Here is an 896,353-nt window from a genome sequence, read left to right on the forward strand (position 1 = left end):
AGGAGTTCAATCTCTGACTGAGAAACAATCAATACTGACTGTCCATCAATCCAAAGGAATCCCACCCCCACCAAAGCAGGGGTCGGGGTTCAAAAATTGGCATTGAACATAGTGCACGCTGTTGAGTTCTCAAGGAACGGACGCACCCGACATCAGGACCCCGTGGGGCCGATCAGTCGGAGCTGTTTCGTTCTCAACCGGACATCCCATGAGGACGGTTCCGGATGCTTCAAGCTCTGCGAAGAGATGCTCTTCGAGGCTCGGGATCTTCGTGCCGCTTGAGGCCGAGGGGCTGTTTCGCTCTCTCGCTCCTGTGGGGCAACGAATGAATACATTACGTCGATCCGGGGGGTCGTGCAACTCGGCGCTGCATCCCGGGCGTGTCGCACCCCGGACCCGCGGAATTCCGCGGATCTGGGCGCTCGACCCCGAGAACGCCGGAGGCCCCGATCGCTGCCCAACGGGGAACGATCGGGGCCTCCGGCCAAGGCATCCGTCGGCTATTCGACGAAGACGCCGGCGAGGGTCTTCTTGCCGCGCCGGAGCACGGCCATGCCGCCGGGCGGCACACGGCCCTCGAGGGTCGCGGTCTCGTCGTCGACGCGCACGTTGTCGAGCGAGACGCCGCCCTGGGCGATGGCGCGTCGGCCCTCGCTCTGACTCGCGACGAGTCCGGTGTCGGCGAGCAGCTGCGCGATCGAGGCGTTCGGCGAGGTCGTCGTGTTCGGCAGCTCGCGCAGCGCCGACTCGAGGGTGTCGGGATCGAGCACCGAGAGGTCGCCCTGGCCGAAGAGCGCCCGCGAGGCCGCGAGGACCGCCGCCGTGGCATCGGGCCCGTGTACCAGTGTCGTCACCTCGTGGGCGAGCACGCGCTGCGCCTCGCGCTTGAACGGCTCGCGCTCGACGAGCTCCTCGAGCTCCTCGATGCGCGCGCGACTCAGGAAGGTGAAGACCTTGAGCCGCGAGATCACGTCGGCATCGTCGGTGTTGAGCCAGAACTGGTAGAAGCGGTAGGGGCTGCACATCGCGGCATCCAGCCAGATGGCGTTGCCCTCGCTCTTGCCGAACTTGGTGCCGTCGGAGTTCGTGATGAGCGGCGTGCCGATCGCGTGCACGTGCTCGCCCTCGACCCGGTGGATGAGGTCGGTGCCGCTCGTGAGGTTGCCCCACTGGTCGCTGCCGCCGGTCTGCAGCCGGCAGTCGTACTGCCGGAAGAGCTCGAGGTAGTCGAACCCCTGCAGGATCTGGTAGCTGAACTCGGTGTAGCTGATGCCGACGTCGGAGTTCAGGCGCGACGCGACGGCATCCTTCTTCAGCATGGTGCCGACGCGGTAGTGCTTGCCGATGTCGCGCAGGAAGTCGATGGCCGAGAGGCCCGAGGTCCAGTCGAGGTTGTTGACCATGCGCACCGCGTTGTCGCCCTCACCCGAGAGGAAGCGGCTGACCTGGCCGCGGAGGTAGCCGACCCATTCGGCGACCGTCTCCTTGGTGTTGAGCGTGCGCTCGGCCGTGGGGCGTGGATCGCCGATGAGGCCGGTCGAGCCCCCGACCAGGCCGAGGGGCTTGTGGCCGGCCAGTTGGAGGCGCCGAAGCGTGAGGATCTGCACCAGGTTGCCGAGGTGGAGGCTCGGGGCGGTGGGGTCGAACCCGCAGTAATACGTGATCGGCTCGCCGGCGAGGAGCTCCTTCAGCGCAGCCTGGTCGGTCGACACGTGCACGAGGCCGCGCCAGTTGAGCTCCTCCCAGACGTCTTCGAAGGAGGCGTCGTTCTGCTGGGAAGCGAGGATCTCGGGGTCTGACACGCCAGCAAGGCTATCAGCGGGTTGAGCATCGGAGACTTCAAGCAATATCATTGATTCTCAATGATCAATCCTCTATCATTGATCCTATGGAGTTCAACTCTCATCATTGATCACCACGATTCAAGTCCCACGACCTGAGCGCCGTAGGCGGGAAGGATCAAGGATGTTCGTCATCACCGCCGACCAGGTCGCCAGTCGACGCGACACCGACCGCACGGGCGCCCTCGTCGACGCGCTCGCCCAGCGCTACGCCGACCAGCTCGTGCTCCCCGCCGACCAGACCGCCGGCGACGAGATCCAGCTCGTCACGCGCTCGGCGTCCACCGCCCTCGCCATCGTGCTCGACGCCACCCGCACCGGCCGATGGAGCGTCGGGCTCGGCGTCGGCGGCATCCGGATGCCGCTGCCAGATGCCGCACGCAAGGCCTCCGGTTCGGCGTTCATCGCGGCCCGCGAGGCGGTGGGGGCCGCGAAGCGCGCTGACGGCCGGTTCGCACTGCGCGCCGCGGGCGATGCGCAGGCGGCGACCGACGTCGAGGCCCTCGTGCGGCTCCTGCTCCTGCTGCGCGAGCGCCGCACCGAACCCGGCTGGGAGGTCGTCGAGCTCATGCGCGCGGGCCACCAGCAGAAGGAGGCCGCCGCGATCCTCGACGTGAGCGCCGCCGCCGTGAGCGCTCGCTTGAAGGCGGCGATGTGGCGTGCCGAGGAGGACGCCCGGCCCGTCCTCGAACGGCTGCTCGCCGAGCTCGACGAACGGCACACTGCGCACACCGCCGGCGAATCGGGAACCGCCGTGGCGGAGTGACCGCGCCACCCCGTGGTGCCTCGCTACACTGCTCGAAGCCGCGGCCACCCGGTCGCCGCCCGGAAGGAGCACTGTGAACCTCGTCGCCGTCGCCGATGGCATCTCCTGGTCGGCACTCCTGCTGTTCCTCACGGCGGCGACGGCCCTGTCGGTGCTCGCGTTCCTGCGTCCGCGGCCGCCGCTCGTGTGGTTCGCTGCGGGCGCGCTCGGCGTCGCGCTGCTCGCGGCCGCGTCGATCTCGGAGCCGACCGGGCGCACGGGATTCGGGCCGCTCGTGACGATCCTCGCGTTCACGGCGGCGGTGTTCGGCGGCAGCCCCGCCGCGGCCACCGCGCTCAACCTCGCGATGGGCGGCACCGTGGCGCCCGGCCTGCACGGCGGCATCATCGTCGCCGAGCGCCCGACGCCGGCCGAGCAGCGCCAGGGCGTGACGACGGGCGTCCGGCGCGAGGTGCTGCGCGGCGGGCTCACGATCGGCATCCTCGAGCGCATCGCGACGGCGGGCACCATCATGGCCGGATTCCCCGAGGGCCTCGCGATCGTCGTCGCGGTGAAGGGCGTCGGCCGCTTCACCGAGCTCGAGGCGCCCGAGGCGCGCGAGCGATTCATCATCGGCACGTTCGCGAGCCTCATCTGGGCGTGCGCGGCGGCGCTCATCGCGCACCTCGCGCTGCGCTGAGCCCGTCGTCCGGCCTCCGGTCGGACCCGGCCACGCCGGCGGAACGACCGACTCAGTCGTCCGAGCGAGCGTGCCGCCGGTAGGGCGAGACGCCCGGCTCCCCGGGGATCCAGAAGCGCCAGGGGAACGCCGCTCCCCCGCCGGCGCCGCTCACGCCGGTGCGCGGCCCGGACTCGAACGGCTCCGGAGCTGTCGGCACCTCGACCGCGTACGGCGGTGCGAGCAGGTCGTCGCCGCTCGCCGACAGGGGCACGCCGAGGGCGACCGCGAGCCGGGCGGGTCCCCGCGCGAGGTCGCGATCGGATGCCCCGGGCCGCCGCAGCCGCGCGAGCTCGAGCCCCTCGACCACCGTGCCCCCGCGCAGCAGCACGGCCGACGACGATCCCGGATGCCCCGCCACGACGTTGAGGCACGTGTGCATGCCGTACGTGAAGTACGCGTACAGGTGCGCGGCCTCGCCGAACATCACCGCGTTGCGCCGGGTCTTGCCGCGAAATGCGTGCGAGCCGGGATCCTCGCCGACGCCGCGGTACGCCTCGACTTCCGAGAGGCGGATGGCGACACGGCCCTCCTCGGTGTCGTGCGCGAGCACCGCCCCGAGCAGGAGCGGCGCGAGCTCGACGGAGTCGCGCGCGAACCACTCGCGTCCGACGGCGACGAGGGCCTCCGACATCCGCTCGCTCAGCGACCGCGGCCGGCGGCCGGCAGGCCGGCGACGAGGTGGCGCACGCGGTCGGTGAGGCGGGCGAACTGCTCGTCGACGCGCGTCGGTGCGGTGCCGCCGATGCCGTCGCGGCTCGCGACCGAGCCCTCGACCGTGAGCACCTCGCGCACGTCGGGCGTCAGGTGCGGCGAGATCCCGGCGAGCGCGGCATCGTCGACGGCGTCGAGCTCCAGCCCGTGCTCCTCGGCGTAGCGCACGAGCGCGCCGGTGATCTCGTGGGCGTCGCGGAACGGCACGTGGCGCTTGACGAGCCATTCCGCGACATCCGTCGCCAGGGAGAAGCCGGCGGGCGCGAGCTCGGCCATGCGGTCGGTGTGGAACTCGAGCGTCGCGATCATGCCCGTGAACGCCGGCAGCAGGACCTCGAGGGTCTCGACCGAGTCGAACACCGGCTCCTTGTCCTCCTGCAGGTCGCGGTTGTACGCGAGCGGCAGCGCCTTGAGGGTGGCGAGGAGGCCGGTGAGGTTGCCGATCAGTCGGCCCGACTTGCCGCGCGCGAGCTCGGCGATGTCGGGGTTCTTCTTCTGCGGCATGATCGAAGATCCGGTCGAGTAGCCGTCGTCGAGCGTGACGAAGCCGAACTCGCGGGTGTTCCAGAGGATGACCTCTTCGGCGATGCGCGAGAGGTCGATGCCGATCATCGCCGCGACGAACGCGAACTCGGCGACGACGTCGCGGCTCGCGGTGCCGTCGATCGAGTTCTCGGCCGGCGTCGCCAGGCCGAGGTCGCGAGCCACGGATGCCGCGTCGAGCCCGAGCGTCGACCCGGCGAGCGCTCCCCCGCCGTACGGCGACACGTCGGCGCGCTTCGTCCAGTCGACGAGCCGCTCGAGGTCGCGGGACAGCGCCCAGCCGTGCGCGAGCAGGTGGTGCGCGAGGAGCACCGGCTGCGCGTGCTGCAGGTGCGTGCGGCCGGGCATGACGGCGGTGCGGTGCGCGTCGGCCTGCGACGCGAGCGCGTCGACGAGGTGCACGAGCTGCTGCCCGATGACGGCCGCGTGGTCCTTGAGGTAGAGCCGCACGAGCGTGGCGATCTGGTCATTGCGGCTGCGACCCGCGCGGAGCTTGCCGCCGAGCTCGGGGCCGACGATGCCGATGAGTGCCGCCTCGAGCGCGCCGTGGACGTCCTCGTCGGACTCGGCGGCGACGACCTCGCCCGAGGCGACGCGCGCCTCGAGCGTGTCGAGGCCGGCGAGCATGGCGCCGAGCTCGTCGTCGCTCAGGTAGCCCGCGGCCGCGAGCGCGCGGGCGTGCGCGCGCGAGCCGGCCAGGTCGTAGGGCGCGAGCTGCCAGTCGAAGTGCGTCGACTTCGAGAGGCGGGCGAGCTCGGGCGACGGGCCGCTCGCGAAGCGCGCGCCCCAGAGCGCGCCCTCGTTCGTGCCGTGCTCGGAGGTCGTGCCGTCGGTGCCCTCGGGCCCGCCGGTGCCGGGTGCGTCGGTCATCACGCGTCCTTCCGCTCGAGCAGCCACACGAGCAGCGCCTTCTGGGCGTGCAGTCGGTTCTCCGCTTCGTCCCAGATGATCGACTGCTCGCCGTCGATCACGTCGGCGGTCACCTCGTAGCCGCGATCGGCGGGCAGGCAGTGCATGAACACCGCATCGGATGCCGCGAGCGACATGAGCTCGCGATCCACCCGGTAGGCGCCGAAGGTCGCGACGCGGTGCGCCTTCTCGTCCTCCTTGCCCATGGAGACCCAGGTGTCGGTCACGACGACATCGGCGCCCGCGGCCGCCTCCGCGGCATCCGTGTACAGCGTGACGGAGCCGCCGGTCGAGCCGGCGATGCGATCGGCGTCGGCCACGACGGATGCCGCGGGCGCGAACTCCTCGGGCGAGGCGACGCGCACGTGCATGCCCGCCGTCACGCCCGCCAGCACGTACGACTGCGCCATGTTCGAGGCGCCGTCGCCGAGGAACGTCACGGTGAGGCCGGCGAGGTCGCCCTTGTGCTCGCGGATCGTGAGCAGGTCGGCGAGCAGCTGGCACGGGTGGAAGTCGTCGGAGAGCGCGTTGACCACGGGCACGGTCGTGCCGGCGGCCATCTCCTCCAGGCCTGCCTGCCCGTACGTGCGCCAGACGATGGCGGACACCATCCGCTCGAGCACGCGGGCGGTGTCGGACGGGGTCTCCTTGCCGCCGAGCTGGCTGCTCGCGGTCGAGATGATGAGCGGGGAGCCGCCGAGGTCGGCGATGCCGACCGCGAACGACACCCGCGTGCGGGTGGAGGACTTGTCGAAGATGACGGCGACGGTCTGCGGCCCGGCGAGCGGCTTCACCGCCCAGCGGTCCTGCTTGAGACGTTCGGCGAGGTCGAGGATCTCGGCCTGCTCGGCGGGCGTGATGTCGTCGTCGCGGAGGAAGTGGCGGGTCATGCGGTTCCGTTCGTGTCGGGACGGTCGGGGAGGTCAGCGGCGCGTCGACGCGACGGCATCGAGCGCTCGGGAGAACTTGTCGGCGAACTCGTCGACCTCGGCGTCGCCGATGATGAGCGGCGGCGCCATGCGGATGGTCGAGTCGTTGGCGGCGTTGACGATGAGGCCGGCGCGCATCGCCTCGGCGGCGAGCGGCATGGCCACCGGTTCGGCGAGGGCGACGCCGAGGAGCAGGCCGCGTCCGCGGGTGCCCGTGACGAGCGGCGAGCCGATCACGTCGACGCGCTCGCGGATCTGGTCGCCGCGCGCTGCGGCGTTCTCGACGAGTCCACCGGTCTCGATCTCGTCGAGCACGGCGTTGGCGACGGCGGTGGCGAGCGGGTTGCCGCCGAAGGTCGAGCCGTGCTGGCCCTTCGAGTAGAGCGACGACGCGCGCCCGAACGTGATGAGCCCGCCGATCGGGAAGCCGCCGCCGATGCCCTTCGCGACCGTGATCGCGTCGGGCGTGATGCCCGAGTGCTGGAAGCCGAACCACTGGCCGGTGCGGCCCGCGCCGGTCTGGATCTCGTCGACGATGAGCAGCGCGCCGTGCCGCTCGGTGAGCTCGCGCGCCGCCGTCATGAAGCCGTCGGGCAGCTCGACCACGCCGGCCTCGCCCTGGATCGGCTCGACGAACAGCGCCGCGACCGACTCGTCGATGGTCGCCTCGAGCGCCTCGACGGTCGCGGGGATGTGCTCGACACCGCCGGGCAGCGGCTCGAACGCCTCGCGCATGTGCGGCTTGCCGGTGAGCGCGAGCGAGCCCATGGTGCGGCCGTGGAAGCCGTCGACGAGCGCCACGACCCGTGAGCGCGCACCGCCCGAGTTGTTGAGCCGGGCGAGCTTGAACGCCGCTTCGTTGGCCTCGGCGCCGGAGTTGCCGAACCACGCGCGGCCGTGCTCCCCCGCGCCGGCGAGCCGGGTGAGGCGCTCGGCGAGCTCGAGGGCGGGCTCGGTCGTGAAGTAGTTCGACACGTGCGCGAGGCGCGACGCCTGCGCCGTGACCGCCTCGACGAACACCGGATGCGCGTGGCCGAGCGAGTTCACGGCGATGCCGGCGAGGAAGTCGAGGTACTCGTGGCCCGTGTCGTCCCACACTCGCGCGCCCCGGCCGTGGTCGAGCTTCGCGAGCGGCATGCCGATCGAGCGCATGATGCGCCGATCGAAGCGCGCCTGCCAGTCGAGCACGTCGATGTCGGTCATGCGGGCACCACCTCCGTGCCGATTCCCGACTGGGTGAACACCTCGAGCAGGATCGAGTGCGGGATGCGACCGTCGATGATCGCCGCCTTCGCCACGCCGCCCTCGACGGCCTCGAGGCACGCGGTCATCTTTGGGATCATGCCCGACTCGAGGTGCGGGAGCAGCGCGATGAGCTCCTGCACGTCGATGACCGATACGAGCGAGTCGCGGTTCGGCCAGTCGCGGTAGAGTCCGGCCACGTCGGTGAGGATGACCAGCTTCGCCGCACCCAGTGCGACCGCGAGGGATGCCGCGGCGGAGTCCGCGTTCACGTTGAGCGACTGGCCGGGGTTCGCGGCGTCGGGGGCGATCGAGGAGACGACCGGGATGCGGCCGGCGTCGAGCTGCGCGTGCACGGCCGCCGGATCGACCGCGACGACGTCGCCCACGAGTCCGAGGTCGACCTCGGCTCCGTCGACCATCGCGCCGCGGCGCCGTCCGGTGAACAGGCCCGCGTCCTCGCCGGAGAGGCCCGCCGCGAGGGGGCCGTGCCGGTTGATGAGCGAGACGAGCTCACGATTCACCTGCCCCGACAGCACCATGCGCACGACGTCCATGGCCTCAGGCGTGGTCACTCGGTAGCCGCCGCGGAACTCGCTCTCGATGCCGAGCCGCGACAGCATCGACGAGATCTGCGGTCCGCCGCCGTGCACGACCACGGGCTTGATGCCCGCGTACCGCAGGTACACCATGTCCTCGGCGAACGCGCGCTGCAGCTCGGGGCTCACCATCGCGTTGCCGCCGAACTTCACGACGATCGTCTCGCCGTGGAAGCGCTTCAGCCAGGGCAGGGAGTCGATGAGCACCTGCGCCTTGGCGTGGGCGGACGCGGCATCCGCCCCGTCGTCGGCCGCGCCCTCGACGGCGTGCGGGATTCCGTTCTCGTTCTCGTCCGTCATGCTCAGCTCGCGTAGGCGCTGTTCTCATGCACGTAGTCGTGCGTGAGGTCGTTGGTCCAGATAGTGGCGGATGCCTCGCCCGCGTGCAGCTCGATGAGCACGTGCGTCGCGCGCGGGGTGAGGTCCACCTGCTCGCGCGGCGCGTCGGGGCGACCGGCGTGGCAGACGCGGACGCCGTTCATCGACACGTCGACGAGGTAGGGGTCGAACGGCGCCTGCGTCGTGCCGATCGCGGCGAGCACGCGGCCCCAGTTCGGGTCGTTGCCGAAGATCGCCGCCTTGAACAGGTTGTTGCGGGCGACGGAGCGGCCCACCTCGACGGCGTCGTCCTCGGTCACGGCGCCGCGCACCTCGATGGCGATGTCGTGGCTCGCGCCCTCGGCGTCGGCCTGCAGCTGCAGCGCGAGCGACCGGCACGCCTCGGTCACCGCGTCGGTGAACGCGGCGGGATCGGGCGTCACGCCCGACGCCCCCGACGCCATGAGCGTGACCTGGTCGTTCGTCGACATGCAGCCGTCGGAGTCGAGCCGGTCGAATGTCACCCGGGTCGCGGCGCGCAGCGCCTCGTCGAGGCGTGCGGGCGGCACGAGCGCGTCGGTCGTGAGCACGACGAGCATGGTCGCGAGGCCCGGCGCGAGCATGCCGGCGCCCTTCGCGATGCCGCCGACGCGCCATCCGTCGCCCTCGACGACCACGGTCTTGGGCTTCGTGTCGGTCGTCATGATCGCACGCGCGGCGTCCTCGCCGCCGTCGGCGGTGAGCCGGGCGATCGCCGAGAGCACCCCCTCCTCGAGCACCTCGATGTCGAGCTGCTCGCCGATGAGTCCCGTCGAGCAGACGAGCACGTTGCCCGAGGAGACGCCCAGCGCGGAGCCGGCGGTCTCGGCCGTGTGATGCGTGACCTGGAAGCCCTCGGGTCCCGTGAAGCAGTTGGCGCCGCCCGAGTTCAGGACGATCGCGGCGGCCTGGCCGTCGGCGATCGCCTGCTCCGACCAGAGGATGGGGTTGGCTTTCGCGCGGTTCGACGTGAACACGGCCGCCGCCGCGTTCGACGGTCCGCGGTTCACGATCACGGCGAGGTCGAGGGCGCCCGAGCGCTTGATGCCGGCGGCGATGCCGGCGGCCTCGAAGCCGGCGGGTGCGGTGACGGTCACGGTGCGACTCCGTTCACGGGGAGGCCGGTCGACTCGGCGATGCCGAGGGCGATGTTGGCCGACTGGATCGCGGCGCCCGCGGTGCCCTTCACGAGGTTGTCGACGGCCGCGACGACCACCACGCGGCCGGCCGTCTCGTCGACCGCGAGGCCGAGGAGGGCCGTGTTCGCGCCGAGCACGTCGGCCGTACGCGGGAACTGCCCGGGCGGCAGGAGCTGCACGAACTGCTCGCCCGCGTAGGCGTCCTCCCACGCCGCACGCACCGTCGCGGCATCCGTGCCGGGCACGATGCGCGCCGTCGACGTGGCGAGGATGCCGCGGGACATCGGCACGAGCACGGGCGTGAACGAGATGGTGGGCTCGGACGCGCCGGCCCAGCGCAGGGCCTGTGCGATCTCGGGGATGTGCCGGTGCACGCCGCCCACGGAGTAGGGGTTCGCCGAGCCGAGGATCTCGCTCGCGAGCAAGTGCGCCTTGAGGCTCTTGCCGGCCCCCGAGGGTCCGACCGCGAGCACCGACACGAGGTCGCGGTCTTCGATGACGCCCGCACGGATGCCGGGGGCGAGCGACAGCGCGACGGTCGACGCGTTGCAGCCGGGTGCCGCGATGCGGCGGGTCCGCGCGAGCCGATCGCGCTGCGTGCCCGACAGGCGCGGCAGCTCGGGGACGCCGTAGCTCCAGGCGCCGTGGTGGTCTCCGCCGTAGAACGTCGCCCAGTCGGATTCGCGCTCGAGCCGGTGGTCGGCGCCGCAGTCGATGACGAGCGTCTCGTCGGGCAGTTGCGCCGCGATGGCGCCGGATGCCCCGTGAGGCAGCGCGAGGAAGACGACGTCGTGGCCGGCGAGCGTCTCTGCGCTCGTCTCCTGGAGCGTCAGGTGCGTGTAGGCGCGCAGGTGCGGCTGCACTGCGACGAGCGGCTGGCCGGCGTTCGCGTGCGCTGTGACGGTGCGCACCTCGAAGTCGGGATGATCGGCGAGGAGACGGAGGATCTCCCCTCCGGCATAGCCGGACGCGCCGGAAACGGCGACGGAGTACGTCATGAATCCACCTTAGGGTCTGCGGGGTCGGGGCTGAGGTCCGGCGACGCCCCGCAGGCTCGGCCGATCAGGCCGAAGCAGGGGTCGCCGGGATTCGGCGGACGCCACGACGTCGGAGGCCGCGCTCGACGCCACGCGCGAGGCGTGCGGAGCGGTCGATCCGAGCGGTGGACATGTCGACGACCCTATCGAGGGGGTTCGCGTCGATGCAATTCGGCGCGTCATCGGAGGACGTCGATCGAAGCACCGCCCCGTACTTCCGGAACACGGTCGTGTTCGACGTCGAGCACGGGCTCCTCGGGTTCGGTCCGTGCGGCTGACCCTCCCCTAGGCTCGGTTCGACGACCGCGTCCGCGTCGTCGGACTCGCCGGACGAGGAGGACCCATGTCCCTGCGCGTGCTGTTCATCGGCGGCAACGGCATCATCAGCTCGGCGTCGAGCGCCCGGGTCGTCGCCCGCGGCGACGAGCTCACGCTGCTCAACCGTGGCACGAGCACGACCCGGCCTCGCATCGACGGCGTGCGGCACCTCACCGGCGACGCCGGCGATCCCGCGTCGATCGCCGCCGCGATCGGCGACGAGACGTTCGACGTGGTCGCGAACTTCCGCTCGTTCACGCCCGACCAGGTCGCGCGCGACCTCGAGCTGTTCGAGGGGCGCTGCCGCCAGTACGTCTACATCTCCTCGGCATCCGCCTACCAGAAGCCGATCGGGCACCTGCCCATCACCGAGTCGACGCCGCTGCGCAACCCGTACTGGCAGTACTCGCGCGACAAGATCGCGAGCGAGGACCTGCTCGTCGCGGCCTATCGCGAGCGCGGCTTCCCCGCTACGATCATCCGCCCGTCGCACACGTACGACGCGACGACCGTGCCGCTCCTCGGCGGCTGGACCGCCATCGAGCGCATGCGCCGCGAAAAGCCGGTCGTCGTGCAGGGCGACGGCACTAGTCTCTGGACCCTCACGCATACGCGCGACTTCGCCGTCGCATTCACCGGCCTGCTCGGCAACGACCGCGCCGTCGGCGAGGCGTTCCACATCACGTCCGACGAGGTGCTCACGTGGGACCAGGTCGGCGCCGCGCTCGCCCGCGCGGCCGGTGCGGAGTTCCGGCCCGTGCACATCGCGAGCGAGGCGATCGCGCGCGAGCTCCCCGACGATGGCCCGGGTCTCGTGGGCGACAAGGCGCACTCCGTGATCTTCGACAACGCGAAGGTGAAGTCGCTCGTCCCCGAGTACCGCGCGGTCATCCCGTTCTGGCGCGGCGCGCAGGAGATCGTCGACTGGCACGACGCCGACCCGTCGCGCCGCGAGGTCGACGCCGAGCAGGATGCCGCGTTCGACCGGCTCGTCGACCGCTACGGCGCCTGACGACCGTCGCTACTCCCGGATCGCAGCACCCGTGCGCTCGCGCGCGATCGCGGCGCCCGCGAGCTTCGCCTCGCTGGCCTCGGCGGCCGTGAGCGTGCGGTCGTCGGCGCGGAACCGGAGCGCGAACGTCAGGCTCTTCGACCCCTCGGGCACGCCCGCCCCGCGGTAGTCGTCGACGAGGTGCAGTTCCTCGAGCAGCACGCCTGCGCCATCGCGCACCGCACCGGCGACGACCGACGCGGGCACGCCCGAGTCGACGAGGAGCGAGAGGTCCTGCGTCGCGGCCGGATACGTGCCGATCTGCCCGGCCTCGAGCCCCGGCTCGGTGAGCGCGATGACCGCGTCGAGGTCGAGCTCGACGACGGCGACGACGCGCGGCAGGTCGTTCTCCTCCGCGACGGACGGCAGCAGCTCGCCCGCGAACCCCACCGGCCGGCCGGCCACGCGCAGCTCGGCGGTGCGGCCCGGGTGGAGCGCCTGGTGCGAGCCCTGCGCCACTTCGATCTCGGCGCCGACCGCGAGCGCGACCTGGCGCACGACGTCGAGCGCGTCGACGATGCCGGCGGGCACCGCAGCCTGGCCCGGTTGCTTCGTCAGGACGTCGCCCACGAGAAGCGCGCCGACGTGCCGTGGCTGCGGCGGGATGCCCGCCTGCAGCGCCTGGAGCTCGGCCTCGGACGGACGTCGGTCGCCCACGGGCAGTTCGGCGCTGCCGTAGGTGCGCCCCGCCTCGGGGAGGAACACGAGCCCGAGCTCGAACAGCGAGACGTCGACGAGGCCGCGCGAGCGGTTGCGCTTGGCCGCGGCGACGAGCCCCGGCAGCAGCGAGCGCCGCAGGAGGGCGGCCGAAGCGTCGAGCGCGTTCGCGAGCTTCACGGATGCCACGGACGAGCCGTCGGCGCTGCCGAACAGCGCGTTCTCGTCCTCGGTCGCGAACGGGAACGAGAGCACCTCGGTGGACCCGGCCGCGGCGAGCGCGTCGGCGACTCGGCGCCGGATGCGCTGCGAACGGGTGAGGCCGCGTCCGGGCGGGGCGACGGGGAGCACCGACGGGATGCGGTGGTAGCCCGCGAGGCGCGCCACCTCCTCGGCCAGGTCGGCCTTGCCGGTGAGGTCGGGACGCCACGACGGCGGCACGACCTCGAACCCGTCGGCGGTGCGCGTGATCGCCCCGCCGATCTCGGCGAGCGCGTCGTGCACCTCCTCATCGGTGTACTCGACGCCGATGAGCTCGGTCACGTAGCCGTCGGGCAGCAGGATCGCCTCGCGCTCGGGCGCCTCGTGGATGAGCGAGCCGCCCGCGTCGGCGGTGCCGCCCGCGAGGTCGGCCATGAGCTGCGCGACACGCGTCGCCGCGGCGGCGGCGATCTGTGGGTCCACGCCACGCTCGAACCGCTTGGACGCCTCGCTCGGGAGCTTGTGGCGACGTGCGGAGCGGGCGATCGACACCGGGTCGAAGTTCGCGGCCTCGATGAGCACGTTGCGCGTGGCATCCGACATCTCGGTGTCGGCGCCGCCCATGACGCCGGCGATGCCGATGGCGCCGCGGTCGTCGGTGATGAGGAGGTCCTCGGGGTCGAGCGTGCGCTCCTTGCCGTCGAGGGTCGTGATCACCTCGCCGGGCGTCGCGCGGCGCACGACGATGCCGCCCTGCAGGCGGTCGAGGTCGTAGCCGTGGATCGGCTGGCCGAGCTCGAGCATGACGTAGTTCGTGATGTCGACGAGCACCGAGAGCGAGCGGATGCCGGCGAGCTTCAGCCGCGCGACCATCCAGGCCGGGGTCGGGCGGGTCGGGTCCACGTCGCGCACGATGCGCGTCGCGAACACCGACGAGCCGACGCGGCCGCGGATCGGCGCGTCGTCGCGGACCTCGACGGGGAACACGTCGCCCGAGCCGGGTTCGGCAAGCACGGTCGCCGGGCTCGACAGCTCGACCGGGTCGCGGTACCGGGCACCGGTCGCGTGCGCGTACTCGCGGGCGACGCCGCGGATGGAGAACGCGTAACCGCGGTCGGGCGTGACGTTGATCTCGACCGCGGCGTCGTTCAGGCCGAGCAGCTCGATCGCGTCGGCGCCGACGGGTGCGTCGATGCCGAGCGTCGACAGCCGCAGGATGCCCTCGTGGTCGTCGCCGAGGCCGAGCTCGCGCGCCGAGGCGATCATGCCGTCGGACACGTGCCCGTAGGTCTTGCGCGCCGCGATCGGGAAGGGACCGGGCAGCACCGCGCCCGGCAGCGTCACCACGACCTTGTCGCCGACGAAGAAGTTGCGCGCGCCGCACACGATGCCGTGCACCGCGTCGCCGCCGTCGGCCGCCGTCTCGCCCTCGGGCGCGACGCGCACCTGGCACCAGCGGATGGTCTTGCCGTTGGACTGCGGCTCCTCGGTGAACTCGAGGACCTCGCCCACGACGATCGGACCCTGGAGCTCGAACGTGTGCACGTCCTCCTCCTCGAGGCCGACCTGCACGAGGGCGGCGTGCACGTCTTCAGGCGTCGAACCCGGCACGAGCTCGACGTACTCGGCGAGCCAGCTCAGGGGCACTCGCATGTCTCAGACCACCATTCCGAACTGCTGGGAGAACCGGACGTCTCCCTCGACCATCTCGCGCATGTCCTGCACGCCGTTGCGGAGCATGAGCCCGCGCTCGATCCCCATGCCGAACGCGAAGCCCGTGTAGACCTCGGGGTCGATGCCCGCGGCCTTCAGCACGTTGGGGTGCACCATGCCGCAGCCGCCCCACTCGATCCAGCGCGCGCCGCCCTTGAAGGTCGGGTGCCAGAAGTCGAGCTCGGCGCTCGGCTCGGTGAAGGGGAAGAAGCTCGGGCGCAGGCGGACCTTGGCCTCGTCGCCGAAGATCGACTTCACGAAGTGGTCGAGCGTGCCGCGCAGGTGGGCCATGGTGAGGCGCTTGTCGACCGCGAGGCCCTCGAACTGCATGAACACGGGCAGGTGCGTGGCGTCGAACTCGTCGGTGCGGTAGACGCGGCCCGGTGCGAGGACGTAGATCGGCACCTCGCGCTCGAGCATCGAGCGCACCTGCACGGGGCTCGTGTGCGTGCGCAGCACGAGGTGCGCCTCGGGCGGGTCGACGAAGAACGTGTCCTGCATGGCGCGCGCCGGGTGGTCGGCGTCGAAGTTCAGCGCGTCGAAGTTGAACCACTCGCTCTCGACCTCGGGGCCTTCGGCGATCTCCCACCCCATGCCGGTGAACACGTCGCACACCCGGTCCTGCAGCAGGGCGAGCGGATGCCGCGCCCCGGCCATGTACCGCGACGGCAGCGCCGTGACGTCCACCGTCTCCGCCTCGAGCTGTGCGGCCGCCTCGGCCTCGAGGATCTCGGCCTCACGCACCGCGAACGCCTGGTTCACGCGACCCCGCGCGCCGCCGACCAGCTTGCCGAGGGCGGCCTTCTGGTCGTTCGGCACGTTGCGGAGCTCGGCGTTGAGCTGCGCGAGGGTCGACTTCTCCCCCGTGTGCTCGGTGCGGACCTGCTTCAGCGCGGCGGAGTCGCCCGCCGCGGCGATCGCCGCGAGGGCGGCGTCGACGGCAGCCTGGACGGCCTGCTCGGTGATTTCACGGGGCTCGGACACAAGGAACGAGTCTAGCGGGCGGGCGTCGTGCGATGAGGCCGCGACGACCGCCCGGCTCGCGCCGTCGCGGGCGCGCGACACCGCGCGGGCGTCGGACGACCGCGACGGCGACCGCGTCGATCAGGTACCGGGTCCGCGTGCCTCCGCGCGCGCCTCGGTCACGAGCAGCCCCTGCGTCGGGTCCTCGACCGGCTGGGGACCACCGGGCTTGCCGCCCGTGCGGTACCGGCGGTCGCCGCGCCGGGCGAGCCAGCGGGCGAACCACGACAGGCTGAGGTTCATCACGAGGTAGATGAGGAACGTGACGACCCACAGTGGGAAGAGGTAGCGGTTGCCGAAGAAGCTGCCGAGGTTGTTCATCGTGGTGCGGAGCAACTCGGGGTAGCCGACGATGAAGCCGAGCGAGGTGTCCTTCAACAGCACCACGAGCTGGGCGACGATGATCGGGAGCATCTGCCGGAACGCCTGCGGGAACTCGACGAGCATCTTCGACTGCAGCTGCCGCATGCCCAGGCTGAGGGCCGCTTCCCGCTGCCCGCGCGGCAGCGCGGCCAGGCCGGCCCGGAGCGCCTCGCCGATGAGCGCGCCGTTGTAGATCGCGAGCGCCGCGACGACGGCCCAGTAGTCGCCCGTCGCGAACACGAGCAGGATGAAGAGCATCATCAGCAGGACGGGCATGCCGCGGAAGAACTCGATGACGACGGCCGTCGGGATCCGGATCCACGGGTTGCGGGCGCTGCGCATGAGCGACAGCACGACCCCGAGCGCCACGGCGAGCGCCGCCGCCACGAGCGCCGCCCGCAGGGTGTTCCAGACGCCCTGGGCGATGAAGTTCCACACCTCGGGGTCCAGGAAGATGTCCCAGCGCGACTCGTCGAACATGCCCGGGAGCGTGATCCCGCCGGACTCGCGCGGCTGGTTCAGCACGAGGAACATCCACAGCAGGCCGCCGGCCACGGCCAGCGCTGCGATGACGGACAGCACCCGCGAGAGGGTCCGGGCGCGGGGGCCCGGCGCGTCGAACAGCACGTTGGCGTTGCTCATCGCTGCACCACCCACTTCCGCTCGAGTTGGACCGCGAGCAAGCCGAGCGGCACCGTGATGAGGAGGTAGAACGTCGCGACCCCCAGCAGGATGGGGATGACCGCGTCGCCGTTGTCGTTCGCCAGCTGCTTGCCGACGGCGAACAGCTCGACGACGAAGAACCCGCCGGCGACGGAGGTGTTCTTGGTCAGGGCGATGAAGACGTTGATGAGCGGCGGGATCGTCATCCGGAAGGCCTGCGGGAAGATGACGAGCGAGACGGTCTGGCGGAATCCGAGGCCGACGCTGCGCGCAGCCTCGGCCTGTCCGACGGGCACGCCGTTGATGCCCGATCGCAGCGCCTCGGCGACGAACGGCGAGGTGTACACCGACAGTGCGATGATCGCCGCGACGAGGTAGGGCAGGCGCGACCCGAGGTACGGGAGCACCAGGGCGCAGAAGATCAGCACGAGGGTCAACGGGGTGTTGCGCACGATCTCGGTGTAGACGGTCGCCACGAGTCGGAGGGTGGCGACCGGCGAGATGCGCATCGCGGCCACGATCGTGCCGATGACGAGCGCCGCGAGCCCGCTCACGAGCAGCAGCAGGATCGTCGTGCCGAACCCGCTCAGGTAGGTCGGCAGGTTGTCGATGACGGCGTCCACGGATTCCCTTCGCCCGTGTGGTGCGGATGGACCCGGGCCGGCCGTCCTGCCCGGCCCGGGTCATCCATCGGTCGGTTCAGTAGCGGTCGACGGCAGGCGGGTCGATGAACGGCAGCACCGTGCCGGCCGTCTCGTTCCACGCCTCCTCGTAGCGGCCGTCTTCATAGGCCGCCTCGAGCACGTCGTTGATCCACATGCGGAACTCGGTGTCCTCGAGCGCGAGGCCGATGCCGTACGGCTCCTCCGTGAAGGGTTCGCCGACGACCTTGAACTCGCCCTCGTTCTGGGCCGCGAGGCCCGCGAGGATGACGTTGTCGGTCGACACCGCGACGACCTGGCCGCTGCGCAGCGGCTCGAGGCAGTTGGTGTACGTGTCGGTGAGCACCGGCTGCGCGCCGATCTCGGCGAGCTTCGCAGCGGGCGTCGAGCCCGTGACCGAGCAGACCGGCTGGCCCACGAGGTCCTCTTCGCTCTCGATGTCCTCGTTGTCGGCGAGCACGAGGATCGACTGACCGGCCATGTAGTACGGGCCGGCGAAGGAGACGACTTCCTTGCGCTTGTCGTTGATCGTGTACGTCGCGATGACGATGTCGACCTGGCCGTTCTGGATGAACGGCTCGCGGTTCGCGGACACCGTCTCGACCCACTCGATGTTGTCCTCGGAGATGCCGAGCTCGGACGCGATGATCTTGCCCATCTCGACGTCGAAGCCCTCGGGCTCACCCGACGGGCCGACGAGGCCGAACAGCGGCTGGTCGAACTTCGTGCCGATGGTGATCGAGCCCGCCTCGGAGAGGTCGGCCATCGTCGTGCCGGCTTCGAAGGTGGGAGCCGCCTCGGGCGTCTCCTCAGCCTCGCCGCCGCCACCGCCACCGGCGCAGCCCGCGAGCGCGAGGGCCGTCGCGGCGCCCGCCGCGACGAGTGCGAATCTCATCCGTTTCATGTCTCTGCCTCTTCTCGTGTGGTGTTCCCTCGCCGCTCGTGGCAGCGCAGGCTTTCTCAGTGCTCGAGGATCTTCGAGAGGAAGTCCTTCGCGCGATCGGACTCGGGGTGGTCGAAGAACTGCGCGGGCGGCGCCTCCTCGACGATGCGGCCGTCGGCCATGAACATCACGCGGTCGGCCGCGCGACGCGCGAAGCCCATCTCGTGCGTCACGACGATCATCGTCATGCCCTGCTCGGCGAGCCCGACCATGACATCGAGGACCTCGTTGATCATCTCGGGGTCGAGCGCGCTCGTGGGCTCGTCCATCAGGATGAGCTTGGGGTTCATGGCGAGCGAGCGCGCGATCGCGACGCGCTGCTGCTGCCCGCCCGAGAGCTGCGCGGGGAGCTTCTTGGCCTGGTTCGCGACGCCGACGCGCTCGAGGAGCTCCATCGCCTTCGCGTCGGCGTCCTTGCGCGACATCCGCTTGACCCGGGTCGGCGCGAGCGTCACGTTCTCGAGCACCGTCTTGTGGGCGAAGAGGTTGAACGACTGGAACACCATGCCGACGTCGGCGCGCAGCTTCGCGAGCGCCGCGCCCTCTTCGGGCAGCTGCTCGCCATCGATGGTGATCGTGCCGGAGTCGATGGTCTCGAGGCGGTTGATCGCGCGGCACAGCGTCGACTTGCCGGAGCCGCTGGGACCGATGACCACGACCACCTCACCGCGGTTCACGACCGAGTTGATGTCGTTCAGCACGTGCAGATCGCCGAAGTGCTTCTCGACGTGCTCGATGACGACGAGGGGTTCGCCGCGGCGCACCGAGATGTTCGACGTCGCGGGCGCCTGCTGGGTTGGCTCCATACCCCCCAAATTAGGGCGCGCAGGCCTGCCGCCACAAAGGCACGCGGCCGGTGGTTACCTATTCGTGACCCACGCTGCGCTGCGCGAAGGCGCTCTCGTACAGGCACACGGATGCCGCGGTCGCGAGGTTCATCGATTCGGCGTGTCCGTAGATGGGCACGGTCACCACGCGGTCGGCGAGCGCGAGCTGCTCGTCGGGGAGCCCGTGCGCCTCGTTGCCGAACAGCCACGCCGTCGGCCGCTCGAGCACGCCCTCGGTGCGGGCGGAGAGCAGGTCCTCGCCCTTCACGTCGGCGGCGAGGACCGTGAGGCCCGCGGCGCGGGCGCGCTCGAGCACGTCTTCCAGGTGGCCGCCCACGGCGACCGGGAGGTGGAAGATCGATCCCGTCGAGCTGCGCACGACCTTCGGGTTGTACAGGTCCACGGTGCGCCCGGTGAAGACCACGGCGTCGGCGCCCGCGGCATCCGCTGCCCTGACGATGGTGCCCGCGTTGCCGGGGTCGCGCACCTCCTCGAGGATCGCGATGAGGCGCGGCCCCGCCGCGAACACGTCCTTCACGGCGGTCGGGAACTGGTGGCAGACGGCGACGAAGCCCTGGGGCGTGACCGTGTCGGCCATCGCGTCGAGGACCTCCTCGGTCACGAACTCGACGTCGACGCCCGCGTCGACGGCCGTCTGCGCGATGTCGGTGTAGCGCTCGAGCGCCGTGGGCGTGGCGTAGAGCTCGACCACGAGCTGCGGCCGGAAGGTGAGCGCCTCGGCGACGGCCTGCGGCCCCTCGAGCAGGAACAGCCCGCTCTCGATGCGGGCCGGCTTCTTCGCGAGCTTCGCGACGGCGCGGACGCGCGGCGACCTCGGGTTCTCGAGCATGCAGCCAGTCTAGGGACGACGGATGCCGCGGCGGACATGCGAAACGGCCCGGCACCCCGCGAGTCGGGGTGCCGGGCCGTCGGGCCGAAGCAGTGGCTAGGCCGCGGTCTTCGGGGCCGAGGTGTCGGCCGGGAGCGCCTGCTTGGCGCTCTCGACGAGCGCCGCGAAGGTCGCGGGCTCGTTCACGGCGAGCTCGGCGAGGATGCGGCGGTCGACCTCGATGCCCGCGAGGCCGAGGCCCTGGATGAAGCGGTTGTAGGTGAGGCCGTTCTGACGCGAGGCCGCGTTGATCCGCTGGATCCAGAGGCGACGGAAGTCGCCCTTCTTCTTGCGGCGGTCGTTGTAGGAGTAGACGAGCGAGTGGGTGACCTGCTCCTTCGCCTTGCGGTAGAGGCGCGACCGCTGACCGCGGTAGCCCTCGGCGCGCTCCAGGATGACCCGACGCTTCTTGTGGGCGTTGACCGCCCTCTTCACTCTTGCCATTGCTCTGTTTCTTCCTTACGGGTCTCGCGGCTCAGCGGCCGAGAAGCTTCTTGACGACCTTGGTGTCGGGGGCCGACAGGACCTTGTCCGCGTTGAGGCGGCGGGTGCGCACCGAGGACTTGCCCTCGAGGTTGTGGCGCATGCCGGCCTGCTGCTTCTTGAGCTTCCCGGTACCGGTGATCTTGAAGCGCTTCTTGGACCCGGAGTGGGTCTTCTGCTTCGGCATCTCGTGTTTCTCCTTGGTTCTGCCGCCACCGGAGTGGCGGACGGGGGTGCTAGGCCTGGTCCTCGGTGGACTCGGCCGCCTGCGTCTCGGGCTCGCCCGCGGCATCCGCCGCCGGCCGCGCCTTCGCCGCAGCACGCTGTGCATTCGCCTCGGCCTTGGCCTCGGACTTGTTCTTCAGAGGAGCGATGACCATGACCATGTTTCGGCCGTCGATCGTGGGGTTGTGCTCGACCGTGCCGAACTCCACCACGTCTTCCGCGAAGCGCTGCAGGAGGCGGACGCCCATCTCGGGACGCGACTGCTCGCGGCCCCGGAACAGGATCATCGCCTTGACCTTGTCGCCGGCCTTCAGGAAGCCGACGGCGCGCTTCATCTTGGTCTCGTAGTCGTGCTTGTCGATCTTGAGGCGGAACCGGACCTCCTTGAGGACGGTGTTCGCCTGGTTGCGCCGCGCTTCCTTCGCCTTCTGCGCAGCCTCGTACTTGTACTTGCCGTAGTCCATGATCTTGACGACCGGCGGACGCGAGTTGGGTGCGACCTCGACGAGGTCGAGGTCGGCCTCCTGCGCGAGCCGCAGGGCCACCTCGATCTTCACGACGCCGACCTGCTCTCCGCCAGGTCCCACGAGGCGGACCTCGGGAACGCGGATACGGTCATTGGTACGCGGATCGCTGATGCGTGTTCTCCTCTACTCAAGCTGTGCTCGAACGGGAGGCGGATGCCGCCCGTCGACGAGAGCGGAAGATCCACGCAGGCTCGCATGGAATCACACCGTGCGGCACTACGGCACCCTGTCTACTTCCCTGCCTGAGCCGGAGGCTCGGTGGCGTGGAAGCGGAGTGCAATCGACCCGGTAACCTTGATGAAGCGGTATGCGCGGGTGGGAGAATCTCCACTTTCGTACCGGGGACTGGCCCCGGGCCCGCAGTAGTCTAACAGAGGATGTCTGTGAGCAACAGTTCAGACGAGTCCACCGTCGCCGACGCCACCCGCGACATCGCCGAGGTCCCCGCGGTGGAGGTCATCACGACCGCGGCCGTGCACCTCATGAGCGCCGCCGCCGTGAAGGTGGGCCTCGCCGACGACCCCGAGTCGCAGGTCGACCTCGACGAGGCGCGCAAGCTCATCAACGCCCTCGCCGGGCTCATCACGGCCGGCGCGCCCGAGATCAGCGACATGCACGCGCGGTCGCTGCGCGACGGCCTCCGCTCGCTCCAGCTCGCGTTCCGCGAGGCCTCGCCGATCCCCGACGCCATCGGCCAGGGCCCCGGCGAGAAGTGGACCGGCCCGGTCAGCTAGGTCTGGCAGCTCGGGCACCAGTAGGAGTCGCGGAGCTCGACGTCGTTGCGGCCGAGGCGGCCGTGCTCGATGGTCGTGCCGCAGCGGCGGCAGGGCTCGCCGGCGCGACCGTAGACCCAGAGCCGCTCGCCGCGGCGGTCGTTGCCCGTGGTGGTGCGCGCGATGCGGTCGCGGTTCGCGACGATCATGCGCCGTGCGACGTCGACGATCGGCGAGACGTCGACGGTGCCCGTCGCGCGATCGGGGCGGATGCCGCGCACGAAGCACGCCTCGTTGACGTACACGTTGCCGAGGCCCGCGAGGTTGCGCTGCTCGCCGAGCGCGACCGCGATCGGCACGTCGGGCTTCGACGCGATGCGTGCGATCGCCTCGGACGCGTCCCAGTCGGGTCCGAGCACGTCGGGCCCGAGGTAGGCCATGCGTTCGGCCTCCTCGCTCGCCGGGAACACCTCGAGCACCCCGAGGTCGAACCCGACCGCGACCGCTCCGGGCACCGCGACGACGGCGCGAGCCTGGAAGCCCGGACGGGTCCAGCGCTGGCCGGGGCGGTAGACGCGCCACTCCCCCTCCATCTTCAGGTGCGAGTGCACGACCTGGTCGCCGATGCGCATGAGCAGGTGCTTGCCGCGGCTGCCCACCGAGTGCACGGGCTGCCCCGCGAGGTCGACCGTGGCGTAGGCCGGCACGCGGAAGTCCGTGCGCTCGACCGTGCGTCCGGTGAGCGCCTGGTCGAGCCGACGGGCGGCCTGGTAGACGGTGTCACCCTCGGGCATCGAATCGCAGCCCCCTCGGCGTCTCGCGGAAGCCGGCCGCGCGCAGCGCCGGGTCGAGCACCGAGCCGTAGACGTTGGCGCCGTTGACCGTCTCGACCCGCAGCCGCTCGGCGCGCGCACGCCGGAGCGCGTCGGCCAGCGCTGTCGCGGAGGCGCCGAGCAGCTCGGAGTCGTCGGTGAACGCGAGCGCCGTCCGCCCGCCGCGCTCGAGGTAGAGCGTCGCCTCGCCGTCGACCATCGTGACGAACGCGCCCGCCTTGCGCGCCGGCCGGTGCGATCCGTCGCCCGGCGGCTCGGGCCACTCGAGGGCGGCGCCGAACGGGTTGGCCGGATCGGTGGCCGCGAGTGCGATCGCGCCGCTCGCGGGCTGGGCGCGGAGCCGGTCGACCGCAGCGGTGGTCGCGAACTGCGCGCCGCCGAGCCCGTCGACGAAGTACCCGCGACGCACGCGCCCCGAGTCCTCGAACGCGGAGAGCGAGCGGTAGGCGAGCGCGAAGCCGCCCACGATGCCCTCGGCCACGACCGAGCCTCGCGTGACGACGCCGTAGCGCTCGAGCAGCGTCTCGCCCAGCGCCTGCGCGCGCGGCGTCGCGGCCGAGGTCGCGAGCGGCACGACCGACCATCGTCCGGCGGCGTGCGCGGGGTTCGCCGCCGCGCGGGCCGCGCGATCCGACGTGACGGATGCCGCGAGGGCACGCCGGGTGAGGGAGCGGCCGCGCATCCTGGCGCGCGGCGCCGGCGCGCGGGTCTTGTGCGCGCCGGCGCCGGCGAGCAGTCCGCGGACGGGGGCGAACGTGTCGTTCGTCACCAGTCCGGCCCACACCAGTCGCCAGAGCGCCTCGATGACCGCGCGGTCGTCGTCGGCGCCGACGGCCTCGACGAGCTGGCGGAAGAAGTAGCCGCCGCCACCGCCGAGCACGGCGAGGAGCTCGGCCTCGAGCGGATCGAGCGGACCCGCCTCGGGCGGCGGGAGCGTGAGCGCCGCGGTCTCGACCAGGTGCAGGCTGATCCAGCCGTCGTCGCCGGCGAGCGTGCCGGCCCCCGCCCAGAGCACTTCGCCCGATGCGGTGAGCTCGTCGAGCATGCCGGGTCGGTAGTCGTCGACGCGCGCCGGAAGCACGAACGCCTCCCACGCCGACGCCGGGACGCGCACGCCCTCGAGCTGCTCCACCACGGCGGCGACCCCGTCGACGCCGTGCAGGCGACCGCCGACGTGCTGCCACTCGGGCAGGAACCGGGCGAGCTGTCGGGGCTCGACGGGTTCGACCTCCTCACGCAGCGCGGCGAGCGACCGGCGCCGGATGCGGCGGAGCACTCCGGCGTCGCACCACTCGAGGCCGGCGCCGCCCGGCAGGAACTCGCCCTCGACGACGCGCCGCTCGGCGGCGAGCCGCCCGAGCGCGGCACGGGCGACGGCCTGGCCGATGCCGAAGCGCTCGGCGACCTGGGGTGTGGTGAACGGGCCGTGCGTGCGTGCGTAGCGGCTCACGAGGTCGCCGAGGGGATCGCGGACGGACTCCTCGAACACCTCGGGCAGCCCGGGCGGGATCGGCACGCCGAGCGCGTCGCGGAGGCGCGACACGTCTTCGACGGCGACGATCCAGTCGCGGCCCGCGAAACGCACGCGTGCCGCACGCCGGGCGGCGACGAGCGCGTCGATGGCCGCCGCGGAATCGGTCTCGTCGTCGACGCGCTCGGCGACCTCGTCGGCCGCGAGCGGCCCGAGCCCCTGGAGCAGGTCGACGACCCCCTCCTCGCCACGGGCCCGGCGCTCGGGGTCGAGACGCTGCAGCATCCGCTCGGTCTCGACCACCACCTCGGGGTCGAGGAGCTCGCGCAGCTCGACGGTGCCGAGCAGCTCGGCGAGGAGTGCCGGGTCGAGCGAGAGCGCCGCGGCGCGCCGCTCGGCGAGCGGGGCGTCGCCCTCGTACATGAACGCGCCCACGTAGCCGAACAGGAGGCTCGCGGCGAAGGGGCTCGGCGACTCGGTGCTCACCTCGACGAATCGCAGCTGCCGGCGCTCGATGCGCTCGGCGATGCGCGTGAGCGCGGGCAGGTCGTAGACGTCTTGGAGGCACTCGCGCACGGCCTCGAGCAGGATCGGGAAGTCGGGGTAGTCGCGCGCGACCTCGAGGAGCTGCGAGGCGCGCTGGCGCTGCTGCCAGAGCGGCGAGCGGCGGCCGGGGTTGGTCTTCGGCAGGATGAGCGCCCGCGCGGCGCACTCGCGGAACCGCGAGGCGAACAGCGCCGAGCCGCCCACGTGCTGCGTGACGATCTGCGCGAGCTCGGCGGGCTCGAAGGTGAAGAGCTCGGCGCCCGGCGGCTCGTCGCCCGTGTCGGGCATGCGCAGCACGATGCCGTCGTCGCTCGCGACGGCGTTCGCGTCGACGCCGAGCTCCTCTTGGACGCGTGCGCCGATCGCGAGCGCCCACGGGGCGTGCACGCGCATGCCGTAGGGCGAGTGCAGCACGATGCGCCAGTCGCCGAGCTCGTCGCGGAAGCGCTCGACGACGAGGTTGGCGCCGTCGGGCACGACCGTGGTCGCCGCGCGCTGGTCGTCGATGAACGCGACGAGGTTCTTGGCGGCGCGCTCGTCGAGCCCGGCCGCACGGCTGCGCACGAGCGCGTCGGACGTGGGCGCGCCCGCGAGCTCGGTGATGAACCCGCCGATCGCCTCGCCGAGCTCGGCCGGGCGCCCGATGCCGTCGCCCTTCCAGAACGGCAGGCGGCCCGGCTCGCCGGCGGCGGGCGCCACGAGCACCCGATCGTGCGTGATCTCCTGGATGCGCCAGCTTGTCGCGCCGAGGGCGAAGACGTCGCCGACGCGGGATTCGTAGACCATCTCCTCGTCGAGCTCGCCGACCCGCCGGCCGGGGCCGGTCTCGCCGATCATGAACACGCCGAACATGCCGCGGTCGGGGATGGTGCCGCCGCTCGTGACCGCGAGCCGCTGCGCGCCGCGCCGGCCGACGATGGTGCCGGCGTCGCGGTCCCACACGATGCGCGGCCGCAGCTCGCCGAACCGGTCGGACGGGTAGCGACCCGCGAGCAGGTCGAGCGTCGCGTCGAATGCCGACCGGGGCAGGGCTCCGAAGGGTGCCGCGCGGCGGACGAGCTCGAACCAGTCCTCGACGTCCCACTCGTCGAGTGCGGCGGCGGCGATGGTCTGCTGCGCGAGCACGTCGAGCGGGTTCGCCGGGATGCGGAGCTCCTCGATCGCGCCCGCGATCATGCGCTCGGCTGCGACGGCGGAGTGCAGCACGTCGGCCCGGTGCTTCGGGTAGATGAGCCCCTTCGACACCTCGCCGACCTGGTGGCCGGCGCGCCCGATGCGCTGCAGACCGCTCGCGACCGACGGCGGCGACTCGACCTGCATGACGAGGTCGACGGCGCCCATGTCGATGCCGAGCTCGAGGCTCGAGGTGGCGACGACGCACCGCAGGCGCCCGCCCTTCAGGTCGGCCTCGACGAGCGCGCGCTCCTCCTTGCTCACGGAGCCGTGGTGGGAGCGGGCGATGATCGGCTCGGCGCCGCCCGTGAGCCCCGAGGCGCCGGGCAGCTCGGCGGGCGGTCGCCCGGTCCGGCCGGCGGCCGGCCAGCCGACGGATGCCGCGGCCTCGACGGCTTCGACGGGCGCGTTGCGCTCCTCCCACAGCTCGTTGAGCCGCGCCGTGAGCCGCTCGGCGAGCCGCCGCGAGTTGGCGAACACGATCGTCGACCGGTGCGCGAGCACCTCGTCGAGGATCGCCTCCTCGACGTGCGGCCACACCGTGCCCGCGCCCGTCTCGCCGGCGAGGTCGGACAGGTCGTCGACGGGCACGCGCACCGAGAGGTCGAACTTCTTGCCCGACGGCGGCGCCACGATCGCGACGGGGCGCGTGCCGCAGAGGAACCGCGCCACCTCCTCGTGCGGGCGCACCGTCGCCGAGAGCCCGACCCGTTGCACGGGCCGGCCGACGAGCGCGTCGAGCCGCTCGAGCGAGAGCGCGAGGTGCGAACCGCGCTTCGTGCCCGCCATGGCGTGGATCTCGTCGACGATGACCGTCTCGACGCCGCGCAGGGTCTCGCGCGCGGCGGACGTGAGCATGAGGAAGAGCGACTCGGGCGTGGTGATGAGGATGTCGGGCGGGTTCGTGACGAGCGTGCGGCGCTCGGCCGGCGGGGTGTCGCCCGACCGCACGCCCACGGCGACCTCGGGCACCTCGACCTCGAGTGCGGCCGCCGTGCGGGCGATGCCGACGAGCGGCGCCCGCAGGTTGCGCTCGACGTCGACGCCGAGGGCCTTCAGCGGCGAGAGGTAGATCACGCGGGTGCCGTGCGACGCGACGGGCTGCTCGAGCCGCTCGTGGTGCAGACGGTCGATGGCCCAGAGGAAGGCGGCGAGCGTCTTGCCGGACCCCGTGGGCGCGACCACGAGTGCGTGGTCGCCGCGCGCGATCGCCTGCCACGCCCCACGCTGCACCTCGGTGGGGGCGGCGAAGGATTCGGTGAACCACGCCCGCGTCGCGGGCGAGAACGCCTCGAGCGCCTCGGCCATCCCTCCATTCAACCGGATGCCACTGACACCGCGGCCGGAGACCGACCGACGGGTGCGCGAGGCGCCCCCGGCTATCCGCCCGCGCGCACCGCGGCGAGCGCCCGCTCGACGGCGTCGACCGTGCGGCGCACCTGCGCGGCATCCGTCTGCCAGTTGCTCACCGAGAACCGCACGACCGCCCGGTCGTGCCAGCGCGAGGTCATGGCCAGGACCTCGCCCTCGTCCCACAGCCGCTCGCTGAGCGCCTCGGTGGCGGCGTCGTCCTCGAGCGCGATGCAGACCTGGGTGAACACCACGTCGTTGAGCACCTCGACCCCGGGCAGGCGGCCGACGCCATCGGCGATGCCGCTCGCGGCATCCGACAGCTGCTCGACCAGCGCCGCGACACCCGTGCGGCCGAGGGTGCGGAGCAGGGCCCAGGTCGGCACGCCGCGCGCTCGGCGCGAGAGCTCGGGCGCCTTCTCGTGCGGGTCGGCGCCGACGTCGGTGGCCTGCAGGTAGCTCGCGTGCATGCTCATGGCCCGATGCAGCGCGTTCGGGTCGCGCACGATGGCGAGGCCGCAGTCGTACGGCACGCTGAGCGTCTTGTGCGCGTCGGACGACCAGGAGTCGGCCTCGTCCATGCCCGCGACGAGGTGCTGGAGCTTCGGCGAGGCCGCGGCCCAGAGGCCGAACGCGCCGTCGATGTGCACCCACGCGCCGGCGTCGTGGGCGACGCGGATCGCCGCCGTGAAGTCGTCGTAGGCGCCCGAGTGGATGTTGCCGGCCTGCAGCAGCACGATCGCCGGGCCGGTGCCCTCGGCGAGGGTGCGCTCGAGCTCGTCGACGCGGATGCGACCCTGCTCGTCGCTCGGCACGATGATCGGGCTGCCGAGGCCGAGGTAGCGCGCGGCGAGGTCGTTGGTGCCGTGCCGCTCCTCCCCCGCGATGAACCGCACCTTCGGGCCCCCGGCCAGGCCCTGCGTCTCGGCGTCCCAGCCGGCGCGGCGCAGCACCTCGTCGCGTCCGGCGGCCATGCACGTGAACTGCGCCATCGTGGCGCCCGTCACGAAGCCGACCTCGCTGCCCGCGGGGAGCCCGAGCAGGTCGACGAGCCATTCGCCGGCGAGTTCCTCCACGGCGACGACCGCCGGGGTGACCACCCGCAGGCCCGTGTTCTGGTCCCACGCGGAGACGATCCAGTCCGCGGCGAGCGCGACCGGCTGCGTGCCGCCGATGACCCAGCCGTAGAACCGCGGCGAGCCCATCGCCATGAGCCCGGGCTCGGATGCCTCGGCGAGGAGGTCGAGCACCTCGGTCGCCGGCTCGCCCGACTCGGGGAGCTCCCGCCCGAGGCGCTCCTTCACCTCGTCGGTGCCGAGGCGCGGCGGGATCGGCCGCTCCCGGATGCCGGAGACCCAGGCCCGGGCGTGGCGTTCGGCGACGTCGAGGACGTCGTCGTACGGCGACGGCGCTGCGAGCGAGGGCTGTGCGGTGCGACCGGAGTCGCCGGGCTCGACCATGAGTCACCTGTCCTCCGCGCGCCTGGCGCGCGCCTTTCGATTCTGCTCCGAGGCCCGAGGGCGGTCAACGACCCGGACGGGGGCCGGGACCGCTCAGCACATCACGTCGCCAGGCGGCACCAGGCCGTCGACGAGGTACGCCTCCACCGTGGCATCCACGCAGGCGTTGCCCTTGTTGTAGGCCGTGTGCCCGTCGCCGTTGCGGGTCACGAGGATGCCGCTCTCGAGCTGCGACGCGACCGCCACCGCCCAGGCGTAGGGCGTCGACGGGTCGTTCGTGGTGCCGAGCACGAGGATGGGCGCGGCACCGGGGGCGGTGATCGCGGCCCTCGGCTGCTCCGCGTGGTACGGCCAGGAGAGGCACGACAGGTCGCCGAACGTGAGGTAGACCCCGAGGTACGGGGCGACCGTGTCGAGGTCGCGCGCCTGCGCCTTCATCTGCTCGACGTTGTTCTGGTACTCGAAGTCGAGGCAGTTGACGGCGCGCAGGGCCTCCATCTGGTTGGTCGCGTACTCGCCGTCGGGCGTGCGGCCGTAGTAGCCGTCGGCGACGGTGAGGGCGGTGTCGGCCTGCATCGCGAGCACCGTGGCGAACACCGAGTCGAGCACGGGCCAGGTGGTCGCGTTGTAGAGCGGCGCGGCGATCGCGATGAGCAGGGTCTCGGCCGTCAGCACGCGTCCGTCGGTCGAGGGGATCGGGTTCTTCCTGACCGCGTCGAGGATGCCCCGGACCGCGGCCATGCCGTCGTCGACCGTCCCCTGGAAGTACGGGCACGTTCCGCCCGGCATGCACGATGCGAGGTACGCGCGCAGCGACGCCTCGATCCCCTGCGCCTGCGCGAGCGTCATCGCCGCGTGCCCGAGGCTCGGGTCGATCGCGCCGTCGAGCACCATCCGGCCGACGCGGTCGGGGAACGTGCCCGCGTACACGGTGCCGAGGTACGCCCCGTACGAGTACCCGAGGTAGTCGAGCTGCTCCTCGCCGAGCGCCGCGCGCAGCATGTCGAGGTCGCGTGCCGTGCTCAGGGTGTCGACGTTCGCCAGCAGCGGGCCGGATTTCGCCAGGCAGGCCTGGCCGAACTTGTGGGTGAGGTCGTTCTGGGTGGTGATCCACTCCTCGGAGCCTCGGGAGCCGCGCGGATTGCCGTAGAGCAGCTTGTCGAGGTCGTCGGGGTCGAAGCACGAGACGGCGGTGGAGCGGCCGACTCCGCGCGGATCGAAGCCGACGATGTCGTAGCGGTCCTGCAGCGCCTCGGTCGCGGTCACGTCGATCGCCCGGGCCACGGCGTCGAATCCGGATGCCCCGGGGCCTCCGGGATTCACGAGCAGCGTGCCCGCCTTCTCGGTGCGCGCCGGCTGCCGGATGAGCGCGAGCTCGATCTCGCCCGCCGAGGGGTCGTCCCAGTCGAGCGGCGCCATGGCCGTCGCGCACTGGAACTCCTCGCACTCGTCCCAGGCGATGACCTGCCCGTAGAACGGATCCAGCGCCGCATCGACGTCCTCGCCGGTCGGCGTCGACTCGTCGACGACCGGGAAGAACAGGGAGAGGCCGCACCCGCTCAGGCCCGCGGCGATCGCGGACGCCGCGGCGAGCGCGGCGAGCCCCTTCCGCGCCCCCATCATGGCCCCCAGTATCGCCGGGCGCAGCGGTTCGCGTGCTCCCCTCGTTCGGGGGGTCTCCGGCGCGTCCCCCGTTCTGCCCCGTAATGGCGGCGATGTACCCCGAAGATTCCGCTCCTGTACCCCGAAACGGGGGTGCCGGTCCGGTTGCCGGTGCTCTGGCCCCGCGGGATACTCGTCACGTTGCGGCGCCCGCCTTTCGGCGACGACCCAGTCCGGGGCGCCACACCTGAGGGGGCTCAGTTCGGGTGAAGTCTTTCGTGCTCGGAATCGACATCGGCACGAGTTACACCGCCGCTGCGATCGGCCGGCGCGCGCTCGATGGGTCGATGGCCTACGAGCCGCTGGAGCTCGGCACGCGCAAGGCTGCCGTGCCGACGGTGGTGTACCTGGGCGAGGACGGCGGGGTGGTCGTCGGCGAGCCCGCCGAGCGGCGGGCCATCGATCATCCTGAGCGCGTCGTCCGGGAGTTCAAGCGTCGGATCGGGGACGAGACGCCGATCATCGTCGGCGACCTGGGCGTCGCACCCGAAGACCTCTTCGCGGTGCTCGCGCAGTGGGTCGTCGAGCGCGCCGAGGCGCACGAGGGCGCCCCGCCTGACGTGATCGCGGTGTCGCACCCGGCTTCGTGGGGCGAGCATCGGATCGGGCTCGTACGAGACGCCCTCGCCGGCGTCGGCCTCGCCGGCGTCGTGCTCGTGAGCGAGCCCGAAGCCGCCGGACTCCACTACCTCGCGCACGAGAAGGTGGACGACGGCGCGGCGATCGCCGTCTACGACCTCGGCGGCGGCACCTTCGACGTGGCGCTCCTGCGCAAGCGCGAGGACGACGCCTTCGCGCTCGTCGGCACGCCGACGGGCATCGAGCGCCTGGGCGGTGCCGACTTCGACCAGCGGATCTTCGAGCACGTGCGCGAGCTCGCACCGAACGCGTTCGCCGACGTGGACGAGACGGTGCCCGACGGCGCCCTCGCGCTCGCCCGGGTGCGGCGCGAATGCACCGACGCCAAGGAGGCGCTGTCGTTCGACGCCGAGACCGTGGTCCCCGTGCTCCTGCCGAACGCGCAGGCCCGCGTGCGCCTCGTGCGCTCGGAGTTCGAGCAGATGATCGACGGCCCGCTGCGGTCCACCGTGGCGACGATGCGCTCGGCCATCGCCGACGCCGGCCTCGAGCCCGAGGACGTGAGCGCCGTGCTGCTCATCGGCGGGTCCTCCCGCATCCCCGCCGTCGCGCAGCTGCTCTCGGCCGAGCTCGAGCTGCCCGTGGCGGTCGACGCCGACCCGAAGGCCTCCATCAGCCTCGGCGCCGCGGTGGCGGCCGCACGGCTGCTCCCCGGTGACACGGCCGTCGCGGCATCCGGCCAGGGCACCACGGCCGCGCACGCGGTCGAAGCGGATGCCGCGCCGCCGGCGGTGCCCATCGCGGCGACCCCGGCCGCCCAGTCTCGCCGCATGTCGATGGGGCTTCGCGCGCTCGTGCTCGCCGGCGTGGCTGCGGCACTGCTCGCGATCCTGATCCCGATCACCCCGCTCGCCGCCGGGGATCGGAGCGAGCAGGGCGGCGAGCCCGGAGGATCGGGCGAACAGAGCGACGGCGCCCCCGCCGGCCGATACGTGTTCGGCTCCGCGGTGCCCCTCGCCGCGATCGACGGCAGCACCGACGCGGACGCCGGGAGCGGCACGGATGCCGCGCCCGACTCCGATCCGGCCGCACCGCGCCGAGCGGTCGCCCAGGCCGACAGCGCGACGCCGGCGACCGGGAGCCCCGCGACTGGCACCGCGACGCCGCAGGACGACGTCTCGCCGGCCGGATCCGGCACCACCGATCCCGCGCCGAGCCCCGAGCCCGAACCGACCACGCCGCCAAGCCCCTCGCCGGAGCCGACGCCGGTGCCCGAACCCGAGCCGACACCCGATCCCGTCCCCGAGCCCACGCCCGACCCGTCGCCCGCGCCTGTCGCCGACCCGTCGCCGGAGCCCCAGCCCGCGCCCGACCCCGTGCCGGAGCCCGAGCCGGCGCCGGCGCCATGACACGGCCGTCCTCGGACGACGCACGGACCGCCGTCTCGACCGACGCCGCGGTCGAGGCCGACGCCCTCGCCCGACGCATCGTGGGCGGTGCGCATCCGGTGCGCGTCGGCATCACCGGCCCTGGCGGCTCCGGCAAGTCGACCCTCCTCGGCGACCTCGCGGCGACCCTCCGTGCACACGGGCTCCACGTGGTCGACGACGTCGAGCCCACCGACCTTCCCGACGCGACGGAGCGGGTCGCGTTCCTCGTCGACGATGCGCACGGACTCACGGACGACGAACTGGGGCGGCTCCGCGAGCTCGTCCGCGACGACGGCCCGCACGTGGTGGTCGCGTTCCGCCCGTGGCCGCGGTCGACGGCGATGGCGAAGCTCTCCGACCGGCTCGGCAGGCGAGGCACCGTGCTGGCGCTGCATCCGCTGACCTGGCCGCAGGTGCGGCGACGCGGGGCCGAGCTCCTCGGCACGGAACCGGCCGCCGACGCGGCGATCCGCGTGGTCGAGCTCACCCATGGGAATCCGCGTCTCGTGGACGCCGCGTTCGCCGCCGGCGCCGACCACGACTGGGCCGCCGCACCGGTGCTGCCGGCCGCGGTGCTGCAATCGATGCGCGACGAGCTGGACGGCCTCGAACCCGGGCTGCACGACTACCTGGCCGCCCTGACCGTCGGCTTCTCGACGGCGGGGCCCGCGTTCGCCACGGCGCCCCGCTTCGCGGCGGCCGACCTCCGCTCCCTCGCCGCAGCGGCACGGGCGAGCGGGCTGGTCTCGCCCGACGGCTCGCTCGTCCCGCTCGTGCAGGCGGCCATCCTGCAAGGCGCGCCGCCGCATGAGCTGTGGACGATGCGCCGCGAGCTCGTCGACGCCGTCGACGCGGCGGGGGCGCCGCTCGGCGACGCCGCGCTCGCGCTGGCACGCCAGGGCTTCCGCGACCCGCGGGTGCTGGCCGCGCTGCGCTCGCGCGGCGACGAGCTGCTCGAGGCGGATCCCGACGCCGCCCGCGAGCAGTACGCCGCGCTCATCGACCTCGGGGCGGAGCAACACCCCATCGCCGGGCGGCTGGCCCAGGCGGCGTGGGCCGTCGGCGACGTCGCCGCCGCGGAACGCCTGGTCGATCTCGGGCTCGGACGAGACGAACCCGACGACCTCGCCCGAACCGTCGCCGTCGCCGCCGCGACCTGGGCGCGGAAGGGCATGCTCGACCGCAGTGCCGACGCATGCCGCACCCTCGCGGCCGTCGACGGCTCGATCGCGCCGATCGCGGCGATCTGCCTCGCCGGCGTGGGCGACGTCGCGGGAGCCCGCGCGACCCGGTCCGATGCGTCCGACGTCGAGTACCCGACCTCGGGCCAGGTCGCGCTGCGGCTGACGGCCGACGGCATCCTCGACGCGCTCGACGGCTCCTCCGACCTCGCGCTCTCGTCGCTCCTGCAGGCGTCGAGCCTCATGAACGAGTCCGCGACCCTCGGCCCGCTCCCCGAGGCGCCCGCGATGCTCGCCGCGCAGGTCGCCCTCAATGCGGGCGAGCTCGACCTGGCGGCCGACGTGCTCCAGGGCGCGATCGACGCGACGCAGGGCGGCCCGGCCTTCGACGCGCGGCTCCGGCTCATGCAGGCGTTCGTCGCACTCCGCGCGGATCGTCCCGTGCGCGCGCGGGAGCACCTCGAATCGGCGATCTCGGCGTCGCAGCCGCTCGGCCTCCGCGACGAGGTGCTCGCGCACGCCGTGCGCATCGGGCTCGCCCGCCGCACCGACGACCTCGCGGCACTCCTGCGCGGATGGGCGGCGGCCCGGGAGGCCATCGCCCGGATGCCCATCGACCTGTTCGCGCTGCCGGCACTGGCCGAGCTCTCGGTCGCCGCCGCCCGCCTGCACGAGACCCGCCTGCTGGAAGCGCAGCTCGCCGCGGCCGGGGACCTCCTGGACCGCGCCGGCCGGCCGGCGTGCTGGTCGGCCGGCCTGCACTGGGCGGCGATCGAGGCGGCGATCCTGCTCAACGACCCCGATGCGGTCGAGCGGCACGCGACCGCGCTCACGGATGCCGCGCCGGGCGGCCGCACGGCCGAGCACCTCGCCCGGGCCGGTCGGACGTGGGCGGCGGCGATCGCCGGCGACGTGGTGGTCGAGCGCGTGGAGCAGGCCGCACGCGACCTCGCCGCCGCCGGCTACCCGTGGGATGCGAGCCGGCTCGCGGGCCACGCCGCGGGTCGCGCGTCCGAGCACCGGGACACCCTGCAGCTGCTCGCCCTCGCCCGCAGCCTGCATCCCGACGAGGAGCGACCCGAAGCCGGCGCCGAGCCCGACTCCGAGGCGAACGGCGCGCAGCGCGACGACGGCCTCCTGAGCGCACGCGAGCGCGAGGTGGCGCGGCTGGTGCTCGAGGGCAAGACCTACGCGGAGATCGGGAACGCGATCTTCATCTCGCCGCGCACCGCCGAGCACCACATCGCGCGCATCCGGCGGCGCCTCGGCGTCACCACCCGTTCCGAGCTGCTCGCGAGGCTGCGGGTGGCACTGGAGGAGGACCCCGGGCAGTAGCCCCGCGGAACGTCCCCCGTTCCGCATGTGCCCGCACCCGGTGCCGTCATGCCGGCGAGCCGGAATCCCCCGTCGTGTACCCCGCAATCCCCTAACGCCGCGCGCCGAAACCCCCATCCGCCCCGCACCGCATGGGGGGACATGACCCGATGACGCGACGCCGGCCGCGCGACAGGCTTGCTCGTGGGGGCCGGCGTCGATGTCGGTCATCGAACCGAGACCTCGAAGTGGAGGGGAAACATCATGACGAACATCACGACGGCATTGCTGGACTTCCTGATGGACCTGCTGAAGAGCCCGCAGGCCGGCGCCGATTTCGCCGCCGACCCTGACGGCGCGCTCCAGAGCGCCGGTCTGCAGGGCATCTGCGCGGCGGACGTCGACGCGGTCCTGCCGGTCGCGCTCGACTTCTCGCCGGTGGGCAACCGCGAGTACGACACGGGCGGCAACGAGATCAACTCCGCGGCGGCCGGTGGCGGCGGTGGCGGCGGCTGGAGCGGCGGCGGCGGTGGCGGCGGCTGGAGCGGCGGCGGCGGTGGCGGCGGCTGGTCCGGCGGTCACGGCGGCGGCGGCGGTGGCGGCGACTACGCCGCGGCCAAGGCGAAGCTGCTCAGCGTCGTGAACAACTACTCGTACATCGACGACCGCGACGTCATCCAGGACCAGTCGGTCAACCAGAACATCTGGGCGAACGGCGACGTGAACCAGGTGTTCGAGAACGAGGCCAACAACATGGGCGACGGCAACATCGTCGCCGGCGGTAACGTCGCGGTGGGCAACACCGAGTTCGACCTGGACGTCGACATCGACGACTCGTTCAACGAGGAGAACGAGCTCGAGATCGAGGACTCGTTCAACGACAACTCCGACAACTCGACGAACGTCCTCATCGAGGACTCCTTCCAGGACAACTCGGTCGAGATCGAGGACTCCTTCCAGGACAACTCGACCGAGGTCGACATCGAGGACTCGTTCCAGGACAACGATGTCGACGTCGACGTCGACATCGAGGACTCCTTCCAGGACAACTCGGTCACCGACTCGTTCAACGACAACGTCGTGGTCGAGGACTCGTTCCAGGCGAACGACAACAACGTGGCCGTCGACTCGTTCAACGACAACGTCGTGGTCTCCGACTCGCTCAACGACAACACCGTGGTCGAGGACTCGTTCCAGGCGAACGACAACAACGTGGACTCGTTCGACGACAACGTCGTGGTCGACGACTCGCTCAACGACAACGTCGTGGTCGAGGACTCGCTGAACGACAACAACGTCGAGACCGGCCCCGGCGACCAGGTCGACGTCGATGTCGAGGTCGACGACATCACCCTGTAATCACCTGCCGGCTGCGGCCCGGTGCGGGACATCCCGCTCCGGGCCGTTCCGCTGCGTATCTGGTTGAATCGAAGGAACTCGAAGGGGAGGGGCATCGAGTGCAGCAGCTGATCGAACTCGTGGACCAGGGCATCGCGCTGGCGGGGAGCGGCGATCGGGCCGACCTTCGACGCCGGCTCGAGCAGACCAGGGAGCGGATCCTCGATCCGAGCGTGCGGGTCATCGTCGTCGGCGAGTTCAAGCAGGGCAAGAGCCAGTTGATCAACGCACTCGTGAACGCACCCGTGTGCCCCGTCGACGACGACATCGCGACCGCCGTGCCCACGAGCGTCCGCCACGGCGAGACCTCGGCGGCGTGGGTGGTGCCGCAGCGCGCCGACGGCGGGCCGGTCGACGCCGAGGGCCGGCCACGACGCATCCCGGTGCCGATCGGCGACCTCCCCCGCTACGTGTCCGAGCGCGCGAAGCCGGGTGAGGAGCCCGAGGTCCACGCCGCCGAGGTCGAGCTGCCGCGGAAGCTCCTGCGCGGCGGGCTGACCCTCATCGACTCCCCAGGTGTCGGCGGGCTCAACTCCGCGCACGCGCTGACCACCCTCGCCACGCTTCCGTCGACGAACGCCATGCTCTTCGTCTCCGACGCCTCGCAGGAGTACACCGAGCCCGAGATCCAGTTCCTCCGGCACGCGATGCGGATCTGTCCCAACGTCGCGTGCGTGCTCACCAAGGTGGACATGTACCCGCAGTGGCGCCGGGTGGAGGAGCTCGATCGCGCGCACCTCGCGGCCATCGACCCCGACATCCGCCTGTTTGCGGTCTCGTCCAACCTCCGCCTCGCGGCGATGAAGGCCGAGGACTCAGAGTTGAACACCGAGTCCGGCTTCGCCGACCTCACCGCCTACCTGCGGCGCGACATCGTCGGCCGGGCGGAGCTCCTGCAGCGCCGCTCCTCCGCCGTCGACCTGGTCTCGACGACGGAGCACCTCCGGTTGTCGATCGACACCGAGATGAGCGCGCTCGTCAACCCCGAGAAGACGCCCGAGATCATCGCCGAGCTCGAGGCGACGAAGGGTCGCGCCGACGAGCTCCGGCGCAACTCGTCGCGCTGGCAGATCACGCTCAATGACGGTGCGACCGACCTGATCTCCGACATGGAGCACGACCTGCGCGACCGCATGCGGCAGATCCAGCGCGAGGCCGAGGACGCCATCGACGAGGGCGACCCCGGCCCCGTGTGGGACCAGATCGTGGAGTGGTTCGAGCAGCGCGTCTCCTCGGCCGTGACCGACACGTTCGTGTGGACGCAGGAGCGCGCGCAGTGGCTCTCCGCCAAGGTGGCCAGGCACTTCACCGAGGACGAGATCTCGCTGCCGACCATCCACGTCGACGACACCCGCGACGTGCTCGACCCCGTCGCCGACATGGCGACCCTCGAGTCCGGCCGCCTCGGCGCCATGCAGAAGTTCTACATCGGGCTCAAGGGCTCGTACGGCGGCGTGCTCATGGTGGGCATCATCACGGGCATCGTCGGCATGTCGATCATCAACCCGCTCTCGCTGGCCGCCGGTGCGGTGATCGGTCGCAAGGCCTACAAGGACGACACGGCGGCCCGGCTCCTCCGGCGTCGCACCGAGGCGAAGGCGCTCATCCGGCGCCAGGTCGACGACGTCGTCTTCCAGGTCGGCAAGCAGCTGAAGGACCGGCTCCGCCTCGTGCAGCGCATCACGCGCGACCACTTCACTGCGATCGCCGACGAGCACCACCGGTCGCTGGCCGACTCGGTGCTCGCCGCGCAGAAGGCGGCGACGATGTACGCCAACGAGCGCGACCGCCGTGTGGCCGAGCTGAAGCGCGACCTGCAGCGGGTCGATGCGCTGTCGGCACGCGCGCGGGCGATCGAGTCCGCCGCCGCGGCCGCGCAGGCCGCCACGGATGCCACGACACCGACCGGCCGCGAACGCGCCGCCGCGGCATCCGCCGGCTCCTCGACGCGCTCGACGATCGAGGTCGGGCGGGCGTGACCGCGGCGCTCCTCGAGCAGACCCGCGCACTGCTGGATGCCGCGGCCGACGAGTACCGTGACGACCCGGCCGCCCTCGCGCAGCTCGAGGAGCACGCGACGCGGCTTCGCGACCCCCTGCGCGTCGCGATCGCGGGCATGGTCAAGGCGGGCAAGTCGACGCTCCTCAACGCGATCATCGGCGAGGAGATCGCACCGACGGATGCCGCGGAGTGCACGAAGGTCGTCATCTGGTACCGGCACGGCACCACGCCCCGCATCACGATGCACCTCGCGTCGGGCGCCGACCGCACCCTGCCCGTGCGACGCATCGAGGGTCGGCTGCAGATCGACCTCGACGGCACGCCGTACGAGGACATCGACCGGATCGTCGTCGAGTGGCCGTCGCGGCGGCTCGAGGAGGTGACCCTCATCGACACGCCGGGCATCGCCTCGCTCTCGACCGAGATCTCGGCCCGGTCGGCGGCCTTCCTCACGCCGACGGAGTCGCCGCCCGAGGCCGACGCGATCGTCTACCTGATGCGGCACCTGCATTCCGCCGACCTCGGGTTCCTCTCCGCATTCCACGACACCACGGTCGGGCGCTCGCGCACGGTCAACGCGATGGCGGTGCTCTCGCGCGCCGACGAGATCGGCGCCGGGCGCATCGACGCCCTGCTCTCCGCGCGAACGATCGCCGAGCGCTACCGCACCGACGGCGCCCTGCGCTCCCTCGCACTCGACGTCGTGCCCGTCGCGGGGCTCGTCGCCCAGTCCGCCCGCACCCTTCGCGAGCACGAGTTCGAGGCGCTGCGCGAGCTCGCCCGGCTCGGCCGCGACGCACGCGAGCGCATGCTCGTGTCGGTCGACCGCTTCGTGCGGGCCGACGCGGGCATCGACGTGAGCCCCGACGCACGGCGGAACCTGCTCGATCGGTTCGGGATGTTCGGGATCCGGATGTCGACGGTCGCGATCCGGTCGGGCTGCGACGACTCGACCGAGCTCGCCGACGAGCTGTACCGGCGCAGCGGCCTCGAGGAGCTCGTGCGGCTCGTCGGCGACCAGTTCCGCGCCCGCGCCGACGTGCTGAAAGCGCGCACCGCCCTGGCCGCGCTCGGCGCCCTCGTCCGCGACCGGCCCCGCCCCGACGACTCGCGCCTGCCGGCCGCGATCGAGCGGCTCGAGTCGAACGCGCACGAGCTCCGCGAGCTCGCGCTCCTGTCGACGGCTCGCACGACCGGCCTCGACCTCCCGCCCGACGAGGCCGCGGAGGCCGAGCGGCTCATCGGCGGCGCGGGCACGTCGCCCGAACGACGCCTCGGACTCCCCGACGGCGCCGGTCCCGAGGAGGTGCGGGCGGCCGCGGCGACGGCGCTGGGGCGCTGGCGGGCGCTGGCCGGCAGTCCGCTGCTCGATCGCGCCGCGGCAGAGGCCTGCGACGTCGTGACCCGCTCGTGCGAGGCGCTCGTGGTCGAGACGGCGCCCGCGTCAGTCGAGCGCCGCCAGCTGCGCCTCGTCCTTCATCCGGAACCACCGGTGGGCGGAGGGGGCGAGTGAGCACACCCACGCGGCGAACGCGACCACGAACCCCCCGACGAGCAGGAGCTCCACCGGCACGGCCACGTCGCCGACCGCGAGGAACGCCGACCCCATGAGCACCACGCCGGCCTGGAGCACCAGCGCGATCAGCAGCAGCCACCTCGCGCCGCCGCGACGATTCATCATGAACGCGAGCAGGGCCGCCTCGACGGCCACGACGATGCCCATACCGGCGAGGCTCGTCCAGTAGACGACGTCGACGAGGGCGTCGACCTCCGACTCGTCGTACGTGGGCGACAGGCGCCCGATCACCTCGGTCAGCTCGGTCGTGATCGCCCCGTGCGAGAGGAAGGCGAGGAGCACGCCGAACGCGCCGAGCACGAAGCTCAGGATCCAGAGCGATCGCGACGTGCGGATCGACCGCGGCGGCGGGAGCGGGCGCAGCACGGGCGGCTTCGTCCGGTCGGACATGACCGGTCGCGCCGGCGGCGGCACCGCGTCGGGGTCGTCGTCGGGCACGAGCGGCCGGTAGCGCGGGTCGTCGGGATCGGTCTCCCGCTCGATCGCGGCATCGTGCGTCGGCTCACGCAGTCCGTCGTCGGCATCCTCGACGTCATGCTCCGGATGCCGCGACTCGCCGTCCCCCATGGACCTGTCCCCCATGAGCGCCAGCCTACGGCAGCGCGGTCGACGTCATGCGGAGGCATCGCCGACGCCGTCGGACGGCCCGACGAGCCGCACCGCGAGCGAGTCCACGAGGGTCGCGATCGCGTCGTCGGCGGCCCATCTCGCGGCCAGGCGCTGCAGCACCGCGTCGAGCTCGGCGCGGGTGAGCCCGCCGACGAGCTCGAGGCGCACCACGAGCTCGGGGCCCGCGAGCCGCGCGCCCGGGTCCCCGGCGGACAGCTCGACGCCGAGCACGGCCAGCTCCGTGCCGATCGACCGCTCGAACGCGGCCTGCACCGCGTCGGACTCGAACGGCGGCGTCCACGCCTGCGACTGGGCGACGGCCCAGACGGCGGGCCGCCGGAGCACGAACTCGCCTGCGGAGCCCGGGTCGAGCACCACGAGGTCGGTGCCGTCGTCGGCCGCGGCGAGCGCGACACGCACTCCGTCGGCGGGCACGGGCCGGGCGACCGGGTTCCACGCCGACATCGCGTCGACCGAGGCGAACACGGGCAGGACGCGGCGTCCGTCAGGGCCCTCGACGGTGACGATCGAGAGCTCCTGGCTCTTGTCGACCGCGAGGCCGTGCGCGCCGACCTCCGCGCCGCCGTCGCCGAGGTCGGCGAGGAGCGGGATCAGCAGGCGCGCGGCGCCGAACGCGGCGACCACCTCTGCCTGCCCGCCCTCGCCGGCGTGGAAGCGGCGGACGGCCGCGGCGAGGGCCTCGGGGGCGCGTCCGTCGTCGGTGGCATGCGGATTGGGCTGGAACGAGCGCCCGGCCCACGGCACGCCGGCGGAGTCGGTCGCGGCCGGGTCGCGGCGGGCGGCGTCGTCGTCACGGCCGGCGGATGCGGCATCCGCCCGCCCGTCGACGGGGTCAGCGGCCGGCGACATCCAGGGCCTCGGCCAGCGTGAAGGCGCCCGCGTAGAGCGCCTTGCCGACGATCGAACCCTCGAGCCCGAGCGGCACGAGCTCGCGCAGCGCCGCGATGTCGTCGAGGCTGGACACGCCGCCGGAGGCCACGACGGGCCGGTGCGTGCGATCCATGATCTGGCGCAGCAGGTCGAGGTTCGGGCCCTGCAGCGTGCCGTCCTTCGTGACGTCGGTCACGACGTAGCGCGCAGCGCCGGCCTCCTCGAGGCGGTCCATGACCTGCCAGAGGTCGCCGCCGTCCTTCGTCCAGCCGCGGGCCGCGAGGGTCGTGCCGCGCACGTCGAGGCCGACGGCGATGGCCTCGCCGTACTGCGCGATGACGGATGCCGCCCACTCGGGGTTCTCGAGCGCTGCGGTGCCGAGGTTGATGCGCTTGGCGCCGATCTCGAGCGCGTGCTCGAGCGAGGCGTCGTCGCGGATGCCGCCGGAGAGCTCGACGTTCACGCCGCGCACCTGGCGGATGACCTTCTTCAGGATGCCCGCGTTGGAGCCGCGGCCGAAGGCCGCGTCGAGGTCGACGAGGTGGATCCACTCCGCCCCCTGGTCGGCCCAGTCGGCGGCCGCGTCGACCGGGTCGCCGTAGTTCGTCTCGGTGCCGGCCTCGCCCTGCGTCAGGCGGACGGCCTTGCCCCCCGCGACGTCGACTGCCGGAAGCAGCACGAGACGGGGGGTCTTGTTGAACTCACTCATCACTGTCCTCGTATCGGTGGCTGTGAAAGCACCACAGCGGCACAGTCACAGCATCCTAGTCGGGTCGCGCGCCGGCGGCCCGCGCATGACGCCCCGAGCCGGCCGCGCTGCCCGTCGCGGGATCAGCCGAGCGTGCCCAGCCAGTTCGCGAGCAGCCGGATGCCGGCGTCGGACGACTTCTCGGGATGGAACTGCGTCGCCGACAGCGGGCCGTTCTCGACCGCCGCGAGGAACGGACCGCCGTGCTCCGACCAGGTGAGCCTCGGCTCCGGGAACGGCGGGACGACGTCCAGCAGCCACTCCTGCGCGGCGTAGGAGTGCACGAAGTAGAACCGCTCGTCCTCGATGCCCTCGAAGAGCAGGCTGCCGACGTCGGGACGCACGGTGTTCCAGCCCATGTGCGGCAGCACCGGCGACGGCAGCTCGGTCACGACGCCGGGCCACTCGCCGAGGCCCTCGGTGTCGACGCCGCGCTCGACGCCGCGGTCGAACAGCACCTGCATGCCGACGCAGATCCCGAGCACCGGACGCCCGCCCGCGAGCCGGCGGTCGATGATCTCGTCGCCCCGCACGGCCTGCAGCTGGTCCATGACGGCCTTGAACGCCCCCACGCCCGGGACGACGAGCCCGTCGGCCTCCATGGCGGCGGCGCGATCAGCCGTGACCTGCACCTCGGCCCCGGCGCGTTCGAGCGCCTTCGCGGCCGAGTGGATGTTGCCCGAGCCGTAGTCGAGCAGCACCACGCGGCGCGTCGCGGTCACAGGGCGCCCTTCGTCGACGGGATGCCGCTCACCAGCGGGTCGAGGGCCTTCGCCTGGCGGAAGGCGCGGGCGAACGCCTTGAACTCGGCCTCCGCGATGTGGTGCGGGTCTCGCCCCGCGAGCACGTTGACGTGGACCGTGAGGCCCGCGTTGAACGCGATCGCCTCGAACACGTGGCGCACCATGGAGCCCGTGAAGTGACCGCCGATGAGGTGGAACTCGAACCCGGCGGGCTCCCCCGTGTGCACGAGGAACGGCCGCCCCGAGATGTCGACCACGGCCTGCGCGAGCGCCTCGTCGAGCGGCACGAGCGCGTCGCCGTAGCGCGAGATGCCCCGCTTGTCGCCGAGGGCCTCGCGGATCGCCCGGCCGAGCACGATGCCCACGTCCTCGACGGTGTGGTGCACGTCGATCTCGATGTCGCCGCGGGCACGCACCGTGAGGTCGGTGAGCGAGTGCTTCGCGAACGCGGTGAGCAGGTGGTCGTAGAACGGCACCGTGGTCTCGATGTCGCTGCTGCCCGAGCCGTCGAGGTTCAGCGACAGGTCGATGCTGGACTCGCTCGTCTCGCGCTGCACGCGTGCGGTGCGCGGGGCGCCGGGAGTGGTCATGTCGTCATCCTATTCGGGCGCGCTGGACGCTCGTCGGGGTGCGGAGGGCGCCGGTCGTGGGTCAGGACCCCGCGGTGGCGGGTGCGAAGACGGCGATCGCCTCGAGGAACGCGCTCGTCTCGGCCTCGGTGCCCGCGGTCACGCGGAGGCAGCCGGGCAGGCCGATCTCGCGGATCAGGATGCCCCGGTCGAGCAACGCCTGGAAGACCGCGTGCGGGTCGTCGACACCGCCGAAGAGCACGAAGTTCGATCCGCTGCGGTAGGGGTGGAAGCCGAGTCGGGCCAGCTCGACCGAGATGCGCTCGCGCTGCGCGCGGATCTCGCCGACCATGGCGAGCATCTCGTCCGAGTGCGCCAGGGCGCCGAGCGCGGCGGCCTGGGTGAGCGCCGAGAGGTGGTACGGCAGGCGCACGAGGCGCAGCGCGTCGATGACGGCGGGATCCGCGGCGAGGTAGCCGACGCGCGCGCCCGCGAAGGCGAACGCCTTGCTCATGGTGCGCGACACGAGCAGCCGGGGCCGGCCCTCGAGCAGCGTCAGTGCGCTCGCGGTGCCGGGATCGGCGAACTCGATGTACGCCTCGTCGACCACGACGATGCCGCGCGCGGCATCCGCCACCGCGGTGATGGTCTCGAGGGAGAGGGGCGTGCCCGTGGGGTTGTTCGGTGCGCAGAGCAGCACGATGTCCGGGTCGTGCTCGCGCACCGCGGCCACCGCCGTCTCGGGCGAGAGCTCGAACTCGTCGTCGCGGCCGGCCGTGATCCACTCGGTGCCGGTACCCGATGCGAGGAGCCCGTACATGGAGTACGTCGGCGCGAATCCGAGCACGCTGCGGCCGGGCCCGCCGAATGCCTGCAGGACGTGCTGGAGCACCTCGTTCGAGCCGTTCGCCGCCCAGATGCGGTCGATGTCGAGGTCGTGCCCGAGGTAGTCGGCCAGGGCGCGCCGGAGGGCCGTGAACTCGCGGTCGGGGTACCGGTTCAGGCTCAGGATCGCCGCGGCGACCCGGGCGACGATGTCGTGCGCGACGTCCTCGGGGATCGGATGGGTGTTCTCGTTGACGTTGAGCGCGACCGGGACCGACTTCTGCGGCGCGCCGTAGGGCGTGCGCCCGCGCAGGTCGTCGCGGATGGGCAGGTCGTCGAGGCTCGTCACCCGTCCATGCTAGCCACGGGCACCCCTGCGCCCCGCGGCCGTGACGTCATGGGACGACCGGGAGGGCGAGCCGCTGCCCCGGCTCGACGACCGCGTCGTCGAGACCGTTGAGGCGGATGATCTCGTCGATGAGGACGCGCGGGTCGCCGTCGGGCGCCAGCGACTCGGCGATGGCCCAGAGCGAGTCGCCCTGGCCGATCGTGACGTACTCGAACGAGGAGGCGGGCGCCGACGAGCCGCCGTCGGCTGCCGCACCACCCGAGCCGAGGACGGTGACGAGCGCCCAGACGACGAGCGGCAGGGACGCCAGCGCGGTGAACACGATGCGCCCTCGGCGCGTCAACCGGAGCCGCGTCGCCGTGCGCGGTGCGGACTCCACCGGCATGGTTCGGGTCGGGACGATCGCTGCGCTCATGTCACACCTCCTGGACGAGTCGCACCCGGCCCTCGGCCGGGAGGGCCGGATGCGAAGCTCTGTTCCGAATATATCTTCGAATGTTCGAAGCTGCAAGCATCCGATCCGCCGGAATGTGCCCGCGGATTCCGCGACACACTCGAACGAATGTTTGCCGCACCGACATCTGCCGGATACAGTTTCGAATGTTCGACCACAGTCGATCAGAGACCACCGACATCCGGTCGCGAGCGGCCGCAACGAGGGGCGGAGACCTTGAGCACCGACATCGACGACGTGCGGGACCAGGGCAGGGCGCGCCGCCGCAAGAGCCTCAGCGCCAAGCAGGTCGCCATCCTCGAGGTCATCCAGCGCTCGGTGTCGAGCCGCGGCTACCCGCCGAGCATGCGCGAGATCGGCGACGCGGTCGGGCTCTCGTCGCTCTCCAGCGTCACGCACCAGCTGAACCAGCTCGAGCTGGCCGGCTACCTGCGCCGCGACCCCAACCGCCCGCGCGCCCTCGAGGTGCTCATCGAGCTGCCCGGATCGGCCGATCGCGCGCCGTCCGCCGGCGAGCCCATCCCCGTCGGCGACGCCGCGATGGTTCCCCTCGTGGGGCGCATCGCGGCCGGCATCCCCATCACGGCCGAGCAGCAGATCGACGAGGTCTTCCCGCTCCCCCGCCAGCTCGTCGGCAAGGGCGAGCTCTTCATCCTCAAGGTCGTGGGCGACTCGATGATCGACGCCGCCATCTGCGACGGCGACTGGGTCGTGGTGCGCTCCCAGCGCACGGCGGAGAACGGCGAGATCGTCGCGGCCATGCTCGACGGCGAGGCCACGGTCAAGGTGTTCCGCCAGCGCGACGGACACACGTGGCTGCTCCCCCGCAACAGCGCGTTCGAGCCCATCCTCGGCGACCAGGCCGAGGTCCTCGGCAAGGTCGTGGCGGTCCTGCGCACGGTCTGAGCGCCGCCGCGTGGCAGGAGGTCGATGCGAGCGGCCTCACGCGCGACCGGATGCCCCGACCGCGCGATCAGGCGGCGGCGACCGCCAGGGCCGCCTGGGGCTGCGCCTTTCCGACGCCCCGCAGCCAGTCGACGATCGTGTCCATGAAGCCCGCGTGGTCGTCGCGGAACACGGTGTGGCCCGTGCCCTCCACGGTCTCGACGGTCATCCCCTGCCGACGCAGCTGCGCCGCGACGCGCTCGGTGATCAGCAGGCTCTTCTCCGCGAGCACGACGAGGCTCGGCGCGACGAGTCGCGCCGGCGGCACGAGCGGCCGGGTGTCGGCGAAGCCGAGGATGGTGCGTCGGTCCCAGTCCCGCAGGGTGGCCAGCTCGATGTCGACGTCGGCGGCGCTCCACTTCGGGTTCATGCGCACGAGCGCCGAGCGCCGGGGTCGCGGCGCGACCGCGAAGAACGCCTTGAACGCCCAGCCGCGGATGCCGGTCGGGAACGAGAACGCCGGGTCGATGTAGATCGCGGCGCGCGGCGCCATGCGGTCGGCGACGAGGCTGGCCACGAGGCCGCCGAGCGAGTGGCCCATGACCACGTCGGGCGGCCCGTCGATCAGCGGCGTCAGCGTCTCGACGACGTCGTCCGCCCAGGCGGCGGGCGAGTACCGGCGCGCACGCGGGCTGCGTCCGTGCCCGGCCAGGTCGACGGCGAGCACGCGGAAGCCGTGCTCGAGGAGCTCGGCGGTCACGCGGTGCCAGGCTCGCGAATCCGACATGATGCCGTGGATGAGGACGGCGGTCTTCGTGCCGCTGCCGGATTCCTGTACCGCGAGACGCATGGAGCGACCATAGCGATCGCGGCTGGGGATCGCCCCCGACGTGACTGGACGCCGGCTGCGAACGGACCGGTCCCTGTCACCCGAGGCCGGGGATCTCGACCTCGAGCGCGAGGCCGGTCAGCGCGATCCGGTCGTCGTACCCGCCGAGCACGAGCACGGCAGCGTGCTCGAGCGGACTCACGGTCGCGAACGACGCGGGCCGCTCCAGCTCGACGAGCACCGTGGACGCGCCCGCGGCGACGTCGACGACCTCGACCGAGCCGCCACCGGCGCCGATGAGCACGCGGCCGTCGGGGAGGGCGAGCGCTCCGCCCGACAGCTTGTAGCGCGGCTCCGCGAGGTCGGGACCGGGCGTGAACGCTCCAGTTCCCGGATCGAAGACCTCCGTCGTCGCGAGCACCCGGCGGTCGTCCGGCGTGCCGCCGGCGACGAGGACCCGGCCGTCGGCGAGGGTCGCCTGGACGTGCTTGAACCGGGGCGTCGCCAGCGGTCCCACCTCGACCCAGGTCCCGTCCGCCGAGTCGTAGATCGCAGCCGCCGGCGATCCGGTCCCGGGCGCCACGCGTCCGCCCGTCACGAGCACCCGCCCGTCGTGGAGGGTCGACGCCTCCAGCGCGTCCGCCGGCCACGGCAGCGGGCTCGTGGGGAGGACCTCCCAGGTCACCGGGTCGACGATCACGGCCTCGTCCGTGACGCCCGTGGCCGTCTCGCCGCCGACGACGAGCACGCCACCCTCGGGCAGGAGGGCGGCCACGTGCCCGCCGCGCGGCGCGACCGTCGCCACGGTCGTGGTGGTGCCCGCCTCGGGGTCGGACGTCCACCGCCCCGCTGACCCCCGCACCCTCGCCGAGGAACCCGCCGATCACGACGACCCGGCCGTCGGGCAACAGCGTCGAGGTGTGGTTCGTGCGCGGCACGCTCATCGGCTCGGCCGGCGTCGCCTCGCGCCCGTCGGCTCCCACGACGAGCACCTCGGCCGTGGCGGTGCCGCACCCGTCGACGACGCATCCGCCGGCGACGAGGATGCGGCCGTCGGGGAGGGGTGTCGCGGTGTGCGCGGCGCGGTCGCCGACACCGGCCGGGGCCGCGGCATCCGAGGTCGCCGGCGGGTCGGACGGCGGGTCGGACGGCGGACCCGGGGGCGCGGTCGGCCCGCCCCCGGTGCATCCGGCCGACAGGAGCACGACGATCGCGGACGCTGCGATCGGCCACCTGCGCATGCCGCATGGTACGTCGGCGGGCGTTCCGGCGACAACGGACGACCCTGCACGGCGGCAGGGGGCGAGGTCGGCGCACGCGAGACGCGGGCATCCGAGACGACTCCGGCCGGATGCCGCGGGCTGCGACATCCGGCCGGGACGACGGTCGACGGACCTACTCGGCCAGCACGGGCTCCGCGAGCTCGGCGCGCACCGCGCGCGTCGCCTCGATGATGTGCTCCAGCGAGGCGACGGTCTCGTCGTAGCCGCGCGTCTTGAGGCCGCAGTCGGGGTTGACCCACAGCTTCGACGCCGGGATCTCGGCGACGGCGCGCTCGAGGAGCGCCTGCACCTCGGCGGCGCTCGGCACGCGCGGCGAGTGGATGTCGTACACGCCCGGGCCGATGCCGTGGTCGAAGCCGCTCGTCGACAGGTCGTCGACGACCTCCATGCGGCTGCGCGCGGCCTCGATCGACGTGACGTCGGCATCGAGGTTCCGGATCGCGTCGATCACCACGCCGAACTCCGAGTAGCAGAGGTGCGTGTGCACCTGCGTCGCCGACGCGGCGCCGCCCGTGGCGAGGCGGAACGAGCCGACCGACCAGTCGAGGTAGGCGGGCTGGTCGGCGAGCTTCAGCGGCAGGAGCTCGCGCAGCGCGGGCTCGTCGACCTGGATCACGCGGATGCCGGCCTGCTCGAGGTCGGCGATCTCGTCGCGCAGGGCGAGCGCGACCTGGCGCGCGGTGTCGCCGAGCGGCTGGTCGTCGCGCACGAACGACCACGCCAGGATCGTCACGGGCCCGGTGAGCATGCCCTTCACGGGCTTCTCGGTGAGCGACTGGGCGTAGGTCGACCACTCGACCGTCATGGGCGCGGGGCGCGAGACGTCGCCCCACAGGATCGACGGACGCGTGCAGCGCGAGCCGTAGGACTGCACCCAGCCGTGCTGCGTCACCGCGAAGCCGTCGAGCAGCTCGGCGAAGTACTGCACCATGTCGTTGCGCTCGGGCTCGCCGTGCACGAGCACGTCGAGGCCGAGGTCCTCCTGCAGGCGGATGACGCGCTCGATCTCCTCGCGCATGAGCGCGCGGTACGCGGCATCCGTCAGCTCGCCCTTCACGAGCCGGGCGCGAGCACGGCGGATGTCGGGCGTCTGCGGGAACGAGCCGATCGTCGTGGTCGGCAGCTCGGGCAGCTCGAGTGCCTCCTGCGCCGCAACGCGCTCGTCGTACGCCGCACGCGTGAAGTCGCGGTCGGCGAGCGCGTCGAGGCGGTGGCGCACGGCCGGCACGCGCACGCCCGGCGCGCCGGCGCGGTCGGCGAGGGCAGCGGATGCCGCGTCGAGCTCGGTCGCGATCGCGTCGCGTCCCTCGGCGAGACCGCGCGCGAGCGTCGCCACCTGCGCGACCTTCTGGTCGGCGAACGCGAGCCAGCTCACGAGGCGCGGGTCGAGCAGCGTCTCGTCGTCGACGTCGTGCGGCACGTGCAGCAGCGACGTGGAGGTCGACACCGCGACGTCGCCCGAGCGCGAGCGCAGCGCGTCGGCGCGCTCGAAGGCGTGCGCGAGGTCGCCGCGCCAGATGTTGTGGCCGTCGATGACGCCCGCGACGAGCGTCTTCGCGGCGAGCGACTCCTCGGTCGCCGGGTCGAGCTGCTCGGGTGCGGTGCCGCGCACGAGGTCGAACGAGATCGCCTCGACGGGGGCGGCGGCGAGCGCCGGCAGCGCGTCGTCGAGTGCACCGTAGGGCGCTGCCACGAAGATCGCGGGGCGGTCCTCGGCCGAGCCGAGGGCGTCGTAGGCGCGGCCGATCGCGTCGAGGACGCGCTCGCGGGGCTCGTCGATGCTCTCGCTCACGAGCGCCGGCTCGTCGAGCTGGACCCAGGCGGCGCCCGCGGTGGCGAGCTCGGCCAGGAGCGCGGTGTAGACGGGCACGAGGTCGTCGAGGCGGTCGAGCGGACGGAAGCCCTCGGGCGCGCCGTCGGCGGCCTTCGCGAGGAGGAGGAACGTGACGGGGCCGACGATGACCGGTCGCGTGAGGAACCCGGCCGCCTTCGCCTCGGCGAACTCGGCGAGGATGCGGTCGGCGTGCAGCGCGAACGACGTGTCGGGTCCGATCTCGGGCACGAGGTAGTGGTAGTTCGAGTCGAACCACTTCGTCATCTCGAGCGGGGCGTCCTCGCCCTCGCCGCGGGCGATCGTGAAGTAGCCGGCGAGGTCGACCCGGCCCGACTCGTCCTGCAGGCGACGGAAGCGCTCGGGCACCGCGCCCACGGCGATCGCGGCGTCGAGCACCTGGTCGTAGTACGAGAACGACTCGGGGATCGACGAGTCGTCGCGACCGAGCCCGAGCGACGCGAGGCGCTCCCGCGTCGCGGCGCGCAGGTCGGCGGCGGCGGCCTCGAGCTCGTCGGCGCCGATCGTGCCGGCCCAGAAGGCCTCGACGGCCTTCTTCAGCTCGCGACGGCGGCCGATGCGCGGGTAGCCCAGGATCGTACCGGTGGGGAAGGCGTGTGCGGTCATCGTTCTGTGGTGTTCCTCTCGTTGACGAGTCGGTCGTGTTGGCCGAGGCCGAGGCGGTCGACGACGTCGAGCACGGCTTCGTGGCGATTGAACGTGTACAGGTGCAGGCCGGGCGCCCCGCCGTCGACCACGTCGGCGGCGAGCCGGGCGGCGAAGTCGATGCCGATCTCGGTCTGCGCGTCCGCGTCGGGCTCGATCTCGAGGTCGATCGCGAGCGACGCGGGCGGCTCGACGCCGGTGAGCTCGGTGAGGCGCGCGAGGCGGGCGGGCGTGGTGACCGGCATGATCCCCGGGAGGATCGGGATGGTCACGCCCGCGGCACGGGCGCGCTCGACGAACCCGAAGTAGTCGTCGGCGTGCCAGAAGAGCTGCGTGATCGCGAGGTTTGCCCCGGCGATCTCCTTCGCGAGCAGCGTGTCGACGTCCTGGGCGGGGCCTCGTGACCGCGGATGCCCCGTGGGGAAGGCCGCGACCGCCACGCGCTCGGGCCGCGGTCGCTCGCGGATCTCGGTGACACCGGCCAGCCCCGGGATGCCCACCTGCGCGAAGGGCTCCCGCTCCTCCTGCACCCGGTGGATGAGCTGCACGAGCTCGGCGGCGCTGTCGAGGTCGCCGATGCCCGCGTCGGGATCGGCGCCGACGGGTGGGTCGCCCCGGAGCGCGAGGAAGCTCGTGATGCCCGCGTCGAGGAACTCGCGCACGAGGCGGTTCGCCTCAGCGTGCGAGGAGCCCACGCACGTGAGGTGCGCCATGGGCTCGACGTCGGTGTTCTCGAGCATGTAGCGGAGCACGGTCAGCGAGCGGTCGCGTGACGAGCCCCCGGCGCCGAAGGTGACGGAGATGAAGGCGGGATGCGCCTCGGCGAGGCGGTCGATGGTGCGCCCCAGCGCGATCGCCGCGGCATCCGTACGCGGCGGGTACAGCTCGAACGAGACCGGCGTGCGGGGCCGACAGTCGGCGCCGCCGGCGTCGGGTCCGGTCTCTGCCATGGTGCTCCTGCGTGGCGGGCCGCGCCGACCGGGAATCCACGGCAGGCCGCGTCCCCCGGCCGTACTCGGCGGGTGGGTGTCGCGGGCGGGTGCCGGGCTCGGCGGTCGCTCCAGGTGCCCGGCATCCGGCCGTGCACCGACGATCACCAGCGACGATACGCCTGCGTTCCCCGAAATCGAGCACTATGACGTGGCGTGACGCCCCGAAACGGGACGATCGGCACACCGGAGGCCCGGTGCGCCGATCGTGTCGAGCGTTCTGCGCGTCGCGTCAGGCGGGCACGGATGCCGCGTCGAAGTCCGCGAGCTGTGCGGCCTGCTCGGGCGACGCGAGGGCCCGGATGCGGGTGCCGTCCTCCACGTAGTCGATCGACAGCACGCGCCCGGTCTCGTGCAGCGTCGACACCACGTCGCCGCGGTCGTACGGCACGAGGAGGTCGACCTCGACCGCGGGGTCGGGCAGCATGCGTCCGATCGCCTCGAGCACGTCGGCGATGCCCTCGCCCGTGCGCGCCGACGCGAAGACCGCGTTCGGCTCGAGGCCGCGCAGCACCAGGCGGTCTTCCGGCGTGATGAGGTCGGCCTTGTTGAACACGATCAGCTCGGGGACGTCGCGCGCGCCCACCTCGCCGATGACGTCGCGCACGGTGGCGATCTGGCCCGCGGGGTCGGGGTGCGCCGCGTCGACGACGTGCACGATCAGGTCGGCGTCGCCGACCTCCTCGAGCGTCGAGCGGAACGCCTCGACGAGCTGGTGCGGCAGGTTCCGCACGAACCCGACCGTGTCGGCGATCGTGTAGACGCGCCCGTCGGCCGTGGTGTTGCGGCGCACGGTGGCGTCGAGCGTCGCGAACAGCGCGTTCTCGACGAGCACGCCGGCACCCGTGATGCGGTTCAGCAGGCTCGACTTGCCGGCGTTCGTGTAGCCGGCGATGGCCACCGACGGCACCGCGTTGCGACGGCGGTTCGCCCGCTTCGCCTCGCGGGCGGGCTTCATGCCGACGATCTGCTTGCGCAGCTTCGCCATGCGCGAGTGGATGCGGCGTCGATCGAGCTCGATCTTCGTCTCACCGGGACCACGGGAACCCATGCCCGCACCCGCGCCGCCGACCTGGCCACCGGCCTGCCGGGACATCGACTCACCCCAGCCGCGCAGTCGCGGGAGGAGGTACTCGAGCTGCGCGAGCTCGACCTGGGCCTTGCCCTCGCGGCTCTTCGCGTGCTGGCTGAAGATGTCGAGGATCGTCGCGGTGCGGTCGATGACCTTGACCTTCACCACGTCCTCGAGCGCACGCCGCTGGCTGGGCGCGAGCTCGGTGTCGGCGATCACGGTGTCGGCGCCGAGGGCGGCGACCACGTGACGCAGCTCCTCGGCCTTGCCGCTGCCGAGGTACGTGCTGGGGTCGGGGTGCGGACGACGCTGGAGCAGCCCGTCGAGCACCCGCGCGCCCGCGGTCTCGGCGAGGGCGGCGAGCTCGCGGAGCGAGTTCTCCGCGTCCTCCTGCGATCCCTGCGAGTACACGCCGATGAGCACGACGTTCTCGAGTCGCAGCTGCCGGTACTCGACCTCGGTGACGTCCTCGAGCTCGGTGGAGAGCCCGCTGACGCGACGGAGCGCCGCGCGCTCCTCGCGGTCGTACTGCTCGCCGTCGGCCGTGTCGGCGTCCGCGGCATCCGACCAGTCCTTCTGGATCGCCGACGCCTCGGCGGCGCCGAATCGCGCCACGCCCGCGCGGGTCTCCGCGCTGCGCAGCACGCGCTCGACGGCGTCGTCGGCGGTGCTTCGCTCTGGTTCGTTCATCGAATCCACCCTACTTCTCTCGGTCCTCGTGTCGTGCGATAGCTTGCTTGCATGGGCTCCGACCACTACTTCTCCCCTGCCCCTCGGAGCGATTCCACCGTCCGCACCATCCGTGCCCGGCTGGCCGGACGCGAGCTCGAACTCGTGACGTCCGCCGGCGTCTTCAGCCCCGAGCACCTCGACCAGGGGACGCGCGTGCTGCTCGACGCGGTGCCCGAGCCGCCCGGTGCGGGCCACCTGCTCGACCTGGGCGCCGGATGGGGCCCGATCGCGGTGAGCCTCGCGCTGCAGTCGCCGGATGCCACGGTCTGGGCGGTCGACGTCAACGAACGAGCGCTCGACCTCGTGCGGCGGAACTGTCAGCGGCTCTCCATATCGAATGTCAACGCCGTGGTGCCCGACGATGTTCCCGCGCAGGTGCGATTCGCGCAGATCGTCTCGAATCCGCCGATCCGCGTGGGCAAGGCCGAGCTGCACGCGATGCTCGGACGGTGGCTGCCGCGGCTCGAGCCCGACGCCGCGGCCTGGCTCGTGGTCGCGAAGCACCTGGGCGCCGAGTCGCTGCAGCGCTGGATCGGGACCGACCTCGGGTTCGACGTCGACCGGGCGGCGAACTCGAAGGGGTTCCGGGTGCTCGAGGTGCGGCACGCGGCCGACGCGTGAGCGGTCGCCGAGCCTCGGCGAGCCCGCGGGTCAGCCGAGGCTGAGGACGCCGTCGAAGACGAGCTCGGCCGGCCCGGCGAGGGCGACGTGCTCGCCGTCGTGGGCCTGGAACATCCGCACGCCGAGCACCCCGCCGGGCACGTGCACGCGCCAGTCGTTCGGCGCGCCCTCGCCCGCCCAGTGCCGCACGGCGAGGGCGGATGCCACGGCACCCGTGCCGCACGAGAGCGTCTCGCCCGAGCCGCGCTCGTGCACGCGCATGCGCACGCGGCCGATGCCGTCCTCGACGAGCGGCTCTGCCGGCACGACGAACTCGATGTTGGCGCCCGCCTCGGGGACCGGGTCGAGGATCGGCTGGTAGCCGAGGTCGATCGCCTCGAGCTCATCGTCGTCGGCGAGGGCCACGACGACGTGCGGGTTGCCGACGTCGATGCCGAGGCCGGGTCGCGCGACGGGCAGCTCCTTCGCGCGCACGAGCGGCTCGCCGCCGGCGAGGCGCCACGGGCCGAGGTCGGCCTGGAACCCGGTCGCCGTGCGGCTCACGGTGCGGACGCCGGCACGCGTGCCGATCGCGATCGACTCGCCCGGGGGCAGCTCGGCGAGGCCCTGGTCGAGGAGGTAGCTCGTGAAGACCCGGATGCCGTTGCCGCACATCTCGGAGACCGTGCCGTCGGCGTTCCAGTAGTCCATGAACCAGACGGCATCGGGGTCGGCGGCGAGGGCCGCGGCCCCGTCGTCGAGGTTGCTCGATCGAACGGCGCGGATGACGCCGTCGGCGCCGACGCCGAACCGGCGATCGCAGATCGCGGCGATCTGCGTGGGCGTGAGCTCGGTGTCGCCCTCGGGGTCGCTGAAGAGCACGAAGTCGTTGCCGGTGCCCTGCCCCTTGGTGAATCGCAGATCGAAGGACATTCGATCAGTCTAGGGCCGCCCGGCGCGCCGGCTCCTCGCCGCGCCCGTCGCCGCAGCCGCCGCCAGCGCGGCCGCGAACAGCCCCGCCGCGCCCGCGACGCTCGCGAATCCTGCGGCCTGGAGGAGGATGCCCGATGCAGCTCCCCCGCCTGCTGCGGCCAGCCCCATGCCGACCTCCCCCCAGCCCTCTCGCCGGAGTCGGACCCGCTCTGCCGCGTCACGGGCGAGCACCGTGCTCCCGGCGACGAGCGCGAGGTTCCACCCCGCGCCGATCACCACGACCGAGACGGCGACGCCCGGCAGCGAGTGCGGGACCGACGCGGCCATGAGCGAGGCCGCCCCGAGCGCGACGGCGCTCACCGCTGCCACCCGCTCGGCGCCCCACCGGGCGACCAGCCGCCCCGAGAGCGGGGACGGCCCGAACATCGCCGCGATGTGCGCCGAGATCAGGAGGCCGACCGTGCCGAGGTCGGCATGCAGGTACTCGAGATGCACCGGCATCACCGTCATCACGATCACCATCACGATGTTCGCGAGCGACAGGATGCCGACGCCGAGGATCGTGTCTCCTCTCGTCGTTCGCCCGCCGCCGCTCAGGACACCACCGTCGGCCGGTGTCGCTCTCCGGACCGGCGCGGCCTCTCCCGCCGGCGGAATCGTCGAGCGGGGCGTACTCGGGACGCGCGGAGCGCTTGCCACGAGCGCGCCGGCGGCCACGGCGAATCCGAGTGCGCCGAGCGCGAAGCAGCCGGCAAGCGGCGGCAGCCCCATCGCCTGCCCCGCGACGTCGGCCGGAGCGAGCAGGAGCGGCCCGATGACGGCGCCGATGGAGGTTGCGACGAGGAGTCGCGTGAGCGCCCGAACGCGATGCTCGGTCATCGCCCGCTCCGCCGCGGCGTATCGGCTCAGCATCACGGCGGCATTGCCGGCGCCGAACACCAGGCTTCCGAGCAGCATCGGCCCGATCGCGCCGGCGATCGCCGACCACACGACGACGGCGGCCCCGATCGCGGCGAGGGCGGCCCCCGACGCCAGGGCCCGCGACCGTCCGCCCGATCGGGACGCCCGGCTGATGGCGAGCGCGGCGAGGGCGGTGCCGATCACGAGCATGGCCTGCGGCCACCCGGCGAACCACGCCTCGCCGCCGAGACGGACGGCGAGCAGTCCAGCGGCCGACCCCGCGACGGAGTTCGCGAGCGCTCCCACGGCGGCGCCGATCGGAAGGAACGCGATGCGGGCGCTCAGCCGATCGATCGTCGTGTTCGTCGAGGCGGGTTCCGTGGTCATGCGGATCATGCTAGGAATGGCCGCGAACGCTCTGAATGGCCATCGAGCATCCACTCTCCTTGATTCGCTCACATTCGGAACGCGAAGGGAGTGATCCGCATTGCGTGCGTATGAACCCGATGACACCGACTGGGCGATCCTCCACGAGCTGCAGCTCGACGCCCGGATCTCCTTCAACGAACTCGGCCGGCGGATCCATCTCTCCCCGCCCTCCGTCGCCGAACGCGTGCGTCGCCTCGAGGGGCACGGCATCCTCACCGGCTACACGGCGCGAGTCGATCCGGCCGCGGTCGGCCAGGAGGTGACCGCCTACATCAACCTGCGGTGCGATCCCGGACGTTGCCTCCTGAAGACGGCCGATCCAGAGGAGTTCCCAGAGGTCGTCGAGATCCACAAGCTGGCCGGACGCCACTGCACGATGCTGCGCGTTCGTGTCGCGTCGATCGCGCATTTCGAGGGGCTCGTCGAGCGCATCGGAACGCACGGCCCGCTCGAGACGACGATGGTCATGTCGACCCCGTTCACGCGACACGAAGTGCGCCCGGCTCCGCCCCGCCGACCGGTCACGACCGGGGACGCATGGTGGCAGGCGAAGGATGCCTCGGGCGACGCCTGATCGCGCCGGCACCTCCGCCCATCCCGAGACGACGTCGGGACATCCGACTCAGTCCCGGGCCGCCTGGCGGGCCAGCTCGGCGCCTCGCTCGGCCGCGTCGTCGGCGTCGATCGTCGTGGCGTCGGCGTACCGCCGGAACCAGCCGACCTGCCGCCTTGCGTAGGTCCGCGTGAGCTGCTGCGTCTCGGCGATGGCGTCGTCCCGCGGCATCCGCCCGTGCAGTTCGGCGAGGGCCTGCGCGTAGCCGATCGCCTTGCGCGCCGTGACACCGCGCTCGAGTCCCTGCGGCACGAGCCGCCGCACCTCGTCGACGATCCCGTCGCGCCACATGCGCTCGACCCGGGCGTCGAGGCGCTCGACGAGGCGCGCGCGGTCGCTCCGGAGGTGCACGATGCGGTGCGGCCGCCACGGGATCGGCTCGTCGGGCAGGCGCGCCGCTTTCGGCTCGCCCGTGAGCTCGATGACCTCGAGCGCCCGCACGATGCGGCGCCCGTTCTGCGCATCGACGCTCGCGGCGGTGTCGGCGTCGATGACCCGCAGTCGCGCGTGCAGCAGGCCGGGCCCGAGCTCCACGAGCTCGGCCTCGAGCCGCGCGCGGATCGCGGCATCCGTGCCCGGGAACCGGAAGTCGTGGATGACGGACGACACGTAGAGGCCCGACCCGCCGACGAGCAGGGCGACGCCGTCGCGCGCGACGATGTCGTCGATGGTCGCTCTCGCCTCGGGCTGGTAGGCGGCGACGGATGCCTCCTGCGTGACGTCGAGCACGTCGAGCAGGTGGTGCGGCACCCCGCGTCGGTCGCCGGGCGGCAGCTTCGCCGTGCCGATGTCCATGCCGCGGTACAGCTGCATCGCGTCGGCGTTCACGACTTCGGCGACCCGGCCGACGCGTCCGAACGCGTCGGCGAGGTCGAGCGCGAAGTCGGACTTGCCGGTGCCCGTGGCGCCGACGATCGCGATGAGGGTCACGTCAGCGCTGGGCGTCGGTGGGGTCGTAGATCGGCATGGTGCCGACGCCGGGTGCGACGAGCGGCTCGGTGCCGCGGGCGCGGAGCACGGGCAGCCCGAGCGAGACCTTGCCGGCGGCGGATGCCCCGGGAGCTGCCGGCACGCCGCAGCTCTCGGCCTCGGCTCGGTCCCACGCGTCGCCCGCTCGCGTGCGGCGGATGCGCAGCGGTGCGTCGTCGAGCGAGTCGGCGAGCAGGTGGAACGGCGCCGCCTGCGTGATGGTGACCGAGACGACGTCGCCGGGGCGCGGCAGCTCGGAGCCCGCCGGGACCTCGAAGTGCACGAGGCGGCTGTCCTCCGCCCGACCGCTCAGGCGGTGCGTCTCGGCGTCCTTCTTGCCGTCGCCCGTGGAGACGAGCACCTCGACGGGCCGGCCGACGAGCCGCTGGTTCTCCTCCCAGGAGATGCGCTCCTGCAGTGCGATGAGGCGCTCGTAGCGCTCCTGCACGACCTCCTTCGGCACCTGGTCCTCCATGGTCGCCGCTGGCGTGCCGGGGCGGATGGAGTACTGGAAGGTGAACGCGGACGCGAACCGCGCCGCCTCGACGACCCGGAGGGTCTCTTGGAAGTCCTCCTCGGTCTCGCCGGGGAAGCCGACGATGATGTCGGTCGAGATGGCCGCGTTCGGGATCTTCGCACGCACGCGGTCGAGGATGCCGAGGAACTTCTCGGAGCGGTAGGAGCGCCGCATGGCCTTCAGGATGCGGTCGGACCCCGACTGCAGGGGCATGTGCAGCTGGGGCATGACGGAGGGCGTCTCGGCCATCGCGTCGATGACGTCGTCGGTGAAGGCGGCGGGGTGCGGGCTGGTGAACCGGATGCGCTCGAGGCCCTCGATCTGGCCGGCCGCGCGGAGCAGCTTGCCGAACGCCTGCCGGTCGCCGAACTCGACGCCGTAGGAGTTCACGTTCTGGCCGAGGAGGGTGACCTCGACCGCGCCGTCGTCGACGAGCGCCTGGATCTCGGCGAGGATCTCGCCGGGCCGGCGGTCCTTCTCCTTGCCGCGCAGGGCGGGCACGATGCAGAACGTGCAGGTGTTGTTGCAGCCGACCGAGATCGAGACCCAGCCGCTGTAGGTGGAGTCGCGCTTGGTGGGCAGCGTCGAGGGGAACACCTCGAGCGCGTCGAGGATCTCGAGCTGCGCCTCGTCGTTGTGGCGGGCCCGCTCGAGCAGGCTCGGGAGCGAGCCCATGTTGTGAGTGCCGAAGACCACGTCGACCCAGGGCGCCTTCTCGAGGATGACGTTCTTGTCCTTCTGGGCGAGGCATCCGCCGACGGCGATCTGCATGCCGGCATGGCGGCGCTTGACGCCCGCGAGGTGGCCGAGGTTGCCGTACAGCTTGTTGTCGGCGTTCTCGCGCACGGCGCAGGTGTTGATGACGACGACGTCGGGCTCGGCGCCGTCGGCGGGGACGTACCCGGCGGCCTCGAGGGAACCGCTCAGCCGCTCGGAGTCGTGCACGTTCATCTGGCAGCCGAAGGTGCGGACCTCGTAGGTGCGCGGCGCCGTGGCCGGTTCGACGGCCTCGACGGTCGGGGCCTCGTGAAGGGTGCTCATGATCGCACCAGTCTACGAGCCCGCGGCTGACAGCGCCGCCGTCACCACCTCGCGCACCATCTCGCCCGGATACCCCCGCCGCTGCAGGAACGCCGACAGCCGCCGCTCGGCCGTCTGCCGGTCGAGCCCGGACAGCTGGCGTGCCCGTCGCTCGGCGACGGCGAAGGCGTTGCGGCGCTCCACCTCGGGATCGAGCTCCTCGACCGCGGCCCGGGCCGCGGACGCGTCGACGCCGCGCCGCGTGAGCTCCTGCAGGATCGCACCGCTCCCCCGGCCCCGGCGCGTGCCGTTGACGTGCACGAGCTGCTCGGCGAGACGGGCGTCGTCGAGGTAGCCGAGCCGCTCGTAGCGCTCGATCCACTCCTCGATCTCGACGTCGTCGAGCCCGTGCTCGGCGAGCACCGAGCGGACCTCGGCGACCGAAAGCGCCGAACGTCGCAGTCGCGACACGACCAGGCGGTCGATGCGCTCGTCGCGCTCAGGACCCGTCTCGTCGGGATCGTCGTCGACGACCGTGAACCGCGCCCGTCGGCGTGCTGCACGCCGATCGTCGGACCGCGTGCGATCACGACGCTCGGCTCGCCCGCGCTCACCGCGATCGTGCCGTTCGACGGGACCCTCTTCGTCGGGCTCGTCGATTTCCTCGTCAGACTCGTCGTCAGGCTCGTCGGACCATGGCCCGGCCGCGGGCTCGTCGGGCTTCGCCCACCGCTCGGCGGCGACCTCGCCCGGCTTCGCCCACGGCAGGTACGAGACCGGGGCGAGGTGCTCGGATGCGTCGCTCATCTGGTTCCCCTCCCCGGTCTCGGCTGCTCGGACTGTGCGGTGGTCGCTCAGGCGCCCTTGCGCCCGAGCTTGCCCTCGATGGACTCGACGTTGGACGGCGCTGCCTGCGCGCCGCCGACCTGCTGGCCGATGCCGAGCTTCACGAGGATCTTCTTCTCGATGTCGGCCGCGATGTCGGGGTTCTGGAGGAGGAACGTGCGCGCGTTCTCCTTGCCCTGCCCGAGCTGGTCGCCGTCGTAGGTGTACCAGGCGCCCGACTTCTTCACGATGGCCTGGTCGACGCCGTAGTCGATGAGGCTGCCCTCGCGGGAGATGCCGACACCGTAGAGGATGTCGAACTCGGCCTGCTTGAAGGGCGGCGCCATCTTGTTCTTGACGACCTTGACGCGCGTGCGGTTGCCCACGGCCTCGCTGCCGTCTTTCAGCGTCTCGATGCGGCGGATGTCGAGGCGCACCGAGGCGTAGAACTTCAGCGCCTTGCCGCCCGCGGTGGTCTCGGGGCTGCCGAAGAACACGCCGATCTTCTCGCGGAGCTGGTTGATGAAGATCGCAGTGGTCTTCGTCTGGTTCAGACCGCCCGTGAGCTTGCGGAGCGCCTGCGACATGAGGCGCGCCTGGAGGCCGACGTGCGAGTCGCCCATCTCGCCCTCGATCTCGGCGCGGGGCACGAGCGCCGCGACCGAGTCGATGACGACGAGGTCGATCGAGCCCGAGCGGATGAGCATGTCGGCGATCTCGAGCGCCTGCTCACCGGTGTCGGGCTGCGACACGAGCAGCGAGTCGATGTCGACGCCGAGCTTCTTGGCGTAGTCGGGGTCGAGGGCGTGCTCGGCGTCGATGAACGCCGCGATGCCGCCGGCGCGCTGCACGTTGGCGATCGCGTGGAGCGTGAGCGTGGTCTTGCCCGAGGACTCGGGACCGTAGATCTCGATGATGCGGCCGCGGGGAAGCCCGCCGACGCCGAGCGCCACGTCGAGCGCGATCGACCCGGTGGGGATGACCTCGACAGGAGCGCGCTCCTCGCTGCCGAGGCGCATGACCGACCCCTTGCCGAACTGGCGGTCGATCTGCGCGAGTGCCGTCTCGAGTGCTTTCTCGCGGTCTGCAGGTGATGGCATTGCTGGCTCCTTCGATGCTCGATGCTGCTGCCTCTAGGCTGTCGTTCCACGTGCGGGCCGTGACCTGCGACGTCTCGCGACAAGGCGGTTGCGGTGTGTTCCGACGCATCGACCGTATGGCCGCCCACCGACATCCGGAGCCCCGAGGAGACAGATGTGGAGGGACGCGTCGTTCCTCCTGCTGTCGAGGACGAGCCTATCCGAGCATCCGAACGGATGTTCGAAGGCGCGCCCGCGTGTCGAACACGTCTTCGGGCCGTCCGGCGACCCGGCGGCGACACCCGGCAAGCCGAGACGACCGCCTGAAGTCAGCCCTCCGCGGGCTCGCGGAGGCCGACGCCGTGCCGGCGCGAAGGCGGGACATCCGTCGCCTCGCAGAGGGCGAGCCACACCTCGCGGGCGGGCACGCCGGCCGCGAGCGCCTCGCGTGCCGTGCGATCGCCGACGCCCGAGAGCACGAGGTCGTTGACGACGACGTTGCCGTAGCCGGGGCCGAATTCGTCGTCGACGGCGTTCTGGAACTCGCTGAGCTTCATCGGACCCCTCCCCTGCTCGAATGCGTCATCGGGACACGTGGATGCGCGGCCCGGACACGCGATCGGCCGGTCCGAAGACCGGCCGATCGGGTTGGAACGTGCGTGATCAGCGGACCATCATGTCCGCATCGAACTCCGCCACGAGCTCGTCGGGGAGGCTGTCGGGAACCGTGGCCAGACCCTCGAGGACCGCGATGCGGTCGCCGACCTCGTGCATGATGACGGAGATGGGCGTGTCGAGCGCCTCGGCGACCGACGCGAGGATCTCGGACGAGGCCTCCTTCTGGCCACGCTCCACCTCGCTCAGGTAGCCGAGCGCGACGCTCGCCTTCGACGCGACCTGCCGGAGCGTGCGCCCCTTCTGCAGACGGAAGTCCCTCAGCACGTCGCCGATCTCTTGTCGAACCAGAACCATCGGAACCTCCTTCTCTCTGCCCTGCGACTCCGCCGGAGCCGGAATGGGAGCGTCAGTCTACACTGACTCTCCGTACCCTCTAACCTAGCGTCGCACACTGTGGCTTCGGTGTGAACTCGACACTTGTAACAGGGTGTTCACGAACGTTATTCCGCCCTCCCAGCGGTCTCAGGGTCGGCGGTTCGGCGAGTCCTCGATCGCCGCGATGGCCGAGGTCGCCACGAGCTTCGGCGAAGCCTCGAGCCGGGCTCGACGTCGCTTCAGCCAGAGTCCCGTCGTGATGATCACGGCAAGGGTGGCGTACGCCGCGATCGCGAAGGGACTGTGCACGAGGTAGGCGACGTCGCCTTGGCTGATCGCCATGGCCTTGCGCAGCTGCTCCTCCGCCATCGGCCCGAGGATGCCGCCCACGACCATCGGCGCGATCGGGTACCCGTAGCGTCGCATGAGGAATCCGACCACTCCGATCACCAGCAGGATCAGGACGTCGACCACGTTGAAGTGGAGGGCGTAGGCGCCGAGTCCGGCGAAGGCGAGGATGCCGGCGTAGAGGTACGGCCGCGGGATTCGCAGCACCTTCACCCACATCCCGACGAGCGGCAGGTTGAGCACGAGCAGCAGCACGTTGCCGATGTAGAGGCTCGCGATCAGCGCCCACACGAGGCCCGGCTGGTTCTCGAACAGCAACGGGCCCGGCCGGATGCCGTACGACTGGAACGCGGACAGGATGATCGCGGCCGTGGCGGTGGTCGGCAGGCCGAGGGTCAGCAGCGGCACGAGGACGCCCGCGGCGGCCGCGTTGTTCGCGGACTCGGGTCCGGCCACCCCCTCGATCGCGCCGCGTCCGAACTCCGCGCGAGCGGGTCCCTTCGCGAGCCGCCGCTCGGTCGCATAGGAGAGGAAGGTCGCGACATCCGCCCCGCCGGCCGGGATGGTGCCGATCGGGAAGCCGATCGCCGTCCCCCGGAGCCATGGCCGCCAGGACCTGCGCAGGTCGGCGCGCGTGAGCCAGGTGCGCCAGCCGCGCGTGACGGGGATCACGTTCACCGGCCCGTGGCGGAGGCGGGACGCGACGTAGAGGGTCTCGCCGAGGGCGAAGAGGCCGACGGCGATGAGCACCACGTCGATCCCGTCGGCCAGGGCCGGGATGCCGAACGTGTAGCGCTGCTGTCCGGAGAGCACCTCCGTGCCCACCAGCCCGAGCAGGAGCCCGAGCGCCAGCGACACCAGGCCTCGTGGGACGCTCGAGCCGAGCAGCGCGCCCACGGTGAGGAACGCCACGACGATGAGCGCGAAGTAGTCGGCGGGGCCGAGTTGCACGGCGACGCTTGCGATGGTCGGCGCGAGGAACGTGAGCAGTACGGTGGCCACGGTCCCCGCGACGAACGAGCCGATGGCCGCGGTCGCGAGCGCGGCGGCGCCGCGCCCGGCCTTCGCCATCCGATTCCCCTCGAGCGCGGTGACGATGGAGGCGGACTCGCCCGGCGTGTTCAGGAGGATCGAGGTGGTCGAGCCCCCGTACATGCCGCCGTAGTAGATGCCGGCGAAGAGGATCAGCGCGCCCGTCGGGTCGAGCGAGTAGGTCAGGGGCAGCAGCAGCGCCACCGTCATGGCCGGCCCGATGCCGGGCAGCACCCCGACGGCGGTGCCGACGAAGACGCCGAAGAAGGCGTACAGCAGGTACTGCGGCTGGAGTGCGGTCGCGAAGCCCTCGAGCAGGGCGTTGAGGCTATCCATGGAGCATCGGGATCCAGTCGAGGAGCGGGCCGGCGGGGAGCGAGAGCCCGAGCCAGGCGCCGAAGACGAGTTGCGTGACGAGCCCGAGTCCGAGCCCGATGGGAGCGGCCACCCAGCACCGCTTCGCCCCGAGCGCGAGCGCGGCTCCGGTGAAGAGGACCGCGACGGCGATCGGCCAGCCGGCCGGCTCGATGAGGACGAGCTGCGAGAGGAAGCACAGGACGAGCAGCAGGACGGTCCGCCAGTCGGTCTTCGCGGCCGGGTCGACGTCCTCCTCCTCCTCGGGGAGCCCGCGATGTCCGCGGGCGATCGCGACGATCACGGCCACGGATGCCGCGAGCAGGAGGGTGCCGACGAAATAGGGGAAGAACCGGGGGCCGAGCACGCTCGACGACCCCGGCGGCACGCGGATGAAGCCGGCGGCGACGATCGCGTACACCCCGAGCGCCGCACACACCGCGGCGAAGGCGACCTCGCCGACGATCCCGCGCCGGTCGCCGAGGACCGCCGCTCCGCCGTCCGCGGCCGCCGAGGGGCCCCCCGGCGCCGAGGCGCCGGAGGGTCCCGCGTGGCGATCGGTCATCGTGCGACCAGGCCGATCGACTCGAGCGTCGTCGTCACCTGGCCGATGTTCCCGTCCAGGAACGAGGCGAACTCGTCGCCGATGAGGAAGGCGTCCGCCCAGCCGCGCTCCTCGAGCGTGGACTGCCAGCTCTCGGAGTCGTGCAGCCCGGTGACGAGGTCCTGCAGCGCCTGCACCTCGGCATCGGTGAGCCCCGACGGCGCGAGCAGCCCGCGCCAGTTGGTGAGCTCGACGTCGTAGCCCTCCTCGGCAAGGGTCGGGACGTCGGGCAGGACCTCCGACCGCTCCGCCCCCGACACGGCGAGGGCACGCAGCTCGCCGGCCTCGACCTGCTCGGCGAACTCGCCGACACCCGAGATGCCGGCGTTCACGGTGTTGCCGAGCAGCATCGTCACGGCCTCCCCGCCGCCGGCGTTGGGGATGTAGTTCAAGGTGGACGGGATCTCATCCGGGTCCACGCCGGCCTCGGTCAGGAGCATGCCGGCGAGGATGTGGTCGGCTCCTCCGGCCGAGCCGCCCGTGACCGAGATCGCGGCGCCCTCGTCGACGATCGCGTCGACGAGGTCGTCCGTCGTCTCGTACTCCGACGACGCGGGCACCACGATCACGAGCGGTTCCTCGGTGAGCTTCGCGACCGGGGTCAGGTCCTCGATGCGCACGTCGGACGCGTTGGTCTCGACCGCGCCGACCATGACGAGCCCGGTGACCATGAGCGTCGCGGCATCGCGTTCGTTCGCGAGCGCCGCGAGGCCGATGGTGCCGCCGGCGCCCGGAATGTTCTCGACCGGCGCTGAGCCCACGAGGTCCTCGGCGACGAGCGCCTCCGAGGCGGCACGCGCGGTCTGGTCCCAGCCGCCACCCGGATCGGCGGGGGCGATGAGGTTGACGGACTCCAGGGCGACGGGGGCCTCGCCCGCATCGTCGGCGCCGGCGTCCGTCGGTGCGCAGGCGGCAGCGCCGATGGCCAGGACGATGCCGGCCGTCGCGAGGCCCGCCGTTCGGGCGAAGCGACGGGCAGGGCTGGTGGGGGTGGCCGCAGGGTGCGGCCGGAACGGTGATCGCAAAGACTCCTCCTCGAGTGCGCCGGCGTCGTCGCCGGTCCGAACGATCCAGTGGCTCAGACGGTAGGGCGCGGCATCCGACCTCGGAATGCTGCGGTCGTAAGGGTCGTATCGGTCGTATCGGTCGTTTCGGTCGTAATGGTCACGGCGCAGGTCGGCCCCGCCTCTGCCCGATGGGGCACACTGTTGGGGTGAGCCGGTCGATGTCGCTGCGCACGCAGCTGCTGCTGCTGCAGGTCGCCATCGTGCTCACGACCGTGATCGGCACGGGCGTCACCGCCGGATGGCTGCAGGAGCGGCAGCTGCGGGACGCGTACGAGGACCGCATGATCGCGGTCGCGCAGTCGGTCGCCGGCCTCCCCGCGATCACGGACGCCTTCGACGACGCGACGCCGTCCGAGGCGATCCAGCCCATCGCCGAGGTGGTGCGGCGCGCCTCGGACGTCACGTACGTCGTCGTCGCGAACGACGACGGCATCCGCTACTCCCACCCCAACCCGGCCCGGATCGGCGAGCGGGTCTCGACCGATCCGTCCATCCCCCTGTCGGGCGAGATCTACGTCGGCACCCAGACGGGCACCCTCGGCGAGTCCTGGCGCGTCAAGGTTCCGATCTTCGCGGAGGACGGCGCCGTCATGGGCCAGGTCTCGGTGGGCATCCTCGAGTCGGAGCTCCGCGAGGACTTCCTCGGCGGCCTGCCCGGCCTGCTGATCGCGCTCGGCGTCGCCTCGGTCGTCGGCGTCGTCGGCTCGGCATGGATCGCACGACTGATCCGCCGCCGGATCTACGGCCTCGAGCCCGACGAGATCCGGGGTCTCCTCGAGACCCGGGAGGCGATGCTGCACGGCATCCGCGAGGGGCTGGTGGCAGTCGACGACCGCGGGCGCATCGTCCTCGTGAACGACGCTGCAGGGCGCCTGCTCGACATCGACGATGCGGCCGCCACGCTCGGACGGCCCGTCGACGACGTGCTCGACGCGGAGCTCGCCGGGTTCATCACGGCCGGGCACGACGTCGAGACCGCCGTCCTGTCGGGCGAGCGCGTGCTGCTCGTGCACGGTGATCGCATGCTGGTCGAGGGTCGCGACGTCGGCTCGATCGCGATCCTGCGCGACCGCACGGAGCTGGAGACCACGCTCCGCGAGCTCGAGGGCGCGCAGAGCCTCGCCGAGGATCTGAGGGCGGCCTCGCACGAGTTCGCCAACACCCTGCACGTGCTCAGCGGACTGCTCGAGCTCGGCCACGTCGACGCTGCGCGCGCGTTCATCGACCGCGTCGGCTCGGGCGGCGCGATCTCGTCCGTCGACGGCCAGGACGGGATCGACGAGGTGGAGCTCGCCGCGCTCCTGCTCGCCAAGCGGTCCCGGGCGCAGGAACTCGGCATCACGCTCACCGTCGCGTCGTCGTCGCGACTGGCTGCGGCTCCGCCCGATGCCCCGCGCGGCGACCTGCTCACCGTCGTCGGGAACCTGCTCGACAACGCGATCGAGGCGACCTCGCTCGGCGGCACGGTGAGCCTCGAGGTCCGCGACGACCTGGAGCCCGGCAACGTCGTGGTGCGCGTCGACGACGACGGTCCGGGCATCCCGGCCGAGCGCCGCGGCGCGATCTTCGAGGCGGACGTGAGCGACAAGGCCCCTGTTCCCGGCAAGGCCAGGCGGGGCATCGGGCTCACGATCGTGAAGCGCGTCGCCGAGCGACTCGGGGGCCAGGCGACCGCGGGGCGCTCCCCCGCCGGCGGCGCCGCCTTCACCGTGCGGCTGCCGTGGGCCACCGCGCCCGCCGCCCACCGAGCGGAGCGGTCGGAGAGCCGCGTGTGACGGGCATCCGGGTCGTCATCGTCGACGACGATTTCGCCGTCGCGGACGTGCACCGCGGCTTCGTCGACGCCATCGACGGCTTCACCGTCGTCGCCGTCGCCCACACGGGTTTGGAGGCCATCGCCGCGATCGAGGCGCACCGCCCCGACCTCGTGCTGCTCGACGTCTACCTTCCCGACCAGAGCGGGCTGGACGTGCTCCGCAGGCTCCGGGCGGCCGACGATCGCGTGGAGGTCATCGCCGTGACGGCCGCCCGCGACCTCGACTCCGTGCGCACGGCTCGCCTCCTCGGCGTGCGCCATTACCTCGTGAAGCCGTTCACCGGGGCGGTGCTCGCCGAACGCCTCGAGGAGGTGCGGCGCGGGATCACGGCCGACCGCGGCGCCGCGGCGGCGCCCCTCGACCAGCGCGCCGTCGACCGGATGCTCGGCACAGCGGGGCCCGAGCGGCGTGCGCCGCTGCCGAAAGGCCTCTCGCGGCCCAGCCTCGATCGGGTCGCCGCCGCCTTCGCCGGCCTCGTCGGGGACGCCTCAGCCGCCGAGGTCGCCGCTGCCCTCGGGATGTCGCGGGTCAGTGCCCGCCGCTACCTCGAGCACCTCGTCGAGCTCGGCGCAGCCGAGGTGTCGCCGCGGTACGGATCGGCCGGACGGCCGGAGAACCGCTACCGCCGGCCCGGCCGGCGCCCCTGAGCCGGCCCTAGGCGAGGCGCGCGAGCGCGAGGCGCAGGGCCGCCTCGACGGTCGCCGCACGGATGGCCGCCCGGTCGCCCGTCAGCCGCAGGGGCATGGACTCCGACGGCCCGAGGCCCGACACCGCGACGAAGGCCGTCCCCGGCTCGTGACCGTCCTGCTGGTCGGGTCCGGCCACGCCCGTCGTCGCCAGTCCGAGATCCGCCGGACGGCCGTCCACCGCGCACGCGTGACGGACGCCGTCCGCCATCGCCCGCGCGACGTCGGGATCGACGGCCCCGCGCTCGTCGAGCAGCCGCTCGTCCACCCCGAGGAGGGCCGACTTGAGCGGCGTCGCGTAGGCGACGACGCCCCCGTTCAGCGCCACGGACGCACCGGGCACCGCGACGATCGCCGCCGTGAGGAGGCCACCCGTCAACGACTCGGCGACGGCGAGCGTGAGCCCCCGACGCGTGAGCTCCGCCACGAGCGCGACCGCGTCGGCTGCCGGTTCGGGCGGAGGCGGCATCCGCTCATCGACCATCGGTGTCGCTTCGATGCTCCCGATTCAGGCGCACCGCGTCGCGCACGTAGAGCAGGCCCGACCAGACCGTGAGCACGAGCGCGATCGCCATGAGCACCGCGTTGACCCACGCCATCCACTCGCCGAGGAGCGCCGGCAGCGGCGCGAGGGCGAACGAGATCGCGATGGCCTGGGCGAGCGTCTTGAGCTTGCCGCCCGACGAGGCGGGGACCACGTTGCCGCGGCCGAGCTCGACGAAGCGCCAGATCGTGATGCCGACCTCGCGCACCACGATGAGGGCGGTGACCCACCACGGCACTTCGCCCAGGATCGAGAGGCACACGAGCGCGCCGCTCGTGAGGAGCTTGTCGGCGATCGGGTCGAGGATCTTGCCGAGGTCGGTGACGAGGCCCCGGCTGCGGGCGAGGTAGCCGTCGACCCAGTCCGTGGAGATCGCGATCACGAAGATCAGCGTGGCGACCCAGCGCAGGGTGCCGCCCTCGCCGGCGTCGGCCAGCAGCAGCCAGAAGAACACGGGTGCGAGCAGGATCCGCACCACGGTGATCGCGTTGGGAAGGTTCCAGTTGGCCGAGCGCGCCGGGCTGCCGGCGGAGGAGGTCATAGGGCCAAGGATAACGGGCGGCGGTCAGTCGCGGCCGGTCAGTCCCCAGGCGTCCTCGTCGGAGTCGCCGTCGACCTCCTCGAGGCCCTCGGGGATGCGGCCCACGGGGTCGTCGTAGCGGTCGTCGGCGGCCTGCTGGGCGGCCGCGTGCGCCGCCGCCGACGCGCTCATGCCGGAGGCGGGCGGAGCGGATGCCCCGCCGCTCACGCCGCCCGCGGGCTCCTCGCCGCGCAGCCGCGCGAGCACGCCGGGCAGCTGCTCGGCGGTCACGAGCACGTCGCGGGCCTTCGACCCCTCGGACGGACCGACGATCTCGCGCGACTCGAGCAGGTCCATGAGGCGCCCGGCCTTGGCGAAGCCCACGCGGAGCTTGCGCTGCAGCATCGACGTCGAGCCGAACTGGGTCGACACCACGAGCTCGGCGGCGGCGAGCAAGAGCTCGAGGTCGTCGCCGATGTCCGCGTCGATCTCCTTCTTCTCGACGGCGGCCGCGACATCCTGCCGGTACTCGGGACGCGCCTGCCGCGTGACGTGCGTGACGACCTTCTCGATCTCGGCCTCGCTCACCCACGCGCCCTGCACGCGGATCGGCTTCGACGCGCCCATCGGCAGGAAGAGCCCGTCGCCCTGGCCGATGAGCTTGTCGGCGCCGGGCTGGTCGAGGATGACGCGGGAGTCCGTGACGCTCGTCACGGCGAACGCGAGGCGCGACGGCACGTTGGCCTTGATGAGGCCCGTGACCACGTCGACCGACGGGCGCTGCGTCGCGAGCACGAGGTGGATGCCCGACGCGCGGGCGAGCTGCGTGATGCGCACGATCGAGTCCTCGACGTCGCGCGGGGCGACCATCATCAGGTCGGCGAGCTCGTCGACCACGACGAGCAGGTACGGGTACGGCTTGAGCTTGCGCTCCGAGCCGGCGGGCAGCACGATCTCGTCGTTGACGACGGCCTTGTTGAAGTCGTCGATGTGGCGGAACCCGAACGACGCGAGGTCGTCGTACCGCATGTCCATCTCCTTCACGACCCACTGCAGCGCCTCGGCCGCCTTCTTGGGGTTCGTGATGATGGGCGTGATGAGGTGCGGCACGCCGCCGTACGGCGCGAGCTCGACGCGCTTCGGGTCGATGAGCACCATGCGCACGTCGGCGGGCTTCGCCCGCATGAGCAGCGACGTGATCATCGAGTTCACGAAGCTCGACTTGCCCGACCCGGTGGAGCCGGCGACGAGGAGGTGCGGCATCTTCGCGAGGTTCGCGACGACGTAGCCGCCGCCGACGTCCTTGCCGACGCCGATGGTCATCGGGTGCTTGGCGTTCACCGACGCCCCCGAGCGCAGCACGTCGCCGAGCGTGACGATCTCGCGGTCGGCGTTCGGGATCTCGACGCCGATCGCGCTCTTGCCCGGGATCGGTGAGAGGATGCGCACCTCGTTCGACGCGACCGCGTACGAGAGGTTCTTCGACAGGGCCGTGACCCGCTCGACCTTCACCCCGGGCCCGAGCTCGATCTCGTACTGCGTCACGGTCGGGCCGCGGGAGAAGCCCGTGACCTTCGCGTCGACCTGGAACTGCTCGAGCACGCCCGTGATCTGGCGCACGACGTCGTCGTTCGCCGCCGAGCGCGACTTCGCGGGCGCACCGGCCGCGAGGGTCGAGGAGGCCGGCAGGTGGTAGGGGCGCTCGGGCACGGATGCCGCGGACTCGCCGAGCGCGGCATCCGCGGCACCCGGCGCCCCCGGCTCGCCGTCGGCGGGCTCGTCGAACACCGACAGCACGTTGGTCGCGCCGGCGTCGTCGCCGCGGAGGCCCGTGCCACCGCGCGGCACGTCGCCGGTGAACGACTGGAGCGCCGACTCGGCCCGCTCGAGGTCGCCCATGACCTCGGTGCTGTAGGCGCCCGCGCCGCCGACGCCCTCGAGCGGCGACTCGAAGCTGCCCGCCGCGGATCCGGGGCCGAACACCTCGGTGATGCCGTCGACGCCGCCGGCCGCGAACGCGGGATCCTCCTCGCGGTTCGACGCGTTGCGGCGCCACCACGGCACGAGCCCGCCACGCTCGCCGTCGGGGTCGTCGATCCCGTCGAGCTCGGTCTGGACCGACTTGCCCGTGCGGCGCGACGCTTTGGCGTCGGCGGCCTCCTCGTCGGGCTCGGGTGCGCCGAAGAGCCAGACGTACAGCTCGCGGAAGCGAGCCGGGATCCGGTTCGGCGGGGTCTTCGTGATGATGAGGAGCGACAGCAGCAGGAGCAGGACGATGACGACCGCCGCGCCGACCTCGGTGATGAGGAGGATCAGCGGCTGCGCGAGCATCCAGCCCAGGATGCCGCCGGCGCGCGCGAGCACCGCCATGCCCTGGCTCGGTTCGGGCTGGCCGCCGAACAGGTGGCAGAGCCCCGAGACTGTGAGCAGCAGCAGCGAGAGCCCGATGCCGATGCGGGTGTTGTCGTGCACCGAACTCGGGTGCCGGAACAGCCAGACGGCGAACAGCAGCATGATGACGGGCAGCGCGAACGCGACGCGTCCGAACAGCCCGCCGAACGTCCACGCGTCGAACGTCTGCGCGATCGGGTCGTTGATGAAGAACCACTCGACGACGGCGCCCGCGATGGCGAGTAGCACGATGAAGAAGGGAAGCCCGTCGCGACGCTCCTCCTTCGCCAGCGTCTCGGGTCCGAGGGCGCGCGCGGCGCCGCCCGTGAGGTGCGCGAGGCCCATCCACGCGCGCACGAGGAAATTGGGGCCGTCGGAGGGCGCCTTCGCCGGCTTCGCCTTCGCAGCGCTCGCGCGACCCGTGCCGGTCGAGCCGCGCGCGGTGGTCGCCGGCAGCTTCTTCGTGGGCGCCGTCTTGGAGCCCCCGCCGCGCCCGGACGCGCCCGAGGCACGCCCGTTCGACCTGGTGCTCGTAGCCATGCCCCAACGTTACGGCCGACGGACGATGCGGGCCGACAGGACGCGGCGCATGTCCGCGATCAGCGAAGTCACGCCGATCGGCACGGATCGGGTCGGAGCTGCGGCGGTGAGTCGCCTCAGCGCAGGCGGCGCACCATCGTGTCGCGCCCGTCGCCGCTGCCGACGACGGCGAACCCCTCCGAGCGGTAGAGCGCCTCCGCGAAGTTGCCGTGCTCCACGCTCAGCGTGAGGCGGGCGAATCCGGCCGCGCGCGCGGCATCCGCCAGCGATTGCAGCAGCGCGCGACCGACGCCCTGCGCCCGCCAGAGCGGACGCACCCCGATGATGAGCTCGGGCACGCCGCTGCCGATGAAGCCGTGCGCCGGGGCATCCGCGGCGAAGAGCCGGTACCACGCGGCGCCGACCGGCTTGCCGTCGAGGTCGAGCGCGACGACGCCCTGGTCGGAGGGGCGCTGCCAGCCCGCGATGTAGCCGCGGTAGGCGGGGTCGGCGAGCACGACCGGACGGGGCCGGGTGACCCCCGCCCGCCAGTTCGCCGCCTCGACCACCATGTCCGCGAGGAACGCGCCGTCGCCGGGGATGGCCGGGCGGATGGTGAAGTCCGCCATGCGCGGATGCTACGCGTTGCGTGTTTCCGCGGTGTTTCTCCCCCGACCGGTCGGTGGCGGTGCGCTCGGATGCCGCTACGCCTCGATGACGAGCGGCACGAGCATCGGACGCCGACGGAGCCGACGGTTCACCCACGTGCCGACCGTGCGCCGCACCGTCTGCTGCAGCGCGTGCTGGTCGCGGACGCCGTTCTGCGCCGCCTCGAGCAGCGCGGCCGAGATCTTCGGCTTGACCTCCTCGAACACGGCATCGTCCTCGGCGAACCCGCGGGCATGGATCTCGGGGCCGACGATGATGCGACCCGTCGAGGCGTCCACGACGATGATGACCGAGATGAAGCCCTCCTCGCCGAGGATGCGCCGGTCCTTCAGGTCGGCGTCGGTGATCTCGCCGACGGTGGAGCCATCGACGTACACGAAGCCCAGGTCGAGTTGCCCGGTCACCCGCACGACGCCGTCGCGGAGGTCGTACACCGTGCCGTTCTCGCCGATGAACGTGTTCGCCTCGGGAATGCCCGTGTCCTGCGCGAGCTTCGCGTTCGCGAACAGGTGCCGGTACTCGCCGTGGATCGGGAGGACGTTGCGCGGCTTCAGGATGTTGTAGCAGTACAGCAGCTCCCCCGCCGCCGCGTGGCCCGAGACGTGCACCTTCGCGTTGCCCTTGTGCACGACGTTGGCGCCGAGCTTCGTGAGCCCGTCGATCACGCGGTACACCGCGTTCTCGTTGCCCGGGATGAGGCTCGACGCGAGGATGACCGTGTCGCCCTCGCCGATCTCGATCTGGTGGTCGCGATTCGCCATGCGGCTCAGGACCGCCATCGGCTCGCCCTGCGATCCCGTCGACATGTAGACGATCTCGTCGTCGGGGATGTCGCCGGCCTTCTTGTAGTCGACGAGCACGCCCTCGGGCACCTTGAGGTAGCCGAGCTCGGCCGCGATCGTCATGTTGCGCACCATGCTGCGCCCGAGGAGCGCCACGCGGCGGCCGTTGAATGCCGCGGCATCGAGCACCTGCTGCACGCGGTGCACGTGGCTCGAGAAGCTCGCGACGATGACGCGCCGCGGCGAGCGCGCGATGACCTCGTCGAGCACGGGGCCGATCGAGCGCTCGAGCGGGGTGAAGCCCGGGACATCCGCGTTGGTGGAATCGACCATGAAGAGGTCGACGCCCTCCTCGCCGAGGCGCGCGAACTCGCGCAGGTCGGTGAGCCGGCCGTCGAGCGGCAGCTGGTCCATCTTGAAGTCGCCGGTCGCGAGCACCGTGCCCGCGCGGGTCTTGATGGCCACGGCGAGGGCGTCGGGGATGGAGTGGTTCACCGCGACGAACTCGAGGTCGAACGGACCGATCCGTTCGCGCTGCCCCTCGCTCACGGTGAGCGTGTAGGGCTGGATGCGGTGCTCTTTGAGCTTCGCCTCGACGAGGGCGAGCGTGAGCGTCGAGCCGATGAGCGGGATGTCGCGGCGCAGTCGCAGCAGGTACGGCACCGAGCCGATGTGGTCCTCGTGGCCGTGCGTGAGCACGACGCCCACGATGTCGTCGAGCCGCTCCCTCAGGAACCCGAAGTCGGGCAGGATCAGGTCGACGCCGGGCTGGTGCTCCTCGGGGAACAGCACGCCGCAGTCGACGATGAGGATCTTGCCGTCGATCTCGTAGCTCGTCATGTTGCGGCCGACCTCGCCGAGGCCGCCGATGGGGATGATGCGCAGGGTCCCCGGATCGAGCGGCTCCGGTTCGATGACGACGTCGGGCATGGGCCCTCCTTACGTTGCGGTGTTCAGTTCGTGCGGGCCAGTCGCGGCGCCGCGGATGCCTCGTGGCGCGCGTCAGCGCGTCGTGCCCGCGACCTTCGGCAGCGCGCCGCCGGCGGCGGCGTTGCGGTCGGGGCGGAAGTTGTGGAAGTCGGCGCCGGGGATGCCCTGGACGAGGTCGATCTCGTCCTCGATGAGGGCGGCCTCCCACTCCTCGGGGCCGACGAGCGGCAGTCGCACGCGCGGGCTGCCGATGCGGCCGAGCCCGTGCAGGATGTACTTCGCGGCGACCGTGCCGGGCACGTGCGTCATGACCGCGCGCACGAGCGGTTCGAGCCGCTGGTGCTCGGCCGTCGCCGCCTTCAGGTCGCCCGCGTTCACGGCGTCGACGATGGTGCGGTACGGCGCGGGCGCGATGTTCGCGGTGACGCCGATGAGGCCCGTCGCCCCGATCGCGAGGTGCGGCAGCACGTTCGCGTCGTCGCCCGAGAAGTACATGAGGTCGGTCTGGTTGAGCACGCGGCTCACCTCGCTGAAGTCGCCCTTGGCGTCCTTGATCGCGAGGATGTTCGGGTGTTTGGCGAGCCGCAGGATCGTCTCGTACTTGATGGGCACGCCCGTGCGCCCGGGGATGTCGTAGAGGATGACCGGGAGGTCCGTGGCATCCGCCACCAGCCGGAAGTGCGTGAGGATGCCCGCCTGCGTCGGCTTGTTGTAGTACGGCGTGACGATCATGATGCCGTCGGCGCCGGCCTGCTCGGAGTGCTTGTAGAGCTCGATCGCGTGGGCGGTCTCGTTCGAGCCGCCGCCCGTGATGATCTTCGCCCGCCCGCCCGCGACGTCTTTCCCGACCTCGACGAGGCGGATCTTCTCGGGGTCGGTGAGCGTCGAGGTCTCCCCCGTCGTGCCCGTGACCACGATGCCGTCGGCGCCCGCGGTGATGACGTCGTCGATGTGCTTCTCGACCCCGGGCCAATCGACCTCGCCGTCCGCCGTCATCGGCGTGACGAGCGCGACGAGCACCTGTCCGAAGGGGTTGTCCTGAGCCACGTGCTCAAGGCTATCGGGTCGCCCGCCCGCACCGCTCCCACTGACGCTGGGCGGCGCAGAGGTCGACGACGGCCCGATTCCCCATCGACGGACTTCGAGGCTGATGCAGCCGCACGTGATCCCAATCACCCTCGAGCTTCCGCGCCATCGCGTTCGCAGGCAGCTCGACGTGCAGGACGCCCGCATCGTCGACCGCCTCGCCATGGAAGCGGAGGGCGCTCGCACACGCCAACCGCCCGCCCAGGCTGCATGCTCGCAGCACGTCGGCGTCGGTCTCGGGCAACGCGTACCACGCCTGACGCACTCGGATCAGTCGACCGTGCGCGACCAGGATGCGAATGGTTTCGTCATCGAGTCCGATCCTCCGCAGATCGGATCTGCGTGCGATTCCGCCGAGTCCCGCTGTCTCACGCTCGAATCTCACCGCCCGAGTCTCGCCGTTCACCCTCCCTGCCCGTCGCGCCGAACTCGCTTCCGTGGAGTTCGACGCGGATGCGCCACTGTGCAGGACGACTCCGCACTCAAGGCCGAGAGCCCCTTCCCTCCGAGAATGAGCGGGAGCTGCTCCGAACCACGCCGCGAGTTTACCTCGCCCAGCCATTCCGACCCAGAGAAGATGAGCTCTCGCTCCCGGAGACCCCCGAAGACAAGGACGCACCCCAGCGACTCCTCAAAACAAGGACGGGCATCAATGCCCCAGCGAGTACGGGCATCAACGCCGAAGGCCAAGTGCGGGCATCGAAGTCGCTGGATGGGAGAGCACCATCCTCGGCGCGGCGCGGCGCGGCGCGATGCGATGTCCTTCTTTTCAGGAGTCGCGGGGGCCAGAGAGGTCGTGGGTCCGCCGGGCGCGGAGGTAGCGCAGGAAGCGGTACTCGAGGCCCGAGCGAGAGGGCAGCCAGCCCGTGGGCGGCTCGACGCGGGCGAGGTGCCATGACGCGGGGTCGACCCGGGGTGCCGGGGTGTCGCCCGCTTCGGGTGCGACCGCGTCGCCGCCGCCTGACGCGCGCAGCTCGGTGACCTCGAGGCGGTCGGCCGTCGGCATGAGCTGCCCGAAGAGGTCGGCGCCGCCGATGACCCAGATCCATGGCGGATCGCCGGCCGCGGCGAGCGTCAGCGCGTCGTCGACGGATGCCGCGCGCACGGCGCCGTCGGCGGCCCACGCGTCGTTGCGCGTCACCACGATGTTGGCGCGTCGGGGCAGGGGACGGAACCGCGGCGGCAGGGACTCCCACGTGCGGCGGCCCATGACGACGGGCGCGCCGAGCGTGACCTCCTTGAAATGCGCCAGGTCTTCGGGCACGTGCCAGGGCATGCCGCCGTCGCGGCCGATGACGCCCGCGGACTCCGCCCAGATCAGGCCGATGCGCGGCCGGGCCGCCCCAGCCGCGGGCTCCGGCGCCGCGGCATCCGCAGCGCTCGTCATACGGCGACGGCCGCGCGGATCGCCGGATGGTGCTGGTAGTCCTCGACGACGAAGTCGTCGTACTCGTAGTCGAAGATCGAGTCGGGCGTGCGCGCGAACCGCAGCGTGGGCGCCGGATAGGGGTCGCGCGAGAGCTGCTCGGTCACTTGCTCGACGTGGTTGTCGTAGATGTGGCAGTCGCCGCCCGTCCAGACGAAGTCGCCGACCTCGAGGCCGGTCTGCTGCGCCACCATGTGCGTGAGCAGTGCGTAGGACGCGATGTTGAACGGCACGCCCAGGAACAGGTCGGCGCTGCGCTGGTAGAGCTGGCACGACAGCCGTCCGTCGGCCACGTAGAACTGGAACAGCGCGTGGCACGGCGCGAGCGCCATGTCGGGGATGTCGGCGGGATTCCACGCCGAGACGATGAGCCGGCGCGAGTCGGGGTTCACCCGGATCTGCTCGATGACCTGCGAGATCTGGTCGATGGTGTCGCCACCCGGGGTCGGCCAGGAGCGCCACTGCACGCCGTAGACGGGGCCCAGCTCGCCAGCGGCATCCGCCCACTCGTCCCAGATGCTGACGCCGTGCTCCTGCAGCCACCGCACGTTGGAGTCGCCGCGCAGGAACCAGAGCAACTCGTACGCGATCGACTTGAAGTGCACCCGCTTGGTGGTGACGAGCGGGAACCCCTGCGCGAGGTCGAACCGCAGCTGGCGGCCGAACACGCTGCGCGTGCCGGTGCCCGTGCGGTCCGTCTTGTGCGTGCCGTGCTCGAGCACGTCGCGCAGGAGGTCTTCGTAGGGCGTCAGGATCGTCGCGGCCATCGCGTCGATGGTAACCCCGCCGTGCGTCATCCGCCGTCATACCGGGCCGGGCGGATGCCGCGTCGGCGTAGCATCCCCGCATGGACTGGCCGGCCGCGCTCATCGCCGCCGTCGCGCTGCCCGCCGCGGCCGCGGCGATCGGCCTCGCGTGGAGGTGGCGCACCGGACGCGTCCGCACCGTCCGCGACGCGAGCCGAGCCGGCGATGACGCAGCGACGTTGACCACCGCGACCGCGAGCCGCGACCTCGGCGTCGCGACCGAGGCCTTCGGCGACTCGGCGACGCTCGTGCAGTTCTCGACCGCCTACTGCAGCCGCTGCCCCGCCACGGCCCGCGAGCTCGCGTCGATCGCGGACGACTACGCCGGCGTGCGCCACGTGGAGGTCGACCTCACGCACCGGCCCGACGTGGCCGACCGGTTCCACGTGCTGCAGACGCCCACCACGCTCATCCTCGACGCGCGCGGCGCGACGACGGCCCGCATCGCCGGGGTGCCGCGCTCGCACGAGGTGCGCGACCGCCTCGACGAACTCACCGGGAGGTCCCGTGTCCCATCCTGAACCCGCCGGCATCGATCCGCGCGGCCCGCGCTTCACCGCCGGCATCACGGCCGTGCTGCTCCTCGTCGTCGCCGTGCTCGGCTTCGGCGGCGCCGGCCTCGCCGCGTGGCTGCTGCTCACGGGCCTCGCCGCGCTGTTCGCCTGGGGCGCGTTCGCGGGCGTCCGGCGGCATCCGTTCGGCCTGCTCTTCAAGCGCTTCGTGCGACCACGCCTCGCGCCGCCCGACGAGCTCGAGGACCCGCGGCCGCCGACGTTCGCCCAGGGCGTCGGGTTCGCGGTGACCGTCGCGGGCGTGCTGCTCGGCGCGTTCGGGCTGCAGCTCGCGGTGCCGATCGCTGCGTCGCTGGCGTTCGTCGCGGCCTTCCTCAACGCCGTGTTCGGCTACTGCCTCGGCTGCCAGCTGTACCTCCTGCTGGTGCGGGCTCGAGTCATCCCCAGGACCTGACGACGCCGGTGCCCCCCGGGCTAGGCTGGGATCCCGGCTCGAGGAGGAGGACCACATGGCACTGACGTCTGAAGCGACCACCATCTGGAAGGGCACGCTGTTCGAGGGGTCCGGCGACGTGTCCCTTGACTCGTCGGGGCTCGCGACCTTCGGGGTGAACTGGGATGCACGGGCGGCGGGCGTGGCCAACACGACGAATCCCGAGGAGCTCCTCGCCGCCTCGCACTCCGCGTGCTTCTGCATGGCGCTCTCGCTCGCGCTCGCGCAGGCCGGCCACCCGGCCGAGAGCATCCAGGCCACCGCGGCCGTGACGTTCGAGGCGGGCCGCGGAGTGCTCGGCAGCCACCTGCTCGTCAGCGCGCGCGTGCCTGGCATCACCGAGGAGGAGTTCGAGCGCTTCGCCGACGACGCCAAGGCGAACTGCCCCATCTCGCAGGCGCTCGCCATCCCGATCACGATCGAAGCCGAGCTCGCCTGACGTGCGGATCCTCATCGCCGGCGCCTCCGGATTCCTCGGAACGGCCCTCAGCGAGCGGCTCACCGCCGAGGGCCACGAGGTCGTGCGGCTGGTGCGGCGCCGTGCCCAGGGCGCGGACGAGGCATCCTGGTCGCCGGCGTCGGGGATCATCGACTTCACCGTCATGGACCGCGTCGACGCGGTCGTCAACCTCTCGGGCGCCTCGCTCGCCCGGCTGCCGTGGACGAAGGGCTACCGCGGCGAGATCGTCGACTCGCGCGTGACCGCGACGCGCACGCTCGCCGACGCGATGCGCAAGGCGCGGCGTCCGCCGGCGGTGTTCCTCAGCGCGTCCGCCGTCGGCTACTACGGCGACCGGCCCGGCGAGCTGTTGACCGAATTCTCGAGTGCGGGCTCGGGCTTCCTCGCCGAGGTCGTGCAGCGCTGGGAGGGCGCAGCATCGCTCGCACCCGACGAGACCCGCACGGTCGTGTTCCGCACGGGCATCGTGGTAGGCCACGGCGGGGCCCTGCAGCGCGTCGGCACGCTCACCCGGTTCGGGCTGTCGAGCCGCCTCGGCACGGGCGGCCAGCACTGGCCCTGGATCTCCCTGCACGACGAGATCGCGGGCATCGCGCACCTGCTCGGCTCGCACGTGTCGGGACCGGTGAACCTCGCCGGCCCGACCCCCGCGACCGCCGACCGGGTGATGACCGCGATGGCCGAGCGGATGCACCGCCCCTACACGCTCGCAGTGCCCGAGCGCATGCTCGAGCTCGCGCTCGGCCGCGCCGCCGACGAACTGCTGCTCTCGAGCCAGAAGGTGCGGCCGCAGCGCCTCATCGACGACGGCTTCCGCTTCGAGCACGTGACCGTCGAGTCGGCGCTCGACGCGATGCTCAGCGCTCCGCGCGCTCGAGCGTGATCGCGCGGCGCACGGCGCTGCGCGCGCGTCGGCGGTCGCCCGCGGCGTCGTAGGCGAGGCCGAGGCGCAGCCAGGCGCGCCAGGAATCGGGTTCGGCCTCCGCCGCCTCGCGGAACGCGGGGAACGCGGCATCCGCACCGGCGCGCTCGGCCCGGCCGCTCGGCGTGGTCGGGATGCCGAGGTCGAGCCCGTCCTCGGCCTCGAGGCGTCGCATGAGCGCTTGCGACTGCACGCCGAACGCGATCTCGCGCCACAGCGCCCACGCCGCGATTACCGGCAGCACGATGAGCGCGATGCCGATGCCCACGGCGACGGGCTCGCCGGTGGCCACGAACTGCACCGCCCGCCAGCCGACGAGCACGAGGTAGATCGCGAGCAGCACCGCCATGAGGATGGCGCCCGCACGCGTGGTCACGGGGCGCCCGGGAGCCCGAGGTCGAGCAGCGCGTCGAGGCCGACGATCACGCCCGTGGCCGACGGCGCACGTCGCAGCGCGAGGAGGATCCCCTGCTCGTAGGCCGTCGACGACACGGTCGAGTGCGCGATCGTGAGCGTCTCGCCGTCGCCGCCGAGCACCACGCGCTGCTCGGCGAGGAGCCCGTTGAGGCGCAGGCTGTGCACGGGCACGCCCGAGACGAGCTGGCCGCGGGCGCGCTGGTCGGCGTGCGGCGCCGACACCGGGCCGATCGCGGCGCGCGCCTCGCCGATGAGCTCGGCGGTGCGCACGGCGGTGCCCGACGGCGAGTCGACCTTGCCGGCGTGATGGGCCTCGACGATCTCGATCGAGTCGAAGAACCGCGCCGCGAGGGCCGCGAAGGCAGTGCCGAGCACGCTGCCGATCGAGAAGTTGGGGATGAACAGCACCGCACCGGCGTCGTCGTGGCCACGCACGAACTGCGCGATCTCGGCAATGCGGTCGTGCGACCAGCCCGAGGTGCCCACGACGATCGGGATGCCGGCGCCCGTGGCGAACTCCACGATGCCGGCGCTCGCGGCCGGGTGCGTGACGTCGAGCGCGACGTCGGCGCCGAGCATCTCGTCGAGCTCCGAGCTCGAATCGAGCGCCGCATGCAGTTCGAGGTCGTCGGATGCCTCGATGAGGTCGATCGCGAGGCGTCCCATCTTGCCCGTGGCTCCGGCCACGGCGACCCGTATCGTCACGTGCTTCACCCTAGCAAGGGCGGTCGGATGCCCCGGCCGGCCCGCCCTAGGCTGGGGCCATGCGGTTCCGAGAGGTCGACGTCACGAGCGCCGAGGCGCTCGCCCTGCTCGATGCATACTTCGCCGAACGCGCGGCCGGATTCCCGGCGGAGCAGGGCGAGTACCGTCCGACGTATCCCACGCCGGAGCAGTTCACGCCGCCGGCAGGCGTGTTCCTCGTCGTCGAGGACGATCGCGGCGAGGTCATCGGCTGCGGCGGCGTGCGTCGCATCCAGCGCCGGCCCGAGACGTACGAGGTGCGCTTCGAGGTGAAGCACCTCTGGCTCTCGCCGAACGCGCGCGGCAAGGGCGCCGGGCGGCAGCTGCTCCACGAGCTCGAGCGTCGCGCCGTCGAGTTCGGGGCGCAGGAGCTCGTGCTCGACACGAACGCGAGCCTCGAGGCTGCGGGCGGGCTCTACCGCTCGAGCGGCTACGTCGAGGTCGAGCCCTACAACGCGAACCCGAACGCGACGCACTGGTACGGCAAGCGCGTCGGCTGAGCAGGCGCGGGCGTGGGCACGCGCGCCCTACAGCGCGTACTGCTCGGGCAGTCCCGTGCGCAGCTCGGGCGGCAGGTGCGCCATGTCGTTGTGCACGAGCAGGCTCCACGGGCGCCCGCTCTTCTGCGTGAGCACCGTGAGCCCGCAGTTCGCCTGGTTGATCGAGAGCCAGCGCCAGTCGGGCGCACCGAGCGCCTCGCGCACGAGCCACGCGATGACGAAGTTGTGCGTGATGAGCAGGTCGTGCCGGTCTTCACGGTGCGACCGCAGGAACTCCGCCGCGGCATCCGCCATCTGCGCACTGCCCGCCTCGATCTGGGCCTCAGTGACCGACCCGAAGAAGCCCTCGTAGACCTTCGGCGTTTCGGGCGCCGGACCCGACGGGATGCAGTCGAAGAGCAGCGCCGACGGCTCGGGCTCGAGGGCGGGCATCTTCGCGGCGATGATCGCCGCGGTCTCGGCGGCGCGCTGCAACGGCGAGTGCCACGCGTGGTCGAACGGAACGCCGCCGAGGCGCTCACCGAGCAGCTCCGCCTGGCGGCGGCCGCGCGGCGAGAGGGGTCCGTCGGGCATGCCGTGCTCCGCATCGAGCTGCTCGCCGTGGCGGACGAGGTAGAGGTGGTGTGGCACGGTCCTGCTTTCCTGTACTGCGTCGCGGTCGTGAACTGCGTCGGTCGGATCCGGCGTCAGGCGACGTCGGTGCCGGCGGCGATCTCGTCGACCGCGCCGTGGAGCGCCGCCTCGTCGGTCGCGCCCACGGCGACCAGGGAGAACGGCCGGGAGACGAGGTCGGCCGCGAGCGCCTGCACGTCGTCGACGGTGACGAGCGAGATGCGGCGGAGGGCCTCGTCGAGGTCGGCGAACTCGCCGAGCGTGAGCTCGGAGCGCCCGAGCCGGGACATGCGGGTGTCGGAGTCCTCGAGCGCGAGCGCCGATGCGCCGGCGAGCTGCCCGGAGGCGCGGCGCAGCTCGTCGTCGGTGACGCCGTGCTCGGCGACGCGCTCGAGCTCGGTGCGCATGAGCCCGGCGACGGTGCCGGCCTTCGAGGGGGCGCACCCCGCGTACATGCCGAACAGGCCCGCGTCGGAGTAGGCCGGCGCGAACGAGTACACCGCGTAGGCGAGCCCGCGGCGCTCCCGCACCTGCTGGAAGAGCCGCGACGACATGCCCGAGCCGAAGATCGCATTGAGCACGCTCATGGTGGAGCGACGCTCGTCGGTCGCGACGATGCCGGGCACCCCGAGCAGCAGGTTGACCTGCTCGATCGGGCGCTCGACGACCGTGAGCGGGGTGCCGGACGCGAGCATCGCGGGCGCCTCGCTGCGTCGGTCGACCGGTGCGGCCTCGACGCCGAGGTCCCAGCCGTGGCGGGTGAGCGCCGCCGTGAGGTCGGTGACGAGCGCGTCGTGGTCGACCGCGCCCGCGACCGTGACCACCAGGTCCTGCGGCCGGTAGTTGGCGCGGTAGTGCTCCCACACGGCGTCGCGGGTGGCGGCGCGGATGGTCACGGGGTTGCCGCCGATCGGGCGGCCGAGCGGATGCTCCCCCAGCACGGCCTCGAAGAACTTCTCGTTCGCGACGTCGGCGGGGTCGTCGCCGGCCATCGAGAGCTCCTCGAGGATGACGCCGCGCTCGTTGTCGAACTCGACCGGGTCGAGCAGCGACGACGTGAACATGTCGGCGAGCACCTCGACGGCCATCGGGAGGTCGCGATCCTGCACCTTGGCGTAGTAGCAGGTGTACTCCTTGGCCGTGAGCGCGTTGTGCTCGCCCCCGACGGCGTCGAACGAGATCGCGATGTCGAGCGCCGTGCGGCTCGTCGTGCCCTTGAACAGCAGGTGCTCGAGGAAGTGCGTCGAGCCGTACGTCGCGGGGTGCGCGGCATCCGCGTGCTGCTCGTCGCGCGAGCCCACCGCGACCCAGAAGCCGACGGTGACGCTGCGACTGCCGGGCACGTGCTCGGAGAGGACCCGCACGCCAGAGGAGAGCACGCTGCGCCGAACCCGCGCGTCGCCTGCTGCCGTGAACGAGAGTTCGGCCTGGCCGAGTGGGAGGTCGACGGCGCCGTTCATCCCGAACAGCCTATGTCACGACGCCGCCGATGGGCAGGCTGAGACGTCTCGGCGCGGCTCACGGGCCCCGCGGGCCGGCCGGCTCAGGCGGATGCGCGGTCGAGCTCGACGAGCTCCGAGCGGTGCAGCTCGACGGATGCCGCGGCGATGAGCGCCTCGACCTGGTCGGGCCGCGTGGCGCTCGCCACCGGCGCGACGACGGTGGGCTTCGCGAGGAGCCACGCCAGCGCGATCGACGCGGGCTGCACGCCGTGCGCGAACGCGATCTCGTCGACGGCGGCCAGCACGCGGTGGCCGCGACGGCCGAGGTGCTTCGCCACGCGGTGGCCACGGGCGTCGTGGCGCACGTCGGCGCGACGGCGCACCCGCCCGCCGAGGAAGCCGTTCGCGAGCGCGAAGTACGGCAGCACCGCGAGGCCCTGCGCGTGCGCGACGAGCTCGGTGGCGCCCTCGAACGGCTTGCGCTCCATCAGGTTGTAGCGCGTCGTCAGGAGCTCGAACCGCGGCAGGCCGTTCGCGGCCAGCACCCGCGCCTCGATGAGGCGCTCGGGCGAGAAGTCGGCCGCGCCGATCGCGAGCACCTTGCCGGCCGTGATGAGCGCGTCGACCTCGCCGAGGCTCTCCTCGAGCGGCACCTCGGGGTCGTCGCCGTGGAAGAACAGCACGTCGATCCGATCGGTGCCGAGGCGCTGGAGCGAGTCGTCGACCGCCGCGCGGATGTCGACCGGCGCGAGCCCCCGGTGGTCGGGGTGGCGTCCGACCTTCGTCATGACGCGCATGCGGTCACGCGTGTTCCGGTCGCGCATCCACGAGCCGAGGATGCACTCGCTGCGACCCGCCGCGTAGCTGTCGGCCGTGTCGACGAGGCCCCCACCGGTGCCGGCGAAGCGGTCGAGCACGTCGAACGCCTCGTTGCGGCCGAGCGTCCACCCGAAGGTGCTGCCTCCGAGCGCAAGCGGATGCGTCGTCATGCCGGTGTCGCCGAGCGGTCGCCGCACCGGGACCATGATCGGCCCCGACATGGTGTTCGTCTCGACCGTCTCGACGCGAAGCACCGGCGTCGTCGTCGACGCGGTGACGCTCGCCGCGTCGTCGATCGCGGTCGTGATGCCGTCCTCGACGAGCGTCGCCCCCGCGACGCTCGCCGTGCGGGCGCGCTGGATGTGCCGTCGTGCCACGCGCTCCTCCTCCCCAGGATTGACTCCGAGGATACGTCCTCGGGGTACTTGTCCCCCGGCGAACCCGCGAAATTCTGCGAACCGTTACCGAATCGTTTGCGCTTCCGGTACGGCGTGTCCCCCGAATGCAGGACACCGGGCGTGATATGTGCCCTCATCGGGGGGCGAATCGCGGGTGAGGCGGTTCAGCGGCCGGCGCGACGCACGACGGCCTCCGCCTGGCGCAGCAGCGGCGCGTCGACCATCGCGCCGCGGAAGGCGAACACGCCCGGCTCGTGAGCGGCCGCCGCGAGCACGGCACGGGCCCACTCCAGGCGCTCTGGGTCGGGCTGGAAGGCGTCGCGCACGACGGCCACCTGGGAGGGGTGGATGCACGCCGTGGCCGAGAAGCCGACCGCCGCGGCATCCGTCGCCTCGGCCCGCAGGCCGTCGAGGTCGCCGATCTCGAGGTGCACGGTGTCGATCGCCGCGACCTCGTGCGCACCCGCCGCGAGCAGCACCTGGGACCTGGCGTGCGTCGCGACCTCGCGGTACCGGCCGTCGGCGTGCCGGCTCGAGGACCCGCCGAGCGACGCGACGAGGTCCTCGGCCCCCCACATCAGCGCGGAGACGTTCGGGAGTGCGGCGACCTCGGCCGCGGCGAGCACGCCGCGGGCGGTCTCGCAGAGCGCGATGACCTCGAAGTCCTCGAGGTCGACGAGGTCGGCGGTGCCCTCGCACTTCGCGAGCATCACGGTGCGGTACTCCGTGGCGGCGACGGCTGCGAGGTCGTCGACGAAGTCGGGGCCGCCGGCCGGGTTCACGCGCACGATGACGCGCCCGGGGTCGAGGCGGGACTCGACGAGCGCGAGGCGCGCGGCGCGCTTGTCGGCATCGGCGACGGCGTCCTCGAGGTCGAGGATCACCGCGTCGGCCCGCTCGGCCGCCTTCGCGTACCGGTCGGGGCGGTCGGCCGGGCAGAACAGCAGCGCCGGGCCGAAGCGGAACGGCGGGTGCGTCATCCGTCGCTCCCGGATGCCGCGGCCCCGCCGCCGCCGGCGAGCCCCTGCTGCTCGCCCGCCTCGCGCGTCCACACGAGCATCGTGCGCGACGCCGTGGCGACCACCACGCCGTCCTGGTTGCGCGCGGTGTGCCCGAGCACGACGATGCCCTCGCCGGGCCGCGACGACGACAGCCGCTTCGACTCGACGACGCTCTCGCCGTAGAGGGTGTCGCCCACGAACACCGGGTTCGGGAACGCGACCGCGCCGAAGCCGAGGTTGGCGACGAGCGTGCCCTGCGTGAGCTGCGCAACGGACTGGCCGACGAGGGTCGACAGCGTGAACAGCGAGTTCACGAGGATGCGGCCGAACGGCTGGCGCGCCGACCAGGCCGCGTCGAGGTGCAGCGGCTGCGGGTTCATGGTGAGCGTGGTGAAGAGCACGTTGTCGGCCTCCGTCACCGTGCGGCCCGGGCGGTGCAGGTAGCGTACGCCCTCCTCGAACTCCTCGAACCAGAGTCCGCGCTGCACGACCTCGCGCATCGGGGCATCCGTCATGACGCTCGTTCCTTCCCGGCGGCCGAGCCGCCCCTATCCGGCCAGCCCGAGCTCGCGGGCGATGACCATGAGCTGCACCTCGTTCGTGCCCTCGCCGATCTCGAGGATCTTCGAGTCACGGTAGTGCCGGGCCACGGTCGTCTCGTTCATGAAGCCCATGCCGCCGAAGATCTGGGTCGCGTCGCGGGCGTTCAGCATGGCGGCGTCGCTCGAGACGAGCTTCGCGATCGCGGCCTCCTTCTTGAACGGGAGGCCGGCATCGGCCCGGCGGGCGGCGTCGTGCCAGGCGAGACGGGCGGTGTGCACGCGGGCCTGCATCCCGGCGATGGTGAACGCGATGTACTGGTGGCTTGCGATGGGCACGCCGAAGACGTTGCGGGTCTTCGCGTAGGCCAGGGCCTCGTCGAGGCATCCCTGGGCCGCGCCCGTTGCGAGCGCGGCGATCGCGATGCGGCCCTCGTCGAGCGCCTGGAGGAAGTTGGCGAAGCCGCGTCCGCGCTCGCCGAGCAGGTTGGCGGCCGGCACGCGGACGTCGTCGAACGTCAGCGGGTGGGTGTCGGACGCGCGCCAGCCGGACTTGTCGTAGCCCGGGCCGACCGTGAAGCCGGGCGTGCCGTTCGGCACGATGATCGTGGAGAGCTCCTTCGAGGTGGAGCCGTCGGGGCGCGTGCGCTCGCCGGTGACCGCCGTGACCGTGACGAACGACGTGATCGGCGTGCCCGAGTTGGTGATGAACTGCTTCGAGCCGTTGATGACCCACTCGTCGCCGTCGAGCACGGCCGTGGTGCGGGTGGCGCCGGCGTCGGATCCGGCCTCGGGCTCGGTGAGGCCGAAGCCGGCGAGGGCGCGGCCCGCGACGAGGTCGGGCAGGAACTGCGCCTTCTGCTCCTCGGTGCCGTGGCGGTAGATCGGCATCGCGCCGAGGCCGACGGCGGCCTCGAGGGTGATCGCGATCGACTGGTCGACGCGGGCGAGCGCCTCGATCGCGAGGCACAGTGCCATGTAGTCGCCGCCCTGGCCCCCGACGTCCTCGGGGAACGGCAGGCCGAAGAGCCCGAGCTCGCCCATCTGCGCGACGACGTCCATCGACAGTTCGTGCGCCCGGTCGGCCTCGTAGGCCTGCGGCGCGACGACGGTGTCGGCGAACTCGCAGACCATGTCGTACAGCTGCTGTTCCTCGTCGGTCAGGTCGTGCATGGTGCTCCTCATTCCTGGTCGGATGCGTTCGCGACGGCGCCCTCGTGAGGGCCGTCGATGGACTGGGGTTCGGATGCCGCGGGGTGCGGCTCGATGCGCGCGACCGCCTGGTCGCGGCTCACGAGATCGCCCACGGCGACGCTCAGGCGCACGGTGCCGTCGACGGCGGCGACGACGCGGTGCTCCATCTTCATCGCCTCGATGGCGACGATGGCGTCGCCCTCCTCGACGCGGTCGCCGTCGGCGGCGAACACCGCGGTGACGGTGCCCGGCATGGGCGAGCGGAGGTCGGGCTCGGCGGCGAGGCCGCCGCGTTCGGTCGCGGCGCGCCGCTGCTCGGCGCGGGTGCGACGGTCGATGCGCACGAAGGCGGACGACTCGCCGTCGCCGTGCACCCAGACCGCCCCGTCGTCGCCGACCCGGACGACCGAGTCGGCCGGGCGTGCGGCCGCACCGTCGGGCTCAGCCACGACCGTGCGGACGTCGTGCGGATGATCGCGGGGGGCGAGCAGCACGTCGACGTGGCGGACGGATCCCGGACGCCAGCCCGCGGCCGACCACCAGGCCGTCGGTCCTCCGTCGGACGACGTGAGCCGGTCGACGACGTCGTCGTTCGCGAATCGGCGCGCGGCCGCATCGACGAGCGACGGCGACACGGCGGCGGCGTCGCCCTCGGGCATCCGATCGATGAGTCCGGTGTCGAGGTCGCCGGCCCGCACGGCGGGATCGGCCAGCAGCCGCCGCAGGAAGGCGATGTTCGTGTCGACGCCGAGCACGACGGTGTCGGCGAGCGCCCGGTCGAGTCGGTCGAGCGCCTCGGCGCGATCGGAGCCGAACGTGATCACCTTGGCGATCATCGGGTCGTAGTGGGCGGTGATCTCGAGGCCCTCGTCGATGCCGGCGTCGACGCGCACGCCGTCGCCGACCGGGGCACGCCAGGCGAGCACCTCACCGGTGGACGGGAGGAAGCCGCGGTGCGGTGTCTCCGCGTAGACGCGGGCCTCGATCGCGTGCCCGTGCAGCTCGATGTCCTGCTGCGTGATCGCGAGCGGCTCGCCGGCGGCGATCCGGAGCTGCTGCTCCACGAGGTCGATCCCGGTGACGAGCTCGGTCACCGGGTGCTCCACCTGGAGCCGCGTGTTCATCTCGATGAAGAAGAACTCGTCGGGCGCGGCATCCGACACCAGGAACTCGACCGTGCCCGCGCCGAGGTAGTCGACGCTGCGGGCTGCGTCGCACGCCGCCTGTCCGATGCGCGAACGCGTCGCGGCGTCGAGCAGCGGCGAGGGCGCCTCCTCGATGACCTTCTGGTGACGACGCTGCAGCGAGCACTCGCGCTCGCCGAGGTGCACGACGGTGCCGTGGGCGTCGGCGAGCACCTGCACCTCGATGTGGCGCGGGCGCTCGATGAGTCGCTCGATGAGCATCGTGTCGTCGCCGAACGCGGCGAGGGCGATGCGGCGGGCCGCGGGCAGCGCGGCGGCGAGCTCGTCGGCGTCACGCGCGACCTGCATGCCCTTGCCGCCGCCGCCCGCCGAGGGCTTCACGAGCAGCGGGAAGCCGACGGTCGCCGAGGCGGCGATGAGGGCGGCGTCGTCGAGCGTGGGGTCGGCGATGCCGGGCACGGTCGGCACGCCGGACGCCTCGACGTGCCGCTTCGCGCGGATCTTGTCGCCCATCACCTCGAGCGCCTCGATGCCGGGTCCGACGAACACCAGCCCGGCATCGCGGCACGCCTCGGCGAACCCGGCGTGCTCGGAGAGGAATCCGTAGCCCGGGTGGATCGCCTCGGCGCCCGTCTCGAGGGCGGCGGCGACGATGCGCTCGGGGTCGAGGTAGCTCTCGGTCGCGAGGGCCGGCCCGATGCGCACGGCCTCGTCGGCGAGTCGCACGTGCGGCGCGTCGGCGTCGGCGTCGGAGTACACGGCGATGGAGCGGATGCCCAGGCGGCGCAGCGTGCGGATGACCCGCACGGCGATCTCGCCGCGGTTGGCGACCAGCACGCGTTCGAACGGGCGGGGTGCGGTGGTGCGCATCGGTTCCGATGCCCGATCGGGTGGGCTCGTGAGCGTGACCATCCGCGCCTCTCTGCGACGTCGTCCGCGCGCCATCCAGTTAGCGCGCACTAACTGGATTCGATGTTAGCGGCCGCTAACTGAAATGACAAGGGTTACCGGCCGACCTTGCCGAACATCCCCGCGATCGGCGCGAGCAGCGAGGGGCGGGCGGCGACCCACGCCGCCGCGATGACCACGAGCGACGCGACGAAGATCCAGAAGCCCAGCCAGCCGTCGGCGTCCTGGGCGGCGTACATGTGGTTGAGGTTGCGCAGCGCTCCGGTGAGGAAGACGAGCGTGACGTGCACCACGATGAAGGCGACGAAGTACAGCATGACCGGGAAGTGCACGGCCCTCGCCCACTCGACGGGATAGATGCGGTTGAGCGTCGCCGCCTGCTTCGGCCACAGCCCCGACATGCGCACCCCGGTCAGCGCCGCGAGCGGCGCTGCGATGAAGATCGTGACGAAGTAGGCGAGCACCTGGAGGCTGTTGTAGTTCACCCAGCCGTTCTCGAGCGGCCAGTTCAACGAGAGGTACTGCAGCAGGGCGGAGATCGCGTTCGGCACGATCTCCCAGCTCGTCGGCACGACGCGCATCCACTGCCCGGTCGCGAACAGCAGCACGACGAAGACCAGGCCGTTCACGAGCCACAGGATGTCGAGCGACTGGTGAAACCACAGGTTCAGGCTGATCCGGCCCTGCCCGCCCTTCGCCCAGCGCGGCGTCCAGTAGGCCGGGGGTCGCTGCTCGGTGCGGACCTGCAATCCCGAGCGGATGATCAGCACGATCAGGAACACGTTGAAGAAGTGCTGCCAGCCGAGCCAGGCCGGCAACCCCACCGGCGCGCCCTCGGGAAGGGGCGTCTCGCCGGGGTAGGTCGCGAGGAAATCCTGCATGAAGTCCAGCCCCATGAACCACCGCGTGAGCTGCACCACGATGGTCGCGGCGCCGATGATCGCGAGGATGCCGACGACGGATGCCCCGACCCATTGCCTGGCGGTCAGCGGGCCGTAGTGCTTCGGAGCCGGCCTGGTGGGAGCGCTCGGTGCCGCGGCAGGCGCGGGCGGCGCGGGCGGCGCGGCCGGCGCGGGCGGTCGGGTGGGCGCCGCGGGCGGCGCGACCGGCGCTGCCGGCTCGGAGGGCCGGGTGGGTGCTGCGGGCACCGTCGGCACGGATGCCGCGGCGGCCGCGGCGACGGGGGCGGGCGCCGCAGGCGACGGCTCGACGGCCCCGGCGGGCGGTGCGGATGCCGCCACGGGCGCGGCAGGCGCGGACTCCGCGATCGGTGCGGATACCTCCGGCACCCTGGTCGGCGTCGGCGTCGCGGGCTCGGCGACCGGCGTCGTGGGCTCAGCGACCGGAGCGGCCGCGAATGCCGGCGGCCACGGGTCTCCCCCGGCGACCCTCGGGAGCCCGCGGCGAAGCGCCGTGCCGGCCGCTGCCGTCGCCGCAGCGGCGGCCGCTGCGAGCTGCGGTGCAGGTGCCGTCTCGGCCGCCGTCGACGCGATCGGGAGCGCGGCGGGCTCGAGAGTGGCCGCCGGCTGCAGCGCGGCCGCGGCATCCGTCACTTCGACGTTCGCAGCGCTGGGTGCCTCGCCGACCTCCGGCCACGGCCGGCCGCCCCGGACGCGCGGGAGTCCGCTTCGGAGCCGGTGACCAGATGCCGCGGCGGCGGGCACGACGGCGGCGACCACCGGCGTCGACGCGACCGGTGCTGTCGCCACCGTTGCGGCGGGAGTCGCCGTCGCCGACGCGTCCGGTGCCTCAGCGACCGCCTCCACTGGGACCGCAGAGACCGCGGGCGCTTCGCTCGATGCGGCCAGGACGTCGGCGGGCGCGTCGCCGGCGGGCGGCCAGGGCTCACCGCCGCGCCGGCGCGGCAGTCCCCTGCGCAGGCTCCGCACGTTCGCGGCCACGGGTCACCGTTTCCGTTCGGCGAGTGCGCTGATCAGCTGCGGGACCACGGTGAAGACGTCGCCGACGACGCCGAAGTCGGCGACCTCGAAGATCGGCGCGTCGGGGTCCTTGTTCACGGCGACGATGTTCTTGGCCGTCTGCATGCCGGCGCGGTGCTGGATGGCGCCCGAGATGCCGAGGGCGACGTACAGCTGCGGCGAGACCGAGACGCCGGTCTGCCCGACCTGGTGGTTCGCCGGGATGTAACCGGCGTCGACCGCCGCGCGCGACGCGCCGATGGCGGCGCCGAGGGCGTCGGCGAGCTCCTCGACGAGCGCGAACTTCTCGGCCGAGCCGAGGCCGCGACCGCCTGAGACGACCCGCTTCGCCCCCCGCAGCTCGGGTCGGCTCGACGTCTCGGTCACGGCCTCGATCGACTCGATGGCTGCGGATGCCGCGCCAGAGGCCGTCACCTCGAGCGTCTCGAGGGCGACGGGGCGGGCTTCGGCGCGGGCATCGATGGCGCCCTGGCGCACGGTCACGACGAACGGTCCGAACGTCGCCGCGGAGTCGACGTTGAACGCGCCCCCGTAGACGGAGTGGTGGGCGACGACGCCCTCGTCGTCGCGCGAGACGCCGATCGCGTCCACGGCGATCGGCGCGCCGGTGCGGGCGGCGAACCGGCCGGCGATGTCGCGGCCGTCGGTCGAGTTCGAGACGAGCACCACACCGGGCGCGACGGTCGCCGCCGCGGCGGCGAGCGCGTCGACGTGCGGGATCGTGAGCTCGGACTGCGTCGAGGCCGTCTCGACGGCGAGCACGCGGTCGGCCCCGAGCGCGGCGGCCTGCTCGGCGAGCGACTGCGCCTGGCCGGGTGCGGTGACGGCGAGCGCGACGGGCGTGCCGATCTGCGCGGCGGCCGCGAGGAGGCCGGCCGCGCTCGTCGCGAGCTCGCCGGTCGACGTCGCCTCGAGCACGACGAGGATCGAGTCTGCGGGATAGTCGGTCATGATCGTCCTCTCAGACCAGCCGGTTCTCGATCAGGAACTCCGCGATCCTCGTGCCGCCCTCGCCGTCATCGGTGATCTTGACCCCGGCCGCGCGCGGCGGCTTCTCGGCGATGGCGGTCATGATGGACACGGGGACGGAGAGGTCCTCGGGTTCGATGCCCAGGTCGGCGGCGCTCAGCGTCTCGAACGGCTTCTTCTTCGCGGCCATGATGCCCTTGAAGTTCGGGAAGCGGGCGTCGGGGAGCGCCTCGGTGATCGAGATCACGGCCGGCATGGGCGCGTTCACGCGCATGGTGCCGCCCTCGACGCTGCGCGTTCCCGACACCGAGCCCTCGGAGATCTCGACCGAGGAGAGGGCGGTCGCGTTCGGCACCTCGAGCAGTTCGGCGAGCATGGCGGGGATCACGCCGCCGCTGCCGTCGGTCGAGAGGTTGCCGGTGATGACGAGGTCGAAGCCGGTGCGTCGGATCGCGGCGGCGAGGGTGCGCGCGGTGAGGCCGAGGTCCGCGGCGGCAAGGCCGGGGTCGGCGATGTGCACGGCCGATGCGGCTCCCATCGCGAGGCCCTTGCGGATCGTCGTCGCGGCGCCCTCGGGCGCCATCGACATGGCGACCACCTCGACGTCGTCGTGCGCGTCGGCGTGGGCCAGTGCCACCTCGAGGGCGCGCTCGCTGATCTCGTCGAGCACCGCCTCGCTCGCGGCGCGATCGGCGAGCCCCGTCTCGAGGTCGAGCTTGCGCTCCCCGTAGGTGTCGGGGACCTCCTTCACGAGGACGACGATCTTCATCGGGCCCGGGTCCCCGGCGTGCTCAGCATGGCCATCGGCGCCTCTCTGCGACGTTGCTTCGCGCGCTCGCGGTGAGCGCGCACGAATCGAAACTAGGTTAGTGATCGCTAACTGAAATGGCAAGCAGCGCGCCGCCGCGCACGTGCGCCGCCGCGGTCAGCGAGCGCCGGACGCCGCGACCGCGTCGACCAGGCGCTCGATGCCGAAGTCGAACGCGCGGTCGACGTCGCCGCCGAGCCGGAAGGCGCCGGCGAGCTCCATGCTCACGAACCCGTTGGCCCAGGCCGTGAACGTTCGAGCGGCGTCGAGCGCGTGCTCATCGCCCGCCAGTTCCGCCGAGACCGCGAGGACCGACGCGCTCGACCGCGCCAGCGAGTCGGGATCGAGGCGCAGTTCGGCGCCCGGCGCGAAGATCAGCCGGAACGCCACCGGGCGGCGCCGGGCGAATGCGCGGACCGCACGTGCCATCGCCCGCAGCCGCTCGCGCGGATCGCCGTCGCGAACGTCGGGCGCGGCATCGATCGAGTCGCCGAGCTCGCGCAGCGTGGCGTCGGCCACCAGCGTGATGAGCGCGTCGCGGTTGCTCACGCGCTTGTAGAGCGACGGCGCGCGCACGCCCACGCGAGTGGCGACCGCCTGCATCGTGAGGCCGTCGAGGCCGTCGCGCTCGAGGAGCTCGCGCCCGGCCTCGACGATCTCGGCGAGCGACGTGCGATCGGGTGTCGGCATGTGGTCCTCCCGGTTCATCGTTCTCCAGTGTCGGCTATTGACCGTAGCCATCATAGCTATGTAACATAGCTATCGTCCACCCCAGCCACCCAGATCGAGGAATCAGGATGCAACTCCGACCCAACCTCCACCGCGTCGGCAACGACATCGTCGCCGTCTACCTCGTCGACACGCCCGAGGGCGTCACCGTCATCGACGCAGGCCTCGCCGGGCAGTGGTCAGACTTCACCGCCGAGCTCGCCGCGATGGGCCGCTCGGTCGACGACGTGCGCGGCGTCGTGCTGACGCACGGCGACAGCGACCACATCGGCTTCGCCGAGCGCCTCCGCCGCGACCACGGCGTGCCGGTCTTCGTGCACGAAGCGGATGCTGCGCGCGCCCGCGGCGAGGTCTCGACCAAGCCCGAATGGGGCCACCTGAAGCTCGGCGCCACTACGAAGTTCCTCTGGTACGCGATGCGCAAGAACGGTCTGCGCACCACCCCGGTCGCCGAGGTCGTCACCGTGCGCGACGGCGACGTGCTCGACCTCCCGGGCTCGCCGCGGGTCATCGGGCTGCCCGGCCACTCCCCCGGGAGCATCGCCATCCACGTGCCCGCGGTCGATGCAGTGTTCGTCGGCGACGCGCTCACCACGCGCCATGTGCTCACGGGCGCGCACGGCCCCCAGCCGGCACCGTTCACCGACGACCCGGCCGGCGCGATCTCATCGCTCCAGCGGCTCACGGGCCTCGAGGCGACGTGGGTGCTGCCCGGCCACGGCACGCCGTGGAACGACGGAGTCGACGAGGCCGTGCGGCGCGTCACCGAGGCGGCGGGCCACCCGGCGGCCTGATCAAAGCCGCGCAACGGGCCGCGCCTCACCTGCTGCGCAGCCGGGTCGCGTCACATCCGGAACAGGCCGAACGCGGGCTCGGGCAGCGGGGTGCGGCTCGCGAGCTCCAACGCCAGGCCGAGCACGGTGCGGGTGTCGGCGGGGTCGATGATCCCGTCGTCCCACAGCCGGGCCGTCGAGTGGTACGGGCTCCCCTGGTGCTCGTACTGCTCGCGGATGGGCGCCTTGAACGCCTGCTCCGCGTCATCCGACCACGCTTCGCCTCGCACCGCGAGCTGGTCGCGCTTGACGGTCGAGAGCACGGATGCCGCCTGCTCGCCGCCCATCACCGAGATGCGGGCGTTCGGCCACATCCACAGGAACCGCGGCGAGTACGCCCGGCCGCACATGGAGTAGTTGCCGGCGCCGAAGGAGCCGCCGATGACGACCGTGAGCTTCGGGACGCGGGTCGTGGCGACCGCGGTGACCATCTTCGCGCCGTGCTTCGCGATGCCGCCCGCCTCCGCGTCGCGGCCGACCATGAAGCCCGAGATGTTCTGCAGGAACACGAGCGGGATGCCCCGCTGGTCGCACAGCTCGATGAAGTGCGCGCCCTTCATGGCCGACTCGCTGAACAGCACGCCGTTGTTCGCGATGATGCCGACCGGGTGGCCGTCGATGTGCGCGAAGCCCGTGACGAGCGTGTCGCCGTACTCGGGCTTGAACTCGTTGAACTCGCTCGCGTCGACCAGCCGCGCGATGACCTCGTGCACGTCGTAGGGCTGCTGCACGTCGACGGGCACGGCGGCGAGGAGGTCGCCCGGGTCGACGGCGGGCGGACGCGACTCCCGCACCGCCCAGGCACGTTCGGCCGGCTGCGGGAGGGTCGCAACCATGTCGCGCACGAGCTCGAGCGCGTGCTCGTCGTCGTCGGCCAGGTGGTCGGTCACGCCCGAGATGCGCGAGTGCAGGTCGCCGCCGCCGAGCTCCTCGGGCGTGACGACCTCGCCGATCGCCGCCTTCACGAGGGGCGGGCCGCCGAGGAAGATGGTGCCCTGGTTGCGCACGATCACGGTCTCGTCGCTCATCGCGGGCACGTACGCGCCGCCCGCGGTGCACGAGCCGAGCACCGCGGCGAGCTGCGGGATGCGCATCGACGAGAGCTGCGCCTGGTTGTAGAAGATCCGGCCGAAGTGGTCGCGGTCGGGGAAGACCTCGTCCTGCATGGGCAGGAACGCGCCGCCCGAGTCGACGAGGTAGACGCAGGGCAGGCGGTGCTCGCGGGCGACCTCCTGCGCGCGCAGGTGCTTCTTGACGGTCATCGGGTAGTACGTTCCGCCCTTCACCGTCGCGTCGTTGCAGACGACCACGACCGGCCTGCCCTGCACGAGCCCCACGCCCGTGATGATGCCGGCGCCCGGCGAGTCGCCGTCGTACAGCCCGTCGGCGGCGAGCGGAGAGAGCTCGAGGAACGGGCTGCCCTCGTCGAGCAGCCGGTCGACGCGGTCGCGGGGCAGCAGCTTGCCACGAGAGACGTGCCGTTCCCGGGATGCCTCGGGCCCGCCGCGCGCGGCCGTGGCGAGCTTCTCGCGCAGCTCCTGCACGAGTTCCGCATGGCCGGCGGCGTTGCGCCGCGCCGCGTCGCTCGAGGAGTCGATGCCCGTCGTGAGGGTCGTCATGGCCTGCCCGTCTTCGTCGACGGCGTGCCCCCTTGTGCCGGGCACGCCATTTCGGTTAGTGTTCACTAACTCGATTCCCGATGTTAGCGAGCACTCACCGACATGGCAAGCACCCTCGACGACGCGGCGGTCCCCCTCGCGGACCCACAGGCCGACGCCCCGGCGACCGGCCTGCCGCGCACCGAGCGCGGGCGGCTCAAGGCCGATCGCCGCGCGGCGATCCTGAGCTCGGCCGCGACGCTGTTCGCCGAGCGCGGCTATGCGGGCGTCACGATCGAAGACCTGGGCGCCGCCGTCGGCGTGTCGGGTCCTGCCGTCTACCGGCACTTCCCGGGCAAGGCCGCCGTGCTCGCGGCGATCCTCGAGGGTGCGAGCCGATCGCTCCTCGAGGGCGCAGAGGGCGTGCTCCGCGACGCGCCGGATCCGGCCGCAGCCCTCCGCTCGCTCATCCGCTTCCACGTCGACTTCGCCCTCGGCGAGGCCGACGTCATCGTCGTGCAGGACCGCGAGCTCGAGCAGCTCGACGGTGGCGCGCGGCACGAGGTGCGCTCGCTCCAGCGGCGCTACGTCGAGCACTGGGTGGACACCCTCTCCCGACTCCGGCCCGATCGGGCCGAGACGGAGCTCAGGTTCCGGGCACACGCCGCCTTCGGACTCCTGAACTCCACTCCGCACAGCGCCCGCATCCCTGGGCGCAGACCCGCCGACGGCACCATCCGCGGCATCCTGGAGGAGATGACATGGGCGAGCCTCATGTCGTGACCCTGCGCGCGACCCGCGACGGGGATCTCGATGCACTGTTCACCTTCGAGCAGGACGAGGCGGCCGTGCAGATGGCCGCCTTCACGCCGCCCGACCCGACCGACCGCGCGACGTTCGACGCCCACTGGCGTCGACTCCTCGCCGACCCCTCGGTCGACGCGCGCACGGTGCGCGCCGACGGCGCCGTCGTGGGCAGCGTCGCCCGCTGGTACGACGAGGGCACGGCCGAGATGACCTATTGGATCGACCCGGCGCACTGGGGCGAGGGCATCGGCAGCCGCGCAGTGCGGCTCTTCCTCGACGCCGTACACGACCGCCCGGTGCGCGTGCGCGTCGCCGCCGACAATGCGCGCTCGATCGCGATCGTCGAGAAGCTGGGCTTCGTGCAGGTCGCCACCGAGCTGAGCTTCGCGAACGCGCGCGGCATCGAGGTCGAGGAGCGGATCTACCGCCTCGACTGAGCGGTGATCGGCGACGTCAGCTCGGCGTCGCGCCGAGCTCGTCGGCGATCGCCCGGATGCGCAGCGCGAGCGCCACGTCGCGCTGGGTGACCCCGCCCACGTCGTGGGACGTCAGTGCGAACTCGACGTGGCCCCAGGCGAGCCGCACGTCGGGGTGGTGGTTCAGCTCTTCGGCGACGTCGGCCACCGCGTCCACGAACTGCACCGCGCTGCGGAAGTCCGCCGTGGTGAAGGCGCCCACGAGGTGGCTCTGCGAGTTGCGGAACCCCGAGCCCGCGAGGGTCGCGTCAGTCTCGGCCGGCGAGAGGATGCTGCGTGCGTCCATACGCCCATCCTCCCGCCGATCGCGACGTCACGCTATGGTCAGCGCCAGCCCCGGCTCGCGGAGGATCGCGCCGATGTCGGCGAGGAACCGCGACCCCTGTTCGCCGTCGACCAGGCGGTGGTCGAACGAGAGGCTCAGGGTCATGAGCTCGCGCAGCGCGATCTCGCCGCGGTGCTCCCACGGCTGGCGGCGCACGGCGCCCATGGCGAGGATGGCCGCCTCGCCCGGGTTCAGGATCGGCGTGCCCGCGTCGATGCCGAAGACGCCGATGTTCGTGATCGAGATCGTGCCGCCCGAGAGGTCGGCCGGCGGCGTGCGCCCGGCGCGAGCGGTCTCGGCGAGCGCGGAGATCGCGTCGGCGAGCTCGATGAGCGTCATCCGCTCGGCGCCCTTGATGTTCGGCACCACGAGCCCGCGACCGGTCGCCGCAGCGATGCCGAGGTTGACGCCGCCGTACTGCACGATCTCCTGCGCGCCCTCGTCCCACCGCGAGTTCACCTCGGGCGCGCGGCGCGCGGCGATGCAGACGGCCTTCGCGACCACGGTGAGCGGCGTCACCTTGTGACCGGCGAACGCGCGGTCGTCGCGGATGCCGCGCAGGAGCTCCATGGTCGCGGTCACGTCGACCGTGAGGAACTCCGTCACGTGCGGGGCCGTGAACGCGCTCTGCACCATGGCCGCGGCGGTGTGCTTGCGCACGCCCTTGATCGGGATGCGCGTCTCGGCGGGTCGTTCCGCACCGGCGGCGACCGGGGCTGCCGGAGCGCCGCCCGAGACGTCCGCGGAGGGGACGGTCGCCTCGGCGGTCGCGGGTGCGCCGGATGCCACGGCCTCGACATCGGCGCGCGTGATGAGGCCGCGCTCCCCCGTGCCGGTCAGGGTCGCGAGGTCGATGCCGAGGTCGCGCGCAAGCTTGCGCACGGGCGGGGTCGAGCGCGGACGCTCGGGCGCACCCGTCGAGAGGTCGGTCGACGGCGGCGTCGCCGACGCCCCGGCGCCACCGGCGGGCGGTGCGTCGAGGTCGGTCGCCGCCCCGTTCTCGGGGACGGACGGCACGAGGTCGGCCGCGAGCGCGCTGCGTCGGGCGCGGCGCTTCGGCCCGCCCTCGTCGCGGGCGCCGTAGCCCACCAGGTTCGGACCGGGTGCTGCGTCGGCCTCGGGCGCCGGCGCGGGCTCGGCGGTCGCCTGGGCGTCAGTCGCGGCATCCGTGGGACCGCCCTCGCCGGCGCCCTCGCCCGTGTCGCACGAGAACAGCGGCTCGCCGACGTTCACGGTCTCGCCCTCGGCCGCGTGCAGCGCCGTGATGACGCCCGAGTACGGCGACGGCAGCTCGACGACGGCCTTCGCCGTCTCGACGTCGGCGATGATCTGGTTGAGCTCGACACGGTCGCCGACCGCGACGCGCCAGGCCACGATCTCGGACTCGGTGAGGCCCTCGCCGAGGTCGGGAAGCGGGAACTCCCTGATCATTCCGGTCACGCCTCCACTCCGCTCAGCGAGTTCGGTCGACCGAGCGCGCGGTCCACACCGTCGAGGATGCGGTCGAGGTCGGGCAGGTGGTGCTTCTCGAGCTTCGCGGGCGGGTACGGGATGTCGTGACCGGTTACGCGCACGGGCGCCGCCTCGAGGAACTCGAAGCAGCGCTCGGTGATGCTCGCGGCGAGCTCCGCGCCGACGCCGCCCTGCTGGCCGGCCTCGTGCGCGACGACGAGCCGGCCGGTGCGGCGCACGGATGCCTCGACCGTCGCGTAGTCGACGGGCGCGAGCGAGCGCAGGTCGATGACCTCGATGGAGATCCCGTCCTCCGCGGCGGCGATCGCCGCGTCGCGTGCGGTCTGCACGAGGGCGCCGTAGGTCACGAGGGTCACGTCGGAGCCGGCGGCCACGACCGAGGCGACGCCCATGGGCTTGGCGTCGGCCAGGCTCGCGGTCTCGTCGACCTCGCCCTTCACGTGGTAGCGCCGCTTCGGCTCGAGGAAGATGACCGGGTCGTCGCTCGCGATCGCCTGCTGGATCATGACGTACGCGTCGGCGGGGTTCGAGCACGCCACGACCCGCAGGCCGGCGGTGTGCGCGAAGTACGCCTCGGGCGACTCGGAGTGGTGCTCTGCCGCGCCGATGCCGCCGCCGAACGGGATGCGGATCGTCAGCGGCATCCGCACCGTGCCGCGCGAGCGGTAGTGCAGCTTCGCGACCTGGGCGACGAGCTGGTCGAAGCCCGGGTAGACGAAGCCGTCGAACTGGATCTCGACGACGGGCCGGAACCCGCGGTACGCGAGGCCGACGGCGGTGCCCATGATGCCCGCCTCGGACAGGGGCGTGTCGACCACGCGGTGCGCGCCGAACTCGGCCTTCAGCCCGTCGGTGATGCGGAACACGCCGCCGAGCGTGCCGATGTCCTCGCCCATGAGCACGACCTTGTCGTCGCCAGCGAGGGAGCGGCGCAGGCCCTGGTTGATGGCCTTGCCGAGGGTGAGGGTGGTCATCGTGCGGCTCCTTCGCCGGATGCCGCGGCGCCCTCGTCGAACATGGCGAGGTAGCGGGCGTAGTGGTCGCGCTGGCGCGCGAGGTGCGTGTTGGGCTCGGCGTAGACGTGGTCGAAGACCGTCATGGCGTCGGGGTCGGGGATGGTCGTGATCGCCGCGCGGAGCTCCGCCGCGACACGGCCGGCCTCCTCGGCGACCTCGCGCTCGAGCGCCTCGGTGTCGAAGCCCGTCGAGGCGAGCAGCGTGAGCACGCGCGCGAGCGGGTCGCGGGCGCCCCACTCGGCGAGCTCCTCCTCGGTGCGGTAGCGCTTCGGGTCGTCGGCGGTCGTGTGCGGGCCGAGGCGGTACGTCACGGCCTCGATGAGCGTCGGGCCCTCGCCGCGGCGCGCGCGGTCGAGCGCGATGCGGGTCGCGGCGAGCACCGCGAGCACGTCGTTGCCGTCGACGCGGATGCCTGGCATGCCGAACCCGTCGGCGCGGCGCGCGAGCGGCTGCTTCGACTGCAGGCCCACGGGCTCGGAGATCGCCCACTGGTTGTTCTGGCAGAAGAACACGACGGGCGCGTCGAAGCTCGCGGCGAAGATGAACGCCTCGTTCACGTCGCCCTCGCTCGTGGCGCCGTCGCCGAAGTACCCGATCGTCGCGGTGTCGGTGCCCTCCCAGGCGGCGCCCATGGCGTAGCCGGTGGCGTGCAGGGCCTGCGCGCCGATGATGATCTGCGGCACGGCCATGTTGTGGTCGTAGGGGTTCCAGCCGGATGCCGCGGACCCGCGCCAGACGCGCAGCAGGTCGGCGGCGCTCACGCCGCGGCACCACGCCACGGCGTGCTCGCGGTAGCTCGAGAACACGAAGTCGTCGTCGCGCAGCGCGCGGGCGGAGCCGATCTGGGCGGCCTCCTGGCCCATGAGCGGCGGCCAGAGGCCCAGCTCGCCCTGGCGCTGCAGCGCGGTGGCCTCGGTGTCGATGCGGCGCACGATCGCCATGTCGCGGTAGAGCCGGCCGAGGGCGGCGGTGTCGACGTCGGCGACCCACGGGTCGAACTCCGCGTCGGTGCGGCGCTCGCCGGCAGGGGTGACGAGCTGCACGAAGTGGTCGGGTCGGGTGAGGAGCCCGGTTGCGTCTCGGTCGGATGGGGTCATCGTCGATCCTCGCTCTCGGCGGGCTGCCTTGTGGGCGTGCCCGCGCCCGGCGGCTCTGCCGGATACCGTGAGCGTACGTCGATATGTCACTGCGCTCAAGTTGCGCCGGACGCGTTGAGCATGTTGCCAAGCACCTCCCCACTCTGCGGTGCTATCGTGTGGCGATATGAACGGCTACGACTCCGTGGACCGGGCACTGCTCGCGGCCCTCGCGGCGGACCCCAGGGCGACCGTCGTGGCCCTCGCCGACCGGCTCGCGCTCTCGCGCAACACGGTGCAGGCGCGCATGGCCCGGCTCGAGGCATCCGGGGCCTTCCTCTCCTTCGAGCGGAGCATCGATCCGGTGCCGCTCGGGTACCCGCTCGAGGCGTTCATCTCGGTGCACGTGCGGCAGAAGCAGCTCGCCGAGGTGGTCGAGCGGATCGCCCTCATCCCCGAGGTGATCCAGGCGCACGGGCTCTCGGGCACGGTCGACCTGCTCGTGCGGGTGGTGTGCCGCGACGCGCACGACCTCTTCCGCATCGACGGCGTCATCCTCGAGATCGACGGCGTCGAGCGCACCGAGACCTCCCTCGCGATGGGCGAGCTGATCCCCTACCGGCTCGCCCCCCTCCTCGACCAGCGGGGCTGACGTCCATGCGCGTCGCGGTGCTGCGGTGCGAGCGGCTCCCGAGCTTCGTCGACTGGGAGATCCCCGACGTGGAGGCGCTCTTCGATGACGACCGCCGTCTGCTCGAGGCGTTCGACGAGCGCGGCGTCGACGCCGAGCCCGTGGCCTGGTCACGACCAGACGTCGACTGGGACGCCTACGACGTCGCAGTGCTGCGCAGCACGTGGGACTACGTCGACCACCTCGGCGAGTTCCTCGACGTCACCGGCGGGATCGCCCGGTCGCGGTGCACGCTGCTCAACCCGGTCGCGGCCGTGCACTGGAACGCCGACAAGCACTACCTCGACGACCTCGACCGGATCGGCGTGCCCATCGTGCCGCTCGTGCGCGGCACCGCGGCCGAGGCATCGCGCCTGCTGGCGGCCGTGTCCCAGGCGGGCTGGGACGAGCTCGTGCTGAAGCCCGCGATCGGGGTCGGCGGCTCGGGCGTCGTGCGCACGGATGCCGCGGGGCTCGCCGACGCGCTCGGCGCCATGGCGCCCGCGACGGAGGTCATGGTGCAGCCGTTCGCGGACGCGATCGTCGGCGAGGGCGAGCTGTCGTTCGCGTTCCTCGGCGGGGCGCCGAGCCATGCGCTGCGCAAGCGGCCGGCCGCGGGCGACTTCCGCGCCCACGGGATCTACGGCGGCACGGTCGAGCGCGTCGACCCCGACCCGGCCGACGTCGCGGCGGTCTCGGCGATGCTCGATCGACTCCCGTTCGACCTGCTCTACGCGCGGTTCGACGTCGTGCGCTTCGGCGGTCGCCTCGCGGTGCTCGAGCTCGAGCTCATCGAGCCGATGCTCTACCTCGGCCTCGCGCCGGGCAGCGCGGGGCGCCTCGCGGACGCAACCATCGCGCGGCTCGGCACGGCGTGACGCGACGCCGCACGAGGCATCCGTGAGACGACGGATGCCCGCCCCGAACGAGTCGGGACGGGCATCCGGTGGTGCGGTGACGGACTAGACGTCGGCGCCCTCAGCGGGGGCGTCGGCGTGCACGCCGGTGGCCTCGCGGCCCTCGGTGTCGGCCTCCTCGGCCAGCACCGGGGCGAGCGAGAGCTTGCCGCGGTCGTCGATCTTGGTGATCTCGACGAGGATCTTCTGGCCGACGCCCAGCACGTCCTCGACGTTCTCGACCCGCTTGCCGCCGGCGAGCTTGCGCACCTCGGAGATGTGCAGCAGGCCGTCCTTGCCGGGCAGCAGCGAGATGAAGGCGCCGAAGGCGGCGATCTTCACGACCGTGCCGAGGAACTGCTCGCCGACCTCGGGGTTGGTCGGATTGGCGATCGCGTTGACCTGGGCGCGGGCGGCCTCGGCCGACGGGCCGTCGGTCGCGCCGATGTAGACGGTGCCGTCCTCCTCGATGGAGATCTCGGCGCCGGTCTCGTCCTGGATCGCGTTGATCGTCTTGCCCTTCGGGCCGATCAGCTCGCCGATCTTGTCGACCGGGATCTGCACGCTGATCACGCGCGGCGCGGTCGGGGCCATCTCGTCGGGACCGTCGATCGCGGCGTTGAGCACCGCGAGGATCGTGGTGCGGGCGTCCTTCGCCTGCGTCAGCGCGCCGGCCAGCACCGAGGCGGGGATGCCGTCGAGCTTGGTGTCGAGCTGGATCGCGGTGACGAACTCGGACGTGCCGGCGACCTTGAAGTCCATGTCGCCGAGCGCGTCCTCAGCGCCGAGGATGTCGGTGAGGGCCGCGTAGCGGGTCTCGCCGTTCACGGTGTCGGAGATGAGGCCCATCGCGATGCCGGCGACGGGAGCGCGCAGCGGCACGCCCGCGTTGAGCAGCGAGAGCGTCGACGCGCAGACCGAGCCCATCGAGGTCGAGCCGTTGGAGCCGAGCGCCTCGGACACCTGGCGGATCGCGTAGGGGAACTCGTCGCGCGTGGGCAGCACCGGCACGAGCGCGCGCTCGGCGAGTGCGCCGTGCCCGATCTCGCGACGCTTCGGCGACCCGACGCGGCCGGTCTCACCGGTCGAGTAGGGCGGGAAGTTGTAGTTGTGCATGTAGCGCTTCTTGGTGACCGGGCTCAGCGAGTCGATCTGCTGCTCGAGCTTCAGCATGTTCAGCGTCGTGACGCCGAGGATCTGCGTCTCGCCGCGCTGGAAGATGGCGGAGCCGTGCACGCGGGGCACGACCTGCACCTCGGCGTCGAGCGGGCGGATGTCGGCGAGGCCGCGGCCGTCGATGCGGACGCCCTCCTCGAGCACGCGCGAGCGGACGACCAGCTTCGTGACCGACTTGTAGGCGGCGGACACCTCGGCGTTGGCGGACTCGGGGAGCTCGCCGCTCTCGACCTTGGCGGCCACCTCGGCCTTGACGCGGGCCTTCAGCTCGTCGTCGGCGTCCTGGCGCTCGACCTTGCCGGCGATCTGGTAGATGCGCTTGAGCTCGTCGTACGAAGCCGCGGCGACCACGTCATAGGTCGACTGCTGGTAGGGCGGGAACGTCGGGTAGTCGGCGGTCGGCTTGGCCGCGGTGGCCGCGACCTGCTGCTGCGCCTCGACGAGCTGCTTGATGAACGGCTTCGACGCCTCGATGCCCTCGGCGATGACGGTCTCGTCGGGCTTGACCGCACCGGCCTGGATGAGGTTCCACGCGTTGTCGGTGGCCTCGGCCTCGATCATCATGATCGCGACGTCCTGCGAGCCGTCGGCCTCGGTGACCACGCGGCCGGCGACGACCATGCTGAACACGGCCTCCTCGAGCTGCGAGAACTTCGGGAACGCGACCCACTGGCCGTCGATGAGCGCGACGCGCACGCCGCCGATCGGGCCGGAGAACGGCAGGCCGCTCAGCTGCGTCGACATGGACGCGGCGTTGATGGCGAGCACGTCGTAGAGCTCGTCGGGCTCGATCGCGAGCACGGTCACGACGACCTGCACCTCGTTGCGGAGGCCCTCGACGAACGAGGGGCGCAGGGGGCGGTCGATGAGGCGGCAGGTCAGGATCGCCTCGGTCGACGGGCGGCCCTCACGGCGGAAGAACGAGCCGGGGATGCGGCCCGCGGCGTACATGCGCTCCTCGACGTCGATCGTGAGCGGGAAGAAGTCGAAGTGCTCCTTCGGCTGCTTGGAGACCGAGGTCGCCGACAGCAGCATGGTCTCCTCGTCGATGTAGGCGACCGCGGAGCCCTGCGCCTGCTGGGCGAGGCGGCCCGTCTCGAATCGGATGGTACGGGTGCCGAAGCGACCGTTGTCGATGACGGTCTCGGCGAACGTGATCTCAGGACCTTCCAAGAGGTCTTCTCCTTTGTTTTACGTCGCACCCCGTGGTGGGCGCGACTCATACGTCAGGAGCAGGAACAGGCATTACGAAACGCATCAGGCGATGTGCTCACGCTGGCCACCAGTAGAAGTCCACCACTCGATCGCGATTGGTGATCCACCACAGGGGACCAGCTTCCTGCCGGCCTGCTCCGTGTGTGCTCGAAGTGAGCACGGTGCTCGATGTGCAGTTGTGCCGCCGGGATCCGAGCGGATGCGGTGCCGATTCACGGCACCCCAGACAGCGGTGGCCCATCGGGCGACCGGTCCCAGCCTAGCAGAGCGGTGCCTCGCGGCATCCGTGCCAGACTCGGGGACATGACTTCCGACGAGCAGAGCACCACGGGACCCTCCGAGGAGACCAAGCGCAAGTTCCGCGAGGCGCTCGATCGCAAGAACAAGGCCTCGAAGCAGCGCGAGGGCGAGTCCCACCTCGACGGCACCTCGGGCGCGAACCACACGCACGGCCCCGTCGACCACAAGCGGGAGTTCCGCCGCAAGAGCGGCTGAGCGCCGATATCCCTAGCCCGCGTCGACGCCCCCACTCCGACGGGACCCGGCGTCGACGGGTTCGAGCGTCGGTCGCTTCGGCTCGAGGCCGTCACCGGCGGTACGACCGCGGAGGCGACGCATGACCCACGGCGCGGCGTGCCGGGCGAGCCACTCGCCGTCGCCGACGAGCCGATCGGCGGCCGCGCCGTCGTCGTGCACCGCCTGCTCGAGCCGCGCGAGCTCCGCGGCATCGGGCACGCCGAGCACCCGCGCTGCCTCGTAGGCGAGCGCCCGGTGCCCGGCTGAATTGAGGTGCACCCGATCGGCGGCGCACATGGCGGGGTCGACGATGCCGGGGTGCGCGCGCACGTCCAGGAGCAGCACGCCCGCGTCGCCCTCGGCGATCCCGGCGAGGCGCTCCGCGAACGTCGCGAACCGCGTCTCGAAGAGCCGCGACGCCGGACGCCGCGGCATGAACGGGGTGACGAGCAGCACGTCGGCGCCGGCGCGGCGCACGGCGGCGACGGCCTCGCCGAGCCGATCGGCCAGCCCCGCGGCATCCGCTCGACGACCGACGAGGTCGTTCGCGCCGACGAGCACGCTGACCAGGTCGGCGCCCTGCTCGACGGCGAGCGGCAGCTGCACGTCGACCGCGTCGGCGACCTTGCGGCTGCGCACCGCGAGGTTCGCGTACCGCACCGACTCGGCGGCGGGGCTCGCGAGTGCCAGGAGGAGGGCGAGCCGGTCGGCCCAGCCGCGGTACTCCCCTGCAGGCATGCGCGAGGTGTCGCAGAGTCCCTCGGTGAGCGAGTCGCCGACGGCGACGAAGCGCCGCCAGCGCGGCGGCGTCGGGGCGGATGCCGCGTCGTGGCCGTCCCGGTCGGAGCGCGCCGGCGGCGCGGGTCGCGCGACCGTCGCAGCCGGGGCGAACCCGGGCGCCGCGGCATCCGCGCCCGCAGCCCACGCTCGAGCACCGCGGCGCCGCGAGATGCCGACGCCGGCGGCGCGGACGTCCTCGTAGTGGCCGATGAGCTCGTCGCCGAGCACGTCCCAACCGCGGCCGCGCACGGCCTCCCGGGCCCGCACGCCGAACGCGCGCCGCTTGGCGTCGTCGCCCGCGAGGTCGCGCACACGCTCGCGCAGCTCGACGAGGTCGCCCGGCCGGTACAGCCAGCCGTCGACGCTCGACCGCACGAGGTCGAGCGGACCGCCGGCGCCCGTCGCGACCACGGGCACGCCGCTCGCGAGCGCCTCCTGCACGGTCTGGCAGAACGTCTCGCGCTCCCCCGGGTGCACGAACACGTCGAGGCTCGCCATCGCCTCGGCGAGCGCGTCGCCGCCGAGGAAGCCCGTGAAGTGCGCCTCGGGCAGGAGTCGCTCCAGGGCGGGACGTGACGGCCCGTCGCCGATGACGACGAGGCGCACGCCCGGCAGCGCGGTGATCGCCCGGAGGTCCTCGACCTGCTTCTCGGGAGCGAGGCGGCCGACGTAGCCCACGATCACCTCGCCGGGCGCCGCGACCTCCCGACGCCAGCGCTCGCTCCGGCGCCCGGGGGCGAATCGCTCGGTGTCGACGCCGCGGCGCCAGATGCGGACGCGGTCGTCCTCCACGCCTGCCGACGCGAGGCGCTCCACGGCGGACGACGAGGGCGCGAGCGTCAGGGTCGCGCGGCGGTGCAGGCGGCCCAGGTGGCGCATGAGGGCGGGCGCGGCGCCGGGCACGCCGTACTTCTCCGCATAGGCCGGGATGTCGGTCTGGTACACGGCCACCGAGGGGATGCCGAGCGGCTCGGCCGCGGCCAGCCCACGCCAGCCGAGCACGAACGGGGACGCGAGGTGCATGACGTCGGCGCCGTGCTCGCGCAGCACGGCCGACAGGCGCTGCGTCGTCGCGAGCGTCACGCGCACGTCGGGGTAGCTCGGCAGCGGCACCGACGGCAGCAGCACGGTGCTCGCGCCATGCAGCGGACGGTCGATGGGCCCGGAGCGCGGGGCGACGACGAGGGCCTCGTGTCCGCGCCGCTCGAGGTGCCGCAGCACCTGGAGCAGCGAGTGGGTCACGCCGTTCATGTGCGGGAGGAACGATTCGGCGAGGAGGGCGACCTTCACGACTCCAGCGTGAGGGCGTCGCCGGCCGACGGGTGCCCGGAACGGGCCCGATCGCCGAGGATTCATCGACTCGTCGGGCGCCGTTCGCCGGCTCGTCGCCGGGGCGTCGGCTCGCGGCATCCGGCGGTCAACCCCTCCCGGTCGACGCCCGTACGGCGCATGATGGGGCCAGGGAAACCCGGTCGTTCGAGGAGGAACACCATGTCATCCGTCGCAAGGGTCACCACCATCACCGTCCGCTCTGAGACGAGCTTCGAGGACGCCGTCGCGGTCGGCGTCGCCAGGGCCGCGCAGACCCTGCGCCATGTCAGCGGCGCGTGGGTGAAGGAGCAGAAGGTCGAGGCCTCCGAGGGGAAGATCACGGCGTGGTCCGTGACCCTCGAGGTCAGCTTCGTGCTCGAGTGACGGCAGCGGTCGGCGTCGGCGACAATGTCGGCTCGGAACGGGGGCGGGAGGGCCTCAGCCGTCCCGCCCCGTCCTTCGTTACTCGGTGTGCGATCAGAAGCTGAAGCTTCCGGGGATGGCGAGGAACGCGCCGCTCGTTTCGTCTTCGATCGAGATGTCAGACCAGGTACCCGAGATCAGCGTCGCCTTCTGTCCGTTCGGGCAGTCGAGCACGGATGCCGCGGCCGGCGGGCTGAGCGGCAGCGAGCCGACGACGTTGCCGTTCTTGCCGGCCGTGAACTCGTCACTGTTCGAGAACTCGTCCGAGACGGTGGTCTTCTTCGGGTCGCTCGGCACGTTGCCGCCGCCATTGACGCACGAGAAGGTCGCGTCGAGGTGGGCGGTGACCGTGATGGTCTCTACCGAACCTGACTCGAGGCCGGCCTCCTTGAAGTCGACGACCAGGGAGGTCCCGTCGAGCGACGCAGTCGTCGCGTTCTTGATGAAGTGCGGATTGCCGGCGACCGCGGGTCCGGCGCCGACGAGCACGAGGGCGACCGCGGCTACGGCTGCGGCAGCCGCTGTGGCAATGCGGTGGTGGATGGACATGGAGGTTCCTTCCGATCGGGTTGTCGAACCGGCGGCTCGGCCGCATAGGGTCGCGACCCCGTGGCCCGCTCGATCGGAACTGCGCGCGGCGTTCGCGGCCCATCGGCCGCGCCCCCATGGTCACGGTACGCGCCCTCTCCAACCGCCGGTAGGCGAGAATGAGCTTTCCTCATGAAATGTCCCCCCATCTGGGGGCACCCGCCCGATCGTGGGACACCCGCCCGATCGTGGGTCGATGTCGCCCTCGAAGACATCCGGCACGCACGACACCGTCCCGTCGCCGGCCGTTCACGTTCCCTCGGTAGAACGGCCGGGTGGATGCTGCGTGGGTCGCCGGTCTCGCGGCCTCGCCGTGGCTCGTGCCCGCGCTGTTCGCGCTCGTGGTCGGCGACGCGTTCCTCGTCGTGCTCCCGAGCGAGACCGCGGTCGTGGCCCTCGGCGCGCTGTGGGCGAGCGAGGGAGCGCCGCCGCTGCTCGCCGTCGTGGTCGCGGCGGCCGCGGGCGCGGTCGTCGGCGACGGCCTGTGCTACCTCATCGGGCGTCGCATCGGCCTGGACCGGTGGCGCTGGCAGCGCGAGGGTCGCGCCGCGGCGGCGATCGCCCGCGCCCGGGCAACGGTGCACCGGCGCACGGCCGTGCTCGTCTTCACGGCGCGGTACGTGCCGTTCGCGCGGATCGCGGTGAACCTCGCGGCGGGGGCCGGGCGGGTGCCGCTGCGGCGCTACCTGCCGCTCTCGCTCGCAGCGGGCATCGCGTGGGCGCTCTACAACGTCGGCGTGGGCGCCATCGTCGGGACCGCGTTCCGCGACACCCCGCTCGTCGCGGTGGCCGTGTCGATCCCGGTCGCGATCGCGCTGGGTCTCGCGGTCGACCGGGTCGTCGCGGGGCTCGACGCCAGGACGGCGCCGAGCCCCGATGGCGACACGGGCCCTACTCCCCCGCGAGACCGCCGATGAGGTGGCCCATCGGCCGGTCGAGCGCGAACGGATCGTTCACGAGCTCGGAGCGGTCGGTGCGCTCGACGAGGTCGGCGAGCTCGCTCGCGCCGCGGAACACGCGGTCGGGCAGCGAGCGCACGCCGTCGCCGGCCTCGCGGGTGCCGCCCCAGTCGCTCGTCGCGGCGAAGACGCCGGTCGTGACCGGGATGGCGTGCAGGTAGGTGAACAGCGGCCGGATCGCGTAGTCGATCGCGAGCGAGTGGCGCGGGGTGCCGCCGGTCGCCCCGATCAGCACGGGGAGGTCGGTCAGCGCCTGCGGGTCGATCACGTCGATGAACGACTTGAACAGGCCCGCGTAGCTCGTCGTGAAGATCGGCGTGACGGCGATGAGGCCGTCGGCCGACGCCACGGCGTCGAGCGCCTCCTGCAGCTTCGGCGGGGCGAAGCCCATGAGCAGGTGGTTGGTGATGTCGTGCGCGAGGTCGCGCAGCTCGAACGTCTGCACCTCCACGTCGACGCCCCGCTCGCGCAGGATGCCGAGCGTGTCGGCGGCGAGTCGGTCGGCCAGCTGGCGCGTGGAGCTCGGGGTCGAGAGCCCCGCCGAGACGACGACGATCTTCTTCGTGCTCATCGCACGACCTCCTTGCGGGTGGCGGCGGGGCCGAACGCCGAGCCGCGCTGGTTCGAGGGCGAGGACGCGGCGGGCGCGGCCTGCTCGTCGTCCTGGTAGGGCGAGCCGAGGGTCAGGTTGTCGCCGCGGTTGGCGTTCGGCGTCGCCTGGCGGGGCGCCTCGTCGCCGTACGTCGCGCGCACGAGCGACGCGTGCGTGGGCGCGTCGGGCACGTCGGCCGGACGGTCCTTGGCGAACTCCTCGCGCAGCACCGGCACGACCTCGCCGCCGAGCAGGTCGAGCTGCTCGAGCACGGTCTTCAGCGGGAGCCCGGCGTGGTCGATGAGCCACAGCTGGCGCTGGTAGTCGCCGACGTAGTCGCGGAAGCCGAGGGTGCGGTCGATGACCTCCTGCGGGCTGCCCACGGTGAGCGGCGTCTGCTGGCTGAACTCCTCGAGGCTGGGGCCGTGGCCGTAGACCGGCGCGTTGTCGAAGTACGGACGGAAGTCGCGCACGGCGTCCTGCGAGTTCTTGCGCATGAACACCTGGCCGCCGAGGCCGACGATCGCCTGCGCGGCGGTGCCGTGGCCGTGGTGCTCGAAGCGCTGGCGGTACAGCGCGATCATGCGCTGCGTGTGCGACGCCGGCCAGAAGATGTGGTTCGCGAAGAAGCCGTCGCCGTAGGACGCGGCCTGCTCGGCGATCTCGGGGCTGCGGATGGAACCGTGCCACACGAACGGCGGCACGCCGTCGAGGGGGCGCGGGGTCGACGTGAAGCCCTGGAGCGGGGTGCGGAACTTGCCCTCCCAGTCCACGACGTCCTCGCGCCAGAGGCGGTGCAGCAGCTCGTATGACTCGAGGGTGATCGGCAGGCCCTGGCGGATGTCCTTGCCGAACCACGGGTACACGGGGCCGGTGTTGCCGCGGCCGAGCATGAGGTCGGCGCGACCGCCCGACACGTGCTGCAGCATCGCGTAGTCCTCGGCGATCTTGACCGGGTCGTTGGTCGTGATCAGCGTGGTCGCGGTCGACAGCTGCAACGTCGACGTCTGGCCGGCGATGTAGGCGAGGGTCGTGGTGGGCGACGACGACCAGAACGGCGGGTTGTGGTGCTCACCGAGCGCGAAGACGTCGAGTCCGACCTCCTCCGCGTGCTTGGCGATCGTCAGCGTGGCCTGGATCCGCTCGGCCTCGGTCGGGGTACGACCGGTCGTGGGGTCCTGCGTGATGTCGCTGACCGTGAAGATTCCGAACTGCATCTCGCCCTCCTGGGCTCTTCCTGCTACTCCATGCGTTTGCATGCAATTGTATCGAACGGATGCCCCGTCGAATCTATTCCCGCATCGTCTCCCTCATGTCCGCGCCAGCTCGAGCACTCGTTCCGCGGCATCCGCGAGCGCGATGCCGTAGCCCCGGCCGTGCCCGGCGGCATGCACGGCGAGCGGATGGAGCTGATGAAGCGGGACGCGGTCGCGCCAGCCCTGCCGCAGGGGCGCCGCCGCGTCGTACGCGGCGAACACGGCATCGAGGTGCGGGCAGCCGAAGAGCGCGAGCATCGCGAGGTCGGTCTCGCGGTGGCCGCCATGCGCCGCGGGGTCGATGAGCACCACGCCGCGCGACGACCAGAGCACGTTGCCGTTCCAGAGGTCGCCGTGCAGGCGGGCCGGCGGCTCGTCGTCGTCGAACGCGCCCGCGGCGACGACGTCGAGCGCCTCGCGGACGAGCCGACCCTCGGCGGGCGTCGTGTCGCCGACCTCCTCGGCGATCCCGAGGTAGGGCAGCACGCGGTCTCGCGCATAGAACACGCCCCAGGTGCGCTCGGATGCCGCGGGGAGCGCGCGACGGCCGATGAACATGGGCCCGGCCCACCCGTCGGGCGGGGCGCCGAACGCCCGGGCGCCGGCGGCGTGCGTGCGGGCGAGGGCCGCGCCGAACGCCTCCGCCGCCGCGCGTTCGGGACGCGCCTCCTCGACGCGCTCGAGCTCGATGCGTCCCGGTGACACTGCCGCGACGCCGACCGTGCCGGCGCCGCCGGCCGCCGCGAGCCACGCGAGGCCGGCCGCCTCCGCCTCGAAGAAGCCGTCGGGGGCATCCGCCCGGCGCTTCACGATCGTTCGCACCGGGACAGTCTGGCGCACGAACGCGGGGCCCGCCGCATGCGACGGGCCCCGCGGATCTCGACCGTGGATCAGTCGGTCTCGGTGGGACCGTGGTCGTGGTCGTGCTCGAGACCGCCCGCGTCGCCGTTCACGACGCCCTCGGGTCCGGCGGGTGCCGGCAGGGTCAGGCCGCCGGGCACCGGAACGCCGACGACGCCGTTCACGGACTCCGTCGAGTACGCGTACGCGAGCACCGCGAGGGCGATCGCATCGACGTTGACGTCGAACGCCGCCATGTTGATGTTGTCGATCGTGTCGCACGCCTGGTGGTAGCACTGGTCGTACGACTCACCGGTGACGCCGCCCCAGATCGCCTGCTGCTCGGCCGTCTTGACGACCTCGGCGCCCGTGAAGAGGCCACCCGCCGGAATGCCCACGCGGATGAAGGCGTCGTAGTCGCTCCGGCCGCTGAACTGCGCGTCGTCGTACGGCTGGCCGACCGACGTGTAGTAGCTCTCGAACAGGTCCTCGATCTGCACCGAGCCGTCGGGGATCGGCACGCCCTGCGGGGCGTTCCAACCGGACTCGTCGCCGTCGTACACCATGAAGATGTGGTTGGGCGACGCCACCATGTCGAAGTTGAGGTAGAGGGCGATGCGGTCGCGCTCCTCCTGGCTGAGCTCGGCGACGTACTCCTCGGAGCCGATCAGGCCGGCCTCCTCGGCACCCCACCACGCGAGGCGCACGGTGTTCTGCGGCTCGAGCTTCGAGATGCTCTGGGCGAGCTCGAGCAGCGAGGCCGATCCGCTGCCGTTGTCGTTGATGCCGGGCCCGGCCTGCACGCTGTCGAGGTGCGCACCCGCCATCACCACGTTGTCGTCGTTCACGCCGGGCTTCTCGGCGATGACGTTCTTCTGCGGACGCGACTCGGGCGCAGGCACGAAGACGTGCGCGGACGAGCCGGTCTGCGAGAGGGCGACGCCCTGCTGGTAGCTCGCGCCGACGACGGGGATGTCGACGACGTTGGAGCCGCCGAGCGTGCCGACGATGAGCCCGTTGCGGGCATCGGTCGCGTCGTTGCCCTGGTTGAAGATGATCACGCCGGCGGCACCGGCCGCATCGGCGTTGATCGCCTTGTCGGCGAAGGGGCAGGTGCCGCGCTGGATCAGCGCGATGCTCCCGGCCGGGAAGCCGGCGAAGTCCGCCGCCTGGCATCCGCTCGTGCTCGTGTTGCCGATGCCGAGCTGGATGTCCACGGGGACGACCGCGGCGGTGACGTTCCCGGGCCCGCTGCCGGTGAACGGCCCGGTCGGGTACTCCGCGTTGATCGGGGTCAGCTGGGTGAGCGTCGACGGCCCGACATAGGTGAAGGCGAACTCGTCGATCGTCACGTTCCATCCCGCGGCCTCGAGCGTGTCGACCACGTAGTCGACGCTCGCCTCGTAGCCCGCCGTGCCCGCGGCCCGGGTGTCCCCGTTCACATCGGCGATCGCCTGGAGCGCCTCGAGGTGTTCGCGTGCTCCGTCGGCGTCGACGCACTCGAGCAGCTTCGACACCGTGTTGTTGTTCCGGTTGTCGCACTTCGCCGCGGGGGCGGGAGCGGCGGCGAGCGCGGCGCCGGTCGGAACGAGGGCGATGGTGAAGGCCGCCGCCGTCGCGATCGCGAGCGTGCGGGCGCGCCTGGAAAGTGGTGCAGATGGGTACATCGTCTTCCCTTCCGTGCGAGTGTCCTCGTTGACACTCGTCTGGGGGAGCCTAAGCGGAGCCCGTGCGCGGGCGGAAGCCCCGCACCCGAAATGCCCCGCCCCACGCACGATTGCTGCGTGGGCGCGCTCCCCCGGTGGCTAGACTCGCCGTGATGAGCACGATCTCGGTCGTCATTCCGTGTCTGGACGACGCGGATTTCCTCGCAGCGTGCCTCGACGCGCTCGCGAAGCAGACCCGCCCGGCCGACGAGGTCATCGTCGTCGACAACGGCTCCACGGATGCCTCGGTCGAGGTCGCCCTCGCCGCCGGCGCCCGCGTGGTCGACCAGCCCGTGCGCGGCATCTGGCCGGCGACCGCGGCCGGCTTCGACGCGGCATCCGGGGAGTTACTGGCCCGGCTCGACGCCGACTCGGTGCCCGCGTCCGACTGGCTCGAGCGCATCGAGCAGCGGATGTCGCGGCGCGACCACCCGACGGTCGTGACCGGCACCGGGGTCTTCTACGGGCAGACCGCGCCGCGCCGCTGGATCGCCCGGTACCTCTACCTCGGGGGCTACTTCACGGTGATCGGCGCGCTGCTGGGGCATCCGCCGATCTACGGCTCCAACTACGCCATCCGCGCCGACGCGTGGCTCGTGCTGCGCGACGTCGTGCACCGCGACCGCTCCGACCTGCACGACGACCTCGACCTCGCGTGGTGGCTGCGCCCCGGCATGACGGTCGTGTACGACCGGTCGCTCGTGGTGGGCGTCTCGGCGCGGCCGTTCGACAGCCTCACCGAGCTGCGCCGGCGCGTGCGCATGGCGTTCCACACGCTCGGCGTCGAGTGGCGCGCCTGGCCGCCGTTCGAGCGGCGCGCCGACCGGCGGATCGAGGTCGACCTCGTGTCGCCGGCCATGCTCGCGGAGGCGACCGATCCCGACGCCGACGGCGAGCGGCCCCTGCCCGCCTGACGGGCCCTACGGCACGGCGTCGGTCAGCTCGAAGAGCTCCCGCATGTCGCGCACGAGCTGGTGCGGCGCCGTCTCGCAGGGGCTGTGCCCGGTCGCGTAGACCGCGAGCCGCGCCCCGATCCGCTGCGCGAACTGCTCGTGCAGCTCGCGCGGCCACAGGTCGTGCGCGCCGACGGCGACGAGCTTCGGCACGGGCGACGCGGCAAGGGGCGCGCGCAGGTCGGGCGTCCGCATCATGAGCCCGATGATGTCGTCGACGCTCTCGCGACGGGTCAGCGCGAACCGCTCGCGCACGAACGCGAGGCGCCGCGGCGGCACCTTGTTGAGGTTGTTGCGGATGCCCCAGAGCATGAGCGCCGCGCCCTGCCGCGGCGAGGTGAACCCGCTGATCGGCCCGATCCGCTTCACCCCGCGGAACGCCTGGCCGGGCTCGGGCGGGGCGCTGAGCAAGGTGAGGCTCGCGAACCGGTCGGGGCGCTCGAGCAGCGCGAGCTCGGCGAGCGTGGCCGCGAAGCTGTAGCCCAGCACGTGCGCGTCGCCCGCACCGTCGTCGAGCACGGCGAGCAGGTCGTCGAGGAAGAGGCGCTCGTCGTAACGGGTGCGCGGCGGGTCGAGGTTCCACGGTCCGGCGTTCCAGGACTCGTACTGCCCGGCGAGGTCGTAGGACTCCACCCGGAATCCCGCCTCGGCCAGCAGCGGCATCATCAGGACGAAGTCCTCCTTCGATCCCGTCGCGCCGGGCACGAGCACGACGCGGGGTCCGTCAGCGGGGCCGAGCGCGACGCGCGCGAGCGGACCGCTCGGCGCCGCGAACTCGGTTCGCTCGGTGCCCGGCGGGAAGGCGCGCCAGTCGAGATCTGGGATGGCGGCGTCGAGCACCAGGGCATCGTCCCCGGGCACGGCCTCGTGCGACGGCACGGCCTCGTGCGCGGGCACGTCGGCAGGCGACGAGCCGCGCCGGCGGAACGAACCGGGCACCCCTCCGAATGCGACCACGCCATGAGGATACTCGCGGCGTGCGGGTCGCCCACAGCGAACACCGGGCGATCCCCCGCCCTGCCGACATAGGGTGGTCGCATGGCTACCGTGGCGCTCACCCTTGACGACTTCGAGAAGACCATCCTCGAGGGCGGCACCGTCCTCGTCGACTTCTGGGCGGAGTGGTGCGGTCCGTGCCGCCAGTTCGCGCCCAACTACGAGGCGGCGTCCGAGGCCAACCCCGACCTGGTCTTCGCGAAGGTCGACACCGAGGACCAGCAGCACCTCGCCGCCGCGATGAACATCACGTCGATCCCCACGATCATGGCGTTCAAGGACGGCATCGGCGTGTTCGCGCAGGCCGGCGCACTCCCCCGCCCGATGCTCGACGACCTCATCTCCCAGGTGCGGGCACTCGACATGGACCGCGTGCGCGCCGAGCTCGCGCAGCGCGAGACCGAGCAGGCGGTCGGCTCCTCGCAGGCCACCGAGGGCTGAATCGGGCCTGATCCGAGCGCACGGATGCCGCGCCCGCCGTCAGGTGTCGAGACCCTCGAGCCCGCTGAGGTCGAGGTCGATGCCGTAGGGGCGTGATGCGCCCGTGATGATCGCGGGGACGCGCACGTAGGTCCCGCGCTCGCGCAGCCCGTCGAGCAGGTCGACCCAGCGGTCCTCGGCGATCCGGCCGAGGAAGCCGGCGTGGCGCGGACGGTCGCCGCCCACGAGCTGCACGCCGATGCGGTACCGGCGCTTCAACCACCGGCTCGCGCGGGGCACGAGCACGGCGTGCTGCTCGGCGCCGCCGTAGAGCCGCGCCAGCTCGATGGCCGGCTGGTGCCGGTTCGCCTCGTCGACGGGCACGACCGACCGCACCTCGCGGTCGCGTCGTGGCGCGTCGAGCACGTCGAGTCCCTCGAGCGTGGAGAGGTCGCCCCACCGGTCGGGATTCGTGCGCCGGGCCCCGCGGACCAGCGAGACGATGAGCCACGCGACCGCGAGGCCGATGACCACCATGTACGGCCAGAACACCGCGGGCGGGCCCTCGGGCCGGACGACCCCGGTCAGCAGCAGCAGCCCGATGAGCACGAGGAACGGGAGCGGCTCCCAGGCGAGCAGGGGCTTCGAACGGGGAGCGGGCATGCCTCTCAGGCTATCGCCCGGGCGTCCGAGCACCCTGCGCGAGGCTGGACCCGTCGCCCCCGCTCAGCGCAGGCCGGGCAGCCGCGCGGCGACCTCGTCGAGCACGGCTTCGTCGGCGGCGTAGAGGCCGTGTTCGCGCGGCCAGTGCGACACGACGTCGGTGAACCCGAGCTCCGCGGCCCGGCCCACGGCGTCCTCGAACGCCCCGACGCTCGCGAGGCTGTGGAACGCCTCGGAGTCGAGCGAGAGCGTGCGAGCGATCGTCGACGGATCGCGGCCGATCGCGTCGCACGCGTCGTCGAGCCGTGCCGAGAGCTCGCCCGCCGCGCGCCACCACGACTCGGCGTCGTCGCCGTCGCGCGACGTGGTGACCCAGCCGTCGCCGAGGCGGGCCGCCAGCGCGAGCGCCTTCGGTCCGTTCGCGGCGAGGTGCAGCGGCATCCGCGGATGCTGCGACGGCTCGCCGACCATGCGCGCGCTCGACGCGGTGTACCAGGATCCCTCGAACGAGACGCCGCCCGATCCGGGCGCCTCGAACCGCAGCAGCACGTCGAGCGCCTTGACGAACTCGGCGTACCGCTCGAACCGCTCGCGGGGCGTCAGCTCGGGTTGGCCGAGCACGTACGCGTCGAACCCGGTGCCGCCCGAGCCGAGGCCGAGCAGCACGCGCCCGCCCGCGACCTGGTCGACCGTGGCGATGTCCTTCGCGAACGGCACGGGATGGCGGTAGTTCGGCGACGCCACGAACGTGCCGAGCCCGATGCGGCTCGTGACGGTCGCCGCAGCGGTCAGCGTCGGAACCGTCGCGTGCCAGCGCTCGCCCGCGAGGCCGCGCCATGCGAGATGGTCGTAGGTCCACGCGTGGTCGAACCCGTAGTCCTCGGCCGCACGCCAGCGCCGCGCCGCCTCGGGCCAGTCGTACTGGGGCAGGATGACGACGCCGAACCGCATGGGCCCGAGCCTAGCGTCGGTCGGCGGATGCCGCGGAGGCGCGCACGGCCGTCGACGACGGTGTCGGCACGGGCTCGCCGCCGAGCTCGACGGCGACGCCGGCCGGCTCGGGCGCGGCGCGCTCCATGCGTACGCAGATGATGCCGCCGAGGATCAGCACACCGCCGAGGATCTGCAGCGGACCGAGCGCCTCGCCGATGAGGATCCAGCCCACGATGCCCGCGAACACCACCTCGGAGAGGCCGAGGAACGCCGCGAGGCGCGAGCCGAGCATGCGGATGGCGGCGAGGCCCGCCACGTAGGCGAACGCCGTCGAGACCGCGCCGACCGTCAGCAGCGGCACCCACCACGGCGCCGTGCCGCCGAGGAACGGGACGTCGGTGAACGTCGCCTCCATCGGGAGCAGGCCGACGAGGCCGGTCAGTGCGAGCGCGATCGCGCCGACGACGAAGCCGGCCGCGATGAGCGCAACGGGCGGGAGCTGCTCGGCGGCGCGCTCGCCGATCGCGTAGTACACGCAGACGCCGATCATCGCCACGGCCGCGAACAGGAGTCCGAGGGGGTCGAGCGACCCGCCTCCCGGGCCGATGACGAGCACGAGCCCGGCGATGGCGAGCACCGATCCGGCGAGGACGATGCGCTGCGGCATCCGTCGCGTTCGCACCCAGGCGAAGAGCACGAGCGCGATGGGCGCGAGGTACTCGATGAGGAGCGTCGTCGAGACGGGGATGCGCTCGAGCGACGCGTAGAACGCGAACTGCACGCCGGCGACCGCGACGAGGCCGTAGACGAGCACGGTCCAGCGGGCGCGCCAGAGCGGGCGCAGGTCGAAGCGGAGGGCGATGAGTCCCGGCACGGCGAGCAGGAGGGCCGCCACGGTGATGCGCGCGAGGACGGCCGCCCCGGGCGACCAGCCGCTCTCGAGGAGCGGCTTCACGAACACGCCGCCGGCGCCGAACGCGAGCCCGGCCGCGAGGCCGAGCGCGATGCCGATCAGGCCCCGCGATGCGCGCATGGCCGCCTCCCCGGAAAGTTCGTGGATGTCGGCGCCGTCATGGGCGAACGCCGTTATGCTGATGACGTTACCGGAGCAGGATGTCAGGAGTCAAATGATTTTCACCGATGACACGACCGCGGCGCTGAACTTCGTCGCGGCGCTCGCCGACACGGTGCCCGAGGCCTCCGAATCGGGCGAGGACGAGCTCTCGACGACGGCGCAGCTCGACGCGCTGCTGGACACGTGGCTCTACTCCGGACGCCGCGACGGGGACGGCCGCGAGCTCGCCGAGGTGGTCGGAGCCCGGGAGCGCCTGCGGGCCCTCTGGGCGCTCGACCGCGACGACATGGTGGTCGAAGTGAACGCCATCCTCGCGGAGGCGAACGCGGTCCCCCGCCTGGTGCGGCACGACACGCTCGACTGGCACATCCACGCGGTCGCCCTCGAGGCGCCGCTCGCCGAGCGCATCCTCGTGGAGGCGGCGATGGCGCTGGTCGACGTCATCCGCGCCGACGAGGTCGACCGCATGCGCCCCTGCGCCGCCGACGACTGCACGGGCATCTTCCTCGACCTCTCGAAGAACGGCTCCCGCCGCTTCTGTTCGACCCGGTGCGGCAACCGCATGGCCGTGCGCGCGTACCGTGCGCGGAGCACGGGGTAGGCCCGGTCGCGGCATCCGCCCGCGGCTCCGCCCACGACATCCCGGCATGACGAAGGCCCCCGCCCGTGCACGCACGGTGGGGGCCTTCGCAAGAAGTTCGCGGAATCAGCGAGAGCCGCGTCTGTTCAGACAGCTAGCGGCGCAGGCCGAGACGCTCGATGAGCGAGCGGTAGCGGTTGATGTCCACGTCGGCGAGGTAGCCGAGCAGACGACGACGCTGACCGACGAGGAGCAGCAGGCCACGACGCGAGTGGTGGTCGTGCTTGTGCTCCTTGAGGTGCTCGGTGAGGTCCTTGATGCGCTTCGTGAGCAGCGCGATCTGGACCTCGGGGGATCCAGTGTCACCGGGGTGCGTCGCGTACTCTTCGATGATCGCCTTCTTGACATCTGCTTCAAGTGCCATAGATGGGATCCCCTTTCTCCTCGTTGCGCGCTGCCCGGGGCCTTGTGCCTGGGCTCTCTTGATGCGCGGCCGTCATGACGGCAACCTGAAGAGTCTACCAGAGCGGATGCCGCGCGGCCGACGGCCCCGACGCCGGCGCCGGCACGGGCCGATCCCGACGGCTCGTTCGACGTGCGGCGCACGTCGGGGGGAGATCGCGCGGCTCACGCCGTCGTGTCGATGACGAGCTTCCCGTGCACGTCGCCGGCGCCGATACGGCGCAGCGCCTCGGGCACGTCGGCCAGCGGGAGCACGGCATCGATCACCGGATGCACCTCGCCCGCCGCAACGCTGGCGTCGAGCTCCTCGAGCCCGTCGTTGGGCTTCGCCGCCAGCAACCGGTACGACCGCCCGTCGCGCCCGAGCCGGGAGCCGAAGGCGAACGTCGCGAAGATGATGCCCATGCGGCCGCCGATGATCACGAACCGCCCGCCGGGAGCCAGCATCGCCTGGTACTCGCGCAGGCGGCGCTGCGCGACGAGCTCGATGACGGCGTCGTACCCGCCATCGGGCGGCACGGCTGCCGCGGCATCCGCGAGGTCGATCGCCTGCGTCGCGCCGAGCCGGACGAGAAGCTCGAGCTTGTCGGTGCGATCGACCGCCGTGACGATCGCGCCCGCGCGGTGCGCGAGCTGCACCGCGAGCGTGCCCGCTCCCCCGCCGGCGCCGTTCACGAGCACGCGGTCCCCCTGACCGACCTTCGCGAGGGCGAGCCCCTGCACCGCGAGTCCGCCGGCCTGCGGCAGCGCGGCGGCGTCGACGAAGCCGATGGCGTCAGGGATGCGCCTGAGCGCCGTCGCGTCGGCCGCGACGAACTCGGCGAACCCGCCCCAGCCGGCACCGGAGAGGTCGCCGTGCACGCGGTCGCCGACGGCGAATCCGCTCGCGCCGTCGCCGAGAGCGACCACCTCGCCCGCGACGTCCGCGCCGAGCACGCGCATGCGCGGCCGGAACAGGCCGCCCATGCGGGCGAACAGCGGGCGTCCGCGCAGCAGGTCCCAGTCCCACGAGTTCACGGATGCCGCGTGCACCCGCACGAGCACCTGGCCGGGACCCGCCCCGGGCGTCGCGGCCTCGACGACGCGCAGGCGCTCGGGACCGCCGTACCGCTCGTACCGCACCGCCCGCATGCCGCGAGCCTATCGAGGTGCCGCCGCGGGCCGGGAGGCCATGCGCCGACCGACGCGGTCGCGGAATACCGTCGGCCTCGCGCCGGTTCCGATGCATGTGGATGTGATCGAGGTGGACGTCGCCGTGATCGGCGCCGGGCAGGCCGGCCTCTCCGCCGCGCACCACCTGCAGCGCCGCGGCTTCGTGCCCGTGACGCGCGATCCGTCGGCCGACCGCACGTTCGTCGTCCTCGACGCGAATGCCGCACCGGGTGGCGCCTGGCAGCACCGCTGGGCGTCCCTGCGCATGGCGACGGTCAACGGCATCCACGAGCTGCCCGGCTTCCCGGTGCCGCCCGCGGATCCGGCCATGCCGAGCCGCGACGCGCTGCCCCCGTACTTCGCGGAGTACGAGCGACGCTTCGACCTCGAGGTGCAGCGCCCCGTCTCGGTCCGAGCGGTGCGCCGCGCCGACGACGACCCCGACGGACGCCTCCTCGTCGAGACCGATCGGGGCGCGTGGTCCGCCCGCTTCGTCATCAACGCGAGCGGCACCTGGACCCGCCCGTTCCGTCCGTACTACCCCGGCATCGAGCGGTTCCGCGGACGGCAGCTGCACGTGGCCGACTACGTCTCCGCCGAGGAGTTCTCGGGCAAGCGGGTCGTCATCGTGGGCGCCGGCGTCTCGGCCGTGCAGCTGCTCGACGAGATCTCGCACGTCGCCGAGACCGTCTGGATGACGCGACGCGAGCCCGAGTGGGTCGAGGAGGACTTCGACCTCGCCGCCCGAAGCGCGGCGATCGCGGGCGTCGAGGCGCGCGTGCGTCGCGGGCTGCCCCCGGGCAGCGTCATCGCGGTGACCGGGATGCACTGGACACCCTGGGCGCGGGCGGCGCAGGCGCGCGGCGTGCTCGTGCGGCATCCGATGTTCGCCTCGATCGAGGAGCACGGCGTGCGCATGCCCGACGGCTCGTTCATCGCGGCCGACGTCATCCTGTGGGCGACCGGGTTCCGCCCGGCGCTCGACCACCTCGCACCCCTCAGGCTGCGGACGCCCGAGGGCGGCTTCCGCGTCGCCGACACGCGGTCGCTCGACGAGCCCCGGCTGTTCCTCATCGGCTACGGGCCGTCGCAGTCCACGGTCGGCGCGAACCGCGCGGGCCGCGCGGCCGTCCAGCAGATCGTGATGGCAGAGCAGTCTCGTCGAGACGCGGTCGCAGCGGTCGTCGCGGCATCCGCGGCCTGATTGCCGACCCGCCGCGGCGGGGGCAGACTGGCGGCATGGGGTTCACGATGAAGCGCGTGTACGAGCCCGCCGAGGCATCCGACGGCTATCGGGTGCTCGTCGACCGCCTCTGGCCCCGCGGCGTGAAGAAGGAGCGCGCGGAGCTCGACGCCTGGGACAAGGACGTCGCGCCGTCCCCCGAGCTCCGCACCGAGTGGCACCACCACCGTGAGCGGTTCGACGAGTTCGCGGCCCGGTACCGCGCGGAGCTCGACACGAGCGCCGCCGCGAAGGCCCTCCTCGAGACCGGTCGCGAGCACGATCGCGTGACCCTCGTGTTCGCCGCGCGAGACGAGCAGGTCAACCACGTCAGCGTGCTGCTCGGGTGGCTGGCCCACCACGGGGCATCCGTCGAGCCGTAGGGCGACGGATGCCGCGGCGCGGCCCCTTGCAGGCGCCCCAGCGTCGGCGTAGCGTGCCGAGAAACCCGAGGAAGCGAGCAATCACCATGATCACGCACAAGCATGCTCGGACCGCGGCGCTGGCGATCGCCGCCGCAGCCGCACTCACCTTCGCCGGCGCCGGCGCGGCTCAGGCCGCACCCGCCATCCCGCTCACCGGCGGGCAGGAGGTGCCGAAGCCGAACAACTTCGGCGCGCACGGCTCGTTCAGCTACGAGATCGACGATGCCGCAAACGAGTTCTGCTACACGCTCGACGTCAACGGACTCTCGGCGCCGGCGACGGCCGCCCACGTGCACGTCGCCCCGCGCAACGTCGCCGGTCCCGTCGTGATCCCGCTCGGCGTGCCGAGCGCGACCGACTTCTCGGTCAGCGGCTGCACGATCGTGAACGACGAGGCGCTGCTGGACGCCATCGCGGCCAACCCGGGCGCGTACTACGTCAACGTGCACAACGCGAACAACCAGCCCGGGGAGATCCGCGGGCAGCTGAAGTAGCACCGGCCACTCGCCGTCGCACGCCGCTCGGTGGTCGGCTCACGTGACCCGGGAGGTCGCGCCATGATGACCACCGAGCGACGAATCGACGAGCGCACCGGATACCCGCCGCCCGCGCTCACCGCCGCGGTGCTCGCGCTCCTAGCCGTCGTGCTCGCGGTGGTCGGGGTCTGGGCGCTCGCCGAGACGTCGGCACGCGCGTTCGCCACGTACACGCCGATCGAGGCGTCCGTCGTCGACGAACACACCGAGCAGCTGATCGTCGCCGACCGACGCGGCAATCGCACCGATACCGTCCGCGTCGTGAGCGTCGAGCTCCCCGACGGCGCGCGTGCCGACCTGCGCAGTGCTGACCTCGCCGTCGGCACGACCACGACGGTCTACGTGAGCAGCACGGGGGCGGTGTTCGAGGCGCCACCCGGCCCGCCGAGCCTCCTGGAGTGGATGATCGGCGCGGCGGCCGTGGCTGCTGCGGTCGTGCTGGGGGTCGTGTCGGTGCGCGCGGTGCTGCGGTTGCGCGGGTCGCCCTGAGGGTGCGGCCTTTCCGGCGATGATCGGCGCTTTCCGGCGCATCGCAGTGTCAGTGGGTCCTGCTTGGATGGACGCATGCCCGCCTCCCTCGACCTCGCGCATGAAGCGGCGCTCGAGGCCGAGTTGGCGGCGATCTCGGCGTTCGAGACGGCGATCCGGCAGCTCCAGGCCGGGCAGTACCGGTGCATTCAGCAGGCTCGCGAGCTCGCGGCCGACGTCGAGCGCGTGACCGAATCGAGCACGGCGCGCGAGCGCGACATGGCGAAGCGCTCGTTCGTCGCCGAACTCGCGACGACGCTCGGGCGGCACGAGGCATCCGCTGCGCGTCTCGTGGCCGAGGCCGAACGACTCACCGGCCCGCGCCATGCGACGCTCGACGCGCTGGCGGCCGGCGAGCTCGCGCTTGCGCAGGTGCGGTCGGTGCTCGAACTGACGCACGACCTTCCGGTCGAGGTCGCCGACGCGGTCGAGCAGGTCGCCCTCGATGCGGCGTCGGCCGCGGCGGCGAACGGCATCGTGTCCACGAATGCCGACGTCCGGCGGCGCATGCGCCGCGTGCGCGAGCGGCTGCACCCCGTGCCGCTGGCCGATCGACGAGCGCGGGCCGCCGACGATCGGCAAGTCTGCCTCGATCCCGCTCCCGACGGCATGGCGTGGCTGAGCCTCCACCTCGAGGCCGAGCGCGCCGTCGCGATCGACGCGCGCCTCACCGCGCTCGCGACGCGCCCTGCTGCGGCCGGCGACACGCGCACGTCGCGGCAACGCGCGGTCGACGTCGCGGCCGGCCTGCTGCTCGGCGGAGCGCTTCCCGACGACGAGCGCACCCGCCGCGACGCCGACGCGACCGGCGACGTCGCGCCCCGCATCAACGTGACCGTGCCGGTGATGACGCTGCTCGGGCTCGATGACGAGCCGGCCGAGCTCGAGGGGTACGGCCCGATCGACCCCGAGACCGCCCGACTGCTCACCGCGCACGCGCCGTGGATGCGTCGCATCCTGGTGCACCCCGAGACCGGTGCCGTGGTGAGCTACGGCAGCGAGCGCTATCGGGTGCCCGCCGATCTCGCCGGCTTGGTGCGATTCCGCGACGGGCAGTGCCGCTTCCCGGGCTGCTCACGGCCCGCCACGCACGCCGACCTCGACCACACCACGGCCTTCGCGCGCGGGGGCACGACCTCCGCGACGAACCTCGCGGCGCTCTGCGAACACCACCACTCCCTGAAGCACGAGAGGTGGCGGGTGCTGCAGGAGCCCGGCGGCGTGATGCGATGGACCTCACCAGCGGGTCACGTGCTGAGAACGCTGCCCGAGCGGCCGTTCATGCCGGTCGGAGCGGGCGAGGGGGTCGACGCAGCGGATGCCGCGAGCCCGGGTCGCCCGCCCGCCCAACCGCCCCCGATTCCGGCCGATCCGAACCTCTTGGTCGATGCGGAGTGGCAGGCGCTGTTGGAGTCGTACGAGCCGGTGCCGTTCTGAGCGAGCGCGGGCGGGGTCCGCGCCGCATCCGGCTCGATCACGACGGCACAAGCGGGAAGATCGCCGGCCAGCCGTTGTGCGCGTAGACGATGACGCAGAACACGACCGCATCGAAGATGAGGTGCACGATGAGCACGTAGGTGAGCGACTTCGTGAGCTTGAACGTGTAGCCCTGGATGAGCGTGAACGGGATCGTGAGCAGCGGCCCCCACGACTGGTAGCCGAGCTCCCACAGGAACGAGACGAACACGACCGACTGCAGCAGGTTGGCCTGCCAGGTCGGGAAGTGGCGGCGCAGCAGCGTGAAGACCGTGCAGATGAAGAACAGCTCGTCCCACGTGCCGACGGCGTTGACGCCGACGAAGAGGCGGGCGATCTCGTCGGGCGTGGTGACGGTCGGCCAGTTCTGGTAGACGCCCGAGGAGATGAAGTAGAAGGGCAGGATGAGCCAGCCCGCCACGGTGACGGCGATGAGGTAGATCCACTGGGTGCGGGTCCAGCGCCGGCCGGTGCGCCACGGGAAGCGGATGACCCGGTCGCCGTACCAGTAGCGCGAGATCACGTACGGCACGGCCACCGCGAGGCCGAGGACCACGGCGAAGCGCACCATGCTCCAGTACGCGATGTCGGCCTCGAGGGGCATCGTCGAGATGATGACCTGGCCGATCGCGATGAGGAGGAGGTCGGGCAGGAGTCGGTCGGTGCGTCCCGACCGGTCGACGAGCCACGCGACGAGGAGGCCCACGGCGAGCACGGCGTAGCCGAGGAGGTTCTGCTCGAACCCGAACAGCAGCACCGCCGCACCGCAAACGAGCACCGCGGGCACGAGGCCGATCGGGTGCGTGCGCACCTCGCTCGGGGCGGCGACGGGAGCGGCGGTCACCGCTCCAGCTTCGCAAGCGGCGATGGTCGCGGCAAGTGCGCCCGCGGCGAGTGCGGCCATGCGTGTCGGCTCGACATGGCACGATCGGGTGCATGACACGGATGCCCCGGCCCTTCCCCCATCCGTCCACCCGCGCGGCGATCGTGCCGCCTTACCTCCTCGCGCGCATCGCGTCGACCGACGATCCCGCCTACGCCGACGCCGCGGAGGCCGCTCGGCGCTCGCTCCTGCGCGACGCCCCGCTGCGCGAGTTCCGCGCGGCCGGCGAACTGCCGTCGTTCATGGGCCCCGAGCGCCCGGCGCGCGACGAGCGGCCCGCCGCGGCCCCCGGCACGGCGCCGCAGCCCGACCGGCGCATCTCCGACGCCGAGGGCGACGACAAGCTGCCCGGGCGCCTCGTGCGCCGCGAGGGTCAGCCGCCGACCGGCGACACGGCCGTGAACCAGGCGTACGACGGGCTCGGCGACACCTTCGAGATGTTCGCCCGCGTCTTCGCCCGCGACTCGATCGACGACGCCGGAATGCCGCTCGAGGCCACCGTGCACTACGGCGACCGCTACGACAACGCCTTCTGGGACGGCGAGCGCATGGTGTTCGGCGACGGCGACGGCGAGGTGTTCCGCGGCTTCACCGAGTCGATCAGCGTCATCGGCCACGAGCTCGCGCACGGCGTCACCGAGCGCACGGCGCGCCTGCGCTACCGGGGGCAGTCGGGCGCGCTCAACGAGCACATCTCCGACGTCTTCGGCGCGCTCGTCGAGCAGTACGCGAAGGGGCAGGATGCCGCGTCGGCGACCTGGCTCATCGGCGAGGGGGTCTTCACCGACGCCGTCGAGGGCCGCGCCATCCGGTCGATGATCGAGCCGGGCACCGCGTACGACGACGACGTGCTCGGGCGCGACCCGCAGCCCGACCACTTCGACCGCTACATCGAGACCGACGAGGACAACGGCGGGGTGCACCTCAACTCGGGCATCCCCAACCGCGCCTTCGCACTCGCGGCCGTGGAGCTCGGGGGCTTCGCGTGGGAGACGGTCGGCCGCATCTGGTACGACGTGCTCACCTCGGGGCGGCTGAAGCCGACGTCGAACTTCCGCGAGTTCGCACGCGAGACGGTGCACGCCGCGCAGGAGCGCTACGGGCGCACGTCGCGCGAGGCGCGGGCCGTCGCGAACGGGTGGTCGTCGGTCGGCATCGAAGTGCCGCCCTCCCCGTGATCCCAACCGGCCGCGGCCGGTTCGGCACGGCGGCGCCGGGAGTACGATCGCGACATGGACGTCATCGTGTCGCGGAGCGGCGGCCTGGCGGGCCTTCGGCTCACGTGGGAGGTGCGCGTCGACGAGCAGCCCGACGCCGAGGACTGGTATCTCCTCATCGAGGAGATCCCCTGGAGCCAGCCCCCACCCGTGCCGCCCGAGCCCGACCGGTTCGTCTACCGCATCCGGTGCGCGCCGCACGAGGCGACGCTCGCGGAGCGCCAGCTCGTGGGTCCGTGGCGCGAGCTCGTCGACCGCGTGCAGGATGCGAGCGAGCCCGAGCGCGGGCGAGGGACCGGAGGCGCCGAGGGTCGACGACCTCCTGCTACACCGGCTGCGCGGCCGACGCCGACCGACGCGGAGCGCTGACGCCGGCTCGCCGCAGCCCCACGACGCCGAGCGCGATGAGGCCCTGCGCGGCGAGGTACGTCGTCATCACGGTGAGGTCGTGCAAAGCGAACTCGTAACCCGGCAGGAAGCGTCCGAGCGCGAGCACCGAGTCCGACACGACGAACAGCGCACCACCGAGCGCGACGACCCCGCCGATGCCGCCGGCGAGCGCCGCCATCGTGCCGAGCACGAGCCCGTAGATCGCGACCGGCACGAAGAGCGCGCCGAGGTGGGGTCCGAGGAGGGCGAGGAAGGCGGCGTACCAGAGGACGTAGACGAGCGTCCACGCGGGAGGTCGGCGGCCGCGCGGAGGCAGCCGCAGGAACAGCGCGATGTACGCGACGTGCGCGAGCAGGAACGAGACGAGCCCGACGACGAACCAGAGGTCGCCGGGGAAGGTGAGCAGGACGTCGCCGCCCCATGAGAGTGCGATTGCGGCGAGCAGCAGCACGGGCACGGGGCCGTGCAACGGCCGGAATGCCAGGAGCACCCCGAGCGCGAGCGCCGGCATGAGCAGCACCTTGGTGATGGTGACCGCCGTGGGATCGGGCACCGCCAGGAGCACCACGAGGTGCACGACCGAGAGCACGGCGTACGGCGCGAACGCGACGGGTGGAGCGACGGTCATCTCAGCTCTCCACCAGCTCGCCGCGCACGATCGAGTCGCCGGAGTGCGCCGGATCGCCGTCCACGGGCTCCGCCGAGACGTCGACGAGCGTGAACTCCGTCAGGTCGATACCCGCGGGCAGGACGAAGCGCCCGGAGGAACCGTCGAGCAGGCCCAGGCTGACGAGGCCCGAGGCATCCGAGCGGATGAGCCACACCTCGCTGACGTCGCCCTGCGGGACCGACGCATCGAGGTCGACCACGATGGAGCGGATGCCGTCGGCGTCCTCCTCCACGGTTGCGTGGCCCGTCGCGCCGTCCCACCCGGGGAAGGCGGCCAGGTCGGCGCTTGCGAGCACCGCAGCGGGGGCGGGCGTGGACTCCGCGTCGCCGAGTCCTCCGATCGCCACGCCGATGCCGACTCCGACGAGGATGCCGCCGGCCGCTGCGGCGACCGCGATCGGCCACCACGGCCGACGATGCGACGACAACTCGGCGACGGGACGAGGCTCGTCGGGCTCGGTGACCGCGGCCGCCTGGCCGGGCGCGGCCTGCGGGCCGGGCGCGGCCTGCTCGGCGGGCGTCGCGGCGACGCGCCCGCCCGCGAGCGGATCCCCGGCGAGCTCGGGCGCGAGCCCCAGCTCCGAGTGGATGCCCGCCCACACCGACGCGGGCGGCGCCTCGAGCTCGCCCTCGGGGACGCCGGCCCGACCGAGCGCGGCCGTTCGTGCGAGGGCGTCGTACTCGGCGCGGCAGTCCGCGCACTCGGCGAGGTGGGCGCGGGCCGCGTCGTCGTCGGGTTCGCGCCCCTCGAGCGCGAGCACGGCGAGCTCATCAGGCTCGATGTGGTCCATCATCCACCTCCCATCGTGTGCGCAGCCTCGCCAGGCTGCGACGGACATGGCTCTTCACGGTGCCGACCGGGAGGTCGAGGGCGTCGGCGATCTGCGTGTGGCTGAGCTGATCGTAGAACGCGAGCTCCATCACGCGCCGCGGCACCGGCTCGAGCCGTTCGAGCTCCTCGGCCACCATGACGCGTTCGGCCAGGTCGTCGGTCGCGGGCTGCGGGGCGACGGATGCCTCGGAGACGAGCGCCTCCTGCAGGCGCCGGGCGCGTGCGCGACCCTCGTGCGCATCCGCGATCCGGTGCCGGGTGATGCCGACGATCCACGCGCTGAGCGTGGAGCGGGAGCGGTCGAACGTGTGGCGCCCGTTCCACGCCGAGATGTAGACCTGCTGGGTCACGTCCTCGGCGTCGGTCCGATCGCCGAGGGAGCGCAGCGCCAGCCGGAACACCAGCGGCGACCAGCGCGCGTACGCCTCGCGGAGGGCGCGTTCATCGCCCGCGGCGAACTCGCGCGCGAGCGCCTGGTCGTCGATCTCGGCGAACGAGGTGGTGGTCACCGGGCGACCCTCACCTCTTCGTGGACCGCTCGGGAGCCTCCCGTCGGCGACTGCCGACGACGGCGGCGCGGCAACGGTCGCCTGCAGCACCGGCCTCAGCATATCCATGCCCCATCCCGATCAGCCGAACGGTGCGGCGGTGACGACGAGGTTGGACAGGTAGCGGCGGTTCCCGTAGTCGAACTCGCCGCCGCAGGTCACGAGCGTCAGGCGCGGCGCACCCGAGCGGTCGAAGGCAGCGTCCCAGTCGACGTCGGCCTTCTCGATGACCTGGAGCGACTGCACGGCGTACGCGTGGCGGGTGCCCGCGGCATCCGTCACCACGACCTCGGTGCCGGGCGCGGCGTCCCTGAGCCGCGCGAACGGCAGCACGTCGTAGGTGAGCGAGTCGACGTGCGCGGCGATGACCGTGGATCCGGCCTCGCTCGCCGGCGCGGGACCCCACTGGTACCACGCGGCGATCGCGGGATCGTCGACGAGCCCCATCCGGCCCTGGTCGTCGAGACCCGTCGGCCGGACCTGCACGTCGATGCCGAGCGCCGGCACCTCGAGCCGCGTCGGCGCCGGCGGCGCGGCCGGCTGGTCCTGCAGCGCGGGCGACGTCACCGGGACGTCGGGGAGCGCGGCGGCGGATCCGGCCGCGGCCGGGCGCGACGGCGACTCGCCGGCACTCGCCGCGGAGGTCGGCGCGGTCGCCGCGGCCGATGCCGTGGCATCCGAGTCCAGCGGCACGGCGCACCCGGCCAGCAGGCCGAGCACGGCGGAGGCCGCGGCGAGGGATCCGATCACCTCGGCCGCGACCCCCTGCCCGGGCATCCCGATCAGCGCTCCGCCTTGGCCGTCGCGATCCTGCGGAGCACGGCTGCCGCGAGCGCGATCATCGCGATCGCGCCCAGCCCGACGGCGCCCCAGACGCGGAGCTGCTGCTCGGGCGAGTTCGTCGCGACGAGGCCGGCCGTGCCCGCGGGCACGCCGTCGGGGCTGGAGTGCATGCCGGTGACGGTCTGCACGGCCAGCGCCAGGTTGTCGTCCTCCAGGCTCCCCCACGCGTACGCGATGGTGAGCGTCCCCTCCGCGACCTGCACGTCGGCCGGCCCGATCACCGGTTCGGTGGTGCCCGCCGCGGCGACCGACGCCGAGATGGTGCCCGCCGGGAGGTCGAGCGTCGCCTGGTCGGGGTTCGCGAGTCCGGAGATCACGGCCTGCCCGCCCGCGAGCACGTCGACGGCCGGAGCCGCCGCCGTGTGGCGCACGGTGAGCCGGCCCTGTCCGGCGGGGATGCCGGACACGTCGTTCGTGAACAGCGTCGCGGTGGGGTTGCCCTCGGCGTCGAGGTGCGCGACCGCGGTGTAGTTGCCACCCGCTTCGAGTGGCAGGTCGACGGGTCCGATCGCGGGCTGCGAGGCGTCCGCGGCATCCGCTGCCGTGATCGCCACCGAATAGGTGCCGGCGGGGAGCTCCAGCGGGCCGGCCAGATCGCCGGGCTGGAAGTCGTCGAGCGTGAGCTCGTCGTTGACGTAGACGTCGACGGGCAGGTCGGGAACGCCGTGGAGCACGGAGAGCATCGCGGCGTTCTCGGACGCGCCGGCCGGCGCGACGGCTCCGAGCGCGATGAGCGCGCCGGCGCCGAATCCGGCGATGAGGATCTTGTTCATGGTTCCCTCCAGGTCGGCCCCGCGAGGCGGGGCTGCGAGTTTCCGGTCATCACCTACTTCGGACGGTGACGCGGGATCGGATGCACCTGGGAAATCGGATGCCCTTGGATGGAACGCGTGCGACGGGCATGGCGAAGGCCGGTGGACGACGAGGTCCACCGGCCTTCGGTGTGTGCGCGGATGCCGCGGGGATGCCGCGGCCGGCTCAGCTGACGCCGAGCAGGTCGATCACGAAGATCAGGGTCTTGCCGCTCAGCTGGTGACCGCCGCCGGCGGGGCCGTAGGCCTTCTGCGGAGGCACGATGAGCTGGCGGCGACCGCCGACCCGCATGCCGGGGATGCCCTCCTGCCACCCGGCGATGAGCGCCTGCAGCGGGAAGTTGATGGACTGCCCGCGGCTCCACGACGAGTCGAACTCGTCGCCGGTCTCGTACTCGACGCCGAGGTAGTGCACGTCGACGGTCGAGCCCGGGGTGGCCTCGGGGCCGTCGCCGACGACGATGTCCTCGATGACGAGTTCGACGGGGGCCGGGCCCTCAGGAGCGTCGACCTCGGGCTTGCTGTTGGTGTCAGTCATGCGTTCCATCCAACTGGAGACGGCCCCCGCGGACAACCGTCCACCCTCCTCTTGCGCTGACTGCGAACAGCCTGCACGCTGGAATCCGGAGAACTCGTCGCCTGGTAGAGATGTCGGCATTGCCACACCACAGGGCGGCGAGTTTCCTTGTGTACGGGACGTTCACCCGCCCATGAGCCGCGAGCGGATGAGGAAGCGCACGCCCTCCAGGCGCCTCGACCGAGAACCCGCTTCCGCGGCCGGGCACGACGTCGACGATGAGGTACGTGTGCCGCCAGTAGGCGAACTGCTCCGCGCTCATCCAGAACGGCGCCACCCGTGTCGTGCCCGCTCCGTCCGGCCCGAGGTCGAGTTCGCCGAGCAGCACGTCGGCGTCGCTGGTGACGAACTCGCCCGCCGGGTAGCACATCGGGGCGCTGCCGTCGCAGCATCCGCCCGACTGGTGGAACATGAGGGCGCCGTGCTTCGCCCAGAGCCGGTCGAGGAGCACCGCCGCCGCGGGTGACAGCTCCACCCGCGGCGACGACTCCCCACCGATCGTGACGGACGCGATGACCCCGTGGGCCAGGCGTGCCAGGGACATCGGTCCACTCCGATCAGAAGAACCCGAGCGGGTTCTCGCTGTAGCTGACGAGGAGGTTCTTCGTCTGCTGGTAGTGGTCGAGGGCCTGCTTGTTGTTCTCACGGCCGATGCCCGAGGACTTGTAGCCGCCGAAGGCCGCGCCCGCGGGGTACGCGTGGTAGTTGTTCACCCACACGCGACCGGCCTGGATGTCGCGGCCGGCGCGGTACGCCTCGTTGCCGTTGCGGCTCCAGACGCCGGCCCCGAGGCCGTACAGCGTGTCGTTCGCGATCGAGATCGCGTCGTCGTAGTCGCGGAAGCTCGTGACCGCGACGACCGGACCGAAGATCTCCTCCTGGAAGAGCCGCATGCGGTTCTCGCCCTCGAAGATCGTCGGCGCGACGTAATAGCCCTCGCTGAGGTCGCCGCCGAGGTCGACCCGCTCGCCGCCGAGCAGCAGCCGGGCGCCCTCGCGCTTGCCGATGTCGATGTAGCTGAGGATCTTCTCGAGCTGGTCGTTCGAGGCCTGCGCGCCGACCTGGGTCTCGGTGTCGAGCGGGTTGCCCTGCTTCGCGAGCTTGGTGCGCTCGATCGCGTCGTCGAGGAACGTGTCGTAGATCGACCGCTGGATCAGCGAACGGCTCGGGCACGTGCACACCTCGCCCTGGTTGAACGCGAAGAGGCTGAAGCCCTCGAGCGCCTTGTCGTAGAACGAGTCGCGGCGGTCGGCGACCGACTCGAACACGATGTTGGGGCTCTTGCCGCCGAGCTCCACGGTCGACGGGATGATGTTGTTCGACGCGTACTGCAGGATGAGCCGACCCGTCGTCGTCTCGCCCGTGAACGCGATCTTGCGGATGCGGTTCGACGACGCGAGCGGCTTGCCGGCCTCGACGCCGAAGCCGTTCACCACGTTGAGCACGCCGGCCGGGAGCAGGTCGGCGATGAGCTCGACGAGCACGAGGATCGACGTGGGCGTCTGCTCGGCCGGCTTCAGCACGACGGCGTTGCCCGCGGCGAGCGCCGGCGCGAGCTTCCACACGGCCATGAGCAGCGGGAAGTTCCACGGGATGATCTGCCCGACCACGCCGAGCGGCTCCTGGAAGTGGTACGCGACGGTGTCCTCGTCGAGCTGCGTGAAGCTGCCCTCCTGCGCCCGGATGAGGCTCGCGAAGTAGCGGAAGTGGTCGCTCGCGAGCGGCAGGTCGGCGTTGAGCGGCTCCCGCACGGACTTGCCGTTGTCCCAGGTCTCGGCGACCGCGAGCAGCTCGCGGTGCTGGTCGATGCGGTCGGCGATGGCGTTCAGGATGCCGGCGCGGTGCGCCGCGCTCGTGCGCCCCCACGCGGGCGCGGCCTTGTGCGCGGCGTCCAGCGCCGCGTCGATGTCCGCGGCGGTGCCGCGGGCGACCTCGGTGAACGGCTTGCCGTTCACGGGCGAGATGTTCTCGAAGTAGGCGCCCTCGGCGGGCTTCACCCACTCGCCGCCGATGAAGTGCTCGTAGCGCGGCTTGAACTCGATCAGTGCGCCGGCGGTGCCGGGCGCGGCGTACACGGTCATCGTGTCTCCTCGACGTCGTTGTCTCTGCCCGATGCGGGCGCTGCCACGCTAGGCGGGCACGGGTTGCCGCCCCGTTGCCCGAGGGTTGCAATGACGTTGCAGCGGGCGTCGCGCGACGGCTACCGCAGCGCGGCTTCGACGCGCTCGAGGTGCGCGACGACCGTCGCGCGCCGCGGCGACCTCGGCGGCAGCACCTCGAGGAGCGCTCGCCACACCTCGGCGTCGTAGCGGCACTCGTCGCGCTCGGCGTAGGCGGCCAGCACCTCGGGCGAGGCATCCGACAGCATCGACTCGCGCAGTCGCCCGGCGAGCTCGTCGCGCAGCTCCACGATGCCCGGCGCCGTCGAGGCGGGCAGCACGGGACCCGCGTAGCGCTCGGCGGCGCGCTTCAGCGCACCCTGCGCGAGCAGCTTCGCCACGGATGCCGCGTCGAGGTCGACCTCGCGGCCGAGCCGGTAGGGGCGCGACTCGAGCGGTGGCTCCCCCGCGCCCTCGAGCACGCGACGCAGGCGCACGAGCTCAGCGCGGAGTGTGACGGGCGACGCCTCGGTCTCGTAGACGAGGCTCGCGAGACGCTCGGCGCCGAGGCCGCGCGAATGCCACGCCAGCAGCGTCAGGATCTCGGCGTGCCGCGGGCTCAGCTCCACGGCTCCGAGGCGTGGGCGCCGTTCGCCGAGCACCGTGAGCGGCGTGCGCGTCGGACGCGGCGCGGGCACGGCGGTCATGCGCGAGCGGCGCAGCGTCGCCCGCACGGTGGACTCGAGGCTCGCGATGCGCAGCTCCGCCTCGACGGCGGCGACGGTCGCCTGCACGAGCGAGAGCGTGTGCGGCGCGACGGCATGGTCGGTGCCCGTGATGTCGATGACCCCGAGGAGCTCGCCGCTGGCCGGGTCGTGCACGGGCGCCGCCGTGCAGCTCCACGGGTGCACGATGCGGTTGTAGTGCTCGGCGCCGCGGATCTGCACGGCGCGGTCGAGCTGCAGGGCGGTGCCCGGCGCGCTCGTGCCGACGCTCGCCTCCGACCAGTCGGCGCCGGCGATGAACAGCATGTCCTCGGCGCGCCGACGGAGTCCGGGGTCGCCCTCGACCCAGAGCAGCCGGCCGTGCTCGTCGCCGACGGCGACCACGAGGCCCGCGTCGTCGGCGCCGTCGACCAGGAGCCGGCGGATGACCGGCAGCACGGGTGCGAGCGCGTGCGAGGCGCGGTACTCGCGGAAGGCGTCCTCGTCGAGGTCGACGCGTGGCAGCGCGTGGTCGGGGTCGATCTGTCCGCGGATCGCCCGCTCCCACGACTCGCGCACGACGGGGCGGAGCGTCGGCGGCACGGTGCCCGTGGCGATCGCCGTCTCCTGGGCGCGCAGCAGGCGGTCGCGCAGGTCGTGCAGGTCGTAGCCCTGCGGATGCCGCGGCACGGGCATGCCGTCTCCGATCGCCGTCGATTCCGGATGCCGTCATCCTAGTCGCGGCATCCGTGCGCGTTTCGCGGGGCGTAACGTCAGCGCAGTAGCGCCGCCCGGTCCGCGGCCACCGCGCGAAGGAGCGCGTCCTCGTCGACCGAGGAGCGCAGCCCAGCCCGCCCGGTGACGAGCCGCTGGCGCGTGAACGCCAGGTGCGTGGCATCCGTGATCAGGCGGCGCATCTCGGCCGAGCGCGGCGGCGACTGCAGCCTCGCCCACGCGCGCGCCTGCCGACGGCCCGCCGGCGTGGCGAGCATCTGCACCTCGGCCGGGCTGAACCAGCCGGCGGCGCCGTACTCGGCGAGCCGCGTCCGCGTGACCCTGACCTCCTCGCGCCGGAGGAACACCGTCACGAGGATGAAGCCGATGAAGATCGGCACCTGCACGGTGAAGTAGAGGCCGATCGCGTCGTCGGCCAAGGCGAGCGAGCCGTTCCACAGCGCATGCAGCAGGATCGCGCCGGTCAGGCCGAACAGGAACCAGCCGATGACGCCGGCGCCGCCGCCGCGCCGTGCGCCGATGCCGATCGCGATGCCCGTGCACGCCGTGAACAGCACGTGCGCGAACGGCGAGAAGATGCCGCGCACGACGAACGTCGCGCCGAGCTCCTCGGCTCCGCCCTCGATGAGCGCGGCCCCGAAGTAGAGGATGTTCTCGGTGAAGGCGAAGCCGGCTGCCACCGTGGCGCCGTAGACGAGCCCGTCGACCGGGCCGTCGAAGTGCGAGCGCGAGAAGGCGTAGATGAGCAGCACGCCGATGCCCTTCGCCGTCTCCTCGACGATCGGCGCCTGCACGACGGCCTGCATCGCCTCGTCGAGCGTTGCGCCCGACTCGGCGTAGGCGACGGCGAGCTGGATGCCGAGGTCGACGACGAGGGCGAAGGCGACCGAGACGGCGGCGCCCCAGAGGAACGCGAACCAGAGCGCCCACCGCGGCTCGGGCTCCCAGCGGTCGACCCACCGGATGGTGAGCAGCACCACGACGAGCGGCAGGACCGCGAGGGCCGCGCCGATGGCGACCGTGGACGCGCCGAGCGCGACGGCGAGGTAGCCGACCACGAGCAGCCCGACCGCACCGGCGATGACGATGCCGGTCACGGCGAACGCGATGCCGCCGGTGCGCCCCTTCGGCGGCGGCGCCGACCACAGCGGCGGCGCGGGCGACGGGTTGGCTGGCGGCGGCTGCAGTGGCACGTTGCTCACCCGCGCAGCATATCGAGCGGGTGCGTCAGTGAGCGGATGCCTCGAACATGACACCGGGATTGAGGATCCCCGTCGGGTCGAAGAGCGCCTTGATCCCGCGCTGCAGCTCGAACGAGTCCTCGCCGAGCTCGTCGGCGAGCCAGCGCCGCTTCAGGACGCCGACGCCGTGCTCGCCCGTGAGCGTGCCGCCGAGCGCGACGGCCGTGCGGAACATGTCGTCGGCCGCCGCCCACACGTGCGCGGGCACCTCGTCGCCCGTGAACACGAAGTTCGGGTGCAGGTTGCCGTCGCCCGCGTGCGCGAGCGTGGGGATCTCCACGCCGTGGCGCCGACCGATCTCCTCGATCGCGCGGAACATCTCGGGCAGCCGCGAGCGCGGCACGGCGACGTCCTCGATGAGCACCTGCCCCGAGGCGGCGAGCGCCGGATGCATCGAGCGGCGGATGTCGAGGAGCCGCTCGCCCGTCGCGGCATCCGTCGACACCGTGACCCGGCCGCCCGCGCTCGCGAACGCCGCGCCGATGAGCTTCGCCTCGGCGTCGGCCGCGCCGCCGTCGCTCTGCGCGAGGAGGAACGCCTCGCCTGGCGCGAGCGACTCGAGCGGCGTGCCGGCGAGCGCGACGGGCCCGAGGTGCGCGGCCACCCGTGCCAGGCCGGCCGCGTCGATGAGCTCGAGCACGGCGGGCCGGATGCGTGCCGCGGTCACTGCGGCGGATGCCGCGGCGGCCGCCTCGACGTCGGGGAACACGGCGGCGACCGTCACGACGTCGCCGGGCGTCAGGGGCCGCAGGCGCAGCGTCGCCTCGACGATGACGCCGAGCGTGCCCTCGGAGCCCACCATGAGCGCCGTGAGGTCGTAACCCGTGACGCCCTTCACGGTGCGGTGGCCGGTGCGCAGCAGGCGTCCGTCGGCCAGCACGACCGCGAGCCCGAGCACGGCCTCGCGGGTGACGCCGTACTTCGCGCAGAGCAGGCCGCCGGCGTTCGTGGCGATGTTGCCGCCGATCGACGAGATGGCGCGGCTCGCGGGGTCGGGCGCGAACCAGAGGCCGAGCGGCGCGAGGGCGGCGTTGAGGTCGCCGTTGAGCACGCCCGGCTCGACGACGGCGAGCTCGTCGGCCTCCGAGACCTCGAGGATCCGGTTCATGCGCGTCACGTCGAGCACGATCGCCCCCGTGCTCGCGAGGGCGCCCCCGGCGAGACCCGTGCCGGCGCCTCGCGGCACGACCGGCGTGCCGGTGGCGTGCGCGAGGCGCATCACGGCCTGCACGTCATCGACGGATGCCGCGTGCACGACCGCCAGGGGTGCGCTCGCGCTGCGCCAGCCCGACTTGTCCTCGCGGGTCGCGTCGAGCACGACGGGGTCGGTGGTGACGGATGCCCCGAGGGCGTACTGGAGGCGGGCGAGCACGTCGGTCGGCATCCGTCCACGCTAGCCGCTGGGCCGTGCCGTCGTGCCGGCGGGCGGTCGCCGAGGCTCCGAGGCCATGTCCGATTCCCGCTGGTCGATGTCGGTGCGGCGTGCGAGGCTGGATCCATGACCCCGCCGAACGCCACCGCCACGCGGCCCGCCGATCCGCTCGCCGACCCGGTGTTCGCCGAGCGATACCGCGCCATGCGGGCCCGCGACGCCCGCTTCGACGGCCAGTTCATCACGGGCGTGCACTCCACCGGCATCTACTGCCGGCCGAGCTGCCCGGCGGTCTCGCCGAAGCCGACGAACGTGAGCTTCTACCTCACGGCCGCCGCCGCGCACGAGGCGGGCCTGCGCGCCTGCAAGCGCTGCCTGCCCGACGCGGTGCCCGGCTCCCCCGAGTGGGACCTGCGCGACGACCTCGCCGCCCGGGCGATGCGCCTCATCGCCGACGGCGTCGTCGAGCGCGAGGGCGTGCCGGGCCTCGCCGCCCGCCTCGGCTACACGCCGCGCCACCTCACGCGCGTGCTCACCGCCGAGCTCGGCGCCGGGCCGCTCGCGCTGTCGCGCGCCCACCGGGCGCAGACCGCGCGCGCCCTGCTCACCTCCACCTCGCTGCCCGTGGCCGACGTCGCGTTCGCGTCGGGGTTCGGCAGCATCCGCCAGTTCAACGACACGATCCGCGCGGTCTACGAGCGCAGCCCGCTCGAGCTCCGGGCGACGGCGCGGCTGCGCGATCGCGGCGTCGCGGTACCGGTCGTCCCCGCCGCGGTCGACCCGGGCCTCGAGTCGGGTCCCGACGCCGAGGCCGCCCCGCACGGCGGCCTCGTGCGGCTGCGGCTGCCCGCCCGGGCGCCGTTCGACGCGGCGGGCGTGTTCCACTGGCTCGGCACGCGCGCGCTCGAGGGGGTCGAGGAGGCGGGGGCGCTGCACTACCGGCGCACGCTGCGGCTGCCCGGCGGGCCGGCGCTCGTGCGGTTCGAGGCCGGCGGCGACGCCGACGCCCCGTCCATCGACGTCGAGGCGCGCCTGGCGACGCTGGCCGACCTGCCGCCGCTCGTCGCGCGCGTGCGGCGCCTGTTCGACCTCGACGCCGACGCGGTCGCGATCGACGAGGCGCTCGCGGCCGACCCGTGCCTCGCGGCATCCGTCGCGGCCGTACCCGGCATCCGCGTGCCCGGATGCCTCGACCCCCATGAGCTCGTCTTCCGCGCACTCATCGGCCAGCAGGTCTCGGTGAAGGCCGCGCGCACCGCGCTCGCGCGCCTCGCGGCCGAGCTCGGCGAGCACGTCGGCGGCGACGGGCCGTCGGTGCTCTTCCCCACGACGACGGCGATCGCCGAGGAGGGCGAGGGCGTGCTGCGCGGCCCCGCGGCGCGCATCCGCACGATCGTCGACGTCGCGCGCCGGCTCGAGACCGGAGACCTCGTGGTCTCCGCCGACCGCGAGCGCGACGAGCTCGCGCGCGACCTGCTCGCGGTGCCGGGCATCGGGCCGTGGACAGCGGGCTACGTGTCGATGCGCGTCACACGTGCGCCCGACGTGCTGCTCACGAGCGACCTCGTGCTGCGCTACGGCGCCAGCGCGCTCGGGCTGCCGTCCGATGCCGGGGCACTCGCCGCGGAAGGGGCGCGCTGGGCGCCGTGGCGCAGCTACGCCTCGATGCACCTCTGGCGCGCCGCGCCCTAGACGTCCGATGTCTGCGTCGTCTCGCGCTACGATGCCGACATGGCGGTCACCGACGAAGCGATCCTGCGCATCAAGGAGATGATCATCGCGGGCGACCTCGCCCCCGGCGACCGGCTCCCGCCCGAGAAGGAGCTCAGCGAGCGACTGGGCCTCTCGCGATCGTCGCTGCGCGAGGCGGTCAAGGCGCTCGAGGTCATCCGGGTGCTCGACGTGCGGCGCGGCGACGGCACCTACGTCACGAGTCTCGAGCCGCGCCTGCTGCTCGAGGCGATGTCGTTCGTGGTCGACCTGCACGACGACCAGTCGGTGCTCGAGATCTTCGCCGTCCGCCGCATCCTCGAGCCCGCGGCATCCGCGCTCGCCGCACGCAACGCCGGCGTCGAGGAGGTCGCGCAGCTGCGCGAGGTCGTCGCGAGCGTCGACCAGGCCGCCGACGTCGAGAGCCTCGTCGAGCACGACCTCGAGTTCCATCGCGGCATCGCCGAGGCGACGGGTAACACCTACCTCGCGAGCCTCATCGACTCGCTCTCGAGCCACACCGTGCGGGCGCGCATCTGGCGCGGCATCACCCAGGAGAACGCCGTCGGCCGCACCCTGCAGGAGCACCACGCGATCCTCGACGCGATCTCAGCCGGCGACGCCGACCTCGCCTCGGCGCTCACCGTGGTGCACGTCTCGGGCGTGGAGCAGTGGCTCCGCAGCGCGCTCTGAGCGCGGGACCTCGTCCTCGACGCGGGTGTGCCCGGCGACCGGGATCGCCGGGCACACCTCGCGGACGGATCAGCGGAACGTGTCGGTGAGCGCCTCCAACGCCTCGACGAGATCCGCGCTCGCCGCGCCCTTCCGAGCCGCGTTCTCGAGCTGCACGATGACCGCCTTGCGCGCCGCCGGTGAATCGGCGAGCTGCTCCGCCGTCACGACGTGCTCACGCACCTCCGCGGCGACGTCGCTGGTGAGGTCGCCCTGCTGCTCGGCGCGATCGATGAGCCAGTGGACCGTCGAGAACCCGGCGCCGGCAGCGATCCGGTAGGTCTCGCCGGCCTCGGCCTCGAACCGGATCGTGTCGCCGTCGAGGTCGCCGTCGTAGTTCGCGACCGCCTCGAACCGGACCTCGTCGCCGTTCGAATCGGTCACCTTCAGGTGAGCGATGTCGGGGCTCTTGACCGTCAGCGTCTGCGAGGCGTCGGGGGTCAGGACGGCTTCGCTGAGGTCGCCGTCCTTCCACGCGAGGTCCACTCCGACGTCGCCACGGGCCCGGAGTCCGGTCACCGAACCGGTGTTCCAGACCTCCGGCATCGCCGGCAGGAGCTCGATGGCGTCGCCCTGGGACTGCAGGAGCATCTCGGTCGCTCCGGCGGTGCCGCCGAAGTTGCCGTCGATCTGGAACGGCGGGTGCGCATCCCACAGGTTGTCGTACGTGCCCTGCTTCAGCAGCGTGCTGTACAGCACGTGCGCTCGGTCGCCGTCGCGGACCCGGGCCCAGAAGTTCAGCTTCCAGGCCATCGACCACCCCGTCGAGGCGTCGCCGCGCGTGTTCAGCGTGACCTTCATGGCGTCGACGAGCGCGTCCTCCTCGGCGCTCCGACCCGCCACGACCTGGTCGCCGGGGTGCAGGGCGTAGAGGTGGTTGGTGTGGCGGTGTCCGCCGTCGCCGGTGAAGTCGATGGCGATGGGGTTCTGCCACTCCTGCAGCTGGCCGCCCTGGTACGTGCGTCCGCCCTGCGTGTACGTGCCCTTGGGCGCGATCTGCAGGCCGAGCATGCCGGCCTTCGCCGTGGCGATCTCGTCGAGGTACCCGTCCTCTGCGGCGCGCCCCTCGAGCCCGGCCTCGGCGTCGGCCGAGTCGAGTCGGCCGCCGAGTGCGCCGTGCGCCTCGATCACGTCCTCGAAGAGGCCGCTCACGACCGACTGCGGCTCGGTGGCGCCGGCCGAGTACGGTCCGTGCTCGGGCGAGTACGACGGGCTCACGACGAGCTTGCCGCTCTTCGCGTCGAGCACGAGGGTGTCCACCCAGAACAGGGCCGCGTCGCGGAGCAGGTCGTAGTGCTCCTCGAGGAAGTCGACGTCCTTCGTGTACAGGTAGTGCTCCCACACGTGCTGCGCGAGCCACGCGCCGTCCTCGGGGCTGAAGAACGCGGACGAGGTCGCGGGCGCGGTGTTGCCCCACGTGTTGTTCTCGTGCCAGGTCGTCCAGCCGCGCGTGCCCTCGCCGAAGACCCGCTCGACCCCCTGCGTCCCTCGGGGCACGAGCGCGTCGATGTAGCTGATCAGGGGCTCGGTGAGCTCCGAGAGGTTCGTCTGCTCGGCCAGCCAGTAGTTCATCTGCAGGTTGATGTTGGCGTGGTAGTCGCTCGCCCACGGCGGGTTGGTGCCGTAGGCCCAGATGCCCTGCAGGTTCGCCGGGAGCGACCCCTCGCGCGACGATGCGATGAGCAGGTATCGGCCGAACTGGTAGTACAGCGTCTCGAGGTACCGGTTCTCGTCGGCGGTGTTGGTGCCGTCGCGGTACCCCTTCAGCAGCTGCGGGGTCGTCTTCGACGTGACGGATGCCACGTTGCCGAGGTTCAGCTGCACCCGATCGTAGAGCGACGAGTAGTCCGCGAGGTGCGTCTCGTACAGCGCGTCGAAGCCCTTGGCGGATGCCGCATCGATGCGCTCCTCGACCTCGGGCAGCGGGTCCTGACCGTCGAAGTAGTTGTTCAGCGGGTCCTCGCCCGAGTAGGGCTCGTCCGCGGTGATGTCCTCCTGGTAGTTGGTGTTGGTGGTGGTGAGCAGCACGACGGAGTCGGCATTCTCGACGCGGATCGCGTTGCCGGTCTTCACGAGCTTCGCGTCCTCGCCCTGCGGGATGACCTTGAGCTGCTGCGCGTAGTGCAGGGCGTCGTTGAACCGGTTGACATCGTCGCCGGCACGTCCGTGCCCGCTCACCCACCCCGTCGCGGTGATGGTGTCTCCGTCGACCGTGATCGACTGCGGGTCGATCGGCTTGATCGAGAACGCCTGCGTGATCGCACCCGGCTCCGAGGCGGTGAGGCGGATCGCCATGACCTGGTCGGGGTTCGAGACGAAGTACTCGCGCTCGAAGCCGACGCCGTCGCGCGTGTACGACACCGAGGCCTTGCCGCCGTCGAGGTCGAGCTCGCGGCGGTAGTCGCTGACCGGGTCCTCCTCGGGCGCCGTGACGGGCAGCACGTCGATCTCCGACATCTGCGGCTGCTGGCTGAGCTGCGAGAGCGCGGTGACGACCATGCGGAAGGTGCTGAACGTGCCGGGCACGTCGGCGTCGAAGGACTTGTAGGCCTTGCGCTCGTCGCCGAAGGCGGCGTCGGCGACGGTGTCGATGACCTCCCACGCGCCGGAGGCGGACTTGCCGTACAGCTTCCACGTCTTGAAGTCGCGGCCGGGCACGTCGTTGCCGGTGGCGAGCCGGTACGTCGTCACGGCGACGGGCGCGGAGTACGTCCATTCGACGGTGTACGGGTTGGGCTCGGTGATCTGGCCGGCGCCGTCGGCGTACATCTTCGAGCCGGTGTCGCCGTCGAACAGCGACGGCGAACGCTCCGACGTGTTGCTCGGGTGCTCGCGGCTCGCGGTAGAGCTGACGAACTTCGGCGTGCTGCTGGCCGGGATCGTCACCTCGAGCTCGGACATCTGCGGGTCGCCGCCGCCCGCGGTCGCCGTCACCGACATCCGGAACTGGTCGTACGAACCCGGCACGTCGAGCGTGAAGGACTTGTAGGCCTGCCGGGCGGCGCCGAACGCGGCATCCGCCACCGTGTCGACGACGACCCACGAGCCGTCGCCGTTCCTGGCTTCGAGCACCCAGCTCGTGAAGTCGCGGCCGGGGCTGTCGTTGCCGGTCGCGAGCCGGTACGTCGTCGCGTCGAAGGCCTTCGAGTACGACCACTCGACGACGTAGGGCTTCGACGCGCTCGGTGCGCCGAACTCGTCGGCGTACATCTTGGTCTGCGTGGTGCCGTCGAAGAGCGACCGCGTGGTCTCGCCGGCGTTGTTCGGATTCGTGTAGTTCGCCGAGTACCCGGCGATCTCGACGACGTCGCCCGAGTTCATCACGATGCTGCTGAGCTGCCGGTAGCTGCCGAAGTTCGCCTTGCTGCCCACGAGCTGGTTGACGACGCCGGTAATCTCGTTCATCTTCGCCGAGCTCGGCGTCGTCGCGGGCGTGATGTTGCCGTTCGCGTCGACCGTCGCCGGCGAGGTCGCGTCCCACGCCGACTGGATCAGCTCCTGGGCCTTCGTGATGTTCGCGGCGTTCTCGGCCGAAGTCTTGGCGCTGAACCCGCCGTCGTAGGCCGGGTTCTGCCCAGGGCCGCCGGTCCAGTACGTGTGGTCGTTGATGATGATCTCGTCGCTGTCGACGCCGCCGAGGATGCTCGCGCCGAGGAAGCCGTTCCCGAGCGGGATGCTCTCCTTCTCCCAGGCTCCGGCCTTGTCGTTCGCCGGTCCCGCGGGTGCGGAGTACCATGCCTTCAGTGCCGGCTGGTCGCCGAACGGCGCCGGTTCCTCGGCGGCTGCGCCCGGCGCGCCGAGCCCGACGACGCCGCCCGCGGCGAGTGCGACGGCGAGCGAGCCGGAGATCCACCCCCTCGCCCGCCGTCTCGCGCCGGGGTCGGCGGATCCATTCGCATGATGCAGTTCTGACCTTCGCACAGTTCTCTCTCCATTGAGCGGGCACGCCGAAGCGAGCCGGGTCGCGTTCCCAACTGAGTGGATGCGTCGCCGCAGCGCGCGGCGAGGTGGTGCATCACGACAGCGGGGCATCCGGGCCGCTGCGCGAGATCAGGGGAGGAAGGTCGATCCCTTCGCCCGACATGGTGGAGGCGGGGTGCCCGAGACACCCCGCCTCGCTTCGATCACTCGTAGAGGACGGCCTGGATCTCCTCGTCGTCGATGTTCGACGCGTCGTACCAGTAGTAGCCCGTGTCGATCGTCTTCGGCAGCTCCTTGCCGTCGATCGCCTCGACGGCCGCCTTCACCGTCTCGTAGCCGATGCCGACCGGGTTCTGCGTGATCGCGCCGAGCATGAGGCCGTCGCGGATCGCGTCCATCTGCGCCTTGCCCGAGTCGAAGCCGACGACGACGAGCTGCGTCGGGTCGATACCGAGCTCCTTCACCGCCTGCACCACGCCGATCGCCGATCCCTCGTTCGAGCCGTAGATGCCCTTGAGGTCGGGGTTCGCCGCGATGATCGCCTTGGCGAGGTCGGCGGACTTGGCCTGGTCGCCGCCGCCGTACTGGATGTCGACGATCTCGATGCCGGGCTCGTTCTCCTCCATGTAGTCGACGAAGCCGTCGCGGCGCTGCTGACCGGTCACCGACGTCTGGTCGTGCACGACGAGTGCCACCTTGCCCTCGTGGCCGACGGCGTCGGCCATGTGCTTGGCCGCCTCGGCGGCCGCGGCGAGGTTGTCGGTCGCGGCGGTCGTCAGCGGGATGTCGCTGTCGACGCCGGAGTCGAAGGCGATCACCGGGATGTTCTGGTCCTTCGCCTGCTGCAGCAGCGGGCCGGCCGCCTGGCTGTCGAGCGCCGCGAAGCCGATCGCCGCCGGGCTCTTGTCGAGGGCGGTCTGCAGCATCTGGATCTGCTGGTCGACGTCGGCCTCGGTGTCGGGACCCTCGAACGTGATCTCGACGTCGAACTCCTCGGCCGCCTGCTCGGCGCCCGACTTCACGGCCTGCCAGAACTGGTGCTGGAAGCCCTTCGAGATCAGGGCGACGTACGGCTTCTCGCCGTCGGCGGCCGCGGAGCCGCCCCCGTCGCTCGCGCAGCCCGCGAGGACGAGCGCCGCTGCGGCGAGGCCGACGACGGCCCCGATCGTGCGCTTCTTGAACATGGTCACTCCCTTGTGTCGGTGGTTCGGTGTGTCGCTGTGTGTTGCGTGGTCCGGGTGGGGTCCCGGAGGTCTCAGGCCCGCCGGCGGCGCAGCATGTCGAGGTAGACGGCGATGAGGATCACGATGCCGACCGCGACGGACTGCCATTCCTGCGGGACCGAGATGATGCGGAGGCCGTTCGTGAGCACGGCCATGATGAGGGCGCCGATGACGGTGCCCACGATGGAGCCCTTGCCGCCCTGCAGCGACGTGCCGCCGATGACGACGGCGGCGATCGCCTCGAGCTCGAGACCCATGCCGCCCGTCGGCTGCGCCGACGAGAGCCGCGACGCCGAGAGCACGCCGGCCAGGCCGACGAACAGGCCCGCCATGGTGTAGATGATGATCTTCCAGTGGGTCACGTTCACGCCCGACAGCTCGGTCGCGGCTTCGTTCGAGCCGATCGAGAACGCGTACCGGCCCACGATCGTCTTCGACAGCAGCAGCGCAGCCACGATGATCATGACGATGAAGATCGCGACGCCGAGCGGGAACCGCACCCCCGGGATGATCGAGAGGTTCATGATCTGCTGGAACTCGGGGGTGTCGTTGAAGTAGATCGGCTTCGTGCCCGAGATGACGAGCGAGAGGCCAGCGGCGATGAGCATCATGCCGAGCGTCGCGATGAACGGCGGGATGCCGAAGATCGAGATGTTCACGCCGTTGACGAGCCCGATGAGCGCGCCGAACAGGATCGTCGCGATCACGCCCGCCCAGAGCGGCCATCCCCAATAGGTGAGGAACACGCCCGCCATGACGCCGCAGAGCACCATGCCCGTGCCGATCGACAGGTCGATGCCGCCCGTGATGATGACGAACGTGGTGCCGAGCGCGAGGATGCCGGTCACGGTCGCCGCGGTCAGGATCGAGATGAGGTTGTTCGCGGTGAAGAAGTGCGAGCTCGCGAACGAGAAGAACATGACGATGACGATGAGGCTCGCCGCCGCGAGCAGCTGCTGCAGCGAGCCGCGCAGCCGCGCGAACCGGGGCGTGCCGGCCTCGACCGCGGCGTAGGCCGACGTCGAGGGCGTCTCGGTCGTCGGGGTGGTGGTGGGGCTCATGCGATGGTCCCTTCGGCGCTGAAGCGGGTGGCGTAGTCCATGACGTTCTCCTGGGTGGCGTCGGCGTTGTCGAGCACGGCCGTGAGGCGCCCCTCGGCCATCACGGCGATGCGGTCGGCGAGGCGGAGCACCTCGGGGAGCTCGGACGAGATCATGACGATCGCCTTGCCCTGGTCGGCGAGCTCGCGCAGCAGCACGTAGATCTCCTCCTTTGCGCCCACGTCGATGCCACGCGTCGGCTCGTCGAAGATGAGGACGTCGCAGTCCTTCGCGAGCCACTTGGCGATGACGACCTTCTGCTGGTTGCCGCCCGAGAGGTTCCGCACGAGCTGCGCGGTCGACGGCGTCTTGATGCGGAGCTTGCGCACGTACTCCCGGCCGGTCGCCTCGATGCGGCCGCTCCTGACGAATCCGAGGGCGCCGACGTAGTCGCGGAGCGACGCGAGCACGATGTTCTCGCGCACGCTGCGCTCGAGGAGGACGCCCAGCTGCTTGCGGTCCTCGGAGAGGTAGCCGATGCCGAGACGCGCGGCATCCGCCGGGTTCTGGATGTGCACCTCGCGCCCGCGCACCGAGACCACGCCCGCGTCGCGTCGGTCGGCGCCGACGATCGCCCGCGCCACCTCGGTGCGGCCCGCTCCCATGAGCCCGGCGAAGCCGAGGATCTCGCCCGCATGCACGTCGAAGCTCACGTCGCGCAGGAGGCGCTTCGTCGACAGACCGCGCACCGAGAGCACGGGCTCGCCCTCGACGCGGACCGCCGCCGGGCGCTGCTCGCCGCGCAGCTCGCGGCCCACCATGAGCGAGATGACCTCGCGCTGGTCGGTCGCGGCCGTCTCGAGCGTGTCGATGTACCGCCCGTCGCGCAGCACGGTGATGCGGTCGGAGATGCGCGAGAGCTCCTCCATGCGGTGCGAGATGTAGATGACGCCGGTCTCAGGCGAGCGGAAGCGCCCGATGAGCTCGAACAGCACGTCGACCTCCGCGTCGTTCAGCGCGGCGGTCGGCTCGTCCATGATGAGCACCTTCGCGTCGAACGAGAGTGCCTTCGCGATCTCGACCATCTGCTGGCGGGCGACGGTCAGGTGCTCGACCGGCTCGGCCGGGTCGAGCGCGAGGCCGAGCCGGTCGAACAGGTCCTGTGCGCGTCGGTTGAGGGCTCGATCGTCGAGGAACAGCCCCGCGCTGCGGTGCTCGCGCCCGATGAAGATGTTCTGCGCGACCGTGAGGTCGGGCATCAGGTTGAACTCCTGGTGGATGATGCTGATGCCCTGCTCCTGCGCGTGCCGCGGGCCGTCGATGACGAGCTCATGCCCGTTCATGCGGAACGCGCCCGCGTCGGGGGTGTAGATGCCCGCGAGGAGCTTCATGAGCGTCGACTTGCCGGCGCCGTTCTCGCCGACGAGGGCGAGCACCTCGCCGTGCCGGAGGTCGAGTCGCACGTCGTCGAGCGCCTGCACGCCGGGGAATCCCTTGCTCACGCCCTCGAGCTCGAGGAGCGGCACCCCGTCCGCGGCGCTCATCGTGCGGCTCCCGTCGCGACGTAGGCGTTCACGACGCCCTTGCGCAGCAGGAGGTTGCCGTAGGGGCGGAGCTCCCCCGTGCGCACGACGAGCCGGGCGGCGGCAGCACGCTCGTAGAACGCGAAGCGCTCGACCTCCGCGATGCGGTCGGCCGGCGCGCTCGCGGCGTCGACCAGCTCGTGCTGCACCGCGAGCCGCTCGCCGCCTTCGGCGGCCATGAGGAGCACGGATGCCCCTTCGTCGCCGTCGAGCGGGATGACCGTGCGGATGGCCTCGACGACCGCCGGCGACGGCAGCCCCGGGGTCTCGACGACCAGGGCGCCCACGCGGTGGGCGGGGAAGTTGGCGTCGGCGACGACGAGTTCGTCGCCGTGCCCGAGCCGATCGAGCGCGGCGAGCAGCTCGCCGGCCAGGATCGGGTGGATGCCGCTCAGCACCTGGGCCTCTCTTCCGTGAGATGGACGGGGATGAGTGTACTACTCATCCGATGTTTCGTGCGGTTTCATCGGAGATTCGAGCCGTATAGCCCGATTCGTGGACGATCGGTCTGATCTCTGGATCGATATAGCAGCGCTCGGCGTTCCCGCCGAGCACCGCGTCGCGCTCGTCGGGCGCGAGGCGCTCGATGCAGGCTCGCATGACCGCCCAGGTCGGCAGGTAGCCGCCGTGCGGCACCGACATGGGCCAGTCGCCGCCGTACATGAGCCGGTCGGCGCCGAACGCGTCGAGCGCGAGGTCGAGCAACTCGCCGACGGTGGTCTCATCGAACGGCGCCCCCGGCAGGTGCAGGCCCGAGAACTTCGCCATCGTGTTCGGCAGGGCCGCGGCCGCGCGCAGCTCGGCCTCCCACGCGGGCATCGCCTCGGTGCCGATCGGGGGCTTCGCGAGGTGGTCGACGACGACCGTGAGCTCGGGCACCGCGCGGGCGGCGCGACCCGCCGCGGCGAGATGGCGCGGCCATGCGTCGGGCACGTCGAACACGAGGCCGTGCTCGGCGACACGGCGCAGCGACGCGCGCACGTCGGGCAGGGCGAGGAAGTCGTCGCGCGGGTCGTCGTGCACGAGGTGGCGGATGCCGCGGAGCAGCGGCTCGGCATCGAGCGCGTCGAGCGCCGCCGCGGCCGCGCGCTCGTCGTCGAGCGGCACCCACCCGACCACGCCGACGACCCAGTCGTTCGCGGCGGCGACGTCGAGCATGAAGCGCGTGTCGGCAGCGGAGTCGTCGGCCTGCACGAGGATGGCGGCGTCCACGCCGGCCGCCCGGAGCTCGGCGGCGGCCTCGTCGGGCGCGAAGTCCCGGTCGAGCGACCCCAGCTCGGGCGTGATCCAGGAGTACCCGCCCCGCGACCGGTCCCAGAGGTGCAGGTGCGCGTCGACGACCCGGCCGCTCACGGGATCAGCCCCTCGTCGCGGAGTTCGGCCCAGAAGCCCTCGGGCACTTCGACGGCGAGCCGCGCCGCGTTCTCCCGCACCGAGCTCGCGCGGGCGGAGCCGAAGACGACCGTGCGCACCGCGGGGTGGCGCAGCGGGAAGCGGAGGGCCGCGACGGGCAGCGACACGCCCCGCGCGCGGCAGGCGTCGGCGAGCCGGCGGGCGCGATCGAGCACGTCGCCGGGCACCTCGGCGTAGTCGTAGTGGGCGCCCGCAGCCGGCGTGTCCGTCGCGAGCAGCCCCGAGTTGTAGGGTGCGGCCGCGACCACGCCGACGCCGCGCGCCTCGCACAGCGGCAGGAGATCCGCGAGCGCCGGCTGCTCGAGCAGCGTGTACCGGCCGGCGATCATCACGAGGTCGAGGTCGCCCTCGCGCACGGCGCGCGCCGCGGCATCCGCGTCGTTCGTGCCGATGCCGATGGCGCCGACGACGCCCTCGTCGCGGAGGCGCGCGAGCGCGGGCAGCCCCTCGGCGAGCCCGCGGTCGAGGTCGTACACGTCGGGGTCGTGCAGGTAGGCGATGTCGATGCGGTCGAGGCCGAGGCGTTCGAGCGAGTCCTCGATGCTCCGGCGGATGCCCGCCTCGCTCGGGTCGAAGCGACGCACGAGGTCGTTCGGCACCGCGTACGCGTCGGCGAGGTCGTCGCCGCCCGCGAAGTCGGGGTTCGGCTCGAGCACGCGTCCGACCTTCGTCGACACGACGACCTCGTCACGCGGGCGCCCGCGGAGGAACGCGCCGAGCCGGCGCTCGGACAGGCCGAGCCCGTAGTGCGGCGCGGTGTCGTAGTAGCGGATGCCGCCCGCCCACGCCGCCTCGAGCGCGGCCGAGGCGTCCTCCTCGGTCACCGGGCGGTAGAGGTTGCCGATGGGCGCGGCCCCGAACCCGATCGGACCGAGCCGTTCGGAACTCGTGACCCCGGTCGCGGCGCCGCGCTGCGCGGTGCTCATGCCGGCGCCCCGGCGTGCGCGCCGTGCCAGGTGTAGGCGTCGACGGACTCCTGCAGCATCTCGGTGGAGGCACCGGGGGCGGTCGGCGCGAGGTAGCGCCCGCGCACCACCTCGGTGGGGACGGCGAAGTGCTCGTGGAGGTGGTCGACGTATTCGATCATGCGCCCGTCCATGCTGCCCGAGACGGCCACGTAGTCGAACATCGAGAGGTGCTGCACGGCCTCGCACAGGCCGACGCCGCCCGCGTGCGGGCAGACGGGCACGCCGAACTTCGCGGCGAGCAGGAGGTTCGCGATGTTCTCGTTCACGCCGCCGACGCGGGTGGCGTCGATCTGCATCACGGCCATGCCGCCGGCCTGCAGGAGCTGCTTGAACACGATCCGGTTCTGCACGTGCTCGCCGGTGGCGACGCGCACCGGCCGGATGCCGCGGGCGATCGCCGCGTGGCCGAGGATGTCATCGGGGCTCGTCGGCTCCTCGATCCACGCGGGGTGGAACTCGGCGAGGGCGTTGACCCACGCGATCGCATCGGACACGTCCCAGCGCTGGTTCGCGTCGATCGCGATCGGGAAGTCGGGACCCACGGCGCGGCGCGCGATGCCGAGGCGGCGCACATCGTCGTCGAGGTCGGCGCCGACCTTGAGCTTGATCTGCGGGAAGCCGTCGGCGACGGCCTCGCGGCAGAGCCGCTCGAGCTTCTCGTCGGAGTAGCCGAGCCAGCCGGGCGTCGTCGTGTACGCGGGATAGCCGACCTCCAGCAGGCGCGCGGTGCGCTCGGCGCGGCCCGGCTCCGCGGCGCGGAGGATCGCGAGCGCCTCGTCGGGCGTGATCGCGTCGGTCAGGTACCGGAAGTCCACGAGCGAGACGAGCTCCTCGGGCGTGAGGCTCGCGAGGAGCTGCCAGAGCGGGACTCCGGCGCGCTTCGCCCGGAGGTCCCACAGCGCGTTCACGACCGCGCCGATCGCCATGTGCATGACGCCCTTCTCGGGTCCGAGCCAGCGCAGCTGCGAGTCGTGCATGAGCAGCCGTGAGGCCGCGCCCATGTCGCCCAGGAGCTCCTCGACGTCACGCCCGAGGAGGTGGCCGCGCAGCGTGTCGATCGCCGCGACCTGCACGTCGTTGCCGCGCCCGATCGTGAACACGAACGCGTCGCCGGCGAGGCCGTCGGCGGCGTCGGTGCGGATCGTGACGTACGCCGCCGAGTAGTCGGGGTCGGGGTTCATGGCGTCCGACCCGTCGAGTTCGAGGGAGGTCGGGAACCGGATGTCCCGGGTGTCAACACTGACGATCGTGCTCATGGCGTCCTTTCGTGGGCGACCCGAGCATAAACATCGGATGTCTCGGCTGTCAACATCTGAGATCTGTGCAAGAATCTCCATGATTCCCCGGTCGCACGAACCAGAGTTCCGATGTTCGACCACGCCCCGATGGAGAGGACCACCATGAGATTCGCCCGCCTCGGCAACGTGGGCAACGAGATCCCCGTCGTCCTCGTCGGCGACCGGACCCTCGACCTGCGCGGCCTGACGAACGACGTCGACGGCGCGTTCCTCGCCGCTGACGGCGTCGCCCGCACGCGCGCGGCGCTCGACGCGGGCACGCTCCCCGAGCTCGAGGGCGCAGGGTCGCTGCGCGTCGGCGCGCCCATCGCGCGTCCCTCCGCGGTCTACTGCATCGGCATGAACTACGCCGCCCACGCGGCGGAGTCGGGGTCGGAGCCGCCGACCCGGCTGGTGATGTTCATGAAGTCCCCGAACACCGTCGTCGGCCCGTTCGACGACGTCGTGATCCCGCGCGGCAGCACGAAGACCGATTGGGAGGTCGAGCTCGGCGTCGTGATCGGCCGTCCCGCGAGCTACCTCGCGTCGCCCGCCGAGGCACGCGAGCACATCGCCGGCTACGTCGTGGCGAACGACCTCTCGGAGCGGGACTGGCAGCTCGCCCGCTCGGGCGGGCAGTGGTCGAAGGGCAAGAGCGCCCCGGGCTTCTGCCCCACCGGGCCGTGGTTCGTGACCGCCGACGAGGTCGACGCCGACGACGTGCGGCTCACGAGCACCGTCAACGGCGAGCCGCGTCAGGACTCCCGCACGAGCGACCTCATCTTCGGCATCGACCGGATCGTGCACGAGCTCAGCCAGGTGCTCGTGCTCGAGCCCGGCGACCTCGTGCTCACCGGCACGCCCGAGGGCGTCGCGCTCTCGGGTCGCTTCCCCTACCTCGCGCCCGGCGACGTCGTCGAGCTCGAGATCGACGGCCTCGGGCGCCAGCGCCAGCAGGTCGTCGCGGCCGCCTGACCCCGCATCCACCTCGAGAGGACCATCACCCACGATGTCGAACGACTTCACCGGACTCGTCGCGATCGTCACCGGCGGGGCATCCGGCATCGGCGCCGCGATCGCCCAGCGCCTACGCTCAGGAGGCGCCACCGTCGCCGTGTTCGACCTGCGACCGGATGCCGCACCGCACGCCGACCTCGCCGTCGCCGTGGACGTCGGCGACGACGCGAGCGTGCGCGCCGGCGTCGAGCGCGTCGTCGCCGAGCTCGGCCGCATCGACGTGCTCGTGAACAACGCGGGCATCGGCGCCCAGGGCACGGTCGAGGCGAACGACGACGACGAGTGGCACCGCGTGCTCGACGTGAACGTGGTCGGCATGGTGCGCGTGAGCCGCGCGGTCCTCCCCCACCTGCGCCGCTCCCCCGCGGCCGCGATCGTCAACACGTCGTCGATCGCCGCCACTGCGGGGCTGCCGCAGCGGGCGCTCTACAGCGCGAGCAAGGGCGCGGTCGCCGCCCTCACCCGCGCCATGGCGGCCGACCACCTGCGAGAGGGGATCCGCGTGAACGCCGTGAACCCCGGCACCGCCGACACGCCGTGGGTCGGACGGCTCCTCGACTCGGCACCCGACCCGGCGGCCGAGCGCGCCGCGCTCGAGGCCCGCCAGCCGCACGGGCGCCTCGTCGCCGCCGACGAGGTGGCCGACGCCGTCGCGTACCTCGCGAGCCCGGCGGCCGGGTCGACGACCGGCATCGCGCTCGCGGTCGACGGCGGCATGCAGGAGCTCCGGCTGCGGCCCGCCTCGAGCTGACACCCGCCCCGAGCAGACGTGCTCGGTTGTCGACGTCGTGGCGTCCCGGCATCCGTTCGTTGTACGCCATGCACATCGGCCCGGCCGACGCGGCCGATAGCCTAGACAGGTGAGATTCGCGCACCTCAGAGCCGAAGGCCAGACGACCCCTCGGCTCGCGGTGGTGGTGGCGGAGGCGGCGCTCTTCCTCGACGACGTCATGGAGAACGCGCCCCGCGACCTGCAGGACCTCATCGAACGCGGCCGCGACGGGCTCGCCGACGTGCGCGAACTCGTCGACCTGGCGCTCGGGAACGGCGCGGAGCTCACGGCTGTCTCGGAACTGCGGCACTCGTCAGCCGTCCTGCGTCCGGCGCAGGTCATCGCCATCGGCGCGAACTACGCGGCCCACGCCTCCGAGCTCAAGCTGCGCTCGGAGTCGGCCATGACGATCTTCTCGCTCTGGCCCAACTCGCTCGCCGGTCACGGCGCGACCACGACCTGGCCCGAGGACCTCACCACGCAGGTCGACTACGAGGCCGAGCTCGGCGTCATCACCGGCCGCCCCGCCCGCGGGGTGCACGTGCGCGACGCGCTCGACTACGTCTGGGGCTACACCGTCGTCAACGACATCACAGCGCGCGACCTGCAGTTCAGCGAGGCGCAGTGGTCGCGCTGCAAGTCGTTCGACGGCTTCACGCCGACGGGCCCGGTCGTCGTCACCGCCGACGAGATCGCCGACCCGCAGGACCTCTGGCTCACCACGAACCTCGACGGGCGCATCATGCAGGATGCCTCGACGAACGAGATGGTCCGCGGCGTGGCCGAGATCATCTCCTACCTGTCACGGTCGGCGACGATCCCCGCAGGCACGCTCATCTCCACCGGGAGCCCCGGGGGCGCGGGGTACTCCCGCAACCCCCAGGTCTTCCTCCGCGACGGCTCGACCGTCACCGTGTCGATCGAGGGCATCGGCTCGCTGACGACGCACTGCCGCGTCATCTGACGCTCAGGCCCTACTCGCTCGCCTCGCCCATCAGGTCGACGACCGGGATGGCCTGCGTGACCGGCCGGATGCCCGAGAGGCGCCCGGGCTGCAACTGCTTCATGACGTCCTCGCGGGTCATGAGGCCCGCCTCGACGACGAGGTCGGCGACCGGTCGGCCGGTGGCCAGCGCCTGCTTGGCGAGCTTCGACGCCTCGTGGTACCCGATGAACGGGATGAGCGCGGTGATGACGCCGACGCTCGAGGCGACCATCGCCTCGAGCCGCTCGACGTTGGCGGTGATGCCGTCGACGCAGTTCACGCGCAGCGTCCAGCAGGCCTGTCGCATCCAGGTGATCGACTGCAGCAGCGAGTGCGCGATGACCGGCTCGAACGCGTTGAGCTGCAGCTGGCCGCTCTCGGACGCCATCGTGACCGTGACGTCGGCGCCCGCTACGGCGTAGGCCACCTGGCTGACCGCCTCGGGGATGACCGGGTTCACCTTGCCGGGCATGATGCTCGAGCCGGCCTGGCGCGGCGGGAGGTTGATCTCGCCGAGGCCGGCCTGCGGGCCCGACGAGAGCAGGCGCAGGTCGTTGCAGATCTTCGAGAGCTTGATGGCGCTGCGCTTCAGCGCGCTCGAGAACGTCATGAACACGCCGGTGTCGCTCGTCGCCTCGACGAGGTCGGGTGCGGTCTCGAGGTACTGGCCGGTGATCTCGCTGAGGTGGCGCACGACGGAGGCGCCGTAGCCCGGGTCGGCCGTGATGCCGGTGCCCACGGCGGTGCCGCCGAGGTTGACCTCGCTCAGCAGCTTGATGGTCTCGCGCAGGCGCGCGATGTCCTCGCCGAGGGTCGTGGCGAAGCCGTGGAACTCCTGGCCGAGCGTCATGGGCACGGCGTCCTGCAGCTGCGTGCGGCCGACCTTCAGCACGTCGGCGAACTCCCGTCCCTTGCGGCCGAAGGCGATGCGCAGCTGGTCGAGCTCGTAGAGCATCGTCGTCAATGACGCGGTCATCGCGAGCTTCAGGGCGGTCGGGTAGGTGTCGTTCGTCGACTGGCTGCGGTTGACGTCGTCGATGGGATGGACGATGTCGTACCGGCCCTTGGGGTAACCGGCGATCTCGAGCGCGAGGTTCGCGATGACCTCGTTGGCGTTCATGTTCGTCGACGTGCCCGCGCCGCCCTGGATGACGCCCACGACGAACTGGTCGTGGAGCTCGCCGTCGATGATGCGCTGGCACGCCTCGTCGATCCAGGCCGCCTTCTGCGGCGTCAGCGCGCCGACCTCGCGATTCGCACGCGACGCGGCCTGCTTGACCTGCGCCAGCGCGATGACGAGGTCGGGGTAGACGGAGATCGGGCGCTTGGAGATCGGGAAGTTCTCGAGCGCGCGCATGGTGTGAACGCCCCAGTACGCATCGGCCGGAACCTGCACGCTCCCGAGCGAGTCGGTCTCGGTTCGGGTCTCGATGGGTTCGTCGGTTCTGGCCACGTGCTCCTCCGCGGTCGGACGGGTGGGCAGGTGATGGGGTCGGGTCATCGACACAGGTGGCTCCATTGCCTCATGCGGGTGCTGCCTCGTGCGGCGGCATGCCGCTGTTCGCGCGCGGGGTCTCCGCGACTCGGATACCCTTCGAGCCTACCGCTCGGCGCGGCCTCCGGCGTCCGCCCGCGACGGCCGTGCGCACGCACGAGGACGGCGGGACGCCCCCACACGCCCCGCCGCCCTCGCGCCGCGACTCAGACCCGGTCTGGCTCGTCGACGTCGTCGACCGCGGTCGACGCGGCGGTGCCGTCGATGCCGTCGGAGGCGAGCAGCTCCTCCTCGACCGCGCCGCCGTAGCCCTCCTTCTGCGGGTTGCCGTGCAGGCCGCCCGAGACCGCGTACTCCTCCTCGGGCGACAGGATCAGCCGGTGGCGGCCCCACAGCGCGAAGATCAGCAGCATCACCGCGTACACGACGCCGATCGCGATGATCGCCGGCACGAACGTCGGGTTGAGCAGGAACCCCAGGAAGATGAGCGCGGCGATCACGGCCGCGACGACCGCACCGGGGATGCCCCACGGGCTGCGGTACGGGCGCTCGGCGTTCGGGTACTTGCGACGCAGGATCACGAACGCGACCATCTGCAGCAGGTATGCGAGCACCGCGCCCCAGACCGCGATGTTCAGCACGATCGCGCCGGCCACCGCACCGGCGCCTTCGGCGTCGGCCTGGGCGAGCAGGTCGAGCACGATGAGGGCGACGAAGCCGATCACGGCACCCGCGACGAGCGCGACCCACGGTGTCTGGCGCTTGCCGGTGAGCGAGAGGAACTTCGGGTAGTACCCGGCGCGCGAGAGCGAGTACATGTTGCGGCCGTAGGCGAACATGATGCCCTGGAGCGACGCGAGCAGGCCGATGAGGGCGAACAGCGCCAGCAGCGCGGCGAGCTCGTCGCCGACGATCGCGCGGAACCCGTCGAGCAGCGGCTCCGCGGCGACGCCCGTCGCCTCGGCGCCCACCACGCCCGTGTTGAGGAACAGCACGAGGAGGCCGGTGACGATGAGCGTGCCGCGGGCGATGAGGCCGGCGCGCGGGATGTCGCGCACGGGGTCGTGCGACTCCTCGGCCGCGAGCGGGAGCTCCTCGATGCCGAGGAAGAACCACATCGCGAACGGCAGCGCGAACAGGATCGGCAGCACGCCGTGCGGCAGGAACGCCGTCTGGCCGGGGTCGGGGGCGATGTCGAAGAGCTTGTCCCATGCGAACTGGCCGGAGAAGATCGCCATGGCGCTGAACACCAGCAGGATCGCGATGGAGATGATCGAGACGACGATCGCGAACTTGAACGAGATGTTCGCACCCGCTGCATTGATGCCGATGAAGATCAGGTACAGGATGATCCACCACACCCAGCCGGGCATCGAGAAGCCGAGCAGCTCGCTCGTGATGGCGTCGGCGTAGGAGGCCGAGAAGAACACGATGACCGCGGTCGTCGCGACGTACTCGATGGTCTCGGCGAGGCCCGTCACGAACCCGCCCCACGGCCCCATCGCCGCGCGCGAGAACGAGTACGCGCCGCCCGTGTGCGGCATGGCCGACGACATCTCCCCGATCGAGAAGATGAGGCCGTAGTACATCGCCACGAGGATCACGAAGGCGATGAGCATGCCGCCGAATCCCGCGAAGTCGATGCCGAAGTTCCAGCCGGAGAAGTCGCCCGAGATGACCGCCGCGACGGCGAGGCCCCAGAGGCCCCACACCCCGGCGGCGCGGGTGAGCTTTCGCTTCTCGAAGTATCCGGAGTCGGCGGTCGTGTACTTCACTCCCGAGACCCTCAAGGTGTCTTTCGCCATGACGGCTCCCTAGCTCTCATCGGCGCGGGCCGGGGAGGCCGGCGCAGGGGGTGCGATGCGGTTGGCCCCGATGATAGGGCTCCCAATGGTCGCTCGTACAGACCTTTTTCGGGGACGTGACGATGCAGCTTCCGCAGATCGACCAGAATCAACGCGCACGAACCGGTGTCGCAGCCGCCCACGGCTGTGATGTAATGGTCGCCACCGCAGACCATTCACCGTCTCGAGGAGGAGCCACGGATGTCGGCACCGACCGGATACCTCTCGCTCGACCAGCTCCGCGACGCGGTCGCCGACGGCCACGTCGACACCGTCATCGTCGCGTTCACGGACATGCAGGGCCGACTCGTCGGCAAGCGCGTCTCGGCCCGGCTGTTCCTCGAGGACGTCGCCGCGCACGGCGCGGAGTGCTGCAACTACCTGCTCGCCGTCGACGTGGAGATGAACACCGTCGACGGCTACGCCATGTCGAGCTGGGAGCGCGGCTACGGCGACATGGCGATGATCCCCGACTTCACGACGCTGCGCATCGCGCCCTGGCTCGAGGCAACGGCCCTCGTGACGGCCGACCTGCAGTGGCTCGACGGCACGCCGGTCGAGGCCTCGCCCCGTCGCATCCTGCAGCGGCAGCTCGAGCGGCTCGCCGAGCGCGGCCTCACCGCGCACGTGGGCACCGAGCTCGAGTTCATCGTGTTCGACGACTCCTACCGCGACGCCTGGCGCAAGGGCTACCGCGACCTCACCGCCGCGAGCGACTACAACATCGACTACGCACTGCTCGCGTCGACCCGCATGGAGCCGCTGCTCCGCGACATCCGGAACGCCATGGACGGCGCCGGCATGTACTGCGAGGGCGTGAAGGGCGAGTGCAACTTCGGCCAGCAGGAGATCGCGTTCCGCTACGACACCGCGCTCACGACCTGCGACAACCACTCGATCTACAAGAACGGGGCGAAGGAGATCGCCGACCGCCACGGCAAGTCGCTGACCTACATGGCGAAGTTCGACGAGCGCGAGGGCAACAGCTGCCACATCCACATCAGCCTGCGCGGCGAAGGCGGGTCGGCGGTCTTCAGCGACACGGATGCCCCGCACGGCATGTCGAAGCTCTTCCGGCACTTCCTGGCGGGGCAGCTCGCCGCCATGCGGGAGCTCACCCTCTTCTCGGCGCCGAACGTGAACTCCTACAAGCGCTACGTCGCCGGATCGTTCGCGCCGACCGCGATCGCCTGGGGCCTCGACAACCGCACGTGCGCGCTGCGCGTCGTCGGCCACGGACACGGGATGCGCGTCGAGAACCGGGTGCCCGGCGGCGACGTGAACCAGTACCTCGCCGTCGCGGCCCTCATCGCGGCGGGCCTGCACGGCATCGAGCAGGAGCTCGAACCCGAGGACCTGTTCGTGGGCAACGCCTACGAGAGCGACGTCGCGCGCGTGCCGGCGACCCTGCGCGAGTCCGCCGACCTGTTCGCGGGGTCCGCGGTGGCGCGCGAGGCCTTCGGCGACGAGGTCGTCGAGCACTACCTCAACAACGCGCGCGTCGAGCTCGCGGCCTTCGACGCGGCCGTCACCGACTGGGAGCGCGTGCGTGGCTTCGAACGACTCTGAGCTCGACTTCACGACGACGAGTGGGAGGGGGGACGGCGCGGATGCCCCGGCTCGGGGGCCGGCGGCATCCGCGCCGTTGATCGGCGTCACGACCTACCTCGAGCAAGCGCAGACCGGCGTCTGGGACGTGCGGGCGTCGTTCCTGCCGAAGGTGTACCTCGACGCGGTCACCGACGCGGGCGGCATCGCCGTGCTGCTGCCGCCGCAGCCCGTCTCACCCGAGATCGCCCGCACCGTGCTCGCATCGCTCGACGGCCTCATCGTCGCGGGCGGCGCCGACGTCGACCCCGCCCGCTACGGGCAGGAGCCGCACCCGCGCACGGGCGCCCCGCGCACCGATCGCGACACCTGGGAGGACGCGCTGCTCACCGAGGCGATCGCCGCCGAGCTGCCGTTCCTCGGCATCTGCCGCGGCGCGCAGGTGCTCAACGTCGCGCTCGGCGGCACGCTCGTGCAGCACCTGCCCGACGTCGTGGGGAGCGAGCGCTACCAGCCCTCGCCCGCCGTCTTCGGCGCGGGCGAGGTGACGGTCGAGCCCGGATCCCTGCTCGCGGCCGTGCTCGGCGACGAGGCCGGCACGCTGCCCGTGCACTACTACCACCACCAGGCGCTCGACGTCGTGGCCGACGGCCTCGCCGTCACCGCCCGCAGCGAGGACGGCGTCATCGAGGCGGTCGAGCTCGAGACGGTGCCGTTCGGCATGGGCGTGCAATGGCACCCCGAGGAGAACGCCGCCGACCGCCGCCTGTTCGCCGGCCTCGTCGAGGCCGCCCGCACGCACCGCACGAGAAGGAGCATCGCGTGAGCCACACGATCGTGAACCCCGCCGACGAGCAGGTCGTCGCGACGGTCACGTCCGCGTCCATCGACGAGACGGATGCTGCGATCGCCCGCGCCGCCATCGCGCAGCGCGAATGGGCGGCGCTCGCACCGGTCGACCGGGCGCGGATGCTGCGGCGCTTCGCCGAGGCGGTCGACGGCGCCGTCGAGGAGCTCGCCGCCATCGAGGTGCGCAACTCGGGGCATCCGATCTCGCAGGCCCGCTGGGAGGCCGGCCACGTGCGCGACGTGCTCGAGTACTACTCGGCCGCGCCCGAGCGGCTGTTCGGTCGGCAGATCCCGGTCGCCGGCGGACTCGACGTGACGTTCCAGGAGCCGCTCGGCGTCGTCGGCGTCATCACCCCGTGGAACTTCCCCATGACGATCGCGTCGTGGGGCTTCGCCCCGGCGCTCGCGGCCGGCAACGCCGTGGTGCTGAAGCCCGCGGAGTGGACGCCGCTCACGAGCCTGCGCCTCGCTGAGCTCGGCCTCGAGGCGGGTCTGCCCGAGGGCCTGTTCCAGGTCGTGCCCGGCAAGGGCTCGGTCGTCGGCGAGCGGTTCGTGACCAACCCCACCGTGCGCAAGGTCGTGTTCACGGGCTCGACCGAGGTCGGCAAGCACATCATGGCGGGCTGCGCCGAGCAGGTGAAGCGCGTGACGCTCGAGCTCGGCGGCAAGAGCGCGAACATCGTCTTCGCCGATGCCGACCTCGAGCGCGCGGCCGCGACCGCTCCGTACGGCGTGTTCGAGAACGCCGGCCAGGACTGCTGCGCGCGCAGCCGGATCCTCGTGGAGCGCACCGTCTACGAGCGGTTCATGGAGCTGCTCGAGCCCGCGGTCGCGGGCGTGAGGGTCGGCGACCCGGCCGACGAGACCACGGAGATGGGCCCGCTCGTCGCCCGGCAGCACCTCGAGCGCGTGCGCTCGTTCGTGCCCGACGACGCCGACGTCGCGTTCCGCGGCAGCGCGCCCGGCGGACCCGGGTTCTGGTTCGCGCCGACCGTGCTCACGCCGTCGCGCGAGTCGCGCGCCGCGCGCGAGGAGATCTTCGGCCCGGTCGTGTCGGTGTTCCCGTTCGATGACGAGACCGACGCGATCCGGTTCGCGAACGCGAGCGAGTACGGCCTCTCGGGCTCGATCTGGACCCGCGACCTGAGCCGCGGCATCCGCGTGGCCCGTGCCGTCGAATCGGGCAACCTCAGCGTCAACTCGCACTCGTCGGTGCGCTACGCCACGCCCTTCGGCGGGTTCAAGCAGTCGGGCCTCGGCCGCGAGCTCGGACCCGACGCGCCGCTCGCCTTCACCGAGACGAAGAACGTCTTCCTCGCCGTCGACTGACCGACCGAACCCTACGACAGGAGCACCATGACCGACCTGGCCCGCATCGACCTCACCCAGCGGCTCGCCGGACGCGTCGCCGTCATCACCGGCGGGGCATCCGGCATCGGACTGGCCACCGCGAAGCGCCTCGCCGCCGAGGGCGCCACGGTCGTCATCGGCGACATGGACGCCACGGCGGGCCCGGCCGCGGCCGAGCTCGTCGGCGGCCTGTTCGTGCGGGTCGACGTGACCGACCAGGAGCAGGTGGACCACCTCTTCGACGAAGCCGCCCGCGTGTACGGCTCGGTCGACGTCGCATTCAACAACGCCGGGATCTCGCCGCCCGACGACGACTCCATCGAGACCACCGAGCTGCCCGCCTGGCAGAAGGTGCAGGACGTGAACCTGAAGTCGGTCTACCTGTGCTCGCGCGCCGCGCTGCGGCACATGGTCGCGCAGGGGCGCGGCTCGATCATCAACACCGCGTCCTTCGTCGCGGTGATGGGATCGGCCACGTCGCAGGTCTCGTACACCGCCTCGAAGGGCGGCGTGCTCGCGATGAGCCGGGAGCTCGGCGTGCAGTTCGCCCGCCAGGGCATCCGCGTGAACGCCCTCTGCCCCGGGCCGGTGAACACCCCGCTCCTGCAGGAGCTGTTCGCGAAGGACCCCGAGCGGGCGCAGCGCCGCCTCGTGCACATCCCCGTCGGGCGGTTCGCCGAGCCCGAGGAGCTGGCGGCCGCGGTCGCGTTCCTCGCGAGCGACGACGCGTCGTTCATCACGGGCTCGACGTTCCTCGTCGACGGCGGCATCAGCTCCGCCTACGTCACGCCGCTCTAGGCTCGAAGCATGCGAACCGACGCGCACGACGAGCAGGCAGCGGTTGCCGCGGCCCCCGTCGACGGCGCCGCGGAGGTGCTGAGCGCGGGGCTCCTGCTCACGCCCGCGCGCCCGGCGAACGCGTTCGAGGAGACCGTGCAGCGCCTGCTGCAGTCGATCCGGCTGGGCCTCATCGGACCGGGCGAGCGCCTGCCGCCCGAGCGCGAGCTCGCGGGCATGCTCGCCGTGAGCCGCGACACGATCCGCGAGGCCATCGGATCGCTCGCCGAGGCCGGGTGGGTGGTCTCGCGACGCGGGCGCTACGGCGGCACGTTCGTCTCCGAGGAGCTGCCCACGGCGTCGCCGCGCAGCTCGGCCCTCGATCGCGATCCGACCGACCCGCAGGCGCGACTCGAGGACACGCTGTCGCTGCGCGCGGTCATCGAGGTCGGCACGGCGCGCCGGGCCGCGGAGAGCGAGCTCGCCGCCGGCGATCGCGAGCGGCTCTGGCAGGCGTACGAGGAGTGCCGCGCGGCCCGCGGCGACCAGTACCGCATGGCGGACTCGCGCCTGCACCTGCTCATCGCCGAGGTGCTCGGGGCGCCGAGCGTCATCCCGCTGCTCGCCGACGTGCGGATGCGGGTCAACGAGCTCCTCGACGGCATCCCGCTGCTCGCGCCGAACATCGCGCACTCCGACCAGCAGCACCGCGCCATCGTCGACGCGATCCTGCGCGGCAGCCCCGACGACGCGGCGTCGGCCATGGCCGAGCACCTCGAGGGCACCGAGGCGCTGCTGCGCGGCTTCTACGCCTGACGCGGGTCGCGGCATCCGCCGCCCGGCACCGCCGCGTATCGCCTCACGACCCGCCGAACGCGGACGGGCCGCCCCCGAAGCCAGGGGGCGGCCCGTCGCTCCCGGTGCGCCGGGAACGCGATCACGCGATCAGAGGAACGCGAACGGCAGGAACGCGAGTCCGACGAGCGCGGCGCCGAATGCGAAGAGGATCGTACCGGCGAGCATCACCGCGTTGAGGACGATGCCCCAGATGGCCATGGTGCGCGTGTTCGGCTCGCGGCTGAGCGCCATGATGCCGAGCACGAGGCCGATGATCGGCACGAAGAACGTGGAGCTCGCGACGATCGACACGAGGCCGAGCACGAGGCTCGCGACGCTGAATCCGCGCGACTCGGCCACGGATGCGGCGGGGGTCGCGTAGGGGTTCGGCTCGCCGAACGGCGCCTGCTGCGACGAGGTGGGAGCTGCGGTGGTCATGGTGGTGATCTCCTGTTCGTGGGTGTGCTTCCACGCTACGGATGCCGCGCATCCCGCAGTATGGGGCTATCCCCCCGAACCGGAGGTGGGGCGGCGCCCGGTCAGGCGATGCCGATCACGTGTCGGCGCTGGGGCGATTCCGGGTCAGGCGATGCCGAGGAACCGGTGCAGCGCCGGCACGATGAGGAAGATGCCGACGAGCACGGCGACGGCGCTGAACACGAAGCACGTCCAGGCGCCGACGAACGCCGCCCGCTTCTGGCCGTCGGTGAGCGGGCTCTTCCTCGCCGCCTTCGCGGCGCGCTTGGCCGCGGCCTTCGCCTCGGCGGGCGAGATGACCGTGATGGCGTCGGTGAACTCCGCCGGCGTCACGATCGGCGTACGACCCGAGATCGTCAGCAGCCGGATGCCGAGCGCGTACGTGCTCACGACGACGGTCGCGCCCAGGAACGCCGCGAGGAAGACGATGACGAATGCACCCCAGTCGATCATCGGGTCACCTGCTTCTTCGGCTTCGGGTTGCGCTTGATCTTCACTGCCCGGCCCGAGTCCGCGACCTCGCTGACCACGTTCTGGTGCGAGACCTCGCTGCGCCGCGACCACAGGAAGATGGCGGCGATGACCACGACGCCGGCGATCGTGTCGATGATGATGCCGACGACGCCGAGCTGGGCGACCAGGGCGGCGAGTGCTCCGACGGCGCCGGCGGCCGGGAGCGTCAGGAGCCATCCCACGCCGATGCGGCCCGCGGTGCGCCAGCGCACCTTCGAGCCCCGACGACCGAGGCCCGAGCCGACGACCGAGCCCGACGCGACCTGCGTCGTCGACAGCGCGAAGCCGAGGTGCGTCGAGGCGAGGATCGTCGCCGCGGTCGAGGTCTCGGCTGCGAAGCCCTGCGCGGGCTTCACATCGGTGAGGCCCGTGCCGAGCGTCTTGATGATGCGCCATCCGCCCATGTACGTGCCGAGCGCGATGGCGATCGCGCAGACCACGATGACCCAGAACTCGGGGCCGCTTCCGACGGGCTGGAGGCCCACCGAGATGAGCGTGAGGGTGATGACGCCCATGGTCTTCTGCGCGTCGTTGGTGCCGTGGGCGAGCGCGACGAGCGAGCTCGAGAAGATCTGCGCGTGCCGGAACCCGTCGCGGCCGTCGGGCTTGCCGTCGTAGCGCCGGGTGATGGAGTACGCGAGCTTCGTGGCCGTGTAGGCGACGAGGCCGGCGGTCAAGGGTGCGAGCACCGCGGGCAGGACGATCTTCGAGAGCACGACGCTGAAGTCGATGGCCTGCACGCCGAAGCCGACGAGCGCCGAGCCGATGAGGCCGCCGAAGAGCGCGTGGCTCGACGACGACGGCAGGCCGAGGAGCCAGGTGACCATGTTCCACACGATGGCGCCGATGAGGCCCGCGAAGATCAGCTCGGGCGTGATGAGCACGCCCCCGTCGCCCTCCTTGATGATGCCGCCCGAGATGGTCTTGGCCACCTCGGTGGACAGGAACGCGCCGATGAGGTTGAGGATGGCGGCGATCGTGACGGCGACCTTCGGGCGGAGCGCGCCCGTGGCGATGGGCGTCGCCATCGCGTTGGCCGTGTCGTGGAAGCCGTTCGTGAAGTCGAAGAAGAGCGCCAGTGCGATGACCAGCACGACGATGAGGAGGGTTTCCACCGGCGTCTTTCTCTGTCTCGGCGATGGGATTCACCGAATGTTCAGGGGACGTTGGTTGCGGATCCGGCGAGCGCCGTGCCCCGACGATACTACGCGACCGACTCGGGCTCAGCCACCACGGTCGCGAGATCCTCACCGAACACGAAGGTGCGGCGCACGCGGCCGCCGGCGAGCACCTCGGGGAGCCAGCGCCGGGCGTCGTCCCACATCTCGTCGAAGGGCACGTCGGCGACGGCGAACCACTCGGGGTCGAGCTCGTCGGATCCCGACGGCTCGCCCATCCACGTGCGGCAGACGAACACGCTCGACTCCTGGCTCCACGCCTCCCGGTGCGGGAAGTGGTACGTCAGCAGGCCGCGCGGTTCGAGGTCGGATGCCGCGACGTCGACGCCCGACTCCTCGAACACCTCGCGCACGGCCGCCTCGACGGCCGACTCCCCCGGCTCGAGCTTGCCGCCGAGGCCCACGAAGTAGCCCTGGCCGAGCCCGTGCTTCTTGCGCCCGAGGAGCACCTGGGTGACCCCGCCGTGCTCGCGGACGAGGTAGCAGACGCAGACCTGGGGCAGCGGCATCCGTCAGCCGAAGAGGATCTTCGCCTCGTCGTACCGGTCCTGGGGAACGCGGTTGAGGCTGCCGGTCGCCTCGGCGATCGACACGGTCTTGATGTCGGTGCCGCGGAGCGTCACCATCGAGCCCCACGCATGCGCGTAGGCGGCCTCGATGGCGGCCATGCCGAGGCGCGTCGCGAGCACGCGGTCGTAGGCGGTGGGCTCGCCGCCGCGCTGGATGTGGCCGAGCACGGTCGAGCGGGACTCGATGCCCGTGCGCTCCTCGATGAGCGGGGCGAGCACGTCGGCGATGCCGCCGAGCCGCGGGCGGTTGAAGGCGTCGAGGCCCTTGTGCGAGTGCGCCTCGGTCATGCCGGGCAGCGTGAAGCCCTCGGCCACGACGACGAGCGGCGCGCGGCCGCGGTCGCGCACCGACTCGACCCACTCGCAGATCTGCTCGATGGACTGCGGCTGCTCGGGGATGAGGATGGCGTGCGCGCCGCCGGCCATGCCCGAGTGCAGCGCGATCCAGCCGACGTGGCGGCCCATGACCTCGAGCACCATGCAGCGGCCGTGCGAGTCGGCCGTGGTGCGCAGGCGGTCGATGGCCTCGGTCGCGATCTGCACGGCCGTGTCGAAGCCGAACGAGTAGTCGGTCGCGGCGAGGTCGTTGTCGATGGTCTTCGGCACGCCGAGCACCTTGATGCCGCCCTCGTCGTGCAGGCGACGGGCGGCCGTGAGCGTGCCCTCGCCGCCGATCGCGATGATCGCGTCGATGCCCTCCTCGTCGAGCATCCGCTGGATGTTCTCGGGGCCGCCGCCCTCGCCCTCGAAGGGGTTGGTGCGGCTCGAGCCGAGGATCGTGCCGCCCGTCTTCGCGAGGCCGCGCACGTCGTGCCGGGTGATCGGGATGATGTCGCGTTCGACGACGCCGCGCCAGCCGTTGCGGAACCCGACGAACTCGGTGTCGTGGGAGATGACGCCCTTCAGCACGGCGCCGCGGATGACCGCGTTCAGGCCGGGGCAGTCGCCCCCACTCGTGAGCAGACCGATCTTCATGTGTGCGGGACTCCCAAGAACTCGTTCGACATGGCCGTTGCCGGATGCCACGACGTCGGGGCGTTTTCGACTTGCCGCAGTCTATAGCGCGACGCGCCCTACAGCGCGCCGTCGAGGGCGGCGCGAAGCAGGTGCTGGAGGGCGTCGAGCTGCACCGAGTCGGCCGACCCGGGCTCCACGTCGCTGCCGTCGAGGGCGCGGGCCGCGAGGCCCTGCTTCGAGTCGATGAGCTCGGCGATGCGCGCGTCGATCGTGTGGGCGGCGATGATGCGCCACGCGGTGACGGGCTCGTCCTGGCCGATGCGGTGCACGCGGTCGATGGCCTGCGTCTGCTCCGCTGCGGTCCAGCTGAGCTCGGCGAGCACGACGTTCGACGCGGCCTGCAGGTTGACGCCCACGCCCGCCGCGGTGAGCGAGCAGACGGCGACCGCCACGTCGGGGTCCTTGTTGAAGGCGTCGATGGCCGCCTGGCGCTGGAACGCGGTCTGGTCGCCGCGCAGCGACACGGTGCGGAGCTCCCGCGCCGCGAGGGCGGCCTCGGCCTGGTCCATGACGTCGATGTGCTTCGCGAAGAACACCACCTTGCCGACCGAGCGTGCGAGCTGCGCGGCGTAGTCGGCCGCGAGGCCCGCCTTCGCCTGGCCGATGCGGCGCACCATCGTGAAGACGTTCTCGCCCGACTTCGCCGACTTCGACTCCTCGAGCTCGGCGCTCGCGATGGCGCGGATGAACTGGTCGCGCTGGTCGTCGTCGAGGTCGCCGACGCGCAGGTTGCGCGACTCGACGAGGGCGCGGAACCGGCCGACGAGGCGGTTGCCGAGCTCGCGCTCGGCGGCCCGCACGGAGCGGCCCAGCTCGTCGTCGAGTTCGACGGGCAGGTCGGCGATGCGCTTGTCGGGCAGGTCGGCCGCGACGTCGACCTTGCGGCGCCGCACGATGCCCAGGTCGATCACGGTGCGGCGCGCCTCGGCGTAGAAGCCGTGGTCGGCCGGCGTGAGGCCGTTCTCCTCGAGGCGCCCGAGCAGGGCGGGCGACGGCTTGTCGCCCTGGATCCAGCCGAGGAACTGCCAGATGGCACGGAAGTCGTCGACGTCGTTGATGAGCGGCGTCCCCGTGAGCGCGAGCAGCAGCGGGTCGCCGCCCGGCGTGGTGCGTCGGATGCGGTCGGCGAGCGCGAGCACGTTGCGGGAGCGCTGCGACGAGAGGTTCTTGATGAAGTGCGCCTCGTCGACGACCATGCCCCTGAAGCCCAGGGTGGACAGCCACGCCATGTGGCGGTCGAGCACGTCGTAGTTGACGACGACGACGTCGGCGAACGCGTCGAGCGAGTCGCCGTCGCCGTGGATGACCGTCGCCCGGCGGTGCGGCGTCCAGCGCTCCACCTCTCGGGCCCAGTTCATCTTCACGACGTTCGGCACGACGGCGAGCAGCGGGTAGGCGTCGGCGACGGATGCCGCGAGCACCGACTGCGCGGTCTTGCCGAGGCCCGGCTCGTCGGCGAGCAGAAACGTGCGGTGCCCCTCGCGAGCGGCCTCGATGAAGCGGATCTGGTGCTTCATGAGCTCGAGGCCGCGGGGCGAGAGGCGGTCGACCTTCGGCGCCTCGGGGAGGTCCATGCTCGCGGCCTGGCCGCCCGAGCCGATCTCGAACGACTTGAACAGCGGGCCGAGGAGCTCCCAGTTCGCGAGCCGGCGCACGGGAACGACCGGGGCGACGGGACGGGAGAAGTCGGGTGCGAGGAACGGGTTCGCGAGCTGGCGCGAGCGCACCGAGGCCGGGATGACCTGGTTCTCGGCGAGCTCGGGGGCGGGCGTCGACTCGCGGGTGATGATCAGCTCGTCGGGGCTGAGGTCGGCGCCCGACTCGAGGAGCCAGTCGCGCCGGAAGCGCTGGGCCACGGTGGAGATCGACGCGTCGGGCTCGAGGAGCGCGATGAGGCTCGTGTCGCGGGCGGCGGTCTTCGCGAGGATCTGGGCGATGCCGTCGAGCCGCTTCAGGAGCTCGGCACGCGCGGCATCGGCGACGTCGGGGTCGGCCTTCACCCGCGCGCGTTCCTCGCGCATGAGCAGCGCGATGACCTGGAACTTCGTGCGGTTGGTCGGGCCGAGCTTGCCCTTCTGCGCCTTCGTCTCGACCTCGCGCACCTTGCGGGCGAGGATCGGGATGATGGGCGCGTCGTCGTCGCGCGATCGCGTGCGCTGGCGCTGCCTCGTCTGGGCCATGGTCCTCCCGTTCTGGCCGGTCTCCCGTTGTCAGGTCGCCCCCGGCGCGACCGTGTGGTCGCTCCCTCGACACCGCTGCGTGCTCGAGCCGCTCGTGGCGTCTCGGATGCCGCATGCCGTACGCCGAATCCCGAACCGAGCAGCACGCGAGCCGGGCTCACGCGGTCGGCCGAAGAACGGATTCGTCGGGCGCCATGCCATTCTAGCCGCAGGAACGCGGGGGGCGCGACGTGACGCCGTTCCGCACGGTGCGGGTGGGCCGGAGTCGGCCTATGCTTCGACCATGGACGCTCTCGCTGGGTCGGGCGCCGCGTCGCCCGACGACGACGAATTCACCGTCGCGCAGGACACCGAGTTCGACGAGGACGAACTCGCCCCCGACGACGACCATCGCGGGCTCGACGACAGCCTCGAGGACGAGGTGCCGGGCATCGACGCCGAACGCCACGTCGACTTCCGCGACGAGCGTTCAGCCGCCGACGAGGGCTGACGCGGGTCCGTCGCCCGCCCGACTCAGACTCCGCCGCCTCCGCCGCCGCCACCGCCGCCGCCCGACGAGCCGCCGCCCGACGAGCCGCTCGACGACGAGTTCGAGCTCGAGCCCGACCACGAGGTGCTCGACGCCGACGAGAACGACGACACCGCGATGCCGAACGACCCCGCATTGAAGCCGCTCCGGCCCGAGTACCACGTCGGTTCCTCGCCGCGCGCCTCGTAGAGGTCGGCGAGCACGCGGCTCCACTCCCGCTCGAGTCCGAACAGCACCGCGTACGGCAGCAGGCGCTCGTTGAGCTTCAGGACGACGGCGGGGTCGAGGGGCGCGGTGGCCGTGGCGGTCGCGGTCGCCGTCGCGGCATCCGTCGACGCGCGCGACGCCGACGCCGCAGCGGCCGCGAGGGATGACGCGGGGGGTCGCTCGACGCGCAGCGCGCCGCTCGGGCTCTGCAGCACGCGCAGCCGGTCGGCCTCGGCGAGTCGGATGTAGAGCCGCAGGCCCTCGAGGTGGTCGCGGAACTCCCGGCCGCGCTCGGTGAGCGGCCGCACGTTCCCGACGAGCACGACGGTCACGAGCGCGGCCACGATCGCGAGGATGAAGAGGATCGCCGGCCATGCCCCGCCGCGGCGGTCGTCGATCGCGAAGATGCCGAGCACCACGCTGAGCGTGGCGGCGGCGATCGCGCCCACGGCGAGGAGGGCCCGCAACCCGGGATCGGGCTTGCGCCGCAGGCCGGAGCGCACGACGCCCTTCGCGACGGACTGGCGGATGGAGAGGAGCCGCCGCCCGAGCGCGGTGTCGCTCGACTTCAGCTGCCGGGTGGCTCCCGGGACCGGACCGCCGCGGAACAGCGCGGAGACGACCGAGCGGGCGTGCGCGTCTCCGGGCTCGCCGCCCACGAACTCGACGGCGTACTTCTTGCGTCCGGTCTCGACGACGCGCAGCTCGCCGGCGACCGCGCGCTCGAGGATCGTGGCCGTGACGCCCTTCTCGGGGTGCCGCACGAGGTCGGCGGCGACCATGGCGCTCACGCCGTCCGGCGGCTCGTACTGGGCGATGATGGTGCCGCGTCCGGGGTGGCTGCGCCAGCGGGTGGCGCGCAGCACGACGGCGGCGGCGAGTGCGAGCCCGGTGAGCCCGGCCGCCACGGCCCCCGCGATCGCGGCCGGCGAGGCCGCGAACGAGGAGTCGCGCGGCTCGAACGTCCCCCGGTCGAAGCCGATCGCGACCGTGAGGTTCTCGTACGGCCCGAGCGACGCGGCCTCGGCGATCACGACGGGCGGGTCGTCGTCGGTGATCGTCAGCGACTCGCACGGCGTGCCCGATCCGTACCAGCCGCGGTAGCAGGCGGTGTCGCCGTTCATCCCGACGGCCACGTCGGCCGACATCCGCACCTCGGCGCGCACGCGGCCGAACGGCTGCGCCCACCCGGTGCCGTTGACGTCCCAGTAGAACTCGTCGATCGGGGCGTCGTCGGGCTCGAGCGTGACGTTCTGCTGGCGGTACCGGATGACATAGGTCTGCTCGCCGTGCACGTAGTCGTCGGCCGCGATCGTGATGAGCAGGAACTCGCCGTTCTCGTCCTCTGCGACCTCGTACGGGCGTGGCGTGCCCGCCTCGTCGGTCACCGACTCGACCCGGATGTCGGTGGGGTGCCCGTCGTAGTCGAGCGGGATCGCCCGCCGGATGCCGCGATTCTGGTCGTACTCGGGGAACACCGCCACGAGCGTCTCGGTCGTCACGAGCACCGACCGCCGATGCTCGTCGCGGCTCAGCTCGAACACCGCGTCGAACGAGGCGAACGTGAAGTCGTCGACGTCCGTGGGCACGGCGGCCACGGGGGCGGATGCCGCGTCGCCGGATGCCCCGTGCGCCGCGGACGCGGCGTGCGACGTGCCGCCCGGGGCCGTCGCGCTCGTCGCGGCCGACGCCCCGAGGGCGGGAGCCGCCACGAGCACGGCGGCGACGACGGCCGCGGCGGCGGCCCTGGCGAGGGGTCCCAGCATGTGCCAACGGTAGCGCCCCGCGGACCCGCTCAGGTGGATCGGATCTCCCCCGGATCGGGGGTCGCCTCAGGCGGAGGGCACGGTCACCGGGCCATCGGTGATACCCGCAGGGGGTATATGGCGCACGCGAGGTATCCTGTTCGGGTGATCGATGACATCAAGAAGCGCGCACTGCACCGCACCAAGATCATCGAGGGCCAGCTGCGCGGCATCGAGAAGATGATCGAGAACGACGACTACTGCGTCGACATCATCACGTTGTCCCTCGCCGTGCAGAAGTCGCTCGGCTCCCTGAACAAGCTCCTCGTCGAGAACCACCTCCGCACGCACGTGACCGAGATGTACGAGGCGGGCGGCGAGCAGCGCGAGGCCGCGGTCGCCGAGCTGCTGCGCATCTTCGAGCTGTCGAACAACCGGGGGTAGTCGAGCGGATGCCGCGTCGAACGCCGGCCGACGCCCTCGCCGACAGGCCGCTCGTGCTCGACGGCGGCCTCGGCACGCGTCTCGCCGAGCGCGGCGCCGACGTGTCGTCCGCGCTCTGGAGCGCCGCCGTGCTCGCCGACCGCCCCGAGCTCGTGCTCGACGTGCACCGCGAGTACCTCGCCGCCGGTGCGGACGTCGTGATCTCGGCGTCCTACCAGGTCTCCCACGACGGCTTCGCGCGCGCCGGTCTCGATCGCGTTGCGACCGACGCGATCCTCGCCCGCAGCGTCGAGCTGGCCCGCCGCGCCTGCGAGGAGGCGGGGCACGGGTTCGTCGCGGCATCCGTCGGCCCCTACGGCGCGACGCTCGGCGACGGCTCGGAGTACCGCGACCTCGGGCTCGGGGTCGCCGAGCTGCGCGCCTGGCACCACGACCGGCTCCGGGTCCTCGCCGACGCGGCGCCCGACCTGCTCGCGGTCGAGACCGTGGCGTCGTTCGCCGAGGTCGAGGCGATCACCGCCGAGCTCGACGGCGTCGGCGTGCCCGCGTGGGTGTCGATCACCCCGGCCGGCGGGCGGCTGCGCAGCGGCGAGCCGCTCGCCGAGGCGCTCGCGATCGCGGCCGCGAGCGACGACGTGCTCGCGGTGGGCGTCAATTGCTGCGCGCCCGACGAGGTGGCCGACGCGATCGTCGCGGCGCGATCGGCCACGTCGAAGCCGATCGTCGTCTACCCGAACAGCGGCGAGCGGTGGGATGCCGCGACCCGCACCTGGCACGGCAGCGGCGCGTTCCCCGAGCCCCTCGTGCGCGAGTGGCGCGAGGCGGGCGCCGCGCTCATCGGCGGTTGCTGCCGCACCGGGCCCGACGACGTCCGCACGGTCGCCCGGGTCCTGGACCCGGGCCGGTAGGGCCCGCCCCGCACCTCGAGGAAGGAGCCGCGCATGCCGCGCATCGAGCTCGTCATGGGAGACATCACCGCCGAGCGCGTCGACGCGATCGTGAACGCCGCCAACTCGAGCCTGCTCGGCGGCGGGGGCGTCGACGGCGCCATCCATCGGGCCGGCGGACCGGAGATCCTCGCGGAGTGCCGCGCCCTGCGCGCGACCGTGCTCCCCGACGGACTGCCCACGGGCGACGCCGTGGCCACGGGCGCCGGCCGCCTCGCCGCACGCTGGGTCGTGCACGCGGTGGGTCCGGTGTGGCCCGGACCGGGTGCCGAGGCCGACGCCAGGCGCCTGCTGCTCGCGTCGGCGTACCGCAACTCGGCACGCGTCGCGCACGAGCTCGGCGCGGCATCCGTCGCGTTCCCGGCCATCTCGGCCGGCATCTACGGCTGGCCGGCCGACGATGCCGCGCTCGTCGCGCTCGAGACCGCGGCCGGCGCGGAGACCGCACCCGCCCTCGTGCGGTTCGTGCTCTTCTCCGACCGCATGCACGACGAGTTCCGCGCCGCAGCCGAGCGCCTCGGGCTCGACCTGGGCTGAGTCGCGCCGAACGGACGGATCAGGTGCCCGGCGCGGTGACCGCCAGCCACTCGTCGAGCTCGCTCGGCTGGTCGGTGATGATGCCGTCGACGCCGAGCGCGCTCACCTCCTCCCACCGCTCGTGCGAGTTCAGCGTGTAGCAGAGCACCGCGATGCCGGCCGCGTGGGCCGCGTCGAGCGCACCGGGCACGTCGGTGACGGATGCCGCAGTGGTCCCGAATCCGATCACCCCGAGCCGCTCGGCCAGCGGCACCGGGTCCGCGGGCAGCTCACGGATGAGCATGATGCGCGGCGTCGTCGGCGACACCTGCTGCACGGAGAACAGCGTCTCGAGGCTGAAGCTCTGCAGCACGACGCGGCCGCGCAGCTCGTGCCGCTCGACGAGGTCGACGACCCGGCGCACCTCGTCGGGCCGCCAGTCGGCCTTCAGCTCGACGAGGGCACGCGCGGTCTCGCGCTCGGCGAGCGCGGCGAGGAACTCGTCGAGCGTGGGCATCCGCTCCCCCGCGTGGTCCCGCCCGTACCACTCGCCGACGTCGAGCCGCCGGAGCGCGGCGAGGTCGAGGTCGCCGACGGTGCGCCGGTCACCGGTGATCCGCTCGAGCGTGATGTCGTGGAACAGCACGGGCACGCCGTCGCGGCTCAGCTGCACGTCCGTCTCGACGAACGCGAGGTCGTCCATCGCGAGCTCGAGCGAGGGCATCGTGTTCTCGGGAGCCTCGGCGCGGTCGCCGCGGTGGCCGACGATGAACGCCGCCTCGCCGGGGAGCCGGAGCGCCCCGAACACGTCGACGGCCGAGGCGGTGGTGGGCGTCGCGGCGACGATGAGCAGGGCAGCGGTCGCGACGGTGCCGACGAGCGCGCAGGAGATGCGCACGGCGCGGCGGAGGGTTCGGGTCACGGGCGTCGGGCCTTTCCACCGTGCGCGCGTCCTTGCGCGACGGTGCCCGTCACCCTAGCAGCATCGTTACCGTTTCGTTACCTCCCCCGTTCGCGGGCCCGCGTCGCGGCCTCCGCCTCGGCCGTGATGCGGTTCGCCATGCCCGAGAAGATGACGTCGTGGAACGGCACGATCGCCCACCAGTACAGGCGCCCCGAGAGGCCCTTCGGGAAGAACACCGCGCGCTGGCCGTAGTCGGATCCGCCGTCGACGTCGTTCGTCGAGAGCTCGAGCCAGGCCCGGCCCGGCACGCGCATCTCGGCGCGGAGCCGCAGGAACCTTCCCCGGTCGATCGCCTCGACGCGCCAGAAGTCCACCGCATCGCCCACGTGGAGCTCGTCGGCGTCGCGTCGCCCGCGCTGCAGCCCGACGCCGCCGAAGAGCCGGTCGATCCAGCCGCGGATCGCCCACAGCAGCGGGAACGAGTACCAGCCGTTCTCGCCGCCGACGCCCTCGATGACGCGCCAGACGTCGGCGGCCGGGGCCGTCGAGCGCTGCTCGCGCTCGTCGACGTAGACGGTGTGTCCCGCCCACTCGGGGTCGCTCGGCAGCGGGTCGCTCGGCGCCCCGAGCACCTCCGCATTGCGCCAGCTCGTCTCCACCTCGCCCGCCCGCTCGCGCTCGAGCGCGAGCCGCACCGCCCTGCGGTACGGCAGGAGCCCTTCGGCGGGCGGCGGGATGACCGCGTCGATGTCGTGGTCGCGCATGACGCAGTCGTATTGCAGCGACTCGATGATCGGGATCGCGAGTCGTCGCGGGATCGGCGTCACGAGGTTCACCCACTGCCCCGCGAGCCACGGCGTGAGCACGGGCAGCGCCGCGATCGGCCGCTGCGGCAGCCCGGCCTCCACGGCGTAGCCGTTCATGAGCTGGCCGTAGCGGTACACGTCGGGGCCGCCGATGTCGAACGCCCGGTTCACCTCGGCGGGCACCTCGGTCGCGCGGATCAGGTAGTGCAGCACGTCGCGCACGGCGATGGGCTGGATACGACTGCGCACCCAACGCGGCGCCGGCATGTAGGGCAGTACCTCGGTGAGGTGGCGGATCATCTCGAACGACGTCGAGCCCGACCCGATGATGACGCCCGCCTGCAGCACGATCGTCGGCACGCCCGAGCGGAGCAGGACCTCTCCCACCTCCGCGCGCGAGCGCAGGTGGCGCGACAGGCGCACGCCCTCGGGGTGCAGGCCGCCGAGGTACACGATGCGGCCGACGCCGTGCTCGCTGGCAGCGGCCGCCACGTTCCGCGCGATGGCGAGCTCGACCGACTCGAAGTCGCCGCGACCGCCCATCGAGTGCACGAGGTAGTAGACGACCTCGATACCGTCCATCGCACGGTCGACGGCGGCGCGGTCGCCGAGGTCGCCGGCCACGACGTCGACGGATGCCGCCCACGGCACGTCGCGCAGCCGCTCGGGCTGCCGCACGAGGACCCGCACGTCGTGGCCCGCGCCGATCAGCCGAGGCACCAGGCGACCGCCGATGTAGCCGGTCGCGCCGGTCACGAGCACTCGCACGCGCCACCCCCCGTCGTGGATCCCCGCCGACGGACGCGCGGCGTCAGGTCCGTTCGTTCCCTCGACGATAGTTGCCGCTCGCGCGGGCCAGGAGGTGCTGCGCCTGTGAATCGTCCGCACGTTGCAGCGCGACGAGGAGGCGGGCGGCGTCGCCGCCGCCCACCGTCATGACGACGCGCCCGCCCCGGGAGACGAGCACCCCGCCCTGCTTGGTCACGCGCCAGTCGAACGGGTCCGCCGCCAGGCGGCCCCGTTCGTCGGACGCGCCGTTGCGTCCTGCCATGGCTAGCGCAGGCTCTTCGTGTGCCAGACGGTCTTCGTCTCGGTGAACGCGCTGATCCGCCCGAGCGCCGGTGCCGCGGCATCAGGGCCCGACTCGGGGCGCAGCACGCGCTTCAGGGTGTCGGCCGCCAAGACCTCCAACTCGAGCCAGTCGAGGTCGCCCGCACCCACGAGGTCGAGCGCGTTCACGTCGCTATGGCTCGCGAGCCACGGCGCGATCTCGGCGGTCGAGCCGGTGAGCACGTTGACGACGCCCTTCGGCACGTCGCTCGTGGCGAGCACCTCGGCCAGGCTGATCGCCGACAGCGGGTACCGCTCGCTCGCGACGACCACCACGGAGTTGCCCGCGACGAGCGCCGGCGCGATGGCCGACACGAAGCCGAGGAGCGACGAGTCCTGCGGCGCGACGATCGCGACGACGCCGGTGGGCTCGGGCACCGAGATGTTGAAGTAGGGGCCGGCGACGGGGTTGGCGTTGCCCACGACCTGGGCGAACTTGTCGGCCCACCCCGCGTACCAGACCCACCGGTCGATCGACTCATCGACCTGCGCGGAGGCGACGGCGCGCGAGACGCCCTCGGCCTCCTCGATCTCGGCGACGAACTGCGCCCGGCGGCCCTCGAGGAGCTCGGCGATGCGGTAGAGCACCTGCCCGCGGTTGTAGGCGGTCGCGCCGCCCCAGCCGCCGACGGCGCCGCGCGCCGCGACGACCGCATCGCGGGCGTCCTTGCGGGACGCCTTCGCGACGTTGGCGAGGAACCCGCCGTCGGCTCGCATGACCTCGTAGGTGCGGCCCGACTCGCTGCGTGGGAAGGCGCCGTTGATGTAGAGCTTGTAGGTCTTCGGCACGGCGAGGCGGCTCATCGCTTCGATCCCTTCGTCGCGTTCTTGGTCGTTCGGGCGGAGGAGCGGACGGCCCGGCGGGCCTTCGGCGCGGCCGCGGCATCCGCCTGCTCGACCGCAGCGCGCGACGCGGGACGCGACAGCGCGGCCTGGCCGATCGGGGCCGGCGACAGGTACGCGGCGAGGCCGTGGCGGCCGCCCTCGCGCCCGTAGCCCGACTCCTTGTAGCCGCCGAACGGGCTCGACGGGTCGAACCGGTTGAACGTGTTCGCCCAGATCACACCCGCGCGCAGCTGGTCGGCGACCGCGAGGATACGGCTGCCCTTGTCGGTCCAGATGCCCGCCGACAGGCCGTAGGGGGTGTTGTTCGCCTTGGCGATCGCCTCGGCCGGCGTGCGGAACGTGAGCACCGACAGCACCGGGCCGAAGATCTCCTCGCGCGCGATGCGGCTCGACGTCTGCACGCCCGTGAAGATCGTCGGCGCGTACCAGAACCCGTTCTCGGGGATCTCGCACGGCGCGCTCCACCGGTCGGCGCCCTCGGCGACGCCGATGTCGGAGAGCTCGCGGATGCGCTCGAGCTGCTCCTTCGAGTTGATCGCGCCGATGTCGGTGTTCTTGTCGAGCGGGTCGCCGAGGCGCAGCGTCGACAGGCGCAGCTTCAGCCGCTCGACGACCTCGTCGTGGATGTTCTCCTGCACGAGCAGCCGCGAACCCGCGCAGCACACGTGGCCCTGGTTGAAGAAGATGCCGTTGACGATGCCCTCGATCGCCTGGTCGATGGGCGCGTCGTCGAACACGATGTTCGCGGCCTTGCCGCCGAGCTCGAGCGTCGCCTTCTTGTCGGTGCCGGCGATCTCCTTGGCGATCGCACGACCCACGGCGGTCGAGCCCGTGAAGGCGACCTTGTCGACGCCCTCGGCCGACACCAGCGCGGCGCCCGTGTCGCCCGCGCCCGTGATGATGTTCACGACGCCGGGCGGCAGGTCGGCCTGCTGCAGGATCTCGGCGAAGATCAGCGCCGTGAGCGGCGTGGTCTCGGCCGGCTTCAGCACCACGGTGTTGCCCGCCGCGAGCGCCGGGGCGATCTTCCACGCGAGCATGAGCAGGGGGAAGTTCCACGGGATGACCTGCGCGGCGACGCCGAGCGAGCGGGGGTTGGCGCCGAGGCCCGCGTGGTCGAGCTTGTCCGCCCAGCCCGCGTAGTAGAAGAACCACGCGGCCACGAGCGGCACGTCGACGTCGCGCGACTCCTTGATCGGCTTGCCGTTGTCGAGGGACTCGGCGACGGCGAGCTCGCGGGCGCGCTCCTGCACGAGGCGGGCGATGCGGAACAGGTACTTGCCGCGGTCGCGGCCGCTCATGCGCGACCAGGTGCGGTCGTAGGCGCGCCGGGCCGCGGCGACGGCGTCGGCGACATCCGCCTCGTTCGCGTTCGCGATCTCGGCGATGCGCTCCTCGGTCGCGGGCGAGATGGTCTGGAAGGGCGTGCCGCGGCCGTCGACGAACTCGCCGTCGATGAAGAGGCCGTAGCGGTCGCGCAGGTCGAGGATCGCCCGCGATTCGGGCGCGGGAGCGTATTCGAGGAAGCTCATGGTTCGGTGCTCTCGTCTCAGTCGATCGTCACGTAGTCGGGTCCGGAGTAGTGTCCGGTGGTCATCTTCTGCCGCTGCAGCAGCACGTCGTTGAGGAGGCTCGACGCGCCGAAGCGGAACAGGTGCGGCACGAGCCACTCCTCGCCGACCGTCTCGGCGACGGTCACGAGGTAGCGGATCGCGTCCTTCGAGGCGCGGATGCCGCCCGCGGGCTTCACGCCGATGCGCTGGCCGGTCATCAGGTGCCAGTCGCGCACGACCTCGAGCATGAGGAGCGTGACCGGAAGCGTGGCCGCCGGCTGCACCTTGCCCGTGGAGGTCTTGATGAAGTCGCCGCCCGCGAGGATCGAGAGCCACGACGCGCGGCGCACGTTGTCGTACGTCACGAGCTCGCCGGTCTCGAGGATCACCTTGAGGCTCGCGCTCGTGCCGTCGGGACGGCGGCACGCCTCCTTGACGGCGGCGATCTGGTCGAACACCTCGCCGTAGCGGCCGGCGAGGAACGCGCCCCGATCGATGACCATGTCGATCTCGTCGGCACCCGCGGCGACGGCCTCGGCCGTGTCGGCGAGCTTGATCTCGAGCGACGAGCGGCCGCTCGGGAACGCGGTGGCCACGGCCGCGACCGAGATGAGGCCGTCGTCGGGGTCGCCGTGCACCGAGCCGAGCGCGTCGATCGCGAACGGCACCATGTCGCCGTACACGCACACCGCGGCGACGCGCGGGGTCGTGGCATCCGACGGGTCGGGAGTCATCGCCTTGGCGACGAGCGAGCGCACCTTGCCGGGGGTGTCGGCGCCCTCGAGCGTCGTGAGGTCGATGAGCGTGATGATCTTGTCGAGCGCCCAGCGCTTGGACGACGTCTTGATCGATCGGGTGGCGAGCGACGCGGCGCGCTGCTCGAGGCCGACGGCGTCGACGCCGGAGATGCCGTGCAGGTAGCGTCCGAGCGTGGCGTCGTCGGGTTCGCCGCCGAGCACCGCGAGCGCGCGCTCCCGGGCGGTGACGAGGGAGGTGCCTGACATGGTGGTGACCTGGCTTTCGTTGAGGTGTGCTGTGCGGGCCCGGATCGCGGGAGCTCAGCCGTCGAGGAGGTGGAGGGCGGTGGCCTCGTCGGTGACGAGCACCGAGCAGAGCCCCGAGCGCACGACCGCGTCGGCGACGGCGTGCTTGGCCTCGCCCGCGATCACGGCGATCGCGAGCGGCGAGCTGCGCAGCTCGTCGAGCGTGAGTCCGACCGTGCGGGCGTCGAGTGCGGGATCGACGATATTGCCGTCGGAGTCGATGTAGCGGCCGACGACGTCGCCGACGGCCCCCTTCTGCACGAGCACGTCGACGTCGGCGCCCGAGAGGTAGCCGCTCTCGACGTGCACGGAGTTGTGGTCGGCGGCGCCCGCGCTGAACAGGTAGGCGTCGGCCGAACGGGCGAGCTCGATGACGCCCGCGACGACGCGGTCGGCCTCGATGGCCTCCTTCGTCGCGAGGCGCTCGAGGATGGCGGGGCTCGGCAGCAGGGTGGCGCTGCCGCCGCCCTTCTGCGCGATGCCCACGGCGGTGGCCGCGGCGGTGCCGGCCCTGCGGTTGAGGCTCACCCCGCCGTTGATCTGCACGACGTTGACGCCCGTCGCCCAGCCGTTGCGCAGGTGCTGCGAGATCTCGAAGAGCGTGCGGCCCCAGCTCACGCCGAGCGTTCGGGGCACGGGCCGGAGCGCCGTGAGGTAGTCGGCGGCCGCCTGCGCGGTGCGCTCCTGCAGCTCCTCGGGCGAGTGCACGCCCGCGGTCGACACCACGATGGCGTCGGTGAGCCCGCGCTCGTCGCGCAGCCGCCGCTCGATGGGCAGGCGACGGGCCCGCGGATGCAGGATCTCGATGCGGATGAACCCGCGCTGCTTGGCCTGCGCGAGCAGCCGCCCGACCTTCCAGCGGGTGAGCCGGAGCGCCTGGCCGATCTCGTCCTGGGTCTTGTTCTCCTCGTAGTAGAGCTCGGCAGCCCGGATCGAGAGGAGTTCGTCGATCTCGTCCACACGTGTCCCTTCGCCGCATCCAGCGTAGGCAGGCCGTCGCTCATCGGCAACACTCGCGGGCGATCCTGCTCATATGAGCAGTAGGTGAGCGGATGCCGCGCGCCGACGCACGTCGCCCGGATCGCTAGCCGGCGCGCTCGTCCTCGAAGTACCGCGGACGCGCCGCGACGACGCCGGCGATCGCGGCGGGGACGATCGTCGCGAGCAGGAAGAGGAGCGGCCACGTCCACCCGCCGACGGCCTCGTGCAGGAGGCCCACGGCGAGCGGCCCGATCGCCACGATGAGGTAGCCGACCGACTGCACGAACCCCGAGAGCGCGACCGAGCCCGCGTGCGTGCGGGTGCGCAGGTTGACGAGCACGAGCGTGAGCGGGAAGAGCAGCGGGCCGTTGCCGATGAGCGCGACCCAGAGCCAGGTCGCCGTCGCCGGCGCGAGCAGCAGCCCGAGGTAGCCCGCGACGAACGACAGGATCGCGATGCCCACGAGCAGCTTGACGTGGCCCCAGCGCGCCGCGACGATCGGCACGATGATGCTCGCCGGGAGCCCCATCGCGGCGAACAGCGAGAGCAGCGCGCCGGCCTGGGCCGGGGTCGTGCCCGCGATGTCGTGCAGGATCGGCGGGAGCCACGCGAACAACGCGTAGGCGTTGATGCCCGGGATCGTGAACAGGATCGCGAGCGCCCATGCGAGCGGCGAGCGCACCGCATAGCGGAGCAGCCCGCGCTCCGCCTCCTCGGGCAGGTCGGCCGCCTGGTCGACGTGGGGACGCAGCATGATCGCGATCCACGGCACGAGCGACAGCACCGCCACGAGGGCCCACTCGCCGAGCGAGACGCGCCAGCCCGCGGCATCCGCCACCGGCACGGCGACGAGGGGCGGCACGAACGTGCTGACCGACAGGGCCGTGACGTAGACCGCCGTGAGCAGGCCCACCCGGTCGGGGAAGTACCGCTTCACGAGCGGGGGCAGCAGCACGTTGCCGACGCCGATCGCCGCGAACGTGAGCGTGCTCGCCAGCACGAGCCAGAGCGCGTCGCTCGCGAGGCCGCGGCCGAGCAGGCCGACCGTGAGGGCGGCGAGCGCGACGACGAGCGTCGGCTCGAGGTCGAACCGCTTCGCGATGAGCGGCGTCAGGATGCCGAAGATCGCGTAGCACAGCGGCGGCAGCATTCCGAGGAGTCCGACGGCCGCGGGCGCGAGCGTCACGTCGCGTTCGAGGATCGTGAGGATCGGCGAGAGCGACGCCACCGCGGTGCGAAGGTTGAACGCGACGAGGACGATGCCGATGAGCGCCAGCGTCCGCCCGGCCCAGAGCGGACGGGGCGCGGTCGGCTTCACCCACACGAGTCTAGGCTGGAGGCGTGGCCGACTTCGCCCGCTACCTGCCGCTGAGCCAGCGCCCGCGCGTCGACGAGCGCGGCGTCACGAGCGACCGCCGCGAGCCCACGTCGACGGTCCTCCGCTCGATCGCGACCGCCCTGCGCGGCGCCGGCGACGACGCCTGGACGGCGCACGCCGACGACGACGCGACGACGGTCGCCGAGGCCGTGGCCGAGCTCGTCGCGGGCTTCGACCGGGCGCCCGCGCGGCGCGCGCTCGAGTCGGCGCAGCACGCGCTCGGCATGGGCGGCCGTGCGCCGGCGAGCGACGTCCGGCTCGAGGGGCCGGCGGATGCCGCGGCCGCCCTCGAGGCCCGGGCCGTCGCCATCACCGAGCGCCCGCAGCCGACGCGCCTCGTCGAGCTCGACGACGCGGTCGTGGCCGCCGTGCGCATCGGCGACGCGCTCCGCTCCCCCATCGCCGTCCCGCCGCTCGCCTCCGGGGCGGTCGCGCTGCGCCGCGCCGCGGCTGCGCCCACCCCGATCAAGGCGGTGATCTCGGGTCACAGCCTCCATGCGACGGATGCCGCGTGGACCATCGGGCACGGACCGGTGCTCGTCGGCACGGCCCACGAGCTCATCCGCTTCCTCGCCGGCATCGGCACGCGGGCACCGCGACCCGCACGGCCGGGCGAGCTCGGCGACGGCGCCGACGCCTGACGGTCCGGCGACCGAGCCCCGCCTCAGTCCGAGAGGAGCTCGCGCGCGCGATCGACGTCGCCGTGCATCGTCTCGATGAGGTCGGGGATGCTCGTGAACGCGACCATGCCGCGCAGGCGCTCGACGAACTCGACGTCGACCACGTGGTCGTAGAGGTCGAGCTCGCGGTCGAGCACGTAGGCCTCGACCTGCTTCTTCGGCACGCCCTCGAACGTCGGGTTGTCGCCCACCGAGATGGCCGCCGGGTACCGGGTGCCCGCGTCGGTGAGCCAGCCCGCGTAGACGCCGTCTGCCGGGATCAGTCCCTCGGATTCGGGCGTGAGGTTCGCGGTCGGGAATCCGAGCTCACGGCCGCGCTTGGCGCCGTGCACGACGATGCCCGAGACCGTCGGCGCGTGCCCGAGCAGGCGCGTGGCGTGGCGCACGTCGCCGTCGGCGAGCAGCTCGCGGATCCAGGTCGACGACACGCGGCGCCCGTCTTCGGGCGCCACGTCGTCGACGACCTCGACCGTGAAGCCGAACGTGTGGCCGAGGTCCTGCAGCAGCTTCACGTCGCCCGCGCCGCGCGCACCGTAGCGGAAGTCGCGGCCCACGAGCACGGCCTTCGCGCCGAGCGTGTCGACGAGCACACGCTCGACGAACTCGGTCGCGGGCACCGAGGCGAGCGCGCGGTCGAACGGGAGCAGCAGGGTGGCGTCGATGCCGGTCGAGCCCAGCAGCTCGAGCTTCTGCCGCACGCTCACGAGCGGGTCGGGGCACTTGTCGGGCGCGAGCAGCGCGAGGGGGTTGCGGTCGAACGTGACGACCACCGAACGGAGGTCGTCGGCGGCCGCGATGCGCCGGATGCGGTCGATGACCGCGCGATGGCCGTTGTGCACGCCGTCGAACTTGCCGATCGTGACGGCGCTCGGGCCGAAGCCCTCGGGCACCGCGTCGAGGCCCTTGAACGTCTTCACGCGGCATCCGCCCCCGTGCCGGTGCCGGTCGCGGAGTCGGTCGTCGGAGCCGCCTGCGCGGCCACCGGACGGTGCTTCGCGAGCCACCACATGCCGAGCACGGGCAGCACGAGCGGGATGAACAGGTAGCCGCGCCCGAACCACGACCAGACCGTGTCGTGCGGGAACAGCTCGGGGTAGACGACGCTCAGCGCGCCGATGACGACCACGCCCGTGAACTCGAACACGAGCGTCGCCCACGCGATGCGGTACCAGCCGCGCCCCGATCGCACGAGCGCGATGGTCGCCACGACGTAGACCACCGCCGCCAGCGCGGAGAGCGCGTACGCGAGCGGCGCCTCGTCGAACTTCGTCGCGATCTGCACGAACGAGCGGCCGACCGCGGCGAGCGCGAGCACGCCGTAGACGGCCACGAGCACGCGCCCGATGCCGCTCATCCGCCGCCCGCGATCCGCCTCGGGCCGGGCACTCCGCACGTCAGTCATGTCGTTCGATTCTCTCATTCGCGGCTACGCCTGCTGCACGGTCCAGATCTGCAGCATGCGGTAGACCATCACGGCGACGCTGAGCGCGGCCACGCCGAGCACGACGGTGCTCCAGCGGCTGCGCTCGAGCAGCGCCCAGAACACGGCGGCGGGCGGCAGCAGCAGCGCGCCCACGAGGTACGTGTAGAACTCGAGCACGCTGCCCGTCGGCTCGTTGCCGAACAGCGGCGCGAGGAGCGCGACCACGAGCTGCACGAGCAGCAGCAGCTCCACGAGCACGAGGGCCCCGTTCGTGAGGTCGCTCGGCACGCGGCCCGCGAAGCCCAGCGTGAGGCACAGCACGCCCGCGACCACTGCGACGCCGACCTGCACCCAGGCGAACCACTCGATCATGCCGACGCCTCCTCGGCCGGGAATCCGGTGACGACCTTGAGCTCCGCACCGCGCCGCTCGACGATCGCGACGAGCCGGTCGTCGGGGTCGATCGCGGCGATCGGGGTGCCGCTCGTGGCCGTCGCGAGCTCGGCGGGCGTCGCGATGCGCTTGCCGTGCCCGAGGTCGACGGCCTCCTGCGCGCTGATCGGGGCGACGGGAAGCGTGCGGCGCGCGGCATCCGCCGGTCTCAGGATGACCTCTGCGACCTCGAGCCCCTCGAGCACGGATGCCTCGGCGACCTCGAAGGCACCGATGCGCGTGCGGCGCAGCGCGGTGAGGTGCCCGCCGGTGCCGAGGTCGGCGCCCACGTCGCGGGCGAGCGCGCGCACGTAGGTGCCCGACGAGCACGCCACGCGCACGTCGACGTCGACGAATCCGTCGCCGGGACGCAGGTCGAGGAGGTCGAAGACGGAGACGGTGACGGGCCGCGCCTGCAGCTCGACGGCCTCGCCGTCGCGGGCCCGCTGGTAGGCGCGGCGACCGGCGACCTTCACGGCGCTCACGGTGCTCGGCACCTGCTCGATGTCGCCGGTCCATGCTCGCATCGCCTCGCGCACGACCGCCTCGTCGGCGGCGGCGACACGGTCGGCGGATGCCGCGGCGAGCGGCTCCCCCTCGGCGTCGTCGGTCGTGGTGTCCCAGCCGAGCCGCATGGTCGCGAGGTACTCCTTGTCGAGCCCGACGAGGTGGTGCAGCAGGCGGGTCGCCGACCCGACGCCGAGGATGAGCAGGCCCGTCGCCATGGGGTCGAGGGTGCCCGCATGCCCGACCTTGCGGGTGCCGGCCAGCCGTCGCGTCCGGGCGACGACGTCGTGGCTGGTGATTCCCTGCGGCTTGTCGACGAGGAGGATGCCGCTGTTCACGCCGTACAGGCTAACAGCGCGGCAGGACGCGGGCGGCACCGCACCTACGCTGGGAGGGTGAGGATCGGCATCATCGGCGCGGGCGCGCTCGGAGGCACCTTCGCCGCGTTGCTGGCGCGCGCCGGCCACGACGTGGAGGTCACGGCACGCGGGTCGGGGCTCGAGGCGATCCGAGCCGACGGCATCCGGCTCTCGGGCGGGTACGGCGAGGTGCACGCACGGGTCGCCGCCGTCGAGGTGCTGACCGGGCGACCCGAGCTCGTGCTGCTGTGCACGAAGGCGCAGGACGCCCCGCTCGCACTCGGTCGCCACGCCGAGCTCATCGACGGCGTACCGGTCGTCGTCGTGCAGAACGGGCTCGACGGCGTGCAGACGGCCGAGCGGTTCCTGCCGCACTCGACGTGCGTGGGCGTGCTCTCGATCATCGCCGCGAACTACACCGAGCCCGGCGTCGTGCGCGTGACCACGACCGCAGCGAGCTACCTCGGCCGGGGCGACGGCCCGGCCGACGACGAGAGCCGGCGCATCGCCGCCATCCTCTCCGAGGCGGTGCCCGTGATCGCGATCGACGACTTCCGCGGCGCGCAGTGGACGAAGCTCGTCGTGAACATGCTCAACGCGGTGCCCGCGATCGTGGGCCGCAGCGTGCAGGAGGTGCTGCACGACCGCCGCCTGCGGCGCGTGGTCGCCGCGTCGATGCGCGAGACCGTGCGGGTGGGCATCGCCCGCGGCATCCGCTTCGGCTCGCTGCAGGGACTCTCGAACGCGCGCCTGCGGCTCTTCGCCCGCGTGCCCGTGGCCATCGGGCAGGTGCTGCCGTGGATGATGGGCGTGCGCATGGGCAACGTGCCCAACCTCGGCTCGACGCAGCAGAGCGTGCGGCGCGGGCAGCCGACCGAGGTCGACCACCTCAACGGCGCCGTCGTGCGCGAGGCGATCCTCGCCGAGCTCGACGCGCCCGTCAACGAGGCGCTCACCGTGCTCGTGCACGAGGTGGAGCGGATCGGCGAGTTCCTGCCCGACGAGCGGGTGCTCGCCGAGGTGCGGCACTGAGGCGTCAGCAGCTGTCGAGGAACCGCCGCTTCGGGTGGTCGGGGTCGCGGTCGTCGATGACGGCCGACGCCACGAGCCGCGGGTCGGCCTCGGCGTAGGCGACGACGTCGGCCGGGTCGACCGGGTCGCCGTCGAGCGCGATCCGCACGTCCCAGAGGTCGGCGAGCCGCGGGCGCAGCACGAAGCGCCCGTCGAGCAGGAGGATCGCGTCGGCCGGGCCGGTGAGCCACTTCGGCGCGATCCACGCATCGCGCGCGGGGTCGAAGACGGCCGTGACGAACGCCGTCGACCCGCCCATGCGGAACGGCTCGACGAGCACGCGGCGCAGCGCCGACTCGTCGAACCCGTAGCCGTAGTAGCGCTCCGGCGTGTCGTCGCCGTACTCGGCCTGCGCCGCGCGCGAGCGGTGGAAGCGCTCCATGCTCGCCCGGAACACGCGGTGGCCGCGCTCGCGGAGCACCGCCGCGAGGTCGTCGGCGAAGACGGTCTTGCCGCTGCGCAGCGGCCCGTCGATCGCGACGATCATGCGTCCGTGGCCGTACTGCTGGAGGATCTCGTCGGCGAGCGTTCGCAGGAACGTGACGCGGGGCGTGGTGACGAGCTCCATGGCCCGAGCCTAGCCGCGCGGCATCCGGCCGGGCATAGGCTGGCCGGATGCCGCGCCCGCCCTCCCCCGACTTGGCGACAGCGCTCAACGCCTGGTTCGCGGATGCCGCGCGGCCGCTGCCGTGGCGGGCCGCCGAGGTGTCGCCGTGGGCCGTGCTCGTGAGCGAGTTCATGCTGCAGCAGACGCAGGTGGCGCGCGTCGTGCCGAAGTGGGAGGCGTGGATCCGGCGCTGGCCGACGCCCGCCGCGCTCGCGTCCGAGCCGCCGGCCGAGGCCGTGCGCGCATGGGACCGGCTCGGCTACCCGCGCCGCGCGCTGTGGCTGCACCGCGCCGCGGTCGAGATCGTCGAGCGGCACGGCGGCCAGGTGCCCGACGACCTCGACGCGCTCCTCGCGCTGCACGGCATCGGCCCCTACACGGCACGCGCGATCGCGGCCTTCGCGTTCGGCAGGCGGCATCCGGTGGTCGACACCAACACCCGCCGCGTCATCGCACGGGCGGTGCTCGGGCAGGCGCGGCCCGGCCCGCCGTCGACCGCGCGCGACCTCACCGAGATGTCGGCGCTCCTGCCCGAATCGGATGCCGCGGCGCGAGTGTTCAACGCGGCGGCGATGGAGCTCGGGGCCACGGTCTGCACCGCGCGCTCGCCCGACTGCGACGCGTGCCCCATCGCGGCATCCTGTGCCTGGCGGCTGGCCGGGTATCCGGCGTACGACGGTCCACGCAAGGCCGCGCAGGCGCGCTTCGAGGGGTCCGACCGCCAGGTGCGCGGGCTCGTGATGCGCGAGCTCCGCGCGGCCCATCGCCCCGTCGCGCGCGACGAGCTCACGGGCCTGTGGGCGGATGCCGCGCAGCTCGACCGCGCGATCGACGGGCTCGTCGCCGACGGGCTCGCGGTGGCGGACGCGGAGGGCGGCTTGGGGCTGCCCTCCGTCTGAGGCGGGCCCTCGCCGGATCGGTCGTGGGCGCCTCGGCTCGGTGTGCGAGGATGCAGGGATGTCCGTGACGACGCTGCCCGGGCGCCGGCCGAGCCCCGACGACCTCCTCGTGCTGCTCGCCGTCGCGCGGGCGGGCCGCTACACGGCGGCCGCCACCGAGCTCGGGCTCAACCACACGACCATCGCGCGGCGGATCTCCGCGCTCGAGGACGCCCTCGGCGGACGCGTGCTGGCCCGGGGCGCCGCAGGATGGGTGCTCACGCCGCTCGGCGAGCACGCGATCGCGGCCGCCGAGAACGTCGAGCGCGCGCTCGGCGAGCTGGCGCCCGACCGGGCGCGCCTGTCGGGCGTGGTGCGGCTGAGCGCCACCGACGGCTTCAGCGGGTTCATCGCGTCGCCCGCGATCGCCGCGGTGCGGCGGGAGCATCCCGACGTGTCGCTCGAGATCGTGGCGACCCAGCGGCGTGCGGCGCAGCAACGCGTCGGCGTCGACCTGGAGGTCGTGGTCGGCCGCCCGCACGTGCACCGCGCGGAGGCGATCCACCTCGCCGACTACGCCCTGGGGCTCTACGCGAGCCGCGACTTCCTCGCCCGGCACGGCACGCCGGCGTCGACCGTGGACCTCGCCGGCGAGCCGCTCGTCTACTTCATCGAGTCGATGCTGCAGGTCGACGCGCTCGACGAGGCGCGACGGCCCACGCGCGAGATGGTCGACGCGGTGTCGAGCACGAACGTGTACGTTCACGTCGACGCCACCCGCGCCGGCGCCGGGTTCGGCCTGCTGCCGGCGTTCCTCGCCGACCGGCACGAGGACCTCGTGCGGCTCTTCCCCGGGGAGATCGACCAGCGGCTGCCCTACTGGCTCGTCTGCCGCCCCGAGGCGCTGCGGCAGCCGACGGCGCTCGCGTTCATCGAGGCGCTGCGGGCGCGCATCGCGGCCGTCGAGGATCAGCTCCTCGGACGGCCGCGCGGCTGATCCGGCGCCGCAGGCGCCGCACTGCGGTGGGTTGCTTCGGCTAGCGCGCGCCGCCGAGCTCGGCGTCGTCGCTGAGGTCGGATGCCTCGTCGTCGATCTCGCCGAGCCCGTCGAGGTCGTCCTCGACGTCGCGCGGCTTCACGTACGGATCGGCGTCGCCCGCATACGCGGCCGTCGACGCGAGGGCCGTGACCTCCTCGTCGCGGGTGCGTGCCTCGCGCAGGAGCTCCTCGATGTGCTCGGCGTTCTCGGGGATCGCGTCGGCGATGAACTCGAGCGACGGGGTGAGGCGCGCCGTGATGTTGCGCCCGACCTCCGTGCGCAGCATCCCCGTCGCGGCCTTGAGGGCCGCAGCGGAGTCGCGGCGCTCCTCGTCGGTGCCGTAGACGGTGTAGAAGATGCTCGCGTGCTGCAGGTCGCCCGTGACGCGGACGTCCGTGATCGTCACGAACCCGAGTCGCGGGTCGCGCAGCCCCTTGTCGAGCCGGCGCGCGACGATCTCCTTGATGCGGTCGGCCAGCTTCCTAGCCCGCTGCGGGTCGGCCATTTCCTCAGCCCTCCTCCCCTCGATCGAGATGCGCGAGTCGCGGCATCCGATCAGCGGGGTCTCCGGTTCTTCTTCAGAGTGAATCGGGGTAGGGGTCCCCGCTCTTCACTCTGAAGAAGAACCGGGGACCCCGCGAACCACGAGTTACGCGCGAGGCTTCTCGCGCAGCTCGATCGTCTCGATCTCGTCGCCGACCTGGATGTCGTTGTACTTGCCGAGGCCGATACCCGCCTCGAAGTCCGTGCGGACCTCGGTGACGTCGTCCTTGAACCGGCGCAGCGACTCGATGGCCAGGTTGTCGCCGACCACGACGCCGTCGCGGATGACGCGCGCCTTGGCGTTGCGCGTGATCGTTCCCGACCGCACGATGACACCGGCGATGTTGCCGAACTTCGAGGAGCGGAACACCTCGCGGATCTCGGCCACACCCGACTGCACCTCTTCGAACTCGGGCTTGAGCATGCCCTTCAGCGAGTTCTCGATGTCGTCGATCGCGTTGTAGATGACGTTGTAGAAGCGCACGTCGACGCCCTCGCGGGCGGCGCGCTCGCGCGCCTTCACGTCGGGGCGGACGTTGAACCCGATGACGATCGCGTTGTCGATCGTCGCCAGGTCGATGTCGCTCTCGGTGACGGCACCCACACCGCGGTGGAGGATGCGCAGCTGCACCGAGTCGTCGACCTCGATCTTCATGAGCGACTCCTCGAGCGCCTCCACGGCACCCGACACGTCGCCCTTGATGATGAGGTTGAGCGCCTCGACCTTGCCCTCCTCGAGCGCACGGGTGAAGTCCTCGAGCGAGATGCGCTTGCGAGCCTTGGCCAGCTGGGCGTTGCGCTCGGCGGCCTCGCGCTTCTCGGCGATCTGGCGGGCGGTGCGGTCCTCCTCGGTGACGAGGAAGGTGTCGCCCGCACGCGGGACGGTCGAGAGGCCCTGCACCTGCACCGGACGCGACGGGGTCGCGGCGGCCACGGGGTCGCCGTTCTCGTCGGCCATGGCGCGCACGCGGCCATAGGCGGTGCCCGCCACGATCGCGTCGCCGACCCGGAGCGTGCCCGACTGGATGAGCACGGTCGCCACGGCGCCGCGGCCCTTGTCGAGCTTCGCCTCGATGGCCACGCCGCGCGCGTCCTTGTCGGGATTGGCGCGCAGGTCGAGCCCGGCGTCGGCGGTGAGGAGCACTGCGTCGAGCAGCTCCTGGATGCCGATGTTCTCGCGAGCCGACACGTCGACGAACATCACGTCGCCGCCGTACTCCTCGGCCACGAGGCCGAACTCGGTGAGCTGCTGGCGCACCTTCGCGGGGTTCGCGTCGGGCTTGTCGATCTTGTTCACCGCGACCACGATCGGCACGTTGGCCGACTGCGCGTGGTTCAGCGCCTCGATCGTCTGCGGCATGATGCCGTCGTCGGCCGCCACCACGAGGATCGCGATGTCGGTCACCTGCGCACCACGGGCACGCATGGCGGTGAACGCCTCGTGACCCGGGGTGTCGATGAAGGTGATGGCCCGGTCGACGCCCTCGTGCTCGGTGTGCACCTGGTACGCACCGATGTGCTGGGTGATGCCGCCGGCCTCGCCCGCCACCACGTTGGCGTTGCGGATCGCGTCGAGGAGGCGCGTCTTGCCGTGGTCGACGTGGCCCATGACGGTGACGACCGGAGGACGCTGCTCGAGCACCTCGTCGGTCTCGTCCTCGAGCTCCTGGTCGAGGTCGATGTCGAAGCCCTCGAGGAGCTCCTTGTCCTCGTCCTCGGGCGAGACGACCTGGATCTTGTAGCCCAGCTCGGCGCCGAGGACCTCGAACGTGGCCTCGTCGAGCGACTCGGTCGCGGTGGCCATCTCACCGAGGTGGAAGAGCACCGTGACGAGCGAGCCGGGGTTCGCGTCGATCTTGTCGGCGAAGTCGGAGATGGAGGCGCCGCGACGCAGTCGGATGACGGTGTTGCCGTCGCCGCGAGGGACGCTCACGCCGCCCAGCGACGGGGCCTCCCGCATCTCGAATTCCTGCCGCTTCGTGCGCTTCGACTTGCGGGCCTTGGACTTGCCGCCGCCGCGACCGAACGCACCTGCCGTGCCGCCGCCGGGGCCGCGACCACGACCGCCGCCGCCCGCGGGACGCGGGCCGCCGAAGCCGCCGCCGGGACGCTGGAAGCCGCCACCGGCACCGCCGGGACCGCCGGGACGCGCGCCGGCACCGGCGCCGCCGGCACCGCCGGGACGCTGGAAGCCGCCGGGGCGACCGCCGCCTGCACCACCGGGACGGGGTGCGCCGGGACGGGGCGAGCCGGGGCGAGGAGCCTGCGGCCGCGGGATGTTGCCCGGGTTCGGACGCTGGCCCATGCCCTGCGAGCTGGAGAACGGGTTGTTCCCGGGGCGCGGCTGGGCCGGGCGCGAGCCCATGCCCTGCGAGCTCGAGAACGGGTTGTTGCCGGGGCGCGGGGCGCCGGGGCGCGGGGCCGGGCGCGGAATCGCGCCGCTGGGCTTCGGCGCGGCCGGCTTGGCCACGTCGGATGCCGCTGCAGCAGGTGCGGCGGGCGCCTCGGCGGGCTTCGTGGCGGCGGCCTGCGCCGCCCTCTCCTCGGCCTGCGCCTGGCGCTCGGCGACCGTCATCGGCGCGTCGGCGGCCGGCGCAGCCGGAGCGGCCTGGGGTGCCGGCTTCGGCGCCGGCTTGGGGCCGGGCTTCGCCGCAGTCGCGGGCTTGGCCGTGGCCGCCGGCGCGGCCGTCGCGGCGGCTCCTGCCGCCTCGAGCGCCGCCCGCAGCTTGCGGGCGACGGGGGGTTCGATGCTGGACGAGGGTCCCTTGACGTACTCGCCCATCTCCTTGAGCTTCTCAAGGGCGATCTTGCTGTCGACACCGAGTTCGGATGCGATCTCGTGTACGCGTGGTTTGGCAGCCACTTCTCTCCTGTTCCGGGCCCACCCCCGGACAGGGGCGGACCATCAATGGCGGACGGGTCTCATTTCGAGCCGCTCATGAGTTGTCCATTAGCCGTTCAGCCTGTTCTCTACGTTGCTGGTGTCCACCTCGCCGCGAATGCGCAGCGCGCGCCCGAAGGCGCGCTTCCGCACGGCGAGCCGGTAGCACTCGAGCGTCGGATGCAGCCACGCGCCCCTCCCCGGAAGCACGGCCGAAGCATCCGCTACGACGTGGGAGTTCTGGGAGACGACCCTCAGAAGCGAGGATCGCGGGGCACGCGCACGGCATCCGATGCACGTTCTGACGGGTTCCATCCTACACCTCCCCGCCAGGCGGCCCGGCGACGCCCGGCTCGCGGGTCAGTTCGACTCGAGGATCGAGTCGGGCTGGATGTCGATCTTCGCGCCGGTCAGCTTGGCGGCGAGGCGCGCGTTCTGGCCCTCCTTGCCGATGGCGAGGGACAGCTGGTAGTCGGGCACCAGGGCGCGCACGGCGCGGGTCTGCTCGTCGATCACGAAGGCGCTGGTCACCTTGGCGGGCGAGAGCGCGCTCGCGACGAAGGTCGCGAGGTCGTCCGACCAGTCGACGATGTCGATCTTCTCGGCGCCGAGTTCGGCGGTGACCGCGCGCACGCGCTGCCCGAGCTCGCCGATCGCGGCGCCCTTGGCGTTGACGCCCGGCTGGTTCGCGCGCACGGCGATCTTCGTGCGGTGCCCGGCCTCGCGGGCGAGCGACACGATCTCGACGACGCCCGACGCGATCTCGGGGACCTCGAGCGCGAACAGCTTGCGCACGAGCGCGGGGTGGGTGCGCGACACCGTGATGGACGGGCCTTTCGCGCCCTTCGCGACGCTCGTCACGTAGACGCGGATGCGCTGGCCGTGCGGGTACTCCTCGCCCGGCACCTGCTCCTCGGGGGGCAGGATCGCCTCGACCGTGCCGAGGTCGATGTGCACCATGCGCGGGTTGGGGCCCTGCTGGATGACGCCGGCGACGATGTCGCCCTCGCGGCCGCGGAACTCGCCGAGCACGGCGTCGTCGGCGAGGTCGCGCAGGCGCTGGTTGATGACCTGCTTCGCGGCGAACGCGGCGATGCGGCCGAAGTCGCTCGGGCTGTCCTCGGCTTCGCCGACGACGTTGCCGTCCTCGTCGTACTCGGGCACGTAGATGGAGACGTGCCCCGTCTTGCGGTCGAGGTGCGCGCGGGCGCCCGTGGGGTTCGCATGCCCGTGCTGGCCGGGGTTGGTGTGCTTCAAGTAGGCCATGAGGATCGCCTGCTCGATGATCTCCACCAGTTCGTCGAACGGGATCTCCTTCTCGCGCTCCATCATGCGGAGCACGCTGAGGTCGATGTCCATCGCCGGCCTCCTCTATTCAGCTCTCATGCCGCTTCCCCTCGGAGCGGACGACTCTCTACCGTACCGGAATGTCAGGACGGCCGTCATCCGCGGCCAGGGTCCTGGATTCCATGTGAACACCCATTGACATGAACCATGAAATCCGTGTTAATGGTCATCATCATGAAAACGACGCGGACGTACGACATGCGGGGCCGCGCGGCCGAGGCCGACCGCACCAGGGCGCGCATCCTCGACGCGGCGGTGGCCCTCGCCGGCGAGGTCCCGCTTGCGGCGTGCACCCTCCCCGCGATCGCCGACCGGGCGGGCGTGTCGGTGCAGACCGTGCTCCGCGCTTACGGCAGCCGCGACGGCCTGTTCACCGCCGCGACGACCCGCGCACGCGAGCTGGTCGTCGCCCAGCGCGAGGCGCCCGTCGGCGACGCCGACGCGGCGCTCGACGTGCTCGCCGAGCACTACGAGGCATGGGGCGACACCATGCTGCTGCTGCTCGCCCAGGAGTCGTGGGAGCCCGTTGCCGCCGAGATCACCGCGACCGGCAAGCTGCTGCACCGCGACTGGGTGCGGAGCGTGTTCGCTCCCGCCCTCGACCCGCTCGGCGCCGCCGACCGCGACGAGGCGGTCGACCTGCTCGTGGTGGCCACCGACCTCTACGCCTGGAAGCTGCTGCGGCGCGACCGCGGCCTCGACCGCGCGGCGACGCGCGAGCGCATGCGGCGCCTCGTGGCATCCGTGCTCGCCGACCTCATGGAAGGGGAACGCGCATGACGTCCGTCACGCTCGTGACCGTCGACGCCGGCGGGAACGCGCCGCCCATGCTCGACATCGCCCGCACACTGGTACGGCGCGGAGAGGACGTGCGCGTCCTCGGGCATGAACGCCAGCGCGACCGCGTCGCGGCGACCGGCGCCACGTTCGAGCCGCTCGACGCGCTGGCGTTCTGGGACTGCACGATCCCGCGATCGCTGCCGTCGACGCTCGGGCAGTTCAGCCGGCTCGGTTCCGACCGGCCCCTCCGGCGCGAGGTCGCATCGCGGTTGCGCTCCGACGGAACCGACGTCGCGCTCGTCGACTGCCTCACGGCGACGGCGGTGCTCGGAGCCCGCGACGCCGGCGTGCCGAACGCCGTGCTGTTCCACACGTTCCTCGCATACTGGCGCGGCGCGTACGCGCGTGGGCCCGTGGGCGTGGCCTCCAAGCTCCGCGGTCTCGACCTGCGTGCCGCCTGGCAGAGCGCCGACGCCCGCATCGTGACGGCCGACGCGATGCTCGACCCGGCGGCGCGCGACGGCGAGCGCGGCACCACCTGGGTCGGACCCACCGACACGGGCGTGCCGGCTCGTCCCGATCCCGACCGGCCGCCGCTCGTCGTCGTCAGCCTGTCCACGACCTGGCTGCCCGGCCAGACGTCCGCCTACCAGCGCATCGTGACGGCGCTCGGGCCGCTGCCCGTGCGCGGGCTCGTGACCGCCGGCGGCATCGTGCCGGACCGGCCGATCGAGCTGCCGCGCAACGTCGAGTGGGCCGAGCGACGCCGGCACGCCGACGTCTTCCCCGAGGCCGCACTCGTGATCGGCCACGGCGGGCACTCCACGACCTCGACCGCGCTCGCTCACGACCTGCCGCTCGTCATCCTCCCGATGAATCCGCACGCCGACCAGCCGATGGTCGCGCACGCGATCGATCGAGCGGGCGCGGGCATCGCGCTGTCGCCGCGCGCTCGTCCCGAGCAGGTCGCGGAGGCCGTGGTGCGGGCGCTGGGCGATCAGGACATGGCCGTGGCTGCGGCCGGCCTCGGGCGGCGCATCCGGTCGGGCGACGCGGCCGACGCGGCATCCGACCGCCTGCTCGCGCTCGCGCGGAGGGACGCGCGCTCGCCCGAGCGGTCACCCGAGGACGCCTGACCACCCCGAGCACGAGAGGGAAGGCGGCGGGCGGCTGCTCCCCAGGGCCGCCCGCCGCGGCGGATGGCGGATGCCCCCGCATCCGCCACCCCGTTCACCGCCGCCGGTCAGTCGTGCCAGACCTGCACGACCGAGGGGCGCGGCGCGGCGACCGAACCGGCCGCCGTCGAGCCGTAGTCGGGGAAGAGCGACGTCTGCGCGGCGACCGAGCCGTTCTCGCCCGGGTGCTGCACGGCCACGAAGACGAGGCCCTCGCGGTCGTGGATCACGGGGCCGCAGGTCTCGGCCTCGCGCGGCACCGCGAGGAACTGCTGCACGTTGCCGCGCTGGTCGCCCTCGAGCGGCACCCGGAAGAGGCCGTCGTTGTAGCCGATCGTACCGGGCGCGCCGTCGGTCGAGATCCAGAGGTTGCCCTCGGAGTCGAACGCCAGGTTGTCGGGGCACGAGATCGGCGACACGAGCTCCTTCGGGAAGCCGGCGAAGTACGTGTACGCCGTCTTCGAGGGGTCGCCGCAGAGCAGCAGGATGCTCCAGCCGAACGTCTCCCCCGCCTGGCCCGCGGTCTCGGTGAGTTCGATGACGTGCCCGAAGCGGTTGCCCGAGATCGGGTTCGCCTCGTCGAGCGGCGCGGACGTGCCACGCGCGCTGTTGTTCGTCAGGGCCACGTAGACCTTGCCGGTGCGCGGGTTCGGCTCGACGTCCTCGGGGCGGTCCATCTTGGTCGCGCCCACGAGGTCGGCGGCGCGACGCGTGTAGACGAGCACCTCCTCGACGGACATGCCGGGAACGACGCTCCGGCCGTCGCGCGTGAGCGGGATCCACTCGCCGGCGCCGTCGAAGAGCCCGTCGCTCGGGAGGGCGCCGCCGCCGGTGATCTCGCCGGCCGGCGAGTCCCCGGTGAACCTGGCGACGAACAGGTCGCCCTCGCTGAGCAGGCGCTGGTTCTTCTGCTTCGCACCGGTCGACGTCGCGGCGGTGTAGCGCCCCTTCGACACGAACTTGTAGAGGTAGTCATTGCGCTCGTCGTCGCCCATGTAGGCGACCACGCGGCCGTCCTCGGCGATGATCACGTTGGCGCCCTCGTGCTTCATGCGGCCCATGGCCGTGTGCTTGAGCGGCGTCGACGTCGGGTCGCTCGGGTCGATCTCCACGATCCAGCCGAAGCGGTTGGGCTCGTTCACGTAGTCGGCGTCGTGCGCGTCGAAGCGCGGGTCGTACGCCTCCCAGCCCGTCTCGGTCGTGGTGGTCGACGTGCCGCTGTAGCGCTTCTGCTCGGCGGTGTCGGCCGCCCACGCGAAGTAGCCGTTGAAGTTCTCCTCGCCCGAGAGCACGGTGCCCCACGGGGTGGTGCCGCCGGCGCAGTTGCCGAGGGTTCCCTTGACCCAGCGGCCCTCGGGGTCGGCGGCGGTCTTCACGAAGTCGGACCCGGCCGCGGGGCCGGTGAGCTCGAACACCGTCTCGACGGTGATGCGGCGGTTGCGCGTGCCGTCGACGACGTACGACCACGGCTCGCCCGCCGCGCGACGGCGCAGCTCGACGACCGACATGCCCTGCGCCGCCTTGTAGATGTCGCCGCGGCGCTGTTTCTCGGCGGGGTCGCTCGTGGGCGGGAACATGATGCCCGGGTTGACGTACTCGTGGTTCGCCACGAGCACGCCGGTCTTGCCGCTCGGGTCGGCGATGATGTCGAGGTAGTCGTTGTTGTAGCCGAACTGGCCGGCCTGGGCCGCGGCCGACTGGTTGGCGAAGTCGAGCGCCGGCGACGACGCGAACAGCGGGTCGCCCCAGCGGATGATCGGGCTCCAGTGGTAGCCCTCGGGCACCGTGAACGCGTCGACGAGGCGGTCGACCGGGTCGATCGCGCCGAACGCGAGGCCGGCCGTGCCCGGCTTCGCGGCGTACGCCGCACCCGAGCCCCCGCCGACGGCGTTGCCGACGACGAGCCCGACCGCGCCCGCGAGGCCGAGGCCGAGCAGCGAGCGCCGGGTGAGCGCCGCCGACGCGATGTCGCGGAAGTGGGCGTTGTCCGACGTGTTGCACTCGGGGCCGAGGCACGCGTCGGCGCACTTCAGCCGGCACGTCACGGCGGAGCGCTTGCCGCGGACGTGGTCGGCCATGGGGAGCAATCGCAGCGGGGTCTGGTCGGAAATCGTCACTTCTCGGGTCCTCACGATCGACGAACGGGTCGATCCGAGCGTCGTCCCCCGAGGAGACGCGAAGGCACCGGTTCGGTGAACCGCAGGTGTCCCGGTGGTGAAGCGTCAGGCCAGCGCGGCGACGACCCCGTCGATCGGCACGGCGACCCGGTCGCCCGAGGCTCGATCCCAGACCTCGACGACGCCGTCGGCGACGCCGCGGCCCGCGATGACGATCTTCGGCACGCCGATGAGCTCGGCGTCGGCGAACTTCACGCCCGGCGAGAGCTTGGGCCGGTCGTCGTAGACGACGTCGAAGCCCGCGGCCTCGAGGTCGGCGACGACCCGCTCGGCGGCGTCGAACGCCGCCTGGTCCTTGCCCGTGGCCAGCACGTGCACGTCGAACGGCGCGACCGGCGTCGGCCAGACGAGGCCCTTGTCGTCGTTGTTCAGCTCGGCAATGATCGCGAGGATGCGCGTGACGCCGATGCCGTAGGAGCCCATCGTCACGGTCGCGAGCTTGCCGTTCTCGTCGAGCACCTTGAGCCCGAGCGCCTCCGCGTACTTGCGGCCGAGCTGGAAGACGTGGCCCATCTCCATGCCGCGCGCGAGCTCGACCGGGCCCGAGCCGTCGGGCGCGGGGTCGCCGTCGCGCACGTTCGCGACCTCGACGACGCCGTCGGCGGTGAAGTCGCGGCCGGCGACGAGGCCGAACACGTGCTGCTCGTCGACGTTCGCGCCGGTGATCCACTCGGTGCCGTCGACCACGCGCGGGTCGAGGAAGAACCGGATGCCGGTCGACGACTCGGCGCCGAGCACCGGCCCGTCGCCCGACCACGGGCCGATGTAGCCCTTCACGAGCCCGGGGTGGCGCGCGAAGTCCTGCTCGGTCGCCGCCTCGACCTCGGCGGGGGCGAACGCCACCTCGACGCGCTTGGCCTCGATCTCGCGGTCGCCCGGGATGCCGACGACGACGACCTCGCGCGTGCCGTCGAGGTGGGTGAGCGCGAGCACGACGTTCTTCAGCGTGTCGGCCGCGGTCCAGTCGCGGCCGTCGGGGCGCGGGTACTCGAGGTTCGCGAGGTCCACCAGTGTCGCGATGGTCGGCGTGTTCGGGGAGTCGAGCACCTCGGCCGCGGGCAGGCCGTCCAACGGGATCGGCTCGGGCACCACGGTCGTGAACGCCTCGACGTTCGCGGCGTAGCCGCCGGCCGATCGCACGAACGTGTCCTCGCCGACGGGCGTCGGGTGCAGGAACTCCTCCGACTTCGAGCCGCCCATCGCGCCGGCATCCGCCTTGACGATGACGTACTCGAGTCCGAGGCGCGTGAAGATGCGCTCGTACGCGTCGCGCTGCGCCTGGTAGCTCGCGTCGAGGCCGGCGTCGGAGGCGTCGAACGAGTACGCGTCCTTCATCGTGAACTCGCGCCCGCGGAGCAGGCCGGCGCGCGGGCGGGCCTCGTCGCGGTACTTGTCCTGGATCTGGTAGATCGTGAGCGGCAGGTCCTTGTACGACGAGTAGAGGTCCTTCACGAGCAGCGTGAAGACCTCCTCGTGCGTCGGCGCGAGCAGGTAGTCGGCCTCCTTGCGGTCCTGCAGACGGAACAGCGCGTCGCCGTACTCCGTCCAGCGGCCCGTGACCTCGTAGGGCTCGCGCGGGAGCAGCGCCGGGAAGTGCACCTCGTGCGCCCCGGCCGCGGTCATCTCCTCGCGGATGATCCGCTCGATCTTCGCCTTCACCCGCAGGCCGAGCGGCAGCCAGGCGAAGATGCCGGGCGCCTGGCGCCGGATGTAGCCGGCGCGGACGAGCAGCTTGTGGCTCGCGATCTCGGCGTCGGCCGGGTCTTCGCGGAGCGTGCGGAGGAAGAAGTTCGACAGGCGTACGGGCACCCGACGATTCTAGGACGCACGGATGCCGCGTCGTCGCGTCATCCGTGTCACCGCTGCACCCGGTGATCCTCGTGACGCACGGATGCCGCGTCGTCGCGTCATCCGCCTAGGCTTGCCGCATGCCCCGACGCCGACCGCACGTCGCCGGCTCCGCCGCGCAGAGCGAGCTCGCCGCGGCGCTCGCGGAGCTCAGGGAGACGCTCGAACTGCCCGACGGGTTCCCGCCCGCCGTGCTCGCCGAGGCGGAGGCCGCCGCGGCCGCGGCACCGCCGCCCGCCGCCGACCGGCGCGACGTCCCGTTCGTCACGATCGATCCCCCGGGCTCGCTCGACCTCGACCAGGCGCTGCACCTCTCGCGCCGCCCTGGCGGCTACGTCGTGCATTACGCGATCGCGGATGTCCCGGGGTTCGTGGAGCCCGGCGGCGCCGTCGACCTCGAGGCCCGCGGGCGCGGGCAGACGCTGTACGCGGCCGATGGCCGGGTGCCGCTGCATCCGCCCGTGCTCAGCGAGGACCGGGCGTCGCTGCTGCCCGGCGTCGACCGCGCCGCCTACGTGTGGTCGTTCGACCTCGACGAGGCGGGTGCGCTGCTCACGACTCGCCTCGAGCGCGCGGTGGTGCGCTCCCGCGCGCAGCTCGACTACGCGAAGGCGCAGTCGAGCATCGACGACGGGTCGGCCGACGGCTCGCTTCCGCTGCTGAAGGAGATCGGCGAGCTGCGGCTCGAGCAGGAGCGGGCGCGCGGCGGCGCGAGCCTCAACGTGCCCGACGAGGAGATCGTGCGCACGTCCGACGGCGGCTACGCGCTCGAGCGTCGACGGCTGCTGCCCGTCGAGGACTGGAACGCGCAGCTCTCGCTCATGACCGGCATGGCCGCCGCCGAGCTCATGATCGCCGCGCGCGTCGGCATCCTGCGCACCATGCCCAAGCCCTCCGACGAGGAGATGGCATCGTTCCGGCGCCAGACCGAGGCGCTGGGCCGACCGTGGCCCGCATCGATCGGCTACGGCCAGTACCTCCACGAGCTGCCGCGCGACGAGCCCGCCTCGCTTGCGATCCTGCAGGCCGCGAGCGGGCTGTTCCGCGGCGCCGGCTACGTGGCGATGGACGGCACGGTGCCCGCCGACCCGGTGCAGTCCGCGCTCGCTTCCCCGTACGCGCACGTGACCGCCCCGCTGCGGCGCCTCGTCGACCGGTGGGGTCTCGTGGTGTGCGAGGCGATCGCCGCCGGGCGCGAGGTCCCCGACTGGGCGCGGGCGTCACTCGGCGAGCTGCCGTCGCTCATGGGCGCGTCGTCGCGGCGCGCGGCGCAGCTGGACGCCGCCTCGATCGCGCGCGTCGAGGCCGCCGTGCTCTCGGATCGCGTGGGGCACCGGTTCGACGCCACGGTGCTGGGACTGCGCAACGGATCGGCGGTCATCCAGCTCGTCGAGCCGGCGGTCACCGCGACGTGTCCCGCGCCGCCCGAGGCGCGTCCGGGCGCGCGCATGCCGGTCGTGCTCGAGAGCGCCGACATCCGCACCGGCACGGTGCGATTCCGGGCGGCCTGACGTCAGACGTTGCCGTCGACGTCCTCCTCGTCCTGCATCGCGAAGTCGTCGAGCTCGTCCTCGGCCGTGTCGGCCTCCGCCGCCTCGCCGGCCGCATCACCGGCTGCCTCGTCGGTGCCCTCGTGCAGCGTGCCCATGCCGTCGGGGTACCCGGCCTCGTCGGGGTACTCGAACTGCGTGCCGTCTCCGCTCATCGCGGTCCCCTCTCGCGAACGGATGCCGCGCCGACGGGCATCCCGTTGCGGCCCACGTTACCCGCGCGCCCAGGTCACCGCGATGCCGCCGCCATGAAGCTCGTGAGCAGCGCCGTGGCGGCCGCCCGATCGATGTCCGCGGGCACCGTGACCCACGCGAGGTTCACGCCGTCGGTGGCGTAGACCGCGGTCGTGTCGCCCCCGTGGGGCACGGCGACGGCTTCGAGCGCGCCGTCGACGGAGATGACCTCCGCGCCGTCGCGGGCGGCGAGCTCGGTGATCCCCCAGCCCGCTCCGGGCAGCGCCTCGGTCGCGAACCAGCGCGTGGACGCGGGGTTCGCCCAGATGCAGGAGAAGTCGCCCACCGTGGACCACGCGGCCATGAATCCGGGCGTCGTCTCGCCACCGCGGTTCCCGTTCTCCGCGGTGAACGGCTCACCGAGGATGGCGGTGGTGTCGACCGCCGATCCGACGGCGGCGCAGTCGTCGGGAGCCGTCCACATACCCTCAGGGCGCTGGGCGGGCACGGGCGCGAACCCGGCCGCCACCTCGGTGACATGCGCCGTGATGGCGTCGATCGCGTCGAGGGCCGTGGTCGCGGACCCGTTCGCCACCCCGACGATGCCCGAGAGCCAGTAGCCGCCGACGACCGTGCTGAACGAGCAGCGGTTCTCGATCCGCTCGCCGCCGTAGCAGTACGGCGACTTCGCCTCCGCCTCCGCGACCTGCGCTTCGAGTCCGGCGGCCGACATCACGTCGAGCTGGACACCCGCTTCGGAGTCGCTCATCCAGCTGCAGTCGATGCCGCCGAGCACCGTCACCGCCCAGACCCGCTCGGCCTTCTCGCCGTCGTACGGCGAGACCTCGTCGCCGACGAGTCCGGACAGCGTCGCCGAATCGACGAGCGCCTCGCAGGAACCGTCGAATGCGACCGCCGGCTTGGCGACGATCGTCGATGCGGGCTCCGCGGTCGCCGTCGGCGACGGTGGTTCCGAGGTGGGGGCCGCGGCATCCGCTGCAGGGACGCACCCGGTCAATGCCGCGAGGAGAATACCGGCGAGTAGGGCGCCAGCCGTACGTGTCATGACGAGAATGTATCGCCCCGAAGCGCGCCGTCGGAAGCGACGCGGATATCGATTCGGATACGGCGCGCTCGAGCGCTCAGGGCGTGACGACCTGCGGGCTGCCGACCGGGGCATCCGCGCCCATCTCGTCGGCGATGCGGTTCGCCTCGGCGATGAGCGTCGCGACGATCTCGGACTCGGGCACGGTCTTGATGACCTCGCCCTTCACGAAGATCTGGCCCTTGCCGTTGCCGGATGCCACGCCGAGGTCCGCCTCGCGGGCCTCACCCGGCCCGTTCACGACACAGCCCATGACGGCGACGCGCAGCGGCACGCTCATGCCCTCGAGCCCGTCGGTGACATCGTTCGCGAGCTTGTAGACGTCGACCTGGGCGCGGCCGCACGAGGGGCACGACACGATCTCGAGCTTGCGCTCCCGGAGGTTGAGGGACTGCAGGATCTGCAGGCCGACCTTGACCTCCTCGACGGGCGGCGCCGACAGCGACACCCGGATCGTGTCGCCGATGCCCTCGCTGAGCAGGATGCCGAACGCCGTCGCGCTCTTGATCGTGCCCTGGAACGCGGGACCGGCCTCGGTCACGCCGAGGTGGAGGGGCCAGTCGCCCCGCTCGGCGAGCAGTCGGTAGGCCTTCACCATCACGATGGGGTCGTTGTGCTTCACCGAGATCTTGAAGTCGTGGAAGTCGTGCTCCTCGAAGAGGCTCGCCTCCCACACGGCCGACTCGACGAGCGCCTCGGGCGTGGCCTTGCCGTACTTCTGGAGCAGGCGCGGATCGAGCGACCCGGCGTTCACGCCGATGCGGATGGAGACATCCGCCGCCTTCGCGCGACGTGCGATCTCGGCGACCTGGTCGTCGAACTTGCGGATGTTGCCCGGGTTCACGCGCACGGCCGCGCAGCCCGCGTCGATCGCCGCATAGACGTAGTTCGGCTGGAAGTGGATGTCGGCGATGACCGGGATCTGGCTCTTCTTCGCGATGATCGGCAACGCCTCGGCGTCGTCGCGGCTCGGCACCGCGACGCGCACGATGTCGCAGCCCGAGGCGGTCAGCTCGGCGATCTGCTGCAGCGTCGCGTTGATGTTCGGCGTCGGCGTCGTGGTCATGGACTGCACGCTCACCGGCGCGTCGCCGCCGACGAGCACCTTGCCCACCTTGATCTGCCGGGACTTGCGTCGCGGGGCCAGGGTTTCGGGGACCTTCGGCATTCCGAGATTCACTGCAGGCACCGTACGAGTCTACTTCGGGTCTGTGCACGCGCGGCTGAGCCGTGCGGATGCCTCAGGCGCAGCCGCCCTCATGGATCGGTGTCGGCGCATCGATGCGCGTGACGGCATCCGGATCGTCCGTGTTGCCGAAGTCCACGCCGAAGCGCATCACGTGCACCGTGCCGTCGGGCCAGGTCTCATCGCGTTCGATGTAGTCGAGGTACGGGCCGGAGCACCCGCTCGGATTGACCTGCAGGTCGGGCATGGCCTGGAGGTCGCTCCACGAGCCTCCGACGCTGATGTGCTGCGCCGTCGAGAGGGAGACGCTCGAGCTCTGCGGCCCCGTGAACACCACCCGGAACCCGGGGCGATACAGCGTCGGCGGTTCCCCGGCGAACTCCGCCCAGCGGTCGACGTAGCGGGGCTCCCAGAGTTCGAAGCCGTCCCAGCGGTGCACGGTGCTCGGTGGGAAGTGGCTGTTGCCCGGGTAGTCCTCATCCACCGGCGCCGCGCCCAACACCGTCGTGAGCGCCTCGACGGCGGGACCGGCCGGAGTGAGGTAGTCGAGCGAGGTCACGACGGCGCCGGTCGCATCGTGGAGCTCCAACACCTCGGGTCGGGCGACGAGCTCGGTCACGGTCGTGAGCGGGTCGACCGGCTCGGCCGTCGGCGTCGCCGTCGGAGTAGGACGCGGCGTCGCGGCATCCGGTGTCGGCGTCGGCGTCGGCGCGGGGCCGAAGCATCCCGCGAGCGCGAGCATGAGGAAGAGGGCGGCGGCGGTGAGGGCGCCGGCGCGGAGCGTTCGGGTCATCGGACTCCTGGGTCTGGATCGTCGGCATCCCGAAGGACGCCACTTCCGATCATCACTGCGGTGCGGCACCCGAGGGTGCCGCACCGCATCACGATTCCGTATCGGGGGACGGAGTCCGCTTCGGTCAGGCCACGGCGCTCGTGTCGAGCGGCGGCTCGGTCGCCGCGACGACCTCCTCAACGGAGACGCCGGGGGCGACCTCGACCAGCTTCAGCCCGTCGGGCGTGACGTCGATCACCGCGAGGTCGGTGATGATGCGGTCGACGACGCCCTTGCCGGTCAGCGGCAGCGAGCACTCGTGCACGATCTTGGGCGAGCCGTCCTTCGCGACGTGCTCCATGAGCACGATCTTGCGGCGGGCGCCGTGCACGAGGTCCATCGCGCCGCCGGGGCCCTTCACCATCTTGCCGGGGATCATCCAGTTCGCGAGGTCGCCCGCGGCCGATACCTGCATCGCGCCGAGGATCGCGGCGTCGATCTTGCCGCCCCGGATCATGCCGAAGCTCGTCGCGGAGTCGAAGTACGCAGCGCCCGGGAGCACGGTGACCGTCTCCTTGCCCGCGTTGATGAGGTCGGGATCGACCTGGGCCTCGGTCGGGTACGGGCCGACGCCGAGGATGCCGTTCTCGGACTGCAGCAGGATCGTCACGCCCTCGGGCACGTAGTTCGGCACGAGCGTGGGCAGTCCGATTCCGAGGTTGACGTAGGAGCCGTCGTGCAGCTCGTGAGCGGCACGCGCGGCCATCTCGAATCGCGTCAGCGCCATCTCAGTTCTCCCTCACGGTGCGGCGCTCGATGCGCTTCTCGATGCCGGTGCCGACGACCACGACCCGGTCGACGTAGATGCCGGGCAGGTGGATCGTGTCGGGGTCGAGCTCGCCCGGCTCGACGAGCTCCTCGACCTGGGCGATGCAGACGGCGCCCGCCATGGCCGCGAGCGGCGAGAAGTTGCGCGCCGACTTGTCGAACACGAGGTTGCCGAAGCGGTCGCCGCGCAGGGCGTGCACGAGCGCGAAGTCGGTGGTGATCGCCTCCTCGAGCACGAAGTCCGATGCCTCGCCGCGCACCGTGAACGACTGCACGGGCTTCGCGGGGCTCGCGATCGCGATCGACCCGTCGGCGTGGTAACGACGAGGCAGCCCGCCCTCGGCGACCTGCGTGCCCACGCCGGTCTGCGTGAAGAACGCGGCGATCCCGCTGCCGCCCGCCCGCAGCTTCTCGGCGAGCGTGCCCTGCGGCGTGAGCTCGAGCTCGAGCTCGCCCGAGAGGTACTGCCGCTCGAACTCCTTGTTCTCGCCGACGTACGACGACGTCATCTTGGCGATGCGCTGCTGCGCGAGCAGCACGCCGAGCCCCCAGTCGTCGACGCCGCAGTTGTTCGAGACGACCGACAGGCGGTCGACGCCGGACTCCAGCAGCGCCTGGATGAGCACCATCGGGATGCCGCAGAGGCCGAACCCGCCGACGGCGAGGCTCGAGCCCGAGGGGATGTCGGCGACCGCTTCTTGGGCGGACCCGACGACTTTGTCGAGTGTCACGATGCACCTTCCTGAGCTTCCGCGGCCCCGGGTCGGGCGCGGGTTGCAGTGATCACGCTACCGGCGTCGGCGGGCGACACGGGCATCGGGCGGCGACCGACGCGACGGTCGTACGCCCGGGCCGTCATCGCGCGCTCCATCCGCCGTCCATGGTGTAGCTCGCGCCCGTGACCATGCCCGCCTCCTCGCCGGCGAGCCAGAGCGCGAGGCCCGCCACCTCCTCGGGTTCGACGAGCCGCTTGACGGCGGGCTCGGTGAGCATCACCTTCGGCAGCACCTCCGCCTCGCTGATGCCGTGCAGGCGCGCCTGGTCGGCGATCTGCTTCTCCACGAGCGGCGTGCGCACGTAGCCCGGATTGATGCAGTTCGACGTCACGCCGTGCGCGCCGCCCTCGAGCGCGGTGACCTTCGAGAGGCCCTCGAGCCCGTGCTTGGCGGCCACGTAGGCCGACTTGAACGGCGAAGCCTGCAGGCCGTGCACGCTGGACACGTTGACGATGCGGCCGAACCCGCGCTCGTACATGGCCGGCAGCGCCGCCCGGATGAGCAGGAACGGGGCCTCGAGCATGACGCGGATGATCCGCGAGAACTGGTCGGGCTCGAACTCCTCGATCGGCCGCACGTGCTGGAGGCCGGCGTTGTTCACGAGCACGTCGACGTCGAGCGTCAGGTCGGCGAGGGCCGCGGTGTCGGCGAGGTCGACGGCCCACGCCTCGCCGCCGATCTCCTCGGCGACCTCCGAAGCTGCGCCGGCGTCGACGTCGGCCACGACGACCGTTGCCCCACGCGCCGCGAACGCCTCGGCGCACGCGCGCCCGATGCCGCTCGCCCCGCCGGTGACCAGCACCCGGCGCCCGTCGAATCCCGTCATTCGGCGACTCCTCCACCTCGTCGTGCGGCGCGGCGGCAGGGCCGGCCGGATCCGAGTCTGCATTGCGCACGAACGCACCGACAATGACGAGATCTGCAGCGTCGCCGTGCACAAATGCACAGTCCGCGCGTCCCGCCCGGCGGCGTCCACCCGCTCGAGCCGACATAGACTGCCAGCGGGGCGATCCCCCCATCGAGACGAAGGAGTCCACCACCGATGAGCATCCCCGACGTCGTCATCATCGCCGGAGCCCGCACGCCGTTCGCCCGCATCAACGGCAACCTCGCGGGCCAGGACGCGGTGCAGCTCGGCACCGTCGCGATCCGCGGCGCACTCGAGAAGGCGGGGGTCTCCCCCGACGACGTCGACGCGGTCATCATGGGCCAGGTGCTCCAGGCGGGCGCCGGCCAGAACCCCGCGAAGCAGTCGGCGGTCGCCGCCGGCATCCCGTGGCGGGTGCCCGCCACGACGGTCAACAAGGTCTGCCTGTCGGGCCTCGTCGCGATCACGGATGCCGCGCGCCTGATCCGACTCGGCGAGGCATCCGTCGTCGTGGCCGGCGGCCAGGAGTCGATGACCAAGGCCCCGCTGCTGCTGCCCGGATCGCGCAAGGGCTGGGCGTACGGCGCCGTCGAGATGCTCGACCACGCCGCCAACGACGGCCTGACCGACGCGTTCGACCACGACTCGATGGGCGCGTCGACCGAGCGCTTCAACGCCCGCTACGGCCTCACGCGCGAGGAGCAGGACGAGATCGCCTCGGAGTCGCACCGCCGCGCCGGCGCCGCGCAGGCCGACGGCGTGTTCGACGACGAGATCGTGCCGGTCGAGGTGCCGCAGCGCAAGGGCGACCCCGTCGTGGTCGCGGCCGACGAGGGCGTGCGCGCCGACTCGACCGTCGAGGTGCTCGCGAAGCTGCGTCCGGCGTTCGCCGAGGGCGGCGCCATCACCGCCGGCAACTCGTCGCCGCTCTCCGACGGCGCGGCCGCGGTCGTCGTGGCCAGCCGCGAGTGGGCGGAGTCGCGCGGCCTCCCGTGGCTCGCGCTCGTCGGCGCGGCCGGCCAGGTCGCCGGCCCCGACAACTCGCTGCACTCGCAGCCGTCGAACGCGATCGCCGCAGCCCTCGAGAAGGAGGGCGTCTCGGCGGCCGACCTCGACCTCGTCGAGATCAACGAGGCGTTCGCGGCGGTGTCGCTGCAGTCGATGCGCGACCTCGACCTCGACCGCGCGAAGGTCAACGTGCACGGCGGCGCGATCGCCGTCGGCCACCCCATCGGCGCCTCCGGCGCCCGCCTCGCGCTCCACGCGGCACTCGAGCTGTCCCGTCGGGGCAGCGGGCGCGCCGCGGTCGCGCTCTGCGGCGGCGGCGGCCAGGGCGAGGCGCTCATCCTGTCCCGCTGATCCGGGCCCGCGCCGCGGCGTGACGGACGACGACGGCCCGCCCGTTCCGTCCGTCACGTCCGGCGCGCGAGCGCCACGACGCCTGTGGCAGCATGATGCGACGGGCGCCGCCGGTGCGCCCCGAGAGGGCCGCACCATGAGCGAGCAGCACACGCACGACGCGCACGCCGCGGCATCCGCCCGCCCGCCCCTCGACCACCGGCTGCGCCGCATGGTCGGCCGCGACCCCGACGAGCCGCACCGCGCCGCCACCCCGCTCGAACTGCTCTTCGACCTCACGTTCGTGGTCGCGTTCAGCCAGGCGGGCGCGCAGACCGCGCACCTGCTCGAGCTCGGGCACTGGGGGCCGGCGATCGGCGGCTTCCTGTTCGCCGTGTTCGCGATCTGGTGGGCGTGGATCAACTACTCCTGGCTCGCGTCGGCGTACGACAACGACGACATCTTCTTCCGCGTGGCCACGATGGTGGAGATGCTCGGCGTGCTGATCCTCGCGCTGGGCCTGCCCACGATGTTCCACTCGCTCGACGAGGGCGCCCACGTCGACAACGGCGTCGTGGTGGCCGGCTACGTGGTGATGCGCGTCGCGACCATCGCGCTCTGGCTGCGCGCCGCGAAGCACGATCCCGCCCGCCGGCGCACCGCGCTGACCTACGTCGGGTTCGTCTCGGTCACGCAGCTGGGCTGGGTCGCCCTCATCTTCATCAACCTGCCGCTCGCACCGACCATGTGGCTCACGCTCGGCCTCATCGCGCTCGAGCTCATCGGGCCCTACGTCGCCGAGCACGGGCGCGAGGGCGGCACGCCGTGGCACGCGCACCACATCGCCGAACGCTACGGCCTGCTCGTCATCATCACGCTCGGCGAGATCATCCTCGGCACGATCCTCGCGATCTCCGCGGTGATCGACGAGCAGGGCTGGTCGCCCGAGGCGGTCATCGTCGCGTTCGGCGGCACGGCGCTCGCCTTCGGCCTCTGGTGGGTCTACTTCACGATGCCGTCGGGCAAGGTGCTGGCCAGGTACCGCCCGCGTGGATTCGTGTGGGGCTACCTCCACTACTTCATCTTCGTTGCGCTGGCCGGCACGGGCGCGGGCCTGCACGTCGCCGCGTACGAGATCGAGGGCGTCGCGCACATCGACCTCATGCAGGCGCTGCTGACCATCGTCGTCCCGGTCGGCCTGTTCATGGTCGCGCTCTTCACGATCTACTCCCTGCTGCTCAAGCAGTTCGACCCGTTCCACATCTGGCTGTTCGTCGGCAGCATCGTCATGCTCGTTCTCGCGGTGATCGCCGTCGCCGCCGGCGCGAGCTTCGGCGTGGGCATCCTCATCACCGCGGTGTCGCCGTTCGTCGTCGTGGTCGGCTACGAGACCGTCGGCCACCGGCACCAGGAGGCCGCGCTGCGCCGGGCGCTGGGCGACTGAGCGAGCGGATGCCGCGGCGTCCGGGACACGACGCGACGAAACGTCGCGGCTGCAGGGTGCCACCCGGCAGATGAGCCGTCTCGGCGCACGACGAAGGGGCGGATGCCGCGGCATCCGCCCCCTCGCATCGGTCGGCGCGCTAGGCGTTCGGCCGGTTGGCGCGCAGCACCTCGAGGCGCGCGCGGTACTCGGTCTCGTCGATGTCGCCCTTCGCGAAGCGCTCGGCGAGCGTCGACTCGGCGCTCGCGCCGCGCGCCCACGGCGGGCCGTAGTCGCCGTTCGCCCATGCGCGACGACGGCCGCGCGTGACGAGGAAGATGATCAGCCCGATGACGAGGATCCAGAAGATCGGGATGAGGAAGAAGGCCCAGCCCCAACCGGCCGCCCAGGGGCCGGCGTGGGCGACGACCGCGGTGGTCGCGAGCGTGGTGAGCATGGTGTGATTCCCTTGATCGCGCGGTCCCGGAGTGGACCGTCGACTCCATGCTCGCGACGGCGCTGCGTGCGCGAATCCGCCCGGCGGAGACACCTGCACTGCTCCCCCGGGAGCAGCGCGGCGCGCGATCGTCACGACGTGCCCGGCTCCTGCTGCCAGCCGGGCGCGACGAGCCCCGACTCGTAGGCGACGACGACGAGGTGCACCCGGTCTCGGGCGTGCAGCTTCGCCATGATGCGCGACACGTGCGTCTTGGCCGTCAGCGGCGAGAGGAACAGCCGCTCGGCGATCTCGTCGTTCGTGAGGCCCTGGCCCACGAGACGCAGCACCTCGCGCTCGCGCTCGGTGAGCGCGGCGAGGAGCTCGGCGTCGGGCGCGTCCCGCAGGCCCACGGCCATGCGCTCGAGCAGCCGCTTCGTGACGCCCGGCGAGAGCAGCGCCTCGCCGCTCGCGACGACGCGCACCGCCCGCACGAGGTCCTCGGGCTCGGTGTCCTTGACGAGGAAGCCGCTCGCGCCGGCGCGGATGGCACGTGCGACGTACTCGTCGAGCTCGAAGGTGGTGACGATGACGACGTGCACCCCCGCGAGCTCGGGATCGGCGGCGATCTGCTCGGTGGTCCACAAGCCATCGCCGCCGGGCATCCGGATGTCCATGAGGACGACGTCGACCGGTTCGCGGCGCACGAGGGCGAGCAGTTCCTCGCCGCCCGACGCCTCGCCGACGACCTCGATCCCGTCCTCGGCCTGCAGCAGGGCGCGGAAGCCCGCACGCACGAGCACCTGGTCGTCGGCCAGCGCGACGCGGATCACGGCGTCACCCCCCACGGCAGGCGGGCCGTCACGCGCGTGCCGCCACGCGGCGAGGGGCCGACCTCGACCGAGCCGCCGAGGAGCGTCGCGCGCTCCCGCATGCCGAGGATGCCGCTGCCCTCGGCCGCGCTCTCGAGGCCGCCATCGGCGATGCCCGAGCCGTCGTCGTCGACCGTGAGCATGAGCTCGTCGCCGAGGCGCTCCACGGCGACGACCGCCGAGGTGGCGCCCGCGTGCCGGACGACGTTCGTGAGCGCCTCCTGGGCGATGCGGTAGGCGGCGAACTGGGCCGCACGGCCCGGCACCGCCCCGTCGAGCCGGTCGACGAGCTCGGCGTCGAATCCGGGCGATCGCACGCCGGCGACGAGCCGGGGCAGCTCGGCCAGCTCCGCCTGCGGTGCGAGCGGTGCATCGCCCTCGTTGCGGATGACGCCGAGCACGCTGCGCACCTCCTCGAGCGCGGTCTTCGACGTCTCCTTGACGGCCGCGAGCGCGGTGCGGGCCTGCTCGGGGTCGCGGTCCATGAGGTGCAGGCCGACGCTCGCCTGCACGTTGATCTGCGACAGCGCGTGGCCGATCACGTCGTGCAGCTCGCGGGCGATGCGCACGCGCTCGCGCTCCTCGGCGGTCTGGCGGCGCCGTGCGGCCTCGGCGCGCCACTCCGCCGCGCGTTCGCGTCGCACGCGCAGGAACGCCCCGACGCCGAAGCACGCGGCGAGCAGCACGGTCGTGAGCGCGATGCGGAACGGATGCCAGTCGAGCCCGATGACGGCGCCGAGCGCGATCGCGGCGACCCAGGCCACGACGACCGACACGACCGCCCACGTGATGGCGCCGCGCGCCACGGCGAGCACGATCGCGAAGGCGAGCGCGACGTACGGCGGCCCGATGTCGGGACCCGCGAGCAGGTCGGCGAGCGCGGCGGCCGAGACGAACGCCACCGTCGGCCCGGGGTATCGCCGCGAGGCGAGCAGCGCCAGCGGGCCGATCACCGCGAGCGCCAGCATGCCGAGCCCCGCGGGCACGCCGACGCGGAACCACACCGCGATGCCGATCGCCGCGGGCACCTGCACGAGGAGGCTGATGATCACGGGCGCGAGCAGCACGGCGCCCGGCGGGGGGCGGAAGCGCTCGGGTCGTCCGTCCCAGGGGGGCCGTCCGTCCCACTGGGTGACCGGCATTCCCCGATCGTATCGCCGCGCCCTGCGCGCCGGATCGGCTGCCCGGAGGCTCATCGGGTACTCCCGAGGGAGTAGGCGCGGCATCCGCTCAGAGGAGTGTGACCGGTTTCACGATGTCGGCGTAGACGAGCAGCGCGCTCATGGCGCCCAGCACGATCACCACGCCGAACGTGAGCGGCATGAGCTTGGCGAGGTCGACGGGACCGGGATCGGGCCGGCGGAAGACCTTCGCGAACCCGCGCCGGATCGCCTCCCAGAGGGCGCCTGCGATGTGGCCGCCGTCGAGCGGGAGCAGCGGGATGAGGTTGAAGACGAACAGCGCGATGTTCAGCGACGCGAGGATGCCGATGAGGCCCGCGGCCTTCGAGGCGAGCGGGATCTCGTCGAGGCTCGCGATCTCGCCCGACAGGCGGCCGACGCCGACGACCGAGATGGGCCCGTTGGGGTCGCGCTCCTCGGTGCCGAACGCGGCGTTCCACACGTCGACCATGCGCTGCGGCAGGTTGACGATGATCCCCGCGACGCCCGTGATCTGCTCGCCGACGGCAGGCAGCACGGCCGTGACGGGCTGCTGCACGGTCTCGCTGGCTGGGCTGATGCCGACGAAGCCCGCCTGCACGGTGACCGGGTCGCCCGAGGCATCCGTGACGACCTGCCCGTTCTCATCGGTCGCATACCGCTCGCTGAGCATCGGCGTGACCTCGAGGGCGACCTGCTCGCCGTCGCGCACCACGACGAGCTCGATCGCCTCGTCGGGGTGGTCGCGGATGATCGTGGTCGACTCGTTCCACGAGGTGACCGGCTGCCCGTCGACGGACACGATGCGGTCGCCCGGCTCGATCCCCGCGGCCGCGCCGGGTGCGGCCGGGTCGCCGGGCTCGCACGTCTGCCGCTCGCTCGTCGCGGGCAGCGCGCACGCCGACACCGAGCCGACCGTGGTGGAGGGCTGGGTCACGCCGAAGCCCATGAGGAGCACGGCGAACAGAGCGACCGCGAGCACGAGGTTCATGAACGGGCCGCCGAACATGACGACGATGCGCTTCCACACGGGGAGCTTGTAGAACGCGCGCTCCTCGTCGCCGGGCGTGATCGACTCCATGCTGGAGTCGCGCGCATCCTGCACGAGGCTGCGGAAGAAGCCCGTGGAGTCCTCGTGCACCTGCTGGCCCTTCGCGGGCGGGAACATGCCGATCATCGCGATGTAGCCGCCGAGCGGGATGGCCTTCACGCCGTACTCGGTCTCGCCCCTGCGTCGCGACCAGATGGTCGGCCCGAAGCCGATCATGTACTGCGTCACCTTGACGCCGAAGAGCTTGGCGGGCACGAGGTGCCCGATCTCGTGCAGGCCGATCGACACGGCGAGGCCGATCACGATGATGACGACGCCGATCACGAAGGCGAGCACGGAATCCACCCGACGAGCGTACTGCGGGCGCCTTCACGTCCGCTGGCGGTCGGCTGTGAGGAGCCGATCAGCGGCCCGAGCGCGCGATGCGGTCGCCCGCCGCCCGCCGTGCCGCTCGCTCCGCCTCGGCGAGCGACGCGACCGTGAGCTCGCCCGCGCTCGCCTCATGGGCCTCGACGACGGCGCGCACGGTGTCGACGATCTCGAGGAAGCCGATGCGTCCCGCGTGGAAGGCCGCCACGGCCTCCTCGTTCGCGGCGTTGAACACGGCCGGGTACTCGCCGCCCGCGCGGCCCACCTGCTTCGCGAGCGCGACCGCCGGGAACGCGCCGGCGTCGAGCGGCTCGAACGTCCAGCTCGTCGCCTGCGTCCAGTCGAGCGGACGGCCCGCGGCGGCGACCCGGTTCGGCCAGTCCAGCCCGAGCGAGATCGGCAGGCGCATGTCGGGCGGCGACGCCTGGGCGATCGTCGAGCCGTCGACGAACTCGACCATGGAGTGCACGATCGACTGCGGGTGCACGACGACGTCGATGCGGTCGTATGCCACGTCGAAGAGCAGGTGCGCCTCGATGACCTCGAGGCCCTTGTTCACGAGCGTCGCCGAGTTCGTCGTGACGACGAGCCCCATGTCCCACGTCGGGTGCGCGAGCGCCTCCGCCGGCGTCACGTCGACGAGCTCCTCGCGGGTGCGGCCCCGGAACGGCCCGCCCGACGCGGTCAGCACGAGCCGGCGCACCTCGTCGTCGGTGCCCGACCGGAGCGCCTGCGCGATGGCGGAGTGCTCGGAGTCGACCGGCACGATCTGCCCGGGGGCGGCGAGGCGGGTGACGAGGTCGCCGCCGACGATGAGCGACTCCTTGTTCGCGAGGGCGAGCGTCGCACCCCGCTCGAGCGCCGCGAGGGTCGGCCCGAGGCCGACGGAGCCCGTGATGCCGTTGAGCACGACGTCGGCGTCGACGTCGCGCACGAGCTGCACGGCCTCGTCGATGCCCACGGCGGTCTGCTCGACCCCGAACTCGGCGGCCTGCTGCTCGAGCAGCGCGCGGTTCGAGCCGACCGCGAGGCCGACGACCTCGAACCGCCGCGGGTTGGCGCGGATGACGTCGAGCGCCTGGGTGCCGATCGAACCGGATGAGCCGAGGATGATGACGCTGCGCACGCTCCCACCCTACGGCGGCGCCCCGTCGCCGCGCGTCTGCCGAGGCGACGCGCGCACTCCGGGCTCAGCGGATGACGGCGACGGATGCCGCGCGGTTGCCCGGCACCGGCACGTCGTGGAAGCGCACCTGCCGCCAGACCGACCCGAACTCGGGCACGCTCCGCAGGATGCGCCCGGTCCCGCCGTCGTCGCCAGGGATCGACAGCTCGAGCCGCGACGGCTCGATGAAGTCGGTGTGCCCGACCGCGCGCAGGAGCGCCGTCTTGCGCGCCCAGAGTGTCGCCCGCACGAGGGCGCGCCGGGCGGGATCGAGGTCGGCGAGCGCGGCACGCTCGCTCGCGTGGAAGGCCGCCTCGTCGATCACGTCCCCCGTGTCGAGCGTCGCCGTCTCCATGCCGACTCCGAGCGGATGCCGCGTCGCCACGGCCGCGACGGTCGCGTCGCCCGACACCGCGATGTCGGCGAACCACGACGCGCCCGAGGCGGTGAGCGGGTACGGGATGCCGACGCGTCCGTGCCGCGCGCCGCAGACGCCGCACGCGTGCACGAGCTCGACGTCGTCGGCCGGCACACCCGAGACCTCGGCGATCAGGCCGCGGAGCACCGCGTCGGCCGCCGGCTGGCGGCGGGCGCCGCCGAGCACGAGCACGCGCGCGCCCGCCTCCTCGAGCTCGATGAGCTCGCCGTCGCCCGAGATGTCCATGCCCACCATCCTCGCGCATGACGGGCGGATCGCGGGCCTCATCGGCCGCTCCTCCGGCGCCGGCGCCCACGGTCGACCGCGTCGTCCATATTCCCGACCCGGCATGCCGACCGGCCTATCGTCGGAAGGTGACCGAGATCGAGGCCGCCGCCGTCCCTCACTCCCCCGTGCGCCAGGGTCCGCTCTACCGGATCGTCCGCGGCATCCTCCGCCCGCTGGTGCGCCTCGTCTACCGGCCCACGATCACCGGCGCCGAGCACGTGCCGAAGCACGGCCCCGTCATCCTCGCGAGCAACCACCTGTCGTTCGTCGACAGCATCGTGATCCCGCTCGCGTCGCCGCGCCCGGTGCAGTTCCTCGCCAAGTCGCACTACTTCACCGGAACCGGCTTCTCGGGCTGGGTCTCGCGCACGTTCTTCTCGGCCATCGGCGCGGTCCCGGTCGAACGCGGCGCGGGCGCGCAGGCGCAGGAGGCGCTCGAGCAGGGCCGGCGCATCCTCGAGTCGGGCGCCGCGTTCGCGCTCTACCCCGAGGGCACGCGCTCGCTCGACGGACGCCTCTACCGCGGCCGCACGGGCGTCGCGTGGCTCGCCCTCGAGACGGGCGCCACGGTCGTGCCCGTCGGCCTCAGCGGAACGCAGGAGATCCAGCCGGTCGGCGCCAAGCTCCCGCGGATCCGGCCCGTCACCGTGCGCTTCGGCGCTCCCCTCGACCTCAGCGGGCACGGTCCGGCGTCGTCGGGGCGCGCCCGGCGTGCCGCGACCGACGACATCATGGCGGCGATCCACGAGCTCACCGGGCAGGAGCTCGCCGGCCGCTACAACGAGGTCCCGCCGTCGGGCGCCCTCGCGAAGCTCGCCGATCGCGTCGTGCCGCGCGAGCGCGTCTGACGCGATTCCCAGCGGAGACCGGGCGCAGCCCGGTATCGTCGGCACGATGAGCCTCGCCGACGTCGCAGCCCGCCTCGCCGCGGCCGCCCTCGTCGTCGTCGCCTTCGCAGCCTGCACGGGCCCCGCCGACGGCGGCGCGCCCACGGCCGAGCTGTCCACCCGGGCGACCCTGCCCGAGCCGCCGGCGACCGAGTTCGACCCCGGCTTCATCGTCAGCGACGACTCGTTCTACGACAGCGACGCCATGACCGAGGACGAGATCCAGGCCTTCCTCGAGAAGGTCCCGTGCCGTCCCGACGCGGGCGTCAGGTGCCTCGCCGACTACACCCAGTCGACGACGACCCAGCCGGCGGTCGGCGGCTCGCACTGCGCAGAGTACCGCGGCGGCATCCGCGAGCGCGCGAGCCGCATCATCGCGAAGGCCGCGGAGGCCTGCGGCATCAGCCCGCGCACCCTGCTCGTGCTGCTGCAGAAGGAGCAGTCGCTGCTCACGCGCCCGAGCGCCTACGGCTACGAGCGCTCGACGGGCTACGGATGCCCCGACACGGCCGACTGCGCGCAGCAGTACTTCGGCTTCTTCAACCAGGTGTACAACGCGGCCTGGCAGTTCCGTCAGTACACCGAGGAGCCCGACCGGCAGTACCGGGTCGGCACGGTGAACGTCGGCTACCACCCCGACGCCGCGTGCGGCGCGTCGCCGGTCGACATCCGCAACCAGGCCACCGCGAACCTCTACAACTACACGCCGTACCAGCCGAGCGACGCGACGCTCGCAGACCCCGACCGGGGCGACGCGTGCTCGGCGTTCGGCAACCTCAACTTCTGGCGCATCTGGCACCGCTGGTTCGGGGATCCCGAGTCCGAGCGGCTCCCCGCGTTCTTCCCGCCGTGCTCGCGCCTCGTCGGCGGCCACCCGTGCCCGCCGGCGGAGCCGCAGCTGCCGTCGCCGCCGCTGAGCTGAGGGCGGCGCTGGCGGTTCAGCTCGCGACGACCACCGTGGGCTCGTGGCGCACGGGGAAGGCGACGGATGCCGCGATGAAGCACTTCTCGCTCGCCTCCTCGTGGATGCGCTGCGCGGTCGCGACCATGGACTGGTCGGCGACCACGACCCGGGGTCGCAGCACGACCTCGCTGAAGGCGCCGCCGCCGCGCCCGTCCTCGAGCATGGTGCCCGTCGCGGCATCCGTGTAGCCGCGCACCACCACGCCGTGGCGGGTCGCGACGTGCAGGTACGACAGCATGTGGCACTGGCTCAGCGCGGCGATCAGCAGCTCCTCGGGATTCCAGCGCTCACGATCGCCGTGGAAGACGCGATCGCTCGAGCCTGCGAGGTCGTGCAGCTTGCCCTCCGCGCGCACCACGTGCTGCCGCCCGTACGCGCGGTAGTTCGACGTGCCCTCGCCGCGATCGCCCTGCCACTCGACCTTGACCGCGTAGTGGTGCTCGCCGAACATCCGCGCCTCCCGTCGTCTGCGAGCCCGTCGGGAGCGGGTCGCGCCTCCGATTCTGCACCCTCGGGGCCTCAGGGGGCCACGCGCGACGGCGATAGGGTGGGAGGCACCATGACTGACACCAACATCCCCGCAGAGACCGCGACCGCGCCGGTGTACTCCGTGCCGCAGGAGCGTCAGGTCGTGACCGCCATCCCCGGCCCGAAGTCCGAGGAGCTGCACGCCCGACGCACGAAGGTCGTCTCGGCCGGCGTCTCGTCGGCACTGCCGGTGTACATCGAGCGCGCCAACGGCGCCATCCTCGTCGACGTCGACGGCAACCGGTTCATCGACTTCGGGGCCGGCATCGGCGTCACCACCGTCGGCCACACCGAGGAGCGCGTCGTCGCCGCGGCCGCGAGCCAGTTGCAGGACGTCATCCACACGCTCTTCACCATCACGCCCTACGAGGAGTACGTGCGCGTCGCCGAGCTCCTCGCGAAGCACACGCCGGGCGGCTGGGAGAAGCGCAGCGTGCTCGTGAACTCGGGCGCCGAGGCGGTGGAGAACGGCGTGAAGATCGCCCGCAAGTTCACGGGCCGCCGCGCCGTCGCGGTGCTCGACCACGCCTACCACGGGCGCACCAACCTCACGATGGCCATGAACTACAAGGCGAGCCCGTACGCCACCGGCTTCGGCCCCTTCGCGGGCGACGTGTACCACGCGCCCAGCTCCTACCCCTACCGCGACGGGCTCTCGGGCCAGGATGCCGCGGCGCGCACGATCGCGTACCTCGAGAAGGTCGTCGGCGCCAGCGACCTCGCCTGCCTCGTGGTCGAGCCCATCCAGGGCGAGGGCGGCTTCATGGTGCCCGCCCAGGGCTACCTGCCGATCCTGCAGCAGTGGTGCACGGAGCACGGCGTCGTCATGATCGCCGACGAGATCCAGAGCGGTATGGCGCGCACCGGCCGCTACTACGCGAGCGAGCACTTCGAGTGGAAGCCCGACCTCGTGCTCTCGGCGAAGGGCATCGCGGGCGGACTCCCGCTCGCCGCGGTGACCGGCCGTGCCGAGATCATGGATGCGTCCCAGCCCGGCGGCCTCGGCGGCACGTTCGGCGGCAACCCCGTCGCGTGCGCCGCGGCCATCGCGGTGTTCGAGTCGATCGAGGAGAACCACCTGCTCGCCGAGGCCGAGCGCATCGAGCAGACGCTGCGCACCGGCCTCGAGCGCCTCAAGCAGCGCTACGACATCATCGGCGACATCCGCGGCCGCGGCGCCATGATCGCGATCGAGCTCGTGCAGCCCGGCACGGGCGACACGACCAAGGTGCCGAACGCCGAGGCCGTCTCGCGGCTCGTCGCGTTCGCGGCGCAGCACGGCGTGCTGTTCCTCAGCGCGGGCACCTGGGGCAACGTGCTCCGATTCCTGCCGAGCCTCGCGGTCACCGACGCCCTGCTCGAAGACGGACTCCGCGTGCTCGACGACGGCTTCGCGTCGCTCGGGTGACCCGGTGACCGGCACCTTCTCCGTCGACGACGCCCTCGAACTCGCCGTGGTCGAGCGAAGCGGTTTCATCGAGTCCCGTCACGCCGGCTCGGCCGTCGTGCTCTCCCCCGAGGGCGAGGTGCTGCGCGACCTCGGCGACACGCGCACGCCGACCTTCCCCCGGTCCAGCCTGAAGCCGTTCCAGGCGGTCGCCGTCATGACGTCGGGCGTCACGCTGCGCGGCGAGGACGCGGCGATCGCGACGGCGAGCCACTCCGGCACGGCCGCGCACGTCGCGCTCGTGCGCGGGCTCCTCGCCCGCGCGTCCCTGCCCGTGTCGGCGCTCGGCTGCCCGCCGGCGACGCCGACCGACCACGCGGCGCGCGACGAGCTCATCCGCAGCGGCGGTCCCCGCGAGCGGGTCTACATGAACTGCTCGGGAAAGCACGCCGCCATGCTGCTCGCCTGCGCCGCGAACGAGTGGCCGCTCGACGGCTACCTCGATCCCGAGCACCCGCTGCAGAAGCGGATCCTCGACGTGCTCGAGCGGTTCACCGGCGAACGACCGGCGGCCACGGGCGTCGACGGCTGCGGCGCGCCGGTGCACGCGATCAGCCTGCGCGCGCTCGCGCGCGGCATCCAGAAGATCACGACGGCCTCGCCGTCGTCGCCGTTCGCGCTCTACCGCGAGGCGGCGGCGCTCACCGAAGCGTCGCGCGAGCACGCGTGGGCCGTGGGCGGACCTGGCCAGCCCGACACCGTCGCGATGGAGCGCCTCGGCGTGTTCGCGAAGATCGGGGCCGAGGGCGTCATGGTCATGACCGCGCCCGACGGCACGACGACCGCCCTAAAGGTGCTCGACGGCTCGTCGCGCGCATCGACGATCATCGCGCTCCGGCTGCTCGCCGCCGCGGGGGCCATCGACGACGATGCGGTCGACGCCGTGCAGACCGAGCTCGACCTGTGGGTGATGGGCGGCGAGCGACGGGTCGGACGCATCCGCGCGACCGTCTGACGCGACGGCGGTCGGCCGAGACGAGCGGATGCCGCGGCGGGATCGCTCCGCCGCGGCATCCGTCGTCTCAGAGCTTCGCCAGGCGCCGGACCCTCGCCGCCCGGGACACCTGCGCCGCGATCACGATCACGAGCGCGATGATGAACACCGCCGACGCGATGACGTTCGCCTCGGCGGGGATGCCGCGCGACGCCGAGATGTAGATGTACTTCGGGAACGTCGACACCGAGCCGGAGTTGAAGTTCGTGATGATGAAGTCGTCGAAGCTCAGCGCGAACGACAGCAGTGCGGCCGCGAGGATGCCGGGCAGCAGCAGCGGGAACGTCACCCGCCAGAACACCTGGGACGGCGATCCGTAGAGATCGCGGCCCGCCTCCTCGAGTGCCGGGTCGAGGCTCGCGACGCGCGCCTTGACCGTCACCACGACGAAGCTGATGCAGAACATCGTGTGCGCGAGGATGATCGTCAGCATGTCCTTCGGCACGCCCACCGCGAGGAACTGCGCGGCGAGGCCCGCACCGAGCACGACCTCGGGGGTCGCCATCGGCAGGAACAGCAGCAGGCTGATCGACGAGCGCGCGCGGAACCGGTAGCGCACGAGCGCGATGGCGATCATCGTGCCGAGCGTGGTCGCGATCACCGTCGCCACGAGGCCGATCACGATGCTGTTGCCGAACGCCTGGCAGACCGCGCCGCCCTCGACGTTGCAGACGTTCAGCCACTTGTCGAGCGTGAACCCGCGCCAGGCGATGTTCGACTTGATCGAGTCGTTGAACGAGAAGACGAACGTGTAGACGATCGGGATCAGCAGGAACACGAACGCGATGATCGTGTACGCCGGGAGGAGCCAGTCGCCGAGCCCCAGCCGACGTGGCCGTGCGGGGCCGGCCGGACGACGGTTGTCGAGCTCCTCGTTCTCCTGGAAGCCGCCGAGCACGGCGGCGGCCTGGACTTCGCCGCTCACAGCAGGTCCTCCGTTCCCGAGCGCCTCACGTAGATGCCGACGAGCACGAGGATCGCGGCCATGAGGATGATCGACAGCGCGGCGGCCGCCGGGTAGTTGAGCAGCACGAGGAAGTTCGCCTCGATCACGTTGCCCATCATCTGGGTGTCGGGCCCGCCGAGGAAGTCGCGGCTCGCGTTCACGTAGTCGCCCGCGGCGGGGATGAAGGTGAGGAGCGTGCCGGCCACGATGCCCGGCATCGACAGCGGGATCGTGATCTTGCGGAACACCGTGAACGGGTTCGCGTACAGGTCGGATCCGGCCTCGAGGTAGCGGAGGTCGAGCCGCTCGAGGGTCGTGTAGAGCGGGAGCGTCATGAACGGGATGAAGTTGTAGGTGAGGCCGAAGATCACCGCGAACGGCGTGCCCGTGAAGTGCGCGTCCGGTGCGAGCAGCGACAGCGCCTTCAACGACGTGATGATGAACGACTCGTCGGACAGCAGCTGCTTCCACGCGAGCGTGCGGAGCAGGAAGCTGATGAAGAACGGGGCGATCACGAGCACGAGCATCAGGCTCTGCAGCAGCGGCCACCGCCGCGCCTTCACGCCGATGAAGTACGCGAGCGGGTAGCTGAACAGCAGCGCCAGCACGGTCGCCGCGAGCGCGTAGCCGAACGAGCGGAGGATGTGCGGCCAGTACAGCTGCACCACGTCGACGTAGTTCTGCCAGTTGAACGCGTAGTCGTACTGGCCGATGTCGCCGAGCTCGCTCGGCACCTGCAGCGACGTGAGGGTGAGCGAGATGAGCGGGGTGAGGAAGAACAGGACGAGGTAGAGGATGCCGGGCAGGAGCAGGAAGAGCGCGATGCGGCTCTTGCGCTTGGGTGCCTGTGGCTGTGCCTCCGCCGTCGCGAACGCTGCGAAGGCCATCGTCAGTGCTCCTCGAGCTCCGAGACGAGCGCCTCGCGTCGCTGCACGGCGATGGAGGTGGTCGAATCGTCGGCGGGGAAGCGCCCGGTCTCGGCGGGCTCGTCGGCGAGTCCGAAGCCGTGCGTCACGTCCCAGCTCAACCACACCTCGGTGCCGAGCCCGGCGACCGGTGCGAAGCCGATGTTCTGCGCGAACACGAGCAGCGTGCCGAGCGCGCCGAGGTCGACGAGGTACTGGGTGCTCACGCCCGAGAACGACACGTCGATGACGCGGCCCGACCCGAGGATGTTGCGCCCTGCGGTCTCGGTCGGCGCCTCGGTATGGAGCGCGACCTTCTCGGGCCGCACGCCGACCGTGACCTCGCCCTGGTGCTTCTGCGCACGCGCGGCCGGGACGACGATGCGCGTGCCGGCGGCCTCGACCGTGATGGCGTCGGCGGTGGTGCCGACGACCTCGCCGGTGAAGAGGTTGGACTGGCCGAGGAAGTTCGCGACGAACGCGGTGCGGGGCAGGTCGTACAGCTCCTCGGGCGCGCCCATCTGCTCGATGGCGCCCTTGTTCATGACCGCCACGGTGTCGGCCATGGTCATGGCCTCCTCCTGGTCGTGCGTCACGTGCAGGAAGGTGAGGCCGACCTCCTCCTGGATCGTCTTCAGCTCGAGCTGCATCTGGCGGCGGAGCTTCAGGTCGAGCGCGCCGAGCGGCTCGTCGAGGAGGAGGAGCGCCGGGCGGTTCACGATCGCGCGGGCGAGGGCGACGCGCTGCTGCTGGCCGCCCGAGAGCTGCTGCGGCCGACGCTGCGCGAGGTGGTCGAGCTCGACGAGCTTCAGGGCCTCATGCGCCTTGCCCATCGGGTCGGACATGCGACGTCGCTTCAGCCCGAACGCGACGTTCTCGATGATCGTCATGTGCGGGAACAGCGCGTAGCTCTGGAACACCGTGTTGACCGGACGCTCGTGCGACTTCGTGTCGGTGACGTCCTTGCCGCCGATGAGGATGCGGCCGCGCGTGGGCTCCTCGAGGCCCGCGACGAGCCGGAGGGTGGTCGTCTTGCCGCAGCCCGATGGGCCGAGGAGGGCGAAGAACGAGCCGGCCGGGATCAGGAGGTCGAGCTCCTCGATCGCCGTGAACCCCGGGAACCGCTTCTGGATGCCGACGAGCTCGAGGTCGGCACCCCGCTCGGCGAATTCGCGTACTGCCATGTCGTCTTTCCCGCTCGTCTCAGGAACCGAGCAGGATGCTCTGGAACGCCGCCTGGTACTTCTGCTCCTCCGCCGGCGTGAGCGTGCGGAAGATGTGGGCCTGCGACAGCGTGTCCTCGTCGGGGAAGATCAGCTGGTTCTCGGCGAGCGCGGGGTCGATCGCGATCGCGGCCTCCTTCGCGCCGACGACGGGGGTGATGTAGTTCACCCACGCGGCGACCTCGGCGGCGACCTCGGGCTCGTAGTAGTAGTTGATGAGCGTCTCGGCGTTGGTCTTGCGCGGCGACCCGATCGGCACGAGGAAGTTGTCGTTCCAGAGCGTGCCACCCGCCGTGGGGATGGCGAACTCCCACTTGTCGCCGGCCTCGGCGTTGATGACCGTGATGTCGCCCGACCAGCAGATGGCGGCCAGGGTGTCCTCGCTCTTCAGGTCCTCGAGGTACGAGTTGCCCTTGATGTTGCGGACCTGGCCCGACTCGACCTGCTCGCGGAGGATCTCGTTCGCCGCCTCGAACTCGGCGTCGCCCCAGTCGCCCGAGATGTCGACGCCGTTCTGCAGCATGAGCAGGCCGATCGTGTCGCGCATCTCGGAGAGCACGCCGACGCGGCCCTTGAGCTCGGCGTTCCAGAGGTCCTCGACGGACTCGAGGCCGCCCGGGATCGCCTCCTTGTTCCAGCAGATGCCGGCGAAGCCGCCCTGCCACGGCACCGAGAACTTGCGGCCCGGGTCGAAGTCGGGGTCCTGCAGCGCGGGCGTCAGGTTGGAGAGGTTCGGGATGTTGGCGTGGTCGAGCTCCTGCGTGTAGCCGAAGCGGATCCAGCGGCCGACCATCCAGTCGGTGAGGCAGACGGTGTCGGCGCCGATGTCCTGGCCGAGGGCCAGCTGGTCCTTCACCTTGCCGTAGTACGTGTTGTTGTCGTCGACGGCGACCTCGTAGTTGACCTCGATGCCGGTCTGCTCGGTGAATGCCACGAGGGTCGGGTAGTTGCCGTCGTCGTCCTCGTCGATGTAGGCCGCCCAGTTCGCCCAGTTCAGGGTCTTGTCGGTCTCCGACTTGTCGGCGGCCGCCGAGGGCTTCGCGGCGCCGCCGCCCGTGTTGGAACAGGCGGCGAGGGCCAATGCGGAGACGCCGGCGCCGGCGCCGGCGAGCAGTGTGCGACGGTTGAGCTGCGCCTGTCGCGCCTGCGCGATCAGGGAGCGGATCATCGGGTCCTGGGGAAGAGGCCGAGCGGTCACGGGGAACTCCATTCGGAATCGGGCGCGTGCTGGGGGTGGGTCGATACTGACACACTGGGGCCCCAGATTCACGGAATAATGTCCGAATCGTTAATTTCTGCGAACATCGTGTGCGGTTTCAGTGCCGATCGCGCCGATTCACGGACGTTTTCAGTTGTCCGTGTGTACCGGCCATGCGCATCTCATCGGTGCACCCCCGGGCGGCGCCAGCCAGCACTGCGCGACCGGGTCGTCGAGCAGCGGCGGCAGCGCCGAATCGCGCGCGAACACGCGGAACTCGCGCGATCCGCCGTGCACCACGATCGCGGCCTCCTCGCGCAGGAGCGCGGCGAGCGACCAGTTCGCGGTCCACGCGTCGGCGTCGCCCACGATGACGAGCGGATGCCCCGCTCCCCCGCCGGCGGCGATCGCGGCACGCGCGACGGCGTCGAGGCCCGGCTCGAGGAGGACGGGCTCGTCGCCGAGCCTTCGGAGCGTCGCGGCATCCGCCCGCGGCCGCATGCTCACGACCGCGGTGATCGCGGCCGTGCCGAGGCGCAGAGGCTGTGCCTCGGCGCCCTGGTCGGACGGCAGGGACGGGACGTCGACGACCTGCAGTCGCCGCTCGCGCCACTGGCCGGAGCCAGGCAAGTCCCCGGAACGCCAGAGCGAGGCCGTTCCGCCGGCCTGCGCGAGTTCGGTCCGTGTCGGATGCCGCAGCAGCACGGTCGAGCCGAACGTCTCGCGCAGGCCCGCCGGGAGGCGATGCGCCTGGCCCGCCGACGCCGCGATCGCGAGCCCTCGCTCGCGCCCCTCGCGCAGCAGTCGCTCGAGCATGCCGACGGCCGCGATGCGGTGGTCGTCGGGCCAGTCCCGGAATGCGACGTCCAGGTCGTCGACGAGCAGGAGGCATGGCGTCGCGCGGCGTCGGTCGTCGACGAGCGCGCGCAGTGCGTCCCAGCGCGCGCTCGCAGGCCCGGTGAGGCGACGGATGTCGACCGGGATCGCCCTCGCCGCGGCGGCGAGCGCCGCCAGCGCCGTCGACCGACCGCTGCCCGGTTCGCCGAGGATGAGCAGGTGCCCGTCGGACTCGGGCGTCCAGGTCGCCGGGACGTGCCGCTGGCGCTCGGGGTCGTCGAGGATGCCGAAGGCGAGCGCCGGGCCCCGCTCCACCGCCTCGGCGTCCCGCGCGGGGGTCTTGGCGCGCACGAGTCCTGCGAGCGCGCTCGGCGCGAGACGCGCGGGCAGGGGGTCCATCCACGGTCGCCGCGCGGCCGCCATGCCCGACGTCGACCGCCGCAGCCGTTCGAGCGAGCCGGGGTCGACCACGGCGGACTGGAACACCACGGGGCATCCGTCGCCCGGGTCGACCACGCCGCGGCCCGGCGTGTCGGGCCGGATGGCCGCGGCGGCGTCGGTGCCGACGATCGCGACGCTGTCGGCGCGCTGCCGCACGCGCAGCGACACCCGGATGGCGCAGTTCGCCGACACCTGCTCGCGCACGACGCCGTTCGGGCGCTGCGACGCGAGCACGAGATGCACGCCCAACGACCTGCCGCGCGCAGCGACGTCGGCGACGACCGTGCCGAGGTCGGGGAACCGGTCGATCATCGCCTGGTACTCGTCGACCACGAGCACGAGGCGCGGCAGCGCGACCCGGTCGGGGAGCGCAGCGAGGTCGCGCACGCCCTCGGCGAGCAGCACGGCCTCGCGGTGCCGCAGCTCGGCGCGAAGGCTCAGGACGGCGCGCTCCGCCTCGGCCTCGTCGAGGTCGGTGACGATGCCCGTGACGTGCGGTAGCCCGCGCAGCGGCTCGAACGCCGCGCCGCCCTTGAAGTCGACGAGCAGGAAGGCCACCCGCTCGGGTGGATGGCACGTGGCGAGCGCCGCGAGCCACGCGACCAGGAACTCGCTCTTGCCGCTTCCGGTCGTGCCCGCGATGATCGCGTGCGGCCCGTGCACGACCAGGTCGAGGGCGAGCGGTCCGAGGGCGGATTCGCCGACGACCGCCCGCAGCGTGGTCCTGGATCCGTCGTCGCACGCCGGTTGCTCGAGGGCGTCGAATGGGATGCGCGCGGGCACGCCCGACCCCGGGCCCCACCGTTCGCGCTCGGCCACCGCCCGCACGCGATCGGCCCACTCGGATGCCTCGACGGCGCCGACGAGGTCGGGCACGATGCGCGTGGGGCCCGCCGCCTCCCCGCGGCGCTCGACGACCGCCCGCCGGTGATCCTCGACCATGACGAGCGTCTCGAGTCCAGGAGGCAGGTGCTCGGCCGCGTCGGCCACGGCGATCGTCGCGACGCCATCGGCGTCCGTCGGCGCGGAAGGGGTCGTCGTCGGATCGCGTTCGGATCTCCCGACGACGCGCAGCGCCGTCGGGCCGCCCCGATGCGGCAGCGGTGTCGACCACCCCCATGCGTCGCCCGCCGGCACGGCGATGCCGACCTCGTCGGGGCGGCCGCCGTGCGCGACCTGCACCACGAGGGCACGCGCGAGCGCGTCGGCGACGGGGTCGATCCCGACGACGCCGATGCCGCCCGCGAGCGAGGCCACGACGGGTGCGTCGCCGAGCGCACCGGCGGCGCGGAGCAGCGCACGATCGTGGTCGTCGGCCGGTACGCCGTCGACCCTCACACCGCTCGCGACCGTGCCGTGCCCCAGCACGACCCTGCCCGGCGGCCCGGCACGCCAGTCGATGGGGCGGGCGCCGTCGATGATCTCCCGCGCCGAGGTGACGCGGCGCCATCGCGCCGCGCGCTCGCCGGCATGCCGGTCGGCGACGGCGGACCGGAGCTCGGCCAGCAGCGCCGCACGCTCCGCCGCGCCCCGACGACGTGCCCGGCGCCCCTGGCGTCGCGCGTCGACGACCGACGCGACCGCCACGAGCGGACCGAGCGCCGCGAACGCCAGCGAGAGCGCCGACCCCGTCACCGCCCAGAGCACCGCCGCGGCGGCGAGCGGGGCGATCGCCGCGAGCCATGGAAAGCCGGGCGCGACGGGGTCGGGCACCCGGGGCGGGAGCGCGAGCTGCGGGTCGCTGGGTGCGAGGTGCTCGGGCGGGGGTCGATCCACCCCGTCATCCGATCACGCGGAACTCGCCGCCTGCGCGGTCGTACCGCGACCGACGAGGGGGCGCGGCATCCGCTCGGCTGGGGAGGACGGGACGACCCCGAGCGGCTCGCCGGGCACCCGCGTCAGGCGACGGTGAACGACTGCTCGGCCAGTTCCACGAGGCTCCCGCGCGGCACGAGGTACCGTCGCCCGGGCTCGCAGCGCAGCGCGCCGTCGTCGGGGCGCCGCACGATGGTGCCGTTGCCCGAGAAGCGGTCCGCGATCCAGAGCTGGCCCTCGTGCTCGCCGAACTCGAGGTGCGTCTTCGACACCGAGAGCGTGCGGTCGGCGATCTGCACCAGGTGGTCGAACGCCTCGCCGGGCTGCGGCAACGGCCGGCGTCCGATGAGGCCCGTGCCGAAGACCGTGCGGGTCTCGCCGGTGCTGAACGCGAGCACGAACCGCGACCCGGAGAGAACCGAAGGCACCGCGCCCGCCGAGGGCACCGCGCCCGCCGACGGCACCGCGCCCGCCGACGGCGCCGTCAGCGCCGACGCCGCGGCATCGTCGAGCACGCGGGCGATCGCGGCATCCGCCCGCTCGTCACCCGCGTAGGCGCGCGCGGACGACGCCGCCTCGTCGAGCACTCGGGCGACGCCCGCCTCCGCCCGCGCGTCGTCGTCGCGGATGGCGCGGAAGCCGTGCACGGGGATGCTGACGACGCCGCTGTTGCGTCGCGCCGGGCGCTCGATGGCGGTCGTGTCGCCCGGTCGCGGGTCGGGTCGGCGGCGGGACTCGGGCGTCGCGCTCGTGGAGCTGCCGCACTCGCCGCAGAACATCGCCCCCTCGGGGAGGTCCGCACCGCAGATCCGACATGTCACGGCTTGGCTCCTCTCCGCGTCACAGCGTACCCGGCCAGCGAGTTCAGGGAGATCGCGGCGCGGAGCCGGTCGCGACGGGTGCGCGGCGCGCCGAGTCGTTCCTGCAGCTCGTCGACCGTGTCCCACACGCGCTCGTCGTCGCCGTCGGCCGGCCCGTCGGGCGCGTAGACCGCCCGGTCGACGACGGAGGCGAGCACCAGCGGACCGAGTCCACCCACCGTGGCCGCCTGCTCGGCCCGGGTCGCGTTCTGGCGGATCGGATACCCGAAGTCGACCGCGGTGTCGGCGAACTCCTGCCAGCCGCCCTCGATGCGCTCGACGGGCGTGGGCGCGCGCCGACGGAGACGGCGTCGCCGCACCTTGGCGACGATGATCGCGAGGAACGGGCTCACGAGCACGGCGAGGCCGAGGAGCACGAACCCGGTGACGGCGAGCACCGCGAGCAGCGCCTCGACCCACGGCTCGATCCCCTGATCGGGCTGGTCGAGCGTGAGGTCGGGATCGGGATCGAGGTCGTCCACCGGGGTCCGCTCGGCCGGCGGCGGCAGCGCCGACTGGGGCCGGGACACGACGGTCGGCTGGTCGGGGTCGCGCTCGGGAATGTCCTTGGTCTCGGGGTTCGGGTCGACCGTCACCCAGGCACCGTCGGCGTCCTGCACCTCGATCCAGGCCTGGAGGTCGTCGCGATGGAACACCACGGCCTCGCCGGAGTCGGCCGCCGGCTCGTCGGGGTCGGACATGTAGCCCACGACCACGCGCGCCGGGAAGCCGATCTCGCGGGCCATCAGCGCTGCGGCCACCGCGTACTGCTCACCGTCGCCCAGCATGGGGTCGTCCTCGGCGAGCTCGATGATCCGGTCGAGCGAGTGCCCCGATCGGCTCCATTCCTCGCCCTCGGTGCCATGGCTCACATACCCGACTTCCTGGAGACCCGCGATCATGCCCCGAAGCCGCACGCCCGGGGCCTCGGACGCCGGGGCCCACTCGTCGAGCAGGGGTCCGAACTCCTCGGGCATGGCCGGAGATGCGGGCAGCACGCTCGTGCCCGGTCGCAGCGCCTCGAGGCTTCCGGACGGCAGCGGCGTGATGGACTCGGTCGTGTACCGGTCGCCCGCGGTGAGCCCGGTCTGCACCGCGCCAGTACCCGTCACGTCGTTGTAGAAGAACCCGTCGGCCAGGACGGCCGCGCGGTCGCCCCCGAACGTGATGCGCTCGAGCTGCCCGATGCCGGGCACCCACACGTCGTCGTATCCGAGCACGAGCACCTCGAGGCGCGTCGACGCCCCGTCGACGTCGCCCTGGTCGAGCCGATACGGGACCCGTGTGAACCGGCCCGACTCGCTCGTGCCGTCGGTCCCCCCGACGTTGTAGACGATGCCGTCGTACGTGTCGAGCGTCGCGACGCGGAGGAGCGCATTCGGAGGCAGCCCGGTGACCTCGAGCATCTCGTCATCGGTCGTGTCGGGGTCGAACGCGTTGCGGAACCCGGCGAGCGGGCTCTCGTGCTCGCGCGGCTCGAACGGCGGCTGCAGCTCGGCGCGCACCACGCTGCGCGGCGGCGTCGGAAGCGCGACGGCGGCAGCCGTGGCGCCGACAAGTGCGACGGCGACGAGGGCGGATGCCCCGAGCACGCGGCGGGCGTCGGCGAGCGCGGCCTCGACCGGCCGGCCAGTGGTGATCGCGCGCCGCCGGGCGATGGCGACGCGCACGAGCCACGCGATCGAGGTGACGAGGAACGCGAGTCCGGTCTCGACGGCGAGCGTCTCGTGCACGACCCCGAGCGCGATGCCCGCGATGAGCAGCAGGGCCGGCGGGATGACGGCCGCCGCGGGCCGCCGGCTCCGGAGGGCGATCGTGACGGCGGTCGTGGAAGCGACGAGCGCGAGGAGGAAGGCCGGCACGAGCAGGGCCTGGTAGGAGCCCACGGGCACGGCGATGGTCACGAGCTGCTTCCACGACAGCGCGGCCCCGGCGAGCAGCTCGACGAGTCCGTGCGGCGTGACGATGACGCCCGCGATGGCGCTCTCAGGCACCGCGGCGGGGACGCCGAGGGTGACGTAGGCGCCGAAGACGGCGACGACGACGGCCCAGGCGGGCCAGTGGAACCGTGCGCCCGCGAGCCCGATACCCGACCCCGCGACGATGGCGACCGTCGCAGCCACGACGAACGCGGGGCTCTCGTAGATCGGCCACCACGGGATCATCGCGGCCACGAGCATCGCGGCCACGAGGGCCATCGAGATCGCGGTGGACCACACGCCCTCGGGCGCCGCCGGCCGTCGCTGCGCGCTCATGCGACCGACGCCGATCTGGCGAGCATCGCGCGAAGGTCCTCGAGGTACCCGATGCCGAACACGGTCAGGCCGGCGATCGTGCGGGCGGTCGCCTCGCCGCCGGGCGAGCACTGCACGGCGATCGTCTCGACGCCCGCGGGCAGCCGCGACGACGCCGCGCGCAGCGTCGCCGCCCCACGAGCCGTGCCCGTGACGAGGAAGGCGAGCGACACGCCGGGCAGCGACTCGGCGGAGGCCCGGGCGACGTCGGGCAGCAGCAGCGCTGCGTCGTCGCGCTCGACGACGCAGAGGGCGTCGAGCAGCCGGTCGCGCGACACCGTCGGCAGCTCGCGCATCCCGCTGCCGCGCGTGCCCACGCGGCCGCGCCCGGAGACGACGAACGACACCGTACGCGCGTCGCGGATGGCCCGGGCGCCGACGGATGCCGCGGCGCTCACCGCGAGCTCGAACTCCTCGTCGTCGGCGTAGGCGCCGGGCTCGAGGTCGAGCAGCACCATGAGGCGGCTGCGTCGGGTCTCCTCGAACTGCCGCACCATGAAGGTGCCAGTCTTGGCCGTGCTCTTCCAGTGGATGAACCGGCGGTCGTCGCCGGGCACGTACTCGCGCAGCGCGTGGAAGGCGATGTCGCTCGCGGTGAGGTCGCGCGTGGGCGAGCCTTCGAGGTCGCGAATGAAGCCCGTGCTGAGCGTGCCGATGGCGATGGTGCGCGGGTGCACGTGCAGGTCGACCGACTGCGACCACACGATCTCGCGGCGCATCAGCCCGATGGGGTCGGCGCGCACCGTGCGGGCGGGCCCGACGGGCACGATGCCGCGCCGCTCGGTCGGGATCTTGAACTGGTCGTCGAACGCCCCGCCGCGCGGGAGCCCCGGCAGCACGCGCTCGACCACCTTGTTGCCGACGGGCACCTCGAGCTGCACGCCGCCGAAGCGACGACGGCCGGGGTTCGCCGCGATGAGGCGCGCCTGCGCCTGCTCGCCGACGACGACGCGCGGCGTCGGCAGCATGAGCTCGATGGTCGACGCGCCGCGGCCGATGAGCCACACGGATGCCACGGCGACGAGCAGGACGAGTCCCCATCCGATGGCGATGAACTCGACCCAGCCCCAGGTGTACCCGACGGCGAGCGCCGCGACCGCGCCCGCGACGACGGCCCAGCCGAGCGGCGTGACCACGCCCTGCACGGCGCGCGCCCAGTCCGCGACGACCCCGGCGGCGGCCACGATGCCGCCGACGGCACGCCCGATGACGACCGCGAGGAGTCCTTCTCGCTTCGCCTCCTCGGGGATCGACGTTCGGGTCTGGGTGAACGTCACACGGCCTGCCTGCTGGACGGCGGCGGAGTCTCGATGAGCACCTGCGAGATCATGTTCGAGGTGGTCACCCCGTCGAACTCCGCCTCGGGGTCGAGGATGAGCCGATGCGCGAGCACGGGCTCGGCGAGCGCCTTCACGTCGTCGGGCACCACGTAGTGGCGGCCGCGTCCGGCGGCGTGCGTCTTCGCCGCGCGGATGAGGGCGAGCGCGCCGCGGACGCTCACGCCGAGCCGCACCTCGCGCGCGGTGCGGGTGGCGTCGACGAGCCGCGAGACGTAGTCGTGGATGGTCGGGTCGACGTAGACGGTGCGCGCGAGCGCGGCCATCTCGACGATCTCGTCGGCGCTGAGCTGCGCGTCGACGCGGTGGTCGTGGGCGCGCTGGTCGGCGCCCTCGAGGATGCGGATGGTCGACGCGTGGTCGGGGTAGCCGATCGACGACTTCATGAGGAACCGGTCGAGCTGCGCCTCGGGCAGCCGGTAGGTTCCGGCCTGCTCCACCGGGTTCTGCGTCGCGATGACCATGAACGGATGCCCCACGGGGTGCGTCTGCCCGTCGACGGTGACCTGTCCCTCCTCCATGACCTCGAGCAGCGCGGACTGCGTCTTCGGGCTGGCACGGTTGATCTCGTCGGCGAGGATGATGTTCGCGAAGACCGGCCCCGCGTGGAACTCGAAGACGCCGCTGCGCTGGTCGTAGACCGTCACGCCCGTGATGTCTCCTGGCAGCAGGTCGGGCGTGAACTGCACCCGGTTGCTCGAGCCGGCGACCGACTGCGCCATCGCGCGGGCGAGCGACGTCTTGCCCGTGCCCGGCACGTCGTCGAGCAGCAGGTGGCCCTCGCTGAGGAACGCCGTGAACGCCAGGCGCACGACCCGGTTCTTGCCGAGGAGCACCTCCTCGACCGCGCCGACGAGTCGGTCGAGGTTCGCGGCGAACCGCGTCGCCTCCTCGGGGGTCATCGTCATGCTCGCTCCTCGCTCATCGGTTCCAATAGCGGGCGACCACGCCCGCGACCTCAACATCCAACCAGACCCGGTCCCCGGGCTTGGCTTCCGGGATCTGGCACGTCGTCGCCGTCTGGGCGGTGCGCGGTTGTCCGCCCGTCCCGTCGATGCCGCACCGGAACATGGCCGGCAGCCCGGAGTTCTCGGGCGCGGCGGTCCACGACCAGGTACCGGTGGCCTCGTCCCACAGCCTGCTGGGGAGGGCGAACGTCAGCGACGGCTGGGCGTCGGACGGCAGGATCGCCGACCACGGACCGCAGCTGCCCCACACCGAGCACGAGCGCACCTGGAACCGCGCGACCAGGCCGAACGGTTGGTTGAGGAGCGTCCGCAGCCAGCCGGTGCCGCGGAACTCGGTGGGACTGCCGATCTGGGCGCCGTTCTGGTCGACCGCGATGATCTCGAGGCGCGGGCCGCCGGCGTCGACGCGATCGATGTAGCGGTCCCAGGTCTCGGCGTTCATCCAATCCATGCGGCTGTCCACGCCGCCGACGGCACCGGGTGCCGGCCGTACCACGGTCCCCTTGACCTCGGTGTTGACGCAGGCCGCGCGGTTGTAGCCCCAGACGACGAAGGAGTAGCGCGTCGACTCGGTGGCCGTGCCGGTGAACTGCACGCTCGAGGCGTCGGGGCCGACCTGCACGACCTCGGCGACCGTGCCGCCGCTCGACGGGCCGACGACGCTGCCCGGAGCCGGGCTCGTCACCGAGCACGCCTGCGGGCCGGTCGGCACGGCGGTCTGCCCGTCGGCGAGCCGCTGCACGTAGTACCCGCCGATGGCGTCGCCGTTGCCGTCGAACGGCGCCCACGAGACCGTGACCGAGCCGGCGAGCTCGTCGCCGACCACATCGATCCCACGGGCGATCGGCGGGCCGAACGGCGTTCCGGTGCCCCCGGCCTCCGTCCACGCGGCGAGGGCGGGATAGGCCTGGTTGCGCGCGCTCACCGTGAACGGGACCTGCGAACCGTTGGGGATGCCCTGCGACACCGTCGAGCAGACCGTCGCGGTGCACGTCGCGGCATCCACCTCGCTCGAGACGCCTGCGACCGTGACGACGTACGAGCGGACGGCGCTGCCGGCTCCCGTCGATACCGGCTGCCACTCGATCGCGAGGCGGCCGTCGAGCGGCAGCGCACGAAGACCCTGCGGGGCCGGCGGGATGACGTCGGACCAGATCGGGCCGGGCGCGTCGACCGGATCGGAGAGGCCGATCGCGTTGCGGGCCTGCACGCGCACGGTGACGGCGTTGCCCTGCCCGTTGCCCGGTGTGCCGACGGTGCACGTCGTCGCGGCGCACGTCGACGTGCCCACGATCGCGCCGCTCGCGGGATCGACGAGCGCGATCTCGTAGCCCGTGATGGGCGAGTTGTTGAAGCCGCCGGCACCGAACACGAGGTCGAGCGTCCCGTCGCCGAAGCCCGTGACCTGCGGGGCGCTCACCGGTTCGGGGCGGTCCTGGACCGAGATGGTGATGGTGCCCCAGGCGTAGCGGCTGGGATCGCCGGTGGCGTCCGCGACCTGATACTGCAGCGTCGTGTTCACGGCGGCCGCGCCCTGGGACACGTCGACCGTGAGCGTGGCGTTGTCGCTGCTCGGCACGATCGACACGCCGTCGGGCAGGCTGTCGTCGAGGCCGCGCACCCCGACCACCCGCAAGGGAGTCCCGGGGAACGGGTTGGTGGCCGAGTCGTTCGCGAGCACGTCGATCGTCGTCGTGCGTCCACGCGCCGCAATGGCCAGGTCGGGGGCCGGCTGGGCCAGCGGTCGCGTCGACGGGACCACGCGCAGCTCGATGCGTCCGGGCGTGCCGCGGCCCGAGGCATCCTCGACCGCCATCGTGACGGACTGGCGGGCGCCCGTCGGCGTACCCTCGTCGGCGGTGATCTGGAGCTCCTGCCCGTCGATGGCCAGGGTGAAGCCGTCGGGCTCGGGCGCGAGCACCCGGAAGGTCAACTCGTCGGTCGCGTCGGCGTAGGGGTAGTTGGTGAGCAGCAGGAGATCGACGGTTCTGGACTGGCCGGGCTCGAAGTCGATCACGGCGCCGGTGAACGCGGGCGGCTGACCCGCAGTCGGCTCGACCGTGATCGGGATCACGATCGTGCCCGTGCGCGCGGTGGGGTCGCCGTCGGACTCGCCGTCGGTCACCGTGAACGACAGGGAGGCGAGGCCGGAGTAGCCCGGCTCGCTCTGGAATCGCAGGGTGTCCTGGTCGACCACGAGATTGGTGCCGTCACTGTGCGAGGCACGCACGCTGGCGCTGTCCGTGATGCGCACCGGCCGACCGGATGCCGCGATGACGTAGTCCTCGAGGTCGAGCTCCACCTCTTCGCCGCTGTCGACCACGACATCGGGAGCGTCTCGGCGCAGCTGCGGCAGCGCGTCATCGCGGCCCGGCACCCAGATGAACGCCAGGGCCGACACCCCTGGATCCTCGGGGTGCGTGACCCTGAACGGGATGATCCGCCGCTCGTCCTGCACCGCGACCCTGATGCTGCCGTCGCGTCGCACGTCGGCGCCCTGCTCGTAGCCGGCGACCAGGGAGACCTCGAGGTCGGCGGGGTTGCCGTCGGCGAGGAATACGTTCCGAAGCACCTTCACGTCCACGAACTCCTCGTCGAGGATGTCGCTCAGGCTCAGCACGGTGTCGGATGCCTCGGGGCGCGCGAATGGCGCCTCGTCGTCGGCCGTCACCGTGAGGAACGTGGAGGCGGAACCGAGCCGCTCGTTCTCGATCGTGTACCGGAAGCCGTAGACGCCCTCGCTGTCGGGAACCTCGATGCGCACGACGCCGGCGTCGTCGATCTCGGCTTCGGCCTCGTTGTCGTTGGGCTCGACCGCGACGAGCGACAGCGCGCCCCCGTCGGGGTCGGAGTCGTTCGCCAGGACGCGCACCGCGATGCTCCGGCCCGGACGAACGGTCACCTCGTCGGGCATGGCCACCGGCGCCCGTGCACCGTCGAGGCGGGTCGCGATGCCCACCCGGATCGTGCCGTCGGCACGGGCACCCAGCGCGTCGATGATCGAATACTGGAAGGTGTCGGTGCCGGTGGAGTACTGGCCGGCCTGGTACTCGAGCCAGTCGCCTCCGCGGTCGACGACGGCGCCCTCCTCGGGATTGGACTCCTGGGCGAGCAGCTGCACCGAGTCCCCGTCGGGGTCGACGCCGCCGAGCGGGATCGGGATGCGCACGGTCTCGCCGGCCAGCACGCGCGCCGTGATGGTGGGCGGCACGGGTGCCAGGTTCGTCTCAGCGACGGCCTCGCGCACCGAGATGTGCACGTCCGCCGTGGCGAACTGACCGTCGGGCCCTTCGACACGGTACTGCGCGTCGTACTCGCCGGGCCCGTCGGGCGCGAAGTAGCGGAGCCGGTCGCCCGCAGCGAAGAGCAGGCCCGCGGTGGGCTGGAGCACGAGGTCGGGCGCGAGCGTCAGCGGCAGGCCGTCGGGGTGCTCGTCGTTGTCGAGCACCGGGATGTCCACGACGTCGCCGGTACGCGCGGAGATCGTGTCGGCCACGGCCACGGGCGGCTGGTCGACCGCCGGCGGCGTGACCTCCACGACCGTGACCGTTCCGTCGGCCGACGCGAGTCCGTTGCTCACGCGGTACCCGATGACCGTGGACCCCAGCGCAAGCGGTTGCGAGAGCGTGACCCGCAGGATCCGGTGGTCGACGACCTCGACCCGCACGCCCTCGTCCTCCGCGGTCTCGGTGAGCCCCGTGACCACGAGCACGCCGCCCGTCGGGTCGATGTCGGTCGCGAGCACGTCCACGTCGAGCGGCTGGCCGATGCGCAGGAATGCCGTGTGGGGCACCGTGATCGGGGTCGTGTCGAGGTCGGGCGGTGCCGACACGTCGACGCGCACCGTACCGGTGGCCGTCACGGTTCCGTCGGTCACGGAGTATTCGAGGAGGTGCGTGCCGAGCGCCGAGCTCGTGAACCGGAAGCTGCCACCGTCGAAGTCGGGCGTGATCTCCACTTCCGGCTTCGCCGGCACGGCGCTGAGCCGCGCCGGCCCGGAGCCCCCGTGCACGTAGCGGAGCGGATCGATCCGGATCTCCTCGCCGGCGGTCGCGAGCGCGACGAAGGGCTCCGCGATGAGCGGCACATCGCCGGGAGACCGCACCGACACCGTCAGCTCTCCGGATCCGTCGTCGCGGCCGTCGGAGACCACGAGGGAGACCGGGCGCTCTCCGCCGACGCCGTCGCGCTCGTCGAAGACGACCACGCCCTCGGCCGTCGACGAGACGGCATCGCCGCCGTCGGTCGTGGCCGACTTCAGGAAGAACGGATCGCCATCGGGGTCGATCCACTCGCCGAGCACTGCGGTGGTGACACGGCCGGCGACCTGCACGGCCGCGTGGTTCTCCCGTTCCTGGTACGGCGGTGAGTTCTCGTCGCCATCGCGAACCGTGACGCTCACCTGTGCGCGTGCGCTGGCGCCCCGGCCGTCGCCGACGGTGTACCCGAACGAGAGTACGCCGGATGCGCCGTCGTCGAGCGTGAGCTGCAGCTGCTGGTTGTTCGACACCCGGTCGATCCTCGCGCCGGCGGGCAATGCACCGTCGACGGCGTCGACGACGAGCACGTCGCCGTTCGCGTCGTAGTCGTTGAGCAGCACGGGCAGGATCGTGGAGCGTCCCGGTCGCGCGCCGAGTTCGTCGTCCTTCGCAACGGGTGCGACCTGGCCCTTCTCGAGGATCGGCGGCGTGTTTGGATCGTTCTCCTCGATCTTCTCCTCGGTGCGCTCGGTTTCGAGAAGAGCATCCCAGTTGTCGATGAGCCCGTAGTCGGCTGAGGCAGCCCATGAGTTGCCATTCGAGCGATCGTTGAGCACGAGCGCGTCACCGTTCGCACCGAAGTCGAGCGCACGGATGACCGTGTTCCCGAGTTCGATCCGCCGACCCTGCTGCCCTGGGCACTGGACTGCCGCCTCCCCTGCCGCACCCCACGCGGCATGCAGGCATCCGTCGAAGCGCACCGGAGCGGCCGGATCGCCCGCAACGTCGTCGATGACGGGCACCAGCGCACCGCCGTCGAGGTCGACGACGACGAGTCCGCGTCGATGCGCGATCGCGACGGTGTCCCCGTCGGCGGCCGGCTCCTGCAGGCGGACCGCGTCGCCGATCCCGATCAGCCCCGAGAGGTCGATGCGGCGACCGTCGATCGTGAGCGCGAGGTCGGTCTCGTCGAGCACCACCCAGTGCTGGTCGATCGAGGTGATCTGCACCTCGTGGTCGTCGTCGACGGGACTGGACTGCCAGCGCGCGGCGACCGTCTCCTCGCCGGCGGCATCGACCCGCGCGACCTCGCCCGTCGAGGGCGTGAAGGCGAAGAGCACGCCCTCGGGGTCGACCGACGTGACGGTTCCGCGGCCGAAGGTCAGCAGCGGGTCGGACTCGGCGTCGAAGTCGACGAAGTCGGCGGCGGGCATCGACCAGAAGTCGCCGTTCGCCGCGAGCACCACGCGGTCGCCGGCGAGTGCGAGCGTCGTGTCGCCGGGAGGCACCGGGACCTTCTCGACGATCTCCGAGGTCGTCGCGTCGAGGACGTCGACGTTCGCCCGGCCGCCGTCGAGTACGAGCACCGTCGAGCCCTCCTGCACGATCTCGGTGTCGTCGGACCCGGGCGTCTGCACCACGGAGTTCAGCTCGTGGATCTTGGTGTTGGCGCGCCCGACCGCCTCGTCTTCCGCGTTCACCACCCAGACCGACGCGTCGCCGAGGTCGACCCGCTGCGCCGCGTATCCGCCTGACACGACGGCGACGCCGACGACGAGCGCGACCACGCCCGTGATCGCCCCCGCGGTGATGAGCGCGGAACGGTGACGGCCGACCTTCGGCATCCGCATCAGCCGACCCCCGTGACGTCGACGCAGCGCTCCGCGCTCGGGTCACCGCTCTTGCCCTCGCGAGTCACCGTGACGGTGACGCACACCCGGTCGCCCTCCTGCACAGGGATCTCGACGCGGGCGACGCGCTGGACGGGCTCCGGCTCGCCGTCGACGGCGACGAGGTAGGCGTCGCTGCCCTGGATCCCGGGGTCGTCCCAGGTGAAGACGGCCGAGTCGCCGACGACCGAGCCCTGCACGTTCGCGACGACCGGGATGGACCGGGTGCCCTGCAGGACCGCGACGACGCCCGCGCCGACGAGCGCGACGATGAGGGCGGCGGCGATGGAGATGCCCCACACGAGCCGCTTCATCGTGGGCGGCGCGGTGCGGGAGCGGCCCGTCGAGAGCTCGCCCGAGCGCCCGTCGATCCCCTGCGCCGTGCTCTGCGTCCGCGCGGGGGTCCGCCGCGAGCGACGGCGACCCGCCTGGCGATCGATGGTCGAGGGGTGGCCGCTCACGCGCGTGCGCTCGTCGAGGTCGACCGCGGTCGCGAGGGCCCAGTCGTCCATCGCGACCTCGAGCGGCGTCTGCGGCAGGCCGAGCTCCTCCTCGACCGACTGCAGGTCCCGGATGAACTCGAGCGCACTCGCCTGCCGGTCCTGCGGCCGCTTCGACATCGCGCGCGCGAGCACGCGCTCGAGGCTCGGCGGCACGTCGACCCGCCCCGTCGGCGCGGGCTTGGCCTTCTCGATGCGCCCCATCAGCGTGACCGGCGCGTTGTCACCGCCCGGCACCTCGAACGGGCTGCGCCCGGCGAGGAGCGAGTAGACGGTGGCCCCGAGCGACCACACCTCGCTCGCGACGGTGCCCGACACGTCGTCGTGCAGCACCTCGGGCGCCGACCACGGGATCGACAAGCCCACGGCCTCGGTCGTCTCGGCCTCGCCGAGGGTCGCCGCGATGCCGAAGTCGGAGAGCACGGGGTGTCCGTAGGCGGTGGTGAGGATGTTCGACGGCTTGATGTCGCGGTGCAGCACGCCCTGCCGGTGGGCTGTCTCGACGGCGCTCGAGATGCGCACGCCGATCGAGAGCACCTCGGCGAGCGGCAGCTGCACGGCGCGGTAGCGCTGCCCGAGCGTCGACGAGCAGTACTCCATCACGAGGTACGGGCGCCCGTCGGCGGCGACGCTCGCCTGGTACACCGTGAGGATCGACGGATGCGACGACAGCTGGGCCATCAGGTTGGCCTCGGCCTGGAACATCCGGCGCAGGTCGTCGTTCACGACCTCGGCGAGCAGCACCTTCACGGCGACGAGCCGACGCGGCATGTTCTGCTCGTAGAGGAAGACGTCGGCGAACCCGCCCGAGCCGAGCACGCGGATGAACGCGAACCCGGGCAGGTTCGGCGGAGTGGACGGCAGGCGCCTCGTCACGATCCTCCCAGCGTTCGAGTCCGTCGGCGCCCGCACCAACGCCCGGCGGGCCCCGGTGACCCCCATTGTAGGCGGGCGCACGGATGCCGCCACGACCGCTGTGGGGGACGTGCCGCGGCTGCCCGCGGCATCCGTCAGTCGACGTCGCTGTCGGGGCTGCGGTGCTGGGGTGCATGAGCGGGTCGGACCACCTTGAGCACGTCGACCACGACGACCGTGATGTTGTCGCGACCGCCGTTGCCGACCGCCGCATCGACGAGCTGGCGGGCGGCCTGCTCGGGCTTCGGGTTGGCCACGAGGAAGTGCCGGATGCCGTACGACGTGAGCTCCTTCGTGAGCCCGTCGGAGCAGATGAGCAGGCGCATTCCCGGCTCGACCGCGATGGCGCGGTAGTCGGGGATCGGCGCCTCGTGGAAGCCCACGGCGCGCGTGATCACGTTGGAGTGCGGGTGCGTGTCGGCCTCCTCGCGCGTGATCTGGCCGGCGTCGACGAGCTCCTGCACGATCGAGTGGTCGACGGTCAGCTGCTCGAGCACGCCGCCGACGAGCCGGTAGACGCGCGAGTCGCCGATGTTGAACACGATCCAGGCGGGCTCGTCGGAGATGCTGCCGAGCGCCGCTCCCGTGACCGTGGTGCCGCTGCCCTCGTCGGTGACGCCGGCGCCACGGCCCATGTCCTGCACCGCGAGCCGGAGGGCCGCGTCGATCTCGGGGGTGCCCATCATCGACTTGCCGCCGTGCTCGGCGAGCCGGGTGACCACGGCGGCGCTGGCGAAGTCGCCGGCCGCGTGCCCGCCCATGCCGTCGGCGACGGCGAAGATCGGCGCCTGCGCGACGAAGCTGTCCTCGTTGACCTCGCGACGGAGGCCCGTGTCGGTGACGGCCGCCCACGCGATCGTGATCTCGGTGCCGTCGGGCAACGTGACGCGATGTCGCGCGTTGCCGTTGCCGATCTGCGTCACGGGACGTGCCTGCTGTCTGTTCGGGTCACTCGGGTGGAGCGGTGGGGGCGGGGAGGATCTCGATGATCGTATCGTCTCCGAGGTCGAGGCGGGTGCCCGGTGCGACCACGATGGACTCGCCCGCGCGCATGCGGCGAACACCCGTCGCGCTCCGCACGATCGTGCCGTTCGTGGAGCGCAGGTCGGTCGCCACGACGCGGGTCCCCTCGACGCGCAGCTCGAGGTGCGTCCCCGACACGACGGCGCGCGGCGACGCGACGGTGACGAGCTCGGGCACGACGCCGCGCGGATCGGGGACGCGCGGCGCGTGCGGCCGTCGGCCGATGAGCACCGGCCCCGTGACCGGGCGGGGGTCGCCGCCGACGACGCGGAACGCCGGGACGCCGGGTGCCGGGCGCTGCTCGACGGATGCCGCGACGGCGGGCTCGGGCGAGAGGGCTCCGCGGTGGGCGGTTGCGTCGCGGCCGTCGCGGTCGGCACGGGCCTCTCCGCCGACGGCCGGCGACGGCTCGAGGGGCGTGGGCGTGATCGCCGGGTCGAAGCGGAGGACCGCGCCGAGGATGCGCGGCCGCCGGCGCCCGGCGAGATCTGGGTCGGGCGATGGCGCCGCCGATGGCGCGACGACCGGCGCGATGACGCGGAGGCGAGACGTCGGCGGTGCGGCGACATCGAACGCGGAATCGTGCAGGACGCTCGGCGCCGGGGTTCGCCGCGGGCGCCGGACGGTGTCGGCATCCGCGTGCCCGTCGTCCGCATCGGCGACGAGGGCGCCGTCGGCGGGGGTGCGCACCGTGTCGGGATCGTGCGGACGCGGCAGGAGCACCGTGTCGGCGTCGGCGACCGAGGCATCCGGTCGGCGGGGCGGCTGCGGCGCCGCCGACCACTCGACGGCGGACGCGCGGAAGCCGGCGCGCGCATGTCCCACCGCGTCGCCCGACTCGCCGAGGCGGTCGAGGGGCGCGTCGACCCCGGTGACGCGCAGCGCGACCACGGAGCCGAAGTCCGCCAGGTGCCACGGGCGGATGCCGCGGGCGTCGAAGCGCCGTGTGCCGCCGGGCGACGTGAGGTCGACCACGGCGTCGCCGCGCACCACGGCGGTCACCTCGTCGGTGCCGGGGCCCGGCCACCACACGATGGCGAACGACTCGACGGCGTCGGCGCCGCCGAGCGGGATCGTGCCGACGAGCGCCTCGACGGTCACCCCGTCGTCGGCCGCCGCGGCGGCGAGCGCCGACGTGGTCGCGTCGGGCGAGGGCGCGGCGATGGCGACGATGAAGCGGTGGCCGACCACGACGTCCCACGCGGGCGCGCCGGGCACTGCCGCGCTCGTGACGGTTCCCGCGACCATGTCGAACAGTCTGGCACCGCCGCGAGTGCGACCGCGTGCGCGACGTCAGCCGATGTGGCTCATCACGTGCTTGATGCGCGTGTAGTCTTCGAAGCCGTAGTTGGAGAGGTCCTTCCCGTAGCCCGAGTGCTTGAAACCGCCGTGCGGCATGTCGGACACGAAGGGGATGTGCGTGTTGATCCAGACGCAGCCGAAGTCGAGGTGCTTCGCGAACCGCATCGCCCGCGTGTGGTCGCCGGTCCAGACGGATGCCGCGAGGGCGTAGTCGACGCCGTTCGCCATGGCCAGCGCCTCGGCGTCGTCGCGGAAGGACTGCACGGTGAGCACCGGGCCGAAGATCTCTCGCTGCACGGCCTCGTCGTCCTGGCGGAGCCCGGTGACGACGGTCGCCTCCCAGAAGTATCCGCGGTCGCCCTGGCGGCGGCCGCCGAGGGCGACGTCGGCGTGGGCGGGCAGGCGGTCGACGAAGCCCGACACGTGCGCGAGCTGGTTCGCGTTGTTGAGCGGGCCGTAGAGGACGCCGTCCTCGCGCGGGCCGCCCGTGCGGGCGTTGGCCGAGGCCTCGGCCACGAGCGCGGCGACGAACGCGTCGTGCACCGACTCGTGGACGATGACGCGGGTCGCGGCCGTGCAGTCCTGCCCGGCGTTGAAATACGCGGCGGTGACGATGCCCGCCGCGGCGGCCTGGAGGTCGCTGTCGGGGAAGACGATCGCGGGTGCCTTGCCGCCGAGCTCGAGGTGCACGCGCTTGAGGTCGGATGCCGCGGCGCGCGCGACCTCCATGCCGGCGCGGACCGAGCCCGTGATCGCGACCATCTGCGGCGTGGGGTGCTCGAGCAGGGCGGCGCCCGTGCCACGGTCGCCGGTGAGGACGTTGAGCACACCGGCGGGCAGGAACTCGGCCGCGACCTCGGCGAGCTTCAGCGTCGAGAGCGGCGTCGTGTCCGACGGCTTCAGCACGACCGTGTTGCCGGCGGCGATGGCCGGTGCGATCTTCCAGACGGCCATGTTCAGCGGGTAGTTCCACGGCGTGACCTGGCCGATGACGCCGATCGGCTCCCGGCGCACGAACGAGGTGTGACCTGCAAGGTACTCGGCCGCCGACCGGCCCTCGAGGTTGCGGGCGGCGCCCGCGAAGAACCGGAGCTGGTCGACCGACTGCAGGATCTCGTCGGCGACGAGCGAGGCGCGCGGTTTGCCCGTGTCCTGCGACTCGAGGTCGGCGAACTCGTCGGCGCGCGACTCCATCGCGTCGGCGATGCGGAAGAGCGCGAGCTGGCGCTCGGCCGGGGTGGTCTCGCCCCACGTCTCGAACGCGTCGGACGCCGCGCGGTAGGCGCGGTCCAGGTCGCCCGCGGTGGAGATCGGGGCCGAGCCGTAGACCTCCTCGGTGGCCGGGTCGACGAGGTCGAGTGCGTCGTCGCCCTGCGCCTCCACGTACTCGCCGCCGATGAAGTTCCGGAGGGTGCCGGTGCTGAGGAGGGTGCCGCTGCTCATGGGATGTCGATCCTCGATGTCGTGCCGTCGGCGCGGGGCGCGCGCCCGCAGCGCCGGAGCGGCGCCGTGGCGCCCATGATAGGCGCGATCCGTGGTGAAACGCGAGTGAATGCATAGGAATCAGTTGTGAAATGGGTGGAAATCGACGGAATCGCTTGCTTGCGGCATCCGCCGCTGACACAATCGGTCGCATGACGAACGCCCCGCGCTCCGCCTCGTCGCGCCCGGTGCACCTCGACGACGTCTCGAAGGCGATCATCGAGCAGCTCCAGGTCGACGGCCGGCGCTCCTACGCCGACATCGGCAAGGCCGTCGGCCTCTCCGAGGCGGCGGTCCGCCAGCGCGTGCAGCGGCTCACCGAGTCGGGCGTGATGCAGATCGTCGCCGTGACCGACCCGATGCAGCTCGGCTTCACGCGGCAGGCGATGATCGGCATCCGCGCCGGCGGCGACACCCGCGAGCTCGCCGAGCGACTCGCGGAGATCCCCGAGCTCGACTACGTCGTGCTCACGGCGGGGAGCTTCGACCTCATGGCCGAGGTCGTGTGCGAGAACGACGAGGAGCTCATCAACCTCCTCAACTCGCGCATCCGCAACCTGCCCGGCGTGCACAGCACCGAGACGTTCGTCTACCTGAAACTGCAGAAGCAGTTCTACAACTGGGGCACCCGCTGACCGCGGGCCGCCCGGAAGGAGATCCCGATGACCACCATCGACGCAGCGCCGAGCCTCGGCTCGGCCGGCTTCGACGACGCCGCACTGCAGCAGAAGGCGAAGGACCACCTCTGGATGCACTTCGCGCGGCAGTCCACGATGGAGGAGAACGGCGTCCCCATCATCACGCGCGGCGAGGGCCACCACATCTACGACATCCACGGTCGCGAGTACTTCGACGGGCTCTCGGGGCTCTTCGTCGTCAACGCAGGTCACGGTCGCCGTCGCCTTGCAGAGGTCGCCGCGAAGCAGGCGCAGGAGCTCGCGTTCTTCCCGATCTGGTCGTACGCGCACCCCTCGGCGATCGAGCTCGCCGACCGGCTCGCCGACTACGCGCCCGGCGACCTCAACCGCGTGTTCTTCTCCACGGGCGGCGGCGAGGCCGTCGAGACCGCGTTCAAGCTCGCGAAGTACTACTGGAAGCTCAAGGGCCAGCCCACCAAGCACAAGGTCATCTCGCGTGCGGTCGCCTACCACGGCACCCCGCAGGGTGCACTCGCCATCACCGGCATCCCGGCGATGAAGGCGATGTTCGAGCCGCTCACGCCCGGCGGCTTCCGCGTGCCCAACACGAACTTCTACCGCGCGGCCGACGTCGGCGCGCCCGCCGACGATCTCGAGGCGTTCGGCGTCTGGGCGGCGAACCGCATCGAGGAGATGATCCTCTTCGAGGGCCCCGAGACCGTCGCCGCCGTCTTCCTCGAGCCGGTGCAGAACTCGGGCGGCTGCTTCCCGCCTCCTCCCGGGTACTTCCAGCGCGTGCGCGAGATCTGCGACCAGTACGACGTGCTGCTCGTGAGCGACGAGGTCATCTGCGCATTCGGCCGGATCGGCCACATGTTCGCCTGCGACGCCTACGGTTACGTGCCCGACATGATCACCTGCGCGAAGGGCATGACCTCGGGCTACTCCCCCATCGGCGCGACGATCGTGTCGGAGAAGATCTACGAGCCGTTCTCGAAGGGCACGACGAGCTTCTACCACGGGTACACCTTCGGCGGACACCCCGTGTCGGCGGCCGTGGCCCTCGCGAACCTCGACATCTTCGAGGAGGAGCGCCTCAACGAGCGCGTGCGCGAGAACTCCCCGCTGTTCCGGGCCGAGCTCGAGAAGCTCCTCGACCTGCCGATCGTCGGCGACGTGCGCGGCGACGGGTACTTCTTCGGCATCGAACTCGTGAAGGACAAGACCACCCGCGAGACGTTCAACGACGAGGAGTCCGAGCACCTGCTGCGCGGGTTCCTGTCGAAGGCCCTCTTCGACGCCGGGCTGTACTGCCGCGCCGACGACCGTGGCGACCCCGTCATCCAGCTCGCGCCGCCGCTCACGATCGGCGTGCCGGAGTTCCAGGAGATCGAGCAGACGCTGCGCTCGGTGCTCACCGAGGCGTCCAACCGCGCGGAGGACTTCAAGGGTCACCAGCACGGCGGAGAGCACCTCCTCGTGCCCGCGCGCGTCTGATGACGGCGCTGCACCGCGCCACCGATGGCTCGCCCGCCGCATACCGGCGGGCGAGCTTCTGGCTCGACGACCTCGTGACGACGGGGCGCGACGACCTCTCGCCGCGCCCCGCCCTCACGGCCGACGCCCGCTTCGACGTGTGCATCGTCGGCGGCGGGCTCACCGCCCTCTGGACCGCGTACTCCCTCGCGAAGGCCGACCCCGACTTGCGCATCGCCGTGCTCGAGCGCGAGATCTCGGGATTCGGGGCGTCGGGCCGCAACGGCGGCTGGTGCTCCGCCCTCTTCCCGCGATCCCCCGGCTCGCTCGAACGACGGCACGGGTTCGACGCGGCGGTCGCGATGCGGCGCGCCATGGTCGACACCGTCGATGAGGTGGGCCGGGTCGCCGCCCTGGAGGGGATCGACTGCGACTACGAGCGCGGCGGCACGGTGGTGTTCGCGCGCAACGACGTGCAGCGCGAGTTCGCCCGCGCCGACGTGGCGGAGGCTCGGCAGTACGGCGTCGATCGCACCGTGTACTGGGACGAGCGAACCGTCGGGGCGCGTTTCGGCGCGACGGGCCGCGACGGCCGGACTCCGGCCGCCGTGTTCGATCCCGCGTGCGCGAGCGTCCACCCGGCCAAGCTCGTCCGCGGGCTCGCCCGAGTGGTCGAGGCGATGGGCGTCTCGCTCTTCGAGCGCACCGAGGTGCGGGACTGGGCCGCCGGGACGGTGCGGTTCCGCTCGGTGGACACGGGGTACGAGGGCCGGGTGTCCGCCCGGCACGTGATCATCGCCCTCGAGGGCTACGGTTCGCAGTTGCCGCGTGTGCGTCGGCGGGTCATGCCGCTGTACTCGCTGATGATCGCCACCGAGCCGCTCGACGACGCCGTGTGGGACGCGATCGGCATCGACCACGGGCAGACGTTCAGCGACTACCGCCACCTGCTGATCTACGGGCAGCGCACCGCCGACAACCGGTTCGCGTTCGGCGGTCGCGGGGCCCGCTACCACTGGGGCAGCAGCGTCGACCCGTCGTACGAGCGCGTCGACGACGTGTTCGAGCACCTGCAGGATGCGCTGCGCGACCTGTTCCCGGCCGTCGGGAACGCCCGGATCACGCATCGGTGGGGCGGTCCCCTCGGCATCGCGCGCGACTGGCATGCCACCGCGAGCTACAACCCGCGGACGGGCGTCGGATTCGCGGGCGGGTACGTGGGCGACGGGCTCTCGACGACCAACCTCGCCGGCCGGACGCTCGCCGATCTCGTGCTCGGCCGAGAGACCGAGCTGACGACGCTGCCGTGGACGAACCACCGCTCGCCGCTCTGGGAGCCCGAGCCGCTGCGCTTCGCCGGTGCGAACCTCGGCATCCTCGGCATGCAGTTCGCCGACCTGGAGGAGCGGATCACGAGGCGTCCGTCGCTCGCGGCCCGCCTGATCGCGCCGCTCGTCGGCCACTGATCCGGGGCTCACAGCCGGCGACGGCTCGATGAGCGCGGGTCCACGAACGCCCACTCGGGCAGGGTTCCGCTGCCGATGAACGCCGACAGCAGCGAGGCCATGGCGTGGCCCGGCGAGGCATCGACCGCCAGGTCGATGAGGGCGCCGGCCGCGGAGCCGCGGCCGAGCGACCACGCGAGCCAGGCCGCGATGCACAACGGCGCGACGCGGAGGTCGCCAGGGGCGTTCGCCGCCGCGATGCGGGTGACCTCGAGCGCGCGCTCGACGCGGTCCGAGTCGGGCCGAACGGTCGACCGTCCGAGCAGCAGCCGGCCGAGCAGGTCCGACACCTCGCTCTCGGCTCTGTCGGCGACCTCGCGCCGCACCAGCTCGTCGACGGTCTCACCGGTTCGCTCGGCGCGCTCCGCGGTCTCGACGGCGTCGTCGTGCGCGGCCGCACCCACGACCGGCCCGAACGCGAACTGGAGCATCATGGCGTCGCGGATGGGCGGCCGCTCCGCGAGGTGGAGGAACCAGGCGAGGCGCAACGCGGTGGGCGACTCGGATGCCGCGTCGACCGGCGACTCGTCGAGGAGCGCCTCCACGAGGGCGACCGGGTCGCCGTGGTCGCCGAGACGGTCCAGCTGCGCCCCGATGCCCTCGAGCCCCTCGAATGCCGCGAGCTCGGCGGCGATCGCCGCCGAGAGGTCGACGTCGCGCTCGGGCAGTCGTGCGCTCGCGGTCGACGACGCGTGCACGGACTCCCCGTCGGGCAGCGCCGACGCGGCGGCGCTCTCGTCGATCATCGCCAGTGCGTGCCCGCCGGCCGGCGTGGCCGGATCGAGCAGCGACCCCCAGCCGTCGGCGGCTCGGCAGAGCGCGTCGCGCACGTCGAAGCCGGCCTGCTCGGCCCGGCGGACGAGGAGGGCGAGCAGCGCCCGCTCGGGGAGCCCACGGGACCCCTCGAACGTGCGGTCGGTGTAGGCGATCGGCACCACGGCGTCGACGCCCGGCATCCGGCACAGCGTGCCCACGATCGCCGACACGAGCGACGGACGGTCGCGAGCGCGGCGCGGGAGGTCGTGGCGCAGCACGCCGGCCGATCTCGAGCCGCGGAACGCGACGCAGACGATCGAGCGCTCGGGCACGAAGCCGGCGAGGGTGGGGACGAGCGCGAGCAGGTCGTGAGCCGCAGCGGCGCGGATGATGGTGGTCATGCCCGCAGTGTGGGGCCCGGGGCATCCGTCGCCCGAGGAGGACGGCCGCGATGTGGTGGATGCCGTCCTCGCGCCACCTGCCGAGGACGAGTGCGCAGCGCGTCGCCGCATCCGCGCGTCAGCGCGTCAGCCCGTCATCGACCGGCGAAGAGCTCCGAGACCTCCTCCACCTCCGCCTCGGTCGGCCGCCACGCGCCGCCCGCCGCCGCGTTCTGGCGGACCTGCTCGGGACGCGTCGTGCCCGCGATCACGCTCGCGAGCCCCGGCTGCGCGAGCATCCAGCCGAAGGTCGCCTCGAGCATCGAGATGCCCCGCTCGTCCGCGAACGCCCGGTAGCGATCGAGCACGTCCCACGGCGCATCGTCGACGATGTGCCGGCGCTGGCGCATGATCCGCGTGTCCGCAGGGTGCTCGTCGCGACGGAACTTGCCCGTCAGCAGGCCGTTCTGCAGCGGGAAGAACGGCAGGAAGCCCAGCCCGAAGTGGCGTGCGGCCGGCAGGACCTCCGCCTCGGCGCCGCGCGAGAGCAGGTTGTACTCGTTCTGCGCCGACACGAACCGGGTCGCTCCGAGCTCCCGGGCCACGAGCTCCGCCTCGGCGAGCTGCCAGCCGCTCAGGTTGGAGTGGCCGATGTAGCGGACCTTCCCCGCGCGGACGAGGTCGTCGAGGGCCGCGATGGTCTCGTCGATCGGGGTCGCAGGGTCGGGCGTGTGCAGCTGGTAGAGGTCGATCCAGTCGGTCTGCAGGCGGCGGAGCGAGCCCTCGACCGCGAGCCGGATGTACCGTCGCGAGCCCCGCGCGCCCCATGCGGGCAGCGGCGACGGCAGGGACGCGTGGCCGAACTTCGTCGCGATGACGACCTCGTCGCGCCGACCGCGGAGCGCCTCGCCGAGCAGCGCCTCGCTGAGCCCGTACTCCTTGCCGTAGATGTCGGCCGTGTCGATGAAGTTGACGCCGGCGGCGAGCGCGGCCTCGACCACCGCGTTCGTGCCCGCCTGGGTCTCGGTCGCGGTTCCGGTGCGTCCGAAGTTGTTGCCGCCGAGGCCGACCGCCGAGACGCGGAGCCCCGAACGGCCGAGCGAGCGGTACTCGAGATCGGTCATCCGACCAGCCTAGGCGTGCCCTCGCGAGGGTCGCGACCGTGGCGATCGGATGCCGCGCGGCCGCGCCGTTCGCGCGGACTCGTCCTCCCCAGCCGGTTGTTCCGGTCCGCCGCTCGCGATGTCCGATTCCCGCGAGTCGATGTCGGATGCCGCGGCTACGCTCGAAGCATGACCAACGTGTTCCTCATCCGCCTCGACAGCCCCATCGGGCGCCTCGAGCTCACCGGCGACGACGAGGCCGTGACCGGCCTCACCATCGAACGCGACGGCGCACTCCCCCACGACGGGGAGCCCGAGCGGTCCAACGCGGTGCTCGACGACGCGCGCACGCAGCTCACCGAGTACTTCTCCGGCTCGCGCACCGAGTTCGACCTCCCCGTCCGATTCTCCGGAACGCCGTTCCAAGAGGCCGTCTGGGCCGAGCTCGAACGCCTCGGCTGGGGCGAGGCCACCTCCTACGGCGCACTCGCCGCCGCCGTCGGCAAGCCCGGCTCCGCGCGGGCGATCGGCGGTGCCGTGGGCGCCAACCCGATCCCCATCATCGTGGGCTGCCACCGCGTGCTCGCCTCCGACGGGCGCATCACCGGCTACTCCGGCGGCGAGGGCATCCCGACCAAGCTCTGGCTCCTCGGGCACGAGCGCATCGGCTTCGCCGCGTGAGCGTCGTGCCACCGCCCGAGGTCGTCACGGGCGACGACGGGCTTGCACGCTGTGCGTGGGGTGCCGCCGACCCCGAGTACCGGCGCTACCACGACGAGGAATGGGGCACGCCCCAGCACGATCCGGTGCGACTGCTCGAGAAGGTCTGCCTCGAGGGATTCCAGTCGGGACTCTCGTGGATCACGATCCTCCGACGCCGTCCCGCGTTCCGCGAGGTCTTCCACGATTTCGACGCGGCGCAGGTCGCGGCGATGACGGAAGCCGACGTCGAGCGCCTCCTGGGCGACGCCCGCATCATCCGCCATCGCGGCAAGATCGAGGCCACGATCCAGAACGCCCGTGCCACCCTCGCACTCGACCAGCCGCTCGACGAACTGCTCTGGGGCTTCGCGCCGCCGCCCCGCGACGATTCGCCCGTTTCGTTCGCCGAGGTGCCGGCGACCACGCCCGAGTCGACCGCCATGAGCAAGCAGTTGCGCAAGCTCGGCTTCCGCTTCGTCGGTCCCACGACGATGTACGCGCTCATGCAGGCGGCGGGCATGGTCGACGACCACCTCGCCGGTTGCTTCCGCTCGAACGCCGAGCGTCACGCCGACGAGGCGGCCGCCGCGGTTCGCTCCTGAGAGCCGGCGCCGTCGGGTCGATCAGGCGTGGCCGGGTCGATCAGGCGCGGCCGGGTCGACCACGCCCGCCCGCCCGCGCCCGCCCGCCCGCTCGCTCAGGCGACGAGTTCGAGCTCGCGCACGGCGTCGGGTCGGTCGGCCTCCCGCAGGTCGAGGCGGAATCCCTCGGCGCGGGCCCACTCGACGAGCTCCTCGATCGAGGCGACCTCTGGCCGCGACTCGACGAACGCGCGGGTGAACCGACCCTTCGCGTGCTTGTTGAAGTGGTTGAGGGCGCGACGGCGTCCGTCGGCCTCCACCGAGACGACGCGCACGAAGACGCTCCCCTCGCGCGCCGGTGCGGGCCCGAGGTCGGCGTATCCCTCCGATCGCAGGTCGAGGATCACGCCCGGCGTCGCGGCGAGCAGGGCCGACAACGGCTCGCGCCAGAACCGGCGCAGCCGAACCTCGGGCACCCGGGAGTCGTGCGAGAGGCGATACGCCGGGATCGGGTCGAGCGCCCGCACGAGGCCGAACAGCGCCGAGTGCACGACCACCGTGCGATGCGCGAAGGCGCGGGCCTCGGCGTCGAGCGTCGGCGCGTCGAGGGCGTCGTACAGCACGCCAGTGTAGCGGTCGATCGCCGGCATCGTCGGCGCCTCGCGGAGCGCGCGATTGCGATCGACCTCGGCGGCCTGACGCGGCCCGAGCTTCAGCGCTCGAATCGCGGCCTCGTGATCCGCGGCGAGCTCGACCACCCGCTCGATGAGTTCGGCACGTGCCGCGGTGAACTCGGCGAACGAGAGCGCCGAGAGGTCGAGGACGCCGTCCCCGCCGTCACGCTTCGTCTCCGACGGCGGCAGCAGGAGCAGCACTAGGCGGCGATGAACGACAGCGCGGCGTCCACGTTCGATCCCAGCGACTCGACGCTGTCGATCGTGATGCGCGGCAGCGCCGACGAGGGCCCCGTCCACGGCGCGTAGCCGTCGAGGCTCTGCTCGACCGCGCGCCAGGTGGTCTCCTCGAGGTGCGGGAGTCCGCGCTCGCGCTTCTCGAGCCGCGCGCGGTGCAGCGCCTCGTCGGAGCAGACGACCTCGATCACCCGCAGCCGCACCTCGGTGCGCGCGGCGAGGTCGCGCCACTGCAGCCGGGCCGACTCGGCGGCGTTCACCGCATCGACGATGACGGTGCGCCCCGAGAGGAGCTCCTTCTCGGCGATCTCCTCGGCCACCAGGTACGCGGCGAGGCCGGTCGGCTGGTCGGAGTCGATCCCCGCACGCAGGATGGACGACTCGATCGGGTCGACGGAGACGACCGTGGCGCCGAGGCGGGCGCCGACGATCTCCCCGATCGTCGACTTGCCCGCTCCCGGCAACCCGGCCATGACGATGAGCTGGGTGACGCTCAGGTCACCGAACTGGCGGTCGATCGGCTGCTCCCCCTGCATCCGGAACTCCTCAGGACAGCTCGGCGCGGGACGCGACCACCTGGACCGAGTCCGACTGGACCGACAGGAAGCCGTCCTCCGCGGTGGCCATGACCTTCTCGCCACTGGGCAGCGTCACACGCACCTCGCCGCCGGCGAGGATGGCCAGCATGGGCTCGTGGCCGGGCAGGATGCCGATCTCGCCTTCGACCGTGCGGGCGACCACCATGGACGCCTCGCCCGACCAGACCTCCTGGTCGGCCGAGACGACGCTCACGTTGAGGGCGGCCATGCTCAGCCGTTCTCCTTCTGGATGCGGGCCCAGTTCTCCTCGACGTCCGAGATCGGGCCGACGTTGAAGAACGCCTGCTCGGCCACGTGGTCGAAGTCGCCGCGGGCGATCGCGTCGAACGACTCGATGGTGTCCTTGAGCGGAACGGTCGAGCCCTCGACACCCGTGAACTTCTTCGCCATGTAGGTGTTCTGCGAGAGGAACTGCTGGATGCGGCGCGCGCGGGCCACGGTGATCTTGTCTTCCTCGGAGAGCTCGTCGACACCGAGGATCGCGATGATCTCCTGCAGCTCCTTGTTCTTCTGGAGGATCTGCTTGACCGTGGTCGCGACGCGGTAGTGGTCCTCGCCCAGGTAGCGGGGGTCCATGATGCGCGACGTCGAGGTCAGCGGGTCGATCGCCGGGTAGAGACCCTTCGACGCGATCTCACGCGAGAGCTCGGTCGTGGCGTCGAGGTGCGCGAACGTCGTGGCCGGGGCCGGGTCGGTGTAGTCATCGGCCGGCACGTAGATCGCCTGCAGCGAGGTGATCGAGTGACCGCGCGTCGAGGTGATGCGCTCCTGCAGGATGCCCATCTCGTCGGCGAGGTTCGGCTGGTAGCCCACCGCGGAGGGCATGCGGCCGAGCAGCGTCGACACCTCGGAGCCCGCCTGCGTGAAGCGGAAGATATTGTCGATGAAGAGGAGCACGTCCTGCTTCTGCACGTCGCGGAAGTACTCCGCCATCGTGAGCGCCGACAGGGCGACGCGCAGACGCGTCCCCGGCGGCTCGTCCATCTGGCCGAAGACGAGGGCGGTCTTGTCGAAGACGCCCGCCTCGTCCATCTCGTGGATGAGGTCGTTGCCCTCACGGGTGCGCTCGCCCACGCCGGCGAACACCGACACACCACCGTGGTCCTGCGCCACGCGCTGGATCATCTCCTGGATGAGGACGGTCTTGCCGACGCCCGCACCACCGAAGAGGCCGATCTTTCCACCCTGCACGTAGGGGGTGAGGAGGTCGATCGACTTGATGCCGGTCTCGAAGAGCTGGGTCTTCGACTCGAGCTGGTCGAAGGCCGGGGGCTTGCGGTGGATCGGCCAACGCTCGGTGATCTCGACCTGCTCGCCGGGCTCGCCGTTCAGGATCTCGCCGATGACGTTGAAGACCTTGCCCTTGGTGACGTCGCCGACGGGCACCGAGATCGCCTCGCCGGTGTCGGTGACCTCCTGGCCGCGCACGAGCCCGTCGGTGGGCTTCAGCGCGATGGCGCGGACGAGGTCGTCGCCGAGGTGCTGGGCGACCTCGAGCGTGAGGATGGAGGTCTCGCCGCCGATCGTGATCTCGGTCTTGAGAGCGTTGTAGATGTCGGGGATCGAGTCGTGCGGGAACTCGATGTCGACGACGGGGCCCGTCACACGGGCGATGCGGCCGACGGCGCCGGCGGTCGACGCGGCGACCGGCGCGGTTGCGGTGTCAGTCATTCTGGCTCTCTCTTTTCTGGATTACTTCTTTGCGACGAGCGCGTCGGCGCCGCCCACGATCTCGGCGATCTGCTGCGTGATCTCGGCCTGGCGCGCTTCGTTCGCCAGCCGGGTGTAGTCGGTGATGAGCTTGTCGGCGTTGTCTGACGCGGACTTCATCGCCTTCTGCGTCGCCGCGTGCTTCGCGGCCGCGGACTGCAGGAGGGCGTTGAAGATGCGGCTCTCGATGTACACCGGCAGGAGCGAGTCGAGCACCGTCTCGACGTCGGGCTCGAACTCGTACAGCGGCTGCACCGTGGCGTCGGGCTCCTCGACGCCCTCGACGACCTCGAGCGGCAGCAGGCGCACGATCTCGGGCGACTGCGTCATCATGCTGACGAACCGGTTGTAGACGACGTGGATCTCGTCGACGCCGCCGTCGGCGGCGTCGCGGAGGAACACCTCGAGCACCGCGTCCGCGATCTCCTTGGCGAGCTCGAACTCGGGGTTCTCGGAGCTGCCGGTCCACTGCCGCTCGGACGCCCGGCGGCGGAACTGGAAGTAGCCCACCGCCTTGCGGCCGACGAGGAAGTACACGACCTCCTTGCCCTGCGAACGGAGCAGCTCGCTGAGCTCCTCCGCCTCGCGGAGCACCTGCGAGTTGAAGGCGCCCGCCAGGCCGCGGTCCGACGTGAGGATGACCACGGCGGCGCGCTCGATCTTCTCGGGCTCCGTCGTGAGCACGTGGTCGACGTTCGAGTACGTCGCGACGGCCGACACGGCGCGGGTGATGGCACGCGAGTACGGCGACGAAGCCGTCACGCGCGCCATCGCCTTCTGGATGCGCGAGGCGGCGATGAGCTCCATCGCCTTCGTGATCTTCTTCGTCGTCTGGGCAGACCTGATCTTCTGCCGGTAGACCCGAAGTTGCGCTCCCATGTCTCTCCTGTATCCCTAGAGTTCGTCGTCGATCGCGGTCGCCTAGCGGCGAGCCTTGACGATCTTCTCCTGGTTGACGTCCTCTTCGGCGCTGGCCTCGAACTCCTCGCGTCCGACCGAGGCGAGCGGCTTGCCCTCGCCGGTCTGGAACTCGAGCTTGAACTTGTCGACCTCGGCCTCGAGCGTCGAGACGTTGTCGTCCGAGAGGACGTTGGTCTCGCGGAGCTCGCTGAGCACGTCGGTGTTGCGGCCGAGGTAGTCGAGGAGCTCGCGCTCGAAGCGCAGGATGTCCTCGACGGGCACCTCGTCGAGCTTGCCGTTGGTGCCGGCCCAGATCGAGACGACCTGCTCCTCGACGGGGTACGGCGAGTACTGCGGCTGCTTGAGGAGCTCGGTGAGGCGGGCGCCGCGCGCGAGCTGGCGGCGGCTCGCCGCGTCGAGGTCGGACGCGAACATCGCGAACGCCTCGAGCGAGCGGTACTGCGCGAGCTCGAGCTTCAGCGTGCCCGAGACCTTCTTGATCGACTTGACCTGGGCGTCGCCGCCGACTCGCGAGACCGAGATGCCGACGTCGACCGCGGGACGCTGGTTGGCGTTGAACAGGTCGGACTGGAGGAAGATCTGGCCGTCGGTGATCGAGATCACGTTGGTCGGAATGTACGCCGAGACGTCGTTCGCCTTCGTCTCGATGATGGGCAGGCCCGTCATCGAGCCGGCGCCCAGCTCGTCGGACAGCTTCGCGCAACGCTCGAGCAGGCGCGAGTGCAGGTAGAAGACGTCACCGGGGTACGCCTCACGGCCCGGCGGGCGGCGGAGGAGCAGCGACACGGCGCGGTAGGCCTCGGCCTGCTTCGACAGGTCGTCGAAGATGATGAGGACGTGCTTCGAGTCGTACATCCAGTGCTGGCCGATGGCCGAGCCCGTGTACGGCGCGAGGTACTTGAAGCCGGCGGGGTCGGACGCGGGCGCCGCGACGATGGTGGTGTACTCCATCGCGCCGGCGTCCTCGAGCGCGCCCTTCACCGAGGCGATGGTCGAGCCCTTCTGGCCGATCGCGACGTAGATGCAGCGGACCTGCTTCGAGGGGTCGCCCGACTCCCAGTTGGCCTTCTGGTTGATGATCGTGTCGATCGCGATCGCGGTCTTGCCGGTCTGGCGGTCGCCGATGATGAGCTGGCGCTGGCCGCGGCCGATCGGGATCATCGCGTCGATCGCCTTGATGCCGGTCTGCAGCGGCTCGTGCACCGACTTGCGCTGCATGACGCCGGGCGCCTGGAGCTCGAGGGCGCGGCGGCCCTCGATGCCGGTGATCTCGCCGAGGCCGTCGATCGGGTTGCCGAGCGGGTCGACGACGCGGCCGAGGTAGCCCTCGCCGACGGGCACCGAGAGGACCTCGCCCGTGCGAGTCACCTCCATGCCCTCCTCGATGCCGGTGAACTCGCCGAGCACGACGACGCCGATCTCGTCCTCGTCGAGGTTCAGCGCGAGGCCGAGCGTGCCGTCCGCGAAGCGGACGAGCTCGTTCGCCATGACCGAGGGCAGGCCCTCGACGTGCGCGATGCCGTCGGCCGCGTCGGAGACGTACCCGACCTCGGTCTTCTGCGCCTGGCCGGGCTCGTACGACGAGACGAACTCCGAGAGAGCGGAACGGATCTCGTCAGGGCTGATGGAGAGTTCTGCCATTGCCATTTCCTTTTCTGAAGGGCCGGGCCCTTTTCTGTGCCGGTTGACCAGCTACTGGTGTGTCGCGGCGCGGGACGCCGGTCGATTCATCCGGCGTCAGCCGGCAAGCTTCTGCCTCAGCTCGCTGAGGCGCGAGGCGACGCTGCCGTCGATGACGTCGTCGCCGATCTGCACGCGGACTCCGCCGATGACGGCGGGGTCGACGATGGTGTCGAATCGGACCCGGCGGCCGGCCTGCGCGACGAGGCCCTGGGCGAGGCGCCCGAGCTGCTCGGCCGTGAGGGGCACCGCGGTCGTGATCGTCGCGACGTCGAAGCCGCGCTGGTCGGCGACGACGGATGCCGCGTGCCGCAGCAGCTCGCCGATGCGGCGGCCGCGCGGCTGCTGCACGAGGTGCCGCACGATCGCCACGGTCTGCGGCGACGCCTTGCCGACGAGCAGCCGGTCGACGAGCGCGAGCTTCGAGGGCAGCGGGCTGAGCTTGCTGCCCAGCGCGAGCTCGAGCTCGGCGTCGGATGCCACGGCGCGCTCGAACGCGAAGAGCTCCGCGTCGATCTCGACGCCCTCGGGGGCCGACTCCGCGGCGACGCGGTAGCCGAGGTCCTCGAGACCGGCGATGAAGTCGTCGCCGGTCGACCAGCGCCGCGTCGCGGCCGCGGTGACGAGCGTCACCGCGTCGGCCGTGATCTTGGCGCCGAAGACGGACTCGACGAGCGTGCGCTTCTGCGCGTCGTCCGCCTCGGCGTCGATGAGCGCCGAGCGCAGCTGCGACGACGAGCCCACGACGCGGCCGACCGCGAGGAGGTCCTCTGCGACCTGCAGCTCGGCCCGGCCGAGCTGCGCGAGCGCGGCTCGCGTGCCGGCGAGGGCCCCTCTCGTAGCGCTACCCATGGATTACTTCTTCCCTCCGGCAGCGGCCTGCTCGCTCGCCTCGAGATCGGCGAGGAAGCGGTCCACGACGTTCTGCGCCTTGCGGTCGTCGGTGAGGCTCTCGCCGATGACGCCCGACGCGAGGTCGATCGCCAGGGTGCCCACCTCGGAGCGCAGCGACACGAGCGCCGACTGACGCTCCGCCTCGATCTGCGCCTGAGCGGTCGCGGTGACGCGGGCCGCCTCGCTGGTCGCCTGGTCCTTCGCCTCTGCGACGATCTTCCGGCCGTCCTCGCGGGCGGTCTCACGGATGCGGCCGGCCTCGGCCCGCGCATCGGCGAGCTGGGCGGTGTACTCCTCGAGCGCCGCCTCGGCCTTGCGCTGGGCCTCGTCGGCCTTCGCGATGTTGCCCTCGATCGCCTCGGCGCGCTCATCGAGCAGCTTCCGAACGCGCGGGAGCACGTAGATCCAGAAGAACACGAGGATCACCACGAAGCAGACTGCCGACCAGACGATGTCGTAGGTCGCGGGCAGGACCGGGTTCGGGGTCGTCTCGTGGCCCTCCTCAGCAGCCCTCAGTACTGCATGAAGCACGTTGGCCTCCTCAGGTGCGCGGGGTCGATCAGACGAAGATGAAGTAGGTCGCGATGCCGATGAAGGCGAGCGCCTCGGTGAAGGCGATGCCGATCCACATCAGCACCTGGAGGCGGCCGGCGAGCTCGGGCTGGCGGGCGACGCCCTCGATCGTCTTGCCGACGACGATGCCCACGCCGATGGCCGGGCCGATCGCCGCGAGGCCGTAGCCGACGGTCGCGATGTTGCCGTTGATCTCAGCGAGAACGGTAGTTGCGTCCACGTTGGGGTTTTCCTTTCCTAGGGATGTTCTGGGCGGGTGCCCGGGCTCAGTGCTCTTCCGCCACCGCGAGCTGGATGTAGACCGCGGTGAGGAGTGCGAAGACGTAGGCCTGCAGGACGGCGACGAGGACCTCGAAGAGCGTGAAGACGAGGCCGAAGGCGAGCGTCCCGACGCCGAGGGCCGTGTACCAGCCGCCGAGGTTGAAGATGAAGAACTGCGTGGCCGCGAAGAAGAGCACGAGCAGGAGGTGGCCGACGATCATGTTCATCATGAGTCGGAGGGTGAGCGTGATCGGGCGGATGATGAACGTCGAGATCAGCTCGATGGGCGTGACGATGATGTACACCGGCCACGGGACACCCGAGGGGAACAGCGAGTTCTTGAAGAAGTTCTTGGGGCTCTTCTTGATGCCGGCGTAGATGAACGTGACGTACGCGACGATCGCGAGCACCAGGGGCACGCCGATGACCGACGTGCCGGCGATGTTCAGGAACGGGATGACGCCCGTGAGGTTCATGAACAGCACGAGGAAGAAGATGGTGGTGAGGAGCGGCAGGAACCGACGGCCGTCCTTCTTGCCGAGCAGGTCGTCGGCGATGTTCACGCGGACGAGGTCGAGGCCCATCTCGACGAGGCTCTGGAACCGCCCGGGGACGACCTTCATGCGGCGCGTGCCGAGCCAGAACACGAGGAGCAGCGCGATGACCGCGACCCAGCGGACCAGGATGATGCGGTTGATCTCGAAGGGGGTTCCCTCGAACACGATCGGGTCGGGGAAGAACTCCATGATCGACGGCCCGTGGAACTCACCATCATCGGTTGCAGTCGGAACCAGCAGGTTCAGAGCGTTAGCTAGCAGCGCTATCTCCTGTTTCGGGGCGTGGAGCTCGGCTCTCGCGTCGTCGAACATCGGAACAGTTTCCGCACACGTGAAAAAGCGCGGAAACCGGGGGGATCGCCATTACTCTAGCAAGACTTCTACGAGCAGACGAATTCGAGATGGGCTCAGTCGTCGGTCGGTGCCTGGGGCAGCTTCACATCGCTCGCATAGGGCATCCGCGAGGTCGCGACGACGATCACGTCGACCACGAGCGAGGCGATCACGCCCCCGACGAGGCTGAGGAACAGCACGGTCGGGTTGAGCCAGTCGGCGTCGCGGAGCACGACCACGAGCACGATGAAGACGATGAACTTCAGGAGCCAGCCGCCGAGCACGATGCCGAAGAAGATGCCGACGAACACGTCGCTTCCGGCGAACCGGTTCGCGAGCAGGATGCTCGCCGCCGTGATGCCCATGAACACCACGGCCATGAGCGTGCCGACGAGGGCGCTCACGAGCCCCTCGGTGCCGGCGAACACGAGCCCGAGGACCCCGCTCACCACGAGGACGATCGCGGCGAGCAGCCCGCCCCAGATGAGCGCCCTGCGGAGCACCGGGTTCGAGGTGGGCGTGCGGTCGGCGGGTTCAGGACGTGCGTCGGTCATCGTGCTCCAGTTCGGGGTCGCCCGATTCTACCGGGCGGCCCTGACCTGAAGCCGGGCCGGTGACATCGCCGGAGCCCAATGGAAGGGAACCCGTCGCCACCGGCACCGCACCCGTCGCCACGGGCACCGCACCCGTCGCCACCGGCACCGGCTCGGACGACTCGAGCTCGTCGAACACCGTCGCGCCGACCCGGTCGTCGCCGTCGGCCTCGGCCGCGACCGTGAGGCGCTTGCGTCGTCCGAGCGGCGCGAGCGTGAAGGCCGCGCAGACGAGGAACCCGATCGCGAGCAGGAGGAACGCCCACCCCGACGGGATGCCGAAGTACACGGGGAACACGAACGAGAGGAGGCATCCGACCGAGGCGACCGCCGTCCAGGCGTAGAAGATGAGCACGGCGTTGAGATGCGAGTGGCCCATGTCGAGCAGGCGGTGGTGCAGGTGCTTGCGGTCGGCCGCGAACGGCGACTTGCCGGCGCGCAGCCGTCGTACGACCGCGAGCCCGAAGTCGAGCAATGGGATCACGAGCACCGCGAACGGCAGGATGATCGGGATGAACGCCGGGAACAGCTCGCCGAGCCCGAGTGACGCCGGGTCGATCTGGCCCGTGACCGCGATGGCCGAGGTGGCCATGAGCAGTCCGATGAGCAGCGCGCCGGCGTCGCCCATGAAGAGCTTCGCGGGATGCCAGTTCAGCGGCAGGAACCCGGCGCACGCGCCCACCACGACGATCGCGAGCAGCGACGCGAGGTTGAAGTAGTTGAGCGGCGACGTCTTCTGCACGAGCAGGTACGTGTAGAGGAAGAACACGCCGTTCGCGATGAGGGCGACGCCCGCGACGAGCCCGTCGAGGCCGTCGATGAAGTTGATCGCGTTCATCACGAGCACGATCGTGAAGACCGTGATCGTCGCGCTCATCCACGATGAGCCGACCGTGATGCCGCCGATCGGGAGGGACACGATCGACACGCCCTGCCACGCGATGAGGCCCGCCGCGATGAACTGGCCGGCGAGCTTCGTGGTCCAGTCGAGGTCCCAGATGTCGTCGGCGACGCCGATGAGCACGATGAGCAGCGCCGCCCCGAGGATCGCGAGCATCTGCGTCGGGTTCTGGAAGATGATCGACACGACCGAGAACCGCGACGAGCCGAGCGTCGACACGAACGCCGCCGCGCCGATCGCCGCGAGGATGCCGACGAACATCGCGATGCCGCCGAGCCTCGGCGTCGGGCGCGTGTGCACGTCGCGCTCGCGGATCTTCGGGTAGAGGCGGTACTTGAGGCTGAGCTTCCAGACGAGCACCGAGCCGCCGAAGGTGACGAGCGCGGCCACGAGGGCGAGCGCGAGGAAGAGGGTCATGAGGCGGCGGCATCCGCTCCATCGTCGGCGGTGGCGCGAGCGGATGCCGCAGGCGCGTCGGATGCCGCGGGCGCGTCGGATGCCACAGGCGCGTCGGACGCCGCAGGCGCTTCGGATGCCCCGGGCGCGTCGGATCCCGAATCCTCGACGGCGATCGCCTCGTCCTCGGGCGCGACCGGCACGGTCTCGGCGGCCTCCTCGCCGTCGGCGGGCGCGAGCAGCTCCTCCCCCACGACCGCGGCGATGCGCTCGCGGGAGATGACGCCGGCCCGCACGATGCGCAGCAGGCCGCCCTCGCCCGAGAGCGAGGTCGCGTCGACGATGGTCGAGCTCGTGTCGCCCGGCCGCTCGCCGATGGCCTCGTACTCCTCGCCGGCCGGGCCGCCGTCGAGGTAGACCTCCACCGACTCGCCGAGCATGGCCTGCGCGTCGACGGCCGTGGTCGCCGACGGCTGCCCCGAGAGGTTCGCGCTGGACACCGCGAGCGGCCCGGTCTCCGAGAGGAGCTCGAGCGCGATCCGGTTGGCCGGCATGCGCAGGGCCACGGTGCCCCGCGTCTCGCCGAGGTCCCACTGCAGCGACGGCTGCGCGTGCAGGATCACGGTGAGCCCGCCCGGCCAGAACTCGGCGACGAGCCGGCGCACGGGCTCGGGCACCTCGGTCGCGAGCGCGTCGAGCGTGGGGATGCCGGGGATGAGCACCGGGGGCGGCGAGGTGCGCTCGCGGCCCTTCGCGTGCAGGAGGCGCTCCACGGCCTTCGGGTCGAACGCGTCGGCGGCGACCCCGTAGACCGTGTCGGTGGGGATCACGACGAGCTCGCCGCGGCCGATGGCGCCACGTGCGAGTCGCATGCCGGTGAGCAGCTGGGAATCGACCGAGCAGTCGTAGATGGAGGTCATGACCGCTCGATTCTAGACCAGCGGGCTCCTCGTCCCCGGGGCATGGGGACGGCCCTGCGCGTCGCCCGCGGCAGCGCCCTCGCACGGGACGACGGATGCCGCGCGCCCGTGCGGCCCGCGGCATCCGTCGTCGTTCGCGCTCGCGTCAGCGGCGGCCCGCCTTGCGGCGGAAGAGCCACGCGCCCCACACCGCCGCCACCGCGATGAACAGCAGGCACCAGCCCACGGCCCACCAGGCGGAGTCGCCCATGGGCGTGCCCATGAGCAGGCTCCGGATCGTCTCGATGATCGGCGTGATCGGCTGGTGCTCGGCGAACCACGCGAGCCAGTCGGGCAGCGTCTCGACGGGGACGAACGCGCTCGACAGGTACGGCAGGAACAGCAGGATGAAGCCGTACGCGTTCGCCGCCTCGGGGCTGCCCGCCGCGAGGCCGATCGCGGCGAACAGGTACGTGATCGCGAGGATGTACAGTGCGATGAGCCCGATCGCGAGCACCCACTCGAACGGCGTCGCGGTCGGCCGGAAGCCCACGAGCAGCGCGACGCCGATGACGACGCCGGTCGCGAAGAGGTTGCGCAGCACGCTCGCGACCACGTGGCCGGTGAGCACGGCGCCGGCACGCAACGGCATGGTGCGGAAGCGGTCGATGATCCCCGTCGTCATGTCGCGTGCGACGTACATCGCGGTCGAGCTCGCCCCGAACCCCGCGCAGAGCAGGATGATGCCGGGCACGACGTAGTTCACGTAGCCGCCCGAGGGATCGAGTGCGCCGCCGAACACGTACGTGAAGAGCAGCATGAGCATGGTCGGCAGGAACACCGCCATGAGCAGCGCCTCGGTGTCGCGCAGCGAGTGCGTGATGCTCCGGCGGATGAAGACGGCCTCGGCCGTGATCCCGGCGGGGCGGGACCGCACGAGCGCGGGTGCCGAGCCGGCGCGCGACGGTGCGGTGTCGATGAGGGTGGTCATGGTCAGCCCTTCGTTCCGATGAGGTCGGCCTCGCGCCCGGACTCCGCCGGGTGCGAGGTGATGGCGAGGAAGACGTCGTCGAGGCTCGGGCGGCGGATGGCGACCCTGGCGCCGTCGACGGCGGATGCCGCGAGCCGGTCGAGCTCGTCGACCGCGGCGCGGAGCCCGTGCACGGTGCCGTCGGTGGGCAGTTCGGCGAGCACCTCGTCGTGGGGGCCGAGGAGCTCCACGACCTCGCCGCCGACCTGCGCCTTGAGCACGCTCGCCGTGCCCTCGGCCGCGATCCGCCCGCGATCGAGCACCGCGACGCGGTCGGCGAGCCGATCGGCCTCCTCGAGGTACTGCGTGGTGAGGAAGACCGTCGCACCCTGATCGGCGACCTCGCGGATGATGCGCCAGAGCTCCTGCCGGCTGCGCGTGTCGAGGCCCGTGGTCGGCTCGTCGAGGAAGATCACGGGGGTCGGCACGACGAGGCTCAGCGCGAGGTCGAGGCGCCGTCGCATCCCGCCCGAGTAGGTGGCCACGCGTCGGCCGGATGCCTCGGCGAGATCGAACCGGTCGAGCAGCTCGTCGGCGCGGGCGCGGGCCGCACGGGCGCCGAGGCCGGAGAGCCGGGCGAGCATGACGACGTTCTCGCGCCCGGTGAGGACCTCGTCGACGGCGGCCGACTGCCCGGTGAGGCTGATGCGCGCGCGCACGCCGTCGGGGTCGGCGAGCACGTCGGCGCCGGCGACGAGCGCCGTGCCGGCGTCGGGCCGGACGAGCGTCGTGAGGATGTTGATGGTCGTGGTCTTGCCGGCGCCGTTCGGCCCGAGGAGGGCGAACACGCTGCCGGCCTCGACCGCGAGGTCGAGGTCGCTGAGGACCTCGGTGGAGCGGAATCGCTTGGCGATGCCGCGCGCATCGATCGCGAGGGTCATGGGCTGCGCCTTTCCGGTGTACGAGTTAAACTGTTTATGCCATGCACGACTGTTTAAGTAATACACAGTTCTACACTGGACGCAAGCATCTCCCGCCGATTGGAGCCGGATGACCCCCGAGACACCCGTCGAGCCCGAGCTGCCGCGGGGCGTCGCCCTCGCCTGGGGCGTCGCCGCCAACCCCCAGCGCGGCCCGAAGCGCGAGATGAGCATCGAGCGGATCGTCGACGCGGCCGTCGAGATCGCCGACGCCGAGGGGCTCGCGGCGGTGTCCATGAGCCGGGTCGCGCAGTCGCTCGGCTACACCACGATGTCGCTCTACCGGTACGTCACCGCGAAGGACGACCTGCTCGTGCTCATGCAGGAGCGCGGCACCGGCCTGCCCCCCGAGCCCGATCCCGAGGTCGACCCGACGGACTGGCGGGAGCGGCTGCGCGCCATCGGCCGGGCGCAGCTCGAGATGCACCGGGTCCACCCGTGGCTGCTCGACATCCCGATCCAGGGCACGCCCGTGACGCCGAACAACCTCGCGTGGATGGACGCGATGCTCGGCTCCCTGTCGGATGTGCCGCTCGACGAGGACGAGCGCGTGGCGGTCATCCTGCTCGTGACCGGCCAGCTGCGCTGGCAGAGCACCATCGAGCGCTCCTACGAAGTCGCCGCCGGCGCGGCGGGGATCGACCCGCAGGCGATCGACGACGGGCGGTCGGCCGTGCTCGACGCGTTCGTCACGGCCGACGAGTTCCCCGCGCTGCGGCGCGCGGTCGACGCCGGGGTCTTCGCCGAGGGCGAGGACCCGTTCGCGTTCGGGCTCGAGCGCGTGCTCGACGGCGTCGCCGATTACGTCGCGAAGCGCGAGCAGGGCCCGAGGCCCGCTCCGCCGGCCGCGCACCACGAGCCGGCCGAGGTGTCGGGGGACAAGCGCGTGCGCGAGTCGCGCAAGGCGGTGCGCGAGGCCGAGAAGCGCCTGCGCGACGCGCGCAAGGTGGAGCGCCAGGCGGTGCGCGAGGCGCGGACGCGGCACGAAGGGCACTGAGGCGACGGATGCCGCGGGCCGCACGCTCGGCCCGGTCGCGCGCTCCGGGGCCTCCGCTCAGCGCAGTGCGGTCGTGGCGCGGTCGCGCGACGTGAGGTCGCGGTGGTGCGCGATCGCGCGCCAGCCGTCGGCCGCGAGGATCGCCGCGATCGGCGCCGACTGCGTCTCGGCGTGCTCGATGACGAGCAGGCCGCCCGGATGCAGCAGGTCGGCGGCCCGGGTCGAGAGCACGCGCACGACGTCGAGCCCGTCGGGGCCGCCGTAGAGCGCCGCCTCGGGATCGTGCAGGCGCACCTCGGGATCGCGCGGGAGCTCCCCGGCCGGCACGTACGGCGGATTGGAGATGACGACCGCCGCGCGTCCGTCGAGCTCGGTGAGCGCGGTCGCCAGGTCGTCGAACACGAGCTCGAGGTTGGGAGCGCCGACCTCCTCGACGTTGCGACGCGTCCACGGGAACGCCGCGGGCGAGTTCTCGACCGCCCACACGCGGGCGTGCGGCACCTCGGTCGCCATCGCGAGCGCGATCGCCCCGCTGCCCGAGCCGAGGTCGATCGCGATCGGCTCGGGCTCGGCGGTCGCGCGCAGCGCGTCGATGGCGAGCTGCGCGACCTGCTCGGTCTCGGGCCTCGGGACGAAGACGCCCGGTCCCACCGCGAGCTCGAGCGAGCGGAACGCGGCGCGGCCGGTGAGGTGCTGCAGCGGCTCGCGCCGCTCGCGGCGGCGGACGAGCGACTCGAGCGTCGCGGCATCCGCGTCGCCGAGCACGCCGCCGACGACGAGCCGGGCCTGCACACCGCCCCGTGAGAGCCCGAGCACGTGGCCGATGAGCAGTTCTGCGTCGACGTCGGGGTCGGGCACGCCGGCCGCCGCGAGGCGCCCGACCGTCTCGGCGCGCACCGCGCGCAGGTCGCGTCCTCCGGCCTGATCCGTGCCCCTATTCACGAAATGGAATGTAACGCACGTGACCGGCGGCAGGCGCCGCCGTAGGCTGGGCCGCGGCATCCGCCCCCGCCAGCGAACCCGGTCGTCGCCGACGACGACGCCCATCCGAGAGGAAGCAGCCATGGCCCAGGTCTTCGACAACATCACCGAGGTCTTCGGTCGCACGCCCCTCGTGCGGCTGAACCGCGTGACCGACGGCGCCGAGGCGACCGTGCTCGCCAAGCTGGAGTTCTACAACCCCAGCGCGAGCGTGAAGGACCGCCTCGGCATCGGCATCGTCGACGCCGCCGAGGCTACGGGCGCGCTCCAGCCCGGCGGCACCATCGTCGAGGGCACGAGCGGCAACACCGGCATCGCGCTCGCCATGATCGGCGCCGCCCGCGGCTACCGGGTCATCATCGCGATGCCCGAGACGATGTCGAAGGAGCGCCGCGCGCTCCTGCGCGCCTACGGCGCCGAGCTCGTGCTGACGCCGGGCGGCGAGGGCATGAAGGGCGCCGTCGCGCGCGCCGAGCAGATCGCGGCCGAGACGCCCGGCGCGGTGCTCGCCAAGCAGTTCGAGAACCAGGCCAACGTCGAGATCCACCGCCTCACCACCGCCGAGGAGGTCTGGAACGACACCGACGGCGGCGTCGACATCTTCGTGTCGGGCATCGGCACGGGCGGCACCATCACGGGCGTCGGCCAGGTGCTCAAGGAGCGCAAGCCCGAGGTGCAGGTCGTCGGCGTCGAGCCGGCCGAGTCGCCCATCCTCAACGGCGGCCAGCCCGGCCCGCACAAGATCCAGGGCATCGGCGCGAACTTCGTGCCCGAGATCCTGGACCGCGAGGTCTACGACGAGATCATCGACGTGAACATCGACCAGTCCGTCGCGACCGCGCGCCGCCTCGGCATCGAGGAGGGCATCCTCGGCGGCATCTCGTCGGGCGCCACGGTCTACGCTGCGACGCAGCTCGCGAAGCGCCCCGAGAACGCCGGGAAGACCATCGTGGTCATCGTAGCGAGCTACGGCGAGCGGTACCTGTCCACGGTCCTGTACGAAGGTCTGCTTGACTGAGCGGGTGCCCATCCTCAGGACGTTCAGGGAAGACCTCGCGACCGCTCGCTCGCACGACCCAGCTGCGCGGGGCGATCTCGAGGTCTTCCTCGCGTATTCGGGGCTGCACGCCATCTGGTCGTACCGGCTCGCGCACCGGCTCTGGGTCGCCGGCTGGCGCCTGCCGGCGCGGCTCCTGTCGCAGCTGGTGCGGTTCCTGACCGGCATCGAGATCCACCCCGGCGCGACGATCGGCCGGCGCTTCTTCATCGACCACGGCATGGGCGTCGTCATCGGCGAGACGTCGATCGTGGGCGACGACGTGATGCTCTACCACGGCGTGACGCTCGGCGGGAAGGCGCCGCGCAACACGCCGCCCGGCACGAAGCGCCACCCCACGCTGGAGGACGGCGTCACGGTCGGCGCCGGCGCGAAGATCCTCGGCGACATCGTCATCGGCGCCTGGAGCGCGGTCGGCGCGAACGCCGTGGTGACCAAGCCCGCTCCCCCGCACTCGCTCCTCGTGGGCGTGCCGGCGAGCGTGCGCCCGCTCTCGCACGCGACGGCCGACGCCGCCCGCGGCGTGCACGACTGGCACATCTAGCTACCCGGCTCCGCTGCGCCACTTCGGGGCCTCCGCGCCAGCCCAGGTGGCGCACGGGGCGCGCAGGTGGCGCGCCCGTGCGGCGACTCCGACAACAGGGCGGCGCACAGCCACGAGGCGACCCGCGTCGCGGGCCGTCAGGAGCGTCCCCGAAACCCCGGCCGCGCGTGCCAGGGCCGAGGGGATCACCGCTCCGGCGGCGCGTGGCAGGGAATCGAGGTCCACGTCGACAGCATCGCCGCGCACCGGGCGGCTGGATGCGGCATCCGGTGTCCTCTGGAACGCCAGGGGCAGCGGTCCACCTGTCGAGGAGAGGTCACTGATGTGGCCCCTGCACCAACTTGCGGTCGTCTGCGCCACTTGTACTGGCGCAGAGGGCGTCGAAGTGGCGCAGCGAGTGGGACGGAGGCGAGGAGCCATGCGACGAAGGCGACGGATGCCGCGCGGCATCCGCCCCCGCGTCGGGTCAGGGTCGGGTCACTCGGCGGCGAGGTCGGCCAGGCGGGCCTCCTCGTCGGCCTGGATCGCCGAGTCGATGATCGGGTCGAGCGCGCCGTTCATCACCTGGTCGAGGTTGTACGCCTTGTAGCCCGTGCGGTGGTCGGCGATGCGGTTCTCGGGGAAGTTGTACGTGCGGATGCGCTCGGAGCGGTCCATCGAGCGGATCTGCGACTTGCGGGCGTCGGATGCCGCGGCGGCGAGCTCCTCCTGCTGGCGCGCGAGGAGCCGCGCGCGCAGCACGCGCATCGCCGCCTCGCGGTTCTGCAGCTGGGACTTCTCGTTCTGCATCGAGACCACGATGCCCGTGGGCAGGTGGGTGATGCGCACTGCGGAGTCGGTCGTGTTCACCGACTGGCCGCCGGGGCCCGACGAGCGGTAGACGTCGATCTTGAGGTCGTTCTGGTTGATGTCGACCTCCTCGGGCTCGTCCACCTCGGGGAACACGAGCACGCCCGTGGTCGACGTGTGGATGCGGCCCTGGGTCTCGGTCACCGGCACGCGCTGCACGCGATGCACGCCGCCCTCGTACTTGAGGTGCGCCCAGACGCCCTGCGACGGGTCGGTGGCGTTCGACTTGATCGCGACCTGCACGTCCTTGTAGCCGCCGAGGTCGGACTCGTTGCGCTCGAGGAGCTCGGTCTTCCAGCCCTTCGACTGCGCGTACTGGATGTACATGCGCAGCAGGTCGGCCGCGAAGAGGGCGCTCTCGGCGCCGCCCTCGCCGCCCTTGATCTCCATGATGATATCTCGGCCGTCGTCGGGGTCGCGCGGGATGAGGAGCCGACGCAGCTTCTCCTGCGACTGGGCGAGCCCCTCCTCGAGGTCGGGGATCTCCTCGGCGAACGCGTCGTCCTCCTTTGCCAGCTCGCGGGCGGCCTCGAGGTCGTCGCCCGCCTGCTGCCACGACTCGTGCGCGGCGACGATGCGGCTGAGCTCGGCGTAGCGCCGGTTCACCTTCTTGGCGCGCGCGGCGTCGGCGTGCAGCGCCGGGTCGGCGAGCTCCTGCTGGAGCTCGCCGTGCTCGGCGAGCAGGGCCTGGACGGACTCGAACATGGACTCAGCGGTGGTCGGACTCGTGCCCGTGCGAGTGCGCCGCGCCGTTGGTCACGGGCATCGACTTCTGCATGAGCATGAGGAACTCGACGTTCGACTGGGTCTCCTTGAGCCGGCCGAGCACCGCCTCGAGGGCCTGCTGCTGCTCGAGCCCGGCGAGGGCGCGACGCAGCTTCCAGGTGATCTTGACCTCGTCGGGCGAGAGCAGCATCTCCTCGCGACGCGTCGACGACGCGTTCACGTCGACGGCGGGGAAGATGCGCTTGTCGGCGAGCTGCCGCGAGAGGCGCAGCTCGGAGTTGCCGGTGCCCTTGAACTCCTCGAAGATCACCTCGTCCATCTTCGACCCGGTCTCGACGAGCGCCGTGGCGAGGATGGTGAGCGAGCCGCCGTTCTCGATGTTGCGCGCCGCGCCGAAGAACCGCTTCGGCGGGTAGAGCGCCGACGCGTCGACGCCGCCCGAGAGGATGCGGCCCGAGGCCGGAGCCGCGAGGTTGTAGGCGCGGCCCAGGCGGGTGATCGAGTCGAGCAGCACGACCACGTCGTGGCCCAGCTCGACGAGGCGCTTGGCGCGCTCGATGGCGAGCTCGGCGACCGTCGTGTGATCCTCGGCCGGGCGGTCGAAGGTCGAGGCGATGACCTCGCCCTTCACCGTGCGCTGCATGTCGGTGACCTCTTCGGGGCGCTCGTCGACGAGCACGACCATGAGGTGGACCTCGGGGTTGTTGATCGCGATGGCGTTCGCGATCTGCTGCAGCACGATCGTCTTGCCGGCCTTGGGCGGCGAGACGATCAGGCCGCGCTGGCCCTTGCCGATCGGGGCGATCAGGTCGATGATGCGCTGCGTGAGCTTGACGGGCTCGGTCTCCATGCGCAGCCGCTCCGCCGGGTACAGCGGCGTGAGCTTCTGGAACTCGACGCGCGCCGCCGACTCCTCGGGCGTCTGGCCGTTGACGGAGTCGACCTTGACGAGCGCGTTGTACTTCTGGCGGCTGTTCGACTCGCCCTCGCGCGGCTGCTTGATCGAGCCGACGACCGCGTCGCCCTTGCGCAGGTTGTACTTCTTCACCTGGCCGAGCGAGACGTAGACGTCGCTCGGGCCCGGGAGGTAGCCCGTCGTGCGGACGAACGCGTAGTTGTCGAGCACGTCGAGGATGCCCGCGATCGGGATGAGCACGTCGTCGTCGAGGATCTCGGGCTCGAGGTCGTCGCCGGTGCCCTGGCCGCGACGCTTGCGGTCGCGGTAGCGGCTGCGACGGCCGCCCTCGCCCTCGGCCTGCTGCTGCTGGTCGCCGCGCGCCTGCTGCTGCTGGCCGCGGCCCTCGCCCTGCTGCTTGCCGGCGTCGCCCTCGGCCTGGCGCTCGCGGGCGGGACGACCGCCCTGCTCGTCGCCCTTGCCGCCCTGGCGCTCGCCGCCCTGGGCGGCCTGACGGCCCTGGCGCTCCTCGGCGGGCTTCTGCTGGTCGTCGCTGCCGCGCTCGGCGCGGTCGCCGCCGCGGCGGCCGCGGTTGCGGCCACGGCCCTGGCGGGGCTGCTCGGCAGGCTGCTCGCCCTCGCCCTCGGCGGGCTGCCCGTTGCGGGCGCCCTCGCCGGTGGCGGCCGCGAGCTCCTCGCGCACGGCGGCGCGGGCGGCCTCGCGGGCCTCGGCATCGGTGGGAACGAGCGAGACGCCGGCTCCGCCGGCGTTCACGTGCTGCGCGGCGGCCGTGGTGGCGCTCGTCGCACGGCGGGGCTGGCGGCCCTGGCGCGCGGGCGGCGCGGTGGCGGGCGCCGCGTCAGCCGCGGCATCCGTCGACTCGGCCGGAGCGGCCTCGGCGGCGGGAGCCTCAGCCGGCGCCTCGGCGGCAGGAGCCTCAGGCGCGGCCGCCGCATCTGCGGCCGGCGCCTCGACGACCGGTGCCTCGGCGGCGGGCGCCTCAACAGCGGGAGCGGCGGACGTCGGCTCGACGGTCAGGAGGGCCTGGTCGACGAGCGCGGGCGCCTCGGCGCCGTCCTGGTGGGCCGAGATCAGGTCCACGAGCTCTCCCTTCCGGCGCTTCGAGGCACCTGCGATGCCGAGCGAGGCGGCGAGCTCCTGGAGCTCGGCGACCTTGAGGCCGTTCAGGCGGGTGCGGTTCGCCACGCTCACGTCGGCGTGGTCGGTTCCGTTGGTCACTGGGTATGTTCCTTTCCCCTGGTCGCAAGAGGTGCCGACCCAGGAGAGCTGATCGCCGGCACGAGCCGTGTCGTGCGCGGGGGCGCAGACATGCGCGAAGGCGAAATGCAAATGATTGCTGGGGAATGCACGAGCGGGGTGGGAAACGCTGACGATGCGTCGCCTTCCGGGTGCTGTCCAATCCTAACACCAGGACGGACGTCCGCCGGACGCGCGACGCGCCGGGCGCGACGGCGGGGCCGACGGGGATGCCCCCGGGCGCCGTCGCTACCGCTCGACGTCGACGACCGTCGCCCCGAGGAAGTCCACCGCGAGCGGCAGCGCCTGCCACGGCGTCTCGGCCGACTCCTCGACGAGGCGGATCGCGTCGGCCCGCTCGCTCGGGTCGCTCGCGAGCACCAGGATCGACGGGCCCGCACCCGACACGACGGCCGGATGCCCCGCGGCGCGCAGCACCCGGATGAGCCGGTCGGTCTCGGGCATGGCCTGGGCGCGGTAGTTCTGGTGCAGCTTGTCCTCCGTCGCCTGCAGGAGCAGCTCGGGGCTCTGGATGAGCGCCGCGACGAGCAGGGCCGACCGCGAGACGTTGAACACCGCGTCCTCGTGCGGCACCGACTCGGGCTGCAGCGATCGCGCCAGCGCCGTCGACATCTCGTGCTCCGGCACGAGCACGAGGGGCGAGACGCCGCGGTGCACGATGAGCTTCTTGTGCCGCGGGCCTTCGGGGGTGGTCCACGCGATCGTGAGGCCGCCGAAGAGCGCGGGGGCGACGTTGTCGGGGTGCCCCTCGAGCTCGGTGGCGAGCTCGAGCAGGTCGTCGGGCGAGAACTCGACGATGCCCTCCAGCAGGCCCTTGGCCGCCATCACGCCCGCCACGATCGCGGCGCCCGACGAGCCGAGGCCGCGTCCGTGCGGGATGGCGTTGTGGGCGACGAGTCGCAGCGAGGGCAGCGGCACGCCCGCGCGGTCGAACGTGTGCGCGATGGCGCGCACCACGAGGTGCGTCTCGTCGAGCGGCACCTCGCCGGCGCCCACGCCGTGCACCTGGATGTCGTGGGTCGCGGCATCCGTCGCCTCGACCTCGAGCTCGTCGTAGCGCGCGAGCGCGAGGCCGAGCGTGTCGAAGCCGGGACCGAGGTTCGCCGAGGTGGCGGGCACCTTCACGTGCACGGTGCGCCCGACGACGGATGCCGCGACGCCCGAGTCGGGGGCGACGGTCGCGCTGCTCATGAGGTGAGTCCGAGGACCTGGGCGACCTGCGCCGTGTCGACCGGCACGACGGTGGGCTGCACGTCGGAGCCGTCGGCGGTGCGGAGGGCCCACTGCGGGTCCTTCAGGCCGTGGCCCGTGACGGTGAGCACCACGCGCGCGCCCTGCGGGACGACGCCCGCTGCTGAGCGCTCGAGGAGGCCCGCGACCGAGATCGCCGACGCGGGCTCGACGAAGATGCCGACCTCGGCCGAGAGGATGCGCTGCGCCTCGAGGATCTTGTCGTCCTCGATCGCGCCGAAGTAGCCGTCGGACTCGTCGCGTGCCTGCAGCGCGAGCTCCCACGACGCGGGGTTGCCGATGCGGATCGCGCTCGCGATGGTGTCGGGGTCGCGCACGGGCTCGCCGCGCACGATGGGCGCGGAGCCCGCAGCCTGGAAGCCGAACATCCGCGGCAGGCGCGTGGCGTTGCCCGCGGCGATGTCCTCGCGGTAGCCGCGCGTGTAGGCGGTGTAGTTCCCCGCGTTGCCGACCGGGATGAAGTGGAAGTCGGGCGCGTCGCCGAGCACCTCGACGACCTCGAAGGCGGCCGTCTTCTGCCCCTCGATGCGGTCGTTGTTCACCGAGTTGACGAGGTGCACCGGGTAGTTGTCGGCGAGGTCGCGGGCGATGTCGAGGCAGTCGTCAAAGTTGCCCTGCACCTGCAGGAGCTGCGCGTTGTGCGCGATCGCCTGGCTGAGCTTGCCCATCGCGATCTTGCCCTCGGGCACGAGCACCGCGGCCGTGATGCCCGCGTGCGTGGCGTACGCCGCGGCCGACGCCGACGTGTTGCCGGTCGACGCGCAGATCACGACCTTCGCGCCGCCCTCGACGGCCTTCGTGACCGCCATCGTCATGCCGCGGTCCTTGAACGAGCCCGTGGGGTTCATGCCCTCGAACTTCACCCAGACGTCGGCGCCCGTGCGGCGTGAGAGCGCCGGCGCCGGCAGGAGCGGCGTGCCGCCCTCGCCGAGGGTGACGACGGGCGTGGCATCCGTCACGTCGAGGCGGTCGGCGTACTCGCGGATGACGCCGCGCCACTGGCGCGATCCGGGCTTGGGGGTGGGCTGGTTCACACTGCTCCTTCGACTCGGAGGACGGACGCGACGGATGCGACGACGGGGCTCTGTGCGAGGGCGGCGACGGTCTCGGCGAGCGCGGACTCCTTCGCCTCATGCGTCCCGATGACCAGCGTAGCCCGCTCGGTCGCGCTGCTGACGGTCTGCTGGAGCTGCTCGACCGAGACGCCGTGCTCGGCGAAGACGTGCGCGATGCGCTCGAGCACGCCGGGCTCGTCGGCGACCTCGAGCGTGATCGCGTAGCGGGTCGTGATCTTCCCGATGTCGAGTGCCGGCAGCTCCGCGTGGGTCGACTCGGCCGTGCCCGGGCCGCCGATGACGTGGCGGCGGGCGATGGCGACGAGGTCGCCGAGCACCGCCGACGCGGTCTGCACCCCGCCGGCCCCGGCGCCGTAGAACATGAGCGGGCCGGCCGCGGCGGCCTCGACGAACACGGCGTTGTTCGCGCCGTGCACCGCGGCGAGCGGGTGGCTCCGCGGCACGAGCGCCGGGTAGACGCGGGCGGAGACGCCCTCCTCGCCGGTCTCGTCGTCGACGAGCCGTTCGCAGATCGCGAGGAGCTTCACGACGAAGCCGGCGCGCTGGGCGGACTCGACCTGTGCGGCGGTGACGCCCGTGATGCCCTCGCGGTGCACCGCGTCGACGGGCACGCTCGTGTGGAACGCGAGGCTCGCGAGGATGGCGGCCTTCTGCGCGGCGTCGTAGCCGCCGATGTCGGCGGTCGGGTCGGCCTCGGCGTAGCCGAGCTCGGTCGCCGTGGCGAGGGCGTCCTCGAGCGATGCGCCCGTCGTGTCCATGCGGTCGAGGATGAAGTTCGTCGTGCCGTTGACGATGCCGAGGATGCGGTCGATGCGGTCGCCGGCGAGGCTGTCGCGCAGGGGCCGGATGATGGGGATCGCGCCGCCGACGGCCGCCTCGTAGGAGAGCTGCGCGCCCACCTGCTGCGCCGCGGCGAACAGCTCCGGGCCGTGCGTGGCGAGGAGCGCCTTGTTGCCCGTGACGACGTCGGCCCCCGAGGCGATGGCGGCGAGCACGAGCGTGCGGGCGGGCTCGAGGCCGCCCATGAGCTCGATCACGATGTCGGAACCGAGGATGAGCGACTCGGCGTCGGTCGTGAACAGGTCGCGCGGCAGGTCGGCGTCGCGGCGGGCGTGGGGGTCGCGCACGGCGATCCCGACGAGCTCGAGGCGCGCGCCGATGCGCTGGGTGAGCTCGTCGGAGTGCTCGAGCAGGAGCCGGGCCACCTGCGAGCCGACGGATCCGGCGCCGAGGAGGCCGACGCGGATGGAACGGTACTCGATCATGCAGGGGTCCCTTCCAGGCCGGCGGATGCCTCGAGCCCGGCGTCGCGGGCGAGCAGGTCGGCCTCGGTCTCGCCGTGCACGATCACCCGGGCCTCCCCGTCGCGCACGGCGACGACCGGCGGCCGGGGCACGTGGTTGTAGTTGTTCGCGAGCGACCAGCAGTAGGCGCCCGTCGCGGCGACCGCCACGAGGTCCCCCGGCGCGACGTCGTGCGGCAGGTAGTCGGCGTCGACGACGATGTCGCCCGACTCGCAGTGCTTGCCCGCGACGCGCACGAGCGCGGGCGGCTCGTCGGAGACGCGGCCCGCGAGGCGCACGGTGTAGTCGGCGCCGTAGAGGGCGGTGCGCGCGTTGTCGCTCATGCCGCCGTCGACCGAGACGTAGTGGCGCCAGGTGCCGCCGTCGAGCGGCACGGGCTTCACCGTGCCGACGGTGTAGAGGGTGACGCCGGCCGGGCCGATGATCGAGCGGCCGGGCTCGAACGCGAGCTTCGGCACGGGAACGCCGCGGTCGCGGCATCCGCTCGCGGCGGCCTCGGCGATGCCGAGCGCGATCTCCTCGATGGGCGTCGGGTCGTCGGCCGAGGTGTAGGCGATGCCGAAGCCGCCGCCGAGGTTGAGCTCGGGCAGCGGCGCGACGCGCGCGAGCTCGGCGTGCGCCGTGAGCAGGCGCTCGGCGGACTCGGCGAAGCCCGCCGAGTCGAAGATCTGCGAGCCGATGTGGCAGTGCAGCCCGAGCAGGTCGAGCGACGGGTGCGAGCGGATGCGCGTCCCGATCTCGACCGCGCGGTCGAGCGAGACGCCGAACTTCTGGTCCTCGTGCGCGGTGGCCAGGAACTCGTGCGTCGACGCGTGCACGCCGCTGTTCACGCGCAGGCGCACGCGTTGCACGCGGCCGGCGCGCGCCGCGGCATCCGCGACCCGCTCGACCTCGACCTCGGAGTCGATGATGATCGCGCCCACGCCGGCCGCGACGGCACGCTCGATCTCGGCGACCGACTTGTTGTTGCCGTGGAAGCCGATGCGCGCGGGGTCGGCGCCCGCCGCGAGCGCCACGGCGAGCTCGCCGCCCGTGCACACGTCGACCGACAGGCCCGCCTCGGTCACCCAGCGCACGATCGCGACGGAGAGGAACGCCTTGCCCGCGTAATAGACCGTCACGGTCGTGCCGACGGATGCCGCTGCCGCCTCGAACGCGGCCAGGATGCGCGCCGCGCGCGCCCGGGCGTCGGCCTCGTCGACGACGTAGAGGGGCGTGCCGAACCGGGCGGCGAGATCGGGGGCCGGGACGCCGCCGATCACGAGGCGGCCGTCGGCGTCGCGGTGCGCGCGCCCGGGCCACACCTGCGGCGCCAGGGCGTTGGGGTCGTCGGGCACGCGGAGCCAGCCGGGAATTGCTGCGGTGGATGCCACGGGGGAAACCTCACGGGACGGAGTGTCGACGGGTCGCTCGCGGCGAGCGAACCCGGATCGGTTCCTGAAGCCTGCTGCGCGCCGCCCTTGTGGGGCGACTCACGGCGAGTCTACCGAGGGTCGTATGCCGGGCCGAATCGGTGACCCCCTGCGAAGCGGATGCAGGAACTTCTGCGCGACACGCCGCTCCGATGAGCCCGACCCGCCGACCGACCCGACGTTCTTCCTGCATTCGGGTCTCGGCAGGCCCGTCGGGTCGGGGTCAGCCGCAGCTGCCGCGCGTGGCCAGGCTCTGCTCGTCGAGGCTGATGCCGGTGGCGCCGAGCGTGACGGTCGCCGAGCCGGGCTCGACCGTGAGCTGCTGCACCTCGACGCCCTCGGGCAGGTACTCGGCGACGCAGACCGGGATGGGATCGTCGCCCATGAGTCGGTCGACGAGCCCCGAGACGTCGATGGCGCCGCCGCCCGCGCCCACCTCGACGCCCGTGGGCTCGAGGAACACGGTGTCGCCGGCCGCCGTCGGACGCGCGGTGACGGTGTAGTCGATCGGAATTCCGAGGACCCGCACGGAGTCGGAGTACGCGACCGCGCCGTCGCCGAGCACCACGTCGCCCTGTACGCCCGGGACCTCGATCAGCGTGTTGACGGCCGCCTCGGTCACCTGGATCGTGGCGGTCGCCCGGCCGACCGGCGCGTCGAGCCCCGGGGGCACGTCCTGCGCCTCGACGTGCACCGCGATCGGCACGCCGTTCACGGTGAGCTCGGGCGCCGAGAGGTCGACCTGCTCCATCGACCCCGAGAGGTACTGCGCGATGACGGAGAACCCGCCGAGGCGCACCTGCACGTCGCCCTCGACGCCCGCGGGCAGGTTCTGCTCGAGCTGCTCGGCGACGCGCTGCTCGGCGACGTTGCGCACGACGAGGTCGGCGACGACAGCGAGCGCGACGAGCACGCCCAGGATCACGAGCACCGTGATCCACGCGCGGGCGGCGCGGTTCCGTCGCCGCGGGGGCGCCCCCGCGGCATCCGTCGCCGGCACCGACCGTGTCACATGCGCTCCGGCGCGGACACGCCCAGCAGGTCGAGCCCGTTGCGGATGACCTGGCCGGTCGCGTCGTTGACCCAGAGGCGGGTGCGGTGCAGGTCGCCGATCGGCTCGTCGCCGAGTGGCAGCACGCGGCAGTTGTCGTACCAGCGGTGGTAGAGGCCCGCGAGCTCCTCGATGTAGCGCGCGACGCGGTGCGGCTCGCGCAGCTCCGCCGCCTGCGCGACGATGCGCGGGAACTCCTGCAGCCCGCCCAGCAGCGCCGACTCGGTCTCGTGGGTGAGCAGCTCGGGCGCGAACGACGAGCGGTCGACGCCGACGGATGCCGCGTTGCGGGCGACCGCGGACGTGCGCGCGTGCGCGTACTGCACGTAGAACACGGGGTTGTCGTTCGTGCGGCGCTTGAGCACCTCGGGGTCGATCGTGAGCGGCGAGTCGGCCGGGTAGCGCGCGAGCGTGTACCGGAGCGCGTCGGTGCCGAGCCACGCCTGCAGGTCGTCGAGCTCGATGATGTTGCCCGCGCGCTTGGAGAGCTTCGCGCCGTTGATGCTCACCAGCTGCCCGATGAGCACCTCGATGTCCCGCTCGGGGTCGTCGCCCGCCGCCCCGGCGAGTGCGCGCAGCCGGTGCACGTACCCGTGGTGGTCGGCCCCCAGGAGGTAGATCTTGTGGGCGAACCCGCGGTCGCCCTTGTCGAGGTAGTACGCCGCGTCGGCCGCGAAGTACGTGTAGGCGCCGGTGCCGCGGCGGATGACCCTGTCTTTGTCGTCGCCGAAGTCGGTCGTGCGCACCCAGACGGCGTCGTCGGCGTCGAAGACGTGGCCCTGCGCCCTGAGGCGCTCGACGGCGGTGTCGACGTCGGAGAGTCCATCGTCGCCCTTGTCCTGCAGGCGGCGTTCGCTGGTCCAGACGTCGAAGTGCACGTTGAAGCGTTCGAGTGAGGCGCGGATCTCGGCGAGCTGCAGCTCGTAGGCGATCTCGGTGGCCGTGTGCAGGGCGACCGCCTCGTCGAGCTCGAGCAGCTTCGGCTCGCGCTCGAGCACGCGCGCCGCGAGGTCGCCGATGTAGCTCCCGGGATAGCCGCCCTCGGGGGTCGGCTCTCCCTTCGCCGCCGCGAGCACCGACCGCCCGAAGTTGTCCATCTGGGTGCCGGCGTCGTTGATGTAGTACTCGTTGGCGACGTCGGCGCCCGCAGCGCGCAGCACGCGGCCGATGGAGTCGCCGAGCGCGGCCCAGCGCGTGTGGCCGATGTGGAGGGGGCCCGTCGGGTTGGCCGAGACGAACTCGAGGTTGACGCGGGCGCCGCCCGCGAGCGAGCCGCTGCGGCCGTAGGCGGGGCCCGCCTCGACGATGGCCTTCGCCAGCGCACCTGCGGCGGCCGCCTCGAGCCGGATGTTGATGAAGCCGGGGCCTGCGACCTCGGCGCTGGCGACGCCGTCGAGACCGGCGAGCGCGTCGGCGAGCTCGGTGGCGATCTCACGGGGGTTGGCGCCGAGGGGCTTCGCGACGCGCATGGCGACGTTCGAAGCCCAGTCGCCGTGCTCGCGCAGCTTGGGTCGCTCGAGGGTCACCTGGTCGGGCGAGAGCTCGAGCGAGACCTCCGCGCCGGCCGCCCGGCGTCGCTCCACGAGCCCGTTCACGAGGTCGAACAGGGCACGCGAGAGATCGTCGGGAGTCACCCGCAAATCCTACCCGGCGCGGTTGATAGGGTTTCGCACATGCCGCGCTCGCCCTACCTCGCTCGTACCCGTCCTGCCGGCCTCGCACTCGTGGCTGCGGCATCCGTGGCACTGCTCGCCGGCTGCACTCCCGACGCCGCCGACCCCGGCGGAACGGCGGCCGCGACGACCGCGCCGAGCGCATCGGCGACGGCCGCCCCCGAGCCGACCGAGTCGGCCGAGCCGCCCATCCCATTCGAGATCGCGTGCGACGCGCTGCTCACCGCCGACCAGCTCTACGCCTACAACCCGAACGTCGGCGCCGACCCCGGCTACCAGCCGAGCGGCGACGACATCGCGACCCTCGTCGACGAGGACGCGGGCACGGCGTGCGGCTACCTCAACCAGACGAGCGGCGAGGTCATCGAGGTCGGCGTCGCGACGCCGACGACCGCCGCCGGCGAGGAGCGCCGGAACCAGGCGGCGCTGTCGTCGAAGCCCGTGCCCACCTACGGCACCCCGCCCGACGTCGAGGGCTACTTCACGCAGGCGGGCGGCACCGGCGAGGCGCAGGTCTTCCACGGGCCGTACTGGATCGTGATCCGGTCGCCCGCGCTGTTCGAGCCGGGCGACGCGGCGCAGCTCGTCACCTCGGTGCTCGCCAACCTGCCCGCGGCCTGACGGGGCGGCGCATGGCGGCGAACTCCTCGACGGGAACGCCCTCGTGGCTGGGCGCCGTCAACGACCGCGCCGGGCTCGCCGTGCTGCTCGAGCAGGGTCCGCTCACGCGCAACCGCATCTGCGAGCTCGTCGGGGTGTCGAAACCCACGGCCTCGCAGATGATGTCGCGGCTGCTCGCCGCGGGATTCATCGAGGAGCGCGGGCGCACGTCGGGCTCGGCCGGACGCAGCGCCGTCGTGTACGCCGCGCGCACCGACCGCCCGCTCGGCGTGGCACTCGACCTCGACGCGTTCGAGCTGCGCGCCACCGTGGTCGACGCGACGGGCGACGAGCGGCCCGTCGTGCGCCGGACGCTCCCCCACGACCCGACCGAGCGCTCCCCCGTCGACGAGGTGTCGCGCGCGATCGCCGACGCGAGCGAAGCCGCAGGCACCGACCCCGAGGTCGTGCACTCGGTCGTCATCGGCATCCCCGGTTACGTCGACCCCGGCGAGACCGGCGAGCTGTTCAGCGAGACCCTCCCCGGGTGGCCCGTGCGCGGGCTGCGGTCGATCCTCGAGGGCGAGCTCGGGCGCGAGGTACGCATCGAGAACGACGTGAACCTCGCCGCCGTCGCGGAGCGCGAGCTCGGCGCGGGCGTCGACCGCGACGTGTTCGCGGTGCTCTGGCTCGGCAACGGCGTCGGCGCTTCGTTCGACGTCGCGGGCGACCTGCACCGCGGCAGCTTCGGCGGCGCGGGCGAGATCGGCTTCCTGCCGCTGTCGGTCGCGGCGAGCGCGCTCGACCCCAGTGCGCGCACCGCGCAGGACCTGGTCGGCGGCCGCGCCGTCGCCCTGCTCGCCCGGCGGCACGGCCTCGACGTCGCCGGCTACCATGCGGTGCGCGAGGCGCTCGCCGAGCCCGACGCCGAGGCCGTTCGCGCCGGCGTCTTCCACGACCTCGCCGAGCGGGTCGCCCACGTCGCGCTGCCGCTGCTCGCGACCCTCGACCCGGGGCGCCTCGTGCTCGCCGGGCCCACCGCGAGCCTCGGCGGCGACGCCTTCGCGGCCGAGGTGGGGCGCGGCATCCGTCGCATCAGCCGCTGGTACCCCGAGGTGGTCGCCACCCGCGTCGACCGGGACCCGGTGCTCCGCGGCGCACGCATCCAGCTCGCCGCCCGCGTGCGCGAGGAACTGCTCGACACGGTCGCCAGCGTCAGCCTCGCCTGACCGGCGATCGGGGCGCCCGAAGCGGCCGCGTCGGGCCGTCGGTGGTCGGAACGCGGGCCCCGGCAGTGGTAGTGTCTACTGCTGTGCGCCTCCGTAGCTCAGGGGATAGAGCGCCGGTTTCCGGTACCGTAGGTCGGGGGTTCGAATCCCTCCGGGGGCACTCCAGGCGATAGCCTCGCCGAGCCGTTCCGAACCTCCCGAGAGGAGGCGGAGATGAGCGTGTTCACCGGCTGGCTCCCGGGCGCCGTGGCGTTCTACGAGGGCCTCGAGGCCGACAACTCCAAGGCGTACTTCACCGAGCATCGCGCCGAGTACGACGAACTCGTGCTCGCTCCGATGCAGGCGCTGCTCGACGACCTCGCCGGCGAGTTCGGCGAGGGTCGCGTCTTCCGGCCGTACCGCGACATCCGGTTCAGCGCCGACAAGTCGCCCTACAAGACCGCGATCGGGGCGACGGTCGGCGGGTCGGGCTACGTGCAGTTCTCCGCGGCCGGCCTCGGGGTCGGTGCCGGATGCCACGTGATGGCCTCCGACCAGCTGGCACGCTTCCGGGCGGCCGTCGCCGACGATCGCAGCGGCGAGGCGCTCGTCGCGGCGGTGTCCGCGGTGGAGGCCGGCGGCGTCGGCGTCTCGGCGAGCGACCGCCTGAAGCGCGTGCCGCGCGGGTACGACGCGGACCACCCGCGAGCCGACCTGCTGCGCGACAAGGACCTCACCGCGTGGGTCGACTGGCCGGTCGAGCCGTGGCTGCACACGCCGGAGGCCGAGGACCGCGTCGTCGACGCGCTGCGCGCGTCCCGCCCGCTCACGGACTGGCTCGACGCCCATGTGGGCGTGTCGGAGTCCGAGCGCTCGCGCTGACGTGCCGGCGCCACACGGGACGCCGGCACGGGGCATCCGCCCGCGCACCCAACGAAACGGCGCGCTCGTTCGTCGGTACAGGTGACGGCGGAGTCCCGCCGTCGGGAGGAGGACTCGGGTGGCGCGCCCGTGGGACGAGGTGGCGACGGCGCTGGTCGTCGAGCGCGGCGACGCGCTCAGCCGCTACGCCTACCTGCTCACCGGCAGCGTCGACGACGCCGCCGACCTCGTGCAGGACGCCCTCGTGCGCACCTTCGGCACGCCCCGCCTCGGGCTCACGCTGCCGCGCGCGGAGGCGTACGTCCGCCGCGCGATCCTCAACGCGGTGATCGACCGATCTCGGCGCGACGGCACCTGGCGGCGGGTGCGGCACCTGGCTGCCGCGCCGTCGAGCGTCGACGCGTCGAGCGCGGCGACCGACGAGCGGCTCGACCTGCTCGAGCGCATCCGGGCGCTCCCGCCGCGGCAGGCGGCGTGCATCGTGCTGCGCTACTACGAGGACCTCACGGTCGACGGCATCGCCGCCGTGCTCGGCATCAGCTCGGGCGCCGTGAAGCGCTACCTCAGCGACGGCCTGCACGCGCTCTCCTCCTCCCTCGATCCGGCCGGGACGCGCGCCGCGCGGACGGGAGGCGACCATGTCAGCACCTGATCCCGCCAACGGCCTCGGCGAGGGCCTGAAGCGTGCAGCGGATGCCGCGACGCCGCGTCCGGTCGACGTCGACGCCGTGCTCGCGGCGAGCCGTTCCCGACGCCGGGCCCGACGCACGGCGATCGCGGGCGGTGCGGGTGCGCTCGCGGCCGTGCTGGTCGTGGGCGGACTCGTGATCGGACTGCAGGGCGGCAGCGGCTCGGGCGGCTCGTCGACCGCCGATGCACCCGTCGTGTCGGAGTCCGCGGGCGGGGAGGCCGAGGAAGCGCCCGACGACGCGGGCTCGGGCCTCATGTTCGCGATGCCCGAGCGCGTGTACCGCTGCGGGGCGGCCGTCGCTCCGGTCGAGGATCCGACGGGCGGGCCACTCGCCGTGTCGGTCGAGCCGCCGGTCGCGCCGGTGCCGCCGGGCGGCGCGGCATCCGTCATGGTCACGGTCACGAACACCGGCACCGCGCTCGTCGAGGGCGAGCTGTCGCGCGTGCCGGCGATCACGGTGGCCGACGTGGACGTCGTGGCCTGGCACTCGACCGGCACGTCGGAGGCCGGCGCCATCGCGATCTCGCTCGCGCCGGGCGAGTCGGTCACCCTCCCCGGCGTGGTGGAGGCGCTGCACTGCACGGCGGCGGACGACGACGGCACGGGCCTTCCACCCGACCTCCCGCCCCTCTCCCCCGGGCCCTACGGCCTGGCTGCGGCCGTCGCGTTCTCGACACCCGCGGAGGGCATGGTGCTGCTGCTCACGTCGCCCCTGGTGCCGATGTCGGTCGGCTGATCTCCAGGCACCTGTGGAGCCGCTGCGAGCGGACACGCGCGGCATGGACGAGGCCTCCGACTCCCCCATAGACTCGGGATGGCCCGCGGGGGCGGGGGAAGGGCACTGGTGCATGTCGTCGCGAGGTCGCACGTCAGCTGTTCTCGGGATCATCGTCGGCGCGGTGCTCGCACTCGGTGCGACCGCGCCCGCCATGGCGGAGGATCCGGTCGACTTCGGGCAGAGCCCGATCGTCGACACGGTCGGTGCCCTCGGCGCCGACACCGCTGAGGTCGAGGCGGCCATCGAGCAAGCCGCCGACGCGAGCGGTCGACAGCTCTTCGTGGCCTACGTCGACGAGTTCACCAACCCCGAGGCGGCCGACGCCTGGGCGAACGACACCGCGATCGGCAACAACATGGGCGCCGAGGACTACCTCCTCGCGGTCGCGGTCGACGGTCGCGCCTACTACCTCTCGGCCGACGCGAACGCGTCGCTGTCCGACGCGGAACTCGCCCGGATCAGCCAGGACGTCATCGAGCCGATGCTCAGCGACGGCGACTGGGCGGGCGCGGCGATCGCCGCCGCCGACGCCATCGGGGGCGGGGGCGCAGGAGGCGGCGGGGGCGGCGGCTGGGGCTGGGTGCTCTTCCTCGTCATCGCGGCCGCGATCGTCGCGATCATCGCCATCGTGCTCGCGCGCCGCAGGCGGAAGGCGAAGGCGGAGGCCGGCCCGGCCGGTCCGCCGCAGCCCTCGATCGACGAGCTCCGGCGGCAGGCCGGCAGCGCCCTGGTGCAGGCCGACGACGCGGTGAAGACGAGCGACGACGAGCTGGGGTTCGCCGTCGCGTCCTACGGCGAGGAGGCCACGGCCGACTTCAAGGCGGCCCTCGACGGCGCGAAGGCGAAGGTCGCCGAGGCGTTCTCGCTGCAGCAGCAGCTCGACGACACCGACCCCGACACCGACGAGGAGCGCCGCGCCTGGTACTCGGGCATCATCCGGCTCACGGGCGAGGCCGACGCGATCCTCGACGAGCAGGCCGACCGGTTCGACGAGCTGCGGGCGCTCGAGCGGAACGCGCCCGCCGAGCTCCAGCGCGTGCAGGGCGAGGCGGATGCCGCGGCAGCGCGCGTCTCCGCAGCCCCGCAGCGGCTCGCGGCCCTCGCCGGCACCTACGCGGCATCGGCCGTGGCTCCGGTCTCCGACAACCCGGCTCAGGCCGACGCCCGGCTCGCCTTCGCCCGCGAGGAGCTCGCGCAGGCCTCGACCGCGGTCGCCGCGCAGCGCGCGAGCGACGCCGCCGTCGGTATCCGCGCGGCCGAGGAGGCGGTCGACCAGGCCGTGCTCCTCGCCGACGCCATCGACCGCCTCGCGACCGACCTCGCCGCCGCCGACCAGGCCGTGTCGGCCGGCGTCGCCGACCTCGAGGCCGACGTGCAGACCGCGCGCGGGCTGGGCGACCCGGGCGCCACGACGCTCGCCGACCGCGTCGCGGGCGAGGCCGCGGCGCTGCGCGCGGGGCTCGGCGCTCCCTTACGCGACCCGCTCGCCGCGCAGGCCCGCGTCGAGCAGGTGAACGCCGAGATCGATGCCGCCATCGCCGGGGTGCGCAACGCCGCGGAGCAGCGCGCCCGGGCCGAGGCGCAGCTCGGCCGCTCGCTGGCGACGGCACGCGCGCAGGTGCAGGCCGCCGAGGACTACCTCGTCGCGCGGCGCGGTGCGGTGGGCGCCGAGGCCCGCACGCGCCTCGCCGAAGCCGGCCGCCTGCTCGTCGAGGCGCAGGCGCTCGCGCCGACCGACCCGGCGGGCGCGCTCACGACCGCACAGCGCGCGGAGTCGCTCGCGCGAACGGCGCTGTCGCTCGCCCAGCAGGACGTCGGCGGCTTCGGCGGCGGGATGGCCGGCGGCTTCGGCGCGGGCTACGGGGGCCGACAGGGCGGCGGAGGCGGCGGCGACCTGTTCGGCGCGGTGCTCGGCGGCATCCTCATCAACTCGGTCCTCGGCGGCGGCGGAGGCGGCGGGGGCGGCATGTTCGGCGGCGGAGGCCGCAGCGGCGGTGGCGGGTTCGGCGGCGGCTTCGGCGGGGGCGGGCGACGCTCGCCCGGCAGCTTCGGCGGGTCGGGCACGCGATCGCGCCGCGGGAGCGGGGGCCGCTTCTGAGCCGCGCCGACCACCACGGGAGGACCCGCCGACACCACGCGACGACCCGCCGACACACCCGACCACCACTCGACACGACGACCACGACACGACGGACACGCACCACAGGAAAGGGAACACCATGACGAAGCAGTCCATCTTCGGCCGCATCTCGCAGCTCGTGCGGGCGAACATCAACGCCCTCATCGACGAGGCCGAGGACCCGCAGAAGATGCTCGACCAGATGGTGCGGGACTACACCAACTCCATCGCCGACGCCGAGGCCGCGATCGCCGAGACGATCGGCAACCTGCGCCTCCTCGAGGACGACCACCGCGAGGACGTCGAGGCGGCCCGCGAATGGGGCGAGAAGGCCCTCGCGGCGAGCCGCAAGGGCGACGAGCTGCGCGCGGCCGGCGACGCGTCGGGCGGCGACAAGTTCGACAACCTCGCGAAGGTGGCGCTGAGCCGCCAGATCTCGTCCGAGAACGAGGCCAAGGCGGCCGAGCCGCAGATCGCCGCGCAGACCGAGGTCGTCGACAAGCTCAAGGCGGGCCTCAACGGCATGAAGGAGAAGCTCGTCCAGCTGCAGAACAAGCGGTCCGAGCTCATCGCCCGGGCCAAGACCGCGCAGGCTCAGCGCCAGGTGCACGACGCCGTGAAGTCGATCGACATCCTCGACCCCACGAGCGAGATCGGCCGCTTCGAGGAGAAGATCCGCCGCGAGGAGGCGGTCGTGCGCGGCCAGGCCGAGCTCACCGCCTCGAGCCTCGACGCCCAGTTCAACGAGCTCGACGACCTCGGGGAGCTCACCGAGGTCGACGCCCGCCTCGCCGCGCTGAAGTCCGGCGGCTCGTCGCAGGGCGCCATCTCGGGCTGATTCCGGGCAGCGACGGATGCCGCGGGCCGCACGGGCTCGCGGCATCCTGCGTCTGCGGCAACCCGATCACCACCGGGCCGGGATGCTCGCGCATGCCGTTCGCAAGCCGTGGCCGGATGCCGTCGGTGCGGCGTACCGTGGCCGCATGACGCCCGACGAGGCCGCCGAGGTGCTCGGCGTCCGGCCCGACGCCGACGAGGCCGAGATCGAGCACGCCTACCGGCGCCTCGCCAGGGAACTGCACCCCGACGTCGTCGCGGGCTCGTCGCCGGGCGCGGTGCGGGCGGCGAGCGACCGCTTCGTCGCCGTGATGACGGCGCACGAGGTGCTCCTGCTGGTGGCGCGCGCACGGGCACGCCTGCGCGACGCGACGGAGTCGGCCTCGCCGGGCTCGCCTGCCGCCCGGCCGGGGCGGCGCGCATCGGATGCCGCGGCATCCGATGGCACGGCGGAGCCGTTCGGGTGGTGGCTCTTCGCCACCTGGACGCTCGTACTCGTCGTCGGGGCGCTGCTCTCCGTGTCGGGTCTCCCGGTCTGGTCGCCGGTCGACCTGTGGCTGCGGGTGATCCTGCTGGTGGGCTTCGCCCTCGCGACCGGGCTCACCGGCCGGCGCTGGGTGTGGCGGGTGACGCTCGTGCTCATCGGGCTGAACGCGGTCGCCACCGTGCTCGCCACGACCTTCGGCGGCCTGCTGGGGCTCGGATTCATGATCGTGGCGAGCTTCGGGCTCGCGATCCAGGCGCGGCTCGTGCGGTTCCCCGACCAGTGACCTGCGCGCCGTGCGCGCGCGATACTGTGAGGCATGCCCGCAACGTTCGTCGTCGTTCCCATGTGGCAGGGCTCCGTGTCGGCGCGTGCCATGAGCCACGCCGACGGCGCGGCCGCGATCCGTGGCGACCTGCCCGCCGCGGCCACCGTCGTGGTCGACGTCCCGGTCGAGGCCGGCGACGCGCTCGGAACCGGCGTGCGCCGCTACAGCGCGCTCCGACGCGTGCGCGAGCGCACCGAGGAGGCCCTCGCCGCCGTGCCCGACTGGGCGCTCACGGTCGGCGGCGACTGCAGTGCGTCGCTCGCCGCGGTGGCGCACGCGTCCCGCCGAGCGGGTGCCGACCTCGCCATGCTCTGGCTCGACGCCCACCCCGACCTCAACACGCCCGAGACCTCGCCGTCGGGCGGGTTCGGCGGGATGACCCTGCGGGCGATCGCCGGCGAGGGCGCCGACGGCCTGGCGCTCGACGCCGACACCCGCGTCCCGCCCGCCCGGCTCGTGCTCGGCGGCGTGCGCGCGATCGACGACGAGGAGCGGCGCTTCATCGACGAGCACGACGTGACGGTGCTCACGGTCGAGGACCTCTCCGACCCCACCATGGTCATCGCCGCGCTGCAGGACACGGGCGCTTCGCACGTGTTCGTGCACATCGACCTCGACGTGCTCGACCCATCGGCGCTGGCGGGGCTCTCGTACCCGATGCCGTTCGGCATCGACACCGCTGCGCTCGTGGCCCTGCTGCGTGCGATCGTCGCGGCGTTCCCGCTCGCCGGCGCCGCGATCGCGGGGTTCGCCCCGGCTTCGCCCGAGGCCGCGGAGGACGACCTGCCGACCATCCTGCGGCTCGTCGCCGCGCTGACGTCGGGCCCCGCCCGCGACGCCGACGACGCGGCATCCGACGCCGCCTCGGCCTGAGCGCGCAACAGGTGCCGCGCGTCGGCCGTTCTGCCTAGGCTGGGCGATGTCTGCCCGGCGCCGGCCGGGTTCGGAGGGGAGCAGCATGGAGCGCGAGGTGGACGTCGTCGTCATCGGCGCCGGGCCCGTGGGCGAGAACGTTGCGGACCGGGCCAGGGCCGGGGGCCTCGACGTCGTGCTCGTCGAGCACGAGCTCGTCGGCGGCGAGTGCTCGTTCTGGGCGTGCATCCCGTCGAAGACGCTGCTGCGCTCCGCCGCGGCCCTGCGCGCGGCGCAGCGCGTGGGCGGGGCCGCCGAGGCGGTCACCGGGCAGCTCGACCTCGCGGCCGTGCTGAAGCGGCGCAACTACTGGGTGTCCGACTGGGACGACGCGGGCGCGGCGAAGTGGGTCGCGAGCGTGGGCATCGAGCTGGCGCGCGGTCACGGCCGGCTCGATGGACCCCGTCGCGTCGTCGTCACCGGCGCCGATGAGGTGGAGACCACGTTCGTCGCCCGGCACGCGGTGGTCGTCGCCACCGGATCCGACCCGGCGATCCCGCCGATCGTCGGGCTCGCCGAGGCGTCGCCGTGGACGAGTCGCGACGCGACGAGCGTGAAGTCGCCGCCCGCGCGGCTCGCGATCATCGGCGGCGGCTTCGTCGCGGTCGAGATGGCGACCGCCTTCGCCGGCTTCGGCAGCGAGGTCACGGTGCTCGCCCGGCACGACGTGCTCGGCGACATGGAGGAGTTCGTCGGCGACGCCGTCGTCGCGGGGCTGCGCGGGCTCGGCGCGACCGTGCGGCTCGGCGTCGAGCCGACGCAGGTCGAGCGCAACGGCTCGGGCGAGGTCGTGCTCACGCTCGACGACGACTCCGTCGTGACGGCCGACGAGGTGCTCGTCGCCACCGGCCGCGTCCCCCGCTCGCAGTCGGTCGGGCTCGAGAGCGTCGGACTCGAGCCCGGATCCTGGCTCGACGTCGACGAGACGATGCTCGTGCGCGGCGCCGACGGCGACGGCGACTGGCTCTACGCCGTGGGCGACGTGAACCACCGAGCCCTGCTCACCCACCAGGGCAAGTACCAGGGCCGTGCGGCGGGCGACGTGATCGCCGCACGCGCCGCCGGGCGCCCGATCGACACCGCGCCATGGGGCGTGCACGTCGCGACCGCCGACCACGTCGCCGTGCCGGGTGTCGTGTTCGGCGAGCCCGAGGCCGTGTCGGTCGGCCTCACCGAGGCCGCGGCCCGCCGTGCCGGGCGCGAGGTGCGCATCGCCGACGTGCCGATCCAGTCCGCGAGCGGCGCCGGCATCCTCGCCGACGGCTACGAGGGACGGGCACGCCTCGTCGTCGACGCCGAGCGCGGCGTGGTCATCGGGGCGACGTTCGTCGGCCAGGACGTCGCGGAGCTGCTGCACGCGGCGACGATCGCCGTCGTCGGCGAGGTGCCGGTCGCGCGCCTCTGGCACGCGGTACCCGCCTTCCCGACCATGAGCGAGGTGTGGCTGCGCCTGCTCGAGGACCTCGGCCGGCCCGAGGTCGAGGCGTGAGCCGGATGGGGTTGATCGACTCCCCCATCAGCCGCGCCGGCTACTGGTGGGCGACGATGGTCGGCTTCACGTGGGGCTTCCTCTGGAGTACCGGGCGCGTCGAGCGGCGCGGCGGGCTCATCGTCTTCACGGGCATGCCGAAGTGGACGTTCGGGCGCGGCGGGTCGTGCGTCGGGGCTTGCTACCTGACCGACCGGAACGCGGGCGACGTGGTGCTCGGGCACGAGGCGGTGCACCGTGAGCAGTGGCGCAGGTACGGGATGCTGTTCCCGCTGCTGTACCTCATCGCCGGGCGCAACCCGCTGCGGAACCGGTTCGAGATCGAGGCCGGCCTCGAGGCGGGCGGCTACCTGCCGAGACGCCGACCGGCCCGGGCGCCGCGCACTGCGGCATCCGGACCGGTCGATCGGAACGCGCCCCGGGGCGCGTGAGGGTCAGCCCGCCTGGGCCGCCGTCGAGAGGGACGCCACGAGCTCGTCGAGCCCGTAGGTGAGCGAGAGGGCGGTGGGCGGCGAGACCGCGGCGATCAGCTCGGTGCCGACGACCTGCGCGACCTGGCCGCGCGAGACCGCCGGGATCGCCTGGATGGGCGCCGAGGCGAGGAACGCGTCGGCCTCCTCCTGCGTGTCGTGGTAGCTGATGACGAGGTCGCTCTCGAGCTGGTCGAGCTGCTCGTACGAGAGGGTGTAGTAGAAGGGCGAGTCGCCGTTCGCGAGCTCCGCGACGGCGGGCGCGTCCTCGAGGCCGAGCGCCGAGAGGAACTCCACGCGCGAGTCCTCGGGCGTGTAGACGTAGAACGTGCCGGCCACGTCCCACACCGCGGCGACGGTCTTGCCGGCCAGCTCGGGGTGCGCCTCGGCCTGCGCCGCGAGCTCCGCGTCGAGGTCGTCGAGCACGCCCTGCGCCTCGTCGGCGAGGCCGAGCGCGGTGCCGACGATGGTGACGGTCTCGCGCCACGGGGTGGTCCACGGCTCGTCGGGGTAGGCGACGGTCGGGGCGATCTCGCTCAGGAGCTCGTACTGCTCCTCGGTGATGCCCGAGTACGGGGCGAGGATGACGTCGGGCGCGGCCTCGACGATCTCCTCGTAGGGCGGCGCCTCGCCGTCGTCGGTCAGGATGATCGGCGTCTCGGCGCCGAGCTCGTCGAGCTCGTCGGCGACCCACGGGAGCACGCCGTCCTCGTTCGCGCCGTAGGTCTGCTGCGCGATCGCGACGGGCACGACGCCGAGCGAGAGTGCGGCCTCGGTGCTGCCCCAGCCCCACGTGGCCACGCGCTCGGGCGCGGCGGGGATCTCGGTCTCGCCGAAGGCGTGCTCGATGGTGATCGGGAACCCCTCGCCCGCGGCGGCGTCGGAACCGGTGTCCTCGGGGGCGGCCGAGGAGCACCCGGCCAGGGCGAGGGCCGCTGCTGCTGCTGCTGCGAGGACGGCGATCGTGCGTCGGGCGTGCATGAACTCCCTTTCGAAGGTGGGGTGATTGAGGTTAGCCTAACCTAAACGCGCGAGCCCATGAAACCCAGTGCAACGCGGCGTCACGGGCCCGCGCAGCGTCGCGGGCATTCCCCGCGCGCCGTCACGCCTGGTGGTACCGCCCGATCGGCACGATCATGGGCGAGCGCGACACCGGGTCCTCGGCCACCACGCAGTCCAGCCCGAACGCCGCGCCGACGGTCTGCGCCGTCATGACCGCCGACGGCTCCCCCGCCGCCGCGATGCGCCCGCCGTCGACGACGACGAGGTGGTCGGCATAGCGCGCGGCGAGGTTCAGCTCGTGCAGCACCATGACCACGGTCGTGCCGTGCTCGCGGTTCGACTCGGTGAGCAGGTCGAGCAGCTCGAGCTGGTGGCTCACGTCGAGGAAGCTCGTCGGCTCGTCGAGCAGCACGATGTCGGCGCGCTGGGCGAGCGCCATGGCGATCCAGACGCGCTGGCGCTGTCCGCCCGAGAGTTCGGCCACCGCCCGGTCCGCGAGCTCCGAGGTGCCGGTCGCCTCGAGCACCTCGGCGACGATGCGGTCGTCGTCGCTCGAGCGCCCGCCGAACCAGCCTCGGTGCGGATGCCGCCCACGCGAGACGAGCTCCGACACGAGCACGCCATCGGGCGCGACCGGCTGCTGCGGCAGCACGGCGACGCGGCGGGCGAACTCCTTGGGCGCGAACGAGCGGATGTCGCGGCCGTCGAGCGTGACCCGGCCGGACTCGGGGCGCATGAGCCGAGCAAGGCCGCGCAGGAGCGTGGACTTGCCGCTCGCGTTCGGGCCGACGATCGCGGTGATGCGGCCGGCGGGCACCTCGAGGTCGAGCCCCTCGATGACCCTGCGGCCGTCGTACGCGAGCGTGAGCGACTCGGCGCGGAGTGCGTGCGGTGCTGACCGGGTCATCCGTCTGATCCCTTCCGGTTGCCCCTCGCGATGAGCCAGAGGAGGTACGGGGCGCCGATGAGGCCCGTCACGATGCCGACGGGCACGGCGATGCCGGCGAACGCGTGCTGCGCCACGAGGTCGGCCACGAGCACCATGGCGGCGCCGGTGAGCGCGGATGCCGCGAGCGCCGCCTGCCCGTGCCCGACGAGTGCCCGGGCGATGGGCGCCGACACGAGCGCGACGAACGCGATCGGCCCGGCGAGCGCGGTGGCGACGGCGACGAGCCCGACGCCGAGCAGGATCGCCGTCACGCGCGCGCGGGTGGCGTCGAGCCCGAGCGAGCGGGCACTGTCGTCGGAGAGCGAGAGCAGCGGCATCCGTGGCGAGAACACGGCCGTGGCGACGAGCAGCACGGCGACCGCGGCGCCGGCCGTCGCGAGCTCGGGCCATCCGATCGAGCCGATGCCGCCGACCATCCACACGAGCGCCTCGGAGGCCTCGCGCACCTCCGCACGGGTGAGCAGCCAGCCGAGCAGGCCGCTCACGATCGAGGCGAGGCCGATGCCGACGAGCACGAAGCGGATGCCGGTGAGCCCGTCGCGCCAGGCGAGGCCCCACATGAGGCCCGCGACGACGAGCGCGCCCGCGAACGCGGCGAGCGCGACGGCCGGACCCTCGAGGCCGAGCAGCAGCATCGAGCCGACCGCGGCGAGGCTCGCACCGCCGGTGACGCCGAGGATGTCGGGGCTCGCGAGTGCGTTGCGCAGCGTGGTCTGGAACAGCGCCCCGCCGAGCCCGAGCGCGGCGCCGGCCACGATCGCGGCGACGACGCGCGGCAGCCGGAGCCGCAGCACCACGAACTCTGCCTTCGGCGAGCCCTGGCCCGTGAGCGCGGCGAGCACATCGCCGACGGCGAGGCCGGCCGCGCCGAGCACCATCGACGCCACCGCCGCAGCCAGCGCCACGAGCGACAGGGCGACGAGCACGGATGCCGCGCGCCGCCGCCGGCGCGACCGCGCTCCGGCGACGCGCCCGGCGACGACTTCGACGGGATCGCCCGCGGCCGCGGGTGCGACGAGCGGCGCGGCGGTCACAGCGACGCTCCCCGGCCGCGGCGCACGAGCGCGATGAGCACGGGCGCGCCCACGATGGCGGCGACGATGCCCGCCTCGAGCTCGGCCGGGGCCACGACGACCCGCCCGATCACGTCGGCGGCCACGAGCACGATCGCGCCGAGCACGCCGGCCAGCGGGGTCAGCCACCGGTAATCGGCGCCCACGAGGCCGCGGGCCGCGTGCGCCACGGCGAGCCCGAGGAGCGCGATGGGTCCGGCGAGCGACGTGGCCGTGGCCGCGAGCACGATGACCGCGACGGCCGTCACGATCCGCGTCGTCGAGAGCCGCACGCCGAGGCCGCGAGCGACGTCGTCGCCGAGCGCGAGCAGGTTCATGCGCCCCGCGAGCCAGCCCGCGAGCACGAGGCCGGCGACGAGGAACGGCCAGAGCACGCTCGCCGTCTCGAGGCCGCGCCCGGCGAGCGATCCGACCGACCAGAAGCGGTACTGCGAGAGCGTGCCGACGTCGCGGATGAGGAGCAGGGTGATCAGCGGCGTCGTCGCGGCCGTGACGGCGGCGCCGGTCAGGGCGAGGCGGGCAGGACTCGCGCCGCCACCCACGGAGCCGATGAGGAAGACGACGACCGCCGCCAGCGCGGCACCGCCGAAGGCGAACCAGATGAAGCCGAACGGCGAGGCGACGCCGAGGAACGCGATGGCCGCCACGACCGCGAGCGAGGCGCCCGCGTTGATGCCGAGGAGGCCCGGATCTGCGAGCGGGTTGCGGGTTGCGCCCTGCAGGATGGCGGCGACGACGCCGAACGCGGCGCCCGCCATGATGCCGATGATCGCGCGCGGCAGCCGCAGGTCGCGCACGACGACCTGGTCGGGGTCCCCGGACACGGGCGCGGTGAACGCCTGCACGACGACATCGAACGGCACCTGCCTGGCGCCGATCGCGAGGCTCGCGATCGCGACGAGCGCGAGGAGACCCACGGCGATCCCGAGCGTGGCGGCCGGTGGGAGCCGTCGACGCTGCCGCCGGTCGGGCGTGCCGGTCGGGTGCGTCACCGTGGCGGTGCGCGGCATCCGTTCGACCATCCCTCGTCAGTCGAGCTCGGCGCGCCCCATGCGCCAGTAGCCCATGAACGCCACCTGGCGGCGATCGAGGCCGGCCTCGCGCACGAGGAAGCGACGCAGGGTGGTGATGGCGGAAGCCTCGCCCGCGAGCCAGGCGTAGCAGTCGCCGTCGAGGCTGTGCCCCTCGGGCACGTCCCACAGGGGCGTGTCGGGCAGGTCGTCGTGCTCGGCGGCGGCGAGCGCCGCGGCGGCCGCGTCGACGTCGCTCGTCGACAGGCCGCGGGCCGCGAGGTGGCGAACGACCCAGTCGCGCACCGCGGGGACGAGCAGGCCGCCGTGCGCGCTGTCCGTCGCGGCACGAGGGAGCCAGCGCACCTCGACGCCGGCGGGTGCGCGCACGTCGAGCCGGTCGCCGTCGGCGGGCACCTCGATGATGGCGACGCCCGAGGCGTCGGCGGGGAGCGACTCGAGGATCGACGCGATGGCGGGTGCCGCCGTCTCGTCGCCCGCGAGCAGCAGCGTGTCGACCTCGCCCGGACGCCAGTCGATGCCGACCGCGCGGCCCGGGCTCAACTCGTCGGGCCCGATGAGCACGATCTCGTCGCCCGGCGCCGCGGTGGCGGCCCACGCCGAGGCGGGGCCCGCGTCGCCGTGCGCGACGAACACGATGTCGACCTCGCGAGCCTCGGGGCGCACCGCGCGCACGGTGTACGTGCGGAACGGGTTGCGCAGCTCGGCGGGCAGCTCGCGCCACGCGCCGTACCAGTCGTCGCCCTCGGGGAACGCCGCGAAGCCGATCTCGGGCAGCGGGAGCACGACCTTCACGCGCTGGTCGAGCCCGGCCGTGCCGAAGTCGCGGAGGTCGTCGCCGGCGAACGTGACGCTCGTGAAGTGCGGCGCGAGGCGTTCGACCCGCGACACCTGCACTCGGAAGCTGCGGTAGGCAGGACGCTCGCGCGGGGCGGCTTCAGCGAGTGAGGTAAGCATTACCTAAGTCTTGCATACGCTCGCAGTGGTCATGAATCGCGACGTCACACGTCCGCCACGACGTCACCAGTTCGACGGATGCCGGTGCCGCCGCCGCACGCGCCGCTCCAGCTGCGCGCCCAGCGCGAACAGCGCGGCCTCGCCGCCGGGGCGACCGATGAGCTGCACGCCCATCGGCAGCCCGTCGGCGGTGTCCTCGACCGGGACGGTGATGGCGGGGAGGCCCGAGACGTTCACGAACGACGTGAACGGCGTGAACTGCACCTGCTGCGCGAAGTTCCGCTCGCCGTCCTGGGCGTCGTACCAGCCGACGAGCGGCGGCGGCGTGGCGAGCGCGGGCGTGAGCACGGCATCGAACGACGAGAACCGGCGGATGACGCGCTCCTCGAAGCCCGCGAGCCACGCGAGCGCCTCGGCGAGCTGTCGTGCGGGCACGGCACGCCCCCGCTCGACGAGCCATCGCGTGAGGGGCTCGAGCAGCGCCTCGTCCTCGCCGTCGACGGGGATGGTGGCCGCCCCCGCCTGCCAGATCGTGCGGAACGCGTCGGGATAGCCGGGCTCGGGCTCGGGCGCCATGGCCTCGATCCCGTGGCCGAGCCGATCGAACTCGGCGATCGCCCGGTCGAGCGCCGACCGCGCCTCCTCCGACACCTCGATGTCGTAGCCGTCGTCCCACGGGGAGTCCATCATCACGCCGAGCTGGAATCGACCCTCGCCGCGGACGGCCGCCCCGAGGTACGGCCCGTCGTCGCCGGGGGCTCGCACGGCGAAGCGGTGCGCCGCCGGGTAGCCCGCGGGGGCGATGAGGCCGTCGAGCAGCAGGGCCGCGTCGGCGACGGTGCGCGCGATGGGCCCGGCGACCCCGAGGCCGGCGAGCGTCGCGAGCCCCGGCCCGGCCGGCACGCGACCGCGCGACGGCTTCACGCCGACGAGCCCGCAGGCCGCGGCGGGGATCCGGATCGAGCCGCCGCCGTCGGTGCCGGGCGCGAACGGCAGCATCCCGGCGGCAACGGCGGCGGCCGCTCCCCCGCTCGACCCGCCGGCCCCGCGGGACGGGTCCCAGGGGTTGCGGGTGGGCGGGCCCGCGAGGCCCTCGGTGTACGACGGCAGCCCGAACTCGGGCGTGGCGGTCTTGCCGAGGCTCACGGCGCCTGCGGCGTCGACGGCGCGTACCAGCTCGTCGGAGTCGTCGGGCACGAAGTCGGCGAACGCGCGCGAGCCGAAGCGCGCGGGCACGCCGGCGCGCCGGTGCAGGTCCTTGTCGGCGAGCGGCAGGCCCCACAGCGGCGCCGCCGTCGGCACGTGCTCCTCGACGTGGCGGGCGCGCTCGAGCGCGGCCTCGGGCGTCACCGTGGCGAACGCCCCGATCGCGGGGTCGAGGCGTTCGATGCGATCGAGGTAGTGCCGCGCCAGCTCGACCGGCGAGACCTCGCGTCGCTGCAGCAGCTGGTGGAGCTCGAGGGCGGTGTACTCGTGCAGCTCGCTCATCCTTCGAGCCTAGGACCGCCGGGCGAGGGTCGCCGCTATCGTGAGGGCATGCGCGCGGGCGGGAGCGTCGGGTCGGGGGTCGGGGCGTCGATCGTGGCGCATCCGCTGTGGTGGGGCGCCGCGTGGTCGGCGGTGTTCGCCGCCGCAGCGATCGCCGCCGTCGTCGCGGCCTGGCCCGCTTGGGCGTGGGTCGTGCTCGCCGCGCTGCTCATCGCCCCGTGCCTCGTCGCGACGATCGTCGTGCTGACCGGCACCCCTCGCGATCACCTGCACTCCCGGTCGAGCGTGTTCGGGCACTTCTTCGTGCGGTACCTCGCGCTCGTGTTCGCCTTCCTGACCTGGGCCGTCTCGATCGTCCTCGGCGCGGCGATCTCGACGTCGATCCAGGCCGCCGCCCGCGGCGACGAGGACGAGATCGTGGGGCTCGGGCTCCAACTGCTCGCGACGCTCACCCCGGTCGTCGTCGCGTTGCTCTGGTTCGGATTCGTGGTGCGCTGCGCGTGGTTCCTCGGCCGGCTGCGCGGCTGGGGCGAGGCGCCCGCCGCGAGCGAGGTGCCCGCGAGGCTGCTCGCCCATCGTCCCGCGCTGCGCCGCGTGGCGATCGGGCTCGCGCACCCCGGGCTGCTCCTCGCGGTCGGCCTGGTCGCAGGTGTCACGGCGCTGTTCGCGCCCCAGGGCGAGGTGACGCTCGTCCTCTGAGCGGATGCCGCTACTTCAGCGACTTCTGCAGCAGCACCGTGCCGAGCCAGCGGTCGAACTTGAAGCCGACCCGACCCATGCGCCCGATCTCGGTGAACCCGAACTTCTCGTGCAGCGCGATCGACGCGTCGGCGCCCTGGTCGGCGATGACCGCGATCATCTCCTTGAGCCCGGCGGCCTTCGAACGGGTGATGAGCTCGCCGAGGAGCGCGCGGCCGAGGCCCTTGCCGGCGGCGGCCGGCCCGAGGTAGATCGAGTTCTCGACGGTGTAGCGGTAGGCGCGCTTCTGCTTCCACGGCGCGACGAGCGCGTAGCCGAGCAGCTGGCCCGACGGCGCCTCGGCGACGATGAACGGCATTCCCAGGCGCTCGAGGTAGGCGAACTTCGCCTTCCACTCGCGCAGCGTCATGGCGTCCTCGTCGAACGTCACGGTCGAGTTCGCGACGTAGTAGTTGTAGATCTCGCGCACCGCAGGCATGTCGGCCGGGCGGGCCGCACGGATGGCGTACTCGAAGGGCGCCTCGGGCGCCTCGGCCTTGCGCAGGTGCCGGGGCAGCACCCGGCGCTCCTGGTATTCCTCCTCGAGCATCGCGCCAGACTACTCCGCGGAGATGACAGCCGGATGACGCGGTGCGGGCGTCGCGGGCAGGCGCCAGTCGACCGGCCGCCCGCCCTGCGCCTCGAGCATCGCATTGGCCCGGCTGAACGGCCGCGACCCGAAGAACCCGCGGCTCGCCGACAGCGGGCTCGGATGCACCGACTCGATGACGGGCGTGTCGCCGAGCAGGGGCTTCAGGTTCTGCGCGTCGCGGCCCCACAGGATCGCGACGAGCGGCGTGCCGCGAGCGACGAGCGTGCGGATGGCGTGGTCGGTCACGTCCTCCCACCCCTTGCCGCGGTGCGAGGCGGGCGTGCCGGGGCGCACGGTGAGCACGCGGTTGAGCAGCATGACGCCGTGGTCGCTCCAGGAGGTGAGGTCGCCGTGGTCGGGGGTCGGCACGCCGACGTCGTCGCCGAGCTCGCGGTAGATGTTGGCGAGGCTCCGCGGCACCGGGCGCACGTGGGGGTCGACCGCGAACGACAGCCCGATCGGATGCCCCGGCGTCGGGTACGGGTCCTGCCCCACGATGAGCACCCGGACGTCGTCGATCGGCGCGCCGAACGCACGGAGCACGCGGTCGCCGCTCGGCAGGTAGCCGCGGCCCGCCGCGGTCTCCGCGCGGAGGAAGTCGCCGAGCTCGGCGATCCGGGGGCCCACGGGCGCGAGCGCGGCGGCCCAGCCGGGATCGATGAGCCCGGCCTCCGCGAGCTGGTCGAGCGACATGGCCACGTCAGGCCCCGATCGTCGAGACGAGCACGCCCTGGTCGGACGGCAGCACGCGCCAGACGCTCCCACGCCCAACGACCTGCAGGCCGCCCTCGCCGACGATGAGCGCCGTGTCCTCGTCGATCCCGAGGCCGCCGTCGACGAGACCGGCCTCGACGGCCGCGACGAGTCGGGAGAGCGTGCCCCACTGCGCGACATGCGCGTCGATCGCGACGTCGACGAGCCCGATGCCGGGAGCGACGGTGAGCTCGTCGAGGTCCTCGGCCGTCGCCTCGGGCGCGACGGCGACGCCGCCGATGCGCCAGCCGCCGACGAGCGCGCGTTCGGCGGCGATCGCCGCTCCCGCCGAGAACCCGAGGTACGGCACGCCCGCGGCGACCTGGCGTCGGAGCTCGCCGAAGTGCGGCTCGATGAGGTCGCGGTAGCGCGGGGTGAGCCCGCCGCCGACGAGGATTCCGTCGACGTCGGTGAACGCCGAGGCGGGCACGTCCCCGTCGAGTGCGACCGCGGTCACGTGCACATCGAACGGTCCTGCGGGCGCCGCGGCGGCCAGTAGCGACTCGGCGTGCCCGAGGGCGCCGTCGCCGATCGCGAGCAGCGCCACGCGCGGCTCCTCGCGGCCCGCGGCAGCGGCCCGCGTGCGCGCCTCGTCGAGGAACGCGCGGTAGACGATGCCGTCGGGGTGCTCGGGCCACCCGCCGCCGACGAGGTGCACGCTCACGCGGCGCCCTCCGTGACCGTCACGGGCGGACGCGCCGACCAGGGGAACACGATCCAGTCCTCGGTCTCGCGGTAGGCGAAGTCGGGCACGAGCACCGTGCGCGGCTTCACGTAGAGCGTCGCGGTGCGCACCTCGGCGCCCGCCTCGGCGAGCAGGTCCACGACCTTCGCGAGCGTGCGGCCCGAGTCGGAGACGTCGTCGATGAGCAGCACCGACTTGCCCGCGACCGCGGGCACGTCGAGCATGGGCGGGTGCAGCACGGGCTCGGGCAGCCGCTCGTCGACGCCCGTGTAGAACTCGACGTTGATCGAGCCGCACTGCTTGGTGCCGAGGGCGTAGGAGATCGCGCCCGCCAGCAGCAGCCCGCCGCGCGCGATGGCGATCACGACGTCGGGCCGGAAGCCCGAGGCGAGCACCTCGCTCGCGAGCGAGCGCGACGCGCCCTCGAAGTCGTCCCAGGTGAGCACCTCGCGCCGGGGCTCGTCGAGGCCGGCGTCATTCGCGTCGAAGGTCATGGATTCAGGGTAGTCGGCGGCGGTGGGCCGACCGGAGCCTGGTGGCCTCGCCTGCGGCATCCGCTCAGGCCGGATCGTCGTCGGCGTCGCCGGCCGGCTCCTCGCGCACGGGCGCCTTCCCGACGCGCTCGTTGATGAGCGAGATGATCGTCGCCGAGGCGGTGCCGACGATGGCGATGCCGCCCGCCATCAGGAACACCGCGTAGAACCGCCCCTCGGGCGTGATCGGGTACTCGTCGCCGTAGCCGACCGTCGCGACCGTCACGATCGCCCACCAGATCGCGTCGCCGAAGGTCAGGATGTTCGCGCCGGGCGCGTCCCGCTCGGCATTGAGGGTCGCGAGCGAAATGAAGTACACGAAGACCACCGCGTAGCTGGCGGCGTAGATGAGGATGTTCGTCCGCACCGCCGCACCACTTCGACGCTGGAGGTAGGGCACCTCCCGCAGCAGCACGAGCACCCGGAGCGCTCGGAAGATCGGGAGCACCGCGGAGAGCACCTCGACCGGGTGCCGCCAGACGAAGCGCCACTTCTGGCCGCGCGGGGTCAGGGTGATCCGCACGACGACGTCGATCAGGAAGACCACCCATGAGAGGACCAGCGTCCACCCGATCCACGCCCGCGCCTGCCCGCGCTCCTGGGGCAGGAGCACGTAGAACGAGTACGCGACGATGAACAGGATGCCGAGCACGACGAGCGGCGTGGCGGTGTGCCGCTCCCAGGCCTTCCGCCGATCGGCGGTCTGCTCGGCGGCCATCACTCCGGGTCCTCCCGCACCTCGAGCGGACCTCTCGCGAGCCGCGTCGCCGCCGCCTGCGCGACGGGCCGCACCACGATGAGGTCGAGGTCGACGTGCCGCGGCTTCAGCACCGCGTCCGCGATGACCGCCGCGACGTCGTCGGCGACGAGCGGCTCGGGCACATCGTCGTACACCTTGTCGGCGCGCTCGCGGTCGCCGCCGAAGCGCACGAGCGCGAACTCGTCGGTGCGCACCATGCCGGGCGCGACCTCGACCACGCGCAGCGGCTCGCCGTTCAGCTCGAGCCGGAGCACCGCCGTCACCGCGTGCGCGGCGAACTTCGCGGCGTTGTAGCCCGCCCCGCCGACGTAGGGCTCGTGGCCGGCGACCGAGGTCACGTTGACGATGTCGGCGACGCCGCGTTCGACCGCGCCCCGGCGCAGGAGCGGCAGCAGCGCGCTCGTCACGCGCTTCAGCGCGATCACGTTGACGTCGAGCATCCAGATCCAGTCGTCGACCGAGCCGTGCTCGACCGAGTCGAGGCCCTTCGCACCCCCGGCGTTGTTCACGAGTGCATGCACGGGCCCGGTCGCCTCGAGGTGGTCGCGCAGCGCGTCGACGTCGTCCTGCTTCGTGAGGTCGGCGGCGAAGACGGATGCCCCGGTCTCCTCGGCGAGCTCGCGCAGCCGGTCCTCGCGGCGGGCGACGCCCACCACGTCCCACCCGGCGGCGCGGAAGGCGCGCACGGTCGCCGCTCCGATCCCCGAGCTCGCACCGGTCACGACCACCCGCAGCACTCCCATGGCGCCCATTGTGCCGCGCCCGTGCCGGATGCCGCGAGCGGCGTGCCGTGGCCGCACCCGCGCCGCCCGCGGCATCCGCCCGCCGTGCACCCGGCCGACCGGGTGCGGTTGAATGGAGCGATGCAGACGACGCCGCACGCGACGACCGCGACGAGGCGACGCGTGCCGCTGTGGGACAACGCCCGGTGGATCGCGATCACGCTCGTCGTGATCGGGCACGGCATCCTGCCGCTCATCTCGGAGGACGACGCCGCCTACAGCGTCTACCTGTTCATCTACTCGTTCCATGTCGCGGTGTTCGTGACGGTGGCCGGGTACTTCGCGAAGTCGGGCCCGCCGAATGCGCGGGCGCTGCGGCAGATCCTCACCGACATCGTCTTCCCGTTCTTCATCTTCGAGACGATCTGGACCGTGATCCGGTGGATCCTCGGCGGCGGGTTCTCCCTCGACTACACGACCGCCTCGTGGACGCTGTGGTTCCTCATCGCCCTCGCGATCTGGCGCATCGTGCTGCCCTACCTCGTGCTGCTGCGGTTCCCGCTCGTCATCGCGATCGCCATCTCGATCGGCGCCGGGTACACGGAGACGATCGACTCGACCCTCGCGCTCTCGCGCACGCTCGGCATGCTGCCGTTCTTCGTCTTCGGCTGGAAGCTGCGGCAATGGCAGCTCACCGGCCGATGGCTGGCGCTGCCGTCCCGGGTCGCCTGGCGCTGGCGCGCCGGGGCGATCGCCCTGTTCGCCGCCGTGCTCGTCCTGATGCCGATCGCCATCGAGACCTGGCGCGACCTCAAGCTCCGCCGGTTCATGCTGTACGACGAGTCGTACGTCGCGATCGGGTACGACGAGCCGTGGTCGGGTGCCATCCGGCTGCTGCTGCTCGTCTCCGCCATGGTGCTTTCAGTGGCGTTCCTCGTGCTCATGCCGCGCCGGTCCACCTGGTTCACGCCGTTCGGCACGGCGACGATGTACATCTACCTGCTGCACACGTTCATCCTCTTCCCCTTCCGCGAGACCGGGTTCCTCGCGGGCGAGCAGCCGTTCTGGGTGCTGCCGGCGATGATCCTGTTCTGCATCGGCATCTCCGTCGTGCTCTCGCTGAAGCCCGTGCGCCGCGTGTTCCGCCCGCTCGTCGAGCCGCGCGCCCGCTGGCTCTTCCGTCCGCAGCCGTCGACCGCGACCGGCACGCTCGTGCTGCCCCCGGGCGCCATGCCGCCCCTGCCGCCGGGCCCGACCGCCGGCTCGCACGGCTCCGCCGGGTCCGCCGGGTCCGCCGCATCGCCCTCGGCGCCCGAGGATCCGCCCGCCCCCGAGGCGCCGAAGCCCCCCGCGTGACGGCGCGTCGCCCACGATGACGCCGTGTGTCGGCATCCGTTGCCCCTCCCAGGGCGCGGTCGTAACGTGTCTCGCGGTTGCGGCGGGTCCGCACACCCGACCGAGAAGGAGACCTCATGGCAGAGCACGCCGCCGACTGGCGCTTCGAGACGAAGCAGGTGCACTCAGGCGCCGCCCCCGACCCGGTGACCAACGCCCGGGCCACCCCGATCTACCAGACCACGTCCTACGTGTTCGACAACGCGCAGCACGCGCAGAACCTCTTCGCGCTCGCCGAGTTCGGCAACATCTACACGCGCATCATGAACCCGACCCAGGCCGTCGTCGAGGAGCGCATCGCCGCGCTCGAGGGGGGCACCGGCGCCCTGCTCGTCGCGTCGGGCCAGGCGGCCGAGACGTTCGCCGTGCTGAACATCGCGCAGGCCGGCGACCACATCGTCTCGTCGTCGTCGATCTACGGCGGCACGTACAACCTGTTCAAGTACACGCTCGCGAAGCTCGGCATCGAGACCACGTTCGTCGAGAACCAGGACGACGCAGACGAGTGGCGCCGTGCGGTGCGCCCGAACACCAAGCTCTTCTTCGCCGAGACGATCGGCAACCCGAAGATCAACATCCTGGACATCGAGCTCGTGTCGGGCGTGGCGCACGAGGCGGGCATCCCGCTCATCGTCGACAACACGATCGCGACGCCGTACCTCATCCGCCCGTTCGAGCACGGCGCCGACATCGTCATCCACTCGGCGACGAAGTTCCTCGGCGGCCACGGCACCGTGATCGGCGGCGTCATCGTCGACGGCGGCAGGTTCGAGTGGTCGAAGAACGTCGAGAAGTTCCCCGGCCTCACCGAGCCCGACCCGTCGTACCACGGCGCGAGCTACACGGCCGCCGTCGGCGACGCGCTCGCCTACGTCATCAAGGCGCGCGTGCAGCTGCTCCGCGACCTCGGCGCGGCCATCGCGCCGAACAACGCCTGGCTGCTCATCCAGGGCATCGAGACCCTCTCGCTCCGCATCGAGCGCCACGTGCAGAACGCGCAGGAGATCGCCGAGTGGCTCGACAGCCACCCCGACGTCGCGAGCGTGAACTACTCGGGCCTGCCCTCGAGCCCGTGGTACGCGGCCGCCAACACGTACGCCCCCAAGGGCGTCGGCGCGGTGCTGTCGTTCGAGCTCAAGGGCGGCGTCGACGCCGGCCGCGCGCTCGTCGACAACCTGCAGCTGTTCAGCCACCTCGCGAACATCGGCGACGTGCGCTCGCTCGTCATCCACCCCGCGTCGACGACGCACTCGCAGCTCACGCCCGAGCAGCAGCTCACGACGGGCGTCACGCCCGGCCTCGTGCGCCTCTCGGTGGGCATCGAGAACATCGACGACCTGAAGGCCGACCTCGAGGCCGGCCTCGCCGCCGCCCGCGCGGCCACGGAGGCGGCCCGGGTCTGACGACCGACTGACGGATGCCGCGGGCCGCACGGCCCGCGGCATCCGTCGTCTCATCGGGGCACCGCCGCGTCGCGGCATCCGTCACGCGGGCGCACGTCGTGTAACAAACGGGTGCCGCGGGCGCGCCTTCGAGAGAATCGGAACATGGACTGGCAGACGACGGCCGACGCGGTGCCCGCACGCATCGTCTCGGAGGCGCGTGCCCAGTCGCTGCAGGGCCGCGCCCCCGCCACGGGCGCCTGGCGCGAGGGCGATCCCGTGGGCGACCGCCGGTTCGTCGCCATCGGCGACGTCGCGCTCGAGTCGGGTGCGGTCCTCCCCCATGCGCGCATCGCGTACGAGACCTGGGGCACGCTCTCGCCGCAGCGCGACAACGCGATCCTGGTGCTGCACGCGCTGACGGGCGACAGCCACGTCATCGGTCCGGCGGGCCCCGCGCACCCGAGCGCCGGGTGGTGGCCGGGCGTGGTCGGCCCGGGCCTGCCGATCGACACCGACCGGTACTTCGTGATCGCCCCCAACGTCGTCGGCGGATGCCAGGGGTCGACCGGTCCCGCCTCGCTCGCGCCCGACGGCGTCGAGTGGGCCACGCGATTCCCGTTCCTCACCATCCGCGACCAGGTGCGGGCGCAGCTCGCGTTCGCCCGGGCGATCGGGATCGACCGGTTCCAGGCCGTGGTGGGCGGCTCGATGGGCGCCATGCACGTGCTCGAGTGGGCGATCATGGCGCCAGAGGCGGTCGACCGCATCGCCGTGCTCGCGGCGCCCGCCGCCGCCACCGCCGACCAGGTGGCGCTCAACTCGGTGCAGGTCGAGGCCATCCGCACCGACCCCGCGTTCCGCGGCGGCGAGTACTACGACGCGCCCGACGGGGAGGGGCCGACGCGCGGCCTCGCGCTCGCCCGTCGCATGGCGATGCTCAACTACCGCACGGCTGCCGAGCTCAACGGGCGCTTCGAGCGGCACTGGCAGTCCGACCTCGACCCGCTCGGCGGGGGCGGCCGGTTCGCCGTCGAGTCGTACCTCGACTTCCACGGCAACAAGTTCACGCGGCGGTTCGACGCCAACAGCTACCTGGTGCTCACCGAGGCGATGAACTCGCACGACATCGGTCGCGGCCGGGGCGGCGTCGCCGCCGCGCTCGAGTCGGTACGGGCGAAGAGCCTCGTGCTCGGCATCGACAGCGACCGCTACTTCACGCTCGACGGGCAGGTCGAGATCGCCCGTGCCCTGCGGCACAGCGTGCACGGGCCCGAGCCTGTGCTCGTGCACTCGGAGTACGGCCACGACGCGTTCCTCATCGAGCACGCGGTGGTCGGCGAGGCGCTCCGGCGCCTCCTCGAGGCGTGACGCCCTCCGAGGCATTCGCGACGCCTTCGCGCACGAGGTACGCGACTTCCGCCTCGACTCCGCTACAGTTCGAGGGACGGCACCCGCGTGTCGCGGTGCCCGGACGTGCGGTTGGGGGTGGCGTGAAGCGCATCCACAAGGAACGCGATCGGCTCCTGCGTCGCCTCGCGCGCGTCGCCGGGCTCGTCGGGTCCGGTGGCGCACTCGCATGCCTGCTGTGGCCGGGCGCTCTCACCCCGGGCGAGCTCGTCGTCGGCGTCGTCCTCTGCGCGGCCATGGCCGTGCTCGTCGTCCTGCACACCTCCCGGGGGGCCGTGCTTCCGGCGCTCGGCGTCGTCGCCGTCGCCATCGGGCTCATCGCGATCCTCGGAACGGCATCCGTGCTCGACCCGCCCACGGTCACCGCGATGTGCATCATCGGCGGCGTCGCGTCCGCGTCGGTCGCCATCCCGCTCGTCGTGCGCCGGCACGGCGGCCTGCTCGTCGCGGGCCTGCTCGCGGCAGTGCTCGCGACGACGTGGATCGTCTCGGCGTGGGGCCACGACATCCGCGCACCGGCCGTCGCCACGGCCGCCGGCTGGGGCGCGTGCGCCGTGATCGGCGCCTGGATCGACCGCGCGATCGCGGACGCCGCGGATCGCATCGCCGAGGTGGGCCGGGCGCACGAGGCCGAGCGGATCGCGTCGGAGCTCGAGTCGCAGCAGCGCCAGGACGCGCGAGTGCTGCACGACACCGTGCTCGCGACGCTCTCGCTCCTGGCGCACTCCGGCGTCGGGGTCGGCGTCAGCGCCCTGCGCCAGCAGGCCGGCGACGACGCCCGGCTCCTGCGCCAGCTGCGCCTCGGCGCGCCGCTCGATGCCGGCTCGACCGCGATCTTCTCCCCCGACACCGATGACGACAGCGAGCTGAGCACCACGTTCGAGTCGGTGCGGCAGCGGTTCGCCCGCATGGGACTCGACGTGAACTGGCACGGCGCCGGCCAGCTCGCCCTGCCGCGCGAGACGCTCGACGCCCTCCTCGGCGCGCTCGGCGAGTGCCTCGAGAACGTCCGGCGCCACTCGGGCGTGAGCGAGGCGGATGTCACGGTGACCGACGACGACCACACCGTGCGCGCCATGGTCACCGATGCCGGCAGCGGGTTCGAGCCCGATGCCGTCGACCACGGACGCCTCGGCTACGCGGAGTCCGTCGTCGGCCGCCTGCACACCGTCGGCGGACGCGCCCGGATCTTCTCCTCCCCCGGCTCGGGCACCACCGTCATGCTGGAGGTGCCGAAGCCATGAGCACGCGCCGCGACATGGCCGCCCTCCGGGACCGCGGATTCCGCCGACCCTCCAGGTCGGCCAGGGCCGCGGGCGACGTGCGCGACAGCCACGGCGGTCGGAAGCTCGCGACGGGGATCACGATCGCGGCGGCCCTCGTGATCGCAGCGCACCTCCTGCACGCGATCGCGCTCGCCCCGTTCTACGTGCCACCGGTCCCCGGCCCCTGGCCCGCGTGGATCGCGCTCGGCGGCGTCGTCGGCGTCGGGGTCATCGCGCGGTTCGTCTCGCGACAGCTGCCCGACTGGCTCTACCTCGTGCTGCTCGTCGGTCTCGCGATCCCGGTCTGGCTCGACGTCTCGGCGACCATGGGGCACCTGAACATTGGCGTCACGCCGACCGCTGCCGCCGCCGCGGGAGCAGTGCTCATGCCGGTCGCCGCGATCCGCGGCAGCCGCATCCCCGTGCTCGTCGCCTCGCTCATCGCCGCGATCCTCGCGGTCGAGGCGCTCGTGCAGGTCGGGAGAGCCGGATCGTACGTCGTGCCCGGTCTCGCCGTCGCGGCATCCGCCGTCGTCCCGACCATGCTCGTGATGCTCGCGCTCACCGGGTTCCGCCGGCTCGTCGGCCGCGAGCTCGACCTGTCGCTCGTGCAGAGCACGGTCGGCACCCTCCGCTCAGCCGTCGGCATGCGCGCCTCCGAGGAGCTGGCGCAGCTCGACTTCGACGCCGAGACGCTGCTCGACGACGTCGGCTCGGGGCGCATCGCGATCCCCGTTCCGCCCGACGCGGCCGAGCGCGCCGGGTCGCTGGCCGCGCGCCTGCGCGTGCGCCTCATCGAGGGGCGCACCGACACCTGGCTCCGCCACGCCGTCACCGAGTCGGCGTACCTCAGCGACCGGGTCACCGTCGACGACCCGACGGGGTCGGCCGGACTCCTCTCGCAGTCCCAGCGCGACGGGCTCCTGCTCGCCCTCTGGCTGCTCGTGGCGGAGCACCCCAAGGGCTCCGGACCGCCCCTCGGCGTGCAGGTCACCTGCCGCGAGGCATCCGACGACACCCTCGCCGAACCCGCATTCGAGATGTCCATCGACGTGTCGGGCGTCTCACGACGCCGTGTGGACCCCGGGACATGGGACGCTATCGGTAGTGTCGGAGAACACAACGTGATCACGGGGGCCGACGGCTTCCGCATCGACATCACCTGCCGGGTGCAACCGAACCCGCACGCAGGGAGCACGTCGGCCCGTGGGGCCGCTCGACCGAGGGGGACGCTGAATGGCTGAGACCGATCAACCGATCCGGCTGGCGATCGTCGATGACCACCGCATGCTGCTGGGCGCGCTCACCGAGTGGATCCGGGGTGCGGCTCCCGACATCGAGCTCGTCGCGGCGGTGCCGTCGTGGTCCGAGCTCCTCGCGCATCCCGAGTTCCCGGTCGACGTGGTGCTCCTCGACCTCGACCTTCGCGACAACATCCCCATCTCGCTGAAGCTGTCGATGCTGAAGACCGCGGGCGTGCAGACCATGCTGATGAGCACCTACTCCGAACCCGCGGTCGTGCGCGAGGCGCTCGGGTCGGGCGCGCTCGGCTACCTCGTGAAGTCCGAGCCCGTCGAGAACATCATCGAGGCGATCCGCGCGGCCCGCACCGGGGGCTCCTACCTCACGCCCGAGCTCGAGGTGGCGCTGGCCGACGAGGGCGCCGTGCCCAAGCTCTCCGCGCAGGAGCGCCGGGTCATGGCGCTCTACGGCGCCGGCCAGCCCGTCAAGGCGGTCGCGTTCCAGCTCGGCATCTCCGAGGAGACGGCCAAGAGTTACCTCAAGCGCATCCGCGAGAAGTACCGCGTCGCCGGGTTCGACGTCGGCACCAAGGTCGCACTGCGCAAGCGCGCGATCCTCGACGGCATCCTGCTGCAGTCCGACTGAGCGGCATCCTGCTGCAGTCCGACTGAGCGGCAGCCGCGCCGGCCCGCCCGCCGCAGAATCCGTCGTGCCTACGGCTCGACGACCTCGACCGCGCCCGTGGCGTACGGCACGGTCACGCCGCGGCGGCCGCGCACACGGTCGAGCGCGAACGTCGCGAGCGCGAGCAGCACTCCCGCGATCGTGAGCACGAGCCCGATCCAGATCGGCGCGACGTAGCCGAGGCCGCCGGCGATCGCGAGCCCGCCGAGGAACGCGCCGAGCCAGTTCCCGAGGTTGAGCGCCGAGTGGTTGAGCGCGGCCGCGATCGACTGGCTGTCGCGGGCGACGTCCATCAGGCGGGCCTGGATCGTCGGCGAGAGCGCGGCCGACGAGCCGCCGATGAGGAACACGCCGACGAAGAGGCCGACCGGGTTCGAGGCGGTGAAGGCGAGGAGCACCAGCGCGGCGGCGAGGATGCCGAAGAACACGTACATGCTGCGCCGCACGCTCCAGTCGGCGAGCCGCCCGCCGACGAGGTTGCCGACGGTCATGCCGATGCCGAACATGACGAGCACGAGGGGAACGACCCCTTCGGGGAGCCCGGTCACGTTCGTCGCGAGCGGGGCGACGTAGCTGTAAACCGAGAACAGGCCGCCGAAGCCGATCGCGCCGATGGCGAGCGCGAACCACACCTGCACGCGGCTGAAGGCCTTCAGCTCGCGCTTCATGGTCGCGTGCGGGTCGCCCGCCTGCCACGGCACCGCGAGCGCGACGGCGAGGAAGGTGAGCGCGAAGATGCCCGCGACCGCCACATAGGCGACGCGCCAGCCCGCGGCCTGGCCGAGCCAGGTGATCGCCGGCACGCCGACGACGTTCGCGATCGTCAGGCCCGAGAGCACGAGCGCGACGCCGCGGGCGCGCTTGCCGGGGCCCATGAGGCTCGCGGCCACGAGGGAGGCGATGCCGAAGTAGGCGCCGTGCGGCAGCGCCGCGATGAATCGAGCGATGAGCACGAGCCCGAACGACGGCAGCAGCGCCGAGGCGAGCGTGCCGAGCGCGAACGCCGTGAGGAGGACGAGCAGCAACCGCTTGCGAGGCCAGCGCGCGGCCGCGGCAGCGATGGTCGGCGCGCCGACGACGACGCCGAGTGCGTAGGCCGAGATCATCCATCCCGCCGCGGCGTTCGCCTCGTCAGGCGACTGCGCGTAGAGGCCGGGCATCAGGTCGGCGGCGATGTTCGGCAGCAGCCCCATCGCGACGAACTCGGTGGAGCCGATGCCGAAGCCGCCGAGGGCGAGTGCCAGCAGCGCGAAACGGATACGGGCCGGCGACAACGTCGTCGGCCCGTCGATGGGGTGGGTCACCCGTCGATTCTCGCACGGATCGAATCGATTCGACAAGCGCGGGTCGCAACGATTCGACACGACCGGCCCGAGCCGGCCGAGCTACTCGGCGCCCTCGCCCGCCGCCTCGATCGCGGTCTCGAGCCGCTCCACTTTCGCATCGAGTTCGCCCGCGTAGCCCGGACGGATGTCGGCCTTCAGCACCAGCGACACCCGCGAGCCGTACTCACCGACCGCCTCCGTCGCGCGGCGGACGACGTCGAAGACCTCGTCCCAGTCGCCCTCGAGCTCGGTGAACATGGACGTCGTCCGGTTCGGGAGACCGGACTCTCGGACGATCTTCACGGCCGCCGCGACGGCATCGTGCACGGAACCGTCGGCGCGGCCCGTGCCGCTCGGGGCGACGGAGAATGCGACGAGCATGGTCCCTCCTCGGGTGGTCGGACCGCGGCATCCGGTGTCATGCGGCGCGGCCACGGGTGATCAGGCTGGTCAGGCGTCCGACGCGACCTCGACGCGGTCTCGGGCCCTCCCAGCCTGCCACAGCGCCCGGATGCCCCAGGCGAGCAGCACCCCGAGCAGCGCGATCTTGACCGTCAGCACGAGCACGAACCCGGGGTCCGCCGCCATGAGCCACCCGTACCAGTACGGGTAGATGACCTGCGTGAGCAGCGCGATCGCCGTGGCGAGCGCGGCCGGCACGAGGAACCGGCGGGGGTTCAGCACGAGGCCGAGCACGACGGGAGCGGCGAGCCAGGTCACGAACTGCGGCGACCCGACCTTGTTCGCGAGCATGAGCACGACGATGAACGAGAGCGCGAGCGGCGGGAACAGCCGCCCGAACGCGGCGCCGCGGCGCACGGCGCGGATCCCGAGCACGAGGACGGCGACCACGCCGATCGCCATGAGCGGCGTGGTGACGGATGCCGCGACCTCCGCCCCGGGGCCCGAGATCTGGAACGTCAGGATCTCGCGGTCGTAGACGACTTCGACGGCCCGGTCGCCGCCGGCGATCCGCCAGAGCCACGCGACCGCGAGGGGCGCCTCGATCTGGAGCCCGCGGCCCGCCTGCTCGGCCACGAACCCGACCGCGTTCAGGCCCGAGCCCGCGAGCAGGCTGACGCCGAGGATGCCGGCGCTGAGCGCCGCCGCGACCGTCACGACCTCCCAGCGCTTGCGCGACGCGATGACGAGCGCAGCGAGCACCGCCGCGGGCCACACCTTCACCCACATGCCGATCGTGAGCAGCACGGCGGCCACGCGCGGACGCGTCGCCGCCCACAGCATGCCGGTGAGCGCCAGCGGCACCGTCACCGCGTCGATGCGTGCGAGCGCGATCGGCCCGAGCAGCGCGAGGAACGCCAGCCACCACCACGCGGCGATCCGGCGCGTGCGCGAGAGCCGGAGTCGGCCGAGCAGGATCGAGAAGGCCGCGGCATCCAGCAGCACGACGATCGCGAGCCACGTCTGGGCGTACCAGGCCGAGCCGAACGCGAGCGCAGCCGCCATCGGGGCGAACGCGAGGATCGGGTACACCCACGGCACGTCGATGCCCATGCGCACGTAGCCCTCGGCCGCGTTCTCGGCCCAGACCTTGTAGACGGCCACGACGTCGCCGAGCGGCCAGCCCTGGCCGTAGAGGTTCAGCACCACGAGGCCGGCGTGCACAACGAGGAACGCGATCCAGAGGGGCGCGCGGCCGCCGAGGAAGCGGTGCACGCGACTGCGGCCGGGGGCGGATGCCTCGCGCACCTCCTCCGCCGTCATGCCGATGAGCCTAGCCGAGCGTCACCTCGATCTGCCCGCCTGGACCGGCACGCCCCGGGCCGTGGCTCAGATGAGCGAGCCGATGACACCGGGCACCGCCTGGGCGATGTCGAGCGCCGTCACGGGTCCGCCGCCCACCTCGGCGCTCGCCCGCCGCGCGGCCTCGCCCTGCACCCACGCGGCCGTCGCGGCGAGCGCCGTGAGCACGTGCGCGTCCGACGCGAGCGCGACGTGGTGCGTGGCCGCGAGCGCGCCGAGGATGCCGCCCAGCACGTCGCCGCTGCCGGCGGTCGCGAGCCAGTGCGTCGGCGCGGTCACCGTGTAGCGGTCGCCGTCGGGATCGCACACGTGGGTCACGGCGCCCTTCAGCAGCACCGCGACGCCGAGCTCGTGGGCGGCGCGCTCGGCCCACGTCGCGGGGTCGGCGGCCACCTCCTCGACCGTCGTGCGGATCTCCCGCGACGTGAGCACGCCGGCGAGCTCGCGCGCATGCGGGGTGATGACGGTCGGTGCGGTGTGGGTGCCGACGAGGTCGAGCGCGCCCGCGTCGAGCACCACCGGGACCTTGTCGGCGAGCGCGTGCTCGAGGTCGCCGATGAGCACGAACGAGCGGCGGTTCTGGTCGATGCCCGACCCGATGAGCCAGGCCTGCACGCGCCCCGACACGGTGACGGTCTCCGGGCGCCGCGCGAGCACCGCCTGCCGGACGGCGCGCGGCCCCGTGTAGCGCACCATGCCGACGCCCGCCCGGTGCGCGGCCTCGACGCCGAGCACCGCCGCCCCCGGGTAGTCCTGCGAGCCGGTGACGACGCCCAGCACGCCGCGCGTGTACTTGTCGTCGCCGGCGCCGGGCGCCGAGATCCACTCGGCCGCGTCCTCGGCGGTCCACTCCTGCCACCCCGTCGTCATGCTCCAACGATAGGTTGGGATGGATGCCTCGGACAGCCCCAGCCCCCATCAGCCTCGCCCCGCGCGTCGTCGTGTTCGACTACGGCGAGGTCATCTCGCTCGAGCCGACCGACGCCGACCGCGCCGCGCTCGTCGCCCGCGCGGGCGTCGACGCCGACCCGTTCTGGACCGCGTACTGGGCGCACCGCGAGCCGCTCGACCAGGGCACCCTGTCGATCGCCGACTACTGGAACACCGTGGCATCCGACCTCGGCGTCGAATGGGACGCGGTCGACGTGCACGAGCTCTGGGCGCTCGACCACCGCGGCTGGCTCAGCGTCGACCCCGGCACGCTGCGCGTGCTGCACGCCCTCGCCGACGGCGGCACGCGCCTCGCGCTGCTCTCGAACGCGGGCGCCGACTTCTCGGGCTGGCTGCGCTCCGGATCGTTCGCGCCGCTCTTCGAGCGCGTGTTCGTGAGCGGCGAGCTCGGGCTCGTGAAGCCGAACGCCGACATCTACGAGCACGTCATCGCCGAGCTCGGCATCACGCCCGCCGAACTGCTCTTCGTCGACAACAGGTCCGAGAACGTCGAGGGTGCGCGCGCCGTGGGCGGCGACGGCTTCGTGTTCACGGATGCCGCGGCGCTCGAGGCCTGGCTGCGGAGCCTCGAGGCGTGACCGCGAATCCGACGCCGACCGACCGGCCGGAGCCCGACGCGATCTCAGCCCCCGCCGCTCCGGAGTCGACACCCGGACAGCCGGCCCTGTTCCGGCCGGTCACGATCCGCGGCCTCACGATCCGCAACCGGGTGTGGGTGCCGCCGCTCTGCCAGTACTCCGTCACGGAGCGCGACGGCGTGCCGCACGACTGGCACCTCGTTCACCTCGGCGCGATGGCCGCGGGCGGCGCGGGCCTCGTGGTCGCCGAGGCCACCGCCGTGAGCCCCGAGGGTCGCATCTCCGACCACGACACGGGTCTCTGGAACGACGAGCAGGCCGAGGCGTGGAGCCGCGTCACGCGGTTCATCCGCTCGCAGGGCGCGGCATCCGGCATCCAGCTCGCGCACGCGGGCCGCAAGGCGTCGGTCTGGCCCGAGCCGATGCGTTGGTCCGGTTCGCAGCCGATCGAGGACGGCGGCTGGCCCACCGTGTCGGCGTCGGCCGTCGCGTTCGACGGGCTGCGGGAGCCGACCGCGCTCGATGAGGCGGGCATCCTTCGCGTCATCGACGACTTCCGCAGCGCAGCCCGGCGCGCGGTCGCCGCCGGCTTCGACATCGTCGAGGTCCACGCCGCCCACGGCTACCTTGTGCACCAGTTCCTCTCCCCGCTCTCGAACCGGCGCGACGACCGCTGGGGCGGCAGCCTCGAGAACCGCGCTCGGCTCCTCCTCGAGCTCGTGCGCGGCGTGCGCCTCGAGATCGGCGAGCGGATGCCGCTCTTCGTGCGCTTCTCGGCGACGGACTGGACCGAGGGCGGGTGGGACGAGGACCAGACCGCGACCGTCGCCCGGTGGGCGCAGGACGCGGGCGCCGACTTCTTCGACGTCTCGACGGGCGGGCTCGTCGCGCACGCGCCGATCCCCGTGGGCCCGGGTTACCAGGCCCGCCTGGCCGAGTACGTCGGCGACCGGGCCGACGTCCCGGTGTCGGCCGTTGGCCGCATCACGATGCCCGAGCAGGCCGAGCGGCTGGTCGCGGCCGGCGAGGTCGACGCGGTCATGTTCGGCAAGGCCATGATGCGCGACCCGCACTTCGCCCTCCGCGCGGCCTGGGAGCTCGGTGCGGACGCGTCCATGTGGCCGCCGCAGTACCTTCGGGCCCGGCCCGAGGTCAACGACGGCGAATGGTGATCGCCGGGGTCAGCCCATCCCGGCCGCCGCGGCGCGCATCTTCGTGACCATGTCCATCATCTGCTGCGAGACCGTGCCGATCGCGATGATGTTCCCCTCGCTGTCGCTGAACCACGCGCCACGCTCCTCGCCCATCTGGGCGACGCCGTCGACCGTCTGCAGTCCGGGCAGGTCGTAGTCGTGGAACATGACCCCGTGCGTGCGCAGGGCGGTCATGTCGCGGTCGAGGTCGTCGGTCACGAGGTTGAGTGTCGTGTTCTTCGCCGTGCCCGCGAAGTCGCTGCGGTAGACCATCAACGGCATGCCGCCGAGGTCGTAGAACAGGGCCTCGCCCTCGGTGTCCTCGTACACGGGGTCGTGGCCGAGCACGTCGTGCCACCACACCTTCGCACGGGCGATATCCGATGCCGGAAGCACGGCTGTCGCCATCAGTTTCTCGAACATGATGTTTCCTCGGATCCTCGGGTCGGCGTCAGTCTACGCCGACCCGAGGGTCGCGATTCCTCCGATTCCGAGGGACGGATCGGTCGGGATCCGGGGATCCGCTCAGCCTCGGCGAGTGGCGTCCTGCACCTCGCCGACGAGCTCCTCGATGATGTCCTCGAGGAAGATCACGCCGGTCGTCGCGCCCTGCTCGTCGAACGCCCGGGCGACGTGCGTGCCGAGCCGGCGCATGGTCGCGAGGGCGTCCTCGAGGTCGGTCCCGTCGAAGATCGACACCAGGCGGCGCACGCGCTTCGCCGGGATCGGGTCGTCGAACTCGTCGTCGTCGAGGTCGATCACGTCCTTGAGGTGCACGTAGCCGTCGGGCTCGCCGTCGTCGCCGAGGATCACGTAGCGCGAGAACCCGTGCCGGGCCACGGCGCGCTCGACGTCGCCGGGGGTCGCCGTCGGCGGCAGGCTCACGAGCCCCGACATCGGCACCGCCACGTCGTGCACGCGTTTGGTCGTGAACTCGAACGCAGCGGTCAGCGTGCCGCCGGCGTCCTCGAGCACCCCCTCGCGACGCGACTGGTCGACGATGGTCTGCACCTCCTCGAGCGTGAACGTCGAGTTCGCCTCGTTCTTCGGCTCGACGCCCACGAGGCGCAGCACCCCGTTCGCCATGGCGTTGAGGGCCACGATGATCGGGCGGAAGATCCGGGCGATGAACACGAGCGGCGGCGCGAGCAGCAGCACTGCGCGGTCGGGCACCGAGAACGAGAGGTTCTTCGGGACCATCTCGCCGAACACCACGTGCAGGTACGAGACGAGCACGAGCGCGATGATGAACGCGATCGTGGAGACGACGCCCTCGGGCCACCCCGTGAGGTGCAACGGCACCTCGAGCAGGTGGTGGATGGCGGGCTCCGACACGTTCAGGATCAGCAGCGAGCAGATCGTGATGCCGAGCTGGCTCATCGCGAGCATGAGCGTGGCGTGCTCCATCGCCCACAGGGCGGTCTTCGCACTCCGCCGGCCCTGCTCGGCGAGCGGCTCGATCTGCGATCGGCGCGCCGAGATGACGGCGAACTCCGCGCCGACGAAGAAGGCGTTCGCGAGGAGCAGCACGAACAGCCAGACGATTCCGGCCCAGTCGCTCATCGCTCCTCCTCCCGCTCGTCGACGCTGTCGGGTTCGGGCGGCGGCTTCGGCACGAACCGGAGCCGGTCGATGCGGCGTCCGTCGAGGCGCCGCACGACGAGGGTGCCCTCATCGATCTCGACCTCGTCGCCGACGGCCGGCAGGTGGCCGAGCCGCGCGATGACGAAGCCGGCCACGGTCTCGTAGTCGCCATTCTCGGGCACCCGGATGCCGGTGCGGTCGACGAGCTCGTCGGGCCGCAGGATGCCGGGGAAGCTGACCTCGTCGCCGCGGCGCACGATGCCCGCGCGCGTGCGGTCGTGCTCGTCGGCGACCTCGCCCACGAGCTCCTCGACGAGGTCCTCGAGCGTCGCGACACCCGCGGTGCCGCCGTACTCGTCGACGACGACCGCCATCTGGAAGCCGCGGCCGCGCAGCTCGCCGAGCAGCATGCCGAGCTTCATCGTCTCGGGCACGCGCAGCGCCTCGGACTGCAGGGCCGAGCTCGGGACATCCGACCGCCGCTCACGCGGCACGGCCACGGCCTGCTTGACGTGCACGACGCCGACGATGTCGTCGAGGTTCTCGTCGTAGACCGGGAAGCGCGAGAATCCGGTCTGCCGGGCGAGCTCGAGCACCGCTTCGGCGGGCTCCTGCCGCTGCACGGCGGCCACGCGCGGCCTGGGGGTCATGACGTCGGATGCGTCGTGGTCGGCGAAGCGCAGCGTGCGGCCGAGCAGCGTGGCGGTGTCCTGCTCGAGCAGGCCGGCGCTCGCCGAGCGGCGCACGAGCGACGAGAGCTCCTCGGCCGAGCGCGCGGCGGAGAGCTCCTCCTTCGGCTCGATGCCGATGGCGCGCAGCAGCGCGTTGGCGCTGCCGTTGAGCACCGCGATCGCGGGGCGGAACACCCACGTGAACGCAGTCTGGAACGGCATCACGACGATCGCGGTCTGGCGCGGCAGCGCGAGGGCGAAGTTCTTCGGCACGAGCTCGCCGAGCACCATCGAGAGGAGCGTGGCGATCACGATCGCCGTGGTCGCGCCGACCGGCCGGATCATGCCCTCTGGCAGGCCGATCGCGGTGAGCGGCCCGGCCAGGAGCGAGCTGATCGCGGGCTCCATCGTGTAGCCGGTGAGCAGCGTCGTGAGGGTGATGCCGAGCTGGGCGCTCGAGAGGTGCGTCGACGTGATCTTCAACGCCGAGATGGTGAGTCCGAGTCGCGTCTCGCCCCGTGCCCGGCGGGCTTCGAGCTCCGCGCGGTCGAGGTTGACGAGCGCGAACTCGCTCGCAACGAACAAGCCCGTGCCGATCGTGAGGAGGAGTCCGATGCCGAGCAGGATCCACTCAGACATCTCCACCACCCCGTTCGGTCACGGGCGAGGGTCTATGGTCGGGCGTATTCGCAGAGGGAGGATCGTCCATTGTCCGCCCAGTATATCGGCGGCACCTCCCGGCCTCCCGAGCCGTAACGCACCCGTCACACCCCCTGGGGCAGCGCTGCCGCCGCGCCACTTCCGTGCCCTCCGCACCAGTCCTGCTGGCGCAGTCCGCGTCGAAGTGGCGCTGCGGCCTCCGACTCCAGCCCGGCCTGCGAAGGGCTACCAGCTGACCGGCAGCGCCTTGCCCTCCTCGTAGCCGGCGGCCGACTGCACGCCCACCAGGGCACGCTCGCGGAACTCCTCGATGGAGCGCGCGCCCGCGTAGGTGAACGAGCTGCGCACGCCCGAGGTGATCATGTCGAGCAGGTCCTCGAGCGACGGCCGCAGCGGGTCGAGGTAGATCGACGACGACGAGATGCCCTCGGCGAAGAGCTCCTTGCGCGCGAGCTCGTACGGCGAGAGCCGGTCGAACCGCTCGCGCACCGCCTTCGTCGACGCCATGCCCCAGCTCTCCTTGAAGAGCCGGCCCGAAGCGTCGCGCCGGAGCGTCCCGGGCGCCTCGATCGTGCCGGCGAACCACGAGCCGATCATGACGGATGCCGCGCCCGCCGCCAGGGCGAGCGCCACGTCGCGCGGGTACCGCACGCCGCCGTCGGCCCAGACCTTCGCGCCGAGCTCGCGCGCCGCCTCGGCGGTCTCGAGCACCGCGGAGAACTGCGGCCGCCCGACCGCCGTCATCATGCGCGTGGTGCACATCGCGCCAGGGCCCACGCCCACCTTCAGCACGTCGGCGCCCGCGGCGACGAGGTCGCCCACGGCGTCCGCGGTGACGATGTTGCCCGCGACGATCGGCACGCCGAGGTCGAGGTCCTTCACGATGCCGACCGCGCGGAGCATGCCCTCTTGGTGGCCGTGCGCGGTGTCGATGACGAGCATGTCGACGCCGGCGCCGACGAGCGCCTTCGCCTTCGACGCCACGTCGCCGTTGATGCCGACCGCCGCCGCGACCCGGAGACGGCCCGACGCGTCGACGTTGGGCTCGTAGAGCGTGCCGCGCAGCGCGCTGCGCCGGCTCAGCGTTCCGACCACGCGACCGTGCTCCATGACCGGGGCGAAGTCCAGGTCTGCGTCGACCATGAGGTCGAAGGCCCGCCGCGGCGAGTCGACGTCGTCGGCGTCGATCGACGCGAGGCCGCCGTGCACGAGGTCGCCGAGCCGCGCGTCCGAGAGCGCGGTCGCGAGGCGCTCGGCGGTGATGGTGCCGACGTAGGTTCCGCGAGCGTCGTGCAGCACGATGCCGTGGCCCGGCACCGGCGGCAGCACCGCGAGCGCGTCGGCGACCGTGTCGTCGGGCGAGAAGTCGTGGGGCGTGTCGAACCGCGGCGACTGCACCTTCACCCACCGGATCGCCTCGTCGAGCTCCTGCAGGTGCAGGTCCTGCGGCAGCACGCCGATCCCGCCGCGCCGGGCGAGCGTCGCCGCGAGCCGAGGGCCGGTGATCGAGTTCATGTTCGCCGAGACGATGGGCACGGATGCCCCGGAGCCGTCGTCGGGCGCCAGCGACACGTCGAGGCGGCTCGTCACGCCCGACCGGCTCGGCACGAGGAAGACGTCGGAGTACGTGAGGTCGTGGCGCGGGGTCGTCCGGTAGAACTCCATGCGCCCCACGCTACCGCCGCAAGGAGGCACCCGAGCCCCCGCGGGGGGTTTAGGCTTGTGTGGGTGATCGGGCACGAGTGCGTGCGCGCACGTGCCGATCGCCGGCAGAGGAATCCAGCATCAACGGAGAGAGTGGGCGAGAGGCTGTGTCGAGCCAATTGACCGGGTCGGGGTCCGAGGAGAAGACCGCGGGCGAGTACGGAGCCAACGAATGGCTCGTCGACGAGATGTACGAGAAGTACGTCGCCGATCCCGACTCCGTCGACCGCACGTGGTGGCCGGTCCTCGAGCACTACCGCCAGGTCCGCGCCGGCGGCGACGGCGCCGCCACTGAGCAGGCGCCGCCTCCCGAGGCCGCCTCCGGCGAGGCATCCGCACCCGCAGCCCCCGCCGCCGAGGCCGCACCGGCCCAGGCCGCCCCCGCCGCGCCGGCGGCGCCCGCCGCGCCTCAGGCGCCGATCTCCGAGGCCGCGCCGCCCGCGGCATCCGCCGCCGTCGAGCCCGCGCCGGCCACGGCGCCCTCGCCGGTCATCGGCCAGGCCCCCGAGGCGCGCACCACCTCGGTCGCGCCCCGCACCGCGCCTGTTCCGGCCGACGTGCCGATCACGAGCCCGCAGCCCGTCGTCGCCGACGCGATCCTCGAAGACGAGGTCGTCGTGCTCAAGGGCCTCCCCAAGACGCTCGCGGCCAACATGGACCAGAGCCTCACCGTGCCGACCGCGACGAGCGTGCGCACCGTGCCGGCGAAGCTCATGATCGACAACCGCATCGTGATCAACAACCACCTCCGTCGCACCCGCGGCGGCAAGGTGTCGTTCACGCACCTCATCGGGTGGGCGCTCATCCAGGCGCTCAAGGAGTTCCCGAGCCAGAACGTCTACTACACCGAGACCGACGGCAAGCCGGCGATGGTGAAGCCGGCGCACATCGGCCTCGGCATCGCGATCGACATCCCGAAGCCCGACGGCACCCGCGCACTCCTCGTGCCCGCCATCAAGCGCGCCGAGACGATGACCTTCAACGAGTACCTCACCGCCTATGAAGACCTCGTCACCCGCGCCCGCACGAACAAGCTGACGGCCGACGACTTCAAGGGCGCGACGATCTCGCTCACGAACCCGGGCGGCATCGGCACCGTGCACTCCGTCCCGCGCCTCATGAAGGGCCAGGGCTGCATCATCGGCGCCGGCGCCCTCGAGTACCCCGCGGAGTTCCAGGGCTCGTCGGAGAAGACCCTCGCGAACCTCGCGATCGGCAAGACGATCACCCTCACGTCGACCTACGACCACCGCGTCATCCAGGGCGCCGGCTCGGGCGAGTTCCTGAAGAAGGTCCACGAGCTCCTCATCGGCCAGCGCGACTTCTACGAGAACCTGTTCGCCGCGCTCCGCCTCCCCTACGAGCCCATCCGCTGGGCGCCCGACATCTCGGTCGACATCGCGAGTGCGATCGACAAGACCGCTCGCGTGCAGGAGCTCATCAACTCGTTCCGCGTGCGCGGCCACATGATGGCCGACATCGACCCGCTCGAGTACGTGCAGCGCTCGCACCCCGACCTCGACATCGCGAGCCACGGCCTCACCTTCTGGGACCTCGACCGCGAGTTCGTCACGGGCGGGTTCGGCGACAAGCGCACGGCGCTGCTGCGCGACATCCTCGGCGTGCTGCGCGACTCGTACTGCCGCACCATCGGCATCGAGTACATGCACATCCAGGACCCGGTGCAGCGCAAGTGGATCCAGGGCGAGGTCGAGCGCAAGTACGAGAAGCCGTCGCACGACGAGCAGATGCGCATCCTCGCCAAGCTCAACGAGGCCGAGGCGTTCGAGACCTTCCTGCAGACGAAGTACGTCGGACAGAAGCGGTTCAGCCTCGAGGGCGGCGAGTCGGTTATCGCGCTGCTCGACGAGATCCTCCAGGGCGCGGCCAAGGAGGGCATGGACGAGGTCGCCATCGGCATGGCGCACCGAGGCCGGCTCAACGTGCTCACGAACATCGCGGGCAAGACCTACGGCCAGGTGTTCCGCGAGTTCGAGGGCACCCAGGACACGAGGACCTTCTCGGGCTCGGGCGACGTGAAGTACCACCTCGGCACCGAGGGCACCTTCACCGCCGACGACGGCAACCAGGTGCCCGTGTCGCTCGCGGCCAACCCGTCGCACCTCGAGGCCGTCGACGGCGTGCTCGAGGGCATCGTCCGCGCGAAGCAGGACCGCAAGCCCATCGGCACGTTCTCGACCCTGCCGATCCTCATCCACGGCGACGCGGCCATGGCCGGCCAGGGCATCGTGGTCGAGACCATGCAGATGTCGCAGCTGCGCGGCTATCGCACGGGCGGCACGATCCACGTCAACATCAACAACCAGGTCGGCTTCACCACCGTGCCGGGCGACGCTCGGTCGTCGATCTACTCGACGGATGTCGCGAAGACGATCCAGGCCCCGATCTTCCACGTGAACGGCGACGACCCCGAGGCCGTCGTGCGCGTCGCGGAGCTCGCGTTCCGCTACCGCCAGGAGTTCAAGCGCGACGTGGTCATCGACCTCGTCTGCTACCGTCGCCGCGGCCACAACGAGGGCGACGACCCGTCGATGACGCAGCCGCTCATGTACAACCTCATCGAGGCGAAGCGCTCCGTCCGCAAGCTGTACACCGAGGCCCTCGTCGGCCGCGGTGACATCACCGAGGAGGAGTACGAGGAGGCGCACCGCGACTTCCAGGACCGCATGGAGCGCGCCTTCGCCGAGACCCACGCCGCGCAGACCGGCGCGATCCCGATCATCGGCGCCACCGAGTCGACCCGCGAACCCGAGCCCGCCTCGGGCGAGCTCGAGACCACGGGCGTCTCGCTCGACGTCGTGCACGCCGTCGGCGACGCCTTCGAGAACAAGCCCGCCGGCTTCACCGTGCACCCGAAGATCCAGCAGCTGCTCACGAAGCGCCTCGACATGAGCCGCAACGGCAAGATCGACTGGGGCTTCGGCGAGCTGCTCGCGCTCGGCTCCCTCCTGCTCGAGGGCACTCCGGTGCGCCTCGCCGGCCAGGACGCCCGCCGCGGCACCTTCGTGCAGCGCCACGCGGTGCTGCACGACCGGGTGAACGGCCAGGAGTGGCTGCCCCTGCAGAACCTCTCGGAGAACCAGGCCAAGTTCTGGATCTACGACTCGCTGCTCAGCGAATACGCCGCGATGGGATTCGAGTACGGGTACTCCGTCGAGCGGGCCGACGCGCTGGTGCTGTGGGAGGCGCAGTTCGGCGACTTCGCCAACGGCGCGCAGACCATCGTCGACGAGTTCATCTCCTCGGCCGAGCAGAAGTGGGGCCAGCGCTCCAGCGTCGTGCTCCTGCTCCCCCACGGCTACGAAGGACAGGGACCCGACCACTCGAGCGCCCGCATCGAGCGGTACCTGCAGATGTGCGCCGAGGACAACATGACGGTCGCCCGCCCGTCGACGCCGGCGTCGTACTTCCACCTGCTGCGCCGCCAGGCGTATGCTCGGCCCCGCCGCCCGCTCGTGGTCTTCACGCCGAAGGCGATGCTGCGCCTGCGCGGTGCGACGAGCGAGGTGTCCGACTTCACGAGCGGCCGGTTCGAGCCGGTCATCGACGACGTCCGCATCACCGACAAGGCCGCCGTCAAGCGGGCGGTGTTCGTCTCGGGCAAGTTCTACTACGACCTCATCGCCGGGCTCGAGAAGAACCCCAACCCCGAGATCGCGGTCGTGCGCCTCGAGCAGTTCTACCCGCTCCCCGCTCGTGAGCTGAAGGCCGTCGCGGACTCGTATCCGAACGCCGAGCTCATGTGGGCCCAGGAGGAGCCCGAGAACCAGGGCGCCTGGCCGTTCTTCATCATCGAGACGAACAAGCTCGGACCGCGTCCGGTCTCGGTCGTCGCTCGTCCGTCGGCCGCGTCGCCGGCGACCGGGTCGGCCAAGCGCCACGCCGCCGAGCAGGCCGAGCTGGTGCGCCGGGCGCTCGAACTGTAGCCCCACCTCGAACGACGAAGAGCGGATGCCTCGCGGCATCCGCTCTTCGCGTCTCAGGCGCCGACCGGACCCGATCAGACGCGGTGCACGGGCTCGCGGTGCTCGACGGGTTCGCCCGCGTCGGGCTCGATCGCGACCGCCGCCTCCCTCCGCGACCGCTCGGCGGCGCCCGAGCGCCACAGCCGCGACGGCCACCAGATCGCGCGGCCGAGGTCGTACGAGAGCGCGGGCACGAGCAGGGAGCGCACGAGGAACGTGTCGAGCAGCACGCCGAAGGCGACGATGAACGAGATCTGCGCGAGGAACAGGATCGGCAGCACGCCGAGCGCCGCGAACGTCGCGGCGAGCACGAGGCCCGCCGACGTGATGACGCCGCCGGTCACGACGAGCCCGCGCAGCACGCCCTCGCGAGTGCCGTGCCGCACGCTCTCCTCCCGCACCCTGGTCATCAGGAAGATGTTGTAGTCGACGCCGAGCGCGACCAGGAAGACGAAGCCGAACAGCGGCACGACGGGATCGGCGCCCGGGAACCCGAAGACGCCGTCGAAGACGAGCGCCGAGACCCCGAGGGCGGCCGCGAACGAGAGGACCACCGTGCCGATGAGGAGCAGCGGCGCCACGATCGCGCGCAGCAGCAGCATGAGGATCACGAGGATCACGGCGAGCACGAGCGGGATGATGAGGTTCCGGTCCCGGATCGACGCGTCCTTCGTGTCGAGCGCCACGGCCGTCGTGCCGCCGACGAGCACGGGGTCCTCGGGCGAGACGTCGGCGAGCTCGGCACGCAGGGTCGCCACGACCTGCTCGGCCGCGTCGGAGTCGCTGGCGTCGGCGAGCGTGGCGTCGAGCTGCACCCGCCCGTCGACGACCGTCGGCTCGCCGACGGGCGTGCCGGGAGGTCCGAGCGGCTGGATGCCCTCGTCGGTCACCGGCAGGGAGCCGCTCGGCGAGTCGGCCGACACGACCGCGACGGACTCGACGCCGTCGGTGGCGAGCAGCACGTCGGCGACCGCCTGCAGGTCGTCCTCGGGCGCGAAGACCACCGCAGGCGTGCCCGATCCGCCCGGGAAGTGCGCGCTCAGCAGCGCCTGCCCGTCGCGCGCCTGCGATTCGCCGAGCACGAACTCGCTCGACGGCACTCCGTCGGCCTTCAGCTGCGTCATGCCGATCGCCATGACGGCGAGCAGCAGCGTCGACGCGATCCACGTGACGCGAGGGCGCCGCGCGATGAGGCGCGCGACCTTCGGCCACACTCCGCGCCGGCCGACCACGTCGTCCGACTCGACGTGCGCGCCGAACCGCGGCCGCACCGGCCAGAACGCCGCGCGTCCGGCCCACAGCATGAGGGCGGGCAGCAGCGTGAGCGACGCGAGCACGGCGAACACGATGCCGATGGCCGAGACGGGGCCGAGGATCTTGTTGCTCGTGAGCTCCGAGACGAGCAGCATGAGCAGCCCGGCGATGACCGTGCCGCCCGACGCGAGGATGGGCTCCCACGATCCGCGCAGCGCGGCCCATGTGGCGTCCCACTTGCGCTCGTGCACGTGCAGCGCCTCGCGGTACCGCGCGATGTAGAGGAGCGAGTAGTCGGTGGCGGCGCCGATGACCAGGATGAACAGGATGCCCTGCGTCTGCCCGTTGAGCACGAGCACGTCGGCACGGGCGAGCGCGACGACCGCGAGCACCGACGCGCAGAGCGCGGTGAGGCTCGTGCCGAGCACGATGACGGGCAGGAGGGGCGATCGGTAGACGATCACGAGGATGACGAACACCGCCGCGAACGCGACGAGGAGCAGCAGTCCGTCGATGCCCGCGAAGGCCGCGACGAGGTCGGTCGTGAATCCCGCCGGGCCGGTCACGGCCGCCTGCAGCCCATCGCCCGACGTCTCGGCGACGCGGTCGCGCAGCTCGCCGACCACGACATCGGTCTCGGCGCCGGCGTCGAGCTGCACGAACACCTCGACGGCCTCGCCGTCGTCGGAGGCGACCGGCGGCGAGACGCCGTCGTCGACGACGCCCTCCACGTCCTGGAAGGCGGCCGCGTCGTCTTCGATCGCACGCTCGTCGGCCGCGGTGATGCCGCCGTCGCGCTCGTACACGACGATCGCGGGGATCACGTCGGCCGACCGGAACTCGGCTTGGAGGTCCTGCGCCCGCGTCGACTCGGCGTCGGCCGGCAGGAACTGCGCCTGCTCGTTCTCGACGAGGTCGCTGAGCGCCCCGAACGACGCGCCGCCGGCGCCGAAGGCGCCGAACCAGACGAGGATGAGGACGGCGGGGATCAGGGCGCGCAGCCACGTGGGCACGCGGGAGGGGGTCGGTTCGGGACGGGTGCGGTTCGAGGGTTCCATCCCGACCGACGTTACGGACGTGTGCCGCCGGCGCGCTTCCACCGAAAGACGGAACCGACCGCCGGTTCCGCCGCGCGCATCACGACGCGAGTGGGACGGGCGCGCTCAGTCGCTCAGGCTCGAGCCCTCAGTCGACGAGCAGGACGCCGTGCTCCGACTGGATGTCGCGGATGCGCGCGAGCACGACGGTGCGCAGCTCCTCGGGAGCGCTCTCCTTGCAGGCACGCTGCACGACCTCGGTGATCGCGATGCCGACGCGGTACTCGCCGCGGCAGTCCGCGCAGTTCTCCATGTGCTCGCGGATGTCCGCGGCATCCTCGCGGCGCAGCTCGTGGTGCAGGTACTCCTCGAGCTCGGCCCGAGCCTTCTCACAGCCGCAGTCGGTCATCTCGCGCTCCTGGGCATGCTCTGCCTCCTGGTGGTGGGTTGCGCCGTGGCGCCCGCGAACCCCTGCTCGCTGGCGTAGTCGGCGAGGGACTCGCGCAGCATCCGCCGGCCACGGTGCAGGCGGCTCATCACGGTCCCGATGGGGGTGTTCATCATGTCGGCGATCTCCTGGTAGGAGAAGCCCTCGACGTCGGCGAAGTACACGGCGAGGCGGAAGTCCTCGGGCAGCGCCTGCAGGGCGTCCTTCACGGCGCTGTCGGGCAGGTGGTCGATCGCCTCGGCCTCCGCCGAGCGACTCGACCGCGCGGTCGTCGACTCGGCGCCGCCGAGCTGCCAGTCCTCGAGGTCGTCGATGGTGCCCTGGTACGGCTCGCGCTGCTTCTTGCGGTAGCTGTTGATGAAGGTGTTCGTGAGGATGCGGTACAGCCACGCCTTCAGGTTGGTGCCCTGCTTGAACTGCCCGAACGCGGCGAACGCCTTCACGAACGTCTCCTGCACGAGGTCCTGCGCGTCGGCGGGATTCTTGGTCATGCGGAGGGCCGCGGCGTAGAGCTGGTCGAGGAACGGCAGCGCCTGCTCCTCGAAGAGCTCGCCGAGGCTGCGCTCGTCTGCAGGGGTGGTCGCGTCGTCCGACGTGGTCTCGATCTCGTCGCCAGTCATCACCGGCCATCCTAGATCGTCTCGCTCGACGACCGCCGGGCGCTCGAGCATCGCCACCGCCACGCGCACCAACTCCTTCTTCCGTTCTCGGACGCTACTGTTGATAACCGATGCAGATTTCGAGGTATTCCGCACCCGAGTTCGACCCCTACGGCGACAACCGCCAGCAGGAGCCCGACGAGGGATGGCTCGCGCCGACCGCGACCGCACCGCTCGAGTCGGTCGTCGCCATCCCGGGCTCGAAGTCCCTCACCAACCGCGAGCTCGTGCTCGCCGCCCTCGCCGACGGGCCGTCCACGCTGCACGCGCCGCTCTGGTCGCGCGACAGCGAGCTCATGGTCGAGGGCCTCCGTGCTCTTGGCACCCGATTCGAGCGGATGCCGGGGACCGGCGGGTTCGGCGACGACCTCCGCGTCATCCCGGCCGACGAACTCCTCGGTTCCACGACGATCGACTGCGGCCTCGCGGGCACCGTGATGCGCTTCCTCCCGCCGGTCGCGGCGCTCGCGCTCGGCCCCACGACGTTCGACGGCGACGAGGGCGCACGCCGTCGCCCGATGGGCGGCTCGATCCAGGGCCTGAAGGCGCTCGGCGTCGACCTCGACGACGACGGCCGCGGCGCGCTCCCCTTCACGGTCCACGGCACCGGGCGGGTCGAGGGCGGCGAGCTCGCCATCGACGCCTCGGCCTCGAGCCAGTTCGTGTCGGGGCTGCTGCTCTCCGCGGCGCGCTTCGAACGTGGGCTCGACCTCCGTCACACCGGCGAGCGGCTCCCGAGCCTGCCCCACATCGAGATGACGATCGAGACGCTTCGGACCCGCGGGGTCGACGTCGCGAGCCCCGAGCCGGGTCGTTGGGTCGTCGAGCCCGGTCCGATCGCCGCCGTCGACGTGGCGATCGAACCCGACCTGTCGAACGCCGCGCCGTTCCTGGTGGCCGCGCTCGTCGCCGGCGGACAGGTCACGATCACCGGCTGGCCCGCGCAGACCACGCAGGTCGGCGCGCAGCTCGCCCAGCTCCTCCCCCGGTTCGGTGCCCGGGTCTCGCTCGACGAGGACCGACTCACGGTGCACGCACCCGATCCGGTCGCCGCCGGCGGTCGCGGCATCCGGGGCGTCGACCTCGACCTGTCGGAAGCGGGCGAGCTCGTGCCGAACCTCGTCGCGCTGGCCGCGTTCGCCGACGGCGCCTCCACGTTCACGGGTATCGGCCACATCCGCCACCACGAGACCGACCGGCTCGCGGCCCTCGCGGCCGAGCTCAACGGCCTCGGCGGCCGGGTCACCGAGCTCGACGACGGGCTGCGCATCGAGCCCGTCGCACTCACCGGCGGGCCGTGGCGCGCCTACGCCGACCACCGGATGGCCACCACGGGCGCGATCATCGGCCTCGCGGTGCCCGGCGTCGTCGTCGACGACATCGGCTCCACGTCGAAGACGCTGCCGCAGTTCACGAAGCTCTGGGAGCAGATGCTGGCATGAGCTGGTGGGACGCGGACGACGACGAGGACGAGCCCGAGTACGACGAGTCCGACGTGCGCGTGCGTCCCAACCGCCGCGGCAGCCGGCCGCGCACCAAGGTGCGCCCCGAGCACGCCGATGCCGTGCAGGGAACGGTGCTCGGCGTCGACCGCGGCCGCTACGCGGTGCTCGTCGACGAGGGCGAGTCCGACGAGCGCGACATCACGGCCGCGCGGGCGAGCGAGCTGCGCCGCAAGTCGGTCGTCACGGGCGACCGCGTCGACCTCGTGGGCGACACCAGCGGCGAGCCGGGAACGCTCGCCCGCATCGTGCGCATCGGCGAGCGCTCCACCCTGCTGCGACGCAGCGCCGACGACACCGACGAGGTCGAGCGCATCATCGTCGCGAACGCCGACCAGATGCTCATCGTCGTCGCCGCGGCGAACCCCGAGCCGCGCATCCGGCTCGTCGACCGCTACCTCGTCGCAGCGTACGACGCCGGCATCCACCCCATCCTGTGCATCACGAAGACCGACCTCGCCGACCCCGCGGAGTTCCTCGAGAACTTCGCCGGCCTCGACCTCCCGGTGTTCCGCTCGAGCACCGAGCACATGCCGCTCGACGAGATCACGCGCACGCTCATCGGCCATCGCACGGTGTTCGTCGGGCACTCGGGCGTCGGCAAGTCGACGCTCGTCAACGCCCTCGTCCCCGGCGCCGACCGCGCGATCGGGCGCGTCAACGAGGTGACCGGCCGCGGCCGCCACACCTCCTCGTCCACGGTGTCGCTGCGCGTCGAGGGCGACGGCGGCACCGGCTGGGTCATCGACACCCCGGGCGTCCGCTCCTTCGGCCTCGGGCATGTGAACCCCGCGAACATCCTCGGCGCCTTCACCGATCTCGCGCGCATCGCCGAGGACTGCCCGCGCGGCTGCACCCACCTGCCCGACTCCCCCGATTGCGCCATCATCGAGGCGGTCGAGGCGGGCGAGCTCGGCGACACCGGGCGGGCCCGGCTCGATTCGCTGCAGCGGCTGCTCGCGACCTTCGCCTGAGCATCGGATGCCGCGCGCCCGCCTCGTTCGAGGGTGCCCGTCGCACGTCGCACTCAGGGTCGCTGCCTAGCATGGACGGATGACCGAAGCACGTCTCGCCCCCGGCGATCTCGCTCCCGATTTCACGCTCCACGACCAGGACGACAACCCGGTGACCCTCTCCGCGCTGCGCGGCTCGCGCGTGGTGCTGTACTTCTACCCCGAGGCGATGACCCCCGGCTGCACCACCGAGGCGTGCGACTTCCGCGACAACCTCAACTCGTTCGCCGGCGCCGGCGTGCGAGTGGTCGGCGTCTCGAAGGACGACGTGCCGAAGCTCAAGGCCTTCGCCGAGCGCGACCGCCTGAACTACACCCTCCTCTCCGACGCCGACCTCGCCGTGCAGCAGCGCTACGGCGTCTGGGGCGAGAAGTCGCTCTACGGCAAGATCGTCGTCGGCAGCATCCGCTCGACCTTCGTCATCGGCGCCGACGGGCGTATCGAGAAGGCCTGGTACAACGTGAAGGCGACCGGCCACGTCGCCCGCGTGGGCCGCGAGCTCGGGCTGTAGGGCCACTCCCTCGGCGCTTTCCCCTCCGACGTCCGGTGCTCGACGTCAGTCGGCGCCGGGCGCCGACTCGTGTTCGTGGCGGGTGTACGCGAGCCGAACCGGGGTCCAGAGCAGCAGCCCGATCACGACGATCGCGGGCACGAGCAGCAGCCAGCCGACGTCGGGACGCGCGAACAGTCCCTGGAACGCGCCGACCGCGATCGAGACCTGCAGGACCTGCCAGACGATCGCACCGGCCCGCGTCCACGGCGCGCGGCGCAGCGACCCGATGGCCACCGCCGAGACCCAGGCCGCACCCACCAGTACGAGCACGATGAGCGCGATCGCGGTGGCGTACGACGACGGCTGCAGCGCGAGCAGGTCGACGACCAGCCACACCACGACGGCGATGAGCGCCAGCGCCTCGAGGACGAGGATCGCCGAGACGACCACGAGCGCGACCTTCACTCCTCCTGAAGCGGATGCCGCGGGCGGCATGTCTCCCTCGGCGCGATCCTGATTCACAGGGTTATCCCAAGCACGACTATTGATTCGATCTCTCCGCTATGCGACCATTTATGAGGCCGAGTTGATGCTCACAGGGACGTGAGCCGATCAGTCATGATCCTACTTCCCGAGATTCGGCTTTCCCCCTGCAGCACAAGCCCGACTCGGGCTTCGCGCAATCGTGCGCGTCTGCGAACGAAGTAACCACAAGGAGCATCTCCATGGATTGGCGCGACAAAGCCGCCTGCCTCACCGCTGACCCGGAACTCTTCTTCCCCGTCGGCAACACTGGTCCCGCCGTCGACCAGATCGAGAAGGCGAAGGCTGTCTGCGCCCGGTGCACCGTCACCGAGATCTGCCTCCAGTACGCCCTCGAGACCGGTCAGGACTCGGGCGTGTGGGGTGGCCTCAGCGAGGACGAGCGTCGCGCCCTCAAGCGTCGCGCGGCCCGCGCGCGTCGCGCAGGCTGATCGCCGGCGGGCGGCATCGCCCGCGCGGCATCCGCCGCACCAGCCCTACTCCGCCGTGATCCACCGCAGCGGCACCTCGATCGTCACCTCGGTGCCACGACCGACGATGGTGTGCCAGTCGATCGTGCCGCCGAGCTCGCCCTGGATGAGGGTGCGCACGATCTGCGTGCCGAGGCCTTCACCGACCTTGCCCTCGGGCAGGCCCGACCCGGTGTCGCGGACCTGCACGGTGAGCATGGTCGGCGACCGGTCGGCGATGATCTCCACGTCGCCTTCCTGACCCGCGAGCCCGTGCTCGACCGCGTTCGTCACGAGCTCGGTGAGGGCGAGCGCGAGCGGCGTCGCGTACTCGCTCGGCAGCACGCCGAACGAGCCCGAGCGCTTCGGGTGCGCCGTCGTGTTGTGCGCCGAGGCGACCTCGGCGACGAGCAGCAGCGCCCGGTCGAACACCTGGTCGAAGTCGACGTTCTGCGTGAGTCCCTCGGAGAGCGTGTCGTGCACGACCGCGATGGCGCCGACGCGTCGCATCGCCTGCGTGAGCGCGTCGCGCGCCTCGTCGGAGTGGGTGCGCCGCGCCTGGATGCGCAGGAGCGAGGCGACGGTCTGCAGGTTGTTCTTGACGCGGTGGTGGATCTCGCGGATCGTCGCGTCCTTCGTGATGAGCTCCTGCTCCTGGTGACGGAGCTCGGTGACGTCGCGGCTCAGCACGATGGCGCCGATCCGCTCGCCGCGGCGGCGGATCGGGATCGCCCGGAGGGAAACCGTCACGCCGCGCGACTCCACGTCGGTGCGCCACGGCGCCCGGCCGGTGACGACGAGCGGCAACGACTCGTCGACCACGAGCTTGCCGCTGAGCAGGCGCGTGGTGACCTCGGCGAGCGACTCCCCCTCGAGTTCGTCGTCGAAGCCCATGCGGTTGAACGCCGAGAGCGCGTTCGGGCTGGCGAACGTCGTGATGCCGTCGACGTCGAGGCGGATGAGGCCGTCTGAGGCGCGGGGCGCACCGCGACGGGGTCCGGTGGGCGCACCGAGGTCGGGGAAGTCCCCCGACGCGATCATCTGGAAGAGCTCCTCGGCGCACTCGTTGAACGTGAGCTCCTGCCGGCTCGGCGTGCGCGTCGCGCCGAGGTTGGTGTGGCGGGTGATGACGGCGACCGGCTCGGGTGCGAGCTCGGTGCCGGTCGCCGAGAGCCGGCGCATCACGGGCACGGCGCGGACGCGCGTCGGCATCTCCTCGTACCAGTCGGGCGCGGACGAGTCGGCGATGGCCGCCGTCTCGAACGCCTGCGTGACGAGGTCGCGCCACTGCGACTTGATCGGCTGGCCGACGAAGTCCCGGTAGAACAGCGTCGCCGCGCTCGACGGCCGCGAGTGCGCGACCGCCACGAAGTCGTCGTCACCCGACGGCACCCACAGCACGATGTCGGCGAAGGCGAGGTCGGCGAGCAGCTGCAGGTCGCCGACGAGCATGTGCAGCCAGTCGACGTCGGCCTGACTGCTGCGGCCCTGGGCGAGGACGAGTTCACTAAGGGTCGACACAGACCCAGCGTAGTGCGTGCCTCCTGTGCGGCCGGCCGGGCGGAATCGCTCAGCTCGCGACGGGACGACGGGCCGGGGCGAACCCGAATCCGCGGCGCTTGACCGGTTCTGGCACGGGCACGAGGTGCTCGAGCGCGTACTCGCGGAGCGCGGTGCGCAGCGGGCTGCGCGGCGCCGCATCGCGCAGGGTGCGCGCCGTGAGGATCGCGGCATCCGTCGCCCGCCCGTCGTGCGGCAGCAGCGTGGCGTCGCCGATGCCCGCGAACCGGCGCAGCGTCTGGCGCACCTGCGCGTGGGCGTCGATGCCGAGAGCCGCCGACCGCACGCGGTTGACGATCACGTCGATGCGGTCGGGCTCGACCACCTCGACGAGGTCGCCGTGGCCGCGCAGGAGGCGGGACAGGCCGACCGGATCGGCGAGGCCGACGGCGGCCACCCGATCGGCGGCGGCGAGCGCGGCGAACGTCGCGGCATTCCGCCGTGGTGCGAACTGGTCGCTCGTGAGCTCCTCGTCGCGCTCGAGGCTGAAGCCCGTGTCGACGACGACGAACTCGCTTCGTGCGGCGATGGCCTGCAGGGCTGCGGTCACCCGGTCGTGCGCCAGCTCGGGCCAGCGGCTCGGCCCGACGAGTCCGGTGAACACGTCGAACGAGCCACGCGGCGCCGAGTAGCGCTGGGCGATCCGCTCGAGCTCGGAGCGGTCGAGCGCATCGCCGCCCGCGAGCCGGCATGCGGATGCGAAGCCGGGCGCCTCGTCGAGCAGGCCGAGCGACGGCGCCACGGCACCGCCGTACGGATCGGCGTCGACCAGCGCGACCGAGTGACCGGCGGCCGCGATCTCGGCGGCGAGGTTCACGGCGATCGTGGTGCGGCCGGGTGCGCCCGCCGGTCCCCACACGGCGACCACCTGTCCGGTGCGACGCGGGGCGCGCCGGGCGTCGCCGAGCCGCGAAGGCACCGGCATGCCGCCGCTCACGAGCTCCTCGATCTCGCGCCAGGCCGCCGAGCGGTCGAGGACCTCGTGCAGTCCGAGCTGTGCGGCGTGCGCGCGTTCCGCGTCGTTCGCGGCCAGGGCGACGAGACGGATGCCGCGCTCGTCGCACGCGGCGAGCAGGTCGGCGCTCAGGCTCACGCGCGCCGCGCCGACCAGCACGACCTCGGGAGCGAGCACGTCGAGGCTCTCGACGAGGTCGCGCCAGCCCACGAGCCGGGCGACGACGGTGTGGCCGTGCTCGACGACGTCGGCGAGCAGGCGATCCTCCGTCGTCGGGTCGAGGGCCAGCGCGAGTCGTGCCATCAGTTTCCGCTCGGCCGGGCGGGCACGAGGTCGATGGCGTCGCCCGCGGCGAGCGCCTCGAGCAGGGCGGCGACCTTCTCGCGCGGTACGAGGAGTTCGACGGCCGGACCACCCGACTCGACCATGCCCTCGGGCTCCTGGATCGCGGCGATCTCAGCCGCCCCCACGAGCACGGCGGGCGGCTCGTACGCGCCGCGCTCGACGAGCCGGGCCGACCAGACGTCGACCGTCGAGCCGGTGCCGAGCCCGCTCGGGAGTGCGCCGCGGCTCGGCACGACCACGGTGGCGAGCCCCGTGCGGTCGGCGTCGTCGACCGCGGTCGCCGGAACGAGTTCACCCGACTCGACCGTCCTGACGACGACCAGGCCGTCGTCGGGCACGTCGCCCGGCGACAAGTAGGCGTCGGCGAGCGGCCCGAGCCGCACCGATTCGACGGCGAGGTCGTCGACCGTGATGCGTGTGCCCGGCACGGCGGTGTCGCGCACCGCGTACACGTCGATCGAGTCGTCGATCCCGGTCACGAGCGCCCAGACGCCCGTGGTCGACGCCGCCACGAGCACCACTCCGATGACGAGACGCGGGTCGAGCCGGAGCGCGCCGCGCTCCGAGCGTTCCGGTCGACGGGGCATCGGGATCCTTCCGGTCGTGGCGCTCCGGCGCCGGGATCATCGTGGCGCGAATCCGTGAGGACGCCGCGAAGTTATCCACACCGGCATCCGCCCGAGGGCGCCGGGTCGATACTTGATGCATGACCGCTCCAGGTTCGGGCGACCAGATCGGCCGGTTCCTCACCGTCGCCGACGCGGCCGAGATCCTCGCCGTCGACGTCGCGGCCGTCGACGAGCTGATCCGATCCGGCGAGCTCCCGGCGATCCGCGTGGGCAGTTCGGGTCCGTGGCGCATCGAGCGCACGCAGCTCGAGGTGTGGATCGAGGAGCAGTACGAGCTCACGCGCCGGCACTCCGCGTGGCAGCAGGGCGAGTTCGCGAACATCGTCGAGCTCTCCGGGGCGCGCACCGCCCGGCTGCGTCCGGTCGACTAGAGCGCGTCCCGCGATGATGCCGTTGCGGCCGGATTCGCGATAACCTCCCCGACTATGGACATGCTGAGGGGCGAGCAGATCGCCGCGGCCGACCTGACCGAATGGCGCAAGCTGGCCCAGGGACTGCATGCCCGGTACGTGGTCGACGACTTCGGCACCGGCGCACGGTTCGTCGTCGCGGTGGGTGAGGCGGGCGACGCGCTCGGCCACCATCCGCGCGTGTCGATCGGCACGGGCTACGTCGACCTCGAGTTGGTCAGCGACGATGCCGTCTACCGCGACGACGCGGGCACCGAACACGTCGTCGAATGGGTGACCCAGCAGGACGTCGACCTCGCGCGGCGGATCACCGAGATCGCCGCGGACCACCAGGTCACCGCCGACCCGGCCTCGGTCAGCGAGATCGAGCTCGGGCTCGACACGACCCGCTCCGCGACCGTCGCCCCGGTGTGGGCCGCCCTGCTGACCGGGAGCGCCGCATCCCAGGGCCGAGGGTCCCCCAGCGACGAGATCCGCGACGCCACCGGACGGGTGCCGAACCTGTGGTTCGGGGACGCCGATGAGCCCGGGGCCCCGGGTCGGCGATTCCACGTCGAGGTCTACGTGGCGCCCGAGGTGGCCGAGCAACGGATCGCCGACGCCGTCGCCGCGGGCGGGACCGTGGTCGACGACAGCGACGCGCCCGGGCTCACCGTGATCGCCGACCCGGACGGCAACACGGGAGTCGTCTGCGTCGACGTGTCCGCGGCGAAGGATCGATCCGCCGACCCGGGTGACACGCCCTAGTCGAACGCGACGAGCACGATCCGGCCGATCGGCACGATGCGGATGCCGCGGACGTCGCGGTCCCGTCGTGCGGTTCCAGGTTCGTGCACCGCGAGGTCGAGGTGATCCCGCGCGACGCGATCGATCGTGCCATGCACGCGGCCGTCATTGGTCGTGAGCTGGATCGGCGTGCGACGACGGCACAGGTCACGCAGTACGAACGGGAGCCCGATGCGCTCGGACAGTCGGCTCGACCCTTCCGTTCCGGGCTCCACGCTCGACCCGACCCGCGAGCGCGACGGGAGCACCGCGGCGATCGCGCCCAAGGGGACGAGGCACTGCCCGGGGCCGCGGCCGGCCTCGGCGATGGTCGCGCTCATCCAGTCGCGGCCGAACGCGAGCGGTCGGACCTGGAGCTCCGTTCCGCCCACGAGCTCCACTCGGACCGCGATCGGCCCGCCGTCGCCAGCGCGCGAGAGGGCGGTCAGCCGGTCGCGGAGCGTCAGGCGCGCGAGCCGCAGGCGTTCCTCCTCGAGCGCCAGCGCCCGCTCCTCGTCGCGCTGCTCCTGGTCGAGCTGGGACTCGAGATCGTCGAACAGCAGGTCCCAGCGCATGCACGAACGTTACCCCGCAGGACCCGCGCACCCCTCGGTTCTCCACAGTCCGGGAATTTCCTTGACACGCCTCGGGGCCGCTCAATACGGTTCAGTCAAGGATCCCTCGAACACCCCCGATCGGGGGTGATCCTGCCGCCGGTCGAGAGGCCGTGGCCACCCCCTCATGGAGCCGAGATGACCGCACGCCCTGCCGCCGGCCACGCCCCGGCGCGAGGTTCTGCCCGCCAGTTCCTCGACGATGACGACGAGTACTTCGGACGTCAGCCCGCTCGCCGCAGCGACCTCCCCGATCCAGAGCAGCTGCTCCGGAATCTCACGCACTGCGTCATCGAGGTGCTCGCCGGGGCACGCGACCTCGACCAGCTCGCGCGCTGGGTGACCGACGACGTCTACCGCAACCTGTCGAAGCGCGTGGTGCTCGCCGCGCGCGCCCGACGCGTGAAGGGGCAGGCGCCGCAGCGCCCGGCATTCACGGTCGGACGGGTGCGCACCTGCGAACCGGTCGACGGCGTGGTCGAGGCCGTCGTGATGGTCCACCAGCGGGCTCGCTCCCGCGCGGTCGCCATCCGACTCGAGGGCCTCGACCAGCGCTGGCGTGCGAGCGCCATCAGCGTGCTGTAGCGGTCCACGTCGCACGCCGGGTCCCTTCCCGGTACGACGACGGATGCGCCGCGCCCCACATCGGGCGCGGCGCATCCGTTTCGGGCTCAGCGGCCCTTGCGCTCCTGGGCGCGTCGCTCGGCGCGGTTCTGCGGGGCAGGCTGGCCGTCACCCTCAGTGCGCTGGCCGAACGCACCCCGGGCGGCCTCGACCTGCTGCGGCGCCTGCTGCTGCGCGACCGCACGACGGGCGCGCTGCGTCGCCGCCTGCTGCACCTGCCCACGCTGGTTGCGCACCTCGACGCCGCCCGAGTCGCTCGGCGCGGAGTAGCTCAGCTTGTCGTCGGAGGCACCCTGGCGGCCGAGGCCCTTCGCCTCGATCGTCGCTCCGGTCGCGCCCTGGGCGGCGACCTCGACCTCGAGGTTGAAGAGGAAGCCGACCGTCTCCTCGCGGATGGAGCCCATCATCTGCTGGAACATCGCGTAGCCCTCGCGCTGGTACTCCACGAGCGGGTCGCGCTGGGCCATGGCGCGCAGGCCGATGCCGTCCTTCAGGTAGTCCATCTCGTAGAGGTGGTCGCGCCAACGGCGGTCGATCACCGAGAGCACCACGCGGCGCTCGAGCTCGCGCATCGCGGGGCTGCCGAGCTGCTGCTCGCGGCGCTGGTAGGCGTGCTTGGCGTCGGAGATGATCTCGCGGCGGATGAACTCGCGGTTGATCCGGCCCTTCTCCCCCGCCTCGGCGACGACCTCGTCGATCGTGATGCCGATCGGGTAGAGCGTCTTCAGCTCGGTCCAGAGCGCGTCGAAGTCCCACTCGTCGGGGTTGCCGTCGGCGGTGTGCTGGTCGAGCACCTCGTCGATGACGTTCTCGAGGAAGTTCTGCGTGCGCTCGTGCAGGTCGTCGCCCTCGAGGATGTGGCGGCGGTCGGAGTAGATCGCCTCGCGCTGGCGGTTGAGGACGTCGTCGTACTTCAGCACGTTCTTGCGGATCTCGGCGTTGCGCGCCTCGACCTGCGACTGGGCCGAGCGGATGGCGCGGGTGACGACCTTCGACTCGATCGCCACGTCGTCGGGCACGCCGCGCGACATCAGGCTCTCCGCGGCGCCGGCGTTGAACAGGCGCATGAGGTCGTCGGTCAGCGACAGGTAGAACCGGCTCTCGCCCGGGTCGCCCTGACGACCGGAGCGACCGCGCAGCTGGTTGTCGATGCGGCGCGACTCGTGGCGCTCGGTGCCGAGGACGTACAGCCCGCCCGCGCCGATGACCTTGTCGGCCTCCTTCGCGACTTCGGACTTGACGCCGTCGAAGACGCCGTCCCAGGCCGCCTCGTACTCGTCGGGCGTGTCGACCGGGCTGAGGCCGCGCTCGTGCATCTGCTGCACGGCCATGAACTCCGCGTTGCCGCCGAGCATGATGTCGGTGCCACGCCCGGCCATGTTGGTGGCCACCGTGACCGCGCCGAGTCGGCCGGCCTGGGCCACGATCGCCGCCTCGCGCGCGTGGTTCTTCGCGTTGAGCACCTCGTGGCGCACGCCCTTCTTGGCGAGGAGCCGCGAGAGGTACTCGCTCTTCTCGACGCTCGTCGTGCCGACGAGCACGGGCTGGCCCTTCTGGTGCCGGCCGACGATGTCCTCGACGACCTGCGCGAACTTGGCCTCCTCGTTCTTGTAGACGAGGTCGGGCTGGTCCATGCGCACCATCGGCTTGTTGGTGGGGATCGGGACCACGCCGAGCTTGTAGGTCGACATGAACTCGGCCGCCTCGGTCTCGGCGGTGCCGGTCATGCCCGAGAGCTTCTCGTAGAGGCGGAAGTAGTTCTGCAGCGTGACGGTGGCGAGGGTCTGGTTCTCGGCCTTGACCTGCACGCCCTCCTTCGCCTCGATCGCCTGGTGGATGCCCTCGTTGTAGCGGCGGCCCACGAGGATGCGGCCGGTGTGCTCGTCGACGATGAGCACCTCGCCGTTCATCACGACGTAGTCCTTGTCGCGCTTGAAGAGCGCCTTCGCCTTGATCGAGTTATTGAGGAAGGAGATGAGCGGGGTGTTCGCCGACTCGTAGAGGTTCTCGATGCCGAGGTAGTCCTCGACCTTCTCGATGCCGGGCTCGAGGACGCCGACGGTGCGCTTCTTCTCGTCGACCTCGTAGTCCTCGCCGGACACGAGGCGCTGCGCGAGGCGCGCGAACTCGGTGAACCAGCGGTTGGCCTCGCCCGACGCGGGGCCCGAGATGATGAGCGGGGTGCGGGCCTCGTCGATGAGGATCGAGTCGACCTCGTCGACGATGGCGAAGTGGTGGCCACGCTGGACCATGTCGGCCGCCTGCCACGCCATGTTGTCGCGCAGGTAGTCGAAGCCGAACTCGTTGTTCGTGCCGTACGTGATGTCGGCCGCGTACTGCTCGCGGCGCACGGCGGGCGTCTGGCCCGCCACGATGCATCCGGTGGTCATGCCGAGCGCGCGGAACACGCGGCCCATGAGCTCGGACTGGTAGCTCGCGAGGAAGTCGTTGACCGTGACGACGTGCACGCCGCGGCTGGTCAGCGCGTTGAGGTAGGCCGCGGTGGTGGCGACCAGGGTCTTGCCTTCACCGGTCTTCATCTCGGCGATGTTGCCGAGGTGCAGCGCCGCTCCGCCCATGAGCTGGACGTCGAAGTGACGCAGGCCGAGCGTGCGACGGCTCGCCTCGCGGACCGCCGCGAACGCCTCGGGCAGCAGGTCGTCGAGGGACTCGCCGTTGCCGTAGCGCTCGCGGAGCTCGACCGTCTCGTGCTTCAGCTCCTCGTCGCTGAGGGCCGCGAAGTCGTCTTCGAGTGCGTTGATCGCCGCCGCGTAGTTCTCGAGTCGTCGGAGGGTGCGGCCCTCGCCGACGCGAAGGACCCTTTCCAGAATCGAAGCCACGAATTGTCTCCTGTAATCGTCGGGCGTCGTGTTCCTCGTTCGGAACCGCAGGGCACGCCCGTCACCGCCGTGCAGACGGTCATCATAGCCATGCTAGCGGGCTGCAGGCTGGGTGCCGACGGGGAGCCCGCTGCATGGAGAGCGGGCCGGAGGCGAGCCCTCGGCTCGCGTCCGGCCCGCGACGGCGCCCGGTGTCAGGCCGTGGCGCGCTCGTACTCGTCGACGGATGCGTCGGACGAGGCATCCGCTCGGTCATCGAGGCCGATCAGGCCGTAGTCCCAGCCCTTGCGGCGGTAGACGACGCTGGGCCGGCCCGACTCGGAGTCGACGAAGAGGTAGAAGTCGTGGCCGACGAGCTCCATGAAGTAGAGCGCGTCGTCGACGGTCATGGGAGTGGACGCGAAGACCTTGCGGCGGATGACCACCGGGCAGTAGACGTCGTCCTCCTCGGTCGCCTGGGGCTGTTCCTCGACGACCGGAATGCTGCCCGTGCGCACCTGTTCGAGCACCTCGGGCGCTGCAGCCTGCACCCCGACCTCGGCGAAGCCGATGTCGGTCGCCTCGCGGAGCGACGTGGGCCGGCGCTGGCCGCGGTGGACCTTGCGGCGGTCCTTCGCGCGGCGGATGCGTTCGAGCAGTCGGCCGAGGGCGACGTCGAACGCGGCGTACTTGTCGGAACCGTCGGCTTCCGCCCGCACGACGGGCCCCTTGCCGACCAGGGTGAGCTCGACGCGGTCGAGCCCGGTGTTGCCGTTCTTCTCGTTGTGACGACTCAGCTTGACGTCGAGGGAGATCGCCCGTTCGGCGAGATGGGTCACCTTCTCGGCCTTCTCCGCTGCATATGAGCGGAAGCGATCGGTGATTCCCAGGTTTCGTCCAACGATGTTCAGTTCCATGACGACCTCCATCCACCGGCGTGTCACCCGGATCTGAAGGGTGGATCGACCACGCCTGTCCTGCCACCGTAGTCTGCCGCGCTCGGGATGTCACGGGGTGTCTCCTGAGAAGCGGCCAAGCGTCCCGCACGACGCAGCGGGGTCTGCGCGAGCACCGCCGCGGCCGCCACGGATCCTCCTGCGGCGGTCACCGCGCGGGCCGCCTCGGCGAGCGTCGAACCCGTCGTGAGGATGTCGTCGACGAGCAGGAAGCGCCGCCCGCGCAGGTCGGCGCGGGCGGCAAGGGCGCCGTCGGCGTTGAGCCGGCGAGCGTCCGCGCCGAGCCCGGCCTGGTCGTCACGGGCGCGGGCGGGCCGCAGCACGCGCGATGATCGGATGCCGCGGCGGGCGAGCAGCGCCTCCACGGGCGCGTACCCGCGCCGCCGCATCGCGGCCCCGGTCGACGGCACGGTGCAGACCTCGATCGAGCCGGCGGGCAGGCCGTCGAGCGCGGCCCCGATCGACGCGGCGAGGGCGGCGGCGAGCGGCGCCGCGGCATCCGTTCGCGCCCCGTCCTTGTACGCGCCGATCACGCGGGCGGCGACCCCCGCGTAGTCGACGGCCGCCCAGGCCGAGACGGCGTCGCGGTGCACGAGACGCGGTGCCGGGCGCAGGGCGGCGACGCACGCTGCGCACACCGAGCGGTCGGGCTCCCCGCATCCCGCGCACGCGACCGGCACGAGCAGGGCGAGCGCGTCGAGCGTCGAACGGCGGATCGTCGCGAACGGGGACCGGGCGTCGCCGGCGAGGACGTGGTCGGGCGCGGCATCCCAGGGCATGCCCCAGTGTCGCCGGCGTGGTCGGGCCGCGCGGCAGCACCGGACCTCGCGGCATCCGACCGCCCGGCGTCCCGCCGATGGGGAGGACGGGTCGCCGGCGCCATGCGTCAGCCGGGCTGCTGCGACGCGATGAACCGGATGCCGCCCGCTCGGACCTGCCAGCCCACGCCGCTCGCCACGTCGAGGTCGCCGGCGGCCGTCAGCACCCGCAGGTCGTTGTTGCCGCCGTCGATGAGCACGCCGCTCGCGGGTCCGTCGCGGTCTCGGGCGAAGCCGCCGAGCTCCTGCGTGACGATGCGCGTCGCGCCCCCGTCGATCCCGGTGATCGACGCGACGCTCCGCGAGTCGAGCCACGCCACGTCGAGCGCTGTGCCGGGCACGTCGACGAGGTCGAGCACCGTCGGTCCGAGGCCGACCGGCCGGCCATCGCCGGCCCGCTCGATCGAGGCGACGACGAAGTGCGTCCGCCCGCCGTCGGAGAGCAGCGCCGCCATGCGCGTCGAGTCGCGGGAGACCTCGATCGCGGCGATCGTGGAGCCCGACCACGGCACGGGGACCTGCTCGGAGCTGCCGTCGGGGGCGAACCACACGAGCTGGTCGGGCAGGTTCGCGGGGACCGACCACACGACGCCCTGCCCGTCGATCGCGGGCGTGACGAGCCCCTCGCGCGGGTCGAGGAACAGGGCCTCCTCGTCGGAGCGGACGACCCAGACGCCGTTCGCGTTGCGCACGGCGACCGCCTCGGCGTCAAGCCCGAGCGATGCGCCGGTGGGCGCCAGCGTCGCGACCGTGTCGGAGAGGCCCGCGATGGGGTCGATCCCCTCGCCCGAGGTCGCGAGGAACCCGAACGTCTCGCCGTCGTAGACGACGCTGCGCGGATCGACGCGGGGGTTCCGCACGGGCTCGGGCGTCAGCGGCGGCGCGGCGGGATCCACGCCGTTCAGCGTGAGGGCGACCGAGTCGATGTTGCGCACGCCGACGAGGCTCGCGTCGAGCTGCGCCTGCATGCGCTGCACGGTCGACAGGTCCTCGAACGCCGCTCCGACGAGCGAGACGCTCGCGACGCCGCCCGATACGGGCACTGCGGCCGGGTCGAGCTCGACCCCCTCGGGGAAGGCCGACACCACGCCGGGCGCGAGCCACTCGGCCGGCCCGGCGAGGATCGCCTGCACGATGCTCGTCTGCGCGGACTCGGGCCCCGAGAACCAGCGCACGTCGGGGACGAAGTACTCGAACGTCGGGTCGAGGAAGTAGAGGGGGTACTCGCGGAACACCTGCGTGAACCCGATCTGGTCGATGAGGATCCCCGTGGGCGCGCTGGAGATGCGCCATTCCCCGTCGACCTGCTCGAACCGGTAATCGAGCGGGATCGGCGTGCGCACGTCGGGCTCCTCGTACTGCCCGTTCTCGAGCAGCGCCGCGGCCGGTGTCGCGTCGACGCGCATCATGGTCTCGTTCACCGCGACGAGCTCCCGATCGGCGAGCACGTCGATGGTCGCCCCGGCGTCGGCCTGCCACTCGTCGGCGAACTCCGCGGTGAGGAACTCGCGCGCCACCTGGTAGTTGTTGCGCGGGCTCAGCGCGGCGGTGATGAACCCCTCGAGGATCTCCGACTGGGTCGCGCCGTCCGCCGGTCCGGGCACGAGGATGTCGACGTCGTTCGCGGCATCGGCCGGCTGCGGGTCCCCCGCCTGCACCGGGCCGGAGCTCGGGATCGACGCGCACCCCGCGAGCAGCAGGGCGACGAGGGCGACGGATGCCGCGGCGAACCGCCTACGCATCGTGCACCTCCCGCTCGGCGAGCTCCGCCTCGATCGCACCCGTCGCTCCGGTGGGCGGCGGCGCGTCGGCGGACGGGTCGTCGGGCTCGAGCGGCAGCGGGGAGACGACCGCCGCGGCTTCCGGCGTGCGCGGCAGGGTGAGCCGGAACACCGTGCCCTGTCGGGGCTTCGACCAGACGTCGAGGGTGCCGCCGTGGGCGACGGCGTCCTCGAGCGAGATCGCGAGCCCGAGGCCGGTGCCGCCGATCGTGCGGGTGCGACTCGGGTCGGCGCGCCAGAACCGGTCGAAGACGCGGGCCGTCTCCTCCTCGCTCATCCCCATCCCGTAGTCGCGCACCGAGAGCGCGATGGCCGTCTCGTTGCTGTCGACCGCGACGACGATGGGTCGGCCCTCCCCGTGCTCGATGGCGTTGCCGATGAGGTTGCGCACGATGCGCTTGATGCGGCGCGGATCGACGTCGGCGTCGAGGTGGCCGCCGGGCGCGACGAGTCGCAGCTCGCTGCCGTGCTCGAACGCGAGCTCGTGCATCGACTCGATCGCGTCGCCCGCGAGGTGCACCAGGTTCGTCGGCTCGGTTGCGAGCGTCACGCTGCCGGCGTCGTAGCGGCTGATCTCGAGCAGGTCGGCGAGCAGCCGCTCGAACCGGTCGGTCTGGGTGTGCAGGAGCTCGACGGTGCGCGAGGTCGGCCCGGGGAAGTCCTCGCGCTGACCGTAGAGCACGTCGCCAGCGAGGCGGATCGTCGTGAGGGGGGTGCGCAGCTCGTGCGATACGTCGGACACGAAGCGCTGCTGCATGACCGAGAGCTCGGCGAGCTCGCGGATGCGCGCCTGCAGGCTGTCGGCCATGCCGTTGAAGGAGGCGGCGAGCGTCGCCAACTCGTCCTCGCCGCGCTCGGGCATGCGCACGCCGAGGTCGCCGGCCGCGAGCCGGCGGCTGGTCGCGGCGGTCTCTCGGATCGGCTCGATGACGCCGCGCACGACGACGAGCGTGATCGCGCTGAGCAGGGCGAGCAGGGCGGCCGCACCGACGATCCCGGTGACCTGCATGAAGGCGAGGGTCTCCTCGGCCTCGGCGAGGCTGTACCCGAGGTACAGCTCGTAGCGGCCGGCCGCGGGCACGTCCAGCGTGCTGCCCACGACGATGCCGGGGTCGGTGCCGCCGTCGGCGTTGGTGAGCGCGACCGACTGCCAGTACTGCCCGCCGGGGTTCTCCTGCACCTGCGCCCGCAGCTCGGGGGTGATGACGCCGCCGAGCCCGCGACTGAGCTGGTCGGGCGGTGCGCTGGAGTTCGCGGGCTGCCCCGGCGCACGGAAGATCGCGTAGTCGGAGCTCCCCGAGATGCTCGTGATCGTCGAGACCGCCGAGCCCATGAGCGACTGCAGCGACGCGCGGTCGTTGGCATCCGACGAGTCGAGGATGCTCTGCGCCGCGGCCGTGGCGTTGTTCGACGCCTCGAGCACGCTCTCGCGCTGGGCCTGGAACAGGTTCGACGCGACGCTGAACGAGATGTAGAGGCCGATCACGAGGATCGCAAGGCCCGACAGGCCCAGCGTGATGATGACCGTGCGGAACTGCAGCGAGCGCCGCCACAGCACCGAGAGGCGACGCGGCACCTCCCGCCACGGACCCGCGGCGGGGAGCTTGGAGGTCTCGGCCGCCGACATCGGGACCGGCCTAGGTCGTCGCGCCGGCTCGGTAGCCGACGCCGCGCACGGTCATGACGATGCGCGGGTTGTCGGGGTCGTGCTCGACCTTCGCGCGGAGTCGCTGCACGTGCACGTTCACGAGCCGGGTGTCGGCCTTGTAGTGGTAGCCCCAGACCTGCTCGAGCAGCATCTCGCGCGTGAACACCTGCTGCGGCTTCGAGGCGAGCGTGAGGAGGAGGTCGAACTCGAGCGGGGTGAGGTTGATGCGCTCGTCGCCGCGGCGCACCTCGTGCCCGGCCGCGTCGATCGTGAGGTCGCCGACGGCGAGCGTCTCGACGACCGGCTCGGGCGCCGGCCGCAGGCGCGTGCGGATGCGTGCGACGAGCTCCTTGGGGTTGAACGGCTTCACCATGTAGTCGTCGGCGCCGGACTCCAGGCCCTTCACGACGTCGGCCGTGTCGGACTTCGCCGTCAACATGATGATGGGCGTACCAGACTCCGCGCGGATGCGGCCGCAGACCTCGATGCCGTCGATGCCGGGCAGCATGAGGTCGAGCAGCACGAGATCGGGCTTCGACTCGCGGAACGCGGTGAGCGCGCCGGAGCCGTCGGCGCAGAACACCGGTTCGAAGCCCTCCGTGCGCAGGACGATGCCGATCATCTCCGCGAGGGCCGTGTCGTCGTCGACGACGAGTACGCGTGGGGTCATCCGTCCGGTCTCCGTCTGGGCCCGCGAGGGCGGGCCGCTGGTGGCTCCACTGTATCCGTTCCCAGCCGTGCGTCGCCCGGAAGCGCGCTGGACGTCGCCTGCGCGCCGAACCCGCGTCGAAGCTCGTTCCGGCGCCTGACGACGGCCCTCGCCGACGGGAAGTATGCGAGCATGGGGACACCCCGCCGGAAGGAGCGCATGCAGGTGTCCGATCACGACTGGCAGGCACCAGGCGCACCGGCGCCGCGCTCGAACGAATCGGATGCCGCGGGCACCGCGCCCGACGGCGGATCCGTGCCGCCCGTGGCGCCTCCCGGGCCCGGTGCGGCACCGCCGGCCGCGCCGCCGCCGTACGGGCAGCCCGCGTATCCGCCGCCCGCATACGGCCAGCCCGTGTACGGGCAGCCGTCGTATGCCGCGCCCGGCACGTACCCGGCCACGGCCGCAGGCGGGTGGACCCCGCCACCGAAGCCGGGCCTGCTCCCGCTCCGGCCGCTCGGGTTCGGCACGCTGCTGTGGGCGCCGTTCCGCACGCTCCGGCGCAATCCGGCGCCCACCTTCGGCAGCGGCCTCATCGTGCAGCTCGTGTCCGTCGTGGCGACGGCCGCGGTGTTCGTCCCGTTCCTCGTCTTCACGTTCTCCCGGGTCGAGGGCGCGACGACGGCCGACGTCGATGCGATCATGTCGGGCGCGATCGGTGCGCTGCTCCTGCTCTTCCTCGTGCCGGTCGGGATCTCGCTCGTGGCGAGCGCGTTCCTCCAGGGCGTCATGGTGGTCGACGTCGCGACCGGCACGGTCGGCGATCGGCTCGGCTTCGGCGCGCTCTGGAAGCGCGCCGCGAGGCGGATCGGCCCCCTCATCGGCTGGACGCTGCTCATCGCCCTCGCGCTCGTCGTCGCCGTCGCGTTCCTGGTGCTCGTCGTGGTGCTCGCGGCATCCGTCTCGACGACGGGCCTCGTCGTGGGCATCGTCATCGCCGTGGTGCTCGGCCTCGGCCTGGTCGTCGTCGGCGCGTGGGTCGGCGTCAAGCTCGCGCTCGTGCCGAGCGTCATCGTGCTCGAGCAGGCGGGCATCCGCCAGGCGGTCGCGCGCTCGTGGCGCCTCACCGACGGCTTCTTCTGGCGCACGTTCGGCGTCCTCCTGCTCGTCGCGGTGATCCTCAACTTCGCGGCGCAGGTCGTGGTGCAGCCGGTCTCGATCGTCGGCACACTCCTCGGGATCGTCATCGATCCCAACGCGACCGGCACCTACCTCACGATCACGATCATCACGACGGTGGTCACCACCGTGCTCTCGCTGCTCATCGGCGCGATCACGGCGGTCGTGCAGGCGGCGCTCGTCGCGGTCGTCTACATCGACCTCCGCATGCGCAAGGAGGGCCTCGACCTCGAGCTGCAGCGCTTCGTCGAGGGCCGCGAGGCCGGGGAGCCGAGCGACGACCCGTACCGTGCACCCGCCGCCGCGGCCCCGACGGCCGGAAGCGAGCAGCCGGCGTCGTGGTCCTGAACCCCCGTCTCGAGATCCCGCTCGATCCCGACGCGCCCGAGGCGCGACGCTGGGTCGTCGACGAGCTCTCGAAGCCCGAGTACGCGAGTGCCGAGCCGACGCCGTTCGACCTCGCGATGCAGGCGATCCGCGACTGGATCGCGAGCCTGTTCGAGGGCGCCACGGGCGTTCCGGGCCCGCTGCTCGCGCTGCTCGCCGTGCTCGTCGTGGCGGTGCTGCTCGTCGTCGGGCTGCTCGTGTTCGGCCTGCCCCGCCTGCGCCGGCGCAGGCGAGCGGTCGCGCCGCTGTTCGACGACCACGACCGGCGCGACCTGCCGACGCTGCGCCGCGCGGCGGAGGCGGCCGCGGCGCAGGAGCACTGGGCGCTCGCGATCGAGGAGCGGTTCCGCGCGATCGTGCGGGGCGTCGTCGACCGCGACCTCGTGCGCGTGCATCCCGGCACCACCGCCCACGGCTTCGCGGATGCCGCGAGCCGCCCGCTGCCCGCACACGCCGAGGCGCTGCGAACGGCCGCCGCCGACTTCGACGCGGTGCGGTACCTGGGCCGTGCGGGGTCGCGTGAGCGCTACGAGGCGATCGTCGGGCTCGACCTCGCCGTGGAGGCGACGGTGCCCGAGCACGCCGAGCCGGTGGGAGCCGGGGCATGACCATCACCGCGCCCGGCGCTCGCATCGACGGGCCGGCGACGGCCGAGGCGCTCACGCCGACCGTCCGCGAGCAGCTGCGGCGCCGGCGTCCCTGGATCGTCATCGCCATCGTGCTCGTGGTGGGCGCGATCGCGCTCCTCGTCATCCAGGGCGGGTTCCGTGCGCCCGGTCCCCTGCTCGGTCCGGCCAACGCGGCCCCCGCCGGGTCGAAGGCCCTCGTCGAGGTCCTGCGTCAGCAGGGTGTCGCGGTCACCGAGGCCTCCTCGCTCGACGCCGCGACCGACCTCGCGCGCGGCGGCGCCACCGTGCTGCTCTTCGACGAGCTGGGCATCCTCGATGCCGACGCACTCGACGAGCTCGCTGCGGCATCCGATCGGCTCGTCGTCGTCGAGCCCGCGTTCGACGCCCTGCGCACGCTCGCGCCCGGCGTGCGGCTCGGCGGCGTCGCAAGCGGCGCGCTCGACGACGTGGCCTGCGACGTGCGCGCCGCCGAGCGGGCCGGCGAGCTGTCCGACGGGCAGCGACTCGTCACGGTCGACGACGAGGCCGCGGCCGAGGGGTGGCAGGGATGCTTCCGCGACGGCGAGGCGTTCGCCGTCGCCGCGGGTCCGGGTCCGTCGGGCGCCGAAACGACGATCGTCGCCGCGACCACCGTGTTCGAGAACGAGCACGTCGACGAGGCGGGCAACGCCGCACTCGCGATCGGTCTGCTCGGGGCATCCGAGGAGCTCGCCTGGTACCTCCCCGGCCCGGCCGACGCCGACGCCGGAACCGCTCCTACGCTCGCGGAGCTGACGCCCGGCTGGGTGAGCCCCGTGCTCGTGCTCGCCGTCGTCGTGACCGTCGTGGCCGGCATCTGGCAGGGGCGCCGATTCGGGCCGCTCGTCGTCGAGCGGCTGCCCGTGCAGGTGCCCGCGGGCGAGACGAGCGAGGGACGGGCGCGGCTCTACGCACGCAGCTCCGCGCGCGGGCACGCGCTCGACCAGCTCCGGATCGGCGCGGTCGGCCGCATCGCCGCGGTGCTGAAGTTGCCGCGGTCGGCTCCCGCGCGCGCCGTCGCGGATGCCGCTGCGGTCGCGACGGGGCGCGACGCGGCATCCGTCGCCCGGCTGCTCATGGGCACCGAGCCCGCCGGCGACCGCGAGCTCGTGGACCTCGCGGTGGAGCTCGCCCGACTCGAGCACGAGGTCGCGGACTCCGTGCGACCGGCACCGGCCGGCGCGACCGGCCCCGACCCGACCGGCCCCGACACCCGCCCCTATGACCGACCGGACCAGACAGGAAGGCGACCATGACCGACGCGATCGCGACCACCGACCAGGAGCTGCGCGCCGCGCTGAACCGCGTGCGCACCGAGGTGGGCAAGGCCGTCGTGGGCCAGGACGGCGCCGTCACGGGCCTCATCATCGCCCTGCTCACGCGCGGCCACGTGCTGCTCGAGGGTGTGCCCGGCGTGGCGAAGACGCTGCTGGTGCGCACGATCAGCCGCACCCTGCGGCTCGACACGCGCCGCCTGCAGTTCACGCCCGACCTCATGCCGGGCGACGTGACGGGGTCGCTCGCCTACGACCCCCGCTCGGGCGAGTTCGCGTTCCGCGAGGGGCCGGTGTTCACGAACATCCTGCTCGCCGACGAGATCAACCGCACGCCGCCGAAGACGCAGTCGGCCCTGCTCGAGGCCATGGAGGAGCGCCAGGTCTCGGCCGACGGCGTGACCCGGCCGCTGCCCGACCCGTTCATGGTCGCGGCGACCCAGAACCCCATCGAGTACGAGGGCACCTACGCGCTGCCCGAGGCCCAGCTCGACCGGTTCCTGCTGAAGCTCGTGCTCGACGTGCCCGAGCGCGACGCCGAGGTGTCGCTGCTGCGCCGCCACGCCGACGGGTTCGACCCGCACGACCTCGCGGGGGCGGGCGTCACGCCCGTGCTCGGGGCCGAGGAGCTCGCCGCGGCACGCGCCGCCGCGGCATCCGTGCGCGTCTCCGACGACGTGCTCGCGTACGTGGTCGACCTCGCGCGCGCCACGCGCCGGAGCCCGTCGATGCGGCTCGGCGTGAGCCCCCGCGCGACCACGGGCCTGCTCGCCGCGTCGAAGGCCTGGGCGTGGCTCACGGGCTACGACTCGCTCACGCCCGACCACGTGCAGGCCATGCTCCTGCCCGTGTGGCGGCACCGCGTGCAGCTGCGGCCCGAGGCCGAGCTCGAGGGCGTCGCCGTCGACGCCGTGCTGCGCTCGATCGTCCAGCAGGTGCAGGTTCCCCTCTGACATGGTGGTCTCCGGTCGGTTCGCGCTGCTCGTCGCGCTCGGGGTGGTCCCCGTCGTCGCGGCGGGCATCAGCGATGCCGGTGCGGCGTGGCTCGCGCTCATCGCGTGGCTCGGCCTCGCGCTCGTCGCGGGCGTCGTCGACCTCTCGGTCGCGGCGTCGCCGCGGCGTGTGGTCCTCGAGCGCGGCCTCCCCGAGCGCGTGCGGCTCGGCGAGACCGTGACGTCCGAGCTGGCCGTGCAGCACACGGGCCCGAGGATGCTGCGGGCCACGGTCCGCGACGGCTGGGAGCCCTCGGCCGGGGTCGCCGGGCCGAATCGCACGCGCCTGCGCATCCCGCCCGGCGAGCGGCGTCGGATGACGCTGCAGCTCACGCCGTGGCGCCGCGGCGACCGCCGCGCCGAGCACGTGACGATCCGGTCGGCCGGGCCGCTCGGGCTCTGGTCGCGTCAGGCGACGCTCGCCGCCCCCGGCCGGATCCGGGTGCTCCCGCCGTTCCACTCCCGTGCGCACCTGCCGTCGCGGCTCACGCGCCTTCGCGAGCTCGACGGTCGCACGCCGCTGCTCATCCGCGGCCAGGGCACCGAGTTCGACTCGATCCGCGAGTACGTGCGCGGTGACGACGTGCGCTCGATCGACTGGCGCGCGACCGCCCGCCACGCGAACCTCGAGGTGCCGGGCAGCGCGCGCCTCATGGTGCGCACGTGGCGTCCCGAGCGCGACCGCCGCATCGTGATCGTGGCCGACACCTCACGCACCGCCGCCGCGCGCATCGCCGACGAGCCGCGCCTCGACACGGCCTGGGAGGCGTCGCTCCTGCTCGCCGCCCTGGCCTCGCACGCCGGTGACCGCGTGGACTTCCTCGCGTGGGACCGGCGCGTGCGCGGCCGCGTGCACGGCGCGAGCGGCGCCGAGCTGCTCGCGCGGCTCGTCGACACGATGGCCGACATCGAGGCCGAGCTCATCGAGGCCGACTGGGCGGCGGTTCCGGGCCACATCCGACGGACCACGAGCCGGCGCGCCCTCGTCGTGCTCCTCACCGCCGCGGACTCCCCCGGCAGCGCCCGGAGCCTTCTCACCGTGCTCCCCCAGCTCACCGCGCGGCACCTCGTCGTCGTCGCTTCGGTCGCCGACCCCGACGTCGTCGGCGCCGCCCGGGAGCGGAGCTCGCTCGACGACGCCTACCGCGCCGCGGCGGCCGAGCGGAGCCTCCTCGACGGCGACCGCGTCGCCGCGGCGATCCGGCACCTCGGCGCGCTCACCGTCTCGGCCCCTCCGCAGGAGCTGCCGCCCGCCCTAGCCGACCTCTACCTCGAGCTGAAGGCGGCCGGCCGGCTCTAGCCCTGTGCCGGCGCGATTCAGCCCGCGACGATGCGGCTCGCGCCCGCATCGAACTCGACGAGGTCGCCCGTCTCGCCAGCACGCCACGCCCGGCCGCCGAGCACGAGCATGTAGGCGAGGAACCCGCCGAGTGCGAGCACGCCGATGCCGATCTTCACGGGCCACGGCCACGGCGCCGGCGTCACGAAGCCCTCGATGAGGCCCGAGACGAAGAGGAAGAACACGAGACCGATCGCGACCGTGAAGAGCGACCGCGCGTCCTCGGCGAGCGCGACGCCGCGGGTGCGCGGACCCGGCGCGACCCAGGCCCAGAAGATCCGGAGGCCGGCGGCGGCCGCCACGAACACGCACGTGAGTTCGAGCAGGCCGTGCGGCGTGATGTAGAGGAAGAAGGTGTCGGCCTCGTCGTAGGCGAACATGATCGCCGCCGTGAGGCCGAGGTTCTGCGCGTTCTGCAGGATGACGAAGGGCACCCAGACGCCCAGGATCCCGAACGCGACGCACTGGGCGGCGATCCACGCGTTGTTCGTCCAGACGGCGCCGGCGAACGACGCGGCGGGATTCTCGGAGTAGTACGCGGCGAAGCCCTCGTCGGCGAGCTGCTGCAGCTCCTCCTCGGTGCCGAGGTTCGCGAGCACGCGGGGATCGCCGGACACCCACCACGCGTACAGCCCGGCCACGACGATCGTGACCACGGCGACCGCGAGGGTGATCCAGCGCAGGCGGTACAGCGCGGCGGGCAGGCTCACGAGCGCGAAGCGGGTGAACTGGCGCAGCGGGTTCTCGGGCGCGCCGGTGAACCGCAGCCGCGCCCGGGCGAGGCTCACCGACAGGCGGTCGCCGAGCGCGGTCGACCCGGCGGTGGTCTGCACGAGCGAGAGATCGGATGCCGCGTGCTGGTACCGCTCGATGAGCTCGTCGGCGCCGGGGCCGTCGAGCCGCGCCGACCGCGAGAGCGCGTCGAGCCGCTCCCACTCGTCGTGGCGGGCGGAGGCGAGCGCGTCGAGGTCCATCTGCTTGAATACTATCCATGGCCGCTCCGCCCGAATCCCGCAGCCGGGCGGCCCGTTTCGACGACGAGTCGCTCGTCACGGGCGAGGCCGTCGCCCTCGACCTGCGGCCCGCGAGCGCCCTCATCCGGGCGGGCGGCGCCGCCCTCGATGTGCTGCTCACGGTGCTCATCATCATCGCGATGCTGCTGGCCCTCGCCGGCCTCTCCCTGGACGAGGCGGCATTCCGCGCGATCATGGTCGCGACGCTCGTGTTCGCCATCGTCGTGCTGCCGACCGCGATCGAGACCGCCTCGCACGGGCGTTCGCTCGGCAAGCTCGTCATGGGCCTGCGCGTCGTGCGCGACGACGGCGGCGGCACCGGTTTCCGCCACGCCTTCATCCGCGCGCTCACGGGCGTGATCGAGATCTACCTCACGTTCGGCGGACTCGCGGTGCTCGTCGGGTTCCTGAACCCATCGTCGAAGCGCCTCGGCGACATCCTCGCCGGCACGCACGCCCAGGTCGAGCGGGTTCCCAAGGTGCCCTCGAACGCGTTCGGGGTTCCGCCCGAGCTCGTCGCCTGGGCCTCGACCGCCGACGTGGCGCGCCTGCCCGACCCGCTCGCGCGCCGGATCGCGTCGTTCTTCGCGAACCTGCACCACCTCGTGCCCGAGAGCCGGGCGCGGCTGGCCGGGTCGCTCGCCGCCGAGGTTGCGCCGTTCGTGTCGCCGCTGCCCCACACGGAGCCCGAGCGGTTCCTCGCCGCCGTCGTCGCGCTCCGGCGCGACCGCGACCTCACGGCGCTCCGCCTCGAGGACGCGCGCATGGCCTCCCTCGCGCCGGTGCTCAACGCGACGCCGGTCGGCTTCCCCGACCGATGAGCCGAGCGGATGCCGCGGGGCCCGCGGCATCCGTCACCGGTCAGTAGCGGTAGTGGTCGACCTTGTACGGCCCCTCGACCGGCACGCCGATGTACGCCGCCTGCTCGGGCGTGAGCTCGGTCAGCTCGACGCCGAGCGCGTCGAGGTGGAGCCGCGCGACCTTCTCGTCGAGGTGCTTCGGCAGCACGTACACGCCCACGGGGTACGCGTCGGGACGCGTCCACAGCTCGATCTGGGCGAGCACCTGGTTCGTGAACGAGTTCGACATGACGAACGACGGATGCCCCGTCGCGTTGCCGAGGTTCATGAGCCGGCCCTCGCTGAGCACGAGCACGCTGCGCCCGTTGGGGAGGCGCCACTCGTGCACCTGGGGCTTGATCTCGACGCGCTCGGCGCCCGCGAGGGACTCCAGGCCCGCCATGTCGATCTCGTTGTCGAAGTGGCCGACGTTCGCCACGATCGCGAGGTGCTTGAGGCCGAGCAGGTGCTCGAGGCGCACGACGTCCTTGTTGCCCGTGCCGGTGACCAGGATGTCGATCTCGCCGATGACCGACTCGAGGCGCGAGACCTGGTAGCCGTCCATCGCCGCCTGCAGCGCGTTGATCGGGTCGATCTCCGAGACGATGACGCGGGCGCCCTGGCCGCGCAGCGCCTCGGCGGCGCCCTTGCCGACGTCGCCGTAGCCGGCGACGAACGCGACCTTGCCGCCCATGAGCACGTCGGTCGCGCGGTTCAGGCCGTCGGGCAGCGAGTGCCGGATGCCGTACTTGTTGTCGAACTTCGACTTGGTGACGGAGTCGTTCACGTTGATCGCCGGGAAGAGCAGCTCGCCGCGCGCGTGCAGCTCGTAGAGGCGGTGCACGCCGGTCGTGGTCTCCTCGGTGACCCCGCGGATCTCGGCGGCGATGCGGGTCCAGCGGTCGGGCGAGACCTCGAGGGAGCGGCGGAGCGTGTCGAGCACGACGCGGAACTCGTGGCTCGTGGCATCCGTCGCCGCGGGCACGGAGCCGGCGGCCTCGAACTCACGGCCGTGGTGCACGAGGAGGGTCGCGTCACCGCCGTCGTCGAGGATCATGTTCGGGCCGATCCAGTCGGCGCCCGCGTCGGCGGCCTCGGCGCTCCAGTCGAAGATGCGGTCGGTGCACCACCAGTACTCCTCGAGCGTCTCCCCCTTCCAGGCGAAGACCGGGACGCCCTTGGGGTCGTCGACCGTGCCGTCGGGGCCGACGACCACGGCCGCGGCCGCGTCGTCCTGCGTGGAGAAGATGTTGCAGCTCGCCCAGCGCACCTGCGCGCCGAGCGCGACGAGCGTCTCGATGAGCACGGCCGTCTGGACGGTCATGTGCAGGCTGCCCGCGATCCGAGCGCCGGCGAGGGGCTTCGACGCCCCGAACTCGGCGCGGAGCGCCATGAGCCCCGGCATCTCGTTCTCGGCGAGGCGGAGCTGATGGCGGCCGGCCTCGGCGAGCGAGAGGTCGGCGACCTTGAAGGGCAGGGCGGTGGTGACGGGCGCATCCATGCCCACCATTGTGACAGGGCCGGGCGAACCCCGTCGCGTCAGCCGCACAGCTCCGTCGGAGCCTCGGGCGTCGGGGCCGCCGAGATCTGGACGACCGACTCGCCGCCCAGCCAGAAGACGATCCACCCGCCGGAGTCCTCGACCCCGAACAGGAGCGAGTTGTTGCTCGTGCCCGTCTGCTCGATGCCGGGGTACGCCTCCTCGAGCTCCGCGACGGTCGCGCCCAGCCGCACGCCAGCGGCGGTCGACGGCGAGACGATGTCGCCCGACGTCCCCCAGCTCGTGACCTGGGCGACGGCGATCGCCGAGCCGTCGTCCTCCGTGACGATCGACAGGTTCGCCAGGCCGTCGCCCTCCAGGAACGTCGCGGACGGGTTCGGGCAGCCGCTCGCCGCGACCGTGTACGGCCCGGCTCCCGGTGCGGACGCGTCGAACCCCTCGCCCCGCTGGAGCGGCCCGATACCGGCGCCGCTGATGATCCACGTCGCCGGGTCGGCGGGGTCCTCGGCCGGAGCCGTGGGCGTGGGCTCGGCCGGAGCGGGCGTCTCGATGGCGCTCGGCGTGGAGTCGCCCGCCGGTGTCGACCCCGGCGTTGCGCCGGCTCCGGAGCATCCGGTCAGGGCGGCGCAGACGATGAGGGCGGTCAGCGCGAGCTGCATCGGGCGACGGGTCATTCGGGCTCCAACTCGGCAGGGCGATCGACGGCCGCCCGGCCGGGCGAGCGCTTGCCACAATCTAGCGGCCCGCGAACCGAGGCCGATGCGACGCGCTGGGCTCAGGCGCGGATGAGCGCCAGCACCTCGTCGCGCACCGCCGCCATGGTCGCGGCATCCGCGCCCTCGACGTTGAGGCGCAGCAGCGGCTCGGTGTTGGACGGCCGCACGTTGAACCACCAGAACGGCTCGCTTTCGGCCGTGATGCCCGTGACGGTGAGGCCGTCGAGCTCGTCGAAGTCGGCGCGACCCGTGAACGCCTCGACGATGCGCGTGTAGGCGGCGGGCACGTCGTCGACGACGGAGTTGATCTCGCCCGACAACGAGTAGGGCGTGAAGCGCGCGGCGAGCTCGGACAGCGGCGCCTCCTGCGCCCCGAACTCGGCGAGCACGTGCATCGCGGCGAGCATGCCGTTGTCGGCGCCCCAGAAGTCGCGGAAGTAGTAGTGCGCCGAGTGCTCGCCGCCGAACACCGCGCCCGTCTCCCGCATGCGGTCCTTGATGAGCGAGTGGCCCACGCGCGTGCGCACGGCGATCGCGCCCTCGTTCTCGATGGTCTCGGGCACGAACCGCGAGGTGATGAGGTTGTGGATGACCGCCACCTCGTCTTCGCCCGTCGCACGGACGCGCTCGATCTCGCGGACCGCCACGATCGCGGCGACCGCAGAGGGGCTCACCGCGCCGCCGCGCTCGTCGACGACGAAGCAGCGGTCGGCGTCGCCGTCGAACGCGAGGCCCAGGTCGGCGCCGTGCTCGACCACGGCGCGCTGCAGGTCGACGAGGTTCGCCGGCTCGAGCGGGTTGGCCTCGTGGTTGGGGAACGTGCCGTCGAGCTCGAAGTAGAGGGGCACGATCTCGAGCGGCAGCGCGGGCAGGCCGGCAGCCTCGCCGAGCACCGCCGGTACCGTGAGGCCGCCCATGCCGTTGCCGGCGTCGACGACGATCTTCAACGGTCGGATGCCGCGGAGGTCGACGAGCGAGCGGAGGTGGGCCGCGTAGTCGGCGAGCACGTCGGCGGTGGTGACCGTGCCCGTGGCCGGCACGTCGGTGATGCCCTGCTCGAGGTAGTCGCCCGCGCGGTCGCGGATCGAGGCCAGCCCGGTGTCGAGCGAGATGCCCTGCGCGCCCGCTCGTGAGAACTTGATGCCGTTGTAGGTGGCCGGATTGTGGCTCGCCGTGAACATCGCCGCGGGTGCGTCGAGCGAGCCCGACGCGAAGTACGACTCGTCGGTGGAGCAGAGCCCGATGGCCACGACGTCGGCGCCGCGGCGGGTCGCACCGCGCGCGAAGGCAGCGGCGAACCCGGGCGACGAGTCGCGCATGTCGTGCCCGACGACGATGCGGCCGCCGTTCGCGGCGACCTCGTCGGCGAAGCCCGCGCCGAGCGCCTCGACGGTCTCGGCCGTGAGTCCCTCGCCCACGATCCCGCGGACGTCGTACGCCTTCACGACGGCGTCGAGGCGCGCGCGAACGTCTGGGCCTTCAGCGGGAGTCATGCCTTGAAACCTACCTCACCCATCCACACGTGCCGGACGATCTGCCAGCCGACGGGCGCGGAGGTGCGCTCGGCGTGGCGGCTGCAGAGGTCGTAGCCGTGCGGCTCGGGGGTGAGGGAGAGCGGCCCCAGGACGGCCATGGAGTCGGCGTAGTCGAACGTCAGTGTCGCGACCGCCTCGGCGGCGCATGCGGTGCGCGAGCAACGTCTCATGGCTCCACCAGAGTAGCGACCGGGGCGGACATTACGATGGAGGGTATGCCCCGATCCCGTCGTGTCGCCACGCCTCGTTCTCCTCGGCGGCTGGCCCGGGACCGGCACGGGCGCGGAATGCGCTCGGCCGTGACGGGGCCGCACCTCGAGCCGCTGCGCACCCGCCTCGACGAGTTCGACTTCACGGTCGCCACCACGGCCGCGTACCTGCGCGGGCTCTGGCCCGAGCTCGAGGGCGTCGTCTTCGAGGTGGCGCAGGGACCCGCCGAGGCGATCCACGGCGACCACGTCGACCGGTGGAAGGTCGTGCACGACGAGCGCCGCATCACGTTCTACCGGCTGCCGATCGTGCGGTTCCTCCGCCTCCAGGAGGGCGAGGACCGCGACGAGAAGCTGCTCGTCGAGAGCTGCGTGTTCCGCGCGGTCGCCGAGCTGCTCGACAAGGACCCGTGGGAGCTGGCGCCCGGGCGCTACCGGCACTTCTGACGGCGAAGGCGGGCACCGGCTCCGCCGCGCATTCGATGAACCGCTCGGCGTGGCCGGTTCGGCACCGCGGCCGAGTGCTCAGTTCGGGTAGACGAGGATCGGCGAGTCGAGGGGCCCGGGCGGCTGCACGCCGAACGACGCGAGCTCGTCGGCGCCGTCGAAGGAGACCGTCGCGTGCAGCCCCTGCGTGCCCGAGAGCACGACCGACGTGGCGCCGGCGAGCGGCACCGACGCCGCACCCGCGGCCGGCACGACGACCGTGCGCTCCTGCCCGTCCAGCCTGAGGGTCGCCTCGGCGTCGGCGCCCGCCGGGTTCACGAGGTGCAGCGTCGCCGAGGGTCCGGGCGGCACGGCGACGACCGCACTGTCGAGCAGGGGCGCGGTGGCCACGGTCCAGGCGAAGTCCGAGGGGGCCGCGGCATCCGTCTGGCCCTCGGCGCCGCCGACCGAGGCGCGCGCCGCGGCCACGACCGGCGCGTCGGCCTCGACGCGCACGGTGTAGGTTCCCGCATCGAGCACGCCGAGGGGGACGTCGAGCACGCGACCGGGCTCGAGCGAGACGTCGAGCGTGGTGCCGCCCGCGCCCGACTCGGGCACGATGCCGATCGAGACGGCCACGGGCGCGTTGCCCGGCGCGAACAGCCGCACCGCGGGGAAGTCGTCGCCGTCGGCGTGGTCCTCGAGCGCCTCGACGCCGCCCGCCTGCGGCACGACGAGGCCCGGGATCACCTGGGTCGTGCCCGGCGCGGCGGTCGCGCCGGTCAGTTCGGCACCGGCGGGCGCGAGGCCCACGATCGTCGACTGCTCGAGGCTCGCGGCGATCGCGCCGCCCGTGCTCGTGACGTGCACGACCGGCGACACGAGGTTCGGCGCGAGGCCCGCGAGCGAGAGCACGCGCTGGCTGCCCGGCGGCACGATGATGCCGAGGGCCGACGGGGCATCCACCGCTCCCGACTCCCCGAACACCCGCACGTCGACCGTCGCGGCCACCGGGGTGGGGTTCGACAGCAGCACGATCCCGCTGCGGCCCAGGTTCGTCGCACCGGCGACGAGCCAGGCGTCGGCGACGGCCTCGCCGCACGCCGCCGCGGCGAACCCGCCGAGGGTCTCGGTCGAGATCGACTGGGATTGCGCGCCCGCGAGCATGCCCGCGTCGACGCCGCCCGGCTCGGCCGCGATCGCGACGGGCGTGCCGTCCTGCGCGGCGTTCGGGTTCTCGGGCGCCTCCAGCGGCACCTGCTCGAGGGCTGCGTCGGCCGGTTCCGCGGCCGTGACGAGGCTCGCCGATCCCACCGACGACGCCGTGGTCGCGGCCGCCGCGTCCTCGCCGAGCGCGAGGAACGGCCCGGGGCACACCCGCAGCTGACGGCTCTCCGCCGGCTGCACGAGCTCGGACGGGGCCTCGATGCGGTGGTCGGGCCACGGCACGAACGTCGCGGCGGCGACGGCGCCCACGGCGAGCGCGGCGGCGCCGACCAGCGCGAGCGAGCGGAGGCCGACGCGGATGAGGGTCTTACGACGCACGACCATCGTCGTCTCCCTTCGGCTCGTCTGCGGTGCGGTCTCGCGGCGCCTCGGCGGCATCGTCGCCCGGCTCATCGTCGCCCGGCTCCTCGTCGGCGGCTCCCGCGTCGTCTGTCGTTCCGTCATCGGATGTCGCGGCATCCGTCACGTCGTCGGAGGCTCCCGGGTCTTCGGCCGTCGTCTCCTCATCGGATGCCGCGGCATCCGTCTCTTCGGCCCGTTCGTCGTCGACCGCCGCGGCATCGGCGTCCGCGTCCTCGGTTCCGGCTTCCGCTTCGGGCTCGGCTTCAGCATCAGCCTCGGCGTCGGCTTCGGCTTCGCCCTCGTCCTCGGCCTCAGCGGCGGCCGCGGCTCCACCGCCGGCCGCGGCGGCTCGCGCGGCCGCGGCGGCGGCGCGGCGACGCACCCGCGTCGGACGGCGGTCGGCCTCTCGGCCGGCACCCGTGGGGATCGACAGCAACACGGCCGCGGCGATGACGATGACCTGCACGATCGTGATGAGCACCGCGAGCCACCCGCCCGCGTCGGGCGGGATCTGCGCCGCCTCGGCGTCGGGCTCCGCGGCGGCGAAGCGCCAGAGCGCGCCGAAATCGGTCTCCCCCACCGCGATGAGGGCGGGATTGCCGTCGAGCGCCGTGCGCGCTCGCGCCTCGGTCTGCACCGCCTCTCGCCCGTCGTCGGACGCGGGCGCGAGCAGCACGAACGAGACGCCGAAGTCCCGCACGGCGGCCTCGGGGTCGAACCCGCTGCGCGACGCGAGGTTGCCGGCGACGGTCGCGAGTTGCACCTGCTCGTCGGTGAGCACGGTGCGGGTCTGGTCGAGCGTGGACTGGTCGTCGAGCGTCTCGCCCGTGCCGTGCTCGAGCGTCGCGCGCAGGCTGCCGTCGACCTCGGGCTCCATCCACAACGTCGTGACGCGAGGGTCGGTGTCGGCCTGGGCGACGACGTACGCCGGCAGCGTCCGTTCGCCGGCGGGTCCGAGCGGCACGGCGTCCGCGGCGATGGCGATCATCGTCGGGACCACCGCGACGAGCGACACGACCGCGACCACGGCGCCGAGGAGCGCCGGTCCGCGCCGGAGCACGTCGAGGGCGCTCACCGATGCGAGCACGAGCCCGAGCCAGGCGAGGCTGAGTCCGGCGCCGGCCCAGACCGCCACGACGTCGGGCCCGACGACCGCCACGGCGACGTGCGTGGAGGCGACCGCCGTGGCGTAGCCGAGGAGGACCGTTCCGAGGGTGAGGGTCGCGCGGCGCCATCCCGGCGCGAGCACCGCCGCGAGTGCCGCGAGCACGAGCGGCACCGCGAGGACGCTCGCGACCAGCTTCGGATCGAGCTCGACGAGCGAGCCGACGAGCTCGCCCCATCCGCCCCAGCCGCCGCTCGGCAGGCCGACGGCCAACTGCCAAGGGGTCGGCACCGGGCCGCCGACGGGCACGCCCGGGTCCGCGAGGAGCCCGAACGGCGTGCCGCGGCCGATCTGCTCGACGATGAGCGGCAGCGCGAGCACGAGGGCCGGGACGGGCAGTCCCGCCAGCCGTACGGCCGCGCGCCCGCTCACCGCGACCGCGACGATCCAGCCGACGACGAGCGCCGGGGCGAGGCTGGGGGCCGCGGCGATCACCGCGGCGAACAGCAGGGACGCGGTCGCCGCCGCGGCCCACGACGAGGCCGCGCCGAACACGGCGAACGCGAGCCATCCGAGCAGGACGTGCGCGATCACCGCCCCCGGCCGCGCCTCGGCGAGCGCCGTCAGGAACGCCGGGGCGAACGCGTACACGAGCGCGGCGACCGCGCGCAGCGAGCCGCGTTCGGTGAGGCGGGATGCCGCGAACCAGGCGCCGATCGCGGCGGCGGGGATCGCGACGAGCCAGAGGAGGAGCATGGCGTACGAGGGCGCCCAGAACGTCAGCGAGCCGAGCACGGCGAGCACGCCGCCGAACGGATCCGCGGCGCCGACGAACCCGGTGCCGACGTCGCGCCAGCCGTAGGCCGCGTTGCGCCACAGCTCGGCGACGCCCGACAGCGGCAGCAGCCCGCCGCCGCCCACGCCGCTCGCCGTGATGAGCCACGAGAACAGCCCGACGGATGCCGCGGCGGTCGCGAGCAGCACCCAGCCGCCGCCCGTGCCGAGGAACTGCAGTTCGTTCGACCGCCCGCGCGCCCGCGCCTTGCGCGCCTCGACGGCGGCCTCGCGACGACGGCGCTGCTCGTCGGGCTGCAGTCTGAGCGGGGCGATGGCCGACCACTTGGCCTGCTTCGACGACGCCAGGACGCGCCGGGCGCGCGGCACGCGCATGCCGGAGAACATCGTCCCGAGCGCCGCGGCGAACTCGCCGGGGATCTCGCCCGGCCGCTTGATGAGCAGGAGCCGCACCGAGCGCAGCACGGCGAGTGGCAGGAACGTGATCCAGTGCACCGGCACGGCGGGTGCGGGCGCGTAGACGAGGCGCCGGTGCAGGGCCGCGGCACGGGCCGCGCGGGCGCGTCGGCGGCGCGACCGACTGCGCCCATCGCCGGGCGGTCCCGCGACGCCGTCAGCGGCGAACAGCACCTGGGCCTCGGGGACGACCGCCACGCGATGACCGGCCAACCGCGCGCGAACGCCCAGGTCGAGTCCGTCGTCCACCGTGGGCAGGGCCGGGTCGAAGCCGTCGAGCGCCTGCCATACCGAGTGGCGCACGAGGATCGCGGCCGGGTCGAGCCCGAGCACGTCGCTCAGCCCGTCGTGCTGGCCCTGGTCGAGCTCGTCGGCGACGATCGGGACGGCGCGCCCGAGCCGGGTCATGGTGCGTCCGAGGCCGGCGATGCGGTCGGGCTCGTCCCACTCCAGGAGCTTCGGCCCCGCCACCGCGACGGATCGCGCGGTCTCGAGCGTCGCCATGAGGCTCCTCAGCGCGCCGGGCCGGGGCTCGGAGTCCTCTGCGAGCAGCCAGAGCGCATCGGCGTCGGACGCCGGCGCCTCGAGCACACGCTCCCCCGCGCGAAGCGCCTCGCCGAACGAGAGCGGTTCCTGCAGCTCCACGATGCGGTCGGGCGCCGCGCCGGCGACCTGCTCGCGCGCACGCGCGTCGGCCTGGGCGAGCACGGCGACGAGTGCGTCGGGGGCGCGATCCTGGAAGCGGATCGCGTCGAGGGTCCGCTCGAGGTGGTCGCCGCCGTGACGCACGACGAGGACGGCGGTGACTCTGGGCAACATCGGGGCCAGCCTAAGCGGCTCCCGCTGCGGCATCGGGGCATGAGTCCGGGCGTGCCATGAAACGGTGGGACGACCACTGAACGGATCGAGGATCGGCGCAGGGATGCCGCGGATCGAACGCGATGACCGTCGAGCGGATCGAGGACGAGCGAAGCGACGTCTCTGAGCCCCCGCGCCCACGGACGCGGGTTCTGAGACGTCGCTTCAGTCGCTCCCGATCCGCGAGAAGATCAGACCGCGCGCTTGCGGAGCTTGCGCCGCTCGCGCTCGGAGAGTCCGCCCCAGATGCCGAAGCGCTCGTCGTTGGCGAGTGCGTACTCGAGGCATTCGCCGCGGACCTCGCAGCCGGTGCAGATCTTCTTCGCGTCGCGGGTGGAGCCGCCCTTCTCGGGGAAGAACGCCTCCGGATCGGTCTGCGCGCACAGTGCGTCGCTCTGCCATGCCAGCGGATTGTCGTCGCCGACCCCCGAGCGAACCCCCGGAACGCCCAGCCTGACCGGATCGATGAACCAATCGTCAGGTACTCCAGAACGATATTCAGGATTGCCCATATCGTCTCCCACCCAGTTGTACCGACCACCCAGAGGGTGTGTCATGACAATTACACCGGTGTAATTCGCGGGAGTCAAGTCGGGAATCGTAAACCCTCAACCGTCCGTCGAGGCTTCATCGCGACCGCGACACGCCGACGTGTTCGCCAGACGTTACGCACTCGGGACGGGCGTCCCGCGTTCCGGAGGCCGACCTCCGTTCGCGCGTCGGCGACCGGGTCGATTCACTCCTCGGATGCCGCGCGCCGCGCCTCCCACGCGCTCTCGACCATCTGCGACAGCGTGTGCCGCATCCTCCAATCGAGGTCGCGTGCCGCGAGCTCGCCGGATGCGACGATCCGGGCGGGGTCGCCCGGGCGTCGCGGCGCGATCTCGGGCGTGAACTCGATGCCGGTGACGGCCGCAACGGTCTGCATGATCTCGCCGACCGACGAGCCGTCGCCCGAGCCGAGGTTGTAGACGGGCTCGAGCGGCTCGCCCGCGTCGAGCCGCTTCGCCGCGACCACGTGGGCCGCCGCGAGGTCGGCCACGTGGATGTAGTCGCGCACGCACGTGCCGTCGGGGGTCGGGTAGTCATCGCCGTTGATTCGCGGCGTGCGGCCCTCGAGGAGCGCCTCGAACACGAGCGGGAAGAGGTTGTGCGGGCTCGGGTCGAACACCTCCGCGGTGCCCGAGCCGACGACGTTGAAGTACCGCAGGCTCGTGTGCCGCAGGCCGGCCGCCCGGCCCTGGTCGGCGATGAGCCACTCGCCGACGAGCTTCGACTCGCCGTAGGGCGATTCAGGATGCTGCTCGGTGTCCTCGGTCACGAGGTCGACGTCGGGCGTGCCGTAGACGGCGGCGCTCGACGAGAACACGATGCGGTCGACGCCCTTGGCCGCCATGGCGGCGAGCAGCGTCGCCGTGCCGGTGACGTTCTGCTGGTAGGTGTGCAGCGGCCGGGAGACCGAGACGCCGGCGTACTTGAAGCCGGCGAGGTGCACCACGCCCTGGACGTCGAACCGCTCGATGGTGTTCTCGAGCTGCGGCCCGTCGAGGATCGTGCCCTGCACGAAGCGGGCGCCGGTCGGGAGGAAGGCGTGCCGGCCCGAGGAGAGGTCGTCGACGACGACCGTGTCGATGCCCTGCTCGGCGAACGCCCGTACGACGTGCGATCCGATGTACCCGGCACCTCCGGTGACCAGCCAGCTCATGTTCCCGCCTCCCGCACGCGGTCGGTCCGCGTGCTCCCCCGATGCTACCGAGGGGCGGCGGGACGGCGCGGGTCGGGAGTCATCGCCGGTCACCCGCGACGAGCCCCAGAGGTCGCACGCGCAGCATCGATCGCCGCGCGTGCGCTCCCACTGGCGGGATCAGACGGTGCGGGTGGGCAGGTTCTCGATGTGGCGGTTGCGGTCCCGGATCTCGGGACGACCGTAACCGTCGCCTTCGAGGCGCAGCACGGTGGCGAGCACTCCCCAGATGGCGAGCCCCGCGATGACGAGGAACACGATGGTGGTCATGGCAGTAATTCTACTCCTTGCAACATCCTGCCGGTAGTGGCAGAGTGACAGTGAACGACATATTCCTGCCACTCGGAGGATCCCGTGCTCCAGACCATCGCCTGCATCGCCATGCCCCAGATGGCGCCGTTCGAGTTCGGCGTGATCTGCGAGGTGTTCGGCATCGACCGCCGCGAGCACGGCGGCCCCACGTTCGACTTCCACGTCGTCGCCGCCGACCCCGGTCCCATCTCCACGAAGCTCGGCTTCGACGTCGTGGTGCACGAGGGCCTCGAGTTCGCGCGCGAGGCCGACCTCGTCGCGGTGCCGGCCTCGCTCATCGACACGGCGCCCGACGAGCGCGTGCTCGAGGTCATCCGGGCGGCCGTCGAGCGCGGCGCGTGGGTGCTGTCGGTCTGCTCGGGTGCCTTCACGCTCGGCCACGCCGGCGTGCTCGCCGGCCGCCGCGCCACCACCCACTGGATGTACACCGACCGGCTCGCCGAGATGTTCCCCGACACCGAGGTCGACCCAGACGTGCTCTTCGTGCAGGACGACAGGGTCGTCACCGGCGCGGGCACCGCCGCCGGCATCGACGCCGCCCTGCACATCGTGCGCACCGAGCTCGGCGCCGGCGCCGCCAACATCATCGCCCGCCGCATGGTGGTGCCTCCGCAGCGCGACGGCGGCCAGTCCCAGTTCATCCAGACGCCCGTCCCCGAGTGCCACAGCGACTCGTTCGCCAAGGTCACCGAGTGGATGCTCGAGCACCTCGACCACGACCTCACGGTGGACCTGCTGGCACGCAAGGCGCTCATGTCGCCCCGCACGTTCGCGCGGCGGTTCCGCGCCGAGACCGGCACGACGCCGAACGCCTGGCTCAACCGCCAGCGGCTCCTGCGCGCGCAGCAGCTGCTCGAGGAGACGTCGTTCTCGCTCGAGGAGATCGCCCGCGAGACCGGCTTCGGCGCCGCAGCCGTGATGCGGCACCACTTCCTCAAGGTGCTCCAGACGACCCCCACCCAGTACCGGCGCCTCTTCGGGCTGCGCGCCGTCGGCTGACCGCGGCGACTCCCGGTTCAGGCGGCCGAGCTCAGGCGACGGATGCCGCAGGCTCCCCGGTGGTCGCCACCCACGCGTTGCCCGCACCCGTCACGTCGAGCGCACCCTCGTCGGGGGTGACGTACACCGCCTCGCCGCGGGTGAGCTCCGCCTCGCCGTGCGCACCCGCGAGGTGGATCGGTCCGTCCTCGGCGAGAACGATGGCCGGCCCGGTGAGCGGCACGCGCGCGGCATCCGCCCACCCGCCGAGCTCGGCGCGATAGAGCACGAAGTCGGGGACGTCGGGACGGAACGCCTGGAGCGACGAGCCGACCTGCTCGGGCGCGAGCCGCGGCGGCGGGATGGGCGTGAAGTCGAGCACGTCGAGGAGCTCGCCCACGTCGATGTGCTTGGGCGTCAGCCCCCCGCGCAGGACGTTGTCGCTCGCCGCCATCAGCTCGATGCCGAGCCCCGACAGGTAGGCGTGGATGTTGCCCGCCGCGAGGTAGAGCGCCTCGCCGCGACGTAGGACCACGCGGTTGAGGAGCAGCGAGATCACGACGCCGGGGTCCCCCGGGTACACCTCGGCGAGGCGAGCGACCGTCTCGAAGGATGCCGCGTGCTCGGAGCCGCGGGCGGGCCCGGATGCGGCGAGCGCGGTGACCCGCTCGACGACCCAGGCGGCCTCGCCCGTGTCCTCGCCGCGTCCGTCACGCAGGAGCCACTCGACCGTGTCGCGCAGCGGGTCAGCGGTGCGCAGGCGAGCGGCCAGCAGGTCGAGCGCGCCGGGCTGCGGCTCCTCGGACGCGGCATCCGCCTCGCGCAGCACCGCGAGCACGCCGGCGACCTCGTCGAGCGGCCGGAAGCCCGACAGCGCGTCGAACTCGTCGCTCACGGCGACGATGAGCTCGGGCTTGTGGAACGCGTCGCGGTAGTTCCGGTCGTAGGCGTTCAAGGGGATGCCCTCGGCCTCCTCGCGGGCGAAGCCGGCGCGGGCCTGCTCGGGCGTCGGGTGGGCCTGGAGCGACAGCGGCTCGGCGGCCGCGAGGAGCTTCAGCAGGAACGGCAGCCGTGCGCCGTGCGCGGCGAGCTCGGGCCCTAGCGCGCGTTCTGGATCGGCCGCGATCCACGCGGCGAGGTCGTCATGGCCGACGGATGCCGCGTCGAGCACCCGCGCGGGCGACCCCGCATGCGCGCCGAGCCAGAGCTCGGCCTCGGGCGAGCCCGACGGCTCGACGCCGCGGAACCCGGCGATCGCGCTGCTCGATCCCCACGCGTAGTCGCGCGGCGTGTTGCCGATGGCCACAAACATCCTCGATGCTCCCCTTCGCCTTTGGGTCCAAACTACCAACGGGTTCGGGCGGTGCCGGGGCGGTCCGTAGGCTCGGGCCATCCCACCCGACGCATTGGAGCAGTCATGCCGTTCGAGCCGCTCGCCAGCGACTTCTACTCGTACGAATCCCTCCTCGACGACCGGGAGCGGGCCGCGATCGCCGAGCTCCGCGCGTGGCTCGAGGCAGAGGTTCGGCCGGTCATCAACGGGTACTGGGAGCGCGCGGAGTTCCCGACGCAGTTCGTGAAGCCGCTCGCCGACCTCGGCGTGCTCTCGTACGCGTGGGAGGAGACGGCGCCGTTCGAGAACTCGGCCGTCTTCCGCGGCTTCGTCGCCTTGGAGCTCGCCCGCGTCGACGCGTCGATCGCCACCTTCGTCGGCGTGCAGAACGGCCTCGTCACCGGCTCGCTGTCGCTGTGCGGCTCGGACGAGCAGCGCGCAGAATGGATCCCCAGGCTCGCGAGCGGCGAGATCGTGGGCGCGTTCGGCCTCACGGAGCCCCTGTCGGGCTCCGACTCGGCGCAGGGCCTGCGCACGACCGCGACGCGCGACGGCGACGAGTGGGTGCTCACCGGTGCGAAGCGCTGGATCGGCAACGCCACGTTCTCGGACATCACCATCATCTGGGCCAAGGACGTCGAGGACGGGCACGTCAAGGGCTTCATCGTCCCGACGTCCACCCCCGGCTACTCCGCCACGAAGATCGAGGGCAAGATCAGCCTGCGCCCCGTGCAGAACGCGGACATCGTGCTCGACCACGTGCGCGTGCCCGAGTCGCTCCGCCTCCAGGCGGCGAACTCGTTCCGCGAGACCGCGAGCGTCCTGCGCCACACGCGCGCCGAGGTGGCCTGGGCCGCCGTCGGCACCGCGATCGGCGCCTATGAAGCGGCCGTGGGGTACGCGACCGAGCGTGTCCAGTTCGGGCGGACCATCGGCTCGCACCAGCTCATCCAGGACCTGCTCGTGAAGTGCCTCGGCAACATCACCGCGTCGATCGGCATGGTCGTGCGCGTATCGGAGATGCTCGACGCCGGCGAGCAGCGCGACGAGCACTCCGCCCTCGCCAAGGCGTATGCCACCTCCCGCATGCGCGAGACCGTGGCATGGGCGCGCGAGGCGATGGGCGGCAACGGCATCGTGCTCGACCACCACGCCGCCCGGTTCTTCGCCGACGCCGAGGCCCTCTACTCCTACGAGGGCACGCGCGAGATGAACACTCTCATCGTCGGCCGGAAGATCACCGGGACCGCCGCGTTCGTCTGAGGCTCGCGCGATAGCCTTGGACGCATGACCACCGGCCGACGCCGCACGCTCATCGGCGCGTACGCGACGTTCGCGCTGTTCACCGTCCTCGCCGGCCAGTTCTGGCGCAACCTGCTCGGCTGGTGGGGCTTCACTGCGGTCGCGCTCGCGGTCGTCGTCGGGGCGGTGATCCTGGTCGTCGCCGAGAAGCCCACGTGGCGGTGGCGCCGGGTTCCGAAGTCGACGATCGCGTTCGTCGGGCTCGCAGTGCTGTCCATCGCGTGGTCGTTCTACCCCGCGGCATCCGTGCTCGGCGTCGTCATCACGCTCGTCACGACGTTCACCGGCGTCGCGCTCGCCCTGTGCCTCACCTGGACGCGGATCGAGCGCGCCCTCGCCTCGGCGATCAAGTGGGTGCTCGGACTCTCGATCGCGTTCGAGCTGTGGGTGGCGATCTTCGTACAGGAGCCGCTGCCGCCGAACTTCACGGACTACGGCGACGACGCACCGGCCGCGTTCTTCTGGTCGCGCGACCTGCTCTTCCAGGGCGGCCCCATCGAGGGCATCGTCGCCAGCCGCAACCTGCTCGGCATGATCGCGCTGCTCGGGCTCATCGTGTTCGGCGCGCGGCTCGCCGCGGGCAGCATCCGCTGGGCGCAGGGCATCGGGTGGCTCGTGGTCTCGGGCGCGGTCATGCTGCTCACCCGGTCGGCGACCGTCATCATCGTGGGCGTCGTCGTGCTCGTCGCGCTCGGCTTCGTCGCCTGGGCGCGTCGGGTCGGGCCCGACCGTCGCCGTGGCGTGTACTGGGCCGCCGCCGGGGTGCTCGCGGCATCCGTCGCGCTGCTCGTCGTGTTCTGGGGCGCACTGCTCGACCTGTTCGGCAAGAGCGAGGACCTCACCGGCCGGCTCGACATCTGGTCGTCGGTGATCGGCCTGGCCGCCGAGCGGCCGTGGTTCGGCTGGGGCTGGATCGGCTACTGGCAGCCGTGGGTCGAGCCGTTCCAGGGGCTCGCCGTGCGCAACGGCGTCGAGTACCTGCAGGCGCACAACGCCTGGCTCGACGTGTGGATGCAGCTCGGGATCGTGGGACTCATCGCGTTCGCGTCGATCGTGATCGGCGCGCTGTGGCGATCGTGGTTCCTCGCCGTCGACCGGCCGAAGGACGAGTCCGGCCGGCCGCTCCCCCACTCCGCCGCGTCGCTCGTGCCCCTGCTCGTGCTCGTCGCGCTCGTGAGCCAGAGCCTCGCCGAGAGCCGCATCCTCGTCGAGGGCGGCTGGCTGCTGCTCATCGCCATCGCCTGGTCGACCAAGCGCCGGCAGTGGGCGCCCGAGCCGCTGCCCGCCGAGCCCCCGCCGATCCCGGCTTCGCGGATGCCGCCGTCGGAGCCCGCCCGATGACGGATCCCGCCGCCGGCGCGCACCTCAGTCGCGCGCTGCGCGAGTTCGCGGGCTCCGCCCGATTCGCGCAGGCCCTCACGCTGCTCGCCGTGGGCTTCGCCTTCTCGACCCACGCGGTGCGCAGCCTCATCGGCTGGCCCGGGCTCGTCGCCGCGCTCGTCGGCCTCCTCGTGCTCTGCGGGCTCTCGCTCGTCGCGCGGTGGCGGGCCGTCGAGTGGTACGGCATCCTGCCGATCACGATCCTCGTGTTCGTCGGGTGGTGCGCGGCATCCGTGCTCTGGAGCAGCACGCCCGGCGCCACGTCGCTGCGGGTGCTCTACCTCGTGGCGTTCGCCGTGATCGGCGTCTACGTGGCGCTGATGCGCGACACCATCCAGATCGTGCGCGCCTTCGGCGACGTCATGCGCGTGCTCCTCGCCGTCTCGATCGGGCTCGAGGTGCTCGCCGGCATCCTCATCGACGCACCCATCGCCGTGCTCGGCATCCAGGGGAACCTCGCGGCGCTCGGGCCCATCCAGGGCGTCTTCGGGTCGCGCAACGTGCTGGGCTTCGTGGCGCTCATCGCGCTGCTCACGTTCATCGTCGAGTGGCGCACGAAGATCGTGCAGCGCGGGCGCGCCATCGCCTCGATCGTGCTGGCTGCGCTGTGCATCCTGCTCTCGGGCTCACCCACCACGTGGGTCGCGCTCGGGGCCGCCCTCCTGGCGCTCGGTGCGCTCTACGGCCTGCGCCGGTCGGCGCCCGCGACGCGCTGGGCATGGCAGCTCGTGCTGCTCGTCGCCGGGCTCGCGGCGGTCGTGACCGCGTGGATCCTGCGGATCCGCATCATCGAGCTCCTCGACGCGCGCGCCGAGTTCGACGTGCGGCTCGACGTCTGGCGCGAACTGTCGCGGTACCTCAACCAGAACCCGCTGCAGGGCTGGGGATGGGTCGGCACCTGGCCCGACACGCCGCCCTACACGTGGATCGAGCTCGCCACCGGTCGGCCGCATTCGTCGGCCCTCAGCGCCTACATCGACGTGTACTTCCAGGTCGGGGTCATCGGCGCGGCCCTGTTCATCGCGCTCGTCGGCGTCGCGCTCGTGCGCGCGTGGCTGCTCGCCTCGAGCCGGCGCAGCGTCGTGTACGTGTGGCCGGCCCTCATGCTCGTCGTGATCGCGGTCACGAGCTTCGCCGAGAGCTTCGCCCTCGGCGAGGGCGGCTGGATGCTGCTCGTCGTCTGCGCCGTCAAGGCCGCGCGCGACATGAGCTGGCGCGACGCGCTCGCGGCCGGCCGCCCGCCCGCGCCCACGCACGAGGAGCTCGCGTAGGCGCCCTACACGGGCTGCACGATGTCGCGCAGCACGTCCTGCGCGCCGAGGCCGTAGCGGCCGTATGCGCCTGATCGCCACTCCCGCCAGACCGACGGCAGGCGACGCAGCCGCGACGCGGGGATCCCCTGCCGCATGCGCTCGTGGTCGAGCTTCGCGCGCACCTCGGCATCCACCGTCGCTTCGCCTCCGGCGATCGCGGGGAGACGGTCGGCGAGGTCCTGCGCCCGCGCGAGCAGGCGCGCGTTCCGTGCAGTGCGCGGCTCCCGGAGGCGGGCGAGCCTGCCGCCGGCGCCGAGGCGCGAGACCCCGATCTGGTTGGCCCCGTGCTGGCGGTAGTCGATGACGGGCTCGGCGATGACCGCGATGCCCCCGCCCACGGACGCGACGACGGCCAGCCACTCGTCGTGCACCCAGCTGGCGGGGAACGGCGCGGCGCGCTCGACGAGGGAGCGCGAGACCATCATGGTCGCGCCGGTCAGCAGGTTCCGCTTGAGGAGCTCTGCGAACGCGGCATCCGTGCCGAGCCTCGTGCGCGTCGCCTCGTCGACGCCGAGCGTCTCGAGCAGCGAGGAGCCGAGCGGCGCGCCGGACTCGTCGACGAGGCGCGCCTCGGCCGCGACGAGGTCGAGCCCTGAGCGTGCGTCGAACGCAGCCACCGCACGCTCCACGCGGTCGGGATGCCACACGTCGTCCTGGTCGCTGAGGGCGATGAGATCGCCGGATGCCGCGCGCAGCGCCTGCTCGAAGTTGGGCGTCACTCCGAGCGCCACCGGGTTGCGCTCGACGACGAGCGCGGGCGTCGCGGCATCCGTGGACCGGTGCTCGGCGAGGACCTGCTCGGCGAGCTCGACCGTGCCGTCGCCCGAGGCGTCGTCGGAGAGCACGATCTCGTCGACCGGGTGCGTCTGCGAGAGGATGCTCTCGAGCTGCTCGCGGAGGTAGCGCGCGCCGTTGTGCGTGCCGAGCGCGACCGAGACGCGCGCCCGGGGCGAGTCGGGCATCAGCGGTTCCGCTTGAGGCCCACGTTGAGCACGCCGAGGAACATGCCGGCCATGATCGTCTGCGCGCCGAGCATCATGAGCAGGGCGGCCAGCACGGCGGTGCGCAGCGTGCTCGAGGGGTCGAGCGACCCGAAGCCGCTCGCGGCCCACATCGAGAACTGCCAGATCGCGATCGCGAGCCCGATCACGAAGATCGCGAGGCCCACCAGCGCGCTGCTCTCGAGGCTGATGCGCCGTTCGAGCCGGTCGAAGTTGCGCGACCTCGGTATGCGGAAGCCCTCATGCTGCGCGTAGATCTTCGTGAGGATCGCGAACAGCACGGATTGGTAGCCCACGACGGTGAGGGCGGCGAGGTACACCTGGCTCGACACGTCGAAGCCGACGTCGCCGAGGATGATCGGCCCGAAGCTGATGAACAGGGTGCCGAGGAGACCGATGAAGAACGCCACCGCGCCCGGGATGAGGAAGAGCCAGCGCGGGCTGAAGATGAGGAGGAACCTCAGGTGGCGCCAGCCGTCGCGCCAGCTGCGCAGGTGGGGCGGGCGACTGCGGCCGTCCTTGTCGAGCGTGGTCGGCACCTCGGAGACGCGGAGGCCGCCGAGGGTGGACTTCACCACGACCTCGCTCGCGAACTCCATGCCCGTGGTCTGGAGGTGCAGGTTCAGGATCGACCGCCGGTTGAACCCGCGGAGACCGCAGTGGAAGTCGCCGATCGGCGAGCGGAACAGCACGCGCCCGATCCAGGAGAGCACCGGGTTGCCGAGGTACTTGTGCAGCGGCGGCATGGCGCCCTCGGCGATGCCTCCCTGGAAGCGGTTGCCCATGACGAGCTCGTCGCCCGCGCGAAGCCGCTCGACGAACGGGTCGAGCCGGGAGAAGTCGTAGCTGTCGTCGGCGTCGCCCATGATGACGTACTCGCCGCGGGCGGCCTCGATCCCACCGAGGAGCGCGCTGCCGTAGCCCTTCGCGGGCACGTCGACGACCCGCGCGCCGTGCGCACGGGCGATGTCCTGCGAGCCGTCGGTGGACCCGTTGTCGGCCACGACGACCTCGCCGACGACCCCGCTGCGCTCGAGGTAGCCCTGGGCCTTGTCGATGCAGGTGGCGAGCGTTTCGGCCTCGTTCAGGCACGGCATGACGATCGAGAGCTCGATCGCCTCGGTGGAAGTCGGCATGCGAGGGGTCCTGTCGTACGCGGGGCGGCCTCACCATCGTACAGAATGGGTGCGATGAATCTGGGTCTCGTGGTCTCGACGCTCGGTCGGGCCGAACCGCTCGAGCGCCTGCTGCGATCCCTCGCCCCGCAGGTCGGCCCCGACGACCGGATCGTGCTCGTCGCGCAGGGTGATCGCGAGGCCGTCGAGCGCCTCGCCGAGCGCTTCCGCGGTTCCGACGTCGCCATCGACGTGACCACGTCGGAGCGCGGCGCGTCCCGGGGCCGCAACGCCGGCGTCGCCGCGCTTCCTCCGGGTGAGCGGCTCCTCCACTTCCCCAACGACACGACGTGGTTCCCCGACGGGAGCGTCGCGGCGATCCGTGCCGCGTCCGGGTCGGTCGCGGCGGGCGCGCTCACCGTCGTCGACGAGCACGGCCCGAAGTTCACGCTCCCCTCGGCCGGCACGCCCCTCGACCGGTGGAACGTGTGGAACGTCATCGAGATGGGGCTCCTCATGCGCCGGTCCGTGTTCGACGAGGTGGGCGGGTTCGACCCCGACCTCGGCACCGGCGCGCCCACGCCGTGGCAGGCCGGCGAGGCGACCGACCTGCTGCTGCGGATGGCGGAGCGGCGGCCCGACCTCGCCGCCGCGTTCGCGTGGCTGCCGCCCGACGTGAGCGTCGGGGGCATCGCCGACCCGTCGGGACTGTCGACGCGCGAACGGCGCCGGAAGCTGCGCGCCTACGGACGCGGGCTCGGGCGCCTCGTCGTACGGCATCGGTACCCGTTGTGGTGGCGACTCGCGTTCGTGTTCGGCGGGCTCGCCTTCGGGCTGCGCCATCGCACGACCAACACCGTCGGCGATGGCTGGTGGGTGTTCCTCGGCCGCGCCGAGGGAACCCTGGGGCGTACGCTCGGCGGCTCGACCGAGGCGGTGACGCGGTGACCGAGCCCATGCCCGGGCCGATCCGGATGCGACGCGCCGCGATGAGCCTCATCACGCTGCTCGGCGGCATCTCGCTGGCCGTCATCCCGGCCGCGACGGTGTCGATCTCGTCGAGGCTCTTCACGGTCGAGGAACAGGGCGTGCTCGCCGTGGCCGTGCTGGTGGCGACGTTCGCGGGGCAGCTCACCTTCGCGGTGGTCGTCGAGTCGCGGCTCAGCTCGGCGGCGACGGAGCGGCGCGTGGTCTTCCCGCTGTGGCTCGCCGCGATCTCGGTGCTGACGGCGCTCGTGCTCGCGATCATCCCGCCGAACGCGATCGCGCTCGCGATCGGGCTGCCCATCCTCATCGCCGCGCTCGAGGTCGGTCGCGGCGTCTCCGTGGCCGAGCGGCTCGACCGGCGCGAGATCGCCGCATCCGTCGCCGTCGGCCTGGGAGCGCTCATCGGCGTGCTCGCCGGGTTCGCGGAGCAGCAGTGGGCGCTCATCCCGCTCGTCGTGGGCATCGCCGTCGCCACGTGCGTGCGGTGCCTCCCGGTCACGCACCGGGCGAGCCGGCCCGAGCCGGCCGTCATGGGCTGGGTGGTCGCCGACACGGCGATCACCGGCGTGATCTACCCGCTGCTCAACACGATGATCCTCGCGTTCCTCGGCTCGGCCGACGCGGTGCTGTTCACGTCGATCTCGACCGTGTCGGGGCTCCTCGCGATCCCGCTGAACTTCATGCGGCTGCGACTCCTGAAGGAGCACTCTCGGCTCGACATCGTCGTCTCGGGCGCCTCGGTGCTCGCCGCCGTCGTCGCGCTGCTCGTGCTCGAGTTCGCCGGCGTGTTCGCCTTCGTCTTCGGCGAAGCGTGGACCGAGTCGGCGACGCTCGTGCCGCTGCTGCTCGCCTGCGCGTGGCGCGCGGCGTCGCTGGCGACGACGATCCCGTTCGCGGCCCTGCGACGCGCCGGCGAGGTCCGCCTCGTGACGGGGCTGCGCGCGGCCGTGTCGGTGCTCACGTTCGGGCTTGCGGCGCTCGGCCTCGCCGCGCAGAGCCTGTCGGCGGTGTTCCTCGGGCTGCTCGTCGCCGAGCTCGCGTCGGCCGTGGTGTACGAGGTCGCGCGACGGCGACGGCTGGCCCGCGGCATCCGCGAGGCCGCAGCGGCCGCGGGCGGCACGAGCACCGACGCCGCGGCCGTCGAACCGGGCGGCGACGCATGAGGCGCGTGCTCGTCGACCTGCTCTTCTACACGGGCACGAAGGGCGGCATGGAGTCGTACGTGCGCGAGGTCTACTCGCGGTTCGCCGCCGACGACCCCGACCTCGAGTTCGTCGGGTGGGCGTCGACCGAGCTCGCCGCGACCGACACCTCGTGGTTCCCGGGACGCGTGGTGGACTCGGGCATCAGCGGCGAGGACCGCGTGGCCTGGGCGCGCGGCGAGCTCGTCGCCGTCGCGGGCGCCGCGCGCCGGCTCGGTGCCGACCTCGTGCACTGCCCGGCGAACTTCGGCCCGTGGCGCTCACGCGTGCCGGTCGTGCTGACCGTGCACGACCTGCTCGCGTTCCGGCATCCCGAGTACGTGCCCGGCGCCTACTCGCGGATCCTGCGCACCATGATCCGCTTCGCCGCCCGTGCCGCGACCCGCGTGCTCACGGTGAGCCGCGCCTCGCGCGACGACATCGTCGACTTCCTGCGCGTCCGGGCCGACCGGGTCGTGGTCACTCCGCTCGCCGGGTCGCGCGTCGTGGCCGACGCGGGCGGTGCGGCGCGACGCGACGACCGGCTCCTTGCGGTGGGCAACCGAATGCCGCACAAGGGCTTCGAGACCCTGCTCGAGGCGCTCGCCCGGCTCGACGCCGACGACCGGCCGCACCTCGTCGTCACCGGCAGCCACGGCGACGACCCGCTGGCGCCAGTCGTCGACCGGCTCGGCCTCGGCGACGCGGTGACCCTGCGCGGCTGGCTCTCGCGCGACGAGCTCGACCAGCTCTACGCCGAGTCGACGGCGCTCGTGTTCCCCACCCGCTTCGAGGGGTTCGGCCTCCCGCCGCTCGAGGCGATGGCCCGCGGCTGCCCCGTGATCGTCTCCGACCTCCCCGTCATGCACGAGGTCGCCGGCGACGCGGCCGTCTACGTCGACCCGACGGACCCCGGCGCCATCGCCGGGGCGATCCGGTCGCTCCTCGACTCCCCCGCCGAGCGAGAGCGGATGTCGCGCGCCGGCCTCGCCCGGGCCGCGGAGTTCTCGTGGGACGCCACCGCCGCCGCCACGCGCGCGGCGCTCCTCGACGCCCTCAGCGCGAGCTGACCGACCGCCACCGCTCGACGAGCTGCGCCACCGAGCCGGCGAGCGAGCGAGCCCGACGCTCGCGCGCGAACCACGCCGCCGTCGACCGCCGCAGCGGCTCGCCGCGCTCGACGGCGCGCGCGATCGCCGCGCCGAGCACGTCGGGTGCGACGGATGCCGCGACGAACCCGTTCTCGCCGTCGACCACGAGCTCCGCCGCCGCGTTGTCCTCGCCCGCGACGACGACCGACGGCGTGCCGTGCGACGCCGCCTCGGCGACCACGAGGCCGAAGCCCTCTCGCGCCGACGGGTTCACCAGCACCGCCGCCTCGCCCATGAGCCGCTCGAGCTCGTCGTCGGGCACGCGCCCGGCGAATCGCACGGCGCCGGCGACGCCCGAGGCCTCGGCGGCCCGTCGAGCGGCGTCGGTCTCGGGCCCTGAGCCTGCGACGACCGCCTCGAGTCGCGGCACGGCGACGCGCGCTGCGGCGAGCGCCGGCGGCAGTGCGTCGAGGCGCTTGTCGGGGATGTGGCGGCCCACGAAGAGCGCGAACGGCGGCGTCGCGGTCGCGCCCGCGGCATCCGTGCCCTCGCCGACCAGGTCGACGAGCCCGAGCACGACGGGGTCCGCCCGGCGCCGATATCGCCGAAGCCGGTCGCGCGTGAAGCCGCTGTTCACCGTCTGGACGCGGCCGACGTGCACGCCGAGCGACTGGAGCACGAACGCCACGGTGCCGACGAGTGCGCCCGAGTACGCGCGCCACTTGCGCCACGTCCAGATCTCGAGCCAGTCGGTCGCGACGACCGTGCCCGTGCCGAGGAGCGCGAACCGCACGGCGAACACGTTGAGCACGGGCAGGGCCGCGACGACCACGAGGTCGTGGTCGCGACGGTGGCGCACGAAGTACCGGAAGAGCGCGAGGGCGAAGCCGACGGCGCTCGACGTCGTGCGGGTGCCCGACGCGTCGGCGATGTCGCCGCTCCACACGCCGGCGACCGTGAATCCCGCGTCGGGGCCCGCGTCGCGACCGCGGCGGGTGACGTAGTCGACCGTGCTGCCGCGTTCGGCGAACAGTTCGGCCATGCGGCGGTAGACGCGCTCGCCGCCGCCCGCGTCGATCGGGAACAGGCAGTCGTACGCGATCGCGACCCGGGGCTCAGCCACGGGCCGTGGCCTCCTCGAGGGGACGCGGCTCGTCGGCTTCGGGAACGACGGCCTCGCGGCGGACGATCCAACGGGTGGCGAGGCCCACGAGCGCGACGAGTCCGAGCGACACGACGACGTAACCGGCGGTGAGGACGAGCCAGCCGAGCGGGGGCTGCCACTCGGGAGCCGTCAGCATCTCCCCGACGGGGTCATCGGCGACGACGTACCGCACGAGGACGAGGAAGAACGCGATGACGCCGTATCCGGCGAGCAGCGCGCCGACGACCCACGCCGCCCGCGTGGCCACATGGTCGAGCGCTCCCGCGTCTCGGCTGAGGAGCCACGCGGCGACGACGGTGATGCCGAGGTAGAGGAACAGCCCGTACCTGCCCTGCCAGATGATGCCCGTCTGGTGCACGCTGTAGCCCTGCACGAGCGCGGGGACGAGGATCGCGGCGAGGACGACGGCCGACAGCACGAGGACGCTCCGACGGCGCGTCGCGATGAACGCGAGCACGACGACCACGGCGAAGGCCGCGACGAACGGCCAGTACGCCCAGACCGGCAACGGGGTGTCGAACCACCCGAAGTAGCCGACCGCCTGCTGGAGGTACCACGGGGTCGTGCGCAGCATGTACGCGAAACCCTGCAGGAACGTCCCGTTGACCAAGGGCGCGTCCGAGGCTTCGGCCTGGTTCGAGAGGCTGCCGCCCGAGAGCGTCCAGCCGAGCGAGAACAGGCCGCCGACGGCGATGGCGCCGAGCCACCAGTAGCTGGCGCCGGTCGTGAACAGCCGCCGGACCGCCGTCCAGCCGACGGCGAGACAGCACAGCCCGACCACGATCACGAGCCAGAGCGGGCCGAGCGCCCGGGCGTTCACGAGCAGGATGGACGCGAGCGCCACGCCGGCCCACAGCGCGTTGCGTGACAACCACGGTCGTCCGCCGTCGTCGCGGAACGTCTCGAGCAACCGCAGCGTGCCAGCCCACAGCGCGACCGCGGCGGCGAGCTCGACGCCGTTCGGGTTGACGGCGCCGATGAGGTACATGCTCATCGGCGCAGCCGCGAAGGCGACGCCGAGCGGCATCCAGCGCGATCGCGCACCCGACGACGCGGCGAGGAAGGCCCAGCCCAGGAGCGCGGCGCCGACCAGGGAGCTGGCGATGCGCATGGCGATGATGCTGGCGTTGCCGTCGAACAGCAGGCTCGGCCAGCCGACGAGGTAGTAGTAGACGGGGTTGTACGCACCGACCCAGGTGTTGAACCAGGCCTGGCCGTTCTCGTCGCCGAAGTCGACGGCGCACCCGGCCGAGACGTCGGGGTGCGTGGCGTAGCAGAGCGTGTCCTGGGTGTAGTGGTACCCCTCGGGCAGGTCGACCACGATGTGCCGGACGTCGGGCAGCGTGTACCCGATGATCTGCCCGCGCACCTGCGCAACGGCCTTGGTGGCGTGCGCGTTCTCGTCGGGCACGCTGAACACCGGTGACGCCAGCGACCACAGGATGCCGAGCAGGGCGAACACGGAGAACGGCAGGACGAACAGGATGACGCGCGCCCGGCGCGAGGGCGCGGGCGCCGTCGCCGACGCGCTCACTCCGCGGCTCCGCGTGCCGCGCGCGTCGAGATCCACGCCTCGACGGCCGCGCGCATGGCGTCGTCGGCGATGGCCGCGACGTCGTCCGACTCGCCCGCGTAGACCGCGGCGAGCGCCGCGATGATCGCGCCGTCGACTCCGGACCGCTCCATGCCGATCACGTTCGCGCCACGCACCGCCGCAGGATTGCCGAACGCCTTCGCGAACGGCGGGATGTCCCTCGTGACCGCAGACGACATGCCGATCATGGCGCCGCGTCCGATGGTGCGGAACTGGTGCACCGCGGTGCCGAGGCCGAGGTTGGCGCCCGCGCCCACGTGCACGTGACCGGCGAGCAGGACGCTCGAGGCGAGCGTTGCGCCGTCGTCGACGGCGGAGTCGTGCGCGAGGTAGCACTGGTTCATGATGAACGCGCCGTCGCCGATCCGCGTCCGCCCCTTCCAGCCCTGGTGCACCTGGACGTACTCCCGCAGGACGTTGCCGTCGCCGATGGTGATGCCGTTGCCGGACGACCGCTCCGCGGCATCCGTCGGATGGGGCCAGCTGCGCACCTCGGGGGGCGCGCCGATCACCACGCCGGTGCCGATCCAGTTGTCGTCGCCGAGCACGACCGGACCCGTGACGACCGCGAACGGGCCGATCGTGTTGCCGGTGCCGAGCACGACGTCGCCGTCGACCACGGCGGTGGGATGGATGCTGTTCACTTTGCCTCACAGGCGGCTCGTGAGTTCAGCCGCTGACGACACGGTAGATTGTTCTGGTGTGCCACGACCGCGGGGCACGCTCGTCCAATCCTACGAGTGTCGCAGCCGCGGAACGCGATCCGCGCGGAGCCGGCGCAGGACCACCGGGTACATTGGTGGGTCGTGCCGGTCGTCGGCACCACCCAATCCACCCCACGAGGCCACATGATCCCCATCACCACCGTGCAGTTCGGACCGGACGAAGAAGCACTGGTGCTCGAGGTCCTGCGATCCGGCGCGATCGCCCAGGGACCGAAGGTCGCCCAGTTCGAGACCGCATTCGCCGAGCAGGCGGGCACCAAGCACGCCATCGCCGTCAACAACGGGACCACCGCGCTCATCGCCGCGCTCCAGGTCCTCGAGCTTGAGCCGGGTGACGAGGTCGTCACCACGCCGTTCACGTTCGTCGCCACCCTGAACGCGATCCTCGAGGCCGGCGCGACCGCCGTGTTCGCGGACATCCGCGAGGACGACTTCAACATCGACCCCGACGCGGTCGCCGCGCAGCTCACCCCGCGCTCGAAGGTGCTGCTCCCGGTGCACCTCTACGGCCAGATGGCCGACATGGACCCCATCGTGCGGATCGCCGATGAGCACGGCCTCCGGATCCTGGAGGACGCCGCGCAGTCGCAGGGCGCCCGCTACCACGGCCGCTCGGCCGGCGGCTACGGACTCGGCACGTTCTCGCTCTACGCCACGAAGAACCTCACCACGGGCGAGGGCGGCGTGATCACCACCGACGACGACGAGCTGGCCGATCGCCTGCGCCTGCTCCGCAACCAGGGCATGCGCGCGCGCTACGTCTACGAGATGGCCGGCAACAACTACCGGATGACCGATCTCCAGGCCGCGATCGGCATCCCGCAGCTCGCGCGCTACGACGCGACCGTCGAGCGCCGTCGCCGCAATGCCGCGCGACTCATCGAGGGCCTCGACGGCGTTCCCGGCGTCATCGCCCCCCGCCAGCTCGACGGCCGCGAGCACGTGTGGCACCAGTTCACGATCCGCGTCACGCCCGAGGCGCGCGTGTCCCGCGACGAGTTCGTGCAGCAGCTCCTCGATCGCGGGGTCGGCAGCGGCGTCTACTACCCCAAGCTCGTGTTCGACTACGACGCGTACCGGGACAACCCGCTCGTCCGCACGAGCGACGTGCCCGTCGCGGAGCGCATCGTCCGCGAGGTCGTCTCGCTGCCGGTGCACCCGGCCCTCGAGGACGCCGAGCTCGACCACATCATTGCGTCCGTGCGCGACGTGGCGGGAGCGTGACATGGCCGCAGTGAAGCGCATCGCCCTCGTCGGCGCCGGCAACATGGGCGCGAACCACGCTCGCGTCATCTCCCAGTCCGACCAGGCGACCCTCGCCGTGCTCGTCGACCCGCGCGAGAGCGTGGGCCGCGAGATGGCCGACCGGCTCGGCGCCGCCTGGGCGCCCGAGCTTCCCGACCTGCACGACGTCGACGCGGTCGTCGTCGCCGCCGCGACCGAGGCGCACTACGGCCTCGCCCTCGAGGTGCTGAACCAGGACAAGCCGCTGCTCATCGAGAAGCCCGTGGCCGACGACCTGCTGCACACGCGCGAGATCCTCGAGCTCGCGGAGACCCGCGACGTGCCGATCATGTGCGGCCTCCTCGAGCGGTACAACCCCGCGGTGCTCACGGCCCGCGCGGCACTCGGCGACCCCCTTCACGTCACCGCCACGCGCCACTCCCCCTACGCCCCCCGCATCCGCACCGGCGTGGCCTGGGACCTCCTCGTGCACGACGTCGACCTCGCGATCAACCTCATCGGCTCGGCGCCCGCGAGCGTCGACAGCCGCCTCGGCTTCTTCCACCCGAACTCCGTGCCGGGCGCCGAGGACGTCGCCGAGACGCTCCTCGGCTTCGAGGACGGGGCCGTCGCGCGCATCTCCGCGAGCCGGGTGGGCCAGCACAAGATCCGGAGCCTGTCGATCTACGAGCTCGACCGCCTCATCGAGGTCGACCTGCTCCGCCGGGACGTGACGATCTACCGCCACGTCTCCGAGGACTCCATCGGCGACGGTCCCTCCTACCGCCAGCAGACGATCATCGAGATCCCCGAGGTCATCACCTCGGTCGAGCCGCTGACCGCGCAGTTCGCGCGGTTCAACGACGTCATCGACGGACGCGTCAGCGCGGCCGCCGAGCGGGCGACGATCCTGCCCTCGCACGAGGTCGTCGACCACGTGATCTCGCAGCGAGTCACGGCGTGAGCCGGGAAGCGACGATGTCGGAGACCGAAGGGCGCGACCGTCCTGCGCTCATCGATTGGAGCGCGCTGCGCTACCTGATCGCCGGCGTCGCCGCGTTCCTCTTCGACTTCGGCCTGCTGTGGCTGTTCCGCGAGGTGTTCGGCTTCCCCACGTGGCTCGCGGCCGGCATCGCGTTCGTGCTGAGCTTCGCGTTCACGTACACGATCCAGCGGGTGTTCTCGTTCGGGTCGGATGCCCCGCACGGCCGGGCCCTGTTCCGATACACCGTGCTCGTCGTCTTCAACACGCTCGCGACGGCCGCCATCGTTGGCCTCATCGACCTCACGCCTGCCGGGTGGGCGGTCGGCAAGGTCGTGGCCACGGTCATGACGACGATCTGGAACTACTTCGTCTACCGCTTCTGGGTCTTCGCGCCCAAGCGCGGGGACGAGACGAGCAAGGAAAGCGCAGAGGACGCCTGACGTGGTCTACAAGAATGCGACGATCGCGGCGGTGGTGCCCGCGTACAAGGAAGAAGCCCTGATCGCCACGGTCGTCGAGACGATGCCCGACTTCGTCGACCACATCGTCATCGTCGACGACTGCAGCCCCGACCGCACGAGCGAGGTCGTCCAGTCCCTCGACGACCCCCGCGTGACCCTGATCCGGCACGAGGTCAACCAGGGCGTCGGCGGTGCGATCATCACCGGACACCGCGCCGCGATGGACCTCGGCGCCGACATCGACGTCGTCATGGCCGGCGACGCACAGATGGATCCGAAGCACCTCCCGGCGCTGCTCGACCGCGTCACCGACGACGGCTACGGCTTCTCGAAGGCGAATCGCTTCTACGCGCCCGAGTCCTTCCACGGGATGCCGCGCTACCGCGTCTTCGGCAACGTCGTGCTCTCGTTCATGACCAAGCTCGCCTCGGGCTACTGGCACCTCTTCGACCCGCAGAACGGCTACACCGCCGTCCGCACCGACGTCCTGCGGAACATCCCGCTCGACCACGTCGCCAAGCGCTACTCGTTCGAGAACGACCTGCTCATCCACCTCAACATCCAGCAGGTCTCCGCCGTCGACGTCCCCGTCCCGGCCGTCTACGGCGAGGAGGTGTCGAGCATCCGGCTCGGCAAGGTGGTCCCCGAGCTCATGGACCTGCTGTTCCGCGGCTTCTGGCGGCGCATCTGGTACCGGTACGTGCTCTGGTCGTTCTCGCCGATCGCGCTGCTCCTGCTGCTCGGCATCGCGTCGTTCCTCTTCGGACTCGGCGTCGCCGTCTGGATCGCGTTCGTGATCGTCGGCTCGGTGATCGCCACCGCCGGCACCGTCATGCTCGCGGCGCTGCCCCTCATGATCGGGACGCAGATGCTGATCAGCGCGCTCCAACTCGACATCCAGGCCAGCCCGTCCACGCCGACCTACAAGCCGTTCCCCGATCCGGTGGCGCGCAGCTAGCTCGCGGTCGAGCGGCGCCTCGCACGGTCGCGGCCCGCAACCGTGCGCCGTCCCACCCGGACACGCCGTTCGGGAGACACACCTAGCTCGCGGGGATCGCGGCCTCGGGCTCGGCGTCCTCCTCGTCGGCGGGTGCACGGTCGATCGGCGCCGTTCCGGCGACGGCGGCCCACGCCGTGAACCCCGTCGCGATCGCGATGACGGCGAGCCACAGGATCAGGCCGCCGGGAGGCGTCCACACGGGATGCAGGATGACCTGGTCGACGGGGAGCCCGCCCTGGTACCGCTGGAACGTCGCGAACAGCGCCCACGTCTGCCCGAGGACCACGAGCCCGGCGATCCAGGCGACGAGCCGACGGCGCCAGCGATCGGGGAACGGGGTCGACGCCGGGAGCGCGGAAGCCGCGATGGCCGTCGCGAGCGCGACCAGCGTCAGGTAGGCGACGAGCGCGTACCGTCCCTGCCAGATGTAGCCGCTGGCCTGCACGGATGCCGCCTGCACGACGGCGGGCACGATGAGCAGCGCGACGACCGCGAGGGCGAGGCCCCACGTGCGGCGTCCCCTGGACACCACCACGGCGGCGACCACGATGGCGAACGCCAGGAACGACCAGAACGCGAGCACGAAGGCCGGCGCGGGCGTGTCCAGCCAGCCGAAGATGCCGAAGAGCCCGGGGTCGAACGTGCGGAACAGCATGATGATGAAGGCCCGTCTGGGCGAGTCCGTCGCGCCGGGGAAGTTGCCCATGCTGCCGAGGCTTCCGGTCGCGAACGTCCAGCCGACGGCGGCGAGCACGCCGAGGCCGAGCACCGCGATCGTCAGGATCACGGGCCATCGGCGCAGCTCCCGGATGACCTGCGGCCAGGGCGTCACGATGATGGCGACGGCGGCGATGACGGCCATCCACAGCGGCGAGAGGCCCCGCGTCTGTGCGAGCAGCACGCCCGACGCGCCGATCAGGACCAGCCATGGCCATCGTCGCTCGAGCGGGACGCGCCCGAGCACGAGCAGCAGCGAGGAGAGGAGCGCGAAGCCCGTGGCGATCTCGAGGCCGTTCGGATTCACGGCCGAGGCGAGGAACAGGACCATCGGAGTGACCGCCGCGGCGAGCCCGAACGCCGTCACCCGGTTCGGATTGAGCCGGTGGAGCGCCGAGAAGCCGGCGGCCAGGAAGAAGGACACGAGGATCGCGCCGACCACGCGCATGCCCATCACGGCCACCGAGGTGTTGTCGGTGAGGAGGCTCGGCCACCCGACGAGCAGGTAGTAGGTCGGGTTGTAGAGTCCGGCCGACGTGTCCGCGCGCTCGAGGTCGGCGCCGTCGGCGACGTCGAGGAGGCAGCTCGCCGGCGTCGCGGGCGCGAACGCGTAGCACGGCCACTGCGCGGCCGTGGCGATCCCCTCGGGCACCTGCACCGAGCGGACCGCGGGCTGGTCGGTCGGATCGCCGACGAACTGGCCGCGGGCGACCGACGCCGCCTTGATGATGTGCGCCGGCTCGTCGGGGCTGCCGCCGAGCGGGGTCGCGACGGCCCACGCGATCGCAGCGATCATGAGGCCGGCCCATACGCTGAGGAAGAGCGGGAGCGGCCGTCGGAGGGCGCGAGTCAGGGTGTGCAGGGCGAAGCTCGATTCTCAGAGGCGCGATGCGGCGCCGTCGACACAGGGCGTTGACGATCCTACCGTCGCGCTACGGGACGTCGATGCACCCCAGCGCGGCGGGCGGCGCGTTCGTCGCGTCGATCGCGTACGCGCACACCCGGTGCGGACCCGCGCCCATCGGGAGCACCGCCGAGAATCCGTGGTCGGGCCCGAGCCCGAACGCGGCGGCGACGTCGGGCCGCGAACCCGTCGCGCGCAGCGCCGTGCCGTTCGAGTCGACGTACACGTGCACGTCGATGGAGGCCGACGTGTCGGGATCGAGCGCCCAGCCCGACACCGCGACGCCGCCGTCCGCGCGAACCGCGGCCTCGAGGTTGCCGATCGGGGCGAACCGCGAGTCCGTCGGCGGCGGCGGAGCCGGCTCGGGCGCGACGGTCACCGTCCGGCAGCCGAGCAGGACGTTGCCGCCGGCGCCGTTGTTGATCCCGTAGGCGCACACGTTGTAGGAACCCGGCGCCACCGTTCCGGTCCACGAGAATCCGTGCTTCGACCCGTACGCCGGGTAGACGGCGGCCACGTCGGGCCGATCGCCGTCGGCCGTGGTCGCGGTCCCGGTGGAGCCGAAGTAGACGTGCACCGAGATGGGCGCGACGGTGTCGGGGTCGATGGCCCACCCGGACACGGACACCTCGCGCGGCGCTGCCGAGCGCACCGCCTCGAGATTGCCGATCGGGACGCGGCCCTGGTCGGCGATCCCGCCCGTCAGCTGTACCTGCTCGCACCCGAGCAGCGCCGGCGCGCCCGAGGTGTTGATCGCGTAGGCGCAGACGTTCCGGGTCCCCGGCTCCGCCGCCGTGGTGGCCTCGAAGCCGTGGCCGGTGCCGTACGCGGCCCACGCGGGCGGCAGGTCGGTGCGCGGGACGTTCGCCGTGAACGCCGCACCCGTCGCGTCGACGTAGACGTGCACCGGGATCGCGGCGGCGGTGTCGGGATCGATCGCCCAGCCCTTCGCGGTGATCCCCGTCGAGCCGGCGACCACGCTCTCGAGCGCGCCGACCGGTGCCCGGCCCTGCTCGGTGATGACGTTCTCCGGGACCGTCACCGTCTGGCATCCGAGCTGCACGTTCGCACCCGGTCCCGTGTTGATCGCGTAGGCGCAGACCTGGTGGCTGCCCGGCGCGGCGGCGACGGACACGGCGAATCCGTGCTCGCGCCCGTAGGCGGCGTACGCGGGGTCGATGCCGTCGACCGCGTTCGACGCGGTGCTCGCGACGCCCGTGCCGTCGACGTAGACGTGCACGCCGACGGGCGACGCCGTGTCGGGGTCGATCGCCCAGCCGGATGCCGCGACGGTCCCAGGCCCGGTCGTCACCGCCGTGAGGGCGCCGACCGGCGACCCCGTGAGCGCGGCGACGGTCGAGCACCCCAGGAGCACGTTCGCACCGGCACCGTAGTTCATGGCGTAGACGCACACGGACGCGCTGCCCGGACCGGTCACCGGCACCGCGATGTCGAACCCGTGCGCCGAGCCGGCGGCCGGGTACGCGGCCCCGATGTCGGGACGGTTGCGGTTCGCGGTGTAGACGGCGCCGGTCGCTCCGACGTACACGTGCACGTCGATCGACGCGCTGGTGTCGGGATCGAGCGCCCAGCCGACCACCCGGAACGTGCCCGGCTGCGCCGAGACGAGCTCGACGTTGCCGATCGGGTTGGCGCCGGAGGTGGGCGATCCGAACCAGGAGTTGTAGAAGACCCAGAAGTTCCGGTTGCCGTAGGCGCTGCAGCCGTCACCGGTTCCGGTGAGGTTCGCAAGGGCGGCCGCGTTGGGCGTGTACGGCGTGTAGTAGTAGAGCGCCGCTGTCGCGCGGTTCCTGACGAGCACGTCCTTGGTGCCGCAGCTCGCGTCGGGGTGGTACTGGATCCTGTTGACCTGTCCGACGCGGATCGAGGTGAACGATCCCGCGGGGTTGCCGTACCAGGTCAGCTGGCGCCCGGCGGCGAAGATCTGGTTGAAGAACCCGTAGTAGGTCGAATCGCAGGCGGACGTGTCGGGGCATCCGTAGCCCATCGCCTTGCGCATGACGCCGTCGGACGGCGCGCGGTTCGTCAGCAGGCTCTGCTCCTTCTGGAGCGTCACGAGGATGACCTTCGCGCTCAGGGTGCACGCCTGCTGCACCTTGAAGATGATCCGTGCGGCCGATTCCCCGGTGCCGCCGGGGTAGGTGGAGCACGTGCCGAACGACCAGGTGCGCGTGGGGGTGTTCTCCCGGTAGACCGCGAGGCAGTTGGAGTTCTGGCACGAGCCGACCATCGACTCGAGGAAGCGCTGGATCTCGGCCTCCGTCATCGCCGCGCCGTCGTAGAAGGCCGCGTCGCTGATGATGTTCCCGGCATCCCAGTCGGCGGCGCTCAGCGCGTCCGCCCGCTGCTCGGTCGAGGTCCACGGCACGAGCACGCCCGCGACGAGCACGGTCACGACCAGGAGGGCGCGGAGCATGGCGGCCGGTGCGCTCGTCATCGAAGCTCCCCCCGGGTCGTCCGACTGGTGCCGGCCGCGGCCGGCCCGCTCAGGTTAGGGCACCTGCAGGGCGGACCCCGCCAGCGACACGGTCTCACGGCCGAAGCCCAGTCGGCGAGTCGGTAGGATCGTACGGATCATCCGAGACCGAAAGTACGTGGAACATGTCGGAACGCAGCGGCGCCGAGGGCGTGCGCGTCGTCAACGAGCCCTTGCGACGCATCGGGCGCGACAACTCGCTCGGCCGGGGGACGTGGAAGTCGTTCGCCGAGGTGTTCGATCACCGTGAGCTGCTCGGCCGGCTCGTCAGCCGCGAGGTGCGCGCCAAGTACAAGAACAGCAGCCTCGGCGTGGTCTGGTCGCTCATGCGACCGCTCGCCCAGCTCGTCATCTACTACGTGGCGATCGGCCAGTTCCTGGGGGCCGCCCGCTCCATCCCCGACTTCGCGATCTTCGTGTTCGCGGGCCTCACGGCGTGGGCGCTGTACAGCGAGATCGTGACGGCCGGCACCAACTCGATCGTCTCGAACTCGGGACTCGTCAAGAAGGTGTACGTCCCGCGCGAGATCTTCCCGCTCGCCACGGTCGGTGCCTCCTCGTTCAACTTCGTGGTGCAGTTCGCGATCCTGCTCCTGGCCACGATCGTGCTCGGCCAGCCGCCGCTGCATGCCGACCTCGTGTACCTGCCGCTGAGCATCGTGCTCATCCTGACCTTCGCCACGGCGCTCGCGCTCGTGCTGTCGGCGCTGAACGTCTACCTCCGCGACGTCCAGCACCTCGTCGAGATCCTGCTCCTCGTCCTGTTCTGGGCCTCGCCCATCGTCTACTCGGTCGGCTTCGTGCACCAGGCCATCGGCGGAACGTGGCTCGAAGAGCTCTACCTCGCCAACCCGGTCACGCTCGGCGTGCTGGGCATGCAGAAGGCGATGTGGGTCTCGGGAACCGAGGATCCGACGCAGTACTGGCCCGACTACCTCTGGCTCAGGATGCTCATCGCCATCCTCGTCTGCGGGGTCATGCTGCTCATCGCGCAGCGGATCTTCTCCCGCCTCCAGAGCAACTTCGCACAGGAACTGTGAGTCACGACCCCATGGCTGAACCACTCGTCCGCATCGAGCACGTCTCGAAGCGATTCGTCCTGCACAAGGACAAGTCCCTCAAGGATCGCGTGCTGTACTGGCGCTCGCGCGAGAAGTCGCGTTCCGACTTCATGGCGCTCGACGACGTCTCCCTCGAGATCGAGCTCGGAGAGACGGTCGGCTTGATCGGCCACAACGGCTCCGGCAAGAGCACGCTCCTCAAGGTCATCGGCGGCATCATCGAGGCCAGCGGCGGCGACGTCTACCGGCGCGGTCGCGTGGCGGCCCTGCTCGAGCTCGGCGCAGGCTTCCACCCCGATCTCTCCGGTCGCGAGAACGTCTACCTGAACGCCGCCCTCCTCGGCATGTCCACGGCCGACACCGACGCCGTGTTCGACGACATCGTCGAGTTCTCGGGCATCGGCGAGTTCATCGACTCCCAGGTCAAGTTCTACTCCTCCGGCATGTACGTGCGCCTCGCGTTCGCCGTCGCCGTGCACTCCGATCCCGACCTCCTCCTGGTCGATGAGGTGCTGGCGGTCGGCGACGAGCCGTTCCAGTTGAAGTGCATGAACAAGATCCGCCAGTTCCAGAAGGAGGGTCGCACGATCGTGCTCGTGAGCCACTCCTCCGAGCAGGTCGCCGATGTCTGCACCCGGGCGGTCGTCCTCGACGGCGGCCGCGTCGTCCACGACGGCGGCGTGGGCGAGGGCATCCGCGTGCTGCGCGACGGCTACGAGCGCGATCGGCTGGCGAACGAGGAGTCGGAGTCCGGCGAGCACCGGCAGCCGGCGGTCGAGATCACCTCGGTCTCGGTCACGGATGCCGCGGGCCGACCACTGGGCGGCAAGCCCATCGAGCGGGGCACCGACCTCACCGTGACCGTGCACGCCGAGGTGCTGCGCGAGACCGAGTGGATCACGGGCTTCACGCTGCAGTCCACGCTCGGACACGCCGTCTACCGCCTGAACACCGAGGGCCTCGGCATCGACCTGCCGACCGCGCCGGGGCGATACGACGTGCGGTTCTCGATCCCGTCGACGAACTTCGGCATCAACCGGCTCGTGATCAGCGCCGGCGCGACCGACGGGGGCGGCGAGCCGATCACGCTGCTCGACCCTGCCGGCATGCTCGACTACGCCGACGACCCCGTCGGTGCGGGCGTCGTGCAGTTCGCGGCATCCGGCACCGTCACACCCACCTTCGCATGAGCGACGGGGTGGTCCGTCCGATCGTCGCCGTCGTCTCGGTGAGCTACGGCTCCGAGGACGAGCTCCGGACGATGCTCGGCAGCCTCCCCGTCGCGGCGTCCGAGCCGCCGCTCGTCGTCGTCGCCGACAACCTCCCGACGTCGGGCACGACGAGGGAGGTCGTCACGGCGGTCGGCGGCACGTACGTGCCCATGCGTGCGAACCTCGGCTACGGGGGCGCCATCAACGAGGTCGTCCGCGGCCTGCCCGCGGACGTCGAGTGGGTGATGATCACGAACCCCGACGTCGTGTTCCATCCGAGCGCCATCGACCGGATGCTCGCGACCGGCGCGGGCTCGGCCGACATCGGCGCCGTCGGGCCGATCGTGCGCAACGACGACGGCAGCGTCTACCCCTCCGCCCGCGAAGTGCCCGGCATCCGCGTGGGATCGGGGCACGCGCTCTTCTCCAACATCTGGTCGACGAACCCCTGGACCCGGCGCTACCACGCCGCGTCCGCCTTCGACGCCGAGCGCGATGCCGGCTGGCTCTCGGGCTCGTGCGTGCTCGTGCGCCGTCGGGCCTTCGACGAGATCGGCGGCTTCGACGAGGGCTTCTTCATGTACTTCGAGGACGTCGACCTGGGCTACCGGCTGTCGCGCGCGGGCTGGCGCAATCGGTTCACGCCGACGGCGGAGGTCACCCACACGGGTGGTCACTCGACGGCCGGCGAGTCGGCGGCCATGATCCGCGCGCACCATCGGAGCGCCGAGCGGTTCATCCGCAAGAAGTACTCGCGACCGCTGTTCTGGCCGGTGCGGGTCGTGCTGCTCACCGGCCTGCGGCTGCGCTCGGCCCTCGCCGAGCGCCGCGCCACGCGCTAGCGACGCCCCGCGACCCGCCACGCCCCCGGGCGCCGCGCACGCGCCGGCGGTCAGCCCATCAGGCCGAGGCCTGCGCGAGCAGCGTGCGCAGGTACGCGCCGTACCCGCTCTTCACGAGTGGTGCTGCCAGCTCGCCGAGTCGCGCGTCGTCGATCCATCCGGCGCGCCAGGCGATCTCCTCGATGCATCCGATCTTGAAGCCCTGGCGGTCCTCGATCACCCGGACGTACTCGGAGGCCTGCATCATGGACTCGAACGTGCCGGTGTCGAGCCACGCCGTGCCGCGGTCGAGCACCTGCACGCTGAGCTTGCCCGCCTGGAGGTACCGCTCGTTCACCGTCGAGATCTCGAGCTCGCCGCGTGCGCTCGGCTCGATCGTCTTCGCGATGCCGACGACGTCGTTGTCGTAGAAGTACAGCCCCGGCACGGCGAAGTTGCTCTTCGGCTCGGCTGGCTTCTCCTCGATCGACAGCGCCGTGAAGTGGTCGTCGAACTCGACGACGCCGTACGCGGTCGGGTCGCTCACCTGGTAGGCGAAGATGAGCGCACCGTCGATGTCGTTGTGCTTGCGCAGCGCCGAGCCGAGGCCGGTGCCGTGGAAGATGTTGTCGCCCAGTACCAGCGCCACCGACTCGTCGCCGATGAACTCCTCGCCGATGATGAACGCCTGCGCGAGGCCGTCGGGGCTCGGCTGCACCGCGTACTCCAGGCGGATGCCGAGCGCGGACCCGTCCCCGAGGAGCGCACGGAACTGCTCGTTGTACTCGGGGGTCGTGATGATGAGGATCTCGTTGATGCCCGCCATCATGAGCGTGGACAGCGGGTAGTAGACCATGGGCTTGTCGTAGATCGGCATCAGCTGCTTCGAGATGCCCTTGGTGATCGGCCAGAGCCGCGTGCCGGAGCCGCCGGCGAGGATGATGCCGCGCATGTCAGCCCTTCCCGTTGAGTTCGTCGTAGTAGGCCCGCGCGGCCGCCCAGGTGGGGAGCAGGCCCGATGCGGCCGCCTCCGCGAGGCTCGGCGCCGCGGTGTCCTTGGGCGAGAGCAGCAGCTCGTCGGCGTCGACGGTGAACGCCAGGCCGACCTCGGGGTCGGTCGGGTCGATGCCGTGCTCGCGCTCCGCGTTGAAGGTCGAGGTCACGAGGTAGCTGACGGTGGCGTCGTCGGTGAGCGCGACGAAGCAGTGGCCGAGGCCCTCGGCGATGTAGATCGCCCGCCGGTCGACGTCGTCGAGCAGCACGGAGTCCCATTGGCCGAACGTGGGCGACCCGACCCTGATGTCGATGACGAAGTCGAGCACGGCGCCATGCGTCGCAGTCACGTACTTGGCCTGGCTCGGGGGGACGTCGGCGAAGTGGATGCCGCGGACGACGCCGCGCTTCGACACCGAGGTGTTGCCCTGCGCCAGGTCGAGGCGGTGGCCGACGGCCTCCTCGAGGCGATCGAAGCGGTACCACTCGAGGAAGACCCCGCGCTCGTCGGGGAACTGCCGAGGCGTGATCTCGTAGCTGTCGGGGATCTTCAGTTCGCGGATCTGCACGGGATGCAAGCCTACCGTGGCTCGCCTGGGCGTGCTGCGTCGGGCCGGTCACGCCCGAGGCGCGAGCTCACGGCGCGCAGCGGACGCGTCACCTTCCAGCTCGTGCTGGTGCGGTAGTCCTCGATGACGGCCTCGCGCTGGCTCACGATGTCGCGCGTGTGCTCGACCTCGTGCCTGAGGGCGTCCACGAGCGCGTGCAGCGAGTCCACCTCGGCCGGCATGGCCTCCAGCTGCGCCTGCCGCGTGACGACGGCGCCCAGCCGTGAGTACGTGGCACGGACCTCCCGCGCGGTCGCCTCGTCGGCGTCGAAGAGGGCGGCCAGGCCGCGACTCCTGGTCGGCCCGACCCCGAGCACGCCGAGTCCGTGGCCGTGCGCGAACGCGAACGACGGATGCCGCGGCGCGAGCTCGTCCCAGAGCCGCCAGACGCCGAATCCCTCACCGTGCTCGGCGATGTCGTGGAACAGGATCACCCCGCCGTCGCGCACCGTGCTCCGCCACTGCTCGTAGTCCTCGCGGGCGTCCTCGTAGCCGTGCCGCCCGTCGATGTGCAGCAGGTCGACGCTGTCGTCGGCGATCGCCTGGCGCGACTCCGAGAAGTACCCGCGCAGGAGGTGCGTGGACCCGGGATAGTCCCGCTCGGCGATCGTGCGGACCGCCTCGTACACGTCCTCGTCGTAGAACCCGGCCTGGTCGTCGCCCTCCCAGGAGTCGAGGGCGTACAGCTCGGCGTCGAGGCCCAGGCGGCGGGCCGCCTCCGCGAACACGAAGAACGAGAAGCCGAAGTGCGTGCCGAGTTCGACGATCGACCGCGGACGCAGCTCGTCGACCAGCCAGAATGCGAACGGCGCGTGCTCGAGCCAGGCGGAGGTGACCACATGCGCGGGCTGCCAGTAGGAGGCCGGGCCGAGCCACGACGAATGCAGGTCGGCACGAGCCGGCACGCCATGGGTGCCGTCGATCATCGTCATACGCACGGACTCCATCGATCGGGTATCCCGCCAGCCTAGCGGCCCGGCGAGTCGTTCGCCGATGGCGCTCAGGCACGAACCGGTAGACTCGATCGGCCCCAATCACCGTCAGGAGACATCCGAAACCCATGAGAATCCTCGTGACCGGCGGCGCCGGCTTCATCGGCTCGAACTTCGTCCACTACCTGCTCGAGCACACCGACCACTCGGTCACGGTGCTCGACAAGCTCACCTACGCCGGCAACCTCGCCTCGCTCGAGGGCCTGCCCGCCGACCGGTTCCGGTTCGTGAAGGGCGACATCCAGGACGCCGCGCTCGTCGACGAGCTCTTCGCCGACGCCGACGCGGTGGTGCACTACGCGGCCGAGAGCCACAACGACAACTCGCTCGAGGACCCGCGTCCGTTCCTCGACACGAACATCATCGGCACCTACACGCTGCTCGAGGCGGCGCGCCGGCACGACCGCCGGTTCCACCACATCTCGACCGACGAGGTCTACGGCGACCTCGAGCTCGACGATCCGGCCAAGTTCACCGAGACGACGCCCTACAACCCGTCCAGCCCCTACTCGTCGACGAAGGCCGGCAGCGACCTCCTCGTGCGGGCGTGGGTCCGCTCCTTCGGCGTCCGGGCCACGATCTCCAACTGCTCGAACAACTACGGGCCCTACCAGCACGTCGAGAAGTTCATTCCGCGGCAGATCACGAACGTGCTGCGCGGCGAGCGGCCGAAGCTCTACGGGAAGGGCGAGAACGTCCGCGACTGGATCCACGCGAACGACCACTCCTCCGCGGTGCTCACCATCCTCGACAAGGGCGAGATCGGCGAGACCTACCTCATCGGCGCGAACGGCGAGCGCAACAACAAGGACGTCGTCGAGCTGATCCTCACGCAGCTCGGGCAGCCGGCCGACGCCTACGACCACGTCGTCGACCGTCCCGGCCACGACCTGCGGTACGCCATCGACTCGACGCGCCTGCGCACCGAGCTCGGCTGGGAGCCGCAGTTCTCCGACTTCGAGTCCGGCCTCGCCGACACCATCGCGTGGTACCGCGACAACGAGTCGTGGTGGGCGCCCCAGAAGGACGCGACCGAGGCCCGCTACAAGGCCCAGGGGCAGTGACCCGATGCGCTACCTGATCACCGGGGCGTCCGGCATGCTCGGGCGCGACCTGCAGGCGGTCCTCGCCGGCCGCGAGGTGACCGCCCTGGGCCGCGCCGACCTCGACGTGACGGATGCCGCGGCGGTCGCGGCCGCGGTGCGGGGTCACGACGTCGTGCTGAACTGCGCCGCGTACACGAAGGTCGACGACGCCGAGACGCACGAGTCGGAGGCCTACGCCGCCAACGCGACCGGACCGGCGAACCTCGCCGCGGCGGCCGCCGACCTCGGTGCACGCCTCGTGACGATCTCGACCGACTACGTCTTCGACGGCCGGGCCACGATGCCGTACGCCGAGGATCGCCCCCGCGACCCGATCAACGCCTACGGCCGCACGAAGGCCGCCGGCGAGGAGCTCGCCCTCGAGGCGCATCCCGACGGGACGTACGTCGTGCGGACCGCGTGGCTCTACGGCGAGCACGGCCCGAACTTCGCCCGCACCATGCTGCAGCTCGCGGCGTCGCGCGACACGTGGTCGGTCGTCGACGACCAGCTCGGGCAGCCGACGTGGACCGCCGACCTCGCGACCCAGCTCGTGGCGATGCTCGACGCCGACGCCCCCACGGGGATCTACCACGGCACGAACTCCGGCCAGGCGACGTGGTTCGAGTTCGCCCGGGCCGTGCTCGAGGACTCGGGGCTCGATCCCGAGCGCATCACGCCGACCGACAGCAGCGCCTTCGTGCGACCCGCGCCGCGGCCCTCCTACTCCGTGCTCGGTCACGACGCGTGGACCGCGGCGGGCCTGAACCCGATGCGGCCGTGGCGCGAGGCGCTCGCCGACGCGATCGCGACGGGCGCCGTCGCCACGTCCTGACCGACCGGGCGACCACGGTCGCCCCCGGCGGCACCGATCGGGCGGCCTCGAGCGGCCGCCCGATCGGTCAGAGCATGCGGGAGTACAGCTCCACCTGCATGCGACGGGACCAGCGTCCCTGGAGGGTCGTGAGGTCGCTCTCGAGGATCCGCGGATCGCGGGTCTTCGACTCGAAGTGGTAGAGCCGCGCCCAGGGGCTGAACACGGCCGAGCGACCCGTCGCGCGCACCTTCATGTTGAGGTCGACGTCGTTGTAGTTGCCGGGCAGGGCGAGCGTGAAGCCGCCGAGCTCGAAGTAGAGGTCACGGGCGATCAGGGCGCAGGCCGCCGTGACGCCGGAGACCTCGTGGTCGGTCGTCATGGACTTGATCGAGTCGTCCCGGCCCCCGACCCAGCCGAAGGCGGCGTGGCCGGCCACGCCGCCCGTGTAGATCTGGCCGGCATGCTGGACGGTGCTGTCCTCGAAGTAGAGCTGTGCGCCGACGATGCCGACGCCGTCCTGCTGCGCGAGCCCCAGCATCGTCTCGATCCAGTCGTCGCTCACCACCTCGACGTCGTCGTTGAGCAGCAGCAGGTACTCGCCGCTCGCGGCGACGGCACCGCGGTTCATCTTCGCGCTGAAGTTGAACGGCGCATCCCACAGGACGAGCCGCAGGCGGTCGCCGCACAGCTCCTCGAGGTCGTCGACGACCGCATCGGGCGTCTCGGCGTCGGCCACGACCACGAACTCGAGGTTCGGGTAGGTCGAGCGCTCCACGATGCCGCGGATCGCCTCGACGACGAGCACCCGGTCGGCGCCCGCGATCTGCGCGCTGCCGCCGCGGGTCGGGATGACGATCGAGACGAGCGGCTCGTCGACGATCTCGTAGCGCACCCGGCGAACGAACGGCTCGATCTCCTCGATCGCCGCGCCGACGCCGAGGCGTTCGAGGTGGGCCGCGACGACCGCCGCCTGCGCGGCCGACGTGCCGGCGAACTCGTCGCGGGCGAGGTCCTCGGTGGCGAGCACCTGCGGGTCGAGGCTCACCACGAGGCCGGCGGCGTCGGCGCGGAGCACGACGTCGAGGATCTGGGCGCGACGCGCCTCGGGCCGGAAGCCGCCGAGGCGGAGGAGCGAGGCCACGCGCAGTGCGACCACCGGGCCGAGGTAGTCGTTGCTGCGCAGCCGGATCGGCGAGAAGAGCGGGCGGAAGAGCGGGATCCCGAGGTCCGTCTTCGAGTCGCCGTACGTGATGTCGATCGAGGGGAACCGGTCGAGGTAGCCGACCACCTTCGGCAGCAGGTCGCCTTCGACCGTGCCCCAGCGGACGACGAACAGGAAGTCCGCCCGGGTGGCGGCCAACCGCTCGTTCAGGTCGGCTGCATCCGCAGACAGGATGGACACGCCGACGGACTCGGCGCCGCGGATCATCTCCGACGTGTCCTCGTGGGCGACCTCGTCGACGACCACCCGGACGCCCGAGGGATCGAAACCGGCATCGAGCACCGCCCGGGCCGTGCGCACGACCTCGTCGGCGGAGTGGCCGGCCGAGTCGATCCAGGCCTCGACGCGCGCCGCGAGCGCGGGATCCGCGGTCATCCCAGCACTCGGCGCTTGACGACGCGCAGCACGCGGACCGGGAGGGTGACCACGCGACCGGCGCGCCAGGTGAGCGACGACCTGATCCCTGCGAGGTTCGCCTCGGCGGCGACCGTCTCGGTCGGAGTCAGCCGGCTCGCGGCCTGCAGCTCCCTGACCTGCTCCTCGAGGCCGATGATGCGATCGGCGAAGGCAAGGCGCTCCTCGGCGAGCTCCGCCTCGGAGCTCACGCGGGCATCGGGCCGGGTGTCCGGCCATCGAGTGCTCGGGGCGTTGGTCACGATGGATCCAGTTCCTCTCGTCGGCGGTCGTAAACTAGCCTAATGCCCTCGACGAGACCGCCCCGTGAGAGCCCGCCCGTCGCAGCATCCGCCCCCCGCGTCATCGCGGTCGTGCCCACGTTCCACCCCGACGACGGGGTCGTCGGCCGACTGCGCGACCTGACGCGTCAGGTCGATCGCGTCATCGTCGTCGACGACGGCTCCGGACCGTCGGCCGACGCCGTCCTCGCCGACGCGACGGAATCGGGCATCGAGGTGCACCGGCTCGCGCGCAACGCGGGCATCGCGGCGGCGCTCAACACCGGCGTGCGCGTCGCGCTCGACGACGGCGCCGACTACGTCGTGAACGTCGACCAGGACACCGACCTGCCCGAGGACTACGTCGCCATCGCGCTCGGCCTCTTCGCGACGGCGAACCCGGTCACCCGCCTCGGCATCGTCGCCGTCGACGCCGTGAACGGCGCGCCTGCCCTGCCAACGTGGGTGTCGCCCGAGGGCTTCGGGCTCGTGCCCGAGGCGATCCAGACCGGCTTCGTCATCAGCCGCGAGTGCCTCGAGCACGGCGGGCTGTTCGACGAGCGCCTCGTGATCGACTGCGTCGACACCGAGTACTGCCTGCGCGTGCGCGACCGCGGATTCCGCATCGCCGTGGCGAAGGGCACCGACATCCGCCACTCGATCGGCCGTCGCGCCGAGCTCCGTCCGTTCGGCATCCCGATGCGCCACCGCGAGAGCGGCCGGATCGCGACGTACCAGTACCACTCGCCGTTCCGCCGCTACTACATCGCCCGCAACAACATCGACCTCATGCTGCGCAACGTGCTGCGCCGCCCGCGGTGGGTGGGTGCCGTGCTGCGCCGCGAGATGGGCGGCATGATCGTGTCGATGGTGAGCGGACCGCAGCGCATCGCCCAGGTGCTCGCGATCACCACCGGCACCGTGCACGGGCTCGTCCGCCGGCGCGGGATGATCCCCGGCTGGCTGAAGACGCTCATCACCTGACCCCGCGCCGCTGCCTCGCCTCCCACGACCACCGGGCGACACCTGCGGCGTCGTCGAGGTCGATGCGTCCGCCGCGCCGGAGGCCCGACCAGCGTGCGAGGTGGTACGCCGGATTGACCACGAGCCACCTCGCCCGGTCGGCGATCCCGTAGTCGGGGTCGCGCAGGATCCGCCCGGTGTCGACGAGCGCTCCCCTGCCGGCGCGAAGCAGTGCGCCGACCCGCGAGTAGCTCGGGACGTCGTGGCCGATCCGTCGCAGGCTCACGGTCTCGTCGAACATGCGCGCCGCGTACTCGCGGATTCCGACCTCGTTCGAGTGACGCACCGAGCCCGCCGGCGCGTACGCCTTCCGGTACCCGGCCTGGAGCACGTCGCGGGCGAAGAGCAGGTCCTCGGAATAGGGTACGTCGCGGTAGGGGATGGTCCGCACGAGGAAGTCGCGGCGAGCCGCCGAGTTGACGTCGGAGTAGAAGCCGACCGCGTCGGCGTCTGCGCCGTCCAGCCCGGTCCGATCGACGATCGTCGGCTCCTCCGCCGATCCGAGTCCGTCGAACACGCGCTCGATGTCGTACTTGAGCAGCGGGACCGCGGTGTCCCGCGCAACCTGTCGGCCGACGACCGCCTCCACGCCCGCCTCTTCGAGCGGCGACACGAGTTCGGCGAGCCACGCATCGTCGGCGGGGGTGGCGTCCTGCGTGAGGAATGCGACGACCCGCCCGCGCGCGAGCCGCGCACCCAGGTTCCTCGTCCGGCCGTGCCCGAACTCCGCGTTCGGGATCTCGTGCAGGCGGACGTCCGGCCGGTCCCGCACGATCCGGAGCGTGGCATCCGTCGAACCGGAGTCGATGACGAGCGTCTCGACACGGCCCGCGAACCGCTGCCCGGCCACCGCGTCGAGCACCTCGGCGAGGAATCGCTCGCCGTTCAGGGTCGGGATGACCACCGACACGTCCACCGACGGAGGCGGGGCGCCGTCGCCCCCGTCGGGAACCGGGTCGTCACCCGTGCCCCGCGGGGGTGTCCCGCTCACAGGATCGCCTGCATCGCGCGATGGAATGCGGCGACGAATTCCTCGCCGGGGTCGGCCCAGTCCGTGTCGGCGACCGACTTCGCGATGACGGCGGCGTGGGCGGCCTGGTCGGGCCGGTCGAGCACCGCGATCATGCGATCGGCGAGCGCGCCCGGCGACATCGGCGCGAACTCGATGTGCGGGCTGTCGAGGACGCCGCGCGTGTTGGGCGCGTCGTTCACGATCGGCACGACCCCGGCGCCCATGACCTCGATCGGCAGCAGCGACATGTTCGTGAGCGAGAGGATGAGGCCGGCGGCGCAGCGATTGTAGATGTCGTTGAGCGCGGAGATGTCGACAGCGGAGTGGTTGACGTACGGGAAGGGCACGTCGTAGCCGGACATGTCCCACCCGACGAGGTTGACGACGACGTCGGGCCGACGCCGGTGCAGCTCGCGCAGCGCGAGGAGCCCGAACTCGGTGGCGCGGCGGGGCGTCGGCGGACGGGCGTAGAACAGCACCTCGTTCCGCGGCGCGGCGTTCTCGTAGCGGTAACGGGTGGTGTCGACGGCGTAGTCGTACGCGTCGCCGCTCATCCCGTAGTCGGCGGCCAGCTTCGCGGCGAGCCAGCGGCCCGCCGAGAAGCCGTGGAAGCCGAGCCGGTAGCTGTTCTCGGCCGCCGCATACTCGCTGCCCGCCGGGAAGAACGCCGGCTCGAAGTCCTGCGTGAAGTAGAACCGCTTCGCGTCGCCGCCGTGGCGGTGCGCCGCGTAGGTCGTCTCCCAGTCGCAGGCGATCACGGCGTCGAACTCCCCGTCCAGGCCGGTGTCGGGGTCGTAGACGCGGAACTCGCCGCGGATGTCGGGGTAGGCGCTCGTCGCCGCCATCATCCGGCGCACGCCGTCGATCGTGACCCTGGGGTAGCGCGCAGGCGCATAGAGGAAGACCGTCGTCGGATTCCCGGCCTGCTCGAGGAAGCTCATGAACCGGAAGGCGTTCTGGTGGCCGCCGCTCGTGCGTCCGGGTGGGGTGATGAGCCAGGCGACCCGATACCCGCTCGAGGGCCGGTCCACCGGGCGCGCGTTGAAGGCGCGCGGCGTCGACCAGTCGACCGCGACGAGGTCGTCGGCGTAGACCGACGCGAGCGGCTCCGGCCGGAACGCGTCGAGCCGGTTGGCCAGCCACTTCCCACCGCGCCAGGCCGTGGACCGGATCCCCCCGTCGCGCAGGCTCGCCACGGCCGTCGAGAGTCGTCCGTTCATCGCTCCGCTTCCTCTGGTCGCCACGCCGTGACCGCATCGATCACGCGATCCACCTGGCCCATCGTCATGCCCGCCCACAGCGGCAGTCGCACGAGCCGGCGCGAGAAGTCCTCGCTCCGCACGAGTTCGCGGAGGGGCCGTCCATAGCGGCGCCCGGCCGGACTGGAGTCCAACGGCACGTAGTGGAAGGCCGCGACGATGCCCTGCGTGGCGAGTGCCGCGATGAAGTCGGCCTGGTCGTGCCGATTCGGCAGCAGCACGAAGAACAGGTGCGCCGCATGGATGCCGCCGGGAGGCCGCATCAGGGTGGCGCCGACGACCTCGGCCCACTCGCCGAGCTCTGCGGCGTAGCGGTCCCACACGGCGTGCCGTGAAGCTTGGATATCGTCGAACGCCGCCAGCTGCGCGTCGAGCACCGCCGCGTTGAGCTCGCTCGGCAGGTAGCTCGAGCCCCAGTCCACCCAGGTGTAGCGGTCGACGGCACCGCGCATGAACTGCGAGCGATTCGTGCCCTTCTCCCGCATGATCTCGGCTCGGAGCCGGTGCTGCGCATCGTTGATGACGAGCGCGCCACCCTCCCCGGCGTGGACGTTCTTCGTGTCGTGGAAGCTCTGCACCCCGAACGTGCCGATCCGACCCAGCACGCCGCACGACGAGCGGACGCCCAGACCGTGGGCGTTGTCCTCGATCACGGGGAGGCCTCCCGCGTCCGCCGCGATGGCGCAGATGGCCGCCATGTCGACCGGCGTGCCGCCGTAGTGCATGACGGAGATCGCCCGGGTCCGGGGCGAGACCGCCTCGGCGACCTGATCGGGATCGATGTTGCCGGTGGAGGGGTCGATGTCCACGAAGACGATGGTCGCGCCGGTCGTCGCGATCGCCGTGGCCGCCGACGAGAACGTGAAGGTCGACAGCACCACCTCGTCGCCGGGTCCGAGTTCGAGCAGGCGGCTCGCCATCTCGAGCGCGTGCGTGCCGGACGTGGTCAGCAGCACGTCGCCGCCGTCGAGGATGGCGCGCAGCCGATCGCTCGCCGACCGGGTGAACGGGCCGTCGCCATGCGCGTGGTCGGAGCCCAGCACCGCCGTCAGCCGCTCCAGCGAGGCCGGCGCGAGGAACGGTCGGGAGAACGGGATGAGCTCTGGCTGCACCTCGTGACTCCCCCGTCCGGACCGGCCCGGCACCGGCCACTGCCCGGAGTGTATCGGAGCAGCTCTTCCGCCCGGTGACGCGAGGGCGCCGTGTCTGGGGAGCACCCCCGAAAGCGGGTCGCGGAACGGCTAGGGTGGGCAGGTCACCGACGGACCCGGTGCGGAAGGAGCAGCGTGACGATCACCCTGCGCGTCATCCTCGACCAGATCGTGGCTCCGGTCCCGGGGCCGATCGGCCGGTACACCCGCGACCTCGGCCGCGCGATCGTGGCGACCGCACCGCGAGGCTGCGAGGTCGAGGCGATCGTGTCGTCGTCGCTCCCCGAGGACTACGACCGGGTGCTCGCCGAGGTCCCCGGGCTCTCCGGGCTCTACAAGACCTCCCTCGCCCGTCGCGAGCTCGCGGCCGCATGGCAGCTCGGCATCACGACCTCGCCGGGCAGCGGCATGATCCACGGCACGAGCCTGTTCGCACCGCTGCGCAAGCACGACCGCACGGCCGGCGGCAACCAGGTCGTGGTGACCGTGCACGACGTGCTCCCATGGACCCACCCCGAGGCGGTCAGCGCGGCATCCGTCGCCTGGCAGAAGGGCATGATGAAGCGCGCCCGAAAGCACGCCGACGCGGTCGTCGTGCCCACGCACGCGCTGGCCGAGCGCCTCGAGCAGGTCGCCGACCTCGGCGACCGGGTGCGCGTGATCGGCACCGCGCCGCGGTCCGGCCTCGTGATCGGTCCCGACGCCGAGCAGCGCGCCGCACGCCTCGGGCTCCCCCGCGAGTACATCGCGGTGGCGGGCACGCTCGAGCCGCGCAAGGGCCTCGTCGACGTGTTCACGGCGCTCGGGCGACGCGGCGTGCCCGACGTCCCCGTCGTCGTGCTCGGCCCCGAGTCCTGGGGCGACCAGCACGTGGCGGAGGTCGCCGAGGAGCTCGGCGTCGCGGCGTCCCGCATCCGGCACCTCGACGACCTCGACGCCGCCGACCTCGCCGTCGTGCTGCGCGGCTCCATGGCGTACGTCGCGCCCAGTCACGACGAGGGCTCGGGCACGGGGCTCATCGAGGCGTTCAGCCTCGGCGTGCCCGTGATCCACTCCGACGCCACCGCCTACCTCGAGGTCTCGGCCGGCGCCGGGCTCGGCGTGCCCGTCGGCATGGCCGACCACGGCTACGCCGACCGGCTCGCCGCGGCCATCACGTCGGTCGTCTCCGACCGGGGCCTCGCCGAGCGGCTCGCGATCACCGGCCACGACCGCAGCCGTGCGTTCAGCTGGCGCGACGCCGGCGAGCGGGTCTGGCAGCTGCACGCCGACCTCTGACGGGGTCGGCCACGCCGGTCGCCGACGCGCGACCTACCCCGCCGGCTCCTCGGTCTCGGGCGGGAACACGGCCTGCTGCACGAGCTGGCGGATGTAGTCGTAGTCGGGATCCTCGGGATCCACGCCGTTCTCGGGCACGAGCGGTACGTCGATGATCGGCAGCTCCTTCGTCTTCGACGCGAGGTCGACGAAGTACCCGAGCATGCCCTGCGGCACGTCGGTCTTCACGACCTGGGAGCCGGCCGCGGCGATCTCCTGGAACTTGGACAGCACGTTCGCCGGGTTGAACTGGGCGAGCACGGCCTCCTGCAGCTGCAGCTGGCGCGCCATGCGGTCGTAGTCGCTCGTGCCGTGACGCGATCGGGCGTACCAGAGCGCGTGATAGCCGTCGAGGTGCTGCTCGCCGGCGGGGATCCACTCCGCGACGGTCGTGAAGGTCTCGTCGGCGTGGATGGGCACGTCCTCCGGCACGTTGATCGTCACGCCGCCGAGGGCGTCGATGAGCTGCTGGAAGCCGGCCATGTCGATGAGCACGTAGTACTGGATCGGCAGCCCGGTGATGCCCTCCGCGGCATCCCGCATCGCCTCGATGCCGGGCTCGGAGCCGTCGGCGACGGCGTTCGGGTACATCTCGGGGCTCTTCAGCTCGACCTCGGTGTAGATCGAGTTGAGCATGCAGACGTCGACCTCGCAGCCGTCGATCGAGCCGTAGCCCTCGGGGTAGACCGCCTTCAGCGGCGAGTCGTCGTCGAACGGCACGTCGACCATGTTGCGGGGCAGGCCGATGGTCACGGCCTGGCCGGTCTCGGCGTCGATGCTGACGACGCGGATGCTGTCGGGGCGCAGGCCGTCGCGGTCGGGCCCCGCGTCGCCGCCGAGCAGCAGCACGTTGTACCGTCCGTCGATGGGCGGCTCGCTCGGTCCGGCGACGAACACCGACGAGAGGAAGCCGCTCGCGGTCGTCGCGAGGTAGGCGCCGTACGCCGCCGTGCCCGAGACGAGCACCATGAGTACGACCGAGAGAGCCGCGACCCCGGCGCGAGCCGAGGGGGCGGTCTTCACGAACTTCACGAGGCGCAGCGTGTCGAAGGTCAGGATCGCCCAGAGCACGGCGTAGAACGCGAGCACCCCGGCCACGATCCAGAGCGAGATCGTCGTCGAGAAGACCGTGTAGATCACGGCGGGCCAGAAGATCCAGACCACGAGGGCCACGAGCGCGAGGAACCACAGCGTGAGCGTCGCGCCGAGGCCGAACCGGCCCAGCTTCCGGTCGCCCGCGAGCACCTGTGCGGAGCCCGGGATCAGCACGTTGAGCACGACGAGCCACCAGGCGCGGCGGGTCATGACCGTGCGCGACCCCAGGTCGGGGTAGCGGATCGGGCTGGCGGCGAGGCTCATCGGGTGGACTTCAGCCGTTCGTTCTTCTCCTCGACCATGGCGGCGAGGGCGGTCGCGTAGTCGGCGAGCGCGGTGCTGAGCGCGGCATCCGAGGTCGCGAGGATCTTGACGGCGATGAGCCCGGCGTTGCGGGCGCCGCCGATGGAGACGGTGGCGACGGGCACGCCGGCGGGCATCTGCACGATCGACAGCAGCGAGTCGAGCCCGTCGAGGCGCGACAGCGGCACGGGCACGCCGACGACGGGCAGCGTGGTGACCGAGGCGAGCATGCCCGGCAGGTGCGCCGCTCCCCCGGCGCCCGCGATGATCACCTTGAGGCCGCGGTCGGCGGCCTGCTTGCCGTACGCGATCATCTTCTCGGGCGTGCGGTGCGCGGAGACGACCTCCACCTCGTGCGCGACGCCGAACTCGTCGAGCAGTTCGGATGCCTCGCGCATCACGTTCCAGTCGGAGTCGGAACCCATCACGACGCCCACGAGCGGGGTGGTTGCTGCAGTCACCCGAGAATCCTAAGGCGGCGTGCTGTGAGATGCCCGGAGGGCGCGCAGGGCCGCGGCGGCGTCAGGTCCGCGGCGGCGTCGGGCTCGCGTCAGTCCTGGAAGACTGCGGCGGCCGCGCGCGCCTCGTACACGACGTCGTCGAGGTCGGCGCCGATCGCCGTGACGTGGCCGACCTTGCGTCCGGGGCGCGGCGCCTTGCCGTAGTTGTGCAGCTTCACGGTCGGATGCCCCGCCAGCGCCTCCGCGTAGCGGTCGGCGAGCGAGCCCTCGGCCGGGCCGCCGAGCACGTTCACCATGACGCTCCACGTCTCGTGGCTGCCCGTGCCGCCGAGCGGCAGGTCGAGGACGGCCCGGAGGTGCTGCTCGAACTGCCCGGTCGTGGAGCCGTCCATCGACCAGTGCCCGCTGTTGTGCGGGCGCATGGCGAGCTCGTTCACGAGCACGCGGTCGTCGGTCGTCTCGAAGAGCTCCACGGCGAGCACGCCGGTGACGCCGAGGCCCTCGGCGATCGTGATGGCCACGTCGGCGGCGACGTCGGCCAGGCGTCCGGCTGAGCGCGGTGCGGGCGCGATGACCTCGCTGCACACCCCGCCGACCTGCACGGTCTCGACGAGCGGCCAGGCCGCGACCTCGCCCGATGGGCGGCGCGCCACGAGCTGGGCGAGCTCGCGACGGAAGTCGACGACCTCCTCGGCGAGGAGCGCGCCGCCGCGGCCGTCCTCGGCGACGGTGGCGAACCACTCGGCGACCTCGGCGGCCGAACGCACGACGCGCACGCCCTTGCCGTCGTACCCGCCCCGCGGCGTCTTCACGACCGCGGAGCCGCCGTGGTCGGCGATGAAGTCGTCGAGCTCGGCCGTCGTCGTGACACGGGCCCAGTCGGGCACGGGGAGGCCGAGCTCGGAGAGTCGTGCGCGCATGAGGAGCTTGTCCTGCGCGAACCGCAGGGCGTCGGGCCCGGGGTGCACGGGGATGCCCTCGTCGACGAGCAGCCGCAGTACGTCCTGCGGCACGTGCTCGTGGTCGAACGTCACGACGTCGACCTCGCGCGCGAACGCGAGCACGGTCTCGGCGTCGGTGTAGTCGCCGACGCGATCGGCCGCGAGCGCCGCCGACATGCCCTCGGCCTCGGCCAGCACGCGCAACTCGACGCCGAGTTCGATCGCCGCGGGAATCATCATCCGGGCGAGCTGCCCGCCGCCGATCACTCCGACCCGCACTCGTGCACACTCCCATTCGCGTCGGCCGAGACGGCGCCCGGTGCGGCGCCCCGTTCAGTCTAGGCCGACCCCGACGGCATAGGATGTGCCGGTGACCACCACCGTCGGCAGTGCGTTCGCCCGCCTGTGGCACGGCCTGCTTGCGTACCTCGTGAAGTTCGGCGTGGTCGGGCTCATCGGCCTCGTCATCGACGTGGTGCTGTTCAACCTCCTGCGCCTCGGGGTGTTTGGCGACGACCACTGGGCCCAGTCGGCCATCGGGGCGAAGACCATCTCGACGACCGTCGCGATCATCTTCAACTGGCTCGGCAACCGGTACTGGACCTTCCGCCGCCACCGCCGCCGCAACTACGTGCGCGAGTTCGTGGAGTACGCGATCGTCTCGATCGGCGGCATGCTCATCGCGCTGGCCTGCCTCTGGATCAGCCACTACGGGCTCGGGTACACGAGCCTCGTCGCCGACAACATCTCCTCGAACGTGGTCGGGCTCGCGCTCGGCACCGCCTTCCGCTTCCTGCTCTACCGCTACTGGGTGTTCGGCCACCACCGCTCCGACGGCCTCTCCAACCTCGAGCGCGTCGAGGAGGCCCAGCGCACGCTCTTCGAGGAGCCGACGCCGGCCGCGGAGCGCGAGCCGGTCGCGCCCGACGGCGGTGCGTCGACGGATGTCGCGGCTACTCCTCCGGCGCCTCGACGGTCGGCTGGAACCACGGCGGGTACACCGCCACCCGGGTCCTGACGCCCACCGCGTCGAGCGCCGCCCGCACGCGGTCGCGGACGCGGTCGTTGCCCACCGCGATGAGCAGCACGCGCTCGAGCGGGAGCAGCTCGCGCACGAGGAACTCCGCCGAGCGCAGCCGGGCGCCGTCGTCCTCGCGGTGGAGGCGCTGCAGCATGCGGAGCACGTCGGGCCACGCCGACGCCGAGCCGACGCCGCCGGTCGCGGCATCCGCGTCGGTGACGACCACCGTGCCGGCGGTCTCGGTGCGCGCGCCGACGGCGGAGGCGACGGAGCTCACGAGGATCACGTGGTCGGCCGGCGGCCGCTCGACGGCCTCGGCGCTGAGCCGCGGGTCGGGCGTGCCCGTGCGGATGGCGTTCCAGACGTGCGCGTCGGTGGAGAGCAGGAAGGGGACGTAGTCGGCGACGACCGCGTCGACGCCCTCGACCGGTGCCGACCGCCGGAACGCGCGCGCGTCGGGCGCCGCCAGGTCGACGACCGGGGTCGCGCCGGCGTCATCGGCCAGCACGGCGCCCGAGCCGAGGATCGGCGCGAGGTTCTCCACGTGCGTCACGTGGTAGATGCGCACCGTCTTCGGGTCGACGGGGGCATCGACGAGCGAGGTCGCCGCACGCGAGGACCCGGCCACCCGGGCGGCCGGCCGCGCCGCGCGCGTCGTGCCCGCCCGCGCGCGGGGTGCGGCCTTGGCGACCGGTTTCGGCTCGGGCTGCTTCGGCGGGAAGCAGATGGCGCAGAGGCCGTCGTCGAAACCGTGGATGCATTCGTCGGCCACGTGGAACCCTTCATCGCGCGTCCCGCGCTCGGGGGCGCGCGGAACCACCCGTCTACGTTACGTCCTCCGAGCGGATGCCGCGGCACCGCGCAGGACGCACGCCACCGTCTTCGGCGAGCGGATGCCCCGTACCCGCGCGGCGACCCGTCAGCGGCCGCCCCAGGCGATCGTGTCGCCGTCGAACAGCGTCGACTGCTCGGCACGACGCCGGTCGGCGACGAGGCTGTGCGCGGCCTCCATGAGCTCGTCGAGCGCCGCCTGCACCTGGAACGGCTTCGGCACGTCGCGGATCACGAACGGGTGCTCGTGGCCGGTGTTCACCCGCACGTCGCCCGAGCCGAACGCGCTCTGCAGCCACGTGCGCCGCACGGTCACGTCGTAGCCGCGGCTGTGCAGCAGCTCCTGCCGCACGCGCGCGAACACGCCGCTGCGCAGGATGATGCGCCGGGTGGTGATCGTCGTGCGCCGCGCGAGCCACGAGACGAACGGCAGCAGGCAGCCCGCGACCACGACGAGCAGCGCGACCGCGCCGACCGCGATGAGCTGCCACGTCTCGGGGAGGATGACGAGGAAGTACGTCGCGGCCCCGACGGTCGCCAGGAGCAGGAGCACCGGGAGGATGAGGATCCGCGCGTGCCGCCGGACGCGTGCGACGACGCGCTCGACGTTCACTGCAGGCTGGGCGGCAGCCTCGCTCGCGGCTGGGCTCATACGCCCATTAATACCTCAGGTGCGTGACGTCGCCCGCGGCGACAGCCTGCGCCTCCCCATTCCGGTCGCGCACCAGCAGGCGGCCGTCGGGCTCGAGGCGCTCCGCCACGCCGAGGAGCTCCCGTCCGCCCGGCAGCTCGACGCGCACCTCTGCGCCGAGCGTGCCGCAGAGCGAGCTCACCCGGTCGGCGACGCCGCTCGCCGCGGCATCCGCGCCATGCTCGGCGAACGCGCGCACCAGCGACAGGAACGTGCCGAGGTAGTCGGCGAGCACGCGGTCGGCGTCTGGGTGCACGCCCGTGACGAGCAGGAGCGACGTCGAGGTCAGCGTGGGCAGGTCGTGCTCGTCGAGCGTGAGGTTGAGCCCGGCGCCCACGACCACCGCACCGGTCTCGGGAATCAGCTCCGAGAGGATGCCGCACACCTTGTAGCCCGACACCAGCACGTCGTTGGGCCACTTGAGCTCCACCTCGATGCCGCCGGTGCCGTCGTCCTCCTCGTCGTCATCCTTGGCGGATGCCGCGGCCTCGACGGCCCGGCGCACCGCCTCGGTCATGGCGGCCCCCGCGATGAGCGGGATCCAGCCGTAGCCCTCGGGCGGGAACGGCGCGCCGCCGGGCAGTTCGGGGCGCAGGAGCACCGAGATCGCGAGCGTCTTGCCCGTCGGGGCCAGCCAGGTGCGCCCGAGGCGGCCGCGGCCGCTCGTCTGGTCGTCGGTCACGATGACGCCGCCGTGCGGCCACGCCGCGGCAGCGGGTCCGGTGGCGGCCTCGCGCAGCTCGTCGTTCGTCGACCCGGCCGTCGCGAGGAACTCGAGGCGCGGGACGGCCGCGCGGCTCAGCGGAAGATCCATGCCCACATCCTCCCGCAGGTGGGCGCGTCACGGGAATGCACGACGTGGGCGGATGGATTTGTAGGAATCCCTCAACGAAGTGCCGCGTATGCGCGCCGGTAGAGTGAACGGCGTGACCGAAGCGACTGACGGCCCCGACCTCTTCACGACCGCCGGCAAGCTCGCCGACCTCAAGCAGCGCTATCACGAAGCCGTGACCGCGTCGGGCGAGGCGGCCATCGAGAAGCAGCACGCCAAGGGCAAGATGACCGCGCGCGAGCGCATCGCCGAGCTCCTCGACCCCGGCTCGTTCGTCGAGCTCGACGAGTTCGTGCGGCACCGCACGCACGCGTTCGGCATGGACGCGAAGCGCCCCTACGGCGATGCGGTCGTCACCGGCACGGGCACGATCCACGGCCGGCAGGTCGCGGTGTACTCGCAGGACTTCACGATCTTCGGCGGCTCGCTGGGCGAGGTCGCGGGCGAGAAGATCATCAAGGTCATGGAGCTCGCGCTGAAGCTCGGCGTGCCCATCATCGGCATCCTCGACTCGGGCGGCGCGCGCATCCAGGAGGGAGTCGTCGCCCTGGGCAAGTACGGCGAGATCTTCCGCCGCAACACGGCCGCCTCGGGCGTGATCCCGCAGATCTCGATCGTCTGCGGCCCGGCCGCGGGCGGCGCGGTCTACTCGCCGGCGCTCACCGACTTCGTCATCATGGTCGACAAGACGAGCCAGATGTTCGTCACCGGCCCCGACGTCATCAAGACCGTGACCGGCGAGGACGTCGGCATGGAGGAGCTCGGCGGCGCGCTCACCCACAACACCGTCTCCGGTGTCGCGCACTACCTCGCGAGCGACGAGTCCGACGCGCTCGACTACGCGCGCACGCTCGTCTCGTTCCTGCCCGACAACAACATGACGGATGCCCCCGTCTACGACGCCGACGTCGAGCTCGAGATCACCGACGAGGACCGCCGTCTCAACACGATCATCCCCGACTCGCCCAACCAGCCGTACGACATGCACTCGATCATCGAGGGCATCGTCGACCACGGCGACTTCCTCGAGGTGCAGCCGCTCTACGCGCCCAACGTGATCATCGGCTTCGCCCGCATCGAGGGCCGCTCGGTCGGCATCATCGCGAACCAGCCGAGCCAGATGGCGGGCACGCTGAACATCGCCGCCGGCGAGAAGGCGTCGCGCTTCGTGCGGTTCTGCGACGCGTTCTCGATCCCGATCCTCACGCTCGTCGACGTGCCGGGCTACCTCCCCGGCACCGACCAGGAGTGGACCGGCGTCATCCGCCGCGGCGCGAAGCTGCTCTACGCGTACGCCGAGGCGACCGTGCCGCTCGTCACCGTGATCACCCGCAAGGCGTACGGCGGTGCGTACATCGTCATGGGCTCCAAGCAGCTCGGCGCCGACATCAACCTCGCCTGGCCGACCGCCGAGATCGCGGTCATGGGTGGGCAGGGCGCGGTGAACATCCTCTACCGCGCGGAGATCAAGCGCGCCGAGGAGGCCGGCGAGGACGTCGCAGCGGTGCGCACGCAGCTCGCCAACGAGTACACCTACAACGTGGCGTCGCCGTTCCTCGCGGCCGAGCGCGGCGAGCTCGACGGCGTGATCGAGCCCGCGGCGACGCGCGTCGCGATCGTGAAGGCGCTGCGCACGCTCCGCACCAAGCGCGCGAGCCTGCCGCCGAAGAAGCACGGGAACATCCCGCTCTAGGGGGAGCCATGGCCGACGAGTACACGACCGGCGGTGCCGGCGCAGCCGAGGGCGACGAGCGCGCCGCGGCCATCCGCTTCATCACGCGTGACGTGACCGACGAGGAGGCCGCAGCCGTCACGGCGGTCCTGCTCGCGGCGCTCGACGAGGGCGTCGCCGAGCCGACCGCGGTGGAGCCCGGGCGCGATCGATGGGTCCGCAGCGGCGGTGCGATGCGGGCGCCCCTCGCCGTCGGACCCGGCAACTGGGCGCGCTCAGCCTGCTGAATGCCGGCTGTCCCCCGTTTCCACGCGAGGCATCGGGGGGCGCAGCATCCGCGCGTTCAGCGGGATCCCGGGCGAGCGACGGCGTCGGGCGCATCGCCTGTCCCCCGAACGTCGTCGTGTCCCCACAAATGATGACTATGTGTCCGGCTCCGAATGCGCCAAGATGGGTGTCGCAGGCTCCTCTGTGGAGTCGCCACCGTCACCGGTCGGGTAACCGGTGACCGTTGGGGGCGAGTCAGGGCGATATTCGGGTTGTCGCCGTGGCTCGGGCTTGATGGGGGGCCGATCATCGATCGGTCCCCCACCTTCATGTCCGGGCCGTCGTCGTTCGGCGCACCTGCATGCCCGCCCGGTCAGGTGCGCGGGATCTCCAGCCAGAACTCGACCTCGAGGTCGTCGGTGCTGTCCGACGGCTCCGCGCCCTCGGGCTCGCGCAGGCCGACGACGGTGACCGCCACCACGGAGCCTTCCGCCGCCGTGCGGGCGATGATGCGGTCGGCGCTCGACCCCGCGACGGCCTCCGCCAGGCGTGAGAGCACGCGGTCGCGGGTCGGTTCGTCGAGGTCGTCGATCCCGCCCTCGTCGAGCAGGGTGACGACGGTGCCCCGCTCGCGCGCCCGCTGCACCTCGGTGCGGACGGCGTCGGTCAGCAGCATCCGCCCGCGGATCTCATCGCGGATCGCCGCCTCGAGCATGCGGCACTCCCGCCGCTGGTCGTCGGTCAGGCGTCCCCCGCGGTCGCCGATGCGCCGGAGCATGGGCGCCGCGATGCGGTTGGTCTGCGCGAGGCGCATGCGGCCCTCGAACAGGTGCGCGTCCTGGGCGGCCTGCCAGGCCGCCGCCTCGCGCTCCGCCTGCGCGTACCGGCGGGTCTCGCGCGCGGCGGTCGTGAGTGCTGCGGTCAGCATGTGCGCGATCCCGACCCAGACGATGCTGCCGATCACGCCGAGCGTGCCGAGCGAGAGCGGCCCCGCCCACACGACGCTCTGCACCGCCAGCGCGATGACGCCGAGCCAGGCGGCCGCGAGCTGCCGTCGCGCCGCGGCGATGGTCATGAGCGTGCCGACCGCGGCCACGTACCACGTGGCGTAGCCGTTCTGCGCGTTCGCGTCGAGCTGGCTCGTCACGAGCAGCGGCAGCACGATGCAGACGGCCAGGTCGAACGCGGCGAGCCAGTCGGGCATCCTGATGCGCTGCACGGGCCAGAGGCTCGCGATCGTGGCGACCGTGTACAGCGCCAGGGCGACGATCGCGGGCCACGGCGACGCCGGCACGTTGAGCGAGTAGATGCCGAGGATCACGTGGTACGCCGAGAACATCGCGCCGAGCACGAGCAGGAGCCAGCGGGGGACGGTGATCACGCGCCGACCCCCTCGGTGTCGGACGGCCAGGACACGGTCACGAGCGTCCCGTGACCGGGCCGGGACGCGATCTCGGCCGCTCCCCCGGCGTTCGCCATGCGCTCCTCGATGGAGACGCGCAGCCCGAGGCGCTCCTCGGGCACCTCGTCGCGGGCGAAGCCGACGCCGTTGTCGGCGACCTCGATGACGGCGCCGCCGGTGCGCACGCCGCGGATGCGCAGCTCGCGCCGGGTGGTGCGGCCCGGCTCGTCGGCGTGCTGCATGCTGTTCACCATCGCCTGCACCGTCGCGGAGTAGAGCGCCTCCACCGCCTCGACGGGCAGCAGGACGCCGCCGGCGTTGACGACCCGTACGGTGAACGGCGCCGAGAACGTGGTGAGCGCCGCGCGCAGCCGGCGCACGAGCACGGGCAGCCCCACGCGGTCGAGGGCGCGCGGCCCGGCGGCGCCCGCCTCATCGAGGCGCTTCACCGCGTCGCGGGCCATGCGCGCGGCGAGGTCCTGCTCCTCGGGCGACTCGGCGGCCGCCGCAGACAGGAGCGTCGTGAGCACGCTGTCGTGCACGAGCGCGTCGACCTTCACTCGCTCGTTCTCCGTCGCGTGCTGGCGTGCGGCGAGGTCGTACCGCTGCAGGGCGGCCTCCTGCGCCGAGTCGACGGACTCGGCGGCCTGGCGCAGCATGACCACGATGATGAGCACCACGACGCCGAGGATGATCGCGTACATCGAGTTGAGCACCGCGAGGAGCGGGTCCACCGCGCCGCCGGCGGGCAGCAGTCGGATGACGCCGTAGATCGTGGGCACGATGAGCGTGTACCCGGTCGCGACCGGCGCCGGCAGCGCGACCACCGCGGCCGTCGTGGCGACCGTGCAGATGTAGTAGAGCCACGGCGTCTGGCCGACGAGGGCGGCGGGATCGGCCACGAGGAAGGGCCAGGCGAGCAGCGCGAGCACGTACAGCGCGGCGAACGCGAACGCCGCCGCGCGCACGGCGAGCTTCGCGATCGAAGCGACGGCCACCGCGACGAGCGAGCCGTAGAGCACGGCCATGAGCGCGGCGCCCGCGCCCTCGATGAGCGCCGCCGACTGCTCGAGCGCGAGCGGCACGGTCTGCGCGCCGAACACGAGGCCGAAGAGCCCGAGCGCACGGCCCGAGATCGTCTCGACCTGCGCCCGGGTGACCGCGGTCCGACGGCGCGTCGCGAGTCGCGCGACCCGCCACTCAGCGGCGGGCATCCCCGCCTTCGACGTCGAGGCCCGGCAGGATGCCGTCCTCGACCGCGCGGCGCAGCAGGTCGACCTTCGTCGGCGCCGGCCGGCCGACCTCGACGTACTTGGCGCGGATGCGGTCGAGGTACTCGCGCGCGGTCGAGTGCGCGATGCCGAGCTGCATGGCCACGAGCTTCAACGGCAGCCCCGAGGCGTAGAGGTGCAGCACGTCGCGCTCGCGACGGCCGAGCTGGGCCTTCGCGAAGTCGCGGTCGGCCTCGATCGCGCTCGCCCACTCCACGTTGTTCAGCACCTCGCCGCGCGCGACGGTCGCGATCGCCGAGATGACGTTCGCCATGGGCGACGCCTTCGGGATCACGCCCGCGGCGCCCGCGGCGAGCGCCTCACGCACCGCGGCGACGCGGTCGGCGATGCTGTGCACGAGCACGGCGCTGCCCGTCTCGAGCACGGCGCGCACGTTCTCGGTCACGGAGGAGCCGTCGCCGAGCGAGAGGTCGAGGACGACCACGTCGCACGAGCGTCCGTCGAGCGCCGCGAGGAGCTCGGGCACGTTCGAGGTCTCGGCGACGACCTCGTAGCCGGCGTCGCGGCAGGCCGCGCGGAGTCCGAGCCGCACGGCCTCGTGGTCGTCGACGATGGCGACCGTGGCGGCCGTGTCCTGCTTCGGTGCATCCGTCACGAGGCCCCCCTTTCCCGACAGTTCACACGATAGCGGTCAGCCTCGCGACGGCCTCGACGTGGTGGGTGTTCGGGAAGAGGTCGAAGGCGACCACGTCGTCGAGTGCGTAGCCGCGTTCCCGCAGCAGCCCGACGTCGCGGGCGAGGGCCACCGGGTCGCAGGCCACGTACACGAGCTGGCGCGGGCGCAGCTCGGCGAGGCGGTCGACGACGGCGCGCCCGGCGCCCGAGCGCGGCGGGTCGAGCACGACGGTCGCGTCGCGGAGCCGTGCCCGCTCGGCGGCGGTCGCGGCATCCGCGAGCTCGTCGAGGAAGCGGTCGACGCGCGCCGTGACCGCTCGCGATCCGACCCACTCGGCGAGGTTCGCCCCGGCGTGCTCGGTGGCGCGCGTGTCGGCCTCGACCGTGGTGATGCGCACCGCGTCGCCGAAGCGGTCGCCCACGGCCGCCGCGAGCAGGCCCACGCCGCCGTAGAGGTCGAGGTTCGCTGCACGCGGGTCGAAGAGCGCCGGATCCACGGCGTCCTGCACGGCGCGTGTGAGCGTGGCCGCCGCGCCGCGATGCACCTGCCAGAACCCGTCGCGGTCGAGGACGAAGGTGCGGTCGCCGACGCGTTCGGTGATCGTCGGGCGCGGGCCGCGCCGCGGCATCCGCTCGACGTCGACGACCACGAGGGCCGGTTCGCCGACGCTCGGGGCGACGAGGTCGACGGCGCGCGCTCCGGGGAAGCGCGACGAGAGCGGCGCGAGCTCGGCGAGCGACGCGACGGCCAGGGGCACGGATGCCACGGGCACGACCGTGTGGCTGCGTGCGGCGTAGGGGCCGACCGTGCCGTCCTCGGCGACCTGCAGCCGTACGCGGGTGCGCCAGCCGGTGCCGTCGGCGGACACGCCGGGCGCGAACGCGGGGTCGATCTCCTGCACCGCGACGTGGTGCTCGACCCCGCCGAAGCGGCGCAGGGCGTCGCGGAGCACCTCGGACTTGAGCGCGCGCTGGCGGTCGATGCGGATGTGGCCGAACTCCGCTCCCCCGGCGCGTCGCTCGGGCGCGCGCTCGACGGAGGCCTCGGCCCAGACGTGCTCCTGCCGGTCGGGCGAGACGTCGAGCACCTCGAGGGTCTCGGCGCGCCAGAAGCGGTCGTGGCGGCGGTCGGTGATGCGCGCCCGCACCCGCTCGCCCGGGATCGCGTCGGGCACGAACACGACGCGGCCCTCGTGGTGGGCGACGAAGACGCCGCCGTGCGCGACGCGCTCGACGTCGAGCTCGACGACGGGGCCGTCGGCGGCCGGCGCGGCCTGCGCGCCCGGCCCGCTCGACGCGGTCCGCCCGGATGCGGGTCGCCGAGCGCCTCGGGCCGGCGGGCTCGGGCGGCGGGGGCGACGGGACTCGGCCATGCTTCGAGCATTCCACAGCCCGCGCCGGGCGCGGCAGGATGGGGGCATGCGCCTCTACCTCGCCTCGACGTCGCCCGCCCGGCTCCAGACGCTGCGGGCGGCCGGCATCGAGCCGATCGCGATCGCGCCGGGCGTCGACGAGGCCGCGGCCGTCGCGACGGCGGAGGCGGCATCCGGCCCGCTCGAGGCGCCCGACATGGTGCAGCTCCTCGCGCGACTGAAGGCCGAGGCGATCGTGGGCCGCGAGCACGAGGGCGAACCCATCGACGGGCTCATCCTCGGCGGCGACTCGGCGTTCCTCACGGGCGGCGCGATCCACGGCAAGCCGCACCTCCCCGAGGTCGCCCGTGAGCGCTGGCTCGCGCAGAACGGCAGCCACGGCGACCTGTGGTCGGGTCACTGGCTCATCGACCACCGCGGCGGACGCGCGAACGGCGCCGTCGGACGGGCGGATGTCGCGACGGTGCGGTTCGCGGCGCTCGACGAGGCCGAGATCGACGCGTACATCGCCACGGGCGAGCCGCTGCTCGTCGCGGGAGCGTTCACCATCGACAGCCTCGGCGGGCCGTTCATCCGCCGCGTGGAGGGCGACCCGTCGACCGTGGTCGGGCTGTCGCTCTCGACGCTGCGCGACCTCGTGCGCGAGCTCGGCGCGGACTGGCCCTCGCTCTGGAATCGCCGCTGACGGCCATTGTCGACGCCCGCAAGGGTCATCGGCCTTTTTTGTGGAAGCGACCCAAAGGCGAGCGCAGGCAGCCCAATAGGCTTGAGGATTATGCCGCGTATCACCAAGGTCCTCATCGCCAACCGTGGAGAGATCGCCGTCCGCGTCATCCGCGCCGCCCGTGACGCCGGCATCGGCTCGGTCGCCGTGTACGCCGACCAGGACCGCGACGCCCGCCACGCGAAGCTCGCCGACGAGGCCTACGCGCTCGACGGCACCACGAGCGCCGAGACGTACCTCGTCATCGACAAGCTCCTCTCGGTCGCCCGCCGCTCCAGCGCCGACGCGGTGCACCCCGGCTACGGCTTCCTCGCCGAGAACCCCGACTTCGCCCGCGCCGTCATCGAGGCCGGCCTGACCTGGATCGGCCCGTCGCCCGAGGCCATCGAGCGACTCGGCGACAAGGTGTCGGCCCGGCACGTGGCCGAGAAGGTCGGCGCGCCGCTCGCGCCGGGCACGCTCAACCCGGTGGCGGATGCCGCCGAGGTGCTCGAGTTCGTCGACGTGCACGGCCTGCCCGTGGCGATCAAGGCCGCCTTCGGCGGCGGCGGCCGCGGCCTCAAGGTCGCCCGCACGCGCGAGGAGGTGCCCGAGCTCTTCGATTCGGCCACCCGCGAGGCGGTCGCCGCGTTCGGCCGCGGCGAGTGCTTCGTCGAGAAGTACCTCGACAAGCCCCGCCACGTCGAGACCCAGTGCCTCGCCGACCAGCACGGCAACGTCGTCGTCGTGTCGACGCGCGACTGCTCGCTGCAGCGCCGCCACCAGAAGCTCGTCGAGGAGGCGCCCGCGCCGTTCCTCACCGAGGAGCAGAACCGCCTCCTGTACGAGGCGTCCAAGGCCATCCTCAAGGAGGTCGGCTACGTCGGCGCGGGCACGTGCGAGTTCCTCATCGGCCAGGACGGCACCGTCTCGTTCCTCGAGGTGAACACGCGCCTCCAGGTGGAGCACCCCGTGTCCGAGGAGGTCACCGGCCTCGACCTCGTGCGCGAGCAGTTCCGCCTCGCAGAGGGCGGCGTACTCGACTACCCCGACCCCGCGACGACCGGCCACTCGATCGAGTTCCGCATCAACGGCGAGGACCCGGGCCGCAACTTCCTCCCCGCGCCCGGGCCCGTGCACCAGCTGCGCTTCCCCGGCGGCCCCGGCGTCCGCATCGACTCCGGCGTCACCAGCGGCGACGAGATCTCGGGCGCCTTCGACTCGCTGCTGGCGAAGCTCATCGTCACGGGCGCCACCCGCAAGGACGCCCTCGAGCGCGCCCGCCGCGCCCTCGACGAGTTCGAGGTCGCCGGCCTGCCCACGGTGCTGCCGTTCCACCGCGACATCGTGAACAACCCCGCGTTCGCGCCCGAGGGCGACGAGCCGTTCTCGGTCTACACGCGCTGGATCGAGACCGAGTACGACAACCGGCTCGAGCCGTGGTCGGGCGAGCTCGCCGAGGGCTCCGGCCCGGCCGCGCGCACCGACGTGGTCGTCGAGGTCGGCGGCCGCCGCATCGAGGTGACGCTGCCGAAGAAGCTGCTCGGCGGCTCGGCGGCGGGCACCGCGACCGCCGGTCCCGCCCCGCGGCGCCGCAACCTCGCGCACGCCGTGGACACCGTGGCCGGCGACGCCGTGAAGGCGCCCATGCAGGCGACCGTCGTGAAGGTCGCCGTGGCCGAGGGCGACCGGGTCGTCAAGGGCGACCTCGTGCTCGTGCTCGAGGCCATGAAGATGGAGCAGCCGATCGTCGCCCACAAGGACGGCGTCGTCGGCCTCGTCAACGCCGAGGCGGGCACCACGGTGTCGAGCGGGCACCTACTGCTCGCGATCAACGACCCCAGCTGACCTGCTCGGAACGCGCGGCGGCCGCCGCGTCCGCCGCTGCGGCCCCAGCGCGGGTCACCCGATGGGCGGCGCCCCCTGCGGCGTCGGGAGCTCCACCTCGCTGACCGCGCCCGCGAGCCGCGAGCGACGCCGGCCGTAGATGAGGTAGATCACGACGCCGATCGCGAGCCAGACGAGGAACCGCACCCACGTGAGCGTCGTGAGGTTCAGCATGAGCCAGAAGCACAGCGCCGCCGAGAGGATCGGGAGCACGGGCGACCACGGCACCCGGAAGCCCCGCGGCAGGTCGGGCCGCGTGCGTCGCAGGACGACGATGCCGATGCTCACGAGCACGAACGCCGAGAGCGTGCCGATGTTGATCATCTCCTCGAGGAGGCCGACGTCGGTGAACGCCGCGACGAGCGCCACGACCGTGCCGCCGATGATCTGGATACGGGCCGGGGTCTTCGTGTGCTCGGTCGTCCGCGAGAGCCAGCGCGGCAGCAGCCCGTCGCGGCTCAGGGCGAAGACGATGCGCGACAGGCCGAGCAGCAGCACCATGATGACGGTCGTGAGGCCCGCGAGTGCCCCGACCGAGATCACCGCCGACGCCCAGTCCTGTCCGACGAGCCGGAACGCGGTGGCCAGCGACGGGGTCTCCTCCTCGGCGAGCTCGGTGTACGAGACCATTCCCGTCATCACGATCGACACGAGCACGTAGAGCGCCGTGACGATCGCGAGCCCGAGGAAGATGCCGCGCGGCAGGCGGCGCTGGGGGTCTCGCACCTCCTCCGCGCTCGTGGCGACCACGTCGAAGCCGATGAAGGCGAAGAACACGAGGGATGCCGCGGCCAGCAGCCCGAACACGCCGTACTGCGCGGGCGCCGCACCGGTCGCCCAGGAGAACAGCGACTGCGTCCAGGCATCCGACGCACCGCCCTCGGTGGGCACCGCCTCGGGGATGAACGGCACGTAGTTCGCGGCGTTGATGAAGAAGAAGCCCACGACGATCACGAACACGACGATCGCGACCTTGATGATCGTGAACACCGAGCCGACCCGCGCGGTGAGCTTGGTGCCAGCCACCAGCAGTGCGGTGAACACGGCGACGATGAGGAAGGCGGGCCAACTCACCTGGACTCCGCCGAGGTCGATCGTGGCCGGGAACGGGATCCCGAAGGCGAGCAGCGCCTCGCCGAGGTAGACGCCCCAGTACTTCGCGATCACAGCGGCGCCGGTGAACATCTCGAGGATGAGGTCCCAGCCGATGATCCAGGCGAGCAGCTCGCCCATCGTCGCGTACGTGAACGTGTACGCGCTGCCCGCCACGGGCACCGTCGACGCGAACTCGGCGTAGCACATGATGGCGAGGCCGCACGTGATCGCGGCGAGGATGAACGAGATCGTCACGCTCGGCCCGGCGAAGTTCGCCGCGGCCTGGGCCCCGACCGAGAAGATGCCCGCGCCGACGGCCACCGCGATGCCCATCAGCGCGAGGTCCCACGTGCCCAGCGAGCGGCGGAGGCTGCGTTCCTCGTCGCCCGAGTCCGCGATCGACGCCTCGACCGATTTCACGCGCCAGTTCATCGTTCCCCCAGAGCTCGGGCGTCGACCCCCGCGACGCCGCGTCGTCTCAGCGTACGACGTGCATGGCCCTCGCGGCATCCGTCAACGAGCCGGTCAGCGACGGGTAGACCGGGAACGCCTCGGCGAACTGGTCGACCGTGAGGCGGTGCTCGACGGCGAGCGCGAGGGGCAGGACGAGCTCCGACGCCTTCGGCGCGACGATGACGCCGCCGATCAGGGCGCCCGAACCGCTCGACGCGAAGAGCTTCACGAAGCCGTCGCGGATGCCCATCATCTTCGCGCGCGGGTTGGAGGCGAGTGGCAGCTTGTAGACCACACCGGGCACGATGCCCTCCTCGATCGCCTTCTGCGTCCACCCGACGGTGGCGATCTCGGGCTGCGTGAAGATGTTCGAGGTGATGTTGCGCTCCTCGGGCGGGTCGACGATGTCGCCCATGGCGTGGAAGATCGCGGTGCGTCCCTGCATCGAGGCGACCGATGCGAGCGGAGGGAACGTGGTGCAGTCGCCCGCCGCGTAGATGTTCGGCATCGACGTGCGCGCCACCCGGTTCACGCGGATGTGGCCGCTCTCGCTGAGCTGGACGCCCGCCTCCTCGAGGCCGATGTCGGAGGTGTTCGGCACCGCCCCCACCGCCATGAGGCAGTGGCTGCCGCGCACCTCGCGCCCGTCGGTGAGGGTCGCGACGACCGAGTCGCCGTCGCGCACCACCGACTCGGCGCGCGACTTGTTGAGGACCTTCATGCCGTTGCGCTTGAAGACCTTCTCGATCACCGCGGCGGCGTCGGCGTCCTCGCCGGGGAGCACCTGGTCGCGGCTGGAGATGAGCGTCACCTTCGCGCCCAGCGCCCGGTACGCGGACGCGAATTCCGCACCGGTCACGCCCGAGCCGACCACGATGAGGTGCTCGGGGATCTCGGGCAGGTCGTAGAGCTGCTTCCAGTTGAGGATGCGCTCGCCGTCGGGGACGGCGGTCGGCAGCACGCGCGGGGTCGCGCCGACCGAGATGACGAGCGTGTCGGCCTCGATGCGGTCGAAGTCGGTGCCGCCCTTGGCGGTCGAGACGATGATGGCGTTCGGCCCGTCGAGCCGGCCCTCGCCCTGCACGAGGTTGACGCCCGCGTCGAGCAGGTTCGCGCGCATGTCCTCGGACTGCTGCGCCGCGAGCCCGAGCAGCCGCTTGTTCACCGCGGCGAGGTTGATGGCCACGCTCGGCTTCACGGCCTTGTCGCCGGAGCCCTTCGCGTAGAACTGCACGCCGAGGTCGGCCGCCTCCTTCACCGCGTTCGACGCCTCGGCGGTCGCGATGAGCGACTTCGACGGCACCACGTCGGTGAGCACGGCCGAGCCGCCGACGCCGGCGCGCTCGATGAGCGTGACCTCCGCGCCGAGCCTCGCGCCGGCCAGGGCGGCCTCGTAGCCGCCCGGCCCTCCTCCGAGGACGGCGATCCGTTGCGTGCGCTCGAACTCGTAGGCCATGCTCGATATTCTGTCGCAGCCCGTGAAACGGCACCAAACGAGCACGGCCTGACGCGGCATCCGCCCCCTCATTAGAGTGGTGGGATGCAGGAGACCAACCCGCTCGACGACCCGAACGCCGACCCCTTCGCCATCGCCGCCGAGGCGGCTGCGCGGATCGCGGAGCTCACCGGGGTGGAGCACCACGACGTCGCGCTCACGCTCGGCAGCGGCTGGGGCCGCGCCGCGGAGCTCATCGGCGAGACCACCCACACCATTCCCGCCACCGAGGTGCCCGGCTTCTCGAAGCCCGCGCTCGAGGGGCACGTCGGCACGCTGCGCTCGATCGCGCTGCCGAACGGCAAGCGCGCGCTCGTCATCGGCGCGCGCACGCACTACTACGAGGGCCACGGCGTGCGCCGCGTGGTGCACTCGGTGCGCACGGCGGCGGCGACCGGCGCCACGACGATGATCCTCACGAACGGCGCGGGCGGCATCAAGCAGCACTGGACGCCGGGCACGCCCGTGCTCATCAGCGACCACATCAACATGACCGGCGACTCGCCGCTCGAGGGCGCGACGTTCATCGACCTCACCGACCTGTACTCGCGGCGCCTGCGCAACCTGGCGCGCTCGCTCTCCCCCGGCATCGACGAGGGCGTCTACGTGCAGTTCCGCGGGCCGCACTACGAGACGCCGGCCGAGGTGCAGATGGCCAAGACCATCGGCGGCCACATCGTGGGCATGTCCACGGCGCTCGAGGCGATCGCCGCCCGGCAGGCCGGCATGGAGATCCTCGGCATGTCGCTCATCACGAACCTCGCCGCCGGCATCCAGCTCACGCCGCTGAGCCACGAGGAGGTCATCGAGGCCGGCCGCGCCGCCGAGCCCGTGATCTCGAAGCTGCTCGCCGACATCGTCGCCGAGCTCTAGGGGGCATCGGATGTCGCAGGACAACGCCGCCGGAGCCGAGCGCCTCGCCCTCGCAGAGGCCTGGCTCGCGCAGGACCCCGACCCCGAGACCCGCGCCGAGCTCGCCGCCCTCGTCGACGGCGCGAGGGCCGGGGATGCCGCGGCGATCGACGAGCTCGCCGACCGGTTCGACGCCCGGCTCGCGTTCGGCACCGCCGGGCTCCGCGGCGAGATCGCCGCTGGCCCCAACCGCATGAACCGCGTGCTCGTGTCGCAGGCCGCGGCCGGACTCGCCGCGTACCTCCTCGAGCGCGCCCGACCGGGCGAGACACCCTCGGTCGTGATCGGCTACGACGGGCGCAAGAACTCCGCCGTGTTCGCCCGCGACTCGGCCGAGATCATGGCCGGCGCCGGCGTGCGCGCCGTGCTCCTGCCGCAGCTGCTGCCGACGCCGGTGCTCGCGTTCGCCGTCCGCCACCTCGACACGACGGCCGGGGTCATGGTCACGGCCTCGCACAACCCGCCGAACGACAACGGCTACAAGGTGTACCTCGGCGGGGAGCACGGCGGATCGCAGATCGTGTCGCCCGCCGACGCCGAGATCGCTGCGGCCATCCACCACGTCGCGACGACCACCACCGTGCCCGACCTCCCCCGCGGCGAGTTCGAGACCGCGTCCGAGGAGGTCGCCGACGAGTACGTGCGGCAGACCGCCCTCGTCGCCGACCGGCCCGCCTCGCAGCCGCGGGTCGTCTACACTGCGATGCACGGCGTCGGCTGGGAGACCGCGGCCCGCGTGCTCGCGGCCGCGGGCTTCGACGCGCCGGCCGTCGTCTCGGCGCAGATCTCCCCCGACCCGGCGTTCCCGACCGTCGCGTTCCCCAACCCAGAGGAACCGGGCGCGATGGACCTGAGCTTCGCCGAGGCGCGCGCGGCGGGAGCCGAGCTCGTGATCGCGAACGACCCCGACGCCGACCGGCTCGCGATCGCCATCCCCGACGCGTCGTCGGCCGACGGCTACCGCCGACTCTCGGGCAACGAGGTCGGCCTGCTGCTCGGCTGGCGCGCCGCGCGGCGTGCCGCCGACGTCCCGGGCGACTCGGGGCCCGACGGCACGCTCGCGTGCTCGATCGTCTCGTCGCCGGGCCTCGAGGCCGTCGCACGAGCCTACGACCTCGACTTCGAGGCGACGCTCACCGGCTTCAAGTGGATCTCCCGCGCCCCGAACCTCGTGTTCGGCTTCGAGGAGGCGCTCGGCTACCTCGTGAATCCCGAGACCGTCCGGGACAAGGACGGCATCTCGGCCGCCGTGGCGTTCCTCTCGCTCGCGGCGTCGCTGAAGGCCGAGGGACGCACCATTGCCGACCACCTCGACGAGTTCGTCGAGAGGTTCGGCTGCTTCGACTCGTCGCAGGTGTCGATCCGCGTCACCGACCTGTCGCGCATCGGCGAGATCATGGCTCGGCTCCGCGCCGAGCGCCCGTCGTCGGTGGGCGGCATCCGGGTCGAGCGCATCGAGGACCTCGCCGACGGATTCGGCGGGCTCCCCCCGTCCGACGTGCTGCGCATCGTCCTCGAGGGCGGCGCACGCGTCATGGTGCGGCCGAGCGGCACCGAGCCGAAGCTCAAGGTCTACATCGATGCCGTCGGCACCGAGGGCACGGTCGGTGAGCGGCGTGCCGCGGCATCCGCCGCCGTCGCCGCGCTCGAGGCGGGCATGCGGGAGCTCACGGCCTGAACGGGCGGGGTCGGGCTCCTCGCGAGCCCGGCCCGCCTCGGCCCGTTGGTCCGGTACGCCCGGCGTGGTCGAGTCGCCGCCCTGAGACGGCACCCTGCGTCGCCGCCGTGCAGGCGGCCTCAGCCGATCGAGGCCTCGAGCTTCTCGCCGATCTCCTCGACGTCGAAGTAGTTCACGACCTCGACGATCTCGGCGTAGCTGCGGCCGACCGCGCGGCGCACCTCGTCGGCGAGCTCGGTCGACGTCAGGATCACCTGCGCATCGGCCGCGGCGGCGGCGATGTCGGCGAGGCCGCTCGCCGAGACGTCGGCGCTGAGCCCCAGCCGGTCGAGCGCGCGCTCGGCGTTCGTCTTCAGGATCGCCGACGTGCCCACGCCGACGCCGCACACCGCCACGATCCTCATGCGCCCGCACCCGTTCCGGCGGGCGCCGCGTCGACGCCGAGGAGTCCCCGCACCTCGTCGGGCGTCGTGGCGCGTGCCAGACGACCGACGATGCCCGTGTCGTTGAACGCGTTCGCGAGCTGCGCCACGGATGCCACGTGGTCCTCGGCGTTCGACACGGCCATGCCGACCACGACCCGCACCGGGTCGTTGTGCGGGTGCCCGAACGGCACCGCGTCGGCGAGCGTCACGACCGCGAGTCCTTCGCGGCGCACGTCGGAGCCCGGGCGGGCGTGCGCCAGCGCGAGGCCCGGCGCGATGACCACGTAGGCCCCGAACTCCTCGATCACGCCGATCATGCGGTCGGCGTACTCCGACCGCGTTGCGCCCGAGCGGGTGAGGGCGCGGCCGACCTCGCGCACCGCGGCGCGCCAGTCGTCGGCACGCGCGCCGAGCACGACGGCCGTGTCGGGAAGGGGAGGGATGGAGGTCATGGGGGTCCGATCGAGGGCGCGACGGCGGGCGGGGGCCGCGTGGCGTGCCGGTCAGGCTTCGTCGAAGCCGTCCTGGATGCGCTCGGCGAGCTCCTCGCGGTCGTCGAGCGGCAGGAACGCGGATGCCGCGGCGTTCAGCTGGAACGTCTCGAAGTCGTCGAGGTCGTAGCCGAACGCGTCGGAGAGCAGGGAGAGCTCCCGCGAGAGCGAGGTGCCGCTCTGCAGGCGGTTGTCGGTGTTCACCGTCACGCGGAACCCGAGCTGGTAGAGCAGGTCGAACGGGTGGTCGACGAGCTCGTCGCCCCACGCGGCGATCGCGCCGGTCTGCAGGTTCGACGAGGGGCTCGTCTCCAGCGCGATCTCGCGGTCGCGGACCCACTGCGCGATCGGGCCGAGCGACACGTAGGTGTTCTCGTCGTCCTGGCGCTCGATCGTGAGGTCCTCGGCGATGCGCACCCCGTGCCCGAGGCGCAGGGCGCGCCCGTCGAACAGGGCGCTGCGGATGGAGTCGAGGCCGTCGGCCTCGCCGGCGTGCACGGTGACGGGGAAGAACTGCGAGGCGAGGTAGTCGAACGCCGTGCGGTGGCGGCTCGGCAGGAAGCCCGCCTCGGCCCCGGCGATGTCGAACCCGACGACCCCCCGCTCGCGATGGCGCACGGCGAGTTCGGCGATCTCGAGCCCGCGATCGGCGTGGCGCATCGCGGTGACGAGCTGGCCGGCTCGGATGAACCGCCCCTGGTGCCGCACGTCGTCGATGCCCTCCTCGATGCCCGACTGCACCGCCTCGACCGCCTCGTCGAGGCTCAGGCCGCGCTCGAGGTGCTGCTCGGGCGCCCACCGGATCTCGCCGTAGATCACGCCGTCGGTCGCGAGGTCCTGCACGAACTCGCGCGCCACGCGCTGCAGCCCGGGGCGGGTCTGCATCACGGCGGTCGTGAGGTCGAACGTCTTCAGGTACTCGACGAGCGACCCGGAGTTCGACTGGTCGGTGAACCACGTGGCGAGGCCTTCGGCGTCGGGCGCCGGAACCTCGAGTCCGATCTCGTCGGCGAGCTCGATCAGGGTCTGCGGCCGCAGGCCCCCGTCGAGGTGGTCGTGCAGCGAGATCTTCGGCAGCGACTGGATGCTCGTGCCGTCGCCCTCGAGCCGGTACTCCGTCGGAATCGTGTTCACGTGACAACGATAGCGGGCGGCCTCTTGCGAAGTCTCGGCAATCTCGAAGCGTCGGGACGCCGATTCCGGGCGCGCCGGACGCGGGCATCCGCTACCGGGACTCGACGCTCGCTACCGCCCGATCCGGTCGGCGATGAGCGGACCGCCGTCCTCGACGGCCTCCCCCGGGTCGCCGATGCGGTAGGCGCCCTCGACCGCCTCGAGCGCACGCGCGAAGCGCGCGGGCTCGTCGGCGAAGAGCGTGAACAGCGGCTGTCCGGCGCGCACCGGGTCGCCGGGCTTCGCGTGCAGGTCGATCCCGGCGGCGTGGTGCACCGGGTCCTCCTTGCGCGCGCGGCCGGCGCCGAGTCGCCAGGCGGCGATGCCGAACGGCAGGGCCTCCTGCTCGACGAGGATGCCGTCGCGGTCGGCCGTGACGACGTGCTGCTCGCGCGCCACGGGCAACGGCGCGTCGGGGTCGCCGCCCTGGGCGCGGATCGCCCGCTTCCAGGTGTCCATCGCGCGGCCGTCGTCGAGCGCGGCCTCCACGTCGGCGTCGTGCACCCCTGCCAGCGAGAGCATCTCGCGCGCGAGCGCGACCGTGAGCTCGCGCACGTCGGCCGGTCCGCCGCCGGCGAGCACCTCGACCGACTCCCGCACCTCGTTCGCGTTGCCGATGGTGAGGCCGAGCGGCACGTTCATGTTCGTGATGAGCGCCGACGTGGCGACGCCCGCGTCCTCGCCGAGCTCGACCATGGTGCGGGCGAGCTCGCGCGAGCGCTCGATGTCCTGCAGGAACGCGCCGGAGCCGAACTTCACGTCGAGCACGAGCGCGCCCGTGCCCTCGGCGATCTTCTTCGACATGATCGACGACGCGATGAGCGGGATCGCCTCGACCGTTCCGGTGATGTCGCGGAGCGCGTAGAGCTTCTTGTCGGCGGGGGCGAGGCCCGCGCCGGCGGCGCAGATGACGCCGCCGACGTCGCGGAGCTGGTCGAAGATCTCCTCGTTCGTGAGGTCGGCGCGCCAGCCGGGGATGGATTCGAGCTTGTCGAGCGTGCCGCCGGTGTGGCCGAGACCACGGCCCGACAGCTGCGGCACCGCGACGCCGAACGTCGCCACGAGCGGCATGAGCGGCAGCGTGATCTTGTCGCCGACGCCGCCGGTCGAGTGCTTGTCGGTGGTCGGCTTGCCGAGGCCAGAGAAGTCCAGGCGCTCGCCCGAGGCGAGCATGGCCATCGTCATGTCGCGGATCTCGCGTCGGGCCATGCCGTTCAGGAAGATCGCCATGGTCAGGGCCGACATCTGCTCGTCGGCGACGTAGCCGCGCGTGTACGCGTCGATGAGCCAGTCGATCTGCGCGGTCGAGAGCTCGCGTCCGTCGCGCTTGGCCCGGATGAGGTCGACGGCGTCGAACGCCTCCACGGCGCTCATGCGCTCGCTCCCTTGAACTCGGCGAGCTGGCGCGGGCCGAACGCGTCGGGCAGCACCTCGTCGATCGTCTTCACGCCCGACACGGTCTCGAGCAGCATGCCCTCGGCCGAGTGCTCGTAGAGCAACTGGCGGCAGCGGCCGCACGGCATGAGCGTGGCGCCATGGCCGTCGACGCACGTGAACGCGACGAGCTTGCCGCCGCCCGACATGACGAGCGCGGAGACGAGCGAGCACTCGGCGCACAGGGTGACGCCGTACGACGCGTTCTCGACGTTGCATCCGCTCACGACCCGGCCGTCGTCGACGATCGCGGCCGCGCCGACCGGGAACTCCGAGTACGGCACGTAGGCCTTCGCCATCGCCTCGCGAGCGCGCTCGCGCAGCGACTCCCAGTCGATCGCATCCGTTGCGGTCATGGTGCTCCCCTCAGGATGGGTTCGGTTCGATGACGGATGCCGCGCGCCCGCGGCATCCGCTCAGGACTTGATGTACGGCTTGCCGGCCGCTGCGGGCCCGCGTACCTTGCCGACGAGACCTGCCACGGCGAAGATCGTGACGACGTACGGCAGCATGAGCATGAACTCGCTGGGCACGGGCGACCCGATGACCGACAGCGTGTTCTGCAGGTTCGACGCGAAGCCGAACAGCAGCGCCGCGAGGGTCGCCTTGATCGGGTCCCACTGGCCGAAGATCACGGCGGCGAGCGCGATGAAGCCCGCGCCCGCGGTCATCTCCTTGTTGAAGGCGATACCCGAGCCGATCGTGAAGAACGTGCCGCCGAGGCCGGCGATCGCGCCGGCGAGCGCGACGTTCCAGAACCGGGTGCGGTTCACCTTGATGCCGACCGTGTCGGCGGCCTGCGGGTGCTCGCCGACCGCGCGGAGCCGCAGGCCCCACTTGGTGTGGAACAGCCCCACGTACACGACCGCGACCGCGACGTACATGAGGTACACGACGATGGTCTGGCGGAAGAACACCGGCCCGATGATCGGGATGTCGCTGAGCAGCGGGATCGGCAGCCGCTCGAATCGCGGCGGGGTGTTGAGCGTGCCGGCGTTCGGCGAGAGCACCTGCGAGAAGAAGAAGCTCGTGAGGCCGATGACCAGCACGTTCAGCACCACGCCGACGATGACCTGGTCGACGAAGTACTTGATCGAGAACGCCGCGAGCACCATGCCGACGAGCAGGCCCGCGACCATCGCCCCGATCGTGCCGGCGATCAGGCCGAGCCAGGGCTGACCCGTCGACGACGAGACGACCGACGCGACGACCGCCGCGGTGAACGCGCCGGCGAGCAGCTGGCCCTCGATCGCGATGTTGATGACGCCCACGCGCTCGCCGATCACGCCGGTCAGGGAGCCGTAGATGAGCGGCACGGCGAGGCTCAGCGATCCGAACAGCAGGCCGATCACCGGGATGGCGGCGCCCGAGGCCGCCCACGTGAGGAAGCCGAACATGAACAGGACCGCGAAGACAACGACGAGCCAGAGCGGGACCTTGCGCTTCGACGCGACGAGCATCGCGGAGTACGCGGTCGCGAGCGCGAGCAGCACGATCGTGATCCAGAGCGCCGGCATCGACGGCACCGTGATCTCGGGGAGCTGGATGAGGTCGGTCGGGGACGACAGGCGGAAGGTGGTGTCGCCGTCACGCGGCGCGAAGACCGCGAGCGCGAGCGCCGCGAGCGTGAAGATCGCGAACGCGATCGGCGCCTTCCAGCTCGTGACGACGGTGGTGTCGAGCGGCTCGGCCACCGGGGCGGGGGCGTTGTGCTGCAGGGCGGCGGTCACTTGACCTTCACCTCCTGGGAGACGTTGGGCAGGGCCCTTCGTCGCGTGGCCGGGTCGGGGAGTCGGAAGATGGTGCGCACGAGCGGCGGTGCCGCGATGAAGAGCACGATGAGCGACTGCACCACGAGCACGATCTCGATCGGCACGCCCTCGGCGGCCTGCATCGAGAAGCCGCCGGCCTTGAACGCGCCGAACAGCAGTCCGGCCACGAAGGTGCCCCACGGCGTCGAACGGCCGAGCAGCGCCACCGTGATGGCGTCGAAGCCGATGCCGGCGTCGATGCCCGCGGTGAAGCCCGTAGTGACGGTGCCGAGCACCTGGCTGACCCCCGCGAGACCGAGCAGGGCGCCGGAGATGAGCATCGCGTAGACGTACATGTTGCGCACGTTGATGCCCGCGACCCGGGCCGCGTTGGGGTTCTCGCCGACGGCGCGGAAGCGGAAGCCGAGGCTCGAGCGGCTGAGGATCCACCACACGACGATCGTGGCGATGATCACGAGCACGAATCCGAAGTGCAGGTTGAACTGCGGTCCGAACAGCGCTGGGAAGATCGCCGTCTCCTTCATCGCCGGCGTCTTCGGGTTCGACGAGCCGGGCGCCTGGAGCAGCCCGGGCGTGCGCAGCAGCCACGACACGAGGTAGAACGCGACGTAGTTGAGCATGATCGTGACGATCACCTCGTGCGCGCCGGTGCGCGCCTTGAGGAAGCCCGCGATCCCGGCCCAGAGGGCGCCGCCGATGAGGCCGCCGATGAGGGCCACGAGCATGTGCAGGCCCCACGGCAGGTCGAAGCCGAAGCCGATCCAGCCGGCGACCGAGGCCGCGATGAGCATCTGGCCGCGACCACCGATGTTGAACATGCCGACGCGGAAGGCGAGCGCGACGCCCAGGCCACCGGCGATGAGCGGGGTCGCGAACGTCAGCGTCTCGGTGAGCGGCCGGATGCCCGCGAGGAACGTGTCGCGGCGGAAGTTGTACACCGCACCCTGGAACAGGGCTGAGTACGCGCCGGCCACGGCATCCCAGATCGCCTGGAGCATGTCGGTCGGACGAGCGAAGAAGTAGCCGCTCGTCTCCTGCACGCGCTCGTTGGTGAACGCGATCATGATGGCGCCCACGAGGAGCGCGAGCAGCACCGCGAGCACCGAGATGATGGCGTTGCCGGTGGCGATCTGGTGGAGCATCGTGTGCCAGCGGGAGGGCGGGGGAACCTCGGCGCCGGCCGGCGCGGCGCCGGTGGGGGCCTCGTCGGCGCGAGCCTCGGGCTCGACCCCGCCGGGCTCCTCGATCGCGACGTCGGCGTCGAGGTCGCCGGAGGCACCGGTGGGGCCGGCGGCGTCGGGCTTCTGGGGGTCGCTCATGCGGCCGCTCCTTCGGGTTGTTCGCCGGCCATCATGAGGCCGAGCACGTCACGCGGCGTGTCGCCGGGGACGATCCCGACGATGCGACCGCGGTACATGACCATGATCCGGTCGGCGAGCGCGACGACCTCGTCGAGCTCGGTGGACACGACGACCACGGGGACGCCCGCGTCGCGCGTCTCGACGATGCGCTTGTGGATGAACTCGATCGAGCCGACGTCGACGCCGCGGGTGGGCTGCGCGGCGACGAGGAGTCGCAGATCGCGGCTCAGCTCGCGCGCGAGCACCACCTTCTGCTGGTTGCCGCCCGAGAGCTGGCGCACCTTCGACTCGATGCCCTGCGTGCGGACGTCGAACTCCTTGACCTTGTCGCGGGCGAAGTCGGCGAGCGCGGCGCGCTGGATGTTCCCGGCGCGCACGAACGGGGCGCCGCCGCTGCGGTCGAGCATGAGGTTCTCGGCGATCGTGAACTCGCCGACCAGGCCGTCTTCAGTGCGGTCCTCGGGCACGAAGCCGACGCCCGCGTCGAGGATGCGCTTGACGCCCGCGGAGCTGAGCTCGGCGCCGTCGAGCCGGATCGAGCCCTCGATGCGGGGCTGGAGGCCGAGGAGCGCCTCGGTGAGCTCGGTCTGCCCGTTGCCCTGCACGCCCGCGACGGCGAGGATCTCGCCCCGGCGCACGTCGAAGCTCACGTCGTTGACGACGAGGTGCCCGGCCGGGTCGATGACCGTGAGGTGCTCGACCTGCAGTGCGGGCGCGCCGAGCTGCGGCTCCTCCTTCTGCACGGTGAGCTCGACCGCGCGGCCGACCATGAGCGACGCGAGCTCGGCGTTCGTGGCCGTGGGCGACGCCTCGCCGACGACCTTGCCGAGGCGCACGACCGTGATGCGGTCGGCGACCTCTCGGACCTCGCGCAGCTTGTGCGTGATGAAGACGATCGAGGTGCCGGTCTCCTTGAGCTGGCGCATGATGGCCATGAGCTCGTCGGTCTCCTGCGGCGTCAGCACGGCGGTCGGCTCGTCGAACACGAGCACGCGCGCGTCGCGAGAGAGCGCCTTGATGATCTCGACGCGCTGCTGCACGCCGACCGGCAGGTCGTCGATGAGCGCGTCGGGGTCGACGTCGAACCCGAACCGCTCGGAGATCTCGCGCACCTTCGCGCGGGCGGTCGGCAGGTCGAGCAGCCCGCCGGCGCGGGTCGACTCGTGGCCGAGCATGACGTTCTCGGCGACCGTGAACACCGGGATGAGCATGAAGTGCTGGTGCACCATGCCGATGCCGGCGGCCATCGCGTCGCCTGGACCCGCGAAGTGCTGCACCTCGTCGTTGAGGAGCACCTCGCCCTCGTCGGCCTGGTAGAGGCCGTAGAGCACGTTCATGAGCGTCGACTTGCCTGCGCCGTTCTCACCGAGGAGGGCGTGGATCTCGCCTGCCTCCACGGTGAGGTCGATGTGGTCGTTGGCGACCAAGCTGCCGAATCGCTTCGTGATGCCGCGAAGTTCGAGCTTCATGTCCCCGATCCTAGTGAGGTGGCTGCATCCGTAGGTGATGCTGCGCGAATGTCGAAATGGCCGGATGCCGCGTGCGCAGATGTTGCGCGACCCGCTCCGGAATGCGTCGGAACGCCGATCGGGGAGGCCGGCTGGCGCCGACCTCCCCGATCAGTGCGTGCGTCCTTACTCGGAGGCCGCGAGGTAGGACTCGACCTCGATGTCGCCCGCGATGATCGCGGCCTTGAGGTCGTCGAGCTCGCCCTGGAGCTCGGCCGGGACCAGCGACTCGAAGTCGTGGAACGGCGCGATGCCGACGCCCTCGTTCTCGAGCGTGCCGATGAAGGGGGTGTTGTCGAACTCGCCGTTGCCGGCCGCGACCACGGCCTCCTCGACACCGACGTCGATGCCCTTGAGGATCGACGTGAGCATGAGGTCGGCGACCGACGGGTCGGTCTCGGTGAAGTCGGCGTCGACGCCGATCATCGCGATGGTCCGACCGGAGTCGCGGATGGCCGCGGCGGCCGACTGGTAGATCGGGCCGCCGACGGGCAGCAGCACGTCGACGTTCTGGTCGATGAGGCCCTGCGCGGTGTTGCGCGCCGTGTCGTTCGCCTCGAAGCCACCGGTGAAGAGGCCGTCCTGCGCGGCGCGGTCCCAACCGAGGACCTGCACGTTCGTGCCCTTCTCCTGGTTGTGGTACTCGACGCCCTGCGCGAAGCCGTCCATGAAGATGGAGACCGTCGGGAAGTTCATGCCGCCGAAGGTGCCGACGACGCCGGTCTGCGAGTACGCGGCCGCCGCGTAGCCGGCGAGGAACGCAGCCTGGGCGGTGTCGAAGATGATCGGCTTGATGTTCTCGAAGTCGGTGGTGCCGTCGAAGTCGAGGTCGACCGTGTCGTCGATCGAGACGTACTCGATGTCGGGGTTGGCCTCGGCCGACTCCCCCGCCGCCGACGCCAGCGCGAAGCCGACCGTGACGATGAGGTTGCAGCCCTGGTCGACGAGGTTCGTCAGGTTGGGCGCGTAGTCGGTCTCGGTGTCGGACTGCACCGTGACCGGCTCGACGCCGAGCTCGTCGGCGGCCGCGGTCAGGCCCTCGAAGCCGAGCTGGTTGAAGGACTTGTCGTCGAAGCCGCCTGCGTCGGAGACCATGCAGGGGAGGAAGTCGCTCGCCTCTCCCCCGTCGGTGCTGCCCGAATCCTCGGGCGCGGAACCGCAACCGGCGAGCAGCACGGCTGCGCCGAACATGGCAAGGCCGCCCAGCGCGGCCTTCCTGGTCGTGACCTTCACTGTGTCCTCCAAAGACTGCGCCCCGACCGTCGCGGGACTCGTGGAGTCACGTTACCGAATGTTGCGCTCACCGCTCAGGTCGCGGCCGCAGGTGACATGCAATGGTTATGAAGCCGCGACATTCTGCTCATATGAGCAGGCCGACAGGCCCCCGCTCGGGGGACGGGATGCGCATTCCCATGCGGATCACGGCGCGCTCGGCGACTCCACGAGCAGCTCTCCGGCGATGATCGCCTGGCGCAGGCCCTCGATCTCGCCGTCGAGCTCGGGCGTCACGAGCGGGGCGAGGTCGTGGTACGGCGCGATCTCCACGCCGCCGTTCTCGAGCGTCCCGACGTAGGGCTCGTTCGTGAAGGAGCCGTCCTGCACCTCGCCGACGATCTCGACCATCGCGTCCTGCGTGTTCTTCAGCACGCTCGTGAGGATGACCGGGCGGAACTCGGGTGCGAGCGTCTCGTAGCCGTCGCTGTCGACCCAGATCACCGAGACGCCGCCGCGCTCGAGGGCCGCCGACGTCGCGCCCTCCCCGACCTGCCCGGCGACCGGGAGGATGACGTCGGCGCCCTGGTCGATGAAGCCCTCGGTGAGCGCCTTGCCCTTGTTGATGTCCTCGAAGTCGCCGGTGAACGCGCCGTCCTGCTTCGCCTTGTCCCAGCCGAGCGCGCGCACCTGCGTGCCGTGGATCTCGTTGTACTTCGCGACGCCGTCGACGAAGCCGTCCATGAACAGGGTCACCGGCGGCTGGTTGCCACCGCCGAACGTGGCGACGACACCCGTCTTCGAGACGCCCGCGGCGAGGTAGCCGGCGAGGAACGAGGCCTGCGCGGTGTCGAACACGACGGGCTTCACGTTGTCGGCCTCGACCGTCTCGTCGACGATCGCGAACGCGAGGTCGGGGTTCGCCTCGGCCTGCTCGAGCGTCGCCTCGGCGAGCTCGAACCCGACCGTGACGATGAGGCCGCAGCCCGAGTCGACGGCCTGCTGCACGTTGGGCGCGAGGTCGGTCTCGCCCGTGGAGACGATCGCCTCGGCCTCGACGCCGAGCTCCTCCTCGGCCTGCTGCAGGCCCTCCCAGCTCGACTGGTTGAAGGAGCGGTCCTCGAGTCCGCCGGAGTTGGTCACCATGCGCACGCAGTCCGCGTCTGCGGCGTCGGTGCCGCCGGACTCGGGCGCGGGCGCGCAGGCCGCGAGGGTGACGGATGCCGCGACGAGCGCCGCTCCGAAGCCGAACCACCGACGCACAGACATCCGCTGCCCCGTTCTCTTGAGTGCCCCTAGAGCACGTCGCTCGACCCGCCGAGCCGGAGGGCGTCGACGACCGCCTTGACCCGCTGGGCGTGCTCGCTCGTCGTGACGAGGAGCGCGTCGGGCGTGTCCACGACGACGATATCGTGCACGCCGATCAGGCTGATGACCCGCTTCGCGCGGCTCACGACGATGCCGCTCGATGCGTCGGCGAGCACCCGGGCGTTCTCGCCGAGGATCGCGAGCTCGCCCGAGCGCCCCGCCGTGTTGAGCTTGGCGAGCGACGCGAAGTCGCCGACGTCGTCCCACTGGAAGTGGCCGCGGATGACCGCGAGCCGCCCGGCCGCGGCGGCGGGCTCGGCGACCGAGTAGTCGATGGCGATCTTCTCGAGCGTCGGCCAGATCCGGTCGACGGCCGGGCCGCGCGTCTCGGGGTCGTCCCACGCCTCGGCGAGCTCGACGAGCCCGGCGTGCAGCTCGGGCTTGGTGCGGGAGAGCTCCTCGAGCAGGGTCGACGCCTTCGTGATGAACATGCCGGCGTTCCAGAGGTGGTCGCCGCCCTCGAGGTAGCGCTTCGCGGTCTCGAGGTCGGGCTTCTCGACGAAGTTCGACACGGCCTCGACGCGGTCTGCCCCCGGCACGCGGATCGGGCCGCCGCACTCGATGTAGCCGAACCCGACGGCCGGCTCGGTGGGCGTGATGCCGATCGTCGCGATGTACCCGGCGCGGGCGGCGGCGACCGCGTCGGCGACCGCCGAGCGGAACAGCGCGTCGCCCGAGATCACGTGGTCGGCGGCGAACGAGCCGATCACGACGCCGGGCTCGCGGCGCTCGAGGATCGCGGCGGCGAGGCCGATGGCCGCAGTCGAGTCGCGCGGCTCGCTCTCGAGCACGATGTTCTCGTCGGCGAGGGCGGGCAGCTGCGCCTCGACGGCCGCGCGGTGCGCGCGTCCCGTCACGACCATGACCCGCTGCTCGCCAGAGAGGGGTGCGAGCCGGTCCCACGTGTCCTTCAGGAGGGTCTGGCCCGACCCCGTGAGGTCGTGCAGGAACTTCGGCGCGTCCGCCCGGGAGAGCGGCCACAGCCGTGAGCCGACGCCCCCCGCGGGGATCACGCTGTAGAAGCCCTCGAGGGGCAGGGAAGGTACCGACATGCGATCGAGGATACCCGGCGGTCCTCCGCGGCATCCGCTCGCCGTGGCCCCCGGCCGCGCCCCGGGGTTAGGCAGCCCTAAGCCGCGCCGCCTCCGACGCGGGACTAGACTCGCATGCGGGCCGTTCGCCCGTCGTGCCCTCTCGTCAAGGGCGAATCACACAGCCAGGGAGGGTTGTTCATGCCAGAGATCTCGGCAGGAACCCTGACCGCACCCGAGAAGTCGGCCAAGCAGCGGCCGGGCGGCACGCTCTACCGCGGCCGCGAGGGCATGTGGTCATGGGTGCTGCACCGCATCACCGGTGTCGCCATCTTCTTCTTCCTCCTGGTGCACATCCTCGACACCGCGCTCGTGCGCGTCAGCCCCGAGGCCTACAACGCGGTGATCGGCACCTACCAGACGCCGATCATGGGCCTCGGCGAGGTCGCGCTCGTCGGCGCCATCGTGTTCCACGCCTTCAACGGCCTGCGCATCATCCTCGTCGACTTCTGGACGTGGGCGACCCGCCACCAGCGCGTGCTCTTCTACGTGGTCATCGCCCTCTGGGTGGTCACGATGCTCGCGTTCGTGCCCCGTCACCTGATGAACGTCTTCAGCCACTGAGAGGCCGCGACATGACTGCCATCGAAACACCCCGCAGCCCCGCGCGCCCGGCCCGCAAGCGCGGCGTCAACTGGGAGAAGTGGGGCTGGATCTACATGCGCGCGTCGGGCGTCGTCCTGATCGTGCTCATCTTCGGCCACCTGTTCACCAACCTGCTCGTGGGCGAGGGCGTGAAGGCCATCGACTTCGGCTTCGTCGCCGGCAAGTGGGCGGACCCGTTCTGGCAGTGGTGGGACGTGCTGATGCTCTGGCTCGCGCTCATCCACGGCGCCAACGGCATGCGCACCATCGTGAACGACTACACGAGCCCCGGCACCATCCAGCGGCTCCTGAAGCTCGCGCTGTTCGCGGCCGCGGCCGTGCTCATCGTGCTCGGCACGCTCGTGGTGTTCACGTTCGACCCGTGCCCCGCCGGCGCCCCAGCCGACCTGCTCCCCTCGTTCTGCCCCGCCGCCTAGGAGACCTGTGAATCCCGAGAGCGCCCACGTCGAGACGACGGTCGTCGACGGCGTCCACTACCACCAGTACGACATCGTCATCGTCGGCGCCGGCGGCGCGGGGATGCGGGCCGCGATCGAGGCCGGACCGGGTGCGCGCACCGCGGTCATCTCGAAGCTGTACCCGACCCGCTCGCACACGGGCGCGGCGCAGGGCGGCATGGCCGCCGCGCTCGCGAACGTCGAGGAGGACAGCTGGGAGTGGCACACCTTCGACACCGTCAAGGGCGGCGACTACCTCGTCGATCAGGACGCGGCCGAGATCCTCGCGAAGGAGGCCATCGACGCGGTCATCGACCTGGAGAACATGGGCCTCCCGTTCAACCGCACGCCCGAGGGCAAGATCGACCAGCGCCGGTTCGGCGGGCACACGCGCGACCACGGCAAGGCGCCGGTGCGCCGAGCCTGCTACGCGGCCGACCGCACGGGACACATGATCCTGCAGACGCTGTTCCAGAACTGCGTCAAGCTCGGCATCGAGTTCTACAACGAGTACTACGCGCTCGACCTCGTGATGACCGAGGTCGACGGCGTCCCCCAGCCGTCGGGAATCGTGGCCTACGAGCTCGCCACGGGTGAGCTCCACGTCTTCCAGGCCAAGGCCGTCATCTTCGCGACGGGCGGCTTCGGCAAGATCTACAAGACGACCTCGAATGCGCACACGCTCACGGGCGACGGCGTCGGCATCATCTGGCGCAAGGGCCTGCCGCTCGAGGACATGGAGTTCTTCCAGTTCCACCCGACCGGCCTCGCGGGCCTCGGCATCCTCCTCACCGAGGGCGCTCGCGGCGAGGGCGCGATCCTGCGCAACGCCTCGGGCGAGCGCTTCATGGAGCGCTACGCGCCGACCATCAAGGACCTCGCACCGCGCGACATCGTCGCCCGCTGCATGGTGCAGGAGGTGGCCGAGGGCCGCGGTGCCGGTCCGCACCGCGACTACGTGCTCCTCGACTGCACGCACCTCGGCGCCGAGGTGCTCGAGACGAAGCTGCCCGACATCACCGAGTTCGCGCGCACCTACCTCGGCGTCGACCCGGTCTACGAGCCCGTGCCGGTCATGCCCACCGCGCACTACGCGATGGGCGGCATCCCGACCAACGTCGCGGCCGAGGTGCTGCGCGACAACACGACGGTCGTGCCCGGCCTCTACGCGGCCGGCGAGTGCGCCTGCGTCTCGGTGCACGGCTCGAACCGCCTCGGCACCAACTCGCTGCTCGACATCAACGTCTTCGGCAAGCGCGCCGGCCGCAACGCGGTCGAGTACGTGAAGACGGTCGACTTCACGCCGCTGCCCGACGACCCGGCGGCCGGCGTGCGCGACCTGCTCCAGCAGCTCCGCGACTCCGACGGCACCGAGCGCATCGCCGCGATCCGCAAGGAGCTGCAGGACGAGATGGACAAGGGCGCGCAGGTGTTCCGCACCGACGAGTCCCTGGCGCACGTGGCATCCGTCATCGCCTCGCTGCGCGAGCGCTACAAGCACATCGCGGTTCAAGACAAGGGGCGCCGGTTCAACACCGACCTGCTCGAGGCCGTCGAGCTCGGATTCCTGCTCGACCTCGCCGAGGTCGTCGTGCACTCGGCCCGCAACCGCGAGGAGAGCCGCGGCGGCCACATGCGCGATGACTTCCCGAACCGCGACGACGAGAAGTACATGCAGCACACCATGGCGTACCTCACGGGCGACGCCCAATCGTCGCACGCCGAGGACCACATCCGGCTCGACTGGAAACCGGTGACGGTCACGCGCTACCAGCCGATGGAGAGGAAGTACTGACGTGAGCACCGCAACGCTCGAGAACCCGCCGGCCGCGAGCGCGCCCGTGCAGTCGTTCACGGTCACGTTCCTGATCCGCCGCTTCGACCCCGACGTCGACACGGAGCCGCGCTGGCAGGACTTCGACGTCGAGATGTACGCGACCGACCGCGTGCTCGACGCCCTGCACAAGATCAAGTGGGAGCAGGACGGCTCGCTGACGTTCCGCCGCTCGTGCGCGCACGGCATCTGCGGGTCCGACGCCATGCGCATCAACGGCCGAAACCGCCTCGCCTGCAAGACGCTGATCAAGGACCTCGACATCTCGAAGCCGATCTACGTCGAGGCCATCAAGGGCCTGCCGCTCGAGAAGGACCTCGTCGTCGACATGGAGCCGTTCTTCGCGAGCTACCGCGAGGTGCAGCCGTTCCTCATCGCGAACTCGAAGCCCGAGCCCGGCAAGGAGCGCATCCAGTCGATCGCCAAGCGCGAGATCTTCGACGACACCACGAAGTGCATCCTCTGCGCGGCGTGCACCTCGTCGTGCCCCGTGTTCTGGACCGACGGGCAGTACTTCGGCCCCGCGGCCATCGTCAACGCGCACCGGTTCATCTTCGACTCGCGCGACGACGCGGCATCCGTGCGCCTCGACATCCTCAACGACAAGGAGGGCGTGTGGCGCTGCCGCACGACCTTCAACTGCACCGACGCGTGCCCCCGCGGCATCGAGGTGACGAAGGCCATCGCCGAGGTGAAGCAGGCCATCATGCGCGGCAAGCCCTGACGCGACGCGCTCGCTGACGACGAGGGGCCGGTGCCGATCGCACCGGCCCCTCGCGCATGCCCCGCCCGGCCGGATCGCTACGCTGGGAGCGTGAGCGAGCCCACCTCAGCAGTCGGTCGTCGCGGCCGTCGCCGCGGATCGGAGCACGACGACGACCGCGAGGCGCCCGAGGTCGCTGCGGATGCCGCGGCATCCGGACACCCCGATTCCGGGGAGTCCGCGCGCGAGCGGTTCGAGGAGCTCGGAACGCGCACCAAGGAGCGGTTCGAGGAGCCGATCAACCGGGTCACGACGATCACCCGGAAGACGATGGCCCTGTTCCCCGTGCGGGTCTGGCGCCACTTCCTCGCGCGGAACGGTTTCATCCTCTCGGCCGGGATGAGCTACCAGGCGCTGTTCGCGATCTTCGCGGCCGTGTACGTGGTGTTCGCCGTCGCGGGCATCTGGCTGACGGGGAACTCGCAGGCGCTCACCGCGTTCATCGCCCTGCTCAACACTTACGCCCCGGGGCTGATCGGCGACGACGGCATCATCTCCACCGACGACCTGATGACGATCGCGACGGCGAGCACCAGCCTCTTCGGCCTCACGGGCGCCGTGGCGCTGGTGGGCCTCATCTGGACGGCGATCGGGTGGATCACGTACGCGCGGATCGCCGTGCGCAGCACCTTCGGCCTGCCGAAGGACACCAGGGCGTACGTGCTGCTGAAGACCCGGGACCTGCTCGTCGGGCTCGCCTTCGGCGCGATCCTGATCGTCGCGACGGTGCTGTCGGTGGTCACGACCTCGTTCTTCGGCTGGATCGCGACCCTCACCGGCATCCCCGACGACACCGGCTGGACGAACGCCGCCCTCCAGGCCGGCTCGCTCCTCGTCGTGTTCGTCATCGACACGCTGGCGCTCGCGGTCCTGTTCCGATTCCTGTCCGGCGCGGCGATGCCCTGGCGTCGCATGTGGGTCGGGTCGCTGCTCGGCTCCGCCGCGCTGACGGCCCTGCAGATGCTCGGCGGGTACGTCCTCACGGCGGCCGGCAAGAACCCGCTCCTCGCGACCTTCGCGGTGTTCATCGCGCTGCTGCTGTGGTTCCGCATCGCGAGCGTGATCATCCTCGTCGCCGCCGCGTGGATCGCGGTCGAGGCGTCCGACAAGCACGAGTCGCTCCGACTCGTGACGCCCGCGCAGCTCGAGGCGGAACAACTCGCCCGCGAGCAGGAGGCGCTCGTGACGGCCGCGCACGTGCGGGTGCGCGAGGCCCAGCAGGCGCTGGCCGACGCGAACTGGCTCGAGCGGGTGCCCGCCCGACGTCGGCTCACGAGGGCCGAGGACGAGTTGGCCCGTGCGGAGGCCCAGGCGAGGCCGCCCGGCACGACCGACGACGTCGGGGGCCTCCCCTAGGATCGAAGGCATGCCCCCCGCGAAACCGCTCCGTGTCGTCAGCGCCAACGTCAACGGGATCCGGGCCGCATACCGTCGTGGCATGGGCGAGTGGCTCGCCGCGCGCGACGTCGACATCCTCGCGATGCAGGAGGTGCGCGCCACCACCGAAGACGTGCAGGCCCTGCTCGGCGACGAGTGGGACATCCTGCACGACCCCGCCACCGCGAAGGGCCGCGCCGGCGTCGCCATCGCGAGCCGCAATCGCGCGAGCATCCACCGCGTGGAGCTCGGCGCACCCGACTTCGACAGCGCGGGCCGCTGGCTCGAGGCCGACTACGAGGTCGGCGACCGCGTCGTCACGGTCGTGAGCGCCTACGTGCACTCGGGCGAGGCCGACACCCCCAAGCAGGTCGAGAAGTACCGCTTCCTCGACGCCATGGAGGCACGGCTGCCCCAGCTCGCCGCCCACTCCGAGCTCGCCGTCGTCGTCGGCGACCTCAATGTCGGGCACCGCACGCTCGACATCCGCAACTGGAAGGGCAACGTCAAGCGGGCCGGCTTCCTCCCCGACGAGCGCGCGTACTTCGACCGGTTCGTCGGCGCGGAAGACGCCGACGACTACAACCGCGGTGCCGGGCTGGGCTGGGTCGACGTCGGCCGCCGCTTCGCCGGCGAGGTCGACGGTCCGTATTCCTGGTGGTCGTGGCGCGGCAAGGCGTTCGACAACGACACGGGCTGGCGCATCGACTACCAGCTCGCCACCCCCGCGCTCGCCGACGCCGCCGTCGCCTATGCGATCGACCGCGCCGACACCTACGACGCCCGATGGTCCGACCACGCTCCCGTCGTCGTCGACTACGCCATCTGACTCCACCGCTGACAAGGACTCCCACCGCATGAACGCCTCCCGTCCCGTCGTCTTCTCCGGCATGCAGCCGTCGAGCGACTCGCTCCACCTCGGCAACTACCTCGGCGCGCTCGTCAACTGGGTCGCCCTCCAAGACGACCACGACCCCATCTACTGCGTGGTCGACCTGCACGCCATCACCGTGCCGCAGGAGCCGGGCGCCCTGCGCGAGGCGACCCGGCGCACGGCCGCCCAGTACCTCGCCGCCGGCGTCGACCTCGACCGATCCACGCTCTTCGTGCAGTCCCAGGTGCCGGCGCACGCCGAGCTCGCCTGGGTGCTCGGCACGCTCACGGGCTTCGGCGAGGCGAGCCGCATGACGCAGTTCAAGGACAAGTCGGCGAAGCAGGGCACGGATGCCACGACGGTCGGCCTGTTCACGTACCCGGTGCTCATGGCGTCCGACATCCTGCTCTACGACACGCAGCTCGTGCCGGTCGGCGACGACCAGCGCCAGCACCTCGAGCTCACGCGCGACCTCGCGGGCCGCTTCAACTCGCGCTTCGGCGAGACCTTCGTCGTGCCCGAGGCGCTCATCCCCAAGGAGTCGGCGCGCATCTACGACCTGCAGGAGCCCACGGCCAAGATGTCGAAGTCGGCGCAGTCCGAGGCCGGCCTCGTGAAGGTCATGGACGACCCCGCCGTCACCGCGAAGAAGTTCCGCAGCGCGGTCACCGACACGGGTCGCGAGGTGCGCTACGACCTTCGGGAGAAGCCCGGCATCTCGAACCTCCTCGACATCCTCGCGGCGACCACCGGGCGGCCGATCCCCGAGCTCGAGGCCGAGTACGACGGCCGCGGCTACGGCGACTTCAAGAAGGACGTGGCCGACGCCGTGGTCGAGCGACTGGCGCCCATCCGCACCCGCACGCTCGAGCTCCTCGAAGACCCGGCCGAGCTCGACCGCCTGCTCGCGATCGGCGCCGAGCGGGCGAGCGAGCGCGCCGAGCGGATGCTGCGCACGGTCTACGACCGGGTCGGCTTCGTCCGCCGGGGCTGACGTGCGCCCCGTCGCCCTCCGCACGCGACGGCTCGTGCTCGACGAGCCGATGCCGTACGACGCCGAGGCGGTGACCCGGTACTGCCAGGATCCCCTGTTCGAGCAGTACCTGACGACGCCGTGGCCCTACCGCCGCGCCGACGCCGACGCGTTCCTCGGCGTGCACGTGCCCGAGTCGTGGGCGACGGGCGCCGAGCTCACTTGGGCGCTGCGCCTCGTCCACGGCGGCCAGCTCCTCGGCGTCATCAGCGTGCGGTCCGGCGAGCACGAGATCGGCTACTGGATCGGCGCGGAGCATCGCGGCGCCGGCTTCATGAGCGAGGCGGCGATCGCCGTGGCCGAATGGGCGCTCGGCGGCGGCATCCGTCACGCGACCTCGCTGCGCTGGCGTGCGGTCGAGGGCAACGTGGCGTCGGCGAAGGTCGCCCGCGCGGCGGGCTTCCTCCGGGTGCATCCCGAGGATGCCACGGTGCCGACACGCGACGGCCGGGGGACGCTTCCCGCGTGGCATGCGGTGCGCACGGCGACCCCCGATCCCGCGGCGTTCGCGAGCTGGGCCGACATCCTCGGGGAGGCCGCGTGACCGGCGGGTCGCCCGTCGTGCTGTTCGATCTCGACGACACGCTCATGGCGCACCGCGAGGCGGTCGCCGCCGGGATCGTGCGCTACATGCGCGAGCGGGCCTACGAGGGCGACGAGACGGTCGCCGCCCGCCGGTGGCACGAGCTCGAGGAGGAGCACTACCTGGCGTACCTCGGCGGGGCGCTCAGCTTCGAGGGCCAGCGGCGCGCGCGTGCCGCGGCGTTCGCCCGCGAGTTCGGCGAGGAGCTCGACGACGTCGACGCGAGCGCCTGGTTCAGCGAGTACTTCGAGCGCTATCGCGACTCGTGGTCGCTGCACGACGACGTGTTCCCGGCGTTCGACGCCCTCGCCGCCGGACTGCCCGGCGTGCGGTTCGGGATCGTCACGAACGGCGAGCTCGAGTTCCAGACCGCGAAGATCGTGCGGCTCGCCCTGCACGGCCGCGTCGACCACGTGATCGCGTCGGGCGAGCTCGGCGTCACCAAGCCCGACCGGGCGATCTTCGACGCGGCAGTCGATCGATTCCGCTCGACCGGCGCCGTCTCGGCCGCCGCGTACGTCGGCGACCGCCTGCGCACCGACGCGATCGGAGCCGCCCGTGCCGGGCTCATCGGCGTGTGGGTGAACCGCACGGGCGCCAGGCCCGACGCCGATTCCGCGGCCGAGGCGCGCGAGTCGGGCGTGCTCGAGGTGCACGGGCTCGACGAGCTCGCTCCCCTGCTCGTGCCGCGGCTGGCGGGCTGACCGCGCCCCCTTCGCATAGGAACGGGCCGGATGCACCCCCATGCACCCGGCCCGTCATCCCACCGTACCTGCGGTGAGGCCTACAGGACGTCCTCGTCCACCCAGTCAAGGGTCTTCGAGACGGCCTTCTTCCAGTTGCGGTCGAGTCGCTCGCGCTCGCCCGCCTCCATCGCGGGCTCCCAGCGACGATCCTCCTGCCAGTTCGCGCGGAGCTCGTCGAGGCCCGACCAGAACCCGACCGCGAGGCCGGCGGCGTAGGCCGCGCCGAGCGCCGTGGTCTCGGCGACGACCGGGCGGACGACGGGCACGCCGAGGATGTCGGCCTGGAACTGCAGCAGGGTGTCGTTCGCGGTGGCGCCGCCGTCGACGCGAAGCTCCGAGAGGTCGATGCCCGCGTCGGCGTTCACCGCCTCCACGACGTCGCGGGTCTGGAACGCGATCGCCTCGAGGGCGGCGCGGGCGATGTGCCCCTTGTTCACGTAGCGGGTGAGCCCCACGAGGGCGCCGCGCGCGTCGGGCCGCCAGTACGGCGCGAACAGGCCCGAGAACGCCGGCACGAAGTACGCCCCGCCGTTGTCGTCGACGCCCTTCGCGAGGTCCTCGACCTCCGCCGCCGACGAGATGAGGCCGAGGTTGTCGCGCAGCCACTGGATCAGCGAACCCGTGACGGCGATCGAACCCTCGAGCGCGTAGTGCACCGGCTCGTCGCCGAGCTTGTAGCCCACCGTGGTGAGCAGCCCGTTGCGCGAGTGCACGATCTCCTCGCCCGTGTTGAAGATGAGGAAGTTGCCCGTGCCGTAGGTGTTCTTCGCCTCACCGGCGTCGAACGCGGCCTGGCCGAAGGTCGCGGCCTGCTGGTCGCCGAGGATGCCGGCGATCGGCGTCTCGCGCAGCAGCGAGTGCTCGTTCGCCACGCCGTAGACCTCCGACGACGACCGGATCTCGGGCAGCATCGAGCGCGGTACGCCGAACGCCGCCAGGATCTCGTCGTCCCACTGGAGGGTCTCCAGGTCCATGAACATCGTGCGGCTCGCGTTCGTGACATCCGTCGCGTGCACGCCGCCCTCGACACCGCCCGTGAGGTTCCAGAGCACCCACGTGTCGGTCGTGCCGAACAGGAGGTCGCCCCGCTCGGCCTTCTCGCGTGCGCCGGGCACGTTCTCGAGGATCCACACGATCTTCGTGCCCGAGAAGTAGGTCGCGAGCGGCAGGCCGACCTGCTCCTTGAACCGCTCCACGCCACCGTCGGCCGCGAGCCGGTCGACGATCGCCTGGGTGCGGGTGTCCTGCCACACGATCGCGTTGTACACGGGGTCACCGGTCGTGCGGTCCCAGACCACCGCGGTCTCGCGCTGGTTCGTGATGCCCACCGCGGCGATGTCGTGCCGCGTCAGGTTCGCCTTGCCGAGCGCCTGCCCGATGACCTCCCCCGTGTTGCGCCAGATCTCGGCGGGGTCGTGCTCGACCCAGCCGGCCTTCGGGAAGATCTGCTCGTGCTCGAGCTGCCCGGTCGAGACGATCGATCCGGCCTTGTCGAAGATGATCGCGCGCGACGAGGTGGTGCCCTGGTCGATCGCGAGGACGTAGTCGGCCATCTGAGAACTCCGTTGCTGTCAGTGAATGGGTGATGCGGGTGGGGTGAGGTGAGCGGATGCCGCGGCTCAGCCGAGGAGCGGCAGGAGCGGGATCGCGACCCAGCCGGCGAGGAGCCCGCCGATGATCGGGCCGACGACGGGCACCCAGGAGTAGGACCAGTCGCTGCCGCCCTTGCCGCGGATCGGCAGGAAGGCGTGCGCGATGCGCGGGCCGAGGTCGCGGGCCGGGTTGATCGCGTAGCCGGTCGGGCCGCCGAGGGAGGCGCCGATGCCGATCACGAGGAGGGCGACGGGCAGCGCGCCGAGCGCGGCGAGGCCCGAGGCGTCGCCCTGGCGGCCGAAGCCGATGACGACGAACACGAGCACGAACGTGCCGATGATCTCGGTGACGAGGTTCCAACCGTAGGAGCGGATGGCGGGGCCGGTCGAGAACACGCCGAGCTTGTTGGCGGGCTCGGGCTCGGCGTCGAAGTGCTGCTTGTAGGCGAGCCAGGCGACCACGGCGCCGAGGAACGCGCCGAGCAGCTGGGCACCGATGTAGGTGAGCACCGAGACGACGTCCACCGGCACGCCCGTGCCGAAGGCGGGGTTGCCGAACTCGGTCGCGCCGTTCGCGACGAGCCCGAGCGTGACGGCCGGGTTGAGGTGCGCACCCGATGCGTAGGAGACGATGACGCCGGCGAACACCGCGAGGCCCCAGCCGAAGTTCACCATGAGGAACCCGCCGTTGAAGCCCTTGTTCTTCGCGAGCGCGACGTTGGCGACGACGCCGCAGCCGAGCAGCACGAGCATGGCCGTGCCGACGAGTTCCGAGAGGAACACGATTCCGAGATTGTCCACGTTGACCTTCCTTCAGAGGTGCGGGCGCGCCGAATGGCGCGCTCGAGGCGCCCGGGCGTGAGCGTGCTCGTGCCCCGGGATGAACACCGGGCGCCGCCGGCTGCGATCAGCCGGCCGCCCCGATGAACGGTATCCGCCGAAACGCCCGATGACGGGGGTTTCGCGGTGCACATCCGTGCAGATTCGGCGGCGTCAGCCGGCCGCGGCGACCTCCGGGATCGCCACGCCATGGCGCTCGGCGAGCACGCGGCGCGCCTGCGCGACCTCGGCGATGCGCCGATCCGCGTCCCATCCGAGCTCGTCCGCGACGACGTCGGCCAGCTCCTCGAGCAGGGGCGCAGAGACGGTGCCGGTGAACGCCATGCTGGTGCGCCGCTGCACGAGGTCGAGCAGGTGCGCCACCCGCTCGTTGCGCACGAGCCAGGCGATCTCGCCGCGCGTGTAGCCGGCGTGGTGCTCGAGGGCGAGGTCCTCCACGCCGTCGATGTCGTCGAGGAGCGCCGCCGCGCGCGTGCCGTACCGGTCGAGCAGCACCTCGGCGCGCTCGCGGCCGACCTCGTCGGCGTGGCCGACGATCCAGACGCGCCGTGCGTCGTCGGTGGTCGGGAAGCCCGCGCCGCCGCCGATCGGGAGGCCCGCGGTGGACCGCAGCCGCTCGCGTCCGAGGAGGCCGAGGACCTCGTCGGAGAGGTGCTCAGCGAGGGCGCGGAACGTGGTCCACTTGCCGCCGACGAGGCTGAGCAGCGTGGTCCCCGGGCGCTCGGCGACCTCGGCCCGCTCGATGCGGTAGTCGCGGCTCACGAAGCCCGGCTGGGTGTCGTCGTGGCGGGGCAGCGGCCGCACGCCCGAGAAGCGGTAGACGATCTGCGAGCGGTCGACCCCGACGCCTGGGAAAACGTGCGCGATGAGCTCGAAGAAGTAGTCGACCTCGTCCTCGGTGCACACCGCGGGCTCGCGCATGTCGTGCTCCAGGTCGGTCGTGCCGACCATGACGCGGCCCTTCAGCGGGTAGATGAGGACGATGCGGCCGTCCTCGTGCTCGAAGAAGATCTCGCGCCCGCCGGTGGCCGCGAGCAGCTCGGGGTGGTCGAGCACGATGTGCGAACCCTTCGTGCCGCCCATGTAGGTCGTCGGCCGGCCGAGTCCCGCGTTCGTGAGGTCGGTCCACGGCCCCGACGCGTTGACGACGACGTCGGCGGCGATCGCGAACTCCTCGCCGGTGAGGCCGTCGCGCACGCGCACGCCGTCGGCGCCGAGCCCCACGGCCTCGATGTGGTTCACGGCGCGGGCGTGCGGCCCGGCGGCGAGGCCGTCGAAGAGCACGTCGAGCGCGAGTCGCTCGGGGTCGTGCATGCTCGCGTCGTAGTAGGTCGCCGTGTACTTGAGGTCGGGATTCAAGGCAGGCAGGTCGGCGAGCGAGCGCCGACGGCCGTGGAATCGGTGCCGCGGCACCGACCCGCCGTCGCGCGAGAAGGCGTCGTAGATGGTGAGGCCGCTCTTGATGAGCACGGCGCCGCGTTCGGTGGGCGTGCCCTGCCGATGCGTGAGGAATCGCAGCGGCGCCGAGAGGATGCCCGAGAAGGTCGAGAAGATCGGCACGGTCGTCTCGAGCGGCTTCACGTAGTGCGGTGCGATGCGGATGAGCGCGTTGCGCTCCTGCACCGACTCCTGCACCAGCCGGAACTCGCCGTTCTCGAGGTAGCGGATGCCGCCGTGGATCATGTGCGACGACGCCGACGACGCGCCCGACACGAAGTCGTCCCGCTCGACGAGCACGACATCGACGCCCTGCAGCGCGAGGTCCCGGAAGGTGGCGAGGCCGTTGATGCCGCCGCCGATGATGACGACGTCGGCGGTGGGCCGTGCGCGCAGCGCGGCGACCTCGGGGCGGGGGCGTCGGCCGGCGCGATCCTGGCGGGGCGTGGTCGTGGGGTTCGCAGACATCGCTGTCCTCTTCTCGATGCGGTCGATTCTCGATGCGGGATCCGCGGCATCGCCGGGCTTGCGCTGGGCGGGGCCGGTGTGGATGAATACATCGTGGGCACGCTCGCACGCAGTTGCAAGCCGCGTGCACATACGTGCAAGGAGCGACATGGAGATCGAGAACGACCAGCGGGCACCCGAGACCGTCCCCGGGAAGACGCGCGACGCCCTCCGCGCCGCCCACCTGTACTACATGCAGGACCTCACGATGGACGCCATCGCACACGAGCTCCACACCTCGCGATCCTCGATCTCCCGCCTGTTGAGCCACGCGCGCGCCAGCGGGCTGGTCGAGATCTCCATCCACTCGCCGCTCGACCTCCCGAGCCGGATCGAGCAGGAGATCCTCGAGCGGCACGAGGTGCGCGCGCACGTCGTGCCCGTGCCCGACCATGCGAGCGACGTCGACCGCCTCGACCGCGTGGCGTTGTCGGCTGCACGGATTCTCGGCCAGTACGTGGACTCGAACCAGATGATCGGCGTCGCGTGGGGGTCGACGATGACGGCGATGAGCCGGCACCTCGTGCCGAAGGCGACGCACAACACCGAGATCGTGCAGCTGAACGGCGCGGGAAACCTGCGCACCACCGGCATCCTCTACGCCAGCGAGCTGCTGCGCCGGTTCGGCGACGCGTTCGGCGCGCGCGTGCAGCAGTTCCCCGTGCCGGCGTTCTTCGACGACCCGGCCACCAAGCGCGCGTTCTGGAAGGAGCGGAGTACGCGCCGTCTGCTCGACCTGCAGGCACGGCTCGACGTCGCGATCTTCGGCGTCGGCTCCCCGTTCGCCGAGGTGCCGAGCCATGTCTACCAGGGCGGCTACCTCGAGCGCGCCGACTACGAGGCCCTCAGCCGCGAGGGCGTGGTCGGCGACGTCGCCACGGTGTTCTACCGCACCGACGGCACGAGCGAGGGCATCGCACTGAACGAACGTGCGACCGGACCCGACTTCGCGGTCCTGCGGCGCGCACCGCGGCGCATCTGCGTGGTCTCGGGCCGGGCCAAGCTGCCGAGTCTGCGCGGCGCGCTCGCGGCGGGGCTCATCACCGACCTCATCGTCGACGAGGGCACCGCCCGCGCGCTCGTCGAGCCCGAGCCGGGCGGCACGCGCCCCGCGACGAAATCGTGACCGAACGGCGTCGTTCCGGGAGGTAGCGTGATCCTCGCGGTCGCCCGAACGGCCGCGTGAAAGGACCCCATGCGCCCCGCAGACGCAGCCGAGCCCGAGGTTCAGGAGCCCCCGTCCTCCGAGCACCACGAGCCCGAGCACCACGAGCCCGAGCAGGCCTCCTCCGAGTCCGCCGAGCCCGAGTACCACGAGCCCGAGCACCACGAGCCCGAGCAGGCCTCCTCCGAGTCCGTCGAGCCCGAGCACCACGAGCCCGAGCACCACGAGCCCGAGCAGGCCTCCTCCGAGTCCGCCGCGCCCGAGCACTCCGATGAGCTCGGGCAGCCCGTCCCCGATCAAGCGCTCCCCCAGCAGCCCGGTGCGCCGGGGTCCGCATCCCCGCGCCGCACTGGCCTCATCGTCGCGGGCGCCGTCGCCGGCCTCATCGCCGTGTCCCTCGTCGGGCACCAGCTCGTGGCGAACGCGGTGCACGCGTGGATCTGGCCGGCCTGGTCGGCCGCCGACACGCGTTTCGACGAAGCGAGCGCCGCATACGAGGAGACGTTCGACCGCAGCGACTCCGCCGTGCAGCGCGGGGAGTTCCTCCTCGGCATGGCCACCGGCGACCTGGTGCGGCCCGAGGACCGGGCCGCGCTGGAGGAGGGCATCGCCGGAGCCCGCGAGGTCCTGGAGGACCGGCCCGCGGCGCCCACGGGCGTGGTCGAGCTCGGGGAGCCCGACTCGATGGCGCCGGCGTGGGAGCGGTACGGCGACCTCTTCGAGCTCGTCGAGCTCGTCCCGTCGCGCAACGAGGCCGCGGTGCGCTTCGACGCCGCGGCCGAGCAGGTCGCCGCCGGCACGAAGGCGATCGCCGAGGCATCCGAGACGCTGCTGACCGGCACGGAGGAGCTCGCCCGCGCCGCCCTCGACGCGAGCCCGTCCGCGACGTACCAGTACCGGTTCGCGGTCGAGGACGCCCTCGCCGGACTGCGGCACTCGCCGGGGGTGTCCTCCGGCGACGCCGACCGGTTCACCGTTCTCTCCGCCGCGGTCGCGGGCGTCCGCGCGTCGCACGCCACCGAGGAGGCGCACCGCCTCGAGCATCCCGTGCGCGCCGAGATCGAGGCGTTCGCCCGGTCGATCGCGTCGGACGTCGAGCTCGAGTTCGCGTGGGCGTACACCGTCGCGGGTCGGTCGAGCGACGCCTGGTACTCCGGCACCGCCGAGTTCAAGCCCGACGGCCAGGGCTGGGGCCTCATCTCCCTGACCGAGAGCATCGAGTCGGAATGGGCGAACGACGTGAACGCGAAGGCCGTGGTCGTGCACGAGGTCGGCCACACGCAGGTGCTCCGCCAGGCGTGCTACGACATCTTCGCCGCCGCGCCGTTCGACGGCGACCACGAGGTATGGGCGACGGCCTGGGCGATCGGCATGGGCTACGACCTGCCGGGCGCGGGCATCGAGATGTACGGCCGACCGTCGGACGCGCAGATCGAGGCCTCGAAGGCGTGCCGCTGACACGTCGAGCGCATGCTGCGAACGAGGTCAGGCGGGGAATAGTCGGCGTGTCGCTGCGTTGACCTAGAATCGACACGAGAAACGTGCTCCGGGGTCGGTGGAAGTCCGAACCGGCGGTGACAGTCCGCGAGCTGCGAGCGCGGGGTCGAGAGGCCTCGAGCGAGTGGTTGAACCGGTGGAATTCCGGTACCGACGGTGAAAGTCCGGATGGGAGGCGGCACGTGTCGGCCACGCCATGCGTGGTCGACGGCAGATCGCATCGCCGAGCATCCCCGGAGCCCCACCAGACGGGACCGAGATGACCACGGGCGAGCACACCATGGCGGATGCCGCCGCGATGCGCCGCGCCCTCGAGCTCGCCATGCGCGGCCCCGCGACCGGCGTGAACCCGCGCGTCGGCTGCGTCATCCTCTCCCCGCACGGCGACGTGCTCGCCGAGGGATGGCATCGCGGCGCGGGCACCGCGCACGCCGAGGTCGACGCGCTCTCGAGGCTCGCGCCCGGCGCGGCCGAGGGCGCCACCGCCGTCGTCACGCTCGAGCCGTGCAACCACACCGGCCGCACGGGCCCCTGCGCCGAGGCGCTCATCCACGCCGGCGTGGCCCGCGTCGTGTACGCCGTCGCCGATCCGGGCGACCACTCGGCGGGTGGCGCCGACCGGCTGCGCGAGGCCGGCGTCGAGGTGACCGCCGGCATGCTGGCCGACGAAGCCGAGGCCATGCTCGACGACTGGCTGTTCGCGGCCCGGCACCGCCGCCCGCACGTGACCGTGAAGTGGGCGGCGACGCTCGACGGCCGCGCGGCCGCCGCCGACGGCACGAGCCAGTGGATCACCGGGCCCGCGGCCCGCGCCGACGTGCACCGTCGTCGCGCCGCGGCCGACGCCATCGCCGTCGGCACGGGCACCGTCTTCGCCGACGATCCGGCGCTCACCGCGCGCACGCCGGCCGGCGAGTTCTTCGACGCCCAGCCCGTGCCCGTGGTGTTCGGCCGACGGCCGGTGCCGGCAGAGGCGGCCGTGTCGCGGCATCCGCACGCCCCCGTGTTCCTCGAGGGCGCCGACCTGGCCGCCGACCTGCACGAACTGCAGCGACGGGGCATCCGCTCGCTCTTCGTCGAGGGCGGACCGACCCTTGCGAGCGCGTTCCTCGCGGCCGGTCTCGTCGACGAGGTGCTCATCTACCTCGCACCCGCCCTGCTCGGCGGCCCCCGACTCGCACTCGGCGACCTCGGCGTGGCGACCATCGCCGACGCCGTGCGCCTCGAACTCGCCGCCGTCGAGCGGCTCGGCGACGACCTCCTGGTCGTCGCCCACCCCAGACCGACCGAAGGGAACTGACATGTTCACCGGAATCATCGAGGAGCTCGGCACCGTCACGCGCGTCGAGCGCAGCGCCGACGCGGTGCGCCTCACCGTGCGCGGACCTCTCGCCGTGCAGGGCGTGAAGCACGGCGACTCGATCGCCGTCTCCGGCGTGTGCCTCACCGTCGTCGACTTCGACGACGCGTCGTTCACGGCCGACGTCATGGCGCAGACCCTGGCCATGTCGACGCTCGACGGCGTGCGCGAGGGCCTCGAGGTGAACCTCGAGCGCGCCGCGCAGGTGGGCGACCGCCTCGGCGGCCACATCGTGCAGGGCCACATCGACGGCACCGCCCGCGTGCTCGAGGTGCGCCCTGGCGAGGCGTGGCGCGTCATCCGGTTCTCGCTCGACGACGGGCACGCGCCGCTCGTCGTCGACAAGGGGTCGATCGCCGTCGACGGCGTGTCGCTCACCGTGAGCGCCCTGGGCGACGAGCCGTCGGGCTCGTGGTTCGAGGTGTCGCTCATCCCCGAGACGCTCGCCGCCACGACGCTCGGCGCCCGGCAGGTGGGCGACCTCGTCAACATCGAGACCGACATCCTCGCGCGCCACGTCGAGCGGATGCTGCGCTTCGACGTGCACCGCTCGCTGCCGTCCTCGCTCGCCGAACCCGCCGCAGCGGGGGCGGGAGGTCTCGCATGAGCCTGGCCACGATCCCCGAGGTGCTCGAGGCGCTGCGCGCCGGCAAGCCCGTCATCGTCGCCGATGACGAGGCCCGTGAGAACGAGGGCGACGCGATCATGGCGGCCGAGTTCGCGACCCAGGAGTGGATCGCGTGGATGGTGCGCCACACGAGCGGCTTCCTCTGCGCGCCCATGACGAACGCGATCGCCGACAGGCTCGACCTCCCGCTCATGACCGAGCGCAACCAGGACGTGCGCGGCACGGCGTACACGATCTCGGTCGACGCGGCCGACCGCACGTCGACGGGCATCAGCGCCGCGGACCGCGCCCACACGCTGCGCGTGCTCGCCGACCCGGCGTCGACGCCCGACCGCCTCATCCGTCCCGGCCACATCCTGCCGCTGCGCGCCGTCGACGGCGGCGTGCGCGAGCGTGCAGGGCACACCGAGGCGGCAGTCGACCTCATGCTGCTCGCGGGCCTCTCCCCCGTCGGCGTCATCGGCGAGGTCGTCGCCGACGACGGCGAGATGATGCGGCTCCCCGGGCTCATCGAGCTCGGCGCCCGCGACGGCCTGCCCGTCACGACCGTTGAGGCGCTCGTCGAGTGGATGGACGAGTGGCACACGGGCCAGGCCCTCACGGGCGCGCCCGCCGAGGTGCCCGAGACGTCGCGCGTCGAGTTCGAGGTGGAGACCTCGCTGCCGACCGACCACGGGGTGTTCACCGTGCGCGCCTACCGCGACCGCTCGACCGGGGCCGACCACGTGGCGATCATCGCGGGCGACCCCGCGACCGACCCCGCCGGCGCCGTCGTGCGCGTGCACTCCGAGTGCCTGACGGGCGAGGCCTTCGGGTCGCTGAAGTGCGAGTGCGGACCCCAGCTCGACACCGCGCTCAGCGAGATCCAGGAGCGCGGCGGCGTCGTGATCTACCTGCGCGGGCACGAGGGCCGCGGCATCGGGCTCATCAACAAGCTGCGCGCCTACCGCCTGCAGGAGGACGGCCTCGACACGCTCGACGCGAACCTCGCGCTCGGGCTCCCCATCGACGCGCGCGACTACGGCGCCGCCACGGCGATCCTCGCCGACCTCGGCGTCGACACCGTGCGCCTGCTCACGAACAACCCCGAGAAGGTGCGCCAGCTCGAGGCCCACGGCATCCGCGTGGCCGAGCGCCTCCCCCTCGTCGTCGGCGTCGGCGCCGGCAACACCGGCTACCTCGACACCAAGCGTCGCCGCATGGGCCACGCGATCGACGACCAGCAGCTGACGGATGCCGCGGCTGAGGCCCTCCTGGAAGGACACGCATCATGAGCGGTCACGGCTCGCCCACCCTCGACGTCGACGGCACCGGCCTCAGGGTCGTGGTCGTCGCCGGCAGCTGGCACGACGAGATCACCGACGGCCTGATCGCCGGCGCGACCCGCACCCTCGAGGCATCCGGCGCCGCGTACGAGCTGGTGCGCGTGCCCGGCAGCTTCGAGCTGCCCGTGGTGGCGAAGGCCGCGCTCGAGGCGGGCGCCGACGCGGTCGTCGCGCTCGGCGTCATCATCCGCGGGGGCACGCCGCACTTCGAGTACGTCTCGTCGGCCGCGACCGACGGGCTCACGCGCGTCGCGATCGACACGGGCAAGCCGGTCGGGTTCGGCGTGCTGACGCTCGACGACGAGCAGCAGGGCCTCGACCGCGCCGGGCTCCCCGGCTCGAAGGAGGACAAGGGCCGCGAGGCGGCCGAGGCGGCCATCGCGACCGCGCGCGTGCTGCGCGCCGTCTGGGCCTGACCCCGGCTCCGACCTTCGATGGATTCCGGTCCGCGCGGGCCGTTTCGAGTCGTCCGACCGGTGCGCGAGTCCTAGGCTCTGAGCATGGACGTCCTGCGCATCATCCTGCTCATCCTCCACTTCGTCGGCCTCGCCATGCTGTTCGGCGGATTCCTGGTGCAACAGAAGGCGATCGCTCAGGGCAAGGGCACCGTGCTCCCGATCATGTGGCGCGGCGCGCTCACGCAGATCGTGACCGGCCTGCTGCTCGTCGCCACCATCCAGCTCGGCGACCTGTTCGAGGTGAACAACGTGAAGATCGCGGTGAAGCTCGTGATCGCGATCGTCATCACGGTGCTCGTCTTCGTCTACCGGAAGAAGGACCCGGCGCCGAGCTGGTCGCTGTGGACGGTCGGCGTGCTGACGTTCGCCAACATCGTCATCGCCGTCGCCTGGCGCTGACCCGCCGCTCAGCGCACCGACCACGCCGCTCGTCGCATCCGGTTCGATCTCCGGATGCGGCGGGCGTAGTGTCGAACGGTTGCCACAAGCGACGATTCCCAGCCCCTCGCGGCCCGCATACGCCTGACCGACGTGCCCGTCGCGGAGTCGATCCACCACGTTCCACGGAGTCTCGCAGGCGATGTCCTCACCAAGCCCGGCGGCCGCCACGGCCGCAGCCACCACCCCAGCCAACCCCCGCAGTCGCGTCATCCTCGCCAGCCTCATCGGCACGACGATCGAGTTCTACGACTTCTACGTCTACGCGACGGCGGCGGTGCTCGTCTTCCCCCACCTCTTCTTCCCGGCCGGCGATCCCACGACCGCCCTGCTCTCGTCGTTCGCGATCTTCGGCGCGGCCATGGTCGCCCGGCCGCTCGGCGCGATCGTCTTCGGCCACCTCGGCGACAAGCACGGCCGCAAGGCGACGCTCGTCGGCGCGCTGCTCACGATGGGCATCGCGACCTTCCTGATCGGCGTGCTGCCGACCTACGCGGTCGTCGGCTGGTTCGCGCCGCTCCTGCTCGTGATCCTGCGCATCGCGCAGGGCTTCGCGCTCGGCGGCGAGTGGTCGGGCGCCGCGCTCGTCGCGACCGAGAACGCACCAGAGGGCAAGCGGGCCTGGTACGGCACGTTCCCGCAGCTCGGTGCGCCGATCGGCTTCATCATCGCGAACGGGCTGTTCCTCGTCATCGCCGCGATGCTGCCGTCCGAGGACCCGTCGATGCCGTCGCAGGCCTTCCTCGACTGGGGCTGGCGCATCCCGTTCCTGTTCTCCATCGTCATGGTGGCCGTCGGCCTGTGGGTGCGGCTCCGCCTCGTGGAGTCCACGGCGTTCGCGAAGGCGTCGAAGACCGGCCGCCTCAAGCGGCTCCCGCTCGCGAGCGTGTTCCGCAGCTACTGGAAGCAGCTCATCCTCGGCACGTTCTTCATGCTGGCGACGTACGTGCTCTTCTACCTGATGACGACGTTCTCGCTGGCGTACGGCCGCGCGCCGGTCGAGCCGGCCGAGGGCGCGCTGCCGGGCCTCGGCTACTCGTACAACACGTTCGTGCTGATGCTCATCGGCGGCGTGGTGTTCTTCGGCATCTTCACGCTGGTCTCGGGCCCGTGGGCCGATCGCTGGGGCCGTCGTCGCACGCTCATCTGGGTCACGCTCGGCATCATCGTGTTCGGCCTCGTCTGGGTGCCGCTGCTCGGCGCCGGCTTCTGGGGCGTCATGCTCTGGCTCGTCGTGGGCTTCTCGCTCATGGGCCTGACGTTCGGCCCCATGGGCGCGCTGCTGCCCGAGCTGTTCCCGACGAACGTGCGCTACACGGGCTCGGGCATCTCGTACAACGTGTCGTCGATCCTCGGCGCCGCGGTGGCGCCGTTCATCGCGGTCGCGCTCTGGCAGGCGGGCGGCGGCAGCCCGTTCTGGGTGGGCGTCTACCTCTCGGTCATGGCCGTGCTCACGCTCATCGCACTGCTCGTCTCGAAGGAGACGAAGGACGTCGACTTCGAGGCGGCGGGCGACGCCGAGAGCCGCCTCGCAGAGGCGCAGGCCGAGGCCGCGTCCCTGTAGCGACACGCTGAACGACGGGCGGATGCCGCAGCGCTCGAGGCTGCGGCATCCGCCCTGTTTCGTGCTCGTGAACCCTGCGACCGGCCCCTTCTCGGCGCCCGGAGCCCGGCGTAGCATGTGACCGAACAGGGCCGCCGTGGACGTCCAGCCGGCACCGTCGGCGCTCGGCGACCCGGAACGGCGAGCCCCGGATGATGAACACGACGATGGACATGATGAAGGGCGCCATGTCGTCGTCGGACATGCCCATGAAGGACATGGACCCGATGATGATGCAGGAGGCGCTCGAAGCACTCTCCGCGTGTACCCAGGCGTGCATCATGTGCGCCGACGCGGATGCGGGCGAGGGCATGGGCCGGTGCGCCGGACTCTGCGCGAACTGCGCGGACGTCTGCGACACCATGATGCGCATGATGCTCCGCATGAACGGCATGGACATGCAGGTCATGATGTCGATGATGCAGACGACGATCGTGATGTGCCGCGCCTGCTCCGCGGAGTGCATGATGCACGCCGAGATGAGCGAGCACTGCCGCATGTGCGCGATGGCGTGCGACCAGGCCGTCATGGCGATGGAGAAGATGATGGGCGCCATGAGCGAGGCGATGCCGATGGCGTGAGGCCCGACGCAGTTCCGGGGCGCGTCAGTTCACGACGACGCGCCCTGCGTCATGCCGTCGACCGACGCATCATGCGAGCGGCGAGGTCAGGCGAACGCGACGCTGTGTCGCTCATCGCCCCGCGCGAGCACGCCGTAGACGCCGTGCAGCCCGACGGGCTCGCCGACGGCCAGCGTGCCGCCGAACGCGTCGTGGTGCCAGACGCGGCGCACCTCGTCGCCACCGAAGTCGGCGAGCGTCGCGAAGCCCTCGTCGTCGACGTCGACCACGATCGCGTCGATCCACTTGCTCGCCGTCGTCGTCGCGAGTCGGTCCTGCATGACGTGCAGGCCGTGCCCGGGCCGGTGGCTCCGGCACTCCGCCGCCGACTCGCAGCCGCGCATGCCCATGACCTCGCCCGTGCGGGGCTCGGTGGCGGCGTGCGGCTCGCGGTGCGACATGAGTGCTCCTCGGTTGTTCGTTCCGGCCACGATACGCGCGGCTTCGGCGGATGTCGCGGCCGGCCGTCACACGCGGAAACACTGCCGCTCGCGGCGCCGCGCGGCTAGCGTGGGCCCATGTTCATCCACCTGTCGATCCACCACGCGAACCCGGGCTTCGAGCAGGAGGTGCTCGACTCGATGAACCGCGTGCGCCTCGCCGCGCTGGGTACTCCGGGGCTCATCCAGATCGGCCCGTGGCGCGAGGACGGCGGGGGCCGGATCGTCGGGCTCGCCATGTGGGAGTCGCGTGCGCACTGGGAGGCCGCACTGCCGTCGCTGTTCGCCGTGGCCGCCGCCGACGACCCCGACGGCGTCTGGCACGTGACGCCGCCCGAGCGGATCCTGCTCGACGACGCCTGGGCGTTGCCGCCCGACGACCTCGTGGACTGAGGGTTCCCGCCTCAGTCGAGGAAGAGCGCGCGCAGCCGCCGGGTCGTGAACACGAGCCCGATCGCGATCATGACGAGGTAGTAGAGCACGTGCCAGAGCATGCCCCACCCGACGTCGCCCGTGGTGAGGCCGCGCACCAGCTCGACGCCGTGCCAGAGCGGCAGCGCCTGGATGACCGTCTGCAGCCACTCGGGGTAGACGGTGATCGGGTAGAACGTCGCCGAGAAGAGGAACATCGGCAGCATGACGAAGTTGATCCAGTCCATCTGCTGGAACGTCTTCATGTAGCTCGTGATGGCCATGCCCAGGCTGGCGAAGCCGAACGCGATGAGCAGCACGGCCGGCACCGCGAGCAGGGCCCACCACGAGAGGTTGAGGCCGAGCACCTGCATGACGAGCTGGAACCCCACGGCGTAGAGGGCGCCGCGCAGCAGGGCGAGGAGGATCTCGCCGAGCGCGACGTCGAGCGGTCCGAGCGACGTGGAGAGCATCCCCTCGTAGAGCTTCGCGAACTGCATCTTGAAGAACACGTTCCACGTCGAGTCGTAGATCGCGCCGTTCATGGCAGCGGTGGCGAGCAATGCGGGCGCGATGAACGCGGCGTACGGCACCTGCTGCCCGCTCTCGGTCGTGACGGTGCCGACGAGCGTGCCGAGCCCGATGCCCATGGCGAGCAGGTAGAAGATCGGCTCGAAGAAGCCGCTCACGATGACGAGCCAGTTGGTGCTCCGGGTCGCCCGCCAGCCGCGCAGCATCACCGCTCGTGCGTTGCCGGCGTAGAGCGACCGCACCGGGCGGGAGCGTGCGCCGGGCCGCACCGGGTCGCGCTGCGTGAGGTCGGTCATCGGTTCAGCCTCCGCACGGCGATGCGGCGCGACCACGCCCAGCCGATCACGATGAGCGCGGCGAGGTAGGCGACGTGCACGACGGTGAGCCAGATGGGCTCGGCGTACCCGTAGGAGAAGACCCGCGCGAGCTCGGTGCTGTGCCAGAGCGGCGAGACCCAGCCGATCCACTGCAGCCAGATCGGGAACGTCGACAGCGGGAAGAACGTGCCCGAGAAGAGCGTCATCGGCAGCACGATGAAGCGCATGACCATGGCGAGCTGACCGGTGTCCTCCTCGAGCGTGGAGGTGTAGCCCATGAGCACGGCGCCGAACGCGAGTCCGCCGAGCAGGCCCGCGACGATCGAGAGGAACGCGATGGGCGACGGCGCGGCGCCGAACACGAGGATCAGCGCGAAGAACAGCACGAGGTTCACCGTCATGCGCACGGCGACCGAGATGACGACGCCGTCGACGATCTGGGTCGGCCGCAGCGGCGAGGCGCTCATGCCCGTGAACGTCGGGTTCCACTTGTACCCGAGCATGATCGGATACGTGAACTCCTCGCTCGCGACCGTGATGGCCGCGCTCGCGAGCAGCGCGGGCGCGACGAACACGAGGTAGCTCACGCCGTCGAGGTCGGTGTCGACGATCGTCGCGAGGCCGACGCCGAGCGCGTACAGGTAGATGAGCGGGTTGCCGATGCCCGCGACCACGACCGTGCCGGTGTAGCTGCGCATCACGCGGAAGCGGTGGAGCGCGACGTACCAGGCGCCCCAGCGGCGCGGCCGGCGGCCCGCGGCGAGCGCCCGCGCGGTGTCGCTGCGAACCTCGGTGGAGACGTCGCCGCTCATTCGATGAGGCTCCGTCCGGTGAGGCGCAGGAAGACGTCCTCGAGGCTCGACCGGCGCACGAGGCTCGTGAGCGGGTGCAGGCCCGCCTCGGTGATGCGCACGAGCTCGGACTCGCCGTTGTCGCTGTACACGAGGATGCGGTCGGGCAGCACCTCCATGCGATCGCCGATGCCGTCGAGGCGCGGGGCCACCTCGCTGTTGCGGTCGCTGCCGAACCGCACCTCGAGCACCTCGCGCGAGGAGTAGCGGCGGATGAGCTCGGCGGGCGTGCCCTCGGCCATGATCGCGCCCTTGTCGACGACCACGAGCCGGTCGCAGAGCTGCTCGGCCTCGTCCATGTAGTGGGTGGTGAGCAGGAGCGTGGTGCCCTGCTCCTTGAGGCGGAAGAGGCGGTCCCACAGGATGTGCCTCGCCTGCGGGTCGAGGCCCGTCGTGGGCTCGTCGAGCAGCAGCACGCGCGGGTCGTTGATGAGGGCGCGCGCGATGGTCAGCCGCCGCTTCATGCCGCCCGAGAGCGAGTCCACCTTCGCCTTGCCCTTGTCGGCGAGCTGGGCGAACGCGAGCAGCTCGTCGGCACGCGTGGAGACGAGCCGGGACGGCAGGCCGAAGTAGCGGCCGTAGACGAGCAGGTTCTCGCGTACGCGCAGCTCGGTGTCGAGGTTGTCGGACTGCGGCACGACGCCGAGCTGCGACCGGATCTCGGGACCGTGCACGTCGGGGTCGAGGCCGACGACCTCGAGCTCGCCCGACGTGCGCGTGGAGACCGCGCCGACCATGCGCATCGTCGTGGACTTGCCGGCGCCGTTCGGCCCGAGCAGCCCGAACGACTCGCCGGGCGCGACCTCGAACGAGATGCCGTCGACGGCGGCGAAGTCCCCGTAGCGCTTCACGAGGTTCCGGGCGACGATGACAGGTGCTGGCACGGTATCCCACCGTAGCCCCGGGCACCGACATCTGCGAGCGGATGCCGCGGCGGCCCGCCCCGGCGACGCACGGCCCGCCTACGATGACCTCATGCAGACTCCCCCGCCCGTGATCCGGGTGTCCGACGAGGTGCGCACCGCGGTCGACGAGGGCCGTCCGGTGCTCGCCCTCGAGTCCACCATCCTCACCCACGGGCTGCCGCGCCCGCGCAACCTCGAGGTCGGCTCGGCCTCCGAGCAGCTCGTACGCGACGCGGGCGTCGTGCCGGCCACCATCGGCGTCGTCGACGGCGTGCCCGTCGTCGGTCTCTCCGCGGCGGAGATCGAACGGCTCTGCACCGCCGACGGCGTCGTGAAGGTGAGCGTGCGCGACCTGCCGATCGCCCGAGCGAAGGGGCTCGACGGCGGCACCACGGTCGCCGCGACGGCGTGGCTCGCGCACCGCGCCGGCATCCGCGTCATGTCGACGGGCGGGCTCGGCGGCGTGCACCGCGGCGCGAGCGAGACGTTCGACGAGTCGGCCGACCTCGGCACGCTCGCGTCCACGCCCATCACGCTCGTGAGCGCCGGCGTGAAGTCGATCCTCGACATCGGCGCGACGCTCGAGCGCCTCGAGACGCTCAACGTGCCCGTCGTCGGCTACCGCACCGACCGCTATCCCGGCTTCTACGTCGCCGACTCGGGCTTCGCGCTCGACTACCGCATCGAGAGCCCGGCGGATGCCGCGGCGCTGGCGCGTGCGCGCGACGAGCTCGGCCTCGCGTCGGCCGTGCTCGTGGCCAATCCGGTCGATGCGGCGAAGCAGCTCGACCCCGCCTTCCACGACCGCGTGCTCGCCGAGGCGCTCGACGCGGCATCCGCTGCCGGCGTCTCAGGCCATGACACGACGCCGTTCCTGCTCGACCACGTGCAGCGCGCGACCGCCGGCCGCAGCCTCGAGGTGAACCTCGAGGTGTACCGCGGCAACGTCGCGCTCGGCGCGGAGATCGCGCGTGCCGTCGCCGGCTGACCCGGCGGGCCTCCTCGCGGTCGTCGGCGACCTCGTCGAGGACGTCGTGGTGTGGGCCGACGAGCCGCTCCGCGTCGCGACCGACACGGCCGCCCGCGTCTTCCGCGCTCGCGGCGGCAGCGCCGCGAACGTCGCCGCCCTGGCCGCACCGCTCGTGCCGACCCGCTTCATCGGCCGGGTCGGGGCGGATGCCGCGGGCGACGCGCTCGCCGACGACCTCGCCGCCGCCGGGGTCGACGTGCGCGTGCAGCGTGAGGGGCGCACCGGCACGGTCGTGCTGCTCATCGACGCCGACGGCGAGCGCACGATGTTCCCCGACCGCGGCGCCTCGGCCCTGCTCGCCGACGTCGACGAGGCGTGGCTCGACGGGGTCGCGTGGCTGCACCTGCCCGCCTACGGGCTCGAGCGCGAGCCGATGCGGGGCGAGCTCGTGCGGCTCGCCGTCGTCGCCCGCGCTCGCGGCATCCGGGTCTCGGTGGACGCGTCGTCGACGGGCCTCATCGCGGGGCTCGGCACCGACCTCGCGCTGGACCTGTTCCGGGCGATCGGGCCCGAGCTGGCGTTCGCGAACGAGGACGAGGCGGCGCTGCTCGGCCTCGCGGGCGGCGGCGCGGTCGCGGCATCCGTCGCCCCCGTCGTCGTGGTGAAGCACGGGCCGCTGCCCACCGACGTCATCGTCGACGGCGCGCTCGCGGAGCGCGTCGACGTGGCGCCCGTCGCCGACATCCGCGACCTCACGGGCGCGGGCGACGCGTTCGCGGCCGGGTTCCTCGCCGCAACGCTGCGTGGGGCGGATACCGCCGCGGCCTGCCTCGCCGGGCACGCGAGCGCTGCCGCCGTGCTCGCCAACCCCGGTGCGCACGCTACACCGTGAACGGCGCCGGGAGTCCATGTCGCCATTCGCGACCCGGTGACGCACTCACCACCACGACGTGAGCACCGAGGTGCTGCGCGGCTCCTGAAAGCTAGGACGAATCGTCGCTGCCGTTTCCGTCCTTCGTTTCAGGAGTCGCGAAATGCTCTGCGCCTTCGGCGTCGCGGTCCGCAAGCGGCGTCAACCTGGATTGACACGCCGCCCGATCGTCAACTACGGTTGACGCCATGGACGACCGCACCCTCCGCACCGCCATCGCCGCGGCCGACGGCGGCGACCCCTACCGGGCGCTGCGCGAGCTGCACCACGCGCGCATCGAGCTGAACCGCGAGCTCGATCGCGCCGAGGCCGTGGCCGTGCGCCGCGCCCGCGCGGCCGGATCGAGCTGGCAGCTCATCGCGCTGGCGCTCGACGTGTCGAAGCAGGCGGTGCACAAGAGGTACGGGCGTGGCTGAGCCCGGCGCACGGCCGGGCTCCGCACCCAGCCGGGACACGTATGCTGCAAGGCGGCGACGACGCGACCACCGGGCGGGTGCGGCATCCGCCCACCGCGCGAAGCACGACGCGGATCAGGAAGAGGACATGAGCGACACCGACACCCGGACCGAGACCCGGCGCAGCCCGTTCGCACGGCGGGCGCCGCAGGAGGGGCCGCGCGCCACCTTCACGCAGCTGCTGCCGTTCATCTTCGAGCACCGGCCCGTGCTCATCTGGGTCGCCGTGCTCTCGATCGTCGGCGCCCTCACGAGCCTCGCGCAGCCGCTGCTCGTGGGCCGCGTCATCAACGTCGTCGAGGCCGGCGAGCCGCTCGGCTGGCTGGTCTGGGGCCTCGTCGCGCTCGTGGTGGTGAGCGCGATCATCTCGGGCTACCAGCACTACCTGCTGCAGCGCACGGGCGAGGGCGTCGTGTTGTCGAGCCGCAAGCGACTCGTGGCGAAGCTGCTGCGCCTGCCCGTCTCGGAGTTCGACACGCGCCGCACGGGCGACCTCGTCTCCCGCGTCGGCAGCGACACGACCATGCTGCGCGCCGTGCTCACGCAGGGCCTCGTCGAGGCGGTCGGCGGCGCCGTCACGTTCGTCGGCGCGCTCATCGCCATGCTCATCCTCGACCCGGTGCTGCTCGGCCTCACGGTGCTCGTCATCGCGATCGCGATCACCACGGTGACGCTGCTCTCCCGGCGCGTGCGCGAGGCGTCGCACCGGGCGCAGGAGAAGGTCGGCGACGTCGCCGCTGCCGTCGAGCGGGCCATCAGCTCGGTGCGCACGATCCGCGCGGCGGGCGCCACCGACCGTGAGATCGGCGCCGTCGACGAGGAGGCCGAGGGCGCGTGGCGCATGGGCGTGCAGGTCGCGAAGATCTCAGCGCTCATCGTGCCGATCGCGGGCATCGCGATGCAGGTCTCGTTCCTCGTCGTGCTCGGCGTCGGCGGCTACCGCGTCGCGAGCGGCGCGATCACGGTCGCGAACCTGGTGTCGTTCATCCTGTTCCTGTTCATGATGATCCTGCCGCTCGGCCAGGCCTTCGGCGCCATCACCTCGGTGAACCAGGCGCTCGGCGCGCTCGGGCGCATCCAGGAGATCCTCGACCTGCCCGACGAGGACGCATACGACCGCGAGCTCGCGCCCCGCTCGGTCATGGTCGGCGCCGCGAACGACGGCCTGCGACCGGATGCCGCGGCGATCGAGTTCGACGACGTGCACTTCGCCTACGCCGCCACGAAGCAGGACCCGGCCGACCCCGGCAACGACTCCCCCGACGAGCACCTCCCCGAGCCCGAGGTGACGGATCGGCAGCACGTCCTGCGCGGCGTCAGCTTCCAGGTGCCGCGCGGGCAGCGCATCGCGCTCGTGGGACCGTCGGGCGCGGGCAAGTCGACGATCCTCGCGCTCATCGAGCGGTTCTACGACCCGAGCATCGGCGAGGTGCGCATGGGCGGCCTCGACCTTCGCGCGCTCGACCGTGCCGAGCTCCGCAGCCAGATCGGGTACGTCGAGCAGGACGCGCCCGTGCTCGCCGGAACCCTGCGCGACAACCTCAAGCTCGGCAGCCCCGACGCGACCGACGACGAGTGCGAGCACGTACTGCGTGCGGTGAACCTCGGCGGCGTCCTCGACCGCGACCCCGCCGGCCTCGACGCGGCCGTGGGCGAGGACGGCATCATGCTCTCGGGCGGCGAGCGCCAGCGCCTCGCCATCGCCCGCGCGCTGCTCTCCGCGCCGCCCATCCTGCTGCTCGACGAGTCCACCTCGTCGCTCGACGGCCTCAACGAGCGGCTCATGCGCGAGGCCATCGACGAGGTCGCCGCCGGACGCACGCTCGTCGTGATCGCGCACCGCCTCTCGACCGTGATCGACTCCGACCGCATCGTCGTGCTCGAGGAGGGCCGCGTGATCGGCGAGGGGACGCACGCGGAGCTCGTGGCATCCGTGCCCTTGTACCGCGACCTCGCGGCGCATCAGCTGCTGGTGTGAGTTCGTTCGTGCGCCGGTCCCTGCCCGGCGCACCAGCCTCAGGGTTCACCCCGGGGCGGTTTGGGGGCTAGCCGGGATGGCCCGGCGCGACGCCCTCCGTAGCGTGGGAATCCGCATCCGGTTCCGGATGCCCCGAGCCCATTCCCCCCACGGAGGACCACCATGACCATCGCGACCGTCACCGGCGCCCGCGACCTCTCCCGCGTCGAGGAGCTGCCCGTCGAACTCATCGACGACCTGCCCAATGCCACCGACGCCTCGTCGTCCCGGTCCGGCTTCGGCGACTCGTTCGACCGCGTCCAGGCCGGCATCCAGGGCTGGCTCCGCCACTGGGAGCCGCAGCGACTGCCGGCGTTCACGCCCGTGCGCGACGAGATGCCCGAGTCCGACCGCGGACGCAGCTCGCTGCACGCCGCCGCGACGCAGGCCGACGGCGCCGTGCGCATCACGGCCAGCGTCTACGACCCGCCCAGCCGCGAGGGCGCGCCCCTCGGCTGGTCTCGCAACTGGGCGAGCGTCGCCGTGCTGCCGCCGGCCCGTGAGTCCGGACGCCTCTACTACCGCTTCAGCGTGTCGAGCCGGCTCGTGCTCGACGGCCAGGCGGCCCTCAGCCTCGCCTCGACGAGCGTCAACTTCGGCATCGTCGCGGATGCCGCGAAGGCGAGCCCGTTCCAGGCCCCGGGCTTCGGCACGCCGATCGCCCGCCCGCTCGTCGGGGTCCAGGCCCGCGAGGACCAGGACGCGTCGGCCTCGCAGGTGTTCGAGGGATCGATCGCCGTGCGCCAGGGCGACACCCCCGCGATGGCGTTCGTGATCGGCACCGACCTGCTGTTCCAGGACGGCTGGGTGCGCGTGCACGAGGGTTCGAGCACCTGGATCGGCCCCGCCGGTCCCGGCGCGACCGGGACCATCGAGTTCCGCTACGCGCCCGCCGCGATGCTGCGCCTGCTCGGCCGGCTCGACGAGCCGCACCGCGTGGCGTGACGCCCGCACCCACCCCGTTCGACGCAGCGCGCCCCGGCTAGACTCGCCGGATGGCGCGCTTCGTCGTCGTGCTGCCGCTCGTCCCGCTCGCCGCGGGCGACGAGTTCACGGTGGCGCAGTGGCCGCTGCACGTGACGCTGGTGGAGCCGTTCCCGACGTCGCTCGGCGCCGATGAGGTCGCCGCCGTGCTCGGCGAGGTCGCCGGCATCGGACACGGCGCTCGGACGATCCACGCGGGCGCCGGCGACGACGCGATGTTCGGGCGTCGTCGCGACGTGCCGGTCACGCTCGTCGTCGACGGCGGCGAGCTCGCCGGGCTGCGCACGCGCACGCTCGCAGCGCTGCAGCGTGCGGGCGTCGACGTGCAGCCGCGCCTGGACTTCCGGCCGCACGTGACCCGCAAGCAGCACGGGCGCATCCGGCCGGGCGACCGGGTCGAGCTCGCCACGGTGGCACTCATCGACATGCGGCCGCCGCAGGGCGGCCACCACCGCCGCGTCGTCGCGGCGTGGCCGCTCGGCGCGTGACGGGTCGTCCGTCGCCGAGAGTGCGTGCCTAGCCGGGGCCTCCGGCGCCCCACTGCCGGATCTCGGGATCGTCGCGCCCACGCTCGGCCGTACGCGTGCCGGGGTCGTCGAACGCATCGGGGCCCTCGGTCCCGGCGGACCGGTCGCGCCGGATCCGCCTCGCGAGCACGACGCCGAAGACGATGAGCCCACCCGCCAGGATCAGGACGGTCCACCACCATTCCATGGCCGAAAGGTACTCCGGGCGCCGTGGCTCGGCAACGCGGCCGGGACGGGCGGCGGTCAGATGCCCTCGGCCTCCGCCGGCGCGGATTGGTCGAGGTCCTCGCGGCGCTTCTGCCACGGCCAGCGGCCCGAGATCTCGAGCTCGAGCGACCAGCTGAGGAACGTCCGGATGAGGACGATGATGGCGAGCACCGCGACCGACTCGAGCGTCGGCGTGACCGCCACGGTCTTGATGATGTCGGCGGCCACCAGCAGCTCGAGGCCGAGCAGGATCGCCCGCCCGAGCACCCGACGGAACCGCGTGTAGACGGGACCGACGCGACGCAGGCCGCGCAGCGCCGCGTCGATGAGCGCGTAGGCGACGCCGACGACGATCGCGATCACGCCGATGACGTCGACGACCTCGCCGGCCCTGGAGATGACCTCGCCGAACTCCATCGCGCTCCCCTCTGCGGCACACGCTAGCCGCGTGGAGCCGGTGGGGACGTGCGATTCCGCCGCGCGCCGCGAACGGCGCCGGGCATGCACGAGGGCCGGGCGCGCCTTCCCGTGCGCGCTCCGGCCCTCGGGTCGAGTGCTACGCCGCCTCGTGCGACAGGTGGTAGCGCAGGCTGGCGAGCTCCGCCTTCAGCGCCGCAGGCACGCGGTCGCCGAACTGGGCGAAGTACTCCTCGGTGAGGTCGCACTCGGCGAGCCACGAGTCGCGGTCGACGTCGAAGAGGTGCTCGAGCGCGGCATCCGTGATCTCGAGGCCGTCGAGGTCGAGCGAGCCGGGCGCCGGGAGCAGGCCGATCGGCGTCTCGACGACGTCGGCCTCCTCCTCGATGCGGCCGACGATCCACTCGAGCACGCGCGAGTTCTCGCCGAATCCGGGCCAGAGGAACTTGCCGTCCTGGCCCTTGCGGAACCAGTTCACCTGGAAGATCTTCGGCGCGTTCGGTCCGAGGATGCGGCCCATCTTGACCCAGTGGCCCCAGTAGTCCGCCATGTTGTAGCCGCAGAACGGGAGCATCGCGAACGGGTCGCGGCGCAGCTCGCCCACAGTCCCCTCGGCGGCCGCGGTCTGCTCCGACGAGATCGTGGCGCCCATGAACACGCCGTGCTTCCAGCTGCGGGCCTCGGCGACGAGCGGCACGTTGGTGGCGCGACGCCCGCCGAACAGGATCGCGTCGATCGGCACGCCGTCGTGGGCGTCCCAGTCGTCGGAGATCTGCGGGCACTGGTCGGCGGCCACGGTGAAGCGCGAGTTCGGGTGCGCGGCCGGACGACCGGACTCCGGCGTCCACGGGTTGCCCTCCCAGTCGGTGAGGTGCGACGGCGGGGTGTCGGTGAGCCCCTCCCACCACACGTCGCCGTCGGGGCGGAGCGCCACGTTCGTGAAGATCGTGTTGCCCCACAGGGTCTGCACCGCGGTCGGGTTCGTGGACTCGCCCGTGCCGGGCGCGACGCCGAAGAAGCCCGCCTCGGGGTTGATCGCGTAGAGGCGGCCGTCGTCGCCGGGGCGCATCCAGGCGATGTCGTCGCCGATGGTCTCGACCGACCAGCCGGGGATCGTGGGCTGCAGCATGGCGAGGTTCGTCTTGCCGCAGGCCGACGGGAACGCGGCGGCGACGTGGTAGACCTTGCCCTGCGGCGACGTGATCTTGATGAGCAGCATGTGCTCGGCGAGCCAGCCCTCGTCGCGAGCCATGACGCTCGCGATGCGCAGCGCGAAGCACTTCTTCGCGAGCAGGGCGTTGCCGCCGTAGCCCGAGCCGTACGACCAGATCTCGCGCGAGTCGGGGAACTGCACGATGTACTTCGTGTCGCTGCACGGCCAGTCGACCTCGGCGCGGCGGTGGCCGACGCCGTCGACGAGCGGGTACCCGACCGAGTGCACCGTGCGCACCCAGGGCTCGCCGGCCTCGATGAGGCGGTACACCTGCTCGCCCATGCGGGTCATGATGCCCATGGAGAGCACGACGTACGGCGAGTCGGTGATCTCGACGCCGAGCTGCGAGATGGGGCCGCCGAGCGGGCCCATCGAGAACGGCACGACGTACAGCGTGCGGCCCTTCATCGAGCCGTCGAAGACCTCGGTGAGCTCCGCGCGCATCTCGCGCGGGTCGCGCCAGTTGTTCGTGGGACCGGCGTCCTCCTCGTAGGTCGAGCAGATGAAGGTGCGGTCCTCCACCCGGGCGACGTCTGACGGGTCGGTGCGCGCGAGGTAGCTGTTGGGGCGCCACTCCGGGTTCAGCTTCGTGAGCTTGCCCTCGGCCACGAGCTGCTTCGTCAGGAGGTCGGCCTCGTGCTTCGAGCCGTCGCACCAGACGATCTCGTCGGGCTTGGTGAGGGCGGCGATCTCCGCGACCCAGGCGTTCAACGCGGCATCCGTCGTGCCCCGTCGCGCGCGGTCGTCGTCGGCGGTGGTCTCGGTGCCGATGGAGAACTCGGAGATCGTCATCTTCGTTCCTTTCCAGGGTCCCGACCGGCCGGCCGGATTGGTTCGTACTTCAAGGATGCGCCGGATTCTGCCGTCTGTTCGGCCATTCCGCGTGTTAAGAATCATCGATCTTTCGCTATTCTTAAGGCATGAGAGCCGGCTCCCCTGACCTCGCCACCCTCGGCCAGCGCATCCGCCACTTCCGCGGCGAGCGCGGCCTGACCCTCGACCAGCTGGGCGAGGCGGTCGGCCTCGCGGGCAGCCAGCTCTCGCTCATCGAGAACGGCAAGCGCGAGCCCAAGCTCTCGACGCTCGACGCCCTCGCGGGCGCCCTCGACGTCGAGCTCGCCGACCTCCTGGCCCGTGAGGCGCCGAGTCGGCGCGCGGCCCTCGAGCTCGAGCTCGGGCGCGCGCAGTCGAGCCCGCTCTACGCGACCCTCGGCCTGCCGGCGATCCGTCCGGGCCGCGGCATCAGCGACGAGACGCTCGAGTCGATCGTCGGGCTGCACCGCGAGCTGCAGCGACGCGCGAGCGAGGCCATCGCGACGCCCGAGGAGGCGCGGCGCGCGAACACCGACCTGCGCGAGCGCATGCGCGCGCAGGACAACCACCTGCCCGACATCGAGCAGCTCGCCGAAGACCAGGTGCGTGCCTCCGGCCACCGCACGGGCGCGCTCACGCACCGCGAGGTCAGCGTGATGGCCGAGCGCCTCGGGTTCCAGCTCATCTACGTGAGCGACCTCCCCGACTCGACGCGGTCGATCACCGACCTCGCGAACGGCCGCATCTACCTGCCGCCCGCGTCCATCCCGGGCGGGCACGGACTGCGCTCGATGGCGCTGCAGGCCATGGCGCACCGCCTCCTCGGGCACACGCCGCCGGCGAGCTACGACGAGTTCCTCTGGCAGCGGCTCGAGATCAACTACTTCGCGGCCGCCTGCCTGATGCCGCAGGAGGCCTCCGTCACGTTCCTGCAGCAGGCGAAGAAGGAGAAGCGGCTCGCGATCGAGGACTTCCGCGACGCGTTCGGCGTGACGCACGAGGCCGCGGCGCTGCGGTTCACGAACCTCGCCACGAGCCACCTCGACATGACGCTGCACTTCCTGCGCGTGAACGGCGACGGCGCCCTGCTGAAGGGCTACGAGAACGACGGGCTGCCGCTGCCCACCGACGTGACGGGCTCGATCGAGGGCCAGTGGGTGTGCAAGAAGTGGAGCGCCCGCACCGCCTTCGAGCAGACCAACCGCACCACCGAGAACTACCAGTACACCGACACGCCTGCCGGCACCTACTGGTGCGCGACCCAGACCGGGCGCACGGATGCCGCGGAGTTCTCGATCACGGTGGGCGTGCCGTTCGCGCAGGCGAAGTGGTTCCGCGGGCGCGAGACCACGGTGCGGGTGAACTCGACCTGCCCCGACGACGCGTGCTGCCGCCGGGCTCCAGACGGACTCGCCGAGCGCTGGGCCGGCCACGCGTGGCCGAGCGCGCGCCTGCACGCGCACGTGCTCTCGCCGCTGCCATCGGGCACGTTCCCGGGCGTCGACGACGCCGAGGTGTACGAGTTCCTCGAGGCCCACGCCGACCAGTGACCGAGCGGATGCCGCGGGCGCGCGGCATCCGTCACTTCATCGTGTCTCTTGCAATAGTGTGTGACACACAGTATCGTGTCGGACATGAGCACCGATGACACGACCGCCGGCCACCTGCAGGAACTGCGCCGCGGCACCGTGGTGCTCGCGTGCCTGATCCGGCTGCGCACGCCCGACTACGGGTACGCGCTGCTCGAGTCGCTCGACGACCTCGGCATCCTGGTCGACGCGAACACCCTCTACCCGCTCCTGCGCCGACTCGAGAAGCAGGGGCTCCTCACGAGCGAGTGGAACACCGACGAGGCCCGGCCCCGCAAGTTCTACCGCACGAGCGACGCCGGCGAGCGACTCGCCGGGGCGCTCATGAACGACTGGCACCGCATCGACGATGCGCTCGCACGCCTCGACCTGGGAGATGGACGATGACCACCCTGACCGACCGCTACGTGTGGGCCGCGGCCCGCAGCCTGCCCGAGGCCCAGCGCGCCGAGTTCGCGCGTGAGCTCCGCGAGCGCATCGGCGACGTGACCGATGCGAACGTCGAGCGGGGCGCGGCGCCCGCCGACGCCGAGCACGCCGCCCTCGTCGAGCTCGGCGACCCGCTCGCCCTCGCCGCGAGCTACGTCGACCGCCCGCTGCAGCTCATCGGCCCCAAGTACTACCTCATGTGGTGGCGGCTGCTGAGGCTGCTGCTGGCCATCGTCGTGCCGCTCGCGGCCGCGGGCGTGCTGCTGGGTCAAGTGGTCTCGGGTGCGGAGATCGGCGAGATGGTCGCCGCGACCGTCTCGACCACGATCCAGGTCTTCGTGAACCTCTGCTTCTGGGTGACGCTGGTGTTCGCGCTGCTCGAGCGGAACGCGGGGCCGGCGATGCCCACCACGACGTGGACGCCCGAGCAGCTGCCGCAGCCGCGCGACGACGCCCGCGCCGGGCGGCTCGGCGACCTCATCGCCTCGCTCGTGTTCCTCGCCCTGTTCGCGGTGCTGATCGTGTGGCAGCAGTTCGGCGTGGTCTGGATCGGCGGCGAGCGCCAGCCGATCCCGGTGCTCGACCCAGCCCTGTGGTCGTTCTGGATCCCCTGGTTCCTCGTCCTGCTCGCGCTCGAGGCGGCCTTCGCGATCGTCATCTACCTGCGCGGCTGGACCTGGACGATGGCCGGCATCAACGTGCTGCTGAACGCCGCCTTCGCGATCCCCGCCGTCTGGCTGTTCGTGACCGGGCAGCTGTTCGCCCCCGAGTTCGTGGAGGCGATCGGCTGGCCGTGGGGCGAGGGGAGCGACGTCACGGCGGCCGTCCTGCTCATCGTCGTCATCGGCGTGTCGGTGTGGGACGTCGTCGACGGCTTCATCAAGGCCGCGCGCAATCGCGGCGGATCGGCGCTCGGCGGGTACTGACGCGCCGCGACGACGCGAGCGGTCCGGATGCGGCTACTTCGGCTGCATCCGGATCGCGCCGTCGAGGCGGATGACCTCGCCGTTCAGCATCGGGTTCGCGATGATCGACCGCACGAGCGCCGCGTACTCGGTCGGATGCCCCAGGCGCGACGGATGCGGCACCTGCGCCTCGAGCGAGGCGCGCACCTCATCGGTCATGCCGGCCATCATGGGCGTCTCGAAGATGCCCGGCGCGATCGTCACGACGCGGATGAGGAGCTTCGACAGGTCGCGCGCGATCGGCAGGGTCATTCCGGCGACCGCAGCCTTGGACGCCGAGTAGGCGGCCTGTCCGACCTGCCCGTCGAACGCCGCGACCGACGCCGTGCTCACGATGACCCCGCGCTCGGCCGTCGCCGGGCCCCCGGGCACCGACGCCTCCACGGGCTCGGTCGCGGCCATCGCCGCGGCCGCGAGCCGGGTCACGTTGAACGTGCCGATGAGGTTCACGCGGATCGTGCGCTCGAACGCGTCGAGCGGCGCGGGTCCGTCGCGGCCGACGGTGCGGTTCGCGGTCACGATCCCGGCGCAGTTCACGGCGACGCGCAACGGTGCGAGGGCGGATGCCGCGTCGACCGCCGCCTGCACCTCGGCCTCGTTCGCGACGTCGGCAGCGACGAACCGGGCGCGCTCGCCCAGCTCGGCCGCGGCCTCCTCGCCGCGCGGTCCGGGCAGGTCGACGAGCACGACGGATGCCCCGCCGTCGACGAGTGCGCGCGCGGTGGCGCGCCCGAGGCCCGACGCCCCGCCGGTGACGATCGCGGATGCCCCGCTCAACTCCATCGGTGTGTCCTCTCGTGAGTCGCTCGCTGAGCGAGCGCCGGTGTGTGCCCGCTTCGGACCCGCTTCGGCGGGCTCGGCGGGCGGTGGGTCAGATGCGCTCGATGATCGTGGCGTTCGCCATGCCGCCGCCCTCGCACATGGTCTGCAGCCCGTAGCGTCCGCCGGTGGCCTCGAGCTGGTTCACGAGCGTCGTGAGCAGGCGCGTGCCGCTCGAGCCGAGGGCGTGGCCGAGGGCGATGGCGCCGCCGCGGGGGTTGAGCTTCGCGGCATCCGCCCCCGTGTCGGCGAGCCACGCGAGCGGCACCGACGCGAACGCCTCGTTCACCTCGTAGGCGTCGATGTCGTCGTGCGTGAGCCCGGCCCGCTCGAGCACCTTCGCCGTCGCCGGGATGACGCCCGTGAGCATGTAGAGGGGGTCGTCGCCGATCACCGAGAAGGCGCGGAATCGCGCGCGCGGCTCGAGCCCGAGCTGCTCGGCGGCCTCCGCGCTCATGATCAGCGCGGCCGACGCGCCGTCGGTGAGCGGCGAGGAGTTGCCGGGCGTGATGCGCCAGTCGAGCTCGGGGAACCGCTCGGCGAGCGCGTCGGTGCGGAACGCCGGGTTGAGGCCGGCGAGCGACTCGACGGAGGTCGCCGGTCGCACCGTCTCGTCGACGAGCGAGTCGACGCCCGGCACCGGCACGACCTCGGTCGCGAAGGCGCCGGATGCCCCGGCCTCGGCCGCGAGGCGGTGCGAACGCGCCGCGAACGCGTCGAGCTCCTCGCGCGAGAGGTTCCACTTCGCCGCGATGAGCTCGGCCGAGACGCCCTGGTTGACGAGCCCCTCGGGGTACCGCGCGTGTAGGCGCGGGCCGAAGGGATCACCACCCGCGGCGCTCGAACCGAGCGGCACCCGGCTCATCGACTCGACCCCGCACGCGATGACGATATCGGCCTGGCCGGCCATGATCGCCTGCGCGGCGAACGTCGCGGCCTGCTGGCTCGATCCGCACTGCCGGTCGATCGTCGTGCCCGGCACGGTCTCGGGGAACCCCGCGGCGAGCACGGCGTTGCGGGTGACGTTGTAGCTCTGCTCGGCGACCTGGCTGACGCATCCGCCGATGACGTCGTCGACGATGCCCGGGTCGAGGTCGTTCCGCGACACGAGCGCGTCGAGCACGCCCGCGAGCAGGTCGACCGGGTGCACGCCAGAGAGGATGCCGCCGGGCTTGCCGCGGCCGACCGGGGTGCGGATGACGTCGACGATGACGGCTTCGGTGCTCATGGCTTCAGCCTACGTGCGGCCGACGGCCGAGCGGCCGGCTACTCGACCACCGAGGCGGACACCAGCTCGCGCTCGACCAGCACGGGCTCGCGCTCGGGGAGCACGAGCGGATGCGTGCCCGCCATGGCCTCGATCACGCGCACGACCTGGCAGCTGTAGCCGTACTCGTTGTCGTACCAGACGTAGAGCACCACGTCGGTGCCGTCGGCGATCGTGGCCAGCCCGTCGACGATGCCGGCCCGGTTCGACCCGACGAAGTCGGTCGACACCACCTCGGGCGACTCGATGTAGTCGACCTGCTGGCGCAGCGGCGACGTGAGCGAGACCTGGCGCAGGTAGCGGTTGAGCTCGGCCTTGTCGGTGGGGCGCTCGAGCTGCAGGTTGAGGATCGCGAGGGACACGTCGGGCGTGGGCACGCGGATCGCGCTGCCGGTCAGCTTGCCTGCGAACTCCGGCAGCGCCTTTGCGACGGCCTTGGCCGCCCCGGTCTCGGTGATGACCATGTTCAGCGCGGCCGAGCGCCCGCGGCGGTCGCCCGCGTGGAAGTTGTCGATGAGGTTCTGGTCGTTCGTGAACGAGTGCACCGTCTCGACGTGGCCGCGAACGACGCCGTACGCGTCGTTCACCGCCTTCAGCACGGGGGTGATCGCGTTGGTGGTGCAGGACGCCGCGGAGAGGATGCGGTCGGACGGCGCGATGTCGCCGTGGTTGATGCCGTGCACGATGTTCTTGATCGCCCCCTTGCCGGGTGCCGTGAGCAGCACGCGCGCGACGCCCTTCGACTGCAGGTGCTGCGCGAGGCCCTCGGCGTCGCGCCAGCGGCCCGTGTTGTCGACGACGATGGCGTCGCGGATGCCGTAGGCCGTGTAGTCGATCGTCGCCGGGTCGTTCGAGTAGATGACCTGGATGAGCGTGCCATTCGCGAGGATCGTGTTGCGCTGCTCGTCGACCTCGATGGTGCCCGCGAACGGCCCGTGCACCGAGTCGCGGCGCAGCAGGCTTGCGCGCTTCACGAGGTCGTTCGCCGAGCCCTTGCGCACGACGATCGCGCGCAGGCGAAGGCCCTGGCCGCCGCCCGTGTGGGCGATGAGGATGCGGGCGAGGAGGCGCCCGATCCGGCCGAAGCCGTACAGCACGACATCGGTGCCGGCCGGTTCGTCGTCGCCGGCGGAGACGAGCACGGGGGCGAGCTCGACGCGCAGGAAGTCGACGAGCGGCATCCGCTCGCCCGACTCGCGATAGCGCGCGACGAGGCGCGCGACGTCGATCGACGCCGGGCCGGGGCGCAGCTCGCGCAGGGCCTCGAGCACGCGCATGGTGTCGGCGAGCGGCAGCTCCTCGTCACCGGCCTGGCGTGCGAAGCGATGGGCCTTCAGCAGCTCGATCGCCGAGCGGTTGATGAGGCGCCGGCCGTGGATCGAGGTCACCACCCCGTGGTCCCGGTAGAGGCCGCCGACGAGCGGGATCATCCGCTCGGCGAGCTCCTCCCTGGCGATCCATTCGGTGCGTCGGGCGTCGAACTCGTGGCTCACGTCGTTCCTCTCCGGCTCGCGCGCGTGGCGTCGTCGCCGTGGTCATGCTCGGGCCGTACGCGCGGGTGGGCAGCGCCGACCGTCGGTGTTCCGGGGGATGCCTCGATCATAGGCGCCCACGCCTGAACACGCGGTGTACACGACGGCGCACGACGCGGGCCCGCATGGCCGTGAGGGCCAGCGGATGCCGAGGTCAGCCGACCGGGGTCTCCTCGTCGTCGACGAACCGGATGTCGTACGCCGCGACGCGCTGCGGGACGCCCTCGAAGACGGCGGCGCGGGCGTCGGACGCCAGGTACGCCTCCTCGAGGCGCAGGAACGCCTGCTGGTCGCCGGGCGTGCTCACGGCCCAGACGAACTCGTTCGACGCCCGCAGCCCGTAGGCGAACTCGATCGTGAACCCCGCGGGCGGGCGGACGGCGGGCATCGCGTCGCGCCACCACTCGACGAACGCCTCGTACTCTCCGTCGACGAGCGTGTACCTGCGCAGCTGGGTCGTCTTCACCCGACCCATTCTGCACCGCGCGACGGGACGCGTATCGCATGCGCGACACTCTGGGAAACCCCTCGACAGGACGGTCGAACTGTGGTCGAGTGACGCCAAGAGGCGCTCACCGTCGCCCGGCCAGGTGCGAGGGCATGTTCGCCTGATCCCGAAGGGAAGGAAGCTCCATGAACATCCTCCTGATCATCGTCGCCATCATCGCCATCATCCTGCTGTTCACCGGGGGCTTCGTGCAGTCGCTGAACTTCCTGCTGTGGGTGGGCATCGTCCTGCTCGTGATCGCAGTGATCGTGTGGCTGGTGCGGATGCTCAGCAACCGCCGAGCCTGACCTCGACGCGCCACGCCTGGGCGGGCCGTATACTCGTCCCGTCCAGGCGCCCGCGCGCCTGTGCTCGAAAAATGGGCACGAAGCCGGCCCCCGCGAGGCGGCCGAGCGAGACACATACGGAACCCCGCATCCGTCATCGTCTCGAAGGACCCGCCATGGCCTCCGTCTCCGCGCACGTCGCCCACGCCGTCTCCGCCCACGTCGACCACGTCTTCGGCCTCATGGGCAACGGCAACGCCGCGTTCCTCGACGCGCTCCACGACACCCCCGTCGCCTACACCGCCGTGCGGCACGAGCAGGCCGCGGTCGTCGCCGCGGACGCGTACTTCCGCGCGTCGGGCCGGCTCGCCGTCGCGACCGCCACCTACGGCGCCGGCTTCACGAACACGCTGACCGGCCTCGCCGAGGCCGTGCAGGCGAAGGTGCCGCTCGTGCTCGTCGTCGGCGACGAGCCGACGTCGGGTCCGCGACCGTGGGGCGTCGACCAGATCGCGCTCGCCTCGGCCGTCGGCGCCCGAACCTACACGGTGGGCCGCACGGATGCCGCGGCCACGACGGTCATCGCGATCGAGCACGCCCTCGCCTACCGCGTGCCGACCGTGCTCGCGATCCCCTACGACGTCGGTGCGCGTGACGCGGGCGACCTCCCCGAGATCCCGTCACCCGTCCTGCCGCCGGCCGTCACCCCAGCCGGCCCGTTCGGCACCCAGGCGGTCGCCGGCCTCGCACGCATGCTCGCCGAGGCGGAGCGCCCGTTCCTCCTCGCCGGCCGCGGCGCCTGGTTGGCCGGCGCCGGCCGGGCGCTCGGAGACCTCGCCGACGCCACCGGCGCGATCACCGCGTCGACGGCGCTCGGCCGCGGGGTCTTCCCCGATGCGCGCTTCGACCTCGGCGTGACGGGCGGCTTCGGCGCCGAGGGCGCGATGGCGCTCGTGCGCGAGGCCGACGTCGCGGTGGTCTTCGGAGCGTCGCTCAACCAGTTCACGATGCGCTTCGGCGACCTCTTCGCGCCCGGCACCCGCGTGGTGCAGGTGGACGTGGCGCCCGCGGCGACGCATCCGCACGTCGGCGGCTACGTGCGGGGCGACGCGGCCGTGGTGGCCCGGGCGCTCGTGCACGAGCTGGCCGCACTCGACGCGACGCCGTCGGGATGGCGCGAGTCGATCGACCTCGCCCCGCTCCGGGCTCGCGATCCCGGCACGGGCGTCGTCGCGGGCGACGGGCGGCTCGACCCGCGCACCGTCGCGGCGCGCATCGGCGAGCTGCTGCCCGCGGATCGCGTCGTCGTGTCCGACGGCGGGCACTTCATCGGCTGGGCCAACATGTACTGGCCGGTCGCGTCGCCCGACCGCATGCTCATGGTCGGCACCGCGTTCCAGTCGATCGGCCTCGGCTTCCCGAGCGTCGCGGGCGCCGCAGCGGCGAAGCCCGACGCGACGGTCGTGCTCACCACGGGTGACGGCGGCGGCCTGATGGCGCTCGCCGACCTCGAGACGGCGGTGCGCTCGGCGGGCGGACGCGGCGTCGCCGTCGTGTGGAACGACGCGGCCTATGGGGCCGAGGTGCACCTCTACGGGCTGCAGGGCTACGCCGAACCGCCCATGCGCATCCCCGAGGTGGACTTCGCGGCGCTCGGGGCGGCCGTCGGCGCCGAGGGCGTGGTCGTGCGCGAGCTCGCCGACCTCGACCGCCTGGGGGCCTGGGCGGCGGAGCCCGTCGACGGGCGCCGGTTCCTGGTGCTCGACTGCCGCATCTCGGGCTCGGTCATCGCACCGTACCAGCACGAGATCATCGCGGTGAACACCCGCTGAGGCGCATCCGAGCGGATGCCGCGACACGACGCCCACGGATCGTATACGATCGCACCAGCGTCGTCAGCGGCATCCGACGACGTCCGCAGGGGCCACGGCCCGGCGCAGCACCGCCGCACACCGACACCAGCAGCATCCGACGACGAAGTGGAGCGCACGTGCTCGACCCATCGCAGATCGCGGCGATCGCCGACGAGCTCGTCGACGCCGACCGGACCCGCACGACCGTGCCCCTGCTCACCGCCCGGAACCCCGGCATGACCGTCGAGGACGCGTATGCCGTGCAGCGCGAGTGGGCCGACCGCGGGGTCGCTGCAGGTCGTCGCGTCGTTGGCCGCAAGATCGGCCTGACCTCGAAGGTCATGCAGGCCGCCACGGGCATCACGGAGCCCGACTACGGCGTGATCTTCGACGACATGGTGATCGAGTCGGGGGCATCCGTCGAGTTCGACCGCTTCTCGAACGTGCGCATCGAGGTCGAGCTCGCCTTCGTGCTGCGCGACCGGCTCGAGGGGCCGACCATCACGATCTTCGACGTGCTCGACGCGACCGCCCACGTCGTGCCGGCGCTCGAGATCCTGAACTCGCACGTCGAGCTCGAGGGTCGCACGATCGTCGACACGATCTCGGACAACGCGGCCATGGGCGCGATGGTCGTGGGCGGCCGGCCCGTGAAACCCGATGCGGTCGACCTGCGCTGGGTCTCGGCGCTGCTGTCCCGCAACCAGGTGATCGAGGAGTCGGGCGTCGCCGCGGCCGTCCTCGGGCATCCGGCGATGGGCGTCGCCTGGCTCGCGAACAAGCTCGCGCAGCACGGGCAGGCGCTCGAGGCCGGCGAGATCATCCTCGCGGGCTCGTTCACGCGGCCGATGTGGGTGCACCGCGGCGACACGGTGCACGCGGACTACCGCGAGTTGGGAACGGTGACATGCCGGTTCGAATGACCCTCCCCCCGACGCTCGCGCAGCGGATCGCGGCATCCGATCGCCCGCTCGCCGGCATGTGGGTGTGCTCGGGCAGCGCGCTGAACGCCGAGATCGCGGCCGGCAGCGGCCTCGACGTCGTGCTCATCGACGCCGAGCACTCCCCCAACGGGCCCGAGTCGATCCTGGCGCAGCTGCAGGCCGTGGCCGCGTACCCGGTGGCGCCGCTCGTGCGCCCGCCGTTCGGCGACGCGGTCGTCATCAAGCAGTACCTCGACCTCGGCGTGCAGAATCTGCTCATCCCCATGGTCGACTCCCCCGAGCAGGCCGCCGATCTCGTGCGCGCCGTGCGCTATCCGCCCGAGGGCGTGCGCGGCGTGGGCAGCTCGCTCGCGCGCTCGGCGCGCTGGAACCGCGTGCCGGGTTATCTCGCGTCCGCGGCGTCCACCGTGTCGCTCTTCGTGCAGGTCGAGTCGCGCGCCGCGATGGAGCGCGTCGCCGAGATCGCCGCCGTCGACGGCGTCGACGGGATCCTCGTGGGGCCCGCCGACCTGGCGGCGTCGATGGGATTCCTCGGGCAGCAGGACCACCCCGAGGTCGTCGACGCGGTGCTGCACGCCATCCGAGTCGGCGTCGGGCTCGGCACGCCCGTGGGCGTCAACGCGTTCGCACCGGATGCCGCGGACCGCTACCTCGACGCCGGCGCCGCGTTCGTGCTGGTGGGCGCCGACGTGCAGCTCCTCGCCCGCGCGTCGGAGGCCCTCGCCGACCGGTTCATCGGCGACGGGGGCGCTGCGGTCCGCTCCGAGTACTGAGCGCCCACGGCCGCGCTTCCAGGCTGACGCCAGATCGTATATGATTTCGGATATCGAAAGACGAGGACGTCCATGAGCACCGGCATCCCCGGCATCGCCACCCCCGGCAAGGTCATCGCCGTGCACCTGAACTACCCGTCCCGCGCCGCGCAGCGCGGCCGCACGCCGGTCCAGCCGAGCTACTTCCTCAAGCCGTCATCATCGCTCGCCGGCTCGGGTTCCACGCTCGAGCGGCCGGCCGGCACCGAGCTCCTCGCCTTCGAGGGCGAGATCGCGCTCGTCATCGGGGAGCCCGCGCGCCGGGTCTCCCCCGACGAGGGCTGGCGGCACGTCGCCGCCGTCACCGCCGCGAACGACTTCGGCCTCTACGACCTGCGCGCCGCCGACAAGGGGTCGAACGTGCGCTCGAAGGGCGGCGACGGGTTCACGCCCCTCGGCCCGCGGCTCATCGACGCGGCATCCGTCGACCCCGCTCGCCTGCGCGTGCGCACCTGGGTCGACGGCGAGCTCGTGCAGGAGGACACGAGCGACACGCTGCTCTTCCCCTTCGGCCGGCTGGTGGCCGACCTGTCGCAGCTCATGACGCTCGAGCGCGGCGACGTGATCCTCACCGGCACGCCCGCGGGGTCGTCGGTGGTCGCACCGGGCGCCGTCGTCGAGGTCGAGGTCGACGCGCCCGATGCCGCAGGTGCGCCGAGCTCAGGACGCCTCGTGACGACGATCACCGACGGCATCGTGCCCTTCGGCGACTTCGGGTCGCGGCCCGAGGTCGACGACCGCCAGCGCATCGAGGCCTGGGGCGACGCCGAGTCGGCCGGCCTGGCCGAGCCGTCGATGGATGCCGCCGAGCCCGCCTTCGAGCTCACCGACGAGCTGCGCGCGCTGCTCTCGTCGGTCGGCACCGCGACGCTCAGCGTGCAGCTCCGCAAGCGCGGGTACACCGACGTGTTCCTCGAGGGCGTGCACGCCAACCGCGCCGGCGCCCGCGTCGTCGGACGCGCCCGCACGCTGCGGTTCATCCCGTTCCGGCCCGACCTGTTCGCCCGCAAGGGCGGCGGCTACAACGCGCAGAAGGTCGCCTTCGACACCGTCGGCCCGGGCGAGGTGCTCGTCATCGACGCGCGCGGCGAGCGCGGCACCGGCACCGTCGGCGACGTGCTCGCGCTCCGCGCCCAGGTGCGCGGCGCGGCCGGCGTCGTGACCGACGGCGGCACGCGCGACTTCGACGTCGTCGCGGCCATGGACATCCCGACGTTCTCGCAGGGCCCGCACCCGTCGGTGCTCGGCCGCCGGCACGTGCCGTGGGAGGTCGACGTCGCGATCTCGTGCGGCGGTGCGGCCGTCGAGCCGGGCGACGTGATCGTGGGCGACGGCGACGGCGTCATCGTCATCCCGCCGGCCCTCGCGTGGGACGTCGCCCGAGAGGCTGCCACCCAGGAGGCCGAGGACGAGTGGGTCGCGGCGCAGGTGGCGGCCGGGGCATCCGTCGACGGGCTCTTCCCCATGAATGCCGAATGGCGGGCGCAGTACGAGGCCGCCACTCGACAGGCTCCCGGACCGGCCGCGAGATGACCGCCGAGAGCAAGTCGCAGCTCGCGTACCGATTCATCCGCGAGCGCATCGACGACGGACGCTACGTGCCCGGGTACCGCCTCGTGCTCGGCTCGATCGCGAAGGAGCTCGACGTCTCGGTCGTGCCCGTGCGCGAGGCGATCCGCCGCCTCGAGGCCGAGGGACTCGTGACGTTCGAGCGCAACGTGGGCGCGCAGGTCGCGCTCATCAAGGAGACCGAGTACCTGCACACCATGCAGACGCTCTCGCTCGTCGAGGGCGCCGCAACCGCGCTGTCGGCGCCGTACCTCACGGCCCAGCACCTGCGTCGAGCCCGTGAGGTGAACGAGCGGATGCGTCGCACGCTCGACGACTTCGACCCGCACCGGTTCACCGAGCTCAACCTCGAGTTCCACGCGGTGCTGTTCGAGGAGTGCCCGAACCCGCACATCCTCGACCTCGTGCACCGCGGCTGGAACCGGATGCGCATGCTGCGCGACTCCTCGTTCAGCTTCGTGCCCGGCCGCGCGCGCGAATCCGTCGATGAGCACGACCGCATCGTCGACCTCATCGAGCAGGGCGCCGACCCGCTCGAGATCGAGCTCGCCGCGCGCCGCCACCGCACCGCGACGCTCGACGCGATGCTCGACTACCAGGCGTCCCACAAGCACCCGACCCCGGCGGCCGCCGCCGCACGATGAGAGAGACCACGATGACGCACCACATCCCCGAGGGCCTGCCCGACCGCATCCGCCACTACATCGACGGCGAGTTCGTCGACTCGATCGGCGGCGAGGTGTTCGACGTGCTCGATCCGGTCACGAACGAGCCCTACGTGCAGGCCGCGGCCGGCCAGCGGGCCGACGTCGACCGCGCGGTCGCCGCCGCGCGCCGTGCGTTCACCGACGGGCCGTGGCCGCGCATGCTCCCCCGCGCTCGCGCTCGGGTGCTGCACCGCATCGCCGACCTCGTCGAGGCGCAGGACGCCCGGCTCGCCGAGCTCGAGACCTTCGACACGGGCCTGCCGATCACGCAGGCGCTGGGCCAGGCGCAGCGCGCGGCCGAGAACTTCCGGTTCTTCGCCGACCTGATCGTCGCCCAGCGCGACGACACCTACAAGGTGCCCGGCCGCCAGGTGAACTACGTGAACCGCAAGCCCATCGGCGTCGCGGGCCTCATCACGCCGTGGAACACGCCGTTCATGCTCGAGTCGTGGAAGCTCGCCCCCGCGCTCGCGACGGGCAACACCGTGGTGCTGAAGCCCGCGGAGTTCACGCCGCTGTCCGCGTCGCTGTGGGCCGACATCTTCCGCGAGGCGGGCGTGCCGGCGGGCGTGTTCAACCTGGTCAACGGGCTCGGCGAGGAGGCGGGCGACGCGCTGGTGAAGCATCCGGATGTGCCGCTCATCTCGTTCACGGGCGAGAGCCGCACGGGGCAGCTCATCTTCGGCAACGCCGCGCCGTTCCTGAAGGGCCTGTCGATGGAGCTCGGCGGCAAGAGCCCGGCGGTCGTGTTCGCCGACGCCGACCTCGAGCAGGCGCTCGACGCGACCGTCTTCGGCGTGTTCTCGCTGAACGGCGAACGCTGCACGGCGGGCAGCCGCATCCTCGTGGAGCGCCCGATCTACGACGAGTTCGTCGATCGCTATGCCGAGCGGGCGCGCAACATCGTCGTCGGCGACCCGCACGACCCCGCCACCGAGGTGGGTTCGCTCGTGCACCCCGAGCACTACGACAAGGTCATGTCGTACGTCGAGATCGGCAAGGGCGAGGGCCGCCTCGTCGCCGGCGGCGGCCGCCCCGAGGGCCTCGACACCGGCAACTACGTCGCCCCCACGGTGTTCGCGGATGTCGCGCCCGACGCACGGATCTTCCAGGAGGAGATCTTCGGCCCGGTCGTCGCGATCACCCCGTTCGACACCGACGAGGAGGCGCTCGCGCTCGCCAACGGCGTGAGGTACGGCCTCGCCGCCTACATCTGGACCAACGACCTGCAGCGCGCGCACAACTTCTCCCAGGCCGTCGAGGCCGGCATGGTCTGGCTGAACTCGAACAACGTGCGCGACCTCCGCACGCCGTTCGGCGGCGTCAAGGCGTCGGGCCTCGGGCACGAGGGCGGCTACCGGTCCATCGACTTCTACACCGACCAGCAGGCGGTGCACATCACGCTGAACGAGGCGCACTCGCCGCGGTTCGGCACGCACTGAGCCGGATGCCGCGCCCCGCGGCATCCGCTCGACCCTCGCCACCCGACCACCTGAAGCCACCCGACCACCCGCGAAGCAAGGACGCTGACATGAGCACCGACCACGTCGTCACCGGAGACGGCCCCGAGCCCGTCGTGACCGACACCGACCCGATCGCCGCGTCGAACCCGATCCCCACGCCCGCCGCCACGCCGCCCGACGTCGTGCGCTGCGCGTACCTCGATCTCGTCGTCACCGACCTCGCCGCGTCGCGCGCGTTCTACGTCGACGTGCTCGGGCTCGTCGTGACCGAGGAGGACGACGAGGCGATCTACCTGCGCAGCTTCGAGGAGTTCATCCACCACAACCTCGTGCTGCGCAAGGGCCCGGTCGCGGCCGCCGCCGCGTTCTCGTACCGCGTGCGCACGCCCGAGGACCTCGACCGCGCCGTCGCGTTCTACTCCGAGCTCGGATGCCGCGTCGAGCGTCGCCCCGAGGGGTTCGCGAAGGGCATCGGCGACTCGGTGCGCGTCGAGGACCCGCTCGGCTTCCCCTACGAGTTCTTCCACGAGGTCGAGCACGTCGAGCGGCTCGCCTGGCGCTACGACCTGCAGACCCCCGGATGCCTCGTGCGCCTCGACCACTTCAACCAGGTCACGCCCGACGTGCCCCGCGCCGTGAAGTACATGGAGGACCTGGGCTTCCGCGTGACGGAGGACATCCAGGACCAGGCCGGCACGACGTACGCGGCGTGGATGCGCCGCAAGCCCACCGTGCACGACACCGCGATGACCGGCGGCGACGGACCCCGCCTGCACCACATCGCCTTCTCGACGCACGAGAAGCACAACATCATCGCGATCTGCGACAAGCTCGGCGCGCTGCGGATGTCGGACGTCATCGAGCGCGGCCCGGGCCGCCACGGCGTCTCGAACGCCTTCTACCTCTACCTGCGGGACCCCGACGGGCACCGCGTCGAGATCTACACGCAGGACTACTGGACCGGCGACCCCGACAACCCCGTCGTCACGTGGGACGTGCACGACAACCAGCGCCGCGACTGGTGGGGCAACCCCGTCGTGCCGTCGTGGTACACGGAGGCCTCGCTCGTGCTCGACCTCGACGGCAACCCGCAGCCCGTGGTCAGCCGCACCGACGACTCCGAGATGGAGGTCACCATCGGCGCCGACGGCTTCTCGTACACGCGCAAGGGCGACGAGGCGAAGGGCTTCAAGCTCGGGCACACGCTGTAGCCGCGCGCCGCGAGCCGCGCGCCGCCGGCCGTGTCGCCGCGCCCCGGCCGTGTCGCCGCGCGCGGGACCGCGCGCCGCGCCCCGAATCGGGTGCGCAACTCCGGATGCCGACGTGGACACGCCCGAGCAGCGGACGAAGATGCCCGGCGTGTCACCGCGGCATCCGGAGTTGCGCGCGCCGTCGCCCGTGACGAGCGTGTCTCAGTCGTACTCGACCGGGCGAACCCCGATGCCGTCCCAACGGTGCGCGCCGCGCCTCAGGAGCATGCGCAACGCGGCCTCGATCGAATCCCAGCGCGTCAGCACCTGCCGATGGCTGAACGACACGTATTCGTAGCCGATGGCGACGAGCCACCCGATGCGTGAGCGATCGCGATCGAACGCGCCGGGCAGCGAGTGCGGCGTCTCACCGTCGATGTCGAAGATCAGTCGTTCGCCGATGAGCAGATCCGCCCAGTACCCGCCCGGGAGCCTGACCTGAGCCTGCGCCGGAATGCCCGCCGCGCGCAGTCGCTCCCGTGCGACCGTCTCGCCGATCGCCTGGCTCCCGGTGATCGACCGCTCCGCGACGCGACGAAGGTGGGGCGGCAGTGAAGCCGTGAACCGCTCGAAGGCGGGCTCGCCGAGCAGCGCGGGCCGGCCGGGCCGCCACTCGATCCACTCGCGCGCTGCGTCGAGTGCGCAGATCGCGTCGAGCTCGGGGACGCACGCGAGCATCTGCCGCAAGCTCGTCTCGAGCGGCACGATGGCGCCCGCACCGGTCTCGCGAGTCCAGTGCAGGCGGATGCCGTGCGGATCACCGGCGCGTAGCATCCGGTCGGCATCGTCGGCATGACGGAGCCGAGTGGCGTGATGGTCGACCTCGACGTGCAGGTGCGACGGCGGCGTGAGGACGCGGAGACCGTGCAGCCGGGCCGCCGAGACGCAGGCGAGCCGTCCGCCGACGCGCACTGCGCGCTTCAGGTCGAGCGGCATGCCGGGGTCGACGAAGACTCCCCGGCGAACACGCTCGATCGCTCCGGAGGCGACGGCGGCCTCGACCGCCCGCCGGGTGAATCCGGCGTCGCGGAGGTCGGCCGCAGTACGCACGCCGTCACCGGCGCGGACGACGCTGCGTGGGTCGGGCATGCGAGCGAGCATGTCGCACTGCGGGCGCCGCGTCGGGCCGACCGCAGGAACGGTGGACAGTCGGCCGTCGAGGTCGTTTGGCGAGGACGGGTCCGCCTGTGGTCACGGTCGGGCGCGATTCCGGATGCCGCGCCCCACGCGCCGCGACCGACGGGCGTGCGGTCGGCATGTCGTGCGCGGCATCCGGAGTTGTGCACGCGGAGGGACGGGGCGAGGTCGCCGCGCGCCTCAGGCGAGGAACGCGAGCGCGGCGTCCTTGAAGGCGCGGGAGGTGAGCGTCGAGACGTGGTCGCGGCCGGGGATCGACACGTAGTCGGCGTCCCATTCGAGCGCGAGCTCGCGCGCGCCCTGGGGCACCGGGTCGTCCTCGCCGGCGACGAACAGCGTCGGGATGTCGCCCGGGATCACGAGCGGCGCGCCCGAGACCCCCTCGATGCAGGCGAGGAGCGACTCGCGGTCGGCACCGGCCGCGATCGCCGGGCGCAGCACCTGCTCGATGACCGGGTTGCGGGCGCGCTCGTCTCGCTCGAGCACGCCGCGCGCGTCGTCGAGGTCCCAGCTGGCGAAGAGCTCGTGCGGGCCCGCGCCGCCGATCACGACGCGCCGGACGCGCTCGGGCGCGAGCTCGGTGAGCGCCGACACCACGCGGTTGCCCATCGAGTAGCCGACCACGTCGACCACGTCGACGCCCGCCGAGTCGAGCACCGCCACGAGGTCGCCGCCGAGGCGCTCGGGCGCGTAGTCGTCGGGGTCGACCGGCTTGTCGCTGTCGCCGTGGCCGCGGAGGTCGACGTCGATCCCGACGCGACGGGCATCGCGGAGCGACCGCACCCAGCCGGTGCCCTCCCACGTGACCGCGGCGTTCGAGGCGAAGCCGTGCACGAGGAGCACCGGCGGGTGCGAGGCATCCGCTGCGCCGTGCAGGTCGCCGTGCACGCGATACGCGATGAGCACCCCGTCGGGGCTCTCGGCGTGCAGCGTGGGGACGTCGTCGGCGCGCACCTGCCTCACGCCGTCGCCTCGTCGAGCACCGTGGACTCGGTGATCTCGGCGCCCGCGTGCCCGAGCTCGGCGAGCGCGGCATCCGAGCTCGCCGGGGCGACGCCCGCCACGAGGTCGGTGAACACGCGTACGTGGCGGCCGTGCTCGATGGCGTCGAGGCCGCTCGCCCGCACGCAGTAGTCGGTCGCGAGGCCGACGAGGTCGACATCGGTGATGCCCAGCTCGTCGAGGTGGTGCGCGACCGGTCGCCCGTCGTCGTCGATGCCCTCGAAGATCGAGTACGCCGGCACGCCCTGTCCCTTGCGCACGTGGATGTCGACGACCGACGCGTCGAACGCGGGGTGGTACTCGGCGCCGTCGCTGCCGGCGACGCAGTGCTCGGGCCACGTGTCGACGAAGTCGGGCTCGTCGTCCGTCGCGAAGTGCCCGCCGTTGTCGTTGTCGGCGTCATGCCAGTCGCGCGACGCGACGACCACCTTGTAGACGTCCCGGTGCTTCTCGAGCAGCTCGGTCACGCCTGCGGCGACGGCCGCACCTCCCTGCACGCCCAGCGCGCCGCCCTCGGTGAAGTCGTTCTGCACGTCGATGATGAACAGTGCCCTCGTCACGGGTGCTCCCTCCGCTCTCCGGCCATCGCCTTACGGTCCATTCTCGCCGCAGAATGCGCCGATGGCGCCAGCGACCACGTCGACAAGCCGCTCCAGCGAGTCCGCCGAAACCCACTCCTCGTCGGCGTGCGCGCCGCCCCCGACAGGACCCACGAGCACCGCGGGGATGCCCGCGGCCGCGATGAGCCCCGCATCCGTCCACCACGGGTCGCCCCGCCGCGCGGCGGGCGCACCGCTCCTACGCTCGACCGAGGCCAGCACCGCCCGCGCGATCGGGGATGCCGGATCGGCCTCCATCGCCGGCCGGGCGACGAGCTCCAGGACGCGGGCGGGCCCCGAGGACGCGAGCACGCGCTCGAGCTCGGCACCCGGGTCGGGCTCGCCGGGCAGCGTGCGCCGCTCGACGACGAGCACGCAACGGGCGGCGACGGTCGCGGCATCCGTGCCGCCCTCGATCGTCGCCACGCGCACGCTGCGGGCCCCCAGCAGCGGATGCCGCGGCCGCGCGCCGAGCTCGGCGGCGAGCGTGCGCAGGGCGACGAGCCCGTCGAGCGCGCGGTCGATCGCGTCGACGCCGAACTCGGGCTGCGACCCGTGCGCCGCGACGCCCTCGTACTCGACGCGGTACCACGCGAAGCCGCGGTGCGCGAGGGTCACCTCGAGGTCGGTCGGCTCGAGCACGATCGCGCCGTCGGGGCGCGGCAGGGCGAGCCGAGCGGATGCCGCGCCGCCGACCGCGCTCGCATCGTCGCCGTCCCCGGCATCCTCCGGGTCCTCCGCGTCGATCGCCGCCAGCAGTTCCTCCATGCCGACCGAGCCGAACTCCTCGTCGGACGCGAACGCGAGCACGACGTCGCCGGGGAGGTCGTGGGGAGCGGCCGCCGCCGCGACCATCGCCGCGGCGAGCCCGCCCGCCATGTCGTAGGCCCCGCGGCCGACGATGCGATCGGAATCGGGTTCGTGCGCGCCGGGCTCGTCGGCCGCGGCCTCCGACCCGCCCGTGCCGGCGCCGGAGCCCACGCCGGTGCCGCCCACGGTGTCGAGGTGCCCGGCGAGCAGCAGGGTGCGGCCGCCGCCCGTGCCGCGACGGCGCGCCAGCACGCTCGGCCGCGACGGGTCCGCGCCCACCAGCCGCACGTCGAAGCCGCGCTCGGCGAGCCAGGCCGCGACGAGCTCCGCGAGCTCGCGCTCGCCGGCGCCGCCGGGCACGAGCGACGGGTTGGTCGCATCGACCGCGACGAGCTCGCGGGTGAGCGCCGCGACGTCGGCTCGCGGCATCCGCTGCACGCCCGCCCTCGCCGTCGCGCCCGAGCCGGTCACGTGTTCGACAGGTTGTCGCCGCAGAGGAAGAAGCCGGTCGTGAGCGTGTCGATGGCCTGCTTGGTGTCGTCGACGACGTCGCCGAGCGCGTAGATCGCGAAGGTGAGCGTCGCGCCGTCCTGCGCGCGGATGACGCCCGAGAGCGTGTAGCCGGTCTCGATCCAGCCGGTCTTCGCCGAGACGGCGCCGTCGGCCACGGCGTTGTCGCCCGCGAACCGGTCGCTGTACGAGAGCGAGCCGCGCTGGCCCGACACGGGCAGGCCGTCCATGATGATGCCGAGGTTCGCCTCGCGGGCGTTGATCTTCACGAACAGCCGCGTGAGGTACGACGGCGGGACCGCGTTGTTGTCGCTGAGACCCGAGCCGTCGACCACGGTGATGCCCGTGGTGTCGACGCCGTACGCGGCGAGGCCCTGAAGCACGCCCGCGTTGATCGCGCCGAACGTGTTGCCCGCACCCGTCCTGATGGCGACGAGGCGACCGAGCATCTCGGCGACGGAGTTGTCGGAGACGACGAGGGCCTTGTCGATGAGCTGCGCCACGGTCGGCGAGGAGACGGCGCCGAGCTGCGCCGCACCCGCGGGGGCGGTGCCGCGCTCGATCACCGAGATGCCGCCGAGCTCGCCGGCGAACGCGTCGCCGGCGCGACCGATGGGATCGCCGCTGCGCCAGGAGGTCTCGGCGTTCGGGTCGTCCCGGTCGCCGTCGACCTGCAGCGCGGTGATGTTCGACATGTAGCCGTACTCGCGCTCCGCCGGATCCCAGCTGGGCTCCCATTCGTCGCCGCCGAAGTAGCTCGCATCGAGGATCAGCTTGGTGAGCGGCGGGTTCGACGGGTCGGCGTCCCACGCCGCGCGCACCTGCGCGGCGAGGTCGTCGAGGTGCGCGGCACCCGGGTAGACGGTCTCGTCGCCGCTCGAGGTGCGCGAGAGCGTCACGTCGCCGCCGCCGACGAGCACGACCGAGCCGGGCTCCGACCCCTTCACGACGGTCGTCGTGGCGCGGTAGTCGGGGCCGAGCACCGAGAGGGCCGCGGCCGACGTGAGCACCTTCATGACGCTCGCGGTCCGCGACGCCGTGCCGCCCCCGCGGTCGTAGAGCACCTCGCCCGTCGTGGCGTTCACGACCTGCGCCTGCAGGTTCGCGAGGCGGCCGTCGGCGGCGCGGTCGCCGACCGAGCAGGTGCGGATCCGACTCGCGGCCGCGGCGGACGCGGGCGCCGGGCGGGCCGGGTCGGCGGTGGGCGTGGGGGTCGACGTGGCGGCGGTGGCCTCGACGCGGTCGCCGCCCGCGACGGCGGCGCCGGCGAACACGGCACCCGTGCCGAGCAGCGCGAGCGCGACCGCGCCGGCGGTGATCGAGAGCGCGAGGCGGTGCCTGCGTGCGAACGCGGCGACGGATGCCCCGAACCCCTGCCGGTGGGCCGTGGGCCCGGCCGCAGCGTCGACGGGGCCGGCGGGCCCTGCGGGGTCGACCTGCCCAGCAGGGTCGAGCGGGCCGACGGGGTCAGCCGACGGACGGGCGTCGCCCGCGGGGTCGGCCGACGGACGGGCGTCGCCCGCGGCATCCGTTTCGTCGACCATTCGGGGAATTGTACGCGGCGGCCTGCAGCGGAACCTGACCGTCGCCCGAACGCCGGCTGACCGTCACTCGCCCGGGTAGCGCAGCCCGATCTGCTCGCGGATCGCGTCGAGCGTGCCCATGATCGCGACCGTCTCGTCGATCGTGAGCAGGTCGCCGCGCAGGTTGCCTTCGGCGACGAGCCGCTCGACGGCCTCCGCCTGGAAGTGCATGCCGCGGCCGGTGACCTCGGAGCGGAACTCCTCGAGCACGGCGCCGTCGGCGTCGATCACGCGGAAGCTCGTGGGGGTGTACCAGACGCGGTCGATCTCGATGCGCGCCTCCGTGCCGATCACGACGGCGGTGTTCGGTCCGAGCGTGTCGGTCGCCGAGAGCATCGAGGCGACACGACCCCCGTCGTAGCCGAAGATGTTCGCGATCTGCGCGTCGGCGCCCGTGTCCTTGAAGGTGGCGGTCGACTCGATCGTGAGCGGCGCGCCGAACAGGTCCCACGAGAACGACACGGGGTAGATGCCGAGGTCGAGCAGCGCGCCGCCGCCGAGCTCGAGCGCGTTGATGCGGTGCGCGGGGTCGGCGGAGAGCTTCTGGGTGTGGTCGACGATGAGGGTGCGCACCTCGCCCAGCGTGCCCTCGGCGATGATCTCGCGCACGCGGGCCATGTGCGGCAGGTAGCGGGTCCACATCGCCTCGAGGGCGAGGAGCCCGCGCGAAGCGGCGAGGTCAGCGATCTCCTGAGCCTCACGCGCGTTGACCGTGAACGGCTTCTCGACGAGCACGTGCTTGCCCGCCTCGAGCAGGAGGCGCGCGGCGCCCGCGTGCAGCGGATGCGGCGTCGACACGTACACCACGTCGACCTCGGGGTCGCCGGCGAGCGCCTCGTAGCTGCCGTGCGCGTTCGGGATCTCGAACTCGGCGGCGAACGCGTCGGCGGACGCCTGGGTGCGGGAGCCCACCGCCTGGACGGTGAAGCCGTTGAGCCGCAAGTCGTTCGTGAAGGCGTGGGCGATGCCGCCCGTCGCGAGGATGCCCCAGCGCAGTCGATCGGTCATGGCGCCAGCCTAGTGCCGCCGCGAGAGCGCGATCAGGCTGCGACGCGGCACCGCCGTTCACGACGCTTCCCGAGTCGCTGCGCCAGAGTCAAGGGATTGCCCGAGATCAGCGCGACTGTTTTCGTGGACGTCATGGAACGGATCTACTACGCCGGCGACCGCTTCCTGACGGGCACGGAGGTGGCACGAGCCCTCGTCGAGTACGCCGCCGCGCTCGCACGGCAGGGATCCGCCGCCGCCATCGAGATCCCCGTTCGACACACCGACGGAACGCCCGGCGTGGTCAACTTCCTCGTCGGACCCGCGAGCCAGCTCGTCACGGAGTCGCTCGACGGCGACGCCGGCGAGGAGATCGTCGACGAACCGCTTGTCGCCCGGCTGCGCGCCCTCACCGCGGACCTCGCGCCCATGCACCCGGTGGCTCGTCCGTCGGCGGTCGAGCCCGAGGGCACGGCGGGATACGACTGGACCGACGAGGTCTGAACCGCTCCGTCGAGCTGCGCCCGAGCCGCTACTCCACCGGGACCGGCTCGCCATCGGGGCCGATCTCGCCCCGGACGGCCGTCGTCGCCGAGCCCACGCCCCGGGCGTCGCCCTCCACCGCGGCGGCAGCGGCATCCACCTCCCCGGGCACCGCCGGCTCGACGATGTCGGGCGGGATCGGCAGGATGGCGATCGGGATGCCCGGGCCGACGAGCAGCTCGGCCGGCTGGGGCCGCCCCTCGCCGTGGTTGACCGAGATCCAGGTGGCGACACCGGTGCGATGCGCCGCCTCGATCTCCTCCTTCATCTGGTCGAAGTCCTCCTGGCCGACCGAGAAGTCCCGTCCGGCGTAGATGATGCCGATGCGCTTCATGACTCCCGCTCTCCGCCGGCCCCCGTGTCCTCGGGCTCGGGCATCAGGTGCAATCCGCTCGGCGAGTTCGCCGCGCTCATCAGCAGGTCGATCCACGCGCGGTTGATCGACGGCTGGCGCCCGCCGGCGTACTTGAAGTGGAGCGGGATGGTCGGATGCAGCCACAGCGTGCTGCGGCCGTCGCCGATGGCGGGGTCGTCCCGCCAGCTGAAGTAGAACGACTCGGCGCGACGGAGTTTCGCCCCGATCACCAGCTGCAGGTGGGCGAGGACCCGGTCGTCGAAGTCGACGGTGAGGGTGGAGTGGTAGGTGAGTTTGCCCATCGGGCCTCCGATGCTCGAACTCGCGGTCGATCGGGTCATCGACACGTCGGACGTGCCGCAAGGATAACGAGCCTCCGTCCGCACCGCGCCCCCTTGACGGGGCCCGGCGTTCATGCGTCCGCATCGCGCACGTGGAGCGGGCGTCCGCACGCAGGCCCGGGGCCGAGGAGTCCGGGCGACGTACGTCCGCCCCCGAACTGGGTCGCGCGGGATCATCCGCTCAGGCACTACCCTCCGTGCATGACAACGCTGTCGAGTTCCCGGCGTCTCGCGACGCTCGCCGGCGCTTCGATCCTCGTCGCCTCGGCGACGGTCTTCGGCGCTCTGCCCGCCCACGCGGCACCCGGTGGCCCGGGCCCCTCCCCCGACAAGTCGTCCTACGCCGCCCTGGGCGACTCGTACGCCGCCGGCGTCGGCGGCGGCGACTACCTCGACCCGTGCCTCACGAGCCCGAACGGCTACGCGGCCGATCTCGCCGATGATCCCGGCCGGGCCCAGCACTCATCGCTGCGCGGCTGCGTCGGTGCCACGGTCGACGACGTCGCGGCGGACCAGCTCGGCGGACTCGACCTGCGAACCCGGCTCATCACGTTCACGGCCGGCGCCAACGACCTCGGCCTCGAGGCGGTCACGATCGCCTGCCTGACCGGCACTCCGGAGCAGTGCCAGGCCGCCGTGCAGGCCGCCCTGGCGAACCTGACCCCGCTCGCTCAGGACCTCGTCACGACCTTCGCGACCGTCCGCGCGTCCGCGCCGAAGGCGACCGTCGTGGTCACGGGCTATCCGCTCCTGCTCGACCCGACCATCCCGCAGTCGGCGTTCGTGAACGCCGGCGTGCTGCAGCTGAACGCGACCATCTCCGGTGCGGTCAACGCCGCAGGGCCCGGCTTCGAATACGTGGACGTCGTCGACGCCTTCGCCGGTCACGGCATCGGATCGGCCGACCCGTGGATCATCCCGCCGCCTTCGCTCGAGGCGTTCCACCCGACCCCGGCCGGGTACCTGGCATACGCGAACACGATCCGGGCCGCACTGTGATCCGCGCGGAACGCGAGTCGGCGACGCGTCGGCTCGCCCTGATCGGCGCCGCGCTCCTCGCCGCCGCAGCGCTCGCCCTCGGCGCAGCGGTCGCAGGTCCAGCGGATGCCGCGACGGCGGCCGTCTCGGCCGGCAAGCCCGACAAGCCCGGCAAGCCCCCGGGCGGTGGAGGCGGCGGCTCGGGCGGCGGCGGGACCACGGAACTCGAGTACGCCGCGGTCGGCGACTCGTTCGCCGCCGGAACCGGCGCGCGGCCGTACCTCGACACCGCCTGCAACCGCAGCTCGCTCGGCTATCCGAAGCTGCTCGACGCCGATGCGAACCTCCGGCTCACGGCGTTCCCGGCCTGCACCGGCGCCTCCACCGCGATCGTGATCTCCTCGCAGGTGCCGGCGATCCCGACGACTGCGAAACGCGTGACGCTTACCGCGGTCGGCAACGACGTCGGGTTCTCGACGGTCATGCAGAACTGCTTCGTGTTCGTCGTCACGAGCTCGTGCCAGTCGAGCCTCGCCAACGCCGAGACCCTCATCGCGAACGGCACGGTGGCGGCGAACGTCGCGGCGGCGGTGCAGGCGATCCGCGCGCGGGCGCCCGAGGCGAAGGTCGTGGTGACGGGGTATCCGCTGCTCTTCGACGAGCCGAGCGGCTACCAGTGGGCGGCGCGCGTGAACGTCGACACCGCGGCGCTGAACGACGCCGTGGCGGCCGCGGCGGCGGCGAACGGCGCCGTGTTCGTCGACGTCGAGGCCGCGTTCGCCGGGCACGGCATCGGCAGCCGGAACGCGTGGATCAACGACTGGTCCTGGTTCGACATGACGGCCGGCTTCCACCCGAACGCCACGGGCTACTCGGCGTACGCGACCGAGATCCGGAAGGTCATCGGCTGATCGTCGACGTTGCGTCGCACCGACGACGAAGGGCCCGGATCGCTCCGGGCCCTTCGTGTCTCGCGAGCCGCCTGAGGGAATCGAACCCTCGACCTATTCATTACGAGTGAATCGCTCTGCCGACTGAGCTAAGGCGGCGTGGCATCCGTCTCGCCTGGGCGATCCGGCTGGCACGAGAGTCTATGTTAGCGGGTTTCGCGAGCGTCGTTGACCACGTCAGCAGCGCGGGTCGCCGACAGGGACGGTTCCGTCGATGAGGTAGGTCTCGACGGCGTCACTGACGCAGGCGTTGGACTTGTTGTAGGCCGTGTGCCCCTCGCCCTGGTAGGTGACGAGCACGCCGCTGTCGAGCTGGTCGGCGAGCGAGACCGCCCAGTCGTAGGGCGTGGCGGGGTCGCCCGTGGTGCCGACCACGAGGATGGGCGCCGCGCCGGCCGCATGGATCTCGCCGCGCTCCCGGTCGCCCTGGTACGGCCACTGGTTGCAACTCAGGTCGCCGAAGCCGAAGTACGGACCGATCGTCGGGGCGGCCTGTGCGATGGCGGCCGCCTTCTCGCGCATGACCTCCACGTCGGACTGGTAGGTGTAGTCGAGGCAGTTCACGGCGCGGAACGCCTCGGTCGAGTTGTCGCGATACGTGCCGTCCTCGTTGCGCCCGTTGTACCCGTCGGCGAACGAGAGGGCGAGGTCGGCATCGCCGAGCATGACCGACTCGAGCATCTGGCTGAGGTACGGCCACGACTCGGGGCTGTAGAGCGGGTAGATGATCGCCGTGAGCAGCGTGTCGGCGCCGACCATGCGGCCATCCGAGCCGCGCAGGGGGCTCCGGTCGACCGAGGCGAGGAGATCGGCGACCTCCTGCATCGAGGCGTCGACCGAGCCGGTGAACGGGCAGTCGGTGCCGGTGAGGCAGTCCTCGAGGTAGGCGCGCAGGGCGTGCTCGAAGCCCACGGCCTGCGCCTGCGTGACCTCGGTGTCGCTCGCGGACGGATCGATCGCGCCGTCGAGCACCAGCCTCCCGACCTTGTCGGGGTAGAGGTCGGCGTAGGTGGCGCCGAGGAACGTGCCGTACGAGTACCCGAGGTAGTTGAGCTGCTGGTCGCCGAGGATCGCGCGCAGCAGGTCGAGGTCGCGGGCCGCGCTCACGGTGTCGACCTCGCCGAGCAGGTCGCCGGTCTGCTCGGCGCAGGCCGTGCCGAAGTCGCCGGCGGCATCGCCCACGAACTCGATCCACTCGTCGCTGCCGCGCTCGGCGGGCACGATGCCGTAGAGGTAGTCGTCCATCTGCGCCGCGTCGTAGCACTCGACCGCGGTCGAACGGCCGACGCCCCGCGGGTCGAAGCCGACGACGTCGAACCGCTCCTGCAGCGGCTGTCCGACGGCGTACTCGAGCGACTCGGCGATGAAGTCGTAGCCGGAGCCGCCCGGACCGCCGGGGTTCACGAGCAGGGAGCCGATGCGGTCGCCCGTCGCGACGTGCCGCACCAGGGCCAGCTCGACCTCGCCCTTGCCGGGATCGTCCCAGTCGAGCGGGGCCTTGGCAGTGGCGCAACCCAGCCCGTCGCCGCAGCGCTCCCACTCCAGCACCTGCGAGTAGAACGGCTGCAGGTCGGCGGCGACGTCCTCCCCGGTCGGCGTCGAGACCGGCTTCGACTGGTCGAGGAAGGTCGGCATGCACCCCGTGAGGGCGGCGAGCACCGCGAGGGCGACGGCGCCGATCCCCAGGCGGCGGGCACGCGGCATCGGGCCGCTCGTGCTCGGGCGTCGGTCGGTCATGCGGCTCCCCGTTCGTTCACGGTCGGGCGGATGGCACTGACGAGCATCGCCTCGAGGGCGAGTGCGGGCTGCACGTTCCCCTCGATGCGCTCGCGCGTCTCCTGGATGGCGTCGAGCGTCGCGAGCGTCTGCGCCGGCGTGGCGGATGCCGCGGCCCGGCGCATCGGCTCGGCGATCTCGCGATTGACGAGGTCGACCTCGGCGTCGAGCTGGATGAGCAGGACGTCGCGGTAGAGCGAGGCGAGGTCGACCAGGATGCGGTCGATGCCGTCGCGCAGGCTCCGGGTGGCGCGGCGCTTCTGGTCGTCCTCGAGCGCCTTCAGCTGCGGCCGGAGCGCAGCCGGCACGGCCTGTCCGGGCGCGAGCCCGAGCGAGTGCAGCGCGTGCGCGCGCTCCTCGGCGTCGCGGAGCTCGGTGATGGCCTTGGCGTCGTCGCCCGCGATCTCGAGGAAGCGCGCCGCGGTCGCGACCGCCGTGGCGGCCGAGCGCACGCCGAGCGCGAGCCGGAGCGTCTCGGCGCGACGCTCACGGGCCTCCTCGCTCGTGGCGAGGCGGTGGGCCATGCCGATGTGGCACTGGGCCTCGCGCGCCGATCGCTCGGCGAGCGCCTCGTCGACGCCGTCGCGACGCACGAGGAGCGCGGCGACCTCGGCGACGGTGGGCATCTGCAGGCGCACGGTGCGGACCCGGGAGCGGATCGTCGGGATCAGGTCGGCCTCGCTCGGCGCGCAGAGGATCCACACGGTGCGCTCGGGCGGCTCCTCGAGCTCCTTCAGGAGGAAGTTCGACGTCTGCTCGGTCATGCGGTCGGCGTCCTCGACGATGATGACGCGGTGCCGCCCGACCGACGGCGCGTAGTGGGAGCGCTTCACGATCTCGCGCACGTCGTCGCGCTTGATGATGACGCCCTCGGTGGCGAGCACGTGCAGGTCGGGATGGCTGCGCGCCTCGACCTGGATGCGGGTCGGCTCGTCGCCGTCGGGGTCGCCGGCGATGAGCGCGGTCGCGAACGCGTAGGCGAGGTTCGAGCGACCGGAGCCGGGCGGGCCCGTGATGAGCCACGAGTGGGTCATCTGCTGCGATGCGCCGCCGCCCGCGGCCGCCGCAGCGGCGCGGAACACGCCGATCGCGGGCTCCTGCCCCGTCAGCTCGTCCCACACGCTCACGCGACCACGCTACCCTCCGCTTCCGACCGTGGGCTGTGCGTCGCTCAGAGCAGGTCCGCGACCCGACCGCGGATGTCGCCGGCGATCTCGTCGACCGGCCGCGAGGCGTCGACGACGAGGAACCTGCCGGGCTCGGCCTCGGCGAGCGCGAGGTACGCGGCACGCACGCGGTCGTGGAACTCGGATGCCTCGGCCTCGAGCCGGTCGTAGCGGGTGCGCGACTCGTCGAGGCGCCCGCGCGCGGCATCCGCGTCGAGGTCGAGGAGGATCGTGAGGTCGGGCGCGAGCCCTTCGGTCGCCCACTCGGACAGGCCGCGCACGGCCTCGGGGTCGAGCACGCGGCCGACCCCCTGGTAGGCGACGGAGGAGTCGATGTAGCGGTCCTGGATCACGATCTCGCCGCGCTCGAGGGCGGGGCGCACGACCGTGGCGACGTGGTGCGCGCGATCGGCCGCGTAGAGCAGCGCCTCGGCTCGCGGCGAGATGTCGCCGCGGTGGTGCAGCACGATCTCGCGGATCTCGACGCCGACCTCGGTGCCGCCGGGCTCGCGGGTGCGCACCACGGTGCGCCCCTCGCCCGAGAGCCATTCGCGCAGGAGCTCGGCCTGCGTGGTCTTGCCGGAGCCGTCGCCGCCTTCGAGGGTGATGAAGACGCCGCGGCTCACACGTTGCTCTTCTTGGCGGGCGCCTTCTTCGCCGGCGCCTTCTTCGCCGTCGTGGTGCGCTTGGCGCGCGGCGCCGCGGGCCCCTTGTCGCGCTTGATCTGCAGCAGCTCGACCGCACGCTCGAACGTGATGTCCTCCACCGACTCCGCGCGCGGGATGGTGGCGTTCGTGGTGCCGTCGGTCACGTAGGGCCCGAACCGGCCGTCCTTCACCTTGATCGGCTTGCCGCTCACGGGATCGTCGTCGAACTCCTTCAGCGCGCTCGACGCCCGGCGGGCGCCGTACTTCGGCTGGGCGAACAGCTCGACCGCGCCCTCGAGGCCGATCTCGAAGATCGCGTCCTCGCTCGGCAGGGTGCGGGTGTCGGCGCCCTTCTTGAGGTAGGGCCCGTACCGGCCGTTCTGGGCGGTGATCTCGTCGCCCGACTCGGGGTCGAGCCCCACCACGCGCGGGAGGTCGAGCAGCTTCAGGGCGGTGTCGAGGTCGATCTCCTCGACCTGCATGCTCTTGAACAGCGACGCCGTGCGCGGCTTCGGTGCGGCGGCCTTCTTGGCACCGCGCTTGGGCTTGACGTCGACGACCTCGCCGGTCGCGGGATCGACCGCGGGCGCGGCCTCCTCGGGCTCGGGCTCGAGCTCGGTGACGTACGGTCCGAAGCGGCCGTCCTTGACGACGACCTGCTTGCCGTTCGCCGGGTTCTCGCCGAGCACGCGGTCACCCTGCACGGGCGCGTCGATCAGCTCCCGGGCCTTGGCCTCGGTGAGCTCGTCGGGCGCGAGGTCGGGCGGAAGGTTGACCCGGCGCGGCGCGGCGTCGGGCGCCGCATCGGGATCCACGGTCTCGAGGTACGGACCGTACTTGCCGATGCGGAGCGTCACGTCGGGCGCGATGCGCACCGAGTTGATCTCGCGGGCGTCGATGTCGCCGAGGTTGTCGACGACCTGGCGGAGCCCCCGGTGCGTGTCGGAGCCGAAGTAGAACCCGTTGAGCCAGTCGACGCGGTCGGCCTCGCCCGAGGCGATCCGGTCGAGGTCGTCCTCCATCTCCGCGGTGAAGTCGTACTCGACGAGGTCGCCGAAGTGCTCCTCGAGGAGGCGGACGACGCTGAACGCGACCCAGCTCGGCACGAGGGCCTGCCCGCGCTGCGTGACGTAGCCGCGATCGAGGATCGTGGAGATGATCGACGCGAACGTCGACGGACGGCCGATGCCGAGCTCCTCGAGTCGCTTCACGAGGCTCGCCTCGGTGTAGCGCGGCGGCGGGCTCGTCTCGTGGCCCTTCGCCTCGAGCTCGGCGAGGTCGAGCGCCTGGCCCTCCTTCAGCGGCGGCAGCTTGGCGTCGCCCGGAGCGTCGTCGGCGTTGCGCTCCTCGTCGCGGCCCTCCTCGTAGGCGGCGAGGAAGCCGCGGAACGTGATGACCGTGCCGCTGGCCGTGAACTCGGCGATGGTGCCGGCCACGGCGGCGGATGCCTCGGCGGGCGTCGCGGCATCCGCTGACGTGGGACCGACCTCGATCGTGACGGTCGCGGTCTGCCCCTTGGCGTCGGCCATCTGCGAGGCGACGGTGCGCTTCCAGATGAGGTCGTAGAGCTTGAACTCGCTGCCGCGGAGCACCTTCTCGAGCTCGGCGGGCGTGCGGAACACGTCGCCAGAGGGGCGGATGGCCTCGTGCGCCTCCTGCGCGTTCTTCGACCGGCTCGCGTAGGTGCGGGGCTGGTCGGGGATGGAGTCGGCGCCGTAGAGGGACGTGGCCTGCGTGCGGGCGGCCGTGATCGCCTGCTGCGACAGCGACGTGGAGTCGGTGCGCATATAGGTGATGTACCCGTTCTCGTACAGGGACTGCGCGACGCGCATCGTGTCACGGGCCGAGAGCCGGAGCTTGCGTGCGGCCTCCTGCTGCAGCGTCGAGGTCGTGAACGGGGCGGCGGGACGACGCGAGTACGGCTTCGACTCGACCTTGCTCACCCGGCGCGCGACCGCGTGGTCGCGCAGGGCGGCGGCCAGGGCGTGGGCCGTGGGCTCGTCGAGGACGACGGCCTTCCCCTTCAATCGGCCCGAGTCGTCGAAGTCCCGACCCGTCGCGACGCGCTCCCCGCCGAGGCGCACCAGGCGCGCCTCGAACGACGGCTCGCCGTCCACGGCGGATGGCGCGAACCGGCCGATGAGGTCCCAGTAGCCCGCAGCGACGAACGCGAGGCGCTCGCGCTCGCGGTCGACGACGAGGCGCGTGGCGGCCGACTGGACGCGCCCGGCCGACAACCCGGGCCCGACCTTGCGCCAGAGCACCGGCGACACCTCGTAGCCGTAGAGGCGGTCGAGGATGCGGCGGGTCTCCTGGGCGTCGACGAGCGCGGTGTCGAGCTCGCGCGTGTTGTCCTTCGCCTTCTGGATGGCGTCGCGGGTGATCTCGTGGAACACCATGCGGCGCACGGGCACCTTGGGCTTCAGCTCCTGAAGGAGGTGCCATGCGATGGCCTCGCCCTCGCGGTCCTCATCAGTGGCGAGCAGGAGCTCGTCGGCGTTCTTCAGGGCCCGCTTGAGCTCGGCGACCGTCTTCTTCTTCGCGTCCGAGACGACGTAGTACGGCTCGAAGTCGTGCTCGACGTCGACGGAGAACTTGCCGAGCGAGCCCTTCTTGAGCTCGGCCGGGAGGTTCTTCGGCTCGATGAGGTCACGGATGTGGCCGACCGAGGACAGCACCTCGTAGCCGTCGCCGAGGTACTGGGCGATCGACTTCATCTTGGTCGGCGACTCGACGATGACCAGTTTCTTCGCGCCTGACACCAGACTCCTCTTGTTCCGTGGATGGGAGAACGCACATCGTTGCCGCGCCCCCGAGCGGTGTGCCGTCGTCGTGCGGAGCGGTCCGCCGACAGCCACACCATACACATATCGACCGTGAGTGCACCCATTCTGCGCCGGTCGGACGCGGGTCGCGACGCCCCGACGGAGCCCTTGCAGTTCGCTGTGCGCGGAGGAGAATGGCGGCATGGACACCTCTTCCGCGAGCTCGTACACGGCGAAACTCATCGACGGTCCGCTCGAGGGGAAGACGGTCGCGACCGCCTTCCTCGAGACGGGCGATCCTCGCCCGCGCCTCGAGCTGAACACCGACAAAGGCAAGCACTACATCTACGCCCGGGCCGCGGGCCTCGAGTTCGGCGCCGAGGACGACGATCGTCCGACCGCCGTGGAGTACCGCTTCATCGAGACCGTCTTCGACTGAGCTCACGGGTCCCACCCCGGAGGGCCCGCCCTGGCGCCGGCTCGGAGTTCGACGGCGAACGACGAGACGGTGACGGTCACGGATGCCACGGGCCCGCCCGTCTCGCACGAGGCGAGCGCGGCGCCGTTGCGTGCTGCGATCCGCCCGGCGAGGTCGCAGGGCACGCCGGGCACGGCACCCGACAGCGCGTCCGCCGCGGCGAGCGCGGCCGCGTCGGCGGCGCCGGCGGCACGCTGGGACGCCGCGAACGCCGCGGTCACGGGCAGGACCATGGCCGCGAGCGCGACCGTCGCGCCGACGATCCCGACGGCGAGCACGGATGCCGCTCCCCCCTCGCCCGACGGAGCGCGTGGTGCTCTCGACGCCGCGGACGTCACAGTCCACCCGCCACCGCGCAGGACTCCGCGCGCAGCTCGATCGCCGCGAGCAGGCCCGACCCGTCGGCGCTCAGGGCGACGCACACGAATGGATCCTCGTGCCACGAGGACAGCCGCGCACCGCCCGAGACCCGATCGGCGATCGACCCCGCGGCGCCCTCCGACTCGCCCCGGCCGAGCGCTCGTGCGGCGTCGGCCGCCGCGTCCTCGAGCCGCACCTGCTGTGCGACGAGGAGCACGGCCGCGAGGCACGCCGCGAGCACGAGGGCGATCGCGGGCAGCGCGACGGCGAACTCGGCCGTCACGCTGCCCCGATCCCCGTCATCCGACCGTGAGCGCATTCCGCACGAGGTCGGTGAGGATGCCGCGCACCTCGTCGCCGCGGAGGATGACGACGAGCAGGCCCGCGAAGCCGACCGCCGCGACTGTCGGTGCTTTAGAGCATACTTCTTCCCATGACCCCGAAGACGCCGAAATTGCTGCGAGCCGCGATCTACGCACGGCAGTCGGTCGCCGAGCCTGAGGGCATCAAACGCCAAGTCGAAGCCTGCCGCCAGCTCGCCGAGTCCCGCGACTACACCGTCGTCGAGGTCTACGAGGACGACAATGTCAGCGGCTACAAGGCCCGCGGTGAGGGCACCGCCTTCTCGCGGATGCTCGACGACGCCCGCGCCGGGCGCTTCGACGTGCTCATCGTCCGCAAGCTCGACCGCCTCGGCCGGTCGCTCTCCGCACTGGAGCAGCTCAGCGCCGCCCGCGTCAACACCGTCACCACTGACGGCGCCCTCGACCTCGCGAGCCCGTCAGGGCGACTCGTCGCCAACGTGCTGACGTCGGTGTCGCGAGCCGAGAGCGAAATCAAGGCCGAACGCCGCGTCTTCGCCAACGCCGCACGACGGGCGACCGGCGTGCCGACGTCAGGCCGCGTGCCCTACGGCTACCGCTGGGTCACGACGAAGGAGCGCGCCGAGCGCGGCACCACCCAGGCCTACGAGCTCGACGACGAGCGTGAGGGCGACGTCAGGGCCATCTACGACGCCTTCCTCGCCGGCATCCCGCTCGGCTCCATCGCCCGCGACCTCAACGCAGCAGGCAAGCGCACCCACGGCACCAAGAGCCGCCCCGAGGGGTACCCGTTCCGCGTGTCGACGATCAGGCGCATGCTGCTTAGCCCCTACTACGCCGCGCGGCTGCCCATCCCCGACCCCACCGGAGAGCAGCGACCCTACGACCAGGACGCCGTCACGCTGGCGACCACCGAGGCTGGCGACTGGCCCGCCATCGTCACCGTCGAGGAATGGGAAGAAGCCAAGGCCCGCCTCGCGCACCCCGAGCGCAAGACCTCACCCGGCCCGACCCGCAAATGGCTGCTCTCAGGGCTCGCGGTGTGCGGCGTGTGCCGCGAGCCGATCCGCGCAGGCGGCGGCGAGCGCGGCGTGCAGAGCTACCGTTGCCGCAGCATGGCCCACTTCATGCGACGCGGTGCGCCCCTCGACGACTTCATCGAGCGCGTCGTCATCGCCCGCTTGTCGCGGCCCGACGCCGTCGACCTCCTCGCCGAGCGCGACCGCGCCGACACCGACGCGCTCAGGGCTGAGCGGCGGCGGCTTGAGGTGTCCATCCGCCAGGCAGGCGACGACGAGCAAGACGGCCTCATCGACCGCGCCGAGCGGGTGCGGCTCACCCGTCGCGGCAACGCCCGCATCGGCGAGCTCGATGAGCAGCTCAGGGCTGGCGTCGACACCAACGCGCTGGCCGAGGTGGTGGGCCAAGACGACGTCGCGGCGGCCTGGTACGCGCTACCGCTGAGCCGAAAGCGGGCCATCCTCGAAACGCTGGCGACCGTGGTGGTGCACAGCGTCGGTCAGGGCAACCGCCGCAACATGAGCGACGAAGCGATGGCCCGCACCGTCACCATCGAGTGGCACCACTAGGCGCCGGAGGATGCCCTACGCTCGGGCCATGACCGACATCTACTTTGGCGCGACCGTGACCACGAGAGCCGGCGAGGTCGGCGTCGTTGCACAGGAATGGGCGCACGACGTGCTCACGCTGCGCGTCGGTCGTGGCCGCGGCAGCGTCAAGGTCGTGGCCTTCCCCGTGCTTTTGGAGAGCGGCGAGGTGCGATTCTTCACTGCCGATTCCCTTGTCGTGAGCGAGCCGGATACGCCCTAATCGCGACAGTGGGCGCGGTGGTTATTGCGGCGTGCCCGGCGCGGTCGATGCTGGCGACGATGCTGCGGGGGCCGGCTCGAAAGCTTCGGCGGCCTGGCGCGCGCTCTGGGAAGGCGACGCAGCGGGGGCGGCCAGGGTGTCAAGTGCACGCGCACGAGCGATGGGTCATGGGTCGCGCCGTCACGACGTATCGGGTGACCGTGTGACCGATGTGACCGTGTTTCGCGTGAGCACGGGCGGGGCTACTCTCACCGCCTCTTCTATTTCTCTTAGGGAAGGAGGTAACAGCAGACAGTCGGCCACATGCCCCGAATCCCCGCCCGTGCACTTCTGACACACGGTCACATCGGTCACACGGTCACCAACTCGAACCCTTAGCGAGCTGAAATCGCCGTGCTAAGGAACAGCTTCACGTCAGTCGATGGTCGGCCAATGGGTTAAGTCCCTGATCAAGCGCTATTTTCTACTTGCACCCATCAACCGAATGCGTTAGGTTCGAGGTACCGGATCAAGGCGCTGCACATAGCCTCCGGGGCCGCGTTGCTCATGTGCGGTGGGGCGCATCGAAGCGCCACGGCCAACTAGGGCCGCGTACCGAACCAGATCGGCATCCCCTCTCCACAAGGGATCACCGATCATGGCTTCTGCCGACGACCTCGACCCCGAGGGCGTGCTCGCGCGCATCGCGCTCGTCGCACCGCCCCTGTCGCCCTCCCAGCGGGCCCGCCTCGCGGCGCTGCTCAAGCCGTCCCGAGGCGGCGCTTGATGGCCGGCACGCCCGAGCAGGGCCGGCGCGACGCTGAGAAGCGCTGGGCGAAGTACCGCGCGGAGCGAATCGCCGCGGGCCTGCCGCCGACGAAGACCGAGGAGAAGCGCCGCAAGCCCGACCGCCTCGATGACGTCGAGGTCGAGGCTTACTGGATCGAGACTGCCGAGCGCCTTGGCCTCACGAACGGGCTGAGCCGTATCGCGCTGCGACGCCTCGCCAAGCGCCTGGCCGATGACGCGGTCGCCGAGGAGGCCCGCCGCGCCGTACTCGATGGGCCCGCTACGCCGCCCGTGGGCGATGACGCGATGCTTGAGGCCTTCTATCGGGGTGAGGCCGCTCGATGGCGGCAGCGGGCCGACCGCGACCGTCAGCGGGCATCCACGCACGACGAGTGGGCCGACGACGCTGAGGCTGCCCTGGTCGCGTTGCTCCAGCGGCAGGGGCGGCTCTGATGGGCAAGAAGGCGGCCAAGAAGGCGAAGCGGGCCGAGAAGTTCATGCGGGCCTGGAATTCGCCCGAGGTTGCCGAGCGCGTCAGGGTGGGCGAGCGCGAGCTCGCCGAGCGCCGCGTCGGCACGCTCGGCGAGGTGCGGCGCCAGATTCGCCGATTCGTCGTGCTGCCGAGCGAGCACCACGAGGTCGCCGTCACGCTGTGGGTCGCCCACACCCACCTCGTCGACCTCTTCGATTCGACGCCTCGCCTCTGGATTCACAGCCCCGAGCCTGGGTCGGGCAAGAGCCGCACCCTCGAAGTGCTCGCGAAGCTCGTGCACGACCCGGTCGAGACCATGAACACGTCGGTCGCCTTCCTCGCCCGGCGCATCGACGCCAGCGACCCGGCGCCGACCGTGCTTTTCGACGAGGTCGACACCCTGTTCGGAACGCGCGCCCGCGACGCCGCCGCCGAAGAGCTGCGGGGCATCCTCAACAGCGGCCACCGGCGCGGAGCGAAGTACAGTCGCGCCGCAGTGCGCGGCAAGGAGACCGTGCTGGAGGAATTCACGACCTTCGCCCCGGTCGCCATGGCCGGCCTCGGCGAGCTGCCCGACACCATCCGCACACGCTCGGTAGCGGTGCCCATGCGTCGCCGCGCCGGCGGCGAGGTCGTCGAGCCCTACCGCGAGCGCCAGAACGGCAGCGAGCTCGACGTCACCTGCACGCGACTGGAAGCCTGGGCCGACTCGGTGCGGCACTGCATCGGTAACCCGTGGCCCGAAATGCCCGACGGCATCACCGACCGCGACGCCGACGTCTTCGAGCCGCTCCTCGCGGTCGCCGACGCGGCGGGCGGTGACTGGCCGCGCCTGGCGCGTGAGGCCGCTGTCGATATCGTCGCCAGCTCGAAGGCGCGCCCGGCGTCGCTCGGCATCCGGCTCCTCGCCGACGTGCGCCGCATCCTCGACGGCCGCGAGCGTATCCGGTCGGTCGACCTCCTCGGCGAGCTCATCGCACTCGAGGATGCGCCCTGGATCGACCTCGGCGGCAAGGGCCAGATCGATGCCCGATTCATCGGCCGCCACTTCGACAGCTACGGCATCGTCGCCGCCCACACCATCCGCTTCGACGCCGGCGCCGGTGGCACCCACAAGGGCTGGCAGCGCAGCGACTTCGCCGACGCCTTCGCTCGGTACCTCCCCGATGCGGCGCCCGCTCTGACACACACGTTCGACCTCACCAACACCGACAAGGAGTAACCACCATGCGCAATGAAGACAGCATCCTGATCGATCGCACTTGGATCGACCTCCCGCCTGGCGCGCCAGCCAAGACGGCGGCAGCCCTCAAGGCGGCTCACGCTCTCCAGGAGCGCACGGCCGCAATCTGGGCTGAGCGCGCCCGCCTCGACCACGCCGTCGCTCAGGCAGAGGTCGACGAGGTGGCGCGCCGGGCGCGGGCACTGGCCGCCGGCGAAGAGCTCGCCGACACATCGCCGGTCGCAGAGCTCAGGGCCCAGCGCGAAGTCGCGGTCGCGAATGTGGCTGCAATCGACCAGGCGCAGCCGGTCGTGATCGCGGCGCTACGTCAGGCTGTCGCGGATGACCGCGAGGTCTGGTCGCTGTCGGCCGCAGCGAAGGCCGAGGCCGGTCTCAAGACCGCGGTCACGGCGCTCAGGATGGCCGAGCAGGCCTCGGTCGAGCTCAACGCCGGGCTGGGCGTGCTGCACATGTACGCCGAGCACGACGCGGGCGGCAGCCAGCTCGCCGTCGCGGTTGGCAGGGACAGCTACACCTTCGACCTCAGCGTCGCCCTTCAGAGCCTTCGCGAGGCGGTCGGCAAGGCTCGCGACGAGCTCGACCGTCTCAAGCCCGTCAAGCGACGCAAGGGCAAGAAGGGCGCCGCAGATGAGCCGGAAGTCGAAGCCGAGGGCGACGAGGCCGAGCCTCCCACCGCGGCACGCAAGCCACCCCCGATCTTCGACCAGGCCGACGACAACTGGATGGAGGACTGAGCCATGAGCATTACGACCGAACCGACGCCCGTCGACGGCTTCGAGCCGGGCCTCGACGACGAGCTCGCTGAGGACTTCGAGCCGGAATCGCTCGGCGCCCAAGTCATGCACCGCCTCATTCGCGGCGCGTCGCGGCCTGCAATCGCCGAAGAGCTCGACCTCGCTCTCGCAACCGTGCACCGCGAGGTTGCCATCCTCACCCGCGAGCACAACGGCGCACGCGGGTCATACGCCGAACGCCTGGCGCTCGTGCACTGGCGCATCGATGACGCGATCCAGCGGGCCTACCGCATGGTCGAAGAGGCCGACTCGGTCGCGGTGCTGGCCGTCCTGGTCGAGCTGGCCCGGCTCGACCTTCAAGTGCTCGTCAACGTAGAGAGCGGGCGAGCACGATGAGCCGGCCGCGGCGTCACGACTTCGACTCGGATGCCGACTTCTACCTTGGTGCGCTCCACTGGCTCGGCACCAAGTGGCCGGGTCACGAGAACACCGCCAAGCGGGCAGCCAAGTGGGTCGAGCTCGCCCAGCAGGCGCAGCATGACCGGCTCGCCGACCTCCTCGTGCGCGACCCCCTGACCGAGGCCGAATGGGCCGAGATGGACGCGCTCATGGCCGCCTACCGCCACCGTTGCCGCATATCACGCACCAACGACACCAACGCAACGAAGAAGGGAAAGAAGCGATGACCAGTAGCAACAGCGCACGCCAGGCGGCCTGGGCCACGCGGGTTGGCGCCCGCAATAGGGCTTACCAGGAGTCCATGGAGCCCGAGCCGAGCGGCGAGCCCACCGCCTCAGAACGGCAGGCGGCGAGAAGCCGCGGCACGACCCGCCGTCACCGCGACGCCGAGCAAAGCGACCAGCAGCAGCCCACCCGCCGCAACCGGGCGTCGGTCTCAGGCACGGCCGGCGACGGCGACGTGCGCCGCAAGCCGGCGCTCAGCACCAGCGAGATTCAGGCACGGGGGGCGCGCTCATGAGCCTCGACCCGCGCACCCCGGTCGACGACATCCAGCGTCTGGCCTACGAGCTCCAGTCGCTTCGCGACCGGATCGATGACCTGGCGGCGAACAGCGGCACCGCCGCCTACCGCTCGGTCGACAAGCTCACCGCGCTCATCACAGACATCCAAGCGCAGCTCGACGACTACATCGCCAACGACGCCTACAACAAGGCCCAGGTCGACGCGCTCATCGAGGCGCCGCCCGGCAATGTCGCCATCGCTGGCAACCTCTCGGTCGCTGGTCAAGTGCGGATGCCCAATGTGCCCGTCACGGTGCTGACCACGTCCTACTTCGCGACCTACGCCTCGACGAGCGACGGCGGCCGCGTCGGGCACGTGCCCTCGTCACGTCGCTACAAGCGGGACGAGGCCGCCGCTGAGCTCGACCCCGCGACCATCCTGGCGCTCCAGCTCGTCACGTTCCGGTACATCGCCGCCGTCGAAGAGCTCGGCGACGATGCTGACGTCGAGCTCGGCCTCATCGCCGAAGACGTCGCCGAGCTCGGCCTCGACTGGCTCGTCTACCGCGACGCCGAAGGCCAGCCCGCCGGCATCCGGTACGAACGCCTCGCGCTCGCGCTCCTCCCGCTCGTGCAAGACCATGAGCGCCGCCTGGCGGCCCTTGAGCGGGCGGCGAGACAGCCAATCCTCTAGCCCCTGACCCTCACAGCGAAAGGAAAGAACCGATGAACCAGTGGACATTCAGGATCAAGCCGTGGAACCCCGAGGCGCACGACGTCGACGAGCACAAGCGGCGCGCGAAGGTGTACATCGAGCACGGCGGAATCGGGCTGTGGCGTGGCGACACCGTCGGGATGAGCGGGCCCGAGGTCGTGGAGCACCCCGACGGCTCGGCCTCGGTGACCTACACCTACACGCCGCCCGCGCCGCCACCCACTCTGGGTGACCGATGAGCCCCCTCAAGGGTCACCACCCCGCCCGCCCCGGCGTGCAGGACCCAGCCAAGCGAGAAACGGTGCTCCTCCGACTTGAGGCGCAGGCGCAACGGGTTCACGAGCGCATCGTCACGCGACGCAAGCGCGAGGCGGCCAAGCGACGGCGCGAACTCGACTAGCAAGAGACCCCGCGGCGGCCTTCCTTCACGCCGCGGTCATCGGGCCGATTGGGTGCGGCCCGGCCAGAGCCCCCGGTTGCGCTGACCGGGGGCTCTGGCATGCACGTGAGCGCGTAGCACTCGCGACACCGCGACTCGCCCGCGGCGCCGGCCGCGGCGTGGGTGGGTCGCCGTAGCATCGATAGCACCAGCCACCGACATTCGCAGCAATGCGAGCGCCTCTGGTCGGTTCCAGGGAGCGGGCGGCGCTCCGCTCAGGGCGAACAACCCCCCGCGGATTTACGCTCACTGTCACTCTGGAAGAGCACGAAAGCCCGCCATTACGGCGAGCTCTCGTCAAGGAATCTGTTCGATTACCCCCGGATTGCAGTCCGGGCTAGGAATCCCAAGGAGGGATGCCTATGGGTACCCATAATACGGGTAAATCAGGGAAGGGCGGCAAACCCGCGCCCACACATCGCGTCGACGGCAAGTTCATTGCCGGCGTAAAGGCGCTCACCGCGTTCGTGAAGGCGGCAGCCGTCTTCGTTGGCGCGCTCTCTACCCTCGCGGTAGTCACCCTAGCGCTGCTGAAGATGCTGCTCTAGCGATGTGCCCCACCGACGTCCCCGTCGAGGAGATTGAAACCTCGGCGGGGCGTTCGGCATGCTTGCCGGATGGGGCAGCCATGGACAGTCATCATCGACGTCGGGACCGTCGCCGAATGGGTCGGCGCAATCGGCGGCATTGCGACCGCGGGCATCGCGCTCTTCCTGCTCGGTCAGGGTCTGTATGACCGGCGCGAGGATCGACGCGAGCGCAGGCGGAAGCAGGCTCAGCGTGTGTGGATTTCGTATCCGACCCGCACGAAGGTCGAGCCGAGCGGCTTCACGGGCATGGGTAGGCCCACGACCGAGCTCAGGACCGAGACCACGGAAGTGACGAACGGGAGCAACGACGTCATCAGTGATGTGACCGTGACTATCCACGAGCTCGACGGGAAGGGGTTCCCACTTCCTGCCGTCGCCACGGAACATCGCGTTCGGATGCAGCCAGGCGAGAGCTGGGATATCTCACGGGAGAGCGAACACCCCCGCAACCCCAACCCGCCCGCCGACTGGTTGGTGCAATGGGTGCCCATCCTCGCCTTCGAGGACGCAAACGGGGTGCGCTGGAACCGAAACGCCCGCCACGAGCTCAGCGAAGGCGAGCCAGACCTCCCTACGGCGGCAGGCACACGCGTCGTCAGGCCGGTGCAGCGCTGAAGTCAGCGCCGAGCGGCCTTGCCCTTCTAGTGCGGCTCGATGGGCTCCTCGCCGAGACTGATGAGCATGGCATTGAGCTCCTCGGTGACCGCGTCGTGGTGCACCTTGGCGAGCGGGCCCCGGCCGGCGCGGGCCAGCATGGCGTTGAGCTCCTCGGTGACGGCTTCATCGTTGCTCACGTCGACCTTGGCTTCAGCGGGCGAGTCGAGACCGAGCAGCTTGCGACGTGACTCACCGGCCTTGAGGAAGCGGTCGACGGCCTTGTCGTCGAAGCTGCCCGCCGCGGCGGCCTTCTCCATCGCGGCGCGGGCGTAGCGCTGCACCATGTCGAGGTCGGTGAGCTCGCGCTCGCGATGCTCCTCGACGTGCATGACCTCCACCTCGGCCATCCGGTCGCGGTAGCCGCCCACGAGCGACTTGAGGCGGTGCTCGCTGACGTCGTAGCCCAAGCCGCCGTCAGCCTCAGGCCTGGCGACGAGCTCGCGCATCTGGGCGTAGCTGCGGTGCTCCAGGCGTCGCTCATACGCCCAGCGCTGCTCGGTCATCACCTTGACGGCGATGAGCTCGGTTGCTTCGCTCGTCCCGCGCTTCTTCTTCGACATCGGCAATCCTTCAAATCGGCCTTATCTGATCGACAGTAGCCATCGTGGCGACGGCGTACTCGGCGGTCGCAGCACCGCGTTCGCCCGAGAGGCGCCGGAGCATCCGATGCACGCACCCGGAGGCACGGGCGCACGGTGCGGCGGCGGGTGACGCCGGCGCGCGGCCGGCGACGGGGGCGACGGTGGGCGGCGCGTCGCCGGGATGATGGTGCATGGTGGTGTTCCTTCCTTCTTGCGCCGGGTGACCGGCGGGCGGGCGGCACGAGTCGGGATCGTCATGCGGCACCGCCGAGGGTGCCCGTCACGACGGAGACGATGAGCGGCACGACGCCGAGCAGCACGAAGGCGGGCAGCACGCAGACGCCGAGCGGCAGCATGAGGCGCACGCCGAGCGCCGCGGCGCGGGCTGCGCCGTCGGCCCGAGCGGACCGTCGTCGGCGCGCCGCCTCGGCGCGGAGGAGGTCGGCCACGGGAGCGCCCGCTCGCGCGGCGACGGCGATCACGCCGTCGATGTCGTCGGCCACGGATGCGGCGGTGCCGCCGACTGATGCCAGCGCCTCCCGGACGATGGCGCGGGCGCGCTCGACGGCGGCGCCGCCCGACAGGGCCATGGCTACGAGCTCGAGCTCGAGCCCGCGCTCCGCCTCGGACGAGGTCGCCCGCGCCACGAGCGAGCGGCTCCATCGGCGCCCCGCCCAGAGGAGGAGGACGCCGCCGCCGACGCAGGCGACGCCGAGCGGGTTCCCGAAGAGCACCCCGACCGTGTCGAACCCGAAGGCCGCCCCGAACACCACCGCGATGAGCGGGAGCGCCAGCACCAGCCGGGCGCTCGAGACGGGGCCGGCGAGCGCGGTGCCGACCTCGCGACGCAGCTGCGCCTCGTCGCGCAGCGCGCCGGCCAGCTCGCGCAGGCCGGACGCGAGCGGGGCGCCGGACTCGACCGCGACCTCCCAGGCCGCGCCGAGGATCGCCCATCGCGTGGACGTGCGCGACGCGCCGGCACGGGCGGACGCGATCGCGGCGGGAACGGACGCGCCGCCGGCGGCCGCCGCCGCGGCCGCGCGCAGCACCGCGACGTCGTCGTCGTCACCGGCAACGCCCGCGTCGGTGGGACCGACGTCGACGTGCGACCACGCGACCGACGCGGGCACGCCCGCCGACAGCAGCACCGCGAGCCGCTCGGCGATCGCCGCGACGGCGTCGAGCTCAGCCGCCGGATCCCGCTGCCGGCGTCGCAGCCGGGTCGCGACCCGACTGCGCAGGCTCGTGGCCGCCGTCATTGCGGCACCACCCCGAGTCGCCTGTCGCGTATGGCGAAGCGTCCGATGCCGGCGAGCCGGCGGCGCCCGTCGACCCGCTCGACGTGCAGCACGAGGTCGAACGCGCTCACCGCCTGCCGTGCGACCGCGTGCGCGTCGAGCCCGGCCGCCGATCCGAGGGCCTCGAGCCGCGCGGGGACGTCGTCGAGGGAGTTCGCGTGGAGCGTGCCGGCACCGCCGTCGTGGCCGGTGTTGAGCGCGGAGAGCAGCTCGCGCAGCTCGGCGCCGCGGCACTCGCCCACGACGAGTCGGTCGGGGCGCATGCGCAGGGCCTCGCGCAGCAGCGCGTCGAGCCCGAGCCGGCCGCTGCCCTCGAGGTTCGCCTGGCGTGCCTCGAGGGACACCACGTGCGGATGGTCGACCGCGAGCTCTGCGACGTCCTCGATGAGCACGATGCGATCGCGGGGATCGGCCTCGGACAGCAGGGCCGCCAGCAGGGTGGTCTTGCCCGCGCCGGCCGCGCCGGTGACGAGCAGGTTGCGCCGCGTCGCGACCGCGTCGCGCAGCATCGCCTCCTGGCCGGGATCGAGCATGCCGGCCGCGGCGAGCGCGCGCAGCGGGAAGCCGGCGACGCGCGGCACCCGGATGGAGATGACCGTGCCCCGCGTGGAGACGGGCGGCAGCACGGCATGCACCCGCACGCCGCCGCCCAGCCGGACGTCGACGGCGGGGGTCGCCTCGTCGATGTGACGGCCGCCCCGCGCGATGAGCCGGATCGCGAGCGCGCGCACCTCGTCTTCTGCGGCCGACCACGCGGGCTCGCGCTCCGCACCGGAGCCGCGGTCGATCCAGAGCCCGCGGTCGCCGTTCACGAAGAGGTCGGTCACCGGGCCGGCGGCGGCGAACGGCGCGAGCGGCCCGAGGAGCGAGAGGTCGGGTCGGGCGGCGGGGTCGGGTCGGGCGACGGGCGAGGCGCCGAACGTCTGCGCGCCCGCGTCGCTCGGGACATCGGGCTCCCCCGCTGCACCCGGGCGCACCGCACCGGAGGTGCCCGCAGCATCTGAGCCGACCGCGCCGCCGACCGCACCGGCGAGCCACGCGACCTCGGCGGCATCGGACGCCGAGGATCGGAGCCAGGACGGCGTCGCGACGAACGGGGTGGTCATGCGACGACCGTACGGTCGGCGGCATCCGCGTGAACGAGCGCGGCAAGCGGCTGGGGAGAGGAGCCTCCCCCACGTCGTTGTGGAGGAGGACTCGTCTCGGATGCTTCGCTCCCGAAGGATGCGCTGCCCTTAAACGAAAGGGGGCGGCACCCATTGGGGGGAACAGGTGCCGCCTCGGCAGCGCAAGGATTGGGGGGAATCGCGAGCGCTGCAGGCCTCGAAACGAGTGTTCGGGCGGTACCCAGTGTATGGCTTCAGGAAGGATGCGCAAGCATTATTTGTCCTCATTTGTGCGGACGTACAGATTTCTCTGCGCAAAGGCACAGTAACCGCTCCCACGGGCGCTCGGAAGAGCATGCGACCCGGTGTGACCCACCCGTTACGACGTGTCCGGCGACGGGAGGTAATGTGCTGGTGGGGCAGGCGACCCAACCGATGCACCACTCGCGAAGGAGCGACCGGAGAACCATGACCGTTCAGATCGATCACGCACTCGAGGAGATCAGGCGCTTCCGCCCGAGCCCCGAGTTCGCCGCCCAGGCCGTCGCCGACAAGCACCTCTACGAAGCAGCCGCGGCCGACCGCCTCGGCTTCTGGGCCGACCAGGCCCGCGAACTGCTCCAGTGGGAGAAGCCCTTCACCAGCACGCTCGACTGGTCGAACCCGCCGTTCGCGAAGTGGTTCGACGACGGCGAGCTCAACGTCGCCGTCAACTGCCTCGACCGTCACGTGGCCGCCGGCATCGGCGACCGCGTCGCCCTCCACTGGGAGGGCGAGCCCGGCGACTCGCGCGACGTCACGTACGCCGAGCTCACCGACGAGGTGAAGCGCGCCGCGAACGTGCTCACCGAGCTCGGCATCGGCGAGCACGACCGCGTCGCCATCTACCTCCCGATGATCCCCGAGGCCGTCGTCGCGATGCTCGCGTGCGCGCGCATCGGCGCGGTGCACTCGGTGGTCTTCGGCGGATTCAGCGCCGACAGCCTCGCGTCGCGCATCGACGACGCCGAGGCATCCCTCGTCATCACCGCCGACGGCGGCTACCGCAAGGGCAAGGTGTTCCCGCTGAAGCCCGTCGTCGACGAGGCGCTGCAGAAGGCCGAGGGCGGCACCGTGCGGAACGTCCTCGTGGTCCGCCGCGGCGAGAACGACGTCGAACTGGTCGACGGCCGCGACCACTGGTGGCACGACACCGTGGGGGAGGCGTCGAACGAGCACGAGCCGAAGGCGTTCGGCGCCGAGCATCCGCTGTTCATCCTCTACACGTCGGGCACCACCGGGAAGCCGAAGGGCATCCTGCACACCTCGGGCGGCTACCTCACGCAGGCGGCGTTCACGCACCGGAACGTGTTCGACCTCCACCCCGAGCGCGACGTGTACTGGTGCACGGCCGACGTCGGCTGGATCACCGGCCACTCCTACGTGGTCTACGGCCCGCTCGCGAACGGCGCGACCCAGGTGCTCTACGAGGGCACGCCCGACACGCCGCATCCCGGCCGCTGGTGGGAGATCGTCGAGAAGTACGGCGTCACGATCCTCTACACTGCGCCCACCGCCATCCGCTCGTTCATGAAGCTGGGCCGGCAGATCCCGCACGAGTTCAACCTGCGCTCGCTGCGCCTGCTGGGCTCGGTCGGCGAGCCGATCAACCCCGAGGCATGGATCTGGTACCGCCACGTCATCGGCGGCGGCTCCATCCCCGTGGTCGACACGTGGTGGCAGACCGAGACGGGCGCCATCATGATCTCGGCCCTGCCGGGCGTCACCGACCTCAAGCCCGGCAGCGCGCAGGTCGCGATCCCGGGCGTCTCGGTCGACATCCTCTCCGACGACGGCGAGCGGGTCGACGGCGAGGGCGGCGGCCTGCTCGTCATCACCGAGCCGTGGCCGTCGATGCTGCGCGGGATCTGGGGCGACCCCGAGCGGTTCAAGGAGACCTACTGGGAGAAGTTCGGCGACAAGTACTTCGCCGGCGACGGCGCACGCCGAGACGAGGACGGCGACATCTGGCTGCTCGGCCGGGTCGACGACGTCATGAACGTCTCGGGCCACCGCCTGTCGACGGCCGAGATCGAGTCGTCGCTCGTCGCGCACCCCTACACGGCCGAGGCCGCGGTGGTCGGCGCATCCGACGAGACCACGGGGCAGGCCGTCGTGGCGTTCGTCATCCTGAAGGCCAGCCAGGTCTCGCACATCGACGACCCGGCCGTCGCGTCCGAGGAGCTGCGCAAGCACGTCGCGATGCAGATCGGCGCGATCGCCCGTCCCCGGCAGGTCTTCATCGTCAACGAGCTGCCGAAGACGCGCTCGGGCAAGATCATGCGCCGCCTGCTGCGCGACCTCGCCGAGGGCCGGCAGGTCGGCGACACGACGACGCTCGCCGACACGTCCGTCATGACCGCGATCACCCGCCAGGTGCAGTGACCCGGCCCTGAGACACGGATGCCGCGGCCGGGAGCATTCCCGCCGCGGCATCCGTCGTCTCGGGCGCGTACGCCCGCGCGACTACGCGAACTCGACGATGAGCTCCACCTCGACCGGCGCGTCGAGCGGCAGGACCGCGACGCCGACCGCGGAGCGCGCATGGCGTCCGGCGTCGCCGAAGACCTCGCCGAGGAACTCGGACGCGCCGTTGACGACGCCCGGCTGGCCGGTGAACGACGGGTCGGATGCCACGAAGCCCACGAGCTTCACGATGCGGGTGATGCGGTCGAGCGAGCCGAGCTCGGCGCGCACGGCCGCGAGCGCGTTGAGCGCGCAGGTGCGTGCGTACTCCTTGGCGTCGTCGGCGGGGACGAGCCCGTGCCCGTCGCCGACCTTGCCCGTCGCGGGCAGGGCGCCCGCCGTGAACGGCAGCTGGCCCGACGTGTAGACGTAGGAGCCGCTCACGACCGCGGGCACGTAGGCGGCCACGGGCGGGGCGACCTCGGGGAGCTCGACGCCGAGCTCGGCGAGCCGCGCCTCGACGGCGGCCATCAGGCCTCTCCCTCGAACTGCTTGGCGGCCTGGGCGGCTGCGGCGGCGCCGGCGGATGCCGCGGCCGACGACTCCCCGCCGACCGGGCGCTTGAGGTAGGCGACGAGGCCGCCCTCCGGCCCCTGCACGACCTGCACGAGCTCCCAGCCCTCGGATCCCCAGTTGTTCAGGATGGCCGCGGTGTTGTGGATGAGCAGCGGGGTGGTGATGTACTCCCAGGCCGGCATGCGATTCCTCGTCTCTGATACGGGGTGGAATGGATTCGATGCCGATCGGATCGGACGGAGACCGGCGTGTCGGCAGGCGAACGCGACCAGCGGCCCGCATAGCGGGTTTTGCCAGCCTTCTTTGTTAAGCTCCACTATATGTCTGCCCAAAAACGTACGATGAGCGACGTCGGCACCGGGATCCTCGGCTTCGTCGGCCTCAGCGCTCTCGCCGGCGTTCTCGTCACCGCTGCGGTGACCCCGGCACTCGCCGTGACCGGCATGGCCGCGAACAACGGCATCTCCATGTTCGAGAACCTCCCCGGGTACCTCGAGATCGACGAGCTCTCGCAGAAGACGGACATCTACGCCACGCAGCCCGACGGTTCGGCGGCGCTCCTCGCATCGTTCTTCGACGAGAACCGCGAGGAGGTCGCCTGGGACGCGATCAGCCAGTACGTGAAGGACGCCGCCGTCTCCGGCGAGGACCCCCGGTTCTACGAGCACGGCGGGGTGGACATCCAGGGCACCATCCGCGGTGCCGTCAGCACCTACATCCTCAACAAGGACGTGCAGGGCGGTTCCTCGATCACGCAGCAGTACGTGAAGAACGTGCTCATCAACAACGGCGTGCGCGAGGCGACGACCGAGGAGGACAAGCAGGCGGCCTACGACGCGGCCACCGAGACCTCCCCCGAGCGCAAGCTCAAGGAGATGCGCTACGCGATCGCCCTCGAGAAGAAGTTCTCGAAGGACGACATCCTCAAGGGCTACCTGAACATCGCCGCGTTCGGCGGCCGGGTGTACGGGATCGAGTCGGCGGCGCAGTACTACTACGGCACCACGTCCGCGAACGTCACGCTGGCCCAGGCCGCGAGCCTCATCGCGATCGTCAACCACCCCGAGAAGTTCCGCCTCGACCAGCCCGAGAGCGTGGAGAACGGCGCCGCCACGGTGAACGACAAGGGCGAGCCCGTGCCGTACGCCGCGAACAAGCAGCGCCGCGACTACATCCTCGACGAGATGCTCAAGGGCGGGAAGATCACGCAGGAGGAGCACGACGCCGCGATCGCCGAGCCGGTCGCGCCCGCCATCCACGAGCCCAGCACGGGCTGCGTCACCGCACAGGGCAGCGCGTACTTCTGCGATTACGTCAAGAACATCATCCTGAACAACTACGACGACCCGAACACTCCGGAGGTCGACGAGGGTCGCCAGCTCCTGCAGACCGAGGGCCTGCAGGTCTACACCACGCTCGACCTCGAGCTGCAGAACAAGGCCGAGACCGCGGTCGCCGAGAACGTGCCGTTCGCCGATCCGCGCTTCGACGTGGGCTCCGTGGCGGTGGGCGTGCAGCCGGGCACCGGCCGCGTGCTCTTCATGGCGCAGAACAAGAAGTTCACCGAGGATCCCGAGGTCGCGGCGACGAGCCCCGAGTTCACGTCGATCAACTACAGCACCGACCATGACTACGGCGGGTCGGCGGGCTTCCAGCCGGGTTCGACCTACAAGGTGTTCACGCTCGCCGAGTGGCTGAACGAGGGCCACTCGCTGCGGGAGACGTTCAACGGCGCCCGCCGGGGGTTCACGACGTTCAACAACAGCTGCGAGGGCGGCACGTTCCAGGTGAGCCCCGCCTGGAACCCGCGCAACGACGACGGCCGCGTCGCGAACAACGCCGTCGACGCGACGGCGTGGTCGGTGAACTCGAGCTTCGTCGCGATGGCCTCCCAGCTCGACCTCTGCAAGCTCAAGCAGACCGCTCAGGCGTTCGGCGTGCACCGCGCCGACGGCGCCGAGCTCGGCATGAACCCCTCCGACGTGCTCGGCACGCAGGAGGTCGCCCCGGTCACGATGGCGGCGGCGTTCGCCGGCATCGCCAACAACGGCCTCACCTGCACGCCCATCGCCATCGACAAGATCGTGAAGGCCAACGGCGAGGAGATCGCACCGCCGGCGTCGACCTGCACGCAGTCCGTGACCCCCGAGGTCGCGCACGCGATGGAGTACGCGATGCAGCAGACCTTCGCCGGCGGCGGCACCGCCACGGCGTCCGACCCCGGCACCGGTGTTCCGCACATCGGCAAGACGGGCACCACCGACAACGCGTTCGACACCTGGATGATCGGGGCGAGCACCAAGGTCGCCACCGCGGTCTGGGTGGGCAACGTCACGGGTGGCGACAACCGCACGAACCTGCGCGAGACGAGCTTCGACTCGGGCAGCGCCGCCACTGCACGACACCGCATCTGGCCGGCGATCATGGAGGTCGCCGACAACAAGTACGGCGGCGACGACTTCCCCGCGCCCGACGAATCGGCGTTCAAGCAGGTCCTCGTCGACGTGCCGCAGGTCGCCGGACTCTCCTTCGAGCAGGCGAAGGCGGCGCTCGAGGCCGCGGGCTTCGTCGTCGAGGACGGCGGCCAGCAGGATTCGAACCAGCCGGCAGGCACGGTCTCCGGGACGGACCCGTCCGGCCAGGCCGGCAAGGGCTCGACGATCCGGGTGTTCACGAGCAACGGCAAGAGCAATGGCACGACCGTTCCCGACCTCACGGGCATGAACGTCGTCCAGGCCAAGGCCGCGCTCGATGCGGCCGGCCTCAGGATGAAGGGCGGCGGCGGCAACCCGACGGGAACGGTGACGAGCCAGGACCCGGCGCCGGGCACCTCCGTCGATCGCGGCGACGAGGTCACCGTCAACTTCGACGGCGGCAACGCACCGGGGAACGGTTGAGTCCCCACCCGCTGACGCCCGCCGCGCGGATCGCCATCGCGATCGGCGCGGCGGGCGCCGCCGCGTTCGCGTGGGGTTCGCTCGTCGAGCGGACGCGCTGGACGCTTCGCCGCGCCGACGTGCCCGTGCTCCCGGCCGGGGCCGAGCCGGTGCGGGTGCTCCACCTCTCCGACCTGCACATGGCGCCATGGCAGCGCGACAAGCAGGAGTGGGTCCGGTCGCTCGCGGCGCTGGAACCCGACCTCATCGTCGACACGGGCGACAACCTCGGCCATGAGCGCGGGCTCGACGGAATCCGTCGCGCGTTCGAGCCGTTCGCCGGCATCCCCGGCGTGTTCGTGAACGGCTCGAACGACTACTTCGGGCCGTCGCTCAAGAACCCGTTCACGTACTTCGGCGGCCCGTCGGGCATCGTCCAGCGGGCGAAGCGGCTCGACATCGGCGCGCTGCACGCGTATTTCGCCGAACTCGGATGGCGCGATCTCGACAACACCGCCACGAGCCTCGACCTGCGCGGCACCCACTTCGAGTTCTTCGGCGTCGACGACCCGCACCGCGGGTACGACCGCCTCGACCTCATCACGGCCGCGATCGACGAGCTGCGCGCCGACGACCCGCTCGGCGACGAGCTCTGGCCCGACGCGGCATCCGTCGTCGCCGAGCGGCGGCCGACCGTCACCGTGGGCGTCGCGCACGCGCCGTACCAGCGCGTGCTCAACTCGTTCGTGAACCACGGCGCGCAGCTCATGCTCGCCGGGCACACGCACGGCGGGCAGGTGTGCGTGCCGGGCTTCGGCGCCCTCGTCACGAACTGCGACATCCCGCGGCAGCAGGTCAAGGGGCTGAGCCTCTGGCGGCACGGGCTGCGCACGGCGTACCTCAACGTGTCGGCGGGCCTCGGCACGTCGATCTACGCGCCGGTGCGCTTCGCGTGCCCGCCCGAGGCGACGCTGCTCACGCTCGTCCCGGCCGCGTAGGCGCGTGGTCGGGCGGCCGGGTTTTTTCGGCTATCCTTGTTGAGGCCCGACAGGGCCACCGGGGTGTGGCGCAGCTTGGTAGCGCGCTTCGTTCGGGACGAAGAGGTCGCAGGTTCAAATCCTGTCACCCCGACCACCAGGAGCCCCCTCCCGCGCGGAGGGGGCTCCTGTCGTCTCCAGGGGCGCGCTGACGGCGTGTTCACGGCCGATGGCAGTCCGGGTCCCGACACGTCAACGAACAGCGCTCAGCGCCGGCAGCTCCGTGCGACGCTCCGGCTCGCGCCCGGCGCCGCGACTCCGCGGACGTGCGCGATCGCGTCGGCCGCGCGCACCAGCGCGAGGTGCGTGAGCGCCTGCGGCATGTTGCCCGCCTGCCGACCCGAGAGCGGATCGGCCTGCTCGGCGAGCAGCCCGAGCTCGCTGCGGAACCGCAGCAGCCGGTCCATCAGCTCGACGGCATCGTCGAGCCGCCCCGTGTGGGCGTACTGCTCGACCAGCCAGAACGAGCACGCGAGGAACGCGTTCTCGTCGCCGGGCACGCCGTCGACGTCCGCCTCCGTGCGGTACCGGCGAAGCAGCCCGTCGCGCAGCAGCGACGCCTCGATGCGGGCGACGGTGCCGAGCATCCGCGGGTCGTCGTACGCCACGTACCCGACCTGCGCGAGCTGGAGGAGCGCCGCGTCGACCTCGGTCGTGCCCTCGTACTGCACGTAGCTTCCGATCGACGCGTCGTAGCCGCCTCGCTCGATGCGGTCGGCCAGCCCGGCCCGCACGCGGCGCCACTCGTCGACCGGTCCGTGCCGGCCGTCGGACTCGACGGCGCAGATCGCCCGGTCGAACGCCGCCCAGAGCATCGCCCGCGAGTGCGTGAAGTGGCGCTCGGGCCCGCGGATCTCCCAGATCCCCGAGTCGGGTCGGTCGAGGTGCCGCTGCGCCTCGCCGAGCAGTGCGACCTGGAGCGACCACGAGAAGTCGTCGTCGTCGAGGCCGACGTGGCGCGCGGCGTCGAGCGCGATGAGGACCTCGCCGAAGATGTCGGCCTGGTATTGGCCGGATGCCGCGTTGCCGATGCGCACGGGCGCGCTGCCCGCGTAGCCCGGCAGCTCCGCGGCCTCCCACTCGGGCAGCCGCCGCTCGCCGGCGACGCCGTACATGATCTGCACGTCGGCGGGATCACCCGCGATCGCCCGCAGCAGCCACTGCCGCCACGCCTCCGCCTCGTGCGTGAAGCCGTGGTGCATGAGCGCCTCGAGCGTGAGCGCCGCGTCGCGCAGCCACACGTAGCGGTAGTCCCAGTTGCGCGAGCCCCCGAAGTCCTCGGGCAGGCTCGTCGTGGCGGCCGCGACCACGCCACCGGTGTCCGCGTGGGTGAGCAGCCGCAACACGAGCAGCGAACGGCGCACCGCCTCGTCGTAGACCCCGGGCGGCACCGCCATGCGCATCCACGCCTGCCACCATGCAGTGGTCGTGGCCAGGGCCGCGTCGACGTCGAGCGGCACGGGCATCGGGCGCTGCGCGGGGAACCAGGACAGCTGCAGGTCGACCGTCTCCCCCTCGGCCACCTCGAATGCGCCGACATGGCGATGGTCGCTCCGCGAGAGTCGCGGACCGTGGACGACGAGCGCGTCGGGCCCCGCGACGCCGCAGACGGCGGGTGCGGCATCCGTGCCCAGCTGGCGCATCCAGGGCAGCGTCGCGGCGTAGTCGAACCGCACGCGCAGCTCCTGCTCCATGCGCACCCGGCCACGGATGCCGCGCACCCGCCGGATGACGTCGCACCGTTGATCGGAGCCGTCGCCCATCGGCATGAGCTCGGTGACCTCCACCTCTCCGTCGGCCGTCGCCCAGCGCGTCACGAGCGTGAAGGTGTCGGTCTCGTACTCCCGGGTCGCGTTCGCCGCGGCATCCGCGGGCCGGAGGCTCCACCGGCCCTGCTCGGGGTCGCCGAGGATCGCGCCGAAGACCGATCCCGAGTCGAAGCGGGGCGCGCAGAGCCAGTCGATGGAGCCGTCGGAGCCGACGAGCGCGACCGTGCGGCAGTCGCCGATGGCCGCGTACTCCTCGATCGGCATCGGCATGATCAGGGCCGGCCGAGTCCGCGCACCTGCCAGCCCGCCGCGCGCCAGGCCTCGATGTCGAGCACGTTGCGCCCATCGATGATGCGTCGCTCCGCGACCAGCCGCCCGGTCTCCACGGGGTCGAGGGCGCGGTACTCGCGCCACTCCGTGACGAGTACGACGAGGTCGGCGCCGGTGAGCGCCTCGCGCGTCGAGGTGGTGTAGTCGAGCTGGGGATGCCGCATCCGGGCGTTCTCGACGCCCTCCGGATCGGTCGCGACGACCTCGGCGCCCAAGCCCTTCAGGTGCACGGCGACGTCGAGCGCGGGCGAGTCCCTCACGTCGTCGGAGTCGGGCTTGAACGTCACCCCGAGCACGGCCACCTTCTTGCGGAAGGCCGAGCCGCCGAGCACCTCGAGCGCGAGGTCGACGACCCGCTGGCGCTGCCGCATGTTGATCGCGTCGACCTCCTTGAGGAACGCGAGCGAGTCGCCGCGCCCGAGCTCCTCGGCGCGCGCGGTGAACGCGCGGATGTCCTTCGGCAGGCAGCCGCCGCCGAAGCCGACGCCGGCGTTCAGGAAGCGGCGTCCGATGCGCGCGTCGTGGCCGATCGCATCGGCGAGGGCCGTGACGTCGGCACCCGTCGCGTCGGCGATCTCGGACATCGCGTTGATGAACGAGATCTTGGTGGCGAGGAAGGCGTTGGCCGCGACCTTCACGAGCTCGGCCGTGGCGTAGTCGGTCACGATGCGCGGGGTTCCGGCCTCGATGGCGGCCCGGTAGACCTGGTCGAGCACGGATGCCGCGCGCTCGTCGGCGACGCCGTAGACGAGTCGGTCGGGCTCGAGCGTGTCCTTCACGGCGAAGCCCTCGCGCAGGAACTCGGGGTTCCACGCGAGGCTCGCGTGCGGGGCCTCATCCGCGAGTCGCGCGGCGAGCCGCGCCGCGGTGCCGACGGGCACGGTGCTCTTGCCGACGATGAGCGATCCCTCGGCCAGGTGCGGGAGCAGGCCCTCGAAGGCGGCGTCGACGTAGCGCAGGTCGGCGGACGTGCCGCCGATCGTCTGGGGCGTGCCGACCGCGAGGAAATGCACGTCGGCGCCCGCGGCATCCGCGACGTCGGTGCTGAACCGCAGCCGGCCGCTCGCGGCGGCCGAGGAGAGGATCTCGGGCAGGCCCGGCTCGAAGAACGGCGGTCGACCCGAACGGAGCGCCGCGATCTTGCGCTCGTCGACGTCGATGCCGACGACGTCGTGGCCGAGCTCGGCCATGGCCGAGGCGTGCACGGCCCCCAGGTACCCGCAGCCGATCACCGAGATTCGCATGCGTCTCCTTCCGGCGGCGCCCGACCGCGCCGTGTCCATTCTGGCAGGCTGGGGAGATGGTCGTCTCCGCACGAGCACGCGGGTGGGCCGCGATCCTGCTCGCGGCCTACGCCGCGCTCGCGGTGTTCGTGCTGCTCGTGCCGAGGCCCATCGACCGCGGGTTCACGCCCGTGATCCGCCGGCTCATCGCATCAGGGCAGCAGCACGGCCTTCCGGAGTGGTTCGACTACGACTTGGTCGAGTACGCCTCGCACGCGCTGCTCTTCGTGCCCGTCGGGATCCTCGCGGTCGTCGCGGTCGGCCGCAGCCTCGCCTGGATCGCCGTGCTCGCGGCCCTCGTCCTCGGCGCCGCGGTGGAGTTCGGGCCGACGCTGTTCGACGAGGGCCACGTCGCATCGGGGCTCGACCTGTACCTCAACGAGCTCGGCGTGCTCGCCGGCGGGGCGGTCGGGTACTGGGCGCTCGAACCCGCCGCGGCATCCGACCGTCGCTAGCCGGGCTCAGCCGCAGGGCGCGTCGCTGGTCGTGACGTTCGTGGCGTTGATCATGGGCGTCGTGCGCACCTGCGTGGGCCCGTAGTCGCCGGGGGTGCCCTGGAAGGTGGCCCGTACGAGCGCCGTCTGCCCGTTGTCGAGGTGGACCGTGAACTTCTCGACCGGCCGGTTGAGGTCGACGACCGAGGGTCCGGTCGTGGTCTCACGGCCCGGCTCGGGCACCTCGACCGAGGCCGTTGCAGCGCCGATCGGGCCGTAGAGGAACACCTCGGTGATGTAGTGGTCGTAGAACGTGCTGTCGATGTAGGTCGGGAGCTCCAGGTCGCCGGGAATGTCGAACCGCAGCCGCGTCTCCACGGTCCAGGTCGGAGCGTCGGGGTTGCAGGTGTTCGTGGTGACGGTCGCGTCCGTATGCAGGTAGTAGTCGATCTTCGACGACGAGCGGTCGCGGTAGTACACGCCGACCACGGTGGCACCATCGTTCCCCTGCGGCAGCACGCCCTGCAGGCGCGTCCCGTCGAAGAGCTCCTGCGTGGCGGGGTCGGCGCTCCACATCATGAGCGATCCCCGGTTGGCGGCGTCGATGACGGCGTCGGCCATCGCCCAGATGTCGTACTCGGCCGACATGACGCGCGCGAACACGGCGGATGCCGCGGCGGCGAAGTAGGCGTCGGATTCCGCGCCGCCCTCCGGGAACCGGAAGTACGCCTCGTTGAGGAGCTTCGAGACGACGTTCTCGCTCGTGAGCTGCTCGCCGTCGGGCATCGTGACCGGACCGGTGACCTGCAGCAGCCGCGACAGCGCGATCGGGTCGACGGAGGCGACGACGTCGGGGGTGATGCCCTTCGTGCGCTGCCAGTTCGCCGAGATGATCGCGGCCGCCGTGGGGAAGTCGGGACGGCTCGTCGCGGCGTTGAGGTTGTCGAGGAAGATCGAATCGTAGAGCTGCTTCGCACTGTCGTCGACGGCGAGATCGATCGGCTCGCCGATCGGGAAGTCGGTGCTCGAGACCTGCTCGGCCATGTCGATCCTCCCGTTGTCGACGCGCAGGAGGGTCTGGGCGGCCGGCCCGCCGCCCAGCGCAGCGGCCTCGGCGTTGTTCAGGAAGGCGAGCACCACGGTCCTCGGCCCGTCGATGCCGAGCAGGGCGCCGACGCCGGCGAGCGCGCCGTTGAGCTGCGGGATCGCCGCCTCGGCGGTGCCGAGCATGTCGTCGAACCGGTCGACCGCGTCGCCGACCTGGCCGATCGTGGCGCTCGTGTCGATCGACTGCACCTCGTCGTGCAGGTCGGTGATGAGCTCCTGGGCCGTCGTCGAGATCTCGGTGGCCTCGCGCAGCGGCGCGAGGTCGAAGCCGCCCGTCGCGGGATCGCGCGTCAGCGCGAACGAGCCGGCGAGCGTGGAGGCGGGGGTGACGACCTCGGTCGAGATGTCGTCGACGCCCTCGGCGATGATGCGCACCGCCCGGAAGTTCTCGCCCACGACGGGGATGAGCTCGCCCATGCGCCACAGCGGCTGCGCCGTCGGCTCGACGGCGGACTGCGCGGAGGCCTCGAGCCCCTGGGCGATCGCGGGAAGGTCGGCCAGGCGTCGCTCGGTGGCGGCGGTCTGGAACTCAGCGACCGCCGAGCTCGCGTCCTCGAGGTCGGCGCGCACCGACATGGCGTCGTCGTACAGCGACCACGCGGCGATCCCGCCGCCGATGAGCACGATCGCGAGCAGCGGCCAGACGATGACGTGCACGATCCACCGGCGGCGCCGCTTCGGCGCACCGCTGCGGGAGCTCTGCCCCTCCTCGGCTTCGAACAGCTCGGTTACCGTCACGAGGCACCAGCATAGACGTGGAAGGTCTCGAAACGATCTCGCGTTGCGGCCGCGGTGGCGCGGCCGGGACGGGCGGCTAGCCTGAGGCGGTGGACGCCGACGCGATGGAGCCGCCGAGGGCCTCGCGACGCGTGGCCGGCGCGCGGATCGTGCTGGTGCCGTACCTGGTGCTCCTCGCGCTCGTCGTGCTCCTCCCGGCGCGCCAGGCCGGCCGCGTCACGGGCATCGTCGGCTGGATCGCCGAGGCCCTCGCCACGATCGGCGTCCCACGGGAGCCCGCGGCGATCGTGCTCGAGTTCCTGGCGAACGTCGCGCTGTTCACGCCGCTCGGCGGGCTCCTGGTGCTCGCGTTCCCCGGTGTCCGCTGGTGGGCCGTGCTCCTCACGGGCTTCCTGCTGAGCGTCGGCATCGAGCTCGTGCAGCTGGCCATCCCGTCGCGCGTCTCCGCGGTGTCGGACGTCGTCGCCAACACGGCCGGGACCGCCGTCGGCCTCCTGCTCGTATGGCGCCGAAGGGGCGAACGTCGCTGAGGTCGGCGAACCGGTCGCCGAGCACGCGGTCAGTACGCGCCCTCGGCCCGGGCGACCGAGCGGATGGTGCGGTACAGGATGATGATGTCCCCCGTGAGCGACCAGTTCTCGACGTAGTACAGGTCGAGGCGGACGCTGTCCTCCCACGAGAGGTCGGAGCGCCCCTGCGTCTGCCAGAGCCCCGTGATGCCCGGGCGAACGAGCAGGCGCCGCCTCGTCCACTCGTCGTAGCGCTCGACCTCGGTCGCGAGCGGCGGGCGGGGCCCGACGAGCGACATGTCGCCCTTCAGCACGTTCACGAGCTGCGGGAGCTCGTCGAGGCTGTAGCGGCGCAGCACCGCGCCGACGCGCGTCACCCGCGGGTCCGAGCGGAGCTTGAAGAGCACGCCGTTGCCGTCGGTGCGGTCGAGCAGCGTGGGCAGCTGCGCCTCCGCGTCGACGACCATCGACCGGAACTTCAGCATGTGGAACCGGCGGCCGTTGAGGCCCACCCGCTCCTGGCCGTAGAACGCCGGGCCGGGGCTGTCGCGCCGCACGAGCAGCGCCAGCACGAGGAAGAGTGGGCTCAGCACCACGAGCGCGATGAAGCCGACCACGAGGTCGAACGCGCGCTTCGCCGCGTACTTGCGGCCCTCGAACTCGGGGTAGTCGACTTGGATGAGCGGCAGGCCGGCGACCGGCCGCGCGTGGATGCGGGGGCCCGCGACATCCGTCAGCGCCGGGGCCACGATGAGGTTCGTCGACGTGGCCTCGAGCGCCCAGCCGAGCTGGCGCATGCCGCGCGGGTCGATCGTGTCGGCGCCGGTGAAGACGACGGTGTCGGCGCGCGCCTCCTCGAGCACGCGCGACAGGCTCGTGTAGTCGCCGAGCACCGGGATGTCGGGCGCGAGGTCCTGCTCGGCGGTGCCGCGCTCGGTCAGCGCGCCGACGATGACGATGCCCGAAGCGCCCTCGCGCGCCATCTGCTCGGCGACGTGCACCGACTTGCCGCGCTCGCCCATGAGGATGGCGCGGTGCGAGAACTCGCCGGCCGCGCGGCGGCGAAGCAGCCACTTGCGCCACGCCCACCGCGCGAGCAGGAGCAGTGCGAGCCCGAGCGGGAGTGCGACGAGGAGGTAGCCGCGTCCGACCTCGGACTGCAACAGGAACGCCGCGATGGCGAGCACCGCGAAGACGCGGATCGTGGCGTCGGTGATGCGCTTGTACTCGCCGGTGCCGGCGCCGATGATGTTGCGGTCGCGCGTGGCGAACAGCGCGAGTGAGACGAACCAGCCGAGCACCAGGATGGCCGACACCAGCGTGTAGCTGAGCTCGTATGCGCCGCCCTCCCAGCCGGGGATGCTCAGCACGTCTCCTGCGGTGCCGAACCGGATGAACTGCGATCCGTAGACCGAGACGACGATCACGATGAGGTCGGTGATGAAGAGACGCTGCGCGTAGGCGCGCTGCCACGCGGCGACGACCGCAGCCGGTGAATCCAGCGACGTCTGCCGGGTCAGAGTCATTGTCCCCCTCCATGCCGCCCTCGGACGCGGGTGCACGGAAGGGCGAGCCCCACCGTTCGGGCGGCGAGCATGGCTCAGATTACCCCGTTCGGGTCCCCCGAAGAGAGGACCGGTTCGGAAGTCACCCCCGAAGTGGGGACCCTTCGACCTCGGCGCGGTCGCGACCGCTCGCCCAGCGGAGGGCTCGTTCGAGCGGACCACGCCCGAGATACCGCCGCCAGAGCCATGCGAACACCATCGATCCCACCACGAGCCCGATGAGCAGGAGCCACGAATCGTCGGTCAGGAATCCGTTCTCGCGACGCTTCGCCAGCGAGATCACCACGAGGTGGATCGTGTAGACGCTGAGCGGCATGAATCCCATCGCGACGACCGGGGACAGGATCGTGCCGGCGACCCGGCGCACCCCGGGTCGCGCCAGCTCGAGCAGCGTGAGCGTCGCTGCGACGACGACCAGGCCGACCCCCGTGTTGCCGAGCGTCTCGAGCGACGCGCGCAGCGGAACCGACCATCCCGCCTCGGCCGCGACCTCGGGGGGCGGCAGCAGCGTCGAGAGCGCCAGGAAGACGGATGCCGCCGCCGTGCCGCCGAGCGCGACGAGGCCCACGACGCGCGGCGAGGCGAGGTCCATGCGCGCGAGGGCGAGCCCGATGAGCATCACGGGCACCCAGACGATCACCGGGTACGCGCCGCCGACGATCCAGTCCGAGAGGAACTTGAACGGGGTGTCGCGCACCTGGGCGACGAACTCCGTGCGCGCCCCGAGCTCCGCGAGCGCGGGCGTCACCGCGAGCAGGCCCGCGCCCAGGCCGAGCGCGGCGCCGGGGCGGATGAACAGCAGCGGCAGCATGACGAGGAACGCGACGCCGTAGACGTCGAGGATGATGAACACGAGCGGGCTCAGCGTGGCCCAGATGACGAAGCCGAGCGCGATCAGGATCACCGACCGGATGGCGATCTGGCGACGCAGCTCGGGCCGGCCGTCGACGATCGGGCGCGTCCCGCCCGAGATGAACCCGAGTCCGATGCCGGCCGTGAGCGCGAAGAGCAGGCGCGGCCGATCGTCGGCGAGGGCGATGAACTCCGCCGCCTGCAGCGACTCGACCGCCGGGGAGACGTGCGCCACGAACATGCCGATGAGCGCCAGCCCGCGGGCGGCGTCGACGCCGTCGACGCGTCGTGGCATCCGCTGGGCGACGTCGGTCATGACGCCACGCTCAGTGACGGCCGTTCAGCACGCCGCCGCTCTCCTCGAGGTAGCAGACCCCGCAGAGCGACTCGTAGGCGACCTGTTCGCCGTCGATCGCGACCTGGTCGCCGTCGAAGACGAACCGGCCACCGACGCGGCGCGCGTTGAAGATGGCCTTGCGGCCGCAGCGGCAGATGGTCTTCAGCTCCTCGAGGCTGTGCGCGATCTCGAGGAGGCGGCGGCTGCCCGGGAACGCGACCGTCTGGAAGTCCGTGCGGATCCCGTAGGCCAGCACGGGGATGTCGTCCATGAGCGCGATGCGCAGCAGGTCGTCGACCTGGTCGGACGTGAGGAACTGCGCCTCGTCGATGAGGAGGCAGCTGACGTCGCGGCCGTGCTCCTCGATCACGTGCGTGCGGTGGTGCTGGAACGCGTCGAGCACGTCGGCGTGGGGCTCGATGGTGAAGTCGACCTCGCGCACCACGCCGAGCCGCGACACGATGTCGCGGTCGCCCTTGGTGTCGATCGCCGGCTTCGCCAGCAGCACCCGGTGGCCGCGCTCCTCGTAGTTGAAGGCCGCCTGGAGCAACGCCGTCGACTTGCCGGAGTTCATCGCCCCATAGCGGAAGTAGAGCTTCGCCATCTACTCGAGCAGTCCGTCCTCCGCCGCACGGCGGATCAGCTCGGACTTGCGGCTCGCGGGCCGGCCGGCGCGGGAGTACTTCTCGCGGACGCGCCGCAGGTAGGTCTTCGCGGTCTCGTAGCCGACGTCCATGCGCTCGGCGACCTCGACGGTGCTGTAGCCCTGGGCGTACAGCCGCAGCGCCCGCTCCTCGGCCGGGCTGAGGTGCGCGGAGTCGGTGTCCTCGGTCGTCGCGGACTCGGTCGCGTCGATCGCCCGCCCCGACGACCCGCGCCGCAGCCGCTCGCCGCGCGCCACCCGGCGCGCCAGCTCCGCGAGCTCCCCGGCGGGCAGCGTCTTCGAGACGAAACCGGCAGCACCCGCCGAGATGCAGCGCTCACGGGATGCCTCGTCGTCGAGCGCACTGACCACGAGCACCTTCGCGCCGGCCGCACGACAGGCGCGGATGCGGGACTCGATCGACACGTTGTCGGCGAGCTGGAGGTCCATGAGCACGAGGTCGACCGGGAACTCGGGGCTGCGGATGAGGTCCATCCAGTTGGTGGCGCGGAGCACCACCGTGAAGTCGGGGGCGTTGTCGGTGAACCAGGTGGCGAGGCTGTCGACGATGAGGCCGTGGTCGTCGAGGAGCGCGAGACGCACGGGCGACCCCGGGGCGGGCTCGCTCGGAACGGTCGTACTGCCGGGCTCACTCGATGACATGACTCAACTCCACGCTGACATTCTCTCGCGTCACGTCGACTTCCGCTCGCATCGACACCGCACGGGCGACGGCGGCGAACCGGTCGAGGTCGCGACGGCTGGGCGGATCGGCGCCCGGCTCGGCCACGACGCCGATGCGACGCCGGCGCGGGTCGACGGCGACCGACACGCGCATCGCGGACGACCGCCCGCCCTCGCCGAGCCACGAGATGAGCGCGGTCAGCGCCGAGCGCTGGTCGTCGTCGAGGTCGGCGGCGGCACCCTCGGGGTCGTCCACGACGACCGGGATGTCGCGCGACGCCCGGACGGTCGCGGCGAGGTCGTCGAGCCAGGTCGCCTCGATGCCCGCCTTGAGCGCGCGGCGCAGCGCCTCCGCGAGCTCGCGTGCACGGTCGGCGTCGGCCACCGAGATGCGATCGGCGGTCATCACGCCCGCGAGGAACGGCAGCACCTCGCGTCCGAGCACCGAGATGCGGCTCTGCTGCACCGAGCGGGCGATGCCCGCCCGGAGCTCGGCGTCGCGTCGGAGCGCCGCGCGATTCGCCTCGCGCTGCCATGCGAGGGTCTCGTCGACGATGGCGTACGAGTAGCCGGCGGCCGCGGCCGACAACGCGAGCACCGCCGCCGAGTTCACGGCGATGAGCGCGCCGATCGGCACCGTGTTCATCGTCGCCGTCGCGGAGCCGACCACCAGGATCGACAGCACGGCCGCCGAGAGGGCTCCGGCGAGCAGCAGCGAGGTCCACGTGCAGTACGGGGCGACCGAGAGGATGAGCATGCCGATGACGATCGGCCCGTAGTCGTCGTAGAGGTAACGGTCGGCGCCGATGGTCGAGACGTACTCGGCGATCGCCGCGCCCACCGCCAGCGCGACGACGAGCCACAGCCGGTCGGCCGTGAACGGGGCGAACTGCGGTGCCGCCGAGATCGCCGCCGTGAGACCCGCCATGCCGACGAGGAGGATGCCGAGCGCGGCCGCGAGCGGGGAGCCGACCTCGTGCCAGTGCGCGACGGTGAGCGCGATCGACACCGCGAACGCGAGCACCGCGCCGATCGCGACGATGGGCGCAGCCGTGATGCCGCCGATGGGGTCGGCCTCCTGCTGGGTGAGGCGCATCCGGCTCATTCGCCGCCCTCCGGCACCGTGAGCACGATGGTGGTGCCGATGCCCTTCGTCGACCAGAGCCGCACCGTGCCGCCCTCCTGCTCGATGCGCGCCCGGATCGAGGTGCGCAGGCCGATGCGGTCCTCGGGCACCTCGCTCTCGTCGAAGCCCACGCCGCTGTCCATGACGGCCACGGTGACCTCGCCCCCGCCGTAGCCGATGGCGAGCTCGGCCTCGTCGACGTCGGCGTGGCGTGCGACGTTGATGAGGCACTGGGCCACGGCGGCGTCGAGCGCGGCGGCGCGCGATCGACCGAGCAGGCCGAGCACCGCGAGGTCGCCGGTCATGCGCACGTCCAGGCCGGCGTTCGCGGCGGCCGTGAACGCGTGCTCGAGGGTCGGCGCGTCGTCGGTGCCGGCTCCCCGGCCGTCCGGGCCGCCCGCGGCATCCGTGCGCCCTGCGACCCCGGTCCGGTCGTCGGCGGCCGGGCCGTGGCCGTGGTCGATCGCCCAGTCGCGGCCGACGATGAGGCCGAGGTCCTGGCGGATGCCGTCGCGCAGTCGTTCGTCGACGGGGCCCGAGCCCGCCGCGGCGATCGCCACGAGGTGGCTGAGGGCGGTGTCGTGGAGGCGAGCGGTGGCGCGGAGCTCGTAGTCGTGCCGGATCGCGAGCTCGCGCGTCTGCTGGCTCGCGCGATGCAGCCCGGTCTCGCGCCGGGCGTCGGAGCGCCGGCTGAGGCCGTCGAACGTCCGCACGACGACGACGATGCCGAACGCGGTGGCCGCGGCGATGTTGGGCGACCAGGCGGCGCCGGCGAGCGCCGCCCCGAGGAAGGCCGCGGCCTCGCCGAGCCCGTAGCCGAGCGCGGCCCACGTGATGCCGAGCACCGACCCCGCGCCCGCGCCGCCGACGAGCACGAGGGCGACCCGCGGCAGCGCGAGGATGACGTTGTTCGTGGTCTCGAACCGGTACGCCGGGTCCATGACGATGACCGTGAGCGCGAGCACCGTGCCGGTGCCGACGACGAGGTAGAGCAGGGTCCACGTCACGGTCGGGCGGCGCGCGACGAGGAGGAGGGTCAGTGCCATGAGGGCGCACAGCGCGGCGCCGGTCCATCCCACGGAGTCGCCGCCGACCGTCGCGCCGATGGCCCCGACGACGATGCCCAGGCCGAGGCACACCCAGGCGGCGCAATGGCCGGCGTGGGCGAGCGCACGACTGAGCGAGTCGCGCGCGAGGTGACCCGGCAAGCCCAACGTCATCGAAGTCCTCCGCTCGGGACGCTGCGATCGGGTTCTCGCGGCGGTCTCCTGCGGATTATCCCAGTTCCCGCGCGCGCGGCGCAGTCGAGCGAGCAGTGGCTCCCCGGAGCGACGACCTCGTCGCGCCGAGAGCATGCCCGCCTCCGACGCTCAGAACAGGGCGGCGGGATCGAGCGACGGCGCGAGCGCCTCGAACGGGGGCGCCTGCTTCGGCGCGACGGACCCCGTGGATCGCACGCCCCCGGTGACCACGTCCTCCCGCCCGCGCACGAGGCCGTGGGCCCTGATCAGCGGATGCATCCGCTCGCCCAACCACCGCCGATAGCCCTTCGGCGCGTAGGTCACGTTGCCGTAGTACATCGAGCGGTACTTCGGCACGAGGTCGGGATGCTCGCGCTCGAGCCACTGCATGAACCACGGCTTGACACCGGGCTTCAGGTGCAGGGCCCCGTAGATGACGGCCGTCGCCCCGGCCGCCTTGGCCTGGCGCAGCGCCTCATCGAGGTGGGCGCGGGTGTCGGTGAGGTACGGGAGGATCGGCATCATGAACACGGTGCAGTCGAGCCCTGCCTCGCGCACCGCGGTCACGGTCGCGAGCCGCGCCTTCGTCGACGGGGTGCCGGGTTCGACCGACTGCTGCAGCTCGTGGTCGTAGACGGCGATCGACATCGCGAGGTCGACGGGCACGTGCGTCGCGGCATCCGCCAGCAGCGGCAGGTCGCGCCGCAGCAGCGTGCCCTTCGTGAGGATGCTGAACGGCGTGCCGCTCGTCGTGAGCGCCTCGATGATGCCGGGCATCAACGCGTAGCGGCCCTCGGCGCGCTGGTACGGATCGGTGTTCGTGCCGAGCGCGACGGGCTCGTGCCGCCACGACGGGCGTGCGAGCTCGGGACGCAGCACGTCGGCCACGTTGACCTTCACGATGATCTGCCGGTCGAAGTCGTCGCCGGCGTCGAGGTCGAGGTACGTGTGCGTCGGCCGGGCGAAGCAATAGGCGCAAGCATGGGAGCATCCCCGGTACGGGTTGATCGTCCAGCCGAAGGGCATGGGCGACGGGCCCGGCACCTTGTTGAGCGCCGACTTCGCGAGCACCTCGTGGAACGTCACGCCGGCGAACTCGGGCGTCTGCACCGAGCGCACGAGGTTGTTCAGCTTCGCCAGCCCCGGGAGGGTGCCGGCCTGCTCGACGCCGAGTTCCTGGCCGCTCCACCGCATACCGACATTCGAACACATGTTCGAATCAGAGGCAAGCGGATGCCGCGGCGAGCCGTGACCCGCCGCGGCATCCGTCTCGCCGTCTCCGTCGTGCACTACTTCGGACCGCACGGGCGACCCGCCGCGGTGGGCGGCCGCTCGGCCCGCGCGCCCGCCGCGGCATCCGGAGTTGCGCACGCGCCGAGACGAGTGGCGAGGCGTGCGCCCGCGCCGCGGCCAGAGGCAAGCGGATGCCGCGGCGAGCCGTGACCCGCCGCGGCATCCGTCGCCCGTCAGGCCGCCACCGGCTCCGCGCGCCCGGCGACGAGCTCGAGCCGCTCCCCCGCCCACCGCCGGCGCAGCCAGCGGTCGTGGCTCGCGATCACGACGGCGCCCGGGTACGCGCCGAGCGCCTCCTCGAGGTCGGTCGCGAGCCCGAGCGACAGGTGGTTGGTCGGCTCGTCGAGGAGGAACACGTGCGGCGGCCGCGCGATCACGAGCGCGAGCGCGAGCCGTCGCTGCTGCCCGACCGAGAGGGTGCCGACCGGGCGGGACTCGTCGCGCGGGGCGATGAGCCCCAGGCTCGACAGCGGCACCTGCTCGGCCCGCCGATCGCCGAGCACGCGCTCGTAGAGACGGCGTGGCGAGGCATCCGGATCGGCGAATCGCACGTCCTGCTCGAGGAGCTGGACGCGCAGGCCGCGGCGTCGATGGACCGTGCCCCGGTCGACCGAACGGTCGCCCGCGAGCACGCCCAGGAGCGTCGACTTGCCCGCCCCGATCGCGCCCGTGACGAGGAGCCGCGTGAGCGGCGCGACCTGCAGCGCATCGAGTTCCAGTCGCCCTTCGACCGCGACGTCCGACAGCTGCAGCAGCAGGCCCGACGCGTCCTCGAGCGCGTGCGATCCCGACGGGATGCCCGCGAACTCGAGCGGCGACGGGGGCTTGCGAACCTGCTCGCGCTCGAGCGTCGCGAGCCGCTGCTCGGCGTTCCTGACGCGCCGCGACACCGCCTGCTCCACGTTGCCGCGCTTGAAGTGCTTCAGGAACTTGTCGTTGTCGGTCGCGGCCCGGCCGTGCGCCACGTGGCGCGCCGAGTCGGCGGCCGACCCGCGCAGGCGTCGCAGCTCCTCCTGCTCGTCGACGTACTGCCGACGCCAGCGATCGAGCTCGTCGGCCTTCGCGGTGAGGTACTCGCTGAATCCGCCGCCGAAGACGGTGCCGCCGGATGCCGCGAGCACCTCGTCGCGCGAGGCGCCCGCCGGGGCGCCGCCCGCGCCGGCGAGCGCGAGGGCTCCGGATCGGCCCGGATCGAGGTCGAGCAGGCCCGTCGCGACGCGGTCGAGGAACTCGCGGTCGTGGCTGGCGAACAGCACGGGTCCGCGCCACGCCCGCAGCTGCTCCTCGAGATACGTCGCGGCGTCGTCGTCGAGGTGGTTCGTCGGCTCGTCGAGCAGCAGCGCGTCGGGGGCCGCGAGCAGCAGCGCCGCGAGGGCGAAGCGGCTGCGCTGCCCGCCCGAGACCTCGTCGAGTCGCCGGTCCAGGACGATCGCACCCAGCCGGAGGCCGTCGAGCAGCTCGTCGCGACGCGTGTCCAACGACCAGACGTCGGCCCGTTCGGCCGCGTCGAGCGCTGCCGAGTAGCGGGCGGATGCCGCGCCGTCGGCGTCACCGTGGGAGAGCGCCGCGGCGGCGGCATCGAGCTCGCGCTCGACCGCGCGCACCTCGGCGGCCGCCGCCTCGAGCACGTCGCCGACGCGGTCCTCGGGCCGGAACGGCAGCACCTGCTCGAGGAAGCCGGTGCGCACCGGGCGCGTGAGGCGCCCCGACACGTCGGCACCGTCGGGATCGCCGGTCGCGGCATCCGTGACGCCCTCGACGCCGGCGAGCAGGCGCAGCAGCGTGGACTTGCCGGCGCCGTTCTCGCCGATCAGGCCGATGCGGCGACCGGGTGCGACCGAGAACGAGAGGTCGGCGAAGACGCGGCGACCGCCGTAGGCGGCCGACAGTCCGTCGGCGCGCAGGTGAAGGGAATGTGAGAGATGTACAGCCATGCGGGAACGTCCGTTCGCGAAGGCTCCCGGGTCGACGACCGGCACGCCTGACGGCGGGGTCGCTGACGGTGCACCGGGCGACGCGCGCGGCACGGCGGGCGCGGGCGTCGACCCGGGAGCGGAGATGGGTGATCCCGCCGGGCATTCGCCGTCGTGAAGGGTGCACGCGACACTGTCGCGATCAGTGGAAGGTGCACACCCGACGTCAACGGCGCCTCAGGCGCGGGACGGTGGGATGTGCTCACTTCATAGCGGGGTCGACGATAGCAGACGCCCGCGGGGCGCGCCAAGCGCGCGCGCCGGCAGTGTCGATCCGCGGTGGAATTCCGCTCGCGCGCGGGAATCCCGCACGGGAGGGATTCCAGCGGCACAACGGGATTCCGGCGGCCGCAGTGGCCGTGAGAGCGCCTACGCCGTGAGCTCGAGCACCTTCGCGGTCTCGGCGAGCGACGCCTCGGCCTCGGCCGGGTCGGTCGACAGCTGCCGCCCGGCGCTCGGGATCATCTCGCGGAGCTTCGGCTCCCACGCCGCGATGCGGTCGGGGAAGCAGCGCGCGAGCACGTCGAGCATGATCGGGGCCGCGGTCGACGCACCCGGGGAGGCCCCGAGCAGGCCGGCGATCGTGCCGTCGCCGCCCGTGATCACCTCGGTGCCGAACTGCAGCACGCCGCCCTTCTTCGGGTCCTTCTTCATGACCTGCACGCGCTGGCCGGCGGTGATGAGCTCCCAGTCGGCGTCCTTCGCGGTGGGCATGAACTCGCGCAACGCGGCGAGCTTCTTCTTGCGCGACGCGAGCAGCTCCGAGACGAGGTACTTCACGAGGTCGAAGTTGCGCATGCCGACCTGGAGCATCGGGCCGAGGTTGTGCAGCCGCACCGAGAAGGGCAGGTCGAACCACGTGCTCGACTTCAGGAACTTCGGCGTGAAGCCCGCGTAGGGGCCGAACAGCAGCGCGGCCTCGCCGTCGACGATGCGCGTGTCGAGATGCGGCACCGACATCGGCGGGGCGCCCACGGCGGCCTTGCCGTAGACCTTCGCCTGGTGCTGCGCGACGACCTTCGGGTTGGTCGTGCGCAGGAACTGGCCCGAGATCGGGAAGCCGCCGTAGCCCTCGATCTCCTTGATGCCCGAGTGCTGCAGCAGCGCGAGGGCGCCGCCGCCCGCACCGACGAAGACGAAGCGGGCGTTCACGGTCTTCGGCGTCTGGCCGACGGTGTGGCGCACGCGCAGGTGCCACATCCCGTCCTTCCGACGGGTGAGCCACGTGACCTGGTGGTTGGTCTGCACGGACGCGCCTCGGCGCTCCATGTCCTGGAAGAGGAACTTCGTGAGCGCGCCGAAGTCGACGTCGGTGCCCGAGGCGGAGCGGGTCGCCGCGACGCGTTGCTTCGGGTTGCGCTTCTTGGCGATGAGCGGCGTCCACTCGGCGATGCGCTCGAGGTCCTCGGTGTACTCCATGTCGGAGAACAGCGGGTGGTCCTTCAGCGCGTCGTAGCGCTTGCGCAGGTACTCGACGTTGGCCTTGCCCTTGACGAACGTCATGTGCGGCGTCGGGTTGATGAACCGCTCGGGGTCGGGCAGCGCGCCGATCGACACGAGGTACGACCAGTACTGGCGGCTCACCTGGAACTGCTCGTTGATCTGGATGGCCTTCGCCGGGTCGACGCTGCCGTCCTCGGCCTCGGGCATGTAGTTGAGCTCGCAGAGCGCCGCATGGCCGGTGCCGGCGTTGTTCCACGCGTTCGACGACTCCTGCGCGACCTCGCCGAGTCGCTCGTAGACGCGGATGCTCCAGTCGGGCTGCAACTGGGAGATCAGGGAGCCGAGCGTCGCGCTCATGATGCCCCCGCCGATGAGCACGACGTCGACGGTTTCCTCAGAAGTCACGATTTCCAGTCTAAATGGCCCGGCGGTGTCCTCTTGACCGCGGGGCGATCGTGCGGTAAACGCCGTCCGAACGCCGCCTCGTCGCGACGGGCGCCGGTCGGGGCATCCGGATGCCGCGACCGGCGCCGCTCAGAGTGCCGCGACGCCCCCGGCGATCAGCCCGACCCCGGCCGTGATGAGTGCGGCCGTGAGCGACACGACGCCGGCCCAGAGCAGCCAGATCAGGCGGTTCGGACGCTCGGGATCCTTCCCGAGCACCGACAGGAAGAAGCCCGCGGGCATGAGGATCGCGGCGATCGGCACGCCGAGGCGCGCGAGCTGCATCCAGAACCCGTCGAGGGCGGCGTACGAGATGACCGCGAGGATCGCGATCGACAGCACGAGCAGCACGGCGGCGTGTGCGTGGCCCGCCCGGAAGAAGCTCATCTGCAGCCGGTTCGCCGGTGCGTGCCCGCGTACGACGCGGGTGAGGAAGTAGCCGCCGCTCTCGACGGTGACGAGCGCGAGCAGCAGGATGCCGATGAGGATGAGGTCGTTCGGCGACGGCATGGCGGGGTCCTTCCGACTCGAGGAGGATGATTGGATAGTGGTACTCTCCAATACTAGAGAGTGGCACTATCCAATGCAAGGAGCCTCCGGATGCGCATCTCCGCCCTCGCCGCCGAAGCGGGCCTGCCCGTCGCGACCGTGAAGTTCTACTTGCGCGAAGGGCTCCTGCACCCCGGCGTCGCGACCTCGGCGACGCAGGCGAGCTACGACGCGTCGCACGTGCAGCGGCTCCGGCTGATCCGCGCCCTCACGGGACCCGTCGGGCTCAGCGTCGGGCAGGCGCGCACGATCCTCGGCCTCGTCGACGACCCCGGCGACGACCTCTACGCCACGCTCGGGCGCGCGGTGAGCGCCCTGCCGCCGGCGGTCGACGCGGCATCCGACGACGACCCCGACCCGTACCCGCGGGCCCGCGCCGCCCTCGAGGCGCTCGGCCAGGTGTACGACCCGCGGTTCGCCGCGGTCGCTCAGCTCGAGACGGCGCTCGCGGCGGCAGAGGCGGCCGGGATGCCCATCAGCGAGGACCGGCTGCTCGAGTACGGTCGGGGCCTGCGCGACATCGCCGCGTTCGACCTCGAGCGGATGCCGCAGGAGCCGCACGCCGCGGTCGAGTACACGGTGCTCGGCACCGCGCTCTACGAGCCCGTGCTCCTCGCGCTGCGGCGGCTCGCCCACCAGGACGTGGCGGCCCGGCGCGACCTCACGGGCTGACACGTGCATGGCGCGCCCCGCGCCCGAGTCGGACGGCCTCGCTCGAGCGCGCGTGGGCTCAGCGGCCGGGGAGCCGCGCGAGCGCGGGAAGCTGCTCGGGATCCTCGAGCGCCGACCCCACCGCGACCGTGCGCACGCCCGCGTCGAGGTACGCACCGGCGTTCGTCGCGTCCATCCCACCGGTCGCCACGAACCGGGCACCGGGGAACGGACCCGCCATGGCGCGGAACCAGGCCGGCCCGAGCAGCGACGCCGGGAACGCCTTCAGCCACGTGAGCCCGAGCGCCATGGCCGCCTGCACCTCGCTCGCGGTCGCGACGCCGGGCAGCGGCGGCAGGCCGGCCGCGATCGACGCGCGGACGACGTCGGGGTCGAACCCGGGGCTGACCGTGAATGCGGCGCCGGCGGATGCCGCGAGCTCCACGTGCCGGGTCGTCACCACGGTGCCGGCCCCCACGTGGCGCCCCTCGGCGCGCCCGGCCGCGACGACCGCGGCGAGCGCCTCGACGTCCTCGTCGGACTGGATCGGCAGCTCCACCGCGTCGATGCCGAGGTCCCAGGCGCGCCGGGCGAGCTCGAGGCTGCGCTCGACGCCGAGGCCGCGGAAGATGGCCATGAGCGGCCGGTCGGCGAGGAGCTCGTCGAACGCGTCGTTCCGGAGTGTCACGTCGTTCCTCCTGCGGGCGGCGGCCGGCTCGGAGTCCGGCCTCGGGAAGTCGGCGGTGTCGGCGAGCACGAGCACGGCGCGCTCGTGCCCGGCGCGCACGCGCACAGCTGGGGGCGCACCGCCGAGCCAGGCGTCGAGCCACCCGGCCGCGAACGCGTCGCCGGCGCCGACGGCCTCGACGAGCTCGACCGCGAGCGCGGGCACGTGCTCGGCACGGTCGGCGTGGAACTCCGTCGCGCCGACGGCGCCGTCCTTCACGACGAGGTGGGCGGGCTCGGGCAGCAGCGCACGCACCTCCTGCGCGGTGGCGGCGCCCCAGAGCGCCTCGGCCTCGTCGCGACCGACGAACACGACGTCGGCCCGGGCCGCGAGCGCACGCAGGCGTCGCGCCGCGGCATCCGTCGACGGCCAGAGCGCCGCGCGGTGGTTCACGTCGAAGCTCACCGTGGCGCCGGCGGCGCGGGCGGCATCGACGAGCGCGTCGACGAGCGCGTCGCACGACGGCGAGAGCGCCGGGGTGATGCCGCTGAGGTGCAGCACGCGCACGCCGTCGAGCCCGAGCTCCGCGGCGAAGTCGGGCCCGAGCCGCGAGGCGGCCGAGCCGCGACGGTAGTAGTGCACGCCGGCACCGGGATCCTTGAAGTAGACGCCGGTGGGCGCAGCGGGATCGGTGACGACGAGGCTCGTGTCGACACCGCGCCCGGCGACCTGGCGCACGAGCCGGCGGCCGAGCGCGTCGTCGCCGACCGCGCCGGCCCAGGCGGCCCGACGACCGAGCGCAGCGAGGTGCGAGGCGACGTTGGCCTCGGCTCCCCCGGCGTCGATGCGGAAGTCGCCGGCCGATTCGAGCGGCTCCGCCGCGGCGGGCGCGACGAGCGCCATGGTCTCGCCGACGGCGAGCACTTCAGCGAGCGTGGTCACGACCCCTATGCTGACGAGTGTGCAGATTCCACGCAACCGTGTTGCAGCATCTGCAACACGTCGACCATCGCACGCGAACCGAGAGGACCCGGGATGCCACTGACGTCACCCCCGATCGACGAGCTCGCCGATGAGGTGCTCGCGACGAGCGATACCGGCCTGCCCGAGCGGGCCGCCGGTCTCACCGTGCGCGAGTTCCTCGCGACCGGCCCGACCCTCGACGAGTTCTGGACGCCGCTCACCGTGCTCGACGCCGACGCGCTCGCCCGCAACGCCGCCACGATCCAGGCCTGGGCGACCGCGCACGGCATGGAGCTCATGCCGCACGGCAAGACCACCATGTCGCCCGCGCTCTGGTGGCTGCAGCTCGACGCGGGCGCCACGGGCCTGACGCTCGCGACGCCCGGGCAGGTCCGCACGGCCCGCTCGTTCGGTGTCGCGAGCATCATGCTCGCCAACGCGCTCGTCGCGCCGCGGGCGCTCGCGTTCATCGCGGCCGAGCTCGCCGACCAGGACTTCGCGTTCCGCTCGTGGGTCGACTCGATCGAGACCGTCGAGGCCATGGAGCGCGGACTCGCGGCGACGGATGCCGAGCTCACGCGCCCCATCGACGTGCTCGTCGAGCTCGGCGCGCACGGCGGTCGCACGGGCGCCCGCACGCTCGACGACGCCGAGGCGCTCGCCCGGCGCGTCGCCGAGTCGCCCGTGCTGCGCCTCTCGGGGGTCGCGGGCTACGAGGGCAGCCTCGGGCACGACCGCACGGGCCACGCGCTCGTCGCGGTCCGCGATTACCTGTCCGACCTGCTGGAGCTGCACGACACGGTGCGCGACATCGCGGCCGACGGGGAGCCGCTCGTCGTCTCGGCGGGCGGCAGCGCCTACCTCGACCTCGTCGCCGACGTCTTCGAGCCCACGATCGAGGCGGATGCCGCGGCCGGCCGTCGCACGCGCTGGATCCTCCGCTCGGGCGCCTCGCTCCTGCACGACGACGGCTTCTACCACGGCATCTCGCCGCTCGACGCGATGCGGAACCATTCGCACGGACCGACGCTCGTGCCCGCCATGCGCGGCTACACCCGCGTGGTCTCGCACCCCGAGCCCGGGCTCGCGCTGCTCGACGGCGGCAAGCGCGACTTCCCGTACGACGAGGGGATGCCCGTGCCGTTCGGCCGTGCGGCGGACCTCGGCGGTCCCGAGGAGCCGCTCGTCGGCGCATCCGTCTCCGCGCTCAACGACCAGCACGCGTTCCTGCGCTCGACCGCGCCGCTGCCCGTCGCGATCGGCGACGTCGTGTCCCTCGGCCTCTCGCACCCGTGCACGGCGTTCGACAAGCGCCGCTGGCTCCCCGTCGTCGAGGGCGCCGGCAGCACGCGCGTCGTCGACCTCGTGCGCACGTTCTTCTGAGGCGGTTCGGCATGACGCTCCTCATCCGCGACGTGGTCGTCGTCGACGGCGACGGCGCGGGCGTGGGCGTGGGCGGTCCCGCCGAGCCGCTCGACGTCGTCGTCGAGGGCGAGGTCGTCCAGCGCGTGGAGGCGCGCGGCACGACACCGTCCGAGTCGGTCGACGCGGTCCTCGCCGGCGACGGCCGGATGCTGCTGCCGGGGTTCGTCGATGCGCACGCGCACGCCGACGGCCGCGTGTTCGACGCCTCCGTGCAGCTCGCGCTCCTGCGCCAGGGCGTCACGACCGTCATCGGCGGACAGGACGGCGTCTCGTACGCGCCCGGCGACGGCGCCTACGCGACCGAGTACTTCGCCGCGATCAACGGGCCGCATCCCACGTGGCGAGGGGGCGGCATCCGCGAACTGCTCGCGAGCTACGACGGCGCGACCGCACTCAACGCCGGCGTCCTCGTGCCGGCGGGCACCGTGCGGCACGTGGTCTGCGGCCGTTCGACGGATGCCGCGCCGCCCGCCGAGCTCGATCGGATGCGCGCGCTCGTGGCCGACGGCCTCGCCGACGGCGCGCTCGGCCTCTCGACGGGCCTCGACTACGTGCCCGGGATCTTCGCCGGCACCGACGAGCTCGTCGCCCTCGCCGAGCCGGTCGCCGCCGCGGGCGGCGTGTACGTGTCCCACATGCGCGGCGGCTACGAGGCGAACTCGGCGGCGGGCATCGCCGAGGTGGCCGAGATCGCCCGGCGTACGGGCGTGCCGGTGCACGTGTCGCACTTCCACGCCGAGCCGCCGATCGTGCACGACCTGCTCGACGGGCTCGCGGCATCCGGCGTCGATGCGACCTTCGACGCGTACCCGTACACGCGCGGGTGCTCCATCCTCGCGATGCCGATCCTCCCGGCGAGCCTCACCGTGCGACCCGTCGACGAGGTGCTCGGGGTGCTCCGCCATCCCGATGAGCGGCAGCGGCTGCTCGACGACTGGTTCCCGACGATCGTCGACTACCCGAGCCTCGGCCCCGACTGGCCGGGCATGCTCACGCTCGCGCACGTCGCGGCGCCCGAGTACGCGTGGGCGCTCGGCCGCACGCTCGGCGACGCGGCCCGAGCCGCCGGAGCCGACCCGGCGAGCTTCGCGCTCGACGTGCTCGCCGCCTCGCGCCTCGAGGTGAACGTCGTCATGGCGGTGCCGCACGAGCGCACCGCCGCCGAGCTCGCGTCGATCCTCGCGCACCCGCGCGCGATCGGCGGCTCCGACGGCATCTTCGTCGGCGGGCATCCGCACCCGCGCGCCCGGGGCACGTTCGCCCGGTACCTGCGCTCGTTCGTGCTCGAGGAACGGGCCCTCGACTGGGCGGATGCCGCGGCGCTCGTCTCCACGCGAGCGGCCGACCGGTTCGGGCTCGGGCTCCGCGGGCGCATCCGCGCCGGGTGGACGGCCGACCTCGTCCTCGTCGATCCCGACCGCGTGCGCGATCGCGCGACCTACGACGAGCCGCTCGCCCTCGCCGAGGGGATCGACGACGTGCTCGTCGCCGGCGTGCCCGTGCTGGCGGGCGGCGCGCTCACCGGTGCGACGCCGGGGCGCGGCATCCGTCGCGGCACCGTGCGTTCGACGACCGACGGCCGGCACGCCCGGTCGGCCGCCAGGTGGGCCGCCGCACGCTCAGCCGCCCGATCCACCTCGACGGGAGCCTGACATGTCGCAGAGCGTCACCCGCGCGGCGCGCATCATCGATGCGATCGCCGCCGATCCGCGCACGGTCGCGGAGCTCGCCGAGGCGTTCGGCCTGCACCGGTCGACGATGTTCCGCGAGCTGCAGGCACTCGAGGAGGTCGGTTGGGTGCGCCGTCGCGGCAACGGCCGCTACACGCTCGGCACCCGGCTCGCGGCGCTCTCGAAGGAGGCGCTCGACTCGCTCGACCTGCGCGAGGCCGGTGCCGAGCACGTGCGCCGGCTGCAGCGTCTCACGGGCAACACCGTGCACCTCGCGGCGCTCATGGACCGCTCGATCGTCTACGTGGACAAGGCCGAGGACGAATCGGGCGTGCGCATGTACTCGCGCATCGGCAGGGCGGTCATCCCGTACTGCTCGGCGGTGGGAAAGGCGATCCTGGCGAACCTCGACACGGCCGGCCGCGACGCCGTGCTCGACGGCGTCGCCTGGCGGCGATTCACCGAGCACACGATCACGACTCGTGGCGCCCTCGACCGCGAGCTCACCGCCGTCGCGGCGCGTGGCTGGGCCGTCGACGACCGCGAGTTCGAGCCCTACGTGAACTGCATCGCGGTGCCGATCCGCAGCCCACTCGGCGTCGTGGGGGCCGTCTCGGTCACCGCGATCCGCGTCGTCGCCGACCTCGATCGGCTGAAGACGTTCCTGCCCGCCCTGCGCGAGACGTCGGAGCGCATCTCGCGGGAGCTCGGCTGAGCACCCTCGCGCAGCATCGGCTCGCGGCATCCGACACCCACCACCGACCCCGACCACCGATCACCCACCGAACCGGAGGAACCATGTCCAAGACCGCCGTCACCCTGTCGAACGCGCCGAAGCCGGCCGGGCCGTACAGCCACGGCGTCGTCGCCAACGGCTTCCTGTTCACCGCGGGCTTCGGGCCGCAGGACCCGGCGACCGGGCAGGTCGTCGAGGGCGGCGTGCGGGAGCAGACGCGTCAGGTGCTGCGCAACATCGGCGCCGTCCTCGCCGAGTACGGGCTCGACTTCGACGACGTCGTGAAGGTGACCGCGCACCTCGAGGACCTCGACGACTTCGCCGAGTACAACGAGGCGTACGCCGAGTTCTTCACCGAGCCCCACCCGGTGCGCACGACCGTCGGCTCGCGCCTCGCGAGCATCCTCGTCGAGATCGACGTGGTGGCGGCCCTGCGGGAGGGGTGAGCCGGACCGGCCGGCCCACCATTCGGTGGACCGGCCGGTCGGTTCGCGATTGCGGGACGAGTCAGCTGCGGCGCTTGACGACCAGACGCTCGCCGATGACGAGACCGCCCAGTGCGACGGCGCCGAGGCCGGCGATGAGCAGCCAGGTGCCGTCGAAGCCGGTCTCCGCGAGGGTGTCTCCCCCGCCGCCACCGGTCGTCGTGGGCGGCACGGTCGCCGGAGGAGTCGTCACGGGCGGCGTGGTCGCCGGCGGCGTCGTCGGCGGGGTGGTCGGCGCGGGCTCGTACGAGAAGGAGTAGTGGCTGATGTCCTTGCCCGTCGAGTGGTCGATCGTCACGGTCTGCTGGGGCGGGTCGACGACGACGTACTCGGGTCCGTCGCCCTGCACGGCGGAGCCCGCCTTCACGCAGTACTCCGTGATGACGAACCCGTCGGGTGCGGAGATCTCGAGCGTGGGGTGCGAGCCGCCGACGTTGATCTTGCCCGAGTCGAGCTCGTCGCAGACCTTCTCCACCGGTGGGGCGCTGGGCGTCGGCGTCGGCGACGGCGTCGGCGACTGGTCGGCGTAGGCGGGCGCGGCGCTGAACAGTGCTGCGGCGCCGGCCAGGAGCAGCGCAGCACCGAGGGCACGACGATTCATCATGGTCGGGTTCCTTCGGGTCGAGGGGCGTCAGGGGGCTTCGGGGATGCGGAGCTGCGAGCAGCTCGGGATGGCGCGTCCGCGTCCGGTGAAGTGAGGTTTCCTCCGGACGGGCATCCACACGTTACGGGCCGGCGTACACGCTCGTCATCCCCCCGAACGGGGCGCTCGTGCGCTGCGCGTGACTCGGCGCCGATCGCGACCCTGCCGCAACGGATGCCTCAGAGCCCGAGCCGCTCGAGCTCCGCGTCCATGCGGCGTGCGAGCTCGGCGTAGCCCTCGTCGTTCGGGTGGATGCCGTCAGCGGCGATCCACTCCGGATGCCCCTCCAGCCAGCGCGAGGCGCCCGCGATGTACTCCGCCTCGACGACGGCGGCCGCCGCCTCGACCCAGCCGATGACCTGCTCCACCGAATCCGGCCGCTCGTCGGTGTACCAGAACGGCTCGACGACCACGAGGCGCGCGTCGGGCAGCTCGTCGCGGAACCGCCGCAGGTCGGCGTCGATCGCATCCTCGATCTCGTCGGCGCGCGCCGGCATCGAGAAGTTGTCGTTGAGGCCCATCGTCACGATCACGACGTCGGGCGCCGGCTCGTGCTCGACGATCTGGTCGACGAGATCAGTTCCGCCGATGAGCTCGCGATTGTTCACGTAGCCGAGGCCGTCGACGCTCGGGTTGAACTCCCACCAGCCGCGCTCCTGCGCGACGATCGTCGACCAGCGGCGTTCGGGCGAGCTCGCGCCGGTCCCCCGCGTGTAGGAGTCGCCGTAGAACGCGACGACGACCTGGCCGGGCGACGGCGCCGCCGCCTGCCCGGGCGCGGACGTCACCGGCATCCCGCACGCGACGAGCACGAGGCATCCGACCGCGACGACGATCGCCGCCGCGCCGCGCCCGACCCCTCGGCGGAACACCGCTCCCGGCGGCTCCTAGACCGCGACCGGCAGCTTCGCGGCGACGAGCTCCGCGATCTGCACGGCGTTGAGGGCCGCGCCCTTGCGCAGGTTGTCGTTCGAGACGAAGAGCACGAGGCCCTTGCCCTCGGGCGCCGACTGGTCCTGGCGGATGCGGCCGACGTAGCTCGGGTCGGTGCCGGCGGCCTGCAGCGGCGTGGGCACGTCGGAGAGCGCGACGCCCGGGGCATCCGCGAGCAGCTCGGTGGCGCGCTCGGGCGTGATCGCGTTGGCGAACTCGGCGTGGATCGAGAGCGAGTGGCCCGTGAACACCGGCACGCGCACGCAGGTGCCCGCGACGCGCAGACCCGGCAGCTCGAGGATCTTGCGGCTCTCGTTGCGGAGCTTCTTCTCCTCGTCGGTCTCGAGGTCGCCGTCGTCGACGATCGAACCGGCGAGCGGGATCACGTCGAACGCGATCGTGCGCGGGAACTTCTGCGCCTCGGGGAACTCCACGGCGCTGCCGTCGTGCACGAGCCCGATGGCGTCCTGCGCGACGGCCGCGCGGGCCTGCTCGAGCAGCTCCTCGCCGCCCGCGAGCCCCGCTCCCGACACGGCCTGGTACGTCGAGACCATGAGCCGCTCGAGGCCGGCCTCGTCGTGCAGCACCTTCAGCACGGGCATGGCCGCCATCGTCGTGCAGTTCGGGTTGGCGATGATGCCCTTCTTCGCCTCGTCGATAGCGTGCGGGTTGACCTCGCTGACGATGAGCGGGACGTCGGGGTCCATACGCCAGCCGCTCGAGTTGTCGATGACCGTGACGCCGGCGGCGGCGAAGCGGGGCGCCTGCGCCTTCGAGGTCGTCGCGCCGGCCGAGAAGATGGCGATGTCGAGACCGGTCGGGTCGGCGGTCGAGGCGTCCTCGATGACGATGTCCTGGCCCTTCCACGGCAGGGTGGAGCCGGCCGACCGCGCCGAGGCGAAGTAGCGGATCGTCGCGACCGGGAAGTCGCGCTCCTCGAGCAGGCGGCGCACGACGGCACCGACCTGTCCGGTGGCGCCGACGACGCCGATGTTCACTCCCTGAGCCATGTGGTCTGTTCCTCACTCGCGGAACGCGGTTCCGCGTGGTCGTCCGGGCGATGCCCTCATTCCAGTGTGCCCGACGCGGGGGTCGCGCGACGCCCGATGACGTCGATCCGCAGGCCTCTGGCAGGTTTTCCGCGAAGTGCGGCAGTCGACGGATGCCGCGTCGATCCGAGCGAGCGGGTGCTACCGACCCGTCCCGGCGTGCACGACGGCGTCCTCCTCGGCGTCGAGCTCGAACGCCGAGTGCACCGCGCGGGCGGCGGCGTGGACGCTGTCGGCGCGTGTCACCACCGAGATGCGGATCTCGCTCGTCGAGATCATCTCGATGTTGATGCCCGCTTCGTACAGCGCCTCGAACAGTCGCGCCGAGACGCCCGTGGCCGACCGCATCGCGGCACCGACGAGCGAGAGCTTGCCGATCTGGTCGTCGTACTGCAACGACGTGAACCCGACCGCGTCCTGCGCGTTCGAGAGCGCCGTGAGGGCGCGCTCGCCGTCGGACTTCGGGAGGGTGAACGAGATGTCGGTGCGTCCGGTCGAGGCGGCCGAGACGTTCTGCACGATCATGTCGACGTTGGCGTTGGTGTTCGCGACGATCTTGAAGATCTTGGCGGCGACGCCGGGCACGTCGGGCACGCCGACGACCGTGATCTTCGCCTCGGTCAGGTCGACCGCGACGCCCGCGATGACGGACTCTTCCACAGCTGCTCCTTCGGGAAGACGCGAGGGGTCGTAGACGATCGTCCCCTCGCTGTTGTTGAACGACGAACGCACGTGCAGGGTGACGCCGTGGCGGCGGGCGTATTCGACCGCCCTGATGTGCAGGACCTTGGCTCCGGATGCCGCGAGCTCGAGCATCTCCTCGCTCGTGATCTTGTCCAGCTTGCGTGCCTTCTTCACGACGCGCGGATCCGACGTGAACACGCCGTCGACGTCGGTGTAGATCTCGCAGACGTCGGCGTCGAGGGCCGCGGCGAGGGCGACGGCGGTGGTGTCGCTGCCGCCGCGTCCGAGCGTGGTGATGTCGCGGGACTCGCGGCTGAAGCCCTGGAAGCCGGCGACGATGACGACCGCGCCGTCGTCGAGCGCCTCGCGGAGGCGCACCGGGGTGACCTCGACGATGCGCGCGGCGCCGTGCGTGGCATCCGTGATCATGCCGGCCTGGCTGCCGGTGAACGATCGGGCCTCGTGCCCCATGCTCTTGATCGCCATCGCGAGGAGGGCCATCGAGATGCGCTCGCCCGAGGTGAGGAGCATGTCGAGCTCGCGGGGTGCCGGGATCGGCGTGACCTCGTGCGCCAGGTCGAGCAGCTCGTCGGTCGTGTCGCCCATCGCGGAGACCGCGACGACCACGTCGTTGCCCGCCTTGCGGGTCTCGACGATGCGCTTCGCGACCCGCTTGATGCTCTCCGCGTCGGCGACGGACGACCCGCCGAACTTCTGCACGATCAAGCTCACGTAGGCGCTCCCGAAGTGGATTGCGGCCGGGGAGGGGTGCACCCGGCGCCGGAAGGTCCATCATACGGCGGCCCGTATGCGGCCCCGGCAATGTGACGGCTGCGTCAAGCCCCGCCGTCCTCCCCGGTTCCGCGCGGACGCGCCGGTAGCATGCGGGCATGCCTGAGGCGCTCGAAGGGTGGTCGGACTTCAATGTGGCGATGGTGGGGGCGACCGCCGCGCTGGCCGGCCTCCTGATCGTCGCGATGTCGGTGAACATCGCCGAGATCATGAAGTCGCCCACCCTGCCGCCGCGTGCTGCGGCATCGATCGCCGCCCTCGTGCTCGCGCTCACGGCCGGCGCCTTCGGGCTCGTGCCGGGGCAGCCCTCGATCGCCTACGGCATCGAGGTGCTCGTCGCCACGGTGCTCGCCGCGATCTTCCAGTGGCATGCGATCCGGGTCGTGCAGCGCGAGGACCAGGTCTCCGCGACCGACCGGATCCTGAAGAGCATCGCCGGCATCCTGCCGATCGCCGCCTTCCTCGGGGGCTCGTCGCTCGTGATCGCAGGCGTCCTGGAGGCGGGCCTCATCACGATGGCGGTCGGCTCGGTGCTGAGCATCATCGCCGGGCTGCTCTTCTCGTGGGTCGTGCTCGTCGAGGTGCTGCGCTAGCAGGCGGATGCCGCGTCACCCGTGGCCCCGGGGTCGGGCTGCGGCGTAGAGTGCGGCCATGTCCGAACTCGCCAGGGAATGGTCGCAGTTCAACGTGGCGATGGCCGGGGCGACGGCGGCACTCGCCGGCCTCCTCATCGTGGCGATGTCGGTGAACCTGAAGGCGATCATGGCCTCGAGGTCGCTCCCGGTCCGCATGGCGACGGCGCTCACGACGCTGCTCGTCGCGCTCGCGGCCACGGCGCTCGGGCTGGCGCCCGGCCAGCCGCCGTGGGCGTACGGCCTCGAGGTGTTCGTGGGCGCGCTCCTCGCGGCGGCGTTCGAGGTGCGGGCCATCCGTGCGATCATGCACGATCAGGTGCTCGCGACCGTGCGGCGGATGGCGAAGTCGGTCGCCGGCACGGTGCCCATCACCAGTTACCTCATCGGCAGCCTGCTGCTGATGACCGGCTCGGTCGCCGTCGGCCTCTGGTTCTTCGCCGCGGGTGCGATCCTCTCGATCGCGTCGGCGGTCCTCCACTCGTGGATCGTGCTCGTGGAGGTGCTGCGCTGACGAGTGCGCCTCGGCGCCCTGCAGCCCGGCGAACGGATGCCGCGCTCAGTCCTTGTGCGCCCGCGGCATGTACCACTCGGTGTACTCGGTGGCGCGACCGTCGTCGGCCAGGCGGATGATCCACAGGTTCAGGTAGTCCTTCTCGGCCGGGTACGCGGTGCGTCCCTGCACGACGACGAAGTCGTCGTGCTCGTCGAGGATCTCCCAGTCGAAGCTCCACGTGCCCGGCTCGTCGAGGTCCTGGAGCCAGCCCGCCACGATCGCCTCGCGCCCCCGCCGGGGCTCGGCGTCGGGGGCCGTCAGGTAGGCCGCGTCATCCGTGAACAGCGCCCCGATCTGCTCGGGATCGTTCGACTCCCATGCCGCGACGTATCCCGCGACCCATTCCGCACCTCTGCTCGCCATGCGTCCGTTTCTACGCGGACCCCCCGACATCCACAACCGGCGCCAGGGGGCTTGCGCGACTCAGCCGACCGTGCGACGACCCTCGAAGGCGCGGCCGAGCGTGACCTCGTCGGCGTACTCGAGGTCGCCGCCGACGGGCAGGCCCGACGCGAGGCGGGTGACCCGGATCTCGAGCGTGGTCAGCAGGCGGCTGAGGTACGTCGCCGTGGCTTCGCCCTCGAGGTTGGGGTCGGTCGCGATGATGACCTCGCTCACCGTGCCGTCGGCGAGGCGCTGCATGAGCTGGCGGATGCGCAGCTCGTCGGGCCCGATGCCGTCGATGGGGCTGATCGCGCCGCCGAGCACGTGGTAGAGCCCGCGGAACTCGCGGGTGCGCTCGATCGCGACGACGTCCTTCGCCTCCTCGACCACGCAGATGAGGCTGGGGTCGCGGCGCGGATCGCGGCAGATCGAGCACGTCTGCTGCTCGGACACGTTGCCGCAGATCTCGCAGAACCGCACCTTGTCACGCACCTCGAGCAGGATCTCGGCGAGCCGGCTCACGTCGAAGTGCTCGGTCTGCACGATGTGGAACGCGATGCGCTGCGCGGACTTCGGACCGATGCCGGGCAGGCGCCCGAGCTCGTCGATCAGTTCCTGGACGATGCCTTCGTACACGCGTTACCCACGCTCCCCGAAGCCGGGGCGGCCGGGCGCCTCGACCTCTTCGAGGAACGTCGCCCCGAGCACCTCGCGCACCACGGACTCGCCGTAGCGCTGGATGCCGTCGACGGGCGCCGAGCCGGATCCGCCGCGCGACACGGCGGCGGGTGCGGGGGCGGATGCCTCGACGACAATCTCGGGCGCCGGACCCGGGTCGAACGGCGGCTCCTCGTCTTCGGGCGGCGCGTCGGCATCGTCGGGAAGGTCGTCCATGGGTGCCGTCGGAGCGGACACCCGCGAGGACGACCGAGCGGCGGCAGGTGCCGACACCGGCGCCGGCGCGGGCGGTGCAGCGACCGCGGTCGCCGTGCCGCCGCGGCCACCCGCCAGGACCGCGGAGCTCTCGGGCGCGGACGCGACATCGGTCGCGACGTCGCCGCCCGGGATGGCGACCGTGGCCCACGAGTCCACGGGCGCGGCCGGGCCGGATGCCGGCTGCGCGGCGTTCGACGACGGGCGACGCTCTGCGCGGGCCGACGGTGCGGAGGCGGCACCACTGCTCAGAGCGCCCGACGCCGACGTGCTGGACTCCCCCGCCGGCGCGGCGTCCGATCCGACGGGTGACGTGCGCGACCCGGCAGGGGCCGTGCCAGACCCCACGGGCGGCATGCCCGATCCGCCAGGCGCCGAAGCCCCTGCGCCGGTCGGCGTGGTTGCCGCACTGCCGCGGCCGGGGCCCTCGACCTTGGCGATGAACTTCACGGTCACGCCGAGCACCTCGGCGATCGCCGCGCGCAGGAGCTCGCTGACGCTCTGGCCGGGGGCGCCGCCGCGGAAGCCGGCGACGTCCTGCTCGCTCGGGAACGCGAGCACGAGCACGTCGTCGTCGCGGAACTCGCGCACCTGCGCCGTGAACGCGACCATCCACGCGCTGCGCTTGGTGCGCTGGAGCGAGGCGAGGACCTCGGGCCAGGCGTCGCGCATCTGCTGGAGCGAGACCGGACCGACCGGTTTCGGCTTGGCCGCGGGGGCAGCCGGCGCCGGGGCAGCCGGCGCCGCAGGCTCGGACGCCCCAGCGCCCGGCTCGCTCGACGCGGCAGGTGCCGTTGCGGCCGCTGGCGGTTCCGAAGCCGGCGACGCAGCCGCACTCGGCGCCGCCGCAACACCGGCTCGCGGAGGGGCCGCCGCCGCCCACTCGGGCACCGCGCCCGCGCCGTCGGTCGCGGCATCCGTGACCCCGACGCGGCGCTCGAGCCGCTCGACGCGGGCCAGCGCGCCGCGCTCGGTGTCGTCGCTCGAGGGCACGAGCACGCGGGCCAGCATGAGCTCGAGGTGGAGCCGCGGCGACGTGGCGCCGGTCATCTCGGTGAGCGTCTGGTTCACGAGGTCGGCGACGCGCGAGAGCTCGGCGGGACCGAAGGCCGTGGCCTGCGCGGCCATGCGGGCGAGCTCGTCGTCGGGCACGCCGCGCAGCACCGCCTTCGCCGCCTCGGGCGACGACGCGGCGACCACGATGAGGTCGCGGAGCCGCTCGAGCAGGTCTTCGACGAAGCGACGCGGGTCTTGCCCAGTCTGCACGACCCGGTCGGCCGCGGCGAACGCACCGGCCGCGTCCTTCGCGCCGATCGCGTCGACCACGTCGTCGAGCAGCGCGCCGTGCGTGTAGCCGAGCAGCGCGACCGCGCGCTCGTAGTCGATGGTGGTGCCCTCGGAGCCGGCGATCAGCTGGTCGAGCAGCGAGAGCGTGTCTCGCGGCGACCCGCCGCCTGCGCGCACGACCAGGGGCAGCACGCCCGGCGCGACCTCGACGCCCTCCTCGGTGCAGAGCTGCTGCACGTACTCGAGCATCGGCCCGGGCGGCACGAGCCGGAACGGGTAGTGGTGCGTGCGCGAGCGGATCGTGCCGAGCACCTTGTCGGGCTCGGTCGTGGCGAAGATGAACTTCACGTGCTCGGGTGGCTCCTCGACGAGCTTGAGCAGCGCGTTGAAGCCCTGCGGCGTCACCATGTGCGCCTCGTCGAGGATGAAGATCTTGTAGCGGTCGCGCGCGGGCGCGAACACGGCGCGCTCGCGCAGGTCGCGAGCGTCGTCGACGCCGTTGTGGCTCGCCGCGTCGATCTCGACCACGTCGAGCGAGCCGCCCCCGCCACGGGAGAGCTCGACGCAGCTCGGGCAGATGCCGCACGGGACATCCGTCGGGCCCTCGACGCAGTTGAGGCAGCGCGCGAGGATGCGGGCCGAGGTGGTCTTGCCGCACCCGCGGGGGCCGCTGAAGAGGTAGGCGTGGTTGACCCGGTCGGTGCGGAGCGCGGTCATGAGCGGCTCGGTGACCTGCGACTGGCCGATCATCTCGGCGAACGTCTCGGGCCGGTAGCGGCGATAGAGGGCGGTGACCACGCCTCAATCGTAGTTGCCGGGGCCGACACCGCCGCCGGATGCCGCGGGGTCCCTCGTCATCGCACGAGCCGTGCTGGGTATCTTTCTGGTGGCGCTCGCCCTCATGGTGTTCCTCCCGGCCGAAAACGCCTGACCGCTGACCGGATTCGTCGCCATCATCGCAGACTGGCTGCAGGCGATCGGAGTGCCCTTGTCATCGGGTACACCACGATGGAATTCTTCGCGAACGTCGTACTGTTCATGCCGCTCGGTGCACTCTTGCCATTAACGACGTCACTCCGTCGCGCGTGGCAGATCATCGCGATCGGCCTTGCCACTACAGCGTTCATCGAGCTCGTACAGCTCATGATTCCGGGGCGCGTGACCAGCTGGTCGGACGTCGCGACCAACACAATCGGGACCGCGCTCGGTTGGCGCTCCTCACCGTCTCCCGTCGCGCAGCTCCGGCTCAGGCGGCTCCGGCCGAAACGCCGAGGCCATGAGCAGAATGAGCGAAGCAGCTGCTGGGGATGGTCGGGTCGGCGTTGCGATCGTCGTGCGGGACGCGTTTCACGTTGTCCGGCTCGGTGTAAAGGCAGTCGATGAGACCAGGCAACGGGTGCAGCAGCAGACGTTGACGGCATCGCTGCCGCAAGGACTCCGCGCAATGCCATGCTCATGCACCGACCGCGATCATGCCCCGAGAATGACGTGCAACACGGCAATGAATAGCGCAGCGACGGCGACTCCGAGTACGAGCGGTCGGCGGAAGCCGACACCGTTCGCAATCACAGTGATTGCTTGCGAAACAGCGAAGGCGCCGAAGTATCCCGTGACGGACGGATTCTGCAGCAACAACAGCGCCATCGAACCCGCGATGGCCACCTCGACGACCGACTTGAGGAGCACGAGTCGTCCTAGCCTGCCAGCGTTGATTTCGCGGATGGAGACCGCTGAAGCCACCAGGAGTGCCAGCCACCCCATCACCATGATGCCGATGCTCACGAATCCGACCGACGGGCCCAGGAGAAGACTGGCGCCTCCGAGCAGAACGAACGCACCCGTCGTCCAAGTGACTAGGCGAGTCGAGCTCGATCGCTGCTCGACCCAGTTGTATCGAACGAGCAGTACGGAATTGACGATGAGGGAAACGGCGGAGTTCGCAATCTTCGAGATGAGCACCACAAGATATGCGGAGCCGGTTGGGAGTTGCGCGATCGCCGATACATACAGCACTGGAAGTGCGGTGCTCGCCAAGACGTTTAGCAGGAGCCCGAGCGCGTGAACGCGCGTTGCGTCGCGAGCTTCTGGCGCCTCGAAAGAAGGGCCCTCCACGCTCGGAAGTTGGATGGAAATCAGCATTAACGCAGCGGCGAAAACGAACCATCCTGCCGCCGGAAGCAGGATCATGCCGGTAATAGAACCCAAGATGGCGCCCGCACATAGGCCGATGTTCGGAATCAAGGTCGCAGATGCAAAGAGTATCGGGCGCCCAAGAAATGCCCTGCGAACACCGATGACTGCGGCCGGACTGAGCAGAGCGCCACCGAGCGCCAGTACGGAGATGACCTCGATGGCGAGAAATACGTCATGTTCTTCGAAGTACCCTGTGGCATTCAAGATCGCGATCTGAAGTCCAGCGAAGGCTATGGGTGTGGCCGAGGCTACGGCCGACCAAGCTTTCCATCCGTGGAAGTGCGGTCGTCCTACCGCCAGGTTGTAGACGATTCCGACCACAATCCCCGTGAATCCTGACAACCCGATCTGTGATGCAATCGCATACGTATCTGCGACCGCTAAACCAAGTATCGGCAGGACCAACGTGGACGCTGCCGAAAAGACCTGCGATAGAAGAGTCAGCCCCATCACGGAGATGACCCTCTTTCCCACGCTCGGCCGTGCAGTTGCGGGCGAACGAGGACGGTTTCCGGAGCTAGAACTCATCGTTCTCCGGCTGTTCTCGGTAGAGCCATGCGGCTGCACGCTCACGGCCACCTCGACCTTCCGGCAATTCCTTCACCACGCGATCGGCGGCAATGGGACGTGCTACGGCGGCGCTAATCGCACCCGCTACATCCCGTCGAGGTGTTCCGATAGTGACGACGTGATGACCTGATCGCTGGAGCCATGAAGCGATGCCCGTTTCGCTGGTAGAGACCACAGTGCATCCGTGCGACAACCCTTCCAGGATCGGCAACCCGATCTGCTCCTTCCAGTAGCGCGATGGCTGAGACAGCAGGACCAGCACGTCTGCGCGCCGAAGCTGGTCGTGAACTTCGTTTCGGCTTGGATCCTGGACCATCGACACATCGGGGCGACATTGGAGCTCCTTCGCAAGCGCCAACAGCGGCCCCTTTCCGACAAGGATGAGTCGCGCCCCTGGCGACGCGTCAGCGATGTCGGGCCACGCGTCGACCAGAAGGTCGAATCCCTTTCGCGACTCGAAAGATCCGAGGAAGACGACGGTTCCGCCGATCTTCTCGAGAACGCACTCACCACATTTCGGCTCGAGCGGGGAGAATTCACGTGACAGGATCGCGTCGAACCGGCGCTGGCCGAGGATTCGACGATAGTTCTCCGCGGCCGCGTGAGTTCCGAAAGCCAGTCGCGTGAATTGCCCCGCGATCAAACGCGCGACCGTCATTGCCACGTTCGTGCCGAGACGTTCTGGAAGGCGCGTTCGGGCGGCGAACCATTCGGGGATGGTGCCATTCTCGATTGCGTAGGACACGATCTCGATGCGAGGTGCGCCAAGAAGCCGCCGGAGTCGGGCAGCACAAGTGAGGAGCACAAGGAGCGGCCACGCAGGCATCATCAACGGCTCGTTCACTTCCACGATGCTCGCCTTGGTTCGAAGAAGGGCGAAGGCAAGCCTCAACCTGCTTAGTCGTGCTGTATCCAAGCGCGCCGCAAGCTCCTCATCGAAGTCATAACTCTTGCTCCGAAAGAGGAGTTGGACGTCCGGCTCGAATGCCAATCGTTCAAGATGCGCGGTCCTTGCTTGGTCATAGATCCTGAGAACCTGTTTCGAATTCCCTGACACGCCCGCATCAGCCCCAGTCGGATGTCGACGAGATACACCGATTGCTCTACCTCCGTTCGTCACGATCACCGCCAAACCTTGCCTTCGGCCACCAGCGATCCCTTGCCGATGTCGTGTCGGCGGCCTCTCCCGGCCCTGATGAGCGCTGCACCGCCCCCGATCATCAGGTACCAATATGGACCGAGGGTGTCCCAGGCATGGAGTGCCAGAACCAACCCGCACACCGCGATGATCACGCCGGATACCCCCACGGTGTAGTCCCATCTGATCGCTCGCACGGAGATCCAAAGGGCCACCAGGAAAAGCGCAATGCCAGCAATTCCGAACGTCAACGCAGCGTAGATGAGCTCCGAATCAACCGTGACGGCCAAGTCTCGAACGCCGCGAGACTCACTAAGCAACAACCATGTGCCGAATGGAATGCTCGAGAAGCCGTACCCGAACGGCTCTACGCGGAGGATTTCCGGGAGCAACGCGTATGCGGCCGTCCGGTACGAGCTGCTGTAGTCGGATCCGCTCGCGCCATATGCAACTGGTTCCCAAACGAGAAGCGCGAGCACGAGCAAGACTGAAATGACACTCGCGGTCATCAGCCCTACGGCTCGTCGTGACCGTTGGACGACATCGATCCCTCTCGGCAGAAGCTGAACAATCGCCACGACCGTGGCAACAAGAGATGCTCCCCTGCTACCGGTTGCCCACGCTCCGGCAACGAGAGCGATCGTCCAGATCAGTCGGCCGCGGAGGGGGGCAGCTGGAACAAATGGGACCGTGGCCGCCAGCATCGTGCCAAATACGAGGACGTTCTCGGAGGCCACAACCGCTCGAGCGGCACCCTCGCGTTGAGAGCGCGCAAACAGTTCGTGCTGTCCGAGGATCGAGTATCCCAATAACGATTCGGCGACCGCGAAGAGAGCAGCCGTCGAGGCAACCAAGACGAGCATCGAAGTGTAGATGGGCCAATGCTGAGATCTCACCGCGAGTGCGCCGGCGCACAGGAACAGCGGAACCACGATCAGAAACCTCTGCGCATTGATGCTAACCATCGGATCGCTTGGAGGAGCCACGGCCGCAATGATCGCCAGCGTCGTAACGATGTAGGTCCCGATCACGAGAGCCGCGGTTATCGCCATTCCGAGGCGGTTGCGCAGGCAGACCTCCACGACGATCACTATCCAGGCGACTGCGACAATGTATATCCGAATGGGCAATACCTGGCTGACAAGAAAGGGAAAAAACAGCCCTATTGTCAATAGGAAGGAGACAGCGCCAACAACGAGAGCCGCTGGTCGCGGCTTCGTTCGATCGTGTAGAGCAATCACTGCATTACCGCGACTTATCTCGCGAGTGCCGATAACCGTCGACCATGCCCGCAACTACTTCCGTCGCGGACTCAGCTGATGAGCGGCTAGCGATGCGTTTCGCGATGACTTTCGCCAACACTACGAACGGAGCGATCACCTTGGAAAGAGCAGTTCCATTGGCCCGTTGGAACAGCACGGTGTTCCTTCCGAGGTAGTAGGACGGCACCCCGGTCGTCGATTGGCTCGCTAAGGCTTGTGGGACCCAGACGACCCGATGACCAGCTCGACGGATGCGCGCATGGCAGTCCGTCTCCTCGAAGTAAAGAAAAAACCGCTCATCGAGTGGTGCCAATTCGGTCAGTGCAGAAGTCCGATACAAGCAGAACGACCCGTCCAACCAGTCCCGGTCCACAGGCGCGCTGTCCCCACTCGTGATTGCGACGGTGCTCCCCCAGCCCACATGCTGTGGCATTCGAAGAACCGGACTGAGGACACCTCCCTGCGACCAGATTCGTTGATCCGCTCTGGACGCGTCGACGAGGGTCGGTCCAGCGACGGCACAGAACGGATCGCTCGCCAGCGCGCCTCGCATGTGTCCGACAGCGTCCCGATGCACGACGACCTCGTGCGTCGAGATCAAGAGAAAGGGCTGAAGGAGACCGCGCCCATCCAAGTAGGCGATTCCACGGTTCACGGCATTCGCGTATCCAAGGTTCTCGACTTCGAGGTAGTGGACGAGACTTTCAACAGCGATGCGCACAGCCCTCCTTGTCTTCGGGTCTTCGCTGTTGTCGACGAGAACGGTTCGGTCGAACCTCACCCCCGCATCCCGCAAGGAATCAAGTGTGGAGAGGACACCGGGGAAATTGTCGTGATGCACGACAACGCAACTCACATCGACGAACTGGGCCGGCGGTGCAGTCACAACGATTCCATTCGCGCTCGCCACAGTCGCCCGACTGGATAACCCAGCATCTTGGCAACGTCGCCGACGACGACGATAACCGGCAGCAGAACGAACGCCGCCAAGGTCTGCCGACCTAGCCATGCTCGGCGTCGGTAGACTCGGGCGACGAATTTCGACACGTAGGCTGTGAAGCCGAAGGCGAGGACCGCGAGGAGCCATGGCGCGGCGAAGCTGAGAGCGAGCATCGCGGAACCGGCTGTATAGGCGCCGTATCTGAGTGCGTGACGTCGTGGCCAAAGCAGGGCCTTCCCATCACCCCGCGCGTACCTGTAGTACTGCTTGGCGAACGCCCTCAGTGAGGGGCGAGCATCCCAGGTGACGATAGCGTCTGGTACGAAGGCGAATGTCGAACCCGTGCGCTGCAACGAGAAGTCGAGCACGAGGTCTTCACAGTAGTCCAGCCACTCGGGGTATCCGCCGGCTCGTTCCCAAGCAGATCGCGACAACCCGAGCGATCTGCTCGACGGAAGGAATTCCGCGGGGTTGATCTCCGACACGGTGGGGGTGATCACAGCCGCGATGGCGGACTGCATCCAATGACCTCGCTCGGGTTCGAAGAATCCGGATGCCACGTCAACGCCTTCGTGGAGCTTCGCCGTCAGCCGCTCGACCCAGTTCGCTCGCAGTAGAGTCCCCGCATCGGTCACCACAACCTGTGGGAACGACGCAATCGATATCGCGATATTCCTTCCCTCGGAGATGTTCGCTCCCGGCACGACCTTGACAACAACGTCCATGCCTGGGGGCTCGAGCCATGCTTCGATTCGCTCCACCGTTCCGTCAGTCGATCCACCGTCGATGATGACGAATTCGCTTGGGAGCACGGTCAGCCGACCGACGCTCTCCAGGAATCGGTCAATGGACCGGCTTTCGTTCAGCACCGTCACAATCAGCGACACGTCAGCGAAGGTGCGACTGACCGCGGGCTTCAAGCGCGGGACCCGTCGCGCACGAGACGACCGGACATTGCGTGAAGTGCACGGTAACTCCGACCCCCGGATGAGACAAGAAGGAGTGGATGCTGACGGTAGAACCTCACCATTGACTGGAGTTCCCGCCTCCAGGGGCCCCATTTCAGTGAAGTGGTTTCCCGCGCCCACCCGTGGATCCATCGCGCACTGCCAACCAGCCGGACCTCAAGGCCGCGTTGCCAGGCACGAAGACCTAGCTCGGAGTCTTCGTAGTAGATGAAGTATCGCTCGTCCCAGCCCCCAATGGCCTCGACCGTCTGTCGTTTCGCCGCGACCGCGGCCCCCATCAGCCACGCGACGTGCTTCACCTGCGCCGGATCACTGTAGACGCGGTACGTGGAGTCGCGAGCGTCGAGGCGATTCCGAATCTTGTTTGGAAGGCTGGGGAGGCCGCGACCGTTGGGTTGAGGCGTGCCGTCCTCGTACATGAGTTGAGGGCCGACCAACCCATCGAACTTATCGAGTTCCTCCTCAAGGTGGATGAGAGACTCGAGATCGACCGAGACGTCGGGGTTCACGTACGCCACATATGTACCCGCGGATGCATCGAATCCGATGTTGTTGGCTCGACTGAATCCCACGTTCGTCGCGAGCCGAATGACTCTGGCGCCGAGCTTTTCAGCCGCGTCAGCCGTGCGATCCGACGACGCATTGTCGACCACGAGCCATTCGACATCCTCCCGACCAGAATGCGCCGGCCAGAATCGACGGAGCTTGTCTTCGCTGTTGTGCGTGACCGTAATGAGCGACCAGCGCATGGCTCCGGCTCTCGTCTCGCGGTTCATCTCAGTGCGCTCCCTCTGCCCTCAATACCGCTCGCACGGTCCGCCACAGGATCACGATGTCTGCGACGATCGACCAGTTCTCCACGTAGTACAGATCCAGGCGAATCGCGTCCTCCCACGCGAGACCCGAACGCCCACTCACCTGCCAGAGGCCGGTGATCCCGGGCTTCATGAACAGGCGGCGGTGTGCGTAGTCCTCGTAGAGCGCGACCTCGGCCGGGCGCTGCGGGCGCGGACCGACGAGACTCATGTCGCCGCGCAGCACGTTGAAGAACTGGGGCAGTTCGTCGAGCGAGTAACGGCGGAGGAAGCGCCCGACCGGGGTGATCCGTGCGTCGGCGTTGATCTTGAACAGCGGTCGATCCGAGGTGCCCTGCGCGTCGAGGAGGCTCTTGAGCTGGTCGTCGGCGCCGCTCACCATCGAGCGGAACTTCAGCATGCGGAATGGCGCACCGCGAAGCCCGATCCGCTCCTGGCTGTAGAGCACTCCCCCTGGGCTCGTGAAGGCCACCGCGATCGCCACGGCGATCATGATCGGCGCCGACAGCAGGATCAGGGTGAGCGATCCGACGATGTCGAAGATGCGCTTCGCGCCCGCCTTGCGCCCGGCGAACGACGGGTAGTCGACGTGGATGAGTGGCAGACCGGCGACAGGGCGTGCGTGCAGGCGTGGCCCAGCGACATCCGTCAGCGCCGGCGCCACGATGAGGTTCACCGAGCGCGACTCGAGATCCCAGCCGAGCTGGCGGAGCCCCTGCGGACCGATCTCGTCGGAGCCGGTGTAAATGACCGTGTCGACGCGGCTGGTGTCGATGATCTCGAGCACGTCGGCGAGTGGGCCGAGCACCGGCACGTTTCCCGGGAGCTTCGCCTCGACCGAGCCGTGGTCGGTCACCGCGCCGACGACGGAGATGCCGGTGTCGCTCTGACGGGCCATCTGGCGGGCGACGTGCCCTGCTTTGTTGCGCTCACCGACGAGCAGCGCGCTGTGCGAGAACTCGCCCTTCGCGCGCTGGGCGTTGAGCCACTTTCGCCACGCCCACCGACTCAGCAGCAGCAGCACCACGCCCGCGGGGAACGCGATGAACAGGTAGCCGCGCCCGATCATGGTCTGCGTGACGAACGCGAGGATCGCCAGCGTGCCGAACAGGCGGAAGCTGGCGTCGGCGATGCGCTTGTACTCGAGGCTGCCGCTGCCGATGATCTTGTGATCGCGGGTCGCGAAGAACTCGAGCGCAATCATCCACCCCGTGACCAGTGCGATCGAGAGTGCCGAGTACGTGATCGCGAACTCGAACACGCGATTGTCGGGGATGTCGAGTTCGACCACCTTCGTTCCGAACCGGATGATCTGGGAGCCGAACACCGCGATCATGATGGAGAGCAGATCGGTGGCGAAGAGCCGCGTGGCGTACTGGCGTTGCCATCGTGCGACGAGCACGTGCGGGGCGACAGCGACGTCCGTTGGTGGAACGGGGTCGGGAACGGATTCGGAATCGCGAGTCAGAGCCACGAGGCGCCCCCATCCAGCGAGAGGCCGATCCGATCGCCGGCCCACACCCACGTCGAGCCGTCGACCGCACCGTCGACCGCGACTGCTCCCGCCGGAACGGCGGCTTCGAGACATCCCCCGGCAGAGCCCACCTGGGCTGCGCCGTCGGCGACCGTCACCGCCGCGACCTGAGCGCCGGCGCATCCGTTCTGGTCGACGACGACGACCCAGTAGCCATCGGATGTCGCGCCCAGCGCGCCGACACCGGGAATCGGTGCCGTTGCCGCCCAGGTCGCTCCCGAGTCGCCGGTCGCATGCACCGTGCCGTCCTCGCAGAGCACGGCGGCGGTGGCCTCATCGACGACCGCGACCTGCAGGACCGCAGCGCACGGCGCCGCGACGTCGCCTGCCGGCGTGTGCATGCCGGCGCGGTTCGCAGGGTCGATGAACCAGGATGCAGCGAGTTCACCCGGTACCCGCTCCCACGCGTCACCCGATGTGAACGAGCGTTCGTACGCGGGTCCGCAGCCGTCGACGCCGAGGCCGATGGCCGAGACGAACCCCTCTGCGTCCGCCGAGAGGCGCTGCAGCGATGCGAGCCCAGTCGCCTCGGTCGTCTCCCAGCCGGCGCCCGCATCGGCGGTGATCTCGAGGGTCGTGGGCTCGGGACATGTCGTCGACGCCGCCCGCACCGCGGTTGACGCATCGATCGCGTCGATGACCCGCGTGGGCGGGATGACCACCATCGCCTGGGTCGGCGGAACCTGTGCGGGCGCCGCCGACGGCTCCGCCGGCGCGGTCTGGCGCGGCGTCGCACCGGGCGTCGATCCCGCCGCCTGGACCTCGCTGCGCTGGGTGAGCGCGAGGAACGTCAATCCCACGGTGACGAGCGCGAGCGTGGCCAGGCTCACACCGGCCCACACCGCGCGACCGCGGCCTCGTCGTGCTGCCATAGTGGCTATGTCCGCTGGGCGGCGCGGGAGAGTAGCGCCACCGTGCTCTGGACAGCGGGAACGAGCTGCGACGCCGACAGCTCGTAGACGTCGCCCGACCGACGATAGGGGTCGATGACATCGGCGTCGTCTGGCGACGCGAACGGAACGACGACACCGCGAAGTGACGCTGCCGCGACCACGGCGGCACCCAATCGCGTCCGGATACTGCCGTCGTCGAGCGGCGAACCCGAGTCCTCCAGGTCGGCATCCGTCACGGATGCCGCGAGGTGTCCGAATTCGCGCAGCGTGAACGTCCGTCGCGTGGCCGCCGGCACCAGCTCGACCACCGCGCGTCGATGCTCGCGTGCCATGCCGAGCACGAGGTCGGCGTCACGGATGAGCTGTTCGTCGAGCTGACGTGAGCGGTGTGCCGCGGCATCCCCGGCCCCGAAACGCGTCGAGAGCACTTGCGCCTCGTGTGGCATTCCCTCGTCGACGAGTGCGATCGTGCCCGCGCTTCCGACCGTGATGCCGTCGATGCCCGCGAGACCGGCCCGGAGCAGCTGCTCTGCCATCGGCGAACGGCAGATGTTCCCCGAGCACACCGTGAGGATGGTGAAGGTCATGCGCGGTGGCTCCTCGCGCGGGTGTCGCCGCCGTCGAAGACGACGTCGATGTCGTGGGCGACGCCGTACGTGTAGGTGCCGTAGCCGTAGCTGTCGGGACCCTTCGTCGGCAGCATCGTCACCACGATTCCCAGCAGGCGACTCCCGATCGCCTCGAGTGCGCGCACCGCGCCGGCGAGCTCCTGCTTCTTCGTCGCACCTGAGGCGGCGACGAGGATCGCGCCACCCGCGAGCTTGGAGACGACCGCAGCATCCGTCACCAGCAGGAGCGGCGGTGAATCGATGAGCACGTAGTCGAACTGGGCCGTGAGGGCGTTGAGCACGTTGGCCATCGCGGCGGAGCCGAGGAGTTCACTCGGGTTCGGCGGGATGCGACCGCTCGGGAGCACGTAGAGATGACCGCGACCCCACTTCTGCAGCACGTCGACGAGCTCGGCCCGGCCGATGAGCACGTCGGTGAGGCCGACACCCCCCTCAAGGCCCAGATATTCAGCCAATTTCGGAAGACGAAGATCGCCGTCGATGAGTGCTACCTTCGCCCCGGTCTCGGCGAGGGAGATCGCCAGGTTCGCCGTGGTCGTCGACTTGCCTTCGCCGGGGCCGGCGCTCGAGATGACGAAGCTGCGCGGGCCGCCTTCGACGTTTACGAACTGCAGGTTCGTGCGAAGGCTGCGGAATGATTCCGCCCGAGGATTCCGTGGGTCGGCGTGCACGATGAGGGGGCGGGACGATGCGTCGGGGTCGAGCGCGATGCCGCCGAGCAGCGGCTTGTCGGTGATCTGCTCGATGTCGTGCAGCGAGTGGATGCGGGTGTCGAGCACGCTGCGCAGCACGGCGATGCCGATGCCGATCGCGAGGCCGACGAGCCCCCCGAGCGCGAGATTCAGCGGGACGTTCGGGCTCGACGCTGCAGCGGGCACCACGGCGGGCTGGATTGGCTCGATCTTCACGAGGCTCGCGAGATCGCCCTCGGGCTTCTCGAGGTCATTCACCACGACGTCGGCGAAGTTGCGCCCCGTGGCATTCGCGATCTCGGCGGCGAGCTCGGGGTCCCTGTTCGTCACGGCGATGTGCACGAGAACCGTGTTGAGCGGGGAACTCGCCTCGACCTGCTCTGCGAGGTCGGCACTCGAGAGGTCGAGTTGGAGCTCCGCGATCACGCGGTCGAGCACGATTGCGCTGTCGACGACGTCCACGTAACTCGTCACCGCTTGGCGTGCGAAGTTCGTGCCCTGGACGAGGTCGCCGGTCACGGCGGAGTCACCGGATCTCACCGACACGTAGAGTTCGGTCGTCGCCACGTACTTCGGCGTCACGACGATCGAGTACGCCGCAGCCGCCGCCACGCCGAGGAGCAGGCATGCGACGATGAGCACCCAATTCTTGTGCAGGATGCGCACATAGTCGCGGAGTTCCAAGACGTGTTTTCCTTCCCAGACACGACGCAACGCCGGCACGAGGGCAACTTCACCCGAACCGACGCATGCGGATTCATACTCGCATGGCGCGCGCCCTGTGACGGCGCATGAGCCGGGGTGACCCCCCGAACTGGGGACAGGTGAAGGCTGAATCGGGCGCGTGCGGGCGACGTGGTCGTGACGTTGTCCCCATCCGACACGGCGTCCGGGGCGTTGACAGCCCGATGGGGGTGGCAGGGCGTAGCATGCGGTGATCATCCTGAAAGGGGCGAGATGACGGCGACGACGATGACCCCGGCGCAGCTCGCACGGTTCGAGGCACGGCTCATGGCCGAACGCGCCGACGCCGAGGAGCGCCTCGCGGAGTTCGACGACGCGATGGCCGAGGTGCGCACCGCCAGGTCCGACGCTACGGCCGACGACGAGCACGACCCCGAGGGCCCGACCATGACGCAGGAGTGGTCGCAGCGCACCGCGGTGCTCGCCGACGTGCGGGCCGAGCTGGCCGAGGTCGACCGCGCCCTCGCCCGCATCGCCGACGGCAGCTACGGCATCTGCCAGCGCTGCGGCAAGCGCATCACCGTCGGGCGGCTCGACGCGCGTCCCACGGCCGTGCTCTGCATCGACTGCGCCCGGCTCGTCGGCTGACGAACGCGGGCGGGTCGCTCCGTCGCGGCGGCTGCCTCACTCGCCGGGCGTGAGCTGGGCCGCGGATGCCTCGGCAGCGACCTCGGGCGTATCGGTCGTCGATTCGGCGGCGGCCGCGCTCCCGTGCGCGCGAGCGGCGGTCAGGCCCGAGAACGAGCGCAGGAACAGCGGGCTCCCGCCGAGCACGAGGTAGAGCAGCGCGGCGCCCGCGACCGTCGCGGTGATGCCGAACGCGTCGACCGAGAGGCCGCCGAGGAGGGCGCCGAGGGGCATCGACGCCGCCACCCCGGCGGTCGTCGCGCCGAACACCCGGGCACGCATGCCGTCGGGCACCTCGCCGTACATGGCGGTGGCGATCATCGGGTTCAGCGCGCCGGCCGCGAGTCCGGATGCCGCGAGCACCGGCAGGAGCACGGGCAGCGGCGCGCCGAGCGCCATCGCGAGGTAGGGCGGCGTGCCCGCGAGCACGAAGCAGACGGCGAACATCGGGCGCCCCGACCAGCGGTGCGCCACGAGCCCGAAGAGCGCCGAGCCGGCCAGCGCGCCGGCCGCGAAGCATCCGACCATGAACCCGAGCACGGCCGGGTCGTCGAGCACGCGGGTCGCGTACACGGGCTTCAGCACGGTCATGCCTGCTGCGTCGATCGCGTTCGTGAGCGTGACGAGCAGCACGATGGCGCGCAGCAGCGGATGCACCGCGATGAAGCGGATGCCGGCGACGAAGCCGCCCTTCGCGGACGCGTCCTCCGTGCCCTCGGCGATCGCCGCTGCGTCGGCATCGGCGGCGGCCGCGCCCCCCGCGATGCGCCGCGGGACGAAGCACAGCACGAGCAGCGCCGAGATCGCGAACCCGATCGCGTCGACGATGAGCGCAGGTGCGGGCCCGGCGAGGGCGACGAGCGCGCCCGCCGTGCCGGCGCCGACCATCGTCGCGGTGCGCTGGACGGTGGACTGGGCGCCCGCGGCGCGGGCGAGCGGCATCCGAGCCAGGGCGGCCAGGTCGGGCACGAGCACGGTCTTGGCGGTGTCGCCGGGCGGATCGAGCAGGCCGCCCAGGAACACGAGCGCGAGCAGCACGCCGAACGGGAGGCCGACCGTGGCCCACAGCACCGGGATCGCGATGATCGTGACCCCGCTCGCGACGTCGGCGACGATGCTCGACAGCCGGTAGCCGAAGCGGTCGACGAGCACTCCGCCGAGGGCGCCGCCGATGACGAGCGGCACGGTCGCGAACACGCCGGCCACCCCCGCGGCGAGCGGCGATCCGGTCTCGGTGAGCGCGATGATCGGCACGGCGATCATCGCGATGGCGTTGCCCGAGAGCGAGAAGAACTGGGCCGCGAAGAGCGCGAGGATCGGGAGGCGCCGGCGCGGGGCATCCGTCGCGTCGTGCGTCATCGCTTCGGCGGTCGCGGACGTGGCCGAGTCGGTCGTGGCGCTCATCGCGTGGTCCTCGGGAACGTGTGCGTCATCCAGCGCACCGAGCGCGTGCCGAGTCGCGGCTCGCGGCCCTTCGCCCACCACTTCTCGCGCACGGCGGCGAGCTCGGCGCTGAGTTCGCGGAACTCCTCGAGCGTGAGCTGCGCCGCCCCGTCGGACGAGTCGGAGACCGCCACCCACTCGGGCTCGAGCGTCATCTCTGCATCGAGCGCCTCGAGCAGCTCACGGTGATAGGAGTCGAGCACGGTGCGGCGCATGGCGTCGGAGGCCTCCTGACGCTCGGGATCGTCGAGGAACTCCTCGCTGCGCGTGCTCGTCATCTCGTGGGCGGCGCGCCACCAGCGCTCGCGGCCGTCGCGCTCGAGCTCGGGCGCCGGCACCACGAAGCCGTGCTTCGCAAGGGTCGCCAGGTGGTAGCTCACCGACCCGGATGCCGCGCCCGTCGCCTCGACGAGCATGCCGACCGACTTCGGACCCTCCACGCGGAGCAGCCCGAGGATGCGCAGCCGCAGCGGGTGCGCGAGGGCCCGCATGGGACCCGCTTCGTGGAGGTCGATGGAGCTTCCGTGTTCGGCCATGCCCTCATGCTAGCTCTGCAAGGGTTCTTGCACAATGCTTCTTGCGCAACTGTCCTTGCGGACGTGTCTCGGGTAGCGCCGCGCGCAACGCGAAGCTATTCGACGACCGAGACGACCTCGAGCGTCTGCCGCGCGATCTCGAGCTCCTCGTTCGTCGGCACGACGAGCACCGCGACCCGCGAGGCATCCGTCGAGATGCGCCGCGCCCCGCTCCCCCGCTCGCGGTTCGCCTCGACGTCGACCTCCACCCCGAAGCCCTCGAGCCCGCCGAGCGACCACTCGCGCACGAGCGCGGCGTTCTCGCCGACGCCGGCGGTGAACACGATGGCGTCGACACGTCCGAGCTGGGCCGCGTACGCGCCGACGTACGACCGGATGCGGTGCGTGTACACCTCGAGCGCGAGCGTGGCCGCGTCGTCGCCGTCCTCGCTCGCGGCGACGAGGTCGCGCATGTCGCGATGGCCGCCGAGGCCGAGGATGCCGCTGCGCTTGTTGAGCAGGTCGTCGATGCCGTTCGCGTCGAAGCCGGCACGGTGCTGCAGGTACGGCAGCACCGCCGGGTCGATGTCGCCCGACCGCGTGCCCATGACGAGCCCCTCGAGCGGGGTCATGCCCATGCTCGTCTCGACGGAACGGCCGCCCGACACGGCGCAGGCCGACGCACCGTTGCCGAGGTGCAGCACGATCATGCGCAGCTCCTCGATCGGCCGGCCGAGGAACTCGGCGGCCGCCCGCGACACGTAGCGGTGCGACGTGCCGTGGAAGCCGTACCGACGTACGCGGTGCTTGGCCGCGACGGCCCGGTCGATGGCGTACGTGTATGCCGCGGGGGGCATCGTCTGGTGGAACGCCGTGTCGAACACCGCGACGTGCGGCACGTCGGGGAAGGCGCGCTGCGCGGCCTCGATGCCCTCGAGGTTCGCCGGGTTGTGCAGCGGAGCGAGGGGCGCGAGCTCATCGATGTTGATCTTCACGAGATCGGTGATCACGGTCGGCTCGAAGAAGCGGGCGCCGCCCTGCACGACACGGTGTCCGACCGCCACGGGCGCGTTCGCCTCGAGCGAGGGTCCGGTGCTCGCGAACGCGTCGAGCATCACGTCGAAGGCGGCCGAGTGGTCGGGAACGTCGACGTCGGCCTCCCAGGTGCCCGCCGCGGCATCCGTCGTCTCGTCGCGGTGCTTCGCATGCCCGCCGTTCGCGTCGCCGATCCGCTCGATGAGCCCGGTGGCGAGCGTCGTGCCGCCCTCGGCCTCGATGAGCTGGTACTTCAGAGAAGAGGAGCCCGAGTTGATGACGAGGACGACGCTCACGAGGCATCCGCCGCCTGGATCGCCGTGATGGCCACGGTGTTCACGATGTCCTGCACGAGCGCGCCGCGCGAGAGGTCGTTGATCGGCTTGTTGAGGCCCTGCAGCACGGGTCCGATGGCGACGGCGCCCGCCGAGCGCTGCACCGCCTTGTACGTGTTGTTGCCCGTGTTGAGGTCGGGGAAGATGAACACCGTCGCACGGCCCGCGACATCCGATTCGGGGAGCTTCGTGCGCGCCACCGCAGCGTCGGCCGCGGCGTCGTACTGGATCGGACCCTCGACCGCGAGCTCGGGGGCGCGCTCGCGCACGAGCTCGGTCGCGCGTCGCACCTTCTCGACGTCCTCACCGGAGCCGGACTCCCCGGTCGAGTACGACAGCATCGCGACGCGCGGCTCGATGCCGAACTGGGCTGCCGTGGCGGCCGACGAGATCGCGATATCGGCGAGCTGCTCGGAGGTGGGCATGGGCACGATGGCGCAGTCGCCGTAGACGAGCACGCGGTCGGCGAGCGCCATGAGGAACACGCTCGACACGACGTCGACGCCGGGTCGGGTCTTGATGATCTCGAACGCCGGCCGGATCGTGTGCGCGGTCGTGTGCACCGCGCCCGAGACCATGCCGTCGGCGAGCCCGAGCGCGACCATCATGGTGCCGAAGTACGACACGTCCTGCACGGTCTCGCGCGCCTGCTCGAGCGTCACGCCCTTGTGCTGGCGCCGCCGGTGGTACTCGTCGGCGAACCGGTAGACGAGCACGTGGTCGTGGTTCGAGAGCACGGTCGCACGCGAGATGTCGAGGCCGAGCCCGATGGCGCGGGAGCGGATCTCGATCTCCTCGCCGAGGATCGTGAGGTCGGCCACGTCGCGCGCGAGCAACGTCGCCGCGGCGCGCAGGATGCGGTCGTCGTAGCCCTCGGGCAGCACGATGTGCTTGCGCTCGCGGCGGGCCCGCTCGAGCAGCCCGTACTCGAACATGAGCGGCGTCACGACCTCGGGCCGCGCCACGTCGAGCAGGTCGAGGAGCGCGTGCTCGTCGACGTGCTTCTCGAAGAGCGCCAGGGCGGTGTCGCGCTTGCGCTGCGAATCGGCGGCCAGCCGTCCGCGGGTCTGCGTGATGGCGAGCGCCGTGTGGTACGTGTCGAGCTCGGTGCGGATGATCGGCAGTCCGGCCTTCAGGCCCTCGATGAGCCGCTCCACCGCGTCGGAGAGCGGGAAACCGCCGTTCAGCACGATGCCCGCGATCGACGGGAAGGTCGCGGACGCGTGCGCCGTGAGCACCCCGAGCAGCACCTCGCTGCGGTCGGCCGGCACGACCACGACCGAGCCCTCGATGAGGCGTTCGAGCGCGTGGTCCATCGACATCGCGGCGATCACCACGCCGAGCGCCTCGCGCTCGAGCAGGTCGGGATCCCCCGCGTACAGCTCGCCGTCGACGGCGCGCAGGATCGCGCGCATCGAGGGTGCGACGAGGAACGGGTCCTCGGGGATCGCCCACACGGCGATGGACTCCTTGGCGAGCGCCTGCCGTCCGGTCACCGCGTCGATGTCCCAGCGCGCCGCCGAGCCCACCTGCTCGACGATCTCGGCGAGCCGGTCGGGGTCGGCGCGGTTCACGACGATGCCGAGGATGCTCGCGTGCTCGCGGGCGAGCTCCTCGATGGCGAGCTCGGTCAGCTGGGCGAGCTCGTCGGCCGTGCGGGAGTCCGCGTGGCCGAGGCGCTCCGACGGCGCGCGGCCCTGTCCGACGCGGCCGCCGAGCACGAGCAGCACGGGGGCGCCGAGGTTGGCGGCAATGCGCGCGTTGTATCCCAGTTCGGTCGGGCTCCCGACATCCGTGTAGTCGGACCCGATGACGACGACCGCGTCGCAGCGTTCCTCGACGGCCTTGAACCGCCGCACGATGGTGGCGAGCGCCTGGTCGGGATCGGCGTGCACGTCGTCGTAGGTGACGCCCACCGCGTCCTCGTACTCGAGCGGCACGACGCCGTCGTGCGCGAGCAGCAGCTCCAGCACGTAGTCGCGCTCCTCGGTCGTGCGGGCGATCGGCCGGAACACGCCGACGCGGGTCGCACGCCGCGCGAGGGTGTCGAGCACGCCGAGTGCGACGGTGGACTTGCCCGTGTTGCCCTCGGCCGAGCAGATGTAGATGCGGTGCGCCACGGGCTCCAGCCTAGGGCGACGGATGCCGCGGGCGCCGGGTCTTCCGGGTGAAATCCCAGCGCGAGTGGGGCGAGCGGATGCCACGGGGCCCCGCCGTTCATCGAGCCCCTCCGGCTCGGGTAGACTGGCTCAGGCTCCTCACGTGGCGCCATCCAGGCCAACTCCCCCAGGGCGGAGACGCAGCAAGGGTAACCGGGCTCTGGCGGGTGCGTGAGGGGTCCCAGGAGGATTCGCCTAGTGGCCTATGGCGCACGCTTGGAAAGCGTGTTGGGTGAAAGCCCTCGGGGGTTCGAATCCCCCATCCTCCGCCACGCACCATCCGCTCCCGCATCGAGACCCCTGAGCCGCAGGTTCGGGGGTTTCGCGGTTGTCAGGGTCGTTTCGCCCCGCGCCTGCTCCGCACCCCGATCCGGCCCGTGTCCTCATTAATGCCGAATAGCGGTTCGACCTCCCTCGTTCGATGATGTGAGTGATGTCAACGGCACCGATGGACACGAGGAGTGGGGACGCAGGGGGCTCCTCCGCCGGGCCGTCGACAGTAAGGGGCGACGGCCTCAGGGTGTTCACCCTGAGGCCGCGTCGCACTCTCGGGTGGAGCATCGGTCTCCCCTTCGTGGCCCTGGTGCTTCCGCTGCTGGCCGCCGAGCTCTGGCTGCTCGATCCGAGCGGCGCCTGGCCCGTCGTGGCGTGGACCGCGGCGATCATCGCGGCGCTCATCATCGCCGCGTGGGTCGCCTACCAGCGGACACAGGCGTCCATCAGCACCTACGGCATCGTGGAGCGCGGGTTCTTCGGCGGCACGTACACGGTGGCCGCTCGCGACATCGCCGGCGTGCTGCGCGTGCAGCTCTACCGCTCGAACAGCCTCGACACCTCGCAGGAGCTGTTCGTCGTGAGTCGCAACGGCCGCGGTGTCTTCCGCATGCGCGGGCGCTTCTGGAACACGGCGACCATGGATCGCGTCGCCCGCATCCTCGGCACCGAGGAGACCGTGCGCACCGAGCCGGTGACGCTCGCCGAGCTGCGCCAGACGGACCCCGAGCTGCTCTACTGGTTCGAGCGCCGCTCGCTCAGCCGCTGACCGCGTCAGCTCGTCGCGATGCCCAGCAGCGGCGCGTCGGGCCGGCTCGACGGCAGCTCGTGGAAGCCGAGCCGGTCGTAGAACGCTCGCGCGGCGGTGTTCGCCGGATCCATGCCGAGGTGCACGGCCGCGATCCCCCGCTCGGCGAGCGCGGCCCGCAGCGTGTCGACGAGCCGTCGCCCGAAGCCCTGTCCCTGCAGGTCCGGCAGCAGGTCGATGTGCAGGTGCGCCGGGTACGCGTCGACCTCGGGGATGAGCATGCGGTTCGGGTCGGCGCCCGCCGCGAGCAGCTGCTCCTCGGTGTAGCCCGGGTTCCGGCCGGTCGGGGGTCCTGCGTGCGGATGCCGCGTGCGGAACGCCGGCCCCCACTCGCGCTGCCACCACTCCACGAACGCCCGGGTGTCGGCCACGCCGAGGATGTAGCCGAGTGCCCGACCGTTCCCGTCGTCGACGACGAACGCCAGCCCGGGGTCGTACTCCACGTACGGCAGCGCGAACACCTCGGGCATCAGCGCGTCGTCGGAGTACACGCCGGTCGCGTCGCCGCCGCCCGCGGCCGTGCGCAGGCAGATCTCGAACACGGCGTCACGGTCCTCGCGACGGTAGGGACGGATGAACGGCTGCGCCGGGGCCGTCTCCGCGACGCGCGGGTCGCCGACCGCGGCATCCGTGCGCTCGGCCGTCACCGGCGCCGCCGGGTGCCGAAGATGCCCTCGACGACGCTCGTGAGCACGTCGCGTGTGGCCTTGGAGCCGAGGACCTGTTCGAGGACCGACTTGTCGGCCGCCCGCGAGCGCGTGGACGTCGACCGCGAGGTGCCCGACGTGCGCTTCATGAGGCGGTCGTACTCGGCCTGCGCGGCCTTCTCCTCCTTGGCGCGCTGCTTCTCGATGGCGGCCTGCTGCTTCGCGAACTCGGCGTCGGCCTCGGCCTTCGCCGCGGCATCCTCGGCGGCCCGAGCGGCGGCCGCGGCGGCGTTCATCTTCGCGGTCAGGAGCTCGTGCGCCGATTCGCGGTCGACGGCGGAGGCGTACTTCGGGGTCAGTGGCGAGGCGGCGATCACGGCGTCGATCGCGGCATCGGGCGTCGGCGACATGAGCGCCTGCGGGGCTCGCAGGCGGGTCCAGGCGACCGGGCTCGGCGCGCCCTTCTCGTTCATGACGGTGACGATCGCCTCGCCGGTGCCGAGGGTCGTGAGCACCTCCTCGAGGTCGTAGCCCGACTTCGGGTAGGTCGAGACGGTCGCCCGCAGCGCCTTCGCGTCGTCGGGCGTGAACGCCCGCAGCTGGTGCTGCACGCGCGAGCCGAGCTGCGCGAGCACGTCGGCCGGCACGTCCTTCGGGGTCTGCGTGACGAAGAAGACCCCGACGCCCTTCGAGCGGATGAGTCGCACGGTCTGCACGACCTGCGCCAGGAAGTCCTTCGACGCGTCGTTGAAGAGCAGGTGCGCCTCGTCGAAGAAGAACACGAGCTTCGGCTTGTCGAGGTCGCCGACCTCGGGCAGGTCGTTGAACAGGTCGGCGAGCAGCCACATGAGGAACGTCGAGTAGAGCGCGGGCCGATCGGCGACGCCGGGCACCTCGAGCAGGCTCACGATGCCGCGTCCGTCGGATGCCACGCGCAGGAACTCCGCGGTGTCGATCTCAGGCTCTCCGAAGAACACGTCGGCACCGGCCTCGGCGAACGCGACGAGCTCGCGCAGGATCACGCCCACGGTCGCCTTCGAGAGCCCGCCGAGCCCCTCGAGCTCGGACTTGCCCTCGTCGCTCGTGAGGTACTGCAGCACGGCTCGGAGGTCCTCGAGGTCGAGCAGCGCGAGGCCGTTGTTCTCGGCGTAGTGGAAGACGAGCCCGAGGCTCGACTCCTGCGTGTCGTTGAGGCCCAGCACCTTGCTGAGCAGCAGCGGACCGAAGCCCGCGACCGTGGCGCGGATCGGCACGCCCGTGCCGATGCCGCCGAGCGAGAAGAACTCGACGGGGAAGGATGCCGCGCTCCACGCCTGCCCGATGCCCTCGGTGCGCTTCAGCAGCTTCTCGTTGCCCTCCCCGGGCGTCGCGATGCCCGAGAGGTCGCCCTTGATGTCGGCGGCGAACACCGCGACGCCGTTCGCGGCGAGCTGCTCGGCGAGCACCTGCAGCGTGCGGGTCTTGCCCGTGCCGGTCGCGCCGGCGACGAGGCCGTGTCGGTTCGTCATCGCGAGCGGGATGCGCACCGGAACGTCGGGCATCGCGTCGCCGTTCACGAGGGCGCCCATCTCGAGCGCCGCTCCCTCGAACGCGTAGCCGCCGCGGATCGCGGCCACCTGGTCGGCGTCGAGCGGGCCGGATGCCGCGGGTGCGGCGGGTGCGGCGGGTGCGGGCGTCGGCGCGGGCGGTGCGGGCGTCGGCGCGGCGGTGGCGGTCGCCGCGGCATCCGCCGTCGCCTTCGCCGTCGCCGCGGCATCCGCTGCGGCCTGCTGCGCGTCGAGCGCGGCCTGGGCGAGCGCCGCCGCCTCCTCGGCCTTGCGGATCGCCTCCTGCGCCTGCGCCTGTAGCGCCTCGGCTGCTGCCGCCGCGGCAGCCGCCGCCTCCTGTGCCTGCTTCACCGCGTCGTCGGCCATGTGCCGATCCTAGCGACGGCGTTCGTCAGGGACGGATGCGCACGGTCGGCTTGAACTTGGGGGCCTTCGGCTCCTTCGGCGGCACGCCGAGGCGCTGCAACCGGGCCGCCGAGCGAAGGTAGAGGGCGCCGAACACGGCGAACTCGATCACGCCGATCGCGCCGATCACGAGCATCTCGACCGTGAGCGGTCGGTCGGCGTCGGCTCCCAACGCGTCGAGCAGAAGCCGCACGGCCGTCTCCGCGGAGAGCACGATGAAGATGATCCCCAGCACTCGGCTCAATCGTGGGCGCGCCGTCATCCGCCACGGCGGTCGCGACGGCTCGATCGCCTCGCCGCGCCCGCGGAAGATCCGGGCGCCGAGCAGGAGGGCCACGAGGTCGACGCCGACCAGGACCAGCGTGATAGCCACCTCGGGGACGCCCACCGACCGCAGCAGCCAGGCGATCAGGAAGCCGAGGAGCAGGACCCCGACGATGTAGGCGAGCTTCAGCTCCCAGCGCACGATGCGCAGGTCCAGTAGGCGGCGCATCATCGTCCTCCGTGCTCGCAGCCGTCGTGCGGCGGGCGGCGCACGTCAGCCAACCGTAGCGCCTCCGGCCGCCACGCCGGGCGCGGGGCTTCCTCGCGCGGAGCGGTCGTGCCTAGGGTGAAGGCGTGAGTCCCGCGAAGGACGACGCCGAGCTCCTCGAGATCGACGGTCGCGAGGTGCGCGTCAGCAGCCCCGGCAAGGTCGTGTTCCCCGAGCCCGGCCTGACCAAGCTCGACCTCGTGCGCTACTACCTCGCCGTCGCCGACGGAGCCGTGCGCGGCGTCGCCGGCCGCCCCATGGTGCTCAAGCGCTTCGTGAAGGGCATCGACCAGGAGGCGTTCTTCCAGAAGCGCGCGCCGGAGAAGCGGCCCGATTGGATCGAGACGGCGACGCTGCACTACGCCTCCGGCAACTCCGCCGAGGAGGTCGTCGTCAAGGACGCCGCGGCGCTCGCCTGGGTGGTGAACCTCGGATGCCTCGACCTCAACCCGCACCCCGTGCGCGCGCCCGACCTCGACCACCCCGACGAGCTCCGCATCGACCTCGACCCGATGCCCGGCGTCGACTGGGCGCAGATCGTCGACGTGGCGATGCTGGCCCGCGACGTGCTCGAGGACGTCGGCCTCGTCGGATGGCCGAAGACGTCGGGTTCGCGTGGCATGCACATCCTCGCGCGCATCGAACCGCGCTGGGACTACCGGCAGGTGCGTCTGGCGGCCGAGACGTTCGCCCGCGAGGTCGAGCGCCGTGCGCCCGGCCTCGCGACCGCCCGCTGGTGGAAGGAGGAACGCGGCGAGAGCGTGTTCGTCGACTTCAACCAGAACGCGAAGGATCGCACCGTCGCATCCGCGTACTCGGTGCGACCGCTGCCCGACGCCCGCGTGTCGACGCCGCTCGACTGGGACGAGGTGCCGCGCTCGCACCCCGAGCGGTTCACCGTGCCCACGGTGCTCGAGCGGTTCGCCGAGCGCGGCGACCCGCACGCGGGCATCGATGACGCGGCCGGCAGCCTCGACGCGCTGCTCGCCCTCGCCGAGGAGCTGGGTCCGGCCGAGAAGCCGCCGCGCGCGGGCGACGGGTCGGGCCGACGGCAGTCCACCATGCCCCTCATCGAGATCGCGCGGGCCAAGACCAAGCCCGAGGCGCTCGAGGGGCTCGAACGGTGGCAGTCGCGGCATCCCGACGTCGTCGCGAAGCTGGAGCCGGCCGACGTGCTCGTCGACGGCATGCGCGGATCGAGCTCGCTCTGGTACCGCATCCGGGTCAACCTGCAGCACGTGTCCGAGGACGAGCGGCCCCCGCAGGAGCCGCTCGAGGTCGACTACGACCCATGGGCCCGATACCGCAACGCCGACGGAACGATCGGCTGATGCGCCGGCCCGCCTGCCCCGCCCGCGCCGGGGCGACGTCATGAGCGACCTCGGCCCGGTGAACCCCGGCTACGCCGCCGACGTCGAGTGGCTCCGCCGCTGGCGGCTCCGACCCGAGGGCGATCCGCGGACGACGGCGTCGAGCCTGCTCATCCGCGCCCGCACCGAGGACGGCGACCCGGTCATGCTGAAGATCGCCCACTCCGAGGAGGAGGCCCGCGGCTCGGAACTGCTCGCGGCGCTCGACGGTCACGGCGTCGCGCGCGTGCTGCGACGTGAGGGCGAGGCGATGCTCGTCGAGCGCGCGACGGGCGGACGGAACCTCGTCCGGATGGTGCGGGCGGGACGCGACGACGAGGCGACGCGCATCATCTGCGAGGTCGCGAAGCCCATCCATGCGGCGACGACCGAGGTCCTCGCCTCGGCCTCGCCGCCCGAGCTCATCGACCTGCCGACGTGGTTCCGCCACCTCTTCGCGTACGCCGACGACTTCGGCGCCTTCCACCGTCGCGGCGCCGACATCGCCCATGCACTGCTCGACGATCCGCGCGACGAGACCGTGCTGCACGGCGACCTGCATCACGGCAACGTGCTCGACTTCGGCGAGCGCGGCTGGCTGGCGATCGACCCCAAGGGGCTGCTCGGCGAGGCCGCGTTCGACGCGTGCAACGTGCTCACGAACCCGTCGCACGAGCGCGCCCTCGCGCCCGGCCGGCTCGAGCGGCAGTTCGCCGTGGTGCTCGCCACCACGGGGTTCCCGCCGGAGCGGATGGCGCGCTGGTTCGTCGCCTGGTGCGCGCTCTCGTCGACGTGGTTCGCGCTCGACGACGACCCGGGGCTGGCCGAGTCGGCCGCGACGCTCGGCGAGCGCGCGCTGGGTCTCGTCTCGTCGTAGGTGCGCGGCCTCCGGACGCGGGGGCCTCAGCCCGTGATCGAGACCGGGGCGGCGGTCGCCCAGTCGCGCACGAGGTCCTCGCGAACGGAGACGCCCGTTCCCGGGGCATCCGGCACGCGGAGCTGCCCGCGGTGCTCGCCGTCGCCGAGCACGAACGGCTCGGTGAGGTCCTCGGCGAAGTAGCGGCCCGAGGCCGACGTGTCGCCGGGCAGCGTGAAGCCCGGCAGCGCCGCGAGCGCCACGTTCGCGGCACGGCCGACACCCGTCTCGAGCATGCCGCCGCACCACACGGGCACGTCGAGCGCACGACAGGCGTCGTGCACGCGCAGCGCCTCGAGGTAGCCGCCCATGCGGCCGGGCTTGATGTTCACGATCGAGGTCGCGCCGCGGTCGATCGCGTCGACGGCGGTGGTCGTGTCGACGATCGACTCGTCGAGGCACACCGGCGTCTCGCACGCCTCGGCGAGGAGCACGTGGGTGGCGATGTCCTCCTCGGCGAACGGCTGCTCAATGAGCAGCAGGTCGAACGCGTCGAGCCTCGCGAGCAGCGGGATGTCGTCGGCCGTGTACGCGGTGTTCGCGTCGACCTGCAGCAGCCCCTTCGGTCCGAGCTCCTCGCGCACCGCCCCCGTCGGCACGAGGTCCCAGCCTGGCTTGATCTTCAGCTTGATGCGCCGATAGCCCTCCTCGACGTAGCCCATGACCTCGTCCATGAGCTCCTCGAGCGTCGGCGCGATGCCCACCGAGACGCCGCAGTCCACCCACTCTCGCTCGGCCCCGAAGAACGCGCCCATCGACCGGCCCTGCGCGCGCAGCTCCGCGTCGAGCACCGCCGCCTCGAGGGCCCCTTTCGCCATGCGATGCCCGGCGACGAACGCGAGCGACGGCGCCACGGATGCCGCGACCGGCACGGATGCCCCGCGCGAGCCCGGTCCCTCCGCAGCGGGGCCTCCCGCGGCATCCGTCGCCCTGCGGTGCTCGTCGACATGTCGGCCGTGCCCCGCGATGAGCGCGGGTCCGAGGTAGCGTTCGATGACGGATGCCGCGCCGTCGACGTACTCGCCCGAGTAGAACGGGTCGCGCCCGGCCACGCACTCGCCCCAGCCCTCGCCGGCGTCGGTCAGTGCACGCACGAGCAGGACCTCGCGCACGGTCTCGCGTCCGAACGAGGTCTCGAAGGGTCGCACGAGCGGCACCTCGATGCGGTGCAGCTCGATGCGCTCGATCGTCGGCACGGTGTTCACGGCGTTCATCAGGCCTCCCGGTCGGGGTCGTCGTGGGTGAGGACGTAGTCGCCCGCGGCGTCGAGCTCGACGCGCAGGGTCGGGTCGCGCTCGAGCGCCGCGAACACGTCGCGCGACGCCTCGCGGAGGCGGGCCGACGCCTCGGGATCCGCCACGCGCACCTGCTCGTAGTCGGCGACGAGCGCGAGGTGCCCCTCCGCCCGCCACTCGGGCACCGGGCCGCGCGCGAGCGCCCGTCGCGTGCGCGGCGAGGCGAGCCGCCAGCGCACCTCGAACCGGTCGCTGCGGTCGGCTCCCGTGATCGCGTCGTCGAGCTCGCCGTAGAAGTCGGGCAGGAACGCGATCACCTCGGCGCCGAGCCGCACGAGGTTCATGCGGGCGTTGCGGCGGATCAGCGGATCGTACGTCCACCGCACCTCGTCCACGCCGTGCGCGAGGCAGATCGCACGCTGGCGGAGCTTCAGCGCGAGGCCGATGCCGCGGCCCCGCGCCGCGGGGTCGACCGCGTTCATGTGCGAGTGGATGTGGAGGCCGTCGTTCCAGCCGAGGAAGCCGAGGGCGGCGCCGAGCGGGAGGTCGGGGGCGGCAGCGTCGTCGGGGGCGACTGCATCGTCGTCGACGGGCACGGCCACGAGCACGGTGGCGCCCGCGTGCTCGATCGCCTGGATCGTCGCGTGGTCGGGTCCGCGTCCGACGCCCCAGGTGGACTCGAACCGGGCGAGCACGCCGCCGATCTCGTCGGGACGGGCGGGACGCGTGCGCAGGCCGGCACGTGCGTCCGCGGCATCCGCCGTGGCCTCGGCGTCGGCGATCACCGACGCCGGAAGCCCCGGCGAGTCGATCACGCGAGCCGGTCCTGCATGCCCCAGGCCTGGCCGTAGCCGCCCTCGAGCTCGTTGCGGGCCATCAGGTCGAGGAACGGTTCTGCGTCGAACGCCTCGGGGCCGAGCACGCCGCGGCCCGACCACGTGCCGTCCGCGAGGAGCTCGAGGGCGATGACGGGGTTCAGGGCGGTCTGCCAGACCACGCATTGGGCGTCGTACTCGGCCATCGTCCACTCGTTGTCGGACACGTGGTACAGGTACACCTCGCGCGGTGCACCGTCGGTGCCGGTGCCGGTGACCCACAGGCCGGCGCAGGTCTTGCCCGTCATCCGCGGCCCGATCGTGGCCGGGTCGGGCAGCGCCGCCGCGACCACGTCGCGGGGAGCGACCTCGACGGGGCCGTTCGCACTGCGCACCCTGACGGGTGTGGCGGAGTCGAGCCCGAGCAGGTGCAGGGTCTTCAGCACGTTGATGAACTCGTCGCCCAGGCCGTACTTGAACGTGACCCGCTTCGCGTCCACCCACCGCGGCATGAGGAGCACCTCCTCGTGCTCCACGTTCACGCACTCGACCAAGCCGATGCCCTCGGGGAAGTCGAAGACCTCGGGCTCGGAGAACGGCGGCGTCGTGAACCAGCCGCGCTCCTCCTCCCACACCACCGGCGGGTTCAGGCACTCCTCGATCGTGGTCCAGATCGAGAACGACGGCGCGAAGATCTCGTTGCCCTCGTCGTCGCGCACGACCAGGTTCGCGCCGTCGCGCGTGCCGAGCTCGTCGATCTCGCGGAACAGGTGGTCGGCGGCGTACCGGGCGAACACGTCGCTGAGCCCGGGCTCGACGCCCATGCCCACGAGCGCGAGCCGACCCGCCTGCTCCCAGTCGCCGGCCTGCGCGAACTGGTCGTCGCCGACCTTCACGCCGGTCTCGCGGTAGGGGTCGGTCGGATGCGGCTCGGACAGGCTCATCGCCATGTCGAGGTAGTCGGCCCCCGCTGCCAGCGCCCCGGCGAAGATCGACGGCACGAACTTCGGCTCCACCGCGTTCATCACGTGGGTCGCGCCGTGCTCACGGGCGACGGATGCCACGACCTCGGGATCGGACGCGTCGATCCGTGCGGTGGCGAACCGCGCCGCGACGTCGTCGCCGTGCCGCCGCCGGATCCAGTCGACCGTGCGCTGCGCCCGGGACTCGTCGTAGTCGCTCACCACGAGCAGCTCGAAGAACGACCGCCGAGCCGCGATCTTCGCGATCGCATCACCCACGCCACCAGCACCGACCAGCAGGATCCGCATGCTCCGACGCTATCGCTCCCCCGTCGACCCGTCGATGCCGGGCCGTCCGGCATCCGGGACGCGCCGAACGGAACGTCCCGCGCCGCGCTGGCGGGGGGGTCCCGGTCGGGCCGACGTCAGCCTCACGGATGCCGCGGGCGCGCGGCATCCGTCAGCAGAAGCCCGCGATGCCCGCCCAGGCCGCGGCCGGGCTCGGAACGCCCTCGCGCTCGACGGAGGCCTCGATGAGGCCGTACGGGCGGTCGGCGGCGTAGAAGACCTCGTTGGGGTTGTCGAGCCCGAACGGCGAGAGGTCGACCACGAAGTGGTGGTTGTTCGGCATCGAGAAGCGGATCTCGGCGATCTCGGGGTGCTCCTCGAGCACGCGGCGACCCATGTCGAAGAGCGTGGCCTGCAGCGCGGCGGAGTAGCGCTCGGCGAACGCCTCGAGCAGGAGGGCGCGCACGCTCCCGTAGAGCGCGTCGTAGTCCACGCCGACGGTGGCGTAGCGCCAGCGCGCGGCGACGTCGGTGGCGAGGATGCGGTCGCGGGTCTCGGGCAGCGTCGTGTACCGGTCCTCGGGGTAGCCCTCGAAGCCTGAGGCGGTGGTCTTCAGCACCGTGAGGTCCTTGAGGCCCGCGATGACGTGCCGCTCGTCGCCGTCGGCGACCACGACGGCCGTGCGCACCTCCTGCCCGCTGCGGACGAACGCGTGGTCGTGCTCGGCGCCCTGCGCGACGATGCGCTGCCAGGCGTAGCGCTCTGCCTCCCAGCGTCCGCCGGTCACCCAGTCGAACGAGCTCGTGAAGTGGTCGGCGAGGCGCAGCAGGAACGCCTCGGGCGAGCCGATCCCGTCGCGGGCGAAGGCGAAGATCGTGTTCTTCTGGGTGTCGGTGGCCACGACGTGCGCGTTGTCGCCCTCCAGGTGCGCGGCGGTGAAGTCGCCGCGCAGCTGCGAGGTCACGTTGAGGTCGTCGATCTCGTGGCGCGGGGTGTCGCGCGTGACCTTGACGACGCGCACCTCGGCCTTGCCGTACTGGTTGACACCGAGGACGATGGCGGGCTCGGACATGGTCAGCTCCCTCGATAGGTCGAATAGGCGAACGGGCTCAGGAGGAGCGGCGCGTGCACGTGGCGGCCGTCGTCGGCGACCGTGAAGGTGAGCACCACCTCGGGGTAGAACGTCTCGACGCCGTGCTCGGCGAACCACGCCCCGGTCTCGAACCGCAGCCGGTAGTCGCCGGCGGGCACGTCGTCGGGGCCGATCCGGGTCACTCGACCGTCGGTGTCGGTCGCGGCGGCGTCGACCGACCGCCACGAGACGCCGTCGAACGCGAGCAGCTCGACGGCGACACCCTCGGCGGGGCGGCCCGTGGTTGCGTCGAGGACGTGGGTGGTGATGCGCGACACGGGTGCGGAGGCGCTCATGCGACGAGTCCCTTCAGTCGGAGGACGGCGATCTGGCGGAGCTGGTCGGCGACGACGGGATCCTCCTCCTCGGGCGTGTGCCCGAGGCGCTCGGTGAGGGCGTCGAGGATCTCGCGCGACGACCGCCCCGCCGCGCGGATGAGGAACACGCGCCCGAACCGCTCCTCGTAGGCGCGGTTGCCGGCGGCGAGCGCGGCGGCCACCTCGGCGTCGGCCGGGTCGACGCCCGACTGCTCCGAACGCGACATGGCGGCCTCGGCGCTCGCACCCGTGGGGCGTTCGCCGATGCGCGGATGGTGCGCGAGCGCGCCCTCGACCTCGGCGGGCGTGAACGGCGAGGCGGCCGTCTCGGCCCACGCGACGAGCTCGTCGACCGAGCCGTAGGGCCGCGCATCGGCGACCTCTTCGCACCACCGGTCGATGTCGAGGCAGGGTCGCAGCATGCCGATGGCCGCATCGCGACCGGCCTCGTTGAACGCGTCGAGCGACATCGCCGCCACCCTCCGATCTGCCCGCTGCAGCAGGCGTCCGCGCGGCACCTCGCGATCCACGGGCTCGCCCGCGAGGTACGTGGCCCGCACGACCCCGACGAGCTCGCGTCCGTCGTAGGGCGAGATCGGATGCCGGTGCTCCAGCGCCGCGGCATCCACCGTGAACGCCGCGTCGGGCGCGACGATCGCGAGGTCGGCGGCGCGGCCGACCTCGATCGCACCCTTCGACGAGAGCCCCACCCGGCGCGCGGGCGCCGTGGACATCCACTCGACGACCCGCTCGAGACGGATGCCGCGACGCCGCGCCTCGGTCCACACGATCGGCAGCCCGAGCTGCAGCGACGCGATGCCGCCCCACGCCTCGGCGAAGTCGCCGTTCCCGGCGAGCTTCAGCGAGGCGGGCGCCGGCGAGTGATCGGACACGACGAGGTCGATCACGCCCTCCTCGAGCCCGCGCCAGAGCGCGTCGCGGTTCGACCCCTCGCGGATCGGCGGGCAGCACTTGAACGCCGTCGCCCCGGGCGCCACGTCCTCGGCGGCGAGCACGAGGTAGTGCGGGCACGTCTCGACGGTGATGCGTACGCCGTCGTGCTTCGCCCACGCGATGGGCCCGAGCGCGTCGGCCGAGCTGAGGTGCAGGATGTGCGCGTCGGCACCAGTGCGCCGAGCCGCCTCGATGACGGCGGCGATCGCGGCATGCTCGGCGGCGCGCGGCCGCGACGCGAGGAAGTCGGCGTAGTCGGCGCTGTGCTCGTGCGGCGCCTCGTCGATGATGGCGGCGTCCTCGGCATGCACGATGAGCAGCGAGCCGGCCTCGGCCAGCACGGCCATCGCGCGCTCCATCTCGTCGACCGGGACCGGCGGGAACTCCGCGACGCCCGAGTCGACGAGGAAGCACTTGAACCCGAACACGCCCTCGCCGACGAGCGGCGGCAGGTCGCCCTCGTTGCCGGGCACGAGGCCGCCCCAGAAGCCGACGTCGACGAACACGCGCCCCTCGGCGGCGGCCCGCTTCACCGCGAGCGCGTCGACCGAGGTCGTCGGCGGGATGCTGTTGAGCGGCATGTCGACGATCGTGGTGACCCCGCCCGCCGCGGCCGCGCGCGTCGCCGATGCGAACCCCTCCCACTCGGTGCGCCCGGGCTCGTTCACGTGCACGTGCGTGTCGACGAGCCCGGGAATGAGCACCTCGTCGTCGGCGAGCCGCCTGTGCCGGGCGCCGGCGAGTCCCGCGCCCGCCTCCGCGATCCGCGCCACGAGCCCGTCGCGCACGCCGACCTCGGCGGGCGCGAACGCGCCGTCGAGGAGCACCCGGTCGCCCGCGAGCACGAGGTCGAAGGCGTCGGATGCCGCGGCGCGCCCGGGCGAAGCGACGTCGGCGTGGGGCATCCGCTCGTTCACCCCCAACGGCTCGCGCTCCGGTGGTCGGGGTCCGTGAGCCGCACCTGGCGGTTCACGTCCTTGTAGAGCAGGTAGCGGAACGGCCCCGGGCCGCCGGCGTAGCAGGCCTGCGGGCAGAACGCCCGCAGCCACATGAAGTCGCCCGCCTCGACCTCGACCCAGTCGCCGTTGAGCCGGTAGACGCCCTTGCCCTCCAGCACGAAGAGCCCGTGCTCCATGACGTGCGTCTCGGCGAACGGGATCGACCCGCCCGGCTGGAACGTCACGATGTTCACGTGCATGTCGTGCGCGAGGTCGTCGGGGTCGACGAACCGGGTGGTGGCCCAGGCGCCGTCGGTGTCGGGCATCGGCTCGGGCTCGACGTCGGCGTCGCTCGTCACGAACGACGTCGGCGCGGGGATGCCCTCGACGGGCTCGTAGGCCTTGCGGATCCAGTGGAACGACGTGGGCGCGTCGCCCTCGTTCGCGATCGACCAGGGCGCCCCGGCGGCGAGGTAGGCGTAGCCGCCCGGAGCGAGCACGTCGCGTTCGCCGTCGACGTCGAGGGTCAGCGCGCCGGACGTGACGAACACGACCCCCTCGACCCCGGGCTCGACCTCGGGATGCTCGGCGCCGCCGCCCGGCTCGATCTCGACGATGAGCTGGGCGAAGGTCGTGGCGAATCCCGCGATCGGCCGGGCGATGATCCACGACCGCGTGCGGGTGAAGCCGGGCAGCTTGCTCGTCACGATGTCGCGCAGCACGCCCTTCGGGATCACGGTGTAGGCCTCGGTCACGATGGCGCGATCGGTCAGCAGCTCCGTCTGGGCGGGCAGCCCGCCCTGCGGGGTGTAGTAGCTCATGGGACCTCCTCGTCCGTCGGCTGCGCGTCGCGGCATCCGCTCACGTCGCCGTGCGCCTCGGGCTCGCCCACTCGGCGAGCGCCTTCGCGTCGAGCCCGGTGTCGGCGGCGACCTCGGCCGGGGTGATCGCACCGCTCTGCACGCCCCGGCGCACGAAGCCCGCGAGCGCGCGCACGGTCGCGGGCTCGTCGAGCACGGCGCCCGTCGTGCGGTCGCGCACGTGCCGCAGGCGCGCGGACACCTCGGGGTAGCCCTCGCGGTAGTACGCGTAGGTCGCGAGGAACCGGGTCGGCAGCTGGGCGGGGTGCAGGTCCCAGCCCTGCGAGAAGCCGCGTTCGAGGGCGCGCCGCACGAGCCGGGCGTGCAGCCGCCACGCCTCGGGCGCGCGGTCGCCGACCGGCAGGATGTTGGTCGAGCCGTCGGACAGGCGGATGCCGGTGCCCGCCACCGCGACCTGCATCACCGACTTGGCATGGTCGGCCGCGGGGTGCTCGAGCGACTGGTACGGCGCGGCGATGCCGACCGCGGCGCTGTAGTCGTACGTGCCGTAGTGCAGGCCCGCGATGCGGCCGGGCGCAGCGAGCGCGAGGCGCGCGACGGGCACCAGGCCGTCGGCGCCGAGCACGAGCTGGGGCGTCTCGACCTGCACCTCGAACCGGAGGCGCCCGTCGGGAAGGCCGTGCACGTGCTCGAGCCCGGCGACGGCCTCGGCCATCGCCTGGACCTGCGCGACCGTCGAGACCTTCGGCAACGTGAGCCGGAGGCCGTCGGGAAGCCCGCCCTGGTCGACGAGGGCGGTCACGAACAGGTCGAGCGTGCGGATGCCGCGCGCCCGCGTCGGCGCCTCGAACGACTTGAACCGGATGCCGATGAACGGCGGCGCGAAGTGCGCACCGGTGGCCGCGGCGACCCGCTTCGCCGCGCGGACCGCGTCCGCGTCCTCGACGTCGTCGCCCCGGTCGCCGTAGCCGTCCTCGAAGTCGATGCGCAGGTCCTCGATGGGCTCGCGTCCGAGCTTGCGGTCGACGAGCGGCGCGACCTGGGCCGCGATGTCGGGGGCGAGGCCCACGTCGAGGCCGAGCGCCTCGGCGCCGCCCGCCGACGTGAGCGCCTCCTGTGCGGCGCGACCCCACTCGACCGGGAGCTCGGGCGTGTACCGGTCGCCCGGCACGTACACCGTGTGCACCGGCTGCCGCGAGCCGTCGTCGCCCGGATACACGCTCGCGAGCAACTGATCGGTCGAGGCCAGGCGGGCGTCGATCGCGGCGTGCACGACGGGCGACAGGGCGGTGCGCACGCTCACTCCAGGAGCTCGTAGGCCGGCAGCGTGAGGAAGTCGACGTAGTCGTCGGCGAGCACGAGGTCGGCGACGAGGCGCGCGGCGGGCTCGTAGTACGCGGCGAACCGGTCGGGCGGCACGTCGGCGCGCAGGGCCGCCACCTCCTCGTCGAGCACCTCGCGCACGAGCTCGGGCGTCAGCGTGCGACCGGTGTCGGCGAGCACGACGTCGTGGCGCAGGTGCTGCCACACCTGCGAGCGCGAGATCTCGGCCGTCGCGGCATCCTCCATCAGGCTGTGCAGCGCGACCGCGCCGTTGCCCGACAACCAGACGGCCGTGTACGCGACTCCCACCGAGAGGTTCGTGCGCAGGCCGGCCTCGGTGACGGTGCCGCCCGTCGAGGCGACGTCCAGGAGCTCCGCCGCCGACACCTCCACCTCGGGCCGCTGCCGATCGAGCTGGTTCGGCCGGTCGCCGAGCACGCCGTCGAAGACCTCGCGGCACACCGGCACGAGGTCGGGGTGCGCGACCCACGATCCGTCGAACCCGTCGTTCGCCTCGCGGGTCTTGTCGGCGCGCACCTTCTCGAAGGCCGTGGCCGTGGCCTCGGGGTCGGCGCGGTTCGGCACGAACGCCGCCATGCCGCCCATCGCGACCGCCCCACGGCGGTGGCAGGTCTTCACGAGCAGCTCGGTGTAGGCGCGCATGAACGGCGCGGTCATCGACACGGACGCGCGATCGGGCACGATGAACTCGGGTCCCGCGTCGCGGAAGACCTTGATGATGCTGAACAGGTAGTCCCAGCGGCCGGCGTTGAGGCCCGACGCGTGGTCGCGCAGCTCGTAGAGGATCTCGTCCATCTCGAACGCCGCCGGGATCGTCTCGATGAGCACGGTCGCGCGGATCGAGCCATAGGGGATGCCGAGCCGCTCCTCGGTGTACGTGAACACGTCGTTCCAGAGCCGCGCCTCGAGGTGGCTCTCGAGCTTGGGCAGGTAGTAGTACGGGCCGTGCCCGCCGTCGATGAGCAGCTGGGCGGTGTGGAAGACGTGCAGGCCGAAGTCGACGAGCGACCCCGACGCGCGCTCGCCGTCGACGAGCACGTGCTTCTCGGGCAGGTGCCAGCCGCGGGGACGCGTCACGACGGTGGGGCGTCGCACGTCGTCGCGCAGCACGTACGCCTTGCCCTCGGGCGAGGTCCAGGCGAGCGTGCCGCGCGCGGCGTCGCGGAGGTTGCGCACGCTGCCGACGACGTTGAACCAGGTCGGGCTCGAGGCATCCTCCATATCGGCCAGCCACACGAGGGCGCCCGAGTTCAGGGCGTTGATGGCCATCTTCGGCGGCGACGCGGGGCCCGTGATCTCGACCCGGCGGTCGGTGAGCGCCTCGGGCGGCGGCGGCACCCGCCAGTCGCCCGCGCGCACGTCGCGTGTCTCGGGGAGGAAGTCGAGCGGTTCCCCCGCGGCGATCCGCTCGCGGCGAGCGCGGCGGGCGGCGAGCAGCTCGCGACGGCGCCCGTCGAAGCGGTGATGCAGCTCCTCGACGAACGCGAGGGCGTCGTCGGTGAGGATCTCGTCGCCGCCCGCGACGTCGGTGGCGCTGGCGATCTCGATGGTCATGCGGCGGCCGCTCCCTTCCGGGGTTGCTGCGGGATGATGCTCCACACGCTCAGCCTCATCTTGTCGCAGATGCGATCGCGGCGTAACCGGATCGCCGGGAACCCGGCGGCGTAGACTCCGAAACCGAGGAGATCGACCATGGATCACATCGGCGTGACGGTCAACGGGCGGGAGCGCCCGATGCTCGGCGTGTCCGCGCACACCTCCGCGCTCGACTGGCTTCGCGGCCTCGGCCTCACCGGCTGCAAGGAGGGCTGCGCCGAGGGCGAGTGCGGCGCGTGCGCCGTGCTGCTCGCCACGCCGCGTGACGACGGCGGCACGGACTGGACTGCCGTGAACGCCTGCCTGGTGCCGGCGGCCGCGCTCGACGGCCAGGAGGTCGTCACGGCCGAGGGGCTCGGCACGCCCGAGCAGCCCCACGAGGTGCAGGAGCGCCTCGCCGAGACCGGCGGCTCGCAGTGCGGATACTGCACCCCTGGCTTCGCGTGCAGCATGGCGGGCGAGTTCTACCGCCCCGGTCGGCGGGTGGGCGAAGCGGATGCCGCGGACGCGGCCGACACCGTCGAGGGCCGCACCGACGCGCACCACGGTCCGAACGGCTTCGACCTGCACGCGCTGGCGGGCAACCTGTGCCGATGCACCGGCTACCGCCCGATCCGCGACGCGGCGTTCGCGCTCGGCGACCCCGAGTCGGGCGACCCGCTCGCCGAGCGGCGCGACCGGCCCGCGCCCGAGGCCGTCGCGACGCGCCTCGGCGACGGCGGCGAGCGGTTCGTGCGCCCCGCGTCGCTCGGCGAGGCGCTGGAGCTCCTCCGCGACGAGCCCGACGCCGTGCTCGCCGCCGGCACGACGGACTGGGGCGTCGACGTGAACCTGCGCGGTCGCCGCGCACCGCTCACGATCGCGATCGAACGCCTGCCCGAGCTGCGCGCGTTCGAGCTCGGCGACGCGAGCATCGAGCTCGGCGCCGCGCTCTCGCTCTCCGAGGTGCAGCACCGCCTCGACGGCCGGATCCCGCTGCTCGACGAGCTGTTCCCGCTGTTCGCATCCCCGCTCATCCGCAACCGCGCCACGATCGGCGGCAACCTCGGCACGGCCTCCCCCATCGGCGACACCTCGCCCGCGATGCTCGCCCTCGAGGCGCGCGTCGTGCTCGTCTCGGCCGACGGCGAGCGCGAGGTCGACCTCGCCGACTTCTTCACGGGCTACCGCACCACTGCGCGGCGGCCCGACGAGCTCATCCGGTCGGTGCGCGTCCCGCTGCCGGTCGCGGGCCTCGCGTCGTTCCACAAGATCTCGAAGCGGCGCTTCGACGACATCTCGAGCGTCGCGGTCGCCTTCGCGATCGACCTCGACGACGGCGTCGTCGCCTCGGCGCGCATCGGGCTCGGCGGCGTCGCGGCGACGCCGATCCGCGCGCGCGCCACCGAGGCCGCCCTCACCGGACGGACGTGGGACCGCGAGACCGTGCGCGACGCGGCATCCGTGCTCGCGACCGAGGGCACGCCGATGTCGGATCACCGCGCGAGCGCCGAGTACCGCTCGCTCATGCTGGGCACCTCATTGCTGAAGCTGCACCGCTCGACGCCGCTCGCCGAGGGGGTGCCCGCATGACCGACCTCGCGTCCCGCCCGCGCGACCCGGTGGTCGGCACGGCCACCCCGCACGAGAGCGCCGTGCAGCACGCGACGGGCGCCGCCGTGTACACCGACGACCTCGCGCCCTCCACGGCGCACGTGCTCACCGCGTGGCCCGTGCAGTCCGCGCACACGCACGCGCTCGTGACGCTCGACGTCGCACCGGCGCTCGAGGTGCCCGGCGTCGTGCGCGTGCTCACCGCCGCCGACGTTCCCGGCGTCAACGACGCCGGCGTGAAGCACGACGAGCCGCTCTTCCCGAGCGAGGCGATGTACCACGGGCACGCGCTCGCGTGGGTGCTCGCCGAGACCGCCGACGCCGCCCGTGCGGGCGCCGACGCCGTGCGCGTCGAGTACGAGCCGCTGCCGTCGCTCGTCACGATCCAGGACGCGATCGACGCGGACTCGTTCCAGGGCATCCCGCGCACGATCCGCCGCGGCGACCCCGAGGCCGTCCTCGCGACGGCGCCGCACGTGTTCGAGGGCGTCAGCGTCGTGGGCGGCCAGGAGCACTTCTACCTCGAGACGCACGCCGCGCTCGCCCGCATCGACTCCGAGGGGCAGGTGTTCATCGAGTCGAGCACGCAGCACCCGTCGGAGACGCAGGAGATCGTGGCGCACGTGCTGGGACTGCCGTCGAACCGCGTCACCGTGGAGTGCCTGCGGATGGGCGGCGGCTTCGGCGGCAAGGAGATGCAGCCGCACGGCCTCGCCGCGGTCGCGGCGCTCGGCGCCACGCTCACGGGGCGGCCGGTGCGCCTGCGCCTCAACCGCACGCAGGACCTCACGATGACCGGCAAGCGGCATCCGTTCCACGCGACGTGGACGGCCGGATTCGACGACGACGGCCGCATCATCGCGCTGGCCACGACGCTCACGGCCGACGGCGGCTGGAGCCTCGACCTGTCCGAGCCTGTGATGGGCCGAGCGCTCTGCCACGTCGACAACGCGTACTGGATCCCGCACTTCGTCGCGCAGGGGCGCATCGCGAAGACGAACAAGACCTCCCAGACCGCGTTCCGCGGCTTCGGCGGCCCGCAGGGCATGTTCGTCATCGAGGACATCCTCGGCCGGGTCGCCCCGCTCCTCGGCCTGGATGCCGCGACCCTTCGCGAGCGCAACCTCTACGTGCCCGACCAGACGACGCCCTACGGCCAGCCCGTGCGACACGCCGAGCGGCTGCGGGCGATCTGGGACGACCTGCGCACGTCGAGCGACTTCGACGCGCGCCGCGCCCGGATCGCGGCCTTCAACGCCGAGCACGAGGACGTGAAGCGCGGCCTCGCCATCACGCCCGTGAAATTCGGCATCTCGTTCACCCTGACGGCCTACAACCAGGCCGGCGCGCTCGTGCACGTCTACAAGGACGGCTCGGTGCTCGTGAACCACGGCGGCACCGAGATGGGCCAGGGCCTGCACACGAAGATGCTGCAGGTCGCGGCCACGGCGCTCGGCGTGCGACTCGAGTCGGTGCGGCTCGCGCCGACGCGCACCGACAAGGTGCCGAACACGTCGGCCACTGCCGCGTCCTCGGGTGCCGACCTCAACGGCGGCGCGGTGAAGCACGCGTGCGAGCAGATCCGCGAGCGCCTCGCGGCGGTTGCCGGGCGGATGCTCGAGGTCGACGCGCGCGACGTGCGGTTCGGCGACGGCCGGGTCTCGGGGCTCGGGGCATCGGGTCCCTCGTTCACGTTCGCCGAGGTCGTGCAGGCCGCCTACCACCAGCGCGTGCAGCTGTGGGCGTCGGGCTTCTACCGCACGGCCGGCCTGCACTGGGACACCGAGCGCATGCAGGGCGAGCCGTTCAAGTACTTCGCCTACGGTGCCGCCGCGACCGAGGTCGAGGTCGACGGGTTCACGGGCGCCTCACGGATGCTGCGGGTCGACATCCTGCACGACGTCGGAGACTCGCTCTCGCCGCTCATCGACCTCGGCCAGGTCGAGGGCGCGTTCGTCCAGGGCGCCGGATGGCTGACGCTCGAGGAGCTGCGCTGGGACGAGACCGACGGCCCCGGTCGCGGGCGGCTGCTCACCCAGTCGGCGAGCACCTACAAGCTGCCGAGCTTCTCGGAGATGCCCGAGGAGTTCAACGTGCGCCTGCTCGAGGATGCCGCGGAGGACGGTGTGGTCTACGGCTCGAAGGCCGTCGGCGAGCCGCCGCTCATGCTCGCGTTCAGCGTGCGCGAGGCGATCCGGGAGGCCGTCGCGACGTTCGGGCCGGTGGGCTGCTCGGTCGACCTCGGAGCGCCGTCGACGGCGGAGGCGACGTATCGGGCGATCCTCGCGGCGCAGACGGCGACCGAAGCCGCAGGCGCGGCCGAGTCGGGCGCCGAGCCGGTTGCCGGCTCGAGCGCGGCGTCGACGGATGCCGCGACGCGCACGGATGCCGCGGCATCCGTCGGCGCCGCCGTCAGGAGCCGCTTCCTGTCGTCGGACTCCTGAGGCGGCCGGCCGTGGACTGGGTGGACGCGCTCCAGCAGCTTCGCGCCGCCCGGCGGCCCGCCGTCATCGTGACGCTCGCGATGGTGCGGGGGCACGCGCCGCGGAACGGCGGCGCGAAGATGATCGTCGCGCCGAGCACCCAGTACGGCACGGTGGGCGGCGGCAACCTCGAGGCCACGGCGGTCCGGCGTGCCCGCGAACTGCTCGACGAGGGCGCCGCGGAGCCCGAGCTGCTGACGCTGACGCTCAGCGACAAGGCGACGACGGAGTACGGCGTGCAGTGCTGCGGAGGAGAGGTCACCATGCTGCTGGAACCCGTGCCGGTCGTGCCGGCGGTCGCGATCTTCGGCATGGGGCATGTCGGGCTGGAGCTCGCCCGGATCCTCGCCCGGCAGCGGATCGAGCTCGACCTCGTCGACTCGCGCGCCGAGATGCTCACGGCCGAGCGCCTCGGCGTCCCCGGCTCGACGGGCGTGCTCGCCGACGCGGTCGCGACCGTGCGGGTGCACCACCTGCCCGTGCCCGAGTCGGCCCTCGCCGACCTGCCGCCCGGCGCGCACGTGCTCGTCATGACGCACGACCACGTCGAGGACCTCGCGATCGTGGAGTCCGCCCTGCGCACGCCCGGGCTCGGCTCGATCGGGCTCATCGGCTCGCGCTCGAAGTGGGCGAGGTTCACGACGCAGCTGCGCGAGGCCGGGTTCGGCGACGAGGACCTCGCGCGCGTGTCGACGCCCATCGGCATCGAGGGCATCCGTTCCAAGGAGCCGGCCGCGATCGCGGTGAGCGTCGCCGCGCGCGTGCTGCAGCAGGTCGAGGCCACGGCCGCGCACGCGTCGTAGGCCGGATGCCGCGCGCTCACCCGCCCCAGATCACGAATTGGCCGTGCGGCATCACGGGCAGGATCACCAACGAGATCGACTCGCCGTGCCGCGACGTGAAGTCGAGGAGGTCGCCCTCGGCGCGGTAGCGGTCGGACGGGTGCTCGCTCATGCCGACCACGACCGCCGCGGCCTCCGGCGACACTCCGAAGCACGTGACCGGACCGAGCAGCTCGTAGGGCACCTGGAAGGCGTCGAATGCGTATCCCGCGAACTCGCGCTCCGTGCCGCGCAGGATGGACTGCGCGGCGCCAGGCAGGTCGTCGAGCACGCCCGCCACGTTCATCCACCCGCGGGGTCCGTCGCCGCCCTCCCAGGCGCAGACCGCGAAAGCCGACGGCACGTAGGGCCGGAAGGCCGGGTCCGCCCACACGTCGTCGGGCATCAGCGCCGGCAGGACCACGCCGAAGTCGGCCGCCGAGAGCTCGCCCGTCCCGAGGCGCGCGAGTCCGTCGGCCGAGAGCCGCCGCTCGAGGAGCAGGTCGCGCGTCCGCTCGCCGTACAGCGTCGTGCCCGAGTCGGAGTACCGGAGCACGCGACCGTCGGCGTAGACGAGGACCCAGCCCTGGTGCAGCGCTGCCCACGCGTCGATGATCCCGACCGGGCCCTGTTCGGCCGCGGCGCCGGGCGGGGCATCCGGCGGATCGCGGTCCGACCGCAGGTCCCCGGACGCCCCGGCGCGACCGCCGACCGCCAGGATCACCACCGCCGCGGCGATCGCGATGGCCGCGAACACGGCGACGACCGTCGTGCGGCGTCGCCGCACGCGATCGCGCGTGTCGACCGCCATGGTCCCGTCCCTCCGATGGCACCGGTAGGAACCAGCATCCTCCGAGCGCCCGGGAGGCGGAAGGGGGTCAGCCGAGCGAGAGCGCCGTCCAGGACACGGGCGGCAGCGTGATCGTGAGCTCGCCGCCCTCGATGCGCACGCTGTCGTTCGCGCTCGGTGCGACCCGCTCGCGGTCCTCGAGCGTGTTCTTCGCGTACACGTCGTCGTCGGCGAGGGTGTGCGACTCGAGCACCGACACGTCGCCGAGCGAGGCGACGTCCACCGTGAGGGTGACGGCCTCGTCCTGGCTCCGGTTCACGAGGAACACCGCCGAGCGGCCGGCCTCCGGATCGTGGGTCGCCACCGCGTCGACGAGCGAGACCTCTCCGTACTGCGCCGTCTGGTACGTGGGTGCGTCGAGCTTCAGCTCGAGCGCGTCGCCCTGCGCGAGGCGCGAGGTGATCGAGAACGGGAAGAAGGTGGTCTGGCGCCACGCCGGGCCGCCGGGCTCGGTCATGATCGGCGCGATGACGTTCACGAGCTGCGCGAGCGAGGCGCTCGTCACCCGGTCGGCGTGGCGGATGAGCGAGATCAGCAGGTTGCCGAACACGACCGCGTCGGCGACCGAGTAGACGTCCTCGAGCAGGCGCGGCGCGACGGGCCAGTTGTCGAGGCCCTCGATCTTGTCGACGTTCTGGAAGCGCGAGAGGTACCAGACGTTCCACTCGTCGAACGAGATGTTCACGGTCTTGTCGCTGCCGAGCACCGCCTTCACGTGGTCGGCCGTCGCGACGACCGTCTCGATGAAGCCGTCCATGTCGACCGCCGAGGCGAGGAACGAGCCGAGGTCGCCGTCCTTCTCCTCGTAATACGCGTGGCACGAGATGTAGTCGACGTCGTCGTACGTGTGGGTGAGCACGACGCGCTCCCACTCGCCGAACGTCGGCATGTGCGCGCTCGACGAGCCGCAGACGACGAGCTCCACCGAGGGGTCGAGCTGGCGCATCGCCTTCGCGGTGCGCGACGCGAGCTTGCCGTAGTCGTCGGCCGAGCGGTGGCCGAGCTGCCACGGGCCGTCCATCTCGTTGCCGAGGCACCACATCTTCACGCCGAACGCGTCGGTGCGGCCGTTCGCGATGCGCTGCTCCGACAGCGCCGTGCCGCCCGCGATGTTCGCGTACTCGAGCAGGTCGAGCGCCTCGAGCGTGCCGCGGGTGCCGAGGTTCACCGCGAGCATCAGGTCGCTGCCGACCTTCTCGAGCCAATCGGAGAACTCGTGCAGGCCGACCCCGTTGGTCTCGGTCGAGTGCCAGGCGAGGTCGAGGCGGCGCGGGCGCTCCTCGCGCGGCCCGACCGAGTCCTCCCAGCGGAACCCCGAGACGAAGTTGCCGCCCGGGTAGCGGATCGTGGAGACGCCGAGCTCCTTCACGAGCTCGACGACGTCGGCGCGGAACCCGTCGGCGTCGGCCGACTCGTGGCCGGGCTCGTGGATGCCGTCGTAGACGTGCCGTCCGAGGTGCTCGACGAAGCCGCCGAAGAGGCGGCGCTGGACGCGCCCGATCGTGAAGTGCGGATCGATGGTCAGGCGTGCGTTGGGCATGTGCGGTGCTTTCTGTTTCGAGGTGCGTGGGCTTCGATCGGATGCCGCGGGGCCGCGGCATCCGATGATCGTCGTCGTTCGTGGCTGCCGGCTACTTCACGCTGCCGATCGCCAGCCCGCCCTGCCAGTACCGCTGCAGGAACAGGAAGGACAGGATGAGCGGCACGACCGAGATGAACGCGCCCGAGGTGATGAGGTTCCAGACCTGCTCGCCGCCGGCGCCGGCGTTCGAGAGCGCGGTCCAGCGGTTCAGGCCGACGGTGACGGGCAGCAGCTGCGGGTCCGTGAGCACCGCGAGCGGCAGGAAGAAGTTGTTCCACGTGCCGACGACCGAGAGCAGCAGCACGGTCACGATCGCGGGCTTCAGGAGCGGCAGGGCGACCTGGAAGAAGGTGCGCCACTCCCCCGCGCCGTCGATGCGGGCGGCCTCGAGCATCTCGTCGGGCACGGCGTCCTGGGTGTAGACGCGCATGAGGTAGACGCCGAACGGGCTCAGCAGCGACGGGAGGATCACGGCCCAGGGGGTGTTGATGAGCCCGTACTGGCTGAGCAGCATGAACGTCGGGATGACGAGGGCCGTGAGCGGCACCATGATCGAGCCGAGGATGACGCCGAACACGACGCCGCGCCCACGGAAGCGGTACTTCGCGAACCCGTACCCCGCGAGGATCGACAGGATCGTGGCGCCGATGCCGGCCGCGAATGCGTAGAGGAACGAGTTCAGCAGCCACCGCCAGTAGATGCCGCCCTGGTGGGTGAACAGCCCGGCGATGTTCGTGAACAGGTTGATCGGGTCCTCGAACCAGAAGGCCGGGCTCGAGAACAGGCCCGAGGTGCTCTTCGTCGCGGCGACGAAGAGCCACCAGATCGGGATCACGAAGTAGATCCCGAGGATCACGAGGAACACGTGGGATCCGATGCGGCGCCCGCCGTTGCGGCGGGAACGGCCTGCGCCGCGGTCCTCGCGGGCCGGCACGCCGGTCACGGTCGTGCGCGCGTCGGTGCGGGGTCGAGTGGTCTGGCTTGCGGTCGTCATCACTTGAGTCCGCTCTGCTTGCGGGTGAGGAAGAGGAACAGGTAGGAGCCGGCGAACACCAGCACGCCGAGCGAGAACGCGATGGTCGACGCGTAGTTGAACTGGCTGTACGAGAACGCGAGCGCATAGGCGTACATGTTCGGCGTGTAGGCCGCGTCGATGGCGCCCTGCGCGATGTTGCGGAGCACGGTCGGCTCCGTGAAGAACTGCAGCGTGCCGATGAGCGCGAAGGTGATCACCATGACCATGGACGACGAGATCATGGGGACCTTGATGCGCAGCGCGGTCTGCCAGCCGTTCGCGCCGTCGATGCGGGCGGCCTCGTAGACCGACGGGTCGATCGAGCGCAGCGCGGCGTAGATCACGACCATGTAGTACCCCGACCACTGCCAGGTGACGATGTTCACGAGGCTGCCGAAGATCGTGTCCGCGGCGAGGAACTCGGGCGTCGGCAGGCCGACGACGTCGAACAGCGTGCCCGCGGGACCGAAGCGCGGGCTGTAGAGGAAGCTCCACATGAGCGCGCCGATCACGACCGGGATCGCGTACGGCGCGAAGATGAGCAGTCGCGAGAGCTGCGAGAGCTTCGTGGCGAGGGTGTCGAGTACGAGCGCGGCGGCCAGCGCGACGATGAGCTGGATCGGGATCATGACGAGCGCGTAGGCGGCGACCCGCAGCAGGCCCTCGAGGAACAGGGGGTCGGTGAAGGCCTTGACGTAGTTGGCGATGCCGGTGAACTGGGTCCCGGTCGCGAGGGTCGACGTGAACAGGCTCATCCCGAACGCGTAGACGAGCGGGAAGACGAGGAAGAGCGCGAAGATCACGAGGAACGGGGTGACGAAGAGCCACCCGACGCGCTGGCGGCGCCGCTCGAGGCTGGGCCCGCGGCGGCGCGGGCCGGCCGCCGCGGGCGACGCCGACGTCGCGCGCTCGGCGGAGATGGTGGTGGTCATGGTGCTGCCTTCCGGAGGGAGGGTGCGACCGGATGGCGGGCCGGGCGCTCACGCCCGGCCCGCCGTTCGGTCACTGGAGGGTGAAGCCCTGCTCGGTCGCGTACTGCTCGAGCGAGGCCTGCAGGTCGTCGAGCGCCTGGTCGGAGCTCTTCTCGCCCTGCACCATCGCGTAGAGCTGCTCGGTGAGCTGGTCGTACGCGTAGTTCTGGAAGGGGCTGAAGGTGAAGCCGGTGTACCCGGCCGCCGCCTCGAGGAAGACGTCCTTGTTGATCTGCTGGCCGCCGAAGAACGGGTACTCCAGGTCGCGGAAGTAGTCGGACTCGAGGATGGGCTTCCACAGCGGGAAGAGCGCGGCCTCCTCGATGCCGATCTTCCACGCCTCCTCGGTGCCGAAGACCCCCTTGGCGACCGTCGCGGCCGCCTCCTTGTCCTTCGCCTGGCTGGTCACGGCGAAGGTCGAGCCGCCCCAGTTGATCTGCACGGGGTTGGCCGGATCCCACTGCGGCACCGGCGCGGCCTGCCAGACGGCGTCGCTGTCGGCATCGGCGAGGCCCGAGAGGTAGCCGGGGCCCCAGGCCGCGGCGACGTAGATGGCGTAGGAGCCGTCGACGAGCTTGGTGTTGTAGTCGGCGGTGAACGCGTCGTCGGTTGCGACGAGGCCCTTCTTCACCAGGTCGTCCCAGTACGCGAGGACGCTCTTGGAGCCGTCGTCGTTCGCGTCGATTGCGATGTCGGTCGGCTCGGCGCTGTCGTACTCGAACGGCACCGAGCCGGCCTGGGCGAAGAGCGCCTGGTTGTAGGCGCGGCCGTTGGTCGGGAAGTCGGCGAGGACGCCCGGGGCGCCCGCATCCTTCAGCGCCTGCGCGGCGGCGGCGAACTCGTCCCAGGTGGTGGGCACGGCGATGCCGTACTGGTCGAGGATGTCCTTGCGGTACAGCATGCCCATGGGGCCGCCGTCGACGGGGATCGCGTAGACCGCGTCGCCGCTCGAGACGTCCTTCCACGCGCCCTCGGTGTAGTCGTCCTTCACGTCGTCCGCGCCGTACTCGGTGAGGTCGACGAGGCCGTCGCGGATCGAGAAGCTCGAGAGCACCTCGGACTCGAGCATGATCACGTCGGGAGCGCCGGAACCCGACTCGAGGGCGGTCGAGAACTTCGTGTACTCGTCGTTGCCCTGGCCGGCGTTCGTCCAGCAGATCTGGACGTCGTCGTGGTTCTCGTTGAAGAGGTCGACGACCTCCTCGAACGCGGGATACCAGGCCCACACGCTGACCTGCGTGGCATCCGCGTTCACGATCTTGTTGGTGCAGGCCTCCTCGGAGGCGCCGGCGGAGCAGCCGGTGAGTGCGGCCGCGGTGACGGCGACGACGCCGGACGCGGCCAGGAGCTTCGACTTCATGCTGTGTGCTTCCTCTCGCGGTGTTGGACACCGTTGTCTCTGGGCGATGGGCTCGAGCCGCAGCGGAGAGGGGGCTCCGCGTCGAGGTCCGAGGTTGTACAACGTTGTAAAGTAAACGTTGTAGAGACATGGTGACCGCTTCGGTCGACGCTGTCAAGTCCGTGTCGCGAACTGCGACGGATGCCTCGGGAAATCGCTGTCCGAGTTTACGTCGGGTTTCGGCGACCGCCGATTCCGGGGTCGTTCGGTGACAACCGCCGAGCCGCTCGGCGCCCGCGGGGCGCCGCCCTCAGCGTGCGACGGACTCGCGCGATGCGGGCACGCGCGTCGCGGACTCCCGCTCGGCGATCGTGAAGTCGGCGAGCAGCAGGCGCGGCTCGCTCGCGTCGTCGGGATGCTCGATCCGCTCGATGAGCGTGCGCACCGCCGTCCGCGCGATCCACGGCTGACCGGGATCGATGGTGGTGAGCGACGGGATCGAGTACTGCGCCTCGTCGAGGTCGTCGAACCCGATGACCGCGACATCCTCGGGCACGCGAAGCCCCGCCTCCTGGAGCACGCGCATCGCGCCGAGGGCGAGCGTGTCGTTCAGGCCGAACACCGCGTCGAACTCGGCGCCGGCGTCGAGCAGCTCCCGCATGCTGCGGGCGCCGTTGGCGCGATGCCACAGCGTGGTGTGGCCGATGATGCTCGGATCGAACGGGATCCCCGCCTCGTCGAGCGCCTCGCGGTAGCCCCGGAGGCGGAGGCCGGCCGAGCCGATGACCTCGCCCTCGTGGGCGCCGACGAGGGCGATCCGGCGCCGCCCCGATGCGATGAGGTACTCCGTCGCGGCCCGCGCGGCCTCGACGTTGCGCATGGTCACGTGATCGGCTGGGCCGTCGAAGATGCGCTCGCCGAGCACGACGATCGGGTAGGGCACGTTCAGGCGCTCGACGTCCTCCTGGCCCATGCCGAGGGGGCTGAAGATCAGGCCGTCGGTGAGCTTCAGGCGCGGGCTGCGCAGCAGCTCGAGCTCGCGGTCGCGATCGCCGCCCGTCTGCTCGACGAGTACGACGAGCCCGGCCTCCTCGGCTGCCTCGATGACCGCGGCGGCCAGTTCGGCGAAGTAGCTGAGCGAGAGCTCGGGCACGGCGAGGGCGATTGCGCCGGTGCGGCCCGAGCGCAGGCTGCGCGCCGTGAGGTTCGGCGTGTATCCGAGCTCGGCGATGGCCTGCTCGACCTTCGCCCGCGTGGCGGGCCGGATGTGGGGGTAGTCGTTGATGACGTTCGAGACCGTCTTGATCGACACCCCCGCCAGTCGCGCCACGTCGTGCAGCGTCGATGCCATGCGGGCCTCCTCGTTCGTGGGGAGTCTACAACGTTGTAAGCCGCAGCCCGGGCGACGCGGCGATCTCAACGGCGATGGCGTTCCGATCCTCAGCCGCCCCAGTACATGAGCGTTCCGTCGGGCATCACGGGACTGACTACCGGAAAGATGCGTGGCTCCGGCGTCGCGGGGTCGCCCTCGACGTCCCACGACCGCCGGTCGTCCGAGTCGAGGGACGCCTGGAAGGCATCGAGGGTCGCGGGGCTCAGCCTGAAGCATTCGGCTCCCGGATCGCGCTGGGCTGGGAAGTGCCCCCACCTCGCCTCGAAATGCAGCTCCGTGCCGCGCACGAGCGCTTGCGCAGCCCGAGGGAGCTCGTCGACGACCGCCGTGGCGGGGATGTGGTGACCCGTCTCCTCCAGTTGGACCCAGAAGCAGACGGCGTACACCGTCGGCGAGAACGGCCGGAACTCCGCTTCCGCCCAGATTCCCGAGGTGAGCGCGTCGTTCCGGCCATCGTCGATGTCGGCCCCGGTGAGCACCCCGGACCGGACGAGCGCCATGCCCGTACGCGTGAGTCGGCGCTCGAGGATGCGGCCCGTGTCGTTCTCCCAGAGCACGCGGCCGTCCGCATAGATCCGGACCCAGCCATCGTGCACCACTCCCCAGGCCGCGATGGGCTCCACCGCTCCCACACCCGGGGCACCGATGGTGCTTCGCGCCTCGGCGCCGGAGCCGGATGCCGCGGACGATGAGCCGCGCTCACCGCCGGACATGGCGGCGATCGCGACTCCGGCGACCGTGACCGAGACGGCGACCGCGATGACCATCAGGCGTTGCCGCCGGCGTCGAGCACGCCGCTTCGCTTCTTCGTTCAGCCCACGCACGCGCATTCGGGAACCCCGTGCGGCAGGATCGGGAGGAACCCCACGAACAGCCTTCCGATGCCCGGCCGCTCGGTCCACATGTCGAACGGGTCGATGCGCTCCCGCTCCGTGAGCACGACCGTCTCGCCATCGCGCGGCGGTCCGGAGTCCTCCACACCCCAACCCGCACGGACGAGTGCGTCGACGACGGATTGCGCCTGCTCGGGCGTGAGCTGGCGGCATCCGACGATGTCGGAGCTCGGCGAGGACGCGCTCGATGCGTAGGCGTCGACCTGGGGGTCGATGCCCTCGAATCGCGGGCCGGCCGCAAGGATCGCAGCAGCGTCTTGGGGCAGGAACGGCAGCAGAGCATCGTACACGGCGGGGAAGCCCCCGTTCTCGCCGGACGTGCAGACCGCGTACTCCGGCGGCACGAACGCGACCATTTCACGTTGCGCCCAGGACTCGGCCGGCAGCCAATCGTCGAAGCCGATGAGGTGGAGGACGACGCGGTTGAACGCTTCGACGTCGTCGACGGCCGTGCTCGGCGGCTGCCACGCCGCCATCAGCACGCCGTCCACGCGGACCTGCAGGAACGCGGGGGACCCGAACTGATGACCTTCCGCGTACCGACTCGGACCGAGGATGCCGCTGTCGATGATCCCCGTTCGAAGCGACTCGACGCCGTCGGGCGTCAGGCGACGCTGCTGCCAGCTCCCCTGCCGGAAGATCACTCGCCCATCGTCGAACACGTAGACCAACTGGTCCCTCCCCCCGACGGACCAGTGGGTGTAGAACGAGGCGACGAGTTCGGCGCTCGGGACGGGATGCGCCGGAACCGCCTCGTTCCGCATGTCCTCGGTGTTCGGCGTGCGTGCACCGGTCGCCCCCGCGAACCCGAACGCGAGCACCGTCGCCCAGGCGAACGAGGCGAGCGCCGCGAGGACGACGGCACCGACCGTCGCGCGACGACGGCGCGCTCGACGGCGAGCCTCGCGGATCAGGGCCTCGACGTCGGCCTGGTCCGCGACCGGTTGCCGGTGCGGCACGGCGTGCGGCTTCGATGCTTCGATGAGGGCTTCGCCACCCCGGTCCGGCTCGACGGTGAACTCGGCATCGTGGGAGTCGGGCTGACGCGGCGGTGCGATGACCGCCATGATCCGTCCCTTTCCGTTGATGATGCTACCACGAATAGCACCATGACGACAGGGTGGATCTTCAGCCCGCCGGTGGCGTGATGTTCGCCTGCGCGCGCGCGGCGTTGCGCTCCGAGACCCGGGCGATCCACGCGAGCCGCTCGCGCTCGAGCGGCACCGCGAAGGCCGCCCAGAGCACCAGCGCGACGCCCGCGCCCACGAGCAGGCCGCCCACGGTGTCGGAGAACCAGTGGGCGCCGAGGTAGGTGCGCGTGAGCGCCATCAGCAGGGTGTAGGCGGCGCCGGCGATCCAGACCCCGACGATGGGCACGATGACGCCGATGGCGACCGAGATGGTCGCGGCGTTCGCCACATGCCCCGACGGGAATGAGCCGAAGTCGGAGGTCACGAGCATGTCCTCGGGGCGCGCCCGCCCGAACCACTCCTTGAGCAGTTGCACGACGCCGGCGCTCGCGGCCGAGGCGACGATGAAGTAGAGCGCGCCCCAGGGTCGGCGCATGATGAGCAGCACGACCGCGACGCCGACCGGGATGACGAAGACGCCGACGATTCCGCCGCCGAGCCAGTTCATGAAGAGCGCCACGGTGTCGCCGAACGGGCCCCGGAGCGTGAGGACCTCCTCGGCCCACTCCTCGTCGATCTCGAACGGCACACCGCCCTCGCGGATCATGATGACCGCGCCGAGCAGCACCGCGGCGAGCACCGCCGCGATGCCGCTCGTGAGGGCGGCACGTCGACCGAGCGTCCGGGCCCGGCGCTCGCGCTGGGCGGGCAGCAACCCCGCCGCGGCCCCCGGTGCATCGCGATCGAGACCCCTCGCAGAGTCGGCGGCGTCGGTGCGGCCGGCCTCGGCGGCATCCGTCGCGGCCGGGTTCACGCCGGCCGGCGCGTCAACGGACTCCGCGTCGTCGGGCGGCGGATCGTTCGGTCGCTCCATCACCCCACGCTAGCCGAGCGCTGCGAGCGGATGCCGCGACCCGCCCTCGCCGCATGCGGCCGGCTCGCGGCATCCGCTCGGCTCAGTCTGTGAGCGCGGGCACCGTCTTCGGCCGCACGAGGGCCCAGAGCGCCACGATCGCGACGACGGCCGCGAGCAGCATGACGAACGCCATGGGCACGGCGCTGCCGACGCCCATGAGGCCGATGAGCGGCGAGATCACGCCGGCGAGCCCGAAGTTGAGGGCGCCGAGCAGTGACGCGGCCGTGCCGGCCTCGGCGCCGTGGTGGGCGAGCGCGAGCACCTGCACCGCGGGGAACGCGAAGCCGCACGAGAGGATGAAGATCCACAGCGGGATCGCCGTGCCCCAGAAGCCCGCCCCGCTGGAGTCGAGCACCATGATCGCCACGGCCATCGAGAACTGCACGATCGTGGTGATCGCAAGGATCCACTGCGGTTGCACCGGCCCGCGCATGAGCCGGGAACTCGTCTGCACGCCGATGATGATGCCGATCGAGTTGACCGCGAACAGCAGGCCGTACTGCTGGGCGGTGAACGAGTAGAGCTCCTGGAACAGGAACGACGACGTCGAGAGGTAGCCGAACAGGCCGGTGAACGTCATGCCGCCGATGATCGCGGCGCCGAGGTACACGCGGTCGCGGAACAGCGCGGCGTAGCGGTCGCGGAGCGTCGAGTGGCCGGCCACATGGCGGCGCGACTCGGGCAGGGTCTCCACGATGAAGAACGCGACGGCGGTCACGACGACGGCGCCGTAGATCGCGAGCACGACGAACACGCCGCGCCAGTCCATGACGGCGAGCAGCTGCGAGCCGATGACGGGCGCGAGCACCGGCGCGAGGCCGTTCACGAGCGCGAGGCGCGAGAGCATGCGCACGAGCGGCTTGCCGCCGAAGAGGTCGCGCACCATGGCCATGGCGACCACGCCGCCCGCGGCCGCGCCGAAGCCCTGCAGCAGGCGGAACACGCTGAGCCACACGATGTCGGGCGCGAGCGCCGCGGCGACGGATGCCGCGATGTGCAGCGCCGTGGCGAGGATCAGGGGCAGGCGGCGACCCACCTTGTCGCTCCAGGGGCCGACGATGAGCTGGCCGAACCCGAAGCCGACCATCGTGCCGGTCAGGGTGAGCTGCACGGCGGCGGCGGAGACGCCGAGCTCGTCCTGCAGCACGGGGAACGCAGGCAGGTAGAGGTCGACCGTGAACGGGCCCAGCGCGGTGAGCGCGCCGAGGACGAGCACGTAGACGAGGCGCTGGCGGCGGCTGAGGAGGTCGCCGGGGTGGGTCGTGGCCGAGTAGTCGTCGGGCCGGATGATGGGGATGGAGGCGGTTGCGGACATGCGGATCCTGGGCGTGCTCGAGTGCGGCGGCGCACGCCCTCGGACGCCGGGGAAACAGGACGACGGCGACCCGTGGGCCGCCGTCGTGAGGCGATCGGGACCATCGTGGTCTCGAATCGATTCGACTGTCCATCAGTGTAGCGGAGGCACCCCCCGGTTACGCAAGCGCGGATTCGCGGAATGAGACGATTCAGTCCCGGCGACCGATCGTCAGGCGACCTGCAGCGGGTCCTCGAGCAGTGCCTGGAAGGCGAGCTCGGCGGCGCCGATGGCGAGGCGGTCCTCGCCCAGGGCCGCGACCCGCAGGTCGAGCTCCTCGGCTGCGGCGGGCATGGCCTGCTCGGCAACGGCGGCGGCGAGCGCCTCGGGGTCGCTGCCTGCGACGGTGGCCAGGAAGCCGCCGAGCACGACGAGCGAGGGATTGAGCACGTTGACGGCGTTCGCGAGGGCGGTCGAGAGGATGCGACGCTGGCGCGCCAGCTCGGCGGTCACGTCGGCCGAGTCGGATGCCGCGAGCGCTGCCGCGAGGGTCGGCTCGTCGGCGGCGGCGAGACCGGCGACCTCGAGCAGGCGGGCCCTGCTGACCTCGTCCTCGAGCACGCCGCCCGCGGCGCGGCGGTCGTCGGCGGATGCGATGCCCGGGCGGTTCTGGCCGAACTCGCCGGCGTAGCCGCCCGCGCCGCCGACCGCGAGGCCGTGCACGATGAGCCCGCCGCCGATGCCGCTCGCGCCGCCGTTCAGGTAGACGATGTCGTCGACGCCGCGCCCGGCGCCGAAGAGGTGCTCGGCCATCGCGCCGAGGCTCGCGTCGTTGCCCACGACGGTCGGCAGGCCCGTGGCCGCCTCGACGAGCGTGCGGAGCGGGGCATCCCGCCATTCCAGGTGCGGCGCGAAGCGCACGAGCCCGTCGGAGGCGCGCACGAGGCCCGGCACCGCGAGGCCGACCGCGACGATCCGCGCGCGACGCAGCGCGCCCGACCGCCAGCGCCCGATCTCCTCGGCGATGAGGCGGGCCGTCTCCTCGGGGGTCACGAGGTGGTCGACCTCGATGCGCTCGCGCACCGGGATGCGCCCGTCGAGGCCGACCGCCGCGATGGTCACGGCGTCGACCTCGGGATTGACGGCGATGGCGGTGACGCCCGGATGCGGCGCGATCACGGGTGACGGACGCCCCACGCGATTCGTCGGGTCGGGGGCGCGCTCCTCGACGAGGCCGAGCTCGACGAGCTCCCCGGCGAGCGCGGCGACCGTCGAGCGGTTGAGGCCCGTGGCCGCCGTGAGTCGCGCCCGGGAGAGCGGCCCTTCGAGGTGCACGAGCCCGAGGAGTTTCGAGAGGTTTCGACGGTGCACCCCGTCGAACGTTCCGGCACGCTCTGACACGCGACCACTCTAGGGGCGGCTGGCGGCGGCGGTTCCAGCGACGCGCCGAATTTGTTGCGCTTGACCCCAAATAGAAGTCGACGTATATTCGAGGCGTCCAGATCACTTTCGACGTTGCAGTCGAAACTTTCGAGAGGTTCAATGATGAACAGACGCAGCAGCAGGCTCGTCGCGTTGGGCGTCAGCGCCGGCCTCGCCGCCGTCGCGCTCGCCGGGTGCGCCCCGGCGGGCGATGGCGGAGACGGCGACGGCGGCGACGTGACCATCACCTGGTGGCACAACGCCACCTCGGGTCCGCTCCCCGCGGTGTGGGAGGAGGTCGCGGCCGAGTTCGAGGAGGCGCACCCGGGCGTCACGGTCGAGCAGACCGGGTACCAGAACGAGGAGCTGCAGCGCACCCTCATCCCGAACGCGCTCGCATCCGGCGACGCGCCCGACCTGTTCCAGGTGTGGCCGGGCGGCGAGCTCCGCGACCAGGTCGCGAACGACTACCTCATGCCGCTCGACGAGGCCGTCCCCGACACCATCGAGAGCGTCGGCGCCACCATCAACCCATGGCAGGTCGACGGTGCCACCTACGGCGTCCCCTTCACGTTCGGCATCGAGGGCTTCTGGTACAACACCGACCAGTTCGCCGAGGCCGGCATCGACGCTCCGCCCACGACGCTCGACGAGCTCATCGAGGCGACCGGCAAGCTGCGCGAGGCGGGCTTCACGCCGATCGCCGTCGGCGCCGGCGACAAGTGGCCGGCCGCGCACTGGTGGTACCAGTTCGCGCTGCACTCCTGCTCCCCCGAGGCCCTGCAGGCGGCCGAGACGGACTACGACTTCAGCGACGACTGCTGGGTCGAGGCCGGCGAGCAGCTCCAGGAGTTCCTCGGCACCAACCCGTTCCAGGAGGGCTTCCTCGGCACGCCCGCCCAGCAGGGCGCCGGCAGCTCGGCGGGACTCATCGCGAACGGCCAGGCGGCGATGGAGCTCATGGGCCACTGGAACGCGGGCGTGATCGGCGGGCTGACCCCCGACCAGACGGTCCCGGAATACCTCGGGTGGTTCCCCTTCCCGGGCATCGAGGGCTCCGCAGGCGACCCGACCGCGGCGCTCGGCGGCGGCGACGGCTTCGGCTGCTCGAAGGACGCTCCCCCGGAGTGCGCCGAGCTCCTCGAGTACATCATGAGCGACGAGGTGCAGGCGAAGTTCGCGGCCAGCGGCTCCGGCATCCCGACCGTGCCGTCGGCGACGGCATCGCTCGAGGACCCGAACCTCAAGGCGGTCGCCGAGGGCCTCGCGGAGGCGTCGTTCGTGCAGCTCTGGTTCGACACGGCGTTCGGCACGACGGTCGGCAACGCCATGAACGAGGGCATCGTCAACCTGTTCGGCGGCGTCGGCTCCCCCGAGGACGTCGTCACGATGATGCAGGACGCGGCGGCCACGCTCTAGCCATGGCAACGCTCCTCGAATCGGCCGGGCCCGCGGTCTCCGCGGGCCCGGCCCCCGCCCCTCCGATCCGGCGGAAGTCGGCCGCCCGCCGCAAATGGGCCGAGATCGCCCTCTTCGTCGGGCCGGCCCTGATCCTGTTCCTCGGCTTCGTGATCCTGCCCGTGATCCTGGCGGCGGTCTACAGCTTCTACAACCTGCCGCAGGCGTTCCAGTGGGATGACCTCGCGGACCCGGCCCGCTTCGTGGGCCTCCAGAACTACGTCCGCGCCCTCAACGACCCGGTGTTCCTCGGCGCGGTCGGCCACAACTTCTTCATCCTCGCGATGAGCCTGCTCATCCAGGGCCCGATCGCCATCGGCGTCGCGCTGCTGCTCAACCGGCGGATGCGCGGCCGCACGGCGTTCCGCCTCCTGATCTTCGTTCCCTACGTGCTCGCCGAGGTCATCGCGGGCCTCTCGTGGAAGCTCCTCCTCCAGCCCAATGGCGGCGTGAATGCGCTGCTGGAGGCGGTCGGGCTCGGCGCCCTGCAGCAGAACTGGCTCGCCGACCCCGAGATCGCTCTCTGGACGATGTTCTTCATCCTGACGTGGAAGTACGTCGGCTTCGCCATCCTGCTCATGCTGGCCGGGCTCCAGGGCGTGCCCGAGGAGCTCGCCGAGGCCGCGTCGATCGACGGCGCGAGCTGGTGGCAGGTCCAGCGGTACATCACCATCCCGCTGCTCGGTCCGACCATCCGCATCTGGGCGTTCCTCTCGATCATCGGCTCGCTCCAGCTCTTCGACATGGTGTGGGTCACCACCCGCGGCGGGCCGTTGAATGCGACCCAGACCATGGCCACCTACATGGTCGAGAAGGGGCAGTTCGGCGGCCAGCCCGGCTACGGCAGCGCCATCGCCGTGATCCTTTTCGTGATCTCGCTCGTCATCGCGCTCGTGTACCAGCGCTTCGCCCTGCGTCGCGACCTCGCCGGCGCCGTCACCAGAGGGGTGCGCTGACATGACCGCCACCACCGCCATCACCACCGAGGGGCGAGGAGCTCCGCACCAGCCTGCCGGGCGCCGGTTCGACTGGGGCCAGCCGTTCGTCTACGTCATCGCGCTCGTGATCGCCGCGATCGCCATCGGGCCGGTGCTCTACGTCTTCATCGGCGGCTTCCGCACGACCGCCGACCTCAACGCGAACCCGGCCGGCATGCCCGACCCGTGGACGCTGCAGAACTGGTCGACCGTGCTCGGTTCGCCCCGGTTCTGGGGCAACGTCCTCGCGAGCATGATCCTCGCGGTCGCCACGACGGCCGGCACGGTCGTCTTCGGCATCATGGCCGCGTTCGTCATCGCCCGCTACGACTTCCGCGGACGCCAGGGGCTGTACGGGCTGTTCGCCGCCGGCCTCATGTTCCCGCTCACGGTCGCGGCGCTGCCGCTGACCCTCATGCTGCGCACGCTCGGCCTGCACGGCTCGTATCTCGGCGTGATCATCCCGAGCGTCGCGTTCGCGCTGCCGACCACGATCATCATCCTCGTTCCGTTCCTGCGGGCCATCCCCGACGAGCTCGAGGAGGCCGCCGCGATCGACGGCACCAGCCGGATCGGCTTCTTCTGGCGCATCCTGCTGCCGCTGTCGATGCCGGGCCTCGTGACCGTCGGCATCCTCGCGTTCATCGGCAGCTGGAACGGGTACCTGCTCCCGCTCCTCGTGATCTCGACCGGCACGCTCCCGCAGGAGCTGTGGCCCCTGCCGCTCGGCGTGACCCAGTTCTCGACGCAGTACTCGCAGGACACCGGAGCCGTGCTCGCGTACACGTCGCTCGCGATGATCCCGGCACTCGTGTTCTTCCTCCTCGCGGAGAAGCGCATCGTCGGCGGCCTCACCGGGGCGGTGAAGGGATGACCGACCAGCAGACCGCCCGGGTCGTCCGCCCGTGGCAGGACACGAGCCTGCCCGCCACCGCCCGCGTCGAGGCCCTCGTGGCCGAGCTGACGCTGGAGGAGAAGATCGCACAGCTCTACGGCGTCTGGGTCGGCGCGTCCGCCGACGGCGAGGACGTCGCACCGAACCAGCACGAGATGATCGGCGATGTCGACCTCGACGAGCTCGTCCCGAAGGGGCTCGGCCAGCTCACACGCCCGTTCGGCACGGCGCCCGTCGATCCCGGCGTCGGCGCGCTCTCACTCGCCAGGACCCAGCGACGCATCGCCGCCGAGAGCCGCCTCGGCATCCCGGCGGTCGCGCACGAGGAGTGCCTCGCCGGCTTCGCCGCGTGGGGCGCCACGGCCTACCCGGTCCCGCTCTCGTGGGCGGCGACGTTCGACGCCGAGCTCATCGAGCGGATGTCCCGCCGGATCGGCGAGGACATGCGATCGGTCGGCATCCACCAGGGCCTCGCCCCCGTGCTCGACGTGGTGCGCGACGCGCGCTGGGGCCGGGTCGAGGAGACCATGGGCGAGGACCCGTACCTGATCGGCACCATCGGATCGGCCTACGTGCGCGGACTGGAGTCGGCCGGCGTGGTCGCGACGCTGAAGCACTTCGTGGGCTACTCGGCCTCGCGCGCGGGGCGCAACCTCGCCCCGGTGTCGATCGGACGCCGCGAGCTCGCCGACGTGCTGCTGCCGCCGTTCGAGATGGTGCTGCGCGAGGGCCGGCCGCGGTCGGTCATGAACGCGTACACCGACCTCGACGGGGTGCCGACGGCGGCGGATGCCTCGATCCTCACCGAGCTCCTCCGCGACGTGTGGGGCTTCCAGGGCACGGTGGTCGCCGACTACTTCTCGGTCGCGTTCCTGCAGACCCTGCACGGCACGGCCGGGTCGCTGGCGGGTGCCGCGGCGGCCGCGCTCGAGGCCGGCATCGATGTCGAGCTTCCGACCGTCCACGCATTCGGCGCACCGCTCGTCGAGGCGGTCGCCGACGGCCGGCTCGACGAGGGCGTGCTCGACCGGGCGCTCCGTCGGGTGCTCGCGCAGAAGCTCGAGCTCGGCCTCCTCGACGCCGGCTGGGATGCACTGCCGCCGGCGCTGGCCGGCCGCGCCGACGACATCGACGCGGTGCGCGGGACGGTCGACCTCGACCCGCCGGCGAACCGGGCCCTCGCGGCGGAGATCGCCGAGCGCGCGATCGTGCTGGTGGCGAACGACGGCACCCTGCCGCTCGCCGCGCCGAGGCGGATCGCGGTCATCGGACCGACCGCCGACGACCGGTTCGCCGTGCTCGGCTGCTACGCCTTCCCGACGCACGTGGGCGTGCACCACCCCGAGTCGGGCGACGGCATCGAGCTGCCGACGCTGCTCGAGTCGCTGCGCGCCGAGTTCCCCGACGCCGAGGTCGTCCACGTGGCCGGCACGAGCATCGACGGCGACGAGATCGACGGGATCCCGGATGCCGCGGCACTGGCCGCGTCGACCGACGTCGTCGTGCTCGCGCTCGGCGACCGCGCCGGGCTCTTCGGTCGCGGCACGAGCGGCGAGGGCTGCGACGCCGAGTCGCTGCAGCTCCCGGGCGCCCAGGCCGTGCTCCTCGAGGCGGTGCTCGACTCGGGCGTGCCGACCGTCGTGACGATGCTCGCCGGCCGCCCGTACACGCTGGGCACCGCGCCCGACCGTGCCGCCGCCATCCTCGAGGCGTTCTTCGCCGGCGAGGAGGGGACCCGCGCGCTCGCGGGCATCCTGAGCGGCCGCGTCGAGCCCGGCGGTCGGCTGCCCGTGTCCGTGCCGGCGTCGGCGGGGGTGCATCCGTCGACCTACCTGGCGTCGCCCCTCGACCAGCGCAACGGCGTCTCGAACATCGACCCCACGCCGCGGTACCCGTTCGGGCACGGCCTCACGTACACGACGTTCGAGTGGTCGGACTTCGCGGCCGACGAGGCCGAGATCGGCACCGACGGCTCGGCCGCGGTGCGCCTGCGGGTACGCAACGTCGGCGAGCGACCCGGCGTCGAGGTGGTGCAGCTCTACCTGCACGATCCCGTCGCGTCGGTCGTGCGGCCCGTGCAGCGGCTCATCGGCTACGCGCGCATCGAGCTCGCGCCCGACGAGGCCGCCGACGTGCGGTTCACCGTGCCGGCCGACCTGGCGTCGTTCACGTCGCGCGAGGGCGTGCGCATCGTCGAGCCCGGCGAGCTCGTGCTGAGCCTCGGCCGCTCGAGCGGCGACCTCCCGCTCGCGAGCACGGTGCGGCTCACCGGCCCGGTCCGCACCGTCGACCACACCCGCCGGCTGCACCCCGAGGTGACGGTCGAGCAGGTCGCAGCGCCCGCCGGCGCCGACGCGGCATCCGTCATCGACTGAGGCCGCGCCCGCAGGAGCCCGCGAAGCACACCCGACGCATCGAGAAGGAGGCCAGCCCTACCGGTCCCTCACCGGATCCCCTCGCACCACCACGCACCGAATCGGTCGGCATCGCCATCGGGCGACGCCGACCCCAGCGACGCGCGAAGGAGCGCTCATCATGCAACGACGCAGGATCCTGAGAACACTCGCCCTCGCCACCGCGGCCGCCATCTCGGTCGGGCTCGGCATCGCCGTGGCCGCACCGGCCGGCGCCGAGCCGATCACGGTGAGCTCGGCCGACTTCGAGGACGGCACCACCGGCCCGTGGGGGCCGCGCGGGGGCGTCTCGCTCACCGTGACCGAGGCCGAGGCGCACGGCGGCGCCAGGAGCCTCGCCGTGACGAACCGCACGGCGAACTGGCAGGGGGTGTCGGCGAGCTCGGCGACGCTCGGCCTGCAGCCGGACGGCACCTACGAGTTCTCGGCGTGGGTGAAGCTGCCCGCGGGCGAATCCGGCACGACCGGCATCCACTTCACGGCCGAGCAGACGCCGGCCGGCGGCGGCTCGAACACCTACACGTGGATCGGTGGGTCCGTCGACGCCACGGCCGACGGCTGGGTGCGGATCGGGGGCAGCTACGTGTTCCCCGAGGGGCTCGCCGGAGCGAACCTCTACATCGAGGCGGCCTCGATCGGCGACCGGAACCCGTCGTTCCTCGTGGACGACCTCCTCATCACGACCGAGGACGGAGGCACGGTGCCCCATCCCGACTTCGTGCCGGGCGGCGCGATCAACCCCGTCGTCACGCCCGTGAACCTGGCGGAGGGCACCGGGAACGTCTCGGCCCTGACGTTCGACGACGGGCCGAACCCCGGCACGACGCCGGCGCTGCTCGACTTCCTCGCCGCCAACGACCTGAAGGCCGTGTTCTGCGTCATCGGGCAGAACATCACCGCACCGGGCGGCGGCGCGATCCTCCAGCGGATCGTCGACGAGGGCCACGTGCTCTGCAACCACTCCACGAGCTACGCCGACATGGGCTCGTGGTCCGCGGCGCAGGTCGAGGCCGACCTGAAGGCCAACCTCCAGGTCATCCGCAGCGCACTCGGGAACCCGAACCAGGCCGTGCCGTTCTGGCGCGCCCCCAACGGCAGCTGGGGCGTCACGCCGGCGGTCGCCGTGGCGCTCGGCATGCAGCCGCTCGCAGTGGTCAACACGATCGACGACTGGGCGACCCAGGATGTGGCGACCCTGACCGAGAACCTCCGCGCGGCCATGAAGCCGGGCGAGGTCGTGCTCGCGCACGACGGCGGCGGCGACCGGTCGGGCACCCTCGCGGCGGTGCAGGCCGTGGTCACCGAGCGGCTCGCCGACGGCTGGCAGTTCGTCTTCCCGAAGGGCACGCCGCCGACCGCCGGCGAGATCGTGATCGACACCGACTTCGAGGACGGCCTCGACGGCTGGGACCTGCGCGGCGGCAGCGGCACCACCACCGCGACGGTCGAGCTCTCGACGGCGGAGGCGCACGGCGGCGCGCAGTCGGCGGTCGTGACGGACCGCACGACGCAGGGCGACGGCATCGGCCACGACGTGACCGGGCTGCTCGACCCGGCCGTCACCTACGAGCTCACCGCCTGGCTGCGCTTCGGCGCGGGCCAGGAGGTCGACGACGTCTGGCTGAGCCGTGCGAACACGACCGGCGGCACCACCGCCTTCTCGACGCTCGCGCAGTTCGACACGGTCACCGACAGCGGCTGGACCCAGGTGACGGCGACCTTCCAGGGCTCCGACGCCGACGACTCGCTGCTCTACTTCGAGACCCGGTGGGACAACGGCGCGGTGGGCAACATCAGCGACCTCTACGTCGACGACATCGTGCTGCGCGTGCCCGAGCCTCCGGTCATCGAGGACCTCACCGGCATCCGGGAGACGGTCGACTTCCCAGTGGGCGTCGCGATCGACAGCCGCGAGACGTCGGGTGCGGCATCCGAGCTGCTGCTGCGCCACTTCGACCAGGTGACGCCCGAGAACTTCATGAAGCCCGAGGCCTGGTACGACCAGAACGGCGACTTCGTCGCCGCGAACGCCGAGGCCGACGCGCTCATGGACTTCGCCCAGGAGCAGGACCTCCGAGCCTACGGCCATGTGCTCGTGTGGCACAGCCAGACGCCCGCCTGGTTCTTTCAGGACGACGCGGGCCAGCCGCTCGCGGCCGACGACGCCGGCAAGGCGGTGCTGCGCGACCGGCTGCGGACGCACATCTTCGACGTGGCCGAGTACCTCGCCGGGAAGTACGGTCCGTTCGGATCCGACACCAACCCGCTCACCGCGTTCGACGTCGTGAACGAGGTCGTCTCCGACGGCGGCGAGTTCGCCGACGGCCTGCGCCGCAGCGAGTGGTACCGGATCCTCGGCGAGGAGTTCATCGACCTCGCCTTCGCGTACGCCGACGAGGCCTTCAACGAGGTCCACGCGGCGGATGGCGCGGAGCGGCCGGTGGCCCTGTTCATCAACGACTACAACACCGAGCAGGGCGGCAAGCAGGCGCGCTACCACGCGCTCGTGGAGCGGCTGCTCGCACGTGGCGTGCCGGTCGACGGCGTGGGACATCAGTTCCACGTGAGCCTCGCGATGCCCGTCTCGGCCCTCGAGCAGGCGATCGTCGCCTTCGAGGACCTGCCGGTCACGCAGGCGGTCACCGAGCTCGACGTCACCACGGGCACGCCCGTGACGCAGGCGAAGCTCGTCGACCAGGGCTACTACTACCGCGACGCGTTCCGGGTGTTCCGCGAGCACGCGGACTCGCTCTACTCGGTCACGGTATGGGGCCTCACCGACGGTCGCAGCTGGCGGGCGAGCTCGGGCGCACCGCTCATCTTCGACGACCAGTACCGGGCCAAGCCCGCGTACCAGGGCGCCGTCGACGGCGAGCTTCCGGCGCGGCAGCGCACGGCGAACGTGTTCGCCGGCGACGTACCGCTCGACGACGCGGCGACGACGTCGCCCGAGTGGGACCGCCTGCCGCTGCACGGCGTCGAGGGCATGGCGGAGTTCCAGTTGCGCTGGGCGGCCGATCACCTGACGGTCTACGCGAGCGTCGACGACGCGACGACGGATGCCGCCGACGGCGTCGAGCTGCGGCTCGGCGACGCCGTGGCGACCGTCGGCCGCGACGGGTCGGGCGACGTCCCGGCGGAGGCGACCGAGCGGAGCGGCGGTTACGACCTCGTCGCGCACCTGCCGCTGCCGGGCGTCGCGCAGGGCGACACGCTCGCGTTCGACCTGCGAGTGGCGGATGCCTCGGGCGAGACGGTCGGCTGGAACGCGCCGGGCGTGCTCGGCACGCTCACGCTCGTCGAGCCGCTCTCCGTCCTCGAGGTCGTCGAGGCCGACGCGGCACCCGCCGTGGACGGCGCGATCGACGCTGCGTGGAGCGATGCGACCACCGTGCGGACCGAGCAGGCCGTGCTCGGCGAGACCGGCGCGACCGCCGACGTCCGTACGCTCTGGTCGGGCGACACGCTGTACGTGCTGGCGGAGGTCGACGACCCCATCGTCGACGTGTCCGGTTCCGACCCGTGGATCCAGGACTCGGTCGAGGTCTACGTCGACCCGGGCAACGCGAAGAACGGCTCGTACCGCTACGACGACACGCAGATCCGCGTGAGCGCCGCGAACGCGGTGTCGTTCGGCACGGGCGACGAGGCGTTCCAGCGGGCCCGGGTGCAGAGCGCGACGGCGCTCGTCGACGGCGGGTACGTGGTCGAACTGTCGGTCGACCTGGGCGACGCCGCCGGCCTCGGCACGTTCCATGGCCTGGACGTCCAGGTCAACGACGCGTCTGGCGGCCAGCGCACGGCGATCCGCAACTGGGCCGACCCCACGGGTGCCGGGTACCAGTCGACGGCTCGCTGGGGCGTCGGCGAGTTCGTCGGCCCGGCCGCGCCGACCGCCGTCGAGAACGTCGTCGCGCCGACTGTTCAGGGCCAGTCGCTGGTGGGTCGCGTGCTCACGGCCGATCCCGGCGAGTGGAGCCCGTCGTCGGTCGGGCTGTCGTACCAGTGGCAGCGCGATGGCGTCGACATCCCCGGGGCGACCGGTGCCCTGTACCGCGTCCACGGCCTCGACCGCGGCTCGGAGCTGACGGTCGTCGTCACGGCGACCGCGGACGGTCTCGACGCCAGTGTCGCAACGTCCGCGCCGGTCATCGTGCCGGCCCTCGGACGCCCGCTTCCCTAGCGCGGGCGATCGGCGGCGCCGCCGGCCGGGGCTCCCCACCCGGCCGGCGGCGTCGTGCGTCGGATGCCGCGACCATGGCCCGGAATTATAGGAAGATATATGCCCATAAGGCCGGGCAACCCGCTACGATGCGGGACATGAGCAGCGCAGCATCCCGATTCGCGGTGGGCCTGCTGGCGGTCTGGACGGGCGCGACCCTGACCGCGTGCACTCCATCGACCGAACCGACACCGGAGCCCGCTCCGTCGACCACGCTCACCGCACCGACTCCGACGTCGACGCCGCCTGAAGGCGTCCCGTGCCAAGACCAGTTCATCGCGCAGATCGAGTGGGGAACCGATCCGGCCGCTCCGCAGAGCGCGTACATCGCGCTCACCAACACCGGCGACACGGACTGCTCCCTGTCCGGATTCCCGAGCGAGACGGCGTTCCTCGGCGCGTCGGGGCCGATCGAGACCGTGGGCTACGGCGTCGAAGGCTCTGCGACCGCCGACGACTACGGCCGCGCCGGCGAGGTCGTGACCGTCGCCCCCGGGCAACGCGCCTACATCTGGGCCCGGATCGCGCAGACGGCCGACCGGCCGAGCCCCTGCCAGTTCCCGGTCGCCGCGACGGGTGTCACCCTGGTGCTGCCCGACGCCTCCGGTCCGATCGTCGCGCCGGTCGACATCGAAGTGTGCGTGGATGCCGACGAGGATGACCTCCAGGTCGGCCCCGTCGATTCGGAACCCCGACCTGCTTCGGGCGGAGGATGAGCACGTGAAGGGCCGAAGCCAGGCGCGGGACCCCGTGTTCAGGCTGCCGGCGGCGCCGTGCTGTCGCGCACGACGAGGCTCGTCGCGAGGTCCATGCGCGGCGTCGACTCGGCGGGCTCCTCGCTGAGCCGCAGCGCCAGGCGCGCCGCCTCCTCGCCCATGCGGTGCAGCGGCTGGTGCACGGTCGTGAGCTTCGGCGTGAGCCACCGAGCCAGGGGGATGTCGTCGTAGCCGACCACCGAGAGGTCCTCGGGCACGCGGATGCCGCGCTCCCGCGCCGCCTCGAGCACGCCCAGTGCCTGCATGTCGCTGCCGGCGAAGATCGCGGTCGGCCGCTCGGGGCCGTCGAGCACCTCGCGCGCCCGGTCGCGGCCGCCGGAGGTGTGGAAGTCGCCGAACCGGATCCACTCGTCGCGGATGGGCAGGCCGGCCGTGTTCATCGCCGAGCGGTACCCGTCGAGCCGCGCGAGCGAGCACATCATGTCCTCGGGTCCGGTGATCGCGGCGATCCGACGGTGGCCGAGGTCGATGAGGTGCCGCGTCGCCGCGAGGCCGCCCGACCAGTTCGCCGAGCCGACGCTCGGCACGTCCGGCGACGGATCCCCGGCCGGATCGACGATGACGAACGGGATCGCCCGGGCTCGCAGCTGCTCACGGTACTCGGGCGCGAGCTCCGAGAACACGAGCACCACCCCCACGGGACGGCGGCGGATGACGCCGTCGATCCAGTCGGGGTCGGGCGCGTGACGACTGCCGCTCACGGTGAGCACCACGCTCAGGCCCTCCGCCTTCGCGACCGACTCGACCCCGCCGATGACCTCCATCGACCAGATCGGGTCGAGCTCGTGGAAGACGAGCTCGATGAGGTCGGCGTGCGCCTCCGACCGGCCCGCGCCGCGGCGCACGTAGCCGCGATCGTGCAGGAGCCGCTCCACGCGCGCACGGGTCTTCGGCGCGACATCCGTGCGCCCGTTGAGCACCTTGGAGATGGTCGACAGCGAGACGCCGGCCTCCTCGGCGACCTCGGCCAGCGTCACCCGCTCCCCCGCGACATCCGTTGCCATGTTTCGAAGCCTAGCGCCGAAACTTGCGATCCGAGTGGGTCGCGACCGATTCAGGATGCCTCGGCACCGCGCACCTCGCCGGCACGCCCCTCCTCGTCGACGACGGGCACGACCGCGCCCTCGCGGATCCACAGCGGCACGGTGTCGAAGCCGTGCACCTCGCGGCGCCAACCGCCGCCCTCGACGACCTCGCGCGTGAACCAGTTCGTCCACCGGCCGGCGGGCAGGTAGTACGCCACCTCGCCCGACGCCGAGAACACGGGCGCCACGAGCAGGCTCGGCCCGAGCAGGTACTGCCGGTCGAGGTACGCCGTCGCCGGATCGTCGGGGAACTCGAGCTGCATGGGCCGCATGACCGGCCGGCCGGTGCGGTGCGCCTCGTCGCCCGCCGCGACGAGGTACGGGCGCAGCGAGGCCTTGAGCTTCGCGAACGCGCGCGCGACCTCGACCGCGCTCTGGCCCGGCGCCTCGTCGCCGGTGTCGAACGCCCACGGCACGCGGTAGCTCGTCGAGCCGTGCAGCCGCGAGTGGCTCGACAGCAGCCCGAACGCCAGCCAGCGCTTGAACACCGCCGGGTCGGGATCGCCCTCGAAGCCGCCGATGTCATGGCTCCAGTAGCCGAAGCCGCTGAGGGCGAGCGACAGGCCGCCGCGCAGGCTCTCGGCCATCGACGTGAATGTCGACGAGTTGTCGCCGCCCCAGTGCACGGGCATCGACTGGCCGCCGGCGGTCGCCGACCGGGCGAACAGCACCGCCTCGCCCGGGCCGCGCACCTCCTCGAGCACGTCGAACACGGCCCGGTTGTACAGCTGCGTGTAGCGGTGGTGCATCGCCTCGGGGTCGCTGCCGTCGTGCCAGGCGACGTCGATCGGGATCCGCTCGCCGAAGTCGGTCTTGATCGCGTCGACGCCCTGCGCGAGCAGGCGCCGCAGGTGGCCCTGGAACCAGCGCGTCGCCTCGGGGTTCGTGAAGTCGACGAGCGCCATGCCGGCCTGCCAGAGGTCCCACTGCCAGACGCTGCCGTCAGGCCGGCGCACGAGGTAGCCGTGCTCGACGCCCTCGCGGAACAGCCTCGAGCGCTGCGCGATGTACGGGTTGAGCCACGCGCTCACGCGCAGCCCGCGGTCGTGCAGGCGCGCGAGCATGCCCTCGGGGTCGGGGAACACGGCCGGATCCCACTCGAAGTCGGTCCAGTGGAACTCGCGCATCCAGAAGCAGTCGAAGTGGAACACCTCGAGCGGGATGTCGCGCTCGGCCATGCCGTCGATGAACGCGTTGACGGTGTCCTCGTCGTAGTCGGTCGTGAAGCTCGTCGAGAGCCACAGGCCGTACGACCAGTCGGGCACCTGCGCCGGGCGGCCGGTGAGCCGCGTGTACCGGTCGAGTACCTCGGCGGGCGTCGGGCCGGCGATGACGAAGTACTCGAGGCACTCCCCTGCCACCGAGAACTGCACCTGCTCCACGGCCTCCGAGCCGACCTCGAACGAGACGTGGCCCGCGTGGTTCACGAGCACGCCGTAACCGCGGTTCGTGAGGTAGAACGGCACGTTCTTGTACGACTGCTCGCTCGACGTGCCGCCGTCGGCGTTCCACACGTCGACGGTCTGGCCGTTCTTCACGAGCGGGCCGAACCGCTCCCCGAGCCCGTAGACGAGCTCGCCGACGCCCAGCGAGAGCTGCGCGTGCAGGTAGGCGGATGCCGCGGCGAGGCCCGTCGTCGTGATGCCGGCCACGCCCGCGGGCTCGGCCGCCACGGGCGCACCCGGCTCCAGCCGCATGTACCCGACCGACTTGTGGCCGCTCGACGTGTACGTTCCGCCGTCGTGCTCGAACGCGAGATCCCACGGCGCACCACGTCGAATGCGCGCGCGCAGCGAGCCGGCGTCGACCACGCCGCCCTCGTCGTCGATCGCGATGACCGGGCGGTGCGCGGCATCCGACCCGATGCCGAACCCGACGTCGCGCGGCGTGCCGCAGTGGTGCTCGATGCGCACCCGGATGACGCCCTCGGCCGGGCTCGCGAGCGAGACCGTGAGCATCGGCCGGTTGAGCGTGTCGCCCCGCGTCGCGACGACGCGCGTGGGCGCCCAGGCGACGAGCTCGTCGCCGTCGACCGCGAGGTCGCGCGCCTCCTGTGCGTAGAGCGCCTCGACGCCGGGCCGGGTGTGCCAGAACCCATCGGTGAACTTCATGACTACTTGACTGCTCCTGCGGTGATGCCCCGGGTGAGGGTGCGTTGGAAGATGAGGAAGAAGACCAGGGTCGGGATGAGCCCGAGCAGCGCCGAGGCGCTCGTCGTCGTGACGTCCATGAGTCGGTCGCCCTGCAGCACGGTGATCGCCACCGGCACGGTCTGGGTGTCGTTCGACACGAGGAACGTGAGCGGGATCAGGAACTCGTTCCAGGTCCAGATGAAGAAGAAGATCAGCAGCACCGAGAGGGTGGGCCGCGAGATCGGGTACACGACCCGCCAGAGGATCTGCCACCGGCTCGCGCCGTCGAGCGAGGCCGCCTCGAGCATCTCCTTCGGGAAGGTCGAGTACACCGACGCGAGCAGGTAGGTGCCGAACGCCGACTGGATGACGGTGAAGATGATGATCACCGCCCACTGGCTGTCGTAGAGGCCGACCTCCTTGAACATGAAGTACAGCGGGTAGAGCAGCACCTCCTGCGGCAGCATGTTCGCGAGCAGGATGAGCACGACGATCCAGAGCCGGCCCTTCACCCGGCCGATGCCGAGCGCGAAGGCGTTGAACATCGACAGCGCCACCGCGAAGACCGCGACGAGCCCCGAGATGAACACGCTGTTCCAGAGCTTCTGCGGGAAGTCGACGCGCTCCCAGAACGCGACGATGCCGTCGACGTAGAACTCGGTCGGCAGCGTCAGCGGCCCCGACGTGTTGTAGTCGGCCGGCGACTTGAACGAGTTGATCAGGATGAGCAGGAACGGCACGGCGATGAAGAAGCCGAGCACGATCGCGACGACCAGCACGACCCAGTCGCCCGCGGTTCGCTTCGTGGGGCCGTTCCCGCCGCGGCCGGACCCGCGGCGCGACGCGCGACGGCGGCTCGACGGGGGCGGCGGCAGCTCGACCGCGCGGTGGTCGGGGTCGAGCTCCTCGATGATGGCGGTCATCGCTCCTCCTCCTGCTTCTCGACGCGGTTCTGCACGAGGATGAACACCACGCTCACGGCCGCGATGACGATCGTGAGGGCCGTCGCGATGGTGGCGCCGTAGCCCACCTGCTGCGACTGGAAGAACTCGCTGTACGCGTAGTAGGCCGGCACGATCGTGGCCGTGCCGGGGCCGCCGCCCGTGAGGGCGTAGACGGGGCCGAACACCTTGAGCGCGGCGATCGTGCACGTCAGGGTGACGACGAAGATCTCGGGCCGGATGATGCCGACCGTGATCGCGCGGAACCGCTGGAACCAGTTCGCGCCGTCGAGCTCGGCCGCCTCGTAGAGCTCGGGGTCGACCCGCTGCAGCGCGGCCATGAAGATGACGATCGGGTAGCCGAGCTGCACCCAGACCATGATCACCATGATGCTGGCGAGCGCGGTGTCGGGGCTGCCGAGCCAGTTGTGCGTCAGGTTCCCGAGGCCGATCGCCTCGAGCACCTGGTTGAGGGCGCCGTTCTGCGGGCGCAGGATCCAGCCGATGACGATCGCGGCGATGACCGCGGGCAGGATCTGGGGCAGGTAGTAGGTGGCGCGCAGGAAGCTCGCGAGCTTGCCGCCGAACTTCTTGCCGATGAGGTCGAACAGCATGGCGGCGAGCACTAGGCCGAGGAGCGTCGGCACGACCACCATCGCGATGATCATCGCGATCGAGTTGCCGAACGACGTCCAGAAGACCTCGTCGCCCATGAGCTCGACCCAGTTGTCGAGGCCGATCCACTCGGGCGGGCGGATGCCGCGGTACTCCGTGAAGGTGAGGAAGACGTTCCACCCCAGCGGGATCACGACGATGACGGCGAGCAGGGCGAGGCCCGGCACGAGGTAGAGCCAGAACGCGTTCCGGCCGGAGCCCGGGATGAGGCTCTGGCCGCCGCGCGCGGGGCGACGTGCCTCGCGGCGCGCGGCGGCGTCGCCGCGCTCCGGCAGGGTCGCCGCCCGGGTGTCGAGGGCTTCGGACATGATGGTTCCTTCCGAGGTGGGTCGAGGGGCGGATGCCGCGGGCCCACGTGCGCCCGCGGCATCCGTCATCGGTCAGCCGACGATGTCCTCGACACCGGCCTGGTACTGCTCGCCGAGCTGCTGCTGCACGTCGGCGGGCGACTTGGTGCCGTTGACCAGCTCCTGGAGCGCGGCGTTCAGCTCGTCGTAGAACGTCGGCGTGGGCCAGTCGGGGTAGAAGGCGATGCCGTCCTTCTCGGTGAGCGCGTTGAAGTTCGCGATGAGCTCCTGCGACTTCGGGTCGGTGATGTCGGCCTCGTCGGCCGCCACGGGGACGCCGCCGTTGTTGCCGAGGATGGCCTGGATCTCGGGGCGCATCGTGATGTCGATGAACTCGTAGGCGAGCTCCTTGTTCTTCGCCTGCTCGGGGACGACCCACATGTTGCCCGCGGATCCCGGCGACAGCTCGGTCTCGGGGAAGAGGAACGTGCCCCACTCGAAGTCGGAGATCTCGCTGGCGAAGCGGCCGTACCACCAGCTGCCCGAGAAGAAGATCGGGTAGTCGCCGCTGATGAAGCCGACGCCCGCGTCCTCGGCCTTGAGCCCGCTCGAGTCGGTGGAGATGTAGCCCTTCTCGGTCCAGTCCGCGATCGTCTTGGTCGCGTACGTGATCTCGTCGCCCGTCCAGTCGACGGGGTTCTCGTAGAGCTGGTAGTCGTTCACGAACTGGCGGTCGGCCTTCGAGAGCGCGAGCTGGTACCAGAGCTGGCCGAGCGGGTACTCCGCGGCCGACTCGGCGAGCGGGGTCACGCCCTGCGCGGCGAAGGCGGCGAGCACGTCCTCGAACTCGTCGAGCGTCGTCGGCACCTCGAGGCCGGCGGCCGCGAACGCGTCCTTGTTGTAGTAGACCTCGACGAACTCGCCGTAGTTGGGCACGCCGAACCAGCTGCCCGAGCCCATGATGCCGTCCTCGTCGTACTTCGCCGTGGTCTGCAGCGAGGGCGCGAGGGCGTCGTCCCAGCCGTACTCCTCGACCGCGTCGTCGAGCGGCGTGAGCAGCCCTTGGCTCGAGAGGAGGCCCGCGGTCGCGTTGCCCTTGTTGTACTCGAGCAGATCGGGGGCCTCGTCGGAGTTGAGGACCTGGCTGGCGGTCGATCGGATCTGCTCGAAGCTCTTCTCCTCGAACTCGACGGTCGCGCCGGTCTCCTCCTCGAAGACCTTGATCGCCTCGTCCCAGGCCTTGCCCATGGCGCTGTCGGCGCCCTCGTAGTGCCAGAGGCGGAGCGTGTCGGCGTCGCCGCCTGCGTCGCCGCCCGAGCAACCGCTCAGGGCGAGAGCGGCGGCCGCGAGGGACGCGGCGACCGCGAGGGTCTTGGTGTGCTTCATTGCTACCTCCGTGGGGGATGTGGTTGGGGTGTTCGTGTGGTGCGTGATGGTTGTCGAAGCGCTTCGATGAGTGGCCGCGAAGCACCCCGGCAGGGTGGCGCCGCGCCGGTCAGGGCGGCGGCGCGGTCGAGCCCCGGTCCTGGTAGCCGGGCTCGATGAGGTGCACGCCGGGCGCGACGTCGTCGCCCTCCACGAGGCGCATGGCGAGGTCGACCGCGAGGTCGCACGACGCCTGCGGCACCAGCGGCACCGAGTCGATGGGCGGATGGAAGGCGGTGGTGTCGAACGTCGCGCCGACCGATACGACCGACACGTCATGCGGCACGGCGAGGCCGCGCCGTGCGAGCTCGTCGAGCGCGGCGGCGTGCGCCGCGTCGTCGCAGTGCAGCACGAGCCCGGTCGCGCCGGCGTCGAGGAGCGCGCGCACCGAGGCGCGCACCCCCTCGCCGCGCCGGCCGTTCGGCTCGGGCAGCTCGACGGATGCCGCGAGCCCGAGCTCCGTGGCGCGGCGCTCGAAGCCCGACCGCACGCGCGGCGGGAAGTTCGACTTCTCATAGGCGACGGGCGGGTGGCCGACCAGCCCGATGACGCGGTGGCCGAGCTCGGCGAGGCGATCGACGGCAAGGCCCGCCGCCGCCTCGAAGTCGAGGTCGACGCACACGAGTCCCTCGTGGTCGTTCGGCACGCCGATGAAGACGGACGGCAGCGAGATGCGGCGGGCGAGGTCGACGCGCTCGTCGTCGGGGGCGACGTCGAGCACGAGCACGCCGTCGACGAGCCCGCTCGAGGCGACCCGGCGCATGCCGGCCGACGCCTCCTCCTCGGTGAGGAGCAGGATGTCGTAGTCGAAGCGCCGGGCGGCGATAGAGGTCGCGAGCACGAACGCCATGTGCGCCGGCGCGTGGGTGTCGGCGCGGAACGGCTCGGTGAGCGCGAAGATGTTCGTGCGGCGGCCGGCGAGCATGCGGGCGCCGGCGTTGGGCCGGTAGTCGAGGTCGCGCACGGCCTGCTCGATGCGTCGCCGCGTCTCGGCGGAGATCGTGCGCTTGCCGCTCAGGGCGTACGACACGGTGCTGATCGACACACCGGCGGCCTTGGCCACCTCGTGGATCTTCGCCATGTCGGACTCCATCGTCTAAACGTTTCGATTGGTTCGTCGGGAACTGTACGCACATGTCGAAGCGCTTCGCAAGTGTTTTGTGGAAATCTCGAACAAATGGCTCTCGGCGCTCCCGGACTTGCGCGAGCGCGCGTCTGGGCTTTATGTTGTATCTGCCAACAAATCACCGATGACGCTGAAAGGCGGATCACCCATGGCCAGCGCGCCCACCCGCGACGACAAGTTCTCCTTCGGCCTCTGGACCGTCGGCTACAACGGCACCGACCCCTTCGGCGGCCCGACGCGGAAGCCCCTCGACGTCGTGCACGTGGTCGAGAAGCTCGACGAGCTCGGCGCCTACGGCCTCACCTTCCACGACGACGACCTGTTCGCCTTCGGCTCCTCCGACGCCGAGCGCCAGACGCAGATCGACCGCCTGAAGGGCGCGCTCGAGGCCACGGGCATCATCGTGCCGATGGTCACCACGAACCTGTTCAGCGCGCCCGTGTTCAAGGACGGCGGCTTCACGTCGAACGACCGCCAGGTGCGCCGGTTCGCGCTCCGCAAGGTGCTGCGCAACATCGACCTCGCCGCCGAGCTCGGCGCGAAGACCTTCGTCATGTGGGGCGGCCGCGAGGGCGCCGAGTACGACGCCGCCAAGGACATCCGCTCGGCGCTCGAGCGCTACCGCGAGGCCGTCAACCTCCTCGGCGACTACGTGACCGACAAGGGCTACGACCTGAGGTTCGCGATCGAGCCCAAGCCGAACGAGCCCCGCGGCGACATCCTGCTGCCCACCGTCGGCCACGCGCTCGCCTTCATCGACTCGCTCGAGCGTCCCGAGCTCGTCGGCCTCAACCCCGAGGTCGGCCACGAGCAGATGGCGGGCCTCAACTTCGCCGCCGGCATCGCCCAGGCGCTGTACCACGGCAAGCTCTTCCACATCGACCTCAACGGCCAGCGGGGCATCAAGTACGACCAGGACCTCGTGTTCGGCCACGGCGACCTGCACAACGCGTTCGCGCTGGTCGACCTGCTCGAGAACGGCGGCCCGAACGGCGGACCGGCCTACGAGGGCCCCCGCCACTTCGACTACAAGCCGAGCCGCACCGAGGACGAGACCGGCGTCTGGGACTCCGCCGCCGCGAACATGCGCACCTACCTGCTGCTCAAGGAGCGCGCCGCGGCCTTCCGCGCCGACCCCGAGGTGCAGGAGGCGCTCGAGGCCGCCAAGGTGCTCGAGCTCGCGCAGCCGACCCTCGGCGACGGCGAGTCCTACGACGACCTCCTCGCCGACCGCTCCGCGTTCGAGGACTTCGACGCGTCGGCGTACCTCGGCGGCAAGGGCTTCGGCTTCGTGCGCCTGCAGCAGCTCGCCACGGAGCACGTGCTCGGCGCGCGCTGAGGGTCAGCGTGGCGACGAAGTCGACACGCTTCCCTCAGAAAGGCGGCAGCCGTAGCTCCGTAAGGCGCGCAGCGCCGTCGAGCGTGCCACGGTAGACCCGAGTGCGCGACCGGATGAACGGCCGCGAACCACCCAGTCGTTCAGACGCGACGGACTCGAGAAGGAGCACAACTCATGGCCCTGGTCGCCGGCGTCGACTCGTCGACGCAGTCCTGCAAGGTCGTGATCCGGGATGCCGCGACCGGCGCGCTCGTGCGCTCCGGCCGGGCCCCGCATCCCGACGGCACCGAGGTCGACCCCGCCGCCTGGTGGGGCGCGCTGCTGAGCGCGTTCACGGATGCCGGCGGGCTCGACGGCGTCGAGGCGATCTCGATCGGCGGGCAGCAGCACGGCATGGTCGTGCTCGATGCCGAGGGCCGGGTCATCCGCGACGCCCTGCTCTGGAACGACACCCGGTCGGCAGGGGCCGCGCGCGACCTGATCGACGAGGTGGGCGCCGACGAGTACGCGCGCCGCACGGGCGTCGTGCCGGTGGCGTCGTTCACGGCGACGAAGCTCCGCTGGCTGCGCGACGCCGAGCCCGATGCCGCGGCGCGCGTCGCGGCGGTGGCGCTGCCCCACGACTGGCAGACGTGGCGCCTGCGGGGCTACGGCCCCGAGGGCGAGTCGCCCCTCGGTCCGGTGCTCGCCGAGCTCACGACCGACCGGTCGGATGCGAGCGGCACCGCGTACTGGGGCGCCCACGGCTACGACCGAGACCTCCTCGTGCGGGCGCTCGGGCACGACGCGATCCTCCCGCGCGTGCTCGGCCCCGGCGAGGCGGCCGGCCGCACGCTCGACGGCATCCTCGTCGGCCCCGGCGCGGGCGACAACGCGGCGGCCGCGCTCGGGCTCGACGCGGCATCCGGCGACGTCGTCGTGTCGATCGGCACGAGCGGCACGGTCTTCGCCGTGACGGATGCCCCCGTCGCCGACGCCTCGGGCACGGTCGCCGGGTTCGCGGATGCCACCGGGCGCTTCCTCCCGCTCATCGCCACGCTCAACGCGGCCCGCGTGCTCGACGCCACCGCCCGCCTGCTCGACGTCGACCACGCCGAGCTCGGGCGGATCGCGCTCGAGGGCGAGCCCGGGGCATCCGGTGCCGTGCTCGTGCCGTACTTCGAGGGCGAGCGCACGCCGAACCTGCCCGACGCGACCGCGTCGTTCTCGGGCCTCACGCTCGCGAACACGACGCGGCCGTCGATCGCGCGCGCCGCGATCGAGGGCATGCTGTGCGGACTCGCCGACGGGCTCGACGCCGTGCGCGGCCAGGGCGTCGACGCGCAGCGCGTGCTGCTCATCGGCGGCGCCGCGCAGAACCCTGCCGTGCGGCGCGTCGCAGCGCAGGTCTTCGACGTGCCCGTGACGGTGCCGGCGCCCGGCGAGTACGTGGCCGACGGCGCGGCGCGCCAGGCGGCATGGGTGCTCACGGGCGAGCGGCCGTCGTGGCCCGTCGAGACGGCCGAGGTGCTCGAGGCCGACACGCGCGGGGTGATCCGCGAGCAGTACGCGGCGGCGGCGGCACGCGTCGCGGGCTGAGAACGCCGAGGTCAGGGGCGCCTTCCAGTCGTTCCGGCGGCTCGCGGGCGTAGCATGAAGCCGAGACGTCGCCGTACCACGGCGCCGCCCCGGACCATGAGCGAGGGAGCGATGATGTCCGATTCCACTCCGAACGAGCCCGCCGAGCAGGACGACGCGACCGAGTCGACCGACCGCCTCGTGGGCCGGTACACCGAGGTCGACGGCGAGGGCCCCGAGGTCCGCGGCGTCGCCGGCGAGTACACCCGCACCGACGGCGTGGCCGACGACGAGTCGGTCGAGGGCGACTACACCTCGACGGCCGAGCATCCCGACGCAGTCGATCCGTCGGAGCGCCACGGCAAGTACATCCGCACCGAGCCCCCGAAGCCGCACCCGGGCAAGCACTCGGTCTGACGGACTCCCCATCAGGCGAGCCGACCGGGCGACGATCCGGTCAGGCGAGTGTGGTCGGCGCGCCCTGTGGCGCTGACGAGTCCTGCGACTCCGGCGCCGCCAGCGCGAGCGCGACCATGTCGGCGAGGTCGGCGCTGCGGCCTGTGCGTCTGCCCCGCTCGAACCCGCGGGTGCCGTCCGCGCCGCCGCGGTCGAGCGCCTGCTCGAGGATGCGGCCATGCAGCGAGAAGCTCCCGCCCGTTGCGAGGCCCTTGCGTTCTCGCACGTTCTCGGCCGCCCCGAACAGGACCCCGGACCGCTCGAGGTCGCCGGTGACCGCCGCCACCGCCGACATCGCCTCGAGGCCGTAGGCGAAGCCCTCCTCGTGGCCGAAGGTCGAGGAGATGTCGAGCTGCTCGACGAAGGCCGTACGAGCGCCCTCGACGTCGTCGCTCAGCAGTCGCTCCCAGCCGAGGTGGTTGAGGGCGATGGCCTCGCCGAGGCGGTCGCCGCCGGCTCGGGCGATCGCGAGGCCGTCGCTCAGCAGTCCGAAGGCACGGTCCAGCTGGCCGCGCGCCATCGCCGCCCTGGCCAGCATGATCCGCACCAGGGTGCGACCGAACGTGCTCTCGAGGTCCTCGGCGAGCTCGAGCCCCCGTTCGAGGTTCGCCTCGGCGGAATCCAGCTCGGGCGGGTCGAGCGAGAGCTGCGCGACGGCGAGCATCACGCGCGAGAGCGTCTCGCCGTAGACGTCGCCCGTGCGGTGGAAGTACGCCACGCAGTCGGCCAGCACGGCGACCCCCGCGGCATCCGTCGCCTCGCCGAAGCGGATCGAGCTCGAGTAGAACCGCGCGATGGTGCGGCTGCGCTCGTCGAGCTCGGCACCCGACTCGAGCATCCGGCTCATCCAGCCGTGGACCTCGCCGAGCTGTCCCCCGACCCACCAGAACCAGTGGAGGTGCCAGACCAGTTCGGCGAGATCGCGGAACTGCGCGGTGGCGAGGAAGTGGTCGACGGCGGCTCGGAGCTCGTCGCGCTCGTCAGCGAGCCGGGACATGAGGGTGATCTGGTCCATCCACGTGTACGGCCGGCTGGAGGTGTCGCCGAGCGCCGCGTAGAAGCGGGCGTGCCGCTCCTCCGTCGCGGTGAGGATGCCGCGCTCCTCGAGACGCTCGCGTCCGTACTCGCGCACCGTGGCGAGCATGGTGTACCAGGCCCGATCGCCGCGATCCTGCTCGCGCACCAGGCTCCCGTCGATCAGGGCCGCGAGCGCGTCCATCGCGTCCACGTCGCCGAGGCCGTCGGCCATCCACTCGGCGGCGTCGAGTCCGAAGCCCGACCGGAACACGCCGAGCCGCAGCAGCAGCTCCCGCTCCTGCTCGCGCAGCAGCTGCGCGCTCCAGTCGATCGTCGCCCGCAGCGTGCGCTGGCGCTCGGGCAGGTCCCGAGCACCGCCGGTCAGCAGCGACAGTGCGTGGTCGAGGCGTTCCCCCAGCGCGGCAGGCGTCAGCACGCGCAGGCGAGCCGCAGCCAGTTCGAGCGCGAGCGGCGCGCAGTCGAGCGCCGTGCAGATCGCGGCGACCTGCGCCGCGTTGGAGTCGGTGAGCTCGAAGTCGGGCTTCACCGCACGCGCACGCTCGACGAGCAGGTCGATCGCAGCCTCAGGCGGCAGCGGACCGAGCTCGATGCTCTGCTCGCCGCCCACCCGCAGCAGGATGCGGCTCGTCGCCAGCATCGACACCTCGGTCGCGCCGAGCAGCGCCGCGAGCGCCGGCGCGGCCTCGACGACCTGCTCGACGTTGTCGACCACGAGCAGCATGCGTCGATCGGCGAGCGCGACGCGCAGCGTCTCGGCGATGGGCGCCTCGCCGGTGTCGCCGATGCCGAGGGTGCTCGCCACGGTGGTGATGACGAGCCCGGGATCGACCACGGGCGCGAGGTCGACGAACACCACGCCGTCGGGGAAGGACGCCTCGACCGCCCGCGCCGCGGCGATCGCGAGCCGGCTCTTGCCGATGCCACCGGGCCCGGTGAGCGTCACGAGCCGGTGGCCGTCGTCGGCCAGCATGCGGGTCACGGTCGCGAGCTCGGCATCGCGTCCGAGGAGCCGGGTGAGCGGCGAGGGCAGGCGCACCGACTCCGTCGACGCGGGCTGTGGCGCCGGCTCGGTGAACGGCTTCCGACGGGGATCGGCCGCGTCGAAGCGCTCGGCGAGCAGCGACGCGAGATCGGCCGCGACGAGGTCGCCCAGCTCCGCGGCATCCGTGAAGGAGGCGTACGAGGCGTGGTCGTCGGCGCGGATGCGCGCGATCAGGCCCTCGAGCCGGTCGTCGCGCCGCTCGGAGCGCTTGAGGTAGACGAGCTTCGGGATGTCGGGGGCGAGGTTCCATTCGTCCTCGAGGCCCGAGACGTCCTCGCCGGGCGCGATCCAGCCGTACTGCTCGCCGTAGATCCCGACGAAGATGTCGCTCTGCTCGAGGTACGCGCGGTAGAGCGACCGCGGCGGGTGCGGGCGCGCGCCGAGCTCGAACATCACGGGCGCCATCGACAGCCGCTCGATCGCCGCTCGCGCCGCGCGCCGCTCGGGCGCCAGCTCCTTCAGCGTCGAGCTGACGAACACGCGCAGGCGCTGATCGGGCGTTCGGATGCCCCCCGCGACCCGGTCCATGCGGCCAGTCTCCTGCCGTGCGGCGCCGACTGTCCAGCACCGGCGGCACCCGAGAACGAGGGTGACGGATGCCCCGGGGCATCCGTCACCCTCGGATCACGCGAGGGCCAGCTCGACGACGTCGGCGAGCTCCGCCTCGCGTCCGCCTCGACGTGCCGCCTCGAACCGCGACGCCTCCGGCCCCGCCAGCATCTGCTCGAGGAACGGCCCGAAGAACGACAGCGGCGAGCGCGTCGGCAGGCCCTTTCGGGTCCGGATGTCCTCAGCCGCGCCGAGCATCCGGCCGGCGCGCTCGACCTCGCCCGAGGTGGTCGCGACCGCGAACATGCCCTCGAGCGCGTCTGCGAGGCCCTCCTCGTGCCCGATCGTCGACGCGAGGAGGAGCTGCTCACCGAAGCACTGGCGGGCGCGTTCGGGCTCGCCGGCCAGCATGTGCGCCCATCCGAGGTGGCTGAGCGCGATCGCCTGGCCGAGCAGGTCGCGGATGCCGCGCGCCACGGTCAGGCTCGCGTCGAACTGCCTGACGGCGTCGTCCGCCCGGCCCTGCGCGAGGCGGACCCGACCGATCATGACTCCGGGCATCGCACCGGCGAACGCGGTGTCGTACTCCTCGGCGAGATCGAGGGACCGCCGGGCGCTCCCTTCCACCCCCTCGAGGTCGGGCGGCACCTGTGCGAACTGCGCGACGGCGAGCGAGGCGAGCGCGAGGGCCTCGCCGCGGGGGTCGCCCTCACGACGGAAGTGGTCGACGCACCGGCGCATGGTCGGCACGATCGACTCGTCGGAGGTGCTCCAGTACCGGATGGAGTTCCGGCAGTACTCGGCGAGCACCCTCGACCGCTCGCTGAGCTCGACGCCCGGTTCGAGCAGCCGGTCCATCCACGTGACGAGCTCGCCGGACCGGCCGCCGCCCCACCAGAACGTGTAGAGCGACCAGCCGATCTCCGCGACGGCATCGAACCGACGCGCCGCGAAGAGGTGGTCCACCGCGGCGCGCACCTCGTCGTGCTCGTCGAGGAGGCGCGTGATCCCCTCGACCTGCCCGTGCCAGGTCGCCGACGCTCCGGCCGCGACGAAGAGCCCGAGGTAGAAGTCGGCATGCCGCTCCAGCGACGCCGCCAGCCGTCCCGCCTCGGCGAGCCGGTCGCGACCGTACTCGCGCACCGTGGCGAGCATCGTGAACCACGCCCGCGACCCGCGATCCTGTTCGCGGACGAGGCTCCCGTCGACGAGGGCGCCGAGCGCGTCGACGACGTCCGTGTCGGCGAGATCGGCGGCCATCCATTCGACGGCGTCGAGGCCGAAGCCCGCGCGGAAGACGCCCAGCCGCACGAGCAGTTCCCGCACGGGTTCCGACAGCAGCTGCGCGCTCCAGTCGATGGTCGCGCGCAGCGTGCGCTGGCGTTCGGGGAGGTCGCGTGCGCCGCCGACGAGCAGGGGCAGGGCGTGGTCGAGCCGTTCGAGGAGCACAGCAGGCGTCAGCACCCGAAGTCGAGCGGCGGCGAGCTCGAGGGCGAGCGGAACGTCGTCGAGGGCGTCGCAGATGGCGACGACCTGCTGCGCGTTGTCGTCGGTGAGCTCGAAGTCGGGCTTGACCGCACGGGCGCGCTCCACGAACAGCTCCGCGGCCTCCGCCGACGGGAGCGGACCGAGCGCCACGTTCTGCTCCCCGCGCACCCTGAGCAGGATCCTGCTGGTCGCGAGCACGGCCGCCGACGACCCGCCGAGCAGCCCGCTGAGCTCGGGCGCGGCCTCGATCACCTGCTCGACGTTGTCGAGCACGAGGAGCAGCCGCCGCGGGCCGAGCGCGCCGGCGAGCTTCTCCCGGAGCGGCCGGTCGCCGGTGTCGCGGATGCCGAGCGCGTTGGCGACCGCCGCGATCACGAGTCCCGCGTCGAGCACGGGCGCGAGGTCGACGAACACGACGCCGTCGGGGAACGCCGCTTCCACGGCGCGAGCGGCGGCGACCGCGAGGCGGCTCTTGCCGATCCCGCCCGGACCGGTGATGGTCACGAGCCGCTGCCCGTCGTCGGTCAGCATCCTCGCGACGGTCGCGAGTTCGCCCGATCGGCCGACGAGCCGGGTGAGGGGCGACGGCGGCCGCACGGGCTCGGTCGAGAACACCTCGGCGGCGGGCTCGCCGAGCGAGTCGTGCCTGCCGCCGGCCGCGTCGAATCGTTCGGCGAGCAGCGTCGCGAGGTCGGCGGTGACGAGGTCGGCGAGCTCCGCGGCATCCGTGAACGCGACGTACGAGGCGCCTTCGGCGTCGCGGATGCGGGCGAGCAGGTCGTCGAGCCGGTCCTGCCGCCGGTCGCTCCGCTTGAGGTAGACGAGCTTCGGGATGTCGGGCGCGACGTTCCACTCGTCTTCGAGGCCCGACACCTGCTCGCCCGGGGCGATCCACCCGTACTGCTCCCAGTAGACGCCGACGAAGATGTCGCTCTGCTCGAGGTATGCGCGGTACAGCTCACGGGGCGGATGCGGCCGGGCGCCGAGCTCGAACATCACGGGTGCCATCGACAGCCGCTCGATCGCCCCCCGCACGGCACGGCGCTCGGGCGCCAGCTCCTTCAGCGTCGAGCTCACGAACACGCGAAGGCGCTGGTCGGGCGTTCGGATGCCGCCGACGGCCGGGTTCATGCGTCACAGTCTCGCCGCCCGCTCGCGCGGGTGTCCAGCACCGCCACTCCCCCAGAACGCGGCCCGCCTCACCTGCAGGAACTTCCGCGCGACACGCCGGACGGCGGGTGGGACCGGACGGCGTGTCGGCCGGAAGTTCCTGCAACTCGGGACGGGCCGACGAAGCGCGGGACTCAGCCCCGCGTCCGCGCCAGCTCCGCGCCCGCCGCCTCGAGCCATCGCAGCGGCTCGGCCATCGCCGCGGCACCGCCGCCGGCGAGGTCCGCGAGGGCGACGGATGCCGCGAACCCGCGCGGCTCGGCCGTGATCGCCCCGGCGACGAGCGCCGTCGGCACCCCGGCGTCCCGCGCCAGGGCGGCCACCACCGTCGGCGCCTTGCCCGCCTCTGACTGCCCGTCGAAGCGGCCCTCCCCGGTGATCACGAGGTCGGCTCCGGCGATCGCCTCGCGGAGGCCTACGGCCTGCGCCACGAGCGCCGCGCCGCCGCCCATCGAGGCGCCCCAGGCCATCAGGCCGAAGCCCGTGCCGCCGGCCGCGCCCGCGCCGGGCGCCGCCGCGAACGGCTGCAGCGCCTCGGGCATGAGGTCGGCCAGCCGGGCGAGGTTCGCCTCGAGCACGTCGACGGTCGCGGCATCCGCGCCCTTCTGCGGACCGAAGATCGTCGCGGCGCCGAGCGGTCCGAGCAGCGGGTTGGTCACGTCCCCGAGGATGACCGCGCCGCCGGGCGGGAGCGGCCGCAACCCCGAGAAGTCGATCCGGTCGAGCATCGCGAGCCCGCGGTTGCCGAGCGGCACGGGGGCGCCCGACGCGTCGAGGAACCACGCGCCGAGCACTGTGAGCGCCGCGGCGCCGCCGTCGCTCGACGCGCTGCCGCCGAGACCGAGCAGCAGCCGGTCGACACCGGCATCCAGGGCCGCGGCGATCGCCTCGCCGAAGCCGGCGCTGTGCGCGTCGAGCGGCTCGAGCGGGTCGAGGAGCGTGATGCCCGAGGTCGCGGCGAGCTCCACGACGCCCGTCCCGTCGGGCAGCAGCACCCACGAGGACGCCACGGGGACGGTCACCGGGCCACGGACGGTGATCGGCATGCGCTGCGCGCCCGCCACCGACGACGCGAAGGCGTCGAGCGTGCCCTCCCCGCCGTCGGCCATGGGCCGCTCGACGAGCTCGTCGTCGGCGCGCACCGAGCGCCATCCCGCCGCGAGGGCGGTCGCGGCATCCGCTGCCGTCGCCGTGCCCTTGAACGAGTCGGGTGCGATGACGACGCGGGTCACGACGCGTCGAAGGTCGGGGCGGGCACGTGCGAGAGCCATTGCAGGGCGCGCCCGAGCAGGTCTCGGTGCTCGGCGGACTCGTACGAGCGCACGTCGTGGCCGAGCGCGTCGTAGACGATGCGCGAGCGGCCGAGCTCGCGGGCCCACACGAGCGGATGCCGCATGCCGTCCTCCTCGTGCTCGGCGATCCGCTCGACGATGCCGTCGAGCCGCAGGCCCGAGTAGCGCTCGTCGAAGACGGTGAAGTCGTCGATCCCCTCGGCGATCACGTGCGTGCCGACGACGTGCACCCGGGCCTCGCCGATCTCGGGATGCCACGAGAAGCCCTCGATCCAGCGTCCGCCGAGCGCGTGGCCGAAGTCGGGCAGCTCGGGCAGCGTCGAGGCGGCCGCGTGCATGGCGAGGATGCCGATCCCTCGGTCGAGCGCCGCCTCCAGTCCCGCGGCGGCCGCGTCGAGCTCCTCGTCGGTGGGCTCGGCCGGCTCGCCCGTGCCCTCGGGGAGCGGCGACTCGGGGTCGCCGGCGTTCACGACGAGGAGGTCGGCGTCGCCGAGCGCGGCGAGGCCGGCGAGCAGGTCGTCGCCCACCTCGACGCGGTAGCCCGCACCCGCGACGATGCCGGCGAGCGCGGCGCTGGTCTCGTCGAAGCGGTGCCAGCGGTCGGCGTAGCGGCCGGCGCCGCTGAGGATCACGGCGCGCATGTCACCTCCTCCGCTCTCGCGTGCATCGTAGCGCCGCCCGGCCTGCGCCGTCATCGCTCGAGCACCAGCGCCCAGTCCCACGCCGCGAGCCGCACGCCGTCGACGCGCTCGCCGGTGACCGCGTCGACGCCCGCGACGGGCACGTCGACCGGGTCGCCGCCGTGGTTGATCACCGTGACGAGGTCGCCGCGTCGCGCGGCCTCGACGTGGGCGGGCAGCCCCGCCACGACGGGTTCCACCCCGGCATCGGCGACCACGTGGTCGACCACGGCCTGCACGCCGTCCTCGTCGGGGACCGTGGCGAGGTAGCGCGCGACGCCGCGTCCGGCGGCACGACGGGTGAGCGCCGGATGCCCCGCCAAGCGTCCGCTCGTGAAGGCGGCCTCCACCGCGGCATCCGCGCCCTCGATCAGGTGCAGCTCCTCGGCGACGAGCGTGCCGACGAAGGCGGCGCCGCCCGCGAGCCCGGAGCCGGCGAAGCGCGCCTCCCGCTCGCCCGGAGCATCGGGCGCGGCATCCGTCGGGACGAGCGCGCCGAAGTCCTCCAGCCGCACGCCGACGACCGGCCCGAGCCGGGTGAGGAACCCGCCGTCGCGGAACCGGTCGTCGGCGTCGACCACGTCGGTGAACGGGCCGGCGAGCAGGTGGCCGCCGCCTTCGACGAACGTGGCGAGCGCCGCGGCGCCCTCGTCGCGGAGCAGGTACGCGAGCGGAGCGATCGCGAGCGCGTACCGATCGTCGACCCGCTCGGGCACCACGAGGTCGACCTGCACGTGGCGGCGGTGCAGCGCGCGGTACCAGCGCTGCACGACGGCGACGTAGTCGAGCCGGTTCTGCGGGTGGTCGGTCCCCTCGATCGCCCACCAGTTCTCCCAGTCGAACACGAGCGCCACGCGGGCGTCGCGGGGTCCGGCGGGCAGGGCCGGCAGCGCGGCGAGCTGCCCGCCGAGGGCGACGACCTCGCGCCAGGTGCGCGTATCGGTGCCGGCGTGCGGCAGCAGCGCCGAGTGGAATTTCTCGGCGCCCGAGCGCGACTGCCGCCACTGGAAGAACAGGATGCCGTCGGCGCCGCGGCCGATCGCCTGCGCGCTGAGGGCGGCCATCTGGCCGGGCGCCTTCGGGGCGTTCCAGGGGCGCCAGTTCACGGCGTTCGTGGCCTGCTCCATGAGGATCCACGGCACGTCGGGCTTCAGCGAGCGCACGAGGTCGCGCTGGAACGCCGCGGCGCGGAACGACTCGGGGTCGTTGGGGTCGGGGTAGGCGTCGTCGCTCACGAGGTCGACGTGCTCGGCCCACTTCGCGTAGTCGGCGGGCTTGAACGGGCCCATGAAGTTCGTGGTGATCGGCTGTGTCGCCCCCGCCGCGCGGATGAGGTCGCGCTCCATGAGGTAGCACTCGAGCAGCATGTCGCTCGTGAACCGGCGGTAGTCGAGCATCTGCGTCGGGTTCGGGCTGTACGGAGCCTTCCGCGGCGGGAACACCTCCGCGAACGACCCGTAGCGCTGCGACCAGAAGTTCGTGCCCCAGGCCGCGTTGAGCGCGTCGACGGTGCCGTAGCGGTCGGCCAGCCAGCGCCGGAACGCGTCGCGCGCGGCATCCGAGAAGTCCATGTTCAGGTGGCAGCCGTACTCGTTGTTGACGTGCCACATGACGACGGCCGGATGCCGCGCGTAGCGCCCCGCGAGTGCGGTCACGAGCTCGCCCGCGAGCCGCCGGTACACCGGCGACGACGGCGCGAACTGCTGCCGGCTGCCCGGCCAGTACGTCGCGCCGTTCTCGTCCTGCGGCAGCATCTCGGGATACGCGGCGGTCGCCCAGGGCGGCGGCGACGCGGTGGCCGTCGCAAGGTCGACCGCGATGCCGCCCTCGTGCAGCAGGTCGATCACGCGGTCGAGCCAGTCGAAGTCGAACTCGCCCTCGCGCGGCTGGATGCGCGACCACGAGAAGATGCCGAGGCTGACCATGGTGACGCCGGCCTCGCGCATTCGCGCGACGTCGTCGGGCCAGATCTCCTCGGGCCACTGCTCGGGGTTGTAGTCGGCGCCGTAGTGCACGGGTGATCCTCCATCGGGTGCGTGCCGGGAGCAGCGCCCGGCAGGGTGGGCCTTCGTCGGACGGCACCACGGGGCGTGCGGCCACTCGGAAAGCGTATTCCAATCGTATCCGCAGCACCCGGCGGTGACCACGATCGATCGCCGGCCAACCGATGAGACGATTCAACACTCCAGCAGCCGACCCGGTCGAACAACGACCGAAGTGACGACCCCGACCGTCGAAATGTCCATGCTGCCGAACCGATCCGCTATGGGGCGCGCGCCGTCGGCGGCGTAGCGTCGCTTCCCGCACCGCATCTCCCAATGCAAAGGAGCATCCCCATGCCACAGCGTGCCCACCGGCGCCTCCGGACCTCCGCGATCCTCGCGGGCGCCGTCGTCGCCACCCTCGCCCTCGCCTCGTGCTCGAGCGGCGAGACCCCCTCCGCGGACGGACCCGTGGAGCTCACCTTCCAGTCCTGGGTCCCGAACATCGACCAGGCCGTCGACGCCTTCAACGAGGCCCACGACGACATCCACGTCACCCTCGAGACCATCACCGCGGGCCCCGACGGCGGCTACGCGAAGATGCTCTCGGCCGTGCAGGCGGGTGATCCCGCGGATGTCGCGCAGGTCGGCTACGACGCGATCCCCGACTTCCTCGTGAACGACGCCCTCGAGGACATCACCGAGTACGTCGCCGACGACGCCGACCGCTTCACCGAGTGGCAGTGGGAGACGGGCGTGTTCGACGACCGCGTCTACTCGATCCCGCAGGCGTCGGGCCCCCTCGGCCAGTTCTACCGCAAGGACATCTTCGACTCGCTCGGCCTCGCCGCCCCCACGACGTGGGAGGAGTACTACGAGGCGGCGAAGGTCATCCACGCCTCCGACCCGAACCACTACATCGCGGCGTTCGCGTTCAACCAGGCGCCCTGGCTCATCGGCCTCTCCCAGCAGGGCGGCGGCGAGTGGTTCTCGACCGAGGGCGACGCGTGGAAGGTCGCCATCGACGACGAGGCGACCCTGAAGGTCGCCGAGTTCTGGCAGCGACTCATCGATGAGGACCTCGTGAAGATCGAGGCCGATTTCTCGAGCGAGTGGAACGCCGACATCCAGAACGGCAACGTCGCCTCGTGGATCTCGGGCTCGTGGGCCGACGCGATCGTGCGCGGCACCGCTCCCGACACCGCGGGCGGCTGGGCCGTCGCCCCGATGCCGCAGTGGTCCGACGGGGAGACCGTCTCGGCCACCTGGGCCGGCGGCTCGGCGAACGTCGTGCTCAAGGGCTCGAAGCACCCGGAGGAGGCGGCCGAGTTCGCCCTCTGGCTGAACAGCGAACCCGAGAGCGTGAGCATCCTCACGAGCGTCGGCGCCGGATGGCCTGCGATCACCGACCTCGAGTCCATCCCCAGCCTGCAGGACGACCCCGAGGTCTTCGCGTTCTACGGCGGCCAGGACATCTGGGACGTGTTCGCCGAGTCGGATGCCGCCGTCGCCGCGACCTGGAAGTGGCCCCCGCTTTCGCAGACGCTGTTCGCCTCGCTCACCGACAACGTGAAGGCGGCCGTCGAAGCCGGCACGCCGCTCACCGAGGCGTACGTCGCGACGCAGGCGGACTTCGTCGCCGCACTCGAGGACAAGGGAATCTCGGTCGCCGAGTGAGCCCGCGGGCGGCCCGGCTCACGCCGGGCCGCCCGTCGTCGTCGCCCGACCACCATGCCGCGCCTCACCCGCCGTCCGGCATCCGATCGTCCATCTCCGAGGAGCTCCACCGTGACCGCCAGCACGTACACCCCCGTCCGCCGCAGCAGATCGCGTCCGCCTGCCGCGCTGTGGGTCCTGCTCCTGCCGTTCCTCGTCATGTTCGCGCTGTTCTTCGTCGCGCCGATCGTCTTCGCCGTCGTCGACAGCCTCTTCGCGCAGAAGTCGAGCGGACTCGGTCTCACCGCCCCCACCCGCGAGTTCGTATTCCTCGACAACTACGTCGCGGCGCTCTCGAGCCCGGCGTTCCTCGCCAGCCTCGGGCGGCTCGTGGCGTTCTCCGCCATCGAGGTGCCGCTGATGGTGCTCACGGCGCTCGCCCTCGCGCTGCTGCTCGGCGCCGCGGCCGCCCGATTCCCCCGGCTCTTCCGGGTCACCTACTTCATGCCCTATGGGGTTCCCGGCGTGATCGCGGCGCTGCTCTGGGGCTTCCTCTACATCCCCGCCACGAGCCCGGTGCTCCAGCTCCTCGGGGCGGTCGGCATCGAGGCGAACCCGCTGTCGAGCGACGCCGTGCTCTTCGCCATCGCGAACATCGCCCTCTGGGGCTTCGCGGGCTACAACATGCTCATCCTCATCGCGGCGCTCGATGCGATCCCGTCCGACCTCTACGAAGCGGCCCGCCTGGACGGCGCCGGCGAGTGGCGCGTGATCTGGCACATCAAGCTGCCGCTCATCCGCCCGTCGATCGTGCTCATCACCCTGTTCACGATCATCGGCACCCTCCAGCTGTTCGTCGAGCCGCTCGTGCTGCGCCCGCTCACGACCGCGATCAGCTCCGACTACACGCCCAACCTCGCCGCCTACAACCAGGCGTTCACGCAGGGCGACCCGAACCTCGCGGCCGCGATGGCGGTGATCGTGGCGCTGCTGGCGTTCGCGTTCTCGGCGCTGTTCCTCCGCATCGTGAACCGGAAGGGGAACCGCGCATGGTGACCACCGAAGCGCCTTCGCCCGTCGCGGCGCGCACGTCCGCCCCGCTCGCGACCGCGCCGGCGACCCGCGCCCCGCGTCCGGCTCGTCGGCGCGGCATTTCCGGCGCGGTGCTCGTGAACGCGGCGCTCGTCGCGGCCTCGATCTACTTCCTGCTGCCCATCGCCTGGGTGCTCATCGCGGCGACGAAGTCGCCCGGCGACCTCTACTCGACGTTCGGCCTCTGGTTCTCCGACAGCCCGCAGGCGTGGGAGAACCTGGTCGCCCTCTTCACGCAGGACGGCGGAGCGTTCTCGATCTGGATCCTGAACAGCATCCTGTACTCGGGCGTCGGAGCCCTGGTCGCGACGGTGATCTCCGTCGGCGCCGGCTACGCCTTCGCGAAGTACGCATTCCCGGGCAAGGAGGCCCTGTTCTGGACGATCCTCGGCGGGGTGCTCGTGCCCGCCACCGTGATCGCGCTGCCCCTCTACTTCCTGCTCAACGCCGTCGGCCTCACGGGCTCGTACTGGAGCGTGCTGCTGCCCTGCATGGTCAGCCCGTTCGGCGTGTACCTCGCACGCATCCATGCGAACGCGTCGGTGCCCGACGAGGTGATCGAGGCGGCGCGCATCGACGGGGCCGGCGACCTGCGCATCTTCGGCTCCATCGCGACCCGCATGATGACGCCCGCGATCGTGACGATCTTCCTGTTCCAGTTCGTGACGATCTGGAACAACTACCTGCTGCCGCTCGTCATGCTCAACGACCCCAAGCGGTTCCCGATCACGCTCGGCCTGACGCTCTGGAACTCGCAGACCCAGCGCGACCCCGCGTTCACCACGCTCGTGGTCACCGGCTCGGCCGTCTCGGTGATCCTGCTCGTCGTGCTCATGGTGTCGCTCCAGCGGTTCTGGAAGGCCGACCTCACGGCGGGGTCCACCAAGGGCTGATCGGATGCCGCGCCGCCGCGCCATCCGCCCGGCTCACCCCAGGACCCGACGGACCCAGGCTTCGCGGGTCGCCACCGCGGTGCGCGACACGGCCGCGCCGGGCACCACGTTCTGGAACCCGTGGAACCCGCCCGGCCACACGTGCAGCTCCGCGCTGCCGCCGGCGGCCCAGATGCGGCTCGCGTAGGCGACGACCTCGTCGCGGAACACCTCGGCGCCGCCGACCTCGAGGTACGCCGGCGGAAGCCCCGAGAGGTCGGCCATGCGCGCAGGGGCCGAGTACGGCGAGACGTCGTCGGTGCCACGGCGATCGCCGAGCAGGGCGGTCCAGCCCGTCACGTCGCTCGTGCGGTCCCAGATGCCCACGCCGTCGACCTGCTGCGCCGAGGCGGTCGCGACGCGGTCGTCGAGCATCGGCCACATGAGCAGCTGCGCCAGCGGCATCCGCCCGCCCCGATCGCGCGCGAGCAGCGTCGTGCCCGCGCTGAGCCCGCCGCCCGCGCTCGGCCCGGCGATGAGCACGCGCGCCGGATCGAAGCCGAACGCGCCGGCGTGGTCGGTGAACCAGGTCCAGCCGGCGAAGGCGTCCTCGAGCGGGGCCGGGTCGGGTGCGTCGGGTGCGAGGCGGTACTCCACGGCCGCCACGACGGCGTCGTACTCGAGCACGTGGTCGACGAGCATGGCGCCGAGCGACCAGCGGGTGCCGGCGACCATGCCGCCGCCGTGCACGAAGTAGGCGCCCGGATGCCCCGCGCCCTCGTGGTCCGTCCGGCGCAGCACCGAGACCGTGATCTTCGTGCCGTCGGCGCTCGCGGCGGCGTGGTCGCTCACGACCACAGGCCGCCCCGCGATCACCTCCGCGATCGGCGGCGGCGACGCGAGCGCCGCGCGGAACTCGGCGATCCCGTCGGGCTCGAGCGTCGTGAAGAAGTGCGGCAGCCCGCCGAGCGCGGGCTCGAGCTCGGGATCGAACCACGGGCGAGCGGATGCGGTCATCTCGATCCTCCGGTGCGGGCGGGTTCGACGGTCATGCGGTTGCCTCGGTGCGCAGCGCGAGGTACTGGTGCACGAAGGCGATGGCCATCCCGCCCTCCCCCACGCCGGCGGCGACGCGCTTCACGGAGCCCGACCGCACGTCGCCCACCGCGAAGATCCCGGGCGTGCTCGTCTCGAGCGCGAACGGGCGACGGTCGGCGCTCCACTCCTCGGTGGCCGCGGCATCAGCCCCCGTGAGGATGAACCCGTGCTGGTCGCGGGCGATGTCGGTCGGCAGCCAGTTCGTGACGGCATCCGCGCCGATCATCACGAACACGACGCCGAAGTCCCGGCGCGACACCGTGCCGGTGGTGCGATCGACGACGTCGATCGATTCCAGGCTGCGATCGCCGTGCAGGTCGACGACCTCGCTGCGGGTCTCGACGCGGATGCCCGCGTTGGCGCCGATCTGGTCGATGAGGTAGCGCGACATGCTCGCCTCGAGCGACGGCCCGCGCACGAGCATCGTGACCGACCGGGCGTGCCGCGAGAAGAAGATCGCGGCCTGGCCGGCTGAGTTTCCCGCGCCGATGATCGCCACGTCGGCGGCCTTCGCGATCGCCGCGTCGCTCCGGGCCGCTCCGTAGTAGACGCCGTTGCCGAGGAAGCGATCGACCGCGGGCACGGGCAGGGTGCGCCACTCGACGCCGGTCGCCGCGATGACGACGGGCGCGCGCAGGGTCTCGCCGCCGTCGAGGACGACCTCGTGCAGGTCGCCGTGCGGGCGGATCGCCTGGACGGTGCGGGTGACGACGATCTCGGCGCCGAGCCGCTTCGCCTGCTTCAGGGCACGGCTGGCGAGCTCGTCGCCCGAGATGCCGAACGGGAAGCCCGTGTAGTTCTCGATTCTGGTCGACGTGCCCGCCTGCCCACCTGGCGCGAGCGACTCGATGACCACGGTGCGCAGGCCCTCGGCCGCGCCGTTCACCGCCGCGGTGAGCCCGGCGGGGCCGGCGCCGAGGATGACGACGTCGTAGCCGGTCGCCGACGGCTCGACGTCCAGCCCGGCGGCGACCGCCACCTCGCGCATCGACGGCGCGACGAAGCGGGAGCCGTCGGCCCGTTCAAGGACCGGGTAGGTCTCGCCCGCGACGGCGGCGTCGAGCGTGACCCGCTCGAACGCCACCTGGTTGCGCGTCAGGAACGTGGCGACCTGGTGCGTTCCCGCATCGAGCCGCGGTCCGACGAGGCGGAGGTCGGTCTCGGGCTGCTCGGCGGCGAGCTCCTGCAGCGAGTCGAGGTAGCGGCGCGCGAGCCCGGCGACCCGTGCCGGGATCGAGGGCGCCATCGCGGCCAGCGTGTAGAAGGCGGTCACGTCGAGCTTCAGGATGCGCGATGCTCCTGCCGCGCGACCCGAGGCCGGGAACGGCGTGCTCAGCGTCATGGGCACCTCGCCGAAGAAGCGGCCCGGCGTCCGCACGCCGATCACGCGCTCCTCGCCGTTCACCACCTTGGTGATCTCGGCGCCGCCCTCCACCACGACGAACAGCGCGCGCTCGTCGCCCTCGTGCGCGAAGTACTCCCCCGGCACGAGGTGGATGTCCTCGACGGAGCCGGCGAGGTACTCGAGCGCCTCCTGCGGAAGCGGCGCGAAGATGCGGATGCCGCGGAGCTCGTCGACGGTGATCATGCGCGGGGCCCGCCGGTGGGGAACTGGCTCGTCGAGGCATCCGCGGTTCGCACCCTGCGAACGTAACCGCGGCACGTGGCGGGGTCAACGATGTGCGTGACCCCAGTCCGCGCGCCGGATCAGCCCTTGCGCTGCACGCGGTAGTCGCTGGGACTCATGCCGTGCACCCGGCTGAACTGCCGCGAGAAGTAGAACGGATCGGCGTAGCCGACTTCGCGGCCGACCTCGGAGACGTGCAGGTCGGTGGTGTCGAGCAGGCGCCGCGCCCGCGCCATCTTGAGACCCGTGTGATACGCGAGCACGCCGCCGCCCGTGGCATCCCGGAAGAGGGCGCCGAGGTGCGAGGTGGAGACGCCGACGAGCCGAGCGAGATCCGAGACCCGGATGCCGCCGTCGACGCGCTCCTCGAGGTAGCGCATCGCCCGCTCGAGCGGTTCCCCCTGCTCGGGGAGCCGGCGATCGACCGCGAGCTGCGTCATCAGTCGCCACGCGATGCCCGCCGTGGCGAGCAGTCGCGCCGGGGACTGGTCGCGCTCGAGCGCCGAGACGATCTCGTCGAGCAGCACGGTCACCCGGTCGACCGCGCGCAGCGAGACGAGCGGCCGGTCGGCGTCCGCCCCGATCGCGCTCCAGAGGTCGGCGAGGTCGCTGCCGCGGAGGTGGCACCACCAGATCGTCCATGGCTCGCCGTCATCGGCACCGTAGGAGTGCGGCACGCGCGGCGGGATGAGGACGGCGGTCGAGGGCGTGACCCGCACCCGCGTCCCGGCGACGTCGACCCAGCCGCCGCCCGCGACGCACACGATGACGATCCCCTCCTCGGCGCCGCCCGGCCGGATGCGGAGATGCCGGTGGGCGCGCGGGAACCACCCGGCATCCGTGACCACGAGTCGACGGGTCACCGGGCGCGCCAGGGCCTCGGCGACGGCCGGACGCGGAACGACGCTCAGGCGCTGGTTCGCGAATCCTTCTCGGCGTTCCATGCCACCATGATGGCACGGGCGTCGAAACGTCCATGCACGACCCTCGATCGACCATGTGCCGGCCCACATGGGCGGCGTACCGTGGACGGCGTGACCGACCTGAACCACCCGATCGTGCTGCCCGAAGCCCCCGCCGCCGAACGCGCGGCCATCGAGGCCGGCGGCGTCGCCTGCTGGGAGGCCCCGCTCACGATCGACACCTACGAGCCCGCAGAGCCCGATCGCTATCCGCTGTTCCTCGAGCGGCGCGTCTACCAGGGGTCGAGCGGGACGGTCTACCCCATCCCGTTCACCGACCGGATCCTTCCCGGCCGGACGCCGCGGGCCTGGCGGGCGATCCACCTCGAGAATCGGTGGATCCGGCTCGTGCTGCTGCCCGAGCTCGGCGGCCGGATCCACATCGGCTACGACAAGACCCGCGACTACGACTTCTTCTACCGCAACAACGTCATCAAGCCCGCACTGGTCGGCCTCGCCGGCCCGTGGGTCTCGGGCGGCGTCGAGTTCAACTGGCCGCAGCACCACCGACCCGCGACGTACCTCCCCGTCGACACCTCCATCGAACGCGACGAGGACGGCTCGGTGACGGTGTGGCACAGCGACCTCGATCCGCTGCAGCGCATGCGCGGCAGCCACGGCATCCGCCTGAGGGGCGACTCGGCCCTGATCGAGCTGGAGGCGCGGCTCGTCAACCGGACCGACGTGGCGCAGACGTTCCTGTGGTGGGCGAACGTCGCGGCACGTGCGCACGACGGCTACCAGTCGTTCTTCCCGACGGATGTCCGGTACGTCGCCGACCACGCCCGGCGGGCGATCACTGCGTTCCCCGCTGCTGACCGCCCCTACTACGGCGTCGACTACCCGGCCCTCGCCGCGGAGCGCGCCGGCGCCGACCGCATCGACGTCTCCGCGAACATCCCGGTGCCCACGTCGTACATGATCACGGACACGGCCGACGACTTCTTCGGCGGCTACGACCACCGGGCCGGCGCCGGCTTCGTGCACTGGGCCGATCGCGCGATCGCGCCCGGCAAGAAGCAGTGGACCTGGGGCGACGGCGACATCGGCCACGCCTGGGACCGGCACCTCACCGACGGCGACGGGCCGTACGTGGAGCTCATGGCCGGCGTCTTCACCGACAACCAGCCCGACTTCAGCTGGCTGCTGCCCGGCGAGACTCGCACGTTCCGCCAGTACTGGTACCCCATCCAGGACATCGGCCCGGCCGTGCAGGCGACGCTCGACGCCGCGATCGGACTCGAGGTCGACGGATGCCGCGTGCGGCTCGGCGTCGCGACGACGGCTGCGCATGCGGCGGTCCACGTCGCGCTCCGACGCGACGACGTCCCGGTGCGCAGGTGGACGCCGGCCATCGGGCCCGGCGGTCCGTTCATCACCGAGCTCGAGCTGGAGGCACCCGCTTCGCGGGATGACCTCACCGTCGAGGTGACGCTCGGCGACCGCGAGCTCGTCGCATGGCGCGCGCATCCGGCGCCGGCCGGCGAGCCGTGGGTCGCGACGGAGCCGCCTGGGCCGGCGGAGATCGAGAGCGCCGACGAGCTCGTCCTGACCGGCCTCCACCTCGCGCAGTACCGCCACCCGACCCGCTCGGCAGAGCCGTACTTCGCGGAGGCGGTGGCGCGCGACTCCGGCGACTCCCGCGCACGCCTCGCCCTGGCCCGCCTGGCCTGGGATCGCGGGGAGCTCGACGTCGCCCTGGACCACCTCGACCGCGCCGCGGAGCGCCTCACGCGCCGGAACCTCAATCCCGAGCGGGGCGACGTGCACCTGCTCAGGGGCCTCGCGCTCGAGCGGCTCGGGCGGCTCGTCGACGCGGCCGACGCCTTCGGGAAGGCCTCGTGGGACGGCGCCCTCGCCCTGCCCGCAACGTTGGGACGCGCGAGGCTCGCGATGCGGGCCGGCGACGCCACGGGTGCGCTGTCGTTCGCCGAGGCCGCGGCGCGCGCCGATCCGGCGAGCGCCCAGGCCGTCGCCGCCCGGGTCGTCGCGCTTCGCGCGCTCGGACGCGATGGCGCGGCATCCGAGGCGCTGGCGGCCGCCCGTGCGGCCGACCCGCTCGACCCGCTGCTCGCCGCACTCGACGACGCGCTCGCACCGGCCGACCCCCGCACGCTGCTCACGATGGCGCACGAGGTGCACCGGATCGGCGACGCCGGGCGCGCGATCCGCCTCGTCCGTCGGGCCGCCGCGTCCGCGCCCGGCCCGTTCGGCAATCCGGCGCCGCTCGCCGGCTACGCGCTCGCGGCCTTCCTCGACGACGCCGGCGACACGGAGGGCGCGCGAGCCGCACGCGCCGACGTCCGCCGCGCGGATCCACGTCTCGCCTTCCCCTCGGGACTCGACGACCTCGGCGTGCTCGACGCGGCCCTGGCGGCCGACCCGTCCGACGCCCGCGCGAACGGCTACCTCGGCTGCTGGCTGCTCGATGCGGGCCGCGTCCATGACGCCCTCGTGGCGCTCGAGGCCTCGATCGCCGGGGGCGTCGGGGATCCGGTCGTGTGGCGCAATGCCGCCGTCGCCCTCGTCAACACGGGCGGCGACCTGCGTACGGCCGACGCGCGATACGCGCGGGCCATGGAGCTCGCCCCCGACGATGCGCGCCTGGTCTACGAGCGCGACCTGTTGAGCGCGGTCCGCGGCTCCCGGCCCGAGGATCGCCTGGCCGCGATCGAGCGGGCGGGCGCGGGCGCCCTGGTGCGCGACGACCTCGCGATCGAGTACGCCGGGCTCCTCGTCGACGTCGGCCGCCCCGGCGAGGCGCTTGCCTTCATCGAGGACCGGGAGTTCCAGCCGTTCGAGGGTGGGGAGGGACGGGTCATCGCCGCATTCGATCGGGCATCCGCCGCGGTGGCCCGCGAGCTGCTGGTCACGGATCCGCGCGCCGCCCGCGACCTGCTCGCTAGCGGCATCCGCGTGCCCGAGCACCTCGGCGAGGGGCGCCACCCCGCCGACCCCGTCGCAGAGCGCTTCGTGCTGCTCGGCGACGCCGAGCTGGCCTGCGGCGAACGCGATGCGGCGGAGACGGCCTGGCGACGGGCACGCGACGTGCACGGTCCGCTCGCGGCGGGCACGACGGTGGTCGACGGTCGGGACGCATGGGTCGGCGTCGCCCACGTCCGACTCGGTGAGCTCGACGAGGCCGAGCGCGTCTGGGCGAGCCTCGAGGCGCGCGCGGCGGAGCTCGAGGCATCCGCCGATCGCGTCGACTACTTCGCGACGTCGCTGCCCGAGCTGCTGCTGTTCTCGATCGACACCGCGGAGCGCAGGGCCGACGACGCGCGACGGCTGCGCGACGCGGCCGCGCACGGCCGGCTGCTGTCGACCGCGATCGCCGAGGAGGCGCGGGCATGACCGAGCGCTACCTCGGAACCCCGGCGATGCCCGCCGCGCCCGACGGATCGCTCACCGGGCCCCTGCCAGAGCACCTGCCCTCCCGCCTGGCGGTCTGCCTCTGGGACTTCTCCTGGTACACGAGGGCGGGCTCGGGCGAGCCGTTCGAGGACGTCGACCGGGCGATGGCCGAGTCGGTCGACCGCGGCTTCAACGCCGTGCGCATCTGCGCGGCTCCGCTGCTCGTCGCGGGCGGCCTGGGCCTCGACGACCTCGCGGCCGGCCTCGACATCGAGGGATTGGGAGCGGCGCCGACCGGGGGCTTCTACGGGCAGCGCACCCGGTGGTACGACGCGCCCGGGGGCTATCGGCTCGACGTGCGGGCACGGCTGTTCGAGCTGCTCGCCTCCGCCCGCCGCCACGGCGTCGTCGTGATCCTCGCGAGCTGGGAGTACCAGCAGTCGACGTCGTTCGCCGCCGACCCGCGGTGGTTCGAGACCATCGACGCGGTGCCGCTCGAGCGCCGCTACGACGTGCTCGCCGAGGCGTTCGCGCGCCTGCTCGATGAGATCCGCGCGGCCGGGCTCATCGACGTCATCGCCTTCACCGAGCTGCACAACGAGGTCGACTTCTCGATCCTTCCGCCGCTCGTTGCGGGCGGCGCGGACGCCATGGAGCGGCTGCGGACGCGCCACCCCGACCAGCTCGTCACCGCGAGCTACGGCAAGCCGCCGCACCTCGCGATGCATCGGCTCTCGAACGGGCTCGACGTGGCGCAGTTCCACGTGTACAGCTACGGCGTGCTCGACGCCCTCCAGCGCCGCATCGACATCCGCTCGGAGGGCACCGAGGGCTTCCCGAACCACGAGCTCCGGGCCCTCCTGCGAGCGGATGCACCCGCCTTCGGCGAATACGGCCGTCCGAAGCCGTGGAAGCTCGACGCGACGGTCATCACCGACCAGATGGTCTACGGCTACGACTGGATCGACGCCGGCAGGTGGGACGCCTGGCTCGACGACCAGTACGACGAGTACCGCGAGGTCATGCTGCGCGAGATCGAGTCGCGCGTCATCGCGATCGCGGAGTGGGCGCGCTGGCGCGGCATCCCCGCCGTGGTGGGCGAGGGATGGGTGGGCTACACGCCGCGCGACGGATGGTTCGAGGAGGGCGCGGCCGGCCTCGCGCTCGCGGAGCACGGCATCCGCACCGCGCTCGAGCACGGCGTCTGGGGCGTCGTCCCTGGCTCGAACGCCGCACCGCACCATCCGATGTGGCGGGAAGCCGACTGGATGCGGCGGGTGAACCGGACCATCACGGAGGCGGGCGGCGCATGAGCGCCTCGGCGCCGTTGCGCGTGATCCATCGGCCGTGGCCCTCGCCGACGGCCCGACCAGCGATGTCGAACGCCGTGGATCGCCACCGACGCATCGCGCTCACCGACCAGTGGATCGAGGTCGACGGCCGTCCGGCCGTGCCGGTGTCGGGCGAACTGCACTTCTCGCGCGTGCCGCGACGGGAGTGGGCAGAACGCCTGCGGCTGCTCCGGTCGGGCGGCGTCACGATCGTCTCGACGTACCTGTTCTGGATCCACCACCAGCCCACGCCCGACGCGCCGCCGCGATTCGACGACGGGCTCGACGCCGGCGCGTTCGTGGACCTCGCCGCCGCATGCGGGCTCGACGTCGTCGTGCGGATCGGCCCCTGGTGCCATGGTGAGGTCCGCAACGGCGGCTTCCCCGACTGGGTGCAGGCCGCCCCGGTCCGGCATCGCACCGATGACCCCGGCTACCTCGAGCTGGCCTCCGGCTGGTACGCCCCGGTCGGAGCGGAGCTGGCCTCGCGATGCGGCCCCGACGCGCCCATCGTCGGGATCCAGCTCGAGAACGAGCTCATCGACCAGCCCGGCCACCTCGTGACCCTGAAACGCCTCGCGAGGGATGCCGGCCTGTCGGCGCCGCTCTGGACGGCGACCGCGTGGGACGGCGCCGAGCTCCCGGAGGACGAGGTCCTGCCCGTCTACGGCGGCTACGGCGACGGCTTCTGGTCGGACGCGGATGCGCCGTGGGCGCGCGGGTTCCGCGCGCAGTTCCGGTTCTCGCACGAGTGGGACGACCCCGGCATCGGGGCCGACGTCCGGGGTGCGTCCGCCGGTCCACGGCCGCCGCGACCGCGCGACCCGCGATTCCCCGCGGCGACGTGCGAGCTCGGCGGCGGCATGGCCACCGCCTACCACCGTCGGCCGGTTCCGAGTGCCGACGACGTGGCCGCGGTCGCGCACGTCAAGCTCGGCAGCGGCTCGGCCTGGCAAGGGTACTACCTGGCCGCCGGAGGCCTGAACCCCGGCGACGGCCTCCAGGAGTCGCTGGCGACCGGGTACCCGAACGACCTGCCGCGGTTCGACTACGACTTCCACGCGCCGATCGGCGCCGCAGGCGTGCTCGCGCCGAGTCACGCCGCGCTCCGGCTCCAGCACGCGTTCCTCGAGGCGTTCGGCGATCGCCTGGCCCGCATGACGTCGAGCCTGCCCGAGGCGCTGCCCGCAGACGAGGACGACGTGGCGACGCCGCGCTGGGCGCTGCGGTCCGACGGCTCGTCGGGCTTCATCTTCATCAACGTGCATCGGCCGCACGAGCCCCTCGAGCCGGTGGCAGGCGCCCGATTCGAGCTCCGCCTCGCAGACCGCGAGGTCGTGCTGCCGGCGGAGCCGATCGACCTCCCGAGCGGCACGATGGCACGATGGCCCATCGGCCTCGAGCTCGGCGGGGTCCTGGTGCGCTGGGCCACCGCCTCCGCCGTCACCGTCCTCGACGGCGACCTGCCGACCCTCGTACTGCTCGCCGACGACGGAGTACGCGTCGAGCTGGCGGTCGGCGACGACCTGGCGAGCCACGAGCCACCGGAGGAACCGACGCTCCATCGCTTCGGAGCGCTCGACGTCCTCGTGCTGCCGGCCTCGGACGCGCATCGGCTCTGGGTGCTCACCGACGACGAGACGCGCCGACTGCTGCGCTGCGAGCATCCGCTGTGGATCGAGGACGGCTCGCTGGTCGTGCGCGGGTCGGTCGAGCCCATCGTCGAGGAATGGGATGCCGGTGCCGGCGACTTCCGGCGCGTGCCGTTCGGGGCGGAGGTCGAACCACCCGTGGTCGCCGCGCCGACCGGGATCCCGCTGCGCCCCGCCGCCGACGTGCCGGTCCGATACGGCGGCACCCCGCAGCGCACGGCCGCGCCGGATCCCGCAACGGTGAGCGAGCTCGCGTCCGCCTTCGTCCTCGACGGCCTCCCCGAGCCGCGCCCTGGCGTGCGCAGGGTGCTCGCCGTGGACTGGGCGGGCGACGTCGCGACCCTCGAGGTCGACGGCGAGGTCACCGCCGACCGCTACTGGGACGGCACGCCCTGGCACGTCGACCTCGACGCGATCGACGCCGCCTCGCCACGCACCGCGACCCTGCGCATCCTGCCGCTGCATCCCGAGGCGCCCGTTCGGCTCGACGAGGACGCGGCGGCTCGCCGGGCCGCGACACCCGGACCGCTCTGCTCGCTCGACGCCGTTTCAGTCGAGCAATCGGTCCGGTGGCGCGAGCGGACGTGAAGCCGCCTACTCGCGCATGAGCATCGCCTGCGCCTCGCGCTCCAGGTCGACGAACGGCTCGCCGCTGACGTCGACCCGCACCCGGTGCAGCGTGCCGCCCGTGAACGGCCAGGGCGCGGTGCCGGGATAGTCGTCGGCCACGGGCGCGCCGCTGTCGCGTCCGACCGTGAGGCCCTCGCCGGCGATCGAGAACTTGCCCGGCTGGGTCTTGATGCGGGCACTGCCCACGGCCCGTTCGCCGTGATACAGCGTCAGCGTGCCCGTAGCGACATGCCCCTCCTCCCCGTCCTTGTCGAACGCGGCGGCGATGATCAGCTGCTCGCCGATCGGCAGGTCCTCGGTCGCGTCGACGCGCTGCTCCATCACGCCGACGAAGTTGTTGACGTAGTGGAGCCGGCCGTCCCGGACGTACAGCGCGTGCCCGCCGAACTTCGACCCCTGCGCGAAGATCACGCCGGCCGCACCCGGTTCGGGGAGGTCGACGAGCGCGCCGATGACGAACGAGCGGTTGCGGATGTTGACGGCCTGCGACTCGGGCACCTCCCCCATGTCGGGGAAGTAGACGTAGCGGTCCCGGGGCGGCGAGAGCAGCGGCCTGGGCGTCAGCAGGATCTCGAGCGCCGACCGGTCGTCGAGCGGGAACGCCTGGTTGCGCCCGGCCTCGGCGAACCACAGGTTCACGAGCTCGCGCACCTTCTCGGGGTGCTCGGAGGCGAGGTCGTGCAGCTCGGCCCGGTCGACGTCGGTGTGGTACAGCTCCCACTCGTCCTCGTTGAACCGGCTCCAGCCGCTCAGTGTCGGGTGGTTCGTGATGGCCTTCCAGCCGTCGTGCCAGATCGCGCGCGAGCCGAGCATCGAGTAGAACTGGGTGCGTCGCGCCGTGGGCGCCGCGCCGTCGTCGAGCGAGTACCGCATGCTGACTCCGTCGAAGGTGCTCTGCTCGTGGCCCTTCAGCCGGTCGGGCGCCTCGACGCCGAGCAGGTCGAGGATCGTCGGCACGATGTCCACGGCGTGGTGGTACTGGTCGCGGATCTCGCCGCGCGCGGTCGACCCGGCCGGCCACGAGATGATGCACGGATCGCACGTGCCGCCGTTGAACTCGTAGCGCTTCCACATCTTGAACGGGGTGTTGAACGCCATGGCCCACCCGTTCGGGTAGTGGTTGTAGGTGTTCACGCCGCCGAGCTCGTCGAGCATCGACAGGTTCTGCTCGATGTCGTCCGCCAGGCCGTTGGCGAACTTCATCTCGTTGACCGAGCCGTTCGGCCCGCCCTCGCCGCTCGCGCCGTTGTCGGACACGACCACGACGACCGTGTTCTCCCGCTCGCCGAGGTCGTCGAGGTAGTCGAGGAGGCGGCCGATCTGGTGGTCGGCGTGCGAGAGGAATCCGGCGTACACCTCGGCCATGCGCGCGAAGAGCCGCCGCTCGTCGTCGGAGAGGTCGTCCCAACGGCGAGTCTCGTCCATGATCGGGAACGGCGCACCGTCGGGGCCCGTCCTCGTCGCGGGAGTGCCGATCGGGTTCACGGGCGGCAGCTCGGTGTCGGCCGGCACGAGGCCGAGGTCCTTCTGCCGTGCGAGGGTCTCGCCGCGCAGCGCCTCGTAGCCGCCGTCGAACCGGCCGGCGTACCGGTCGGCCCACTCCTTCGGGGCATGGTGGGGGGCGTGCGCGGCGCCCGGCGCGTAGTACAGGAAGAACGGCTTCTCGGGCGCGATCGCCTTCGCGTCGCGGATGAACTCGATGGCCTTGTCGGTGATGTCCTCCCCGAAGTGGTAGCCCTCTTCGGGCGAGCGCGGCTGGTCGACCGGGTGGTTGTCGTAGGTGATCTCGGGGTACCACTGGTTGGTCTCCGCGCCGAGGAATCCGTAGAAGCGCTCGAAGCCGCGCCCGGTCGGCCAGTTGCGGCGGGTCGACGCGACGTTCATCTCGTCGTCGGGACACAGGTGCCATTTCCCGACGGCGTACGTGTTCCACCCGCGCTCGCCGAGGATCTCGGAGAGCATGCCGTTCGCCGGCGGGATGGTGCCGCTCGCGTTGGGGAAGCCGATCGCCGCCTCCGTGATGCACGCCATGCTGTTGCGCGTGTGGTTGCGGCCCGTCAGCAGGCACGACCGGGTCGGCGAGCAGAGCGCCGTCGTGTGCCACTGCGTGTACCGCACGCCCTCGCCTGCGACCCGCTCGATGTTGGGCGTGGCGATGGGTCCGCCATAGGCCGACATCGCCGAGAAGCCCACGTCGTCGAGCACGATGTACACGACGTTCGGCGCGCCATCGGGCGCCTTCGGCGGCTCAAACGGCGTCCAGTCGGGTTCCGAGTCGCGGATGTCGACGTTGACGATCCCGTCGAAGTGCGTGGCCATCATGATCCCCAGTCCCTCGCCGTCGCGACGACCGGGGTGCTGCCCGCGCAGCGTACGACTGCGGCATCGGCCCCCAGTGGCGGAGCGAGTCGGCCCGAGGCTACGCCCGTGACCGCACCCCTGCAAGGCACCCGAACGGGCCGCGAGACCCCGGCGACTCAGCCGGGCAGCACGAATGTCGTGACGGGTCGTCCGTCACGGGCGCGCACGGATGCCGCGGGCCCGTCGACGACCGCCACGATCCCGTCGGGCACCGCCCACGCGCGCCACCACGCGGCATCCGTCGCCTCGACCTCGCCGGCCTCGAGCACCCGGCGACCGAGCGTGTGCGGCTTGATCGCGGTCATCCACGACGCGACGCCCTCGAGCGCGCGACGCTGCACGGCCGGGATCTCGCCGGCCGCGGTCGGCCCGACGTTGAGCAGCAGGCGCCCGCCACGCGAGACGACGTCGGCGTACAGGCGCGCGAGCTCGCGCGGCGAGAGCGTCAGCGCCTCGTCCTCGACGCGGTTGTAGCCGAACGAGAATCCGAGGCCCCGGCAGTGCTCCCACCCGGGTTCGGTCTCGTGCTGGGTGTGCGCGTCGTACTCGCTCGTGCGGTAGTCCCAGACGTCGACGCCCCAGCGGTCGTTCACGATGCCGTCGGGCACCGCCGCGCGGTAGCGCTCGAGGAGCGACGCGATCGAGTGCGGCCCCGGGTCCTTGCCCGCGTCGGGCCAGTCGATGTCGTTCCACACCAGGTCGGGCGCGAAGCGGTCGATGAGGTCGGCGACGTGGCCGAACGCGTAGGCGTTGTACGCGGCATCCGTCGGCCGCAGGTCGGTCACGTCGGCCGTCGACCGGTGCGGTGGCAGGTCGGTGACGGCCCAGTCGAGTCCGCCCGAGTAGTAGATGCCGAAGCGCAGGCCCTCGGCCCGCACCGCGTCGGCGAGCGGCGCGATGAGGTCGCGGCGGGGTCCGCGCGCGACGGTGGTGAGCTCGCCCGAACCCGGTGCGTCCCAGAGGGCGACGCCGTCATGGTGCTTAGTGGTCGGCACGACGTAGTCGGCGCCGACCTCGCGGAACAGGCGCGCCCACTCGGCGGGGTCGTAGGACTCGGCCCGCCACGCGTCGAGGAACGCCTCGTATGGCGCGTCGCCGTACTCGCGGGCGTGGTGCTCCGCGGCGGGCGAGCCCGCGATGCGGATCGTGTTGGCGTACCACTCCGCGTACGCGTTGTGCGCGAACCACTCGTCGTCGGGCACCGCGCCGAGCGCGCCCGAGGGCTCCGCCCACGCGGGCACCGAGTACGGGCCCCAGTGCACGAAGATGCCCAGGCTCGCGTCCCGGGCCCACTCCGGGAGCGGCCGCCGGGACGGGCTCACGCGTCGACGTCGTGTCGGCGACGCGGACGCTCGGGCACCGCCACGATCGCCAGCGCCACGCAGCCGAGCGCCGGGATCACGAGCGGCACGAGCTGCCAGGTCACGACGCCCGCGAACACCGCGGTGGCCACGAGGTAGGCGGCGCCGGCCGGGTCCTGCCGCACCGCGCCGGGGACCTCACGCAGCGCGCCGAGCCAGCCGCCGCCCGGCGTCCAGCGTCCGGCTGCGGTGAACAGCGTGAGCGCGAGCGCCGCGAGCCCGACCCAGCCGACGGCCGCCACGACCGGGCCGCCGGGCAGCACGCCCGAACCGGCGAGGTCGATGTCGAGCGCCAGTACGAGGGCGAGCACGAGGGATGCCGCGCCGACGCCGATGCCGCCGACGAGGCCGGAGCGCACGTCCCGCCAGAACCAGGTGAGGCTCGAGTCGTCGGCCTTCAGGTAGCGGCGCAGGTGGCGCACGCCCGCCGCGAGCGCGGCCGGGAGCGTGACCACGGGGATCGAGACGACCGCCACGAGGATGCCGACGTAGAGCACCTCGCCGAGGAGCGAGAACGCTCCGCGGGCACCCGGGAACCGAGCCTCGTGCGCGGTCTCGCCGCGGGTGGGGCCGCTCCCCGAGAGGGCGGCACGACGTGCGACGCGGTCGACTCGTGACATCCGCTCGGCCCCCTAGCCCTTGAGTCCTTGGGTGGCGACGCCGGCGACGAGGAAGCGCTGGAACACGATGAAGAAGATCAGGATCGGCACGAGCGCGAGGAAGGACACGGCGACGGTGGCGCCGTAGTCGCTGGTGGACGTGGCGTCGTTGTAGAGCCGCAGCGCGATGGGCAGCGGGTACTTCTCGGGGCTGTTGATGTACAGCAGCGGGCCGAGGAAGTCGTTCCAGGTCCAGATGAACGTGAAGATCGCGCTCGTGATGAGGGCGGGCTTGATCAGGGGCACGATGATCGAGAAGAAGATCCGGATGTGCCCGGCGCCGTCGATGCGGGCGGCCTCGTCCATGTCACGCGGGATGTTCCGGATGAACTGCACGATCAGGAACACGAAGAACGCCTCGGTGGCGAGGAACTTGGGCAGGATCAGGGGCACGTACGTGTCCACCAGCTCGAGCTTCTGGAACATGATGTACTGCGGGATGATGATCACGTGGAACGGCAGCAGCAGCGTGCCGATCATCGCGGCGAACAGGATCCCGACGCCGCGGAACCGGATTCGGGCGAAGGCATACGCAGCGAGTGCCGATGAGATCAGGGTGCCGATCACGGCCATGATCGCGATGAAGAACGAGTTCGCGAAGAACTGGTACAACGGCGTGCCGGCGATGCCCTCGACGACCTTCGTGTAGTTGTCGAACGTCGGATTGTTGGGGATCAGCCCCTGGTTCTGGCCGAACTCGCTCGACGGCTTGAACGTGGCGAAGAACAGCCACACCAGCGGGTAGAGCACGATCGCGGTCAGCACGACCAGCACGACGAACCAGATCACGGTGTTGATCGTCTTGCGCTTGACCCGGCGCCGACGGGGCGGGGCGGTGGGTTCGAGGGCGTTCTCGACGACCTCGACGCGAGGGGCTTCGAAGGTGGTCATCGGTTCTCTCCGGCGTAGTGCACCCAGGACTTCTGGGTCTTGAACAGGATGAAGGCGATGATCGCGACGACGATCACCAGGACCCACGCCATGGCCGACGCGTAGCCCATCTGCAGGTCGGCGAAGCCGCGCTTGTAGAGGTACAGCGTGTAGAAGTTCGTCATGCCGGCCGGGCCGCCCGAGCCGTTCGAGATGATGTACGCCGACGCGAACACCTGGAACGCGTTGATCAGCTCGAGCAGCAGGTTGAAGAAGATCACGCTCGAGAGCATGGGGATGGTCACGTTGCGGAACTTGTGCCACGGCCCGGCGCCGTCGACCTCGGCGGCCTCGTAGAGCTCCTGCGGGATCTGCTTGAGCCCGGCGAGGAAGATCACCATCGGCGCGCCGAACTGCCACACCGCGAGCAGGATCATCATCGGGATGACGAGGGCGACATTGCCGACCCAACCGCCGATGTTGATGCCGAAGAAGCTGAGCGTGTCGTCGACGGGCCCGTCGGTGGAGAACATCGCGCGCCACACGATGGCGACCGAGACCGACGCGCCGATGAGCGAGGGGGCGTAGAACGAGGAGCGGAAGAAGCCCGAGCCCCGGTCGCGGTAGTTCAGCAGCATCGCCACGCCGAGCGCGGCCGCGAGCTTGATCGGGGTGCCCACGAGCACGTACACCAGGGTGATCTGCACCGACTGGATGTAGTTCGGGTCCTCCGTGAACATGCGCACGAAGTTGTCGAGGCCGATCCACTCGGGCTCGGTGAAGAGGTTGTACTTCGTGAAGGCGAGGTACAGCGAGAAGATCATCGGCCCGACCGTGAGGCCCAGGAATCCGATCAGCCACGGCACGAGGAACCCGTACCCGGCGACCGTCTCCTTGCGGTTGTGCGCCCGGCGGCCGGCGGTCGTGGGGACCTTGGCCTCGGCGCGGCGGACCTGGCGCATGGCCTTCCGCACGCTTCTCGACCCGGCCTCGGCCGTGACGATCGATTCGGTTTCCGTGCTCACTGTGGTTCTCCGGTTCCTGCGAGAAAACAGTACCCGGGCCCGGCGGGGGTGGTGCCCCACCGGGCCCGGTGTCGACTGCTTCCAGTGTTACTGGTTGAGGACGACGTCCATCTCGTCGAAGAACTGCTTCGCGGCGTCGGCGGGGGTGATGGTGCCGAAGCCGAGCTCCTGGCCGAGCTGGCGGAACTTCTCCTCCAGGCTGCCGTAGCCGACGATCGGCACGGGCGGGGCGTCGCCGAGGCGGTCCGCGATGGACTCCTCGTAGTCGGCGATCTGCTGGCCCAGCGGGTCGAGCTCAGCGCCCTCGAGCTGCGTCTCCGACGCGGGGATGCCGCGGTTGGTGCCGAAGGCGGCGCCGACCTCGGGCGCGTTCACGAGGTAGTTGAGCAGCGTGGCCGCGGCCTCGGGGTGCTCGGTCGTCGAGGCGATCGAGTGGAGCATCGAGGGCTTGAGGTACAGGTCCTTCGCGCCCTCCTCCGTCACCGGCGGGGCGACGAGGCCGAGCTCGGTGTAGTTCTCGCCGAGGTTGCCGAGGTAGCCGGCGCCGAAGTTGTCCCAGGTCAGCTCGCTCGTGGTGAGGGCCGTGTCGAAGCCGGAGAGCGGGTAGACCTCCTCGAGCTTCTGCTGCGGGACCACGACGCCGTTGCGGATGCCGTCGGCCTGCTCCCAGAACGCCGTGAGGTCCTCCTCGGTGAAGTTCGGCTCGCCGTCCTCGGTGAAGAGGTCGCTGCCCTGGGCGCGCTGCTGGATCTCGAAGTTCTGGATGCGGCCGGTGTAGTCGGTGCCGCCGAAGACGCTGCCCGCACCCGCGGTGGTGACCTCCTCCATCCAGGCGTCGTAGTCCTCCCAGCTGCCGCCGCCCTCGTAGTCCTCGACGCCGACCGACTCGAGCAGCGCGGGGTTCGTGTACATGCCCCACGCGTTGGTGGAGGTCGGGATGCCGGTGGTCTCGTCGCCGACGACGCCGATGTCGAGGATCTGCTGCGACAGCGGCTCGGTGTCGATGATGTTGCCGAGGTAGGGGCTCAGGTCGAGCAGGAGCCCGTTCTCCGAGTACTGGCGGAGGTAGGAGTAGTCGAACTGCATGACGTCGGGCAGGCCTCCACCGGCCGCCTCGGTCTGGCGCTTCTCCCAGAACTCGGGGAAGCCGAGGAACGAGGTGTTGACCGTGATGTTCGGGTACTCCTCGTTGAACGCGGCGATCGCCTCGTCGTACATCGCGGCGCGCACGTCGTTGCCCCAGAACGCGAAGTTCAGGGTGACCTCCTCGTCGGGGTCGTACGTGGCTGCCGCCTCGCCGCCGCCGCCGCCCGAGCAGCCCGTGAGCACGAGCGCTGCGCTCGCGGTGAGCGCTGCTGCGGCCGCCGCCATGCGGCGCTTGCGAATGTTGAACATCGTTGTCCTCCCGGAAACGTCTCTGTCTGCCTGGTGCGGGTTCACGCTGTGGGAAAGCGCTTCCCCAAATGTAGCCCCTCGACCCCATGGCGTCAACTGCGGAGGGAAAATCGTTTCAATTCGTTATCCGGATGCTGCGGCATCCGCTCATCGCAGGATTGAACAGGCTGGTCAGGGGCGGTTTCCGTCGACGCCCGCGTCGCGGTCGCAGACGAGCCGATCGTCCACAACCTCCAGTGGAGCGGCGAACACCGCGCTCAGGCGGGCGGCCGCGGCGTCGCTCGACCCGAGCTCCGAGCCGTCCCAGTAGGGGTGCGTGAAGTAGTAGAGCACGGCGCGATCCCCCTCGACGACCACGTCGCCGTGGCGGCCGAACGTCTCGTCGCCCCGCCGCCGACCGGGCTCGCCGAGGATCACGTCGTCGGGACCGCCCTGCCGCGTCCACGTGACGGCGTCCGTCGAGCGGTGCACGCCCATCCCCCGCCACTCGTCCACGAGCATCCACCACCAGCCGCCGAGCTCGAACACGTTCGGGCCCTCGTGCGGCCGGCCTCCGATCGCGCGGCCCTCGACCCGCCAGCCCGACAGGTCGTCGCTCACCGCGGCCCAGGTGGTCGATCCGTCGGCCTCGTCCTTGTACCAGAGCCGCCACCGCCCGTCGGGGCAGCGGGCGACGCACGCGTCGATCACGCGGTCGGAGCTCAGCGGCACCTCGCCGACGACCGTCCACCGCTCGAGGTCGTCGCTCGCGTACTCGACGATGCGGCGCGGATGGTCCCAGTCGGCGAAGATCCCGTCGATGACCGTGAGGTACATGCGGTACCGCTCGCCGTCGTCGATCACCTCGGGCGCCCAGTGCGTCTCGCCGCCGGCGCCGCCCTCGCCGAGCTCGAGCCCGGCCGCCGTGCCCGCGAACCGCCACTCCAGCGCGTCGTGCGATCGGGCGACGCCGATGCGCGTGCCGTGCACCCACGACACCCCGGGCTCGTCGACCGTCGCCCGCCGTTGCGTGAAGAACATCCACCACTCGCCGGTGTCGCGGTGGCGGATGACCGCGGGATCCGTCGCCCCGTCGTGCACGGGGTCGTGGAACAGCGCGTCGTCGTCAGGCACGACGGAGGTCGGTGATGGGGCTCTCCAGGCTCCGGCGGCGATCGGCGTCGGCCCGCAGGGTCTCGGGCGTCACCACGGAGCCGCCGTTCGACGCCGACGAGTAGATCGCCGTGACGAGCTCGAACGAGCGCGCGGCATCCGACGCCGTCGACGGCAGGGGCTCCCCGGAGGCGAGCGCCGCGTAGATGTCGCGCAGCAGCGGCGCGTGGCCGCTCGCCTCCTCGACCTCGGGCAGCGCCCACGCGGCCGCGACCTCGGGGTCGACGTGCTTCGCGGGCGTGATGCGCCAGTGCTCGTGACCGTGCCCGTAGAGGTGGTCGACCGTGACGGTCGCGTGCTCGGTGTCGATGCGGATGGTGCTCACCTCGCGCGCCGAGAGCGCGCTCGTGACGACGGACGCGACGGTGCCGCCGGCGAACGCGATGACCGCGGTCGAGACGTCCTCCATCTGGGTCTCGCGGTCGAGCCGCCAGAGCTGCCCCTGCACACTGGCCCAGTCGCCGAGGAGCCAGGCGAGCAGGTCGATCTGGTGGATGCCGAGCCCCAGGGTCGGGCCGCCGCCCTCGGTCGCCCACTTGCCGCGCCACGGCACCGCGAAGTACGCCGGGTCGCGGTACCAGAGCGTCTCGCACGTCGCCACGAGCGGTCGTCCGATCGCACCCGAGTCGAGGAGGGAACGCACGTGCGCCGCCGCCGAGCCGGTGCGCTGCTGGAACACGACGGCGAGGCGCCGGTCGTTGCGGGACGCGGCATCCGTCATCGCATCGAGCTCGTCGAGCGAGAGCGCGGCGGGCTTCTCGCAGACGACGTGGAGGCCGGCGTCGAGGGCGGCGATGGACTGCGCGGCGTGCACGCCGGGCGGGGTGCAGACGTGCAGCACGTCGGCGACGCCCGAGGCGAGCAGCTCGGCGAGCGTGTCGAACACGGTCGGCACGCCCCAGCGTTCGGCGAACGCGTCGGCGTGCGAGCGGTCCCGATCGACGACGGCGACGAGCTCGGCGCCGGGGGTCGCCAGGAGGACCTCGGCGTGGGCGTTGGCGATCGCCCCGGTGCCGACGATCGCGGCGCGGAGGGGGGTGGACTCGGTCATCGGTCTCCTCGGGTGGGGCCGGCTGCCGCCGGCAAGGTCTCGTAGCGGCGCAGCCGGCCGCACATGCCGAAGGCGGGCGCGTCGGATGCCTCGGCCACGCGTGCTGCGGCCAGTCCCGGGTCGGCGCCGGCCTCGAGCGCATCGAGGCGGTCGCCCGTCTCCCGGGCGACGGCGAGCGCGCCGGACTCCCAGCGCTCACGCCACTCGGGTACGCGCGGGCGCACGAGCGCGACGGCCCGCTCGTGCAGGCGGGCCAGCAGGTCGGAGTCGACCTCTCCGTCGTCGCCGAACAGCGCGCGGTAGCCCGCGACGGCGAGGTCGCGGCGCGCGACGGCGGCGGCCAGTCGATCGGCGTCGGATGCCTCGGGGCCCGGCAGCGCCGCGGCATCCGCGTACCGCCCGCGGTCGGCGAGCACCTCGTCGGGGAACGTCATCACCGCGTCGCCCGCCTCGGGGAGGCCGGCGTTCTGCATGATGACGCGCACGGCGAGCCCGCCGTCGTTCACCGCCCGATGGACGACGCCCGGCGCGAACCAGACGAGGTCGCCGGGCTCGAGTCGCCGCTCCGCGAAGGCTCCCGACCCGTCGATCGTGTGCAGCCGCCCGCGGCCGCCGATGACGAGGTAGGCCTCGGTCGAGACGGTGTGCAGGTGCGGCGTGCCGCCCGCGAGCTCGTCGGGCGCCACTGCGTCGTACACGTCGAGTGCGCTGAGGGAGGTCGCACCGGGGAACGCGGGCAGGCTCACGGCGCTCCCAAGAGCTCGGGCAGCCGCGCCGCGGCTGCGTCGGCGAGCCGCGCGGCACGCTCGGGGTCGCTCGAGCCGTCGGCGACGACGACCCCGTAGCGGAGCGCGAGGGTCGCCCCGGGCTCGACGACGTGCTCCTCGCTGAAGAACGGCGCGGGGCACAGGCACGCGAAGTCCTCGCTGCGCGCGAACCACTGCGGCGGGTGCTGCAGGTTGGCGGGGTCGTCGACCATCACGATCGTCGACGCGGCATCCGTCTCGTCGTGGCGCCCGCTGAAGCCCATCCAGGGCGCGCGCGTGCCCCGCAGCTCGTCGCCGCCGACGATGCCCGGCGCGAGCAGCTGCCCGCCCGTGAACGACCTCGGACCGCGCCAGAACAGACCGCCGTAGCCCGCATTCTCGCGTCCGCGGGTCGTGGGCGATCCGATCGGGATCGGGCGCTCGGTCGTGTTCGTGAGGCGCGTCGCGAAGCCGAGCAGCCACGCGGGGTCGTCGAGCACGGATGCCGCGAGCCTCCGTTCCTCGTCGAAGATCGCCTCGCCCGCCTGCGTGATCCACTCGAGGCGCTCGACGATGCGGGCGGTGCCTTCCCCGGCACCGACGTGCCCCGCGGCATCCGTCGCCTCGTCGGACCAGAACGCGACGTGCCGCTGCTCGCCGTTGTTCGGCAGCTGCACGTAGCCCTCGCCGCGCACGAAGGTGGGGCCGCCCCAGAAGTTCTCGTCGCCGACGACCGGCAGCGACCAGGCGATGCCCTTGTGCCAGACGTGGTCGTGCGGGCGGTAGAGCGAGACGAGTTCGCCGCCGAGCGTGCGGATCGGGCTGAGGTATGGGCGCGGCGACTCGTAGGTCGGGTGGTCGGGGCGGAACACGTACTCGGCGAGCACCGCGTCGCCCGCGCGCACGAGGACTCGATCGCCGGCCTCGTCGAAGCGGATGTCGGTCATCGGTCTCCTTCGGGTTCGTCGTCGATCCGTGCGCGCATCCGAGATCGTTCGGGAAAGCGCTATCCCAGCGTACACGGTCACCTGTGCGAGCGCGCGCGAAGTTGCTGCGTCCTCGATCGACGGTACCGAAGTGCCGAAGTGCCGAAGTGCCGAAGTGCCGAAGTTACGGAGTGACCGCCCAAGGCGGCTCGCACGGACCGGTCGGCGACCCGTTGAGGATCGGACGGAGGATCGGCGCCAGCGCCTTCCCGACCTCCAGCACGGCCTCGCCCGTCGGGCCGTCGCCGTTCCCGAGCATCGCGAAGACCGCACCCGTCTGCGGGTAGTAGGCGAGGTTCGTGCCGTATCCCGGCTCGGCGCCGGCGTGGGAGACGCTGAGCACGCAGCCCGTGGCCTCGTCGAACTCGACGCCGGCGCCGAGGCCGTAGCTCGCCCCGCTCCGACCGAAGTTCGGCGCGAGGTCGGACCACCGTCGGGCCTGCAGCTCGGGCGTCACGCCCGCGCCCTCGCCGAGGGCCTCACCCCACGCATGCAGGTCGTCGAGCGTCGACACCATGCCGCCGCCGGCCCAGCTCTGGCCGTTCGACCAGTCGACGGTGTCGACCGGCGATCCGAGTGCCGGGCAGAAGACGGAGTACCCGTGGGTGAGCGGCGCCGTGACCTGGCCGTCGGGCGCGAACCGGCTGCGGTCCATGCCGTACGGCTCGGTGATGCGGTCGTGGATGAGCGTGGCGAGGCCGGTGCCGGTCACCTGCTCGAGGATGCCGCCGAGCAGGTAGTAGTTCGTGTTGGAGTACTCGAATCCCTCGCCGGGCGCGAAGTCGGCTCGCGGCGTCGCCGCGCCGATCGCGATGAGCTCGTCGGGCGTCGGGATCCCGTGCGGGTCGGCGCAGATGCGATCGACCTGCGCCCGCCCGGACTCGCCGACGCCGCTCGAGTGGTTCAGCAGCATCCGCACCGTGATGCTCGACGCCTCGGGGAAGTCGGGATACCAGCGGTCGAGCGTGTCGTCGAGGCCGACGCCGAACCCGGCCTCGCCGATCACCTGCATCATGACGGTACTGACGATGGTCTTGGTGATGCTGCCGATCTTCTGCTGGTGGTTGGAGCCGATCGGCTCTCCCGTGCCGAGCTCGGCCTCCCCTCGCTCCGACACCCACTCGCCCTCACCGGGGATCCACACGCCGACGATGACGCCCGGCATCCCGGATGCCGCGAACCCCTCGTCGACCGCCGCCTCGAGTTCCGCGACCAGCTCGGGGTCGAGCGCGCCGGACTCCGCGGCGGGCGATTCGGTGGCGGACGGGGACGGCTGCGCGGCATCCGACACGGAGCCCTGCGACCCCGACCAGATCGTCACCGCGATGACGACGATCGCGACGACCGCGATGACGATCCCGGTCCACAGCAGCGCCCGGGGCCTCGGCCTCGCGCCGGGTGAATGGCCTCCTTCGGAATCCCCGTCGGGCGGCGGAACGTCGCGCCCGGCGCCGTGGCCTCCGGGTGCCGTCGGCTGGCTCATGGTGGATGCTACCGCGCCGCGATCGCGGTGCTGAAGGAACCTCATGGCCCCGGTCCGGGGGGTCAGCCGGCGCCGTACGACCCACGTTCGAGCTCGATCGGGCGTTCACGTCCGGCCACCCGCACCGTCGGCCAGCGCGGGTCGATCGTGAGCACCTCGAAGCCGGACGCCCCGAGCAGCACGGTGTCCTCGACCTTCGCGCCGGGCGCGGTGGGGTTCCACGCGAACGCCCGGCCCTCCTGCACCACGTCGGCGATGCCCGGCACCGCCCTCGGGTCGCGGCCGGCGTAGCCCGCCGCGCCGCCCTGGTGGTGGCGTCGCCACTCCTCGGGGTCGAACCCGTTCGCCGCGTAGGCCGCGGCGCCGGCTGCGAACACCTCGCCGAGCGTGGTGCCCGGCACAGTGGCGTCGAGGAACGCCGCCTCGACCACGAGGATGCGGCGCGCGGCATCCGCATCGCCCGGATCGGCCGGTCCGAACCGCACCCAGCGCGTCGCGTTCGCGATGAGCCCGTGCCGGCGTCCGCAGACGACGAGCATCGCCCGATCGCCGAGCGCCGCGTCCGTGGGCAGCGGATGCCGGTGGGCGAGCCGCGACCGTCCGGCGACGAGCGTCACGAGGGGGTCGATGCCGCGTGCCACGAGGTCGCCCGCGAGCCGTGACGCCACGGCGCGCTCGGGGTCGGACGGGACCGCGGCGAGCGCGGCATCCGTCGACGCCTCGGCCACCTCGCGGCAGAGCGCTCGGTAGCGGTCGAGCTCGGCGGGCAGCAGTCTCGCCCGGGCCGCTCGGAGCTCGGCGGCGACGTCGGCCTCCTCGAGATCGGCGATGCCGCCGGACGCGAGTGGCTCGTGCCAGGGCACCCGAGTGACGACGAGGTCGCCGGCGTCGCCGAGCTCCTCGTCGAGCATCCGGTCGGCCTCGTTGTCGAACACCCGGAGCTCGACGCCGTCACGCGTGACGACGGCCGCGACGACCGGATCGCCGGCGAGCGAGACGTGCGTGCGCGCGCCGTCGAGCACCCAGGCGAGGGCCGTGTGCGAGCGCAGCACGAGCGAATCGGCGCCGCGTCGGTCCAGCACCTCGACGAGGCGCGCGTGCTTGACCGCGCGATCGGCGCGCGACGGCGTCGACGAGGGCGCCACGGACGCGGCGAGGCGCGTCATGCCACGGGCGCCGTGCTGTCGCGCGCCTCGAGCCGCGGCCGGTACAGCACCGAGTGCTCGATCGGCCCGCCCGCGATGAGCGTGCGCAGGCGCGCCCACACCTGGGCGCCGATCTCGCCGCGCGGCACCGACATGCTCGTGAGGCTCGGCGTGGCGAACTCCGCCATGGGCACGTCGTCGAAGCCGGCGATCGAGAGGTCGCGCGGCACGTCGATGCCGAGTTGCCGGAGCCGCGTCATGAGCCCGAGCGCGACGAGGTCGTTGAAGGCGATGACCGCCGTCGCGCCGTCGTCGCGGGCGCGAAGCACGGTCTCTGCGAGCGCGTAGCCGTCCTCGAGCCGGGAGCCGCCGGGCACGCCGTCGATGCGGAGGTCGGGATGCACCTGCTCCGCCTCCTCCACGCCGCGGAGGCGCTCGGCGTTCGAGGCGCTCGTGGCCGGACCGCTCACGTACGCGAGGTGGCGGTGGCCGAGCCCGAGGAGGTGCTCCACGAGGTCGCGGATGCCGCGCACGTAGTCCACGCCGATGATCGGCACGTCGGCGTCGGGAAGCGGACGGTTCACGACCACGACCGGGGCGACCTGCGAGACGAGCCGGCGGAGCCGCTGCTCGGGCATGCGGGGCGCGCACAGCACGATCGCGTCGCACCGGTGCCGCGCCTCGATCGCGGTCGCCTCCTCGTCGTCGATCTGCTCGGCCGTGTCGGCGACGAGCACGCGATAGCCGTCGGATGCCGCGGCGAGGCTCAGCCCCTTGAGGATGCCCTGGAACAGCGGGTTCTCGAGGTCGGGCACGACCATGGCGATCGTGTCGTTGCGCCCGTGCACGAGACTGCGCGCGGCGACGCTCGGCGAGTAGCCGAGCGTCGCGATCGACGCCTGGACTCGCTGCACGATGGCCGGATCGACGGTCTGCTTGCCGTTCAGCACGCGCGACACCGAGGCCTGCGACACGCCCGCGTGCGCGGCCACGTCGGCGATCGTCGTGGCACGACTCCGCTCGCCCATGGCCCTCCTCTCCTGCCGCATCCCCCTCGTCGGCGGCAACGCCGGTCGGACGCTGGGGCGCCAGACGCCGCCGCCCGGGAAACCGGTTCCTCAGTGTACCCGCGAAGTTGCCCGGGACCGCCGAAGTCGCCTAGGCTCTCGTTGAGAAAGCGGTTTCTCAGACACGCATTGGAGGGCGCATGCTCGTCGTCGTCACCGGCTCGTCGGGCCGGCTCGGACGGAGCCTGAGCGCCGGGCTCGCGGCATCCGGGCACTCGGTCGTCGGCGTCGATCGGGCGCCGGCCGGACTCGACGGCGTGGACGAGCGCGTGCTCGACCTGCGCGACGAGCACGCGACGGGCGAGCTCGTCGACGCGCTCCGGCCCGACGCGGTCGTGCACCTCGCGGGCATCGCGGTGCCGTTCAGCGCGCCCGAGCGCGAGATCCTCGTCACGAACACGACCCTCGTGCACACGGTCTTCGCCGCCGCCGCCCGGGCCGGCGTGCGACGCGTGCTCGCCGCGTCGAGCCCCACGGTGGTCGGCTACAGCGCACCGACGTGGCGGGCCGCCGCCGTGCCCATCGACGAGACCCATCCGACGCAGCCCGCGAACGCCTACGCCCTGTCGAAGGCCGTGATCGAGGAGGCCGTCCGCATGTTCGCGCGCACGTCGTCGGGCGCCTACGGGTTCTTCCGCCCCTGCTACGTGATCTCGCCCGAGGAGTGGCGCGGAGCCCCCACCCAGCAGGGTCACACGATCGCCGAACGCCTCGCCGACCCGTCGCTCGCGGCCGTCAGCCTCTTCAACTACCTCGACGCCCGCGACGCCGCGGCATTCGTCGACGCGTGGCTCTCCGCGCCCGCCGACGTCGTCGACGGCGAAGGGTTCTACGTCGGCGCCGCCGACGCGCTCGCCGTCCGGCCGGTCGCCGAGCTCTGGCGCGAGTTCGCCCCCGCGCTCGGCGTCGGCGCCGACGCGCTGGTGGGCACGCGGCCCGTCTTCTCCGTCGACAAGGCCGCCGAGCGCCTCGGCTGGCGTCCCGAGCGCAACTGGCGCAGCGAGCTCGCTACCGCCGCGGCCGGCACCACCCCCATCGAATCGAGGGCATCATGACCGCACCCGCACCCGCCTTCGACGGGGTGCTGTTCTTCCCCGTGACGCCCTTCGACGCATCGGGCGCCGTCGACCTCGACGTGCTGTCCGAGCACGTCGCGTCGCGGCTCCCGTGGGGTCCCGGCGGCGTCTTCCCCGCCTGCGGCACCGGCGAGTTCCACGCGCTCGCGGCGCGCGAGGCGATCGACGTCGTGCGCGCCACGGTCGACGTCGTCGGCGGCCGGTTGCCCGTCATCGCCGGCGCGGGCGGACCGCTCGGGCACGCGATCGAGCTCGCGCGGGGCGCCGCCGAAGCCGGCGCCGACGGACTGCTCCTGCTGCCCCCCTATCTCGTCGCGGGCACCACCGACGGACTCGTGGCCTGGGTCGAGGCGGTCGCCGCGGCATCCGATCTGCCCGTCATCGTGTACCACCGCGGCACCGCGCGCTACACGGCCGACGCGATCACGCGGCTCGCCGCGAACCCCAAGGTCGTCGGCTTCAAGGACGGCACGGGCGACATCGGCCTCGCACAGGAGATCGTGCTCGCCGCCGAGGCGACCGGACGCGACCTGCAGTTCTTCAACGGCCTGCTCACGGCCGAGCTCAGCCAGGGCGCGTACCGGGGCATCGGCATCCCGCTGTACTCGTCGGCGGCGTTCGCGATGATCCCCGAGGTGGCGGCGCTGCACTACCGCGCCGACGCCGACGGCGACGAGACGACGCGGATGACCCTCCTGCGCGAGTTCTACACCCCCCTCGTGCGGCTCCGCGACGAGACCCCCGGCTTCGGCGTGTCCCTCATCAAGGCGGGCCTGCGGCTGCGCGGACTCGATGTCGGATCAGTGCGCCCGCCGCTCGTCGACCCCACGCCCGACCAGGAGGCGCGCCTCGGCGCGATCCTCGACGCCGGGCTCGCCCTCGCCGAGCGCCTCGGCACGGCGGCGGTGCAGTGACGGCGACCATCCGGAGCCTGCGCACGCGCGCGATCCGCGTGCCGCTCACGCGACCGTGGGGACCCGACGTGCGCGACCTCTCGCTCGTCGAGGTCGTCGTGGAGGACTCCACGGGAGCTGTCGGCTACGGCTTCTCGTGGACGCCGTCGATCGGCGCCGACGCGGTGCAGGCGCACCTCGACCACGACATCGCGGCGTTCGCGGTCGGTCGCGACGCCGACGCCGAGTCGCTGTGGCATCCGCTCTGGGCGCACCTCCACGAGGGCGGTGGCGGGGGCATCACCACCATCGCGATGGCGGGGCTCGACCTCGCGCTCTGGGATCTCGCCGCACGTCGCGCCGGCGTCGGCATCGCCGACCACCTCGGCCGCCGACACGAGACCGCCGAGGTCTACGGCAGCGGCGTCAACCTGCACTACCCGCTCGACGAGCTCACGTCGCAGGCCGAGCGCTGGGTCGCCGCCGGCTTCGACGCCGTGAAGGTGAAGGTCGGCAGCCCCGAGCTCGCGCGCGACCTCGAGCGGATCGCGGCCGTCCGCGACGTCATCGGGCCCGACCGCCGCCTCATGATCGACGCGAACCAGCGCTGGACGCTCGACCAGGCGGAGCGCGCGATCGGCGAGCTCGCCGCATACGACCTCGCCTGGATCGAGGAGCCGCTGCGCGCCGACGACCTCGCCGCGCACGTCGCGTTGGCCGAGCGCATCGAGGTGCCCGTCGCCCTCGGCGAGAACCTCCACACCCGATACCGGTTCGCCGAGTTCATCGACGCGGGCGCCGTCTCGATCGTGCAGCCGAACATCGTGCGGGTCGGCGGCATCACGCCGTTCCGCGAGATCGCGACCCTCGCCGACGACCGCGGCGTCGAGCTCGCGCCGCACCTGCTGCTCGAGCTCTCGGCGCAGCTCGCCCTGACCCTGCCCGGCGACCACCTGGTCGAGTCCGTCGAGGACGCCTCCTTCGAGGCCCTCGGCGCGCTCGCGTCGCCCTCCCCCGTCTCCGTGACGGGCGCCGAGGTGCGCACGACGGGCCAGCCCGGGCTCGGCATCCGCTTCAATTGAACGGGCACGGATGCCGCGACATCCGATCACGTGTGGAGGAACCATGACCAGCACCGCGACCGCCGACACCGCGCGATCCGCCTCGACCGGAGGCCCCGACGCGCTCGACGACGTCGCCGCGGCCGCACGCGCCGCGTTCGCGACCACCGTCACCTCGACCGCCGCCGAGCGTGCGGCCTGGCTCACCGCCGTCGCCGACGCGCTCGACGCCGCGGCCGACGAGCTCGTCCCGCTCGCCGACGAGGAGTCGCACCTCGGCACGCCGCGGCTGACGGGCGAGCTCGCGCGCACGACCGCCCAGCTGCGCCTCTTCGCCGCGGCGATCATCGAGGGCTCCTACCTCGAGGCGACGATCGACCACCCCGACCCGACGACCACGCCACCGCGGCCCGACCTGCGCCGCATCCTGCGCCCGCTCGGCCCGGTCGCCGTGTTCAGCGCCTCCAACTTCCCGTTCGCGTTCTCGGTCGCGGGCGGCGACACCGCGTCGGCCCTCGCGGCCGGATGCGCCGTCATCGTGAAGGGGCACTCCGCCCACCCGCGGCTCTCCCGGCGCACCGCCGAGGTCGTGGCGGGCGCGCTCGCGGCGGCCGGAGCCCCCGACGGGATCTTCGGCCACGTCGAGGGACGCGAGACCGGCGTCGCGCTCGTGCGGCACCCCGAGATCCGCGCGGTCGGATTCACCGGCTCGCTGCTCGGCGGTCGCGCGCTCTTCGACCTCGCGTCGTCGCGCCCCGACCCGATCCCGTTCTACGGCGAGCTCAGCGCGGTGAACCCGGTGCTCGTCACGGCGGCTGCGCTCGACGCTCGCGCCGACGAGCTGGCCGCCGGACTCGCCGCGTCGTTCACGCTCGGCGCCGGCCAGTTCTGCACGAATCCAGGGGTCGTCTTCGTGCCGGCCGGGTCGGACTTCGCATCGCGCGTCGCCGAGGCCGTCGGCGCCGCGGCATCCGTGCCGATGCTCACCGAGGGCATCGCCGCCGCGTTCGCGACCGGACTCGAGGAGCTCGCGGCCCGCGACGACGTCGCGGTGGTCGCGGGTGACATCACGCAGCAGCCGGGCACCGGCTCGGCCGTCGTGCTCTCGACGACGTCGTCGGCCGTGCGCGCCGACCCAGGCGCCCTGCTCGCCGAGTGCTTCGGTCCGTCGACCCTCGTGGTCGAGTACGACGACGTCGACGACGGGCTCGCGGCGATCCGGGCGGTGGGCGGCAGCCTCACGGCGACCGTGCACGCCGAGCCCGGCGAGGACCTCACCGGCATCCTCGCGGTGCTCACCGAGGTCGCCGGACGCGTGCTCTTCGCCGGCTGGCCCACGGGCGTCGCGGTGAGCTGGGCGCAGCAGCACGGCGGTCCGTGGCCGTCGACCACGTCGATCCACACGTCGGTCGGGGTCACCGCGCTGCGCCGGTTCCTGCGTCCCGTCGCCTACCAGGACGCGCCGGAGTCGGCGCTGCCCGTCGAGCTGCGCGAGGCGAACGTGCTCGGCATCCCGCGCCGGGTCGACGGCGTGCTCGTCGTGTGAGCGCGATCGCCTACCTCACCGCCGCGACGCCCCCGCGCCTCGCGGTCGGCGGCATCACGGTCGCGATCCCGGTGCTCGCCGTCGAGCAGCTCGGCGACGTGGCGCTCGGCGGACTGCTCGCCGCGGCCGCGCTCGGACCGAGCATCGTCGCCGCGCCCGTCGTCGGTGCGCTGCTCGACCGGACCCGGCGGCCGGGCGCACTCGTCGCGGGCGCCGGACTCGTCATGGCGGCGGCCTTCACGATCGCGGCGTTCCTCGGTCCGGTGCCGGCCTGGGTCGTCGCCCTCGCCCTCGCGATCTCGGGACTCGCCACGCCGTTCGTGTTCGGCGGGCTGTCGAGCTTCGTCACCGAGGGCATCCCGAACGAGCGCCGCGCCTACGCGATGGACGCGCTCGCCTACAACCTCGGCGCCGTCGCGGGCCCGGCCGCCGTCGCCGCGGCATCCGCGCTCGGGACCGCCCGCATCGCGACGCTCGTCATGGCCGCCGCCGCACTCCTCGGCGCAGTCGGCACGATCCCGCTCCGCCTCCGCCCGCTCGCGGGCGAGCCGCACGCGTCGATGCTCCGCACCATCGCAGCCGGGTTCCGCCACATCGCGACGCACCGGCCGCTCGCGCTCATCACCGCGAGCGGCACGGTGAGCCAGTTCGGCGCCGGCGGCCTCGCGATCGCCGCCGTCGCGCTCGCGATCGGCAGCACCGGGGATGCCGCGGGCGGCGCGGTCATCGTCACCGCCTTCGCCGTGGGCGGGCTCCTCGGCGCCCTCTGGAACTCCGCGCACCCGAGCCGGCTCCGCCCCGAGCTCGAGATGGGACTCGGCTTCGCGGCCACGGGCGTGTTCACCGTGGTCGCCGCGCTCGACCTCGGCCAGCTCTGGGCGGTCCTCGCGATCGGCGTGTCGGGACTGTTCACCGCACCGGCCGCGTCGGCCATGCTGCTCATCCGCAAGCAGCAGAGCCCGTCGACGCTGCGGTCGCAGGTGTTCACCGTGGGCGCGGGCCTCCGAGCGGCGGCCGCCGCGGCCGGCGCCGCCGTCGCCGGACTCGCGGCCGGGCTCGGCGGGCCGGCGCTCCTCGCCGCGATCGGCGTCGTTTGGATCCTCTCGGGCGCGATGCTCGTCGCCTACCCGAAGCACGCGCCGCCCATCGACGGCACCTGAGCGCGGGCGACGGATGCCGCGGCATCCGCCCGCCGCACCCGCGCCCGCCCTTGCCCCGCCCGCCGGGATGACGCAGACGCACTTCCGGACGCTTCCGAAGGTGTCATCGCGTCATCTCGGCGACGGGCCCGAGGGATCGCGGCATCCGTCGCCCCCGCCCGGTCAGTTGCTCGACGCGAGCCAGAGGTCGGGGCCGAAGACCTCGTACCGGATCCGCTGGGCCGGCACGCCCAGCGCGATCGCCTCGGAGCGGATCTTCTGCATGAACGGCAGCGGACCGCAGAGGTGCAGTGTGGCGTCCTCGGGCAGGGCGACATCGGTGAGCCGCATGAAGCCGGCCTTCGCGGCCGCAGCGCCCTCGACGGGCGCGCCGGCGGGATCCTCGAGCCAGAGGTGCAGCTTCGCGTCACCGATCCGCTCGACGTCGCCGAGCATCTGGCCGCTCAGCGCCCACGTGTCGACGCTGCGATCGGCGTGCAGCACGAGCACCTCGCGGTCGGAGCCCGCGTCGGCGAGCGAGCGCAGGATCGACGCGCTCGGCGTGCAGCCGATGCCGGCCGACGCCAGCACGAGCGGGCCGTCGCCGTCGTCGAGGGTGACGTCGCCGTAGGGGTTCGAGAGCTCGACGAGGTCGCCGACCTCGACGCGCTCGTGCATGATCGGCGAGACCTCGCCGCCGTCGTTGAGCTTCGTCGTGATGGTGCGGCGCTCGGTCGACTCGGCATCGGCCGACAGCGTGTACTGGCGAGCCTGGAGCACGCCGTCGGCGACCGGGATGCGGACGCTCACGTACTGGCCGGGCGCGCCCGGCGTCACCGGTGTCGCATCCGCAGGCTCGAACACGAAGGTCATCGTCGTGGGGCTCGCCGGCGCCTTCTCGACGACCCGCCACGACGCCCACATCACGTCGTTCGCCTGCCTCGCGTAGAGGCCCTGCTCGATCTTGATGAGCGCGTCGGCCATGAGCCAGTAGACCTCGCTCCAGGCCGAGGAGACCTCGGGCGTCACCGCGTCGCCGAGGTCCTCGGCGATCGCCTCGAACAGGTAGCGGTAGACGATCGGGTACTGGTCCTCGGTGATGCCGAGCGAGGCGTGCTTGTGCGCGATCCGGCTGAGCACCGCCTCGGGCAGCGTGCCCGGGTGCTGCACCAGGTGCGTCGCGAAGGCCGCGATCGCGCCGGCCAGGGCCTTCCGCTGCTCGCCGTTGGCCTGGTTCGCCCGGCTGAAGGTCCCGTTCAGCAGCTCGGGGTGGGCCGCGAACATCTTCTGGTAGAAGATCGGCGTGATCTCGCCGATGCGTGCGCCGACGATCGGCAGGGTCGCTTCGATGACGGGGCGGGCGGTGTCCGAGAGCATGGGGCTCCTCAGTCTCGAGCGGGTGGATACCCGTTTTCTACGGTTGGTAGAAGTCAGTCTTCTACCGCACGTAGAAATTCGCAAACCGGATGCCGCGGCCTCCGCTCGGTCGGCCCGGACACCGCGAGGTGACGCGAACCGCCCCTCAGCGCGCCTCGCAACGGCGGATCCCGTCACTTCGTCGGCGAGCCGCGGCATCCGCTCGCCGTGAACGCGAACACCGAAGTGACGCGATCCGCCCCTCAGCGGGCCTCGGAAGGGCAGATCGCGTCACCTCACGATGAGCCGCGGGACCCGGTCAGCCGCGGCATCCGGCCGACCGCGTCAGATGCCGAGCTCGAGGTCGGCGATGCGCACGGGCTCGCCCGTGGCGAGCGACAGGTTGCCCGCGATGCCGACCGACACCGCCTTGACGCCGTCGGCGTAGCCCGCGACCCGGCCGAGCGGCTGGTCGTCGGTGACCCGGCCGAAGACGTGCTGCAGCAGGTACGCGTCGCCGCCGCCGTGGCTGCCGATGCCCTCGGGGATCGGCACGATGCGAGCGCCCTCCCAGTGCCGCTGCACGACGAGGCGCTCGGAGTCGGGGCGCACCTCGTCCTCGGGCGAGTAGCCGGGGTGCATGCTCGGGTCGACGACGACGCGGCCGTCCTCGCCGATGAGCACGGCGCCGCGCTCGACGACCTCGAGCTCGGCGCGCCCCTCGGTGCCGTTGACCGTGACGCGGTAGCCCTCCCACGGCGCGTGGGCGTTGAGCGAGTAGCTCATGGTCGCGCCCGTGTCGTAGTCGACGAGGGCGGCGAGGTTGTCCTCGATCGTGATGCCCTCATCGAACACGTCGCGGTCGCGGAGGTAGCCGTCGTGGTGCTCCTGGTCGAGGTAGAGCTCCTTGAGGTGCGGGTCGCCCGCGAGGTCGAGCGCGAAGGGGTCGCCTGTCGCGCCGGTGCCGCGCGCCGGACGCTCGCCCAGGCCGCGGGCGGCGGCATTCTCGGCGCCGTAGAACCGCAGGCCGCCGCTCGCGAACACGCGCACGGGCGTCGCCGCGATCCACCAGTTCACGAGGTCGAAGTGGTGCGACGCCTTGTGGATGAACAGGCCGCCCGAGTTCGCCTTCTGCCGGTGCCAGCGACGGAAGTAATCCGCGCCGTGCACGGTGTCGAGCGCCCACTCGAAGTGCACCGACGTGACCGCCCCGATCTCGCCGTCGGCGATGACCCGTCGCAGCGTCGAGTTGCGCGGGCTGTAGCGGTAGTTGAACGTCGTGATGACTTCGCGGCCGGTCTCGGCGATCGCCGCGCCGATGCGCCGCACGCTCTCGGCGTCGATCGTGAGCGGCTTCTCGACCACGACGTCGGCGCCGGCGTGCAGGGCACGCACCACGAAGTCGGCGTGCGTGAAGTCGGGGGTCGTGACGATGACGCGGTCGATGCGCTCGTCGCGGATCATCACCTCGAGGTCGTCGGGCGCGTAGCGAGCCGGTGCCGGATGCCCCGCCGCCACGACGTCGCGCTCGTGCACGTCGAGACGCCCGGGGTTCACGTCGCTCCACGCGACGAGCTCGGCGACCTCGGGCACGCGCTCGGCGCCGAGCTGGGTGCCGCTCAGCGCCCGCACGTACATGCCCGCGCGGCTTCCCGTGCCGATGAGTCCGTACCGTTCCTGCGCCATCGCGTGCTCCACTCGGGGTCATCATGCGAGAAAGCGCTTCCTCGGTCATGCCCGCGCACTGGCGGATCAGGAGGGAATCAGGCGGGAAAGCGCTATCTTGGATTCAGGACATTTCTACCAGCACGACGGCGCGTGTCCAAACCTCGGCGTCACGGAGCCGCTCGCGCGGTAGCATCGAGGCGCCCCGAGGGGGCGGGCACATGCGGGAGGACGGATGACCGAGGGCGGCACCGGAACCGGGCGGAGCGCACCGGCGACGCTGCACGACGTCGCGCGCGAGGCGGGCGTCTCGCTGGCGACCGCGTCGCGCTCGCTGAACGGCAGCACGCGCAAGGTCAACGAGGAGTACCGCAAGCGCGTCCTCGAGGCCGCCGCCCGGCTCGACTACTCCCCCAACCTCTCGGCGCAGGCGGTCGCCCGCGGCACGACCACGACGGTCGCGCTGCTCGTGGCCGACATCGCCGACCCGTACTTCTCGTCGATCGCCGCCGGCGTCGTCGCCGAGGCCGACCGCGAGCGGCTCATCGTCACGATGGCGGCGACCGAGCGCGACCCCGAGCGCGAGCTCGAGCTCGTGCGCACCCTGCGCGGACAGCGTCCGCGGGTCATGATCCTCGCGGGATCGCGGCCGACGACCGACCCGACCCAGGGCGCCCTGGGCGAGGAGCTCCGCGCCTACGAGCGCTCGGGCGGCCTGGTCGTGCTGATCAGCCGCAACGAGCTCGACCTCCGCACGGTGCTCGTCGACAACCTCGCCGGCGCCGAGGCGCTCGCCCGCGGCCTCGTCGGCATCGGCTACCGCCGCTTCGCCGTCATCACCGGCGGCGAGGGACTGCGCACCGCGGCCGACCGCGTCGAGGGCTTCCGCGCCGGACTCGCCGCAACGGGCGGCACGCTCGAGGACGACGACGTCATCCGCGACGCGTTCACCCGCGACGGCGGCTACGACGGTATGCGCCGCCTGCTCGAACGCGGCCTCGGCGACGTCGAGTGCGTGTTCGCGGCCAACGACGTCATGGCCGTCGGCGCCCTGTCGGCCATCCGCGACGCGGGCCTCGTTCCCGGCACGGATGTCGCGGTCGCCGGCTTCGACGACATCCCCACCGTTCGCGACGTCACGCCGGCACTCACCACGGTGCGCGTCCCCCTCGAGGAGATCGGCCGCCGCGCCCTCCGCCTCGCGCTCGGGGACGCGGCCGCCCAGGCCGAGGGCGCCGTGCGCACCGAGGTCGTCATCCGCGAGTCCACGCCCCCGCGCAAGTAGTAGGCCCCGCGCCGCATCCGGCTCGGGCCACGGATGCCGCGGGCGGCTCGCCGCGGCATCCGCTCGGCCCTGCCCGGCACGCCCACGCAAGCCGACGACGCCCGCCGCATCGGCTCCGATCGGAATGCAGGAACTTCCGGACGACACACCGCGCGCGAGGCGTCCAGACCCGGCGCGTCCTTCGGATGTTCCTGCAAGCCCGGATGTTCACCGCGGCATCCGCCGGACCCCTCTCGCCCCGCGACCAGGTGGCGAGCCGCCAGGCCCCCGGCATCCGCTCCGACCGGATGCAGGAACCTCCGACCGACGCGCCGCTCGGGCGCGGCATCCGCTCGGCGTGTCGCGGGGTTCCTCCTGCAGACGAGCCGAGCGAGGGCGTCCGACCACGGATGCCGCGCGCCCATGTCATCCGCTCGTGGCGGAGCCCGAGTCGCATGACGATTCGACGGACGCGCCGGCGGCGGGCCGGCGAGTCACGCGATTCGTCCTTCGATTCGGGAGTGAGCACCTTCCCGCCGAGGCAGACGACCGTATCCGGTCGGCGTCGCGTCGCCCTCCGCCGCCGTCGTGCCCACGACGCCCGCGCCGCGACGCCGCGTGACGACACCCCGCGACCTGGGTGTTGCGCGATCGCGCGATCGTGTCCTACACTCGGGTAAACGCTTTCCCGCAGCGGCGCGGCGGCCTCCGCCACCCGCTCCCGGCCCGAACAGGAATCACCGTGGCAGAGCAGACCACCCAGCAGGCCAGCCCGCAGGCCCAGTCCATCGGCATCATCATGAACGGCGTCTCCGGGCGCATGGGATACCGGCAGCACCTCGTGCGGTCGATCCTGGCGATCCGCAAGCAGGGCGGGGTCGAGCTCTCCGACGGCACGCGCGTGCAGGTGGAGCCCATCCTCGTCGGCCGCTCCGAGCAGAAGCTCGCCGAGCTCGCCGAGAAGCACGGCATCGAGCACTACACGACGAACCTCGACGAGGCGCTCGCCGACGACCGCTGGCAGATCTACGCCGACTTCCTCGTGACGAAGGCCCGCGCCGCCGCGCTCCGCAAGGCCATCGCCGCGGGCAAGGCGATCTACACCGAGAAGCCGACCGCCGAGAGCTTCGAGGAGGCGCTCGAGCTCGCGAAGCTCGCCACGGCCGCCGGCATCAAGAACGGCGTCGTGCACGACAAGCTCTACCTCCCCGGCCTGCAGAAGCTGAAGCGCCTCATCGACTCGGGCTTCTTCGGACGCATCCTCAGCGTCCGCGGCGAGTTCGGCTACTGGGTCTTCGAGGGCGACTGGCAGCCCGCGCAGCGCCCGAGCTGGAACTACCGCGCCGAGGACGGCGGCGGCATCATCGTCGACATGTTCCCGCACTGGAACTACGTGCTCGAGAACCTGTTCGGCCGCGTCGAGTCGGTCTACGCGAAGGCCGTCACCGAGATCCCCGAGCGCGTCGACGAGAAGGGCAACGCCTACCCGGCCACCGCCGACGACGCCGCGTACGCGATCTTCGAGCTCGAGGGCGGCGTGATCGCCCAGCTCAACTCCAGCTGGACCACGCGCGTCAACCGCGACGAGCTCGTCGAGTTCCAGGTCGACGGCACGCTCGGCTCGGCCGTCGTGGGCCTGTTCGGCTGCAAGATCCAGCCGCGCAACGCCACGCCGAAGCCCGTGTGGAACCCCGACCTCGCCGACGAGCACGACTACGCCGGCGACTGGATCGAGTCCCCCGGCAACCGAGAGTTCGAGAACGGCTTCAAGACGCAGTGGGAGGAGTTCATCCGCCACGTCGTCGAGGACGCCCCGAACCACTACGACTTCCTCGCCGGCGCGCGCGGCGTGCTCCTCGCCGAGGAGGGCCTGCGCTCCTCCGCCGAGGGCCGTCGCATCGCCATCCCCGAGGTCACGATCGAGACGACGGATGCCGCGACGGCGACCGGTACCGCGACCCCCGTCGAGGCGCAGGCGTCCGACGCGGCCCCCGAGCTGACCGGAGCCCGCTGACCATGACCGCGATCACCCTCATCGACGGCGAGGGGGCGCTGCGCTCGGTGCCGCTGGCGGAGGCGCCCGCGTTCCAGAAGCCGCGGCATCCGCTCGCGAGCCGGGTCGCGTACGCGGCGGCGCACGTGGTGCCCAAGCCGTTCGCCGACAACACCCCCGGGGAACCGGCCGAGATCGACTGGGACGCCACACTCGCCTTCCGCCACCACGTCTGGTCGTGGGGGCTCGGCGTCGCCGACGCCATGGACACCGCGCAGCGCAACATGGGCCTCGACGCCCTGGCCACGCGCGAACTCATCTCCCGCAGCGCCGCCGAGGCGGCGACGGTGGGTGCCAACCTCGTCGTCGGCGTGAACACCGACCATGTCGGCGACGAGTCCATCTCCCTCGAGCAGGTCATCGACGCCTACAAGGAGCAGCTCCACCACGCCGAGGACTCGGGTGCGGGCGTCGTGCTCATGGCGAGCCGTCACCTCGCCCGCGCGGCCCGCACGCCCGACGACTACCGTCGCGTGTACCGCGAGGTGCTCGCCGCGTCGGGCGCCCCGGTCGTGCTGCACTGGCTCGGCACGGCGTTCGACCCAGCGCTCGCCGGCTACTTCGGCTCCGACGACACGGATGCCGCGGCGGCGACCCTGCTGCAGATCATCGAGTACAACCGCGACAAGGTGCAGGGCGTGAAGATGAGCCTGCTCGACGCCGACGCGGAGATCTCGGTGCGCGAACGGCTCCCCGAGACCGCCCGCATGTTCACGGGCGACGACTACCACTACGTCGGCCTGATCGAGGGCGACGAGCGCGGGCACTCCGACGCGCTGCTCGGCGCGTTCGCCGCCCTCGCACCGAACGCCTCCGCGGCGATCCAGGCGCTGGACCGCGGCGACGTCGCGGCGTACCGCGAGATCCTCGCGCCCACCGAGCCGCTGTCGCAGCAGGTCTTCGCCGCGCCGACGTACTACTACAAGACGGGCGTCGCGTTCCTGTCGTGGCTCAACGGCCACCAGGCCGCATTCCAGATGGTCGGCGGCCTGCACGCCGCCCGGAGCCTGCCGCACCTCTCCCGCATCGTCGAGCTGGCGAACGCGTCGGGCGCGCTCGAGCGCCCCGAGCTCGCCGCCGCCCGCTGGCACTCGCTCCTCACGCTCAACGGCGTCGACGTCACGGCGGCCACGCTCGCGGCATCCGCCGACGCTGAAGCCGGCGCCCAGGATGCCGCGGCCGCGCCGGCCGCCGACGACGTGGAGGTGCTCGCGTGAGCGCTCCGTCGACGAGCTCAGCCGCGCACCCCCGCCTGTCGCTCAACCAGGCGACGATCAAGTACGCCGACCTCGACCAGGCGCTGCGCGCGGTGGCCGACGGCGGGTACGAGGCGATCGGCCTCTGGCGCGAGCCCGTGCAGGCGGTCGGCCTCGAGGAGTCGGCCCGTCGGCTCGCGGACTCGGGCCTGCGCCTCTCGACGTACTGCCGGGGCGGGTTCTTCACGGTGCCCGAGGGCCCCGCGCGCCGCGCCGCGATCGACGACAACCGCCGCGGCATCGAGGAGACCGCGACGCTCGCCGCCGCGGGCGCGCCCGGCTCCCGCGCCGTGTTCGTGCTCGTCGCGGGCGGGATCCCCGAGGGCTCGACCGACCTGGTCGGCGCCCGGGCGCAGGTGGCCGACGCGCTCGCCGAGCTCGCCCCCGAGGCGCAGGCCGCCGGTGTCACGCTCGCGATCGAGCCGCTGCACCCGATGTACGCGTCCGACCGCGCGGTCGTGTCGACGCTGAAGCAGGCGCTCGACCTGGCCGCCCCGTTCGACCCCGCCGTGGTCGGCGCAACGGTCGACACGTTCCACATCTGGTGGGACCCCGACGTGCTCCCCCAGATCGCGCGCGCCGGCGCGGAAGGTCGCATCGCGACGTACCAGGTGTGCGACTGGAAGACGCCGCTGCCCGCCGACGTGCTGCTGAGCCGGCACGAGCCGGGCGACGGCGTGATCGACTTCGCCTCGCTCACCAGCGCGGTCGAGGGCACCGGTTACACGGGCGACATCGAGGTCGAGATCTTCAACCAGGAGCTCTGGGACGCGCCCTTCGCCGACGTCGTGGCCCGCACCGCCGCGGCGTTCGAGGCCGCGGTCGTGCCGCACCTCGCGGCATCCGTGCCCCTCTCGGTGGTCGAGTAGCGCCCACGCCGTTGGTCGAGTAGCGCCCGGCGGAGCCGGACGCGTATCGAGACCCGTGCTGCGTCTCGATACGCGTCGCCTGCGGCGGCGCGCCTCGACGACCGGAACGGACCGGCGTCAGTCGAGCCGCGTGATCGGCGGCATCGTGAAGGTGCCGTCGATCATCTCGGCGCGCGGCTGGTAGACCCGCAGCATCGGGCGGAACTGGCCCTCGGGCGTCGGCAGCCAGTTCGCCGCGGCGGCCTCGTCGTCTGGGCGCTCGTGCTGCATGCGGATGACGAGCGACCCGTCCTCGCCCGTCACGAGCCCGGGCGTTCGATCGCCGATCGAGTACCGGTCGATCGGGTTGTCGACGAGGTAGAAGTCGGGAACCGAGTACATCGTGATCGACCAGAACGCGTCGGCGGGCGGCAGCTCCGTGAGGTGCAGTTCGTAGGCGTGCGACCCGTCGAGCCGGCGTCCCTCGGAGTCGACGAAGACCTCGGCGTAGACGGCCTCGTAGCCGTGGTTGCCCCAGAGCCCGTTGCGGGCGGCCCGCGCCCGGGTCGCATACGCGGTCGCCCGGTCGGCGATCCGCCACTCGGGCGCGTCGACCGTGCCCGGCCCCAGGAAGTCGACGTTGTAGTCGAAGCCGTGCGGCCAGGCCTGCCACCCGTTCACCGCCGCGGCAGGGTCGGGCTTCGAGAGGTCCTCGACGCGGTTGCGGCCCTCGACGAACGCGTTGGCGAGGTGCTCCTCCTGGTCGCGCGCGACCACCCCGTACGGGTTGCCGCGGGTCGTGACGCCGTAGTCCGCGAAGCGGTGCAGGTAGTCGACGTCGGGCTTCGCCGGCGGGAAGGCGAGGCTCCACGCGCGCAGCAGCTCCCAGAAGCGCAGGTGCTCGGGGATCTCCCCGTGCGGCTGCGGGATGCCCCGCAGCGGGCCGTTCCCCTCGAGGGGGGTCAGCGTGAACTGCGGCTGGAGCGCCGCGACCGCGGGCATGTCCTCCGCGCCGTCGACCGCGATGCGCCCGACGATCGCCGCGAGGTCGGTGGGGCTCTCGATGACGGGCACGCCGTCGGGCGCCTCCCCCGACCAGCCCGGCGGCGCGATGAGGTAGGTGCCCTCGGCGGTCCCGGTGGCGCGGCGGCCGACGTAGGCGAAGTTGTCCGTCCACGCGTCGACGAACTGCAGCACGTAGTACCGGCCGTCGGTGTCGGGCACGTGCAGGAGCAGCGGACCGCCCGAGAGGTCGAGCACCGCGAGGGCGTACACGGTGTCGTTGTTGATGCTCACGAACGTGTCCGACGGCGACCCGAGCTTCGTCGCATGCGCGAACCGATTGATCCCGGACGGTGGCAGCGAGCCGAGCCCATGCGTCGCGATCGCCTGCATCGACGACACGTTGTACACCATCGGATACCCGAAGACGTACGCGTCGACGAGGAACTCCTCGGTCCAGCCCATCGATCCCCCTCCTGCGCGCCGCGCGGCGCGACTCCCGCCTCACACGCTACGCGTGGCGCGCCGTTCGAGCGAGAAGTAGAACAGCGCGTAGACGGCGGCCGACGCGACGATGCCGATCGCGAACAGCCAGGCGCTCGGCCGCTCCCACTCGAAGTCGGCGAGCCGCACGACGATCGCGAGCAGGATGCACGCGAGGCTCACGAGCTGCGCCTGGAACACGCGGCGGAACGCCGACCAGCGGTCGTCCCAGAGCATCCAGATGTTCACCAGGCCGGGCAGCGTGAGCACCGCGCCGACGACCCGGGCGGTGAGCGGCGTGACCTCCCACGCCCACGCGCCGATGAGCAGCGACGGCACGATGAAGAGCACGAGCCCGGTCACCGTGGATGCCGCGCCGACGAGCGCGAGCACGTACCGCCACGGCGCGGGGATCTCGACGTCGTCTCCCTCGGGCATCCCGTCGTCCTCGCGGACGTTGAGGATGAGCGCCACGAGCACGAGCACCGGGGTCGAGACGTAGAGCGCCACCCACGTGATGAACGAGACGTGCCCGTAGTGGAACCGGTCCCAGTGCAGGAACGTCGCGATCCCGAGCAGCGTCGCGAACACGAGCACGGCGGGGAATCCGTGCCGCACGCGGTGCCAGCGCCGCTGCACCGCGACCTGCACGAAGAACCAGATCCCGCCCGCGTAGGCCGACCCGAGCAGCATCGCGGTCACCGGCGGCTGGATGGTCCAGGCGAAGTGCTGCTCGGTGCCGCCCGGGAGCACGAGCAGCAGGAACGCGGCCGCCACGAGGAACGGGATGACGACGAACGCGAGCACGCGCGTGTACGGGAGCACGCGGTCCTCGGGGCCGGCGCGGTGCCGCTCGGCGGCGTCGGTTCCGGGTGCCGTCTCGCTCATGGGTGCCTCCTCGATGGGGCGGATGCCGGGGGCTCGGTGGTCAGGTGGCGGATGCCGCGGCATCCGCCGTCTCGCGCTGCAGCGCGAACGCGACCGCGTCGTCGACGTGCATGCGGCGACCGCGTGCGCGGGCCGCCTCGAACACGTCGCGGCCCGGTCCGGCGAGGATCGGATCGACGAACTGCTGGTGGAACGAGAACGAGGGCGCGTTGTACAGGCCCGTCCGCTCGCGCACGATCTGCGCGGCGCCGAGCAGCGTGCCCGCGCGCGGGAGGTCGCCGGCGGCCGCCGCCACCGCCGTGAGCCCCTCGAGCCCGTAGGCCACGCCGTCGTCGTGATGCAGCCGGATCGACTCGCTGAGGCTCTCCTCGAAGCAGTCGCGCGCGACGGAGAAGTCGCCGAGCAGCACCTCGGCCCAGCCCAGGTGGTGCAGCGCGATCGCCGCTCCGAGGGCGTCGTGCTGCCGCTGCGCCACCGCGAGGCTCGCCTCGAACCGCTCGACGGCCGCACGGACGTCCCGGCTGAGCAGGGCCACACGTCCGGTCGTGACGAGCGCCATCGCCTCGCCCCACGTGTCGTCGGCCTCGCGGAACAGGCCGAGGCTGCCCTCCAGCGCCTCGCCCGCGCGCACGACGTCGGGCTCGCGCGAGGCGAGCAGCGCGAGCGCGAGCGAGATGAGCGCGAGCGCCTCCCCCGACCGCTCGCCCTCGGTGCGGAACAAGGCGGCGCTCTCGCCGAGCCCGGGCACGAGGAGCTCGTCGGGATCCTGCCAGAACCCGATCGCGCGGGTGAAGTAGAGGGCACGCGCTCGCGTGGCGGCGTCGAGCTCGTCGCCCGAGTCGAGCACCTCCTTCATCCAGGCGTGCACCTCGCCGAGGTGGCCGTCGACCCACCAGTACACGTAGAGGGTCCACGCGAACTGCGCGGCGACCGCCCACTGCCGAGAGTCGAGCAGGTGCCGCACGGCGGCGCGCAGGTTGTCGCCCTCCTCGTGGAGCCGGGCGATCCATGCGAGCTGCGTGGCGCCCTCGAGCTCGTGCTCCGCCTGCTCGCCGAGTCGCACGTAGTACCGCGCGTGCCGGTCGCGCAGCTCGCGCAGGTCGTCCCGGCCGTCGAGCCGGTCGCGCGCGTACTCGCGCACGGTCGAGAGCATGGTGAACACCGCGCGGTCGCCGCGGTCCTGCTGTCGCACGAGGCTGCCGTCGACGAGCGCGGCGAGGTCGTCGAGCGTGTCGGCGTCGGGGATGCCCTCGGCGATCCACTCGGCGGCGTCGAACGTGAACACGCCGGAGAACAGGCCGAGCCGGGCGAGCAGCTCCTGCTGGGTCGGCGTGAGCAGCTGCGTGCTCCACTCGATCGTGGAGCGGATCGTGCGCTGCCGCTCGGGGAGGTCGCGGGCGCCGCCGCCGAGCACGAGCAGGCGCTGGTCGAGCCGGTCGAGGAGCTCCGCCGGCGTGAGCACGCGCCCGCGCGCGGCGGCGAGCTCGAGTGCGAGCGGCACGCCGTCGAGGGCGACCACGATGCGCTCGACGTCCTCGACGTTCTCAGTCGTGAGCTCGAAGTCGGGCTTCGTCGCCCGCACGCGCTCGACGAAGAGCGCGACCGACGGCGTGGCGAGCGCCCGTGCGACGGTCGCGCCGCGTCGCATGTCGGGAAGGGCGAGGGGGCCCAGCTCGACGCCGTGCTCGCCGGTGACCCGCAGGAGGATGCGGCTCGTCGCGAGCACCGTGAGGTGCGGGGCATCCGTCAGCAGGGCCCGGATGGCGGGCGCCGCATCGACGACCTGCTCCACGTTGTCGAGGAGCAGCAGCAGACGCCGGTCGCGTACGGCCATGCGCAGCTTCTCGTGCAGCGTGCCGTCGCCGTTGTCGATGATGCCGAGCGCGTTCGCGATGGCGGCGGGCACGAGCGCCGGATCCACGACGGGCGCGAGGTCGACGAACGCGATGCCGCCGGGGAACCGGTCGCGCACGCGGTTCGCGGCCTCGATCGAGAGCCGGCTCTTGCCGATGCCGCCGGGACCCGTCAGCGTGACGAGCCGCACCCCCTCGTCGGCGAGCAGCTCGGCGACGGCGGCGACCTCCTGTTCGCGGCCGATGAGCGAGGTGAGCGAGGTCGGGAGCTCGACCGTGCCGCCCATCGACGTGAAGTGCGCCTCGTCGGGCTCGGCCGGGCGCGCGAACCGCTCGGCGAGGAGCGTCGCCAGGTCGCCGCGCACGAGCTCCGCGAGCTGCTGCGGGTCGGTGAAGTGCACGTAGGAGGCGCGATCGTCGGCCTTGATGCGGGCGAGGAGGTCGATGAGACGCGGCTCGCGATCGCCGCCGTCCCGCACGTACACGAGCTTCGGCATCGCCGGCGGCGCCAGACGGTACTCGTCCTCGAGCCCCGAGACGTCCTCCCCCGGGGCCACCCAGCCGTACTGCTCGCCGTAGAGCCCGACGAAGATGTCGCTCTGCGCGAGGTAGGCGCGGTAGAGGTCGCGCGGCGGGTGCGGTCGCGCGCCGAGCTCGAACATCACGGGAGCGAGGTTGAGCTGCTCGATCGCGGCGCGCACGGCGCGGCGCTCGGGCGCGAGCTCCCGGAGCGTGGAGCTCACGAACACGCGCAGGCGCTGGTCTGGCGTGCGGATCGCCGGATCGGCGGGGATCATGCCTTCGAGTCTGTTCCCCGCGGCATCCGGCTGTAAATACCCATCACGGGGCTCGCCGTGCTGCTGGCGGCCCGCGGCGGCCCGGCGGTACAGTGGCGCCGTGGCGGCCTTCCGCCGCTCGCCGCGCCGCTCCGGGGGGAGTCGAATGGTTGCCCAGCAGCACTCCGCCGGCCAGCCGGTGATCCTCGTGGTCTCGGCCGACGACGACGTGCGCACGTCCCTGCTCGAGCCGCTGCGACGGCGCTACGCCGACGACTACCGCGTGGTCGAGGCGGATGGCCCGGCGAGGGCGGTCGCGGCCGTCGAGGAGCTCGCCGCGACCGAGGGCGGGAGCATGGCGCTCGTGCTGTCGGATGACGCGTCGCCCGTCGACGACCACGAGAGCGTCTTCGCGGCGGCGCGCCGCCGGTTCCCCGACGTGCGCCGCGGGCTCGTGATCGAGTGGGGCTCGTGGGCCGACCGGGTCACGTCCGACGCGGTGCTCCAGCTCATGACGCACGTGCAGATCGACTACTACGTGGTGCGGCCGACGCACTCGCCCGACGAGTCGTTCCACCGGGCGATCACCGACTTCCTCCGCGAGCACGAGGCTGCGGCGGGCAAGCGCCACCGGGCCTACACGGTGATCGGCGACGTCTCGCAGCCGCGCACGCACGAACTGCGCAACCGCCTCGCCCGTGCGGGCGTGCCGGCCGACCACCTCGATCCCGCGGCCGCCGACGCGCAGTCGATGCTGGATGCCGCGGGCGTCGCGTACACCGGCGTGCCGCTCGTGCACACGGCCGACGGCCGCGTGCTCGTCGACCCCGACGACGCGGAGCTCGCCCGGGCCTACGGGCTCTCGACGTCGCTGCCCGATCACGTGGTCGACGTGGTCGTGATCGGCGCCGGGCCGTCGGGCCTCGCCGCGGCGGTGTACGCCTCGTCGGAGGGCCTCGACACCCTCGTGCTCGAGGGCGAGTCGATCGGCGGGCAGGCGGGGTCGAGCTCACTTATCCGCAACTACCTCGGATTCTCGCGCGGCGTCTCGGGCGCCGAGCTCGCGCAGCGCGCCTACCAGCAGGCCTGGGTGTTCGGCGCGCAGTTCGCCCACACGCGCCGGGTCACCGGCGTGCGCATGGTCGACGACGGGTTTGAGCTCGACGTGTCCGCCGCGGGCGCGAACGGTGCCGCGGGCGACGTGGTGCGGGCGCGGGCCGTGGTGCTCGCGTCGGGCGTGACGTACCGCCGGCTCGCGGCCCCGGGCCTGGCGCGGTTCGTGGGCTCGTCGGTGTTCTACGGCGCGTCCTCGGTCGAGGCGCGGGCCCAGACGGGCCGCGACGTGCTCGTCGTCGGCGGCGGCAACTCCGCCGGGCAGGCGGCGCTGCACCTCGCGCGGTACGCCCGATCGGTGTCGCTCGTCGTGCGAGGTCCGTCGCTCGCCGCGAGCATGTCGCAGTACCTCATCGACCAGCTGGATGCCGCGGGCGTCGGTCTCATCACCGGCTCCCACGTCGTGGATGCCGGCGCCACCCGCGACCCCGACCGCCTCGACCACGTCGTGCTCCAGCGCTCTGACGGCGGCGAGCAGGTCTCGGTGCCGGCCGACGCGGTGTTCATCACCATCGGCGCCCGGCCGCACACCGAGTGGCTGCCGCCCGAGGTGCTGCGCGACCAGTGGGGCTCCGTGATCACGGGCGCCGAGGTGCTCGAGGAGGGCGGGCGACGGGCGTGGCTGGGCAGCGGACGCGACCCGTTCCCGCTCGAGTCGTCCGTGCCCGGCTTCTTCGCGGTCGGCGACGTGCGGCGCGGCTCGATCAAGCGCGTCGCCTCGGCGGTCGGCGAGGGCTCGGTCGTGATCTCGACGGTGCACCAGCACCTCGGGCCGCACGTCGGAGGCTGAGGGCTGCGGCGTGCTCCGGAGCCCGCGCCGGAATCCTGTTCGTGCGCTGGAGTCCCGCGCCTTCGGGATTCCAGCGCACGGACGGGATTCCGTGCGATCGACGCTCCGGCGGCTACGCCGACTGCACCCGGTCGAGCTCCGCATAGCGCCCGCCCGCCGCGAGCAGCTCGTCGTGCGAGCCGACCTCGACGATGCGTCCGCGCTCGAGCACGACGATGCGGTCCGCGCTGCGGATTGTCGAGAGCCGGTGCGCGACCACGAGCGTCGTGCGCCCGCGCATGAGGTGCTCGAGCGCGCCCTTGATCTTCGCCTCGGACTCGGGGTCGAGCGCACTCGTCGCCTCGTCGAGCAGCAGCACGCGCGGGTCGCGCACGAGCGCTCGCGCGATCGAGAGCCGCTGGCGCTGCCCGCCCGACAGTCGTGCGCCACGCTCGCCGACGACCGTGTCCCAGCCGTCGGGCTGCGCCTCGACGATCTCGAGCGCGTTGGCGTCGCGGAGCGCGGCGAGCACGCGTTCGTCGCTCACCTCGCCCAGGCCGTAGACGACGTTCTCGCGGATCGTCCCCTCGAAGAGCACCGACTCCTGCGGCACGACCGACACGAACCGGCGGAAGGTGCGCAGGTCGAGCTCCTCCATGTCGACGCCGTCGAGGCGCACCCGCCCGCGCGTCGGCCGGAGGAATCCGAGCACGAGGTTGAGCAGCGTCGACTTGCCCGAACCCGACGACCCGACGAACGCGACCGTCTCGCCGGGCCGGATGTCGAGCGACACGTCGTCGAGTGCCGGCGGGACGCCGAGGTCGTAGCGGTACTCCACGCGCTCGAGCCGGATGCCGCCGCGCACGGCGTCGACGGCGCGCTTGCCCTCGTTGAACTCGAGGTCGGGCTCCTGCACCACCTCGGCGATCGAGCGGATCGACTCGGTGCCGCGGGCGATCACGGGCAGCAGCATGAGGAGGTTCGTGGCCGCTCCGGTGAGCAGCGCGAAGTAGGAGCTCAGCAGCACCACCTGGCCGGGCGTGATGGGGATGAACCCGGTGATCGAGATCCAGGCGGCGAGCACGAGGCATCCGACGCCCAACAGCTGCAGGCTCACCCACGACAGCGACGCGAAGCGTCCGTTCAGCAGGTCGAGCGCGAAGCCGGCCGTGCGCACGCCCTCTGCGCCGTGCGCCACCCGGCGCACCGCGGCCTGCTCGAGGCCGTGGGCGCGAGTGATCGGCATGAGCGTGGCCATCTCGCCGACGCGGGCGGAGAACTGCTCGACCTCGCGGCGGAACGTCTCGTTGCGGGCGGCGCTGCGCCGGTTCAGGATCGCGCGCAGCAGCACCGCCAGCGGGATCGCGAGCGCGTAGACGGGCAGGAACGCGGGCACGTTGATGGCGGTCATGACGATCGCGCCGATGAGCACCATGGTCGCCGAGAGCAGCGGATGCGCCGTCTGCTGCAGCATGACCTCGACGTTCTCGACGTCGCGCACGACCTTCGTCTGCACGATCGCGGAGTTCGCACGCGAGTGGAAGCCGATCGAGAGCGATTGCAGGCGGGACGCGAGGGCGTTGCGCAGGTCGGCGCCGATCGAGCGCACGGCGCCCATGAAGAGCCGCGTGTAGGTGACGTGGTTCGGGTAGTTCTGCAGCAGCGCCACGAGGGCGACGCCCGCCCAGATGGCGAGCGTCGAGAGCGGCCCTCCCGCGACGACGACGTCGATGACCCCCGCCGTGACGACGGGCAGCAGCCAGAGCGGCGTGTCCTTCAGCGCGAAGAAGCCGACCGCGGCGAGCACGCGGCCGCGATGCAGGTCGAGCAGGCGCAGCACGGAGCGCAGCGGATGCCGCCCGTCGATCGCGTGCTCGATCTGGGAAAGCGTTTGCCCGATCATTCCTCCATTGTGCCGTCGATCAGGCTGGCTCGCTACGCTGGCGGGATGCCGTTCGATCCCCGCAGCATCCAGCTCGACCCCGTGGCATCCGCCGCACTCGCACGACACGGCTTGGAGTACCGCCTGCTCGACCCCGACGACCACGCCGGGATGCTCGCCTGGATCGAGGCGGAGAACCGCGGCTTCCACCACGGCCGGCCCCGTGACGTCGACCGCGACTACGACCTGTCCGTTGCCTCCGAGCGGCGCGTGCACGGCGTCTACGACCCGACCGCGGCGCAGCCCGAGACCCCCGTCGCGACGGTCGACGCCTGGCCGACCGGGCTCAGCGTGCCCGGCGGGCGCAGCGTCGACGCGTGGGCCGTGAGCGCCGTGACCGTCTCCCCCACGCATCGCCGTCGCGGCATCGCCCGCGCCCTCATGGAGGGCGAGCTCGCCAACGCGCGCGCCGCCGGCGCCGCCGTGGCCATGCTCACGGCCACCGAGGCGACCATCTACGGGCGGTTCGGCTTCGCCCCGGCAGCCAAGGCGGCCACGATCACGGTCGACCGCCGTCGCACCCACTGGGTCGGGCCGGATGCCCCGGGGCGCGTGCACTTCGTCGCGGCATCCGACCTGCGCGAGGCGGCGCCCGCCATCGCGCGTCGCGCCGTAGCCCGAACGCCCGGCGAGATCGACCGCTGGCCGGGGATCCTCGATCGCGCGCTCGGCCTCGTCGACCCCGACGGCGACGGCGCCCGGTCGATCCGGGCCGTGCGCTACGACGACGAGCACGGGCAGGCCCAGGGCTTCGCCGCCTACCGCATCACCCGCGAGCCGAACCAGCCCGGGTTCCTCGAGTTCGACTTCCTCGTCGCCGCGACCGACGACGCCGAGCGCGCGCTCTGGCGCTTCCTCATCGAGCAGGACTTCGTGACCGGCGTCCGCGCCCGGCTCCGCTCGGTCGACGAACCGCTGCCCTGGCTCCTCGAGGACCCGCGCGCCGTGAGCGTCACCGACGTCGACGACCACCTGTGGGTGCGCATCCTCGACCCGATCGAGGCGCTGCGGGCACGCCGCTACGGCACGAGCGGCACGCTCGTGCTCGACGTCTCCGACGTGCTGGGCCACGCCCGCGGACGGTTCCGGCTCACGGTCGACGATCGCGGTCGCGCCGAGGTCGAGCCGGTCGAGGGCGCGGATGCCGCGGGCCCCGGCCTGCGGCTCGGCATCCAGGAGCTCGGGGCGGTCTACCTCGGCGGCGTGCGGCCGTCGCTGCTCGCCCGCGCCGCGCGCATCACGGAGACCGCGCCGCGCACGCTCGTGCTCGCCGACCGCATGTTCGCGTCGGATCGCACGCCGCACCTCAGCATCTGGTTCTGACGCGAGCATCTGGTTCCGACCCGGGCGACGCGCAACCTGACGGCGCCCGACGCGCTGCCGCTGGTAAACGGATTCCCGCCCCGCCGCTGCCACCCCAGTCCGGGGGACGTACGTGAGAGCGCTCCCCCGCGCCCCGCGGATTCCTGCGCCGCCTCACTTACTGTCTCGTCAGTAAGTTACGGAAGTGTTATCAACCTTTTGTTCGGCGGTGCGACATTTGGGCGCATGATGACAGTGCCGCCGCCGAGGACGACGGGGGTACCCGGAGGGGTCGACCTCAACCTTGAAGAAGGGGAGAGCCATGAAGACGTCTTCATTGGTCTCTGTCGCTGCGGTCGCCGGGGTTTCGGCGCTGCTGCTGGCGGCGTGTTCGAGCGGTGGTTCTGGTGGTGAGACGGGTGGTGCTGAGGCTGCGACGCGTGCGTGCGTGATCCTGCCTGATGCCGCATCCTCGCCGCGCTGGGAGAACTTCGACCGCAAGTACCTCGAAGAGGGCCTCGATGCGGCCGGCTTCGAGTCCGACATCCAGAACGCGCAGGGCGACGTGAACAAGTACGCCACCATCGCGGACCAGCAGCTCAGCCAGGGCTGCGGCGTGATGCTGCTCGTCGACTACAACGGCGCCGGCGCCGCCGTGGCCGAGAAGGCCAAGGCCGAGGGCATCCCGGTCATCGCCTACGACCGCCCGATCGAGGGCGTCGACTACTACGTCTCGTTCGACAACATCGAGGTCGGGCGCCTCGAGGGGCAGTCGATCGTCGACGGCCTGGCGACGGCGGGCAAGGACCCGGCGAGCGCGGTGGTCGTGTACATGGGCGGCGACCCGTCCGACGGCAACGCGAAGATGTTCCACGACGGCGCGGTCGAGGTCATGGAGGCCGCTGGGATCAAGCCGGCCGCCGAGCCTCCGGGCGTGTGGGACGGTGAGAAGTCCGCGACCAACTTCGAGCAGGCGCTGACCTCGCTCGGCGGCAAGGTCGACGCGGTGTGGGTCGCCAACGACACCAACGCGGCGGGCGTGATCACGATCCTGGACAAGAACGGCCTCGTCGTTCCGGTCTCCGGTCAGGACGCGTCGATCGCGGGCCTGCAGAACGTGCTGCTCGGCAAGCAGACCGCCACGGTCTACAAGCCGGTCAAGCTCGAGGCCGACGCCGCGGTCGAACTCGCGGTGGCGCTGCTGCAGGGCGAGTCGCCCACGGCCGACCAGGAGCTCGAGGACGGCACGCCGTACGTGGCGGTCACCCCGCAGCTCGTCGGCCCCGAGCAGGTCGTCGACGTGGTCGACGCCGGCGACGCCGACCCGGCCGAGCTCTGCCAGGGCGAGGTCGAGGCCAAGTGCGGCGAGTACGGAATCCAGTAGTACCTGACCTCTGATCGGGCCCCGGGCCTCGGCGGGCGACCGCCGAGTCCGGGGCCCGATCTCCCCCTCCCGGCCTCGGCCCCCGAGTGCCACACTGAGAGCTGGACAGCGTCGTCGAAAGGATGCGGCATGGATGCGAGCAGGGACGGCGCCGGAACGCCGATCATCGAGCTCGAAGGGGTCGTGAAGAGCTTCGGTCCCGTGAGCGTGTTGAAGGGCGTGGACCTGAAGGCCTACCCGGGCAAGGTCACCGCGCTGGTGGGTGACAACGGCGCGGGCAAGTCGACCCTGATCAAGGGGTTGGCGGGCGTGCAGCCGTACGACGACGGCGTGGTGCGGTTCGACGGCGAGCCGGTGAACCTGCACACCCCGCGTGACGCGTCCCGCCTCGGCATCGAGGTCGTCTACCAGGACCTCGCGCTGTGCGACAACCTCGACATCGTGCAGAACATGTTCCTCGGCCGCGAGGAGACCGAGTTCGGCACGTTCGACGAGGGCCGCATGGAGCGGGACGCCTCCGACACCCTCCGCTCGCTCTCGGTACGCACCGTGAAATCGGTGCGGCAGAAGGTGTCGAGTCTCTCCGGCGGGCAGCGGCAGACCGTCGCGATCGCCCGCGCCGTGCTGAAGAAGGCGCGGCTCGTGATCCTCGACGAGCCGACCGCGGCCCTGGGCGTCGCGCAGACCGAGCAGGTGCTGCACCTGGTGCAGCGCCTCGCCGAGCAGGGCGTCGCGGTCATCATCATCAGCCACAACCTCGCCGACGTGTTCGAGGTGGCCGACTACATCAGCGTCCTGTACCTCGGGCAGATGGTCGCGTCCCTCGACGCCGACCAGACCACCCGCGACGACGTCGTCGGCTACATCACCGGCGCGAAGACGCCGCAGGGAGCGAGCGCATGAGCACGCAGAAGACGTCGCCGGCCGTCGACCCGTCGGTGACCACGATTCCGGCCGACCTGATCGGCTCGGGCCAGGAGGGGTCGCTCGGCGACCAGGTCCGTGCGTACTTCCAGCGCCTGCGTTCGGGCGACATGGGCGCGCTGCCCGCCGTCGGCGGGTTCGTGGTGCTGACCATCCTGTTCAGCTTCCTCAGCCCGTTCTTCCTCACCGAGCGGAACTTCGCGAACCTCCTCACCCAGGCCGCGACCCTCGTCATGCTCGGCATGGCGCTCGTGTTCGTGCTCCTGCTCGGCGAGATCGACCTGTCCGCCGGCGTCACCTCGGGCATGACCATGGCGCTGTTCATCGTGCTCGTGAACGTGAACGGCGTGCCGTGGGTCCTCGCCCTCCTCGTCGCGTTCGCGGTGGGCATCCTCACCGGCACGTTCATCGGATTCTTCGTCGCGAGGGTCGGCATTCCGTCCTTCGTGGTGACACTCGGCCTGTTCCTCGGCTACCAGGGCATCACGCTCTGGATCATCGGCGCGGGCGGCCTCTACCGCGTGCAGATCCCCGAGATCACCGCGATCCAGAACTCGAACATGCCGGTCTGGGCCGGCTGGGCCATGCTCGGCGTGATCCTCGCCGTGTCCGCCGCGACCTCGTTCTGGGACCGTGCGCGACGTCGGCGCGCGGGCGTGGCGAACCGCACCATCGCACTCGTGTGGATCAAGCTCGGCGTCATCGCGGTCGTCGGCGGCGCTGCGATCGCGATCCTCAGTCGCAACCGCGGCCAGTCCGTCGGCGTGGTCGAAGGCGTCCCGATCGTCGTCCCGATCGTGCTCGTCATCCTCTGGATCGGCACGTTCGTGCTCGACCGCACCAAGTACGGCCGCTACCTCTACGCCATCGGCGGCAACGCGGAGGCGGCCCGCCGCTCGGGTGTGAAGGTCATGCTGATCCGCTGGACGGCGTTCATCTGCTGCTCCACCCTCGCGGTCGTGTCGGGCCTGTTCTCGATCAGCAAGGTCGGGTCCGTCGACGCCGCCGCCGGGCGCGAGATCGTCCTGTCCGGCGTCGCCGCCGCCGTCGTCGGCGGCGTCAGCCTCTTCGGCGGACGCGGCCGGCTCCTGCACGCCGCCATCGGTGCCCTCGTGATCGCCGTGATCACGAACGGCCTCGGCCTGCTGAACCTGCCGGCCGGCGTCAACCTCGTCGTCACCGGCAGCGTCCTCATCCTCGCCGCCACCGTCGACGCCATCAGCCGCGTCCGCGCGGGCGGCTCGGTCCTCCGAACCTGACCGGGTCGCCCCGGTCGAGATCGACGGATGCCGCGACGCCGCGTCGCGGCATCCGTCGTGTTCGGGGTACGGCAAGCCGCCCAGGCAGCGGACTCCGAGCCCATCGCCCCGCCGCCGGAGCTAGATCGCGTCCTGGCGGGGGAAGATCACCTTCTCGACGATGATGATGAGCGACGCCGCCACCGGGATCGCGACGAGCGCGCCGAGCACCCCGCCGAGCGTGCCGCCCGCCACCGCGGCGATCACGACCAGGGCGCCCGGCACGGCCACCGCGCGGTTCATGATGCGCGGGCTCAGCACGTAGGCCTCGACCTGCATGTAGATCAGGTAGTAGATGCCCGCGGCGATCGCGGTCGCCGGCGACGCCGTGAGGCAGACGAGCGTGATGATGATCGCGCCCGTCAGCGTGCCGACGAGCGGCACGAGGGAGGCGAGGAAGGCGATGAACGCGAGCAGGATCGGGAAGGGCGCGCCGATGATCGACAGGAACACGAGGCTCAGGACGCCGTTGATCGAGGCGAGGCTCACCTGGCCGATGACGTAGCGGCCGACCGAGCCCGTGACCTCCTCGGCCACCGACCGGAACTGCGTGCGGTGGCTCGCGGGCACGAACCGGGCGGCGTAGCGCTTCATGGCCTCGAGCGAGGCGAGGAAGTAGAGCATGAGGATCAGCACGATCACCGCGCCGGTGAGGCCGCCGGCGATGCCCGCTCCGACCGCGAGGATGCCGCCGGTCAGCGCACCGAGGTTGGCGGGGTCGCCGAGCCAGTCCACCGCCGAGTCGATCGCCGCGTCGAGGCTCAGGCCCTCGCCGCCGATGGACGCGATCCAGGCGACGAAGTCGCTGTTCTGCACGCCCTCGACGATCGAGTCCCAGTCGTCGATGATCCTCGTGGTCTGCTCGACCACGATCGGCACGATGGTGGCGATGAGGGCGACGAACACGCCGATCACGACCACGAACACGAGGAGGATCGCGAGCCAGCGCGGCACGTCGTGCCGCTGCAGCCAGCTCACGACCGGGTCGAGGCCGAGGGCCAGGAACAGCGCCAGCGCGACGTAGAGGATGACGGTGCCGAGCTGGCCGACGATGCCGCCGAGCAGGAGTGCGAGCAGCACGCCGATCGCGCCGACGAAGCCGATGCGGAACGCGTGGATCTTCACCTCGGGCGCGTGCACGTCGGCATCCGACGTGATCTCGGCCACGGGCGGCGGATCGACGACCGGTGCCTGCCTGCGTCTCCACATGCGAGTGACGCTACGCGCTCGGGCCGCGGGCGGCTGGCGCCGCGCCGGTGTGGCGGGCTCAGAGCGCGCCGGCACCGAGCACGGCTCCGACGACCGCGACGACGAGCACCACGGCCCCGCCGACGACCGAGCTCGCGAGTACCGCGGTGCGCGCCGCGGTCGAGCGGCCCGCACCGACGACTCGACGCCCGCGCTCGTGCTTGCCGCGCCCCTCGATGATCATCGAGCGGATGATGTCGCGCAGTGTTGCCGCGACGTCGTGCGCCGTGGGCCGCTTCGCCGGGTCGTCGTGGGTCATGGCCCGCAGCAGTTCGCGCCAGTCCTCCGGCACCTGGTCGGGGATCGCCGGCGGCCGGTGCAGCCGGGCGAGCGCGGCTTCGATCGCGGTGCCCGTGTACTCGCGTTCGCCCCGCAGCGCCTCGAGGAGCACGAGCCCGAGCGAGTAGACGTCGCTCGGGGTGCCGATCTCGTCGCCGCGCGCCTGCTCGGGCGAGATGTAGGCGGCGGTGCCCATGATGGCGCCGTCGCTCGTGAGGCGGGATCCGTCGACGAACTGCGCGACGCCGAAGTCCGCGAGCTTCGCGAGCAGGGTGTAGCCGAGGGCGGGCGTCTCGTCGAGCAGCACGTTCTCGGGCTTGACGTCGCGGTGCACGATCGACCGCGCGTGCACGTAGCTCAGCGCATCGGCCAGCTGCGACCCGATGTCGGCAACCTGCCGCGGCTTCATGGGCGCGTTGGCCAGGCGATGCGCGAGCGAACGGCCCTCGACGAGCTCCATCACGAGGTAGCGACGCGGGTGCCCGTCGTGCAGGAGCGTTCCGGCGTCGAACACGCCGACGAGTCCCGGATGGTTCAGCGTGCCGAGCAGGTGGATCTCGCGCTCCCGCCGCTGCTGGTCGGCGATCGTGTCCTCGTCGTCGCGGAACACCTTGATCGCGACATCGCGACCGAGCTCGGTGTCGCGCGCGCGATACACGTCGGCCATGCCGCCCGAGCCCAGGTGTTCGAGGAAGTCGTAGCGGAGCCGCGATGGGGAGGCGGTCGCCGGGTCGGCGGGTTGCGGGTCGATCATGGTCGGCTCCTGGTCGTACGTCGTATCGGGTGGCGCACCACACTGGTCATCCATGCGTACCAGCCAGTCTGTCCGAACCGGGCCTCGAGCGGATCCCATTGACACGAGGGCCACGACGTGCATGCATTCCTGTGCATCGGATGCCGCGAAAGCGGGAATGGATCCCGATCCGACGCGTTGCACCTGTGGTGCAGGGTGCTTCGCCGCGCCCGCGCAAGGAGGAGGAACGTGACCGAGCAGACCGCCGTGGGATTCCGCTCCGAACGCGGGCCGGTGCTCATCGCCCTGATGCTGTGCACCGGCCTCGTCGCGATCGAGGCGACCATCCTCGCGACGGCGGTGCCGTCGATCGTGGCCGACATCGGCGGCTTCGCGCAGTTCCCGTGGCTGTTCTCGATCTACCTGCTCGCCCAGGCCGTCTCGGTGCCGGTCTACGCCAAGCTCGCCGACACGGTCGGCCGCAAGCCCATCATCCTGATCGGCATCGGCACGTTCCTCGTCGGCTCGATCCTCGCGGGCTTCGCCTGGGACATGACCTCGCTCATCGTGTTCCGCGCGATCCAGGGCCTCGGCGCCGGTGCCGTGCTGCCGGTGTCGATCACCATCACGGGCGACATCTACACCGTGCGCGAGCGGGCCCGGGTCCAGGGCTACATCGCGAGCGTATGGGCCGCGTCATCCGTCATCGGGCCCTCGCTCGGCGGGATCTTCGCCGAGTTCCTCTCGTGGCGCTGGATCTTCTTCGTCAACATCCCGCTGAGCATCCTCGCGGCGTGGATGCTCATCAGGAACTACCACGAGACCGTCGAGCGAAAGAAGCACCGCATCGACATCGCAGGCGCGGCCGTGCTCACCGTCGGGCTCACGCTGCTGATCCTCGCGGTGCTCGAGGGCGGCCAGGCCTGGGCGTGGAACTCCTGGCAGAGCATCGGCGCGTTCGCCGTCGCGGCGCTGCTGCTCGTGGCGTTCGTGCTCATCGAGCGGCGGGCCGCCGAGCCGGTGCTGCCGCTCTGGGTGTTCTCCCGGCGGCTCATCGTCACGACCTCCCTGATGTCGTTCGGCGTCGGCGCCGTGCTCATCGGCCTGACCTCATACGTGCCGACGTTCCTCGAGGTGTCGGCCGGTGCGACGCCGATCGTCTCGGGCCTGGCGGTCGCCGCCCTCACGCTCGGCTGGCCGATCTCCGCGTCGCAGTCGGGACGCCTCTTCCTGCGGATCGGCTTCCGCAACACCGCGTTCGTCGGGCTCGGCATCGCCGTGCTCGGCACCGCCGGACTCGTCGCGGCGACGTTCGTCCCGAACCCGGTGACGGCCGCGATCGCCTGCTTCGTCGTCGGCCTCGGGCTGGGGCTCGTGGCCTCGCCGACGCTCATCGCCGCGCAGTCGTCGGTGCCGTGGTCGGAGCGCGGCGTCGTCACGGGCGCGAACATGTTCCTGCGCTCGATGGGCAGCGCCGTGGGCGTCGCGATCTTCGGCGCCGTCGCGAACGCGATGATCGACGCCTCGGGACTCGGCGCGCACTCCGCCGCCGCGATCCAAGGAGCCTCGGCCGCGGTCTTCGTCGGCGTGGCGATCGCCGCGGTGGCGACGATCGCGGGCGCCGTCGCGATGCCGCGCGCCCACGTCGACGACATCGAGCACCGCCCGGCGGAGGCGGAAGCGGCCCCGGTCGTCGAGTAGCGCGGACCGGCCCACCCCGCGTCACGGCAGCCCCGCCGGCCCGATCACCTCGTGCTCGAACGTGCGCATCCAGCGCTGCCCCGTCGCGCGGTACTCCGCGTGCGTCGAGAACCGGTAGAGGTAGGCGTGCGCTCGCACCCAGGTCGGCGGCTCGCCGTCGAACGGGTCGTCGCGCAGCAGGCGGAGGGTCGCGGCATCCGCCTGCAGCAGCCGCAACAGGAACACCTCGAACCACGGCTCCCACATGCGCCCGAGCGGCAGGAACCACATGAGCCAGTCGAGCCGCAGGTGGTACGGCGCGAACTGTCGCGGGATGCGCCGCAGGTCGCCGGGCTTGCCCTTGAAGCCGTACTCGCGCCACTCCGAGTCGTCGTCGGGGACCTCGTCGAGCGTGCCCTCGACCACGATCTCGATGCGGCGCTTCGTCACCGTGCCGAACGCGCCGTACGCGTTCACGAGCATCCAGCGGTTGAAGCTCGCGTTCATGAGCTGCCGCCGCGAGAGCAGGTTCTTGATCGGCCACCAGCTCAGCACGAGGAGGAGCACGGTCACCGCGGCGACGATGCCGAACCACCAGGCCGGCGTCGTCGCGGCATCCGTGCCCAGGTGGGCGGGGATGGCCGGGATGAGCCAGTGCCAGGCCGAGTCGGTGACGGCGGATGCCGCGAGCACCACGGTGATCCAGTTGAGCCACGCGAAGTTGCCCGTGACGATGAGCCAGAGCTGCGTGAGGATGATGATCGTCGCCGCGACCGAGCCGACCGGCCCCGGGACGAACAGCAGGAACGGCACGACGAGCTGGGCGAAGTGGTTTCCGACCACCTCGCCGCGGTGGAACCACTTCGGCAGCAGGTGCGCCTGCCGGCTCACGGGGTTCGGCATCGGCTGCGTCTCGTGGTGGTACATGAGCGCCGTGAGGTCGCGCCATTCGCGCCCGCCGCGGATCTTGATCATGCCCGCGCCGAACTCCAGCCGGAACACGAGCCACCACACGAGCACGATGATCGTGATGGGCGGCGGCTGGTCGTTCGACCCCAGGAACGCGATGGTGAACAGCGCCTCGCAGAGCAGCATCTCCCAGCCGAAGCCGTAGAACGTCTGGCCGACGTTCACGATCGAGAGGTAGAGGATCCATAGCGCGAGGAACACGAGCATCGGCACGAACGGCGGGCCGAGCTGCGGCACCCCCAGCACGACGGATGCCGCGAGCACCATGCCCGCGACCGCGACCGCGACGAGGCGGCGGTCGGTGTAGCCCCAGCGGAACAGCGTCGGCCCGCGCAGCCGCCGCGCGATGCGCAGCAGCTCGGGGACGGGCAGGAGCCCGCCCTCGCCGAGCAGCGGACGGAACTGGTTCAGCGTCGAGAGGAAGGCGACGAACGCGAGCGCGGCCACCCCGCGCTGGAGCACCTGGCGGGCGATCTCGTAGTCGTGCGCGTCGAACCAGTCGAGCCAGTCCACGTGCTCACGCTACGCCCTAGCGGTGGTCGAGGAGCGCCGGAGCCGACCTCACTCGATCCCGAACCGCTCCTTGAGCGCGAGCTTCGCCGCCCACCACCCGTTCATGCCGTGCACGGCCGGTCCGGGCGGCGTCGCGCTCGAGCACAGGTAGACGCCCTCGAGCGGCGTGCGCCACGGCTTCGTCGACACCACCGGTCGCTTCACGAACTGCCGCATCGAGAGCTCGCCGGCGTAGATGTCGCCGCCGACGTAGTTGGCGTTCTGCGCGCCGATCTCGACGGCGGTGCGCGACGCCGATGCGAGCACGAGGTCGCGGAACCCGGGTGCGAACCGCTCGACCTCGCGCGTGACGAGCTCGGTCGCGTCGAGCGTCGATCCGGCCGGCACGTGCGTGTACGCCCAGAGCACGTGCTTGCCGGCCGGAGCCCGGCTCGGGTCGACCACGGTCGGCTGGGTCGCGAGCACGTACGGATGCCGCGGCGCGGCGTCGTCGACGCCGGGCTGGAGGCCCGCCCGCACCGCGTTCTCGGCCGCGGCGATCTCCTCGCGGCTGCCGCCGAGGTGCACCGTGGGCGCGAGCCCCACCTCGGCGTTCGCCCACGGCACCGGGCCCTCGAGCGCGAAGTCCACCTTCGCCACGCCGGAGCCGTACCGGTACCTCCGCAGCGCCCGCCGGTACCGACCGGGGAGGTCACCACTGAGCAGCAGCTCGGGCGCGGTGTCGAGCAGCACCGCGCGGCTGCCCCGCACCTGGTCGAGCGAGCTCACCGGGGCATCCGTGATGATGCGACCCCCGAGCGAGATGAGCTCGTTCGCGAGCGTGTCGGCGATCTGCTGCGAACCGCCCTTGGGGAATCCCCAGCCCACCCCGTGGGCGTGCATGGCGAGCAGCAGCCCGGCGCCCGCGGAGGCGAGCGAGGGCATGCCGCCGGCGGCATGCGCCACGACGCCCGTGAACATGGCGGGCGCCACATCGCGCGAGAAGCGGGCGTCCCAACGACGCGTGCCCTGCTCGAGCGCACGCAGGCCGAACCGCAGCGCCGCGATCGGGTCGCGCGGCAGCTGCACCAGCTGGGATCCGGTGAACGACACGACCCCGCGCTGCCGCGCGAGGAGCGGCGCGATGAGCCGCCGCCACGCCCGCCCGTCGACACCGAGCCCGTCGACCGTGCGGTCGAGGTCGCGCCAAGCGACACCCGCGCGCCCGCCGTCCAGCGGATGCGCGTAGGAGGCCTCGGGCACGATCCACTCGATCCGGTCGAGCAGCCCGAGCCGTCGGAACACGGGCGACGCGAGGGCCGCCGGATGCACCGCCGAGCACACGTCGTGCAGGAACCCGGGCAGCGTGAGCCCCGCCGACCGCACGCCGCCGCCCACCGACGATGCCGCCTCGAAGACGCGGACCGACAGCCCCGCCCGCGCGGCGACCACCGCGGCGACGAGCCCGTTGGGCCCGCTGCCGACGACAGTGACGTCGACGACGTCGGTCACGCGCTCAGAACCCGGCTCCCATGGTGTTCGTGTAGATCCACGGCAGGCGGTCCATCACGAGCCGGTGCTGGGTGCCCTCGGCGTCGGGGCCTTCGTCGGGCACCGCCGGGTCGTTCTCCTGGAGGCGACGCTCGTCGGCGTACTCGTCGTCCTCCTGCCAGATGATGGTGCGGCCGTCCTCGCTGAACCGGCTCACGTAGGGCGTGATCTCGCCCGAGCGCAGCTCGGCGAGCGCCGCGTCGACGGATGCCGCGCGCTGCAGCCCGTGGAGCGTCACCCAGGTCGGGGGCCACAACGTCATCGAGCCGGCCGCGTGCCGGTCGAGCGCATCGACGGGCCGGAGCCACTCGACGGACATGACCTCGTCGGGCGCGGGCCGGATCTCCCCCTCGGGCACGCGCACGGCGAAGAACGTGGTGCGCAGCTGCTTCGGCGAGCCCTTCGGCGGGGTCCAGTGCGAGAACGGCACGAGATCCCAGCGGTCGAGCTCGAGGCCGATCTCCTCGCGCGTCTCGCGCACGGCTGCGCGGCGGGCGGCGTCCTCGGTGTCGACCGAGCCCCCGAGGGCGTCGGCATCGTCGACGGCGCCTCCCGGGAACACCCAGGCTCCGGCGAACGAGCCCCGGTCGCGAGGACGTTCCGCCAGGAGCACCTCGAGGCCCCGCTCGCCGTCGCGCAGCAGCACGACGGTGGCCGCGGCCCCCGGAACCTCGTCGTTCGTCAGGGATTCAAGGTCGCTGTCCATGTCCCCAGACTAGGACGGACCGCCCGGCGGCGCACCGGTCGCAGGTCCGTCACCCGGGTGCGTGCGCTCGAGTCGCGGACGGGTCGGGCGCCGGGAAGCGCCGAGCCGCACCAGCCCGGGCGTGTCCGCCGCCGCGCTCGATACACTGCCGACATGCACCTGCCACGACTGCGCGGTCCCGACAGCGAGGCGGTGTCGCCGCTCGCGACGCTCGTGCGCGCGCCGAACCCGGGGCCGATGACCCTCGACGGCACGAACTCCTACGTGCTGCGCCGCCCCGAGTCGGCCGGCGTGGTCGTCGTCGACCCCGGACCCTCGATCGCCGAGCACCTCGAGCACCTCGCGGGCTTCGGCACGGTCGAGCTCGTGCTGCTCACCCACCATCATCCCGACCACAGCGAGTCGCTCCACGAGTTCGCGCGCCTGGTCGGCGCCCCGGCGCGCGCGATCGACGCGAAGTACTGTATCGACGCCGAGCCGATCACCGACGGCGAGCGTCTGCAGGTGGCGGGCATCGAGCTCGAGGTGATCGCCACCCCCGGGCACACGGCCGACTCCGTGAGCTTCCTCCTGCCCGCCGACGGGGACCGGGGCTCCGTGCTCACGGGCGACACGATCCTGGGCCACGGCACGACGATCATCTCCGACCCCGACGGCGCCCTCGGCCCCTACCTCGAGTCGCTCCGACGGCTGCGCACGATCGGCCAGCGCGCGGGCGGGCCGGTGGCGGTGCTGCCCGGACACGGGCCCGTGCTGCGCGACCTCGCCTCGATCGCCGACGACTACCTCGCGCACCGCGCCGAGCGCCTCGACCAGATCCGCGACGCGCTCGTGAAGCTCGGCGCCGACGCGTCGGTCGCCCAGGTGACCGACCTCGTCTACAGCGACACGGATGCCGCGGTGCGGCCCGCCGCGGAGGCATCCGTTCGAGCGCAGCTCGTGTACCTCCGCGGGCGGGCGTAGCACCGCGGCATCCGTTGGTTCGGTGCAGGCTCGCGCCTGCGAGGCTCGCGACTACGCGACGAGCGCGACACCCGCGTTCCAGCCGACCTTCTCCTGCACGGCGAGCGTGAGCTGGAGGAAGCCGACCGACTCGAGCTCGCGGGCGCGGGCGAGCGAACCGGCGTCGACCGCGTTCACGCCACCGGCGCGCACGATGTCGATGAGCGCCTGCTTGGCGAGGTCGTCGTCGCCGGCCACGAGCACGGTCGTGGGGTGCGCGTCGCCGACGGTCTTCGTGGCGAGGGTCGCGGCGAAGTTGGTGTTGAACGCCTTGAGCACGCGCGACTCGGGCAGCGCCTTGGCGAGCTCGCTCGCGCGCGAGCCGTCGGCCGGCACGACGAGGGAGTCGAAGGTCTCGAAGTTCAGCGGGTTCGTGATGTCGACCACGACCTTGCCCGCGAGCTCGGCGCCGCGGGCGGTCACGATCTCGTCGAGCGAGGTGTGCGGCACGGCGAGCACGACGATCTCGCCGGTGATGGGCGCGCTCGCGTCGCGTCCGACGTACTCGACGGTGTTGCCGCCGGCCGCCACGATGCCGCCGATGGCGGTGCCCATGTTGCCGTTGCCGATGATGCTGACGGTGGTCATGTCGTCCTCCCTGCGCCGCTTCCGACGCAATTACTTGTAGGTACAACTAACATCATAGGCGCAATCAGTTGTCGCGTCAACCAATGCGGTAGGATGAGGTCATGGCGACCGACACGAGATGGCTCAACACCGAGGAATCGGCCGCTTGGGTGCGCCTCATCGCGCTCGCCGAGCTGCTTCCCGGTGCGCTCGACGCCCAGCTCCTACGCGACGCCGGGCTCACCCACTTCGAGTACGTGGCGCTCATGTCGCTGGCGGATGCCCCGAACCGCACGATGCGCATGACCGAGCTCGCCTCCCGCACCAACGCGACCCTCCCCCGCCTCTCGCACGTCGCCCGCCGCCTCGAGGAGCGCGGGCTCATCGAGCGCTTCCCGTGCCCAGAGGATCGCCGCGCGACCAACGCGACCATCACGCAGGCGGGTCTCGACCTGCTCGCCTCCGCCGCGCCGGGCCACGTCGACACCGTGCGCGCGAACGTGCTAGACGCGCTCTCGCCCGAGCAGCTCGAGCAGCTCTACCAGATCGCGGGCGCCGTGCTCACGCGCCTCGACCCCGACGAGCGCCTCACCGCGACCTCGTGCCAGTTCAGCGAGGGTCCGGCCGCCGCCCGCATGGGCTGACACCCGCGCTGCCGAGGGCAGTGCTGCCGTGGGCAGCGTCGGGCCCGCGGCATCCGCTCGCGTCGCAGGCTGGGGACATGAGCGATCACGAGGCCCCACCACCCGTCCAGCCCATCGACGCCGAGCTGACCCGACGCCTGTTCCACGAGCGCATCGTCGTGCTCGGCGAGGAGCTCGACCAGGCCGGCGGCAACCGCCTCATCGCGCAGCTGCTCACGCTCGCGGCCGACGACCCGCGCCGCGACATCCGCTTCTGGATCAACTCACCGGGCGGCTCGGTGCCGGCGATGCTCGCGATCATGGACGTGATGCGGGCGATCCCGAACGATGTGACGACGATCGCCGTCGGGTGGGCGGCGAGCGCGGGCCAGTTCCTGCTGACCGCGGGCACGCCGGGCAAGCGGTTCGCGCTGCCCCATGCGCGCATCCTCATGCACCAGGGCTCGGCCGGCATCGGCGGCACCGCGGTCGACGTCGAGCTGCAGGCCGACGACCTGCGGTACACGCGCGACGTCGTGCTCGGCATCACCGCGGAGCTCACCGGCCAGCCGCTCGACCGCATCACGCAGGACTCGCTGCGCGACCGCTGGTACACCGCCGAGCAGGCGGTCGACTACGGCTTCATCGACCGCGTCGTGCACGGTTCGGAGGACCTCTTCGGCGGGAGTGCGCGGCCCGTCGCCGGACTGCGGGTGCCGGCATGAGCTCCTACACGATCCCCTACGTCGTCGAGAAGCGCGGCAACGCCGAGCGCACGATGGACGTGTACAGCCGCCTGCTCTCCGAGCGCATCGTCTACCTCGGCACCGAGATCGACGACGGCGTCGCGAACGTGCTCATCGCGCAGTTCCTGCACCTCGCGTCGGAGTCGGGCGACGTGCCGATCAGCCTCTACCTCAACTCCCCCGGCGGCTCGCCCGGCGCGGCGCTCGCGGTCTACGACACGATGCAGCACATCCGGCCGGATGTCGCGACGACGTGCGTCGGCCAGGCGGGCGGTCCGGCCGCGGTGCTGCTCGCGGGCGGAGCGAAGGGGCAGCGGGCGATCCTCCCCCACGGCAAGGTGACGTTGCACCAGCCCTCGACGCAGGGGCGAGGGACCGTGCCCGACCTCATCCTGCACGCCGACGAGGTGCTGCGCGTGCGCGCCGACCTCGAGGCGGCGCTCGCCGCCGACACCGGGCGCGACGTGATGACGCTGCGGCACGACACCGACCGCGACCTGATCCTGCCGGCGGCCGACGCAGTGGCCTACGGGCTCGCCGACCACGTGCTCACGGCACCGGTGCCGGTGAACGCCGAGTCGTCGCCTGCGAGCGCCCGATGACGGATGCCGCGGACCAGGTGTCGATGACGTCGCCGAGGCCGGCCGCCCCGAACGCGAGGATCGCGGCGCCGATGCGGCCCGCCTCGTCGGCGAGCTCGCTCGTGAGCACCTCGGGACGCTCGCGCCACGCCAGCCCCGCGGTCATCCGCTCGGCGAGCGGCTCGAGCAGTGCGTCGCCCGCGCGCGAGAACCCGCCGCCGAGCACGATGACGCCGGGATCGAGCAGCAGGGTGAGGATGTTGAGCCCCTGGGCGAGCACGTCGACGGCCTCCGACCAGACGCGATCGGCGATGGCATCCGATCCGAGGCGGCCGACGATCTCCCGGGAGCTTCGTTCGCCGCCGCCGGCAGCCGCGTACCGCCTGGCGAGGCCGGCACCCGAGGCGTAGACCTCGAGGCATCCGCGCTGGCCGCAGGTGCACGGCTCACCGCCGGCGATCACCGGGATGTGGCCGAACTCGCCGGCCGCGCCCGTCGCCCCGGTCACCGTGCCCCCGCCGGTCACCACCGCGGCGGCCACCCCGGTGCCGATCGGGATGAGCACGAAGTCGTCGCGACCCCGCGCCGCGCCGAATCGCTGCTCGGCGAGACCCGCCGACCGCACGTCGTGACCCACGGCCACTGGCAACGAGAGGGCTGACGCGAGCAGGTCGAGCAGCGGCATGTCCTGCCAACCGAGGTTCGACGCGTACCGCACCACGCCGCGCGACTCGTCGACCGAACCCGGCGTCACGACCGCCGCACCCACGGGGATCGTCGCCGCGGCCAGGGCGAGGTCGCGCAGTTCCGTGAACAGATCGACGAGCGCGAGCTCGACGTCGTGCGACGGGGTCAGGACGGTCCGCCGGGCGAGGGTGCGCCCGTGCTCGTCGACGACCGCCCCCTTCATCGTGGTGCCGCCGAGGTCGACCGCGAGGACGGCCCGGGGGCGGTGCGGGGCGGTCATGCGCTCGCCATCGTGTGGTCGAGGACGGCGCGCATGCGGGCGACGAGCACGCCCGAGGTCGCGATGCGGTGGCCGGAATCGTAGCTTCGCGCGGTGGGCGAGGCGTCGATCGTGCTGGCGATCGCCGCGCTGGGCACCGCCGCGCCGGGGCGGAGGTGCACCTCGCGAACGCCGGTCGTCCGCACGAGCGCTTCCACGTTGTGGGGACGCACTCCGCCGCCGGCGAGCACCGCGATGCGACCCGAGGCGTGCGAGACGAGCTCGGCGAGCCGCTCGGAGCCCTCGATCGCGGAAGCGGCCCCGCCCGAGGTGAGCACCCGCTCGACGCCGAGGTCGATGAGCTGGTCGAGCGCTGCGAACTGGTCGGGAGACTGGTCGAACGCCTTGTGGAAGGTCACCGGCACGTCGCGAGCGACCGCCACGAGACGCTCGGTGGCTGCGCGATCGATGGTTCCGTCGGGCATGAGGGCGCCGACCACGAACCCGAGCCGCACCGCGTCGGGGCGGGGCAGGGCACGGATCATCCGGATGTCGGCGGCCATCGCCTCGAGCTCGGCACTGCTGTAGACGAAGTCGCCCGGGCGCTGGCGCACGAGCACCTGCACGCCGACGCGGTGCACGCGGTCGAATACGGCGGCCACCGTGCCGACGCTCGGGGTGATGCCGCCGTCACCGAGCGCGGCGCACAGCTCGAGGCGGTCGGCTCCGGCAGCCTCGGCGACCGGAGCGCCGTCGACGTCGTCGAGGCAGACCTCGAGCAGCGTCATCGTGCGGCCACGCGCACGCGCAGCGCCGCGTCGAGGTCGTCGCCGACGCGAATCGCGCCGACGGGACGGCCGCCGCCGAGCACCGGAACCCGGGCGAGCTCGCCCGCGTCGGAGACGTCGACGCCCAGCGTGCCGAGCACGTCCAGGGCCAGCAGCGTCGTGGCCCGCGGGCTGCCGTCGACGACCTTCATCGCGACGGAGGTGCCGTCGGGCGCCGCGACGCCGATCACGCCCTCGGCGCCGCCCTTGGCCAGCGCGCCGGGTACGGTCTCCATGAGCCGGGAGTTCTGGTGGCCCGTGCCGCCGACGTAGAACGGGTGCGCGCGCATCGCGCTCGCGACCTGGCCTGCCGGCGTCGCCGGGTCGGCGAGCACGAGCGTGCGGAACGCCTGCGCCAGACCGCGGACCGTCGTGTCGAAGAGCGGCGCCCCGCACCCGTCGACGGCGTCGCGGGCGACGGGGACGCCGGTGACCAGCGCCATCGTGCGGCGCACGGCCTGCTGGACGGGGTGGCCGTGGTCGAGGTAGTCGTGCGTCGACCAGCCGTTCGCGGCGGCGGCGAGCAGCATCGCCGCGTGCTTGCCCGAGCAGTTCATCCGGATGGGCGTCCGCGCCGCGCCGGCGCGGAGGAGCCGCTCGAAGGTCGACTCGTCCTCCGGACGATCAGCCGGGCAGCCGAGCGCGGACTCGTCGAGGCCGGCGCGCGCGAGGAGGTCGGCGACCACGCGAACATGCTCGTCCTCGCCCGTGTGGCTGCCCGCGGCGATCGCGAGCTCGGGGCCGCGGAGTTCGGCGCCCGCGGTCAGGCACGCAAGCGCCTGCAACGGCTTCACCGTCGAGCGCGGGAGGATGCGCGCGTCGGGCTCCCCGAGTTCGAGCAGCGTCTCGCCGTCGGGTCCGATCGCGACGATCGAGCCGAAGTGGCGACTCTCGATCATGCCCGAGCGTTCGACGATCGCGAGCTCGGCGAGCGCGGGATCGGTCGGGTGCGCGGTGGACGGGTGGGGCATCACGAGGCCTTCCTGGCAGCGCCCGAGAGGGCGGGGAGACGAGGGAGTCGGGGCAGCGGCGAGCCCGTGCGATGCAGGCGGTGCTGCAGGTGCGCCGCGAGCGCGGAGAGGCTTCCGTTGACGACGAGGTAGATGAGCGTCACCACGAGGTAGGTCGGGATGAGCAGGTGGAGGTACGTCGCGAGGACCTGCCCGCGGTAGAGCAGTTCGGTGAACGCCACGATGAACCCGAGCGACGTGTCCTTCATGAGGCTCACGAGCTGGGTCACGAGCGACGGCGTCACGTTGCGCACCGCCTGCGGCAGCACGACGAGACGCGTCGCCTGCGCGGAGCGCAGGCCGAGGCTGAGCGCCGCCTCGCGCTGTCCACGCGGCAGGCTCAGGACGCCCGCCCGGATGATCTCGGCGAACACGGCGGAGTTCGCGATCGTGAGCGGGATGGCGAGCTTCCAGAGCGTGGGCACGTTGATGCCGATCTGCGGAAGTCCGAACAGCATGAGGTAGATCACGAGCAGCACGGGCACGGTGCGGGCGATCTCGATGTACGCGCCGCTCAGGCCGCGGATCCAGGGGCGGTGGCTCATGCGACCGAACGCGAGGACGACACCGAGGGCCGCCCCGAGCACCGCGACGACCACGGTCGCCTCGAGCGTGCCCATGAGTCCGACCAGCAGGTACTGCCAGACGGCGGGATCGGTGAAGGGGACCCACTTCTCGGGGTCGAGCTGCCCGTGGGAGGCGAACTGCCACAGCCCGAGGCCGACGACGACCGCGAACACGGCGCAGCTCACCACCGAGCCGATGAGGTGACGACGCTTCGCACGCGGCCCGGGCTCGTCGTAGAGGAAGGCGGCCGCGTACCGGGGCGCACGGTCCTGGCGGCGGACGGCTGTCGGGCGGTCGGGGATGAGCTGGGCGGTCATCGGACGATCGCCACCTTTCGTTCGACCCTGCCGGCGGCGAGCCCGATGGCGAGCGCGATGCCCATGTAGATGACACCGGCGCTCGAGAAGATGAGGATGGGCTGGGCCGCCACGAGGTTGATCTTGTTGACGGCGGCGGTCAGCTCGACGACGCCGACCGCGGCGGCGAGGGCCGTGTTCATGGCGAGCGCGATCATGACGTTGCCGATCGGCTGCACGACCGCGCGGAGCGCCTGGGGAAGCACGACGAGGCGCAGCGATTGCGCGAGCGTGAGTCCGAGTGCCCGGGACGCCTCGAGCTGCCCGACGGCGACCGTGTTCACGCCGCTGCGCACGGCTTCGGAGACGTAGGCGGCTTCGTAGACGATGAGCACGATGATCGCGGTCGGGGTGAGCGGCAGCATGAGCCCGGCGTCGGGCAGAGCGAAGACCGCGAGCAGCAGGAGGGCGAGCAGCGGCACGTTGACGAAGAACTGCACGTACCCGAAGGCGGCGACCCGGAGGGCGCGGATGGGGCTCACCCGGGCCACGGTGACGAGCACGCCCAGCAGGATGGAGCCGACGCCCGCGACGACCGCCATCATGAGGGTCGTGCCGAGCGCCTCGAGCACGAGGCCGAGGTTGTCGATGAGGGGATTCATGAGCACTCACTGGCGCGGTGCGCCGGTCGGAGCGGGTGCGGCGGGCCGGGCGGCTCGCCGCACCCGCGTCGATCAGGAACCGGGGACGGAGCCGATCTCGGGTGCGGTGGGCACGTCGGAGTCGGTGACGGTGCCGAGGGTGGTCTTCCAGGCCTCGGCCCAGTGGCCGCTCTCCTGGATCTCGAGCAGCCAGTCGTTGATGAACGACTTGAACTCGTCGTCGCCATGCTTGAGGCCGATGCCGTAGGGCTCTTTCGTGAAGGGCGTGCCGACCACCTTCAGCGCGGAGTCGTTGGCCGCGTTGCTCGCGAGCAGCGTGTAGTCCTGCACGTACGCGTCGCCGCGGCCCTGGAGGAGTGCCTGCACGGCGGCCGGGTCCGTCGCGAATGCGGTGACGTTGGCCGTGGGCGCCTGCTCGGGCACGGCGGTGACGGCGGGCGTGTTCGCACCGACGATGACCTCCTTGCCGTCGAGGTCCTCGATGCCCTTGATCTCGTCGTTGTCGCTCTTGACGGCGACGGCCAGGCCCGACTCGAAGTAGGGGCCGGCGAACGAGACCTGCTCGGCGCGCTCGGGCGTGATCGTGTACGTGTTGAACACGACGTCGACGGTGTCGTTCTGGAGCATCGCCTCGCGCGTCTCGGTGGCCGGCGGGACGATCTCGACGTTCGGCTCGCCCAGGATGTAGATCGCGAGGAGCTTGGCGAGGTCGGCGTCGAAGCCCTCGACGCTGTCGGGGTCGGTCGGGTTCTGCTGGGAGAGCAGCGGTGCGTCGAGCGCCTCGGCGACGACGAGCGTGCCGCGCTCCCTGATCCGCTCCATCGTCGAGCCGGGCAGGATCAGGTCGTCCGCGGCGACCGGCGCGTCGGCGAACACGGAGTTCGCCTCGGCCGCGGCATCCGCGTCGTTCTCGTCGCCCGGCAGGCTCGTGGTGCTCGAGCACGCGGTGAGGGCGAGGGCTGCGGCGGCCAGTGCGGCGCCGGCGACAGCCTTCCGTCGTGTGATCCGGAACATGGGTGGTGCGTCCTTCCTCTGGGGTGGTTGGGGTGGCGAAGGTCTCGGGCGACCGCGCGAGGCCGGTCGACAGTGGGGTCAGTGCGACAGCACGGAGGCCAGGAACGAACGGGCGCGCTCGGAGTCGGGCGCATCGAAGAACCGGTCGGGGGCGGCCTCCTCGACGATCTGCCCCTGGTCCATGAAGACGACCCGGTCCGCGGCCCGGCGCGCGAACCCCATCTCGTGGGTGACGACGATCATCGTCATCCCCTCCGCGGCGAGCGAGGTCATCACGTCGAGCACCTCGCCGACCATCTCGGGGTCGAGCGCCGACGTCGGCTCGTCGAACAGCATGACCTTGGGACGCATCGCGAGCGCGCGCGCGATCGCAGCACGCTGCTGCTGTCCGCCGGAGAGCTGGGCGGGCAGGTGCCCGGCCTTGTCGGCGATGCCGACGCGGTCGAGCAGTTCCATCGCCTCCCGACGCGCCTCGGCCTTGGGCACGCGTCGCACGTTGACGGGCGCGAGCGTCACGTTCTCGAGCACGGTGCGGTGCGCGAACAGGTTGAACGACTGGAACACCATGCCGACGTCGGCGCGCAACGCCGCGAGGGCCGGTCCCTCGACGGGGAGGAGCTCGCCGTCGACCCGGATCTCGCCCGCGTCGATCGATTCGAGACGATTGATCGACCGGCACAGCGTCGACTTGCCGGAACCCGACGGGCCGACCACGACGACGACCTCGCTCGCGCGGACGGTCAGGTCGATGCGCCTCAGCACGTGCAGCTCACCGAAGTACTTGTCGACACCCCGCAGGCTGACCATGGGCCGGGGCTCCGTTGCTGGCATCTTTCCTCGCATCGTCGTCGGGTTGTTGCGGCGAGCGTACTAACATCACTCTGAAGGTGCAACTATGCATTTTCTTCATCCAGTTTTGGACGAATGGCGTACAGTAGTCTCGGACGCACCACTCAGCGTCGAGATCTCGCGTCAACGTGGGGAAGGGATCCGGGGCGATGAACGGCTCGAACGACCTGCTTCGGCATCAGGCCTCGGCCGGCGCCATGCTCGGGCTCATCCGCAGCGGGCAGGCGCGATCGCGCGCCGAGATCGCGCGCGTCACCGGACTGTCGCCCACGACGGTGGCGCAACGCATCGACGTGCTCATCGACGCGGGCTACGTGCGCGAGGCGGGCATGGGCGTCTCCCAGGGCGGTCGCCGTCCGCGCGCACTCGAGGTCGACCCGACGACCGGCGTCGTGTGCGCCGTCGACCTCGGCTCGCAGCACGCGACCTTCGGCCTCCTCGACCTCTCGGGCCGGCTCATCGCCACGCGTCGCGAGCGCATCGACATCGCCGACGGCGTCGAGCCGATCCTCACCTGGATGGTCGGCGTCGCCGACGCCCTCGTCGCCGAGCACGCCGAACCGGGGCAGCGCCTTCGGGGATACGGCATCGGGGTGCCGGGGCCGGTCGACTCCCGCACCGGGACGCTGGTGTCGCCCTCGCGCATGCCGGGATGGAACGGCGTCGACGTCGCCGCCGCGGTGTCCGACCTCACGGGGCTCCCCACCGTCGTCGACAACGACGCGAACCTCATGGCGCTCGGCGAGCACGGGCTCGATCGGAGCATCGATGACCTCGTCTTCGTGAAGGTCGGGTCGAGCATCGGATGCGGCGTCATCGCGTCGGGCTCGCTGCACCACGGCCACCACGGCATGGCGGGCGACATCAGCCACGTCACCGTCCCCGACGCGCCGCCCGTGCTCTGCTCATGCGGGCGCACCGGATGCCTCGACGCCGTCGCCGGGGGCCGGGCGATCGTCCGCGCGCTCCGCGACGCCGGGGTCCAGGTCGAGAGCGTCGACGACGTCCTCGCGCTCGCGAGGGACGCGCATCCACTCGCGACCCGGATGCTCCGCGAGGCCGGCACCCGGGTCGGACGCGTCCTCGCGACGATCATGAACTTCTTCAACCCGCAGCGCCTCGTCCTCGGCGGCATCCTCGGCGACGCCGAGGCGTTCGTCGCGGGGGTGCGGTCGGCCATCTACCTCGAGTGCCTCCCCATGATCACCGACGAGCTCGACATCGTCGTGAGCCAGGCGAAGGAGCACGCCGGCATCCTCGGCGCCGGAGGCCTCGTGCTCGACCGGATCTTCGACGTGCACGAGCTCGAAGCGGCACGATGACGGCGCACCGCATCGCCATCGTCGGCGCTGGGCGCATGGCGAAGGCGCACGCCGGCGCATGGAGCCGGGCCGGGCTCGGTGACGCGATCTCGTACGTCGTCTCGCCTCGGACGCGCCCGCGGCTGGAGGCCGCGCCGCTCGCCCGCTGGGTCACCCACGTCGACGACGTCCTGGCCGACGAGGCGGTCGACATCCTCTCGGTGTGCACGCCCACGCCGTCCCATGCCGAGATCGCGATCGAGGCGCTCCGCCATGGGCGGAACGTGCTGCTCGAGAAGCCCATCGCGCTGACCGTGGCCGACGCCAAGGCGGTCGCGGAGGCCGCCCGTCGCAGTGCGGGTGTGCTGATGGTCGCGCAGGTCGTCCGGTTCATGCGCCGGTACGCGGAGCTCGCCGACCGGGTCGCCGACGGATCGGTCGGCCGGGTGCGCGCGGTCCGCGCCGCCCGACTCTCGTCGGGCCCGCCCAGCGGGTCGTGGTTCGACGACGAGCGACGCTCGGGCGGGATCCTGGTCGACTTCGCCATCCACGACTTCGACCAGGCGAACCTGCTGCTCGGCACCCCGGTCGCGGTGCGCAGCGTCCATGGCGGCGAGCGCGGCGGCGGCTTCGGCGCACCGGTCGCGACGACCGTGGAGTACGCCGGCGGCGGTGTCGCCCAGGTCCTGAGCGTCGCCGACCTGCCCGCCGATTCCGAGTTCCGCAGCGCACTCGAGATCGTGGGAACGACCGGCACCGACGCGATCGCCTCGGTCGACTCCGCCGACCCGCCCGACGACCCGTTCCTCACGCAGGCCCGGTACTTCCTGGAGTGCGTCGAGTCGAACGCCGACCCTCGCCGATGCCCGACGGAGGACGCGATCGCGGCCCTCCGCGTTGCGGTCGCCGCGCGCACGTCGCTGGCGTCGGGTGCGCGCGTCCCGCTCGTCGACTGAGGCCGAAGGCCCGGTCCCGAACCAGAGGAGTCCCGAATGAACGCACTCGACACCTTCTCCCTGCGCGGCAGGACCGCGCTCGTCACCGGGGGCAGCCGGGGGCTCGGCCGGGCCATGGCGCAGGCGCTCGGCGAAGCCGGTGCCGCCGTGGCGGTCAGCGCGACGACCGCGAAGGCCGCACAGCGCGCTGCCCGAGAGCTCGGCGACGCCGGGATCCGTGCGTACGGCGTGCGCCTCGAGGTCTCCGACGTCGACGACGTCGAGCGCGCCGTCGCCGAGGTGGAGGACGGGTTCGGTCCGATCGATGTGCTGGTGAACAACGCGGGGATCGGCATCGGCGGTGCCGCCTTCGACGCGCCCGACGAGGTGTGGCGCGACGTCATGTCGGTCAACGTCGACGGCGTCTGGTACTGCAGCCGCGCCGTGGCCCGGCGCATGGCCGAGCGCGGCGGTGGCGCGATCGTGAACATCGGGTCGATGTCCGCGCAGATCGTCAACCAGACGAGGTGGCAGATCTCGTACCTCACCTCGAAGGCCGCCGTGCACCACCTCACCGAGGGGCTCGCGGCCGAGTGGGCGCCATACGGCATCCGCGTCAACGCGATCGCGCCCGGCTACTTCCTGACGGAGATGTCGCCCGTCGACCAGCCCGAGTTCACGCCCCACGTCGTCGATCCGGCGCCGATGAAGCGCTACGGACTCCCCCACGAGCTCGGGCCGGTGGCGATCTTCCTCGCCAGCGACGCCTCGAGCTTCATGACCGGCTCGATCGTCAAGGTCGACGGCGGCTTCACCCTCTTCTAGGGTCGGTCGCTTCGAGGGGCTAGGCGGCGAGCAGGAACACGTCGGCGGGCTCGGCGAGCGTCGCCGCGCCGAGCCCGATCGTGCCCGGTGCATCCGTGCCGGTGAGGTCGAGCGGATGCCCCGGCGCGACGTCGGCGCGGAACGCGAACGACGCCTCGACGAGGAGCCGCTCGCGACGCTCGGCCTCGCGACGCTCGTCGTCGAGGCGCGCACCGAGCCGGTCGCCGACGCGGTGCACGATGTCGACGAGCTCGAGCCCGAGCGCGTCGGCGACCGAGCCGAGGATCTCGGACGACGGCTCCTTGCGGCCCCGCTCGATCTCGGAGAGGTACTGCGGCGACACGCCCGCGGCGGCGGCCACGTCGGTGAGGATGCGCTCCTGGTCGAGGCGCTCCTCGCGGAGCACCTCGCCGAGCACCTGCCGCCAGAGCGGCTTCGATGCGCGCGGGCCGGTCGCCCGCGAGAACTCGACGACCTTGCCCATGTGCCGAGGCTAATCGCGAGTGCCGGCCGGCGTCAGGCCGATCCGCTCAGAGCAGAATCGGATGCCGCGCAGCAGGATGCCGCGCGCTCCGGCCGCGGCATCCGTCGCTCAGCTCGCCGCGCGTACGGTCGCCTCGCGCCTCGCCGCCTCGTCGAGCCGCTCGAGCACCCGCTCGGACGCCCGCGCCATCGCGCGCTTCTCGTCGGGCCCGAGCGCGTCGAGGAACAGGCTCCGGATCGAGGACGCGTGGTCGCGCAGCGCATGCAGCAGCGTGCGCCGCCCGTCGCGCGTGAGCACGACCCACGAACCGCGCCCGTCGGTCGTGCACTCGGCACGCTCGACCAGGCCGCGTGCGGCCATGCGCGTGAGCTGGTGCGAGAGCCGGCTCTTCTCCCAGCCGAGCGCCTCGCCGAGCGCGCCGGGGCGGAGCCGCCGGTCGGGCGCGTCGAACAGCGTGAGCAGCACCGAGTAGTCGGCCTGAGAGATGCCCGCGTCGCGCTGCAGGCGGCCGTCGAGCTCGCGCATCAGGTCGCGGTGCATGGTGAGGAACCCGCGCCACAGCGCCCAATCGGCCTCATCGATCTCGGACACCACGGACATGACGCCAGCCTACCCGAGATTTGGTTGACATGTCATCTTTCTGGGTTATGATGACGCGTCAACCATTGTGATGACACGTCAACTACTTCCCGGAAGGACCACCCATGACCGCAGTCAGGATCGGCATCATCATCGGCAGCACGCGACCGGGTCGCGTCGGCGACCAGGTCGCCAAGTGGGTGCTCGAGCACGCCGCGACCCGCACCGACGCCGAGTTCGAGCTCGTCGACCTCGCCGACTTCGCGCTGCCGCACCTCGACGAGGCCGTGCCGCCGAGCATGGGCCAGTACGCGCAGGCGCACACGAAGGCATGGGCCGAGAAGGTCGACTCGTTCGACGGCTACATCTTCGTGACCCCCGAGTACAACCACTCGACCTCGGGCGCCCTCAAGAACGCGCTCGACTTCGTCTACGGCGAGTGGAACGACAAGGCCGCCGGGCTCGTGAGCTACGGCGCCGCGGGCGGCACCCGGGCCGCCGAGCACCTGCGCCTGATCCTCGGCGAGCTGCAGGTCGCCGACGTGCGCCAGCAGGTGTCGTTCTCGCTCATGAGCGACTTCGAGCAGTACGTGAACTTCACGCCCGCCGCCTACCACCAGGGCATGCTCGCGACTCAGCTCGACCAGCTCGTGCCGTGGGCCGCGGCGCTCAAGGGCGTGCGCGAGTCGCGCGCCGAGCTCGCCCGCGCGGCGTAGTCCGGGCGTCGTCCGAACGACCGGGGAACCCCCTGAGCTGGACCCCGGCGTCCGTCCGCGAGGCGGCGCCGGGATCAGCCGGTCGCCGGCTCGTGCGCGGTGCCGGTCAGGCAGGCTGGTAAGTCAGGCAGTCGGCGTCGTCGGCGCCGGGCCCGATGCGCACGGATGCCGCGGTGCACTCGAGCGAGTCGTTGTGGATGCACTCCGCACGCTGGCACGCGCCGACGTGCGTCACGACCTTGTCGAGTCCGCCCTTGGTGCCGAGCGGGATGAAGGTGGCGCACTCGGCGTCGCCGACCGCCCCGCCGATCGTGACCGCGGCGGCGTGGCAAAGCGAGTGGTCGTTGTAGGAACAGCCGCTCACCGAGCACTCGGCAACGGCGGGCAGATCGTCGAGCGTCATGCTCATGGTGACCTCCTGAGGGGGTTCGCGACCGTGCGTTATGGGCGATGCTAGCCCCGGACGGCCGTCGCGCGCAGTACCCCCGGCGGTCTTTTTCGCAGATCAGGGTGGATTTCTTGGTTAGGTATGCCTCACCTATCCACGGATCTGCGGGGCTCAGGCGGGCGGGTTGTCGGGGTCTAGCGTCTCGACGGAGTCGGCCTCGACGGCGTTGTCGGCGTCGAGCCGATCGGCGTCGGGACCGGGCTGCTCGTCGTCGGTGCCGGCTCGGGCGTCGGCGTCGAGGTCGGCGCGGTCGGGGTCGTGGTCGCGCGGGTCGGTCATGGTGCACCCTCCTCCATCGATGCCCCCAGCGTCGGCCCGCTGCGCCGACCCCGTCAACGGCTTGACGCGTCGACCCGCCGGGTCATTCTGGGCCGAGGCACTGGTCCCGACGGGACTCCTCTTGCCAGAATGGGCGGGACACTCCGGAGGTGCGCCATGGATGTGGAAACCGTGCTCTGGTCGATCCTCGGCCTCATCGGCGCCGTGGGCGGCGTCCTGCTCCTCGCGGCCCTCTGGTCGCTCATCCGCGCGCCACGGTAGTCAGGGCCATCACCGCATGACGACCCCCGGCGTCAGTGCGACCACCGTCGCGTCGGTTCGTCGCGCCCTGAAGAAGGGCGGCACGACCGATCGCAGCGCCGCGATGCTGCTGCTGCTCGGCACCGTGATCGCGATCGCCTGGGCGAACTCGCCGTGGGGCTCGAGCTACGAGGCGTTCTGGGAGACCGAGGTCGAGATCACGATCGGCACGTTCTCGGCACACCTCACGCTGCACCAGCTCGTCAACGACGGGCTCATGGCGTTCTTCTTCTTCATCGTCGGCCTCGAGGTGAAGCGCGAGTTCACCATCGGCGAGCTCACCGACCGCTCGCGCGCGGCCGTGCCGGTGATCGCGGCGATCGCCGGACTCATCCTGCCGGCGCTGATCTTCCTCATGCTCAACGCGAACACCGGCCAGGCCGATGCATGGGGCGTCGTGATCTCGACCGACACCGCGTTCCTGCTCGGCGCGCTGGCCATCATCGGCCCGAAGTTCCCGGCGCGCCTGCGCACGTTCCTGCTGACCCTCGCCGTCGTCGACGACATCGGCGCGCTCGTCGTCATCGCGGTCTTCTACAACAACGGCCTCCAGGTCGTGCCGCTCGCGATCGTCGCGGTGCTGCTCGTGCTCCTCGCCCTCGTGCGGTTCCTGCCGGCGGGCCGCGGTCCGGCCTACACGGTGCTCGGCTTCGCGCTGTGGCTCGCGGTCGCCGCCGCGGGTGTGCACCCCACGCTCGCGGGCGTGGCGGTCGCCCTGCTGATCCCGGTGTTCCCGCCGCGGCGCACCGAGGTCGAGCGTGCGGCCGAGCTCACGCGCGCCTTCCGCGAGTCGCCGAACACCGCATACGCGCGCGCCGCCACCCGCAGCCTGCGCGATTCGATCTCGATCAACGAGCGCCTCCAGTCGGCGTGGGCGCCCTACATCGACTTCATCGTGCTCCCGATCTTCGCGCTCGCGAACGCCGGCGTGCGACTCGACCCCGAGACCCTCGGCGCAGCGGTGTCGTCGCCGATCACGTGGGGCATCGTCGCCGGTCTGGTCGTCGGCAAGTTCGTGGGCATCACGGGTGCGACAGCGCTCGTGCGGATGCTGCGGATCGGCCGCCTGGCGCCCGGGCTCACGATGCCCCGCATCGCGGGCGGCGCGGCGCTGTCGGGCATCGGGTTCACCATCGCCCTCTTCATCGTCGGTCTCGCGATCGAGGACGAGGAGACGCAGGACCTCGCGCGCGTGGGCGTGCTCGCGGCATCCGTCATCTCGTTCGCGCTGGGCTGGGCGATCTTCGCCGTCGGCGACCGCCTGCGCCCGCCGGTGCCCATCGGCAAGGTGCTCGTGCGGCCGTTCGATCCCGAGCGCGACCACTACCGCGGTCGGCCCGACGCCCCGTTCCAGATCACCGAGTACGGTGACTTCGAGTGCCCGTTCTGCAGCCGCGCGACCGGGTCGATCGACGCGGTGATCGACCACTTCGGCGACGACGTGCGCTGGGTGTGGCGTCACCTGCCGCTCGAGACCGTGCACTCGCACGCGAAGGAGGCGGCGCAGGCCTACGAGGCGGCGGCACTGCAGGGGAAGTTCCTCGAGATGGCGCGCACGCTCTTCGCGAACCAGGACGACCTCACGACCGACGACCTCTTCGAGTACGCGCGGCGGCTCGACCTCGACATGGAGAGGTTCGCGGCCGACCTGCGCTCCCCCGCGGTGATCCGGCGCGTGGAGGACGACCAGCTCGACGCCGAGATGATGGACCTGCACTCCACGCCGACGTTCTTCATCGGCGGCAAGCGGCACATGGGGCCGTGGGATTCGAGGACGCTCATCCGCGCACTCGAGGCGAGCCGACCGGCCCCCGAGCCCGAGCGCGAGCCCCGATCGGATGCCACGGGCTGACGCCCGCTGCGGTGCGGCGACGGTCTGCGCCGAGTCTCGGACGGACGTCCGTCGCTCAGCCCCGCGCCGCCACCACCTCGTCGACCCAGGCGGGCACCTCGAGGCTCGCGGGTCCGTGGCGCACCTCGTCGAACAGCGGCGTGATCTCGCTCGCCGCGAGGTTCAGCTCGACGGTGCGAGCGCCCTGCTCCGCGGCCGTCATCACGAACCCGGCCGCCGGGTAGACGGCGCCCGACGTGCCGATCGCGGCGAACACGTCGCAGGCGAGCAGCGCCTCGTCGATCGCATCGAGCTCGTACGGCATCTCGCCGAACCACACGACGTCGGGTCGCAGCATCCGCCGGCCGCAGACCGGGCACGGCGGCCGCTCGACGAGCTCGGCCGTGACGGGCGTGCGCGCGCCGCAGTTCGCGCACAGCGCGGTGAGCAGGTCGCCGTGCATGTGCACCACGCGCTTCGAGCCCGCCCGCTCGTGGAGGTCGTCGATGTTCTGCGTGACGACGAGCAGGTCGTCGCCGAGCGCGCGCTCGAGCCGCGCGAGCGCATCGTGCGCCGGATTCGGCTCGGCCTGCGCGACGGCGTGACGCCGCAGGTCGTAGAAGCGCTGCACCGTGTCGGGATCCCGCTCGAACGCCTCGGGCGTCGCGACGTCCTCGACGCGGTGCCCCTCCCAGAGCCCGCCGGCATCGCGGAACGTCGGCACGCCGCTCTCCGCCGAGATGCCGGCGCCCGTGAGCACGACGAATCGCATGGTCCATTGAACCGCGCCGCTCCCCCGCGTCGCATCCGTCGGCTCGTCCGGCGTACGACGACGGGCGTACCGCAGGTGACTCCGTCGAGCGGATGCCGCGCCGCCGTGCCACGGGCATCGTGGAGGCATGTCCACCGCCACGCGCACCACTCCACCCGGTCCGGCGCGGGCACGAACCGCCCCGGCGCGCTCGTCCGCACCACGCCCGGCGGCGAATGGCCGCGTCATCCGGATGCCGCTGTCCGCACGGGTGCGGAAGCTCCTGCTGCTCGTGCACATCGCGTCCGCCGGGGTGTGGCTCGGCCTCGACCTCGTGCTCGGGATCCTCGTCGGGACGGCGCTGCTCGGCGACCCGACCGGCGCCGGCGCGGCCGCCGCGACCATGGCCGCCGTCGCGACGTGGCCGCTCGTGGTGGTCGGCGTGCTCACGCTCGCGACCGGCGTGCTGCTCGGCCTCGGCACGAAGTACGGGCTCGTGCGCTACTGGTGGGTGCTCGTGAAGCTCGTCGTGAACGTCGTGCTCGTGACCCTCCTCGTACTCGTGCTCTGGCCCGGCGTCACGGCCGTGGGCGAGGCGGGACGTGCGGCACTCGCAGACGGCGGCACGCCGACGATGCCGGCGACACTCGTGTTCCCGCCGATCGTGTCATCGACGGCGCTCGTCGTGGCGATGACCCTCTCGGTGTTCAAGCCCTGGGGTCGCACACACCGAGCGGGGTAGCTCTTCGCGTCGGCAGTGCCGAAGTGCCGAGGTGCCGAAGTGCCACTCTCGTACTCGAATCTTGGGTTCCGAAGTTCCGAAGTTCCGAAGTTCCGAAGGAATCCGGGACGTCGACGTTCGGGATCTGCTGCCGCCAGACGATACGGTTCCCAAGTTCCGAAGTTCCCAAGTTCCCGAGTTCCCGAGTTCCCGAGTTCCCGAGGTCCCGAGGTCCCGAGTTTTCGAGTTCCCGCGTTTCCTGGATCGTGGGATCTCCGATTCCGGCGCCGAAGTGGCGAACTGAGCGGATGCCGCGCCCCCCTGGGCCGCGCTCAGCGCTCGATCTCGCGCCGGTCGTCGGACGGACGCACGAGCGCACGCAGCACGAAGAACACGATCACCGCGACGACCGCCACGATCGCGAGCTTGCCGATGAACCACAGCAGGCTGAACAGCAGGTCCACGAGGAACCACGCGACGATGACGGCGACGATCACGCCGAGGACGGTCCAGAGGGTGCGGCTCACCCTTCGAGGCTAGTCCGCCGCGGCTGGAATCCCGCCGAGTCGTGCTGAGATCTCCGCCGCCGTCGCGCGGGCCGCGGCCACCACCTCGTCGAGGCCGACCGAGCTGTACGACGTCGCGACGTACGGCACCGTCAGTGCGGCGACCGTGTGCCCGCGCCGGTCGGTGATCGCGACCGCGACATCCGTCACGCCCGCCTGCAGCCGGTCGGGCCGGGCGAGCCAACCGTCGGCGAGCTGCGCCGCCTCGCCCGGTGCGATCGGCTCGGCCGTCGCGGCATCCGTGCCCGCGGCGAGCACCGCACCGGTCGCCGTCGACTCGAGCGGGAAGCGCGCGCCGACCCGCACGTGATAGCCGAAGTCGGCGGGCGACTCGGCCTGCGCGACGATGCGCACGGCGCCGGCGTCGTCGATGCCGAGGTTGCACGACTGGCGCACGGCGTCGGCGAGCGCCCGCATCGGCCCCGAAGCGAGTTGCACGAGCCCGCGCAGCGGCGGGTGCCGGTGCGCGAGGTCGAAGAGCGCCATCGAGAGCACGTAACGTCCGGACCGGTCGTCGCGCGTGAGGTAGCCGCGCCGCTCGAGCGTCGCGAGCACGCGGTAGATCTGGCTCACGTTGCGGCCGACGCGCTCGGCGATCTCGGTCTGCGTGAGTCCGCCCGCCTCCCCCGCGAGGAGCTCGAGGATGTCGAGCGCCTTGTCGAGGGCGGGTGCGGAGTAGTCGGTGCCGCGGTCGGCCCGCACGGTGCGTTCGGTGCGTTCGGTGCTGCGCTGGGTGCGTTCGGCGCTGCGCTCGGCCATGGGATGCCTCGTCGCGGCCGTCAGCGGTCGGCGCCGAGCGCGCGCACGAACCGGCGGGCGATCTCGCGCTCGAGGTCGTCGGGCACGGGCTGCGCCCCGGGCACGAGCGTGGACGCGGCCGTCGCGACGCGCTCGAGCGAGAGCGACTGCAGCAGGAAGCCGAGGTCCATGGCCTCGAGCGAGTTGCCCTTGGGCTCGCGGCCGGCCAGGTTCACCATGCGTCCGCCGGCGAGCAGGATCACGTGCCGCCCGTCGGGCAGGTCGACGCGCTCGATCGCGGCGTCGAGCTCGCTGACCTCGGTCGCGCGGGCATAGAGCGACGCGACGTCGATCTCCCACGGGAAGTGGCCCGCGTTCGCGAGCACCGCACCGTCGGGCATGCGGTCGACGATCTCGTCGGTGACGATGCCCGGATGCCCCGTGGCCGTGATGAAGAACTCGCCCCACTCCGCGAGTTCGCCGAGGTCGGCGACGCGGTAGCCGTCGAGTGCGGCCTCGAACGCCTTGAGCTCGTCGATCTCGGCGACGGCGACCCGGCCGCCGAACGCTCGCAGGTACTGCGCGATGCCGCGGCCGCACCATCCGTAGCCCGCGACCACGAACCGACGGCCGGGGATCATCAGGTTCGTGATGCGCATGAGGCTCTCGACGACCGACTGGCCGACGCCGTGCCGGTTCTCGCCGATCGCCTTGAGCGCGCTGTCGTTGATGACGATGGTCGGGAACGGGATGCGGCCCGCGAGCTCCGACCGCAGCCGGATGCCGCCGCTCGTCGTCTCCTCGGTGCCGCCCACCACGCCGTCGGCGAGGCCGGCGGCCACGATGCCCGCGGCGAGGTCGGCGCCGTTGTCGAGCAGGATGTCTGGGCGCGCCTCGACGACCGAGGCCACGTTCGCCTCGTGCTGGGCGAGCGTGTCGTCGCGCGCGCCGAACACGGTCATACCCTGGCCGCGCAGGAACGCGACCACGTCGTCCTGCGTGGAGCCGTGGTTGCCGGTCGCGACGATCTCGGCGCCGCCCGCGGCGAGCACCTCGAGCAGCACGGCGGTCTTCGGCTCGACGTGCAGCGACATGCCGACACGGCGGCCGTCGAACGGCCGGCGCTCGGCGAACTCGTCGCGCACCGCGGCGAGCAGCGGCATCCGCGACCTGATCCAGCGGGTGCGCGCGGCACCGCGTTCGAGGAGCTCCGACATCGGCGTGACCTGACTTTCATATATGAATGGTGCTTTCACATATGGTAACGGATGCCGCGTCACGACCGCCATCCCCGGGATACGCTGGCCGGTGCGCCTGCCGCCGTCGCGGCATCCGCTCCCCTCAGGACCACCGGGAGGCACCGCAGTGCACGAGACGACCGAGGCCGGTGCGCCGGCCCTCCACCCCGACACCGTCGCCATCATCGCCGGGCGTCCGCCGCACGAGCCCGATGCCTCGATGAGCGTGCCCGTGCACCTCACGTCGACGTACGTGGCGGGCGGCGATCACGTGTACGGCCGGTACGGCAACCCCACCTGGACGGCGTTCGAGGACGCGCTCGGCGCGCTCGAGGGCGGCCGGTGCGTGGCGTTCGCCTCGGGAATGGCCGCGATCGCGGCGGTGCTCGACCTCGTCGAGCCGGGCGGCAGCGTCGTGGCGCCGCGTCACTCCTACACGGGCACGATCGCACTGCTCGACGAGCTCGAGGCGAAGGGGCGCCTGCGAGCGGTGTACGTCGACATCACCGACACCGCGGCGGTCGCCGCCGCGTGCCGCGACGCGGCCATGGTCTGGTTCGAGTCGCCGACGAACCCCGCGCTCGAGGTGGCCGAGATCTCCGCCATCGCGGCGGCGGCGCACGAGCACGGCGCGCTCGTCGTGGTCGACAACACGTTCGCGACCCCGCTGCTGCAGCAGCCCCTCGCCCTCGGCGCCGACCTCGTGGTGCACTCGGCGACGAAGTACATCTCGGGCCACAGCGACGTGCTCATGGGCGCGGTCGTCGCGGCATCCGACACCCACGCCGACGCGGTCGTGCACCGGCGCTCCCTCACGGGCGGGATCCCTGCGCCGCTCGAGACGTTCCTCGCGCTGCGCGGCCTGCGGACCCTGCCCGTGCGCCTCGAGCGCGCGCAGGCCAACGCGCAGGAGCTGGTCCGCCGGCTCGCGGGGCATCCGGCGCTCGAGGAGGTGCGCTACCCCGGCTTCGGCGCGATCGTGTCGATCGTCGTGCGCGGCGGCGCGGTGCCGGCCGAGGCCCTCGCCGAGCGCACGAGCCTCTGGGTGCACGCGACGAGCCTCGGCGGCGTCGAGTCGACGCTCGAGCGTCGCCGGCGTTGGCCGCTCGAGCAGCCGACGATCCCCGAGGGGCTCGTGCGGCTCTCGGTCGGGCTCGAGCACGTCGACGACCTGCACCGCGACCTGGTCGGAGTGCTCGACTCGCTCGTCTAGGCGGGTCGCCTGGGTGACCGGGCGTTCGACCACGGGGCCACTCCCCCGCCGTCAAGCCCGGCAGCCCGGCGACACGCCCCGCCTAGAGTGGTGCACGTGGTGGGCCGGTTCTTCTCGGGTGTCGGGATGCTCCTGCGCGGGTTCGGCTTCTGGGGCCGCCGCCCGGGCGTGATGATGCTCGGGGTGATCCCCGCCGCGATCGTGTTCGTGCTCATCGTCGCCGGTCTCTCGACACTGGCCGTGAACCTCGCCGGAATCGCCGACTGGATGACGCCGTTCGCCGACGGCTGGGTGGACCCGTGGCCCATGGTCGTGCAGGTGCTCGTCGGCGCCGTGCTGTTCGGCGGGGCGGTGGTGTTCGCGGCGCTGACGTTCACGGCGCTCACCCTCATCGTGGGCGACCCGTTCTACGAGCGGATCTGGCGGGCCGTCGAGGGCTCGGTCGGCGGCCCGGTGCCCGAGCAGGGGACGGGATTCTGGCGCACCGTGCGCGACGGGCTCGGGCTCATCGGCCTCGCGCTGATCACGGCGATCGGCGTGGGCCTGGTCGGGTTCATCCCGGTCGTCGGCGCGGTGCTCGCGCCCGTGCTCGGCGTCGTGCTCTCGGGACGCCTGCTCGCGATGGAGCTCACGTCCCGGCCGTTCGAGGCGCGCGGCATGGACGGGCCGCAGCGCCGCGCGATCCTGCGCGGGCATCGCGCCCAGCTCTTCGGATTCGGCATCGCGACGCAGCTGTGCTTCATGGTGCCGCTCGGCGCGATCATCGCGATGCCCGCCGCGGTCGCGGGGTCGACGTTCCTCGCCCGCTCGGCACTCGAAGCCGCCGCCGCCGTGGCCGCGACGCCGCCCGCACAGCCCCTGCCGCCGGCGGCACCCGTCGTGCGCTGACTCACGCCTCGGGCGCGCGCCCGTCGAAGAGCAGCATCGGCACGGGGCCGAACGGCATCGACCGCACCCGGAGCCGGCGCACGTCGACGCCCGTGAAGCCCGCCTCGACGAGGGCGCGCTCGGTGTCGCGGTTCCAATGGCAACCGTGGCAGACGCGCTTCGCGATCGGCGTGGCCACCGCCTGCACGAACCGCTTGAGCGTGCGCGGCGGCGCCTGCACGTGGTCGACGAACACGACGCGTCCGCCGGGGACGAGCACACGGCGCACCTCGGCGAGCGCGGCGGCCTGGTCGGTCACCGAGCACAGCACGTAGGTGCCGACGACCGCGTCGACGGAGTGATCGGGCAGCGGGATCGACTCGGCCTTGGCGTCGAGCGGCACCGCCTCGTGCCGCCACTCCTTCGCGCGGGTCGCGAGCTCCTCCCTGCGCTTGGCGTCGGGCTCGAGTCCCTGCCAATCGACGCTCGGGTCGAACGCCCCGAAGTTCTCGCCGTCGCCGGCGCCGATCTCGAGCACCCGGCCGCGCACGCGCGCGACGAACTCGCGCTCGAGGCCGTCGAGCTCGTCGTCGTCGATCAGCGGCGTGGCCACTCCGGCACGCTACCGCGCCGGAGCCCGGGCGTCAGCCCCGCGGCATCCGTCGACGGGCTCAACGCGGCGCCGTCAGCCCTGCACACGACCCGACGACGCGGCGATGCGCTTCAGCAGCGGCGGCTTGGCGAGCACCCAGGCGACGACCATGACGACGACGGATGCCGCGAATACGACGAATCCGACCCAGTCGTCGGTGTCGCGCGCGGCGTACATCTGGTTGAGCTTCGCGAGCGCGCCCGTCGTGAGCACGAGCACGACGTGCACGAACGTGAACGCGAGGAAGAACAGCATCACGGGGTAGTGCACGGCCTTCGCGAGCTTCTCGGGGAAGGCGCGCACGAGTGGACCCTCGAGCGGCCAGATCGACGAGAGGCGCAGGCCCGTGAGGATCGCGAGCGGCGACGCGACGAACACGATCGCGAAGTACGCGAGCTGCTGCAGCGCGTTGTAGACGACCCACGAGTTCTCGGTCGGCCACTCGAGCGACGCGTACTGCAGCGCCGCCGAGAGCGAGTTCGGCACGACGGCCCAGTCGGTCGGCACGATGCGCAGCCACTGCCCGGTCGCGAACAGGAGCACGACGTAGACGACGCCGTTCAGCACCCAGAACGCGTCGAGCCAGAGGTGGAACCACAGGAAGATGCCCATACGGCGGGGGTTCCGCTTCGTGCGCGGCCAGCGGCTGTTGTCGCGCGTCCAGAAGCCGGGCGGTCGCTGCTTGGTGCGCAGCTGGAACCCGGTGCGCACGAGCAGCAGCAGGAAGAACGAGTTGAGGAAGTGCTGCCAGCCCAGCCACGCGGGGATGCCGACGGGCGTCCCCTCGGGCGGCGGGACGATGCCGGGATACGTCTCGATGAACTGCTCGATCGCGGGGAACGTGCGCAGCCAGCGCGCCACGACCACCACGACCACGAGCGCGACGAGCGCGATCACCGTCCACCAGATCACCCGCTTGCGCTGGGCCCTCCACCACGTGGCGGCGGCACTCGCGCGGCTCGGCTTCGACGAGGTCACGGTCATCTCCGGGGCGGTTCCTTCTCCGGCGACGGCCGGCACGGTCGGTCGCGGCTCGACGGCACGTCGGCGCCGCGGTCGTCGACAACGGATGCCTCGACCCTAGCGTCGGCGGCCGGGAGCGGCGAAGCCGGCCCGCAACACCACGACGCACCGGCCGGTGGACACCCCGTGCGCGGCGTGCTTCAGTGGTCCCGTGACCCACGCGGTCCACGCGGACTACCTCGTGGTGGGGGCCGGCGCCACCGGGATGGCGTTCACCGACGCCCTCGTCGACCATGCGCCCGGCGCTCGCGTCGCGATCGTCGACCGACGGCACGGCGTCGGCGGGCACTGGCTCGAGGCCTACCCGTTCGTGCGCCTGCACCAGTCGTCGGCCTTCTACGGGGTCGCGTCGACCCTGCTGGGCGGCGGCCGCCTGCAGGAGCGCGGGCCCGAGGCCGGACTGCAGGAGCGTGCGACGAGGGCCGAGATCTGCGCCTACTACGAGCGCGTGCTGGCCGATCGCCTGCTCGAGTCGGATCGGGTCGAGTTCTTCGCGGGGTGCGAGTACCTCGGCGACCGGACGTTCGCGTCGCGGGTCTCGGGCGAGCGCTACGAGGTGTCCGCGCACTGCCGCATCGTCGACGCGCACCACCTCTCCCCGGTGATCCCGGCCGAGGAGCCGCCGCCGTTCGCGGTCGCCGAGGGCGTCCGGGTCGTGCCCGTCAACGAGCTGGCGCACCTCGACGAGGCGCCGAGCCGGTACGTCATCGTGGGGTCGGGCAAGACCGCGACCGACGCCTGCGTCTGGCTGCTGGCGCGCGGCGTCGATCCCGGCGCGATCTGCTGGATCCGCCCGCGCGACCCGTGGATGCTGAACCGCGCGGTGATCCAGCCCGACCCGGCGATCTTCGTCGGCATGGTCGCCGACCTGATGCGGGCCGCGACGGACGCGGCATCCCTCGACGACCTCTTCGTCCGGTTGGAGGATGCGGGCGTGATGCTGCGGATCGACGCCTCGGTGACGCCCACCATGGCCAAGGCGCCGACGCTCGCGACGTGGGAGCTCGACCTGCTGCGTACCATCGACGACGTCGTGCGCCACGGGCACATCACGGCCGTGGAGCGAGAGCGCATCACGTTCGCGGAGGCGTCGATCGCGATCCCCGACGACGCCCTCGTCGTGCACTGCGCGGGCGATGGGCTGCGGCAGGCGCCGCTCGTGCCGGTCTGGGCGCAGGAGGCGATCACGCTCCAGCCGATCCGGTCGGGGTTCCCGTGCTTCGGCGCGGCCCTCGTCGGCTACGTCGAGGCGACCCGCGACGACGATCCGGAGAAGAACCGGCTGTGCCCGCCGACGCCCTACGGCAACTCGCTCGCCGAGTGGGCGCGGATGACGGTGCTGGGCGCTCGGGCCTCGAGCTCGTTCGGCGCCGAGCCCGACATCAAGGCCTGGGCCGACGGCGTCGCGCTGAATCCCGTGCGCACGCCGCCCGGCGAGCGCGGCGCCCCGCTCGACGAGGCGCTCGATTGCCTGCAGGCGAACCTGGGCTCGGGCATCGCCCGGCTCGCCGAACTGGCGGGCCTGCGGTGAGCCGGCCCACGCCCGGCGCGCCGCGGGCGAAGACGCCGCCGCGCTCGGGTTGGGTCATCGCCGCGCTCTGCACGGGCACCGCGCTCAGCGGGCTGAACTCGGGCATGATCGCGGTGTCGCTCAGCACCCTGCGGAAGGAGTTCGCCGTCGACGTGGCGACGGTGACCTGGGTGATCTCGGTCTTCTACCTCACCTCGGCGGTGCTGCAGCCGCTCATGGGACGACTCGCCGACGAGTACGGGGCCCGTCGCGTGTTCGCGGCGGGCATGGTGATCACGATCATCGCGGGCGCGCTGGGCCCGTTCGCCACGACGTTCGCGTGGCTGTTGGGGGTGCGGATCCTGCTCGGGATCGGCACCGCCACGACCTTCCCGGCCGCGGCCGCCATGCTGCGCGCGATCGCCTCGCGATCGGGCGGATCCGCTCCGAAGATGATCGGGCGCATCCAGCTCATCGACACGAGCGCGGCCGCCGTGGGTCCCGTCATCGGCGGCGTGCTGATCGTGGTCGCCGGCTGGCAGGCGATCTTCTGGATCAACATCCCGCTCGCGGCGATCGCCCTCGTCTGGACGCACCTCCTCGTTCCCCGCGACCCGCAGCGCCCACGCACGCCGGTGTGGACGGTGGTTCGCGACGCCGACGTGCCCGGCATCCTCCTGTTCGTCGTCACGATCGTGGCGCTGCTCGTGTTCCTGCTCGACCTCACGACCGAGCCGAACTGGCTGCTCGTGCCGGTGGTGCTCGCCGCGGGTGCGCTGTTCGCGTGGCGCGAGCTGCGGGCGTCGACGCCGTTCATCGACCTGCGCCTACTCGCCGCGAACGTGGCGCTCATCCGCGTCTACGTGGTGTTCATCCTCGCGAACCTGGTGTTCTACAGCGCGCTGTTCGGCATCCCGCAGTACCTCGAGGACCACGCCGGCTACCGCACCGACGTCATCGGCCTCCTGCTCCTGCCGCTGGCCGCGTTCAACGCGCTCGTGACGCCGTTCGCCGAGAAGCTCATCGATCGGCGAGGTCTGCGCGCGGCATCCGTCATCGGCGCGGCCGCGCTCGCGATCTCGACGCTGTCGCTGCTCGTGCTCGGCGTCTCGACCTCGCCGCTCGTCATCCTCGCCGTCACCGCGATCATCGGCATCCCCTACGTGCTCGTGCTCATCTCGATCACGCAGTCGCTCTACGTCGCCGCGCCGCCCGACCAGGAGGGCCAGGCGGCCGGCCTGTTCCAGACGGCCCGGTCGCTCGGATGCATCGGCTCGACCGTCGTCGTCGGCCTCTCGTTCGCGGGCGGCACGGGTCCGGTCGACTGGATGCTGCTCGCGGCGATCACCGGCGCGCTGGGCGCGCTGTACCTGCTCGTCGTGGTGCTGTGGCGCACGCGTCGTGGGGCGGCACCGGCCGCGCCCGCGGCATCCGCCACCGCCTGAGCGCCGAGCGAGCCCCGCTCGGACGGGAACAGAGCTCGTACGGGAACAGGGCGCGCCCCCACGGAGCGCGCCCTGTCGCCTCGATGCCGGTCAGCAGTGCGTCGCGTCGTTCCCGTCGATCGACGCGAGCAACGACCCCAGGCCGCCGAGGCCGTCGACCCCGAACAGTCGCGCGACGTTGCCGAGGCCGAGACGCGGCTCGTCCTGCGCGCTGCTGTGCGCCCCGAGCCCGCCGTCCGAGCGGGCGGCCTGCGACGACACCACGCCCCAGCAGTTCGTGCCGTCCGCGGGCGCGGCGACGGCGGGGGCGGCGGTGGCGAACGTGGCCGTCAGGGCCAGCGCCCCGGCGATGGCGAGAGTGCGGACATGCATGGGTTCCTCCCATCCTCGTGGGCGGCGTCAGCGCCGCCTGCAGGGAGTTCGGCGCCGCGCGCCCGCCGGATTGCCGCGAGGTCGGATCGCGGCGCGAGGTCGACGCTCAGGCCCCGACTCCCGCGATGCGGTTGGCGGATGCCACGAACGCGGGCCGCACGCGGTCCCACCCGTCGAGGTAGCCGCCGACCATCGCGGCGTCGCGCGCGAGCACGAGCTCGGCCGCGGCGCCCTCGGGATCAGGCGCCTCGGCCGCGGTGAGCAGCTGCTCGAGCGTCGACCGGAACCAGGCGCGATGGTCGGCCACCGCCACGCGCACGCCGCTGTCGGCGTCGGGGTACTCGGCCGCGGCGTTGATGAAGGGGCATCCGCGCGTATGGTGCAGGGCGACGTCGTCGGCGAGGGCCTCGATGACGAGGCCGACGAGCGCCTTCGGCTCGGCCCCGGATGCCTCGGCGGCCTCGAACGCGCCGCGGATGTTCGCATCCTCGACGCCGAGGTACGCCTCGACGAGGTCTTCCTTGCTCGGGAAGTGCCGGTAGAACGTCGCTCGGGTCACCCCTGCTTCGGCGATGATCCGGTCGACGCCGACCGAGTGGATGCCCTCGCGGTAGAAGAGCTCCGACGCCGTGCGCAGGAGTCGTTCGCGGGCGGCGGAGGTGCCGGCTGGGGTCGTTCGAGTGGCCATAGGAAAAATGATAGAACGATCTTTCTCTTTTTGCTTGACATCCGTCGGCGCGGTCGGGTATGTTCGCTACCAGCAAGACAGAACGGTCGTTCTACTTCAAGATCGATCAACCCAGAGCCACCGCCGCCACCCACACGGATTCGCATCACCTCGAAGGAGCAGGAACCATGACCGCCACCGACACCACCAAGGCCACCATCGTCCTCGTCCACGGCCTCTGGATGACCCCGAAGAGCTGGGACACCTGGGCCGAGCGCTTCCGCGCCCAGGGCCACGAGGTCATCGTCCCGGGCTGGCCCGGCATCGACGACCGCAGCGTCGAGGACATCCGCTCCAACCCGGCCGCCCTCAAGGGCGTCGGCCTGCAGCAGATCGCCGACCACTACGAGCGCATCATCCGCGCCCTCCCCCGCAAGCCGATCATCATGGGCCACAGCTTCGGCGGCGTGATCACCCAGATGCTCGCCGACCGCGGCCTCGGCGTCGCCTACGTCGGCGTCGAGCCCGGGCAGACCGCAGGCATCACGACCCTCCCGCTCTCGACGCTCTGGACCGGCACGCCGATCCTCTCGAACCCGTTCGACCGCAACGGCGCCAAGCCGCTGTCGAAGTCGCACTTCCACTTCACGTTCGGCAACGACCTCTCGCGCGCCGAGTCCGACCGCATCTGGGCCGAGCAGGCCGTGAACTCCTACAACCGCGTGTTCTTCGAGGGCGTCGCGTCGACCCTGAACGAGAAGGGCGGCGTGAGCCACGTCGACTACGCCCGCACCGACCGTGCGCCGCTGCTCGTCATCACCGGCGAGATCGACCACGTCGTGCCGCCGGCCATCGGCCGGGCGATCGTGAAGAAGTACCGCTCCACCGGCAGCCCCGCCACCGTGGACTACCAGGAGTTCGCCGGCCGCACGCACCGCATCGTGAGCCAGGACGGCTGGGAGGAAGTGGCCGACTACGCACTCTCGTGGGCGCTCGAGCACGCCGTGGCCCAGCCCGCCGCGGTGACTCCCGCGGCCTGATCCGATCGTCGACGCGCGGACGGCCCGGAGCTCCGGCTCCGCGCCGTCGCCGTGTCGACGGCGGCGCGGGCGCAGCACCCGCGCGCCTTGACAGCGGTGCGGGCCTGGAGGAGGCTCGCACCGAGGCATCCCGGAGCGCATCGCTCACGAGGAGGTGGGGCCGATGGAGGAGCGACCGATCGAGGGCGTCGGCACGGCCGTTGCGGCGTTCGTCGGGCTCGCCCCCGAGGGCCCGATCGACGACCCCCTCGGCATCGACGTCGACGGTTGGGGCACCGACGAGGACGCGATCTGGGGCGCCATTCAGGCCGGATCGCTCCGGCCGGCGCTGCGGAGCTTCTTCGAGAACGGCGGCCGTTCGGCGATCGGCATCCGCGTCGAGGACGCCGGTCTCGGGGGCGTGACCTCGGGGCTCGAGGCGCTCGACCGGGTCGACCTCGTCAACCTGCTCGTGCTGCCCGCCGAGTCGGCGGAGCGGGACGACGCCCTCGCGATCGTCGCCGAGGCGGCGGCGTTCTGCGAGCGCCGGCGCGCGATGCTGCTCGTCGATCCGCCGACGTCGTGGACGGATGCCGCGGCCGTGCGGTCGGCCATGGCCGCGGGCGCCGAGTCGGCGATCGGCACGGCGAGCCCGAACGTCGCGCTCTACCTGCCGCGACTTCGGCGCTCGGATCCGACGCAGGGCGCTCCCTGGGCGTTCGCGCCCGCCCCGGCCGTCGCCGGCGTGATCGCCCGCACCGACCTCGAGCAGGGCGTCTGGTCGGCGCCCGCCGGGACCGACGCTCACCTCCGAGGAGCGGACGGCCTCGAATTCGATCTCGGCTCGCGCGACGCCGAGGCGCTGAACGAGCTCGGCATCAGCACGCTGCGCACGTTCCCGGGGCGTGGGCCGGTCGTCTGGGGCGCTCGCACGCTCGCAGGCGCGGACACCGCGGCCAGCGAGTGGAAGTACGTGCCCGTACGACGCATGGCGCTGTTCCTCGAGGAGAGCATCGAGCGCGGCCTGCGGTGGACGCAGTTCGAGCCGAACGGCGAAGAGCTCTGGGCGGCGGTGCGGAAGTCGGTCGGCGGCTTCCTGCACGGCCTGTTCCGTGCGGGGGCGTTCCACGGCGACACGCCCTCGCGTGCGTACTTCGTCCGGTGCGATCGCGACACCGTCACGCAGGGCGACCTCGACGCCGGCGGGCTCACCGTGCACGTCGGGTTCGCGCCGATCAAGCCCGCCGAGTTCATCGTGCTCCGCATCCGGGCACGCGCGCTGCCGCCGAACGACTGATCGACGCGAGCGGATGCCCCGAGCCCGCGCCGCCGCCCCAGGCGTGACGGATGCCGCGAGCCTGCGTGTCGACGACGGATGCCGCGAGCCCCCGCTCGCGGCATCCGCTGATCTCGATCTCGTCGGTCGCGCCGCTCAGCCCCGCAGCGTCGCGAAGTACGCCCGGATGTCGCCGACCACGACGTCGGGCACCTCGATCGCGGCGTAGTGTCCGCCCTCGTCGAAGCGGCTCCAGTGCACGACGTTCGAGTTGTCGCGCTCGGCGAAGACCCGGATCGTCTGGAAGTCGTCCTTGAAGATCGCCACGCCGGTGGGCGCGGCGTTGACCTTCGAGTCGGCATCGACGCGGGCGTTCTCGAGGTAGCTGCGGCTCATGCCCGCGGCCGCGTTCGCGAACCAGTTCACGGTCACCTCGGTGAGGATCCGGTCGAGGGGCACGAGCGCGGTGCCGTTGCCGAACGAGTTGAACAGCTCGCTGTACGCGAGCAGCGCCACGGGCGAGTCGCTGAGCCCCACGGCGACGGTCTGCGGCCGGCTCGCGTTCATGGTGTTGTAGCCGCCGACGGTCTGGAACCACTGCAGGAACTCGAGCGCCGCGTAGTCCTGCGGCTCGAGCCGCTCGAACTCCGTCGGGTCGCCGGAAGGGAAGGAGAACAGCTGCAGCACGTGCAGGCCGAGGAAGCCGTCGGGGTTCAGCAGGCCGAGCTCCCGGGCGACGAGCGCGCCGTTGTCGGAGCCGTGGATGCCGTACTCGGTGTAGCCGAGGCGGTGCATGAGCTCGTCGTAGGCGCGGGCGACTCGGGCCATCGTCCAGCCCGCCTCTGAGACGGGGTTCGAGAAGCCGTAGCCCGGGGCATCCGGGACCACGACGTCGAAGGCGTCCTCGGCACGCCCGCCGTGCGCGACCGGGTCGACGAGCGGTCCGATCATGTCGAGGTAGTCGACCGACGACCCCGGGTACGTGTGCGCCAGGATCAGCGGCGTCGCGCCCTCGTGCGGCGAGCGCACGTGGATGAAGTGGATGGGCTGCCCCTCGATCTCGGTCATGAAGTGCGGCACGGCGTTGATGCGGGCCTCCTCGGCGCGCCAGTCGTAGGTCGTGCGCCACTGCTCGACCGCGTCGCGGAGGTAGGAGTTCGGGGTGCCGTAGCTCCAGTCGTCGCCGGGCGCCGGCTGCGGCAGGCGCGTGCGGGCGAGGCGGTCCATGAGGTCGTCGAGGTCGGCCTGGTCGACCTCGATCGCGAACGGGCGGATGTCGGTGGTTGCGGTGTTCGTGGTGTTCGTCATGTCTCCGACGCTACGGGCGAATGAGGAACGTTCGGTTCCTAATTGCTCGAATTCGTCGTCGCGCCCGCGCCCGAGCCGTCGAAGCGCCCCACTCAGCCCGGGTATCCCTGGGTGACCTCGTCCTTGTGCGCCGCGAACGCCGCGAGCACCTCGCCCTTCTCCTGCTCGGGCACGCCGACGGCATCGAGCGTGCGGCCCAGCTCCGCGGCCACCTCGTCGAACTCGTCGGGCGAGATGTGGAGCCGGCGATGCGCCTCCTCGAGGCCGAGCACGGTGCTCCCCGGGACGGTCGCCGTGTACTCGAACGGCCCGCCCGCGACGTTGCACACCCAGAGGGTGCGCATGAACTTCAGGCCGGGGAGCCGGCCCAGGTTCTGGGTGTGCCATTCCCTGAGGGCGGGGTTGTTCGACTGCTGGCCGACGATCGGATTCCGGACGACTGCATCGCTGAAGTGGTCGACCACGGCGGCGATCGCGAACACGCCGCCGAGGCGTTCGTAGAGGCTCTGCTCGGACATGGCTGATCTCCTTCGATCGAGTGCCACGGAAACCGCGCGCGTCCTGGCGCGATTTCTATAATTCACTGTTGTTGAATATACAGCTCGATTCGTGCGGCGTCCATGGTTCTTCGAACGGATGCAGCGAGCCGCCGGGCAGAATTGACGGCATGTCCGACACGGCCGCGCGACTGCTCGCGATGCTGTCGCTGCTGCAGGCCCGACCCGACTGGACGGGCACCGAGCTGGCCGAGCGGCTCGGGGTCTCGACCCGCACTGTCCGCACCGACATCGACCGCCTGCGCGAGCTCGGATACCCCGTCGACGCGAGGCGCGGCGCGGCCGGCGGCTACCGGTTGGGCGCGGGCGGCAAGCTCCCGCCGCTCCTGCTCGACGACGAGGAGGCGGTCGCCGTCGCGATCGGGCTGCGCGAGGCGACCGGGATCGCGGGCATCGAGGAGTCGAGCGCCCGCGCCCTCGCGAAGCTCGAGCAGGTGCTGCCGTCGCACCTGCGTCCCACGGTGGCCGCGATCGGCGCGGTGGTCGACCGCGCGCCCGAGAACATCGGCACGGATGCCCCCGACCCCGAGGTCGACCACGCCGTGCTCGCCGCGGTGGCCGCCGCCATCCGCGACGTGGAATGGCTGCGCTTCGACGACCGCGGCACGCCCCGGCTGGTCGAGCCGTATCGGCTGCTGAGTTGGCAGCGGCGCTGGTACCTGGTCGCGCGCGACCCACGGTCGGGAGAGTGGGGCGTCTACCGCGCCGACTGGATCGAGCCGCGGATGCCGACCCGCCGCCGGTTCGAGCCCAGCCCGCTGCCCGGCGGCGACTACACCGCGTTCGTGATGCGCTCGATCGCGATGAGCGGGTGGAACGTGCACGCGCGCTTCCGCGTCGCGGCATCCGCCGAAGCCGTGATCGCGCGCATCAATCCGACCGTAGGCGTCGTGGAGGCGGTGTCCGACGACGAGTCGGTGCTCGTCACCGGTGCGGACTCGCTCGACACCATCGCGGCGTACATCGGCATGCTGAACATGGACTTCACCGTCGAGTCGCCGCCCGAGCTCGCGCCGCTGCTGCGCACCTACGCGGAACGCTACACGCGGGCGGCCGACGGTGGGAGGCTGGACGCATGACGACGACCATCGAACGGCACGTCGACATCGCCGCCTCGCCCGAGTCGGTGTTCGACCTCGTCAGCGACCTGCACGGTTATGGACGCTGGCTCGCGTCGTCGGGCGACTACGAGGGCACGAGTGAGATCTCGCCGCCGCCCGTCGCCGTCGGCACCACCTACGTCGAGCACAGCCGCCGGGGTGTGCGCCACGGCATGGTCATCGCCGTCGCGCAGCCCGACGTCATCGCCTTCCGGCAGCCGATGAGGCTGCGTCCGCGCCTGGCGGGCACGATCGACAGCACCGTGACGATGTCCGTGTCGGCGACCGCGAAGGGCGCGCGCGTGACCCGCACGGTCGAGCTCGGGATCCCGCGGCGCATCGGATTCCTGCGGTCGGTCGTCGTCGGGCGCTACGCGCGCGAGAGCGAGCGGATGCTCGAGGCGTTGAAGCGGCACGCCGAGGGGGCTTCGGGGGCCTAGGAGGAGCGGAAGGAGCATCCGTGACCGAGACCAGGACCATGACCGGGACCGGAGCCGGGACGACCGACTGGCCGACCGCCGAGTTGCACGTGCACCTCGAGGGCACGATGGAGGTCGAGCTGCTCGTCGAGCTCGCGCGCCGCAACGGCGTCGCCCTGCCCACGTACGACCCCGACGTGCTGCGCGAGTCGTACGCGTTCGCCGACCTGCAGGCGTTCCTCGACCGCTTGTACGCGAACCTGCTTGTGCTGCGCACCGAGCAGGACTTCCACGACCTCGCGAGCGCCTACCTCCGCCGGGCGCACCGGGCGAACGTGCGCCGGGCCGAGATGTTCTTCGACCCGCAGACGCACCTCGGCAACGGTCTGCCGTTCGAGGCCGTGATCGGCGGCCTGGCGTCGGCGCTCGACGAGGCACGGCGCGAGCTCGGCATGTCGGTCGCGCTCATCCCCTGCCTCCTGCGCGAGCGCGGGGCGGATGCCGCGATGGACATGCTCGACGTGATCATGCCGTTCCGCGAGCACTACGTCGCCCTGGGCATGGTGTCGACCGAGGTCGGATACCCGCCGCCCTTGTTCGCCGGCGTGTACGCCCGTGCCGCGGCCGAGGGCCTGCACCTGGTCGCCCACGCGGGCGAGGAGGGCCCGCCCGAGTACGTGCGCGACGCGGTCGACGTGCTGCATGTCGAGCGGATCGACCACGGCAACCGGTCGATGGAGGATCCGGAGCTCGTGCGACGGCTCGCCGAGCTGCGGATGCCGCTCACGGTCTGCCCCCTGTCGAACGTGGCGCTCGGCACGGCACCGCGCGAGCTGTCGCGGCATCCGCTGCCCGAGATGATGGCCGCCGGACTCGTCGTGACCGTCAACAGCGACGACCCCGCCTACTTCGGCGGCTACATCGACGACAACTACCGCGCGATCGCCGCGGCCCTGCCACTGGATGCCGCCGCGCTCGCGACCCTCGCCCGGAACTCGTTCGCGGCCAGCTTCGCCGAGCCCGGTGAGAAGGCCACGTGGATCGCAGAGGTCGACGCGGTGCTGGCGGGGGCTGCGAGCACCGCGGGCTGACGGATGGCACCGATCGGGCACCGAGTCCGGGACATCCGGTCACCGCTCGTTCTACCGGACGTCACCGCATCGGCCTAGCGTGAGGGGATCAGTCGCGAACGCCGAAGATGCCGAAGGAGAGGGCATGTCCACGAGACGCCGCACCACCGCCGCACTGACCGCCACCGCCACCCTGATCGGAGCCGTAGCCGTCACGGCGCTGGCCGGTCCGGCCGCAGCGGCCCCGCCCGACGGGGCCGGACCCACCGAGCTGCGGGTGGCGACCTACAACCTCTCGCTGAACCGCAACGCCCCCGGGCAGCTCGTCGCCGATCTCTCGACCACCACGAACGCCCAGGCGAAGACGGTCGCCGAGGTCATCCAGCGGGCGAACCCCGACATCGTGCTGCTGAACGAGTTCGACTACGTGCCGGACAACCAGGCCGTGAACCTGTTCCGCGACAACTACCTCGAGCTGTCGCAGGGCGGCGCCGACCCGGTCGAGTACCCGTACGCGTTCGTGGCCGAGTCGAACACGGGCATCGCGAGCGGCTTCGACCTCAACAACAACGGCCAGACGGTCACCACGCCGCTCGCCCCGGGCTACGGCGACGACGCGTTCGGCTTCGGCGCCTTCCCGGGCCAGTTCGGCATGGCCGTGCTCTCGAAGTACCCGATCGACACCGATGCGGTGCGCACGTTCCAGAAGTTCCTGTGGAAGGACATGCCCGGAGCGCTGCTGCCCGACGACCCGAACACCGCGGCCCCGGCCGACTGGTACTCGCCCGCCGAGCTCGGCGTGTTCCGCCTCTCGAGCAAGTCGCACTGGGATGTCCCGGTCGACGTGAACGGTCGCACCGTGCACGTGCTCGCGTCGCACCCGACCCCGCCGACCTTCGACGGCGCCGAGGACCGCAACGGCCTCCGCAACCACGACGAGATCCGCTTCTGGGCCGACTACGTCACGCCCGGCACCGCGTCCGGCTACATCTACGATGACGACGGCGGCACCGGCGGCCTGAAGCCGGGCTCGTCGTTCGTGATCCTCGGCGACCAGAACGCCGACCCGCTCGACGGCGACTCCGTGGATGCCGCGATCGACCAGCTGCTCGCCCACCCGCGCATCACCGACCCGCTGCCGACGTCGGATGGCGCCGTCGAGGCGGCGACGCTCCAGGGCGGCGCGAACCTCACGCACGAGGGCGACCCGGCCTTCGACACGGCCGACTTCAATGACAACCCCGCGCCCGGCAACCTGCGCGCCGACTACGTGCTGCCGTCGCGCGACCTGCGCGTGCTCGACGCGCAGGTGTTCTGGCCGCTGACGACGGACCCGCTGTATCGGCTCACAGGTGCATTCCCGTTCCCGTCGAGCGACCACCGGCTCGTGTGGGTGGACCTGCGGGTGCACTCGTAGGGGCGTGCCGCAGGGTTGACGTGACGGATGCCGCGAGCCGGTCGGGCTCGCGGCATCCGTGTGTCGGCGCCCACGCCTTCGACCGTCGAGCCGTGCTTCTTCTCTTCTGCGCTTCTCTCCTGGCCGACTCGTGCTGGCTCCGCTCACCACCCTCCAGGCTCCCATCCACCTGCTCCCATCCACCACCCTCCAGGCTCCCATCCACCTGCTCCCATCCCCCTCCCTTCACTTGTCCTCCACAGGTCGATTCCGGCAGTGGTTATTCACAGGCTGATCTGGGCTTTTCAATGAGCTTGAATGTCGGAGGGTGCCTGCATGATGGTCCTATGACCGGCACCTGCGACACCCTCCACGAGGTGCGGTCGCGGCTGCTCGATGCGCTCTCGTTCGACGCGCCGGCCGGTTGGGCCGACGACGAACTCCTCGCCAACGCGGGCGCGCTCGAGGCGCTGGGTCGGGTCGTCGACGCGCACCGGGTCGCGGTCGCCGGTGAGATCGCGGAGCGTTCCCGGATCGAGCTCGGCGACCAACGCCTCTCGACGCGGAAAGGGTGCCGGTCCGCGGTCGAACTGCTGGAGCGGGTCACCCAGGTGTCCGGGTTCGAGGCACGACGACGCATCACGCTCGGGTCGGCGACGCGGGTGCGCGACGGGTTCGCGGGCGAACCCGGTGAGGCTCGCTTCCCGGCGATCGCCTCCGCTCTGGCGTCGGGTGACGTCGGGGCGGATGCCGCGGCCGCGATCATCCGCGAACTCGACCGCACGCGCCCCTACGCCGACCCGACCCGGCTCGCCGCGGCCGAACAGGCTCTCGTCGATGAGGCGACCGGGTCCGGTGATCGGTCGCCGGTGCGATGCACCGCAGACGAGGTACGCGTGCAGGCGCAGGCGTGGGCGATGTTCCTCGATCCCGACGGCGCCGAACCGAACGATGAGCGGGCGATGCGCCGTCGCGGGTTCCGGATCGGCCGCACCGCACGAGACGGGCTGATCCCGGTCACCGGTGAACTCATGCCAGAAGTCGCCGCGAAGCTCACCCGCCTGTTCGACGCGCATCTCTCACCACGCGTCGGCGGGGCATTCCAGAGCGATGAGGATCACGCTCGGGCGGCGGAATCCGGGGAGGACCGCACTCCCGACCAGCAACGCCACGACGTGCTCGCCGCGATCGTCGACACCGCCGCCCGCTCCGGGGAACACCCCACCATCGGCGGCGCCGCCCCAACGGTGCTGGTCAGCGTCCGCGCGTCAGACCTCGCCTCCGGGCGTGGAGTCGCGCACGCCGACGGCATCGACACTCCGATCTCGCTGCGTGCGGCCCGGCACATGATCTGCACCGGCGGCACCCAGACGATCGCCTTCGACGACACCGGTCGGATCATCCGACTGGGCTCACCCGAACGCTGCTTCACCGCCCACCAGCGCCGGGCGATCATCCTCCGCGACGGCGGCTGCATCATTCCCGGCTGCACCATCCCCGCCGCGTGGACCGAGATCCACCACGTCACCGCCCATACCGACGGCGGACCGACTCATCCCGACAACGGCGTCCTACTCTGCTGGTTCCACCATCGCACCATCGATACCTCCGGTTGGATCATCCGGATGGCCCGCGGCGTGCCGTATGTCCGACCACCCCGATGGCTCGACCCGACCGGCACGTGGCGCCCCAGCACCAAGTCCCCCACCCGACTCGCCGACCAGCGCGAGCGACCATCCACGGTGCCGGCTGCGTGACCCGGGCCGGCACCTCACCTCGACACATCATCTCGGCGCCAGAAGCGTTCGCGTTGCACCGCCGCGCGTGCGTGCTGCCGCGCCGCGCCGCGCCCCTCAGCTCCCGCCGAGCCCCACCCGGTCGGGCACCGCACCGACGACGCGCGGCAACCACGACTCGACATCGGGCCACGCGCGACCGGTCGGCAGATGCCGCAGCAGCTTGGCGAGCGAGTCGTCGGCGGCCGGCCACGGGATCACCCGCGTCGGCGACTCGGCGGCGAGCACGCCAAGCCACCAGTGCTTCCACGTCACCGCCAGGTGCTCGGGCTGCAGGACCACGTAGTAGTCGGGCACGTTCATGGCGTGCCGGCCCGCGGCCTCGAGCGCACGATCGATCTCGAGCTCGAGCACTCCGTAGGTGGACTGGTCGTCGAAGAACTCCACCCAGGCATTCGCGACGTGGGCCAGCGGATCATGGTCGTGCACGACGTACGGCGCCGCGGTCGACGCGGACCAGCGCGCCACGTCGTCATCGGATGCCTCGTCGAAGACGGCGGCCCGAACGTTCGCGTACCGCTCGAGCGCATGGATGGCCGACGTCGCCTCGTCACCGACGACGACCAGTGTGGTGCTGGCCGGTGCCTCCATTTCCGCATCATACGTCCGCCGCAGGCGGGCACAGGGAGCCATGCGTTCGTTTCGCGGAGACCGTCACACGACCGTGACCGGCCCGACACGTCCCGCCCTCGGCGTCACCGGATCCGGAGCACGACGTTCCCGCGCTTGTGCCCGCCGTCGACGTACCGGTGCGCCTCGGCGACATCCTCGAGGTCGTACGCACGATCGATCACGGGCCGGAACTCCCCCGACTCCGCGAGCCGCATGAGTGCGGCGAAGTCCTCATGGCTCACGGGCGTTCCCGCCGTCGTCACGAGCGTGCCGCTCCGCCGCGTGTCGCGCTTCGCGCGCAGCATCCCGCGCAGCCCGGTCACCACGAGCAGCAGGGCTCCGCCGGGCTTCAGCGAGTGCTCGACGCGGTCGAACGGCGCGTTGCCGACGCACTCGACGATCACGTCGTACGTCGAGCCGTCGCTCGCGAAGTCCGCCGCCCGGTAGTCGATCACCCGGTCGGCGCCGAGCGAGGTGACGAGGTCCGCGTTCCCGGCGCTCGTGACCGCGGTGACCCGAGCGCCGCGGAGTGCCGCGAGCTGCACGGCCGCCGTGCCCACGGCACCGGATGCCCCGTTCACGAGCACCTCGGTGCCTGGTCCGATGTCGACCATCCCGAGATACGCCAGCGCGGTGTGACCCCCGAAGACCAGGGCGACGGCCTCCTCCCACGACAGGTTCGCCGGCTTGCGCGCGATCGCCTTCGACATCGGCACCCGCGCGTACTCCGCGTGTCCGCCGAAGTCGCCTCCGAGCATGGCGACCACCTCGTCGCCGGGCGCGAAGCCCTCGACGTCGTCGCCGACCGCCTCGACGACGCCTGCGACGTCCATGCCGAGCACGGGCTTGCGCGGCCGGAACACGCCGAGCGCGACCGGGATCATGATCCCCAGGCCCTCGGGAAGGTCGCGGCTCCGCATCCGGTGATCGGCGATGCTCACCGTGCTGGCATGCACGCGCACGAGCAGCTCGTCGGCCCTCGGTTCCGGCCGCCGCACCTGCTCGACCCGAACGACCTCGGGTCCGCCGAACCGGCGTGCGACTGCGGCCCGCATCGTCGTGGTCGCCGACTTCGTCATGGTGTCCATCTCGAACCCTCCGTTGCCTTACGTTGTAAGTCTTACGTTGTAAGGTAGCGTGGAATCGAGGAAATGTCGAGAGGTCGGACGCCGGATGTCCCGAAGACTCATACGGTGGCACCAGGACCCCGACGAAGCACGGAAGCCGCACGATCGACGAAACGCTCGTACGGTGGACGAGACGCTCGCACGGATGACGCGAGGAAGGAGGCGACCATGACCTCGACGACGCAGCAGGCGGGGCGCCGCACGCCCCTCTCCCGCGAGCGCGTTCTCCGCGCCGCCGTCGATCTCGCCGACACCGAGGGCATCGACGCGCTCACCGTGCGCCGGCTCGCCGAGACGCTCGGCGTCGAGGCGATGTCGCTCTACTACCACGTGCCCAACAAGGAGGCGATCCTCGACGGCATCGTCGACCTCGTGTTCACCGAGATCGAGGGCGAGGTCGGCGGCTTCCTGGTCCCCGAGACGGATGCCGCGTGGCACGACGCCCTGCGCACCCGGATCCTGGGCGCGCGACGCGTGATGCTGCGGCATCCGTGGGCCCCCGCCCTGCTCGACAGCCGCAGCGGACTCGCACCCACGACCGCCCGCTACGTCGACTCCGTGGTCGGCACGCTGCGCTCGGGCGGGCTGTCGTACGACCTGATCCACCACGCGATGCACGCGCTCGGCAGCCGCATGTTCGGGTTCTCGCAGGAGCTCGGCGAGGACGACGACTCCGGCGACGACGCCGACCTGGCGCAGCTGGCCGCGATGGTGCCGCATCTCGCGGCGATGCTCGCGGTCGTGCGCCACGACGATCCCGACTCCACGCTCGGATGGTGCGACGACCAGTACGAGTTCGAGTTCGGGCTCGACCTCATCCTCGACGGGCTGGCGCGCAAGCGCGCACTCGAGGCGAAGGCCTCCGCGACCTCGACAGCGGGAACACCCGCCGAGGACTCGCGAACCTAGCTCGCGACGCCGAGCCGGGCATCCGCCTCGGCCATCGCCGCCTCAACCACGCCGAAGACCTCGCCGGCGGGCGCGCCGCCGACCGTGACGACGCCCCACGCGTCGTCGAACCGCACGAACGACGACGACGCGTTGTCGAGCCGCGGATAGTGCCGGGCGTCGTGACCCGAGATCTCAGCGAGGGTGAAACGGATGAGGGTGCCGTGCGCGACCGCGAGCACGCGAGCACCGGGATGATCCACCGCGATGCGATCGAGCCCGCGGATGCCACGGGGCCCCACCTCCGCGTCGGGCTCCATGTCGGCGAAGTCGCGCAGGGGCCAGCGCACGTCGAGCTCCGAGACGAGCGTGCCCTCCGCCTCGCCGAAGTCCTGCTCGATGAGCTCGTCGTAGGCCCCGCCGACGGGCAGGTCGAGCTCGCCCGCGATGATCGCGGCGGTCTCGCGGGCCCGGTCGAGCGGCGAGCTGACGACGACGTCCCACGGCTCGGCGGCGAGCGGAGCGGCCGCAGCGAGCGCCTGCGCACGACCGGTGTCGTTCAGCGGGATGTCGGTGCGCCCCTGCATGCGGCCGGCGAGGTTCCAGTCGGTCTGTCCGTGGCGGATGAGGGCGAGCAGCACGCGTTCCAGCCTAGGCGGTGCCGGGTCGACGGTGTCCGAGGGTCTCCAAGCGGCGCCTCGACCCCCGGCCGCACCCGGCCCCGTGCGAGCACTGAGGAAATCTCATGCTGCGCACGGATGCGTCATCCGTGGCGGTCCCGCAGCCTTGTACCCACGCTCCGACCACGGAGCCGATCCCATCATCACCTTCCCCTGCACGACCCCCGTGGAGCACGATCATGAACCTCAGCGAGCACTTCCAGGTCTTCGAATTGCGACGGGCCGACGAGCAACGCCTCCAGCGCGACCTCGAGCGCCGCCGCGTCATCGCGGAGCGCCTCGCCGAGACCGGCGAGGCCGGCAACGGCGTCACGGATGCCGCGCGCCCGCGTCGCGGAATCCGCCAGCTGCTGCCCCGCCGCCTGCGCCCGGTCATGCCGGCCAGGCCCGCGGTCGGCGGCGCCGTGTGACCGACGGCGTCGCGCTCCCGCCACCACCACTACCAGCACGACTCAGGGAGATGGGCCGCATGCCGGCCTGAAGGGCGGCCTCGGCGCACTTCTCCTTCCGTCAGGGCTGCTGCGGCCAGCCGATGAGCGGCATCGCGATCGGCGCCGCGACGCCGAGCACCACCACGAGGCCGTCGCCGAACGGATCTTCGAGGCCGTCGGTGGGGATCTCGTCCCAGTTGTTCGCGAGCCAGACGTTGCCGGACCCGTCGACCTGCACGCCGGTGTTCCGCTGGAGTCCGTCGAACGCGAAGCCGGTGCCGGCCGGCGAGATGGGCGCGCCGACCTCGCCCGACGGGCACGTGGCCGGATTCGCGCCGCACAGGTACGACAGGCGCTGCTGCCCGAAGTTCGCGACCCACACGTTGTCGTCGCCGTCCACCGCGATGCCCCACGGGATCGTCATGCCTGCGCCCTCGAACTGCTGGATCGACCCGTCGGGCCCGACGAGCGAGACGCTGCCCTCCAGTCCCGGCCCCGGCGCCTCGAGGTCCTCACCAGGCGCGCACGGGATGTTGACCACGCCGGAATTCGCCACCCACACGTTCCCGAGGCCGTCGCTCGCCACGCCGAGCGGATGGTCGAACGTCGTCGAGTCGCCGAACGGCGAGCCGGACACCTGCTCCCCGTCGGTCGTGAAGGCGAAGATCTCATGGCCTTCGTTCGCGGTCACCCAGACCGTGCCCGTCGTGCTCTGCGCGACGTCGAACGCCCGCCGGATGACGACCGGATGCCCTTCGGCGTGGGCCATGAACGCCCGGGTGTGATCGCCGTCGGGGTAGATCACCGCCGAGTCGTTGCCGCAGCTCGCGGTCCAGATGTCGCCATCGACGTCGGACACGATGCCCTGCGGCCAGGAGATCGGCCCGTCGAGGTAGCCGAGGGGACCCGAGATCGCCTGCCCGTCGGCGGTGAACTCGGACACGCTGTTCGACGTGGGCGGCGGACCCGCGCACTCGGAGCCCGTGAAGCCGAAGTTGCTCGCCCACACGTGCGCCCGGGTGTCGATGGAGATGCCGAAGCCGGAGCCGTTGAGGCCGCCGCCCGTGAACGTGTCGACGTTCCGGTGCTTCGAGTACGGATCCAGGCGGAACAGGTCCAGCCCCGGGCACACCTTCTTCGCCAGCTTCGACCAGGTGGCGTTCTGGTTCGTCCAGACCTTGCCCTCGGCGTCGAACGCGACATTGCCGGGGCCCTTGAACTGGTGCCCGTTCCCGTAGAAGCGCAGTGCCACGATCCACGCCGCCGGCGCGTCGGTGCGCACGGGCGTGAACCGCGGGTTCGCCGGCACCTGCGCGAACACGCCGCCGGGGTCGCCCGAGGGATTCGCGGGCAGCAGCGTCATGGCCTCCCAGGTGGTGTCGGGTCGGATGCCCCACGCGTCGGTCGCGGCGTCGAGGAATGCCGCGCAGTCGTTCGTCCCCGCCACGCAGCCTGCGATGATGCTCGCGAGCGAGTTGACGGTCGGCAGCGTCTCGGTCGCCGGGCCGTTCGGCGCCTCGAGCAGGAACCGGGACGCGGCGCCCGTCGAGACGTCGACGAGGTTGCGCGGCATGAGCGCGGCGTTCTGCAGCCCCGGCGACGCGCCTCCCACGACGCCGTCCACGGCGAACTGCGCGAGCGACGTGCCCGCCGCGACCGTCGACAGCTCGTCGATGACGACGCCGCCCTTGCGCAGGTCGCCGAGCGACGCGGCGAGCTCGACCGTGGCGGGCATCGCCGAGCCGCGCATGGTGCCGCCCCGCGCCGTCGCGTAGAGCACGGCGTCGTCGTCGATCGCGTTGCGCAGGCGCAGGTCGACCGAGCCCGAGGCATCCGTCACCGCGGTCGTGACGAGCGTCGCCTCGCCCGGCGCGTCGCCCGCCGCGTACAGCCGCACGGTCGACCCACGCACGGGCGAGCCGTCGGCGACGACCGAGGCGCGGATGGCAGGACCGACGCCGCCCGGCGCCGCCGGCGCTGCGGCCGGAGCACCCGGCACGGCGAGCGCCGATGTCGGCGGCACGAGCATCGCTCCGACGGCCGCCGCCGCGGCCACGAGCAGGGTCATCCGGCGCACGCGACGCGACATGGCGTCCTCCCCCCGGCCCCGGCACGTCGTCGCCACGGGCGCAGCGATCCGCAGGGTACGCCGATGCGCCGGCGGCGGTCAGCCCCAATCCGGGTGAGGATCGCTCGCCTTGCGGTGGTCGCCATGACGCAGCCGCGAGGATGCCGCGAGGTCGCTGTCAACCACGTCACGCACCCCTCGGCGCTGCGTAGGCTGGGGCGGGTGAAGGTCGTCAGCTACAACCTCAGGAAGCACCGCGCGGTCAACGAGCTCGCTGCGCTCGACGAGCGGTACTCGCCCGACTTCATCTGCCTGCAGGAGTGCGACACGAACGACCTCCCGCAGCACATCGGCCACCTCGAGCTGGCGAGCTCGACGAGCGGCAACCGGCTCGGCCTCGCGGTGTACTACCGGCCCGACCGCTACGAGTTCCGAATCGTGCGCAGCTTCGCGCTGAAGAAGTCGCTGCACGACCACCTGCTGCGCCCGGCCCACGAGCGGCTCGTCGGCGTGCGCCTGCACGACCTCGAGCACGACCGCGAGGTCGTCGTCGCGTCGTTCCACGCGGCGCCGCTCACGGCCCTGAACTCGCTGCGCCGCCACCAGATCAAGTCCGCGCTGGCGCAGCTGCAGATCCTGGGACCCAACCTGCCCACGCTCATGGTCGGCGACTACAACTACCCGGTCTTCAAGGACAACCTCGCCGAGAAGGTGCGCGAGGTCGGCTACGAGCTCACGCTGAGCGACGCGCGCACGTACACGCGATACAAGTTCTTCCGCGGCCACTTCGACCTCGCGACCTCCGTCGGGCTCGACATCCGCAGCGTCGAGACGCTCCCTCGTGGATCGAGCGATCACCTGCCGATCCTCGTCGACACCGACTACGCGGGCGCCGTGGTGCAGCCCGAGGACGTCGTCATCTGAGGCATCCGCCGACCTGCGGCATCCGTCGATCGCGGTGACGGATGCCGCTGACGCGCCCCGACCCGCCGAAGCCGCCGCTCCTCAGACGCCGATCGTGAGGGCCGCCGTGTACCCGTTCGCCACCGACCCCGACATGGTCGCGATCTGGTGGATGCCGCCGTCGTCGCCGAACACGTTGTCGCTCGCGAGGCTCACCTGCGAGGCGTTCCGCACGCTCTGCTCGTAGCCCGACGTGGCGTAGACGAGGTCGTTGACCTCCTGCGGCAGCGCGATCTGCGAGGTCTTCACGATCGGGCCCGACGCGACCGCGTTCGCGACATCCGAGTACACCTCGAAGTGGATGTGCGGCCAGCGTCCCGTGTAGCACGCCGGGTAGATCGAGCTGAATCGCACGGTGCCGGTTGAGTCGGTCTCCTGCACGCCGCGCAGGTAGTTCTCGTTCGCGAGCCCGTTCGAGTACAGCGAGTAACCGCCCTCGCGGTCGCAGTGCCAGAGGTAGACGCCGGCGCCGACGAGCGCGCTGCCCGTCGCGGCATCCCGCACCGTGAGGGCGATCGTGAGCGGCACGCCCTGGGCGACCGTGGTCGACGAGCCGAAGCTCGAGCGGATGTCGCTGCGCACGATGCCCGAGTCGTCGAGCACGTTGACGCCGTTCGAGCCGTCGCCGGGGTACGGTCCGCCGGTCTCGTCGGGCACCTCGGTGACGGGTCCGGTGCTCCCCGAGCCGGTCGAAGGGGCCTCGGCCGACGCCGAGGCGCTCGGCGTGCCGGCGTCCGTGGCGGTCGCGCTCGCGGTCGACGAGGTGTCCGGGCCGGCGCACGCCGCGAGCAGCGCGGTCGCGCCGATGCCGCCGAAGATGCCGAGGGCGCGGCGTCGGTCGACCAACGTGCGGATGTCGTAGACGAGTCCGCGGTGGTCCTCGTCGATCTCGTTGCCGTGCTCGTCGATCCAGCGGGGGTCGGTGGCCATGGGTCGCTCCTTCCGGGGTGGAGTCCCACCTTCGGGGCCGGCTCCAGCAGGCCGCTGTGCGTCGCCCATGCGTTCCCTCTGAGTGCAGGTGCAGCTTCCTGTGAGTGGCCGACCCGCCCTCGACGTCGTCGGGGGTCGTGACTAGCGTGGCACCGGGGGAAGGAGCACACCATGGGCATTCTCGCCGTCGACCTCTTCATCACCCTCGACGGGATCTACCAGGCGCCCGGCGGCCCCGACGAGGACCGCGAGGGCGGCTTCGAGTACGGCGGCTGGCAGGGGGCGTACTTCGACGACGAGTCGGGCGCCGTGATCGGGGCCGGCATCGACCGCATCGACGCGCTCCTGCTCGGACGCAAGACCTACCACATCTTCGCCGGCTTCTGGCCCCGGCAGGGCGCGGACGATCCCATCGCGTCGCGGTTCAACGCCGTGCCGAAGTTCGTCGCCTCGCACACGCTCACCGATCCGTCGTGGGCCGGCACCACGGTGATCACGGATGTCGCGAACGAGGTGCGTGCCGTCAAGGAGCGCTTCGACGAGATCCACGTGATCGGCAGCGGCGACCTCGTCGGCTCGCTGCTCGAGGCGAACCTGGTCGACCGACTCAACCTCTACGTGTATCCGCTCACGCTCGGCACCGGGAAGCGCCTCTTCGACCGCGGCACGATCCCGGCGGCGTTCTCGCTCGTGCAGCAGCCGATCGCGTTCCCGAAGGGCGCGATCGCCCTCGTCTACGAGCACACGGGCGAGCCGGTCACGGGCATCGACATCTCCGAGCTGGAGTAGGCGCGTCAGCCCGCCCGCCAGTACCCGCAGAACGTCACGTCGCCCTTCGCCACCCCGCGCTCGTTCACGAGGTGACGCCGCGTCCCCGTCGCGAGCTTCGACTCCCCCGCCGCGAACGCGTTCACGCGACCCTCGGGGAATGCGAGCTCGCGCAGGTGCTCGAGCGCCGTGCGGCCGACCGGGGCATCCGGCTCGCGGACGATCCAGTGCACGTCGACGCCCTCGGGCGCCTCGACGTGCTGGCGGTCGTCGAGGTCGGCGAGCTCCACGAGCGCGTGGCCGCGGGCGTCGCGGGGCAGGTCGCGCAGGATCCCGGCGACCGCGGGCAGCGCGCTCTCGTCGCCGACGAGCAGCGTCCAGTCGGCCTCGACGTCACGGTAGCCGCAGCCCTGGTCGATGAGGCCGACGGATGCCCCGACGGGCAGTCTCCCGGCCCACGGCCCGGCCACTCCGTCATCGCCGTGCACGACGAAGTCGACGTCGAGCTCGAGGTCGTCGGCGCGGAACTCGCGCACGGTGTAATTGCGGATCACCGGACGCGTCGCGCGCGGCAGCGTGAGGTACCGCAGGTAGCCGGCCATGTCGAACGTGTCGGCGAGGTTGTCGAATCGGGTGTCGTCCGAGGTCGGCACCGCGAGCCGGAACCACTGGTCGAACCCGAGGTGTCGCCACGCCCGCAGCCCGTCGCCCGCGAGCGTCAGCCGCACGAAGTTCGGCGAGATGCGGACGGCGTTCACGACCTCGGCCGTGACGACGCCGGTCTCGGCGTGGGTGACGACGATGTTGCTGCTGGCGGCCACGGATCCTCCGGTCGAGTCAGGTAAGGCTAACCTTACCCGTTGTTCGCCGCGGCGCAACGCGGAGCTCGCACACGGGCGCGCGGCATCCGAACTGCATGAGATTCCGTCCGATGGCTTCCTCTGGAAAGCCATCGACCGGAATCTCATGCATTTCCACCGCGAACGCCGGCGGACGGGCGTCCCGCCCCCGCGGCATCCGCTGCTCAGATCTCGGTGTGCCCCAGCTCGGGGCCCGCGAGCGTGCGCAGCACCGGCTCGGCGATCGCCTCGAACTCGAGCAGCGCCACCTCGTTGCGCCCGGCGCGCGTCACCGGCGCGGGGACGATGAGCGTGCGCTGCGGCCCACGCCGCCAGTAGCGGCCGAGCAGGAAGCCGTTCACCCACACGAGGCCCTTGCCCCAGTGCAGCGTGTCGAGGAACAGGTCGGCGGGTTCGTCGAGCTCGAACTCGCCCCACGCGAGGGTCGGACCGGCGGCGAATCCGTCTGGGCGACCGTGCGCGGCCAGCTCGGGCACGCGGTCGAGGTCGACCGGGCGCACCGACCAGTCGGCGAGCTCGACGCTGTCGAGCGCCACCCCGCCGATGAGGCCCTTGTGCTCGCCGAGACGCGGGCCGTAGTTCACGCGACCCTGGTCCTCGACGACGATCACGAGCTCGCCGCGCGCGTCGGGCAGCACGACCGCGCGCTCATGCGCGTCGCGCGACATGACGCCCACCGGGACGCCGTCGAGCAGCACCCAGGCGCGGTCGCGCACCTCCTCGCCGACCGTGAGCACGCCGACGCCGCCGCGCGTGAGCCGCGTCGCGAAGAGCACGACGCCGCGGTCGTGCCCGAGCTCGTCGAAGGTCGGGATCCGCTCGTGGCGCGACTCGTCGCCGAGTCGGGCGGCGACCTCGAGCAGCGCCGGGCCCACACGCAGCGGTGCCACGACCTCGGGCGCCGCAGGGCGCGGCTCAGGCACCTCGTCGGGCACGACCGCGTACTTCGCGATCACGTCGCGGAACGCCCAGTACTTCTCGGTCGGATGCCCCGCCTCGTCGAGCGGCGCGTCGTAGTCGTAGCTCGTGGTGATCGGCGCGTAACGTCCCTTGTCGTTCGCGCCGCTCGTGAGCCCGAAGTTGGTGCCGCCGTGGAACATGTAGACGTTCACGGACCCGCCCGCCGCGAGCAGCGCGTCGAGCTCGGCGGCGGATGCCGCGGCATCCGTCGTGTGGTGGTGCGACCCCCAGTCGTCGAACCAGCCGCACCAGAACTCCATGCACATGAGCGGGCCGGTGGGCTGGAACTCTCGGAGCGTCTCGAGCCGCTCGGGCACGCGGGAGCCGAACGAGCCCGTGAGGTGCAGACCGGGCAGGCTGCCGTCGGCGAGCATCTGCGGGGTCGGCTGGTCGATCGTCGTGAGGGGTACGGAGATGCCGGCGTCGCGGGTGACCCGCACGAGCTCGGCGAGGTAGGCCTTGTCACTGCCGTAGGCGCCGTACTCGTTCTCGATCTGCACGAGGATGACCGGTCCGCCGTCGTCGACCTGGAGCGGCGTGACGATCTCGTACACCCGACGGAGATAGTCGCTGACGGCCGCGACGTAGTGCGGCTCCGACCGGCGCACGCCGACCTCGGGGTCGCGGAACAACCACGCGGGCAGCCCGCCGTTGTCCCACTCGGCGCAGATGTACGGGCCCGGTCGCACGATCGCGTGCATGCCCTCGGCCGCGACGAGGTCGAGGAAGCGCCCGAGGTCGAGGTCGCCGTCGGCGCGCCACTCCCCGCGATGCGGCTCGTGCTGGTTCCACGCGACGTACGTCTCGATCGCGTTGAGGCCCATGAGCCGCGCCTTGCGGATGCGGTCGGCCCACAGGTCGGGGTGCACGCGGAAGTAGTGCAGCGCGCCCGCGAGGATGCGGTGCGGCCGGCCGTCGAGCTCGAAGTCGGTCGTGCCGATGGCGAAGCGGCTCACGCGGCGTCCTCCGTTCGGGTGGTGGTGGTGATGATGCGGTGCTGCTGAGGATCATGGGGCGAGGCCGGCCGGGGTCCCCGACCGGCCTCGCTGGTCTGCGACTACTCGCTGACGGTGAAGCCCTGCTCGTTGCCGTAGTCGACGAGCTGGCGCTGCCATTCGGCGAGGCCCTCGTTCAGGTCGGCCTTGTTCGCGTAGGACTGCCCGACGGTGTCGCCGAAGATGCTGTTCGCGTACACCTGGTAGGGCAGGTACGACCAGCCCTCCGAGACGTCCTTCGACGCCTGCGTCAGCACCTCGTTGATCTTCTGGCCGCCGAAGTAGTCCGACTCGTACGAGAGGAACTCGGGGTCCTCGAGCTCCGCGGTCGTCGACGGGAAGCCGCCGCTCTCGAGGAACACGTCGATCGAGGCCGGGTCGCTGTTCAGCCAGCGCAGGAACGCCGCGGCGAGCGCCGGGTTCTTCGACTGGGTCGTGACCGACTGGCCACCGCCGCCGTTCTCGGCCGAGACCGGCGTGCCGTCGTAGGTCGGGATCGGCGCCACGCGCCAGTCGCCGGCCGCATCCGCGACGCTCGACTCGAGCACGCCGGGCATCCACGCGCCCGTCACGAGCGTCGCGATCGAGCCGTCGCCGAGGCCCTTGTACCACTCGTCGGTCCAGCCGGGCGTGGTCGAGAGGAGGTCCTCCTCGACGAGCTGGTTCCAGACGCCGGTCCACTTCTGGGTGCCCTCGTCGGCGAGGTCGATCGTCACGTCGGTGCCGTCGATCGTGAACGGACGGCCGCCGGCCTGCCAGATCATGCTCGTCGTGAAGCCGGCGTCGCCGGTGTCGGAGGCGATGTACTTCGTCGGGTCGGCCGCGTGCAGCTGGCGCGCCGCCGCGACGTACTCGTCCCACGTGGTCGGAACGGCGATGCCGTACTGGTCGAAGACGGCCTTGTTGTAGAACAGCGCCATGGGGCCGGAGTCCTGCGGGAGGCCGACGAGCTTGCCGTCGACGTTCACGGCGCCCCAGGTGGAGGCGCTGTACTGGTCCTCGAGGTCGTCGAGGCCGTACTGGCTCAGGTCGACGAGCGCGTCGGAGAGCGCGAACTGCGGCACCGCGTAGTACTCGATCTGCACGACGTCGGGCGCGCCCGAGCCCGCCTTGATCGCGTTCTGCAGCTTCGTGTACTCCTCGGTGTTGGTGCCGGCGTTGACGAGCTCGACGTCGACGTTCGGGTACGCCTCCTCGAACGCGGCGACCTGCGCCTCGGCGCTCGGGGTCCAGCTCCAGTAGGTGAGCTTGCCACCGGCTTCGAGGGCGACGTCGAGGTCGTCGGCGCTGCCGCCGCCCGAGGTGCTGCCACCCGAGGAGCAGGCGGCGAGCGAGCCGATCGCGAACGCGGCGGCCGCGATCGTCAGGGTCCGCCGGACGGCGGAACGGGGGATGGCCATGTGATGCTTCCCTTCACTTCGTTGTGCCATGTGGTCCGGGGCAGGACGCTCCGGTCGAGCGGGTTGGGGGGTGGGGTCGGTCATGCGTGCCGCTCGGTCACTGCTTGACGCTTCCGGCGCTGAGCCCCGACTGCCAGAACCGCTGCAGGCCGAGGAACGCGACGACGATGGGGATGATCGTGAGCAGCGAGCCCGTGATCACCAGGTTGTAGATGGGCTGGGCGCTGACGCCCGTGGCCTGCGCGCTCCACTGGTTGAGGCCGACCGTGAGCGGGTACCAGGTCGGGTCGCTCAGCATGATCAGCGGCAGGAAGTAGTTGTTCCAGGTCGCGACGACCGTGAAGAGCAGCACGGTCACGATGCCGGGCGCGAGCAGTCGGATCGAGATCGTGAAGAACGTGCGGAACTCCCCCGCGCCGTCCATGCGGGCGGCCTCGAGGATCTCGGTCGGCACCGAGTCGACGGCGTAGACCCAGATCAGGTAGAGGCCGAACGGGCTGATGAGCGACGGGACGATGATCGCCCACGGCGTGTTCGTGAGGCCCAGCTGGCTGAACATGAGGAACGTCGGCACGGCGAGCGCGGTGCCGGGCACGGCGATCGCGCCGAGCACGACCGCGAAGATCGCGCGGCGCCCGGCGAAGCGGAACTTCGCGAGGCCGTACCCCGCGAGCGTGGCGAGCAGGGTCGCGCCTCCGGCGCCGAGGATCACGTAGAGCAGCGTGTTGCCGAACCAGCGCAGGAAGATGCCGTCGCGGTAGGTCAGGGTCTCCCAGATGTTCTGGAACAGCACGAACTCGTCGCCGAACGCGAGGCCGAAGCTCGAGAACAGCCCGCTCTGGGTCTTCGTGGCGTTGATCACGAGCCAGGCCAGCGGCAGCAGGCTGTAGATCACGAGGATCGACATCATGAGCGTGAAGGCCACCGACTTGCGGGGTCGCAGCGAGCTGCGGCGACGGGCCGGGCGTCCGGGTCGTGCGGTGCGTGCGGAGCGCGCGCTCGAGGCGGCGGCGGTGGGGGCGACGGATGCCTCGGGGCGGGCGGTGCCCGCGGCATCCGTGCCCAGGGTCCCGGCGGTGGTGCTCATCGCTCCTCCTTCCGCGAACCGCGGAGTTGGACGACGTAGGCGATGACCGCGGTGATGACGCCCATGACGATCGCGACGGTGGCGGAGAAGTTGTACTGCTGACCGTTGAACGAGAGGTTGTAGGCGTACATGTTCGGCGTGAAGTACGTCGTGATGATGTTCGGCGCGAGCGTGCGCAGGATGTTCGGCTCGTTGAAGAGCTGGAAGCTGCCGATGATCGAGAAGATCGTGGCGATGACGATCGCGCCGCGCAGGGCGGGCAGCTTGATGCCGGTCACGACGCGGATCGGGCCTGCGCCGTCGAGCTCGGCGGCCTCGTAGAGGTCGGTGGGGACGACCCTGAGCGCCGAGTAGAAGATCAGCATGTTGTAGCCGACGAACTCCCAGGTCACGATGTTGCCGATCGAGACGAGGATCCACTCGCGGGCGAACGGCGTGAGCACGTCGGACCCGAGCCAGTCGTTGATGTTCGCCGCGAGCCCGAAGTTGTCGCCGTAGATGAAGCCCCACATGAGCACGGCAACGACGGCCGGCACCGCGTAGGGCAGGAAGATCACGATGCGGAAGAAGCCCGACGCGTGCAGGCGGGCGCTGTCGATGGCGAGCGCCGCGACGAGCGCGAGGCCGAGCATGATCGGCACCTGCACGAGCAGGAACAGCGCCACCCGCCCGAAGCCCTCCCAGAACTGCGGGTCGGTGAACAACTCGAGGTAGTTCTCGAGGCCCACGAACGCGTTGCCGCCGACGAGCTGCTCGCGGAAGAGGCTGAGGTAGGCCGAGTAGGCGACGGGTGCGATGAACACGAGCAGGAACACGATGAGGAACGGGGCCGTGAACGCCAGGCCCTTCCACTCGCTGCGGGCTCGGGATCGGATGCGCGGGGCCTCGGAGGCCGTGGCACCGCGTGGGGGTGCCGGTGCGGACGTCGCTGTCATCGAACACTTCCAATCGCGGGCATGTTCACGTCAACATGCAGTGGGGCCACGATAGCATGTTGACGTGAACATGCAAGCCACGGGGCATGATGTAGTCACGAAGGAGCACCGATGACGACCGTCACCACCCCAGCGCAGGCCGCGCCCGGCCGCCGGCGCGGGCCATCCATGGCCGACGTCGCCCGCGAAGCGAACGTGTCGGGCCAGACGGTCTCGCGCGTGTCCAACGGCCGCGACAACGTCGACCCCGAGACGCGCGAGCGCGTGCTCGAGGCCATGCGCAAGCTCGGCTACCGTCCCAACAGCGCGGCCCGCGCGCTGCGTTCGGGCAGATTCCACAGCATCGGCGTCATCATGTTCACGCTCTCGAGCTTCGGCAACATGCGCACGCTCGACGCCATCGCGATCGCCGCGGCCGACGCCGGCTACTCGATCACCCTCATCCCCGTGCCGCACCCGACGCAGGGCGAGGTCTCGGTCGCGTTCGACCGGCTCAGCGAGGAGGCGGTCGACGGCGTCATCATCATCGTCGAGGCGCACCTGCTCGACGAGAACGACGTCGTGCTGCCCGCGGGCCTGCCGGTCGTCGTGGTCGACTCCACCGCGCGCGACCGCTACCCCGTCGTCGACACCGACCAGGCGCACGGCGCCCGCCTCGCGACCGAGCACCTGCTCGAGCTCGGCCATCGAACGGTCTGGCACGTCGCCGGCCCCGAGCGCTCGTACTCGGCGACGCACCGGCGCGAGTCGTGGGAGGCGACGCTGCGCGCCCACGGCGCCGAGGTGCCGCCCGTCGTCGTCGGCGACTGGTCGAGCGAGTCGGGCCACGAGCTCGGGCTCGAGCTCGCACGGAACCCCGGGGTCACGGCGATCTTCGCCGCGAACGACCAGATGGCGCTCGGCGTGCTGCGCGCGCTGCACGAGTCCGGTCGGGCGGTGCCCGACGAGGTCAGCGTCGTCGGGTTCGACGACATGGAGGAGTCGCGCAGCTTCTGGCCGCCGCTCACGACCGTGCGCCAGTTCTTCGGCGAGGTCGGCCGCCGGTCGGTCGAGGCGCTGCTGCACGAGGTCGAGTCGGGCGAGCAGGAGGACAGCACGCTCGTGGCCACCGAGCTCATCGTGCGCGAGAGCACCGCGGCGCCGCAGGCCTGACGCCCGCGCAGGGCACCCCGGGTGCGCGGCATCCGCGCCGGCCCGTCGCGCTCTGCACGACTCCTGCGCCGCCCGCCGGCTCGAAATGCATGAGAATCCAGCGGATGCCCCGTGCTGGGCGCCCAAGTCGCGGAATCTCATGCATTTCGGGGCCGGCCCCAGCCCGACAGACCCGGCCCGAGTACGACAGGCCCGGCGCAGCCCGAAGGGCGGCCGCCGCGGATGCAGCGACCGCCCCTCGCGGCACCGGATCAGGGCTTGGCGGAGTTCGCCGCCAGGATCCGCTGCGCCGGCGTCTCGGCGGTCGCCGGCTCGACGCCGTCGGCGGAGACCGTCACGCGCGCGCTGAGCAGCTTGCCCGCGTCGCTCGTGACCGGCGTGTACGTGGCATCCGTCGCACCCTCGATGGGTTCGCCGTTGCTGAGCCACTGGTAGGCGATCTCGCCGTCGGCGGGGTCCAGCGTGCCGACCGCCGACGATGGCGTGCCCACCCGCGGACGGTCGGCGAGCTCGAGCCCGTCGATCACCGCGTGCCGCCGGATCGTCACGGAGTACTCCGTGCGCGCGATGCCGTCGGCCGAGGTCACGACGACCGTCCCAACGCCGCCGTTCGCGGTCGTCGGCTGCGTGACCCGCACGGTCGCGGCCCGGTCGACCGCGATCGCGTCGACCACCGGCAGGCGCCCGCCCTCGACGTCGACCTCGTAGTCGAGCGTCGCCGCCTCGAACCCGTCGATCGTCTCGCCGTCGAGGCGCAGCACCGCGAGCTCGGCCTCCGACGCGGCCGCGGGCACGGCCTCGGACACCTCGACCTCCGACACGATGAGGTGCGTGTTCGCGTACGCATTCATGATCACGCGCACGCCCGTCGCCGCGACCGGCGCGAACTCGGCGACCACGGTCGGCGCGCTGCCGTCGGCCGGGGACACGACGGGCGTGAACGACTCCCAGCCGGGCGCCGGAACCCACGCGCCCTCCGTGCCGCGCACCTGCACCTGCATCGTCTGCGCCCAGCTGGTCGTGCCGTCGCGGTAGAACTGCACCGCCACGCGCTGCACCTGGTGCGCCGCCGCGTACTGGTAGGTCAGCGTCGACTGCGTCGGCTTGTTCGACGCCACCCAGTTCGACCAGCCCTTGTCGCCGAGCACGCCGTTGCGCGTGCGGTCGACCGGGTAGCCCGACTCGGTGGAGCTCGCCGCGGCCGTCGTGCCGGCGTCGGGGTTGACGTTGCGCAGCGTCCCCTCGGTGACGAGCACCGAGAGCGTCGCGGCCAGCGAGGCTCCGTCGGCGGATGCCGCGCCGATCACCCGCACGACGCCGACCTCGCCGAACGCGGCATCCGTCACGCCTGTCCAGTCCCACGTCACGGGCACGTCGAAGGCGTTCTCGGATGCCCCGACGCGCGCCGGGACGGTCGCGGGCGCTGCGGCCTGCACCGCCGCGAGCGTTGCGCCCGCGGCCACCGTGATCGACACCGGGTCGGATGCGGTGAGGCCGCCGACGTCGACGAGCGCCGTCACCCCGATCGCCTGGCCGAACACATCGGTCGCGGTACCGGGCACTTCGACGCGCCCGGTCGTCGCCCATGCGCCCTCGTCGGGCAGCTGCCACGCGACCGCGACCGGAACGCCCGCACCCCACGCGTAGCGCGGCACGATCGTCTCGGGCAGCACCGGCACGACGCCCGCCTGCGTGCGCGCGGCGACGCTCTGACCGGCGAGCGGCGCGAGGTCGCGCGGATCCCACGCCTGGTTGGCGCCGCCGTTCGAGCCGTACACGCCGACCGTCGCGCCGTTCGCGGTCGACTGCCCGTTCACGTCGAGCGCGAGTCCGAGCTGCTCGTTGACGAGCGAGTACGTGCGACCGTCGGTGGTGTTCACGACCCAGCGGGTCGCGGCGTTGCCGGCGGCTGCGTCGACGCCCACGCTGCGCAGGTCGGTGCCGGCACTCGTCGCGCCGAGCACGCGTCCATCGGATGCCTCCAGCACCACGCGTCGGGTCGCCTCGCGATCGCCCGCGGCCACCTCGTGCACGGTCCACGCCTGCGGCGCCGCCGCCGCGGCATCCGTCGCCAGGTCTCGGATCGTGGTGGCCGCACCCGTCGTGCCGGCGCTCAGCGCCTTGCCGCTCTGCGCGCCGACGAACTGGTACCGGTGGCCGTCGCGGAGCGCGGGGGCATCCGCTGCGACACCCGAGACGCCGTCGATGACGAACGTGGTGACCGACTTCGCCGGCACGGTCAGCGTCGCGGTGCGCGCCTCGCGGTCGATCGCGACCGGGGCGCCCTGCACGAGCGCGTTGGAGGTCGGGTCGGTGAGCGAGTTCGCCTGCGTGGTGGTGACCGGCGTGACCGTGGCGCCCTCGGCGATGTCGCCGAAGTTCGACAGGTCGATGGTGACCAGGCGCTCGGATGCCGCGGTGTTGCTGTGCACGATCGTCGCACCCGTGCCGTCACCGCGGACGGCCGCCGTGCTCGACGTGCTGTCGACCGCGATGAGGTGGTCGCCCTCGTGGAGGTACTTGGTGAAGTTGCGGATGGTGTTGAACTTCGAGTTGATCGACACCCCGCACTCGGCGACCGTCGTCGAGTCGCCGCCTGCGGCGGCCACGCGGCGCACCGACTTCCAGACGGTGCCGTCGGCCTCCTGGTAGGGCGCGCAGTCGAGGTCGATGAAGATCGAGCCCCAGTTCGAGTTCTCCGCCTGCGGCTCCATGTTGTAGAGGTCCTCGACGGGCTGCCAGAGCACCCACGCCTTCGGCTCGAGCTCGCGCAGGTCGTCCTGGATGCGGCTCGCGATGCCGAGGCCGTTCTCGATGCTGAGCGGGTTGTTGCCGCTCACCCAGTTGCCCTCGATCTCGCTCATCCAGAGGTCGGTGTCGGCCTGCTTGGCGAGGTCGCGCACGGTCAGCCGGCCCGACGTGCCGTACGTGTGCACGTTCATGCGGTCGACCGTGTCGCGGGTCGCGGCCGGGTAACCGGCCCAGTTCGTCGCGAAGGTGCCGGGGTTCGTCTCGTCCATGGCGGCGAGACCGGCGTCGGTCGTCGTGGCCGGGTCGTCGAGCTCGGCGCGCACGGCGTCGATGAGCTGCACCTGACGGGCGGGACCGACGTGCATGCCCTCCTGGCGCCCGCCGACCGGCTTGCCGTTGCTCAGCGTGGTGCCCCAGTAGTTCGTGTTCGGCTCGTTGAAGGGGTCGATGGTGTCGACGTCGATGCCGTACTCGTCCTCGACGTGCTCGGTGACGTTCACCAGGTAGGTCGCGAACTGCGCCTGCGCGGCGGGCTTCAGCTGCTCGGACGAGGCGTTGAACCCGCCCGAGACGTAGCCGCTCTCGGTCATGAAGTACGGCGCCGAGTTCGCGAACGTCTCCCAGTGCGTGATCTGGTCGTCGGCGGCGAGCCGCTCGACCCACCAGCGCTGCGTCTCGTCGGCGTCCCAGTCGTACGACGCGGGGTCGTCGGCGTTCCAGGCGGCGAGCAGCGCATTGCGGTCGGCGTACGTCGTGGAGACGCCGCCGTAGGTGCCGGCGTCGCCGGTCGGGTTCGCCGCCCACCAACCGTCGACCGCACCGCCCGGACGCAGGTAGTCCTGCACGTCCGACGCGTTGCCGCCGCCGATGTTGTAGCGCGCGATGTTGAGGTCGAGCCCGTCCTCGCCGAAGACCGCCTGGTAGAGCTCCTCGCGGAGTTCCTCCGGGTAGCCGCCGGTCGCGTTCGCGAACCAGACCAGGCTGGTGCCCCAGCCCTCGAACGCCTCGCCCGCGTACGCGGGGTTCGGGGTGATGGTGGTGCCGTCCGCCGCGGAGGCCGGAGCCGCCGCGGCGATCGGCACGGCCAGCAGTGCACCCGTGAGTGCGGCGCTCGCGGTGAGCGCGGTGAGTCGTCGTCTGCCATGAGACATCGTCATTGACGTCGTCCTCTTTCGCCGTCGAAGTGGGTGGTGCGAGTGTGTTGACGTCAACACGCTCGCGCACGACGATACATGTTGACGTCAACATTGGGAAGGCACGCGACGGCGGATGTCTCATGGGCTTCGGTCACGGCGAGATGCATGAGATTCCGCCCGATGTCCCGCTCCGGGCTGCCGTGCACTGGATTCTCATGCGTTCGCGCCGAAATCGTCCGGCGTGACGCCGCAGCGGCGCGGGGGTCTCAGCCCCGCAGCAGCCCGCGCAGCGTCTGGATCGTGTCGGCGTCCTCGGGGCGCTTGTCGTCGCGGTAATGCTTGACCCGGGCGAACCGCAGCGCGATGCCGCCCGGATACCTCGTCGAGCGCTGCACCCCGTCGATCGCGATCTCGACGACCGTGGTCGGCGCCACCCACACCGTGTTGGCCGTGCGGCGCACCTCGATCTCTTGGAAGTACTCCGTCTGCCAGCGCAGCAGCTCGTCGGTGAGCCCCTTGAACGTCTTGCCCACCATCACGTAGTCGCCGGGCTCGCCGAACTCCCCGGTCGGATCGAGTGCGCCGAGGTGCAGGTTCGACAGCCAGCCGGTGCGTCGGCCCGAGCCCCACTCGCAGGCGAGCACCACGAGGTCGTAGGTGTGCACGGGCTTGACCTTGATCCAGCTCGACCCGCGCCGGCCCGCGGCGTACGGCGACGCGATCGCCTTCACGACGACGCCCTCCTGCCCGGCGGCGAGCGCGTCGCGCGATACCCGCTCGGCGACCTCGGGATCCGACGTGACCTCGCCGGGGATGCGGTGCCCCGCGGCCACGCGCTCGAGTTCGGCCAGCCGAGTCGAGAGCGGCTCGTCGAGCAGGTCGCGCCCGTCGACGTGCAGCACGTCGAAGAACCACGGATGCAGCAGCGTCTCGCGCGCGGCATCCGCACCGAACCGCGACATCGTCTCCTGGAACGGGCGCGGCGCGCCGTCCTCGTCGAGCGAGAGCGTCTCGCCGTCGAGGATGACGTCGCGCACCGGCATCCGCCGCACGACCTCGACCACCTCGGGGAGCCGGTGCGTGATGTCGGCGAGGTTGCGCGTGAAGACGCGCACGTCGTCGCCCGAGCGGTGCACCTGGATGCGCGCCCCGTCGAGCTTGTACTCCACGGATGCCTCGCCCGTCGTCGCGAGCGCGGCCGACGCAGTGGCGGCCGTCGCCGCGAGCATCGGCAGCACGGGCCGGCCCACCTCGAGGCCGACGGACTCGAGCTCCTGCTCGGTGCCGGTGAGCGCGAGCCGCGCCGTCTCGCCGAGGTCGCCCGACAGCATCGCCGCACGCCGCACCACGTCGCCCGGGCGCTCCGCGGCGCGCGCGATCGCGTCGGTCACGACGCCCTCGAGCGCGCCGGTGCGCATCTCGCCGAGCAGCACCTTGGCGAGGAAGCCCTGTTCGCGCTCGGTCGCGCGTGACGTGAGTTCGCGCAGGTCGCGCGTGCGATCGGCGGCCGAGCCGGTGCCCGCGGTGGCGCGCAGCCGGTCGAGGAGCGCGTCGAGGTCGCCGACCGTGAGCGACGGCGTCTCGGCGGGCTCGCCCATCACGGTGGCGACGCTGCGCCAGCCGACGCCGACGCGCCCCTGCCGCGGCTTGCCGACGAGGAACCCGATCGCCGGGGCGATCTCGTCGGGCTCGAGCCGCACGAGCAACGCGGCGAGCGCGTCGACCTTGGCCAGCCGGGAGCGCGTGGCGGCGACGGTGTCGGACGTGGTGACGAGCTCATCGAGCAGCACCCGGCCAGTCTCCCACCGCCCGCCGACACGGGTGGGGGACTATGCCGGCTCCGCGCCCTCCCCCATCGCGACCGTGCCGTCGGAGAGCACCGGCGAGATGAGCCCGAACACGTTGTGGTCGGGGTCCATCAGGTAGCCGCCCCGGCCGATCCCTGGCCAGTCCGTCGCCGGCAGCGCCTCGGTGGCGCCCAACTCGATGCCCCGCTTCATCAGGCCGTCGATGTCATCGACGCCGACCACGAAGTTGGCGCCGTTGACCGGCGCGCCGATCTCGGGCGCCGGGCCCTCGCGCTTGGTCAGCCCGCCGTTGATGCCCATGCCGGGCTGCCCAGCGACGTTGCCGATCGAGCCCTCGCCGGTGTCGATCACCCAGTAGGTCTCGCCGTACTGCTGGAAGCTCCACCCCAGGAGCTCGGAGTAGAAGTCGACGAGCCGCTGCGGCTCGGTCGCGTGGATCTCGAAGTGCACGACGAGGTTCGCCATGGTGATGCCTCCTTGGTCGGATGCCGCACACGGTACGCCGGGGCGGTGACATCCACACGGCATCGGCCTCTCGGATGCGAACGTCGACGACCTTCGACGCCTGACCTCTCGCGGACCTGAGGCGGTCCGCTTGGAGCCGGGCGTCCGCTTCGAGCCGGGCGTCCGCCTCGACTTGACTTCCGCGTCCCGGCTCGACTGCAATATATTGCATGCTGCACCCCGACGCTCGTGCCGAGCGCCCGACCTCGCTGCGCGACGACGGCTCTCGCGAGCTGCGCGACGCGATCGTCAGCGGCCGGCAGCGATCGTGGCCGACGACCGGTTCCACGAGGTCGCCGTGCGGGCGAGCGCGAACCCGCTGCTGCTCGAACTGGTCGACCCTCGGTCGGCTGCTCCACCTCGAGGCCGACGACGACGATCACGAGGCCGTCGACGACGTGAACGCGGGCGAGCCCGCGGCATCCGTCACCCCCACCCCCTGAAGGAGAGAACCATGGCCCTCGCCGACTTCCCCCGTCACCAGCTGACGTTCGGGCCGAGCCCGATCCACCCCGTCGACCGGCTGAGCGCCCACCTCGGCGGGGCCCGCGTCTGGATGAAGCGCGAGGACGTGAACAGCGGCCTCGCGTTCGGCGGCAACAAGACCCGCAAGCTCGAGTACCTCGTGCCCGACGCGCTCGCGAAGGGCGCCGACACGCTCGTTTCGATCGGCGGCGTGCAGTCCAACCACACCCGCCAGGTCGCGGCCGTCGCCGCGCACCTGGGCCTGAAGTGCGTGCTCGTGCAGGAGCACTGGGTCGACTGGCCCGACTCGGTGAACGACCGCGTCGGCAACATCCTGCTCTCGCGGCTCATGGGCGCCGACGTTCGCCTCTCCCCCGCGGGCTTCAGCATCGGCTTCCGCGAGTCGTGGAAGCAGGCGATCGCCGACGTCGAGGCGGCGGGCGGCACGCCGTATGCGATCCCGGCCGGGGCATCCGATCACCCGCTCGGCGGGCTCGGCTTCGCGAACTGGGCGCACGAGGTCGCCGCGCAGGAGGAGGCGCTCGGCGTCTTCTTCGACACGATCGTGGTGTGCTCGGTGACGGGCTCGACGCACGCCGGCATGATCGCCGGCTTCGCCGACCTCGAGCAGAACTTCAGCGGCCGGCCCCGCCGGGTGCTCGGCATCGACGCGTCCGCGACGATCGACGAGACCCGTGACCAGGTCGGGCGCATCGCCCGCAACACGGCCGAGCTCATCGGCCTCGGACGCGACCTGCGCGACGACGAGGTCACCGTGCTCGAGGGCTGGGCGGGCGACCACTACGGCATCCCCGTGGAGTCGACCGACGAAGCGCTGCGGCTCACCGGCAGCCTCGAGGGCGTGATCCTCGACCCCGTCTACGAGGGCAAGTCGATGGCCGGCCTCATCGAGCTCGTGACGACGGGTGCGATCGCGAAGGACTCGAACGTGCTCTATGCCCACCTCGGCGGCCAGCCCGCGCTCAACGCCTACAGCGGCCGGTACCACTGACGGATGCCGCGGGCGCGCCGCGTCGCTCGCTCGGCCGAGGGGACGGAATCGTTCGCGTCGGGCGCCTCGCGCCGGCCGATTCCGCCCTCGTCGTCCGGTGATCGGATGCCGCGCGCCCGTGTCGGAGGTCGGGCGTAGCATCGCGGCATGGCGAAGCCCAACCCCGAGCGGGCCCGAGCGCTCGAGCGCCTGGCCGACGTCGGGGGCGACCTGCTCACGCGGCCCGACGTCGCGATGACGCGCATGTTCGGCTCCGAGGCGCTCTCGGTGCGCGGCAGGATGTTCGCGTTCGCGTCGACCGCGGGCGATCTCGTCGTGAAGCTGTCCGAGCAGCGCGTCGACGAGCTCGGCCTCGACAACATGGTCATGCGCGGCCGGCCGATGCGCGAGTGGGCCGTCGTGCCCTACGACGCGGGTCCCGAGCGCTGGCGGGTGATCCTCGGCGAGGCGCACGGCTTCGTCGACGAGATCACGCCGGCCTGACGCGTGGCAGCGTCGCGCGACCGCGCCGACCGCGAGGCCCGCGACGCTCGCGACGGCGACGACCGCCCGCTGCTAGCATGCGCGAGCGCCGCGAGTCGCGTGGCGGGTCCGAGATCGACAGCAGCCGCGTGACCGTGGCCGGAAATGGGGCGACATGAGTGAGGCGCACGCAGAGTGGGATGTCGTCATCGTGGGCGGCGGGAGCGCCGGACTCAGCGCCGCACTGATACTGGGGCGCTCACGTCGGAGGGTGCTCGTCGTCGACGGCAACCGACCTCGCAACGGCGTCGCCGCCCACATGCACGGCGTGCTCGGGCGCGATCACACGTCGCCGCACGACCTGCTCGCCGCCGGGCGCGCGGAGCTGGTCCGCTACGACGTCACCGTCGCCTCGGGATCGGTCGCCTCCGCCACGACCGTCGACGACCGCGAGGATCCGGCGTTCACGCTGGTGCTCGACACGGGCGAACACCACAGCACGCGCCGCGTGCTCGTGGCGACCGGGCTGGTCGACGAGCTGCCCGACGTCCCGGGCCTCGCCGAGCTCTGGGGCGTCGGCGTCGTGATGTGCCCGTACTGCGACGGCTGGGAGGCGCGCGACCGGCGCGTGGCCGTGCTCGCGACGCCGTCGCTCGACCCGCACCAGGCCCAGCTGATGCGACAGGTCGCCGATGACGTCACGTACTACGCGAACGGCGGGATCCTGCCCGAGCGCACGCGCACCGAGCTCGTCGCACGGGGGATCGCGATCGAGGAGCAGGCCGTCGCCCGACTCGACGCCGACGAGGACGGCGGCGTCCGCGGCATCCGCCTCGCCGACGGGAGCATGCGCGATGCCGACGTCGTGTTCGTGGCGCCCCGCCCCGTGCCGAACGACGCCGTGCTCCGCGACCTCCGGGCACGGGCGATCCGCAGTTCGGGCGCCGACTGGGTGCTCGTCGACGAATACGGACGCACGAACGTCCGCGGGCTGTACGCCGCCGGCAACGTCGTGTCGGCTCGCTCGTCGGTCCCGTGGGCCATGGCCTCGGGGTCGCTGGCGGGCACCGGCATCAACGCCGATCTCGTCGACGAGGACATCCGGCGGGCGGTCCAGTCCCACACGGAAGGCGACGAGATCACGACGACCTGACGCGACGTGGGGCCCCTTGCCGCCGCCCGAGTCCGATGCCAGCATGGCGCCATGCGGATCCTCGGACTCGTCTCGTTGGTGCAGCTCATCCTCGGCATCGCCGGCCTGCGCAAGGCGCTCCGCGAGGGACGCGTGGCCGACGTGCCCCTCGTCGAGCCACGACCGAGCGCGCAGCTCCGACAGCGGCACTGGATCGACGGCACGGCGCTCTCCGCACCGACTCCGATGCTGGTGGTCCAGGGCGTCGCGACCCTCATCCTCCTCATCGGGCGGCGACCGCCGGTGTTCTTCGCCCGGCTGGTCGGCGTGCTCGGCGCGATCATGACCATCGGCTCCCCGCTCGAGCGCGTCTGGCGCGACTCCCTCGCCGAGCCCGACCGGGAGCTCACGCCCATCACCCTCGGCGGATTCCTCCTCGCGCTGAAGATGGCGATCCTCGGCTGGTCGGTCGGCCGCGGTCGTCGACCCGAGGAGCTCGCCGCGGCGGACGAGGACGCCTGACCCGTTCGAGACACCCGAGGGCAAGGCCGAGTACGTGCGCCGGCAACGCGTGTTCGCCGAGCGGGGCAACGCGCTGCGCGCACGCATCCTCGAGGCCTGGCTCGGCCCCGCCGCCGGCTGAGACGCAAGGGGTTGCGGCCCACGGCGACCTCGCCGAGCATTACGGCATGCGGATGCCGCATCGCGCACACGTCGTGACGGGAGGCGCCGGGGGGATCGGGCGCCGCATCGCCGAGTTCCTGCTCGCCGAGGGGAACGCAGTCGTGGTGGTCGACACGACGCCCGCCGAATGGCTCGACGACCCCGCCGCGCTCGCCACGACGGGCGACCCGCCGCGCGCGGCCACGGTCGTCGGCGACGCCGGCGACGAGGGCGTGCTCGACGCCGCCGTCGAACGGGCCAGGGAGCTCGGCGGCCTGCACGGCTGGGTCAACGACGCGGCCGTCTTCGACGACGCGTGGCTGCACGACGCCGGCGGGGACGCCATCCTCGCGGCCGTGCAGGCGAACCTGCGGCTCGCGGTGGCCGGATGCGCAGCGGCGGTCCGCGAGTTCCGCCGCACCGACGTGGCCGGCTCGATCGTCAATGTATCATCGCACCAGGGGCAGCGGCCGGTGCGCGGCGCGCTCGCCTACGCCACGGCGAAAGCGGCGATCGAGGGCCTGACCCGCGCCGTCGCCGTCGACTACGGTGCCGACGGCATCCGCTGCAACGCCGTCGCGCTCGGCACGATCCGCACCGAGCGCTACGGCGACCTGCTCGACTCGCTCGATGCCGACGTGCGCGCCGCCGTCGAGCGGCAGGTCGCGGCGCTGCATCCACTCGGTCGCGAGGGCGACGCCACCGAGGTCGCGCAGGTCGTCGCCTTCCTGCTGTCGGATGCCGCGAGCTTCGTCACCGGCACGGTGCTCCCGGTCGACGGCGGCCGCGCCGTCCGCGGCGCCGACCCCGAGGAGCGCTGAGGGCTCAGCCTGCCGGATGCGGCGCACTCGCCTGCTCGGCGAGCCACTCGTCGAACGTCTGGCGTCCGATGGTCGCGTCGGGGCCGGGCAGCGTCTCGCCGCGACGCATCGCGGCGTACTGCTTGCCCGGCAGCGAGACGGCCACGACCGGACCCTTGACGCCCGTGGCGTGGGCGTACTTGCGGACCATGTCGTCGAGGTGCTCCCGGCGCGGCCCCGCGATCTCCGGCCCGTGTCCCATCGGCTCGCCCTCGGCGAGCTCGACGAGCCGCTCGCCCACCTCCCGCGCCGCGACGGGCTGCGAACGCCCGCGGGGCGCGAGGTGCATCCCCGCGACCGTGAGCACGTCGAGCATCTGGCCGGCGAACTCGTGGAACTGCATCGCGCGCAGGATCGTCCACGGCACCGATCCGGCTTCGACCGCATGCTCCTGCGCGAGCTTCGCCGCGTAGTAGCCGTAGGGCGCCCGATCGACCCCCACGATCGACAGGCTCACGTGGTGCCGCACGCCCGCCCGTTCCTCGGCTGCGAGCAGGTTCCGCGTGACGGTGGTGAAGAATGCGGTGGCCTTCTTCGTCGACGTCGTGATCATGTTGCTCGTGTCGATGACGGCGTCGACCCCGCGAAGCGCCGCGTCGAGTCCGTCGCCCGTCACGAGGTCGATGCCGTTCGAGCGCGTGAGCACGACGACCTCGTGCCGGTGCTCGCGCGCGGCCTCCACTGCGTATCGTCCGACGGTGCCGGTTCCTCCGGCGACTGCGATCCTCATGATGCGTCCTCTCCTTCCCTGACCGTGCGCCGCCGCGGTGGCAGGCACAAGGGGATTGCGAACACGAGCGTCGCGGTGAGCGCGATCGGTTGCGCGATCGCGTCCAGCGGCGCGAGCCCATGCAGGTGCCCCACGTGGTAGGCCAGGTGCGGCACCGAGAACACGAGCCAGGCCACGCCGACCGCGATCGAGGCATCCGCCCGGCGCATGAGCGCCGCGACCACGCCCGCCGCGACGAGCGCGAGGTAGAGCGAGCCGACGTCGCGCACGAGGTGCTCGTTGTAGGGGCCGTCGCCCGCGACCCAGGCGCCGAAGACGCCGGGCAACGGGAAGGCGTCGTAGAAGCTGCGCGGTGCGGCGAGCGCCCAGGCGCCGACGAACGCGCCGAGCGCGTTGAGGGCCCACAGGATGCCGCGTCTCCAGTTCGTGTTCACACCCCTTCGACGGCGCAGGCCCCCGGAATGTGACGTCGGCGCTCACATCGGGCGGCCATCCCTCGTCGGACAGGAGAGGACGGATGCGGCATCCGATGGGAAGGTGGGGGCATGACGACGGCACCCGAGGGGTTCGACGAGGCGGCGCTCGAAGCCGAGCGCGGCATGCTCATGAGCCTCTCGTACCGGATGCTCGGCACGGTCGCCGACGCCGAGGACGCCGTGCAGGAGACGTACGCGCGCTGGTACCGGATGTCGCCGGCCGAACGCGACGCGATCGAGAACCCCGCGGCGTGGCTGACCCGCGTCGCGAGCCGCGTCTGCCTCGACCAGCTGGGCTCAGCACGCGCCCGCCGGGAGCGCTACGTGGGCGAGTGGCTGCCCGAGCCCCTGCCCGGCGGCACGGGCATGTTCGCGACCCCGCCCTCGACCGACCCGCTCGATCGCGTCACCCTCGACGAGTCCGTGGCCACCGCGCTCCTCATCGTGCTGGAGTCGCTCACGCCGGCCGAGCGGGTGGCCTTCGTGCTGCACGACGTCTTCGCGATGCCGTTCGACGAGATCGCCGAGGTCGTGGGGCGCTCCCCCGACGCGTGCCGCAAGCTCGCCTCGACCGCGCGCCGGCACGTGCGCGAGCGGCGCGCCGGATCCGCGCCTCGCGAGCAGCACGATGCAGTGGTGCTCGCCTTCACCGAAGCGGCGGGCACCGGCGACCTGCAGGCGCTCCTCCCGCTCCTCGACCCCGACGTCGTGCTGATCTCCGACGGCGGCGGGCTCGCGTCGGCCGCGCGACGGCCCGTGCTCGGCCCCGACCACGTCGGGCGGTACATCCTGGGGCAGCTGGCGAAGCTCGGCGCGACCCTCACGGTGTCGCTGCACGAGACCGCCGACGGCCTCACGCTCGCGTTCGGCGAAGGCGACGTGATCCACAGCGTCGCCGTCCTCGACGTGCGCGACGACCGCGTCGCGCGCGTCTGGATCATGCGGAACCCCGAGAAGCTCGGCCTCTGGAACGCCTGATCCGGATGCCGCGAGCCCTCGGCCGTCGGTAGGGTGGGCACCCTGGGAGGTGCGGCGGATGCAGGGTGGCGAGCGTGTTCCGATCGATGCGCAGCAGGTCGACGCACCGCTGTCGCAGTTCGCGGTGTTCCTGGTGTTGAGCGCGGCCGACGGCGACGCGGCGCTCGCGACCGTGCGCGACGTCGTGTCGGGCATCGACGACCTCGTGAAGACGGTGGGGTTCCGCGACCTGAACGGCCACCTCTCGTGCGTCGTCGGCATCGGCCGCCAGCTCTGGGACCGGCTCTCGCCCGACGCGCGCCCCAGCGAGCTGCACCCGTTCGCGGCGGTGGCCGGCGCCGTGCACGCCGCGCCGTCGACGCCGGGCGACCTGCTGTTCCACATCCGCGCCGAGCGGCAGGATCTCTGCTTCGAGTTCGAGCGCCTGCTGCTCGACGAGCTCGGCGACGCGGCATCCGTGGTCGACGAGACCCAGGGCTTCCGCTACTTCGACGCTCGCGACCTGCTCGGCTTCGTCGACGGCACGGCCAACCCGATCGGCGCCGAGCTGCCCGAGATGACGCTCATCGGCGACGAGGACCCCGACTTCGCGGGCGGCAGCTACGTCGTGGTGCAGAAGTACCTGCACGACCTCGAGGCGTGGGCCCGGCTCTCGACGGCCGAGCAGGAGGCCGTGATCGGGCGCACGAAGCTCGACAACGTCGAGCTCGACGACGCGCCCGGCCCGCAGTTCGCGCACAAGACGCTCACGACGATCGCCGGCGACGACGGCGAGGAGCTGCAGATCCTCCGCGACAACATGCCCTTCGGCCGGCCCGGCCAGGGCGAGTTCGGCACGTACTTCATCGGCTACTCGCGCCGGCTGTGGGTCATCCAGCTCATGATTCACCGCATGTTCATCGGGCAGCCGGCGGGGTTCCACGACCGGATCCTCGACGTGTCGCGGGCCGTCACGGGCACGACGTTCTTCGCGCCGTCGAACCCGGTGCTCCGGGGACTCGCCGACGAGAACGCAGCATCGGATGCCGCGTCCGCACCCGCGTACCCGTCGGAGCCGGCCGCTGGTGCGCCGACGACGGCCTGGCCCGCAGCGACGGCCGAGCCCGCGACGATGGCCGGGCCCGCGATGACGGCCGGGCCCGCGACGACGGCCGGGCCCGCGACGACGGCCGAGCCCGGCACCGACGGCCCGGGCTGACGACGCGGCCGGGAGTCAGCCGGTCGACCGCCTCGCCGCATCGACGCCCGAGCCCGTGAGGAACGGCGCGAGCATGTCGAGCGTGCGCGCCATCAGGTCGGCGGCGAGCCGGTCGTCGCGCGCCTCGGCGCTGGGCTGCACGAGCCGGCCCTCGTCGTAGTACTCGCCGCCGTGCGCATCCGCGGCGAGCGCGGCGAGGATGCTGTCGGCTCCGGTGCCGACCGAGCCGCCGATCGATCCGAACATCGCGTGCAGCAGGCCCGTGTCGATGACGCCCGGCTGGATGCTCACGGCGGTGATGCCCCGCGGCATCCGCCCGGCCAGCCAGCGCGTGTACATGACGATCGCGAGCTTCGAGCGGGCGTAGGCGCGCACGGGCGAGTAGCCGCGCTGGAGCTCGAGGTCGGGCAGGTCGAGCTGCGCCATCGCGTGCGTCGCCGACGCGAGGTTCACGACGCGAGCGCCGTCGGCCAGGCGGGGCTCGAGGAGCTCGGTGAGCAGCACCATCGCGAGGTAGTTCACCTGCAGGGTGCGCTCGTGCCCGTCGCCGGTCGTGCGGCGACGGTCGGCGCCGGGCACGCCGGCGTTGTTCACGAGCCCGTCGATCGGCGCGCCCGCGGCCTCGGCGAGCGCGGATGCCCCGGCGACCACGTCGGCGAGCCGGCCGTAGTCGCACGACACGTACACGACGTCAGCGCTCGACCCCGCGGCGATCCGCGCTACGGCGTCGCCTGCCGCGCCCTCGAGCTCGGGGCCCTGCACGACGAGCCGGTCGGCGGTCGCGGCGAGACGCCGCGCGGCCTCGAGCCCGATCCCGCTCGTGGCGCCGGTGATGACGTAGGTGCCGCCCGATGCGCGCATGCGACCCTCCTCGCTGCCTCGAGCGGCAACCTACCCCATCGGGCGATCCCCTGTCAGGGCACGCGGTAGCCGGCGGCGCGGAAGAGCTCGTACCACTCGGGCCGCGTCAGTGGCACGTCCGAGCCCTGCGCCGCCGCGGCGACCCGCTCGGGCGTCGTCGTGCCGAGCACGACCTGCATGTCGGCGGGGTGGCGCGTGATCCATGCGGTCGCGATCGCGATCGTCGGCACGTCGTACTTCGCGGCGAGCCGGTCGATGACCGCGTTCAGCTCGGGGTAGTCGGGCGAGCCGAGGAACACGCCGTTGAAGAAGCCGGCCTGGAACGGCGACCACGCCTGGATGGTGATGTCGTTGAGGCGGCAGTAGTCGACGATGCCGCCGCCGTCGAGGGTGAGCGCCTGGTCGGTGCCCTGCATGTTCGCGGCCACGCCCTGCGCGATGATCGGCGAGTGCGTGATCGACAGCTGCAGCTGGTTGGCGACGAGGGGCTGCCCCACCGACTTCTTGAGCAGGTCGATCTGGGCCGGCGTGTGGTTCGAGACGCCGAACGCGCGCACCTTGCCCGCGGCCTCGAGCTCGTCGAAGGCGCGAGCGACCTCGTCGGGCTCCACGAGCGCGTCGGGCCGGTGCAGCAGCAGGATGTCGAGGTAGTCGGTCTGCAGCGCGCGCAGCGACCCCTCGACCGCCTCGATGAGGTGCTCGTACGAGAAGTCGAAGTACGGGCCGTCCTTCACGATGCCGGCCTTCGACTGGATCGTGACCTGCTCGCGCTCCGACGGCGTCAGCTGCATCGCCTCGGCGAAGCGGCGCTCGCAGCCGTGCAGCTCGTCGCCGTAGATGTCGGCGTGGTCGAAGAAGTCGATGCCGGCGTCGCGAGCCGTGCCGACGAGCTCGCGCACGGCCTCGTCGCTCATCTTCGAGATGCGCATCAGGCCGAGCACGACGTTGGGGGCGGCGAGGTCGGCGCCGAGGGTGATGGTCTTCATGGTGCTCCTGGGTCGGGTGGGCGGATGCCGCGGCGACGCCGCCGCGGCATCCGCCGTCGTACTGGGTGGTGCGAGCGGTGCTAGGCCGCGAGCTCCTCGACGTCCGAGAGCGACGCGAGCTCGTCGGCCGTGAGCTCGAGCTCGACGGCGCGCACCGAATCGCGGATGCTCTCGGGGCGCGAGGCGCCGGGGATCGGGATGACGACGGGTGCGAGCGCGAGCTCCCACGCGAGCGCGACCTGCTGCGGGCTGACGCCGTGGGCGTCGGCGACGCGCTGGAACGCGCCGTGCCGCTGCCCGACCGCGCCGGCGCGGGCGATGCCGCCGAGCGGCGACCACGGCAGGAACGCGATGCCGAGCGCGGCGCAGTGCTCGAGCTCGCCGAGGCTCGACCGGAACGCCGGCGAGAACTGGTTCTGCACCGACACGAGGCGGCCGCCGAGGATCTCGTTCGCCTGGTCGATCTGCGCGACGTTCGCGTTCGAGATGCCGGCGAGCTCGATGACGCCCTCGTCGAGCAGGTCGCGGATCGCGCCCACCGAGTCGGCGTACGGCACGCTCGGGTCGGGCCGGTGGAACTGGTAGAGGCCGATGGCCTCGACGCCGAGCCGGCGGGCCGAGGCCTTCACGGCCTCCTTCAGGTACTCGGGCCGGCCGTCCTGGGTCCACGAGCCGTCGCCGGGTCGCAGGTGGCCGCCCTTCGTGGCGACGAGCACGCCGGACGTGTCGCCGCCCCACGTGCGGAGCGCACGCGCGATGAGCTCCTCGTTGTGGCCGACCTCGTCGGCGTGGAGGTGGTAGGCGTCGGCGGTGTCGATGAGGGTCACGCCCGCCTCGAGGGCAGCGTGGATGGTCGCGATCGACCGGGCCTCGTCGGGCCGTCCCTCGATCGACATCGGCATGCCGCCGAGTCCGATGGCGCTGACCGTGCGAGGGCCGATGGTTCGCTGCTGCATGGAGCATCCTTTCGTTGCGAGGTTGCCTGTTCACGATAGGAACGCTCAAACTAGAAGTCCAACAACTAGTTCTCATGCCATTCAGAAGAAGGGTCGATGAATGGATCTTCGCCAGATGGAGTACCTCGTCGCCCTCGCCGACGAGCAGCAGTTCACGCGTGCGGCGGCCGTGTGCCACGTTTCGCAGTCGGGGCTCTCGGCGGCGATCCGCGGGCTCGAGGAGGAGCTCGGCACGACCCTGTTCGACCGCACGACGCGTCGGGTCGTGCCGACCGACGCCGGACTGGCGCTGCTCCCCCACGCGCGCACGATGCTCGCGCAGGCGGCCGCGGCCCGCGACGCCGTCGTGCGGGCGACGCACGAGCTCTCGGGCAGCCTGCGCGTCGGGGCCGAGCAGTGCCTCGGCATGGTCGACGTCAACGCGCTGCTCGAGCGCGTGCACCTGCTCTACCCGCTCGTCGAGCTCGAGTTCACGCAGGCGGGCTCCCATGAGCTCGCCGCGCGGGTCAACGAGGGCACGCTCGACGTGGCGTTCGTCGCGGGCGGCGGACAGGTGACGCGGCTCCGCCGGCACGAGCTCGGACGACGTCCCATCGTGCTGCTCGTGCCGCCGCAGCATCCACTCGCCGGCCGGGAGCGCGTCGAGTGGGCCGACCTGCGCGACCTCGACTTCGTCGACTTCCAGGAGTCGTGGGCGGTGCGCACGCTCAACGACGAGGCATGCGCCGCGCACGGCGTTCCCCGTCGCGTGAGCGCCGCGGTGAACGACGTGCACACGCTGCTCGACCTCGTGCACCGCGGACTCGGCATCGCGCTCGTGCCGCAGCACGTCGCCGCGAAGCCGCAGGCGTCGGGGCTCGTGACGCTGCAGCTGCCGCCCGAGTCGACGCCCGAGTGGGTCGTCTCGGCCATCACCGGCGCGCCGGCCGCGGCATCCGCCCCGCTGCTGCTCGACCTGCTGGACGCGGAGCTCGCGCTCAGCGCCTGAGCCGAGCGGATGCCGCGTGGCGGTGCCGCCGCGGTCGACGCTCGTTCCTCAGCCGACGATCGCCAGCACCACGCACGCGCCGCCGAGGAACACGTCGAGCCCGAGGCACCAGAGCGCGAGCGACCGGTTCACGACGGCGTCGCGGCGGTAGTGCACGAGGTCCCAGCCCGCGTGCGCGGCGAGCGCGACGCCCGCGATGATGAGGCCGAGGCGAGGGTCGAGGAACAGGGCCGCGATCGCGACGCCGAAGTAGGCGACCATCGCGTTGCCCTGCGGCACCGTGACCCGCGGCCGGCGAACGAGGCCGACCACGACGAACACGGCCCCCACCGCGGCGAGCACGATCCAGCGGGGCACGTCGACGAGCTCGGCGCCGAAGACGAGCACCGTGCCGAGGCCCGCCCATGCCCAGGCCATCCAGCGGATGCCCGTCGCCGCCGCGGCGACGTAGCACAGCGTCGCGATGCCCACGGCGGTCATCGGCGTCGTCGCGTCGAGTCCGCTCAGGGCTGCGCCGCCGAGCAGGAGTGCGGCGCCCGTGATCACGCCCACCACGACGAGCAGCGCGATGAACCACGGGCGCGGTCGCGGAGAACCCGACGCGGATGCCGCTGCACCCGTCACCTCGGTCTCCCTCGTCGGGCCACCCGTCGTCGTGGCATCCGTCGTCGTGGCATCCGTCACCGCGTTCGTCTCGCCCGTCGTGCGCATCATCGCTCCCCTCCGCAGCACATAATACCCCAACCGGGTATTGGTACACCAGTGCTCGAACCTCTGCTGGCACCGACCCAGGCGAAGACGATGCGGGCCGACCGGAGCCGCTCGCACGCGGCGCGTCGGCGGCTCCGGCGGTCCGCGTCGTCGTCGACCTAGATGGCGCAGCCGGCGGCGCGAGCAGCGGTGTACGGGAAGCCCGGGATCGGACCCGGCCCCTTCTGCGGGTAGCAGATGATGTTCCAGGTCCGGGGTCCGACGATGCCGTCGGCGACCAGGCCGAAGGTCTGCTGCACGCGGATCGTCAGGTCGCGGGTCTTCGGGCCGAAGGCGTTGTCGACGACGAGCGGGGTCCAGCCGTAGGGGCGGTGGTAGTTCAGGAGCTGCTGGATGTACCCGATGCACGACGAGTAGCCGCCGAGCGAGTAGTTGTAGTCCACGCAACGGCCGGCGGCCTCGGCGGGCGCGGGAGCGCCGCCGACCGCGCCGACGGTGCCGGCCGCGGCGAGCGACAGCGCCGCGAACGCGAGCGCGAGCTTGTGGCGACGAGTGCGGATGGGCATATGGGCGTCCTTTCCGGGCGGCACCGTGCCGCCGAATCGGAGCGAGCGTACGACGCGCGCGTTCAGCGCCTCGATGGGGAGGACTCCCCGCCGAGGCGGCCGAGGGGAGCGCGGATCGCGCGCGCGGCCTCGTCGGGGGAGATCGTGCCCTGCAGGCGGAGCCGCTCGACCGCGCGGCGGCGGTCGTCGAGCAGGCGCTCCTGCTCGTCGGCCGGGATGGCGGCGACCGCCTCGGCGAGGCGGCGATCGCGTTCGAGTCGCTCGTCGGGCGTCTGCTCGAGTCGAACGCGGGGCCGCGAGGGTCGGTCGAGACGCCTGCGCACCACGCGTGCGCCGATCGCGTTCGCGATGCCGAGCGCGGCGACGACGACCGCGAGCGCGACCCAGGCGAGCCAACCCGGCACGCCTTGCCGGGCGCCGATGAGCGCGATGCCGACGCCGATGAGCACCGCGAGGAGCGCCGTCGCCCCGCCGACGCCAGCCATGTCGGGGCGTCCGCGGATCGTGGCGACGAGCAGGACGACCTGCACGATCGCCGCGATGACGAGCGAGGCGCCGGCCACCGGGATGGCGACGTGACCGTCGACGTCGTCGAACGTGACGCTCCCCGTGGAGAGCGTGGCGAGCCCCCACACGGGCGCCCACACGATCGGGAACGCCACGAGGGTCGCGACCACGATCCCGGTCCAGAGCGCGATCCGGAACCCGCGCGTGGACGTGCGCACCCCGGCGGACGCGGGCCCGAGCAGGCGCAGCACCGCGGGGTGGTCGCGCAGCACGTGCGATTCGAGTTCGTCCCAGTCGACGCGACCCCCACGCGGAAGCGAGCGCGCCCACTCGGTCGCGCTCGGGGCGAGCGACCTCGCGGTGCGGGTCGTGCCGTCTCGTGATGCGGTCGCCTCTTCGGTCACGCGGGCAGCCTATTGGCTCGACGACCTCAGGCGCGCGGCGCCGTCGTCGTGTGGGTGACGAGTCGTCGAGGCGAGCGCGCCGAGACCGATATCGTGTGGAGTCGTTGCCGACGCTGAAGGGGAGACGTTGACCGACCCGACCCGATCGTCCCGCTCGATCCGACCCGCCCGGGGCCCTGCCCCCGGGCTCCGATTCGGAGAGGTGCGGTGGACCGCCGCCGCGACGGTCCTGCGTGCGCTCGTGATGGTCGGCGTGGGCGCGATGGTGGGCGTCGGCCTGGCCTTCGGCATCGCGCTCGTCGGAATCGTCGTCGTTCAGGAGGCGCTCTGGGAGCTCTCGCGGGACCTGCGACTGGATCCGCTGGCCCGCGCGGCGATGGGCGTCGTGCTCGTCGTCGCCGCGGCGCTCGCGGTCATGGGACCGGTCGTCGTGGCGCTCGAGCGCTACGCGGCGCTCCGGTCGCTCGAACGGCACGATCAGGAGCACCCCGAGGTCGTTCCCGAGCACGCGGCGCGGCGCCTGATCCGATCGCCGGGCGGGATCATCCGCTGGACCGGGTGGATCGTCGCCGGCGTTGCGGCACTCGTCGCCGTGGCGTGCGCCTGGGTCCTGATCACGGAGTCGGACGAGGACGAGCTGACCGGCGGGGCGATCGCCGCCGGCGTGGCCGTACTGGCCGTCGTGCTCGGCATCGTCTGCGCGCCCGTCTCGCGCGCTGTGGACTCCCGATGGGAACGACGGGCGGCGCCGCTTCGCGAGCGCTGGTCGGGTGCCCAGGGCGCGGCCGAGGCCGCCGAGCGTCGCCGGCGCGACGCCGCCGTGGCCGACGACGGGCCGCTCGAAGCTGCCGTTGGACGGAGGGCGGGCCGAGCCCTCGCCGCCGTCGTCGGCGCGCTCCTCGTCGGCATCTGCGTCTTCTTCGTGTCCGTGACGCTGCGCCAGCCCTGCCGGAACTGCGACGAGGTGCGGTACGTCGGCCCCGTCGAGACGGGCATCGACGTGCTCAGCCTCGCCGGCGGCATCCTCACCGGAGCCGCCGCCGCCGTCCTGGTCGCGGCGTTCATCGCCGGCATCGTGCCGCGCCTCCTGCGCGAGCGCGCCGCCGCACGCTGGGTGTCCGATGGGCGGGCGCGGCGTGCGCCGGCCGAGCGACTCATGCCGCTGCTCATCGGGCCTCGCGCCGCCGAGACGGCCGCCCAGGGCTTCGGGGCGGTCGCCGCGATGGCATTCATCGCCGGCGTCGCGGCCGACTGGAGCGCGTCAGAGCTCCTGCAGCCGGCTCTCCTCGTCATCGTTGCGCTCGTGGCCGCCGGGCTCGGCGTCCTGGCGGACCTCATCGATGCCGCGCCCCGATACCGCGAACGCGAGGCACTTCGTAAGGCCCTCTCGCCGGGCGATCTCGACCCCGATCCGCCGGCCCCCGTGGTGGGTGACTCCGGTTCCTCCGGGCCGCTCTGACCTGCCGTCAGGGTCCGAGCCGAGCGGATGCCGCGAGCAGGCGGAGTCCTCCCTCGCGTGTCAGCCGTTCCCCTCGATCACCTGCTCGAGCACGCGCTGGTACGCCTCGGGCCCCACCGCGATGGAGCCGGCGTACGGACGGTCCAGGTCGGCCGTCACGAAGATGACGAGGCCGATGTACAACGAGAGCAGGCCCACCATGAGCAGATGCAGGCGTGGGTTGCGGACGTCGAGGAACGCGAGCAGCACCACGTTGACCGCCGCACCCACCCAGATCACGAGCCAGAGCAGGATCGGCAGTTCGAGGGCCGTCGCGTCGATGCGAGCGCGCCGCGACTCGATGAACACGTCGAACGTGGCGAGCACCTGCTGGAATGCCGCCTGCTCGTGGCCGGGCTCGGCCTCGATCTCGCTCAGCAGCTCATCGATCTCGTCGACGTGGGCGTCGCTCGCCTCGGGGAGTACACCCTGCCGCTGCTCGGGCCAGTCGCGCTCGATCACCGCGTGCATGTACTCATCGATCGCGGTGCGCAGCGGCTGGCCGTCCTGCTCGTCGAGGAGCGTCGTCGCCCGGTACAGCGTGCCGACGCGTCCGGCCTCCTCGACCGCCGTGTCCCGCGCGTACGCGAAGTTCTCGTACACCGAGAGCGCGACGAGGGCGAGCAGGATGCCGAAGAAGATGCCGAACGTGCCGATGACGTGGGCGAGCGCGCGGTCCCATTCCTTGTGGTCGGTCACGAGCTTGTGCACGAACGGCCGGAGCCCCAGCACGATCAGGCACGAGAGGACCACGAATCCGCCGACGAAGATCGGCAGGGTGATCCAGATGGGCGTGCTGTAGAACCACTCCACCACGGCTGCTCCCCCTGCCCCGACAGCGCACGGGCAGCCAGAGCCCGTCCGACGAGGGACAGCCTACGGATGCCGCCGCGCACTCCGCCAGACCCGATTGCCGTGGCCGCGGCATCCGAGACCGGCTCGGGATGCGGCCGGTCGACGTTCGAGCGCTACGCCGCGACCGCCTCGCGACGCCGCGGCAGGTTCGCGACGACGAGCGCCGCGACGCCGAGCAGCAGGATGAGCGGGGCGCCCAGGTCGAGGGCGGCCTGCAGGCCCGACGCCGTCGCGATGGCGCCGAGGCCGAGGGCGGCGAGCGCCTGCAGGAGGTAGCCCACGACGTAGGCGGCCGAGATGACCGCGGCCCGCTCGTGCACGGGCGCGCTCGTGGTGACGAGGCCGAGTCCGCCCGAGAACATCAGGGCGTAGCCTGCACCCGCCACGACGGATGACGCGAGGAACGCGGGCAGGGAGTGCGCGAGCCCCGCCACGATCAGCAGTCCGAGCCCGGCGGTGGCGAGCAGCGGCCCGAGCGTCACGGCGAGCCGCGGGCGGAGCCCGCGCGTCAGAATCGCGACGACGCCGATGGCGACCGCCGAGAGCGCGATGACGGCGCCGTCGACGAACACGTCGTCGCTGCGCACGAGGTCGCGTGCGATCTGCGCGCCGAGCGCGAGGAAGATGGCGCCCATCGCGTAGGCGGCCGAGATGCCGAGCGTGCCCGCGACGAACGACGGGCGCTCGCTCCGCGGCATCCGCGGCAGCCGGGGACGCCACGGACCGGCGGCCTCGTCGCGCGTGTGGAGCGGGAGCCCGGCGGCGAAGACGGCGACGACCGCAGTGACGGCGGTGAGCACCCAGAAGCTGAGGTGCAGCGGCCACGGCGCGTACTGCACGAGGGCGCCACCCACGACGGTCGCGAGCGCGAGTCCGGTGGCCGTGGCGGCGGTGGTGGCGGAGCTCGCCCGCCGCGCGCCGTCGCGCCCGCCGAACTCGACCATGGCGGCCGTCGCGGGACTCAGCGAGAGGCCGACGCCGACACCCATGAGTGCTCGGCCGATGAACACCCACGTGAGGTCGGGCGCCAGGCCGAACGCGATGGAGCCGAGGCCGAGCGCGCCGAGTCCGAGCAGGATGACGGCGCGCCGGCCGATCACGTCGGAGAGGTTGCCGAACACGATGAGCACGGGCACGAGCACGACCGGGTAGATCGCGAAGATCGCCGTGGTGACCGACGGCTCTACCTGCCATTCGGCCGCGTAGAGCGGATACACGATCGTCGGCGCGCCGCTCGCCCAGAGGGCCAGGCCGGCCACGGATGCCGCGGTCCAGAAGCTTCCACGAGTGCTGAGGGACATCCTGCGCCTTCCGAAGATTCCTGAGTTGGAATCTCCAAGTTAGCAGGCTGAGTCTGATTTTCCAACCCAGTGTGCGAGAATGGTCGCATGGCTTCCCTCGACCGTTCCGACGAGCGCTGCTCGATCGCCCGCAGCCTCGAGGTCATCGGGCAGAAGTGGTCGCTGCTCATCGTGCGCGAGGCGTTCCGCGGCCGCACGCGCTTCGCCGACATCCGCGCGCGGCTCGGCGTCGCGCCCGACGTGCTCACCGATCGGCTCGCGCGGCTCGTCGACGCCGGCATCCTCGAGCGCCGCCCCTACCGCGAGGCGGGCGAGCGCGAGCGCGAGGAGTACGTGCTCACCGATGCCGGACGCGCGCTGAAGCCCGTGCTGGCGTCGATCATCGAGTGGGGCGACGAGCACCGCCCGAGCGGGCACGGCCCGGCGTCGATCTACACGGCGGGCGGTCGGCCCGTGCGGCTGGCGTTCCTCGACGAGGACGGCGTGGAGCACGCGCCCGACGAGGTCGTGTCGATCCCGGGGCCGGGCGCCCGCCGCCCCGACTGATCGCACGGCCGAGCCGGACGCGCCTCGAGACCCGGTCAACCCCTGTCGGGTGTCGGCGGCATCCGGAACCATGGGCGGATGGACGTCACCGAGTGGCTGCTCGAATCCGATCCCGCCGTCCGCTGGCAGGTCATGCGCGACCTGCTCGACGCGCCGTCCGACGACGTCGCCGCCGAGCGGTCCCGCGTCGCGACCGAGGGCGTCGGCGCACGGCTCCTCGCCCTGCAGGCCGACGACGGCTACTGGGGCGATCACGTCTACGGCGAAGACGGCGACCGGCGCGGCACGCACTGGATCCTGCAGGACCTGCGCCGGCTCGGCGCCGACCCCGATTCGCCGGCGGTGCGAGCCGCGATCGAGCGCGTGCGAGACGGCGTGGTCTGGGACTGGTTCGATGATCGGCCCTACTTCGAGGGCGAGGAGGAGGAGTGCGTGAACGGCGGCGTGCTGGCCCATGGCGCCTACCTCGGAGAGCTCGGCGAGGGCAGCGACCGCATCATCGGGATGCTGCTCGAGCAGCAGCTCCACGACGGCGGGTGGAACTGCGATCCGCCTGAGGAGTCGACGCGGTCGTCGTTCGACTCGACGCTCTGCGTCATCGAGGGGTTCCTCGCCTACGAGCGCGCCGTGCCCGATGCTCCCGCAGAGATCACCGAGTCCCGGCGGCGCGGTGAGGAGTACCTGCTCGAGCGGGGCCTGTACCGGCGTCGGTCGACCGGCGAGCTCGTGCTCGATCGCTACCTCGACTTCGCCTTCCCGCCGTACTGGCACTACGACGTGCTGCGCGCGCTCGACTCCTTCCGCGAGGCCGGTGCCGATCCCGACCCGCGCATCGACGACGCGATCGGGCTCGTGCTCGACCAGCGCCTCGACGACGGCCGATGGCCGGCCGCGAAGCCCCGGCGTGGCGAGGTGTTCTTCCCGCTCGACGCTCCCGAGGGCGAGCCGAGCCGGTGGAACACGCTCCGCGCCCTGCGCGTCCTGCGCTGGGCCGGTCGGTAGCCGGCCCCGCGGCGTTCGCCCCCGCTCAGTCGGTGAACGCCACCGCCCGCACCGGCGCGCCGTCGGCGTCGATCGGCAGCGGGAAGAACCCGATCCGAACGCGCTCGGGCAGGCCCTCGAGGCCGGTGAGGTTCTCGACGATGAGCGCGTCGCCCCCGAGCACGACGTCGTGCACCGGGAATCCGTCGCCGCCCGTCGGATCGGGGCTCAGCGTGTCGACCGCGAGCACGCCCATGCCGCGCCGCAGCAGCTCGGCAGCCGCAGCGGGGTCGAGCGCCGGATGCTCGAGCGCGGCATCCGTGCCGAACCGCGACGCCCACCCGGTGTCGACGACGACGATCGGCGGCACCCGCTCGGGCACCTCGCCGCCGAGCGCGGTCGCGAGCTCGGCGAGGCCGTACCGCTGCCGCGGTGCCAGGCCCTCGACGTGCACGACGAGCGCCTCCCCCACGAGCTCGTCGAGCCCGATGCCCCCGGTCGTGCGCCCGCCGGGCACTGTGTGCGACGGCGCGTCGAGGTGCGTGCCGGTGTGCGAGCCGAGGTGGAGCTGCGCCACGTCCACGCCATCGCGCGCCAGCTCGAGCGCTGAACCGATCTCGACGCCGGGGTCGCCCGGGTACACCTGCATCCCGCTCGTGATGCGGTGGCTCAGCTCGCGCACGCCGGCCGCCCTCAGCCCACCTCGGCGCGTGCGTCGGACGCGGCCGCGGCGTCGGCCTCGCTGAGGTGCACGCTCGGCTCACGCGGATGCCGCGACCGCTCGCGCAGCATCGCGAGGAGGTAGAGCGCGAAGCTCAGCACGAACGCCGGGATGGTCGCGCCGATGGGCGACGGCCAGACGTAGGTGAGCAGGTACGAGGTGAGCGCGCCGACGACCCAGACGGCGACCGCGATCCAGTTGATGCCGGCCGCGTACCAGTAGCGTCCGCCCCTCGCCCGCAGGATGTCGGCGGTGTACGCCGACCGCTTCACGAGGTAGTAGTCGACGATCATGATCGCGAACACCGGCACGAACAGCGAGCTGATGAGCACGAGGAAGTTCGTGAACTGCGTGAGCAGCCCCAGCCAGGTCGCGCCGAGGATCGAGATCGCCCCGAGCACGAGCGCCGTGGGCAGGAACTTCAGGCGGCCGCCCACGCGGGCGTGCACGACCGACGTCACCATGCCGTAGACGACCATCGTGTTCGTCGCCATGACCGACAGGAAGATCACGATGGCGAGCGGCGCCCCGAACTCGGCCACGATCGTGGCCGGGTCGAACGGCACCGCGTCGCCGCCGGCGAGGATCACGTAGGCGAAGGCCGTGAGGCCGAGCGTCATCGAGATGACCGTCGAGAGCGTGTAGCCGATGCCCGAGCCGAGGATGCCGGCCCGGCTGTTCTTCGCGAGCCGGTTGAAGTCGGCGGAGAGCACGGTCCACGAGATCGCGGTGGCGATGACGATGTCGAGCACGATCACGGGCGTGTAGCCGATCGCCTCGTCGACCGGGATCGCCTGGAACTCGGCGGGCGTGAACGTGGTGAACGCGACGATGAAGATCCACGCGATGATGACGAGCATGAGCACCGCGAGCCACGGCTCGACGCGGGCGATGCCCTCGTGGCCGAAGATCGCGAGGATCACGACGAGCGTCTGCGCCAGCACCGAGAACAGGATCGGGCTCGAGAAGCCCGTGAGGCTCTGCACCAGGTAGTCCACGGTGACTCCGGCGAGCATGGCCTGCACCCAGCTCCAGCCCATGAGGATCACGACGTTCGCGACGACGGGCAGGTAGCTGCCGCGCGTGCCGAACGACCCGCGCGTGAGCGCCATCGTGGGCAGCCCGGTGCGCGTGCCGATGTTGCCGACCGCGGCGAGCACGATCGCGCCCGCGAGCGTGCCGAACACGATCATCGTGAACGCGGTGCCGAAGTCGACGCCCGGCACGAACAGCGTGCCGGTGAGCAGCGTCGTGACGACGAGGTTCGCGGCGAGCCAGATCATGCCGATGCGCAGCAGCGAGAGCGTGCCGCGCACGGGCCCGGCGTTGTCGGCCTGCTGTTCGAGGCGGCGGTCGAGGCGTGAGTAGAGCGACATTGCTCCTCCTGGGTGGGGGTGTGGCGGTCGGATGCCGCGTGGCGCGTCAGCCGGGGAACGGGGAGAGGTGCTCGTGCACGGCGACGAGGCGGTCGCCGTCGGCGCGGAAGACGATGGTCTCCCGCTCGCGGTAGGCGTCGGGACCGTCGCCGGTCTCGACGGCCGTGTCGACGTCGTGGGCGAACACCGCGCCGCCGGGGAACGTGTGCACGTGCCGGTTCGACGAGGTGCACGACGTGACGCGCCAGCCGCTCTCGATCCACTCGGCCCAGAGGCGCTCGTACGTCGCGCGGTCGTCGAGCCGGTCGGACTCCGTGTGGAACACGAAGGAGGCCTCGGGGGCGAACGTGGCGAAGTAGCGGTCGCCGTCGGTGGCGGCGAAGGCGTCGACGATCGCATCGGCGGCCGCGAGCACCTCCTGCTCGTCGGGTTCACGGTCGGTCATCGGACTCCTCCTCCTGGCGGGGCGCCATCGCACTGATCAGCTCGTAGGCGACGTGGGATGCCGCGATGCCCGTGAGCTGGGCATGGTCGTACGCCGGCGCGACCTCGACGACGTCGGCACCGACGATGCGCCGGTCGGCGAGCGCACGGATGATGCGCAGGAGCTCCCGGCTCGTCATGCCGCCGGCCTCGGGCGTGCCGGTGCCCGGCGCGTGGGCGGGGTCGAGCACGTCGATGTCGATGGAGATGTAGAGCGGCGCGTCGCCGATGCGCGCGCGGATGCGCTCGATCGCGGCGGCGACCCCGTGCTCCTCGATGTCCTCGCTCGTCACGATCGCGAAGCCGAGGCGGGCGTCGTCGGTGAGGTCCTCGACGCCGTAGAGCGGTCCGCGAGTGCCGACGTGCATGCTCGCGGTGAGGTCGATGAGCCCCTCCTCCGACGCTCGGCGGAAGGGCGTGCCGTGCGTGATGGGGGCGCCGAAGTACGTGTCCCAGGTATCGAGGTGGGCGTCGAAATGCAGCACGGCGACGGGCCCGTGCCGGTCGGCCACCGCGCGGAGCAGCGGCAGCGCGATGGTGTGGTCGCCGCCGATCACGACGAGCCGGTCGGCCCACTCGGCGAGCGCCCTGGCTCCGGCCTCGACCTGCTCGACGGCCTCCTCGATGCGGAACGGGTTCACCGCGATGTCGCCCGCGTCGACGACCTGCTGCACCGCGAACGGCGAGATCCGCTGCGCCGGGTTGAAGGGGCGCAGCAGCCGGGATGCCTCGCGCACGTGCGAGGGGCCGAACCTCGCCCCCGGACGGTAGCTCACGCCGCTGTCGAACGGCACGCCGACGACGGCGATGTCGGCGTGCTCGACCTCGCCGATCCTGGGTAGCCGCGCGAAGGTCGCGATGCCCGCGAACCGGGGCACGACGCTCGCGTCGACCGGGCCGATCGGCCCCTCGGCGGGCGGTGGCTCGTGTTGCATATTAGACAACCTTCGATAATCAGCGGTAAACCTTGGGGCCAGAGTATGCCCGCCGCTGCGCCGTGTCAACGGAATTCGCACGGGCGGTGGCGGCCGCGCGGCGTCCGCTCGACGACGGTCCCGCGAAGGCGGGTGCTCAGGCCGCCTGCGCGTCGGACTCGTGCGCGCTCTCGCGGGCGAGCCGCGCGATCCGGGCCCGCGCGTTCCGCTCGCTCGGCGACACCGCACCGAGCACTCGGGCGGCCGACACGAGAAGGATCCGCGTCATCGTGATCGCGGGCCACCACGGCCGCCGGAGGCCGAGCAGTTCGCGGTAGCGCGGCGAGAGCGACGCCACCGCGCCCCCGAACAGGATCGGGTAGACGCGACCCGTGAGGCCGGGCAGGCCGGGCTTGCGGATGAACTTCACGGCCTGCACGACGCGCTCGTCGACCTTGGCCTCGCGCAGGAACCCGTCGAGTTCGGCGTCGAGCTGCGCGACCGAGGTCGGCGGGTCGACCACGCCCATCAGCCGCCCCGCCTCCGCCCACTCGCGCACGTACGCGTCGGGCCCGCCGGGGATCGGCGCACCCCAGACGGCGTGCGCGCCGAGGAACGCCTCGGTGAACGCGTCGTGCACCCAGCGCAGCAGCACCTGGTCGCTCGCCGCGTAGGGTCGCTCCGTTCCTCCGGCATCGACGTACGTGCCGGTGATGCGCTCGTGCAGCCGGGAGACGCGAGCGGATGCCGCAGCCGCCGCCCTGCGATCGCCGAACGTCGTCGTGGCGATCCACCGGATCGTGCCGTCGAGGCGCCCGAGCGGGTCCTCGTGGTAGCGCGACCAGTCGTGCACGCCCGCCATCGCACCCGGGTGCAGCGTCTGCAGCAGCAGCGCGCGGATGCCCGCGACGAGCGTCGGCAGCGCGCCGTTCACCGCCCAGACCGCGCTGCCCGGTCCGAAGTACCCGGCGTCGTCTCCTTCGACGAGGGCCGCGGTCCACGCCGGCAGCTCCTGGTGCGAATGCGGCGAGCGCGAACGCAGCCGCCAGCGTGCGCCGCCCGCGCTCCGCAGCTCCCGCTCCGCCATATTCGACGTTAACCCCTGACCGAGCGGATGTCGCTGCGCAGCGGCTGCGAACTTCGCCGCGCCGCGGCATCCGATGGTTCGTCATCGGGGGCGGCGCCTCGCTTCTTCAGTCGCCGCCCGGCTCGCGCACGTGCACCCGCTCCCCCTGCGCGCTGAGCAGGTTGATGATCTCGGCCGGCTCGAGCGACGCGCTCGCGGTGCCGTGCGGCGTGCGGGTGTCGAACTCGGCGGCCTCGCCGGGCTCGAGCACGATCTCCTCGTCGCCGAGCACGAGGCGTACGCGTCCGCTCAGCACGTAGATCCAGTCGTAGCCTTCGTGCGCCCGCTGCTCGACCGGCGCGTCGGGCGGATGCCCCGGAAGCACCATCTTGAACGCGTGCACGTCGGGGTTGCTGCGGGTCAGCGGGATGATCGCCCGGCCGCCGCGGTAGAACGGCCGGGGCGCGACGCGCGGGTCGGCGATCTGCGGCGCGCCGACGAGGTCGTCGAGGCTCGCGCGGTAGACGCCGGCGATGCGGATGAGCAGGTCGAGCGTCGGACGGCGACCGCCCGACTCGAGGCGCGAGAGCGTCGAGACCGAGATGCCCGTCTGCTCGGACAGCTCGGCGAGCGTGAGGCCGCGGCGGGTGCGGAGGGCGCGGAGTCGCGGCGCGACGGCGTCGAGCACGGCGTCGAGGTCGCCGTCGGGCCGGCGATCGGCGTCGGACGGCGGGTGATCGGGATCGTGGGGCATGCGACATCCGTTCACGTGGTGCGTCGTTTGCCGTTGCGGCAAGCGACCTTGCCATTCAATCAAACAGCGACGACGATCGGAAGCATGCAGCAGCACTCATGGGACGTCATCATCGTCGGCGGCGGGAGCGCGGGCCTCAGCGCCGCGCTCATGCTCGGCCGCTCGCGCCGGAGCGTGCTCGTCGTCGACGAGGGCCGGCCGCGCAACCGCTTCGCGGGGCACATGCACGGCGTGCTCGGGCGCGACCACACCTCCCCGCTCGACATGCTGGCCGCCGGGCGCGCCGAGCTCGGACGCTACGAGGGCGTCGTCGTGCGCCCGGGTGACGTGGCCGCGGCATCCGTCGTCGACGACGGGTTCGCGGTCGAGCTCGACGACGGCGGGCGGCACCTCGCGCGGCGGCTGCTCGTCGCGTCGGGGCTGCGCGACGAGCTGCCCGAGATCCCGGGGCTGGCCGAGCAGTGGGGGCGCGGCGCGTTCATCTGCCCGTACTGCGACGGCTGGGAGCAGCGCGACCGGCGCATCGCCGTCATCGCCGCGAGCCCCGCGAACGTGCACCAGGCGCAGCTCATGCGGCAGCTCTCGGGTGACGTGACGTTCTACGGGCACGGCGTCGAGCTGCCGCCCGAGGCGCGGGCGGGCATGGTCGCCCGCGGCATCCGGATCGAGGATCGCGCGGTCGCGGAGGTGATCGCCGACGAGGAGGGCCGGCTCCGCGGCATCCGACTCGAGGACGGCACGGATGCCGCGGCCGACGCGATCTTCGTCGGGCCGACGCCGCGCCCCAACGACGGAATCCTCCTCGCACTCGGCGCCGAGGCCGCCGAGCACCCGATGGGCGGACGGTGGGTCGCGGTCGACCCGATGGGACGCACCAGCGTGCCCGGGCTGTGGGCGGCCGGCAACGTCACCGACGGCCGGTCGTCGGTGCCCTACGCGATGGCCGCGGGCAGCCTCGCGGGCGCGGGGATCAATGCCGACCTCGTCGAGGCGGAGGTCGAGGAGGCGGTCGCCGGGATGTCCAGCACTCTCCCCCGCGGCGCATAGAAACCGCATACCGAACGCAAAGGGCCGACCACGGGCGGCCCGGATGAATGGACGGCATCGACCTCGTCCACTCACCGGGAGCCCATCGTGGAGAACCTCACCCTGATCGCGGCGGACCTCATCGCCGTCACCCTGCTCACCTTCGGCCTGTACTTCCCACGGCATCGCCGGCGCGACCTCGTTCCGGCGTTCCTCGTCGTGAACGCGGGCGTGCTCGCCGTCGCCCTCGTGCTCGGCACGAGCGGTGCCACCGTGGGCCTCGGGCTCGGGCTCTTCGGCGTGCTGTCGATCATCCGGCTGCGCTCGAGCGAGATCGAGCAGCACGAGGTGGCGTACTACTTCGCGTCGCTCGCCCTGGGGCTCATCGCGGGCCTCGGCGCGGCCATGCCGTGGGCGGCGCTCGGACTCATGGCGCTCGTGCTCGCGGTGCTCGCGATCGGCGACCACCCGGCGGTGTTCCGTCGGTACCGGCAGCAGCGCGTGCGCCTCGAGCGCGCCATCACCGACGAGGGCGAGCTCACCGCCCACCTCGAGCAGCTGCTCGGCGCCCGCGTGCATGGCGTGCGGGTGGAGGAGCTCGACCTGGTGAACGACACGGCGCTCGTCGACGTGCGGTACCGCGTCGACCAGCGGGGCCGGCTCGGCCGGATCGCCGCACGACACGGGGCGCCGATCCCGGCCATGGCGAGCGCCGACGTCGACGCCGCGGTCGCCGACGCTCGCACCACCGCACGCCACGAGGCGATGGAGCGATGACCTCCCCCGCCACCCAGGCCACCCGCGTCGACCGCGCGCTCGACGAGCTCGAGTCCATCGGCCTCGACGAGCTGAACCTCCGCGCCGAACTCATGACACGCGTCGACCGCAAGTACGTCCTGGCCGCCCACGCCCTGCCTGCGGTGCTCGCCGACCTGCCGCCGCGGACCCGTGCGCTCGAGTTCGACGGCCCCGATCGCACCCGCTCGTCGGCGTACGCGTCGGTGTACTTCGACACGCCCGAGCTCGTGGCGTTCCACCTCGCGGCGCGCAGCCGGCGCCGGCGGTTCAAGGTCCGCACGCGCACGTACCTCGACGCCGAGCTGTCGTTCCTCGAGGTGAAGACGCGCGGCGGCCGCAGCCTGACCGTGAAGGACCGCCTCGAGGTCGACCCGGCCGCGGGCGACCGGCTCACCGCCGACGGACGCGCCTACGCCGAGCTGGTGCTCGACCACGCCGGGGTGCCCGCGCCCGACACCGGCGCGCTCGTGGCCACGCTCACGACGCGGTACCGCCGGTCGACGCTGCTCCTGCCCGCGAGCGCCGCGGGCGACGAGAGCCGCGCGACGATCGACCAGGACCTCGAGTGGATCGACGAGGGCGCGCGCGGCGCATTCGGTCGCGCGCTCAGGCTGCCCGGCACGGTCATCGTCGAGACGAAGTCGGGCTCGCGCGCCGGCGACCTCGACCGCGCCCTGTGGCGCCACGGCCACCGCCCCGACTCGATCTCGAAGTTCGGCACCGGGCTCGCCGCGCTGCGGCCCGAGCTGCCGCAGAACAAGTGGACGCGCGTGCTCCGCCGCCACTTCGACCACGGCGCCGAGCGCGCCGCCCCCTGACGACGTCTGACCGCCCGCCCCAGCACCCCGATCCACCCCAGACCATCCCCCACGAAAGGACCCCCACCATGACCATCCGACCCCGACCCCGACCCCGCCACCGCTCCCCCAAGACGTTCCTCGTCGTGCCTCTGCTCGCGGGCTCGCTCATCCTCACGGGTTGCGCCGCCGCCGCGACGACCGGCACGGGCACGAGCAGCACGACGGATGCCACGACCACCGTCGCTGCGGCATCCGTCGACGTCGGGCAGAGCGCCGCCGAGGTGCTCGCCGCGAACCAGGAGACCCACGACGACGACGCGGACTACGAGTGGAGCGACGCCGACGTGGTCGACGTCACGCTCGACGGCGACACCGCCACGAGCGACAGCGACGCGGTGACCGTCGAGGGAAGCACGGTGACCATCACCGCGGCCGGCACGTATCGGCTGAGCGGAACGCTCACCGACGGGCAGGTCGTCGTCGACTCGGCGGGCGACGGGCTCGTGCGCCTCATCCTCGACGGCGTCGAGCTCGCGAGCTCCACGACCTCCCCGCTCGTCGTCAGCCAGGCAGACGAGGCGATGATCGTGCTCGCAGACGGCTCAGAGAACACCGTGAGCGACACGTCGGCCTATGCCGACAGCACCGACACGGACGCCCCGAACGCGGCGATCCACAGCATGGCCGACCTCACGATCACCGGGTCGGGCGCGCTCACCGTGCACGGCAACGGCGCGGACGGCATCGCGAGCAAGGACGGACTCGTCATCAACGGCGGCGACCTCACCGTCGACGCGGTCGACGACGGCATTCGCGGCAAGGACTCCCTCGTCGTGAAGGCGGGCACCCTCGACGTGACGGCGGGCGGCGACGGCCTGAAGTCCGACGCCGACGACGACGTCGCGCGCGGTTACGTCGCGCTGCTCGACGGCAGCGTGACCGTCACGGCCGGCGGCGACGGCATCGACGCGTTCACCGATGCCGTGATCGCCGGCGGCACGCTCGACGTCACCGCGGGCGGCGGCGCCGGCCAGGCGGTGGGCGACACGTCGACCAAGGGCGTCAAGGCCGGCGTCATCGCGGTGGTCGACGGCGGCCAGACCACGGTGGATGCCGCGGACGACGCCATGCACAGCGACACGTCGGTGCACCTCGCGAGCGGCACGCTCACGCTCGCCTCGGGCGACGACGCAGTGCACGCCGAGGCGGAGCTGCAGGTCTCGGGCGGCACGCTGACGGTCACCGAGGCCTACGAGGGGCTCGAGGCGACGGCGATCACGCTGAGCGGCGGGGACGTCGCCCTCACCACCGGCGACGACGGGGTGAACGCCTCTGGCGACGCCACCGGATCGCTCGTGATCTCGGGCGGCACGCTCACGATGGATGCCGAGGGCGACGGGCTCGACGTCAACGGCGGCACGATGACGATGACGGGCGGCGACGTGATCGTGAACGGGCCCACGGGCCAGGGCAACGGCGCACTCGACGTCGACGGCGGCATCGATATCTCGGGCGGCACGCTGCTCGCGGTCGGCAGCGCCGGCATGGCGATGGCGCCCTCGCCCGACTCGGCGCAGGCGTCGCTCCTCGCGACGCTGACGACGACCGTGGGCGCGGGCGAGACCGTGCAGGTGGTGGCGGCCGACAGCACGGTCGTCGGCGAGTTCACCACGGCGAAGGCGATCGGCTCGGTCGCGTACTCGTCGGCGGGACTGGTCGACGGCACGTCGTACTCGATCGTCGTCGACGGGCAGACGGTCGGCACCGCGACGGCGGGCGAGCAGACCACAAGCACCATGGGCGGCCCCGGGGGCGCCGGGGGCGCCGCTCCCACCGGAGGAGGGCCGCGCGGATGAGCCGGCACGCCGAGCACACGGATGCACGCCCCGGCGCCGAGCCGACCCGCCGGCCCCGCCGCGCGCGCCGCCGACGCCTGGCGATCTGGATCACGGCCGCGTCCCTCGCCGTGCTCGCCCCCGCGACCGCGGGCACGGCCTGGGCGCTCGACCGCTTCGTGATCCCGCACGTCGAGATCGCCGACGTCGACGCCTACGAGGCCGCCCAGTCCACGGATGCCGCGACGGGCACGACCGCCGACGGCACCGACGTGACGGCGACCGGCGCCGCCGTCACCACCCTCACCGACACGAGCTACACGTCCGACGCGGCATCCGTGTCGATCTCGACCGTGCAGACGGGCAGCGGCGACGAGACCGTCACGTACTACGTGGCCGACGTCACGCTGTCGGATGCCACGATGCTGCGCTCGGCGTTCGCGCAGAACCAGTTCGGCGAGAACATCACCGAGACGACCTCGCAGATCGCCGCCGACAACGGCGCGGTCTTCGCGATCAACGGCGACTACTACGGGTTCCGCGACACGGGCATCGTGATCCGCAACGGCGTCGTCTACCGCGACGCCGGCGCCCGTGAGGGCCTCGCCTTCTACCGGGACGGCACCGTGGCGGTGTACGACGAGACGACCGCGAGCGCCGACCAACTCGTCGCCGACGGGGTGTGGAACACGCTCTCGTTCGGCCCGGCGCTCGTCGACGGCGGCGCGATCCTCGACGGGATCGAGGATGTCGAGGTCGACACCAACGTCGGCAACCACTCGATCCAGGGCGACCAGCCGCGCACCGCGGTCGGCGTCATCGACGAGAACCACCTCGTGTTCGTGGTCGTCGACGGCCGCAGCCCGGGCTACAGCGCCGGTGTCACGATGACCGAGCTGGCCCAGATCATGATCGACCTCGGCGCCGAGACGGCCTACAACCTCGACGGCGGCGGCTCATCGACCATGGTCTTCGACGGCGCCCTCGTGAACGACCCGCTCGGCAACGGCGAGGAGCGCGGCACGAGCGACGTCTTCTACATCGCGGCGGGGTGATCGCAGTGGTCCTGCTCATCCCCGCCTACGAACCCGGCGAGCGCCTGGTCGCCCTCGTCGACGAGCTGCTCGCCGCACGGCCCGATCTGGCCGTCGCCGTGGTCGACGACGGCTCGGGCCCCGCGTTCGACGACGTCTTCGCGGCGGTCGAGGCCCGCGGATGCCTCGTGCAGCGGCATCCCCGCAACCGCGGCAAGGGCCGCGCGCTGAAGGCGGGGCTCGAGCTCGTGGCCGACCGCTTCCCCGGCGAGGCCGTCGTCACGGCCGACTGCGACGGACAGCACACCGCGGCCGACATCCTCATGGTGGCCGACCGGATCGCCGCAGCATCCGACGCCGAGTCGATCGTGCTCGGCGTGCGACGGTTCGACGGCCCCGACGTGCCGCGGCGGAGCCGGCACGGGAATCAGGTGAGCCGGCTGGCGTACCGGGCCATGACCGGCCAGGACGTGCGCGACACGCAGACCGGCCTGCGCGGATACCCGGCCGCGGCGATCCCGTGGCTGCTGGGCGTGGCGGGCGACCGCTTCGAGTACGAGTTCCGCGTGCTGCTCGGCGCCCGCGCCGCCGGCTTCGCACTCGAGCAGGTCGACATCGACACGGTCTACCTCGATGGCAACCGCTCGTCGCACTTCCGGGCGATCGGCGATTCGCTGCGGGTTGTCGCCCCGATCGTGCGGTTCGCGCTCTCGTCGATGCTCGCGTTCGTCGTCGACACCGCGGTGTTCCTCGTGCTGCACGTGCTCACCGGGTCGCTGCTCGTCGCGGTGGTCGCCGCCCGGGCGGTGAGCGGCAGCGTGAACTTCGCGATCAACCGGTCGCGGGTCTTCGACGGCGGACGCGGCATCCCGCTGGGCCGCGCCGCCGGCCGGTACGCGGCACTGGCGGCGGTGCTGCTCGCCGCGAACTACGGCGCGATCGACGCCCTCACGACGATCGGCGTGCCGCTGCTCGCGGCGAAGCTCGCGACCGAGGCGACGCTGTTCCTCGCCTCGTTCGACCTGCAGCGCTCGATCGTGTTCGCCGGCTCGATGCGCGCCCGGCCGCTGCGCGGCGAGCGCGCGCCCGAGGCGGCACTGCCGGTCGAGTGAACCTCGGGATACCCTGACGCCGTTCTCTCATCGTCGGCTCGACCGTCGGATCTCGGCGGCGGGCACGGCGGAGCATGGAGGCGCAGCATGGCGACGGCATCCGACTTCGAGTTCACGACGGTATGGGAGCTGCCCGCGCCCGTCGCGCGCGTCTGGGACGAGCTGCTCGACATCGACGCGTGGCCGACCTGGTGGCGCGGGTTCGAGCGCGTGGACGTCGTGCGGGAAGGCGACGCGAACGGCGTCGGCAACGTGCGCGACCTCGTCACCCACGGCCGGCTGCCCTATCGGCTGCGCTACCGGGTCGAGGTCGTGCGGGTCGAGCCGCTGCGACTCATCGAAGCCAGGTCGACGGGCGACCTCGAGGGGTTCGGCCGATGGACCACCGAGTCGACCGACGGCGGCACGCGAGCGGTGTACCTCTGGCACGTGCGCACGACGAACCGGATCCTGCGGGCGCTCAGCCCGCTCGCGCGCGGCACGCTCACCCGGAACCACGACCGGGTCATGGAGTGGGGTCGCCAGGGGATCCTCGAACGCCTGGGCACGACCGCGGAAGCCGGCGCGGCGCCCGAGCCCTGATTCGCTCCGACCCGACACGACGGGGGCCGCTACGCTGGCGCCGTGAACCCGATGTCGCGTTCCGAGCGCCGGCGCCCCCACCTCGCGCTCATCTGGACCTGGGCCGTCGTCACCGTCATCGCGGGACCCGTGCTGATCATCTCCCAGTTCGTCGCCGGCCTGGGTTCCTTCGCCGGGCCGGGCTCGACGCCCGTGGCGGACGCCCTGATCCCGATCGCCGCCTTCGCCAGCCTGCTCGGCGGGGTCGGGGCGCTCGTGATCGGCGGCCGCTGGTGGACGGCCATCCTGTGCGCGTCCCCGGGGCTGCTCCAGCTCCTCCTCCTCGCCGGCGGCAACGATCCGCTCGTGAACCTGGTGTTCCTGATGATGCTCGCCAGTCCCATCGCGGCGATCATCGGCGTGCTCTTCGCGGTGGCGCACGCCAACGAGGCCGCGTACGGGCCAGACGAGGAGGTCGAGGAGACCGAGGAGAACGGCGAGCGCGAGATCGCCGAACCCGACGCCTGACGCTGCTAGCATGCGCGGACGGACGGTCGTCGCCGAGGTGACCGCGACCAGGGGGGAGCCCGAATGCCCGGACCCGACGACCTCGTGCCGGGCGCCCCGGCGTGGGTGGACCTGAGCACGACGGATGTCGAAGCGGCATCCGCCTTCTACGAGACGCTGTTCGGCTGGGAGGCCGAGGACGTCGTCGACGAGCGCTTCGGCGGCTACCGCGTGTTCCGCCTCGGCGGCAGGCGGATCGGCGGGATCGGCATGCGCATGGACGACGACGTGTCGGCGCCGCACTGGACGGTGTTCATGCTCACGTTCAATGCCGCGACGACCGACGAGCTCATCGCGGAGGCCGGCGGTACGGTGCTCTTCGAGCCCATGGTCGTGCCGACGCGCGGCGTGATCGGCATGGCGATCGACGGCACCGGCGCCGTGGTCGGCTACTGGCAGCCCGGCATCGTCGAGGGGTTCGACGTGTTCGGCGAACCGGGCAGCGCCGTGTGGTTCGAGCTCGCGGCGAGCGACTTCGACGCGGCGACGCAGTTCTACGCGCACGCGTTCGACTGGAGCCTCGCCCTCGGCGAGGACGAGCCGCGGTACGCGGTGTTCGAGCGCCGCGGACACGACTTCGCCGGCATCGTCGACGCGGCGTCGACGCTCGGCGCCGACGAGGGGCCGGCGTGGCGCGTGGTCTTCGGCGTCGACGACGTCGACGACACGGTCGCGCGTGCCGTGGAGGCGGGCGGCACGGTCGTGGACCCGCCGTCCGACGTGGCGTCGGGCCGCAGCGCCGGACTGCTCGACCCGACGGGCGCGTTCTTCCTCGTGATGTCGCGCGGCGCCTGATCGGTTCCCGTTCGCGCGCGGCCTGACCGCGGGTCAGTAGTCCTCGCGCGCCTCGCGGTACTCCTGCACCTGGTCCTCGGATGCCTCCCAGCCCTCGAGCGCCGCGACGAGCTGCCGATGCAGCCACTCCGCGTCGCCCGGGTCGCCGGCGCGCAGCTGCGCGAGTCGCTCGGTCGCGGTCCCCCGCAGGTCGTCCATCATGGCCTCACCTTCCGTGCGGATGCCGCGACCGACGGCCGTTCGTCCGGCCCCGCACGGTGCACATCCTGCCACCGGAGGCGCGGCGCCACGAGGGCTCGGCTGGTCGCTACCTCGTGCGCAGCCCGTCGAGCGCGAGGTCGACCACGCGCTCGCGCTGCTCGGCGTCGGGGAACGCGACGCCGGCCACGCCCGCGACGAGGCGCACGGCGTCGTCGATGCGGACGTCGGTGCGCACCTCGCCGGCCGCCTGGGCGCGGCGGAGCAGCGGCTCACCCGACTCGTACATGATGCCGCGACAGGTCTGCAGCAGCTCGGAGTCGCGGTTCAGCCCCTCGAGCAGCACCTTCTTGCGGCTCGCGTAGTCGGCGAAACGGCGCAGCCACGCCGCGAGCGCGTCGAAGGGCTCGGCGTCGTCGAGCTCCTCGGCGAAGGACGCGACACCAGCGACCTCGTCGAGGTACACGGCCTCGACGAGCGCGTCGCGCGTGGGGAAGTTGCGGTAGAGCGTGCCGATTCCGACGCCGGCCCGGCGGGCGATGTCCTCGAGCGAGGCATCCACCCCGTGCTCGGCGAAGGCCGCGCGGCCCGCCTCGATGAGCGCGTCGAAGTTGCGCCGTGCGTCGGCACGCGTCGGGCGACGCTCGTCGAGCAGCGCGCGGAGCGCCGGATCGGTCAACGGGAACACCTCGCTTGCAAAGTGGAGGCTCCCTCCGCTAAAGTACTAAGCGGAGGCATCCTCCGATCGGAGTCTCCCTCCAGTATATCCCCTTCCGCCTGATCGAAAGGCGTTTCGCTTGTCTGCATCACGCATCACCTTCCTCGCGGTGGCCACGAGCTTCACCGCGGTCGCAAGCCTGCAGTCGCTCATCATCCCCGTGCTCTCCACGATCGGCGCCGACCTCGGCGCCGACGCGGTCGGCCAGACGTGGATGCTCACCGCCTGGCTCATCTCCGCGGCGGTCGCCACGCCGCTGCTCGGCCGTGCCGGCGACCTCGTCGGCCGCCGCCGCATGTACCTCCTCGCGCTCGGCGCGGTGGCGGTCGGCTCCCTGCTCTCGGCGTTCGCGCCGAACCTCACCGTCATGCTGTTCGCCCGCGTGCTGCAGGGCCTCGGCGCCGCGGTCTTCCCGCTCGGGTTCGGGCTCGTGCGCGACGCCTTCCCGCCGGCACGCCTCGCCGGTGCGATCGGCGGCCTCTCGGCGATCATGGCCGTCGGCAGCGGCCTCGGCACCGTCATCGCCGGTCCGGTCTCGGCCGTGATCGGATGGCGCGGGCTCTTCGCCCTGCCGCTCGTGCTCGCCGCGACGGGCCTCGCCCTCGGCTGGTTCGGGCTCGCGCGCACGACCACCCGGGCGACCGGGCGCATCAACGTGCTCGCGGCCGTGCTCCTCTCGGGCTGGCTCGTCGCGCTGCTCCTGCCGCTCAGCTCGGGCAACCAGTGGGGCTGGGGCTCGGCCATCGTGCTCACGCTCTTCGTCGTCGCGGCGATCCTCGCCGCCGCGTGGGTCGCGGTCGAGCTCCGCTCGCGCAACCCGCTCGTCGACATGAAGATCATGCGGCTGCCCGCCGTCTGGACGACGAACGTCACCGCCCTGCTCACGGGCGCGGCCATGTTCGGCGTGTGGGCGTACCTGCCCCGCCTCGCCGAGACGCCGACCTCGAGCGGCTACGGTCTCGGCGTCGACGCGAGCACGGCCGGCCTCATCATGCTGCCGATGCTCGTGACGATGGCCTCGGTCGGATTCGTCGCCGGACCGCTGAGCCGCGTGCTGCCGTTCGCAGCGCAGCTCACGCTCGGCGCGTTCCTCTCGGCGCTCGCGTCGCTCGGGATCGCGTTCCTGCACGACAACGTCTGGACGCTCGCCGCGGCCGCCGCGGTGCTCGGCCTCGGCACGGGGCTCGTCACCTCGTCGACCCCGAACCTCATCGTCCGCAGCGTGCCGGCCGACCAGGTCGGCATCGCGACCGGCATGAACGCGAACATCCGGACGATCGGCGGCGCGATCGGCACGACCGTGTTCGCCGCCGCGATCGGCGCGACGCTCGGCGCCGCGGGGCTGCCCGCCGAGTCGGGCTACGTCGCCGCGTTCGTGATCGGCGCGGTGCTCGCGCTGGTCGGCGGCCTCGTGCCGTTCTTCGGCCGCAGCCGTCCGGTCCGACCCGAGGCCCGGGCGATCCCGGTCATCGAGTCCCCGCTCGAGGAGCTCGCCGAAGCCGCCTGATCGGATGCCCCGACCGCCGAACGCCCGGCCCGTGCGACACCGCGGGCCGGGCGTCCTGCGTCATCCGACCGACAGCTCCGGGGTCCCGTAGTAGCCCGGTGGGACCTCCTGGATGATCGATCCCGGCGGCATCCCCAGCGCGGCGACCTCCTCGGGTGTCAGCACGCGCCACTCGGGATGGAACAGGTAGCGGGGCCCCGACGAACCCGAAGGAGTGCCACCGGTCGTGGCCGAACCACCGTCCGTCGCTGCGGCCGCCCGCTCGGCCGCGGCGATCGCGGCGGCGTTCGCGGTGGCGTGGGTCGACTCGACGGCGGATGCTGCGGTGAGCCATCGTGGCAGCGCCTCCGCTCCCGTCGCCTCGCCCTCGACGGCGAGCACCGCATCACGGGCTGCCCGCAGTTCGGCGACGGACTCGGCCGAGGCGAGTCCGCTGGCCGCGATGACGGCGTCGGTGCGCGTACCCACCTCCGCGATGACGGCCGAGACGGCGGCGCGCGCACGCTCGCACGCGGCGTGGCCCTCGGCGGCGGCGAGTGTCGCCCGATGTGCGGCGGCACCGGCATCCGCTCGGATCTCGCGCGCCTGGGCGACCGTCGCCTCGAGCTCGTCGATGCTGGCACCCGCGTCGGGCACGACGGGTGCGACCAGCAGCGACACCGTGTTCGAGACCAGGGCGGGAGTGCCGGCGGGCGCCGCGTGACCGGCCGTCGCACCGGCGAGGGCCAGGGTCGTGGTCGAGAAGCGATCGGATGCCGCGAGCGCCGGCCCGAGGCGAACGGCCTCGGCGTCGACGCAGTCCTGGGCTTCGACATCGAGTGTGCGGGCCGCGACCACGCGATCGTTGACACGGGCGAGGTCGGCGACGACGGCCTGGAACTGGGTGGTCAGCTCGGCGCGGGCCTCGGCCTCGACCGCCGCGGCCCGGGAGGCACTCAGCCCGCCGACCACGACGGCGGATGCCGCGACGAACGCGATGAGGGCGAATGGGTGGCGCAGCGTGCGTACCGCGTCGGAGATCACTGGCGTGGGCGCCCTTCCGTTCGAGCGCCCGTGATGGCGCGACCGTGGTCTGCGTTCACGCTAATCGATGAATGGACTCGGACGTGAGCGGCACCGGATCACGAAACGGACACGACCGTCCGCGACGCGCGCGTCAGGCCGCCGGCTCGAGCTCGAGGGTCATGAACACGCTGTTCGGGTCGAGCACGTAGCCGCCGAACGGACCGCACTCCACGAAGCCATACTTGGCGTAGAGCGTGCGGGCCGGGCGGAAGAAGTCCTGCGATCCGGTCTCGAGGCTCACCCGGCGGTAGCCGCGCCGGGTGGACTCGGCGAGCACGTGCTCGAGCAGGCGCGCACCGAGTCCGCGGCCGCGGGCCGCGGCATCCGTGCGCATCGACTTCAGCTCGCCGTGCTCGGGGTCGAGCTCCTTGAGGGCGACGCAGCCGTGCAGTCCGTCGGCGTCGCCGATGGTCCAGAAGGTGACCTCGGGCACCGCCAGCCCCGAGACGTCGAGGGCGTGCACGCTCTCGGCCGGCGAGGTCGCGAACATGTCGTCGAGGTGGTCGGTGAGCAGGCGGATGACCCGCTCGTCGGCGAGGTCGCCGAGCCGGATGTCGGTGGTCGTCGTCACCGCACTATTCTCGCCGATGCCCGTGCCGGGGCCGACCGATCAGGCTAGCGGCCGAGGAGTCCGTTCAACCAGCCGGGACCGGCGATGAGCACGTCGTCGCCCAGACGCGCCCGCAGCCCGCGATCGGCGGTCACGACGAGGACCCGGATGTCGGCCTCCGTCGCCGTCGCGATCTGCTCGCTCGCGGCATCGACGATCGCGCCGTCGCCGTCGCGGGGCGCCCGCACGACGTCGATGCCCGGCACGGATGCCGCCGCCTTCGCGGCGCCCTCGATGACCGCGATGACGCGCTCGACGTGCACGACATCGCCATCCGGCCCGTCGACGACCCGCCCGACGAGCGCCGGCAGTCCGGCCATGAGGCGTTCTGCGCCGCCGGCCCGGTCGCGCCACCAGCCGTCGGGACGCGACCCCATGACGTTGGCCACGTCGACGATCACGGTGACGTCGATCGCTGGAGCCTCGTCGCGGTCCATCCGCCGATCATGTCACTTCCGGAACTCCGGAACTCCGGAACTCCGGAACTCCGGAACTCCGGAACTTCGGAACTTCGGCACTTCGGCACTTCGGAACTTCGGCACTTCGGAACTTCGGCACTCCGGCACTCCGGAACCGGGTTCGCGCGATGATCGCCGCGCCCGCTCAGACCGAGCTGACGGCCCGCGCCCCCACCGCGTCGAGCACGCGCACGAGCGTGTCGGGTCCGCCGACGTTGCCCGGGACCACGATATACAGCAACTCGCGACCGTCGCGGCTCGCCATGCGCCACGCCGAGACACCCGGCAGCACCTGGCCGAGCACGAGCGCCGATCGCGCCCCGATGCCGGTGCGGGCGACCTCGGCCGAGGTGATGCCGCCCTTCGCGACCACCACCGAGACGTCGGGCAGGAGGTCCTGCACGGCGGTCGTGAGCGCGGCCATGACGCGCTCGCCGTGCGCGAGCGTGTTGTGCGTCGCCGACCGGTCGCGCTCGGTGGTGATGAACGCGAGCGGACGGTCGGAGAATGCCGCGCGGGCGGCGTCGGCGGCCGCGTGTCCCGCCGCGGCGGGACACGCGAGCGCGGCGCCGGTGTCGATGACAGCGGGTTGCCCCCACTCGGCGACCACGGCCTCGAGCTGGGCGGTCGCGCCCGCGGTGTGCGATCCGCACGCGAGCAGCACGGGTCCGTCGCCCTCGACGAGCGGTGTGGGCAGCAGTCCTCGGCTCGCGACGCCCGCCAGTTCGGCGGCCAACGGAGACGCCGAGCGGACGACGAGGGACGTGTCGCGCTGCATGGCGGCATCCGTCGCCTCGGCGATGAGCCGGATGTCGCGGTCGTCGACGGCATCGGGCAGCACGACGCTGCCCGCGGGCGCCTCGGCCAGGATGCGACCGAGCTCGCCGCGGCGCACGTCGTCGAGCGGCACGTGCACGGCCGCTCGGCCCGACTTCTCGGCGACGTAGTCGACGAGCACGCCCGTGCCGAATCCGAACACGGGATCCGCGGCGTACTCGCTCTCGTGCGCGGGCAGGTCGACGCCGTCGACGCGCACGTAGTGCACGCCGTCGCGGGTGGTGCGTCCGCCGTCGGGGAACGCGGGCACGAAGAGCATCACCGCGACGTCGTCGAGGAACACCTCGGTCTCGGCGAACACGTGACCCCGCAGGGTGGAGTCGCCGCGCAGCACGAACCGCACGTCGACGCCGAGCCGGGCGGATGCCGCGTGCGCGTCCTCGCGGATGCGCCGGGCCAGGGCGACGGCCTCGTCCTCGGGCAGCGCCCTGGAGTTGGTCTGCAGGTACACGGCGTCGGCCGCGGCGAGCGCATCGGCGAGGATGTCGGCGTCGAAGTCGAGCAGCACCGTCACCCCCGTCGCGGACTGCGTGCCGGTGGGGTCGTCGTCGAGCACGATGGTCTTCATGGGTTGCTTCCTCGTCGGGTGATGGGTGGATTCCGCGGGGGCCAGGTGAGCCGGATCAGGCAGGATCAGGACGACCGAACGGTGGGGCGAGGCATCCGGTGCCCGCCCCACCGTCTCGGTCAGGAGCGGGCGATGATCTCGTCGACCTCGGCGCGCTGGCGCTTGCCCCAGGTCTCACGGGTGACCAGGGTGCCGATGAGGCCGAGCACGCCGCACGCCATGTAGACGATGGCGACGCCGCCCCAGCCGAGCGGAACCGCGACCGCGGTGGCGATGAACGGGATGAAGCCCGAGATCGCCGCCGAGAACTGGTAGCCGATCGAAGCGCCCGACGAGCGCGTGTTGGTGTTGAACAGCTCCGAGAACCACGCGCCCTGCGTGCCGGCCAGCGAGTCGTGGATGATCGCCATGGCCATCACGTACACGAACACGATGAGGTACGGCAGGCCGGTGTTCACGAGCAGGAACATCGGGAACGCGAACGCGATCAGCAGGATCGTGCCGAAGAAGTACACCGGACGGCGTCCCACGCGGTCGGAGATCGCGCCGAACAGGATCGTGGTGAACAGTCCGAGCGCGGCGGCCACGATGAGGCCGGTGAGCGCCGTGGCGCGGTCGGTGATGGGCTCGTCGCCGCTCGTGAGGTACGACAGCATGTACGTCACGATCACGTAGAAGCCGCCCGACTCCGCGAGGCGCAGTGCGATAACGCGCAGGATGGTGCGCCAGTCGTTCTTGAAGACCTCCTTGAGGGGGTTCTTCACGACGAGACCGGCGGTCTTGGTGTCCTCGAACTCGGGCGACTCCGAGACCTTCGCCCGGATGATGAGGCCGGCGATGATGAGCACCGACGAGAGCAGGAACGGCAGGCGCCAGGCGAGCTCGCTGTCGAGGTTGCTCGACCAGAGGAACACGAGGTTCGCGAGCAGGAGGCCCAGCGGCACGCCGGCCTGCGGGATCGCGGTGTAGCGCCCGCGCTTCTTCCACGGCGCGTGCTCGAACGTCATGAGGATCGCACCGCCCCACTCGGCGCCGAACGCGACGCCCTGGATGATGCGGATGAGCGTGAGCAGGATTGGCGCGAGGATGCCGACCTGCGCGTAGGTCGGGAGCACGCCGATGAGCACGGTCGAGATGCCCATGAGCAGCAGCGCGCCGACGAGCACCGGCTTGCGGCCGATCTTGTCGCCGAGGTAGCCGCCGATCACACCGCCGAGCGGGCGCATCGCGAAGCCGATGCCGAACGTGCCGAAGCCGAGGAGCAGGCCGACGACGGGGTTCTCGGAGTGGAAGAAGACCTCGTTGAAGTACAGCGCGGCCGCCGTGCCGTAGGCGAGGAAGTCGTAGTTCTCGATCGTGGTGCCGACGGCGCTGCCGATGGCAGTGCGGAGCTTGTCGGGTGAGCCATGCTCTGCCCGCGTCTCGGGTCGGACGGTGGTCATGGTGGTCGTCATGATCGGTTCATATCTCCCTTGATAGTGAAGCCCTGGGCCTCGTACCGGACGGGAGCGAACCGAGGCTACCTCGGGACGGCGCTCCCGCCGCGGGGGTTGATCTTGTAGAAGTCGGTGATGTGTCGTCGTACGGCATCGGCCGCAGCGGGTCCGTCGCGATCTTCGATCGCCTTGAGGATCTCCCGGTGCTCGGCCCTCACGGTCTTCGCGGTCTCCCGCCAGTCCTCGAGCTCCGCGTACATCTCCACCATCTGGCGATGGATGGCCGTACGCAGCGAGCTCATGAGGTGGGCGGTCAGCGCGTTCCCGGCCGACTCCGCGATCCGAAGGTGGAAGGCGGCGTCGAGGCGGTTGAACTCGGCCGAGTCGATGGATGGATCGTCCATCCGGTCGAGGATCGCGGCGAGTTCGCGGAGGTCGTCGTCGTCAGCTCGGTAGGCGGCCTCCTCGACGCTCCAGGTCTCGAGCGTCAGTCGCGTCTCGAGGACGTCGTCCCAGCTGAAGTGCGCCAACGCGATCTGCAGCTTCAGGAGGTTGGCCGCACCGTCGCCCGGGGTCTGCACCAGGACGGCTCCGCCATCCGGCCCGCCGCCCACGCGGATGTCCACCAGGCCGAGTGCCTCGAGCACCCGCATCGCCTCGCGGAGCGATGGCCGGGAGACCCCCAGCGACTGCGCGAGCTCGCGCTCGCTGGGGAGCTTGTCGCCCGCCTTCAGCCGTCCGTCGAGAATGCGCTGCTCGATCTGCGCCATGACCTGTTCGTAGGTGCGGATGCGCTGGACCGGCTCCCACCCCTCGTTCGCCGTGACCACCTGGATGCCCCTCCGGTCGCCGGCCGAGGCCGGCCCTCATGTCGTGTGCGTCCATCGTAGTCTCCGATGTCTGACCGTCTGACAGCCCGTCAGGCTGCGGCGACCGCCGCGACCGCCGCGGCATCCGCGGCGTGCTCGGCACGGAACTCGGACTCGAGCTGGCGGCGGATCTGCACGGCGAACTGCGACTCGTCGAGCTGCACGTCGTCCCACGAGACGGTCCGGTCCTTGGGCACGTCGCGGATGAGCTTCGCGCCGTGCGCGAGGCCGAGCGGCAGCGCGTGCCGGTCGAGCGAGACGTGCGCGGGAGCGAGCTTGCCGAAGACGGTGAACCCGCCCTCGCCGTCGAGCGTGTCGCCGGCGCGGAGGTCCTTCTTCGCGGTGGTCACGACGTCGCCGCGGAAGCCCGTGGGCGCGCCGGTGGCTTCGCCGCGCACGACCGCGGCCGCGATGGAGACCCCGAGTTCGAGCCCGATCATGTGGTACGGCCGGTACAGCGACCCGTAGCGGCCGGTCTCGTCGGTGTGCACGCCGTACTCGGCGAAGCACTGCACGGCGTAGTCGGTGACCGCCTCGAACGTCACGTAGACGCCCCAGCGGAGGTTGTCGGGCACCTCGCGTCCGTCGCGGTACATGCTCGACGCGATCTCGACCGTGCCGCGACGCGTGAGCGAGCCACCGAGCGACCGCTCGCGGAACACCGTGGGCAGGTCGTCCTTGCTCGCCGCGGGGAAGAGCAGGCCCTCGTCCTGGGGCAGCAGGCCGGTGCCGTTCGCGACCGCGGCCATCTCGATGGCCGATTTCGTGCCGTCGAGGAACGAGTTGAACATCTTCGGGTTGTAGTCGCCGGTGGCGAGCTGCTCGTCGGTGAAGCCGTAGTAGTTCCACACCGTGTCAGGGGTCGAGTAGTTGTACTCGGGCAGGTACTTCGTGCCCTTGCCCGCGGCGACGACGTCGAAGCCGACGGTGCGGCACCAGTCGACCAGCTCGCAGATCAGGGCCGGCTGGTCGCCGTACGCCATCGAGTAGACGACGCCCGCGGCCTGGGCACGGCGCTGGAGGATCGGGCCGACCATGCAGTCGGCCTCGACGTTGACCATGATGACGTGCTTGCCGTGGTCGATCGCGGTGACCGCGTGGTAGGTGCCGACGAGCGGGTTGCCGGTGATCTCGAGCACGACCTCCACCGACGGGTGGGTGATCAGCTCGGTCGAGTCGGCGAGAACGGCGGTGCCGCCGGTGCGCAGGGCCTCGTCGATGGATGTCGCGGCGTAGCGCTCGGCCGGCCAGCCGGTGCGGACGAGCGCCTCCTTCGCCTTCGGCACGTTGATGTCGGCGACGCCGACCACGTGGATGTTCTCACTGCCGACGGCCTGCGTGAGGAACATCGACGAGAACTTGCCGGCGCCGATCACGCCGACACGGATCGGCCCCGACGCGGCGGTGCGCTGCTGCATGAGCGAGAACAGGTTCACGGACCCCTACTCCTTTGTATCGATCGGTCCAGCCTGAGTGGATCGAAGTTTGGAACATTTGATGGTCTGACCATCTGATCGATGACTGTAGAGCGAGGATCCATCGGCTGTCAAGTCCGACTCGGACGAACGGGACGGACGGCCTCAGCCGACGGATGCCGCGCCAGTCACGCCGCGAGCACGCTGAACGTCGCGGGTCCCCTCGACTCGATCGATACCAGCTCGAGCTCCACGGGGGACGCGAACAGCCGCATCGCAGCCGGGTCGCCGACCACGGTCGGGAACGTGAAGAGCCGGTACTCGTCGACCAGCCCGGCGGCCTGCAGCTCGCGCACCACGCTGAGGCTCCCGATGACCACGACGTCGCCCTCGGTCGCAAGGCGGGCGACGCCCTCGACGAGGTCGCCGTCGAGGCGCTCGGAACCGTCCCACGGATCGAGGTCCGGCGAGCCCGCCGACACGACGACCTTCCGTGCCCGGTTCATCGCGGTCGAGAACGGGTCGGTGCGCTCGGGCCACAGGCGCGAGAGGTGCTCCCACGTGCGACGGCCGAACAGGAGGACGCCGGGGTGGAGCGCCGGCACGATGCCGAACAGGTCGCCCGCGATCGCCTCGAGGCCGAAGCGGAACGCCCAGCCGCCGAAGCCCGCGCCGCCGCGCCCGTCGGGGTCCTCGACGACCCCGTCGAGGGTGATGAACTCGATGACGATGACCTTGCCCATGGTCGTGCTCCTTCGACTCGCGGGCCGGCCCAGCGCCGGTCCTACGAGTACGTACCGGCGGCGGCCCGCGAACTCATCGCGGTGAGCGAATTCAGGCGTCGCCGCCGACCCCGAAGGCCTCGAACACCTCGGGCGACTGGAACACGGTCGTCCGCGAGACGCGCCCGCCCACGACCGTGAGCACCTGCACGGTGTGCAGCATCCCGTCGACGTACGCCACGAATCCCGCCTCGCCGTTCGCCCAGATGGGCTCGGTGCGCCAGTCGGTGCCGCGCAGGCGGTAGACGCGGCGCATGAAGCCCGCGTAGTCGTCGCGACCGGCGTACCAGTTCTCGTTCGGCGGCATCTCGAGCACGATGTCGTCGGTGAGCAGCGCGGTGATCGCGGGCACGTCAGCGCGCTCGAACGCGTCGACATAGCGGTCGACGACGGCTCGCTGCTCCGCCGGCGGCTCGGCCGCCGCCTCGGGATCCACGCCGGCCGACGCGAGCGTCCTCCGCGCCCGCTGCAGCGCGCTGTTCACGGCGGCCGTCGACATGCCGAGCGACTCCCCGACCTCGGCGGCCGGCACGTCGAGCGCCTCGCGCAGGATGAGCGCCGCACGCTGGCGCGCAGGCAGCAACTGCAGCGCGGCGACGAGCGCGAGCCGCAGGCGGCTCCGTTCGACGGCGGATGCCTCGGGGTCGCCGGGGATGGGGGTGAGCCAGGTCACCTCGAGGTTCGGGACCAGCGGGGCATCCGGATCGTCGAAGGCCGGACCGACGCTCGACGGCAGCGGACGCGACGAACGGGACTCGAGCGCGGTGAGGCACGCGTTCGTCGCGATGCGGTAGAGCCACGTGCGCAGCGAGGCACGCGTCGGGTCGAAGCGGTCGGCGGCGCGCCACGCGCGCAGCAGCGTCTCCTGCACGGCGTCCTCGGCGTCGTGCACCGAGCCGAGCATGCGGTAGCAGTGCACGAGCAACTCGTGCCGATGGCGCGCCACGGCCCGCTCGAAATCGGCCTCCACACGCGACATCCTGTCACCGAATATCCTGACCGCGTGACGTCATCGCCGAGCGCATCGCGCAGTCCGCTTCGCATCGTCCTGATCGTCGTCTGGGTGCTCGTGGCCGTCGCCTCGGCGGGGGCGATCGTGCTCGGCGCCCTGACCGCGGCGCTGAACGGCGCGGGCTTCGACACGAGGTTCTCCAACCCGACGCCGCTCTTCATCCTGGTCATCGTGGTGAACCTCGCGGCGGGCGCCTGCGGCATCCTGCTCGGCGGCCGCTGGTGGACCGCGCTGCTCGTCGCCGCCCCTGCCCTGCTCTTCCTCGCGAACCTGATGATCAACGGGCAGTGGGTGTCGACGATCCTCGTCCCGAGCCCGCTCGTCACGATCGTGGGCGTCGTGCTCGTGCTCATGCTGCCGCGGCGGCGCGCCGCAACACAGGCCTGAGCATGGCGGCCTGCCGCGGCATCCGCTGACGACGGTGCACGGATGCCGCGCCGCCTCGGCCGATCGGCCGATGCAGTCGGACCGCACGGCCGATGTGCCCGCCGCCCCGCCCGCGCGACCATCGACGCATGACCGCCGCCACGACCGCCCGCTCCACGACATCGCGGCGCCGCAAGCGCCCCGAGTGGCTCGTGCCCGCGGGCCTCATCGCGCTGAGCCTCGTCCCGATCGCGGCGGGCGCCTTCCGCCTCACCGACCTCACGACCGGCGGCACCGTGACGCCCGAGAACGCCCGGTTCTTCGCCTCCCCCGTGCCCGTGATCGCGCACATCATCGGCTCGAGCGTGTTCCTCCTGCTCGGCGCGCTGCAGTTCGCGCCGTCGCTGCGTCGGCGCCGCTGGCATCGGATCTCGGGACGCATCGCCGCGCCCGCCGGCCTCGTCTCGGCGCTGTCGGCGCTCTGGATGACGCTGTTCTACGCCATGCCCGCGATCAACGGGCCCGGGCTGTACGTGATGCGGCTCGTGTTCGCCACGGGCATGGCGGCCGCGATCGTCGTCGCGTTCATCGCGATCCGCCGCGGCGACGTGACCACGCACAGTGCCTGGATGACCCGCGCGTACGCGATCGGGCTCGGCGCCGGCACGCAGGTGTTCACGTTCCTGCCGTGGACGCTGTTCTTCGGGGCGCCCGACCAGGTCATGCACACGGTGCTCATGGGCGCTGGCTGGGTCATCAACCTCGCGGTCGCCGAGGTCGTCATCCGGCGCCGGGCACGCGGCACGCGGCGGCCGGGCACGCGGCGGCCCGCGCCGTCGGCGGTGGCCGGTGCCCACCTATCATGAGGGCATGACGAGCCCCGCCCGGGCGCTGTGGGACGCGCCGCCGGCGTCCCCGCCGCCGCCGCGCCGGGTCTGGCGGGACTGGGTGCTCGTGGCCGCGATCCCGCTGCTCGCCCTGCTCGAGGCGCTGCTGCGAACGGATGTCCCGTGGCGGTGGCTCTGGGCGATCCTGCTCATCGCGCTCGTGCCGACGCTCCTGTGGCGGCGCACCCGCCCGTTCACGATGCTCGCCGTCGCGTTCGGCGTCGGCACGATCGTCAGCCTCGCGACAGGCGGCGACCCGCAGTTGTTCACGACGGCGTACTTCCTGCTCCTCGTCTACGCGGTGTTCCGCTGGGGCTCGGGTCGCGCGATGCTCGGCGGCGGCGCGCTCGTGCTCGGCGGCATGCTCCTCTCGTTCGTCTACGCCGCGCCGACCGCCACGGATGTCATCGGCGGCCTGGCGGTCGTCGTCACGACCAGCACGCTCGGCGTCGCGTTCCGCTGGCGCGCCGGCGCCCGCGCCCGGGAGCTCGACCGCATGCGCCTGCTCGAACGCGAGCAGCTCGCCCGCGACCTCCACGACACGGTCGCGCACCACGTCTCGGCGATCGCGATCCAGGCGCAGGCGGGCACCGTGGTCGCGCAGGGCGATCCGGCCGCGGCCGTCGACGTGCTGCGCGTCATCGAGGGGGAGGCGTCGCGCACGCTCGACGAGCTGCGATCCATGGTCCGGGTGCTCCGGCGCACGGATGCCGCGGAGCGCGCGCCGACCCCCGGCTTCGACGACCTGCGGCGGCTCGCGCGGTCGGATGCCGCGGGTGCCGGCTCCGGTCCAGGCCCGACGGTCGACGTGCAGGTCGACGGCGACGCCGATTCGCTGCCGCCCCCGGTCTCCGCTGCGGTGTTCCGCCTCGCCCAGGAGGCCGTGACGAACGCCCGCCGCCACGCCCGGAACGCGACGCGCGTCGACGTGCACGTGCGGGTCGACGGCGCCGGCGTGCGGCTCGATGTGCGCGACGACGGAGAGCCTGCGGCATCCGCGGTGCCCGGATACGGGATCACCGGGATGGCCGAGCGCGCCGACCTGCTCGGCGGCACGTGCGAGGCGGGCCCGGCGCCGGGCGGCGGGTGGGCGGTCAACGCGGTGCTGCCGCGGGCAGGATGGGCGACATGACGGTGCGCGTGCTCATCGCCGACGACCAGGAGCTCGTGCGCACCGGGCTGCGGCTCATCCTCGATGCGCAGCCCGACATCGAGGTGGTGGGCGAGGCGGTCGACGGGGCGGAGGCCGTGGCGCTGGCGCGCGGCATCCGACCCGACGTGTGCCTCGTCGACATCCGGATGCCGGTCATGGACGGCCTCGAGGCGACCCGCGAGCTCGCCGGGCCGGATGTCGCCGACCCGATCCCGGTCGTCGTGATCACGACGTTCGACCTCGACGAGTACGTCTACGAGGCGCTGCGCTCGGGCGCCCGCGGGTTCCTGTTGAAGAACGCCGGGCCGACCCTCCTCGCCGAGGCGGTGCACGCGGCCGCGCGCGGCGACGCGCTCATCGACCCGAACGTGACGGTGCGGCTCATCGAGGCGTTCGCCGGGGCCGGCCGCGGCCCCGGCGGCGCGGCCGGCGCCCGCGGCTCGACTCGCGACGACCCGCCGGCCCTCCCGTCGTCGCCGCTCACCGATCGCGAGGAGGACGTGCTCGCCGGGGTCGCCCGCGGCCTCGGCAACACCGAGATCGGGCAGGAGCTGCACGTCTCGCTCAGCACGGTGAAGACGCACATCGCGAGCATCATGGCCAAGATCGGGGCCCGCAACCGCGTCGAACTCGCGATCTGGGCGCACGAGCGGCGGCGCTGATCAACGCCCGGCGGATCGGGTCCGCTCGGGTCGGCACTCATCGGCGCTGGCGATTGTGCGCGGCGACGAGACGGAGGATCCTGAGTCCATGAGCGACCGTGACGATTTCCTGGCCTGGCTTGACACCGCGTTCGTCGACGCCGAGCGCGCCATGCTCGACGGCGACGATGGCCCGCGCAAGGCGATCTGGTCACGTGTCGAACCGGTGAGCGTGCTCGGCGCGTGGCGCAACGCCGTCGGCCGCGAGCAGCTCGTGGAGGCGTTCGAGGTCCTCGCGAGTGCGTTCTCGGAATGCACCGATTACGAGCTCGACCTCATCTCGTTCGACGTCGTCGACGACATGGCCTACACCGTGGGCTACGAACGCATCGGGATGTCGGTCGACGGGGAGCCTCGCTCGTACACGTTGCGAGCGACGCAGGTGTACCGCCGTGAGAACGGCGAGTGGCGGGTCGTGCACCGCCACGCCGACGGGGTCGGCGAGCACCAGCCGTGACGCGCGCGGCCGGCCCTCGACGAGAGAGCCGGCCGCGAAGTTTCGGAACTTCGGAACTTCGGAACTTCGGAACTTCGGCACTTCGGAACTTCGGCACTTCGGCACTTCGGTACTGGGTACTTCGGAAGTTCAGCACCTCGGACCTTCGGTACCGGATGCGTCAGGCCGAGGCGCTCCCCCACTCGAACCCGTCGGGGTCGGTGAACGATCCGGCGTCGCTGTTGACCGTGATGCGGTGCGAGCCGCTGCCCGCTTCGGCGATACCCGACGTCTTGGCGAGGGCGCGCCGCTTGTAGAGGCCGAGTCCGATCGGGCTCGAGGGCGTCGCGAAGTCGACGTAGCTGCCGAAGCTCTTGGCCGTTGCGAGCCCGCGGTCGCCGTAGAACCGCTTGCTGGCGCTCACGTCCTCGACGCCGAGGAGCAGCACGATGTGCTCGAAGTCCTTCGAGGCCGGCGCCGTGTCCTTCTTCGCCGAGGTGGCGAGGTTCCAGATCGCGCCGTCGGGCGCCTGCACGACGCCGCCGATGCCCCAGAGGGACTTCTCGACGGGCTTGAGCACGGTCGCGCCGGCCGCGACGGCGGCGTCGAACAGCGCCCGCACATTCGCGGGCTGCGAGGTGACGAGCGACATGGTGTACCCCCGGAAGCCGGTGCTCGCGGCATCCGATCGGCGCGTGCGCACGTGGGTCGTGAGGCCGAGGGCGTCGGCGTAGAAGCGCTGGGCCGCCTCGGGGTCGGCTGCCTCGAGCGTGATGGAGTCGATGGCGGTGATGGTGGTGGTCTGCGAGTTCATGTCTCCGACGCTACTCACGGCCGTCGGCGCGGGCTTCTCGATTCCTGCTCGATCCCGGCGCGTCAGGCCGCGTGCCGTGCGCGGGTCGCGGGCGGAACCGGCTCGAGCCGGCGGCCGCGGAGGTGCCGTCCGGCCGGCCCCGCGTCGGCACGGTGGCTCGCGGCATCCGTGGCCTGGAGCGGTCGGCATGCCGACGTGAGGCGGGGATGGTCGGCGAGGCGCGGGCAGGCGCAGGGCAGCACCGACACCTCGCCGAGCGGTCCGTGCACGTATTCCAGGTGAGTCGCCATCCCGCTGCCCCTTCCACGTCTACGGTCGAAGGCGGTTTCGCCGCCTTCACCCGAAGAGACAGCGGATGCCGCGAATCATGACGCGGGTCCGCGAATCCGTCGATCACGGCATCGGGCGGTGCCAGAATCACGGAGGGCATCCGAACGGAGGAGTTCATGCGGGACGACGAGTACGTCGAGCAGGCACTCGAGCGCGATCCGAAGGTCGCCGACGAGTGGCTGCGACAGAACAACCTGATGTACGGCGGCCTCGTCGGCATCTGCGTCGTGCTGGTGCAGCCGCTCATCACGGATGCCGCGCCGTCGCCGCTGGGGCTCGCGAGCATCGTGCTCTTCGCGATCGCGATCCCACTGCTCGCCGCGCTCATCGTGCTGAACTGGCAGGAGCTCTACCGCCACCGGCTCGCGACGTCGCGGACGGTGACGGTTGCCCGATCGCTCGCGATGGGCGCCGCGATCGCCGGCATGGTCACTACGTTCTGGGACGTCAGCTGGATCGCCGGGGCCGTGCTCGTCGTGACCGCGTTCGTCGCGATGTTCGTGCACAGCGCGGGCTACGTGGGCGTCGAGGGGATGCTGCGGTGGGGGCGCTGGTCGACCGGGCCCGACGCGGCGCGCGGGGGCGCGGCATCCGATCACCCGGCCGAGCCGACCCAGCCGTCGGCCGAGGACTCGTCATTCACGATCTGCTGCCTGCTCTGGGCGCAGCCCGGACTCGAGGACGACCTCGTCGCCTACGAGGATCGCGTGCTCGCGCTGCTGCCCGACTACGGCATCGAAGTGACGGAGCGCATCCGGAGCGATCGTGGGCCGGAGCATCCGGTCGAGGTGCAGCTGTACCTGGTTCCGAGCCAGGCGCTCCTCGACGCGTACCTCGCCGACCCGCGGCGACTCGAGCTCGCCGCCGAGCGCGATCGGGTGGTGGCGCGTACGGAGCTGTTCCGGGTGCCGAGCGCATAGCGGCATCCGTCAGCCGGGGCCGGGGTCAGAACCGGGCCGGGAAGGTGAGCAGGACGAGGAACCCGCCCACGGCGATGGCGCCGGCCAGCCCGAGCATGATCCAGGCCGCGACGTGGTGGATGTCGCGCTGCGCCATCGCGGTCAGGAAGAGCACCAGCGCGAACAGCACCGTCAAGAGCGAGTAGTTGTCGCCCCGCTCGGTGTCCTCGAGCGCGTCCGCGAACCGCGCATCGGCGTAGGCCGAGCGTTCCGCAGCCTCCTCGGTGCCCGGCGGCACGTATTCGGCCATCGAGAACGGCCCTGGCTCAGCCATCCGGTCGGCCTGCCAGGCGTCGAACGCGACGCGGAAGTGCGGCGTGAAGCGTTCAGCGATCTCGTCGGCGAGCACCCGGTCGCCCTGGGCCGTGGCCGTCACCCACTCGGCGTAGATGATCAGGTCGACCACCCGGGCTTCACGTGCCTGGTCGTCGGCATCGGTCGCCTCGACCCGCGCGGTGGATGCCTCGGCGAACGCGATCGACCGCTCGCCGCTCCACTTCGACGCCTGGAACCCGCACCAGGCGGTGAGGATGGCGGTCACCGAGAGCATCGCCACCGCGACGATCTCGATGAAGGGCCGGTGCCGCCAGCGAGACACCCGCGCGGGTGGGGTCTTCTCCGCCGGGGCGGCATCGGCCGAGCCGGTCGACGCATCCGTCATGGTCCTCCACCCCTTCGTCGCCAGTCCGACACGGGTCGCTGCTCACATTGGCACAGGCCTGCGCGTTCCTGCCACGGTCGTACGTCGAGGGTCGGGGACACTCACCGATGAAGGGGCATGGCGTTCAGCTGGACCCAGCCCGACTCTCCCCTGTTCTGGGGAGTTCGGGGACGCGCCAAACCTGTTGCCGGGGCTCACCCTGGGGAGGAGAATCCGTGGCCGTGGGCTGTCACCCGTCCGCGACTGGTGCGATCGCCCACTTCGAAGGGGGGAACGACCATGAACAGGTTCTACTTCTGGGTCGCGACGGTGCTCGCGGTGTACAGCTGGGCGATCGCCGCCGCATGGCTGTTCGTCCCCTCCATACCCGTCTGGGGCTGGGGCCTGGTCGGGGGCGCGGAGGTCGTCTCGATGGGTCAGCGCGTCGGCATACTCGTCGCGGGTCTCGGCCTCTCGCTCTTCCTCGTGCGCCGCGAACCGCCGTCGCGCGCCCGACGCGCCGTGACCATCGGGTTCCTGGTGGCGTGGTTCGGAGCAGCGGTCGTGAGCGCCGTCGCCTTCGCCACCGGCATCGCTGGGTTCGGGATGCTCGCGACCGCGTTCATAGAGGTCGCTGCCGCTGGCATTCTCGCGATCGCCGAGTTCGGTTCCCGCCGGCAGGCGTCGCGCGCGGCGTCGTCGACGATGTCGCGTTGATCACGTCGGCCGTACGACCACCTGACTCACACGACGGCGTTGCGGCTCGACGCACCCGCCGAGTAGACGGCGAGGCGTTCGCGCAGTGACCCGGCGTGCAGCTCGAAGAGGTGGCCGTCGTGGTCGTGGAAGTAGATGGAGTCGCCCTCGCCGTCGACGCGCGAGCGTGGCGGCCGGATGTCGAGCCCGAGCCCCGTGATCGTCTCGCGCAGGGCCGGCAGGTCTTCGCGCCGCACCTGGAACGCGACGTGATTGTAGGTGCGCGGCAGCACGGCGTCGCCCTGCATGATGGCGACCCAGGTCGCGGTGCCGCCCTCGCCGATGAGGAAGAAGCGCTCCTTCGAGAGCGAGAAGGTGTCGCTCCCGCTGTCGTAGACCCGAACGGCACCGAGCACCGTCGTGAGCAGCTGCTCCATGCGATCGAGGTCGCGCACGATGAAGGTGACGTGGCTGAGGCCGGTGCTGCTCATCCGATCACGCTACCGACGCGACGACGATCGACGCTCGCGGACCGGCGCCTCGGGGTCGACCGCGGCGAGCGCCGTTTCGAGCGCCTCGGCGAGCCGTCGCAGCCCGTCGGAACCGACGGGGGCGAACTCGCGATCGATGGCCGGCAGGTACGCCTTCGCCCCAGCGAGGAAGCGGCGGCGCCCGTCGGCGGTGAGCACGGCGAAGGCCGAGCGCCCATCGTCAGGGTTCACTTCACGGGCGACGAGACCGGCCGCGACGAGGTCATCGACGAGACGGCTCACCCGGGTGCGACTGAGCACGACGCGCTCGGCGAGTTGGCCCATCGTGAGCCGGCCGCCGGCGTCGTTCAGCTCGAGCAGCACGTCGTACCAACTGAGTGGCAGTCCGCCGTCGCTCGCCACGGCGCGCTCGAGACGCGGCAGCACTGCGGCGTGCAGCCGCAGCAGTGATTCCCAGGCTCGTTCGGCATCTCTCGGCATGCATCGACCCTACCATTTGCGTGCGTGCGCACACATATGCCATGCTTGCCGTGCAAGACTTATGTGCGTCCGCACACACTTGAAAGGACCGAGCATGACCACGCTCCTGCATCTCGCCGCGTCCCCTCGCGGCGATGCCTCGCATTCGCTCGCCATCGCCCGCACCTTCGTCGAGGCGTTCGAGCAGGCATCGCCCGAGGCATCCGTCGACCACTGGAACCTGTGGGACGGCTCGCTGCCGGACTTCGGCCCCGACGCCGCCGGCGCGAAGATGCGAGTGTTCGCCGACGAGGCACCGCAGGGCGCCGAGGAGCTCGCCTGGCACCGCGCCCGCCTCGCGTTCGAGCGCTTCGCCGCCGCCGACCTCTACCTGTTCAGCCTGCCGATGTGGAACGCGGGCGTGCCGTACATCGCGAAGCAGTTCATCGATGTCGTCAGCCAGCCGGGCTGGGTGTTCGGCTTCGATGGCGAGACCGGCTACACGGGCCTGCTCGAGGGCAAGCGGGCCGCGGTCGTCTACACCAGCGCGGTCTACGGCGACGAGCGGCCGCCGGCCTTCGGAAGCGACTTCCAACGGCCGTTCTTCGACGGCTGGCTGCGCTGGGCAGGAGTGCACGAGATCGACTCGATCGAGTTCCGGCCGAACCTCGCCGTCGGCGACCCCGAGCCCGCTCGCCTCGCCGCCCACGCTGACGCGCGTCGCCTCGGCGCCGAGTTCGCCCTCGACGCGCGGTCCGCGGCGGCCTGAGCCACGCCGATCTCGGCGTAGCGGGGTGGACCCCTCCCCCTCTCCGTTCCCGTCATCGCGGCGGAATCCCGTTCACGCGCCCGAATCCACGCCGAACGGGATTCCGCCTCATTAGCGGGATTCCGGACGATCTCCCAACGGCCTCGCGTGGCTGCTCGACGGACTCGTGCCCGATGCCGGGTCGCACGACTGGCCAGTCGGCGACGGGTGACGACCGGGCTTGCCGAAACGGCAACGGGACGTGCCGATCGCGCACCCGGTCCGTACGCTCGGGAAGGCACGGAAGGACGCCCGGATGGGTCGACACGGACACGATCACAGCGAGGCCGAAGCATCGGCCATGTTCGAGGCACCGGGGTGGGAGGACCGGTACTCCGGCGCGGGCACGGTGTGGAGCGGCAACCCCAACCCCCAGCTGGTGACGGAGGTGTCGGGGCTGACCCCGGGAACGGCCCTCGACGTCGGCTGCGGCGAGGGTGGCGACGTGATCTGGCTCGCCCGACAGGGCTGGCGGGTGACCGGAGCCGACTTTTCCGCCAACGGCCTCGCGCGCGCAGCCCGGCACGCCGAGGAGGCGGGGGTCGCCGACCGAACCGATTGGTGGCAGGTCGATGCCCGTTCGTTCGCCGCCGACGGGAGGTCGTACGACCTCGTCACGACGCACTTCCTGCATCCGCCTGACGGCGGCATGGTCGACGTGACCCGCCGGTTGGCCGAGGCGGTTGCGCCGGGCGGACGACTGCTCGTCGTCGGGCACGCGCCATCCGACGCGTTCACGCACCTGACCGCCGGCCATCGGCGTGCGATGTTCCTCGCAGTCGACCTGCTGCCGGCACTGCCACCGGACTTCGAAGCGCTCGTGGTCGAGCAGCGACCGCGAACGATGATCCGCGATGGCGCGACCATGGACGTGCGCGACTCCACGCTCGTCGCCCGCCGCTTGCGCGGCTCCTGACCCGACGGGCGCACGGCCATCGAGCTGAGGGCCGGGTGATCATCCAGGTCACGGCCGCCGCGGCATGCCGAAGGCCCGGCCCTCGCGATGAGGACCGGGCCTTCGTTCATGCATCGGCCTGTCTGCGACCGGTACTTCGGTACTTCGGTACTTCGGTACCGGCGAATGCAGACCAGCGGATGCCGCCGGCTCACGCCGCCGCCGGGCTTACGCCGCGGTCGGCAGCTCCACGGTCGCGCGAGCGACCGGGGTGACCACGAGCGACCCGTCGATCGCGTCGACCTGCACGGCCTCGCCGTCGCCGAGGGCGCCGGTCACGAACAGGTCCGCGATGCGGTCCTCGACCTCGCGCTGGATCAGGCGGCGCAGCGGGCGAGCGCCGTACTCGGGCTCGTAGCCGTGCTCGGCGAGCCAGGCGACCGCGGCATCCGTGGCCTCGAAGCCGACCTCGCGGGCCGAGAGCCGAGCAACTGTCGCACCCAGCATGAGGCGCACGATCTCGGCGATCTGGTCCTGCGTGAGCTTCGTGAACAGCACGATCTCGTCGATGCGGTTCAAGAACTCGGGGCGCATGGCCTCGCGCAGCTTGCCCATGACGCGCTGGCGCACGTCGTCCTGCGACGAGAAGCCGTTCGCCGCGGCATCCGTCGACGCCACGAAGCCGAGCGCACCCGACCGCGACGCGAGGAACTCGGAGCCGAGGTTCGAGGTCATGACGACGACCGTGTTGCGGAAGTCGACCGTGCGACCCTGGCCGTCGGTGAGGCGTCCGTCGTCGAGCACCTGCAGCAGCAGGTTGAACACGTCGGGGTGCGCCTTCTCGATCTCGTCGAAGAGCACGATCGAGTACGGGTTGCGCCGAACGCGCTCGGTGAGCTGGCCCGCCTCGTCGTAACCGACATAGCCGGGAGGGGCGCCGACGAGCCGCGACACGGTGTGCCGCTCGCCGAACTCGCTCATGTCGAAGCGGATAATCGCGCCCTCGTCGTCGAACAGCCGGTCGGCCAGCGCACGCGCCAGCTCCGTCTTGCCGACGCCGGTCGGGCCGAGGAACAGGAACGACCCCACGGGACGCTTCGCGTCGCCCATGCCGGTGCGGTTGCGGCGCACCGCGCGCGCGACGGCGGTCACGGCGTCGTCCTGGCCGATGACCCGGGCGTGCAGCTCCTGCTCGAGCTCGGCGAGGCGCTCGCGCTCGCCCTCGGTGAGGCGGTTGACCGGGATGCCGGTCGCCCGCGAGATCACCGCTGCGATCTGCGCCTCGTCGACGATGGTGTCGGATGCCCCGTCGGAACCGCCGGCCTGCGCGACCTTGCCGCGCTTGATGGCCTCGGCGGTCGCGTCGTCGAGCTTGTCCTGCACCTTCGAGATCTCGTCGCGGATGCGCGACGCCTCCTCGTAGTGCTCGGCCGTGACCGCAGCGTTCTTGTCGGCCTCGAGCTCGGCCAGTCGGCCGATGAGCTCGGACACGTCCACCTTCACGCCGAGGCGCAGGCGCAGTCGCGCGCCGGCCTGGTCGATGAGATCGATCGCCTTGTCGGGCAGGACGCGCTCGCTGAGGTAGCGGGCGCTCAGCTCGACGGCCGAGCGGATCGCGGCATCCGTGTACTCGACGCCGTGGTGCTGCTCGTACGCGGGCTTGAGGCCCTGCAGGATCAGCACCGAGTCCTCGATCGAAGGCTCGCCGACCTTGACCGGCTGGAAGCGACGCTCGAGCGCCGGGTCCTTCTCGATCTGGCGGTACTCCTTCAGCGTCGTCGCGCCGACGAGGTGCAGCTCACCCCGCGCGAGGCGCGGCTTCAGGATGTTGCCCGCGTCCATGCCGCCGTCACCGGCACCGCCGGCGCCGACGACCGTGTGCACCTCGTCGATGAACACGATGAGCTCGCCCTTGTTCGCGGCGATCTCCTCCATGGTCTTGGTGAGGCGCTCCTCGAAGTCGCCGCGGTAGCGCGTGCCGGCGAGCATGCCGGGCAGGTCGAGCGCGATGACGCGCTTGCCGAGCAGCGCCTCGGGCACCGACTCTTCGACGATCGCGCGGGCGAGCCCCTCGACGATCGCGGTCTTGCCGACGCCGGCCTCGCCGACCAGCACGGGATTGTTCTTCGTGCGACGGCTCAGGATCTCGATCGTCTGCTCGATCTCGTCGACGCGTCCGATCACCGGGTCGAGCTCGCCGTCACGGGCGCGCTGGGTGAGGTCCATGCCGAACTTGTCGAGCATGGGGGTATCCGTGGGTTGAGTAGCGCTCGACGAAGTCGGCCGCGTATCGAAACCCTCGTCACCGAGCGACTCGGGGTCCACACCGTCACGGATCTGCTGCGTGAGCGCCTCGGCGGTCACACCGGCACGCGCCAGCACCTGGCCGGCCGGGGCATCCTGCCCCAGCACGAGCGCGAAGAAGAGGTGCTCGGGGTCGATGTACGTCGAGCCGCTCGAGCGCGCCACCTGGTACGCGTGGAACAGCGCGCGGCTCGCCGACGGCGTGATCGTAGCCGCGTTGATGGCTTCCCGCTGATTGAGCTCGTCGAAATCAACAGCCGCGGGCAGGCGCGCCTCGGTCGCGGTGATGATGCGCTCCGGCGCGACGCCGATGCGCTGGATGGCCTGCGTGACCGCCTCGTCCTCGACGATGACGCGCAGGATGTGCAGCGCGTCGAGCTCGGTCTGTCCGCGCTCGAGCGCGAACTTGCCGGCACGCTGCAGGATGCTCTGGGTGCGCGCGGTCAGGAACCGGCTGAGGTCGATCGACCGCGCCTGCCTGGCCTGCTCACCCGCGAGATACCGGGCGAGGAACTCGTCGAACGAGTTCGCGCCGGTGTCGCTGAAGTCTTCGGGCACCTAGTCCTCCTGGGAACTTGAGTTGGGTACGCTCAAGTTCAACGCGGTGGGGGCGTGGGTATTCCCTATGGATGCCGGAACTGATAGTTGGGCTTGATTTGGCGGTTCATGTAGCTGCCGATTGAGGAGGCACCGATTAGCTCGTGGTAGGTACTGTCGGGCACGTTGTCGTAGATGTAAGTCTTGCCGCCCCAGTACTGGACCCACAACTCGGAGCTATCTGCGTCGTAACCGATCGCCTCAACATTCGATGACTGGACCAATTCCATCTCAGGTTGCATCTGTGTCCCTCTCCTCCTCGTTATCTTCGGTGCTCCGCCATCGCCAGTTCCTAAGTGCGGTCTTGTAACCGTCTGTGGTCGGGCGTTCACCCAGCCAACCCGCGGGAAGGCTGGGATCATCGCCCCGTGGTTTCGTCCTGGCCGACCTCACGCGAACCCTGGACGGCACTTGGAGTGCATCACCCAGGACGATCGCTTCTCCCGTTCTCAGCGACGGAAGCATGTCGGTCAGCCCAGCGAGGTCGTCGTGTATCGAGCTAGTGACGGCGGCGCGATCGTCGGAGTTTGTGAGCCGAAGTGCAATCGTCGTGCCGCATTGGCTAAGAGCATTCGCGTCAAGGTCCGACGGCCTCTGGCTGACGAGCATCAGCCCGACTCCGTACTTTCGTCCCTCTTTCGCGATTCTCGAGATGATCCGGTGAGCCGGGCTGTCCGTTCCGGTCGGCAGGAACAGATGCGCTTCATCTATGACTACGAGGAGCGGTTGTGCGCGACCACCAACATCTAGTCCGGCCGCCCAGAACAGTGAGTCGTAGACCACCCGCAACAGCGTGCCGATTACCGTTGTTAGCGCCTCGGGCGGTACGCCCGACACATCTAGGACTGTGATGGGCTTGGGGCCGCCAATCCACTCCGAGATGAGGGAGTCTAGATCGGCTTCAATTTCACCGGACAGGTCCGGTGAAGTTGCGTGGTCTGGGTCAAACATGAAGCGGTACTGCGCATCCATCAACCGGCTGCGCAACGTGTCGAGCTGCTTCCCGATGTTCCTGCGCGCCCGATTCGGATAGGGCGCCGTGTTGTATGAGGTTGCCGGTGGGTATCGCGGAGGAATAAGAGTGGCGGGATCACCGTCCGTCGTGGCGGCGTAGGCAGTCTCATCGTTCTGATTGTTCGACTCGCGGAAGGTTATGCGTTCATCGCGCTCGAGTTCAAACCAGAGCCGCCGAATGCTGAAAGGCACCGGAGAGTCAGCAGTCACGGCTTCCGGGGGAGGAGCCCCCTCCAGACCGTCGCACGCCTCAACCTTGAGCTCCCGAACGCGATCACGAATCTGCTCAACTATGTTCGGCTGGATTTGACCCATCACAAGCTGAAGTAGCTCGTCAAGAGGGAGTGCCCAAAATGGCACGTGGAGCGAGCCATCGCCGGCACCGACTTGAATCAGGTGGGTCTTCTTCCTCGCGACATTGCCGTACTCGCCGTGCGGGTCAACAACCAGGATGCGCGCGGAGGGGAAGCCTGACGCCAACTCCTCGAGAGCCACACCCACCAAGTTTGACTTGCCAGAACCAGTTGAACCGAGCACGGCACTATGACGGCTCACGAGAGCCGAGAGGCGAAGTTTGGCCGGGATTCCTGCCGAGCTCGCAATCCGACCGATTGTTAGGTCGTCGCGCCCAAGATCGGCCGAATATATTACGTCGAGGTCGGATGAGGTAACGATATGGACTTCGTCACCAACCGTTGGATACTGGCCCACCCCTCGTTCGAATCGACCAGCAATGGACTCGCCGAAGAGAGCGGCGGAAACCCACCGGAATCCCTCCAATCGGGCATCTTGACTCTCGAGGCCCGCGTTTTCCATGACCCCTGGGCCAAGTGAACTAGCGCCAACCTGTGTGGTGATGGCGTAGAGGTCCGCGTAACCCACCGGGATGCGAAGGAACGCGCCCACTTGGCCGACCCGGTGCGTCTCTCCTGCGACCATGACAAGTGCAGCACTTGACGCCAGTTTGATACTCAGCACGCCGCCGCGGACAGACTCGATCTCACCCACGTATGTGGCTGATCGCCTTACCGGCTCACTCACGACCGACCATCATCTGGTCGAGGAACCTTGCGAACCAGTTAAAGTCGCCAAGTCGAAATCGCCCGATTAACTCTTCCTCACCGGCCTCGGGCACAGAATCGGAGTCGAACACCAGGTCAACATTTGGTGCAGTGACATTGGTTGCCGGCTCGATCAAGCGCCAAGTACCAGGCCTTGAACCCACGATGGCAACGGTAGGTCCATATGCGAGCACGTTCTCATGTGCCGATGCCAGCTTCCAGAGCGCGTCTCCTTGTACCGGATCTTGGAACTGAAGTGCGATCAGGTGCATTCTGGGTCTGGTCGAGAGTGCGTCGCTCAAGATCTCATTTACGTGCTGGTCGCCGAACCCGCATCCAATTGCAACGACTAACGCGTCTTCCCGATCAGAAAGTGCGCGAGAGAGCCGGTCGAGCATCGCGATATACGGGAGCTTCCGCGACTGGTCATATTTGAGCGAGGAAGGGAGGATCATCTGTGAAGCTCCAATGGAGGGGCGCCGCACTACACGTTTCCCTCCCGCCGGTTCGTCCACCAGGTCCCAGTTCACCGAGCCATGAATCTTCCAGAGACGGGTAACCCTCCTGCCCGGCGCGAACTCGGCGTGCACGAGCGAGCTTGGCAAGAAAAAGGGGGCGGACGACCCAACGAAACCGTCGAAGTACGGAACAGATTCGGCTTCCAAAGCACGTTCAATTAGAAGGTCATAGTTGGTCGTGTAGATCTCTACCGGCGAGGAGCGATCGATTCGAGCGATCCATTTTGCGAGCGAGTCGTGCGGAAGATGGGAAGGAACTCGGTCGTCGTCCGGTGACGCGGCACGAACGATCTCTCTGGTTATTGCGTCTTCGATTTGCCTCAACTGGTCAAGGGTCGCTCCGGCAGAAGTGTCGCCCTCCGACATCGACGACAGCTTCTCTCGCAAGTTGGTGAGCAGGTCTTCTATGTAGACCTGCGAGCTGTCAGGGAGCCCCAATTGTTTGGCGAGGCTCTCTCGCATGATGTCCCAGGCCGTACTCGCCCATTCGCCGAGTGCGGAAACCGCGTTCTGACAACCAACTGTCAGACCTACAACGGCTGGCACCAGCGGCGCACCATCGTCGGCACTTCCAACAGCAGCCGACGCTCCGGCGCCCACGACCAAGACGACAGCGCGCTCTCGAGTGGACAGGTGGTCCCGCAAACTGGAGGCATGGCGAACCGGGTCGTAGTAGACGATCGTTTGTTCGTGAGGCATTTACTGCGTCGCACCATCCCCTTCAAGGACCATCTCGAATTCTTATCAGGGGTGAGGTTGATTCGGGGCGCAACGCGCGGATGCATCCCCAGTTCCGCACAGCCAGCGGCTGCAATCTAGGTGCACGGGTTCTTCCCGAGCGACCACGGTTTCGTATGGGGGTGGGGACGTACGCAACCGCTGTCCTTCGACATCGGACAGTGCTCCGAGGGTGGCCGTTCCTGCACCCGCCCACTGGTTGGCTTCGGTCGGCTACGGCGGTCCAACGCGTCGTCGTCATGAATGCCATGGCACCAGACGACTCCGCTGCCACCCTCAAGTTATGGCCGTCTCGTGGCCGAGAGGTGGAGTCGCGTTGATTCGTTCGAGGCCGCTACGGGCTGGCGCCAGCACAAGGACTACATGCACATGTCTGGGACCGGCGTTTGGCCCCACCCAAGCAGAGCGATCCCATTGAGCAAGATGTCAGAGCAATGCCGGCGATGCTCGTCGTCAGTTCCAACCGTCGGGCAAGGGTGCGGCCGGGTAGTCGGGCATGTCAGCTACACAAGCGTTAGCAAAGGCCTCTCGTCCACATCTCCTAGCATCCGCCTGACTTGCGCTGGTTTCCACGCAAGCTCCTGAGCCAAGCTAACGACTGTAATGCCAAGCCGTTCTTCGGCAAGCTCCACAGCGCGCCGCAGCATCGCCGGGTTCTCCCCCGGGTACTGGGCCACAGGCAATGGAGCAAACGATCCTTCGCCTCGTAGTTGCGCGAGCCGAATGTAAGCACGTCTTGCGGTTGCGTCGGAGAAGCGCCCCATCTCGGCGGACCGATAAATGAGAGAGTCGACGGAGACGCCCCATTCTTCGCACAACCTGTCGAAAGCGCGGAAGTCGACTCTGGTGGGCAGCAGCGTTGTTGCAATTGCGCCGGGCATCAAGAGTTCAGCGGCGAACCGATCCGCTTCACGTTCGATGTCTTTGCTGCCGGATGTGAGACCTCCGTGGAGTACAAGATGGCCGAGTTCGTGAGCGGCAGTAAACCGATGGCGATACACGTCGTTCGCTCTGTCGGGCGTGAGGACGATCAGTGGTCGCCCGAGGGCAAGCGTCGAGAACGCGTCGATTCGTCGCACTTCGCGCTCCGCAGTAGGTGTGAAGACCGGGACGATGCCGTGTTTCTCGATTGTGCGAACAACTTGCGGGATCGGCCCCTTACCCAGACCCCAAGCTGCTCGGACATGCGCGGCGGCGCGAGCTGCCCGGTCAGCGGTGTCGGCAATCAGACGGTGAGGCTCAGGATCAAACTCGGGAAGGTCGACCGCCGGTAGCCTTATGTGTTTCTCAAGCGTATTGATCAGTTCCCACAACTGCTCGGTGAACGCTGTTGCCTTAGACCGCTGCTTAGCTGTGGTGGAGCGAAGGCTGCGGAAGAACGCGTCGCCTGATTCGAGACGGCCTTGGGGCCGACCAGCCAGAAAGAAGGCGGCGGGGACATCGAGCTCCTTGGCAAGCGCTGTTATAAGTTCGGTGCGCGGTGACGTAACGCCGGCTTCAAACTGGCCGATGGCGGCGGGCGAGACACCGATCGCAGAAGCAAGGTCCTGCTTCGATTTCAGTGCGAGTTGACGCGCCTGTCGGAGTCGTTCGGGGTCGAACGACTTGGCGACGGAGGCCGCGTCGTGCGCCGCCGTGGCGCGAGGATTGCTCCTCTTCAATGCTCTATTCCTCTGCGCTCGTCTGTGACCTTGCTTCGCGCGCTCGGCCGTCGCCATGCAGCGCGATGTCGAGGTCGTCATCTGCCGGTAGTTCGTTGAATCGCCGGTTGGTCTGGACACCAGCAAGCTGCAGGGCTGGCTGAGCAGATTCGGCAAGTGCGACCTGCTCGACGTACCCCCAGACGACCGTCCCGTTCTCGCTGAGGTAGCCGTCGCCGATGTAGATCCGGGTAACGCCAGTGCGCGGGCCTGCGACGACGACCGCCATGACAACTGCGTCAGCCTCGGATCCCGGAAAATCGACTTCGATTTCCTCGTTCAGCCATTCGCTGAAGTCGAAAGCTGCCGCCTCGGCAAATTCTGTTCGCTTGCCCAGGAGGAGATCGCGGCTCTTGGAACGCTTGAGTCTCAGGCTCTCGACGTTGGGACCCGAGCCCGTTGCGGCGCGAGCGGCGAGGATCGTGGTCCCGTTGATCTCGGGCAGCGGGTACCGTCCACCGTTCAATCGGACTTCTCGGACGTCAACGTCGCTCCGCAACCGGGTCATCAGTTCGAGGAGAAGTATCTGCCAATACGTGACGCCATAGTTGTCGTCGCTCGGCAAGCCGCTTCCGTCCTTCGCATCCACCCCTTTCTGGTGCGCCACCATCGCTGCCATCCGGAGCGAGTCAAGAACTGCGTCGTAGGAATCACCAAAGCGCGCCCTACGCCATTGCTCTGCGTCCGAGAACGTGTCCACCGCAACTCCTTCAACTCTGCCTGTCCGCAATACTACAGGAGAGCTTCAGTTCTTCACACATTTCGCTCGTCAGCTCGTTAGGAACGAGCTCCGTTGGGGCGAACTAAGGTGGCCGCCCAACAAGGTGGCCCCCATCCAATGAGCGCGACGGTGTCGTCCGTAGGTGGGTTCGGCAGCACCTTCGCTCTGACTGAAGCCGAGAATCCAACCGTCGCCAGCCGCCTGGCGGTTCGAGGACCATGCCAATGTGCGGACACAAAGCCACCAGGTCGGCCCCACGAACCGGTCCACGCTCTTCTTCTTCGCCGTGAACGCCAGCGAATCCGGGTACGCGTTCACCGCGTGCCGACCGTGTCGGTCAGATCAATGGCGGCGAACACCGCGTTGTACGACACTAACCGCACGCCCTTCGCCCAACGCACCGTCCCGGCATCCGCTTCGGTCTCGCCGGTGAGCACGTCGAGCAGCGTCGACTTACCCGAGCCGTTCGAGCCGAGCACCGCGACGCGGTCGCCGCGCTGCAGGTCGAACGACAGATCCGAGAACAGCGGGGCGCCATCGAAGCCCTTCAGCCCGGTCACGGTCAAGAGAGCGTTCTAAACCCGCAGCCCGTCGTAGGTGCCCGTGATTATCTTGTCGATCGGGCGCGGCGCCTGGCGCTTCGTGATGTCGGCCCACCGGCGCGCGACTGCGTTCGGCGGGTTGCGGGTCGCCTCGCGACGCGAGGCCAGATCGTGCTTTCAACCACCCCAGTCCGGGTCACCTGCGAGGAATTTGGGCCCCTCCGCGATGCATCACCTTCAGAATTGCGTAAAGCGGGCGTGATGCGCCGCTGAATCTGATCAGTGAGAACGGGCCAAGCGATGAACCACCGTCGAATTACTTCAACTTCACTTGCAGCGGTACTCATGTTGGCTCTCGCTGCATGCTCGCCGTCGTCACCAAGCACACACGCGGTCGGGTCTGCTGAGGCTTCAGGGTCGGCGACGCCCACGCCTACGGTCGACCCGGGGCCCGTAGAGCTCACGACCGAGGAAGCCGCAGCGCGATACCTGAATATCGTCTGCCCGACCAATGCGGCGGCGAACGCGCTCAATGCCGCATTCCGGGCCAGCGAGGAGGAATTCTTGAACGGCGGAGCACCGGACCCGGCTGGCGTCAAGGCCGCGGCACAGGCGCAGATGACGTCACGCCAGACCGAAGCAGAGCTGTTCGATGACGACTACTACGAGTGGCCCGAGTCGATCGAGCCGCACATAACCACGCTGCGGGATTCCGACGTTGCGGCCCTCGGCACTCTCAGCGCCATGGTGAACGCGCCAGACTACGAGACCGCCTACTACGCTGTTTGGCCCGACCAGACCGCGCCCCAGGCGTCCGCTCAGGAGATCCGTTTCCAATTGGGCATCGGTGCGGACACTCAAGCGACTTGTGTCGGATATGAAGGCGGTCATGATGTATTGGTGGCCGAGCGGCGTGAGCGGGAGGCTGCACTATCGAACGAGTAGTGTCACGGCCGAGCAGATCCGCAGTGCGCTGCCCGAGCCGGGTGGGTTCGGGTGGCGCGACCTGCGGGTCAGCGGCTGACTACCTTCGTGCCCCCAGTTCTGAGGCCAGTGGCGCCTGGGCGGCGCGAAGTGGGCGACGCAACCGACATCATAGGCGTCGGACCGTTGAGGGATACAGCCCGAACAGCCAGCCAGTCCAGCCCCCTCACGAGAGAGACCCGACGTCGATGACTCAGGCCGAAGAAGCGCGACATGCAACCGGCCGGGGCGCCTTCCTGGGGCGAGGATGCGGGGCTGACACTGGCCCGAGACCAGTCGTGAAGCAGCCCACCTTCACCCTCGCCATCCTCGCCGTCGCCTCGGTCTGCCTCCTCGCCGGATGCACGAGCGCGGAGGGCCTCGACAACTACGACCTGCCCGAGCGTAAGCCCGTTGAGGTCATCCCAGACCCGCCCGCCGAGCTCGTCGACCCTGTCGAAGGATGGGAGTGCTACTGGGACCCAACAATGAACGATGACTGGCACGACGACTACATGTGTACCAACGGCAGCTCCTACGACCGCCCATACCTTATTCCCGATGACTCGTTCGTAGAACGGTGGGAGATCGCCGACGCGGCACATGCATACGAAGCCGCGCTGAACTCCTGAGCACCTTGGCTTGAGAAGGCGCCGTCGGGCAGATGCTCGGCCGCGACGAAGTACTCGAGCACGAGATCGACGACCGCCCGGGGAGCGTCATGGATGATGAAGTGCGCCGCCGATCGACGGCCGAACAGCTGCTGTCGAGGGCCCTGCGGCGCGTGGCATCTATCATCGGACGTCGGCTGGTCGTGGTGCCGTGCTCGGTGTGGGCGCAGTACGCTTCCGCCAGTGCGTGCGATGCCGAGCCACAGACCGTGGATGACGATGGTTTCGATAGCCCATTCGACCCGGCGTCGGCCTTTGCTCTACGAGAGCTTACGGGCGGCCAACCTGCCGAATAGCGTGGCAGATCTACCGAGACTGGCCTCCTCCTTCGTACACCCATGGCGCCCAGAAGAATGGGTCCGGGTATCGCTCACGCAGTTCGAGGGTTGCTTGGCGAAGCGCTCTGGCGCTTCCTTCGCCCCCAAGGTGCAACCGGTAGAACGCCTGCATGAACTGCGCCGTCGAAGCGTCTGGCACCTCCCAGAGAGTTGACACGCAGCCGGTCGCACCCGCCGCAAGTGCTGCTGTGCGTAGGCCAAGCAGACTACCGTCGGCGAAGTCCACGGCACCGGCGCCCGAATTGCATGCTGAAAGTACGACTAGGTCCGTGGAATCGAGCTCGAGCAAAGCGAACTCGGATGCAGAAAGCATCCCGTTCCCGATGTCCGCAGGGGTCTCGCTCCCGCCCACCCAGGCATTGAACCCAGCGAGCAGCAGGACACTCCGAGAAGACGGGGAGGACGGCCCTGTGGCGGTTAACCAGGTCACACGCCGACGATGGGCATCTTCGACTGGCACCGATCCATGGTTTGACTGCGCTACCAGCCCGAACGATGCCAGACTGACGTCTACTTCTTGCACCACGCCGGCGACTGCGCTCAGCACGCTGGCGCGAGGTTCAGCCTGTTCCGCAAGACTGCCAATGGCCGTGAGAAACGTGCCATGGGAAGCGATGTGGAGTACCCGCGGCCGAACGACTTGAAGCACCGCAGTACGTGTTGCAGCGGGTCCGAGCACTGGCTCGATACCCAGCATTGTCGCGATGTCTTCGGCTTCAGTCCGGGTATGGGGCAGTTGAGACACACGCATACTCATGAAGAAGGGCAAGTTGCTTGGCAGGCCCGCGTCGAAATCCGCATCACCGATCACCAAAGGTGTGCCCGGGATCTCATTGGAGGCGCCTCGCTCGATGAAACGAGTGAGCCAACGTGCGCTCGGCACTAGCGACAGTGTCGTCCGTTCGATCAAAGGCCGCGCAGTCGCGTCGAGGAATGTAGAGAACGGAGCTCGAGACCAGACGCCGCTTGGCGCGATCAGGACCTGGGGCGTCACCCAAATCTGAGCAAAGAGCGGAGGCAGGGTCGATGCTAACTCTGCCAATCGTTCACTGACCGTGTCTCCCTTCTGTGGTGCGCGACTTAGCAGGTCTGCGGCACGGTTCAGACGCTCATAAACGTCACCTAGGAGCCCAAGATCGAGATATCGAGTTGGGGCTCCGCCGAGCGGGCTGACAATAAATGCAACGGCATGCTCAGAACCATCCCGCCTCACCGCTGGCACAAGGTCGACAAGCATCGAGTCTGGTGGGAGCGATCGCCTTACTTCGTCGACTGCAACGTGCCACTCTCGACCATCGGTATAGTTGCCTGGACGCAAGTCGGCCTCCGCCTTCGCAAGCTCTCGCTCGGCGTCACGGTAGCGCTCGCGCGCATCTTGGATGAAGCCGACGTCTCCGCCTTCGAGGTCGACTCGCGCGACTTCAGACCGCAGTCGCCGAACTTCTTCAAATTGAGCACGCCTTTCCGGTGTTGTTCGCGCTCGCAGCCATGCCGAGCCCTCACGTTCCGCTACCACTCCCTTGCGATTGACGACGATGTCGTAGACCCAATCACTGACTTCCCCCTCGGACTCCGACGGAAGAAGGTGACCAATCAGGAGCGACATGCGCTCGACGATGGGTGCATATGCCGCCCGAAGGCCTCGCCCGGAACTGTTCGACAGGAGCGACCCGATCTGACGCTCGTCGATCTCAGTGATGACCTGCGCGAGGTGCATCGCATGCTCATCGACGAGCATTGAATATGCCCTGAATAGCGTGGGTAGGCCTCCCACATGGATTTCGTGCGGTCGGAGCCGGGGAAGTACGACCGCCATTCGCTCTGCAATCTCATTTATGACGCGCTCGGGGTGCTCTGCATCGAAGAGGACTGCCGCGCGCTGTGCGAGCACGTCCCACTCAGTGCTCGAAGCGAGCTCGTAAGCTCCAGCCAGCTGCATAAGGTCCGTGCTTAATTGCGTACGAGCGTCCTGATCCCTTCTGATCGTCGCGAGCTCGAGCAGCGCGAGCATCGTGCGCGCCAAATTGTCGACATGCGCCGGAAGCTCCGATTCGAACGTCTCCCTCGCCAGGCCGAAGCACTCGTCCGCACTCCGGAGGTGCCGCTGTGAGTTGTCGTTCACAAAACCATTGACATAAAGCGGCCCCGATGCTCGAGCGAGTTCGATCTCAACGCGACCGAGGGCATTGAGGGTCTGGGCGATGGCCCAGGGATAGTCGTGTGCCTGCTGATGGAGTTGCAATGCCGTCAAGAGATGCTGCTGGGCGGTCTCGGGGTCGTCGAGTGCCGAATACACGTGCGCGAGGTTCGAGTGAAGGGCGGCGCTCTCAATCCGATGGTCGACGGCTGTCTTCTCGAGCAACGCAATGCCTTCTTCGAACAGCGGTCGCGCGTCATTCGGCATCCCGCGATGAAGGAGGATCTCACCGAGTCGATTGGCGATCAAGGGCTGTGGGGGTAGGACCTTCGAAGAGGTCTTGACGGGTATCCGGAGCGCTTGAGACAGGAGCGCCGACGCGCATGAGAACCCATCCATGTTGAACAGCGCGTTGGCTGCATCGGCTGCGTCATGTCCTTTCTTTGTCGCCTCATAGCGCTTGAGTGCGGATGAGGCGAAGTCGACGACACTTGCAACGAACTCTGCAGGCGCGTCGACGCCGAAATCAGCGATGACCGCGTCTTGGAATTCCGGCGAGAGACCCCTGGATTGCGAACCCATCGTCCGTCATCTCGTCTCAATGCGTGTTTCGCTCGATGAGAACACGAAGACCGGTCCCGGCGACCGCTCGCTGAATAAGCTGATCCCGTAGGTCCCCGGCCAGCTCAGCGTCCAACTCGATGCGCTGGCCACCATCCGCTGACACGAGGACGATGCGAGCCCGCGGCGCCTTCTCGAACAACCGGTCAGCGAGCTTCGCGATGAACGGTCCCGCCATGGCCACAATGCCCGTGATCACCGCGGCAACGTACCCTGGGTCCACTGCGCGATAGTCGTCCGCCTCGATCTGCACCTCTTCGAAGCCGGTGCTGCGCACGAGCGCATGAAGTTCCGCCGACGGAATCCCATCAGCCTCGATAACAATTTGCTCGTCCTCCGACATCCCCCACCCCCATCGTTGGTCCCATTGCTGAGGGTGGCATGAAGCCTGGCGACCCGCAATCGTCCACTCTTCCTGCCCCAGGGCGGGCATGATCTGCGGCGGGGTTACCACTTCAGCCACACCGTGCAGACCCTGCCGGTGTTCGCGACGGTCGGCTTCCGCGAGAAGCCCATCCGGCCCATCCCGATCGAGGACCTCACCGACATCCTCGAGGCCGCGGTCGACGGTCGGATGTGGCGCGAGACCGTCGTCGGCGCCGAGCAGCTGCTGCTGTCGAAGGCCGTGCGGCGCGTGGCATCCGTCGTCGATCGCCGCGTGATCGTGGTGCCGTGGCCGGTGTGGGCGCAGTACGCGCTCGCGCAGCTGACCGAGTGGACGATGAAGGTGCCACTCGTCGCGAAGGCGCAGGTGCGCATGCTCGCCGAGGGCGTGACGGATACCGCGCCGCCGGCAGCATCCGTGTCCGACGACCCGCGACCGCGGCGGATGTCACCGCAGATCAGATCCGCACCGCGCTTCCCGAGCCCGGCGGGTTCGGGTGGCGCGACCTACGGGTCAGCAGGTGAGGGAAAGCACCGCGCCGGGCCCGACCGTGTCGCGCCGTCGCGCGCTAGGTTGGTGCCATGCAGCCCGGTGACGTCGAGATCGAGATCACGCCGATCCTGGCGGCGGGATCGCTCGAGCCAGAGCTCGCCGCTCAGCTCGACGCGCTGCTGCGCCGCACCTGCAAGATCGCCCGCGCGCTGACCGGCGCCGAGCTCGCGGCCGCCAAGCTCAGGATCGGCGAGGACTCGTCGCGGGGACGCAAGTACTTCAGCATGAGCGAGAAGTACGCAGCCTTCCGTGACTTCCGAGTCGACCCGAGGGGCGAGGGCCTGCATGGGCTGAGGATCCCACCCGGCGAGGTCATCCGGCTGACCGATGCCGAGGTGTTGTCGCATCCGCTCAACCAAGGCTTCGGTCCGTTCGCTGCGGCCTACCCGCCGATGCGGGGATGGCTGGCCACGAGTGTCTGCAGCGACGACGGTCGACGGCACGGCATGCTGCAACTGAGCGACAAGAGCAGTAGGCGCGACTTCGACGAATCCGACGAGGCGAACATCCACGAACTCGCGGCTCTGATCGGTGAGACGCTCGACGCCCGTCGACTGGCGGCCCGGAGGCCGGCATGGCTGATTGAGGTGCTCGTGACGGATGCCGCGCCGCCCGCGGCATTCGTACCCGGTGACCTCGCTCAAGGCACATGTTCACGCGGATTCACGGTCTACCCCGAAGCGCCCGAACGATATATCGTTGATATATCGTCGAGACCCGACCAGGGCCCCGCTTCAGGGAGGTCATCATGAGCGATTCGTACATGGGCGGCGGCTTCACCGGCCCCTCGAGCAACTGGGGCCAAGGCGGCCCAGGCCCCAACCTCTGGGACGCCCTCAACCAGCTCCGTGGCATGTTCGAGCAGAAGGCCGGCCCACGCATGGGCCGCGGCGACGTCCGCGCGGCGGTGCTCGCGCTGCTCGCCGAGAAGCCGATGCACGGCTATCAGATCATCAGCGAGATCGCCGAGCGCAGCGGCGGCGCGTGGAAGCCGAGCGCGGGCTCGGTGTATCCGACACTGCAGCTGCTCGCTGACGAGGGGCTCATCACCGCAGAGGAGGCGGACGGGCGCAAGACCTACTCGCTGACCGAAGCTGGGAGGGCGGAGGCCGAGGCATCCGCCGATCGCCCGGCGCCGTGGCAGACCTCGAGCCCGCGCGACTTCGGGCCCGGCGGCGCGCTGCCCAAGGCCGGCATCGAGCTCGCGCAGGCGGCGGCGCAGCTCCAGCGTTCGGGAACGCCCGAGCAGGTGAAGCAGGCGGTCGAGGTCCTCGACGACGCACGTCGTCGGCTCTACTCGATCCTCGCCCAGGGCTGACTCGGTGCCCTCGACACGTCGGCATCCAGCAGGCAGGATGCCCGATGTGGGGAACACTCGTGCCCGCTACCGGCGGATCCTGCGATTCGCCGCGCGATACATCGTCCAGACGTGGTGGTACGAGCTCGTGCTGCCGCGCATCGGCCTGGGCAAGGTGGCGGCCCGCGGGCGCGAAGCGCGGCTGACGCGCATCGCCCGGCGCTTCCACGCGCTCGCGGTCGACCTCGGCGGCCTCATGATCAAGGTCGGCCAGTACATGTCGTCGCGCCTCGACGTGCTGCCGCCCGAGATCACGCGCGAGCTCGCCGGCCTCCAGGACGAGGTGCCGCCCGTGCCGTTCGACGCCATCCTGCGGCTCGCGGAGGCCGAGCTGGGCATCCCGCTCGAGCGCGCGTACGCGTCGTTCGACCCCGAACCGCTCGCCGCGGCATCCCTCGGCCAGGCGCACCGCGCCACGCTCTCGCCGCTCGACGCCGCCGACATGGGCTACGACGAGGCCGTCGTCAAGGTGCAGCGACCGGGCATCGAGACCATCGTCGACGTCGACCTGTCGGCGCTGCGTCGCGTCGCCGGATGGCTCAGCCGCGTGCGCTTCGTCGCGAACCACGTGGACGTCCCCTCCCTCGTCGAGGAGTTCGCCACCACGAGCCTCGAGGAGATCGACTACCTGCACGAGGCGGGCAACGCCGAGCGGTTCGCCGCGAGCTTCGCCGGCGACCCGCGCGTCGCCGCGCCCGAGGTCGTCTGGGAGCGCACGACGCGTCGCGTGCTGACGCTCGCCGACGTGACCGCGATCAAGATCAACGACCGCGAGGCCCTGCTTGCCGCGGGCATCGACCCGAAGGTGGTCGCGAAGCAGTTCGCGACCGTCATGTTCGACCAGCTCTTCCGCGACGGCTTCTTCCACGCCGACCCGCACCCCGGCAACATCTTCGTCACCCCGGTCGAGCGGGTGACGGATGCCGCGTCGCGGGCTTCGAGCGTGACGGATGCCGCGCCGGGTCGTTCGTCGCCGACGTACCGGCTCACCTTCATCGACTTCGGCATGATGGGCGAGGTGCCCGACGGACTGAGGCGCGGGCTGCAGCAGCTCATGCTCGCCGTCGCCGCACGCGACGGGAAGCGCCTGGTCGAGAGCATCCGGAGTGTCGGCATCCTGCTGCCGTCGGCCGACACGGCGGAGCTCGAGCGCGCGATGTCCGAGCTGTTCGCGCGCTTCGGCGGGATGGGCCTTGCCGAGGTGCGGCAGGTCGACGAGCGCGAGCTGCGCAGCTTCGCGATCGAGTTCGGCGAGGTCGTGCGGGCGCTGCCGTTCACGCTGCCCGACAACTTCCTGCTCATCATCCGGGCGATGTCACTGACCTCGGGCATGTGCAGCTCGCTCGACCCCGACTTCAACATGTGGGACGCCGTCGAGCCCTACGCCGCCCAGCTCCTGCGCGACGAGCGCGGCAACTTCGTGCAGGCGCTCGGGCAGCAAGCACTGTCGTACGCGACCACGCTCGCCGGGCTGCCGCAGCGCGTCGACGCGCTCGCGACCCGTATCGAGGAAGGGCGCGTCGTCGCAAGCTCGCCGAAGATCGAGCAGCGGATGGTGCGACTCGAGAACGCGGCCCAGCGGGTCGTCTCGGCGGTGCTGTTCGTCGGCCTGTTCCTCGGCGGCGTCCTGCTGCGCAACGACGAGCCGGTGTGGGGCATCACGCTGATGGTCGTGTCAGTGATCCCGTTCCTGCATGCAGTGTTCGCCGGGCTGTTCGGCCGGCGGCGCGGGCCGCGGTGACGGATGCCGCGCCACCGCGGCATCCGTGCGCCGGTCATCCCCGCTGGAACACGATCGCCGCAGGAAAGCGCTTGAGCACCGGCCGGAACGGCGCCTTCGCGAGCCCTTCCGCCTCGGCGCCGTCGACGATCCGCGGATGGATGAGCTCGACGTCGCGCCCCTTCCAGCGCAGCGATGCGCGATCCGCCGAGACGACGTTGCGGGCCCAGTTCGTCTTCGCACCCCACGGCAGCCCGATCATCACGATCGCGGCATCCGTCGTCGGCACGACCGCGATCGGCGTCTCGTAGGCGGTGCCGCTGCGGCGCCCGCGATGGCGGATCAGCGCCCACAGCGGCACCCAGCGGCGTCCCGCCAGGGCGCGGGCGACGGGCGCGGTCGCGTTCACGAGCCGACGGGGCGGTCCGCCGGCGATGCGCGACTCCGGGGGTCGGGACTGTTCGGAGGTCTCGTTCATGCAGAGGAGACGGATGAACCGCCGCCGATGTGACATCCGCGCGACATCCGCACGCGGCATCCGTGCTTGCGTCACGTTCGCGGCTGGTGCATCGTCTACCTGTCATGACCGAGTTCGCCGACCTCTGGACCGCGCACCGGCACGTCGTGCGCGACGTCGCCTACCGGGTGCTGGGTTCCGTCGCCGAGGCGGAGGATGTCACCCAGGAGACCTACCTCCGACTGCTCGCTCGCGACGACGACCATCACGCTGAGCCGCTCGACGACCCGCGCGCCTGGCTGGTCACCGTCGCCTCGCGGCTCGCGATCGACCGGCTGCGCGCGCACGAGCATTCCCGCCGCGCATACGTCGGACCCTGGCTGCCCGAACCGATCGTCACCGACGAGCGCACCCTCCCCGAGGACCGGGTCACCCTCGACGACTCGGTGCGGATAGCGCTGCTCGTCGTGCTCGAACATCTCACGCCGGCGGAGCGCACGGCGTTCCTGCTCCACGACGTCTTCGACCTCGGGTTCGACCGCATCGCGGACGTCCTCGGGGTGAGCCCGGCGAGCGCGCGGCAGTCCGCGTCGCGGGCGCGGAAGCGGATCGCCGCGCAGGGTGCCGCCCGGTTCACCGTCGACCCCGCCGCCGCCCGCCGGCTGACGGAGCGATTCGCCGTCGCGGCATCCGACGGCGACCTCGACGGGCTGGTCGAGGTGCTCGCAACGGATGCCACGGGCCACTTCGACTCGGGTGGCGTCTTCCCGGACGCGCCGACCGAGGTGGTCGTCGGAGCCGAGACGGTCGGCCGTCGATTCCTCGCCAGCGTGGGCGGCCTCGGCCTCGACTTCGAGGTCGCGGAGGTGAACGCGGAGCCCGGGATCATCGTTCGCCGCCGGGGACGGGTGCTCGCCGTGCTCGCACTCGAGTTCGCCGACGACCGGATCTCGGCCATCCACGGCGTCGGGAATCCGAAGAAGCTCGGGCACGTGCGGTGAGATGAGCGCGGCGGCCCGCGTGCTGCGCCGCCACGCGGCATCCGTCACCGTTCGCCGTCGGCGAGGATCGCCTCGAGCCGGGCTCGGCATTCGGCGACGAACTCCGGGAAGGTGTCCCAGTAGTACGGGATGCCGCTGATCGCGACCGCGATCGCCCAGCCGCGGGCGCGCAGCCAGGTGGACTCGTCGAGGTCGAGCGCATCCCAGTAGGCGCGGCGGGCGTCGGGCGGGAGGTCCCAGACGGCGGCGTGCTCGGCGTCGGGCGCGCCGACCGAGAGGGCGCCGAAGTCGATCACGGCGTGCAGGCGTCCGCGGTGGGCGAGCAGGTTGCCGGGGCGCAGGTCGCCGTGCAGCCACACATGCGGCGCCGGCGAGTCGGGCAGCGCGAGCGCCTCCCGCCACCACCGCTCGAGCCGGTCGAGGTCGAAGTCGGCGCCGACCAGCGGGCCGGATGCCGCGAATGCGGGCGCCACCCAATGCTCGGGTTCGCGCAGACTGCCGCCGCGGTACCAGCTCAACTCCCCCGCGCGCTCGGCGCCCATGAGGTCGGTGCGGTGCAGGTCGCGGACGAATCCGGCGAGCTCGGCGCCGAACCGCGTCCAGTCGCTCACGGTGTCGGAGGTCGGCGGGGCGCCGTCGATCCACCGGTACACCGACCACTCCACCGGGTACGCGTCCGACGGTGACCCGGGGTGCACCGGCTCGGGGATGCGGACCGGCAGCGCGGGCGCGAGCTGCGGCAGCCACGCGCGCTCCTTGCGCAGCGAGCCGACGCCCCCGGGCGTGCGCGGCATGCGCACCAGCAGGTCGTCACCGAAGCGGAACATCACGTTGTCGGTGCCGCCACCGGCCGGCGTCAACGGCAGATCGGCCCATTCGGGACGGTCGCGACGGATGAGCGATGCCGCGAGATCGGCGTCGATCGGGAGCTCATCGGGGTGCAGGGGCATCCGGGTCAGTTTCGCAGACGGACGCGGCGCGCTCGACGGTGACGGATGCCGCGGGCTCGACGGTGACGGATGCCGCGCACGCGGCCAAGCTGCTGCCCGCCGCCCGAGGCGAGGCTCGCTTCGAGCCGCCCCCGCGGCTCCGCCACGAACCCGCCGACCAGCGTGACTCGTCCTCCGCAGGCGGACATCGGGTCGAGTTCTCCACAGGCAAATCCCTGATCATGGATGCTTTCTGCACGCGATCGAATGTCAGTGGGTGGGTGCAGGATCGAAGCATGGAACCGCGCCCCCAGCTCGAGCAGCCGCTGCCGCTCGCTGCCCTCGAACGCGACGTCGCCGCGCTGTGCGAGGCGTGGGCCGGCTCCATGCCGGCCGCGGGTGCCATCGGCGGAGGTGCGCAGGTCGAGGTCGAGCAGATGAGCGACAGTGGGCTCGTGCGGGTCACCGATGCGCTCGCGATGGTTCGGCGAGAGGTCGACGTCATGCTCGCCAGGGTCGCGGCCGAGGTGACGAAGCGATCCGGGCAGGAGTTCGGTGACACCGGACTGGCGAAGGCCCAGGGCTTCCACAACCCGGTGCGACTCATCGCCGCGTCGACCGGAGCATCCCGAGCCGACGCGCAGAGGCTCATCGCCGTCGGCACCGCCACCGCCCAGCGGCAGACGTTCACCGGTGAGCGGCTGCCGGCGCGGCATCCCCATGTCGCTGCTGCGCTGGAGGCCGCGAAGATCGGCATCGAGGCGGCATCCGCGATCACCTCGATGCTCGACCGGGCCTCGACGAGGGCCGAGGCGAGCAGCATCGACCTCGTCGAGGCGGCGCTCGTCGACCTGGCGGCGACGGTGCCGCTCGAGACGCTCGCTCGCGGGGTACGCGAAGCGGAGGCCCGACTCGATCCCGACGGAGTCGAGCCCCGCGAGGAGCTGCTCCGAATGGAGCGCTCGCTGACGATGCGTGAAGACGGGCGAGGCATGGTCAACCTGCACGCCCGCCTCGACCCCGAGAGCGCTGCTCCGGTGAAGGCGGCGATCGAGGCGTTGGTCAGCGACGTGCTCCGCCGACGCGAACCCGGCGACGGCGATCCCGACCCCGTCGTCGACGACCACCGGTCGATCGCGCAGATCCAGGCCGACGCGCTCGCGGCGCTCGCCCGCCACGCGCTCGGCTGCACGCAGACCCTCACGCCGCTCGCGAAGACCACGGTCGTCGTGCGCGTCGACCTCGACACCCTCGTCACCGGGCTGGGACACGCACGGATCGACGGACACGACCAGCCCATCTCAGCCGGCACCGCGCGTCGCATGGCGGCCGACGCGGAACTGATCCCGGCCGTCCTCGGTGGCGACAGCCTCCCGCTCGATCTCGGAAGGGCGTCCCGGCTGTTCACCAAGGCCCAGCGGCTCGCACTCGGCGAACGCGACGGCGGATGCGCCGCCTGCGGCCAGAACATCGTGTACGTCGAAGCGCATCACATCGACTGGTGGCACCGCGATGCCGGGCCGACCGACCTCTCGAACGGCGTCAATCGCGAATACGACCTCTCGCGGTTCCAACCGCTGGCCCCTTGGCTCGCTGATAGTCATAGTTGACTCGTGAACATCGAGACGGCCCAGCAGGCATTCGTGGCGCTTGTCAATACAGGTCTATCGCCTGGGTTCCGCGCACGCGGCTGGACCGGCTCGGGCGGGAAGTATCAGTTGCCCTCCGAATCACACTGGGTGCTCGCGGGCGTACAGAAGTCATCATTCAGCGACCGCGACGAGGTAAGGTTCACGGTCAACCTCACGGTGGTGAGTCGCGCCGACTGGACTGAAATACGCGAGCGCCGAGGCGGTCGCGAAGCTCCGAACGCGACGACGCATCCAGGAAGTCCCGGACATTGGGAGCGTTTGGGCATGCTCGCGTCACCAGACAACGTGGACGTCTGGTGGAGTGTGTCACCCCAATCAGATCTGGCGGAAGTAGCGAAATCGGTGATGTCCACTCTGGACGAATACGGGACGCCTTGGCTATCGGAGCGGCTCTGAAGCAGTGCGCGCCGCAGGCGCGACTTGACTTGAATCTGCAACATAACTCGGGAGTCCGGTAGCGCGGTCGTTGGCAAGTGGTCACCCCCGCCAGGGGGTGACCACGCGGCAGCTAGTGCCCTGCTCGTGGTTCTGGTGAGTGTCGGTGGGGTCGGGTTGACTGGTCTCAATCTCGGTTAAGGAGCGTCCCAGGTTCCGTCGGGAGGACAAGTTGAGACTGAGCGAGGAGCCCTTGCCTGGGAGGGCTGCGCGACACTAACCGGCCGGTGCCCGTCGCGCGAAAGCTGCCTATTACCTGTTTGGGCCGTCTTCTTGTCGGCGCCTTCGAACGGGTTCTCGTGTCAGTCTCTCCCTTCGGTTCGTCCTTGTCGTTTCTCGTGCGCCCGGATGCTGGCTGGTCGTTCACGCTTTGCCCTACGGCTGGCGAGGGCGGCGGTTCGTTCCAGCGTTCGGTGCGCCGCGTTCCGGAGTACGTGGCCCGTGGTGCGGCGAGGGATCCTGAGCGGGCAGCTGCTGAGGCGGGGCGTCGGGCGCGGTCACGGCTTCGTCGGTACTGTGCCGCGAACCGGTTGAACCGGCTCGGCACACTGACGTATCGCGGTGTGGGCAACCATGACCCGCAGTTGCTGCGGTCGCATCTGGGTGAGTTCTTCCGGAACGTCCGCGACGGGCTGGGCGGTGACCCGTTTGCGTACGCGTGGGTTCCGGAGTGGCACAAGACGGATCACGGGCTGCATGCCCATTTCGCGGTCGGGAAGTACATCAAGCGGCGCTTGATCGATGAGGCCTGGGGTCACGGGTTCATCGGGATCAAGCTGATCGGTGATCTGCCGGTCGGGTCGGGTGCGCTGTCGGAGGCGCGGATCGCGGCGACGTACCTGTCGAAGTACGTCGCGAAGACGTTCGCGGATCCTGCGGCGCGGGATCTCGGGTTGCATCGGTATGACGTCGCGCAGGGCTTCCAGCCTGAACGGATCCGGTTGACCGGGTCATCGGCACATGCGGTGGTCGATGCGGCGTCCGAGTTGATGGGCGGTGATCCGTTCACGCGGTGGTCGTCGTCTGAGGATCCGGAGTGGCAGGGTGCTCCGGCGATCTGGGCTCAGTGGGGTCGCTGATGCTGCGGGTGGATCTGGAGGCGGTGCGCGAGTGGTTAGTCGCGTCGTGTGCGGCTCAGGGTGTCCCGGTGCATGTGACCGATCCGGCGGTCGTGTCCCGACTTGGGGTCCTGCTTGGGGCGTCCGGGGATCGCGGCGTGCTGCCCCGGAGGGGCGGCGCCGCGACCCCGGAGCCCTCAGTTGGCCCAGGTGGGTACGATGCGGGACGGGTCCAGGGTCCGGGCTCCTGACTTGCCCGGCAGGATCGTCGCGTACTCCAGCACGGCGCGGACGATCGCGTGTTGTCGGTCGAGGTTGAGGTTGTCCCAGGATTCGAGCAGCGCGGCGCCGTTGCCGACGAGCCCGTCGAGGGCGTGGGTGCCGGTGATCTGATCGAGTTGGCGTTGCGCCGCGATGACGCGAGCTTCGGCGGGCTTTCGTGCGGCGAGCAGTTCGGGCCGGGAGATCTCGCCCGCCCCGAACATTTCGGCCAGTTCCGCCATGCGTGACTGGGCGGCGTTGAGTTCTGCGACCAGGGCGGTGTGCCGTTCGTCTGCGGCGGCGCGACCGGCGAGGGTGTCGGCCATTTCGGGTGTGTCGAGTCGGAGCAGTACGGCGGCGGCGATCCATTCCTCGACGGGCGGTGCGACGACGGTGAGTTGTCCGCAGCCGCCGTGGTCCGGGCCGGATGCGCAGACGTAGCGGCGGCGGTCTTGCCGTGCGGAACTGAAGAGCCGGTTCCCGCACTTTCCGCAGCGGAGCAGTCCGCTGAGCAGGTATCGGCGGGGTGCGCGGCGTCCGGTGCGCTGCTTCGACCGCATCATCGCGAGAATCTGGTCGTGTTGCTCGCGGGTAATGATCGCCGGCCACGCGGCTGGGCCGGCTGGCTCCCCGTGGTGATCGCGGATGCCGGCGATCCGACCGCCCGCGAGGATCTGCCGCAGCGTGGGCGTACGCCACTCCTCGGCCCTGGCCATCGTCGGGATGCCCTGGTCGTTCATCCATGACACCAGTGACCGCATCGATTCGCCCGCGAGGAACCGTGCGACGACCTGGCGGATGATCTTGGCTTCGGAGTCGCGGACGGTGAGCTTGTCGGCTTCGTATCCGAACGGGCGCTGCGCGCCGCCGTTGGGCTTGCCCTGTTCCACGTTCTGCTGGATCTTCCGCCTGATGCGGGCGGACTTGCGGGCGGACTCGTTCGCCGCGACAGCGGCGGTGATGCGTGCGATGAGCATCCCGTTGTCGTTGCCGAAGTCGATATCCGAGGTCACCGTCGCCAATTGCTCGACCCCGGCCCGGTCGCACAGCTCAACGAACTGCTCCCACTCCATTGGGCGACGCGTGAGCCGGTCCTGGTGGTACGCGATCACCGCGTCGATGCGACCAGCCTCGATGTCGGCGAGCATTCGTGCGTACTCTGGTCGGGTCTTGCCCCGGTATGCGGAAATGTCGTTGTCGATGTACTCCGCGCCGACCGTCCATCCCCGGTCAGCGGCGAGTCGGCGGCAGTCCTCGAGCTGGCGCGCCACGCCCAGCCCTTCGCCGGTCTGGTCGCTCGAGATGCGGGCGTAGATCGCTGCAGCCTCCACCGTCTTCATGAGAGGTCACATTAGCGATTAGCCAGTAACGGGGTCCTGCTCTGCAGCTTCTGCCATCACATGATCCACCGCGAGGGGTGGGAGATCCGCCCGGGCCCGAGCGAGGTGTGGTTCATCCCTCCCCCGCACGTCGACCCGGCGCAGGTCCCACGACTCGGCGGCCGGGCCCGATTCGAGCTGCAGCGACGCCAGGCGGCGTGACGCCGGTCCGCTCAGGGTGCCCCTGCGCACCGCGACCGAGAACGGTCGCCCCATGCCCACCCCCGCGTGGGCATAGGCTCGCGTGGTGACCCATCCCCGCACCGCGATCACCGGCGGTACCGGATTCGTCGGACGCCACCTGGCCGAACGGCTCGGGCCCGAGGCATCCGTCATCATCTCGCGCCGCACTGGGGTCGACACCGGCGACGTCGATGCGCTCGCCGTCGCGTTCGCAGGGTGCGACGTGGTTGCGCACTGCGCCGGCATCAACCGCGAGATCGGCGACCAGACCTACCAGCGCGTGCACATCGAGGGCACGGCCAACGTGATCGAGGCGGCGAGGCGGGCCGGCATCGGCAAGGTCATCATGCTGAGCTTCCTGCGGGCACGGCCCGACTGCGGATCGCCCTACCACGAGTCGAAGTGGGCCGCCGAGGCGCTCATCCGCGACTCCGGCCTGGACTACACCATCCTGAAGGCCGGCATGATCTACGGCCGAGGCGACCACCTCATCGACCACCTCAGCCACACCGTGCAGACGCTGCCGGTCTTCGCGACCGTCGGCTTCCGCGAGCTGCCGATCCGGCCCATCCCGATCGAGGACCTCACCGACATCCTCGAAGCCGCGGTCGACGGGCGGATGTCGCGCGAAACCGTCGCGGTCGTCGGCGCCGAACAGCTGAAGCTGTCGAAGGCCGTGCGACGCGTGGCATCCGTCGTCGACCGCCGCGTGATCGTGGTGCCGTGGCCGGTGTGGGCGCAGTACGCGCTCGCGCAGGTCGCCGAATGGACGATGAAGGTGCCGCTCGTCTCGAAGGCCCAGGTGCGCATGCTGGCAGAGGGCGTGACGGATGCCGCGCCGCCCGCGGCATCCGTGCCCGACGACCTGCGACCGCGGCGGATGTTCACGGCAGCGCAGATCCGCGGGGCGCTTCCCGAACCCGGCGGGTTCGGATGGCGCGACCTGCGGGTCAGCCGCTGACCTCGGCGCGAATCGCTGGCTGAGCCCGGGGGCCCTGACGCCGATCGACCCCAGAAGTGGGGCAGCTCCCTTCGTCGGGGCTGAGCACCCGCGGCGTAGTGTCGCGAATGACACCGAGGGGGGCTGCGATGCGGAACTCGAGATGGGCGGTCGTCACGGTCGCGACGATCGCGGTGTTCATGTTGGGCGGATGCGTCGCGGCGCCGGCGGGCGACGGTTCGTCGCCGTCGACCGCTGCTGCTGATGCCTCCCTCGATGCCGACGTGCGGGCGCAATTCGAGGCCGCCCTCGACGAGGGCTTCGAGGCATCGAGCATGCCCGGCGTGACCGTCGGGCTCTGGATCCCCGGCGAAGACGAATGGGTGGCCACCCGGGGCGTTTCGGACCTCGCCTCGAACGAGCCGATGGACCGAACCAATCAGTCCAAGATCGGGAGCATCACCAAGACCCTGGTCGGCACGGTTGCGCTGCAGGTGATCGGGGACGGAGAAGTCGGACTCACCCTCGACGACACGATCGACGAGTGGTATCCCGATTTCCCGCTCGCGGACGAGATCACCGTTCGAATGATCATGAACATGTCGAGCGGCATCGGCAGTCCGGGCCAGGCGCAGATCGATCGGATCTGCGCAGATCCGTACTCGACGATCACGCCCGATGAGATGATCGCGATCGGCGCAGCGACGCCGCGTGCGGACTTCGCCCCCGGCGAGGGAGACAACTACTCGGGATTCAACACCTTCCTCCTCGGACGCATCCTCGAGAAGACGACCGGCACCGACCTCGGCACGCTGATCGACGAGCACCTGGTCGGGCCGCTCGGGATGACGCGCAGCCGGTTCGCTCCCGACGGGGTGCTTGCCGAGCCGCTGAACCACGGCTACTCCGAGTTCTGCCCGCAGCTCCCGCAGCCCACCGACACCACCGACTGGGCCAACCACGAGTCCTGGGCCGCCGGAGCCATGCTCTCGACGATCGACGATCTCCACACCTGGGGCGTCGCACTCGGCGACGGGTATGGGCTCACCCCGGAACTGCAGGCCGCACGCATCGCCGACCGTGCGCCCGGGGCCGTGGCCCCGGGGTACGAGTACGGCCTCGCCGTGCTGGTCCACGTCGACCCCGACTCCGGCTGCCTCCTCGACCTCAGCCACAGCGGCGCCGAGCCGGGATACGGCGCGCACGTGCAGTATTTCGAGGGTTCAGAGGCCGTGCTCGCCCTGATCGGCAACGGAGACGGTGGCACCGGCGAGGAGTTCGCCAAGGTCCTCAGGGCGCTGCTCCCGGTGCTGCCGGAGTCGGTGGCCGCCACCTCGAACGACGAATGTGACGAGTAAACGGCCAGCATCGCTCGTCACCGGCAAGCGTCCGAGCCCCATCGTGTCGCGCCCCGCGCGCTAGGTTGGTGCAATGGAGCCCGGTGAGGTCGGGATCGAGATCACGCCGATCCTGTCGGCCTCCTCGCCCGAGCCCGTGTTCGCCGCGCAGCTCGACGCGCTGCTGCGCCGCACCTGCAGGATCGCCCGCGCGCTGACCGGGGCCGAGCTGGCGGCCGCCAAGCTCTGGATCGGCGACTCGTCGCAGGCTCGCAAGTACTTCAGCATGAGCGAGAAGTACGCCGCGTTCCGTGACTTCCGAGTCGACCCGAGGGGCGACGGCCTGCACGGGATGAGGATCCCACCCGGCGAGGTCATCCGCCTGACCGACGCCGAGGTGTTGTCGCATCCCCTCTACCAGGCCTTCGGACCGTTCGCCGGCGCCCACCCGCCGATGCGGGGATGGCTGGCCACGAGTGTCTGCAGCGACGACGGTCGACGTCACGGCATGCTGCAGCTGAGCGACAAGAGCGGTGGGCGCGACTTCGACGAATCCGACGAGGCGAGCATCCGCGAGTTCGCAGCCCTGATCGGTGAGACGCTCGAAGCCTTCGACAGGCGCCCCAGCGACGGGGTGAGCTGATCGAGTGCTCGCACGTGCGCCGAACGCGTGACGGATGCCGCGCGGTGCCCTACGCCCAGCCGAGCTCCCGCAGCCGCGCGTCGTCGAGCCCGAAGTAGTGGCCGATCTCGTGCACGAGCGTGATGCGCACCCGCGCACGCAGCGAATCGAGGTCGAGGCTGTGCGCCTGCATGTTGTTCTTGAACAGCGTGATGCGGTCGGGAAGCTCTCCGTATCCGTACACTCCGCGCGTCTTCAGCGGGCGCCCGCTGTACAACCCGTACAACCGCGGCCACTGCCCCGCCGGCTGGTTCTCGATGAGGATCGCGACGTTCTCGAGCCCCCGGACCATGTCGTCGGGCAGCGAGTCGTACACCTCGCCGACCATGCGCTCGAAGTCGTCGTCCGAGATCTCGACCATGACCCAATTGTCCGTGCCCGGAATCGGAGCGGCTCGCGCATTCGCGCTGAGCGAAACACGGTCGCAGGGTCACGGGCCCGATCCGGCGAAAGCGAAGAATGTTTCGCGCGGTTGTCGGATCGCGGCATCCGTGTTCGTGGCAATGGTGAGAGGCTGCCCGGAGTGGGCGCCCCGAGAGAGGACCACGATCATGAAGCTGATCACCAACACCCAGATCACCGTCGACGGTGTGATGCAGGCGAACGGCGGGAACAACCCCGAGTTCGACCCCGGGTTCGACCGCGGCGGGTGGGCGCTTCCGCTCGGCGACCAGGAGTCGGTCGACTACATCGGCGACTACTATCTGCGTGCCGACGCGTTCCTGTTCGGGCGGCGCACGTACGAGCTGTTCGCCGGCTACTGGGGTGTGCAGGACGACGTCGACAACCCGTTCGTGCGCTCGCTGAACTCGCGTCCGAAGTACGTCGCGTCGAACACGATCACCGACCCGCAGTGGGCCGACACGACCGTGCTGTCCGGCGATCTCGAAGCGGCGATCCGCGAGCTGAAGGCCCAGCCGGGCGGTGAGCTGCAGGTGCACGGCAGCGGGCAGTTGATCCGCTGGCTGCTCGAGCACGAGCTCGTCGACGAGATGACGCTCGTCGTGTTCCCGGTGATCGTCGGCGGCGGCACCCGGCTGTTCCCCGAGACGGGGCGGGACTTCGCCCTCGAGCTGCTCGAATCGCGCACGTTCGACCCGGGCATCACGGTGCAGACCTACCGGCCGAGCGGGCGCCCGCAGTACGCGTGAAGCCCGCACGACGCAGAGAATGTCCTTGTTTTCAGGAGGTATGAGATGCAGTACCTGGTTTCCGTGATCGACGACACGACCAACTCCGGCACCGCCGAGGAGATGGTCGCGATCGACGAGTTCAACGACCGGCTCCGGGCCGGCGGCCACTGGGTGTTCGCCGGCGGTCTCGCGGCGCCCGAGACGTCGACCGTCATCGACGGACGAGGCGAGCAGCCGGTCTTCACCGACGGTCCCTTCATCGAGTCGAAGGAGCACATGGCCGGCTTCTGGATCATCGACGCGCCCGACCTCGACGTCGCCCTCGCGCTCATGGCCGACGGGTCGAAGGCGTGCAACCGGCGGGTCGAGGTGCGTCCGTTCCTGGAGGTGTGAGCGGTGGTGTGAGCCAGGCCGACGGATGCCGCGTGCCGCTGCACGCGGCATCCGCCCGACCGGTCGACAGTGTCGGTCCTACCGAGTAGGTTTCGACCGACCGCAGTCGATGCTCGATCAGAGGACGGGGACCCACACACGATGGCCGATGTACTGCTCTTCCACCACGCACTCGGACCCACCGACGGCCTGCGCGCGTTCGCCGATGAACTGCGCGAAGCGGGCCACACGGTGCACACCCCCGATCTCTTCGAGGGACGCACGTTCGGCACCATCGAGGACGGCGTCGGCTACGCGAGGGAGGTCGGCTGGGAGGAGATCATGGCGCGTGGGCAGCGCGCGGCGGAGTCGCTGCCGAACGAGCTCGTCTACGGGGGCTTCTCGCTCGGGGTCATGCCCGCGCAGATGCTCGCGCAGAACCGGCCCGGCGCGCGAGGCGCCCTGTTCTTCTACTCCTGTGTTCCGCCCGAGGAGTTCGGCGAGTGGCCGGCCGGCCTGCCGGTGCAGATCCACGGGGCGGACGCCGACCCGATCTTCATGGAGGAAGGAGACGTCGACGCCGCACGCGACCTCGTGGCATCCGTCGACGACGCCGAGCTGTTCCTCTACCCGAGCGACCAGCACTACTTCGCCGACTCCAGCCTGCCGGGCTACGACGCCGGCGCAGCGAAGCTGCTCACCGAGCGGGTGCTCGCGTTCCTCGCGCGAACCGACTGACGACCGCGACCGGCGCGTGAGCCGAGTCGAACGGAACGGGGGCCAGATGACGATCAAGCCGGTCGTCTACGAGACGACGCACCGCATCGCGTTCTCCGAGCTCGATCCCTTCCAGCATGTGAGCACCGGCAACTACGCCAGGTACTTCACCGACCACCGCATGGAGGGCCTCGCGAAGTATGCCGGCTGGGACCTCCCCACGCTCGGCACGCTGGGTTTCATGACCTGGATCCGCCGCATGGAGATCGACTTCATCAAGTCGGTCGGCGCCGATCAGGAGATCACGATCACCTCCTTCGTGCGCGAGTTCCGCGGGCCCGACGCGATGATCGAGTGCACGATGACGGATGCCGCGGGCACGACGGTTGCGACGTGCCTCATGATCGTGGCGCACGTCGACGCCCGCACGCGTCGCGCGACGGACTGGCCGGAGGAGCACGCATCGCTGTTCTTCGAGGACGAGGCCTGAGGAGGCGATCGTGCGCACCGTCGCCCCAGGCGTCCACCTGCTCAGCGGGTTCCCGCCCTACGCGTTGAACGTCTACCTCGTCGGCGATGTGCTCGTCGACGCTGCGACGTGGTTGGGGCCGCGACGCATACGCAGGCAACTGCAGGGCCGAGAGATGACCGCCCACGTCATCACGCATGCCCACCCCGACCACTTCGGCGGGAGCGCTGCCGTCTGCGACAGGCTGGGCATCGAGCTCTGGGTCGGCAAGGCGGATCACGACGCCGTCGAGTCCGGCACGCCACAGCTCGCCCGCAACGCGCTGCGGTGGCCGCTCTCGATCTTCCCGACGCGATCGCACGTCGTCGATCGAGACCTCGTCGAGGGCGACGAGGTGTCCGACTTCACCGTCGTCGAGGTCCCCGGTCACACGCCTGGAAGCATCGCCCTCTGGCGAGCCTCCGACGGGGTGCTGATCTGCGGCGACGTGCTCTTCCACCAGTTCGGCCTGACCGGGTCGCCGAAGGGCCTCTCCGTCGACGTCGATCGGAATCGGCAGTCGATGGAGAAGCTCGCGGAGCTCGACCCTCGACTCGTCCTCTTCGGACATGGCAGGCCCGCTCGGTTCGACGCCGAGCACCCGCTGACGGTCTAGCAGCTCAGTCGACGAGCGCGCCCGCCGAGAGGTTCGCGATCGCGCCGGTCATCGAGCGTGCCCGATCGGATGCCGCGAAGGCGAGGTACTCCGCGATCTCGTCGAGCACCGGCAGCCGGCCGAGCAGCGTCATGCCGACCAGGCCCGTGAACCACTCGTCCAGGGGCGTCCCACCGGCGTCGGCGATCCGCCCGAACATCTCGCGCGTGTACGAGGTGGCGAGCGCATCCGACATCGCGTGCGGACGCACGCAGACCACCCGCACGCCGTCGGGTCCGAGCTCGCCGGCGAGCGCCCGCGAGAATCCCTCGAGCGCGGCCGACTGGGCCGCGTTGCCGATCAACCCGCGACCGGTGAGCCGCGCGCCTGGCGTCGAGATCGTGAGGATCACGCCGCTTCCCTGCGCGATCATGTGCCGCGACACCGCCTTCGCCGTGACGAAGTTCGTCTGCAGGTACCCGACCACGGGGTGCAGGTAGTCCTCGAGCGACGTCTCGGCGATCGACAGGCCCTGCACGTGGTCGAATCCCACGGCGTTCAGGGCGATGTCGATGCGGCCCGCGGCATCCGCCAGCTCGTCGACGTGCCGGTCGACCGCGGCCTGGTCCATCGCGTCGACCACGGCGATCGAGACCTCCGCTCCCTCGGCCCGGGCAGCGGATGCCGCAGCCTCGAGTCGCGGCAGGCTCCTCCCCGCGAGGAACAGCCGTGCACCCTCGCGCGCGAACACTCGCGCCGCGGCGCCTCCGATCGAGCCCCCACCGCCGTGGATCACGGCCACCTTGTCCTCCAGCAGCATCGCGCCGCCTCCGTTCACGTCATCGTTCGCTCCAATGTGGTGCAACCTCATAGTTGCACTTCTTCGAATGAGTTGCAACCCTGTGATTGCACTTTTCGGGCGTCTGCGGTCCTCCGTAGGCTCGGGCGCATGAGCATCCAACGCATGGACAACGTCGCCATCGTCGTCGACGACCTCGACGAGGCGGTCGACTTCTTCACCGAGCTCGGCATGGAGCTGGAGGGACGCCAGGTGGTCGAGGGGCCCGTCCCCGACCAGACCGTCGGGCTCGACGGCGTCCGCAGCGAGATCGCCATGATGCGGACTCCCGACGGCCACGGTGGGGTCGAACTGACGAAGTACCTCGCGCCCGAGGCATCCTGGCCCTCGCCCGCCAGCCCGGCGCCGAACACGTTGGGCCTGCACCGCGTCATGTTCGCCGTCGACGACCTCGAGGACACCGTCGCTCGCCTGCGCCGGTTCGGCAGCGAGCCGCTCGGCCAGGTGGCGAACTACGAAGACGTCTACCTGCTCTGCTACCTGCGCGGCCCCGCGGGCATCATCGTCGCGCTGGCCCAGCGGATCGGGTGAGCACGGCGCCCCGACGAAGCGCGGCGCCCGACGATCTCAGGGCCCGACGGAGCTCAGCGCCCGACGGAACTCAGCGCCCGACGGGCGCGTACTTCGCGGCGATGATGCCCGACTCGTAGGTCTCGAGGCTGAGGAGCCGCAGGCCCACCGGGTGCGGCGTGCGCAGCCGATCCTTGGCGTTGCCGACCATGAACGGGTGGATGCCGGCGTGCACCTCGTCGACCAGGCCGGCATCGACGAGCGTCGCCGCCAGCCCGCCGTAGCCGTGCGAGATGATCGAGTCGTACCGATCGCGCAACTGCCGCACCGCCTCGGCCACGTCGCCCTCGATGAGGGTCGCGTTCCAGTCGAGCGGGCCGGTCAGCGTCTTCGACGCGACGTACTTCGGCAGCGCGTTGTAGTGCGCTGCGAAGCCGCGATCATCGGTCTGCTTGGGCCAGTACTCGCGGAAGAACTCGTAGCTCTCCCGTCCGAGCAGCACCGCGTCGGCGCCGAAGACGAGCTCGTCCGAGGCCCGCTGCACCCCCGGATCGTTCTCGTCGAACCACTGGTCCATCTGGTCGAATGCCCCGTCAAGCGTCATCTCGAATGAGATCGTCACCTTTCCCATGCGCTCCAGCCTGCCCGCTTCACGGCCGGATGTCACCGGCTTGCGCGGTGTGGTGGAATCCGCCCGTCAGTCGCCTGCCGGAGCATGGCACAGCCGTTCGCGCACCCAGCCCGCGGCATCCGACTGGGGCAGCTCGCCGGAACGCACGAGACGGACGAACTCGATGGCCCCGTCGCTGAGTCGCCCGTCGGCGGTGTCGGGTCCGTCGCGCAGCACGTGCACGGTGAGCCACCGCGTCATCGCTCCACCGAGCCGCGCCGCGACGGCGACGGTCCCGGCGAAGTGCCGCGCCTGCCCGTCGGTGTCGTCGTCCACGGCGGGATGGAAGCCCCGGCCGCGCAGGCGATCGCGGCCACCGGATGCCGCGTCGAGCAGCCAGAGCGGCCCGCGACGCACCCCGGCCGCGCGTCCCAGCTCCTTCAGAAACCGCCGGCTCGAATACCCACGGGCCGCGAGTCGATCGATCGATTCGGCGAGCGCGGCGCAGGCATCCATCACGTCACTGTATGACCGGCACGTCGTCGGATGCCGCGCCGCCGCCCTCGACCGCGACGATGCGGTGGTCCTCGCCGTGCGTGAGCTCGGTGCGGAGGAACAGCTCGTCGGTCGGCAGCCGGAGGTCGAGACGGGCGAACGCGGCCACGCGCACGTCGCCCGAGTAGACGGCGAGGTCGAGCACGTGTCCGCCGAGGCTCCGGTCCTCGCTCAGGAAGTGCACGTGCAGCCCCGCGACCGCGATCCCCTGGTAGATCGCCGGCGTCCAGAACCCCACGACGGTGCCACGGATGCCGCGCGCCACCGTCTCGACCTGGTGGCTCGTCACCTCTGCGAGCCGCGGGAGGGGATGGTGCTGCCGCGGCGTCACGCGCACGCGCACCTCCGAGAACACGCCGTCGAACCGCACCGCATGGAAGAGGTTCCGGCTCGCGAGCATCCCCTCGACGGATGCCGCGAAGCCCGTGAAATCCTGCGCGCCCACGCCGACCGCCGGCACGTCGGGGAACCGGCACACGATCGCGAACGGAAGGATCTCGTCGCCGCCCATCGCCACCGGCGGACCGTCGAGCGTGCACTCGATCGCCGTGCCGTCGAAGATGACGACCTCGCCGCCGAGGTGGTCGACGCAGCCGAGCCCGAAGTCGCCGATCGCGGTCGCCTCGTCGACTCGCAGGCCCGACTCGTAGGCGCCGGCGAGCAGCGCGTCGAGCACTGCGAACTGCGTCACCGCGGCATCCGTCTCGTGCAGTGGAGTCGTCACGGTTCGGAGCGTACTCCGGGCCTCCGCCCGCGGGACCGCTCGATCACGGCGAGGCATCGGCGTAGCGTGGCCGGGGACACGACGCATCCGACGAGGGGGTCAAGCGATGGCCGAGGTGACACCGATCCAGCCGTGCCTGTGGTTCGACGACAACGCCCGCGAGGCGATGGAGTACTACGTGAGCGTGTTCCCGAACTCGCGGATCGAGCGCATCGACGAGTATCCCGACGAGTCGCTCGACGAGCACTTCCAGGGGATGTCGGGCAAGGTCCTCAACGGCGAGTTCACGCTGAACGGCGTGCGGTTCACGTGCCTCGACGGCGGCCCGCTGTTCCGGTTCAACGAGTCGATCTCGTTCATCGTCTGGTGCGCCGACCAGGCCGAGATCGACGACTACTGGTCGAAGCTCTCGCACGTGCCCGAATCCGAGCAGTGCGGCTGGTGCAAGGACCGCTTCGGCGTGAGCTGGCAGGTCATCCCCCGCATCTTGGGCGACCTCATGAGCACCCCGGCGCAGGTCCAGGTTTTCATGCAGCAGAAGAAGATCGTGATCGCGGAGCTCGAGAACGCCTGACGGCGGTCCAGCGCTCCGGATGCCGCGGGCTCCGGATGCCGCGGGCTGCCGGATGCCGCGGGCTCGCGCCTCAGCGCAGCTGGCCGCCGTGCGCGGCGAGGTCGGCCGCGCGCTTGGCGAACTCGCGCGTCACTTCCGTGACCGCGCCGCAGTGCTCGCACACGACGACGTACTGGCGCGAGAACGTGAAGAGCGGGATGAAGAACAGCCAGAGCCGGCTGCCGCTCTCGATGATGTGCTGCTCGGCGTCCTCGTGACAGCGATCGCAGTGGAATCGCGCCACGGCGAGCTCCCGCTCGCGCGGGAACACCCCGATGAACAGGAACATGCTCCGATGCTACGGAGTCCGCCTGAAAGCGGAGGGGGCACACCTGTGCACGAACCCTCACGGCACGAAGCTGGGGCTTGCGACGACCGGCCCGACGCGGTTCGCTGAACCGTAGGGGTGGTTCGCGTGAACGGCACCGTCGTCTACCTGCACGGCACCGGCCAGCAGGATCACGAGCGCAACAAGGCCGCGATCGGCGGGATGCTCCAACAGAATCCGACCCTTGCGGACTTCACGCTGGCGTACGTGCCGTGGGAGGAGTACTGCCCGCCGCGGGCGGTGCTCGACCCCGTGCTGCCGCCGGACGCACGCGGGTCGGACCCGAACGACCCGCGGCATCCGGTCGAGGCCTTCGCCGACGACTTCGCCAAGGAGGCCCGCGATCAGAGCGGCGACTTCGACATGGCGAGACGGCTGCTCACCGACATCCTCACGCGCCACCGCGCGGGACTCTCGCAGGAGCTGGCCGACTTCCTGCAGTACGTCGTCTACTACTTCAGGGTCGACAACGCCACGACCGTCGTCGACGACATCCGTCGGCTCGTCGCCCAGGAGATCGCGAACGCCGACCAGTCGCAGCCCGTCGTCGTCGTCGGGCACAGCCTCGGCGGGATCATCGCCATCGACGTGGCGAGCGCCGATCACGACGGTCGCATCGACCTCACGGTCACGGTGGGCAGCCAGAGCTCCCTCCTCTACGTGCTCGGAGCGAGCCCGCAGTTCCAGGGCCCCGATCGCCGCGACCCCGTGTCGCCCTGGCTGAACCTCTACAACCCCCGCGATCCGCTGTCGTTCCTGGCGGCGGAGGCGTTCGCGTGGGCGAGGACGCCGCCCGTCGACCTCGCGGTCGATGATCCGCGGGATCTCATCGCCTCGCACACCGGGTACTCGACGAACCCCGCCGTCTACGAGCAGATCGCGGCGCGGCTCGCCGTGTGAACCCGATTGCGATCACGCCCGCCGCCGGACCTGAGGCGCGAGAATCGAAGGATGAGCACCACGACCGACGACGACACCGGCTTCGACGCGGAGGCCGCGGTCATCGGACTCGGCGCGGTCGGGTCCAGCGCCGCCTGGCGGCTCGCCGCGCGCGGAGTCGACGTGATCGGGTTCGAGCAATTCGAGCCCGGGAACGCGTGGGGCGGGTCCACGGGCAAGACGCGCCTGTTCCGTGTGGCGTGCCTGGAGCACCCGGGGCTCACGCCCATCGCGCGGCGCGCCCGCGACCTGTGGCGTGAGCTCGAGGCATCCGCTGGTCAGTCGCTGTTCTTCGAGACGGGCGGCCTGATGATCGGACCACCCGACTCGCACATCATCGAGGGCACGCTTGTGGCGGCGGAGGCGCACGACCTGCCCGTCGAGCGGCTCGACCCCGACGAGATCGCGAGCCGCTTCCCCGCGCACGCCCGCACGAATCCAGGCGACGTCGGTGTCTGGGATCCCGAGGCCGGGATCCTGCGCCCCGAGGCGGCGATCGTCGCGGCGGCCGACGCCGCCCGCGCAGCCGGTGCCCGCATCCTCACGGGCACTCGCGTGGTCGCGATCGAGCCCGACGCGAACGGCGTCACGGTGCTGACGGATGCCGCGACGTACCGCGTTCGGCAGGTCGCCGTGACATCCGGCCCATGGATCACCCGGTTCGTGCCCGACCTGCCGCTCACGCCGCACCGCGTGATCATGACGTGGTTCCGCGCGCGCGAGGGACACGACGCCGACCTCGACGTGCTGCCGGTGTTCATCCGCAGCGTGCCCGGGCACGACACGTGGATCTGGGGCCACGGCGTCGTGCCGGCGTCCGGCCCAGGCTCGAAGGAGGGCTTCGGCGGCTTCGACGCGAAGGTCGGGCCCGAGTTCGACGGCCCGTTCGTCGCCGACGACCCCGACGCGATCGACCGGGTCGTGCATCCCGGCGAGACCGACGGCATCCGCGACCTCGTCGCCGCGACGTTCCCCGACCTCGAGCCCGAGCCGTCGGGCGTGACGACCTGCATCATGACGCACACGCCCGACCAGCTGTTCGTCCTCGGGGCCACGGACCATCCGCGCGTCGTCGTCGGCGGCGGCTGCTCGGGTCACTCGTTCAAGCACGCGTCGGCGCTCGGCGAGCTCGTCGCGCAGTCGGTCGTCGGCGAGGAGCACTTCACGGATGCCGCGTTCCTCGACCCGCGGCGGTTCAGCGGCTGAGGCGCACGAAATCAGAGCCGAGTGAAGCCAGCGCGACGCCCTGAGTTCACCGCGCCCGCGCCGGCACCCCCTCGAGCTCCTCGATCAGCGCAGTGCTCTCGGCATCGCGCGCGATCGCCTGACCCAGCTCGCGCGCCGCGGCGCGGTACCTCGGATCGTCGAGCACCGTCTCGATCGCCCGCGCGATCCGCGCGCTCGAGGCCCCGCGCGGCACGGCGACACCGGCGCCCCGGGACGTGACGCGCACCGCGTTGTCGGCCTGGTCGCGTCCATGGTGCAGGATCACGAGCGGTGCGCCCGCGGCGAGCGCCTTGATCACGGTTCCGTGGCCGCCGTGGGTCACGACGAGATCGGCGAGCGGCAGCACCTCGCGATGCGGGGCGGATGCCACGACGACCACGTTCGCGGCGGCGGGGATCGCCTCCGGCGAGACGGCCGGCCCCGTCGTCACGAGCCCGCGCACCGGTAGGCCGCCGAGGGCGTCGGCGATCCGCTGAAGGCAGTCGACGTGGTTCTGGAAGGTGGACGACATGGCGACGACCACGAGCGGCGCGTCCCCCGGAGGAAGCTGCCAGTCCGCGGCATCCGCCCACCCCGGATCGTCGAGGATGGGCCCGACGTACCGCGCGTTGTCGGGCAGGGTCGCCGGGAAGTCGAAGGCCGCCGACGTGAGCACGAGCTGGCGTCGAGCGCCGCGCATCTGCTCCCACAGCGTCGAGAGGGCGTCGAGGCCGTGCGCCTGGCGGACGTCGTTGAGGTCGCCCAGCGCGTAGCGGTCGATGAGGGCGGCGCTCGCCTTCCGCATCGCGGCGTCGCGGCCGCGTCCGAGCGGGCCGCGGGCGGGGCGCAGCCCGGCGCCGAACGGCGGCATCCCGTCGGCGGGCAGCACGTAGACGTTCGGCATGAGCAGGTCGAACGGGAGGCCGCGCGACTCGGCGGCGATCATCGCGCCGAGACCGAAGCCCGAGGTGACCACGAGGTCGGGTTCGAGCTCGTCGATCGCGGCACCCGTCTCGTCGGCCTGGCGCGGGGCGGGACCGACGAGCATGTGCTCGGCCATGCCGCGGGCCTGCGCCATCGGGCTGCGGAACCCCCAATCGCGGAACTCCTCGTTCGGCCGCGTCCACGTGCGCACCTCGGCGCCTGCCGCCTCGACCGTTGCCGCCATCGTGTCGTCGGCCAGCACGACGACGCGGTGGCCGCGCTCGGCGATGCGGCGCACGACGCCGACCTCCGGCGGCACGGTGCCACCGGCATCCGTCAGGGCGAACAGGTAGGTGCGCTGCGGGTTCGGTGTCATCGGCGATCGCCTTCCGGGTCGGCTGCCGCCGAGCGTATCGTCGCGCGCGGTCGCCTGCATCCGTGGGACCCCCGATCACCCGCCGCACCCGTCGCCGGCGCGCCAGTCAACCTCTGGTTCCGCCTCGTGCCCGAGCGTAGATTGGCCACGAACGAGGAGGTTCGCGTGACCACCATCCGAGAGTCCACCGTTCCCCCGGGCGAGGGCGTCGACGTGCCGCAGCGGCATGCCGACGGACAGCACGGCGACGCGCAGCCGCCGCAGGTCGACGAGCAGCAGTCGCGCGCCGTCGCCGAGGCGGCGCGCGAGCAGGAATGGCGGAAGCCGAGTTTCGCGAAGGGCCTGTACCTCGGCCAGTTCGACCTCGACCTGATCCATCCGCACCCCAGGCCGGCTCCCGATCGCCGCGACCGCGGCGAGCAGTTCATGGCCGACCTCGAGGCGTACCTGCGAACGGTCGACGGGGCGCAGATCGAGCGCGATGCGCGCATCCCCGACGAGGTCTACCAGGGGCTCGCCGAGCTCGGATGCTTCGGCATGAAGATCCCCGTCGAGTACGGCGGCCTCGGGCTCGGGCAGTACTACTACAACCACGCCCTGACGATGATCGGCACCGTGAGCCCGGCCGTCGTCGCACTGCTCTCCGCGCACCAGTCGGTCGGGTTGCCCGAACCGCTCGTGCTCGCGGGCACCGAGGAGCAGAAGCGGCAGTACCTGCCGCGTTGCGCGACGGGTGCGATCAGCGCGTTCCTGCTCACCGAGCCCGAGGTCGGCTCCGACCCGGCGCGGTTGCGCGCGACCGCGGTTCCGAGCGAGGACGGCTCCGAGTACGTGATCGACGGCACCAAGCTCTGGACCACGAACGGCGTCGTCGCCGAGCTGCTCGTGGTGATGGCCCGCGTCCCGAAGTCCGACGGTCACCGCGGCGGCATCAGCGCCTTCATCGTCGAGGCGGATGCCCCGGGCATCACCGTGCACCGCCGGAACGCGTTCATGGGCTTGCGCGGCCTCGAGAACGGGTTGACGTCGCTGCGCGAGGTGCGAATCCCGAAGGAGAACCTCATCGGCCGCGAGGGCGAGGGGCTCAAGATCGCGCTCACCACCCTCAATGCCGGTCGGCTCGCCATCCCGGCGATCTGTGCCGGCGCCGGCAAGTGGAGCCTCAAGATCGCGCGCGAGTGGTCGAACGCACGCGTGCAGTGGGGCAAGCCGATCGGCGAGCATGCCGCCGTCGCGCACAAGATCGCGTTCATCGCCGCGACGACGTTCGCGCTCGAAGCCGTGGTCGACCTGTCGGGCGTGCTCGCCGACGAGGGTCGCAAGGACATCCGCATCGAGGCGGCGCTCGCCAAGCTGTGGGCATCCGAGATGGCGTGGAAGATCGCCGACGAGCTCGTGCAGATCCGCGGCGGCCGCGGGTTCGAGACGGCCCCGTCGCTCGCTGCCCGCGGCGAGCGCGCGGTGCCCGCCGAGCAGATGCTCCGCGACCTCCGCATCAACCGCATCTTCGAGGGCTCGAGCGAGATCATGCGCCTGCTCATCGCGCGCGAGGCCGTCGACGCCCACCTCAAGGCCGCGGGCGACCTGATCGACCCGCACCAGGACCTGGCCGGCAAGCTCAAGGCCGCGGTTTCGGCGAGCGGGTTCTACGCCCGCTGGCTGCCGCAGCTCGTCGCCGGCAAGGGCGACATCCCCACGGCGTTCGACGAGTTCGGCGCGCTCGCGACGCACCTGCGCTACGTCGAGCGCACCTCTCGCAAGCTCGCCCGCGAGACCTTCTACGGCATGGCCCGCTGGCAGGGCGGCCTGGAGCACAAGCAGGGCTTCCTCGCCCGCGTCGTCGACATCGGCGCCGAGCTGTTCGCCGTCTCCGCGTCGTGCGTGCGAGCGATGATGATCGCTGCCGACTCCCCCGAGGACGGCAAGTCGGCGTACCAGCTCGCCGCCACCTTCGCCGAGCAGTCTCGTCACCGCACCGAGCGGTTGCTCGACGAGCTCTGGCACAACACGGATGCCACGGACGAACGCCTCGCCGAGCGCGTGCTCGACGGCCGCTACACCTGGCTCGAGCAGGGCATCATCGACGTGAGCGAGGGCACCGGGCCCTGGATCACCGAGGAGATCCCGGCGGACGCGGCCGAGAACGTGGCGCGTCGGGTCATCAGGCCGACGAAGGAGTAGGGCGTTCCTCGAGCTCGACCCGCGGTTCGAGGCCGAGGAAGTCGGCGTACCGGTCGGCCGCGTCGTGGATCGACTCGAGTTCGCGTGGGCGCAGGGCGCGGTGCGGGTACACCGCGAACGTGACGGCCTTCGGGCCGACCGTGCGTCGCATGCCGGCGACGAGCTGTGCGTCGACCAGCGCCATGCCGATCGCGGTCTCGCGGGCGCGCGATGCGAGGCCCTCGGTGTCGATCAGCCATCGCGAATCCTGGTAGCCCCGATACATCTCGTCGAGCACCTGGAGCAGGTGGCCCGCCGGTTCGGCGGAGGCGGGGACGTCGCCGGGCGCGTGCCAGTAGGTGCGGCCGTCGTGCTCGAACGACTCGAGCCGGTCGGCGGCGCCGGCGATGCCACGGCGCACGTCGGTCAGGGTGAGGGTGGCCCAGTAGGCGAGGTCGCGCTCGGTGGCCGGGCCGTGCGAGGTGAAGTAGCGGCCGGCGAGCTCGGTCAGGGCCTCGTCGCGATCGAACGGCCGACCGGCAGGCACGCGATCGTCGAACAGCGCGTACGTGTGCTCGCCGTCGCGCGGCGCGCCGCTGCACACCAGGGCGTGCATCTCCAGGTGCGCGAGGAGGAGCATCAGCTGCTGGCCCGTGAGCTCGTCTCCGCGCTCGGCCAACTCGCTCGCGAGGTCGCCGCGCGTGCGGTCGGGGGTGCTCGTGAGGATCTGCGTCACCGCATCGGTGAGCTGCGGCATCCGCTCGCCCAGCGGCCGAAGCTGCTGGTCGATGACGGGCAGCACCCTCGGCGCCGTGAGCTCGAGGAGCCACCGCGCGTCGTCGGCGTGGACGTAGTGCCACGTCGGACGCAGGACGTGGGTGCGCAGCACGCGACCGTCGGCGAGCGCGCCGCCCAGGTCGTCCTGGCTGGGCGCGGTCGTGCGCGTGGCCACCGCCCACGCCGACTGCGAGGCGTTCTCGGCCTGCACCGCGAGGAGGGAGGACACCACCTGCTCGGCGGCCTCGAGCGGCGCGGCGAGGTGCTGCGAGTGCAGCCGCCAGCGCGCGAGGTCGCGGTCGGTCGTCACGCCCGCGCATCCTCCAGGTGCGGCGCGCCGCGGCCGAGCACCTTCACGACGAGGTCGTGCCGGCGCAGCGTACGGATCGTGCGGGCGACCTCGTCGGGGGTGCGACCGAGCGCGCGCTCGTTCGACACGACGAGCACGTCACCGGCCTGGAGCGTCTCGAACAGGCGGCCGAGCCGCTGCTCCCAGGTCTCGGGCGTCTCGGGCGCCGGGTGCTTGAAGTCGAGGATCGCGACGCCGAAGCGGGTCAGGTCGTTCCGCTGCTCGACCACGGAGGGCATGTCGGGGCGAGGCACGACAAGGCCGACGAGCCGGGAGCCCTCGGGGCGCGCCTTCCACCAGTCGTGGTTCTGCTGCAGCTCCTCGAAGCACTCGGGACATCCGATCGCGTAGTGCGCGTGGTCGTGCGCGGCGGCCTCGGTCCCGGTCGGTGCCGGCGTTGCGGCATCCGGCGTCGCGGCATCCGTCGTCGAATCGGTCACGTGCTCAGCCATGTCGAAACCCCTCGTCCTCGGGTTCCATTCTCGCGCAGCTGGCGAACTGAGGGCCACGCTGCCGACTTCCCGGCCATCCCACGCCGAATGCAGGAACGTGCCGCACACCGGCGGCGTGTCGTGCCCCGACGCGCCGACCGGCCGACGGTTCTTCCTGCATCAGGCCCGCGCCGGAACACCCGCGAACCGCCCGACGTTGCCACCAGCATGAGAGCGATCGCGTACGCCCAGACCGGCCCGTCCTCCGTCCTGCAGCTCGTCGAGCGCGACCTCCCCGAGCCTGGACTCGGCGAGGTGCGCGTGCGCGTCGTCGTGTCGGGCGTCAACCCGACGGACTGGAAGGCGCGCGCCGGCGCGGGCGCCGGGAGGGCGACGCCGTTCCCCGAGGTCGTGCCGAACCAGGACGGCGCCGGCGTCGTCGACGCGGTCGGCGAGGGCGTCACCGGGTTCGCGGTCGGCGACCGGGTGTGGGTGTTCCTCGCGGCGCACGGGCGTCCGACCGGCACGGCGCAGGAGTATGCGGTGCTGCCCGCCGCGCGGGTCGTGCACCTGCCGGATGCCGCGGGCTTCGCGCTCGGGGCATCCCTCGGCGTGCCCGCGATGACCGCCCATCGTGCGCTCACCGTGCACCAGGGCGGACCGTCGCGACTCGGACCGGGCGCGCTCGACGGACGCACGGTACTCGTCGCGGGCGGAGCCGGTGCGGTCGGGCACGCGGCGATCCAACTCGCTCGTTGGTCGGGCGCGCAGGTCGTCACCACGGTGAGCTCGCCCGAGAAGGCGGCACTCGCGACCGCCGCCGGCGCGCAGCATGTCGTGAACTACCGCATGGAGGACGCAGCGAAGGCGATCCGCGCGATCGCGCCCGACGGCGTCGACCAGGTCGTCGAGGTCTCACCCGCGCGCAACGCCGAGCTCAACGGCCGCATCCTCGCGAACCACGGCTCGGTCTCGGTCTACGCGACGGATGGCGGCACCGAGATGACGCTCGACGTCCGCCGGCACTTCTCGCTCAACGTGCGCTACCAGTTCCTGCTGCTGTACACCGTCGGCGATGCCGCGCTCGCGGCGGCGGCCGAGGACATCACGCGGGCCCTCGAGGACGGCGCGTTGCCCGTCGGCGAGGACGCGGGCCTGCCGCTGACGCGCTTCCCGCTCGAGCGCACGGCCGAGGCCCACGACGCGGTCGAGGCGGGCACGGTCGGCAAGGTCCTCATCGACGTCGCAACGGATGCCGCGGAGGCGGCCTCGTAGGCCGGCTCCGCCCGTCACCGCGCCGGGCAACTGATGCCGACGGCGGCGAGGTCCTGCCTCCAGGTCGTGGCCGCGAGCACCTCGCCATACTCGTCCACCGCGGCCTCGAACGTCGCCGGATCACCATTCTCCGCCGCGGCCGCGATCTTCGCCTCGGCATCATCGGACCACGCGCGGTACGCGTCGAAGAGGTCGGCCGCGTCCTGGTCGGAATGGGCGACCGGGATCGAATCGACCTCGTCGTCGAAGGCCGCGCGCAGCATCACGCGCTCGGACTTCAGGTCGAGATAGCTCTCGAGCGACAACTCGGCGCCGCCGCGCACCGCGATCGATTCCGCGACGAGCGCGCGGCACAGCGCATTCACGCTCGAGACGTAGTCGTCGACGCTCGACGGGTTCGAAGCCGCGCTGGTGCTGTCCGCGTCGGTCTCGCGAGGCTCGGAGGTGCCGGTGCACCCCGTGATGCCGGCGATCACCACCGCCGCGGCGATCAGGATCGACCATCGCCGCACGGAACCGATCCTCGTCCGCGGCCCGCAGAGCGTCAAGCGGCCCCGCCATTCGGAGGTCCTGCCTCCTCGGACGAACGTCGACCTGCGGCGGCCGACGCGACCGCCTCCACGACCGCTTTCCACGCACGCGGCGGCAGCTCGTGCCCGACGCCGGGCAACGACTCGAATCGCGCGCCGGGGATCTCGCGAGCCAGCGCCTCGCCGTTGCCGATCGGGAACAGCGGATCCGCGGTGCCGTGCAGCACCATGGTCGGCACCTGCAGTGTGCCCAGGCGCTCCCGCCAGTGCGGAGCCTCGTCGAACAGGTCGGCGCCGCCTTCGTCGCGGTGCATGCCGGGCGACCGGCGCACGGTCGCGGTCCAGATCGCCCGCTCGTGCCCCTCGTCGAACTCGTCGCCCGCGTAGTCGCGATCCACGTCGACGAGGTGGTCGATGACAGCCGCCTGGTCATTCCAGTCGGGCTCGGGCGGCGGATGCTCCCATGTCGTCGCCAGCCGATCGGCGACCTCGGGCAGGTCGGGGTCGGCCGACCCCGGGCCTGTCGGCCGGGTCGAGATGAGCGTGAGCGACCGGACGCGGTCGGGATGGTCGAGCGCCGCGAGCTGCGCGACCCAACCGCCCGCCGAGAACGCGACCCAGTGCGCGTCGTGCCCCGGGCCGGCGTCGAGCGCCTGCGCCGCGTCGAGTACGGCGAGGGCGTCCCCGAGCGCCGTCGGCAGCCCCGCACGCCGCGTGCCGCAAGGGCCGAGCGTCGTCTCCCCCGTCCCGCGCTGGTCGTAGCGGATCACGCGGAGTCCCAGCGCGGCGAGCTCGGCGCAGAACTCGGGTCGCCACCAGTCCATCGAGCAGTCGGCCCCAGCCACAAGGAGCACGAACGGATGCGCCGCCTCGCCGATCACCTCGGCCGCCAGCTCGGCCCCGTCGGGTCGCGAGACCCGCAATCGCTGCACGTCGCCCCGCGTCATCCGCTCAGTCTGCCTCGACCCGCCCACGCCGTGCCTCGAACGGACCAGCGAGCCGCTCGCTCACCGACCGCGCATGTCGGGCGTGGCAGGCCGGCGCACCACCCGCGATCGGCGAGACTTGCGACGTGCTTCACGTCAGGCTGATCGTCCCGCGGGGACTCCGCGGCGCGGTCGACGCCGTGATCGCCGACACCACCCCTGACGTCACGAATCTCGTCGTGCATCCGGGTGCCGGGGTGTCGCCGGCCGGCGACGTCGTCCTCTTCGATGTCGATCGCACGGAGGCGAGCGACCTGCTCGAGCGGCTGGAGGCCGTCGGGCTCGGCGAGTCGGGCTCCATCTCGGCCGAGCACCTCGACCTCAGGATCGATGGCCGCAGCAGCCGGGACGAGGACTTCGGCGGCGAGGACGACGCCGTCGTCTGGGAGGAGGTCGAGGCCCGCACGAGCGACGAGGTGCGCCTCTCGGCGACGTTCCTCACGTTCATGTCGATCGCGACGATGATCGCCGCGGTGGGCGTCGTGATCGACCAGCCGATCCTCATCGTCGGGGCGATGGTGGTCGGACCCGAGTTCGGACCGCTCGCGGCGATCGCGGTCGGCATCGTGCGACGTCGGCCGCGCATCGCATGGCGCTCGGTGATGACGCTCCTCACCGGATTCGCGTTCGCCATCGTGGTGACGATCGCCTTCGGGGCGATCCTGCGGTCGGTCGGGGTGTTCCGGGGGAACCCGTTCGTCGAGGCGCATCCGTCGACCGAGTTCATCTGGTCGCCCGACGCGCTCAGCTGGATCGTGGCCTTCCTCGCGGGCATCGCCGGCATCCTCTCGCTCACGTCCGCGAAGTCGGGCGCCCTGATCGGCGTGCTCATCTCGGTGACCACGATCCCCGCAGCCGCCGCGATCGCGGTCGCCGTGTCCGTCCGCGCCTGGGACGAGGCCGGACCTGCGACCCTGCAGCTCCTGATCAACCTGACCTCCATCGTCGTCGCCGGCTCGCTCACCCTGACGGTGCAGCTCGCCGCGCAGCGGATGTCGCGGACGCGCCAGCGATCCCGAGCGCGGTCCTGAGCAGTCCAGCCGCACCCGGACGCCGTTCGAGGCGCACCGCTCACCCGAAGGTGAAGCAGTACGCCTCGACGTCGGCCTCGAGGAAGTCGATCTCGATCACGCGATCGGCGACCCGGTCCGCCTGGCGGACCAGCTGGTACGTGTTCTGCTCGGTGACCACGCCCCGGCCGTCGTCGTCGACGTCGGTCCCACCCGACTGACCCGCGGCCTGACCGTCGAGCGTGACCCGAAACGGCACGGAGGCTCCGGGGTCCAGCGGTCCCATCACGAGGTTGACGTCTCGGGCGTGGAAGGCGAACGAGATCCGGCCGCCCGGCGCGTTCAGGACCGCGGCGTGGCTCGCGACCGTCCAGTCGCCCGTGAGGTCCCAGGTGTTGGTGAGCAGCCGGTGCCCGCCCGAGTACACGTGCGGGCGGTCGTAGTACTCCCCGTGCTCCGAGACGAACCCGCTGCTCTGCCGGTAGCCGAGGTAGGTCTCGGGGCTCCGCAGCGAACGCCAGTCGGCCGCCACCTCGAGACCCCGCGGCTCGACGACGACGAGGTCGGTGTCGAGGTCTCGCGCCCCCGCCTCGACGAGGAGCTGCTGGATCGCCATCTCGGTCATGGCGTACTCGCCCTCGCCGAAGTGGTGGAACCGCAGCCGCCCGTTCGCGTCGGCGAGGTAGATCGCCGGCCAGTAGCGGTTCGCGAACTCGTTCCAGACGCCGTAGTCGCTGTCGACGGCGACCGGGTAGCGGACCCCGAGGTTCCGGGTCTGCGCCACCACGTTCCGCAGGTCGGCCTCGAAGCCGAACTCGGGGGTGTGCACGCCGACGATGGTCAGTCCGGCGTCCTCGTACTTCTCGGCCCAGGCCCGCAGGTACGGCAGGGTCCGCAGCCAGTTGACGCAGGTGTAGGTCCAGAAGTCGACGAGCACGACCCGACCGCGAAGGCTCTCGGGCGTCAGCGGCTCGGAGTTCAGCCAGCTCGTCGCCCGGCCGAACGACGGCAGGCGCCCTTCGTCGGGCAGCACGTCGTGGTCGCCCGCCAGCCGGTGGGCGAGCGAGCGGAACAGGCCGCCGCGGCCCTCCCGCGCGATCACTGCGTCGGCGGCGGATGCGTCGCCGCGGTCGTCATCGGACATGTGAGCCTCCCGTGGTGTGGTGATCGGGCGTCGGCGTCCGATCGGGTCAGGCGCCGGATCCGCCCGCGTCCGCCAGGCCCGCGTACTCGGGGTTCCCGGCGATGAACGCGGCCACGACCGGGCAGAGCACGGTGAAGCGCGTGCCACGCTCGCGGAGCTCGTCGAGCGCATCGGCGATGAGGTCGGTCGCGATGCCGCGACCGCGGAACTCGGGTTCGACCGTCGTGGTGATGAGGGTGATCCGATCGCCGTCGAGGTCGTAGCGGATGGTCGCGATCTCCCTGCCCTCGAGCGTCGCGGCGAAGACGCCCCGTTCGTCGTCGCGGCGCACCTCGATCTCGGCGTCGGCGTCCTCCGACGGCGTGTCGACCGCGCGCAGCGCGTCGGCGGTCACCTCGTCGACGAGTGCTGCGGTGCCCTCGTCGAGGGTGCCGCTCCCGTCGGGATACCCCGCGGCATCCGGATACTCGAACCGCGCTGCATCATCACCGGTGCTCATCGCGCCCCTCCGCTCCGTTCTCGGCTCGGTCGAGCCGCTCATGAACGAGGACAAGTCAGGTCCCGCCATTGTGACAGCGCCGCGCCGGTGCCACCACGGCCCGGTCACGAGATTGAGTTTTCCTCACGTCCATTGACGCCCCACCGGCGCGGGCGTAGACCTGAGGTCACTGGGAAGGAGGTGCCGCAATGGCGAAGGATCTCTACCTGACCCTCGAGGACAAGCCCGGTGAAGCGGCACGACTCGGCGAGGCGCTCGGCACGGCGGGCGTCAACATCGAGGGGCTCTGCGCGATGGCCGACGGAGGGCGGAGCACCGTGCACATCCTCGTCGACGACGGCGCACGTGCTCGAACCGCACTCGAGGGCGCCGGCATCACGGTCGATCGCGAGACCGAAGTGCTCGTCAGTCCCCCGCTCCGCGAGGAGTGGGTCGCGACGCCGGGCGGATTCGGCAAGATGGCGCGAGCGCTGGCCGACGCCGACGTCAACATCTCGTTCGCGTACGTGGCCGGCGACAGTCGCCTCGTGCTCTCGACGAGCGACGACGCGAAGACCGCCGAAGTGCTGCAGGCGATGATGTAGGACCTCAGAGCCCCTCGGCGAGCTCCTTGATGGCGGCGAGTCGGCGGTCCCACTCGGCGCCGATGGCGTCGAGTCGGTGCGCGGTGTCGCTGAGCTGCGCACCGATGACGCGGTAGCGCACCTCGCGACCGACGCGCACGGGCTCGACGAGGCCGACCTCCTGCAGCACGGCGAGGTGCTTGGCGATGGCCTGGCGGGTGACGGGCAGGCGCCCGGCGAGGGCGGACGCCGACGCGTCGCCCTCGCCGAGTGCCGCCAGGATGCTCCACCGGGTCTCGTCGCCGAGTGCGGCGAACACGGGGACCAGCGCCTGGGTCATGCGCTGCCCTCGAGCAGGGCGACCAGCTTGTCGAGCTCGCCGTCCCAGCCCGCGCGATGCGCTTCCATGTTCGCGGCCGGGTCGGACGTCACGTCGAACCCGGTCTCCACGACGGTGAGCTGCGTGCCGTTCGACATCGGCTCGAGCGTGAAGGTGAACACCGTCGCGTGGTCGTCGAGCTGCTCGGGCAGCACGCCGCTCGCGTCGTCGTTGCCCCAGCGGTACGACACCATGCGCGGCTCGTCGATCGCCTCGATGCGCACCGGCACGGCGCCGTAGCCGTCGAACGTGAGCGTGCCCGTCGCGCCGACGCCGGCGCCGGCGAAGTCGGCGCGGCCGAACCACTTCGAGATGTGCTGGGGCTCGGTCACCGCCGACCAGACCTTCTCGACGGGGGCGGCGATGTGGATCGTGCGCCGCACGGTGAACTGGCCCTCGTCGATGACGGATGCCGGGTTGTCGGTCATGTGCTCCATGATGGTTCCTTTCGTGGGGATGTGCCGTCACCGGGTCGGAGGTTCGGTGACGGATGCCGCGTGAGCGGGTTCGGTGACGGATGCCGCGACCGCGGGCTTCAGCGCGCTCGTCGCCCACGCGGCGGCGATCGCGACGACGGCGATGGCGATGCCGGCGACCACGGCCAGCCGGACGTCTCCGCCGTCGATGGCCAGGCCGCCCGCGAACGCGCCGAACGCGATGCCGGCGTTCACCGCGGAAGCGGGCAGCGACGACGCGAGCGGCGCGCCGGGTCCGGCGAGGCTCACGACGCGATGCTGGATCGACGGCCCCGTGGCCATGCCGAACAGGCCGATGCCGAGCACGGCGAGCGCCGTGGCGATCGCGTTCGGTCCGAAGGCGAGCAGGGCGACGAGCGACGCCAACACGCCGATGGCACCGACGATGAGCATGCGCGATGCGTTCGCGTCCGCGAACCGGCCGCCGCCGAACGAGCCGACGGCAGTCGCGACGCCGTAGACGAGGAGGTAGATCGAGACCGCCGGCCCCGAGACATCCGTGACCTGGTCGAGGAACGGCACGAGGTAGGTGATCGCGGCGAGCATCGCGGCGAACGTCAGGAAGCTCACCGCGAGCACTGCCAGGACGCGCGGCGCGAACGCGTGCCGCGCCTGCCCCATCGCACCGCTCCCTCGCGGCGTCGGCACCGACGGCAGCACGATGACGGCGAAGACGAGCACGACGGCGCCCGCCACTACGACGGCGACGAACGAGCCGCGCCAGCCGACCGCCTGCCCGAGCAGGGTGCCGATCGGCAGCCCGAGCGCGCTCGACATCGCGAAGCCCGAGATGATGACCGCCATCGCCCGGCCGGCGCGCTCGGGCGGCACGATCGAGGTCGCGGTGACCATCGCCGCGGCGATGAACAGCCCCTGCACGGCGCCGATCACGACCCGGGCGGCGACGAAGACCTGGTAGTCGGCCATGAGGGCGGGCAGCAGGTTCGCCAGCACGAACACGGCGGTCGCCGCGACCAGCACGTGCCGACGGTCGAAGCGCGTCACGAGGAACGTGAGCAGCGGGCCGCCGATCGCGAGCCCCAGCGCATTGGCCGTCACCAGGACGCCCGCCATGGGCACCGAGATCGCGAGGTCGGCCGCGATCAGGTCGATCATGCCGACGACGAGCATCTCGGCGCAGCCCATGGTGAACGCCCCCGCGAACAGGACGGCGAGCACGGTGGTCGCCCGGGCGGTCGCCGGTCGCGCTGCGGTGGTCGTCATGTCGGCTCCTCGTCTGCTCGAAGTTATGCAACCCTAGAGTTGCATATCGGCCAGACTCATGCAACCCCTGAGTTGCATATTGGGAGCCGTGCGGTTCAGCGCAGCACGTCGAGCGCCTCGCTCACGTCGAGCAGCAGCTCCGACTGCGCCCGGTTGAGATCGGGCTCGTCGGGCTCGGGCCACGACGACAGCTTCACGACCACGGCATCGGTGCGCGGATCGAGCCAGAGGCTCTGCCCGTGGATGCCGATGCCGCTCACGTTGCCGCGCGTGTTGCCCGTGCACCACCACTGCCGGGTGTACGAGCCCCGCGGGAACACCTCGGTGAAGCCCGACGGCGGCATCGCGGCGGGCGATCCCCCCGTGAGGATCGCCCGCACCCAGTCCTCGGAGACGACCCGTCCGCCGGGGGCGACGCCTCCGTCGAGCACGACCCGGCCGACGCGCGCCAGGTCGCGAGCCGTGCACGACACCCCGCCGTTCGCGAACCCGAAGCCGGCGCGATCGACCGTGATCGTGGCATCCCGATCGGCGTCGAGCTTCGACCAGAGCAGCTCCGACAACGCCTCGCCATAGCGGAGGCCCGTGACGCGCTCGACGATCCACGCGAGCACGTCAGTGTTCGCCGAGCAGTACTGGAACGTGCCGACCGAGCCGTTGCCGCGCAGCGTGGTCAGGAAGTCGGCGGTGTCGACCGGGTCGCCCTCGAGCCGGGTGCGCCACCCGGCCGAGCGGTCGTGCCGCTGCACCTCCGCGGTCGCGTCGAGGTAGTCCTCGCGGTAGTCGATGCCGATCGCCATGTCGAGCACGTGCTGCGCCGTCGGCCCGTCGTAGGCGGAGCCCGCGAGCTCGGGCACGTAGTCGGTCACCGGTCGCGCCGGGTCGAGCGCCGCGGCATCCGCCAGCGCACCGACGACCAGGCCGCAGAGCGACTTCGAGACGCTCATCAGCAGGTGCCGCTCGTCGGGCGCGAAGCCCGCACGGAAGTACTCGGCGACGACCTCGTCGCCGCGCAGCACGAGGAACGCGTCGGTGAAGGTCGACTCGAGCCGCTCGCGAAGGTCGGGCACGTGCGGCTCGAGGGCGTCCAGGTGCACGAGCCCAGCGGATGCCGCGGGCCGCCGCCGCGCGATCGTCGCCGTCGGCACGACCTCGCCGAGGTGCGCGAACGCCCACCGGTTGTGCGGCGCCTCCTGCCAGGTGTCGAGCGTGGGATGACTCATGCGCGCGGTCCCCGCTCCCTCGCCGGGCGATCCTGGGCTGGACCGTTCACGCGCGAGCGCGACAGCCCGAGGTACAGCGCGGCGGCCACGACCACGCCGACCGGCACCGAGAGATCGAGGTAGCCCATCGCCTCCGCGATCGGACCGGCCCAGGCATCCGTCGTGAGGAACAGCGACGATGCGATGCCGCCGACGACGGCCGCGGTGATGCCCGCGACGTTCCAGCCGCCGCGGTACCAGAAGGGACCGCCGCGCTCCTGGTCGAGCAGCTCGACGCCGTCGTAGCGGTTGCGGCGCATCCCGATGTCGGTGACGTAGATCGCCATGGCGGGCGCGATGACCACCACGAGCACTTGGAGCATGAGGTTGACCGCCCCCAGCAGGCTCGTCGACATCACGAGGTAGATCGTGAGCGCCGTGCCGATGACCCCGACCACGATGGCGGCGGGGATGCGCTTGAGCGGGATGCCGATCGACTGCAGCGCCATGCTCGACGTATAGGTGGTCATGCCGTTGAGCGCGACGGTGTTCACGATGACCGCGATGACGAAGACCGGCACGAACCAACCCGGGAAGAGCCCGAGCATGCCCGATTCGATGCCGGCGTCCATCGCCGCGGCATCCAGCCCGGTCGCGAGCAGCGCGCCGACGCCCGTGAAGAGGATGCTCGGCAGGGCGCCGCCGAGCGCGGTCGCGGCGACGATGTGCGAGGGCTTCGTGGACCGCGGCAGGTACCGGGCCAGGTCGGGGCTGTTGATATACGACAGCGGGGTCGCGGCCAGGATCGTGAAGCCGACGGTCAGGGCCGACCAGAGCGCGACGCCCTCGAGCGGCGCCGGGGTGCGATAGCCCCAGTCCACGTGCGGCAGGAAGAACGCGGTCGCGGCGAGGAACACGACGACGAGCGCGATGGTCACCGCGGGGTAGGTGCGCAGGATGAGCGCGTGCCCGTAGACGGCGACGAGCACCGTGACGGCCGACACGACGACCGTGACGAGCACCGGCACGAGCACGGGGTCGGTGAACCCCGCGCCGGCGAGCAGCTCGGCGCCGAGGAACGACGACGCGAGCCAGTTGAGCGCGAGGAACACCGCCGAGAGCAGCCAGCCGGTGAGCGCGATGACGAGCTTGTTGCCGACGATGCCGTACATCGCCCGGCTGATCACCGACCCGGAGGTGCCGGCCGCCGGGCCGCTGATCGCGACGATCCCCGTGAGGATCCACGGGAGGCTGCCGACGACGATCACGGCGAGCGCCTGCCAGAGCTCGAGGCCGAGCAGGATCATGGTCGCGCCGATCGTGAAGTTCAGCACGCTGACGTTCGGGGCCGCCCAGACCGCGAAGAGGTCGCGGGCGCGGCCGTGGCGCTCGGACGGGCGGACGACCTCGATGCCGCGGGTCTCGGGGCGGGTGGCGACGTCGACGAACTCGGGTGCGACCGACTCCGTCGGCTCGGCCGTCGTCGTCGGGTCGGCCGTCGTCGCCGTCGGGTCGGCGGACGGCGGGGGGAGGGTGGCGGACACGATGCTCCTCTCGGCTGCACGGAGCCGGGCGCGCGGTCGCCTGCAGCCGGAGCGACGTTGCTATTGGTCGAGTGACCAATTGGCTATTGGTCGCTTATCCAATAAGATTCCGGGCATGGTGTCAAGCCCTGCGACGTCACGCGTCCGGAAGCAGCCCGAGGAGCGCCGCGCCGAGATCGTGGGCGAAGCCGCGCGCATCGCCCTGGCCCACGGACTCGAGGGCATCACCGTGCGCGCCGTCGCCGAGGGGCTCGGCGTGCGGCCGGGACTGATCTCCCATTACTTCCCCGTCGCCGAGGACCTCGTGATCGAGGCGTTCGTGCGCGCGGTCACCGACGAGCGCGAGCTGCTCGTGCCCGAGGACGGCGATCCGATGACCCGCATGGCGCGCCTGGTCGCCTACGCCGAGGGCGAGCCGGGGCGGGATGCCGCGCGCCTCTGGCTGAACGCACGCCACCTCTGCCGGTTCACGCCGGCCCTCGGCGACGCGCTCCTCGAGCAGGAGGAGCTCGACCGGAACCGGCTCACCGCGCTCATCGAGGAGGGTGTCGCGGCGGGCGAGTTCCGCACCGACGACCCGTTCGGCGCGTGCGTGCGGATCCTCGTCGCGGTCGACGGCGTCGGCGCCTACGCGAACAACGTCGGCACCTTCGCCGACGAGTCGTTCACCCGGTTCGTGACGGATGTCGCCGAGCAGTCGCTCGGCCTGCACGGGCGCGAGCTGCACGCCGCGGCGGCCCCGCTGCGAGGGAGCGCGACCGACGAGGGGTGAGTCCTAGGATCGTGCAATGGCACGCGATCCGAACATCCCCGACGCGTTCGACGTCTACACGCTCGTGGTGCTGCGGCGGCCCGTCGATGCGCCCGACCTGCCCGAGGCGGACCTCGAAGCGCTGCAGTCGCGGCATCTCGCCTACCGCGCCGACCTGCGGCGCCGCGGCATCCTCGTGGTGAACGGGCCCTTCGACCGGCAGAGCGACGAGTCGTATCGCGGCATGTCGATCTTCGCCTGCGACCCCGACGAGGCCGCACGCCTCTCGGACGCCGACCCGTCGGTGATCGCCGGCCGGCTCGCGTACGACGTCATGGAGTGGTGGGTCGCCGCCGACTCGCTCGCCTTCCCGAAGGCCGGAGGCCCGGTGGGCGACCGGCGCTCGATGCCCGACGACTGACGCACGAAGCGCCGCGCACACCGACGCGGCGCGGGCGTCCGTCACGCGGTCACGAAGTGCGAGACCTGCTCGGCGACGAGCCAGACGGCGAGCACGACCATCGCCGCACCCGAGACCCGCGACAGGACACGCATCGCCGACGGCCGCGCCCGCAGCACCGCCCGGGCGCTCACGCCCACGACCGAGTACACGAGCGCGCAGCTCGCCACGAAGATCAGCCCGAGCACGGCGAGCTGCACGGGGATCGGCCAGGCGCTTGCCGCGTCGGTGAACTGCGGCAGCAGCACGACGAGCACGAGGAGCCCCTTGGGGTTCAGGCCGCTCACGCCGGCACCCTGCACGAGGCGCAGCCAGGGCCGATCGGATGCCGCCGCAGCCCCGCCGCCCTCGGCCGCACCCTCGCCGCCCTCGACCGACCCGACGGATACCGCGCCCGCGACCACCGGAGGATGCCGCAGGACCTTGACGCCCAGGTAGGCCAGGTACGTCGCGGCCGAGAACGTGAGCGCGACCAGCACCCACGGCAGCGCCGCCACCGCCGCGCCGACGCCGATGGCGACGGCGACGACGGCCGCGAGGTACCCGACGAGGATGCCGGCGAGCGACGGGACGAGGGTGCGCTCCTGCATGCCCGCCGAGATGATGTACGCCCAGTCGGGACCGGGCACGACCACCATGAGCGTCATCATGCCCCAGCACGCGAGCAGCAGCTCGAGGTTCATGGGAGGTCCTTCCGGTTCGTACACGATGAACCTACGGAAGGACGGCCGGAATAGGCTTCCAACTTCGTCCCAGAATGGGGCCTCCAGTGGAAGAATCCACTCATGGACGCCATCGATCGGAGAATCCTCACCGAGCTGCAGCAGGACGGCCGCCTCAGCCTCACCGACCTCGCGGCGCGCGTGCAGCTGAGCATGTCGCCGACCCATCGCCGACTGCACGCACTCGAGGCATCCGGTGCCATCTCGGGCTATCGCGCCGTCATCGACCCCGAGGTCGTCGGACTCGGCTTCGGCGCGCTCGTGTTCGTCACGATGGAGCAGGCGAACAAGGCCACGATCCCCGCGTTCGACGCGGCCGTCGCCGAGATCCCCGAGGTGATCCAGGCGCTGCGCCTCTTCGGCAACCCCGACTACCTGCTGCGGGTCGCGGTGCGCGACCTCGCCGCCTACCAGCGCCTCTGGGACGAGCAGCTCGCCGCCCTGCCCGGCGTGCAGCGCGTCGAGTCGACCCTTGTCATGAAGACGATCGTCGACGACCGCCCGCTGCCGATCTGAACGCGAGACCGCGGCATCCGAGTGCTGCAGCACCAGGACTGCAAGCGCTGTCACATTTCGGGCCCCTATTCGGTCTTAACTGATGTAAGGACCGAAAGGAGCGCCAGCTCATGCGAAGGATCGTGATCGTCGGAGGCGGCTACGCCGGCTTCTACACGGCGTGGAAGCTCGAGAAGCAGCTGTCGCCGGACGAGGCGGAGCTGGTGATCATCGACCCCCGCCCGTACATGACCTACCAGCCGTTCCTTCCGGAGGTGAGCGCGGGCTCGATCGAGGCGCGACACGCGGCGGTCTCGCTGCGCAAGCACTTGCAGCGCACGAAGGTCGTCGCGGGCACGGTCACCAGGATCGAGCACGCGACGAAGACCGTGACGGTGCGTCCGACGGATGCGCCGGACTACGCGCTCCCGTACGACGTGATCGTCGTCACGGCCGGCGCCGTCACGCGCAAGCTCCCGGTGCCGGGCGCCGACGAGGTGGCCATCGGCATGAAGCACGTCGAGGAGGCGGTCGCGATCCGCGACCGGCTGCTCACGGCGTTCGACCGGGCGGCCGCGCTGCCCGACGGACCCGAGCGGCGCCGACTGCTGACCGTCGTCTTCGTGGGCGGCGGGTTCTCGGGCGTCGAGGGCTTCTCGGAGCTGCTCTCGCTCGCGACCGACCTGCTGCTGCAGTACCCCGAGCTCTCGTTCTCCGACCTGTCGTTCCACCTCGTCGAGGCGAACCATCGGATCCTGCCCGAGGTCACCGACCGGCCGGGCGCGTGGGTGGTGCGCCACCTCGAGCAGCGCGGCGGGCGCATCCACCTCGGCGCGCGGGCGGTCTCGCTCGAGGGGGGCCACGTCGTGCTGTCGAACGGCGAGGAGTTCGACGCGAACCTCATCGTGTGGACCGCCGGCAACGGCGCGCATCCGGTGATCGCGAAGCACACCGACCTGCCCACCGACGACCGCGGACGCATCGTCGTGCGACCCGACCTGCGCGTCGGCACCGACGACGCCCCCGTCGAGGACGCGTGGGCCGCCGGCGACAACGCCGCCGTGCCCGACCTCGCCGTGCCCGGCACGACCACCGTGCCGAACGCGCAGCACGCCGTGCGGCAGGGCAAGCGCCTGGCGGCGAACATCGTCGCCGTGCTCCACGGCCGGCGGCCGCGCCCCTACCGCCACGCGAGCCTCGGCGCCGTCGCGACGCTCGGCCTCGGCCGCGGGATCTTCCAGTACAAGGGGATCGTCATCACCGGGCTCCTCGCCTGGGTGATGCACCGCGGCTACCACGTGCTCGCCATCCCGACCTGGGAGCGGAAGTTCCGCGTGCTCCTCGTCTGGATCAGCGCCCTGTTCGCCGGCCGCGACATCGTGTCGCTGCTGTCGGTGCAGAACCCGCGCGAGGCGTTCGTCGCCGCGGGCGTGCCGCGCGTCGCCCCGATGACGCGAGTGCAGGCTCCGCGGGATTCGCACGAGCAGTCGGCCCGCGCCGCCTAGGTGCGAGCGGATGCCGCTGGCCCGCCGCCGGGCGTGCTCGGCGGGCTGTCGGCGCTGCCCAAGGTCAGGCGTGCCCGGCGGGCTGCCAGCCCTGCCCGCCGTCAGGCGTGCTCGTCCTCGGGCTGGCCGCCCTCGGGCTCGGCGGCCCACGACGGCGGCTCGTCGCGGCCGGACTCCTCGTCGCGCTCCGCATCGTCCGAGGTGGCCTGCACGATCCCGGCCGCGTGATGCACGGGCGCGTACACGACGTAGAGCCGCAGCGGCTCGTCCCCGGTGTTCTCGACGTCATGCCACGTGCCGGCCGGCACCTGGACGCTCCAGCCGTCCGAGACGTCCTGCTGGAAGCTGAGGTCGTCCTTGGACGGGCCCATCTTGGCCCGGCCGCGGCCGGCGTCGAGGCGCAGGAACTGGTCGGTCTCGGGGTGCGCCTCGAGGCCGATCGACTCGCCGACCGGGATCGACATGAGGGTCACCTGGAGGTACTTCCCGCTCCAGGCGACCGTCCGGTAGTTCGAGTTCTCCTTCGTCGCCCGCTCGATGTCGAACGCGTTCGGCTCCGGCCCGTTGTCGGTGATGTCCATGTGGATCGCGACCCCTTCGTCGACCTGGCGACGGATGCCCGCTGCCCAGGTCTCAGGCTAGACCGGCGAGGCGCCCGTGTCGGAGGGGTGGACAAGGATCGGCTCATGCGCTCGCGCGTCGTGATCACCGGCGGGGGCTCCGGCCTCGGAACCGTCATCGCCGACGAGCTGGCCTCGCGGGGTCGGCCCGTCATCCTCGTCGACCGCGATGAACCCACCGCACGTGCCGCCGCGGCCGACCTCGAGGCCCGTTACCGCGTCGAGGCGCCGGTGATCGTGGCGGACCTGTCGACCCCCGCCGGCATCGAGGCCGCGGCCGACGCCCTCCTCGAACGCGACGACGTCGGCGGGCTCGTGAACAACGCCGGCGGCTGGCAGCCTGGGCCGCAGTACCCATCGGCGGATCCCGACGCCTGGCATCGAGCCCTCACGCTCGATCTCGTCGCTCCCATGCGGCTGATCCAGGTTCTCTGGGAGCGCATCGCGTCGGGGATCGGGGCGGTCGTCAACATCGGCTCCAGCGCCGGCGAGGGCGGCGATGCCTACGCGTCGCCCGAGTACGCCGCCGCGAAGGCGGCGCTGCGGCGCTTCACGAGCGCCCTCGGCGATCGCGACGACGTGCGCGTGATGGCGGTCGTGCCGGGCTGGATCGGGCTGGAGCGCGCGCATCGCGAGTTGGCGGCGCTCACGACAGAGCAGCAGGCCGCGGCCGGGCCGCTGATCCCGCCGCGGGCGATCGCCACGCAGGTCGCGCGCCTCATCGACGACGGGCGAGCCGGCGAGGTCGTCGAGCTGCTCCACTGAGCCCCGCTCCGCTGAGTCCGCTCCGCTGAGTCCCGCTCACGCGCTCGAGCTCTGCAGGAACGCCAGCACGGCGGCCACCCGCCGATGCACGCCCGTCTCGGGCAGGCGCAGCTTCGTGAAGATCGCGTTGACGTGCTTCTCCACGGTCGACGACGAGAGGAAGAGCGCCTGCTCGATGCCGGCGTTGGTCTTGCCCGCCGCCATCTCGCGCAGCACCTCGAGCTCGCGCGGCGAGAGCGCCGCGAGCGGGCTCGCCGCGCCCGCCGCGCTGCGGCGCCGCACGAGCGTGTCGACGATCTGCGGATCGATGACCGAACCGCCGGCGCGCACCTCGCGCAGGGCGTGCACGAGGTCCTCGAGGTCGCCGATCCGGTCCTTGAGCAGGTAGCCGAGCCCCGCCGAGCCGTCGTCGAAGAGCGCGAGCGCGTAGCTCTCGTCGGCGTGCTGCGACAGCACGACCACGCCCGTGTCGGGCGAGGCCGCGCGGATCGCGTGCGCGGCCTCGATGCCCTCCATGTGGTGCCCCGGCGGCATCCGGATGTCGGTGAGCACCGCGTCGGGGCCGAGCCGACGCACCGCGTCGAGGAGCTCGACGCCGTTGCCGACCGAGGCGATCACGTCGATCTCGCCCGAGTCCTCGAGCAAGCGCCGCAGGCCCTCGCGCACGAGGTAGTTGTCCTCGGCGATCACGACGCGCAGCACGCCCGTGTCATCCAACGCGATCACCCACGGGCAGGTCCACGAGCACGGTCGTCCCGCTGCCCACGCCGTCGGCCGGCGCGACCTGCACGGTCCCGCGCAGAGCGGCCACGCGGTCGCGGATGTTCGCGAGCCCGCCGTGCGACGCCGCCGCGGCCGTCGCGGCATCCGTCGCCGACGCGCCGATGCCGCAGCCGTCATCGGTGATCGCGATGCGCAGGTGCCCGTTCGACCGGGCCAGCTCGACGGACGCGTGCGTCGCGTTGGCGTGCTTCGCCGTGTTCGCGAGCGCCTCGCGCACGACGTAGTACGCCGTGGTCTCGATGTCGTCGGGGTAGCGCTCGGCACGCACCGCGGCATCCGCCTCGACCGAGAGCGGGATCGGGAACCGGGCGACCCCCGACTCCACCGCGGCGACGAGCCCGTTGTCGCTCAGCACCGGCGGGTGGATGCCCTGCGCCAGCTCGCGCAGGTCGGTGAGCGTCTCGCGGGCCTGGTCCTGCAGCTCGCTCAGCTCGGCCGGCGTGAGCTCGCCGCGCTGCAGCCGGTTGCGGGCGAGGCGCAGGCCGGCGATCTGGGCGACCACGTTCTGCTGAATCCCGTCGTGCAGGTCGCGCTCGAGGCGCCGGCGCTCGTCGTCCTGCGCGGCCACGAGCCGCTCGCGCGATGCGGTCAGCTCCACGAGCTGCTCGGCGAGCTGCGCGGTGAGGCGCACGTTGGCCACGGATGCCGCGGCCTGGCCCGCGACCGTGCGCAGGAGCCTCCGCTCGGCGTCGTTGTACTCGCCGTGGTGACGTGCACCCACCTCGATGCGCCCGAGCGTCTCGTCGCCGCGCACGAGGTCGGCGGAGAGCGTCGGCTCGGTCGACGTATCGGCCGCGCCCGCTGTGCCCACGGGCGACGCGGCGAGCGTGCCGTCGGCCGTCGCGAGGCGGATCCGCACCCACGAGGCGCCCAGGCCGTCGCGCACGGCCTCTGCGAGCCGGGTGAGCAGGTCGCGCGGCTCGCCGGCCTCCTCGAGGCTCGCGCCGAGCTCGCCGAGCAGCTCGAGCTGGCGCTCGCGGTCGCCGAAGAGCCGGCGGTGGATCCAGCGCTGCACCCACGAGCGCACCGGCAGCAGGGCGATCGCGACCAGGGTCGTGATGATCACGGCGGGTACGACGCGCAGCCGCCCCGACAGCAGGATCGCCGGCGTGGCGACCGCGATGGCGTAGAAGACCGTGATGAGCAGGTTCGCGGAGCGGGCGGCGTTGCGGCCGCGATCGCCGGGCGCGACGTCGAACGCGCCGTACTTGAAGATGCCGTGCACGGCGGCGATCGGCAGGGCGATGAGCGCCCCGTAGACGATGAACTGCCCGACCTCAGGCCACGGGAGGAGCGGCCAGATCGCGAACGCCGCCGCGGCCGCCGCGACCGTGATCGCCATGACCCGCGTGCGCGTCCGCACCTCGGGCGACCCGAACAGGGCGCGCGTTCCCAGCACGGCGAGTCCGAGGATCACGGCGGGCCACGACTGGAGGAACGCGATGTTGACGAGGGGAGCCGCCCATTCGAGCCAGGGCACGGCATAGGGATTGGGGATGCCGGCACCGCTGATGCCGATCCACGGCGACATCACGACGTGCGGGGTGGTGAGCAGGGTCAGCGGGCCTGCGAGCAGCGGGGTCCACAGGAAGGCGACCGCGATCCGCTGCCACCGCTGCTCGACCACGCCGTCGGGGAACGTCGCGAACACGATGAGGAACGCCGACGTCGCGGCGGCGTCCGCGGTCAGGCCGATCAGGTTGAAGAACGGGAACCACGGCTCCGCCATGATCTCGAGGTTGCGCTGCAGGAAGGTCTCGTACGCGGAACCGACGAGGATCGCGGTCGCCGCGAGCCCGATGAGCACGGCGGTGAGCGACCTCGTCACCGTCAGCAGCCACATCCCGAGCACGAACAGCGGCAGCGCGCCGAGGATCGGCCATGCGAGCCCGTGGTCGGCGTCGGCCTCGATGAAGCCCCGCACGACGACGATGTAGACCAGCGCGGCGACCCCGATCGGGCCCAGCGTCGCGAGGCACACCCACCTGCGGTCCACGGTTCCATGGTCCTCCTGCGCGGGCGTCCGCGGGAGAGGGCCTTCCGTGTCTGCGCGTGGAGGCTGACCCCCACTCGTTCGAGCACGCCACAGACCGGGGCGGGTCATCGTGCTCCCCCGGCGCCGACGGGCAGGTCCACGTCGACCATCGTGCCGGTGCCCGAGGGGTCGGCGGACGAGATGCGGACCGTGCCCCGGAGGGCGGCGACGCGGTCGCGGATGTTCGCGAGCCCCCCGCTCGTCGCCGCGCCCGGAGAGGGCGAGGAACCCGACGATCCCGCGGAGCCCGACGAATCCGCCGCGCCCGAGGAGTCCGAGGAACTCGAGGAGCTCGCCCCGAGTCCGCAGCCGTCGTCGCTGATCGTGACGCGCAGCCGGCCGTCGGTCCTGGCGAGGGCGACCGACGCCGTGCTCGCGTGCGCATGCTTCGCCGTGTTCGTGAGCGCCTCCCGCACCACGTAGTACGCGGTCGTCTCGACGTCGGCGGGATACCGCTCGGCGCGGACCCGCGCATCCGCGTGCACCGTGAGCGGGATCGGGTACCGCGCGGCGCCCGACTCGATCGCGGCGACGAGCCCGTTGTCGCTGAGCACCGGCGGGTGGATGCCGTGCGCGAGCTCGCGCAGGTCGGTGAGCGTCTGGCGGGCCTGCTCCTGCAGCTCCGCGAGGTCGGCCCCCGCGAGCTGGCCGCGCTCCAGCCGGTTCCGGGCCAGCCGGAGGCCCGCGATCTGGGCGACGATGTCCTGCTGGATCCCATCGTGGAGATCCCGCTCGAGGCGCCGGCGCTCCCCGTCCTGCGCGGCGACGAGTCGTTCCCGCGAAGCGGTCAGCTCGGCGAGCTGCTCGGCGAGCCGGGCGGTGAGGCGCACGTTGGCGACGGATGCCGCGGCCTGGCCGGCGACCGTGCGCAGCAGCGTCCGCTCGGCCTCGCTGTACTCCCCGCGGTGGCGCGGGCCGACGTCGATACGACCGAGGAACTCCTCCGCATGCACGAGGTCGGCTCCCTCGACCGCATCGCCCACCACGTCGCCGGCGATCCCCGCGGGCGAGTCGGCGAGCGCGCCGTCCGACGTCGCGAGGCGGATGCGCACCCAGGTCGCGCCCAGTCCGTCGCCGACCGCGGTCGCCAGGTGCGTCAGGAGGTCGCCAGGGTCGGCCGAGCGCTCGAGCTCCGCGCCGAGCTCGCTGAGCATCGCGAGCTGGCGGTCGCGGTCGCCGAAGACGACCCGGTGGATCCAGCGCTGGAGCCATCCGCGCACGGGCAGCAGGGCGACCGCCACGAGTGCCGTGAGGAAGGCGATCCCGAGCGGCGTCAGGCGATCGAGGAGCAGCACGGCCGGGGCGACCACGGCGATGCCGTAGAGCACGGTGATGAGGACGCCGGCGGACCTCGTCACGAAGTGCGCGCGATCCTCCGCCGCCACGTCGAATGCGCCGTACCGGAGGATGCCGTGGATCGCCACGAGCGGGATCGCCGTGAGGACCACCAGGACCGCGGCGTTGAGCATGAGGTTCTCGGGCAGGAACAGCGTGAGCGAGTAGCTCACGACGATCGCGAACGTGACCCAGGCCATGAGGCGCGTGCGGATCCGTATCACCGGATCCCCGAAGAACGCCCGCGAGATCAGCACGGCGAGCGCGAGGAACACCGCCGGCCACGAGTAGACGATCCACGCCACGACCGGGCTCGCCCAGGCGAGGCCCGGCAGCGCGAACGGATTCGCGATGGCCTGCCCCTGCTCGGCGTGCACCTCCACCGTGAGCACGTGCGGCACCACGAAGAGCGAGAACGGGACGACGACGACCGGGACCCAGAACAGCCAGACGGAGACACGCTGCCATCGCTTCTCGGGGATGCCCGTCGGGAAGGTCGCGAACATGCTCACGAATGCGGCGGACGCGACCGTGGAGGCCGTCAACCCGAGGAGATTGAAGATCGGGTACCACTGCTCCCGGATCACGTCGGGGTTCGTCAGCATGAACGTCTCGTATGCTGCGCCCACCGCCATCGCGGTCGCCGCCCACGCGAGGAACAGCGCCGAGCGGGCCGTGGAGGCCGTCAAGAGCCAGATGCTGAAGGCGAACAGCGGCAGGATGCCGAGCAGGGGCCAGGCGAGGGCGGGATCCGCTGCCCCGGCCAGGAATCCACGCGCGACGACGACGTACAGCAGGGACGCCGCTCCCAGCGGCGCCAGTGCTGCGAACCATCCCCACCTGCGGAGCACACCCCCATCGTCCTCCTCCTGCCGCGCCGGCGGGAGAGGGGCATCCGTACCGGCCCTTGGAGGCAGGCCCCCATGCGGTGTGCGGCGCACCGCCACAGAGGTTCCGGGCCTGCTGGGTTCCGGCGCCGGCGCGCCTGCGCGAGCCTCGAGGGCGAGCGGATGCCACGACGGCGCGCCGCACCGAACAGGGAGGCACCTCATGCGCAAGGTCTACACGGCTCTAGCCTGGATCATCGCCGGCGGTGTGGTCGTGCAGGCCGCCGCCATCGCGTTCGCCTTCGGCGGCGTGCTCAACCGGGTGTCGAGCGGCGACGTCGTCGACAAGGCCGTCCTCGAGAGCGGCGGAGCCGGGGGCTCCGGCGAGCTCGGGTTCTGGATCCACGGGATCGTCGGCGGCGTTGCTTTGCCGCTCATCGCCGTCGCACTGCTGATCGTGTCGTTCTTCGTGCGCGCCCGCGGGGCGAAGCTCTGGGCGGCGATCACGCTCGCGCTCATCGTGCTGCAGGTGACGCTCGGCTTCTCGATCACGGACGTCCCTTACCTCGGCCTCATCCACGGCGCCAACGCGGCCGCGATCGTGCTGGCTGCGGTCATCGCCGCGCTCCGCGTGCGGCGGGCGTCGCGCACGGACGCCGCATCCGCTCGCACCGGATCGTCCTCCGAGGAGGCGACGAGCGATGCCGTCTCGGCGTGATCTCCTGCGGTGCGCCGTCGTCGGCGTCGCGGTCACGACCGCGCTCGGCGCCGGCGCGCTCGCGTGGAGTTCCACGCTGCTCGGCGAGTACTCGGTCATGGACATGGGCGCCGGAGGCGGCGGGAGCGACGACGGCCACGGGCACGGCAGCCCGGCCGGGTCCGGTGCCTCCGCGGCATCCGCCGGCGTCGGTGCCGGGGCCGGGGCCGTCGACGTCACGGCGCTGACGGCCGACCCTGACCGCGCGCCCGACGTGCGCGTCGAGCTCACCGCCCGGCAGGGCACGATCGACGTGCCCGGCGGCCGGTCGGTCGAGGGCTACACCGTGAACGGCACCTCGCCGGGGCCCGAGATCCGCGCGCACCAGGGCGACCTCGTCGAGGTGACGTTCGTGAACGAGTCGGTGGAGGCCGGGGCGACGCTGCACTGGCACGGCATCGACGTGCCGAACGCGGCCGACGGCGTCGCCGGGATCACGCAGGACGCCGTAGCCGTCGGCGGCAGCCACGTCTACCGCTTCGAGGCGACGGATGCCGGCACGTACTGGTACCACTCCCACCAGGTGTCGCACGAGCAGGTCGTCGGCGGGCTCCTCGGGGCGATCGTGATCGAGCCGGCCGCCGTCGCACCGGCCTCGACGACCGCGTCGACGGATGCCGCGACTGCGCCCGTCGCCGCAACCGACGTCACCGCCCTGCTGCACGTCTACGGCGGGCAGCACACGCTCAACGGCGCGGCCGGCGACGAGCGCATCGACGCCGCCCCGGGATCGACCGTGCGCGTGCGCGTCATCAACACCGACCAGGGCACCGCCTCGGTGTGGTCGGATGCCCTGTTCCGCGTCGTCGCGACCGACGGGCACGAGGTGAACGTGCCCGCCGAGGTCGATGGGCAGCGCGTGCTCATCCCGGCGGGCGGGCGCGCGGATGTCGAGATGCGGGCACCGGCGCGCGGCGAGCTGGTGCGACTGCACACCGGCGGCGCGCGCAGCGTGCTCATCGGGGACCCGCGGGCACCGGAGGCATCCGCCCCGCCCGTGCCGCAGCCCTCGACGACGCTCGACCTGCTCGCCTACGGCGCACCCGCGCCGCTCGACTTCGACCCGACCCTGCCCGACCGCTCGTACGAGTACGTGATCGCGCGCCGCTTCGGCATCATCGACGGGCGCCCCGGCAACTTCTGGACGATCAACGGGCGCATGTTCCCCGACGTGCCGATGTTCGACGTGAGCGAGGGCGACGTCGTCGTGATGCGCCTGCGCAACGACTCGGGCGACGTGCACCCCATGCACCTGCACGGGCACCACGTGGTCGTGCTGTCACGGGATGGCGTCGCGGCATCCGGCAGCCCCTGGATCGTCGACTCGCTCGACGTGCACCCTGGCGAGTCCTACGACATCGCGTTCGTCGCCGACAACCCCGGCATCTGGAGCGACCACTGCCACACGCTCCCCCACGCGGTCGACGGGCTCGTCGCGCACGTCATGTACGAGGGCGTGACGACGCCGTTCACGATCAACGGAGAGGCGGGGAACCGGCCGGAGTGAGGTCGGGATGTCACAGATGACCGTGCTGGTCGGTCCACGTAGTGAGAGAGATTCGGTCGAGTCGTGAGGTAAGAGCGGGAGCACTGGGTTTCAGGCGGCCTGTCCCTACGGGGTTGCGCCAAGCAGACCACGGCTGGTCCCACCCGCCGCCGGATCGTCACTCTCCCCGCGCCGGCGACGCCACGCGCCCGATCATGCGCGCCGAACCCCGTCAGGCCGGCCGCACCGGCTGGCGCAGCACGGTCTTCAGCTTCTCGGGTGCCGTGCGACCGGGGTCGCTGAGGTAGATCTCGTGGTGCGGGCCGTTGAAGGTGAGGCCGTGCTGCGGCATCCACTCGTCGTGGAGGCGCGCGAGCGTCGGCGACTCGGCCTCGTACGAGCCGACGTGCAGGATCTGCGCCGAGGTGCCCTCGGTCAGGTGCGCGAGGCGGAGCAGGTCGAGCGCGGGGTTCGCCGGGTCGCCGGCCTTCGCCGCCTTCGCGCGCACCGCGGTCACGGCGTCGGCGACCGCCGCGTCGTCGATCCAGTCGGGCTGGGCGATGAGCATCGTCCAGCTCCAAGCACCTTTGTCCCGCGCCGCGAATGCGCGCGGGTCGTCGGCCCACCAGAGTCCCTCGAGCGGGGCGACGACGAAGTCGCGTCCGAGGCTCCGCTTGCTCGCGAACTTCACGGTGTACGCCACGCCATACAGCGCCTGCACCGCCTCCCGGTACGACGCCGCGGTGTTGGGATCGCCGTGCCCGTCGACGGCGAGGTACCGCATCGGCGGCACCTCGACGATCGCGAAGTCCTTCGCCGAGGGCGCGTAGAGGTCGCGATGCTCGCGCTTGACGTCGTACTTCGCAGTCGTCGACTCGGCCATGCCGTGAGCGTACGACGACCCTCGGTCAGTTCCCGACCGGATGCCCCGTCGGCGCGGGTGCGCCCTCGAGTCGCTGCCGGAGCCGTTCGAGGCTCGCCGGGGCATCCGTGCGGGCGCCCCGAGCGGCCATCACCCGGATGAGCCGGCCGATGCCGTGGCCCTCGAACCAGATCCGGTAGCCGACCTGCGTCGCGGAATCGCCGCTGGGGGCCAGCGAGATCGACACGTGCGCGCGCACCGGACCGTCGATGCCCTCGACCGCCCACCGCGCGCCGGGTTCGCATTCCGTGACCCGCCACCGGATGCGCCGCGGGCCGCCGGGCACGCGTCGGACCTCGTAGCCGATCATGCCGACCTGGCGGATGCCGGGCGGTTCGACGCCGGCCTCCTCGACCGTCGGCTGCCACTCGGGGAGCCGAGCGGCGTCGCTGACGTAGTCGAAGACCTCACGCGGCGTGCGCGCGATCTGTGCGCTGGCCTCGATGACCTTCATGGCGGCCACCTCCCGATCGACCGGCGCGTCGGTGCGCCGATCTCATATTCATGCCAGTATCATTCTCCTTAATGTCAGAAGTGTCAAGACGCCAGTACGACGCCACGCGTCGGCGCGAGCAGGCGGCCGGCACGCGCCGTCGGATCATCGACGCCGCCGCGCGGCTGTTCGTGGAGCGCGGGTACGCAGGCACCACGATCCCCGCGATCGCCGCGGAGGCGGGCGTGGCCGTCGAGACGGTCTATCGATCTGCGAGCGGCAAGGCCGGACTGCTGGCCGACGCCGTGCGCGCGGCCGTCGCGGGCGGCGCGGAGCGCGCCGAGGTGCCGGTGCGCGAACGCCCGGCGATCCGGCGGATCGACGAGGAACCCGATCCCGTGCGACAGTTGCGACGGTATGCGGCGACGCAGCCCGGGATCTGGTCCCGCGTCGGCCCGCTCCTCCGCGTCCTCGACGCCGCGGCGAACGGCGACGCCTCGCTCGTCGACCTGCGCGATCGCCTCGCCGCGGAGCGACGGCACGGCCTGCGCGACGGGTTCGGACGCATGCTCGCCGAGCGCAGCGTGCTGCGCGAGGGCATGACCGCCGAACGCGCCGGCGACATCGTCTACGCGGTGTGCGGCCGGGCCAACTACGAGGCGCTGGTCGGCGAGTGCGGCTGGAGCGACGAGGCCTACGAGGCCTGGCTCGCGGAGACGCTCGTGGCCGCGCTCCTGCCGCCGACGATGCATCCCACGACCTGACCGCTGGCCGGCGACTGCTCAGGCCGCCGCTCAGGCCGCCGTCGTGCTCGCGCCCGACTCGCCCGCGCCCGACTCGCCCGCTCCGCGCTCGCGCGCCACGAGCTCGCGCACGGCGGGCGCGATCTCGGCGCCGAGCCGCTCCGCGACCACGGGGTCGTCGCCCGCGACGAGGAACGCGCTCATGCCGTGGTCGAGCGCGAGCCCGGCGAGGTCGTCGACCCACTGCTCGGGCGGCCCCGAGAGCAGCCCGCGCGACACCGGCGAGAGCTCGACGCGCATGAAGTTGAGCAGGCGACGCACGTCGCGCGGCGAGCGGCCGGCGGCGAGCGCGGCGTCGTCGATGCGAGCGTTCGACGGGTCGAGCGACGCCACGCCGCGGTCGAGGTACTCGAGCGACGGCAGCCAGCCGTCGCCGACCTCGCCGGTGAGCCCCAGCATCCGCGGCTTGTACGCGCCGACCCAGACCCCGATGTCATGGGCGGGTCGGGGCCCGCGCTTCGCCCCGGCCACGTCGTAGTACCGCCCGTGGTGGGACACCCGGCCCGCGGCATCCACGTCCCAGAGGTCGCGGATGATCGCGATGCCCTCGCGCAGCGCATCGACGCCCTGGCCGGGCGTGAGCCGACGGCCGCCCATCGCCGCGATGCCGTCCCAGAACGCGCCGGCGCCGATCCCGAGCTCGAAGCGGCCGCCGCTGAGCACGTCGAGGGATGCCGCGGCGCGGGCGAGCACCGCGGGCGGCCGCAGCGGCAGGCTCGCGACGTTCGCGCTCAGGTGCACCCGCTCGGTGCGCGCCGCCACGTACGCGAGCAGCGTCGACGTGTCGAGGAACGCCGCCTGGTATGGGTGATCCTGGAACGTCACGAGGTCGAGCCCGGCGCGATCGGATGCCTCGGCGAGCTCCACGGCGTGCCGGGCGCCCTGTGCCGAGGGGGTGATGAAGGTGCCGAACTGCAGGTCGTGTCCGTAGTCGGTCATGATGCCGCCTCCCAGCGGGTCTCGGGAGAACCGACGGATGCCGCGGCGACCGTCGGGTCGATGTTGAAGTTGTCGCGGAAGCGGTTCTCCGGGTCGTACCGGCGCTTCAGCGCACGCAGCCGGCCGAGCACGGGCTCGGGGAACGCGTCGAGCAGCCGCTCGGGGCTGCGATCGGTCTCGAAGCTCAGGTAGAGCCCGTCGAAGTGGTGCCGCAGGCCGTCCCACGCCGCGGTGAGCGCGGCGTCGTCGGCCCCCATCGCGGTCACCTGGAACGCGGGCGTCCGGTGCGGGAAGCCCATGGCGTCGGGTGCGACGTCCGCGATCGCCCCGCCCATCGTGCGGAGCTCGAAGAAGTGCACGAGCCCGGTCTCGAGGAGCGCCGCGGCATCCGCTGCGAACTCGGGCGTGAGCACTGGGAGGAACGCCGAGCGCGACACCGGCTCGCCGAAGCCGTGCTGCCCGTCGGGCCCGACGTCGGCGGCCTGCGCCATCACGTCGCGGTACGGCATGACGGCGGCCTCCTGCTGCGCCAGCACGCCGACGCCCGTGAACGGCGTGAGCCGCTGGACGACGACGTCGGGATCGGCGTCGTCGACGATCGCGAAGAGCTGGATCACCGACTGGCCCTCCTGCGGGCGCCCGGTCACGAGGAACGCCGTGGTGTCGCGGGGCGCCGTGCTCGCGATGCGCCCGAAGTCGCGCAGGCTGCCCTCGAGATCGGGCGTGATGAGCGCGAGCTTCGCCCAGCCGACGTCGTCGACCTCGTCGACCTCGAACTCGAACGCGGTCGCGATGCCGAAGTTCGCACCGGCACCGCGCACGGCCCAGAACAGGTCGGCGTGCTCGTCGGCCGAGGCCCGCACCAGGGTTCCGTCGGCGAGCACGAGCTCGACCGCGCGCAGGTGGTCGATCGTGAGCCCGTGCTGCCGCGAGAGGAGGCCGATGCCGCCCGCGGTCGCCAGTCCGCCGACGCCGACGCCGCCGTAATCGCCCGAGCCGAGGGCCCAGCCGAACGGATGCAGCGCCGCGGCCACCTGCTTCCACGTCGCGCCCGGCCCGATGCGCACGAGCCGCCGCGCGCGGTCGAGCACGTCGATCGTGTTCATGCGACCGACGTCGATGACGAGGCCGCCGCGGTTCGTCGACCGGCCGCTGACGCCGTGTCCGCCGCTGCGGACGCCGAGCGGCACGTCGGGATGACGTCGCGCGAACGCGAGGGCGTCGGCCACCTCCTCGACGGTGCGCGGCCGGAGCACGAGACCCGGCGCCCCGCCGCGGAGGTAGGTGGACGAGACGCTGCGGTATGCCGCGTCACCGGGTTCCACCGTGGCGTCGACGAGCGAGTCGGGAACGCCGTCGTAGTCGATCCCGGCGACGCGGCGGGCGCGTGCGGCCGCCGAACGCATGGGCCGGGTCGGCGCGAGCCCGCGGAGCTCCTCGGCGAGCGCGGCGACGCGTTCCACTTCGGCGAGCGTGTCCGCCGGCACGACGACGGGCACGCCCTCGGCGGTGAGCGTCGTCAGGTCGTCGAGGGTGGCGCCGGCCGGTGCGGTGCGCCACGGCGGTGCGCCCGCGGCATCCGCTCGCCCTCCGCCGTCGCCGCGGTCATGGCCGGGCGCGCCGGCCCGGAGGAGCCGCGAGGGCGCGAGCACGTCCAGGCTGTCGTGGGCTCGGGCGGTGACGCTCGCGATCGGCCGCTCGGCGTCGCGCGGGTCGGATGCCTCGTGCCGCAGCCCGAACGCCGCGCCACGCGCTGCCCGCGCGGGCTCGTCGACGCCGATCGCGATGCGCTCGGTGCGGCCGGCCAGCCAGGCGGCGGTCGTCCACGGGTCGAGCGGCGCGCGGTCGACGTCGCGTCGTGCGCCGACCACGACGAGGTCGAGGCCCCTCGTCTCTGCGACAACGGCCAGCTCCGCCCCTGCGTCGACGGCCGGCTCGATCCGGATTCCGATCTCGATGGTCATGCTCCTCCAAACGTGCTGCATCGATGATAATCGGTGTCACAGATGATTTATTCCACAGAAGGAGCGGTAGAATCGACGGCATGAGCGATGCCATGCGAACGGATGCCCCGGCGCCTGCGTTCGACCTCGGCGACGACTTCGGCTGGGCCCTCGGGGTGCTGCTGCGCGGCTATCGGGATCGGGTGAAGCACGCCCTCGGCGACTTCCCGCACGGCACCCGCGGCTACGAGACCATGGCCGAGGTGCTGCGCGGCACGCAGCCGAGCCAGCTCGCCCTGGCCACCCACCTCGGCATCGACCGCACGGTCATGACCTACCTCGTCGACGACCTCGAGCAGGAGGGCCTCGTCGAGCGCCGGGCGAACCCCACGGATCGGCGCCAGCGCATGGTCGTCGCGACCGACAAGGGGCGCGAGCTCGTCGAGACCGCGTGCCGTCGCGTGGTCGAGGCGCAGGACGAGCTGCTCGGCACCCTCGACGGCTCCGAGCGCTCCGCCCTGCGGCAGCTGCTGAACAAGGCGGCGGCCGGCACCGGCGACGACGTCGACGACCCGTGCGAGGTCGCCGACGAGGCGTGAGGCAGGTCGGCTCGTGCTGTCGCTCAGGCGTCGCCGCGCGGCGTCAGCCGGATGACGGGGATCTCCCGATCGGTGATGCGCTCGTAGCGGGCGAAGCCGCGCGCCTCGGTCGTGACGCGCCGCCAGGCCGCGGCGCGCTCGTCGCCGTGCAGCTGCGACGCGGTCACGTCGATACGCTGCCCGGCGTACTCGATCCGCACCCGCTCGGGGTTGGCAGCGATGTTGTAGTACCACGAGGGGTTGCGGGGGGCGCCGTTCGCCGACGCCACGATGAGCCGCGAGCCGTCGGGTTCGAGGAAGGACCGCACCGGGTTCATCCGCTCTCGGCCGGTGCGCTTGCCGATCGTGACGAGCACCACCTGGCGGTCGTCCTTCGCGCCCTTGCGACGGATGCGCTCGACCATCCAGCGGTTGCCCCGCTGCTCGATGCTGCTGCGGCCGGGCTGCCGGGCGCCTCGGGTGCCGTTCGGTGTGTCGAATGCCATGGCGTCGCCTCCTCGGGGTGGCGATCTCTGCCTCCATCATCCCGCCGTTCGGCCGCCCCGTGCACGGAACGCCCGGCTTGAGGACGTAGGGTCGATTCACCGTCCCCCGCCTCGAGAGGAGTCCGCCTGCCATGAGCAGCGTCGCAGCCCTGGAAGTCTTCGACCGCCGAGAGTCCGAGGTGCGCGGGTACATCCGCGCGTTCCCGACCGTGTTCGACCGGGCCACCGGCTCGACCCTCGTCGACGCCGACGGCCACGAGTACCTGGACTTCTTCGCCGGCGCGGGCGTGCTCAACTACGGGCACAACAACCCCGCGTTCACGCGGGCGCTCATCGCGTATCTCGAGCGCGACGGCATCATCCACGGCCTCGACATGGCCACCTCGGCGAAGCAGGCCTTCATCGAGGCGTTCGAGCGCATCGTCCTGCAGCCGCGCGGCCTCGACCACAAGCTCCAGTTCACCGGCCCGACGGGCGCGAACGCCGTGGAGGCGGCGCTCAAGGTGGCGCGCCAGGCGACCGGCCGCTCGACGGTCGTGGCGTTCACGAACGCCTTCCACGGGCTGAGCCTCGGCTCCCTCGCCGCAACGGGCAACAGCCACTACCGCACGGCCGCCGGGGTCGGCCTCGACGACGTCGCGCGCCTCCCCTACGACGGCTACCTCGGCGCCGACGTCGACACGCTCGACCTGCTCGAGAAGATGCTCGACGACCCGGGCTCGGGGCTCGACCTCCCCGCGGCCGTGATCGTCGAGGCGGTGCAGGGCGAGGGCGGCATCAACGTCGCGCGCGCCTCCTGGCTGCAGCGCCTGCGCGAGCTGACGGCGGCGCGCGGCATCCTGCTGATCCTCGACGAGATCCAGGCCGGCGTCGGCCGCACGGGGGCGTTCTTCGCGTTCGAGGAGTCGGGCATCGTCCCCGACATCGTGACGGTCTCGAAGTCGATCTCGGGCTCGGGCCTGCCGATGTCGCTCGTGCTGCTGCGCCCCGAGGTGGACGTGTGGAAGCCGGGCGCCCACACGGGCACCTTCCGCGGCAACAACCTCGCGTTCGTGTCGGCCCGGGTCGCGCTCGAGACCTACTGGGCGGACTCGGCGTTCACCGACGCGATCGCCGCGAAGTCGGCGCTCCTGCGCGAGGAGCTCGAGCGCATCGCCGCCGACCACCCTGGGCAGGGCTTCGTCGTGCGCGGCCGCGGCCTCATGTACGGACTCGCCTGCGACGGCGATCGCACGCTCGCCGGCCGCATCTCGAAGGCCGCGTTCAGACGCGGGCTCGTGATCGAGACGTCGGGCGCGTTCGACGAGGTGCTGAAGTTCCTGCCCGCGCTGACGATCGAGGAGGACGAGCTCCGCCGGGGCCTCGCGATCGTGCGGGACAGCCTCGACGCGGTGCTCGCCGGCTGAGCCGGTTCAGGTCAGGAGCGCACAGCGGGAGGACGACGCTCGCTCAGCTCGACGGTCGCGGCGGCCTGACGGCCGACTCGAGCGTGTCGAGGTCGCCGTCCTGCGCGGCGAGGAACGCGTCGTGCAGCCGGTGCCGGTCGGTCGACGGCACCGACGCGTGGCGTCGGCGGGCGATGTGCCGGCGGGCCCGGCTGACGAGTTGCCGCGCGTTCGCGTCGGTCGTGTCCACGATCTCGGCGATGCGGTCGTACGGGTACGCGAACGCCTCGCGCAGCACGTACGCCGCGCGCTCGGTCGGCGACAGCCGCTCGAGCAGCAGCAGCACGGCGAAGTCGAGCGCCTCGTCGCGTTCCGCCGCGAGCTCGGGGTCGGCGCCCGTGTCGATCGGCTCCGGCAGCCACGGGCCGACGTAGGCCTCGCGGCGCACACGGGCGGATTGCAGCTCGTTGATGGCGAGCCGGGTGGTCGTCGTGGCCAGGAACGCGGCCGGCTCGCGCACGGCCGATCGGTCGTACTCCTGCCATCGGATCCACGCGTCCTGCACGACGTCGTCCGCGTCGGCGACGCTTCCGAGCATGCGGTATGCGATGCCGAACAGGCGCGGGCGGAGCTCCGAGAACGTGGCGGCCGCCTCATCCAGGTCCGATGCGGATGGCACGCCCCTCACCATACGCTCGCCCAGCCGCCGCCCGACAGGGTGGGACGGCGCATCCCTTCCCCACCGTCGGCGGCGGACGATACGGTGGGCCCCGGACCGAATGGGGATGACGATGTCCGTTTCCGACCGCGCTGCACTCGAACGACTGCGCTCCGACCTGCAGGGCACGATCGTGCTCGAGGGCGATCCCGACTACGACACGGCACGACAGCCGTGGAACCTCGCCGTCGACCAGCGACCCGCAGCCGTCGCCACGCCGGCGGATGTCGCGGACGTGCAGGCGATCATCGCCGCCGCCCGCGACGGCGGCTACGGCGTGACGACGCAGCCGAACGGCCACGGCGCCGACGGCGACCTCGCGGGCGTGATCCTGATCCGGCCGTCGCGGTTCGACGAGATCGTCGTCGACGCCGAGGCGCGGCTGCTCCGCGTGGGCGCGGGGGTGAACTGGGGGCGCGCGCTCGAGCGCCTCGACGGGACGGGCCTCATCGGCCTGGCCGGCTCCAACCCCGAGGTGAACGTCGTCGGGCTCACCATCAACGGCGGGCAGTCGATGTTCAGCCGTCGGTACGGCATCCCCGCGCGCTCGATCGTCGCGGTCGAACTCGTCGACGCCGCGGGCGACGTGCGCCGGGTCACCGACTCCGACGACGCCGAGTTGGCCTGGGCACTCCGCGGGGGCGGCGGCCTGTTCGGCGTGATCACGGCCATCGAGCTCGCGCTCTACCCGGGCGACGCCCTCCTCGGAGGCAGCCTCGCATTCCCGGCGCGGAACGCGGTCGACGTCGTCTCGGCCGCGTTCGAGCTCGCGCGCGACGTTCCCGAGCTCGGGCTCGACGTCGGCATGATGCAGTTCCCCGACATGCCGCTCGTGCCGCCGCCGCTGCGCGGCCAGACCGTCGCGACCGTTGCGCTCGTGCACGTCGGCGACGAGGCGACCGGGCGCTCCTACGCCGACCGCCTCATCTCGGTGGCCGAACCCGTCGCCGACACGCTCACGGCGTTCACGATCGGGTCGCTCGCCGCCGTGGCCGCCGAGCCGGTCGACCCGATGCCGAACGCCGACTTCGGCGGCGCGGTCGACACGCTCGACGCCGCGTTCGCGCAGGAGTTCGTCGACGCGTTCCTCGCGGGCGCCGAGCACGGCCTCATGCGCTGCAGCGTGCGCACCCTCGGCGGTGCGATCGCCGACGAGCTGGGTGCCGAGTTCTCGGCCGTGGGCGCGGTCCGCGCGGGCGGGTTCCTCAACGCCGGTGTGCTGCTGATGGACCCGTCGATCGACCCGGCCGCCGCACTGCAGCCGATGCGCGACCTCGTCGCGCGGCATCGGGGCGACACCACCGTGCCCACGTTCCTCGGGCTCGGCACGACACTCGCCGACGCCTACTCGGCCGACGTGGTCGATCGGCTCGCGCGCGTGAAGCGCCGCCTCGACCCCGACGGGATCATCCGCAGCAACCGGCCGCTGGGGTAGGCGCCGCGCGCTCGACGGCGATCACCGACACGCACCTCGATCGAGCCCGTCACAGTTCGGCGCGCCATCCGGTCTCAGCACGTGGAGGCGAATGCGCCGCCGCCGGCCGGACGACAGGATAGGCAGATGGACGAGAACCTCGACGACGCGCTCGCCGTCTTCCAATCCGTGCGCCGACGGCTGTTCGGCATCGCGTACCGGATGCTCGGCAGCGCCTCGGAGGCGGAGGACATCGTGCAGGAGGCGTGGCTGCGCTGGCAGGGCACCGATCGCTCGGTCGTGCAGGATCCGCCGGCGTTCCTCGCCACGACCACCACCCGCCTGGCCATCAACGCCCTGCAGTCCGCGCGTGCCCGTCGCGAGACCTACATCGGCCCATGGCTTCCCGAGCCCGTCGACACGAGCCAGGACCCGACGCTCGGCGCCGAGCGCACCGAGGCCCTGGGCTACGCGGTGCTGGTCATGCTCGAGCGATTGACGCCGACCGAGCGCGCCGCCTACGTGCTGCGCGAGGCGTTCGGCTACTCGTACGCGCAGATTCACGAGATCATCGGGGTCTCCGAGGCCGCCGCGCGCCAGCTCGTGAGCCGCGCGCGCAAGCACCTCGCCGGGGAGCGCCGGCGCGACGTCTCGGCCTCCGAGCAGCGCCGCCTGCTCACCGCGTTC

838 protein-coding genes, 4 tRNA genes, 1 other RNA gene, 3 pseudogenes and 1 riboswitch (1 of these 847 cut by a window edge) are annotated in these 896,353 nt (G+C 71.9%); of the genes and pseudogenes, 336 read left to right on the forward strand and 510 right to left on the reverse strand.

The genetic code is table 11. The annotated features are described in order from the left end of the window. Positions 1 to 500: 500 nt before the first annotated feature. Positions 501 to 1,802, reverse strand: a complete 1,302-nt coding sequence (gene tyrS / locus ACWEOH_RS00005) for a tyrosine--tRNA ligase (RefSeq protein WP_452027127.1) — start codon at positions 1,800 to 1,802, stop codon at positions 501 to 503. A 163-nt stretch (positions 1,803 to 1,965) separates the two neighbouring features. Between tyrS and ACWEOH_RS00010 the strand changes: the two genes are divergently transcribed. Next, on the forward strand, positions 1,966 to 2,607 hold the full coding sequence (locus tag ACWEOH_RS00010; RefSeq protein ID WP_452027129.1) for a DNA-binding protein: 642 nt from the start codon (positions 1,966 to 1,968) through the stop codon (positions 2,605 to 2,607). Between the two features lie 73 nt (positions 2,608 to 2,680). Next, positions 2,681 to 3,286, forward strand: coding sequence for a hypothetical protein (locus tag ACWEOH_RS00015; RefSeq protein ID WP_452027131.1), 606 nt, complete (start codon positions 2,681 to 2,683; stop codon positions 3,284 to 3,286). Positions 3,287 to 3,338: 52 nt separating this feature from the next. Here the strand turns inward: ACWEOH_RS00015 and ACWEOH_RS00020 are convergent, their stop codons facing one another. Genes ACWEOH_RS00020 through argC form a run of 7 tightly spaced genes read right to left on the reverse strand, consistent with a single transcriptional unit; the run spans position 3,339 to position 10,755 of the window. Further along, positions 3,339 to 3,959: a DNA-3-methyladenine glycosylase gene (locus tag ACWEOH_RS00020; protein ID WP_452027133.1), complete on the reverse strand. Its 621-nt coding sequence runs from the start codon at positions 3,957 to 3,959 to the stop codon at positions 3,339 to 3,341. Between the two features lie 8 nt (positions 3,960 to 3,967). Next, positions 3,968 to 5,452, reverse strand: a complete 1,485-nt coding sequence (gene argH / locus ACWEOH_RS00025; protein WP_452027134.1) for an argininosuccinate lyase — start codon at positions 5,450 to 5,452, stop codon at positions 3,968 to 3,970. Beyond that, positions 5,452 to 6,381, reverse strand: a complete 930-nt coding sequence (gene argF, locus ACWEOH_RS00030; protein ID WP_452027136.1) for an ornithine carbamoyltransferase — start codon at positions 6,379 to 6,381, stop codon at positions 5,452 to 5,454. Before argF ends, argH begins: the two co-directional genes overlap by 1 nt. A 33-nt stretch (positions 6,382 to 6,414) precedes the next feature. Then, complete coding sequence (locus tag ACWEOH_RS00035) at positions 6,415 to 7,623, reverse strand: acetylornithine transaminase (RefSeq protein ID WP_452027138.1); 1,209 nt, start codon at positions 7,621 to 7,623, stop codon at positions 6,415 to 6,417. Then, the gene (gene argB / locus ACWEOH_RS00040) at positions 7,620 to 8,561 is read right to left on the reverse strand and encodes an acetylglutamate kinase (RefSeq protein ID WP_452027140.1); all 942 of its coding nucleotides are present in this window, start codon (positions 8,559 to 8,561) and stop codon (positions 7,620 to 7,622) included. Before argB ends, ACWEOH_RS00035 begins: the two co-directional genes overlap by 4 nt. A 2-nt stretch (positions 8,562 to 8,563) precedes the next feature. Beyond that, positions 8,564 to 9,715: a bifunctional glutamate N-acetyltransferase/amino-acid acetyltransferase ArgJ gene (argJ, locus tag ACWEOH_RS00045; protein ID WP_452027142.1), complete on the reverse strand. Its 1,152-nt coding sequence runs from the start codon at positions 9,713 to 9,715 to the stop codon at positions 8,564 to 8,566. Then, entirely contained in the window at positions 9,712 to 10,755 is a 1,044-nt protein-coding gene (gene argC / locus ACWEOH_RS00050) for an N-acetyl-gamma-glutamyl-phosphate reductase (RefSeq protein WP_452027144.1), read from the reverse strand. The genes argJ and argC overlap by 4 nt, the downstream gene beginning before the upstream one ends. A 382-nt stretch (positions 10,756 to 11,137) precedes the next feature. On the opposite strand from argC, the gene ACWEOH_RS00055 reads away from it, so the two are divergent. Beyond that, on the forward strand, positions 11,138 to 12,124 hold the full coding sequence (locus ACWEOH_RS00055) for an NAD-dependent epimerase/dehydratase family protein (protein ID WP_452027146.1): 987 nt from the start codon (positions 11,138 to 11,140) through the stop codon (positions 12,122 to 12,124). A 9-nt stretch (positions 12,125 to 12,133) separates the two neighbouring features. Here ACWEOH_RS00055 and pheT read toward each other — a convergent pair whose 3' ends face one another. The 10 genes from pheT to infC form a co-directional block, all read right to left on the reverse strand. Beyond that, a complete protein-coding gene (gene pheT, locus ACWEOH_RS00060; RefSeq protein WP_452027148.1) occupies positions 12,134 to 14,674 on the reverse strand; it encodes a phenylalanine--tRNA ligase subunit beta in 2,541 nt (846 codons plus the stop codon). A 3-nt stretch (positions 14,675 to 14,677) separates the two neighbouring features. Beyond that, positions 14,678 to 15,718, reverse strand: a complete 1,041-nt coding sequence (gene pheS, locus ACWEOH_RS00065; protein WP_452027150.1) for a phenylalanine--tRNA ligase subunit alpha — start codon at positions 15,716 to 15,718, stop codon at positions 14,678 to 14,680. A gap of 120 nt (positions 15,719 to 15,838) precedes the next feature. Then, positions 15,839 to 16,762 (reverse strand): amino acid ABC transporter permease, encoded by a 924-nt coding sequence (locus ACWEOH_RS00070; RefSeq protein ID WP_452027152.1) that lies wholly within the window; start codon positions 16,760 to 16,762, stop codon positions 15,839 to 15,841. Beyond that, a complete protein-coding gene (locus ACWEOH_RS00075) occupies positions 16,759 to 17,406 on the reverse strand; it encodes an amino acid ABC transporter permease (RefSeq protein WP_148731615.1) in 648 nt (215 codons plus the stop codon). The genes ACWEOH_RS00070 and ACWEOH_RS00075 overlap by 4 nt, the downstream gene beginning before the upstream one ends. Before the next feature lie 76 nt (positions 17,407 to 17,482). Continuing rightward, on the reverse strand, positions 17,483 to 18,349 hold the full coding sequence (locus tag ACWEOH_RS00080; protein ID WP_148731616.1) for a glutamate ABC transporter substrate-binding protein: 867 nt from the start codon (positions 18,347 to 18,349) through the stop codon (positions 17,483 to 17,485). A gap of 56 nt (positions 18,350 to 18,405) precedes the next feature. Continuing rightward, complete coding sequence (locus tag ACWEOH_RS00085; protein WP_452027154.1) at positions 18,406 to 19,194, reverse strand: amino acid ABC transporter ATP-binding protein; 789 nt, start codon at positions 19,192 to 19,194, stop codon at positions 18,406 to 18,408. Between the two features lie 58 nt (positions 19,195 to 19,252). Next, positions 19,253 to 20,065: a TrmH family RNA methyltransferase gene (locus ACWEOH_RS00090; RefSeq protein ID WP_452027156.1), complete on the reverse strand. Its 813-nt coding sequence runs from the start codon at positions 20,063 to 20,065 to the stop codon at positions 19,253 to 19,255. A gap of 96 nt (positions 20,066 to 20,161) precedes the next feature. Next, positions 20,162 to 20,548 (reverse strand): 50S ribosomal protein L20, encoded by a 387-nt coding sequence (gene rplT / locus ACWEOH_RS00095; RefSeq protein ID WP_148731619.1) that lies wholly within the window; start codon positions 20,546 to 20,548, stop codon positions 20,162 to 20,164. Between the two features lie 31 nt (positions 20,549 to 20,579). Beyond that, positions 20,580 to 20,774 carry a 50S ribosomal protein L35 gene (gene rpmI / locus ACWEOH_RS00100; protein WP_148731620.1) on the reverse strand — a complete coding sequence of 65 codons (195 nt, stop codon included), beginning with the start codon at positions 20,772 to 20,774 and terminating at the stop codon, positions 20,580 to 20,582. A gap of 49 nt (positions 20,775 to 20,823) precedes the next feature. Continuing rightward, positions 20,824 to 21,450 (reverse strand): translation initiation factor IF-3, encoded by a 627-nt coding sequence (gene infC / locus ACWEOH_RS00105; protein WP_148731621.1) that lies wholly within the window; start codon positions 21,448 to 21,450, stop codon positions 20,824 to 20,826. Positions 21,451 to 21,722: 272 nt separating this feature from the next. On the opposite strand from infC, the gene ACWEOH_RS00110 reads away from it, so the two are divergent. Continuing rightward, positions 21,723 to 22,073, forward strand: a complete 351-nt coding sequence (locus tag ACWEOH_RS00110; RefSeq protein WP_452027159.1) for a DUF1844 domain-containing protein — start codon at positions 21,723 to 21,725, stop codon at positions 22,071 to 22,073. Here ACWEOH_RS00110 and ACWEOH_RS00115 read toward each other — a convergent pair. The 4 genes from ACWEOH_RS00115 to ACWEOH_RS00130 all read right to left on the reverse strand — a co-directional run bounded on the left by ACWEOH_RS00115 (position 22,070) and on the right by ACWEOH_RS00130 (position 30,508). Beyond that, the gene (locus ACWEOH_RS00115) at positions 22,070 to 22,846 is read right to left on the reverse strand and encodes a DNA-formamidopyrimidine glycosylase family protein (protein ID WP_452027161.1); all 777 of its coding nucleotides are present in this window, start codon (positions 22,844 to 22,846) and stop codon (positions 22,070 to 22,072) included. The genes ACWEOH_RS00110 and ACWEOH_RS00115 overlap by 4 nt on opposite strands. Next, positions 22,833 to 27,383 (reverse strand): ATP-dependent helicase, encoded by a 4,551-nt coding sequence (locus ACWEOH_RS00120; RefSeq protein WP_452027163.1) that lies wholly within the window; start codon positions 27,381 to 27,383, stop codon positions 22,833 to 22,835. Before ACWEOH_RS00120 ends, ACWEOH_RS00115 begins: the two co-directional genes overlap by 14 nt. 71 nt (positions 27,384 to 27,454) lie before the next feature. Beyond that, positions 27,455 to 28,885 carry a pyridoxal phosphate-dependent decarboxylase family protein gene (locus tag ACWEOH_RS00125; protein ID WP_452027164.1) on the reverse strand — a complete coding sequence of 477 codons (1,431 nt, stop codon included), beginning with the start codon at positions 28,883 to 28,885 and terminating at the stop codon, positions 27,455 to 27,457. A gap of 93 nt (positions 28,886 to 28,978) precedes the next feature. Further along, positions 28,979 to 30,508, reverse strand: a complete 1,530-nt coding sequence (locus ACWEOH_RS00130; protein WP_452027166.1) for an alpha/beta hydrolase — start codon at positions 30,506 to 30,508, stop codon at positions 28,979 to 28,981. A gap of 257 nt (positions 30,509 to 30,765) precedes the next feature. Between ACWEOH_RS00130 and ACWEOH_RS00135 the strand changes: the two genes are divergently transcribed. From ACWEOH_RS00135 to ACWEOH_RS00155, 5 genes are all read left to right on the forward strand, one after another. Beyond that, complete coding sequence (locus tag ACWEOH_RS00135) at positions 30,766 to 32,535, forward strand: Hsp70 family protein (RefSeq protein ID WP_452027168.1); 1,770 nt, start codon at positions 30,766 to 30,768, stop codon at positions 32,533 to 32,535. After that, positions 32,532 to 35,072: a LuxR C-terminal-related transcriptional regulator gene (locus tag ACWEOH_RS00140; protein ID WP_452027170.1), complete on the forward strand. Its 2,541-nt coding sequence runs from the start codon at positions 32,532 to 32,534 to the stop codon at positions 35,070 to 35,072. The genes ACWEOH_RS00135 and ACWEOH_RS00140 overlap by 4 nt, the downstream gene beginning before the upstream one ends. 243 nt (positions 35,073 to 35,315) lie before the next feature. Continuing rightward, a complete protein-coding gene (locus ACWEOH_RS00145) occupies positions 35,316 to 36,410 on the forward strand; it encodes an IniB N-terminal domain-containing protein (RefSeq protein ID WP_452027172.1) in 1,095 nt (364 codons plus the stop codon). Positions 36,411 to 36,508: 98 nt separating this feature from the next. Beyond that, positions 36,509 to 38,428, forward strand: coding sequence for a dynamin family protein (locus ACWEOH_RS00150; RefSeq protein WP_452027173.1), 1,920 nt, complete (start codon positions 36,509 to 36,511; stop codon positions 38,426 to 38,428). Continuing rightward, entirely contained in the window at positions 38,425 to 39,963 is a 1,539-nt protein-coding gene (locus ACWEOH_RS00155) for a dynamin family protein (RefSeq protein WP_452027175.1), read from the forward strand. Before ACWEOH_RS00150 ends, ACWEOH_RS00155 begins: the two co-directional genes overlap by 4 nt. Here ACWEOH_RS00155 and ACWEOH_RS00160 read toward each other — a convergent pair. The 7 genes from ACWEOH_RS00160 to ACWEOH_RS00190 all read right to left on the reverse strand — a co-directional run bounded on the left by ACWEOH_RS00160 (position 39,895) and on the right by ACWEOH_RS00190 (position 45,175). Further along, positions 39,895 to 40,608, reverse strand: coding sequence for a hypothetical protein (locus tag ACWEOH_RS00160; protein ID WP_452027177.1), 714 nt, complete (start codon positions 40,606 to 40,608; stop codon positions 39,895 to 39,897). The two genes, ACWEOH_RS00155 and ACWEOH_RS00160, sit on opposite strands and share 69 nt — an antisense overlap. Before the next feature lie 30 nt (positions 40,609 to 40,638). Further along, positions 40,639 to 41,505, reverse strand: a complete 867-nt coding sequence (locus ACWEOH_RS00165) for an SseB family protein (RefSeq protein ID WP_452027179.1) — start codon at positions 41,503 to 41,505, stop codon at positions 40,639 to 40,641. Continuing rightward, a complete protein-coding gene (gene priA / locus ACWEOH_RS00170) occupies positions 41,489 to 42,235 on the reverse strand; it encodes a bifunctional 1-(5-phosphoribosyl)-5-((5-phosphoribosylamino)methylideneamino)imidazole-4-carboxamide isomerase/phosphoribosylanthranilate isomerase PriA (protein WP_452027181.1) in 747 nt (248 codons plus the stop codon). The genes ACWEOH_RS00165 and priA overlap by 17 nt, the downstream gene beginning before the upstream one ends. A 122-nt stretch (positions 42,236 to 42,357) precedes the next feature. Further along, positions 42,358 to 42,996, reverse strand: a complete 639-nt coding sequence (gene hisH, locus ACWEOH_RS00175) for an imidazole glycerol phosphate synthase subunit HisH (protein ID WP_452027183.1) — start codon at positions 42,994 to 42,996, stop codon at positions 42,358 to 42,360. Then, positions 42,993 to 43,607 (reverse strand): imidazoleglycerol-phosphate dehydratase HisB, encoded by a 615-nt coding sequence (gene hisB, locus ACWEOH_RS00180; protein WP_452027185.1) that lies wholly within the window; start codon positions 43,605 to 43,607, stop codon positions 42,993 to 42,995. The genes hisH and hisB overlap by 4 nt, the downstream gene beginning before the upstream one ends. 61 nt (positions 43,608 to 43,668) lie before the next feature. Further along, positions 43,669 to 44,760 carry a histidinol-phosphate transaminase gene (locus tag ACWEOH_RS00185; protein WP_452027187.1) on the reverse strand — a complete coding sequence of 364 codons (1,092 nt, stop codon included), beginning with the start codon at positions 44,758 to 44,760 and terminating at the stop codon, positions 43,669 to 43,671. A 46-nt stretch (positions 44,761 to 44,806) separates the two neighbouring features. After that, positions 44,807 to 45,175 carry a LysM peptidoglycan-binding domain-containing protein gene (locus ACWEOH_RS00190; RefSeq protein WP_452027189.1) on the reverse strand — a complete coding sequence of 123 codons (369 nt, stop codon included), beginning with the start codon at positions 45,173 to 45,175 and terminating at the stop codon, positions 44,807 to 44,809. Positions 45,176 to 45,442: 267 nt separating this feature from the next. On the opposite strand from ACWEOH_RS00190, the gene lexA reads away from it, so the two are divergent. Further along, positions 45,443 to 46,120 carry a transcriptional repressor LexA gene (gene lexA, locus ACWEOH_RS00195; protein WP_238476327.1) on the forward strand — a complete coding sequence of 226 codons (678 nt, stop codon included), beginning with the start codon at positions 45,443 to 45,445 and terminating at the stop codon, positions 46,118 to 46,120. Between the two features lie 67 nt (positions 46,121 to 46,187). Here the strand turns inward: lexA and ACWEOH_RS00200 are convergent, their stop codons facing one another. From ACWEOH_RS00200 to hflX, 5 genes are all read right to left on the reverse strand, one after another. Next, entirely contained in the window at positions 46,188 to 46,949 is a 762-nt protein-coding gene (locus ACWEOH_RS00200) for an alpha/beta fold hydrolase (RefSeq protein WP_452027191.1), read from the reverse strand. Positions 46,950 to 47,025: 76 nt separating this feature from the next. Continuing rightward, positions 47,026 to 47,733 (reverse strand): Kelch repeat-containing protein, encoded by a 708-nt coding sequence (locus ACWEOH_RS00205; RefSeq protein ID WP_452027193.1) that lies wholly within the window; start codon positions 47,731 to 47,733, stop codon positions 47,026 to 47,028. A gap of 590 nt (positions 47,734 to 48,323) precedes the next feature. Next, on the reverse strand, positions 48,324 to 50,669 hold the full coding sequence (gene metE / locus ACWEOH_RS00210) for a 5-methyltetrahydropteroyltriglutamate--homocysteine S-methyltransferase (RefSeq protein ID WP_452027195.1): 2,346 nt from the start codon (positions 50,667 to 50,669) through the stop codon (positions 48,324 to 48,326). Next, positions 50,666 to 51,658 carry a methylenetetrahydrofolate reductase gene (locus ACWEOH_RS00215; protein WP_452027197.1) on the reverse strand — a complete coding sequence of 331 codons (993 nt, stop codon included), beginning with the start codon at positions 51,656 to 51,658 and terminating at the stop codon, positions 50,666 to 50,668. Before ACWEOH_RS00215 ends, metE begins: the two co-directional genes overlap by 4 nt. A gap of 271 nt (positions 51,659 to 51,929) precedes the next feature. After that, positions 51,930 to 53,459, reverse strand: a complete 1,530-nt coding sequence (hflX, locus tag ACWEOH_RS00220) for a GTPase HflX (protein WP_452027199.1) — start codon at positions 53,457 to 53,459, stop codon at positions 51,930 to 51,932. A gap of 51 nt (positions 53,460 to 53,510) precedes the next feature. Between hflX and ACWEOH_RS00225 the strand changes: the two genes are divergently transcribed. Next, positions 53,511 to 54,122, forward strand: a complete 612-nt coding sequence (locus ACWEOH_RS00225; RefSeq protein WP_452027201.1) for a class I SAM-dependent methyltransferase — start codon at positions 53,511 to 53,513, stop codon at positions 54,120 to 54,122. 30 nt (positions 54,123 to 54,152) lie between these two features. On the opposite strand, the gene dapF is transcribed toward ACWEOH_RS00225, so the two are convergent. Together dapF and ACWEOH_RS00235 are read right to left on the reverse strand one after the other, a co-directional pair. Further along, positions 54,153 to 55,034, reverse strand: coding sequence for a diaminopimelate epimerase (gene dapF, locus ACWEOH_RS00230; protein WP_452027203.1), 882 nt, complete (start codon positions 55,032 to 55,034; stop codon positions 54,153 to 54,155). A gap of 9 nt (positions 55,035 to 55,043) precedes the next feature. Next, positions 55,044 to 56,321: an MFS transporter gene (locus ACWEOH_RS00235; RefSeq protein ID WP_452027204.1), complete on the reverse strand. Its 1,278-nt coding sequence runs from the start codon at positions 56,319 to 56,321 to the stop codon at positions 55,044 to 55,046. Positions 56,322 to 56,421: 100 nt separating this feature from the next. Here ACWEOH_RS00235 and ACWEOH_RS00240 point away from each other — a divergent pair, with 100 nt between their 5' ends. Next, positions 56,422 to 56,937 carry an Lrp/AsnC family transcriptional regulator gene (locus ACWEOH_RS00240; RefSeq protein WP_452027205.1) on the forward strand — a complete coding sequence of 172 codons (516 nt, stop codon included), beginning with the start codon at positions 56,422 to 56,424 and terminating at the stop codon, positions 56,935 to 56,937. A 48-nt stretch (positions 56,938 to 56,985) separates the two neighbouring features. On the opposite strand, the gene miaA is transcribed toward ACWEOH_RS00240, so the two are convergent. The 9 genes from miaA to ACWEOH_RS00285 all read right to left on the reverse strand — a co-directional run bounded on the left by miaA (position 56,986) and on the right by ACWEOH_RS00285 (position 65,742). Continuing rightward, positions 56,986 to 57,906 carry a tRNA (adenosine(37)-N6)-dimethylallyltransferase MiaA gene (gene miaA, locus ACWEOH_RS00245; RefSeq protein WP_452027207.1) on the reverse strand — a complete coding sequence of 307 codons (921 nt, stop codon included), beginning with the start codon at positions 57,904 to 57,906 and terminating at the stop codon, positions 56,986 to 56,988. Between the two features lies 1 nt (position 57,907). After that, positions 57,908 to 59,503, reverse strand: coding sequence for a tRNA (N6-isopentenyl adenosine(37)-C2)-methylthiotransferase MiaB (gene miaB / locus ACWEOH_RS00250; protein WP_452027209.1), 1,596 nt, complete (start codon positions 59,501 to 59,503; stop codon positions 57,908 to 57,910). Between the two features lie 12 nt (positions 59,504 to 59,515). Next, positions 59,516 to 60,289 (reverse strand): regulatory protein RecX, encoded by a 774-nt coding sequence (locus ACWEOH_RS00255; RefSeq protein ID WP_452027210.1) that lies wholly within the window; start codon positions 60,287 to 60,289, stop codon positions 59,516 to 59,518. A gap of 47 nt (positions 60,290 to 60,336) precedes the next feature. Continuing rightward, positions 60,337 to 61,407 (reverse strand): recombinase RecA, encoded by a 1,071-nt coding sequence (gene recA / locus ACWEOH_RS00260; RefSeq protein WP_452027212.1) that lies wholly within the window; start codon positions 61,405 to 61,407, stop codon positions 60,337 to 60,339. Between the two features lie 308 nt (positions 61,408 to 61,715). Beyond that, entirely contained in the window at positions 61,716 to 61,943 is a 228-nt protein-coding gene (locus ACWEOH_RS00265; RefSeq protein WP_452027214.1) for a DUF3046 domain-containing protein, read from the reverse strand. Between the two features lie 106 nt (positions 61,944 to 62,049). Continuing rightward, positions 62,050 to 62,358, reverse strand: coding sequence for a helix-turn-helix domain-containing protein (locus tag ACWEOH_RS00270; protein ID WP_148731666.1), 309 nt, complete (start codon positions 62,356 to 62,358; stop codon positions 62,050 to 62,052). A gap of 168 nt (positions 62,359 to 62,526) precedes the next feature. After that, positions 62,527 to 64,095, reverse strand: a complete 1,569-nt coding sequence (locus tag ACWEOH_RS00275) for a tripartite tricarboxylate transporter permease (protein WP_452027216.1) — start codon at positions 64,093 to 64,095, stop codon at positions 62,527 to 62,529. Further along, the gene (locus ACWEOH_RS00280; RefSeq protein ID WP_452027218.1) at positions 64,088 to 64,678 is read right to left on the reverse strand and encodes a tripartite tricarboxylate transporter TctB family protein; all 591 of its coding nucleotides are present in this window, start codon (positions 64,676 to 64,678) and stop codon (positions 64,088 to 64,090) included. The genes ACWEOH_RS00275 and ACWEOH_RS00280 overlap by 8 nt, the downstream gene beginning before the upstream one ends. After that, positions 64,675 to 65,742 (reverse strand): Bug family tripartite tricarboxylate transporter substrate binding protein, encoded by a 1,068-nt coding sequence (locus ACWEOH_RS00285; RefSeq protein WP_452027220.1) that lies wholly within the window; start codon positions 65,740 to 65,742, stop codon positions 64,675 to 64,677. The genes ACWEOH_RS00280 and ACWEOH_RS00285 overlap by 4 nt, the downstream gene beginning before the upstream one ends. A 188-nt stretch (positions 65,743 to 65,930) precedes the next feature. On the opposite strand from ACWEOH_RS00285, the gene ACWEOH_RS00290 reads away from it, so the two are divergent. Both ACWEOH_RS00290 and ACWEOH_RS00295 read left to right on the forward strand, forming a co-directional pair. After that, positions 65,931 to 67,559, forward strand: a complete 1,629-nt coding sequence (locus ACWEOH_RS00290) for an ATP-binding protein (protein ID WP_452027222.1) — start codon at positions 65,931 to 65,933, stop codon at positions 67,557 to 67,559. Then, positions 67,556 to 68,248, forward strand: a complete 693-nt coding sequence (locus tag ACWEOH_RS00295) for a response regulator (protein ID WP_452027224.1) — start codon at positions 67,556 to 67,558, stop codon at positions 68,246 to 68,248. The genes ACWEOH_RS00290 and ACWEOH_RS00295 overlap by 4 nt, the downstream gene beginning before the upstream one ends. Before the next feature lie 7 nt (positions 68,249 to 68,255). Here the strand turns inward: ACWEOH_RS00295 and ACWEOH_RS00300 are convergent, their stop codons facing one another. The 9 genes from ACWEOH_RS00300 to ACWEOH_RS00340 form a co-directional block, all read right to left on the reverse strand. Next, positions 68,256 to 68,771, reverse strand: a complete 516-nt coding sequence (locus ACWEOH_RS00300) for a CinA family protein (RefSeq protein WP_452027226.1) — start codon at positions 68,769 to 68,771, stop codon at positions 68,256 to 68,258. After that, a complete protein-coding gene (gene pgsA / locus ACWEOH_RS00305) occupies positions 68,761 to 69,372 on the reverse strand; it encodes a CDP-diacylglycerol--glycerol-3-phosphate 3-phosphatidyltransferase (RefSeq protein ID WP_452027228.1) in 612 nt (203 codons plus the stop codon). Before pgsA ends, ACWEOH_RS00300 begins: the two co-directional genes overlap by 11 nt. A 24-nt stretch (positions 69,373 to 69,396) precedes the next feature. Then, entirely contained in the window at positions 69,397 to 72,282 is a 2,886-nt protein-coding gene (locus tag ACWEOH_RS00310) for a DNA translocase FtsK 4TM domain-containing protein (RefSeq protein WP_452027230.1), read from the reverse strand. A gap of 116 nt (positions 72,283 to 72,398) precedes the next feature. Beyond that, positions 72,399 to 72,890, reverse strand: coding sequence for a GNAT family N-acetyltransferase (locus ACWEOH_RS00315; RefSeq protein ID WP_148731675.1), 492 nt, complete (start codon positions 72,888 to 72,890; stop codon positions 72,399 to 72,401). A 75-nt stretch (positions 72,891 to 72,965) separates the two neighbouring features. Then, positions 72,966 to 74,642, reverse strand: a complete 1,677-nt coding sequence (locus tag ACWEOH_RS00320; protein WP_148731677.1) for a ribonuclease J — start codon at positions 74,640 to 74,642, stop codon at positions 72,966 to 72,968. Between the two features lie 72 nt (positions 74,643 to 74,714). Further along, positions 74,715 to 75,689 carry a 4-hydroxy-tetrahydrodipicolinate synthase gene (gene dapA / locus ACWEOH_RS00325; RefSeq protein ID WP_452027232.1) on the reverse strand — a complete coding sequence of 325 codons (975 nt, stop codon included), beginning with the start codon at positions 75,687 to 75,689 and terminating at the stop codon, positions 74,715 to 74,717. A gap of 10 nt (positions 75,690 to 75,699) precedes the next feature. After that, complete coding sequence (locus ACWEOH_RS00330; RefSeq protein ID WP_452027234.1) at positions 75,700 to 76,113, reverse strand: hypothetical protein; 414 nt, start codon at positions 76,111 to 76,113, stop codon at positions 75,700 to 75,702. 384 nt (positions 76,114 to 76,497) lie between these two features. Continuing rightward, positions 76,498 to 77,115: a dihydrofolate reductase gene (locus ACWEOH_RS00335; protein WP_452027236.1), complete on the reverse strand. Its 618-nt coding sequence runs from the start codon at positions 77,113 to 77,115 to the stop codon at positions 76,498 to 76,500. Beyond that, positions 77,112 to 77,921: a thymidylate synthase gene (locus tag ACWEOH_RS00340; RefSeq protein ID WP_452027238.1), complete on the reverse strand. Its 810-nt coding sequence runs from the start codon at positions 77,919 to 77,921 to the stop codon at positions 77,112 to 77,114. Before ACWEOH_RS00340 ends, ACWEOH_RS00335 begins: the two co-directional genes overlap by 4 nt. Before the next feature lie 80 nt (positions 77,922 to 78,001). Between ACWEOH_RS00340 and ACWEOH_RS00345 the strand changes: the two genes are divergently transcribed. Genes ACWEOH_RS00345 through ACWEOH_RS00360 form a run of 4 tightly spaced genes read left to right on the forward strand, consistent with a single transcriptional unit; the run spans position 78,002 to position 80,308 of the window. Further along, on the forward strand, positions 78,002 to 78,481 hold the full coding sequence (locus ACWEOH_RS00345) for a TlpA family protein disulfide reductase (RefSeq protein WP_452027240.1): 480 nt from the start codon (positions 78,002 to 78,004) through the stop codon (positions 78,479 to 78,481). Beyond that, positions 78,468 to 78,926, forward strand: coding sequence for a DUF4395 domain-containing protein (locus ACWEOH_RS00350; protein WP_452027242.1), 459 nt, complete (start codon positions 78,468 to 78,470; stop codon positions 78,924 to 78,926). The genes ACWEOH_RS00345 and ACWEOH_RS00350 overlap by 14 nt, the downstream gene beginning before the upstream one ends. A 55-nt stretch (positions 78,927 to 78,981) precedes the next feature. After that, entirely contained in the window at positions 78,982 to 79,404 is a 423-nt protein-coding gene (locus ACWEOH_RS00355) for an OsmC family peroxiredoxin (protein ID WP_148731689.1), read from the forward strand. A gap of 1 nt (position 79,405) precedes the next feature. Then, positions 79,406 to 80,308: a TIGR01777 family oxidoreductase gene (locus tag ACWEOH_RS00360; protein WP_452027245.1), complete on the forward strand. Its 903-nt coding sequence runs from the start codon at positions 79,406 to 79,408 to the stop codon at positions 80,306 to 80,308. Here the strand turns inward: ACWEOH_RS00360 and ACWEOH_RS00365 are convergent. Beyond that, positions 80,283 to 80,723, reverse strand: a complete 441-nt coding sequence (locus ACWEOH_RS00365; RefSeq protein ID WP_452027247.1) for a hypothetical protein — start codon at positions 80,721 to 80,723, stop codon at positions 80,283 to 80,285. The two genes, ACWEOH_RS00360 and ACWEOH_RS00365, sit on opposite strands and share 26 nt — an antisense overlap. Beyond that, positions 80,720 to 81,469 (reverse strand): 4-hydroxy-tetrahydrodipicolinate reductase, encoded by a 750-nt coding sequence (gene dapB, locus ACWEOH_RS00370; RefSeq protein WP_452027249.1) that lies wholly within the window; start codon positions 81,467 to 81,469, stop codon positions 80,720 to 80,722. Before dapB ends, ACWEOH_RS00365 begins: the two co-directional genes overlap by 4 nt. A 59-nt stretch (positions 81,470 to 81,528) precedes the next feature. On the opposite strand from dapB, the gene ACWEOH_RS00375 reads away from it, so the two are divergent. Continuing rightward, entirely contained in the window at positions 81,529 to 82,008 is a 480-nt protein-coding gene (locus ACWEOH_RS00375; protein WP_452027251.1) for a GNAT family N-acetyltransferase, read from the forward strand. Positions 82,009 to 82,035: 27 nt separating this feature from the next. Here ACWEOH_RS00375 and ACWEOH_RS00380 read toward each other — a convergent pair whose 3' ends face one another. The 11 genes from ACWEOH_RS00380 to ACWEOH_RS00430 form a co-directional block, all read right to left on the reverse strand. Next, on the reverse strand, positions 82,036 to 82,638 hold the full coding sequence (locus ACWEOH_RS00380) for a histidine phosphatase family protein (RefSeq protein WP_452027253.1): 603 nt from the start codon (positions 82,636 to 82,638) through the stop codon (positions 82,036 to 82,038). A gap of 56 nt (positions 82,639 to 82,694) precedes the next feature. Next, positions 82,695 to 84,080, reverse strand: a complete 1,386-nt coding sequence (locus ACWEOH_RS00385; RefSeq protein ID WP_452027255.1) for a M16 family metallopeptidase — start codon at positions 84,078 to 84,080, stop codon at positions 82,695 to 82,697. Between the two features lie 83 nt (positions 84,081 to 84,163). Beyond that, positions 84,164 to 85,258 carry an aldo/keto reductase gene (locus tag ACWEOH_RS00390; RefSeq protein ID WP_452027257.1) on the reverse strand — a complete coding sequence of 365 codons (1,095 nt, stop codon included), beginning with the start codon at positions 85,256 to 85,258 and terminating at the stop codon, positions 84,164 to 84,166. 185 nt (positions 85,259 to 85,443) lie between these two features. Continuing rightward, complete coding sequence (locus tag ACWEOH_RS00395) at positions 85,444 to 86,259, reverse strand: HpcH/HpaI aldolase/citrate lyase family protein (protein WP_452027259.1); 816 nt, start codon at positions 86,257 to 86,259, stop codon at positions 85,444 to 85,446. Beyond that, entirely contained in the window at positions 86,256 to 86,795 is a 540-nt protein-coding gene (locus ACWEOH_RS00400; RefSeq protein ID WP_452027260.1) for a MaoC family dehydratase, read from the reverse strand. Before ACWEOH_RS00400 ends, ACWEOH_RS00395 begins: the two co-directional genes overlap by 4 nt. Positions 86,796 to 86,828: 33 nt before the next feature. After that, positions 86,829 to 87,992, reverse strand: coding sequence for an acyl-CoA dehydrogenase family protein (locus ACWEOH_RS00405; RefSeq protein WP_452027262.1), 1,164 nt, complete (start codon positions 87,990 to 87,992; stop codon positions 86,829 to 86,831). Positions 87,993 to 88,000: 8 nt separating this feature from the next. Continuing rightward, positions 88,001 to 90,028, reverse strand: coding sequence for an acetyl/propionyl/methylcrotonyl-CoA carboxylase subunit alpha (locus tag ACWEOH_RS00410; RefSeq protein ID WP_452027264.1), 2,028 nt, complete (start codon positions 90,026 to 90,028; stop codon positions 88,001 to 88,003). Between the two features lie 134 nt (positions 90,029 to 90,162). Next, entirely contained in the window at positions 90,163 to 91,776 is a 1,614-nt protein-coding gene (locus ACWEOH_RS00415; protein ID WP_452027266.1) for a cytochrome b/b6 domain-containing protein, read from the reverse strand. 195 nt (positions 91,777 to 91,971) lie between these two features. Beyond that, positions 91,972 to 92,958 (reverse strand): electron transfer flavoprotein subunit alpha/FixB family protein, encoded by a 987-nt coding sequence (locus tag ACWEOH_RS00420; RefSeq protein ID WP_452027267.1) that lies wholly within the window; start codon positions 92,956 to 92,958, stop codon positions 91,972 to 91,974. 10 nt (positions 92,959 to 92,968) lie between these two features. Beyond that, complete coding sequence (locus ACWEOH_RS00425; RefSeq protein ID WP_452027269.1) at positions 92,969 to 93,745, reverse strand: electron transfer flavoprotein subunit beta/FixA family protein; 777 nt, start codon at positions 93,743 to 93,745, stop codon at positions 92,969 to 92,971. A 156-nt stretch (positions 93,746 to 93,901) separates the two neighbouring features. Continuing rightward, positions 93,902 to 94,474, reverse strand: coding sequence for a TetR/AcrR family transcriptional regulator (locus ACWEOH_RS00430; RefSeq protein ID WP_452027271.1), 573 nt, complete (start codon positions 94,472 to 94,474; stop codon positions 93,902 to 93,904). Positions 94,475 to 94,581: 107 nt separating this feature from the next. Here ACWEOH_RS00430 and ACWEOH_RS00435 point away from each other — a divergent pair, with 107 nt between their 5' ends. Next, positions 94,582 to 95,307 (forward strand): MBL fold metallo-hydrolase, encoded by a 726-nt coding sequence (locus ACWEOH_RS00435; RefSeq protein WP_452027273.1) that lies wholly within the window; start codon positions 94,582 to 94,584, stop codon positions 95,305 to 95,307. 50 nt (positions 95,308 to 95,357) lie between these two features. Here ACWEOH_RS00435 and ACWEOH_RS00440 read toward each other — a convergent pair whose 3' ends face one another. Continuing rightward, on the reverse strand, positions 95,358 to 96,965 hold the full coding sequence (locus ACWEOH_RS00440) for a carboxyl transferase domain-containing protein (protein ID WP_452027275.1): 1,608 nt from the start codon (positions 96,963 to 96,965) through the stop codon (positions 95,358 to 95,360). Between the two features lie 102 nt (positions 96,966 to 97,067). Here ACWEOH_RS00440 and ACWEOH_RS00445 point away from each other — a divergent pair, with 102 nt between their 5' ends. Both ACWEOH_RS00445 and ACWEOH_RS00450 read left to right on the forward strand, forming a co-directional pair. Then, positions 97,068 to 97,727, forward strand: a complete 660-nt coding sequence (locus tag ACWEOH_RS00445) for a TetR/AcrR family transcriptional regulator (protein ID WP_452027277.1) — start codon at positions 97,068 to 97,070, stop codon at positions 97,725 to 97,727. Next, on the forward strand, positions 97,706 to 98,188 hold the full coding sequence (locus ACWEOH_RS00450) for a GNAT family N-acetyltransferase (protein ID WP_452027279.1): 483 nt from the start codon (positions 97,706 to 97,708) through the stop codon (positions 98,186 to 98,188). The genes ACWEOH_RS00445 and ACWEOH_RS00450 overlap by 22 nt, the downstream gene beginning before the upstream one ends. A gap of 16 nt (positions 98,189 to 98,204) precedes the next feature. Here the strand turns inward: ACWEOH_RS00450 and ACWEOH_RS00455 are convergent, their stop codons facing one another. From ACWEOH_RS00455 to pdhA, 4 genes are read right to left on the reverse strand one after another with little or no spacing between them, the layout of a single operon-like run. Beyond that, positions 98,205 to 98,513 (reverse strand): 4a-hydroxytetrahydrobiopterin dehydratase, encoded by a 309-nt coding sequence (locus ACWEOH_RS00455; RefSeq protein WP_452027281.1) that lies wholly within the window; start codon positions 98,511 to 98,513, stop codon positions 98,205 to 98,207. Between the two features lie 27 nt (positions 98,514 to 98,540). Then, on the reverse strand, positions 98,541 to 99,983 hold the full coding sequence (locus tag ACWEOH_RS00460) for a dihydrolipoamide acetyltransferase family protein (protein WP_452031797.1): 1,443 nt from the start codon (positions 99,981 to 99,983) through the stop codon (positions 98,541 to 98,543). Positions 99,984 to 99,988: 5 nt separating this feature from the next. Then, a complete protein-coding gene (locus ACWEOH_RS00465) occupies positions 99,989 to 100,999 on the reverse strand; it encodes an alpha-ketoacid dehydrogenase subunit beta (RefSeq protein ID WP_452027283.1) in 1,011 nt (336 codons plus the stop codon). Continuing rightward, positions 100,996 to 102,138, reverse strand: coding sequence for a pyruvate dehydrogenase (acetyl-transferring) E1 component subunit alpha (pdhA, locus tag ACWEOH_RS00470; protein WP_452027285.1), 1,143 nt, complete (start codon positions 102,136 to 102,138; stop codon positions 100,996 to 100,998). The genes ACWEOH_RS00465 and pdhA overlap by 4 nt, the downstream gene beginning before the upstream one ends. A 166-nt stretch (positions 102,139 to 102,304) precedes the next feature. Between pdhA and ACWEOH_RS00475 the strand changes: the two genes are divergently transcribed. Together ACWEOH_RS00475 and ACWEOH_RS00480 are read left to right on the forward strand one after the other, a co-directional pair. Continuing rightward, positions 102,305 to 102,769 carry an Lrp/AsnC family transcriptional regulator gene (locus tag ACWEOH_RS00475; RefSeq protein ID WP_148731726.1) on the forward strand — a complete coding sequence of 155 codons (465 nt, stop codon included), beginning with the start codon at positions 102,305 to 102,307 and terminating at the stop codon, positions 102,767 to 102,769. Between the two features lie 5 nt (positions 102,770 to 102,774). Beyond that, a complete protein-coding gene (locus ACWEOH_RS00480; RefSeq protein ID WP_452027287.1) occupies positions 102,775 to 103,665 on the forward strand; it encodes an ATP-grasp domain-containing protein in 891 nt (296 codons plus the stop codon). A gap of 84 nt (positions 103,666 to 103,749) precedes the next feature. Here the strand turns inward: ACWEOH_RS00480 and ACWEOH_RS00485 are convergent, their stop codons facing one another. Then, positions 103,750 to 106,032 carry a polyribonucleotide nucleotidyltransferase gene (locus ACWEOH_RS00485; RefSeq protein WP_452027289.1) on the reverse strand — a complete coding sequence of 761 codons (2,283 nt, stop codon included), beginning with the start codon at positions 106,030 to 106,032 and terminating at the stop codon, positions 103,750 to 103,752. A 345-nt stretch (positions 106,033 to 106,377) separates the two neighbouring features. Here ACWEOH_RS00485 and ACWEOH_RS00490 point away from each other — a divergent pair, with 345 nt between their 5' ends. Beyond that, positions 106,378 to 106,569, forward strand: a complete 192-nt coding sequence (locus ACWEOH_RS00490; protein ID WP_148731731.1) for a DUF5302 domain-containing protein — start codon at positions 106,378 to 106,380, stop codon at positions 106,567 to 106,569. 12 nt (positions 106,570 to 106,581) lie between these two features. Here ACWEOH_RS00490 and ACWEOH_RS00495 read toward each other — a convergent pair whose 3' ends face one another. Beyond that, positions 106,582 to 108,660, reverse strand: coding sequence for a glycosyltransferase (locus ACWEOH_RS00495; protein ID WP_452027291.1), 2,079 nt, complete (start codon positions 108,658 to 108,660; stop codon positions 106,582 to 106,584). 201 nt (positions 108,661 to 108,861) lie between these two features. On the opposite strand from ACWEOH_RS00495, the gene ACWEOH_RS00500 reads away from it, so the two are divergent. Continuing rightward, positions 108,862 to 109,065: a dodecin family protein gene (locus ACWEOH_RS00500; RefSeq protein WP_452027293.1), complete on the forward strand. Its 204-nt coding sequence runs from the start codon at positions 108,862 to 108,864 to the stop codon at positions 109,063 to 109,065. 93 nt (positions 109,066 to 109,158) lie between these two features. Here the strand turns inward: ACWEOH_RS00500 and ACWEOH_RS00505 are convergent, their stop codons facing one another. Further along, positions 109,159 to 109,653 (reverse strand): hypothetical protein, encoded by a 495-nt coding sequence (locus ACWEOH_RS00505; protein ID WP_452027295.1) that lies wholly within the window; start codon positions 109,651 to 109,653, stop codon positions 109,159 to 109,161. Between the two features lie 314 nt (positions 109,654 to 109,967). On the opposite strand from ACWEOH_RS00505, the gene ACWEOH_RS00510 reads away from it, so the two are divergent. Further along, positions 109,968 to 110,609: a DedA family protein gene (locus ACWEOH_RS00510; RefSeq protein WP_452027296.1), complete on the forward strand. Its 642-nt coding sequence runs from the start codon at positions 109,968 to 109,970 to the stop codon at positions 110,607 to 110,609. Here ACWEOH_RS00510 and ACWEOH_RS00515 read toward each other — a convergent pair. The 4 genes from ACWEOH_RS00515 to ACWEOH_RS00530 all read right to left on the reverse strand — a co-directional run bounded on the left by ACWEOH_RS00515 (position 110,584) and on the right by ACWEOH_RS00530 (position 115,006). Next, the gene (locus tag ACWEOH_RS00515; protein ID WP_452027298.1) at positions 110,584 to 111,222 is read right to left on the reverse strand and encodes an FMN reductase; all 639 of its coding nucleotides are present in this window, start codon (positions 111,220 to 111,222) and stop codon (positions 110,584 to 110,586) included. The two genes, ACWEOH_RS00510 and ACWEOH_RS00515, sit on opposite strands and share 26 nt — an antisense overlap. After that, positions 111,219 to 112,460 carry an LLM class flavin-dependent oxidoreductase gene (locus ACWEOH_RS00520; protein ID WP_452027300.1) on the reverse strand — a complete coding sequence of 414 codons (1,242 nt, stop codon included), beginning with the start codon at positions 112,458 to 112,460 and terminating at the stop codon, positions 111,219 to 111,221. The genes ACWEOH_RS00515 and ACWEOH_RS00520 overlap by 4 nt, the downstream gene beginning before the upstream one ends. Before the next feature lie 93 nt (positions 112,461 to 112,553). Next, the gene (locus ACWEOH_RS00525; RefSeq protein WP_452027302.1) at positions 112,554 to 113,321 is read right to left on the reverse strand and encodes a fructosamine kinase family protein; all 768 of its coding nucleotides are present in this window, start codon (positions 113,319 to 113,321) and stop codon (positions 112,554 to 112,556) included. A gap of 68 nt (positions 113,322 to 113,389) precedes the next feature. Beyond that, positions 113,390 to 115,006 carry a M28 family peptidase gene (locus ACWEOH_RS00530; RefSeq protein WP_452027303.1) on the reverse strand — a complete coding sequence of 539 codons (1,617 nt, stop codon included), beginning with the start codon at positions 115,004 to 115,006 and terminating at the stop codon, positions 113,390 to 113,392. A gap of 152 nt (positions 115,007 to 115,158) precedes the next feature. Here ACWEOH_RS00530 and ACWEOH_RS00535 point away from each other — a divergent pair, with 152 nt between their 5' ends. Beyond that, positions 115,159 to 115,959: a glycosyltransferase family 2 protein gene (locus ACWEOH_RS00535; RefSeq protein ID WP_452027305.1), complete on the forward strand. Its 801-nt coding sequence runs from the start codon at positions 115,159 to 115,161 to the stop codon at positions 115,957 to 115,959. 6 nt (positions 115,960 to 115,965) lie between these two features. Here ACWEOH_RS00535 and ACWEOH_RS00540 read toward each other — a convergent pair whose 3' ends face one another. Continuing rightward, positions 115,966 to 116,877 (reverse strand): alpha/beta fold hydrolase, encoded by a 912-nt coding sequence (locus ACWEOH_RS00540; protein ID WP_452031799.1) that lies wholly within the window; start codon positions 116,875 to 116,877, stop codon positions 115,966 to 115,968. 159 nt (positions 116,878 to 117,036) lie between these two features. Here ACWEOH_RS00540 and trxA point away from each other — a divergent pair, with 159 nt between their 5' ends. Beyond that, positions 117,037 to 117,435, forward strand: a complete 399-nt coding sequence (trxA, locus tag ACWEOH_RS00545) for a thioredoxin (RefSeq protein WP_452027307.1) — start codon at positions 117,037 to 117,039, stop codon at positions 117,433 to 117,435. Positions 117,436 to 117,474: 39 nt separating this feature from the next. On the opposite strand, the gene ACWEOH_RS00550 is transcribed toward trxA, so the two are convergent. From ACWEOH_RS00550 to ACWEOH_RS00560, 3 genes are all read right to left on the reverse strand, one after another. Then, positions 117,475 to 118,077, reverse strand: a complete 603-nt coding sequence (locus tag ACWEOH_RS00550; RefSeq protein WP_452027308.1) for a hypothetical protein — start codon at positions 118,075 to 118,077, stop codon at positions 117,475 to 117,477. 63 nt (positions 118,078 to 118,140) lie between these two features. Beyond that, positions 118,141 to 119,028, reverse strand: coding sequence for an LLM class flavin-dependent oxidoreductase (locus tag ACWEOH_RS00555; RefSeq protein WP_452027310.1), 888 nt, complete (start codon positions 119,026 to 119,028; stop codon positions 118,141 to 118,143). 10 nt (positions 119,029 to 119,038) lie between these two features. Then, positions 119,039 to 120,043 carry an EamA family transporter gene (locus tag ACWEOH_RS00560; protein ID WP_452027312.1) on the reverse strand — a complete coding sequence of 335 codons (1,005 nt, stop codon included), beginning with the start codon at positions 120,041 to 120,043 and terminating at the stop codon, positions 119,039 to 119,041. Positions 120,044 to 120,137: 94 nt separating this feature from the next. Here ACWEOH_RS00560 and ACWEOH_RS00565 point away from each other — a divergent pair, with 94 nt between their 5' ends. Next, positions 120,138 to 120,686, forward strand: a complete 549-nt coding sequence (locus ACWEOH_RS00565; protein ID WP_452027314.1) for a CGNR zinc finger domain-containing protein — start codon at positions 120,138 to 120,140, stop codon at positions 120,684 to 120,686. Positions 120,687 to 120,819: 133 nt separating this feature from the next. Here the strand turns inward: ACWEOH_RS00565 and rpsO are convergent, their stop codons facing one another. Beyond that, on the reverse strand, positions 120,820 to 121,089 hold the full coding sequence (rpsO, locus tag ACWEOH_RS00570) for a 30S ribosomal protein S15 (protein WP_130351110.1): 270 nt from the start codon (positions 121,087 to 121,089) through the stop codon (positions 120,820 to 120,822). A 203-nt stretch (positions 121,090 to 121,292) separates the two neighbouring features. Further along, positions 121,293 to 122,258 (reverse strand): NAD(P)-dependent alcohol dehydrogenase, encoded by a 966-nt coding sequence (locus ACWEOH_RS00575; protein WP_452027316.1) that lies wholly within the window; start codon positions 122,256 to 122,258, stop codon positions 121,293 to 121,295. Between the two features lie 97 nt (positions 122,259 to 122,355). Between ACWEOH_RS00575 and ACWEOH_RS00580 the strand changes: the two genes are divergently transcribed. The 5 genes from ACWEOH_RS00580 to ACWEOH_RS00600 all read left to right on the forward strand — a co-directional run bounded on the left by ACWEOH_RS00580 (position 122,356) and on the right by ACWEOH_RS00600 (position 126,427). Beyond that, positions 122,356 to 123,483, forward strand: a complete 1,128-nt coding sequence (locus ACWEOH_RS00580; protein ID WP_452027318.1) for an NAD(P)-binding domain-containing protein — start codon at positions 122,356 to 122,358, stop codon at positions 123,481 to 123,483. A gap of 35 nt (positions 123,484 to 123,518) precedes the next feature. Continuing rightward, on the forward strand, positions 123,519 to 123,884 hold the full coding sequence (locus ACWEOH_RS00585) for a DUF488 domain-containing protein (protein WP_452027320.1): 366 nt from the start codon (positions 123,519 to 123,521) through the stop codon (positions 123,882 to 123,884). A gap of 86 nt (positions 123,885 to 123,970) precedes the next feature. Further along, positions 123,971 to 124,420 (forward strand): CHRD domain-containing protein, encoded by a 450-nt coding sequence (locus ACWEOH_RS00590; protein WP_452027322.1) that lies wholly within the window; start codon positions 123,971 to 123,973, stop codon positions 124,418 to 124,420. A gap of 66 nt (positions 124,421 to 124,486) precedes the next feature. Next, positions 124,487 to 124,951 carry a hypothetical protein gene (locus ACWEOH_RS00595; protein ID WP_452027324.1) on the forward strand — a complete coding sequence of 155 codons (465 nt, stop codon included), beginning with the start codon at positions 124,487 to 124,489 and terminating at the stop codon, positions 124,949 to 124,951. Positions 124,952 to 125,026: 75 nt separating this feature from the next. After that, the gene (locus tag ACWEOH_RS00600; protein WP_452027326.1) at positions 125,027 to 126,427 is read left to right on the forward strand and encodes a DUF222 domain-containing protein; all 1,401 of its coding nucleotides are present in this window, start codon (positions 125,027 to 125,029) and stop codon (positions 126,425 to 126,427) included. A 37-nt stretch (positions 126,428 to 126,464) separates the two neighbouring features. On the opposite strand, the gene ACWEOH_RS00605 is transcribed toward ACWEOH_RS00600, so the two are convergent. Next, the gene (locus tag ACWEOH_RS00605) at positions 126,465 to 127,310 is read right to left on the reverse strand and encodes a CPBP family intramembrane glutamic endopeptidase (RefSeq protein WP_452027327.1); all 846 of its coding nucleotides are present in this window, start codon (positions 127,308 to 127,310) and stop codon (positions 126,465 to 126,467) included. A gap of 92 nt (positions 127,311 to 127,402) precedes the next feature. On the opposite strand from ACWEOH_RS00605, the gene ACWEOH_RS00610 reads away from it, so the two are divergent. Further along, positions 127,403 to 128,527 carry a M4 family metallopeptidase gene (locus ACWEOH_RS00610; protein WP_452027328.1) on the forward strand — a complete coding sequence of 375 codons (1,125 nt, stop codon included), beginning with the start codon at positions 127,403 to 127,405 and terminating at the stop codon, positions 128,525 to 128,527. A gap of 54 nt (positions 128,528 to 128,581) precedes the next feature. Continuing rightward, complete coding sequence (locus tag ACWEOH_RS00615; protein WP_452027330.1) at positions 128,582 to 128,935, forward strand: protealysin inhibitor emfourin; 354 nt, start codon at positions 128,582 to 128,584, stop codon at positions 128,933 to 128,935. On the opposite strand, the gene ACWEOH_RS00620 is transcribed toward ACWEOH_RS00615, so the two are convergent. The 11 genes and pseudogenes from ACWEOH_RS00620 to ACWEOH_RS00670 all read right to left on the reverse strand — a co-directional run bounded on the left by ACWEOH_RS00620 (position 128,892) and on the right by ACWEOH_RS00670 (position 139,400). Continuing rightward, entirely contained in the window at positions 128,892 to 129,584 is a 693-nt protein-coding gene (locus ACWEOH_RS00620) for a lysoplasmalogenase (RefSeq protein ID WP_452027332.1), read from the reverse strand. The two genes, ACWEOH_RS00615 and ACWEOH_RS00620, sit on opposite strands and share 44 nt — an antisense overlap. 1 nt (position 129,585) lies before the next feature. After that, positions 129,586 to 130,419 carry an anti-sigma factor domain-containing protein gene (locus tag ACWEOH_RS00625; RefSeq protein ID WP_452027334.1) on the reverse strand — a complete coding sequence of 278 codons (834 nt, stop codon included), beginning with the start codon at positions 130,417 to 130,419 and terminating at the stop codon, positions 129,586 to 129,588. Beyond that, complete coding sequence (locus tag ACWEOH_RS00630) at positions 130,397 to 130,966, reverse strand: RNA polymerase sigma factor (protein WP_452027336.1); 570 nt, start codon at positions 130,964 to 130,966, stop codon at positions 130,397 to 130,399. Before ACWEOH_RS00630 ends, ACWEOH_RS00625 begins: the two co-directional genes overlap by 23 nt. 120 nt (positions 130,967 to 131,086) lie before the next feature. Beyond that, complete coding sequence (locus tag ACWEOH_RS00635; RefSeq protein WP_452027338.1) at positions 131,087 to 131,782, reverse strand: class F sortase; 696 nt, start codon at positions 131,780 to 131,782, stop codon at positions 131,087 to 131,089. Between the two features lie 5 nt (positions 131,783 to 131,787). Then, positions 131,788 to 132,621: a DUF4397 domain-containing protein gene (locus ACWEOH_RS00640; protein ID WP_452027340.1), complete on the reverse strand. Its 834-nt coding sequence runs from the start codon at positions 132,619 to 132,621 to the stop codon at positions 131,788 to 131,790. A gap of 205 nt (positions 132,622 to 132,826) precedes the next feature. Beyond that, positions 132,827 to 133,198 carry an FKBP-type peptidyl-prolyl cis-trans isomerase gene (locus ACWEOH_RS00645; RefSeq protein ID WP_148731781.1) on the reverse strand — a complete coding sequence of 124 codons (372 nt, stop codon included), beginning with the start codon at positions 133,196 to 133,198 and terminating at the stop codon, positions 132,827 to 132,829. A 162-nt stretch (positions 133,199 to 133,360) separates the two neighbouring features. Then, positions 133,361 to 133,781: pseudogene (locus tag ACWEOH_RS00650) on the reverse strand (DUF779 domain-containing protein). Between the two features lie 13 nt (positions 133,782 to 133,794). Beyond that, positions 133,795 to 135,318 carry an acetaldehyde dehydrogenase ExaC gene (gene exaC / locus ACWEOH_RS00655; RefSeq protein ID WP_452027342.1) on the reverse strand — a complete coding sequence of 508 codons (1,524 nt, stop codon included), beginning with the start codon at positions 135,316 to 135,318 and terminating at the stop codon, positions 133,795 to 133,797. A 119-nt stretch (positions 135,319 to 135,437) separates the two neighbouring features. Next, complete coding sequence (locus tag ACWEOH_RS00660) at positions 135,438 to 136,736, reverse strand: GAF domain-containing protein (RefSeq protein ID WP_452027344.1); 1,299 nt, start codon at positions 136,734 to 136,736, stop codon at positions 135,438 to 135,440. 77 nt (positions 136,737 to 136,813) lie between these two features. Beyond that, positions 136,814 to 137,977 carry a PrsW family intramembrane metalloprotease gene (locus tag ACWEOH_RS00665; protein ID WP_452027346.1) on the reverse strand — a complete coding sequence of 388 codons (1,164 nt, stop codon included), beginning with the start codon at positions 137,975 to 137,977 and terminating at the stop codon, positions 136,814 to 136,816. 25 nt (positions 137,978 to 138,002) lie between these two features. Then, positions 138,003 to 139,400, reverse strand: coding sequence for an FAD-binding oxidoreductase (locus tag ACWEOH_RS00670; protein WP_452027348.1), 1,398 nt, complete (start codon positions 139,398 to 139,400; stop codon positions 138,003 to 138,005). 114 nt (positions 139,401 to 139,514) lie between these two features. On the opposite strand from ACWEOH_RS00670, the gene ACWEOH_RS00675 reads away from it, so the two are divergent. After that, positions 139,515 to 141,080: a DNA-3-methyladenine glycosylase 2 family protein gene (locus ACWEOH_RS00675; RefSeq protein ID WP_452027350.1), complete on the forward strand. Its 1,566-nt coding sequence runs from the start codon at positions 139,515 to 139,517 to the stop codon at positions 141,078 to 141,080. 39 nt (positions 141,081 to 141,119) lie between these two features. Then, entirely contained in the window at positions 141,120 to 141,791 is a 672-nt protein-coding gene (locus ACWEOH_RS00680; protein WP_452027352.1) for a FadR/GntR family transcriptional regulator, read from the forward strand. A 69-nt stretch (positions 141,792 to 141,860) separates the two neighbouring features. On the opposite strand, the gene ACWEOH_RS00685 is transcribed toward ACWEOH_RS00680, so the two are convergent. The 8 genes from ACWEOH_RS00685 to ACWEOH_RS00720 form a co-directional block, all read right to left on the reverse strand. Further along, entirely contained in the window at positions 141,861 to 145,751 is a 3,891-nt protein-coding gene (locus ACWEOH_RS00685; RefSeq protein ID WP_452027354.1) for a glycosyl hydrolase family 95 catalytic domain-containing protein, read from the reverse strand. Between the two features lie 203 nt (positions 145,752 to 145,954). Further along, positions 145,955 to 146,935: a substrate-binding domain-containing protein gene (locus tag ACWEOH_RS00690; protein ID WP_452027356.1), complete on the reverse strand. Its 981-nt coding sequence runs from the start codon at positions 146,933 to 146,935 to the stop codon at positions 145,955 to 145,957. Between the two features lie 71 nt (positions 146,936 to 147,006). Further along, entirely contained in the window at positions 147,007 to 148,035 is a 1,029-nt protein-coding gene (locus ACWEOH_RS00695) for an ABC transporter permease (protein WP_452027358.1), read from the reverse strand. After that, positions 148,032 to 149,558, reverse strand: a complete 1,527-nt coding sequence (locus ACWEOH_RS00700) for a sugar ABC transporter ATP-binding protein (RefSeq protein WP_452027360.1) — start codon at positions 149,556 to 149,558, stop codon at positions 148,032 to 148,034. The genes ACWEOH_RS00695 and ACWEOH_RS00700 overlap by 4 nt, the downstream gene beginning before the upstream one ends. Further along, on the reverse strand, positions 149,555 to 149,995 hold the full coding sequence (locus ACWEOH_RS00705; protein ID WP_452027362.1) for an RbsD/FucU family protein: 441 nt from the start codon (positions 149,993 to 149,995) through the stop codon (positions 149,555 to 149,557). The genes ACWEOH_RS00700 and ACWEOH_RS00705 overlap by 4 nt, the downstream gene beginning before the upstream one ends. A 43-nt stretch (positions 149,996 to 150,038) precedes the next feature. After that, a complete protein-coding gene (locus ACWEOH_RS00710; protein ID WP_452027364.1) occupies positions 150,039 to 150,950 on the reverse strand; it encodes an amidohydrolase family protein in 912 nt (303 codons plus the stop codon). Next, on the reverse strand, positions 150,947 to 151,936 hold the full coding sequence (locus tag ACWEOH_RS00715) for an aldo/keto reductase (RefSeq protein WP_452027366.1): 990 nt from the start codon (positions 151,934 to 151,936) through the stop codon (positions 150,947 to 150,949). Before ACWEOH_RS00715 ends, ACWEOH_RS00710 begins: the two co-directional genes overlap by 4 nt. After that, positions 151,933 to 153,234 carry an L-fuconate dehydratase gene (locus ACWEOH_RS00720; protein WP_452027368.1) on the reverse strand — a complete coding sequence of 434 codons (1,302 nt, stop codon included), beginning with the start codon at positions 153,232 to 153,234 and terminating at the stop codon, positions 151,933 to 151,935. Before ACWEOH_RS00720 ends, ACWEOH_RS00715 begins: the two co-directional genes overlap by 4 nt. Before the next feature lie 144 nt (positions 153,235 to 153,378). On the opposite strand from ACWEOH_RS00720, the gene ACWEOH_RS00725 reads away from it, so the two are divergent. The 3 genes from ACWEOH_RS00725 to ACWEOH_RS00735 all read left to right on the forward strand — a co-directional run bounded on the left by ACWEOH_RS00725 (position 153,379) and on the right by ACWEOH_RS00735 (position 156,008). Then, positions 153,379 to 154,230 (forward strand): fumarylacetoacetate hydrolase family protein, encoded by an 852-nt coding sequence (locus tag ACWEOH_RS00725; protein ID WP_452027370.1) that lies wholly within the window; start codon positions 153,379 to 153,381, stop codon positions 154,228 to 154,230. Between the two features lie 34 nt (positions 154,231 to 154,264). Continuing rightward, positions 154,265 to 155,023 carry an SDR family NAD(P)-dependent oxidoreductase gene (locus tag ACWEOH_RS00730; RefSeq protein ID WP_452027371.1) on the forward strand — a complete coding sequence of 253 codons (759 nt, stop codon included), beginning with the start codon at positions 154,265 to 154,267 and terminating at the stop codon, positions 155,021 to 155,023. Between the two features lie 109 nt (positions 155,024 to 155,132). Further along, a complete protein-coding gene (locus tag ACWEOH_RS00735; protein ID WP_452027373.1) occupies positions 155,133 to 156,008 on the forward strand; it encodes a fumarylacetoacetate hydrolase family protein in 876 nt (291 codons plus the stop codon). 10 nt (positions 156,009 to 156,018) lie between these two features. Here ACWEOH_RS00735 and ACWEOH_RS00740 read toward each other — a convergent pair whose 3' ends face one another. Next, positions 156,019 to 157,530, reverse strand: a complete 1,512-nt coding sequence (locus ACWEOH_RS00740; protein WP_452027374.1) for an aspartate ammonia-lyase — start codon at positions 157,528 to 157,530, stop codon at positions 156,019 to 156,021. A 200-nt stretch (positions 157,531 to 157,730) separates the two neighbouring features. Next, positions 157,731 to 159,329, reverse strand: a complete 1,599-nt coding sequence (locus tag ACWEOH_RS00745; RefSeq protein ID WP_452027376.1) for an amino acid permease — start codon at positions 159,327 to 159,329, stop codon at positions 157,731 to 157,733. Positions 159,330 to 159,569: 240 nt separating this feature from the next. On the opposite strand from ACWEOH_RS00745, the gene ACWEOH_RS00750 reads away from it, so the two are divergent. From ACWEOH_RS00750 to ACWEOH_RS00770, 5 genes are all read left to right on the forward strand, one after another. Next, positions 159,570 to 160,937: a glutamine synthetase family protein gene (locus ACWEOH_RS00750; RefSeq protein WP_452027378.1), complete on the forward strand. Its 1,368-nt coding sequence runs from the start codon at positions 159,570 to 159,572 to the stop codon at positions 160,935 to 160,937. 76 nt (positions 160,938 to 161,013) lie between these two features. Next, positions 161,014 to 161,742, forward strand: a complete 729-nt coding sequence (locus ACWEOH_RS00755; RefSeq protein ID WP_452031801.1) for a gamma-glutamyl-gamma-aminobutyrate hydrolase family protein — start codon at positions 161,014 to 161,016, stop codon at positions 161,740 to 161,742. Further along, on the forward strand, positions 161,739 to 163,094 hold the full coding sequence (locus ACWEOH_RS00760; RefSeq protein WP_452027379.1) for an aldehyde dehydrogenase family protein: 1,356 nt from the start codon (positions 161,739 to 161,741) through the stop codon (positions 163,092 to 163,094). The genes ACWEOH_RS00755 and ACWEOH_RS00760 overlap by 4 nt, the downstream gene beginning before the upstream one ends. Before the next feature lie 27 nt (positions 163,095 to 163,121). Beyond that, positions 163,122 to 163,913: a 3-oxoacyl-ACP reductase gene (locus ACWEOH_RS00765; protein WP_452027381.1), complete on the forward strand. Its 792-nt coding sequence runs from the start codon at positions 163,122 to 163,124 to the stop codon at positions 163,911 to 163,913. Between the two features lie 9 nt (positions 163,914 to 163,922). After that, complete coding sequence (locus ACWEOH_RS00770; RefSeq protein ID WP_452027383.1) at positions 163,923 to 164,708, forward strand: FadR/GntR family transcriptional regulator; 786 nt, start codon at positions 163,923 to 163,925, stop codon at positions 164,706 to 164,708. A 129-nt stretch (positions 164,709 to 164,837) separates the two neighbouring features. Here ACWEOH_RS00770 and ACWEOH_RS00775 read toward each other — a convergent pair whose 3' ends face one another. The 6 genes from ACWEOH_RS00775 to ACWEOH_RS00800 all read right to left on the reverse strand — a co-directional run bounded on the left by ACWEOH_RS00775 (position 164,838) and on the right by ACWEOH_RS00800 (position 170,663). Then, positions 164,838 to 165,167 (reverse strand): DUF4190 domain-containing protein, encoded by a 330-nt coding sequence (locus ACWEOH_RS00775; protein ID WP_148731802.1) that lies wholly within the window; start codon positions 165,165 to 165,167, stop codon positions 164,838 to 164,840. Between the two features lie 144 nt (positions 165,168 to 165,311). Further along, a complete protein-coding gene (locus ACWEOH_RS00780; protein ID WP_452027385.1) occupies positions 165,312 to 165,659 on the reverse strand; it encodes a peptidase in 348 nt (115 codons plus the stop codon). Beyond that, entirely contained in the window at positions 165,656 to 166,834 is a 1,179-nt protein-coding gene (locus ACWEOH_RS00785) for an anion permease (protein WP_452027387.1), read from the reverse strand. The genes ACWEOH_RS00780 and ACWEOH_RS00785 overlap by 4 nt, the downstream gene beginning before the upstream one ends. An 89-nt stretch (positions 166,835 to 166,923) precedes the next feature. Next, positions 166,924 to 167,406, reverse strand: coding sequence for an 8-oxo-dGTP diphosphatase (locus ACWEOH_RS00790; RefSeq protein ID WP_452027388.1), 483 nt, complete (start codon positions 167,404 to 167,406; stop codon positions 166,924 to 166,926). 3 nt (positions 167,407 to 167,409) lie between these two features. Continuing rightward, a complete protein-coding gene (locus ACWEOH_RS00795; protein ID WP_148731806.1) occupies positions 167,410 to 168,441 on the reverse strand; it encodes a 6-phosphofructokinase in 1,032 nt (343 codons plus the stop codon). Positions 168,442 to 168,539: 98 nt separating this feature from the next. After that, positions 168,540 to 170,663 carry a DEAD/DEAH box helicase gene (locus tag ACWEOH_RS00800; protein ID WP_452027390.1) on the reverse strand — a complete coding sequence of 708 codons (2,124 nt, stop codon included), beginning with the start codon at positions 170,661 to 170,663 and terminating at the stop codon, positions 168,540 to 168,542. A gap of 283 nt (positions 170,664 to 170,946) precedes the next feature. On the opposite strand from ACWEOH_RS00800, the gene ACWEOH_RS00805 reads away from it, so the two are divergent. After that, the gene (locus ACWEOH_RS00805) at positions 170,947 to 171,153 is read left to right on the forward strand and encodes a hypothetical protein (RefSeq protein WP_148731808.1); all 207 of its coding nucleotides are present in this window, start codon (positions 170,947 to 170,949) and stop codon (positions 171,151 to 171,153) included. 23 nt (positions 171,154 to 171,176) lie between these two features. On the opposite strand, the gene ACWEOH_RS00810 is transcribed toward ACWEOH_RS00805, so the two are convergent. Beyond that, on the reverse strand, positions 171,177 to 173,165 hold the full coding sequence (locus ACWEOH_RS00810; protein WP_452027392.1) for a DUF2207 family protein: 1,989 nt from the start codon (positions 173,163 to 173,165) through the stop codon (positions 171,177 to 171,179). Positions 173,166 to 173,309: 144 nt separating this feature from the next. Here ACWEOH_RS00810 and ACWEOH_RS00815 point away from each other — a divergent pair, with 144 nt between their 5' ends. The 3 genes from ACWEOH_RS00815 to ACWEOH_RS00825 are packed head-to-tail and all read left to right on the forward strand — an operon-like array spanning position 173,310 to position 175,072. Then, the gene (locus tag ACWEOH_RS00815; protein WP_452027393.1) at positions 173,310 to 173,588 is read left to right on the forward strand and encodes a metal-sensitive transcriptional regulator; all 279 of its coding nucleotides are present in this window, start codon (positions 173,310 to 173,312) and stop codon (positions 173,586 to 173,588) included. Between the two features lie 8 nt (positions 173,589 to 173,596). Further along, the gene (gene mmuM, locus ACWEOH_RS00820) at positions 173,597 to 174,496 is read left to right on the forward strand and encodes a homocysteine S-methyltransferase (RefSeq protein ID WP_452027395.1); all 900 of its coding nucleotides are present in this window, start codon (positions 173,597 to 173,599) and stop codon (positions 174,494 to 174,496) included. A gap of 33 nt (positions 174,497 to 174,529) precedes the next feature. Then, the gene (locus ACWEOH_RS00825; protein WP_452027397.1) at positions 174,530 to 175,072 is read left to right on the forward strand and encodes an O-acetyl-ADP-ribose deacetylase; all 543 of its coding nucleotides are present in this window, start codon (positions 174,530 to 174,532) and stop codon (positions 175,070 to 175,072) included. Between the two features lie 19 nt (positions 175,073 to 175,091). On the opposite strand, the gene ACWEOH_RS00830 is transcribed toward ACWEOH_RS00825, so the two are convergent. The 8 genes from ACWEOH_RS00830 to ACWEOH_RS00865 form a co-directional block, all read right to left on the reverse strand. Continuing rightward, the gene (locus ACWEOH_RS00830) at positions 175,092 to 175,973 is read right to left on the reverse strand and encodes a glycerophosphodiester phosphodiesterase (RefSeq protein WP_452027399.1); all 882 of its coding nucleotides are present in this window, start codon (positions 175,971 to 175,973) and stop codon (positions 175,092 to 175,094) included. A gap of 77 nt (positions 175,974 to 176,050) precedes the next feature. Continuing rightward, positions 176,051 to 177,529, reverse strand: a complete 1,479-nt coding sequence (locus ACWEOH_RS00835) for an SDR family oxidoreductase (RefSeq protein WP_452027400.1) — start codon at positions 177,527 to 177,529, stop codon at positions 176,051 to 176,053. Positions 177,530 to 177,572: 43 nt separating this feature from the next. Continuing rightward, positions 177,573 to 177,812 (reverse strand): hypothetical protein, encoded by a 240-nt coding sequence (locus tag ACWEOH_RS00840; RefSeq protein ID WP_452027401.1) that lies wholly within the window; start codon positions 177,810 to 177,812, stop codon positions 177,573 to 177,575. 2 nt (positions 177,813 to 177,814) lie between these two features. Beyond that, on the reverse strand, positions 177,815 to 178,675 hold the full coding sequence (locus ACWEOH_RS00845) for an aldehyde dehydrogenase family protein (protein WP_452027403.1): 861 nt from the start codon (positions 178,673 to 178,675) through the stop codon (positions 177,815 to 177,817). Beyond that, on the reverse strand, positions 178,672 to 180,249 hold the full coding sequence (locus ACWEOH_RS00850; RefSeq protein ID WP_452027405.1) for an aldehyde dehydrogenase family protein: 1,578 nt from the start codon (positions 180,247 to 180,249) through the stop codon (positions 178,672 to 178,674). The genes ACWEOH_RS00845 and ACWEOH_RS00850 overlap by 4 nt, the downstream gene beginning before the upstream one ends. A 17-nt stretch (positions 180,250 to 180,266) precedes the next feature. Further along, positions 180,267 to 181,274, reverse strand: coding sequence for a deoxyribose-phosphate aldolase (gene deoC / locus ACWEOH_RS00855; RefSeq protein WP_148731818.1), 1,008 nt, complete (start codon positions 181,272 to 181,274; stop codon positions 180,267 to 180,269). Between the two features lie 54 nt (positions 181,275 to 181,328). Next, entirely contained in the window at positions 181,329 to 182,273 is a 945-nt protein-coding gene (locus tag ACWEOH_RS00860) for a sugar-binding transcriptional regulator (RefSeq protein WP_148731819.1), read from the reverse strand. A gap of 124 nt (positions 182,274 to 182,397) precedes the next feature. After that, a complete protein-coding gene (locus tag ACWEOH_RS00865; protein ID WP_452027408.1) occupies positions 182,398 to 183,612 on the reverse strand; it encodes an MFS transporter in 1,215 nt (404 codons plus the stop codon). Between the two features lie 23 nt (positions 183,613 to 183,635). Here ACWEOH_RS00865 and ACWEOH_RS00870 point away from each other — a divergent pair, with 23 nt between their 5' ends. Further along, a complete protein-coding gene (locus ACWEOH_RS00870) occupies positions 183,636 to 184,313 on the forward strand; it encodes a hypothetical protein (RefSeq protein WP_452027410.1) in 678 nt (225 codons plus the stop codon). Positions 184,314 to 184,336: 23 nt separating this feature from the next. Here ACWEOH_RS00870 and ACWEOH_RS00875 read toward each other — a convergent pair whose 3' ends face one another. Genes ACWEOH_RS00875 through truB form a run of 4 tightly spaced genes read right to left on the reverse strand, consistent with a single transcriptional unit; the run spans position 184,337 to position 187,052 of the window. Continuing rightward, on the reverse strand, positions 184,337 to 185,269 hold the full coding sequence (locus ACWEOH_RS00875) for a bifunctional riboflavin kinase/FAD synthetase (protein WP_452027412.1): 933 nt from the start codon (positions 185,267 to 185,269) through the stop codon (positions 184,337 to 184,339). After that, positions 185,266 to 185,754 (reverse strand): hypothetical protein, encoded by a 489-nt coding sequence (locus ACWEOH_RS00880; RefSeq protein WP_452027413.1) that lies wholly within the window; start codon positions 185,752 to 185,754, stop codon positions 185,266 to 185,268. The genes ACWEOH_RS00875 and ACWEOH_RS00880 overlap by 4 nt, the downstream gene beginning before the upstream one ends. A gap of 24 nt (positions 185,755 to 185,778) precedes the next feature. Further along, the gene (locus ACWEOH_RS00885) at positions 185,779 to 186,147 is read right to left on the reverse strand and encodes a hypothetical protein (protein ID WP_148731824.1); all 369 of its coding nucleotides are present in this window, start codon (positions 186,145 to 186,147) and stop codon (positions 185,779 to 185,781) included. After that, positions 186,144 to 187,052 carry a tRNA pseudouridine(55) synthase TruB gene (gene truB, locus ACWEOH_RS00890; protein ID WP_452027416.1) on the reverse strand — a complete coding sequence of 303 codons (909 nt, stop codon included), beginning with the start codon at positions 187,050 to 187,052 and terminating at the stop codon, positions 186,144 to 186,146. Before truB ends, ACWEOH_RS00885 begins: the two co-directional genes overlap by 4 nt. Positions 187,053 to 187,109: 57 nt before the next feature. Here truB and ACWEOH_RS00895 point away from each other — a divergent pair, with 57 nt between their 5' ends. Then, positions 187,110 to 188,105, forward strand: coding sequence for a ketopantoate reductase family protein (locus ACWEOH_RS00895; RefSeq protein ID WP_452027418.1), 996 nt, complete (start codon positions 187,110 to 187,112; stop codon positions 188,103 to 188,105). 4 nt (positions 188,106 to 188,109) lie between these two features. Here ACWEOH_RS00895 and ACWEOH_RS00900 read toward each other — a convergent pair whose 3' ends face one another. Beyond that, entirely contained in the window at positions 188,110 to 188,712 is a 603-nt protein-coding gene (locus ACWEOH_RS00900) for a hypothetical protein (protein WP_452027420.1), read from the reverse strand. Positions 188,713 to 188,759: 47 nt separating this feature from the next. Between ACWEOH_RS00900 and ACWEOH_RS00905 the strand changes: the two genes are divergently transcribed. Further along, the gene (locus ACWEOH_RS00905; protein WP_452027421.1) at positions 188,760 to 189,650 is read left to right on the forward strand and encodes an A/G-specific adenine glycosylase; all 891 of its coding nucleotides are present in this window, start codon (positions 188,760 to 188,762) and stop codon (positions 189,648 to 189,650) included. A gap of 58 nt (positions 189,651 to 189,708) precedes the next feature. After that, positions 189,709 to 190,626 (forward strand): LysR family transcriptional regulator, encoded by a 918-nt coding sequence (locus ACWEOH_RS00910; protein WP_452027423.1) that lies wholly within the window; start codon positions 189,709 to 189,711, stop codon positions 190,624 to 190,626. Between the two features lie 40 nt (positions 190,627 to 190,666). Here ACWEOH_RS00910 and rbfA read toward each other — a convergent pair whose 3' ends face one another. The 4 genes from rbfA to nusA all read right to left on the reverse strand — a co-directional run bounded on the left by rbfA (position 190,667) and on the right by nusA (position 195,451). Further along, positions 190,667 to 191,173 carry a 30S ribosome-binding factor RbfA gene (gene rbfA, locus ACWEOH_RS00915; protein WP_452027425.1) on the reverse strand — a complete coding sequence of 169 codons (507 nt, stop codon included), beginning with the start codon at positions 191,171 to 191,173 and terminating at the stop codon, positions 190,667 to 190,669. A gap of 144 nt (positions 191,174 to 191,317) precedes the next feature. Next, entirely contained in the window at positions 191,318 to 194,074 is a 2,757-nt protein-coding gene (infB, locus tag ACWEOH_RS00920) for a translation initiation factor IF-2 (protein ID WP_452027427.1), read from the reverse strand. Positions 194,075 to 194,161: 87 nt separating this feature from the next. Then, positions 194,162 to 194,407 (reverse strand): YlxR family protein, encoded by a 246-nt coding sequence (locus ACWEOH_RS00925; RefSeq protein WP_452027428.1) that lies wholly within the window; start codon positions 194,405 to 194,407, stop codon positions 194,162 to 194,164. A gap of 45 nt (positions 194,408 to 194,452) precedes the next feature. Continuing rightward, positions 194,453 to 195,451 (reverse strand): transcription termination factor NusA, encoded by a 999-nt coding sequence (gene nusA / locus ACWEOH_RS00930; RefSeq protein ID WP_452027429.1) that lies wholly within the window; start codon positions 195,449 to 195,451, stop codon positions 194,453 to 194,455. 162 nt (positions 195,452 to 195,613) lie between these two features. On the opposite strand from nusA, the gene ACWEOH_RS00935 reads away from it, so the two are divergent. Both ACWEOH_RS00935 and ACWEOH_RS00940 read left to right on the forward strand, forming a co-directional pair. After that, a complete protein-coding gene (locus ACWEOH_RS00935; RefSeq protein WP_452027431.1) occupies positions 195,614 to 196,219 on the forward strand; it encodes a TetR/AcrR family transcriptional regulator in 606 nt (201 codons plus the stop codon). Continuing rightward, positions 196,216 to 197,355, forward strand: coding sequence for a glycosyltransferase (locus tag ACWEOH_RS00940; protein ID WP_452027432.1), 1,140 nt, complete (start codon positions 196,216 to 196,218; stop codon positions 197,353 to 197,355). The genes ACWEOH_RS00935 and ACWEOH_RS00940 overlap by 4 nt, the downstream gene beginning before the upstream one ends. A gap of 107 nt (positions 197,356 to 197,462) precedes the next feature. Here ACWEOH_RS00940 and ACWEOH_RS00945 read toward each other — a convergent pair whose 3' ends face one another. Further along, the gene (locus ACWEOH_RS00945) at positions 197,463 to 199,472 is read right to left on the reverse strand and encodes a PhoX family protein (RefSeq protein WP_452031803.1); all 2,010 of its coding nucleotides are present in this window, start codon (positions 199,470 to 199,472) and stop codon (positions 197,463 to 197,465) included. A 144-nt stretch (positions 199,473 to 199,616) separates the two neighbouring features. Then, complete coding sequence (locus tag ACWEOH_RS00950; protein WP_452027434.1) at positions 199,617 to 201,380, reverse strand: proline--tRNA ligase; 1,764 nt, start codon at positions 201,378 to 201,380, stop codon at positions 199,617 to 199,619. Positions 201,381 to 201,499: 119 nt separating this feature from the next. Here ACWEOH_RS00950 and ACWEOH_RS00955 point away from each other — a divergent pair, with 119 nt between their 5' ends. Next, the gene (locus ACWEOH_RS00955; RefSeq protein WP_452027436.1) at positions 201,500 to 202,930 is read left to right on the forward strand and encodes an RNB domain-containing ribonuclease; all 1,431 of its coding nucleotides are present in this window, start codon (positions 201,500 to 201,502) and stop codon (positions 202,928 to 202,930) included. A gap of 2 nt (positions 202,931 to 202,932) precedes the next feature. On the opposite strand, the gene ACWEOH_RS00960 is transcribed toward ACWEOH_RS00955, so the two are convergent. The 7 genes from ACWEOH_RS00960 to ACWEOH_RS00990 form a co-directional block, all read right to left on the reverse strand. Continuing rightward, on the reverse strand, positions 202,933 to 203,124 hold the full coding sequence (locus tag ACWEOH_RS00960) for a hypothetical protein (protein WP_452027438.1): 192 nt from the start codon (positions 203,122 to 203,124) through the stop codon (positions 202,933 to 202,935). 74 nt (positions 203,125 to 203,198) lie between these two features. Beyond that, positions 203,199 to 204,209 (reverse strand): hypothetical protein, encoded by a 1,011-nt coding sequence (locus tag ACWEOH_RS00965; RefSeq protein WP_452027439.1) that lies wholly within the window; start codon positions 204,207 to 204,209, stop codon positions 203,199 to 203,201. 76 nt (positions 204,210 to 204,285) lie between these two features. Continuing rightward, positions 204,286 to 205,416, reverse strand: coding sequence for a flavodoxin-dependent (E)-4-hydroxy-3-methylbut-2-enyl-diphosphate synthase (gene ispG, locus ACWEOH_RS00970; RefSeq protein ID WP_452031805.1), 1,131 nt, complete (start codon positions 205,414 to 205,416; stop codon positions 204,286 to 204,288). A 73-nt stretch (positions 205,417 to 205,489) separates the two neighbouring features. After that, on the reverse strand, positions 205,490 to 206,227 hold the full coding sequence (locus tag ACWEOH_RS00975; protein WP_452027441.1) for a hypothetical protein: 738 nt from the start codon (positions 206,225 to 206,227) through the stop codon (positions 205,490 to 205,492). Positions 206,228 to 206,351: 124 nt separating this feature from the next. Then, entirely contained in the window at positions 206,352 to 206,993 is a 642-nt protein-coding gene (locus ACWEOH_RS00980) for a CoA transferase subunit B (protein ID WP_452027443.1), read from the reverse strand. A gap of 1 nt (position 206,994) precedes the next feature. Next, entirely contained in the window at positions 206,995 to 207,765 is a 771-nt protein-coding gene (locus ACWEOH_RS00985; RefSeq protein ID WP_452027444.1) for a CoA transferase subunit A, read from the reverse strand. Between the two features lie 124 nt (positions 207,766 to 207,889). After that, positions 207,890 to 208,636, reverse strand: a complete 747-nt coding sequence (locus ACWEOH_RS00990; RefSeq protein WP_452027446.1) for a 3-hydroxybutyrate dehydrogenase — start codon at positions 208,634 to 208,636, stop codon at positions 207,890 to 207,892. A 216-nt stretch (positions 208,637 to 208,852) separates the two neighbouring features. Here ACWEOH_RS00990 and ACWEOH_RS00995 point away from each other — a divergent pair, with 216 nt between their 5' ends. Both ACWEOH_RS00995 and ACWEOH_RS01000 read left to right on the forward strand, forming a co-directional pair. Further along, on the forward strand, positions 208,853 to 210,037 hold the full coding sequence (locus tag ACWEOH_RS00995; protein WP_452027448.1) for an acetyl-CoA C-acetyltransferase: 1,185 nt from the start codon (positions 208,853 to 208,855) through the stop codon (positions 210,035 to 210,037). Between the two features lie 136 nt (positions 210,038 to 210,173). After that, positions 210,174 to 211,460 carry a low temperature requirement protein A gene (locus ACWEOH_RS01000; protein WP_452027449.1) on the forward strand — a complete coding sequence of 429 codons (1,287 nt, stop codon included), beginning with the start codon at positions 210,174 to 210,176 and terminating at the stop codon, positions 211,458 to 211,460. Between the two features lie 139 nt (positions 211,461 to 211,599). On the opposite strand, the gene ACWEOH_RS01005 is transcribed toward ACWEOH_RS01000, so the two are convergent. The 6 genes from ACWEOH_RS01005 to ACWEOH_RS01030 all read right to left on the reverse strand — a co-directional run bounded on the left by ACWEOH_RS01005 (position 211,600) and on the right by ACWEOH_RS01030 (position 217,156). Beyond that, positions 211,600 to 211,896: an SHOCT domain-containing protein gene (locus ACWEOH_RS01005; RefSeq protein ID WP_452027451.1), complete on the reverse strand. Its 297-nt coding sequence runs from the start codon at positions 211,894 to 211,896 to the stop codon at positions 211,600 to 211,602. 131 nt (positions 211,897 to 212,027) lie between these two features. Further along, positions 212,028 to 212,708 (reverse strand): response regulator, encoded by a 681-nt coding sequence (locus tag ACWEOH_RS01010; RefSeq protein ID WP_452027453.1) that lies wholly within the window; start codon positions 212,706 to 212,708, stop codon positions 212,028 to 212,030. Beyond that, positions 212,705 to 213,889, reverse strand: a complete 1,185-nt coding sequence (locus ACWEOH_RS01015; RefSeq protein WP_452027455.1) for a sensor histidine kinase — start codon at positions 213,887 to 213,889, stop codon at positions 212,705 to 212,707. The genes ACWEOH_RS01010 and ACWEOH_RS01015 overlap by 4 nt, the downstream gene beginning before the upstream one ends. Positions 213,890 to 213,977: 88 nt before the next feature. Then, positions 213,978 to 215,303: a M50 family metallopeptidase gene (locus tag ACWEOH_RS01020; protein ID WP_452027457.1), complete on the reverse strand. Its 1,326-nt coding sequence runs from the start codon at positions 215,301 to 215,303 to the stop codon at positions 213,978 to 213,980. Between the two features lie 58 nt (positions 215,304 to 215,361). Continuing rightward, positions 215,362 to 216,453, reverse strand: coding sequence for a 1-deoxy-D-xylulose-5-phosphate reductoisomerase (dxr, locus tag ACWEOH_RS01025; RefSeq protein WP_452027459.1), 1,092 nt, complete (start codon positions 216,451 to 216,453; stop codon positions 215,362 to 215,364). 64 nt (positions 216,454 to 216,517) lie between these two features. Next, complete coding sequence (locus ACWEOH_RS01030; RefSeq protein WP_452027461.1) at positions 216,518 to 217,156, reverse strand: 4'-phosphopantetheinyl transferase family protein; 639 nt, start codon at positions 217,154 to 217,156, stop codon at positions 216,518 to 216,520. 137 nt (positions 217,157 to 217,293) lie between these two features. Between ACWEOH_RS01030 and ACWEOH_RS01035 the strand changes: the two genes are divergently transcribed. Together ACWEOH_RS01035 and ACWEOH_RS01040 are read left to right on the forward strand one after the other, a co-directional pair. Then, a complete protein-coding gene (locus ACWEOH_RS01035) occupies positions 217,294 to 218,046 on the forward strand; it encodes a lysophospholipid acyltransferase family protein (protein ID WP_452031807.1) in 753 nt (250 codons plus the stop codon). 46 nt (positions 218,047 to 218,092) lie between these two features. Next, on the forward strand, positions 218,093 to 219,007 hold the full coding sequence (locus ACWEOH_RS01040) for a hypothetical protein (protein WP_452027463.1): 915 nt from the start codon (positions 218,093 to 218,095) through the stop codon (positions 219,005 to 219,007). A gap of 16 nt (positions 219,008 to 219,023) precedes the next feature. Here the strand turns inward: ACWEOH_RS01040 and ACWEOH_RS01045 are convergent, their stop codons facing one another. After that, the gene (locus ACWEOH_RS01045; protein WP_452027465.1) at positions 219,024 to 219,500 is read right to left on the reverse strand and encodes an OsmC family protein; all 477 of its coding nucleotides are present in this window, start codon (positions 219,498 to 219,500) and stop codon (positions 219,024 to 219,026) included. Positions 219,501 to 219,608: 108 nt separating this feature from the next. Here ACWEOH_RS01045 and gabT point away from each other — a divergent pair, with 108 nt between their 5' ends. Both gabT and ACWEOH_RS01055 read left to right on the forward strand, forming a co-directional pair. Then, complete coding sequence (gene gabT / locus ACWEOH_RS01050) at positions 219,609 to 220,985, forward strand: 4-aminobutyrate--2-oxoglutarate transaminase (RefSeq protein WP_452027467.1); 1,377 nt, start codon at positions 219,609 to 219,611, stop codon at positions 220,983 to 220,985. Positions 220,986 to 220,989: 4 nt separating this feature from the next. Then, entirely contained in the window at positions 220,990 to 221,979 is a 990-nt protein-coding gene (locus ACWEOH_RS01055; protein ID WP_452027469.1) for an asparaginase, read from the forward strand. 67 nt (positions 221,980 to 222,046) lie between these two features. Here the strand turns inward: ACWEOH_RS01055 and ACWEOH_RS01060 are convergent, their stop codons facing one another. From ACWEOH_RS01060 to ACWEOH_RS01125, 14 genes are all read right to left on the reverse strand, one after another. Then, positions 222,047 to 222,844: an ABC transporter permease gene (locus ACWEOH_RS01060; protein ID WP_452031809.1), complete on the reverse strand. Its 798-nt coding sequence runs from the start codon at positions 222,842 to 222,844 to the stop codon at positions 222,047 to 222,049. A gap of 95 nt (positions 222,845 to 222,939) precedes the next feature. After that, entirely contained in the window at positions 222,940 to 223,851 is a 912-nt protein-coding gene (locus tag ACWEOH_RS01065; RefSeq protein WP_452027471.1) for an ABC transporter permease, read from the reverse strand. A gap of 2 nt (positions 223,852 to 223,853) precedes the next feature. Then, complete coding sequence (locus tag ACWEOH_RS01070; RefSeq protein WP_452027473.1) at positions 223,854 to 225,053, reverse strand: ABC transporter ATP-binding protein; 1,200 nt, start codon at positions 225,051 to 225,053, stop codon at positions 223,854 to 223,856. Positions 225,054 to 225,072: 19 nt separating this feature from the next. Beyond that, the gene (locus tag ACWEOH_RS01075; RefSeq protein ID WP_452027474.1) at positions 225,073 to 226,302 is read right to left on the reverse strand and encodes an ABC transporter substrate-binding protein; all 1,230 of its coding nucleotides are present in this window, start codon (positions 226,300 to 226,302) and stop codon (positions 225,073 to 225,075) included. A 138-nt stretch (positions 226,303 to 226,440) separates the two neighbouring features. Then, on the reverse strand, positions 226,441 to 229,344 hold the full coding sequence (locus ACWEOH_RS01080) for an FtsK/SpoIIIE domain-containing protein (protein ID WP_452027476.1): 2,904 nt from the start codon (positions 229,342 to 229,344) through the stop codon (positions 226,441 to 226,443). A gap of 122 nt (positions 229,345 to 229,466) precedes the next feature. Continuing rightward, complete coding sequence (locus tag ACWEOH_RS01085; RefSeq protein WP_452027478.1) at positions 229,467 to 230,204, reverse strand: hypothetical protein; 738 nt, start codon at positions 230,202 to 230,204, stop codon at positions 229,467 to 229,469. Then, a complete protein-coding gene (locus tag ACWEOH_RS01090; protein ID WP_452027480.1) occupies positions 230,201 to 232,498 on the reverse strand; it encodes a DUF3488 and transglutaminase-like domain-containing protein in 2,298 nt (765 codons plus the stop codon). Before ACWEOH_RS01090 ends, ACWEOH_RS01085 begins: the two co-directional genes overlap by 4 nt. Further along, complete coding sequence (locus ACWEOH_RS01095; protein ID WP_452027482.1) at positions 232,495 to 233,814, reverse strand: DUF58 domain-containing protein; 1,320 nt, start codon at positions 233,812 to 233,814, stop codon at positions 232,495 to 232,497. Before ACWEOH_RS01095 ends, ACWEOH_RS01090 begins: the two co-directional genes overlap by 4 nt. Beyond that, positions 233,811 to 234,782, reverse strand: coding sequence for an AAA family ATPase (locus ACWEOH_RS01100; protein ID WP_148731856.1), 972 nt, complete (start codon positions 234,780 to 234,782; stop codon positions 233,811 to 233,813). Before ACWEOH_RS01100 ends, ACWEOH_RS01095 begins: the two co-directional genes overlap by 4 nt. Before the next feature lie 13 nt (positions 234,783 to 234,795). Continuing rightward, the gene (locus ACWEOH_RS01105; protein ID WP_452027485.1) at positions 234,796 to 240,666 is read right to left on the reverse strand and encodes an Ig-like domain-containing protein; all 5,871 of its coding nucleotides are present in this window, start codon (positions 240,664 to 240,666) and stop codon (positions 234,796 to 234,798) included. Positions 240,667 to 240,671: 5 nt separating this feature from the next. Beyond that, positions 240,672 to 242,087 carry a serine/threonine-protein kinase gene (locus ACWEOH_RS01110; protein WP_452027487.1) on the reverse strand — a complete coding sequence of 472 codons (1,416 nt, stop codon included), beginning with the start codon at positions 242,085 to 242,087 and terminating at the stop codon, positions 240,672 to 240,674. A gap of 134 nt (positions 242,088 to 242,221) precedes the next feature. Further along, a complete protein-coding gene (locus ACWEOH_RS01115; protein ID WP_148731858.1) occupies positions 242,222 to 243,049 on the reverse strand; it encodes a PP2C family protein-serine/threonine phosphatase in 828 nt (275 codons plus the stop codon). Between the two features lie 25 nt (positions 243,050 to 243,074). Beyond that, the gene (locus ACWEOH_RS01120; protein WP_452027489.1) at positions 243,075 to 244,397 is read right to left on the reverse strand and encodes an FHA domain-containing protein; all 1,323 of its coding nucleotides are present in this window, start codon (positions 244,395 to 244,397) and stop codon (positions 243,075 to 243,077) included. A gap of 45 nt (positions 244,398 to 244,442) precedes the next feature. After that, positions 244,443 to 245,894 (reverse strand): aminobutyraldehyde dehydrogenase, encoded by a 1,452-nt coding sequence (locus ACWEOH_RS01125; protein WP_452027491.1) that lies wholly within the window; start codon positions 245,892 to 245,894, stop codon positions 244,443 to 244,445. 191 nt (positions 245,895 to 246,085) lie between these two features. Between ACWEOH_RS01125 and ACWEOH_RS01130 the strand changes: the two genes are divergently transcribed. Genes ACWEOH_RS01130 through ACWEOH_RS01140 form a run of 3 tightly spaced genes read left to right on the forward strand, consistent with a single transcriptional unit; the run spans position 246,086 to position 249,513 of the window. Continuing rightward, positions 246,086 to 246,568: an Lrp/AsnC family transcriptional regulator gene (locus ACWEOH_RS01130; RefSeq protein WP_148731861.1), complete on the forward strand. Its 483-nt coding sequence runs from the start codon at positions 246,086 to 246,088 to the stop codon at positions 246,566 to 246,568. A gap of 27 nt (positions 246,569 to 246,595) precedes the next feature. Beyond that, entirely contained in the window at positions 246,596 to 248,068 is a 1,473-nt protein-coding gene (locus ACWEOH_RS01135; protein WP_452027493.1) for an aspartate aminotransferase family protein, read from the forward strand. Continuing rightward, a complete protein-coding gene (locus ACWEOH_RS01140; RefSeq protein WP_452027495.1) occupies positions 248,068 to 249,513 on the forward strand; it encodes an NAD(P)/FAD-dependent oxidoreductase in 1,446 nt (481 codons plus the stop codon). The genes ACWEOH_RS01135 and ACWEOH_RS01140 overlap by 1 nt, the downstream gene beginning before the upstream one ends. A gap of 8 nt (positions 249,514 to 249,521) precedes the next feature. On the opposite strand, the gene ACWEOH_RS01145 is transcribed toward ACWEOH_RS01140, so the two are convergent. Both ACWEOH_RS01145 and ACWEOH_RS01150 read right to left on the reverse strand, forming a co-directional pair. Then, the gene (locus ACWEOH_RS01145; RefSeq protein WP_452027497.1) at positions 249,522 to 250,709 is read right to left on the reverse strand and encodes a DUF4192 family protein; all 1,188 of its coding nucleotides are present in this window, start codon (positions 250,707 to 250,709) and stop codon (positions 249,522 to 249,524) included. A gap of 134 nt (positions 250,710 to 250,843) precedes the next feature. Further along, positions 250,844 to 251,812, reverse strand: coding sequence for an aldo/keto reductase (locus ACWEOH_RS01150; RefSeq protein WP_452027499.1), 969 nt, complete (start codon positions 251,810 to 251,812; stop codon positions 250,844 to 250,846). A 168-nt stretch (positions 251,813 to 251,980) separates the two neighbouring features. Between ACWEOH_RS01150 and ACWEOH_RS01155 the strand changes: the two genes are divergently transcribed. Further along, the gene (locus tag ACWEOH_RS01155) at positions 251,981 to 252,472 is read left to right on the forward strand and encodes a methylated-DNA--[protein]-cysteine S-methyltransferase (protein ID WP_148731866.1); all 492 of its coding nucleotides are present in this window, start codon (positions 251,981 to 251,983) and stop codon (positions 252,470 to 252,472) included. Further along, positions 252,469 to 253,095, forward strand: a complete 627-nt coding sequence (locus ACWEOH_RS01160; protein ID WP_452027502.1) for a DNA-3-methyladenine glycosylase I — start codon at positions 252,469 to 252,471, stop codon at positions 253,093 to 253,095. The genes ACWEOH_RS01155 and ACWEOH_RS01160 overlap by 4 nt, the downstream gene beginning before the upstream one ends. Before the next feature lie 95 nt (positions 253,096 to 253,190). On the opposite strand, the gene ACWEOH_RS01165 is transcribed toward ACWEOH_RS01160, so the two are convergent. From ACWEOH_RS01165 to ACWEOH_RS01235, 15 genes are all read right to left on the reverse strand, one after another. Further along, positions 253,191 to 253,949 carry a YaaA family protein gene (locus ACWEOH_RS01165; protein WP_452027504.1) on the reverse strand — a complete coding sequence of 253 codons (759 nt, stop codon included), beginning with the start codon at positions 253,947 to 253,949 and terminating at the stop codon, positions 253,191 to 253,193. Beyond that, positions 253,949 to 254,521, reverse strand: coding sequence for an AAA family ATPase (locus ACWEOH_RS01170; RefSeq protein WP_452027506.1), 573 nt, complete (start codon positions 254,519 to 254,521; stop codon positions 253,949 to 253,951). Before ACWEOH_RS01170 ends, ACWEOH_RS01165 begins: the two co-directional genes overlap by 1 nt. Before the next feature lie 10 nt (positions 254,522 to 254,531). Continuing rightward, a complete protein-coding gene (locus ACWEOH_RS01175; RefSeq protein ID WP_452027508.1) occupies positions 254,532 to 254,792 on the reverse strand; it encodes a F0F1 ATP synthase subunit epsilon in 261 nt (86 codons plus the stop codon). A 2-nt stretch (positions 254,793 to 254,794) separates the two neighbouring features. Continuing rightward, positions 254,795 to 256,255 (reverse strand): F0F1 ATP synthase subunit beta, encoded by a 1,461-nt coding sequence (atpD, locus tag ACWEOH_RS01180; protein WP_452027510.1) that lies wholly within the window; start codon positions 256,253 to 256,255, stop codon positions 254,795 to 254,797. Positions 256,256 to 256,276: 21 nt separating this feature from the next. Then, complete coding sequence (locus tag ACWEOH_RS01185; RefSeq protein WP_148731872.1) at positions 256,277 to 257,173, reverse strand: F0F1 ATP synthase subunit gamma; 897 nt, start codon at positions 257,171 to 257,173, stop codon at positions 256,277 to 256,279. A gap of 42 nt (positions 257,174 to 257,215) precedes the next feature. Beyond that, entirely contained in the window at positions 257,216 to 258,856 is a 1,641-nt protein-coding gene (gene atpA, locus ACWEOH_RS01190) for a F0F1 ATP synthase subunit alpha (protein ID WP_452027512.1), read from the reverse strand. 96 nt (positions 258,857 to 258,952) lie between these two features. Continuing rightward, positions 258,953 to 259,747 carry a F0F1 ATP synthase subunit delta gene (locus tag ACWEOH_RS01195; protein WP_452027514.1) on the reverse strand — a complete coding sequence of 265 codons (795 nt, stop codon included), beginning with the start codon at positions 259,745 to 259,747 and terminating at the stop codon, positions 258,953 to 258,955. A 3-nt stretch (positions 259,748 to 259,750) separates the two neighbouring features. Next, complete coding sequence (locus ACWEOH_RS01200) at positions 259,751 to 260,320, reverse strand: F0F1 ATP synthase subunit B (protein ID WP_452027516.1); 570 nt, start codon at positions 260,318 to 260,320, stop codon at positions 259,751 to 259,753. A gap of 28 nt (positions 260,321 to 260,348) precedes the next feature. Next, complete coding sequence (atpE, locus tag ACWEOH_RS01205; protein WP_022888426.1) at positions 260,349 to 260,582, reverse strand: ATP synthase F0 subunit C; 234 nt, start codon at positions 260,580 to 260,582, stop codon at positions 260,349 to 260,351. A gap of 46 nt (positions 260,583 to 260,628) precedes the next feature. Beyond that, positions 260,629 to 261,426 (reverse strand): F0F1 ATP synthase subunit A, encoded by a 798-nt coding sequence (gene atpB, locus ACWEOH_RS01210; RefSeq protein WP_452031811.1) that lies wholly within the window; start codon positions 261,424 to 261,426, stop codon positions 260,629 to 260,631. 161 nt (positions 261,427 to 261,587) lie between these two features. Further along, positions 261,588 to 262,067, reverse strand: coding sequence for a hypothetical protein (locus tag ACWEOH_RS01215; protein ID WP_452027519.1), 480 nt, complete (start codon positions 262,065 to 262,067; stop codon positions 261,588 to 261,590). Further along, entirely contained in the window at positions 262,048 to 263,424 is a 1,377-nt protein-coding gene (locus ACWEOH_RS01220; RefSeq protein WP_452027521.1) for an MraY family glycosyltransferase, read from the reverse strand. The genes ACWEOH_RS01215 and ACWEOH_RS01220 overlap by 20 nt, the downstream gene beginning before the upstream one ends. Further along, positions 263,421 to 264,323 carry an L-threonylcarbamoyladenylate synthase gene (locus ACWEOH_RS01225; RefSeq protein ID WP_452027523.1) on the reverse strand — a complete coding sequence of 301 codons (903 nt, stop codon included), beginning with the start codon at positions 264,321 to 264,323 and terminating at the stop codon, positions 263,421 to 263,423. Before ACWEOH_RS01225 ends, ACWEOH_RS01220 begins: the two co-directional genes overlap by 4 nt. A gap of 145 nt (positions 264,324 to 264,468) precedes the next feature. Next, entirely contained in the window at positions 264,469 to 265,293 is an 825-nt protein-coding gene (locus ACWEOH_RS01230; protein WP_452027525.1) for an ABC transporter permease, read from the reverse strand. A 2-nt stretch (positions 265,294 to 265,295) separates the two neighbouring features. Then, complete coding sequence (locus tag ACWEOH_RS01235; protein WP_452027527.1) at positions 265,296 to 266,213, reverse strand: ATP-binding cassette domain-containing protein; 918 nt, start codon at positions 266,211 to 266,213, stop codon at positions 265,296 to 265,298. Between the two features lie 109 nt (positions 266,214 to 266,322). On the opposite strand from ACWEOH_RS01235, the gene ACWEOH_RS01240 reads away from it, so the two are divergent. Beyond that, positions 266,323 to 267,249 (forward strand): TetR/AcrR family transcriptional regulator, encoded by a 927-nt coding sequence (locus ACWEOH_RS01240; RefSeq protein ID WP_452027529.1) that lies wholly within the window; start codon positions 266,323 to 266,325, stop codon positions 267,247 to 267,249. A 57-nt stretch (positions 267,250 to 267,306) separates the two neighbouring features. Here the strand turns inward: ACWEOH_RS01240 and prmC are convergent, their stop codons facing one another. Beyond that, positions 267,307 to 268,155 carry a peptide chain release factor N(5)-glutamine methyltransferase gene (gene prmC, locus ACWEOH_RS01245; RefSeq protein WP_452031813.1) on the reverse strand — a complete coding sequence of 283 codons (849 nt, stop codon included), beginning with the start codon at positions 268,153 to 268,155 and terminating at the stop codon, positions 267,307 to 267,309. A gap of 157 nt (positions 268,156 to 268,312) precedes the next feature. On the opposite strand from prmC, the gene cysK reads away from it, so the two are divergent. Continuing rightward, positions 268,313 to 269,248: a cysteine synthase A gene (gene cysK, locus ACWEOH_RS01250; protein ID WP_452027531.1), complete on the forward strand. Its 936-nt coding sequence runs from the start codon at positions 268,313 to 268,315 to the stop codon at positions 269,246 to 269,248. A 4-nt stretch (positions 269,249 to 269,252) separates the two neighbouring features. Then, positions 269,253 to 269,831, forward strand: coding sequence for a serine O-acetyltransferase EpsC (gene epsC, locus ACWEOH_RS01255; protein WP_452027533.1), 579 nt, complete (start codon positions 269,253 to 269,255; stop codon positions 269,829 to 269,831). Between the two features lie 477 nt (positions 269,832 to 270,308). Here epsC and prfA read toward each other — a convergent pair whose 3' ends face one another. From prfA to ACWEOH_RS01295, 8 genes are all read right to left on the reverse strand, one after another. Further along, a complete protein-coding gene (gene prfA, locus ACWEOH_RS01260) occupies positions 270,309 to 271,385 on the reverse strand; it encodes a peptide chain release factor 1 (protein ID WP_452027535.1) in 1,077 nt (358 codons plus the stop codon). Positions 271,386 to 271,389: 4 nt separating this feature from the next. Beyond that, entirely contained in the window at positions 271,390 to 273,540 is a 2,151-nt protein-coding gene (gene rho / locus ACWEOH_RS01265; RefSeq protein WP_452027537.1) for a transcription termination factor Rho, read from the reverse strand. A gap of 267 nt (positions 273,541 to 273,807) precedes the next feature. Next, complete coding sequence (gene thrB / locus ACWEOH_RS01270; protein ID WP_452027539.1) at positions 273,808 to 274,770, reverse strand: homoserine kinase; 963 nt, start codon at positions 274,768 to 274,770, stop codon at positions 273,808 to 273,810. Further along, the gene (thrC, locus tag ACWEOH_RS01275) at positions 274,767 to 275,864 is read right to left on the reverse strand and encodes a threonine synthase (protein WP_452027541.1); all 1,098 of its coding nucleotides are present in this window, start codon (positions 275,862 to 275,864) and stop codon (positions 274,767 to 274,769) included. Before thrC ends, thrB begins: the two co-directional genes overlap by 4 nt. Next, positions 275,861 to 277,171, reverse strand: coding sequence for a homoserine dehydrogenase (locus tag ACWEOH_RS01280; protein ID WP_452027543.1), 1,311 nt, complete (start codon positions 277,169 to 277,171; stop codon positions 275,861 to 275,863). Before ACWEOH_RS01280 ends, thrC begins: the two co-directional genes overlap by 4 nt. Next, positions 277,168 to 278,583 carry a diaminopimelate decarboxylase gene (lysA, locus tag ACWEOH_RS01285; protein WP_452027545.1) on the reverse strand — a complete coding sequence of 472 codons (1,416 nt, stop codon included), beginning with the start codon at positions 278,581 to 278,583 and terminating at the stop codon, positions 277,168 to 277,170. Before lysA ends, ACWEOH_RS01280 begins: the two co-directional genes overlap by 4 nt. 262 nt (positions 278,584 to 278,845) lie before the next feature. After that, positions 278,846 to 279,634: an LmeA family phospholipid-binding protein gene (locus tag ACWEOH_RS01290; RefSeq protein WP_452027547.1), complete on the reverse strand. Its 789-nt coding sequence runs from the start codon at positions 279,632 to 279,634 to the stop codon at positions 278,846 to 278,848. Further along, on the reverse strand, positions 279,631 to 281,307 hold the full coding sequence (locus ACWEOH_RS01295; protein WP_452027549.1) for an arginine--tRNA ligase: 1,677 nt from the start codon (positions 281,305 to 281,307) through the stop codon (positions 279,631 to 279,633). The genes ACWEOH_RS01290 and ACWEOH_RS01295 overlap by 4 nt, the downstream gene beginning before the upstream one ends. A 39-nt stretch (positions 281,308 to 281,346) precedes the next feature. Between ACWEOH_RS01295 and ACWEOH_RS01300 the strand changes: the two genes are divergently transcribed. From ACWEOH_RS01300 to ACWEOH_RS01355, 12 genes are all read left to right on the forward strand, one after another. Next, entirely contained in the window at positions 281,347 to 281,967 is a 621-nt protein-coding gene (locus tag ACWEOH_RS01300; protein WP_452027550.1) for an iron ABC transporter ATP-binding protein, read from the forward strand. Positions 281,968 to 281,978: 11 nt separating this feature from the next. Continuing rightward, positions 281,979 to 283,175: an ROK family protein gene (locus tag ACWEOH_RS01305; protein WP_452027552.1), complete on the forward strand. Its 1,197-nt coding sequence runs from the start codon at positions 281,979 to 281,981 to the stop codon at positions 283,173 to 283,175. A gap of 87 nt (positions 283,176 to 283,262) precedes the next feature. Then, positions 283,263 to 283,335, forward strand: a tRNA-Arg gene (locus tag ACWEOH_RS01310). Between the two features lie 53 nt (positions 283,336 to 283,388). Further along, a complete protein-coding gene (locus ACWEOH_RS01315; protein ID WP_452027554.1) occupies positions 283,389 to 284,036 on the forward strand; it encodes a DUF2461 domain-containing protein in 648 nt (215 codons plus the stop codon). A gap of 118 nt (positions 284,037 to 284,154) precedes the next feature. Next, complete coding sequence (locus tag ACWEOH_RS01320; RefSeq protein WP_452027555.1) at positions 284,155 to 284,688, forward strand: sigma-70 family RNA polymerase sigma factor; 534 nt, start codon at positions 284,155 to 284,157, stop codon at positions 284,686 to 284,688. Beyond that, the gene (locus ACWEOH_RS01325; RefSeq protein ID WP_452027557.1) at positions 284,675 to 285,463 is read left to right on the forward strand and encodes a hypothetical protein; all 789 of its coding nucleotides are present in this window, start codon (positions 284,675 to 284,677) and stop codon (positions 285,461 to 285,463) included. The genes ACWEOH_RS01320 and ACWEOH_RS01325 overlap by 14 nt, the downstream gene beginning before the upstream one ends. A 112-nt stretch (positions 285,464 to 285,575) precedes the next feature. After that, positions 285,576 to 287,603: a TPM domain-containing protein gene (locus tag ACWEOH_RS01330; protein WP_452027558.1), complete on the forward strand. Its 2,028-nt coding sequence runs from the start codon at positions 285,576 to 285,578 to the stop codon at positions 287,601 to 287,603. 121 nt (positions 287,604 to 287,724) lie between these two features. After that, the gene (locus tag ACWEOH_RS01335; protein WP_452027559.1) at positions 287,725 to 288,462 is read left to right on the forward strand and encodes a PspA/IM30 family protein; all 738 of its coding nucleotides are present in this window, start codon (positions 287,725 to 287,727) and stop codon (positions 288,460 to 288,462) included. A gap of 145 nt (positions 288,463 to 288,607) precedes the next feature. Further along, positions 288,608 to 289,231 carry a J domain-containing protein gene (locus ACWEOH_RS01340; RefSeq protein WP_452027561.1) on the forward strand — a complete coding sequence of 208 codons (624 nt, stop codon included), beginning with the start codon at positions 288,608 to 288,610 and terminating at the stop codon, positions 289,229 to 289,231. Positions 289,232 to 289,264: 33 nt separating this feature from the next. Next, entirely contained in the window at positions 289,265 to 290,146 is an 882-nt protein-coding gene (locus tag ACWEOH_RS01345) for an arginase family protein (protein ID WP_452027563.1), read from the forward strand. Between the two features lie 85 nt (positions 290,147 to 290,231). Next, positions 290,232 to 291,674, forward strand: coding sequence for a dihydrolipoyl dehydrogenase family protein (locus tag ACWEOH_RS01350; RefSeq protein ID WP_452027565.1), 1,443 nt, complete (start codon positions 290,232 to 290,234; stop codon positions 291,672 to 291,674). 5 nt (positions 291,675 to 291,679) lie between these two features. Next, a complete protein-coding gene (locus ACWEOH_RS01355) occupies positions 291,680 to 292,105 on the forward strand; it encodes a Fe-S oxidoreductase (protein WP_452027567.1) in 426 nt (141 codons plus the stop codon). Between the two features lie 3 nt (positions 292,106 to 292,108). Here the strand turns inward: ACWEOH_RS01355 and ACWEOH_RS01360 are convergent, their stop codons facing one another. The 6 genes from ACWEOH_RS01360 to ACWEOH_RS01385 form a co-directional block, all read right to left on the reverse strand. Continuing rightward, positions 292,109 to 293,125 (reverse strand): iron-siderophore ABC transporter substrate-binding protein, encoded by a 1,017-nt coding sequence (locus ACWEOH_RS01360; protein ID WP_452027569.1) that lies wholly within the window; start codon positions 293,123 to 293,125, stop codon positions 292,109 to 292,111. A gap of 121 nt (positions 293,126 to 293,246) precedes the next feature. Further along, the gene (locus ACWEOH_RS01365) at positions 293,247 to 294,053 is read right to left on the reverse strand and encodes an ABC transporter ATP-binding protein (protein ID WP_452027571.1); all 807 of its coding nucleotides are present in this window, start codon (positions 294,051 to 294,053) and stop codon (positions 293,247 to 293,249) included. Next, entirely contained in the window at positions 294,050 to 295,129 is a 1,080-nt protein-coding gene (locus ACWEOH_RS01370) for a FecCD family ABC transporter permease (protein ID WP_452027573.1), read from the reverse strand. Before ACWEOH_RS01370 ends, ACWEOH_RS01365 begins: the two co-directional genes overlap by 4 nt. Further along, positions 295,126 to 296,178 carry a FecCD family ABC transporter permease gene (locus ACWEOH_RS01375; RefSeq protein WP_452027575.1) on the reverse strand — a complete coding sequence of 351 codons (1,053 nt, stop codon included), beginning with the start codon at positions 296,176 to 296,178 and terminating at the stop codon, positions 295,126 to 295,128. Before ACWEOH_RS01375 ends, ACWEOH_RS01370 begins: the two co-directional genes overlap by 4 nt. Positions 296,179 to 296,196: 18 nt before the next feature. Further along, the gene (locus ACWEOH_RS01380) at positions 296,197 to 297,156 is read right to left on the reverse strand and encodes a siderophore-interacting protein (RefSeq protein WP_452027577.1); all 960 of its coding nucleotides are present in this window, start codon (positions 297,154 to 297,156) and stop codon (positions 296,197 to 296,199) included. 63 nt (positions 297,157 to 297,219) lie between these two features. Further along, positions 297,220 to 298,644 (reverse strand): amidase, encoded by a 1,425-nt coding sequence (locus tag ACWEOH_RS01385; RefSeq protein ID WP_452027579.1) that lies wholly within the window; start codon positions 298,642 to 298,644, stop codon positions 297,220 to 297,222. A 48-nt stretch (positions 298,645 to 298,692) separates the two neighbouring features. Here ACWEOH_RS01385 and ACWEOH_RS01390 point away from each other — a divergent pair, with 48 nt between their 5' ends. After that, positions 298,693 to 299,343: a hypothetical protein gene (locus ACWEOH_RS01390; RefSeq protein ID WP_452027581.1), complete on the forward strand. Its 651-nt coding sequence runs from the start codon at positions 298,693 to 298,695 to the stop codon at positions 299,341 to 299,343. Positions 299,344 to 299,353: 10 nt separating this feature from the next. Here the strand turns inward: ACWEOH_RS01390 and ACWEOH_RS01395 are convergent, their stop codons facing one another. From ACWEOH_RS01395 to ACWEOH_RS01420, 6 genes are all read right to left on the reverse strand, one after another. Further along, a complete protein-coding gene (locus ACWEOH_RS01395) occupies positions 299,354 to 299,932 on the reverse strand; it encodes an N-acetyltransferase family protein (RefSeq protein WP_452027582.1) in 579 nt (192 codons plus the stop codon). 9 nt (positions 299,933 to 299,941) lie between these two features. After that, complete coding sequence (locus ACWEOH_RS01400; RefSeq protein WP_452031815.1) at positions 299,942 to 300,667, reverse strand: uracil-DNA glycosylase; 726 nt, start codon at positions 300,665 to 300,667, stop codon at positions 299,942 to 299,944. A gap of 7 nt (positions 300,668 to 300,674) precedes the next feature. Further along, on the reverse strand, positions 300,675 to 301,391 hold the full coding sequence (locus ACWEOH_RS01405; RefSeq protein ID WP_452027583.1) for a Type 1 glutamine amidotransferase-like domain-containing protein: 717 nt from the start codon (positions 301,389 to 301,391) through the stop codon (positions 300,675 to 300,677). Continuing rightward, the gene (locus ACWEOH_RS01410) at positions 301,388 to 301,906 is read right to left on the reverse strand and encodes a phosphoribosyltransferase (protein WP_452027585.1); all 519 of its coding nucleotides are present in this window, start codon (positions 301,904 to 301,906) and stop codon (positions 301,388 to 301,390) included. Before ACWEOH_RS01410 ends, ACWEOH_RS01405 begins: the two co-directional genes overlap by 4 nt. Before the next feature lie 64 nt (positions 301,907 to 301,970). Next, entirely contained in the window at positions 301,971 to 302,663 is a 693-nt protein-coding gene (locus tag ACWEOH_RS01415; protein WP_452027587.1) for a potassium channel family protein, read from the reverse strand. Then, positions 302,663 to 303,448 carry an SDR family NAD(P)-dependent oxidoreductase gene (locus ACWEOH_RS01420; protein WP_452027589.1) on the reverse strand — a complete coding sequence of 262 codons (786 nt, stop codon included), beginning with the start codon at positions 303,446 to 303,448 and terminating at the stop codon, positions 302,663 to 302,665. Before ACWEOH_RS01420 ends, ACWEOH_RS01415 begins: the two co-directional genes overlap by 1 nt. Positions 303,449 to 303,568: 120 nt before the next feature. On the opposite strand from ACWEOH_RS01420, the gene ACWEOH_RS01425 reads away from it, so the two are divergent. The 6 genes from ACWEOH_RS01425 (at position 303,569) to ACWEOH_RS01450 (ending at position 310,766) form a co-directional block, all read left to right on the forward strand. Next, positions 303,569 to 304,783, forward strand: a complete 1,215-nt coding sequence (locus tag ACWEOH_RS01425; RefSeq protein WP_452027591.1) for an acyltransferase family protein — start codon at positions 303,569 to 303,571, stop codon at positions 304,781 to 304,783. 116 nt (positions 304,784 to 304,899) lie between these two features. Next, positions 304,900 to 306,225 carry a bifunctional o-acetylhomoserine/o-acetylserine sulfhydrylase gene (locus tag ACWEOH_RS01430; RefSeq protein WP_452027592.1) on the forward strand — a complete coding sequence of 442 codons (1,326 nt, stop codon included), beginning with the start codon at positions 304,900 to 304,902 and terminating at the stop codon, positions 306,223 to 306,225. A 144-nt stretch (positions 306,226 to 306,369) separates the two neighbouring features. Then, positions 306,370 to 307,575, forward strand: a complete 1,206-nt coding sequence (gene metX / locus ACWEOH_RS01435) for a homoserine O-acetyltransferase MetX (RefSeq protein ID WP_452027594.1) — start codon at positions 306,370 to 306,372, stop codon at positions 307,573 to 307,575. A gap of 122 nt (positions 307,576 to 307,697) precedes the next feature. Continuing rightward, on the forward strand, positions 307,698 to 308,858 hold the full coding sequence (locus ACWEOH_RS01440) for a sensor histidine kinase (RefSeq protein ID WP_452027596.1): 1,161 nt from the start codon (positions 307,698 to 307,700) through the stop codon (positions 308,856 to 308,858). Further along, positions 308,855 to 310,123, forward strand: a complete 1,269-nt coding sequence (locus tag ACWEOH_RS01445) for a hypothetical protein (protein WP_452027598.1) — start codon at positions 308,855 to 308,857, stop codon at positions 310,121 to 310,123. The genes ACWEOH_RS01440 and ACWEOH_RS01445 overlap by 4 nt, the downstream gene beginning before the upstream one ends. Further along, on the forward strand, positions 310,116 to 310,766 hold the full coding sequence (locus ACWEOH_RS01450; protein ID WP_148731917.1) for a response regulator transcription factor: 651 nt from the start codon (positions 310,116 to 310,118) through the stop codon (positions 310,764 to 310,766). The genes ACWEOH_RS01445 and ACWEOH_RS01450 overlap by 8 nt, the downstream gene beginning before the upstream one ends. 68 nt (positions 310,767 to 310,834) lie before the next feature. Here ACWEOH_RS01450 and ACWEOH_RS01455 read toward each other — a convergent pair whose 3' ends face one another. The 4 genes from ACWEOH_RS01455 to ACWEOH_RS01470 all read right to left on the reverse strand — a co-directional run bounded on the left by ACWEOH_RS01455 (position 310,835) and on the right by ACWEOH_RS01470 (position 314,764). Continuing rightward, positions 310,835 to 312,109, reverse strand: a complete 1,275-nt coding sequence (locus ACWEOH_RS01455) for an MFS transporter (RefSeq protein ID WP_452027600.1) — start codon at positions 312,107 to 312,109, stop codon at positions 310,835 to 310,837. A gap of 81 nt (positions 312,110 to 312,190) precedes the next feature. After that, positions 312,191 to 312,511, reverse strand: coding sequence for a thiamine-binding protein (locus ACWEOH_RS01460; RefSeq protein WP_452027602.1), 321 nt, complete (start codon positions 312,509 to 312,511; stop codon positions 312,191 to 312,193). Positions 312,512 to 312,580: 69 nt separating this feature from the next. Beyond that, positions 312,581 to 313,855, reverse strand: a complete 1,275-nt coding sequence (locus ACWEOH_RS01465; protein ID WP_452027604.1) for a hypothetical protein — start codon at positions 313,853 to 313,855, stop codon at positions 312,581 to 312,583. A gap of 66 nt (positions 313,856 to 313,921) precedes the next feature. Then, positions 313,922 to 314,764, reverse strand: a complete 843-nt coding sequence (locus ACWEOH_RS01470) for an ADP-dependent NAD(P)H-hydrate dehydratase (RefSeq protein WP_452027605.1) — start codon at positions 314,762 to 314,764, stop codon at positions 313,922 to 313,924. Between the two features lie 23 nt (positions 314,765 to 314,787). On the opposite strand from ACWEOH_RS01470, the gene ACWEOH_RS01475 reads away from it, so the two are divergent. Next, on the forward strand, positions 314,788 to 315,423 hold the full coding sequence (locus tag ACWEOH_RS01475) for an HAD family hydrolase (RefSeq protein ID WP_452027606.1): 636 nt from the start codon (positions 314,788 to 314,790) through the stop codon (positions 315,421 to 315,423). Between the two features lie 86 nt (positions 315,424 to 315,509). Next, positions 315,510 to 316,595: an NADH:flavin oxidoreductase/NADH oxidase gene (locus tag ACWEOH_RS01480; protein ID WP_452031817.1), complete on the forward strand. Its 1,086-nt coding sequence runs from the start codon at positions 315,510 to 315,512 to the stop codon at positions 316,593 to 316,595. Between the two features lie 9 nt (positions 316,596 to 316,604). Here the strand turns inward: ACWEOH_RS01480 and ACWEOH_RS01485 are convergent, their stop codons facing one another. From ACWEOH_RS01485 to guaB1, 4 genes are all read right to left on the reverse strand, one after another. Beyond that, positions 316,605 to 317,039: a VOC family protein gene (locus ACWEOH_RS01485; protein WP_452027608.1), complete on the reverse strand. Its 435-nt coding sequence runs from the start codon at positions 317,037 to 317,039 to the stop codon at positions 316,605 to 316,607. A gap of 102 nt (positions 317,040 to 317,141) precedes the next feature. Beyond that, the gene (locus ACWEOH_RS01490; RefSeq protein WP_452027610.1) at positions 317,142 to 318,179 is read right to left on the reverse strand and encodes a hemolysin family protein; all 1,038 of its coding nucleotides are present in this window, start codon (positions 318,177 to 318,179) and stop codon (positions 317,142 to 317,144) included. Then, a complete protein-coding gene (locus ACWEOH_RS01495; protein WP_452027612.1) occupies positions 318,176 to 319,510 on the reverse strand; it encodes a hemolysin family protein in 1,335 nt (444 codons plus the stop codon). The genes ACWEOH_RS01490 and ACWEOH_RS01495 overlap by 4 nt, the downstream gene beginning before the upstream one ends. Before the next feature lie 246 nt (positions 319,511 to 319,756). Then, positions 319,757 to 321,196, reverse strand: a complete 1,440-nt coding sequence (gene guaB1 / locus ACWEOH_RS01500) for a GMP reductase (protein WP_452027614.1) — start codon at positions 321,194 to 321,196, stop codon at positions 319,757 to 319,759. Positions 321,197 to 321,342: 146 nt separating this feature from the next. On the opposite strand from guaB1, the gene ACWEOH_RS01505 reads away from it, so the two are divergent. Then, on the forward strand, positions 321,343 to 325,182 hold the full coding sequence (locus tag ACWEOH_RS01505) for a multifunctional oxoglutarate decarboxylase/oxoglutarate dehydrogenase thiamine pyrophosphate-binding subunit/dihydrolipoyllysine-residue succinyltransferase subunit (RefSeq protein WP_452027615.1): 3,840 nt from the start codon (positions 321,343 to 321,345) through the stop codon (positions 325,180 to 325,182). A gap of 74 nt (positions 325,183 to 325,256) precedes the next feature. Here the strand turns inward: ACWEOH_RS01505 and ACWEOH_RS01510 are convergent, their stop codons facing one another. The 3 genes from ACWEOH_RS01510 to ACWEOH_RS01520 all read right to left on the reverse strand — a co-directional run bounded on the left by ACWEOH_RS01510 (position 325,257) and on the right by ACWEOH_RS01520 (position 328,631). Next, on the reverse strand, positions 325,257 to 327,533 hold the full coding sequence (locus tag ACWEOH_RS01510) for an MMPL family transporter (protein ID WP_452027617.1): 2,277 nt from the start codon (positions 327,531 to 327,533) through the stop codon (positions 325,257 to 325,259). 127 nt (positions 327,534 to 327,660) lie between these two features. After that, entirely contained in the window at positions 327,661 to 327,921 is a 261-nt protein-coding gene (gene rsrA, locus ACWEOH_RS01515; protein WP_452027619.1) for a mycothiol system anti-sigma-R factor, read from the reverse strand. Further along, positions 327,918 to 328,631, reverse strand: a complete 714-nt coding sequence (locus tag ACWEOH_RS01520) for a sigma-70 family RNA polymerase sigma factor (RefSeq protein WP_452031819.1) — start codon at positions 328,629 to 328,631, stop codon at positions 327,918 to 327,920. The genes rsrA and ACWEOH_RS01520 overlap by 4 nt, the downstream gene beginning before the upstream one ends. 59 nt (positions 328,632 to 328,690) lie before the next feature. On the opposite strand from ACWEOH_RS01520, the gene aroA reads away from it, so the two are divergent. The 3 genes from aroA to bcp all read left to right on the forward strand — a co-directional run bounded on the left by aroA (position 328,691) and on the right by bcp (position 331,645). Next, positions 328,691 to 330,061 (forward strand): 3-phosphoshikimate 1-carboxyvinyltransferase, encoded by a 1,371-nt coding sequence (gene aroA, locus ACWEOH_RS01525; RefSeq protein ID WP_452027621.1) that lies wholly within the window; start codon positions 328,691 to 328,693, stop codon positions 330,059 to 330,061. Next, positions 330,058 to 331,095, forward strand: a complete 1,038-nt coding sequence (rsgA, locus tag ACWEOH_RS01530; protein ID WP_452027623.1) for a ribosome small subunit-dependent GTPase A — start codon at positions 330,058 to 330,060, stop codon at positions 331,093 to 331,095. Before aroA ends, rsgA begins: the two co-directional genes overlap by 4 nt. A 79-nt stretch (positions 331,096 to 331,174) precedes the next feature. Continuing rightward, on the forward strand, positions 331,175 to 331,645 hold the full coding sequence (gene bcp / locus ACWEOH_RS01535; RefSeq protein WP_452027625.1) for a thioredoxin-dependent thiol peroxidase: 471 nt from the start codon (positions 331,175 to 331,177) through the stop codon (positions 331,643 to 331,645). Between the two features lie 45 nt (positions 331,646 to 331,690). Here the strand turns inward: bcp and ACWEOH_RS01540 are convergent, their stop codons facing one another. Next, positions 331,691 to 332,149 carry a hypothetical protein gene (locus tag ACWEOH_RS01540; RefSeq protein WP_452027627.1) on the reverse strand — a complete coding sequence of 153 codons (459 nt, stop codon included), beginning with the start codon at positions 332,147 to 332,149 and terminating at the stop codon, positions 331,691 to 331,693. Between the two features lie 203 nt (positions 332,150 to 332,352). Here ACWEOH_RS01540 and ACWEOH_RS01545 point away from each other — a divergent pair, with 203 nt between their 5' ends. Beyond that, positions 332,353 to 332,601 carry a WhiB family transcriptional regulator gene (locus tag ACWEOH_RS01545; protein WP_055859573.1) on the forward strand — a complete coding sequence of 83 codons (249 nt, stop codon included), beginning with the start codon at positions 332,353 to 332,355 and terminating at the stop codon, positions 332,599 to 332,601. A gap of 45 nt (positions 332,602 to 332,646) precedes the next feature. On the opposite strand, the gene ACWEOH_RS01550 is transcribed toward ACWEOH_RS01545, so the two are convergent. Genes ACWEOH_RS01550 through ACWEOH_RS01560 form a run of 3 tightly spaced genes read right to left on the reverse strand, consistent with a single transcriptional unit; the run spans position 332,647 to position 336,066 of the window. Further along, positions 332,647 to 334,140: a sensor histidine kinase gene (locus ACWEOH_RS01550; protein WP_452027630.1), complete on the reverse strand. Its 1,494-nt coding sequence runs from the start codon at positions 334,138 to 334,140 to the stop codon at positions 332,647 to 332,649. Positions 334,141 to 334,189: 49 nt separating this feature from the next. Further along, positions 334,190 to 335,437, reverse strand: coding sequence for an AAA family ATPase (locus ACWEOH_RS01555; RefSeq protein WP_452027631.1), 1,248 nt, complete (start codon positions 335,435 to 335,437; stop codon positions 334,190 to 334,192). Continuing rightward, entirely contained in the window at positions 335,437 to 336,066 is a 630-nt protein-coding gene (locus tag ACWEOH_RS01560; protein WP_452027633.1) for a hypothetical protein, read from the reverse strand. Before ACWEOH_RS01560 ends, ACWEOH_RS01555 begins: the two co-directional genes overlap by 1 nt. A 119-nt stretch (positions 336,067 to 336,185) precedes the next feature. Here ACWEOH_RS01560 and ACWEOH_RS01565 point away from each other — a divergent pair, with 119 nt between their 5' ends. Continuing rightward, positions 336,186 to 336,479, forward strand: a complete 294-nt coding sequence (locus tag ACWEOH_RS01565; RefSeq protein WP_148731936.1) for a helix-turn-helix domain-containing protein — start codon at positions 336,186 to 336,188, stop codon at positions 336,477 to 336,479. Between the two features lie 54 nt (positions 336,480 to 336,533). Continuing rightward, positions 336,534 to 337,265, forward strand: coding sequence for a VOC family protein (locus ACWEOH_RS01570; RefSeq protein WP_452027635.1), 732 nt, complete (start codon positions 336,534 to 336,536; stop codon positions 337,263 to 337,265). Here the strand turns inward: ACWEOH_RS01570 and ACWEOH_RS01575 are convergent. Beyond that, positions 337,262 to 337,858 carry a hypothetical protein gene (locus ACWEOH_RS01575; protein WP_452027637.1) on the reverse strand — a complete coding sequence of 199 codons (597 nt, stop codon included), beginning with the start codon at positions 337,856 to 337,858 and terminating at the stop codon, positions 337,262 to 337,264. The two genes, ACWEOH_RS01570 and ACWEOH_RS01575, sit on opposite strands and share 4 nt — an antisense overlap. Before the next feature lie 177 nt (positions 337,859 to 338,035). Between ACWEOH_RS01575 and ACWEOH_RS01580 the strand changes: the two genes are divergently transcribed. After that, positions 338,036 to 338,482 (forward strand): Rv3235 family protein, encoded by a 447-nt coding sequence (locus ACWEOH_RS01580; RefSeq protein WP_452027639.1) that lies wholly within the window; start codon positions 338,036 to 338,038, stop codon positions 338,480 to 338,482. Between the two features lie 86 nt (positions 338,483 to 338,568). Here ACWEOH_RS01580 and secA read toward each other — a convergent pair whose 3' ends face one another. The 6 genes from secA to mtrA all read right to left on the reverse strand — a co-directional run bounded on the left by secA (position 338,569) and on the right by mtrA (position 347,213). Further along, the gene (secA, locus tag ACWEOH_RS01585; RefSeq protein WP_452027640.1) at positions 338,569 to 341,361 is read right to left on the reverse strand and encodes a preprotein translocase subunit SecA; all 2,793 of its coding nucleotides are present in this window, start codon (positions 341,359 to 341,361) and stop codon (positions 338,569 to 338,571) included. Positions 341,362 to 341,555: 194 nt separating this feature from the next. Beyond that, complete coding sequence (gene hpf, locus ACWEOH_RS01590; protein ID WP_452027641.1) at positions 341,556 to 342,257, reverse strand: ribosome hibernation-promoting factor, HPF/YfiA family; 702 nt, start codon at positions 342,255 to 342,257, stop codon at positions 341,556 to 341,558. Between the two features lie 23 nt (positions 342,258 to 342,280). Continuing rightward, entirely contained in the window at positions 342,281 to 343,075 is a 795-nt protein-coding gene (locus tag ACWEOH_RS01595) for a ComF family protein (protein WP_452027643.1), read from the reverse strand. A 107-nt stretch (positions 343,076 to 343,182) separates the two neighbouring features. Continuing rightward, positions 343,183 to 344,856 carry a GerMN domain-containing protein gene (locus ACWEOH_RS01600; RefSeq protein ID WP_452027644.1) on the reverse strand — a complete coding sequence of 558 codons (1,674 nt, stop codon included), beginning with the start codon at positions 344,854 to 344,856 and terminating at the stop codon, positions 343,183 to 343,185. Beyond that, positions 344,849 to 346,522 carry an MtrAB system histidine kinase MtrB gene (gene mtrB / locus ACWEOH_RS01605; protein ID WP_452027646.1) on the reverse strand — a complete coding sequence of 558 codons (1,674 nt, stop codon included), beginning with the start codon at positions 346,520 to 346,522 and terminating at the stop codon, positions 344,849 to 344,851. The genes ACWEOH_RS01600 and mtrB overlap by 8 nt, the downstream gene beginning before the upstream one ends. A gap of 10 nt (positions 346,523 to 346,532) precedes the next feature. After that, complete coding sequence (mtrA, locus tag ACWEOH_RS01610) at positions 346,533 to 347,213, reverse strand: MtrAB system response regulator MtrA (RefSeq protein ID WP_452027647.1); 681 nt, start codon at positions 347,211 to 347,213, stop codon at positions 346,533 to 346,535. 171 nt (positions 347,214 to 347,384) lie between these two features. Between mtrA and ACWEOH_RS01615 the strand changes: the two genes are divergently transcribed. From ACWEOH_RS01615 to ACWEOH_RS01635, 5 genes are read left to right on the forward strand one after another with little or no spacing between them, the layout of a single operon-like run. Continuing rightward, positions 347,385 to 348,719 (forward strand): hypothetical protein, encoded by a 1,335-nt coding sequence (locus tag ACWEOH_RS01615; protein WP_452027649.1) that lies wholly within the window; start codon positions 347,385 to 347,387, stop codon positions 348,717 to 348,719. Further along, a complete protein-coding gene (locus tag ACWEOH_RS01620) occupies positions 348,710 to 349,366 on the forward strand; it encodes a DUF4129 domain-containing protein (protein WP_452027651.1) in 657 nt (218 codons plus the stop codon). The genes ACWEOH_RS01615 and ACWEOH_RS01620 overlap by 10 nt, the downstream gene beginning before the upstream one ends. Next, positions 349,363 to 350,661: a DUF4350 domain-containing protein gene (locus ACWEOH_RS01625; RefSeq protein WP_452027653.1), complete on the forward strand. Its 1,299-nt coding sequence runs from the start codon at positions 349,363 to 349,365 to the stop codon at positions 350,659 to 350,661. The genes ACWEOH_RS01620 and ACWEOH_RS01625 overlap by 4 nt, the downstream gene beginning before the upstream one ends. Continuing rightward, positions 350,658 to 351,632: an AAA family ATPase gene (locus ACWEOH_RS01630; protein WP_452027655.1), complete on the forward strand. Its 975-nt coding sequence runs from the start codon at positions 350,658 to 350,660 to the stop codon at positions 351,630 to 351,632. Before ACWEOH_RS01625 ends, ACWEOH_RS01630 begins: the two co-directional genes overlap by 4 nt. A gap of 1 nt (position 351,633) precedes the next feature. Beyond that, entirely contained in the window at positions 351,634 to 352,971 is a 1,338-nt protein-coding gene (locus ACWEOH_RS01635) for a DUF58 domain-containing protein (protein ID WP_452027657.1), read from the forward strand. A gap of 17 nt (positions 352,972 to 352,988) precedes the next feature. Here ACWEOH_RS01635 and ACWEOH_RS01640 read toward each other — a convergent pair whose 3' ends face one another. Next, entirely contained in the window at positions 352,989 to 353,984 is a 996-nt protein-coding gene (locus ACWEOH_RS01640) for a stage II sporulation protein M (RefSeq protein ID WP_452027659.1), read from the reverse strand. Positions 353,985 to 354,001: 17 nt separating this feature from the next. Here ACWEOH_RS01640 and ACWEOH_RS01645 point away from each other — a divergent pair, with 17 nt between their 5' ends. Further along, the gene (locus ACWEOH_RS01645; RefSeq protein WP_452027661.1) at positions 354,002 to 354,844 is read left to right on the forward strand and encodes an RDD family protein; all 843 of its coding nucleotides are present in this window, start codon (positions 354,002 to 354,004) and stop codon (positions 354,842 to 354,844) included. Between the two features lie 40 nt (positions 354,845 to 354,884). Here ACWEOH_RS01645 and ahcY read toward each other — a convergent pair whose 3' ends face one another. From ahcY to ACWEOH_RS01665, 4 genes are all read right to left on the reverse strand, one after another. Continuing rightward, positions 354,885 to 356,363, reverse strand: coding sequence for an adenosylhomocysteinase (ahcY, locus tag ACWEOH_RS01650; RefSeq protein WP_452027663.1), 1,479 nt, complete (start codon positions 356,361 to 356,363; stop codon positions 354,885 to 354,887). A gap of 38 nt (positions 356,364 to 356,401) precedes the next feature. Beyond that, positions 356,402 to 357,037 (reverse strand): hypothetical protein, encoded by a 636-nt coding sequence (locus tag ACWEOH_RS01655; protein WP_452027665.1) that lies wholly within the window; start codon positions 357,035 to 357,037, stop codon positions 356,402 to 356,404. A gap of 101 nt (positions 357,038 to 357,138) precedes the next feature. Next, the gene (locus ACWEOH_RS01660) at positions 357,139 to 358,572 is read right to left on the reverse strand and encodes a phosphomannomutase/phosphoglucomutase (protein ID WP_452027667.1); all 1,434 of its coding nucleotides are present in this window, start codon (positions 358,570 to 358,572) and stop codon (positions 357,139 to 357,141) included. After that, positions 358,569 to 358,784, reverse strand: coding sequence for a DUF3499 family protein (locus ACWEOH_RS01665; protein WP_452027669.1), 216 nt, complete (start codon positions 358,782 to 358,784; stop codon positions 358,569 to 358,571). Before ACWEOH_RS01665 ends, ACWEOH_RS01660 begins: the two co-directional genes overlap by 4 nt. A gap of 129 nt (positions 358,785 to 358,913) precedes the next feature. Between ACWEOH_RS01665 and ACWEOH_RS01670 the strand changes: the two genes are divergently transcribed. Beyond that, complete coding sequence (locus ACWEOH_RS01670) at positions 358,914 to 359,270, forward strand: hypothetical protein (protein ID WP_452027671.1); 357 nt, start codon at positions 358,914 to 358,916, stop codon at positions 359,268 to 359,270. A gap of 78 nt (positions 359,271 to 359,348) precedes the next feature. On the opposite strand, the gene ACWEOH_RS01675 is transcribed toward ACWEOH_RS01670, so the two are convergent. The 5 genes from ACWEOH_RS01675 to ACWEOH_RS01695 form a co-directional block, all read right to left on the reverse strand. Next, complete coding sequence (locus ACWEOH_RS01675; RefSeq protein WP_452027673.1) at positions 359,349 to 360,800, reverse strand: DUF5719 family protein; 1,452 nt, start codon at positions 360,798 to 360,800, stop codon at positions 359,349 to 359,351. Continuing rightward, positions 360,784 to 363,993 (reverse strand): glycosyltransferase, encoded by a 3,210-nt coding sequence (locus ACWEOH_RS01680; RefSeq protein WP_452027675.1) that lies wholly within the window; start codon positions 363,991 to 363,993, stop codon positions 360,784 to 360,786. Before ACWEOH_RS01680 ends, ACWEOH_RS01675 begins: the two co-directional genes overlap by 17 nt. Before the next feature lie 230 nt (positions 363,994 to 364,223). Continuing rightward, on the reverse strand, positions 364,224 to 364,544 hold the full coding sequence (locus tag ACWEOH_RS01685; RefSeq protein WP_148731958.1) for a WhiB family transcriptional regulator: 321 nt from the start codon (positions 364,542 to 364,544) through the stop codon (positions 364,224 to 364,226). A gap of 224 nt (positions 364,545 to 364,768) precedes the next feature. Then, a complete protein-coding gene (gene galE, locus ACWEOH_RS01690) occupies positions 364,769 to 365,737 on the reverse strand; it encodes a UDP-glucose 4-epimerase GalE (RefSeq protein ID WP_452027677.1) in 969 nt (322 codons plus the stop codon). 159 nt (positions 365,738 to 365,896) lie between these two features. Beyond that, on the reverse strand, positions 365,897 to 366,046 hold the full coding sequence (locus ACWEOH_RS01695) for a hypothetical protein (protein ID WP_452027679.1): 150 nt from the start codon (positions 366,044 to 366,046) through the stop codon (positions 365,897 to 365,899). A gap of 84 nt (positions 366,047 to 366,130) precedes the next feature. On the opposite strand from ACWEOH_RS01695, the gene ACWEOH_RS01700 reads away from it, so the two are divergent. After that, positions 366,131 to 367,087 (forward strand): GlxA family transcriptional regulator, encoded by a 957-nt coding sequence (locus ACWEOH_RS01700; protein ID WP_452027681.1) that lies wholly within the window; start codon positions 366,131 to 366,133, stop codon positions 367,085 to 367,087. Between the two features lie 31 nt (positions 367,088 to 367,118). On the opposite strand, the gene manA is transcribed toward ACWEOH_RS01700, so the two are convergent. Beyond that, a complete protein-coding gene (gene manA, locus ACWEOH_RS01705) occupies positions 367,119 to 368,378 on the reverse strand; it encodes a mannose-6-phosphate isomerase, class I (RefSeq protein ID WP_452027683.1) in 1,260 nt (419 codons plus the stop codon). 105 nt (positions 368,379 to 368,483) lie between these two features. On the opposite strand from manA, the gene ACWEOH_RS01710 reads away from it, so the two are divergent. From ACWEOH_RS01710 to ACWEOH_RS01720, 3 genes are read left to right on the forward strand one after another with little or no spacing between them, the layout of a single operon-like run. Further along, positions 368,484 to 369,662, forward strand: a complete 1,179-nt coding sequence (locus ACWEOH_RS01710; protein ID WP_452027685.1) for an acyl-CoA dehydrogenase family protein — start codon at positions 368,484 to 368,486, stop codon at positions 369,660 to 369,662. A 24-nt stretch (positions 369,663 to 369,686) separates the two neighbouring features. Next, the gene (locus ACWEOH_RS01715) at positions 369,687 to 371,042 is read left to right on the forward strand and encodes an O-antigen ligase family protein (RefSeq protein WP_452027687.1); all 1,356 of its coding nucleotides are present in this window, start codon (positions 369,687 to 369,689) and stop codon (positions 371,040 to 371,042) included. Further along, entirely contained in the window at positions 371,039 to 372,352 is a 1,314-nt protein-coding gene (locus ACWEOH_RS01720) for an O-antigen ligase family protein (RefSeq protein WP_452027688.1), read from the forward strand. The genes ACWEOH_RS01715 and ACWEOH_RS01720 overlap by 4 nt, the downstream gene beginning before the upstream one ends. Positions 372,353 to 372,357: 5 nt before the next feature. Here ACWEOH_RS01720 and ACWEOH_RS01725 read toward each other — a convergent pair whose 3' ends face one another. Further along, the gene (locus ACWEOH_RS01725) at positions 372,358 to 373,356 is read right to left on the reverse strand and encodes a glycosyltransferase family 2 protein (RefSeq protein WP_452027689.1); all 999 of its coding nucleotides are present in this window, start codon (positions 373,354 to 373,356) and stop codon (positions 372,358 to 372,360) included. After that, positions 373,356 to 374,531 (reverse strand): glycosyltransferase family 2 protein, encoded by a 1,176-nt coding sequence (locus ACWEOH_RS01730; protein WP_452027691.1) that lies wholly within the window; start codon positions 374,529 to 374,531, stop codon positions 373,356 to 373,358. The genes ACWEOH_RS01725 and ACWEOH_RS01730 overlap by 1 nt, the downstream gene beginning before the upstream one ends. Positions 374,532 to 374,585: 54 nt before the next feature. Here ACWEOH_RS01730 and ACWEOH_RS01735 point away from each other — a divergent pair, with 54 nt between their 5' ends. Genes ACWEOH_RS01735 through ACWEOH_RS01745 form a run of 3 tightly spaced genes read left to right on the forward strand, consistent with a single transcriptional unit; the run spans position 374,586 to position 377,748 of the window. Then, complete coding sequence (locus ACWEOH_RS01735; RefSeq protein WP_452027693.1) at positions 374,586 to 375,458, forward strand: glycosyltransferase family 2 protein; 873 nt, start codon at positions 374,586 to 374,588, stop codon at positions 375,456 to 375,458. After that, positions 375,455 to 376,660 (forward strand): hypothetical protein, encoded by a 1,206-nt coding sequence (locus tag ACWEOH_RS01740; RefSeq protein ID WP_452027695.1) that lies wholly within the window; start codon positions 375,455 to 375,457, stop codon positions 376,658 to 376,660. Before ACWEOH_RS01735 ends, ACWEOH_RS01740 begins: the two co-directional genes overlap by 4 nt. After that, entirely contained in the window at positions 376,657 to 377,748 is a 1,092-nt protein-coding gene (locus tag ACWEOH_RS01745) for a glycosyltransferase family 4 protein (protein WP_452027696.1), read from the forward strand. The genes ACWEOH_RS01740 and ACWEOH_RS01745 overlap by 4 nt, the downstream gene beginning before the upstream one ends. Here the strand turns inward: ACWEOH_RS01745 and ACWEOH_RS01750 are convergent. From ACWEOH_RS01750 to ACWEOH_RS01760, 3 genes are read right to left on the reverse strand one after another with little or no spacing between them, the layout of a single operon-like run. Beyond that, the gene (locus ACWEOH_RS01750; RefSeq protein WP_452027698.1) at positions 377,735 to 378,892 is read right to left on the reverse strand and encodes a glycosyltransferase family 4 protein; all 1,158 of its coding nucleotides are present in this window, start codon (positions 378,890 to 378,892) and stop codon (positions 377,735 to 377,737) included. The genes ACWEOH_RS01745 and ACWEOH_RS01750 overlap by 14 nt on opposite strands. Beyond that, positions 378,885 to 380,468 (reverse strand): DUF2142 domain-containing protein, encoded by a 1,584-nt coding sequence (locus ACWEOH_RS01755; protein ID WP_452027699.1) that lies wholly within the window; start codon positions 380,466 to 380,468, stop codon positions 378,885 to 378,887. The genes ACWEOH_RS01750 and ACWEOH_RS01755 overlap by 8 nt, the downstream gene beginning before the upstream one ends. Continuing rightward, on the reverse strand, positions 380,465 to 381,172 hold the full coding sequence (locus ACWEOH_RS01760; RefSeq protein WP_452027701.1) for an acyl-ACP--UDP-N- acetylglucosamine O-acyltransferase: 708 nt from the start codon (positions 381,170 to 381,172) through the stop codon (positions 380,465 to 380,467). The genes ACWEOH_RS01755 and ACWEOH_RS01760 overlap by 4 nt, the downstream gene beginning before the upstream one ends. A gap of 204 nt (positions 381,173 to 381,376) precedes the next feature. Here ACWEOH_RS01760 and ACWEOH_RS01765 point away from each other — a divergent pair, with 204 nt between their 5' ends. The 4 genes from ACWEOH_RS01765 to ACWEOH_RS01780 are packed head-to-tail and all read left to right on the forward strand — an operon-like array spanning position 381,377 to position 384,881. Then, positions 381,377 to 382,477, forward strand: a complete 1,101-nt coding sequence (locus ACWEOH_RS01765) for a DegT/DnrJ/EryC1/StrS family aminotransferase (RefSeq protein ID WP_452027703.1) — start codon at positions 381,377 to 381,379, stop codon at positions 382,475 to 382,477. A gap of 1 nt (position 382,478) precedes the next feature. Continuing rightward, the gene (locus ACWEOH_RS01770) at positions 382,479 to 383,441 is read left to right on the forward strand and encodes a Gfo/Idh/MocA family protein (protein WP_452027705.1); all 963 of its coding nucleotides are present in this window, start codon (positions 382,479 to 382,481) and stop codon (positions 383,439 to 383,441) included. A 14-nt stretch (positions 383,442 to 383,455) separates the two neighbouring features. Then, a complete protein-coding gene (locus ACWEOH_RS01775; RefSeq protein WP_452027706.1) occupies positions 383,456 to 383,902 on the forward strand; it encodes a GtrA family protein in 447 nt (148 codons plus the stop codon). A gap of 1 nt (position 383,903) precedes the next feature. Further along, positions 383,904 to 384,881 (forward strand): glycosyltransferase family 2 protein, encoded by a 978-nt coding sequence (locus ACWEOH_RS01780; RefSeq protein WP_452027707.1) that lies wholly within the window; start codon positions 383,904 to 383,906, stop codon positions 384,879 to 384,881. Positions 384,882 to 384,963: 82 nt separating this feature from the next. On the opposite strand, the gene ACWEOH_RS01785 is transcribed toward ACWEOH_RS01780, so the two are convergent. Further along, a complete protein-coding gene (locus ACWEOH_RS01785) occupies positions 384,964 to 386,436 on the reverse strand; it encodes a DUF2142 domain-containing protein (protein WP_452027709.1) in 1,473 nt (490 codons plus the stop codon). A 136-nt stretch (positions 386,437 to 386,572) separates the two neighbouring features. Further along, positions 386,573 to 389,002, reverse strand: coding sequence for a hypothetical protein (locus ACWEOH_RS01790; RefSeq protein WP_452027710.1), 2,430 nt, complete (start codon positions 389,000 to 389,002; stop codon positions 386,573 to 386,575). Between the two features lie 164 nt (positions 389,003 to 389,166). Between ACWEOH_RS01790 and ACWEOH_RS01795 the strand changes: the two genes are divergently transcribed. Genes ACWEOH_RS01795 through ACWEOH_RS01805 form a run of 3 tightly spaced genes read left to right on the forward strand, consistent with a single transcriptional unit; the run spans position 389,167 to position 392,155 of the window. Continuing rightward, positions 389,167 to 390,081 carry an ABC transporter permease gene (locus ACWEOH_RS01795; RefSeq protein ID WP_452027711.1) on the forward strand — a complete coding sequence of 305 codons (915 nt, stop codon included), beginning with the start codon at positions 389,167 to 389,169 and terminating at the stop codon, positions 390,079 to 390,081. An 11-nt stretch (positions 390,082 to 390,092) separates the two neighbouring features. Then, positions 390,093 to 391,292: an ABC transporter ATP-binding protein gene (locus ACWEOH_RS01800; RefSeq protein ID WP_452027713.1), complete on the forward strand. Its 1,200-nt coding sequence runs from the start codon at positions 390,093 to 390,095 to the stop codon at positions 391,290 to 391,292. After that, complete coding sequence (locus ACWEOH_RS01805) at positions 391,289 to 392,155, forward strand: glycosyltransferase (RefSeq protein ID WP_452027715.1); 867 nt, start codon at positions 391,289 to 391,291, stop codon at positions 392,153 to 392,155. Before ACWEOH_RS01800 ends, ACWEOH_RS01805 begins: the two co-directional genes overlap by 4 nt. Before the next feature lie 58 nt (positions 392,156 to 392,213). Here ACWEOH_RS01805 and rfbA read toward each other — a convergent pair whose 3' ends face one another. Genes rfbA through ACWEOH_RS01820 form a run of 3 tightly spaced genes read right to left on the reverse strand, consistent with a single transcriptional unit; the run spans position 392,214 to position 394,682 of the window. Further along, positions 392,214 to 393,086: a glucose-1-phosphate thymidylyltransferase RfbA gene (gene rfbA / locus ACWEOH_RS01810; protein ID WP_452027716.1), complete on the reverse strand. Its 873-nt coding sequence runs from the start codon at positions 393,084 to 393,086 to the stop codon at positions 392,214 to 392,216. Position 393,087: 1 nt separating this feature from the next. Then, on the reverse strand, positions 393,088 to 393,696 hold the full coding sequence (locus tag ACWEOH_RS01815) for a dTDP-4-dehydrorhamnose 3,5-epimerase family protein (RefSeq protein WP_452027718.1): 609 nt from the start codon (positions 393,694 to 393,696) through the stop codon (positions 393,088 to 393,090). Positions 393,697 to 393,707: 11 nt separating this feature from the next. Then, on the reverse strand, positions 393,708 to 394,682 hold the full coding sequence (locus ACWEOH_RS01820) for a class I SAM-dependent methyltransferase (RefSeq protein ID WP_452027720.1): 975 nt from the start codon (positions 394,680 to 394,682) through the stop codon (positions 393,708 to 393,710). A gap of 113 nt (positions 394,683 to 394,795) precedes the next feature. Here ACWEOH_RS01820 and rfbB point away from each other — a divergent pair, with 113 nt between their 5' ends. Both rfbB and rfbD read left to right on the forward strand, forming a co-directional pair. Beyond that, the gene (gene rfbB / locus ACWEOH_RS01825) at positions 394,796 to 395,791 is read left to right on the forward strand and encodes a dTDP-glucose 4,6-dehydratase (RefSeq protein ID WP_452027721.1); all 996 of its coding nucleotides are present in this window, start codon (positions 394,796 to 394,798) and stop codon (positions 395,789 to 395,791) included. Positions 395,792 to 395,795: 4 nt separating this feature from the next. Beyond that, positions 395,796 to 396,647, forward strand: a complete 852-nt coding sequence (gene rfbD, locus ACWEOH_RS01830) for a dTDP-4-dehydrorhamnose reductase (protein WP_452027723.1) — start codon at positions 395,796 to 395,798, stop codon at positions 396,645 to 396,647. Positions 396,648 to 396,714: 67 nt separating this feature from the next. Here rfbD and ACWEOH_RS01835 read toward each other — a convergent pair whose 3' ends face one another. Then, positions 396,715 to 398,226, reverse strand: coding sequence for a glycosyltransferase family 2 protein (locus ACWEOH_RS01835; protein WP_452027725.1), 1,512 nt, complete (start codon positions 398,224 to 398,226; stop codon positions 396,715 to 396,717). Further along, positions 398,223 to 398,456, reverse strand: a complete 234-nt coding sequence (locus tag ACWEOH_RS01840; RefSeq protein WP_452027727.1) for a hypothetical protein — start codon at positions 398,454 to 398,456, stop codon at positions 398,223 to 398,225. Before ACWEOH_RS01840 ends, ACWEOH_RS01835 begins: the two co-directional genes overlap by 4 nt. Before the next feature lie 93 nt (positions 398,457 to 398,549). Between ACWEOH_RS01840 and ACWEOH_RS01845 the strand changes: the two genes are divergently transcribed. Next, entirely contained in the window at positions 398,550 to 399,509 is a 960-nt protein-coding gene (locus ACWEOH_RS01845; RefSeq protein ID WP_452027729.1) for a glycosyltransferase, read from the forward strand. On the opposite strand, the gene ACWEOH_RS01850 is transcribed toward ACWEOH_RS01845, so the two are convergent. From ACWEOH_RS01850 to rffA, 3 genes are read right to left on the reverse strand one after another with little or no spacing between them, the layout of a single operon-like run. Beyond that, positions 399,502 to 400,539, reverse strand: coding sequence for a glycosyltransferase family 2 protein (locus tag ACWEOH_RS01850; protein ID WP_452027731.1), 1,038 nt, complete (start codon positions 400,537 to 400,539; stop codon positions 399,502 to 399,504). The genes ACWEOH_RS01845 and ACWEOH_RS01850 overlap by 8 nt on opposite strands. After that, positions 400,536 to 401,780, reverse strand: coding sequence for a rhamnosyltransferase WsaF family glycosyltransferase (locus tag ACWEOH_RS01855; protein ID WP_452027733.1), 1,245 nt, complete (start codon positions 401,778 to 401,780; stop codon positions 400,536 to 400,538). The genes ACWEOH_RS01850 and ACWEOH_RS01855 overlap by 4 nt, the downstream gene beginning before the upstream one ends. Continuing rightward, complete coding sequence (rffA, locus tag ACWEOH_RS01860) at positions 401,777 to 402,931, reverse strand: dTDP-4-amino-4,6-dideoxygalactose transaminase (protein WP_452027734.1); 1,155 nt, start codon at positions 402,929 to 402,931, stop codon at positions 401,777 to 401,779. Before rffA ends, ACWEOH_RS01855 begins: the two co-directional genes overlap by 4 nt. Positions 402,932 to 403,105: 174 nt before the next feature. Between rffA and ACWEOH_RS01865 the strand changes: the two genes are divergently transcribed. Further along, positions 403,106 to 404,248 (forward strand): glycosyltransferase, encoded by a 1,143-nt coding sequence (locus tag ACWEOH_RS01865; RefSeq protein ID WP_452027736.1) that lies wholly within the window; start codon positions 403,106 to 403,108, stop codon positions 404,246 to 404,248. Positions 404,249 to 404,281: 33 nt separating this feature from the next. On the opposite strand, the gene ACWEOH_RS01870 is transcribed toward ACWEOH_RS01865, so the two are convergent. From ACWEOH_RS01870 to ACWEOH_RS01880, 3 genes are all read right to left on the reverse strand, one after another. Further along, entirely contained in the window at positions 404,282 to 405,646 is a 1,365-nt protein-coding gene (locus ACWEOH_RS01870) for an LCP family protein (protein ID WP_452027738.1), read from the reverse strand. Beyond that, on the reverse strand, positions 405,643 to 406,110 hold the full coding sequence (gene purE, locus ACWEOH_RS01875) for a 5-(carboxyamino)imidazole ribonucleotide mutase (protein ID WP_452031821.1): 468 nt from the start codon (positions 406,108 to 406,110) through the stop codon (positions 405,643 to 405,645). Before purE ends, ACWEOH_RS01870 begins: the two co-directional genes overlap by 4 nt. 125 nt (positions 406,111 to 406,235) lie before the next feature. Further along, positions 406,236 to 407,366, reverse strand: coding sequence for a 5-(carboxyamino)imidazole ribonucleotide synthase (locus tag ACWEOH_RS01880; RefSeq protein WP_452027740.1), 1,131 nt, complete (start codon positions 407,364 to 407,366; stop codon positions 406,236 to 406,238). A gap of 91 nt (positions 407,367 to 407,457) precedes the next feature. Between ACWEOH_RS01880 and ACWEOH_RS01885 the strand changes: the two genes are divergently transcribed. Further along, positions 407,458 to 408,105, forward strand: a complete 648-nt coding sequence (locus tag ACWEOH_RS01885; RefSeq protein ID WP_452027742.1) for a GtrA family protein — start codon at positions 407,458 to 407,460, stop codon at positions 408,103 to 408,105. On the opposite strand, the gene ACWEOH_RS01890 is transcribed toward ACWEOH_RS01885, so the two are convergent. The 3 genes from ACWEOH_RS01890 to ACWEOH_RS01900 all read right to left on the reverse strand — a co-directional run bounded on the left by ACWEOH_RS01890 (position 408,041) and on the right by ACWEOH_RS01900 (position 410,444). Further along, on the reverse strand, positions 408,041 to 408,880 hold the full coding sequence (locus ACWEOH_RS01890) for a DarT ssDNA thymidine ADP-ribosyltransferase family protein (protein ID WP_452027744.1): 840 nt from the start codon (positions 408,878 to 408,880) through the stop codon (positions 408,041 to 408,043). The two genes, ACWEOH_RS01885 and ACWEOH_RS01890, sit on opposite strands and share 65 nt — an antisense overlap. 147 nt (positions 408,881 to 409,027) lie before the next feature. Further along, positions 409,028 to 409,591 carry a PH domain-containing protein gene (locus tag ACWEOH_RS01895; RefSeq protein ID WP_452027746.1) on the reverse strand — a complete coding sequence of 188 codons (564 nt, stop codon included), beginning with the start codon at positions 409,589 to 409,591 and terminating at the stop codon, positions 409,028 to 409,030. Between the two features lie 7 nt (positions 409,592 to 409,598). Further along, a complete protein-coding gene (locus ACWEOH_RS01900; protein ID WP_452027748.1) occupies positions 409,599 to 410,444 on the reverse strand; it encodes a biotin--[acetyl-CoA-carboxylase] ligase in 846 nt (281 codons plus the stop codon). A 112-nt stretch (positions 410,445 to 410,556) separates the two neighbouring features. Here ACWEOH_RS01900 and ACWEOH_RS01905 point away from each other — a divergent pair, with 112 nt between their 5' ends. After that, complete coding sequence (locus ACWEOH_RS01905) at positions 410,557 to 412,155, forward strand: acyl-CoA carboxylase subunit beta (RefSeq protein ID WP_452027750.1); 1,599 nt, start codon at positions 410,557 to 410,559, stop codon at positions 412,153 to 412,155. A gap of 8 nt (positions 412,156 to 412,163) precedes the next feature. Further along, a complete protein-coding gene (locus tag ACWEOH_RS01910; RefSeq protein ID WP_452027752.1) occupies positions 412,164 to 412,421 on the forward strand; it encodes an acyl-CoA carboxylase epsilon subunit in 258 nt (85 codons plus the stop codon). 353 nt (positions 412,422 to 412,774) lie between these two features. Here ACWEOH_RS01910 and ACWEOH_RS01915 read toward each other — a convergent pair whose 3' ends face one another. From ACWEOH_RS01915 to ACWEOH_RS01930, 4 genes are read right to left on the reverse strand one after another with little or no spacing between them, the layout of a single operon-like run. Beyond that, positions 412,775 to 413,782: a hypothetical protein gene (locus ACWEOH_RS01915; protein WP_452027754.1), complete on the reverse strand. Its 1,008-nt coding sequence runs from the start codon at positions 413,780 to 413,782 to the stop codon at positions 412,775 to 412,777. Next, the gene (locus tag ACWEOH_RS01920; protein WP_452027756.1) at positions 413,779 to 415,017 is read right to left on the reverse strand and encodes a sensor histidine kinase; all 1,239 of its coding nucleotides are present in this window, start codon (positions 415,015 to 415,017) and stop codon (positions 413,779 to 413,781) included. The genes ACWEOH_RS01915 and ACWEOH_RS01920 overlap by 4 nt, the downstream gene beginning before the upstream one ends. Then, a complete protein-coding gene (locus ACWEOH_RS01925) occupies positions 415,004 to 415,690 on the reverse strand; it encodes a response regulator transcription factor (protein ID WP_452027758.1) in 687 nt (228 codons plus the stop codon). Before ACWEOH_RS01925 ends, ACWEOH_RS01920 begins: the two co-directional genes overlap by 14 nt. A gap of 22 nt (positions 415,691 to 415,712) precedes the next feature. Beyond that, complete coding sequence (locus ACWEOH_RS01930; protein WP_452027760.1) at positions 415,713 to 417,083, reverse strand: class I SAM-dependent RNA methyltransferase; 1,371 nt, start codon at positions 417,081 to 417,083, stop codon at positions 415,713 to 415,715. A 46-nt stretch (positions 417,084 to 417,129) separates the two neighbouring features. Between ACWEOH_RS01930 and ACWEOH_RS01935 the strand changes: the two genes are divergently transcribed. Both ACWEOH_RS01935 and ACWEOH_RS01940 read left to right on the forward strand, forming a co-directional pair. After that, positions 417,130 to 417,768, forward strand: a complete 639-nt coding sequence (locus tag ACWEOH_RS01935; protein WP_452027762.1) for a Maf family protein — start codon at positions 417,130 to 417,132, stop codon at positions 417,766 to 417,768. Between the two features lie 90 nt (positions 417,769 to 417,858). Continuing rightward, positions 417,859 to 419,634 (forward strand): acetyl/propionyl/methylcrotonyl-CoA carboxylase subunit alpha, encoded by a 1,776-nt coding sequence (locus ACWEOH_RS01940; protein WP_452027764.1) that lies wholly within the window; start codon positions 417,859 to 417,861, stop codon positions 419,632 to 419,634. 54 nt (positions 419,635 to 419,688) lie between these two features. On the opposite strand, the gene ACWEOH_RS01945 is transcribed toward ACWEOH_RS01940, so the two are convergent. Further along, a complete protein-coding gene (locus tag ACWEOH_RS01945) occupies positions 419,689 to 421,200 on the reverse strand; it encodes an APC family permease (RefSeq protein WP_452027766.1) in 1,512 nt (503 codons plus the stop codon). Between the two features lie 46 nt (positions 421,201 to 421,246). Beyond that, positions 421,247 to 422,677 carry an NAD(P)H-quinone dehydrogenase gene (locus ACWEOH_RS01950; protein ID WP_452027767.1) on the reverse strand — a complete coding sequence of 477 codons (1,431 nt, stop codon included), beginning with the start codon at positions 422,675 to 422,677 and terminating at the stop codon, positions 421,247 to 421,249. An 84-nt stretch (positions 422,678 to 422,761) separates the two neighbouring features. Between ACWEOH_RS01950 and ACWEOH_RS01955 the strand changes: the two genes are divergently transcribed. Together ACWEOH_RS01955 and ACWEOH_RS01960 are read left to right on the forward strand one after the other, a co-directional pair. Continuing rightward, on the forward strand, positions 422,762 to 423,589 hold the full coding sequence (locus ACWEOH_RS01955; RefSeq protein WP_452027768.1) for a purine-nucleoside phosphorylase: 828 nt from the start codon (positions 422,762 to 422,764) through the stop codon (positions 423,587 to 423,589). Positions 423,590 to 423,599: 10 nt separating this feature from the next. After that, positions 423,600 to 425,306 (forward strand): phospho-sugar mutase, encoded by a 1,707-nt coding sequence (locus tag ACWEOH_RS01960; protein WP_452027770.1) that lies wholly within the window; start codon positions 423,600 to 423,602, stop codon positions 425,304 to 425,306. Between the two features lie 119 nt (positions 425,307 to 425,425). On the opposite strand, the gene ACWEOH_RS01965 is transcribed toward ACWEOH_RS01960, so the two are convergent. From ACWEOH_RS01965 to ACWEOH_RS02015, 11 genes are all read right to left on the reverse strand, one after another. Beyond that, positions 425,426 to 425,710: a PTS sugar transporter subunit IIB gene (locus ACWEOH_RS01965; protein ID WP_452027772.1), complete on the reverse strand. Its 285-nt coding sequence runs from the start codon at positions 425,708 to 425,710 to the stop codon at positions 425,426 to 425,428. Beyond that, positions 425,707 to 426,183, reverse strand: coding sequence for a PTS sugar transporter subunit IIA (locus ACWEOH_RS01970; RefSeq protein WP_452027774.1), 477 nt, complete (start codon positions 426,181 to 426,183; stop codon positions 425,707 to 425,709). Before ACWEOH_RS01970 ends, ACWEOH_RS01965 begins: the two co-directional genes overlap by 4 nt. A 51-nt stretch (positions 426,184 to 426,234) precedes the next feature. Then, positions 426,235 to 427,356: an adenosine deaminase gene (locus ACWEOH_RS01975; protein WP_452027775.1), complete on the reverse strand. Its 1,122-nt coding sequence runs from the start codon at positions 427,354 to 427,356 to the stop codon at positions 426,235 to 426,237. A 111-nt stretch (positions 427,357 to 427,467) separates the two neighbouring features. Next, positions 427,468 to 428,769, reverse strand: coding sequence for a thymidine phosphorylase (locus ACWEOH_RS01980; RefSeq protein ID WP_452027777.1), 1,302 nt, complete (start codon positions 428,767 to 428,769; stop codon positions 427,468 to 427,470). Continuing rightward, entirely contained in the window at positions 428,766 to 429,185 is a 420-nt protein-coding gene (locus tag ACWEOH_RS01985) for a cytidine deaminase (RefSeq protein ID WP_148732018.1), read from the reverse strand. The genes ACWEOH_RS01980 and ACWEOH_RS01985 overlap by 4 nt, the downstream gene beginning before the upstream one ends. Before the next feature lie 60 nt (positions 429,186 to 429,245). After that, a complete protein-coding gene (locus ACWEOH_RS01990) occupies positions 429,246 to 430,559 on the reverse strand; it encodes an ABC transporter permease (RefSeq protein ID WP_452027779.1) in 1,314 nt (437 codons plus the stop codon). Beyond that, positions 430,556 to 431,920 carry an ABC transporter permease gene (locus tag ACWEOH_RS01995; protein ID WP_452027781.1) on the reverse strand — a complete coding sequence of 455 codons (1,365 nt, stop codon included), beginning with the start codon at positions 431,918 to 431,920 and terminating at the stop codon, positions 430,556 to 430,558. Before ACWEOH_RS01995 ends, ACWEOH_RS01990 begins: the two co-directional genes overlap by 4 nt. Beyond that, positions 431,917 to 433,431, reverse strand: coding sequence for an ABC transporter ATP-binding protein (locus tag ACWEOH_RS02000; protein ID WP_452027782.1), 1,515 nt, complete (start codon positions 433,429 to 433,431; stop codon positions 431,917 to 431,919). Before ACWEOH_RS02000 ends, ACWEOH_RS01995 begins: the two co-directional genes overlap by 4 nt. A gap of 165 nt (positions 433,432 to 433,596) precedes the next feature. Beyond that, positions 433,597 to 434,703, reverse strand: coding sequence for a BMP family lipoprotein (locus ACWEOH_RS02005; protein ID WP_452027784.1), 1,107 nt, complete (start codon positions 434,701 to 434,703; stop codon positions 433,597 to 433,599). A gap of 186 nt (positions 434,704 to 434,889) precedes the next feature. Then, positions 434,890 to 435,951 (reverse strand): BMP family lipoprotein, encoded by a 1,062-nt coding sequence (locus ACWEOH_RS02010; RefSeq protein WP_452027786.1) that lies wholly within the window; start codon positions 435,949 to 435,951, stop codon positions 434,890 to 434,892. 26 nt (positions 435,952 to 435,977) lie between these two features. Further along, the gene (locus ACWEOH_RS02015; protein ID WP_452027788.1) at positions 435,978 to 437,102 is read right to left on the reverse strand and encodes a mannose-1-phosphate guanylyltransferase; all 1,125 of its coding nucleotides are present in this window, start codon (positions 437,100 to 437,102) and stop codon (positions 435,978 to 435,980) included. A 180-nt stretch (positions 437,103 to 437,282) separates the two neighbouring features. Here ACWEOH_RS02015 and sdhC point away from each other — a divergent pair, with 180 nt between their 5' ends. The 9 genes from sdhC (at position 437,283) to ACWEOH_RS02060 (ending at position 445,352) form a co-directional block, all read left to right on the forward strand. Continuing rightward, complete coding sequence (gene sdhC / locus ACWEOH_RS02020) at positions 437,283 to 437,705, forward strand: succinate dehydrogenase, cytochrome b556 subunit (RefSeq protein ID WP_452027790.1); 423 nt, start codon at positions 437,283 to 437,285, stop codon at positions 437,703 to 437,705. An 11-nt stretch (positions 437,706 to 437,716) separates the two neighbouring features. Next, positions 437,717 to 438,163 carry a succinate dehydrogenase hydrophobic membrane anchor subunit gene (locus ACWEOH_RS02025; RefSeq protein ID WP_452027791.1) on the forward strand — a complete coding sequence of 149 codons (447 nt, stop codon included), beginning with the start codon at positions 437,717 to 437,719 and terminating at the stop codon, positions 438,161 to 438,163. A 7-nt stretch (positions 438,164 to 438,170) separates the two neighbouring features. Continuing rightward, on the forward strand, positions 438,171 to 439,979 hold the full coding sequence (gene sdhA, locus ACWEOH_RS02030) for a succinate dehydrogenase flavoprotein subunit (RefSeq protein WP_452027793.1): 1,809 nt from the start codon (positions 438,171 to 438,173) through the stop codon (positions 439,977 to 439,979). 1 nt (position 439,980) lies between these two features. Continuing rightward, positions 439,981 to 440,742 (forward strand): succinate dehydrogenase iron-sulfur subunit, encoded by a 762-nt coding sequence (locus tag ACWEOH_RS02035; protein ID WP_148732026.1) that lies wholly within the window; start codon positions 439,981 to 439,983, stop codon positions 440,740 to 440,742. Positions 440,743 to 440,832: 90 nt separating this feature from the next. Then, positions 440,833 to 442,137, forward strand: coding sequence for a YhjD/YihY/BrkB family envelope integrity protein (locus ACWEOH_RS02040; protein WP_452027796.1), 1,305 nt, complete (start codon positions 440,833 to 440,835; stop codon positions 442,135 to 442,137). Between the two features lie 10 nt (positions 442,138 to 442,147). After that, positions 442,148 to 442,987, forward strand: a complete 840-nt coding sequence (locus ACWEOH_RS02045; protein WP_452027797.1) for an exodeoxyribonuclease III — start codon at positions 442,148 to 442,150, stop codon at positions 442,985 to 442,987. Between the two features lie 28 nt (positions 442,988 to 443,015). Further along, positions 443,016 to 444,026, forward strand: coding sequence for a tryptophan--tRNA ligase (trpS, locus tag ACWEOH_RS02050; protein ID WP_452027799.1), 1,011 nt, complete (start codon positions 443,016 to 443,018; stop codon positions 444,024 to 444,026). 1 nt (position 444,027) lies between these two features. Then, positions 444,028 to 444,609: a GNAT family N-acetyltransferase gene (locus tag ACWEOH_RS02055; RefSeq protein WP_452027801.1), complete on the forward strand. Its 582-nt coding sequence runs from the start codon at positions 444,028 to 444,030 to the stop codon at positions 444,607 to 444,609. After that, on the forward strand, positions 444,606 to 445,352 hold the full coding sequence (locus tag ACWEOH_RS02060) for an HAD family hydrolase (RefSeq protein ID WP_452027803.1): 747 nt from the start codon (positions 444,606 to 444,608) through the stop codon (positions 445,350 to 445,352). The genes ACWEOH_RS02055 and ACWEOH_RS02060 overlap by 4 nt, the downstream gene beginning before the upstream one ends. 80 nt (positions 445,353 to 445,432) lie before the next feature. Here the strand turns inward: ACWEOH_RS02060 and glpK are convergent, their stop codons facing one another. The 3 genes from glpK to ACWEOH_RS02075 form a co-directional block, all read right to left on the reverse strand. Then, a complete protein-coding gene (gene glpK / locus ACWEOH_RS02065) occupies positions 445,433 to 446,947 on the reverse strand; it encodes a glycerol kinase GlpK (RefSeq protein ID WP_452027805.1) in 1,515 nt (504 codons plus the stop codon). Positions 446,948 to 447,013: 66 nt separating this feature from the next. Beyond that, complete coding sequence (locus ACWEOH_RS02070; RefSeq protein ID WP_452027807.1) at positions 447,014 to 447,787, reverse strand: MIP/aquaporin family protein; 774 nt, start codon at positions 447,785 to 447,787, stop codon at positions 447,014 to 447,016. A 192-nt stretch (positions 447,788 to 447,979) separates the two neighbouring features. After that, positions 447,980 to 449,731, reverse strand: a complete 1,752-nt coding sequence (locus ACWEOH_RS02075; RefSeq protein WP_452027809.1) for an FAD-dependent oxidoreductase — start codon at positions 449,729 to 449,731, stop codon at positions 447,980 to 447,982. Between the two features lie 148 nt (positions 449,732 to 449,879). Here ACWEOH_RS02075 and ACWEOH_RS02080 point away from each other — a divergent pair, with 148 nt between their 5' ends. From ACWEOH_RS02080 to ACWEOH_RS02120, 9 genes are all read left to right on the forward strand, one after another. Next, positions 449,880 to 450,896 (forward strand): sugar-binding transcriptional regulator, encoded by a 1,017-nt coding sequence (locus tag ACWEOH_RS02080; RefSeq protein ID WP_452027811.1) that lies wholly within the window; start codon positions 449,880 to 449,882, stop codon positions 450,894 to 450,896. Between the two features lie 69 nt (positions 450,897 to 450,965). After that, the gene (locus ACWEOH_RS02085) at positions 450,966 to 452,393 is read left to right on the forward strand and encodes a hypothetical protein (protein ID WP_452027812.1); all 1,428 of its coding nucleotides are present in this window, start codon (positions 450,966 to 450,968) and stop codon (positions 452,391 to 452,393) included. Between the two features lie 79 nt (positions 452,394 to 452,472). Next, positions 452,473 to 452,618, forward strand: a riboswitch (FMN riboswitch). A 73-nt stretch (positions 452,619 to 452,691) separates the two neighbouring features. Next, complete coding sequence (gene ribD, locus ACWEOH_RS02090) at positions 452,692 to 453,732, forward strand: bifunctional diaminohydroxyphosphoribosylaminopyrimidine deaminase/5-amino-6-(5-phosphoribosylamino)uracil reductase RibD (RefSeq protein WP_452027814.1); 1,041 nt, start codon at positions 452,692 to 452,694, stop codon at positions 453,730 to 453,732. 1 nt (position 453,733) lies between these two features. Beyond that, positions 453,734 to 454,399: a riboflavin synthase gene (locus ACWEOH_RS02095; protein ID WP_452027816.1), complete on the forward strand. Its 666-nt coding sequence runs from the start codon at positions 453,734 to 453,736 to the stop codon at positions 454,397 to 454,399. Further along, the gene (gene ribA / locus ACWEOH_RS02100) at positions 454,396 to 455,694 is read left to right on the forward strand and encodes a GTP cyclohydrolase II (protein WP_452027818.1); all 1,299 of its coding nucleotides are present in this window, start codon (positions 454,396 to 454,398) and stop codon (positions 455,692 to 455,694) included. The genes ACWEOH_RS02095 and ribA overlap by 4 nt, the downstream gene beginning before the upstream one ends. Then, entirely contained in the window at positions 455,691 to 456,161 is a 471-nt protein-coding gene (gene ribH / locus ACWEOH_RS02105) for a 6,7-dimethyl-8-ribityllumazine synthase (RefSeq protein WP_148732038.1), read from the forward strand. Before ribA ends, ribH begins: the two co-directional genes overlap by 4 nt. A gap of 84 nt (positions 456,162 to 456,245) precedes the next feature. After that, a complete protein-coding gene (locus tag ACWEOH_RS02110; protein ID WP_452027820.1) occupies positions 456,246 to 456,602 on the forward strand; it encodes a hypothetical protein in 357 nt (118 codons plus the stop codon). Between the two features lie 181 nt (positions 456,603 to 456,783). Then, the gene (locus ACWEOH_RS02115) at positions 456,784 to 458,205 is read left to right on the forward strand and encodes an MFS transporter (RefSeq protein WP_452027822.1); all 1,422 of its coding nucleotides are present in this window, start codon (positions 456,784 to 456,786) and stop codon (positions 458,203 to 458,205) included. A 272-nt stretch (positions 458,206 to 458,477) separates the two neighbouring features. Further along, positions 458,478 to 458,825 (forward strand): aldehyde dehydrogenase, encoded by a 348-nt coding sequence (locus tag ACWEOH_RS02120; protein WP_452027824.1) that lies wholly within the window; start codon positions 458,478 to 458,480, stop codon positions 458,823 to 458,825. A gap of 86 nt (positions 458,826 to 458,911) precedes the next feature. Here ACWEOH_RS02120 and ACWEOH_RS02125 read toward each other — a convergent pair whose 3' ends face one another. After that, positions 458,912 to 459,265: a hypothetical protein gene (locus tag ACWEOH_RS02125; protein ID WP_452027826.1), complete on the reverse strand. Its 354-nt coding sequence runs from the start codon at positions 459,263 to 459,265 to the stop codon at positions 458,912 to 458,914. A gap of 117 nt (positions 459,266 to 459,382) precedes the next feature. Between ACWEOH_RS02125 and ACWEOH_RS02130 the strand changes: the two genes are divergently transcribed. Then, positions 459,383 to 459,697: a hypothetical protein gene (locus ACWEOH_RS02130; RefSeq protein WP_452027828.1), complete on the forward strand. Its 315-nt coding sequence runs from the start codon at positions 459,383 to 459,385 to the stop codon at positions 459,695 to 459,697. A gap of 11 nt (positions 459,698 to 459,708) precedes the next feature. On the opposite strand, the gene ACWEOH_RS02135 is transcribed toward ACWEOH_RS02130, so the two are convergent. From ACWEOH_RS02135 to ACWEOH_RS02145, 3 genes are read right to left on the reverse strand one after another with little or no spacing between them, the layout of a single operon-like run. Then, complete coding sequence (locus tag ACWEOH_RS02135) at positions 459,709 to 460,542, reverse strand: ABC transporter permease (protein WP_148732043.1); 834 nt, start codon at positions 460,540 to 460,542, stop codon at positions 459,709 to 459,711. Then, positions 460,539 to 461,375, reverse strand: a complete 837-nt coding sequence (locus tag ACWEOH_RS02140) for an ABC transporter permease (protein WP_452027830.1) — start codon at positions 461,373 to 461,375, stop codon at positions 460,539 to 460,541. Before ACWEOH_RS02140 ends, ACWEOH_RS02135 begins: the two co-directional genes overlap by 4 nt. After that, the gene (locus ACWEOH_RS02145) at positions 461,372 to 462,298 is read right to left on the reverse strand and encodes an ABC transporter ATP-binding protein (RefSeq protein ID WP_452027832.1); all 927 of its coding nucleotides are present in this window, start codon (positions 462,296 to 462,298) and stop codon (positions 461,372 to 461,374) included. Before ACWEOH_RS02145 ends, ACWEOH_RS02140 begins: the two co-directional genes overlap by 4 nt. Positions 462,299 to 462,389: 91 nt before the next feature. Between ACWEOH_RS02145 and ACWEOH_RS02150 the strand changes: the two genes are divergently transcribed. The 6 genes from ACWEOH_RS02150 to ACWEOH_RS02175 all read left to right on the forward strand — a co-directional run bounded on the left by ACWEOH_RS02150 (position 462,390) and on the right by ACWEOH_RS02175 (position 468,164). Beyond that, positions 462,390 to 463,307 carry a pseudouridine-5'-phosphate glycosidase gene (locus ACWEOH_RS02150; RefSeq protein ID WP_452027834.1) on the forward strand — a complete coding sequence of 306 codons (918 nt, stop codon included), beginning with the start codon at positions 462,390 to 462,392 and terminating at the stop codon, positions 463,305 to 463,307. Beyond that, positions 463,291 to 464,181, forward strand: coding sequence for a carbohydrate kinase family protein (locus tag ACWEOH_RS02155; protein WP_452027835.1), 891 nt, complete (start codon positions 463,291 to 463,293; stop codon positions 464,179 to 464,181). Before ACWEOH_RS02150 ends, ACWEOH_RS02155 begins: the two co-directional genes overlap by 17 nt. A 227-nt stretch (positions 464,182 to 464,408) precedes the next feature. Then, positions 464,409 to 464,636 (forward strand): hypothetical protein, encoded by a 228-nt coding sequence (locus ACWEOH_RS02160; RefSeq protein ID WP_452027837.1) that lies wholly within the window; start codon positions 464,409 to 464,411, stop codon positions 464,634 to 464,636. A gap of 127 nt (positions 464,637 to 464,763) precedes the next feature. Further along, positions 464,764 to 466,653 carry an ABC transporter ATP-binding protein gene (locus ACWEOH_RS02165; RefSeq protein WP_452027839.1) on the forward strand — a complete coding sequence of 630 codons (1,890 nt, stop codon included), beginning with the start codon at positions 464,764 to 464,766 and terminating at the stop codon, positions 466,651 to 466,653. A gap of 162 nt (positions 466,654 to 466,815) precedes the next feature. Next, entirely contained in the window at positions 466,816 to 467,637 is an 822-nt protein-coding gene (locus ACWEOH_RS02170; protein ID WP_452027841.1) for a hypothetical protein, read from the forward strand. 50 nt (positions 467,638 to 467,687) lie between these two features. After that, positions 467,688 to 468,164 carry a 2'-5' RNA ligase family protein gene (locus ACWEOH_RS02175; RefSeq protein ID WP_452027843.1) on the forward strand — a complete coding sequence of 159 codons (477 nt, stop codon included), beginning with the start codon at positions 467,688 to 467,690 and terminating at the stop codon, positions 468,162 to 468,164. Between the two features lie 28 nt (positions 468,165 to 468,192). Here ACWEOH_RS02175 and ACWEOH_RS02180 read toward each other — a convergent pair whose 3' ends face one another. The 3 genes from ACWEOH_RS02180 to ACWEOH_RS02190 form a co-directional block, all read right to left on the reverse strand. Beyond that, the gene (locus ACWEOH_RS02180) at positions 468,193 to 468,390 is read right to left on the reverse strand and encodes a hypothetical protein (RefSeq protein WP_452027845.1); all 198 of its coding nucleotides are present in this window, start codon (positions 468,388 to 468,390) and stop codon (positions 468,193 to 468,195) included. Positions 468,391 to 468,446: 56 nt separating this feature from the next. Next, complete coding sequence (locus ACWEOH_RS02185; RefSeq protein ID WP_452027846.1) at positions 468,447 to 468,827, reverse strand: DUF1622 domain-containing protein; 381 nt, start codon at positions 468,825 to 468,827, stop codon at positions 468,447 to 468,449. A gap of 139 nt (positions 468,828 to 468,966) precedes the next feature. Further along, entirely contained in the window at positions 468,967 to 470,832 is a 1,866-nt protein-coding gene (locus tag ACWEOH_RS02190; RefSeq protein WP_452027848.1) for a phosphoenolpyruvate carboxykinase (GTP), read from the reverse strand. 128 nt (positions 470,833 to 470,960) lie between these two features. Here ACWEOH_RS02190 and ACWEOH_RS02195 point away from each other — a divergent pair, with 128 nt between their 5' ends. The 3 genes from ACWEOH_RS02195 (at position 470,961) to ACWEOH_RS02205 (ending at position 473,797) form a co-directional block, all read left to right on the forward strand. Continuing rightward, positions 470,961 to 472,403, forward strand: a complete 1,443-nt coding sequence (locus ACWEOH_RS02195) for a helix-turn-helix domain-containing protein (protein WP_452027850.1) — start codon at positions 470,961 to 470,963, stop codon at positions 472,401 to 472,403. Positions 472,404 to 472,487: 84 nt separating this feature from the next. Next, positions 472,488 to 472,829 carry a PadR family transcriptional regulator gene (locus ACWEOH_RS02200; protein WP_452027852.1) on the forward strand — a complete coding sequence of 114 codons (342 nt, stop codon included), beginning with the start codon at positions 472,488 to 472,490 and terminating at the stop codon, positions 472,827 to 472,829. Continuing rightward, positions 472,826 to 473,797 (forward strand): permease prefix domain 1-containing protein, encoded by a 972-nt coding sequence (locus ACWEOH_RS02205; RefSeq protein WP_452027853.1) that lies wholly within the window; start codon positions 472,826 to 472,828, stop codon positions 473,795 to 473,797. Before ACWEOH_RS02200 ends, ACWEOH_RS02205 begins: the two co-directional genes overlap by 4 nt. Positions 473,798 to 473,830: 33 nt before the next feature. Here ACWEOH_RS02205 and ACWEOH_RS02210 read toward each other — a convergent pair whose 3' ends face one another. The 4 genes from ACWEOH_RS02210 to ACWEOH_RS02225 all read right to left on the reverse strand — a co-directional run bounded on the left by ACWEOH_RS02210 (position 473,831) and on the right by ACWEOH_RS02225 (position 477,920). Then, positions 473,831 to 474,619, reverse strand: coding sequence for an SDR family NAD(P)-dependent oxidoreductase (locus tag ACWEOH_RS02210; protein WP_452027855.1), 789 nt, complete (start codon positions 474,617 to 474,619; stop codon positions 473,831 to 473,833). 88 nt (positions 474,620 to 474,707) lie between these two features. Continuing rightward, positions 474,708 to 475,883, reverse strand: a complete 1,176-nt coding sequence (locus ACWEOH_RS02215; RefSeq protein ID WP_452027857.1) for a thiolase family protein — start codon at positions 475,881 to 475,883, stop codon at positions 474,708 to 474,710. Positions 475,884 to 475,921: 38 nt separating this feature from the next. Next, on the reverse strand, positions 475,922 to 477,415 hold the full coding sequence (locus ACWEOH_RS02220) for a glyceraldehyde-3-phosphate dehydrogenase (RefSeq protein ID WP_452027859.1): 1,494 nt from the start codon (positions 477,413 to 477,415) through the stop codon (positions 475,922 to 475,924). Between the two features lie 193 nt (positions 477,416 to 477,608). Continuing rightward, positions 477,609 to 477,920 carry a hypothetical protein gene (locus ACWEOH_RS02225; protein WP_452027861.1) on the reverse strand — a complete coding sequence of 104 codons (312 nt, stop codon included), beginning with the start codon at positions 477,918 to 477,920 and terminating at the stop codon, positions 477,609 to 477,611. 167 nt (positions 477,921 to 478,087) lie between these two features. Between ACWEOH_RS02225 and ACWEOH_RS02230 the strand changes: the two genes are divergently transcribed. The 8 genes from ACWEOH_RS02230 (at position 478,088) to hpaD (ending at position 486,787) form a co-directional block, all read left to right on the forward strand. Further along, positions 478,088 to 478,249 (forward strand): hypothetical protein, encoded by a 162-nt coding sequence (locus tag ACWEOH_RS02230; RefSeq protein ID WP_452027863.1) that lies wholly within the window; start codon positions 478,088 to 478,090, stop codon positions 478,247 to 478,249. A 155-nt stretch (positions 478,250 to 478,404) separates the two neighbouring features. Further along, positions 478,405 to 480,060 carry a thiamine pyrophosphate-binding protein gene (locus ACWEOH_RS02235; protein WP_452027864.1) on the forward strand — a complete coding sequence of 552 codons (1,656 nt, stop codon included), beginning with the start codon at positions 478,405 to 478,407 and terminating at the stop codon, positions 480,058 to 480,060. Positions 480,061 to 480,218: 158 nt separating this feature from the next. Beyond that, entirely contained in the window at positions 480,219 to 481,004 is a 786-nt protein-coding gene (hpaH, locus tag ACWEOH_RS02240; protein WP_452027866.1) for a 2-oxo-hept-4-ene-1,7-dioate hydratase, read from the forward strand. Then, a complete protein-coding gene (locus ACWEOH_RS02245; protein WP_452027868.1) occupies positions 480,989 to 481,798 on the forward strand; it encodes an HpcH/HpaI aldolase family protein in 810 nt (269 codons plus the stop codon). The genes hpaH and ACWEOH_RS02245 overlap by 16 nt, the downstream gene beginning before the upstream one ends. A gap of 72 nt (positions 481,799 to 481,870) precedes the next feature. After that, complete coding sequence (locus tag ACWEOH_RS02250; RefSeq protein WP_452027870.1) at positions 481,871 to 483,370, forward strand: fumarylacetoacetate hydrolase family protein; 1,500 nt, start codon at positions 481,871 to 481,873, stop codon at positions 483,368 to 483,370. After that, a complete protein-coding gene (locus tag ACWEOH_RS02255; protein WP_452027872.1) occupies positions 483,367 to 484,050 on the forward strand; it encodes a GntR family transcriptional regulator in 684 nt (227 codons plus the stop codon). Before ACWEOH_RS02250 ends, ACWEOH_RS02255 begins: the two co-directional genes overlap by 4 nt. An 11-nt stretch (positions 484,051 to 484,061) precedes the next feature. Next, a complete protein-coding gene (gene hpaE / locus ACWEOH_RS02260; RefSeq protein ID WP_452027874.1) occupies positions 484,062 to 485,555 on the forward strand; it encodes a 5-carboxymethyl-2-hydroxymuconate semialdehyde dehydrogenase in 1,494 nt (497 codons plus the stop codon). 89 nt (positions 485,556 to 485,644) lie between these two features. Then, positions 485,645 to 486,787 (forward strand): 3,4-dihydroxyphenylacetate 2,3-dioxygenase, encoded by a 1,143-nt coding sequence (hpaD, locus tag ACWEOH_RS02265; protein WP_148732070.1) that lies wholly within the window; start codon positions 485,645 to 485,647, stop codon positions 486,785 to 486,787. A 201-nt stretch (positions 486,788 to 486,988) separates the two neighbouring features. Here the strand turns inward: hpaD and ACWEOH_RS02270 are convergent, their stop codons facing one another. The 6 genes from ACWEOH_RS02270 to ACWEOH_RS02295 all read right to left on the reverse strand — a co-directional run bounded on the left by ACWEOH_RS02270 (position 486,989) and on the right by ACWEOH_RS02295 (position 493,475). Beyond that, a complete protein-coding gene (locus ACWEOH_RS02270; protein WP_452027876.1) occupies positions 486,989 to 487,915 on the reverse strand; it encodes a hypothetical protein in 927 nt (308 codons plus the stop codon). Between the two features lie 228 nt (positions 487,916 to 488,143). Beyond that, positions 488,144 to 488,926: an alpha/beta fold hydrolase gene (locus tag ACWEOH_RS02275; RefSeq protein WP_452027878.1), complete on the reverse strand. Its 783-nt coding sequence runs from the start codon at positions 488,924 to 488,926 to the stop codon at positions 488,144 to 488,146. Next, a complete protein-coding gene (locus ACWEOH_RS02280; protein WP_452027880.1) occupies positions 488,923 to 489,525 on the reverse strand; it encodes an isochorismatase family protein in 603 nt (200 codons plus the stop codon). The genes ACWEOH_RS02275 and ACWEOH_RS02280 overlap by 4 nt, the downstream gene beginning before the upstream one ends. Before the next feature lie 30 nt (positions 489,526 to 489,555). Continuing rightward, the gene (locus ACWEOH_RS02285) at positions 489,556 to 490,845 is read right to left on the reverse strand and encodes a M20/M25/M40 family metallo-hydrolase (protein ID WP_452027882.1); all 1,290 of its coding nucleotides are present in this window, start codon (positions 490,843 to 490,845) and stop codon (positions 489,556 to 489,558) included. Then, complete coding sequence (locus ACWEOH_RS02290; protein WP_452027884.1) at positions 490,842 to 492,428, reverse strand: D-alanyl-D-alanine carboxypeptidase/D-alanyl-D-alanine-endopeptidase; 1,587 nt, start codon at positions 492,426 to 492,428, stop codon at positions 490,842 to 490,844. The genes ACWEOH_RS02285 and ACWEOH_RS02290 overlap by 4 nt, the downstream gene beginning before the upstream one ends. A 63-nt stretch (positions 492,429 to 492,491) precedes the next feature. After that, positions 492,492 to 493,475 carry a Gfo/Idh/MocA family protein gene (locus ACWEOH_RS02295; protein ID WP_452027886.1) on the reverse strand — a complete coding sequence of 328 codons (984 nt, stop codon included), beginning with the start codon at positions 493,473 to 493,475 and terminating at the stop codon, positions 492,492 to 492,494. A 132-nt stretch (positions 493,476 to 493,607) separates the two neighbouring features. Between ACWEOH_RS02295 and ACWEOH_RS02300 the strand changes: the two genes are divergently transcribed. Beyond that, positions 493,608 to 493,958: a hypothetical protein gene (locus ACWEOH_RS02300; RefSeq protein ID WP_452027888.1), complete on the forward strand. Its 351-nt coding sequence runs from the start codon at positions 493,608 to 493,610 to the stop codon at positions 493,956 to 493,958. A gap of 28 nt (positions 493,959 to 493,986) precedes the next feature. Here the strand turns inward: ACWEOH_RS02300 and ACWEOH_RS02305 are convergent, their stop codons facing one another. Further along, complete coding sequence (locus ACWEOH_RS02305; protein ID WP_452027890.1) at positions 493,987 to 494,331, reverse strand: hypothetical protein; 345 nt, start codon at positions 494,329 to 494,331, stop codon at positions 493,987 to 493,989. Beyond that, positions 494,328 to 494,654: a DUF7882 family protein gene (locus ACWEOH_RS02310; protein WP_452027892.1), complete on the reverse strand. Its 327-nt coding sequence runs from the start codon at positions 494,652 to 494,654 to the stop codon at positions 494,328 to 494,330. Before ACWEOH_RS02310 ends, ACWEOH_RS02305 begins: the two co-directional genes overlap by 4 nt. A gap of 240 nt (positions 494,655 to 494,894) precedes the next feature. Between ACWEOH_RS02310 and ACWEOH_RS02315 the strand changes: the two genes are divergently transcribed. Together ACWEOH_RS02315 and ACWEOH_RS02320 are read left to right on the forward strand one after the other, a co-directional pair. Beyond that, positions 494,895 to 495,692, forward strand: a complete 798-nt coding sequence (locus tag ACWEOH_RS02315; RefSeq protein WP_452027894.1) for an SGNH/GDSL hydrolase family protein — start codon at positions 494,895 to 494,897, stop codon at positions 495,690 to 495,692. Next, positions 495,689 to 496,582, forward strand: a complete 894-nt coding sequence (locus tag ACWEOH_RS02320) for an SGNH/GDSL hydrolase family protein (protein ID WP_452027896.1) — start codon at positions 495,689 to 495,691, stop codon at positions 496,580 to 496,582. Before ACWEOH_RS02315 ends, ACWEOH_RS02320 begins: the two co-directional genes overlap by 4 nt. 65 nt (positions 496,583 to 496,647) lie before the next feature. Here ACWEOH_RS02320 and ACWEOH_RS02325 read toward each other — a convergent pair. The 5 genes from ACWEOH_RS02325 to topA all read right to left on the reverse strand — a co-directional run bounded on the left by ACWEOH_RS02325 (position 496,648) and on the right by topA (position 502,972). Continuing rightward, positions 496,648 to 496,720 (reverse strand) — tRNA-Thr (locus ACWEOH_RS02325). A 78-nt stretch (positions 496,721 to 496,798) separates the two neighbouring features. Continuing rightward, positions 496,799 to 498,358 (reverse strand): alpha/beta hydrolase, encoded by a 1,560-nt coding sequence (locus ACWEOH_RS02330; RefSeq protein ID WP_452027898.1) that lies wholly within the window; start codon positions 498,356 to 498,358, stop codon positions 496,799 to 496,801. Then, positions 498,355 to 499,524 (reverse strand): DNA polymerase III subunit delta', encoded by a 1,170-nt coding sequence (locus tag ACWEOH_RS02335; RefSeq protein ID WP_452027900.1) that lies wholly within the window; start codon positions 499,522 to 499,524, stop codon positions 498,355 to 498,357. The genes ACWEOH_RS02330 and ACWEOH_RS02335 overlap by 4 nt, the downstream gene beginning before the upstream one ends. A gap of 44 nt (positions 499,525 to 499,568) precedes the next feature. After that, on the reverse strand, positions 499,569 to 500,189 hold the full coding sequence (gene tmk, locus ACWEOH_RS02340) for a dTMP kinase (RefSeq protein WP_452027902.1): 621 nt from the start codon (positions 500,187 to 500,189) through the stop codon (positions 499,569 to 499,571). After that, positions 500,186 to 502,972, reverse strand: a complete 2,787-nt coding sequence (topA, locus tag ACWEOH_RS02345) for a type I DNA topoisomerase (protein WP_452027904.1) — start codon at positions 502,970 to 502,972, stop codon at positions 500,186 to 500,188. Before topA ends, tmk begins: the two co-directional genes overlap by 4 nt. 205 nt (positions 502,973 to 503,177) lie before the next feature. On the opposite strand from topA, the gene ACWEOH_RS02350 reads away from it, so the two are divergent. After that, a complete protein-coding gene (locus ACWEOH_RS02350) occupies positions 503,178 to 503,414 on the forward strand; it encodes a hypothetical protein (protein WP_148732086.1) in 237 nt (78 codons plus the stop codon). Between the two features lie 2 nt (positions 503,415 to 503,416). On the opposite strand, the gene ACWEOH_RS02355 is transcribed toward ACWEOH_RS02350, so the two are convergent. The 3 genes and pseudogenes from ACWEOH_RS02355 to ACWEOH_RS02365 all read right to left on the reverse strand — a co-directional run. Further along, the gene (locus tag ACWEOH_RS02355) at positions 503,417 to 503,896 is read right to left on the reverse strand and encodes an Rv3654c family TadE-like protein (protein ID WP_452027906.1); all 480 of its coding nucleotides are present in this window, start codon (positions 503,894 to 503,896) and stop codon (positions 503,417 to 503,419) included. Continuing rightward, a complete protein-coding gene (locus ACWEOH_RS02360; protein ID WP_452027908.1) occupies positions 503,788 to 504,096 on the reverse strand; it encodes a TadE family type IV pilus minor pilin in 309 nt (102 codons plus the stop codon). The genes ACWEOH_RS02355 and ACWEOH_RS02360 overlap by 109 nt, the downstream gene beginning before the upstream one ends. Positions 504,097 to 504,112: 16 nt before the next feature. Continuing rightward, positions 504,113 to 504,220 (reverse strand): annotated as a pseudogene (locus ACWEOH_RS02365) (DUF4244 domain-containing protein); the annotation flags it as partial. Between the two features lie 26 nt (positions 504,221 to 504,246). Here ACWEOH_RS02365 and ACWEOH_RS02370 point away from each other — a divergent pair. The 14 genes from ACWEOH_RS02370 (at position 504,247) to ACWEOH_RS02435 (ending at position 512,504) form a co-directional block, all read left to right on the forward strand. Further along, a complete protein-coding gene (locus ACWEOH_RS02370) occupies positions 504,247 to 505,725 on the forward strand; it encodes a recombinase family protein (RefSeq protein WP_452027910.1) in 1,479 nt (492 codons plus the stop codon). A 28-nt stretch (positions 505,726 to 505,753) separates the two neighbouring features. Continuing rightward, positions 505,754 to 505,966 carry a hypothetical protein gene (locus ACWEOH_RS02375; RefSeq protein ID WP_452027912.1) on the forward strand — a complete coding sequence of 71 codons (213 nt, stop codon included), beginning with the start codon at positions 505,754 to 505,756 and terminating at the stop codon, positions 505,964 to 505,966. A 637-nt stretch (positions 505,967 to 506,603) separates the two neighbouring features. Further along, a complete protein-coding gene (locus ACWEOH_RS02380; RefSeq protein WP_452027914.1) occupies positions 506,604 to 506,732 on the forward strand; it encodes a hypothetical protein in 129 nt (42 codons plus the stop codon). Next, complete coding sequence (locus ACWEOH_RS02385) at positions 506,732 to 507,187, forward strand: hypothetical protein (RefSeq protein ID WP_452027916.1); 456 nt, start codon at positions 506,732 to 506,734, stop codon at positions 507,185 to 507,187. The genes ACWEOH_RS02380 and ACWEOH_RS02385 overlap by 1 nt, the downstream gene beginning before the upstream one ends. Continuing rightward, positions 507,187 to 508,428: a DUF3631 domain-containing protein gene (locus tag ACWEOH_RS02390; RefSeq protein ID WP_452027917.1), complete on the forward strand. Its 1,242-nt coding sequence runs from the start codon at positions 507,187 to 507,189 to the stop codon at positions 508,426 to 508,428. The genes ACWEOH_RS02385 and ACWEOH_RS02390 overlap by 1 nt, the downstream gene beginning before the upstream one ends. Positions 508,429 to 508,433: 5 nt before the next feature. Then, positions 508,434 to 509,183, forward strand: coding sequence for a hypothetical protein (locus tag ACWEOH_RS02395; RefSeq protein WP_452027919.1), 750 nt, complete (start codon positions 508,434 to 508,436; stop codon positions 509,181 to 509,183). Positions 509,184 to 509,186: 3 nt separating this feature from the next. Further along, complete coding sequence (locus tag ACWEOH_RS02400; protein ID WP_452027920.1) at positions 509,187 to 509,579, forward strand: hypothetical protein; 393 nt, start codon at positions 509,187 to 509,189, stop codon at positions 509,577 to 509,579. Further along, positions 509,576 to 509,869, forward strand: coding sequence for a hypothetical protein (locus tag ACWEOH_RS02405; protein ID WP_452027921.1), 294 nt, complete (start codon positions 509,576 to 509,578; stop codon positions 509,867 to 509,869). The genes ACWEOH_RS02400 and ACWEOH_RS02405 overlap by 4 nt, the downstream gene beginning before the upstream one ends. Positions 509,870 to 509,943: 74 nt before the next feature. Continuing rightward, on the forward strand, positions 509,944 to 510,162 hold the full coding sequence (locus ACWEOH_RS02410; protein ID WP_452027922.1) for a hypothetical protein: 219 nt from the start codon (positions 509,944 to 509,946) through the stop codon (positions 510,160 to 510,162). Beyond that, positions 510,159 to 510,839 (forward strand): tail fiber domain-containing protein, encoded by a 681-nt coding sequence (locus tag ACWEOH_RS02415; RefSeq protein ID WP_452027924.1) that lies wholly within the window; start codon positions 510,159 to 510,161, stop codon positions 510,837 to 510,839. The genes ACWEOH_RS02410 and ACWEOH_RS02415 overlap by 4 nt, the downstream gene beginning before the upstream one ends. Positions 510,840 to 510,871: 32 nt before the next feature. Then, positions 510,872 to 511,099: a hypothetical protein gene (locus ACWEOH_RS02420; protein WP_452027926.1), complete on the forward strand. Its 228-nt coding sequence runs from the start codon at positions 510,872 to 510,874 to the stop codon at positions 511,097 to 511,099. Further along, positions 511,096 to 511,260: a hypothetical protein gene (locus tag ACWEOH_RS02425; protein WP_452027928.1), complete on the forward strand. Its 165-nt coding sequence runs from the start codon at positions 511,096 to 511,098 to the stop codon at positions 511,258 to 511,260. Before ACWEOH_RS02420 ends, ACWEOH_RS02425 begins: the two co-directional genes overlap by 4 nt. Before the next feature lie 401 nt (positions 511,261 to 511,661). Further along, on the forward strand, positions 511,662 to 511,847 hold the full coding sequence (locus ACWEOH_RS02430) for a hypothetical protein (protein WP_452027930.1): 186 nt from the start codon (positions 511,662 to 511,664) through the stop codon (positions 511,845 to 511,847). Between the two features lie 69 nt (positions 511,848 to 511,916). Further along, a complete protein-coding gene (locus ACWEOH_RS02435; protein ID WP_452027932.1) occupies positions 511,917 to 512,504 on the forward strand; it encodes a hypothetical protein in 588 nt (195 codons plus the stop codon). A gap of 26 nt (positions 512,505 to 512,530) precedes the next feature. Here the strand turns inward: ACWEOH_RS02435 and ACWEOH_RS02440 are convergent, their stop codons facing one another. The 3 genes from ACWEOH_RS02440 to ACWEOH_RS02450 all read right to left on the reverse strand — a co-directional run bounded on the left by ACWEOH_RS02440 (position 512,531) and on the right by ACWEOH_RS02450 (position 515,531). After that, positions 512,531 to 513,106 carry a hypothetical protein gene (locus ACWEOH_RS02440; RefSeq protein WP_452027934.1) on the reverse strand — a complete coding sequence of 192 codons (576 nt, stop codon included), beginning with the start codon at positions 513,104 to 513,106 and terminating at the stop codon, positions 512,531 to 512,533. 275 nt (positions 513,107 to 513,381) lie between these two features. Further along, entirely contained in the window at positions 513,382 to 514,386 is a 1,005-nt protein-coding gene (locus ACWEOH_RS02445; RefSeq protein ID WP_452027936.1) for a type II secretion system F family protein, read from the reverse strand. Next, positions 514,383 to 515,531 carry a TadA family conjugal transfer-associated ATPase gene (locus tag ACWEOH_RS02450; RefSeq protein ID WP_452027938.1) on the reverse strand — a complete coding sequence of 383 codons (1,149 nt, stop codon included), beginning with the start codon at positions 515,529 to 515,531 and terminating at the stop codon, positions 514,383 to 514,385. Before ACWEOH_RS02450 ends, ACWEOH_RS02445 begins: the two co-directional genes overlap by 4 nt. Before the next feature lie 468 nt (positions 515,532 to 515,999). On the opposite strand from ACWEOH_RS02450, the gene acs reads away from it, so the two are divergent. Further along, positions 516,000 to 517,955, forward strand: coding sequence for an acetate--CoA ligase (acs, locus tag ACWEOH_RS02455; protein WP_452027940.1), 1,956 nt, complete (start codon positions 516,000 to 516,002; stop codon positions 517,953 to 517,955). Positions 517,956 to 518,036: 81 nt separating this feature from the next. Here acs and ACWEOH_RS02460 read toward each other — a convergent pair whose 3' ends face one another. Both ACWEOH_RS02460 and ACWEOH_RS02465 read right to left on the reverse strand, forming a co-directional pair. Beyond that, on the reverse strand, positions 518,037 to 518,507 hold the full coding sequence (locus tag ACWEOH_RS02460) for a RidA family protein (RefSeq protein WP_452027942.1): 471 nt from the start codon (positions 518,505 to 518,507) through the stop codon (positions 518,037 to 518,039). Further along, entirely contained in the window at positions 518,507 to 518,734 is a 228-nt protein-coding gene (locus tag ACWEOH_RS02465) for a hypothetical protein (protein ID WP_092676002.1), read from the reverse strand. Before ACWEOH_RS02465 ends, ACWEOH_RS02460 begins: the two co-directional genes overlap by 1 nt. 159 nt (positions 518,735 to 518,893) lie before the next feature. Between ACWEOH_RS02465 and ACWEOH_RS02470 the strand changes: the two genes are divergently transcribed. The 3 genes from ACWEOH_RS02470 (at position 518,894) to ACWEOH_RS02480 (ending at position 522,562) form a co-directional block, all read left to right on the forward strand. Further along, positions 518,894 to 521,449: a transglycosylase domain-containing protein gene (locus ACWEOH_RS02470; protein ID WP_452027944.1), complete on the forward strand. Its 2,556-nt coding sequence runs from the start codon at positions 518,894 to 518,896 to the stop codon at positions 521,447 to 521,449. Beyond that, positions 521,446 to 522,426: a metallophosphoesterase gene (locus tag ACWEOH_RS02475; protein WP_452027946.1), complete on the forward strand. Its 981-nt coding sequence runs from the start codon at positions 521,446 to 521,448 to the stop codon at positions 522,424 to 522,426. The genes ACWEOH_RS02470 and ACWEOH_RS02475 overlap by 4 nt, the downstream gene beginning before the upstream one ends. 59 nt (positions 522,427 to 522,485) lie before the next feature. Next, positions 522,486 to 522,562 (forward strand) — tRNA-Pro (locus tag ACWEOH_RS02480). Positions 522,563 to 522,671: 109 nt separating this feature from the next. Here ACWEOH_RS02480 and ACWEOH_RS02485 read toward each other — a convergent pair. Together ACWEOH_RS02485 and ACWEOH_RS02490 are read right to left on the reverse strand one after the other, a co-directional pair. Continuing rightward, positions 522,672 to 524,504 (reverse strand): glycoside hydrolase family 15 protein, encoded by a 1,833-nt coding sequence (locus ACWEOH_RS02485; protein WP_452027948.1) that lies wholly within the window; start codon positions 524,502 to 524,504, stop codon positions 522,672 to 522,674. 2 nt (positions 524,505 to 524,506) lie between these two features. Continuing rightward, positions 524,507 to 525,808 (reverse strand): UDP-glucose dehydrogenase family protein, encoded by a 1,302-nt coding sequence (locus tag ACWEOH_RS02490; RefSeq protein WP_452027950.1) that lies wholly within the window; start codon positions 525,806 to 525,808, stop codon positions 524,507 to 524,509. A 56-nt stretch (positions 525,809 to 525,864) separates the two neighbouring features. Here ACWEOH_RS02490 and ACWEOH_RS02495 point away from each other — a divergent pair, with 56 nt between their 5' ends. Beyond that, positions 525,865 to 526,302, forward strand: a complete 438-nt coding sequence (locus tag ACWEOH_RS02495) for a VanZ family protein (protein WP_452027951.1) — start codon at positions 525,865 to 525,867, stop codon at positions 526,300 to 526,302. A gap of 6 nt (positions 526,303 to 526,308) precedes the next feature. Here the strand turns inward: ACWEOH_RS02495 and ACWEOH_RS02500 are convergent, their stop codons facing one another. After that, entirely contained in the window at positions 526,309 to 528,126 is a 1,818-nt protein-coding gene (locus ACWEOH_RS02500; RefSeq protein ID WP_452027953.1) for a DUF4012 domain-containing protein, read from the reverse strand. 89 nt (positions 528,127 to 528,215) lie between these two features. Here ACWEOH_RS02500 and ACWEOH_RS02505 point away from each other — a divergent pair, with 89 nt between their 5' ends. Continuing rightward, positions 528,216 to 528,656: a VanZ family protein gene (locus tag ACWEOH_RS02505; protein ID WP_452027955.1), complete on the forward strand. Its 441-nt coding sequence runs from the start codon at positions 528,216 to 528,218 to the stop codon at positions 528,654 to 528,656. Positions 528,657 to 528,685: 29 nt separating this feature from the next. On the opposite strand, the gene ACWEOH_RS02510 is transcribed toward ACWEOH_RS02505, so the two are convergent. The 10 genes from ACWEOH_RS02510 to ACWEOH_RS02555 form a co-directional block, all read right to left on the reverse strand. Then, positions 528,686 to 530,161: a sugar transferase gene (locus ACWEOH_RS02510; RefSeq protein ID WP_452027956.1), complete on the reverse strand. Its 1,476-nt coding sequence runs from the start codon at positions 530,159 to 530,161 to the stop codon at positions 528,686 to 528,688. Positions 530,162 to 530,282: 121 nt separating this feature from the next. Next, complete coding sequence (locus ACWEOH_RS02515) at positions 530,283 to 531,368, reverse strand: heparan-alpha-glucosaminide N-acetyltransferase domain-containing protein (protein ID WP_452027958.1); 1,086 nt, start codon at positions 531,366 to 531,368, stop codon at positions 530,283 to 530,285. 10 nt (positions 531,369 to 531,378) lie between these two features. Next, positions 531,379 to 531,993, reverse strand: a complete 615-nt coding sequence (locus ACWEOH_RS02520; RefSeq protein WP_452027960.1) for a thymidine kinase — start codon at positions 531,991 to 531,993, stop codon at positions 531,379 to 531,381. Next, a complete protein-coding gene (locus tag ACWEOH_RS02525; RefSeq protein WP_452027962.1) occupies positions 531,994 to 532,695 on the reverse strand; it encodes a response regulator transcription factor in 702 nt (233 codons plus the stop codon). Further along, positions 532,682 to 533,812: a hypothetical protein gene (locus ACWEOH_RS02530; RefSeq protein ID WP_452027964.1), complete on the reverse strand. Its 1,131-nt coding sequence runs from the start codon at positions 533,810 to 533,812 to the stop codon at positions 532,682 to 532,684. The genes ACWEOH_RS02525 and ACWEOH_RS02530 overlap by 14 nt, the downstream gene beginning before the upstream one ends. 5 nt (positions 533,813 to 533,817) lie before the next feature. Then, the gene (locus tag ACWEOH_RS02535) at positions 533,818 to 535,062 is read right to left on the reverse strand and encodes a sensor histidine kinase (RefSeq protein WP_452027966.1); all 1,245 of its coding nucleotides are present in this window, start codon (positions 535,060 to 535,062) and stop codon (positions 533,818 to 533,820) included. Between the two features lie 150 nt (positions 535,063 to 535,212). Continuing rightward, positions 535,213 to 536,277, reverse strand: coding sequence for an Rv2578c family radical SAM protein (locus ACWEOH_RS02540; RefSeq protein ID WP_452027968.1), 1,065 nt, complete (start codon positions 536,275 to 536,277; stop codon positions 535,213 to 535,215). Between the two features lie 272 nt (positions 536,278 to 536,549). Next, positions 536,550 to 538,310 (reverse strand): ABC-F family ATP-binding cassette domain-containing protein, encoded by a 1,761-nt coding sequence (locus ACWEOH_RS02545; protein WP_452027969.1) that lies wholly within the window; start codon positions 538,308 to 538,310, stop codon positions 536,550 to 536,552. Positions 538,311 to 538,718: 408 nt separating this feature from the next. Then, positions 538,719 to 540,149, reverse strand: a complete 1,431-nt coding sequence (locus ACWEOH_RS02550; protein ID WP_452031823.1) for a malate:quinone oxidoreductase — start codon at positions 540,147 to 540,149, stop codon at positions 538,719 to 538,721. A 177-nt stretch (positions 540,150 to 540,326) separates the two neighbouring features. Next, complete coding sequence (locus ACWEOH_RS02555; protein WP_452027971.1) at positions 540,327 to 540,746, reverse strand: hypothetical protein; 420 nt, start codon at positions 540,744 to 540,746, stop codon at positions 540,327 to 540,329. A gap of 90 nt (positions 540,747 to 540,836) precedes the next feature. On the opposite strand from ACWEOH_RS02555, the gene ACWEOH_RS02560 reads away from it, so the two are divergent. Then, positions 540,837 to 541,457: a MerR family transcriptional regulator gene (locus tag ACWEOH_RS02560; protein ID WP_452027973.1), complete on the forward strand. Its 621-nt coding sequence runs from the start codon at positions 540,837 to 540,839 to the stop codon at positions 541,455 to 541,457. Positions 541,458 to 541,515: 58 nt separating this feature from the next. On the opposite strand, the gene ACWEOH_RS02565 is transcribed toward ACWEOH_RS02560, so the two are convergent. Continuing rightward, positions 541,516 to 543,045 (reverse strand): PfkB family carbohydrate kinase, encoded by a 1,530-nt coding sequence (locus ACWEOH_RS02565; RefSeq protein WP_452027975.1) that lies wholly within the window; start codon positions 543,043 to 543,045, stop codon positions 541,516 to 541,518. 93 nt (positions 543,046 to 543,138) lie between these two features. Here ACWEOH_RS02565 and ACWEOH_RS02570 point away from each other — a divergent pair, with 93 nt between their 5' ends. The 4 genes from ACWEOH_RS02570 (at position 543,139) to ACWEOH_RS02585 (ending at position 547,343) form a co-directional block, all read left to right on the forward strand. Then, positions 543,139 to 544,449, forward strand: coding sequence for an alanine racemase (locus ACWEOH_RS02570; RefSeq protein WP_452027976.1), 1,311 nt, complete (start codon positions 543,139 to 543,141; stop codon positions 544,447 to 544,449). A gap of 11 nt (positions 544,450 to 544,460) precedes the next feature. Beyond that, complete coding sequence (locus tag ACWEOH_RS02575; protein ID WP_452027978.1) at positions 544,461 to 546,143, forward strand: N-acyl-D-amino-acid deacylase family protein; 1,683 nt, start codon at positions 544,461 to 544,463, stop codon at positions 546,141 to 546,143. Position 546,144: 1 nt separating this feature from the next. After that, positions 546,145 to 546,876, forward strand: coding sequence for an IclR family transcriptional regulator (locus tag ACWEOH_RS02580; RefSeq protein ID WP_452027979.1), 732 nt, complete (start codon positions 546,145 to 546,147; stop codon positions 546,874 to 546,876). A gap of 83 nt (positions 546,877 to 546,959) precedes the next feature. After that, complete coding sequence (locus ACWEOH_RS02585; RefSeq protein WP_452027981.1) at positions 546,960 to 547,343, forward strand: RidA family protein; 384 nt, start codon at positions 546,960 to 546,962, stop codon at positions 547,341 to 547,343. Positions 547,344 to 547,404: 61 nt separating this feature from the next. Here the strand turns inward: ACWEOH_RS02585 and ACWEOH_RS02590 are convergent, their stop codons facing one another. From ACWEOH_RS02590 to ACWEOH_RS02605, 4 genes are all read right to left on the reverse strand, one after another. Next, positions 547,405 to 547,986, reverse strand: coding sequence for a hypothetical protein (locus ACWEOH_RS02590; protein ID WP_452027983.1), 582 nt, complete (start codon positions 547,984 to 547,986; stop codon positions 547,405 to 547,407). A 218-nt stretch (positions 547,987 to 548,204) separates the two neighbouring features. Further along, positions 548,205 to 548,897, reverse strand: coding sequence for an SGNH/GDSL hydrolase family protein (locus tag ACWEOH_RS02595; RefSeq protein ID WP_452027985.1), 693 nt, complete (start codon positions 548,895 to 548,897; stop codon positions 548,205 to 548,207). Positions 548,898 to 548,912: 15 nt separating this feature from the next. Next, positions 548,913 to 549,968, reverse strand: a complete 1,056-nt coding sequence (locus ACWEOH_RS02600; RefSeq protein WP_452027987.1) for an aspartate-semialdehyde dehydrogenase — start codon at positions 549,966 to 549,968, stop codon at positions 548,913 to 548,915. Between the two features lie 180 nt (positions 549,969 to 550,148). Next, on the reverse strand, positions 550,149 to 551,423 hold the full coding sequence (locus tag ACWEOH_RS02605) for an aspartate kinase (protein ID WP_452027989.1): 1,275 nt from the start codon (positions 551,421 to 551,423) through the stop codon (positions 550,149 to 550,151). Positions 551,424 to 551,581: 158 nt separating this feature from the next. Between ACWEOH_RS02605 and ACWEOH_RS02610 the strand changes: the two genes are divergently transcribed. Continuing rightward, positions 551,582 to 552,076 carry a hypothetical protein gene (locus ACWEOH_RS02610; protein ID WP_452027991.1) on the forward strand — a complete coding sequence of 165 codons (495 nt, stop codon included), beginning with the start codon at positions 551,582 to 551,584 and terminating at the stop codon, positions 552,074 to 552,076. Positions 552,077 to 552,134: 58 nt separating this feature from the next. Continuing rightward, positions 552,135 to 552,629 (forward strand): hypothetical protein, encoded by a 495-nt coding sequence (locus tag ACWEOH_RS02615; RefSeq protein ID WP_452027993.1) that lies wholly within the window; start codon positions 552,135 to 552,137, stop codon positions 552,627 to 552,629. Positions 552,630 to 552,674: 45 nt separating this feature from the next. Here the strand turns inward: ACWEOH_RS02615 and ACWEOH_RS02620 are convergent, their stop codons facing one another. Genes ACWEOH_RS02620 through ACWEOH_RS02630 form a run of 3 tightly spaced genes read right to left on the reverse strand, consistent with a single transcriptional unit; the run spans position 552,675 to position 556,073 of the window. Then, the gene (locus ACWEOH_RS02620) at positions 552,675 to 553,034 is read right to left on the reverse strand and encodes a nuclear transport factor 2 family protein (protein WP_452027995.1); all 360 of its coding nucleotides are present in this window, start codon (positions 553,032 to 553,034) and stop codon (positions 552,675 to 552,677) included. A 60-nt stretch (positions 553,035 to 553,094) separates the two neighbouring features. Then, positions 553,095 to 553,691 carry a recombination mediator RecR gene (recR, locus tag ACWEOH_RS02625; protein WP_148732119.1) on the reverse strand — a complete coding sequence of 199 codons (597 nt, stop codon included), beginning with the start codon at positions 553,689 to 553,691 and terminating at the stop codon, positions 553,095 to 553,097. A 3-nt stretch (positions 553,692 to 553,694) separates the two neighbouring features. Further along, positions 553,695 to 556,073, reverse strand: coding sequence for a DNA polymerase III subunit gamma and tau (locus ACWEOH_RS02630; RefSeq protein WP_452027997.1), 2,379 nt, complete (start codon positions 556,071 to 556,073; stop codon positions 553,695 to 553,697). A gap of 210 nt (positions 556,074 to 556,283) precedes the next feature. On the opposite strand from ACWEOH_RS02630, the gene ACWEOH_RS02635 reads away from it, so the two are divergent. Further along, entirely contained in the window at positions 556,284 to 556,658 is a 375-nt protein-coding gene (locus ACWEOH_RS02635) for a VanZ family protein (RefSeq protein ID WP_452027999.1), read from the forward strand. A gap of 87 nt (positions 556,659 to 556,745) precedes the next feature. On the opposite strand, the gene ACWEOH_RS02640 is transcribed toward ACWEOH_RS02635, so the two are convergent. The 10 genes from ACWEOH_RS02640 to ACWEOH_RS02685 form a co-directional block, all read right to left on the reverse strand. After that, positions 556,746 to 557,921: a hypothetical protein gene (locus ACWEOH_RS02640; protein ID WP_452028000.1), complete on the reverse strand. Its 1,176-nt coding sequence runs from the start codon at positions 557,919 to 557,921 to the stop codon at positions 556,746 to 556,748. A 64-nt stretch (positions 557,922 to 557,985) separates the two neighbouring features. Beyond that, positions 557,986 to 558,888, reverse strand: a complete 903-nt coding sequence (locus ACWEOH_RS02645) for a glycosyltransferase family 4 protein (protein WP_452028002.1) — start codon at positions 558,886 to 558,888, stop codon at positions 557,986 to 557,988. A gap of 272 nt (positions 558,889 to 559,160) precedes the next feature. Beyond that, positions 559,161 to 560,267: a hypothetical protein gene (locus tag ACWEOH_RS02650; RefSeq protein ID WP_452028004.1), complete on the reverse strand. Its 1,107-nt coding sequence runs from the start codon at positions 560,265 to 560,267 to the stop codon at positions 559,161 to 559,163. 154 nt (positions 560,268 to 560,421) lie between these two features. Continuing rightward, a complete protein-coding gene (locus ACWEOH_RS02655) occupies positions 560,422 to 561,324 on the reverse strand; it encodes a glycosyltransferase family 2 protein (RefSeq protein WP_452028006.1) in 903 nt (300 codons plus the stop codon). Next, positions 561,321 to 562,298 (reverse strand): glycosyltransferase, encoded by a 978-nt coding sequence (locus ACWEOH_RS02660; RefSeq protein ID WP_452028007.1) that lies wholly within the window; start codon positions 562,296 to 562,298, stop codon positions 561,321 to 561,323. The genes ACWEOH_RS02655 and ACWEOH_RS02660 overlap by 4 nt, the downstream gene beginning before the upstream one ends. Continuing rightward, positions 562,295 to 563,122 carry a glycosyltransferase gene (locus tag ACWEOH_RS02665; protein ID WP_452028009.1) on the reverse strand — a complete coding sequence of 276 codons (828 nt, stop codon included), beginning with the start codon at positions 563,120 to 563,122 and terminating at the stop codon, positions 562,295 to 562,297. Before ACWEOH_RS02665 ends, ACWEOH_RS02660 begins: the two co-directional genes overlap by 4 nt. 1 nt (position 563,123) lies before the next feature. Next, positions 563,124 to 564,563, reverse strand: coding sequence for a sugar transferase (locus ACWEOH_RS02670; RefSeq protein WP_452028011.1), 1,440 nt, complete (start codon positions 564,561 to 564,563; stop codon positions 563,124 to 563,126). Between the two features lie 62 nt (positions 564,564 to 564,625). Next, on the reverse strand, positions 564,626 to 565,567 hold the full coding sequence (locus tag ACWEOH_RS02675) for a hypothetical protein (protein ID WP_452028013.1): 942 nt from the start codon (positions 565,565 to 565,567) through the stop codon (positions 564,626 to 564,628). 5 nt (positions 565,568 to 565,572) lie between these two features. Further along, positions 565,573 to 566,175: an arsenate reductase/protein-tyrosine-phosphatase family protein gene (locus ACWEOH_RS02680; RefSeq protein ID WP_452028014.1), complete on the reverse strand. Its 603-nt coding sequence runs from the start codon at positions 566,173 to 566,175 to the stop codon at positions 565,573 to 565,575. Further along, on the reverse strand, positions 566,172 to 567,593 hold the full coding sequence (locus ACWEOH_RS02685; RefSeq protein ID WP_452028016.1) for a polysaccharide biosynthesis tyrosine autokinase: 1,422 nt from the start codon (positions 567,591 to 567,593) through the stop codon (positions 566,172 to 566,174). Before ACWEOH_RS02685 ends, ACWEOH_RS02680 begins: the two co-directional genes overlap by 4 nt. Positions 567,594 to 567,866: 273 nt before the next feature. On the opposite strand from ACWEOH_RS02685, the gene ACWEOH_RS02690 reads away from it, so the two are divergent. Next, on the forward strand, positions 567,867 to 568,241 hold the full coding sequence (locus tag ACWEOH_RS02690; RefSeq protein ID WP_148732121.1) for a TraR/DksA family transcriptional regulator: 375 nt from the start codon (positions 567,867 to 567,869) through the stop codon (positions 568,239 to 568,241). A gap of 36 nt (positions 568,242 to 568,277) precedes the next feature. Here the strand turns inward: ACWEOH_RS02690 and ACWEOH_RS02695 are convergent, their stop codons facing one another. The 4 genes from ACWEOH_RS02695 to pta form a co-directional block, all read right to left on the reverse strand. Continuing rightward, on the reverse strand, positions 568,278 to 569,684 hold the full coding sequence (locus tag ACWEOH_RS02695) for an MFS transporter (protein ID WP_452028018.1): 1,407 nt from the start codon (positions 569,682 to 569,684) through the stop codon (positions 568,278 to 568,280). Beyond that, on the reverse strand, positions 569,681 to 570,259 hold the full coding sequence (locus tag ACWEOH_RS02700) for an ArsR/SmtB family transcription factor (RefSeq protein WP_452028019.1): 579 nt from the start codon (positions 570,257 to 570,259) through the stop codon (positions 569,681 to 569,683). The genes ACWEOH_RS02695 and ACWEOH_RS02700 overlap by 4 nt, the downstream gene beginning before the upstream one ends. Positions 570,260 to 570,354: 95 nt before the next feature. Beyond that, positions 570,355 to 571,569, reverse strand: coding sequence for an acetate/propionate family kinase (locus tag ACWEOH_RS02705; protein WP_452028020.1), 1,215 nt, complete (start codon positions 571,567 to 571,569; stop codon positions 570,355 to 570,357). Continuing rightward, positions 571,566 to 573,728 (reverse strand): phosphate acetyltransferase, encoded by a 2,163-nt coding sequence (gene pta / locus ACWEOH_RS02710; protein WP_452028021.1) that lies wholly within the window; start codon positions 573,726 to 573,728, stop codon positions 571,566 to 571,568. Before pta ends, ACWEOH_RS02705 begins: the two co-directional genes overlap by 4 nt. 129 nt (positions 573,729 to 573,857) lie before the next feature. On the opposite strand from pta, the gene ffs reads away from it, so the two are divergent. The 3 genes from ffs (at position 573,858) to ACWEOH_RS02725 (ending at position 574,809) form a co-directional block, all read left to right on the forward strand. Beyond that, positions 573,858 to 573,954, forward strand: an RNA gene (ffs, locus tag ACWEOH_RS02715) — signal recognition particle sRNA small type. Then, positions 573,952 to 574,039 (forward strand) — tRNA-Ser (locus ACWEOH_RS02720). The genes ffs and ACWEOH_RS02720 overlap by 3 nt, the downstream gene beginning before the upstream one ends. A gap of 302 nt (positions 574,040 to 574,341) precedes the next feature. Further along, positions 574,342 to 574,809, forward strand: coding sequence for a hypothetical protein (locus ACWEOH_RS02725; protein WP_452028023.1), 468 nt, complete (start codon positions 574,342 to 574,344; stop codon positions 574,807 to 574,809). A 5-nt stretch (positions 574,810 to 574,814) separates the two neighbouring features. On the opposite strand, the gene ACWEOH_RS02730 is transcribed toward ACWEOH_RS02725, so the two are convergent. Genes ACWEOH_RS02730 through ACWEOH_RS02740 form a run of 3 tightly spaced genes read right to left on the reverse strand, consistent with a single transcriptional unit; the run spans position 574,815 to position 577,940 of the window. Next, positions 574,815 to 575,495, reverse strand: coding sequence for a GNAT family N-acetyltransferase (locus ACWEOH_RS02730; RefSeq protein ID WP_452028024.1), 681 nt, complete (start codon positions 575,493 to 575,495; stop codon positions 574,815 to 574,817). Next, entirely contained in the window at positions 575,492 to 577,408 is a 1,917-nt protein-coding gene (locus ACWEOH_RS02735; RefSeq protein WP_452028026.1) for a helicase HerA-like domain-containing protein, read from the reverse strand. Before ACWEOH_RS02735 ends, ACWEOH_RS02730 begins: the two co-directional genes overlap by 4 nt. 25 nt (positions 577,409 to 577,433) lie before the next feature. Beyond that, on the reverse strand, positions 577,434 to 577,940 hold the full coding sequence (locus ACWEOH_RS02740; protein WP_452028028.1) for a hypothetical protein: 507 nt from the start codon (positions 577,938 to 577,940) through the stop codon (positions 577,434 to 577,436). Between the two features lie 125 nt (positions 577,941 to 578,065). On the opposite strand from ACWEOH_RS02740, the gene ligD reads away from it, so the two are divergent. Next, on the forward strand, positions 578,066 to 579,310 hold the full coding sequence (gene ligD / locus ACWEOH_RS02745; protein ID WP_452028030.1) for a non-homologous end-joining DNA ligase: 1,245 nt from the start codon (positions 578,066 to 578,068) through the stop codon (positions 579,308 to 579,310). A 40-nt stretch (positions 579,311 to 579,350) separates the two neighbouring features. Next, positions 579,351 to 580,205: an aminoglycoside phosphotransferase family protein gene (locus tag ACWEOH_RS02750; RefSeq protein WP_452028032.1), complete on the forward strand. Its 855-nt coding sequence runs from the start codon at positions 579,351 to 579,353 to the stop codon at positions 580,203 to 580,205. 26 nt (positions 580,206 to 580,231) lie between these two features. Here the strand turns inward: ACWEOH_RS02750 and menC are convergent, their stop codons facing one another. The 10 genes and pseudogenes from menC to aceB form a co-directional block, all read right to left on the reverse strand. After that, positions 580,232 to 581,458 (reverse strand): o-succinylbenzoate synthase, encoded by a 1,227-nt coding sequence (gene menC, locus ACWEOH_RS02755; RefSeq protein WP_452028034.1) that lies wholly within the window; start codon positions 581,456 to 581,458, stop codon positions 580,232 to 580,234. Further along, complete coding sequence (locus ACWEOH_RS02760) at positions 581,458 to 582,294, reverse strand: GNAT family N-acetyltransferase (RefSeq protein ID WP_452028036.1); 837 nt, start codon at positions 582,292 to 582,294, stop codon at positions 581,458 to 581,460. The genes menC and ACWEOH_RS02760 overlap by 1 nt, the downstream gene beginning before the upstream one ends. Continuing rightward, positions 582,291 to 583,565, reverse strand: coding sequence for a saccharopine dehydrogenase family protein (locus ACWEOH_RS02765; protein ID WP_452028038.1), 1,275 nt, complete (start codon positions 583,563 to 583,565; stop codon positions 582,291 to 582,293). Before ACWEOH_RS02765 ends, ACWEOH_RS02760 begins: the two co-directional genes overlap by 4 nt. Before the next feature lie 151 nt (positions 583,566 to 583,716). Continuing rightward, complete coding sequence (pucL, locus tag ACWEOH_RS02770; protein WP_452028040.1) at positions 583,717 to 584,616, reverse strand: factor-independent urate hydroxylase; 900 nt, start codon at positions 584,614 to 584,616, stop codon at positions 583,717 to 583,719. A 2-nt stretch (positions 584,617 to 584,618) separates the two neighbouring features. Next, positions 584,619 to 584,972, reverse strand: coding sequence for a hydroxyisourate hydrolase (gene uraH, locus ACWEOH_RS02775; RefSeq protein WP_452028042.1), 354 nt, complete (start codon positions 584,970 to 584,972; stop codon positions 584,619 to 584,621). Continuing rightward, a complete protein-coding gene (gene uraD / locus ACWEOH_RS02780; RefSeq protein ID WP_452031825.1) occupies positions 584,969 to 585,463 on the reverse strand; it encodes a 2-oxo-4-hydroxy-4-carboxy-5-ureidoimidazoline decarboxylase in 495 nt (164 codons plus the stop codon). Before uraD ends, uraH begins: the two co-directional genes overlap by 4 nt. Before the next feature lie 21 nt (positions 585,464 to 585,484). After that, positions 585,485 to 586,852 (reverse strand): annotated as a pseudogene (gene allB / locus ACWEOH_RS02785) (allantoinase AllB); the annotation flags it as partial. An 8-nt stretch (positions 586,853 to 586,860) separates the two neighbouring features. After that, positions 586,861 to 587,706, reverse strand: coding sequence for a bifunctional allantoicase/(S)-ureidoglycine aminohydrolase (locus ACWEOH_RS02790; RefSeq protein ID WP_452028044.1), 846 nt, complete (start codon positions 587,704 to 587,706; stop codon positions 586,861 to 586,863). Positions 587,707 to 587,746: 40 nt separating this feature from the next. Next, a complete protein-coding gene (locus ACWEOH_RS02795) occupies positions 587,747 to 589,003 on the reverse strand; it encodes a DUF6986 family protein (protein ID WP_452031827.1) in 1,257 nt (418 codons plus the stop codon). Between the two features lie 2 nt (positions 589,004 to 589,005). Beyond that, positions 589,006 to 590,604, reverse strand: a complete 1,599-nt coding sequence (aceB, locus tag ACWEOH_RS02800) for a malate synthase A (RefSeq protein WP_452028046.1) — start codon at positions 590,602 to 590,604, stop codon at positions 589,006 to 589,008. 138 nt (positions 590,605 to 590,742) lie between these two features. On the opposite strand from aceB, the gene ACWEOH_RS02805 reads away from it, so the two are divergent. Genes ACWEOH_RS02805 through xdhC form a run of 3 tightly spaced genes read left to right on the forward strand, consistent with a single transcriptional unit; the run spans position 590,743 to position 595,525 of the window. Beyond that, entirely contained in the window at positions 590,743 to 592,218 is a 1,476-nt protein-coding gene (locus ACWEOH_RS02805; RefSeq protein ID WP_452028048.1) for a xanthine dehydrogenase small subunit, read from the forward strand. Further along, a complete protein-coding gene (gene xdhB / locus ACWEOH_RS02810; protein WP_452028050.1) occupies positions 592,215 to 594,683 on the forward strand; it encodes a xanthine dehydrogenase molybdopterin binding subunit in 2,469 nt (822 codons plus the stop codon). The genes ACWEOH_RS02805 and xdhB overlap by 4 nt, the downstream gene beginning before the upstream one ends. 11 nt (positions 594,684 to 594,694) lie before the next feature. Then, a complete protein-coding gene (gene xdhC / locus ACWEOH_RS02815; protein ID WP_452028052.1) occupies positions 594,695 to 595,525 on the forward strand; it encodes a xanthine dehydrogenase accessory protein XdhC in 831 nt (276 codons plus the stop codon). A gap of 16 nt (positions 595,526 to 595,541) precedes the next feature. Here xdhC and ACWEOH_RS02820 read toward each other — a convergent pair whose 3' ends face one another. From ACWEOH_RS02820 to ACWEOH_RS02870, 11 genes are all read right to left on the reverse strand, one after another. Continuing rightward, positions 595,542 to 596,354, reverse strand: coding sequence for a hypothetical protein (locus ACWEOH_RS02820; RefSeq protein WP_452028053.1), 813 nt, complete (start codon positions 596,352 to 596,354; stop codon positions 595,542 to 595,544). Between the two features lie 67 nt (positions 596,355 to 596,421). Further along, entirely contained in the window at positions 596,422 to 597,933 is a 1,512-nt protein-coding gene (gene arfA / locus ACWEOH_RS02825) for an arabinosylfuranosidase ArfA (RefSeq protein ID WP_452028055.1), read from the reverse strand. 91 nt (positions 597,934 to 598,024) lie between these two features. Continuing rightward, a complete protein-coding gene (locus ACWEOH_RS02830) occupies positions 598,025 to 598,969 on the reverse strand; it encodes a carbohydrate ABC transporter permease (protein ID WP_452028057.1) in 945 nt (314 codons plus the stop codon). Beyond that, positions 598,969 to 599,922: a carbohydrate ABC transporter permease gene (locus tag ACWEOH_RS02835; RefSeq protein WP_452028058.1), complete on the reverse strand. Its 954-nt coding sequence runs from the start codon at positions 599,920 to 599,922 to the stop codon at positions 598,969 to 598,971. Before ACWEOH_RS02835 ends, ACWEOH_RS02830 begins: the two co-directional genes overlap by 1 nt. A gap of 70 nt (positions 599,923 to 599,992) precedes the next feature. After that, entirely contained in the window at positions 599,993 to 601,321 is a 1,329-nt protein-coding gene (locus tag ACWEOH_RS02840; RefSeq protein ID WP_452028060.1) for an ABC transporter substrate-binding protein, read from the reverse strand. Between the two features lie 289 nt (positions 601,322 to 601,610). Continuing rightward, on the reverse strand, positions 601,611 to 602,651 hold the full coding sequence (locus ACWEOH_RS02845; protein ID WP_452028062.1) for a LacI family DNA-binding transcriptional regulator: 1,041 nt from the start codon (positions 602,649 to 602,651) through the stop codon (positions 601,611 to 601,613). Positions 602,652 to 602,740: 89 nt separating this feature from the next. Then, positions 602,741 to 603,460 (reverse strand): hypothetical protein, encoded by a 720-nt coding sequence (locus ACWEOH_RS02850; RefSeq protein WP_452028063.1) that lies wholly within the window; start codon positions 603,458 to 603,460, stop codon positions 602,741 to 602,743. A gap of 44 nt (positions 603,461 to 603,504) precedes the next feature. Beyond that, entirely contained in the window at positions 603,505 to 604,653 is a 1,149-nt protein-coding gene (locus ACWEOH_RS02855; RefSeq protein WP_452028064.1) for a hypothetical protein, read from the reverse strand. A gap of 61 nt (positions 604,654 to 604,714) precedes the next feature. Continuing rightward, on the reverse strand, positions 604,715 to 605,590 hold the full coding sequence (locus ACWEOH_RS02860) for a phosphatase PAP2 family protein (protein ID WP_452028066.1): 876 nt from the start codon (positions 605,588 to 605,590) through the stop codon (positions 604,715 to 604,717). A gap of 82 nt (positions 605,591 to 605,672) precedes the next feature. Then, entirely contained in the window at positions 605,673 to 606,947 is a 1,275-nt protein-coding gene (locus ACWEOH_RS02865; RefSeq protein ID WP_452028068.1) for a multidrug effflux MFS transporter, read from the reverse strand. A gap of 210 nt (positions 606,948 to 607,157) precedes the next feature. Beyond that, positions 607,158 to 608,327 (reverse strand): ROK family transcriptional regulator, encoded by a 1,170-nt coding sequence (locus ACWEOH_RS02870; RefSeq protein WP_452028070.1) that lies wholly within the window; start codon positions 608,325 to 608,327, stop codon positions 607,158 to 607,160. A 144-nt stretch (positions 608,328 to 608,471) separates the two neighbouring features. Here ACWEOH_RS02870 and ACWEOH_RS02875 point away from each other — a divergent pair, with 144 nt between their 5' ends. From ACWEOH_RS02875 to ACWEOH_RS02900, 6 genes are all read left to right on the forward strand, one after another. Beyond that, positions 608,472 to 609,767: an ABC transporter substrate-binding protein gene (locus ACWEOH_RS02875; protein WP_452028072.1), complete on the forward strand. Its 1,296-nt coding sequence runs from the start codon at positions 608,472 to 608,474 to the stop codon at positions 609,765 to 609,767. A gap of 2 nt (positions 609,768 to 609,769) precedes the next feature. After that, positions 609,770 to 610,762 (forward strand): carbohydrate ABC transporter permease, encoded by a 993-nt coding sequence (locus ACWEOH_RS02880; RefSeq protein WP_452028074.1) that lies wholly within the window; start codon positions 609,770 to 609,772, stop codon positions 610,760 to 610,762. Position 610,763: 1 nt separating this feature from the next. After that, positions 610,764 to 611,657 (forward strand): carbohydrate ABC transporter permease, encoded by an 894-nt coding sequence (locus tag ACWEOH_RS02885; RefSeq protein ID WP_452028076.1) that lies wholly within the window; start codon positions 610,764 to 610,766, stop codon positions 611,655 to 611,657. After that, positions 611,654 to 614,053: a beta-xylosidase/alpha-l-arabinosidase gene (locus ACWEOH_RS02890; RefSeq protein WP_452028078.1), complete on the forward strand. Its 2,400-nt coding sequence runs from the start codon at positions 611,654 to 611,656 to the stop codon at positions 614,051 to 614,053. Before ACWEOH_RS02885 ends, ACWEOH_RS02890 begins: the two co-directional genes overlap by 4 nt. 160 nt (positions 614,054 to 614,213) lie before the next feature. Further along, a complete protein-coding gene (locus ACWEOH_RS02895) occupies positions 614,214 to 618,275 on the forward strand; it encodes an endo-1,4-beta-xylanase (RefSeq protein WP_452028080.1) in 4,062 nt (1,353 codons plus the stop codon). A gap of 137 nt (positions 618,276 to 618,412) precedes the next feature. Continuing rightward, positions 618,413 to 619,030, forward strand: a complete 618-nt coding sequence (locus tag ACWEOH_RS02900; protein ID WP_452028082.1) for a DUF4232 domain-containing protein — start codon at positions 618,413 to 618,415, stop codon at positions 619,028 to 619,030. A gap of 38 nt (positions 619,031 to 619,068) precedes the next feature. On the opposite strand, the gene ACWEOH_RS02905 is transcribed toward ACWEOH_RS02900, so the two are convergent. The 6 genes from ACWEOH_RS02905 to ACWEOH_RS02930 form a co-directional block, all read right to left on the reverse strand. Continuing rightward, positions 619,069 to 620,094 (reverse strand): LacI family DNA-binding transcriptional regulator, encoded by a 1,026-nt coding sequence (locus ACWEOH_RS02905; RefSeq protein ID WP_452028084.1) that lies wholly within the window; start codon positions 620,092 to 620,094, stop codon positions 619,069 to 619,071. Between the two features lie 50 nt (positions 620,095 to 620,144). After that, complete coding sequence (gene yicI / locus ACWEOH_RS02910) at positions 620,145 to 622,286, reverse strand: alpha-xylosidase (protein WP_452028086.1); 2,142 nt, start codon at positions 622,284 to 622,286, stop codon at positions 620,145 to 620,147. A 2-nt stretch (positions 622,287 to 622,288) separates the two neighbouring features. Next, positions 622,289 to 623,230, reverse strand: a complete 942-nt coding sequence (locus ACWEOH_RS02915) for a carbohydrate ABC transporter permease (RefSeq protein WP_452028087.1) — start codon at positions 623,228 to 623,230, stop codon at positions 622,289 to 622,291. Then, positions 623,227 to 624,231 (reverse strand): carbohydrate ABC transporter permease, encoded by a 1,005-nt coding sequence (locus ACWEOH_RS02920; protein ID WP_452028089.1) that lies wholly within the window; start codon positions 624,229 to 624,231, stop codon positions 623,227 to 623,229. Before ACWEOH_RS02920 ends, ACWEOH_RS02915 begins: the two co-directional genes overlap by 4 nt. 72 nt (positions 624,232 to 624,303) lie before the next feature. Beyond that, positions 624,304 to 625,596 carry an ABC transporter substrate-binding protein gene (locus ACWEOH_RS02925; RefSeq protein ID WP_452028091.1) on the reverse strand — a complete coding sequence of 431 codons (1,293 nt, stop codon included), beginning with the start codon at positions 625,594 to 625,596 and terminating at the stop codon, positions 624,304 to 624,306. A 109-nt stretch (positions 625,597 to 625,705) separates the two neighbouring features. Then, positions 625,706 to 626,716 (reverse strand): LacI family DNA-binding transcriptional regulator, encoded by a 1,011-nt coding sequence (locus ACWEOH_RS02930; protein ID WP_452028092.1) that lies wholly within the window; start codon positions 626,714 to 626,716, stop codon positions 625,706 to 625,708. 193 nt (positions 626,717 to 626,909) lie between these two features. Between ACWEOH_RS02930 and xylA the strand changes: the two genes are divergently transcribed. From xylA to ACWEOH_RS02945, 3 genes are all read left to right on the forward strand, one after another. Further along, positions 626,910 to 628,100 carry a xylose isomerase gene (gene xylA, locus ACWEOH_RS02935; RefSeq protein WP_452028094.1) on the forward strand — a complete coding sequence of 397 codons (1,191 nt, stop codon included), beginning with the start codon at positions 626,910 to 626,912 and terminating at the stop codon, positions 628,098 to 628,100. 174 nt (positions 628,101 to 628,274) lie between these two features. Then, complete coding sequence (locus ACWEOH_RS02940; protein WP_452028096.1) at positions 628,275 to 629,678, forward strand: xylulokinase; 1,404 nt, start codon at positions 628,275 to 628,277, stop codon at positions 629,676 to 629,678. A gap of 114 nt (positions 629,679 to 629,792) precedes the next feature. After that, the gene (locus ACWEOH_RS02945) at positions 629,793 to 630,074 is read left to right on the forward strand and encodes a hypothetical protein (RefSeq protein ID WP_452028098.1); all 282 of its coding nucleotides are present in this window, start codon (positions 629,793 to 629,795) and stop codon (positions 630,072 to 630,074) included. A gap of 40 nt (positions 630,075 to 630,114) precedes the next feature. Here the strand turns inward: ACWEOH_RS02945 and ACWEOH_RS02950 are convergent, their stop codons facing one another. From ACWEOH_RS02950 to ACWEOH_RS02970, 5 genes are all read right to left on the reverse strand, one after another. Further along, complete coding sequence (locus ACWEOH_RS02950; RefSeq protein ID WP_452028100.1) at positions 630,115 to 632,721, reverse strand: DUF4062 domain-containing protein; 2,607 nt, start codon at positions 632,719 to 632,721, stop codon at positions 630,115 to 630,117. 96 nt (positions 632,722 to 632,817) lie between these two features. Continuing rightward, positions 632,818 to 635,361 carry a DUF4062 domain-containing protein gene (locus ACWEOH_RS02955; RefSeq protein WP_452028101.1) on the reverse strand — a complete coding sequence of 848 codons (2,544 nt, stop codon included), beginning with the start codon at positions 635,359 to 635,361 and terminating at the stop codon, positions 632,818 to 632,820. A gap of 173 nt (positions 635,362 to 635,534) precedes the next feature. Next, complete coding sequence (locus ACWEOH_RS02960) at positions 635,535 to 636,671, reverse strand: glycerate kinase (protein WP_452028103.1); 1,137 nt, start codon at positions 636,669 to 636,671, stop codon at positions 635,535 to 635,537. Then, positions 636,629 to 637,333, reverse strand: coding sequence for a ThuA domain-containing protein (locus ACWEOH_RS02965; RefSeq protein WP_452028104.1), 705 nt, complete (start codon positions 637,331 to 637,333; stop codon positions 636,629 to 636,631). The genes ACWEOH_RS02960 and ACWEOH_RS02965 overlap by 43 nt, the downstream gene beginning before the upstream one ends. 50 nt (positions 637,334 to 637,383) lie before the next feature. Continuing rightward, positions 637,384 to 639,387, reverse strand: a complete 2,004-nt coding sequence (locus tag ACWEOH_RS02970; RefSeq protein WP_452028106.1) for a beta-galactosidase — start codon at positions 639,385 to 639,387, stop codon at positions 637,384 to 637,386. Between the two features lie 321 nt (positions 639,388 to 639,708). On the opposite strand from ACWEOH_RS02970, the gene ACWEOH_RS02975 reads away from it, so the two are divergent. The 3 genes from ACWEOH_RS02975 (at position 639,709) to ACWEOH_RS02985 (ending at position 642,995) form a co-directional block, all read left to right on the forward strand. Next, the gene (locus ACWEOH_RS02975; protein WP_452028108.1) at positions 639,709 to 641,031 is read left to right on the forward strand and encodes an ABC transporter substrate-binding protein; all 1,323 of its coding nucleotides are present in this window, start codon (positions 639,709 to 639,711) and stop codon (positions 641,029 to 641,031) included. Between the two features lie 111 nt (positions 641,032 to 641,142). Continuing rightward, positions 641,143 to 642,066, forward strand: coding sequence for a carbohydrate ABC transporter permease (locus ACWEOH_RS02980; RefSeq protein ID WP_452028110.1), 924 nt, complete (start codon positions 641,143 to 641,145; stop codon positions 642,064 to 642,066). Continuing rightward, the gene (locus ACWEOH_RS02985; RefSeq protein ID WP_452028112.1) at positions 642,060 to 642,995 is read left to right on the forward strand and encodes a carbohydrate ABC transporter permease; all 936 of its coding nucleotides are present in this window, start codon (positions 642,060 to 642,062) and stop codon (positions 642,993 to 642,995) included. The genes ACWEOH_RS02980 and ACWEOH_RS02985 overlap by 7 nt, the downstream gene beginning before the upstream one ends. Positions 642,996 to 643,028: 33 nt before the next feature. Here the strand turns inward: ACWEOH_RS02985 and ACWEOH_RS02990 are convergent, their stop codons facing one another. From ACWEOH_RS02990 to ACWEOH_RS03000, 3 genes are all read right to left on the reverse strand, one after another. Next, entirely contained in the window at positions 643,029 to 643,991 is a 963-nt protein-coding gene (locus ACWEOH_RS02990; protein WP_452028114.1) for an alpha/beta hydrolase, read from the reverse strand. 31 nt (positions 643,992 to 644,022) lie between these two features. Next, a complete protein-coding gene (locus ACWEOH_RS02995) occupies positions 644,023 to 645,660 on the reverse strand; it encodes an FAD-dependent oxidoreductase (protein WP_452028116.1) in 1,638 nt (545 codons plus the stop codon). Positions 645,661 to 645,779: 119 nt separating this feature from the next. Further along, positions 645,780 to 646,643: an AraC family transcriptional regulator gene (locus ACWEOH_RS03000; RefSeq protein WP_452028118.1), complete on the reverse strand. Its 864-nt coding sequence runs from the start codon at positions 646,641 to 646,643 to the stop codon at positions 645,780 to 645,782. A gap of 90 nt (positions 646,644 to 646,733) precedes the next feature. On the opposite strand from ACWEOH_RS03000, the gene ACWEOH_RS03005 reads away from it, so the two are divergent. The 3 genes from ACWEOH_RS03005 to ACWEOH_RS03015 are packed head-to-tail and all read left to right on the forward strand — an operon-like array spanning position 646,734 to position 653,586. Beyond that, a complete protein-coding gene (locus tag ACWEOH_RS03005) occupies positions 646,734 to 650,015 on the forward strand; it encodes a DUF5107 domain-containing protein (RefSeq protein WP_452028120.1) in 3,282 nt (1,093 codons plus the stop codon). After that, positions 650,012 to 651,328, forward strand: a complete 1,317-nt coding sequence (locus tag ACWEOH_RS03010) for a cellulase-like family protein (RefSeq protein ID WP_452028122.1) — start codon at positions 650,012 to 650,014, stop codon at positions 651,326 to 651,328. Before ACWEOH_RS03005 ends, ACWEOH_RS03010 begins: the two co-directional genes overlap by 4 nt. Continuing rightward, complete coding sequence (locus ACWEOH_RS03015) at positions 651,325 to 653,586, forward strand: beta-galactosidase (RefSeq protein ID WP_452028123.1); 2,262 nt, start codon at positions 651,325 to 651,327, stop codon at positions 653,584 to 653,586. The genes ACWEOH_RS03010 and ACWEOH_RS03015 overlap by 4 nt, the downstream gene beginning before the upstream one ends. Before the next feature lie 6 nt (positions 653,587 to 653,592). Here ACWEOH_RS03015 and ACWEOH_RS03020 read toward each other — a convergent pair whose 3' ends face one another. The 13 genes from ACWEOH_RS03020 to ACWEOH_RS03080 form a co-directional block, all read right to left on the reverse strand. After that, positions 653,593 to 655,947 carry an arylsulfatase gene (locus ACWEOH_RS03020; protein ID WP_452028125.1) on the reverse strand — a complete coding sequence of 785 codons (2,355 nt, stop codon included), beginning with the start codon at positions 655,945 to 655,947 and terminating at the stop codon, positions 653,593 to 653,595. A 158-nt stretch (positions 655,948 to 656,105) separates the two neighbouring features. Then, positions 656,106 to 657,311, reverse strand: a complete 1,206-nt coding sequence (locus ACWEOH_RS03025) for an alpha-L-fucosidase (RefSeq protein ID WP_452028126.1) — start codon at positions 657,309 to 657,311, stop codon at positions 656,106 to 656,108. Then, positions 657,308 to 657,970 (reverse strand): hypothetical protein, encoded by a 663-nt coding sequence (locus ACWEOH_RS03030; RefSeq protein ID WP_452028128.1) that lies wholly within the window; start codon positions 657,968 to 657,970, stop codon positions 657,308 to 657,310. Before ACWEOH_RS03030 ends, ACWEOH_RS03025 begins: the two co-directional genes overlap by 4 nt. 12 nt (positions 657,971 to 657,982) lie before the next feature. Next, the gene (locus tag ACWEOH_RS03035; RefSeq protein WP_452028129.1) at positions 657,983 to 658,900 is read right to left on the reverse strand and encodes a carbohydrate ABC transporter permease; all 918 of its coding nucleotides are present in this window, start codon (positions 658,898 to 658,900) and stop codon (positions 657,983 to 657,985) included. Continuing rightward, a complete protein-coding gene (locus tag ACWEOH_RS03040; protein WP_452031828.1) occupies positions 658,897 to 659,841 on the reverse strand; it encodes a carbohydrate ABC transporter permease in 945 nt (314 codons plus the stop codon). The genes ACWEOH_RS03035 and ACWEOH_RS03040 overlap by 4 nt, the downstream gene beginning before the upstream one ends. Before the next feature lie 150 nt (positions 659,842 to 659,991). Beyond that, positions 659,992 to 661,299 carry an ABC transporter substrate-binding protein gene (locus ACWEOH_RS03045; protein ID WP_452028131.1) on the reverse strand — a complete coding sequence of 436 codons (1,308 nt, stop codon included), beginning with the start codon at positions 661,297 to 661,299 and terminating at the stop codon, positions 659,992 to 659,994. A gap of 171 nt (positions 661,300 to 661,470) precedes the next feature. Continuing rightward, positions 661,471 to 662,412, reverse strand: a complete 942-nt coding sequence (locus ACWEOH_RS03050) for a family 43 glycosylhydrolase (protein WP_452028132.1) — start codon at positions 662,410 to 662,412, stop codon at positions 661,471 to 661,473. After that, the gene (locus ACWEOH_RS03055; RefSeq protein WP_452028133.1) at positions 662,405 to 663,502 is read right to left on the reverse strand and encodes a Gfo/Idh/MocA family protein; all 1,098 of its coding nucleotides are present in this window, start codon (positions 663,500 to 663,502) and stop codon (positions 662,405 to 662,407) included. Before ACWEOH_RS03055 ends, ACWEOH_RS03050 begins: the two co-directional genes overlap by 8 nt. Then, entirely contained in the window at positions 663,499 to 664,248 is a 750-nt protein-coding gene (locus ACWEOH_RS03060; protein WP_452028135.1) for a cupin domain-containing protein, read from the reverse strand. Before ACWEOH_RS03060 ends, ACWEOH_RS03055 begins: the two co-directional genes overlap by 4 nt. Further along, complete coding sequence (locus ACWEOH_RS03065) at positions 664,245 to 665,195, reverse strand: DUF6807 domain-containing protein (protein WP_452028136.1); 951 nt, start codon at positions 665,193 to 665,195, stop codon at positions 664,245 to 664,247. Before ACWEOH_RS03065 ends, ACWEOH_RS03060 begins: the two co-directional genes overlap by 4 nt. A gap of 163 nt (positions 665,196 to 665,358) precedes the next feature. After that, entirely contained in the window at positions 665,359 to 666,717 is a 1,359-nt protein-coding gene (locus tag ACWEOH_RS03070) for a serine hydrolase domain-containing protein (RefSeq protein WP_452028138.1), read from the reverse strand. Positions 666,718 to 666,779: 62 nt separating this feature from the next. After that, positions 666,780 to 667,883, reverse strand: coding sequence for a M24 family metallopeptidase (locus tag ACWEOH_RS03075; protein ID WP_452028140.1), 1,104 nt, complete (start codon positions 667,881 to 667,883; stop codon positions 666,780 to 666,782). Then, a complete protein-coding gene (locus ACWEOH_RS03080) occupies positions 667,880 to 668,890 on the reverse strand; it encodes a LacI family DNA-binding transcriptional regulator (protein ID WP_452028141.1) in 1,011 nt (336 codons plus the stop codon). The genes ACWEOH_RS03075 and ACWEOH_RS03080 overlap by 4 nt, the downstream gene beginning before the upstream one ends. 179 nt (positions 668,891 to 669,069) lie before the next feature. On the opposite strand from ACWEOH_RS03080, the gene ACWEOH_RS03085 reads away from it, so the two are divergent. From ACWEOH_RS03085 to ACWEOH_RS03105, 5 genes are read left to right on the forward strand one after another with little or no spacing between them, the layout of a single operon-like run. Then, positions 669,070 to 669,984 carry an NAD-dependent epimerase/dehydratase family protein gene (locus ACWEOH_RS03085; protein WP_452028143.1) on the forward strand — a complete coding sequence of 305 codons (915 nt, stop codon included), beginning with the start codon at positions 669,070 to 669,072 and terminating at the stop codon, positions 669,982 to 669,984. Further along, positions 669,981 to 670,919, forward strand: a complete 939-nt coding sequence (locus ACWEOH_RS03090; RefSeq protein WP_452028145.1) for a 5-dehydro-4-deoxyglucarate dehydratase — start codon at positions 669,981 to 669,983, stop codon at positions 670,917 to 670,919. Before ACWEOH_RS03085 ends, ACWEOH_RS03090 begins: the two co-directional genes overlap by 4 nt. Beyond that, positions 670,916 to 671,980, forward strand: coding sequence for a mandelate racemase/muconate lactonizing enzyme family protein (locus tag ACWEOH_RS03095; RefSeq protein ID WP_452028147.1), 1,065 nt, complete (start codon positions 670,916 to 670,918; stop codon positions 671,978 to 671,980). Before ACWEOH_RS03090 ends, ACWEOH_RS03095 begins: the two co-directional genes overlap by 4 nt. Positions 671,981 to 672,023: 43 nt before the next feature. Next, entirely contained in the window at positions 672,024 to 673,505 is a 1,482-nt protein-coding gene (locus ACWEOH_RS03100; RefSeq protein ID WP_452028149.1) for an aldehyde dehydrogenase (NADP(+)), read from the forward strand. Continuing rightward, complete coding sequence (locus tag ACWEOH_RS03105; protein ID WP_452028150.1) at positions 673,502 to 674,665, forward strand: MFS transporter; 1,164 nt, start codon at positions 673,502 to 673,504, stop codon at positions 674,663 to 674,665. The genes ACWEOH_RS03100 and ACWEOH_RS03105 overlap by 4 nt, the downstream gene beginning before the upstream one ends. A 162-nt stretch (positions 674,666 to 674,827) precedes the next feature. Here ACWEOH_RS03105 and ACWEOH_RS03110 read toward each other — a convergent pair whose 3' ends face one another. Further along, positions 674,828 to 676,021: a globin domain-containing protein gene (locus ACWEOH_RS03110; protein WP_452028152.1), complete on the reverse strand. Its 1,194-nt coding sequence runs from the start codon at positions 676,019 to 676,021 to the stop codon at positions 674,828 to 674,830. Between the two features lie 324 nt (positions 676,022 to 676,345). Further along, on the reverse strand, positions 676,346 to 677,686 hold the full coding sequence (locus ACWEOH_RS03115; protein ID WP_452028153.1) for a Gfo/Idh/MocA family protein: 1,341 nt from the start codon (positions 677,684 to 677,686) through the stop codon (positions 676,346 to 676,348). Between the two features lie 214 nt (positions 677,687 to 677,900). Between ACWEOH_RS03115 and ACWEOH_RS03120 the strand changes: the two genes are divergently transcribed. The 4 genes from ACWEOH_RS03120 to ACWEOH_RS03135 all read left to right on the forward strand — a co-directional run bounded on the left by ACWEOH_RS03120 (position 677,901) and on the right by ACWEOH_RS03135 (position 683,107). Further along, entirely contained in the window at positions 677,901 to 678,950 is a 1,050-nt protein-coding gene (locus ACWEOH_RS03120; protein WP_452028155.1) for a LacI family DNA-binding transcriptional regulator, read from the forward strand. A 778-nt stretch (positions 678,951 to 679,728) separates the two neighbouring features. Beyond that, on the forward strand, positions 679,729 to 680,943 hold the full coding sequence (locus ACWEOH_RS03125; protein WP_452031830.1) for a Gfo/Idh/MocA family protein: 1,215 nt from the start codon (positions 679,729 to 679,731) through the stop codon (positions 680,941 to 680,943). A gap of 2 nt (positions 680,944 to 680,945) precedes the next feature. Next, positions 680,946 to 682,199 (forward strand): dihydrodipicolinate synthase family protein, encoded by a 1,254-nt coding sequence (locus ACWEOH_RS03130; RefSeq protein WP_452028157.1) that lies wholly within the window; start codon positions 680,946 to 680,948, stop codon positions 682,197 to 682,199. After that, the gene (locus ACWEOH_RS03135) at positions 682,196 to 683,107 is read left to right on the forward strand and encodes a sugar phosphate isomerase/epimerase family protein (RefSeq protein WP_452028159.1); all 912 of its coding nucleotides are present in this window, start codon (positions 682,196 to 682,198) and stop codon (positions 683,105 to 683,107) included. Before ACWEOH_RS03130 ends, ACWEOH_RS03135 begins: the two co-directional genes overlap by 4 nt. A 117-nt stretch (positions 683,108 to 683,224) precedes the next feature. Here ACWEOH_RS03135 and ACWEOH_RS03140 read toward each other — a convergent pair whose 3' ends face one another. From ACWEOH_RS03140 to ACWEOH_RS03150, 3 genes are read right to left on the reverse strand one after another with little or no spacing between them, the layout of a single operon-like run. Continuing rightward, positions 683,225 to 684,553 (reverse strand): DUF1254 domain-containing protein, encoded by a 1,329-nt coding sequence (locus ACWEOH_RS03140; RefSeq protein WP_452028161.1) that lies wholly within the window; start codon positions 684,551 to 684,553, stop codon positions 683,225 to 683,227. Positions 684,554 to 684,592: 39 nt separating this feature from the next. Beyond that, positions 684,593 to 685,459, reverse strand: coding sequence for a hypothetical protein (locus ACWEOH_RS03145; RefSeq protein ID WP_452028163.1), 867 nt, complete (start codon positions 685,457 to 685,459; stop codon positions 684,593 to 684,595). A gap of 40 nt (positions 685,460 to 685,499) precedes the next feature. Further along, positions 685,500 to 688,109 (reverse strand): ATP-binding protein, encoded by a 2,610-nt coding sequence (locus tag ACWEOH_RS03150; protein ID WP_452028165.1) that lies wholly within the window; start codon positions 688,107 to 688,109, stop codon positions 685,500 to 685,502. Positions 688,110 to 688,254: 145 nt separating this feature from the next. Between ACWEOH_RS03150 and ACWEOH_RS03155 the strand changes: the two genes are divergently transcribed. Beyond that, on the forward strand, positions 688,255 to 689,991 hold the full coding sequence (locus ACWEOH_RS03155; protein ID WP_452028167.1) for an FAD-dependent oxidoreductase: 1,737 nt from the start codon (positions 688,255 to 688,257) through the stop codon (positions 689,989 to 689,991). Positions 689,992 to 690,103: 112 nt separating this feature from the next. Here the strand turns inward: ACWEOH_RS03155 and ACWEOH_RS03160 are convergent, their stop codons facing one another. Further along, on the reverse strand, positions 690,104 to 691,873 hold the full coding sequence (locus tag ACWEOH_RS03160) for an ABC transporter ATP-binding protein (RefSeq protein WP_452028169.1): 1,770 nt from the start codon (positions 691,871 to 691,873) through the stop codon (positions 690,104 to 690,106). 45 nt (positions 691,874 to 691,918) lie between these two features. Here ACWEOH_RS03160 and ACWEOH_RS03165 point away from each other — a divergent pair, with 45 nt between their 5' ends. The 4 genes from ACWEOH_RS03165 to ACWEOH_RS03180 all read left to right on the forward strand — a co-directional run bounded on the left by ACWEOH_RS03165 (position 691,919) and on the right by ACWEOH_RS03180 (position 696,781). Further along, complete coding sequence (locus tag ACWEOH_RS03165) at positions 691,919 to 693,235, forward strand: GNAT family N-acetyltransferase (protein ID WP_452028171.1); 1,317 nt, start codon at positions 691,919 to 691,921, stop codon at positions 693,233 to 693,235. Positions 693,236 to 693,662: 427 nt separating this feature from the next. After that, positions 693,663 to 694,598, forward strand: coding sequence for a sugar ABC transporter substrate-binding protein (locus ACWEOH_RS03170; protein WP_452028173.1), 936 nt, complete (start codon positions 693,663 to 693,665; stop codon positions 694,596 to 694,598). Positions 694,599 to 694,727: 129 nt separating this feature from the next. Continuing rightward, on the forward strand, positions 694,728 to 695,501 hold the full coding sequence (locus tag ACWEOH_RS03175) for an ATP-binding cassette domain-containing protein (protein ID WP_148732207.1): 774 nt from the start codon (positions 694,728 to 694,730) through the stop codon (positions 695,499 to 695,501). Next, positions 695,498 to 696,781: a sugar ABC transporter permease gene (locus ACWEOH_RS03180; RefSeq protein WP_452028175.1), complete on the forward strand. Its 1,284-nt coding sequence runs from the start codon at positions 695,498 to 695,500 to the stop codon at positions 696,779 to 696,781. Before ACWEOH_RS03175 ends, ACWEOH_RS03180 begins: the two co-directional genes overlap by 4 nt. Before the next feature lie 120 nt (positions 696,782 to 696,901). On the opposite strand, the gene ACWEOH_RS03185 is transcribed toward ACWEOH_RS03180, so the two are convergent. Beyond that, positions 696,902 to 698,029: an AI-2E family transporter gene (locus ACWEOH_RS03185; protein ID WP_452028177.1), complete on the reverse strand. Its 1,128-nt coding sequence runs from the start codon at positions 698,027 to 698,029 to the stop codon at positions 696,902 to 696,904. A gap of 58 nt (positions 698,030 to 698,087) precedes the next feature. Beyond that, a complete protein-coding gene (locus ACWEOH_RS03190; RefSeq protein ID WP_452028179.1) occupies positions 698,088 to 699,101 on the reverse strand; it encodes a serine/threonine-protein kinase in 1,014 nt (337 codons plus the stop codon). 288 nt (positions 699,102 to 699,389) lie between these two features. Here ACWEOH_RS03190 and ACWEOH_RS03195 point away from each other — a divergent pair, with 288 nt between their 5' ends. After that, positions 699,390 to 700,781 (forward strand): MFS transporter, encoded by a 1,392-nt coding sequence (locus tag ACWEOH_RS03195; protein ID WP_452031832.1) that lies wholly within the window; start codon positions 699,390 to 699,392, stop codon positions 700,779 to 700,781. A gap of 21 nt (positions 700,782 to 700,802) precedes the next feature. Here the strand turns inward: ACWEOH_RS03195 and ACWEOH_RS03200 are convergent, their stop codons facing one another. Genes ACWEOH_RS03200 through ACWEOH_RS03210 form a run of 3 tightly spaced genes read right to left on the reverse strand, consistent with a single transcriptional unit; the run spans position 700,803 to position 704,478 of the window. Continuing rightward, positions 700,803 to 702,242 (reverse strand): lipase maturation factor family protein, encoded by a 1,440-nt coding sequence (locus ACWEOH_RS03200; protein ID WP_452028181.1) that lies wholly within the window; start codon positions 702,240 to 702,242, stop codon positions 700,803 to 700,805. A gap of 48 nt (positions 702,243 to 702,290) precedes the next feature. Then, the gene (locus ACWEOH_RS03205) at positions 702,291 to 703,733 is read right to left on the reverse strand and encodes a phytoene desaturase family protein (RefSeq protein WP_452028183.1); all 1,443 of its coding nucleotides are present in this window, start codon (positions 703,731 to 703,733) and stop codon (positions 702,291 to 702,293) included. Between the two features lie 4 nt (positions 703,734 to 703,737). Next, a complete protein-coding gene (locus tag ACWEOH_RS03210; protein ID WP_452028185.1) occupies positions 703,738 to 704,478 on the reverse strand; it encodes an NUDIX hydrolase in 741 nt (246 codons plus the stop codon). A gap of 153 nt (positions 704,479 to 704,631) precedes the next feature. Here ACWEOH_RS03210 and ACWEOH_RS03215 point away from each other — a divergent pair, with 153 nt between their 5' ends. Further along, the gene (locus tag ACWEOH_RS03215) at positions 704,632 to 705,441 is read left to right on the forward strand and encodes an MBL fold metallo-hydrolase (protein ID WP_452028187.1); all 810 of its coding nucleotides are present in this window, start codon (positions 704,632 to 704,634) and stop codon (positions 705,439 to 705,441) included. A 51-nt stretch (positions 705,442 to 705,492) separates the two neighbouring features. Here ACWEOH_RS03215 and ACWEOH_RS03220 read toward each other — a convergent pair whose 3' ends face one another. Beyond that, positions 705,493 to 706,068: an NADPH-dependent F420 reductase gene (locus ACWEOH_RS03220; protein WP_452028189.1), complete on the reverse strand. Its 576-nt coding sequence runs from the start codon at positions 706,066 to 706,068 to the stop codon at positions 705,493 to 705,495. A gap of 101 nt (positions 706,069 to 706,169) precedes the next feature. On the opposite strand from ACWEOH_RS03220, the gene ACWEOH_RS03225 reads away from it, so the two are divergent. The 3 genes from ACWEOH_RS03225 (at position 706,170) to ACWEOH_RS03235 (ending at position 708,018) form a co-directional block, all read left to right on the forward strand. Further along, positions 706,170 to 706,691 carry a MarR family winged helix-turn-helix transcriptional regulator gene (locus ACWEOH_RS03225; protein WP_452028190.1) on the forward strand — a complete coding sequence of 174 codons (522 nt, stop codon included), beginning with the start codon at positions 706,170 to 706,172 and terminating at the stop codon, positions 706,689 to 706,691. Between the two features lie 77 nt (positions 706,692 to 706,768). After that, on the forward strand, positions 706,769 to 707,395 hold the full coding sequence (locus ACWEOH_RS03230) for a ClpP family protease (protein WP_452028192.1): 627 nt from the start codon (positions 706,769 to 706,771) through the stop codon (positions 707,393 to 707,395). Further along, positions 707,392 to 708,018 (forward strand): ClpP family protease, encoded by a 627-nt coding sequence (locus ACWEOH_RS03235; protein ID WP_452028194.1) that lies wholly within the window; start codon positions 707,392 to 707,394, stop codon positions 708,016 to 708,018. Before ACWEOH_RS03230 ends, ACWEOH_RS03235 begins: the two co-directional genes overlap by 4 nt. Here the strand turns inward: ACWEOH_RS03235 and ACWEOH_RS03240 are convergent. The 7 genes from ACWEOH_RS03240 to ACWEOH_RS03270 form a co-directional block, all read right to left on the reverse strand. Next, positions 707,966 to 708,964 carry an ROK family protein gene (locus ACWEOH_RS03240; protein WP_452028195.1) on the reverse strand — a complete coding sequence of 333 codons (999 nt, stop codon included), beginning with the start codon at positions 708,962 to 708,964 and terminating at the stop codon, positions 707,966 to 707,968. The genes ACWEOH_RS03235 and ACWEOH_RS03240 overlap by 53 nt on opposite strands. Then, positions 708,961 to 709,731: a copper homeostasis protein CutC gene (locus ACWEOH_RS03245; protein ID WP_452028197.1), complete on the reverse strand. Its 771-nt coding sequence runs from the start codon at positions 709,729 to 709,731 to the stop codon at positions 708,961 to 708,963. Before ACWEOH_RS03245 ends, ACWEOH_RS03240 begins: the two co-directional genes overlap by 4 nt. Beyond that, positions 709,728 to 710,741 carry an asparaginase gene (locus tag ACWEOH_RS03250; protein ID WP_452028199.1) on the reverse strand — a complete coding sequence of 338 codons (1,014 nt, stop codon included), beginning with the start codon at positions 710,739 to 710,741 and terminating at the stop codon, positions 709,728 to 709,730. Before ACWEOH_RS03250 ends, ACWEOH_RS03245 begins: the two co-directional genes overlap by 4 nt. Next, on the reverse strand, positions 710,741 to 711,664 hold the full coding sequence (locus tag ACWEOH_RS03255) for an amino acid ABC transporter permease (RefSeq protein ID WP_452028200.1): 924 nt from the start codon (positions 711,662 to 711,664) through the stop codon (positions 710,741 to 710,743). The genes ACWEOH_RS03250 and ACWEOH_RS03255 overlap by 1 nt, the downstream gene beginning before the upstream one ends. After that, a complete protein-coding gene (locus tag ACWEOH_RS03260; protein ID WP_452028201.1) occupies positions 711,661 to 712,305 on the reverse strand; it encodes an amino acid ABC transporter permease in 645 nt (214 codons plus the stop codon). The genes ACWEOH_RS03255 and ACWEOH_RS03260 overlap by 4 nt, the downstream gene beginning before the upstream one ends. A 72-nt stretch (positions 712,306 to 712,377) precedes the next feature. Then, the gene (locus tag ACWEOH_RS03265) at positions 712,378 to 713,319 is read right to left on the reverse strand and encodes a glutamate ABC transporter substrate-binding protein (RefSeq protein WP_452028203.1); all 942 of its coding nucleotides are present in this window, start codon (positions 713,317 to 713,319) and stop codon (positions 712,378 to 712,380) included. A 78-nt stretch (positions 713,320 to 713,397) separates the two neighbouring features. After that, positions 713,398 to 714,150, reverse strand: a complete 753-nt coding sequence (locus ACWEOH_RS03270) for an amino acid ABC transporter ATP-binding protein (RefSeq protein ID WP_452028205.1) — start codon at positions 714,148 to 714,150, stop codon at positions 713,398 to 713,400. Between the two features lie 167 nt (positions 714,151 to 714,317). Between ACWEOH_RS03270 and ACWEOH_RS03275 the strand changes: the two genes are divergently transcribed. The 3 genes from ACWEOH_RS03275 to ACWEOH_RS03285 are packed head-to-tail and all read left to right on the forward strand — an operon-like array spanning position 714,318 to position 717,229. Continuing rightward, a complete protein-coding gene (locus ACWEOH_RS03275; protein WP_452028207.1) occupies positions 714,318 to 715,490 on the forward strand; it encodes an ROK family transcriptional regulator in 1,173 nt (390 codons plus the stop codon). Then, positions 715,487 to 716,425 carry a Gfo/Idh/MocA family protein gene (locus ACWEOH_RS03280; protein ID WP_452028208.1) on the forward strand — a complete coding sequence of 313 codons (939 nt, stop codon included), beginning with the start codon at positions 715,487 to 715,489 and terminating at the stop codon, positions 716,423 to 716,425. Before ACWEOH_RS03275 ends, ACWEOH_RS03280 begins: the two co-directional genes overlap by 4 nt. Positions 716,426 to 716,461: 36 nt before the next feature. Further along, on the forward strand, positions 716,462 to 717,229 hold the full coding sequence (locus ACWEOH_RS03285) for an SDR family NAD(P)-dependent oxidoreductase (protein WP_452028210.1): 768 nt from the start codon (positions 716,462 to 716,464) through the stop codon (positions 717,227 to 717,229). A gap of 19 nt (positions 717,230 to 717,248) precedes the next feature. Here ACWEOH_RS03285 and ACWEOH_RS03290 read toward each other — a convergent pair whose 3' ends face one another. Both ACWEOH_RS03290 and ACWEOH_RS03295 read right to left on the reverse strand, forming a co-directional pair. Next, positions 717,249 to 717,713, reverse strand: a complete 465-nt coding sequence (locus ACWEOH_RS03290) for a helix-turn-helix domain-containing protein (protein WP_452028212.1) — start codon at positions 717,711 to 717,713, stop codon at positions 717,249 to 717,251. 108 nt (positions 717,714 to 717,821) lie between these two features. Then, on the reverse strand, positions 717,822 to 718,313 hold the full coding sequence (locus ACWEOH_RS03295; RefSeq protein WP_452028214.1) for a MarR family winged helix-turn-helix transcriptional regulator: 492 nt from the start codon (positions 718,311 to 718,313) through the stop codon (positions 717,822 to 717,824). A 104-nt stretch (positions 718,314 to 718,417) separates the two neighbouring features. On the opposite strand from ACWEOH_RS03295, the gene ACWEOH_RS03300 reads away from it, so the two are divergent. Beyond that, positions 718,418 to 719,008, forward strand: a complete 591-nt coding sequence (locus ACWEOH_RS03300) for an NADPH-dependent FMN reductase (protein WP_452028216.1) — start codon at positions 718,418 to 718,420, stop codon at positions 719,006 to 719,008. A 106-nt stretch (positions 719,009 to 719,114) separates the two neighbouring features. On the opposite strand, the gene ACWEOH_RS03305 is transcribed toward ACWEOH_RS03300, so the two are convergent. After that, the gene (locus tag ACWEOH_RS03305) at positions 719,115 to 719,417 is read right to left on the reverse strand and encodes a DUF1540 domain-containing protein (RefSeq protein WP_452028218.1); all 303 of its coding nucleotides are present in this window, start codon (positions 719,415 to 719,417) and stop codon (positions 719,115 to 719,117) included. Positions 719,418 to 719,567: 150 nt separating this feature from the next. Continuing rightward, entirely contained in the window at positions 719,568 to 719,735 is a 168-nt protein-coding gene (locus ACWEOH_RS03310) for a hypothetical protein (RefSeq protein WP_452028220.1), read from the reverse strand. Between the two features lie 277 nt (positions 719,736 to 720,012). On the opposite strand from ACWEOH_RS03310, the gene nhaA reads away from it, so the two are divergent. Next, the gene (nhaA, locus tag ACWEOH_RS03315; RefSeq protein WP_452028222.1) at positions 720,013 to 721,887 is read left to right on the forward strand and encodes a Na+/H+ antiporter NhaA; all 1,875 of its coding nucleotides are present in this window, start codon (positions 720,013 to 720,015) and stop codon (positions 721,885 to 721,887) included. Between the two features lie 55 nt (positions 721,888 to 721,942). Here the strand turns inward: nhaA and ACWEOH_RS03320 are convergent, their stop codons facing one another. Next, positions 721,943 to 722,638 carry an NAD-dependent deacylase gene (locus ACWEOH_RS03320; protein WP_452028224.1) on the reverse strand — a complete coding sequence of 232 codons (696 nt, stop codon included), beginning with the start codon at positions 722,636 to 722,638 and terminating at the stop codon, positions 721,943 to 721,945. A gap of 232 nt (positions 722,639 to 722,870) precedes the next feature. Between ACWEOH_RS03320 and ACWEOH_RS03325 the strand changes: the two genes are divergently transcribed. Beyond that, entirely contained in the window at positions 722,871 to 723,359 is a 489-nt protein-coding gene (locus tag ACWEOH_RS03325) for a hypothetical protein (protein ID WP_452028226.1), read from the forward strand. 311 nt (positions 723,360 to 723,670) lie between these two features. Here the strand turns inward: ACWEOH_RS03325 and ACWEOH_RS03330 are convergent, their stop codons facing one another. From ACWEOH_RS03330 to ACWEOH_RS03340, 3 genes are read right to left on the reverse strand one after another with little or no spacing between them, the layout of a single operon-like run. After that, positions 723,671 to 723,865, reverse strand: a complete 195-nt coding sequence (locus tag ACWEOH_RS03330; RefSeq protein ID WP_452028228.1) for a hypothetical protein — start codon at positions 723,863 to 723,865, stop codon at positions 723,671 to 723,673. Positions 723,866 to 723,874: 9 nt separating this feature from the next. Continuing rightward, a complete protein-coding gene (locus ACWEOH_RS03335) occupies positions 723,875 to 724,663 on the reverse strand; it encodes an IclR family transcriptional regulator (protein WP_452028230.1) in 789 nt (262 codons plus the stop codon). 20 nt (positions 724,664 to 724,683) lie between these two features. Then, entirely contained in the window at positions 724,684 to 725,859 is a 1,176-nt protein-coding gene (locus ACWEOH_RS03340) for an adenosylhomocysteinase (RefSeq protein ID WP_452028232.1), read from the reverse strand. Between the two features lie 148 nt (positions 725,860 to 726,007). Between ACWEOH_RS03340 and ACWEOH_RS03345 the strand changes: the two genes are divergently transcribed. Together ACWEOH_RS03345 and ACWEOH_RS03350 are read left to right on the forward strand one after the other, a co-directional pair. After that, on the forward strand, positions 726,008 to 727,093 hold the full coding sequence (locus ACWEOH_RS03345) for a trans-sulfuration enzyme family protein (protein ID WP_452028233.1): 1,086 nt from the start codon (positions 726,008 to 726,010) through the stop codon (positions 727,091 to 727,093). A gap of 96 nt (positions 727,094 to 727,189) precedes the next feature. Then, positions 727,190 to 727,981 (forward strand): EI24 domain-containing protein, encoded by a 792-nt coding sequence (locus ACWEOH_RS03350; protein ID WP_452028234.1) that lies wholly within the window; start codon positions 727,190 to 727,192, stop codon positions 727,979 to 727,981. Position 727,982: 1 nt separating this feature from the next. On the opposite strand, the gene ACWEOH_RS03355 is transcribed toward ACWEOH_RS03350, so the two are convergent. Together ACWEOH_RS03355 and ACWEOH_RS03360 are read right to left on the reverse strand one after the other, a co-directional pair. After that, complete coding sequence (locus ACWEOH_RS03355; protein ID WP_452028235.1) at positions 727,983 to 728,573, reverse strand: class I SAM-dependent methyltransferase; 591 nt, start codon at positions 728,571 to 728,573, stop codon at positions 727,983 to 727,985. A gap of 72 nt (positions 728,574 to 728,645) precedes the next feature. Continuing rightward, on the reverse strand, positions 728,646 to 729,596 hold the full coding sequence (locus ACWEOH_RS03360) for a cytochrome b/b6 domain-containing protein (protein ID WP_452028236.1): 951 nt from the start codon (positions 729,594 to 729,596) through the stop codon (positions 728,646 to 728,648). A 190-nt stretch (positions 729,597 to 729,786) separates the two neighbouring features. On the opposite strand from ACWEOH_RS03360, the gene ACWEOH_RS03365 reads away from it, so the two are divergent. After that, positions 729,787 to 731,166: an NAD(P)-binding protein gene (locus ACWEOH_RS03365; protein WP_452028238.1), complete on the forward strand. Its 1,380-nt coding sequence runs from the start codon at positions 729,787 to 729,789 to the stop codon at positions 731,164 to 731,166. Beyond that, entirely contained in the window at positions 731,163 to 732,590 is a 1,428-nt protein-coding gene (locus ACWEOH_RS03370; protein ID WP_452028240.1) for an MFS transporter, read from the forward strand. The genes ACWEOH_RS03365 and ACWEOH_RS03370 overlap by 4 nt, the downstream gene beginning before the upstream one ends. Positions 732,591 to 732,680: 90 nt before the next feature. On the opposite strand, the gene ACWEOH_RS03375 is transcribed toward ACWEOH_RS03370, so the two are convergent. Together ACWEOH_RS03375 and ACWEOH_RS03380 are read right to left on the reverse strand one after the other, a co-directional pair. Next, entirely contained in the window at positions 732,681 to 732,962 is a 282-nt protein-coding gene (locus tag ACWEOH_RS03375) for a hypothetical protein (protein ID WP_148732244.1), read from the reverse strand. A gap of 106 nt (positions 732,963 to 733,068) precedes the next feature. Beyond that, positions 733,069 to 733,650: a TetR/AcrR family transcriptional regulator gene (locus ACWEOH_RS03380; RefSeq protein ID WP_452028242.1), complete on the reverse strand. Its 582-nt coding sequence runs from the start codon at positions 733,648 to 733,650 to the stop codon at positions 733,069 to 733,071. A gap of 167 nt (positions 733,651 to 733,817) precedes the next feature. On the opposite strand from ACWEOH_RS03380, the gene ACWEOH_RS03385 reads away from it, so the two are divergent. Next, on the forward strand, positions 733,818 to 734,669 hold the full coding sequence (locus tag ACWEOH_RS03385; RefSeq protein ID WP_452028244.1) for an alpha/beta hydrolase: 852 nt from the start codon (positions 733,818 to 733,820) through the stop codon (positions 734,667 to 734,669). 163 nt (positions 734,670 to 734,832) lie between these two features. Then, positions 734,833 to 735,945 (forward strand): phage tail sheath family protein, encoded by a 1,113-nt coding sequence (locus ACWEOH_RS03390; RefSeq protein ID WP_452028246.1) that lies wholly within the window; start codon positions 734,833 to 734,835, stop codon positions 735,943 to 735,945. A 135-nt stretch (positions 735,946 to 736,080) separates the two neighbouring features. On the opposite strand, the gene ACWEOH_RS03395 is transcribed toward ACWEOH_RS03390, so the two are convergent. Beyond that, positions 736,081 to 737,232, reverse strand: a complete 1,152-nt coding sequence (locus ACWEOH_RS03395) for an epoxide hydrolase family protein (protein ID WP_452028248.1) — start codon at positions 737,230 to 737,232, stop codon at positions 736,081 to 736,083. Between the two features lie 92 nt (positions 737,233 to 737,324). After that, a complete protein-coding gene (locus tag ACWEOH_RS03400; RefSeq protein WP_452028250.1) occupies positions 737,325 to 737,750 on the reverse strand; it encodes a group I truncated hemoglobin in 426 nt (141 codons plus the stop codon). Positions 737,751 to 737,899: 149 nt separating this feature from the next. On the opposite strand from ACWEOH_RS03400, the gene ACWEOH_RS03405 reads away from it, so the two are divergent. The 5 genes from ACWEOH_RS03405 (at position 737,900) to ACWEOH_RS03425 (ending at position 743,531) form a co-directional block, all read left to right on the forward strand. Then, positions 737,900 to 738,868 (forward strand): helix-turn-helix transcriptional regulator, encoded by a 969-nt coding sequence (locus tag ACWEOH_RS03405; protein ID WP_452028252.1) that lies wholly within the window; start codon positions 737,900 to 737,902, stop codon positions 738,866 to 738,868. Beyond that, the gene (locus ACWEOH_RS03410; protein WP_452028254.1) at positions 738,865 to 739,329 is read left to right on the forward strand and encodes an SRPBCC family protein; all 465 of its coding nucleotides are present in this window, start codon (positions 738,865 to 738,867) and stop codon (positions 739,327 to 739,329) included. The genes ACWEOH_RS03405 and ACWEOH_RS03410 overlap by 4 nt, the downstream gene beginning before the upstream one ends. Before the next feature lie 20 nt (positions 739,330 to 739,349). Continuing rightward, complete coding sequence (locus tag ACWEOH_RS03415) at positions 739,350 to 740,399, forward strand: adenosine deaminase (protein ID WP_452028256.1); 1,050 nt, start codon at positions 739,350 to 739,352, stop codon at positions 740,397 to 740,399. A gap of 124 nt (positions 740,400 to 740,523) precedes the next feature. Then, positions 740,524 to 741,795 carry an endonuclease/exonuclease/phosphatase family protein gene (locus tag ACWEOH_RS03420; RefSeq protein ID WP_452028258.1) on the forward strand — a complete coding sequence of 424 codons (1,272 nt, stop codon included), beginning with the start codon at positions 740,524 to 740,526 and terminating at the stop codon, positions 741,793 to 741,795. 92 nt (positions 741,796 to 741,887) lie between these two features. Next, entirely contained in the window at positions 741,888 to 743,531 is a 1,644-nt protein-coding gene (locus tag ACWEOH_RS03425; protein WP_452028260.1) for a DUF222 domain-containing protein, read from the forward strand. 96 nt (positions 743,532 to 743,627) lie between these two features. Here the strand turns inward: ACWEOH_RS03425 and ACWEOH_RS03430 are convergent, their stop codons facing one another. Both ACWEOH_RS03430 and ACWEOH_RS03435 read right to left on the reverse strand, forming a co-directional pair. Then, on the reverse strand, positions 743,628 to 744,161 hold the full coding sequence (locus ACWEOH_RS03430) for a hypothetical protein (protein ID WP_148732254.1): 534 nt from the start codon (positions 744,159 to 744,161) through the stop codon (positions 743,628 to 743,630). Positions 744,162 to 744,265: 104 nt separating this feature from the next. Further along, positions 744,266 to 745,270: an NAD(P)-dependent alcohol dehydrogenase gene (locus ACWEOH_RS03435; RefSeq protein WP_452028263.1), complete on the reverse strand. Its 1,005-nt coding sequence runs from the start codon at positions 745,268 to 745,270 to the stop codon at positions 744,266 to 744,268. A 207-nt stretch (positions 745,271 to 745,477) separates the two neighbouring features. On the opposite strand from ACWEOH_RS03435, the gene ACWEOH_RS03440 reads away from it, so the two are divergent. Continuing rightward, a complete protein-coding gene (locus ACWEOH_RS03440) occupies positions 745,478 to 746,218 on the forward strand; it encodes a TetR/AcrR family transcriptional regulator C-terminal domain-containing protein (protein WP_452028265.1) in 741 nt (246 codons plus the stop codon). Here ACWEOH_RS03440 and ACWEOH_RS03445 read toward each other — a convergent pair. Further along, entirely contained in the window at positions 746,215 to 746,838 is a 624-nt protein-coding gene (locus ACWEOH_RS03445) for a histidine phosphatase family protein (protein WP_452028267.1), read from the reverse strand. The genes ACWEOH_RS03440 and ACWEOH_RS03445 overlap by 4 nt on opposite strands. A 218-nt stretch (positions 746,839 to 747,056) precedes the next feature. On the opposite strand from ACWEOH_RS03445, the gene ACWEOH_RS03450 reads away from it, so the two are divergent. Continuing rightward, complete coding sequence (locus ACWEOH_RS03450; RefSeq protein WP_452028268.1) at positions 747,057 to 747,287, forward strand: hypothetical protein; 231 nt, start codon at positions 747,057 to 747,059, stop codon at positions 747,285 to 747,287. Between the two features lie 100 nt (positions 747,288 to 747,387). Here the strand turns inward: ACWEOH_RS03450 and ACWEOH_RS03455 are convergent, their stop codons facing one another. Next, a complete protein-coding gene (locus ACWEOH_RS03455; protein ID WP_452028270.1) occupies positions 747,388 to 749,397 on the reverse strand; it encodes a hypothetical protein in 2,010 nt (669 codons plus the stop codon). A gap of 201 nt (positions 749,398 to 749,598) precedes the next feature. Between ACWEOH_RS03455 and ACWEOH_RS03460 the strand changes: the two genes are divergently transcribed. Then, positions 749,599 to 750,300, forward strand: a complete 702-nt coding sequence (locus ACWEOH_RS03460; RefSeq protein ID WP_452028272.1) for an endonuclease/exonuclease/phosphatase family protein — start codon at positions 749,599 to 749,601, stop codon at positions 750,298 to 750,300. 81 nt (positions 750,301 to 750,381) lie between these two features. On the opposite strand, the gene ACWEOH_RS03465 is transcribed toward ACWEOH_RS03460, so the two are convergent. Continuing rightward, on the reverse strand, positions 750,382 to 751,269 hold the full coding sequence (locus tag ACWEOH_RS03465; RefSeq protein WP_452028274.1) for an intradiol ring-cleavage dioxygenase: 888 nt from the start codon (positions 751,267 to 751,269) through the stop codon (positions 750,382 to 750,384). 171 nt (positions 751,270 to 751,440) lie between these two features. On the opposite strand from ACWEOH_RS03465, the gene ACWEOH_RS03470 reads away from it, so the two are divergent. Beyond that, a complete protein-coding gene (locus tag ACWEOH_RS03470; RefSeq protein WP_452028276.1) occupies positions 751,441 to 752,058 on the forward strand; it encodes a dihydrofolate reductase family protein in 618 nt (205 codons plus the stop codon). Between the two features lie 5 nt (positions 752,059 to 752,063). Here the strand turns inward: ACWEOH_RS03470 and ACWEOH_RS03475 are convergent, their stop codons facing one another. The 5 genes from ACWEOH_RS03475 to ACWEOH_RS03495 all read right to left on the reverse strand — a co-directional run bounded on the left by ACWEOH_RS03475 (position 752,064) and on the right by ACWEOH_RS03495 (position 758,274). Further along, a complete protein-coding gene (locus tag ACWEOH_RS03475; RefSeq protein ID WP_452028278.1) occupies positions 752,064 to 752,858 on the reverse strand; it encodes a siderophore-interacting protein in 795 nt (264 codons plus the stop codon). Between the two features lie 203 nt (positions 752,859 to 753,061). Continuing rightward, complete coding sequence (locus ACWEOH_RS03480) at positions 753,062 to 754,813, reverse strand: glycoside hydrolase family 35 protein (RefSeq protein WP_452028280.1); 1,752 nt, start codon at positions 754,811 to 754,813, stop codon at positions 753,062 to 753,064. A 101-nt stretch (positions 754,814 to 754,914) separates the two neighbouring features. Further along, on the reverse strand, positions 754,915 to 756,252 hold the full coding sequence (locus ACWEOH_RS03485) for an ABC transporter substrate-binding protein (RefSeq protein WP_452028282.1): 1,338 nt from the start codon (positions 756,250 to 756,252) through the stop codon (positions 754,915 to 754,917). Positions 756,253 to 756,349: 97 nt separating this feature from the next. Next, positions 756,350 to 757,195 carry a carbohydrate ABC transporter permease gene (locus tag ACWEOH_RS03490; protein WP_452031834.1) on the reverse strand — a complete coding sequence of 282 codons (846 nt, stop codon included), beginning with the start codon at positions 757,193 to 757,195 and terminating at the stop codon, positions 756,350 to 756,352. A 140-nt stretch (positions 757,196 to 757,335) separates the two neighbouring features. Next, positions 757,336 to 758,274, reverse strand: coding sequence for a carbohydrate ABC transporter permease (locus ACWEOH_RS03495; protein ID WP_452028283.1), 939 nt, complete (start codon positions 758,272 to 758,274; stop codon positions 757,336 to 757,338). A 111-nt stretch (positions 758,275 to 758,385) separates the two neighbouring features. Between ACWEOH_RS03495 and ACWEOH_RS03500 the strand changes: the two genes are divergently transcribed. Next, a complete protein-coding gene (locus ACWEOH_RS03500; protein WP_452028285.1) occupies positions 758,386 to 759,426 on the forward strand; it encodes a LacI family DNA-binding transcriptional regulator in 1,041 nt (346 codons plus the stop codon). A gap of 251 nt (positions 759,427 to 759,677) precedes the next feature. On the opposite strand, the gene ACWEOH_RS03505 is transcribed toward ACWEOH_RS03500, so the two are convergent. The 3 genes from ACWEOH_RS03505 to ACWEOH_RS03515 all read right to left on the reverse strand — a co-directional run bounded on the left by ACWEOH_RS03505 (position 759,678) and on the right by ACWEOH_RS03515 (position 765,586). Further along, a complete protein-coding gene (locus ACWEOH_RS03505) occupies positions 759,678 to 763,334 on the reverse strand; it encodes an RICIN domain-containing protein (RefSeq protein ID WP_452028287.1) in 3,657 nt (1,218 codons plus the stop codon). 245 nt (positions 763,335 to 763,579) lie between these two features. After that, complete coding sequence (locus tag ACWEOH_RS03510) at positions 763,580 to 765,103, reverse strand: ATP-dependent DNA ligase (RefSeq protein WP_452028288.1); 1,524 nt, start codon at positions 765,101 to 765,103, stop codon at positions 763,580 to 763,582. A gap of 39 nt (positions 765,104 to 765,142) precedes the next feature. Continuing rightward, positions 765,143 to 765,586 (reverse strand): VOC family protein, encoded by a 444-nt coding sequence (locus ACWEOH_RS03515; RefSeq protein ID WP_452028289.1) that lies wholly within the window; start codon positions 765,584 to 765,586, stop codon positions 765,143 to 765,145. Between the two features lie 209 nt (positions 765,587 to 765,795). Here ACWEOH_RS03515 and ACWEOH_RS03520 point away from each other — a divergent pair, with 209 nt between their 5' ends. The 6 genes from ACWEOH_RS03520 to ACWEOH_RS03545 all read left to right on the forward strand — a co-directional run bounded on the left by ACWEOH_RS03520 (position 765,796) and on the right by ACWEOH_RS03545 (position 770,180). Next, a complete protein-coding gene (locus ACWEOH_RS03520; RefSeq protein WP_452028291.1) occupies positions 765,796 to 766,068 on the forward strand; it encodes a hypothetical protein in 273 nt (90 codons plus the stop codon). Positions 766,069 to 766,079: 11 nt separating this feature from the next. Then, positions 766,080 to 767,102, forward strand: coding sequence for a 1-aminocyclopropane-1-carboxylate deaminase (locus ACWEOH_RS03525; protein ID WP_452028293.1), 1,023 nt, complete (start codon positions 766,080 to 766,082; stop codon positions 767,100 to 767,102). A 147-nt stretch (positions 767,103 to 767,249) separates the two neighbouring features. Further along, entirely contained in the window at positions 767,250 to 767,585 is a 336-nt protein-coding gene (locus tag ACWEOH_RS03530) for a hypothetical protein (RefSeq protein ID WP_452028295.1), read from the forward strand. A gap of 154 nt (positions 767,586 to 767,739) precedes the next feature. Continuing rightward, a complete protein-coding gene (locus ACWEOH_RS03535; protein WP_452028296.1) occupies positions 767,740 to 768,717 on the forward strand; it encodes an NAD(P)/FAD-dependent oxidoreductase in 978 nt (325 codons plus the stop codon). Positions 768,718 to 768,768: 51 nt separating this feature from the next. After that, complete coding sequence (locus ACWEOH_RS03540) at positions 768,769 to 769,218, forward strand: hypothetical protein (protein ID WP_452028298.1); 450 nt, start codon at positions 768,769 to 768,771, stop codon at positions 769,216 to 769,218. Positions 769,219 to 769,391: 173 nt separating this feature from the next. Then, complete coding sequence (locus tag ACWEOH_RS03545) at positions 769,392 to 770,180, forward strand: SDR family NAD(P)-dependent oxidoreductase (RefSeq protein WP_452028300.1); 789 nt, start codon at positions 769,392 to 769,394, stop codon at positions 770,178 to 770,180. A 4-nt stretch (positions 770,181 to 770,184) separates the two neighbouring features. Here the strand turns inward: ACWEOH_RS03545 and ACWEOH_RS03550 are convergent, their stop codons facing one another. Both ACWEOH_RS03550 and ACWEOH_RS03555 read right to left on the reverse strand, forming a co-directional pair. Continuing rightward, positions 770,185 to 770,949: an SDR family oxidoreductase gene (locus tag ACWEOH_RS03550; protein WP_452028302.1), complete on the reverse strand. Its 765-nt coding sequence runs from the start codon at positions 770,947 to 770,949 to the stop codon at positions 770,185 to 770,187. Then, positions 770,946 to 771,383: a hypothetical protein gene (locus ACWEOH_RS03555; RefSeq protein WP_452028304.1), complete on the reverse strand. Its 438-nt coding sequence runs from the start codon at positions 771,381 to 771,383 to the stop codon at positions 770,946 to 770,948. Before ACWEOH_RS03555 ends, ACWEOH_RS03550 begins: the two co-directional genes overlap by 4 nt. Positions 771,384 to 771,494: 111 nt before the next feature. Between ACWEOH_RS03555 and sigJ (ACWEOH_RS03560) the strand changes: the two genes are divergently transcribed. Both sigJ (ACWEOH_RS03560) and ACWEOH_RS03565 read left to right on the forward strand, forming a co-directional pair. Further along, entirely contained in the window at positions 771,495 to 772,403 is a 909-nt protein-coding gene (sigJ, locus tag ACWEOH_RS03560) for an RNA polymerase sigma factor SigJ (RefSeq protein ID WP_452028305.1), read from the forward strand. Positions 772,404 to 772,461: 58 nt separating this feature from the next. Continuing rightward, positions 772,462 to 773,601, forward strand: a complete 1,140-nt coding sequence (locus ACWEOH_RS03565) for a Dyp-type peroxidase (protein WP_452028307.1) — start codon at positions 772,462 to 772,464, stop codon at positions 773,599 to 773,601. Between the two features lie 15 nt (positions 773,602 to 773,616). On the opposite strand, the gene ACWEOH_RS03570 is transcribed toward ACWEOH_RS03565, so the two are convergent. The 3 genes from ACWEOH_RS03570 to ACWEOH_RS03580 form a co-directional block, all read right to left on the reverse strand. Next, positions 773,617 to 774,462 (reverse strand): SDR family NAD(P)-dependent oxidoreductase, encoded by an 846-nt coding sequence (locus tag ACWEOH_RS03570; protein WP_452028309.1) that lies wholly within the window; start codon positions 774,460 to 774,462, stop codon positions 773,617 to 773,619. A 53-nt stretch (positions 774,463 to 774,515) separates the two neighbouring features. After that, complete coding sequence (locus tag ACWEOH_RS03575) at positions 774,516 to 775,448, reverse strand: aldo/keto reductase (RefSeq protein ID WP_452028311.1); 933 nt, start codon at positions 775,446 to 775,448, stop codon at positions 774,516 to 774,518. Positions 775,449 to 775,528: 80 nt separating this feature from the next. After that, on the reverse strand, positions 775,529 to 776,404 hold the full coding sequence (locus tag ACWEOH_RS03580; protein WP_452028313.1) for an aldo/keto reductase: 876 nt from the start codon (positions 776,402 to 776,404) through the stop codon (positions 775,529 to 775,531). A 100-nt stretch (positions 776,405 to 776,504) separates the two neighbouring features. Here ACWEOH_RS03580 and ACWEOH_RS03585 point away from each other — a divergent pair, with 100 nt between their 5' ends. After that, complete coding sequence (locus tag ACWEOH_RS03585) at positions 776,505 to 777,392, forward strand: LysR family transcriptional regulator (RefSeq protein WP_452028315.1); 888 nt, start codon at positions 776,505 to 776,507, stop codon at positions 777,390 to 777,392. 48 nt (positions 777,393 to 777,440) lie between these two features. Here ACWEOH_RS03585 and ACWEOH_RS03590 read toward each other — a convergent pair whose 3' ends face one another. The 3 genes from ACWEOH_RS03590 to ACWEOH_RS03600 all read right to left on the reverse strand — a co-directional run bounded on the left by ACWEOH_RS03590 (position 777,441) and on the right by ACWEOH_RS03600 (position 779,580). Further along, a complete protein-coding gene (locus ACWEOH_RS03590; protein ID WP_452028317.1) occupies positions 777,441 to 778,106 on the reverse strand; it encodes a hypothetical protein in 666 nt (221 codons plus the stop codon). A 155-nt stretch (positions 778,107 to 778,261) separates the two neighbouring features. Next, positions 778,262 to 778,669, reverse strand: coding sequence for a peptidoglycan-binding domain-containing protein (locus ACWEOH_RS03595; protein ID WP_452028319.1), 408 nt, complete (start codon positions 778,667 to 778,669; stop codon positions 778,262 to 778,264). A 62-nt stretch (positions 778,670 to 778,731) separates the two neighbouring features. Next, complete coding sequence (locus ACWEOH_RS03600; protein ID WP_452028321.1) at positions 778,732 to 779,580, reverse strand: hypothetical protein; 849 nt, start codon at positions 779,578 to 779,580, stop codon at positions 778,732 to 778,734. A 202-nt stretch (positions 779,581 to 779,782) separates the two neighbouring features. Between ACWEOH_RS03600 and ACWEOH_RS03605 the strand changes: the two genes are divergently transcribed. Beyond that, positions 779,783 to 781,039, forward strand: a complete 1,257-nt coding sequence (locus tag ACWEOH_RS03605) for a hypothetical protein (protein WP_452028323.1) — start codon at positions 779,783 to 779,785, stop codon at positions 781,037 to 781,039. A 60-nt stretch (positions 781,040 to 781,099) separates the two neighbouring features. Here ACWEOH_RS03605 and ACWEOH_RS03610 read toward each other — a convergent pair whose 3' ends face one another. Together ACWEOH_RS03610 and ACWEOH_RS03615 are read right to left on the reverse strand one after the other, a co-directional pair. Next, positions 781,100 to 781,894 (reverse strand): bestrophin-like domain, encoded by a 795-nt coding sequence (locus ACWEOH_RS03610; RefSeq protein ID WP_452028324.1) that lies wholly within the window; start codon positions 781,892 to 781,894, stop codon positions 781,100 to 781,102. A 152-nt stretch (positions 781,895 to 782,046) separates the two neighbouring features. Beyond that, on the reverse strand, positions 782,047 to 783,234 hold the full coding sequence (locus ACWEOH_RS03615) for an MFS transporter (RefSeq protein WP_452028325.1): 1,188 nt from the start codon (positions 783,232 to 783,234) through the stop codon (positions 782,047 to 782,049). Between the two features lie 87 nt (positions 783,235 to 783,321). On the opposite strand from ACWEOH_RS03615, the gene ACWEOH_RS03620 reads away from it, so the two are divergent. Further along, the gene (locus ACWEOH_RS03620; RefSeq protein ID WP_452028326.1) at positions 783,322 to 783,780 is read left to right on the forward strand and encodes a winged helix-turn-helix transcriptional regulator; all 459 of its coding nucleotides are present in this window, start codon (positions 783,322 to 783,324) and stop codon (positions 783,778 to 783,780) included. A 78-nt stretch (positions 783,781 to 783,858) separates the two neighbouring features. Then, the gene (locus ACWEOH_RS03625; RefSeq protein WP_452028328.1) at positions 783,859 to 784,782 is read left to right on the forward strand and encodes a hypothetical protein; all 924 of its coding nucleotides are present in this window, start codon (positions 783,859 to 783,861) and stop codon (positions 784,780 to 784,782) included. A gap of 25 nt (positions 784,783 to 784,807) precedes the next feature. Here ACWEOH_RS03625 and ACWEOH_RS03630 read toward each other — a convergent pair whose 3' ends face one another. The 6 genes from ACWEOH_RS03630 to ACWEOH_RS03655 form a co-directional block, all read right to left on the reverse strand. After that, positions 784,808 to 785,443, reverse strand: coding sequence for a cyclase family protein (locus ACWEOH_RS03630; RefSeq protein WP_452028330.1), 636 nt, complete (start codon positions 785,441 to 785,443; stop codon positions 784,808 to 784,810). An 11-nt stretch (positions 785,444 to 785,454) separates the two neighbouring features. Continuing rightward, complete coding sequence (locus tag ACWEOH_RS03635; RefSeq protein ID WP_452028332.1) at positions 785,455 to 786,858, reverse strand: purine-cytosine permease family protein; 1,404 nt, start codon at positions 786,856 to 786,858, stop codon at positions 785,455 to 785,457. Positions 786,859 to 786,904: 46 nt separating this feature from the next. Next, on the reverse strand, positions 786,905 to 787,303 hold the full coding sequence (locus ACWEOH_RS03640; protein ID WP_452028334.1) for a YybH family protein: 399 nt from the start codon (positions 787,301 to 787,303) through the stop codon (positions 786,905 to 786,907). Beyond that, complete coding sequence (gene speB, locus ACWEOH_RS03645; protein WP_452028335.1) at positions 787,290 to 788,276, reverse strand: agmatinase; 987 nt, start codon at positions 788,274 to 788,276, stop codon at positions 787,290 to 787,292. Before speB ends, ACWEOH_RS03640 begins: the two co-directional genes overlap by 14 nt. A gap of 136 nt (positions 788,277 to 788,412) precedes the next feature. After that, positions 788,413 to 789,342, reverse strand: coding sequence for an oxygenase MpaB family protein (locus ACWEOH_RS03650; protein WP_452028336.1), 930 nt, complete (start codon positions 789,340 to 789,342; stop codon positions 788,413 to 788,415). Between the two features lie 106 nt (positions 789,343 to 789,448). Beyond that, positions 789,449 to 790,075: a helix-turn-helix domain-containing protein gene (locus ACWEOH_RS03655; RefSeq protein ID WP_452028337.1), complete on the reverse strand. Its 627-nt coding sequence runs from the start codon at positions 790,073 to 790,075 to the stop codon at positions 789,449 to 789,451. An 84-nt stretch (positions 790,076 to 790,159) separates the two neighbouring features. Between ACWEOH_RS03655 and ACWEOH_RS03660 the strand changes: the two genes are divergently transcribed. The 9 genes from ACWEOH_RS03660 to ACWEOH_RS03700 all read left to right on the forward strand — a co-directional run bounded on the left by ACWEOH_RS03660 (position 790,160) and on the right by ACWEOH_RS03700 (position 798,603). Next, on the forward strand, positions 790,160 to 791,122 hold the full coding sequence (locus tag ACWEOH_RS03660; protein WP_452028338.1) for an NAD(P)/FAD-dependent oxidoreductase: 963 nt from the start codon (positions 790,160 to 790,162) through the stop codon (positions 791,120 to 791,122). Positions 791,123 to 791,209: 87 nt separating this feature from the next. Continuing rightward, complete coding sequence (locus ACWEOH_RS03665) at positions 791,210 to 791,878, forward strand: DUF4956 domain-containing protein (protein WP_452028339.1); 669 nt, start codon at positions 791,210 to 791,212, stop codon at positions 791,876 to 791,878. Further along, positions 791,875 to 792,717 (forward strand): polyphosphate polymerase domain-containing protein, encoded by an 843-nt coding sequence (locus ACWEOH_RS03670; protein WP_452028341.1) that lies wholly within the window; start codon positions 791,875 to 791,877, stop codon positions 792,715 to 792,717. The genes ACWEOH_RS03665 and ACWEOH_RS03670 overlap by 4 nt, the downstream gene beginning before the upstream one ends. Positions 792,718 to 792,785: 68 nt before the next feature. After that, positions 792,786 to 794,555 carry a carbohydrate-binding domain-containing protein gene (locus ACWEOH_RS03675; RefSeq protein ID WP_452028343.1) on the forward strand — a complete coding sequence of 590 codons (1,770 nt, stop codon included), beginning with the start codon at positions 792,786 to 792,788 and terminating at the stop codon, positions 794,553 to 794,555. Next, on the forward strand, positions 794,552 to 795,589 hold the full coding sequence (locus ACWEOH_RS03680) for a phosphodiester glycosidase family protein (protein ID WP_452028345.1): 1,038 nt from the start codon (positions 794,552 to 794,554) through the stop codon (positions 795,587 to 795,589). The genes ACWEOH_RS03675 and ACWEOH_RS03680 overlap by 4 nt, the downstream gene beginning before the upstream one ends. Next, positions 795,586 to 796,680, forward strand: coding sequence for a glycosyltransferase (locus ACWEOH_RS03685; RefSeq protein WP_452028347.1), 1,095 nt, complete (start codon positions 795,586 to 795,588; stop codon positions 796,678 to 796,680). The genes ACWEOH_RS03680 and ACWEOH_RS03685 overlap by 4 nt, the downstream gene beginning before the upstream one ends. Before the next feature lie 87 nt (positions 796,681 to 796,767). Continuing rightward, positions 796,768 to 797,262, forward strand: a complete 495-nt coding sequence (locus tag ACWEOH_RS03690) for an SRPBCC family protein (RefSeq protein WP_452028349.1) — start codon at positions 796,768 to 796,770, stop codon at positions 797,260 to 797,262. A 42-nt stretch (positions 797,263 to 797,304) separates the two neighbouring features. Further along, positions 797,305 to 797,769 carry a hypothetical protein gene (locus ACWEOH_RS03695; RefSeq protein WP_452028351.1) on the forward strand — a complete coding sequence of 155 codons (465 nt, stop codon included), beginning with the start codon at positions 797,305 to 797,307 and terminating at the stop codon, positions 797,767 to 797,769. Positions 797,770 to 797,832: 63 nt separating this feature from the next. Continuing rightward, positions 797,833 to 798,603 (forward strand): VOC family protein, encoded by a 771-nt coding sequence (locus ACWEOH_RS03700; RefSeq protein WP_452028353.1) that lies wholly within the window; start codon positions 797,833 to 797,835, stop codon positions 798,601 to 798,603. Between the two features lie 33 nt (positions 798,604 to 798,636). Here the strand turns inward: ACWEOH_RS03700 and ACWEOH_RS03705 are convergent, their stop codons facing one another. Both ACWEOH_RS03705 and ACWEOH_RS03710 read right to left on the reverse strand, forming a co-directional pair. Then, a complete protein-coding gene (locus tag ACWEOH_RS03705; protein WP_452028355.1) occupies positions 798,637 to 798,804 on the reverse strand; it encodes a hypothetical protein in 168 nt (55 codons plus the stop codon). Positions 798,805 to 798,910: 106 nt separating this feature from the next. Next, complete coding sequence (locus ACWEOH_RS03710) at positions 798,911 to 799,480, reverse strand: TetR/AcrR family transcriptional regulator (RefSeq protein WP_452028357.1); 570 nt, start codon at positions 799,478 to 799,480, stop codon at positions 798,911 to 798,913. 118 nt (positions 799,481 to 799,598) lie between these two features. Between ACWEOH_RS03710 and ACWEOH_RS03715 the strand changes: the two genes are divergently transcribed. After that, entirely contained in the window at positions 799,599 to 801,026 is a 1,428-nt protein-coding gene (locus tag ACWEOH_RS03715; RefSeq protein ID WP_452028359.1) for an MFS transporter, read from the forward strand. Between the two features lie 60 nt (positions 801,027 to 801,086). On the opposite strand, the gene ACWEOH_RS03720 is transcribed toward ACWEOH_RS03715, so the two are convergent. The 9 genes from ACWEOH_RS03720 to ACWEOH_RS03760 form a co-directional block, all read right to left on the reverse strand. After that, a complete protein-coding gene (locus tag ACWEOH_RS03720; protein WP_452028360.1) occupies positions 801,087 to 802,049 on the reverse strand; it encodes a hypothetical protein in 963 nt (320 codons plus the stop codon). 133 nt (positions 802,050 to 802,182) lie between these two features. Then, on the reverse strand, positions 802,183 to 802,662 hold the full coding sequence (locus ACWEOH_RS03725) for a GNAT family N-acetyltransferase (RefSeq protein ID WP_452028362.1): 480 nt from the start codon (positions 802,660 to 802,662) through the stop codon (positions 802,183 to 802,185). A gap of 44 nt (positions 802,663 to 802,706) precedes the next feature. Continuing rightward, on the reverse strand, positions 802,707 to 803,138 hold the full coding sequence (locus tag ACWEOH_RS03730; RefSeq protein ID WP_452028364.1) for a hypothetical protein: 432 nt from the start codon (positions 803,136 to 803,138) through the stop codon (positions 802,707 to 802,709). A gap of 166 nt (positions 803,139 to 803,304) precedes the next feature. Continuing rightward, a complete protein-coding gene (locus ACWEOH_RS03735) occupies positions 803,305 to 804,564 on the reverse strand; it encodes a four-carbon acid sugar kinase family protein (RefSeq protein ID WP_452028366.1) in 1,260 nt (419 codons plus the stop codon). Positions 804,565 to 804,683: 119 nt separating this feature from the next. After that, positions 804,684 to 806,018 (reverse strand): MFS transporter, encoded by a 1,335-nt coding sequence (locus ACWEOH_RS03740; RefSeq protein ID WP_452028368.1) that lies wholly within the window; start codon positions 806,016 to 806,018, stop codon positions 804,684 to 804,686. A 65-nt stretch (positions 806,019 to 806,083) separates the two neighbouring features. Continuing rightward, complete coding sequence (locus ACWEOH_RS03745; RefSeq protein ID WP_452028370.1) at positions 806,084 to 806,830, reverse strand: FadR/GntR family transcriptional regulator; 747 nt, start codon at positions 806,828 to 806,830, stop codon at positions 806,084 to 806,086. Between the two features lie 89 nt (positions 806,831 to 806,919). Then, positions 806,920 to 808,305, reverse strand: a complete 1,386-nt coding sequence (locus ACWEOH_RS03750; RefSeq protein ID WP_452028372.1) for an NAD(P)H-dependent oxidoreductase — start codon at positions 808,303 to 808,305, stop codon at positions 806,920 to 806,922. Between the two features lie 167 nt (positions 808,306 to 808,472). Next, positions 808,473 to 809,027, reverse strand: a complete 555-nt coding sequence (locus tag ACWEOH_RS03755; protein WP_452028373.1) for a dihydrofolate reductase family protein — start codon at positions 809,025 to 809,027, stop codon at positions 808,473 to 808,475. A gap of 91 nt (positions 809,028 to 809,118) precedes the next feature. Continuing rightward, a complete protein-coding gene (locus ACWEOH_RS03760) occupies positions 809,119 to 810,036 on the reverse strand; it encodes an RNA polymerase subunit sigma-70 (RefSeq protein WP_452028375.1) in 918 nt (305 codons plus the stop codon). A 33-nt stretch (positions 810,037 to 810,069) separates the two neighbouring features. On the opposite strand from ACWEOH_RS03760, the gene ACWEOH_RS03765 reads away from it, so the two are divergent. The 5 genes from ACWEOH_RS03765 to ACWEOH_RS03785 all read left to right on the forward strand — a co-directional run bounded on the left by ACWEOH_RS03765 (position 810,070) and on the right by ACWEOH_RS03785 (position 813,642). Next, entirely contained in the window at positions 810,070 to 810,465 is a 396-nt protein-coding gene (locus tag ACWEOH_RS03765; RefSeq protein ID WP_452028376.1) for a hypothetical protein, read from the forward strand. A gap of 128 nt (positions 810,466 to 810,593) precedes the next feature. Continuing rightward, on the forward strand, positions 810,594 to 811,310 hold the full coding sequence (locus ACWEOH_RS03770; RefSeq protein ID WP_452028378.1) for a DUF2306 domain-containing protein: 717 nt from the start codon (positions 810,594 to 810,596) through the stop codon (positions 811,308 to 811,310). A 4-nt stretch (positions 811,311 to 811,314) separates the two neighbouring features. Further along, complete coding sequence (locus ACWEOH_RS03775) at positions 811,315 to 812,463, forward strand: sensor histidine kinase (protein ID WP_452028380.1); 1,149 nt, start codon at positions 811,315 to 811,317, stop codon at positions 812,461 to 812,463. Continuing rightward, positions 812,460 to 813,146 carry a response regulator transcription factor gene (locus tag ACWEOH_RS03780; protein WP_452028382.1) on the forward strand — a complete coding sequence of 229 codons (687 nt, stop codon included), beginning with the start codon at positions 812,460 to 812,462 and terminating at the stop codon, positions 813,144 to 813,146. Before ACWEOH_RS03775 ends, ACWEOH_RS03780 begins: the two co-directional genes overlap by 4 nt. Positions 813,147 to 813,234: 88 nt before the next feature. Then, positions 813,235 to 813,642, forward strand: coding sequence for a YybH family protein (locus tag ACWEOH_RS03785; protein WP_452028384.1), 408 nt, complete (start codon positions 813,235 to 813,237; stop codon positions 813,640 to 813,642). Between the two features lie 160 nt (positions 813,643 to 813,802). Here ACWEOH_RS03785 and ACWEOH_RS03790 read toward each other — a convergent pair whose 3' ends face one another. Both ACWEOH_RS03790 and ACWEOH_RS03795 read right to left on the reverse strand, forming a co-directional pair. Then, positions 813,803 to 814,435, reverse strand: coding sequence for a VOC family protein (locus ACWEOH_RS03790; RefSeq protein WP_452028386.1), 633 nt, complete (start codon positions 814,433 to 814,435; stop codon positions 813,803 to 813,805). A gap of 62 nt (positions 814,436 to 814,497) precedes the next feature. Next, the gene (locus ACWEOH_RS03795) at positions 814,498 to 814,725 is read right to left on the reverse strand and encodes a hypothetical protein (protein WP_452028388.1); all 228 of its coding nucleotides are present in this window, start codon (positions 814,723 to 814,725) and stop codon (positions 814,498 to 814,500) included. 156 nt (positions 814,726 to 814,881) lie between these two features. Between ACWEOH_RS03795 and ACWEOH_RS03800 the strand changes: the two genes are divergently transcribed. After that, positions 814,882 to 815,685, forward strand: a complete 804-nt coding sequence (locus ACWEOH_RS03800) for a hypothetical protein (RefSeq protein WP_452028389.1) — start codon at positions 814,882 to 814,884, stop codon at positions 815,683 to 815,685. 25 nt (positions 815,686 to 815,710) lie between these two features. On the opposite strand, the gene ACWEOH_RS03805 is transcribed toward ACWEOH_RS03800, so the two are convergent. Then, positions 815,711 to 816,385 carry a hypothetical protein gene (locus ACWEOH_RS03805; protein ID WP_452028391.1) on the reverse strand — a complete coding sequence of 225 codons (675 nt, stop codon included), beginning with the start codon at positions 816,383 to 816,385 and terminating at the stop codon, positions 815,711 to 815,713. Between the two features lie 279 nt (positions 816,386 to 816,664). On the opposite strand from ACWEOH_RS03805, the gene ACWEOH_RS03810 reads away from it, so the two are divergent. Beyond that, the gene (locus ACWEOH_RS03810; protein ID WP_452028392.1) at positions 816,665 to 817,081 is read left to right on the forward strand and encodes a hypothetical protein; all 417 of its coding nucleotides are present in this window, start codon (positions 816,665 to 816,667) and stop codon (positions 817,079 to 817,081) included. Between the two features lie 26 nt (positions 817,082 to 817,107). On the opposite strand, the gene fosX is transcribed toward ACWEOH_RS03810, so the two are convergent. Together fosX and ACWEOH_RS03820 are read right to left on the reverse strand one after the other, a co-directional pair. Next, entirely contained in the window at positions 817,108 to 817,551 is a 444-nt protein-coding gene (gene fosX, locus ACWEOH_RS03815) for a FosX/FosE/FosI family fosfomycin resistance hydrolase (RefSeq protein WP_452028394.1), read from the reverse strand. 9 nt (positions 817,552 to 817,560) lie between these two features. Next, on the reverse strand, positions 817,561 to 818,031 hold the full coding sequence (locus tag ACWEOH_RS03820; protein WP_452028396.1) for a MarR family winged helix-turn-helix transcriptional regulator: 471 nt from the start codon (positions 818,029 to 818,031) through the stop codon (positions 817,561 to 817,563). 94 nt (positions 818,032 to 818,125) lie between these two features. On the opposite strand from ACWEOH_RS03820, the gene ACWEOH_RS03825 reads away from it, so the two are divergent. Then, the gene (locus ACWEOH_RS03825) at positions 818,126 to 818,779 is read left to right on the forward strand and encodes an FMN-dependent NADH-azoreductase (protein ID WP_452028398.1); all 654 of its coding nucleotides are present in this window, start codon (positions 818,126 to 818,128) and stop codon (positions 818,777 to 818,779) included. A gap of 340 nt (positions 818,780 to 819,119) precedes the next feature. Beyond that, a complete protein-coding gene (locus tag ACWEOH_RS03830; RefSeq protein ID WP_452028400.1) occupies positions 819,120 to 819,734 on the forward strand; it encodes a class I SAM-dependent methyltransferase in 615 nt (204 codons plus the stop codon). Between the two features lie 207 nt (positions 819,735 to 819,941). Here the strand turns inward: ACWEOH_RS03830 and ACWEOH_RS03835 are convergent, their stop codons facing one another. The 7 genes from ACWEOH_RS03835 to ACWEOH_RS03865 all read right to left on the reverse strand — a co-directional run bounded on the left by ACWEOH_RS03835 (position 819,942) and on the right by ACWEOH_RS03865 (position 828,926). Next, on the reverse strand, positions 819,942 to 822,575 hold the full coding sequence (locus tag ACWEOH_RS03835; protein WP_452028402.1) for an ATP-dependent Clp protease ATP-binding subunit: 2,634 nt from the start codon (positions 822,573 to 822,575) through the stop codon (positions 819,942 to 819,944). 65 nt (positions 822,576 to 822,640) lie between these two features. After that, a complete protein-coding gene (locus tag ACWEOH_RS03840; protein WP_452028404.1) occupies positions 822,641 to 822,856 on the reverse strand; it encodes a KTSC domain-containing protein in 216 nt (71 codons plus the stop codon). Continuing rightward, a complete protein-coding gene (locus ACWEOH_RS03845; protein ID WP_452028406.1) occupies positions 822,846 to 824,636 on the reverse strand; it encodes an ATP-binding protein in 1,791 nt (596 codons plus the stop codon). Before ACWEOH_RS03845 ends, ACWEOH_RS03840 begins: the two co-directional genes overlap by 11 nt. A gap of 25 nt (positions 824,637 to 824,661) precedes the next feature. Next, positions 824,662 to 825,807, reverse strand: a complete 1,146-nt coding sequence (locus ACWEOH_RS03850) for an SIR2 family protein (protein ID WP_452028407.1) — start codon at positions 825,805 to 825,807, stop codon at positions 824,662 to 824,664. Positions 825,808 to 826,448: 641 nt separating this feature from the next. After that, entirely contained in the window at positions 826,449 to 827,606 is a 1,158-nt protein-coding gene (locus tag ACWEOH_RS03855) for a helix-turn-helix domain-containing protein (RefSeq protein WP_452028409.1), read from the reverse strand. Between the two features lie 4 nt (positions 827,607 to 827,610). Then, a complete protein-coding gene (locus ACWEOH_RS03860; protein WP_452028411.1) occupies positions 827,611 to 828,345 on the reverse strand; it encodes a hypothetical protein in 735 nt (244 codons plus the stop codon). Between the two features lie 335 nt (positions 828,346 to 828,680). Further along, entirely contained in the window at positions 828,681 to 828,926 is a 246-nt protein-coding gene (locus tag ACWEOH_RS03865; protein WP_452031836.1) for an ATP-binding cassette domain-containing protein, read from the reverse strand. 327 nt (positions 828,927 to 829,253) lie between these two features. Between ACWEOH_RS03865 and ACWEOH_RS03870 the strand changes: the two genes are divergently transcribed. The 3 genes from ACWEOH_RS03870 (at position 829,254) to ACWEOH_RS03880 (ending at position 830,838) form a co-directional block, all read left to right on the forward strand. Beyond that, positions 829,254 to 829,853 (forward strand): hypothetical protein, encoded by a 600-nt coding sequence (locus ACWEOH_RS03870; RefSeq protein ID WP_452028412.1) that lies wholly within the window; start codon positions 829,254 to 829,256, stop codon positions 829,851 to 829,853. Between the two features lie 317 nt (positions 829,854 to 830,170). Next, positions 830,171 to 830,503, forward strand: coding sequence for a hypothetical protein (locus ACWEOH_RS03875; RefSeq protein ID WP_452028414.1), 333 nt, complete (start codon positions 830,171 to 830,173; stop codon positions 830,501 to 830,503). A gap of 32 nt (positions 830,504 to 830,535) precedes the next feature. Next, positions 830,536 to 830,838, forward strand: a complete 303-nt coding sequence (locus ACWEOH_RS03880; RefSeq protein ID WP_452028416.1) for a hypothetical protein — start codon at positions 830,536 to 830,538, stop codon at positions 830,836 to 830,838. 10 nt (positions 830,839 to 830,848) lie between these two features. Here ACWEOH_RS03880 and ACWEOH_RS03885 read toward each other — a convergent pair whose 3' ends face one another. Then, a complete protein-coding gene (locus tag ACWEOH_RS03885) occupies positions 830,849 to 833,599 on the reverse strand; it encodes a CHAT domain-containing tetratricopeptide repeat protein (RefSeq protein ID WP_452028417.1) in 2,751 nt (916 codons plus the stop codon). A 16-nt stretch (positions 833,600 to 833,615) separates the two neighbouring features. After that, positions 833,616 to 833,981, reverse strand: a complete 366-nt coding sequence (locus ACWEOH_RS03890) for a hypothetical protein (protein WP_452028419.1) — start codon at positions 833,979 to 833,981, stop codon at positions 833,616 to 833,618. 123 nt (positions 833,982 to 834,104) lie between these two features. Between ACWEOH_RS03890 and ACWEOH_RS03895 the strand changes: the two genes are divergently transcribed. From ACWEOH_RS03895 to ACWEOH_RS03910, 4 genes are read left to right on the forward strand one after another with little or no spacing between them, the layout of a single operon-like run. Then, complete coding sequence (locus ACWEOH_RS03895; protein ID WP_452028421.1) at positions 834,105 to 834,728, forward strand: hypothetical protein; 624 nt, start codon at positions 834,105 to 834,107, stop codon at positions 834,726 to 834,728. Then, positions 834,725 to 835,327: a GAF domain-containing protein gene (locus ACWEOH_RS03900; RefSeq protein WP_452031838.1), complete on the forward strand. Its 603-nt coding sequence runs from the start codon at positions 834,725 to 834,727 to the stop codon at positions 835,325 to 835,327. Before ACWEOH_RS03895 ends, ACWEOH_RS03900 begins: the two co-directional genes overlap by 4 nt. Further along, positions 835,324 to 835,893 (forward strand): PadR family transcriptional regulator, encoded by a 570-nt coding sequence (locus tag ACWEOH_RS03905; RefSeq protein WP_452028423.1) that lies wholly within the window; start codon positions 835,324 to 835,326, stop codon positions 835,891 to 835,893. The genes ACWEOH_RS03900 and ACWEOH_RS03905 overlap by 4 nt, the downstream gene beginning before the upstream one ends. Positions 835,894 to 835,930: 37 nt before the next feature. Beyond that, positions 835,931 to 837,673: an ABC1 kinase family protein gene (locus ACWEOH_RS03910; protein WP_452028424.1), complete on the forward strand. Its 1,743-nt coding sequence runs from the start codon at positions 835,931 to 835,933 to the stop codon at positions 837,671 to 837,673. 34 nt (positions 837,674 to 837,707) lie between these two features. On the opposite strand, the gene ACWEOH_RS03915 is transcribed toward ACWEOH_RS03910, so the two are convergent. Beyond that, positions 837,708 to 838,130 carry a nitroreductase family deazaflavin-dependent oxidoreductase gene (locus ACWEOH_RS03915; RefSeq protein WP_452028426.1) on the reverse strand — a complete coding sequence of 141 codons (423 nt, stop codon included), beginning with the start codon at positions 838,128 to 838,130 and terminating at the stop codon, positions 837,708 to 837,710. Between the two features lie 104 nt (positions 838,131 to 838,234). Here ACWEOH_RS03915 and sigJ (ACWEOH_RS03920) point away from each other — a divergent pair, with 104 nt between their 5' ends. Next, positions 838,235 to 839,110 (forward strand): RNA polymerase sigma factor SigJ, encoded by an 876-nt coding sequence (gene sigJ / locus ACWEOH_RS03920; protein WP_452028428.1) that lies wholly within the window; start codon positions 838,235 to 838,237, stop codon positions 839,108 to 839,110. Between the two features lie 44 nt (positions 839,111 to 839,154). Here the strand turns inward: sigJ (ACWEOH_RS03920) and ACWEOH_RS03925 are convergent, their stop codons facing one another. Further along, complete coding sequence (locus ACWEOH_RS03925) at positions 839,155 to 840,060, reverse strand: aminoglycoside phosphotransferase family protein (protein WP_452028430.1); 906 nt, start codon at positions 840,058 to 840,060, stop codon at positions 839,155 to 839,157. Between the two features lie 275 nt (positions 840,061 to 840,335). Here ACWEOH_RS03925 and ACWEOH_RS03930 point away from each other — a divergent pair, with 275 nt between their 5' ends. The 3 genes from ACWEOH_RS03930 to ACWEOH_RS03940 all read left to right on the forward strand — a co-directional run bounded on the left by ACWEOH_RS03930 (position 840,336) and on the right by ACWEOH_RS03940 (position 843,205). Beyond that, positions 840,336 to 841,649, forward strand: a complete 1,314-nt coding sequence (locus tag ACWEOH_RS03930; RefSeq protein ID WP_452028432.1) for a DUF222 domain-containing protein — start codon at positions 840,336 to 840,338, stop codon at positions 841,647 to 841,649. 3 nt (positions 841,650 to 841,652) lie between these two features. Beyond that, positions 841,653 to 842,087 carry a DUF4304 domain-containing protein gene (locus ACWEOH_RS03935; RefSeq protein ID WP_452028434.1) on the forward strand — a complete coding sequence of 145 codons (435 nt, stop codon included), beginning with the start codon at positions 841,653 to 841,655 and terminating at the stop codon, positions 842,085 to 842,087. Positions 842,088 to 842,353: 266 nt separating this feature from the next. Next, positions 842,354 to 843,205: a rolling circle replication-associated protein gene (locus tag ACWEOH_RS03940; RefSeq protein WP_452028436.1), complete on the forward strand. Its 852-nt coding sequence runs from the start codon at positions 842,354 to 842,356 to the stop codon at positions 843,203 to 843,205. A 176-nt stretch (positions 843,206 to 843,381) separates the two neighbouring features. Here ACWEOH_RS03940 and ACWEOH_RS03945 read toward each other — a convergent pair whose 3' ends face one another. Next, positions 843,382 to 844,785, reverse strand: coding sequence for a recombinase family protein (locus ACWEOH_RS03945; protein WP_452028438.1), 1,404 nt, complete (start codon positions 844,783 to 844,785; stop codon positions 843,382 to 843,384). Between the two features lie 286 nt (positions 844,786 to 845,071). Between ACWEOH_RS03945 and ACWEOH_RS03950 the strand changes: the two genes are divergently transcribed. The 3 genes from ACWEOH_RS03950 (at position 845,072) to ACWEOH_RS03960 (ending at position 847,927) form a co-directional block, all read left to right on the forward strand. Beyond that, a complete protein-coding gene (locus ACWEOH_RS03950) occupies positions 845,072 to 845,968 on the forward strand; it encodes an NAD(P)H-binding protein (RefSeq protein ID WP_452028440.1) in 897 nt (298 codons plus the stop codon). 128 nt (positions 845,969 to 846,096) lie between these two features. Beyond that, complete coding sequence (locus ACWEOH_RS03955) at positions 846,097 to 847,305, forward strand: serine hydrolase domain-containing protein (RefSeq protein ID WP_452028441.1); 1,209 nt, start codon at positions 846,097 to 846,099, stop codon at positions 847,303 to 847,305. Positions 847,306 to 847,378: 73 nt separating this feature from the next. Further along, positions 847,379 to 847,927, forward strand: a complete 549-nt coding sequence (locus tag ACWEOH_RS03960) for a GAF domain-containing protein (RefSeq protein ID WP_452028443.1) — start codon at positions 847,379 to 847,381, stop codon at positions 847,925 to 847,927. Between the two features lie 49 nt (positions 847,928 to 847,976). Here the strand turns inward: ACWEOH_RS03960 and ACWEOH_RS03965 are convergent, their stop codons facing one another. After that, positions 847,977 to 848,327 (reverse strand): metallopeptidase family protein, encoded by a 351-nt coding sequence (locus ACWEOH_RS03965; protein ID WP_452028445.1) that lies wholly within the window; start codon positions 848,325 to 848,327, stop codon positions 847,977 to 847,979. A gap of 190 nt (positions 848,328 to 848,517) precedes the next feature. Between ACWEOH_RS03965 and ACWEOH_RS03970 the strand changes: the two genes are divergently transcribed. The 5 genes from ACWEOH_RS03970 (at position 848,518) to ACWEOH_RS03990 (ending at position 851,312) form a co-directional block, all read left to right on the forward strand. Beyond that, on the forward strand, positions 848,518 to 849,117 hold the full coding sequence (locus ACWEOH_RS03970) for a dihydrofolate reductase family protein (protein ID WP_452028447.1): 600 nt from the start codon (positions 848,518 to 848,520) through the stop codon (positions 849,115 to 849,117). A 45-nt stretch (positions 849,118 to 849,162) separates the two neighbouring features. After that, a complete protein-coding gene (locus tag ACWEOH_RS03975) occupies positions 849,163 to 849,492 on the forward strand; it encodes a YciI family protein (protein ID WP_452028449.1) in 330 nt (109 codons plus the stop codon). Positions 849,493 to 849,633: 141 nt separating this feature from the next. Further along, positions 849,634 to 850,209: a dienelactone hydrolase family protein gene (locus ACWEOH_RS03980; protein WP_452028451.1), complete on the forward strand. Its 576-nt coding sequence runs from the start codon at positions 849,634 to 849,636 to the stop codon at positions 850,207 to 850,209. Between the two features lie 46 nt (positions 850,210 to 850,255). Beyond that, the gene (locus ACWEOH_RS03985) at positions 850,256 to 850,678 is read left to right on the forward strand and encodes an acyl-CoA thioesterase (protein ID WP_452028453.1); all 423 of its coding nucleotides are present in this window, start codon (positions 850,256 to 850,258) and stop codon (positions 850,676 to 850,678) included. 10 nt (positions 850,679 to 850,688) lie between these two features. Further along, complete coding sequence (locus tag ACWEOH_RS03990; protein ID WP_452028455.1) at positions 850,689 to 851,312, forward strand: MBL fold metallo-hydrolase; 624 nt, start codon at positions 850,689 to 850,691, stop codon at positions 851,310 to 851,312. A 4-nt stretch (positions 851,313 to 851,316) separates the two neighbouring features. Here ACWEOH_RS03990 and ACWEOH_RS03995 read toward each other — a convergent pair whose 3' ends face one another. Next, entirely contained in the window at positions 851,317 to 852,111 is a 795-nt protein-coding gene (locus ACWEOH_RS03995; RefSeq protein ID WP_452028456.1) for an SDR family NAD(P)-dependent oxidoreductase, read from the reverse strand. A 129-nt stretch (positions 852,112 to 852,240) separates the two neighbouring features. Here ACWEOH_RS03995 and ACWEOH_RS04000 point away from each other — a divergent pair, with 129 nt between their 5' ends. Next, positions 852,241 to 852,681 (forward strand): VOC family protein, encoded by a 441-nt coding sequence (locus ACWEOH_RS04000; protein WP_452028458.1) that lies wholly within the window; start codon positions 852,241 to 852,243, stop codon positions 852,679 to 852,681. Positions 852,682 to 852,751: 70 nt separating this feature from the next. Here the strand turns inward: ACWEOH_RS04000 and ACWEOH_RS04005 are convergent, their stop codons facing one another. The 3 genes from ACWEOH_RS04005 to budA all read right to left on the reverse strand — a co-directional run bounded on the left by ACWEOH_RS04005 (position 852,752) and on the right by budA (position 854,549). Beyond that, positions 852,752 to 853,291 carry a dihydrofolate reductase family protein gene (locus ACWEOH_RS04005; RefSeq protein ID WP_452028460.1) on the reverse strand — a complete coding sequence of 180 codons (540 nt, stop codon included), beginning with the start codon at positions 853,289 to 853,291 and terminating at the stop codon, positions 852,752 to 852,754. Between the two features lie 66 nt (positions 853,292 to 853,357). Beyond that, the gene (locus ACWEOH_RS04010) at positions 853,358 to 853,786 is read right to left on the reverse strand and encodes a hypothetical protein (protein WP_452028462.1); all 429 of its coding nucleotides are present in this window, start codon (positions 853,784 to 853,786) and stop codon (positions 853,358 to 853,360) included. Positions 853,787 to 853,790: 4 nt separating this feature from the next. Further along, on the reverse strand, positions 853,791 to 854,549 hold the full coding sequence (budA, locus tag ACWEOH_RS04015; protein ID WP_452028464.1) for an acetolactate decarboxylase: 759 nt from the start codon (positions 854,547 to 854,549) through the stop codon (positions 853,791 to 853,793). 106 nt (positions 854,550 to 854,655) lie between these two features. On the opposite strand from budA, the gene ACWEOH_RS04020 reads away from it, so the two are divergent. Then, positions 854,656 to 855,123: a VOC family protein gene (locus ACWEOH_RS04020; protein ID WP_452028466.1), complete on the forward strand. Its 468-nt coding sequence runs from the start codon at positions 854,656 to 854,658 to the stop codon at positions 855,121 to 855,123. 70 nt (positions 855,124 to 855,193) lie between these two features. Here the strand turns inward: ACWEOH_RS04020 and ACWEOH_RS04025 are convergent, their stop codons facing one another. Next, positions 855,194 to 855,451: a zinc-ribbon domain-containing protein gene (locus tag ACWEOH_RS04025; RefSeq protein ID WP_452028468.1), complete on the reverse strand. Its 258-nt coding sequence runs from the start codon at positions 855,449 to 855,451 to the stop codon at positions 855,194 to 855,196. Between the two features lie 126 nt (positions 855,452 to 855,577). On the opposite strand from ACWEOH_RS04025, the gene ACWEOH_RS04030 reads away from it, so the two are divergent. Then, a complete protein-coding gene (locus ACWEOH_RS04030) occupies positions 855,578 to 856,390 on the forward strand; it encodes an alpha/beta fold hydrolase (RefSeq protein WP_452028469.1) in 813 nt (270 codons plus the stop codon). A gap of 51 nt (positions 856,391 to 856,441) precedes the next feature. Continuing rightward, positions 856,442 to 857,635: an N-methyl-L-tryptophan oxidase gene (gene solA, locus ACWEOH_RS04035; protein ID WP_452028471.1), complete on the forward strand. Its 1,194-nt coding sequence runs from the start codon at positions 856,442 to 856,444 to the stop codon at positions 857,633 to 857,635. Positions 857,636 to 857,681: 46 nt separating this feature from the next. Here the strand turns inward: solA and ACWEOH_RS04040 are convergent, their stop codons facing one another. Then, positions 857,682 to 858,935, reverse strand: a complete 1,254-nt coding sequence (locus tag ACWEOH_RS04040; protein ID WP_452028472.1) for a glycosyltransferase — start codon at positions 858,933 to 858,935, stop codon at positions 857,682 to 857,684. A gap of 213 nt (positions 858,936 to 859,148) precedes the next feature. Here ACWEOH_RS04040 and ACWEOH_RS04045 point away from each other — a divergent pair, with 213 nt between their 5' ends. Further along, entirely contained in the window at positions 859,149 to 861,116 is a 1,968-nt protein-coding gene (locus ACWEOH_RS04045; RefSeq protein ID WP_452031840.1) for an acyl-CoA dehydrogenase family protein, read from the forward strand. Here ACWEOH_RS04045 and ACWEOH_RS04050 read toward each other — a convergent pair. Then, a complete protein-coding gene (locus tag ACWEOH_RS04050) occupies positions 861,097 to 862,182 on the reverse strand; it encodes a winged helix DNA-binding domain-containing protein (protein ID WP_452028474.1) in 1,086 nt (361 codons plus the stop codon). The two genes, ACWEOH_RS04045 and ACWEOH_RS04050, sit on opposite strands and share 20 nt — an antisense overlap. Next, complete coding sequence (locus ACWEOH_RS04055; RefSeq protein ID WP_452028476.1) at positions 862,179 to 862,673, reverse strand: dehydrogenase; 495 nt, start codon at positions 862,671 to 862,673, stop codon at positions 862,179 to 862,181. The genes ACWEOH_RS04050 and ACWEOH_RS04055 overlap by 4 nt, the downstream gene beginning before the upstream one ends. Before the next feature lie 207 nt (positions 862,674 to 862,880). On the opposite strand from ACWEOH_RS04055, the gene ACWEOH_RS04060 reads away from it, so the two are divergent. Beyond that, positions 862,881 to 863,927 carry an NADPH:quinone reductase gene (locus ACWEOH_RS04060; protein WP_452028477.1) on the forward strand — a complete coding sequence of 349 codons (1,047 nt, stop codon included), beginning with the start codon at positions 862,881 to 862,883 and terminating at the stop codon, positions 863,925 to 863,927. Positions 863,928 to 863,941: 14 nt separating this feature from the next. Here ACWEOH_RS04060 and ACWEOH_RS04065 read toward each other — a convergent pair whose 3' ends face one another. Together ACWEOH_RS04065 and ACWEOH_RS04070 are read right to left on the reverse strand one after the other, a co-directional pair. Next, a complete protein-coding gene (locus ACWEOH_RS04065; RefSeq protein WP_452028479.1) occupies positions 863,942 to 864,439 on the reverse strand; it encodes a hypothetical protein in 498 nt (165 codons plus the stop codon). Positions 864,440 to 864,471: 32 nt separating this feature from the next. Next, a complete protein-coding gene (locus ACWEOH_RS04070) occupies positions 864,472 to 865,404 on the reverse strand; it encodes an alpha/beta fold hydrolase (protein WP_452028481.1) in 933 nt (310 codons plus the stop codon). A gap of 125 nt (positions 865,405 to 865,529) precedes the next feature. On the opposite strand from ACWEOH_RS04070, the gene ACWEOH_RS04075 reads away from it, so the two are divergent. Then, a complete protein-coding gene (locus ACWEOH_RS04075) occupies positions 865,530 to 866,474 on the forward strand; it encodes a DUF389 domain-containing protein (RefSeq protein ID WP_452028483.1) in 945 nt (314 codons plus the stop codon). Between the two features lie 40 nt (positions 866,475 to 866,514). Here ACWEOH_RS04075 and ACWEOH_RS04080 read toward each other — a convergent pair whose 3' ends face one another. Both ACWEOH_RS04080 and ACWEOH_RS04085 read right to left on the reverse strand, forming a co-directional pair. Next, positions 866,515 to 867,597, reverse strand: a complete 1,083-nt coding sequence (locus tag ACWEOH_RS04080) for a thioredoxin (RefSeq protein ID WP_452028485.1) — start codon at positions 867,595 to 867,597, stop codon at positions 866,515 to 866,517. Between the two features lie 46 nt (positions 867,598 to 867,643). Continuing rightward, positions 867,644 to 868,096, reverse strand: coding sequence for a GNAT family N-acetyltransferase (locus ACWEOH_RS04085; protein WP_452028487.1), 453 nt, complete (start codon positions 868,094 to 868,096; stop codon positions 867,644 to 867,646). Between the two features lie 188 nt (positions 868,097 to 868,284). Here ACWEOH_RS04085 and ACWEOH_RS04090 point away from each other — a divergent pair, with 188 nt between their 5' ends. Beyond that, the gene (locus tag ACWEOH_RS04090; protein WP_452028489.1) at positions 868,285 to 868,680 is read left to right on the forward strand and encodes a hypothetical protein; all 396 of its coding nucleotides are present in this window, start codon (positions 868,285 to 868,287) and stop codon (positions 868,678 to 868,680) included. 4 nt (positions 868,681 to 868,684) lie between these two features. Here the strand turns inward: ACWEOH_RS04090 and ACWEOH_RS04095 are convergent, their stop codons facing one another. From ACWEOH_RS04095 to ACWEOH_RS04115, 5 genes are all read right to left on the reverse strand, one after another. Next, complete coding sequence (locus ACWEOH_RS04095; RefSeq protein ID WP_452028491.1) at positions 868,685 to 868,999, reverse strand: ArsR/SmtB family transcription factor; 315 nt, start codon at positions 868,997 to 868,999, stop codon at positions 868,685 to 868,687. Further along, on the reverse strand, positions 868,996 to 869,475 hold the full coding sequence (locus ACWEOH_RS04100) for an SRPBCC domain-containing protein (RefSeq protein WP_452028493.1): 480 nt from the start codon (positions 869,473 to 869,475) through the stop codon (positions 868,996 to 868,998). The genes ACWEOH_RS04095 and ACWEOH_RS04100 overlap by 4 nt, the downstream gene beginning before the upstream one ends. A 27-nt stretch (positions 869,476 to 869,502) precedes the next feature. After that, a complete protein-coding gene (locus ACWEOH_RS04105) occupies positions 869,503 to 870,738 on the reverse strand; it encodes an MFS transporter (protein ID WP_452028494.1) in 1,236 nt (411 codons plus the stop codon). Between the two features lie 95 nt (positions 870,739 to 870,833). Further along, positions 870,834 to 871,961 (reverse strand): serine hydrolase domain-containing protein, encoded by a 1,128-nt coding sequence (locus ACWEOH_RS04110; protein WP_452028496.1) that lies wholly within the window; start codon positions 871,959 to 871,961, stop codon positions 870,834 to 870,836. After that, positions 871,958 to 873,352, reverse strand: a complete 1,395-nt coding sequence (locus ACWEOH_RS04115) for a purine-cytosine permease family protein (RefSeq protein ID WP_452031842.1) — start codon at positions 873,350 to 873,352, stop codon at positions 871,958 to 871,960. Before ACWEOH_RS04115 ends, ACWEOH_RS04110 begins: the two co-directional genes overlap by 4 nt. A gap of 247 nt (positions 873,353 to 873,599) precedes the next feature. Here ACWEOH_RS04115 and ACWEOH_RS04120 point away from each other — a divergent pair, with 247 nt between their 5' ends. Both ACWEOH_RS04120 and ACWEOH_RS04125 read left to right on the forward strand, forming a co-directional pair. After that, entirely contained in the window at positions 873,600 to 874,256 is a 657-nt protein-coding gene (locus ACWEOH_RS04120; protein ID WP_452028498.1) for a TetR family transcriptional regulator, read from the forward strand. A gap of 16 nt (positions 874,257 to 874,272) precedes the next feature. Next, positions 874,273 to 874,656 carry a YciI family protein gene (locus ACWEOH_RS04125; RefSeq protein ID WP_452028500.1) on the forward strand — a complete coding sequence of 128 codons (384 nt, stop codon included), beginning with the start codon at positions 874,273 to 874,275 and terminating at the stop codon, positions 874,654 to 874,656. Between the two features lie 41 nt (positions 874,657 to 874,697). Here the strand turns inward: ACWEOH_RS04125 and ACWEOH_RS04130 are convergent, their stop codons facing one another. After that, entirely contained in the window at positions 874,698 to 875,378 is a 681-nt protein-coding gene (locus ACWEOH_RS04130; protein ID WP_452028502.1) for a LysE family translocator, read from the reverse strand. Positions 875,379 to 875,480: 102 nt separating this feature from the next. Between ACWEOH_RS04130 and ACWEOH_RS04135 the strand changes: the two genes are divergently transcribed. Both ACWEOH_RS04135 and ACWEOH_RS04140 read left to right on the forward strand, forming a co-directional pair. Beyond that, the gene (locus ACWEOH_RS04135) at positions 875,481 to 875,933 is read left to right on the forward strand and encodes an Lrp/AsnC family transcriptional regulator (RefSeq protein WP_352175441.1); all 453 of its coding nucleotides are present in this window, start codon (positions 875,481 to 875,483) and stop codon (positions 875,931 to 875,933) included. A 110-nt stretch (positions 875,934 to 876,043) separates the two neighbouring features. Continuing rightward, positions 876,044 to 877,417, forward strand: coding sequence for an NAD(P)/FAD-dependent oxidoreductase (locus ACWEOH_RS04140; protein ID WP_452028504.1), 1,374 nt, complete (start codon positions 876,044 to 876,046; stop codon positions 877,415 to 877,417). A gap of 101 nt (positions 877,418 to 877,518) precedes the next feature. Here ACWEOH_RS04140 and ACWEOH_RS04145 read toward each other — a convergent pair whose 3' ends face one another. Then, entirely contained in the window at positions 877,519 to 877,998 is a 480-nt protein-coding gene (locus tag ACWEOH_RS04145) for a cupin domain-containing protein (protein ID WP_452028506.1), read from the reverse strand. A gap of 105 nt (positions 877,999 to 878,103) precedes the next feature. Here ACWEOH_RS04145 and ACWEOH_RS04150 point away from each other — a divergent pair, with 105 nt between their 5' ends. Then, the gene (locus ACWEOH_RS04150; protein ID WP_452028507.1) at positions 878,104 to 878,802 is read left to right on the forward strand and encodes an SDR family NAD(P)-dependent oxidoreductase; all 699 of its coding nucleotides are present in this window, start codon (positions 878,104 to 878,106) and stop codon (positions 878,800 to 878,802) included. 36 nt (positions 878,803 to 878,838) lie between these two features. Here ACWEOH_RS04150 and ACWEOH_RS04155 read toward each other — a convergent pair whose 3' ends face one another. The 3 genes from ACWEOH_RS04155 to ACWEOH_RS04165 form a co-directional block, all read right to left on the reverse strand. Further along, entirely contained in the window at positions 878,839 to 879,519 is a 681-nt protein-coding gene (locus ACWEOH_RS04155; protein WP_452028509.1) for a response regulator transcription factor, read from the reverse strand. Then, on the reverse strand, positions 879,512 to 881,581 hold the full coding sequence (locus tag ACWEOH_RS04160) for an ATP-binding protein (protein WP_452028511.1): 2,070 nt from the start codon (positions 881,579 to 881,581) through the stop codon (positions 879,512 to 879,514). Before ACWEOH_RS04160 ends, ACWEOH_RS04155 begins: the two co-directional genes overlap by 8 nt. Positions 881,582 to 881,685: 104 nt before the next feature. Further along, the gene (locus ACWEOH_RS04165; RefSeq protein ID WP_452028513.1) at positions 881,686 to 883,806 is read right to left on the reverse strand and encodes a sensor histidine kinase; all 2,121 of its coding nucleotides are present in this window, start codon (positions 883,804 to 883,806) and stop codon (positions 881,686 to 881,688) included. A 199-nt stretch (positions 883,807 to 884,005) separates the two neighbouring features. Here ACWEOH_RS04165 and ACWEOH_RS04170 point away from each other — a divergent pair, with 199 nt between their 5' ends. Together ACWEOH_RS04170 and ACWEOH_RS04175 are read left to right on the forward strand one after the other, a co-directional pair. Further along, positions 884,006 to 884,500, forward strand: coding sequence for a hypothetical protein (locus ACWEOH_RS04170; RefSeq protein WP_452028515.1), 495 nt, complete (start codon positions 884,006 to 884,008; stop codon positions 884,498 to 884,500). Beyond that, entirely contained in the window at positions 884,484 to 886,046 is a 1,563-nt protein-coding gene (locus ACWEOH_RS04175; protein ID WP_452028517.1) for a multicopper oxidase family protein, read from the forward strand. The genes ACWEOH_RS04170 and ACWEOH_RS04175 overlap by 17 nt, the downstream gene beginning before the upstream one ends. Before the next feature lie 211 nt (positions 886,047 to 886,257). On the opposite strand, the gene ACWEOH_RS04180 is transcribed toward ACWEOH_RS04175, so the two are convergent. Next, positions 886,258 to 886,908, reverse strand: coding sequence for a GyrI-like domain-containing protein (locus ACWEOH_RS04180; protein ID WP_452028519.1), 651 nt, complete (start codon positions 886,906 to 886,908; stop codon positions 886,258 to 886,260). 25 nt (positions 886,909 to 886,933) lie between these two features. Beyond that, positions 886,934 to 887,401, reverse strand: coding sequence for an SRPBCC family protein (locus ACWEOH_RS04185; RefSeq protein WP_452028520.1), 468 nt, complete (start codon positions 887,399 to 887,401; stop codon positions 886,934 to 886,936). Between the two features lie 71 nt (positions 887,402 to 887,472). Between ACWEOH_RS04185 and ACWEOH_RS04190 the strand changes: the two genes are divergently transcribed. After that, on the forward strand, positions 887,473 to 888,144 hold the full coding sequence (locus ACWEOH_RS04190; RefSeq protein WP_452028522.1) for a helix-turn-helix domain-containing protein: 672 nt from the start codon (positions 887,473 to 887,475) through the stop codon (positions 888,142 to 888,144). 30 nt (positions 888,145 to 888,174) lie between these two features. Here ACWEOH_RS04190 and ACWEOH_RS04195 read toward each other — a convergent pair whose 3' ends face one another. Both ACWEOH_RS04195 and ACWEOH_RS04200 read right to left on the reverse strand, forming a co-directional pair. After that, positions 888,175 to 889,122: an LLM class flavin-dependent oxidoreductase gene (locus ACWEOH_RS04195; RefSeq protein WP_452028524.1), complete on the reverse strand. Its 948-nt coding sequence runs from the start codon at positions 889,120 to 889,122 to the stop codon at positions 888,175 to 888,177. Beyond that, positions 889,119 to 891,086, reverse strand: coding sequence for an FAD-binding protein (locus ACWEOH_RS04200; RefSeq protein WP_452028526.1), 1,968 nt, complete (start codon positions 891,084 to 891,086; stop codon positions 889,119 to 889,121). The genes ACWEOH_RS04195 and ACWEOH_RS04200 overlap by 4 nt, the downstream gene beginning before the upstream one ends. 80 nt (positions 891,087 to 891,166) lie before the next feature. On the opposite strand from ACWEOH_RS04200, the gene ACWEOH_RS04205 reads away from it, so the two are divergent. Then, entirely contained in the window at positions 891,167 to 891,664 is a 498-nt protein-coding gene (locus ACWEOH_RS04205; protein WP_452028528.1) for a MarR family winged helix-turn-helix transcriptional regulator, read from the forward strand. A 23-nt stretch (positions 891,665 to 891,687) separates the two neighbouring features. Here the strand turns inward: ACWEOH_RS04205 and ACWEOH_RS04210 are convergent, their stop codons facing one another. After that, positions 891,688 to 892,149, reverse strand: a complete 462-nt coding sequence (locus ACWEOH_RS04210; RefSeq protein ID WP_452028530.1) for a nitroreductase/quinone reductase family protein — start codon at positions 892,147 to 892,149, stop codon at positions 891,688 to 891,690. A gap of 131 nt (positions 892,150 to 892,280) precedes the next feature. On the opposite strand from ACWEOH_RS04210, the gene ectB reads away from it, so the two are divergent. Further along, complete coding sequence (ectB, locus tag ACWEOH_RS04215; protein ID WP_452028531.1) at positions 892,281 to 893,555, forward strand: diaminobutyrate--2-oxoglutarate transaminase; 1,275 nt, start codon at positions 892,281 to 892,283, stop codon at positions 893,553 to 893,555. A 43-nt stretch (positions 893,556 to 893,598) separates the two neighbouring features. On the opposite strand, the gene ACWEOH_RS04220 is transcribed toward ectB, so the two are convergent. Beyond that, positions 893,599 to 894,213, reverse strand: coding sequence for a sigma-70 family RNA polymerase sigma factor (locus tag ACWEOH_RS04220; protein ID WP_452028533.1), 615 nt, complete (start codon positions 894,211 to 894,213; stop codon positions 893,599 to 893,601). A 112-nt stretch (positions 894,214 to 894,325) separates the two neighbouring features. Here ACWEOH_RS04220 and ACWEOH_RS04225 point away from each other — a divergent pair, with 112 nt between their 5' ends. Together ACWEOH_RS04225 and ACWEOH_RS04230 are read left to right on the forward strand one after the other, a co-directional pair. After that, entirely contained in the window at positions 894,326 to 895,687 is a 1,362-nt protein-coding gene (locus ACWEOH_RS04225) for an FAD-binding oxidoreductase (RefSeq protein ID WP_452028535.1), read from the forward strand. Positions 895,688 to 895,813: 126 nt separating this feature from the next. Continuing rightward, positions 895,814 to 896,353, forward strand: partial view of an RNA polymerase sigma-70 factor gene (locus tag ACWEOH_RS04230; protein WP_452028536.1) — the 5' portion only. The gene runs 339 nt beyond the window's last position; 540 of the gene's 879 nt are visible here — the first part of the coding sequence; its start codon is at positions 895,814 to 895,816; the stop codon falls past the right edge of the window.

This window comes from Agromyces sp. NPDC004153 (assembly GCF_053603635.1).

Bases quoted from the DNA above. Each gene is read 5' to 3' on its own strand.
- ACWEOH_RS00010 (WP_452027129.1), top strand. From the start codon at position 1,966: ATGTTCGTCATCACCGCCGACCAGGTCGCCAGTCGACGCGACACCGAC.
- ACWEOH_RS00020 (WP_452027133.1), bottom strand. From the start codon at position 3,959: ATGTCGGAGGCCCTCGTCGCCGTCGGACGCGAGTGGTTCGCGCGCGAC.
- argH (WP_452027134.1), bottom strand. From the start codon at position 5,452: ATGACCGACGCACCCGGCACCGGCGGGCCCGAGGGCACCGACGGCACG.
- argF (WP_452027136.1), bottom strand. From the start codon at position 6,381: ATGACCCGCCACTTCCTCCGCGACGACGACATCACGCCCGCCGAGCAG.
- ACWEOH_RS00035 (WP_452027138.1), bottom strand. From the start codon at position 7,623: ATGACCGACATCGACGTGCTCGACTGGCAGGCGCGCTTCGATCGGCGC.
- argB (WP_452027140.1), bottom strand. From the start codon at position 8,561: ATGACGGACGAGAACGAGAACGGAATCCCGCACGCCGTCGAGGGCGCG.
- argC (WP_452027144.1), bottom strand. From the start codon at position 10,755: ATGACGTACTCCGTCGCCGTTTCCGGCGCGTCCGGCTATGCCGGAGGG.
- ACWEOH_RS00055 (WP_452027146.1), top strand. From the start codon at position 11,138: ATGTCCCTGCGCGTGCTGTTCATCGGCGGCAACGGCATCATCAGCTCG.
- pheT (WP_452027148.1), bottom strand. From the start codon at position 14,674: ATGCGAGTGCCCCTGAGCTGGCTCGCCGAGTACGTCGAGCTCGTGCCG.
- ACWEOH_RS00070 (WP_452027152.1), bottom strand. From the start codon at position 16,762: ATGAGCAACGCCAACGTGCTGTTCGACGCGCCGGGCCCCCGCGCCCGG.
- ACWEOH_RS00080 (WP_148731616.1), bottom strand. From the start codon at position 18,349: ATGAAACGGATGAGATTCGCACTCGTCGCGGCGGGCGCCGCGACGGCC.
- ACWEOH_RS00085 (WP_452027154.1), bottom strand. From the start codon at position 19,194: ATGGAGCCAACCCAGCAGGCGCCCGCGACGTCGAACATCTCGGTGCGC.
- ACWEOH_RS00090 (WP_452027156.1), bottom strand. From the start codon at position 20,065: ATGCTCGAGAACCCGAGGTCGCCGCGCGTCCGCGCCGTCGCGAAGCTC.
- rplT (WP_148731619.1), bottom strand. From the start codon at position 20,548: ATGGCAAGAGTGAAGAGGGCGGTCAACGCCCACAAGAAGCGTCGGGTC.
- rpmI (WP_148731620.1), bottom strand. From the start codon at position 20,774: ATGCCGAAGCAGAAGACCCACTCCGGGTCCAAGAAGCGCTTCAAGATC.
- ACWEOH_RS00115 (WP_452027161.1), bottom strand. From the start codon at position 22,846: ATGCCCGAGGGTGACACCGTCTACCAGGCCGCCCGTCGGCTCGACCAG.
- ACWEOH_RS00120 (WP_452027163.1), bottom strand. From the start codon at position 27,383: ATGGCCGAGGCGCTCGAGGCGTTCTCGCCCGCGACGCGGGCGTGGTTC.
- ACWEOH_RS00125 (WP_452027164.1), bottom strand. From the start codon at position 28,885: ATGGTCGAGCCCGGCGACTCCGGTCGCACCGCACAGCCCTCGCTCGCA.
- ACWEOH_RS00130 (WP_452027166.1), bottom strand. From the start codon at position 30,508: ATGATGGGGGCGCGGAAGGGGCTCGCCGCGCTCGCCGCGGCGTCCGCG.
- ACWEOH_RS00140 (WP_452027170.1), top strand. From the start codon at position 32,532: ATGACACGGCCGTCCTCGGACGACGCACGGACCGCCGTCTCGACCGAC.
- ACWEOH_RS00145 (WP_452027172.1), top strand. From the start codon at position 35,316: ATGACGAACATCACGACGGCATTGCTGGACTTCCTGATGGACCTGCTG.
- ACWEOH_RS00160 (WP_452027177.1), bottom strand. From the start codon at position 40,608: ATGGGGGACAGGTCCATGGGGGACGGCGAGTCGCGGCATCCGGAGCAT.
- ACWEOH_RS00165 (WP_452027179.1), bottom strand. From the start codon at position 41,505: ATGTCGCCGGCCGCTGACCCCGTCGACGGGCGGGCGGATGCCGCATCC.
- priA (WP_452027181.1), bottom strand. From the start codon at position 42,235: ATGAGTGAGTTCAACAAGACCCCCCGTCTCGTGCTGCTTCCGGCAGTC.
- hisB (WP_452027185.1), bottom strand. From the start codon at position 43,607: ATGACCACTCCCGGCGCCCCGCGCACCGCACGCGTGCAGCGCGAGACG.
- ACWEOH_RS00190 (WP_452027189.1), bottom strand. From the start codon at position 45,175: ATGAGCGCAGCGATCGTCCCGACCCGAACCATGCCGGTGGAGTCCGCA.
- ACWEOH_RS00200 (WP_452027191.1), bottom strand. From the start codon at position 46,949: ATGCGTCTCGCGGTACAGGAATCCGGCAGCGGCACGAAGACCGCCGTC.
- metE (WP_452027195.1), bottom strand. From the start codon at position 50,669: ATGACCGCACACGCCTTCCCCACCGGTACGATCCTGGGCTACCCGCGC.
- ACWEOH_RS00215 (WP_452027197.1), bottom strand. From the start codon at position 51,658: ATGGCAGAGACCGGACCCGACGCCGGCGGCGCCGACTGTCGGCCCCGC.
- hflX (WP_452027199.1), bottom strand. From the start codon at position 53,459: ATGAACGAACCAGAGCGAAGCACCGCCGACGACGCCGTCGAGCGCGTG.
- ACWEOH_RS00225 (WP_452027201.1), top strand. From the start codon at position 53,511: ATGGGCTCCGACCACTACTTCTCCCCTGCCCCTCGGAGCGATTCCACC.
- dapF (WP_452027203.1), bottom strand. From the start codon at position 55,034: ATGTCCTTCGATCTGCGATTCACCAAGGGGCAGGGCACCGGCAACGAC.
- ACWEOH_RS00235 (WP_452027204.1), bottom strand. From the start codon at position 56,321: ATGACCACGGAACCCGCCTCGACGAACACGACGATCGATCGGCTGAGC.
- miaB (WP_452027209.1), bottom strand. From the start codon at position 59,503: ATGAGCACCCTTCACGAGGCCCCGACCGTCGAGGCCGTCGAACCGGCC.
- ACWEOH_RS00255 (WP_452027210.1), bottom strand. From the start codon at position 60,289: ATGAGCGACGCATCCGAGCACCTCGCCCCGGTCTCGTACCTGCCGTGG.
- recA (WP_452027212.1), bottom strand. From the start codon at position 61,407: ATGCCATCACCTGCAGACCGCGAGAAAGCACTCGAGACGGCACTCGCG.
- ACWEOH_RS00265 (WP_452027214.1), bottom strand. From the start codon at position 61,943: ATGAAGCTCAGCGAGTTCCAGAACGCCGTCGACGACGAATTCGGCCCC.
- ACWEOH_RS00270 (WP_148731666.1), bottom strand. From the start codon at position 62,358: ATGGTTCTGGTTCGACAAGAGATCGGCGACGTGCTGAGGGACTTCCGT.
- ACWEOH_RS00275 (WP_452027216.1), bottom strand. From the start codon at position 64,095: ATGGATAGCCTCAACGCCCTGCTCGAGGGCTTCGCGACCGCACTCCAG.
- ACWEOH_RS00280 (WP_452027218.1), bottom strand. From the start codon at position 64,678: ATGACCGATCGCCACGCGGGACCCTCCGGCGCCTCGGCGCCGGGGGGC.
- ACWEOH_RS00300 (WP_452027226.1), bottom strand. From the start codon at position 68,771: ATGGTCGATGAGCGGATGCCGCCTCCGCCCGAACCGGCAGCCGACGCG.
- pgsA (WP_452027228.1), bottom strand. From the start codon at position 69,372: ATGACCTCCTCCGCCGGCAGCCCGGCGCGCTCGGCCAACTGGAACCTT.
- ACWEOH_RS00310 (WP_452027230.1), bottom strand. From the start codon at position 72,282: ATGGCTACGAGCACCAGGTCGAACGGGCGTGCCTCGGGCGCGTCCGGG.
- ACWEOH_RS00315 (WP_148731675.1), bottom strand. From the start codon at position 72,890: ATGGCGGACTTCACCATCCGCCCGGCCATCCCCGGCGACGGCGCGTTC.
- ACWEOH_RS00320 (WP_148731677.1), bottom strand. From the start codon at position 74,642: ATGCCCGACGTCGTCATCGAACCGGAGCCGCTCGATCCGGGGACCCTG.
- ACWEOH_RS00335 (WP_452027236.1), bottom strand. From the start codon at position 77,115: ATGACGAGCGCTGCGGATGCCGCGGCGCCGGAGCCCGCGGCTGGGGCG.
- ACWEOH_RS00340 (WP_452027238.1), bottom strand. From the start codon at position 77,921: ATGGCCGCGACGATCCTGACGCCCTACGAAGACCTCCTGCGCGACGTG.
- ACWEOH_RS00345 (WP_452027240.1), top strand. From the start codon at position 78,002: ATGGACTGGCCGGCCGCGCTCATCGCCGCCGTCGCGCTGCCCGCCGCG.
- ACWEOH_RS00355 (WP_148731689.1), top strand. From the start codon at position 78,982: ATGGCACTGACGTCTGAAGCGACCACCATCTGGAAGGGCACGCTGTTC.
- ACWEOH_RS00375 (WP_452027251.1), top strand. From the start codon at position 81,529: ATGCGGTTCCGAGAGGTCGACGTCACGAGCGCCGAGGCGCTCGCCCTG.
- ACWEOH_RS00385 (WP_452027255.1), bottom strand. From the start codon at position 84,080: ATGAACGGCGCCGTCGACCTCCCACTCGGCCAGGCCGAACTCTCGTTC.
- ACWEOH_RS00395 (WP_452027259.1), bottom strand. From the start codon at position 86,259: ATGACGCACCCGCCGTTCCGCTTCGGCCCGGCGCTGCTGTTCTGCCCG.
- ACWEOH_RS00400 (WP_452027260.1), bottom strand. From the start codon at position 86,795: ATGACGGATGCCCCGATGCGCGAGGTCGTGCAGCGCGGACTCTGGTTC.
- ACWEOH_RS00405 (WP_452027262.1), bottom strand. From the start codon at position 87,992: ATGCACGACCTGACCGACGAGGAACAGCAGCTGTACGACATGGTCTGC.
- ACWEOH_RS00410 (WP_452027264.1), bottom strand. From the start codon at position 90,028: ATGCGCACCACCGCACCCCGCCCGTTCGAACGCGTGCTGGTCGCCAAC.
- ACWEOH_RS00420 (WP_452027267.1), bottom strand. From the start codon at position 92,958: ATGACCGACTATCCCGCAGACTCGATCCTCGTCGTGCTCGAGGCGACG.
- ACWEOH_RS00425 (WP_452027269.1), bottom strand. From the start codon at position 93,745: ATGAAGATCGTCGTCCTCGTGAAGGAGGTCCCCGACACCTACGGGGAG.
- ACWEOH_RS00430 (WP_452027271.1), bottom strand. From the start codon at position 94,474: ATGCCGACACCCGATCGCACGTCGCTCGCCGAGATCGTCGAGGCCGGG.
- ACWEOH_RS00435 (WP_452027273.1), top strand. From the start codon at position 94,582: ATGCAACTCCGACCCAACCTCCACCGCGTCGGCAACGACATCGTCGCC.
- ACWEOH_RS00440 (WP_452027275.1), bottom strand. From the start codon at position 96,965: ATGACGACCCTCACGACGGGCATCGACTCCTCGAGCGACGCGGCGCGG.
- ACWEOH_RS00445 (WP_452027277.1), top strand. From the start codon at position 97,068: ATGGCAAGCACCCTCGACGACGCGGCGGTCCCCCTCGCGGACCCACAG.
- ACWEOH_RS00450 (WP_452027279.1), top strand. From the start codon at position 97,706: ATGGGCGAGCCTCATGTCGTGACCCTGCGCGCGACCCGCGACGGGGAT.
- ACWEOH_RS00455 (WP_452027281.1), bottom strand. From the start codon at position 98,513: ATGGACGCACGCAGCATCCTCTCGCCGGCCGAGACTGACGCGACCCTC.
- ACWEOH_RS00460 (WP_452031797.1), bottom strand. From the start codon at position 99,983: ATGATCAGGGAGTTCCCGCTTCCCGACCTCGGCGAGGGCCTCACCGAG.
- ACWEOH_RS00465 (WP_452027283.1), bottom strand. From the start codon at position 100,999: ATGACCACCCTCACCCTCGGCAAGGCCATCAACCAGGGCCTGCGCCGC.
- pdhA (WP_452027285.1), bottom strand. From the start codon at position 102,138: ATGACCCCATCCGACCGAGACGCAACCGGGCTCCTCACCCGACCCGAC.
- ACWEOH_RS00475 (WP_148731726.1), top strand. From the start codon at position 102,305: ATGAACGGCTACGACTCCGTGGACCGGGCACTGCTCGCGGCCCTCGCG.
- ACWEOH_RS00480 (WP_452027287.1), top strand. From the start codon at position 102,775: ATGCGCGTCGCGGTGCTGCGGTGCGAGCGGCTCCCGAGCTTCGTCGAC.
- ACWEOH_RS00490 (WP_148731731.1), top strand. From the start codon at position 106,378: ATGACTTCCGACGAGCAGAGCACCACGGGACCCTCCGAGGAGACCAAG.
- ACWEOH_RS00500 (WP_452027293.1), top strand. From the start codon at position 108,862: ATGTCATCCGTCGCAAGGGTCACCACCATCACCGTCCGCTCTGAGACG.
- ACWEOH_RS00505 (WP_452027295.1), bottom strand. From the start codon at position 109,653: ATGTCCATCCACCACCGCATTGCCACAGCGGCTGCCGCAGCCGTAGCC.
- ACWEOH_RS00515 (WP_452027298.1), bottom strand. From the start codon at position 111,222: ATGAGCACGAAGAAGATCGTCGTCGTCTCGGCGGGGCTCTCGACCCCG.
- ACWEOH_RS00520 (WP_452027300.1), bottom strand. From the start codon at position 112,460: ATGCAGTTCGGAATCTTCACGGTCAGCGACATCACGCAGGACCCCACG.
- ACWEOH_RS00530 (WP_452027303.1), bottom strand. From the start codon at position 115,006: ATGTACCCATCTGCACCACTTTCCAGGCGCGCCCGCACGCTCGCGATC.
- ACWEOH_RS00535 (WP_452027305.1), top strand. From the start codon at position 115,159: ATGAGCACGATCTCGGTCGTCATTCCGTGTCTGGACGACGCGGATTTC.
- trxA (WP_452027307.1), top strand. From the start codon at position 117,037: ATGGCTACCGTGGCGCTCACCCTTGACGACTTCGAGAAGACCATCCTC.
- ACWEOH_RS00550 (WP_452027308.1), bottom strand. From the start codon at position 118,077: ATGCCCGCTCCCCGTTCGAAGCCCCTGCTCGCCTGGGAGCCGCTCCCG.
- ACWEOH_RS00555 (WP_452027310.1), bottom strand. From the start codon at position 119,028: ATGCGGTTCGGCGTCGTCATCCTGCCCCAGTACGACTGGCCCGAGGCG.
- ACWEOH_RS00560 (WP_452027312.1), bottom strand. From the start codon at position 120,043: ATGCGCGCATCGCGGGGCCTGATCGGCATCGCGCTCGGCCTCGCGGCC.
- ACWEOH_RS00565 (WP_452027314.1), top strand. From the start codon at position 120,138: ATGATTTTCACCGATGACACGACCGCGGCGCTGAACTTCGTCGCGGCG.
- rpsO (WP_130351110.1), bottom strand. From the start codon at position 121,089: ATGGCACTTGAAGCAGATGTCAAGAAGGCGATCATCGAAGAGTACGCG.
- ACWEOH_RS00575 (WP_452027316.1), bottom strand. From the start codon at position 122,258: ATGCGGGCGGTGCGGTACGAGCGGTACGGCGGTCCCGAGCGCCTGCGC.
- ACWEOH_RS00585 (WP_452027320.1), top strand. From the start codon at position 123,519: ATGGGGTTCACGATGAAGCGCGTGTACGAGCCCGCCGAGGCATCCGAC.
- ACWEOH_RS00590 (WP_452027322.1), top strand. From the start codon at position 123,971: ATGATCACGCACAAGCATGCTCGGACCGCGGCGCTGGCGATCGCCGCC.
- ACWEOH_RS00595 (WP_452027324.1), top strand. From the start codon at position 124,487: ATGACCACCGAGCGACGAATCGACGAGCGCACCGGATACCCGCCGCCC.
- ACWEOH_RS00600 (WP_452027326.1), top strand. From the start codon at position 125,027: ATGCCCGCCTCCCTCGACCTCGCGCATGAAGCGGCGCTCGAGGCCGAG.
- ACWEOH_RS00610 (WP_452027328.1), top strand. From the start codon at position 127,403: ATGACACGGATGCCCCGGCCCTTCCCCCATCCGTCCACCCGCGCGGCG.
- ACWEOH_RS00615 (WP_452027330.1), top strand. From the start codon at position 128,582: ATGGACGTCATCGTGTCGCGGAGCGGCGGCCTGGCGGGCCTTCGGCTC.
- ACWEOH_RS00620 (WP_452027332.1), bottom strand. From the start codon at position 129,584: ATGACCGTCGCTCCACCCGTCGCGTTCGCGCCGTACGCCGTGCTCTCG.
- ACWEOH_RS00625 (WP_452027334.1), bottom strand. From the start codon at position 130,419: ATGATGGACCACATCGAGCCTGATGAGCTCGCCGTGCTCGCGCTCGAG.
- ACWEOH_RS00635 (WP_452027338.1), bottom strand. From the start codon at position 131,782: ATGCCCGGGCAGGGGGTCGCGGCCGAGGTGATCGGATCCCTCGCCGCG.
- ACWEOH_RS00640 (WP_452027340.1), bottom strand. From the start codon at position 132,621: ATGAACAAGATCCTCATCGCCGGATTCGGCGCCGGCGCGCTCATCGCG.
- ACWEOH_RS00645 (WP_148731781.1), bottom strand. From the start codon at position 133,198: ATGACTGACACCAACAGCAAGCCCGAGGTCGACGCTCCTGAGGGCCCG.
- exaC (WP_452027342.1), bottom strand. From the start codon at position 135,318: ATGACCGTGTACGCCGCGCCCGGCACCGCCGGCGCACTGATCGAGTTC.
- ACWEOH_RS00660 (WP_452027344.1), bottom strand. From the start codon at position 136,736: ATGCCCGTGCCGCGGCATCCGCAGGGCTACGACCTGCACGACCTGCGC.
- ACWEOH_RS00670 (WP_452027348.1), bottom strand. From the start codon at position 139,400: ATGCCGACCGACGTGCTCGCCCGCCTCCAGTACGCCCTCGGGGCATCC.
- ACWEOH_RS00675 (WP_452027350.1), top strand. From the start codon at position 139,515: ATGACCCCGCCGAACGCCACCGCCACGCGGCCCGCCGATCCGCTCGCC.
- ACWEOH_RS00680 (WP_452027352.1), top strand. From the start codon at position 141,120: ATGGCGGTCACCGACGAAGCGATCCTGCGCATCAAGGAGATGATCATC.
- ACWEOH_RS00690 (WP_452027356.1), bottom strand. From the start codon at position 146,935: ATGTTCAAGAAGCGCACGATCGGGGCCGTCGTCGGCCTCGCCGCAGCG.
- ACWEOH_RS00695 (WP_452027358.1), bottom strand. From the start codon at position 148,035: ATGAGCCCCACCACCACCCCGACGACCGAGACGCCCTCGACGTCGGCC.
- ACWEOH_RS00700 (WP_452027360.1), bottom strand. From the start codon at position 149,558: ATGAGCGCCGCGGACGGGGTGCCGCTCCTCGAGCTCGAGGGCGTGAGC.
- ACWEOH_RS00715 (WP_452027366.1), bottom strand. From the start codon at position 151,936: ATGAGCACCGCGCAGCGCGGCGCCGCGACCGGGGTCACGAGTTCCGAA.
- ACWEOH_RS00720 (WP_452027368.1), bottom strand. From the start codon at position 153,234: ATGAGCACGATCGTCAGTGTTGACACCCGGGACATCCGGTTCCCGACC.
- ACWEOH_RS00725 (WP_452027370.1), top strand. From the start codon at position 153,379: ATGAGATTCGCCCGCCTCGGCAACGTGGGCAACGAGATCCCCGTCGTC.
- ACWEOH_RS00730 (WP_452027371.1), top strand. From the start codon at position 154,265: ATGTCGAACGACTTCACCGGACTCGTCGCGATCGTCACCGGCGGGGCA.
- ACWEOH_RS00740 (WP_452027374.1), bottom strand. From the start codon at position 157,530: ATGACCCGACCCCATCACCTGCCCACCCGTCCGACCGCGGAGGAGCAC.
- ACWEOH_RS00745 (WP_452027376.1), bottom strand. From the start codon at position 159,329: ATGGCGAAAGACACCTTGAGGGTCTCGGGAGTGAAGTACACGACCGCC.
- ACWEOH_RS00750 (WP_452027378.1), top strand. From the start codon at position 159,570: ATGTCGGCACCGACCGGATACCTCTCGCTCGACCAGCTCCGCGACGCG.
- ACWEOH_RS00765 (WP_452027381.1), top strand. From the start codon at position 163,122: ATGACCGACCTGGCCCGCATCGACCTCACCCAGCGGCTCGCCGGACGC.
- ACWEOH_RS00770 (WP_452027383.1), top strand. From the start codon at position 163,923: ATGCGAACCGACGCGCACGACGAGCAGGCAGCGGTTGCCGCGGCCCCC.
- ACWEOH_RS00775 (WP_148731802.1), bottom strand. From the start codon at position 165,167: ATGACCACCGCAGCTCCCACCTCGTCGCAGCAGGCGCCGTTCGGCGAG.
- ACWEOH_RS00780 (WP_452027385.1), bottom strand. From the start codon at position 165,659: ATGATCGACTGGGGTGCATTCGTCATCGTCTTCCTCGCGGCGTTCCTG.
- ACWEOH_RS00790 (WP_452027388.1), bottom strand. From the start codon at position 167,406: ATGCCGCTGCCCCAGGTCTGCGTCTGCTACCTCGTCCGCGAGCACGGC.
- ACWEOH_RS00795 (WP_148731806.1), bottom strand. From the start codon at position 168,441: ATGAAGATCGGTCTGCTCACGAGTGGGGGCGACTGCCCCGGCCTGAAC.
- ACWEOH_RS00800 (WP_452027390.1), bottom strand. From the start codon at position 170,663: ATGGCCCAGACGAGGCAGCGCCAGCGCACGCGATCGCGCGACGACGAC.
- ACWEOH_RS00805 (WP_148731808.1), top strand. From the start codon at position 170,947: ATGGACGCTCTCGCTGGGTCGGGCGCCGCGTCGCCCGACGACGACGAA.
- ACWEOH_RS00810 (WP_452027392.1), bottom strand. From the start codon at position 173,165: ATGCTGGGACCCCTCGCCAGGGCCGCCGCCGCGGCCGTCGTCGCCGCC.
- mmuM (WP_452027395.1), top strand. From the start codon at position 173,597: ATGCCGCGTCGAACGCCGGCCGACGCCCTCGCCGACAGGCCGCTCGTG.
- ACWEOH_RS00825 (WP_452027397.1), top strand. From the start codon at position 174,530: ATGCCGCGCATCGAGCTCGTCATGGGAGACATCACCGCCGAGCGCGTC.
- ACWEOH_RS00840 (WP_452027401.1), bottom strand. From the start codon at position 177,812: ATGGCAGGACGCAACGGCGCGTCCGACGAACGGGGCCGCCTGGCGGCG.
- ACWEOH_RS00845 (WP_452027403.1), bottom strand. From the start codon at position 178,675: ATGAGCCGCCTCGCCGTGCCGAAGACCTACAAGCTCTACATCAACGGC.
- ACWEOH_RS00850 (WP_452027405.1), bottom strand. From the start codon at position 180,249: ATGAGCTTCCTCGAATACGCTCCCGCGCCCGAATCGCGGGCGATCCTC.
- deoC (WP_148731818.1), bottom strand. From the start codon at position 181,274: ATGTCAGGCACCTCCCTCGTCACCGCCCGGGAGCGCGCGCTCGCGGTG.
- ACWEOH_RS00880 (WP_452027413.1), bottom strand. From the start codon at position 185,754: ATGACTGACGTGCGGAGTGCCCGGCCCGAGGCGGATCGCGGGCGGCGG.
- ACWEOH_RS00885 (WP_148731824.1), bottom strand. From the start codon at position 186,147: ATGATCGAGTGGTTCGCCTGGGTGCAGGTCGGCGTCGCAGTGGTCGCG.
- ACWEOH_RS00900 (WP_452027420.1), bottom strand. From the start codon at position 188,712: ATGGAGCTCGTCACCACGCCCCGCGTCACGTTCCTGCGAACGCTCGCC.
- ACWEOH_RS00905 (WP_452027421.1), top strand. From the start codon at position 188,760: ATGCCGCGCCCGCCCTCCCCCGACTTGGCGACAGCGCTCAACGCCTGG.
- ACWEOH_RS00910 (WP_452027423.1), top strand. From the start codon at position 189,709: ATGTCCGTGACGACGCTGCCCGGGCGCCGGCCGAGCCCCGACGACCTC.
- rbfA (WP_452027425.1), bottom strand. From the start codon at position 191,173: ATGGCCGACCCGCAGCGGGCTAGGAAGCTGGCCGACCGCATCAAGGAG.
- ACWEOH_RS00925 (WP_452027428.1), bottom strand. From the start codon at position 194,407: ATGGAACCCGTCAGAACGTGCATCGGATGCCGTGCGCGTGCCCCGCGA.
- nusA (WP_452027429.1), bottom strand. From the start codon at position 195,451: ATGGACATCGACCTCAGCGTGCTCCGCATGATGGAGCGCGAGAAGGAG.
- ACWEOH_RS00935 (WP_452027431.1), top strand. From the start codon at position 195,614: ATGAAAACGACGCGGACGTACGACATGCGGGGCCGCGCGGCCGAGGCC.
- ACWEOH_RS00940 (WP_452027432.1), top strand. From the start codon at position 196,216: ATGACGTCCGTCACGCTCGTGACCGTCGACGCCGGCGGGAACGCGCCG.
- ACWEOH_RS00945 (WP_452031803.1), bottom strand. From the start codon at position 199,472: ATGGCCGACCACGTCCGCGGCAAGCGCTCCGCCGTGACGTGCCGGCTG.
- ACWEOH_RS00955 (WP_452027436.1), top strand. From the start codon at position 201,500: ATGCCCCGACGCCGACCGCACGTCGCCGGCTCCGCCGCGCAGAGCGAG.
- ACWEOH_RS00960 (WP_452027438.1), bottom strand. From the start codon at position 203,124: ATGAGCGGAGACGGCACGCAGTTCGAGTACCCCGACGAGGCCGGGTAC.
- ACWEOH_RS00965 (WP_452027439.1), bottom strand. From the start codon at position 204,209: ATGACACGTACGGCTGGCGCCCTACTCGCCGGTATTCTCCTCGCGGCA.
- ispG (WP_452031805.1), bottom strand. From the start codon at position 205,416: ATGCCGAAGGTCCCCGAAACCCTGGCCCCGCGACGCAAGTCCCGGCAG.
- ACWEOH_RS00975 (WP_452027441.1), bottom strand. From the start codon at position 206,227: ATGACCCGAACGCTCCGCGCCGGCGCCCTCACCGCCGCCGCCCTCTTC.
- ACWEOH_RS00980 (WP_452027443.1), bottom strand. From the start codon at position 206,993: ATGGCGCTGACGCGATTCGAGATGGCCGCGCGTGCCGCTCACGAGCTG.
- ACWEOH_RS00990 (WP_452027446.1), bottom strand. From the start codon at position 208,636: ATGACGGGATTCGACGGGCGCCGGGTGCTGGTCACCGGCGGGGCGAGC.
- ACWEOH_RS00995 (WP_452027448.1), top strand. From the start codon at position 208,853: ATGAGCATCCCCGACGTCGTCATCATCGCCGGAGCCCGCACGCCGTTC.
- ACWEOH_RS01000 (WP_452027449.1), top strand. From the start codon at position 210,174: ATGAGCGAGCAGCACACGCACGACGCGCACGCCGCGGCATCCGCCCGC.
- ACWEOH_RS01005 (WP_452027451.1), bottom strand. From the start codon at position 211,896: ATGCTCACCACGCTCGCGACCACCGCGGTCGTCGCCCACGCCGGCCCC.
- ACWEOH_RS01015 (WP_452027455.1), bottom strand. From the start codon at position 213,889: ATGCCGGTCACCCAGTGGGACGGACGGCCCCCCTGGGACGGACGACCC.
- ACWEOH_RS01030 (WP_452027461.1), bottom strand. From the start codon at position 217,156: ATGGACATCTCGGGCGACGGCGAGCTCATCGAGCTCGAGGAGGCGGGC.
- ACWEOH_RS01040 (WP_452027463.1), top strand. From the start codon at position 218,093: ATGAGCCTCGCCGACGTCGCAGCCCGCCTCGCCGCGGCCGCCCTCGTC.
- ACWEOH_RS01045 (WP_452027465.1), bottom strand. From the start codon at position 219,500: ATGTTCGGCGAGCACCACTACGCGGTCAAGGTCGAGTGGCAGGGCGAT.
- gabT (WP_452027467.1), top strand. From the start codon at position 219,609: ATGACTGACACCAACATCCCCGCAGAGACCGCGACCGCGCCGGTGTAC.
- ACWEOH_RS01065 (WP_452027471.1), bottom strand. From the start codon at position 223,851: ATGGCCTTCGCAGCGTTCGCGACGGCGGAGGCACAGCCACAGGCACCC.
- ACWEOH_RS01070 (WP_452027473.1), bottom strand. From the start codon at position 225,053: ATGGCAGTACGCGAATTCGCCGAGCGGGGTGCCGACCTCGAGCTCGTC.
- ACWEOH_RS01075 (WP_452027474.1), bottom strand. From the start codon at position 226,302: ATGGAGTTCCCCGTGACCGCTCGGCCTCTTCCCCAGGACCCGATGATC.
- ACWEOH_RS01090 (WP_452027480.1), bottom strand. From the start codon at position 232,498: ATGAGCGCGCAGCGACGGCCGGCGGCGCCCGAGGGCGTGTGGTCCACC.
- ACWEOH_RS01100 (WP_148731856.1), bottom strand. From the start codon at position 234,782: ATGACGATGACCCCCGAGGAGGCGACGCGGTTCGCCGCGAACCTCGAC.
- ACWEOH_RS01105 (WP_452027485.1), bottom strand. From the start codon at position 240,666: ATGCCGAAGGTCGGCCGTCACCGTTCCGCGCTCATCACCGCGGGGGCG.
- ACWEOH_RS01120 (WP_452027489.1), bottom strand. From the start codon at position 244,397: ATGGTCGCGGGAACCGTCACGAGCGCGGCAGTGCCCGGCGCGCCCGCG.
- ACWEOH_RS01125 (WP_452027491.1), bottom strand. From the start codon at position 245,894: ATGAGCAGCGGCACCCTCCTCAGCACCGGCACCCTCCGGAACTTCATC.
- ACWEOH_RS01130 (WP_148731861.1), top strand. From the start codon at position 246,086: ATGACGAACGCCCCGCGCTCCGCCTCGTCGCGCCCGGTGCACCTCGAC.
- ACWEOH_RS01135 (WP_452027493.1), top strand. From the start codon at position 246,596: ATGACCACCATCGACGCAGCGCCGAGCCTCGGCTCGGCCGGCTTCGAC.
- ACWEOH_RS01140 (WP_452027495.1), top strand. From the start codon at position 248,068: ATGACGGCGCTGCACCGCGCCACCGATGGCTCGCCCGCCGCATACCGG.
- ACWEOH_RS01145 (WP_452027497.1), bottom strand. From the start codon at position 250,709: ATGACCACCATCATCCGCGCCGCTGCGGCTCACGACCTGCTCGCGCTC.
- ACWEOH_RS01150 (WP_452027499.1), bottom strand. From the start codon at position 251,812: ATGACCGATCTCGAGTACCGCTCGCTCGGCCGTTCGGGGCTCCGCGTC.
- ACWEOH_RS01155 (WP_148731866.1), top strand. From the start codon at position 251,981: ATGACCAACGTGTTCCTCATCCGCCTCGACAGCCCCATCGGGCGCCTC.
- ACWEOH_RS01170 (WP_452027506.1), bottom strand. From the start codon at position 254,521: ATGCAGGGGGAGCAGCCGATCGACCGCCAGTTCGGTGACCTGAGCGTC.
- ACWEOH_RS01175 (WP_452027508.1), bottom strand. From the start codon at position 254,792: ATGGCCGCCCTCAACGTGAGCGTCGTCTCGGCCGACCAGGAGGTCTGG.
- atpD (WP_452027510.1), bottom strand. From the start codon at position 256,255: ATGACTGACACCGCAACCGCGCCGGTCGCCGCGTCGACCGCCGGCGCC.
- ACWEOH_RS01185 (WP_148731872.1), bottom strand. From the start codon at position 257,173: ATGGGAGCGCAACTTCGGGTCTACCGGCAGAAGATCAGGTCTGCCCAG.
- atpA (WP_452027512.1), bottom strand. From the start codon at position 258,856: ATGGCAGAACTCTCCATCAGCCCTGACGAGATCCGTTCCGCTCTCTCG.
- ACWEOH_RS01195 (WP_452027514.1), bottom strand. From the start codon at position 259,747: ATGGGTAGCGCTACGAGAGGGGCCCTCGCCGGCACGCGAGCCGCGCTC.
- ACWEOH_RS01215 (WP_452027519.1), bottom strand. From the start codon at position 262,067: ATGACCGACGCACGTCCTGAACCCGCCGACCGCACGCCCACCTCGAAC.
- ACWEOH_RS01220 (WP_452027521.1), bottom strand. From the start codon at position 263,424: ATGACCCTCTTCCTCGCGCTCGCCCTCGTGGCCGCGCTCGTCACCTTC.
- ACWEOH_RS01225 (WP_452027523.1), bottom strand. From the start codon at position 264,323: ATGACCTCCATCTACGACTGCTCGGTCGATTCCCAGCTGCTCACCGGC.
- ACWEOH_RS01230 (WP_452027525.1), bottom strand. From the start codon at position 265,293: ATGACCACCCTCATCGACACCGCACCGTCGCGCGCCGGCTCGGCACCC.
- ACWEOH_RS01235 (WP_452027527.1), bottom strand. From the start codon at position 266,213: ATGACCCTCGCGATCGATGCGCGCGGCATCGCCAAGCGATTCCGCTCC.
- ACWEOH_RS01240 (WP_452027529.1), top strand. From the start codon at position 266,323: ATGACCCCCGAGACACCCGTCGAGCCCGAGCTGCCGCGGGGCGTCGCC.
- cysK (WP_452027531.1), top strand. From the start codon at position 268,313: ATGGCCCAGGTCTTCGACAACATCACCGAGGTCTTCGGTCGCACGCCC.
- prfA (WP_452027535.1), bottom strand. From the start codon at position 271,385: ATGTTCGAGTCCGTCCAGGCCCTGCTCGCCGAGCACGGCGAGCTCCAG.
- thrB (WP_452027539.1), bottom strand. From the start codon at position 274,770: ATGAGCAGCGCGACCGTCGCCCCCGACTCGGGCGTCGCGGCATCCGTC.
- ACWEOH_RS01280 (WP_452027543.1), bottom strand. From the start codon at position 277,171: ATGATCGAGTACCGTTCCATCCGCGTCGGCCTCCTCGGCGCCGGATCC.
- ACWEOH_RS01300 (WP_452027550.1), top strand. From the start codon at position 281,347: ATGCCGCGCTCGCCCTACCTCGCTCGTACCCGTCCTGCCGGCCTCGCA.
- ACWEOH_RS01305 (WP_452027552.1), top strand. From the start codon at position 281,979: ATGGCGGCGAACTCCTCGACGGGAACGCCCTCGTGGCTGGGCGCCGTC.
- ACWEOH_RS01315 (WP_452027554.1), top strand. From the start codon at position 283,389: ATGAGCGTGTTCACCGGCTGGCTCCCGGGCGCCGTGGCGTTCTACGAG.
- ACWEOH_RS01325 (WP_452027557.1), top strand. From the start codon at position 284,675: ATGTCAGCACCTGATCCCGCCAACGGCCTCGGCGAGGGCCTGAAGCGT.
- ACWEOH_RS01330 (WP_452027558.1), top strand. From the start codon at position 285,576: ATGTCGTCGCGAGGTCGCACGTCAGCTGTTCTCGGGATCATCGTCGGC.
- ACWEOH_RS01335 (WP_452027559.1), top strand. From the start codon at position 287,725: ATGACGAAGCAGTCCATCTTCGGCCGCATCTCGCAGCTCGTGCGGGCG.
- ACWEOH_RS01340 (WP_452027561.1), top strand. From the start codon at position 288,608: ATGACGCCCGACGAGGCCGCCGAGGTGCTCGGCGTCCGGCCCGACGCC.
- ACWEOH_RS01345 (WP_452027563.1), top strand. From the start codon at position 289,265: ATGCCCGCAACGTTCGTCGTCGTTCCCATGTGGCAGGGCTCCGTGTCG.
- ACWEOH_RS01350 (WP_452027565.1), top strand. From the start codon at position 290,232: ATGGAGCGCGAGGTGGACGTCGTCGTCATCGGCGCCGGGCCCGTGGGC.
- ACWEOH_RS01355 (WP_452027567.1), top strand. From the start codon at position 291,680: ATGGGGTTGATCGACTCCCCCATCAGCCGCGCCGGCTACTGGTGGGCG.
- ACWEOH_RS01360 (WP_452027569.1), bottom strand. From the start codon at position 293,125: ATGCACGCCCGACGCACGATCGCCGTCCTCGCAGCAGCAGCAGCAGCG.
- ACWEOH_RS01365 (WP_452027571.1), bottom strand. From the start codon at position 294,053: ATGACCCGGTCAGCACCGCACGCACTCCGCGCCGAGTCGCTCACGCTC.
- ACWEOH_RS01375 (WP_452027575.1), bottom strand. From the start codon at position 296,178: ATGCCGCGCACCGCCACGGTGACGCACCCGACCGGCACGCCCGACCGG.
- ACWEOH_RS01380 (WP_452027577.1), bottom strand. From the start codon at position 297,156: ATGCTTACCTCACTCGCTGAAGCCGCCCCGCGCGAGCGTCCTGCCTAC.
- ACWEOH_RS01385 (WP_452027579.1), bottom strand. From the start codon at position 298,644: ATGAGCGAGCTGCACGAGTACACCGCCCTCGAGCTCCACCAGCTGCTG.
- ACWEOH_RS01390 (WP_452027581.1), top strand. From the start codon at position 298,693: ATGCGCGCGGGCGGGAGCGTCGGGTCGGGGGTCGGGGCGTCGATCGTG.
- ACWEOH_RS01395 (WP_452027582.1), bottom strand. From the start codon at position 299,932: ATGCTCGAGGAGGAATACCAGGAGCGCCGGGTGCTGCCCCGGCACCTG.
- ACWEOH_RS01400 (WP_452031815.1), bottom strand. From the start codon at position 300,667: ATGTCGCTCGACCAGCTCGCGGAGGCCGGGCTCATCGATCCCGGCTGG.
- ACWEOH_RS01410 (WP_452027585.1), bottom strand. From the start codon at position 301,906: ATGACCTTCGACGCGAATGACGCCGGCCTCGACGAGCCCCGGCGCGAG.
- ACWEOH_RS01415 (WP_452027587.1), bottom strand. From the start codon at position 302,663: ATGGCCGCCGAGCAGACCGCCGATCGGCGGAAGGCCTGGGAGCGGCAC.
- ACWEOH_RS01420 (WP_452027589.1), bottom strand. From the start codon at position 303,448: ATGGGAGTGCTGCGGGTGGTCGTGACCGGTGCGAGCTCGGGGATCGGA.
- ACWEOH_RS01425 (WP_452027591.1), top strand. From the start codon at position 303,569: ATGCAGACGACGCCGCACGCGACGACCGCGACGAGGCGACGCGTGCCG.
- ACWEOH_RS01430 (WP_452027592.1), top strand. From the start codon at position 304,900: ATGGCAGAGCACGCCGCCGACTGGCGCTTCGAGACGAAGCAGGTGCAC.
- metX (WP_452027594.1), top strand. From the start codon at position 306,370: ATGGACTGGCAGACGACGGCCGACGCGGTGCCCGCACGCATCGTCTCG.
- ACWEOH_RS01445 (WP_452027598.1), top strand. From the start codon at position 308,855: ATGAGCACGCGCCGCGACATGGCCGCCCTCCGGGACCGCGGATTCCGC.
- ACWEOH_RS01450 (WP_148731917.1), top strand. From the start codon at position 310,116: ATGGCTGAGACCGATCAACCGATCCGGCTGGCGATCGTCGATGACCAC.
- ACWEOH_RS01460 (WP_452027602.1), bottom strand. From the start codon at position 312,511: ATGCTCGTCGCATTCTCCGTCGCCCCGAGCGGCACGGGCCGCGCCGAC.
- ACWEOH_RS01465 (WP_452027604.1), bottom strand. From the start codon at position 313,855: ATGACGGCGGAGGAGGTGCGCGAGGCATCCGCCCCCGGCCGCAGTCGC.
- ACWEOH_RS01470 (WP_452027605.1), bottom strand. From the start codon at position 314,764: ATGACGACGGGGTGGCAGGAGTGGACCGCCGAGGACGCGGCCGAGTGG.
- ACWEOH_RS01475 (WP_452027606.1), top strand. From the start codon at position 314,788: ATGCCTCGGACAGCCCCAGCCCCCATCAGCCTCGCCCCGCGCGTCGTC.
- ACWEOH_RS01485 (WP_452027608.1), bottom strand. From the start codon at position 317,039: ATGTTCGAGAAACTGATGGCGACAGCCGTGCTTCCGGCATCGGATATC.
- ACWEOH_RS01490 (WP_452027610.1), bottom strand. From the start codon at position 318,179: ATGAGCGACTGGGCCGGAATCGTCTGGCTGTTCGTGCTGCTCCTCGCG.
- ACWEOH_RS01495 (WP_452027612.1), bottom strand. From the start codon at position 319,510: ATGTCTGAGTGGATCCTGCTCGGCATCGGACTCCTCCTCACGATCGGC.
- guaB1 (WP_452027614.1), bottom strand. From the start codon at position 321,196: ATGGAGTTCTACCGGACGACCCCGCGCCACGACCTCACGTACTCCGAC.
- ACWEOH_RS01510 (WP_452027617.1), bottom strand. From the start codon at position 327,533: ATGGAACCCTCGAACCGCACCCGTCCCGAACCGACCCCCTCCCGCGTG.
- rsrA (WP_452027619.1), bottom strand. From the start codon at position 327,921: ATGACCGACTGCGGCTGTGAGAAGGCTCGGGCCGAGCTCGAGGAGTAC.
- ACWEOH_RS01520 (WP_452031819.1), bottom strand. From the start codon at position 328,631: ATGCTCGAGCGCCCGGCGGTCGTCGAGCGAGACGATCTAGGATGGCCG.
- aroA (WP_452027621.1), top strand. From the start codon at position 328,691: ATGCAGATTTCGAGGTATTCCGCACCCGAGTTCGACCCCTACGGCGAC.
- rsgA (WP_452027623.1), top strand. From the start codon at position 330,058: ATGAGCTGGTGGGACGCGGACGACGACGAGGACGAGCCCGAGTACGAC.
- bcp (WP_452027625.1), top strand. From the start codon at position 331,175: ATGACCGAAGCACGTCTCGCCCCCGGCGATCTCGCTCCCGATTTCACG.
- ACWEOH_RS01545 (WP_055859573.1), top strand. From the start codon at position 332,353: ATGGATTGGCGCGACAAAGCCGCCTGCCTCACCGCTGACCCGGAACTC.
- ACWEOH_RS01555 (WP_452027631.1), bottom strand. From the start codon at position 335,437: ATGGCACGACTCGCGCTGGCCCTCGACCCGACGACGGAGGATCGCCTG.
- ACWEOH_RS01560 (WP_452027633.1), bottom strand. From the start codon at position 336,066: ATGCCCCGTCGACCGGAACGCTCGGAGCGCGGCGCGCTCCGGCTCGAC.
- ACWEOH_RS01565 (WP_148731936.1), top strand. From the start codon at position 336,186: ATGACCGCTCCAGGTTCGGGCGACCAGATCGGCCGGTTCCTCACCGTC.
- ACWEOH_RS01570 (WP_452027635.1), top strand. From the start codon at position 336,534: ATGGACATGCTGAGGGGCGAGCAGATCGCCGCGGCCGACCTGACCGAA.
- ACWEOH_RS01575 (WP_452027637.1), bottom strand. From the start codon at position 337,858: ATGCGCTGGGACCTGCTGTTCGACGATCTCGAGTCCCAGCTCGACCAG.
- ACWEOH_RS01580 (WP_452027639.1), top strand. From the start codon at position 338,036: ATGACCGCACGCCCTGCCGCCGGCCACGCCCCGGCGCGAGGTTCTGCC.
- hpf (WP_452027641.1), bottom strand. From the start codon at position 342,257: ATGGAACTGAACATCGTTGGACGAAACCTGGGAATCACCGATCGCTTC.
- ACWEOH_RS01595 (WP_452027643.1), bottom strand. From the start codon at position 343,075: ATGCCCTGGGATGCCGCGCCCGACCACGTCCTCGCCGGCGACGCCCGG.
- ACWEOH_RS01600 (WP_452027644.1), bottom strand. From the start codon at position 344,856: ATGCGTAGGCGGTTCGCCGCGGCATCCGTCGCCCTCGTCGCCCTGCTG.
- mtrB (WP_452027646.1), bottom strand. From the start codon at position 346,522: ATGTCGGCGGCCGAGACCTCCAAGCTCCCCGCCGCGGGTCCGTGGCGG.
- mtrA (WP_452027647.1), bottom strand. From the start codon at position 347,213: ATGACCCCACGCGTACTCGTCGTCGACGACGACACGGCCCTCGCGGAG.
- ACWEOH_RS01615 (WP_452027649.1), top strand. From the start codon at position 347,385: ATGGGGACACCCCGCCGGAAGGAGCGCATGCAGGTGTCCGATCACGAC.
- ACWEOH_RS01625 (WP_452027653.1), top strand. From the start codon at position 349,363: ATGACCATCACCGCGCCCGGCGCTCGCATCGACGGGCCGGCGACGGCC.
- ACWEOH_RS01630 (WP_452027655.1), top strand. From the start codon at position 350,658: ATGACCGACGCGATCGCGACCACCGACCAGGAGCTGCGCGCCGCGCTG.
- ACWEOH_RS01635 (WP_452027657.1), top strand. From the start codon at position 351,634: ATGGTGGTCTCCGGTCGGTTCGCGCTGCTCGTCGCGCTCGGGGTGGTC.
- ACWEOH_RS01640 (WP_452027659.1), bottom strand. From the start codon at position 353,984: ATGGACCTCGACGCGCTCGCCTCCGCCCGCCACGACGAGTGGGAGCGG.
- ACWEOH_RS01645 (WP_452027661.1), top strand. From the start codon at position 354,002: ATGGCCGCTCCGCCCGAATCCCGCAGCCGGGCGGCCCGTTTCGACGAC.
- ahcY (WP_452027663.1), bottom strand. From the start codon at position 356,363: ATGGATGCGCCCGTCACCACCGCCCTGCCCTTCAAGGTCGCCGACCTC.
- ACWEOH_RS01655 (WP_452027665.1), bottom strand. From the start codon at position 357,037: ATGACCCGTCGCCCGATGCAGCTCGCGCTGACCGCCCTCATCGTCTGC.
- ACWEOH_RS01660 (WP_452027667.1), bottom strand. From the start codon at position 358,572: ATGACTCCCGCTGAAGGCCCAGACGTTCGCGCGCGCCTCGACGCCGTC.
- ACWEOH_RS01665 (WP_452027669.1), bottom strand. From the start codon at position 358,784: ATGAGACGTTGCTCGCGCACCGCATGCGCCGCCGAGGCGGTCGCGACA.
- ACWEOH_RS01675 (WP_452027673.1), bottom strand. From the start codon at position 360,800: ATGGTCGTGCGTCGTAAGACCCTCATCCGCGTCGGCCTCCGCTCGCTC.
- ACWEOH_RS01680 (WP_452027675.1), bottom strand. From the start codon at position 363,993: ATGTTGCCCAGAGTCACCGCCGTCCTCGTCGTGCGTCACGGCGGCGAC.
- ACWEOH_RS01685 (WP_148731958.1), bottom strand. From the start codon at position 364,544: ATGGGCAATCCTGAATATCGTTCTGGAGTACCTGACGATTGGTTCATC.
- galE (WP_452027677.1), bottom strand. From the start codon at position 365,737: ATGAGCTGGCTGGTCACCGGAGGTGCCGGGTACATCGGATCGCACGTC.
- ACWEOH_RS01695 (WP_452027679.1), bottom strand. From the start codon at position 366,046: ATGACCACCATCGTGTTCCTCGTCATCGCGGGGCTCGCCATCTGGGGA.
- manA (WP_452027683.1), bottom strand. From the start codon at position 368,378: ATGTTTGTGGCCATCGGCAACACGCCGCGCGACTACGCGTGGGGATCG.
- ACWEOH_RS01710 (WP_452027685.1), top strand. From the start codon at position 368,484: ATGCCGTTCGAGCCGCTCGCCAGCGACTTCTACTCGTACGAATCCCTC.
- ACWEOH_RS01715 (WP_452027687.1), top strand. From the start codon at position 369,687: ATGACCACCGGCCGACGCCGCACGCTCATCGGCGCGTACGCGACGTTC.
- ACWEOH_RS01720 (WP_452027688.1), top strand. From the start codon at position 371,039: ATGACGGATCCCGCCGCCGGCGCGCACCTCAGTCGCGCGCTGCGCGAG.
- ACWEOH_RS01725 (WP_452027689.1), bottom strand. From the start codon at position 373,356: ATGCCCGACTCGCCCCGGGCGCGCGTCTCGGTCGCGCTCGGCACGCAC.
- ACWEOH_RS01730 (WP_452027691.1), bottom strand. From the start codon at position 374,531: ATGCCGACTTCCACCGAGGCGATCGAGCTCTCGATCGTCATGCCGTGC.
- ACWEOH_RS01735 (WP_452027693.1), top strand. From the start codon at position 374,586: ATGAATCTGGGTCTCGTGGTCTCGACGCTCGGTCGGGCCGAACCGCTC.
- ACWEOH_RS01745 (WP_452027696.1), top strand. From the start codon at position 376,657: ATGAGGCGCGTGCTCGTCGACCTGCTCTTCTACACGGGCACGAAGGGC.
- ACWEOH_RS01765 (WP_452027703.1), top strand. From the start codon at position 381,377: ATGATCCCCATCACCACCGTGCAGTTCGGACCGGACGAAGAAGCACTG.
- ACWEOH_RS01770 (WP_452027705.1), top strand. From the start codon at position 382,479: ATGGCCGCAGTGAAGCGCATCGCCCTCGTCGGCGCCGGCAACATGGGC.
- ACWEOH_RS01775 (WP_452027706.1), top strand. From the start codon at position 383,456: ATGTCGGAGACCGAAGGGCGCGACCGTCCTGCGCTCATCGATTGGAGC.
- ACWEOH_RS01785 (WP_452027709.1), bottom strand. From the start codon at position 386,436: ATGATCGCTGCGATCGCGTGGGCCGTCGCGACCCCGCTCGGCGGCAGC.
- ACWEOH_RS01790 (WP_452027710.1), bottom strand. From the start codon at position 389,002: ATGACGAGCGCACCGGCCGCCATGCTCCGCGCCCTCCTGGTCGTGACC.
- ACWEOH_RS01795 (WP_452027711.1), top strand. From the start codon at position 389,167: ATGTCGGAACGCAGCGGCGCCGAGGGCGTGCGCGTCGTCAACGAGCCC.
- ACWEOH_RS01800 (WP_452027713.1), top strand. From the start codon at position 390,093: ATGGCTGAACCACTCGTCCGCATCGAGCACGTCTCGAAGCGATTCGTC.
- ACWEOH_RS01805 (WP_452027715.1), top strand. From the start codon at position 391,289: ATGAGCGACGGGGTGGTCCGTCCGATCGTCGCCGTCGTCTCGGTGAGC.
- rfbA (WP_452027716.1), bottom strand. From the start codon at position 393,086: ATGCGCGGCATCATCCTCGCCGGCGGCTCCGGCACGCGGCTCTGGCCG.
- ACWEOH_RS01820 (WP_452027720.1), bottom strand. From the start codon at position 394,682: ATGGAGTCCGTGCGTATGACGATGATCGACGGCACCCATGGCGTGCCG.
- rfbB (WP_452027721.1), top strand. From the start codon at position 394,796: ATGAGAATCCTCGTGACCGGCGGCGCCGGCTTCATCGGCTCGAACTTC.
- rfbD (WP_452027723.1), top strand. From the start codon at position 395,796: ATGCGCTACCTGATCACCGGGGCGTCCGGCATGCTCGGGCGCGACCTG.
- ACWEOH_RS01835 (WP_452027725.1), bottom strand. From the start codon at position 398,226: ATGACCGCGGATCCCGCGCTCGCGGCGCGCGTCGAGGCCTGGATCGAC.
- ACWEOH_RS01845 (WP_452027729.1), top strand. From the start codon at position 398,550: ATGCCCTCGACGAGACCGCCCCGTGAGAGCCCGCCCGTCGCAGCATCC.
- ACWEOH_RS01855 (WP_452027733.1), bottom strand. From the start codon at position 401,780: ATGAACGGACGACTCTCGACGGCCGTGGCGAGCCTGCGCGACGGGGGG.
- ACWEOH_RS01870 (WP_452027738.1), bottom strand. From the start codon at position 405,646: ATGAGCCTCGCCGCCAGCCCGATCCGCTACCCCGACCTGGGGTCGCGC.
- purE (WP_452031821.1), bottom strand. From the start codon at position 406,110: ATGGGTTCCGACTCCGACTGGAACGTGATGCGCGAGGCATCCGAACTG.
- ACWEOH_RS01895 (WP_452027746.1), bottom strand. From the start codon at position 409,591: ATGAGCCCAGCCGCGAGCGAGGCTGCCGCCCAGCCTGCAGTGAACGTC.
- ACWEOH_RS01900 (WP_452027748.1), bottom strand. From the start codon at position 410,444: ATGGATCTTCCGCTGAGCCGCGCGGCCGTCCCGCGCCTCGAGTTCCTC.
- ACWEOH_RS01910 (WP_452027752.1), top strand. From the start codon at position 412,164: ATGGCCGACGAGTACACGACCGGCGGTGCCGGCGCAGCCGAGGGCGAC.
- ACWEOH_RS01920 (WP_452027756.1), bottom strand. From the start codon at position 415,017: ATGCCCGCCGCTGAGTGGCGGGTCGCGCGACTCGCGACGCGCCGTCGG.
- ACWEOH_RS01930 (WP_452027760.1), bottom strand. From the start codon at position 417,083: ATGGCCGAGTCCCGTCGCCCCCGCCGCCCGAGCCCGCCGGCCCGAGGC.
- ACWEOH_RS01935 (WP_452027762.1), top strand. From the start codon at position 417,130: ATGCGCCTCTACCTCGCCTCGACGTCGCCCGCCCGGCTCCAGACGCTG.
- ACWEOH_RS01940 (WP_452027764.1), top strand. From the start codon at position 417,859: ATGCCGCGTATCACCAAGGTCCTCATCGCCAACCGTGGAGAGATCGCC.
- ACWEOH_RS01945 (WP_452027766.1), bottom strand. From the start codon at position 421,200: ATGAACTGGCGCGTGAAATCGGTCGAGGCGTCGATCGCGGACTCGGGC.
- ACWEOH_RS01950 (WP_452027767.1), bottom strand. From the start codon at position 422,677: ATGGCCTACGAGTTCGAGCGCACGCAACGGATCGCCGTCCTCGGAGGA.
- ACWEOH_RS01955 (WP_452027768.1), top strand. From the start codon at position 422,762: ATGCAGGAGACCAACCCGCTCGACGACCCGAACGCCGACCCCTTCGCC.
- ACWEOH_RS01960 (WP_452027770.1), top strand. From the start codon at position 423,600: ATGTCGCAGGACAACGCCGCCGGAGCCGAGCGCCTCGCCCTCGCAGAG.
- ACWEOH_RS01965 (WP_452027772.1), bottom strand. From the start codon at position 425,710: ATGAGGATCGTGGCGGTGTGCGGCGTCGGCGTGGGCACGTCGGCGATC.
- ACWEOH_RS01970 (WP_452027774.1), bottom strand. From the start codon at position 426,183: ATGACCTCCATCCCTCCCCTTCCCGACACGGCCGTCGTGCTCGGCGCG.
- ACWEOH_RS01980 (WP_452027777.1), bottom strand. From the start codon at position 428,769: ATGAGCGCCGTGGAGGCGTTCGACGCCGTCGACCTCATCCGGGCCAAG.
- ACWEOH_RS01985 (WP_148732018.1), bottom strand. From the start codon at position 429,185: ATGACCGCAACGGATGCGATCGACTGGGAGTCGCTGCGCGAGCGCGCT.
- ACWEOH_RS01995 (WP_452027781.1), bottom strand. From the start codon at position 431,920: ATGAGCGACCCCCAGAAGCCCGACGCCGCCGGCCCCACCGGTGCCTCC.
- ACWEOH_RS02000 (WP_452027782.1), bottom strand. From the start codon at position 433,431: ATGAAGCTCGAACTTCGCGGCATCACGAAGCGATTCGGCAGCTTGGTC.
- ACWEOH_RS02010 (WP_452027786.1), bottom strand. From the start codon at position 435,951: ATGTCTGTGCGTCGGTGGTTCGGCTTCGGAGCGGCGCTCGTCGCGGCA.
- ACWEOH_RS02015 (WP_452027788.1), bottom strand. From the start codon at position 437,102: ATGTCGGTACCTTCCCTGCCCCTCGAGGGCTTCTACAGCGTGATCCCC.
- sdhC (WP_452027790.1), top strand. From the start codon at position 437,283: ATGCCAGAGATCTCGGCAGGAACCCTGACCGCACCCGAGAAGTCGGCC.
- ACWEOH_RS02025 (WP_452027791.1), top strand. From the start codon at position 437,717: ATGACTGCCATCGAAACACCCCGCAGCCCCGCGCGCCCGGCCCGCAAG.
- ACWEOH_RS02045 (WP_452027797.1), top strand. From the start codon at position 442,148: ATGCCCCCCGCGAAACCGCTCCGTGTCGTCAGCGCCAACGTCAACGGG.
- trpS (WP_452027799.1), top strand. From the start codon at position 443,016: ATGAACGCCTCCCGTCCCGTCGTCTTCTCCGGCATGCAGCCGTCGAGC.
- glpK (WP_452027805.1), bottom strand. From the start codon at position 446,947: ATGGCCGACTACGTCCTCGCGATCGACCAGGGCACCACCTCGTCGCGC.
- ACWEOH_RS02075 (WP_452027809.1), bottom strand. From the start codon at position 449,731: ATGTCTGCGAACCCCACGACCACGCCCCGCCAGGATCGCGCCGGCCGA.
- ACWEOH_RS02080 (WP_452027811.1), top strand. From the start codon at position 449,880: ATGGAGATCGAGAACGACCAGCGGGCACCCGAGACCGTCCCCGGGAAG.
- ACWEOH_RS02085 (WP_452027812.1), top strand. From the start codon at position 450,966: ATGCGCCCCGCAGACGCAGCCGAGCCCGAGGTTCAGGAGCCCCCGTCC.
- ribD (WP_452027814.1), top strand. From the start codon at position 452,692: ATGACCACGGGCGAGCACACCATGGCGGATGCCGCCGCGATGCGCCGC.
- ACWEOH_RS02095 (WP_452027816.1), top strand. From the start codon at position 453,734: ATGTTCACCGGAATCATCGAGGAGCTCGGCACCGTCACGCGCGTCGAG.
- ribA (WP_452027818.1), top strand. From the start codon at position 454,396: ATGAGCCTGGCCACGATCCCCGAGGTGCTCGAGGCGCTGCGCGCCGGC.
- ribH (WP_148732038.1), top strand. From the start codon at position 455,691: ATGAGCGGTCACGGCTCGCCCACCCTCGACGTCGACGGCACCGGCCTC.
- ACWEOH_RS02110 (WP_452027820.1), top strand. From the start codon at position 456,246: ATGGACGTCCTGCGCATCATCCTGCTCATCCTCCACTTCGTCGGCCTC.
- ACWEOH_RS02115 (WP_452027822.1), top strand. From the start codon at position 456,784: ATGTCCTCACCAAGCCCGGCGGCCGCCACGGCCGCAGCCACCACCCCA.
- ACWEOH_RS02120 (WP_452027824.1), top strand. From the start codon at position 458,478: ATGCAGGAGGCGCTCGAAGCACTCTCCGCGTGTACCCAGGCGTGCATC.
- ACWEOH_RS02125 (WP_452027826.1), bottom strand. From the start codon at position 459,265: ATGTCGCACCGCGAGCCGCACGCCGCCACCGAGCCCCGCACGGGCGAG.
- ACWEOH_RS02130 (WP_452027828.1), top strand. From the start codon at position 459,383: ATGTTCATCCACCTGTCGATCCACCACGCGAACCCGGGCTTCGAGCAG.
- ACWEOH_RS02135 (WP_148732043.1), bottom strand. From the start codon at position 460,542: ATGACCGACCTCACGCAGCGCGACCCGGTGCGGCCCGGCGCACGCTCC.
- ACWEOH_RS02140 (WP_452027830.1), bottom strand. From the start codon at position 461,375: ATGAGCGGCGACGTCTCCACCGAGGTTCGCAGCGACACCGCGCGGGCG.
- ACWEOH_RS02150 (WP_452027834.1), top strand. From the start codon at position 462,390: ATGCAGACTCCCCCGCCCGTGATCCGGGTGTCCGACGAGGTGCGCACC.
- ACWEOH_RS02160 (WP_452027837.1), top strand. From the start codon at position 464,409: ATGGACGACCGCACCCTCCGCACCGCCATCGCCGCGGCCGACGGCGGC.
- ACWEOH_RS02165 (WP_452027839.1), top strand. From the start codon at position 464,764: ATGAGCGACACCGACACCCGGACCGAGACCCGGCGCAGCCCGTTCGCA.
- ACWEOH_RS02170 (WP_452027841.1), top strand. From the start codon at position 466,816: ATGACCATCGCGACCGTCACCGGCGCCCGCGACCTCTCCCGCGTCGAG.
- ACWEOH_RS02175 (WP_452027843.1), top strand. From the start codon at position 467,688: ATGGCGCGCTTCGTCGTCGTGCTGCCGCTCGTCCCGCTCGCCGCGGGC.
- ACWEOH_RS02180 (WP_452027845.1), bottom strand. From the start codon at position 468,390: ATGGAATGGTGGTGGACCGTCCTGATCCTGGCGGGTGGGCTCATCGTC.
- ACWEOH_RS02185 (WP_452027846.1), bottom strand. From the start codon at position 468,827: ATGGAGTTCGGCGAGGTCATCTCCAGGGCCGGCGAGGTCGTCGACGTC.
- ACWEOH_RS02190 (WP_452027848.1), bottom strand. From the start codon at position 470,832: ATGACGATCTCCGAGTTCTCCATCGGCACCGAGACCACCGCCGACGAC.
- ACWEOH_RS02195 (WP_452027850.1), top strand. From the start codon at position 470,961: ATGAGAGCCGGCTCCCCTGACCTCGCCACCCTCGGCCAGCGCATCCGC.
- ACWEOH_RS02200 (WP_452027852.1), top strand. From the start codon at position 472,488: ATGAGCACCGATGACACGACCGCCGGCCACCTGCAGGAACTGCGCCGC.
- ACWEOH_RS02205 (WP_452027853.1), top strand. From the start codon at position 472,826: ATGACCACCCTGACCGACCGCTACGTGTGGGCCGCGGCCCGCAGCCTG.
- ACWEOH_RS02210 (WP_452027855.1), bottom strand. From the start codon at position 474,619: ATGGAGTTGAGCGGGGCATCCGCGATCGTCACCGGCGGGGCGTCGGGC.
- ACWEOH_RS02215 (WP_452027857.1), bottom strand. From the start codon at position 475,883: ATGAGCACCGAAGCCGTCATCGTCGACGTCATCCGCACCCCGGTCGGC.
- ACWEOH_RS02230 (WP_452027863.1), top strand. From the start codon at position 478,088: ATGAACATCCTCCTGATCATCGTCGCCATCATCGCCATCATCCTGCTG.
- ACWEOH_RS02235 (WP_452027864.1), top strand. From the start codon at position 478,405: ATGGCCTCCGTCTCCGCGCACGTCGCCCACGCCGTCTCCGCCCACGTC.
- ACWEOH_RS02245 (WP_452027868.1), top strand. From the start codon at position 480,989: ATGCCGGTTCGAATGACCCTCCCCCCGACGCTCGCGCAGCGGATCGCG.
- ACWEOH_RS02250 (WP_452027870.1), top strand. From the start codon at position 481,871: ATGAGCACCGGCATCCCCGGCATCGCCACCCCCGGCAAGGTCATCGCC.
- ACWEOH_RS02255 (WP_452027872.1), top strand. From the start codon at position 483,367: ATGACCGCCGAGAGCAAGTCGCAGCTCGCGTACCGATTCATCCGCGAG.
- hpaE (WP_452027874.1), top strand. From the start codon at position 484,062: ATGACGCACCACATCCCCGAGGGCCTGCCCGACCGCATCCGCCACTAC.
- hpaD (WP_148732070.1), top strand. From the start codon at position 485,645: ATGAGCACCGACCACGTCGTCACCGGAGACGGCCCCGAGCCCGTCGTG.
- ACWEOH_RS02270 (WP_452027876.1), bottom strand. From the start codon at position 487,915: ATGCCCGACCCACGCAGCGTCGTCCGCGCCGGTGACGGCGTGCGTACT.
- ACWEOH_RS02290 (WP_452027884.1), bottom strand. From the start codon at position 492,428: ATGGTCGACGAAACGGATGCCGCGGGCGACGCCCGTCCGTCGGCCGAC.
- ACWEOH_RS02295 (WP_452027886.1), bottom strand. From the start codon at position 493,475: ATGACCGATCGACTGCGCTGGGGCATCCTCGCGACGGGCGGCATCGCC.
- ACWEOH_RS02300 (WP_452027888.1), top strand. From the start codon at position 493,608: ATGGAACGGATCTACTACGCCGGCGACCGCTTCCTGACGGGCACGGAG.
- ACWEOH_RS02305 (WP_452027890.1), bottom strand. From the start codon at position 494,331: ATGAAGCGCATCGGCATCATCTACGCCGGACGGGACTTCTCGGTCGGC.
- ACWEOH_RS02310 (WP_452027892.1), bottom strand. From the start codon at position 494,654: ATGGGCAAACTCACCTACCACTCCACCCTCACCGTCGACTTCGACGAC.
- ACWEOH_RS02315 (WP_452027894.1), top strand. From the start codon at position 494,895: ATGACAACGCTGTCGAGTTCCCGGCGTCTCGCGACGCTCGCCGGCGCT.
- ACWEOH_RS02330 (WP_452027898.1), bottom strand. From the start codon at position 498,358: ATGACCGACCGACGCCCGAGCACGAGCGGCCCGATGCCGCGTGCCCGC.
- ACWEOH_RS02350 (WP_148732086.1), top strand. From the start codon at position 503,178: ATGGACACCTCTTCCGCGAGCTCGTACACGGCGAAACTCATCGACGGT.
- ACWEOH_RS02370 (WP_452027910.1), top strand. From the start codon at position 504,247: ATGACCCCGAAGACGCCGAAATTGCTGCGAGCCGCGATCTACGCACGG.
- ACWEOH_RS02375 (WP_452027912.1), top strand. From the start codon at position 505,754: ATGACCGACATCTACTTTGGCGCGACCGTGACCACGAGAGCCGGCGAG.
- ACWEOH_RS02380 (WP_452027914.1), top strand. From the start codon at position 506,604: ATGGCTTCTGCCGACGACCTCGACCCCGAGGGCGTGCTCGCGCGCATC.
- ACWEOH_RS02385 (WP_452027916.1), top strand. From the start codon at position 506,732: ATGGCCGGCACGCCCGAGCAGGGCCGGCGCGACGCTGAGAAGCGCTGG.
- ACWEOH_RS02390 (WP_452027917.1), top strand. From the start codon at position 507,187: ATGGGCAAGAAGGCGGCCAAGAAGGCGAAGCGGGCCGAGAAGTTCATG.
- ACWEOH_RS02395 (WP_452027919.1), top strand. From the start codon at position 508,434: ATGCGCAATGAAGACAGCATCCTGATCGATCGCACTTGGATCGACCTC.
- ACWEOH_RS02400 (WP_452027920.1), top strand. From the start codon at position 509,187: ATGAGCATTACGACCGAACCGACGCCCGTCGACGGCTTCGAGCCGGGC.
- ACWEOH_RS02405 (WP_452027921.1), top strand. From the start codon at position 509,576: ATGAGCCGGCCGCGGCGTCACGACTTCGACTCGGATGCCGACTTCTAC.
- ACWEOH_RS02410 (WP_452027922.1), top strand. From the start codon at position 509,944: ATGGAGCCCGAGCCGAGCGGCGAGCCCACCGCCTCAGAACGGCAGGCG.
- ACWEOH_RS02415 (WP_452027924.1), top strand. From the start codon at position 510,159: ATGAGCCTCGACCCGCGCACCCCGGTCGACGACATCCAGCGTCTGGCC.
- ACWEOH_RS02420 (WP_452027926.1), top strand. From the start codon at position 510,872: ATGAACCAGTGGACATTCAGGATCAAGCCGTGGAACCCCGAGGCGCAC.
- ACWEOH_RS02425 (WP_452027928.1), top strand. From the start codon at position 511,096: ATGAGCCCCCTCAAGGGTCACCACCCCGCCCGCCCCGGCGTGCAGGAC.
- ACWEOH_RS02430 (WP_452027930.1), top strand. From the start codon at position 511,662: ATGGGTACCCATAATACGGGTAAATCAGGGAAGGGCGGCAAACCCGCG.
- ACWEOH_RS02435 (WP_452027932.1), top strand. From the start codon at position 511,917: ATGGGGCAGCCATGGACAGTCATCATCGACGTCGGGACCGTCGCCGAA.
- ACWEOH_RS02440 (WP_452027934.1), bottom strand. From the start codon at position 513,106: ATGTCGAAGAAGAAGCGCGGGACGAGCGAAGCAACCGAGCTCATCGCC.
- ACWEOH_RS02445 (WP_452027936.1), bottom strand. From the start codon at position 514,386: ATGACGGCGGCCACGAGCCTGCGCAGTCGGGTCGCGACCCGGCTGCGA.
- ACWEOH_RS02450 (WP_452027938.1), bottom strand. From the start codon at position 515,531: ATGACCACCCCGTTCGTCGCGACGCCGTCCTGGCTCCGATCCTCGGCG.
- acs (WP_452027940.1), top strand. From the start codon at position 516,000: ATGACCGTTCAGATCGATCACGCACTCGAGGAGATCAGGCGCTTCCGC.
- ACWEOH_RS02460 (WP_452027942.1), bottom strand. From the start codon at position 518,507: ATGGCCGCCGTCGAGGCGCGGCTCGCCGAGCTCGGCGTCGAGCTCCCC.
- ACWEOH_RS02465 (WP_092676002.1), bottom strand. From the start codon at position 518,734: ATGCCGGCCTGGGAGTACATCACCACCCCGCTGCTCATCCACAACACC.
- ACWEOH_RS02470 (WP_452027944.1), top strand. From the start codon at position 518,894: ATGAGCGACGTCGGCACCGGGATCCTCGGCTTCGTCGGCCTCAGCGCT.
- ACWEOH_RS02485 (WP_452027948.1), bottom strand. From the start codon at position 524,504: ATGCCGATGCCGATCGAGGAGTACGCGGCCATCGGCGACTGCCGCACG.
- ACWEOH_RS02490 (WP_452027950.1), bottom strand. From the start codon at position 525,808: ATGCGAATCTCGGTGATCGGCTGCGGGTACCTGGGGGCCGTGCACGCC.
- ACWEOH_RS02495 (WP_452027951.1), top strand. From the start codon at position 525,865: ATGGTCGTCTCCGCACGAGCACGCGGGTGGGCCGCGATCCTGCTCGCG.
- ACWEOH_RS02510 (WP_452027956.1), bottom strand. From the start codon at position 530,161: ATGACTCTGACCCGGCAGACGTCGCTGGATTCACCGGCTGCGGTCGTC.
- ACWEOH_RS02515 (WP_452027958.1), bottom strand. From the start codon at position 531,368: ATGACCGACGTCGCCCAGCGGATGCCACGACGCGTCGACGGCGTCGAC.
- ACWEOH_RS02520 (WP_452027960.1), bottom strand. From the start codon at position 531,993: ATGGCGAAGCTCTACTTCCGCTATGGGGCGATGAACTCCGGCAAGTCG.
- ACWEOH_RS02525 (WP_452027962.1), bottom strand. From the start codon at position 532,695: ATGTCATCGAGTGAGCCCGGCAGTACGACCGTTCCGAGCGAGCCCGCC.
- ACWEOH_RS02530 (WP_452027964.1), bottom strand. From the start codon at position 533,812: ATGCGCCTCACCCAGCAGGAGGCCGACCCCATCGGCGGCATCACGGCT.
- ACWEOH_RS02535 (WP_452027966.1), bottom strand. From the start codon at position 535,062: ATGACGTTGGGCTTGCCGGGTCACCTCGCGCGCGACTCGCTCAGTCGT.
- ACWEOH_RS02540 (WP_452027968.1), bottom strand. From the start codon at position 536,277: ATGCGGTGGAGCGGCCAGGAACTCGGCGTCGAGCAGGCCGGCACCCTC.
- ACWEOH_RS02545 (WP_452027969.1), bottom strand. From the start codon at position 538,310: ATGGCTGTACATCTCTCACATTCCCTTCACCTGCGCGCCGACGGACTG.
- ACWEOH_RS02550 (WP_452031823.1), bottom strand. From the start codon at position 540,149: ATGAGCGCGACGCTCGGCTCCCTGATCTCCCAGTTGCAGCCCGACTGG.
- ACWEOH_RS02555 (WP_452027971.1), bottom strand. From the start codon at position 540,746: ATGCCGTCGCCGAACGACCTCATCCTCATCGGCATCCTGCTGCTCGCG.
- ACWEOH_RS02560 (WP_452027973.1), top strand. From the start codon at position 540,837: ATGCGCATCTCCGCCCTCGCCGCCGAAGCGGGCCTGCCCGTCGCGACC.
- ACWEOH_RS02570 (WP_452027976.1), top strand. From the start codon at position 543,139: ATGCCACTGACGTCACCCCCGATCGACGAGCTCGCCGATGAGGTGCTC.
- ACWEOH_RS02575 (WP_452027978.1), top strand. From the start codon at position 544,461: ATGACGCTCCTCATCCGCGACGTGGTCGTCGTCGACGGCGACGGCGCG.
- ACWEOH_RS02580 (WP_452027979.1), top strand. From the start codon at position 546,145: ATGTCGCAGAGCGTCACCCGCGCGGCGCGCATCATCGATGCGATCGCC.
- ACWEOH_RS02585 (WP_452027981.1), top strand. From the start codon at position 546,960: ATGTCCAAGACCGCCGTCACCCTGTCGAACGCGCCGAAGCCGGCCGGG.
- ACWEOH_RS02590 (WP_452027983.1), bottom strand. From the start codon at position 547,986: ATGATGAATCGTCGTGCCCTCGGTGCTGCGCTGCTCCTGGCCGGCGCC.
- ACWEOH_RS02600 (WP_452027987.1), bottom strand. From the start codon at position 549,968: ATGGCTCAGGGAGTGAACATCGGCGTCGTCGGCGCCACCGGACAGGTC.
- ACWEOH_RS02610 (WP_452027991.1), top strand. From the start codon at position 551,582: ATGCCTGAGGCGCTCGAAGGGTGGTCGGACTTCAATGTGGCGATGGTG.
- ACWEOH_RS02615 (WP_452027993.1), top strand. From the start codon at position 552,135: ATGTCCGAACTCGCCAGGGAATGGTCGCAGTTCAACGTGGCGATGGCC.
- ACWEOH_RS02620 (WP_452027995.1), bottom strand. From the start codon at position 553,034: ATGGCGAGCAGAGGTGCGGAATGGGTCGCGGGATACGTCGCGGCATGG.
- ACWEOH_RS02635 (WP_452027999.1), top strand. From the start codon at position 556,284: ATGGAATTCTTCGCGAACGTCGTACTGTTCATGCCGCTCGGTGCACTC.
- ACWEOH_RS02665 (WP_452028009.1), bottom strand. From the start codon at position 563,122: ATGAACCGCGAGACGAGAGCCGGAGCCATGCGCTGGTCGCTCATTACG.
- ACWEOH_RS02675 (WP_452028013.1), bottom strand. From the start codon at position 565,567: ATGGCAGCACGACGAGGCCGCGGTCGCGCGGTGTGGGCCGGTGTGAGC.
- ACWEOH_RS02680 (WP_452028014.1), bottom strand. From the start codon at position 566,175: ATGACCTTCACCATCCTCACGGTGTGCTCGGGGAACATCTGCCGTTCG.
- ACWEOH_RS02690 (WP_148732121.1), top strand. From the start codon at position 567,867: ATGACGGCGACGACGATGACCCCGGCGCAGCTCGCACGGTTCGAGGCA.
- ACWEOH_RS02695 (WP_452028018.1), bottom strand. From the start codon at position 569,684: ATGAGCGCCACGACCGACTCGGCCACGTCCGCGACCGCCGAAGCGATG.
- ACWEOH_RS02700 (WP_452028019.1), bottom strand. From the start codon at position 570,259: ATGGCCGAACACGGAAGCTCCATCGACCTCCACGAAGCGGGTCCCATG.
- ACWEOH_RS02735 (WP_452028026.1), bottom strand. From the start codon at position 577,408: ATGGCCGACGACGCGGTGAAGCAGGCACAGGAGGCGGCGGCTGCCGCG.
- ACWEOH_RS02740 (WP_452028028.1), bottom strand. From the start codon at position 577,940: ATGCGCCGCCTACTGGACCTGCGCATCGTGCGCTGGGAGCTGAAGCTC.
- ACWEOH_RS02750 (WP_452028032.1), top strand. From the start codon at position 579,351: ATGAGCGACCTCGGCCCGGTGAACCCCGGCTACGCCGCCGACGTCGAG.
- menC (WP_452028034.1), bottom strand. From the start codon at position 581,458: ATGAACGCCGTGAACACCGTGCCGACGATCGAGCGCATCGAGCTGCAC.
- ACWEOH_RS02765 (WP_452028038.1), bottom strand. From the start codon at position 583,565: ATGCGGATCCTGCTGGTCGGTGCTGGTGGCGTGGGTGATGCGATCGCG.
- pucL (WP_452028040.1), bottom strand. From the start codon at position 584,616: ATGTCCGAGCCCGCCATCGTCCTCGGTGTCAACCAGTACGGCAAGGCC.
- uraH (WP_452028042.1), bottom strand. From the start codon at position 584,972: ATGAGCGCCTCCGCACCCGTGTCGCGCATCACCACCCACGTCCTCGAC.
- uraD (WP_452031825.1), bottom strand. From the start codon at position 585,463: ATGTCGCTCGACGCGTTCAACGAGGCCGGTCGCGATGCGGCCATCGGC.
- ACWEOH_RS02790 (WP_452028044.1), bottom strand. From the start codon at position 587,706: ATGAGCTACTACACCCCGCAGGGCGGGCTGCCCGCCCAGACGGAGCTG.
- aceB (WP_452028046.1), bottom strand. From the start codon at position 590,604: ATGACCATCGAGATCGCCAGCGCCACCGACGTCGCGGGCGGCGACGAG.
- ACWEOH_RS02805 (WP_452028048.1), top strand. From the start codon at position 590,743: ATGGATCACATCGGCGTGACGGTCAACGGGCGGGAGCGCCCGATGCTC.
- xdhB (WP_452028050.1), top strand. From the start codon at position 592,215: ATGACCGACCTCGCGTCCCGCCCGCGCGACCCGGTGGTCGGCACGGCC.
- ACWEOH_RS02820 (WP_452028053.1), bottom strand. From the start codon at position 596,354: ATGGCGGTCGACACGCGCGATCGCGTGCGGCGACGCCGCACGACGGTC.
- arfA (WP_452028055.1), bottom strand. From the start codon at position 597,933: ATGCCCAACGCACGCCTGACCATCGATCCGCACTTCACGATCGGGCGC.
- ACWEOH_RS02830 (WP_452028057.1), bottom strand. From the start codon at position 598,969: ATGACGACCGCAAGCCAGACCACTCGACCCCGCACCGACGCGCGCACG.
- ACWEOH_RS02835 (WP_452028058.1), bottom strand. From the start codon at position 599,922: ATGACCACCACCATCTCCGCCGAGCGCGCGACGTCGGCGTCGCCCGCG.
- ACWEOH_RS02840 (WP_452028060.1), bottom strand. From the start codon at position 601,321: ATGAAGTCGAAGCTCCTGGCCGCGTCCGGCGTCGTCGCCGTCACCGCG.
- ACWEOH_RS02845 (WP_452028062.1), bottom strand. From the start codon at position 602,651: ATGGCATCGACGCTGCACGACGTGGCGCGACTGGCGGGGGTGTCGATC.
- ACWEOH_RS02850 (WP_452028063.1), bottom strand. From the start codon at position 603,460: ATGGTCATCGCGGTCGCCGTCTCGGTCACGGTCGCCGGAGTCGCGATC.
- ACWEOH_RS02855 (WP_452028064.1), bottom strand. From the start codon at position 604,653: ATGGCGGTCATCGCACCGCCGCGTCAGCCCGACTCCCACGATGCCGAG.
- ACWEOH_RS02860 (WP_452028066.1), bottom strand. From the start codon at position 605,590: ATGGAGCGACCGAACGATCCGCCGCCCGACGACGCGGAGTCCGTTGAC.
- ACWEOH_RS02865 (WP_452028068.1), bottom strand. From the start codon at position 606,947: ATGTCCGCAACCGCCTCCATCCCCATCATCCGGCCCGACGACTACTCG.
- ACWEOH_RS02875 (WP_452028072.1), top strand. From the start codon at position 608,472: ATGAACAGACGCAGCAGCAGGCTCGTCGCGTTGGGCGTCAGCGCCGGC.
- ACWEOH_RS02880 (WP_452028074.1), top strand. From the start codon at position 609,770: ATGGCAACGCTCCTCGAATCGGCCGGGCCCGCGGTCTCCGCGGGCCCG.
- ACWEOH_RS02885 (WP_452028076.1), top strand. From the start codon at position 610,764: ATGACCGCCACCACCGCCATCACCACCGAGGGGCGAGGAGCTCCGCAC.
- ACWEOH_RS02890 (WP_452028078.1), top strand. From the start codon at position 611,654: ATGACCGACCAGCAGACCGCCCGGGTCGTCCGCCCGTGGCAGGACACG.
- ACWEOH_RS02895 (WP_452028080.1), top strand. From the start codon at position 614,214: ATGCAACGACGCAGGATCCTGAGAACACTCGCCCTCGCCACCGCGGCC.
- ACWEOH_RS02900 (WP_452028082.1), top strand. From the start codon at position 618,413: ATGAGCAGCGCAGCATCCCGATTCGCGGTGGGCCTGCTGGCGGTCTGG.
- ACWEOH_RS02905 (WP_452028084.1), bottom strand. From the start codon at position 620,094: ATGGCAACGGATGTCGCGGGGGAGCGGGTGACGCTGGCCGAGGTCGCC.
- yicI (WP_452028086.1), bottom strand. From the start codon at position 622,286: ATGAAGTTCACCGATGGGTTCTGGCACACCCGGCCCGGCGTCGAGGCG.
- ACWEOH_RS02915 (WP_452028087.1), bottom strand. From the start codon at position 623,230: ATGACCGCCATCATCGAGGAGCTCGACCCCGACCACCGCGCGGTCGAG.
- ACWEOH_RS02920 (WP_452028089.1), bottom strand. From the start codon at position 624,231: ATGTCCGAAGCCCTCGACACCCGGGCGGCGACCCTGCCGGAGCGCGGC.
- ACWEOH_RS02925 (WP_452028091.1), bottom strand. From the start codon at position 625,596: ATGAAGCACACCAAGACCCTCGCGGTCGCCGCGTCCCTCGCGGCCGCC.
- ACWEOH_RS02930 (WP_452028092.1), bottom strand. From the start codon at position 626,716: ATGGCGAAGATCCACGAGGTGGCCAAGGCCGCCGGTGTGTCGATCAGC.
- xylA (WP_452028094.1), top strand. From the start codon at position 626,910: ATGGCCAGCGCGCCCACCCGCGACGACAAGTTCTCCTTCGGCCTCTGG.
- ACWEOH_RS02940 (WP_452028096.1), top strand. From the start codon at position 628,275: ATGGCCCTGGTCGCCGGCGTCGACTCGTCGACGCAGTCCTGCAAGGTC.
- ACWEOH_RS02945 (WP_452028098.1), top strand. From the start codon at position 629,793: ATGTCCGATTCCACTCCGAACGAGCCCGCCGAGCAGGACGACGCGACC.
- ACWEOH_RS02950 (WP_452028100.1), bottom strand. From the start codon at position 632,721: ATGGACCGGGTCGCGGGGGGCATCCGAACGCCCGATCAGCGCCTGCGC.
- ACWEOH_RS02955 (WP_452028101.1), bottom strand. From the start codon at position 635,361: ATGAACCCGGCCGTCGGCGGCATCCGAACGCCCGACCAGCGCCTTCGC.
- ACWEOH_RS02960 (WP_452028103.1), bottom strand. From the start codon at position 636,671: ATGGCTCTCGCACGTGCCCGCCCCGACCTTCGACGCGTCGTGACCCGC.
- ACWEOH_RS02965 (WP_452028104.1), bottom strand. From the start codon at position 637,333: ATGCGCGCCGTGATCCTCAGCGGCGCCGGCCGCTACGCCGACCGCTGG.
- ACWEOH_RS02975 (WP_452028108.1), top strand. From the start codon at position 639,709: ATGCCACAGCGTGCCCACCGGCGCCTCCGGACCTCCGCGATCCTCGCG.
- ACWEOH_RS02985 (WP_452028112.1), top strand. From the start codon at position 642,060: ATGGTGACCACCGAAGCGCCTTCGCCCGTCGCGGCGCGCACGTCCGCC.
- ACWEOH_RS02990 (WP_452028114.1), bottom strand. From the start codon at position 643,991: ATGACCGCATCCGCTCGCCCGTGGTTCGATCCCGAGCTCGAGCCCGCG.
- ACWEOH_RS02995 (WP_452028116.1), bottom strand. From the start codon at position 645,660: ATGATCACCGTCGACGAGCTCCGCGGCATCCGCATCTTCGCGCCGCTT.
- ACWEOH_RS03000 (WP_452028118.1), bottom strand. From the start codon at position 646,643: ATGGAACGCCGAGAAGGATTCGCGAACCAGCGCCTGAGCGTCGTTCCG.
- ACWEOH_RS03010 (WP_452028122.1), top strand. From the start codon at position 650,012: ATGACCGAGCGCTACCTCGGAACCCCGGCGATGCCCGCCGCGCCCGAC.
- ACWEOH_RS03015 (WP_452028123.1), top strand. From the start codon at position 651,325: ATGAGCGCCTCGGCGCCGTTGCGCGTGATCCATCGGCCGTGGCCCTCG.
- ACWEOH_RS03020 (WP_452028125.1), bottom strand. From the start codon at position 655,947: ATGGCCACGCACTTCGACGGGATCGTCAACGTCGACATCCGCGACTCG.
- ACWEOH_RS03030 (WP_452028128.1), bottom strand. From the start codon at position 657,970: ATGTCACGAGTCGACCGCGTCGCACGTCGTGCCGCCCTCTCGGGGAGC.
- ACWEOH_RS03035 (WP_452028129.1), bottom strand. From the start codon at position 658,900: ATGACCACCTTCGAAGCCCCTCGCGTCGAGGTCGTCGAGAACGCCCTC.
- ACWEOH_RS03040 (WP_452031828.1), bottom strand. From the start codon at position 659,841: ATGCGCCAGGTCCGCCGCGCCGAGGCCAAGGTCCCCACGACCGCCGGC.
- ACWEOH_RS03045 (WP_452028131.1), bottom strand. From the start codon at position 661,299: ATGTTCAACATTCGCAAGCGCCGCATGGCGGCGGCCGCAGCAGCGCTC.
- ACWEOH_RS03055 (WP_452028133.1), bottom strand. From the start codon at position 663,502: ATGACCGAGTCCACCCCCCTCCGCGCCGCGATCGTCGGCACCGGGGCG.
- ACWEOH_RS03065 (WP_452028136.1), bottom strand. From the start codon at position 665,195: ATGACCGACATCCGCTTCGACGAGGCCGGCGATCGAGTCCTCGTGCGC.
- ACWEOH_RS03070 (WP_452028138.1), bottom strand. From the start codon at position 666,717: ATGAGCCAGCCGACGGCACCCGGAGGCCACGGCGCCGGGCGCGACGTT.
- ACWEOH_RS03075 (WP_452028140.1), bottom strand. From the start codon at position 667,883: ATGACGCGCCTCGCCGCGTCCGTGGCGCCCTCGTCGACGCCGTCGCGC.
- ACWEOH_RS03080 (WP_452028141.1), bottom strand. From the start codon at position 668,890: ATGGGCGAGCGGAGTCGTGCCACGACGATCGCCGACGTGGCCGCGCAC.
- ACWEOH_RS03085 (WP_452028143.1), top strand. From the start codon at position 669,070: ATGCTCGTCGTCGTCACCGGCTCGTCGGGCCGGCTCGGACGGAGCCTG.
- ACWEOH_RS03090 (WP_452028145.1), top strand. From the start codon at position 669,981: ATGACCGCACCCGCACCCGCCTTCGACGGGGTGCTGTTCTTCCCCGTG.
- ACWEOH_RS03100 (WP_452028149.1), top strand. From the start codon at position 672,024: ATGACCAGCACCGCGACCGCCGACACCGCGCGATCCGCCTCGACCGGA.
- ACWEOH_RS03110 (WP_452028152.1), bottom strand. From the start codon at position 676,021: ATGCTCTCGGACACCGCCCGCCCCGTCATCGAAGCGACCCTGCCGATC.
- ACWEOH_RS03115 (WP_452028153.1), bottom strand. From the start codon at position 677,686: ATGGCGCAGGAACGGTACGGACTCATCGGCACGGGAAGCCGCGCGGGC.
- ACWEOH_RS03120 (WP_452028155.1), top strand. From the start codon at position 677,901: ATGACCGAGGGCGGCACCGGAACCGGGCGGAGCGCACCGGCGACGCTG.
- ACWEOH_RS03125 (WP_452031830.1), top strand. From the start codon at position 679,729: ATGAACGGCGTCTCCGGGCGCATGGGATACCGGCAGCACCTCGTGCGG.
- ACWEOH_RS03130 (WP_452028157.1), top strand. From the start codon at position 680,946: ATGACCGCGATCACCCTCATCGACGGCGAGGGGGCGCTGCGCTCGGTG.
- ACWEOH_RS03140 (WP_452028161.1), bottom strand. From the start codon at position 684,553: ATGGGCTGGACCGAGGAGTTCCTCGTCGACGCGTACGTCTTCGGGTAT.
- ACWEOH_RS03145 (WP_452028163.1), bottom strand. From the start codon at position 685,459: ATGAGCGAGACGGCACCCGGAACCGACGCCGCCGAGCGGCACCGCGCC.
- ACWEOH_RS03150 (WP_452028165.1), bottom strand. From the start codon at position 688,109: ATGATCCCCGCCGATCCGGCGATCCGCACGCCAGACCAGCGCCTGCGC.
- ACWEOH_RS03155 (WP_452028167.1), top strand. From the start codon at position 688,255: ATGGTTGCCCAGCAGCACTCCGCCGGCCAGCCGGTGATCCTCGTGGTC.
- ACWEOH_RS03160 (WP_452028169.1), bottom strand. From the start codon at position 691,873: ATGATCGGGCAAACGCTTTCCCAGATCGAGCACGCGATCGACGGGCGG.
- ACWEOH_RS03165 (WP_452028171.1), top strand. From the start codon at position 691,919: ATGCCGTTCGATCCCCGCAGCATCCAGCTCGACCCCGTGGCATCCGCC.
- ACWEOH_RS03175 (WP_148732207.1), top strand. From the start codon at position 694,728: ATGGATGCGAGCAGGGACGGCGCCGGAACGCCGATCATCGAGCTCGAA.
- ACWEOH_RS03180 (WP_452028175.1), top strand. From the start codon at position 695,498: ATGAGCACGCAGAAGACGTCGCCGGCCGTCGACCCGTCGGTGACCACG.
- ACWEOH_RS03185 (WP_452028177.1), bottom strand. From the start codon at position 698,029: ATGTGGAGACGCAGGCAGGCACCGGTCGTCGATCCGCCGCCCGTGGCC.
- ACWEOH_RS03190 (WP_452028179.1), bottom strand. From the start codon at position 699,101: ATGATCGACCCGCAACCCGCCGACCCGGCGACCGCCTCCCCATCGCGG.
- ACWEOH_RS03195 (WP_452031832.1), top strand. From the start codon at position 699,390: ATGCTGTGCACCGGCCTCGTCGCGATCGAGGCGACCATCCTCGCGACG.
- ACWEOH_RS03210 (WP_452028185.1), bottom strand. From the start codon at position 704,478: ATGGACAGCGACCTTGAATCCCTGACGAACGACGAGGTTCCGGGGGCC.
- ACWEOH_RS03215 (WP_452028187.1), top strand. From the start codon at position 704,632: ATGCACCTGCCACGACTGCGCGGTCCCGACAGCGAGGCGGTGTCGCCG.
- ACWEOH_RS03220 (WP_452028189.1), bottom strand. From the start codon at position 706,068: ATGACCACCGTCAGCATCATCGGCAACGGCAACATGGGCACCGCCATC.
- ACWEOH_RS03225 (WP_452028190.1), top strand. From the start codon at position 706,170: ATGGCGACCGACACGAGATGGCTCAACACCGAGGAATCGGCCGCTTGG.
- ACWEOH_RS03230 (WP_452028192.1), top strand. From the start codon at position 706,769: ATGAGCGATCACGAGGCCCCACCACCCGTCCAGCCCATCGACGCCGAG.
- ACWEOH_RS03235 (WP_452028194.1), top strand. From the start codon at position 707,392: ATGAGCTCCTACACGATCCCCTACGTCGTCGAGAAGCGCGGCAACGCC.
- ACWEOH_RS03240 (WP_452028195.1), bottom strand. From the start codon at position 708,964: ATGACCGCCCCGCACCGCCCCCGGGCCGTCCTCGCGGTCGACCTCGGC.
- ACWEOH_RS03245 (WP_452028197.1), bottom strand. From the start codon at position 709,731: ATGACGCTGCTCGAGGTCTGCCTCGACGACGTCGACGGCGCTCCGGTC.
- ACWEOH_RS03250 (WP_452028199.1), bottom strand. From the start codon at position 710,741: ATGCCCCACCCGTCCACCGCGCACCCGACCGATCCCGCGCTCGCCGAG.
- ACWEOH_RS03255 (WP_452028200.1), bottom strand. From the start codon at position 711,664: ATGACCGCCCAGCTCATCCCCGACCGCCCGACAGCCGTCCGCCGCCAG.
- ACWEOH_RS03260 (WP_452028201.1), bottom strand. From the start codon at position 712,305: ATGAATCCCCTCATCGACAACCTCGGCCTCGTGCTCGAGGCGCTCGGC.
- ACWEOH_RS03265 (WP_452028203.1), bottom strand. From the start codon at position 713,319: ATGTTCCGGATCACACGACGGAAGGCTGTCGCCGGCGCCGCACTGGCC.
- ACWEOH_RS03270 (WP_452028205.1), bottom strand. From the start codon at position 714,150: ATGCCAGCAACGGAGCCCCGGCCCATGGTCAGCCTGCGGGGTGTCGAC.
- ACWEOH_RS03275 (WP_452028207.1), top strand. From the start codon at position 714,318: ATGAACGGCTCGAACGACCTGCTTCGGCATCAGGCCTCGGCCGGCGCC.
- ACWEOH_RS03280 (WP_452028208.1), top strand. From the start codon at position 715,487: ATGACGGCGCACCGCATCGCCATCGTCGGCGCTGGGCGCATGGCGAAG.
- ACWEOH_RS03285 (WP_452028210.1), top strand. From the start codon at position 716,462: ATGAACGCACTCGACACCTTCTCCCTGCGCGGCAGGACCGCGCTCGTC.
- ACWEOH_RS03290 (WP_452028212.1), bottom strand. From the start codon at position 717,713: ATGGGCAAGGTCGTCGAGTTCTCGCGGGCGACCGGCCCGCGCGCATCG.
- ACWEOH_RS03295 (WP_452028214.1), bottom strand. From the start codon at position 718,313: ATGTCCGTGGTGTCCGAGATCGATGAGGCCGATTGGGCGCTGTGGCGC.
- ACWEOH_RS03300 (WP_452028216.1), top strand. From the start codon at position 718,418: ATGACCGCAGTCAGGATCGGCATCATCATCGGCAGCACGCGACCGGGT.
- ACWEOH_RS03305 (WP_452028218.1), bottom strand. From the start codon at position 719,417: ATGAGCATGACGCTCGACGATCTGCCCGCCGTTGCCGAGTGCTCGGTG.
- ACWEOH_RS03310 (WP_452028220.1), bottom strand. From the start codon at position 719,735: ATGACCGACCCGCGCGACCACGACCCCGACCGCGCCGACCTCGACGCC.
- nhaA (WP_452028222.1), top strand. From the start codon at position 720,013: ATGACGACCCCCGGCGTCAGTGCGACCACCGTCGCGTCGGTTCGTCGC.
- ACWEOH_RS03320 (WP_452028224.1), bottom strand. From the start codon at position 722,638: ATGCGATTCGTCGTGCTCACGGGCGCCGGCATCTCGGCGGAGAGCGGC.
- ACWEOH_RS03325 (WP_452028226.1), top strand. From the start codon at position 722,871: ATGCCGCTGTCCGCACGGGTGCGGAAGCTCCTGCTGCTCGTGCACATC.
- ACWEOH_RS03335 (WP_452028230.1), bottom strand. From the start codon at position 724,663: ATGGCCGAGCGCAGCGCCGAACGCACCCAGCGCAGCACCGAACGCACC.
- ACWEOH_RS03340 (WP_452028232.1), bottom strand. From the start codon at position 725,859: ATGTCGGAGCTCCTCGAACGCGGTGCCGCGCGCACCCGCTGGATCAGG.
- ACWEOH_RS03360 (WP_452028236.1), bottom strand. From the start codon at position 729,596: ATGACCGTGACCTCGTCGAAGCCGAGCCGCGCGAGTGCCGCCGCCACG.
- ACWEOH_RS03375 (WP_148732244.1), bottom strand. From the start codon at position 732,962: ATGCATGTCCGCACTCTCGCCATCGCCGGGGCGCTGGCCCTGACGGCC.
- ACWEOH_RS03380 (WP_452028242.1), bottom strand. From the start codon at position 733,650: ATGGCCACTCGAACGACCCCAGCCGGCACCTCCGCCGCCCGCGAACGA.
- ACWEOH_RS03385 (WP_452028244.1), top strand. From the start codon at position 733,818: ATGACCGCCACCGACACCACCAAGGCCACCATCGTCCTCGTCCACGGC.
- ACWEOH_RS03390 (WP_452028246.1), top strand. From the start codon at position 734,833: ATGGAGGAGCGACCGATCGAGGGCGTCGGCACGGCCGTTGCGGCGTTC.
- ACWEOH_RS03395 (WP_452028248.1), bottom strand. From the start codon at position 737,232: ATGACGAACACCACGAACACCGCAACCACCGACATCCGCCCGTTCGCG.
- ACWEOH_RS03400 (WP_452028250.1), bottom strand. From the start codon at position 737,750: ATGTCCGAGCAGAGCCTCTACGAACGCCTCGGCGGCGTGTTCGCGATC.
- ACWEOH_RS03405 (WP_452028252.1), top strand. From the start codon at position 737,900: ATGTCCGACACGGCCGCGCGACTGCTCGCGATGCTGTCGCTGCTGCAG.
- ACWEOH_RS03410 (WP_452028254.1), top strand. From the start codon at position 738,865: ATGACGACGACCATCGAACGGCACGTCGACATCGCCGCCTCGCCCGAG.
- ACWEOH_RS03420 (WP_452028258.1), top strand. From the start codon at position 740,524: ATGTCCACGAGACGCCGCACCACCGCCGCACTGACCGCCACCGCCACC.
- ACWEOH_RS03430 (WP_148732254.1), bottom strand. From the start codon at position 744,161: ATGGAGGCACCGGCCAGCACCACACTGGTCGTCGTCGGTGACGAGGCG.
- ACWEOH_RS03435 (WP_452028263.1), bottom strand. From the start codon at position 745,270: ATGGACACCATGACGAAGTCGGCGACCACGACGATGCGGGCCGCAGTC.
- ACWEOH_RS03440 (WP_452028265.1), top strand. From the start codon at position 745,478: ATGACCTCGACGACGCAGCAGGCGGGGCGCCGCACGCCCCTCTCCCGC.
- ACWEOH_RS03450 (WP_452028268.1), top strand. From the start codon at position 747,057: ATGAACCTCAGCGAGCACTTCCAGGTCTTCGAATTGCGACGGGCCGAC.
- ACWEOH_RS03455 (WP_452028270.1), bottom strand. From the start codon at position 749,397: ATGTCGCGTCGCGTGCGCCGGATGACCCTGCTCGTGGCCGCGGCGGCG.
- ACWEOH_RS03465 (WP_452028274.1), bottom strand. From the start codon at position 751,269: ATGGCCACCGACCCCCGCTGGATCGACGAGCACGGCAACGAGATCGAC.
- ACWEOH_RS03470 (WP_452028276.1), top strand. From the start codon at position 751,441: ATGGGCATTCTCGCCGTCGACCTCTTCATCACCCTCGACGGGATCTAC.
- ACWEOH_RS03485 (WP_452028282.1), bottom strand. From the start codon at position 756,252: ATGGCCATCCCCCGTTCCGCCGTCCGGCGGACCCTGACGATCGCGGCC.
- ACWEOH_RS03495 (WP_452028283.1), bottom strand. From the start codon at position 758,274: ATGACAGCGACGTCCGCACCGGCACCCCCACGCGGTGCCACGGCCTCC.
- ACWEOH_RS03500 (WP_452028285.1), top strand. From the start codon at position 758,386: ATGACGACCGTCACCACCCCAGCGCAGGCCGCGCCCGGCCGCCGGCGC.
- ACWEOH_RS03505 (WP_452028287.1), bottom strand. From the start codon at position 763,334: ATGACGATGTCTCATGGCAGACGACGACTCACCGCGCTCACCGCGAGC.
- ACWEOH_RS03515 (WP_452028289.1), bottom strand. From the start codon at position 765,586: ATGGCGAACCTCGTCGTGCACTTCGAGATCCACGCGACCGAGCCGCAG.
- ACWEOH_RS03520 (WP_452028291.1), top strand. From the start codon at position 765,796: ATGCTGCACCCCGACGCTCGTGCCGAGCGCCCGACCTCGCTGCGCGAC.
- ACWEOH_RS03525 (WP_452028293.1), top strand. From the start codon at position 766,080: ATGGCCCTCGCCGACTTCCCCCGTCACCAGCTGACGTTCGGGCCGAGC.
- ACWEOH_RS03530 (WP_452028295.1), top strand. From the start codon at position 767,250: ATGGCGAAGCCCAACCCCGAGCGGGCCCGAGCGCTCGAGCGCCTGGCC.
- ACWEOH_RS03535 (WP_452028296.1), top strand. From the start codon at position 767,740: ATGAGTGAGGCGCACGCAGAGTGGGATGTCGTCATCGTGGGCGGCGGG.
- ACWEOH_RS03540 (WP_452028298.1), top strand. From the start codon at position 768,769: ATGCGGATCCTCGGACTCGTCTCGTTGGTGCAGCTCATCCTCGGCATC.
- ACWEOH_RS03545 (WP_452028300.1), top strand. From the start codon at position 769,392: ATGCCGCATCGCGCACACGTCGTGACGGGAGGCGCCGGGGGGATCGGG.
- ACWEOH_RS03550 (WP_452028302.1), bottom strand. From the start codon at position 770,949: ATGAGGATCGCAGTCGCCGGAGGAACCGGCACCGTCGGACGATACGCA.
- sigJ (WP_452028305.1), top strand. From the start codon at position 771,495: ATGACGACGGCACCCGAGGGGTTCGACGAGGCGGCGCTCGAAGCCGAG.
- ACWEOH_RS03565 (WP_452028307.1), top strand. From the start codon at position 772,462: ATGCAGGGTGGCGAGCGTGTTCCGATCGATGCGCAGCAGGTCGACGCA.
- ACWEOH_RS03570 (WP_452028309.1), bottom strand. From the start codon at position 774,462: ATGCGCGCATCGGGCGGCACCTACGTCATCACCGGCGCCACGAGCGGG.
- ACWEOH_RS03575 (WP_452028311.1), bottom strand. From the start codon at position 775,448: ATGAAGACCATCACCCTCGGCGCCGACCTCGCCGCCCCCAACGTCGTG.
- ACWEOH_RS03580 (WP_452028313.1), bottom strand. From the start codon at position 776,404: ATGCAGCAGCGAACCATCGGCCCTCGCACGGTCAGCGCCATCGGACTC.
- ACWEOH_RS03585 (WP_452028315.1), top strand. From the start codon at position 776,505: ATGGATCTTCGCCAGATGGAGTACCTCGTCGCCCTCGCCGACGAGCAG.
- ACWEOH_RS03590 (WP_452028317.1), bottom strand. From the start codon at position 778,106: ATGATGCGCACGACGGGCGAGACGAACGCGGTGACGGATGCCACGACG.
- ACWEOH_RS03595 (WP_452028319.1), bottom strand. From the start codon at position 778,669: ATGCCCATCCGCACTCGTCGCCACAAGCTCGCGCTCGCGTTCGCGGCG.
- ACWEOH_RS03615 (WP_452028325.1), bottom strand. From the start codon at position 783,234: ATGTCCCTCAGCACTCGTGGAAGCTTCTGGACCGCGGCATCCGTGGCC.
- ACWEOH_RS03620 (WP_452028326.1), top strand. From the start codon at position 783,322: ATGGCTTCCCTCGACCGTTCCGACGAGCGCTGCTCGATCGCCCGCAGC.
- ACWEOH_RS03625 (WP_452028328.1), top strand. From the start codon at position 783,859: ATGGACGTCACCGAGTGGCTGCTCGAATCCGATCCCGCCGTCCGCTGG.
- ACWEOH_RS03635 (WP_452028332.1), bottom strand. From the start codon at position 786,858: ATGTCGCTCTACTCACGCCTCGACCGCCGCCTCGAACAGCAGGCCGAC.
- ACWEOH_RS03640 (WP_452028334.1), bottom strand. From the start codon at position 787,303: ATGACCGACCGTGAACCCGACGAGCAGGAGGTGCTCGCGGCCGCCGAT.
- speB (WP_452028335.1), bottom strand. From the start codon at position 788,276: ATGCAACACGAGCCACCGCCCGCCGAGGGGCCGATCGGCCCGGTCGAC.
- ACWEOH_RS03650 (WP_452028336.1), bottom strand. From the start codon at position 789,342: ATGGCGGAGCGGGAGCTGCGGAGCGCGGGCGGCGCACGCTGGCGGCTG.
- ACWEOH_RS03655 (WP_452028337.1), bottom strand. From the start codon at position 790,075: ATGCCCCACGATCCCGATCACCCGCCGTCCGACGCCGATCGCCGGCCC.
- ACWEOH_RS03660 (WP_452028338.1), top strand. From the start codon at position 790,160: ATGCAGCAGCACTCATGGGACGTCATCATCGTCGGCGGCGGGAGCGCG.
- ACWEOH_RS03670 (WP_452028341.1), top strand. From the start codon at position 791,875: ATGACCTCCCCCGCCACCCAGGCCACCCGCGTCGACCGCGCGCTCGAC.
- ACWEOH_RS03675 (WP_452028343.1), top strand. From the start codon at position 792,786: ATGACCATCCGACCCCGACCCCGACCCCGCCACCGCTCCCCCAAGACG.
- ACWEOH_RS03680 (WP_452028345.1), top strand. From the start codon at position 794,552: ATGAGCCGGCACGCCGAGCACACGGATGCACGCCCCGGCGCCGAGCCG.
- ACWEOH_RS03690 (WP_452028349.1), top strand. From the start codon at position 796,768: ATGGCGACGGCATCCGACTTCGAGTTCACGACGGTATGGGAGCTGCCC.
- ACWEOH_RS03700 (WP_452028353.1), top strand. From the start codon at position 797,833: ATGCCCGGACCCGACGACCTCGTGCCGGGCGCCCCGGCGTGGGTGGAC.
- ACWEOH_RS03705 (WP_452028355.1), bottom strand. From the start codon at position 798,804: ATGATGGACGACCTGCGGGGGACCGCGACCGAGCGACTCGCGCAGCTG.
- ACWEOH_RS03730 (WP_452028364.1), bottom strand. From the start codon at position 803,138: ATGGACCGCGACGAGGCTCCAGCGATCGACGTCACCGTGATCGTCGAC.
- ACWEOH_RS03735 (WP_452028366.1), bottom strand. From the start codon at position 804,564: ATGAAGACCATCGTGCTCGACGACGACCCCACCGGCACGCAGTCCGCG.
- ACWEOH_RS03740 (WP_452028368.1), bottom strand. From the start codon at position 806,018: ATGACGACCACCATGACCACCGTCCGACCCGAGACGCGGGCAGAGCAT.
- ACWEOH_RS03755 (WP_452028373.1), bottom strand. From the start codon at position 809,027: ATGGGCAAGGTCATCGTCATCGAGTTCATCACCCTCGACGGGGTCGTC.
- ACWEOH_RS03770 (WP_452028378.1), top strand. From the start codon at position 810,594: ATGACCGCCGCCACGACCGCCCGCTCCACGACATCGCGGCGCCGCAAG.
- ACWEOH_RS03775 (WP_452028380.1), top strand. From the start codon at position 811,315: ATGACGAGCCCCGCCCGGGCGCTGTGGGACGCGCCGCCGGCGTCCCCG.
- ACWEOH_RS03780 (WP_452028382.1), top strand. From the start codon at position 812,460: ATGACGGTGCGCGTGCTCATCGCCGACGACCAGGAGCTCGTGCGCACC.
- ACWEOH_RS03785 (WP_452028384.1), top strand. From the start codon at position 813,235: ATGAGCGACCGTGACGATTTCCTGGCCTGGCTTGACACCGCGTTCGTC.
- ACWEOH_RS03790 (WP_452028386.1), bottom strand. From the start codon at position 814,435: ATGAACTCGCAGACCACCACCATCACCGCCATCGACTCCATCACGCTC.
- ACWEOH_RS03795 (WP_452028388.1), bottom strand. From the start codon at position 814,725: ATGGCGACTCACCTGGAATACGTGCACGGACCGCTCGGCGAGGTGTCG.
- ACWEOH_RS03800 (WP_452028389.1), top strand. From the start codon at position 814,882: ATGCGGGACGACGAGTACGTCGAGCAGGCACTCGAGCGCGATCCGAAG.
- ACWEOH_RS03805 (WP_452028391.1), bottom strand. From the start codon at position 816,385: ATGACGGATGCGTCGACCGGCTCGGCCGATGCCGCCCCGGCGGAGAAG.
- ACWEOH_RS03810 (WP_452028392.1), top strand. From the start codon at position 816,665: ATGAACAGGTTCTACTTCTGGGTCGCGACGGTGCTCGCGGTGTACAGC.
- fosX (WP_452028394.1), bottom strand. From the start codon at position 817,551: ATGAGCAGCACCGGCCTCAGCCACGTCACCTTCATCGTGCGCGACCTC.
- ACWEOH_RS03820 (WP_452028396.1), bottom strand. From the start codon at position 818,031: ATGCCGAGAGATGCCGAACGAGCCTGGGAATCACTGCTGCGGCTGCAC.
- ACWEOH_RS03825 (WP_452028398.1), top strand. From the start codon at position 818,126: ATGACCACGCTCCTGCATCTCGCCGCGTCCCCTCGCGGCGATGCCTCG.
- ACWEOH_RS03830 (WP_452028400.1), top strand. From the start codon at position 819,120: ATGTTCGAGGCACCGGGGTGGGAGGACCGGTACTCCGGCGCGGGCACG.
- ACWEOH_RS03840 (WP_452028404.1), bottom strand. From the start codon at position 822,856: ATGCAACCTGAGATGGAATTGGTCCAGTCATCGAATGTTGAGGCGATC.
- ACWEOH_RS03870 (WP_452028412.1), top strand. From the start codon at position 829,254: ATGTTGGCTCTCGCTGCATGCTCGCCGTCGTCACCAAGCACACACGCG.
- ACWEOH_RS03880 (WP_452028416.1), top strand. From the start codon at position 830,536: ATGCTCGGCCGCGACGAAGTACTCGAGCACGAGATCGACGACCGCCCG.
- ACWEOH_RS03885 (WP_452028417.1), bottom strand. From the start codon at position 833,599: ATGGGTTCGCAATCCAGGGGTCTCTCGCCGGAATTCCAAGACGCGGTC.
- ACWEOH_RS03890 (WP_452028419.1), bottom strand. From the start codon at position 833,981: ATGTCGGAGGACGAGCAAATTGTTATCGAGGCTGATGGGATTCCGTCG.
- ACWEOH_RS03905 (WP_452028423.1), top strand. From the start codon at position 835,324: ATGAGCGATTCGTACATGGGCGGCGGCTTCACCGGCCCCTCGAGCAAC.
- ACWEOH_RS03910 (WP_452028424.1), top strand. From the start codon at position 835,931: ATGCCCGATGTGGGGAACACTCGTGCCCGCTACCGGCGGATCCTGCGA.
- ACWEOH_RS03915 (WP_452028426.1), bottom strand. From the start codon at position 838,130: ATGAACGAGACCTCCGAACAGTCCCGACCCCCGGAGTCGCGCATCGCC.
- sigJ (WP_452028428.1), top strand. From the start codon at position 838,235: ATGACCGAGTTCGCCGACCTCTGGACCGCGCACCGGCACGTCGTGCGC.
- ACWEOH_RS03925 (WP_452028430.1), bottom strand. From the start codon at position 840,060: ATGCCCCTGCACCCCGATGAGCTCCCGATCGACGCCGATCTCGCGGCA.
- ACWEOH_RS03930 (WP_452028432.1), top strand. From the start codon at position 840,336: ATGGAACCGCGCCCCCAGCTCGAGCAGCCGCTGCCGCTCGCTGCCCTC.
- ACWEOH_RS03945 (WP_452028438.1), bottom strand. From the start codon at position 844,785: ATGAAGACGGTGGAGGCTGCAGCGATCTACGCCCGCATCTCGAGCGAC.
- ACWEOH_RS03955 (WP_452028441.1), top strand. From the start codon at position 846,097: ATGCGGAACTCGAGATGGGCGGTCGTCACGGTCGCGACGATCGCGGTG.
- ACWEOH_RS03960 (WP_452028443.1), top strand. From the start codon at position 847,379: ATGGAGCCCGGTGAGGTCGGGATCGAGATCACGCCGATCCTGTCGGCC.
- ACWEOH_RS03965 (WP_452028445.1), bottom strand. From the start codon at position 848,327: ATGGTCGAGATCTCGGACGACGACTTCGAGCGCATGGTCGGCGAGGTG.
- ACWEOH_RS03970 (WP_452028447.1), top strand. From the start codon at position 848,518: ATGAAGCTGATCACCAACACCCAGATCACCGTCGACGGTGTGATGCAG.
- ACWEOH_RS03975 (WP_452028449.1), top strand. From the start codon at position 849,163: ATGCAGTACCTGGTTTCCGTGATCGACGACACGACCAACTCCGGCACC.
- ACWEOH_RS03980 (WP_452028451.1), top strand. From the start codon at position 849,634: ATGGCCGATGTACTGCTCTTCCACCACGCACTCGGACCCACCGACGGC.
- ACWEOH_RS03985 (WP_452028453.1), top strand. From the start codon at position 850,256: ATGACGATCAAGCCGGTCGTCTACGAGACGACGCACCGCATCGCGTTC.
- ACWEOH_RS03995 (WP_452028456.1), bottom strand. From the start codon at position 852,111: ATGCTGCTGGAGGACAAGGTGGCCGTGATCCACGGCGGTGGGGGCTCG.
- ACWEOH_RS04000 (WP_452028458.1), top strand. From the start codon at position 852,241: ATGAGCATCCAACGCATGGACAACGTCGCCATCGTCGTCGACGACCTC.
- ACWEOH_RS04005 (WP_452028460.1), bottom strand. From the start codon at position 853,291: ATGGGAAAGGTGACGATCTCATTCGAGATGACGCTTGACGGGGCATTC.
- ACWEOH_RS04010 (WP_452028462.1), bottom strand. From the start codon at position 853,786: ATGGATGCCTGCGCCGCGCTCGCCGAATCGATCGATCGACTCGCGGCC.
- ACWEOH_RS04020 (WP_452028466.1), top strand. From the start codon at position 854,656: ATGGCCGAGGTGACACCGATCCAGCCGTGCCTGTGGTTCGACGACAAC.
- ACWEOH_RS04025 (WP_452028468.1), bottom strand. From the start codon at position 855,451: ATGTTCCTGTTCATCGGGGTGTTCCCGCGCGAGCGGGAGCTCGCCGTG.
- solA (WP_452028471.1), top strand. From the start codon at position 856,442: ATGAGCACCACGACCGACGACGACACCGGCTTCGACGCGGAGGCCGCG.
- ACWEOH_RS04040 (WP_452028472.1), bottom strand. From the start codon at position 858,935: ATGACACCGAACCCGCAGCGCACCTACCTGTTCGCCCTGACGGATGCC.
- ACWEOH_RS04055 (WP_452028476.1), bottom strand. From the start codon at position 862,673: ATGGCTGAGCACGTGACCGATTCGACGACGGATGCCGCGACGCCGGAT.
- ACWEOH_RS04060 (WP_452028477.1), top strand. From the start codon at position 862,881: ATGAGAGCGATCGCGTACGCCCAGACCGGCCCGTCCTCCGTCCTGCAG.
- ACWEOH_RS04070 (WP_452028481.1), bottom strand. From the start codon at position 865,404: ATGACGCGGGGCGACGTGCAGCGATTGCGGGTCTCGCGACCCGACGGG.
- ACWEOH_RS04080 (WP_452028485.1), bottom strand. From the start codon at position 867,597: ATGTCCGATGACGACCGCGGCGACGCATCCGCCGCCGACGCAGTGATC.
- ACWEOH_RS04085 (WP_452028487.1), bottom strand. From the start codon at position 868,096: ATGAGCACCGGTGATGATGCAGCGCGGTTCGAGTATCCGGATGCCGCG.
- ACWEOH_RS04090 (WP_452028489.1), top strand. From the start codon at position 868,285: ATGGCGAAGGATCTCTACCTGACCCTCGAGGACAAGCCCGGTGAAGCG.
- ACWEOH_RS04095 (WP_452028491.1), bottom strand. From the start codon at position 868,999: ATGACCCAGGCGCTGGTCCCCGTGTTCGCCGCACTCGGCGACGAGACC.
- ACWEOH_RS04100 (WP_452028493.1), bottom strand. From the start codon at position 869,475: ATGGAGCACATGACCGACAACCCGGCATCCGTCATCGACGAGGGCCAG.
- ACWEOH_RS04105 (WP_452028494.1), bottom strand. From the start codon at position 870,738: ATGACGACCACCGCAGCGCGACCGGCGACCGCCCGGGCGACCACCGTG.
- ACWEOH_RS04110 (WP_452028496.1), bottom strand. From the start codon at position 871,961: ATGAGTCATCCCACGCTCGACACCTGGCAGGAGGCGCCGCACAACCGG.
- ACWEOH_RS04120 (WP_452028498.1), top strand. From the start codon at position 873,600: ATGGTGTCAAGCCCTGCGACGTCACGCGTCCGGAAGCAGCCCGAGGAG.
- ACWEOH_RS04125 (WP_452028500.1), top strand. From the start codon at position 874,273: ATGGCACGCGATCCGAACATCCCCGACGCGTTCGACGTCTACACGCTC.
- ACWEOH_RS04130 (WP_452028502.1), bottom strand. From the start codon at position 875,378: ATGAACCTCGAGCTGCTGCTCGCGTGCTGGGGCATGATGACGCTCATG.
- ACWEOH_RS04135 (WP_352175441.1), top strand. From the start codon at position 875,481: ATGGACGCCATCGATCGGAGAATCCTCACCGAGCTGCAGCAGGACGGC.
- ACWEOH_RS04140 (WP_452028504.1), top strand. From the start codon at position 876,044: ATGCGAAGGATCGTGATCGTCGGAGGCGGCTACGCCGGCTTCTACACG.
- ACWEOH_RS04145 (WP_452028506.1), bottom strand. From the start codon at position 877,998: ATGGACATCACCGACAACGGGCCGGAGCCGAACGCGTTCGACATCGAG.
- ACWEOH_RS04150 (WP_452028507.1), top strand. From the start codon at position 878,104: ATGCGCTCGCGCGTCGTGATCACCGGCGGGGGCTCCGGCCTCGGAACC.
- ACWEOH_RS04170 (WP_452028515.1), top strand. From the start codon at position 884,006: ATGCGCAAGGTCTACACGGCTCTAGCCTGGATCATCGCCGGCGGTGTG.
- ACWEOH_RS04175 (WP_452028517.1), top strand. From the start codon at position 884,484: ATGCCGTCTCGGCGTGATCTCCTGCGGTGCGCCGTCGTCGGCGTCGCG.
- ACWEOH_RS04180 (WP_452028519.1), bottom strand. From the start codon at position 886,908: ATGGCCGAGTCGACGACTGCGAAGTACGACGTCAAGCGCGAGCATCGC.
- ACWEOH_RS04185 (WP_452028520.1), bottom strand. From the start codon at position 887,401: ATGAAGGTCATCGAGGCCAGCGCACAGATCGCGCGCACGCCGCGTGAG.
- ACWEOH_RS04190 (WP_452028522.1), top strand. From the start codon at position 887,473: ATGTCAGAAGTGTCAAGACGCCAGTACGACGCCACGCGTCGGCGCGAG.
- ACWEOH_RS04195 (WP_452028524.1), bottom strand. From the start codon at position 889,122: ATGACCGACTACGGACACGACCTGCAGTTCGGCACCTTCATCACCCCC.
- ACWEOH_RS04200 (WP_452028526.1), bottom strand. From the start codon at position 891,086: ATGACCATCGAGATCGGAATCCGGATCGAGCCGGCCGTCGACGCAGGG.
- ACWEOH_RS04205 (WP_452028528.1), top strand. From the start codon at position 891,167: ATGAGCGATGCCATGCGAACGGATGCCCCGGCGCCTGCGTTCGACCTC.
- ACWEOH_RS04210 (WP_452028530.1), bottom strand. From the start codon at position 892,149: ATGGCATTCGACACACCGAACGGCACCCGAGGCGCCCGGCAGCCCGGC.
- ectB (WP_452028531.1), top strand. From the start codon at position 892,281: ATGAGCAGCGTCGCAGCCCTGGAAGTCTTCGACCGCCGAGAGTCCGAG.
- ACWEOH_RS04225 (WP_452028535.1), top strand. From the start codon at position 894,326: ATGTCCGTTTCCGACCGCGCTGCACTCGAACGACTGCGCTCCGACCTG.